The organism is Bremerella volcania (assembly GCF_007748115.1).
Lineage (GTDB): Bacteria > Planctomycetota > Planctomycetia > Pirellulales > Pirellulaceae > Bremerella > Bremerella volcania.
This window is the reverse complement of sequence record NZ_CP036289.1, coordinates 4554128-5476873: the sequence shown is the minus strand read 5'-3', so window position 1 is coordinate 5476873 and position 922746 is coordinate 4554128. Positions and strand designations below refer to the sequence as shown.

The 922746-nt window shown below is 55.8% G+C and carries 749 protein-coding genes, 9 tRNA genes, 3 rRNA genes, 1 other RNA gene and 1 pseudogene (2 of these 763 only partly in view); 375 read left to right on the top strand and 388 right to left on the bottom strand.

Translation table 11 applies throughout. The annotated features are described in order from the left end of the window. The 4 genes from Pan97_RS21825 to Pan97_RS21810 form a co-directional block, all read right to left on the bottom strand. Positions 1–208: the 5' portion of an aldo/keto reductase gene (locus tag Pan97_RS21825; protein WP_144976311.1), read on the bottom strand. Its footprint begins 680 nt before the window's first position; only the first 208 of its 888 coding nucleotides appear in the window; it begins with the start codon at positions 206–208; its stop codon lies beyond the left edge, outside the window. A gap of 6 nt (positions 209–214) precedes the next feature. Continuing rightward, a complete protein-coding gene (locus Pan97_RS21820; protein ID WP_144976309.1) occupies positions 215–553 on the bottom strand; it encodes a TfoX/Sxy family protein in 339 nt (112 codons plus the stop codon). An 84-nt stretch (positions 554–637) separates the two neighbouring features. Then, the gene (locus Pan97_RS21815) at positions 638–2110 is read right to left on the bottom strand and encodes a potassium/proton antiporter (RefSeq protein ID WP_144976307.1); all 1473 of its coding nucleotides are present in this window, start codon (positions 2108–2110) and stop codon (positions 638–640) included. A gap of 341 nt (positions 2111–2451) precedes the next feature. Next, a complete protein-coding gene (locus Pan97_RS21810; RefSeq protein WP_144976305.1) occupies positions 2452–3426 on the bottom strand; it encodes an NAD(P)/FAD-dependent oxidoreductase in 975 nt (324 codons plus the stop codon). Positions 3427–3696: 270 nt separating this feature from the next. Here Pan97_RS21810 and Pan97_RS21805 point away from each other — a divergent pair, with 270 nt between their 5' ends. Next, entirely contained in the window at positions 3697–4485 is a 789-nt protein-coding gene (locus Pan97_RS21805) for a DUF4261 domain-containing protein (RefSeq protein ID WP_144976303.1), read from the top strand. On the opposite strand, the gene xerC is transcribed toward Pan97_RS21805, so the two are convergent. From xerC to bshB1, 4 genes are all read right to left on the bottom strand, one after another. Then, complete coding sequence (xerC, locus tag Pan97_RS21800) at positions 4482–5420, bottom strand: tyrosine recombinase XerC (RefSeq protein WP_315861151.1); 939 nt, start codon at positions 5418–5420, stop codon at positions 4482–4484. The two genes, Pan97_RS21805 and xerC, sit on opposite strands and share 4 nt — an antisense overlap. A 15-nt stretch (positions 5421–5435) precedes the next feature. After that, positions 5436–5741, bottom strand: a complete 306-nt coding sequence (locus Pan97_RS21795) for a hypothetical protein (protein WP_144976302.1) — start codon at positions 5739–5741, stop codon at positions 5436–5438. A gap of 49 nt (positions 5742–5790) precedes the next feature. Further along, a complete protein-coding gene (locus Pan97_RS21790; protein ID WP_196782182.1) occupies positions 5791–6711 on the bottom strand; it encodes a hypothetical protein in 921 nt (306 codons plus the stop codon). A 192-nt stretch (positions 6712–6903) separates the two neighbouring features. Then, complete coding sequence (gene bshB1 / locus Pan97_RS21785; protein ID WP_196782181.1) at positions 6904–7608, bottom strand: bacillithiol biosynthesis deacetylase BshB1; 705 nt, start codon at positions 7606–7608, stop codon at positions 6904–6906. A gap of 81 nt (positions 7609–7689) precedes the next feature. Here bshB1 and Pan97_RS21780 point away from each other — a divergent pair, with 81 nt between their 5' ends. Next, positions 7690–7959 carry a hypothetical protein gene (locus Pan97_RS21780; RefSeq protein ID WP_144976298.1) on the top strand — a complete coding sequence of 90 codons (270 nt, stop codon included), beginning with the start codon at positions 7690–7692 and terminating at the stop codon, positions 7957–7959. Positions 7960–7972: 13 nt separating this feature from the next. On the opposite strand, the gene Pan97_RS21775 is transcribed toward Pan97_RS21780, so the two are convergent. The 5 genes from Pan97_RS21775 to rpmI all read right to left on the bottom strand — a co-directional run bounded on the left by Pan97_RS21775 (position 7973) and on the right by rpmI (position 13476). Continuing rightward, a complete protein-coding gene (locus Pan97_RS21775) occupies positions 7973–9493 on the bottom strand; it encodes a carboxypeptidase M32 (RefSeq protein ID WP_144976296.1) in 1521 nt (506 codons plus the stop codon). A 55-nt stretch (positions 9494–9548) separates the two neighbouring features. Further along, positions 9549–11564: a phenylalanine--tRNA ligase subunit beta gene (gene pheT / locus Pan97_RS21770; protein WP_144976294.1), complete on the bottom strand. Its 2016-nt coding sequence runs from the start codon at positions 11562–11564 to the stop codon at positions 9549–9551. A 75-nt stretch (positions 11565–11639) separates the two neighbouring features. Then, on the bottom strand, positions 11640–12671 hold the full coding sequence (gene pheS, locus Pan97_RS21765; protein WP_144976292.1) for a phenylalanine--tRNA ligase subunit alpha: 1032 nt from the start codon (positions 12669–12671) through the stop codon (positions 11640–11642). 107 nt (positions 12672–12778) lie between these two features. Beyond that, entirely contained in the window at positions 12779–13135 is a 357-nt protein-coding gene (rplT, locus tag Pan97_RS21760) for a 50S ribosomal protein L20 (protein WP_144976290.1), read from the bottom strand. Between the two features lie 134 nt (positions 13136–13269). Continuing rightward, positions 13270–13476 (bottom strand): 50S ribosomal protein L35, encoded by a 207-nt coding sequence (rpmI, locus tag Pan97_RS21755; RefSeq protein ID WP_144978584.1) that lies wholly within the window; start codon positions 13474–13476, stop codon positions 13270–13272. Between the two features lie 289 nt (positions 13477–13765). Between rpmI and Pan97_RS21750 the strand changes: the two genes are divergently transcribed. From Pan97_RS21750 to Pan97_RS21740, 3 genes are all read left to right on the top strand, one after another. After that, positions 13766–14299, top strand: a complete 534-nt coding sequence (locus Pan97_RS21750) for a hypothetical protein (protein ID WP_144976289.1) — start codon at positions 13766–13768, stop codon at positions 14297–14299. Positions 14300–14306: 7 nt separating this feature from the next. Next, positions 14307–15650 carry a glycosyltransferase family 4 protein gene (locus tag Pan97_RS21745; protein ID WP_144976287.1) on the top strand — a complete coding sequence of 448 codons (1344 nt, stop codon included), beginning with the start codon at positions 14307–14309 and terminating at the stop codon, positions 15648–15650. Between the two features lie 101 nt (positions 15651–15751). After that, a complete protein-coding gene (locus Pan97_RS21740; protein ID WP_144976285.1) occupies positions 15752–16267 on the top strand; it encodes a hypothetical protein in 516 nt (171 codons plus the stop codon). Positions 16268–16271: 4 nt separating this feature from the next. Here the strand turns inward: Pan97_RS21740 and Pan97_RS21735 are convergent, their stop codons facing one another. The 3 genes from Pan97_RS21735 to thrS all read right to left on the bottom strand — a co-directional run bounded on the left by Pan97_RS21735 (position 16272) and on the right by thrS (position 20137). Beyond that, entirely contained in the window at positions 16272–17117 is an 846-nt protein-coding gene (locus tag Pan97_RS21735; RefSeq protein WP_165698904.1) for a glycosyltransferase, read from the bottom strand. A 184-nt stretch (positions 17118–17301) separates the two neighbouring features. After that, a complete protein-coding gene (gene infC / locus Pan97_RS21730) occupies positions 17302–17844 on the bottom strand; it encodes a translation initiation factor IF-3 (protein ID WP_144976281.1) in 543 nt (180 codons plus the stop codon). A gap of 283 nt (positions 17845–18127) precedes the next feature. Then, complete coding sequence (gene thrS / locus Pan97_RS21725) at positions 18128–20137, bottom strand: threonine--tRNA ligase (RefSeq protein WP_144976279.1); 2010 nt, start codon at positions 20135–20137, stop codon at positions 18128–18130. Positions 20138–20567: 430 nt separating this feature from the next. Between thrS and Pan97_RS21720 the strand changes: the two genes are divergently transcribed. Next, positions 20568–20641: transfer RNA gene (locus tag Pan97_RS21720), tRNA-Val, on the top strand. A 69-nt stretch (positions 20642–20710) separates the two neighbouring features. On the opposite strand, the gene bcp is transcribed toward Pan97_RS21720, so the two are convergent. After that, the gene (gene bcp, locus Pan97_RS21715) at positions 20711–21187 is read right to left on the bottom strand and encodes a thioredoxin-dependent thiol peroxidase (protein ID WP_144976277.1); all 477 of its coding nucleotides are present in this window, start codon (positions 21185–21187) and stop codon (positions 20711–20713) included. A gap of 473 nt (positions 21188–21660) precedes the next feature. On the opposite strand from bcp, the gene Pan97_RS21710 reads away from it, so the two are divergent. After that, on the top strand, positions 21661–22938 hold the full coding sequence (locus Pan97_RS21710; protein ID WP_144976276.1) for a hypothetical protein: 1278 nt from the start codon (positions 21661–21663) through the stop codon (positions 22936–22938). Positions 22939–22971: 33 nt separating this feature from the next. Here the strand turns inward: Pan97_RS21710 and Pan97_RS21705 are convergent, their stop codons facing one another. Beyond that, positions 22972–23193 (bottom strand): SlyX family protein, encoded by a 222-nt coding sequence (locus tag Pan97_RS21705; protein WP_144976274.1) that lies wholly within the window; start codon positions 23191–23193, stop codon positions 22972–22974. A 342-nt stretch (positions 23194–23535) separates the two neighbouring features. On the opposite strand from Pan97_RS21705, the gene tkt reads away from it, so the two are divergent. From tkt to Pan97_RS21670, 7 genes are all read left to right on the top strand, one after another. Next, positions 23536–25566 (top strand): transketolase, encoded by a 2031-nt coding sequence (gene tkt / locus Pan97_RS21700; RefSeq protein WP_144976272.1) that lies wholly within the window; start codon positions 23536–23538, stop codon positions 25564–25566. Positions 25567–25865: 299 nt separating this feature from the next. Continuing rightward, positions 25866–28202: a coiled-coil domain-containing protein gene (locus Pan97_RS21695; protein ID WP_144976270.1), complete on the top strand. Its 2337-nt coding sequence runs from the start codon at positions 25866–25868 to the stop codon at positions 28200–28202. Positions 28203–28570: 368 nt separating this feature from the next. Continuing rightward, entirely contained in the window at positions 28571–28948 is a 378-nt protein-coding gene (locus Pan97_RS21690) for a (2Fe-2S) ferredoxin domain-containing protein (protein WP_144976268.1), read from the top strand. Positions 28949–28960: 12 nt separating this feature from the next. Beyond that, positions 28961–30298, top strand: a complete 1338-nt coding sequence (gene trkA / locus Pan97_RS21685) for a Trk system potassium transporter TrkA (protein WP_144976266.1) — start codon at positions 28961–28963, stop codon at positions 30296–30298. A gap of 61 nt (positions 30299–30359) precedes the next feature. Next, positions 30360–32270, top strand: a complete 1911-nt coding sequence (locus Pan97_RS21680; protein WP_196782179.1) for a TrkH family potassium uptake protein — start codon at positions 30360–30362, stop codon at positions 32268–32270. 107 nt (positions 32271–32377) lie between these two features. Beyond that, positions 32378–33028: a tetratricopeptide repeat protein gene (locus Pan97_RS21675; protein ID WP_144976264.1), complete on the top strand. Its 651-nt coding sequence runs from the start codon at positions 32378–32380 to the stop codon at positions 33026–33028. 19 nt (positions 33029–33047) lie between these two features. Beyond that, positions 33048–34553, top strand: a complete 1506-nt coding sequence (locus tag Pan97_RS21670) for an SLC13 family permease (protein ID WP_144976263.1) — start codon at positions 33048–33050, stop codon at positions 34551–34553. 63 nt (positions 34554–34616) lie between these two features. Here the strand turns inward: Pan97_RS21670 and sppA are convergent, their stop codons facing one another. Beyond that, a complete protein-coding gene (gene sppA, locus Pan97_RS21665; RefSeq protein ID WP_196782178.1) occupies positions 34617–35687 on the bottom strand; it encodes a signal peptide peptidase SppA in 1071 nt (356 codons plus the stop codon). A 264-nt stretch (positions 35688–35951) separates the two neighbouring features. On the opposite strand from sppA, the gene Pan97_RS21660 reads away from it, so the two are divergent. After that, positions 35952–36701, top strand: a complete 750-nt coding sequence (locus Pan97_RS21660) for a sugar phosphate isomerase/epimerase family protein (RefSeq protein WP_144976261.1) — start codon at positions 35952–35954, stop codon at positions 36699–36701. A 398-nt stretch (positions 36702–37099) separates the two neighbouring features. Here Pan97_RS21660 and Pan97_RS21655 read toward each other — a convergent pair whose 3' ends face one another. Next, a complete protein-coding gene (locus Pan97_RS21655) occupies positions 37100–37717 on the bottom strand; it encodes a hypothetical protein (RefSeq protein ID WP_144976259.1) in 618 nt (205 codons plus the stop codon). Positions 37718–38424: 707 nt separating this feature from the next. Next, positions 38425–39171 (bottom strand): SIR2 family NAD-dependent protein deacylase, encoded by a 747-nt coding sequence (locus tag Pan97_RS21650; protein WP_144976257.1) that lies wholly within the window; start codon positions 39169–39171, stop codon positions 38425–38427. Positions 39172–39341: 170 nt separating this feature from the next. Between Pan97_RS21650 and Pan97_RS21645 the strand changes: the two genes are divergently transcribed. From Pan97_RS21645 to glnA, 4 genes are all read left to right on the top strand, one after another. Further along, positions 39342–41177, top strand: coding sequence for a GntP family permease (locus Pan97_RS21645; RefSeq protein WP_196782177.1), 1836 nt, complete (start codon positions 39342–39344; stop codon positions 41175–41177). Positions 41178–41635: 458 nt separating this feature from the next. Beyond that, positions 41636–43318, top strand: a complete 1683-nt coding sequence (locus tag Pan97_RS21640) for a S41 family peptidase (protein ID WP_144976255.1) — start codon at positions 41636–41638, stop codon at positions 43316–43318. Between the two features lie 169 nt (positions 43319–43487). Further along, positions 43488–46112, top strand: coding sequence for an MMPL family transporter (locus Pan97_RS21635; protein WP_165698903.1), 2625 nt, complete (start codon positions 43488–43490; stop codon positions 46110–46112). A 155-nt stretch (positions 46113–46267) separates the two neighbouring features. Continuing rightward, positions 46268–47680 carry a type I glutamate--ammonia ligase gene (gene glnA / locus Pan97_RS21630; RefSeq protein ID WP_144976251.1) on the top strand — a complete coding sequence of 471 codons (1413 nt, stop codon included), beginning with the start codon at positions 46268–46270 and terminating at the stop codon, positions 47678–47680. Between the two features lie 100 nt (positions 47681–47780). Here the strand turns inward: glnA and mtnA are convergent, their stop codons facing one another. The 3 genes from mtnA to der all read right to left on the bottom strand — a co-directional run bounded on the left by mtnA (position 47781) and on the right by der (position 51600). Next, on the bottom strand, positions 47781–48860 hold the full coding sequence (gene mtnA / locus Pan97_RS21625) for an S-methyl-5-thioribose-1-phosphate isomerase (RefSeq protein WP_144976249.1): 1080 nt from the start codon (positions 48858–48860) through the stop codon (positions 47781–47783). Positions 48861–48862: 2 nt separating this feature from the next. Continuing rightward, on the bottom strand, positions 48863–49969 hold the full coding sequence (ald, locus tag Pan97_RS21620) for an alanine dehydrogenase (protein ID WP_144976247.1): 1107 nt from the start codon (positions 49967–49969) through the stop codon (positions 48863–48865). A 173-nt stretch (positions 49970–50142) separates the two neighbouring features. Continuing rightward, complete coding sequence (gene der / locus Pan97_RS21615; RefSeq protein ID WP_144976245.1) at positions 50143–51600, bottom strand: ribosome biogenesis GTPase Der; 1458 nt, start codon at positions 51598–51600, stop codon at positions 50143–50145. A gap of 185 nt (positions 51601–51785) precedes the next feature. Here der and Pan97_RS21610 point away from each other — a divergent pair, with 185 nt between their 5' ends. Then, positions 51786–52658 carry a uracil-DNA glycosylase gene (locus Pan97_RS21610; protein ID WP_144976244.1) on the top strand — a complete coding sequence of 291 codons (873 nt, stop codon included), beginning with the start codon at positions 51786–51788 and terminating at the stop codon, positions 52656–52658. Positions 52659–52665: 7 nt separating this feature from the next. On the opposite strand, the gene Pan97_RS21605 is transcribed toward Pan97_RS21610, so the two are convergent. Continuing rightward, positions 52666–54201 carry a protein kinase domain-containing protein gene (locus Pan97_RS21605; RefSeq protein WP_144976242.1) on the bottom strand — a complete coding sequence of 512 codons (1536 nt, stop codon included), beginning with the start codon at positions 54199–54201 and terminating at the stop codon, positions 52666–52668. A 384-nt stretch (positions 54202–54585) separates the two neighbouring features. Here Pan97_RS21605 and Pan97_RS21600 point away from each other — a divergent pair, with 384 nt between their 5' ends. Then, the gene (locus Pan97_RS21600) at positions 54586–55338 is read left to right on the top strand and encodes a sugar phosphate nucleotidyltransferase (RefSeq protein ID WP_144976240.1); all 753 of its coding nucleotides are present in this window, start codon (positions 54586–54588) and stop codon (positions 55336–55338) included. A gap of 85 nt (positions 55339–55423) precedes the next feature. Beyond that, positions 55424–56380, top strand: a complete 957-nt coding sequence (locus Pan97_RS21595; protein WP_144976239.1) for a ribose-phosphate diphosphokinase — start codon at positions 55424–55426, stop codon at positions 56378–56380. On the opposite strand, the gene Pan97_RS21590 is transcribed toward Pan97_RS21595, so the two are convergent. Next, the gene (locus Pan97_RS21590) at positions 56377–56724 is read right to left on the bottom strand and encodes a co-chaperone GroES (RefSeq protein WP_144976237.1); all 348 of its coding nucleotides are present in this window, start codon (positions 56722–56724) and stop codon (positions 56377–56379) included. The genes Pan97_RS21595 and Pan97_RS21590 overlap by 4 nt on opposite strands. 475 nt (positions 56725–57199) lie before the next feature. Between Pan97_RS21590 and Pan97_RS21585 the strand changes: the two genes are divergently transcribed. The 11 genes from Pan97_RS21585 (at position 57200) to Pan97_RS21535 (ending at position 68918) form a co-directional block, all read left to right on the top strand. After that, complete coding sequence (locus Pan97_RS21585; protein WP_144976235.1) at positions 57200–57481, top strand: hypothetical protein; 282 nt, start codon at positions 57200–57202, stop codon at positions 57479–57481. A 39-nt stretch (positions 57482–57520) separates the two neighbouring features. Further along, positions 57521–58081, top strand: a complete 561-nt coding sequence (gene pth / locus Pan97_RS21580) for an aminoacyl-tRNA hydrolase (protein ID WP_144976234.1) — start codon at positions 57521–57523, stop codon at positions 58079–58081. 96 nt (positions 58082–58177) lie between these two features. Next, positions 58178–58606, top strand: coding sequence for a 30S ribosomal protein S6 (gene rpsF, locus Pan97_RS21575; RefSeq protein WP_144976232.1), 429 nt, complete (start codon positions 58178–58180; stop codon positions 58604–58606). Positions 58607–58670: 64 nt separating this feature from the next. After that, positions 58671–59174, top strand: a complete 504-nt coding sequence (gene ssb, locus Pan97_RS21570; RefSeq protein WP_144976230.1) for a single-stranded DNA-binding protein — start codon at positions 58671–58673, stop codon at positions 59172–59174. An 87-nt stretch (positions 59175–59261) separates the two neighbouring features. After that, positions 59262–59786 carry a 50S ribosomal protein L9 gene (rplI, locus tag Pan97_RS21565; RefSeq protein WP_144976228.1) on the top strand — a complete coding sequence of 175 codons (525 nt, stop codon included), beginning with the start codon at positions 59262–59264 and terminating at the stop codon, positions 59784–59786. Positions 59787–60223: 437 nt separating this feature from the next. Next, the gene (dnaB, locus tag Pan97_RS21560; RefSeq protein WP_144976226.1) at positions 60224–61666 is read left to right on the top strand and encodes a replicative DNA helicase; all 1443 of its coding nucleotides are present in this window, start codon (positions 60224–60226) and stop codon (positions 61664–61666) included. A 115-nt stretch (positions 61667–61781) separates the two neighbouring features. Beyond that, the gene (locus Pan97_RS21555; RefSeq protein WP_144976225.1) at positions 61782–62489 is read left to right on the top strand and encodes an arginyltransferase; all 708 of its coding nucleotides are present in this window, start codon (positions 61782–61784) and stop codon (positions 62487–62489) included. A gap of 142 nt (positions 62490–62631) precedes the next feature. Beyond that, a complete protein-coding gene (locus Pan97_RS21550; protein WP_165698902.1) occupies positions 62632–63240 on the top strand; it encodes a hypothetical protein in 609 nt (202 codons plus the stop codon). A gap of 129 nt (positions 63241–63369) precedes the next feature. Further along, complete coding sequence (locus tag Pan97_RS21545) at positions 63370–65421, top strand: FAD-dependent oxidoreductase (RefSeq protein WP_144976221.1); 2052 nt, start codon at positions 63370–63372, stop codon at positions 65419–65421. 223 nt (positions 65422–65644) lie between these two features. Beyond that, a complete protein-coding gene (locus Pan97_RS21540; RefSeq protein WP_144976219.1) occupies positions 65645–67234 on the top strand; it encodes a BamA/OMP85 family outer membrane protein in 1590 nt (529 codons plus the stop codon). Positions 67235–67292: 58 nt separating this feature from the next. Then, positions 67293–68918 (top strand): BamA/OMP85 family outer membrane protein, encoded by a 1626-nt coding sequence (locus Pan97_RS21535; RefSeq protein ID WP_144976217.1) that lies wholly within the window; start codon positions 67293–67295, stop codon positions 68916–68918. Between the two features lie 4 nt (positions 68919–68922). On the opposite strand, the gene Pan97_RS21530 is transcribed toward Pan97_RS21535, so the two are convergent. The 5 genes from Pan97_RS21530 to Pan97_RS21510 all read right to left on the bottom strand — a co-directional run bounded on the left by Pan97_RS21530 (position 68923) and on the right by Pan97_RS21510 (position 73792). Then, positions 68923–69162 carry a hypothetical protein gene (locus Pan97_RS21530; RefSeq protein WP_144976215.1) on the bottom strand — a complete coding sequence of 80 codons (240 nt, stop codon included), beginning with the start codon at positions 69160–69162 and terminating at the stop codon, positions 68923–68925. Between the two features lie 80 nt (positions 69163–69242). Beyond that, positions 69243–70106 (bottom strand): methylene-tetrahydromethanopterin dehydrogenase N-terminal domain-containing protein, encoded by an 864-nt coding sequence (locus tag Pan97_RS21525; protein ID WP_144976213.1) that lies wholly within the window; start codon positions 70104–70106, stop codon positions 69243–69245. A 27-nt stretch (positions 70107–70133) separates the two neighbouring features. Further along, complete coding sequence (locus Pan97_RS21520; RefSeq protein ID WP_144976211.1) at positions 70134–70742, bottom strand: HXXEE domain-containing protein; 609 nt, start codon at positions 70740–70742, stop codon at positions 70134–70136. Between the two features lie 310 nt (positions 70743–71052). Continuing rightward, positions 71053–71550: a formaldehyde-activating enzyme gene (gene fae, locus Pan97_RS21515; protein ID WP_105355673.1), complete on the bottom strand. Its 498-nt coding sequence runs from the start codon at positions 71548–71550 to the stop codon at positions 71053–71055. Between the two features lie 511 nt (positions 71551–72061). Then, positions 72062–73792: a VWA domain-containing protein gene (locus Pan97_RS21510; protein WP_144976209.1), complete on the bottom strand. Its 1731-nt coding sequence runs from the start codon at positions 73790–73792 to the stop codon at positions 72062–72064. A gap of 303 nt (positions 73793–74095) precedes the next feature. On the opposite strand from Pan97_RS21510, the gene Pan97_RS21505 reads away from it, so the two are divergent. After that, complete coding sequence (locus tag Pan97_RS21505; protein ID WP_144976207.1) at positions 74096–75262, top strand: ATP-grasp domain-containing protein; 1167 nt, start codon at positions 74096–74098, stop codon at positions 75260–75262. On the opposite strand, the gene Pan97_RS21500 is transcribed toward Pan97_RS21505, so the two are convergent. Beyond that, positions 75229–75951, bottom strand: coding sequence for a lysophospholipid acyltransferase family protein (locus Pan97_RS21500; protein WP_241676444.1), 723 nt, complete (start codon positions 75949–75951; stop codon positions 75229–75231). The two genes, Pan97_RS21505 and Pan97_RS21500, sit on opposite strands and share 34 nt — an antisense overlap. An 84-nt stretch (positions 75952–76035) precedes the next feature. Between Pan97_RS21500 and Pan97_RS21495 the strand changes: the two genes are divergently transcribed. Further along, positions 76036–76518 carry a YfcE family phosphodiesterase gene (locus Pan97_RS21495; protein WP_144976203.1) on the top strand — a complete coding sequence of 161 codons (483 nt, stop codon included), beginning with the start codon at positions 76036–76038 and terminating at the stop codon, positions 76516–76518. Here Pan97_RS21495 and rimI read toward each other — a convergent pair. The 4 genes from rimI to Pan97_RS21475 all read right to left on the bottom strand — a co-directional run bounded on the left by rimI (position 76515) and on the right by Pan97_RS21475 (position 88272). Continuing rightward, positions 76515–77030 carry a ribosomal protein S18-alanine N-acetyltransferase gene (gene rimI / locus Pan97_RS21490; protein WP_196782175.1) on the bottom strand — a complete coding sequence of 172 codons (516 nt, stop codon included), beginning with the start codon at positions 77028–77030 and terminating at the stop codon, positions 76515–76517. The genes Pan97_RS21495 and rimI overlap by 4 nt on opposite strands. 248 nt (positions 77031–77278) lie before the next feature. Further along, entirely contained in the window at positions 77279–83743 is a 6465-nt protein-coding gene (locus Pan97_RS21485; protein ID WP_144976201.1) for a hypothetical protein, read from the bottom strand. Further along, on the bottom strand, positions 83740–87180 hold the full coding sequence (locus Pan97_RS21480; protein WP_144976199.1) for a hypothetical protein: 3441 nt from the start codon (positions 87178–87180) through the stop codon (positions 83740–83742). The genes Pan97_RS21485 and Pan97_RS21480 overlap by 4 nt, the downstream gene beginning before the upstream one ends. Positions 87181–87492: 312 nt before the next feature. After that, positions 87493–88272 carry an inositol monophosphatase family protein gene (locus Pan97_RS21475; RefSeq protein WP_144976198.1) on the bottom strand — a complete coding sequence of 260 codons (780 nt, stop codon included), beginning with the start codon at positions 88270–88272 and terminating at the stop codon, positions 87493–87495. A gap of 384 nt (positions 88273–88656) precedes the next feature. Here Pan97_RS21475 and Pan97_RS21470 point away from each other — a divergent pair, with 384 nt between their 5' ends. Beyond that, a complete protein-coding gene (locus tag Pan97_RS21470; RefSeq protein WP_144976196.1) occupies positions 88657–89355 on the top strand; it encodes a hypothetical protein in 699 nt (232 codons plus the stop codon). 4 nt (positions 89356–89359) lie between these two features. After that, a complete protein-coding gene (locus Pan97_RS21465) occupies positions 89360–89899 on the top strand; it encodes a hypothetical protein (protein ID WP_144976194.1) in 540 nt (179 codons plus the stop codon). A 110-nt stretch (positions 89900–90009) separates the two neighbouring features. Here the strand turns inward: Pan97_RS21465 and Pan97_RS21460 are convergent, their stop codons facing one another. The 3 genes from Pan97_RS21460 to Pan97_RS21450 all read right to left on the bottom strand — a co-directional run bounded on the left by Pan97_RS21460 (position 90010) and on the right by Pan97_RS21450 (position 92819). Continuing rightward, positions 90010–90591, bottom strand: a complete 582-nt coding sequence (locus Pan97_RS21460; protein WP_241676328.1) for an RNA polymerase sigma factor — start codon at positions 90589–90591, stop codon at positions 90010–90012. Between the two features lie 230 nt (positions 90592–90821). Next, a complete protein-coding gene (locus Pan97_RS21455; RefSeq protein ID WP_144976192.1) occupies positions 90822–91130 on the bottom strand; it encodes a hypothetical protein in 309 nt (102 codons plus the stop codon). Positions 91131–91529: 399 nt separating this feature from the next. Beyond that, the gene (locus tag Pan97_RS21450; protein ID WP_144976190.1) at positions 91530–92819 is read right to left on the bottom strand and encodes an amidohydrolase; all 1290 of its coding nucleotides are present in this window, start codon (positions 92817–92819) and stop codon (positions 91530–91532) included. Positions 92820–92999: 180 nt separating this feature from the next. Here Pan97_RS21450 and Pan97_RS21445 point away from each other — a divergent pair, with 180 nt between their 5' ends. Further along, entirely contained in the window at positions 93000–93614 is a 615-nt protein-coding gene (locus Pan97_RS21445) for a hypothetical protein (protein WP_144976188.1), read from the top strand. 12 nt (positions 93615–93626) lie between these two features. On the opposite strand, the gene Pan97_RS21440 is transcribed toward Pan97_RS21445, so the two are convergent. The 10 genes from Pan97_RS21440 to smpB form a co-directional block, all read right to left on the bottom strand. After that, the gene (locus Pan97_RS21440; RefSeq protein WP_144976187.1) at positions 93627–94409 is read right to left on the bottom strand and encodes a DUF4013 domain-containing protein; all 783 of its coding nucleotides are present in this window, start codon (positions 94407–94409) and stop codon (positions 93627–93629) included. Then, positions 94409–95101: a carboxylesterase family protein gene (locus tag Pan97_RS21435; RefSeq protein ID WP_144976185.1), complete on the bottom strand. Its 693-nt coding sequence runs from the start codon at positions 95099–95101 to the stop codon at positions 94409–94411. Before Pan97_RS21435 ends, Pan97_RS21440 begins: the two co-directional genes overlap by 1 nt. Positions 95102–95111: 10 nt before the next feature. Then, on the bottom strand, positions 95112–96290 hold the full coding sequence (gene eboE / locus Pan97_RS21430) for a metabolite traffic protein EboE (protein WP_144976183.1): 1179 nt from the start codon (positions 96288–96290) through the stop codon (positions 95112–95114). Between the two features lie 41 nt (positions 96291–96331). Continuing rightward, the gene (locus Pan97_RS21425) at positions 96332–97591 is read right to left on the bottom strand and encodes an MFS transporter (RefSeq protein ID WP_144976181.1); all 1260 of its coding nucleotides are present in this window, start codon (positions 97589–97591) and stop codon (positions 96332–96334) included. Positions 97592–97623: 32 nt separating this feature from the next. Beyond that, entirely contained in the window at positions 97624–98223 is a 600-nt protein-coding gene (locus Pan97_RS21420) for a DUF3299 domain-containing protein (protein WP_165698900.1), read from the bottom strand. 86 nt (positions 98224–98309) lie between these two features. Continuing rightward, the gene (locus Pan97_RS21415) at positions 98310–98999 is read right to left on the bottom strand and encodes a DUF3299 domain-containing protein (protein WP_144976178.1); all 690 of its coding nucleotides are present in this window, start codon (positions 98997–98999) and stop codon (positions 98310–98312) included. Between the two features lie 53 nt (positions 99000–99052). Next, positions 99053–100564 carry a hypothetical protein gene (locus tag Pan97_RS21410; protein ID WP_174819553.1) on the bottom strand — a complete coding sequence of 504 codons (1512 nt, stop codon included), beginning with the start codon at positions 100562–100564 and terminating at the stop codon, positions 99053–99055. A gap of 108 nt (positions 100565–100672) precedes the next feature. Then, positions 100673–102106 (bottom strand): ABC transporter permease, encoded by a 1434-nt coding sequence (locus Pan97_RS21405; RefSeq protein WP_144976176.1) that lies wholly within the window; start codon positions 102104–102106, stop codon positions 100673–100675. After that, positions 102103–102786 (bottom strand): ABC transporter ATP-binding protein, encoded by a 684-nt coding sequence (locus Pan97_RS21400; RefSeq protein ID WP_144976174.1) that lies wholly within the window; start codon positions 102784–102786, stop codon positions 102103–102105. The genes Pan97_RS21405 and Pan97_RS21400 overlap by 4 nt, the downstream gene beginning before the upstream one ends. Positions 102787–102971: 185 nt before the next feature. Next, positions 102972–103463: an SsrA-binding protein SmpB gene (gene smpB / locus Pan97_RS21395; RefSeq protein WP_144976172.1), complete on the bottom strand. Its 492-nt coding sequence runs from the start codon at positions 103461–103463 to the stop codon at positions 102972–102974. Between the two features lie 158 nt (positions 103464–103621). Between smpB and Pan97_RS21390 the strand changes: the two genes are divergently transcribed. Further along, on the top strand, positions 103622–104407 hold the full coding sequence (locus Pan97_RS21390; protein ID WP_144976170.1) for a lipoyl(octanoyl) transferase LipB: 786 nt from the start codon (positions 103622–103624) through the stop codon (positions 104405–104407). 7 nt (positions 104408–104414) lie between these two features. Next, the gene (gene lipA / locus Pan97_RS21385; RefSeq protein WP_196782445.1) at positions 104415–105305 is read left to right on the top strand and encodes a lipoyl synthase; all 891 of its coding nucleotides are present in this window, start codon (positions 104415–104417) and stop codon (positions 105303–105305) included. A gap of 75 nt (positions 105306–105380) precedes the next feature. Here lipA and Pan97_RS21380 read toward each other — a convergent pair whose 3' ends face one another. The 3 genes from Pan97_RS21380 to Pan97_RS21370 all read right to left on the bottom strand — a co-directional run bounded on the left by Pan97_RS21380 (position 105381) and on the right by Pan97_RS21370 (position 110624). Then, on the bottom strand, positions 105381–107981 hold the full coding sequence (locus Pan97_RS21380; protein ID WP_165698899.1) for a DUF11 domain-containing protein: 2601 nt from the start codon (positions 107979–107981) through the stop codon (positions 105381–105383). A gap of 204 nt (positions 107982–108185) precedes the next feature. After that, complete coding sequence (locus Pan97_RS21375; protein ID WP_144976166.1) at positions 108186–109925, bottom strand: HEAT repeat domain-containing protein; 1740 nt, start codon at positions 109923–109925, stop codon at positions 108186–108188. Positions 109926–109982: 57 nt separating this feature from the next. Then, positions 109983–110624 carry a hypothetical protein gene (locus Pan97_RS21370; protein ID WP_144976164.1) on the bottom strand — a complete coding sequence of 214 codons (642 nt, stop codon included), beginning with the start codon at positions 110622–110624 and terminating at the stop codon, positions 109983–109985. A 160-nt stretch (positions 110625–110784) separates the two neighbouring features. Here Pan97_RS21370 and Pan97_RS21365 point away from each other — a divergent pair, with 160 nt between their 5' ends. Continuing rightward, a complete protein-coding gene (locus Pan97_RS21365; RefSeq protein ID WP_165698898.1) occupies positions 110785–111438 on the top strand; it encodes a TVP38/TMEM64 family protein in 654 nt (217 codons plus the stop codon). 80 nt (positions 111439–111518) lie between these two features. Here the strand turns inward: Pan97_RS21365 and Pan97_RS21360 are convergent, their stop codons facing one another. From Pan97_RS21360 to Pan97_RS21350, 3 genes are all read right to left on the bottom strand, one after another. Then, a complete protein-coding gene (locus Pan97_RS21360; protein ID WP_144976161.1) occupies positions 111519–112088 on the bottom strand; it encodes a hypothetical protein in 570 nt (189 codons plus the stop codon). Positions 112089–112439: 351 nt separating this feature from the next. After that, positions 112440–112895: a ribose 5-phosphate isomerase B gene (gene rpiB, locus Pan97_RS21355; protein ID WP_144976159.1), complete on the bottom strand. Its 456-nt coding sequence runs from the start codon at positions 112893–112895 to the stop codon at positions 112440–112442. 81 nt (positions 112896–112976) lie between these two features. Continuing rightward, positions 112977–114113: an L-threonylcarbamoyladenylate synthase gene (locus tag Pan97_RS21350; RefSeq protein ID WP_144976157.1), complete on the bottom strand. Its 1137-nt coding sequence runs from the start codon at positions 114111–114113 to the stop codon at positions 112977–112979. A gap of 375 nt (positions 114114–114488) precedes the next feature. Here Pan97_RS21350 and Pan97_RS21345 point away from each other — a divergent pair, with 375 nt between their 5' ends. The 8 genes from Pan97_RS21345 (at position 114489) to Pan97_RS21310 (ending at position 124658) form a co-directional block, all read left to right on the top strand. Next, positions 114489–115298, top strand: a complete 810-nt coding sequence (locus Pan97_RS21345; RefSeq protein ID WP_196782174.1) for an NHL repeat-containing protein — start codon at positions 114489–114491, stop codon at positions 115296–115298. Between the two features lie 49 nt (positions 115299–115347). Beyond that, the gene (locus tag Pan97_RS21340) at positions 115348–115668 is read left to right on the top strand and encodes a DUF6572 domain-containing protein (protein WP_144976153.1); all 321 of its coding nucleotides are present in this window, start codon (positions 115348–115350) and stop codon (positions 115666–115668) included. A 90-nt stretch (positions 115669–115758) separates the two neighbouring features. Next, entirely contained in the window at positions 115759–116667 is a 909-nt protein-coding gene (locus tag Pan97_RS21335; RefSeq protein WP_174819552.1) for a hypothetical protein, read from the top strand. Positions 116668–116765: 98 nt separating this feature from the next. After that, positions 116766–117275, top strand: coding sequence for a DUF3592 domain-containing protein (locus Pan97_RS21330; RefSeq protein WP_144976151.1), 510 nt, complete (start codon positions 116766–116768; stop codon positions 117273–117275). A 206-nt stretch (positions 117276–117481) separates the two neighbouring features. Beyond that, positions 117482–120577: a VWA domain-containing protein gene (locus tag Pan97_RS21325; protein WP_144976149.1), complete on the top strand. Its 3096-nt coding sequence runs from the start codon at positions 117482–117484 to the stop codon at positions 120575–120577. Between the two features lie 125 nt (positions 120578–120702). Then, complete coding sequence (locus tag Pan97_RS21320) at positions 120703–121731, top strand: AAA family ATPase (RefSeq protein WP_144976147.1); 1029 nt, start codon at positions 120703–120705, stop codon at positions 121729–121731. A gap of 42 nt (positions 121732–121773) precedes the next feature. After that, positions 121774–122676, top strand: a complete 903-nt coding sequence (locus Pan97_RS21315; RefSeq protein ID WP_144976145.1) for a DUF58 domain-containing protein — start codon at positions 121774–121776, stop codon at positions 122674–122676. Continuing rightward, the gene (locus tag Pan97_RS21310; RefSeq protein WP_144976143.1) at positions 122673–124658 is read left to right on the top strand and encodes a vWA domain-containing protein; all 1986 of its coding nucleotides are present in this window, start codon (positions 122673–122675) and stop codon (positions 124656–124658) included. The genes Pan97_RS21315 and Pan97_RS21310 overlap by 4 nt, the downstream gene beginning before the upstream one ends. Here Pan97_RS21310 and Pan97_RS21305 read toward each other — a convergent pair. The 7 genes from Pan97_RS21305 to uvrA form a co-directional block, all read right to left on the bottom strand. After that, complete coding sequence (locus Pan97_RS21305) at positions 124649–125845, bottom strand: metallophosphoesterase (protein WP_144976141.1); 1197 nt, start codon at positions 125843–125845, stop codon at positions 124649–124651. The two genes, Pan97_RS21310 and Pan97_RS21305, sit on opposite strands and share 10 nt — an antisense overlap. Before the next feature lie 145 nt (positions 125846–125990). After that, positions 125991–127709 (bottom strand): hybrid sensor histidine kinase/response regulator, encoded by a 1719-nt coding sequence (locus Pan97_RS21300; RefSeq protein WP_144976140.1) that lies wholly within the window; start codon positions 127707–127709, stop codon positions 125991–125993. 386 nt (positions 127710–128095) lie between these two features. Continuing rightward, positions 128096–128977 carry a hypothetical protein gene (locus tag Pan97_RS21295; protein ID WP_144976138.1) on the bottom strand — a complete coding sequence of 294 codons (882 nt, stop codon included), beginning with the start codon at positions 128975–128977 and terminating at the stop codon, positions 128096–128098. Between the two features lie 319 nt (positions 128978–129296). Continuing rightward, positions 129297–129878: a hypothetical protein gene (locus Pan97_RS21290; protein ID WP_144976136.1), complete on the bottom strand. Its 582-nt coding sequence runs from the start codon at positions 129876–129878 to the stop codon at positions 129297–129299. A gap of 103 nt (positions 129879–129981) precedes the next feature. Beyond that, positions 129982–131028, bottom strand: a complete 1047-nt coding sequence (locus Pan97_RS21285; protein WP_144976135.1) for a ThiF family adenylyltransferase — start codon at positions 131026–131028, stop codon at positions 129982–129984. Then, positions 131025–131921: a hypothetical protein gene (locus tag Pan97_RS21280; protein WP_144976133.1), complete on the bottom strand. Its 897-nt coding sequence runs from the start codon at positions 131919–131921 to the stop codon at positions 131025–131027. The genes Pan97_RS21285 and Pan97_RS21280 overlap by 4 nt, the downstream gene beginning before the upstream one ends. A gap of 12 nt (positions 131922–131933) precedes the next feature. Then, a complete protein-coding gene (gene uvrA / locus Pan97_RS21275; protein ID WP_144976131.1) occupies positions 131934–134777 on the bottom strand; it encodes an excinuclease ABC subunit UvrA in 2844 nt (947 codons plus the stop codon). A 171-nt stretch (positions 134778–134948) separates the two neighbouring features. Between uvrA and Pan97_RS21270 the strand changes: the two genes are divergently transcribed. The 3 genes from Pan97_RS21270 (at position 134949) to Pan97_RS21260 (ending at position 138479) form a co-directional block, all read left to right on the top strand. After that, positions 134949–135323 (top strand): cupin domain-containing protein, encoded by a 375-nt coding sequence (locus tag Pan97_RS21270; protein ID WP_144976129.1) that lies wholly within the window; start codon positions 134949–134951, stop codon positions 135321–135323. Between the two features lie 63 nt (positions 135324–135386). Beyond that, positions 135387–137411 carry an NAD-dependent DNA ligase LigA gene (gene ligA, locus Pan97_RS21265; protein WP_144976127.1) on the top strand — a complete coding sequence of 675 codons (2025 nt, stop codon included), beginning with the start codon at positions 135387–135389 and terminating at the stop codon, positions 137409–137411. 129 nt (positions 137412–137540) lie between these two features. Further along, positions 137541–138479: a glycosyltransferase family protein gene (locus Pan97_RS21260; protein ID WP_144976125.1), complete on the top strand. Its 939-nt coding sequence runs from the start codon at positions 137541–137543 to the stop codon at positions 138477–138479. Between the two features lie 114 nt (positions 138480–138593). On the opposite strand, the gene Pan97_RS21255 is transcribed toward Pan97_RS21260, so the two are convergent. Beyond that, positions 138594–138851, bottom strand: a complete 258-nt coding sequence (locus Pan97_RS21255) for a hypothetical protein (RefSeq protein WP_144976123.1) — start codon at positions 138849–138851, stop codon at positions 138594–138596. A 263-nt stretch (positions 138852–139114) separates the two neighbouring features. Here Pan97_RS21255 and Pan97_RS21250 point away from each other — a divergent pair, with 263 nt between their 5' ends. The 3 genes from Pan97_RS21250 (at position 139115) to Pan97_RS21240 (ending at position 142428) form a co-directional block, all read left to right on the top strand. Next, positions 139115–140122 carry a hypothetical protein gene (locus tag Pan97_RS21250; protein WP_144976122.1) on the top strand — a complete coding sequence of 336 codons (1008 nt, stop codon included), beginning with the start codon at positions 139115–139117 and terminating at the stop codon, positions 140120–140122. Positions 140123–140422: 300 nt separating this feature from the next. Then, positions 140423–141424: a DUF481 domain-containing protein gene (locus Pan97_RS21245; protein ID WP_165698897.1), complete on the top strand. Its 1002-nt coding sequence runs from the start codon at positions 140423–140425 to the stop codon at positions 141422–141424. 107 nt (positions 141425–141531) lie between these two features. Then, a complete protein-coding gene (locus Pan97_RS21240) occupies positions 141532–142428 on the top strand; it encodes a ThuA domain-containing protein (RefSeq protein WP_144976118.1) in 897 nt (298 codons plus the stop codon). Between the two features lie 8 nt (positions 142429–142436). Here Pan97_RS21240 and Pan97_RS21235 read toward each other — a convergent pair whose 3' ends face one another. Next, positions 142437–142781 (bottom strand): rhodanese-like domain-containing protein, encoded by a 345-nt coding sequence (locus tag Pan97_RS21235; RefSeq protein WP_144976117.1) that lies wholly within the window; start codon positions 142779–142781, stop codon positions 142437–142439. A 131-nt stretch (positions 142782–142912) separates the two neighbouring features. Between Pan97_RS21235 and Pan97_RS21230 the strand changes: the two genes are divergently transcribed. From Pan97_RS21230 to Pan97_RS21215, 5 genes are all read left to right on the top strand, one after another. After that, positions 142913–144187 carry a CCA tRNA nucleotidyltransferase gene (locus tag Pan97_RS21230; protein WP_165698896.1) on the top strand — a complete coding sequence of 425 codons (1275 nt, stop codon included), beginning with the start codon at positions 142913–142915 and terminating at the stop codon, positions 144185–144187. A 50-nt stretch (positions 144188–144237) separates the two neighbouring features. Next, positions 144238–144759 carry a hypothetical protein gene (locus Pan97_RS21225; RefSeq protein ID WP_144976113.1) on the top strand — a complete coding sequence of 174 codons (522 nt, stop codon included), beginning with the start codon at positions 144238–144240 and terminating at the stop codon, positions 144757–144759. 100 nt (positions 144760–144859) lie between these two features. Then, positions 144860–145552 (top strand): hypothetical protein, encoded by a 693-nt coding sequence (locus tag Pan97_RS21220; RefSeq protein WP_144976111.1) that lies wholly within the window; start codon positions 144860–144862, stop codon positions 145550–145552. A gap of 41 nt (positions 145553–145593) precedes the next feature. Further along, a complete protein-coding gene (locus tag Pan97_RS26355) occupies positions 145594–145764 on the top strand; it encodes a hypothetical protein (RefSeq protein WP_165698895.1) in 171 nt (56 codons plus the stop codon). 139 nt (positions 145765–145903) lie between these two features. After that, positions 145904–148063, top strand: a complete 2160-nt coding sequence (locus Pan97_RS21215) for an acetylxylan esterase (RefSeq protein WP_165698894.1) — start codon at positions 145904–145906, stop codon at positions 148061–148063. 10 nt (positions 148064–148073) lie between these two features. Here Pan97_RS21215 and Pan97_RS21210 read toward each other — a convergent pair whose 3' ends face one another. Together Pan97_RS21210 and Pan97_RS21205 are read right to left on the bottom strand one after the other, a co-directional pair. Then, positions 148074–148781: a hypothetical protein gene (locus tag Pan97_RS21210; RefSeq protein ID WP_144976107.1), complete on the bottom strand. Its 708-nt coding sequence runs from the start codon at positions 148779–148781 to the stop codon at positions 148074–148076. 110 nt (positions 148782–148891) lie between these two features. Next, entirely contained in the window at positions 148892–150055 is a 1164-nt protein-coding gene (locus Pan97_RS21205; protein WP_144976106.1) for a right-handed parallel beta-helix repeat-containing protein, read from the bottom strand. A gap of 193 nt (positions 150056–150248) precedes the next feature. On the opposite strand from Pan97_RS21205, the gene Pan97_RS21200 reads away from it, so the two are divergent. The 8 genes from Pan97_RS21200 (at position 150249) to Pan97_RS21165 (ending at position 156028) form a co-directional block, all read left to right on the top strand. After that, the gene (locus Pan97_RS21200) at positions 150249–150614 is read left to right on the top strand and encodes a SpoIIAA family protein (RefSeq protein ID WP_144976104.1); all 366 of its coding nucleotides are present in this window, start codon (positions 150249–150251) and stop codon (positions 150612–150614) included. Positions 150615–150670: 56 nt separating this feature from the next. Then, the gene (locus tag Pan97_RS21195; protein ID WP_144976102.1) at positions 150671–151921 is read left to right on the top strand and encodes an RNA polymerase sigma factor; all 1251 of its coding nucleotides are present in this window, start codon (positions 150671–150673) and stop codon (positions 151919–151921) included. Between the two features lie 101 nt (positions 151922–152022). Continuing rightward, a complete protein-coding gene (locus tag Pan97_RS21190) occupies positions 152023–152427 on the top strand; it encodes a YciI family protein (protein WP_144976100.1) in 405 nt (134 codons plus the stop codon). A gap of 59 nt (positions 152428–152486) precedes the next feature. Then, positions 152487–152969 carry a DUF1579 domain-containing protein gene (locus Pan97_RS21185; protein WP_144976098.1) on the top strand — a complete coding sequence of 161 codons (483 nt, stop codon included), beginning with the start codon at positions 152487–152489 and terminating at the stop codon, positions 152967–152969. A 31-nt stretch (positions 152970–153000) separates the two neighbouring features. Continuing rightward, positions 153001–153585, top strand: a complete 585-nt coding sequence (locus Pan97_RS21180; protein WP_144976096.1) for an SRPBCC family protein — start codon at positions 153001–153003, stop codon at positions 153583–153585. A gap of 35 nt (positions 153586–153620) precedes the next feature. Beyond that, on the top strand, positions 153621–154052 hold the full coding sequence (locus Pan97_RS21175; protein WP_241676327.1) for a VOC family protein: 432 nt from the start codon (positions 153621–153623) through the stop codon (positions 154050–154052). Between the two features lie 51 nt (positions 154053–154103). Further along, a complete protein-coding gene (locus Pan97_RS21170) occupies positions 154104–154520 on the top strand; it encodes a DoxX family protein (RefSeq protein ID WP_241676326.1) in 417 nt (138 codons plus the stop codon). Between the two features lie 293 nt (positions 154521–154813). Then, the gene (locus tag Pan97_RS21165) at positions 154814–156028 is read left to right on the top strand and encodes a PcfJ domain-containing protein (RefSeq protein ID WP_165698893.1); all 1215 of its coding nucleotides are present in this window, start codon (positions 154814–154816) and stop codon (positions 156026–156028) included. Positions 156029–156040: 12 nt separating this feature from the next. Here the strand turns inward: Pan97_RS21165 and Pan97_RS21160 are convergent, their stop codons facing one another. Next, positions 156041–157039, bottom strand: coding sequence for an exo-alpha-sialidase (locus Pan97_RS21160; protein ID WP_144976092.1), 999 nt, complete (start codon positions 157037–157039; stop codon positions 156041–156043). Positions 157040–157201: 162 nt separating this feature from the next. After that, entirely contained in the window at positions 157202–159871 is a 2670-nt protein-coding gene (gene ppdK / locus Pan97_RS21155) for a pyruvate, phosphate dikinase (protein WP_144976091.1), read from the bottom strand. Between the two features lie 348 nt (positions 159872–160219). On the opposite strand from ppdK, the gene Pan97_RS21150 reads away from it, so the two are divergent. Next, entirely contained in the window at positions 160220–160906 is a 687-nt protein-coding gene (locus Pan97_RS21150) for a CPBP family intramembrane glutamic endopeptidase (protein ID WP_144976089.1), read from the top strand. On the opposite strand, the gene carA is transcribed toward Pan97_RS21150, so the two are convergent. The 3 genes from carA to Pan97_RS21135 all read right to left on the bottom strand — a co-directional run bounded on the left by carA (position 160903) and on the right by Pan97_RS21135 (position 164055). Continuing rightward, positions 160903–162057, bottom strand: coding sequence for a glutamine-hydrolyzing carbamoyl-phosphate synthase small subunit (gene carA / locus Pan97_RS21145; protein WP_144976087.1), 1155 nt, complete (start codon positions 162055–162057; stop codon positions 160903–160905). The genes Pan97_RS21150 and carA overlap by 4 nt on opposite strands. 318 nt (positions 162058–162375) lie before the next feature. After that, a complete protein-coding gene (locus Pan97_RS21140; RefSeq protein ID WP_144976085.1) occupies positions 162376–162795 on the bottom strand; it encodes a hypothetical protein in 420 nt (139 codons plus the stop codon). A gap of 9 nt (positions 162796–162804) precedes the next feature. After that, positions 162805–164055 (bottom strand): aminotransferase class I/II-fold pyridoxal phosphate-dependent enzyme, encoded by a 1251-nt coding sequence (locus tag Pan97_RS21135; RefSeq protein ID WP_144976083.1) that lies wholly within the window; start codon positions 164053–164055, stop codon positions 162805–162807. A gap of 201 nt (positions 164056–164256) precedes the next feature. On the opposite strand from Pan97_RS21135, the gene Pan97_RS21130 reads away from it, so the two are divergent. Next, positions 164257–164721 (top strand): OsmC family protein, encoded by a 465-nt coding sequence (locus tag Pan97_RS21130; protein WP_144976081.1) that lies wholly within the window; start codon positions 164257–164259, stop codon positions 164719–164721. On the opposite strand, the gene Pan97_RS21125 is transcribed toward Pan97_RS21130, so the two are convergent. The 11 genes from Pan97_RS21125 to Pan97_RS21070 all read right to left on the bottom strand — a co-directional run bounded on the left by Pan97_RS21125 (position 164718) and on the right by Pan97_RS21070 (position 175378). Next, on the bottom strand, positions 164718–165914 hold the full coding sequence (locus Pan97_RS21125; protein ID WP_144976079.1) for a hypothetical protein: 1197 nt from the start codon (positions 165912–165914) through the stop codon (positions 164718–164720). The genes Pan97_RS21130 and Pan97_RS21125 overlap by 4 nt on opposite strands. Positions 165915–166124: 210 nt before the next feature. Beyond that, positions 166125–168059: a peptidylprolyl isomerase gene (locus Pan97_RS21120; protein WP_144976078.1), complete on the bottom strand. Its 1935-nt coding sequence runs from the start codon at positions 168057–168059 to the stop codon at positions 166125–166127. 256 nt (positions 168060–168315) lie between these two features. Further along, positions 168316–168876: a ribosome recycling factor gene (frr, locus tag Pan97_RS21115; RefSeq protein ID WP_144976076.1), complete on the bottom strand. Its 561-nt coding sequence runs from the start codon at positions 168874–168876 to the stop codon at positions 168316–168318. Between the two features lie 118 nt (positions 168877–168994). After that, positions 168995–169495: a PH domain-containing protein gene (locus Pan97_RS21110; RefSeq protein WP_144976075.1), complete on the bottom strand. Its 501-nt coding sequence runs from the start codon at positions 169493–169495 to the stop codon at positions 168995–168997. Between the two features lie 87 nt (positions 169496–169582). After that, positions 169583–170329, bottom strand: a complete 747-nt coding sequence (gene pyrH, locus Pan97_RS21105; protein ID WP_144976073.1) for a UMP kinase — start codon at positions 170327–170329, stop codon at positions 169583–169585. Between the two features lie 161 nt (positions 170330–170490). Continuing rightward, positions 170491–171354 carry a translation elongation factor Ts gene (tsf, locus tag Pan97_RS21100; RefSeq protein ID WP_144976071.1) on the bottom strand — a complete coding sequence of 288 codons (864 nt, stop codon included), beginning with the start codon at positions 171352–171354 and terminating at the stop codon, positions 170491–170493. 166 nt (positions 171355–171520) lie between these two features. Further along, entirely contained in the window at positions 171521–172240 is a 720-nt protein-coding gene (gene rpsB, locus Pan97_RS21095) for a 30S ribosomal protein S2 (protein WP_144976069.1), read from the bottom strand. Positions 172241–172550: 310 nt separating this feature from the next. After that, a complete protein-coding gene (locus Pan97_RS21090) occupies positions 172551–172880 on the bottom strand; it encodes an anti-sigma factor family protein (RefSeq protein ID WP_165698892.1) in 330 nt (109 codons plus the stop codon). 77 nt (positions 172881–172957) lie between these two features. After that, positions 172958–173719: a Crp/Fnr family transcriptional regulator gene (locus Pan97_RS21085; protein ID WP_144976066.1), complete on the bottom strand. Its 762-nt coding sequence runs from the start codon at positions 173717–173719 to the stop codon at positions 172958–172960. 363 nt (positions 173720–174082) lie between these two features. Next, positions 174083–174745 (bottom strand): redox-sensing transcriptional repressor Rex, encoded by a 663-nt coding sequence (locus tag Pan97_RS21075; RefSeq protein ID WP_144976064.1) that lies wholly within the window; start codon positions 174743–174745, stop codon positions 174083–174085. Between the two features lie 201 nt (positions 174746–174946). Beyond that, positions 174947–175378, bottom strand: coding sequence for a type II secretion system protein (locus Pan97_RS21070; protein ID WP_144976063.1), 432 nt, complete (start codon positions 175376–175378; stop codon positions 174947–174949). 676 nt (positions 175379–176054) lie between these two features. Here Pan97_RS21070 and Pan97_RS21065 point away from each other — a divergent pair. Both Pan97_RS21065 and Pan97_RS21060 read left to right on the top strand, forming a co-directional pair. Further along, positions 176055–177617, top strand: a complete 1563-nt coding sequence (locus tag Pan97_RS21065; RefSeq protein ID WP_144976061.1) for a hypothetical protein — start codon at positions 176055–176057, stop codon at positions 177615–177617. 128 nt (positions 177618–177745) lie between these two features. Continuing rightward, complete coding sequence (locus tag Pan97_RS21060) at positions 177746–178246, top strand: dihydrofolate reductase (RefSeq protein ID WP_144976059.1); 501 nt, start codon at positions 177746–177748, stop codon at positions 178244–178246. Here the strand turns inward: Pan97_RS21060 and Pan97_RS21055 are convergent. Then, complete coding sequence (locus Pan97_RS21055) at positions 178231–179472, bottom strand: Y-family DNA polymerase (RefSeq protein WP_144976057.1); 1242 nt, start codon at positions 179470–179472, stop codon at positions 178231–178233. The genes Pan97_RS21060 and Pan97_RS21055 overlap by 16 nt on opposite strands. Positions 179473–179658: 186 nt before the next feature. Between Pan97_RS21055 and Pan97_RS21050 the strand changes: the two genes are divergently transcribed. Further along, positions 179659–180459 carry a GNAT family N-acetyltransferase gene (locus Pan97_RS21050; RefSeq protein WP_144976055.1) on the top strand — a complete coding sequence of 267 codons (801 nt, stop codon included), beginning with the start codon at positions 179659–179661 and terminating at the stop codon, positions 180457–180459. Positions 180460–180541: 82 nt separating this feature from the next. On the opposite strand, the gene rplS is transcribed toward Pan97_RS21050, so the two are convergent. From rplS to Pan97_RS21020, 6 genes are all read right to left on the bottom strand, one after another. Beyond that, entirely contained in the window at positions 180542–180892 is a 351-nt protein-coding gene (gene rplS, locus Pan97_RS21045; RefSeq protein ID WP_144976053.1) for a 50S ribosomal protein L19, read from the bottom strand. 26 nt (positions 180893–180918) lie between these two features. Then, positions 180919–181635 carry a tRNA (guanosine(37)-N1)-methyltransferase TrmD gene (trmD, locus tag Pan97_RS21040; RefSeq protein WP_144976051.1) on the bottom strand — a complete coding sequence of 239 codons (717 nt, stop codon included), beginning with the start codon at positions 181633–181635 and terminating at the stop codon, positions 180919–180921. Positions 181636–181650: 15 nt separating this feature from the next. Next, the gene (rpsP, locus tag Pan97_RS21035) at positions 181651–182139 is read right to left on the bottom strand and encodes a 30S ribosomal protein S16 (protein WP_196782173.1); all 489 of its coding nucleotides are present in this window, start codon (positions 182137–182139) and stop codon (positions 181651–181653) included. Between the two features lie 51 nt (positions 182140–182190). Continuing rightward, a complete protein-coding gene (ffh, locus tag Pan97_RS21030) occupies positions 182191–183651 on the bottom strand; it encodes a signal recognition particle protein (RefSeq protein ID WP_144976049.1) in 1461 nt (486 codons plus the stop codon). A gap of 242 nt (positions 183652–183893) precedes the next feature. Next, complete coding sequence (locus tag Pan97_RS21025) at positions 183894–184331, bottom strand: hypothetical protein (protein ID WP_144976047.1); 438 nt, start codon at positions 184329–184331, stop codon at positions 183894–183896. 9 nt (positions 184332–184340) lie between these two features. Then, positions 184341–186143 (bottom strand): thioredoxin-like domain-containing protein, encoded by a 1803-nt coding sequence (locus tag Pan97_RS21020; RefSeq protein ID WP_196782172.1) that lies wholly within the window; start codon positions 186141–186143, stop codon positions 184341–184343. A 397-nt stretch (positions 186144–186540) separates the two neighbouring features. Here Pan97_RS21020 and Pan97_RS21015 point away from each other — a divergent pair, with 397 nt between their 5' ends. Next, entirely contained in the window at positions 186541–187542 is a 1002-nt protein-coding gene (locus Pan97_RS21015; protein WP_144976045.1) for a DUF1573 domain-containing protein, read from the top strand. Between the two features lie 62 nt (positions 187543–187604). Here the strand turns inward: Pan97_RS21015 and Pan97_RS21010 are convergent, their stop codons facing one another. Continuing rightward, entirely contained in the window at positions 187605–189494 is a 1890-nt protein-coding gene (locus tag Pan97_RS21010) for a carbon starvation CstA family protein (protein WP_144976044.1), read from the bottom strand. Positions 189495–189694: 200 nt separating this feature from the next. Between Pan97_RS21010 and Pan97_RS21005 the strand changes: the two genes are divergently transcribed. The 4 genes from Pan97_RS21005 (at position 189695) to Pan97_RS20990 (ending at position 194687) form a co-directional block, all read left to right on the top strand. Next, positions 189695–190756, top strand: a complete 1062-nt coding sequence (locus Pan97_RS21005; RefSeq protein WP_206668908.1) for a thioredoxin-disulfide reductase — start codon at positions 189695–189697, stop codon at positions 190754–190756. Positions 190757–190914: 158 nt separating this feature from the next. After that, positions 190915–192741, top strand: a complete 1827-nt coding sequence (locus Pan97_RS21000) for a divalent metal cation transporter (RefSeq protein ID WP_144976041.1) — start codon at positions 190915–190917, stop codon at positions 192739–192741. Between the two features lie 78 nt (positions 192742–192819). Continuing rightward, positions 192820–194211 (top strand): asparagine--tRNA ligase, encoded by a 1392-nt coding sequence (gene asnS / locus Pan97_RS20995; RefSeq protein WP_144976039.1) that lies wholly within the window; start codon positions 192820–192822, stop codon positions 194209–194211. A 44-nt stretch (positions 194212–194255) separates the two neighbouring features. Beyond that, positions 194256–194687: a rhodanese-like domain-containing protein gene (locus tag Pan97_RS20990; protein ID WP_144976037.1), complete on the top strand. Its 432-nt coding sequence runs from the start codon at positions 194256–194258 to the stop codon at positions 194685–194687. On the opposite strand, the gene Pan97_RS20985 is transcribed toward Pan97_RS20990, so the two are convergent. Both Pan97_RS20985 and Pan97_RS20980 read right to left on the bottom strand, forming a co-directional pair. Next, positions 194684–195184 carry an NUDIX hydrolase gene (locus Pan97_RS20985; RefSeq protein WP_144976035.1) on the bottom strand — a complete coding sequence of 167 codons (501 nt, stop codon included), beginning with the start codon at positions 195182–195184 and terminating at the stop codon, positions 194684–194686. The genes Pan97_RS20990 and Pan97_RS20985 overlap by 4 nt on opposite strands. A gap of 84 nt (positions 195185–195268) precedes the next feature. Beyond that, positions 195269–196324, bottom strand: a complete 1056-nt coding sequence (locus Pan97_RS20980; protein ID WP_144976033.1) for a sulfite exporter TauE/SafE family protein — start codon at positions 196322–196324, stop codon at positions 195269–195271. Between the two features lie 204 nt (positions 196325–196528). Here Pan97_RS20980 and Pan97_RS20975 point away from each other — a divergent pair, with 204 nt between their 5' ends. After that, positions 196529–197713 carry a potassium channel family protein gene (locus tag Pan97_RS20975; RefSeq protein WP_241676325.1) on the top strand — a complete coding sequence of 395 codons (1185 nt, stop codon included), beginning with the start codon at positions 196529–196531 and terminating at the stop codon, positions 197711–197713. 17 nt (positions 197714–197730) lie between these two features. Beyond that, positions 197731–198198, top strand: a complete 468-nt coding sequence (locus Pan97_RS20970) for a GNAT family N-acetyltransferase (protein ID WP_165698891.1) — start codon at positions 197731–197733, stop codon at positions 198196–198198. On the opposite strand, the gene Pan97_RS20965 is transcribed toward Pan97_RS20970, so the two are convergent. From Pan97_RS20965 to Pan97_RS20945, 5 genes are all read right to left on the bottom strand, one after another. Next, on the bottom strand, positions 198195–199628 hold the full coding sequence (locus Pan97_RS20965) for a pectate lyase (RefSeq protein ID WP_144976029.1): 1434 nt from the start codon (positions 199626–199628) through the stop codon (positions 198195–198197). The genes Pan97_RS20970 and Pan97_RS20965 overlap by 4 nt on opposite strands. 474 nt (positions 199629–200102) lie before the next feature. Beyond that, positions 200103–200573 (bottom strand): VOC family protein, encoded by a 471-nt coding sequence (locus Pan97_RS20960; RefSeq protein ID WP_144976027.1) that lies wholly within the window; start codon positions 200571–200573, stop codon positions 200103–200105. 57 nt (positions 200574–200630) lie between these two features. Then, positions 200631–201104 (bottom strand): VOC family protein, encoded by a 474-nt coding sequence (locus Pan97_RS20955; protein WP_144976026.1) that lies wholly within the window; start codon positions 201102–201104, stop codon positions 200631–200633. Positions 201105–201194: 90 nt separating this feature from the next. Continuing rightward, positions 201195–202286, bottom strand: coding sequence for a beta propeller repeat protein (locus Pan97_RS20950; RefSeq protein WP_144976023.1), 1092 nt, complete (start codon positions 202284–202286; stop codon positions 201195–201197). 2 nt (positions 202287–202288) lie between these two features. Then, complete coding sequence (locus Pan97_RS20945) at positions 202289–202564, bottom strand: MoaD/ThiS family protein (RefSeq protein ID WP_144976021.1); 276 nt, start codon at positions 202562–202564, stop codon at positions 202289–202291. Between the two features lie 291 nt (positions 202565–202855). Between Pan97_RS20945 and Pan97_RS20940 the strand changes: the two genes are divergently transcribed. After that, complete coding sequence (locus tag Pan97_RS20940) at positions 202856–203710, top strand: DUF1559 domain-containing protein (protein ID WP_144976018.1); 855 nt, start codon at positions 202856–202858, stop codon at positions 203708–203710. Positions 203711–203822: 112 nt separating this feature from the next. Next, positions 203823–203897, top strand: a tRNA-Pro gene (locus Pan97_RS20935). Between the two features lie 115 nt (positions 203898–204012). Here the strand turns inward: Pan97_RS20935 and Pan97_RS20930 are convergent. The 3 genes from Pan97_RS20930 to Pan97_RS20920 all read right to left on the bottom strand — a co-directional run bounded on the left by Pan97_RS20930 (position 204013) and on the right by Pan97_RS20920 (position 207262). Then, positions 204013–204993, bottom strand: coding sequence for a ParB/RepB/Spo0J family partition protein (locus Pan97_RS20930; protein WP_144976016.1), 981 nt, complete (start codon positions 204991–204993; stop codon positions 204013–204015). After that, positions 204986–205732 (bottom strand): ParA family protein, encoded by a 747-nt coding sequence (locus tag Pan97_RS20925; protein ID WP_144976015.1) that lies wholly within the window; start codon positions 205730–205732, stop codon positions 204986–204988. Before Pan97_RS20925 ends, Pan97_RS20930 begins: the two co-directional genes overlap by 8 nt. Before the next feature lie 228 nt (positions 205733–205960). Continuing rightward, positions 205961–207262, bottom strand: coding sequence for a DUF1015 family protein (locus Pan97_RS20920; protein WP_144976013.1), 1302 nt, complete (start codon positions 207260–207262; stop codon positions 205961–205963). A 374-nt stretch (positions 207263–207636) separates the two neighbouring features. Between Pan97_RS20920 and Pan97_RS20915 the strand changes: the two genes are divergently transcribed. Further along, positions 207637–207897: a hypothetical protein gene (locus tag Pan97_RS20915; RefSeq protein WP_144976011.1), complete on the top strand. Its 261-nt coding sequence runs from the start codon at positions 207637–207639 to the stop codon at positions 207895–207897. A gap of 84 nt (positions 207898–207981) precedes the next feature. Here the strand turns inward: Pan97_RS20915 and ahcY are convergent, their stop codons facing one another. After that, positions 207982–209310 carry an adenosylhomocysteinase gene (ahcY, locus tag Pan97_RS20910; protein ID WP_144976009.1) on the bottom strand — a complete coding sequence of 443 codons (1329 nt, stop codon included), beginning with the start codon at positions 209308–209310 and terminating at the stop codon, positions 207982–207984. Positions 209311–209559: 249 nt separating this feature from the next. Further along, positions 209560–210234 (bottom strand): phosphoribosylanthranilate isomerase, encoded by a 675-nt coding sequence (locus Pan97_RS20905; RefSeq protein ID WP_165698889.1) that lies wholly within the window; start codon positions 210232–210234, stop codon positions 209560–209562. A gap of 159 nt (positions 210235–210393) precedes the next feature. Between Pan97_RS20905 and Pan97_RS20900 the strand changes: the two genes are divergently transcribed. The 4 genes from Pan97_RS20900 (at position 210394) to Pan97_RS20885 (ending at position 215892) form a co-directional block, all read left to right on the top strand. After that, positions 210394–211764 (top strand): hypothetical protein, encoded by a 1371-nt coding sequence (locus tag Pan97_RS20900; RefSeq protein ID WP_165698888.1) that lies wholly within the window; start codon positions 210394–210396, stop codon positions 211762–211764. Positions 211765–211901: 137 nt separating this feature from the next. After that, positions 211902–213299 carry an ExeA family protein gene (locus Pan97_RS20895; RefSeq protein ID WP_165698887.1) on the top strand — a complete coding sequence of 466 codons (1398 nt, stop codon included), beginning with the start codon at positions 211902–211904 and terminating at the stop codon, positions 213297–213299. A gap of 9 nt (positions 213300–213308) precedes the next feature. Continuing rightward, entirely contained in the window at positions 213309–214871 is a 1563-nt protein-coding gene (locus Pan97_RS20890; protein ID WP_144976002.1) for an SMC family protein, read from the top strand. A 76-nt stretch (positions 214872–214947) separates the two neighbouring features. Then, positions 214948–215892, top strand: a complete 945-nt coding sequence (locus Pan97_RS20885; protein ID WP_144976000.1) for an SDR family oxidoreductase — start codon at positions 214948–214950, stop codon at positions 215890–215892. An 11-nt stretch (positions 215893–215903) separates the two neighbouring features. On the opposite strand, the gene Pan97_RS20880 is transcribed toward Pan97_RS20885, so the two are convergent. Further along, positions 215904–217184 carry an MFS transporter gene (locus Pan97_RS20880; RefSeq protein WP_144975998.1) on the bottom strand — a complete coding sequence of 427 codons (1281 nt, stop codon included), beginning with the start codon at positions 217182–217184 and terminating at the stop codon, positions 215904–215906. Between the two features lie 119 nt (positions 217185–217303). Between Pan97_RS20880 and Pan97_RS20875 the strand changes: the two genes are divergently transcribed. The 3 genes from Pan97_RS20875 to acs all read left to right on the top strand — a co-directional run bounded on the left by Pan97_RS20875 (position 217304) and on the right by acs (position 221623). After that, positions 217304–218104, top strand: coding sequence for a polyprenol monophosphomannose synthase (locus Pan97_RS20875; RefSeq protein ID WP_144975996.1), 801 nt, complete (start codon positions 217304–217306; stop codon positions 218102–218104). 183 nt (positions 218105–218287) lie between these two features. Beyond that, positions 218288–219547, top strand: coding sequence for a DUF6807 family protein (locus Pan97_RS20870; RefSeq protein WP_144975994.1), 1260 nt, complete (start codon positions 218288–218290; stop codon positions 219545–219547). A 120-nt stretch (positions 219548–219667) separates the two neighbouring features. Continuing rightward, on the top strand, positions 219668–221623 hold the full coding sequence (gene acs / locus Pan97_RS20865; RefSeq protein WP_144975992.1) for an acetate--CoA ligase: 1956 nt from the start codon (positions 219668–219670) through the stop codon (positions 221621–221623). Positions 221624–221628: 5 nt separating this feature from the next. Here the strand turns inward: acs and Pan97_RS20860 are convergent, their stop codons facing one another. From Pan97_RS20860 to Pan97_RS20840, 5 genes are all read right to left on the bottom strand, one after another. Beyond that, positions 221629–223869: a type ISP restriction/modification enzyme gene (locus Pan97_RS20860; protein WP_144975991.1), complete on the bottom strand. Its 2241-nt coding sequence runs from the start codon at positions 223867–223869 to the stop codon at positions 221629–221631. Between the two features lie 33 nt (positions 223870–223902). Continuing rightward, entirely contained in the window at positions 223903–224313 is a 411-nt protein-coding gene (locus tag Pan97_RS20855) for a hypothetical protein (RefSeq protein WP_144975990.1), read from the bottom strand. Between the two features lie 112 nt (positions 224314–224425). Further along, positions 224426–224534, bottom strand: a 5S ribosomal RNA gene (gene rrf, locus Pan97_RS20850). A 154-nt stretch (positions 224535–224688) separates the two neighbouring features. Continuing rightward, a 23S ribosomal RNA gene (locus Pan97_RS20845) occupies positions 224689–227529 on the bottom strand. A gap of 657 nt (positions 227530–228186) precedes the next feature. Beyond that, positions 228187–228843, bottom strand: coding sequence for a DUF1349 domain-containing protein (locus Pan97_RS20840; RefSeq protein ID WP_144975989.1), 657 nt, complete (start codon positions 228841–228843; stop codon positions 228187–228189). A gap of 105 nt (positions 228844–228948) precedes the next feature. Here Pan97_RS20840 and mfd point away from each other — a divergent pair, with 105 nt between their 5' ends. The 5 genes from mfd to Pan97_RS20815 all read left to right on the top strand — a co-directional run bounded on the left by mfd (position 228949) and on the right by Pan97_RS20815 (position 241963). Beyond that, positions 228949–232191 carry a transcription-repair coupling factor gene (mfd, locus tag Pan97_RS20835; protein ID WP_144975987.1) on the top strand — a complete coding sequence of 1081 codons (3243 nt, stop codon included), beginning with the start codon at positions 228949–228951 and terminating at the stop codon, positions 232189–232191. Between the two features lie 158 nt (positions 232192–232349). Continuing rightward, entirely contained in the window at positions 232350–233744 is a 1395-nt protein-coding gene (locus Pan97_RS20830; RefSeq protein WP_165698886.1) for a peptidylprolyl isomerase, read from the top strand. Positions 233745–234121: 377 nt separating this feature from the next. Beyond that, a complete protein-coding gene (locus tag Pan97_RS20825) occupies positions 234122–235408 on the top strand; it encodes a citrate synthase (protein WP_144975983.1) in 1287 nt (428 codons plus the stop codon). Positions 235409–235666: 258 nt separating this feature from the next. Further along, positions 235667–236698: a WD40 repeat domain-containing protein gene (locus Pan97_RS20820; RefSeq protein ID WP_144975981.1), complete on the top strand. Its 1032-nt coding sequence runs from the start codon at positions 235667–235669 to the stop codon at positions 236696–236698. 51 nt (positions 236699–236749) lie between these two features. Continuing rightward, on the top strand, positions 236750–241963 hold the full coding sequence (locus Pan97_RS20815; RefSeq protein WP_144975979.1) for an SdrD B-like domain-containing protein: 5214 nt from the start codon (positions 236750–236752) through the stop codon (positions 241961–241963). Between the two features lie 16 nt (positions 241964–241979). Here the strand turns inward: Pan97_RS20815 and Pan97_RS20810 are convergent, their stop codons facing one another. Together Pan97_RS20810 and Pan97_RS20805 are read right to left on the bottom strand one after the other, a co-directional pair. After that, positions 241980–245537, bottom strand: a complete 3558-nt coding sequence (locus Pan97_RS20810; RefSeq protein ID WP_196782171.1) for a PVC-type heme-binding CxxCH protein — start codon at positions 245535–245537, stop codon at positions 241980–241982. A 147-nt stretch (positions 245538–245684) separates the two neighbouring features. After that, positions 245685–246512, bottom strand: a complete 828-nt coding sequence (locus Pan97_RS20805) for a DUF4339 domain-containing protein (protein WP_144975977.1) — start codon at positions 246510–246512, stop codon at positions 245685–245687. Positions 246513–246808: 296 nt separating this feature from the next. Between Pan97_RS20805 and Pan97_RS20800 the strand changes: the two genes are divergently transcribed. Both Pan97_RS20800 and Pan97_RS20795 read left to right on the top strand, forming a co-directional pair. Next, positions 246809–248095: a PQQ-binding-like beta-propeller repeat protein gene (locus Pan97_RS20800; protein WP_144975975.1), complete on the top strand. Its 1287-nt coding sequence runs from the start codon at positions 246809–246811 to the stop codon at positions 248093–248095. Between the two features lie 195 nt (positions 248096–248290). Next, a complete protein-coding gene (locus Pan97_RS20795) occupies positions 248291–250783 on the top strand; it encodes a c-type cytochrome (RefSeq protein ID WP_165698885.1) in 2493 nt (830 codons plus the stop codon). 60 nt (positions 250784–250843) lie between these two features. Here Pan97_RS20795 and Pan97_RS20790 read toward each other — a convergent pair. After that, positions 250844–250928, bottom strand: a tRNA-Leu gene (locus Pan97_RS20790). Positions 250929–251071: 143 nt separating this feature from the next. Then, a complete protein-coding gene (locus tag Pan97_RS20785; RefSeq protein ID WP_165698884.1) occupies positions 251072–251512 on the bottom strand; it encodes a BLUF domain-containing protein in 441 nt (146 codons plus the stop codon). A gap of 408 nt (positions 251513–251920) precedes the next feature. Here Pan97_RS20785 and Pan97_RS20780 point away from each other — a divergent pair, with 408 nt between their 5' ends. The 3 genes from Pan97_RS20780 to Pan97_RS20770 all read left to right on the top strand — a co-directional run bounded on the left by Pan97_RS20780 (position 251921) and on the right by Pan97_RS20770 (position 255160). Further along, complete coding sequence (locus tag Pan97_RS20780) at positions 251921–253492, top strand: hypothetical protein (RefSeq protein WP_144975970.1); 1572 nt, start codon at positions 251921–251923, stop codon at positions 253490–253492. A gap of 240 nt (positions 253493–253732) precedes the next feature. Then, positions 253733–254653 (top strand): DUF1559 family PulG-like putative transporter, encoded by a 921-nt coding sequence (locus tag Pan97_RS20775; protein ID WP_196782170.1) that lies wholly within the window; start codon positions 253733–253735, stop codon positions 254651–254653. Between the two features lie 102 nt (positions 254654–254755). Beyond that, positions 254756–255160 (top strand): carboxypeptidase-like regulatory domain-containing protein, encoded by a 405-nt coding sequence (locus Pan97_RS20770; RefSeq protein ID WP_144975966.1) that lies wholly within the window; start codon positions 254756–254758, stop codon positions 255158–255160. A gap of 11 nt (positions 255161–255171) precedes the next feature. On the opposite strand, the gene Pan97_RS20765 is transcribed toward Pan97_RS20770, so the two are convergent. Both Pan97_RS20765 and lpxA read right to left on the bottom strand, forming a co-directional pair. Further along, positions 255172–255681, bottom strand: coding sequence for a hypothetical protein (locus Pan97_RS20765; RefSeq protein WP_144975964.1), 510 nt, complete (start codon positions 255679–255681; stop codon positions 255172–255174). Positions 255682–255780: 99 nt separating this feature from the next. Further along, entirely contained in the window at positions 255781–256650 is an 870-nt protein-coding gene (gene lpxA, locus Pan97_RS20760) for an acyl-ACP--UDP-N-acetylglucosamine O-acyltransferase (protein ID WP_165698883.1), read from the bottom strand. Between the two features lie 218 nt (positions 256651–256868). Between lpxA and Pan97_RS20755 the strand changes: the two genes are divergently transcribed. Next, positions 256869–257858: an alpha/beta hydrolase gene (locus Pan97_RS20755; protein ID WP_241676324.1), complete on the top strand. Its 990-nt coding sequence runs from the start codon at positions 256869–256871 to the stop codon at positions 257856–257858. 104 nt (positions 257859–257962) lie between these two features. Then, positions 257963–258301, top strand: a complete 339-nt coding sequence (locus Pan97_RS20750; RefSeq protein WP_144975960.1) for a tetratricopeptide repeat protein — start codon at positions 257963–257965, stop codon at positions 258299–258301. Positions 258302–258362: 61 nt separating this feature from the next. Here Pan97_RS20750 and Pan97_RS20745 read toward each other — a convergent pair whose 3' ends face one another. Both Pan97_RS20745 and Pan97_RS20740 read right to left on the bottom strand, forming a co-directional pair. After that, positions 258363–259247, bottom strand: coding sequence for an RAD55 family ATPase (locus tag Pan97_RS20745; RefSeq protein ID WP_144975958.1), 885 nt, complete (start codon positions 259245–259247; stop codon positions 258363–258365). 162 nt (positions 259248–259409) lie between these two features. Then, the gene (locus Pan97_RS20740; protein ID WP_144975956.1) at positions 259410–260414 is read right to left on the bottom strand and encodes an SMP-30/gluconolactonase/LRE family protein; all 1005 of its coding nucleotides are present in this window, start codon (positions 260412–260414) and stop codon (positions 259410–259412) included. A gap of 176 nt (positions 260415–260590) precedes the next feature. Here Pan97_RS20740 and Pan97_RS20735 point away from each other — a divergent pair, with 176 nt between their 5' ends. The 3 genes from Pan97_RS20735 to Pan97_RS20725 are packed head-to-tail and all read left to right on the top strand — an operon-like array spanning position 260591 to position 263023. Further along, positions 260591–261373 (top strand): hypothetical protein, encoded by a 783-nt coding sequence (locus tag Pan97_RS20735; RefSeq protein ID WP_144975955.1) that lies wholly within the window; start codon positions 260591–260593, stop codon positions 261371–261373. Then, positions 261360–262235: a hypothetical protein gene (locus Pan97_RS20730; RefSeq protein ID WP_144975953.1), complete on the top strand. Its 876-nt coding sequence runs from the start codon at positions 261360–261362 to the stop codon at positions 262233–262235. The genes Pan97_RS20735 and Pan97_RS20730 overlap by 14 nt, the downstream gene beginning before the upstream one ends. Continuing rightward, complete coding sequence (locus tag Pan97_RS20725) at positions 262232–263023, top strand: hypothetical protein (RefSeq protein WP_144975951.1); 792 nt, start codon at positions 262232–262234, stop codon at positions 263021–263023. The genes Pan97_RS20730 and Pan97_RS20725 overlap by 4 nt, the downstream gene beginning before the upstream one ends. On the opposite strand, the gene Pan97_RS20720 is transcribed toward Pan97_RS20725, so the two are convergent. After that, complete coding sequence (locus tag Pan97_RS20720; protein WP_144975949.1) at positions 263020–264246, bottom strand: multidrug effflux MFS transporter; 1227 nt, start codon at positions 264244–264246, stop codon at positions 263020–263022. The genes Pan97_RS20725 and Pan97_RS20720 overlap by 4 nt on opposite strands. A gap of 116 nt (positions 264247–264362) precedes the next feature. Here Pan97_RS20720 and Pan97_RS20715 point away from each other — a divergent pair, with 116 nt between their 5' ends. Both Pan97_RS20715 and Pan97_RS20710 read left to right on the top strand, forming a co-directional pair. Then, positions 264363–264998 carry a TetR/AcrR family transcriptional regulator gene (locus Pan97_RS20715; protein ID WP_165698882.1) on the top strand — a complete coding sequence of 212 codons (636 nt, stop codon included), beginning with the start codon at positions 264363–264365 and terminating at the stop codon, positions 264996–264998. Between the two features lie 128 nt (positions 264999–265126). Next, positions 265127–265813, top strand: a complete 687-nt coding sequence (locus Pan97_RS20710) for a hypothetical protein (RefSeq protein WP_144975946.1) — start codon at positions 265127–265129, stop codon at positions 265811–265813. Positions 265814–265872: 59 nt separating this feature from the next. Here Pan97_RS20710 and ilvB read toward each other — a convergent pair whose 3' ends face one another. The 4 genes from ilvB to Pan97_RS20690 all read right to left on the bottom strand — a co-directional run bounded on the left by ilvB (position 265873) and on the right by Pan97_RS20690 (position 272639). Beyond that, on the bottom strand, positions 265873–267603 hold the full coding sequence (ilvB, locus tag Pan97_RS20705; RefSeq protein ID WP_144975945.1) for a biosynthetic-type acetolactate synthase large subunit: 1731 nt from the start codon (positions 267601–267603) through the stop codon (positions 265873–265875). Positions 267604–268025: 422 nt separating this feature from the next. Then, positions 268026–268892: a glycosyltransferase family 2 protein gene (locus Pan97_RS20700; protein WP_196782169.1), complete on the bottom strand. Its 867-nt coding sequence runs from the start codon at positions 268890–268892 to the stop codon at positions 268026–268028. Beyond that, positions 268889–270694, bottom strand: coding sequence for a hypothetical protein (locus tag Pan97_RS20695; RefSeq protein ID WP_144975943.1), 1806 nt, complete (start codon positions 270692–270694; stop codon positions 268889–268891). Before Pan97_RS20695 ends, Pan97_RS20700 begins: the two co-directional genes overlap by 4 nt. 133 nt (positions 270695–270827) lie before the next feature. Beyond that, positions 270828–272639 carry a serine/threonine-protein kinase gene (locus tag Pan97_RS20690; protein ID WP_165698881.1) on the bottom strand — a complete coding sequence of 604 codons (1812 nt, stop codon included), beginning with the start codon at positions 272637–272639 and terminating at the stop codon, positions 270828–270830. A 176-nt stretch (positions 272640–272815) separates the two neighbouring features. Between Pan97_RS20690 and Pan97_RS20685 the strand changes: the two genes are divergently transcribed. Next, positions 272816–273487 carry a class I SAM-dependent methyltransferase gene (locus tag Pan97_RS20685; RefSeq protein WP_165698880.1) on the top strand — a complete coding sequence of 224 codons (672 nt, stop codon included), beginning with the start codon at positions 272816–272818 and terminating at the stop codon, positions 273485–273487. On the opposite strand, the gene Pan97_RS20680 is transcribed toward Pan97_RS20685, so the two are convergent. The 4 genes from Pan97_RS20680 to Pan97_RS20665 form a co-directional block, all read right to left on the bottom strand. After that, on the bottom strand, positions 273484–274770 hold the full coding sequence (locus Pan97_RS20680; protein WP_144975937.1) for a MauE/DoxX family redox-associated membrane protein: 1287 nt from the start codon (positions 274768–274770) through the stop codon (positions 273484–273486). The two genes, Pan97_RS20685 and Pan97_RS20680, sit on opposite strands and share 4 nt — an antisense overlap. 11 nt (positions 274771–274781) lie before the next feature. Next, positions 274782–276686, bottom strand: coding sequence for a hypothetical protein (locus Pan97_RS20675; RefSeq protein WP_144975935.1), 1905 nt, complete (start codon positions 276684–276686; stop codon positions 274782–274784). Next, positions 276683–278551, bottom strand: coding sequence for an ABC transporter permease (locus Pan97_RS20670; RefSeq protein WP_144975933.1), 1869 nt, complete (start codon positions 278549–278551; stop codon positions 276683–276685). The genes Pan97_RS20675 and Pan97_RS20670 overlap by 4 nt, the downstream gene beginning before the upstream one ends. A gap of 63 nt (positions 278552–278614) precedes the next feature. After that, a complete protein-coding gene (locus Pan97_RS20665; RefSeq protein ID WP_144975931.1) occupies positions 278615–279544 on the bottom strand; it encodes an ABC transporter ATP-binding protein in 930 nt (309 codons plus the stop codon). Between the two features lie 492 nt (positions 279545–280036). On the opposite strand from Pan97_RS20665, the gene Pan97_RS20660 reads away from it, so the two are divergent. The 3 genes from Pan97_RS20660 (at position 280037) to Pan97_RS20650 (ending at position 284213) form a co-directional block, all read left to right on the top strand. Continuing rightward, on the top strand, positions 280037–281047 hold the full coding sequence (locus Pan97_RS20660) for a DUF1559 domain-containing protein (protein WP_144975930.1): 1011 nt from the start codon (positions 280037–280039) through the stop codon (positions 281045–281047). A gap of 236 nt (positions 281048–281283) precedes the next feature. Further along, entirely contained in the window at positions 281284–282297 is a 1014-nt protein-coding gene (locus Pan97_RS20655; protein ID WP_144975928.1) for a DUF1559 domain-containing protein, read from the top strand. A 482-nt stretch (positions 282298–282779) separates the two neighbouring features. After that, positions 282780–284213 carry a bifunctional folylpolyglutamate synthase/dihydrofolate synthase gene (locus Pan97_RS20650; protein ID WP_144975926.1) on the top strand — a complete coding sequence of 478 codons (1434 nt, stop codon included), beginning with the start codon at positions 282780–282782 and terminating at the stop codon, positions 284211–284213. Here Pan97_RS20650 and Pan97_RS20645 read toward each other — a convergent pair whose 3' ends face one another. Both Pan97_RS20645 and Pan97_RS20640 read right to left on the bottom strand, forming a co-directional pair. Next, positions 284214–285956: an adenylate/guanylate cyclase domain-containing protein gene (locus tag Pan97_RS20645; protein WP_144975924.1), complete on the bottom strand. Its 1743-nt coding sequence runs from the start codon at positions 285954–285956 to the stop codon at positions 284214–284216. Between the two features lie 13 nt (positions 285957–285969). Next, on the bottom strand, positions 285970–288171 hold the full coding sequence (locus Pan97_RS20640; protein ID WP_165698879.1) for a serine/threonine protein kinase: 2202 nt from the start codon (positions 288169–288171) through the stop codon (positions 285970–285972). A 160-nt stretch (positions 288172–288331) separates the two neighbouring features. Between Pan97_RS20640 and Pan97_RS20635 the strand changes: the two genes are divergently transcribed. From Pan97_RS20635 to Pan97_RS20625, 3 genes are all read left to right on the top strand, one after another. Continuing rightward, positions 288332–289558, top strand: coding sequence for an amidohydrolase family protein (locus tag Pan97_RS20635; RefSeq protein ID WP_144975905.1), 1227 nt, complete (start codon positions 288332–288334; stop codon positions 289556–289558). Between the two features lie 167 nt (positions 289559–289725). After that, positions 289726–290832 (top strand): lipid-binding SYLF domain-containing protein, encoded by a 1107-nt coding sequence (locus Pan97_RS20630; RefSeq protein WP_165698878.1) that lies wholly within the window; start codon positions 289726–289728, stop codon positions 290830–290832. A gap of 119 nt (positions 290833–290951) precedes the next feature. Next, entirely contained in the window at positions 290952–291572 is a 621-nt protein-coding gene (locus Pan97_RS20625) for a macro domain-containing protein (RefSeq protein WP_144975902.1), read from the top strand. Here Pan97_RS20625 and Pan97_RS20620 read toward each other — a convergent pair. Continuing rightward, positions 291569–291970: a secondary thiamine-phosphate synthase enzyme YjbQ gene (locus tag Pan97_RS20620; RefSeq protein ID WP_449240247.1), complete on the bottom strand. Its 402-nt coding sequence runs from the start codon at positions 291968–291970 to the stop codon at positions 291569–291571. The two genes, Pan97_RS20625 and Pan97_RS20620, sit on opposite strands and share 4 nt — an antisense overlap. 718 nt (positions 291971–292688) lie before the next feature. Here Pan97_RS20620 and Pan97_RS20615 point away from each other — a divergent pair. Next, positions 292689–292913, top strand: a complete 225-nt coding sequence (locus tag Pan97_RS20615; RefSeq protein ID WP_105349539.1) for a hypothetical protein — start codon at positions 292689–292691, stop codon at positions 292911–292913. Positions 292914–293243: 330 nt separating this feature from the next. Here the strand turns inward: Pan97_RS20615 and Pan97_RS20610 are convergent, their stop codons facing one another. The 6 genes from Pan97_RS20610 to Pan97_RS20585 form a co-directional block, all read right to left on the bottom strand. Next, positions 293244–293489: a carbon storage regulator gene (locus Pan97_RS20610; protein WP_144975899.1), complete on the bottom strand. Its 246-nt coding sequence runs from the start codon at positions 293487–293489 to the stop codon at positions 293244–293246. 96 nt (positions 293490–293585) lie between these two features. Next, on the bottom strand, positions 293586–293879 hold the full coding sequence (locus Pan97_RS20605; protein WP_105349541.1) for a hypothetical protein: 294 nt from the start codon (positions 293877–293879) through the stop codon (positions 293586–293588). A 247-nt stretch (positions 293880–294126) separates the two neighbouring features. After that, positions 294127–295065: a DUF6807 domain-containing protein gene (locus Pan97_RS20600; RefSeq protein WP_165698877.1), complete on the bottom strand. Its 939-nt coding sequence runs from the start codon at positions 295063–295065 to the stop codon at positions 294127–294129. 101 nt (positions 295066–295166) lie between these two features. Continuing rightward, positions 295167–295937, bottom strand: a complete 771-nt coding sequence (locus Pan97_RS20595) for a hypothetical protein (RefSeq protein WP_144975896.1) — start codon at positions 295935–295937, stop codon at positions 295167–295169. Positions 295938–296034: 97 nt separating this feature from the next. Then, complete coding sequence (locus Pan97_RS20590) at positions 296035–297057, bottom strand: endonuclease V (RefSeq protein WP_144975894.1); 1023 nt, start codon at positions 297055–297057, stop codon at positions 296035–296037. Positions 297058–297075: 18 nt separating this feature from the next. Beyond that, the gene (locus tag Pan97_RS20585; RefSeq protein WP_144975892.1) at positions 297076–297483 is read right to left on the bottom strand and encodes a VanZ family protein; all 408 of its coding nucleotides are present in this window, start codon (positions 297481–297483) and stop codon (positions 297076–297078) included. 169 nt (positions 297484–297652) lie between these two features. Between Pan97_RS20585 and Pan97_RS20580 the strand changes: the two genes are divergently transcribed. Both Pan97_RS20580 and Pan97_RS20575 read left to right on the top strand, forming a co-directional pair. Further along, complete coding sequence (locus tag Pan97_RS20580; protein WP_144975890.1) at positions 297653–298609, top strand: GDP-mannose 4,6-dehydratase; 957 nt, start codon at positions 297653–297655, stop codon at positions 298607–298609. A 96-nt stretch (positions 298610–298705) separates the two neighbouring features. Next, positions 298706–299347, top strand: a complete 642-nt coding sequence (locus tag Pan97_RS20575; RefSeq protein ID WP_144975889.1) for a 3-keto-disaccharide hydrolase — start codon at positions 298706–298708, stop codon at positions 299345–299347. A gap of 212 nt (positions 299348–299559) precedes the next feature. Here Pan97_RS20575 and Pan97_RS20570 read toward each other — a convergent pair whose 3' ends face one another. The 3 genes from Pan97_RS20570 to Pan97_RS20560 form a co-directional block, all read right to left on the bottom strand. Then, complete coding sequence (locus Pan97_RS20570; protein ID WP_144970136.1) at positions 299560–300687, bottom strand: ISAs1 family transposase; 1128 nt, start codon at positions 300685–300687, stop codon at positions 299560–299562. Positions 300688–301968: 1281 nt separating this feature from the next. After that, a complete protein-coding gene (locus Pan97_RS20565; RefSeq protein WP_144975887.1) occupies positions 301969–302451 on the bottom strand; it encodes a DUF2262 domain-containing protein in 483 nt (160 codons plus the stop codon). Between the two features lie 51 nt (positions 302452–302502). Continuing rightward, positions 302503–304038 carry a YifB family Mg chelatase-like AAA ATPase gene (locus Pan97_RS20560; protein WP_144975885.1) on the bottom strand — a complete coding sequence of 512 codons (1536 nt, stop codon included), beginning with the start codon at positions 304036–304038 and terminating at the stop codon, positions 302503–302505. Between the two features lie 173 nt (positions 304039–304211). On the opposite strand from Pan97_RS20560, the gene Pan97_RS20555 reads away from it, so the two are divergent. Further along, positions 304212–305684 (top strand): MauE/DoxX family redox-associated membrane protein, encoded by a 1473-nt coding sequence (locus Pan97_RS20555; RefSeq protein ID WP_165698876.1) that lies wholly within the window; start codon positions 304212–304214, stop codon positions 305682–305684. Here the strand turns inward: Pan97_RS20555 and Pan97_RS20550 are convergent. After that, positions 305681–306997, bottom strand: a complete 1317-nt coding sequence (locus Pan97_RS20550; RefSeq protein ID WP_144975881.1) for a DUF1501 domain-containing protein — start codon at positions 306995–306997, stop codon at positions 305681–305683. The two genes, Pan97_RS20555 and Pan97_RS20550, sit on opposite strands and share 4 nt — an antisense overlap. Before the next feature lie 8 nt (positions 306998–307005). Continuing rightward, positions 307006–308640: a DUF1549 domain-containing protein gene (locus Pan97_RS20545; RefSeq protein ID WP_144975880.1), complete on the bottom strand. Its 1635-nt coding sequence runs from the start codon at positions 308638–308640 to the stop codon at positions 307006–307008. Between the two features lie 205 nt (positions 308641–308845). Between Pan97_RS20545 and Pan97_RS20540 the strand changes: the two genes are divergently transcribed. The 3 genes from Pan97_RS20540 (at position 308846) to Pan97_RS20530 (ending at position 311914) form a co-directional block, all read left to right on the top strand. After that, complete coding sequence (locus Pan97_RS20540) at positions 308846–310084, top strand: DUF4013 domain-containing protein (RefSeq protein ID WP_144975878.1); 1239 nt, start codon at positions 308846–308848, stop codon at positions 310082–310084. A 102-nt stretch (positions 310085–310186) separates the two neighbouring features. Beyond that, positions 310187–311503, top strand: a complete 1317-nt coding sequence (locus tag Pan97_RS20535; RefSeq protein WP_144975876.1) for a S41 family peptidase — start codon at positions 310187–310189, stop codon at positions 311501–311503. A gap of 231 nt (positions 311504–311734) precedes the next feature. Beyond that, a complete protein-coding gene (locus Pan97_RS20530) occupies positions 311735–311914 on the top strand; it encodes a hypothetical protein (RefSeq protein WP_144975874.1) in 180 nt (59 codons plus the stop codon). 9 nt (positions 311915–311923) lie between these two features. Here the strand turns inward: Pan97_RS20530 and Pan97_RS20525 are convergent, their stop codons facing one another. Beyond that, the gene (locus Pan97_RS20525; RefSeq protein WP_144975872.1) at positions 311924–312877 is read right to left on the bottom strand and encodes a histone deacetylase family protein; all 954 of its coding nucleotides are present in this window, start codon (positions 312875–312877) and stop codon (positions 311924–311926) included. 212 nt (positions 312878–313089) lie between these two features. On the opposite strand from Pan97_RS20525, the gene Pan97_RS20520 reads away from it, so the two are divergent. From Pan97_RS20520 to Pan97_RS20480, 9 genes are all read left to right on the top strand, one after another. Continuing rightward, the gene (locus Pan97_RS20520; protein ID WP_144975871.1) at positions 313090–314892 is read left to right on the top strand and encodes a hypothetical protein; all 1803 of its coding nucleotides are present in this window, start codon (positions 313090–313092) and stop codon (positions 314890–314892) included. A gap of 59 nt (positions 314893–314951) precedes the next feature. Continuing rightward, the gene (locus Pan97_RS20515; protein ID WP_144975869.1) at positions 314952–317279 is read left to right on the top strand and encodes a HEAT repeat domain-containing protein; all 2328 of its coding nucleotides are present in this window, start codon (positions 314952–314954) and stop codon (positions 317277–317279) included. A 111-nt stretch (positions 317280–317390) separates the two neighbouring features. Next, on the top strand, positions 317391–319547 hold the full coding sequence (locus Pan97_RS20510; RefSeq protein ID WP_144975867.1) for a 3-hydroxyacyl-CoA dehydrogenase NAD-binding domain-containing protein: 2157 nt from the start codon (positions 317391–317393) through the stop codon (positions 319545–319547). Positions 319548–319577: 30 nt separating this feature from the next. Next, positions 319578–320738, top strand: coding sequence for an acetyl-CoA C-acyltransferase FadA (gene fadA / locus Pan97_RS20505; protein ID WP_144975865.1), 1161 nt, complete (start codon positions 319578–319580; stop codon positions 320736–320738). Between the two features lie 20 nt (positions 320739–320758). After that, positions 320759–322471: an AMP-dependent synthetase/ligase gene (locus Pan97_RS20500; RefSeq protein ID WP_144975863.1), complete on the top strand. Its 1713-nt coding sequence runs from the start codon at positions 320759–320761 to the stop codon at positions 322469–322471. A 153-nt stretch (positions 322472–322624) separates the two neighbouring features. Further along, entirely contained in the window at positions 322625–324550 is a 1926-nt protein-coding gene (locus Pan97_RS20495) for an acyl-CoA dehydrogenase family protein (RefSeq protein ID WP_144975861.1), read from the top strand. A gap of 28 nt (positions 324551–324578) precedes the next feature. Beyond that, positions 324579–325265 carry a 2-C-methyl-D-erythritol 4-phosphate cytidylyltransferase gene (ispD, locus tag Pan97_RS20490; protein WP_196782168.1) on the top strand — a complete coding sequence of 229 codons (687 nt, stop codon included), beginning with the start codon at positions 324579–324581 and terminating at the stop codon, positions 325263–325265. Between the two features lie 107 nt (positions 325266–325372). Next, on the top strand, positions 325373–326659 hold the full coding sequence (tyrS, locus tag Pan97_RS20485) for a tyrosine--tRNA ligase (protein ID WP_144975857.1): 1287 nt from the start codon (positions 325373–325375) through the stop codon (positions 326657–326659). 199 nt (positions 326660–326858) lie between these two features. Then, positions 326859–327596, top strand: coding sequence for a hypothetical protein (locus Pan97_RS20480; RefSeq protein WP_144975855.1), 738 nt, complete (start codon positions 326859–326861; stop codon positions 327594–327596). Here Pan97_RS20480 and Pan97_RS20475 read toward each other — a convergent pair. From Pan97_RS20475 to Pan97_RS20465, 3 genes are all read right to left on the bottom strand, one after another. Continuing rightward, positions 327545–327916, bottom strand: a complete 372-nt coding sequence (locus tag Pan97_RS20475) for a DNA polymerase ligase N-terminal domain-containing protein (RefSeq protein WP_144975853.1) — start codon at positions 327914–327916, stop codon at positions 327545–327547. The genes Pan97_RS20480 and Pan97_RS20475 overlap by 52 nt on opposite strands. A gap of 4 nt (positions 327917–327920) precedes the next feature. Beyond that, positions 327921–330404, bottom strand: a complete 2484-nt coding sequence (locus Pan97_RS20470; RefSeq protein WP_165698875.1) for a COG1361 family protein — start codon at positions 330402–330404, stop codon at positions 327921–327923. Positions 330405–330624: 220 nt separating this feature from the next. After that, positions 330625–331497 (bottom strand): hypothetical protein, encoded by an 873-nt coding sequence (locus tag Pan97_RS20465; protein WP_144975849.1) that lies wholly within the window; start codon positions 331495–331497, stop codon positions 330625–330627. Between the two features lie 369 nt (positions 331498–331866). Between Pan97_RS20465 and Pan97_RS20460 the strand changes: the two genes are divergently transcribed. The 3 genes from Pan97_RS20460 to Pan97_RS20450 all read left to right on the top strand — a co-directional run bounded on the left by Pan97_RS20460 (position 331867) and on the right by Pan97_RS20450 (position 335365). Beyond that, entirely contained in the window at positions 331867–333756 is a 1890-nt protein-coding gene (locus tag Pan97_RS20460; protein ID WP_144975848.1) for a hypothetical protein, read from the top strand. 169 nt (positions 333757–333925) lie between these two features. Beyond that, positions 333926–334402, top strand: a complete 477-nt coding sequence (locus Pan97_RS20455; RefSeq protein WP_144975846.1) for a hypothetical protein — start codon at positions 333926–333928, stop codon at positions 334400–334402. A 306-nt stretch (positions 334403–334708) separates the two neighbouring features. Further along, positions 334709–335365: a hypothetical protein gene (locus Pan97_RS20450; protein WP_144975844.1), complete on the top strand. Its 657-nt coding sequence runs from the start codon at positions 334709–334711 to the stop codon at positions 335363–335365. A gap of 168 nt (positions 335366–335533) precedes the next feature. On the opposite strand, the gene Pan97_RS20445 is transcribed toward Pan97_RS20450, so the two are convergent. Beyond that, entirely contained in the window at positions 335534–336865 is a 1332-nt protein-coding gene (locus tag Pan97_RS20445) for a dihydroorotase (protein ID WP_144975843.1), read from the bottom strand. 465 nt (positions 336866–337330) lie between these two features. Between Pan97_RS20445 and ccsA the strand changes: the two genes are divergently transcribed. Both ccsA and hemA read left to right on the top strand, forming a co-directional pair. Beyond that, a complete protein-coding gene (ccsA, locus tag Pan97_RS20440; RefSeq protein ID WP_144975841.1) occupies positions 337331–338227 on the top strand; it encodes a cytochrome c biogenesis protein CcsA in 897 nt (298 codons plus the stop codon). Further along, on the top strand, positions 338224–339498 hold the full coding sequence (gene hemA, locus Pan97_RS20435; protein ID WP_144975839.1) for a glutamyl-tRNA reductase: 1275 nt from the start codon (positions 338224–338226) through the stop codon (positions 339496–339498). The genes ccsA and hemA overlap by 4 nt, the downstream gene beginning before the upstream one ends. Positions 339499–339687: 189 nt before the next feature. Here hemA and Pan97_RS20430 read toward each other — a convergent pair whose 3' ends face one another. The 8 genes from Pan97_RS20430 to Pan97_RS20395 form a co-directional block, all read right to left on the bottom strand. Further along, a complete protein-coding gene (locus Pan97_RS20430; RefSeq protein WP_144975838.1) occupies positions 339688–340761 on the bottom strand; it encodes a DUF932 domain-containing protein in 1074 nt (357 codons plus the stop codon). Between the two features lie 144 nt (positions 340762–340905). Next, positions 340906–342120, bottom strand: coding sequence for a DEAD/DEAH box helicase (locus Pan97_RS20425; RefSeq protein WP_144975836.1), 1215 nt, complete (start codon positions 342118–342120; stop codon positions 340906–340908). Positions 342121–342320: 200 nt separating this feature from the next. Beyond that, positions 342321–342734: a YraN family protein gene (locus Pan97_RS20420; protein WP_144975834.1), complete on the bottom strand. Its 414-nt coding sequence runs from the start codon at positions 342732–342734 to the stop codon at positions 342321–342323. A gap of 11 nt (positions 342735–342745) precedes the next feature. Next, a complete protein-coding gene (locus Pan97_RS20415) occupies positions 342746–344338 on the bottom strand; it encodes an amidase (protein ID WP_144975832.1) in 1593 nt (530 codons plus the stop codon). Between the two features lie 35 nt (positions 344339–344373). Further along, positions 344374–344802, bottom strand: coding sequence for a hypothetical protein (locus Pan97_RS20410; RefSeq protein WP_144975830.1), 429 nt, complete (start codon positions 344800–344802; stop codon positions 344374–344376). 17 nt (positions 344803–344819) lie between these two features. After that, a complete protein-coding gene (locus Pan97_RS20405; protein WP_165698874.1) occupies positions 344820–345320 on the bottom strand; it encodes a DinB family protein in 501 nt (166 codons plus the stop codon). Positions 345321–345351: 31 nt separating this feature from the next. Continuing rightward, positions 345352–345807, bottom strand: coding sequence for an SRPBCC family protein (locus Pan97_RS20400; protein WP_144975826.1), 456 nt, complete (start codon positions 345805–345807; stop codon positions 345352–345354). A 2-nt stretch (positions 345808–345809) separates the two neighbouring features. Further along, entirely contained in the window at positions 345810–346199 is a 390-nt protein-coding gene (locus tag Pan97_RS20395) for an ArsR/SmtB family transcription factor (protein ID WP_206668907.1), read from the bottom strand. Between the two features lie 153 nt (positions 346200–346352). On the opposite strand from Pan97_RS20395, the gene Pan97_RS20390 reads away from it, so the two are divergent. The 4 genes from Pan97_RS20390 to Pan97_RS20375 all read left to right on the top strand — a co-directional run bounded on the left by Pan97_RS20390 (position 346353) and on the right by Pan97_RS20375 (position 348070). Continuing rightward, the gene (locus tag Pan97_RS20390) at positions 346353–346943 is read left to right on the top strand and encodes a DUF6940 family protein (RefSeq protein WP_144975824.1); all 591 of its coding nucleotides are present in this window, start codon (positions 346353–346355) and stop codon (positions 346941–346943) included. 99 nt (positions 346944–347042) lie between these two features. Continuing rightward, positions 347043–347456: a hypothetical protein gene (locus tag Pan97_RS20385; RefSeq protein WP_144975822.1), complete on the top strand. Its 414-nt coding sequence runs from the start codon at positions 347043–347045 to the stop codon at positions 347454–347456. A gap of 66 nt (positions 347457–347522) precedes the next feature. Further along, positions 347523–347735 (top strand): hypothetical protein, encoded by a 213-nt coding sequence (locus Pan97_RS20380; protein ID WP_144975820.1) that lies wholly within the window; start codon positions 347523–347525, stop codon positions 347733–347735. A 41-nt stretch (positions 347736–347776) separates the two neighbouring features. Further along, positions 347777–348070 (top strand): type II toxin-antitoxin system RelE/ParE family toxin, encoded by a 294-nt coding sequence (locus Pan97_RS20375; protein WP_165698873.1) that lies wholly within the window; start codon positions 347777–347779, stop codon positions 348068–348070. Here Pan97_RS20375 and Pan97_RS20370 read toward each other — a convergent pair. The 5 genes from Pan97_RS20370 to ehuB are packed head-to-tail and all read right to left on the bottom strand — an operon-like array spanning position 348067 to position 351643. Next, positions 348067–348690: a MarC family protein gene (locus tag Pan97_RS20370; protein ID WP_144975817.1), complete on the bottom strand. Its 624-nt coding sequence runs from the start codon at positions 348688–348690 to the stop codon at positions 348067–348069. The two genes, Pan97_RS20375 and Pan97_RS20370, sit on opposite strands and share 4 nt — an antisense overlap. Before the next feature lie 7 nt (positions 348691–348697). Further along, positions 348698–349477, bottom strand: a complete 780-nt coding sequence (ehuA, locus tag Pan97_RS20365) for an ectoine/hydroxyectoine ABC transporter ATP-binding protein EhuA (protein WP_144975815.1) — start codon at positions 349475–349477, stop codon at positions 348698–348700. Further along, a complete protein-coding gene (gene ehuD / locus Pan97_RS20360; protein ID WP_144975813.1) occupies positions 349474–350133 on the bottom strand; it encodes an ectoine/hydroxyectoine ABC transporter permease subunit EhuD in 660 nt (219 codons plus the stop codon). Before ehuD ends, ehuA begins: the two co-directional genes overlap by 4 nt. A gap of 2 nt (positions 350134–350135) precedes the next feature. Beyond that, the gene (gene ehuC / locus Pan97_RS20355) at positions 350136–350810 is read right to left on the bottom strand and encodes an ectoine/hydroxyectoine ABC transporter permease subunit EhuC (protein WP_196782167.1); all 675 of its coding nucleotides are present in this window, start codon (positions 350808–350810) and stop codon (positions 350136–350138) included. Continuing rightward, entirely contained in the window at positions 350807–351643 is an 837-nt protein-coding gene (gene ehuB, locus Pan97_RS20350) for an ectoine/hydroxyectoine ABC transporter substrate-binding protein EhuB (RefSeq protein WP_144975812.1), read from the bottom strand. Before ehuB ends, ehuC begins: the two co-directional genes overlap by 4 nt. Positions 351644–351955: 312 nt before the next feature. Between ehuB and ectA the strand changes: the two genes are divergently transcribed. From ectA to thpD, 4 genes are all read left to right on the top strand, one after another. After that, the gene (gene ectA, locus Pan97_RS20345; protein ID WP_144975810.1) at positions 351956–352450 is read left to right on the top strand and encodes a diaminobutyrate acetyltransferase; all 495 of its coding nucleotides are present in this window, start codon (positions 351956–351958) and stop codon (positions 352448–352450) included. Next, positions 352447–353727 carry a diaminobutyrate--2-oxoglutarate transaminase gene (gene ectB, locus Pan97_RS20340; RefSeq protein ID WP_144975808.1) on the top strand — a complete coding sequence of 427 codons (1281 nt, stop codon included), beginning with the start codon at positions 352447–352449 and terminating at the stop codon, positions 353725–353727. The genes ectA and ectB overlap by 4 nt, the downstream gene beginning before the upstream one ends. 190 nt (positions 353728–353917) lie before the next feature. After that, entirely contained in the window at positions 353918–354307 is a 390-nt protein-coding gene (locus Pan97_RS20335) for an ectoine synthase (RefSeq protein WP_144975806.1), read from the top strand. 172 nt (positions 354308–354479) lie between these two features. Then, on the top strand, positions 354480–355361 hold the full coding sequence (gene thpD, locus Pan97_RS20330) for an ectoine hydroxylase (protein ID WP_144975804.1): 882 nt from the start codon (positions 354480–354482) through the stop codon (positions 355359–355361). A gap of 3 nt (positions 355362–355364) precedes the next feature. On the opposite strand, the gene Pan97_RS20325 is transcribed toward thpD, so the two are convergent. Continuing rightward, complete coding sequence (locus Pan97_RS20325) at positions 355365–355877, bottom strand: MarR family winged helix-turn-helix transcriptional regulator (RefSeq protein WP_144975802.1); 513 nt, start codon at positions 355875–355877, stop codon at positions 355365–355367. A gap of 301 nt (positions 355878–356178) precedes the next feature. Here Pan97_RS20325 and Pan97_RS20320 point away from each other — a divergent pair, with 301 nt between their 5' ends. The 3 genes from Pan97_RS20320 (at position 356179) to Pan97_RS20310 (ending at position 361422) form a co-directional block, all read left to right on the top strand. Then, positions 356179–356766 (top strand): TetR/AcrR family transcriptional regulator, encoded by a 588-nt coding sequence (locus tag Pan97_RS20320; protein ID WP_144975801.1) that lies wholly within the window; start codon positions 356179–356181, stop codon positions 356764–356766. A 76-nt stretch (positions 356767–356842) separates the two neighbouring features. Beyond that, the gene (locus Pan97_RS20315; RefSeq protein WP_165698872.1) at positions 356843–357997 is read left to right on the top strand and encodes an efflux RND transporter periplasmic adaptor subunit; all 1155 of its coding nucleotides are present in this window, start codon (positions 356843–356845) and stop codon (positions 357995–357997) included. Positions 357998–358044: 47 nt separating this feature from the next. Continuing rightward, positions 358045–361422, top strand: coding sequence for an efflux RND transporter permease subunit (locus Pan97_RS20310; RefSeq protein WP_144975797.1), 3378 nt, complete (start codon positions 358045–358047; stop codon positions 361420–361422). A 4-nt stretch (positions 361423–361426) separates the two neighbouring features. Here the strand turns inward: Pan97_RS20310 and Pan97_RS20305 are convergent, their stop codons facing one another. The 3 genes from Pan97_RS20305 to Pan97_RS26350 all read right to left on the bottom strand — a co-directional run bounded on the left by Pan97_RS20305 (position 361427) and on the right by Pan97_RS26350 (position 363833). Further along, positions 361427–362065, bottom strand: coding sequence for an NfeD family protein (locus Pan97_RS20305; protein WP_144975795.1), 639 nt, complete (start codon positions 362063–362065; stop codon positions 361427–361429). Between the two features lie 63 nt (positions 362066–362128). After that, on the bottom strand, positions 362129–362326 hold the full coding sequence (locus tag Pan97_RS20300; protein WP_241676323.1) for a CPXCG motif-containing cysteine-rich protein: 198 nt from the start codon (positions 362324–362326) through the stop codon (positions 362129–362131). Positions 362327–362354: 28 nt separating this feature from the next. Then, positions 362355–363833, bottom strand: a complete 1479-nt coding sequence (locus Pan97_RS26350; protein ID WP_165698871.1) for a TIGR04222 domain-containing membrane protein — start codon at positions 363831–363833, stop codon at positions 362355–362357. A gap of 211 nt (positions 363834–364044) precedes the next feature. Here Pan97_RS26350 and Pan97_RS20290 point away from each other — a divergent pair, with 211 nt between their 5' ends. Beyond that, complete coding sequence (locus Pan97_RS20290) at positions 364045–365496, top strand: alkaline phosphatase D family protein (protein WP_196782166.1); 1452 nt, start codon at positions 364045–364047, stop codon at positions 365494–365496. Between the two features lie 83 nt (positions 365497–365579). Beyond that, positions 365580–365939, top strand: a complete 360-nt coding sequence (locus tag Pan97_RS20285) for a VOC family protein (RefSeq protein WP_144975793.1) — start codon at positions 365580–365582, stop codon at positions 365937–365939. Between the two features lie 10 nt (positions 365940–365949). Here Pan97_RS20285 and Pan97_RS20280 read toward each other — a convergent pair whose 3' ends face one another. Next, complete coding sequence (locus tag Pan97_RS20280) at positions 365950–366561, bottom strand: thioredoxin family protein (protein WP_144975791.1); 612 nt, start codon at positions 366559–366561, stop codon at positions 365950–365952. Between the two features lie 242 nt (positions 366562–366803). Between Pan97_RS20280 and Pan97_RS27230 the strand changes: the two genes are divergently transcribed. Together Pan97_RS27230 and Pan97_RS20275 are read left to right on the top strand one after the other, a co-directional pair. Then, positions 366804–367106, top strand: a complete 303-nt coding sequence (locus Pan97_RS27230; protein ID WP_449240245.1) for a hypothetical protein — start codon at positions 366804–366806, stop codon at positions 367104–367106. 120 nt (positions 367107–367226) lie between these two features. After that, on the top strand, positions 367227–367991 hold the full coding sequence (locus Pan97_RS20275) for a DUF4142 domain-containing protein (RefSeq protein ID WP_144975789.1): 765 nt from the start codon (positions 367227–367229) through the stop codon (positions 367989–367991). Positions 367992–367993: 2 nt separating this feature from the next. Here Pan97_RS20275 and Pan97_RS20270 read toward each other — a convergent pair whose 3' ends face one another. From Pan97_RS20270 to dxr, 7 genes are all read right to left on the bottom strand, one after another. After that, positions 367994–368776 carry an SDR family oxidoreductase gene (locus Pan97_RS20270; protein WP_144975787.1) on the bottom strand — a complete coding sequence of 261 codons (783 nt, stop codon included), beginning with the start codon at positions 368774–368776 and terminating at the stop codon, positions 367994–367996. 75 nt (positions 368777–368851) lie between these two features. Further along, positions 368852–369559, bottom strand: a complete 708-nt coding sequence (locus Pan97_RS20265) for a class I SAM-dependent methyltransferase (RefSeq protein ID WP_144975785.1) — start codon at positions 369557–369559, stop codon at positions 368852–368854. Between the two features lie 31 nt (positions 369560–369590). Then, entirely contained in the window at positions 369591–370484 is an 894-nt protein-coding gene (locus tag Pan97_RS20260) for an LpxI family protein (protein ID WP_144975784.1), read from the bottom strand. 10 nt (positions 370485–370494) lie between these two features. Further along, a complete protein-coding gene (gene lpxD / locus Pan97_RS20255) occupies positions 370495–371562 on the bottom strand; it encodes a UDP-3-O-(3-hydroxymyristoyl)glucosamine N-acyltransferase (RefSeq protein WP_144975782.1) in 1068 nt (355 codons plus the stop codon). 108 nt (positions 371563–371670) lie between these two features. After that, a complete protein-coding gene (locus Pan97_RS20250) occupies positions 371671–372360 on the bottom strand; it encodes an HAD-IA family hydrolase (protein WP_165698870.1) in 690 nt (229 codons plus the stop codon). Positions 372361–372409: 49 nt separating this feature from the next. Further along, on the bottom strand, positions 372410–374512 hold the full coding sequence (locus Pan97_RS20245; protein WP_144975779.1) for a site-2 protease family protein: 2103 nt from the start codon (positions 374510–374512) through the stop codon (positions 372410–372412). Then, on the bottom strand, positions 374458–375675 hold the full coding sequence (gene dxr, locus Pan97_RS20240) for a 1-deoxy-D-xylulose-5-phosphate reductoisomerase (RefSeq protein ID WP_144975777.1): 1218 nt from the start codon (positions 375673–375675) through the stop codon (positions 374458–374460). Before dxr ends, Pan97_RS20245 begins: the two co-directional genes overlap by 55 nt. A 190-nt stretch (positions 375676–375865) precedes the next feature. Between dxr and cmk the strand changes: the two genes are divergently transcribed. The 5 genes from cmk (at position 375866) to Pan97_RS20215 (ending at position 381265) form a co-directional block, all read left to right on the top strand. Next, positions 375866–376519, top strand: coding sequence for a (d)CMP kinase (gene cmk / locus Pan97_RS20235; RefSeq protein ID WP_144975775.1), 654 nt, complete (start codon positions 375866–375868; stop codon positions 376517–376519). After that, the gene (locus tag Pan97_RS20230; protein WP_144975773.1) at positions 376512–377213 is read left to right on the top strand and encodes a lysophospholipid acyltransferase family protein; all 702 of its coding nucleotides are present in this window, start codon (positions 376512–376514) and stop codon (positions 377211–377213) included. The genes cmk and Pan97_RS20230 overlap by 8 nt, the downstream gene beginning before the upstream one ends. A gap of 273 nt (positions 377214–377486) precedes the next feature. After that, the gene (locus tag Pan97_RS20225; protein WP_144975771.1) at positions 377487–379289 is read left to right on the top strand and encodes a 30S ribosomal protein S1; all 1803 of its coding nucleotides are present in this window, start codon (positions 377487–377489) and stop codon (positions 379287–379289) included. A gap of 311 nt (positions 379290–379600) precedes the next feature. Beyond that, positions 379601–380500, top strand: coding sequence for a sigma-70 family RNA polymerase sigma factor (locus tag Pan97_RS20220; protein WP_144975769.1), 900 nt, complete (start codon positions 379601–379603; stop codon positions 380498–380500). Positions 380501–380743: 243 nt separating this feature from the next. Then, entirely contained in the window at positions 380744–381265 is a 522-nt protein-coding gene (locus tag Pan97_RS20215; RefSeq protein WP_144975767.1) for an adenine phosphoribosyltransferase, read from the top strand. Between the two features lie 2 nt (positions 381266–381267). Here the strand turns inward: Pan97_RS20215 and egtB are convergent, their stop codons facing one another. Both egtB and egtD read right to left on the bottom strand, forming a co-directional pair. Then, entirely contained in the window at positions 381268–382536 is a 1269-nt protein-coding gene (gene egtB, locus Pan97_RS20210) for an ergothioneine biosynthesis protein EgtB (protein ID WP_144975766.1), read from the bottom strand. A 39-nt stretch (positions 382537–382575) separates the two neighbouring features. Continuing rightward, complete coding sequence (gene egtD, locus Pan97_RS20205; RefSeq protein WP_241676322.1) at positions 382576–383559, bottom strand: L-histidine N(alpha)-methyltransferase; 984 nt, start codon at positions 383557–383559, stop codon at positions 382576–382578. A 703-nt stretch (positions 383560–384262) separates the two neighbouring features. On the opposite strand from egtD, the gene Pan97_RS20200 reads away from it, so the two are divergent. The 4 genes from Pan97_RS20200 to Pan97_RS20185 all read left to right on the top strand — a co-directional run bounded on the left by Pan97_RS20200 (position 384263) and on the right by Pan97_RS20185 (position 390936). After that, positions 384263–385804, top strand: coding sequence for a glucan biosynthesis protein (locus Pan97_RS20200; RefSeq protein ID WP_165698869.1), 1542 nt, complete (start codon positions 384263–384265; stop codon positions 385802–385804). After that, the gene (gene mdoH / locus Pan97_RS20195) at positions 385792–388425 is read left to right on the top strand and encodes a glucans biosynthesis glucosyltransferase MdoH (protein ID WP_144975763.1); all 2634 of its coding nucleotides are present in this window, start codon (positions 385792–385794) and stop codon (positions 388423–388425) included. The genes Pan97_RS20200 and mdoH overlap by 13 nt, the downstream gene beginning before the upstream one ends. Before the next feature lie 183 nt (positions 388426–388608). Then, complete coding sequence (locus tag Pan97_RS20190) at positions 388609–389073, top strand: hypothetical protein (protein ID WP_144975761.1); 465 nt, start codon at positions 388609–388611, stop codon at positions 389071–389073. Positions 389074–389322: 249 nt separating this feature from the next. Then, entirely contained in the window at positions 389323–390936 is a 1614-nt protein-coding gene (locus tag Pan97_RS20185) for a dockerin type I domain-containing protein (protein WP_144975759.1), read from the top strand. Here Pan97_RS20185 and Pan97_RS20180 read toward each other — a convergent pair. The 3 genes from Pan97_RS20180 to Pan97_RS20170 all read right to left on the bottom strand — a co-directional run bounded on the left by Pan97_RS20180 (position 390923) and on the right by Pan97_RS20170 (position 393150). Further along, complete coding sequence (locus tag Pan97_RS20180; RefSeq protein ID WP_196782165.1) at positions 390923–391327, bottom strand: hypothetical protein; 405 nt, start codon at positions 391325–391327, stop codon at positions 390923–390925. The genes Pan97_RS20185 and Pan97_RS20180 overlap by 14 nt on opposite strands. Before the next feature lie 114 nt (positions 391328–391441). After that, positions 391442–392422: a DUF1559 domain-containing protein gene (locus tag Pan97_RS20175; RefSeq protein WP_144975758.1), complete on the bottom strand. Its 981-nt coding sequence runs from the start codon at positions 392420–392422 to the stop codon at positions 391442–391444. 353 nt (positions 392423–392775) lie between these two features. Then, a complete protein-coding gene (locus tag Pan97_RS20170; protein ID WP_261342378.1) occupies positions 392776–393150 on the bottom strand; it encodes a nucleoside deaminase in 375 nt (124 codons plus the stop codon). Between the two features lie 407 nt (positions 393151–393557). Here Pan97_RS20170 and Pan97_RS20165 point away from each other — a divergent pair, with 407 nt between their 5' ends. After that, positions 393558–394952: a metallophosphoesterase family protein gene (locus tag Pan97_RS20165; protein WP_144975756.1), complete on the top strand. Its 1395-nt coding sequence runs from the start codon at positions 393558–393560 to the stop codon at positions 394950–394952. A gap of 286 nt (positions 394953–395238) precedes the next feature. Next, positions 395239–398850, top strand: a complete 3612-nt coding sequence (locus tag Pan97_RS20160; RefSeq protein ID WP_144975754.1) for a hypothetical protein — start codon at positions 395239–395241, stop codon at positions 398848–398850. Between the two features lie 315 nt (positions 398851–399165). On the opposite strand, the gene Pan97_RS20155 is transcribed toward Pan97_RS20160, so the two are convergent. Both Pan97_RS20155 and Pan97_RS20150 read right to left on the bottom strand, forming a co-directional pair. Next, a 16S ribosomal RNA gene (locus Pan97_RS20155) occupies positions 399166–400673 on the bottom strand. Positions 400674–400892: 219 nt separating this feature from the next. Continuing rightward, positions 400893–401288 carry a hypothetical protein gene (locus Pan97_RS20150; protein ID WP_144975752.1) on the bottom strand — a complete coding sequence of 132 codons (396 nt, stop codon included), beginning with the start codon at positions 401286–401288 and terminating at the stop codon, positions 400893–400895. Between the two features lie 39 nt (positions 401289–401327). On the opposite strand from Pan97_RS20150, the gene Pan97_RS20145 reads away from it, so the two are divergent. Then, positions 401328–401705 carry a thioredoxin family protein gene (locus tag Pan97_RS20145; protein WP_144975750.1) on the top strand — a complete coding sequence of 126 codons (378 nt, stop codon included), beginning with the start codon at positions 401328–401330 and terminating at the stop codon, positions 401703–401705. Between the two features lie 58 nt (positions 401706–401763). Here the strand turns inward: Pan97_RS20145 and Pan97_RS20140 are convergent, their stop codons facing one another. Beyond that, positions 401764–402780, bottom strand: coding sequence for a WD40 repeat domain-containing protein (locus Pan97_RS20140; RefSeq protein ID WP_165698868.1), 1017 nt, complete (start codon positions 402778–402780; stop codon positions 401764–401766). Between the two features lie 273 nt (positions 402781–403053). Between Pan97_RS20140 and Pan97_RS20135 the strand changes: the two genes are divergently transcribed. From Pan97_RS20135 to Pan97_RS20125, 3 genes are all read left to right on the top strand, one after another. Continuing rightward, complete coding sequence (locus Pan97_RS20135; RefSeq protein WP_144975746.1) at positions 403054–404460, top strand: sulfatase; 1407 nt, start codon at positions 403054–403056, stop codon at positions 404458–404460. A gap of 254 nt (positions 404461–404714) precedes the next feature. Beyond that, entirely contained in the window at positions 404715–405695 is a 981-nt protein-coding gene (locus Pan97_RS20130) for a sugar phosphate isomerase/epimerase family protein (protein ID WP_144975744.1), read from the top strand. 201 nt (positions 405696–405896) lie between these two features. Beyond that, positions 405897–408521, top strand: coding sequence for a M48 family metallopeptidase (locus Pan97_RS20125; protein ID WP_144975742.1), 2625 nt, complete (start codon positions 405897–405899; stop codon positions 408519–408521). A gap of 11 nt (positions 408522–408532) precedes the next feature. Here Pan97_RS20125 and Pan97_RS20120 read toward each other — a convergent pair whose 3' ends face one another. Continuing rightward, positions 408533–409729: a helix-turn-helix domain-containing protein gene (locus Pan97_RS20120; protein ID WP_144975740.1), complete on the bottom strand. Its 1197-nt coding sequence runs from the start codon at positions 409727–409729 to the stop codon at positions 408533–408535. 236 nt (positions 409730–409965) lie between these two features. Here Pan97_RS20120 and Pan97_RS20115 point away from each other — a divergent pair, with 236 nt between their 5' ends. The 7 genes from Pan97_RS20115 (at position 409966) to Pan97_RS20085 (ending at position 415192) form a co-directional block, all read left to right on the top strand. Next, the gene (locus tag Pan97_RS20115) at positions 409966–410985 is read left to right on the top strand and encodes a DUF1559 domain-containing protein (protein ID WP_144975738.1); all 1020 of its coding nucleotides are present in this window, start codon (positions 409966–409968) and stop codon (positions 410983–410985) included. Next, positions 410975–411319 carry a hypothetical protein gene (locus Pan97_RS20110; RefSeq protein ID WP_144975736.1) on the top strand — a complete coding sequence of 115 codons (345 nt, stop codon included), beginning with the start codon at positions 410975–410977 and terminating at the stop codon, positions 411317–411319. Before Pan97_RS20115 ends, Pan97_RS20110 begins: the two co-directional genes overlap by 11 nt. A 25-nt stretch (positions 411320–411344) precedes the next feature. Further along, the gene (locus Pan97_RS20105) at positions 411345–412433 is read left to right on the top strand and encodes a DUF1559 domain-containing protein (protein WP_261342360.1); all 1089 of its coding nucleotides are present in this window, start codon (positions 411345–411347) and stop codon (positions 412431–412433) included. Between the two features lie 47 nt (positions 412434–412480). Continuing rightward, a complete protein-coding gene (locus tag Pan97_RS20100; protein ID WP_144975734.1) occupies positions 412481–412864 on the top strand; it encodes a hypothetical protein in 384 nt (127 codons plus the stop codon). Between the two features lie 348 nt (positions 412865–413212). After that, on the top strand, positions 413213–414160 hold the full coding sequence (locus Pan97_RS20095) for a DUF1559 domain-containing protein (protein WP_196782163.1): 948 nt from the start codon (positions 413213–413215) through the stop codon (positions 414158–414160). Positions 414161–414313: 153 nt separating this feature from the next. After that, complete coding sequence (locus Pan97_RS20090) at positions 414314–414700, top strand: hypothetical protein (protein WP_144975732.1); 387 nt, start codon at positions 414314–414316, stop codon at positions 414698–414700. 9 nt (positions 414701–414709) lie between these two features. Further along, positions 414710–415192: a DUF423 domain-containing protein gene (locus Pan97_RS20085; RefSeq protein WP_144975730.1), complete on the top strand. Its 483-nt coding sequence runs from the start codon at positions 414710–414712 to the stop codon at positions 415190–415192. A 22-nt stretch (positions 415193–415214) separates the two neighbouring features. Here Pan97_RS20085 and glmS read toward each other — a convergent pair whose 3' ends face one another. Continuing rightward, positions 415215–417080, bottom strand: coding sequence for a glutamine--fructose-6-phosphate transaminase (isomerizing) (glmS, locus tag Pan97_RS20080; protein ID WP_144975728.1), 1866 nt, complete (start codon positions 417078–417080; stop codon positions 415215–415217). A 229-nt stretch (positions 417081–417309) separates the two neighbouring features. On the opposite strand from glmS, the gene kdsB reads away from it, so the two are divergent. The 3 genes from kdsB (at position 417310) to Pan97_RS20065 (ending at position 420404) form a co-directional block, all read left to right on the top strand. Then, a complete protein-coding gene (gene kdsB / locus Pan97_RS20075) occupies positions 417310–418059 on the top strand; it encodes a 3-deoxy-manno-octulosonate cytidylyltransferase (protein ID WP_174819572.1) in 750 nt (249 codons plus the stop codon). Between the two features lie 184 nt (positions 418060–418243). Next, positions 418244–419905: a CTP synthase gene (locus tag Pan97_RS20070; RefSeq protein ID WP_144975724.1), complete on the top strand. Its 1662-nt coding sequence runs from the start codon at positions 418244–418246 to the stop codon at positions 419903–419905. A gap of 85 nt (positions 419906–419990) precedes the next feature. After that, positions 419991–420404: a DUF1844 domain-containing protein gene (locus Pan97_RS20065; protein WP_144975722.1), complete on the top strand. Its 414-nt coding sequence runs from the start codon at positions 419991–419993 to the stop codon at positions 420402–420404. Between the two features lie 226 nt (positions 420405–420630). Here Pan97_RS20065 and Pan97_RS20060 read toward each other — a convergent pair whose 3' ends face one another. Then, entirely contained in the window at positions 420631–421113 is a 483-nt protein-coding gene (locus Pan97_RS20060; RefSeq protein WP_105349770.1) for a division/cell wall cluster transcriptional repressor MraZ, read from the bottom strand. A 336-nt stretch (positions 421114–421449) separates the two neighbouring features. Between Pan97_RS20060 and Pan97_RS20055 the strand changes: the two genes are divergently transcribed. Both Pan97_RS20055 and Pan97_RS20050 read left to right on the top strand, forming a co-directional pair. Continuing rightward, on the top strand, positions 421450–422730 hold the full coding sequence (locus tag Pan97_RS20055) for a beta-ketoacyl-[acyl-carrier-protein] synthase family protein (protein ID WP_144975720.1): 1281 nt from the start codon (positions 421450–421452) through the stop codon (positions 422728–422730). Positions 422731–422822: 92 nt separating this feature from the next. Then, a complete protein-coding gene (locus tag Pan97_RS20050; RefSeq protein WP_144975718.1) occupies positions 422823–423098 on the top strand; it encodes a hypothetical protein in 276 nt (91 codons plus the stop codon). Positions 423099–423149: 51 nt separating this feature from the next. On the opposite strand, the gene Pan97_RS20045 is transcribed toward Pan97_RS20050, so the two are convergent. Both Pan97_RS20045 and Pan97_RS20040 read right to left on the bottom strand, forming a co-directional pair. Further along, positions 423150–423235, bottom strand: a tRNA-Leu gene (locus Pan97_RS20045). Positions 423236–423328: 93 nt separating this feature from the next. Continuing rightward, a complete protein-coding gene (locus Pan97_RS20040) occupies positions 423329–424726 on the bottom strand; it encodes a PP2C family protein-serine/threonine phosphatase (protein WP_165698866.1) in 1398 nt (465 codons plus the stop codon). A 523-nt stretch (positions 424727–425249) separates the two neighbouring features. Here Pan97_RS20040 and Pan97_RS20035 point away from each other — a divergent pair. Beyond that, positions 425250–425750 carry a hypothetical protein gene (locus Pan97_RS20035; RefSeq protein ID WP_144975714.1) on the top strand — a complete coding sequence of 167 codons (501 nt, stop codon included), beginning with the start codon at positions 425250–425252 and terminating at the stop codon, positions 425748–425750. 8 nt (positions 425751–425758) lie between these two features. Here Pan97_RS20035 and Pan97_RS20030 read toward each other — a convergent pair whose 3' ends face one another. The 3 genes from Pan97_RS20030 to Pan97_RS20020 all read right to left on the bottom strand — a co-directional run bounded on the left by Pan97_RS20030 (position 425759) and on the right by Pan97_RS20020 (position 428962). Next, positions 425759–427165, bottom strand: a complete 1407-nt coding sequence (locus Pan97_RS20030; protein ID WP_144975712.1) for an NAD(P)(+) transhydrogenase (Re/Si-specific) subunit beta — start codon at positions 427163–427165, stop codon at positions 425759–425761. 77 nt (positions 427166–427242) lie between these two features. Continuing rightward, positions 427243–427743, bottom strand: coding sequence for an NAD(P) transhydrogenase subunit alpha (locus tag Pan97_RS27225; RefSeq protein WP_196782162.1), 501 nt, complete (start codon positions 427741–427743; stop codon positions 427243–427245). Beyond that, positions 427733–428962, bottom strand: a complete 1230-nt coding sequence (locus tag Pan97_RS20020; RefSeq protein ID WP_144975710.1) for an NAD(P) transhydrogenase subunit alpha — start codon at positions 428960–428962, stop codon at positions 427733–427735. The genes Pan97_RS27225 and Pan97_RS20020 overlap by 11 nt, the downstream gene beginning before the upstream one ends. 487 nt (positions 428963–429449) lie before the next feature. Between Pan97_RS20020 and rplM the strand changes: the two genes are divergently transcribed. Beyond that, positions 429450–429911: a 50S ribosomal protein L13 gene (gene rplM / locus Pan97_RS20015; RefSeq protein WP_144975708.1), complete on the top strand. Its 462-nt coding sequence runs from the start codon at positions 429450–429452 to the stop codon at positions 429909–429911. Between the two features lie 79 nt (positions 429912–429990). Then, entirely contained in the window at positions 429991–430512 is a 522-nt protein-coding gene (rpsI, locus tag Pan97_RS20010; protein ID WP_144975706.1) for a 30S ribosomal protein S9, read from the top strand. Between the two features lie 102 nt (positions 430513–430614). Here rpsI and Pan97_RS20005 read toward each other — a convergent pair whose 3' ends face one another. From Pan97_RS20005 to Pan97_RS19990, 4 genes are read right to left on the bottom strand one after another with little or no spacing between them, the layout of a single operon-like run. Continuing rightward, positions 430615–431682: a DNA polymerase III subunit gene (locus Pan97_RS20005; protein ID WP_144975704.1), complete on the bottom strand. Its 1068-nt coding sequence runs from the start codon at positions 431680–431682 to the stop codon at positions 430615–430617. Next, a complete protein-coding gene (gene tmk, locus Pan97_RS20000; protein WP_196782161.1) occupies positions 431679–432320 on the bottom strand; it encodes a dTMP kinase in 642 nt (213 codons plus the stop codon). The genes Pan97_RS20005 and tmk overlap by 4 nt, the downstream gene beginning before the upstream one ends. 47 nt (positions 432321–432367) lie before the next feature. Continuing rightward, positions 432368–433375 carry a helix-turn-helix transcriptional regulator gene (locus tag Pan97_RS19995; RefSeq protein WP_144975702.1) on the bottom strand — a complete coding sequence of 336 codons (1008 nt, stop codon included), beginning with the start codon at positions 433373–433375 and terminating at the stop codon, positions 432368–432370. After that, positions 433302–435599: a TolC family protein gene (locus tag Pan97_RS19990; protein WP_165698865.1), complete on the bottom strand. Its 2298-nt coding sequence runs from the start codon at positions 435597–435599 to the stop codon at positions 433302–433304. The genes Pan97_RS19995 and Pan97_RS19990 overlap by 74 nt, the downstream gene beginning before the upstream one ends. 232 nt (positions 435600–435831) lie before the next feature. Here Pan97_RS19990 and Pan97_RS19985 point away from each other — a divergent pair, with 232 nt between their 5' ends. After that, on the top strand, positions 435832–436179 hold the full coding sequence (locus Pan97_RS19985; RefSeq protein WP_144975698.1) for a hypothetical protein: 348 nt from the start codon (positions 435832–435834) through the stop codon (positions 436177–436179). 90 nt (positions 436180–436269) lie between these two features. On the opposite strand, the gene Pan97_RS19980 is transcribed toward Pan97_RS19985, so the two are convergent. Continuing rightward, positions 436270–436761 carry a YciE/YciF ferroxidase family protein gene (locus tag Pan97_RS19980; protein WP_144975696.1) on the bottom strand — a complete coding sequence of 164 codons (492 nt, stop codon included), beginning with the start codon at positions 436759–436761 and terminating at the stop codon, positions 436270–436272. Between the two features lie 162 nt (positions 436762–436923). After that, positions 436924–439737 carry a glycoside hydrolase family 38 N-terminal domain-containing protein gene (locus tag Pan97_RS19975; RefSeq protein WP_144975694.1) on the bottom strand — a complete coding sequence of 938 codons (2814 nt, stop codon included), beginning with the start codon at positions 439735–439737 and terminating at the stop codon, positions 436924–436926. A 501-nt stretch (positions 439738–440238) separates the two neighbouring features. Here Pan97_RS19975 and pilM point away from each other — a divergent pair. From pilM to Pan97_RS19945, 6 genes are all read left to right on the top strand, one after another. Next, entirely contained in the window at positions 440239–442539 is a 2301-nt protein-coding gene (pilM, locus tag Pan97_RS19970) for a pilus assembly protein PilM (protein WP_144975692.1), read from the top strand. Positions 442540–442542: 3 nt separating this feature from the next. Beyond that, the gene (locus tag Pan97_RS19965; protein ID WP_144975690.1) at positions 442543–444192 is read left to right on the top strand and encodes a hypothetical protein; all 1650 of its coding nucleotides are present in this window, start codon (positions 442543–442545) and stop codon (positions 444190–444192) included. A 70-nt stretch (positions 444193–444262) separates the two neighbouring features. Then, positions 444263–446452 (top strand): hypothetical protein, encoded by a 2190-nt coding sequence (locus Pan97_RS19960; RefSeq protein ID WP_144975688.1) that lies wholly within the window; start codon positions 444263–444265, stop codon positions 446450–446452. Positions 446453–446898: 446 nt separating this feature from the next. Next, the gene (locus Pan97_RS19955; RefSeq protein ID WP_165698864.1) at positions 446899–450978 is read left to right on the top strand and encodes a general secretion pathway protein GspD; all 4080 of its coding nucleotides are present in this window, start codon (positions 446899–446901) and stop codon (positions 450976–450978) included. Positions 450979–451167: 189 nt separating this feature from the next. After that, positions 451168–451641 (top strand): DUF423 domain-containing protein, encoded by a 474-nt coding sequence (locus Pan97_RS19950; RefSeq protein ID WP_144975676.1) that lies wholly within the window; start codon positions 451168–451170, stop codon positions 451639–451641. 28 nt (positions 451642–451669) lie between these two features. Then, the gene (locus tag Pan97_RS19945; protein WP_144975674.1) at positions 451670–452887 is read left to right on the top strand and encodes an AI-2E family transporter; all 1218 of its coding nucleotides are present in this window, start codon (positions 451670–451672) and stop codon (positions 452885–452887) included. Positions 452888–453007: 120 nt separating this feature from the next. Here Pan97_RS19945 and Pan97_RS19940 read toward each other — a convergent pair whose 3' ends face one another. The 3 genes from Pan97_RS19940 to Pan97_RS19930 form a co-directional block, all read right to left on the bottom strand. Next, complete coding sequence (locus Pan97_RS19940) at positions 453008–453199, bottom strand: hypothetical protein (RefSeq protein ID WP_144975672.1); 192 nt, start codon at positions 453197–453199, stop codon at positions 453008–453010. A 424-nt stretch (positions 453200–453623) separates the two neighbouring features. Next, complete coding sequence (locus Pan97_RS19935; RefSeq protein ID WP_144975670.1) at positions 453624–454766, bottom strand: cysteine desulfurase family protein; 1143 nt, start codon at positions 454764–454766, stop codon at positions 453624–453626. Next, positions 454766–455047 (bottom strand): hypothetical protein, encoded by a 282-nt coding sequence (locus tag Pan97_RS19930; protein WP_144975668.1) that lies wholly within the window; start codon positions 455045–455047, stop codon positions 454766–454768. The genes Pan97_RS19935 and Pan97_RS19930 overlap by 1 nt, the downstream gene beginning before the upstream one ends. A 274-nt stretch (positions 455048–455321) precedes the next feature. On the opposite strand from Pan97_RS19930, the gene Pan97_RS26910 reads away from it, so the two are divergent. Together Pan97_RS26910 and tadA are read left to right on the top strand one after the other, a co-directional pair. After that, positions 455322–456329: a DUF1559 family PulG-like putative transporter gene (locus Pan97_RS26910; protein WP_144975666.1), complete on the top strand. Its 1008-nt coding sequence runs from the start codon at positions 455322–455324 to the stop codon at positions 456327–456329. Positions 456330–456473: 144 nt separating this feature from the next. Beyond that, positions 456474–456923 carry a tRNA adenosine(34) deaminase TadA gene (gene tadA / locus Pan97_RS19920; RefSeq protein ID WP_241676438.1) on the top strand — a complete coding sequence of 150 codons (450 nt, stop codon included), beginning with the start codon at positions 456474–456476 and terminating at the stop codon, positions 456921–456923. Between the two features lie 3 nt (positions 456924–456926). Here the strand turns inward: tadA and Pan97_RS19915 are convergent, their stop codons facing one another. The 3 genes from Pan97_RS19915 to Pan97_RS19905 all read right to left on the bottom strand — a co-directional run bounded on the left by Pan97_RS19915 (position 456927) and on the right by Pan97_RS19905 (position 462512). Beyond that, on the bottom strand, positions 456927–458444 hold the full coding sequence (locus Pan97_RS19915; RefSeq protein ID WP_144975662.1) for an FHA domain-containing protein: 1518 nt from the start codon (positions 458442–458444) through the stop codon (positions 456927–456929). A 312-nt stretch (positions 458445–458756) separates the two neighbouring features. Beyond that, a complete protein-coding gene (locus Pan97_RS19910) occupies positions 458757–460211 on the bottom strand; it encodes an oxidoreductase (protein ID WP_144975660.1) in 1455 nt (484 codons plus the stop codon). Positions 460212–460220: 9 nt separating this feature from the next. Next, on the bottom strand, positions 460221–462512 hold the full coding sequence (locus Pan97_RS19905; protein ID WP_144975658.1) for an ATP-dependent helicase: 2292 nt from the start codon (positions 462510–462512) through the stop codon (positions 460221–460223). 253 nt (positions 462513–462765) lie between these two features. Between Pan97_RS19905 and Pan97_RS19900 the strand changes: the two genes are divergently transcribed. Next, positions 462766–463050, top strand: a complete 285-nt coding sequence (locus tag Pan97_RS19900; protein WP_105349800.1) for a DNA-directed RNA polymerase subunit alpha C-terminal domain-containing protein — start codon at positions 462766–462768, stop codon at positions 463048–463050. 55 nt (positions 463051–463105) lie between these two features. On the opposite strand, the gene Pan97_RS19895 is transcribed toward Pan97_RS19900, so the two are convergent. Continuing rightward, a complete protein-coding gene (locus tag Pan97_RS19895) occupies positions 463106–464368 on the bottom strand; it encodes an outer membrane protein assembly factor BamB family protein (RefSeq protein WP_144975656.1) in 1263 nt (420 codons plus the stop codon). 148 nt (positions 464369–464516) lie between these two features. Here Pan97_RS19895 and Pan97_RS19890 point away from each other — a divergent pair, with 148 nt between their 5' ends. The 5 genes from Pan97_RS19890 (at position 464517) to polX (ending at position 470098) form a co-directional block, all read left to right on the top strand. Next, on the top strand, positions 464517–465830 hold the full coding sequence (locus Pan97_RS19890; protein WP_144975654.1) for a DUF3592 domain-containing protein: 1314 nt from the start codon (positions 464517–464519) through the stop codon (positions 465828–465830). Further along, positions 465827–466267, top strand: coding sequence for a hypothetical protein (locus tag Pan97_RS19885; RefSeq protein WP_144975652.1), 441 nt, complete (start codon positions 465827–465829; stop codon positions 466265–466267). Before Pan97_RS19890 ends, Pan97_RS19885 begins: the two co-directional genes overlap by 4 nt. Continuing rightward, positions 466254–466856: a hypothetical protein gene (locus tag Pan97_RS19880; RefSeq protein WP_144975650.1), complete on the top strand. Its 603-nt coding sequence runs from the start codon at positions 466254–466256 to the stop codon at positions 466854–466856. Before Pan97_RS19885 ends, Pan97_RS19880 begins: the two co-directional genes overlap by 14 nt. Before the next feature lie 250 nt (positions 466857–467106). Next, entirely contained in the window at positions 467107–468219 is a 1113-nt protein-coding gene (locus Pan97_RS19875) for a hypothetical protein (protein ID WP_144975648.1), read from the top strand. A gap of 145 nt (positions 468220–468364) precedes the next feature. Next, a complete protein-coding gene (polX, locus tag Pan97_RS19870; protein ID WP_144975646.1) occupies positions 468365–470098 on the top strand; it encodes a DNA polymerase/3'-5' exonuclease PolX in 1734 nt (577 codons plus the stop codon). Here polX and Pan97_RS19865 read toward each other — a convergent pair. From Pan97_RS19865 to Pan97_RS19835, 7 genes are all read right to left on the bottom strand, one after another. After that, positions 470095–471003, bottom strand: a complete 909-nt coding sequence (locus Pan97_RS19865) for a sugar phosphate isomerase/epimerase family protein (RefSeq protein WP_144975644.1) — start codon at positions 471001–471003, stop codon at positions 470095–470097. The two genes, polX and Pan97_RS19865, sit on opposite strands and share 4 nt — an antisense overlap. Before the next feature lie 42 nt (positions 471004–471045). Further along, positions 471046–472044: a hypothetical protein gene (locus tag Pan97_RS19860; RefSeq protein WP_144975642.1), complete on the bottom strand. Its 999-nt coding sequence runs from the start codon at positions 472042–472044 to the stop codon at positions 471046–471048. A gap of 16 nt (positions 472045–472060) precedes the next feature. Next, positions 472061–472729, bottom strand: coding sequence for a hypothetical protein (locus tag Pan97_RS19855; RefSeq protein ID WP_144975640.1), 669 nt, complete (start codon positions 472727–472729; stop codon positions 472061–472063). A 264-nt stretch (positions 472730–472993) separates the two neighbouring features. Next, entirely contained in the window at positions 472994–473512 is a 519-nt protein-coding gene (locus Pan97_RS19850; protein ID WP_144975638.1) for a hypothetical protein, read from the bottom strand. A gap of 443 nt (positions 473513–473955) precedes the next feature. After that, positions 473956–474585, bottom strand: a complete 630-nt coding sequence (locus Pan97_RS19845) for a hypothetical protein (RefSeq protein ID WP_144975636.1) — start codon at positions 474583–474585, stop codon at positions 473956–473958. Between the two features lie 122 nt (positions 474586–474707). Next, the gene (locus Pan97_RS19840; RefSeq protein ID WP_144975634.1) at positions 474708–476207 is read right to left on the bottom strand and encodes a hypothetical protein; all 1500 of its coding nucleotides are present in this window, start codon (positions 476205–476207) and stop codon (positions 474708–474710) included. 237 nt (positions 476208–476444) lie between these two features. Next, on the bottom strand, positions 476445–477002 hold the full coding sequence (locus Pan97_RS19835) for a hypothetical protein (protein ID WP_144975632.1): 558 nt from the start codon (positions 477000–477002) through the stop codon (positions 476445–476447). Between the two features lie 267 nt (positions 477003–477269). Between Pan97_RS19835 and Pan97_RS19830 the strand changes: the two genes are divergently transcribed. Next, positions 477270–477818, top strand: a complete 549-nt coding sequence (locus Pan97_RS19830; protein ID WP_144975630.1) for an ATP-dependent Clp protease proteolytic subunit — start codon at positions 477270–477272, stop codon at positions 477816–477818. 66 nt (positions 477819–477884) lie between these two features. Beyond that, a complete protein-coding gene (locus Pan97_RS19825) occupies positions 477885–479204 on the top strand; it encodes a hypothetical protein (protein WP_144975628.1) in 1320 nt (439 codons plus the stop codon). On the opposite strand, the gene Pan97_RS19820 is transcribed toward Pan97_RS19825, so the two are convergent. Next, complete coding sequence (locus Pan97_RS19820) at positions 479201–480169, bottom strand: cytochrome c (RefSeq protein ID WP_144975626.1); 969 nt, start codon at positions 480167–480169, stop codon at positions 479201–479203. The genes Pan97_RS19825 and Pan97_RS19820 overlap by 4 nt on opposite strands. Before the next feature lie 87 nt (positions 480170–480256). Here Pan97_RS19820 and Pan97_RS19815 point away from each other — a divergent pair, with 87 nt between their 5' ends. Next, positions 480257–481384, top strand: coding sequence for an FAD:protein FMN transferase (locus Pan97_RS19815; protein ID WP_144975624.1), 1128 nt, complete (start codon positions 480257–480259; stop codon positions 481382–481384). Positions 481385–481390: 6 nt separating this feature from the next. Here Pan97_RS19815 and Pan97_RS19810 read toward each other — a convergent pair whose 3' ends face one another. Then, positions 481391–483112 carry a DUF1598 domain-containing protein gene (locus Pan97_RS19810; RefSeq protein WP_144975622.1) on the bottom strand — a complete coding sequence of 574 codons (1722 nt, stop codon included), beginning with the start codon at positions 483110–483112 and terminating at the stop codon, positions 481391–481393. A 1168-nt stretch (positions 483113–484280) separates the two neighbouring features. Here Pan97_RS19810 and Pan97_RS19800 point away from each other — a divergent pair. The 3 genes from Pan97_RS19800 to ygfZ all read left to right on the top strand — a co-directional run bounded on the left by Pan97_RS19800 (position 484281) and on the right by ygfZ (position 486842). Next, a complete protein-coding gene (locus Pan97_RS19800) occupies positions 484281–484610 on the top strand; it encodes an Hpt domain-containing protein (RefSeq protein ID WP_144975618.1) in 330 nt (109 codons plus the stop codon). Between the two features lie 82 nt (positions 484611–484692). Beyond that, positions 484693–485925: a lactate racemase domain-containing protein gene (locus Pan97_RS19795; RefSeq protein ID WP_144975616.1), complete on the top strand. Its 1233-nt coding sequence runs from the start codon at positions 484693–484695 to the stop codon at positions 485923–485925. Between the two features lie 20 nt (positions 485926–485945). Further along, on the top strand, positions 485946–486842 hold the full coding sequence (gene ygfZ, locus Pan97_RS19790; protein ID WP_144975614.1) for a CAF17-like 4Fe-4S cluster assembly/insertion protein YgfZ: 897 nt from the start codon (positions 485946–485948) through the stop codon (positions 486840–486842). Here ygfZ and Pan97_RS19785 read toward each other — a convergent pair. Beyond that, positions 486839–488527, bottom strand: a complete 1689-nt coding sequence (locus Pan97_RS19785; protein ID WP_144975612.1) for an HD-GYP domain-containing protein — start codon at positions 488525–488527, stop codon at positions 486839–486841. The two genes, ygfZ and Pan97_RS19785, sit on opposite strands and share 4 nt — an antisense overlap. Positions 488528–488897: 370 nt before the next feature. On the opposite strand from Pan97_RS19785, the gene Pan97_RS19780 reads away from it, so the two are divergent. Further along, a complete protein-coding gene (locus Pan97_RS19780; protein WP_144975610.1) occupies positions 488898–489914 on the top strand; it encodes an SDR family oxidoreductase in 1017 nt (338 codons plus the stop codon). On the opposite strand, the gene Pan97_RS19775 is transcribed toward Pan97_RS19780, so the two are convergent. From Pan97_RS19775 to Pan97_RS19765, 3 genes are all read right to left on the bottom strand, one after another. Next, the gene (locus tag Pan97_RS19775; RefSeq protein ID WP_144975608.1) at positions 489911–491047 is read right to left on the bottom strand and encodes an aminopeptidase; all 1137 of its coding nucleotides are present in this window, start codon (positions 491045–491047) and stop codon (positions 489911–489913) included. The genes Pan97_RS19780 and Pan97_RS19775 overlap by 4 nt on opposite strands. Before the next feature lie 77 nt (positions 491048–491124). Then, entirely contained in the window at positions 491125–491505 is a 381-nt protein-coding gene (locus Pan97_RS19770) for a hypothetical protein (RefSeq protein ID WP_144975606.1), read from the bottom strand. 184 nt (positions 491506–491689) lie between these two features. Continuing rightward, complete coding sequence (locus tag Pan97_RS19765; protein WP_144975604.1) at positions 491690–492115, bottom strand: hypothetical protein; 426 nt, start codon at positions 492113–492115, stop codon at positions 491690–491692. 408 nt (positions 492116–492523) lie between these two features. Here Pan97_RS19765 and Pan97_RS19760 point away from each other — a divergent pair, with 408 nt between their 5' ends. The 4 genes from Pan97_RS19760 to Pan97_RS19745 are packed head-to-tail and all read left to right on the top strand — an operon-like array spanning position 492524 to position 496837. Then, positions 492524–493411, top strand: coding sequence for a hypothetical protein (locus tag Pan97_RS19760; RefSeq protein WP_144975602.1), 888 nt, complete (start codon positions 492524–492526; stop codon positions 493409–493411). 42 nt (positions 493412–493453) lie between these two features. Further along, complete coding sequence (locus tag Pan97_RS19755; RefSeq protein WP_144975600.1) at positions 493454–494671, top strand: formylglycine-generating enzyme family protein; 1218 nt, start codon at positions 493454–493456, stop codon at positions 494669–494671. Beyond that, positions 494668–495573 (top strand): TRAFAC clade GTPase domain-containing protein, encoded by a 906-nt coding sequence (locus Pan97_RS19750; protein ID WP_144975598.1) that lies wholly within the window; start codon positions 494668–494670, stop codon positions 495571–495573. The genes Pan97_RS19755 and Pan97_RS19750 overlap by 4 nt, the downstream gene beginning before the upstream one ends. 13 nt (positions 495574–495586) lie before the next feature. Further along, a complete protein-coding gene (locus tag Pan97_RS19745) occupies positions 495587–496837 on the top strand; it encodes a GAP1-N2 domain-containing protein (RefSeq protein WP_144975596.1) in 1251 nt (416 codons plus the stop codon). Between the two features lie 2 nt (positions 496838–496839). On the opposite strand, the gene fliM is transcribed toward Pan97_RS19745, so the two are convergent. From fliM to Pan97_RS19680, 13 genes are all read right to left on the bottom strand, one after another. Beyond that, on the bottom strand, positions 496840–497871 hold the full coding sequence (gene fliM, locus Pan97_RS19740) for a flagellar motor switch protein FliM (protein ID WP_144975594.1): 1032 nt from the start codon (positions 497869–497871) through the stop codon (positions 496840–496842). 41 nt (positions 497872–497912) lie between these two features. After that, on the bottom strand, positions 497913–499187 hold the full coding sequence (locus Pan97_RS19735; protein ID WP_144975592.1) for a glutamate-5-semialdehyde dehydrogenase: 1275 nt from the start codon (positions 499185–499187) through the stop codon (positions 497913–497915). Between the two features lie 153 nt (positions 499188–499340). Beyond that, on the bottom strand, positions 499341–500258 hold the full coding sequence (gene folP / locus Pan97_RS19730; protein ID WP_241676321.1) for a dihydropteroate synthase: 918 nt from the start codon (positions 500256–500258) through the stop codon (positions 499341–499343). Between the two features lie 44 nt (positions 500259–500302). Continuing rightward, positions 500303–500854, bottom strand: a complete 552-nt coding sequence (gene lptE, locus Pan97_RS19725; RefSeq protein WP_144975590.1) for an LPS assembly lipoprotein LptE — start codon at positions 500852–500854, stop codon at positions 500303–500305. 23 nt (positions 500855–500877) lie between these two features. Beyond that, complete coding sequence (locus Pan97_RS19720; protein WP_144975588.1) at positions 500878–502164, bottom strand: tetratricopeptide repeat protein; 1287 nt, start codon at positions 502162–502164, stop codon at positions 500878–500880. A gap of 39 nt (positions 502165–502203) precedes the next feature. Further along, positions 502204–502956: a DNA repair protein RecO gene (gene recO, locus Pan97_RS19715; RefSeq protein ID WP_144975586.1), complete on the bottom strand. Its 753-nt coding sequence runs from the start codon at positions 502954–502956 to the stop codon at positions 502204–502206. A 54-nt stretch (positions 502957–503010) separates the two neighbouring features. Further along, a complete protein-coding gene (locus tag Pan97_RS19710; RefSeq protein ID WP_144975584.1) occupies positions 503011–504306 on the bottom strand; it encodes a hemolysin family protein in 1296 nt (431 codons plus the stop codon). Positions 504307–504309: 3 nt separating this feature from the next. Next, positions 504310–504792: an rRNA maturation RNase YbeY gene (gene ybeY, locus Pan97_RS19705; protein WP_144975582.1), complete on the bottom strand. Its 483-nt coding sequence runs from the start codon at positions 504790–504792 to the stop codon at positions 504310–504312. Positions 504793–504802: 10 nt separating this feature from the next. Continuing rightward, on the bottom strand, positions 504803–507088 hold the full coding sequence (locus tag Pan97_RS19700; protein ID WP_144975580.1) for an HD family phosphohydrolase: 2286 nt from the start codon (positions 507086–507088) through the stop codon (positions 504803–504805). A 3-nt stretch (positions 507089–507091) separates the two neighbouring features. After that, complete coding sequence (locus tag Pan97_RS19695) at positions 507092–508054, bottom strand: PhoH family protein (protein WP_144975577.1); 963 nt, start codon at positions 508052–508054, stop codon at positions 507092–507094. Between the two features lie 184 nt (positions 508055–508238). Next, complete coding sequence (locus tag Pan97_RS19690) at positions 508239–509156, bottom strand: phosphatidate cytidylyltransferase (protein ID WP_144975575.1); 918 nt, start codon at positions 509154–509156, stop codon at positions 508239–508241. Beyond that, positions 509138–509932: an isoprenyl transferase gene (locus Pan97_RS19685; RefSeq protein ID WP_144975573.1), complete on the bottom strand. Its 795-nt coding sequence runs from the start codon at positions 509930–509932 to the stop codon at positions 509138–509140. The genes Pan97_RS19690 and Pan97_RS19685 overlap by 19 nt, the downstream gene beginning before the upstream one ends. A 103-nt stretch (positions 509933–510035) precedes the next feature. Next, on the bottom strand, positions 510036–511346 hold the full coding sequence (locus Pan97_RS19680) for an adenylosuccinate synthase (RefSeq protein WP_174819551.1): 1311 nt from the start codon (positions 511344–511346) through the stop codon (positions 510036–510038). A 225-nt stretch (positions 511347–511571) separates the two neighbouring features. On the opposite strand from Pan97_RS19680, the gene Pan97_RS19675 reads away from it, so the two are divergent. From Pan97_RS19675 to Pan97_RS19665, 3 genes are all read left to right on the top strand, one after another. Further along, complete coding sequence (locus tag Pan97_RS19675) at positions 511572–513176, top strand: C25 family cysteine peptidase (protein ID WP_144975571.1); 1605 nt, start codon at positions 511572–511574, stop codon at positions 513174–513176. A 221-nt stretch (positions 513177–513397) separates the two neighbouring features. After that, complete coding sequence (locus Pan97_RS19670; RefSeq protein WP_144975569.1) at positions 513398–516493, top strand: PSD1 and planctomycete cytochrome C domain-containing protein; 3096 nt, start codon at positions 513398–513400, stop codon at positions 516491–516493. Between the two features lie 38 nt (positions 516494–516531). Further along, the gene (locus Pan97_RS19665) at positions 516532–517995 is read left to right on the top strand and encodes a DUF1501 domain-containing protein (protein WP_144975567.1); all 1464 of its coding nucleotides are present in this window, start codon (positions 516532–516534) and stop codon (positions 517993–517995) included. Positions 517996–518171: 176 nt separating this feature from the next. On the opposite strand, the gene Pan97_RS19660 is transcribed toward Pan97_RS19665, so the two are convergent. Together Pan97_RS19660 and Pan97_RS19655 are read right to left on the bottom strand one after the other, a co-directional pair. Beyond that, entirely contained in the window at positions 518172–519455 is a 1284-nt protein-coding gene (locus Pan97_RS19660) for a coiled-coil domain-containing protein (protein WP_144975565.1), read from the bottom strand. A 385-nt stretch (positions 519456–519840) separates the two neighbouring features. Then, a complete protein-coding gene (locus Pan97_RS19655) occupies positions 519841–520614 on the bottom strand; it encodes a VOC family protein (RefSeq protein ID WP_144975563.1) in 774 nt (257 codons plus the stop codon). A gap of 202 nt (positions 520615–520816) precedes the next feature. Here Pan97_RS19655 and Pan97_RS19650 point away from each other — a divergent pair, with 202 nt between their 5' ends. Continuing rightward, entirely contained in the window at positions 520817–521311 is a 495-nt protein-coding gene (locus Pan97_RS19650) for an FKBP-type peptidyl-prolyl cis-trans isomerase (protein WP_144975561.1), read from the top strand. 119 nt (positions 521312–521430) lie between these two features. Beyond that, on the top strand, positions 521431–523272 hold the full coding sequence (locus tag Pan97_RS19645; RefSeq protein WP_144975559.1) for a UbiD family decarboxylase: 1842 nt from the start codon (positions 521431–521433) through the stop codon (positions 523270–523272). 64 nt (positions 523273–523336) lie between these two features. Here Pan97_RS19645 and Pan97_RS19640 read toward each other — a convergent pair whose 3' ends face one another. Together Pan97_RS19640 and Pan97_RS19635 are read right to left on the bottom strand one after the other, a co-directional pair. After that, on the bottom strand, positions 523337–524488 hold the full coding sequence (locus tag Pan97_RS19640; RefSeq protein WP_144975557.1) for an FG-GAP repeat domain-containing protein: 1152 nt from the start codon (positions 524486–524488) through the stop codon (positions 523337–523339). A gap of 35 nt (positions 524489–524523) precedes the next feature. Next, positions 524524–524787, bottom strand: coding sequence for a MoaD/ThiS family protein (locus Pan97_RS19635; protein WP_144975555.1), 264 nt, complete (start codon positions 524785–524787; stop codon positions 524524–524526). A 102-nt stretch (positions 524788–524889) separates the two neighbouring features. Here Pan97_RS19635 and Pan97_RS19630 point away from each other — a divergent pair, with 102 nt between their 5' ends. The 3 genes from Pan97_RS19630 (at position 524890) to Pan97_RS19620 (ending at position 530476) form a co-directional block, all read left to right on the top strand. After that, positions 524890–526296 (top strand): sensor histidine kinase, encoded by a 1407-nt coding sequence (locus Pan97_RS19630; protein ID WP_144975553.1) that lies wholly within the window; start codon positions 524890–524892, stop codon positions 526294–526296. A 5-nt stretch (positions 526297–526301) separates the two neighbouring features. Beyond that, on the top strand, positions 526302–527720 hold the full coding sequence (locus tag Pan97_RS19625; RefSeq protein WP_144975551.1) for a sigma-54-dependent transcriptional regulator: 1419 nt from the start codon (positions 526302–526304) through the stop codon (positions 527718–527720). Between the two features lie 104 nt (positions 527721–527824). Next, entirely contained in the window at positions 527825–530476 is a 2652-nt protein-coding gene (locus Pan97_RS19620; RefSeq protein WP_144975549.1) for a M1 family aminopeptidase, read from the top strand. 197 nt (positions 530477–530673) lie between these two features. Here the strand turns inward: Pan97_RS19620 and Pan97_RS19615 are convergent, their stop codons facing one another. The 3 genes from Pan97_RS19615 to Pan97_RS19605 form a co-directional block, all read right to left on the bottom strand. After that, on the bottom strand, positions 530674–532992 hold the full coding sequence (locus Pan97_RS19615) for an alpha/beta hydrolase family protein (protein WP_144975547.1): 2319 nt from the start codon (positions 532990–532992) through the stop codon (positions 530674–530676). A gap of 396 nt (positions 532993–533388) precedes the next feature. Continuing rightward, positions 533389–533461, bottom strand: a tRNA-Ala gene (locus Pan97_RS19610). Positions 533462–533531: 70 nt separating this feature from the next. Then, positions 533532–534950 carry an ABC transporter substrate-binding protein gene (locus Pan97_RS19605; RefSeq protein WP_144975545.1) on the bottom strand — a complete coding sequence of 473 codons (1419 nt, stop codon included), beginning with the start codon at positions 534948–534950 and terminating at the stop codon, positions 533532–533534. A gap of 33 nt (positions 534951–534983) precedes the next feature. Between Pan97_RS19605 and Pan97_RS27060 the strand changes: the two genes are divergently transcribed. Next, the gene (locus Pan97_RS27060; RefSeq protein WP_261342359.1) at positions 534984–535106 is read left to right on the top strand and encodes a hypothetical protein; all 123 of its coding nucleotides are present in this window, start codon (positions 534984–534986) and stop codon (positions 535104–535106) included. A gap of 12 nt (positions 535107–535118) precedes the next feature. Here the strand turns inward: Pan97_RS27060 and Pan97_RS19600 are convergent, their stop codons facing one another. After that, positions 535119–535622 carry a TrmH family RNA methyltransferase gene (locus Pan97_RS19600; protein ID WP_196782159.1) on the bottom strand — a complete coding sequence of 168 codons (504 nt, stop codon included), beginning with the start codon at positions 535620–535622 and terminating at the stop codon, positions 535119–535121. A 115-nt stretch (positions 535623–535737) separates the two neighbouring features. On the opposite strand from Pan97_RS19600, the gene Pan97_RS19595 reads away from it, so the two are divergent. Next, entirely contained in the window at positions 535738–536337 is a 600-nt protein-coding gene (locus Pan97_RS19595) for a redoxin domain-containing protein (protein ID WP_206668906.1), read from the top strand. A gap of 94 nt (positions 536338–536431) precedes the next feature. On the opposite strand, the gene Pan97_RS19590 is transcribed toward Pan97_RS19595, so the two are convergent. After that, positions 536432–538249: a phospho-sugar mutase gene (locus tag Pan97_RS19590; protein ID WP_144975541.1), complete on the bottom strand. Its 1818-nt coding sequence runs from the start codon at positions 538247–538249 to the stop codon at positions 536432–536434. Between the two features lie 213 nt (positions 538250–538462). On the opposite strand from Pan97_RS19590, the gene glmM reads away from it, so the two are divergent. Next, the gene (gene glmM, locus Pan97_RS19585) at positions 538463–539806 is read left to right on the top strand and encodes a phosphoglucosamine mutase (protein WP_144975538.1); all 1344 of its coding nucleotides are present in this window, start codon (positions 538463–538465) and stop codon (positions 539804–539806) included. A 246-nt stretch (positions 539807–540052) separates the two neighbouring features. Here the strand turns inward: glmM and Pan97_RS19580 are convergent, their stop codons facing one another. The 4 genes from Pan97_RS19580 to Pan97_RS19565 form a co-directional block, all read right to left on the bottom strand. Next, positions 540053–540916: a hypothetical protein gene (locus Pan97_RS19580; RefSeq protein ID WP_144975536.1), complete on the bottom strand. Its 864-nt coding sequence runs from the start codon at positions 540914–540916 to the stop codon at positions 540053–540055. A gap of 397 nt (positions 540917–541313) precedes the next feature. Beyond that, on the bottom strand, positions 541314–541592 hold the full coding sequence (locus Pan97_RS19575) for a hypothetical protein (protein WP_144975534.1): 279 nt from the start codon (positions 541590–541592) through the stop codon (positions 541314–541316). Positions 541593–541659: 67 nt separating this feature from the next. Continuing rightward, positions 541660–542940 carry a serine--tRNA ligase gene (gene serS, locus Pan97_RS19570; RefSeq protein ID WP_144975532.1) on the bottom strand — a complete coding sequence of 427 codons (1281 nt, stop codon included), beginning with the start codon at positions 542938–542940 and terminating at the stop codon, positions 541660–541662. A 169-nt stretch (positions 542941–543109) separates the two neighbouring features. Continuing rightward, positions 543110–544480 (bottom strand): dipeptidase, encoded by a 1371-nt coding sequence (locus Pan97_RS19565; protein ID WP_144975530.1) that lies wholly within the window; start codon positions 544478–544480, stop codon positions 543110–543112. A gap of 186 nt (positions 544481–544666) precedes the next feature. Between Pan97_RS19565 and Pan97_RS19560 the strand changes: the two genes are divergently transcribed. Both Pan97_RS19560 and mtaB read left to right on the top strand, forming a co-directional pair. Then, positions 544667–545026 (top strand): ATP-dependent Clp protease adaptor ClpS, encoded by a 360-nt coding sequence (locus tag Pan97_RS19560; RefSeq protein WP_144975528.1) that lies wholly within the window; start codon positions 544667–544669, stop codon positions 545024–545026. A gap of 146 nt (positions 545027–545172) precedes the next feature. Further along, a complete protein-coding gene (mtaB, locus tag Pan97_RS19555; protein ID WP_144975526.1) occupies positions 545173–546453 on the top strand; it encodes a tRNA (N(6)-L-threonylcarbamoyladenosine(37)-C(2))-methylthiotransferase MtaB in 1281 nt (426 codons plus the stop codon). A gap of 14 nt (positions 546454–546467) precedes the next feature. Here mtaB and Pan97_RS19550 read toward each other — a convergent pair whose 3' ends face one another. Together Pan97_RS19550 and Pan97_RS19545 are read right to left on the bottom strand one after the other, a co-directional pair. After that, positions 546468–546905 carry a carboxypeptidase-like regulatory domain-containing protein gene (locus tag Pan97_RS19550; RefSeq protein ID WP_144975524.1) on the bottom strand — a complete coding sequence of 146 codons (438 nt, stop codon included), beginning with the start codon at positions 546903–546905 and terminating at the stop codon, positions 546468–546470. A gap of 21 nt (positions 546906–546926) precedes the next feature. Then, complete coding sequence (locus tag Pan97_RS19545; protein WP_144978530.1) at positions 546927–547988, bottom strand: DUF1559 domain-containing protein; 1062 nt, start codon at positions 547986–547988, stop codon at positions 546927–546929. 324 nt (positions 547989–548312) lie between these two features. Here Pan97_RS19545 and Pan97_RS19540 point away from each other — a divergent pair, with 324 nt between their 5' ends. From Pan97_RS19540 to Pan97_RS19520, 5 genes are all read left to right on the top strand, one after another. Then, entirely contained in the window at positions 548313–549266 is a 954-nt protein-coding gene (locus Pan97_RS19540; protein WP_144975522.1) for a chemotaxis protein, read from the top strand. 176 nt (positions 549267–549442) lie between these two features. Further along, positions 549443–550570: a hypothetical protein gene (locus tag Pan97_RS19535; protein WP_144975520.1), complete on the top strand. Its 1128-nt coding sequence runs from the start codon at positions 549443–549445 to the stop codon at positions 550568–550570. 65 nt (positions 550571–550635) lie between these two features. Beyond that, complete coding sequence (gene rdgB, locus Pan97_RS19530; protein ID WP_315861150.1) at positions 550636–551343, top strand: RdgB/HAM1 family non-canonical purine NTP pyrophosphatase; 708 nt, start codon at positions 550636–550638, stop codon at positions 551341–551343. Positions 551344–551484: 141 nt separating this feature from the next. Beyond that, entirely contained in the window at positions 551485–552840 is a 1356-nt protein-coding gene (locus Pan97_RS19525) for a M20 metallopeptidase family protein (protein ID WP_144975518.1), read from the top strand. 425 nt (positions 552841–553265) lie between these two features. Next, on the top strand, positions 553266–553778 hold the full coding sequence (locus Pan97_RS19520; RefSeq protein WP_144975516.1) for a hypothetical protein: 513 nt from the start codon (positions 553266–553268) through the stop codon (positions 553776–553778). Here the strand turns inward: Pan97_RS19520 and Pan97_RS19515 are convergent. From Pan97_RS19515 to Pan97_RS19495, 5 genes are all read right to left on the bottom strand, one after another. Further along, entirely contained in the window at positions 553775–554794 is a 1020-nt protein-coding gene (locus Pan97_RS19515; protein WP_144975514.1) for an ABC transporter ATP-binding protein, read from the bottom strand. The two genes, Pan97_RS19520 and Pan97_RS19515, sit on opposite strands and share 4 nt — an antisense overlap. A gap of 12 nt (positions 554795–554806) precedes the next feature. Next, positions 554807–555877, bottom strand: coding sequence for an ABC transporter ATP-binding protein (locus tag Pan97_RS19510; protein WP_144975512.1), 1071 nt, complete (start codon positions 555875–555877; stop codon positions 554807–554809). Positions 555878–555887: 10 nt separating this feature from the next. Next, positions 555888–556994: an ABC transporter permease gene (locus tag Pan97_RS19505; RefSeq protein WP_144978526.1), complete on the bottom strand. Its 1107-nt coding sequence runs from the start codon at positions 556992–556994 to the stop codon at positions 555888–555890. A gap of 90 nt (positions 556995–557084) precedes the next feature. After that, a complete protein-coding gene (locus tag Pan97_RS19500) occupies positions 557085–558008 on the bottom strand; it encodes an ABC transporter permease (RefSeq protein ID WP_196782157.1) in 924 nt (307 codons plus the stop codon). After that, entirely contained in the window at positions 558005–559996 is a 1992-nt protein-coding gene (locus tag Pan97_RS19495; RefSeq protein ID WP_144975510.1) for a peptide ABC transporter substrate-binding protein, read from the bottom strand. The genes Pan97_RS19500 and Pan97_RS19495 overlap by 4 nt, the downstream gene beginning before the upstream one ends. A gap of 495 nt (positions 559997–560491) precedes the next feature. Here Pan97_RS19495 and Pan97_RS19490 point away from each other — a divergent pair, with 495 nt between their 5' ends. The 3 genes from Pan97_RS19490 to Pan97_RS19480 all read left to right on the top strand — a co-directional run bounded on the left by Pan97_RS19490 (position 560492) and on the right by Pan97_RS19480 (position 563700). Next, positions 560492–560977 (top strand): ArsR/SmtB family transcription factor, encoded by a 486-nt coding sequence (locus Pan97_RS19490; RefSeq protein ID WP_206668905.1) that lies wholly within the window; start codon positions 560492–560494, stop codon positions 560975–560977. 175 nt (positions 560978–561152) lie between these two features. Then, on the top strand, positions 561153–562538 hold the full coding sequence (locus tag Pan97_RS19485; protein WP_144975508.1) for an excinuclease ABC subunit UvrC: 1386 nt from the start codon (positions 561153–561155) through the stop codon (positions 562536–562538). A 139-nt stretch (positions 562539–562677) separates the two neighbouring features. Beyond that, on the top strand, positions 562678–563700 hold the full coding sequence (locus tag Pan97_RS19480) for a helix-turn-helix transcriptional regulator (RefSeq protein WP_144975506.1): 1023 nt from the start codon (positions 562678–562680) through the stop codon (positions 563698–563700). Here the strand turns inward: Pan97_RS19480 and Pan97_RS19475 are convergent. The 10 genes from Pan97_RS19475 to Pan97_RS19430 form a co-directional block, all read right to left on the bottom strand. Then, positions 563685–564098, bottom strand: coding sequence for a gamma-glutamylcyclotransferase family protein (locus Pan97_RS19475; protein WP_144975504.1), 414 nt, complete (start codon positions 564096–564098; stop codon positions 563685–563687). The genes Pan97_RS19480 and Pan97_RS19475 overlap by 16 nt on opposite strands. A 1-nt stretch (position 564099) precedes the next feature. Beyond that, positions 564100–567645: an AAA family ATPase gene (locus Pan97_RS19470; protein ID WP_144975502.1), complete on the bottom strand. Its 3546-nt coding sequence runs from the start codon at positions 567643–567645 to the stop codon at positions 564100–564102. Then, positions 567642–568901 (bottom strand): metallophosphoesterase family protein, encoded by a 1260-nt coding sequence (locus Pan97_RS19465; RefSeq protein WP_144975500.1) that lies wholly within the window; start codon positions 568899–568901, stop codon positions 567642–567644. Before Pan97_RS19465 ends, Pan97_RS19470 begins: the two co-directional genes overlap by 4 nt. After that, complete coding sequence (locus Pan97_RS19460; protein WP_165698863.1) at positions 568898–572062, bottom strand: UvrD-helicase domain-containing protein; 3165 nt, start codon at positions 572060–572062, stop codon at positions 568898–568900. The genes Pan97_RS19465 and Pan97_RS19460 overlap by 4 nt, the downstream gene beginning before the upstream one ends. Further along, on the bottom strand, positions 572059–574851 hold the full coding sequence (locus tag Pan97_RS19455; RefSeq protein ID WP_144975497.1) for a PD-(D/E)XK nuclease family protein: 2793 nt from the start codon (positions 574849–574851) through the stop codon (positions 572059–572061). The genes Pan97_RS19460 and Pan97_RS19455 overlap by 4 nt, the downstream gene beginning before the upstream one ends. Before the next feature lie 148 nt (positions 574852–574999). Beyond that, positions 575000–576172, bottom strand: coding sequence for a glycosyltransferase family 4 protein (locus Pan97_RS19450; RefSeq protein ID WP_144975495.1), 1173 nt, complete (start codon positions 576170–576172; stop codon positions 575000–575002). A 138-nt stretch (positions 576173–576310) separates the two neighbouring features. After that, positions 576311–578077, bottom strand: coding sequence for an Nramp family divalent metal transporter (locus Pan97_RS19445; protein ID WP_174819549.1), 1767 nt, complete (start codon positions 578075–578077; stop codon positions 576311–576313). 183 nt (positions 578078–578260) lie between these two features. Continuing rightward, a complete protein-coding gene (locus Pan97_RS19440) occupies positions 578261–578497 on the bottom strand; it encodes a hypothetical protein (protein WP_144975493.1) in 237 nt (78 codons plus the stop codon). A gap of 187 nt (positions 578498–578684) precedes the next feature. After that, the gene (locus Pan97_RS19435; protein ID WP_144975491.1) at positions 578685–579458 is read right to left on the bottom strand and encodes an NTP transferase domain-containing protein; all 774 of its coding nucleotides are present in this window, start codon (positions 579456–579458) and stop codon (positions 578685–578687) included. Between the two features lie 144 nt (positions 579459–579602). Continuing rightward, positions 579603–580268, bottom strand: a complete 666-nt coding sequence (locus Pan97_RS19430; protein WP_144975489.1) for an HAD family hydrolase — start codon at positions 580266–580268, stop codon at positions 579603–579605. 180 nt (positions 580269–580448) lie between these two features. Here Pan97_RS19430 and Pan97_RS19425 point away from each other — a divergent pair. The 3 genes from Pan97_RS19425 to Pan97_RS19415 all read left to right on the top strand — a co-directional run bounded on the left by Pan97_RS19425 (position 580449) and on the right by Pan97_RS19415 (position 582578). After that, positions 580449–580530 (top strand) — tRNA-Leu (locus Pan97_RS19425). A gap of 412 nt (positions 580531–580942) precedes the next feature. Further along, positions 580943–582070: an ISAs1 family transposase gene (locus tag Pan97_RS19420; protein WP_144970136.1), complete on the top strand. Its 1128-nt coding sequence runs from the start codon at positions 580943–580945 to the stop codon at positions 582068–582070. A gap of 205 nt (positions 582071–582275) precedes the next feature. Beyond that, on the top strand, positions 582276–582578 hold the full coding sequence (locus Pan97_RS19415) for a hypothetical protein (RefSeq protein WP_144975487.1): 303 nt from the start codon (positions 582276–582278) through the stop codon (positions 582576–582578). Positions 582579–582606: 28 nt separating this feature from the next. Here the strand turns inward: Pan97_RS19415 and Pan97_RS19410 are convergent, their stop codons facing one another. Continuing rightward, positions 582607–583812, bottom strand: coding sequence for a HEAT repeat domain-containing protein (locus Pan97_RS19410; RefSeq protein ID WP_144975485.1), 1206 nt, complete (start codon positions 583810–583812; stop codon positions 582607–582609). A 241-nt stretch (positions 583813–584053) separates the two neighbouring features. On the opposite strand from Pan97_RS19410, the gene Pan97_RS19405 reads away from it, so the two are divergent. Then, a complete protein-coding gene (locus Pan97_RS19405) occupies positions 584054–585046 on the top strand; it encodes a hypothetical protein (protein ID WP_144975483.1) in 993 nt (330 codons plus the stop codon). On the opposite strand, the gene Pan97_RS19400 is transcribed toward Pan97_RS19405, so the two are convergent. Next, positions 585043–588891: an MFS transporter gene (locus tag Pan97_RS19400; protein ID WP_144975480.1), complete on the bottom strand. Its 3849-nt coding sequence runs from the start codon at positions 588889–588891 to the stop codon at positions 585043–585045. The genes Pan97_RS19405 and Pan97_RS19400 overlap by 4 nt on opposite strands. A gap of 192 nt (positions 588892–589083) precedes the next feature. Beyond that, a complete protein-coding gene (locus Pan97_RS19395) occupies positions 589084–589479 on the bottom strand; it encodes a response regulator (RefSeq protein WP_144975478.1) in 396 nt (131 codons plus the stop codon). A 316-nt stretch (positions 589480–589795) separates the two neighbouring features. On the opposite strand from Pan97_RS19395, the gene Pan97_RS19390 reads away from it, so the two are divergent. Both Pan97_RS19390 and Pan97_RS19385 read left to right on the top strand, forming a co-directional pair. Next, a complete protein-coding gene (locus tag Pan97_RS19390) occupies positions 589796–590098 on the top strand; it encodes a hypothetical protein (RefSeq protein WP_144975476.1) in 303 nt (100 codons plus the stop codon). A gap of 426 nt (positions 590099–590524) precedes the next feature. Continuing rightward, a complete protein-coding gene (locus Pan97_RS19385) occupies positions 590525–590983 on the top strand; it encodes a hypothetical protein (RefSeq protein WP_144975474.1) in 459 nt (152 codons plus the stop codon). Between the two features lie 413 nt (positions 590984–591396). Here Pan97_RS19385 and Pan97_RS19380 read toward each other — a convergent pair whose 3' ends face one another. Next, a complete protein-coding gene (locus Pan97_RS19380) occupies positions 591397–592326 on the bottom strand; it encodes a hypothetical protein (protein ID WP_144975472.1) in 930 nt (309 codons plus the stop codon). 270 nt (positions 592327–592596) lie between these two features. On the opposite strand from Pan97_RS19380, the gene Pan97_RS19375 reads away from it, so the two are divergent. The 32 genes from Pan97_RS19375 (at position 592597) to Pan97_RS19225 (ending at position 621455) form a co-directional block, all read left to right on the top strand. Continuing rightward, positions 592597–593013, top strand: coding sequence for a hypothetical protein (locus Pan97_RS19375; RefSeq protein WP_144975470.1), 417 nt, complete (start codon positions 592597–592599; stop codon positions 593011–593013). Between the two features lie 210 nt (positions 593014–593223). Further along, positions 593224–593583, top strand: a complete 360-nt coding sequence (locus tag Pan97_RS19370) for an STAS domain-containing protein (RefSeq protein WP_144975468.1) — start codon at positions 593224–593226, stop codon at positions 593581–593583. 161 nt (positions 593584–593744) lie between these two features. Further along, complete coding sequence (locus tag Pan97_RS19365; RefSeq protein ID WP_144975466.1) at positions 593745–594170, top strand: ATP-binding protein; 426 nt, start codon at positions 593745–593747, stop codon at positions 594168–594170. Positions 594171–594331: 161 nt separating this feature from the next. Next, positions 594332–594404, top strand: a tRNA-Asn gene (locus Pan97_RS19360). Between the two features lie 302 nt (positions 594405–594706). After that, positions 594707–595924: a hypothetical protein gene (locus Pan97_RS19355; protein ID WP_144975464.1), complete on the top strand. Its 1218-nt coding sequence runs from the start codon at positions 594707–594709 to the stop codon at positions 595922–595924. Between the two features lie 134 nt (positions 595925–596058). Next, a complete protein-coding gene (locus tag Pan97_RS19350) occupies positions 596059–597198 on the top strand; it encodes a YaaC family protein (protein WP_165698861.1) in 1140 nt (379 codons plus the stop codon). 164 nt (positions 597199–597362) lie between these two features. Further along, positions 597363–597572: a hypothetical protein gene (locus Pan97_RS19345; RefSeq protein ID WP_144975460.1), complete on the top strand. Its 210-nt coding sequence runs from the start codon at positions 597363–597365 to the stop codon at positions 597570–597572. Between the two features lie 32 nt (positions 597573–597604). Next, positions 597605–598099 (top strand): DUF2924 domain-containing protein, encoded by a 495-nt coding sequence (locus tag Pan97_RS19340; protein WP_144975458.1) that lies wholly within the window; start codon positions 597605–597607, stop codon positions 598097–598099. Further along, positions 598096–599685, top strand: coding sequence for a recombinase family protein (locus Pan97_RS19335; RefSeq protein ID WP_144975456.1), 1590 nt, complete (start codon positions 598096–598098; stop codon positions 599683–599685). Before Pan97_RS19340 ends, Pan97_RS19335 begins: the two co-directional genes overlap by 4 nt. Then, positions 599682–600104, top strand: coding sequence for a hypothetical protein (locus tag Pan97_RS19330; RefSeq protein ID WP_144975454.1), 423 nt, complete (start codon positions 599682–599684; stop codon positions 600102–600104). The genes Pan97_RS19335 and Pan97_RS19330 overlap by 4 nt, the downstream gene beginning before the upstream one ends. Before the next feature lie 110 nt (positions 600105–600214). After that, positions 600215–601048, top strand: a complete 834-nt coding sequence (locus Pan97_RS19325; protein ID WP_144975452.1) for a hypothetical protein — start codon at positions 600215–600217, stop codon at positions 601046–601048. Positions 601049–601055: 7 nt separating this feature from the next. Next, complete coding sequence (locus tag Pan97_RS19320) at positions 601056–601997, top strand: DUF1848 domain-containing protein (protein ID WP_144975450.1); 942 nt, start codon at positions 601056–601058, stop codon at positions 601995–601997. 111 nt (positions 601998–602108) lie between these two features. Continuing rightward, complete coding sequence (locus tag Pan97_RS19315) at positions 602109–602507, top strand: hypothetical protein (RefSeq protein ID WP_206668904.1); 399 nt, start codon at positions 602109–602111, stop codon at positions 602505–602507. Between the two features lie 127 nt (positions 602508–602634). Beyond that, positions 602635–605001: an EcoAI/FtnUII family type I restriction enzme subunit R gene (hsdR, locus tag Pan97_RS19310; RefSeq protein ID WP_144975446.1), complete on the top strand. Its 2367-nt coding sequence runs from the start codon at positions 602635–602637 to the stop codon at positions 604999–605001. A 13-nt stretch (positions 605002–605014) separates the two neighbouring features. Next, the gene (locus Pan97_RS19305; protein WP_144975445.1) at positions 605015–605602 is read left to right on the top strand and encodes a hypothetical protein; all 588 of its coding nucleotides are present in this window, start codon (positions 605015–605017) and stop codon (positions 605600–605602) included. Positions 605603–605773: 171 nt separating this feature from the next. After that, positions 605774–607390, top strand: coding sequence for a class I SAM-dependent DNA methyltransferase (locus Pan97_RS19300; protein WP_144975443.1), 1617 nt, complete (start codon positions 605774–605776; stop codon positions 607388–607390). Beyond that, on the top strand, positions 607387–608544 hold the full coding sequence (locus tag Pan97_RS19295; protein ID WP_144975441.1) for a restriction endonuclease subunit S: 1158 nt from the start codon (positions 607387–607389) through the stop codon (positions 608542–608544). The genes Pan97_RS19300 and Pan97_RS19295 overlap by 4 nt, the downstream gene beginning before the upstream one ends. 1 nt (position 608545) lies before the next feature. Next, complete coding sequence (locus Pan97_RS19290; protein WP_144975439.1) at positions 608546–608926, top strand: helix-turn-helix domain-containing protein; 381 nt, start codon at positions 608546–608548, stop codon at positions 608924–608926. Positions 608927–608929: 3 nt separating this feature from the next. Continuing rightward, positions 608930–609685, top strand: a complete 756-nt coding sequence (locus Pan97_RS19285) for an ImmA/IrrE family metallo-endopeptidase (RefSeq protein WP_144975437.1) — start codon at positions 608930–608932, stop codon at positions 609683–609685. 148 nt (positions 609686–609833) lie between these two features. After that, positions 609834–611027, top strand: a complete 1194-nt coding sequence (locus Pan97_RS19280) for a hypothetical protein (protein WP_144975435.1) — start codon at positions 609834–609836, stop codon at positions 611025–611027. Positions 611028–611046: 19 nt separating this feature from the next. Next, positions 611047–611925, top strand: a complete 879-nt coding sequence (locus tag Pan97_RS19275; RefSeq protein WP_165698860.1) for an Rrf2 family transcriptional regulator — start codon at positions 611047–611049, stop codon at positions 611923–611925. A gap of 119 nt (positions 611926–612044) precedes the next feature. Next, positions 612045–612413 (top strand): hypothetical protein, encoded by a 369-nt coding sequence (locus Pan97_RS19270; RefSeq protein WP_144975431.1) that lies wholly within the window; start codon positions 612045–612047, stop codon positions 612411–612413. Between the two features lie 205 nt (positions 612414–612618). Then, positions 612619–613209: a sigma-70 family RNA polymerase sigma factor gene (locus tag Pan97_RS19265; protein ID WP_144975429.1), complete on the top strand. Its 591-nt coding sequence runs from the start codon at positions 612619–612621 to the stop codon at positions 613207–613209. A gap of 69 nt (positions 613210–613278) precedes the next feature. Beyond that, positions 613279–613581 carry a hypothetical protein gene (locus Pan97_RS19260; protein ID WP_196782155.1) on the top strand — a complete coding sequence of 101 codons (303 nt, stop codon included), beginning with the start codon at positions 613279–613281 and terminating at the stop codon, positions 613579–613581. Continuing rightward, the gene (locus Pan97_RS19255; protein WP_144975427.1) at positions 613578–614366 is read left to right on the top strand and encodes an ATP-binding protein; all 789 of its coding nucleotides are present in this window, start codon (positions 613578–613580) and stop codon (positions 614364–614366) included. Before Pan97_RS19260 ends, Pan97_RS19255 begins: the two co-directional genes overlap by 4 nt. Further along, entirely contained in the window at positions 614359–614823 is a 465-nt protein-coding gene (locus tag Pan97_RS19250) for a DUF669 domain-containing protein (protein WP_144975425.1), read from the top strand. The genes Pan97_RS19255 and Pan97_RS19250 overlap by 8 nt, the downstream gene beginning before the upstream one ends. Further along, positions 614823–615173, top strand: coding sequence for a RusA family crossover junction endodeoxyribonuclease (locus tag Pan97_RS19245; protein WP_144975423.1), 351 nt, complete (start codon positions 614823–614825; stop codon positions 615171–615173). The genes Pan97_RS19250 and Pan97_RS19245 overlap by 1 nt, the downstream gene beginning before the upstream one ends. Further along, positions 615174–616835, top strand: a complete 1662-nt coding sequence (locus tag Pan97_RS19240; protein ID WP_144975421.1) for a DEAD/DEAH box helicase — start codon at positions 615174–615176, stop codon at positions 616833–616835. Positions 616836–616837: 2 nt separating this feature from the next. Next, the gene (locus Pan97_RS19235) at positions 616838–619114 is read left to right on the top strand and encodes a bifunctional DNA primase/polymerase (protein WP_144975419.1); all 2277 of its coding nucleotides are present in this window, start codon (positions 616838–616840) and stop codon (positions 619112–619114) included. A gap of 413 nt (positions 619115–619527) precedes the next feature. After that, positions 619528–619680 (top strand): hypothetical protein, encoded by a 153-nt coding sequence (locus Pan97_RS26345; RefSeq protein WP_165698859.1) that lies wholly within the window; start codon positions 619528–619530, stop codon positions 619678–619680. A 15-nt stretch (positions 619681–619695) separates the two neighbouring features. Next, positions 619696–621093: a DNA modification methylase gene (locus Pan97_RS19230; protein ID WP_144975417.1), complete on the top strand. Its 1398-nt coding sequence runs from the start codon at positions 619696–619698 to the stop codon at positions 621091–621093. Beyond that, positions 621090–621455, top strand: a complete 366-nt coding sequence (locus tag Pan97_RS19225) for a DUF1937 family protein (protein ID WP_144975415.1) — start codon at positions 621090–621092, stop codon at positions 621453–621455. Before Pan97_RS19230 ends, Pan97_RS19225 begins: the two co-directional genes overlap by 4 nt. A gap of 65 nt (positions 621456–621520) precedes the next feature. On the opposite strand, the gene Pan97_RS19220 is transcribed toward Pan97_RS19225, so the two are convergent. From Pan97_RS19220 to Pan97_RS19195, 6 genes are all read right to left on the bottom strand, one after another. Then, positions 621521–621751 (bottom strand): DUF4314 domain-containing protein, encoded by a 231-nt coding sequence (locus Pan97_RS19220; RefSeq protein WP_144975413.1) that lies wholly within the window; start codon positions 621749–621751, stop codon positions 621521–621523. After that, the gene (locus Pan97_RS19215) at positions 621748–621981 is read right to left on the bottom strand and encodes a hypothetical protein (protein ID WP_144975411.1); all 234 of its coding nucleotides are present in this window, start codon (positions 621979–621981) and stop codon (positions 621748–621750) included. The genes Pan97_RS19220 and Pan97_RS19215 overlap by 4 nt, the downstream gene beginning before the upstream one ends. A 204-nt stretch (positions 621982–622185) precedes the next feature. Then, complete coding sequence (locus Pan97_RS19210; protein ID WP_165698858.1) at positions 622186–622587, bottom strand: winged helix-turn-helix domain-containing protein; 402 nt, start codon at positions 622585–622587, stop codon at positions 622186–622188. A gap of 32 nt (positions 622588–622619) precedes the next feature. Further along, positions 622620–622683: hammerhead ribozyme type II (locus Pan97_RS19205), an RNA gene on the bottom strand. Further along, entirely contained in the window at positions 622684–622935 is a 252-nt protein-coding gene (locus Pan97_RS19200; protein WP_144975407.1) for a hypothetical protein, read from the bottom strand. It abuts the RNA gene before it with no gap. Between the two features lie 27 nt (positions 622936–622962). Continuing rightward, complete coding sequence (locus Pan97_RS19195) at positions 622963–623190, bottom strand: hypothetical protein (RefSeq protein ID WP_144975405.1); 228 nt, start codon at positions 623188–623190, stop codon at positions 622963–622965. 281 nt (positions 623191–623471) lie between these two features. On the opposite strand from Pan97_RS19195, the gene Pan97_RS19190 reads away from it, so the two are divergent. From Pan97_RS19190 to Pan97_RS19180, 3 genes are read left to right on the top strand one after another with little or no spacing between them, the layout of a single operon-like run. Next, positions 623472–623678: a hypothetical protein gene (locus Pan97_RS19190; RefSeq protein ID WP_144975403.1), complete on the top strand. Its 207-nt coding sequence runs from the start codon at positions 623472–623474 to the stop codon at positions 623676–623678. Continuing rightward, positions 623668–625938, top strand: coding sequence for a terminase gpA endonuclease subunit (locus Pan97_RS19185; RefSeq protein WP_144975401.1), 2271 nt, complete (start codon positions 623668–623670; stop codon positions 625936–625938). The genes Pan97_RS19190 and Pan97_RS19185 overlap by 11 nt, the downstream gene beginning before the upstream one ends. Continuing rightward, complete coding sequence (locus tag Pan97_RS19180) at positions 625935–626126, top strand: NrdR family transcriptional regulator (protein ID WP_144975399.1); 192 nt, start codon at positions 625935–625937, stop codon at positions 626124–626126. The genes Pan97_RS19185 and Pan97_RS19180 overlap by 4 nt, the downstream gene beginning before the upstream one ends. Before the next feature lie 5 nt (positions 626127–626131). On the opposite strand, the gene Pan97_RS19175 is transcribed toward Pan97_RS19180, so the two are convergent. From Pan97_RS19175 to Pan97_RS19165, 3 genes are all read right to left on the bottom strand, one after another. Continuing rightward, complete coding sequence (locus Pan97_RS19175) at positions 626132–626488, bottom strand: hypothetical protein (protein WP_144975397.1); 357 nt, start codon at positions 626486–626488, stop codon at positions 626132–626134. 66 nt (positions 626489–626554) lie between these two features. Continuing rightward, complete coding sequence (locus Pan97_RS19170; protein WP_165698857.1) at positions 626555–627163, bottom strand: thioredoxin family protein; 609 nt, start codon at positions 627161–627163, stop codon at positions 626555–626557. Between the two features lie 258 nt (positions 627164–627421). Further along, positions 627422–628612: a mercuric transporter MerT family protein gene (locus tag Pan97_RS19165; protein WP_144975393.1), complete on the bottom strand. Its 1191-nt coding sequence runs from the start codon at positions 628610–628612 to the stop codon at positions 627422–627424. Positions 628613–628740: 128 nt separating this feature from the next. Here Pan97_RS19165 and Pan97_RS19160 point away from each other — a divergent pair, with 128 nt between their 5' ends. From Pan97_RS19160 to Pan97_RS19145, 4 genes are all read left to right on the top strand, one after another. After that, positions 628741–629145: a heavy metal-responsive transcriptional regulator gene (locus Pan97_RS19160; RefSeq protein WP_144975391.1), complete on the top strand. Its 405-nt coding sequence runs from the start codon at positions 628741–628743 to the stop codon at positions 629143–629145. Position 629146: 1 nt separating this feature from the next. Beyond that, entirely contained in the window at positions 629147–629977 is an 831-nt protein-coding gene (locus Pan97_RS19155) for an ankyrin repeat domain-containing protein (RefSeq protein ID WP_144975389.1), read from the top strand. Between the two features lie 159 nt (positions 629978–630136). Continuing rightward, on the top strand, positions 630137–630334 hold the full coding sequence (locus tag Pan97_RS19150) for a hypothetical protein (RefSeq protein WP_144975387.1): 198 nt from the start codon (positions 630137–630139) through the stop codon (positions 630332–630334). Then, positions 630335–631438 (top strand): phage portal protein, encoded by a 1104-nt coding sequence (locus Pan97_RS19145; RefSeq protein ID WP_144975385.1) that lies wholly within the window; start codon positions 630335–630337, stop codon positions 631436–631438. 31 nt (positions 631439–631469) lie between these two features. On the opposite strand, the gene Pan97_RS19140 is transcribed toward Pan97_RS19145, so the two are convergent. Further along, the gene (locus tag Pan97_RS19140; RefSeq protein WP_144975382.1) at positions 631470–633455 is read right to left on the bottom strand and encodes a S8 family serine peptidase; all 1986 of its coding nucleotides are present in this window, start codon (positions 633453–633455) and stop codon (positions 631470–631472) included. A gap of 334 nt (positions 633456–633789) precedes the next feature. Between Pan97_RS19140 and Pan97_RS19135 the strand changes: the two genes are divergently transcribed. From Pan97_RS19135 to Pan97_RS19045, 20 genes are all read left to right on the top strand, one after another. Then, positions 633790–634299, top strand: a complete 510-nt coding sequence (locus Pan97_RS19135) for an RNA polymerase sigma factor (RefSeq protein WP_144975380.1) — start codon at positions 633790–633792, stop codon at positions 634297–634299. Beyond that, positions 634296–634892, top strand: coding sequence for a hypothetical protein (locus Pan97_RS19130; protein ID WP_144975378.1), 597 nt, complete (start codon positions 634296–634298; stop codon positions 634890–634892). The genes Pan97_RS19135 and Pan97_RS19130 overlap by 4 nt, the downstream gene beginning before the upstream one ends. Then, the gene (locus Pan97_RS19125; protein WP_144975376.1) at positions 634876–636717 is read left to right on the top strand and encodes a phage major capsid protein; all 1842 of its coding nucleotides are present in this window, start codon (positions 634876–634878) and stop codon (positions 636715–636717) included. The genes Pan97_RS19130 and Pan97_RS19125 overlap by 17 nt, the downstream gene beginning before the upstream one ends. A 125-nt stretch (positions 636718–636842) precedes the next feature. Continuing rightward, entirely contained in the window at positions 636843–637010 is a 168-nt protein-coding gene (locus tag Pan97_RS26340) for a hypothetical protein (protein ID WP_165698856.1), read from the top strand. Positions 637011–637095: 85 nt separating this feature from the next. Beyond that, the gene (locus Pan97_RS19120; RefSeq protein WP_165698855.1) at positions 637096–638601 is read left to right on the top strand and encodes an AAA family ATPase; all 1506 of its coding nucleotides are present in this window, start codon (positions 637096–637098) and stop codon (positions 638599–638601) included. A 306-nt stretch (positions 638602–638907) separates the two neighbouring features. Beyond that, positions 638908–639210 (top strand): hypothetical protein, encoded by a 303-nt coding sequence (locus tag Pan97_RS19115; RefSeq protein WP_144975372.1) that lies wholly within the window; start codon positions 638908–638910, stop codon positions 639208–639210. Positions 639211–639301: 91 nt separating this feature from the next. Next, positions 639302–639577, top strand: coding sequence for a winged helix-turn-helix domain-containing protein (locus Pan97_RS19110; protein ID WP_206668903.1), 276 nt, complete (start codon positions 639302–639304; stop codon positions 639575–639577). Continuing rightward, positions 639574–639777 carry a hypothetical protein gene (locus Pan97_RS19105; protein ID WP_144975368.1) on the top strand — a complete coding sequence of 68 codons (204 nt, stop codon included), beginning with the start codon at positions 639574–639576 and terminating at the stop codon, positions 639775–639777. The genes Pan97_RS19110 and Pan97_RS19105 overlap by 4 nt, the downstream gene beginning before the upstream one ends. Positions 639778–639882: 105 nt before the next feature. Beyond that, the gene (locus Pan97_RS19100; protein ID WP_144975366.1) at positions 639883–641721 is read left to right on the top strand and encodes a recombinase family protein; all 1839 of its coding nucleotides are present in this window, start codon (positions 639883–639885) and stop codon (positions 641719–641721) included. Continuing rightward, complete coding sequence (locus tag Pan97_RS19095) at positions 641703–642245, top strand: phage portal family protein (RefSeq protein WP_144975364.1); 543 nt, start codon at positions 641703–641705, stop codon at positions 642243–642245. The genes Pan97_RS19100 and Pan97_RS19095 overlap by 19 nt, the downstream gene beginning before the upstream one ends. Continuing rightward, entirely contained in the window at positions 642202–644235 is a 2034-nt protein-coding gene (locus Pan97_RS19090; RefSeq protein ID WP_144975362.1) for a phage major capsid protein, read from the top strand. The genes Pan97_RS19095 and Pan97_RS19090 overlap by 44 nt, the downstream gene beginning before the upstream one ends. 45 nt (positions 644236–644280) lie before the next feature. Further along, the gene (locus Pan97_RS19085; RefSeq protein WP_144975360.1) at positions 644281–644622 is read left to right on the top strand and encodes a DUF2190 family protein; all 342 of its coding nucleotides are present in this window, start codon (positions 644281–644283) and stop codon (positions 644620–644622) included. A 15-nt stretch (positions 644623–644637) separates the two neighbouring features. Beyond that, positions 644638–645021: a hypothetical protein gene (locus tag Pan97_RS19080; protein ID WP_144975358.1), complete on the top strand. Its 384-nt coding sequence runs from the start codon at positions 644638–644640 to the stop codon at positions 645019–645021. Then, a complete protein-coding gene (locus Pan97_RS19075; protein WP_144975356.1) occupies positions 645021–645449 on the top strand; it encodes a hypothetical protein in 429 nt (142 codons plus the stop codon). Before Pan97_RS19080 ends, Pan97_RS19075 begins: the two co-directional genes overlap by 1 nt. A 12-nt stretch (positions 645450–645461) precedes the next feature. Next, positions 645462–645851, top strand: coding sequence for a hypothetical protein (locus Pan97_RS19070; RefSeq protein ID WP_144975354.1), 390 nt, complete (start codon positions 645462–645464; stop codon positions 645849–645851). A 16-nt stretch (positions 645852–645867) separates the two neighbouring features. After that, complete coding sequence (locus tag Pan97_RS19065) at positions 645868–646311, top strand: phage tail tube protein (protein ID WP_144975352.1); 444 nt, start codon at positions 645868–645870, stop codon at positions 646309–646311. Between the two features lie 17 nt (positions 646312–646328). Beyond that, entirely contained in the window at positions 646329–646787 is a 459-nt protein-coding gene (locus tag Pan97_RS19060; RefSeq protein ID WP_144975350.1) for a hypothetical protein, read from the top strand. A gap of 20 nt (positions 646788–646807) precedes the next feature. Beyond that, positions 646808–647053: a hypothetical protein gene (locus tag Pan97_RS19055; RefSeq protein WP_144975348.1), complete on the top strand. Its 246-nt coding sequence runs from the start codon at positions 646808–646810 to the stop codon at positions 647051–647053. A 12-nt stretch (positions 647054–647065) separates the two neighbouring features. Then, positions 647066–649066, top strand: a complete 2001-nt coding sequence (locus Pan97_RS19050; protein WP_144975346.1) for a phage tail tape measure protein — start codon at positions 647066–647068, stop codon at positions 649064–649066. Between the two features lie 6 nt (positions 649067–649072). Next, entirely contained in the window at positions 649073–649858 is a 786-nt protein-coding gene (locus tag Pan97_RS19045) for a hypothetical protein (RefSeq protein WP_144975344.1), read from the top strand. A gap of 228 nt (positions 649859–650086) precedes the next feature. Here the strand turns inward: Pan97_RS19045 and Pan97_RS19040 are convergent, their stop codons facing one another. Both Pan97_RS19040 and Pan97_RS19035 read right to left on the bottom strand, forming a co-directional pair. Next, positions 650087–650290 carry a hypothetical protein gene (locus Pan97_RS19040; RefSeq protein ID WP_144975342.1) on the bottom strand — a complete coding sequence of 68 codons (204 nt, stop codon included), beginning with the start codon at positions 650288–650290 and terminating at the stop codon, positions 650087–650089. Positions 650291–650868: 578 nt separating this feature from the next. After that, positions 650869–651942 (bottom strand): hypothetical protein, encoded by a 1074-nt coding sequence (locus Pan97_RS19035; protein WP_144975340.1) that lies wholly within the window; start codon positions 651940–651942, stop codon positions 650869–650871. A gap of 105 nt (positions 651943–652047) precedes the next feature. Between Pan97_RS19035 and Pan97_RS19030 the strand changes: the two genes are divergently transcribed. The 9 genes from Pan97_RS19030 (at position 652048) to Pan97_RS18990 (ending at position 663246) form a co-directional block, all read left to right on the top strand. Next, complete coding sequence (locus tag Pan97_RS19030) at positions 652048–653100, top strand: glycosyltransferase (protein WP_144975338.1); 1053 nt, start codon at positions 652048–652050, stop codon at positions 653098–653100. Beyond that, on the top strand, positions 653097–653804 hold the full coding sequence (locus Pan97_RS19025) for a hypothetical protein (RefSeq protein ID WP_144975336.1): 708 nt from the start codon (positions 653097–653099) through the stop codon (positions 653802–653804). The genes Pan97_RS19030 and Pan97_RS19025 overlap by 4 nt, the downstream gene beginning before the upstream one ends. Next, on the top strand, positions 653773–654501 hold the full coding sequence (locus tag Pan97_RS19020; RefSeq protein ID WP_144975334.1) for a glycosyltransferase: 729 nt from the start codon (positions 653773–653775) through the stop codon (positions 654499–654501). Before Pan97_RS19025 ends, Pan97_RS19020 begins: the two co-directional genes overlap by 32 nt. Beyond that, positions 654482–655093, top strand: coding sequence for an FkbM family methyltransferase (locus Pan97_RS19015; protein WP_165698854.1), 612 nt, complete (start codon positions 654482–654484; stop codon positions 655091–655093). Before Pan97_RS19020 ends, Pan97_RS19015 begins: the two co-directional genes overlap by 20 nt. 2 nt (positions 655094–655095) lie before the next feature. Further along, a complete protein-coding gene (locus Pan97_RS19010) occupies positions 655096–655815 on the top strand; it encodes a glycosyltransferase (protein ID WP_144975330.1) in 720 nt (239 codons plus the stop codon). Positions 655816–655988: 173 nt separating this feature from the next. Beyond that, positions 655989–656498 carry a hypothetical protein gene (locus Pan97_RS19005; protein ID WP_144975328.1) on the top strand — a complete coding sequence of 170 codons (510 nt, stop codon included), beginning with the start codon at positions 655989–655991 and terminating at the stop codon, positions 656496–656498. A gap of 363 nt (positions 656499–656861) precedes the next feature. Continuing rightward, positions 656862–660554 carry a WD40 repeat domain-containing protein gene (locus Pan97_RS19000; protein WP_144975326.1) on the top strand — a complete coding sequence of 1231 codons (3693 nt, stop codon included), beginning with the start codon at positions 656862–656864 and terminating at the stop codon, positions 660552–660554. A 36-nt stretch (positions 660555–660590) separates the two neighbouring features. Beyond that, positions 660591–660914, top strand: a complete 324-nt coding sequence (locus Pan97_RS18995) for a hypothetical protein (RefSeq protein ID WP_144975324.1) — start codon at positions 660591–660593, stop codon at positions 660912–660914. Continuing rightward, on the top strand, positions 660859–663246 hold the full coding sequence (locus Pan97_RS18990) for a hypothetical protein (RefSeq protein WP_165698853.1): 2388 nt from the start codon (positions 660859–660861) through the stop codon (positions 663244–663246). The genes Pan97_RS18995 and Pan97_RS18990 overlap by 56 nt, the downstream gene beginning before the upstream one ends. 7 nt (positions 663247–663253) lie before the next feature. Here the strand turns inward: Pan97_RS18990 and Pan97_RS27195 are convergent, their stop codons facing one another. After that, positions 663254–663802: a pilus assembly protein N-terminal domain-containing protein gene (locus Pan97_RS27195; RefSeq protein ID WP_144975320.1), complete on the bottom strand. Its 549-nt coding sequence runs from the start codon at positions 663800–663802 to the stop codon at positions 663254–663256. A 233-nt stretch (positions 663803–664035) separates the two neighbouring features. Here Pan97_RS27195 and Pan97_RS18980 point away from each other — a divergent pair, with 233 nt between their 5' ends. After that, positions 664036–664446 carry a hypothetical protein gene (locus Pan97_RS18980; protein WP_144975318.1) on the top strand — a complete coding sequence of 137 codons (411 nt, stop codon included), beginning with the start codon at positions 664036–664038 and terminating at the stop codon, positions 664444–664446. Positions 664447–664510: 64 nt separating this feature from the next. On the opposite strand, the gene Pan97_RS18975 is transcribed toward Pan97_RS18980, so the two are convergent. The 3 genes from Pan97_RS18975 to Pan97_RS18965 form a co-directional block, all read right to left on the bottom strand. Next, the gene (locus tag Pan97_RS18975; RefSeq protein ID WP_144975316.1) at positions 664511–666187 is read right to left on the bottom strand and encodes a recombinase family protein; all 1677 of its coding nucleotides are present in this window, start codon (positions 666185–666187) and stop codon (positions 664511–664513) included. A gap of 72 nt (positions 666188–666259) precedes the next feature. Then, on the bottom strand, positions 666260–666472 hold the full coding sequence (locus tag Pan97_RS18970; RefSeq protein ID WP_144975315.1) for a hypothetical protein: 213 nt from the start codon (positions 666470–666472) through the stop codon (positions 666260–666262). Positions 666473–666540: 68 nt separating this feature from the next. Next, a complete protein-coding gene (locus Pan97_RS18965) occupies positions 666541–666801 on the bottom strand; it encodes a helix-turn-helix domain-containing protein (RefSeq protein WP_144975313.1) in 261 nt (86 codons plus the stop codon). A 73-nt stretch (positions 666802–666874) separates the two neighbouring features. On the opposite strand from Pan97_RS18965, the gene Pan97_RS18960 reads away from it, so the two are divergent. After that, complete coding sequence (locus tag Pan97_RS18960) at positions 666875–667660, top strand: helix-turn-helix domain-containing protein (protein ID WP_144975311.1); 786 nt, start codon at positions 666875–666877, stop codon at positions 667658–667660. 89 nt (positions 667661–667749) lie between these two features. Then, on the top strand, positions 667750–669276 hold the full coding sequence (locus tag Pan97_RS18955) for a hypothetical protein (RefSeq protein WP_144975309.1): 1527 nt from the start codon (positions 667750–667752) through the stop codon (positions 669274–669276). A gap of 1321 nt (positions 669277–670597) precedes the next feature. Here the strand turns inward: Pan97_RS18955 and Pan97_RS18950 are convergent. The 12 genes from Pan97_RS18950 to Pan97_RS18895 form a co-directional block, all read right to left on the bottom strand. After that, positions 670598–671740, bottom strand: coding sequence for a pentapeptide repeat-containing protein (locus tag Pan97_RS18950; protein ID WP_144975307.1), 1143 nt, complete (start codon positions 671738–671740; stop codon positions 670598–670600). 421 nt (positions 671741–672161) lie between these two features. After that, positions 672162–672980, bottom strand: a complete 819-nt coding sequence (locus Pan97_RS18945) for a RecB family exonuclease (protein WP_144975305.1) — start codon at positions 672978–672980, stop codon at positions 672162–672164. Beyond that, on the bottom strand, positions 672977–673453 hold the full coding sequence (locus Pan97_RS18940) for a hypothetical protein (protein ID WP_144975303.1): 477 nt from the start codon (positions 673451–673453) through the stop codon (positions 672977–672979). The genes Pan97_RS18945 and Pan97_RS18940 overlap by 4 nt, the downstream gene beginning before the upstream one ends. A gap of 93 nt (positions 673454–673546) precedes the next feature. Continuing rightward, positions 673547–674911 (bottom strand): hypothetical protein, encoded by a 1365-nt coding sequence (locus Pan97_RS18935; protein ID WP_144975301.1) that lies wholly within the window; start codon positions 674909–674911, stop codon positions 673547–673549. Further along, positions 674904–675131, bottom strand: a complete 228-nt coding sequence (locus Pan97_RS18930; RefSeq protein WP_144975299.1) for a hypothetical protein — start codon at positions 675129–675131, stop codon at positions 674904–674906. Before Pan97_RS18930 ends, Pan97_RS18935 begins: the two co-directional genes overlap by 8 nt. Beyond that, the gene (locus tag Pan97_RS18925; protein ID WP_144975297.1) at positions 675131–675352 is read right to left on the bottom strand and encodes a hypothetical protein; all 222 of its coding nucleotides are present in this window, start codon (positions 675350–675352) and stop codon (positions 675131–675133) included. Before Pan97_RS18925 ends, Pan97_RS18930 begins: the two co-directional genes overlap by 1 nt. A 99-nt stretch (positions 675353–675451) precedes the next feature. Beyond that, positions 675452–675697, bottom strand: coding sequence for a hypothetical protein (locus Pan97_RS18920; protein ID WP_144975295.1), 246 nt, complete (start codon positions 675695–675697; stop codon positions 675452–675454). Positions 675698–675708: 11 nt separating this feature from the next. Next, entirely contained in the window at positions 675709–676653 is a 945-nt protein-coding gene (locus Pan97_RS18915) for a hypothetical protein (RefSeq protein WP_144975293.1), read from the bottom strand. A gap of 84 nt (positions 676654–676737) precedes the next feature. After that, positions 676738–678216 carry an AAA family ATPase gene (locus tag Pan97_RS18910; RefSeq protein ID WP_144975291.1) on the bottom strand — a complete coding sequence of 493 codons (1479 nt, stop codon included), beginning with the start codon at positions 678214–678216 and terminating at the stop codon, positions 676738–676740. A 45-nt stretch (positions 678217–678261) separates the two neighbouring features. Continuing rightward, a complete protein-coding gene (locus tag Pan97_RS18905) occupies positions 678262–678504 on the bottom strand; it encodes a hypothetical protein (RefSeq protein WP_144975289.1) in 243 nt (80 codons plus the stop codon). 2 nt (positions 678505–678506) lie between these two features. Further along, entirely contained in the window at positions 678507–678701 is a 195-nt protein-coding gene (locus Pan97_RS18900; RefSeq protein WP_144975287.1) for a DUF2997 domain-containing protein, read from the bottom strand. Beyond that, a complete protein-coding gene (locus Pan97_RS18895) occupies positions 678698–679066 on the bottom strand; it encodes a DUF1257 domain-containing protein (RefSeq protein WP_144975285.1) in 369 nt (122 codons plus the stop codon). The genes Pan97_RS18900 and Pan97_RS18895 overlap by 4 nt, the downstream gene beginning before the upstream one ends. Before the next feature lie 320 nt (positions 679067–679386). Between Pan97_RS18895 and Pan97_RS18890 the strand changes: the two genes are divergently transcribed. The 13 genes from Pan97_RS18890 (at position 679387) to Pan97_RS18830 (ending at position 703396) form a co-directional block, all read left to right on the top strand. Further along, positions 679387–679587, top strand: a complete 201-nt coding sequence (locus Pan97_RS18890; RefSeq protein WP_144975283.1) for a helix-turn-helix domain-containing protein — start codon at positions 679387–679389, stop codon at positions 679585–679587. Positions 679588–679640: 53 nt separating this feature from the next. Next, positions 679641–681713, top strand: a complete 2073-nt coding sequence (mads2, locus tag Pan97_RS18885) for a methylation-associated defense system DNA methyltransferase MAD2 (protein WP_196782153.1) — start codon at positions 679641–679643, stop codon at positions 681711–681713. Between the two features lie 3 nt (positions 681714–681716). Next, the gene (mads3, locus tag Pan97_RS18880; RefSeq protein WP_144975281.1) at positions 681717–683063 is read left to right on the top strand and encodes a methylation-associated defense system AAA family ATPase MAD3; all 1347 of its coding nucleotides are present in this window, start codon (positions 681717–681719) and stop codon (positions 683061–683063) included. Then, positions 683060–683728, top strand: coding sequence for a methylation-associated defense system protein MAD4 (gene mads4 / locus Pan97_RS18875; RefSeq protein WP_144975279.1), 669 nt, complete (start codon positions 683060–683062; stop codon positions 683726–683728). The genes mads3 and mads4 overlap by 4 nt, the downstream gene beginning before the upstream one ends. Further along, on the top strand, positions 683725–685119 hold the full coding sequence (gene mads5 / locus Pan97_RS18870) for a methylation-associated defense system restriction endonuclease subunit S MAD5 (RefSeq protein WP_144975277.1): 1395 nt from the start codon (positions 683725–683727) through the stop codon (positions 685117–685119). Before mads4 ends, mads5 begins: the two co-directional genes overlap by 4 nt. Then, the gene (mads6, locus tag Pan97_RS18865; protein WP_144975275.1) at positions 685119–689264 is read left to right on the top strand and encodes a methylation-associated defense system protein kinase MAD6; all 4146 of its coding nucleotides are present in this window, start codon (positions 685119–685121) and stop codon (positions 689262–689264) included. Before mads5 ends, mads6 begins: the two co-directional genes overlap by 1 nt. 2 nt (positions 689265–689266) lie before the next feature. Next, positions 689267–690955 (top strand): methylation-associated defense system protein MAD7, encoded by a 1689-nt coding sequence (gene mads7 / locus Pan97_RS18860; RefSeq protein ID WP_144975273.1) that lies wholly within the window; start codon positions 689267–689269, stop codon positions 690953–690955. Then, positions 690952–696516, top strand: a complete 5565-nt coding sequence (gene mads8, locus Pan97_RS18855) for a methylation-associated defense system ATP-binding protein MAD8 (protein ID WP_144975271.1) — start codon at positions 690952–690954, stop codon at positions 696514–696516. The genes mads7 and mads8 overlap by 4 nt, the downstream gene beginning before the upstream one ends. A 210-nt stretch (positions 696517–696726) precedes the next feature. After that, the gene (locus tag Pan97_RS18850; RefSeq protein WP_196782152.1) at positions 696727–697398 is read left to right on the top strand and encodes a GIY-YIG nuclease family protein; all 672 of its coding nucleotides are present in this window, start codon (positions 696727–696729) and stop codon (positions 697396–697398) included. Then, a complete protein-coding gene (locus Pan97_RS18845) occupies positions 697395–698204 on the top strand; it encodes a DUF6946 family protein (protein WP_144975267.1) in 810 nt (269 codons plus the stop codon). Before Pan97_RS18850 ends, Pan97_RS18845 begins: the two co-directional genes overlap by 4 nt. Before the next feature lie 382 nt (positions 698205–698586). Next, a complete protein-coding gene (locus tag Pan97_RS18840; RefSeq protein ID WP_144975265.1) occupies positions 698587–699231 on the top strand; it encodes a hypothetical protein in 645 nt (214 codons plus the stop codon). 243 nt (positions 699232–699474) lie between these two features. Then, positions 699475–702180, top strand: a complete 2706-nt coding sequence (locus Pan97_RS18835; protein ID WP_165698852.1) for a heparinase II/III family protein — start codon at positions 699475–699477, stop codon at positions 702178–702180. 19 nt (positions 702181–702199) lie between these two features. Then, positions 702200–703396 carry a class I SAM-dependent methyltransferase gene (locus tag Pan97_RS18830; protein ID WP_144975262.1) on the top strand — a complete coding sequence of 399 codons (1197 nt, stop codon included), beginning with the start codon at positions 702200–702202 and terminating at the stop codon, positions 703394–703396. Positions 703397–704575: 1179 nt separating this feature from the next. On the opposite strand, the gene Pan97_RS18825 is transcribed toward Pan97_RS18830, so the two are convergent. From Pan97_RS18825 to Pan97_RS18800, 6 genes are all read right to left on the bottom strand, one after another. Next, a complete protein-coding gene (locus Pan97_RS18825; protein WP_144975260.1) occupies positions 704576–705649 on the bottom strand; it encodes an integrase core domain-containing protein in 1074 nt (357 codons plus the stop codon). Positions 705650–705777: 128 nt separating this feature from the next. Further along, on the bottom strand, positions 705778–706650 hold the full coding sequence (locus Pan97_RS18820) for a WD40 repeat domain-containing protein (protein WP_144975258.1): 873 nt from the start codon (positions 706648–706650) through the stop codon (positions 705778–705780). 56 nt (positions 706651–706706) lie between these two features. Then, entirely contained in the window at positions 706707–708005 is a 1299-nt protein-coding gene (locus Pan97_RS18815; RefSeq protein WP_144975256.1) for a DUF1501 domain-containing protein, read from the bottom strand. Between the two features lie 57 nt (positions 708006–708062). Further along, positions 708063–709715 (bottom strand): DUF1549 domain-containing protein, encoded by a 1653-nt coding sequence (locus Pan97_RS18810; protein ID WP_165698851.1) that lies wholly within the window; start codon positions 709713–709715, stop codon positions 708063–708065. Positions 709716–710638: 923 nt separating this feature from the next. After that, a complete protein-coding gene (locus Pan97_RS18805) occupies positions 710639–710854 on the bottom strand; it encodes a hypothetical protein (RefSeq protein WP_144975254.1) in 216 nt (71 codons plus the stop codon). 317 nt (positions 710855–711171) lie between these two features. After that, positions 711172–711492: an RNA recognition motif domain-containing protein gene (locus tag Pan97_RS18800; RefSeq protein WP_144975252.1), complete on the bottom strand. Its 321-nt coding sequence runs from the start codon at positions 711490–711492 to the stop codon at positions 711172–711174. A gap of 520 nt (positions 711493–712012) precedes the next feature. Here Pan97_RS18800 and Pan97_RS18795 point away from each other — a divergent pair. From Pan97_RS18795 to ptsP, 5 genes are all read left to right on the top strand, one after another. After that, positions 712013–712555 carry a hypothetical protein gene (locus Pan97_RS18795; protein ID WP_144975250.1) on the top strand — a complete coding sequence of 181 codons (543 nt, stop codon included), beginning with the start codon at positions 712013–712015 and terminating at the stop codon, positions 712553–712555. Between the two features lie 71 nt (positions 712556–712626). Further along, positions 712627–712890 (top strand): hypothetical protein, encoded by a 264-nt coding sequence (locus Pan97_RS18790; RefSeq protein ID WP_144975248.1) that lies wholly within the window; start codon positions 712627–712629, stop codon positions 712888–712890. A 372-nt stretch (positions 712891–713262) separates the two neighbouring features. Further along, positions 713263–714267, top strand: coding sequence for a flotillin-like FloA family protein (locus Pan97_RS18785; RefSeq protein ID WP_144975246.1), 1005 nt, complete (start codon positions 713263–713265; stop codon positions 714265–714267). An 86-nt stretch (positions 714268–714353) separates the two neighbouring features. Beyond that, positions 714354–714710, top strand: coding sequence for a non-structural maintenance of chromosomes element 1 family protein (locus tag Pan97_RS18780; RefSeq protein WP_144975244.1), 357 nt, complete (start codon positions 714354–714356; stop codon positions 714708–714710). A 109-nt stretch (positions 714711–714819) separates the two neighbouring features. Further along, positions 714820–716535: a phosphoenolpyruvate--protein phosphotransferase gene (ptsP, locus tag Pan97_RS18775; RefSeq protein ID WP_144975242.1), complete on the top strand. Its 1716-nt coding sequence runs from the start codon at positions 714820–714822 to the stop codon at positions 716533–716535. A gap of 339 nt (positions 716536–716874) precedes the next feature. On the opposite strand, the gene Pan97_RS18770 is transcribed toward ptsP, so the two are convergent. Next, the gene (locus Pan97_RS18770) at positions 716875–725409 is read right to left on the bottom strand and encodes a CARDB domain-containing protein (RefSeq protein WP_165698850.1); all 8535 of its coding nucleotides are present in this window, start codon (positions 725407–725409) and stop codon (positions 716875–716877) included. A gap of 1452 nt (positions 725410–726861) precedes the next feature. Between Pan97_RS18770 and Pan97_RS18765 the strand changes: the two genes are divergently transcribed. The 4 genes from Pan97_RS18765 (at position 726862) to Pan97_RS18750 (ending at position 730830) form a co-directional block, all read left to right on the top strand. Continuing rightward, on the top strand, positions 726862–727881 hold the full coding sequence (locus tag Pan97_RS18765) for a DUF1559 domain-containing protein (protein WP_165698849.1): 1020 nt from the start codon (positions 726862–726864) through the stop codon (positions 727879–727881). Positions 727882–728001: 120 nt separating this feature from the next. Next, positions 728002–728475 (top strand): hypothetical protein, encoded by a 474-nt coding sequence (locus Pan97_RS18760; RefSeq protein ID WP_144975236.1) that lies wholly within the window; start codon positions 728002–728004, stop codon positions 728473–728475. A gap of 22 nt (positions 728476–728497) precedes the next feature. Then, on the top strand, positions 728498–729574 hold the full coding sequence (locus Pan97_RS18755) for an RNA-dependent RNA polymerase family protein (RefSeq protein ID WP_144975233.1): 1077 nt from the start codon (positions 728498–728500) through the stop codon (positions 729572–729574). Positions 729575–729684: 110 nt separating this feature from the next. Beyond that, positions 729685–730830, top strand: a complete 1146-nt coding sequence (locus Pan97_RS18750; protein WP_144975231.1) for a tetratricopeptide repeat protein — start codon at positions 729685–729687, stop codon at positions 730828–730830. A gap of 33 nt (positions 730831–730863) precedes the next feature. Here the strand turns inward: Pan97_RS18750 and phnE are convergent, their stop codons facing one another. The 4 genes from phnE to Pan97_RS18730 all read right to left on the bottom strand — a co-directional run bounded on the left by phnE (position 730864) and on the right by Pan97_RS18730 (position 735688). Then, positions 730864–731928 carry a phosphonate ABC transporter, permease protein PhnE gene (phnE, locus tag Pan97_RS18745; protein ID WP_144975229.1) on the bottom strand — a complete coding sequence of 355 codons (1065 nt, stop codon included), beginning with the start codon at positions 731926–731928 and terminating at the stop codon, positions 730864–730866. An 80-nt stretch (positions 731929–732008) separates the two neighbouring features. Continuing rightward, a complete protein-coding gene (locus tag Pan97_RS18740; protein ID WP_144975227.1) occupies positions 732009–732758 on the bottom strand; it encodes a phosphonate ABC transporter ATP-binding protein in 750 nt (249 codons plus the stop codon). A 99-nt stretch (positions 732759–732857) separates the two neighbouring features. Beyond that, positions 732858–733838, bottom strand: a complete 981-nt coding sequence (locus tag Pan97_RS18735; protein WP_144975225.1) for a phosphate/phosphite/phosphonate ABC transporter substrate-binding protein — start codon at positions 733836–733838, stop codon at positions 732858–732860. After that, positions 733838–735688, bottom strand: a complete 1851-nt coding sequence (locus Pan97_RS18730; RefSeq protein ID WP_144975223.1) for a metallophosphoesterase — start codon at positions 735686–735688, stop codon at positions 733838–733840. The genes Pan97_RS18735 and Pan97_RS18730 overlap by 1 nt, the downstream gene beginning before the upstream one ends. 336 nt (positions 735689–736024) lie before the next feature. Here Pan97_RS18730 and Pan97_RS18725 point away from each other — a divergent pair, with 336 nt between their 5' ends. After that, complete coding sequence (locus tag Pan97_RS18725; protein WP_165698848.1) at positions 736025–736870, top strand: MurR/RpiR family transcriptional regulator; 846 nt, start codon at positions 736025–736027, stop codon at positions 736868–736870. A 248-nt stretch (positions 736871–737118) separates the two neighbouring features. On the opposite strand, the gene Pan97_RS18720 is transcribed toward Pan97_RS18725, so the two are convergent. From Pan97_RS18720 to Pan97_RS18710, 3 genes are all read right to left on the bottom strand, one after another. Beyond that, positions 737119–737913 carry an anti-sigma factor gene (locus Pan97_RS18720; RefSeq protein ID WP_144975219.1) on the bottom strand — a complete coding sequence of 265 codons (795 nt, stop codon included), beginning with the start codon at positions 737911–737913 and terminating at the stop codon, positions 737119–737121. Then, complete coding sequence (locus Pan97_RS18715; RefSeq protein ID WP_144975217.1) at positions 737913–738476, bottom strand: sigma-70 family RNA polymerase sigma factor; 564 nt, start codon at positions 738474–738476, stop codon at positions 737913–737915. The genes Pan97_RS18720 and Pan97_RS18715 overlap by 1 nt, the downstream gene beginning before the upstream one ends. Positions 738477–738562: 86 nt before the next feature. Next, positions 738563–739054: a fasciclin domain-containing protein gene (locus Pan97_RS18710; protein WP_144975215.1), complete on the bottom strand. Its 492-nt coding sequence runs from the start codon at positions 739052–739054 to the stop codon at positions 738563–738565. A gap of 350 nt (positions 739055–739404) precedes the next feature. Between Pan97_RS18710 and Pan97_RS18705 the strand changes: the two genes are divergently transcribed. Both Pan97_RS18705 and Pan97_RS18700 read left to right on the top strand, forming a co-directional pair. Beyond that, complete coding sequence (locus Pan97_RS18705; protein WP_144975213.1) at positions 739405–740223, top strand: heme-binding protein; 819 nt, start codon at positions 739405–739407, stop codon at positions 740221–740223. Between the two features lie 75 nt (positions 740224–740298). Further along, positions 740299–742059: a PQQ-binding-like beta-propeller repeat protein gene (locus Pan97_RS18700; protein ID WP_144975211.1), complete on the top strand. Its 1761-nt coding sequence runs from the start codon at positions 740299–740301 to the stop codon at positions 742057–742059. 443 nt (positions 742060–742502) lie between these two features. Here the strand turns inward: Pan97_RS18700 and Pan97_RS18695 are convergent, their stop codons facing one another. From Pan97_RS18695 to Pan97_RS18590, 23 genes are all read right to left on the bottom strand, one after another. Beyond that, entirely contained in the window at positions 742503–743792 is a 1290-nt protein-coding gene (locus Pan97_RS18695) for a glycoside hydrolase family protein (protein WP_144975209.1), read from the bottom strand. Positions 743793–743855: 63 nt separating this feature from the next. Beyond that, entirely contained in the window at positions 743856–745166 is a 1311-nt protein-coding gene (locus tag Pan97_RS18690; RefSeq protein WP_144975207.1) for a hypothetical protein, read from the bottom strand. Positions 745167–745244: 78 nt separating this feature from the next. Then, positions 745245–745682, bottom strand: a complete 438-nt coding sequence (locus tag Pan97_RS18685; protein ID WP_144975206.1) for a carboxypeptidase regulatory-like domain-containing protein — start codon at positions 745680–745682, stop codon at positions 745245–745247. Between the two features lie 114 nt (positions 745683–745796). Further along, positions 745797–746789: a DUF1559 domain-containing protein gene (locus tag Pan97_RS18680; RefSeq protein WP_144975204.1), complete on the bottom strand. Its 993-nt coding sequence runs from the start codon at positions 746787–746789 to the stop codon at positions 745797–745799. A gap of 77 nt (positions 746790–746866) precedes the next feature. Then, the gene (locus Pan97_RS18675) at positions 746867–748390 is read right to left on the bottom strand and encodes a PA14 domain-containing protein (RefSeq protein WP_144975202.1); all 1524 of its coding nucleotides are present in this window, start codon (positions 748388–748390) and stop codon (positions 746867–746869) included. Position 748391: 1 nt separating this feature from the next. Next, positions 748392–748928 carry a sigma-70 family RNA polymerase sigma factor gene (locus tag Pan97_RS27190; protein ID WP_144975200.1) on the bottom strand — a complete coding sequence of 179 codons (537 nt, stop codon included), beginning with the start codon at positions 748926–748928 and terminating at the stop codon, positions 748392–748394. Between the two features lie 784 nt (positions 748929–749712). Then, the gene (locus tag Pan97_RS18665) at positions 749713–750414 is read right to left on the bottom strand and encodes a family 16 glycoside hydrolase (protein ID WP_165698846.1); all 702 of its coding nucleotides are present in this window, start codon (positions 750412–750414) and stop codon (positions 749713–749715) included. 308 nt (positions 750415–750722) lie between these two features. Then, complete coding sequence (gene ccoS, locus Pan97_RS18660; protein WP_144975196.1) at positions 750723–750878, bottom strand: cbb3-type cytochrome oxidase assembly protein CcoS; 156 nt, start codon at positions 750876–750878, stop codon at positions 750723–750725. Continuing rightward, a complete protein-coding gene (locus tag Pan97_RS18655) occupies positions 750875–753379 on the bottom strand; it encodes a heavy metal translocating P-type ATPase (protein ID WP_144975194.1) in 2505 nt (834 codons plus the stop codon). Before Pan97_RS18655 ends, ccoS begins: the two co-directional genes overlap by 4 nt. Next, positions 753372–754157, bottom strand: coding sequence for a sulfite exporter TauE/SafE family protein (locus tag Pan97_RS18650; RefSeq protein WP_144975192.1), 786 nt, complete (start codon positions 754155–754157; stop codon positions 753372–753374). The genes Pan97_RS18655 and Pan97_RS18650 overlap by 8 nt, the downstream gene beginning before the upstream one ends. A 2-nt stretch (positions 754158–754159) precedes the next feature. After that, a complete protein-coding gene (locus Pan97_RS18645; RefSeq protein ID WP_144975190.1) occupies positions 754160–754405 on the bottom strand; it encodes a FixH family protein in 246 nt (81 codons plus the stop codon). After that, positions 754384–755766 (bottom strand): cytochrome c oxidase accessory protein CcoG, encoded by a 1383-nt coding sequence (gene ccoG, locus Pan97_RS18640; RefSeq protein ID WP_144975188.1) that lies wholly within the window; start codon positions 755764–755766, stop codon positions 754384–754386. The genes Pan97_RS18645 and ccoG overlap by 22 nt, the downstream gene beginning before the upstream one ends. Next, entirely contained in the window at positions 755759–756445 is a 687-nt protein-coding gene (locus Pan97_RS18635; RefSeq protein ID WP_144975186.1) for a cbb3-type cytochrome c oxidase N-terminal domain-containing protein, read from the bottom strand. Before Pan97_RS18635 ends, ccoG begins: the two co-directional genes overlap by 8 nt. Continuing rightward, positions 756442–756615, bottom strand: a complete 174-nt coding sequence (locus Pan97_RS26335) for a hypothetical protein (protein ID WP_165698845.1) — start codon at positions 756613–756615, stop codon at positions 756442–756444. Before Pan97_RS26335 ends, Pan97_RS18635 begins: the two co-directional genes overlap by 4 nt. A gap of 11 nt (positions 756616–756626) precedes the next feature. Continuing rightward, positions 756627–758960: a cytochrome-c oxidase, cbb3-type subunit I gene (gene ccoN / locus Pan97_RS18630; RefSeq protein WP_144975184.1), complete on the bottom strand. Its 2334-nt coding sequence runs from the start codon at positions 758958–758960 to the stop codon at positions 756627–756629. Positions 758961–759500: 540 nt separating this feature from the next. Further along, positions 759501–759887 carry a nuclear transport factor 2 family protein gene (locus Pan97_RS18625; RefSeq protein ID WP_144975182.1) on the bottom strand — a complete coding sequence of 129 codons (387 nt, stop codon included), beginning with the start codon at positions 759885–759887 and terminating at the stop codon, positions 759501–759503. A gap of 499 nt (positions 759888–760386) precedes the next feature. After that, positions 760387–761196: an AraC family transcriptional regulator gene (locus Pan97_RS18620; protein WP_196782150.1), complete on the bottom strand. Its 810-nt coding sequence runs from the start codon at positions 761194–761196 to the stop codon at positions 760387–760389. Between the two features lie 79 nt (positions 761197–761275). After that, entirely contained in the window at positions 761276–761707 is a 432-nt protein-coding gene (locus tag Pan97_RS18615) for a carboxypeptidase-like regulatory domain-containing protein (RefSeq protein ID WP_144975180.1), read from the bottom strand. Between the two features lie 119 nt (positions 761708–761826). Then, positions 761827–762795, bottom strand: coding sequence for a DUF1559 domain-containing protein (locus Pan97_RS18610; protein ID WP_165698844.1), 969 nt, complete (start codon positions 762793–762795; stop codon positions 761827–761829). 301 nt (positions 762796–763096) lie between these two features. Then, positions 763097–764503, bottom strand: coding sequence for a DUF1501 domain-containing protein (locus Pan97_RS18605; RefSeq protein ID WP_144975176.1), 1407 nt, complete (start codon positions 764501–764503; stop codon positions 763097–763099). A 31-nt stretch (positions 764504–764534) separates the two neighbouring features. Beyond that, positions 764535–767423, bottom strand: a complete 2889-nt coding sequence (locus Pan97_RS18600; protein WP_241676320.1) for a DUF1553 domain-containing protein — start codon at positions 767421–767423, stop codon at positions 764535–764537. After that, positions 767410–769047: a LamG-like jellyroll fold domain-containing protein gene (locus tag Pan97_RS18595; protein WP_144975174.1), complete on the bottom strand. Its 1638-nt coding sequence runs from the start codon at positions 769045–769047 to the stop codon at positions 767410–767412. Before Pan97_RS18595 ends, Pan97_RS18600 begins: the two co-directional genes overlap by 14 nt. A 4-nt stretch (positions 769048–769051) precedes the next feature. Beyond that, a complete protein-coding gene (locus Pan97_RS18590; RefSeq protein WP_144975172.1) occupies positions 769052–769573 on the bottom strand; it encodes a sigma-70 family RNA polymerase sigma factor in 522 nt (173 codons plus the stop codon). 270 nt (positions 769574–769843) lie between these two features. On the opposite strand from Pan97_RS18590, the gene Pan97_RS18585 reads away from it, so the two are divergent. Together Pan97_RS18585 and Pan97_RS18580 are read left to right on the top strand one after the other, a co-directional pair. After that, positions 769844–770434 (top strand): hypothetical protein, encoded by a 591-nt coding sequence (locus Pan97_RS18585; protein ID WP_144975170.1) that lies wholly within the window; start codon positions 769844–769846, stop codon positions 770432–770434. 433 nt (positions 770435–770867) lie between these two features. Next, positions 770868–772181, top strand: coding sequence for an outer membrane protein assembly factor BamB family protein (locus Pan97_RS18580; RefSeq protein WP_144975168.1), 1314 nt, complete (start codon positions 770868–770870; stop codon positions 772179–772181). Between the two features lie 6 nt (positions 772182–772187). Here the strand turns inward: Pan97_RS18580 and Pan97_RS18575 are convergent, their stop codons facing one another. Then, a complete protein-coding gene (locus Pan97_RS18575) occupies positions 772188–773591 on the bottom strand; it encodes a DUF1552 domain-containing protein (protein ID WP_144975166.1) in 1404 nt (467 codons plus the stop codon). A gap of 73 nt (positions 773592–773664) precedes the next feature. Then, on the bottom strand, positions 773665–776367 hold the full coding sequence (locus Pan97_RS18570) for a DUF1592 domain-containing protein (protein ID WP_144975164.1): 2703 nt from the start codon (positions 776365–776367) through the stop codon (positions 773665–773667). 665 nt (positions 776368–777032) lie between these two features. Between Pan97_RS18570 and Pan97_RS18565 the strand changes: the two genes are divergently transcribed. Then, positions 777033–780221 (top strand): CHAT domain-containing tetratricopeptide repeat protein, encoded by a 3189-nt coding sequence (locus Pan97_RS18565; RefSeq protein ID WP_165698843.1) that lies wholly within the window; start codon positions 777033–777035, stop codon positions 780219–780221. A gap of 12 nt (positions 780222–780233) precedes the next feature. Here the strand turns inward: Pan97_RS18565 and Pan97_RS18560 are convergent, their stop codons facing one another. After that, on the bottom strand, positions 780234–783323 hold the full coding sequence (locus Pan97_RS18560) for a CHAT domain-containing tetratricopeptide repeat protein (protein ID WP_144975160.1): 3090 nt from the start codon (positions 783321–783323) through the stop codon (positions 780234–780236). Between the two features lie 240 nt (positions 783324–783563). On the opposite strand from Pan97_RS18560, the gene Pan97_RS18555 reads away from it, so the two are divergent. From Pan97_RS18555 to Pan97_RS18525, 8 genes are all read left to right on the top strand, one after another. Next, complete coding sequence (locus Pan97_RS18555; protein WP_165698842.1) at positions 783564–784103, top strand: RNA polymerase sigma factor; 540 nt, start codon at positions 783564–783566, stop codon at positions 784101–784103. Continuing rightward, entirely contained in the window at positions 784100–784975 is an 876-nt protein-coding gene (locus Pan97_RS18550; RefSeq protein ID WP_144975156.1) for a hypothetical protein, read from the top strand. Before Pan97_RS18555 ends, Pan97_RS18550 begins: the two co-directional genes overlap by 4 nt. A 156-nt stretch (positions 784976–785131) precedes the next feature. After that, on the top strand, positions 785132–786508 hold the full coding sequence (locus Pan97_RS18545) for a hypothetical protein (protein WP_144975154.1): 1377 nt from the start codon (positions 785132–785134) through the stop codon (positions 786506–786508). A 204-nt stretch (positions 786509–786712) separates the two neighbouring features. Continuing rightward, positions 786713–787198, top strand: coding sequence for a hypothetical protein (locus Pan97_RS26330; protein WP_165698841.1), 486 nt, complete (start codon positions 786713–786715; stop codon positions 787196–787198). A gap of 88 nt (positions 787199–787286) precedes the next feature. Further along, a complete protein-coding gene (locus Pan97_RS18540) occupies positions 787287–789503 on the top strand; it encodes a c-type cytochrome domain-containing protein (RefSeq protein ID WP_165698840.1) in 2217 nt (738 codons plus the stop codon). Positions 789504–789741: 238 nt separating this feature from the next. Further along, complete coding sequence (locus Pan97_RS18535; RefSeq protein ID WP_165698839.1) at positions 789742–793719, top strand: SHD1 domain-containing protein; 3978 nt, start codon at positions 789742–789744, stop codon at positions 793717–793719. A 22-nt stretch (positions 793720–793741) separates the two neighbouring features. Beyond that, positions 793742–794782 carry a hypothetical protein gene (locus Pan97_RS18530; RefSeq protein WP_144975147.1) on the top strand — a complete coding sequence of 347 codons (1041 nt, stop codon included), beginning with the start codon at positions 793742–793744 and terminating at the stop codon, positions 794780–794782. Positions 794783–794786: 4 nt separating this feature from the next. Further along, entirely contained in the window at positions 794787–795755 is a 969-nt protein-coding gene (locus Pan97_RS18525) for a CsgG/HfaB family protein (protein WP_144975145.1), read from the top strand. 101 nt (positions 795756–795856) lie between these two features. On the opposite strand, the gene Pan97_RS18520 is transcribed toward Pan97_RS18525, so the two are convergent. The 8 genes from Pan97_RS18520 to Pan97_RS18485 all read right to left on the bottom strand — a co-directional run bounded on the left by Pan97_RS18520 (position 795857) and on the right by Pan97_RS18485 (position 805049). Continuing rightward, positions 795857–797503, bottom strand: coding sequence for an FAD-dependent oxidoreductase (locus Pan97_RS18520; protein ID WP_144975143.1), 1647 nt, complete (start codon positions 797501–797503; stop codon positions 795857–795859). Between the two features lie 63 nt (positions 797504–797566). After that, the gene (locus Pan97_RS18515) at positions 797567–798598 is read right to left on the bottom strand and encodes a DsrE family protein (protein ID WP_144975141.1); all 1032 of its coding nucleotides are present in this window, start codon (positions 798596–798598) and stop codon (positions 797567–797569) included. A gap of 83 nt (positions 798599–798681) precedes the next feature. Beyond that, positions 798682–799866: an NAD(P)/FAD-dependent oxidoreductase gene (locus tag Pan97_RS18510; RefSeq protein WP_144975139.1), complete on the bottom strand. Its 1185-nt coding sequence runs from the start codon at positions 799864–799866 to the stop codon at positions 798682–798684. A gap of 11 nt (positions 799867–799877) precedes the next feature. Continuing rightward, positions 799878–800636, bottom strand: coding sequence for a DUF1641 domain-containing protein (locus tag Pan97_RS18505; RefSeq protein WP_144975137.1), 759 nt, complete (start codon positions 800634–800636; stop codon positions 799878–799880). Between the two features lie 47 nt (positions 800637–800683). Beyond that, complete coding sequence (locus tag Pan97_RS18500; protein WP_144975135.1) at positions 800684–802108, bottom strand: MBL fold metallo-hydrolase; 1425 nt, start codon at positions 802106–802108, stop codon at positions 800684–800686. A 17-nt stretch (positions 802109–802125) separates the two neighbouring features. Then, on the bottom strand, positions 802126–802944 hold the full coding sequence (locus Pan97_RS18495; protein ID WP_196782149.1) for a sulfite exporter TauE/SafE family protein: 819 nt from the start codon (positions 802942–802944) through the stop codon (positions 802126–802128). Between the two features lie 100 nt (positions 802945–803044). Then, complete coding sequence (locus Pan97_RS18490; protein WP_144975133.1) at positions 803045–803386, bottom strand: ArsR/SmtB family transcription factor; 342 nt, start codon at positions 803384–803386, stop codon at positions 803045–803047. A gap of 175 nt (positions 803387–803561) precedes the next feature. Beyond that, a complete protein-coding gene (locus Pan97_RS18485; protein ID WP_144975131.1) occupies positions 803562–805049 on the bottom strand; it encodes a metallophosphoesterase in 1488 nt (495 codons plus the stop codon). Positions 805050–805180: 131 nt separating this feature from the next. Between Pan97_RS18485 and Pan97_RS18480 the strand changes: the two genes are divergently transcribed. Further along, entirely contained in the window at positions 805181–806290 is a 1110-nt protein-coding gene (locus Pan97_RS18480) for a right-handed parallel beta-helix repeat-containing protein (RefSeq protein ID WP_144975129.1), read from the top strand. Between the two features lie 110 nt (positions 806291–806400). Next, positions 806401–807285, top strand: a complete 885-nt coding sequence (locus Pan97_RS18475) for an alpha/beta hydrolase (protein WP_144975127.1) — start codon at positions 806401–806403, stop codon at positions 807283–807285. A gap of 80 nt (positions 807286–807365) precedes the next feature. Here Pan97_RS18475 and Pan97_RS18470 read toward each other — a convergent pair whose 3' ends face one another. From Pan97_RS18470 to Pan97_RS18460, 3 genes are read right to left on the bottom strand one after another with little or no spacing between them, the layout of a single operon-like run. After that, a complete protein-coding gene (locus Pan97_RS18470) occupies positions 807366–808502 on the bottom strand; it encodes a hypothetical protein (RefSeq protein WP_144975125.1) in 1137 nt (378 codons plus the stop codon). Positions 808503–808508: 6 nt separating this feature from the next. Beyond that, a complete protein-coding gene (locus Pan97_RS18465) occupies positions 808509–809903 on the bottom strand; it encodes a DUF1552 domain-containing protein (protein WP_144975123.1) in 1395 nt (464 codons plus the stop codon). Positions 809904–809906: 3 nt separating this feature from the next. Further along, complete coding sequence (locus Pan97_RS18460; protein ID WP_144975121.1) at positions 809907–812348, bottom strand: DUF1592 domain-containing protein; 2442 nt, start codon at positions 812346–812348, stop codon at positions 809907–809909. Between the two features lie 266 nt (positions 812349–812614). On the opposite strand from Pan97_RS18460, the gene Pan97_RS18455 reads away from it, so the two are divergent. The 4 genes from Pan97_RS18455 (at position 812615) to Pan97_RS18440 (ending at position 818315) form a co-directional block, all read left to right on the top strand. Beyond that, positions 812615–814063, top strand: coding sequence for a Gfo/Idh/MocA family protein (locus Pan97_RS18455; RefSeq protein WP_144975119.1), 1449 nt, complete (start codon positions 812615–812617; stop codon positions 814061–814063). A gap of 107 nt (positions 814064–814170) precedes the next feature. Next, complete coding sequence (locus Pan97_RS18450; protein WP_144975117.1) at positions 814171–816120, top strand: glycoside hydrolase family 32 protein; 1950 nt, start codon at positions 814171–814173, stop codon at positions 816118–816120. Between the two features lie 150 nt (positions 816121–816270). Next, the gene (locus tag Pan97_RS18445; RefSeq protein ID WP_144975115.1) at positions 816271–817272 is read left to right on the top strand and encodes an SPFH domain-containing protein; all 1002 of its coding nucleotides are present in this window, start codon (positions 816271–816273) and stop codon (positions 817270–817272) included. A gap of 11 nt (positions 817273–817283) precedes the next feature. Then, complete coding sequence (locus Pan97_RS18440) at positions 817284–818315, top strand: diacylglycerol kinase catalytic domain-containing protein (protein ID WP_144975113.1); 1032 nt, start codon at positions 817284–817286, stop codon at positions 818313–818315. A gap of 71 nt (positions 818316–818386) precedes the next feature. Here Pan97_RS18440 and Pan97_RS18435 read toward each other — a convergent pair whose 3' ends face one another. From Pan97_RS18435 to Pan97_RS18425, 3 genes are all read right to left on the bottom strand, one after another. Then, complete coding sequence (locus tag Pan97_RS18435; RefSeq protein ID WP_144975111.1) at positions 818387–823309, bottom strand: DUF7133 domain-containing protein; 4923 nt, start codon at positions 823307–823309, stop codon at positions 818387–818389. Between the two features lie 175 nt (positions 823310–823484). Beyond that, positions 823485–825035 carry a LamG-like jellyroll fold domain-containing protein gene (locus tag Pan97_RS18430; protein ID WP_144975109.1) on the bottom strand — a complete coding sequence of 517 codons (1551 nt, stop codon included), beginning with the start codon at positions 825033–825035 and terminating at the stop codon, positions 823485–823487. Beyond that, the gene (locus Pan97_RS18425; RefSeq protein ID WP_165698838.1) at positions 825032–825544 is read right to left on the bottom strand and encodes a sigma-70 family RNA polymerase sigma factor; all 513 of its coding nucleotides are present in this window, start codon (positions 825542–825544) and stop codon (positions 825032–825034) included. The genes Pan97_RS18430 and Pan97_RS18425 overlap by 4 nt, the downstream gene beginning before the upstream one ends. A 178-nt stretch (positions 825545–825722) precedes the next feature. Between Pan97_RS18425 and Pan97_RS18420 the strand changes: the two genes are divergently transcribed. The 5 genes from Pan97_RS18420 to Pan97_RS18400 all read left to right on the top strand — a co-directional run bounded on the left by Pan97_RS18420 (position 825723) and on the right by Pan97_RS18400 (position 835839). After that, positions 825723–828851, top strand: a complete 3129-nt coding sequence (locus Pan97_RS18420; RefSeq protein ID WP_144975105.1) for a PSD1 and planctomycete cytochrome C domain-containing protein — start codon at positions 825723–825725, stop codon at positions 828849–828851. 51 nt (positions 828852–828902) lie between these two features. Further along, positions 828903–830381, top strand: a complete 1479-nt coding sequence (locus Pan97_RS18415; protein WP_144975103.1) for a DUF1501 domain-containing protein — start codon at positions 828903–828905, stop codon at positions 830379–830381. A gap of 145 nt (positions 830382–830526) precedes the next feature. After that, positions 830527–831963 (top strand): L-serine ammonia-lyase, encoded by a 1437-nt coding sequence (locus tag Pan97_RS18410; RefSeq protein ID WP_196782147.1) that lies wholly within the window; start codon positions 830527–830529, stop codon positions 831961–831963. 252 nt (positions 831964–832215) lie between these two features. After that, on the top strand, positions 832216–834525 hold the full coding sequence (locus Pan97_RS18405) for a DUF1592 domain-containing protein (RefSeq protein WP_165698837.1): 2310 nt from the start codon (positions 832216–832218) through the stop codon (positions 834523–834525). Positions 834526–834561: 36 nt separating this feature from the next. After that, positions 834562–835839, top strand: a complete 1278-nt coding sequence (locus Pan97_RS18400) for a DUF1552 domain-containing protein (protein ID WP_144975100.1) — start codon at positions 834562–834564, stop codon at positions 835837–835839. On the opposite strand, the gene Pan97_RS18395 is transcribed toward Pan97_RS18400, so the two are convergent. Further along, positions 835836–837596, bottom strand: a complete 1761-nt coding sequence (locus tag Pan97_RS18395) for an AAA family ATPase (RefSeq protein ID WP_144975098.1) — start codon at positions 837594–837596, stop codon at positions 835836–835838. The two genes, Pan97_RS18400 and Pan97_RS18395, sit on opposite strands and share 4 nt — an antisense overlap. Positions 837597–837902: 306 nt before the next feature. Here Pan97_RS18395 and Pan97_RS18390 point away from each other — a divergent pair, with 306 nt between their 5' ends. Beyond that, complete coding sequence (locus tag Pan97_RS18390; RefSeq protein ID WP_144975096.1) at positions 837903–842741, top strand: PVC-type heme-binding CxxCH protein; 4839 nt, start codon at positions 837903–837905, stop codon at positions 842739–842741. A 94-nt stretch (positions 842742–842835) separates the two neighbouring features. Here Pan97_RS18390 and Pan97_RS18385 read toward each other — a convergent pair whose 3' ends face one another. The 6 genes from Pan97_RS18385 to Pan97_RS18360 form a co-directional block, all read right to left on the bottom strand. Beyond that, positions 842836–844281 carry a DJ-1/PfpI family protein gene (locus Pan97_RS18385; RefSeq protein WP_144975094.1) on the bottom strand — a complete coding sequence of 482 codons (1446 nt, stop codon included), beginning with the start codon at positions 844279–844281 and terminating at the stop codon, positions 842836–842838. Positions 844282–844423: 142 nt separating this feature from the next. Beyond that, a complete protein-coding gene (locus Pan97_RS18380) occupies positions 844424–846373 on the bottom strand; it encodes a serine/threonine-protein kinase (protein WP_144975092.1) in 1950 nt (649 codons plus the stop codon). 26 nt (positions 846374–846399) lie between these two features. Further along, on the bottom strand, positions 846400–846981 hold the full coding sequence (locus Pan97_RS18375) for an RNA polymerase sigma factor (protein ID WP_144975090.1): 582 nt from the start codon (positions 846979–846981) through the stop codon (positions 846400–846402). A gap of 251 nt (positions 846982–847232) precedes the next feature. Continuing rightward, entirely contained in the window at positions 847233–848189 is a 957-nt protein-coding gene (locus Pan97_RS18370; protein ID WP_144975088.1) for a PQQ-binding-like beta-propeller repeat protein, read from the bottom strand. Between the two features lie 165 nt (positions 848190–848354). After that, positions 848355–849287, bottom strand: a complete 933-nt coding sequence (locus tag Pan97_RS18365) for a DUF1559 family PulG-like putative transporter (RefSeq protein WP_144975086.1) — start codon at positions 849285–849287, stop codon at positions 848355–848357. A gap of 112 nt (positions 849288–849399) precedes the next feature. Beyond that, a complete protein-coding gene (locus tag Pan97_RS18360) occupies positions 849400–849804 on the bottom strand; it encodes a transthyretin-like family protein (protein ID WP_144975084.1) in 405 nt (134 codons plus the stop codon). A 491-nt stretch (positions 849805–850295) separates the two neighbouring features. Between Pan97_RS18360 and Pan97_RS18355 the strand changes: the two genes are divergently transcribed. Then, positions 850296–854732, top strand: a complete 4437-nt coding sequence (locus Pan97_RS18355) for a CheR family methyltransferase (RefSeq protein WP_165698836.1) — start codon at positions 850296–850298, stop codon at positions 854730–854732. Between the two features lie 216 nt (positions 854733–854948). Here the strand turns inward: Pan97_RS18355 and Pan97_RS18350 are convergent, their stop codons facing one another. The 4 genes from Pan97_RS18350 to Pan97_RS18335 all read right to left on the bottom strand — a co-directional run bounded on the left by Pan97_RS18350 (position 854949) and on the right by Pan97_RS18335 (position 858219). Further along, positions 854949–855791 carry a TIGR01457 family HAD-type hydrolase gene (locus Pan97_RS18350; protein WP_144975080.1) on the bottom strand — a complete coding sequence of 281 codons (843 nt, stop codon included), beginning with the start codon at positions 855789–855791 and terminating at the stop codon, positions 854949–854951. A gap of 605 nt (positions 855792–856396) precedes the next feature. Beyond that, a complete protein-coding gene (locus Pan97_RS18345) occupies positions 856397–857500 on the bottom strand; it encodes a slipin family protein (RefSeq protein ID WP_144975078.1) in 1104 nt (367 codons plus the stop codon). A 470-nt stretch (positions 857501–857970) separates the two neighbouring features. Continuing rightward, positions 857971–858041, bottom strand: a tRNA-Ser gene (locus Pan97_RS18340). 106 nt (positions 858042–858147) lie between these two features. Next, a tRNA-Cys gene (locus Pan97_RS18335) sits at positions 858148–858219 on the bottom strand. A gap of 240 nt (positions 858220–858459) precedes the next feature. Between Pan97_RS18335 and Pan97_RS18330 the strand changes: the two genes are divergently transcribed. After that, a complete protein-coding gene (locus Pan97_RS18330; RefSeq protein WP_241676319.1) occupies positions 858460–860322 on the top strand; it encodes an ATP-binding cassette domain-containing protein in 1863 nt (620 codons plus the stop codon). Here Pan97_RS18330 and Pan97_RS18325 read toward each other — a convergent pair. The 14 genes from Pan97_RS18325 to Pan97_RS18260 all read right to left on the bottom strand — a co-directional run bounded on the left by Pan97_RS18325 (position 860319) and on the right by Pan97_RS18260 (position 876822). Then, positions 860319–860882 carry a cytochrome c oxidase subunit 3 gene (locus tag Pan97_RS18325; RefSeq protein WP_165698835.1) on the bottom strand — a complete coding sequence of 188 codons (564 nt, stop codon included), beginning with the start codon at positions 860880–860882 and terminating at the stop codon, positions 860319–860321. The genes Pan97_RS18330 and Pan97_RS18325 overlap by 4 nt on opposite strands. A 68-nt stretch (positions 860883–860950) precedes the next feature. Further along, positions 860951–861343 (bottom strand): cytochrome C oxidase subunit IV family protein, encoded by a 393-nt coding sequence (locus tag Pan97_RS18320; protein WP_144975072.1) that lies wholly within the window; start codon positions 861341–861343, stop codon positions 860951–860953. A 22-nt stretch (positions 861344–861365) separates the two neighbouring features. Then, on the bottom strand, positions 861366–862274 hold the full coding sequence (locus Pan97_RS18315; RefSeq protein WP_144975070.1) for a cytochrome c oxidase subunit 3 family protein: 909 nt from the start codon (positions 862272–862274) through the stop codon (positions 861366–861368). A gap of 59 nt (positions 862275–862333) precedes the next feature. Next, a complete protein-coding gene (locus Pan97_RS18310) occupies positions 862334–864037 on the bottom strand; it encodes a cytochrome c oxidase subunit I (RefSeq protein WP_144975068.1) in 1704 nt (567 codons plus the stop codon). A 24-nt stretch (positions 864038–864061) separates the two neighbouring features. Beyond that, positions 864062–865063 carry a cytochrome c oxidase subunit II gene (coxB, locus tag Pan97_RS18305; RefSeq protein ID WP_165698834.1) on the bottom strand — a complete coding sequence of 334 codons (1002 nt, stop codon included), beginning with the start codon at positions 865061–865063 and terminating at the stop codon, positions 864062–864064. 47 nt (positions 865064–865110) lie between these two features. Next, complete coding sequence (locus tag Pan97_RS18300; RefSeq protein WP_165698833.1) at positions 865111–865971, bottom strand: SCO family protein; 861 nt, start codon at positions 865969–865971, stop codon at positions 865111–865113. 39 nt (positions 865972–866010) lie between these two features. Then, positions 866011–866394: a hypothetical protein gene (locus Pan97_RS18295; RefSeq protein ID WP_144975064.1), complete on the bottom strand. Its 384-nt coding sequence runs from the start codon at positions 866392–866394 to the stop codon at positions 866011–866013. Positions 866395–866406: 12 nt separating this feature from the next. Next, complete coding sequence (locus tag Pan97_RS18290) at positions 866407–867630, bottom strand: quinol:cytochrome C oxidoreductase (protein ID WP_196782146.1); 1224 nt, start codon at positions 867628–867630, stop codon at positions 866407–866409. Positions 867631–867665: 35 nt separating this feature from the next. Continuing rightward, positions 867666–869138 (bottom strand): quinol:electron acceptor oxidoreductase subunit ActD, encoded by a 1473-nt coding sequence (locus Pan97_RS18285; RefSeq protein ID WP_144975060.1) that lies wholly within the window; start codon positions 869136–869138, stop codon positions 867666–867668. 40 nt (positions 869139–869178) lie between these two features. Further along, positions 869179–870600, bottom strand: coding sequence for an NrfD/PsrC family molybdoenzyme membrane anchor subunit (gene nrfD / locus Pan97_RS18280; protein WP_144975058.1), 1422 nt, complete (start codon positions 870598–870600; stop codon positions 869179–869181). Positions 870601–870666: 66 nt separating this feature from the next. Then, a complete protein-coding gene (locus tag Pan97_RS18275; protein WP_144975056.1) occupies positions 870667–873837 on the bottom strand; it encodes a TAT-variant-translocated molybdopterin oxidoreductase in 3171 nt (1056 codons plus the stop codon). Next, positions 873837–874544, bottom strand: a complete 708-nt coding sequence (locus tag Pan97_RS18270; RefSeq protein WP_144975054.1) for a cytochrome c3 family protein — start codon at positions 874542–874544, stop codon at positions 873837–873839. The genes Pan97_RS18275 and Pan97_RS18270 overlap by 1 nt, the downstream gene beginning before the upstream one ends. A 261-nt stretch (positions 874545–874805) precedes the next feature. After that, entirely contained in the window at positions 874806–875339 is a 534-nt protein-coding gene (locus Pan97_RS18265; RefSeq protein WP_144975052.1) for a response regulator transcription factor, read from the bottom strand. A gap of 97 nt (positions 875340–875436) precedes the next feature. Then, positions 875437–876822, bottom strand: a complete 1386-nt coding sequence (locus Pan97_RS18260; RefSeq protein ID WP_144975050.1) for an ATP-binding protein — start codon at positions 876820–876822, stop codon at positions 875437–875439. Between the two features lie 80 nt (positions 876823–876902). Between Pan97_RS18260 and Pan97_RS18255 the strand changes: the two genes are divergently transcribed. From Pan97_RS18255 to Pan97_RS18245, 3 genes are all read left to right on the top strand, one after another. Further along, positions 876903–877394: a hypothetical protein gene (locus Pan97_RS18255; protein ID WP_144975048.1), complete on the top strand. Its 492-nt coding sequence runs from the start codon at positions 876903–876905 to the stop codon at positions 877392–877394. A gap of 147 nt (positions 877395–877541) precedes the next feature. Next, positions 877542–878600 (top strand): 3-deoxy-7-phosphoheptulonate synthase, encoded by a 1059-nt coding sequence (locus Pan97_RS18250; RefSeq protein ID WP_315861149.1) that lies wholly within the window; start codon positions 877542–877544, stop codon positions 878598–878600. 15 nt (positions 878601–878615) lie between these two features. Beyond that, positions 878616–878957, top strand: a complete 342-nt coding sequence (locus Pan97_RS18245; RefSeq protein WP_144975044.1) for a Rieske (2Fe-2S) protein — start codon at positions 878616–878618, stop codon at positions 878955–878957. Positions 878958–878981: 24 nt separating this feature from the next. On the opposite strand, the gene Pan97_RS18240 is transcribed toward Pan97_RS18245, so the two are convergent. Next, on the bottom strand, positions 878982–879965 hold the full coding sequence (locus Pan97_RS18240; RefSeq protein ID WP_144975042.1) for a 3'(2'),5'-bisphosphate nucleotidase: 984 nt from the start codon (positions 879963–879965) through the stop codon (positions 878982–878984). A 152-nt stretch (positions 879966–880117) separates the two neighbouring features. On the opposite strand from Pan97_RS18240, the gene Pan97_RS18235 reads away from it, so the two are divergent. The 5 genes from Pan97_RS18235 to Pan97_RS18215 all read left to right on the top strand — a co-directional run bounded on the left by Pan97_RS18235 (position 880118) and on the right by Pan97_RS18215 (position 885157). Continuing rightward, complete coding sequence (locus Pan97_RS18235; RefSeq protein WP_144975040.1) at positions 880118–881005, top strand: SMP-30/gluconolactonase/LRE family protein; 888 nt, start codon at positions 880118–880120, stop codon at positions 881003–881005. A gap of 77 nt (positions 881006–881082) precedes the next feature. Then, a complete protein-coding gene (locus tag Pan97_RS18230; protein WP_144975038.1) occupies positions 881083–882165 on the top strand; it encodes a PA0069 family radical SAM protein in 1083 nt (360 codons plus the stop codon). 574 nt (positions 882166–882739) lie between these two features. Further along, entirely contained in the window at positions 882740–882964 is a 225-nt protein-coding gene (locus tag Pan97_RS18225) for a hypothetical protein (RefSeq protein ID WP_144975036.1), read from the top strand. Between the two features lie 179 nt (positions 882965–883143). Further along, positions 883144–883794 (top strand): 3-keto-disaccharide hydrolase, encoded by a 651-nt coding sequence (locus tag Pan97_RS18220; RefSeq protein ID WP_144975034.1) that lies wholly within the window; start codon positions 883144–883146, stop codon positions 883792–883794. 376 nt (positions 883795–884170) lie between these two features. After that, positions 884171–885157: a hypothetical protein gene (locus tag Pan97_RS18215; protein WP_144975032.1), complete on the top strand. Its 987-nt coding sequence runs from the start codon at positions 884171–884173 to the stop codon at positions 885155–885157. A gap of 84 nt (positions 885158–885241) precedes the next feature. Here the strand turns inward: Pan97_RS18215 and Pan97_RS18210 are convergent, their stop codons facing one another. Together Pan97_RS18210 and Pan97_RS18205 are read right to left on the bottom strand one after the other, a co-directional pair. After that, the gene (locus Pan97_RS18210) at positions 885242–886588 is read right to left on the bottom strand and encodes a Trx7/PDZ domain-containing (seleno)protein (RefSeq protein WP_144975030.1); all 1347 of its coding nucleotides are present in this window, start codon (positions 886586–886588) and stop codon (positions 885242–885244) included. A gap of 54 nt (positions 886589–886642) precedes the next feature. Beyond that, positions 886643–887899: a PQQ-binding-like beta-propeller repeat protein gene (locus Pan97_RS18205; protein WP_144975028.1), complete on the bottom strand. Its 1257-nt coding sequence runs from the start codon at positions 887897–887899 to the stop codon at positions 886643–886645. A 179-nt stretch (positions 887900–888078) separates the two neighbouring features. On the opposite strand from Pan97_RS18205, the gene Pan97_RS18200 reads away from it, so the two are divergent. The 3 genes from Pan97_RS18200 (at position 888079) to Pan97_RS18190 (ending at position 890484) form a co-directional block, all read left to right on the top strand. Then, positions 888079–888669: an HAD family hydrolase gene (locus tag Pan97_RS18200; RefSeq protein WP_144975026.1), complete on the top strand. Its 591-nt coding sequence runs from the start codon at positions 888079–888081 to the stop codon at positions 888667–888669. Between the two features lie 15 nt (positions 888670–888684). Then, positions 888685–889113 carry an acyl-CoA thioesterase gene (locus tag Pan97_RS18195; protein ID WP_144975024.1) on the top strand — a complete coding sequence of 143 codons (429 nt, stop codon included), beginning with the start codon at positions 888685–888687 and terminating at the stop codon, positions 889111–889113. Between the two features lie 141 nt (positions 889114–889254). Then, a complete protein-coding gene (locus Pan97_RS18190) occupies positions 889255–890484 on the top strand; it encodes a HEAT repeat domain-containing protein (protein ID WP_144975022.1) in 1230 nt (409 codons plus the stop codon). Positions 890485–890651: 167 nt separating this feature from the next. On the opposite strand, the gene Pan97_RS18185 is transcribed toward Pan97_RS18190, so the two are convergent. From Pan97_RS18185 to Pan97_RS18165, 5 genes are all read right to left on the bottom strand, one after another. Next, positions 890652–891563: an aminotransferase class IV gene (locus Pan97_RS18185; RefSeq protein ID WP_144975020.1), complete on the bottom strand. Its 912-nt coding sequence runs from the start codon at positions 891561–891563 to the stop codon at positions 890652–890654. Positions 891564–891607: 44 nt separating this feature from the next. Then, positions 891608–891841: a FeoB-associated Cys-rich membrane protein gene (locus tag Pan97_RS18180; RefSeq protein ID WP_144975018.1), complete on the bottom strand. Its 234-nt coding sequence runs from the start codon at positions 891839–891841 to the stop codon at positions 891608–891610. Positions 891842–891908: 67 nt separating this feature from the next. Next, positions 891909–894125 carry a ferrous iron transport protein B gene (gene feoB, locus Pan97_RS18175; RefSeq protein ID WP_144975016.1) on the bottom strand — a complete coding sequence of 739 codons (2217 nt, stop codon included), beginning with the start codon at positions 894123–894125 and terminating at the stop codon, positions 891909–891911. Between the two features lie 94 nt (positions 894126–894219). Beyond that, positions 894220–894444, bottom strand: a complete 225-nt coding sequence (locus tag Pan97_RS18170; protein ID WP_144975013.1) for a FeoA family protein — start codon at positions 894442–894444, stop codon at positions 894220–894222. Between the two features lie 5 nt (positions 894445–894449). Further along, positions 894450–894677 carry a FeoA family protein gene (locus Pan97_RS18165; RefSeq protein ID WP_144975011.1) on the bottom strand — a complete coding sequence of 76 codons (228 nt, stop codon included), beginning with the start codon at positions 894675–894677 and terminating at the stop codon, positions 894450–894452. A gap of 185 nt (positions 894678–894862) precedes the next feature. On the opposite strand from Pan97_RS18165, the gene Pan97_RS18160 reads away from it, so the two are divergent. Both Pan97_RS18160 and Pan97_RS18155 read left to right on the top strand, forming a co-directional pair. After that, on the top strand, positions 894863–896122 hold the full coding sequence (locus Pan97_RS18160) for a hypothetical protein (protein WP_144975009.1): 1260 nt from the start codon (positions 894863–894865) through the stop codon (positions 896120–896122). A 324-nt stretch (positions 896123–896446) separates the two neighbouring features. Next, positions 896447–896830, top strand: coding sequence for a hypothetical protein (locus tag Pan97_RS18155; RefSeq protein ID WP_144975007.1), 384 nt, complete (start codon positions 896447–896449; stop codon positions 896828–896830). Between the two features lie 390 nt (positions 896831–897220). Here Pan97_RS18155 and Pan97_RS18150 read toward each other — a convergent pair whose 3' ends face one another. The 5 genes and pseudogenes from Pan97_RS18150 to Pan97_RS18130 form a co-directional block, all read right to left on the bottom strand. Next, on the bottom strand, positions 897221–898201 hold the full coding sequence (locus tag Pan97_RS18150) for a sialate O-acetylesterase (protein ID WP_144975005.1): 981 nt from the start codon (positions 898199–898201) through the stop codon (positions 897221–897223). A 98-nt stretch (positions 898202–898299) separates the two neighbouring features. Then, positions 898300–899106, bottom strand: coding sequence for a transglutaminase-like domain-containing protein (locus Pan97_RS18145; RefSeq protein WP_144975003.1), 807 nt, complete (start codon positions 899104–899106; stop codon positions 898300–898302). Positions 899107–899204: 98 nt separating this feature from the next. Beyond that, positions 899205–899519 (bottom strand): annotated as a pseudogene (locus Pan97_RS18140) (FAD-dependent oxidoreductase); the annotation flags it as partial. 33 nt (positions 899520–899552) lie between these two features. Further along, the gene (locus Pan97_RS18135) at positions 899553–899759 is read right to left on the bottom strand and encodes a hypothetical protein (protein WP_144974999.1); all 207 of its coding nucleotides are present in this window, start codon (positions 899757–899759) and stop codon (positions 899553–899555) included. 425 nt (positions 899760–900184) lie between these two features. Continuing rightward, on the bottom strand, positions 900185–901936 hold the full coding sequence (locus Pan97_RS18130; RefSeq protein WP_144974997.1) for an arylsulfatase: 1752 nt from the start codon (positions 901934–901936) through the stop codon (positions 900185–900187). A gap of 136 nt (positions 901937–902072) precedes the next feature. Here Pan97_RS18130 and Pan97_RS18125 point away from each other — a divergent pair, with 136 nt between their 5' ends. After that, the gene (locus Pan97_RS18125; RefSeq protein ID WP_144974995.1) at positions 902073–905093 is read left to right on the top strand and encodes a hypothetical protein; all 3021 of its coding nucleotides are present in this window, start codon (positions 902073–902075) and stop codon (positions 905091–905093) included. Positions 905094–905140: 47 nt separating this feature from the next. Here Pan97_RS18125 and Pan97_RS18120 read toward each other — a convergent pair whose 3' ends face one another. Continuing rightward, the gene (locus Pan97_RS18120) at positions 905141–905959 is read right to left on the bottom strand and encodes a universal stress protein (RefSeq protein WP_144974993.1); all 819 of its coding nucleotides are present in this window, start codon (positions 905957–905959) and stop codon (positions 905141–905143) included. Positions 905960–906337: 378 nt separating this feature from the next. On the opposite strand from Pan97_RS18120, the gene Pan97_RS18115 reads away from it, so the two are divergent. Together Pan97_RS18115 and ppk2 are read left to right on the top strand one after the other, a co-directional pair. Then, a complete protein-coding gene (locus Pan97_RS18115) occupies positions 906338–907318 on the top strand; it encodes a LysR family transcriptional regulator (protein WP_144974991.1) in 981 nt (326 codons plus the stop codon). 97 nt (positions 907319–907415) lie between these two features. Then, positions 907416–908330, top strand: a complete 915-nt coding sequence (gene ppk2 / locus Pan97_RS18110) for a polyphosphate kinase 2 (RefSeq protein WP_144974989.1) — start codon at positions 907416–907418, stop codon at positions 908328–908330. A gap of 570 nt (positions 908331–908900) precedes the next feature. Here ppk2 and Pan97_RS26325 read toward each other — a convergent pair. After that, positions 908901–909266, bottom strand: coding sequence for a hypothetical protein (locus Pan97_RS26325; protein WP_165698832.1), 366 nt, complete (start codon positions 909264–909266; stop codon positions 908901–908903). A gap of 92 nt (positions 909267–909358) precedes the next feature. Here Pan97_RS26325 and Pan97_RS18100 point away from each other — a divergent pair, with 92 nt between their 5' ends. Beyond that, positions 909359–911446, top strand: coding sequence for a hypothetical protein (locus tag Pan97_RS18100; protein ID WP_144974985.1), 2088 nt, complete (start codon positions 909359–909361; stop codon positions 911444–911446). A gap of 206 nt (positions 911447–911652) precedes the next feature. Here Pan97_RS18100 and groL read toward each other — a convergent pair whose 3' ends face one another. The 7 genes from groL to Pan97_RS18065 all read right to left on the bottom strand — a co-directional run bounded on the left by groL (position 911653) and on the right by Pan97_RS18065 (position 918130). Then, the gene (gene groL, locus Pan97_RS18095; RefSeq protein ID WP_144974983.1) at positions 911653–913266 is read right to left on the bottom strand and encodes a chaperonin GroEL; all 1614 of its coding nucleotides are present in this window, start codon (positions 913264–913266) and stop codon (positions 911653–911655) included. A gap of 70 nt (positions 913267–913336) precedes the next feature. After that, positions 913337–913669, bottom strand: coding sequence for a co-chaperone GroES (locus tag Pan97_RS18090; protein WP_144974981.1), 333 nt, complete (start codon positions 913667–913669; stop codon positions 913337–913339). A 342-nt stretch (positions 913670–914011) separates the two neighbouring features. Further along, positions 914012–914302 carry a hypothetical protein gene (locus tag Pan97_RS18085; protein ID WP_144974979.1) on the bottom strand — a complete coding sequence of 97 codons (291 nt, stop codon included), beginning with the start codon at positions 914300–914302 and terminating at the stop codon, positions 914012–914014. A gap of 372 nt (positions 914303–914674) precedes the next feature. Further along, positions 914675–914983, bottom strand: coding sequence for a hypothetical protein (locus tag Pan97_RS18080; protein WP_144974977.1), 309 nt, complete (start codon positions 914981–914983; stop codon positions 914675–914677). 130 nt (positions 914984–915113) lie between these two features. Beyond that, positions 915114–915407 (bottom strand): hypothetical protein, encoded by a 294-nt coding sequence (locus tag Pan97_RS18075; RefSeq protein WP_144974975.1) that lies wholly within the window; start codon positions 915405–915407, stop codon positions 915114–915116. A 9-nt stretch (positions 915408–915416) separates the two neighbouring features. Continuing rightward, a complete protein-coding gene (locus tag Pan97_RS18070; RefSeq protein ID WP_144974973.1) occupies positions 915417–916460 on the bottom strand; it encodes a Gfo/Idh/MocA family protein in 1044 nt (347 codons plus the stop codon). A gap of 176 nt (positions 916461–916636) precedes the next feature. Continuing rightward, the gene (locus Pan97_RS18065; protein WP_144974971.1) at positions 916637–918130 is read right to left on the bottom strand and encodes a rhamnulokinase; all 1494 of its coding nucleotides are present in this window, start codon (positions 918128–918130) and stop codon (positions 916637–916639) included. Between the two features lie 276 nt (positions 918131–918406). On the opposite strand from Pan97_RS18065, the gene Pan97_RS18060 reads away from it, so the two are divergent. The 4 genes from Pan97_RS18060 to Pan97_RS18045 all read left to right on the top strand — a co-directional run bounded on the left by Pan97_RS18060 (position 918407) and on the right by Pan97_RS18045 (position 921811). Further along, positions 918407–920041, top strand: coding sequence for a cation:proton antiporter (locus tag Pan97_RS18060; RefSeq protein WP_144974969.1), 1635 nt, complete (start codon positions 918407–918409; stop codon positions 920039–920041). Between the two features lie 229 nt (positions 920042–920270). Continuing rightward, on the top strand, positions 920271–921089 hold the full coding sequence (locus Pan97_RS18055) for a phosphoadenylyl-sulfate reductase (protein ID WP_144974966.1): 819 nt from the start codon (positions 920271–920273) through the stop codon (positions 921087–921089). Between the two features lie 6 nt (positions 921090–921095). Beyond that, positions 921096–921524 carry an RrF2 family transcriptional regulator gene (locus Pan97_RS18050; RefSeq protein ID WP_144974964.1) on the top strand — a complete coding sequence of 143 codons (429 nt, stop codon included), beginning with the start codon at positions 921096–921098 and terminating at the stop codon, positions 921522–921524. Positions 921525–921535: 11 nt separating this feature from the next. Then, entirely contained in the window at positions 921536–921811 is a 276-nt protein-coding gene (locus Pan97_RS18045) for a hypothetical protein (protein ID WP_144974962.1), read from the top strand. Positions 921812–921813: 2 nt separating this feature from the next. Here Pan97_RS18045 and ribA read toward each other — a convergent pair whose 3' ends face one another. Then, positions 921814–922746, bottom strand: partial view of a GTP cyclohydrolase II gene (gene ribA / locus Pan97_RS18040; protein ID WP_144974960.1) — the 3' portion only. 273 nt of this gene lie beyond the right edge of the window; 933 of the gene's 1206 nt are visible here — the last part of the coding sequence; the start codon falls outside the window, past its right edge — the gene reads right to left on this strand; it ends in the stop codon at positions 921814–921816.

Below are 922746 nucleotides of genomic sequence, written 5' to 3'. Positions count from 1 at the left end.
CCCGGCCGATACGCTGTTCTGCCTGCCCATAATCGGGAGCCGTATCGAGAAAATTGATGCCTGCGTCGATCACGCGATTCAGGAATCGTTCGGCCGTGTGATCCTCGACGACACGAATGCCCCAGGTATTCGCGCCTCGCAGCCCCATGGTTCCATAACCAAGCTGAGTGACCTCAAGGCCCGTTTTTCCAAGTTTACGTTTGATCATGTCACGTTATGCGGCGTCTTTGGGAGGTAGCGAAAGAGTAAAGTCGACGGCCTGAGTAATCAGACGCTGCAAGTCATCTTCCCCTTCAAAGCCCTCTTGTTCAACCACGACCCAACCTCGCATGACCCGGCCGGCGGGAGCAAACTCGCGAGTGTGGGGCGATTGCAAAAACTGCTGATAGGCGTCCGGGCCGACGCGAAGAATGAGATAATCGTCGCGAACCCCGCAGCAAAGATTTCCGTGCAGCAGATAGGCGAACCCACCGAACATTTTTTTGCCGGATAGCCCTTTGCGTCGGCGTAGCAATCGGAAGATGCGTGAGGAGATCTCTTCGTTATATGCCATGGGATGGACGCTGTGGTTAAAAGCACGCCTGATGATGTCATCAGCTTAACCCGTTCCGCTGGTGATGTCCTTATCGATTTTCCGTTAATTATCCGGTGGCATGGCCTCGCAAAAGATCGCGTCCAGCCCCTCCCCCGCCCCGCTCTTGACGACCACGATCAGGTGATCACCAGGCAGAATGGTGGTGGTTCCTCGCGGAGGAATAAACGCATCATTGCGGGCAATCAGGGCGATCGTAGCTCCGTCGGGCAGGCCCAATTCGCTGACCTTTTTTTCGGCTGCCTGCGAACCAGGCTCGATCGTATAGTCCAGGATATCGCCATCAACATGGCGCAGCGAATGGATTTCCAACTGAACCGGTGGGCTGCCTGGCATGGGTTCGTCCAAATCCAGTTTCCTGGCAACCCACGGGAGCGACCAGCCCTGAACCAAGGCCGAGACGACCACGACGAAAAAGACGACATTAAAAATCAATGGAGCTTCATCCAAATCAAACAGAAGGGGAAACGTGGCGAGCGTAATCGGCACCGCTCCCTTCAGCCCGCCCCAACTGGCCAGGGCCATTTCATTCCAGCGGAAGCGAAAGGGCAACATGCAAGCCACCACGGCGATTGGCCGAGCAACCAGGATCAAAACCACGGCGATCCCTAGGGCCTTCCAGCCGACGGCGATCAAGTTACTCGGAAAGCTGAGTAGCCCCAGCACAATGAACATGGCGATCTGAGCCAGCCATGCCAGGGCGTTGTGAAACAGCAGCGTTCCCCTCTTGAAGACGACGCGATTGTTGCCGATCACGATTCCCGCCAGGTAAACGGCCAGAAAGCCGCTTCCCCCAAGATATACCGCCAAGCCAAAGGTAAGCAGTGCCATCCCGGTGGCTAACAGGGGATAGAGACCGGCCGTATCGAGATTCATGCGATTGGTAACCCAAACAGCGACGTAACCAAACGCGATTCCCACCATTCCGCCGAAGACCATCTGCTTGACGAACAGCAGAAGCAGACCCCCTCCCCAGCCCACTTCCTTGGTCAACAGTTCGATGATCCCTATCGTGAGAAAGATGGCCATCGGATCGTTCGAACCGCTTTCGATCTCAAGCGTGGAACTCAATTTGGCAGGCAGAGCAAAGCCGCCCGTTCGCAGCACCGAGAACACGGCCGCCGCATCGGTGGAGCCTACGATGCTGCCCAACAGTAATCCACTAAGCAGGGGCAGTCCTAGAATCCAACAAGCGGCGAGGCCTGTCACCAGGGACGTGATCAGTACGCCCAGCGTTGCCAGCACCAGCGAAGGTTTCCAGGCCGTGGCAATCGACGCGTACGTGGTGCCCAGGCCCCCGTCGAACAAGATGATCACCAAAGCGAGCGATCCGACGGCGTGGGCGAGTTCGTAGTCTTCGAACTCGATCCCGCCAATCCCTTCCGAACCGGCCAGCATGCCCAGCCCCAAGAAGAGTACCAGCATCGGAACGCCATAGCGGGCCGAGATTTTACTAGTGATCACTCCCAATAGCAGCAGCGTCCCTGCCGCCAGCATTGCCTCGTCAATCCAGAACATGAATCCTCTTCCATTGCAGGTTCCCCAGGAAGGCTTCAACTTACCTACCGAGAGCAAGCAAGGGAAAGGGGATTTCGCCAAGATGACGTCAGCTACCGCGTTCTTTTCAGCTCAAACTTCTTGCCAGCCAAGGCATCCTTGGTGAACTGACCCCAAAAAGGCGTGGGAGTATATTTCCAATCCGAGATCGTGACGGGGGTTGCCTTCGGGTGAAAGCACCAACCGTTCCAGTAGAGGTGATGCTTCAAGAATCTCTGCTGGGTATTGAGCGGGGAAATGGGAGGGGGTGTTCCTATTCCATTATGTCTGGTGAGGGAGAAACGGTTCCGGTCAGTGTGAGATTATCCGGCGATTTTCTTGGCCAGGCTAAGTCCGCTGAGGATCGCGCCTTCGACCCTTGCCCCTGAGCACCAGTCGCCTGCGATCCCAAGTTTTGACTTAGGGTCCCAGAGATGTCCTTCCTCCAGCGGATTGACCGGAGCACTATATCGCCAACGGTGACTGGCGACGTGTGAAATCGCGCCCAGTGGTTGCTCGATCGCTTTGGAAAACGCTTCCAAAAGCTGGGGCGTCACTTGTTCCGGAGACTCTTCCAGGTGCTCCTTCGACCAGTCTGGCGAAGCATGCAGAACCCAGCACTCCTGGTCGGGGTCTCGCCCTGGTTTGCTATTGTTGCGGCAAATCCAGCGCAGCGGGTTCTCGTGTACGAATGCGGCGTCGTAAGAAACAGGAACGGGCTGCTCGAAGTGAATCATCGTCGCCCAGCACGGATCGAACTGCTGGCTGGCAAGCGTGGATGTAAATGGTGATTTGCTGCCGACGATTCCCAGCGTTTGCTCCGGTGGAGCGGTACTCACCAGGACGTCAAAGGGGCCGTGGTTGACGCCGTCGGTGGTGGTTAAGGTCCAGCCTTCACCAGAGTGAATTGCTTTTTCGATATGCGTGTTCGTTTCGACGTCAAGAAACCGGACCAGGTGTTTGCCGAGTGAATTCATGCCCGGCATGGCCACGTAGCGAGGCGTTGGTTCGCGCTGGATTTTGAAGCCGGGACGAAGCACGCTGACATTACCACGCCACATCGCAACGATGCCGTCGTCGATCCACTCTTCCAACATCGGCTTGACTTGCTTGCTGCGCACCGTGAAGTACTGGGCACCATGGTCAAAGCATGCGTCGGCGTGACCCGTACGGCGGGTCGCCATGCGTCCGGAAACACCGCGCGATTTATCGAACAGGCGAACGTCAAATCGAGAGGTCAGCCTGCGTGCACAGACGATTCCGGAAATTCCAGCTCCAATGATGGCAACGGTGGGCATAAGAGGTCCTGTTCTTCGTGTCAGAAGAGTCGTCTTTGTTGTTCAATAAATGACGAGGAATAGTTGCAGAATAATGAGCGACTTTAATGCGACGAGAAAAAAAGAAAGCGATTTGTCAAGAATTTCATAGGAGGAATTTATGCGGTGGACTATTTGATTTGACTCGATCGGAATTTCATTGGTTTCTGCGGTTCAAAGGTTTAGAATCCAAAAGTAGCATTTCACTTAGTGAGTTCACGATTCGCGCTTTAATCCGAGAGGAAGATAGTCGTGGGAGTCTCGCTTTCGATGATCGCCCTCAATCGCGGTTCCAAGCTTTCTTGGAAAGCGTTCGAGGAGGATCTCGCCTCGTCATGGCCGACGTTGCCATCTCCAACGGATGTCAAAAAGGAAGAGAATACACTCTCCTTCGATATAGGTCACCAGAGTATCGCCATGGGGATGATGCCCGGACCAATCCCTGAGGATAGCTGGGCAACACCTCAGCGACAGACATGGATCTGGCCCGACGCGGTTGAAGAGTTGCAAGATCACAAGACTCATCTTATTGTTACCGCAGTTGGCGATGGTACGCCACTAGAACAAGCACAACTTCTGACCATGGTCACCGCTTCGCTGGTGGTTGCTTGCGGTCAGCCAGCTGGCATCCTATGGGGGGATGCCGGACTGATGGTTTCGCCGGATGTGTTTCGTGACATTGCCTTAGAAGCCCTACCGGCCGAGTTGCCGCTGTGCATCTGGGTGGCTGTCTTTCTGGGGAAAAACGAAGACGGAACGACGGTCGGCTTCACGCGTGGGCTGCAGTCGCTCGACGTGATGGACTTTGTCACCGAAGATGCCACCGACGAGCCTGCCGATCTGTGCGAACGCTTTTATGGCCTGGCCGATTACCTGCTGGAAAACGGACCGGTGATCGAAGATGGCCACACGATTGGGGATGACGCCCAAGAGCGAATTCGCATCTCGTTCGAGCAGTCCCCCTTTGGACACGAGTGTCCGATCATGCGTCTGAAGTTTTCGCCCCAGACGGGGCACTCGCAGTTCGGTCTGCACTCTTAAGCTTTGGCGCGCGGATGAGCCAGCTCATAAACACCCTTCAAGGTCGCCGTGCTCAAGTGGGTATAGATCTGCGTGGTGACCAGGCTCTTGTGCCCCAGAAGTTCCTGTACGCTGCGAATGTCGGCGCCGGCATCCAACAGATGCGTCGCAAAGCTATGCCGCAGCGTGTGGGGGCTGGTTCTTAGATCGAGCCCCGACTCTTTCAAGTATTTCTCAAGCATCCGCCCGACACTTCGTGTCGTGATGCGATTGCCGAACTTGTTGAGAAAGACAGGACGCTCTTTCAGCTTCTCACTCTTGGGGCTGAGTTGGCGAATGTCGAGCCACTTTTCCAGGGCCACCAGCGCGTACGACCCAAGTGGAGCCAGCCGTTCTTTGCGCCCTTTGCCGCGGACGCGAACCAGTCCGTCGCGAAGATCGAGGTCGTTCTCGTTGATGCCGACCAGTTCGCTCACGCGCAGCCCGGCGCTGTAGGTGGTTTCGAGCATTGCCCGGTCACGAATTCCAGCGGAAGAAGAACGCGGTGGAGCGTTCAGCAGCGTGCCGATTTCGTCGGTGGTCAGAAAGTGAGGAAGCTTCTGGCTCTTTCGCGGATTTCGCAGAGGCTTCGCCGGGTTCTTTTCAACCAGTTGTTGCCGCTGGGCGAACTTGAAAAAGCTTCGCATCGAGGCCAATCGCCGAGCCACGGTACTGCTGGAGTAGCCTGCCTCGGAAACGGCGGAAACATACCCACGGAGATCGAGCGTCGTGACTTCGCTGGGGGCAGGCTCCAGGGCGAAACTCTCTTCGAGATATTCCGCCAAGGCGTCGAGGTCTTCGCCGTAGCTTTTGATCGTCAGGTCGGACGCGTTTCGCTCGACCTGGAGATAGCGGAGGTAGCTATCAATGACAGTACGCAAGCCCTGCGACGAGGAATTTGCGACGCGATCAATCACTATGATAGCTCCGCGTTAGCTGAACTCGTCGAAGTCGAGATGGTCGGAATCCAGACTGCCGATATCGATCGGCCCATTGGCGGGGAACTCGAATCGCGGCTTGACGGCGGCATCGCTGGCGACCGGCTCGTTCTGATCGGCGGCCTGGGCGCGGATCTTCTGGCTCAGCACGGCGGCGTCGTACCAGGTGAAACTCAGGTCCGGGTTACTCGCATAGCGTCCCAGCGTGCGAAGGGCCTCGGCCCTGCGCTGATCGCTGAACAGAAAGACGTAGCGTTCTTCACCCTTGACCAGTGCTAGTACGTTGATCTCTTCCGTCACGTGTGGCAGCCTCCCAGACAATTCCTAAACTCATCCGTGGTAAAGAAGGTTATCGGCTTTCGCCCCATCGGATCGCCAGTTGAGATTCCCCAGCACCGCCACGAAGAGAGAGCATTTCTGTGATATGCGAGTAGCAACAGAAACGAATGAAATCGTTGCTACGATCAAGAAAACCCTGCCAACCCCCATTACGCGCATCGTCCAGAAAAAAGTAATACTGTTCGGCACGTTCTGTCAGGTCCGAGTCATTTTCACTGTAGCTCCGAATCTGCGAGATGACCGGTCCATCTTGTTGCAGCATCGGAGGTGGTTGCGTGCGTGGTGAATCGGGAACAAACCCACTTGGGTCAGGCCAATTCAGTGGTAGGCCTTCCACGGCGATTTGTTCGTTTTTCTCGGGATTTTCAATGCGATCGTCAAGATCCGGCTCTTGTGGCGTTTGCGTGGCGAGTTGCTCGCGAGCCAGCGCGAACTCCGCCTCCCAGACGTGCGATTCAGGAATGAATTCTTCGCCGGCCGTTCCCCATGGCAGACCATAGCCAGGCGGGATCGGATGGAAGCCAGGATTGGTCGAGTACCAATTGATCGCGAGAGTCAAACGTTTCGGATAATAGGGCGTGTAGTCGGACACCGAGCCAACGACGACGGCGTCGGCTCCTAACATTTTTCCGAGTGCGCGCAGTTGCTCGATGTCGGTGCCGTTATTGCCGCTTGCTTGCATGGCCCGCATGACCACGCCAACAGGGACGACTTCAAATCCACGTATCGATTGCAGCTCGCCATAGTAAGCCAGCGTTACCTCTTCCATGTCGAGCGTCGGGACGTCGCTCTGATTGTTGAACGGAATGATCGCGACGCGAGCCAGCTGTGGAAATGGATTGTGATAGATCGGCTTGTCGCGCACCTCGGGGATGGCGGCGCAGCCGCTGCACAGCAGAGTCAAACAGGCGATGGCGAACCAGGTACGCACGAGTGTGACAATCGTAGCAATTCAGGTAGCCCCCCTGACTTGCTGCATGCGCGCTAAGCGAATCATTCGCCGCGCATGGTCCGATGTGTCTGTCATCGACGCGGTGGGCCTGTGCTCTTCAGGCCAATCGAAACGATTTCGCGAATTGGAGAAAGTTTAACGCCGCTAGCGGTGCTGGCATGATTCCTCAAGCTAAACCAGCGAACTCATGCTGCGCATGCCGATCGGCTCGCGCGACGTGAACGGCTCGCCGTAGCGCGTGCCGATTACTTTGCCCCAGTACGATGCTTCGTCGTGCAACTTGTCGAGAAACGTAGGGTACTCGGTCGGTCGCCCTTCGATGAACTGGCTGTGATAACAGCGGATCGAGGCCAGCTTCTGTTCCCAGTACTCGCTGACGTCGAGCACGAACGCCGGCTGCGGAGTCATCTTCAAGTGGACGCAGTAGTAGTTGTAAATTCGCTGCGGGTGAAAGGGCTCGCCGGGCATGTCTGTCTTACTGAGCTTCGACCAGAAGCGGGCCGCGTCGACCAACTGCGTGGCCGCCAGGTGATCGGGATGGGCGTCTTCCCAGTAAGGAGCGAACAGCCAGCTCGGCCGCAGCAGTCGAATGACCGAAGCCAGCTTCTCGCGGGCTGCTAGCGTCGCTTCCAGGCTGCGGTTGGGAAGCCCCAGGTTATCACGCCAGTCGACCCCCAGAATCTCGGTCGCAGCGGCCGTTTCGGCGGCCCGTTTTTCCAAGCTGCCATACGGGGTCGGCTCGCCGGAGGTCAGATCGAGGATGCCGACCTTCTTCCCCTCGGCCTTGAATTTGAGGATGGCACCTGCCATGCCCAGCTCGGCATCGTCAGGATGGGGGGCAATCACCAGGATGTCGAGCGGTGTGGGGGTTTTCATTTGATCTGGAACCATGAGTCGTTATCAGGTATTTACCACGGCACAAGTTTTCATTTTTCGGGCCCTGCTGATTTCGCACCCATGACCATCCGAACACTCGTTGTCATGCTGACTCTTATCGCCATCGTCCCTGGTTGCCACACTTGGGGCTGGGGCGCAAAGCAGCCGGAGCAGGATACCCATCTGGTCGATAACTTTACCGACAATCAATCGAAGTCGGATGAAGACGATAAAGAAGACGACTTTGTCGACTCCGCCACCTACGCCAAGAGGAACGGCCGAACCGAAGACCCTGGCTCAGGGCTATCCGACCGTTCTCGACAAATTGAACGGAACCTGGGTTACCGCTAGTACTCGTAGGCGATTAATGTTCGATGCCGTAAAGCGGGCCGAGTTTCGCGCGAAGGTAGCGAATCAACGGGGTTGAATCGATTGGATCGCCACAAACGCGTTCGACCAGCTCGGCACCCGGGTAGCACTCGCCATGCTGGTGGACGTTCTCGCGCAGCCAATCCAGCAGCGGCATGAACTCTCCGGCGGCAAACATGCCGTCCAGGTCTCCCAGGTCTTCGCGAGCCTGTTCCAGTAGCTGAGCCGAGTAAATATTGCCCAGGCTATATGTGGGGAAGTAGCCCATCAAGCCGGCGCTCCAGTGGACGTCTTGCAGGCAGCCATCGGCGTCGCTGGTCGGCGTGATGCCCAACTGTTGGGTATACTTCTCGTTCCAGGCACCTGGCAGATCTTTCACCGGCAGGTCACCTGAAAGCAGTGCCTGTTCCAGCTCGAAGCGGATAATAATGTGTAGATTATAGGTCGCTTCGTCCGCTTCCACGCGAATCAGCGACGGAGTGACTTCATTGATCGCAAAATGGAAGTCACCAATCGGGACGTCGGACAGGGCATCGGGGAACATCTTCCTGGCGTCGCTATAGAAGTGGCTCCAGAACGCATAGCTTCGGCCGACGATGTTTTCCCATAGCCGTGACTGCGACTCGTGAATGCCAAGCGAGGCCGCATTGCCGGGCGGTAGGCCAAACCAATTCTTCGGCAGACCTTGCTCGTACAAACCGTGGCCTGCTTCATGCAGGGTCGAGAAGAAGGCCGAGGGGAAGAAGTTCTCGTCGTAACGCGTGGTGATCCGAATATCGTAGGGACCGATCGTCGTGCAGAACGGATGATGCGTCACATCGAGCCGACCGGCCGAAAAATCGAAGCCAATTTGCGAGGCCGCCGACTTGCCGAGGATCTCCTGTTGAGCGATCGGATAGTGCCGCTTCAGGATATCCATGTTGGGTGTGCGCCCACTCTCTTTGATTTCCGCCACCAGCGGAACGAGTTGATCCTTCAGCGTTTCAAGCACGCCGCGTACCTGGGCCGTCTTGGCTTCGGGCTCGTAAAAGTCGAGCAGCGCGTCGTACTGTTCGCCCTGGTAGCCAATGGCCTCGGCCGTTTCGCGGCTCAAGCTGATCAGTTTGTCGAGGATCGGCTCGAACGTTCCGAAGTTATTCTCCGCGCGCGCTTTCACCCACGTCTGCTGACCGATGATTCGGGCGTGGCTGAACTCTTCGACGAGTCGCTTGGGCAACTTGACCTGTTTCAAATAGTCACTTTTGATGCGGCGAATCGTCGCTTCGGCCGGGGTGTTGGGCTCTTCGGTGAGAGGAGACTCGTGAAGTTCTTCCAGCCAGGCTCCGATCTTGGGATCGGTGTTCCGGTCGTGAATCATGCCGGAGAGGAGCGTGATTTGATCGGCTCGATAAGCACCAGCGTTCTCGGGCAGAAGAACTCGTTCGTCCCAGCCCAGCAGCGAATTGATGTTCTCTAGCTTGGCTGTTTCGCGATAGTGGTCGCACAGTTGATCGAAGATTTGCTGGTGGTCTGCCATGATCTTTGCCTGGGCTAGATGATTCTTCGGTTTGCCATGGGGTTAGGAGGCCTGCCTAGGCCAATAGCTTCGCGCCGGTCTGCTTGTCGCAGGCCGCCAAAATCTGGGCGATCGTCGCGTCGGCTTCCTCGCCTGTGAGTGTGCGGTTGTAGGCTTGAAGCGTGACCGTAAAGAGGACCCGCTTCTTGCCGGGGCCATCCTTCCTGGGATCGCGGAAGATCTCTTGAAACGTAACGGTATCGACGAGTTCGCCACCGGCCAAATAACTGATGTCCTGCAGTTTCGACCAGCTGACGTCTTCGTCGACGATCAAGTTCAAGTCGCGATTCATCGCCGGGTGCGTGCTGAAGTCTTGATGCTGCGGGATGAGAACGGCCAGCTTCATCAACGCTCCCAAGTCAAGCTCCGCGACGGTGGCTGGCTGCTGAAGACCAAATGCCTTGCGGGCCTTGTCGCACACAACTCCGATGTAACCCATCGTGGTACCGTCGACGATTAGATGAGCCCCCTGCCCTTCGGCGAACAGTGGATCGGTGTAGGGCATCGTGGTGATCCTCACGTTCGGATTGAGCATGCCAATCAGACCTTCGATAACTCCCTTCAGTTCGAAGAAGTCACGTCCGCTGGTGATGCCGACCATGTACCGTTCATCCGGGAGCGCCTTCGGCTTGGGAAGGTAAACCTTGGCGATCTCGTATAGGTCGATGTCGGTGTAGCTGAACTTTTCGTTGTTGCGTCGAGCGCCCAGCAGGCTGGGGATCAGGCTCACACGCAGGCGATCTTCCCCCTTGACCATCGGCATGCTGGTGGTCAGCGGCTCGGCGAGGGACCAGCCTTGGAAGGCCTTCGACCAGACGTCGCTCACGATGCTGCGGGTCAGGGTTTCATCGAATCCCATGCCCAGCATTCCCATGCGAACCTTGTTGCGCACCCGATCCAGGTCGCTCTGATGCGAGGCACTCAGGGAAACGCCGGCGTGTTCGGGAATCTGGTCGTAACCATGAATACGAGCCACTTCTTCGACCAGGTCGACTTCGCGATCCAGATCGCGCCGCCAACTGGCGGGAATCACCGTGATCTCTTTCTCGTTTTGCCGAGTGACTTCGTTTCCCAGACGTTCCAGAATACGGCGAACTTCCACCTCAGCAACGTGAATGCCTAAGATCCGGGGAATCTGCGAAAACCGCAACGTGACCGTATGACGAGCACTGGGCTCGGAGCCGGCATAGACATGTCCTTCACAGACTTCACCGCCGGCCGTATCGACGATCAACTCGCAGCAGCGGCGGCTGGCCCAATCGATCATCTCGGGATCGACGCCACGTTCGAAACGGTACGAAGAATCACTCTTCAGCTTCAGTCGGCGCGAAGTCGTGCGAACCGGCAGGGCAGCGAACTGGGCGGCTTCGATCAAGAGGTCGGTCGTCAGTTCGTTGACTTCGGTCTCTTTACCACCCATCACGCCGGCAATCGCCACGGCGCCGCTTTTATCAGCGATCACGTAATCGTCGCTGGTTAGTTGGTATTCGCGGTGGTCGATGGCGAGGAACTTCTCGTCGTGCGTCGCTTTGCGAACGCGAATCGTGTCCCCGGTAAGCTTGTTCATGTCGAACGCATGCAGCGGCTGGCCGATTTCCATGAGCACGTAATTGGTGGCATCGACCACGTTGTTGATCGTGGGAATGCCGATCGTGCGCAGGCGATTGACCATCCAGGCCGGGCTGTCGCCAATGGTCACCCCGGTAATGCTGCGGGCGATGTACCGTGGGCAGAAGTCTTCGTCCTCGATTTGAACGATCATCGGGCAGGCCGCACCGCTGGTAATCTTCGAGACGTCCGCGCTAGGGACCTTCAAGTCGAGATCGAACAGCACGCCGACTTCGCGGGCAATGCCGATATGCCCCAGCCAGTCGGGCCGGTTGCTGGTGACTTCCAAGTCCAGGCAGCGGTCGTTGTCGACCGTCGAGGAGCCGTCGAAATTCAATCCGGCCAAGGTCAAACGATCGCAGACTTCCGCTTCGCTAACGTCCAGATCGAGGTACTGCTTCAGCCAATCCCAGGAAACGAGCATGGTCAGAGTTTTTCTTTACAGGGTCGTGTGTTCGAGGTTCGTAGCGATGGAAGGCAACGGTGCGCCCGGCCTGGTTTAGAACTGGGCCAGGAACTTCGTGTTGCTGTCGTACAAATAGCGGATGTCGTTGATGCCGTGACGTCGCATGCAAAGACGTTCCACGCCTAAGCCAAACGCGAACCCGGTCACCTCTTCCGGATCGTAGCCAACGGCTTTGAGCACGTTCGGATCGACCATGCCGGCTCCACCGAACTCGAGCCAGGTATCTTGCCAACGCATGTCGACTTCCACACTCGGTTCGGTAAATGGGAAGAAGCTGGGACGGAAACGGATTTCCACGTCGTGTCCGAGATAGCTCGAAGCGAACAGCCGCAGCACGTACTTGAGGTCGGCCATCGTGACGTTAGTGTCAACCAGCAGACCTTCAATTTGATGGAACATCGCGTAGTGGGTCGCGTCGATTTCGTCCGGACGATAAACGCGACCGAGCGAAACGATGCGAATCGGCGGCTTGTGATTCTCCATCACGCGGATCTGAACCGTCGACGTCTGGCTGCGCATCAATTGATTGCCGCCGCCGGTGCCGGTGGAAGCAACGTTCAAATAGAAGTTGTCCAGCGGATCGCGAGCCGGGTGCTCGAGCGGAATGTTGAGGGCTTCGAAGTTGTGCCAGTCGTCTTCGATCTCGGGACCTTCCACAGCCGAGAAGCCGAGCCGGCCCATGATGTCTTTCAGTTCATCAATCGTCTGGGTAATCGGATGAATGTGCCCCAGACGCGGACGCTTGCCCGGCAAGGTCACATCAATCGCTTCGACCTTCCCCTTCTTGCCACTGCCGCCGGTAATGGCGTCGGCGGCCGATTGGAAAAGTTCTTCCAGGCGGTTCTTCACCTCGTTAAAGCGTTTACCGGCAACCGGCTTGTCTTCTTTCGAGACTTTGCCGAGCCCCTTCTGGACTTCCTTGAGCTTGCCACTCTTGGCGCCCAGGTATTCGATGCGAGTCTCTTCGAGGATCTCTTTGTCGACCTGGTTGATGGCGTCCTCGAAACGGGTTGACGCGGCTTCGACCAGATCGTCCAGTTGTTTGATGAAATCGTTGAGTGACATGATGCCTGTGAATTTGGTGCGTTCATGAAACAAGCCGCCGAGTCATCCTCGGCGGCTTGTATTATTGCATCTGAGTTGGTTGCTGCCCATCCACGGTGGGCCAGCACTTAGGCGGCCAGGGCAGCCTTGACTTGTTCGGCCACGGCATCAAATGCACCTGGATCGTGGATTGCCATTTCCGACAATACCTTGCGGTCCAGGACGATACCAGCTTTCTTCAGGCCGTTGATGAATTCGCTGTAACGCAGGCCACGTTCGCGAGCGGCGGCGTTGAGACGGATAATCCACAGCTTGCGGAATTCACGCTTACGGACCTTACGGTCGCGATAGGCATAGACGCCAGCACGGATCAGGGTTTCCTTCACGGTACGCAGCAGATTGCCACGTCCACCGCGATTCCCCTTGGCTTTCTTAAAAAGACGCTTCTTAGACTTATGGCGTGCCTTGCCGTAAGTAGTTCTCATCGTATTACCTGACTTTCGTCCACTGGGCCCCCACTCGTTAAGACTGGGTGTTTGTTGCCCGCGTACTGAAAAAAAGACACTTGAGGATTGATCACACGGCGTGAATCAGTTCAAAGTGCCGACCTTTGTGGTGTCTAGTAGCTGTACTTGCCCAGCGCTTCGCGCAGAGCCACCGATTCGGCTTCAGCCAGAACGGTTGTGCCGCGGAGGTTTCGCTTCCGCGTGTGGCTCATACGGTTAGCCAAGTGGCTCGTGCCGCACTGACGGTGCTTGATCTTGCCCTTCCCGGTGATGCGGAAGCGCTTCTTGGTACCCTTGTGGGTCTTCATCTTAGGCATGATGCCAATCCCCAATGAATATCTGGGACGTCATGTCCTTTAGAGGACAATCTTCTAATACGTGGAAACCCAATATTCTAGAGATTTCCCTCCGAATGCGGTAGGGGGACGAAAAGGTTTTTAAAAAACCGCTTCTGGGGTCGATCCATTGACGCAACTTATTGTCGCAATTGGTTTTACCAATACGGTTTTCAGGGCGAATCGGCCCAGGCGAGGTCGAATGTTGGACGTAGCCTACCTAAAATGGGAGTGAACCCCACAATGACTCCCTCGCAAGCGGCCTGCTTACCTAATGGATGGTCCCCAGATTACTGCCTGGACGATTCGCCTCGCCTTGTTGGCTCTGATGGCCAGTATCGTGCTGCGAATGGTGCGTCCCTGGTGGGTCATGAATGTGGGAACTCAGCGGTCCATCTGGACTTTCGCCTGCGGTTTGTTCCTGGCCCACATCGCTGCCGGCATGCATTATTACCACGACTGGAGTAATGCCGCGGCCTACGCCGACACCGCTCAGCAGACGTATGACAAGCTGGGCGTGCGGTTTGGTGGCGGGGTTTATGTGAACCACTTCATGGCCGTCGTGTGGGTCGCGGATGTATTGTGGTGGTGGATCGCTCCGCTAAGCTATGCCCGACGAAGCCCCCGCTGGGAACAGGGGATCGTGGGGTTTTTCCTGTTCATCGCGTTCAACGGGTTGATCGTCTTCAAGGAGGGCCCCCTGCGAGTAGCCGGGCTGATTGGGTTTACTGTGTTGGGACTCGTCTGGCTGACGGTTACGTTTCTGCCCATTCCGAAAACCAAACTGGCCGAGTCCTCCGATTGGTAACAAGCTGATGCATCAAGCGAATCAACCATCTTCGGACCCGCTCACGATCGCCTACCTGACCGCTGGCGGGGCGGGCATGTTTTGTGGGAGCTGCATGCGCGATAACACGGTTGCCCGGGCCATGCATCACCTGGGGCACGACGTCCATTTGCTGCCGATGTATACGCCGATTCGCGTCGACGAAGAGGACGTCAGCGAGAAGACGCTGTTCTACGGCGGCATTAATGTCTACATGGAACAGAACGTCCCTGGGTATCGCTTTCTGCCAAGCCTGGTGACCCGCTGGCTCGACCAGGAGTGGATCATTCGCTGGGCGACCTCTCGTGGAATCGAGACCAGTGCCAAACAGCTCGGCGCGTTGACCCTTTCGGTATTAAAGGGAAAAGACGGCAATCAGCGGAAAGAAGCCCAGCGGCTGGCGAAGTGGGTCTCCGAGGAACTTCGTCCGCAGGTCATCAACTTCAGCAACATGATGATCGCCGGCACGGCGCCGCTGCTGAAAGAGAAAGTCGATTGCCCGATTCTGGTGACCCTGCAAGGGGACGACATCTTCATGGACGACCTGCCGGAGCCGTACCGCTCGCAGTGCTTTGCGCAGATTCGGAAGTTGGTCGAAGTCGTCGACGGCTTCATCGTCTTCAGTCATTACTATGCCGACTACATGGCCGAGTACTTTGGCATTCCGCGAGAAAAATTCCACCTGGTGCCGCTGGGAATCGATCTGAGTGACTTTCCCGAGAAGCCTGAGCAGCATGACGCGTCGGACCGCCCGCCCACCATTGGCTATCTCGCGCGAATGGCTCCCGAAAAGGGGCTGCACGTGCTGGTCGATGCGTTCATGCATTTGCGGGAGATTCCCGGTCTGGAAGATGCCCGACTGAAGATCGCCGGCTGGGCCGGACCGCAGCAACAGCCGTATCTTGAAGAGCAGTTCGCCAAGCTTCGCGATTCAGGACACTTTGGCGGATGCGAGTACCTGGGAACGGTCGATCGGGCCGGCAAGCTGGCCTTTCTGCATTCGATCGACGTCCTCTCGGTGCCGACGGTCTACCGCGAGCCGAAAGGTCTGTTCGTGCTGGAGGCCTGGTCGGCTGGCGTTCCGGTGGTGCAGCCCAATCATGGGGCGTTTCCTGAACTGATCGCCGCGACCGGGGGCGGTCACTTGGTGCCACCTGAAGATCCGATTGCCCTGGCGGAAAAGCTGGCCGAGGTACTCGCCAATCGCAATGCACTGCGAGAACTAGGTGCGTCGGCTTCGGCAATGGTCCACGCGAAATTCGGCGCTAATGTTGCCGCGGCCGAAACTATTGAGATCTATCGCTCGCTGCTTGCTCGCGAAGCGAAAGCATAGCCCCTATTTTTAAAAACTTGCTGTTTTCACCTCGACGAATCTTCATCTTCGCAGTCTTCAATAGGGACAAACCGAGTCCTACTTTCGTTTGGAGGTTAACGATGGCCGGCCAGCTTCATCGTGGACTAGTCGTGTGTTTGTGCGCCTTGGCGTTTGGGTGTCGTCCTGCGGGACCGACCACGCAAGAAGAATTCGTCTCGGCCTATAAGGCCGCGTATGCGACTGGCAAAGAAGATGAAGTGTACAAACTCGTGGCCTGGATCGACGATGTCCTGCCCAACTTGCAGGATCCTTACGACGGCGGCTATCCGGCTCGGCTGGGTCACCGCAAGGCGATCAAATGGGGACTGACGGCGAACATCACCGATGGGAAGTTGTCGACGGTGGAGGTCATCGATGTTCCTGAGCAGTACGCCGACCATCAAATCACGCCGGCACCGCTGTATTGGCTGAAGATCGTTACCAACGATGACGGCGACAAACGCAAGAACTCCGGCGCTCCGCTCGATATTCAGCACATGGAGATCGAGATCCCGGTGATCCAGTGGAAAGGGGCACACTACTTCTATGGTTCGCCGGACTACATCGTGGAGAGTACGTTCGGCTTTACCAAGTAGCGCGTTACGCGGCTTTCTTATGGGACGTGGCCGGGGCAGCGTTGTCGGCGGTGATCGGTTGCAGCCGGGGAGGTGGCATCATCCCCTTTTCGATATAGATCGGACCGGTCTTCGACTTGTCCCACAGGGCATTGTTGCGGTCGAAGTCTTCCTGGTTGAAGAACTTCTCGTGCTCCATGTGAAACAGAATCGCCGAATAGAGGGCGTTCTGTCGCTTGACGCCGGTTCGCATCAGCCGGGTGACGAATTCGCTGTCTTCGCGCCAGAAACCGACGAACTCTTCGTTCCAGCCGTTAATGGCTTCGACGTCGCTTCGCCACGCCGCGATATTACATCCGCGGATTCCCTTCATGCCGCGGCTGCGAACCGCAAAGCCAGGGATGTGGATCAGCAGGTGAAGCTTGGTGAGTCCGCCACTAAGCCAATGCTGGAAGAGTTGCCAGGTGTTCTCGGTTCCGTGAAAGGACTCGAATGCTTTGTAGGTGAGAAAGTTCCGGCGTCCCTGGGTGAAGTAGCCCGACTTGGCGAGTTTCTGATGGTCGGAAACGAACATCGGATCAGGGATGCAATCACCGTCGGTATAGATCAGGTACTCGCCGGTACAAAACCGGGTAGCCGCATTGCGGGCCTTGCTGATCTGGGGCATGCCGCCAAAGGGCTGCCAGGCATGAACGATCGGGAATTCGGCCTGTTCCTGATACTTTTGAATCACCTCAGGCGTATCATCGGTCGATCCATCGTCCGCGATCACCACCTGGTGTGGTTTGACGGTTTGATGGAGGTAACCGCGCAGCACTTTGTCGAGGTAATACGACCGATTGTGCGTGGTGATGATGACCGAAGAATTCATGGATCTGCCTTTCAGGGTGGCACAGCGAGGCATCCTTGCCAACTGCGACGCGGAACGTTACCAGAGGGTAAGCTATGTCAGCAAGAGCATTTGTACGCATTGATGGATGCTAGCAAGGCAGAATGGGCGCATAAAAAAAGGCTACCTCGACGGCGAAGTAGCCTCATGTTCGATAGATTCGCTGCTAGCCAGCTTTCGGGGAGACCGTCGCCATGATTCGGCGTCCCATTTGTTTGGGTGGTGATTCGACTTTGCCTACTTCCGACAGAAGTTCGATCACTTGGGCCATGACACGATGGCCTTCTTCGACGTGAGCCATTTCGCGACCCTTGAATTGGATCGATACCTGGACTTTATCTTTGTGCTTCAAGAAGCTAATCGCTTGCTTGACCTTGAACTCGATATCGTGGTCGCCTGTCTTGGGACGCAGACGAATTTCTTTCGTCTTGGTGTGGTGCGACTGGTTCTTGTGTTGCTTTTTGCTTTGTTGGTACTTGTACTTGCCGTAGTCCATGATGCGGCACACCGGCGGCTTAGCGCCAGGGGCAACTTCGACCAGATCTAATCCTGCTTCTCGAGCAATGGACAAGGCTTCATCAGTGGGCAGAACGCCTAACTGTTCTCCATCAGCAGCAATGACTCGAATAGGTGAGATTCTAATGCGATCGTTGATTCGAGTCTGGTCGCGATTCTGGTCGCGGTCTCGATCGCGAGACGTATTTCGCAGGGCGATGGCTAGTGATCCTTCTTAGGCTAGGAAACGGGTAGAGAAATTTATAGTGCCGTGGACAACCCGTAAAATCGTACCACAGTGAAAACATTCTATCGTCAAGTTACCGCCACGTTAACGCACGAAAACAGGAATCGGCGAATTTTGCCACCTTTCCGGGTGGTAATGGCCGGTCATGTTCCCTTTGGCGGGCCAATGACTTGGGTTCGAACTGGACTCTTCCAGTGGCTGACCATGGCTCGCCCCCATGTTTGGGGGCGATGGTTCCATAGTTTGTTGCCTAGTAACCTTCGCTGATGGTCGCCGTGCCGGAGGTGCCCAGGCCGGACGATCCTTTGAAGACCTGGCGAACCACGCGATTGGCCACTTCTTCCTTCAGCTTCTCGATGGCTTCGGGGATCTTCATCGAACCCAGGTCCCCATCGATGCGGTCGCGAACTGAGACCGCTTCTTCTTCCATTTCACGTCCACCAATGATGAACATGTATGGGATCAGTTCCAGCTGAGCGGCACGGATCTTGGCACCGATCTTTTCAGGGCGGTAGTCGCCACTGACGCGGAAGCCGGCCGCCAGCAGTTCTTTCTCAACCTTCTGGGCATACTCGTCGAACTTCTGGCTGACGGTCAGGATGCGTACCTGTTCCGGAGCCAGCCACAGTGGAAACGCTCCGGCGAAGTGCTCGATCAGCACGCCCATGAAGCGTTCCAGCGAGCCGAACGGAGCACGGTGAATCATCACCGGCCGGTGCGGCTGGTTGTCCTTGCCGATGTACTCCAGATCGAATCGCTCGGCGCTGGGAAGATTGTAGTCGAGTTGAACGGTACCCAGTTGCCATTCCCGCCCCAGGCAATCGTTCACCACGAAGTCGGCCTTCGGTCCGTAGAACGCGGCTTCGCCCGCTTCGGCAGTCGCGGTGATGCCCATGTTTTTGCAAACACGTACCAGTGCGGCTTCGGCGGCATCCCAAACGGCTTCCTTGCCGACGTACTTGCCGCTATCGGGATCGCGGAAACCCAATCGCACGCGGTAGTCGGTCAGGCCCAGGCTGCTCAGCACGTACTGAGTCATCTGGATGCACTTGCGGAACTCGTCTTCGACTTGTTCATCGGTGCAGAAGATATGGGCATCGTCCTGGGTAAACCCACGAACGCGAGTCATGCCGTTCAACTCGCCCGATTGCTCGTAGCGGTAAACGGTACCGAATTCTGACAAGCGGTACGGCAGTTCACGGTAGCTGCGCGGCCGAGACTTGTAGATCATGATGTGATGCGGGCAATTCATCGGCTTGAGGAGATACTCCTCGTCTTCGGCCTGATGAATGGGCGCGAACTGGCTGTCCTTGTAGTAAGGATAGTGCCCCGAGATCTTGTACAGGTCGACCTTACCGATGTTCGGAGTGACGACCGGAAGGTACTCGAACTTCTTGAGCTGCTCGCCGACGAACTCGGTCAGCAGGTTGCGGACGATGGTTCCTTTAGGCGACCACAGGATGAGCCCCTGCCCTACCAGCGGATTAATCGAGAACAAGTCCAACTGCTTGCCCAGCACGCGGTGGTCGCGGCGTTTGGCTTCCTCGATCTTGGTCAGGTGGGCTTCCAGGTCTTCCTTGTTGAAGAAAGCAGTCGCATATAGCCGCTGCAGCTGGCGATTGTTGGAATCCCCTTTCCAGTAAGCGCCGGCGACCGACAGGATCTTGTAGGCACCGATCGCTTTGGGACGTGGAATATGCGGACCACGGCACAGGTCGATGAACTCGCCCTGCTGGTAGAACGACATCGACGCGTGATCTTTGAGCCCGGTCTCGATGTGCTCGATCTTGTACTGCTGGCCAAGGTCTTTGACGACCTGCAGCGATTCTTCGCGGCTGCGTTCGATACGTTCGAACGGTTCGTCTTCCTTGATGATCTTCTTCATTTCGGCTTCGATCGCCGGGAAGTCTTCTTCGGAAAGCTTGTGCTCGAGATCGAAGTCGTAGTAGAAGCCCCCTTCGATGGTCGGACCGAATGCCAGTTGTACCCCGTCAAACAATCGCATGACGGCTCGGGCCATGATATGGGCACAACTATGCCGCATGACCCCTAAAGCTTCCTCGTCCTTCTTGGTCAGCAGCCGCAGATTGACGCTCCCTTCTTCAGGTAGCTTGGTATCGAAGCCCACGACTTGGCCGTCGATTTCGCCGGCCAAGGTTGCTTTGGCCAGGCCAGGACCGATGTCGGCGGCGACCTCCATGGGGGTGACTGCGTGATCGAATTCTTTTTTGGATCCGTCGGGAAGAATGACCTCGAGCATGGTGTATTTGGTTTCTTATCCAAATGGCGATTTCCAGGCTCACGAGGACATCGAAACAAAGGATGTCACTAAAACCGTGAGGATGGATCGGGCAGATGAGGTCGTCGAAGCGATCATCCGCCGAGGCGAACCTTCTGCCAGCGGCGCGGCTCTCCTAATCTGTGGTTAGAGACGCCGCTTGTGCCTGGCGGGTTCACCGCAAGAAGCGTATAGATTGCCTGAAGTTGCGCGTCAGGAAAAGTCCAGGTTCGCAATCCTCCGGCGAATTAACGTGAACCTTCTGCGAGATAAGCAGCTTGAGTGAGGGGGCATAATCGCAATTTTCGTTCTAGCCCCTTGACGATTCGACGGTTCTAATGCCAAACTACGCGTTTGGTTAACCTCTCCGGGGGTGAATCACAGATATATGCTTGCACACGCAAGCGTGAAAGGGCGATTGGCTCAGTTGGTTAGAGCACTACCTTGACATGGTAGGGGTCACAGGTTCGAATCCTGTATCGCCCACTCAAAAACAAAGAAGGGAACCCATTTTCCATGGGTTCCCTTTTTTAATGGCTTCAGCTTGGTGCCTGTTTAGCCCTTCAGTTTGCTCACTTCTTCGAGCACCTTGGCGTCGTGGCCGTCGACCTGGACGCGTTTCCAGACCTTGGCCACCTTGCCGTCGGCATCGATCAGGAAGGTGCTGCGCTGGATGCCCATGGTGACCTTACCGTACATGTTCTTCTCGCGCCAGGCACCGTACTTCTCAGCCAGCTTGTGGTCTTTGTCGACCAGCAGCGGGAAGTTGAGCTTGTACTTCTCTTTGAACTTGACGTGGCTGTCCTTGTCGTCAGGGCTTACCCCAAGTACCTTGACGCCGTGTTTTACCAGTTCGCTTTGGCGATCACGAAAGGCGCAAGCTTCCTTAGTGCAGCCAGGGGTGTCGTCTTTCGGGTAGAAGTAGAGGACGACGATCGAGCCTTTGAGGTCGCCCAGCTTCACTTTCGAGCCATCGTCCGCCGTCAATGTAAAACTGGGGGCTTTAGAGCCAGCTTCAACCCATTCTGCCATTAAACTCACTCCTTAGGGCTATAGTGAGGCGAAATGCCTCGAAGTGTGGAATTTAGCGCACTCGGCAATTGACCTAAGTCATGAACCGCAAACCGCTTTGCGCGCAACCGACCATATCAAAAAGTCAAACCGGATGTCGGACAATCCATTGAAAATCTTGAATGATTCCGACACTTATTGGTTTTTTTCGGGTTATGAGTTGTATATAACAGAGGGGGTAGCGAATGAGTTATGGTTCGTCGTTGGGGCAACTCGCGAACTCATGACTGCCGGCAAGTGGCCAAGGGTGGATTGGTTGGTGCTTGCTCGATTCGCGAACGCTCAATCGGAACATCCCAATCCCTCCTTGGCTTGATTGCCCGTGTTCAAGCCAGTCCTGTCCATTCACAACTCCTTCTTGATGACGAGCGTTCTCCTTACCCCAAGGTAGATCCGCTGGTGATCAAACCACGTGTGATTTCGAGAAGAGGCGGATGAATTCTCGTCAAATCAGGTCGAATGCTCTCTCTCGGCGAAGGTCGGCGTTCCAGACGTTGGAGCGCAAGGATCTTCTGGCCGGAGATTCTGCTGTCATGGTCGAGTTCGCGGTATTCTCCAATGAATCGCGTCCCGACGATCTAGTCGCCGACCGCACGCACGTGCTGCCCGAAGGGATGGCTCAAACTCACGAGTGGGACCGCTTCGTCGTGGAAGTCTGGCTGCGTGGCGAAGGGCAAGAGCCGGTCGACATTCAAGACATGACGTTGGACCTGGGGTATCGCACTGATCTGACATCCGCCGTCGACGTCGAGTTCGGTCGCTCGTTTGAAGGCCCTGGCTCGTTCCAACTCGATGACCAGGCCGGTCAGGTTCGTGACATTCACGCCACGACCGCCGGCGTTTCGCTGACCGACGCCGATCGCGTTCTCTTTGCTCGCGTCCACTTCCAGGCCGTCCCCCAGTTGGGCGACAACGTTCGGATGGACTTCGATACCGGCAGCGTGGGACCGCATTCGCTCGAACTGGCCAGCGACAACCTCGCGGCCTTGTCGGCCGGGCAGCAGGTCACCACGACGGCCGATCCGATGCCGGAACTGGGCATCTTGCCGGTGATCTACGACCTCAATGAAGACCAAAAGATTGGGCTGGCGGACTTTGCCCAGTTCATTCAGGTGTACGGTCAAACGACGGAATCGGCCACCGACGGCCTGAAGTGGTTTGCCGACTTCAATAAGTCGTACGCGGTCGGACTGGCGGACTTCAGCCATTTCATTACCAACTATGGCAAGTCCTACCTGGACGAGAACGTTTCGTTCCCGTCCAACTATCCCGAGGCTTGGATCGAGCCCGATGGGTCTGGCAACGGTGACGGTGATATTGTTATCGACCCCGATCCGGATGACGATGAAAATCCACCGCCGCCTCCGGTCTTTAACCTGGGCCAATTCCAAGTGGGTATCGTCCTGCCGGGCGTGAACGACGTTTTTGAGATCATGATCGGCGGCATCAATTGGAATGGCATCGACATCAATCGCATGACAGGTGCTGCTTCGCTCAGTGGCGAAGGGGACCCTGTCGATGGCGACGTCGTACTGACGATCGTGCTCGAAGATGAAGAGCTGTTCGAGACCGAGATCGAGTTGGTCTTTGATGGCGAACTGATCGATACGGTCGAAGAGTTTAACGAGTACTCGCTCGTGATCACGGCCTACGTGGCCGAAGTGATGAACTCGCTGAAGGGCATGCTGGGCGAAGCGCTCGACGGCCAATAGGCTCGCAGCCATCTGGGCCGTCGACTTCTTAGATTAATAGTGCGGTGGACGTTCGTCCGCGGCTGATCTCGGCTGATCAATCGCAACACTCAATCGTTCGATCCGGTCATCGGCCTGACGCACAAGTGCCTCCAGGCGAGAGATTCGCTTCTGTTGATCCAGGATGACCTCGTTCAGGTCCGCAATGATCCGCTCTTGGTGGGCATGTTTTTCTTCAAGTGTTGTAATTCTTTCGACAACGTTTTCTTCTGGCATTCCAGGCTTACTTTCGAGATGGGGGAAGATTTCCGTCTTTAACTCCCTTTTAGGGACCTTCGAGTCCTGTTTTTGGGCTGGCGTTTCTCCATAACTTCATTCAAATCGATTCTAGCGCAGTTTGGTAGGGCACCGCTTCGATACGCAAACCCATAGGGCGGCGACCGTTGCGTTGACTTCCGCGTGATTTTGGATTTAAAATGCTTGACTTATGTGTCCGTGTCGCAGCGGGATCACTAGGGCAATTCTCGCTTACCCACAAGCGTTCCCAGAGTGCCTGCGGTGTCTCTTGGTTATCTGCGACTTCCGTTTCTATGTTGGCTAGAGAGTCTCGAACGAAATATGTCTACCTCCACGACCAGTATTGAGCAATTGTCGATCAACGCCATCCGTACCTTGTCTATGGATGCCGTTCAGCAAGCCAACAGTGGACACCCTGGCACGGCGATGGCCTTGGCACCGGTCACCTACACGCTGTGGAACAAGCACCTCAAGTACGATCCGGCCAACCCCAGCTGGCCTGCTCGCGATCGATTCGTTCTTTCGTGCGGGCATGCTTCGATGCTGCTTTACAGCACGCTGCACGTTGCCGGCGTGAAGAAGGCCGACGGCGCCAGCGAACCTTCGATCACCCTGGACGACATCCGCAACTTCCGTCAGCTGCACAGCCCATGTGCCGGCCACCCGGAAGTTCACGAAGCCGCCGGTATCGAGACGACCACCGGTCCGCTGGGGCAAGGCATCTCGAACAGCGTCGGCATGGCGATTGCCGGCAAGTGGTACGCTGCCCGGTTTGGCGAAATGTTCGGTTTCAACACCTACGCACTGTGCAGCGACGGCGACCTGATGGAAGGGATCTCTTCGGAGGCGGCTTCGATCGCAGGCCACTTGAAGCTGTCGAACCTGTGCTGGGTTTACGACGACAACAAGATCACGATCGAAGGGGACACCGAACTCGCGTTCAGCGAAGACATTCCTGGCAAGTTCCGCGCACTGGGCTGGCACGTGATCGACATCGAAGATGCCAACGATCTGGCCGCACTCGACAACGCCTTCGCGGAATTCAAGAAGACGACCGACAAGCCGACCTTGATCGTCGTGCACAGCATCATCGCCTGGGGTGCCCCGAACAAAGCCAACACGCATGGTGCTCACGGCGCTCCGCTGGGCGAAGACGAAATCGCTGCCACCAAGGAATTCTACGGCTGGACCTACGACAAGTTTGAAGTCCCGACGGAAGTGTACGAAGACTTCAGCGCCAACCTGGGTGCTCGCGGCGCCGAAGCGAAGGCCAAGTGGGACGCTGACCTGGCCAAGTTCCGCAAAGAAAACGCCGAAAAGGCTGCCACCTGGTCGTCGATCATCTCCGGCGAACTGCCTGCCGGTTGGGACGCCGACATTCCTAGCTTCCCGGCCGATGCCAAGGGCGTTGCCACCCGTGCTTCCAGCGGTAAGGTCTTGAACGCCATCGCTGCCAAGGTGCCTGGTCTGTTGGGTGGTTCGGCTGACTTGGAGCCTTCCACCAAGACCGGTCTGACCTTTGAAGGTGCAGGCGACTTCGAGGCCGGTACCTACTGCGGTCGCAACTTCCACTTCGGCATTCGCGAACACGCGATGGCCGCGATCGGCAACGGCATGGCCCTCAGCGGTCTTCGTCCGTACGTCTCGACCTTCTTCGTCTTCAGCGACTATCTGCGTCCGTCGCTCCGCCTGTCGGCGATCATGAGTGCTCCGGTTATGTACATCTTCACCCACGACTCGATTGGCGTCGGTGAAGACGGTCCCACCCACCAACCGGTCGAGCACCTGTCGGCCATTCGCGCGATTCCGAACCTCGCCGTCTTCCGTCCGGGCGATTCCAACGAAGTGGGCGAGTGCTATAAGGCCGCCATGCAGCTCACCGATCGTCCTTCGGTGCTCGTGCTGACCCGTCAGAATCTGCCGACCTTGGATCGCGAAAAGTACGCTTGCCCCAGTGGTTCGGCCAAGGGTGCCTACATTATCGCCGATTGCGAAGGCACGCCGGAAGTCTTGCTGATGGGTACCGGTAGCGAGCTGTCGCTGGTCGTCGAAGCCTACGAAAAGCTGACCGCCGAAGGGGTGAAGGCCCGTGCGATCAGCGTTCCTTGTCTGGAATTGTTCTACGAGCAAGACGCCCAGTACCAGAAGTCGGTCATGCCATGCGAAGTGTCTGCTCGCGTTGCCGTTGAAGCAGGGGTTCGCCAGTGCTGGGACCGCCTCCTGGGCTTCCAGGGCGAGTTTGTCGGCATGAAGAGCTTCGGTGCCAGTGCTCCGGCCGAAGAGCTGTTCCCTTACTTCGGCATCACGACCGATCACGTGGTCGAAGCGGCGAAGAAGTCGATCGGCAAGTAGTCGTCATTGCATCGGAAACCACCCATGAAGAAGCCCCCTCTGGTTGCGGAGGAGGCTTTTTTCATGCGCCCACATAATCGGTACGTCCCGCAAAGAACACATGCTTGTGAGTGCCGAGGGACTGCACTTTGCCGCAGACTGCCTCAGGCTTTTGACCCATCGCTCGTACTAACCTATAGAACAGTAGGCCGTTCCGCGCAACCGATTGGCAGCAGTGCATAAGATTGGCAGCAGCGTGGAGCGCCATGAGAAACGCAAGAAGTTGTGGACACGTCTCATTTTATGAAATCGATTAGGACATGGACGGCGTAAATTCTCACCCTCACGAAATCGCGAACTTGGAAGAGATTGCGAGCAAAGCCTCCTTGCAGCGGGAGCGTGCGCGCGAATTCCTGGAGCGGCATCGCCAAGGGATTAGTGAAATCGAGCAGAGCATCTCGCAGCAATTGAAGCAGATCTCGCAAGGGCTCGTCGAGAGAGAAGGCCAACTCAACAGCCGCACCTCGGAAATTGAGGCTTCCACCGCGCAACTCGAAAACCAGTCGTCCGAACTGGCTGCTTCCATCGATGCGCTGCACGCCGAGAAAGAAGCGTTTGAGGTCGAGCTACGCCGCTTTGAAGAGCAAAAAGGGAATCAACAGGCATGGGACGCCCAGCGCAACGAACTGGTATCGGTACGCGATCGACTTCAGTCCGAGCTTCGCGCCGCCAACGAAGCCAAAGCTTCGCTGCAACAAGATATTCTCGATCAACAGGCCAAGCATAGCGAAGCACTTCAGAATCTTCAGGCCGCACAGCAGAACGGCCAGGCCGCCCAAGAGATTCAAAACCAGCTCAACGCCCGCGTCTCGGAACTCGAAAAGCAACTCGCTCAAATATCGCAGGAGCGTGACAGCGTCCGTAAGGAACTGGAAGACCTCCGTCAAGAGTCGCAGGCAGCCAGCGATAGCTTTTCGGAACTGGAAACTGAACTCACCAACGAGCAGAACCGTTCCGAGCAACTGCAGAACCAGCTCGACGCCGCGGTGACTCAGAAGTCGCAACTCGATCAGGATCTGAGTTCGATCCGCTCGCAAAATGCCGAGCTGGAAGGACGCCTGCAAGAAGAGAAGATGCGGGCCGACGAACTGGCGGGCAAGCTGCAACTTGCCCAGCAGCAGCGCGACGAAGCCAATGCCCGGCTCTCGGAAAGCGACTCGGAACAAGGGCAACAAATCGCCCAACTGCAAACGCAATTGCAGGACGCACAGTCGTCGGTCAATGGTCTGGAAACAGAGCGGCAAAACCTTGCTGAGCAGGTCAAGCAGCTCGAAGGACAAATCGAGACGCTCAACGCCGCCGCGACCGACAACAGCCAGCTGGAAGCGCAGCAGGCCGAATTCAAAGCATCACTGGATGCCAAAGAGCAGCAGTTGGCATCCCTGGAAGAGCAGCTCAAGTCGATCGAAGGGCAGCGCGATCAGGCTCGCAGCGAGCTGGAACAAGCACGCGGTGAACTCGATCAGGCACGCGGCCAACTTGAAAACTCAAACGAGTCGCACGAAGCCTTGTCCCAACTCGAACAAGAGCTGGAGCACCTCAAGCACGAGCGTGACGAGCTGGCGGAAAAGCTCGAAAAGCGACAGTCGGAGCATGGCCAGCTGAGCGATTCGCAAGAGCAACTGCGAGCCGAGAACCAGTCGCTGAAGAAGCAGATCGACGACGCCCAGGGAGAACTGGAAAGCCAGTTGGCCGCCTCGCAGGTTGCCTTGTCGCAAGCTCGTGCCGATCACGAACAAAGCCGCGAACAAGTCAGCAGCTTGCGGCGTCAGGTCGAGTCGCTTCAGGAAGAAACCGCCAAGCTTCGCGAAGCGAATGAAGCGCTCAAGACCGAAGGAGGTGGCGGTGCCGATGACGAGGCCTTCACGAAGCTTCGCCAGGAACGCGACTCGCTTTTGGAAAAGATCAGCGATCTCAAGCATCAGATCGAGTCTGGCGGACTGCCGGATGATGAACGCGTGCAGTCGCTGGAAAGTCGCCTGAAGCTAACCTTGGACGACTTGAAAGACCTTAAGAAAGAAAACGCGAAGCTCGCCAAGGATCTCGAGAACGCGAAGAAGTCAGGCGGAGCGGCCGTCGACGATTCGGGCAGCGATTGGGAAGCCACCAAGCGGCGGATGCTGGCTCAGTTGGAAGCCGACTACGGCGATGATGACGAAGACGAAGTCGCCGAGAAGCTTTCGATTCAAGAGGCCATCGACAAAGGTCATATGGCGGTTCAGGCCAAGCAGCGTGAAATCGAAGAACTTCGTGAGCAGCTCGAACAACTCGAATCGAGCAACAACGATGCAGGCGTCGCCCACGGGGCCAACGCGATCGCTCAGATGCTGGACCAGGACGAATTGATCGCTCAGGAACGCGAGAATCTGAAGACGCTACAAGAACAGTGGAAAGAAAAGCTGCGGAAGGCCGAAGTCGATATTTCAGTCGAACGAGCCAAGATCGCGCGCGACCGGGCCGAGCTGGAAGAAAAGATCTCACAGCTGGAGTCTGAAAAGGCCAAGCTGTCCAAGGCAGCTCCGGTAAAACCGGGCAATGAGAAACAGTCTAAGGGAAATTGGCTATCGCGATTAGGCCTGAAAGAAGGGGACACGTAACGAGCTCTCCAGCAGGCCGCCCCTCGCTTGGCGAACGCGGAAGCTCTTTCAAAATCAATATGCGCGAGACGCATCCTGTCCCCTCGCCCCCGTCCTCGGGGGAGAGGGTTAGGGTGAGGGGGCTTCTTTCGAGCAAGTAACACAAGGCCAACCTTACCGCTGGTTGTTATGGAAAGACGAGCCGTTCCTGCCTGCCAATGTACGGCGATAAATCCCTCACCCTAACCCTCTCCCTTCAAAGGAGAGGGGACAAGAGCGGCGAGAGATACCCGAAATGGGCTAGTAACCACGCTCTGAAATCGTAGGATGGTAAGCTTTCCGTTGTTTCTCTTGGGAAACGACTTCCGAGTGTTTTCACCTCGAGCGGTATGTCAAAGTTTACGCATCACATTTTTGTCTGTAACAAGTGCAAGCCCCCCAAGCATCTACGCGACGGGAAGCACGATTCCGCCAAGCTGCGGGCAGCCCTGAAGAAAGAGATCAAACGCCTGGGGCTGAAAGCTCAGGTACGTGCCAACGACTCGGGTTGTCTCGACCAATGCGATGACGGTCAGGTCGTGGTGATCTATCCCCAGGCCATTTGGTACGGCGGAGTGACCGAGGGAGACGCCGAACGAATCATTCATGAAACCATTCTCGCAGGAAAGGTTTTAGAAGATTTGCAGATTCCCAGCGAAAGACTGAGATGTGGCAAGGTGGCCAAGCAAACGGAAACCGAGTCCTCCGCACCCTCCCCTTCAAGCTAGAGGCGATCATTCATGCGAATCGTAATTCTGGGTGCGGGAACGGTCGGTACGTGGATTGCCGACTTGCTTTGTCGCAATAACCATAGCGTGACGGTCGTCGAATCGAACGTCGATACGGTGCGTATCATCAACGCGGAACTTGACATCCGCGCGATCCATGGTTCCGCATCGGAATCGGCCATCCTGTTTCAAGCCGGGATCATCGGCTGCGATCTGTGCCTGGCCGTGACCGGCGACGACGAAGTAAACATCGTGGCGGCCAGCATGGCCAAGGCCATGGGTGCCCGGCGATGCGTTGCTCGCGTTTACGGCCGCGTCTTTCGTGACCTCAGCACGTTCGACTACCAGCGGCACTTTCGAATCGATCGCTTTCTGAGTCTCGAGCATCTTTCGGCGGTCGTGTTCGTCCGCGCGGTTCGCTCGCCAGGCAGTGCCGTGCTCGAGAACTTCGCCCGCGGCGAATTGGAAGTGCAGGAAATCATTTGCGACGACCCGGCACCAGCCACCGGCAAGGCGCTCAAGGAAGTGAAGCTGCCCAAAGGGGTGCGCGTTGGAACGATTCAGCGGCAAGGCAAGACGTGGATCGCCGGTGCAGGCAACTCGATTGAAATAGGTGACCATATCACGCTGATCGGAACACGCGAGGAAATCGACTCGGTCAAGTCAAAGTTCCAGGTCAAAGCGGCGCCCGTTCGATCGGTGGTGATCGCCGGTGGGGGCGAAACGGGCCTGGCCTTGGCTCGCATGCTGGAAGGCCAGCGGTACCATGTCACCCTCATGGAAGAGAACATGGAACGCTGCGAGTTTCTTTCCCGCTTGCTTGAATACACGACGGTGGTTCACGCCGATGCCACGCGTCGCGCGATCTTGGAGGAAGAACGCGTCGGAAATATGGACGTCTTTGTGGCGTGTACCGGCGATGACGAAAACAATATCATGGCCTGTGTCGAGGCACGTGAAATCGGTGCCAAGGAATGCATGGCCATCGTCCAGCGGCCTGACTACGCCAACGTGGTCGAGAAGTTAGGCATCAACCTGGCCGTGAGTCCGCGAAACGTGGTCGCTCGGCAAGTGCTGGGTTTGCTCAACAGCGGGCCGATCATTTCCAAGAAGAACTTGCCTGGGGGCGGCATCGCGATCGTCGAGTTCGAAGTCATGCCGGGCGTCGTGGCGACCGAGCACGTGATTGCGAACCTCAAACTGCCGCCGCACTGTTTGATCGCGGCGATCATGAGTTCCGACTACGTGCGTGTCGCCTCGGCGGACGATCGTTTGACCCCTGGCGATACGGTGGTCGTGCTCGTGGAAGAGTCGACGCTCGATGCGGTCGTCAAGTTGTTCGAAGAATAAACGTCGAGAATAGTCTTTCCCGTCAACGTATTAGCCCTGGCATCACCTTACTAGCAGCAACATGAATTACCGCCTGGTGTGCCGACTTCTGTCGATCGTCTGCCTGATCATTGGGGTGACGATGGTCTTCAGCCTGCCGTGGGCCTGGCCTGCGATTGGACATCGTACGGACGAGAACTTCCAGCAGTTTGAAACGCACGGGTTTCTGGGGCTCGTCTATTCGATATTGCTCAGCATCATCTGCTGGGCCGTGCTCTGGCGCATCGGACGCAAGTCGAAGGGGGAACTCTACCGCCGCGAAGCGATGGCGGTCGTGGGGCTCAGTTGGTTGATTGCTACCATTTTGGGCGCGATGCCGTACATCTTGTCCGGCTCGTGCAACAAGCTCTCGGTGCGGCTGTTCAACTCTCACGAGCATGCTCCGCAGGTTTTTCACGACGTGGTATCCCCTCTTTCCGAAGACCAGTACGCCCTCGTGCAATCGCTAGTCGCCGCGGGAGCCCGGGGACTTTCGAAACAGAAACTGGCCGAGCAGTACGACGCGAAAGTCAAATTGCTGACCAAGGGAGAAGCCCCGACGCGTCCCTTCGACCAGGTGTTTGACGAACTGCGCGAACTACCGCATTGGCGTGGTGCGCTGATCGAACCGGACGAGGACGAAGACGCGCCGATGGATCGCCGCGACCACTATCGAATCCGCCCCGTTTCGATGAACATCGCCGACGCCATCTTCGAGTCGCAGTCAGGCTTCAGCACGACCGGAGCGACGGTGATTGCCGACCTGGAAGACCCGGTCAGCATTCCGCATTGCATTTTGTTCTGGCGAAGCAGTACGCACTTTCTCGGCGGCTTGGGGATCATCGTGCTCTTCGTGGTGATCCTTGGTCAAGGCTCGGCCGGTAAGGCGCTGATGCGAAACGAGATGCCTGGCCCCAGCAAGGAAGGGTCGCACTCGCGGATGCAGCATACGGCATGGATGTTTGCGGGGCTGTATTGCGGATTGAACCTCGTGTTGACCTTGTTGTTGTGGCTGTTGGGGATGAACTTCTTCGACGCGGTGTGCCATGCGTTCGGAACGCTTGCCACCGGCGGCTTCAGCACCTACAACGCCAGCCTCGGACATTTCGTGCAGGCCGATCCGGTGAGCGGGGCGTGGATCGAATACGTGGTGATCGTCTTTATGGTGTTGGCGGGGACCAACTTCACGCTGCTCTATTTCATGATGATCGGTCAGGCGTTTCGCTTGATCGAGGACATCGAGTGGCGGTACTACATGGGAATCATCGTCGGCGTCACGATTGCCGTGATGACCTTCGGCATGTTTTACGATGACTTCATCGTCGATCCCGAGACCTCGCTTCTCAACGAGTTCCTCTATGCCCTGCGTTACGGATTGTTTCAGGTGGTCTCGATCATCACGACGACCGGTTATGGGACGCATGACTTCGATCAATGGAATAGCTTCGGTCGCGGCGTGCTCTTTTTGTTGATGTTCGTCGGTGGCTGTGCCGGTAGTACCGGCGGCGGTTTGAAAGTGATTCGCCATATCTTGTTCCACAAGATTCTCTTTCTACAACTCGAGAAGTCGTACCATCCAACCGTCGTGCGTCCGCTGCGGCTGGGCGGCAAACCGGTGGACGACCCGGAACTGCAAAACAACATTTTGATTTACTTCTCGCTGATCCTGGTGCTATTTGTGTTTGGTTGGTTATCGGTGGTGACCTTGGAACCCGATTCGACCTGGGGTGCTTCGGAAGAGCACATCGAACACAAGCTGATTGACAGCGCGACGGCCGTCGCGGCGACGCTCAATAATGTCGGCCCGGGGCTTGGGATCATTGGGGCCACGCAGAACTACGCTAATTTCACCTGGTGGACGAAGCTGCTGTTTACCGCGTTGATGATGATCGGGCGGTTGGAAATCTTTGCGGTTCTGGTGCTGTTTATGCCCAGGTTTTGGCGTTCGCGATAAAAATTGGCTGCCAAAATTGGGCATCTCGGCCAATGACTTGCAAGCGTCCCAAGCTAGAATTTAAATAGTGTCTTGCCCGTAGCGCGCTTCTCTCGAGGATTCCCCCAATGCGACTTGCCCTCTTTTTGTTGTTCGTGGCCATAGGTCTTTGCCCGACCGATGCCTTCGCCCAGCGTCGTCCCATGCAGAAGCCCAAGGAAGAGCCGCTCGAGCTTCCCTCGGATCCGCGCCTGGTGGAAATCCATCGCGAGTTCGTCACCAAGGCCGAGAAGCTTGGTGATGAGTATGCTCGCAAGAAAGATTGGGAAAAGGCACGCATCGTTTTTGGCGAAGTTCTGAAGCTGGTACCCAATTACAAACCAGCTGTGGAAAAGCTGAAAGTGATCAACGGCGAACTCTCGCACGCCAACAAAAAGCTCGTCGTCGTCGAAGCGAAAGATGGCTGGCAAGACACCGGCATCGACGTCACCGAAGGCAGCCCGATCGCTTTTCGCGCCGAGGGCATGTGGTTGTTGGTTCACGAAAGTGACGCCAATGGATTGGAGATACCCCGAGAAATCCGAGATTACAAGCTCGGATCGCTGATCGGGGTTGTTGCCAAATCGGCCACGCCTGATAAAGATACGGTCCCTTTCACCATTGGTACCCAAAAGCAAATGAACGTTCCTTACTCGGGGCGTCTGCTGCTTAAGATGCACGACGTGAACAACGAAGACAATCGCGGTCAAATGCGCGTCGAGATCACAGGCAACTTCTAGTCTGCAAAAAGGACCTCCCTTGACGGATGATATCGCGCCAATGCCGACCTTGGCAGCCAGGATCGGTTTGTGGCTGGGGCCAGCATTTGCGCTCACTCTGTGGTTGTCGCCGGGCATGGGCTATTACCTCGATCCTCAGCAGCCGCAATTGAATGCGATCGCTGGGGCATTCATCTGGATGGGTGTCTGGTGGTTAACCGAAGCCGCCCCGCTGGCCGCGACGTCGCTCTTGCCGCTGGTGCTGTTTCCCCTCTTGGGGATTCAGTCGGTCAAAGACGTGGCGGCGAGCTACGGAGATCAAAACGTGTTCCTGTTTCTCGGCGGCTTTCTGGTAGCGCTGGCGATCGAACGTTCGGGGCTTCATCGCCGCGTGGCCCTTTCCATTGTTTACGTGATGGGGGACAACCCGGCGAAGCTATTGCTGGGGTTCATGGTGGCGACCGGGCTCATGTCGATGTGGATCTCGAACACAGCCACCACGCTGCTCATGCTGCCGATCGCGGGAAGTATTCTGGCGGTGGCGGATATGCGCCTGACCGATCCGGCGGCCCGGCGGAATCTGGGGATCGGGTTGATGCTGGGCATTGCCTATGCCGCAAGTATTGGCGGCGTGGCAACGCTGGTCGGCACGCCGCCGAACATCGCGTTCTCTTCCTTTTACGCCCAAAACTATCCTGACTTGCCGCAGGTTTCGTTCCTGTCCTGGATGCTGATGGCCCTCCCCTTCTCGCTGGTATTCATGCTGATCACCTGGGGCGTTCTGGCTTACATGCTGTTTCCGGTGCAAAGCTCCGACTCACTGGGCGGAAGAGGAGTGATCGCGGATGAACTGCGCAAGCTCGGCCCCATTCACGCGGCCGAGTGGCGATCCGGCATCATCTTCTTCGCGACGGCTTTGCTGTGGATCTTGCGAGAGCCGGTCGAAGGGTGGGGCTGGGGTGTTTTTTTCGTCGACGAAAGTGGAGACACGTTCGTCAGCGACGCCACCACGGCCATGGCAATGGCGATCCTCTGCTTCGTTATTCCTCGCGGAGGCAAAGAACAAGGTCCCCTGCTCGACTGGGGAACGACGGTCAAAGTGCCGTGGGGCGTGCTGCTGCTTTTCGGCGGCGGCATTGCCCTGGCCCAGGCCGTGAATGCCTCGAAGTTCGATCTCTACCTCGGCTCGCACATGGCTAACGTGATGAGTCAGATGTCGGAGTCGGCGATGGTGATCGTCACCGCAACCGGAATGGTATGGCTGACTGAGTTCACCTCGAATCTAGCCAGCGTTCAGACGTTCAACCCAGTGCTCGGGAGTGCCTCGGAGGAACTGGGCGTTCCACCGCTGCTCTTGTTGGTTCCGGCAACCCTGGCGGCCAGCTGCGCGTTCATGATGCCGGTTGCCACGCCCCCCAACGCGATCGTTTACGGTTCCGGTCGAGTGCCGATCACCAGCATGATCAAGGCCGGGATCGTGCTGAACATCCTCTCGATCATCCTCGTCTCGATCACCGTCCTGGTGCTCGGTCGGATGCTCATCTGATTGCGTGCCAGGAAGGAAGACCGACTGGTGGTCCTCCTTACGTTGATTTCCGCTGGCTGAGTGTTAGCGCGAGCCGAAAGGAAACGAACTCACCAGCGGCGGCAGATAGCTCGACATGTAGTACGCCTTGGGAGCGGACATCTCCAGCATCTTATCGAAGCTCAGGGCCTGGTTCTGGGCGAGACCCAGGTCGAACAGGGCGACCGGTTCTTCATAGGTGACCACGCGAGTCTTCTTCGAGTCGATGTCGGCCAGTTCGGCGGCACGGTCGATCGCTTCTTCGATGAAACCGATCTTGTCGACCAGCCCGTTGGCCAGGGCCTGGTTGGCGGTAAAGATTTCGCCGGTCGCCAGGACGTCGAGTTTTTCAGGATCCTTCTCAAACGCCGGGCGACCTTCCTTGACGATGTCTTTGAAACGCGTGAACGCCTGGTTCACGTATTCCTGCAGGATCTCCCGATGTTCTTCCGGCATCTCGCGGGTCATCGTCAGCATCTGCTTACGAGGGTGGCTCATGATCGAGTCGTCCTCGATGTGGTACTCTTCCATCAAGCCGGAAACGTTGTAGTGAGGAATGATCACGCCGATCGAACCGGTGGTGGTGGTCGGTTCGGCGTAGATCGAGTCTTCTTCGTCTTCGACCGCCATCGCCACGTAGTAGCCGCCTGAGGTCGCCATCGCGCCCATGCTGACGACCAGCGGAATGTCGCGTTCTTCTTTGAGCTTCTTCAGGTGATGCAGGATATAGTCGGAACCGGTCACCGTGCCGCCGGGCGAGTCGACGCGAACGACGACCGCTTTCACGTCTTTGTCTTCCCGCACCAGGTCGATCTGTTTGCGGACGTAGCTTTGGCCTTCCATGATGACGCCGGTGACGTTGATCACGGCGATCTTGTCGCTGGCGGTCTTGCTGCCTGCGAAGTACTTTTCCGATACCCCTTCGGTCGTGTTGTAGTAGCTGGCCGAACTGATCATCATCCCGAGAATGATCGGCACGCAGAAGAACAGTCCCAGCCAGCCAATCGCTGCCAGAATCCGCCATAAGATGCTGCCGGAGTGGTTGTTCTGGATGATGATCGGTTGAGGTTGGTTGGGAATCGGTTGGACCATGTCCGAGGAATCTTGATTAGCCATATTTCGCAGGTCCTGCCTTGCTGAATGAGGAATCGATCTTCGAAGGCCTGCGCCAAAGGGGGACGACAGGCACTGATATTCTACGTTCCGCTGAAACTGGGGCAATTTGAGGGGGCAAATCTCCCGGCAAATGAGGCAAATTGGGGGCAGGTTGGGAGTCTGGTGTTGTCAAATTGCCCCTAATCCCGGTAAGCTACGCCGGATTGTAGCAGATCTGCGTTTATCCCTACCTGAACATCCCCAGGCAAGTGAAGGAGTCGAGCCGTGTTCGTTTCCGCGTCGACCGAGTGTTTTCCCGAGTTACCCCTGCGTGATTGCATGGAAAAGCTGGTCGATTTAGAGTTCAGCGCCGTCGATATGACGCTGGATGAAAACAGCGAACATCTGCGCCCCTCCGATGTGCTTAACAATCTGCAGCGCGCGATCGACATCTGTCACGACACTCAGCGGCTGGTGATTTCGAACTTTCGCTTGCTATCCACCGCCCAAGGCAACGATCGCTACACCGAGTACGAGGCGATCTGCAAGTTGGCCAAAGCGGTCAAAGTCGCTTCGATCACCGTCCCCAGCGGCGAGTTCGGTACCCCCTTCAACGAAGAAGTCGAGCACCTCCGCGAATTGGTCGCGATTTCCGCCACCGAAGGGATCGTCACCAGCATGCACACGCACGTGGGTTGTCTCTCGCAGGACTGCGATACGATTCAAGTGCTGTGCGACAATGTGAAAGGCCTTGGCATCACGCTCGATCCGAGTCACTTCATCTGCCGCGAAGACGGAGCCAAGAGCTACGACAAAGTTCTCAAGTACGTCCGCCACGTCTACCTGCGCGATACCAGCAAAGATGCCATGCACGTCCGCGTCGGCCAAGGCGAAGTAGAATACGGCCGCCTGATTCAACAGCTGGAACAAATCGGCTACAAACGAGCCCTCACGGTCCACATGCCCCCGCTCCCGGACACCGATCAAATGGCCGAAATGCGAAAAATCCGCCTTTTGTTGGAAAGCTTGCTGTAAGCACGAATCACGGCAGCATCTCTTACCCCAAAGCGGCAATCGAAGAAACCAGTTCAAACCAGCGCATACATTCATGTCCCCTCTCCCCCGAGGGGAGAGGGTCAGGGTGAGGGGTTATCCCCGCCGGTATGAAAGCGCATGCGCGGCCTATGTTCGCGATAGGCTCGGAACTCTTGACTGGCGGTCTTAGGTAAAGGTCGTTCAACAAACCCTCACCCTAGCCCTCTCCCTGCGAGGGAGAGGGGACTGGAATCACGGCGGCCCGCGTTCGTTAGCCGTTTCGACTTGCTGTGTTTCCATCTCAGACGCCATGTCCGCGTGGACACGCTTTTCGATCGCACGAAGCACGCGTTTGCGTCGTGTGGGCGTGATGATCTTCTTGGCTTCGGCTCGGGAGATTACTTGGGGCGGCGTTTCGCTTGCGGTTGCTCTTCGCTCGAAGCCTCTTTCACCGGTGCGTTGAGTTCTTCTTCTAACGCGTCGATCTCGGCCTGCTTCGCGGTGATCTCCTCGATCAACTGCAGGTTGAGCTTTTTCATCCGGTAGAACATCCACGCGTACAATCGTGCGGCTTCGTACGTGAGCGGCTCGCGCAGCGGCTGCCGCAGTCGGTACCGTTTTCGTTCCTCGTAACGCGTCACTGCGTCGCGTTCGCGGGGCACGCGGTATTCGCCTGAGTCACTCCGCGAACGTTTGGGCGTTAAGCCATTGGGCACCAGGGGAGGATCGATTTCGGGGAACTCGTACGCGTTGATTTCCGGATCGATTTCGACCACGATGCTGTCGGCCCGGTAGTGCGGTCGATCGGGGTCGAACGCTTCGACAGGCGGGTCCTTGCTAGGAACGTCCTTCGCCATCGCAGCCTGAAACGCGGCTTCCTCCTGGGCCTCTTGCCGGCGGATGATTTCGTTGAGCGTGGCCGATTGCGGCCGCGGCGTTCGCTTCGGAGGAGCCATCTTCGGCGGCCAGAATTTCTTGGGCTGCGACTCGTTGGCCGGCTCTTCCTGCAAGATCATCAACACCTCTCCGCAGCAAGGGCAGAGCAGTCGATTCCCCTCGCGCACGGCAACCTGCGGAGCGTGCGCTGATGCGTTCGCTCCGTGTGTTTCAGGTTGTGGTGCGTGTTGATGGGACAAGACGTTTGAGTGTGTTGAAGGTGTTGGGATTCAAAAATAAAGCTATGGACGTGAATCCCTCCGAGCCCCAACGGGGCGGCAGATAATAGCCAGGGGCGTGAGCCCCTGGTCCTGGATGCACGACGAATGGTGAGCCCCAACGGGGCGACAGAATCATGAATGACACATAGGTTCTGTCGCCCTTTCAGGGCTTGTTTTTTTCTGGTCACCTACCAGGGGCTGACGCCCCTGGCTATTCTCTGTCGCCCCGTTGGGGCTGAAACGGCAGGCCCACGCGAACGCGGGCTTGGCACCCGGGAAGCGTGATTGCTTCGTCGGGTGTACGTGCAATTTAGAGGACTAGCGCTTCAGTGAGATAGTGCGCGCGGGAAAAATTTTTTTGACCACGGATGACGCGGATGGGAATGAATCGAGGCCAAGTACCAACTTCGCACTGCCGGGGGCGGCAGTGGCACCCGTTCTCAAGCGTTCCGATCCGTGTTCATCCGTGCCATCCGTGGTTGGTCTTCTCTTTTTGCATTCGAGAAGTTGGTACCCGGTTTGCCCTTCACCCTGGCCTTTTCCCGGAGGGGCCAGGGGAGTGGAATTTAAATAGCGGCGTCGATGGCGGTTAGGGCTTCGCCGCAGCTTCCGGGGATTAGCATATCGGCGATCGTGTCGAGGCCCGTTTCGTCGCGGTTGATGATGACCAGTTTCGCGCCGTTGCGTTTGCCTGCTTCAGGCAGGCCTGCGGCTGGGTAGACGACCAGGGACGAGCCCACCGTGATGACCAGGTCGGCTTCCTGGCACCACCGGAGCGCGCGATTGAGCGTCAACTCTGGCAGGACCTGGCCGAACGAGACCGTCGCGTGTTTCAAGCGGCCATCGCCACACTCCGGGCACAAGGGCACTTCGTTCGTTTCACGAAACTGCGTGACGAAAGGATCGACCGGTGATCGCCAGTCGCAGTCCAGGCAGGTCACTTCCCGCGCGGTGCCGTGCAGTTCAAGCACATTCTGGCTGCCAGCGATTTGATGCAGGCCGTCGATGTTCTGCGTGATCACGCCGCGGATTCTCCCCTGCTCTTCCCACTTGGCGATCGTTTGATGGCCGATGTTCGGATCGGCGGCTGCGAACGCGACGTGCGCTTCGATCTTCTGCGTCCAGTATTCGTGACGTGCCTGGGCCGATCGGCAGAACTCGTCGAAGTAGACGGTGCGGTACTTCGACCAGACGCCCCCAGGGGAACGAAAGTCAGGGATGCCACTCTCGGTGCTGATTCCGGCGCCGGTGAACACGACGGCAGATTTCGCGCGGCGAAGCCAGTTGGCGGTCAGCTCGATATCGGAAGACATGCGTGTTTCCCCAAAAAAGTGGATTCAATTGGCTCATCGTACCGTCGATCGGTGGGGGAAGTCTTGTAATTGCCATAGAGTTATGGCATCTTCAACGAAATCTTTCTTGAAGAAAAGAAAGCTTTTCGTACGACTCCCCTGCCCTGCCCCAGCTAGTCGAGATCCCCGGAATGATTCCGCTAGATATCTCTCTTTTCGCTCAATCCACCATCACGCCTGATCAGTATTCGCTGCTTTGCTTGTTCGTCGGCATGGCAACCGTGCTTGGCCTGATCATTTTTATGCGGGCCAATGCTTTTTTGGCCCTGATCACCGCGGCCATGGTTGTCAGCTTGATGGCCGGTGGTGCGATCCAGGATAAGTTCTCGCGAGTTGCTTCGGCATTCGGCGGAACGGCTGGTGGCGTGGGCATTGTGATTGCCTTGGCGGCGATCATCGGCAAGTGCATGTTGGATAGTGGCGCCGCGGACCGCGTGGTTCGGGCATTTATGTCGGTCTTTGGTGAGAAACGTTCGCCGATCGCATTGATGGGAAGTGGTTTCGTGCTGGCCGTGCCGGTGTTTTTCGATACGGTCTTCTACTTGCTCGTGCCGCTGGGGCGGTCGATGTTTCGCAAGACGCAGAAGAACTACTTGCTGTATGTGATGGCCATTGCAACGGGCGGTTGTATCACGCATACGCTCGTGCCGCCGACGCCTGGCCCGCTGGTCGTGGCCGATCAGTTGAATGTCGATAAGGGGCTGATGATCTTGATCGGGGCGATGATCGCTTTTCCGGCTGCGTGCGCGGGGCTGTGGTTTTCGTCTTTCATGAACCGCTTGATGCCGCTGCCGATGCGTCCTTTGGGGAGCGAGCCAGAACCGGAAGCGATTCCCGACGACAAGCTGCCTTCGCTGTGGATTTCGCTGGCCCCGGTTTTGTTGCCGGTGATTTTGATCTCGACCAATACAGTGCTCACCACGATGGCCGACGCGGAACGTGCCGCTCAGCTTCGCGAAGGGGATATTGCCGACTGGAGCGCGTTTCGTAGCCGTATTCAAAACGACGAAGCGGCCGACGCCGAGACCAACTTCGGCAAGCATGTCCTCGCTACCATTCGCGGCGACGGAAGTGATGCCGAACGTGCACGCATTGTCGAGTTGCTTCTGCAAACGGGCGACCTGAATGGTGAAGAACAAAACGAACTTCGCGCAGGTTTGAATCGCTACTTGCTACTGGACAAAAGTTTTCCCAAGAACCGGGATGCGTTTCTGGGGATGAAGCTTTCCAGCACGGCCATGTCACTGGCAGGTGCGAACCCGGCCCGCATGGCGCCGGTGACCGCCGAGCGGATGAACCGCGAAGTGCTGCAGTCGGCCTACGACTCGGACGTGCTGAAGCCGTACGCGTGGGAGACCCGGACGCGAGAAGCGGCCAACGTGACGTCGATGTTGGGGGATCCGAACTTCGCCTTGTTGATCTCGGCCGTCATTGCCATGTGGACGTTGGCCGTACAGCGGTCGTTGTCGCTGAAAGAGTTGGCCACGTCGGTCGAGGTCTCGCTGATGAGTGGCGGTTTGATCATCTTGATCACGGCGGCGGGTGGGGCGTTCGGTGCGATGCTGACGGTCGCGAACGTGGGGGACGCGATTCAGAACATGTTCCCGGTCGGGTCGGACGCCGCTTCGGCCAAGCTGATGATTCTGTTTCTCGGCTTTGGGATTGCTTCGGTCCTGAAGATCGCTCAAGGCTCGAGCACCGTCGCGATGATCACCTCGAGCGGGATGCTGGTGAGCCTGGCCAATCCCGAGGTGCTCGGTTTTCACCCGGTCTACCTGGCGGCCAGCATCGGGGCTGGGTCGCTGTTTGGTTCGTGGATGAACGACAGCGGGTTCTGGATCTTCGCCAAGATGAGCGGTTTAACCGAGGTCGAAGCGCTCAAGACATGGACGCCGCTATTGATGGTGCTGGGAGCCACCAGCTTTGCCATGGCGGTGCTAATGGCCATCGTTCTGCCGCTGGCATAGTTTGCCGAGACGGTTTGATTCCGCCATCAATGCTGGCATTTCAGGCCATTTTCAGGCGTTTTTTGCCCGGAAACGAACCTTTTGAGGGCCTCCTGCATACAATACAGTGCGATAGGAAGCCCATTTGCAGGATCGGTTCAGGAAGTACCGCAGCGCCAGGAAGCGCGATCGACGCAAAACTCGAAATTAGGCTCAACCCGATCGACCGGAACCCGGGAGTCAGGCTGTAGCGTTTCTAGGGAAAATATCCCGCCAAAAAGAGTCGTCGATTTTTTGACCAGGGCATTTTCGTGATCTATAGTGGACTGGGTCGAAATGATGGCCCGTCCTTCACGAGATTTACTCCCCCCCAGTTGCCGGTACTTCGACCCGCTATCAGCCCTTGCCAAGTTCTTCTTGGGGCTGATTCATATCGCGTCGTCGCTGGTGACGTTGGACACTGGACGCTGCGACGGATCATGCACACAGTACATAAATCAACCAAGTTGGCGATTGCTCTCCTGATCGCCCTGCTCTCTTTGGTTCCGGCGACTGTCTACGGTCAGATCCGGATTCCCGACGAAGCTCGCATTGACGAGACCGCCGTTCGCGAAGTCATCGCCAATGGCGAACAGCTCGAACGCCAAGGCCGTTGGGGTGAAGCGTTGACCTTCTACGAAGATGCCCTGCGCCTGCACGGCTTTGATTCCAGCGTGCAGCGAAAAGCGAACCTCGCACGACTGCACTACGACGTTGGCCGCCGTTACACCGATCAAAGCTTTGTTCGCTCGATCGATACGATGTCGCGCGACGACGCGCTGCGACTGTATGACGAGGTGCTGCGTAAGGTTCAGGCCAGCTACGTCGACTCGCCCCGCTGGAGCGACGTCAGCCGCGAAGGCGTGAAGCAACTGGACGTGGCTCTGAAAGAAGAGGTCTTCCATAAGAAGAACCTGAAGGACGCCGATCGCAATCGCATCGAACAAGTTCGCCGCCTGTTGAACGAGAACGTCAACTGGCAGAACGTCAGTTCGCCGCAGCAAGCGGTCGAAACGGCCAACTACGCCGCCGAACTGATGTGGCAAAACCTGGGCGTGAAGCCGACCGCCACGATCCTCGAATTCGCCTGCGGAACGGCTGCTTCGCTCGATCCTTATACCAGCTTCCTTACCCAAGATCAGCTGACCGAAGTCTACTCGCAGATCGAAGGGAACTTCGTCGGTCTGGGCGTCGAACTGAAGGCCGACTCAGGCAATCTGTTGATCGTGCATGCCATCGACGGCAGTCCAGCCCACCAGGCAGGCATCCGCTCGGGCGATCGCATCATTGCCGTCGACGGTCACCTGACCGAAGTGATTTCGACCGACAAAGCCGCTGACATGCTCAAAGGCCCGATCGGTTCAAGCGTCCGCGTCACCGTGGTCAGCCCGAACCAGCCAGCCCGCGACATGATGGTGCGTCGCGATCGCGTCGAAGTGCCGAGCGTCGACAACGTTCACATCATCGATGACGAGTCGAAGATCGGCTACCTGAAGATCACCAGCTTTCAGAAGAACACCCCGGCCGATCTGAGCCAGGCCATGTGGAAACTGCATCGCGATGGGATGCGGGCCCTGGTAATCGACCTTCGCGGGAACCCAGGCGGTTTGCTGACGGCGGCTGTCGACATGGTCGACTTGTTCGTCGAGCAAGGGACCATCGTCTCGACCCGCGGCCGCAACGCTCGCGAAGACTTCGACTATACCGCTCACATGCCAGGTACCTGGCGAGTCCCGCTGGTCGTGCTGATCGACTCGAACTCGGCCAGTGCCAGTGAAATCTTCGCCGGTGCGATTCGTGATCATCGTCGCGGAACGGTCGTCGGACAGCGTAGCTACGGCAAAGGCTCGGTGCAGGGGATCTTCCCGCTGGCAACCGCCGGAACGGGGCTTCGCCTGACCACCGCCAAGTTCTTCTCCCCCAGCGGACGAGCGATCAGCCGAAACGGGGTGGTGCCGGACGTGAACGTTCGCGTCGCTGGCAAGCCGGATCTTTCCGAAGTGAAAGCCGCCGTCGAACAGGCTACTTCGCAGGCCGATCCGGTAATGGATGCTGGCCTGGTCGCTGCCAAACAACTGCTGGGCGTGCCTGGTCTGTCGACCCGCACGCAAGATCAGCGATAACGCGATTGGTCTCTTTTTACTGCCACACGTGGGATGCAGTGTTTGCTTGGCAACACGGTGTCTGGTTGGCGACGCCTGGGCTGGCCGCTACGATTAATTGGGTTGGGTAAGCCGCGCAAATAGCGGCTCGGCACTCTGCTCGTATGACTCGTGGCGAAGGCCTCGTATCTTGTTGTTCCAAAAGCTGGGGAAGTTCGTTGTCCGCTATCCCATTGCCATCCTTTGCTTTTGGACGGTATTGGCGCTTGCGGCGGCGGTTTTGCCGCCGCATTGGAACGATGTGACGCTCGATGGCGACTTGGCGTTCTTGCCTGCCGGTCTGCCGAGCGTCGAAGCCGAACGCCTCTTCCGCGAAGCCTTTCCACAGCGTCAGGCGAAAAGCCAGTTGGTGTTTGCCATCAGCCGGAAAGACGAGCCCCTGACCGAGGATGATCTGCGTTTCGCGGACAAGATGGCCTCGCCGCTGCAAAACGTCCAAGGGGTGATGCTGTACCAGGCGGCGATCGCTGCGGAGGCTTCCCAGAGCAAACCACCCGAAGACGAATTGCCGACACCGGTGCAGCAGGTGATGGCCGCGTGGGAAGAGTCGGCGCTGCTCGACTCGAAGAACTGGCAACCGCTGTGGAACATGGCCTTCGCCAGTCAGCAGTATGGGGATGACGATGCTGGAAAACAGTATCGCGAGCAGGCAATTGCGTTGCGTCCGGAGCTGAAACAGGAAACGCTCGAACTCGTTCCGGTCGATCCAATCAACTGGAATCAGTTCGACGTTCTTACGCGGCACACACTGGTTCGCGGCGACATGCTGACCAGCAAGAACGGACATGCCGTGCTGATCGTGGTCGAGTCGCGCAACGAATTCATGGCCACCGACAATATCCGCGTACTGCAGGAAGCGACCCAGTACGTCGAAACTTGGCGCACCCGGGCTCAGGAAGCGGGGCTCACACATTTAGATATTGGTGTAACCGGTAACGCGGCGATTGGTGGCGAAATGCTGATGGCGGCCAAAGAGAGCATCGCCAATACCGAGCTTTACACGATTTTGCTGGTGATCATCATCCTGCTGCTGATTTACCGCACGCCGATGCTTCTGACGGTACCGCTGCTTTCGATTGCGGTGTCGTTCATCATTTCGTCGTGGCTGGTCGCGCTGCTCACGCAGGTACACTTGCTTCCAGGGATGGATTGGTTCGACTTCAAGGTATTTAAGACGTCACGAATCTTTATCGTGGTGATCTTGTTCGGGGCAGGGACCGACTTCTGTTTGTTTTTGATAGGTCGCTACCGAGAGGAACTGGCCCGCTGCCGCGATCATGACTGGGCGATCGCTAGGGCCTTGGCCGGGGTAGGGGAGGCCTTGACGGCCAGCGCGATGACGACGGTGGTCGGGCTGGGGATGATGTTCTTCGCCGATTTCGAGAAGTACCGCAACAGCGGCCCGGCGATCGGGCTTTGTCTGCTCATCACCCTATTGACCTGCCTGACGCTGGCCCCGGCGATCATGCGTTTTATGGGGCAGACCATGTTTTGGCCGTGGGGAGATACGCGGCAGTTCGTCGAGAAAAGCCGACCCGTGTCGGCGGGTTGGTGGGAACGCATTTCGCAGTTGGTATGTTCGCGGCCAGGTCTCACATTGACGGTCGTGGTGCTGCTACTTGGGATCGTCGGTTTTCCGAGTCTGTACAAACGAATCACCACCGGCCGGGCGGTTGAGGTTTCGTACGACTTGTTCGGCGATCTCGATGACGACCGCATGGCGAAGCAGACGGCGCTACGTATTCGGAATTATTTTCCACTCGGGGAAAGCGGGCCGCTGACGATCCTGGCGGTGAACCCGGCTGGCCAATTCATGGAAACCCAAGGGCAGGCCATCACCAACCAGCTTGCTGTGACGATTTTCAACACCGACGACGACGTTGAACGCGTTTTTACCAGCGAGCAGCCGCTGGGGGATCGCCCGGTTTTCACGTTTTCGTCGCGCGGGCGGCAAATCTTGATGCTCAAAAATCATAGCCGGACGAAAGAGTTCTTCCTGGCTCAGGAGCCAAAGTGGAGTGGGCAGATCGCTTTGTTCCGTGTGCTGACCGATCGCAATCCGTTTTCCAACGAAGCGATCGCGCTGATGGACCACATCGAGACCAACTTGCAGGAAGAGATTGCCACGTTGCCGCCTCCCTGGAACGAAACGAAGATCTACATCCAAGGAACGACGCCATCGATTCGCGACCTGATGAAGGTCACCACGCAGGATCAAAAGCGGATCGAGTTGGGGGTGATCGTGGCGGTGTTTCTCGTGCTGCTGGTGATCCTGCGGCGGCCGATGGTGTGCGCGTACATGATCCTCTCGGTGCTGTTCAGTTACTACGTCACGCTGGGCATCACCGAACTGTTTTTCCGCACCGTCTATGCCGATTCGTACCAGGCATTGGACTGGAAGGTGCCGTTGTTCTTGTTCGTCATTCTGGCGGCGATCGGTCAGGACTATAACGTCTACCTGGCGACGCGGGTGTTTGAAGAGCAGCGGCGACTGGGGCTGCGCGATGGGCTATTGCGCGGGATGACGACCACTGGCGGAATTATTACCAGTTGCGGTCTGGTGATGGCCGGGACTTTCGCGTCGATGTGCATGGGAACGCTGCTCGGGGTGATTGAAATTGGATTTGCCCTGACCGTCGGCGTTTTGCTCGATACGTTCGTCGTCCGCACGATCATGCTGCCATGTTTTCTCGCGTTGATGAATCGCTTTTCAGACGATGAAGTTCTCACGCAAGCCGGGAAGCCACCGGAATAAAATCTTTCGGTCTCATTGAATCGCGGCAATGAAAGCGCCATATTGTTGATTCATGCAGGAATCGTGACGCCACTTAGCTCTTGCGTGCTGGGTGGTGTCTCGGTTCCCGATCTTGCCTGCCCCACGTCACCACCAAGTTGAAAGGGAGCCCCAATATGACGCCGAAAGAAGTCTTAGCCCTGTGCCGTGAAAACGATGTGAAAGCGGTCGATTTCCGCTTCATGGATTTCCCCGGTCTGTGGCAGCATTTCACCATTCCGGTCAGCCACTTAAGCGAAGATACCTTCGAAGATGGCCTCGGCTTTGACGGCTCCAGCATCCGCGGCTGGCAGGCGATCAACGAGAGCGACATGCTCGTGGTGCCGCAGCCTGATACGGCCTTTGTCGATCCATTTACGCAGTTGCCCACGCTCGTTCTGATCTGCAATATTCAAGATCCGATCACGCGTGAAGATTACTCACGCGATCCGCGCAACGTTTGTCGCAAAGCGGCTAACTACTTGAAGAGCACCGGCATCGCCGATACCTGTTTCATCGGTCCGGAAGCGGAGTTCTTCGTGTTCGACGACGTCCGCTTCGACCAACGCCCGCAGCACGGTTTCTATTACATCGACAGCGTGGAAGGGGAGTGGAACCGCGGCCGGGATGAAGGGCCAAATCTCGGTTACAAGCTGCGTCACAAAGAAGGTTACTTCCCGGTGCCGCCAGCCGACTCGCTCATGGATCTGCGGAACGAGATGATGCAGACGATGATCGAGTGCGGTTTGAACGTCGAGGCCCAGCACCACGAAGTATCGACCGCCGGTCAGTGCGAAATTGACATGCGGTTCAACGAGATGGTGAAGATGGCGGACGATCTTTTGATCTACAAATACGTGATCAAAAACGTCGCCAAGAGAAACAACCGCACGGCCACGTTCATGCCCAAGCCGGTCTTCAGCGATAACGGCAGCGGCATGCACACGCACTTCTCGTTCTGGAAGGATAACGAGCCGTTGTTCGCAGGCAGCGGCTACGCAGGCCTCAGCGAGACGGCGCTGCATGCGATTGGCGGTCTGCTGAAGCATGCCGCGGCGGTATTAGCGTTTACCAATCCGACGACCAATAGCTACAAGCGATTGGTGCCGGGGTACGAAGCCCCGGTCAACCTGGCGTACTCGCAGCGGAACCGCTCGGCATCGTGCCGCATTCCGATGTACAGCCCCAGTCCGAAGGCGAAGCGGGTGGAATTCCGCTGCCCCGATCCGACCTGTAACCCGTACCTGGCATTCGCCGCGATCACCATGGCCGCGATCGACGGGATTCAAAACAAGATCGATCCCGGCCAGCCGCTGGACAAGGACATCTACGACTTGCCGCCGGAAGAAGCGGCCGCCGTGCCGAAGACGCCAGGCTCGCTGGATGAAGCATTGGATGCGCTCGCGGCCGATCACGAGTTCCTATTGCGCGGCGACGTGTTCACGAAGGACGTGATCGAAACGTGGATCGAGTACAAGCGAAAGAACGAAGCCGACGCGATTCGTCTGCGTCCGCATCCTTATGAGTTCTGCTTGTATTACGATATTTAAGAAGAATTCCTCACCCTAACCCTCTCCCTTCGAGGGAGAGGGGACTGGATGAGGTGGATCACCTGCACTCGCTTCAACTAGTGACGGTTGGAACAATCGTCTAACTGGCGGTGGTTTGGGCGATGTTCTCGGGGGTTACCGGTGAGATGACCCCTTTTTCGGTGATGATCCCGGCGATGAGTTCGGCCGGGGTCACGTCGAAGGCCGGGTTGTAGACTTGGACGTTTTCCGGGGCCGTTTGTTTGCCCATGCCGTGGATGATCTCGACCGGGTCGCGCTGTTCGATGGGGATGCCGTCGCCGTTGGGTAGCGTGAGGTCGAACGTACTGATCGGCGCGGCGATGTAGAACGGAATGCCGTGCGCCTTGGCCAACAGGGCCACGCCGTACGTTCCGATCTTGTTGGCTGAATCCCCATTGGCGGCGATGCGATCGGCGCCGGTGATGACCGCGTTGACGCGTCCTTCTTTCATGACCTGGGCGGCCATGTTATCGCAGATAAGCGTCGCCGGAATGTCGCGCTGCACCAGTTCCCACGCCGTCAGCCGCGAGCCTTGCAGGAGCGGTCGCGTTTCGTCGACATAGACGTGGATGCTCTTCCCTTGGTCGTGGCAGGTAAACATGACTGCCAAGGCCGTGCCGTAGTCGGCAGTGGCCAGGCCGCCAGCGTTACAGTGGGTGAGGATGCCGTTGCCGGACCCGATCAACTCGGCGCCATGGCGGCCTATGGCCCGGCACACCTGGCGATCGTCTTCGTGAATGAAGCGGGCTTCGGCCAGCAGTGCCTGATGAATGTCGGCAGGGGACTTGCCAGCCTCTTTCTCGGCGGCGTAGGTGGCCTTCAGTCGATCGAGGGCCCAGAACAAGTTGACCGCGGTGGGGCGGCTGCCTGCGAGGTACTCGACCACTTCGTGGAAGCGGGCCTCGAACTGGTCGGCCGATTGGTCGACGGCCGTTTGCAGACCGACGATGACTCCATAGCCAGCAGCGATTCCGATTGCCGGTGCGCCTCGGACACGCAGCATCTTGATGGCTTCCCATACCGTTTCGACATCGCGGCATTCGATATGAACCAAGTCGACCGGCAGCTTGGTTTGGTCGATCAGGACGAGATGACCGTCCGTTTCCCCGACAAAGCGAATCGGATCGGGGGCAGTCGTGTGGGGTGTGGAAGTCGTCATGGTTAAGCAGTCAGGGGTTGATAGGGAAGATCGAAGGTACCGGCAACCGCCTCGTTGGTGACTTTGCCGGTATGGATATTCAGGGCCGTGAGAAGCTCAGGCGAACTTGCCAGCGACTTCTCGATCCCTTCGTTCGCCAGGCGAAGCGCCCAGGGGAGGGTGACGTTGCACAGGGCGAAGGTACTGGTGCGACCGACGGCGCCTGGCATGTTGGCGACGCAGTAGTGCAGCACGTCGTCGACCAGATAGGTCGGATCGCTGTGAGACGTTGGTTTCGAGGTCTCGATGCAGCCCCCTTGGTCGACGGCCACGTCGATGATCACGCTCCCAGGCTTCATCAGCTTGAGGTCTTCTCGAGCTACCAGCATGGGGGCTTTCGCCCCAGGAATCAACACCGCACCGACCACCAGGTCGGCCAGCTGCAGTTGATGACGGATCACGTGTCGATCGCTGAACAGCACGTTGACGTTGGGTGGCATCACGTCATCGAGGTACCGCAAGCGGTCCATGTTGATGTCGAGGATGTTCACGTCGGCGTTGAAGCCTGCGGCGATCTTCGCGGCGTTTGCTCCGACGATGCCACCACCCAGGATCGTGATATGAGCCGGTGCCACGCCAGGCACGCCGCCCAGCAGGATGCCTTGCCCCATCTGCGGCTTTTCCAGGTACTTGGCACCTTCCTGGATGCTCATGCGTCCGGCAACTTCGCTCATGGGGGTTAAGAGAGGAAGCGTGCCGCGGCGATCGCGAAGGGTTTCGTATGCCAGGCAGATCGAACCGGAGTCGATCATCCCTTGGGTCAGCTCTCGACTGGCGGCGAAGTGGAAGTAGGTAAAGACGATTTGTCCGGGGCGGATCAGCGGGAACTCTTCCGCCTGCGGCTCTTTGACCTTCATGATCATGTCGGCGTGGGCGAAGACTTCTTCGGCCGAATCGACGAGTCTGGCCCCTGCTTCCAGGTACTGCTCGTTGGTCAATCCCGAGCCGATCCCGGCGTCTTTCTCGATGACGACGGTGTGCCCGGCGCGCACCAGTTCTTCGGCACCAACCGGCAAGATAGCGATGCGGTACTCGTCCTTTTTGACCTCTTTGGGAATGCCAACGATCATCTGATGGTCTCTACGTTTGTTTCAATAGTTTGAGTGCGATGCGCAAATTCATAAGGGGCACTCGTTATTGAAACATGTCCACGCAGATGTGGACATGCACCCAGGGGACGGAATTACGAGAAATCTCGCCACTGTTTTCTTATAGAAAGAATCGATTTCTTCTAGGCAGTCGATCAGGCTTCTTCGTTGGCGTCGTCGTACTGCTCGATGACGGAGCTATCTCCACCTTCATCGATTTCCGGCAGGAATTCATCGGACGCTTCTTCCTCGAACTCCGGTTTGCCGACCTTGCCGAAGTCGTCCCGCTCGTCCGAGGATTCGCGCTTCTTCAGGTAAAGCTTGATTGGGACCTCGGGGAAGGGGACCGCGTCGCGGAACGAGGAAATCAGGTACCGTTGATAGCTCTGCGAGAACGCCTTAGGCATGTTCACCATCAGCACGAAGGTCGGGGGCTGAACCCCAACTTGCGTGGCGTAGTAGACCTTCGGCTTGCGATTCTTATGCAGCGGTGGTGGGTGGTGGGCGATGATCTCTTTCAAAATCCGGTTCAGTTCGCCGGTGTTGATCCGCGAAAGAGACTGCTTGTACAGCATCTGGGCGTGGTTGAGCAGCGTTTTGACGTTCTTGCCCGTTTTCCCGGTGATAAACGCGATCGGCACGTGCGACATCATCGGGAATGTCTCGTGCAGGTAGGTCGCCCAGCGTTCGGTCGGCATCTGGGTGTTGTACAAATCCCACTTGTTGACCACGAAGATGCACGGCTTGAATTCGTCGCTGATATAGCGGACCAGCTGCTTGTCGACCTTGCTGATCTGCTGCGAGGCATCGAAGAACATTAGCGTCATGTCGGCATGGCGGATGCTTCGCTCGGCTCGGTGGGTACTGTAGTAGTCGATATCGGTCTTCACGCTCACGCGGCGGCGAAGCCCTGGCGTATCGATGGCGACGAACGACTTGCCGTCCATCTCGAAGCGTACGTCGACGCTGTCGCGGGTCGTCCCGGCGACCTCGCTGACGATCATCCGATCGGCTTGGGCGAGCGTATTGACGAAGGTGCTCTTGCCGACATTACGGCGACCGACGATCGCGACTTTCATTTCCGGCAGGCCATCGGAGTCTTGCGGAGCTTCCATGTCCGGAAGGCGATCGGCGATGACGTCGAGCAGATCGCTTTTGTTGCGATTTTGCAGGGTGCTGACGGCGACCAGCTTTCCGCGGCCGAGACGGTAGAACTGATCGGCTTCGACGTCCATGTGAGGCGCGTCGGCCTTGTTGGCGACCAGCACAACCGGCTTGTCGATCTTGCGTAGCCGCTGGGCGACTTGCTGGTCCAAGGGTAGCATGCCACTGCGGACGTCGACCACGAACAAAATGACGTCGGCCGAATCGATCGCGATTTGGATCTGGCGTTCGATTTCGTCGGTGAGATTATCAACGTCATTCACGCCGATTCCGCCGGTATCGACGATCTCGAAGAAGCGGTCGTTCCACTTCTGGAGATGAACCATACGATCTCGGGTGACGCCGGCGACGTCGTCGACGATGGCGAGCCGACGCCCGGCCAACCAGTTAAAGATACTGGACTTACCGACGTTCGGGCGACCGATGATAACTACTTGGGGTACCGCCATAGGGGCAGAATTCAATCAGAGGTGCGAGTATGGATGACAGGAAAGCATGAATTACTTACCCTAATATGGTTTATGTTCATTTTACGTGCTAGGTCTCGCCTGAGTAAGGGAAAACTTCTTAGCGTTCCCATTCCTGCGCGAATTCTCAGTACCCAAGCCACCTCATCCACTAGGCAATATCCGGCATGGACGAGCCTGAAATTCGCCGCGTTCTTCTTCAACAGGCCCAGGCCTGGCGGTCGTCGGGTGTGGAGCTAGTCGCCAAACAGGCCGGGCTCGATCTTCCCGTTACGCCAGTCGAACCACCCCCAAACGAACCGGAAATCCCCGCACCGCAAGGAGTCAGCGAGATGCCTAAGCCGAAGAAGACCGAGACCATTTCGGCAGCGAAACCGGCGGTGAAGCCTGTCGCGATGCCCACGCTGCCCAGTTCTTCGGACGAGCCTTGGCTGGCTGCGTATGCCAAGCTCTCGGCAGCCAGGCGGCAGGAAGAACTCGATCAACTGAAAGCGACCGTGGCAGGATGTACGCTTTGCGCAGAGTTGGCGAAAACGCGAACGCAAACGGTCTTCGGGGTTGGTAGCCCGACGGCGCGGATCGCTTTCTTTGGCGAAGCCCCTGGAGCGGACGAGGATCGACAGGGAGAGCCGTTCGTGGGACGAGCAGGCAAGCTGCTGACCCAGATCATCGAGGCTTGCACGTTCCAGCGAGGGGACGTGTACATCCTGAACACGCTCAAGTGCCGCCCGCCGGGCAATCGAAATCCGAGCACGGAAGAAAATGAGAACTGTCGTCCCTACTTTGAGAGACAGTTAGAAATCATCCAGCCGGAGTACATCGTTTGCCTGGGACGATTCGCGATCACGAACCTGCTTCAGTCGACCGCCCCGATCGGTAAGCTCCGCGGCAAGTTTCATCCGTACCGCGGCAGCAAGGTCGTGGTGACGTATCACCCGGCGTACCTGCTGCGCAATCCTTCGGCCAAGAAGGACGTCTGGGAAGACATGAAGATGATGCTGAAGGACATGGGAATCGCGATTCCCAAACCGGCGAAGTAGGGGACGTCTACTGCGCGGCTTCTGCTTCGGCGTCGATTTCTTCGGGCGAAAGCGGATCTTTCAGCAGCTCGTGAATCAGCTTTCGAAGGTCGCGAACCTTGACCGGCATCGTCATGATGGCTCGGTTTTCGCCCAATTCGGCAGCATCGCGAATCGCTGTCTGGCGTTCCTTCACGATCAACACGGCCGGTTTGTCCTTGGTGTGGATGTCTTCGGCGAATTGATTGAAGCCTTCCAGTGCTGCCTGTCCCATGTCGATCGCGCTGAACACGATGATGTCGGCCGGGGAAGAATCTTCGGCGAAACGGCTTAAAGCACGCTGAGGATCGCTGATCACCAGGACGCGGTAGCCATACTTCTTCAGGCGGTCACGCAGGATATTCTGCATTTCCATGTTCGATTCGACGATCATGATCGTCTTATTGTAGCCTTCGAACTGCTTGGCGATGCGGGCTTCGTTTTGTGCTTCGAGCTTTCCGCGGATTTCGCCTGCGGTGGAATCGTCGCCGAGTTCTAACCGTTTGGCGGCCATCTTCAGATCCATCAGCATCTGACCGGTCGTCTGATAACGGCGATCGGGGTTGGTTTCGATCGCTTTGAGCACGACGGAAGCCACCGAACGCGGCAGGTCCGGGGCGACCTTGGCAATCGGCTCGATGTTCAAGTAACGACTGGCCGCCAAGCGTTTCTGTCGGTCACGCGTTTCATACAGAGGAAGCAAGCCGGTCAGCATGTGGTAGTAGATCGCTCCAGCGAAGTAGATATCGCTGCGTGGATCGTCACGCGGGGCGTTGGTCGCGATTTCGAGACCGGCGTAGTCGACCGTACGAGGGTTCGTTGCCTGGCCATCTTCGTTGACCTGTTCGGCAAATGCGGCCAGACCAAAGTCGACGAGCTTGGCACGGCCACGCGACGAGATGAGCACGTTCGACGTCTTCAAGTCGCGGTGCGTCAGGCCACGTTCGGCGGCGTAAGCCAGGCCCGAGGTGATGTCGATCATCAGTTGGGTGGCTTCTTTCGGGCTGAACTTGCCTCGAATCCGCAACAAGTCACGCAGGTTTTGCCCTTCGATGAACTCAATAATTAGGAAATAGCTGGTTCCCTGCTGGTACATCGACGTTTCGGAGTGCACCTCGTAGATCGGGCAGATGTTCGGGTGACGCAGCCCCTTGCCAAGTTCCCCTTCGGTCATGAACTGCGAGGCACGCTTGGGATCTTCGCTGAAACGACGCCGCAGCACCTTGGCGGCCACCACTTTGCCGGTGTCCTTGTGCACGGTTCGGAAAACCCGCGCGAAGGTACCAGTACCAATCAGGTACAGAACCTTATAGTCGCCGTAGAAGTACCCGGTACGCAGGCCTTTGACGACGCGTTCGACCTGATAATTGGTCAACAGCTCTTTACGGAGCATCAGATTCTGGAATTCACCCAACGAGACTTCTCGCGTTCCCAGTTCGCTCCAGACCTGTTCGACCTGGCGATGTTCGAGGAGATTGAAGTCGATAACGCGCTGCGCAAATTCTTCAGCGGTAAGATCTGCCATAAAATCTTCCTGGGCCCTCACCGTCCAGCAGCGATCAGGGCACCTCTTCCGTCTAGGTAAGAATGCGGGGATAAGACTTTTCTGTTCCGCTCGTTATGTTATTCGACTTTTAACATGAAAGCAAATTCCAGACGCCTAAATTAATTTCGGCGACCAATAACTCAGATGGGTGGATGCCATCATAACCGTCAAGGTCGTCAAATTTTCTTGCTGGTTTCGTAAGTCTTGGCGATTAAATAGGTTCCGGTTGGTCCATTTTCTGTCGTGGCAGATTGTGCCTCTGGAACTCCAAGCCAAAAAATGCCAAGATGTGACCGTTTACGGACGGACTGCTGCCCTGTCCACCGGTCGTATCGTGCTTTGGGACCCAAGCGAGCAGGCAAAATGGGAAAGCGGATTGCAGTTGTTCTGGCTGCTGGTAAAGGGACCAGAATGCAGTCGGAGATGCCCAAGGTGCTGTTTCCAGTCCTGGGGCGTCCGATGATCGAGTATGTCCTGGACGCTCTAAGAGAGGTCGGGGTCGAGAAGATCGTCTGTGTCGTTGGTTACCGAGCCGAGGATGTGCAAGAGGCCCTCAAGTCGCACGACGACATCGTCTTCGTCCAGCAGACCCAGCAGCTTGGAACGGGCCATGCCGTTCAGATGTGCCTGGATGAGTTGAAGTCTACCGACGGCAGCGTGGTGGTGTTGGCTGGAGACTCGCCGCTGGTTCAGTCATCCTCGCTGGGTGAACTGTTCGAAGCCTTCGAGGCCGATGGCCACGCTTGCCTGTTGGGAACGCTCAAGCGGGACGATCCGACCGGTCTGGGCCGCATCGTTCGGGATGACGCAGGCGTGTTTGAAGGGATCGTCGAAGAGAAAGACGCCACGCCCCAGCAGCGGACCATTACCGAAGTGAACATGAGCACCTATGTGTTCCAGGCTCCTCGGTTGGTCGAGGCCCTTTCGCGACTCACCAACGACAATGCCCAGGGTGAGTATTACCTCACCGATTGCCCCAAGATTCTCAAAGGGCTGGGAGACAAGGTAGACGCCCTTCCGGTCCTCAAAGCATGTGAAGCGTACAGTATTAATTCGCGCGAGCAGTTGGCCGAGGTAGAGCGTGTGATGGCGGAAATTGGTTACAATAAGTCCTGACGGAAGTGGTTTGAGGGGCGATGGCCCCTTTTTTGGTTCGTAGCACCTTTTTCGACAACTCTCAGCCGGTTGCCCAGTTTACGTCATGCGTGAGATCAAAATCTTTAGCGGTCGCGCTAACCAAAAGCTTGCCGAAGATGTCTGCAACTTCCTGCATCTAAAGCTGGGGCGAGTTTCTCTGGGCGAGTTCCCCGATGGTGAAATTCAATGCAAGATCGACGAAGACGTCCGCGGTCGCGACGTTTTCCTCGTGCAGCCGACTTGTCCGCCGGTGAACAATAATCTGATGGAATTGCTGGTGATGATCGACAGTTGTCGACGGGCCAGTGCCGAGCGTATCACCGCGGTGATCCCCTATTACGGCTACGCTCGTCAGGACCGCAAAGACGAAGGTCGCGTGCCGATTACTGCCAAACTGGTCGCCGATCTGATCACCAGTGCGGGAGCGGACCGGGTGCTGACGATGGACCTGCATGCCGCTCAGATCCAGGGCTTCTTCAACGTTCCGGTCGATCACCTGAATGCCTCGCCGGTGCTGAATCATTACTTCCTGAGCTTGGGCGTTCCGACGGAAGATTTGTGCGTGGTCAGCCCCGATGCTGGCAGCATTAAACGCGCCGTGACCCACCATCGCCGACTCAACGGCGAATTGGCGATCGTCGACAAACGCCGCACCAGTGCCCACGAAACGACGACCAAAAACATCATCGGCGGGCCGGTCGAAGGGAAGATTGCCGTGATCTTCGACGACATGATCAGCACGGCAGGCTCGATCTGCGGTGCGGCCAAGGTCGTGCATAAGGCCGGCGCAAGAGAGATTTACATCGCCGCCACCCACGGAGTGCTTTGCGGTCCGGCCGTTGCCCGTCTGCAAGCCGCACCGATCAAGGAACTGATTCTGACCGATACGATTCCGCAGAAATCGCAGGACCTGCTGACCAACATGCGGGTGCTATCGGTTGCTCCACTTCTGGGGGAGGCGATCAAGCGAATTCATAACGACGAGTCGATTAGTGCCCTGTTCCGCGAGAACATTGCCTAATCCTCGTCGCTTTTCGAGGCCTTCGAGCCGGTTTCACGGCGAAAGACGGCCACGACGTCCTCGACCGGGACGACAAACAGCTGGTTGTCGGTCTCGAAGTCGACCGGAATCGCTTCCTTCGGGTGGAAGAGGATCTTATCGTACTGACGAAGCGGAAAGTCTTCGTCATTTTCGATTTGGGTCGAAATGGCCACGATTCGCCCGGTAATCGTCGGGATCTCGGCTTGATCCGGCAACGCGATGCCCCCCTTGGTCGTCCGTTTCGGTTCATCCTTGCGAACAAGAACGCGGGCACCGATTGGTTCGACGTACTCGATGACTTTACTGCGGGTCGATTTGGCCATGGATTTCCGTTTTCAGGGTTGCGATCAGGGGGCAAAAAGGGGCTCTGTTCAATTGTTCTTAAAGAAAAGAGATTAGCAATCCCCCGAGACGATTCGGCTTCCCGGTGTTCGTGCCGCGTATGGCAAACTTTATCGGTTGGCGGAAGGATGTGCCTAACTCGCACTTGATACTTGCTTTATGGCATGTTGCTAGGCGTTTTGCCGTGAACAGGCACGTATCGATAAGCTTCGCTTTTGTGGGCGGTCTACTACGATCGGCGATTCACTTGGCATGAAATCAGCGAAGAGACCATGGTTTGGACTTGCCAACGGCAGATAGTTTGGCAAAATAACCAGTTTCCAAAATTACGAAGTTGGTCTCCAGGGAACTCCTGGTTCCTTCGCCGGATCACTTTTAATTCATAACAGCCGACCAGACTCACCTTTTGCCCGGTCGCCCCCTAGACAACACTTACTGACTGCGGAACAAGTTTTCATGGCCGAAACACTCAAAGCCACGAAGCGCGAAAAGACCGGCAAGATAGCCAATCGCAACCTGCGTCGCGACGGGAAGATTCCCGCCGTACTATACGGTGACGGCAAAGACGTGGTGCATTTGGAATTGTGCGCTGAACAATTCGACTCGATTGTTCGCCATGGTGTGAAGAACATTACCCTGGAAGGGGACGTGTCCGAGAGCGTCGTGATGCGAGAGGTCCAGTGGGACACTTTCGGCACCGAAGTTCTCCACGTCGACTTCTTCCGCGCCGGTAAATAAGGCGGCGGATTGCCTCGTGCGTTGTGCTGACTGGATACGATGAAACTCGTTGTCGGGCTCGGAAATCCAGGGAAAAAGTACGAAGGTACGCGGCATAACGTCGGCTTCGACGTGCTGGAGACGTTGTCCAAGCGACACGCGGCCTCGCCGCCTAAGTCGAAGTTCAACGGTCAACTGACGGAGGTGGGGGTGCGTGGCGAAAAGCTGATGTTGCTTTGGCCGCACACTTTCATGAACAAGAGTGGAAACAGTGTTCGTCCGGCGTTCGATTTTTACAAATTGACGCTGGAAGACGTTTTGATCGTCTGCGATGATTTCAATCTTCCCCTGGCCAAGTTACGGCTTAAAGGGAAAGGTTCGGCAGGCGGGCAGAACGGATTGGCCGATGTGATTCAAAAGCTCGGCTCGGATGAGGTGCCTCGACTGCGTGTCGGAATTGGACCTCCCCGGGAAGGAGCGGATGTGGCTGGATATGTCTTGAGCAACTTCGCCAAGGCGGAAAAGCCAGAGATGGACGTATGCATCGAAAGGGCCGCTTCAGTCGTTGAAGACTGGGCCGCTTACGGACTGGTGCACACGATGAATCAATGCAACGGATAACAAATCAATTAATCATGTGGTTGGCTTATCGGCCCAGCAAGTTGCGGCCAGCCACTCACCGATCATTTTGACGTCGACATTCGAGGAGTAGAAACCTTGGCGGCTTACGTTTACGAAGGGATGTTCATTCTGGACTCCAATCGCTATGGAAAGGATCCCAGTGGGGTCTCCGGAAAAATCAACGCCCTGGTGGAAAAGCTGGGCGGCGAAATCCTGGTCAGCCGCATGTGGGCGGAACAACGCCTGGCGTACCCGATCGACGGGCATCGTCGTGGAACCTACTGGTTGACCTACTTCCGCTTGGACAGTTCCAAGATGGAAGAGTTGAACTACGCATGTAACATCAGCGACGACATGCTGCGTTACCTCTTCATCAAGCAAGATCCACGCCTGGTCGACATGCTGATCGCACACGCTGAAGGACACGAGTTCGCCGGCGATGACGATTCGGATGACACCGGCTCGGACGATGACGAAGAAGTTTCGTCGGAAGATGAAGAAGAAACGGTAGAAGCTGCCGACTAGTTCGTCGTCAGTGATCTGCGGTGAAGACTCAGTCGATTTTGATTTCCCCGGAAGGAGCGTCACGATGGCAAGTTTCAACCGAGTTATTCTGGTCGGGAACCTGACACGGGACATTGAAGTCCGCTATGTTTCCAACGGGGGACTGGCCGTTACCGAGCTGGGCTTGGCGGTGAACGATCGGCGAAAGAACCAAAGTGGCGAATGGGTCGATGAAACGACCTTTGTGGATGTGACCTTGTGGGGACGCACCGCGGAAATCGCCAGTGAATATTTGAGCAAGGGCTCGTCCGTGTTAATCGAAGGACGACTCAAGCTCGACACGTGGGAAACGGACGGACAGAAGCGATCCAAGCTTCGTGTGGTCGGCGAGAAGATGCAGATGCTCGGCGGACGCGAAGGGGGCGGCGGAGGAAGCCGCGGCGGATCGCGACCTCCCCAGCGTCAATCGCAGCCACAGGGTGGTGGCGGTCACAACCAGGGCGGGTCCAGCGACTACGATTCCTACGATGACGGCAGCTTCGGCGGACCTGGTTCGCAAGGGGCGGCCGACGACGACATTCCGTTTTAGTGGCTGGCGGTCGACCCAAGTCGACGTCACCGAGACATTCAGAACAAGATCGCCAAACCACTGGCTATTATTGGAAATAGTAAGACCATGCCAACTCGATCTGAAAAGCACAAAGCCCGTCCTTGGAAGCGTTTGCCAAAAGGCAAGCACGGCGGTATCGAACTGTTGTTGATCCAATCGGTGGATCACCTGGGCAAGCCTGGCGACGTTGTCGAAGTTCGCCCCGGTTATGCCAACAACTACCTGATCCCACAGGGGCTGGCGACCATCGCGACCACCCACCACAAGCGGATGGTCGAAAAGCACAAGGCCAAGCTGGCTGAGATCGAAAAGTCGCGTCTGGCTGGTCTGCGTGCCATCGCGGATCTGTTGAACCGCCAAAGTGTTACCATCGAAGCCAATGCCAACGACGAAGGTCACCTGTACGGTAGCGTCGGTCAGGCCGAAATCGTGGCTGCTTTGAAAGAACAGAACTTCACCGTGACCCCCGACCAGGTTCGCCTGCAAGGTCCGCTGAAGGAACTCGGTTTGTATACCGTCAAGATTCACCTTCATGCCGAAATCGAATCGGAATTGAAGGTTTGGGTTGTTCCGACCGTCTCCGGCGACTAGTTCGCCCCAGGCAGTCACGTGCGAAGTTCGCACTGAGTTTATTCGCACTGAGTTTAACTGTGCAAAGGTCCCCCGGTTCAGGCCCGGCAACGTTCTGAATCGCGGCAGGCTTAGCACGCTACGGCAGGCTCCTTGAGTCCCGTTCCCTTGGACTCGGAGCTTGCTGGTCTTAGTAAGTCGCACTCCCTTTTTTCCAACGGTGACGAAGCTCGGTCGGCTCTTTGGCGAGAACGCCGGCCTTGTTAGCTTCCCCAGCGGACAATCCAAAAAAACTCCTCGGCCTCCCCGAGGAGTTTTTTTGTGCATCACGTCCATTTTGTGATGCCCGTAAAACCGATCCCTAAATCTGCTCGCAGCGTTGTCCTGAGTGGGCTCCGTGGTAACATGGATTCCGAAGTCAGGCAGACGTAACCTCAACCTACGGATGGAGCACATCCTTGGCTACCGGCAGCAAATCCAAGAAGCGGCGATTCGACGATCGAGAAGAGGTAACGACTAACCTGCTCGATAACCAGCCGCCGTGCAGCATTGAGTCGGAACAGTGCGTGCTCGGCAGTATCATCCTGCTGCCCGACGTGCTAGACGACGTGATCATGATTCTGCGTCCCGAGGACTTCTACGACGAGGCGAACAAGAAGCTCTTCGAACACATGGTCGACCTGCACAACAGCGGTCGGAAGATCGATATCACGCTGCTTAGCGAACATCTGCGTGATGCCGGCGACTGGGAGTTCTGCGGTGGTGCCGCCTACCTGGCAACGGTTGCCCGCAGCGTTCCGCACGCGGCTCATGCGGTCAGCTATGCCGAGATCGTCCGCAAGAAGGCGACCAGCCGGAACCTGATCATCGCGGCGACCGACATCCTACAGGATGCCTACCAGGAAGCCGGCAAGCCGGAAGAATTGATCGGCCGGGCAGAACAGAAGATCTTCAGCATCCTCGACGGTCGCGACAGCCGCAGCATGGCCAGCATGCGCGAGATCGTGACCGAAGCCATGGAACGCATCGACGCTCGTCTTCGCGGCGAGGCGAACGAAGACGGCGTGCTGACGGGCTTCAACGATCTCGATGAAATGACGAGCGGTTTCCATGGCAGCCAACTGCTGATTCTGGCCGCTCGACCCGCCATGGGTAAGACGGCGTTCGCCATGAACATTGCCGAAAACATCGCCGTGCACGGCAAAGTACCCGTGCTGTTTGTCAGCTTGGAAATGGGATCGGTCGAACTTTGCGATCGTCTGCTGTGCAGCGTTGCTCGCGTGAACGGCCATCGTCTGCGAAACGGAACGCTCAGCAATGAAGACCGGGCTCGGTTGATCGAGAAGTCCTCGCTGGTCGGCGAAGCGCCCCTGTTTGTCGACGACTCTCCCAGCCGAACGGTGGCCGAAATTGCCGCATCAGCGCGGCGCATCATTCGTAATGAGAAACGTCTGGGCCTGATCGTGATCGATTACTTACAGTTAATCGAACCCGACAATGCCGACGATCCTCGACAGGAACAGGTGGCCAAGATTGCCCGGCGATTGAAGGGTTTGGCGCGTGAGATGAACGTGCCGATTCTGTGCCTGGCGCAGCTCAATCGTCAGGCCGAAGTTTCCAAAGACAACAAGCCGAAGTTGAGTCACCTCCGCGAATCGGGGGCCATCGAACAGGACGCCGACGTCGTGATGTTCGTGCACCGTGAAGAGTACTATCACCATGGCGAGGAACGCGAACAGTACGCCGGTCAGGCCGAAATCATCATCGGTAAGCAGCGAGCAGGCCCGGTGGGAGAAGTCAAACTGACCTGGCTCAAAGACTTCACGCGCTTCGAGAACGCGTTCGACCGCGAGCCGGATGACTTCTCGGCGTTCAACCAAGGAGGCGAGGGAGGCTTTTAGCCTTCCTCTTTTTTGGGAAAAACACCTACTATTTAAAAGGTATAATTCGAATGGCGGCCTGAGTCACGTTTCCGCCGGGCTGCTGTTTCCATGTGAAAAGGTGTAGAGAACTCGCATGAGTCATCGCTACGGGGCGAAATTCATCGACGTCGAAGAGACGTGCCCCTACCTGCCCAACCGGCTGGCGGTGCTCCCGTTCTATCTGACCGACTTTCGTGCCGAGCCGGAAGCATTCGATCAGGCGCTGGCCGAAGGGGTTCGGCGCTCCGGCATCTTCATCTACCACACGCAGTGCCCTGGCTGTTGTGCCTGCGAGCCGATCCGTATCCCCGTCGAAGATTTCGAGCCCCGTCGGCGTCATCGCCGAGTTTTGAAGAAGGCCGAGGCGGAACTTCGCGTTGAGATCGGCGAGCCGATTATCGATCGCAAGCGGGTTGAACTCTACAACAAGCACAAAGTCGGACGAGGACTCGGCGAGCCTGGCAGCGAAATTGACCTGCGAAGCTTGAAAGAGTTCATCGGCATTACTTGCTGCGACAGCCGAGAATTCCGCTACTATCGCGGCGATGACCTGGTGGGTGTCGCCATCGCCGACGTCGGCCGCCAGGCCATGTCGGCCGTCTACTGCTATTTCGACTCCGAATTGAGCGAATTGGGGATCGGCAATTTCTCGGTACTCAAACAGATCGAAGCTTGCCGCGCGTGGGGTCTGAAGTATTTGTATCTCGGCTTCTACGTCGCCGGAAACGCCCACATGAAGTACAAGGCCAGCTATTTGCCGCACGAACGACGGATCGATGGAGTTTGGCAGCGTTTTGAATAGCGAACCAAAGACAGTCAGTGAAAGCGATTTGACCAGGCCAATTCCAGGCACGCCGCCGTTTTCATTGGCGACACTGATGGTCTGGGTTACCTTCTTGTCCCTTTCTTTCTGTGCCTGGATGACTTTCCTGAATGGTTTCGGATTGAACGCTACGGGAAAGCTCGATTGGTTTTCGATTCGATTCTATGGCACCAGTGCCGTCGGGCTGGGAACTGGAATCACAACAATTGTTTTGATGGTTCTCTGGCGTTCTCGCGGCATGGCTTGGTCATGGCAACCAGGGCACGTCATGTTGCTTTGGATCGGTTACTATGAACTAGCTACCATTTCGGCGGTGGCAGTAGATGTTACGACGCACGATCCGTCGATGGGATATGATCCGTTTCGTCAACGTATCTATGAGGTCGAGGGACTCGTTCAGCACTGCGGCGTCATTCTGATTCTTGTCGTTTGCTTGAGCCTACTTCGCTTCTCGCGTTTGTGGAGAGTCGTATTCGGCTTGGTAATATTTCTGAATCTCCTGATTCTCGCCCTGATGAATCCTTTGCAATTGCCTATGGGGCAGTTCATCTCCTTCGAGATGCTTCGTCGTTCGGCCAACGTAATGAGGATCGTTGTGTTCGGCATGGTTCCCTTACTAGCCTTGTGGGAACTCGTTCAACGCGAGCAACGTGACTGGCTTCACTGGGTTGGCATTGTCATATTGCTGCTGCACTACGCGAAGTGGATGAATTACCTCGCTGGGTTCTAGACGCAGAAGCCGACGTGATGCAAAGTAGTCCGTGCTGATTTGGATCCGCGGTGCGAATTGAACTACAATAGTCAAGCTTCTTATTTCCTGCCTCCCAACCCTGCCGGTGCCATGAACCAACTTTCCTCAATGTCTTGTGCTATCTTGTGCATCGCGATTCTTGGCACCTCAGGAAGTACACTTCAGGCGGAAACGAAATCAGCCGACGTGATCGTCTACGGCTCGACGCCAGGCGGTTTTTGTGCGGCGATTGCGGCCGCGAGGGAAGGGGCTTCAGTGATCCTATTGGAACCGACCTCGCATGTTGGCGGCGTGAATACAGGTGGATTGAGCTTCAGCGACTCGAACCAAACCGTGCGTTCAACCGTGATGGGGCTGTTCGACGAATGGCATCGGCGGATTGAAGCCGATTACCAAGCTCGTGGCGTTTCGCTTCCGTATGTCGTCAGCGTGAAGGACAACGCCAAGTGGACCTACGAGCCGCACGTCGCGATGCGCGTCACGATGGCGATGCTCACCGAAGCTGGTGTTGAGGTTCTACCAGAGCACGTGCTGCAGTCGGCAAAGATGAACGGGAAAACCATCGAGCAACTCGTCACCAACCAGGGAGCCTTCCAGGCAAAAACGTATGTCGACGCCACTTACGAAGGAGACTTGCTGGCGGCGGCGAACGTCAGCTGGACGATCGGACGCGAAGCAAAGGCAGAGTACGGTGAGTCACTCGCCGGAAAGCGTTATCCGAAGGGAAAGATGAAAATTGACGGCTTCGATGCCGATGGAAATTTGCTTCCACTGATAACAACAGCTGAGCCAGGAGAAGAAGCGGAAGGGGATGGCCTGGTAATGGTCTATAGCTTTCGGCTGTGCTTGACTGCCGAGGCTGGCAATCGCGTGCCGATGCCGAAGCCTGATCATTATGATCCGGCTCGGTTTGAAGCGATCCGACGCTACATCGCTTCCGGCGGTCGCAGCTATGGGATCGATCTTTATCCGTTACCGGGCAAGAAGTTCGATGGCAATAATTCGATCGGCGGGCAGTTCTCGTTGGGGCTCGTCGGGGCATGTAACGGTTGGAGTGAAGCCGGTCAGGCCGGGCGTGACAAGATTTTCGAGCAGCACAAACAGTACACGCTTGAGTTCTATCACTTTCTGACCACCGACCCAGCGGTGCCGAAGGATGTTCGGGACAAATATTCGCGGCTCGGTTTATGTAGAGACGAGTTCGCTGCGACCGATCACTTTCCGCCTCAGTTGTATGTCCGTGAAGGACGGCGCATGCAGGGGATGTACGTCGTCAGTCAGAAGGACATTTTAGAGTCGCCGGAGAAGGAAGATCCGATCGCGGTATCGTCCTTCCCAATCGATTCTCATGATTGTCGGCGTGTGGCTTTTTCCGATGGAACGGTTGCCGACGAAGGAACGATCTTTCCGGTTCGCATCCCCGGCCGACCGCACGGATACGCGTATCACATTCCTTATCGTTCGATCGTGCCAAAACCCAGTGAGTGCGATAACTTGCTGGTCCCGGTGGCCATGTCGTGCACGCACGTGGGCATTTCTTCGATTCGGGTCGAGCCTACCTGGATGATTATCGGGCAGAGTGCTGGCATTGCTGCCGCGATGGCGGCGAAACAAGGGAAGGGAGTGCAATCGCTTTCCTATCCTGAGCTTCGTGAACGACTGCTGGCTCAAGGGCAAGTCCTGGAGTTACCAGAGCTGCCCGAACTTACTCGCTCGCCGGTTGCCAGTAGCATCGCATCGAAGAGCTTGCCAGGCATCGTGCTGGACGACTCCGCCGCTAAGTTAGAAGGAACGTGGGCCAGTTCATCGAACTTCAAGCCCTGCATCGATGGCAGCTATCGGCACGACGAAGCCAAAGGGGACGGTACCGCGACGGCAACGTTCGAGTTTAAAGTCCCCCAGGGTGGTAAGTACGAGGTCCGCATGGCGTACTCAGCTCATCCTACCCGGGCCAAAAAGGTCCCGCTGACGCTGACAAGCGGCTCGAATACGGTCGAACTGACGGTCGATCAAACGATTCCACTGCCCAGTGGAGAAGCCTTCCGGAAGATCGGAAAGGTCAATCTTACGGCCGACGAGGTAGTGAAAATCGTGATCCAGAATAGAGATACGGATGGGTTCGTCATTCTGGACGCGATTCAACTTTTGCCAGTGAAGTAGTCTGAAGATGCCCACCCGCAGGCACCGCTAGCGTCACATTTTGCCTGAACCATAAACTTTTCCGATGCGTATCTCAGCTCAGCGTAACTCCTGGGCGATATTCGTCTTGCCAGGAGCCGAGCGTTTCAGTATTTCTCCACATTGCGTCCCACAACCTTGCGCGAAAGGGACGCGATGGTAGGCACGGAAGCCAGCCAGAGAAGTTGATAAAGGGATTTACCGCATGCAGTGGATACGCCACGGGCTGACGAGCGTCGTTGTATTGGCCGCGCTGAGTTATCTTGGCTTAGCAGCACATCAGGCCGCAGCACAGGACATTGTGCCGCAACTTACCGCTCCATCGCCGTTTACACCCAACGTTCCGACTCGCCCTTTGATCACGGGGATTCGCCTGCAGGGGAATGCCCAGACGGATGAGACGCGTATTCGTTCGATGATCAAGTCCCGCGTTGGTCGTGAGTTCGATCCGGAACAAATTCAATCTGACGTTCGCCGTTTGGCCGCATCGGGATTGTTTCGCGATGTTCAGATTCTGACCGACAAGTCGGCTGAAGGAATCTACGTGACGTTTCAGTTCGAGGAACGCCCGCGGATTGCCTACATCAAGTTTCTCGGCAACGAGTCGGTGCGCGACAAGACGCTGCTGAAAAAGTCGGAAATGAAGTTAGAGGGCACCCTCAACAAGTACGTCATCGAAGAAGCCCGACTGAAGCTAGAAGATTACTACCACACCCGTGGACATGGCAAAGCGACCGTGCAGGTCGTCGAAGGATTGAATCCAGAAGACAAGGGCGTGGCGTTCATGATCCATGAAGGTCCGCTGGCTCGAATTGGCAGCACGACCTTCGTGGGAAATTCGATTGCTTCTGATTCTCGTTTGAAAACGCAGATCAAAAGCAAGCCAGGCTGGTTCTATCTGATCAACGGCGAACTCGACAAGACACAGGTCGAACAGGACGTTGATGGCTTGACGGCTTACTATCGAAGTCTTGGGTTCTTCAAAGCACAGATCAATCGCATCATCGAGTACAGCGAAAACGGCAAATGGGCGTACGTCACGTTCGTCATTGATGAAGGGCCACGCTACGAAGTGAGAAACATCTCGTTCGTGGGACAAACTCGGTTCGATGCCGAGCAACTGTTCTCGCAGATCAAAATGGAACGCGGCGAATACTTCGACCAGAAGAAGATGACCGCTGACGTGCGAGCGATTTCCGATCTGTACGGCTCGCAGGGGTACATCCACGCGGACGTGAAAGCGGAACCACGCTTCTTGGAAACGCCGGGCACCTTGGACCTGGTATACGACATTCGGGAAGGGGATCAGTACCGAGTTGGTAATATCAACATCGAAATCTCCGGCGACTTTCCGCACACGAAGCATGCCGTGATTTTGAATCGCATGTCGCTGCAACCTGGCGACATCATCGACATCACGAAGATTCGCGACGACGAGCGCCGCATCAAGGCTTCGCAATTGTTCGTCAACGAACCGCATCGCGGCGTGACCCCTTCGATCACCGTTGCTCCACCTGAGTTGAGTGACGTCGAAACGCAGGTCGCCGAGCGTGGCGGCAGCCGGACCTATCGTGGTCAGAGCCCAGCTCAAAATTATCAGCCGCAGGCCTACCCGCCTCAACAATATGCCGGGCAGCCTGGCGGCTATCAAACGGCTCCACCGCAGCAAATGCCTCCTCAGCAGGCTGTGCCGCAGATGAGTCGCTATTCACAGCCTATTTATCGGGAAGCTGCCGCGCCCTCACCGCCGCGGCAATATCCTACTTCCGTTTATTCATCCGTGCCGAGCAACTAAGAAGCCTGGTTCAGCTCGATTTCCCCCCCGAGCGCCAACGCTGAATGAGGACCCCTAGGTGGACAGAAGCGGACAACTGCTGAAGATAACCCTCGCTTTGAGTCTCTTCGCTGGCACATTTGCCGGATGGAACTCGGCTTCGGCTCAGAATTGGACTGGCGGAAGCTACGGGCAACAAGCGGCTCCCAACTGGAATGTGCAGGGACGCGACAATCAAGGTTATCCTGGAAGCGCACAGAATTGGGATTCGTACGATCGCACAGCGTACGAATCGTCCCCCGGCAATCCCAACCAATACCGTGGCGGCATGCCAGCCTCGGGTGCTCCGATTGGCAGCTACGATCCCTATCAGCAGTACCAGCAGCCGGTTCAGCCGGTGCAGTACCAGCAGGGTTATCCTTCGCCGTCGAATCCCGAGACCGGTATGTATAGCCAAGATGCCGCAGGGTATCCCTATGGCAGCCCACCGATTCCGGCACCGGTTACCGGGCCACTGAATCCTTATGGTTACCCACCCAATAATGGTCGTCCACTGGGTGGTGCTCGTATCTATGATCCTCCCCTGGGCCCCGATGCGATTATTTCACCGAACCCGTACTACGATCCTGGCCGTACGGCCGACCTGACGATTCGTGCGGAAGAAGCTCAAACCGGGCGATTCCAGTTTGGCGTGGGCATCAACTCCGATGCCGGCGTGACGGGTTCGATCGTGATCGACGAACGGAACTTCGACTGGCGGAGATATCCGTCCAGCTTCGATGACGTCTGGAATGGCCGCGCATGGCGCGGGGCAGGGCAGGGGTTCCGAATCGAAGCCATGCCGGGTACCCAGGTGCAGCGGTACATGGTCAGCTTCAGCGAACCGTACTTGTTTGATACCCGCGTGAGCCTGAACTTGAGTGGCTACTTCTTCAACCGTATCTACCGCGACTGGGACGAACAGCGCGTCGGTGGCCGTGTTGGTTTGGGCTACCGTTTGACGCCTGACCTTTCGACGGCCGTCAGTTTGCGTATGGAAGACGTCGAGATCAGCGATCCTCGCGTGCCTGGGGTGCCTGAACTTGATGCAGTGCTTGGTCACAACGATCTTTACACCGGAAGTTGGAGCATCACGCACGATACGCGTGACCTGGCATTCGCCCCGACCGAAGGTCACTTGTTTGAAATCAACCTGGAACAGGCATTCGGCGAGTACAGCTATTCGCGGGCTGAAGTCGACTTCCGGCAGTACTTCCTGCTGGGTGAACGCCCCGACGGTTCCGGGCGGCATACGTTGGGCTTCTCAACGCGAGCCGGTTTCTCAGGTGCTGATACGCCGATCTTCGAGAACTTCTACGCTGGTGGTTTCTCGACCTTGCGTGGTTTCGACTTCCGACGTGTTGGTCCGAAATCGGGTGACGTGTTTGTCGGTGGCCCGTTCCGCTTGCTGGGTTCGGTGGAATATATGTTCCCGATCACCGCCGACGACATGGTCAAAGGTGTGCTCTTCACCGACGTGGGTGCGGTGGAAGAATCGACCAAGATCGTGTGGGACGACTTCGACGTCGCCCCTGGTTTTGGTCTTCGCATCTCGGTGCCGGCGTTGGGTCAGGCTCCGATCGCGTTGGACTTCGCTTTCCCAATCAATCACGCCGATACCGACCAGACGCAGGTCTTCAGCTTCTTCGTTGGTGCGGCTCGCTAGTCGCTTAGCGAAACGTCCAATCGACGTAAGTGTTCTGATACCCGTGATGATAGCCTGCGGTTCGATAAGGCTGGCTCACGCCGAACCAGCCATACGAATAGCGGGTTTTCGGACGCGGCGTCAGGATGGGCGCAGCGGTCGATTCCGGTGCGATGATCCAGTATTGAGCTGGGCCGGCGGCCTCGGCGGATGATCCTATGGCGGTGCCTGCAAGCACGGCAAATGCCAGCATCCACTTTCGCATGCTTTTTCTCCCTGCGCGGAAATCCATTGTGTCGACTCTTCTATTGTCGACCGGTTGCCGGTGATAGCACGCAGAGAAAATTACCCCTCAAGTTCCATTCCCAGGGCGAAGATCTCTTCCGCATTCAAAACCAGATCGTTTCGGCTGAAGAGACGCTGAATGGCGGCCTTGTGAATGGCCATCTTGGCGCCGCCGACACCAATGGCGCCGTAGCAGATCTGACCGAGATTCTCGGCCGCTTTGTCTTGGAAGTCGATTCCCTCGATACCCAGTGGCGGGACGGCATTGAGGTCGATGGCGACCTTCAAATCCTTCGCGCTCTCGCGAACGGCAAAGGGGACCAAGGTCACTCCGGCAGCACCGGCAGAGATCAGGAGCTGTACCCCTTCGAGTGCCGCGGCGGTCGAGTCTCCATCGCTTACCGCGATGGGTTCCGGAGAACCAATTAAGACGTCATCGGCAATCTGTTTGGCAGCCGCTTGGGCCTTTTCTAAAGATCTTGATGCGAGCCGTACCTTGGCCCCTGCCCGAATCAAGAGTCGAGCGGCACGTTGGCCGACGGGGCCTGTGCCACCCAAGACCAGAGCCTGCGTCCCTTCGAGATCCAGATGGCGAGCACCGCAGATCACCGCGGCGGCGGCCGTGGTGTTGGCACCATTTCCGTCCATCATCACCGAGACACGCATGGGGCCAAAGAAGCTTTTGGTTACCGCGCCTAGCAACTCTTCCGCCTTGTCGACATTTGAACCACCCACGTAGATCGCTGAATGCTTCAGCTTACTGGGCGATCGAGTGAAGATGAGTCCATGCACAAGTCCCGTAACTTGATCAGGGGTGACTCCACCATGCCGGAACATGACCTCTGCTCCGGAGTCGACGGCGACGACCGAATCGAAGGTGCTCGGTTGGGTATCGGTATCTAGCTGAAGGAGAATGTTCTTCATGCGTAAGTTGCCTCACCGTTTGAGGTTTTAAGCGTGAATAGAATCCAGGTTCGTCACGGGCACGGTCGGATTACTTAGCCGAGCGATACGACGGCCGACGTGAATGACGATCGCGACATGAACGCCGACGGCGGCCAGCAAAGCGGCTGCGTTTGCTTGCCAACCCGCCTCCGCGCCGATGGTCGCGATGCACCATGTTCCCAGCGGCAGAAACAATACAGCTGCCGTAATAACACCAGGGTTGTATTCACGAAGTTTGATAGCCATTACCAAGTGGGGAACGGCATTGACCACGGCAAGGTAGCCGGCGGTAAGTCCTGCCCACGGAGCGATGGTCCAGGCCAAATAAAGTGCCAGCAGATCTACTCCCCAAACACCCAGGGAGTTGATCCAGAAGGTTGCCGCCGGTGTCAATGCTTCGCGACCGCCGCCGAGGGTTCGATTGATGTAAATGCGAAATCGGTCTCCGCGATGCTCTTCCCATTGATGAATCATGTAGATGGGAAGCTGAACAAACAATAGCGCGAATCCAAGTCCCATCGATTGATACACCATCGGCACGAACGCGAGGAGAAAACAGGAAGTGAACAAAGCAGCGGCAGGCCACTGCCAGTCACGAACAAGCCAACGCCACATCGTCTCTCTTCCCCATCATATCTGCGGTGCTTCTACGTAAAGAATCCGGTTTCCCAGAGATCTGGGATCATCGTCGTGTAGACCGAGATTAACGAATCTCATGACGATATCTCACCATACCTTACGGACGGGAAGTGAATCACGAGTTGGCGAGTTGACCCATGCTAGTGCGCCCAGTTGTTACGGTTGTGACGCTTGTTTTAGACTTTGCGAGTAACAGCCTTCCGCACACGGCATAAAAAAAGTCCCGGCGTGGTCTAAAAAGTAGCCTCGCGGGACTTGGACGACTGTGCCGAAGCTGGACACTTATTTAGAAACCGCGGAACGGGTGAGCCGCTTGTTCCTTGCCAGCGATCACTTCGTCGGCGGTTGGCTTGCCAGCCATGGCGTTCTTGATCGACTGCAGGGTCGCTTCGTAGTTGTAATCGTAGATCTTTTTGTCGTCCTGGGCTTCCCAGTGGATGAAGACGCCACAGACGATCACCAGATCTTCGCACTGATCCTTCGGGATGACGCCTTGCTCGACTGCGTCGGCAACTGCTTTAGCGACGGCAGCTTGGGCTGGACCGAACATCTGAACGGCTTGCTTCGAATTCTTGATGGTGACCTTGGTGATGGTCACGGTCGCTGGCTTAACGGCCAGGTTGGGGGTCAAAACGGCCAACAGGTTGGAGTGACCGGCGGTTTGATTGACCAGGGCCGAAGCGAAAGCGTGACCAACAGGGCCATCCTTGGAACCGATCATCAGATCGATATGCGCGACTTCGTTACCATCGCCAGCGAGGGCTTCTCCGATATACATCGACATCCGGGATTCTCCGTGCGGGAACTAAGAGGATACGGGGTGACGCCCGCGTCGACTTTCTTGTGTAGATGTCGGTGCGCAGGCCTGTGGGTATTGTCCAATTTAACGAGGCCCAAGACGCATCGAAAGCCCCGGCAAGCCAAGGGTCGAAAAGACTTTGAGCCAGCTGACAGTCAAGACGATAGCAGACTGTGCCCGAATTGCAAGTAGTGGTGGGTACCGAGGTTTGGGCATGCCGCGGGTAGAAATTGGAGGGGAGTTTGAAGTTTTCAGCGTTCAGTTTTCCGTTGAGAAGAACGAGTCGTTGGCTTTTGGTGAATTAGGTGCCTTCTGATGTATGCCCGGGGGAAGGCGATAGGTCCATATTACGGAGCGGAAGCTTCTCCGGACTGAAAACTGAACGCTGAAAACTTCCAACTATGAAGCCTTCGGCTTCGAAAGGAGAAGAGGCCGTCGCGCGGGCAGCGGTGCACGACGGCCTCTGGCGGGAAGAGTCGGTTTCCCTGCGGTGGTCTTACTGAACCAGTCGCAGTGGGCGGTAGCCGGCAATTTGCTGGAAGACTTCGGTCAGTTCTTCCGCGTATTCATCGCCAGTCTTGCCACCGGGAATGTTGAAGTGCGCGCCATTGGTGATGTCGGCGACTTGTTGCATGAGATCGGTGTCGGCACCAGCTCCCATGCTGATGGTAACGATCACATAACCTTTGTCGGCGGCGAGGTGAGCTTCGTTGATTACCGCGTCACGAGCGGCCGAAGTGTTCACACCGCCGTTATTCCAGTTGGCCACGCCATCGGTCATCAGGACCATCATCTTGTAGGCACCTGGTCGAGCGCGAGCGTCCAGTTCTTCACGAGCCACCGTCATGCCGCCTGCGATGTTGGTGTAGTTGTGGTAGTAGCCGGCCTGTCGCTGATTGGCTTGGGCCACGATGTAGCCGAAGTCGTCGCCAAGGGTCGACTCGAGGATCCCGTTACCACCGGGGCCGTTGTACATCGAGAGTCCCATCTGGTCGTCGGAGTCGGCCTGCTGGATGAAGTTGACGAACATGGCCACCGAAGACTTCAGGGCGGTGATCGGTTGAGCACTCGCTTTCCACATGTCAGTGGACTGTTCGTGAAGCGTTCGCTGCTCGAGCAGGTAGACAATGAAGTTCTGGTAGCCGAACTTGTAGCGGAAGCCCGCGTTCTTGTTCTGGCCATTGCTGGAGGTGCAGTAGTTGATATAGCTATCCCAGTTGCCGCTGTACGGATAGGCAACCGTATCGAGTCCCAGGGCCGTGATAAACGTGTCCCGGTTAGTGAAGTCGAAGTAATGAACCTGGTCCGATCCGTCGGCGTTCTTGCCGCTGTAGGCCCAGACTTCACGAACCTGACCGCCAGGCGTATAGGTGCCGGTGGTGCCGCTGGGGTAGTACGTAATGACGTCCCCATTTTGCCGACGAACACGAATCCGATCGTACGACTTCGTCGAGCTGACGACGACCGTGCTGTATTGATATTCGACGGTAACTTGGGCTTGGGCGTCGATCTCTGGAGCGGGACCTTTGGCGACGGCCCACTTGGGTTCAAACTCCAGGTTGCCGTAGATAGGTGAACCTAGCTCTTCATACATCTGAAGTTGATTCGCCGTGACGTGAGCGACGCCTAGCTTATTGAAAGCATTGAACTCGCTGTCGTCATTCATCGAACCGGACAAATCCAACACCACCATGATGTCGCGTGGCTGATAGGCGGCCGCACTATTAGCTTGAATGCTGAAGGTATCACGGCCGAGCAAATGCCCGAAGAAGAAGGGCATGTTGTCGTATCGCATGCTCACCTTAACGGTCGAGGCAGGGCGAGTGGATGGAATCACCTCTTGCGTGTCGCCGTCCCATTCCCCGAAGTTGACCTCAAGCCCTTGAGCATAGTGGTCCATGAAGTGGGCAACACTTTCCTCGACCGGCTGGTTGTCGTATTCTTTCCACTGAGTACCAACCGGATTACGAACAAGGTACTCGTGAATGGCGTCGGTGGCGGCGTCTTCGCCGTCGATCAGCGAGCCGGCACCGGCCAGGGTGGCCGCGTCGACGCTGCGCTGCAATTGCGATTGCATGGTGTACATGTAGCCGACGTCAATGCTGAATGCGAGCATTGCCATCATGACAATCATGAGTACCGCGGATAGCACGACAATGATGCCGCGTTTTGGGTGCGATCCTACGTAAGACATTTCCTCGTCGGGGGAAGTAGATCGGCGAAGCATAAACTCTCTCCTGGGATTTGGAAGAAGTTTGTTGGATCGCGGCGAGCCGAAGGGAATTCGTGCTGGCGTGCTCGAGGCAACCCAACTATTTAAAAGGGTCTGAAACGAGATTTAGGGAGTTCGCTTCCATCTGACCAATGATGCTTTTTCGCAACATGTGCTGATCAGCTTTCTGCGGTAAACCTCTCTGAAGGAGAGAGATGACGAGTGTCCTTGCTAATTAAAAACGTAGGTTACGCCTGATCGCGAGGCGGGAAAAACCTTCCAGATTGCGCGGAATGTGGACACGAACGTGAGTAAAGCATGGGAAAGCGAATCGGATTGATCGGCGCCAGTTGCCGGGCCATGGCCGCATCGCTCGTACGTGGCGGGTTTTCGGTCGTCGCGGCGGACATGTTTGCCGACTACGACCTGGGGCAGATCGGCGAGGTCAGGGCGTTGCGCAATTACCCCTGGTCGGCCCGGCGATGGCTTCGGGATACGGATGTGGATGCCTGGTGCTACACGGGAGGCCTCGAGAACTATCCCCGGCTAATCGAACGCATGGCCAGGGAGAAACGGTTGTTGGGCAATTCGCCAGAAACGCTGAGAATGGTCCGCGATCCATTCTGGCTTGCCGGCCTGGCGAAACGACATGGATTTGAATTCCCGGAAACGCACCGCATTCACGATCCGGCCTACAATCCGATCGATCCTCAGCCCAGCGACCAGTGGCTGCTCAAACCGTATCGTTCGGCCGGTGGTTTGAATATTGAAAGGGTGAGTACCTTGCCGAAGTCGGCGCACCGCTTCTACCTTCAGCGGAAGTTATCCGGGGTGCCGATGTCAGCCGTGGTGTTGTCAACCATGCAGGGATGCCAAATCGTGGGAGTCAATCGGCTTCATATAGGACCTCAGTATGGGGCCCCTTTGCCGTATCTCTTTGCGGGTGCCGTTTCCCTGTGTGTGCCGGAAACAAACTCGCTTGAGCCCATCGTGAATGCCATTCATGAGGAAGCCGGGATGATAGGACTCTGGGGAATCGACTTTCTGCAAACGGATCGACCAACGTTGCTGGAAGTCAATCCTCGTTGGACGGCGACCACGGCGCTGCATGAACGGATGCGCGAAAACCCCTTGATGCCGCGTCATGTGCAGGCCTGCCTTCAAGACGAAGTCAAACTCAGTCCGCGGTTCGCTTATTGGTCGAGTGGGGTCAGGATCGTTTACGCCTCCAAGCGGCTTGAGTTTACCGATCGGATGCTACGCGGCATTCACGCGGCGTTTTCTCTGACCGAAGAAAGTTATCTGACCAACCAAAAGATTGGTGACATTCCGATTCCGGGGACGACGATCGACGTCGGGAGCCCCGTTTGTACGTTGTACGTCGATGCCAAGAGCGAAGCGTTGGCCGAAGAAGCATTGCGAGTGAATCAGGAACTTTTGGAAGAGATCATTTACTCCGAGGGGTCGTCCTCGGGAGATTGCTGATTCTGTGCCAACTCTTCAGGGGTTGGTTTCCAGTTCTTACCGGCCAGGGTTGGCTCGTAGTCAGTTTGGTCGGCGAGTTGGGCGATCGCTTTCACCGCGGCAACGATCATTGCCTGGTCGGATTCAAAGTCATTGGGGTAAATCAACTCGCCAACGGTGATCGTAACCTGGGCGGGCATGAAGAAGGGGCTGGTTACCGTCTTGTTGTACGGGGCCCCTTCGATGTAGACGGGAAGGATCGGTACGTTTGCTCTGCGAGCCAGCAGGGCGGCGCCAGGTCGAACGGGCATCATGAACTGGTCCGAGGTATTGATTCGCCCTTCCGGCAGGACCCCGACCCACTTTCCTTCTTGGAGCAGTTTTACGGCTTCGCGAACCGATGCATTGTCGATTCCCCCGCGACGTGTGGGGATGGCGCCGGTCTCGTTCAAAAACCAGCCGAAAAACCAGTTGGCAAAGAATTCCCGGGCCACGAACCAGCGGACTCTTCGTTTGGCTGCTAGATGGATGAAGAATGGGTCGACGCTACTGTGATGGTTCGCGACGATGACCGCGCCTTGGTCCCTCGATAGCGGGAGTCCGCAGGGGGCCTTAGTATGCCAAAGGAATCGCAATAAGATAAAAGCCGTGCGATCGAGAAGAAATTGGATTATGGTGTACTCTGTACGGCGAGCGAACAGCCAAAGCACGGTAATTACCACCAGAAAGGTGGATGCTACCAGGCCGAGTACCAACAAAACGTTCAATTCTTGATCGGGATTAGGGGGTACAGAGTGCAAATTGGAATCGTAAGCGACACGCACGGGCACAGCCGTTTCGCCCAGTCGGCCGCGTATATGCTGGAAACGTTCTCAGTAGAGCACGTTTTGCATTGCGGTGACATCGGGAGTACAGGCGTGGTCGAGATTTTCTCTCAGTGGCCTACCCACTATGTCTACGGAAACACGGACGATAGTCGAAGTGTGATCCAAGAAGAGATCGAAGCAAGGGGGGGCCGCTATTATGGCAAAGTTGCCGACATCGAGCTTGGGGGCCGCCGGATCGGAATGACTCATGGAGACGACCCGGCGCTGCTGATGCGAATGATCCGCAGCGAAGAGTATGACCTGGTCTGCTCCGGTCATACTCACCAGGTGAACGTGCGGCAGGTTGGGCACACGCTGGCTCTCAACCCGGGAGCACTCTTTCGCGCCGTCCGCCATACGATCGCCATCGTCGATCTGATGACGATGCATCATGAGATCGTCGAGGTCTAGCTGGCCAGACGTGCGATTCGATTGACCGGAGTGTATCCGCCGGATTCGAGCTGCTTATACTGCATCAGGTAGGCGTCTTCGGTGGTGTCTTCGTAGAAGTCACGCAGCAGCGAAATCGCTTTGAAATCGAGGCTGCGGAAAAACTTCTGAGCTTCCAGGTTCGTTTCTCGGACTTCCAGAAGGATCTGACGCCGTCGGCGATGGGTCAACTTGGAAACCAGTTTACCAATCATCTGGCGACCAACCCCTGCGCGTCGCATCGAAGGAGCGACGGCCAGATTCAACAGATGGAGACGCGTGTTGAGAATCTCGTAGATCATATAGCCGGCAATGCGGTCTTCGTGTTCGGCAACCATGCCAATGCAGTTGCGTTCGCGAAGGCATTTGACGAACTCTTCTTCGCTCCAGGCGTATTCGAAGCTGAGGCTTTCAATATCGAGTACCTCTTGCATATCGCGTCGAATCATCCAGCGGATATGAACAGGTAAAGTTCGTTGACTAATTTGACTCATGCCGGACTCCTTCCGAAATAGCCAAAGCTGTTTTTAGCCGAGAGCGTTTAATGCCAATTGTTTGGTTGCCGTTCGCGTCAATTCTGGAAAGGCATCCTCCTCACAACCGGCTCGGATTGTCTGTCTGAGGAAGCGGTAACCTATCAGAATTGGTGAAATGTGCCAAGCCGAAAGAAACCGCATTGCCCCACGAGATAGATGCACGGGACGCTAGCTGTTAAACAGCGTAGAATAGTCCTCCTGTTTCGCTAACTTCGCCCTAAAAGGGCACTGGCTCGGAAAGGAAGCGAAGCCCACACAACCATCGCGATCAACAGCAACCCGATAAAGTGAGGCGGAAGGAATAGCCACCAGAATAGTCCGGCCAATACACCGCAAACCTGTGGATTACGACTCATCCAATCTCGTGCATGATGAGCCTTTTGGGCCAGAAGCGGGGGAGTTGCCAACAGTAGCCCGATCGCACCCAAGGCCAGCAGGCTCGTCATAATCGGAGGCCAGTACGAATACGACAAGGGTGAGGATTCCCGGATCGAAAGGGGGCTGGAAGGCGGGGAAAGTCGATAGTAGTTGAAACGATCGCCAGAACCTTCGGCGGAACTATAAAACGTTTCGTAAGCCAACCTTTTCTCGGTGCTCGGGGAAACGGCCCACGACTCCACTTCTGTCGCGTTGTCTCCCAGCAACTTCGTGACAATGTCTCGAGTGTTGTCAGGCGTCTCGCCTCGTTTGCGGAGCATCTCTTGAAATTGAGAGATCGCAGCGAAGGCCTGCTCCATACGTAGTTTGTCCCAACGCTGGATCTCTGCCGTTGAGAGTCCGGACTGTGCATCTCGCGACGCGCCCTTCAACTGAAATGCGGACGTAACCTGATCGCGACTCCAGGCCATGCGGTCGAGGTGGGGTGCGTTTTCGAGTACCCACTGCGACGGTAGGGAAACCCGTAGCAACTCTTCCCCCTTGACCGTAAAGTTCAAGGCCGGACGTTCTAACTCGTGGAGTTGATCTTGGCCGGGAGCCAATTGCGAAGAGAAAGCAATCTCTACCATCTGGGGAAGACTGTTCGACTTCAAGGGAACCCGAACGATGTGTTCGCCTTGTTGCTCAATATGGCGTTGACGATCGAAATCGACCGCGATGCCAAGGACTTCGACCTTGTGAGGGATCTTAAACTCGACGGCGTTATTGCCTTGGGGAAGGACGGCGATGCGTGTTAGGCCAATGGCTCTTCCAGCGGAGTCGATCTGGATGGTCGTTTCCAGGCCGCTCACCGCTGGGTTGCCGGTGGGGTTGGCTCGCTGCATCATCTGGCACAAGTAATCAGGCCGAGTGGCATTGAGCAGTTGGTATGTTTCGGGCGTGTTCGCAATCAGCCAGCGACCAGACACGGTTGTTGGACGCAGCGCCTGCGACAACCACAGGACTTCCTGGTCGTCCACTTCACGTGGCACGGCCACCCATTGGCTCACGCGGTGTTGGCCAATCAATCGAATCGGCGAAAAAGAGATGCGTCTGCCGGGCGTGGTTTTAAGGGTTCCCAGCCACTCGAACGAGAAGGAACTGGGCAAGGGCGACCGGGGGATAAGGGTATAAACGTAGGCGGACTCCTCGGGGAGGAGTCGGGAGGTGACGTCAAACCCTTCGATCGAAGTGACGTCTAATTCGATTTCCTTGGGTACCAACCATTGGAGATAGCCAACACTGCCACTGCGAATGTCGATTTTGCCGACCCATTTCAGCCGCCATTGGCTATCGGTTCGGTTGACAACCGTCAGCAGATCGCTGGATATCACTACGTTATTGGGATGAACCTGCCACTCAAGCGGAAGGGCCGGATCGACTAACTGCCAAATCCCGACGTTGACGATCTGGTCGTTACTTGGCTCCGAGACCTCTTCCTGTATAGGAATCAGGTTCATTGTGCTGGGAGTGCGGACCAGCACCGATTGATCTCGTAGTATCTGCATGCGGCTTGACTGCGTGTGAACTTCTCGAATCTTGATGGGAGGCAACTTCACATCGTGAATTTTCGAAGAAAGCCAGTTTCTTCCATTGATCGCTAGTTCCTGAAGCCCGCTGATATCGGTTAACAGCAAGACCCCCAACTCTCCAGTTTCCAAGTCGTAGTGCCATTGGATCGGTCGCAACAGCCCATCTACCAGGTATTGAACCGATTCGACTTCACAACCTGGCATAATTTCGACGACGTATTGCTTCGGCTTGCCCGAGTAGGTCTCGATTTGTGCTTTGATGTCGAAATCGTAGCCATCCTCATCGAACTTCAAGCGATATCGCAGGTCGGCATTGCCCCGTGTTGCGATAGGTCGCGTCGAAATGAGCCAATCCAACGGCTCTGAGGTGCCCACTGCCACGGCAAAGCGAAAGCGTGGTTCGTCTTCATCCCACTCTCTCAGGAATTCTTCCTGAGAGAGGATGCTGACGCGCGATTGTGCCTGGCTTTGCACCTGCAATTGACTTGTCGCGGCGACCGCTACCCACCGCCGCTGGAGCAATCCATTGATGACTTCGACGTTGGGAAAACGAAGCTGACCCACCTGTTGCGCCCCTTCCAGCGAGAACCGGAGGTCGACTTGTTGGACCAGCGTGTCACCGTCGAGCAGATGAATGGCGTAGGTACGTGTCGAGGAGGAGAGGCTCGTCGATTTGACTTCCGCGGTCCAGCCCAGGGCCTGCTGCATATCTAGCGTAAGACGTGAGTCGACCGCCAGAAGGATGGGCCCAATTTCTGTGGGGCGGCTCGTCAAATCGAGTCGCACACGAAGTTGGACATTCTCGTCATTGAACTCGAGCAGATCCAATTCACGGAATTCAAAGGTGGATTGGAGTTCCGAGGACTTCCACTCCAGGTCGAACCCCGTCACAGTGCCCAGCGGAATGGTTTGGCGGATACTCGAAGCTTCGATGGAGACCTCTCGATCGCTGAAGCGAATCAAAGGAGAACCCAATTGCATCGAATCGGCAATGATGACGGCAGTGTTCGCCATGGAAGGCGTATCAATGTGCAGATTCAGAGGTCTGCTATCGCTTTGCTGCATCGGGACACTGCTATTGATCACGATCGTGTGATGTCCCATTTCCTTGATCGAAAGGACCAGTTCCTTCTCGTCAGCATCAAATGGATTGGGCAGAATACTGCCTGTGTCGGCAATGGTTCCGACTTGATCGACGGCCGTATCCAGTCCTGTTCCAAGCTGCGAGTCAAAAGGGAGACGGATTGTTTGATTGGCCTTTGTCGTGACCAGTTCAATATGGGTCGTGACGTTCATCTCAGGCGTCAACTCGAGTGAGTCAACAAGCGAAAACTCGTAACGCATGCCTTCGACGATCCAGAGCGGAATGACGTCTGCTGGTTGGTCGGACAAATCACTCAGACGTTCGTACAGCGGCAATGGAAGATAGGCTTGCCCCACCGGTTTCCGGTCTGTATCCATCGGAATGAGAACCGGGTAGACGGTTGGTTTCGCCGTGGAGTCGGTCATCGGGTCTTGCGCCATGGTGGGCGACGCACCCTGGCCGAGCCAACTTAGCGTGAGCGCCAGCACCAAGCTCGTTACGGTGACGGTCGAACCGGTCGAATACTTCCAGCTGGCTTCTGCGGGAGGAATCAGCAAATAGGATCCAAGGCCACCCAAAATGAGGCCCAAAAAACAGGCCGACGTCAAAGGAGCCATAACGTCCGGCAGCCACGGCACCAGCACGAGCAACGTCAGCAACACGACGCAGAACGATCGTGGCATCTTCAGAAACCCATAGCCCCCAATAAACAGTGCGGCCATGAGGAACGTGAGACTGGCCATTAACAGAGAAACGCGATGAACCACCCAAATCGATCCCGAGGGAAAAGGAAAGGCTTCCGCGTCAGCAGTCTTGGCAGGTTGATGGCTCGAAATCAGATCGGCTTGGAAAAGACCGGACCACAGTCCGTTGCGAATGCGATCCCCAAACGTGGACCAGCGGGGGCTAGGGTATTTGACCTGTTGCACCAGACTTCCCAGGGCGAACTCTTGTTCTTCGGTCGAGGTCGGGAACTCCGCCATTGCAAATTTCGGCGAGACGGAACGAATCATCGAAATAGAGCCTGGGTTGGTATGGTAGTGCATTTCAAGTTGGGCGGAAGATACGGCCTCAGGCACATCCACTTCAACGGTTTGTCCGTTTTGTTTCCACAGCGTCCAAGGTTCTCCGTTCCATTGAATCAGATCGACCTGGGCTCCTTCCGGCAGCTCGAAAATGGCTTTCGACGAACTTTGGCTGACGATCGTCCAAACCGAATTCATGCGCTGTCGGCCATCGTTCTCGATGCTGATGCAATGGTTGGCTTTGGTAGAGAAAATACCTGGCAACGGTTGGGCACCTTGCCACTGACAGGTAACCAATTGCGAGATGTTCTCGGCCAAACGTCGGATTTCGTCCGGGCGGTATTCAAGCCGCGTGACTTCGGACGAGGTATCCAAATCGGAATCGAGATAGATCTTGCGCATCAACACCGGATCGACTGTCAGGCGGCAGGTCTCAGGTGTGGTCAGCGTAAGCACGCCCGACTGGGCTTCCGCGGAAGGAACGGCAAGCAAAAGCGGATCGGAGAATTGTTCATCGACCACGGGGAACTTCCCGCGCAAGATCAACGGGAACGAACTATCCGATGGCGGTCGTAGCTCATAGATGTAATAGGGGTCGCGCTGATTAGGACCTTCACCCGCGGAAGTGGTGATGGCCGTCCAGCGAATCTGGGCGAGGTTGGGGGTGGTCCACGCAACCTCCTCGGACCAAGGCTGCGTCGACCAAACGAAGATGGTCTCAGGCAATAGACCGGTCCCGCTTAAGCGGATGGCTGCCTGGCGACGTGTCGACGTCTCGCTGGCCGTTATCTGTACGTCGATTTCGGCATCGTAGGTCGCCCGTTTCCGGGTAACCCGAGTCAAGTGCTGCAGGTCGGATCTCCCACGAATCTCAAACGCCGGTATTTGCCACTTGGTGCCGAACATTCGCTGGATATCGACGGGAGCTTCCGCGATCAACTGCCGGGCAACCAGGCCTTCTGGTTCGAGTTGAAGATCGAAACCCGGAGCAGGCTTCACCGAGAGCCATTCGACGTGGCCAATTCCGGGAGGGAAATCAAAGGGACGAAAGTCTGCGATTTTCAGATTTCCAAAGTCATTCTCGCGGGTACGACGCAGTGTGATCTGGAAGTCGACCATCTCGGCCACGTCTTCAATCCTAAGCAGACGCTGCCGATCGCGCGTCGTTTCTTCCCAGCGAACGGCCGTGCCTTCAGGAAATCGCTGAACCGATTCAGTTTGCCAGCCTGGTGAAAGTGGCAACTCAAGGTGGTCTGTCGGATCATCCCGCTCGAGTAAGTGAATCACGCTGTCCGATTGAATCATCAAATCGTTGACGGTCGACTTGTGCCCCATCGACATGCGCAGCTTGCTTTGCCGGCGGAAAAGTTGCAGGCCGATCTGAGCCGATTCGTCGAAGAGTCGAAACTTAAGGTTGGATCGGCCCAGCGAATTGTGCGGGACGAATTCAACCTGTTGAGCGTTCTTGAGCGTGCAAAATGAAAGGTTGATCCCCTCATCCAACTGCACAGCGACGACATGCGATTCTGTCGGCTGCGAAGAGATACTGATGATTGGAAGGTCGATGCGAGAATAATCCCCGATCGTAATAGGCGTTAGTCCTTGCACGGATATCGCCGCCGTTTCTCCCATGGTGAAAACGGCCTGAGGAATGATCAGCGACTGCTTGCCTTCCGGGGTTTCATGCAGGTCGAGGTTGTCCAGGATCTGGCCATTCACCGAGACGCGCGTCACGGTCAGTTCTTCTGGTATCGAGAGATCCAAGGTTGCCTGGGGTGGGGACTGGAGTGAAACCTGGGTGTTGACCTCGCAGACATTGTTTTGAACGTGGTAGCGTGTTGATTGCGTCGCAACGGCGGCATCGGATTGAAAGAGCCGATCACCGGTAAGCAGCGAAAACTTGAGTTTCCCTTGCCACTGTGGGCTGAGGTGCCAAACGTTGGTTTCTGGTCCGCTGTTTTCCGAGGATTCAGGGTCCTCAAGTAAGATGCCTTCCTGAAGAACCACTTGCCACTGGGAAGGGAGTTCCAGGTAAAAATCGACTTTGGGGGCAAACGCCAGGCTCAGGTCGACCGTCAATTCGTCGCTGTTACGCGCGGTCGCTTGATAGTTCCAATCAAGGGTGAAGGAGGGTTGGACCTCCTTGAAGAAAACGCCCATGCGCGGACCATTTCCACCTACCCAGAACGTTGGCATCGTCGAGAGTCGTTGATGCTGATCGAAGTAAAACAGGTTGGAACCTTTGAGCGAAACAAACCCAGGCACATCGGCTTCCGGGGCGACGACCTGGAATTCCGCTTCTCCTTGGAGTATCCGGCCATCGAGCGTTGCGTGATACGTGATGCTGTTGACTGCCAGATCCTCGGTAAGGTCGTTCTGGCTTCGCGCGAACTGGGTGATCAGTTTCTCGAAGTCTTCCAGCTTTATCTGGGGGGCGAATTCGAAGCCCGACCGCGGCCACTCTTGCGAACGATTCTCGGGCACGTAAACGCGTTGGAACTCGATGGTTGGGACGGTCGGCGTCTCTTGCGCGGCGCATGGGGCATGGAAAGCACTTGTCATGACAAATGCCGCCAGGAACATGCCGAGCGTTATACGAAGCCGATCGATCATCGAGATTGTCCGCTTGATTGAACCGCGGCAGGCATGGAGGTCGTGGAAACCGCTGAGTTCCCAGCCACGCCTGACTGAGACGCCGCCGGAACCGAAGCTTGGCTATCACTGGAAGTTCTCGCACGTACGGCCGATTTGACGGGGGCACGGTATGAAGCAAGACGGTAGAGAACGATGCCGAAGATGGCCAGCATGATGCCCAGCGTGGACATCTCTCCCACCAACACGGCAAAGTCGGGATACGTGACAGCCACGCCAATGGCCAGAATTGCCGCCACACCAAACACCAGGACGTGCCGAGATTGCGGTAGATAGAACAGCGTCAACAGCGCGGCCAGGGCGATGCCAGAAAACAAGAGCATCAAAGAGCTTGTCTTTGCCGAAGAAACCCGCACGTCCTCGATCGGTCCGATCGTGCTGTACAGCGAACGATGCATGCCTTCGGGATAGCCGGTCGAAATGTTGGTTTTCGCCAGCGATTCGAGTTGCTTTTGCGTGAGGCGTGCCTTGCGGCGATATCGCCCTTCACTCCAGGACCAGTCCATTTCATCGGACATTCCCGAAGCAGAAAGGACGAGCCAGTTTCCCGGCGAAACGATTTGCAGGTAGGTATAACCACCTTCACGCCCTGGTTGGCTTGTTCCCACGACCGAATTGTTGATGGTCGGAGAGTTAATCGTGAGAGAGGACTTCATGCCATCTCCCGTGGGAAACTTATACCAGATTTCCAGGCGGTCTCGTCCCGCTTCGCGGCGTTCGGGAATCTCCAGTTGAATGCGATCTTCATCCAAAGTGAATGGTTGCTCGATCCCATTCCAATACACTTCCGTTTCCCTCGCCCCTTCTGGAACGTGAATGGTCAACTGCGGTGCCAGAGTTCGTAGCGTATAGACTGCGCGGTCTCGACGCTCGTCGGGAGTTAGTGCGACTTGAAGCCAATGGAAGTCGACCAAGACGCGGTCGTCGGTTTTGGGTGTCAGAAAAGGAGCGGAGAACTGCACTTGACTGTATTGATCGCCCGGCAATTGGACTGTTTGCCCCTGTTGGCTCATGGTGAACGAACGCCAGTCTTCCGTTTGCGAAAGGACATCGACTTCCTGGGAAGACTCAAACGTCAATTCCAGAGGTTTGAAGTCGACGTCGATCCCCTTTTCCGTCAGTCCTGTGGATTCAAGGGTCATCAGGTTCAGTAGGTAATCGCTACTCCCTGGCGTGATCTCTTCCAGAGGCGAGTTGTACTTCAGCTTTATGCGATACGGCGGGGCAAGGTTCGAAAGGGAATAGACCATGGTCTGATCTTCTCCCAGGCCAACCCGCTGCCCGGCGACGTCTTCGGTGTTGATTTCCGCAGTCGTGACTTCAAAGAAGTAGATGCTTTCCGGAAGTTTGAACACGGCTTGTTCCGGCGCACTGTGGAATGGCTCGAGGGTGAACTGGTGAGTGATTGTCGCGTGGTCTTTGCCTTCGGCTAATTGAACAGTCGCGGTGGAGCCGACAATCAAACGAGGAACGACCGGAGTCAGACGAAGTCCCAAAACGAGCGATTCCTGAGAAGGGGCAGCCCTCAGGACGATCGTCCCTCGCTCGCCAGAAAGTTCCACTTCCTGGCTACGACTTCGGTCGAGTTGGAATCCTTCGCTCTTTTCGGATTGGAAACGAATCTCGATGTCGTTATCAGGGATGGCGGTGACGGTTGCCGTGCCAAGCGGCTCGGCCCTGGGGATAGGCCACGGCAAGCTGACTTCAGTTGGGTCATCGCTTTGATGATCTCGCTGGGCCTTGATGTTGACTTCAATCGTGCGGTAGGGAGCGACCGTCATCGCTTCGGCGCCTGTCTCACCGGCCAGTGGGAGAACCAACTGGTCCGCGTCCCCTTCACCGATTTGCCATTGAGCGGCACCTTGCGTATCGACGGAGTCGATGCTCCAACCATTCAGGTCGATCACCAGGTCATCGTTGTACGTCCGCGGCAAACGATACGAAAGCTTGCCGACCAGTTGAGAATTCAGCTTGCCGACATGCAGTTCGTAGTCTGTTTTGACGCGGGCAGTGGACTGGATGGGCAACGTGTGCAGAACCAACGCCGCTGGCTGCTGATCGTACGAAAACGTCGCACGGTAGTTCATGCCGTCGCTTCCACGCGACGATTGTTCTCGCAAAACGCGGGGGGTATCCCAAGTGACGTGAACATTGCCGGCCGAGGTCAGGCTCAAGCGACCGTCCTGGATATCACATCCCAAGACGTTGAATTGCCCCACGGAGAATCGTCGTTTGCCTCTTTCTCCGGGGACCGGATCGGTTTGTTTCGTGTTGATGGTGACGGAAACGGGTGCCTTGGTCGCTTCACTCAGTTCCACGAGCAGACGATTGCCAAACGCTTGACCTTGCCGCTCGAGCGGATGGATTTTGTACACCGTGGATGGCGTGGCGGGCGGAATGAATTCCGCATCGTCCGCGATCTCGACGATGAACGAATCAAACGGAATGGTCGTGCTCTCGACCTGCAGTTTGGCAACTGTGGTGACGGTGTCGTCCACGTCGACGGAAACGGCTAGTTCCCCTTTTACTTTGAGATTGACCGGCTGTTCTTTCATGGCCTGATCATCGAAACGCCAACTCAAGCCAAGGCTTCCTCCTGCGTATTCCAAGTGCTGAAGACTATGGTCAGCCGGCGCTGGTTCGGTTGGATCCTTGACGACCATGCTTCCTTTGTGAGAGATATTGGCGCCCCCTTGCGGCACATCCAGCTTGACCACGCATTTGGTATCGACCGGAAGGTTGGTCTCCAGCGAGGTCTCGTCTCCGCGCGTCGTGAGAGGAAGCAAAGCCGTTACACGAAATGTGATCGTTTCCGCTGGTTGCGGAGAAAGCAGGACGCTGTCCGATTCGGGGAACTCGCACCACAAAGCATATCCGCTGCCGGACGCGCCGCTCTTGGGGCGATCGGGCCGAACGGGCATCGCAGGCGAGACTTCCACGCTCGATCGAATGATGGCGTTTTGCAGCCCAATCGGAATTCGGATCCAGCCCGATGCGTGCGGGATAACTTCGTACGTCACGTCGATGACGGCATTGGGGCCTTGGATGTGAATGTCGGCCGTGACGCTTTCGAGAGAGTACTTGGGCAGATCCTTGGGATTGCGGTTCAGGTAGACATCTTTGTACCAGGCCCGGAAAGACTCGGCTGGAAAGTCGAGGACGCGTTCAAGTGGTCCCCCTTCCGCGATCGCACCATCCTTGATCGGCAGGTAGATGATTTCTGGTTCCCGCTCCTCAATTTTCGATCCTGTCGCGCCGGCCTGAGCATACAGCAGCGAACTAAACCCGCTCGAAGCTAGGAAAACCCATGCGACCAGCGCGATACCGATCCCACGCGACCAGCAACAAAAGCTGAGCCCCGGCAGTGCGGAACCATGTTCTCGGCACGCGGTGTTCATCGAGTCGGGAGAAATCTGTGGTACGAGGAGTCTGATAAGGTGCCCCAAAGATGAATGGGGGATCGCCAGGCTTGGGCGAGTTCACCTGGAGATCGTGTCCTGAACTCACCTGGGGAGATCGATCGTAATAACCGCTGTTTCACGATTCCCGCTACCTGGCGTAGTAATCTAAGTCTATTTAGCCATGACCGTACTTCCTGAAAGGTTAACGCCTATGGCCTGCGAAAACTGCGAAAAAAATTCCAGTCGCACCAATTATACCACCCGCAACTATCAGGAGAGCCGCCCGATGGGTGGCAGACGCCCTAAACTCTACGAAGTGGCAATTTGGGCCTGAAGATCTGCCTGTAATTGGGGGGTAGCGGTCGCCACGATCTTTGGCTTGTTAATATCGAAAGGCTGATTGCCAAATCCTTTCACAACGCCCCCGGCCTCTTCGACCAGGATCGCGCCGGCAGCCACATCCCAGGGCTTGTTAAACGCAGCCCAGTACGCGTCCATATGTCCGGCTGCCACGTAAGCCAGGTTCAGAGCGGCTGAGCCCAGCCGACGAATTCCCTGCGATTTCACGAGGACGTTGATAAAGTCCTCGATGACCTGAGACTCTCGGCTGACCGTTGTGGGAAAACTGAACGCGATCAGGGCTTCATCGAGAGATTTCGCACCACTGACTTCGATTTTCTCGTCATTCAGGTAGGCCCCTTCCCCTTTCTCGGCCTTGAAACAACGATCGAAGACTGGGTCGTAAATCACGCCAGCGATTACCTTTCCGGCGTGAGTGAGGCCAATTGAGACGGCATAATTGGGTAGCCCGTGAACGTAGTTCATCGTGCCGTCCAATGGATCGACAATCCAGCAGAACGGGCTGCCTGTTTCCCGCGACAGCCCGGATGGGCCTTCTTCTCCCAAAAACTCGAAATCGGGGAAGTCGGCCGTAAGAATCTCTTCGATTACTTTTTGGGCGGCGTCGTCGGCATCGGTGACAAAATCGGACCGCCCTTTTTCCCGGACGTTGAACTTACCTCGCCATTGGATAAGCACTTCCCCGGCAGCGCGGGCTGCCCTTTCGCAACTCGTTAAATAGGAAGACATTACGTTCCTTTTCGGGGCTGGGTGAGTTGTTTGCAAATCGGAGGCGTGAGGTGCGTTTTAACACGTATTTTGGAATTTGGGTACTTGCCTTGACCAGGGGGATCAGGCGTAAGATACCTGAAGCAAATGCGACCTATAGGTTTCGCAAGAATCTTTGCAAATTATTGTGGACACCATCCCGATTTTTGGTATCATCAACTACATCATTCCCGGGACAGCGGTCAAAAACCGCCCATACCCGCTTTGCGAAGGGAAATTTCGCAGGGCAAAATTTCGGCCTCTTCTCTGTTCCGGCCCCGTCGACTTGCTTTGGCGAGCGACGGGGTTTTTTATTTCTTGCCGGTGGGCTTCCGACTCGCGGCACCATCGAACAAAATCGAGCCCATGAGCAACTCGATTTGGATCTCCGACTACGACGTCATTCACCGCTGCAAGACGGAAACCTTCCAGCTTTCCGTGGCGGCTTATCCCAACAAGATGAACGCGAAGTTCCTCTCGCAGCCCAAAAACTGGCAAGTTGCCGAGTGGAACCTGGACGGTATTGGAACGCGGGAAGAGTTCTACGTACGAGGCAACGATCTCGTCGAGCGCTACACCTCCGAAGAAGAAAAGCTCTCGACCGAGATCTATTCCAGGATCCTGCCAGAATTGGATGGCGTCGAACTGATCCTCTCACGGCAGACGTCCACGCTCGACTCCGACGCGCAAATGGCCCTGACCTTTCGTTTCGATGACGCCAACTCGGTCATCACGATGAACAAGTCAGGCCAGTGGAACGCACCAGGACTGGGACCGGAGAATCTGGCCCAACTAAGTGATCCCATGGTCGTTGCGGTGGGGTGTTTGGATGCGGTTCAGTATGCCGTGTTTGCCTATCCCGGCGACTGCACTTCGATTCGGGCCGAGCGACTTAACGAAGAAACGATTGAGGTGACGATTCCTCTCTTTTCACTCCACTTGGAAAAGGGAGTGATTCGACGATCGCGGATTCAAATGGTCCGGGCCGAAGGGACAGACGCCATGGAGCAGTTGGCCGCCAAGTATCAGGCTTTCTGCGGTTCAGAAATCCCACTAACGACCTGATGCCGTGAATGAGGCTGCCCCAAACCCGTTCGCTTCGCCTGCCAACGTCTCGACGAAGGAGTATCGTGAGTTTCACGTCGAGGATCGGGAAGTTGCCTCCAGGGAACAATACCAGGCCGTTTTCGCCGGCGGTCTCGTTCTGTTGTTCGCTTTCATGTGGATCAGTCTGGCGATCGAGGCCGGCTTCTTCTCGCCCGGCGTCATGATCGGGCATGGCGTGCTGGCCTTCATGACATTTAGCTGCGTGGCGACGGTCATCAATCACTCGGTTCGTGCCCGTCGAGCGTGGGAGCGTTTTCCGCTGCAGCTCAACGACGAAGGGATCCGCGCGAAGTTTGAAGACGGTGGGAAATGGACAGGTTTGTACTTCGCCTGGAATGAAGTCACGAAGGTCACTTTCGCTCCGCGGAATCGCATGGTGGTCACGGCCATCAATGGAAAAGAGTTTGTCGCGGACTTGAGCCTGATGGGATCGCGTAAGTGGCATCCGCTGAAAGAGACACTCAAGTTCTATTCGGACTCGATGGCAGCGGACGCCGGTTAGTGGCCATTTGAGTACGAATGCTTCAACGAAAAAACGCCCTTGAGCTCAGAAGAGCCCAAGGGCGCGGTCAACTCAATCTTACTGGGTGACGGAAGTTTGGTGTTGGTCGCCTACACGGCGACCGCTTCCAATTCTTCCATCTCCTTTGCCAGCCGCTTACGAGCGACGTGCAGACGACGCTTGATCGTTCCGATCGGAGCTTCGAATTCGGCGCTCATTTCACGCAGCGACTGTCCTTCGACGTAGAAGGCCTGGAGCGTATCCCGGTCCATCGCGCCGAGGCGGCTGATGCCGACTGCCAGGTTATCCCGACGTTCGACTTCCAAAATCGCGTGCAGCGGCGTTTCGTTTTCTACGCAGACCGAAGCCAAAGCTTCCGGTTCGGTAGCGAAATCGTGCGGCCGACGAACTGCCCGGTTGATGGCCATCCGGGCTGCGATCGAACGCAACCAGCCTGGGAAGGCAGCCGGTTCACGCAACTGGTCCAGCTTCTGCATCGCCTGGATGAAGACGTCCTGAGCCAGTTCCTGGGCTTCCCAGTAGTGACGCAGACGCTTCAAAGCGATGGCGAAGACGACCGGCTGGAAGATTTCCACCAGCTGACCGAAAGCATCCCGATCACCGCTTTGAGCTTTCACGACCAAATCGACGATCCGATCCCGTTCATCGTTGTACAAGTTTCCGTTCATCATAGTTTCCAGACGTATATATTCAGGGCAGTTCTGGCGAAAATCAGTGCATGCGGCGGCAAACGACGGCTATGCACACGGCACAAAGGAACCCGGCGGCGAGATGGCCTGAAAACGGATGGCATGCAGCGCATCCCAGCAGGACAACTCGAACTCTCGGGGCCTAGCGTCTCAGAAGCTTCGCGAATTGTGCGGGACCAACCCTTGCGTTGTTGCTTGGGTTTTCTGGTCCTTTAGCTTCTGGGTAACAGGCCCAGCGATGCCATCATTGGCGATCGCATCGAGAGCGACATTGACGGGGTACTGCCTAGTAGTAGGCTGTCGCCGCCAAGACATCGCAGAGCATCACACGGCAAATCGTGTTCGGACGGTTTCGGGGGGCTCTGTTTGCCCCACGTTTTTGGTCCGTACTGTTGCCATGTATGGCCATAGAGGCGCAGACAGGTGGCGGATGCATTGCGAATAACATCAACGGCGACCACGAAAACGCGGGCGACGACGGCGGCAAAATTGGCGCGAATGTTGATGATGTTGGAACGCATTGTTTCATCCTCCTACGCGTCTACGCGCAGTGAGAGAACTATGAAGTGGAAGTTTGAAATCCCGGCACCTTCCAAGTGCAAGGATCTTGAATCTTAAATCGCCGAAATGATCTCGGCAACAATAAAGATTCTCCCAGCGTGCGGCAAAATTGCCGTCTGCGGGGATACCGGGTAGATGCCTGAAGGCCAAAAAAGGTTCGCAGTCAGGGAGAAAAAATGTCCAGAACCTGCCTGAACTGGTCAAATAAACTACTTGCGGATTGCCGCAAGTAGTTTAAAGCAATAAAGTTATGGCGTGTCGTTGGTTCCCGGGAAACTTTTTCGTTTTGGCGACGAACCCAGGAAAAGACTCAAGATGCTATCACCGTGAGCTTTTTCTAAGTTTTGCTTCGATTGGGCCTAGTTTCCGACGTTGAAAATCGTCTCGACGTTGCCTCGCAGCAGTTGGGTGCCCAGTTCGACGGCCGATTCTTCCGACCAATTGCGGTCGATGACGAAGTTCTCGGCCAGGACTTTCGCCAGGATTCGCTTGTACATAGCGAACTTCGGCAAGGCGAATTCCATTTTGTACATGTCGCTGTAGTAACCGATCTGCTTGGTGCGTGGAATCGCTTCCAGGCGAGACGCGCAGTCTTGCTGAATGTAGGTCGGCGTGTTGCTATACCACCAGTGACCATTGGCCACGACATTCGGGAAAATCCACGAATAGCTGACCAACTCCTGGTTGGTCACGCTGGCGAGAACCGAGATAGGGAAGGTTACGTCTGGGAACGCGTTGAGCAGTTCTTTGTATTGGATCAGCGAGACCCGGCTGTCGTAGAGGTCCTGCCCTTGGAAAACGCCTTCGGGAAAGACCTTGCGATTGACGCCAATCATCAGGTCGAACGGCAGTTTGCGTTCCTGGCAGTTTTCAGCAAGGGTCCAGAAAATGAAGTTGCTGACGGCTCGTTGATCGTCTTCATCCGTACTCAGGCCTTGCGAGAGTACATTCGACAAAGCCGTATTAGCACGCGCGTCAGAGACCTTCACCGGGGCGAAGGTAGGCGGTAGCGAGATCGCACAGGCCTTGGCATTGTTGCTGACAAAGTGTTCAAAGAGCTTGCCGATGGCCTGGCGTGCGGACGCAACGTCGCTGACGTCGACATCGGTTGCTTCGTAGAGCCGTACTTTCGTGCGAGGATTGGTAAGGTGAAAAACCAGGTCATCCGTTCGCAGGCAGGGGATGTACTTGGTGGTGTCGAAACCCTCCAGGGGGTCGTCGAAGTCATTGGTCAGAAAGACGCTTTCCAGCCGGCTCTTGCTGAAGACGGTGTCCGTCCAACTGTCCGCTGACATCTTTTCTTCCGCCGAATCGTAGAACGACTCCCAGTTGCTGACGTCGATCGTATCTCCCTCGAAATCGAGTAGCTTCTGAGCCATCTCGATGAACCAACTGTATTGGATCGTATTGGTAATCGGGCCGAGGTTTTCGATCAGTCGGCCTACTTTTTCCTTGGGCGAGATTCCCTCCTCTTCGATCTTGTCTTTGGGCATACCTGCCGAGTGAGCCAACTCGGTGTAGTAGTGATACCCCAAGATGTCGGCAAGCGTATGCGAAGAAGGATCAAGCGCGTTGATGTGCGTGTGGGGGTCAATCAGAACAAGTTGGTCGAGCTGGTCAAAAAGGCGATTTCGGAGTTCGATCGACATAATGGAGATGCACTATGGGAAAGGGTATCAGCAATTTTGAGTCTGTAATCCATCTGGTATAGCAGATCCCGGCTGAAAATTCATCGGTGGGAACCGAATTGGGGTTCGATTCTCGCTTAGAAAGTCACTAAACTTCCCCTTAAGCAGCAAAGTTTCCCCTGCATTGTGGGTTTGAATCGAATGACAACCGACCAGAATTCTGCGAATCCGTTTGCTTCGCCGCCGACCATCGGCGAGACCGTTACGATTGTGGCTGGCTCGTATGAGATCCAGGGAGAGCGGATTTTGGGAAAGGAGAAAATCGTTCTCCCGCACGCCTGTGTGAAGTGCGGTGAGGTATTGTCCGAGCAAGATAGCAAGACACGTCGCAAGAAGGATCTGTATTGGGTGCATCCGGCAATCTTCGTGTTGGTGATCCAATTGTTGATCTTCCTAATTGTCTACCTCGTCACACGTCGGAAGTGCCACGTCGAGTACTCCATCTGTCGAGAGTGCAATGCCAAGCAGCGTATCAATATCGTTTACTGCTTGGGATCGCTGGCAGTCTTTATCGGTATGATCGCGTTGATGATCAACTTTGAGAACGCCTGGCTCTCTTTGGGCGTCATCCTTGCTTTCGTTGCGATGCTCACGTTTGCCATTCGCGCGAACGGACCTCTCACGGTGAAAGCTTACAAAAAGGGAGAGTTCCAACTGCGTGGTGCCGGTCCCGCGTTTCTGCAACTTGCCGCGAGCACCACGGACGCCGAGGTCATACCAGCGGCCGTCCTGGCAGAAGACGGCCGCCTCGCTTAGACGTCGCCGCGATTACAGCTTGGTCGCTTCTTTGAAGGGCAGGCCCTGACCACCGCGGTGAACGTAGACCTGGTAGAGCTGAGTGATAAAGAGGGCCCACATGATCATGACGGCGCCGGCCGCTGGGATGTACCCAACACACAGTGCCAAGCACCCCACGAGCATGAAGACGATGGCGAAGATATAAAGCAAGATGCTGCCTAGTAGCTGTTCGACCCACATCTTCTTGATGAAGTCCATGATCCAGTTGAAGTCGAATGCCCCGACGAAATCGTTAAGCATGCCAGAGCGAATGATCAACGGGCACGTGATGAAAAACGTGATCAAATTGACAAAGAGTATCGTCCCGAAATAGATCACGAAACCGATTACCATGAGTGCTTCGTTTTCGGATGCCTGAAATGCGCCCATGATGCCCCCAGCCAGCATGGTCAGCGGCATCAGACAGATCGAAACGACAAACGTCACCAGGAACATCCAGAATCCACGTGTGAGATATTCGCCGAAACGATTGAAGTCGAAGTCGGGGTAGTTCTTCATCCGGCCGTATGCCCGGGCACCGATGATTTCCGCGATGTACCCCAGGGCAACCATGGCACCGATGATCGGGATGATGATCGCGATACCCGATAGTAAGATGTTGACGAACCAGTTCGGGTTGTTGAAAACGTCTCCGACGCACTCCATGTAGTCGACCGAGGTGCGCGTGACGACGGTCTCGCTACCTTCGGTTTGAGGAGGCTCGTTGGGGGGACCTTCGGGTGAAGCGAACGGGTTGTCTCCAGACGTCGACATCAGGCTTTCCTCCGGTTGCGAATCTCGTGCGAAAGAAGCCAATCGTAAATATCTCGATTGGCATAGGTGACCGACCAACTGTCATGCTGCACATTGTCATAAATGGTCAGCCGCGCGTCACCACCAATCTTGGAAACTTCGTTAACAATTTCTTCGCTGCGAGTGACAGGGACGATTTCGTCGTCGCGGCCGTGAAAGGCCCACGCCGGCGTTGGTTTCAGGTCGGCCGCAGTTGCCAGGTCGGCACCTCCGCAAATGGGGATAATCGCCGCGAATAGATCGGGATATGCGGCCGCCGTTGCCCAGGTGCCATAGCCACCCATGCTCATCCCGGTGAGGTAGGTCCGGCCAGAGTCTATGGGGTACTCGCTTTGAACATGCTGGGTAAGCTGTGCCAAACCATCGACGTTTTCCCGCATGGCCCACCACTGATCTAAAGGGCACTGCGGAGAAACGACCACAAAAGGCAAGTCCTCGCCTTGGTCGATCAGCTTGGGAGGGCCATGTTTCCTGAGCAGCTGAAAATCGACGCCACGCTCCCCTGCCCCGTGCAAAAACACGAGTAGCGGAAGCTTGGTTTCCGCCTGAAACTCACTCGGCTGATAACACAGAAACGGAAAGCTCCGCTTTCGGCCTTGGCTATCCAGCCAAACGAATTCGTGCTCGTCCTGACGCTTGGAGACGGTTTGCATGGCCGAGTTCCTAGACCTGTTTGCTGTGCGTGAGTTGTTGGCGAAGCCAATGGATCTCTTGAGCGATCCCTTCGGCCAGTTCGTTATGTTGCAAATCCTTCGGAAGCACGCCCCAGGCGTAAGTTTCGACCTCGAAGTGGCGAATCTCCGGATGATTTCTTATCTCGGAAAGGAAGTCATGGATATGCGACTGCGTCGTGCGGAGCAAGCCGAACTGATCGAGATAGATGGGCATATGGAAGTGAATCCGCCACGTTTCTTGCTCGGGTAGCGTCTGCGATGCTTCCTGCAGAGCAAACGGAAGATCGTCGAAATAACGAAGCGTTCCGCTCGCATCCCGCGAGGTCGTTTGATGCAGGTAGCGGTCTTCGGCGAATTCGGCGACTTCGGACAAAACCGCGTGTCGCTCTTTTTCGCTCAGTTCCGCGAAGCGAATCTCAATCGCGGACGAGATTTGAACCTTGCCGATCAAAATGCCGGCCTGGGCGTACTTTTCGAGCACGCTCAGTTGGTCTTCGAACATGACCGCCGCATGGCAGACATCGTGACAGACTCGCAGATATCGGCGAATACGCTCGGCGTTGCCTGCGGGAAATAGCCGTTGCTGGAAGAATTCGATCACATCCTCCGTTGTGTCGAGTAGACAGCCTGGCTCTGGCTCGATGCAAACGTAGATCAGCCGTCCGGTCGATTGTTCCAAATCGTAAAGGTGTTGCACCAGGTCCAGCAAATTCTGGACGGCAAGTGACCACAGGTCTTCGCTCGGCCCCGGCGTGCCCCAAGCGATCGGCATCGTGGAGATGCTTCCTTCCTCCCCAGGTGCCAGCAGGCGGTCGAGAATGGTCACCAGGTTCTTGGTATATGCCAAACGCTCGGGCTGCCACCACGTCGGCAGGTAAACGTCGTGCTTGACGATCGATTTGTGGAAATCTCCAAACGGGAACCCATTGAACGTGTAGGGGATCCATTGGTTTTCATGAAGCAATTGGTCGAATTCATCCAATTTGCCCGGTTCGATCAGCGATTGAGCGGTGGAATTCGAGAGCCAAAGTCCGACCCCCAGAGGTTGTTCACGCCCCAGGATTTGCTGGACGCGCGAGGCATGGGTAATGAGGTTCTGTTGCGTTTGTTCGAGGTTTGCCCCGGCATGGACGTTGGTGCAGTAGCCGGTCCACGATTGGATCGCCATGTTCGTTCCTTGGAGAGGGGAGAGGTGCTGCCTCAAGTCTATCAGGTGTGGCTCTTGCGTTCAGCGGGGAGGAGAACCAGCGGCAACACGGCCGAAAGCCGAGCCAAGGTGGCCACCAAAAAGTAAGCGTTGTAGGCGGAAGGATCGTTGCGATACTGCGTATCGACAAAAAAGTCCGCGACGCTTTGGCCTGCGAGTGCCGTCAGCCCGTAGACCAGGCCCGTCCAGGCAAAATAAAGTGCCAGTGGCGGAGCGGCACTACGATCATGTCGGCCATCGACGACGGCAATGGGAAGCGCTACGTTGATCAGCGCGTAGGCGATCCAGATCAAGTTCCCAGCGATATACCCCATCGTACCGAAGCTAAACAGAAGTGGGCCGAACGCAATCAACACCTGACCGCAGATCATCACCGACCGCCAGCCAATTCGATCGATGGTCACGCCCACCGGCCGGCTAATCAGCGATTGCCCCAGCCGCATGGATGCGGCCATCGTCAACGGAAGAAAGAGGGAGAGATCGAGGGCTCGGTAAGGATAGACATAGAGCAAGGTTGAAAAGAGCCCGTTCGCTGCTGAGAACCAAGTTCCATAGAGTAGAAACCAACGAGCACGTGGGTTACTCCAATGCTGCCAGTCTTCCAGGAAGGAATTCTTGGGCGAGGTGTTCGATTCTGGCTCGGGAATCCGCCGGAGCGGCAAGACCGAAAAGCCGATGGCGAACGCTCCGTAGATAGCCAGTAGGGGGTAGGCAATCCACCGCAGGTCGATCTCAAAGCCATTGCGCAGGACGGCGCCGAGGAGGCCTGCAAAGAGAAACCCAATCAGGTTACCAGCGGTTAGCCACCGTTCGCGGAGTCCAAAAAAACGGCCGCGGATTTCCGGCGATACCAACTGCATCAGCCAGGCAACAAAGACCACGTAGCCGCAATATTCTGCCAGGTGGTACATGCACCAGCAAATGACGATTGCCACGATGGCCAGTGTTGTCGATGGCCAAATGTTGGGTATCGAGCTAAGGGGCAAGAGCAGCAGGAAGACCGTCGACAAGAGGAAAGCCCACGTGCTCGTCGTGCGATAGCCTCCACCCAGTTTCAGAAGGCCTGGGGCGAACCAGCGAAGCACCCCGACGAGTTTGGGAGCCGCGATGATCCAAGAGATGGCCGCCGATTGAGCGCCAAGGCTTTGAGCGAAGTAGGAGACGAGCGTGGTCGAGACGAGTCCGTTCCCCAGGGCCCACATCCCGGCGTTTTCGTTTGCCCCGCGTGAGGTGCGTTCAAGTTCGGCGGAAGATCGATTCACGTCGCGAGTCTCCGCGCCCTCAGGCAAGCAGGTTAACGAACGCCGGTACCCTGCATGTGATAGATTGCCAGATGTTTCCCGCTGTCGTCTTTGTATTCCTTGATCGTGAAGACCCCTTCGACCACCACAGGCCGAACCGTGAAATCGATCCCGCGTCCCTCCATCTCGACCAAGATACAGTCATAGAGCGCCGCGCCTGGTCCAAAGCAGCATTCCATATTGTCGCGGACGAGGACGAACTGCTTGATGTCCCGTTGCTGGAAGCTGGGAAGCATATACCCGCCGATGCTGATTTTTTGTCCGCTAAGGTCTTCGATACCCTGGGGAAGCATCTCGCGTTTGAACGGAGCGTCTGGCTCGATATCGAACTTGATGTCGTCAAACGTCAGATCGAGGGTCTTCCCGGGCTGCGGCTTGGGTATGGGGCGGTTCCTAGAGGATCCTTCTGTGCTGGAAGGTGGGCTCTTCTCGGTCGAGGTAGGTTGCGTATCTACCGCTTCGGTTTTCTCTTGGGAAAGAGAAGCTTCAGTGCTTTGTGGCTGTTCGACAGGTTTCGTGTCTGCTTGCTTGGCGATTTGTTGAACCGTCTGGTTGGACGAAGTAGGACCGTGAGTTGTGTTGGCTGGACGCAATGCTTCCGGAGGCCGGCAGCCAGAGGCGACAACGAGGCACAAAGTCAGAGCGGAGATACAGGAGAGCAATTTGCAGGTGGGATGCATCAATCGACGTAGTCAGCTTCCAATTCGTAAAAGACGCCGGTCAGGTCTTCGATCTTCTTCAGATCGGTGTGAACCCGTAGCGTTCCCCCAATCTTGCGCCGGTTGAAGGAAAAATCAACCGAAAGGGGTTCGGCAAGGCGGACTTCGACCATATCGGTCAGTTTGGGTTGGCCCCCAAAGCAACAGGTATCGAAGTCGGGAACCATCACGAAGCGAGTCAGCCCCGATTTCTGAGCGTGTGGATACACATAGCCGCGAAGCAAAACCTGTTTGCCGTCCAGTTCCAAAGCCGAATCTGGCACCGGCTGCCCGATGGGCTGTCCTGGTTGTTCCTGAAGCAGTCCGAACGCGATGACTTCGTATCCTTCAGGCAGGTTGATGTATTCTTCGTAAACGTATCGGCTGGTGCCTGCTATCAAGGCGAGCGTGGAAAGCGCGAGGCCCACGTAGGCCAACGGCAATCCCGTTTGTGTGGCGGTGTTTTTGCGAACGGTGATGATCGCCCAAATGCCCAAGGCGATGCCAGCGATCGCGATCGGAGCCATTACAACGGCCAATATGGTCACCAGGCTGATAAAGCCAATGAGAAGAGACGTTACCGCCAACGAGCTAATGGAGCGGTACTGCTCGTACATCGCCGTATCAACATCGCCAGTGAATGCAGGTTGGGGTTCGGTGGAAGTGCTCATTGCTTGTTCGAGTTCGCTAAGTGGAAAGAACGAGATACGACGTTATCCCGTTTTTATAGCGATGTTTTGTTGCCAGGGTTCCAGAGGATGCCCGAGATTGCGAGCATTAACACAAATGTCACAACAATCGGAATCGTCGTCGAAAAAATGCGCTGTAAAAGTCCTACGGTCGATGTTTCTTCGATGTTCGTTGCCGCGTCGCCGGTAATTGCCGCGGCCAGGGCACGATCTCCAGCGGTTGAGAGTTCGTCACGCGTGACCTGCCGTTTCGCCATCGCGGTCTGTTCGCCTGACTTGGCTGTGTTGGCAGGGGCAGCATTTTCCGGCTGAGCAATTTCAGCGTCCTCCTGCTCTGGCGGCAGTTGGTTGTCGTCGACTTCTGCCATGGCCAATAGATTCTCATCCTTCATCTTTTCGCCATCGGCGCGCGTGGGGACCGCTTGCGATTGGAACGGGAAGAAGGTCTGAGCACGCTTCATCGCGTCGGGATCGATCTTTTCGAGTTCGATCAGGTATTCTTTCGCTTCCGGTTTGGGGCAAGCCATCAAATAACGAATCACCGGCACGCGAACCCAGCTGGTTTCCTCGTCTGCTTCCTTGAACAGCTTGACCAGCTTGTCCATTACCGACCAGTCTTCCCAGCGGGCAAAGTCCGCAATCACCAGGTCGGCCAGCGAAGGGCGATCGAGCATCAGGTGCAACGACTTCAGCAGGCGATCTTTCTCGATGATGTCCGTTTCGGTTCCGTGAAACCTCAGTGCCATGATCGCGGCATAGGTGTCGGCGTACTCGGCTTCCTTGTTCGCCAGATACAGCTTCTCGATCAATGGCAGGCCATCGGCTCCGGCCAAGGTCAAGTAGCAGCCGATCATGGCATCCAGGCCGGACTTGTTGGCTCGTTCTTCACTGTTGAGCATCTTTTCCAGCAGGGGAAGGTCGGCCTTCGTGCCACAAACTCCCAGCATCGTGAAGTACAAGCGGCGGCGATTCGCGGCGATATCTGGATTCTCGACCCACTCGACCAACTGGTCGTGCTTCATCTTCGGCTTCAAGTCGTGCAACGCGCTGTAAGGGGCATTCGCGAATTCGTCGTACGCGTCGCGAGCCAGCATTTCGTCTTCGTCTTCCAGATAGTCCTGGAAGAAGACGTAACGATCGTTGCCGGTGGCCGGCAACTTGATCACCTGGTTGATGTACTTCACCCCGCGATCGGTCAGAAGCGTAGGCGTCGACCACATCATGTTTTCCGGCTCGGTCCCCAGAATCAGGAACTCCCGACCCTTACGCCCTTCACCGTAGTAGAGCGATTTGATGGTTTTGGTGTCGCCGAGATGTTCTTTACCTTTGAGGATCTGGGTGATTTCGAACGTCGCTTCCACGCCGGCCCCTTCCGCGGTTACCGCCGGTGCTTCGATCAACTTGGCAATCACCGCCGCGTCCATCGACTCGATCTCTTGCGAGAACGTTTGTGATATGGCTGCGCAGAAGGGACACGCCAGGGCACTGGTCAGCAGAACTGCGGTGGAAACCAACGCTCCGCAAAGAATCATGAGCCGCGTGAGCATAAGAACAAATCTCTTCGGTTCGAGGCAACAAAGCGAGGTTGGCGTACGTCGTCTACGTGACGCCAGGAGGGAACATCGCCTGGGAGTTATGGCCCGCCGGGTTCGTCCTTAGGGGGACGAACTGAGTGTTTCTGCCACGTCGGTACGATACGCCGTGTAGGCAGGCAAAAAGCCAACCAATACTGCCAACAGAATTAGAGCCGGGACGATCACCAACTCCAAACTGAATAGGGGGCCGATCCAATCATTCTCTATTATCGCCGAAGGTATCAGAACTTCAAGCTTCCTGGGAAGAGGAGCCAAGTCGAACAGCCCAATCTGAACGCCGGTCTGGGCCTCGATCATGGGGCTTGCTCCGAACAATAGGAAATGAGCGCCTAACCAACCCAGAATACCCCCTCCAACGGACAGGATGATCGATTCGGATAACACGATTCCCATCACCGTCCTGCGACGCGCCCCGAGTGCTCGCATAACCGCGATTTCTCGTTTGCGATCGTTCATCGAGTTGTAAATGCTCACCAGGATGGATATTCCCGAGACAAAGCAGATCAGAACGGTAATGACCAGCAGCAACGTCTGGATTGGCTTGACGATCAACTCAAACAGGCTGGTAATCTCCATCACCGGCATCACAATTTGGGCAACGTTCCCTTCATTGACGCGGTTCTTGATGATGATCGGGGAAAACGGATCGGAGGTTCGAATGAGGATGGCCGTGACTTCCCGCTGTTGGATGGGCAGCGGTTGCCGACGCGAAATGGTCGTCCCGGTCACATTGGCCCCGACTTCTTCGGTTTCTTCGACCTTGGCATGCCCAGACATCAGGTAAAAGCCTTCCATATTGACGAAGACGGCCCGGTCGTTGGGCGTTCCGGAGGGGGCGAGGATGCCAACGACGGTGAATGGCGAATCGGTGTGAATGTCGTTGGGATCGCCACCATGCGAAGCGGCAATCTTGTCGCCAATCTTCAAGCCCGTTTTCTGAGCGACCATCGAACCGACGACCGCCTCGAAGTAGCCGTGCTCGTCGTTCCAGACCTCGAAGTTACGTCCTTCTCGGAACGAGTATTTGAGCTCGTCGCTGTCGTAATCCTTGAAGACCTCAAAAAACTTGGGGAGCGTGCCGACGACACGGTAGCTTTGGTAGTAGTCGCCCAGGCAGACGGGAATGGCGAACTCGGTGTTCTTCGCATAGGTGCCGTCGGTCAACTCGCCGCGACTTTCCGGCTTCATCAACTCCAATTCTCGTTCCTGTTGCTCCTTGGTGAGGAACTGCTGATAGAACGTGTAAGGAACGTTTTCGACCGGTTCGCTAAGGTAGAACGTCGTGTTCAAAACCAGCTGAAGTTTGCCCCCCTTGGCTCCGGCGATCATGTTGTAGCCGAGGTCGGAGTTATCGGTGAATGACTTCGATACGAGGCCATGAACCAGCAGCACGGCCGTTACCAGCAGTACCCCCAGGGCCATCGAAAAGGAAGTTAAAGACGAAGCCAAAGCTCGCTGTCGGACGCTTCGCCAAGCGATTTGCCAAATACTCATGCGTGTGCCTTATTCGCTTGGACTGCCATGTTCAGTTTCTCTAGAGGTTCGATTCGCTGGAACTGCTCGGCCACTTCCATCGCATGGGTAACCATCACCAGCGAGATCCCTTCTTCCTGGCACGTTTCTCGAATCAAGTCGACGATCGACTGCTGATTGGAAGGGTCGACATTGGCCGTCGGCTCGTCCGCCAGTAGAAGCTTCGGTCGGTTTGCCAAGGCACGGGCCACGGCGACGCGCTGCTGCTCTCCCACGCTCATCGTACGCGGATAGGCGTTCAAGCGGTGGTCCAATCCAACGCGTCGGAGCAGGTCGCGAGCGCGTTCGCGATCGACTTTCCCGCGAGAGAAAGACATGCCCAGGATCACGTTCTCAAGGGCCGTGAAACCTTGCAGCAGGTTGAATGTCTGAAAAACATACCCCATCACTTCGGCCCGGAAACGATCACGACCTTCCTCGGAGAGTCGCGTTATGTCGAGCCCATTGATGGCGATCGTTCCGGAATCGGGCGTACCGATTCCCGAGATCAGGTGGAGCAGGGTCGATTTGCCGCATCCGCTGCGACCGACGATCACCATCTGTTCGGCAGCAGCGACGTTGAATTGAGGAACGTCCAGAATCGGCATTCGTTCGCCGGTAGGCAACCGAAATGACTTCTTCAAATTCGAGATCTTAAGCATGGCCACTTATGGGGGCATGGGGCAGGGAAACGGCAACTTGCGCGAGCATCTATTGAAATACGAGATACGCTTGGCGCCAACCCCTAAATGCAAATGAGTTGCGTGTGTGTGTTATTCGCATTATTGTGTTAAGAGGGATGGCTATGAAGCCATTTACGCACGGTGCTAGCGATCGGTTCAGGAACTTACCCCCGTTTCATGGCTCGATCGATATCGCGTTTGGCGACGTCTTTCTTGAGTTTCTCCCGCTTGTCGTGCATTTGCCTACCGCGGCCGATGCCGAGCAAGACCTTGGCGCGTCCCTGTTTGAAGTACATCTTCAGAGGCACGAGAGTCAGCCCTTTCTCTTCGCTTTTCTGGGCAAACTTGATGATCTCGCGTTTGTGCAGCAGCAGTTTACGCTTCCGCCGGGCCTCGTGATTGAGATACTCGCTGGAATTCGTGTAGGGCGAGATCTCGCAATTGACCAGAAAGACCTCACCATTGACTACGTGGGCAAACGATTCCGCCAATTGAAGTTTGCCGTCGCGAAGGCTCTTCACCTCGCTGCCGGTCAGTTGAATACCACATTCCAGGTGCTCCAGTATCTGGTATTCATGCCGAGCCTTGCGGTTCTCGCCGATGCTCTTCTCGTTCTTGTTTTCTTCTTTTTTCGTAGCTTTTGACTTCTTGGCCACTTCCGATGCTTTCCAGATTGGGCGGTAGGGGTGTCAGCGATGCCAGCATATCAAGGGAGTTTTTCTTAACTTCGACCTAGGCTCAGAACGCGCCTCCTGCTAATCTCCCCCCTCCAACGAAGACCTCGCAACGACGACTTCTCAGGTATATCGAGCGCGTGGAAATAATCGAATTTCAGTCTTCTGATTTGCTCCGGCCGCAGCCGACCGTCATCGATTTCCATCACATGGGAATCGTCGACTTCGATCAGTGCATCGCTTTGCAAAAACGTCTCGTTTATGAGTCGGGGGGACGCGACGACGGTCACATTACCTGCCTACTTTGCGAACATCCACCGCTGATTAGTATAGGCCGAGCAGGCTCGCGACGACATATCCGCTTGACCACACAAGAGATGCGCCGCCGCAAGCTCGAAATGCGATGGATCGGACGTGGTGGTGCCTGTGTTGCCCACACGCCTGGCCAATTGGCCGTCTATCCGATCGTACCGCTTAAGTATTACGGTTGGTCTGTCGGCGAATACCTCCAACGTTTGCAAAATGGACTCTTGGACACGGCTCGTGAGTTTGAGGTTCCCAGCTATAAACGACCCGGTCGATTCGGCCTGTGGGGACGAAGCGGCATGCTGGCAGCTATCGGCGTCGCTGTGCAGAACTGGATTACCAGCCACGGAGCATTTCTGAATGTCAGCTGCGGACCCCACAGTCAGGTGGGTGTTGAGGCTAATCCCGCAGAGCTTGCCTGTCCCGGAGATCCTGCCACGATGAGCAGTCTCCTGGAAGAAACAGAGACGTGCCCTACAATAGGTGAGGTCGCACGGAGTGTGGCGTACCATTTGGCGCAACGGTTCGAGGCCGCCCAGGCAGTCTGGCACTCGAGCCATCCTCTGTTTTCTGAAGTAGTCAAGCAAACCCGTGATCGAACCCGCCAAGCAGCCAGTTGAGCTACCGATAATCGACTCGTCCGATATTCCGTCGCCTGATTCTGGGCGACGACTTCCCCGCTGGCTCAAGCGGAATATCCCCAAAGGAGATCCCGGCCACAAAACGACCAACTTGATGAAGGAGTTGGGGCTGGAGACGGTTTGCGAGGAAGCAAAGTGCCCCAATCGCATGGAGTGCTATTCGCAGCAGACCGCGACTTTCATGATCTTGGGGGCCATTTGCACGCGTGCTTGCAGCTTCTGCTCGGTCTCTCGAGGTGCTCCTCAGGAGCTTTCCGACGACGAGCCGGAGCGATTGGCCGAGGCCGCCTATCGATTAGGTCTCAAGCACGTCGTGATCACTTCAGTGACGCGAGATGACCTGCCGGACGGTGGTGCCGATCACTACTTCCGCTGCATCGAAGCGGTCCGAGAAAGGACCGGGGCCTCGATCGAAGTCCTCACCCCGGACTTTATCGATTCCAAAGAAGCCTTGGCTCGCGTTCTGGAAGCGAAGCCGGAAGTCTTCAATCACAACACTGAGACGGTACCAAGACTTTATCGCCGAGTCCGCGGGCCGAAGTCGGTCTATTCTTGGACATTAGAACTCTTGAAGCGGGTCAAAGAGATCGCTCCGGAGACAAAGACCAAGAGCGGATTGATGCTGGGGTTGGGTGAGACGCGGGAAGAACTACTGGACACTTTGGCAGATCTGCGGGACGCGGACGTTGATTTCCTGACGCTCGGTCAGTACTTGCAGCCTGACCAGAAGCGATATCTGCCGGTGGTTCGCTATCTTCGCCCGGAAGAGTTCGATGAGTTGGGCCACCAGGCAAAGAGCATGGGCTTTTTGAAAGTTGCCAGTGGTCCTTTCGTGCGAAGTAGCTACCATGCTCGCGACATGGCCGAGAGCTTCTAGCAAACTCAGGGATTCCAATGAAAAAGGCCGTCATAGTGACGGCCTTTTTTTGTTTCGCTGAAGTTGTTCGCGAGTCTATTGATCGGTGTAGACCGTGGTACTTTCTTCCTTGGTGATCGGATCGGGAATGCCATCGGTGCGAACCTGAACGCGGATGCGTTGATCGCCAGGCATGGTCCCTTGAACTTGAATTTGCAGGCGAACCGTCTGCTTCGGATCGATTCGTCCGATGGGTTGGAAGACAACCTGCTGACCTTGGACCTGACCAGGGACTTCGCCGTCGGCGGCAATCGCACGCAAACCTTGGGGCAATGCGGCAGCCACTTGGATGTTCTTAGCTTCCTTCGAGCCTTGGTTGACGACCTTGATTTCGTAGGTGGTTTGCTTGCCAACTTCAATCGGGTCAGCGACGTCGGCGACCTCGAAGAAGATCGCTGCGAGTCCTTCGACACGAACGGTCGATTCGTCTTCGGCCGTCAGACCCTTGCTCGCGGAACCCTCAACTCGGAGTCGTTGATCGCCGGCTTCGATTGGTAAAGCAACCAATTCGACTGTGCCTGTCTGTGCGGGAGGTAGCTCTTGCAGATTCCAGAAGACGGCATGTCGCGTCGAGTCGTACTGACCGGCGTTGTTGGCTTCGACAAACTTCAGGCCCTTGGGCAGATAAGTAACGACGTCGATCTCGTGAGCCGGGGCGGTGCCTGGGTTGCTGACCGAAACGGTGTACTTGGCTGGACGTTCCAGGTATCGCAGTTTAGGACCGGTCATAGCAACTTGGAGCTTCGGTGCGACCACTTCCAACTCGACGGCATGTTCTGCCGTGAGATTGCCATCGGCTCGCGCACGCAGCACGTTCTGAACACGACCCGCCGAGACGGCACTGAGCACGAGATCAAGCTGACGCGATTCGCCTGGCTTGAGCGTGCCGACTTCAAATTCCAGTTCCTTGCCAGCCGGATGAGCGAAATTGCCTGGGACGTTTTCTTCGAGAACAACGCCGGTGGCTGCGCCTGTTCCAGGGTTGGCAATGGTGATCGTGATTCCAAGCTGATTGCCGGCTAACACCGTTGCTGCGCTTGACTGCGAAATCTCCAGTTTGGGCCGGGTAACGATCGACTTGGCAGAAGCTTTGGCCGAGAAAACGACGCTCGCAACGCTGCCGATGTTACCTTCTTCCAGTGGAAGGATCTCCAGCTTCAACGTCTTGCGTTCTTGCGGTCTCAGGGTGCCTAGATCCCAAACCAGGCTGCCATCGGCTCCCTGTTGAGCTTGAGGGCTGGTGGAAACCAGCTTCGTTCCGGCTGGAACCATGTCGCGAATGATGACATTCGATGCGTCGACCTGGCCGTTGTTTTCGACATGCACTTCAAACGTGGTCACCTTGCCGACTTGAACTTCCGGCGGGGCAACTTTCTCTAAGCGGATGCTGGGCTGTTGGTCCCCTTCAAGATGAATATCACCAGGCCGAGCCGAGACCATGGCGCCTTCGGCTGCGGATGGCAGCGAAGCGATTTGTGGGGGCTGCGAAAACCGCGTTGGCTGTGGCTGCGGCGTTTCTTGATACGTAGGCTGAGGTTGTTCGACCATCGCCGCCGGAGGCGGAGAAGCAGAGGCCGAGAAGCCACGAGTTTGTCCGTACGAAGGGGGAGCCGCTGAACCCATGACGCTTGGCTGCGGCGTATTGGTTGCGGTATTCGTTGCAGAAAATCGTGTCGGATTAGGAGGCGTTGGCGACATGGGATCAGCAGCCGTGGGCGATTGACCATCGCCGACATTCGAGCTGAATCGAGGCTGCACAGGAACGCTTTGCGGAAGTTGTTCGTTCACCGAATCAGCCACGGCGCCTGCCTGGTCGGAAATTGACTGGGTTGCCGAGTTCACCATCGAAGAGAATCGGTTGTTCGTATTCTCGACGGCTCCACGCACTGCGGCGGACGCCTCCTCGGCTGCGCCATTTGCTTCCGCGGCGATTGTATTAGCGGTGTCTTGGACTTGTCCTGCTACGTTTTCGGCTGCGGCCGCGACGCCGGTTTGAAAACGGACGGGAGGTGGCGACATGCTGGCTGGATTCGCAGGCGTTGGGGCTGCTGCGTCAGTCGCAAAGCTTTGCGGACCAGGCGGCATTGGGGGCGAGGAGGCAGCTGGGTTGGTACCTTCTTCAGCAGCAGGGTTTCCGGCCGCAGGAGTTGGGCTGTCGCCAATGCTGAACCGACTACCAGTGGTCGTCGACGCGGCCGCTGGAGCGGACGCAGCCGTATCGGAAGCGGCTGGATTCGCGGATGAGTTCCCCAGGAATCGACTGAATCGACTCGGGGGTGCACTTCCTTCACCGGTAGCCGCTGGATTGGCTGCCGCGGGCGCAGGCTGGGCGGGTTCTTCTGAGTCCGAAATGCTGAACCGTGCCGCTGGCGTAGGTGTTGGCGTGGTTACTGGAGGCTTAGCCGGAGTGGGAGTGCCAGAACTCTCTTCGGCGGGCGTGTCGTTCGACGCGAGCACGACCTGAGAATCAGGAAACGACGCGGCGAGTTGTTGCTGCGAGGTGCCGGGGGGGATTTGTGAAATCTCGATTGGCTCTGGATCTGGATCCCGAGATGCCATCATCGATTGTCCGATTGCGGTGGCACCGAGGGCGACCACTCCACCAATCACGGCCAAACGTAAATAAATGTTCTTCATGGCATCCTTGCCTAACATGCGAAACTTCTTTCTGGCATCCATTCTCAAGAAAATAGTGTCGGCCCGAAATTACTAGCAAAATTGCCATTTCGATAAAAGATCAGTTCAAGTCAAACACGCCTATTGCCGACACACCGACTGCTAGCAAAGAAAAAGGCCACCTGGTCGAGGTGGCCTTTCGTGTTCTCGATGGGACGTCGATGTTTACATCGAAATCGCTTTGACTGCCTCAGCGGCCGCTTCATTGCCACCTTCGGCGGCCTTCTTCAACTCGGGAAGTGCCGACTTGGCTTTTTCGCCAAACATGGCCAGTGCCTGAGCGGCTTCGCTCGGGATGTAGTCTTGCGAATTATCCGTCAGATGCGTGATCAATACAGGAACTGCCTTGGCGGCAACATCCGCATCTTCCGGTGCGATGTGCGCCAGCGACCAGGCTGCGGCGAACTGCGTGAAGGCATCTTCGCTTGACAGCAGCGGTTCGATCTCGCCCTTGGTCGAAATAGCACCCGCACCGATACTTCCCAATGCGTACAATGCGTCGAGCTTTAGCGTCCGCGAGTCCGACTTGAGGAAAGGTCTGATCTGCTCGATGGCTCCAGCGGACTTTTCACCGATAGCACCGAGCGCCATCAAGACCTCAGCTCGGAATTGTTCATCTTCGCTCGCCAAGGCATCCGCCAATGGACCAACCGCTTCGGGAGCCGCTTCGCCCCATTGGCGGATGATTCCGACCGAGATCCACTTCAGTTTGTCATTCTTCAAGCCTTGAATGACTTTCGGCAAAACCTGGGGGCCCATCTTCACGATCGCGTCCGTGATGTTCACCACCACGCGTGGGTCGGCGTCTTGCAGCGCGTCGGCGATGATCGGTTGAACGATCTCAGGAGGTGCTTCAAGGTTCGCCAGGCAGCGAGCGGCAGCGGCTCGCACGTTCGGGTTTTCGTTCTTCATGGCTTCTACCAGGAAGGTGGCTGCCGTGGTCATTTTCTGCTTGTCTTGTGGGTTCAGCTTGGCGACGGCATAGTAGCTCATCAGGCTCAGAAATGCGTCATCCCCTTCGGCAGCCTTCTGCAATGCTTCCGTCGCTTGAGCATCTTCCATTGCTGCCAGCGCGAATGCGGCCGAGTACTTCACCGCTGGAATTTCATCCGACTGAAGAGCCGTAATGACGCGGGGCAGGGCTGGTTTGGCGCCAGGACCGATTTCGCCCAAGGCGATCAGAGCATGCATGCGGACCTCAGGGTCCTTGTTGTCGAGCACGGCAGTAAGCTCGGGCACGGCAGGAGCGGCATCCGGGCCCATTTCCGCGGCGACGAGACAAGCCCAGTAGGCGGCCTTTTCGTTTTGCAGAGCCTTGCGGAGGCGGGGAATGGCTTTCTCTCCTTTTTCCGCCATTTCGCTCAGAACCGGGAGCACCATTGCCGGATCGGCTTTCTCCAAAACGTCAACCATGATCGGCAAGGTAACGTTCGGGTCGGCGTCCATTTCGAGCAAGGCTTCCAAAGCTTCACGACGGACGGTTGGGTCTTCGTCGGTGATCAATTCGATCAGCTTGGGTAACGCTTTGCTGCTCCCATTGCCGATTTTGCCCAGGGCGTAGGCCGCGTAGGCGCGGACTTTGGCAATGGGGCTGTCCAAGAGCTTGGCCAGAGCAGGCGTGGCGGTGTGGGCTTCTTTGCCGAACTGAGCGAGGGTTCGTGCCGCACGGCGTTGAAGCTCCGAGTCGTCACTCCCTAGAGCTTCTGTTAGAGCTGGAACTGCCTTATCGGCAGGGGCATCAGCGAGTTCATCGGCTGCCTGATAGGCCGTGTCACCTCCGGCTTTCAGGTCAGCGATCAGCTTACCGGCATCCGGCTCGGCAGCAGTGAGGGTACCGCACAACAACAGCGCGACACACACAAACAAATAACGGGCACTCATCGCCGTCTCCAGTTTCTTGTTCATTGAGAAGAGTTTGCGTTGCAAGTCAAAGGTGTTCAGGTCGTAGGTTCTTCAGACGACTTAGCTGGACGGGAAACGCACGTCATAGGAAAGGGCTTCCATGAAGCGGTTCGCATCAACGTACTGCTGCGGTTCGTAGTCACGGATCCGCTTCTTGAGTTCGTCGTACATGGAATCGACTGCTTTGACGACATTCTGGTGCGAGTCGTAATCGACGAATGAGCCCTTCTGGTGACGCTTTTCAAAACCAGCGTCGATTACCTCCCGATAGGGCGTGTAGACCATCGACGTGAGCAAGAGCGGCCAGTGCAGTTCGCCTGTGACGGGATCGATCTGATCGTCATTTAGACGCTTTGGGGCACGTTGGGCGTTGATGCGGAAGATTTGTTCGCTGGTGACCTTAGGGCCGGCTTTTTCCGCGCGGTAGGCATCGTTGCGACGACGCATGTCGAACCAGACTTCTTGTGCGCGGTTGCGGTTTTCGATGTAGGCGGCGTTCGCCTCTTGCTGGTTGACGTTCGCTCGTGAGGTATCAAGATTGTACTGACCTTGCGAGCGGACTACGTCTGCTAGCCCTCGCTGGTAGCCTTCGGCCGCGGTCGAAGCGTGATAACCGCCACCCCATGGGCCCCAATATTGTGCGTAGCAGGAACTTGCGAGAAGCGGCAAAAACAATGCCGCCAGGAGTGATCGTGAGACCATGACTCTATCCATCAATTGCAGGAAAGCTGTAAGGGTGACCGACCTCGCGGTGACGATGCGAGGGAATGTTGCTGTACTTTGGTAATCCTACCCCAGTAAAAATGATAGTTAAGTCAGAAATCAGATGCCATGAAAAATGGGGTATTCACCGAGCAATTCGATGCGGACATTCCTGAAAATACTGATCCTGTTTGCCGTGGTGTTGGCAATTCCCATCGTCCCATTTGTGATTTGGGGGCACTGGCTGGAACAAGCAGCCCGAGCATGGGAGGAAACCCAACCCAGGCCGATGGTTATGGCGATCGTACTATTCGGATTGCTGGCGCTGGACGTGCTGTTGCCCGTCCCCTCGAGCCTGGTTAACACGTTAGCAGGGGCCAAATTGGGGGTTTTTACCGGGGCAACGGTATGTTTCGCCGGCCTTACCGTGGGGGCTGCGATCGGATTTGGCCTCGCTAAATTGGCGGGTCCGCCCCTTCAGCGAAGATGGTTGGCCGACGCTGACGCCCAAAGTTTAAAAAAGTTTGCCGAAAACTGGGGAGTGGTCACTTTGGTGATCACCAGGGCCTTGCCGATCCTCGCCGAGGCAGCCGTCGTGCTGCTGGGGGTTCAAGGACTTTCCTGGCGAAAATTCTGGCCGCCTGTCCTTTTGGCCAATGCGGGAATCGCGCTGGCTTACTCCGCTTTCGGAAACCTGGCGGCCCAGCAGGAGTGGCTGGTCGTTGCCTTGGCAATCTCGGCCGGGCTCCCTCTACTGCTTACCTTCCTGGTACGCCGTTGGTTGCAAACAGCCGAGAAGAAGGAAATCGCCTAAAAAAGCGAAGCGGATGACACCATGCCCCGGTGCCTGGTTTCAGCACGCGATGAAATCCGCTTTCGCTTTCGTGTGATCTGTTAGCAGGAGCCGTCGGGGAGCTTGCGAGGATACGGAGAGCTTTCAACCGGGGGTAGCGATTGGCCCGTTTCTTCCATCCAGCCCAAACGTTCTTCCTCGGAGGCGTAAAACCGCAGCCACGTATCGATGTCTCCGTCGGCTTCCGCACAGTTGTAGTAGATGCAGTGGCTCGACAGGTCGACCATCTTCTCTTGTGACGGCAGGATGTCACGGACGATCAGGCGATACAGTTCGGCGTCGCTCAAATGGTCGGTAAAGTCGAGATAAATTCGCCGCGAAGCGAGTTTGTGGATCATGTCCCACAAGACTTCGTGAAGTTCCTCGGCAGAAAGATGATCCGCACGTGGTGGGGTAAGCGTGGGGGTGAACCACTGAGCGATGGGTAGGACCGGGGCACGCTCCCAGGCCAGGATGGCGCTGAGAAACTCGTTTTCTACGCGAATGGGTACCCGACCGCTGTCCAAAATCTGCAGCGATTCGTCGAAGAACGGCTCTAACTCGTCGCGCAGTTTCGCGTTCAAGAGCAACTGTTCAACATCCTCGGGATGGGGTCGACGAAACCGAACCATTCCTGGCAATCTTTCCGAAAAAGAGGCGAAGCACGACGATGCGAAATCGAAACGTGCGTTTTCGATGACTGTTTAAATGACTCTATCAACAATCGATTTCGCATCAAGATTTTCGGGTGCGTCCCGAGAGGAGAAAAACTGCAGAAATGGCCCAGATGAAAGTGCGATCGTTATAAACGGAATAGCTTGCCGAAGAATCTGGAAATAATCGGCGTAAACCAACCACATTCCCCAGAAACTATGCTAAGAATTGGCGGAATAATTCAAGCCAAGGCGAGCTGGTTCCAACGAGAGAAGACTGCTTAAGACGTGGCTCATTGGCTGCGCAACTTAGGAGGCACTGCGATTGGGCTACTTGCCTTTGGAGAATCGCTTTTCGACTTCGCTGATCTTGTCGACGCGCCGCTGATGGCGTCCCTTCTCGAATTCGGTCGTGATCCACAGGTCGACCATGCGATCGATCAGGCGTTCGCCCAGCAGGTCGGCGGATAGGCACATCACATTGACATTGTTGTGCCGCCGGCTCATCTCAGCGGTCAAATCATCGTGGCAGGTCGCGGCCCGGACGCCTGGGAACTTGTTGGCGGTAATCGCCATGCCGATGCCGGAACCACAAATCAGAATGCCGCGGTCCACTTCCCCGCTAACGATCTTTTCTGCCACCGCCGTAGCGATATCGGGATAGTCGATGCTGTTGCAGTCGTGGGCACCGCAGTCGACTGATTCGTGCCCTAGCTTTTTAAGATGCTCGATGATCTTCGTTTTTACTTCGTACCCACGATGATCACTTCCAATCGCGATTTTCATGGCAGTCACATTTTGACAAAAGGCGGTTTGTCACCCACCGCGGAATGCAGAAGAGGCTCCCGCTGGTATGGCTGGAAAAGACTAGGAAGGAAGGAGATTGTCCAAGTCGAGGTCTTTGACCCGTTGCTTGATTTCGGATTCGATTTGTTCAAGACACTGGCGATAAACATCTTCCGAACCTCCAATCGGATCGGCAATGTCGCGGCCATCGCTGCTTAACGTTTGAATTCGGTCACGTGCTTCCGGCCAACGCGCCAAAATCGCGTCGCGATGTCCGGCTGTCATCGTCAAAATCAGGTCGGCTTGTTCGACCAGTCGGTCGCTTAAGGGCTGGCTCGCGTGGCCATTTAAATCCAAACTGCGAGCACCCAGGATGTGAATCGCCTCGGGTGCCGCCCGACCTCCAGGATAGGCGGCGATCCCAGCCGATGCGACCAAAATCCCTTTCTGATCCAATTGATCGATGGTGGTGCCGATTTTGTCTGCCAGATGTTTCTGCATGACCACTTCGGCCATAGGGCTACGACAAGTATTTCCGGTACATACAAACAAGACAAAGTAGCTGCTCAGGTGATTCAAGACACTCTCCGAAACGACACCTTGACGTAACATTTGGAAGTGATTGCCTTCCACTTTGACGACGCTGGAAGGTTGCCCATACCGGCACTTGCCATCGTCCAAAATTAATCCTACCCGATCTCCCAGTGCCTCTACGACCTCTTTTCCATGAATCGCATCGGGTTGCCCAGACAGATTAGCGCTCGTTAATGCCAACGGACCTGGCAAGAAGTGCATCGCTTGGGCGATCAGGTCATGAGCCGGAACTCGTAGGCCGACCAGCCCACTGGGCGAGACGGCCTGTTGAACATCGGGGGCAAACTGAGAAACGACCGAGCCTTCGTCGCATGGCATCACCAAAGTGACCGGCCCCGGCCAACAGCGACGCGCCAACCGGCACATCAGCGGCGAAGCGTTGGGGACGTAATCCCACAGCGTGTCCGCACCGGAAACGCATAAGCTGAAAGGGTTCGTTTCCGGGCGCCCCTTGGCGTGGCGAAGGTCGTGAATCGCCTGAGGGTTCAGCGCCGAAGCGGCCAAGCCATAAACGGTTTCGGTCGGAAAAGCCACGAGCTGCCCTTCGGCCAATGCCTGAACGGCACGATGGACGACGTCTCTGCGGTCGTCAGCTGCTTTTACGTCAATGACAGTGGCGGGCAACGTTTAAAATTCCAGGGTAGTTCTTGGGATTAGCTGGGAATGTCTGCGACCCATGCCTATGATTCCTACGGCTAGACGGCCGTTTATCGGGTTTGATCGGCAGTTGAATGGACTCAGATACAGAAGTTATTATCTTGAAAGAGGTTACTATACGAAAAGGGGCGATCCCCCCACAAGCGTTTTTGCCCGTTATCTTTCCCTTACATATGCCCCAACGTGTTATTCTTTTCCAGCTCATATCTTCAGCGGACGTTTCCCACGTGTTTCGTGGTACTGCTAAGTCTTGGATTGACGATCTTTTTGGGATGTCTTCCGCCATCGGGGCCTAGTGTTGAACCTGAAGTCGTCTGGGGACGGCGCGGCGTTTCAGAAGGTTTGTTTGAGAAACCACGGGCCGTCGCGATCAGCCCCGACGACGAACTGTTCATAGTCGATATGACAGCTCGCATCCAGGTCTTCGATCTCGATGGTAACTTCCGCCGAGCCTGGCAGATCCCTGAATTCTATAAAGGCCGCCCTTCGGGACTATCCTTCGACAACAACGGCAACCTCCTGGTTGCCGACACCCACTACAACCGCATGTTGGTCTACACGCCGGACGGCAAGCGACTCGATGAGCAAACGATTGGCGGCGTGGAAGGGGCCCAGCCTGGTGAGTTCGGCTTCGTTACCGAGGCCGTGCAGGACTCCCAGGGAAATTACTACATCAGCGAATATGGCCAGCACGACCGAGTGCAGAAATTCGATCCCGACGGCAATTTCCTCTTTCAATGGGGAGGCCACGGCAGCGAGCCTGGGCAGTTCATCCGCCCGCAGAACATGGTCATCGACGAGAACGACCACATTTGGATCGCCGATGCGTGTAACCATCGCATCCAGGTCTTCGACGCGACAGGCAACGAAGCTAAGCTCATCAAGATTTGGGGAGAGCAGGGAAGCGAGCCTGGCAAACTAGGTTACCCGTACGATCTGGTCCTTGATGGAAAGGGACATCTTTACGTCGTCGAGTACAGCAATCACCGCGTGCAGAAGTTCGACCTGGAAGGAAACAGCCTCGGCACGTGGGGAAGTTCCGGCCACGACCCTGGTCAACTCAATAGCCCCTGGGCTTTGATTCTGGATCGGTTTGGGCGGATTCACGTGATCGACTCCGAGAACCATCGAGTTCAGCGGATTCGGTTGTAGCTACGGCTCATACTTAGCAATTGGATACCAGCTTGAAAGAGAATAAGCCTTGGCACTCACCAAGACCCACATCATCGATGCCGTTGGCATCTGCAAGCAGACCGGCTGCGTCGTTTTATCTTTGATGGACGAAGAGGACTGGGGCAACGAAGCGGAGCATGTGAAGCTTCTGCAGGATAAACTCACCAACTATCTACGGTTTATTGAAACGGGTGATATGCAGAAAGCGTATCCCAAGGCCCAGGGGCGAACGGCCCGCATCGAAATCCGCGGGCGTTATCATCCTTCCGAAGCAGGCTGGCGGTTTTTAGATGAAACAGCCGATCGCATAAGATCCAAAGGGATCGAGATTCAAACCAGCTACGACTGATCGTGTCGAATTGCTAGTAGACTGGATACCTGAGGTGTATAATGTTGCGCAGATGCCCCGCCGGAAGTCACCTTGAACCGAGAAGCGATTATGACCCGCCTAATTCTTCGATCCGTTGCCGCCTGGAGTTTGTTGTTGCTTATCTTGGCGATGCCTGCGTTTGCTGATCCGTCGTACCGTGTGACGATTCCACCGGAAGATATGAAGGCTCCGGAATTCTACGGGAAGTATGTCGATGCAGGCGGATACCCAGTACTGGCTTCAAAGTCCGTCGATGATTACGCCCTGAAGGAAGCCGCCTACTTAATCGAATTGATGCTGCGCGAGCGTCCGGACATCAAGCATGCCATGGTGGCCAGTGGCTCGCGGATGCTGATCATCGCCCACAACGAGTACACCACGGATCTGCCTGAGTTCGCCCATTTCACGCCCAAAGACTACTGGGATGCACGGGCTCGAGGGACCGGCGGTTCCCAGACCGATCCTTACTGCACGTGCGGTGAAGAAAACCTTCTGGGCTACGAAGGGGATCCCTACTCGACCGAGTGTATCTTGATTCACGAGTTCGCCCACAATATTCATCTTCGTGGAATGGTCAATATCGACCCGACGTTCGATGATCGGGTGAAGAAGGCCTACGACGAGGCGATGGAAGCAGGCCTCTGGAAGGGAAAATATGCTTCGGTGAATCATCACGAGTATTTCGCCGAAGGGGTCCAATCGTGGTTCGACAACAATCGTGCACCCGATCATGATCACAATCATGTCGATACTCGCAAGGAACTCAAAGAGTACGACCCCGGCCTGGCCAAGCTGTGCGAAGAGGTTTTCGGTAAGACCGAGCTGAAATACACCAAGCCAGTGACTCGCTTGGAGGGGCATCTTGACGGATATGATCCCAGCCAGGCACCCAAGTTTGTTTGGCCAGAGCGACTTGATAAGGCCCGCGCGGAAATTCGACAAAAGGCCGTATCGCGTAGTAAAGACGAGCAGTCTTAGAGACGCACTTCTTTATTTCACCTCTCGTGTTCCAAGATTGATGGTCGATGGACGAATAAGTTCTCGCTGCAAATCTAGGTAATTAGAACGAAGAGTCCATGGAATCTGTGCCCCCAAGAAAAAGCCACTATCGAAAACTAGGCCCCTGGAGCACGATTCTGGCTGGGGCCCTTTTGGCGGGTGTTGGGTTGATAGGGCTTGTGTTCCCGCTAAATTCAGCCAGTCAGGGAGCTGAGAGCGACGTCTGGCCGACGGTCATGGGGACCGTTACGGTCTCTCAGGTCGAATCGAGCGGGCCAAAAGACGATCGGTCGTATTATCCAGAAGTGAAGTACCAGTATGATGTGGAAGGAAAGTCGTACACCTCGGATCGAATCAACTTCGATCTGGCCGGTACCCGTTCCTCCATTCGGCAAGAGATGACAGACGTCGTCGACCAGTACCCTGCAGGCGCTGATGTTAAGGTCTTTTACGATCCTTCCGATCCAAGCCAAAGCTGCCTAGAACCCGGTGTAAAATTGGGAACCGGCTTTCTTCTGGGGATCGCTTGTGTTGGTTTTGGGGGCCTGGTGATCTTGAGTGGTTTGGTCACGTGGATACGGGGTTGATCGACGCCGTTCGTCGATGCCGAATTGCATCCCTCTCTTCCGGGTGGAAAGCTCGGGGTTGCATATCAGATTTTTGCCCATGAAATTGTGGGCACGTGCACACAAAACCGTTACCATAAAAGGACTTCTCGAATCGTCAGGCAGAATGCCAAGTGGATCTGCCTGGTCTCGTCCCTGTTTTCGCACCCCTGGAGTCACCTAACCACATGTTTGGCGTCGATGTTGCGTTCAACAAGCCGTGGTTTTTGCTGCTGCTGGCGGGGTTGCCGCTCTTGTGGTTTTTTAGCTTTCGCAGCATCTCCGGGCTTGGTCGCGTGCGGAGATTCTTCGCGTTGGGGCTGCGTTCGTTGGTGTACTTGCTGCTGGTCTTTTGCCTGGCCGAGATGCAGTTGCGGCATTCGAGCGATCGCGTAACGGTCATCTACGTGCTCGATCAATCGGAAAGCATCCCTCGCGAGAAGCGTGCTGCCATGGTGCAGTATGTGGTGAAGGATGTGGCGGAGCACCGCCAAGCCGCACGCGGAGATCGAGCTGGCGTTGTGGTATTCGGGCGCGAAGCCGCGATCGAAGTTCCTCCCTACGACGATAACTTGCCGATCCAGCAAGGACGCCTGGAAGCGATGATGCAGGTTCGTACCGATGCGACGAACCTGGAGGGCGCGTTGAAACTCGCCCAGGCATCATTCTCGGAAGATACTGCCAAACGCGTGGTGATTGTCACCGACGGGAACGAAACGTACGGCGACGCCACCAACATTGCCCGTCAACTTGCCGAAAGTGGCATTGGCATCGACGTGGTCCCGGTTGAGCTTTCTAGTCGGGCCGAAGTCGCGGTCGAAAAGATATCCTTGCCCAGCGATATCCGCAAAGGTCAACCGGTGCAAGTCAATGTTGTGTTGAACAACATGACCGAGGCATCTGACGACGACGACGGCAAAGTGAGCGGCAAAATTGTTGTCGTCCGAAAACACGGGAAGCGGGAAGATGTGCTCATTGAGCAGCCGATGGAACTCGAACCTGGCAAGAAGGTGCTGACCTTCGAGCATACGATCGACCAAAGCGACTTCTACACGTACGAAGCCCGCTTTGTTCCTGATGATCGACTGGATGACTCGATGCCGCAGAACAACCTGGCTTCGGCCTTCGCGCATGTCCGCGGCGAAGGATCGGTGCTGCTGATCGAAGATTGGGAGAACCCTGGTGAGTTCGACTTCTTGATCTCTCGGCTCAGGGCGAACAACATCGAAGTCGAGGTGATGCCCAGCAATGGGCTTTTCACTTCGCTTGCCGAACTGCAGCGTTTTGACTGCGTCATCCTGGGGGACGTTCCCCGGGCCAGCGGAGCCGGGGCAGGCGATGTTTCGAGCTTTAGTGATCAGCAGATCGAGATGCTCGTGCGCAATACGCAGCAGATGGGTTGCGGACTGTTGATGATCGGCGGCCCCAGAGCTTTCGGTGCTGGGGGTTGGTCGAATACCGAGATCGAGAAATCGATGCCGGTCGACTTCAACATCAAAGATGCCAAGGTCGTGCCGGTGGGGGCCTTGGTGATGATGATGCACGCATCCGAACTCGCCCAGGGTAATTACTGGCAGAAAGTCGTTGCCCGCGAAGCCCTCAAGGCGTTAGGGCCGCAAGACTATTGCGGCCTGATTCATTGGAGCGGCAACGATCAATGGATGTGGGGCGCCCCTGACGGGCTGATCCCGGTCGGACCCAACCGCAACCAGATGTTGGCCCGGCTTAACCGAATGACTCCTGGCGACATGCCGCAGTTCGACCCGGCGATGAAAATGTCGCTGGCAGGCTTCAATGCCATCCAAGCGAAAGGGGCGAACGTCGCGATCAAGCACATGATCGTGATCAGCGATGGTGACCCTTCGCCACCCAATCCTGCCACCGTGATGGGATACGTCAACGCCAACATCAAGATCACCACGGTCGCCATCGGAACGCATGGCCCGGCCGGTAGTACGCCACTGCGTCAATTGGCGGCCCAAACCGGCGGCAAGTATTACGCCGTGACCGATCCGAAGGCTCTGCCGAGGATCTATCAACGCGAGGCCCGGCGAATTGCCCAACCATTGATCAAAGACCATCCCGGAATGGTTCCCATTACTTATCCGCATGAAGTATTGGAAGGGATCGACGGCTTTCCATCCTTCGACGGTTATGTGATGACGACCGTCAAAGACAACGCCCTGGTCGATGTTGGAATGGTCGCGCCGGTTCCGGCCGAGCATCCCGAAAATGCCACCGTCATGGCCACGTGGACCTACGGGGTCGGCAGGACTGGCGTGCTAACGACTGACGCCGGCAAACGCTGGGCGAATAGTTGGACCTCTTGGGAAGGCTACGACAAGTTCTTCACTCAGTTCGTTCGCTATGCCATGCGGCCGACCGACAATCAAGGAAACTTTACCGTTGCCAGTGAGGTAAAGGATGGTAAGGTGCGTGTGGTGGTTACTGCCACCGACGAGAAAGACGAGTACCTCAACTTCCTGAAGCTTTCTGGTACGGCCGTCGACCCGGAAATGGAGTCGAAGGACTTCCAGTTAGAGCAGGTCGCATCGGGGCGTTACGTCGGAGAGTTTCCTGCCGACAAGTCTGGCAGCTATTTTCTGTCGATCTTGCCTGGCCCAGGCGAAGCACCGATTCGTACCGGGGCGAATGTCCCCTATTCGGCTGAGTTTCGTCAGCAGCGTTTGAATTCAGCCCTGGTCGATAGCCTTGCCGCATTGAAGCCAGAAGGGGGCGAAGTGGGTCAGGTAATCGATGGTGACTTCGCCATTGGTCGCGTGGAAGAACTTCTGGATGTCGATACCTTCCGGCACAATCTTCCCAAAGCAATCAGTAGTCAGCACATCTGGCCGATCCTCCTCGTCCTGTGCGGACTCGTCTTCTTCGAGGACGTCTTTGTTCGCCGTGTTACCCTGGGGACGGAGTGGATCAAGCACAGCTACCAATGGGCCCATGCTCGAATCTTTGGAGCTCCGGAGAAAGAAGACGAAGAAGATCGCATGGAACGCCTGCGGATGATCAAGGAACGAGCGACCGCCGACTATGACGAGCGTAAGACATCGGCGCGGTTTGAAGTGGGGCTGGATCAGCCCAGCGGAACGTCCGCGGTCGACGAGGAACTCTCTGCCAAAACGCCTGCCACGAGCGGGCCCCCCAAGAAGGCAAAGAAGATGGAAGATTCGTCCCCCGATGACGACTCGTACACTTCGCGTTTGCTGAAAGCGAAGAAACAGGCACGCAAACGCCCTGGCGGAAATCTGGATGATAATGATTCATCGTAGATTGTCTGATTCGCCCCGGAAGAAACAATTTCAGTTACGATGGAAATGGCTGCCCAGGCTGCCAACTTCAAGAGACCACAACCCGAACTACACCCCTGAGAACCAAGCCGCAGCAAGGAAACCGCATGAGTGTCGCTGAATCGATGCAGCAGCAAGCTGACGAATTTCGCAGTCGCTACCTGGCCGTCAAAGAGCAAATCCAGAAGGTGATCGTCGGGCACGAAGATATCGTCCATGGCGTTTTGACGTGTTTGTTTGTTGGTGGGCACTGCTTACTGGAAGGCGTTCCTGGGCTGGGTAAGACGCTGCTTATTCGCACGCTTTCGCAAGCGTTGGATCTGAACTTCAGCCGTATCCAATACACGCCTGACCTGATGCCGGCAGATATTCTGGGCACGAACATGGTGATGGAAACGCCTGACGGTCGACGTATTTTCGAGTTCCAGAAAGGCCCGATCTTCACCCAGATCTGTCTGGCGGACGAAATCAACCGGGCTACGCCGAAGACCCAGTCGGCCATGCTCGAAACAATGCAGGAAGGATGCGTGACCGTGGGTGGTCATCGCTATGTCCTGGATAAACCTTTTTTCGTGCTGGCCACCCAGAACCCGATTGAACAGGAAGGTACCTATCCACTGCCGGAAGCTCAGTTGGACCGTTTCATGTTCAAGTTGGTTGTGGGCTATTCCTCGGCTGATGACCTGGGCACTATCATCGATCGCACCACCAAGGGGACCAGGGTGGAAGCAGAGAAGGTGATGGAAGGGGCCGAAATCATGAAGTGGCAACAAGTCATCCGCGAGGTGATTCTGGCCAAGCACGTTCAGGATTACATCGTTCGTTTGACGTTGGCGACCCATCCGGAAGGACCGCTGGCGCTGCCGATCACCAACCAGTACTTACGTTGGGGCTCGAGTCCACGTGGTGCCCAGACGTTGGCTTTGACCGCCAAGGTGCGTGCCTTGCTGGATGGCCGATATAACGTGAGCTACGAAGACGTTCGCCGCGTTTACCTGCCGGCCATGCGTCATCGCGTGATTCTCAATTTCGAGGCCCAGGCCGAAGGGCTCGACACGGACCATGTCTTGCTCGAACTGTTAGAGAAGGTGCCTGAGAAAGCGGATGACGCAGTCTTAGCGTCCGTCGCCAGGTAGGCTGTTGGATTGAAATGAATCTCTGTTAGGCACCCCTGCTCGATGGCGAAGACGAAAATTGAATCCGACCTCCTTTCTCCGGAACTGCTGGCCCAGTTGGAACGCATGGAACTGGTCAGTCGCAAAGTATTCCGGGGGCGGATGAAGGGAGAGCGTCGTAGTAAACGTAAAGGTACGAGCGTCGAGTTCGCCGATTTCCGGCCTTATGTTGCTGGAGACGACTTGCGTTTCATCGACTGGAACATGTACGCACGACTGGACCGGCTGTTTTTGAAGATGTTCCTGGAAGAGGAAGATCTCCATTTTTACACGCTTATCGATGCCAGCACGTCGATGGACTTCGGTACGCCAAGCAAACTGACGTACGCAAAACAGTTGGCCGCAGCGCTCGGATTTGTTGGTTTGTGTCGAACCGATCGTGTCCGCATCGAAACGCTTGGAACTCCCATGCGAAGGCCGGGACCAGTCTTGCGTGGTCGCCATAGCGTTTGGCGGATGCTTGACTATTTGAACGGCATCGAGCCGGGTGAAAACGTGCCCCTTCTGGAAGGTGCGAAGAACTTCTGTTTGCGGAACAGCGGCAAGGGAATCCTGGTTCTTGTTACCGATCTGATGGACAAGAGCGGCTATGAGCCAGCTCTGCGGTTTCTTTCCACCCAGCAAATGGATGTGTACGTCATCCAAACCCTCGCACCTGTGGAATTGAATCCCGCCGAGCAAATCAAAGGGGATTTGAAACTGGTCGACTGCGAAGATGGCGACATCGCCGAGATTACCGTAAGTCGTCCCCTATTGGATCGCTACAAGCGAACGCTCGATGCGTTTGTCGATGGGGCACGGACCTTCTGTGCTAAGCGCGGGATGGCCTATATGTTGGCCAACACGGACGTCTCGGTGAGCCACCTCGTTTCCAATTACATGCGGCAACGGGGGCTCTTGCGATGACCGGTTTCTTCATCAACACACTGGGGCCACTGGGCTGGACGCTTCTGGCGATCGTGCCCCCGGCGATCATCGCGCTCTACTTTCTGAAACTGCGGCGGCAACCGCTGGAGGTCCCCAGCACCTTCCTGTGGAGTCGCACGATCGAAGATCTCCACGTGAATAGCCTGTGGCAGAAGATGCGGCAGAGCCTGCTCCTCTTTTTGCAGCTCTTATTCGTATTGCTGCTTATCTTGGCCGTTCTGCGTCCAGGAATGGAGGGGGAGCAGAAGCTCTTGGGGGATCGGTTTGTCTTTCTGATCGATAACTCGGCAAGCATGGGATCGAAGGATGCAGAGTCCGGCCGCACGCGACTAGAAGAAGCCAAACGTCGCGTCCAGGAAATGATCGATCAGATGGATAGCGGTGACGTGGGGATGGTCGTGACTTTTTCCGACCGAGCCAGCGTCGCTCAGCAGTTTACCGACAACCAACGGGTGCTGTCGGCCAAGGTCGCTGCAATCCAGCCAAGTGAGCATACGACGAATATCATGGAAGCCTTAAGAGTCGCTTCCGGCCTGGCAAATCCCGGTCAATCGGCATTTGAAGAAGGGGATGTGCAGGTTGCCGACGCGAAACCAGCGACGGCATACATCCTGAGTGACGGGCGATTCCAAACGATTACCGACTTTTCGTTTGGCAATCTGCAACCAATTTACATCCCGCTTGGGGACGAAGTCTCTTCGAACGTTGGCATCCTGGCCTTCAGTACCCAGCGGAATCCTGAAAAGGAGGGCGAGCTTCAGGTGTTTTGCCGGATTGTTCGCTTCGGTCCTGAACCAACTGAAGTGACGGCGAACCTTTACTTTAATAACGAGCTGCTGGATGTTGCGCGGATTCGCTTGGACAACGAAGATGGCACCGGCGGGGCTCAGTTTGACCTGGGAAGTCTCGACGTCGGAAAGCTACGTCTTGAAATCGAACATGAAGACGTGTTCCCCGCGGACAATGTTGCCTATGCGGCGATCAATCCACCGGAACGTGCCCAGGTGCTGGTGGTTACCGAAGGGAACAACTACTTGCGGTTCTCGTTAGGCACCGATCAAATTCGGCGTATTGCGGACGTGACGCTCGTGACGCCTGATTATTTGACCGGGGAAGACTATCCGAAGGAAGCTGCCAGCGGACGGTACGATGTCATCATCTACGATGACTGTGCCCCAGAGACGATGCCGGAATCGAATACGGTCTTCTTTGGGAGGAAGCCGCCCGTCGAAGGTTGGGCTTTCCAGCAGGCTCAGGTCTTGCCGCAAGTCATTGATGTGGCCCAAAGCCATCCGGTGATGAGCTTCGTCAATTTGGGGAACGTCTCGATCTACAAGGCCTCTCCACTCGAGGCACCACCAGGCAGCACCGTCCTCATTGAATCAGATCAAGGGGCGCTGATGACGATCGCGCCGCGAAAGAGCTTTGAAGACGTGGTGCTAGGGTTTTCGTTCCTGACGTCGGAAGACGACAAGACGTTCTTCAATACGGAATGGACCAAGCGGCTAAGTTTTCCTGTGTTCGTAAAGAATTTAGTCGAGTATTTGGGGGGCGTGCGGCAAGGGCAGGGGGAATTCAGTATTCGACCCGGCGAAAATTACGCTTTCCGATCGAGTGGTTTCGCCAAGGAGGTTCATATCAAGCCGCCGTCGGGCCGTACGCGAACGATTGCGCCGACCGCCGATAATTTATTTAGCTTTGGCGAGACCGACCAACTCGGGACGTATGAAGTTCGCGAAGGAGATGCGAAGGATGTGTCCCGGTACTTCTCGGTGAACATCTTTGACGCGCAAGAGAGTGAGATTCAACCTAAGCCGGAAATCGAAACGCAGTGGGAAACCATCGAAGGGGAATCGGCCTGGTTGCCAATGCGGCGCGAGTACTGGAAGTGGCTCGTGGCAATCGCGCTGCTGATCCTGCTGCTGGAATGGTATATCTACAATCGCCGCGTTTACGTTTGATCGCCTTGCCTCAAGACGAGTTGGGTGATTTCCGGCGGACAATTCCAGCGAAGGGGGCTCGTACCGCTAATGCCGCGGCTAACGTGCAGCAAGGTGGGATCAAAAAAGAAGACGCCGCCTGCGTAGCGAGTTCCATACCAGCTTGGACTGACCACCGGACCAATGCCGGGTAATCGAATCTGTCCACCGTGATTGTGCCCGGCCAGCATCAGATCGAAGTCGAAAGATCGCGCCCAGCCAATCTGGTCTGGCGTATGAGACAAGAGGATCTTCAACGGACGTTGGTCGAACTGCGACTCGTCGATCGAGTTCATGTCCGCGGCAGGGATATGCCAGGGAAGTTCATTCCCTGCTAGCACGACCAGGTAGTTTCGAATCATCAACGACATGTGCCGTCCACCCAGGTCAATGAAACCTTCGTCAACGAGCGTCTTCCGGCAACCGGCCACGTCGTGAGTACGTACTTCGTGATTGCCCAGGATGAAGTAGACCCCACACTCGGCAGACAACTGGGCGAGCGTTCGGCTCCATGCGAAGCACTTGGTGCGATCGAAGATGTCCCCTGCGATAACAATCATCTCGCTCTGCAGGTCGTTGGCCTGATCGACTACCTTGCGGTAAAAGTCTTCCGCCATATGTCCTTTGAGATGCAGGTCGGATAGATGCGTGATGGTAAAGCCGTCGAGCTCTTGGGGAAGTCTGGGGAGAAAGACTTCTTTTCGATCGACTTCCAATCGCAAGATCTCGTTACCGGGAAGTAGGCTAGCGACTTGCGTGCTTGTCGAGGTAAGTAGCTGCGGGGCCAGGTCAGAGAAATCAAACGAGGCTAGAAGTCGCTCGCTGAAGTAAGCCGAGGCGATTTGTGCATCGCGCTGGTAAAGCAGCCATAGCAGACTCGCCGCGATGAATGCGACGACGCTGACGGTAACATAGATGAACCAGACGTAGTAGATCGTCGAGTATTGAACCGTTTCGTTAGGGGAAACCTGGGGATTGAGAGGCTGTTGCATCCACCATATCAGGAAGACCGACGGAATCAGGACCGACATGAGATAGCAGGTATATTCACCCAGGTCGATCAGCCACTGCTTGTACGGCAGGCTGTGGATCATGCAGTGTAGACGAGTCCAAATCGCCAGGTGCCCGATGCCTGCAATCAACATCAACACCGCTATTAACGCATACATTTTTCGCCGCAATCTATGAGGAGTTAACCCAAAGTCGCCTACAGAATAGGTGGGTATCAAGGGAAACGCTAGAGCGCATATCGGTTGGCCAACTGAAGTCTACGTTACGCCTGCCAACGCGAAAGATCAGATCTCTTCGATAGGACTACGGCGACGGGGTGCTGGCGAACGCGGTCATGACTCGTTCGACCGTTTCGACCAGTTGATCAAGTCGGAATGGCTTGTAGAGAACCGCATTGGGGAGGAGACCTGCCTGGCGGGCCTTAACGATCGAGTGCCCCGGATCGTAACCAAAGCCAGTCATCAGAATCATGGGTACGGGGGAGATGATGCCGCCCAGTTTGACCATCAATTGATGGCCGGACATGTCTGGCAGGTGAACATCGCTGATGATGACATCGTATCCCGTGGAATGCAGGCCTGCGCGGACCATGCAAAGCGCTTCGGCCCCGTCGTGGGCAGTTTCCACGTCACAGCCGTAACGATCCAGCAAGGCATGAGCCGCACTACGAACGGATTCGTCAGCATCGGCTACCAGTACACGAGCCGATTTGAGCAGTGGGCGCTGTTCTTGCTTTGCGGAGGCGGGAACAGCCTTGGCAGGCGTCATCTTTTCGCCCACACGCTGAATGACGCGTTTAATATCGCGGCTGTTCTGAATGATATTCTTCAGTTTTTCGACGACTTCTTCATCGTGGCCGATGTAACGCTGCATTACGTTCACGGCATCATTCAGGATTTCGTCAATGGGCAAAGCGACCGCGCTGTGAATTGCTTCAACGCTGGCTTGAGCTGTATTGGCTTGTTGAGCAACCAGAAGTTCGAGCGTATTCAACGCAACCGCTAAGTCGCGACAGAAGATCTCGAGAAACTGCAGGTCGCTGTTGGTGAAGGCCCGCGGCTCGGGGCTTTCGACGTTGAACGATCCAATCACTTGATCGTGTAGCAAAAGCGGCACCGTCAAAGAGCTTTTCGCGCCTTTGAAGCCTTCCAGGTAAAGCGGATCTTTGCTGGTGTCTTCGCAAAGGTAGCTCTTGCCGGTCGAGGCAACGAAGCCGGTCACACCGTTGTTGGTACTTTGAGCGTACAGTTCCCGCTCGGCCGCTTCTTTGTCGATCCCGACCGATAGGAGAGGAACGAGTTCTCCGGTGCGTTGGTCTAGAAGGCGAATCTCGATGACGTCAAAGCTCAGCAAATCCTTGGTGTAGTGCAGGATGTTGCTTTTGAGCAGCTCGATCCGTTCGGAAACCTCCATGTTGAAGATTTCTTCGGTCGTCAGATCAGCCAATTCCATCCCAGCCCGGTGGATGGCATCGAGTTTTTGTCGCTGAATGACTTCATCGGTAACGTCTCGGACGGTAACGATGAGGTTATTCGGCGGACTGTTGGGGACAAGTACCGGGGCCGCGTGCACATGGAAGTAACGATTGTCTTCGGTGCGAAGCGTCGACCCGCTAGCCTGGCCGGTGGTCATGGCCGTGTGAAATGGACAGTAGTCGGGGCCCAGAATTTCAGGACTATTCAGTGCCGCGTAGAAATTCTGGCCAACCAAGTCACCTCGATTGGCCCAACGCTGCAAACAGGAATTCACCCATTGAATGGTGTTTTCCCGGTCGAGCATGGCGACACCATCGGGCATGCCATCCAGAATGTGCTCATTCTCGAGCAGATTGCTGATGCGGCTGGCAACCTCTTGATGTGAGGTTGTGATGAACAATCCGCTGTAAGGGTCATTTCGAAGTTTGGCGATCACGCGAAGTGGATTGTTCACTTCCGTGACTTCAAAATCCTGGCGAAGTTCCTCAACAACACTGGAATCGTTGTTCGAATCGCACAGGCACAGGATTTTGGGTTTCGCCGCCAACCCCAATACTCCTCACAAATATGCTTTCGCGGTAATCGGCTCTCTGAATTATACGTTCAACTTTGCCGTGTACAATTATCTGCCCATCTACTACGCATTCGGCGTTCTAATGAGCAATAATTAGCCAACACGCAAAGTTTGCCAAAATTCAGCAGCCCGCGAGGTTATTCATAATGCTTATTCCGAAACTAGGAAAACCCAATCTTGAAATTATTCGGTTTGCCTCATCGAAATTTCACGCGGAAGTCTAAATAGAACTTCCCAAGTTTCTTATTGTTACTATTATCCAAAGCATTGGAAGCATCGTCGTCCAAAAACTCACAAAAACCAAGCAAATACGGGTGCCCGCTGAGGGAACGCAGAGAAGAGTTTCTAAGCGATTTTGCCTAGCGAGATGCCGTTGATGCTTGGTTAGACGCATCAAGCGAGAGAGAAATTCCCGACTGGGCGAAGGTCGGATTCCAGGCTTGAAGAAGCTTGAGGCCAATAAACCCCCCTAGATGCTCATCCGAGGGTTCTAGAACGATAACTGATACATCAAGAAGATTGGCCGACCCCATTCGCAACTGGGGCAGCTTTGCAGTACGGGCTTTTGTTTCAAGTCCGCATGGAAGAGTCACCAGTTGGGTATCGCCCAGATGGCGCAAGCCGACCGTATAGGCCATGTTGGAGGTCAGAATTAACCGATTGTCTTCCGGACAGATGGTAAGAACCGTCGGGAACTGGTCGCTCAGCACGACACCGACTCGCTTTTGATCTCCTTGGAGATACATGGGGACTTCATCAAAATCGATCGATGCCCGGGCTTTACGAACGACTTGATCGACCTGTTCGGCGCGGAAAAGGGGGCCGATGCACAGTTCTGGGTGCTCTTCCAGCCATCTGTGTGTCGTGTTAGACAGTTTCTGATAGGCCTCATTGATCTGGGCCGAATCTCGTTCGACACGAACGGCGAGGACCGATGCCTGCTGGTGCATTAGCGTCAACGACTCGAGCATCGCTCGCATGTGCGGTTGTGCTCCGAAACGCTTTGGATCGACGCCATCGCGGAGTTCCCGGCTCGCCTGTTTGAGTTGATCGACTTGCTTCTGGACCTTCTTCTCTTCATCCGTTCCGACTGCCGAACGTCGCATGATGTTGGCAATCTGGTCGATCAGCTTCGAGGTCGCTTGTTGTTTTTGCCATCTCGATGCATTGTCGGCTACCGCGAGATCGATCTGGCGACGCAGTGGGATGATGCGCTTGACAACATCCTCCAAAGCATCCATATCTCTTTTCAGATTCAGCTCCTCGGTGAGAATCCACTTCGAGCCAAACTTTTCAAATCCATTTTCCGTCAATGGTAGGGGGAGTTCCGCGCCAACAGATCGGCTGGTGGTCATGCCCAATAGGCAGACCACGAACAGGAAAAGCAAAGCCTGACACCGCGCGCTGAATCGCTCCATGAGAACCACGAGCTTGGGATGAGTGGAAAAGGAATCAGGGGAATAGATCCTTGGTATTCCCCCGCAAGTCTTTCAGTTTGCAAAGTCGAGCGATTTCTTGCAAACGATTCGTGGAAAAAAGAATTTCACGTGCCACCCGATCTTACGGGAAGACCGACTCGATCTCCGCTAGCCGGGCATCTTCCGCCTTGTTAGTACGGTTGCCGAATCGACCCAAAACATCGCCCACGGCGGTTGCAACGGCGTTAGAGCGGCTCATGATGCTGAGCTTCAGGTCTGCAATTTGCTGAGGCGTCATTTGGGTCATGACGGTCTGAATGTACTTCTTCCAGACCGCGAAACCATCTTCGGTAGGGCCCTGAACAAGCCAGTGATTGAGAACCTCGAAGCCAGCGTCGCCAGGCTTCATGTTCCATTCGCTGGCCATCTTCATGATCAGGTCGCGTTCTTCGATGTTCAGAACACCATCCGCATAGGCAACGCAAACCATGGGGTACATGGTCAACGCAGCCATGCTATGGGCCGTAATGCCCAGATCCATCAGGCTTTGGACGAGTTCTTTGTCTTCGATCCCGATGGCTTTAGAGAGTTCTTCCAACTCCTCGTCATGTTTGATCTGTTCCCGCAATTTCTCCAGGAGTTCTTCGTTTTCAGCGACGAACATCGAATCTAACATGTTTTGGAAGTCAGACTCATTGAACTGGTGGTGAGGTTGTTCCGTCACGGTAACGTCCTTGGTCGCACGAGGGTAAAACTACGGTGTTGAAAGCCTTTTAAAGGCTTCCTTTATTGTAATGATTTGCCCAGTCCAAAACCAGAATGGTGGCTCAGGTTCCGATGTAGCGAGCGTGCAAAGATCGAGCCTCAACAGGATCGCTCGTCCCGTGGACAATACAGCGTCCATCGCCAAACAGCGTGAATGCGTGTTCTCCGATATTGGCACGTAGCAAGTAGGGATTGGATTCAATTGTTCCCAACGGCTTGAGCTTCTCGGCAAATGCAGTGAGATCAATCTCATTGTTTTCAGGAAAACTTAACTGAACCGCATCCCGCCCACAAAGCACGGCCCACTGGCTCCCTCTTTGGCCGGCAAGCCAGGCGAAATCTCGCTGGCCACACGCTGGGCAGTCGGCGTTGTCTTTCAGGCCATCCAGTTTCACCGGTCGAATGCGATTTTCCCACAGATCGAACACGGTCAACGCTCGGCTGACTTGCTGGGTATGGCCGCTAAGAATCTTGATCGCTTCCATGCTTTCAAGCGAAGCGATCACTCCAATAATCGGAGCAAGAATGCCCGCCGTGTCGCAGGTCGGGGTGGTGCCTGGGGGAGGTGACTCCGGAACAACGCATCGCAGGCAAGGCGTTTCCCCGGGAACGATCGTCATGGTCTGCCCCTCGGCGCCGATGCATCCGCCATAGACCCAGGGGATACCAAGCTCCAGTGAGGCATCGTTGAGCAGAAAACGGATCTCGAAGTTATCGGTTCCATCCACAATGACATCCACCCCGTCGCAAAGCTGGCGGATGTTGCGATGATCGACATCGGCGATTTCCGCTTCGATGCGAGTGTCAGCGTTGGCGGCTTCCAGGTGGTTCTTTGCCGCAATTGCCTTGGGAAGACGTTGACGGACATCGTCTTCGGTATAGATGACCTGTCGCTGAAGATTGTTCCATTCGACGAAGTCCCGATCGACGATCCGTAATGTTCCCACCCCACTACGAGCCAATGTGTTGGCAATGACGGACCCGAGTGCACCCAGTCCAACGACCAATGCGGTCGATTGAGAAAGCTTTTCCTGCCCTTCGCGACCGAAGCGGGCATAGCTCATCTGGCGAGCGTATCGGGCAAAGGGATCTTGTGGCTGCTGGGTCATGAAGTAGCTTTCGGAAGAAGCCAAAGGCCTGCGTAGTCGCCGCCGTGGTCGAGATCGGCTTGGAATTGATCGCACAGGGCACGAAGCTCAGCGGGCGAGCGACTCATTACATTGCATTCTCGCGCAGCAACGACCGGAAGTCGACGATCTGGTTTCCAAATTGAGTTCAGGTTGTCCCCCGAAACGGCGATGAATTGTGTATTGGTCGGAGTCTTGGCCGAACTCTTCACGGCTCTGCCGACGATCAAATGATCTCGGCAAATAAACTCGTATTCATCGTCCTCGACGGATGGAATAAGGACAAAACTCGTTGAGGCAAAACGTGAACACTTTCGAAGCCCGCGCCACCGTTGATCTTTCGATTGATTCGACAAATCCAGGATAAGAGGTAGTCCGAGTTCCATCGTCTTTGGAAGCAGGTCATCTAGTCCGTGTTCAAGGGTGATGATCGGGACCAGGTCTGCATCAATCCATTGGTCAATTTCGCCCAGTACTTTCTCGGGCGAAGCGGCACATGCCCTGACAACCCAGCGTCGTCCTTCCTGATAAAAGCTTTCACGACGGACATGCATTTCCCGAAGTCCGATATGCGATTGCACTTCGGGAACGCCGCGAAGTTTGTAATAGTTCGGCATTCGCGGGGTCCAGAGTGCTGGATCCGGAATGGTTGCCTGATAGGTTTCGGAGTGGTCAAATTTGACCGACTTCAGTTTGAGAGGATACTTGGAGGGGAGCGTTCGACCGCGGCTACTGAAAGGACCTTCTAGGTAGGCATCTTTGAGCGTTACGCTTCCGCTCACTCCTTTTGGGTAGCGTAAAATGCAGAACACTTCGGCACTTACGTTGGACGTTGCCCCTTGCGTGAGCATGATCCGTATGGAATTGCTCGACATGAGCCGGTTCACTTACGCTTTCAAGTTCTTCAGCGCCGCCGCGAGATGTTTCCCGGTCACCGAATCGGGATTCGCGGCGATCTCTTCCGGCGTTCCCATCGCCACCACGCTACCCCCTTCGTCGGCGGCACCTGGGCCAAGGTCGATGATGTAGTCGGCCGCCATCATCACGTGGATATTGTGTTCGACCACGATCAACGAGTGACCGATCTGTAGCAGGTTTTCGAAGCAGTCCAATAGCTGCACGATGTCAGCGAAGTGCAGGCCGGTGGTGGGTTCGTCCATCAGGAACAGCGTGCGTGCCTTCTTGGTGGTCGCCAGGTTTCCTGCCAGCTTCAACCGTTGAGCCTCCCCGCTGGAAAGCGTATTGGCAGGCTGGCCGAGACGGAGGTAATCGAGTCCGACTTCATTAAGAAGGTTCAGCTTGCCTTGTACTTTGGGCTGACCGCGGAAGAAGACGAATGCCTCGCGAACGGTCATGTTCAACACGTCGGCAATGCTCTTGCCGCGGTAGGTGATTTCCAGGACTTCCTTCTTGTAACGTTGTCCTTTGCACTCAGGGCACTTGACGTAGACATCGGCCATAAACTGCATGTCGATGGCGATGTGCCCGTCCCCGTTGCAGCTTTCGCAGCGGCCCCCTTGGACGTTGAAGCTGAAGTGACTGGCGGTCAGGTTGCGTGTCCGGGCCTGCATCGTTCCGGCAAAGACGTTGCGGATTTCGTCGAAAGCTTTGATGTAGGTGACCGGATTCGACCGTGGTGATCGACCAATGGGGCCCTGATCGACCAGGACGACATCGTCAATTTGACCATCGCCGAAGACGTCGTCGTATGGCAGACTTTGTATGTTTTCCTTCTTCTTGCGTCGGCACAACGCCGGGTAAAGCGTCTGATCGACAAGCGAACTCTTGCCTGCCCCGGAAACGCCGGTGACGACGGTGAGAACACCAAGCGGAAACTCGACTTCCAGGTTCTTGAGATTGTTGCCTCGCGCGCCCTTCAGGCGAACTCGCCCGTGCGTGGCAGTGCGGCGGTCGCGTTTACGAACGACGCTACGGTGGCCGGAGAGGAATTCGCCGGTGAGGCTGTCTTCGTCCCCTTCGATTTCGGAGGGGGACCCTTGGAACATGATCTCTCCCCCCCGTTCCCCTGCCCCTGGACCAAATTCAACGATTTGATCGGCAGCGCGAATGAGCGTTTCTTCGTGCTCGACGACGACTACCGTATTGCCACGATTTCGCAAGTCGATGATGGCTTCATTAAGCCGGGTGATGTCGCTCGGGTGAAGACCGGCCGTCGGTTCGTCGAGCACGTACAGCATGTTCACCAGGCTCGAGCCGAGCGTGCTGGTGAGCGTTACCCGTTGAGCTTCACCACCACTCAAGGTCCGCAGCGAGCGATCCAACGCTAGATAGCCCAGGCCGACGATACACAAATACTCTAGGCGAGCAAGCACTTGCGGTAGTACCTGGCGGCAAAGGGCGCTCTCGTACGCGCTTAGGTTCAATTGGCGGAAGTGTTCCAGCGCGTCCACGATCTTCATCGAGGAGATCTCGGCGATATTCTTTCCATTAACGCGAACGGCCAACGCTTCGGGACGCAGGCGTGTCCCGCGGCACGACTCGCACATGCGAAAGCTTCGCCAGCGGCTGAGGAATACCCGCATATGCATCTTGTACTTGCGACGTTCGAGCCAGGCGAAGAAGCCTTTCAAGCCCCCGAATTCGCGTTCAGGTACGCCTTCAATAATCAAATTGACCTGTGCTTCGGTCAAATCACGGTAGGGGGTATTGATGGGAATGTCATAGTCGGGAGCCAAAGCGATCAGCTCTTCCAACTCGTGTTTGTAGGCAGGTGTGTTCCAGGGAGCGATGGCCCCTTCGGCGATCGATTTGCGACGATCCGGGACAATCAGATCCATGTCCATGTCGATGATGTTGCCGAACCCTTCGCATTCAGGACATGCCCCCAAGGGACTGTTGAAGTTAAACAGTCGCGGGTCGGGTTCAATGAATTCCAGGTTGCATGCCTCGCAGCGAAGTTGACTGCTATAGCGAAGGCTTTGCCACATGGTGCCATCGATTTCGACGGCACTCCCCTGCCCTTTCAGTTCGCCCTCTTCCTGTGGTTGGAGCAGAATCTCGCAGACCCCGTCTCCGTGCGCGAAGCCGGTTTCGAGCGATTCGCGGAGACGTTCGATCTTAAGCGATTCAAGCGTCAGGCGGTCAACGACCACAGATATCGATTCGCCTGAATCAAGCCGTTTGCTGAGAGCTTCATCTTCGTCAGGCGTTAGGGAAATCGTTTGCCCAGCGACAATTGCCCGGACGAAGCCATCTTCGCGCAATTGCTCGATGACCCCTTCGCATTCGTCGCTTTCGCAGGCCACGGGAAATGCGACCATCATCCGGCCACTCCCCCCTGCACCGCAGATATGGTCAGCAACACGACCTGGCGTGTCTTTGGTAATAGGCTGGTTACAACTGGGGCAAATGATGTTGCCGATCTTGCTGAAAAGAAGCCGCAGGTAATCCGTGGTTTCGGTAGCGGTACCCACCGTAGACCGGCTGGATCGAGTGTCGTTTACCTTGGTTACGGCCAGCGCTGGGGGGATGTTGTCGATCCGGTCCGCCTCGGGCTTTTCCAAGCGGTCGAGAAATTGCCGAGTGTACGCAGAGAAGCTTTCGATATAACGGCGCTGCCCCTCGGCGTAGAGCGTATCGAGGGCCATACTGGTTTTTCCGCTTCCACTCACCCCACAGAAGACAATCAGCTGGCGGTGCGGAATGTCGAGATCTACCTTTTTCAGGTTGTGAACTTCGACCCCTCGGGCTTCAATCTGCAATGTCGACAAGGTTCGCCTTTCTTCTGGACGGGATCCATCATGGCAAATGAATTTTTCATCGTAACGAGAATGTTCTTGTGAGAATACCAGGGGGGAGGACTGTCCACTTGTTCAGGCCTTGGGGGTGGGATAAGTTTTCAGTGTTCCCAGTACCCATATTCCGAAGGGAGTAACGCGGCTATGAAGATTCAGAACATCGATCAGGGTGATTCGATGAAAGTCGAAATGGACGGTGTCTCCGGTTGCCAGGTAAAGCAGTTAATCAGCCAGCAGGATGGTGCTCCGCTGTTCGCCATGCGTCAGTTTGAAGTTGCCCCAGGCGGGTACACCCCCCACCACCATCACCCTTATGAGCACGAGGTTTACGTGATTGCCGGGGAAGGTGTCATTCTGGAAAACGACTCGCCGCGCCCGATCAAAGCCGGGGACGCAATTCTGGTCGAGCCGGACGAGGTTCACCAATTTCGCAACACGGGAACCTCACCGCTAAAGTTCTTGTGCCTGGTCCCTAATGCGGCCAACAACGCTCAGTTTCCACCAGAGTGTCAGCAGTAGTGTATTTTGTGGTCGCAGACACACTAGCCCTCTCCCCGCTGGAACGAAGAAGGAAATCTTGTCATGTCGGTCGAAACGGATGTTCAAGAGCTGCGGGACCAGATCCGCTACCATGATCGGAAGTACTATGTCGAAGCCACTCCGGAGATTTCAGACCTTGAGTACGACAAGCTTCTCAGCCGGCTAAAAGAACTCGAATCGCAGCATCCTGAGCTGATCACGCCGGATAGTCCAACCCAGCGGATCGGCGATGCCCCGGTTCCCTATTTGGAACAGCACGAGCATCGCATCCCGATGCTTTCGATCGACAACACCTACAGCCTGGACGAACTAAAGAAGTACGGGGAGCGAATCAACAAGCTTTTGCCCGATGAAAAGATTGCCTGGGTTGTCGAGTTGAAAATTGACGGCGTAGCCGTATCGATCCTCTACGAGGATGGCGTACTTACGCGTGCACTTACGCGCGGCAACGGAACGGTCGGGGACGATATTACTCATAACGTTCGTACAATCGCCGACGTGCCACTCAAGCTGTCTGGCGAAAACGTTCCGCCGGTACTGGAGGTACGCGGCGAAATCTACATGACCAACGCTGATCTGGTGAAGCTTAACGAGAAGCAAGCCGAAGCAGGGCAACCGGCCTACAAGAACACGCGTAACGTGACGGCGGGCACGATTCGTTTGCTTGATCCACGTATCGCCGCCGAGCGTAATCTCCGGGTATTCTGCCACGGGGTCGGATACGCCGAAGGACTCAAGGCGACTTCTCATACCGAATTTTTGGAAGAGTTGAACTCGTATGGTTTGCCAGCGACGCCATTTGTGCAATCGTTTGTCGATTTTGATTCCGCGATCGAGCACTGCCAGGAGTTGATCGAGTCACTACATGAGTTGGAGTTCGAGGTTGATGGGCTCGTTCTGAAAGTCGATCGTTTCGACCAGCGAGAACGTCTCGGGTCAACCTCAAAGAGTCCTCGCTGGTTGATTGCTTACAAATTCGAGAAGTATGAAGCGACGACCAAGGTCAACAATATCGAGGTCCAGGTCGGCAAAACGGGAGCCATCACACCGGTTGCGATTCTGGAGCCGGTTGAACTGGCCGAGACGACGGTTTCCCGAGCGAGTTTGCACAACGCGGAAGAGATCGAACGTAAGGATGTGCGGATTGGCGACGTTGTGGTCGTCGAGAAGGCAGGTAAGATCATTCCGCATATCGTTCGTACCGAGAAACACGAACGAAAAGAAGACCTGCCCCTCTTCCCTTTCCCGACCAAGTGCCCTTCATGCGACACGCCTGTGGTCAAGGATGAAGGAGGGGTGTACATTCGATGCCCCAATTGGCAAGGGTGTGCGGCTCAGATCAAAGAACGCATTCGCTATTTTGCCACGCGGAATGCGATGGATATCGAGGGCTTGGGGGACAAACTGGTCGACATGTTGGTCGACGAGAAGTTGGTGAAGACCTACGGCGATCTGTATCGTCTGACTTCGGAGCAAATCGCTGCCTTGCCACGCATGGGGAAGAAGTCAGGCGACAAACTAGTTGCTGCGGCAATCGATAGTAAGTCACGGGGACTTGGCCGTCTATTGAACGCCCTTTCCATTCGCCATGTCGGAGCCCGAGGAGCCGAACGTTTGGCCCTTCACTTCGGGACGATCGACAAATTGATGGAAGCCTCGGAAGAAGAGATAGCGGAAATCGAAGACGTCGGCGGAGTGATTGCCAAGAGCGTCCACGAGTTTTTCCATAGCGAATTCGGAAAGGAAACCATCGAAGATCTCAAAGGGGTCGGTGTCTCGATGGAAGCGGCCAAGCGAGGCGAAGAAGCTGGACCGGCGGTCTTCGATGGAATGACGTTTGTGGTGACAGGCACGCTAGAAAAATTCACTCGGGACGAAATCGAGGAACTGATTCGTGCCCGAGGGGGGAAAGCATCAGGAAGTGTTTCCAAGAAAACGAGTTACGTCGTTGCCGGGGAAAAGGCGGGAAGTAAGCTCGAAAAAGCCCAGGCACTGGGCGTGAGCGTACTGAACGAGCAGCAGTTCGCCGATCTCCTGGCCGAAAAAGACGCAGCCGCTGCCGAGTGACGTTGCGCGAACTGGGTTGGTTTCAAATCGGTCGATTTGTTATCGTCACACCTAGTTTATGGAACAATAGTCGGTTCACAGGCATCCATTGTCGTGAACTGAGATGCTAGCGTCGCAAGGATGCGTCAAATGCGCGTTTGTGGATTCACAATTCTGCGAGACGGAGTACGGTTCGGGTACCCGTTTGTTGAGAGTATCAAGTCGGTATTACCCCTGGTCGACCGATTCGTCATTCAAGTCGGGGATTGCTCCGACAATTCGCTCGAAGTTTTGGAAGCGATCGGCGATCCCAAGATCGACATCGAGATCACGCCATGGGACCCCGCCATGCGGAAGGCTGGCGAAGTGCTGGCCTATCAGACCAACTTGGCGATGGATCGCTGCGACGGCGATTGGTTCTTCTATATCCAAGCCGATGAAGTGATCCACGAAGCCGATTACCCTGTCATCCGACAGGCCATGGAAGAGAACTGGCACAAGCCATGGATCGACGGCATTCGCTTTCGGTATTTGCACTTTCGGGGCGACTACAACATTCGGGATCCACTGGGCTATCGTAGGCAGGTTCGTATCGTGCGCAACGATCCGCAGATTCGTAGCGTTGGCGATGCTTGTGGATTTGGAAAGAATGGGCACCGATTGCGATCCAGCCTGATCAATGCCCGCGTCTTTCATTACGGATATGTCCGTCCCCCGCAGGCGATGGCCGAAAAAGCTGCTCAATTCCAGCAGTTCTACGTCTTTGACAAAAAGGGCAATCAGGTCCGTAAGATCAAGGACCGCCCTTTAGAGGAAGTGGGCGAATACATTTACGACATGCAATCGTGCGTTCCGTACAAAGGAACTCACCCTGCGTTGATGGCCGAGCGGATCGCCGCTAAAGACTGGGAAACGCCTGAGTTTAAGCATGTGCCGCTGTGGCGAAATAAGTTCTGGTGGCATGGCCGGTTGAAGAAAGCCGTCCCCCAGATCTTCAATCCCAAGCAGCCACGAGTCGACCATACGGCGAAGAAGTCGGATGCGGAAATGACTTCCACGCAAACAGAATCACGCGCCAGAGCTGCTTAGGTCATTGACTACCGCCGCTCAAGTCACGGCAGAACAAAGTAAAAGGGCCATCCGATTCATTTGAATTGGATGGCCCTTTTTTTGTTTCCGGGTGCTGTGAATGGCTTGGGTCGACTACTTCGACGAAGGTTCGATGTCTTTCAGCGATCGTCCCAGACGCTTTCGACTGCCAGTCCGTGTGCTGCTGCTCGTGCTGGACGAATTGCTGATCTTCTGCGTCTTGGCGTTTTGCAGAAAGCCCAGCATGTTGTTGTCGGAACCTTCGGCTTCGGTCGGCATTCCGATTTCTTCCACGGCGTCCGAAACGCCCAGCAAGACAGCCGACTTCACCCCATTACGCATCCATTCGAAGAAATTGAAGTTGTTGCTCATAATCCAAATACCTTTTCTTACCGCCCGAGACTTACGTGGGTGGGGAGAGTAACAGGATGATTGGGGTGGGTCCAGATCAAAACGCGCACTCGAAAACTTAGGAACAGATCATTCGCTATAACCGGAACCGCTCTACGTGAATTTAATCTAGGCAATCTGAAAAGACTTGCATGCTTGCATAAAGGCTGACGATAACCAGTGCTATCGTATGGAAACGATTAGCAAATCTTGGATGAATGCTGGCCGCAGGAGGCAGGTGGACGATGAGCGACGGATATCGCAATCACGATAGGGAAGAACACGCTTACGAACCTTACAGTTGGGGTTCTTTCGCGTTTGGGATCATTCTGGGTGTGGTCCTGGTCTATGTCTTTGCCGTTCGTCCATCGGAAGAACAGCTTCACGATCTCAACATACGCGTCTCGCGTCTGGATCGCTCGGTCGAAAAGCTCAGCAAAGCGGCATCCACGGTCAGCGGAACGAATGACCTGTTGGCTTCCCTGGAAGAGCAGAAGATGCTGACGCAGCGTGTCAGCGCCGTCAATGATCAACTCCTGGCTCAATTCCAGCGGCTGACATCGATGGAACTTGCCATGCATGAGGCCGAGGTCACGCTGGATCGCATCGCGAGTCTGCACGATCGCGTGGCAAGCCAGTACCCTGCTGCCATCCAAGCCGAGCATGCGTTCAATCAGTCAGCCAATCTGCAGTCGCAACTGATTCAGGCCCAGGGAGACGTTCGCAAGGCGAAGCTAACCCTGGCTGACCTGGTGAATCTGCAGGATCGAATCGTGCTGCAAGCACAGCAAGCCAAGCAGGCTGACCTGGTTTTGCAAAATGTTTTTGCGATGCAGCAGGAATTGGTCGATGGGCAATCTCGTACTAAAAAAGCTCGGCAAGTTGCCAATGATATGATCCAGATTGAAGCCGACTTGATCTGCCAGATGGGAGATTCCCAGTTTGCGGTTCAATCTTTGGAGCAACTTCTGACGATGCAGAAACAATTGAATCGCGCCGGAATGAACATGGAGGAAGCGCAGTCCAACGTGGGGGAGCTCTTAGCTCGAGTCGGATCCCCGGCGCCAACTTCGTCTCCGTCCTCGCCAGTCAATCCATGGAGAGTGATTCAGAGCCTGACCAGCCAAGTCAGCCAGCAGCGACTTTTGCCGATGAGCATGTCGGAGTTGCACCGCTTTGCGGAACATTTGACTCAGGGGGCACCCCCTGTTGTTGCCGACCTTGTCGCACCCAATGCTGCGAAGGTCCGCTAAAGCGATTGGTACGCAGGCTGCGTCGATAGGCCTAACCAAGACAATTGCAGTTTGATACGGCGGCACGGAGGTCATAAGTCCTTGTACGCCAGCATTAAGAGCGTCCTTAGCTGCTTGCAGCTTGGGACGCTCTTTTTTATGGGACTGGTTCATCGCGCTAACGATTGGTATTGGCAATAGGTCAGAATTTCCTTATACGACTTCTCTCGGTAATTGCCCACCTTGGAGTCCGACTAGGAAATTCCCCGAATGGGATGGCTCTCTCCACATTCTATCTTGGTTATGTCCCTGGCAACGCTCATGACGCTAGCGTCGCACTCGCGCGCTTCCGAAAACGCGTCTTTCGATGGGATCGGGCTGAGCTACTTCGAGCAGACCGCGGGCGAAAAGTCGGATACCGAATTTGTCCACTACCTGATGCCTGACGATGAACTGCAATCCTCGCTGACGTCGGTACTAGAGTTACCTCCCCTGCCTGAGCTTCCAACGCCCAAACCGGAAGTAGAAAAGCCTGCCGAGGCCAAGCCGGAGGAAGTCGAAAAACCGAAAGACGCGAAAAAGGAAGAGAAGCCTGAAGAAGAGGAAGACACCTACGGCTATTTCGAATACGTTCCTTATGGTCAGTACTACCACGTCGACTACTGGTTTGGAAAAGCGACGTGGAAAAACAGTGCTGAACTCGGCTTGAACGGCCAAACAGGCAATACGGAATCCAACAGTCTGCGAGTCGGTGCCAAGATCAAACGAGAAGGGGTGGCGACCATCTTTTCCGCAGATATCCGGCACCTACGAACGAGCGACAAAGACGGACTGACGCAGAACAACGCCTACGTGAAACATAAGCTGGAATGGCCGCTGAAGATTCACGAGCGTTGGTCTCTGTTCGAGAAAACCGACATCGAATACGACGCATTCAAAGCTTTCGACATGCGGTTGGTGTTCAACGGTGGTGTCAGCTATAAGCCGTACAAGACGGATGCAACCGATTGGACGTTGTCGGTCGGTTCCGGCTTTTCGCAGGAGTACGGCAGCCCTCAGAAGGGGATCATCCCGGAAGCGACACTCGGCTCGGACTTTTCCCATCAGATTACCGAAAAACAGTCGTTTCAGATCAAGTTTGAATTCTTTCCGGCGTTTGAAGCCGACCAGGGTTACCGCCACGTGACGGACGCGAGCTATACGATCGCCCTGGATCACGGCCTCTCGCTGAAACTCAGCGCAGAGGACCGCTACGACAGTACGCCCAACAATCGCAAACGAAACGACCTGGATTATGCCTGTTTGCTGATCTGGCAATTCTAGTGAGCTGGGCATGGCGCTTGGCGCATCGGGCGTCGGGTTGGTCTATACTGGGGGAAATCGAAACTCGTTCCTTTTCCCAAGTTTGACCTTCCTCGGAGCTATCCTCGATGCGTACCCTGTCGCTGGCCTGGTCTTGTTTGCTTCTGCTGGCACTTTCTGCTTCCGCCTTCGCGGACGATGCCAAGTTGAAGGCCTTAATCGTCGATGGTCAAAATAACCACGGAGTCTGGCCCAAAACGACTCAGATGATGAAGTCGTATCTCGAAAGTTCCGGCAAGTTTACCGTTGACGTGGCAACCACCGGGAAGAAATCCACTGAAGGATTCGCCCCCAATTTCAAAGACTACGATGTCGTCATCAGCAACTACAACGGTCAACGCTGGCCAGCCGCGACCGACGAGGCCTTCGTCGAATATGTGAAAAATGGTGGTGGCTTTGTCGTCGTTCATGCCGCCAACAATGCGTTTGGCGACTGGGACGAGTACAACCGCATCATCGGACTAGGCGGCTGGGGTGGACGCAATGCAAAGAGCGGTCCCTATGTTTACTTCAATAAGGACGAAGATCTCGTCCGAGATACTTCCCAGGGAAATGGGGGACACCACGGTAAGCAGCATCCGTTTCAAGTTGTGGTGCGTGATTCAGACCACCCAATCACGGCGGGAATGCCCAAGTCATGGATGCATGCCCAAGACGAACTTTACGATCAGCTTCGGGGTCCCGCGGAGAACATGACGGTGCTAGCCACCGCCTATGCTGATCCGGCGACCGGTGGAAGTGGGCGTCATGAACCGATGATCATGACCATTGATTATGGCAAAGGCCGGATCTTCCACACTCCCATGGGGCACGGCGATTATTCGATGGAGTGCGTCGGTTTCATTACAACCCTGCTTCGCGGAACCGAGTGGGCCGCCACGGGTAAGGTAACGCAAGCGATTCCGAATGATTTTCCCGAACCGAACGCGGAGTCCAAGCGTCCTTACGAAGCGGGAAAGAACTAACCGCTCGATTAGTACGTCGGCATGCTTGGGTCGATATCCTGGGCCCAAGCATGAATGCCGCCGGCCATATTCTGCACTTTGGGAAAACCCTGCTGTCGGAGCCACTGGGTGACTCGCATGCTGCGGCCGCCGTGGTGACAATGCACGACAATGTGCCGCTGACGGTGAGATTCGAGTTCACCGAGGCGATCTTGAATCTCGCTCATGGGAATAAGCGTGGAACCGTCAATCCGGACCAGATCAAACTCATTCTGTTCCCGGCAATCCAGCAAGACGAAATCGGCGTTTTGGTTTTTCAGTGCCTGAACGTCGAGGCAGGTTGTTTCGATCGGCAGGCTGGTTTCTTCAGACATTACACGTTCCTGGCAGTTGAGAGTCGGCCTATCGACGAATCTAAAGGATTGGCCCGTCCATCGTCCAGTAGGACGTAATCTGATAAGTTGGTTGGTTTCCAGGACGCACGACTTATTCGACCGGTATGCCGATGAGCATGAATCTCGAAGCAACCCGAACATTTTCGATCGAAGTCATCCAAACGCTTCAGGCAGCCGGTTTTCAGGCTCTGTGGGCAGGGGGGTGTGTACGGGACTTGCTACTGGGAAAGCCGTCGAAGGACTTTGACGTCGCCACCAATGCGACCCCTGACGAGGTTCGCGATATCTTCGGTCACGATCGAACCCTACCAATCGGTGCGTCTTTTGGCGTGATCACGGTTCAGGGGGGCAAGCGTCGCGGCCAGGTGGAAGTTGCGACGTTTCGGACCGATCTGGGATACTCCGATGGTCGTCGGCCTGATGACGTCCGTTTCAGTAGCGCCGAAGAAGATGCCCAGCGGCGCGACTTCACCATCAATGGGATGTTTTACGATCCAATCCAAGAGAAAGTCCTCGATTATGTCGGCGGTCAGCGAGATCTGAAGAATCACCTTGTCCGCAGTATCGGCAACCCTTTCCAGCGATTCGAGGAAGACAAACTGCGAATGCTTCGGGCAGTTCGATTTAGTTCGACGTTCGCCTTTGATCTGGAGCTACAGACCCAGCGCGCCATTCGCGAGTATGCCAGCCATATTCATGTCGTCAGTGCGGAACGCATCGCTGCTGAAATGCGGCGGATGCTGACGGACGGTCATCGTATGATTGCCGTGCGGATGCTACGTGACCTTACTTTGCTCAATGAGATTCTGCCCGAAGTCGAATCCACGGTTGGCCATGCACTGCGGTGGAGCGAGACGTACCGTTCCCTTGAACGTTTGCCCGCAAGTGACTTTCGGGTGGCAATGGCGCTACTACTACGATATGCCTGTCAGAACAGCCTGCTCAACGGTAACCCGCTCAAGCCCCTTCAGCCGGCTGACAATGTGTGTAGTCGCTGGAAATTGACCAACGACGAGACCAAGACCATCCAATGGCTGCTTCGGCACGAGCGCACCATTCGTCACGCGGATCAGGTTGCCTGGCCTAAGCTCCAGCGGTTACTCATTACAGACGCTGCGCCACTATTGATCGCCATGGGGTACGCTGTGCAGCGAGCCAGCGACAATTCAACGGTCGGAGTGGAGTATGCCGAATCATGCCTGAGCCTGCCGGAGGAAGAGTTGAATCCTGATCCGCTTCTTTCCGGTAGCGACTTGATTCAAGCCGGATTCAAACCCGGTCCGCGGTTTCAACGTGTGCTTGAAGCGGTTCGCGATGAGCAACTCGAGAAGCGCCTGCACACCACGGACGAAGCATTGGCTTTCGCCAAGGCCAATTGGGAATAAGACCGAAACGCACCAACGACACGCCGAACAGACAACCAAAGGACGACTCAATGGACTTGCTGCTGGAATTAGTCATTCGCTGGGCCCATATCATCCCTGCCATCATTCTGGTTGGCGGAACGCTTTACATGGTTTTCGCCCTGCACCCTGCGATGCAGGCAACCGAGTTCGCCGAAAAGGCAGAATTGAAGGCCGCGGTCCGGGCACGTTGGGCCAAGGTAGTGATGATCTGCGCGGGTATCGTGCTCCTGAGTGGAATTGCATCTTTAGTGCTCCAGGCAACCACCTACACGTTTCCTCAAAAGTATTATCACCCCGTGGCCGGCATGAAGTTCCTTCTGGCGTTGGTCATCCTCTACATTGCCAGTTTGTTGACGGGACGAAGTAAGAACGCGGAGAAGTTTCGCGAGAAAGAGGCCTTCTGGTTGAAGCTCAACGCCACCCTCGCGGTCATCCTGGTTCTGATGGCCGGAACGCTACGAGTGGCCGATCGTGTGCCTAAAAGTGCCGATTCTGCTGATTCTGAGGCCCCAGCCACTTCCCTGGAGCAGACGAGCAGCGAGAATTCTTAACGTTCGGGGGGAAAGCGACTAAGATGGAGTCACGCCGGTGGCAGTCCTCTTGGTTGCTCTTGGCGACGAATTTCCCCCTTCGACGATAGGTATATCTGCCATGTCCGACCGAAACGAGGCCTTGGCCGTTTTGAAGCAAGCTCGCGATGCCCTGCTGGCTCGCATGACCGAAGCGATCCTCGAACAGGCCGAGGAGATCGTTGCCGATGCGCAGGGAGAGTCGTTTCTCAGCGAGATCGAAACGCTGTACGACCAGATGGGAAACAAGCTGGCTCATCTAAACCAGATGATTTCCAATTTGCCGGCCGAGGCAGAACCGCAGGACGATACCTTTCCATTCGACCGGGAAGATCAACCGGAAGAACAGCCAACGGCTCGGTTACCTCATTTTCCGATCGCATCAAAATCGGAAGTTGAACTGCCACCACGCGTCCAACGTGATGACTTGATCGGACTGCCGGCTCCCGGCGTGAGTCTGCCGAAGGCCCCTGCATTTGCTCGCTTTGTTGCCCACATTGAACAAGGCGAAACCGATCAGGCTGGGGACGTCATCGCTCAGATTTTTGGACTTTCCCCGTTCAGTGGCATGAAGTGCGCCGAGACCTTCGCTGCTCGATACGAAACCGATACGGCTGTCGTCGTCAAAGCGATGCGCATTCGTCAGGAGCTTACACAGAAACGTTTTAATGATGCCTTGATGCTGATGCACGAGTGTTTTGGGCTTCAAGGAATCGAAGCGATGATCGCCCTGCAAAAGATGCGCGAGATCATTGCCGCTCCTTCGAACAGCTAGTACAACACATCCTTTTCAACAAACGAATTATGGGAGTCTTCATGGATAAGAAGCAAAAGAAGCGTCTTGATATTCTGCAAAAAAAGATGCAAACGTTGAATCAGAAGCTGGCCGGCGTCAAGGAACAAGCCGACGAGCCTGGTGAGGTGGAAGCGGTCGAGCAGGAAATTGCCAAGACACGGGAAGAGATCGAAAAGATCAAAGCTTCCTAAAATGATTCGCATCTCGCGCAGCGGTTGCTTAAACTGCTAGTCATCTCTCGTCCCTCCATTCCCCACCTTTTGGACGACTACTGCGATGCGACGAACTCGATTCTTCTCAAGGGCAGGCACACTCCTTGTGCTTGCCTGCATGGCTGTTTCACTAGCCCATGCCCAGGACGCCACGCGGGTACTCCCTGCAGGGCAGACTCCGGACGATGCTCGCTTGGCTCCACCTAAAGATCTGAACGGCTACTTTCCCTTCACGCCACCGGCGAGTGTCGCCGAGTGGAATGTCCGAGCGGAAGCCGTGCGTACTCAACTGAAGGTCGCCCTCGGGCTTTGGCCGATGCCTCCCAAAACGCCCCTCAATTATGAGGTCGTCGGGAGGCGTGAGTTCGAGGACTACGCGGTCTCCAACGTTCGATTCGAGAGTGTTCCCGGACTGTTCGTTACAGGCAATCTATACGAACCAATCGGCAAAGAGGCCCCATTTCCGGGGGTTCTTTGTCCGCACGGACATTGGGCAAACGGGCGGTACTACGTTGCCGACGAAAAGGCCCTTAAAGAGCAACTTGAAAGTGGCGGGGAGACCGACGTCGTCGCGGCTGAGAATCCGATTCAGGCTCGCTCAGTGCATTTGGCACGTATGGGATGTGTGGTGTTGCAAGTCGACATGCTTGGGTACGCGGATAGCCAGCAGTTGTCATTCGATCTGGTTCACAAATTTGCCAAACAGCGGCCTGCCATGAATACGATCGAGCGCTGGGGCTTCTTCAGCCCTCAAGCTGAGTCGCACTTGCAATCGGTCATGGGGCTCCAGATCTGGAACTGCATTCGTTCGCTCGACGTGCTCGAAAGTCTATCAAGCGTAGACAAGACGCGCTTGGGCGTCACGGGTGCCAGTGGTGGAGCCACGCAAACGATGTTGGTTTCTGCCATCGATCCTCGCGTCGCCGCCTGCTTTCCCGCGGTCATGGTTTCCACGGCCATGCAAGGAGGTTGTACCTGTGAGAACTGTTCGCTGCTTCGAGTTGGAACTGGCAACGTTGAATTCGCCGCGTTATTTGCCCCCAAGCCTCAGGGACTCACGTCCGCAGATGACTGGACTGTTGAATTTGAAACCAAGGGTTTTCCGGACTTGAAGAAGTTGTATGGTTTGTTGGATGCCGAGCAGCGCGTGCAACTGACCGCGCGAACGGAATTTGGACACAATTATAACGCCATTGCTCGCAAGGCGATGTACGAGTTGTTTAACAAAGAATTTGGTTTAAACGCGTCGATCGAGGAAAAGCCGTTCCAGCGACTCGGAATCGAAGAGCTTTCTGTCTGGACCGATGAGAATCGTCCCTCGTATAAACCGGAGTTTGAACGCGATCTGCTTCAGGCGCTCACGAAGCAGTCTGATCAGCAGATCCAGCCATTGCTAGTAGGCAACTCGGATTCGTTCGGCAAGTACCGTCAGATGGTGGATCAGGCATTGGAGGTCATCGTTGGCTGGGAAGAACCGGCTGTGGATCAGCTTGATTTCGATGTGAAGAACAAGCAGCAGCAGGAAGACTTCTTGCTGATTGCCGGGCTGCTGCATAACGATCAGAACAAGTCTCAATTGCCAGCTTTGTTTCTTTACCCCAGCGGAAACTGGAACGGTCATACCGTTCTTTGGCTATCCAACGATGGCAAATCTGGCGTGTTCGACGAAGGAGGGCGGCTCAAGTCCGAGGTCGCCAAGTTGGTGTCGTCGGGTATCTCGGTGGCCGCAGTGGATATGATCTATCAGGGCGAGTTTCGGCCGGACGGACAGCCGCTAAAGCAAACTCCCAGCGTTGAAAACGAACGAGAAGCCGCGGCATATACGCTGGGCTATAACCACTCGGTAGCGGCCCAGCGCATTCAAGACATACTGTCCATGGCGGCTTTCATGCGAAATCACGATCGAAAACCGAAGTCGATTGGTTTGGTCGCGCTTGATCCCAATATGGCTGCACTGGGCAGTGTCGCGATCGCCCTACAGGCCGACGCGTTCGACTTTGGTGTCCTTAAGACTAATGGCTTTAGGTTCGGTCACGTTGATTCCATCCGTTCCCCAGATCTGCTGCCTGGTGGGGCGAAGTATGGAGACGTGCCAGGCTTCTTGGCGATGGCCTCGCCGATGCTTTTGCGCGTGTTGGGTGAAGACGAGGAGAGTGAAAAGCCAGTTCGATTGGCATACCAGCGAGAAGGGAAGCAAGCGATGCTAACCGATATGGATTCGGACGTATCGCCGGTCGATTGGATCATGAATCAATTGAGTGCTGTAGCTACTCAGTAGCCGTCACTTTTCAAAAAAAGGAACGGGAAATGAATACTCCTCGGCTATATTGCGCTCCATAGGAGGAAGACGCTTCGGCATGCCGGGTCCATTGAACGTCCCCGCTTTGATCCACCAATCCAATCGCGTCGATCTCGTTCCACCCCCTAACCTTTTTGGACGCGAGATAGACCTTCACTTTCTTCGTACGCCAGATGGTTTCCAGTGGAATCTTCGAGACCCCTCCACCTGAACCTTGCGGTGTCGGGTCGGGACCTTGCCAGACGGTTACCTCGTTGCCGATTGGAGTGAAGACCGACACCTTGTAGACCGCGCCTGGGTTGTAGGTTTCGTAAATTTGCAATTCTGCCGGACTCACTTCATTCTCGAATTGAGCAATGACCCACTCATCCTGTCCATCGGCCGATGCGGAAGCCCAGGCGGTGCCATAATCGCCAAAAGCCAACGTGTCGGGCGGTCCATACAACTGTTCGATGCTCCAGGAGGATTTCATGCCACGAACCTGAGCGAGTTCGACTTCCAGATCGATAATCTGATCCGATAGGTCGTTTCGATCCCGTTGCCAGCCAATGATCACACTCGCCAGAAGAACGAGCAACAGCAAGGTGCTGATTCGCAGCTGAAACCAGCTCCAACTCAGAACCGGCAAGGCCATCCGTACCGAGAATCCGGCCAGGGGAGAACCTAAGTGAAATCGATACGTCTTCCAGCGAGCCATGACATCGATCCCGTAAATGTGGTGACGACATTTATTTGTCTGATAGAGAGACGAACCCTTAGATTAGCAAGATTTGTGATTTTGGCCTGAAATTGAGAATATCGATCGGGCTAATCGTGTTGGCGCACACCAACGTTTCTGGGTAGCTGGCGTGAGGTTGCTACCTTCATTCCGCCCTTGGCCTGCTTCAGTTGTGGATCGATGTTGTGGATTCCGTCCTTTTCCTTGACCGGCAACCGCAGGTCGCGTTCAGAGATTTTTCCATCGGTCACGTACCAGACGTTGCCCTCGAATTGGAACGTATCGGGGGAGGTGTGCGGGCCTACGTTCACACTGCGAAATGCCTGCTCCGCTTTGAATTGGATCACGTTATTTCGGAAGATGCCATTGCGGCACGGTACGAATCCAGGTTCGGTGGTTTCCTGGAGAATCCGGGTCACCCACTTGGCTGGATCAACGATCGTATTGTGTTGGACGACCGCCCCGTCGACTCCCACAAAGGCCATCGCGGCCATTCCGCCGATGAAGGTGCAGTCTTCGACCGTAATATCTTTGGCTTCGTAGGTCGCGCCCTGCGGTCGGAAAAATGCGAGCCCGGTGCTTCCGCCAATGTTCACCCCTCGGTGGCCGCACTCGACAAAAACGCAATGGGAAACGATCATCTCGCTCGTTCCACCCTTGAGCTGAACCCCGCTGGCAGAGTTCATTGTGTCGAATTTCATCGTACAATCGCGAACGATTCCTGAGTGACAGCCAACCATGTCGATTGCCGAACCTCCCTTGCCCCAACGTTCGACACGACAACTCTCAATGGTGAGGTGGTCCACGCCAGAGAGCTTGATGCCATCGCAGTTTCCATTCGGTCCTATGTCATGGACGTAGAGATTTCGAAGGGTCACGTGCAAGGCAGGGGAGTCGTAGGTGCCCGCGTCGTCGATATTCAATCCGTTTTGGGAAACGCCTCGAATCTCTAGATTCTCTAGGACCACATGAGCCGGGTCAGAGATCTGCATACCGAAGTTTCCGCCTTCGATAACGCAGCGCTGCGTCGTTGTTTTGCCACGAATCACGATCGGCTTTTCCGCCGTTCCTCGAAGATCCTTGATGGAGATGCCTCCCGGCATGGACTCAGCCGTGATCGTGATCACGCTGCCCGGCTTTGCTCGGGAAACTGCCCGGAGCAGTTCGGCTTTCGAGGTCACTTCGATATCGTCGCCAGCGGCGGCGGAGGCGACGATCAACAACAACAGCGGCAGGGCCAAAAGGAGGGGCATGACGGAGCCTGGATGGGAAAAGTTTGACCATAAGGCATAATGCGCAAAGCGTTATGAATGATTAAGCGTAAGCCATTCAGAAAACTCCGTCCAGGATTTGTTTAGCGCGCCGAGACCTTTAGAATGAAGGCTAACCCCATCGGGGCGAAACCAACACCCTCCGTCCAGTTTGCTTTCAAGGGAGCCACAAGCAATGAGTGAAAACGTAGAAGTTGTGCATCTGAAGGATCTGACCATTGTTCGCCTGAGCGGCAAACTGACCGCGGCTGATTACGAGCACTTTGTACCGGAAATCGAAAAGCAGATCGCGGAATTCGGTAAGCTTCGTCTACTTGTCGAACTGCACGACTTCCACGGCTGGACCATGGGAGCTTTGTGGGACGACGTCAAGTTTGACGCTAAGCATTGGAGCGACATCAAGCGTCTGGCAATCGTGGGAGAAACGAAGTGGGAATCAGGCATGGCAGTCTTCTGCAAGCCATTTACTTCCGCAAGCGTAAAGTATTTCGACCATACGAAGTTGGAAGAAGCCAAGAAGTGGCTGGTTGAGGAAGAGTAAATCCTCCGCGTTCGTCCCACTGCCTTGAAGCTACACCGTTTCAGGATCTCTCCCCAATGGTGGACGAGGACCGGCCAGACATTCGTCAATTTGTTGATGAACTTTACCGCACGGAATCCCGCCGAGTCTTTGCGACGCTGGTGCGTCTACTCAGCGATTTCGATCTTGCGGAAGAGGCCATGCACGAGGCGTTCACTTCTGCTTTTGTGAAATGGCAGGAGGAGGGGATCCCGCAGAATCCCCGTGCATGGTTGGTATCGACAGGGCGTTTCAAGGCGATTGATACGATTCGTCGGCGTGTGCGATTCGACGAATCGTTAGGGGAGATTGCCAGGCGACTGGACGATGAAAAAGACCAGTTCGCCGCGATCGATGAGGAGAACATCGAAGACGACCGCCTGCGACTAATTTTTACGTGCTGTCATCCGGCGATTCCTCCCAATGCCCAAGTGGCTTTGACTTTGCGCGAAGTTTGCGGGCTTCGCACCGAAGAAATCGCCAGTGCATTTTTGACCACGCCGCCGACCATTGCTCAGCGGATTGTACGGGGCAAGCAGAAGATCCGAGACGCGGGGATTCCGTTCGAGGTACCGACCATCCCCCAGATGCCGCAACGGCTCGATTCCGTGTTGTCGGTCATCTATCTCGTTTTCAACGAAGGGTACTCCGCCTCGTCTGGAGAAACGGTCACACGCCACGATCTGTCGGAGGAAGCCATCCGCCTGGGTAGGCTGCTGGTCCAACTGCTTCCTGACACCGAAGCAATCGGTCTTTTGGCCCTGATGCTGATCCAGGAGTCACGCCGGCTGGCCCGTACATCGGCCTCTGGCGATATTATTCTCTTGGAAGATCAGGACCGGTCGTTGTGGGTTCTACCGTACATCGCCGAGGGAGCTGAGCTTGTCCAGCAAGCCTTGAAGACACGTCGATTTGGCGTGTATACCATCCAGGCAGCAATCGCTGCCGTGCATGCCGAAGCCCAAACCCCCGAGGACACCGATTGGGCGCAAATCATTGCTCTGTATGATGTTTTGTCGAGGATCGAGCCGTCGCCGGTGGTCGACTTGAATCGAGCGGTCGCCATTGCGATGCGTGATGGGCCCGAGGCTGGCTTGACCTTGATTGATGACATTCTTGCCGAGGGGACTCTGTCCGAGTATCACCTAGCCCACGCCGCGCGAGCTGACCTGTGTCGACGGATGGGCAATACCGTTGATGCCGTGAATGCGTATCGACGCGCCCTGGAATTAGCGAAACAGGAACCGGAACGCCGTTTTCTTGAGGGACGGCTCAAGCAGTTGAGTTAGTCTCGATTCCCATTTTTTTCCAGGGGCCTGTCGATTTCGCAGTAACTGAATCGACCATGGGGTAAAGGAACAACACTTGCCTCAGTTTTAGGAGAGCCCTGATGAAGTTTGTCTGTTTGGGATATATCGACGCGTCGATGTGGGAGAGTCTTCCCAAGGAAGAAGCCGAAAAGGCGATGGAAGACTGTATGGCCTACGATAACGAACTGCGCAAAGGGGGGCATTTCGCAGGCGGAGGTGCGCTCGCTGCTCCTCAAAATGGTGTGACACTTCGCCATCAAAACGGCCAGGTTCGCGTGACGGATGGTCCTTTTATCGAAACGAAGGAGCAGATCGGCGGTATTCTGCTGTTGGAGGCGCGCGACTTGAATCATGCCATTCAACTCATGTCGAAGCATCCTGGTGTTCGCATGGGACCATTTGAAATCCGGCCCGCGGACGAAGCCATGAATCTGCAGATTTTGGAAATCTCTGAGCGATTAGCAAAGGAAGCCAGCGCTACTTAGCCGCACGAATCGCCGAATACGAAGCTAATACCGTTGTCCCTATCGCAAGGAAAACTCTCATGCACGTTGAGCCCCAAGTCGAACACAACTGGCTAGAGAACCTGTTAGGTGAATGGACCCTGGAATCAGAAGCAGACATGAGCCCCGACATGCCAAAGCAGACATCGGTCGGGATAGAACTTGTCCGGAAACTCGGCGATGTGTGGGTGCTTTGCGAGATGGAATTGGAAATGCCTGGGGGCGATACGGCAAAGTCACAGATGACACTCGGCTACGATCCGCAAGCGAAGTCGTTTGTCGGATCGTTCATTTCTTCGTGCATGTGTCATCTTTGGATTTATTCCAGCGGCACGCTCGATGATGCAGGCAAGGTTCTGACACTCGACGCGACCGGACCCAGCTTTAGCGGAGAAGGAATGTCGCAATATCAGGACGTCATCGAGATTGTGGACGAGGATCATCGGATCCTGCATGCGAGGTTGCTGGATGAAAATGAAGTATGGCAAGAGTTCATGACGACCAGATACACCCGCAAAAAATAAATCAATTGTCCTTAAAGAAGGAACAAATACGATGGCACTTTCGCTTGGGAAGCGTCGGATGTTGAACGTAGTTTTAATCCTATTGGTAGGGCTGGTCTTCTTGATTGTGGCCCTGGCGGTTGCAGTGGCCTTTCAGCCGAATGAATTTCAGGTTACGCGATCGATGAAGATGGATGCGCCGCCGGAGGTGGTTTTCCCCCATGTCAATCAGTTCTCTGCCTGGGAGGCCTGGTCTCCCTACGAAAAACTGGACCCAAATATGTCGAAATCACTGGATGGACCAGCAGCAGGGCAGGGGGCCATCATGCGGTGGTCAGGCAATGGTAACGCAGGTGCCGGCAGCACGACGATTGTTCAGAGCGAACCGAACGAGGCGATTCAGATTGACCTGGAAATTACCGAGCCCATGGCTTGTCGCAACGACGTCCTGTTCACTTTTCAGCCAGAAGGCAACAGCACGGTGGTGACCTGGAGCATGAGTGGAAAAGTCGGTTTTATGGCCAAGTTCTTCCATCTCATTTTTGATATCGACAAAATGTGCGGTGACCAGTTCACCGAAGGCCTCACGAAACTGAAAGAGATCAGCGAGAAACAAGCAGCCGCGGCTACCTCATAGCCATGCATTTCCCATCTAATGCTAAGAAAGAGACGATGATGATCCAGCAGCTATTTGTGAATCTGCCGGTGAAAGATCTGACCAGATCGGTTGAGTTCTTTGCGGCCTTAGGCTTTACGTTCAACCCGCAATTCACCGACGATACCGCCACATGTATGATCGTGTCGGATAACATCATGGTGATGCTCTTGGTAGAAAGTCGCTTTAAGGAGTTCACCCCCAAGGCGATTTGCGATAGCCACAAGAGCACCGAAGTGCTCAATGCTTTGCAGTTGGAATCGCGGGAAAAGGTGACCGAGTTCATCGCGAAAGCGGTTGCCGCTGGCGGCAAGACCTATGCCGAGCCAAAAGATCATGGTTTCATGATTCAACATGGTTTCGAAGATTTGGATGGTCATATCTGGGAGGTCTTCTGGATGGATCCTGCCGGTTTTGCCCAAGTCCAGGCCGGCTCGTCGAACGAATAGAACCATCCGAAATCGACAATGGTGACCGCACTCACGTTTTCCAGGGAACAGATGATGAACGAGACAGAAACCACGCCTTCTACCGATCAAGCTAAATCTACGCCAGCCGCAGCTAAATGGACAGGACGAGTCCTGTCAGGCCTCGTTGGCTTGGCCTTTCTGGCGAGTGCCGTCGGGAAATTTGTCGGTGGAGCAGGCCTGGAAGAAGGTTTCGCGCATCTGGGACTGCCGATGGAAATACAGTATCCCCTGGCCATCCTGGAACTGGTCATCGCCATCATTTACCTGGTACCGCAAACGGCCGTACTCGGAGCCATTCTTCTGACCGGGTACATCGGTGGTGCCATCTGCACGCACTGGCGAGTTGGCGACTTGTTTGTCGTGCAGATCATTATCGGCGTGCTGATCTGGCTGGGCGTCTTTCTCCGTGATCGACGGCTTTGGGCGCTTATGCCGCTACGTTCTTGAATGGGCGAGAGTGGTGGCGCATGCGGCTGAAATGAAATTCAGCGAACCTTTTTCTGGCGGCAAGCATCTCTCTTGCCAGCGGCCAGGCATCGCGTGAATGCCTGGCATTTCTTTCTCTTTGCGATAAGACCGCGCGCTGACAAAGGCCGCGGCCTGAAAGTTAGTACCCATGCTCTTGGATCTCGGACATTGACGTGTTTGGTCAACCGAATATCGGTTTGACCTGAAATCACTCGCGAAGCGTGTGTATCGCTTCCCTTATGTCCGTAATTTCTAAGAAGGCATGGGTTGCTATGAGTTCTCGTAAGCAGCAAATGAAACAATATGTAGACGAAATGCTTGTCTGCCATCAGCCTTGCGCGCGGCATCGTCGAGCGTATTGGAACTTGATTCGTGAGGTACGCGCCAAGTCCGAGATTTTGAGTGTCGGATTTGATCCGGCCATCCGTAAGCCGGAACATCTTCGCGTTTACATCCGGGCGCTCGCCTACGTGGCCAGGTACCGCACCAAGTGTATTCACCAGCCCGAATCGTGGCAGCCGCCGAAGGCCCAGGCCGAGCCGACCAGCAATCGAGTCGCGTTTCGATCACTATTGAAACACCTGTTCGAACGTTATCCGGTGCCTAACTTTTTGGCGTTTGCCTGGATGCGTCCACAGGCCAAGCGATGGATTCACGAATTGTATGTACACATGGCCGCTGGTCGTGGTGTGCGGCAATTCAAAGGGAAGCCTGGCATTCCGTTGACGCCCACGGCAGCTAAGTTCTTCCTCAAGGCACCCGATCATTTGGCGCCTGTGGAAGCGATGCGATGGGCTCAAATTCGAGGGTTTGGTGGTAGCAAAGCTTTGGCAGCGGAACTGGTTCGCAACACGATCCTTAAGGAACCGACTCGTGACGAACGCTTTTGGGAAACGGTAATCCGTTTTCTGATTCGTGAGAAGCTGAGTTATATTCCTCAAGCGTCGATGCTTGTTGAATTCATTTTTGATCAAAAGTTTCAACCCGCTGAAAAAGTCTGGGGACGTGGTGGTGGTCCACTGCCGCTGCAGCCAGAGTTCTCGGTGAAAGGGCGAACGCTTCGATCGCTTCTGCGGCACATGGTTAGCTGGCGGCAGGAGCTTTTGCTCAAACGACCATCGCTGGCCAAGCGAAACTTCCACTGGGAAGCGATCGAGGTCAAGCCAATGGTGCATCAAGACGGCGACGTGAAATGGCTCATCTTCGAGCTGTTGAACGACCGCGCGTTGATGCTGGAAGGAGCCGCCATGGATCACTGCGTCGGCGACTATGTCGAGCAGTGTGCCGAACGGAAGTCATCGATCTGGTCGCTACGGATCCATGCCAAGGGTTGTCCCAAACGCATGGTGACGATCGAAATCGATCCGGAAAGGAAAACGATCGTTCAGGCGAATGCCAAGAGCAACGAGGACCCCAGCCCAGCAGCGAAGGAAATCCTCGAGCGTTGGGCTACACGAGAAGGCTTGGCGATGTGTCTGGATGAGTAGAAGCTGCCTGCATCATTTCGATGTGGGCAGCTTTATTTTTGCCAGGTAGATGCGTGTTTTTCCTTCATGGGAAGAGTAGTAGCTCATCCAAAGGATATCGTCATGCAGCACCAAGCCTGGGTAGCTCGTGTCACCTCCCGAAGGCAAAACGGCCAACTCGCTAAGCTTCGCGGTGGTGGGATCGAGCTGCCAGAGAACCGTCTTGGCAGGACCCGTCTTGCGGCGTCCAGCGATGATATGTCGACCGTCGGGCATCTGCTTTAGGGCAGGGCCGCCGATATACTGCCCCAGTGATTGCCACTTCCAATCGGTGTAGGGTGGAACCGACTTCCCGAGTTGGGCGTCGTCGGGAGTGCCATCGCGGCGCACAACGCATAACGCGGTCCCATCGGTGTGAAAGATAAGACTTGCTTCGTTCGAGAACCCATCAACCGAAAATGGCTCGCCAAGTTTCTCGAAACGATGTCCATCTCCACTCACGAAAAGCTGCGTTTCGCGAGGTTCAATGGTGTGATAGCCAACTCCATACGCTTTGCCATCGTGCCAGCTGATTCGCCAGATCCAGTAGTCGGGCGGTCCAATGGCGATGGCATCGCTCCAGGCGGTGCCATTGTCTGAATACCAGATCATCGATTGATGACGCGCTTCAGCTGGTTGGTGTAAGGCAGCTGCACCACAGAGCATTAGTTGCCCCGTCGGTGTGATCGTGATTTTGGCATCCCGAAGATCAGCATCCGGGGATGTCAGCCGAGCAACGGATTGCCATACGTTTCCATCATGTGACTTTAACACCTGAAGCGCCCCGTCGCGCGAGACGTGGGCTTTTCCTTCTCGGAATACGCAGAACCAGTTGTCTTGGAAGCGTATCAGGTCGGTGAATGCAGAATGAGGTGCCGTATCGGATATCATCTTTACATCGATGATTTCGACCTCGGCGGATTCTGTGCCGAATACTGATGTGGTGAAAACTAGCAGTAAGACAAATGGCAACGGCAAGACAAGTTGAGGCATGAAAGATTCCAATCACGAGGAGAGCAGGGGGATTCAGGCAGGGAGAGATAGCGTAAGGCTAAACAATTCGTGAACTGGATGGAAACAAAAAAAACGCCGATCTGAATTCTCAGACCGGCGCTTTGCGATTATTCGTTACGCAAGGCGTGTTCGCCTTCAGGCCTATTTGCCGTTGCGAATGGCAGCTTGAGCAGCAGCCAGGCGGGCAATTGGCACGCGGAATGGCGAGCAGCTCACGTAGTCCAGGCCGACGGTATGGCAGAAGTTGATCGATGCTGGATCACCACCGTGTTCACCACAGATACCGCACTTCAGGCCTTTTCGACCCTTGCGACCCTTGGTGACGCCCATTTCAACCAGCTGACCAACACCGGAGGTGTCAAGCGACTGGAACGGATCGTTCGGCAGGATTTCCAGGCGGGTGTAGTCAGGCAGGAACGTGTTGACGTCGTCACGGCTGTAACCGAAGGTCATCTGCGTGAGGTCGTTGGTGCCGAAGCTGAAGAACTCGGCGTATTCAGCGACTTCATTTGCCGTCAGAGCAGCACGCGGAATTTCGATCATGGTACCGATCAGGATATCGAGCTGACCGCTGAAGCCCTTGTCGGCCTTGGTCTTCTCGATGGTTTCTTCCGTCTTGGCACGCAGCAGGGCGAGCTCGGCAGCAGTAACTACCAGTGGGATCATGATTTCCGGCATGGCGTTGATGCGATTCTTCTTGCATTCGATCGCCGCTTCGACGATCGCGGTGACCTGCATTTCCAGGATTTCTGGATAGGTCACGCTCAAACGGCAACCACGGTGACCAAGCATCGGGTTGGATTCGTGCAGAGCGGCAACACGCGACTTGACCTTGGCTGGTGAAACGCCGAGCATATCGGCCATTTCCTTCTGAGCCTTGGGATCGTGCGGCAGGAATTCGTGCAGAGGTGGATCCAACAGGCGAACGGTAACCGGCAGGTTTTTCATCGCGGTGAAGATTCCTACAAAGTCTTCGCGCTGGAATGGCAATAGCTTAGCCAGAGCGGCACGACGATCTGCTTCCGTTTCGGCGAGGATCATTTCACGCATGCTGGTGATACGGTCTTCTTCGAAGAACATATGTTCGGTACGGCACAGGCCGATACCTTCAGCACCGAAGTCGCGAGCACGTTGCGAGTCCTTCGGGGTATCGGCATTGGTACGAACACCCAGGGTGCGGTACTGATCGGCCCACTTCATGACCTTGGCGAAGTCGCCTGACAGCTTGGGTTCGCTGGTCTCAACGGAGCCTTCCATCACCTGGCCGGTCGAACCGTCGATCGAGATGATGTCGGAGTGCTTGAAGGTTTTTCCACCAACTTTGATCTTGCGGCCCTTTTCGTCGATTTCGACTTCACCAGCACCAGCAACGCAGCAACGGCCCCAACCACGAGCTACCACGGCGGCGTGGCTGGTCATACCACCGGTCGAGGTCAAAATACCCACGGCCGAGTGCATGCCATCGATGTCTTCAGGGCTGGTTTCCTTGCGGACCAGCAGAACCTTTTCGCCAGCGTGGGAACGTTCGACCGCTTCTTCGGCGGTGAAAGCCAAAGCACCAACCGCAGCACCTGGCGAAGCAGGCAGACCAATCGTCAGAACCTTGGCGTTCTTCTTCGATTCTGGCGTAAAGCTTGGCAGCAGCAACTGGGTCAGGTCGTTCGCTGGAATACGCAGCAGAGCGGTCTCTTCGTCGATCAAACCTTCTTTGACCATGTCGCAAGCGATCTTCACGGCAGCCGCACCGGTACGCTTACCGTTACGAGTTTGCAGCATGAACAGCTCACCCTTTTCGATGGTGAACTCGATGTCCTGGACGTCCTTGTAGTGGGCTTCCAGGGTATCTTTGATTTCCAGCAGTTGCTTGTAAACAGCCTTGTTCCACTTGCTCATCTCGGCGACTGGCTGAGGGGTACGAATACCAGCAACCACGTCTTCCCCCTGAGCGTCAATCAGGAACTCGCCATAGAACTTGTTTTCGCCGGTCGATGGGTTACGGGTGAAGGCCACGCCGGTACCACAGTCCTGCCCCATGTTGCCATAAGCCATGCTCTGGACGTTAACGGCAGTCCCCAGCAGACCACGGATGCCTTCCACTTCACGGTAGCGAACGGCACGGGTCGTGTTCCACGATTTGAAGACCGCTTCGATAGCCAGCTCGAGCTGCTTCATTGGGTCTTGTGGGAAATCTTCGCCGGTGTACTTCTTGTAGATCGCCTTGTACTCGCTGCACAGTTCGATCAGGCCTTCCGCAGGAACTTCGTTGTCTTGAGCGGCGTTGTACTTCTTCTTGATCGCAGTGAAAGCGTGCTCGAAGTGATCGCGATCAACTTCCATCACCACGTCGCCAAACATGTCGATCAAGCGGCGGTAAGCGTCGTAAGCGAAACGCTGGTTGTTGGTGGCGTTGGCCAGTGCCACCACCGATTCGTCGGTCAGACCGAGGTTGAGAATCGTGTTCATCATGCCCGGCATCGAGACGGCGGCACCGGAACGAACTGAAACCAGCAGCGGGTTCTTGTTGTCGCCGAACTTCTTCTTCAGTTCTTTTTCGAGGGTAGCAACGCCTTCGTGAACTTCGTCCATCAGCCCCTTAGGCAGCTTTTTGCCACCCTTGTAGTAGTCGGCACAGACCTGAGTGGTAATGGTGATCCCGGGAGGAACCGGCAGACCGATCGAGGTCATGTCAGCCAGGTTCAGACCTTTGCCGCCGAGGAGATCCTTGCCGACCCCTTTGCCTTCGGTCTTGGTCTTGCCGAAGTAGTACACCATCTTCGAGGGCTTGGATTTCTTTGCCGTTTTCTTGGCCATGTTTGGAAACCTTTGAATGTCGCAAACGCTGGAGTGTTGTTCGGTAAGGGGTGTCCCTTCGGCGGCAACTCGACGGGACATCCCGCCAGCTATGTACAGAAGGGCCGCATTTCATGCGAATATAAGCAGGAAAGTTTACTTGAGAATGCAAGCAAGCGTCAACCAGCCCTCATCTTACGCCATTTAGCAAATCGGGATTTTCGGATTCATCCCGATTTGGCCTCGTAAGCCGTTTGGCGCATCGGGGTAGAAACAAGACAATGTATCCCAGAGGGAAGCGCATTACGATCCTGTTAAGATGCTTTTCCGAATTAGCTTGAATTGAACTGAAAGCGACAACGAAACCCTGTGTTTGACGACGAAGACGACTACGACTACGAAGATCCTTTTGGCCCGGAAATGACCGCTCGGGAGCGAGCCGAAGGGTTCATTCGCACGGCAGTGCTTTTTGAGTCGGCCCTGGCGTTTGTCGCGGTCGGGTTGGGATGGCTCATCGACGTAGCCCCCTGGATCAGCGCCAGCTGGGAGACTGGTCATGCTCTGGGCGTGCTTGGTGCCATTGGGTTGGGCGCACTTGGGACGTTGCCCCTGTTGGCTGCATTTATGGCCTTGCAATACTGCAACATCCAGTCGCTAAACGATCTTCAAGACTATATGGATCGTCAGATCGTTCCACTCTTCCGCGAAGCGACGCTGCTTGAGCTGGGTATGATTAGCCTGGCAGCAGGGCTTGGTGAAGAAGCTCTTTTCCGCGGCGTAATTCAGACCTACCTTCATCAACTGATGGGGCCAGATGCCGGACCGGCCGTGCCGATTCTGTTGACCAGCCTTTTGTTCGGACTGGTGCACTACGTGACACGGGAATACTTCATCATCAGTGCCGTGATGGGGGCCTATCTCGGGCTCTGGTTCTATTACACTGGGGATATCATCGTTCCCATCGTCATCCATACGCTATATGACTGGTTTGCCCTGGCCTATATGAAAAAGTATGCGCCAGAGTTGGATGACGCCGATTCCTCAAAAACTGGTTAAGCAGAAGCGGCACTCTTGCGTTCGTCCATGGCTTCGCGAAATCGGAGAAACAGGTATTCGCTATCATGCGGACCGGCTGAGGCTTCTGGATGATATTGCACGCTGAATGCTGGCAGTTCTTTGTGCTTCACCCCGGCGACGGTATTGTCGTTCAGATTACGGTGGGTGATTTCCAGGCAATCGGGAAGCGTGTTCTCCTCGACGGCGAAACCGTGATTCTGTGAGGTGATCTCGACCTTATCCGTTTCCAGGTCAAGCACCGGCTGGTTCGCACCCCGGTGTCCAAACTTCAATTTGAACGTCTTCGCGCCGCAAGCCAGTGACAGCAGTTGATGTCCCAGGCAGATACCGAAAATAGGTTTCTTACCCAGCAGTCCCTGAATCGTTTCGACTGGCCCAGTCAACGGTTCAGGGTCGCCAGGTCCGTTGGAAAGAAAGATGCCGTCGGGATTGTGACTCAGGACCTCTTCAGCCGATGCCGTTCCGGGAAGCACAGTCACCTTACAGCCCAGATCACGCAAGTGTCGGGGAATGTTCCACTTCATGCCGTAGTCTAATGCCACGACGTGCAGGTCTTGTTCTTTTCGGCTGGTCAGGGCACGTTTATAGTCCCCCATCTTGATCCAGGGGCTGAGATCTTCCTCCCACATCTTTTGCTGTTCGGGGAGAACTTCCTGGACGAGGTTACGCCCCACAAGCCCATCGCTTGCTCTTGCTTTTTCCACGAGCGAAGCGTCATCCAGGTCGACGCTCGAAAGCACTGCTTTCATCGAACCATGGGACCGCAGACGTCGTACGAGGGCACGTGTATCGATGCCTGTCATGCCCACGACATTGTTCTTCTTCAGGAACTCGTCGAGCGACCCTTCCGAGCGGAAGTTGCTGACCGTACGGCTGACCTCGCGAACGATAAAGCCCGCCATGTGAATTTTCGCGCTTTCCATATCCTCGACATTGACACCGTAGTTGCCAATTTGTGGATAAGTCATGGTCAAGATCTGGCCACGATAGCTGGGGTCGGTCAGGATCTCTTGATAGCCCGTCATCGAGGTGTTGAAACAGGCTTCCCCAGCGACTTCGCCGATGGCTCCGAACGCGGTGCCAGTGAAAACGGTTCCATCTTCCAGAGCAAGTTTGGCGGGCTGAGTCATGTCGTTTCGTTTTCTTTTATCTTAGGTTCGCGGGTGACGACCATGGACATTTTCGAGAAGGAAACCAAGTCGCTGTTTGACGCGACTAAAGTCTTCCCGAAGATGAGCCCGATACCAAGGAGTACGGCTGTGGGTCTCCAAGCGAAAGTTTGGACAGCCTTTGGGAAAGCACTTGTTTCGGCGAGCAGGTGCTTTCCTTTTTTTACGTAGATGTAGACCCTGGCTGTGGGCAAATTTCCGCTATTATAGGCCCAGAAACTCTTGCGTATAGGGGCTAGAGTGGGTCTCTAGGGGATTCCGTAGTTTGCTACGGGCGATTTATCTTGGCGAACGCAGCCAACGCTGGAAAAAGGCCCGCTGCTGGTCGACTGAGGCGGGCCTGATCTCAGAACTCGTTGCAAACGTCTCTACCAGATGTTCCTGCTCCGCCGGACGGCCAATTTCATTACGGTAGGCGACCATGCCTCGACCCATGTCGCGGCACATATTAGATGGGTAAACATCCTCGCAAGCGCCGTAGCACCGAGGTCGCCATCCCTTGGGCTCTAATTCCTCGCGGATCTGGCAAAGGGCATCGAAGTAATTCCAGTCGTTGGCCTGAAATTCACCCAAGGGACATTCAAGCGTAAGAACGCAGCGACGCGGATCGTCATCGCCTGAGGTAAGTCGAAACTTGCCCGCGCACGTTATTTGCGTTTGGTGGACAAGTTCGATCTCGAATTCCTGGTTATCTCCCACGGCAACTACTTAAGCCGTGATCGACTCAGCTTCGGCCTCTTTCAGGCAACCCTTGATTTGACGGACCGCCTGACGAAGTCGATTTTCGTTTTCGACCAGGCTAAGTCTCAGGTAGCCTTCGCCGCTTGGTCCGAAGCCACTTCCAGGACTGACAGCAACGTCACCTTTTTCAAGCAGCATCATGGCAAAGTCCATGGTGCTCATGCGTTTCTGCCATTCTTCGGGGATCTTTGCCCAAACAAACATGCCAGCACGGGGCGGTGTGACGTCCCAGCCAAGGCGAACCAAGCCATCGACGAGAGCGTCACGACGGCTCTGGTAAATCAGGCTTTGAGCTTCGACTGCGGCGTCCCCTTCACGTAGGGCAATGATCGAGGCAATTTGGATAGCCTGGAACATGCCGTAATCGTAGTAGCCTTTAATCGTGCCCAAGCCGCGGATCATCTCTTTGTTGCCAGCACAGAACCCAACTCGCCAGCCGGCCATGTTGTAGCCTTTGCTCATGGTGGTGAACTCGACACCGACGTCGCTGGCACCTGGGGCTGAAAGAAAACTGGGGGGTTTATAGCCATCGAACGCGACGTCGGCGTAGGCGAAGTCGCTGATTACCATCAGGCCGTACTTCTTGGCAATTTTCACAACGTCCACAAAGAACTCCGGCTCGACGGTCACGGTCGAGGGGTTGTGTGGATAGCAAATGATCAAAAGCTTAGGCTTGGGGTAGAGGTGTTCGCACGTGTAAGCGATGTTCGATAGGAACTTCTCGCTGTTGGCAACGTCCAGGGAAATCACATTTCCAGAGGCCAATGCGACCGCATACGTATGCACGGGAAAGTAAGGGGCTGGGACAATTGCCGTATCGCCAGGGCCCATCATGGCCAGACACATGTGTGAGAAGCCTTCCTTAGAACCCAGGCAAACCATGACTTCCGATTCTGGGTCCAGCCGAACGCCATATTTTTTAAGGTATTTGGCGGCAACCTCTCTGCGCAAGTTACGGATACCATTGGACTTGCTGTATCCATGGTTGCGAACGTCCTTAACCGCTTCGCACATCTTTTCCATGACGTAATCGGCGGGCGGGTCCGACGGATTGCCCATCCCCATATCGATGACGTCGTTCCCGGCGACTCGCTTTTCGTACAACAGGGCATTGATTCGCCCAAACATGTACGGAGGCAGGCGATAAACACGCTGCGCAAATTGAACCTCGAACGGAGGATCTTGTTGGTCGCCATGGGAATGAGCGGAATCGGACATGGATGTCGTGTTTCGGCAAAGTGGTGGAAGGTTAAATTTGCCAGAATTCGCAATGGGAACTGGCATGCATATTCTAAAATCGTCAAGCACGGAAGCCAAGGCGAGACGCACTCGCACCAGCCCCAGATGCCCACATTGGACAACCGAAAGTCAGAAGTGTTCACCGTTTGAGGTCAGAATCTAAGCCTGCAGGATTTAACGATGGAAAACTACTCGGCAACCATTCATTGGGAGCGTGGCGATCAGAATTTTCTCGACAAGAAATATAGTCGCTCTCATTCGTGGAAGTTCGATGGAGGAGCGGTCATCACCGCATCTTCTTCGCCGAACGTGTTGCCCCCACCGATGTCCGACCCAAGTGGCGTCGATCCGGAAGAGGCTTTTGTGGCTGCCGTTTCCAGCTGTCACATGCTTTGGTTTTTGGCGATGGCAGCCAAGCATCACTGGTTGGTCGATAGTTATGATGACCAACCGACCGGAAAAATGGACAAAAACAGTGATGGCAGAACGGCCGTGTCGTTGGTAACTTTGCGTCCCAAAGTCGTCTTTGGTGGGGAGAGCCAGCCAACTTCCGACGAAATCAGCACGTTGCACCACCAAGCCCACGAACTGTGTTTTATTGCCAATTCCGTAAGATCTGAGGTACGAATCGAGCCCAGAGCCTAACTCCCAGTGCCTGCTGGCTGGACGAGTTCCACGCCGCGTCGTGTGACGCGATATTGTTGGGTGATTCCGCTTTTGATGCCTTGTTCTTTTCCATTTCCGGTGTTCACGCCGTTTTCAAAGCAGAAGAATATTCGTAGATTTCCTTCTTCTCGATCGAGTTCGGTCACTTTGACGCGAAATCTTCCATCTTCATCCACCTTTCCGGCGAACGATTTGCGAAAGTAATCGGATCCTCCTTCAGGAGCATCCTCGACGACGATGACGCTGTGCGCGGGGATATCCGAGTCGATTTCTCCGGTGATTTCCAGATAGCGACCGCTGCGATTGAACTCTCCCTGGCACGAGGTCATCGCGAACTTTGGCATTTGCAGTCGCTTGGCGATGCTGTCTGAGAAGATTGGATGTCGCCAAAGCATGGCCGCCGTGGCGTCGCACAGGTAGACCTCTTTTTCGCGGGCATCGACCTTGTCGTGATAGACTTTCGTTTGTGGCCCCATCAGCGTGTTGCCACGCCGATCGCGAGACATCGGCCCTAAATGTGGCAGGCCAAAGCCGTGTCCCAGTTCGTGGATGCACGCTTTCAGCGTTAAGTCCTGATTCAGCCCTCCGGCCAGGGGAAGCTTAGGGTCAAGCTCGCCAGGAATGTTGGTGTAGTTGCACATCGCCCAGCCACCGTCGATCGAGTTGCCTCCACCGCGATAGTCAGAAAATCGCTTCGGTGGATCTCCCAGGTAAACCCAAACCCACCAGACGTGGCGATCACGGGACAGGTTGTACTTTTGCACGGCCGCGTCGATGACGACATGTTGAAAGCCGGGTTTGTCGTATTTGCCGCTATCAACAGGATGTTCGCCCCGGATGAAAAGGAATTTATAGTTTCCGCGTTTGTCGCGAGGGAAGGGGGTGGTCACCGCCGGCGGGTAGCCATCCTTGGTCATCTCCTTTACCAGGAACTCTTCGGTGATCGCAGCAATCTGAGCGAAGCGGCGTTGAACTCCCGGAGGTGGTTCGACATCAGAAGGAACGAAAAGGACCATGTTCAGAAGTGGCTGACCCTGTTGAGAATCTTGTCCCCAGCAGTGATTTACTGGGTGAACTAGCGGCAAAGCTAGGGCGACGAACAAGAATAAGCTTGTCAGGTCGCTACGTTGGTGAGATTTCTTCAAGGATGCGAAGTAGAAAGAAAATTGCATGATCGGCATTCTTGCCATACAAGCGAGAGTAGGATGGTAATCACATGCCCTGGGTGGGGCCGGTTGTCTAACTCTACGACAGTTTGCCAGAAAAATCATTCAAAAACATCGCGTTAACGGCCGCAACAAAAAAGGACCGTACAGATGTACGGTCCTTTTGATTGTTTAAAACCATCCTGATCGTTGAGATCCGGCGTGTGCACCTCAGCACTATTTGCGCTGCTGCATCTGCTCACGTACGGCCGATTCGTAGGCTTTGCCGGCCTGGGTGGTATTGGCCAGAAAGTTGTCGATCTGGGCGTTTTCACGCAGCCGTTCAAATTCTTCCGCCATCGCCAGTCGCAGCTTCTTTTCGTGAAGCTCTTTGACCAACTCGTCGCGGACGTCTTCGACGTCATGAATCAGCGGCTTGGTGAGACCAAGGCTGTACAAGATGACGTACTGATTGCCGGTGGCGATGATCCCGGAGATTTCACCAGGCTGCAGCTTGAAGGCTTCATTTTCGATGGTTGGCTGGCCACCGTGCTTGCGAATCGGTGGAACCTGCCCATCGTTATTCTTTGATACCGGCTCGATCGAGTACTGCCGGGCAAGTTCGCCGAAGAACTTTTCGGTTGGGTTACGACGAGCCATTTCCCAGACTTCCTGAGCACGGCGTTGGCTATCGAGCACGACCGCCAGAACCTGGGCTCGCTCGCCGTAGTTGGCAGCAAAACCCTTGGTGATGTCTTCTTCAGTGATCTGGACCTTGTTGTCGACCAGCTTCTTCAAAGCAACGGTCGGCCAGACAGCATCGCGAACGTAGAGTTCGACCGAAACACCTTGCTCTTCGGTGACCTGCTTCAGCCAGGCTTCCATGTCAGGCGTACCTTCCTTGGTGAGGAAACCAAACGCGTCGGCTGCCCGAATGATCTCCGCTTCGAGATCGGCTTCGGAAACGGCTAGTTGGCGACGGGTCAGTTCCTGCTGAAGAATCTTGCGATTGATTTCTCCATCCAAAACTTCCACCCCGTGGCGGCTGATGCATTCTTCCTTCAGTTCCTGAATGCTAACAGGCTGGCCATTCAGCGTCGCGGCCACGCCAGGCATTTGGGCCGACTTGCTAGGATCGTTGAACACATTCACGATTTGAGCGTTCGATTGAAGTTGCTGATAAATGTCGCCAGCGGCGTCACGCATCTTGCTTTCGCGAACGATGTCCGCCAGGCGTTGGCGAATTGCTGGTAGGCTGTTGGCCGGGATCTGATCGGGTGCCAGGTGTTCTTCGCACTTGAAGATCAAGTACTGACCTTGAACAAACAGGACCGGCGAGACTTCGCCTGGCTGCATAGCGAAGACGGTGTCTTCAATTTCCTGATTACCGATGTGCTTACGAATCGGTGGGATCAAACCGCGGGCGGCGGCACTGTTGACGTCTTGCGAGTGGTCCTTGGCCATGTCGGCGAACGAGTCTGGATTCGCAGCGGCCTTGGCCCGTAGTTCTTCGGCCAGACCACGCTCGCTGAGCGAGATCATGCGAACTTTGACCTTCGGGCCGTAGTTCTTTTCGTATTCCACTTGAATTTCGGCGTCGGTCACAGCGAGTTGGTTCTCGGCCAACTTGCGAAGGGCAAGCGTTGGCCAGATGATTTCTCGGCGGTACTGACCAGGCGTTACGTTGCGTTCTTCCCGGAGGAGACCGAGCCAACGATCGACCGACAGGCCAAACTTTTTGGCGATGTTCGCGATTTCGTTGTCGATGTCTGCCTCAGTGATCTGGATGCCTTTCTGCTGGCAAGCCATCGAGATCAGGTGGCGATTAAGCAGGCTTTCCAAAACGTCTTCGCCGTGACGACGAAGTGCTTCGTCTGCCAGCGTTTCGCGCGAGATAGGTTCGCGATTCACGACCGCGACCGTTTGAATCTTCTGGGCGGTTCGCGTTGGGGCAGCCACTTCTTCGGCCGGAGCTGCCAAAGGCCCGGAAGCCGTTTGACGCTGCGGGGCGGCCTGCCGTTGTGGGACAGGGGCTTGGGCTTCCGCAGTTTGCGGGCCACCGGTGATTTGTCGCCAGGCGACGACTCCACCGATCAAAACAACAAATCCGACAGCTGCCAGAACCCAGGACTTACCCAGGGGAAGTCGGCGAGTAGCATCCTTGCCAGTCATTCCGCTTGCTCCAAAAATTTCTTGCAAGATTTTCTCAAGGAGAGGTGTTCGAAGTACCGATACCATAAGGTTCGGGCAGCGGAATATAAGAAGAATGCTAGAAGCGGGTCAAGATCGATTCACATAGCGAAGCAGGCTCGATGAGATTAAAGCCCGAATGATGTGGAAGAGAGGTGCTAGCAAGAAAAAGCGGCGTGACATCCACTGCCGCGCCGCCGCTGTTCTTACTGCTGAAAACTTGCAACCGTCATCAGTCTTAGTCTTCCATCACATCTTTTTCTTTGGTCTTGGCCAACTCGTTGACCTGGTCTTCGTACTTCTTGGTCAATTCCTGAACGCTGTCCTTGATGTCATCGCGAATGTCTTCGCTAATCGTTTTGTCCTTTTCCGCGGTGTCAGCAGCCTTGTTGGCATCGCGGCGGATATTGCGAATCGAGACGCGCGATTCTTCGGCGAGTTCCTTGATGCGTGAAACAAGCTTCTTACGAACTTCGGTCGATAGTGGCGGCACGTTCAAGCGGATCACGCGGCCGTCGCTTTGCGGGGCCATGCCGAGATCGCTGGCAACGATTGCTTTTTCAATGTCTTTGATGGCGCCGGTATCGTAAGGACGGATCAAAAGCTGGCTGGGCTCGGGGACACTCACCGAAGCGATCTGTTTGATGGGTTGAAGCGATCCATACACTTCGACTCGCAGTGAGTCGACCAGACCTGGGGTCGCGCGACCAGTGCGAACGCCACTGAGGCCGTTCTTCAGGACGTCGATCGCCTTTTCCATACGCTGCGTAGCGTCTTCCGTAATTTGATCCGCGTTCATCTTTGGTAACCTTTATCGCAGGAATGATCCTCGCTAACTGACGTTTGAGGCGTGGGTCTGCCTCCGAGAATAACCTACACCACGGATCGGAGCATGAAAAGATAACGACCAATAGGGGCTATGACTCTTTGAGCCTTAAATTCCCATCCGGAGTGAACGTCAGATCGGGCCGTGCTGACTTGATGGCCTCGAGGAATTGATCTCGATCGACCGGCGAAATGAGGACGGAGGGATCGAACAGCCCAAACCACTTTTGCTTGGGGTGGCTTCGATAGCGGATCATGAGGCCGTCTTTCGAGAGGGCTAAACGCACGTGAGGACCTCCCATCATCAGCCAGACGCTCGAGGTCTTCTCCACCGAAAAGATATGCTCTAGAGGAACCGTCCACCAAATAGGACCGCACTGAATTCGGACGTAGTGCTCGTCAATTTTGTAATAGGTGCCCATCCAAATCGATTGCAGAAGTGCACCGGTCAAAAGAAGTAGCGTTCCACCAATGTAGGTTGGCGGGGTGAGAAAGAAACAAACGATGCCCATTCCAAAGCTGAGAATGGCCAGTCCGGCAAACAGAAGCGAGATTCCCCAGTCGATTCTGGCGGGATAAATGGAGCGGTTCATCGCACAAGCCCCCTAACACGTTATTGGGAAATGCCCCTGGATAAGTGTTATTCGGTGGCAACGCGGCAATCTTAGTGCGTTTTGTTTTTACAGATTTGGATCAATCAGCGTTCCGACCTGCTCACCCAGAACTGCCTTTTGGATGTTGCCATCCATTTTAAAGTTGAATACGAGGATCGGCATACCGTGCTCACGGCATTGGCTGATCGCTGTACCGTCCATCACACGGAGGTTTTCCGAGACGACCTTATCGAAGCCGAGTGTGCGGTAGAATACGGCGTGAGGATTCTTCTCGGGGTCGTCACTGTAAACGCCGTCAACACGCGTGGCCTTCATGAGGATGTCGGCTTCCAGTTCCAGGGCGCGTTGGGCGGCGGCCGTATCGGTCGTGACAAACGGGCTGCCGGTTCCGGCGGCCAGGATCACGATACGCCCCTTTTCCAAATGACGTGATGCCTTGCGGCGGATGTACGGTTCGGCAACGCCGTGCATATGAATGGCCGTCATCAATCGCGTCGACATGCCGAGGCTTTCCAGCGCGTCTTGCAGGGCGAGGCCATTGATCACCGTAGCCAGCATACCCATGTAGTGGGCCGTGGCCTCTTGGATTGAAGCACTTTCGTTCTTGAACTGACCGCCGCGAAGAATGTTGCCCCCACCAATGACGACGGCAATTTGGCAACCAAGTGCTGCCGCTTGCTGGATTTGCTGCGAGATACTGACCACTTCGTCCATGGCGATGCCGCGTTCGCCGGCCCTGGAAAAGCTTTCGCCAGAAAGTTTGAGGATGATCCGTTTATACTTAGTGGTATTGTTCTCAGGCGTTTCCGACATGGTGGAGCCTTCCTCAGGGCAAGCGTGGCAAGTTTTAGGATTGGGGAGATTCTAACCGAGATTGCCGACGGTGTGCAGGAGAACGTCGCGCATAAAAAAATCCCTCGGCGAAAATTGCCGAGGGATCTCAATGCTTACGCGTTCAAGCTAAGTCCTCAGGACTAGCCTTCGCTGGCTTCTTCCGAAGGAGCAGCGTCGTCGCCGATGACCCAGTGGGTGAAGCTCTTGATCTTCACGCCGTTTTCTTCAGCGTATTTGCTGACGGTCTGCTTAGGTTCTTTGACGAATGGCTGTTCGAGCAGGGCGACCTGGGCGTAGAAGTTACGCAGTCGGCCTTCGACCATCTTGTCGATGATGTTTTCAGGCTTGCTCGAATCTTCGTTCATGGCAGCTGCCTTGAGGATCGATCGTTCCTTTTCGACCAAGGCAGCATCGATATCATCCTTACTCAAAACCGAAGGGCTCATCGCAGCAATGTGCATCGCAACGTCCTTGACGGCTTCCGCATTGTTGCCTTCGACTTCAACCAGAACGCCACTCACGGTGCTCGAGTTGTGGCTGTAACCGCCGGTAGCACCTTCGACGCGAACCATGCGGCCGACGTTGAAGACTTCGCGGATACGGTTGAACATGTCGTCCTTCAAGTCGCCCAGCGTGCTGCCTGGCTTGATGGTGGAAGGTTGAGCCAAGAGCTCTTCGGCACTGGTAACGCTTGGAGTTTCGGCATAAACTTTGGCCAGATCATCGGCCAAAGCGATGAACTCTTCCAGTTGGGTGACTGGAGCGCTTTCGCACTTGAACTCGACCATGGCACCCTTTTCACCGTCGGTGTAGATGCCAACGCGACCGAATTCCGTGGTACGATCGGTGCGGTTCAACTGCTTGACCTTGCCGTTTTCACGAAGCCACAAGATTGCCTTTTCTTCGTCGCCACTCGACTCAGTCAGGGCCTTTTTGCATTCCATCATGGGAAGGCCGGTCTTTTCGCGAAGTGCCTTAACTGCTCCGGCGGTGATTGCCGTCATTGTCTTATCTCCAATGCTCGAAACTGGTCGCTCAAAAAATCTGAGAGCTATACGTGGAAAATTTTACCGCTGCGGGTTTCCCTCGGCGAAGACCGATTCGGTTAACATTTGAAGGAGATTGCATCTTCCTTCCAGGTTCACCGACTGACCCTTAGCCGAAAAAAGCCTACTTGGCCGCTTGTTCCGTTTGCTGAGCAGCGTGATGCTTGCCATCAATGGCAGCGTCGGCCATCAGCTTCAGAAACATTTCGATCGAACGGATACCGTCGTCGTTGCCTGGGATCGGTAGGTCGACTTGATCTGGATCGCAGTCGGTATCGGTCAAAGCCACGGTCGTGATGCCCAGCGATTGAGCTTCCTTGATGGCGTTCTTTTCCTTCTTGGGGTCGACGATTACCAAGGCTTCTGGCAGGCGGTTCATCGTTCGCAGACCGTTCAAGTTGCGATACATCTTGCGATATTCACGATTCAAAGAAGACTGCATCTTCTTCGAGTACTTCGCCAGTTCGTCACCTTCGATGATTCGTTCCAGCTCTTCCAGGCGGCTCAAGCGGCTACGAATGGTGCGGAAGTTGGTCAGCGTGCCACCGAGCCAACGCTCGTTGATGAAAGGCATGCCGCAGCGTTCGGCTTCACGTTCGATCGCGGCACCGGCTTGACGCTTGGTTCCCACGAACAGCACCAAGCTGCCCCCTTCGGAAACCTGAGCCAGATACTTCTTGGCTCGCAGAAGCCCACGAATCGTTTCGCGGACGTCAATAATGTGAATTTGATTCTTCTTGGCGTAGATATACGGGGCCATCTTCGGGTTCCACCGGCTGGTGCGGTGACCGAAGTGAATGCCGCATTCGACAAGTTCCTGGACAAATTGCTGTCCGCTCGACATGGCGCAAATTCCTTTCTAGTAAGGGATTGCAGCGATCCTCGGGCGTTTCAGGCTCTAGATTGGCGCCATACCAATTAGTGGAAGCGATACCTATGCCGCGACGATTCTTGGTTCCGAAAACCTCACTTCCCACACAGTTTTCGGAGAATTCGTCGCGGTCGAACGACCAAGTCGTGGCTGGCTTCCCAGTTGCTGGGAGCCTCCCTATTTCTTGGTGCTCCCCCCAGGGCAACAAAATGAGGGGGAGGGAAGCTGATGAGGATAGCCGATTCTTCCAGAATCGTCAACGACCCTGGAAAAGCCATGAACGCTAGTAAGTTGCCTCGTAGTATTCGCGGCACTTCCGGCAGTGGTTGAGATGCATTTCGACGGCTTTTCGCTTAGCTGGGCTACTTAGCGAACGATCGGCGTACTTGGGAAGGAGTTCAACCGTCTCCTGGCACGAGAGTATCGCTATGTGGGGTTCGTTTCGGCTTAAGATAATGCCAATGCCTGCACTGGCAATTCCCAATGTTACGCTTCCGGCGGTGATCATCAGCTTGCGACGCCCATGCAAGCGAGACTCTTGCTCTTTTAGCGACCGCTGAAGCTCGGCAAGCTCTCCAGCAGGGCATTCGGACCAAGGTTCGTTGGGGGGCATGATCATGATTTCCAGAGAACGCCCTCGCTATCACGAAAAGGGAGGCGAACTCCTCATTTCGGGCAAGGAGGAGAGGTTCACGTGCCAAGCGAATGGCGAAAGTAGAAACCGGCAGGGGAATTGGATGGGGACTGTTCGCTCATCCGTAGCGGAGCGACACCCACTTGATGAGCCAGTTGATCAGGTGCTTTGAGAATAACCTTTCTTCGCCCTAGTTCAATCAGTCCTTCATTCTGCATGGTCCCCAGAACAACCGTCACGGTCTCGCGCGTGCTGCCAACCAGACTCGCCAAATCTTGATGCGAAAGGCGAATCGATAGTTCGATACCTCGATTGGTTTCGAGGCCGTATTGCTCCGCCAACTCCAGCAGAAGATGGATAATTCTTTCACGATTGGGCAAGTAAAGCAGGTTTTTGACTCGACGTTCGATTCTTCGTCGTCGCAACCCGATAATCTTGGTCACGCCGAGGCAAAGGTCCGCGTGTTCTTCCATCAATTCTCGCAGCGTTTCCCCGGGAATGGCAATCACGCGCGAGTTTTCGATGGCTTCGGCGTATTCGTCGCGATTGCCCATGTCTAATAATGCCAGTTCACCGAAGATCTCTCCAGGCTCAATGAACGCTAAAATCGACTGTTTACCATCACTGGTTAAATGGCAGATTTTGACGCGACCACTCGCTAGGACCAGGACGGAATTCGCATCGTCAGCCGGCAGATAGATCGGCTCACCTTTAGCGATCGACTTGGCACGGCTGGCTGACTCAAGCCGTGCGATTTGCGGAGGAGTACAGTTCTCAAAGAGCCGGCACGACTTGAGATACCAGATTTGTCCCGCCATGGGTGATCCTTTGGTTGGCGATGCCTTGCCCCGATCATCGCGCACTGTGATTTGTGGTTGTGCTCAACGAGTTCGATGCTGATTCGTCTTCTCCGTTACAGAGCGAGGGATAGTTCGTGCCAAATTAAGGGAATTGCGAGGGAAAATACCAGAGTCGCGAGAGCACATGCACAAAAAAAGCACGCCTAATTCTGCGTGCTTAGCTACCCCCCGAGGATTTGAACCTCGACCGACAGAGCCAAAATCTGTAGTGCTACCATTACACTAGGGGGTAATTCCCATTCAAGGGAATATAGATAGTACCGGAAACCTTGAGGTTCCGACAAGAGGACCCAGGAACAAACCTCCGGTTCGCTTCGGAAACTACGGGATTCGGGAGGTCATCGCGAACGAAAGTTGTTCCATTTCAATGGCCAGATCGACTCCAATCACGGTGACATCTTCCGGAAGTCTTAGGGTAACCGCAGCAAAGTTCAGGAAACCACGAATGCCTGCCTCAACAAGTCGCTCGGCGACTTCCTGGGCGGCGGTAGCTGGCACGGCAAGGATCGCGAGCTGAATCGACTTCTCTTTTACGATCTTGTCCACGTTATCCAAGCTGAAGACCGGAATCCCTTCGATCTCAGTACCAACAATCTTAGGGTCGAGATCGAACGCGGCGACGGTATTGAAGCCTTGATTAGAAAAGCCTCGATATCCCAGCAATGCACGACCCAAGTTACCGACACCTACCAGTGCGACCGGCCATTTCTGATCAGTCCCCATAATTTGGCGAATCGTGGAAATCAGTTCGGAGCAACGATAGCCGACGCCTGGGTAGCCGAATTGGCCGAAGTTAGCCAGATCTTTTCGGACTTGAGCATCCGAAAACCCCAACATCTCTCCCAACTTGGTGCTGCTGGTAGTTTCGATTCCAGCTCGCTCCAAGCGAGAAAGTTCGCGCAGGTACAGGCTAAGTCGGCTGACCACGGCCTTGGAGACACGCTGGTCGCTGGTACCCTTTTTATTGTCTTTGCTTTTCGCCATGACGTGCGCTATCAGATTGACGCCAAGGCGCCATCGAAGAATCACGAGAGTTGGTGCTTAAAACACCATCAACTCTAACCTGTTAGCAGACTGCCCAACAAGGGTGGTTCCTGGACGCGGTATTCGACAAGAAATAGCGTGAGCCTGGCAACACTCAGGCCAGGCTCACGGCGATACTTTCAGGCAATCTTGCTTCGGCAATTATTCCTTGCCCAGATCTTCGTAGTTGATCCAGATCTCGCCGGTGGTGGCATTGTACAGCCAGCCGTCTGTATCGTTAAAATCGGCCGAAACCGGGTCCGCTGTCACGACCTTAATCGTGCTGCTGTTGGTGAAGTTGTTAACAGGAATCTTCGATAAATACGGACCAAACGGACCCCCAGCCGTGCCATCGGCCTTGGTTGCAATGGTCAATTCATTCAGATCACTGCCTGGGACATCACCATCGTGATGGGCGCGATAAAGCTGAATCTGCGATCGCAGGGTATGCAGATTAAACAGCACGCTACTCTTCTTGGCATCCGTTGTTGAGTCGGTGAATTGTGGGATCACTGTAGCTGCCAGAACAGCGAGAATAACCACAACAATCAGGACTTCAATAAGCGTGAAACCAGCTTTTTTCGATTGCGACATTGTCTTGACACTCCAAGTCGAATTCTGCTGATTCGTTTAGGGAGATTTCCCGCCTCTGATCAATCAGCAAGGATCGTGTTTTATTTGCGTGGGTGGATTACCTGAAAGCAGTGATGTATTTGCTTTCTGAAGGTAGATACGTCATGCGAAAGCTGGGTCAAGAAGATTTTCCTCAAAACGCATGCATGCCATCCATAAGCAGGGGTTCCTCTCGGCACGCTGGCTTCGAGGTAGTCGAAGATTGAGTCGTATCCGGCACCAATCCTGATAGGTGGATTCGCTATACCCCCTGAAAAACCCGTGTAAAAGCTACTCGCGCAATTTCTCTTACAACCCTCACATCTGAAGAAGAGTCTCTTAACCGTTGCATTCGATTCGATGCTTGCACTCTTCCCATATATGCGTGTCTTCTCATCTTTTGAAAAGCACCTATTTGTTCGATCTCAAGCATCTGACCCAAATTGACGATACAGAAGGACATCTGAGCGCTGAATAGGCGACTTGGGTTGTCATTGCATGACGTGAAAGACGCCCTGAGTAGGTGCTTTGGATAAACGGGCGATAGCAGGAGATATTGCACGATTCAATGTTTGAGGGCACAGGACACGGCAAGGATTTGCCCAAACCAGGCCAGGCCCTTAGTCGTACGGCGTTTTGTCAACGAAGGAGAAGGAAAATGCGAGCTGTATTGGGATTGCCGATCCTAGCGGTCATGTTGGCTGCTTTTTCGGCGAACTCGGCTGAAGCCGCTTATGGCGGTCTGTTCAGCTTCCGGAATGCTGGTTGTTGCGAGCCAGCAACTTACGAGTGCTGCAAGCAGCAGTGCTACACCGTAAACAAGACCTGCAAAGAGACTGTTTACGAACAGCAGGAACAAACCTGCTACAAGACCGTCTATGAAACGGTCTATGAAGACAAGACTGTGGATTGCGTTACCTACGAAACGGAAACGCGCTACAAAGATTGCACGTACACCACGTGCAAGCCAGTTTGGGAAACCAAGTACCGCACGGTGAACTACACCACCTGCAAGCCGGTCTGGGAAACCCGAACCAAGGACATCTGCTACACCGTGTGCAAGCCTGTCTGGGAAACCAAGACCAAGGAAATTTGCTACACCGTGTGCAAGCCAGTCTACGAGACCCGAACCAAGGAAATCTGCTACACGGTTTGCAAGCCTGTCTGGGAAACCAAGACCAAGGACATCTGCTACACCGTCTGCAAGCCAGTTTGGGAAACGAAGACCAAAGAGATCTGCTACACGGTCTGCAAGCCTGTCTGGGAAACCAAGACCAAGGACATCTGCTACACCGTTTGCAAGCCGGTCTACGAAACGAAGTACCGTGACGTTTGTAAGACGATCTGCAAGCCAGTTCACTACACCAAGACGGTTAAGGTCTGTGGCGGTCACTGGGAAACCAAGACCGAAACGATCCCCGGTCCTGTCGTGAAGAAGTGCATTCAAGAGCCAGGTTGCTGGACTTGGGACCCTTGCAAGTGCAAGTGCGTCTACTGCCCAGGCGAAACCAAGGTTGTTGAAGTTCAGTGCCCACCAAAGACCTGCTGCAAGAAGGTCTGGGTTCCAGAAGTCACTGAAAAGACCGTTGATTGCGTTCGTTACGAACACGAAACCATCACCGAACAAGTTCCTTACAAAGTGTGCCGCATGGAGAAGGAACAACGTGTGAAGACCTGCACCTACAAGGTTTGCCACATGGTTCCTGAACAGCGTACCAAGACTTGCACCTACAAGGTTTGCAAGATGGTTCCTGAACAGCGTGTGAAGACCTGCACCTACAAGGTCTGCCACATGGTGAAGGAAAACAAGACCAAGACTTGCACCTACCAGGTTTGCAAGATGGTTCCTGAACAGCGTACCAAGACCTGCACCTACAAGGTTTGCAAGATGGTTCCTGAGCAGCGTACCAAGACTTGCACCTACAAGGTTTGCAAGATGGTCCAAGAGTGCCACACGAAGGAAGTTCCTTACAAGGTGTGCAAGATGGTCCAAGAGACCCACACCAAGCAGGTTCCTTACTGCGTGAAGAAGCCTGTTCACACCACCAAGACCGTTAAGGTTGCTAAGTGCGTGCCGAAGAAGGTTGCTTACACGGTTACTCGCTGCGTTCCAAAGACCATCTGCAAGACGGTCCCGGTCACGGTTTGCTGCCCGGCCCCTTGCTGTGACCCATGCTGCGGTGGCGAAGCTGCTGCCAGCGATTGCGGTTGCGGTGCGTAACGATGCAAAACCGGCTCCTTGGACTCTCTGCCGGAGAGTCTAAGGCACTGGCCTGGTAGAATGAGGCGGCTTGAGACTTCGGTCTTGAGCCGCTTTTTTTATTTCTTGATTTAGGAGTGTGCCGAGAAATGACTCGACCAGACGATATGCAAGCTCCCGTGATCCTCGTAGGAGCGATGACCAAGGACCGCGTTATCGGGAAGGGGGACGGTATGCCCTGGGACATCCCCGAAGAATATCAGACGTTCATCGATAACATTCGCGGGCAAACGGTCATCATGGGGCGTAAGTCGTACGAGGTGTTCGGCCCGGATCTCACCAGTGCGCACGCAATCGTTGTCTCGCGAGGCAGCCCCGATGTTCGCGTACCGGTTGTCGACAGTATTGAGAAGGCACTCGAATTGGCTCGCTCTTTCGGAGTGAAGATCTTCGTCGCTGGTGGATCGCAAATCTATGATTTGGCGATGCCGCATACCGACTGGATGTTCTTAAGCGAGATCAAGCAAGACTACGACGGGGACAAGTACTTCCCCGAGTTCGATCCGAGCCAGTGGGAAGTTGCCCGCGAAGATGAGCACGCGAAATTCATTTATCGCGAGTGGAGGCGAGTCAATCAGGTAACCGTGTGAAAACCACTTCTCTTGGTGACCAACTCGGGTATTCGCCCAAAAGCGATTTTGTCTTCCAAAACGTCACGGTAGGCGTGCGTATTCGCGAAATAGATCGAATTCGGTCCCCAGCGATCGCTGATTTCATCCAGGGCATGAGATAATCGCTGAGACTCCGAGATCTCGTCGAAAAGGTACCCGGATACTTCGCTTCGGCGCTCAAGTTTGCTTACCGTGACGTCCACCTTTTTCAGGCCCCCCAGACTCTGTGGGCGCCGAAGCCAAAGGCGTTCAAATTGATGCAGGATCGACAGCGTGTCTTGTACGCACGGCAGGTCGATTTTCTCGTTGAGCAAGGCTCCGCGTTGCCCGGACAGCGTCAATTGTAGACTGCGAGCATAGTAGCCGGTTTGTCGTAGGCGTCGTGCAAGTTTGCAGAGCAGCAACACCAGAATGCAGTGTGCCCCGGCTTCGTTCCGGAATCGAGGATCCAGCACGCGACCGTGGCTCATGGAATGACGCTGGGTAGGAGGTTCCGGTTCATCAATGCCGTGCAGCCCATCCCACCAGCGGGCACCCGAAACGGAGCCCCAAATCTGTAAAGCCTGCCGGCGATCGAGTTTCCAGAGTTCCTCAAGCGTATAGACCCCGATTCCATTGAGACGCGATACCATGCCGCGTCCCAGCCCAGGCAGGTCCTCCAGCGATAGGTGAGAGAGCCGAGCGGGTAATTCCTCCATCGGAAGAACGGTTAAGCCGTCTGGCTTCTTCAAGTTGCTTGCGGTCTTGGCCAGCAACCGCGTCGGAGCAATTCCGATTGAACTCGTCAGCCAGGGACCAAAGTCTCGTCGAAGTTGGCGCTTGATCGCGCCGGCAAGTTGAACGGCCTGTTCGATCTGTCGATAGCGGCCGCACAGTCTGATGGTCCACTCATCAATTGAGTAAACGTGATGGACCTCGGCGCACTGGTCGACGCTTTTGAGTAGATCGTGGTGAATCTCAACGTAGACGTTCGGTCGAGCCCTGACGAGTTGAATGTGAGGGCAGAGCCGCTTGGCCTCATAGACTTTGGTACCTGTTCGCACGCCACAGCGTTTGGCCTCGTAGCTGGCCGCAATGATGCACGTCGCGTCCGACTCGAGTGGTACGACCCCGACCGCTCGTTTTCGCAACTCTGGCCGCAAGAACTGCTCTGCCGAAGCAAAAAACGAGTTCATGTCCTGCATCATCCAGTTCACATAAGTCATTGCGGCGGCCCCTTGGGAGATGCGGTGCGATAAGTGTATAAATGTACACTATTTTTCGGCTGCCGCAAGAGAAATCTTTGGTGGAAACCTTCTGCTTGGGGGGCACGGAAATTAGATCGAACCTTTACAACTGGCCAGTGTCAGTCGGTCAGTTTTCTATGCGACCTAAAGCATTGGGAGAATCGATTGGCAGGTCTGAATCCCTTACAAATTGCCGAGACGATTGAGTCAAACGATACCGAGTTCTGTAGTCACTGGGCACAGTCGTCTGAGGTGGAACTCGCCAAGGAGAAACACTGGTATCGATTGACCAGTGGGATAGCACATCCCTATTTCAACAGCGTGTTTGAGGCGAACATCCCGCCTGAGCAACTTACCGAAGCGATCGATGAAGCAATCGCTCCATTCCGCGAAAGAAGTCTGCCGATGGCGTGGTGGGTGGGCCCCAAGTCGCAGCCGGCAAGTCTTGGTCAGATGCTAGTCGGCCATGGATTTGAACACGTGGCTTGTGAAGCAGCGATGGCAATCCGTCCGTTCGATGCGGACTACGAACGTGCCAGCGAGGAGGTCGAGGTTCAAGCCGTTACCTCGATAACGGACCTGCGTACTTGGGTGGAAATCATGACCGGCGTGTACGGTTTGCCAGAATTCACCCAAGAACCTTGGTTCCGGATTCTCAAGCAGGCAGGGCTAGGCAGCCGGAAGAAACTGCAGCATTTCATGGCGATTGTGGACGGAGAAGTCGCTGGCGTGGGATCCATTTTCTATGGAATCCAGGCCGCGGGAATCTACAACATCGCCGTTTTGCCTGAGTTTCGAGGGCAGGGGGTTGCCTCGACATTGACGATCTCATTGCTTTCATTGATCGATGAACGAGGTGTCGACTTGGCAACGCTCTGCGCGTCACGGAAGGCCGAGTCGTTGTATCGTCAGATCGGCTTTCGCCGCTACGGAGAACTGAATTGCTACGCTTGGATGCCTCACTAGCGCATACAAAAACACCGCGCGCCGCATTGGACGCGCGGTGTTTTGAGTTCGTCTCGCTGTAGGCGAAGTCGCGATCGGCGCCTTAGACGCGGCGTTCTCGCAGGCGGGTTGCCTTACCAACGCGATCGCGGAGGTAGTACAGCTTGGCTCGGCGGACGACGCTGCGACGCGTGACTTCCACCTTGGCAATCTGCGGGCTGTGGAGTGGGAACTTCTTTTCAACACCTTCGCCAGCCACGATGCGGCGAACGGTGAACATTTCACGGGTGCCGCTGCCACTCTTGGCGATGACGGTACCGATGAATTTCTGGATACGTTCCTTCTGACCTTCGAGGATCTTGGTGTGGACCTCGACGGTATCGCCGATCTCGAAGAAATCGACGTCAGACTTCTGGTAGGCCGCTTCGACCTTGTTCATCAAATCTTGGCTCATTGCCAGTTTCCTTCTGCTACAGCGATTTAACGTTTATTGTCATGGGCGTCGTCCGAGTGCTGGTCCAGCAGGTCGGCTCGCCGCATCTTGGTCTTTTCCAGCGACTGTTGCTTTCTCCAGGCAAGGATCTCCTGATGATTGCCACCGAGAAGAACCTCCGGAACATTCAAGCCGCGATATTCTCGAGGCCGCGTGTACTGCGGAAACTCGAGCAGACGATTGCCTTCGCTGAAGGAATCGTCCACGGCACTTTGCTCGTCGCCGAGCACGCCAGGGATCAGGCGAATCACCGAGTCGATGATTGCCATCGCGGCGACTTCGCCTCCGTTGAGGACGAAATCTCCCAGCGAAATCTCTTCCGGCTGCAGAAGGTCGATCACGCGTTGATCGAAACCTTCGTAGCGGCCGCATATCATGGTCAGCCGTTGCTGCTGGGCAAGCTCCTCGACCAGTGGTTGATTGAGCGTTCGCCCTTGGGGGCTCAGCAAAATCAACCGGCCTGGCATCTCGCCCAGTGGCTGGATTTGTTCGATCGCCTCGACGACTGGCTGTACGCGGATGACCATTCCTGGTCCGCCGCCAAAGGGGCGGTCGTCGACTCGATTGTGTTTGTCGTTTGCCCAGTCCCTCAGGTTGTGGACGTGGGCCTCGACTAACTGTTTGTCGATGGCCTTGTTGAGCAGGCTTTCACCGAGATAGCCGGTGAAGATCTCTGGAAACAACGTGAGGACATCGAACCGCATGGCACGTCTGCCTGCTTAGCCTTCGGCCTTGGGCTGCTCTTCGCCGCCTTCGGTTGCTTCAGCCGCGGCTTCCACTGCTTCACCTTCAGCAGGAGCAGCAGCTTCAGCGCCTTCTTCGGCTGGGGTTTCGGCGTTTTCGCCTTCAGCAGCGGCAGGAGCTTCCGGCTCAGGCTCTTTGATTTCAACTTTAGGAGGAACGTAGGCAGTCTTGGTCGCCATGCGAGCCAAGGCTTCTTCGCGAGCTGCCACGTGGCTGCCATTGGTGCCGTACTTACGGATCAAAACAGCAACCTTCGGCGAAGGCTGAGCACCGACGCCGAGCCAGTAGTCGACGCGATCGGACTTCAGGTTAACCCGAGCGTCCTTTTCCTTGACGAACGGATCGTAGGTACCGAGATACTCGATTGCCTTGCCATCTCGTGGGGTACGAGAATCCATGGCGCAAATACGATAGAACGGACGGTGTGCCCGACCCATCTTCTTCATGCGAATGCGAACTGCCACGTAACGTTACTCCTAAGTAAACTTTCTGTCTAAACACGCTCAACGACGAGGTTAACGACGCCGCTTTTTGAGCTTCTTCTTGAGTTTCTTCTGGTTCTGGACATCCTTGGCGGTCATCCGTTTGCCGGTGCTTTGCTTGGATTTTTTCATCTTACCAGTCGGATCCATCAGCTCGCCACTGCGAAGCTTCCGCATCATGTCCATTGCGCCGCCCACGCCGCCACCGGCCATTCCCTTCATCAGCGAGGCCATGCTGTCGAACTGCTTGATCAGTTCGTTGACCTCTTGCGGGGAAACTCCAGAGCCTTTGGCGATCCGCTGGCGACGGCTGTTGTCGATCAGCTTGGGATCGCTGCGTTCGGCCGGGGTCATCGAATCGATCATCCCGCCTAACCGGCGCATTTCTTTTTCGTGGTCGCCACCTTGCAGCATCTTGGTCATTTCGCCCATGCCAGGCATCAGGCCGAGCATCTTTTGCATCAGGCCGGGGCGAGCGATCTGGTTGAGCTGCTTGCGGAAGTCGTCCAGCGTGAACTGCCCCTTTTGAAGCCGTTCCTGCGTCTTCTGGACTTGTTCCTGGTCGAACTCACGTTGGGCCATCTCGAACATCGACTGGATGTCGCCCATTCCAAGGATCCGGCTCGCAAAGCGGTCCGGATGGAAGGGATCGAGGCCGTCCATGTGTTCGCTGGTACCGATAAACTTGATCGGCACGCCCGTCACATGTTTGACCGACAGCAATGCACCGCCTCGGGCATCGCCATCGAGCTTGGTCATGATCACGCCGTCCAGGTCCAAAGCGTCGTTAAACGCCTTGGCACTGTTGACTGCGTCTTGTCCGGTCATACCGTCGACCACCAGGAAAGCCTTATCAGGCTGAACCTTCAGGTCGATCGTTTTGAGCTGCTGCATCAGCTCTTCGTCGATTGCCAAACGGCCGGCCGTGTCGAGAATCACGACATCGATGCCATTGTCTTTGGCATGCTTGACGGCATTTTGGCAGACGGCGATCGGGTCGGTGGCCCCCTGCTCACTATAGACGGGCGTGTCGACGCTTTTGCCGACGATATGAAGCTGTTGGACGGCGGCTGGGCGCTGAAGGTCGGCGGCACAGAGCAGGGCTTTTTTGCCCTCTTTGCTGATCAGTCGTGCCAGCTTCCCGCACGTGGTCGTCTTACCGGCACCCTGCAAACCGCACATCATCAGCACGGTGACGTCTTGTTTCAGGTGCAGGGTTGGGTCGGAATCGCCCCCCAAAAGTTCGATCAGGGCCTCGTTGACGATACCAACAAGCTGCTGCTCAGGCTTGAGCGACTTGAGAACGTCCTGGCCGACCGCTTTTTCAGAGACCTCCTGCATGAAAGCCTTGACGACGTCATAACTTACGTCCGCTTCGAGCAGGGCGTTTTCGACCAGTTTCAGGCCATCCCGCATGTTCGATTCGGTCAGTCGGCCTTGTCCGCGCAGCGTCCTAAACGCTGATTGCAAGCCGTCTTGTAACGATTCCAACATCGGAAGTTTTGCCTAGGGGTCGAATATCACGTCGCTGGGAGTTCGCTCCGAGGGCCAAGATCTTGCCTGTAAAAAGACAAAACAACCCTACGGCCAACTCCCGAGAGATGGGTCGAAACGCGTATTCTAGCGAACCCCACGGCAGGTTGGCAATTGGTAAAGCGGGGCGGAAAGAGGGTTTTTCGCCAGGACATGGCCCCACGATAGGTGGTTTGTATTGCCATGGCCCGCTATGGGCGATCTTATCTGCCTAGGATGTCGTCGTCATCCCAGGGTTCATCGTCATCATCCCAGCCATCGACAATCTCTCCGCGACGAAGCTCTCGCATTTTGTCGATGGCGCTGCGTGTGCCACCCTCTGTCATCGACTCCATTAGCGAAGCCATACTGGCGAACTGCTTGAGCAGATCATTTACCTCTCGTAAAGAAACTCCAGCGCCGTTCGCGATCCGGCTCCGTCGACTTTCGTCGATCGATTGAGGTTTGCTGCGTTCGCTTGGAGTCATTGAGTCGATCATGCCGCCCAGGCGGCGCATTTCCCTTTGGTGCTCGCCGCTTTGTAGGGTCTTGGTCATCTCGCCCATTCCCGGCATGAGCCCCAGCATCCTCTCCAATAGCCCGGGGCGAGCCATCTGTTCAAGCTGTTTTCTGAAATCGTCCAGTGTAAAGGTATATGCCACTTAGCTACCTCACTTCTGAATCGCCCCCTCCGGTACTTCGGGACGCTTCTTCACCGGCATTGGCTTCAACCCTTTGATCTCCAGGGTGGAAGTCTCTTTGGTCTCAAGATCCATGACGCGAATCATATGGTTATTCGTATCGGCGATGTAAAGCTTGCCTGCGGCGTGCGAAATACCGGCTGGTTCGTCGAATTGAGCCGGATCGTTGGCAATGCCTGGCTCGCCTGTCCCGGCGATTGTCTTGACGTCGCCAGTCGTCGCATCGACGGCTTTAATCTTGTTGTTGTAGGTGTCGGCCGTGTAGATGACGCCGTCAACGTAACAGACGCCCAGAGCATGTTGTAGTTTTGCAGTTTTGGGAGGGCCGTCCACATCGCCGAAGCTGAACAAGCGGCCGTAAGGCAAATGGGCGGTGCCGATCACGGTTCGCACGCTTCCTTCAGGATCGAATGGTACGGCACGGATCGAGCTTCCTTCGCTATCGGCCACGAATAACGACTTTCCATCCGAGGTGAGGCCAGAGGGTTGTGCGAAGGACGAGTATCCTTGCTGATATGGTACCGGTGGGAGTAGCGAACCGTCGACGATGTCTTCGCGACCGTTGCCTGCGTAGGGGCCGATTTCTTTCTCGTCGAGTGTCATTTTCCAGATCTGGTGCGGACCCGCCATGGCGATGTAGAGGCTGTCGCCATGCGACCAAAGATCCCAGGGACTGTTGATTGCGGTCGTCTTGGGCAATCCTACGAATCGATCCGGCAGGCTTGATATGGTGGCGCTTTCCCCCACGCCTGGCCAATTGTTTCGGGCTTGCTCGCCCACGCCTGCGATCGTCGAAACCTGCTTCTCTTTCAGATCAACTTTGCGAATGAGGTGGTTTTCGGTGTCGGCGACATACAAAGTGTCCTGTATGAGGGCCATCCCTTGAGGATGATCGAACTGTGCCGATGCGTAGCCGCCGTCGGCGGAGCCGACCTCGCCGCTACCAATCACATCCTGAAGTTGACCATCGAGCGAAGTGACGACGATTCGGTTGTGATTGCTGTCGGAGATGAACAACCGATTCGACTTTTCGTCCGCCAAAATCTTCCCCGGAAAACGCAGTTGGGTGGGCTGCTGGTTGTAGGCCAATAGATCGAACTGGATCGGAGTTTCGTCGAGCGAGCCATTGTTTCGATAGTAGGGCATCGATCGATTGAGCACCTCGCGAATGTCGTCCGCTTTGAACTCTCCACGACGAAGGTAGACAACATTACCTTCGGGATCGATCAGGTACATGGTAGGCCAACTGCTGACGCTGAAGCTGTTCCAGATCTTCATCTCGTCGTCATTGACGACAGGGTGTTCGATCTCGTATCGCAGGATCGCTTCGCTGATGTTTTTGGCTTCTTTTTCCGTATCAAACTTGGCCGAGTGAACGCCAACCACGACCAACTGGTTCGGGAATTCGTGCTCTAACTTCTTAAGCTCTGGGAGGATATGAATGCAGTTAATGCAGCAGTATGTCCAGAAATCGAGCAGGACGTACTTCCCTTTGAGGTCCTTGAGTTCCAGGGGACCCTCGGTGTTCATCCACTCCATGTCTTTGGGGAACTCAGGAGCTGGTATGCGGGCGCGGAAGGGATGCTCGACTTCCTTTTCCTTGGCAGCAGGCTCGTCATCAGCTGCTACTTCCTTGGATGCGGCTGGTTGTTGCTCTTCCGCCATCGCAAATGGATGTGTTGACGAGCTACCACAGCCAACCAGTAGCAATACAGCAGCAAACAGGGCTAGCTTGCGCAGAAGTGGTAAGGGAGAAACATGCAGGCAAGTCATGGATTAGACCTTCCGTATTCGGGGGCAGGATTCCAATAAATTGGAACGATTTCAGGGGAGAAAGGCTGTATTTATTCGTACAATAGCAAATAGTTTACCGGCTGAGGATGTTCCGGGTAACTCTTTTCACGTAGTGTCCGGCATGCTTGCATCTTCCACACTTTTGGGGTGTGTAGCGAGCATCTTGAAAAAATTCCTGGGGCGAGCATGGAGTTTTGCCGACAATCTATAACGATTATAGCGATTATCCCGGATCCGTCCGGAGACGATATTGTCGAACTTGCACCGTGGAATGTGCTACCTTTGGTGGAATGGTCTATGTGCGGTGAAGTCGAGTTGACTTTCGCCACATCCTACCCTTACGGACCTACCCCGCCAAATATCGGAGGATCAAACCGTGTTTCGTAAAGTATGGCTCGCTCTGTGTCTCTTACCACTCTTGGCTTCCTTAGGCATGGGCCAGGAATGGGCCAACAAGATGTTCCAAGTTCGCACGCATGATTTTGGTGCCGTCGCGAAAGGGGCCAAAGTCTACTACGAGTTCGAACTGCAGAACATCTACGAGGAGACCGTCCATATTGCCAGTGTTCGATCGAGTTGCGGTTGTACCAGCCCTTCGATCAAGAACGATACGTTGAAGACGTGGGAGAAAGGGGCTATTGTCGCCAAGCTGAATACCGACAGCTTCCTCGGTCACAAGAGTGCGACCGTCACGGTCACGATCGACAAGCCTTTTTATGCCGAAGTTCAGTTAAACGTCTCGACCGATATTCGTGGTGATCTGGTCTTCCAGCCAGGATCGGTACAGTTTGGCAACGTCGAGCAGGGCGAAGGAGGTGTTGCGAAGGTTCACGTTTCACAAGCTGGTCGCAGCGACTGGAAAATTACCGACGTCCGCAGCAACGATGATTTCCTGGGTGTCGAATTGAGTGAAACCAACCGTGGTGGCGGCCGTGTTGGATATGATTTGGTCGTTCGCTTGAAAGACAATGCGCCAGTTGGTTTCATCTCGAGCCAGTTGGCGTTGATTACCAACGACAGTCGCAGCCCTTCGGTTTCCTTGCCGGTCGAAGGCAAAGTCGAGTCGGCATTGAACGTGAGCCCAAGTGCTTTGTCGCTCGGCGAATTGAAGCCTGGTCAGAAAACCGAAGCCAAGTTGATCGTGCGAGCCAAGAAGCCATTTCGCGTTACCGGAATTAGCTGTGACAGCGACTGCTTCCAGTTTGCGGCCCTGCCTGAAGAACCCAAGAAGCTTCACTTCATTCCACTGACGTTCACTGCGGGAAGCAAAGGTGGCACGGTCGTTAAGAAGATTACGATCGAGACCGACCTGGGTGAAGGTGTCAGTGGTGAATCGGTGGCGACCGTCGTGGTGAAAGAAGGCAACACCGAGACCTAATCAACAAGGTTTCTGAATCCAAAGAATAAGGCCCCGACTCACTCATGAATCGGGGCCTTTTTTTATTGCAAGTTGTCGGCGGCTACCGTGGGCTTCTTCTCAGGTAGCGGCGGAAGGGCTTCTTCCAAAACTCCCTTCACGCGTGGCCACATCACGATGGCCTCGAACAGCATCCAGGCTTGTAAGACGAGCACGCCAAAGCCCAGCACGAGCAGCAGCCACTGCTGTTTGGCCCAGTAGCCTGACTCGCTGAAGATGTTGTAGTACATTGCCAAGGCGGGCAAGATGAGCATCGCGATCATCGGAATCGTAACGAACCAGATCGGTTTGCTGCGGCGCCAGAGATAGAATGCCGTGACCATCATTGCCAGGCCGGCGAGCAACTGGTTCATGGCACCAAATAGCGGCCAGAGTAACGTCCCACCTTTACCGGGTACTTTGTCGGCAAATACGGCGATCGCGAGTGCGGAAAGCACCGCGACGGCGGTTGCGGCATACTTGCCGGCAAGAGGCTTCGTCACTGGCGTCGATACGAACAATTCCTGCAGTACATAACGCTGCAAACGAGTAGCCGTATCGAGTGTCGTGGCGGCGAAATTCGCAACGAGCACAGCGATGATGCTAATCCCGATTTCCAAGGGTATGCCTAGCGAAGTGAGGAAGTTGGCTCCCCCTTCGACGAAAGCCGCTACCAGATTCGGCAATTTGAAATCGCTCCAGTTCTTGGAGATCGCGTAGCGCGTTTCCCAGGCCGCTTGGCCGGTCAAGGGAACACCCTCGGCATCGGTCATGGCGGTGTAAACGTACGATCCGTCCGCTGTTTTGCTCCCTTCAAAGATCCCCATGCCGACACCCGCGCAGCAAGCCAGGATCACGATAACGGCCAAGCCCCCTTCCAAAAGCATCGCCCCGTAGCCGATGTACTGGGCGTCGGTTTCTTTTTCAACTTGCTTGCTCGAGGTGCCGCTACTGACCAGGCAGTGAAAGCCGCTGCACGCACCGCAGGCAATCGTAATAAACAGGAACGGAAAGATCGGCGGTGCCCCGGCCGGCATTTCCGTTGCCACTGCGGGCGTTGACTTGGCCAAGTCTGCTGCACCGGTCGCACTCGCCACTAAAAGCCCAATAAACAGCAGAACCAAGGCGACAATCAACTGATGACTATTCACGTAGTCGCGAGGTTGCAGCAACAACCAAACGGGCAGCACCGAAGCGACAAAGCAGTAGATCAGCAGAATGACGGTCCAAATCATTAAGGGGCTCAGGTAGTCACTTGATGCAAGGTCGGCCCCCAGGATACTGGGCAGGATTGCAGCAAGGTCGATCGGTAGGTAGTAGACCCCCACCAGGATCGAAGCGTAAACGATGACGAGAGCTACCAGCGATGGAACCAGGAGGTGAGCGTCTTTCCGGCGAGCATAGATTCCCAACGCAATCGCGATGGGCATGCTGATCCAAACCGGCAAAACGGTTTGGGGATACTCGGCGAAAATAACCGCCACAACCAAACCAAAGATCGCCAGAACCACCATCAGCGCGGCGGCGAGCACGATCAGAAACAGGAACTTGGCACGCTTGTTGATCATGCGGCCTGCAATTTCGCCGACCGTTTGTCCACGGTTGCGAAGGGAGATAATCAATGCCCCCAGGTCGTGAACCGCACCGACAAAGATCGAACCGAAGACGACCCACAGCAGAGCGGGTAGCCATCCCCAAAAGACAGCAATCGCCGGTCCCACAATCGGGCCGGTGCCAGCGATGCTGGTGAAATGGTGGCCGAAGACAACTTGCCGATCGGTTGGGCAGAAGTCGACGTCGTCTTGCAGTTGTTTGCTTGGTGGTTCGTTGTTGTCATCGAGTTCAAACAGCCGGTGCGATAGCCAACGCCCATAGGTGTTATAGGCAACAATAAAGCCAACGAATGACAGAACCGCAACAATTAGCGTCGACATAAGCGTAAAATGCGTGTCACGATGTGAGGCATCGTGCATCCAAGGGAGGAGTGAACCTGATGGTGGGCGGTACGCGGGGATAGTGAGCCTTCCCGCCTATCCCTATAATGATGGATTCTTCAGGCGACGTGAATAGCTCACAATTCAACTGAGATAAATTTTTTTCGCGGCTTAGCGCTTTCACAAGGATTAGATCGATCGTGTCGGAAAAGATTGAAAACGTCATTATCGTCGGAAGTGGCCCTGCAGGATGGACTGCCGCAATCTATGCGGCTCGGGCAAATTTGAAGCCTCTTCTTTATGAAGGTGCCGCACTTCAAGAGCACTACGACCTCGGACGAGGGCCGCTGGGCCAGTTGGCGATGACAACCGAAGTCGAAAACTTCCCCGGATTTCCCTCCGGAGACCTGAGTGGCTACTTGGACAACGCCATCGACGAAAGTCTGCGGCAATACATGGCTCCGCACCAGAAGCATGGTGTCAGCGGCCCTGAACTGATGGAACTGATGCGTCAACAGGCCAAGAACTTCGGCACGCGTGTCGTGACGGATGACATCGTCGAAGTCGATTTCAGCCAAAAACCGTTCAGACTCAAGCCGCGCGAAGGGGAAGAGTGGCTCAAGGCTCGCTCGGTGATCATTGCGACCGGTGCCCGGGCGAATTACCTCGGCTTGGAATCGGAAGGCAAGTTCAAGAACCGTGGCGTGAGTGCCTGTGCGGTTTGCGATGGTGCGTTGCCCCGCTTCCGCGAAAAGCCGTGCATCGTGGTCGGTGGCGGTGACTCGGCCATCGAAGAAGCGGACTATTTGAGTAAGTACAGTTCGGTGGTCTACATCGTGCATCGTCGCGACAAGTTCCGCGCGTCGCAGGCCATGGTCGACCGAGCGATGGAAAACAAGAAGATCGAAGTCGTCTGGAATCATGTCGTGACGGAAGTCTTGGGAGACGACCAGAACGGCGTGACCGGTGCGATGCTCGAAAGCACGGTCGATGACTCCACTAAACAACTTGATGCCAGTGGGTTCTTCCTGGCGATTGGCCATACGCCTAACACGGACTTCCTGAAGGGGAAGTTGGAAATGAACAACGCTGGTTACCTCAAGTGGACCGTTCCATTCCGCACGAATACGAGCGTCGACGGCGTTTTTGCCGCTGGCGACGTAGCCGACGACTACTATCGCCAAGCGATCACGGCAGCGGGAACCGGCTGTATGTCCGCTTTGGATGCGGAAAGATGGTTAGCCTCGCAGGGCTTGCATTAAGCGAAAAATGCAACCATCATTAGATGCACTGAGAACCTTGCTTGTTCCGTGTGTCAACGAAAATACTCAGCAGGGGGAGCGAAGATCGTTCCCCTTGTTTTGTTAACACCCCTCCCCATCATCCCTTATCTACGCCGAATCTAGGCGAAGGATTCGCTATGTCTGAGACCGTAAGCAAAGTCGAAACGGACCGAGAGATTCTCCAGGAAGCCCAAGCGAAAGGGGCCGGAGCCACGCTGGGTGCCTGGGTTCGACTTTCGGGACCTGGTTGGCTTCAAAGTGCCATTACGCTCGGTGGCGGCTCGTTGTCCGGCGCGCTATTCATGGGGATCTTGGGCGGGTACAGCCTCTTGTGGCTTCAACTGGTGGCCATCATCTGCGGCGTGGTAATGCTTTCAGCCATTAGCTACGTCACGTTATCGACCGGCAAGCGTCCGTTTCGTCAGATCAACGCGCACATTAATCCAGTGCTTGGCTGGGGATGGATCGTGGCAACCGTCGCGGCGAATATGATTTTCCTCATGCCGCAGTTCGGGCTTTGCTATGCCGCACTCAATAAGAATCTGGCACCTGGCCTGGTTGGTGATTCGATGCCAGCCAAGGCAACCGTTTCGCTGCTGTTGCTGGTAGCTGGTGGGTTGCTCGTGTATATGAATTCCCGGCCCGGTCTTGCGACGAAGATTTTCGACGTCCTGCTGAAGGCGATGATCGGCGTGATCGTGATTTGCTTCTTTGGCGTGGTCATTAAGTTGGGGATGTCCGGCGAGGCGTTTACGTGGTCGGAAGTGTTCGGAGGGTTCATTCCCGATTTCTCGGCAGCGACCGAGCCTACCGGACAAGTGGCCGAGATTGCCGCCGAGGTGCAAGAACCCTATCGCGACTTCTGGACCAATCGGATCGTTGCCGACCAGCGTGCTGCCATGATCGGTGCCGCGGCGACGGCTGTGGGGATCAATATGACCTTCCTGCTGCCGTACTCGATGCTGGCCCGTGGATGGGACAAGACATTCCGGGGACTAGCCCGATTCGACCTTTCGACTGGGATGGCGATTCCTTACATCCTGGTGACAAGCTGCGTTGTGATTGCTTCGGCCGCGGCCTTTCATGCCAAGGTGGATGCCGATTTTCTCTCGACTTCGCCAGAGACGATGGCCAAGAGTCCTATCTACGGCGGAGCCGAGAAGACGCTGGCCCTGCGTGTCGTCCAATATGAAAAGGAAGGCTTGGAAGTCCCGCAGGAGTATCTCGACGAAGCGACCGGCGAGGATGGCAATGTCGATGACGCCAAGCTTACGGGGATTCTGCTGGCCGCAAAGTATGAACCTTTGAAACAGGCCGTGGCGGAACTTCCCGAAGACGAAAAGAAACTTGCCGCGTCGCTGGTCAAGCGTAGTGAGTTTCTATTGTCTGAATCGTTAGCTCCTCTTCTTGGCGGTGATCTTGCCCGCTGGGTTTTTGGGATCGGTATCTTTGGCATGGGTTTCTCGACGATCATCATCTTGATGATGATTAACGGCTACGCGTTCACCGAGATGCTCAACACGAAGCCGAACGGTGCTGCCCACGTCATCGGGTGCTTAGTTGCCGGACTTTCCGGTGCATCGTGGTTTATCATTTGGGACGGTCCTGCGAAGACCTGGCTGGCCATTCTGGTATCCAGTTTTGCGGTGATGTTCCTGCCCATCGCCTACGTCACCTTCTTCATGATGATGAACAGCAAGAAGATCCTCGGTGATGACAAGCCGAAAGGGCTTAGCTGGATCATCTGGAATGTGTTGATGATCATCTCCGTCGTCGGGGCGATCGCTGCTGCCGTGGTTTCCATCACCGACAAGGTAACTAACCCAGGGACTCCTTTCGCCCAGAAGGCCGTCGTCTTGACGGTAGTTATCGGGTACCTGATCCTATTCGTAGGCGGATTCTTCCTCCGCAGTGGTAAGGACGACGATGAGCCCGTCGATGCCGCTGCGACTGAAACAGCCTAGAATGGGAACTTCGCCAGGCTCTTTCAGTCAATCCTGAAGGAGCCTCGCCTCAGGCATATCAACAACAGGGACGGTGCGATGGAAAAGCGAACGGTCTTACAGGCACGTGCGGCAGATTCAATTGGACAACAGGTTTGCCTTGAAGGTTGGGTTCGCACGCGGCGCGACTCGAAAGGGGGCTTCAGCTTTATTGAGCTGAATGACGGCAGCTGCCTGGCGAATATCCAGGTCGTTGCCGACAACCAACTCGCTAACTACGAAAGCGAAATCAAGCATCTCACGCCCGGTTGTTCGATTCGCGTTGCCGGTGAAGTCAAACAGTCGCAAGGCAAGGGTCAGGCCACCGAAGTCCAGGCCAGCGAAGTCTTTTTGTATGGGACGGCCGATGCGGAAACGTATCCTCTTCAGAAGAAGAGGCATACGTTTGAGAAGCTTCGAGAGTGGGCCCATCTGCGGACTCGATCGAATACCTTTGGCAGCGTCTTTCGGGTACGCAACCGCGTGTCGTTTTCGATTCACCAGTTCTTTCAGGAACGGGGCTTCCTTTACGTCAACACGCCGATCATTACCGCTTCCGACTGCGAGGGGGCCGGCGAGATGTTTCGCGTCACGACGCTTGACCTCGATCAGCCTCCTAAGGTCAACGGCAAGGTCGACTTCAGCAAAGACTTCTTCGCTCGGCCGGCCTACTTAACAGTGAGTGGCCAGTTGGAAGGGGAGATCTTCGCCACGTCGCTGGGCAAGGTGTATACCTTCGGCCCAACGTTCCGTGCCGAGAACTCGAACACCAGTCGCCACCTGGCCGAGTTTTGGATGGTCGAACCGGAGATCGCCTTCGCCGACCTGGAAGAGAACATGGAAGTTGCCGAGGCCTTCCTGAAGCGAATCTTCACCGACGTGATGAACGACTGCGCCGAGGACATGGCGTTCTTCAACGAGCGCATCGCACCGGGAATCTTGGACACACTACAGTCCATCGTTGACCGCGAGTTCCTCCGGTGCAGTTACACCGAGGCTGTCGACATCCTCCAGAAATCGGGCCAGGCGTTCGAGTATCCCGTTACTTGGGGGATGGATCTGCAGTCCGAGCACGAGCGGTTCCTGACCGAACAGCACTTCCAGCGGCCTGTCATTCTGCACGACTATCCTCGCACGATTAAGCCGTTCTACATGCGCTGCAATGACGACGGGAAGACAGTTCGCGCGATGGATGTGCTCGTACCGCAGGTCGGAGAGATCATTGGTGGAAGTCAGCGTGAAGAACGGCTTGATGTGCTGGAAAGCCGCATGAAAGAACAGGGGCTCAATGCCGAAGAGTACTGGTGGTATTTGGACTTACGTCGATATGGGACGGTTCCGCACTCCGGTTTTGGACTTGGCTTGGAACGCGTTCTACAGTTTATTACGGGCATGGGGAATATTCGCGATGTGATTCCCTTCCCACGTACACCCGGCTGGGCTGAATTTTAAGCGGTCTGTTGACGCAAGCCTTCTTCAAACAAGGAATTCGAGATATGATCCGTCGCCTGATGTTTGTCGCGCTCTGTGCCGTCGGGGTGCTTTCATTTGCCTCGTCGGGCTCGGCCGTCGATCTCGATGAGCTAAAGAAAGAGGTCAAAGACGGCAAGGCTGTTCTGCTTGATGTCCGTGAGGAAGTGGAATGGAAGAAGGCCCATCTCAGCAAAGCCGAGTTGGTTCCCCTTTCGACGATTGCCACCGACAAGCATGCGAAAAGTGCGATCGAGAAGTACACCAAGGATCCCGACTTAAAGGTCTATACATATTGCCGCTCGGGTCGTCGCTCGGTTCTGGCTGCCGACATGTTCAAACGCGTCGATGCCAAGGTGATCGCAATCACCCAGTCGTATCAAGACCTGGTCGATGCAGGCTTCAAAGAAACGAAAGACACCGATCCAAAGTTTGATCCGCCCATCGATACCAACTAAGTGCGAAACTGGAAGTAAAACAACATGCCGGCGATCGTCTTGCCATCGGCGATCCGGCCGTCCTGAATCATGGCCTTGGCCTGGTCGAGGGTCACGATGTGATTCTCGATCTCTTCCCCTTCTTCCCGTGCCGGAGCGTGCATGGTCAGGCTGGTCGCCACGTACACGAACATGCGTTCATCCATCACGCCAGGCGAAGGATAGTAGGCAGTTAGTAGTTCGATCTTCTCGGCGCGGTAGCCTGTTTCTTCCTCCAACTCTCGGCCCGCGGTGATTTCCGGGGGTTCGTTCGGCTCGAGCGTCCCAGCCGGCAGTTCCAAGAGTGTTTGCTCGACGGCAATGCGATAGTTCTTAATCAAGCAAACGTGGTCATCATCGACCAGGGGAAGAATGACGGCGGCACCTGGGTGACGCATGACGTCGCGGGGGCGTTCCCCTTGCCAGACGCGTTCAATGTTGAAGCGAACCCCTTCAAATACAGTTTCTGGCGATTTCATTGTGATACCCCTGGTCGGCTCTGTTTTTCGTTGATGTTGTTTTGCATTGTCACTCGAATTCGCCCGTTCTGAAAGAGGAAACGATCAAGCGTCGGCTTCCTCATTGGTCAGGTCGATCTTCCTGCTTGAGGGAAACGGCGACTCTCCTCTACCCAGATGATACAGGCCGTGAAACATCGCATTGCACAGCAAGACCCCGATGAGGGCACCAACCAATGCCATGCCCGTGACTTCCTCGTGAATTAATGTCCACACAAACTGCCCTATGCATAGGAGCGACACCACGATCAACGTGGGGGTTCGGCTGATCAGGTTAACGACGATGGCTCCGAAGGGAGCCCCCAACGCGACAATCGGAGCAGCGGCTAACCAATTGGAGAAGACCTCGGAATCGATCGCGTAGGTTTCTGGGTGAATCCGAGCTAGGGCGAGATTCGATCCAATGCCAACCAGCGAAGTAAACGCCATCAGGATCACGGACGTCGGAATGGCCGTTTTCAAGTCTTCGCGGTAGAGCAGCACCAGCGTGGCATAGATCATCATGTCGATGCCAACGCCGGTGATCGACGAGGCGACACCTCCTACCAGTCCAATGGCGATGCCAATTGAAAAGTCGTACGGCGATTTGTGATCTGCCACGGCTTGGTTCGAGATCAGCTCACGCAACTTCACCAGGTGCAGGATACCAAAGCTCGCCCAGATTACGCCAAAGATCAGCTTGACCCACAAGTCTGGCACGTACGGGGCAATCAGAGCCGCGCCCAACGGGGTTCCGACCAGAGTACCCAACAGGGCAGGGCGGAGGAGACGCCAATCAATGGGGCGATGACTAGACAAGATGTAGATGGTTGCCGAGGTCATGCCGATCGACTGAATCGCGAGACCGAAGTTTCTGCCAAGCGAGCCTGGTAGATCGAACAGCAAAACCAACACCGGGAATGCCACCGTACCGCCTCCCATCGGAGTCGAACCAGCAACGTACGAACCGACAGACATCGTCAAAGCGATCGGCCAGTGCGAGAGGACGGTTGGCCAATAGCCTCCGGCGGTGACGATCGTCAGCCAAGTACCATAAAAGACGGCCAGCCAAGCAAGAAACGGCCAGGCGCGCGGCCAGTTGCGGACGGGAGGTTGCCCCATCAAGGTCGAGTCCAGGTAAACGAAAGGGAAAACCAATATCGGACATTTGACTTGTTGAAACAACACTTGTCAAGACAAGTATATGCGTCTTATCGGCGACCATGAGATTCGCAATGGCGGAGTTTAGGGCAGGATGCTAGACTCAATCTACAAGGAATCGCCGTGAGAATGGGGTGTTTTGCCAAATCACCGGTGGTATCCAACATGCTGAATCACGCTTGGCGGATGGGGTTCAGCGGTCAAGCCTACGCGCAACGTGAAACAGCGAACGTGGTATCACATCATCTCGATCCAGATCATCCGCCACCCCAACGCAAACAGCCTCTTTCTGGTCCAATCCGCAAGATGGCCACGGGTGCTGCTCTATTTGTCGCCATTTGCGTGGTGGCCGTATTCGGCTATGTGGCGCATGGTTGGCGGCTGGATGATGCCATCTACATGGTGATCATCACGATCTTCGGCGTAGGCTATGGTGAAGTCCAACCCGTCGAATCGATGCCCCTCCGAGCTTTGACCATCATGGTGATTATCGCTGGTTATGGGGCCGTCATTTACACTGTCGGCGGGTTCATGCAGATGGTGGTGGATGGAGAACTTCAGAAGGCCTTGGGAGCTCGACGTATGTGCATGGAAATCGATCGATTGAACAATCACACCATTATCTGTGGCGTGGGCCGAATGGGTTCGATCCTGGCCCGAGAACTAGCCGCCAAAGGCAAACCGTTTGTCGTCATCGACACGGACGAACGGCGTTTGAATTCGGCGGAGGAATTGGGCTATCTCTTCATCAACGGGGACGCCACCGACGAGCACGTGTTAGAGCAGGCTGGCATCAAGCGGGCTGCGGTGCTCGCTTCCGTGTTGTCCGAAGACGCCACCAACGTCTTCGTGTCGGTCACGGCTCGGGGGATGAATCCCGACATGATGATCATTGCGCGCGGTGAGAACCCCAAGACGGAAAAGAAGCTCATCGGATGTGGGGCCAATAAAGTCGTCTTGCCAACCGCCATCGGAGCCAAGAAGCTCGCCCACATGATCATTCGGCCGTCGGCGGAAAACATGCTCGAACAGTTGACAACTCAAGGTGACATGAACGAAGAGCTAGATCGTATTGGGCTTCGGTTCGATGAATTGATCGTCGCCAGCGGCTCCTCATTGGTCGACAAAACAATCGGCAGTATCGAGCTGAGGAGTAACCACGGCTTCCTGATTGTTGGCCTTCGTCGGAAAGATGGCTCGACGTTGCTCAACCCGCCTGCGGAAACGGTACTCGGGATCGGTGACGTGGTGATCGTCCTGGGGCATTCCAACGACATCCCGCAACTCGCCGAGCGCTTCTGTGCCACGCGTGGCAAGGTCACGTACCGCGGCGTCACGGTCGATTCGTAGGCAGGCAAGCAATGCGAATGGATGTGCGCCAAGCCAAGCCGGAAGAGTATCCGGTATTGTGGCAGCTATTTCATGACACGGTGCATCACGTCAACCGAAAGGACTACACGTCGCAACAATTGGCGGCATGGGCACCTGATGAGGTCGACTTATCGCGTTGGGCACTTCGGATGGAGGGCGTTGGTCCGATGGTAGTGGTCATCGGCGACGAAATCGTCGGGTTCTCCGATGTCCAGGCCGACGGGCTGGTCGACATGTTCTATGTTCATCACCGTTGGCAGCGTAAAGGTGTCGGCAGCCGACTTTTCGCTGAAATTCATCGCAGAACCGAGCAGATGAAGTTGCATGAACTTCACTCGCATGTCAGCATCACGGCCTGTCCATTCTTTGAATCGCATGGATTCAAAGTGGTGACCCCTCAGCAGGTCACCATCAATGGCGTGACGCTGAAGAACTTCCTCATGAAGAAGCCGCTTTCCGTTTAGCGAGACGTCTTGAGATACCCACTTAGCGCTTCGATGTTCTTGGCGAACGTTTCGCTCGAAATGTACTGATCGCCGGGGCGAAATCGTTGATCGCCGACAAGTCTTTCATTCTCGAACGTGCTGATCCACCGTCCTTGGTCATCCAGGCTCGCAAGTATTGGCTTCACCTGATCTGCCGTGACCTTGCGGCTGCCGCGAACGGACTTCGGAGAGCTAACCAGCTTGCGGTATTCGTTCTTTAGTTGTTCCAACTTTTGACTGGTCTTCCAGCCATAATGATCGGGCAGGTCTTTGTCATCGTAGGTCAGAAAGTAATCTTTGCCGCTGCGATTCATGTAAAGGGGGCGGTTCGTTTGCATTTCGTAGTAACGCGCCAATTGCCCATCGGGAAGGATCGACGATTCGAGATAGTTTACGGCTTTGGGAATCGGTTCCAGGTATTTCTTGTCACGTGTCACTTCAAAGATCGCCAGCAGCGTTTCGATCGCGTCTTGTGATTCCCGGCCGGCAACGGCGGCCGGCTCGAATCTGCGGGCCCAGATCGGATTCATCTCGTAGTTGTACTGCTGAGCCCATGCTGGCTGTGGGCTTGGCAACTGCGCCAGGATCAAGAAGTCCCCCAGTTTCTTTAGTGCCGTCAGGTAACGCTCGTCACCGTAGGTTTCGTGAGCTTCAATGAGTACCGCGGAGACACTTCCTGCGAGGCCGTCGTTAAGGGTGTACATGTCCCAGTAGTTCTTTATGCGCCCTTCAGTTCTCCAGTCGTACTTGGGAAAGCTGGCCTGCTGGATGGGTAGCGACTGATCGACGGGCCCGGTCCACACCTGGGGAAATGCCCCGTTGGCAAACTGAGCCGCGAGCAAGGCGTCCAGTGCGGTCATCGCGGCGCCGTGAATCGTTTCATTCTTGAACTCATAGGCTTGGTCGAGCCTTACCAGAAAGCGAATGGCCGATTGAGTTTGATCATCGTCCAGCGAGGAATTGTTTTTACCTTTTCCTTTCCCGTTTCTATATTGAGCCGTGCGTTCCCCTTTCGGATTGAAGTCGATGCAGTTGGTCCATCCTCCCGATTCCAATTGGCCATAAATGAGCGCTTCGGCGGTCTCAGTCGCGGCATTCAGGTAGTACTCGTCGGTCGTCGCGTGATAGGCTTCAATGTAGGCCATGCCGACCGTCGGTGTGCCGGGGGGCTGGACCCAGATCTGATCAGACGACGCGGTTCCTTCCCCGAAACGCTGCGTAAGATCAGGGCTATAAAAGTAGACATACCCCCCATGAACGGCGACCTGATCGTGATAGTACGTAGCGGCTTTCTTCATGGTCGCCAAGACTTCCGCGGCAGCGGGATCGTTATCGGCCGCCGAAAGAGGAGCCAGCAAGTAGCAAAGGCACAGTAGAAGAGCCGCGGGGGCACGGTAGATGGAACGCATGTTCAAGTCTCGAGCGAGAGTAGGAGGGAGAAGTTCAGCCCCAAAATACTCTCCATAAGGCCGACAAGCAAGGGTTTATCAAGCGAGGCGACTACAGCACCATAGGCCCCACGAGCGGGATACTGCAAACCACAACTAACAAGATCCAACCCACCACTTGAAGCATGAAGGCAGGTGTTGGCTCTCCTGTGGAGTGGGGGCGTCCCTCGCTGGAGAGACGAAGCATGCGATCACAGCACTCTGGCCAGAAAATGACCGAGAGAGGCAGTAGCAGAAAAATGGCATGCGAGACGATGGCCTCGACGTTCAGGCTTGAGAGTAAATGAACAACAAGTGAGAGGCTCGCCACTGCACACGCTGCGATCCGCCCTCGATCCCAGGCGATCACCTAATTCCTCCTTGGTTGAAAACGAAAAATGACCTCCAGATAAGATCTAGAGGTCATTCGTCGAAGTCGAACAAGTATTGTGGCGATTACTCGCTCATTGACTTAACGGCTGCTTCTAGCTCATCCATTTCAACATCGCGCTGAGGCGTCGCAAACGACCAGGTGTGTCCGAATGGATCGACCACCACACCGTAACGGTCTCCCCAAAACATATCGGACGCCGGCATCTTAATGGTGCCCCCGGCAGCTTCCGCTTGCGAAATCGCGGCGTCGCAATCAGGCACGTAGCGATGGATCGTGACTGGCGTGCCCCCCAAGCTCTTGGGAGATTGCGACTTGCCTTCGCAGTATTCCGGAAAGTCGTCGGCCATATAGATGCTTGAGCCGCCGATGGTCATCTCGACGTGCATATATTTGTCGCCTGAGTCGGTGGGCAATCGGAATTTCTCTTCGGCATCGAACGCCTTCTTGTAGAATTCGATCGCTTCTGAGCAAGGATCGCATACCAAGTGAGGAATAAGACCGCTACGGCTTGAGGCGGGGCTGATATGAGCCATGGTTTCTCTTTCCAATTTTAGTAGTTGGTTCGCTGGGTTTAGGAATCGAGGCGGGTGTTACGCGTCGTCATATGCGGTTTGCAACGCAACGACGTCTAGCTTCTGCATCTGCAACATAGCGGCTATCACCATTTGGGCTTTGGTTTGGTTGGCGTCGGAGATCAGACTTTGTAAGAGGGTTGGGACAACCTGCCAGGAAACGCCGAACTTATCTTTCAGCCAACCGCAGTGAGATTTCTCGCCCCCTTCCGAGAGCTTCTCCCAATAGTGATCCACCTCCTCGGCCGTCTCGCAGTTGACGACGAAAGAAACCGACTCGTTGAAAGTGAAGTGAGGCCCGCCATTGAGGGCCACAAATGTTTGCCCTTGAAGTTCAAACTCGATTGTCATGATCGAACCTTCCGGTCCTGGCCCCACTTCGCCGTATCTGGTTTGGGTCAAGATACGCGAGTCGTCGAAGATCGAAAGGTAGAAGTTGACAGCCTCTTGAGCCTGATCGTCAAACCAGAGGAAAGGGGTAATGCGTGGCATGAAATCGAATCTCCCAGGTTGGTAGGGTTGCCTGTTTGAAGAGTAGTCGATGTCGGGCCATCCAATTCGACAGACGACCAGAAAAAACGATCACACTACGGCGGCTTTGACGCAGTTGATCGGTGGCAGCGAGTCGAAGAGACAACTCCACTCTTCGCCTCCATCGTGCCCCATCCAAAGTTGCCCCGTGGTGGTGCCGAAATAGATAGCCGGGCTGGTCAGCGTGTCAGTCGTCATGGCATCGCGCAGCACCGTGAAGTAGCCACCATGCTTGGGTAGCCCTTTCGAGAGCTTCTTCCATTTCTTTCCCCCGGTCGTGCTTCGCCAGACGGCCGGCTTTCCTTCCGGACAAGTACGCGTCATCGGTTCCAGGGGAACGACGTAGATCGTGTCGGGGTCGTGGGGATGCACGACAATGGGAAAGCCAAAGTCGGACGGAAGCCCATCGGCGATCGACTGCCATGTATGACCGTAATCGTCACTGCGCAGCACCCCGATACCGGGTCGTTCGGGCCAACCGCCATGGTTTTGCATGTACAGTCGCCCAGGAGCATCCGGATGTCGGGCAATTTTGTGCACGCACTGGCCAAATTCGGGATAGGGATTAGGATCGAAGCCAGCTCCCACGCCGTTGTTCGCGGCGTTGAACGTTTGCCCGCCATCCTCACTCAGGTAGTGTCCACCGGTCGAGATTCCCAGGTGAATTCGATCCCCGTCACGAACAATCGTATGCAAACACAAACCGCCAGCGCCAGGATGCCAATCTTTTGAGTGTTTGTGATTGCTAATGCCTGCGACCATTTCCCACGAGTTGCCGCCATCTTCGCTTCGGAAAAGAGAGGCTGGCTCGACGCCGGCCCATAGGTCTTTGCTATCGCTGCCTGGTTCGAGGGACCAGATGTTGGCCAGGGCTCGGCCATCCCCTTCCGGGAATGTCGGCGCGGACTTGGTTTCTTTGAACTTCTTCCCCAGATCGGTTGAGGTGAGCACCTTCATGCCAAACCAGGCATTGCAGCTGGACGCATAAATTCGGGGCGACTTCCGGGTGTCGATCAAAGCCGAGTAGACGGCAACGCCTGACCCGAACGGACCCCGCAATGAGAACCTCCCCCGCGACTTGCTGGCCTCGGCGACGAACAAACCCTTCTTGGTACCTATGCACAACACAACGCGATCAGCCATCTTCAACCTCCTGAAACAGCGGTCATGATGAAAAGTAGGTCCCCAGGCCCAAGCTTGGTTTCGAGTCCGTCGTTTCGATGGATGAGCGACTCGTTCACGAACAGATTGATGTGTTTGCGAACGGCCCCGGTCTCGTCACATACATTGCGATACAGCTTCGGTTGCTCGTCTTTCAAGGCGGTAAGCGCCTGCCGGACCGAGCCGGCGGAAACTTCCACTTCAGACTTCCCACCACACTCGGACCGGAGTGCATAGGGAATTTGGACGGAAACGGACATAGTGCGCAGAGCCAACTAAAAACACTTGGGCAAACGAGGGTTCGCTACGGACAGAACATCCCCTGCAAGTTAGTCGAAGAGAAACGGGCAAAATCGACTGAGGCCAGAAAAAGTTTAAGAGACCAAAAGGGTGGAATAAAGGACTAGTTTCATGGGTGACATCAAGAAACGGCAAGTGTGTCTAAATATCAAGAAAATTGTGTTTTGTTCTATGTATCTAGGTGTGCTTATCGTAGAATCAAATTTATTAATCCCTCCTTTCTAGCTACTTCTTCGTTAGGCAATCGTACTATGTCACGTTCTTCGTGTCGTTTCGGGTTCACGCTTGTCGAACTCCTGGTTGTAATCGCCATCATTGGAATCCTAATTGCCTTATTGCTTCCGGCGGTGCAAATGGCACGAGAATCGGCCCGCCGGACCCAATGCGTGAACCACCTAAAGCAACTTGGACTGGCCTTTCACAATCATCACGACATTCTGCAGAATTTTCCGCATGGCGGGATCAATGCTCCCGATGGTGATCCCTGTTGCTCAGGCGAACACGACGATCGGACGCAGTGGAGTTGGCCTTATCAGATCCTGCCGTATATCGAGCAAAACAACCTGTACGACGAAACCGACCACAACCAGGTCTATAGAACGGCGGTCGAGATCTATTACTGTCCAAGTCGCCGCAGGGCCCAAGGCTATGGGGGCTCGAACCATGCTCGGATCGACTGCGCCGCCAACGCCGGAACCAACGGGAATGGAGATAATGGAGTAGTACGCCGCAGGGACCGGTCGAGAACTGCGTTTCAGGACATTACCGACGGCACGTCGAACACCTTGCTTGTGGGAGAAAAACAGACCGACAAAACCTACGATGCGGGATGCTGCGACGATAACGAGAATCCCTACAATCCCGGCTGGGAAGTGGACATCTATCGGCTGGGTACTTCCCCGCCAGACCACGACCGAAATCACCCGGAGACGGTTCTCGGAACCGATTCCAATTCCAACTTGTTCGGGTCGGCCCACCCCAGCGGAATCAACGTGGTTCTGGTGGACGGCTCGGTGCGATTCATCAGTTACACGGTCGATGGTGAGTTGTTCCGTCGGCTGTGCGTGATTGATGACGGTTTAGTGGTCAGCCACGACTCGCTGTAAATCTGTGGATAATTGCGAACCTCGGCCCCGAAATGGTGACTAGATTTATACTGAAATCATCGACTACCCCGCATTGTCAATTCTGGACCATGTGGGTATGATCGTAAGTCCTCGGGATGTAGCGCAGTCTGGCTAGCGCATCTGCTTTGGGAGCAGAGGGTCGTAGGTTCGAATCCTATCATCCCGACTAGAACTAAAAACAGCCCGTCGTATTAATTGCGACGGGCTGTTTTTTTTGTAGGTGCGTAAAGAAAATGGGAGCCATTGGCTCCCATTTGTGCTTCTCTGACGATGCCGTGCTGCTAAGCGGCCCGGCGATCTTCGTCGCCATCCGCTAGCAGGTACTCGTTCAGCCGATCAAATTCATCCGCGTTTTTAAAGTGGATAACGATCTTGCCTCCCTTAGTCGACTGCTTGATGTCGACCTTGGTACCCAGGGCCATCCGCAGGTCTTCTTCCAGGGACACAACCTGTTGCGACTTGGTACGGGAACCCTTCTTGGCTGGCGTGGTCGACTGGGCCGGTTCTTCTCCATTCAGGAAATCCTGCACGGCCTGTTCGGTGGCGCGGACGCTCCAACCTTCCTTGGCAATCCGGCTGGCGAATTCGCTTTGGACCTGTTCTTCCCCCAGCGGCAATAGAGCCCGGGCATGGCCTTGGGAGATCTCGCCGTTGTGCAGGGCCGACTTCACGGCATCTGGCAGATCCAACAGTCGGACCAGGTTGGCGATCGTGCTCCGGTCGACCTTGATCCGGTCCGCCAGCTCGCTTTGGGTGGCATCGTGCTGTTCCAGGTACCGCTGGAAGCTGATTGCTTTTTCCAGTGGGTTCAGGTCCTGGCGCTGCAGGTTCTCGACGATGGCCAGTTCGGCGACCAACCGGTCGTCCGCTTCGCGAACCAATGCCGGGATCGAGTCCCAACCTGCGATGCCGGCCGCTCTCAGACGTCGCTCGCCGCTGATCAGTTGGAAGCGATCACCGATCTGCCGCACGACGATTGGCTGAAGGATGTCATGCTCCTTCAAACTCTCGGCTAGCGACGCGATCTCGGCATCGTCGAAGTTGTGCCGTGGTTGGAACGGGTTTCGATCGATCAAGTCGAGTGCGATCCGCGAAGCGTCCGACTTCTGCGAGGCTTCCTCCGTAAAGTCGGAGTCGGCCAGGCGAGGACGGAACGGAACCGTCTCAGAAGCTTCTTCTCGCAATTCCACTTCCGCTGCTTCGTCGGTCGGATCTCCCAGCAGCGCGGCCAGGCCACGTCCCAATCGCTTTTGTCTAGTCACGGTCTAAAACCTCCATGCACAATTCCATATGAGCACGTGCCCCGCGACTGCGAGGTGCGTGGGTAATAACTGATTGCCCGAAGCTGGGTGCTTCAGAAACCCAGTGATCCCGTGGGACCACCGTATCGAAAACGATGTCGCCAAAGAACTCCCGAACTTCCTGTTCGACCTCGTGAGTCAGTTCCAAGGTTGGGTCGTACATCGTCAATACGATTCCACCGAACTCGAGCTTGCCTGGCGGACGCCGCATGACGTCCCGGATGACCTTGATCATCTGGGTCAGACCTTCCATGGCGAAATACTCGGCCTGAATGGGCATGAGCACTTCCGTCGAGGCAGCGAGCGCCGTCTGCGTGATCGCACCGACCGAAGGGGGACAGTCGATCAGGACATAGTCGAACTGGTTCATGCCTGACTCGAGATGATGGGTGAGTACGGCCGAGGTCGACTTCTCGCCCCCGGCCAAACGTTCCACATCCTCGAAGCTGCGGCTGCCAGGAACCAGGAAGAGGTTCTCGATGCTGGTCTCCAGGATCGAGTCACCCAGCGGTTGCTGAGAGACAAGTGGATGACGCTCGGTAGGCTTCTGGCCGACACCGGTCGTCGCGTTGCATTGGGGGTCGAGATCGACCAGCAACGTGCGCATCTCGGCCATGGCCAACCCGGCGGCCAGGTTGATGGCCGTGGTGGTCTTGCCGACGCCGCCCTTCTGGTTGGCGATGCACAGGATACGAGCCATGATGCCTCAATGCAGTTACGAGTCGAAAATCCGTTTTCGAGGTGAGGATTTTAGACACGAACGCAAAAACGAGGAAACGGCACTTTGCTAATTCCGAGACCCGTTTCACGTGAAACAGTCACTTGCAGATTGCGTGTTTCACGTGAAACACCCAATTTACGGAATCGTGAAACGGAGAGTATCCGAACCAACTGTGGTAATCGATCCGGTTTCACGTGAAACAACCAGCTAAGAAAACGGATGGAGGACCAAGCCGCACGGTGGTAGTGGTCCGATGGCAATCGCCTCAAAGAAGTCAACCTTGCGGTCTATCAGATCCTGATATTGGCTCATCGTGACGGGGCGGAGTAGGGCGGCAAGGGGGATAGTCTTTGCTTGGTCTTGATCCAGAGCCTGTACCAGGTGATCGACTGTCCGTACAAAAGACTCCTTGGCATCGGCCGTCTCCAGCAGCTCGGTCAGGATTAGCCACTCCCAGAGGTTGTTATCCAGCTCGCGCCATACGTCGTCCCGTTCTGGAGTCGCGTCTTCCATCCGCAGCTGACCATCCGCCGTCAGTTGGGCACGGACCCAGGTATCATCCGCAGTGCAGTAGATGCCAAGATGTCCTAACTCGTTGCTGGTTTGCAGTTCTTCCCAGAGGGATGATGAAGCGCTGGGGCCCTGTCCGAAGACCTGGCAGTCGAAGTGAATGCCTAGCTTCTCAATCAGCTCTTGACTGGAAACAGCCGGTGCCTGGTGAGCCAGCGGAAAGCGAGGCAAGACCTCAAACCCAGGCTCAGTCATCTCGAAGAATGCGGTCAACGCAACATTGGCCGGGTGTTGCGGCGTCAGTTCGCCTTCTTGAGCGAGTTCATATCGATAGAGGGTCGCCGCTGCGTACTCGTCTTGGTTTGCCTGCAACAACCGGTGATGGGCCATCTTCTCGCGGATTGTCCCAATCAGGTTATGGTCGGTCACTGGCCACAAACGATGGACGACGCCTGACGCGTCCTTAGCGACCAGCGGGGTGGCCATGGCAATGTGGTTCTCCAGATCTTGCTGCACCGAGATACTCGGATCGGCGTAGACCGACACCTGGGGAGTAATATCCGCACCCGTCGCTCGAAGTCGGTTGAGGCTTGAAGAGAAGCTTTCGGTCAACATGACCTGAACTGCTTCGTACTGTTCCTGATCGATATCCTCCAGGGCGAGCCCTGCCAGAAAACCTCGCCGTGTAACTCGTTGTCCCTGCCAATCGAACTCCTGGTGATAGACGTAGATTGCCGGATCGGGCTCGCGCTGCAGTACGCCTTGCCGCTGCCAGTCGGTCAGGAAACGCTTGGCCCGGCTATGCGGGTTGTTGAGTTCATCATCTCCCGGCTCTTCTCGGTTGGTCAGAACTCGAACAATATTCGCCGGATGACGTTTATAGAGTTGATCGATCTGATCTGGGGTAAGCGTGCTGGCCGGCGGCGCGATCACGTCGGCCAAAGCACCAATGTGCCCCAGATCGTAACGCAGTCCGTGGATGGCTCGAATATCTGGCATAGTATGAATTGGTTGGTTTGGGAAAGTTTCACGTGAAACAGACTACTTCGTTTAATCCGAAAAGTCCAAGCCGTGTGGCAATCACGTCTTTTTGTTTGTAAATCACCTAGCTGCCTTAAGTGACATTCAGGGTAGTCGAATTCGGAGCGTGCATTGTGACTCAGCAAGATGAAAATCCATTTGAATCTCCTGCTGTCCCAACGCCACGTATCGAGCCAGAAGGGCAGGCTCGAACGGTTTTTCCCTACGCGGTAGGCTTGGTGGTATTGTGCAATCTGGGGCTGTGTATTCCTGCACCTGGGATTGGACTTGTCTTAGGGGGCCTTGTTTCAGCGCCTGGGCTGTTCAATGGATATGCAAGTCTGAAACGAAAGATGCGGTATGATACCGCAGATAGCGAAGAGCAATGGTACAGCATCCTCCTTGGCTTTGCTCAGCTGTTTCCGATTGGACTATTGGCTGGCATCACCATGATGGTTGTCGGTAGCCTGGTTGTCACCTGGATCGATCTTTCATCCACCGATGACACCGCGATCGATGAGGCAATCGGAGGATTTTTCTGCGGTTCGATTGCCGCACTGGCTGTCTACTTTGGTTGCCTGGTTGGTATGATCCGCTGGAAGGCACGCAATTGAGTTCGCACAACAAAAAAGGGACTCGCCGTACTAACGAGTCCCTTTGCTAAGTTCACAAGTGAAGCCATTTCTGGCCCCGCCAGATTAATAGCGATAATGATCTGGCTTGAATGGACCGTCGACCGGCACGCCGATGTAGTCGGCTTGCTTTTGGGTCATCTTGGTCATCTTTACGCCCAGTTTGTCTAAGTGCAGGCGGGCCACTTCTTCGTCCAACGACTTCGGCAGAACGTGGACGCCCAGTGGGTAAGCTTCGGCGTTCTTCCAGAGTTCGATCTGGGCCAGCACCTGGTTGGTGAACGAGGCGGACATCACGAACGAGGGGTGACCGGTGGCACAACCAAGGTTCACCAAGCGGCCTTCGGCCAGGACCAGAATGCTGTGGCCATCGGGGAAGGTATAGCGATCGACCGGGCCGCCTTCTTGTGAAGCTGGTTTAATCGATTCCTTGGCCACGTCTTTGCGGCTGTTGAGCCAGGCCATGTCGATTTCGAGATCGAAGTGGCCGATGTTGCACACGATCGCATCGTTCTTCATGCGTTCCATGTGCTCGCCGGTGATGATGTCGCGGTTACCGGTTGTGGTGACGAAGATGTCGGCACGATCACAGCAGTCTTCCATCGTGCAAACTTCGTAACCTTCCATCGCGGCTTGCAGAGCGATGATTGGATCGATTTCGGTGATGATCACACGAGCACCAAAGCCACGCATCGATTGGGCACAGCCCTTTCCGACGTCTCCATAACCGGCCACGACGACGATCTTACCGGCAACCATCACGTCAGTGGCACGCTTGATACCGTCGGCCAGCGATTCGCGGCAACCGTAGAGGTTGTCGAACTTGCTCTTGGTGACCGAGTCATTGACGTTGATGGCTGGCGTCTTCAGTTCGCCCTTCTGGTGCATCTGGTACAAGCGGTGTACGCCTGTGGTCGTTTCTTCCGAGAGACCCTTGATGCCATCCAGCAGTTCCGGGAACTTGTTGTGCACCATAGCGGTCAAGTCGCCACCATCGTCCAGAATCAGGTTCAGCGGTTCGCCACTAGGGAAGAAGATGGTTTGTTCGATGCACCAGTCGAATTCTTCTTCGGACATGCCCTTCCAGGCATAAACTGGAATGCCGGCTTCCGCCATGGCGGCCGCGGCGTGATCTTGCGTGGAGAAGATGTTACAGCTGCTCCAAGTCACTTCGGCGCCGAGTTCGACGAGCGTTTCGATGAGCACGGCTGTCTGGATGGTCATGTGAAGACAGCCAGCGATGCGTGCTCCAGCGAGAGGTTTCTCGTCGCGGTATTTCTCACGAAGGGCCATCAAGCCAGGCATTTCGACTTCGGCCAGTTTGATTTCTTGACGTCCACGCTTCGCGAGGGAGATGTCCTTGACCTTGTACGGAAGCTTTTCGACCTGGGACACTATGAACTCCACCTTGTATTGGAGGGACCGGGAGATGAGCCTATTGCGAAACTCCACTTCAGTGGGTCGCCGCTGGGCCCATAAAAAACGCAAAAATTTTGCGCCGCAATTAATCTGTTATGATAAAGTGCTGGCACTCTTTAGCAACCCGGGATGAGGGGTTCAGCGTAACGAGAAATCCCGGGTTACAGCTGCGAAAGTCGTAGGATTTCAAGAGATACGACGTACCAGGCACTTCTCGCATTCGCATTATTCTTTAGGAAGCTCGGCAAAGGCCTTGCGGGCAGCCGTGACGAACGCTTCGACCTTCGTTAGATCCTTGACGCCAGGCTGACCACTAACCTCGACGCCACCGGCCACATCGACCGCCGACGGCTGAACGGCCCGGATCGCCTCAGAAACGTTCTCGGGGGTTAAACCTCCAGCTAGCACCAAGTGTTTTAGGTGCGGCATAGTGCGCCAGGTCGCTGCCAAATCCCAGTTGGAAAGGTGCCCCGTTCCGCCGAAGGAACCCGGAACGGCGGCATCCATCAGAAGCGCCTGAGGATGGAAGTCGTCAGGCAGTGTCGCCCAACGAATCAGTGAGCCGCGGCTGGCAGCCAGAATGGGCACGCCGGTCGACTGATGAACGGCTTGAGCAAACTCGACCGATTCATCTCCATGCAGTTGAATCCAGTTAAAGCCGACTTGCTGGTGGGTTTGCTCTATCTCGGATGGCGCCGCGTTCACAAACAGACCGATGATCTGAACTTCGCCGCGAACTGTGTTGGCGATTTTCACGGCAGTGTCTAAATCGACGCAGCGTTTGCTTTGCGAAAAGAAGTTCAAACCGATCGCATCGGCCCCGCTATGCGAGACTGCAACGGCGTTCTCAAAATCGCTCAAACCGCAGATCTTGATGCGGAAAATGTCAGGGACAGGCATGATCGACGAAGTCCGTATATTCGTTAACCGCCTCGCTAGACGGAATATTCTTCCTCGCGATACCGATGCAAGGTAGATAGCGGTGATGTCAGGAGGACGCACGGTTCTCCTTGCCTGCATTTTACAGCAATCTTTGCTCAAGGTGACCCGTTGGTGTCGATGTCTAAGCCACGCTACATTCCACCCCGATCTCGCCGTGGAGGTCTTTGGGTTTGGTATCGCGCTTTGGTCGTGGTGGTGGCGGTCATATTGGTGGGTTTGCCGTGGTGCCGATCGGATCGCTCTGGATTCGTGGCCCGAGGTCACGCAACGATCGTCTCCGATTCTCGCGAACCCGAAGCCCATGCTCATTTACAACCGTTGGTCGAAGAGATCCTTCTGGCCGCCACGACGGATGAACTACTGGTTCAGTATCTGTCGCAGGACCAGCAGCTGCGAGAGGACCTAAAAGTTGCTGATGATAGTGACGCTCTGGAAATCCTCCGTCGCCGCTTGGAGGTGACCCCCCACCGTGTCGGCGGCCAGGTTACTCTCCGCTTGAATTATTACGGAGAAGACCGTTTGGCTTGTTCGCGATTGTTGTCCCGAATCGTGCAAGATTTCGATCGCGAGTTTAATGACTGGAAACGCGAGAAGGTATCAGGAATCGAAGACACCTACCTCGATCAGCTCAAAAGCACACAGAACGAGGTTGCCGCTCTCGATGCGGAACTTCGCGTTCTCGAAGCCGCACGGCCAGGTAGCATGCCACCAGCCCCGACCAAGCAGCCCCTGCCGCGAGATCCGGCTTGGGTCCAAGCTCGGCAGCAACTAGAGCAAGCCGAGTTGCGTTTGAAAGAACTGCTGGAAACGCGCACGCCTCGGCACCCTGTTGTTTTAGACCACCAAAAGAAGCTCGAGCAACTTCAGGTACAGTTCGCTTCTCTGGCGGAATATCCGTCGCAACCTCTTCCGCCTGAGCCGATGTCGGATTCTCAAAAGATAGCCGAGCAGCATCAGCAACGAATCGCCGCCCTGCGTACCGAGCTTCAACAGAATCAAACTCGGCTCGATGCGCTGAAACTTCGAGAAAAGGATGCCGCCAAAGCGTTGAGCTTTCTGAGTGGGATCACGATGCAGCACTTAGGTGACATTGAGGTCACTTCTCTTGGTGGCATCTGGCGATCGACGGCACTGTTGGTGCTTGGCGGTTGGGCCGTGTTTGCGGGGCTGATCGCCTTTCAAATGGCTGCGAGCTCGGCAAGTCCCGTCGTGATTTCATCGCCGCACAAATTAGCTGTGGCGACGCCAATTCCCGTCGCAGGCACCATCACCCTTACCGGCGGCGAACAACCTGGTACAAAGCGCCACTGGCAATTCCGACGAACTTCCTTCTTGCTGACGCGACTTGCGGAACTAACGATCGTGACCGTCATCGGCCTGGTGGTGCTAGCAACGCAAACGCAACCCGAGTTCAGTCTGCTGATGCGTGATGATCCGCTGGCAGCAATGCGAGAATTGCTACGTAGTCTTATTCCAACATTGCCGTAAGAGCGGCTTGTCTATCCCTCCGTTTGGAGAATGACGGCTAATAATGCCGATGAAAAGAAAGCCCTGCATTCTCGATTCATTTGTTCGACCAGCCGCAAGGACGCGGAGTTTATACCCTTCCCGGGACACGGATGACCATGTACGAAGAAACTTTTGGATTGTCGCATCGCCCATTTCCCAGTGTCCCGTCCTTGGTCGGTTACGTGGAAACGGACTCTCACCTGGAAGCGATCGAGACTCTGCTGCGATGTGTTCGCCGTGACGAAGGTATCGGCACGTTGATCTCGGCACCAGGACTTGGCAAGTCAACCATTGCTTTGAGGCTGCAGGAAGAACTGGAAGATGATTTCGAAGTCGTCCGCCTGAATAGTGGTCACTGTGGTTCGCGACGTGCTTTGCTTCAAGCCATCGCCTACGAACTCGATCTTCCATGTCGCGGCCTGGAAGAAGGGGAACTGCGAATTCAGTTCGCCGAGTATGTCCAGCGTCTGGAAAGCCGCCGAATGATGGGCATCGTCATTCTCGCCGATGAAGCCGATCTTCTGCCCATTCGCCTTCTGGAAGAACTTCGACTGCTGACGAACTTCGCCAGCAAAGATCGCTCCCGCGTATCAGTTGTCCTGTTGGGAAACATGTCGCTGGAAGAACGCCTGGCAAGTCCTTATCTGACGTCGTTCAACCAACGCGTCGGTGCACGGGCGTATCTTCAATCTTTGTCTACCGCCGAGGTTGCCAAATACGTTCGCCAGCAGTTGGTAGGGGCTGGAGCCAAGCTGACAATCTTCGACGACTCTGCAATCGAAGCGATCGCACAGCGAAGCCAAGGGGTGCCTCGCCTGGTAAACCAAATCTGCGACCACGCGTTGCTGTTGGCCGCGCTCGGGGATGAGATGCAGTTGGATGCGGACGCCGTGGAAGAGGCCTGGGCCGACCTGCAGCGGCTCCCGGCTCCGAAGCGAAAGATCCGGACCGACAACGCCCACTCGACCGATTCGCTGATCGAGTTTGGCTCGCTGGAAGAAACCAAGACTGATTCTTCGGTCGAGTACCCTTCGGTGGTTCGCTTCGAAGATCGATCCCAGACCGAAGAGCAGGAAGAGTTCCCGCCGGAAGCCGTCCAGGAGCCTGAGGTAGAACTGACATTTCAGAATGCGGCCAACCCGTTCGAGGAGAAGTTCGAGAAAGAAGAGATCGTACTCGATCGTTTTGCCTCGCTGGGTGATCAAGAGGTCCGAGGCATTCGCCGCGTCGTCAGCCCTCGCAATTCCGAGATCGCCGCATTTCTGGTTGGATCCGAGGATAACCCGGCTGAAGTCGAAGTGGTTCAACCAAACTACACCCAGGCAGAAGGAATGGTCGTGTCGCGCGACTTCTCCACGCATTCCACTGGGTTTTCCAACTGGGATGATCGCGACATTATTGTGATCGACTCGAAGGAACCACGCGTGGAAGAACCGCAACATCCCAAGATGCCTGCGCCGCGTCGCCGCACGTATCGTCAATTATTCTCGCAACTGCGTCGTCAACACGCGTAAACGGAAGTCATGGCTCGTTTTCTCAAAGCACTGCAAGGTCTGCAATTGGATGTGCCTGAGGCTAATCCTCCGCAAGGGGCTCCCTCAGGTCCGTCGGTTGGGTCGCCTGCAGTGAGCAACGAGTCAAACGCCGGACAGTCATCTTCGCCTGCTGCTTCCGCGGAGCGACCCATGACGCAAACGATCGTCATGCAGGAGTCGACCCAGGAACCAGCGACCAAACCGGCACTAACATCGACGGCTTCGCCCGAGCAAAACGAGCTGATCCAAAAGCTGACGCAACAACTTGCCGGGATGCTGAAACAGCGGGACAAGATTGCCCGGGAAGTGTCGCAGGTCAAAGAGGCACTGGCGTCGCACGATCGACGACACGAAGATGAAATCATTCGGCTGCGTGATACGCTTGAGACCCATCAGCAATCGTCGAAGTCGATCGAAGCGGAATTGAAAGAGATTCAGTCCGAACTTCGCAATCAGTTGCAAAAGCAGCAGGAAGACTTCGCCCAGAAGCTGAGCGAGGTCGAGCAGCGGGTGCAGGTCCGAGCGATCGCTCCGCCTGTGGCCAGCGAGTCGCACGCGGAGCAAGATATCCAGCAGGTTCGCGAGCAGCTAGCTTCGTACGATAAGCGATACGAGGAGGAAATCGTTCGCTTACGGGACTCGCTCCAGTCGCACCAGGAATCCTCAAAGACGATTCAGACCGAACTGCTCAAACAATTGAAGCGTCAGGAAGAGTCGTTCGCGAAACAGCTCAACGACGTGGAAGCACGAGTACAACGCCAGGCCAAAGTTGCTGCTGCTGTTGTGGTTCCCGAGGCCCAAACGGCGGCCCAGCCCAAACCAAGTGCGCCAGCGCCGAAGCCTGTCAATGCTTCGGCGATCTTCAAGCCGCAGCCGCGATCTTCGACGCCGGAGAAGCCGATCCCGGTTACCGATGCGCTGCGTCGTGCCATCACCTTGCTTGATGATCCGCAGCTATCACAGGAACTCATCCAGCTTTGCGACGGCATCTTTGGCGCTATCGAACCTTCGGCGATCACCGAGCCAATCGTCATCTTCCTGGGAACTTGTCTGCCGGAGCGTGATGCTTCAGGCCTGGCCATTCGTCTGGCGGCCTGGCTTAGTCGGAACGCATGTGACGTCTTCATGGTTGACGGCGCGCTCAAAAACAAAACATTGTCTGCTCAGTTGGGACTACAATCGAGTCCGGGGCTTTTCGAGACCGTCCGGCGCGAAACCTACCGCCAAGACGGCACCTATCGTGACAGCGAAACGGGGATTTCGGTCATTCCGGCAGGTAAGTCCTCCTTCATGCTGACCAATAGCGAACAGGATCTGGCATCGCTACGTGATCAGATTCGCGAAATCTTAAAAGCCAATTCGATCGTTTTGATCGCGGGAGAAGGTCCCGACAGCCCGGCGTCGTGGTTGCTCGCGCAAGTTGCGAATAAGTCGTATCTTCAAGCCGATCTTGGAACGGTATCACGAGAGGATATTCAGGCTGCCGTCGATTGCTACCATCAAGCGGGGGTCGATCTAGCCGGATTGATTGCCACCTCCAGCCGCAATTAAGTGCTATACTTGGCTGCTAAGTCGTTAGTCGTTGCGATCTGCCCAGACGAACAAACCCTCAGCCAGACTAGTTGCCATGGCCAAGTATCTTGTTACCGGCGGTGCCGGTTTTATCGGTTCTCACATTGTTGACGGTTTGCTGGCCCGCGGGGACGAGGTCGTCATCTACGACAATCTCAGCACCGGCAGCCGAAAGAATCTGCCCGATCACGCCAACGCAACGTTTGTCGAAGGCTCGATTACCGACGCCGACGAATTGGCCAAAGCACTTGATGGCGTCGAATATGTGTTCCACCAAGCGGCACTCGCATCGGTTCCGCTGAGCGTCGAGCGACCGCTGGATACGAACCTGCACTGCGTCACCGGTACGCTGAACGTGTTGAACGAAGCTCGCAAGGCTGGCGTCAAACGCGTCGTCTATGCCGCTTCGAGTAGTGCTTACGGCGATCAGCCCAACCTGGCAAAACGCGAAACCGATTTGCCTGCTCCCCTTTCTCCCTATGCCGTTGCCAAGCTGGCCGGTGAATACTACTGCCAGGCCTTTTATCACACCTACGGCCTGGAAACGGTCGGATTGCGTTACTTCAACGTCTTTGGTCCGCGACAAGATCCCGACAGTCCCTATTCGGCCGTGATTCCGATCTTTCTGACCTTGCTGTTGAGTGGTAAGCAGCCGGTCGTGTATGGCGATGGTCAGCAGTCACGAGATTTCACTTACGTGAAAAACATCGTAAATGCCAACTTGACCGCGATGGCAGCCGAAAACGTCGCAGGTCGCATCATCAACGTTGCCAATGGCAAGAGCACCTCACTTCTAACCTTGCTCAAATTGCTGAACGAATACTTGGGAACGGACATTCAAGCCAAGCACGATCCCCCTCGAGCTGGCGACGTCCGTGACAGCATGGCCGACAATACGCTCGCCACGAAGCTGTTGAACTACGAGATCGAAGTCGACTTCGACGAAGGGCTCAAGCGTTCGATCGAGTATTACCGCGAACTGGCCCTGCAGCGGGCGTAGTTTGAAGGAGTCTACAGCGACTCATTCACGCAGTGCGATCGCTCTTCCAACACCGGTTGATCCTCTTCCTGCGACACGATCGGCTTGGCGAATCGTTGATTCAATAGGGCAATGACCGTCAAGAGGACAGCGACGGTCACGAATGTGATTGGATACGCAGGCAGGTCGGCCTTACGGCTGCTGGCGATCATTACGCCAATCAGTGGTTGGCCGAACAAGCCGCCCGAGTCGAGCATCACCAGCATCAGGTTCGTGCCGGTACCGCGGTACTTCTTCGGAAACGAAATGCTTCCACCGCCGATGATCGCCGGAAAGATCAATGCGTGGGCCATGCCGCCGACGATCGCAGGCAGCGGCAACAGCCAGGGATTCTTGGCCAACAAATAAAGCGTCAAGCTGATCGACAAGAGCAAGATGCCGATGGTGGCTGCGTTTTTGACCCCGATGCGTTCGGGGACTTTGCGAGTGAGCAACCGGCAGGTAAATGCCGTTATCGCATAGACCAGGAAGAACGAGCTAATGTGCTCGATGCCAATTTCCTTGGCGTAGCTTCTTAGAAAGATCTGCGGAAACAAGACGCCCACACCCATGGCAAACGACATGACCAGCATCCAGCCGGGATGATACTGGCGGATCAAGCGAATCAAAGATGGATGGTCGCTGGAACGTCGTGGTTTATCCTTCCGTGTCGCCAGGTACGCAAGCAAAATCGAAACAGAAGCGGCACTCAGGGAAACCAGAAACATCGTGTTGATCTTCGCTTCGATGGCGGCTTCGCCTGCGAAGATAACGTCGCCAATCAACGGTCCGATGGCCAGGCCTACGAACCCGGATGAACCCAACACGCCAATCAGTTCGGTACTTCGCCCCTTGGGAGCTTTCAGCGAAATCGCCGTGATCGAAGCTCCAAACGCACCGGCAAGGCCCACCATGTAGCACAGGCGAAGCAGATAGATCAGCGGACCATCGACGTTACCGACGACAAAGTGGCCGATGATTGCACAAAGAAGTAGACAAAGTGAACCGAGCCAAACGACGCGAGTTCCGAACCGATCGATGACCGCCCCCTGGGCAAACCGTGCCAGCACGGCTCCTCCCATCCCGAAACCAGTGATCAGCCCGAGATCGTACTCGTCACCACCGAGATAATTGACAAAGTCGAAGTAACGGAACAGGGAACTGTTACAGACAATCAGCGCCGTATTGGCAAAGTAGGCCAGCCAGAATTCACGGCCGTAAGCAATTTGCGGGGCAGTCGATGGTTCATCGGCCGTAACTACGGCGGAATTCATGGGTCCTCGTCTCGGTTTTGCGGTCACTCGGGTTAGAATGTAAGTATAGGCATTCCCTGGCCGGAAATCCTGGGAAGCCGATACCAGGACAGTCCGAGCACGATTTTTTGACGAACAAAATGAGCAAAATCGCTGACAAAACCGAGGCGACTACCCATAGCGATCTGGCGAAGGGGAAAGAGCACTGCGTGAAGACTGGACGCGTCCTGGTTGCGATCGCCACTTACAACGAGATCGAGAACCTACCCAACCTCGTCGAACGTCTCGTGGACACTTTGCCCGAGGCCGATTTGCTGGTGATCGACGATGGCTCGCCGGATGGGACCGGCCAGTGGTGCGAAGAGCACGCCAAGATGAATGCGCGGATGCACTGTCTGCATCGCAAGGGAAAGCCGGGGCTAGGTTCCGCCATCATCGCCGCAATGCAGTATGCCATCGACAACAACTACGACGTGATGATCAATCTCGATGCTGACCTGAGTCATCCACCGGAAAAGATCCCCGACCTACTTGAAGCGTGGCAGGCCGGGCCATCCGAAAGCACCGTTGTTATCGGCTCGCGATACGTCCCGGGAGGGGGCATCAGCGGCTGGCCTATGAAACGGCACTTCATGAGCCGCGGCATCAACGTGTACACGCGGTGGCTATTGTGGCTGCCCATGGCCGACTGCAGTGGAAGTTTTCGCGCATACCCAGTGCATCTTTTGAGAAAGATAGACTTCGACTCTTTTCTGAGTTACGGGTACTCGTTCTTCGAAGAGGTGCTCTACCATTTGAAAGAACAGGGCGCGACGTTCGTCGAAGTTCCCTTCCAGTTCGTCGAACGGCAACACGGTAGTTCCAAGATCAACATGCGGAAAGCGATGGTCGCGGTCTGGACGATCTTTCGGCTAGGACTGAATGCCTGGCGTCCGTTCTAAATCGTCATCGAGATAGAAGTCGGCCGCGAATCCACGCGAATTCTGGCGGATCTAGTTGAAAACCTGCCAGATAGGGGGCATTATTCCATCCGCAACCATTCACTAGTGGTTTGTGAATTCTCGCGGGTTTATGATGGAACATGCTTTACTCCCTGCCCCTCAACGTCGAAAGGGTCCCAATCGATGTTCTCCGTACGTACGCTTCTCGTTGCCGTTATCCTAGGTTTTCCATGTCTCTCGGGTGTTAACGCTGGTGAGACCTTCCAGGTTAAAGTGGCTGCCCAGGGGGATGCCAAGCGGGCAATCCCATTGCAAGTTGACGTTTCAGTCCCCAAGAATTTTGCCGAAGTCGAGCTAGTCGAACTCACGGCAGTCGGTGGAGAAACACTCTACGGACAACTCACCAAGCCCGGCTTGGGCAATCCAGCTTCCGATCCGCTATCCCGCGAGCTGCACTTGGTGCTGCCGCAGTCGTTGGTCGGACCGGAACGCGAGTTCGCCGTTTCCATCTTGAAGAACAAAGAAGGCGTGACCGAGTTTCACTTCCAAGATGAAGCAGGCAAATACAAAGACCTGCTGTTCGGCGATCGTCCCGTTTTGCGTTACATGTACGAGGCCGTTGCTACCAGTTCAGAGGACCGTCGCAAAGAAACGATGAAGGTCTATCATCACCTGTTCGATCCCAAGGGTGAGAACCTGCTGACGAAGGGACCAGGCGGCTTGTTCCAACATCATCGCGGCATCTTCTACGGCTTCAACCGTATCAGCTACGAGCAAGACGACAAGAAAAAGTCTGCCGACGTCTGGCACTGCAACAAAAAGGAAAGCCAGACGCACGAGGCGTTTGTTCGCGAGGAAGTGGGCCCGGTCATGGCCCGGCAACTTCTTGAGATCAATTGGAACGGCCAGGACGGCAAAACCTTCGCTACCGAACTTCGGCAAATGACCGTCTATCACGTCGACGGAGCCCAGCTGATTGATTTCACGTCTGAGCTGGCCGCTAAGGCCGACAACTTGAAAGTCGATGGCGATCCGCAGCACGCTGGGTTCCAATACCGGGCTACTCAGCACGTGCCTGATAAGACTGCCAAGCAGACCTATTACGTTCGACCGGACGGCAAAGGAGAGCCAGGCAAGTTTCGCAATTGGCCAGGCAACAAAGAGCACGTCGATCTTGAATTCAACGCACTCAGCTTCGTCGCGTTCGATCAACGCTACACCTGTTGCTATCTCGATTCGCCCGAGAATCCCAAACCTGCCCGCTTCAGCGAACGAGATTACGGCCGGTTTGGTTCTTACTTCGCCACCGAGATCCCGCGCGACAAGTCACTCGATTTAAACTATCGACTCTGGCTTCAACCCGGCGAGATGGACGTTGCCGAGATCAAACAGCTTCGTGATGACTTCGTCGATCCACCTAAAGTGACGGTGGAAGCTGGGTAATCACTTGAAAGCGGGGCTCGGGAGCATTCGTTGACACCTCGGTTACCCGTACCTAAAATCGCGTGTTCACCCCAACGGAAAATACTCCATCATTAGTAAACCTTTTAGGATGTACTGTTCATGTCGGATGGTAAAACCGGGCAAATTGACAACGTGATGCACGAATCGCGGCTCTTCCCCCCCAGCGAAGAGTTCGCGTCGAAGGCCCGGGTCAAGTCGGTCGAAGAGTACCAGCAGAAGTGGGAAGAAGCCAAAGCGGATTTGCCTGAATTCTGGGACACGTTCGCCAAGGAAGAACTCCACTGGTTCGAGCCCTACAAAGAGGTCCTTGAGTGGAATTGCCCGAATGCTAAGTGGTTCGTCGGCGGCAAGACCAACGTCAGCTACAACTGCCTGGACCGCCACCTGGGGACTCCGACTGCGGAAAAGACGGCCATCCTGTGGGAAGGTGAGCCCGGCGATCAACGCTCGCTGACTTACAAACAACTGCACGCCGAGGTTTGCAAATGTGCCAACGCCCTGAAGAGCCTGGGCGTTGGGGAAGGGGATCGCGTTTCGCTCTACATGCCGATGGTCCCCGAACTGGCGATTACCATGTTGGCCTGTGCCCGGATCGGCGCGATTCACTCCGTTGTCTTCGCGGGTTTCTCAGCCGAATCGATCGCGGATCGTAACAACGATGCCCAGGCAAAGGTCATTGTTACGGCCGATGCTGGCTGGCGTCGTGGTAAAGAACTGCCGCTTAAATCGATCGTAGACGAAGCTCTTGAGAAATCGGAATCAATCGAGAAGTGCATCGTCTTGAAACGCGTAGGCAACGATGTCGAGATGAAGTCTGGCCGAGACGTGTGGTGGCACGAACTTATGGATGCCGCCTCGGAGGATTGCCCAGCGACTTCGTTGGACAGCGAAACACCTCTGTTCATCCTTTACACGAGCGGTTCGACAGGAAAACCGAAGGGGATTCTACATACGACCGCTGGTTATAATCTGTACGCCAAGAAGACCTTCGAGTGGGTCTTCGACCATCGAGACGATGACATCTATTGGTGCACCGCGGACTGCGGTTGGATTACCGGGCACAGCTATGTGGTGTACGGTCCGTTCTCGGCAGGTGCCACGTGCGTGATGTACGAAGGGGCTCCGAACCATCCCGATGAAGGTCGATTCTGGGAGATCGTCGAGAAGTATAAGGTCACTATTCTGTATACCGCTCCGACCGCCATTCGCGCTTTCATCAAGTGGGGCGATCAGTGGGTCGATAAGCACGATCTGTCGAGCTTGCGTCTGCTGGGGACCGTCGGCGAAGGCATCAACCCAGAAGCCTGGATGTGGTACCACAAGAAGATCGGTTCCGAAAAATGTCCGATCGTCGATACCTGGTGGCAGACCGAGACCGGTGGCATCATGATGTCGCCCCTTCCCGGAGCCATTGCTACCAAGCCTGGTAGTTGCACGCGGCCGCTGTTTGGTATCGTCCCTGGAATCTACGACGAGTCCCTCAACGAAGTTGGAACCAACCAAGGCGGGATGCTTACGATCACGCAGCCGTGGCCGGGCATGCTGCGTGGCGTTTGGGGTGACGAAGAACGTTTCCAGGAGACCTACTGGTCCAAGGTCCCCGGTAAGTATCTGGCCGGGGACAATGCCCGCTGCGACGAAGATGGTTACTACTGGATCATGGGGCGAATCGACGACGTCATTAATGTCGCCGGTCACCGCCTGAGTACCATCGAAGTGGAAAGTGCCTTGGTATCGCATCCTCTCGTGGCGGAAGCTGCGGTCGTTGGTCGCCCCCACGAAGTCAAAGGGGAAGCGATTGCTGCCTTCGTGACGCTCAAGGGAACGGACGACACGGAAGAGGCTCGCGACATTTTGAAGAAGCATGTCCGCGAGGAAATCGGCGCCTTGGCCGTTCCTGACGACATCCGTTTCACGGCAACGTTGCCCAAGACACGCAGTGGAAAGATCATGCGTCGCTTGCTCCGCGACATCGCTTCGGGCAAAGAGGTGGTAGGAGATACCACGACACTTGAAGACTATTCGGTATTGGCCAAACTTCGTGAAGAAGACTAGGCCTGTCACGCAAGCTTGGAAATTCCTAAAGCTCGGTGCAACCCACCGAGCTTTTTTATGGTTTCATCGATCTGTCGCATGAGCGACTTCGTCTGTTGAACTGCGGTAATGATGCGACCGTAGTGGGCAACTTCTGCGTTGGTCAAAACCATCCCACGTCGATCCTTCAGCCATTTTCGTAGCACTTGATGACTTCCGATATGGAAGAGCCACGCATCCGTGTCGGCCTGGGCGATTGGTGTATTGCCGTCGATCCAAATCCGTTCATCTCGGTGCTTGGGATGACCGGAAGCGACAGGAACAGCAGGGGGATCGATTTCGCCCGATACCAGGTCTTCAACTGGCAAGTGCAGCGAAATCAGTCGTTCTCCCAGTTCCGAAAGCTGACAATGGATGTCGTAATCTGGAGGGAAAAAGACGCGTGGGAACTCGACTTGCAGATGAGATGCAAACTGAGTGCGGTACTGGTCGCAGTGAAAGAGCGCATAGACATACGCCATGATCGACCGAGCCGGAACATCGGATAAATACGCAGGCAAGCGATTGCGATCGATGTTCTCCTGCCCGTGAATCATCAGAGGCAAAAGAGTCTCGTTACCGCGGTTGTCGCTTCGCAGAAGCCCATCGATCGCCAGGCAATCGGCGACGAAGAAAAAGTTGCAGGGGCGGTCCGTCGGCATTTGGCGACGCACCACCAGACCCAGCGCATCCGCATGCCGCATCTCATCCATGGCCTCGCCGCGAGGCCAGTCGATCATGCTGGAAGACCAATAGATCCAGCGACGATCGAACGGGCGATAGGCACACGGTTCGGTTCGATCTTGCCACTGATCGTCCTCCCGCAGTAATTCTCGCGCCTTGGGTAGCTTCCAGCCGCGCGTATCACCTGGTAGGTACTGGCTGCTCCGCGGACGTGGGAAATACTTGGTCCGCAGCTCTTCGTCAGATACGCGTCGATTACGAAATTCATCGATGCGGGCCAAGAGCCGCTCGCGAGACGTATCAATGACCAGGGCATCGCGCGCGGTAACGACGGTGGAAGTCCCTTGAGGGAATAGCTTGGTGATCAAGATTCCCCGGTCATACTCGCGCGACGCATGGAAAGAGCGAGGGCTTAGGAAATAGTGAGGGGGTAGGGGGGTAATCTTTTGATCGACAAGATCGTCCCACGGGGATTCGGCAAGCTCTTTCAGCTTCGATTCACGTGGCCCCCAGCGTTCACCGTAGCGAACCGACTGTTTCCTTTGGGCAGTAGGTGACCTCGAAAAAATCGATATCGCGACACCTTGGCCGATGTCAAACACACTTTCATCGCGTGTGAGTCGAGACGTGGTCCCTCTTTTTTTCGTGTTCCCATTCAGGTCAAGCAGATCAATGGAATCGAACTGATCAAGCAGCTGAAATCGAAGGCCGCGGAATGTGACGTTGTCAATGAATCCATGGTTGACCACATACCCTATGACGCCATACTTGGCTCGCTCCATGTGCCACTGCGCGATACGCAGAAATTTGACGTAATCGTCGTGCAGCCAAAGTTTTTTCTCTTGTAGCGGCAGCCCGTCGACCTCGAAATAGCTCCGCAGGTTTGCGTTTTCGGGCGTTTTACCCCGTAGTAACTGCTTGATCCATGCGCTGGTATTCGTTGAGGCCGCTGCATAGGGAGGATTTCCTAGAACGACCGTCGCAGGCGAACCGAGTTGCGCATGGACCTTGGCTTCCAATGCGTTTCCGCAGTAGACCGAAACAGGACCAAGGTTCTTCTTCGCAGCGCCATGGTCTTCCAAGAACTGCGAGAGCAAACTCTGTAGATGCTCGATCGCCACTGGCATGATTTCAAACGCATGCATACGGCCAGGCAGATCTTCGGCGACGTACTTTTGCCAACGGGTATCGGCACTTTTTCGATTTCGTGCGGCCGACACAATGTTCTCATGCATCTGCTTCAGTGCGGCGATCAGAAAGATGCCGGTACCGGCGGCAGGTTCTAAGATTTTCACGAAAGGCTGATGAGCATCAACCTCTTGCGGTATTTCGATCTTCAAGCGAGATCGAAGCGACTCCCAAGTTGCCATGTCGGCCAGACCATCAGGGAGGTGGAAGTCCCGTTTCAAACGTTCATCGACTTGAAAAACGACGCGGTTGGCAACTTCCCAGGGGGTATAGAACACGCCCCGGTCACGACGCTGCTGCGGGAAATTCTTGGCGAGCTCGGCCTCGATTCGATAAGCAGACTGCCCGACGCTCACGTGAGATGGATCCTTCCTGGGTGAGACCGACGTTTAGAGATCGAAGTCTTGGGAATCGATCCGCAGGATCCCTTCGTCACCGACAAAGTTGTCTCCCTCGCCCTGCTTGATGAGCAGTTGCCCATCCCCTTCTGAGCCGTGCACGTCATAGACGATGTAGTCGGGCGTTCCGAACTCCTCGGCGACTTCGTGGCTCGCCTCGGTATTGATCCATGCAGAATGAATTTCCCCGAGATGCTCTTTTACGATCGGGTTATCACCATACTTCTGCTGAATCTGAGAAGTGGCTTGCGAATTGACGCCAAAATAGACCAGACCACCACACACAAGACAGCTAACGAGGATCAAGCCGGACACGGCCGCGATTGCAAGTACCAGCGGAGACGCAGCACCTTTTCGGGCAGCGGCTCGATAAACGGGAACAAAGGAAGATGATTCAGACAAAGGATAGGCCTGGTTAGCGGTGATAAGTGCTGAGGAGCCCCTGTTTTACAACCCCATTGCCCAATAAAAAAGCCCCGCTTGGGTTAAGCGGGGCTTTGTCATAAGTAAATGAATCCGGCGATACCTACTTTCGCACTGGTGGGCACTATCATCGGCTGGTTGTGCTTAACTGCTGTGTTCGGAATGGGAACAGGTGTTTCCACAACCATATGGTCACCGGAAAAAGCCTGACTGACGTGGGGGCCAAGTCAGGCTTCATTTGGTTGGGTAGAGGTGTTTGCGTATTGGCAACACGTTCAATGTTTCGAGAACTTCGATTATTGTGAATCGCACTTGATGATTCAAGTCTGCTCAACGAGTGAGCGTTGAATATAAGTGGTCAAGCTTTCGTCCGTTAGTACCAGTTAGCTGAACCCATTGCTGAGCTTACACATCTGGCCTATCAACCTGGTCGTCTTCCAGGGGACTCTCGTACAAAGTACTTACGAAACCTAATCTTGGAGCGGGCTTCACGCTTAGATGCTTTCAGCGTTTATCCTTTCCGTTCATAGCTATCCAGCCGTGCCACGGGCATGACAACTGGGACACCAGAGGAACGTCCTTCCAAATCCTCTCGTACTAAAGAAGAATCTCCTCAAGTTTCGTACGCCCACAGCAGATAGGGACCGACCTGTCTCACGACGGTCTGAACCCAGCTCACGTACCACTTTAATCGGCGAACAGCCGAACCCTTGGGAGCTTCTTCACCCCCAGGATGTGATGAGCCGACATCGAGGTGCCAAACCGCATCGCCGCTATGGACGCTCGGATGCGATAAGCCTGTTATCCCCGGAGTACCTTTTATCTGATGAGCGATAGCCCTTCCATACGGGACTACCGGATCACTATGACCTACTTTCGTATCTGTTCGACCTATGGGTCTCACAGTTAAGCACCCTTCTACCATTGCGCTCTATGCCTGATGACCAACCAGGCTGAGGGTACCTTTGCACTCCTCCGTTACTCTTTGGGAGGAGACCGCCCCAGTCAAACTGCCCAACTGACACTGTTCCTAGTCTGGATTCACAGAAATTCTAGGTTAGAGCTAAAACATATTCAGGGTGGTATTTCAAGGATGGCTCCATCTACACTGGCGTGCAAACTTCAAAGCCTCCCACCTATCCTACACAAAACATATCTCAGACCAATATCAGCCTACAGTAAAGGTTCACGGGGTCTTTCCGTCTAACTGCGGGAACGTGGCATCTTCACCACGACTACAATTTCACCGGGTCGGTGGTTGAGACAGTGCTCCAGTCATTACGCCTTTCATGCAGGTCGGAACTTACCCGACAAGGAACTTCGCTACCTTAGGACCGTCATAGTTACGGCCGCCGTTTACCGGGGCTTCGGTCGAGAGCTTGCACCCGCTTCCTTAACCTACCGGCACCGGGCAGGCGTCAGACCCTATACATCCTCTTGCGAGTTGGCAGGGTCCTGTGTTTTTGATAAACAGTTGCCAGAGCCGATTTTCTGTGGCCCCCAACAGCGTGAACCGTCAGGGGCACCCCTTATCGCGAACTTACGGGGTCATTTTGCAGAGTTCCTTAACCACCGTTCTCCCGAGCGCCTTAGTCTACTCGACTCGCCTACCTGTGTCAGTTTTAGTACGGTTACAGTTGCTTCAACCTTTAGAAGCTTTTCTTGGACGTCCCGCTGATGATTACCTCCGAAGAGTCAGCGCTCTAACTTGGCTTATGAGGACGGATTTGCCTATTCCTCACCTTGCTAGAGCCCACGGACTGTTCCACCAGTCCGATCACCTTTGAAACGCCGTCCCTCCATCAGTCCACAACCGTAGCGCAGGAATATTGACCTGCTGTCCATCGTCTACGCTTTTCAGCCTCGACTAAGGGACCGGCTAACCCTGGGCGGAATTGCCTTCCCCAGGAAACCTTAGGCTTTCGGCGAACAGGATTCTCACCTGTTTTATCGTTACTCATTCCGGCATAATCACCCGATCGCCCCAACACCGCTCCTTACGGTACGGCTCGTATCTGACGATCGGCGCTCTCCTACCATTCTTTCGAATCCGCTGCTTCGGTGAAATGCTTACTCCCGTTCATTATCGGCGCAGAATTGCTCGACCAGTAAGCTGTTACGCACTTTTTAAATGGTGGCTGCTTCTAAGCCAACATCCTGGTTGTCTCGGCAATTCAACTTCCTTAGTGACTGAGCATCTCTTGGGGACCTTAGCAGACGGTCTGGGTTGTTTCCCTCTCGACCGCGAAGCTTATCCCTCGCGGACTGACTCCTGAGATAGTCGCACCGGTATTCGGAGTTTGGTCCAGCAGGGTACCCCGGGAAGGGCCCCAAACCGATTCAGTCTCTCTACCCCCGGTACGTAGTGGCTCAAGGCTAGCCCAAAAGCTATTTCGGAGAGAACGAGATATCTCCACGTTTGATTAGACTTTCACTCCTCCCCACAAGTCATCCCCTCGGTTTTCAACCCAAGTGGGTTCGGTCCTCCACGCGGTATAACCCGCGCTTCAACCTGCTCATGGGTAGATCACGTGGTTTCGCGTCTACCACCTACGACTAACGCCCTATTAAGACTCGGTTTCCCTCTGGCTACAGCCCGTAAGGCCTTAACCTGCCGCAGACGGTAACTCGCCGGATCATTATGCAAAAGGCACGCCGTCACCCATAAATCGGGCTCCGACCGCTTGTAGGCACATGGTTTCAGGTTCACATACCTCCCCTTGTCGGGGTTCTTCTCATCTTTCACTCGCGCTACTGAGTTCACTATCGGTCATCAGAGAGTATTTAGCCTTACGGGATGGGCCCCGCAGATTCAATCCAGGTTTCACGTGACTGGACCTACTCAGGTACCTCTCGGAAGACTACACAACTTTCGCCTACGGGACTGTCACCCTCTATGGTTGACCTTTCCATGTCATATCGGCTAGTCGGCAGTTTTGTAACTTCCATATGAGAGGCCCTACAACCCCCTGAGGAAAATCCTCAAGGTTTGGGCTATTCCGCGTTCGCTCGCCGCTACTGACGGAATCGATTTTTCTTTCTTCTCCTCCAGGTACTTAGATGTTTCAGTTCCCTGGGTTGAACAGGAATCCCGGGATCAACGTTCGTTTGACAACTCCCCCAGGCTTATCGCAGTCTTCCACGCCATGTCTTCTGATGCCAAGACATCCCCCATGTGCCCTTAATAGCTTGACCACAAATATTCAAAGCTCGCTTAGGGTTAGCACACCCATACAAACTAAGAACAACCAAGCCATTTCGGACTACCTATTGTGACTGGCTTGTCTAAGAACCAGTCACTGAGATCCGATCTTGTAACGATTCACAATGCTGCGTGACCCAACTTACTTGCCAACCCTCTCAGGCTGACCATGCAAAAAGGCCCGACAGACATCGAGATTCTCTTTAAGAACGGCTATCACTCAAATCGACACTGCCCTGATTCCAGCCAAAGCTGAAAACCAAGAGCAACACTTTTGGTAATAACCATAACTCTATGAAATTGCATCGTTTATGTCGCAACAAAGCTTCTGCTGAGCTTACGGCTTGCCATAAGCAAACCCCAAACCCGACATCCACTTTGCTACGCAAATGCCATCTACCAACCAAATTGTCAAAGATCATTCTCACTTCATGTAGAAGTGACTTTTCCCTGTCGAAGAATTAACCTCAACTGGAAGGACGCAATGTATCACCGGACGGCCGCCATTGTCAAACGGGGGTGGTGAGAATTTGACCATGATTTTTAAGGAATCGCCGCAATCGCTTGCATAGAAATAGGTTAGGCGTTCTCGAAATCTTTGCATTTGCTTCAGGAATCCTGAATGTGAGGTGGATACATAGAGATTCCGCCTACTTGGAGGACAGCAAATACGGTGCTTCGAATCGATATTCAATGTCCTTTTCAGTCACATTGAGCCCGAACAGGCCCACTTTGAGTTCCTTTTGAAGGGAGCACCGGCGTTCTAACACCTTACGCCATGAAGAGTTGTCGTACGTTGCCGATAGAATGAGCCGGTCTTTGCGGCGTTCTACGCGAAGGGTTATGGGTTTGTCTTCCATCGGGAAATTGCCTCCGCCGATCAATTGTCCCTGTTCGTATTGCTCGCAACTCAGGAAGACAGCATTCGCTTCGCCACTTCCTGTTCGTGTCCAGCGTAGGATGTTTCGGTCGTCTTGCCACACGAGGATTCCCGCGGCGACGTAGCTGGCGTGTCCGTCAACGCCTGTCTTGGCTTGCGGCCGGGGAAAGTCGCTTACGCGTATCTCATAAAGAAAGTCCCCTTCCACGGTCTGCATTACCCTCGGCGCATTGGTTACCTGAAGTCGTGGGTTCATGTCGTGCAGACCGGCTGGAATCGACAGCGAAACGCCCGATTCGACGAAATCAACAGGGCAGTTACCAACAGGATCGGTAATCTCACCCCAGCCAGGAAGTTCTTCGGCACTAAGGAGGTTGGTTCCAGCAAGAACCAACAGCAAGGCGAGCAGTCGATAGCAAAATCGCATGAAGCGGGATCTTTCAGAAAGGGGTGAGGCAGGAAGGACAAGAAAAACGGCGGATCGCGTCTTGGCCCGATTCTATCATTCACTCTAGAATTCACGACTACGAAAATGAGCATTGCGACATCCCAGCAAGCGGCGACGATGCTCAAGAGTCTGCCGCAATGTTTCGAGCAGAATGAATCGTTCCAGAAGGTGGTCCAAGCCCTGAAGCAAGGGAAGGACGCAACTTTGGAAGGAGTCTGGGGCTCAGCCTGCGCGCTGGTGGCCGCAGCTTTCTACGGCGAGATTTCGCCGCACATCGTTGTCGTTGCTCCGCATCTGACCGAAATCGACAAGCTGGCCGAAGCGTTGCCGCTGTTTTCCAATGCGGACGTCGCGTCTTTTCCGGCCTGGGAGTCGTCGCCGGACGAACGCCGACTACACGACGAGATCTACGCGGCGCGGTTGAGAATCTTGAAGCAGTTGGTATACGGCACGTGCCCTTCCATCTTGGTTACTTCCATCGAGAGCTTGATTCAGCCCGTTCCTGGAAAAGAGAACATCGTTGCCAATAGCCGCCGCCTGGAAGTCGGTCAGCAGTTGATCCCCGAAGAATTAGCTAAGTGGCTGCTCGCTCATAAATATCACTCGACGACGGCCGTCGAACTGCCAGGCGAATTCTCGCTGCGTGGGGGCATTCTCGATATCTTTGCCCCTGATTGGCAACTGCCGGTGCGGGTCGAGCTGTTCGGAGACGAAATCGAATCGCTGCGCGAGATCGACGTTCAAACCCAACGCAGCGTTGATTCACTCCAGCAGATCGATATCACGGCCCTGCGGCACTCAAGAGATTACCAAGGCAGTTTCGTCGACTACCTACCGGAAGACTCAGTGTTTCTTCTGATCGAGCCTGATCAGATGAAACAGACGGCCAACGACTATCTCAAGCGTGTGGATGACGTACGCGATGCGTTTGAATTCGCGGAAACCATCGTCAGGCTCAACGATTTCCGTAAGGTCTCAGCTGCCGGGATCGCGAGTGGATCGTTCAACGTGACCGCAAACTTGAACTTTGAATCGGTCGAGCAGTTCAGCGGCGATGTCGAGCGAGTTCGCGGTGAATTAGACGTGGTCAGCCAGAATCTGGATGTCGTGATCGTCTCGCAGACGGAAGCGGAAGTCGAGCGTCTGCACGAGATACTCGACACAACGCAGGTCGCCAAGTCCGGGCGGTTGCATTATGTGTTGGGGGAACTGCATCAAGGTTTTCGCTTTCGCGATGGGCAGCTTGTGCTGGTCAGCGGCAACGAGATCTTCCACCGCGGAGCTTTGCATCGCACCAAGACCAGGCGTCTGGGCAAGGTCATCGATAGCTTCCTCGACCTGAAGAAGGGAGACCTGGTCGTTCACCTGGGGCACGGCATCGGACGCTATCGTGGTTTGCGTCTGATCGAGAAGCAAGGGCACGCCGAAGAACACCTGGTGCTCGAGTTTCACGGCGAAACCAAGATCTTCGTCCCGGCTTCGAAGATCGATCTTGTTCAGAAGTACGTCGGCGGCAGCAAAACGCGGCCTCCCCTGGCCCGCATTGGCGGCGTTGTCTGGAAGAAGCAGAAAGAGAACGTCGAAAAAGCGGTTAAAGATCTCGCGGCCGATCTGCTGCAAGTTCAAGCCGAACGCAAGAGCCGACCGGGGATTGCCTTCGCGGAGGATACCCGCTGGCAGTACGAGTTCGATGCCTCGTTTCCCTATACGGAAACAGACGATCAAGTGCTGGCCATCGCTGCCATCAAGCAAGATATGATTCAGCCCCGGCCGATGGATCGCTTACTATGTGGTGACGTCGGTTTCGGGAAGACGGAAGTCGCGATGCGTGCCGCGTTCAAGGCGGTCGACAACGGCTACCAGGTGGCGGTCCTGGTACCAACGACCATCCTGGCCGAGCAGCACTACAAGAGCTTTCGTGAACGGATGGCCGAGTTCCCGTTCACCATTGCAAGACTTAGCCGCTTTGGCACCGCGAAAGAACAGCGAGAAGTCGTCGAGGGATTGAAGGGAGGCACCGTCGACGTCGTCATCGGTACGCACCGCCTGGCGTCGAAGGATATCGAGTTTCAAAACCTGGGCGTGGTGATCATCGACGAAGAACAACGCTTCGGCGTCGAGGTGAAAGAGCGACTGAAGCAGCTTCGCACGACCGTCGATGTGCTCACCATGACGGCGACTCCCATTCCGCGAACGCTGCATATGTCGCTGGTGGGGGTCCGCGACATTAGCAACCTGGAAACGGCGCCCAAGGATCGCATCGCGGTCGAGACGAAGGTTTCGCGATGGAATGACGAGCTGATTCGCCATGCGGTACTGCGTGAACTGAACCGCGGCGGGCAAGTCTATTTCGTTCACAACCGGGTGCAGGATATTCAGCTGGTCGCCGCGAAGCTCCAGCGCATCGTGCCGGAAGCCAAGATCGGGATCGGTCACGGGCAAATGGCCGAAGGTGCGCTCGAGCAGGTCATGGTCGACTTCATCGATGGAAAGTTCGATTTGCTGCTGGCGACGACGATCATCGAGAGCGGGCTCGACATTCCCAACGCGAACACCATTTTCGTCGACGAAGCCGATCGCTATGGCCTGGCTGACCTCCATCAACTGCGAGGTCGTGTCGGGCGGTCGCACCATCGCGGCTATTGCTATCTGCTGCTGGAGCCTGGCAAGCACCTGACGCCGATCGCTAGCAAACGCTTGCATGCGATCGAGGAATTCAGCCACATGGGGGCCGGGTTCGCCATTTCGATGCGCGACCTCGAAATTCGCGGTGCTGGCAATATTCTGGGGACGCAGCAAAGTGGTCACATCGCGACGGTTGGCTACGAACTGTATTGCCAGCTTCTGGAAAGTGCCGTGCGAAAGCTGCAGAAGATGCCGCCGAAGCTGACGATCGACGTCGACATCGATTTGCCGGTCGAAGCTTATTTGCCCGACGATTACGTCGGAGACATGCGGCAAAAGATCGATCTTTACCGGCGCATGACGCGCATCGCATCGGATGAGGATCTGAAGCAGATTGAAGACGAGATGCGAGATCGATTCGGGCCGACTCCTGAAGAGGTCGAAGAGCTGTTGCGGCTGGTTGCGCTGAAATTAGATGCCGCTTTTTGGCAGGTTTCCGCGATTTATGTCGAGGAAGAGGTCGATCAAACTTTTCTCGTCTTCGTATATACCAATGCGTCCAGGATCCAGCAGCTAGCAAAGCTGCGTGGCAAGAAGGTTCGTGTCGTCGACGAGACCCGAGCCTACATCCCGCTGCCGGATGCCAGCATGAACGGATCGGAATTGCTCGATTTTGCGAGAATGATGTTGCGTGCTAGTTAGGTGCGTTCCTATACTCCGCCCGCAATTTTCTTGCGCGAGCGCGGCCGGATGCCGCAATCGATTGGGAACTCCTCATGGATGGGAAGTCAAGCAACGTGATTTCAGCTGCTTACGCGACTTGTAAAAACATTGGTCTGCGCACCGTCTTGGCAGGCCTCATGCTTAGCTCCGTCCTGCTTTCTCCGAGCGAAGCTTGGGCTCAGTTCGGCTGGCTCAATCCTTGGAAAGAAGACGCTGCGGCGGCACAGCAAACCCCTTCCGATCCATTCTCCCAGCGTCGGGCGGCGAGCGAACCTCAATACCGAACGGCTGCGCGAACTGTCCCTGGCGCCGGAAGCTATCCAGCGAACACGCCTTCAACGGGTGGTGCCACGGCGGTCATCTCCGACATGCCGACGAGTTATCCGCCGCAAAACGGTTATCATTATCCGCGAACGCAGGAGACCGTTCCGACCTATCCCACCACAAATTACCCATCGACCGGTCAGCCCGGTTATCAGTCGGTTCCGCCGCAAAGTAACTTCAATTCGCAGATGGCTCCGCGTGTTGCCAACTTGCCGCAACAACCGGCCGCTAAGCGAGAGGACGACCTTTTCAAGCCCGCTCGGATTGTGGCGATCGTCAACGGAGCACCGATTCTCGCTGGCGATGTTTTAGGCCCGGTGAATCAGATGATCGAAGAGCGTCTGGCAGCGCTGCCGCCTGAGAAACGCGACAGCGTTTCGCCTGAGGAGATCGAACAATTCAAAGAACAGGCCTTGAAGCAGATGCTTCCTGGTTTGATCGACATCAAGGTGGTATACCTCGACTTCATGCGTGCCGTTCCTGCCGATCGCATGGAAGAAATGCAGGAGATGCTTGGTAAGAACTACGAAGAGTATCAACTCGAAACCGACATGAAGAACGCCGAGGTGAACACGCCTGCCGAGCTCGATATAAAGCTTCGTGAAATGGGTGGTTCGCTGGAAAAGAAACGGCGCCAGTTCGTCGAGAAGTTGGTCGCTCAGCAGCAAATTCAGCGGAAGGTGAAGAAGGACGAAGAAGTCACCCATCAACAAATGCTCGACTACTACAACGAGCACGCGAAAGACTACGAGAAGTTGGCCAAAGTCAAATGGGAACAGCTGATGGTGAAGTTCTCGGAATTCCCCAATCGCCAGGCGGCCTGGGAAGCGATGGCCAACATGGGTAACCAGGTGCTGCGTGGGGCTCCCCTCAACGCGGTTGCCAAACGTGAATCTCAGGGGATCAAAGCTTCCAGCGGTGGTCAGTACGACTGGACCCGCCAGGGGAGCTTGAAGAACGAAACGGTCGACCGGGCTATCTTCAGCCTGCCGATTGGCGAACTAAGCCCCATCATCGAGTCGGCCGAAGGATTCCACATCGTGCGTGTTCTCGAGCGGGAAGACGCAGGCATGGTGCCCTTCACCAAAGCTCAGGTCGAGATCCGTGAGAAGATCCAGAACGAGCGCCGCCAAGAACAGATGCAGGCTTACATCAAGGAAGTAAAGTCCAAAGCTCAAGTCTGGACGATCTTCGACGAGGCCAAGTAGCTGGCCTTGTCCTGGTCCTTCGGTAGGGTGCCTTTTCACCGGAAAACTCGGTGCGAACCGGAAATCTTATTAAGATCCCCCTGCTTTTCTCCTAGCTAATTGGGCGATTAATTCGCCTGTTCTGCTATCGAAATGTCACTCGTTTCGTAAGAATTAAAATAAGCGGTACTTATGTCAGGGGATTGTTTCAGTACCGGCTATTTTGTTGGCCCTTACAATCGAGTAAAGTAGCGGTCAAAAGTTAATGTCCAGGATTTGTTCCGCGCCAGCTACTCAATGCATCGTAATATCAAGCGGTGCCTTCACCGTCGCGGAAAAGATGGCTCCCCCGAAATGCGTCGGGGGAGCTTGCGTATGCCCCCAGTGAGGAAGTCTGCATGTCCGATACTGCCAAGCTAATGATCGATGGGAAAGAAATCGAGCTGCCCGTAGTTGTGGGTAGTGAAGACGAAAAGGCGGTCGACATCTCGAAACTTCGTGGCGGGACCGGCTACATCACGCTGGACGAAGGGTACGTCAACACAGGCTCCACAACCAGCGCCATCACTTACCTGGACGGGGAAGCAGGTATCCTGCGTTATCGCGGCTACCCGATCGAAGAATTGGCTGCCAACTGTGACTTTGTCGAGGTCATGTATCTACTGATCTACGGCGAACTTCCCACCGAAGAACAGCTAACGAACTTCCGCAACTCGATTCGCCGTCACACGATGCTGCACGAGGACATGCGGTCGTTCTACGATGGCTTCCCACGCGACGCGCACCCGATGGCGATCCTGTCCAGCGTGGTCAGCGCCCTCTCGACGTTCTACCAGGATTCGCTCGACCCGCACGATCCGCAGCAGGTTGAAGTCTCAATCCACCGCCTACTGGCCAAATTGCCGACGATTGCAGCCTACAGCTACAAAAAGTCGTTTGGCCAACCATTCATCTATCCGCAGAACGACCTTTCTTACTGCGAAAACTTTCTGCAGATGATGTTCGCCGTTCCGAGCGAGCCGTTCCACGTCGACCCAGACTTCGTCGACGCGTTGAACCTGCTTTTGATCGTGCATGCCGATCACGAACAAAACTGCAGCACCTCGACCGTCCGCATGGTCGGTTCGGCCGATGCGAATCTTTTTGCTTCGATTTCCGCTGGCATTAGCGCCCTGTGGGGACCGCTGCACGGCGGTGCCAACGAAGCCGTGGTGAACATGCTGGAAGAGATCATCGAAAATGGCGGCGACGTCGATAAGTACGTGGAACTGGCCAAGGACAAGCAGAGCAAGGTCCGCCTGATGGGCTTTGGGCATCGCGTCTACAAGAACTTCGATCCCCGGGCCACGATCATCAAGAAGGCTTGTGACCGGCTGCTCGACAAGCTCGACATCAAGGACCCGTTGTTCGACGTCGCTCAGAAGCTCGAACATGCGGCGCTCAACGACGAATACTTCGTCCAACGCAAGCTTTACCCGAACGTTGACTTCTATTCCGGCGTGATCTACCGGGCGATCGGTATCCCGGTTCAGATGTTTACCGTGCTGTTCGCCATGGGGCGCCTGCCCGGCTGGATCGCCCACTGGAAAGAAATGCACGGTTCCAAGACCAAGCGTATCTGCCGTCCACGTCAGGTCTACACCGGCGAAACTAAGCGGGAATTCATCCCGATCGAGAAGCGATAGCATCGCTAGTGAGTCGGCTTACCAGCTACCTCAAGAGGGCATCATCGCATGCCCTCTTTTTTCTTGAATCTGCCTGGCTATTTCTTGCCAATGCCAGCAGAGCATGCGGCCGCGTATCCGGAAAAGTTTACCTAAATAGTCAAACTTTCGGTGATCGCTTGAGGTCGGTAGACACGTTGTGTCGATAACAACCGTTGTACGTCTAGGGACTACGAAGGGTCCCCAGCAGGAGTTCAGCGAGGGAGACGCAACAGCACGATGATTAAGCAAATTATCGGTACCACGGCAGTGATCGCTACTTGGATCGTTCCGTCGATTGCCCTTGCCCAGGTTTCGGCCGTCAAGCTGTCGCATACCATCCAGCTCAAACCGGATGCCGAGCGACTCCATCCGCCGGTCGTTTCGCAGGTTGAAATCCATCCGACCGGCAAGCTGATGGCGGTCGCCGGAGACGATCACTTCGTCCGCATCATGGAGATCGCGACGGGACGCGTCATTGTGACGCTCAAGCAGCATACCGACTGGGTCCGTGCCGCGCAGTTTTCGCCCAATGGTAAGTTGTTGGCCACGGCGGGGAACGATCACCAGGTGCTTCTGTGGGACGTACAGGAAAACATCCAGCTACGTAGCGGAAGTGAATTTCCCAGCGTGATCACCGCTTTGGACTTCAATCACGACGGAACCAAGCTGGCAGTCGTCGGTTTTGATGACTGCGTCGTCGTCTACGATCCCTACTCCGGCAAGAAACTCCAACAGTGGAAAGCAGCCGGAAACGATCTACGTGCCGTCACCTTCTCGCCGGACGGAAAACTGGTCGCCGCCGCGGGACGTACCGGCATCGTTCGTATTTGGGATGCCGCCAGCGGCACTCAGCTGAAAGACATCCGCGCTCATAACGAGCGCATTCATGGCTTGGCATTCTCCGACGACGGCACGCAGATCGTCAGCGGAAGTGAAGATCGCCAGCTGACCGTCCACAACGTCAGCAGCGGGCAGAAGCTTGCTTCGATGCCGACCGGCGACGCGAAGGTATTCTCCGTTTCGCTCGTTCAACCAGGCACGATTGCCACCGGCGGAAGCGACAACGAAGTTCGCTTGTGGAGCTTGGATACGTACGAAGAAATTGATCGTCTGGCAGGCCATGATGGCACTGTCGCGACGCTGTCGGCTCAAGGGCAAACGATGGTTTCCAGCGGGTTCGATACCACGATCCGCGTCTGGGACCTGGGCCAATCGCGTCAGAAGTCTCCCCCCGTGTTAACGGTCCCGGTCAGCCGTTTCTCGAATTAATTAGGTCACCATTTTCGCAGGGATGCGAAAGGAAGGCACAGGAGTCGCCTGATGGGTTTCCATTATCGAGACGCATTGCGTCGTTTTCGCAGTTTTTTTGGTGGCGGCAAGAACGCTGCACTCAATCGTCCGGTTCGCTCGCGCGGGCTCGAGGCACTCGAAGCACGCCGCGTGATGTCGGCCGATCCGATTCAGCTTGGTGCGATCTACCACGAAGAGGACGGCGCCGGCGGTGACGAGCACGGCGATACGTTCATCGTCACTTTCGAAGGTGGCGCCGAGGGAACGCAGCTGACACGTCTGATCTTCGATGGGGACCAGATTGAAAACTTTGGCAACCTGCCTGGTCTCAGTACCGGCGATATGATCTTCGATATCACGCCTGGTGGACTAGGAGCCGATGCTTCATTTCCGTTCCAGATCGTTTCGGCCAACGGGATTGATTCGATCACCGCGACGGTTACCGACGGGGGTAGCCGTTTGATTCTCGATTTCGTCGGCTTCGATGCTGGCGAAGAACTGCGATTCTCGATCGACGTCGACGAAGTCATCATCTACGATCCGAGCAACCCAGCCGAAACGCTGATCGACCCGATCGCTTCGGGGGCGGAATTTCACGGAACGCTGCTCACCGGCGAATTCTCGGCGGCTCACTACGAGAACGCCACGATCAACACCAAGTTCTACGACATGTACGATTCCAAGCTGGCCGAGTCTGGCTTGGATCTTCCCGAGGATAACTCGACCGGACATCGAGACCGAACCGACGGCGCGTTCGGCAGCATCGTTCAGCAGCCGCTGCCGATTAGCATCAGTGGTACGGTTTACCACGACCCGAACCTCAGCCTTACACAAGATACCGGCGAGCTAGGCATCGCAGGCGTTTCGCTCACGCTGTGGAAGAAGGAAGGCGGAGTCTTCGTCAACACGGGGTATACCGTAACGACCGACGCCAACGGTAACTACCTCTTCGGGGAAGACCTCGGACTCCAGCCAGGCACCTACCAGGTTCGAGAAACCCAGCCGACCGGTTACTTCAGCGTCGGTGCTGTACCAGGCACCGTGGAAGGAACCCCGACCGGTTCGACCGTTTCCGGCGATCCGGACGTGCTCACTGAGATCACCATTCCACTGGGCGGCACCGCGGCGATCGATTACGACTTCGCGGAAGCCACGCCGGCGATGATCGACGGTTACGTCTATCACGACCGCGACAACGACGGGATCAAAGAGGCAGGCGAAGAAGGGATCGCTGGCGTTCAGATCCGCGTGCAAGGGGTCGACGTGCTGGGCAATCCTCAATCGTTCTTGGTGACCACCGATGCCAACGGCTACTACAAAGTCACCAATATGCCGCCGGGCGTGTACGAAGTGCAGGAAGTCGTTCAGCCGCCGACCTACCAGGACGGGAAAGACACCGCCGGTACCGTCAATGGCGTGATCAAGGGGGCCGCGAACAACCCAGGCGATCGCATCAGTACCATCACGCTCAAGGGTGGTGACTCAGGGATCAACTACAACTTCGGTGAGATTCGCCCTGCTGAAATCAGCGGTCACGTTCACCTGACCGACCCGGAAGGGAATTGCTACGGCGAGGGGATCGAAACGACGCCGATCGAAGGTGCCGTGATCAATCTGTACGATAGTGCAGGCAACCTCATAGCGACTACCACGACCGATGCCAACGGCGATTACTACTTTGGTAACCTGCTTCCTGGCGTCTACACCATTGAAGAGATCACTCCTCCAGGGCTGATCGATGGTGGCGACCACGTCGGGACGATCGGCGGGATCCATGTTGGTAACCTCGACGGCAACGACCGCATCGCCGATATCGAACTGCTCTCGGGCGATTCGGGTGTTCATTACGACTTCTGCGAACACCTGCCGGCCAGCATCTCGGGTTACGTCTATCATGATCGTAACAATAACGGCATTCGTGAAGCAGGCGAAGAGGGTATCGAAGGGGTGCTCGTTCAGTTATACGACGAGAACAACATCCCTGCTGGCCTGGCCATCACCGATGCCAACGGCTTCTACGAATTCGTCGGACTTTCCAAGGGGCAGTACCACCTCGCCGAAATTCAACCATTTGAGTACATCGACGGCCTCGACACGGCCGGTACGATCTTTGGCACCACGGTCGGTGCCGCCGTCAACCCAGGGGACGAAATCAACACCATCGACGTCAAATGGGGCGACGAAGGTATCGAATACAACTTCGGTGAAATCAAACACGGCTCGCTCAGCGGTTACGTCTACCACGACCGTAACGTGAACGGCACTAAGAACGACGGTGAAGAAGGCATCGCCAACGTCACCATTACGCTCATCAATACCGACACCAACGAAACGTTCTTCACCACCACCGACGAGAACGGCTACTACGAGTTCCTCGATCTGGTCCCTGGCAACTACCGCGTGATCGAAACGCACCCGATTTCCTACCAGGATGGACTCGACGAGGCCGGTACGATAAACGGAGTGGTTCGCGGCGTGGCGGTGAACCCTGGCGACGAAATCAACAGCATCGCCATCGGTAGCGACGAGCACGGTATCAACTACAACTTTGGCGAATTCCTGTACGCCTCGATCTCGGGAACGGTCCGACTAACCGACCAGGATGGGAATTGTGATTTCGATTCCGCAACCGAACGGCCCGTTGAGGGTGCCACGATCCATCTCTACGATGCCGCTGGCAATCTGTTGAAGTCGACCGTAACCGATGCCAATGGCGACTACTACTTCGGCGAACTCTTGCCGGGAACCTACACGATTGTCGAAGTGACGCCACCAGGCTTGATCGATGGCGGTGACCACATTGGTACCATTGATGGAATCCACGTCGGCGAGCTTGGCGGGAACGACCGCATTGAAACGATCACCTTGATGGCCGGTCAGCATGGGGAAGATTACGACTTCTGCGAAAGCGAACCTGCCGATCTTTCGGGCTACGTCTACCACGACCGCAACAACAACGGCATTCGTGAAGCCGGGGAAGAAGGGATCGCCGGAACGACCGTTCGCATGTTCGACGAGAACGGTAACCTGGTCAATACCCTGGTGACCGATAATAACGGCTTCTATCACTTCACTGGCCTGACCAAGGGCGTTTATCGGATTGTCGAAACGCAGCCAACCGGTTACCTCGACGGTCTGGACGCTGCTGGTACGATCAATGGATCGACCATTGGTTCCGCGACGAACCCTGGCGACGTGATCCACACGATCGACCTGAAGTTTGGTCAATCGGGTATTGAGTACGATTTCGGCGAAGTGCTGCCGACCTCGATCGGTGGTTTCGTGCACGTCGACCCGAATCAGGACTGTATCTTCGATCCCAATGAGCAGCCTCTTTCGGGCGTGAAGATTACGCTTCTCGATGCAGGCGGCAACGAGATCGCCACCACGTTCACCGATGCCAATGGTCATTACCAATTCGAGGGCCTGCCGCCGGGCACTTACACGGTCGTTGAATCGCAACCGGCTAATTACTTCCAGGGGGGCCAGATCGATCATAACGGGCTGGCCGATGCCTCGGTGACCGACGTCATCTCGAGCATCGTCACCCATTCCGGCGAGCACCTCGACGAACACAACTTCTGCGAACTGCCGCCAGCTTCCCTTTCGGGTTACGTCTTCCAAGATGGTGCCGTGATCTCGAATGCTACTGGAGAAGTACCGGCCGATATTGCTTCGCTACGCGACGGGCTACGTACGGCGGACGATACCCCACTGGCTGGCGTCGTGCTCGAACTTCGCGATGGCTTCTCGGGTCAGCCGATTTACGGCAATAGCGACGTGGTGCTGCAAGGGATCTATGGCGATGGGCCTGTCCGAGTCGTCACCGACGCCAATGGCTTTTACCGATTTGATGGACTCAAGACCGGCTTTTATGCCGTGTATCAGATTCATCCCGATGGCTACATCGACAGCATCGATACGGTCGGTACCACCGGTGGTCTGGCCGTGAACCCCGGTACCATCGGCCCTGAGGTTTCGGCCCTGTCGGTCAACCCAGGCAACGACGCGATCATTCGGATCTTCGTGGTCGGCGGAACCGAATCGCAGGAAAACAACTTCAGCGAAATCCGCGTCGTGCCATTCATTCCACCACCAGAGATTCCACCAGGAATTCCACCGGTAACGCCTCCTCCGGTTGCCGTACCGCCACCAAGCCCAGAACTGATTCCTCCGGCCGAGTTGTTGGCTCTGCCGACAATCGTTCAGCCCTACGGTGGGGCAGCGGTCGGCTTCACCTGGCACCTGAGTATCGTCGATGCGGGCGATCCGCGGGGTAAGGAACCGGTTGCAGTTTCGGAATCGTTCTGGCTCACTTCGGCCAACGGGGACCTCAATCCTTGGAACACCGAAAACCTCGCTCAGGCAAGCTGGACCTTGCTGGCCGATGGCGAGGAAGGGGAAGAGTCTGAAACGCTTCATCGTCTGTTTGGCTCGAAGGATGCGATTCCGGTCGCCGGCGACTTCAATGGTGACGGAGTCAGCGAACTGGGTGTCTTCATCGATGGTCACTGGTTCATCGATCTCAACGGCAATGGTCGCTGGGACGACGAAGACATGTACGCCAAACTGGGTCACGATGGCGATCAGCCGGTCGTAGGTGACTGGGACGGCGATGGCAAGGACGATATCGGCATCTACGGCAAAGCCTGGCCGAACGACCCTCGCGCCGTGAAGGAAGAACCTGGCCTGCCTGATGCGGAGAACAACTTCGTTTCCATCGAAAAGCCCAAGAACATTCCGCCGAAAGAAGAGCACGCTCCGCACGGTACCCGCGTGTTGAAGGTCGCCCAGCATGGCAAGTTCCGCCAGGACCTGATCGATCATACGTTCCACTTTGGCGTCGGCGGCGATCACGCATTGGTCGGCGACTGGAATGGGGACGGCATCAGCACTATCGCCGTCTTCCGCAACGGAACGTGGCACGTCGACTCCAACGGGGACGGTCGCTGGAACCCGGAAGTCGATGCGGCCTTCGCCTACGGTGAAGAAGGGGACATTCCGGTCGTGGGTGATTGGAACGGCGACGGCATCGATGAAATCGGCGTCTATCGCGGTGGAAACTGGATCGTTGACGACAACGGCAACCACGTCATGGAGCCCACCGATAAGGTCTTCCAACTTGGCGAGTGGGACGATGTGCCGACCGTCGGCGACTGGGACGGCAACGGCACCGACGATCCTGGCGTGTTCCACGCCAACAAGGAAGGTTCGGTCACGGTCGCCAGTCGTAAGGCCGGTTGATTAGTGGCAAACAGGACTACTGCCGGACAACGCTCGTTTCCGGCAGTAGATTGCCAGCAAACCATGAGAACCCCTCTTCGCCGCGGAAATGAATGCTGCGAACAGGGGTCTTTTCGTCTCGGCTGAACACCTTCACACGCAGCGCTTCGATCGGCACGCTCACCGCCCCAGGCCAACCCCACACGAAACGGCCGCTGTTGTACCAGCCCCCTTGGCCCCGCTCGAGCGTTTGCCAAGTGCCATCGATCTTCACTTCCACCGCCCAGGCCGTGTCCGCTTGAGGTTGGTTCGGATACGTGCCTGACAGGGTCAGGAAGTTGATGCTGACCGGCTTGTCCCAGGATGCCGTCCAGGTCACCGCGTTCTCTTCGCTGAGTATGCCCAGCTCTGCCCCGCCACCTACTCCGATCTCGTGCCACTGCGAGTCTCGTACGAACTTGCCGGTCTTAGGGATGAAGATCAGATCGCGCATTTCACCACGTTTGCCGGCATCAAACTCGGGCACGTTCGTCGATATCTTCGCGTCTGCCAGGAGATTGTGAGCCGTGGAAGGAAGTACAATGGCGTTCGGGTCGATCACGCCGGCGCCAGAAATCAACTCGGCTTTAGGATCTGACGGTGGCTTCGTTAGGGTCAGATAGGCGAACAGATCGAGAATCTCTTCAGGTGAAAGTTGCTTCTCGATTCCCTCCGGCATCAGCGACGTGTCGGAGGTCTTCATCGCGTCGACGTCATCCCGGGCCACCGTTTCCAGCTTGCCTCCTTGCATCTTGAGGACGACCCGTGAAGGACTGTCCTCGACTAGCAGCCCGGAAAGGACGCGTCCTTCCGTCGTCAGCACCGTGACGGCCTGGTAGTCTTTGCCAATGACCAGGCTGGGGTCGAACACGTTGGAGAGCAGTTGTTCGAAGTTGCCTCGCCCGTTGACGGTGATCTCAGGGCCGACTTCCTGCCCTTTGCTGTGCAGCTTGTGGCACTGCCCACACAGCTTGTTGTAGACTTCGATCCCGCGGTGGGGATCACCCTCCTTGGAGGAAATCAACCGCCGCATCTGGGCGACGATGAACGTGCGAGAAGGATCTCGCCCGGTCTTGATAGTGCCATAGATCGAGGCAATCTTCTCGGTCACATCGGGGCTGGAAGTGCCAACCAATCGCTGAAGCTGATTGACTGACAAGATGTCTTTGGGAACGTTGCCACTTTCAATCTGTGCCAGCAGCAGCAACGTCCACGCAGGCCGCTGCAGAAGAACCTCCACCGCTTTGGGACGGTTCTCCGCCGAGAGCGAGTCGAGGCGTTCCAGCAGCAGCGTCGCGACGACATCCGAATCGGACTTGCCGAGCGTTTGGATGACTCGCCCGACTTCGTCCTGGTTGTTGTCGGCAGACTCGAAATACTTCGTCACGAGGGCAATGGCTTGGGGATGCCCGGCGGAGAGCATCGCATCGAGCGCGGCGATGCGGCGGTCAGTCGGCGCTGCGTTCGAGGCAAAGACCTGTGGGACGATCTTCATCGCATTGGTGTCATTCCAGGCCAGTGCCAGGTTCGCCGCATGGTAGTAGCCTGGGTGCTTGGCACCCATGGCCATGACTTCGGAAAGGGACTGGGCCAGCTGCGACTTGAGCTGCGTGAGCCGATCGCCGGTCAATTCCCGCGATTGCGTTTGCGCGGCGATGCGTTCCAGGCAGGCAGCCAGTTGCTGCTCTTGTCCCTTCTGGGAAGCAAGAAGCTTCACGAGCGTCGCCACATGTTCGACCGAAAGCCCTGGCGTCCCGAGGATCCGCGTGGCGGCTCGCGGCAGGAGGGACAAAGTGGCTTTACTCTGGGCGTACGGAGCTTGCTGCATCAGTACGAGATACTGAGGCGTTTCCTGTTCCAGCCGCGGATGCAGGTTCTGCCAGACGATGTGCGGAATCAGCTTGTCCCCTTGGGAATGATGCAAGACTTCCAACAGCGTCGGAACCGTCGGCAGATAATCGACTTGCGGGGCGAGCGTGGCGACCTGCAGACGGACGTCAGGGCTTTCGTCGCGTGCCAACTGGCGAATGCGCTGGGCAATCTCAGGGCTGTCGGACGCGACGGTTCCCTGGTAGCGAACAGCCCAGCTGCGTAGCTGCGGGTTAGGGTGCGAGAGGAGTTTCAATGAGAACGCATCGGACATTTGACGAGCACCGATCAACGACCACAACGCGTGCAGGCGGGTCTTTTGCGAGGCCGACTCGTCCAACACGACCAACTCCAGCTTGGGGATCGCATCGGTGCTGGCACGCTCGGAGAGAACGCGCTGGGCCTGATCGCGATAGAAGCGATTGGCGGAAGCGAGCCGCGCGATCAGTTCGTCGTCCGTTTCCTGGCTGAGGTCATACGGTTGGGCTCGCGGAGTGTTTTCGTAGCGAACGCGGTAAAGGCGTCCTTTCAAGCGATCGACGTCACCGGGACGGGCCCTGGCATCCTGGTAGCAGTGGTACCGGTCGTACCAGTCGAGCACGTACAGGCAGCCATCAGGGCCCGTCTTCTGATCGACCGGCATGTGCCAGACGTCGTTGGCGGTCAGAAAGTCGGGACGCGGCTTGGCAAAGTACGTCGAGCCGTCTCGCTCGAGAACATCGACATTCACGCAGCCACCGTGAATGTTGCCCATGTATAAACAGTCGCGGTACTCTTGAGGATAAGCGTCGCTGTCAAAGTACTCGATCCCGCAATAGGCAGCCATTTGGTGCTTGTGATTGACGATCGATTCAATCTTCCAGGTATGTGGAGGGTACGGACCGCCTTGCCGATGGTAGTAGCCACTTTCGGTGAGATGCCACAGGTGATCAATCACGCAGGCACTGACGAAGGCCTGACCGTTGGGGTCGAAGGCGATCCCCCAGGGGTTGCTGGTCCCTTCGCAGAACAGCTCGAAATCGCGGGTACGCGGATCGATCCGGAACATGGCGCACGTGAACACAAAGTCTTGCCCTCGATGCTTCACGTGGCAGTAGTTGAAAACGCCGTTCAACCCGTAAAGGTGGCCATCAGGACCCCAGGTCAACGAGTTCGGGAGTTCGTGCGTATCAGTCCGACCGAAGCCGGTGACGACGACCTCCTTCTTGTCCGCTTTCAAGTCGCCGTCGGTATCTTGCAGGAAGAGGATGTCCGGCGCATTGGCGACCCACACGCCGCCGTAGCCCACGGCAATCCCTGAGGGAATGTTCAGCCCCTCGGCAAAGATCGTCACTTTATCAATCGCCCCGTCCTGGTCGGTGTCTTCCAGCACCTTGATGCGATCGCGGCCGGGGCCCGGCTCAGAGCGGGGGTACTCGAAGCTCTCGGTGACCCAGATGCGTCCCTTTTCATCAAACGTCATCGCGACCGGGTTCACGATGTCAGGCTCCGCCGCGACGACTTCCACCGAAAACCCGCTGGGAACGGTCATCTTGGCAATTGCATCCTGCGGCGAAAGAGGAGGGCCAGGCACCCCTTGTTGACGACGGGGAACGAAATTGTCGTCATTCTCGGCCGCTTGAACCGGGGAGAAAACGGCCAGCATGAGCCCCGCGAACAGGACAATTCGTAAAGGATCGCGATACATCGAGGAGCTTTCCGAGGAGGGGAGTGGGGCATGGCGAACAGGAAAGGATCTCTACCCAATGTAAAATCTAGCGGCCTGCATTCCAATCAAAACGCTGATGGCCTGTAAAAATAAACAGGTCTCCTGTGAAATTGCTCAGATCATGACCTAAGCCAGGTAGGCCGCTGCGATCAAAACGGCCAGCACGATCCAAATCCCCAACTGTTGGTCGGAAGGACTATAGAAAAGAGCGATCCCCAGTCCAAGAAGCGTCAGGGTCGTCCCCAATAGACCGGCAATTCGGCGGAACAACTGTACCGAGAGTTTCTCGGACGCTGCACGGGCTTCGTCCGCGCGGAGGGGCCCCCACTCTTCCGACTCCATCCGCTTCTGTTCGTTGGCCATCATGACCTTGGCGGTCCGCAGGGCCTCGATGGCTTCCTGCTGTTGTTTCTTGTCTTCGGCAGTCACGAATTCTTTGGATTGCAGTTCGTCCACCTTCTCCTGGAGCGGTGCGATCTCGGACGCTTCGCGTTGTTTGAATTCCTGCTCGGAAATGCTCCGCTGTGCGGAGAGACCGTCAACGCGTGCCTGATCGATCTGATCGCAACCCCGTGTAAATACGATGCAAAGCAGTCCCAGCAGGATGCCTGACTTGGCGATTTGCATGAGCAGCGTCGAGTCGAGTTCGGAAGAGGCATCCTCAGTCGGTGGGGGCTTCATCGGAGTCGGGTTGAGCTGAGCGGCACTGGGCGAACTGCCTGAGAAGCTGGAATCGCTGGAACGTCCCAGGCGAGATCGAAAGAGCCCGTCAATCGTTTTGGCCGGGACCCAATCGGTGTAGCCGGTACACCAGACCAGGGTATCGGCCTTGATGACGCCTTCTTCGGCCAGTTGCCAAAACTTGGTCGCCGAGACGGGGCCCACGTGGGCGTCGTCGATGGCGTAATACCACCGCAATTCTGATTGGGTCGAGCTAGACGAAGACGAGGGCATTCGGGCCAATCCATTCCCACGAGAAGAGATACGACAGGGTGTTCGGGAATTTACAGGCTCAACCCACCTGGCAAAATTGCCTGCCGGGTAGTCTGCACGTTTGTGGCAGCAAACCTGCTGAATCTATGGGGTAGTGAATTTACCGATCAGTTGCAAGGGAATTTTACCCCGTTTAAACTTTCCTCAAGCGAGGTTCACCTGCAAATTAGGTACCTCTATTCTATCTCACGGCGATCCTGCCTTCCATAATCGCCTCCCTTACCTGAGTCCCTCCCCTTTAATATCAAGGAAATGGCATGAATAGCCGGTACACCACGATCGCTCTGCTGCTGCTGAGCTGCACCGTCCCTGCATGGTCCGCCGAGAATGATCAAGATTGGCCCCAATGGCGCGGTCCCCAGCGAAACGGCAAGTCCTCGGCGACCGGATTGATTTCCGATTGGGAAGAGAAACAACCCAAGCTGCTTTGGATGGCCGAAGGGCTCGGCGAAGGTTACGCCAGCGTTTCGATCGTTGGTAACGACCTCTACACCACCGGTAACTTCTCCGACGGTCAGGCGGTCGTCTGTTTTGACCTCAACTCGAAGAAGGTCGCCTGGAAGCAAAACCTGACCTCGAAAGTCCCCAAGCACGGCTATACCGGTTCGCGCTGCACGCCGACCGTCGATGGCGAAGACCTGTACGTGGTGATGTCGGAAGGGACCGTTGCCCGGCTGAATCGCAAGTCGGGTGACGTCGCCTGGAAGCGAAACCTGCAAGAGGAATTCGGGGCGTCCCTTCCAAGTTGGGGCTTTGCCGAATCACCGCTGATCGACGGCGACAAATTGATTTGCGGTGCGGGCTCCTCCAAGGCGTTGCTCGTTTGTCTGGACAAAAAGACCGGCAAAGAAATCTGGGTGACCCCGCGTGGCGATGCCAAGTTGGGTGAGAAAGGCAAAGATGAAGCTGGCTATTCTTCGACCCTGGTTTGTAATGCAGCCGGTAAGAAGCAATACGTGAAGCTAATCGGCCGCGGCTTGATTGGCGTCGATGCCGACACCGGCGACCTGTTGTGGTCGTACAACGCTGTTGCCAACGGAACTGCCAACATTCCCGACCCGGTGATCGATGGCGATTACATCTTCGCTTCAACCGGGTATCAAACCGGGGCGGCTCTGGTTCACCTGAAGAACGTTGGCGGCAAGATCGAAGCGGAAGAAGTGTACTTCCTCGATGCCAAGACGTTCCAGAATCATCACGGCGGCATGATTAAAGTCGGCGACTACATCTACGCCGGCACCAAGCACAACAGTGGCTTCCCGATCTGCGTCGAAATGAAGACCGGCAAGGTGCAGTGGGGTGGCGACTTCCGCCCCGAGGGGAAGGGATCGGCGGCGATTCTGTACGCTGACGGAAATCTGATCTACCGATATCAGTCAGGCGTGTTGGCGCTGGTGGAAGCCAACCCGACCGAGTACGTTCTGAAAGGAACGCTGACGCCTGAATACCAGGAGAAAGAAAGCTGGTCGCACCCCGTCATTGTGGATGGCAAGCTTTACCTTCGCGAACAAGACAAGCTGATGTGCTACGACCTGCGCGGGTAAGTCGTCCACAGCTCACAACTCGAAAGGGGCACCGAGCTAGCTCGGTGCCCCCTTTTTTGGTTTAAAACGACCATATAGCGTTTCTAAGGGAGTTGAAAGCCCGCAACGGCTGTGATTAGATTGAAAAGTCCCCCGAAAGAGAGTTGAAAGACTCTAGCGTTTTTTTTTATGTTTTTGCCTGGTGAGTTGATCTCAATGACAAAAAAGCAAGTTTGGACCCTCCTCAGCACCTTCGCGCTCCTGCTCGGTATGGGCGGCGTAGCGCTGGCCAAGGAGCTGACCGCCACTGATCCCAAGCACTTCAAGGTCGCTGATGGTTTCAACGTGGAACTACTTTACTCGGTGCCCAAAGATCAGCAGGGATCTTGGGTCAGTATGTGCGTTGGCCCCGATGGCAATCTGATTGTCTGCGACCAGTATGGCAAGCTTTACCATGTGGCCGTGCCCGACGCCGGTACCAAAGGCGAGGTCGCCGTGACCCCGATCGACGTCAAGATCGGTGGAGCCCAAGGGTTGATCTGGGCCTTCGATAGTCTGTACGTCGTGGTTAACAGCGGTCAGTTTCCCAGCGGTCTTCACCGCGTGACCGACAGCAACGGAGACGGCAAGCTGGACAAGGTCACTGAGCTGCGCAAGCTCAATGGTGGCGGCGAGCATGGTCCGCATGCCGTCATGTTGCATCCTGATGGCAAGCACCTGGTGGTGGTTTGCGGCAATCAAACCAATCTGACCGACTTCGCTTCCTCGCGCGTACCGCAGGTTTGGGACGAAGACCTGATCCTGCCGCGTATTTACGGTCGTGGCTTCATGCGAGACAAGATGGCTCCAGGTGGATACATCGCCAAGATTGATCCCGAAGGAAAAGAGTGGGAACTGATGGCGGTCGGTTTCCGCAACGAATACGACGCCGCGTTCAATCGTGACGGCGAACTGTTCACCTACGATGCCGACATGGAGTGGGACTTGAACACGCCGTGGTATCGTCCAACCCGCATTTGCCATGTCGTGAGCGGTGCCGAGTTCGGCTGGCGAAACGGATCCGGCAAGTGGCCTGAATACTACCCCGACAGCACGCCGGCTACGATCGACATCGGTCCTGGTTCGCCGACCGGCGTTGCGTTCGGTTACGGTGCCAACTTCCCGAAAAAATACGAAGAAGCGCTCTACGCTTGCGACTGGAGCTATGGCAAGCTGTATGCCGTCCATCTCGAAGAAGACGGAGCATCGTATAAGGCAACCGCCGAAGAGTTCATCACCGGCACGCCGCTACCACTCACCGATATCGTTATTCGCCCAGCCGACAAGGCGATGTACTTCACCGTGGGTGGCCGTAAGGTTCAATCCGGCCTTTACCGGGTAACCTACACCGGTGATAAGGGGGCCGAAGCCACGGCCGCTGCCTCTGGCACCAACGAAGCCATGAAGCTGCGTCGAGAGCTTGAAAAGCTGCACGTCTCGAGGGATCCCGCAGGACTGGATCTCGCGCTGGCCAACCTAGGGAGCGACGATCGTTTCATCCGTCAGGCAGCCCGGATCGCTCTGGAACACCAACCCGCTGCCTCTTGGCAGGAAAAGACGCTGGCCCTGGGCGATACCAATAGCGTGATCAACACTGCGATCGCCTTGGCTCGTACCGGCGATGATTCGCTGCGTGAAAAGGTTTTAGATAAGCTCGACACGATCGACTATGCCGCGGCCAGCAAGTCGCAGAAGCTTGATCTGTTGCGGGCCTATGGCCTCGTACTGATAAGGATGGGAGACGACGCTTCCGTTCGTGATCGCTACCTGAAGAAGCTCGAGCCACTGCTGCCGGCCAAGTCGCCGGAAGAGAACCGCATGCTGGCCGAACTGCTGGTTCGCCTGCAATCACCCGTCGCCGCACCGAAGTTGGTTGCCCTGCTGGAAGCCACCCCGACCCAGGAACAGCAAATCGAACTGGCCAAGAGCCTGCGGCTTCTGAAAGCTGGCTGGACCGACGAGCTGCAGGAAAAGTACTTCCGCTGGTTCCACAAAGCGGCCACGTACCGCGGCGGGGCAAGCTTCGACTTGTTCGTGCAGGACATCAAGAAGGAAGCGGTCGAGAACCTTACGCCGCAGCGTAAGAAGGCCTTGGCTTCGATTCTGAACAAGAAGCTAGAATCAAACACGCCCGTCTTCAGTGGCAAGCCTCGCACGCTGGTGAAGAAGTGGACCGTCGAGGACCTGGCCGCCGTGGTAGAGCCTTCGGCATTGAAGAACCGCAACTACGACAAGGGGCAGCAGCTCTTTGGCGAAGCAAGCTGCTTTGCCTGTCATCGATTTGCGGGGCAGGGCGGGGCGATTGGTCCGGACCTGACCGGTCTCTCTGGCCGCTTCAGTCCCCGAGACATCCTGGAATCGACCATCCTGCCGAGCAAGCAGGTGAGCGACCAATACGAAGCCGTCAAGATCCTTACCGATGACGGTAAGGTCGTGGTCGGTCGTATCGTAAACCTGGCTGGGGACACCTATCGGGTGAACACCAACATGCTCGATCCAAACGCACTGACTATGGTCGACTCAAACACGATCGAAGAGATCGTCCCCTCGGATAAGTCGATGATGCCGGAGGGACTGCTGGACAACTTCACCGAAGAAGAAATCAAGGACCTGATGGCCTACCTTCTGTCGCGAGGCGATCGCAGCAACGAGATGTTCGCCGAGAATTAGGATTTGCTTCGCAAGAAAAAGAAAACCACGATGGCAATCCATCGTGGTTTTTTTATTGAGTGCCGAAGAGAGGACTTGAACCTCCACGGGGTTAACCCCCACTAGGACCTGAACCTAGCGCGTCTGCCAATTCCGCCACTTCGGCCTATGCTCTCAGGTGGAAACAACTATTTATGCCTCTGGATGTCTCTTTTTTCAAGGACCCCCTGGGGCAAAAAATGGCCTGCTGCCACAGATTTGCCTGAAAAACCAGCTCAATCGGTCTAGCACGTCTGCTTGAAAGGGAATTTAAACCGCTTTTAAATGGTTCTGCCGAGCCGAGATATTGGCGACCAGGGCCTTGATCAGGGCCACAATATTTTCCTGGCCGTATAGCTTGGGGTCCATGTGAAACAAGGAGTGCTCCAGGACATTCTCCAAGTCGACACGTCGCAGGTCGCTCCGGTTCAGGTACCGCATACTCCAATCGGGGAAAATTCGTTCGTCGTACTCACCCAGCTCGACCTTGTTGACGATATCGTGACGGATGTCTTTCTCGATGACGTCCATTAGATCCAACACGACCTGTCGATCCCCTTCCAGATATTGAAAGAAGACGCCGTGGTCGTAGCACAGGTAGCCGGTAAGTCCGAGGGTGGCGTTCTTGGCCGATGCGTGCCTGGCTAATCCTTCGAGATCGAGTTCGGTACTGTCGATGGTACTGTAACTAGCATAGGCAAGTGCAAACACGGGAGAATCCCTTTCATTGGTTTCGACGGTCATCTTGCCGCCGAGGGCGTCCCCCTTTCTTTTCCCATCTTCATGACGATGCACCGGGATTATAAGCAAATTCACCAATCCACATATGTTAGTGTTAATCGCATGGCAAGTTGGGGTCTCTTGCTCTGATGTGGCTTAAACGCTGCATCGGAACGAGCCGGAGGAAGGATATTCCGGGAACTCGGGAGGATCTCGCTAGCAAAAAATCAGGTGATCTTTCAGTCGGTAGCGTGGGACGTATTTTATTCTCTGGAAACTCTCCGGGGAAACTAGTTAGTATAGAACTTCACCGATTCCTCCGATTTCCCCTCGCGATTCCCTCCCTTAATGCATGCATTGCGGTGTATGCATTCCTCCTTCATTCCATCCGAGCTTCGCATGTTTCGCCGTCGCGCCCACTGGGTCATGATCCTCGCTTCGTTGCTTCTGGCCCTGGTCCTGCGTGCCGTCCTGTCGGCTCAGAGCCTGCCTACCGAGTCGTCGAAGTCCTCCGAGCCGTTCGGTATTCAGGTGGTCGACGAGGCCACCGGCCGCGGCGTGCCACTGGTCGAACTGATCACCACCAATGAAATTCGCCTGGTCACCGATAACGCTGGCTGGGTGGCCGTCGACGAGCCAGGCCTGATGGGGCAGAAGGTGTTCTTCACGGTCCAGGCACACGGCTACGAATTTCCCGCCGATGGCTTTGGCAGTCGAGGCCGCGCCTTGGAAGTCCTCCCCGGCAAGACGGTTCAGTTGAAGATCAAGCGAAACAACATCGCCCGGCGGCTTTATCGGGTCACCGGCCAGGGGCAGTACCACCACTCGACCCGTTTAGGTATGCCCAACCCTTGGCGGCATCCGAATTTGAATGCCCAGGTCATGGGGCAGGACTCGACCCAGGCCGTTGTTTTGGGGGAGCGTATCTTATGGACCTGGGGCGATACGGCACGCGTTTCCTATCCGCTGGGAAACTTCGCCACGTCCGGTGCCTGGTCGAAGCTTCCCAGTCACGGTGGAATGGATCCGTCGATCGGTATCGATCAAACGTACATCGTCGACGACGGCGGCTTCAGCAAAGCGATGTTCAAAAACGACGTCGGTGGAACCGTCATCTGGATGCACGGATTTTTTGTGCTGGAAGAAAACGAAGGTCAGCTTAAGGGGGTGACTCACTACTCCGTGAGAGAAGGCCTCGGCAAGGAGCATCGCAGCGGGATCGCCGTTTTCAACGAAAAGACCGAGCAGTTCGAGCAGGTCAATCAGTTTCCCGAGAGCACACGGCTGTACCCCCAGGGACAAACATTTCGACATACCGAGAATGGCCAACCGTACATCTACTTCGCCACGCCGTACCCCATACTTCGCGTGCCAGCCAAGTGGGACGCGGTGTTCGATCCGACTCAGTACGAGGCCTGGACTTACCTGGAGGAAGGAGCTTCGTTTGACCGAAGCAGTCCGCGGCTTGCCCGAAACTCGCAAGGCAAGCTCGACTATGCCTGGCGAAAGGATACCGACCTGGTCGATGCCCAGCGGCAGCGGCAGTTGGAACAATCAGGGCACCTTCAAACTGGTGAAGGATGGATTCAAACAACCGATATCGACAGGGGACGCAAGATCACGCTCCACCGCGGTTCGGTTCGGTGGAACGACTATCTTGACTGCTGGGTGATGATTGCCAATGAGATCTACGGCGAAGAGTCGAATCTGGGCGAAGTCTATTTCCTGACCTCCAAGACGATCCCTGGCACGTGGGAAAAGGCGAAGAAGATCGTCTCTCACGACAAATACACCTTCTACAATCCCGTGCACCATGGCTTTCTGGATCAGGCCGACGGCCAGTTGATCTACTTCGACGGCACCTACACCAAGCAGTTCTCAGCCACCAAGGTGGGGACTCCGCGCTACGACTACAACACGATCATGTACCAACTTGATCTTGCAGACGAGCGACTGCGTTCGATCAAGTAGTTCCTATGGTAGGAGTGATTATTGAGTTCTGTTGCGATCCCCTTGAGCCTCGTTTCCGCAGGGTCATAGGCACGAGTGAGGTTGCCCGAATTTTGCCTAATACTTGCCGCAAAATGCGTCTGACGGGCGATGGGGTCGGTTGTTCCAGCACCCCGTTGTGAATACTATTTGACACTTGCTAGTTGTCTAAGTATTTAATTCTTTTCTTTTCGCTTACTTCTCGCTAGGTTTGTTATGGCTATGTCGCGACGCGTCCTTTCTGGTTTTACGTTGGTCGAATTGTTGGTCGTGATTGCGATCATCGGTGTCTTGATCGCCTTGCTCTTGCCGGCCGTTCAACAGGCCCGTGAAGCTGCTCGCCGAATGCAGTGCAGCAACAACCTGAAGCAGTTGGGACTGTCGTTTCACAACTTCCACGACACGTTCGGCTACTTGCCACCAGCTGCGCTGCGGAACGAATACGCAAGCTTCTATCCACTGATCATGCCGTACCTCGAGCAGAAGAACGTCGTCGATCAACTCGATCTCGAACTACCGATGACTACGGGTGCGAACTATACGTTCATCAATACGGACGCCGCCGCGGTGCCGATGCTGCTCTGCCCGAGCCGACGAAGCGGAACGCAGATTTCTGAATTGGGCGCCGCGACTGATTACTGCATCACCGGCAATCGCGAAAGCACGAACGAATGCGACCGCCTAGACGCCGACAACGCTACGCCGGGTCTGCACTACAGCGCGTTGATTCTGGCCAAAGGAGGCACCGTCGACAGCAGCAACCGCCTGACCGGTTGGAAGTCGCAAACCAACTTTGCGAGCATCACCGACGGCCTGTCGAACACGTCGATCCTGGGTGAAAAATACGTCCCCACCAGCAACATCAACAAGCATGCCAATGCGGGGGACGGAACCCTTTACTACTGGCACATCGACGACTGGAAAACCTGGATGATCATCCGTAACTCGAAGTTCCCACTCATGCGTGGTCCTAACATCACCACGGGTGAATACCGCAAGAGCATGGGAAGTTATCACCCCGGCATCAGCCAGTTTCTGATGGCCGACGGAAGCGTCACGAATGTCGCTAACAACGTGAATCCAGAGTTCACGCTGCTGATGGCCGACCGTCGTGACGGTCGTGTGAACAACTACGACCAATAGACTTTCGTCTCGTTTCATGATCGTCTGCAGGCGTTCTCATGTTGAGAACGCTCTCAGATTTCGTTTCGTGCCGATCGGACTGTTTCAATCAGGATGCTTCTCATGCGCATGCAATACGTTTCCGTAGCCGTGTTACTTTTCGCGGTTTCGTCGCTTGGCCTTCTCGGCTGCAGCGGCAATGGTGGTGCCACCGAGGTGGTTACCGGTACGGTCACCTTCACCGATGGATCGCCTGTCTCGGGCGGCACGATCATCTTTGCTGATACCCAGAAGAATTCGAGTTCGGTGGGGTACATTCAGGAAGATGGCACTTACACGCTCGGCACGTTCGGCGAGTCCGACGGTGCCCCGCAAGGCAACTACAAAGTGACCGTCATCGGCAGTAGCGACTATGGAAAGTCTTCGCCAATCAGTTCGAAGTTCGCCAACCAGGATCAGACCCCCCTTACGGCCAAAGTGGTCGACGGAGAGAATGTTCTGGACTTCGAGGTTGAAAAAGGTCGGTAACGTCCGGCCTTCTAGAACGGATGATAGATCGGTTTCGCATCGCGAATGCTGATGCGATTCGATTCTGAATCATCGCAGTAAAGTCCGAACGTCGTCCATAAGACCGTTGTGATGAAGAGCACGACGTACACCGGGATCGTCACCGCGATCCACACGACGATATAACTACCGACCGGTAGCGCAGAGGCTCCAGCCAAGGCATGGATCAGCAGGTCGCACACCAGCGCACCCAATAGAAACCCCATAAATCCTGCGGTCAACCATAGTGGGATTTGCAGAATGCACGCGACGATTACGGCCGCGAACTGGTCTTCCCAGGGGAGCGGGACATAGCGGCTGTGACGGGCAATGTTCGCCCAGGCATGGATCAGGCTCGGTAGCGTCCAGAATAGGAACAGAGCAACTCCCACCGGCGGTATCGCCAGGAACACAATCGAGCAGAAAAAGATGGCTAAGAACGCGGCGAACAAGAAGCCGGAATAGCCATGGTTCTCATTTGCCTGTTCGTCGAGCTTCGGCATCGCTCTGGAATTTTGTTGGGCCAAGATCAAAACGCAAAAAAGGGTGAGAAACCTATGTCCTCACCCTATCATGGTTACGATATCGCGACAACGAAATGCTTAACCGGCACGGCGGCTCGTGTCGCTGGTGGTCTCTTTTTCGTTCGACAGAACGCGAAGCTGCGGACGGCTGACGTCGACGCCGCGGCCTCGGCTGCGGGCCTGGATGAAGCCGCGTTCGCTTTCGGCCAGGAAGTCGGCAAAGTGAACGGCAGGGCTCATCGGGAACTCGCGTCGAACGCGTTCCAGGGCTTCGCGATTGGTCAGGTTCGATCGGAAGATGATGCGATAGGCCCGCTTCAATTCGGCGAGTTGCTCTGGCGTGAAGCCGCTTCGCTTAAGGCCAATGATGTTCAGTCCCACCACCAGGCTGCTGCAGCCGTCGACGGTGACGTAGGGAGCGACATCTTGCACGACGTGTGCCTGACCACCCACCATGGCGTTGCGGCCAACGCGGCAGAACTGATGCACGGCCACGGCACCACTGACGTAAGCGCGGTCTTCGATGACGACGTGCCCGCCCAGCATTACATTGTTGGTGATAATGGTGTTGTTTCCGATGATCGTGTCGTGGCCGACATGGGCTTGGACCATCAGCAAGTTGTTATCGCCGATGACCGTGTTCTTGCCAGGGGCCAAGCCGCGGTGGATGGTGGTGAACTCTCGGATGACGTTGCCCGTACCGATGATGACGTCCCCGAGATCGGCTCCGGCACGCAGGTGCTGGGGAGGACCGCCGATGACGGCATGCTCGTGGACCTTATTGTTGGCACCAAGCCGGGTGCCTTGTTTGATGGAGACAAAGGAATTTAGCTGACATCCATCTCCCACCTTCGTGTTCTCTTCGATGACGCAGAACGGGCCAATCGCGACGTTTTCGCCAATTTCCGCCGAGGCATGAACGATTGCGGAAGGGTGGATCTGAGTCACAGCAAATCCTTTTGCTGAAGGTCGAAGATGGGAATCGATGATATCGGACCGCTCGGAAAGGGGCCTTCCTGGCCGCATTTCTTCGCGCTATAGCGTTCCTAGATACGATTATCGGTAAAACCTGTCCACCCCGATCGATCGAAACCGCACATTTGCGCAGGAGTTCGCCTGATTCCACAACGCTAGCGGTGCTGCTATCACCGTCCCAAAAGCGTTAAATGTTTGTCACAAAGACCGTTGATATTTTCCAGGTTTTCGATTTCAACGTCGTCACCGGCTATGCTATTGGCCAGCGCGGAAACGTCAACTATCGGAGCCCCGTCATGAAATTGTTCCCACTTTTCTTCATGTTAATCATTGCTGCGAACGCTGCCGGTCAGGAACCCGAACTCGTTCGGCCGAATGGTTCTAAGATCCAATTGAATGTCGACGACAAACGAGCGTTCCCCGAGCCTCCCCCTCAATTCGATCAAGACGACGAAGATATCCCTCATGGCAAGAGTGAGATGATCGAGTACGATTCGGCCAGTGTCGGTACGCGACGAAAGATGCTGGTTTACACGCCCCCGGGGTACTCCACGGAGACAAAATATCCGGTCCTCTATTTGCTGCATGGAATTGGTGGCGATGAAACGGAATGGCAGCGATTCGCCAAGCCAGGTCAGTTGCTCGATAAGTTGGTCGCCGAGGACAAAGCCGTGCCCATGATCATCGTGATGCCTAACGGCCGAGCTCAGAAGAATGATCGCGCGGAAGGAAATGTTTTTGCCGCGGCTCCGGCATTCGCTAAGTTCGAGGACGACCTATTGGAAGATGTTATTCCCTTTATTGAGAAAAACTACAGCACTCGAACCGATCGCGAAGGACGAGCAATTGCTGGGCTTTCGATGGGGGGCGGCCAGTCGCTGAACTTTGGACTAAGTCATCTCGACAAGTTTGCCTGGATCGGCGGGTTTTCGTCGGCTCCTAATACGAAGAAGCCTAAAGAGTTGTTGCCGGATCCAGGTGCCGTGGACGAGTTCAAATTGCTTTGGCTCTCGTGTGGTACCAAGGACGGGCTGTTTCGGATCAGCCAGGACTTTCATGTTTATCTCAAAGAGCAGGAAGTCCCCCACATTTGGCACGTGACTGAAGGAGGGCACGATCCGCCCGAATGGAAGCAAGCCGTGTATTACTTCTTGCAGAACGTATTTCAGCCAACGAAGTAGCAATTGCTAGGCGCACAGAGGGGCGTGTCAAACGAAGTGGTCTGACCTATAATTAAGGGACGTTCCCGAACCCATTTTGCGTCTTTTACCACGATTGCGAGACCATGTCCGAAACGTCTGCCCTGTATAGCGAAGGTGAAAAGCTTCGAGACGAAGGGAAATATGCCGAGGCCGCCGAAAAGTTCAAAGCGGTTCTGGCGGAAAAGCCTGACCATGTCTTGTCGCACATGGCCCTGGCGGTGACCTACGGGAATCTGAACAACTTCGACGATGCCTGCTACCACGCCGAAATGGCTTGCCAGTTGGAGCCGAACGAACCGTTCAACTTCACGGCCCTGAGCGTGACCTATCAAAAGGCCTTCGAAGCAACCCGGGACCATAAGTACATCGAGAAGGCCGAACAGGCCAAGCACCACTCCGATGTCTCTCGGGGTGGGATGTAGTGCCTCATCTTTGTCCCCTCTCCACCGTCTGCGAGGGAGAGGGGACCGGAAATCACCGAGACTACCCGTCAATCTGAATCCCTGCGTCGTCAATATGGTACGGGATGATCTCCTCGGTGGCGGCGCTGCCTCGGTGTTTGCTGATGTACATGGCGCGGCGGATCTTGGTGCCGTCGAGCAGCTTCCCCATGTAAATGACGGTGTTCGCCCCGCTGATTAAATCCCCTTCGTCCAGATTGCGGGAAATTAGATGCTCGAGCATCGCTTCCTTGGACGTCTGCAGCATCATGCAGCCGATCGAATGGCTGTCGTAGTTGTGCTGCTCGGCCGCTTCGCTGTTCTTGCGAAAGGCCTGGCGAAAGAGATCCCGCGCGACCCACATCGGATCTTTTCGCAGTACCTGATGATAAACGTACTCGAACAGTTCGATCTGAATCGACTCGGCCGGAACGTCGACCGGCTCCAGACCATCGATCACCACGCGGCGGCATCCCCGGGTGAAGTTTCCGTACAAGTAGCCGATGGTGGTCGCCAACTTCTCGTTGATCTGCTTCTGCCAATGGCCCAGTTCGTCCCAGTCCATTTCGCGGCGTGAAACCCGCTTCCCCTGGTAATCGAACACATGCAGCATCTCGCCATGGGGCAGATCCGACTCGAAGAAGTTTTCGAGGTCAGGCTGCTTGTGCGAATCGGCTTCGATCGGCGTCCAGCCGAACATCCGCTCGGCATACTCAACATGGCTTTGCGAATCTCCCCGCGTGCTCATGTCGAAGAAGATCCCTTTGTGGTTGTCGGCATCTTGTCCGGCGTGGGCGAAGTGTATTCCCATTTGGGTTTTGCCAATGCCTGTCGCTCCGATCACTAGCGTCAGCGTCCCAGGAATCAGGCCGCCCCCCAAGTGTTCATCCAGTTTGGGGATCCCCGTCGTTTGTCGTGCTGCAGGCATATTGCTTCGCTAGAAAATAGATGTCGTCGGATGGCTGCGAACGTCTTTGTTGGTAGTCATCAATCGTGACAGCATGGCCGTCAAAAGAAAAGATGGCTATCACCTGGAAAGGTGTAGCCATCCTACGGTTGCGGTATTACTTGTGGCGATGATTGAGGCGAACTACTTTGACCCGATCAGCCCCTTCGCGTTCGTCTTCACGCGGCACAGGTACATATCGGCGGTCAGGTAAAGCGTTCCGTCCGGGCCAAAAGCACAGTTGGCGGTGCGTTCGCCGGTGCTGATGCGACCCAGCAGTTTGCCTTCGGGGGTGAAGACCAGCACGCCGCCAGGACCGGTTGCCCAGACGTTGCCGTTGGTATCGACCTTCATGCCGTCGCTGCCGCCAGGGCGTTTGCCGCGCCACTGCTTCGCATCGTAGAACATCTTGCTTTCGCCCAGCGTGCCGTCTTCCTTCATCGGGAAGGCCTTCCAGTGGCATTCTTGCGAGTCGGCCACGTAAAGCGTCTTTTCATCCGGTGACAAAGCGATCCCGTTCGGGCGAGGGCACTCCTTGGTCAGCAGCGTCAGCTTGCCATCTTTGCCAAGACGATAAACGCCGCAGTAGTCCAGTTCAGCTTCCTTCCCATTCAATCCGCCAGGCAAGCCGTACGGAGGATCGGTGAAGTAGAGATCGCCGTTGGAGTGATAGACCAGGTCGTTAGGGCTGTTCAGGCGTTTTCCTTCGTAGTGCGAGACCAGCACCTTACGTTCGCCGTCGACCATCTGGGTGATGTTGCGATCGCCGTGGCAGCACATCGTCAGGTGACCTTCCGGCGAGATGGCCAGGCCATTGGTGCCTGGTTCGTGCCCTTCAAACTTCGACATCCCAGTGTACCCGGCAGGCTGCATGAAGACGTCGGTCCCGTGCCCTGGCTTGTACTTCACGATGCGATTGTTCGGAATGTCGCTGAACAGCAGAAAGCCCTTGGGCATCCAGACCGGCCCTTCCGACCACTCAAACCCATCGGCCAACACCTCGATCTTGGCATCCTTGGGAACAAGCTCATCGAACGCCGGGTCAAGCCGTTCGATCTCGCCAATGGTCTTCTTCACGTCATCGGCTACGGCCGGGGCAGCGATCGCCACGCAGACCAGCAGAGTCAGCGCCAGGGAGGAAACACGCATGAGGGAAACTCCGTATCTTGGATGGGTTTGATTTGGTTGAGGCAGGGGGAAGAATATTTATCCTAACTTGCCGAAGGGCGCGAGGCAATTCGCTGCAGATTTGTTTCGATCGCCGTAGGAAGCAGCTTTCTGCATAGAGTTCGCATGAATGTGGGGTATCGGCTAAACTGCCCTGAATGAACGTCACCTCACAGCAGATCGAAAACGAAACGGCCGGCGCCAAGCCTGCTCGACGCCGGGGGCTTCGCTTCTCAATAGCGACGATGATCCTGGTGACCGCCGTCGTTGCGCTCGTGATTTCGCATGCGATGACTTCCTTACAGCTCATGGAAATGCAAGAGGATCTACGCCGCGCGCACGCTACGGCTGGCATGTTCCATATTCAAGACCCGGACCACCTGTACGTTCGTTCGATCAGTCAGCCGCTCTTGCACGTGTGGCAATGGCGTATCCAAGTACCGCCGGGCAAGTCGTATCGTACCGACCTCAGCGAACTGGTTCCTCGTGGAGGCTATCCAACGGAAGTCTGGCCCTTGGAACTGCAACCTGGCGACAACCTACTCACCATTCAACTGGTACGAAGCGAACTAGGAACATGGAAAGCACTTCGCTTCCTGGATTGGAAACAAGACGACAAGCAGCAAGCCGCGCATCGCAGGTATGATTCGCGGGAGTTAAAGCTCGACGGCGGCAAGTGGCTCGAAGTTGGAAACCAGGGGCTTCCGCCGATCACCAACGCTCAGGCTGCATGGCTCGACAATGATGCAGGTAAAGTGATCGCTTACCCGCATAGCGTGTTGCCAGCGGATCTTGTCATTCAAGGTCCTGGCGGCAAACAACACATGGAACTATTTCGGATCATCGATCTTCAGGTTCCTACCGCCGATAACAACGGCAACGAAGGTCTTTTGATTTGGATCGAAGAATTATCTCCGAAAAACGCCTATGGAAACCAATAACCCACCAGCCGACGCGACTGAGTCTCAGCCATTGCGGCGTCGTTTCCGCTTCTCGGTCCTCACCATCCTGTTGGTGACGGCGATCGTCGGTCTCTCGCTGGCATACTTTCGATCGAGTAGTGAACTTCTGGATGCAAAGGCTAAGTTGAACGATCTTCGCCGAACCTATGAATTGATCGACGTCAAAGATAACGAGAAGATCTACGTTCTCCCGATGAAGGTGCCTGCGACCGACATGTGGCAGTGGCGCGTCTATCTGCCCGAAGGGGCCAGGTACTGTATCCATTTCGACTACAACAGCATCCCGCCGAAAACACCCAAACCGACGACCAGGTCAAAGTTGACCGTTTCGCCGGGGACCTATGTGATCACTCAGATGTTTACCTTAGAACCAACCTCGAAGACTCCGAAGTGGAGGTTCAATCTGTCAGCACTTGGGCCTTATGCCAACGTGCAGGCCCGCGGAAGTATACCGCGAGAGGAGCTCCGTTGGCTCGAGGCCGATATGCGACCCAACGGCGACTTCGTTCTTCCGTCGACCGAGGAGGGCGTGCCGGGGAAAAAGGTGAAGTTCCATATCGATCCCGATATTGAAAGCATGCTGCCGAATGCCTTTCAACAAACGAAGCACGAACCGGATCAAGCGGTCGATCTGCTGCGCTGGGAGGTGGACGAGCCACGCAATCCGCTCGGCCAAGAACCGAGCGATTACTTACCGCTGGAAGTCTTGCGATTGTGGATCGAACGCGAGAAGCCACCGAAGGTTTCGCAAGGTCTCATTCCTTGCCCGCTGATCCGCCAGAAGGTCTTGGGAAGTGGACTTCAAGGGCAGGTCGGTTCCTACGAGGGGCTCGTTCCATGACCACTCCCCAGGAGCATCAAGTCGATGTGCCGGACTCGCGGAAAAAGCGATCGTGGAGGATTCGCTTCTCGTTGCTCTCGATGATTCTCTTGATCACGGTGGTTGCCCTCTCCATTTCTCATTGGCAGATGTCCGAGCAACTTGCTCAAATGAAAGTGCGAACCGAGCAACTGAGTGATTCGCTCGGCATTCCTCCTGTCAGCGACCCGACGAAGGTCACTGCGATCGGCGTCCCGCTGATGGTGGACGATGCGTGGGAGTGGCACTTGGTCATTCCCGAGGGAAAGGAATACGACCTGTATGTGGCATTCACGCATGTTCCCGGCGAAGGGCTTCCAGAGAATCCTATTCACGTCGAGTCAATCACCAATGGCGAGGTACGCATCAATCTCTCGATTGAGAAGCAAGAGATGACAGGGCCTATTGCGGTAGTACAGGGTAAGTACGTCCTGCCACCTCAGGGGGCGACTACGATGCTTTACCATGGCATGTCCCCTCGTGAGGCATCTTGGCTCAAAAATTTTGCTGGAGAAAAACGAAATATTGCCCGGGGCAGTTCGACGACCGGTAGGGAGAACCTCAAGTGGTATCGCACGCGAAATGAGGGGCTTATCAAAGATCCGGAGTTCGTCGCGACCTTGTTTGACCCGGACGATGTGATTGTTCTGCGGCGAACACGCGTGTTCCCCATGAAGGAAGAGGGAGACAAAACCGAACCAAAAACATGTGCCGGGATGATGGTCTGGCTGGTTCCCAAAGTGGCCGAAGACCAAGCAGCCGATCGCTAAACACTCTTTTCGCCCAGGCAAAGCTCTTCCGCAGGCTGCGGCTTCGGAAATGCCCAGTGTGCCGTGATGCCTGCGGCGATAGCGGCCAGCGCGATCGTTACGGCCATCGGAATCGCCGTGCCATTGGCCGTCAGTCCAATCATCAAAGCCGCAATCGTGCCGAACCCAAACTGGCATGCCCCCATCAGTGCGGCGGCGGTGCCTGAGATCTTGCCGTGGGCTTCCAATGCCATCACGCCGCACAGCGGCAAGATGAACCCGATCGACATGATGATCACAAACAACAACGCGGAAAGTAGGACGACGTTCATTTCGCCTGCCAACTCTAGCGAAAGGAGCGTTACCGCGGCCAGCACGTAGGTGACCAAGGCCGCGCGGATGATGGTCTCGGCGCGGAAGCGACCCAGCAGTCGCGGGCCCGTCTGGGCACCAATCATCAGCCCAACGGCGTTCGATGCGAAGATGAAACTGTACAACGTCGGCGAGACGCCATGAATGTTGATGAACGCGAACGACGAGCCGGTCAGGTAGGCGTAAATGCCTGCCTGGGCAAACGCCATCGTGGCGACGTACGGCATGTACTGTCGACTGAATAGGAGCGTGCCGTAGTTTCGCAGGGTAGTGATCGGGTGGCTCGAAGTCCGCTGCTCGGGCAAGCGGGTTTCCGGCAAAAGCGTCAGTACGAGCACGATACAGCCCACTCCGAACACGGCCAGCAGCACAAAGATCCACCGCCATGAAGCGAACATCAAAATAGCCGAGCCCAACAGGGGACCCAAAATCGGAGCCAGGCCGAGCACCAGCATCATCATGCCGACCAGTTTGGCGGCGGTCGGTCCGGTATACAGATCGCGTACCACGGCCATCCCAATCGCACGGCCGATCGAAGCACCAAGCCCTTGGATGAACCGCAATAACAAAAGCTGCTCGCCTGTTTGGACGAACGCACAACCAAGCGATGCGGCGATAAACAGTAGCATGCCGGCGATGATCATTGGCCTGCGGCCGACGCGATCCGAAACCGGACCCAGAAACAACTGTCCCATCATCAGCCCGGCCAGGAAGGTCATCAGGCTGAACTGGACGACGCCTTCGCCGATGCCCAGCTCCGAAGTGATTTGCGGCATGCCTGGCAGGTAGAGGTCGATCGCCAAGGGGCCAACCGCCCCCAGGATTCCCAAAATGGGAGCGATCAGCCAGGGATGAATGTGCCGCGACGTCATGGTGCTTTCTGCGAGTTATCGGAAGTGCGTCAGTTTTTAACTTGAATCTGAATATTGGAAACGATATCGTTTCTTAAATGAAACGATATTCGTCTTCCGCTAATGAGTCAACGTTTATGTCGAAACCCCCATCCCGCGAAGCCGACAAGGCAAAGCCTGGCCGTCCGCCGGTTTACACCGAAAAAGAACGCTGTCAGCGTCTGTTAAGGGCGGCTGAAGAGGTTTTTACCTCGACTGGCTACGGTGCGGCGACGATGGAGGAAATCGCCAAATCGGCTGGCATGTCCAAGAAGACACTCTATGCGAAGTACCCCGACAAGGATCACCTGTTCGCCGCGATGGTGGGCGGTTTGAGCGATTCTCCCTGGGAAAACGACCAAACACAGATCATCGATGCCGGGGCCGAGCTTCGCCGACGATTGCATGCGATGGTTCAGTTCATCATGTCCGCCCGGCAAATTCGCCTGACGCGTCTGTTGATCTCGGAGGCGGAACGAACGCCGAAGCTGGCTCGCGATTTCCACGAGCGTGTGATCTCGAAAGCCCGTCGCTACCTGGCCGAAGCGGTCGAACGCGCTCGGGATGAAGGCATCGGCCCGCAAATTGAGGACGTCGATCAAATGACTGCGACGCTTCTGGGGGCAGCGTTGGCCCGCAATCACCTGGGGGCCCTCTTCGGCCGAAAGCCTAAGGCGACCCGAAAGCAATTGGAAGCCCAGGTCGATACGGCGCTGCGGCTGCTTGGCTATTAATCAGCAAGGTTGGATGGTCTCGGTGGCGACTCCTTTTAACTTTCACGTGCTTCAACGAATTTCTCGCCATCGCGAACAATCTTCGTTACATTCAGGGGACAACTCTACTCTTTTGCGGAGCAGTGCCCATGAGTCACGAAGATTCTGGCCGCGTCATTTCACCTCGGAAGTGGAATTTTGCGATGGCCCGGCGGATTGTGCTGTTGACGATCTTCTTGTTCGTGATGATCTTGGCGTGCTCGCCGCGGGCCTTGTTCTTCTTGCTAGATCGAGCGGAATGGGCAGGGCGCGAACTGGGAATGCTCGATTCTCGCGAGCAGGAAATGATTCACGTTGCCAGCGTGCCCCAGTCGGAAGACTTGAGCTGGGAGTGGCGAGTCATTCTTCCGCCGGGCCGCGTTTATCAATTGAACGTTCAGCGGGATGACATCGATCCTAATTCGTTACCGTACATCGCTTGGCCGGATCGAACGCTTCCGCCTGGCGAAGCTTTGATTTCTGTTTCTTACGAGCCCATCATCGACGATGGCCAGGTCACAGGGCAATGGACCCAGCGGCTTCGCGTTCGTCACCTGCCGGGAACGAAGTACTTTCCGCCCAGCGAATCTGCCCAGTTTATCCCAGTAAAAAAGATGACCTGGACGCGCGCCGATGGCCTCCGAAAAACGGAAGGGATGCCCCAAAATCGGATCGAGCAAGGCTTTGATGCCAGCCGACCGGTGGTCTTGCTGCGAACGTATGACCACGCCAGCGCTCTGGCCAATCAACAATACGACGGCGTGTTGGTGTGGCTGACACCGAAACAAAAGCCATAAAAAAACAGGGAGCCATTTCTCGCTCCCCGTCTTCTTTGATTTCCGTGGCCTGGCAAGTCCTACGACTTGATCATTTCCTTCACGGTCATGCCGCTGGGGATCATCGGTAGGACGTGTTCCTGGTAAGGAACCTGAACGTCCAGCACGTATGGGCCGTCGTAGGCGATCATTTCTTCCAGGGCGGGAAGCAGGTCGGCCTTGGCGCGGATGGTCGCACCGCCACAGCCGTACCCCTTGGCGATCTGGACGAAGTTCGGGTAGGTCTCTTTCGGGTAGATGTCCTCACCCTTGCCGTACCATTCTTCGTGATGAATCGGGCCCAGGTAGGTGTGGGCTCGGTTACCGGCCATGAAGCGGTCTTCCCACTGCACCACCATGCCCAGGTGCTGGTTGTTGAGCAGCAGCACTTTCACCGGCAGGTTTTCGCAGTAGCAGGTCGCCAGTTCCTGGATGTTCATCTGGAAACTGCCGTCCCCTTCGATGTCGATACACAGGGCATTCGGGTTGGCCGCTTGAGCCCCCATCGCCGCTGGCAGGCCGAAGCCCATCGTGCCCAGACCGCTGCTGGACATCCAGGTACGCGGCTTCTTGAACTGGTAGAACTGAGCCGCCCACATCTGGTGCTGACCCACGCCCACCGAGATGATCGTTTCGCGGTCTTGCGTGAGGCGCGAAAGCTCGGCGATGGCGTGCTGCTGCAGGATCCCGTCGAAGTCCTTGTTGTAGGTCAACGGGTCCTTCTTCTTCATGTCCTGGCAGTGAGCTACCCAGTCGGAAATGTCCTCAGGGGCTTCGACCACTTCGTTCAGCATCTTCAGAGCTGGCTTCAAGTCGCTGACGATCGGAATGTGGGCGATCTTGTTCTTGTTCAACTCGCCGGGGTCGATATCGATATGAACGATCTTGGCATCCTTGGCAAACTCGCTCAGCTTGCCGGTCACGCGGTCGTCGAATCGAACGCCCAAGCTGATCAGCAGGTCGCACTCGCTCACGGCCAGGTTGGCGTAAACGGTGCCGTGCATGCCGAGCATGTCGAGCGACAGCGGATCGGAATTCGGGAACGCACCCAGCCCCATCACGGTCATCGTGGTTGGGATGCCGGTCTTCTTGATCAACTCACGCAGTTCTTCGGAAGCTTCCGAGGTGATGATACCTCCACCGGCGTAAATGATTGGGCGTTTGGCACGCTTGATCGCGGCGGCAACCTGGCGAATTTGTTCTGGCTTGGCGATTCGAGAAGTGACGTTGTAGCCCGGCAGGTCCATTTCGCAGTCCCAATCGGGAACCGTTTGTTCGAGTTGGACGTCTTTCGGAATGTCGATCAGCACGGGGCCTGGTCGGCCGGTCGTGGCGATGTGGAACGCTTCCTTCATAATCCGACACAGGTCCTTGATGTCGGTCACCAGGTAATGGTGCTTGGTGATGCCGCGACAAACTTCGACGATCGGCGTTTCCTGGAACGCGTCGCTACCGATCACGGCACGCGGAACCTGGGCACTGATGGCGATCAGCGGAATGCTGTCGAGCTTGGCATCGGCGATGGCGGTGACGAGGTTCGTCGCGCCCGGACCGCTAGTGGCCATGGCGGCACCGACCTTGCCGGTCGACCGTGCGAGCCCCTGAGCCGCGAAGCAGCCGCCTTGTTCGTGACGAGGGAGGATCGTGCGGATCTTGTCTTTGTAACGCGTCAGCGCCTGGTGCAGCGGCATGCTGCAACCGCCGGGATATGCGAAGAGTACTTCTACGCCATGTCGTACCAGCGATTCGATCATGATGTCGGCGCCTAGCATGACTTGGTTTTTCGTAGATTTTTCAGTCGAAGTACTCACAGATTTTCTCCGGTGATTGAAACAGATTCCGATTGGACCCAATCCAGGTGCAAACCGTGCACGCGCGGTATGGATTGCCTGAATCCCGTGATCAAAAGGCCCTATGCCCGTAGACGGAGTCCGGGGATATTGGTCCAAACTATAAGGATAGGCAACTACGGCCCGAGGTTCAACCGAATCAGGCCGTTTTCAGGTGCGGAAAACCACTAAAACAGGGTATTTGGAGGGTCTCGGGTAGGAATGTTCACGTTGAGTTGCGCGGATATTTACGAATAGACATGCGACGATCTTATAGCGAGTGCAAAGATCGATCTCAGGTTCTTCGATTCGCGCAGCGCCCTGCAGTCCCTCTCCGTGCGAGGGGAGAAGGTCTGGGTCGTTGGTTAGTCGGCCAGGCGGTAGCGTAGGATGCACCAGAGGGCTGCGAGGCCGTCTTTCCAGGTGATCTTGTTGCTGGCCGACCAGTCCTGGGCGTTGTAGGTGACTGGGCGTTCGACGAAGCGATAGTTTCGCTTGGCCAGCTTGGCGGTGATTTCCGGTTCGATGCCGAAGCGGCTCTCTTGCAACTGGACCTGTTGGATGACCTTGCGTGGAAAGGCCTTCAGCGCGGTCTGCATGTCGGTCAGGTGCAAGCCGGTCAGGCAGTTGGAAATACAGGTCAGCGTTTGATTGCCGAGTTGTCGGATCCAAGAGGTCTCCTTCGACTTGCCATCGTGCGCCAGAAATCGCGATCCGTAGGCGACATCGGCTTCGCCCGTCACGATCGGGCGAATGACCTGCACCAGATCCTGAGGATCGTATTCGAGGTCGGCATCTTGAATGACGACCACGTCGCCGGTCACTTCGGGCAAAGCGGTGCGGATCGCGGCGCCTTTGCCTTGGTTGGTTTGGTGATAGAAGATCTTCAAATCGCAGAAGTGCGCCAGGCGGGTTAGCACGTCACGTGTTGCGTCGGTGCTGCCGTCGTCGACGATGGCGATTTCGGTGCGAAATGGCAACTGCATCAGCCGCTGAATCACGGCAGCGACAGTCGACTCTTCGTTGTAAACCGGCACGATCACCGACAAGCGGAAGTCGTGCGGGAGTTGGTAGTCGACGACGGTTGCCTGATCAGCATCCGACAGCATCTCTTCGGCCAAAGACTGGGCATCGGCCAGTCGAAATTCGTACGGCGCCAAATCGAGCGGATGATCGTCGATTGGTTCCCAGGTCGATGCTCCGCAGTTTGGTGTCAGTAAGCTGGTGCTCATGGTTGCCCTCGTGTGGTTGTCGTGCCGTTGGCACGGGCCAAGTGCGATGATGGGTGGTTGTTGCCGTCATGCTTGGGTATCGCAGGCCAGGCAACATAGCCAATTTGCTCAGCATTCGAAATCGAACGCTGTTGTGGGGCGAGGTATTCGGGAGACTGGGGTTCGTCGAACAAGTCGCTGCGTCCCCAGATTTGTGCCAGTGAATCTTGATACAGAAGCGTCCAGCCGGTGACTTCCTGCATCACGTGTTCGGAATGAGGCTGGCCGCGATCCAAGAGAACCAGCTTCGGGTCTCCTTCGATCAGGGCGGCCGTGGGATCGACGGGGCCTGCGAGTTTGCGATTTCGCATGCTAGGCTCGTCACCCAGGATGAAGTCGAAATGACGATCGACAACCGCTTGCGGATAACAGGTGCGGAATCGCCCGTCGAACTGAACGCTGGAGTCGCCAGCGCTGCAGCGCGCCGCAATGAAATACTGCGCCCAGTTGTAGGAAACGATCGTCTTGCCGTGCAGGTTGTGCTCGTCGAGGAACTCCATCGCCGAGACTGGGTATGTATCGCGGTAGACTGGCATCACGCTCAGGCGATGAAACATCGGCAAGGCAAACAGCATTCCGCCGATCACCACCACACCCCAGGCAATGGCCGGGTGAGGGCTCTTTTCGCTCTGGTAGGCTCGCTGCATGACGCGCTGCCAGACACTTACCACGTGCGGCGTGACCCAGAACCCGCACAGCATGGCGAGAAAAGGGGCGTGACGCTGGTGCATGACGGCTTGCGCGGCGACCAGTAGCAAGACGACTATCTGCGTGAAGTCGAGCGGTTTGCGAGAAAACGTGAGCGACAACACGATCACGCCCACCATCGCCACAAACGCAATGCTGAACATGTCGAGCGAGTAAAGCGGGTGCCATTCGGTGATTTCGGGACGCGGCTCGCCAAGGGCTGCGAGCAACCATTGATGCAGCCCAAAGCTGTACGGATTGATCAGTGTGGCGAGGAGTGCGACGACGATCATGAGCGCCAATCGGCGTAGCATTCCGGAGGCCTTCCACCGGTGCATGGTGGCGGCTTCGATCATGCGGCACGCCAGGTAAACGCAGAGAACGCCGACGCCCGCCATGAAGCCGCCGTGGGTGTTGGTCCATAGGAAGCACAGCGGAACGGCCAGCCACATCAACTTCACCCAGCGGTGATTCCAACTCAGCGCGTCGGCCGGTTCACCTCGGCGAAGCGAGGTCAGCCAGGGCAAGTTCCAGTGCCCCTGCCAGCCGGTGAACGCGAATTCGATCAATAGCAAGAGCAGGGCGAAGAACCCGAAGCTGAACAGCTGCGGCCGAACGTTCCAATGATTGGTCAGGTTCACCGCGATCAGCAGCGAGACCACGACGACCGGCAGCGGGTTCTTGGCAAAGTCTTTCGCTTTCCAGAACGGCACCAGGCAAATCGCCAGGCCCAGCAGTGTCTTGAGAACCAGCAGACCAGCGGGGCCGATCGTGTCGACGCCGATCGCCAGGGCCAACTCGCTGAGGTTCTCGTGATTGATCCAGCGGTAGCCGTTGGCGGTGTAGCTGTAGGTGGTCGTGCGGGCCAGGCCTTCCTGCAGAGCGTCTCGTCCGTATTGAACGTGCCCCCACAAATCGGGATCGGCTCCATTGGGGCTGACGGCGATGGCGGCTGCCAACATCGTTGCGGCGACAATGGCCCACGCCGACCAGGATCGCGGCGCGGTAGTGTTCGGATTGAGAGACGAATCTTGCACGTTTTCGAGGACCTGATGGTTCGCAGGGGACAGACCCATTGGTCAACCATAGGTCGCAAAAGATGCAATCCCGACGGGCGTGCAACAGAGAATGGGGTAGCTCAAAGTCGCCTACAAGTAGCAACAGGCTGCGCAATCGCTACAACCGCGCCAGATCACACCGCAAGAAGAGCTAGACGATTTGCTCTTTGTCTTGCGTGGGCCGGATGACGATGCGGGCCACCTTCAAGCTGGTGGGCTCGTACAGAAGTCGGCGGACCAGATTGCGGAAGAGCGTATCGAGGCAAACCTCTGCCGTGAATCGGCTGATGCCGGTACCGATCAAAGGGAACGCGATCGATTCGATACCGAGCGTCGTCGCGTTGTACATGCAGTTCGAAACGATTTCAGAGATCAAGTCGCGGCTTGGGGTCACGCCGGTGACTTCGCTGCGCGTGACCGAATGGAAGACGTATAGCGCCGGTAGTTCGCTGCCAGGCGTCACGACGACACGTCCTGGCGGCACGCGGTTGATGCCTAGCCTACGCACGTCGAACTCGATCAGCGGCCCGCCTGCTTCGCTGACCGCTTTGGCCAGGCCCATATCGAGCGAAAGTCGACAGTCAGTCGAGCTGACGATGGCGTCAACATGCTGCTTGGTGACGTCTCCGCACACGATTTCCAGGCGGCGGCCGTTGGGCAAATAGTATGGGTCAGGCCGCATGAACTTCTCAGGTTTGCGGATGTAATCTTCTTTCTGGTCCTCGAACATCGCCCGGAACGACTGGAGGATCTTGCTGTCGCTGAACTGCCACGGCGAAACGCTATCGGCCGGGTCACGCAGTTGCACGAGGATTTCGTCGAATGACTGGAACCTGTCCCGTGGACTCTTGGCCAGGCAGCGTTCGATGATGTCGTTCACGCGGTCGGAGATGTTCGGGTTGTGGGTTTTGGGAGGAACGATCGGTTCCATCTTGTGTTTGAACAAGATGCTGAACGCCGTCTCTCCGACGAACGGAGGCTTGCCGGTCACCGCGTGGTAAAACGTTCCGCCGAATGCGTAGATATCGCTACGCACGTCGACGTTGCGGGGATCTTCGGCCTGCTCGGGCGCCATGTAAAGCGGAGTGCCCATCATGTTGCCGGAGATCGAGAAGTCGGTCGACGAGATCCCGCTGCGGGCCAGGCCAAAGTCGGCTACCAGAGCGTAGCCGTCGCGGTCGATCAGGATGTTTGAGGGCTTCACGTCGCGATGGGTCACCCCCAACTTCGCCGCGGCGTTCATCCCTTCGCATACCTGCTGCATCCACTGGACGATCTTTTCTTCCGAGATCAGTTCGGAGCTTTCCTTGATGATGCGTTTGAGATCGATGCCATCAATCCATTCCATCACGATCAAGGGCGATCCCTTGGGAAGCACCGAAAAGTCGTAGACGGAAACGACGTGGGGCGAGCGGATGCGGGCCAGGAGTTTAGCTTCGCGAATGAAGCGATCGGTCGATGCCTCGGGACGCATCAGCTTGATGGCGGCCAGGCGGTCGAGCGTCCGATGGCGAGCACGGTAAACGGTTCCCATGCCACCTTGGGCGATCAGTTCCAGGAACTGGTATTCGCCAGCTTGCAGCCCGATCACTTCGTTGGGATGAGCCTGACAGTCTTGCAAGGCTTCCCAAAGGTGCTGGGCATGAGGCTCTCCGTGGGAAGCGGTTTGATCCAGCGAGAAGTTCGTATGGGTATCGCGCGAGGACGAGCCAGACCCACGTGTTTCGCCGAGTTGCTCAACGATGCGCTCAAAGACGTTTTCAATGAGGGGTTGGAATTCGGGAAATTTACCGCTGTAGTAGGCCCTGCCTGCTTCGAGCCCGCGCTTCTGTCGCTCGCACACATCAAGCATGATGAGCTGACGAAACAGATCAAAACGTTCGTCCGGGGCAACACGGGATATGAAGTTCCCCAGGTCCGGCGGAGAGTCCGCGGCCCAACGCTCTACGAATTCTTGATACAAAGGGAACCAGACTCCCCTCGTGGTATCGTCTTTCATCGTGGATGCGCGACAAGATGTTGTCGCATGCTATTAGCTCAAAAGCGGGGGTATCCTATCAGCAGACACCAATTTGTTAGGAAAATCAACGGATTGTTTCTGCTTTCCTCCATCAAATCTGGAAAACGGGGCGTTTTCACGTGGCTTCCGTAAACACCGACAATTGGGATATCCATTCCGGACATCAGGTCTACACGCCGCGACTGTTGCGGTGGTACGACTTGATCGTGCATGGGGTGTCGAATCGTTGGTTCTGGAGTTGCCCGACGCAGCTGTTGATCGCCTGGTTCGACGAGCACGCGACCAGCAATCATTTGGATATCGGCGTGGGAACCGGCTACTTTCTCGACCACTGTTCGGTGTTTTCCGATGATGCCCGGATCGGCCTGTTGGATGCGAACCCCAACTGCCTGGCCGCCGCTGCCAAGCAGTTAAAGCGATACAAGCCAGAAACGTACGAGGCCAATCTGGCCGAGCCGTTTAAGGAGGCAATGGCCCAGTTCTCGTCGGTTTCGCTGATGTATGTGCTGCACTGCTTGCCAGGCGATCCCGAGTTTCGCAAGCGAGTCATTCAGCACGCCAGTGCCGCTTTAGAGGCAGATGGCAAGCTCTTCGGCGCGACCATCTTGGGGCAGCCGGGTCCCAGTTCATGGTTGGGACGGCATGTGATGGCCTCGTATAACCGGAAAGGAATCTTTGGCAACGAGCACGATACAGAGGCCTCGCTCCGGGAAGTGCTCGAAACCTGTTTAACGAATGTTGAGATCGAGCAGGTCGGCTCGGTGGCGCTGTTCGCAGGCCAAAAGAATTAGCGATCTCGATCCTGCAGGAACGCATCCCGCGGCTTGGTGTTCAGCCAGAAACGTCGATCGGCTTCCATGGCGATTTTGTCCCCGGAGAACGTGTCGGCTTCCCGGTCGTCTTGAAGCCGACCAGCGGGAGACTCGAGGACTAGTCGCGCGGCGCTGGCCGTATCGGTTTTGTTGACCAGCGCACGTGCCGCGGCGAGCGAGAAACGTTGACCCGGGTAAATGGGGGCCCCGGTCGTCTCGAGCGACCACTGTTCCAAGCGGAACGGAACGAACAAGTCGTCGGACGATTCGGTGTCGACGTACGCTCGCAGTGGCTCTGGCAGACGATCGACGGCATGTCGGGAAAGGAAAAGGTGCGTTCGACCGACGTGCGAAGCATACAGTCCCCAGGCTGGCCAAGGATCGCCGAGCCCTACCAGTTCGAGCGTCGGGAAGAGGATCACGCAGCCGCAGATGACTTGCGCGACACGCAGGCCAGCGGTGCCTGCCGGTGCTGTTTCTTCTTCCTGGGCTGGTTCGGAAAAGCCAAACAGGAGGATGGCCTGGGTGAAGAAGAAGACGTTCCACAGCAGCACGCCCCAACTGTGGGAGAGGCCCAGCGGACCCAGCACCACGATCAGGCCGACATGCATCATGCACGCCGCGACCACGCCGAGCTTTCTCGTTCGCGGCATCAACAGCAGGACGAACGCCAGCAGTTCAAACAGCGGGAATCCAAGTGCCAACCACTTCCAGGCTGCCAGTTGATCGGGGGACAACGACATGCCCCCGATCGAGCTGAAGGTCACCAGGAAGTCCGAGCCCAGTTCGTTGACGAACGAAGGGTTTAGCTTGGAGAGCGCCGAGTAGAAATAGATGCTCAGCGAGATCCACATTGCCATTTGCCGGGCATTTCTGGGTGGGGCCAAGCCAAAGATAAATCCCAATACAGCGAATTGATAGGCCCATGGTTGGAAGCGATGTTGATTCAGACAGAAGCAGAGCACCAGAATGATGGAGCAAGCGATCCACGGCGCGGAAGCCTTCGGCGATTGAGGCCCGATAATCTGAACGGTCATCAAGATCGCAGTGAGGGTTGCCAACAGCAGGATGTCGACCAAGCCTGGGACAGGGCATAGCTCGGCAATAATCGGAACTGCTGGGAATGCGGTCTGATCGATCCACAAGGGATAGGTCACGGCGACCAGGATAAGAAGAAAGAAGGGGACTGCCCGCTGGTAAAGCAAGAAGGCCCGATCCGTCGCGGATCGAGCCTCATAAGATTCTGGAGGGATTGTACTCACTCGGGAAAGCCTTACGAATCGGCCTCAGTCGTTTCTTCGGTTGGTGAAGCTTCTTCGCTGGTTTCCGCCGGCTCTTCCGCCGGTTTGGCGTCGGTCGCTTCCGGCTCGGCCGTAGGTTCAGCTGGTTTTTCGGCGACTGGTTCCGTGGAAGGTTCTTCCTTGGCTTCGGCTTCCATCGGCTTGGCTTCCGTTTCGGCCGCTGGCTTTTCTGCATCCATCGGCTTGGAAGCCGAATCATCCGTTTCGCTGTCGGCCTTTTCTTCTGGCTTGTCTTCCGATGCTGGAGCGTCATCCGGGTTCCAGACCGGCTCGATGAACACGTCCGAGTTGGAACGCAGGATATCGATCAGCGGGAAGTTCGGCGAAATGTCCTGGTCGAACTGATTCAGCAGGGCTCGGTATTCTTTGATGGAATCGGACAAAACGTCGGCCGATGCATCTTCACGCAGTTCGGGATAGTCTTCGTAGATCGCGATCCATTTGTCCCAGGCTTGCTCGTAAAGTTCCCGAGCCTTGACCAGGTTGGCATCCTTGTAGGCTTCGTGGGCTTCGTAGACCAGGCGACGCGCTGCGACCGTACGATCGGTACTTTCCGACAGGGCACGCGTTTGCCAGTAGTTGAACGCGACGATGTCCTTCTGGCGGTCGATGACCCCTTTCAGGAATTCCATCTCGCCCAGGCGGTTTGCTTCCCGAGAGGCTTCCAGAGCGGACTGTGCCAGCTCTTTGGCTTCGGGGGAGTCCGCCGATTCTTTCTTCAAAGCATTGGCTTTGTCCTGGATGTGCTTCACGACTTCGATTCGTGAAAGCTGCAACGCGCTCTGAGCCGCTTTGACCAGTTGAACCTGTTCTTCGGTGCGATCTGCCTCCGGCGTATCGAGGGCCTCTCGGGTCGTTTCGGGAAGCTTCGAGATTTTCTCTTGTTTGACTTCTGCGGCGTACTTGTCGTAGGCGTTATCGAAGTTGGCATTGGCTTCTTCGATTTCCTTACCCAGACGGTCCGAGTCGTTCAGCTTGATCGGAATGCCGTAGGTGGAAGGAAGTTCGTGGTCGCCGTATTCTCTCCACTCTTCGTGGGCCTGAGCCCAAGCGGCTTGCGCCTTTTCTGAGATGTGCCCTTCTTTTTCGATGGCCTCGCCGAAGTTCATCAGACGCTTGGCCGGATACTGGTAAAAGATCGTCGGCGACATCGCGCCAATGCTTCCCAGACCGTTGTCGACCACTTCGGTCGCCCACTTATCCCATAGACGAGCGACCAGCCAGTGATCGGGTTTGCCTTCCTGGACCCCTTCGGCATCTTCGGTTACCGAGTAAACGGTGCCTTCGAGGTGCTTTTGGATTTCGTCGTGGAAGAGATCGTCTTCGGGGAAGATCTCGCGGTATTGTTCCTTTTCGTCGGCGTTACCAAACTTGTTGCCGAAGAAGTGGGCAATCGAGTTCATCATGCGGGGTTCGTTGTAGTTGTACTCGGTCCCGTCCATGTGGTAGTTGATGCCACGTTTGACCCACAGGTAGCGGTGTTCGTAATTGTCGAACTCGCGGGAAACGTTGTACGAGAGGTTCCAGGCCTGGAATTCCCAAACCTTCAAGAGGTGGGGATTCAAGTACGAGATGGTCTTGGCGGTGGCCTCCATCAGGGTGTACTGCTCGGTCTTCTGGTACTCGTTCAGGTTGCTCCACAGGAACGTGATCGCCACGCCGTCGAGACCCAACAGCGAGAGCCGCATCGCTTCACTGGCCGGGTCGACCTTACCGAGTTGGGCATCTGAAATGTGATAGTCGCGACGCATCTGGGCGAGCATCCCGCCGGGTTGATCGGACGTCGCCGGACGGCTGATCAACGAGACCGCGATCAGAATCACGATCATGCAAACGCCGTAGATAACTTTATGTTGAAAAGATTTGTTCTTGTTCATGCCGCGATTTCTTTCGATTTCAGAAAGAAGTAACCGACCGCCACCAGTGCGATCAGGAAGCCGAGAACCGTGACGAGTTGTTCCGCAACGACGGCGATAGGAATATTGTATCCGTCGACGACGAAACCTTGCGTATCGAACATGCCGTAATCAGGCAGCATGTTCACGAATGCGTAAATCATGAAGGCGAAGACCATATCGATCCCTTTGACGACGTCTACCCAGAAGTAGTCGCCCAGTTCCGTCATGATGTTCTTCTGGGTGAATAGTCGCACCATGGCTTCCGCGGGACCACCCCCGTACCAGCCGGTTTTCTCACCGAAGATCACATTTCGGGCCAGGCCTTTCACCTCTCCGGCGATGCTGCCGTAGCCCAGGGCGAGGAACGAAGCCAACAAAGCGACCGGACCATTCAGGAAGGTGCTGAAGACCAGGCCGAACGTGATGACCAGGATCACCTGGAACCAAATGCCCAAGTAGCATTTGACGTAGTTCATCGTGAAATTACGGTTGGCTTCCAGGATGTAGACGGTGTTCTGAGCGACGCCAAAGTACTGGCCTGGCTCGACGCACTGGATCCACAGTTCCAATCGGCCACCATCCTCGGTGGTCAGATCTTCCAGGAGATCGAGTTCCGGTTTCTCGGAGTCGGCCTTGAAGTTCGACAGCGTGCGAGGAATATAGTGCAGGTCGGACACTTCCTTCGCCGTGAAGGGGATCGCGATGCTGCGAGCGCCCGTCTCGGGATTCTTGAAGTAGTAGTTCCCGCGGATACCTTCGGTGATGATCCCTTTGTAAGTTCGGAAGACGCTCAGGTTGAATTCAACCGGCAGCATATGCTTCGTTTCGTCCCCTTCGGTGACTTCGGTGAGCATCCCTTCATTGATGTCTTCGAAGGTGAAGATGGCGGCGCCGAACGAGCCCCCTTCGATGTAGCTGAAGTATTCCCATTCCTTGCCGACGTTGATGCCGCGCGGGGCTGCGTTTTTCCCGGAGCGATCCAGGAAGCGGACCGTGCCGATGTGACGCACGCGGGCCTGGAACATGTCGGTCGGGCCGTGCACCGTGTACTTTTCGTCGCCGCTGGCACCTTCGTTGGTGCTGATCGCGTGGCGGTGTTCGTGCGTGCGGTCGGTCTCGCCGTTGCCGTCGGGATAGATGGTGACGGCATGCTTGTGACCTGCCGCTTCGGTCGTTTCGCCGATGAGCGTGCCATTCTCACCGGCCACAAGCTCGTCCGCATTGATGTAATGCGTGTGGTTGAAGCCTTGCAGCAGGAAGATATAGGAGACCAATGCCATGGCGAACAAGACGATCGTTCCGACGCCCACGAAACCGAACAAGCGCCCGAGGAACAATTCGCTCGGCAGGACCGGCTTCGTGTAGATGGTGTAAATAGTGCGGCGCTTGATGTCATCCGGCAGACTGAACACGCTCAGCGCGATCACCAGCAGCAGAACGAGCCACTTGGGAAAGGTCAGCACGAAGGTGAGATAAAGACGAACGGGCTGCTCGGCACTGGGATTGATGTACCAACCGGCGAACAGCAGCACGACCATAAACAGGGCGAAGACCAGCAGCGCCTTTTTGCGAATCGCTTCCTGAAATGCGAGCCAGGTCATTGCCCAGACGCGGCGGGGTGAGATCGAGAGGAGTTCCGGAACCGATTTCACGGCGGTGCCGAACACCGCATAGAAGGCCTCGAACGGACCATTGCGGAACACCGACACGATAAACCCGAATACCAGACCGCAGACGATCAGGATAACCAGGGCAATCAGGAACGTGAGAAGCCCACCGAGTTGCTGCCCCGGGATGGGAAGGAGCCACTCGCTGAGCGGCTGGATGGTATCTTCAATCCCCATGGTGACTATTTCTTAATCGATGATTCGCGTGGAAGGTTGGGCCTAGGTGCGTAGGCAACGGGACTAAGAACGGTCCGAGCCGGCACGGCGACCAGGTCGGGCTTCACTCTCGCGGACGATGTTCAGGAAGAGTTCTTCCAGCGTGGTGGTTGGGTTCTCGACCGAGATGTTCTCGGCATGCTCCCGTTCGAGGATCGCTCGGATCTCGGCCTTGGCTTCTTCGCTGACCCCTTTGGCGCGGATCTGAGTTTCGTCACTCACCTTCAAAAGGGCGTCGACGCGCCCCAGTTCTTTCAGTTCGCCTTGATGCAGAATGGCGATTCGGTCGGCAACGTCCTGCAGGTCGGCCAGCTGGTGGCTGGTCACCAGAACCGTTTTGCCTTCTTCCTTCAGCTTCAGGATCAGGTCCTTCATCTCGCGAATACCGATGGGGTCTAAGCCGGTGGTTGGTTCGTCGAGGAAGATCAGTTCGGGATCGTTGATCAGGGCCTGGGCCAGACCAATACGGCGGGTCATACCCTTGGAGTATTCCTTCAACTGACGGCGTTCGGCCCATTTGAGTCCGACCATCTCGATCAGGTCGTTGACCCGCTTCTGGCGAACATCGGCAGGCATGTTGAACAGTTGGCCGTAAAAGTTGAGCGTTTCTCGGGCATCGAGAAATCGGTAGAGGTACGACTCTTCCGGCAGATAGCCGATGCGTTCCTTGGTGGCGATACTGGTCGGGTCTTGGCCGAAGACCAGAGCCTGGCCGCTGGTCGGAAAGAGCAGCCCCAGCAGAAGCTTCATGGTCGTCGACTTGCCGGAACCATTCGGACCCAACAGGCCGAAGATTTCGCCGCGACGCACTTCCAGGTCGAGTGCTTTCAGGGCTCGGACTTTTTGACGCCCCCAGAAGTCGCGGTAAATCTTGGTCAGATTACGCGTTTCGATAATGACTTCGTTGTCGGACGAGGATTTAGACGATTGCGGTTGCGTTTCTACCGATGCCATGGAACCTGTTTCAAGCCACGGTGGTGCTTAATAGTGAGTAAGAAAAGGTTTGCAATGAATGATGGCGAGCCGCTGCCCCCTAAAAACAGAGCATTTCGACCCGATATCCCCTGTTTACGCAGTTCAGCCAGCTTGGTTCGGCTAGCGGTGCCTGCTTTTCTCTTTCCTTCTACCCAGGGAAGAACAAAAGAGGGAAAAGTCCGACTATAAATCCACTGATGCAACGTGACAAGGAACCAAGCTGACAGAGGGTAAGGACTTCACAAGATCTTCCCTACTTAATGTCCCACTTCTACCGCTTATAGGGGCCTGTTCGAGGTTTAGGTCATGCACATTGCCGGTAGGGGCGCAAGGGAATACTTGGAGATTAATTAGGTAAGAATCCCCCGCCGGGCCTAGAAGATGGACTGAGACTTTGTATCATAAAGCCCTGCTTTGTTGGCCTATCAAGTTCTCAGGTTACTGATCCCGAATAGAGAAGGTCCCCGCCGGATGAAGAGAAATGGTTTTACCCTCGTTGAATTGTTGGTGGTGATTGCCATCATCGGAATCCTGATTGCCCTTCTTTTGCCTGCCGTGCAGCAAGCCCGCGAAGCCGCGCGGCGGATGCAGTGCACCAACCAACTCAAGCAGTGGATCCTCGCCACGCACAACTATCACGACACGTTCACCAAGTTTCCGACCAGTTTTCAGGGGGGAAACAACCAGTGGTCCGCTCAGGCTCGCTTGCTTCCTTTCCTGGAGCAGAAGGCCATCGAAACTGAAATCGACTACAGCGTGGACTACCACGAGTACCACTACGGTGGCTCGCATGAAACGCTGATCAACGGCATTCCCCTGCCTGCCTTGCGAATTGACGCCCTGCTTTGTCCGTCGGAGGTGAAGGACCAGCAGCGCGTTGATAGTTCAGGTCAGCCTGAGAACTATCCCCTCAACTATGCCATCAATATGGGCGTCTGGTACGTCTACAATGGTTCCAACGGGGGTGAAGGGGCGTTCGCTCCTGGTAAGTATCTGCGGATGGCGGATTTGACCGACGGCACGAGCAACACGATGGGTTTCTCCGAGGTGAAAGCCTACACCCACTACGATCGAGATAATGCTCCTTACGGAACGGCTGAGATTACCACGTTTCCCGATGTTGCTTCCTATATTGAATCGAACGTGACCACCTCGACTCGCAATTCCGGGCACACCGAGTGGGTCGACGGCAAGACGCATCAAACGGGTTTCACCGCTTTTTTCGCACCGAACACCGACTTCAACATTGGCGCTGGCCGACCAACCCCGGCCGACTTCACCAACAAGCGTGAGGACCAGAGCGGGCTCAGCTCGAACCCGACGCTTGCCGCGGTGACGGCTCGCAGTTTCCATCCGGGCGTCGTGAATGTCGCGTTCATGGACGGATCGGTTTCGCGGGTGACCGACACCGTGAACCTGAACGTCTACCGCGCCGCGGCGACCCGCAATGGTGGTGAAGTCTTGAATCGGAACGATTTGTAGTACGCTCTTATTGAGATCGATTCTGAGCCTGAAAATCAACAGCGCCGCCCGCGAATCATTCCGAGGCGGCGTTTTTTAAGGCCTGAAGCGGCGTCGTTACGCAAAATAAGACGAAAAACGTGGCAAAATCACTCGGTTTATGGCGCACAGGTGGGTATCATTCAGGTATCTAGCGCGGGGGAAGTATTCCCGTTCCTCCCTATTCCCTGCCAGAGCTTTTCCAAAGGTCGTCTCGAATGAAACATCGTCACGGTTTCACGCTTGTCGAATTGTTGGTGGTGATCGCTATTATTGGCGTGCTGGTCGGATTGCTCATGCCGGCCGTGCAACAAGCACGCGAATCTGCTCGACGAATGCAGTGCACCAATAACCTGAAGCAGCTTTCCCTGGCAACTCACACCTATCACGACACATACGGGTCGTTTCCCCCATCCTGGGACGGTGGTGGGCAATGGTCAGGGCTTGCTCGGTTGTTGCCATTTATCGAACAAGGTCCCCTGGAAGCGGCGATCGACTGGGGAACCTCCTACACGGCATACCAGTCGAACGGTTCCGCCTCGAACATATTGAACGTCGGCGTACCGCTGCCGGCGGTGGAACTCGATATGTTCAAATGCCCCTCTGAAGTCAACTTGCGATCGGTTGACGTTACTGGAGACGGCGTGCCAGACCACTTTCCTTCGAACTACGCGTTATCGATTGGCACTTTTTTGGTCTACGACGGTGCCCAGTCTGGCGACGGTGCATTTGGGGCCAATCGGTTTACCCGGATCGCGGAATTCGCCGACGGGACGAGCAACACGATGGCTCTCTCGGAGGTGAACACGTTCACGCGGTTTCATAGTGCTTCGGTGTACGACAATTCCACCGGCATCCCAGCCTTGTCGGCCGTCGCTGGCGAGATCAACAGCAATGTGACTTCAAGTACGGCCCCCAGCGGGCACACGCAGTGGGTCAGTGGTAACGTCCAGCAAACCGGCTACACCGCGTTTTTCACCCCCAACACCATCTTCAACATCGATGGTCGTTTGCAGCCGGCCGACTTCGTGAACAACAGCGAAGGGGCAGGAGACGTCGATCAGAACCCTTGCATGGCCGCCGTCACGGCCCGCAGTTTCCACCCCGGCGTGGTCAACGTGGCGTTCGCTGACGGAAGCGTAAGCAAAGTCACCGAAACGGTCGACTTGAACGTCTACCGCACGGTCGCCACTCGATTCGGTGGCGAGGTCTCGCTGCGGAACAAGTTGTAGTCGTCCCACTGCCTGGCCAACGGTAGGAACTTCAAAAGCCGGTTTGTACAAATTGCAATCGTTACAAACCGGCACGCTTACTCTGCTAGCAAAAATTTCTTGGGATAATCTGTAACTGCTTTCCCGTGCATGGTTTGCGTTTTTCTCGAAAAGTTTATTGGTCGAATTGGCACGCCTAGTGCTTTACTTCCAAACAAGCTCGTACGAAATGTTCCCCCGAACGTCATCGTGCAACCTCCAACTTCTCGTTTCGTCTGTCCAACGAAACGAGCCCCCGTTGAAAGCAAAAACGTCCGTCTCCTGACTCAGGCCGGTTCACCCCGCAGTGAACCGGCCTTTTTTTTTGTTCTTGATTCTCGTATCCAGTTTTCTGTTTTCAGCAGGGGAACAGTCGATGCCGGTGGGGGCGTATCGCTTTTTCGTTAAGATATGGGTGGTTATTGCTTCCATTGCCCGCTTACGCTTCCGAGAAAGTCACCTCGTTGGACGCCAGCCAAGTTGATTCTGATTCGCCCCAGTACCAGGAGGCCCTGGACTGGTTGTTCCAGCGGATCAATTACGAGCGCACCACCGACATCCCTTACCGATCGAGGAACTTCAAGCTCGATCGGATGCAGGCCTTCCTGCAGCGGCTGGGCAATCCGCAAGACCGCCTGAAGATCGTGCACGTGGCCGGCACCAAGGGAAAGGGTTCGACCTCGGCGTTTCTTTCCAACATTCTGTGGAAAGCTGGCTACCACGTGGGGCGATTCACCTCACCCCACTTGGAACGTCTGGAAGAACGCTATTGGCTCGATGGCGACAGTTGCAGCGATCACGACATTGTCCAATTGGTCGACGCCATCCGACCGGTCGTGGCCCAGATGGATGAGAATGCCAGTGTGGAAGATCGCCTGACGTTCTTCGAGATCACCACGGCCATGAGCTTTCTGCTGTTCGCCGAGCGTGACGTCGATTTTGCGGTGATTGAAGTAGGTCTCGGCGGCAGGCTTGATTCGACCAATGTGTGCCAACCTCAACTGTGCATCATTACCAGCATCAGCCGCGATCACACCGCCCTGCTGGGAAACACGTTGGCGGAAATCGCCGGTGAGAAGGCCGGGATCATCAAACCAGGCGTCCCGGTCATCAGCGGAGTGATGGCCCCGGAAGCTCAAAAGGTGATTGCCGACGTCGCGGCACACAGTCATGCGACCCTCGATCAACTCGATGATCAGTTTACCAGCGTTCCGCTGTCAGACTGTTGGCAGCAGACCGATGCCGCGGGGCTCTTTCAGCAGGGGTTTGAATTTCAGTGGCAGGCAAGCGCCAGGCAGCAACTGACGATCAGCGTGAAAGGGGACCACCAGGTCGCCAATGCCGGTCTGGCGGTGGCAGCCGTCGAGAAGCTGCGCGAGCAGGGGCACGAGATTTCGCCGGAAGCCTTGCAGGAAGGCCTGAAGACGACCCAGCTACCTGCCCGAATCGAGTGTTTATCCGAGCAACCGGTGGTCATTGTCGACGCTGCCCACAACGATGCGTCCGCCGAGGCGCTGGTCAGCGTGCTGCAGAAGCATTTCCCCGATCGACGGCGTCACCTGGTGTTCGCCTCCAGCGGCGATAAGGATCATGCCGCGGTCCTCTCGCAACTGTTGGGCGTGTTCCAGCAGGTGTGGTTCACCAAGTATGGCTTCAGCAGCCGGGCCGCCAGTCCGCAGCAGCTTTTGAAAGTGATCGACTCGATTGAGTACGACCCTTCGCTGCCCATTCATACCACGGAAGAAGCCAAGGTCGCATTCCATGAAGCCCTGGCCGCGATGGACAAGGAAGATGTCTTGGTCGTGACCGGCTCGTTCTTTATCGCGGCCGAGTTCAAGCGTTTCTGGCGCGAGATTGGTGCGAATACGCAAGCGGCGACTTCCCCGGCGACACGGTAGCTACTTGGTGTGCCGGTGGATCGTGCCGTTCCAGTCAGTTGGGCAGCGGTTCTCGTGTTCTTGCACGAACTGCAATAGGAGGTTTCTGGGACCAAACGGTGCGGGAAGCGATTCGAGCATCGGAATCGCTTGAGCCCAGTGCCCTTCCTCGAACTGGATGAGTGCCTGCGAGAACATCGGCAGCCAGGTGAGTTCGCCGGAATTGACCGTGAATAGCTGCGTCGCCTGACGCAGCCCCGACAAGCGAAAGCTTCCCAGGCGTAAGAACGTATTGGGAGGCATCGACGGATGGCTCTGCAACTGGGTGACGGCCTGTTCGTCTAACAGAAGGGGAATGCCCAGATGTTTGGTCATTCCTTCAATTCGCGATGCCAGGTTTACCGGAGGACCAAACGCGGTCACTTTGACTTGATCGCGACTTCCGATCATGCCCGCGACGGCCTGGCCGGCGGCGATGCCAATGCCGGCTTTGGCAGGCGCCTCGCTGCAGAGGAATTCGGTTCCGGCCAATGCCTGGACGATTTCCCAGGCAGCTTGGATGCAGCCCAGGGGGTTTTCGGATGCTGCCACCGGCCAGCCCCAAAAGCCCATCACCGCGTCTCCATGGAAGTCGCCAATGACTCCCTGTTGGGCCAGGATTGCCGAGGTAATGATCGAAAGCGTTTCGCTAGTCTGATGCAGGTAAGGAATCAGCCGGTCGATGTTCTCTTCGGTCGCGGCCGAGAAGCCCCGCAGATCGCAAAACAGGACCATCAGTCCCGCCTCGCGCGGAGCCAGGTAACTATCGATATCGCTCGAAACATGATCCAGAAGGCCCGGCGTAAAGAACTGATTCAGCTGTGACTGCCGGCGCTCCAGAGCCATGTTGCGCGAAAGGTTGGCGAACGTCGAGCCGACCAGTTCGGCAAACTTAATGTCGTCCTGCAGGATCTCGACCTCGGTCAGATTTCCCTCAAGCCGTGCTCGCTTGCCCGAGATGTACAGCGCCGCCACCTGATGCAGCTTGATCTCCAGCGGAATACACATCGCCCAATCGTGCCCGGCGATTTGCGTGAAGTTAGCATCGGCCGGATCAGGTTCGTTGGGCCAGACATGCAACACGCACATCTCTGAGCTGGTGGCGTTTTCGATCAGGCTTTGGCTCGATCCGCCGGGCGTCGAGACACCGTCGCGGCTATCCCAGGCAATCGGCGTGAAGCTCTGCGAGTTCTCGTATTTCGTTTGCTCGAGCAACTGGACGTCGGTCGCGTGGGGTATCCCATGCAAGAGCTGCTGCAGGGTGATGGTAATCAGCTGGTCGTGGTCGGTCGAAGCGGTCATCTTCGAGACCAACTCGGTCAACAGTTCGATACGGCCAGGCGTCTTCCGGAAGGAGGTGCGGCGGATCTCTTCCGGGCGAATCGTGACTTCCGTGCGAGGACTGCGATGGGGCAGCGGCATCGTCGGCTCGGAGTCTTCCAGCAGGAATTCGGTATGCCCGATCACGAAGTGCTGGCCTGGATCGAGCATGAACGAGATCCGCGGACGTGAGTCGAAGAAGATGGGATTGGCCGCTTCTTCAAACTTGCGGATTTCCAGCTGCACGCCGTTCCAGTTCAGCTGAGCGTGCTTGGAAGAGATTTGCTTGTCCCAGCCAATCGGGAATTTGGGGGTCGTACGTCCCAGGACAAATGGCTGATTGGGAACCAATCGTCGACGCCATCGCTGCGAGGAGAGCGTGTCTCGGGCGAACAATTCAGCCATTCTGGCCCCTGATTTATGATTTGGTACCCGTCTTGGCCGGCGCGATGATGGTCGTCAATTCATGCGGTGGAATAACACTGCTTGTGTCGCCGATGGCCATGGCTCCGACTTTCACGCGACGCAGAGCCCTTACCACAAAATACCATAGCGTCAGGACCACGAGAATAATCAGGCTGGCAGCCAGGATTGCCTGGCGCGAAAGTTGATCGCCAAGCTCGTAGATCGGTTTCACCGCGAATCGATGGTCTTCCTGCACCACGACCACCAGGCCGGTGTCTCCCGGGTCGTCTTCGTTTTTTTGACTTCGATGAGGGAGCGACACACGCTTGGCGGCGAAGATCCACGATTTGTCGTACTCTTTTCCTAACTCGTCGCGGCCGATGGGGTCCTGGCCAACGACTGGAACCCCGGCTTCAAACTTGCCGAGCTTCACGCGGTACTTGTCCTCTTCCGAGAAGCGGATCGGAACGATATCGCCCCCTTCAAGCAGCTTGTCGAACAGGGGATGCTGCAGGATGACGCCTTGCGTGGGGGCATCGCGTCCATCGACCAGCACCGCAAACTGATGTTCGGCCGGATCGAGACTCGTGAACTTGCCCACGTCAATCGACATGGCCACGATCCCCACGACTTTCCCCTGAGAACGCAGGGGGGTCGACATGGCGACCTTCCATGTGCCAGAGGCCGTGCTGAGAAACACTGCCGAGAGGTGCGTATCTTGAATCGGCTTGGGGGTGGGATCGGTCGGCGCGAGATCGGAGCTACCCCCTTGGAAATACGTTCGATAGCCGAAATAGCCCCCAATTGGCGAGACAGATGGATCCGAGTCGAACGACGAGGCGATATGGAATCCCTGGGCATCAGTCACGAACCAACTGGCCGTATTCTTCTGCGAAGGAAGCTCGAACTGGGCGCGGATCCGCTGCTGCAGGGGCTGTCGTTTTGGATGCGATTGAAACGCGAGACGTTCTGGCGTTTGGTTCGATCCGGTGGCCCGTTCCGCATGAAGCTTATCCAGTAGCTCACTCAGCTGCGGATCGTCGATCGTGTTTAAGTAAAGGTCAATGAACTCGGGATCGGCCGCGAGACGCTCCACCTCTTTGAATCGGTCTTCGATCGCATTGGAAACGTTAGTTGCCGCCAACTCGGCAGCGAATCGGTTGCTTTCGTACGTCTTGGCAATCATGGCGTTTTCGCTGGTGCGCATGACGGCCTTGTAGTTCTGCCAGCCGAAGAACAAGCCAATGGTCAGCAAAATCGCCGGGCCCAGGATCCCCAGCATGATCAACGGGCGACGGTAACGATTGCGTTCGCGCTCATTGAGCGCATCGAAGATTTCCTGAACGTTGCGATATCGCTCGCGCGGGTTGACGGCGATGGCCCGATCGATGATCTGGATCAGTTCTCGGTCGATCCCTCGTATCTTTTTGTGCGCGTCTGGTGGAGGAGAAATCGCGATCACATGGCGGTATTTTTCCAGTCGATCGCGCAGCCCGGACGTCGAGTCAATTTGTCCGACACTGGAAGAAGAGCGAAACGGAGGCTCCCCGACGAGCATCGTATAGAGCAGTGCCCCCAGCGCGTAGACATCCCAGCGGACGTCTGGCGAGGCCTCGATGTCGGCTTGTTCCGGGGCCATGAAGAACAATGTGCCCAGGGCCGGCCGCTGATCGTTCGAGAGCCGCGATTGGCCGAAGTCGGCAATGCGAGCCTTGCCATCTTGATCGAGTAGGATATTGGCCGGCTTCAGATCACAATGGAAAATGCCTTTCCCATGTGCATGCAACAGACCAATGACCACGTCCTTGAATTTTTGGATCGCGTCCTCGACATCCATGGCTCCACCCCGCCGCAGGAGATCTTCCAGCGAACCATTGGGGAGATATTCCATGACATAGTAGGGAGGTTCCGCGTTCCAACCTACTTCCAGCAATTGGACCACGTAGCGATCGGCCGAGAGGAAGACGAGCTTTTCGACTTCCGCCGCGATCAGGCTTTCGTCCAGGGCCCCACGATGGTGGTAGATTTTGATGGCGACCCGGCGGCCTGTGTTTTGGTCGGTGGCGACCCAGACCTCGCCATAGGCTCCTCGCCCCAGCAACGAATCCATGTCGTAGCCAGGTATGTCGCAAGGGGGGCGTCCCTTGGGGCGGCTCAAATGTTTCGCCGCACTTAGCTGCCCCGGAGTTTGTCGTTGCGTTTCGTCCAGGCTCATAACATTACAAGAGTTCGAAGATTGGGTCGATCGCCACATTTTACGGCTTAAATGCCTCCGTACCAATCGTTACTATCCCCCTTGCCGCCAGACAAGCAAAAATGCCTTGATAGGGTTATCCGCATCAGGCAAAAAAAGTTGACAACGAAAGGAAAGTTTCATGATCTGTCCCACTCACCATGTACGATCGCTGGTTTGGCTGCTGGTTGGTTTGGCCAGCAGCGTGAGCCTTGCTCAGGCCCAGACAGGCGAAGCAGACCCACCGTTGGATGGTGAAGATGGGCGGCCACTGGCCATCGGCGAGTTTCGCCCCGAGGCGACCCTGAAAGTTCGTCAGACGAATCTGACCCACGCCAAGTTCCCCGTGGTGGATGATCACACCCACTTTCGCTATCGCTTGAAGCATTCGCCTGAACAACTAGACGACTTCGTCGAGGTGATGGATCGCAATAATATCGCGTTATGCGTGAGTCTCGACGGAAAGCTGGGGGACGAATTCGATGCCCACGCCAAATACCTGTGGACCAAGTACCCCGATCGGTTTCTGATTTACGCGAACATCGACTGGCAGGGGGAGGGGGACCCGGACAAGCCTGAGACATGGGCTTGCCAGCGGCCTGAGTTTGGTCGGCGAATGGCCCTGGAACTGGCCGAAGTGAAAAAGAAGGGAGCCAGCGGTCTCAAGCTCTTCAAGCAGTTCGGTCTGGGTTACCGAGATGCGGACGGCTCGCTTTTGAAAATCGATGATCCCCGCTGGGACCCGATCTGGGAAGCATGCGGCAAGCTTGGTCTGCCGGTGATCATTCATACGGCCGACCCGGTGGCTTTCTTCGAGCCGATCGACAAAACGAATGAACGCTGGGAAGAGCTCTCGCGCCATCCCGATTGGAGTTTCTACGGCGACAAGTTTCCCTCGTGCCAGCAGTTGCTGGCGGCGCGTAACCGCGTGATCGAGCGTCACCCCGAGACGATCTTCATCGGCGCACACATGGCGAATAACTCGGAGGACTTGGCCGTCGTCGCGCAGTGGTTGGACAAATATCCCAATCTTTACGTCGAGCCGGCGTCCCGTATTTCCGAACTGGGACGCCAGCCGTACACGTCGCGCGAGTTCGTGCTGAAGTATCAGGATCGGATTTTGTTCGGCACCGATGGTCCCTGGCCGGAAGAACGTTTGCACTACTACTGGCGGTTCTTCGAGACCTTTGACGAGTATTTCCCTTATTCCGAGAAAGTTCCGCCGCCGCAAGGGCTGTGGTGCATCTACGGGATCGGCTTGCCTGATGATGTTTTGAAGAAGATCTACCACGAAAACGCCGTGAAGGTGATCCCCGGCATCGAGTCGAAGTTGAAGAAGTACGTCGAGAAACAGGACGCCGCAAAGTAGCCGTAATGAACGGATCGGTCCGCGATTCGTACTACTTGATAGGAATCAGGCTCACTCATTCGTGGCAAATCGAGGTTTGTCCTTCGTGGCTGCTGCGATACATTGGGCAAACCCAGGCAGTTGCCTCACTGCTAGCAGCTGTCCACGTTCACGGAGGAGGATTGAAAATGACCCGGCACACATCGGTCGCGCTCGCGGCACTGACCCTTTCATTGCTTACCGCACATAGTGCCCTTGCCCAGCAAGGACGCGAAGACCTGATCGTACGTCAGTCGACCGGCGTCTTGAATGAGATCATGGCCATCCCGGCCAGCGGGATTCCTCAGTCGATGTTGGCCAAGGCGGAAGGAGTGGTCATCATCCCCAACATGATCAAGGGTGGCTTCGTTGTTGGAGTTCGTCACGGCCGCGGCGTCGTGCTGATTCGCGATGAAAACCGGGCCTGGCAGCCTCCCCAGTTCGTCACCATGACGGGCGGAAGCGTTGGTTGGCAAGCTGGCATTCAGGCCACCGACGTGGTCCTAGTGTTCATGACCCGCAACAGCATTCAGGGTCTGCTCAACGGCAAGTTCACCATCGGCGTCGATGCAGCCGCTGCCGCTGGGCCTGTCGGCCGAAATGCTTCTGCTGGGACCGATTTAACTCTGAAGAGCGAGATTTACTCGTATAGTCGCAGCCGTGGACTTTTCGTGGGAGCTTCGGTCGATGGAAGCTCGCTGCAGATAGATCCGGCCGCGAATCGGAACTACTACGCCAGCACCGGCCTCACCCCTACCGGACAGCCGGCAACCATTACGCCGGTGCTGCCGGCTTCGGCGGCGGAACTGCTGACGACGCTGACGAAGTATTCGGACAACGTCCTGGTCGAGCCGCAACAGGTCGGTGCCTATGAGGTTCCTCAGCAAGCCGTGGAACTGAACCCGGCCATGCCGCCGCAAAGCAGCATCAGCGTCGATCAGCTTCGCATGGAGTTAGCCGCCGCATCGAATCGACTGGGAAGCATGCTTGACGACCAGTGGAAAGCGTATCTCGGACTTCCCAAGCAGATCTACGAGCAAGGCCCGCACCCCAATCCGCAGATTCTGCAGGCTTGCATTGCTCGCTACGACCAGGTTGCCGGCAACGCCAATTACGCCCAGCTGACGCAACGTCCTGACTTCCAGCACGTGCATGGGCTTCTGATCACCTACACCGATGCTCTTTCCGCGATGGCTGCCGAAAACGGAGCGATCAAGCTGCCTCCGCCGCCGATGCAGGCACCAGCTCAGCCGTAGCCATCCTAAGCATTAAACAGAGATCATTACGAAGGAGGTCCGCCATAGGGACCTCTTTTTTGTTGGCTGAGTGAGAATTTGGCCCTACCGCGAAGCCGATCGCAGCGTAGAATCTGGACATGAATTCTCTTAACCTGTGGCTCGTCCATCCCGACGAGCAAATGTGCCAGGCATTTCGCGAGCGGTTTGCTGATTTGCCAAACGTCCAAGTCTTCGCCACTTACTTTGAAGACCTTCCGCCTCACGACTGTTTTGTGACCGCGGCAAACTCTTTCGGAATCATGAGTGCCGGGATCGATGCCGCAGTGGTTCGCTATTTCGGTGAACAACTAATGGAGCGAGTTCAGTTCCGGATCATGAACGAGTATCTCGGCGAGCAGCCGGTCGGAACAGCGTTTCTCGTCGAAACCGAGCACCCGGCCATCCCCTATGTCTGCCACGCTCCCACGATGCGGGTGCCTGGTGGAATCGATGGAACTGATAAGATCTATGCGGCGACCTGGGCAGCGTTTCTGGCCGTTTACAACCATAATGCCTCAAACGCTGAGAAGATCGAAACGATTGCTTTCCCAGCGTTTGGTGCCGGTTTCGGGGGTGTGGCTTATTCGGAAGTTGCCCGGCAAATGGCTGCTGCCTATCGCCATTTCCTCAATCCACCCCATCGCCTGGACTGGGACTGGGTCATCAGCCGGCAAAAAGGGATCTGCTACGACGGCAAGCAACAGGTCGTGAAGCACTAGCGGCGTTCGCCTTGGATGGTCAGCACTAAACGGCGACCGCTAGCACGGTTGCGGTGCTCGCAAAGATAGATCCCCTGCCAGGTACCCAGGTTCAAGCGCCCGTCGGTGATGGGAATGGTCAGGCTGTTGCCGATCATAGCCGCTTTGATGTGGGCAGGCATGTCGTCGGGGCCCTCGATCGTATGCACGTAAGGGAAATCCTCGGGGACGATCTTCGAAAAGCCCATTTCCAGGTCGACGCGCACGTCCGGGTCGGCGTTCTCGTTGATGCTAATGCTGGCTGACGTGTGCTGGATAAAGATATTCAGCAATCCGACCGAGATTTCGCGCAGTTCCGGCAGCTGCTGTTCGACTTCATGGGTCACCAGGTGGAAACCCCGCGAACGCGCTCGGAGCATGATTTCTTTTTGGATCCAGGTCATTTTGGCCCCCCAAGTGGACCGCTGGGCGAGGAAAATTTCAGAGCAAGGAAAAAAGTTTTGGCAAGGGGCCTTGCCGGTTAAACGATACAGCTTCACGGATCGGCCTAGTTTCGGCAACCCGTGCAGCGAACCACCAATGCAAGTTAAGTCTCCATTAACGAGAAGCTAAGGCTGGTCTGCCTGCAGGTTTTTGGAAGTTTTTTGCCTTTTGGCAAATCAAACATATCCTTTAGATCGGAAGGTACTGAGACGTTTGACCTTAGTAGGAAAAGTCGCCTTGCGGCAAGGCGCAGAAAATTCTATTGACACGTTAAGCGATCGATAAATAATCGTGTGCTTGATCAGACCTTGGGAGGATCCTTAAGGAAGATCAGCGACCAAATCTCAAGACACTGCGGCCCACAAAGAATTTATTGATTTTTAATGGTCGAAGTGGAGGTCGTCAGCACCGCAAGCCGAGAACTGTTTGGGTCTGGAGCCCTTAAGTTCGCTGCTTGAATGACCCCGGCGTCATGAAGCGGAAGCGGCAGCATGCTGTCTCACGAGCGAATGGATATTGCTCTCAATACCCGTAAAAGGTCATCCGGTAGTATTTACCGAGTTTGACCTTGATCGATACGAACCACCCGGCTGAGTAAGCCGTACCCGAATCACGCCTAGTGCGCCCCTGTTTGGAAAGTAGGTATTAATCAAGATGCAAAAGATCAAGAACGTTTTCGATGCCATCCTGAAGTTCGGCCACGATGAAGACTTTGTCCCTGATGCTGGTGATGAGTTTATCCCGACCGACGCTCCTGCTGGCTCAGAAGCTAAGATTGAAGTTCTTCGCCGCCGCGTCGAGCAAGGTCTGCCACTGTGGCACGACGAAGACCGTTGCGATTACTCCGGTTTGACGGGTGCCATCCGTCCTCGCGAGTAAACTCAGCGAGAACGTATCGGATGATACAGGATGAATGAGGGGTGGACTATACCCCTCATTTTTTATGCGCTGATGCGATGTCCAAGGTTGATTCTCAATGCTCGCACGTCTCGTAGGATGGCTACCAGCGTTATGGCGGACGGCCATCATTTCGTCCGCCTGACGCACCAAACTGGGACGATGGCATTCGCTCGTGTCAGGCTGTAGCCACCCTACGTGTTCTGCAATCATGCCCGTCGCCGGCATGATGTGAGCGTTTCCACGATCATGCGTAGCGACCTGGTTTGCCTCGCCTGCGTCCAAGTCGCTATCGCCTTGCATGGAATCGCTCTAGGCCGCGATCCGCATCGGTTTAGTAACCGGCTGGTTGATTTCCTGCGTGAAAACCAGCGTGATGCGTTCTTCTTCTTCGGCCTCAATCTGATCGTGCAACTCCAACTCGTCGCGCAGAATCAGCAAATTCGAAGGGGCTTGAATTCCCAGGCGAACCTTGTCGGCACCGACTTTAACGACGGTGATCAAGATCTCTTCGCCGAGTCGAAGCTTCTCACCTTCCTTGCGGGAGAGCACTAGCATATGAATAAACCTCCATGTTTATGCGGTTCTAAGATGAAATGTTGATCCAGCGATCCTGTGACGTTCGGCCAATCCATTGACCGAGGCTCCTGAATATCAGGCAGCCACCTGCAAGGCGGAAGCACTCGACAGTTGTGTTCTGAGGAACCGTTCGCCACTGGCTCCATAGAACAAAATCGTGTTGGTATCCGTTTCCCAGATCGCCGTGCATTTGACGCTGCGTGGTCCATGCAAGCAAAAATAGATCCCACAAGGATCTTGTGCCCGCACGATGACACGCTCGGTCATGGGGAATACGCCCGGCTCTAGTTGTTCTTTGTCACATAGAATCTGGTAAATGTACTGCCGAAGGTGTTCCAGCTGAGTGAAACACGGGGATTCAGCGGCCATAGGTTGGGGATGCTCCGTATCTATCCGGCCACATCTCAATCGCCATCGAGAGTAGGCTGGTTGGGTAACTTGGGTTAAGTGTTTGCAAAGTTAGGTATCGGCAGTGTGCGCGTCAAAGTTTGACATAGATAGACTAGGAAGTATGGGAAATTTGATTGTTGTGCGCAAGCAAAAAGCCCAGGCAACAGAATTGCCTGGGCTTTGATCTATTTCCGCAGAATTTGAGAGAAATACGCGCTGTTACGTCCTACTTTTTGACCTTCTCGTAGCGAGCAAAAGCAGCGGTGATGTTGGCATCTTCGGTCGTCCCTTCGTGCAGCAGAACGCGATAGCGAAGGTTCATCGACTTGCCAGGCTCAATCGTGTGGTCGCCTGACTCGACGTTCTTACCGACGAAGTCATGGATGCCAAAAGGATTCGCGGCGAACAGTCCGTACGTGCGAACGTGCCAGTAGGTCGGATAACCATAGCTGGAGGGGTGATTCATGATCGTGATGCCGACTGTCTTGTCCTTCACCGGGCCGTAGTAATCGACCCACGAAGACTTCTTGCCCCATGCATCTTTATTCTTCTGACCGCTGTCGTTGACGATGGTGCCCCCCTTCTTGGCGTCGACTTTCATCGTCCCAGGGACACGAATACCGAACGCCCCTTCCTTAGTATCGCCAAAGGTGACCGGCTCGTCCCCGGCGGTAACGGTGATGTCGAAATCAAAGTACTGACGCCCTTCGTCTTGGCCGAACGTGATGCTGCGGCGATCGCGGCAAAGGACCTTGCCCTCAGGCGTTTCCCAGCGGTTGAGCGACACGATCTGGGCGTTCTCGCCGTCGGTGACCTTCTCGAATTTTTCGTGAATGATCTGACCGCCGACCCCTTCTTTTTCCAGCCAGAAGTCGGTTCCGTTGACGTTGCCGTGGGTGAACCAGACGCTGCGATGGTGCGGATGATCGTCTCGTTCGCTTTCGCCGACCGACTCGATCGGATAACGACGCGTCATCGGCAGGCCGTCAGGGCCTAGAAGGGGATAGAGAATCGGCTTCGCGCCGCTCTTGATCAGGTAACGAGTCAGTAACTTGCCGTCGTAATGAACGGTCAAGCCGTCGTCCTCTTGGACGATTTCATACGTTTCAGCGAAACAGGCAGACGAAAAGCCAAGCAGCAATAGAATGCTAAACAGACGGATCATGCGCGGCATATCCTTCGAAATCAGGTGGGATGGGGGAACAGTCAAACTCTAGAGAACTGTTCTCATCTTACCTGAGAGATATTCCGCAATCCAGCAACCCACTACTTTTGGGCGGTGGAGAACGCTGGTTTCACGTATTGATCGAACGAAACGGCCTTGGCTTTCGCCAGATCGGTCTCGATCGACTCGATCAGCTTGGCGTCTTCTTCCTGTAGCTTCCAGCGGTATTCATGCGTGCTGCGAAGAGAGATGCTTTTGGTGGGGTCAGCGTGGCGGATCGTCTTGCGAACTTCGGCCGGAACCGCTTCTTTGGCGCGGATCTGGTTGTTCAGTTCGATGCGTGCCTGGGGCAAATCGCCGCCGGCACAGATGAAATTCAACATCGAAGACCAATCGCAGAAACGCGCGTAGTCGTCGACCGCCGGCTGATTTTGGATCTTGTTCAGGTCCGCTTCGTAGGTCAGCGGATCGCCGGCCAGCTTCAGCACCTGGGTTTGGGGATCGTAACTGGCCTCGAACTTGGGATTGCGAAGGAACGTCCACAGCGGGCCTTCGGGGAAATTCGCATGCGACTTGAAATAGGCCGAGTGCTGCAGCACATCCTGGATGGTCAGCGTGAGTTTGACTTGTCGCTGCGGATCGAGCAACGTGATTTGTCCCGAGTCATAATCGATGATCGTGGCCTGCCGCGGTGGCGTGGTGACCACGTCGTAGACCTTCGCCCCTTTAAAAACCGTCTCATAGGTGACGGCAGGGATCCGGGCATTGCCCCGGAAGATCTGCGAGGTCACTTCAAAGTCAGCTGCGGCACTCACGCACACGAAAGAAGCCCAGGCGGTCAAGACGGCGGTCGAAAGCGATGCAGTTTTCACGGGTTCGATCAGCTCGGCGAAAGAGTCGTACTGGTGGGAAAGCTACGATTGCCGCGAACCATACCTAAACCATGGGCCTGAGGTCCAGATGAATCGCTTACCGCGTGCTAGCAAGCTGGCGGCTTTCGCGATCGGCCCAATAGATCGGCTCCGGCAAGCGATGCCCTGCCAGGCAGCGATCGACGACCTCTTTCATCGACGTGTCATCGATACCAAAGCCGCGCGAAACGTAGATCGGGTGCTTCGTCTTGGTGTGCGGCATGATGGCGTAACCGAGGATCTCGTCAGGCGCATCTTGAGAAGCGATAATCGGTTCCCACTTGCCAACTTTCAGCTCCGGAGCCTGGACGACGCCGCAAATAAGCTTCTTGGCCACCCCTATCGTCGGGATGCCGGTGAGTCCCCCCAACATCGTCGCGATTCCCATCCGTCGCGGATGCAGCCGCCCGTTGCCATCGACCAGCAGCACGTCTGGCAACTTGCCGGCGGCCTGCATTTCCGCCAACAGATGCAGATGCAGAGGGATCTCGCGAAACGCCAGGTAGCCGGTGATATAGGGGAACTTCGCTTCGCCAGTACAAGTGTGCGTACCGATCTTCGTTTGCCCGTCGGCCTGCATACGAGCACAGGCCGATATGGCTTGCTCCTTCCCATACGAGACGTCGATCCCACCGATCGATTTGACGTTAGAAAGGTGGAACGCCTGTTCTCCCGGGCAAGCAAAATCACGCTGCCAGGCTTTTAGCTTCGAGAGGGACGCAACCATCGGCGGCAATTGGAGACGGTGCGTTTCCAGGTCGATAGTGCCGCGGTTGATCACCACCCCTTCGCCACGCAGCAGCTGCGTCTTCGTTTCGCTGCTGCCAGAGCAGTGCAGACCAATTTCCCCGGTCGATCGCACGACACGATGCGAGAGATCGGCCACGCCGCAGGCCGGATCAAGCAGATAGGTCGCCACCCAGCGGCTCGCGGCCGAATCGCCCAGTGATTTCGCCAGGTCGCCATAGGTGGTCACCGAGCCAGGCGGGATCGCACGCACCAGCTGATCGACCTGGCCGATGATGCTGGGAATTCCCGCGGCGAACGCGTCAGCAACTTCGCTAAGATCAAGGTGGGCCATCCGGGGCAGACTCTAGCTTCAGGGGGACTCGCTAGCAGAAAGTTCCTCACTCCCACGACCGCCTCGCACCAAGCCATACAGCGAGATCCCCACGACCGCCCCAAACGTGTCGGCCACAAGATCCAGCGGGTCGGCCGTTCGACCAGCGACGAACAACTGGGTCAACTCGTCGAACATGCCTACCCCCACCAGGGCCAGGGCGACGGTGACTGCCAGCAGAAGCGACCAGCGATAGTTCCAGGCCGTCGCCGCGAAGAGGGCCGTGATGGCCAGAATGGCGTAGATGCCTGCATGGACGAACTTATCGACGTGCGGAAACAAGGGATCGTTATCCGGCTCCATCGGCCAGTGCGTTGCCGTGAAAGCGATCGCCCATAGTCCAAACAGGACGAGTGTGGCTATCAGGGGCACTTTTCGCAGCGACATCAAATGCTTTCCCGGCGGATGGAAACAAGGAGTCTTCAGACTAATCGACGCCTCAGGCACCCACAACCACGTTGTGTCTTGCGAGAATCGCCCCGAATTGAGTATCGTTTGTAGCGATTATAGGTTCTGGGCAATTTTCCTGTTCGTACGCACAACCCCCAACTAGCGCATGGCCATTCTTATTACCGGCGGAGCCGGTTTCATTGGTAGTCACCTGACGCAGATCCTTCTGAAGCAGTCGGACGCCAAGCTCGTCACGATCGACAACTTCAACGACTACTACGATCCGGCGCTAAAGCGAGAAAACGTGAAGCCGGTGGCCAACGAGCCGCGCGTAACCCTGATCGAAGGGGACTTCTGCGACTCGGCCGCGATGAAGCGGCTGTTCGACGAGCACGATATCGATCAGGTGGTCCACCTGGGCGCGATGGCTGGCGTGCGGATCAGCGTGCAGAAGCCTGAGATGTACCAGCAAGCCAACGTCGCCGGGACCTTGAGTCTCTTGGAAGCTGCCCGGCATCATCCGGTGAAGCGGTTTCTGCTGGCGTCGTCTTCCACCGTATATGGCAAAGGGGCTGGCGTTCCGTTTCGGGAAGATGCCCCGCTAGGGATTCCGGCCAGTCCGTACGGCGCCACGAAGCGGGCCGCCGAACTGTTGTGCCTGACCTATCATCAGCTGCACGGCGTGCCGGCGGCGTGCCTGCGTCCGTTCAGCGTGTATGGACCGCGGCTGCGGCCTGACCTGGCCCTGACCATTTTCGCCAAGGCCGTCCACGAAGGGACCCCGATTCCCTTGTTCGGCGACGGCAGCATCCGCCGCGACTTCACCCACGTAAGCGACATCTGCCAAGGTTTGATTGTCGCACTCACGGCGGAAGGGGTCGTGGGGCAAGAGATTAACCTGGGGCACAGCGACCCGATCGAGATGCGGCGCCTGATCGAGCTTCTCGAAAAGTCGTTCGGCAAGAAGGCCGTCATCGACTATCAGCCCGAGCGGCCTGAGGACCTGCCGATCACCTACGCCAACCTCGAAAAAGCAGAGAAGCTGCTGGGATACGGCCCGAAGGTGCTGATCGAGGACGGCATCCAGGAATACGTCGATTGGTTCCGCAGCTGGCACGGCTAATGGAATCGGCGTGAGCGGCTTGGTACCCTAATAGGGTCCGCGGTGCGGACGCGAAAACCGTTTCGATCAACCATCGCCACCCAAGTAACCCACGCCATGCGCACCATCACCCCCGCTCTCGCCCTGTTGGCTCTCCTTCTGTTGGCCCTGCCGATTTTGGCCGAGGAAGCCCCAGAGAAGCCGAAGACCAAGTCTCTGTTCGATGGCAAGAGCCTCGAGCACTTCGAGGTCCCGCAGTTCGGCGGGGAAGGGGCCGTTGAGGTCAAAGACGGCGTGATCACCATGGGGCAAGGGGCGATGCTGACCGGCATTACCTACAAGCGTGATGACTTCCCGAAAACCAATTACGAGCTGACCTGGGAAGCCCGGCGCACGATGGGCATCGACTTCTTCGCCGCCGCCACGTTCCCCGTGAAAGACAGCCACTGCAGCTTCATCCCCGGCGGCTGGGGCGGAGCAGTCGTCGGCCTGAGCAACATCAACGGCGAAGACGCCTCGGAAAACGAAACGACTACCTACATCGCCTTCAAAGACGACCAGTGGTACCAATTCAAAGTCCGCGTGACCGATAAAAAAATCGAAGCCTGGATCGACGAAAAAAAGGTGATCGACGCGAAGATTGAGGGGAAGAAGATCTCGACGCGGAACGAGGTGGACCTATCGCACCCGATGGGTTTTGCGGCTTGGCAGAGTTCGGCGGAGATTCGGAAGATTGAGCTGCGTGTTTTGGGGGAGTAGGGGGGAGGCCTACGGAAAACGGGCATATGAAACTCTTCGCCGGAATAATCTCCCCTTCTCTTTTCTTTCTCCTTCAGATTGTTGTTGGCTTAGGGGATGTCACCTAAAAGCAAGATGGTTATCGACGGGCGATTAATTGGATGACATCGTCCAGGTGATCATCATTAGATTGAATCGCCTTAGGGATTACCGCACGGCGATTGCACCATAACTCACCGTCCCAGCAGGACTTCCATGCGGTAGTCATCGCCCCAGCCGCATTTTAATCGTTTGTTCTTCACGCCGACCTTGGCTGTCTTGTTGTTCTTCAGCAGGCTCAGGCTCGTCCTTCGTAGCAGGCTAAAGTTGGCGTCGGCGTGCCCTTTGCGGATGCGAGATTGATCTTCACCGAACGTCACGTCCAGTTGCCAGTGCAGGCTGTTTTCAATGCCCCAATGACCGCGAACGGCCTCGGCGAAACGCTTGCCGGAAAGGTACTTGCTCAGGATATAGTATCGCACCTCGCTCGTCTCGTTCCCGCCTTGCTTCACGATATTGATCGTCATCCCGATCGCCCTCAAGTTCGACCAACGATCTCGTGTGATGATCTCGTCGTTCACAGGGCAGATATAATAGGAACGCGACTCCTCGCGACCATGCCCTTTCTCGTGCGTTTCGTGACGGTGTACTTTGGCTCGCTTGAAATTGCTTTCCTGCTGCGCGACAAAAAAATCTTCGATCGAATCGTGGAGGGTCGGCTGATTGCGCTTCACGGCCAGGCAATAATCGGCTCCCTGGTCGACGATCTTCTGAGCGATGTCCTGTTGGCAACCTTGAGCGTCAATCGTCACTAAACTGCCGGAAACCTCGACGATTTCAAGCAGTTTGGGAATGGCGGTGATCTCGTTGCTCTTCGCGTCGGTTACTACCTGGCCGAGACTCACATGATTGGCAGTCGCCCAGGCACTGACCATGTGAATGGCCGCCTTGCTGCTGGCCTTGTCGAAACTCCGCCGCAGCGTCTTGCCGTCAATCGCGATGATCTGCCCGTCGGTGATTTCGTGTAAGGCGGTGATCCAAGTCAGCAAACACTTCTCAAACTCAGCCGGATTCAGCGAAGCCAAGATCGCATTAAAGCGATCGTGCGAAGGGATGCCGGAACTCAAATCAAGGAACTTACCCAGCCACTCCTTCTTCATCTCGGCCCAGTCGGCGATAGCCACAAAATCATCCGCCCCACTCATCACCGCACACAGCGCGATGGTCACGATATTCGTTAACGGATAAGTCACCTTGCGAGTCCGCGGATCGGTCAGATCGGCAAAGCACTCTTGAAGGGAAACAGGCGAACGTGACGACATGAGAAAGGCACCTGAGAACACCGGATCAGGCCGCGACAACCTCCGTCACAAAATCGCCTGACCGCCATTGCCTCAGTGTCGCAGATAACCCATCATGGCGCAATCGCCGTGGGGATTACCGGACTAAGGTATATTCGAATAATTAGTGTTCCCCAAACAAGCCATTGTAGACCAACGAATGCGTATAGAAATATTTCAGCTACCTGTTTGACAGTTTCGTTTTGGTCTAAATATCTAGCAAATGGAATGGCGAGAGATATTAATATTAAAGGTATTGTTATGATACTCGGTACAACGTAGTGCTTTCGCCGAAGACTATTAGGTGCTTGAACAATTTCTCCGCCTCGAATCTTTCCCGTTGCGTTTAGAAGACCATTGCTTCTCGCCGTATGAAACACTCGGATTTCCGCACCCTCGTTTTCGTTAAGATGGTCAAAGCTAACGCTTATCTGCTTCCGATCCTGAGATCGTTGGACACAAACTGCGTTCCCCTCATGGCTTTGTCTAATGACGCTACACGAGAGGATTTCAGCGTCTTCTTCTGCCTGTATTTTTAGGCTACCATTTTTTGCGAAATCCGCTTTTGTGATATCGGAATTCTGGCACCAAATCCAGAATGTGGTGACGGAGACATTCTGTAGCGTTTCGCCAATACCCTTGAACGATATTGAGATGTCAGGAAATGAATCGGACTTCTCGTGGATCAAGTTGAGATGTCTAGATGTAACAAACAGCCGTTTTCTTGCTTTGCTGGGATTGAACCAAAGGTAGATCGCTGTTAGTGATGTGATGACGGTTACTGCCATACTGAAAATGGTGATTAACGTACCGTATTGTTCTAGTATCTGTTCCATTTTTGTGGCGAACGAAGGTATATTTAAGAGGTGCGACAAACCTATGTGGTATGCACTGTCAGTCGAAAAGTGTCGAAGCCATGAAAGGGCCTGTGAGACCAGCAGAAACAATCTATTGACGTCTGCGCATCCAATCCGATAGGGGCGACCAAGGGAAGTCCCGGAATTCGTGGCAAAATGGCTGGCAGAGGCATTCGATTTAGGGCGCAGACATCAATAACATTGACCGTGACACCGGCGATTCATTATAGCGAACAGAGTGTCCCATCTCACCCCACCAAACTCCGATCCAACATCCAATCGTTAATCGCTTCGCAAACATGATCCGCCAAAATCACCGTGGCCGATTCCAAATCAACAATCGTTCTCGCTAGAAACAGAAGAGCCCCACGTCCCCCTCTTTTTCTGTCCAACTGGCCAACGAAACTTATCCCGGCATGTCATGATCGACGATGCGGTTTCTTTCGGCCATGAAGAGCTGCAGACCGTGCCCTGCGAATGCGTTGCCGGCCTCGAACCAGAAAGTTGCTCTTGGTTCGGGATGCGTGGTGACGAAGCGAAGCTTAAGTTTGGAAAGTAGTTGATCGAGGGCGAATGGCTTTTTGCCTGGTCGGAACGTTTCGTTGTACGAAGGGAAAATCTTCTTGGCGATGTAATTCTGCATTTTGATTTCTATCGCCGGGAAATTCTCGACGATGCGACGTGCCCGCAGGATGCAGGGACCAAGTTTCCCCTCGGCGTCCGTATAAAGATCCATGGTGACCGTGCGCCCACTGAGTTTGACCTTTCCCTGGAACTCGACCGTCTGGTCGAGGGCCGTCGAGAAGACAAGCTTACCCAGGACACGATCATTGATCACATCCGCAAGAGGTGTGGTCCTCTTGGTGTTGCTTGCTTTTTTCTGGGGCATGACGGGGCTTCCTCTAGGAATGATTGGTTTCAAGGGACATGTCGGATCGTTCTACCCCACCAAACTCCGATCCAACATCCGATAGTTTATTGCCTCGCAAACGTGATCCGCCGAGATCACCGTGGCCGATTCCAAGTCGGCGATCGTTCTCGCCAGGCGCAAGATCTTATCGTACGCCCTGGCACTGAGCCCGAAGTTGCTGATGCTTTGCTTCATCAGCGTCGCCCCTTCTTCTTCCACGTGGCAGAACTTGCGGACTTCGCGGCTGCTCATTTGGGCGTTGTAGCGGGTGCGGCTACCGACGAAACGGCGGGTTTGGATTTTGCGGGCCGCGATGACCATCTCCTTCAGTTCGGTGCTGCTGGTGCCATCGGTCTGGCTGGCCAGTTCCTGGTAGGGGACCGCCGGGACTTCGATCTGGATGTCGATCCGGTCGAGCAAAGGACCGGAGATCTTCCCGACGTATTTCTCGACCTGGGGAACGGTGCAGCGGCAATCGCGACGGGGGTCGTTGCGGAAACCGCACGGGCACGGATTCATCGCCGCGACCAGCATGAAGTCGGCCGGGAAGGTGACGCTACGCAAGGCCCGGCTGATGGTGACCTGCCGATCTTCCAGCGGCTGCCGCATCAGTTCCAGCGTGCGGCGATTGAACTCCGGCAGTTCGTCCAGAAACAGGATGCCGTTGTGCGACAGGCTGATCTCGCCAGGGGCCGGGTTGCTGCCGCCTCCGACGAGGCCAGCCTCGGAGATCGTATGATGCGGCGAACGAAACGGACGGGTCGCCAGCAGCGGCTGGTTGGTGGCCAGGCGGCCGGTGGCGCTGTAGATGCGGGTCGTTTCGACCGATTCAATCGGCGTCAGTTCGGGCAGGATCGTTCGGACTCGCTTGGCGACCATCGTCTTGCCCGAGCCAGGCGGCCCGACGAGCAGAAGATTGTGCATCCCGGCCGCGGCGATCGTAGCGGCTCGTTTGGCGAGTTCCTGGCCGCGAACGTCGGCGAAGTCGACTTCGTAGGTGGAGTGCTCTTCCAGCAAGGCGTGGATTTGCGGTGGGACCGGTTCGATATCGAGCTGGCCCGAAAGGAAGCCGACCGCTTCGGTCAGGCTGGCGACCGGGATGACCTCGATCCCTTCCACGACGGCCGCCTCCCGGGCATTTTCGGCCGGCACGATGATGCCCCGCAGCTGCTGTTTTTCGGTTTCCATTGCCTTGGAAAGAATGCCGCGGATGGGACGCGTGTTGCCGTCGAGTGCCAGTTCGCCGACGATGGCGTAATCGCTGAGCCGATCGCTGACGAGTTGACCGCTGCCCAGCAGAATGCCCAGCGTGATGGGCAAGTCGAACGAAGCGGCGTTCTTGGGAAGTTCGGCCGGAGCCAGGTTGATCACCACGCGATCCCGCGGGCAGAAGAAGCCGGAGTTGACGATGGCCCGTTCGATGCGGTGGACGCTCTCTTTCACCGCCGCTTCCGGCAGGCCGACCAGAACCGTTTTGGGAAGTGCCGTGGGGGAAACGTCGACTTCGACTTCCACGGGAATCGCATCGATGCCGGCCATCGAGTAGGTGCGTAGTTGAGCCAGCATGCCGAATTCCTTGTCGTCGCCATTGGATGGACTGCTTGGAGGTGTCCCCCATTGTGTGATGCCTCGCACCCCTCTGGCAAGCCATTCATCAGGATTTCTCGACGGGCGGGGAAATGGCCGTTTGTGTGCTATGGTTAAGGGTTATACCGAATATCCAACGTGCGATCGGAACCATGGCAACCGCCACCAATTCAGAAACCGCCGACGTCTTGACGGGGGCCCAGCCGATGGTGCTGGGGTTGCCGACGGTGCGTTACGGCCTATTGGTCGTGGCCGTGATTGCCCAGGCCGCGACGATTCTGATTACGTGGCCGTTGTGGCAGGTTCGCGAAACGCCGGTTCACATGCCGCTGGTCGATCTGCCGCAGATACCTTTTGGCGGGTGGATGCTGGCCACCCTGATTCTGGTGCTGATCCGACCCCGGATGGGGCTGGCCGTGCATGTGGCTTCGCTGCTGCTTTCGTTCGTATTCGATCAGTACCGCACGCAGCCGCAATTCATTGCCAATGCCGTGTTGATGCTGGCGACGATCGAGAACGTCGGCGTGGTGATCGTGCGGTGGTTTCTCGCGTCGCTATGGCTGTGGGCAGGGACGCATAAGCTGTTATCGCCCGATTGGTTTTCGTTCGGATCGTGGTACATGGTGCAGTCGCTGCATGTGAATCCGGAAGACTTCCAGATGCTGTTTGCCTACGGCGTTGCGCTAGGCGAGATCTCGGTTGGCCTGCTGGCCATCTTTCGGCCTCGCTGGGCGGCGATCCCGTGTGTGCTGATGCATGTGGGGATCGTCATCTTTCTGTCCCCCCTGTTTTATAACCACAACGTCAGCGTGGTCCCGTGGAACCTGGCCACGGCAACGATTGGGTGCTGGGTGATGTGGAATGCCCCGAGCATCCGGCCGCAGCGTCGTTGGGAATGGATCGTCGCGGCGGTGCTGTTGGTTTATCCGGCTGGGTTTTACCTGGGCCTGGTCGATCATGGGATCGCCAGCGTGCTGTACTCGAATCACCTGCCGGAAGGGATGATCACCACGAAAGAAGGCACCGAGAAGATCTCGGGCTGGGGAGATCTCCGCGTCCCGTTTCCCAACGAGCGGAGACTACTGGCGTTGTACTTTCAGCGGTCGTCGCAGCCTGGGGATAAGCTGCACGTGTCGGAGCCTCGGCCTTGGCTGGGGGACAAGTACTTTGTCCTTGATGCTGATGGCAACCTGGTCGAACAAACGCGCGAGCAGTTCATTCAGGGAAGTGACAATGAAGTCTACGGCATGGAGGTCGAGAACCGGCGAATTCATTTTCTATTGGCGCGCGCCGGCGTGAAGAAAGTCCGCCGTGAGGAACAGTCCACGATCTATGCCGTCGAGATTCCTCCCCAGCGATATCGACCGGAACTGCTAGAGATGCTGGCAGGGCTGCCGAATCTCGAGCAGATCAACCTGGGGGGCTGCGAAGTGACGGATGAAGACCTGAAACGTTTGCCGCTTTTGCCGAAGCTAGTGGGGATTGGGCTAACCGACACGCCGGTCACCAATGCTTCCATCGAAACGCTACTGAAGCAGCCGCAGCTGAAAGTCATCGAATATCAACAATCGAACATGACGCTCGACGCGATTCTCGAGTTCGAGAAGCACCGCCCGATTGATTAGGCGTCGGCGACAATTTTGGAAATGGGCGTCCCCTGGCAAATGGCCATCGGGCGGCCGATCGGGGTCTGATAGTCCTTGTGGATATTAATGCCCAGGGCGCTGTGGATCGTGGCGTGGATATCCTCGACACGAACCGCGTGCTTCGTTTCGGGCGTGATCTTTTCCCCTTCGGGGTCGGTTTCTCCGAGGAAAACCCCTTTGCGAATTCCACCCCCGGCCAAGGCCACGCTGAAGCCGTGCGGCCAGTGATCGCGACCAGCGGCGGGATTGATTTTGGGGGTTCGGCCGAACTCGCCGCCGCACAGGACGATGGTGTCTTCGAGTCGATCACGCTCCTTAAGATGCTTGATGGTCGCGCTCAACGCGGCATCGAGATCACCGGCCCGGGCCGATTGCAACTCGTGATTGTTGGCGTGCGTGTCCCAGCCGCTAAGCGTGACTTGCACGCAGCGGACGCCAGTCTCGATGAGCTGCGTCGCGCACAAGCAGCCTCGGCCGAACGGAGTATCGCCGAACTGCTCTTTCACTTCGGTCGGCACGCCGTCGATGTTGAACGCATCGATCTGGTCGGAAGTCATCATCGTGGTGGCACGATCGACTGTTTTGCGGTGCAGGGTCTTGTTCTGTTCCAGATCGAATCGGCGACCTTTGGAAAAGCTTGATTCGAGGATGTCCAAATCGCTGAGCCGGGCCTCGAAGCGATCCTCCGGGACACGCCGCGGAAGGTCTGGCAGCGGGCCTGTGGGATCGTACATCTTGAACGCGTCGTACTGGTTCCCCAGGAAGCCTCCCCGCGACGGGAACGCCGAGGGGAAGATCGACACGTGACGAGGGATTTCGACCCCTTCGGCTGAAAGCTCGTGACAGAGAATTGCTCCGATCGACGGGTGAATTAGCGTGGGGTCAGGCCGGTAGCCGGTCTGCATGTTGTAGGTGGCCCGCTCGTGATCTCCTTCCTTGCTGGTCACGCAGCGCAGCAGGGCCATCTCGTGCATCACTTCGGCGGTATGCGGCATGGTGTCGGCGATCTTCAGCCCTTTCACCGAGGTATCGATCGCTTTGGTATCGCCGCCGATCATCTTGCCGGGATGTGGGTCCCAGGTTTCCAACTGGCTGGGGCCCCCTTGCATCCAGAGGACGATCACCGATTTGGGGCGTCCCTTGTTCGATTTCTCTTCCGATGAGGCGGCCAATAGTTGGGAAAGAGGCGTCAGCCAGGCCAACCCTGCACCGGCACCCAGCAGCGTGCGGCGGTTGAAGTGTGCACGTGTGCCGCAACCTTCGGGACCGAGAAGATGTTGAAAGCGTTTCATGGCAGTTCCTAGTGATTCCAGGCGAACTCGGTGCAGTTCATCAAAGCCCAGTAAATGTCTTCAAAGTCTTGGGTACGGTTCGATTTCACTTCGTCACTTTCCAGCTTGTTGACGAAGTGTTCGAGCTCTTTTTCCGTTGGTCGCCGTGTGAGAACGCAGAGGAAGGCCGTTTCGACCCCGGTTTCGTTGTTAGGGGACAGCTGCGAAATACGTGTGGCGGCGTTGCGGACGAAGTTGTTCTTGGTCCGCTCGGTCACCAGGTTGCCGTTCATCATCAGCAGCCGCTGCGGGATGGTGCCGCCGTCCATGCTGAACTCGTCTTCGCCGGCGTCTCCGTACCGTTTAAGGAAATCGTTCGTTTCGCCGAAGGTCACCAGCTTGGTCAGCACGTGACTGTCGGCATTGAGCGTGCTCAAGGAAGAAGCCTGATTGATGCTGCCGATGATCTGTTCGGGCCGAAGTCGCGTCACGGGATACGAGGCCCAGGCCTGTTCGTGCCGGGCGGTTAGCTCGTGGTCGGCACGACTATCGCGTTGGAAGGCTTCCGTCGAAGCAATCAGACGAATCAATCGCTTGAGGTCGAAATTGTGCGCGATGAAGTCATCGACCAGCGGATCGAGTCCCGCCGGGAAATTGCCTTTCTCGAAGCTTCCATTGAGTGGAATGTTGTCGACCGGCTCGACCAGCGGCCGCCCCGTCATCACCGCCCAGACGCGATTGACGATTGCTCGGGAAAACGGTTTGTTTTCAGGATGCGTGACCCAGCCTGCCAGGCGATCGCGCAGCGTTCCGCCAGATTCTTCGAGCAAGTGCTGATTGAAAGGTACCTGGGCGGGCACGGTCGTTTCTTCTTCGGCATGCAGATACTTGTACTCGTACGGTTTCCCCTTCTGGTCCATGATGCCGACGAACGAGTTCTGGGCTTCGCGAAAGAACGAGGCCAACTCGTGAAAGTCGGTCTGCTTGAGATCGCCGCCGAGGTTGTCGTCGTGGCACTGCACGCAGTCGATGCGCGTCGCCAGGAAGGCCCGGGTCACGCGGCCGGCCAGCATCGCCACGTCAGGCTCCTTCGTGCCGTCTTGGTCGACGGTGGCGGTGATGAAGTTGACCGCGGGGTGATCGGTCCAAAGGCCTGACTCGGCGATCAGGTCTTGAGTCAACTCGTTGTAAGGTCGATTGGCCATCAGCTGGTCGCTGAGCCAGGTCACGAATCGCCGCTTGCGGAAGATCAGGAAGGGACCGTTTTCTGTGCCGACATAGGCACGTGAAAGCCGCTCGGCCATGTAGTCGCCATAGCGACGATCTTCCAGCAAGTGGTTGACCCACCATGCCAGGCGATCTTCTTTCGGGCGATTCTCGAGCAGGCGAATTTCTTCCAGCGAAGGAATCGAGCCGGTCAGTCCCAGCGAGATGCGGCGGGCGATCGTGAGGTCGTCGGCTTTGGGGGCCGGCTCCAGTTCTCGAGATTTCCAAACTTCCCGAAACTGAGCATCAATGGCCTCTTTCGTCGTTTGGAAGTCATCCGAGACCACGACGACCGGATCGTCGAGCGCTTCGACTTTAGGAGGCGCTAGCAGCCAATTGGCCAGAGATGCCAAGACGACGGTGGCGAGGGCGATGAAAGCAATATTCTTTAGCCACATAGGGAGACTCGCTCTGAGACCCGCGACAATAGAAAAGGGACGTCTAAGTACCTATTCTTACCGGGGCTGAGGCATATTTGTTTCCTGTTGTCGAGAAATCTTTCGGTTTTCGCGGAATTATCAAAACCAAGCCCACGTCGCGTTAGGTAGAACAAACATAAGGAATTACGCTGATTCCCTTCTCATCGATTCCTGGATTTCCCCAATGTCTGTGGTCAACTCAACCTGGCATGACGAAGCATTGGTTCCTTCCGAGGAACTTGTTGCCCCGATCGACGAAGCATGCCCTGGGCACGACAGCGAAACCCTGGTCGAGGCTGCCCAGCCACCAAAAAAGAATATCGTCTGGCGGATCGCCGATGGGCTGATGAGTGCCTGGGAGTGGTGCTTTGGCGTCGTCTCGATGATCGTGATTCTCGCCTTTCTCGCGACCGTCCCCATTTTGAATTTGATGAGCCTGGGCTATTTGTTGGAAGTGAGCGGGCGAATCGCTCGGACCGGCAAGTTCACGCAAGGGTTTGTCGGCATTCGCAAAGCGGCCCGTATCGGGAGTATCGTCGCCGGGGCCTGGTTGATGTTCTTGCCGCTGCGGCTGTTATCCGATGCCTGGCAAAGCGCCTGGCTGATCGATCCGCAGAGCGTGCAAACGCGTAACCTGTGGATTGTCACGATGGTCGCGACGGTTGCTGTCAGCTTGCACGTGGCATGGGCATGTTATCGAGGTGGCCGACTACGGCATTTCATCTGGCCGGCGCCGGTTAAGTTCTTCAAAACGATCTTCCACGGCGGCATGTATGCTCAGGCCCGGGAAGGAACGCTGGCCTTCATTAAAGAACTGCACCTGTGGTACTATTTCTCGCTGGGAGCTCGAGGATTCGTCGGCACGCTACTGTGGCTTTTGGTGCCGGTGGTTTGGATGATTGGGGCTCGGCAGATCAATGATCCGGGGGCTGCCTTCGTGGTGAGCTTGCCGGGCATGCTCGTGTTTGCGTTTGTGCTTTTGTATCTGCCGTTTCTGCAAGCTCGCTTCGCCGCCGAGAACCGCTTCAAGGCTTTGTTTGAAGTGCGAGCGATTCGTGGGCTGTTTCGTCAGGCACCCCTGGCTTGGTGGCTGGCGCTGTTCATTACGCTGCTGTTCGCTCTGCCGCTGTATCTGCTGAAGATCGAAATGATCGATCGCGAGATTGCCTGGCTGCCGAGCTTGTTCTTTGTGATCTTCATCTTCCCGGCCCGCATGCTATCGGGCTGGGCAGTTGCCGTATCCAAGAAACGCGAGAAGCCGGCCCACTTCGTCTGGCGTTGGATGAGCCGCCTGGCCGCGATTCCGGTGGTGGTGTCGTACATCTTCTTCATGTACTTATTCTTGTACATTTCGTGGCGCGGGGCGGATAGCCTGTTGGAGCAGCACGCGTTTCTGGTACCGGTACCATTTTTGGGGGCCTAGCTCTGGTTTCCACCAGGCGTTGGCACTAGGACCGTCCCCGGCAAAGGGGTACGATAGAACCATCGGTTCGTCTCTTTTCCTGCTCTTAGGTTGAAGTGTTCCATGCCGCGTGGAAACCTGATCGTGATTTGTGTCGCCTTCGTGGTGGCGTTGATTTGTTACCAGTCAGCGGCTCAATCGCGTTATGCGTTGATGTTCCAGCAGGGTCTGCGAACGATCTCCGATTTCTATGTACGTCCGGTTGAAGACGAAGATCTTTTCAACGCGGCGATGGAAGGGCTGACCGCGCCGCTGGATCAGAACTCGGTCTATATCGCACCGCCCCGCTATTCCAATTTCCGCCGCGAACTTGGTCAAGAGTTTGGCGGGATCGGCGTGCATGTCGATTTCGATGAAGAAACCCGCGAGATGGTGATCATTACGCCTTTGGCTGGTGCGCCTGCCTACGAGGCCGGTATCCAAGCCGGGGATATCGTCCTGGCGATTGACGGTGTCCAGCTGAATGGCGAAGACTTCGACAAGTCGCTCGAGCGTCTGCACGGCGAAACCGGCACGCCGGTTACTTTGACCGTAAAGCACATCGGACAGGAAGAGCCTGTCGATATCACGATGACCCGGGCCAACATCATGGTCGAGTCGGTCATGGGCGACACGCACGGCGCAGGGGGGAAATGGGACTTCCATCTCGCGAGCAACCCGAAGATCGGATACATCCGGGTCGACTCGTTTGGAGATCGAACGGCCGAAGACTTTGAAGCAGCCTTGGATCAGATTGGTAATGATGCCGAAGGACTTATCATCGACATGCGCGGCAACGCCGGCGGTTATTTGACGGCGGCGATTCAGATGGTCGACATGTTCCTCGACAAAGGGGACATCGTCACGACGCGTACCCGCAACAACCGCATTCGAGACGTCTACGAGGCATCGTCCGGGGCGACGATCGTCCCCAAGAGTCTTCCGGTGGTGGTGATGGTGAACCGCTTTAGCGCCAGTGCGAGCGAGATTTTCGCGGCAGCCTTGCAAGATCACGGGCGAGCGACGGTCGTCGGCGAACGCTCTTTCGGCAAAGGCACCGTGCAAAGTATCTTCCCGCTCGATGGAGATCGCCGGGCCATGAAGATCACCACGGCTACCTACTGGCGCCCCAACGGAAGCAACATTCACCGTTTTCCCGATTCCAAGGAAGAAGACGATTGGGGCGTGAGTCCCGACGAGGGGAAAGAACTGGAACTGGATGATCAGACGTTGACGAAAGTCATCAAGGCGAGGCGTTTGCACGACGTCGATCGAACCAACTTCTCGAACCCTGACCAGGCCACAAAGCGAGAAATCTCGGAGGAGGAGCAGGAACTGCTCGACTTTAAAGACCCTCAGTTGCAGTTGGCGATCGAAGTGATTGAAGAGGCGAAGAAGTAAGCGTTTGGTACGATTTGCAAAGGTGATTTGCAATTTCTTCCATCGGCCAGAGCGACTATTACGAAAGCGAAAACCGGGCAAGATATGCCGGCGGCTGGCTAACATCCAGATTCACGCATATCAGCGACTTGAGACAATTTCGGGCGTCATTTCAGGAATTTGGCACTCCGGTTGCAAGTTACAGCGATCAATCTCCCCCCTGGTCTTCCCGGTTAGTTGAAAGACGCATCGATGGTTTGCAACGTCAACCACTTCCAGTGGCCTCAGTCCCGTTCCAGCGCTGACGTGGAACTGGAATCATTCTCGCGGCCGCTTCCCCCGAATCCGCACCCTAACATGCCTTATGTCGTGGTGTTGCTCAAGATGCTTAGCGTGGCGGACGAGATTTCTGATGGGGACGAGTTTGAGTAGCCAGATGCGCTAGGAAGTTTTCTTCGCCGCAGCGTTGGCCAATTCACGAAGGTGGACTTCGATCGAGTCGGCCAGCCGCGGCGGATTGTATCCCCCTTCCAGCATGCTGACGACGCGCCCCTGGCACCAGGTGTTGGCGATCTCCTGAACGATGTTGGTCAGCGTGGCGAAGTCTTCTGTTTCCAGTCCCAGGTCACCCACCGGGTCATCTTTGTGCGCATCGAAGCCGGCGCTGATCATCACCAGATCTGGTTGAACGCGTTCGGCAAACTCTTGCAGTTGGTACTCGAAGGTCGTAAGCGTGGCCATGCGATCGGTCCCGTACGAGACCGGTAAATTCCACGTGGCCCCTTTTCCAGGCCCTTCTCCTACGGCATCGCGATCGCCTGAGCCGGGATAGAAGGGATAACGGTGCATGGAAAAGAACGCCACGTTCTCGTCGCGCCAGAAAATGTCTTGCGTGCCATTCCCGTGATGCACGTCCCAGTCGACGATCAGCACCTTGGGAACATCCAATTCCTTGACCGCCACGGCCGCCGCGATGGCAATGTTGTTCATCAGGCAGAATCCCATCGCCTTATCATTAGTCGCGTGGTGACCAGGCGGGCGAATCATGCAGAATGCGTTCGCTGCATCTCCCTGGACGACCTTCCGCGTCGCATCAATCGCCGCGCCGGCCGCGAGCAAGGCAACCTTGTACGATTCCGCGGAAACGACCGTATCGGCGTCGAGGTTTCCCCCGCCATTTTCGGCCAGTTCGCGGGTTTGGGCGATCATGTCGCGGTCGTGAACCATGGCGATCTGGTCGAAAGTAGCCGCCTCGAAGGTCGGAGCGGTCCATTTTTCCCAGATTTTTTTGTCACGAAGCTGCGTGGCACACGTCGTCAGGCGCAGCGGACATTCCGGATGTTTGCCGGTTTCGTGCAGAAGATAGCGATCGTGGTAGTAAAGCAGGCTGGTCATTGCCGGGGTTGGCTCTTCTGGGGGGAGTGTGCGAATTCGTTGACACAAAATCGTGGGAGCAACTATTCTTAACCAAAGCGATGTCAGAGGGTATGATTAAATAACTCGTCGATTGGGGGAAAGTGCTCCCTTAAATCCCTCGCTCATCTCATCGATGCTTTGCCTCAGGATGCCTGAGGTGGGAAGACTCTCATTCATAGGAAAACCGTGGCATGAAACGAGTTGCTGTCTCGACCCTGGTACTCGCCATCATGGCCTGTTGCGGGCAAACCAGCTGGGCTCAGTACAACGAGATTCCGGTTACGGCCACCGATATCGATCCTGATTCGCGTGATACGCAAACACGCATCCGTTTCGGTCAGGCTCAAGCCGCCGTTCGCGAATACCTCAGTGGTAAAACGATGGACGAGCAAGGCCGGGCACTGATTCGCAAGTTCTTCCGCGATGCCTACCTGAAGAGTTGGACTCGCAAAGGGAACTGGACCCAGGCCGGTGCCAAGCGGCAAGAGTTCCTGCGAGCCTACTACGGCCCACTCTACTCCGAGCCAACGTCTCGCGCCATGGTTAATGAAATCATGGTCGAGTTTATGCGCGAATACATCAAGCCGAATTATCACCCGGTACTGCGTTACAACGCGATTTTGTTGTTGGGTGATCTGCGGTCGAAGGAAATGGACAACATCAACCAAACTCCTGAGATCCCTTATGCGCCAGCAACGGCCATCCTGCTTTCCACTCTGGAAGATCCCAATCAAAGCGACGCCGTGAAGGTTGGCGCCTGGATTGGTCTGATGGAACAGTGTCAGCTGTACGGCGTGAATTTGGGGTCGATGGCCGGTGCCGAGAAGACCAAGGTGATGGACCTGGTCGTTAAGACGTTGAGCGAGAAAGCTCCTCCAAAAGGTCGTGGCGCCGATGCCCACACCTGGATGCGGAAGCGGGCCATCGACGTGGCACGCAGCATTGGTAACGCCGGACGTGACGGAGCTTTAGCCAATGCCCTGAACATCATCATTCTCGACGAGAGCCTGCCGATCGAAATGCGATGCAATGCCATCGCGGCGAAAGGCCATCTGAATTACGACGCGCAAACGGCTGCCAAACTTGACGTCGCGAAGGAATCGGCGGAGATTGGCAAGGTGGCTCTGGAAGCGGTTTCCTCTGACGTTGCCTGGTACGACAACGCGATCACCGAGTACTACAAGGCACTGATGGGCCCCGGCGGCTCTGGCATGATGGGAAGCGAATACGGCATGAGTGGCCCGATGATGCAGCCAACGCCGCGTCCAACTTCGCGGCCTCCTTCCCGTCCCTCGTCGCGTTCGCGTGGCCGCAACCCGATGGGGCCCGGCGAATTCGGTGAATACGACGAAGAGATGATGGAGCCAGAGATCATTCGCGATCCGTTGGTCGTCCGGATGGAAACTCTCTTCCGCCGTCGCGTGAAGACGCATCTCGACGACTGCATGCAAGGTCTGGTCGGTTCGACGACGCAAATCACCGATGATGGAAGCTCGATCCGAGTAGGACTCATTCGCTATGCTAAAAACGCGGAGGACCGAGAAGTGATCGTCGGTCTGGCCAAGTCGATGTACAACATGCTGGCCACTGTCGATAACGACGAGCTATGGGAAGATGAACTGCTTAAGAATTCCAAAACGCGTCTCGAGACGCTAACGGTCGCCGCCCAGAAGCTGGCCGCCAAAGCGGCCGTCGACATCACTCCGCCTGAAGCGGACACCGCTACCAAGCCTGCCGACGACGTCCCAGGTGGTGCCGTGGCTCCTGATGTCCCCGGAGGTGCCGATGTGCCTGGCGATGACGTCCCAGGAGCCGCTCCAGCGGATATTCCTGGAGCCGCGTCCGAAGACGTTCCTGGGGCAGCTCCGGCCGATATTCCTGGCGGTACCGCTCCGGCGGACGTTCCGGGTGGGGCGCCTGCAGATGTTCCTGGTGCTGCCGCTGCACCTGCCGAAGACGTACCGGGTGCTCCCGCCGCGGATGTTCCCAACTAACGTCAGCGGACGCGGGAATGATCTTGTCGTAGCTGCCGCTGCCAGCTAAAAGCAGCGGCATGACCGCTGATTACGTTCGCAACCACCCGACTCTTACTGCACTGCTAGCAGTGACTCTTTCCCTGGCCCTTGCCGCAGGTTCAGGCTGTCGTAGCGTCATCGATGGTACAAGGGACCTGCCCGAGCTTTCATCGACACCACCAAGGTCGAAGCCTGAGAAGACGTCCCAACGCTCTTCTACCGAGCTTCCCCCTGTAAAAGACCCAGCCGTCGAAGCGGCCGAAACGGTGCTGGCCGCCAACGTCGTTCAAACCTCGGAAACGGCCCTCCGCCCACAACACGTCGAGTCGCGTGGTTGGTATCTCGATCACAGCGTACCGGTCTACCTGGCGGTGGCTCAAGGAAGCACACGCTGGCGTCACTCGGCGCTCGAGTCGCTGTTGGATCAGCCAGAATCACCACAAACGACGTTGGAAAGCGGAACAAAGTCGACCAACCCCGAGATCGCCGCCACCGCGCTGGTCGGTTTGATACGCAGCGGGTACTCGGTTGATCCGCGAAGATTGGCGGATTTGATCGAGAGGCAAGAGGTCGCGTTCACCACCAAAGCCGCTCTGCTGGAAGCCCTGGCCATGATGCCCCCCAAACAGGCTCGGCCGGTTATTGAGCAACTCTTCCAGGAACGAGCAACGCTGAGTGGCGATGCGCAAACAACCGACGAAGCCGCTTCGGCAGCCCTGGGGCAGCAGTTCTGGATATCGCTGGCGATGGTGCTTCCCGAAGACCAACAAGTATCCGTGCTAACGGAAAGCTTCGCGCAAGCATCGCCTGAGCTACAAGGTACGCTCCTCGATCTGCTTTTGTTTCATCGATCGGCCGAGAGTGACGCGATCACCCAGCACTTCGATCAACTATCGCCCCAGGCCATCCGCAGGCTCAAGCTCTGGGAGCCTTACCTGCGTAGTGTGGCTCCCCTGGAAACGCTCATCGCGCAGACACGCTCGGCGGAATTCCCCACGCGGGAAAGCGCTACCATCGGGCTCGGCCGCGACGGATCGGCCGCGGCTCAAGCGATGCTGAAAGAGATCGCCGACAAGGATCCCGCCCTGGTTCAGGTCGCCGCGGTCTTTGCCTGGAGTCTTATCCCTGGTCACGACGAGTGGCAGCGTCTTTCCGAGGCTTCGTCGTGGCGAGTACGCCTGGCCGTTGCCCAGTTGGTCCCGCTCGAGTCGAAGTATCGAGACGTCTTCGCACGGTTGAAAGAAGACAATAGTCGTCAGGTCCGCGAGGCAATGATCCAGCGTTCGCCAGAGCTGGTAGCCCAGCAGAAACGGCCAGAAGAAGTCCCGCTGACGGCGAAGAGAAAAGAGATTCCGAAGCTGACCGCCGAAGAGGCGATGACCCTTCTCGACCTGATCGAAAAAGCAGAGCACGCCGCAGCCGAATCGGAACGCACCGAAGCCCGACGGGCCTTGCTTTTGCAGCCAGAAGCTGTGCTGGCCGCCGTCGACCAGGCCGCCAAGCCGTTGGCCTCGTACGATAACCCTTACCTGTTTGACGTACTGCTTCCCCAGTGCGATCCGGCCTACCGCACCCTGCAAGAGGCGACCTCAGACGATCCCAAGCTGATCCTTTCGGCGCTGCGAAAGCTGGAAGAGCTGTCCCGCCAGGCCATCGTGCCGGAACTTGTCGTGTGGCGTCTGGCGTCGCACGTCGAGCAGTTCACGCCGATGACCTGGCCGGTGCTGATGGAAGTGATTCGCAACGATCAGCGCGAGGCCGCTCGACCAATCGTTCGACGGGCTTTGGCGCACGATTCCCCTCAAGTGCGCATCGCCGCCTATCGCTACGTTGTTGACTTTCCCTTGGACGATGTGAAGTCACAGATCCGGGACGGACTTCATCACGAGATGCCCAACGTTCGCATGGCCGCGGTCGAGGCCCTGGCAAGCGTTAATGGAGCCACCAGCATCAACGATTTTGTCGATCGACTCACCGACAGCGACATCGATGTGCAGATGGCCGCGTGCAAGGCGCTGGATGCCCACAACGACCCGCGCGGAATCGATCACTTGAGCCGCATGACCTATTCGTCGTCGAAATCGGTCCGCCTGAAAGCGGTGCAGGCCATTGCCGCCAGAAAAAGCTCCAGCGACGTCCCCGTTCTCATTCGTGTTCTGGATGACGAAACGTCGATTCGCGCGGCGGCACTGGACGGACTGTCCAGTATCGTCGCGAAAGATCGATGGCCTGAGGCAATTTCGGACTCCATTTCTCTGGAAGCGAAGTGTGCTGCCTGGAAAAACTGGTTCGACCGTCAAGCCAGCCATAGTCAAAACGGATTCTTATCCCCCGCCGGCGAACCCACTCAACCCTCAGGGCTCTAGCGCGTTATAATTCCAGCGTCTGGGAGCACCCCACATGTTTGCGCTCCCCTAGATTAGTTACGTGGTCCAACGAGCCGTTCTTGTGTGACCCGGGACGAAACGGAACCAGACATGGCCCCCAATTCCAACATCAAGCTTAGCTTCCCCGAACAGGACATTGCCTGCCTGACGTTCGACCTGCCTGACAAGGGAGCGAACATTCTGAGCCGTCCCGTCATGGAAGAACTTGCCGGTTACCTCGATACATTGGCCCAACGCGACGACATCGTCGGCGTCATTATCGACTCGGCGAAGCCCAGCATCTTCATCGCCGGTGCCGACATCAACGAGTTCGCCGCCTCGATGGAAGTCGACGAGAAGCGAACCTACGAGATGTGCCGCTGGGGACAGGACCTGTTCGGCAGGCTACATGCCAACAAGTGGCTGACCGTCGCGGCGATCAACGGAACGTGCGTTGGCGGCGGAACGGAACTGGCACTGGGCTGCGATCGCCGGATCGTCTCGACCCACGAGAAAACCGAAATCGGGCTGCCCGAGGTGAAGCTGGGGATCTATCCCGGTTGGGGTGGAACGGTTCGCTTGTCGCGGCTGGTCGGCCTTGGCAACGCGGTCAAAATGATCACCTCCGGTGAAAGTGTCTCGCCCCAGAAGGCCCTGGAGTTGGGACTGGCCGACGACGTCGTCCCTGCCGAAAAGTTGGTGCCGGCCGCGATCTCGATGATTCGCGAAGAACAGAAAACAGGCCAGTACCTGAACGATCGCGCCCAGCGCATCAAGCCGATCGCGATCAACGAGACCGAACTTGGCTTCCTCGGTGCCACCGCCTCGGCCTACATTCAGCAGCAGACCAAGGGACAATATCCCGCCCCCCTCGCGGCTTTGGAAACGCTGCTCGGCGGCGCCATGGTCGACGCTCAGTCGGCGCTGGAAGCCGAAGCACAAGGAATGGCCAAGCTGTTCGGCACGCCGGTCAACGCGGCCCTGATCAACGTCTTCCTGCTGACCGATCGCAACAAGAAGGATAGCGGCGTCGAAGGAGAAGGCCCGAAGCCGCGCAAGCTTGAGTCGGCCAGCGTCATCGGGGCTGGCATTATGGGAAGCGGCATCGCCGCGGCGAATCTGAAGCGAGGGCTGACCGTCACGCTGAATGACGCCAACCCTGAAGCTCTCCAGCGTGGTGCCAGCGCGGTGCTCGATGAAGTGTCGTTCGACAAGGAAACCCGCAGCAAGAATGTCGAGCGAGCGATTCACTACGCCGGCCGACTTCACAGCACCACCAGCGGCGACGAACTACTTGGCTCCGACATCATCATCGAAGCGGTCGTCGAGAACCTGGAACTCAAACGCAAGATCTTCGCCGGACTGGAAGAGAAGCTTCCCGCCGAGACGATCCTGGCCAGCAATACGTCGACGCTGCCCATTACCAAGCTGGCCGAAAACCTGAAGCACCCGGAGCGTTTCGTCGGGATTCACTTCTTCAATCCGGTCCGCAAGATGAAGCTTGTGGAAGTGATCCGCGGCGAGCATACCTCCGACGAAACCGCTGCCACCGCCGTCGCCTATGCCAAGGGCCTGGGTAAGTTCCCGATCGTCGTCAACGATGGGCCTGGCTTTTTGGTCAATCGGCTGCTCTTCCCCTACATGAACGAAGCGACGCAGCTGCTGCAAGACGGCGTCGACATGAAGCGGATCGACAAAATCGCCACGAAGTTTGGCATGCCGATGGGGCCGGTCGCGCTGTACGACATGGTCGGCATCGATACGTCCTTCTACGCGGGACGAACGATGTACGACGCATTCCCGGAACGGACCCTCGTCTCGCCGATTCTGCCGGCATTGATCAAGAATGAACGGCTCGGCACGAAGAAGGGGTACGGGTTCTACAATCACGAAAAGAAGAAGGGACGCCCCGAGCCAGATCCAATGGCGCTAGAGCTGATCGCCAAATACGTCGAAGCACCTGAGCGTGAAATCACCGACGAAGAAATCCAGCACCGTCTGATCTTGCCGATGCTGTTGGAGGCGACGCGGGCCCTGGACGAAGGGGTCGTCCGCGATCCGCGCGACGTCGACCTTGGTTTAGTCTTTGGCATTGGGTTCCCACCATTCAAAGGAGGCCTGCTGTTCTGGGCCGATACCGTCGGCGCGAAGACGCTGATCGAGTGGCTTCAGCCGCTGCAGGAACTGGGTAACCGGTTCGCTCCCACGGAAATGCTTCTGGAGATGGCCAAAACGGATAGCAAGTTTTACGACCGGTCCTCGGACTAATCGCACGAGGAAAAGAGAGAAAGCATCATCATGAATCAGGCGGTAATCATTGACTGTTTGCGAACTCCGATCGGTCGAGCCCACCCCGAGCGCGGCTACTATCGTGACGTCCGCAGCGACGATTTGGCCGTGCACTGCGTGCAGGCGCTGGTTGAGCGAACCGGGATCGATCCCCGTGAGATCGAAGACGTTTTGTTCGGCAACACCCAGCAGACGCTGGAACAAGGCCTGAACGTCGCTCGCATTATCGGGCTGACCGCGGGCCTGCCGGTCACCGCGGCAGGGACCACCATCAATCGGCTTTGCGGAAGTAGTCTCCAAGCGATCAACCAGGCCGCGCACAGTATCATTGCCGGGGGCGAAGACGTTCAGATCGTTGGCGGTCTGGAACATATGACGCATGTCCCCATGGATCATGCGCTCGACGTGAATCCCAAGCTATACCGCTACACGTCGGAAGCGGCCCTGCATATGGGAATCACGGCCGAGTTCCTCGCCCAGACGCAGGGAATCTCGCGGAAAGATCAGGACCAGTTTGCACTGGCCAGCCATCAAAAGGCGATCGCCGCAACGGATGCCGGTAAATTCAACCAGGAGATCATCCCCACGCACGGTCGCGCCGAAGACGGTCAGCGGCAACTCCTCACGACCGATCAGTGCATTCGCGACGATACCAGTATCGAGGCCCTGTCGGCACTGCGTCCCGTGTTCATGCCCGACGGCGGAACGGTCACCGCCGGCAACGCTTCACCCATCAACGACGGCGCGTGTGCAATGCTCATGATGTCGGACACGGCCGCCAAGCGGTTGGACTTGAAGCCCATGGCCAAGGTGGTTGCCACCGCGGTGGCTGGCGTCGAGCCGTCGGTGATGGGAACCGGTCCAATCCCGGCTACGCACAAAGTCCTGAAACGGGCCGGAATGACGCTCGATCAGATCGACCTCATCGAATTGAACGAAGCGTTCGCGTCCCAGTCGCTCGCCTGCATTCGCGGGCTCAAGTTGGATATCGAAAAGGTCAACGTCCACGGTGGAGCGATTGCGATTGGGCACCCGCTGGGCTGCTCGGGCGCGCGCATCAGTACGACGCTGCTGCACGCGATGTGTGATCGTGGTGCCCGCTTCGGCCTGGCGACCATGTGTATTGGTGTCGGCCAGGGGATCGCCACCATCTTCGAGCGAATCGACTAACGCCAGGCCGGAGATCTCGGATGGATACGGGGGGAGAGATCCAGCAAACCGATTCGATCGCGGCCATCTTTCTAGAGCGGGTACGTACCGACTTGAAGTCGCCCGCTTTGTGGACGCGAACGGCAAATACGGCGTATCAGTCAAGCACCTGGGAAGGGCTTCTGCTGGAAGTCGCCAGCACGGCCGCGGCCCTCGCCGAGCAAGGCGTTACCCAAGGCACGCGGGTCGTTCAGCTCAGCGAAAACCGCCGCGAGTGGATTACGCTCGATCTGGCCTTGCAGTTTCTCGGGGCCTGGCATGTGCCGATCAGCACGCACGCATCCCCAAGCCAAATTCGTCAGATCCTGGAGCATTGCGACCCGGCGATGATCGTCGTCGAGTCGACGCACAAAGACGGATGGATCGCCAAGCAGGCCGCCGACTGCGTCAAGACGCTTGCTTACGACGATGACGGCCTATGGCCGTCGCGGACCCTGTCGGATCTCGTCGCCATTCTTCCTACGACGGTAGAACTGGCATTGGCTGATCTGCAGCACCGCGCGGAACAGATCAACCCGGACGACGTCTGCTCGCTAGTCTACACCAGCGGCACGACCGGGCCGCCCAAGGGGGTGATGCTGACGCATCGCAATCTGGCCTTCAATGCCATGGCGGTCGTGCACGCGTATGAAGAGAAGCCGGCCGACAAACGGCTGAGCTTTCTGCCGTTCAGCCATTTGTATGCCCGAACCTGCGATGTTTATACGTGGATGGCCCGCGGATCGCAGTTGGCCTTGGCCCACTCTCGTGAGACGATCCTGGCCGACTGCCAGGCCATCAAGCCAACGCTGATCAATGGCGTGCCCTACTTCTATCAAAAGGTGGTCGAGGGGCTGAAAGCCAATGGCAAGCTCGATATGCCTGGTGCACTGCAAACCGCACTAGGCGGCGAGGTCCGCATGTGTGCCAGCGGGGGCGCACCGTTGGCCGGCTGGGTGATTGAAGCGTTTGCCAAGCAGGGCCTTTCACTGCTGGAAGGGTACGGCATGACCGAAGCCTCGCCGGTGATCTCGGTTTCGACCGAAGGGGCCCATCGTGCCGGGAGCGTTGGCAAGAAGCTTGAAGGGATCGAGGTCCGCATCTCCGAGCAAGGCGAACTCGAAACCCGCGGCCCGCACGTGATGAAGGGATACTACCAAGACGAAGCAGCCACGCAGCAGGTGATGGATGGCGACTGGCTGCGGACCGGCGATATCGGCATGATCGACGACGAGGGCTTCCTCTGGATCACCGGTCGGCACAAGGAGATGCTCGTCCTTTCGACCGGTCGGAAGGTCAATCCGGATGCGCTCGAACTGGCCATTGTCAGCGATCCGCTCGTCGCTCAGGTAGTGGTTTGCGGGGAAGGACGCAAGTGTCTGTCGGCCCTCATAGTGCCCGATCCCAATCAACTACGTCAGCGCATCAAGGAAGCTCGGCTGTGGGTCTTTTCCAAACGACAAGCCCTGCAGCATCCGGCGGTCCGTGCTTGGTATCGCGACGTTCTCGACTGTCAGCTGGCTAATCGCGCCGACTACGAACAGGTTGGACCGTTCACCATCCTCGGCCAAGGCTTCACGCCGGCCACCGGTGAAATGACCACCAAGCTCAGCCTGCGGCGCGATGCGATCATGAAAAATCACCACTTTGCGATCGAGCAAATGTACAAGCCTCCGGAAGTGTCGCCGCCCTGGTGGCAGTTCTGGGCGTCGTAATCGCTTGTTTTGTAATAAGTTATGGTGAATCCTGGCTGCCCGCGGGCAGCCGGTTGAACGAAAATAAGGTAGAGTTAGGTAGCCAGGAAGCATTGCTAATGGGGGTAAGTCCCTCGTTACGCGTCCACTCGAACCCCGGCAGGAGCAGCAACGATGAGCAGTGACACGACCAATCCATCGGTTTCGGATGACAAGCCGGAAGAAATTTCGTTCGCCGAAACGGCCCTCAAGCTCGGTGGTAAAAGCGAAGACGAAGCACGGCGCACCGGGGCGATCGATTCCGCCGACGATCAAGTCGAGAAGCTCTTTCAGCCGGAGTATCAAACGGCCAACAGCCCAGCGCATCGCGCCGTGTGGGATCGTGGTATTCCGGTCGAGCTGTTCGAAGCCGATCCGATTGCAGCGCCGCCGGAAATCCGCAAGGTGATGGATGACAGCCTGGAGGTCGTGCGCGGCTTTCGCAAGAGCAAAACCATCACCGACGAGAAAGGAAAGATCCGCGACGAGGTCTTTCAAGGGCTCGCCGATGCAGGCTATTGGGGGTTGCTGGTCGATAAAAAGTACGGCGGTAGCGGCACGCCATTTCGTGCGTTCGCCCCTTTTCTGACCGAGATGGCGATGGTCGATCCGACCCTCGCCGGCCTGGCTTCGGTCCACGGCTGTATTGGGGCGGTCGATCCGGTCAGCACTTTTGGCAACGAAGAGCAGAAGCAGCGCTATCTGCCGAAGCTGGCCAGCGGCGAGAAGCTCTCGGCGTTCGCGCTTACCGAACCGTGTGCCGGTTCTGACCTGACCGCGCTGCGAACGACGGCCAAGCTCGATGGCGACAGTTACGTGCTCAATGGTGAGAAGCTCTTCATCACCAACGTGGTGCCAGGGCGAACGATCGGCGTGGTCTGTTTGATCGACCAGGTGCCGGCGGTGCTGGTCGTCGATCTACCGCCGGAGGAGAACGATAACTTCCAGCTGCGAAAGTACGGCATTTGGGCCCTCAAGCATACCTACAACCAGGGCATCATCTTCAAAGACTTTCGCGTGCCAAAAGAGAACTTGCTGCTGCCGGGTAAGGGAAATGGTCTGACGATCGCCTATCACGGGCTCAACCTCGGCCGCATCAGCCTATGTGCCAACGCGGCCGGTACGATGCGTCTGATGATGGCCAGCATGATTCCGTGGGTTCATTTCCGCGAAACGTATGGCGAGCCGATCGCCAAGCGAGAACTGGTGCAGCGCCGCTTGGGTAAGCTCGCCGGAATGATCGTCGCTTCGGATGCCCTGGTGGCCTGGTGCAGCACGCTGATCGATGCTGGCTACCGCGGCGAGATGGAATGCATCATTGCCAAGATTTTCGGGAGCGAATCGCAGAAGGAAGCGGCGATCGAACTGTTCATGAAAACGCACGGCGGACGTTCGTTCCTGCACGGGCACATGTTTGGCGACAACGTCCACGAGTACCTCGCTCCTTGCATCTACGAAGGGGAAGGGGAGATGCTCGGCATGGCGTTCTTCAAGTCGCTGGTGAAGAAGCACGGCACGCAGTTCTTCGAGCCGATCGGCAAGGCCCTGCACGAAGCCGGCATTAAGAAGCCCAACCCGCTGAATCCGGCTCATGCCTGGGCGCTCAAGGGGGCTTTGGCTCCGTATGCCAGCTGGATGATGAAGGAATACATGGGAGGCAAGCCGCGGCCGAAGTTCCCGCAGATGCCAGAAGACCTGAAGGCCCACGCCCAGTTCGCGGCCGATCGCCTGCAAGACATGCCGCTGCATATCTCCGGCACGATGCGGAAGCATCAACTGAAGCTGGCAGACCGTCAGTGCCGCATGTCGTACCTGTCCTCAAACGTGCAGGACCTGATGACGATTCTGTGCACCGCGCTGTATGCGGCGAAGCAAGAGAACGAAACGATCCGCGCCGCGGCCGATATTGCTTGTCGCGATTTGAAGCGGAAGATTCTGCTCACCCGGCCGAGCGATCGCTACTTCCGTCGCGTGTCGGAAGTGGGGGGAATGGTCGCCGAAGGAAACTTTCCTGGCGTCAGCGCTCCCCCAGACGAAATCCTGATGCGGTATGATAAGTAACGACTCGTTACTTGAAAGGACCGCATCGTTGATCAAATTCAGTGTCATTCTACCTGCCGCCGGCCGTAGTACTCGTTTCGGCGGCGGCCAGCTGAAGAAAGTCTATGTGCCGCTACTCGGCCAGCCAGTCTGGCTGCACAGTGCCAGGCGGTTTGCCGCGCGGCCTGACGTGAGTGGCGTGGTCATCGTCATTTCTCAGGATGACGAGTCGTACTTCCGCGAACAGTTCGGTGGCGTCTGTGATGAGCTAGGCATTCAGATCGTTTTGGGAGGAGAAACCCGCACCGACTCGATCGCCCATGGAATCGACGCGTTGGACTCCCTTAGCGAGTTCATCGCCATTCACGATGCGGCCCGGCCTGGCATCGACGACGCAATGATCGACGCGGTATTCAACAGCGCAGCAGGCAGCGGGGCCGCGATCCTTGCTTTGCCGGTACCAGGCACGCTCAAACGCGTTTCGATCGAAGGGAAGATCGTCGAAACGGTTCCTCGCGAAGGGATCTGGGAGGCGCAAACTCCCCAGGTCTTCCGGCGGCAGTTGATTCTCGAGGCGTACGATAAGTTTCGTCGTGAGCCTGCCACCGACGATGCCAGCCTGGTCGAACGCCTGGGGCACCAGGTGTCGGTGGTTCGCGGTGGGATGAAGAATCTGAAGATCACCACCAAGGAGGATCTGGCCGTGGCCGAGCGGCTTCTGGCCGACCTAAGTTGAACCTGGGAAGCTGTTTCGGTGTCGTCCCGTAGTTCCTTGGGGCAATTTTTCTTAGAATGCCCGTTTCTAATGGCAATGAAACCCTTAACGGCGGCGATCCTGGGCAGATGAACGATATTTTCGCAGAACTCTCGTGGCGTGGTCTGATCAATCAAACGACCGGGGACGACTCGTTCGGCTCCTGGCTGAATGAGCAGCCGCGCACCGTCTACGCTGGGTTCGACCCAACGGCCGAGAGCCTGCACGTGGGGCATATGCTGCCGCTGATGCTGCTTCGCCGCTTTCAAGCCGCCGGGCATAAGCCGATCGCTTTGGTCGGTGGTGCGACCGGTATGATCGGCGATCCCAGTGGCAAGAGCGCCGAACGTAATCTGCTGTCGGTCGAACAACTGCGAGCCAACGTCGAGGCGATCAAGGTCCAAATGGGGCAGTTCCTCGACTTCGATGAATCAGGCAGCGGTGCCGTGCTGGTCAACAACTTTGACTGGATGCAAAGCTTCAGCTACCTCGACTTCCTGCGTGACATCGGGAAGAACTTCCCGGTCAACGTCATGATGGCGAAGGACTCAGTCAAAGGTCGCTTGGAGCGGGACGACGCCGGGCTCAGCTACACCGAATTCAGCTACATGCTGCTTCAGGCATACGACTTCGTGCACCTGTTCGACAAACATGGCTGCACGCTGCAAATCGGCGGAAGTGATCAGTGGGGGAACATCACCGCCGGGATCGACCTGGGACGTCGCATGCGATCGGCTCAGCTGCAAGGCATGACCTGTCCCCTGCTGACCAAAAGCGACGGAACGAAGATGGGCAAGACCGAGTCAGGTGCCCTTTGGCTTTCGCCTGATCGCACGAGCCCCTACGCGTTCTACCAATATTGGATCAACGTCGCCGATGAGGATGCCGGCAAGTGCTTGCGTTTTCTGACCGAGCTTAATCGCGAAGAGATTGAATCGCTCGATAAAGCTCGTCAGGAAGAACCGCACAAGCGGGAAAGCCAGAAGCGATTGGCCGAAGCGCTGACCGAACTGGTGCATGGCGCCGAAGGGGTAACAAGTGCCCAGCGCGCGACCGAGATTTTTTTCGGGGGTGAAATCGACAACCTGAGCGACAAGCAGCTCATCGAGATCTTCGCGGACGTTCCGAGCCAAGAGTTGAGTCGTGATCGATTGACCAGTGATGATGGATTGAACATCGTCGATGCGTTGGTCGAATCAGGCCTCTGCAAAAGTAAAGGGGATGCCCGTCGAACGATTTCGCAGGGCGGAGCCTACGTCAACAACCGCCGCGTGGAAGAGGTCGAGAAGTCTCTGGGAACCGAAGACCTGGCCAGCGAAACCGTCATGGTGCTTCGCAGCGGGAAGAAGAAATACGCCTTGCTGCGATTTGCCTAAGGTTTGTCGGCACTTATATCCTAAGGGCCTTCCAGGCCTTAAGAGTCCCTCTTGGACTCGATAAAGCTGCTAGCGATCCGCCGATTCAAATTGACGACGGCCTGTCAAACTCCTACCATTCCCGCAGGCGGTTCGGTTTTGGGGTGGGGCATTCTCCCTGACAGCTAGGTCGACGGTGGCGCGCAAGAAAACGTTTTTAGTGGTGTTCGTTGTAGCGGCCGTGTTGATCGCGGCGGTGGCCGGTTCGGTCTACAACGCCACGCAGCACGTGCCTGACTTCTACACCGAAGCCCTCTACGTCGAGCCGACCACCGCTCATGAAACGGGCGAAGTTCTGGAAGAGCAAGTCTTTGCGTTTTCCAACCAGGTGAAAAAACCTCGAACTTGGTCGTTGCGTCTGACCGACAGGCAGATCAACAGTTGGCTGGCTGCCGATCTGAAAGAGAAGTTCCCCGAGCTTCTGCCTGAGCACATCGAAGATCCCCGTATCGCCGTGAAAGGGAAGACGCTCTTGGTCGGGTGCAAATACAACGGACAGTCGCTCAATTCGATTCTGGCCGTCTCGCTCGATTGTTTCCTGGTCGAAGGAGAGCCCAACGTCGTCGGGGTCCAGCTTCACAACGTAACGGCCGGAGCCTTGCCGATCCCGATTGGTCAGCTTCTTTCTGAAATCGATACCTATGCTAATAAGGCCGAAATCCCGATCCGCTGGCAGCAGCGCGATGGGGACCCGGTGGCTTTGATTACGATCCCCAGCACCGGTAAGGAGATCGAAGGGGAAATCCGGATCGACGCCCTCGAGTTCAAGGACGGCGAGATCTTACTCTCCGGCGAAACGATCAAGACCAAAGAAGAACTGAAAGAAAAAGTGGTCGAAGGGGCCAATCAAGACGCGCCTGAGCCGTCGCCGCTGCTAGAGCCCCCTTCGGAATCTTGAACCTGCAGAATCAATCGCCCCTGCAGCCGCGCGCCTTGCAGGTGAACCGTTACCAGGTCGTCTTGCCGAATGATCCAGTTGAACGTCCCTTCGTCGGCCCGGGTCACTTCGCCGCGGTTGTCGGAGATCGGGCCTTCGTAATCAAGATAGATCATCCGGTGATCGAAGTCGGCAATCGCCGTCGCCGGCTCGCCCACGCTGGGGAAGTTCCAGAGCGTGTAGGTCTTCAGCACGTCCCCATCTTCGAGAAGCAGATCGTAATGATCCGGCTTCTCAGCATTCTCAGGCGTGATGTGGTGCAGGATGGCGAAGCGAGGCATGGTATCAGTATACGGTCGTATCTTCCTGGACCGAAACTCCTTGCGGGGATCGTTGGCTGCGAACTTCAACCTTGACGATCTTCTTGCCAGGCGTGGCGGTCTGGATATCGACCTGGAAACTGACCGCCTCTCCGGCCCGGAGGTATTGCAGCGGCTGCACGCCCACGGTCAGTCCATCCGGCGATTGCGATACTTGCGGATTCACCGGACCGTTGAGCCTTAGGAACCGCATCCCCTCGCCAAGTCGCAGCATGATCTGAACGTTCTGATCGTCGACGTTACGACCGTTCTTGATCGTCAGATAGTAGCGAACATTCTGTCCGGCCGGGATGCCGTCTTGCAGTTCGGTGAGGGTCACTTCCAGTTGGCCGGTGACGGGCTGATTGCCGCCGCCACCATTCTGTCCGTTCTGACCAACCGCCGGTGGAGGTTCGGCGGCTGGCTGGCTAGACGGCGTGACCGACGTGCATGTCTGGGCGTTCTGCGTAATCCCCTCATCGGTTCGAGCCGAGATGCGATTGCATGCCTGACCCACGGGGCGATTGGCCTGGCACTGAACTTCCAGGATGGCCTGTTGGTTTGGCAGGATGCGCGGGAACGTCCAGATCACCTTGTTCTGTTCGTCGCGGGCCGGATCGGTTCGTCCCGTGATTTGGAACTCGGGATCGATCAGTTCCTCGACCACCACGTTGGTCAGTGGCGTCGCACCGGTATTGGTTAGCACCGCACGGAACAGGATCGGTTGGCCTACTTCGCGGCTGGCTGGGGCTCGCAGTTCCAGTGTGAAGGTCGGTTCCGGAGGTGGTGGATTGACGGAAACACAGGCCGTGGAAGACTTCCCTTGCACCCCGTCGGCCGAGACCGTCAATCGGTGGCAGAAGCGTCCTGGCGTCTGGGTTTGGAAGTTCAAGCGAATCTTCTTGGCCTGGCCGATACCGAGCGTACCCAGGTCGTTGAAGATTGGGCTCTGCTGGTTTGGATAAAGCAAACCATCGTCGAAGACGTCTTCCAACTTCAAATTGGTCAGCGGCCTGTCACCGGTGTTCTGGATCGTCACTTCGTACACGACGGGGTCGCCCACGGTAACGGCTTCGGGGCCGGTCATTTCCAGGTGAATCGCATCGACCGAGATTTGCGTGCTGGTGCAATCTTCGCTTCGCAGTCCTGGCTCGGCGGTGGCGGTCACGCAGTTTTGAATGGTGCCGGATTGCTGGACGCGGGTCGTCAGCGAGATCTGGCGGAAGCCGCGGGCCTCGAGGTCGCCGATCGCCCATTCCAAGCGGTTACCCATTTGCTGAGCGGCCGGAACACTCGATTCGTACGCCAGCCCAGGCGGCAGGATCACGCTGACTAAGGTGTTGCGTGCGGCGACGTCGCCGGCGTTCTGGACGTTGATATTGTAAACGGCCTGGGCGTTGAACTCGGCAACCTGCGGACCGGTCATGTCGACGGCCAACTGCGGAGCACTCCACGTGACGGTCGTCACGCTGGAGCCAAGCATCAGGTTCTCGGCGTTGCTCTCAGGATCCAAGTTAGGCTGAATGATCGTCACACGTACCTGGGCGGTACCTGGCTGATTGGAAAGAGGTGCCAGTTCGACCGTGGCGAAACCGTTGGCATCGCTGCGCGTTTCGATTGGAGCCCCTTGTTCGGCAGGGCGACCATTGACCAGGAACGCGGAAGCTGGGCCATCGAGGACTTCGTATTGAACCTTCCATCCTTCGACCGGCTGGCGATTGGTTTGACGCAGCACCGTCGTGGTGAGCACGGCCTTGTCGCCTGCGGGAACGACGACCGGGGCAGGGAATTGCCACTGGGCGTCGACCCAATAGATGGTTGCCGTTTGTTGGCGTGCCGGCCAGTTCTCGAAGGTCGGCGCCAAAGCGGTCACGCGGCTCACACCAGGGGAAGCGGAACTGACCGACATCCAGGTTTGCCCCTTCAACACGCGCACATCGTCACCGGGAAGTTCGGTGCCGCGGTCAATCGTTTTATCGCAAAGCAGGGTGCTGCTGGTCGCGAAGTCCGGGCCTTGCACGCCGTAGTTTCGGTTCGACACCAGGTCGAACATGTTCGAGTCTTTGCCCACTTCGGTGATATAGCCGACGCTCTCACGCGACAGAATCCAATTCACCGGGCGGCCTGCTTCGTGCAGGTGCTTCTTACGGTTTAGACCAGCAACCAGCACCACTTCAGTACCGACCGGAGCGACGACGCGCGAAGGGGAAAGCTGTAGGGCCTCAGTATCGACAAGGCCCTTGGGGGGAGCAGGCAGGGGTGTCAGGGGCGTGACACCAGGGGCGGGGCAGGGGGAAAGAGGAGCTGGCTGCTGGAACGCAGGCTGCTGATTGAAACAGCCCAAGTTGCAATCGACCGGGGTTGTGTCCTGGGCGAAGATACGCTGTCCTGTCGGATCGATGCGAGGGACGCGAAGCGGCGCGCAGCCTGAGCTGACGATCGCAATCCATAGCGTCGTAAGGAGCAACATTCGCTTCGTGCTAGTTGACCACCGCATGACTGTTTCCAAAACTCAGACGTGGAGTTCCCGACGTAGCTTGCCCAGAATGACAAGCCGTGAAAACTTAGCACGCGGTTAGGCAACATGCGGTGTTTTTTCATCATGCGATGTTGAGAAAAAACAACACGACCCGTGTGGTTACGCGAACGACACGGGTCGTCATGGTTATTCCGATTGAAGCGGCAGCGGCTTAGCGGTTGCGAGCAAAGATGCCGGTCGCATACCAGATGCCGTTGCGGCCACGCTTCATGTCGTAGCCGTAGTAAACATTACTGTCGCTGACGGCCGACCAGTGGCCGGACGAATGTCGCCAGCTGCGAACGCATTCGATCGCGGCGTCTTCCAACCGTTGACCTGGCCAGCTTTCCGCGCAAACTTCGGTGGGAACCAGCCCGCCGGGAAGCTGCGCCTTGATCTGGTGGAAACGCGATTCCCACTGATGATGCCCTTGCAGCTGCATGTTAGCCTGGTTGCGACTGTGCCGGAAGGTTTCCAGTGCTAGCAGCCGGCGGAAGATTCCCTTGGTGCTGCGCGGCTTTTCAGGATGCATCCGCACGGCGTAAATCAGCGTCCGCTGAGTAAGCGAGCCAGGGGGCAACGTCAGGATGACTTCCATCTCTTGCACCGTACGACCGTGAGTCGAACGAAAATTGAACTGGCTGACGACCTGGCCGTACTGCGAGGGATCGTTGTTGGTGTAGTCGACGATCGCGATGCCGGCGTTTCCGTACATGTAGCTGAACGCTCCATGATTCAAGATACGCGTGGGCTTGCCGTCGATTTTCACATTGGCATCCACCGAGAGTTTAGCAACGACGTAGTTTTCCAGCAGCTCGCTGACGCGACGATCAGTGAGGATTTCGGACTCGAAGCGCGTTGCAGCGTTGGATTCATCGCCAAAAACGATGAACAACATTTTCTTTTCTGCCGTGGCGGCTTTGACGGCACTCGAATAATCGTTGTGCCATGGGGATTCCGAGGTTTCCGCCGTTGCGGTGCTGGTCCAACTTGCCAAAAGCAGAAGACCGGCCAGCAGGCAAAAGTAGCGAAGCGAAATGTTCATGGAGATCGGGGGAGGTTAAAGGAAGACTTAGCGATGGTACAGGATCCAGCATTTAGGCAGAGAAAGCTGAATATATCGGTCAAGTTGTCTACGTAAAGGTAAGTGGGTGAGTTGTAGCAGTCAATCTACTAGTACCGCCCAAGACAGTGGAGAGATGGAATTTCCTCAGATCTTTGCCCGGACGTTAATTTGGGTATTGTACGAAATATAGAAAAAGGGTGTGGTCTTGGAATTGTTTGTGTATTAGGCGGCTTTTCGAAGGAATGCTGGCGATGAAAGCTTCACGAGATCACCTAATCGGTATATCTTGTGGGCTGCCTAAACCTCACAAACCGTATTCAGCCCCTTCCCCCACGGATGAGGAACATCATGATTTGGAATCTACGGCGTACGGCGGCGCATTTGTTTGTGATCCTGGCTTCAGGATTCCTTCTCTTCACGGGCAATGCCCTGGCTCAAGAGCCAACTCCTGCTGGTGATCTGACGCAAACCATCGAAGACGCGAAAACAGGCTTCAAGCCTGTCACGCAAGACGATGTTGCCGCTGCGAAATCGACGCTTCAAGCCAAACTCAATTCGCTGCAAGCCTTGCTTTCCAATGGTTCGTCCGAAAACGAACAAGCTTGGAAGGCCTTTTTGCGATGGGACGACCTCAAGACTCAACTGTCGGCCGAAAAGCCAGACATGCGAACCTTGGAAGAAATCTATCTGAAATTCAAGGGTTCGTATGCGGGCCTTGACAAGAAGCAGGTCGTTGCTGCCCGCCAGGCGCTGCGGACGTACATCAACCTGGCCTACTTCGCTCAGGTCGATCAGTACAAGCAGCAGTTCGACATGCAGATTAAAACGCTCAGCGACGCGGTAAAACGTTATGAGACCATGGCCACCGGCGACGATGCCCGCGCGATCGGGGCGATCCTCGGTTGGTTCGAGCAAGGGGAGCAAGTCCCTGATGCGCTGAAAATGATCCGAAATAAGTTGGATCAACCCAATCTCTATGCTTCGGTTTCCCGTGAATTGATTGCCAGCGGCATCCGTCGCCCGGTCGATCAGGTGAATCCCGTCCACGAGATCATCCTCGGTACGGACGTCCACGGAACCGCGCACATGGTGGGGGATGTCGACGTGAACCTTGTCCCGAGCAAGAACAAAGGGCTGATCGAGCTGTCGCTGACCGGGACCGTTACCTCAGACAACGTCGGCGTGAATGGTCCAGCGACGATTTACTCGACCGGCTTTAGCACCATCGGGGCCAGCAAACTGCTGAGCGTTGATCAAGATGGCTTGACCCCCAATCCATCGGTCGCCCATGCCAATACCAGCACGACCTTCAATGCCATTTGTGCCAGGATGCGTCTGGTACAGAAGATCGCCACCAAACGAGCCTATCAGCAGAAATCGCAGGCTGAAGCGATTGCATCGGATCGAACCGAGTTCCGCATTCAAGGCCGTTTCGATAACGAAACGAAAGATCTGGTCGCCGATGCCAACACTCGGCTAAAGGAAAAGTTGTACCGGCCGCTGATCGGTCGCGATGAATTTCCGGACGAGATCAACGTTTCGACGACGACCGAGCACTTGAACCTCGAAGTGATGCAGGCCAGCCAGTCGCAATTGGCCGCCCCTGGTCCGGCTCCCCCTACCGAAGACGATGAGGCTGACCTGACCTTGAAACTGCACGAATCGATCGTCAATAACTATGGCGAAACGTTCCTGGCCGGCGTGAAATTAACCGATGAAAAGCTGGTCGAGCTGCTCCAGGAACGCGGCGCCGAGATTCCGGAAGAACTTCAGATCACGCCCGATACCGACCCCTGGTCGATCACGTTTGACTACAAGAGTCCGATCCAGATTGTGTTCGACAACGACACCGTCAAGATCGGCATCCGCGGCCGGCAGTTCACCCGCGGCGACAATGAAGTGAACCGCACCATCTCGATCAGCGCGGATTACAAGATCGAAAAGGGAGAGAGCGGCACGCTGCTAACCCGCACCGGCGACGTGGTCGTCGATTTTCCCACTCAGGAACGCCTGGGGCCACTCGATCTGACCGCCAAGACCTTCCTGCGAAAGAAGTTTGAAGCGGTCTTCAAGCAAGAGATCGTTGGCGAAGGGATCAAGCTCGAAGGCCAATGGGAGAAGGCCGGCACCCTCCGCATCTCGTCCCTGGCCGTCACGCCAGGCTGGTTTGTGGGTAGCTGGAGACTGGAAGCTCCGCAGCCAACCGCTGCGACAGCGACCACTTCTGTGGTAGACTAAGCCGCGTCGCGAGTTTTCAGTGGGAAGTGTTCAGCTTTCAGTAAGAGACGCGTTCGATGCGAACCGTCGCTTGGGTTACCGATGTCGCAGGATGTCGGAACTGATCTCTTCACTGAAAACTGAAAACTGAAATCTGAAAACTTCAAACTTAAGCTCCAAAGGAGCGCCCATGGACCGTTGGGTAGAAATTCAATTCGACTGTCTTCCGCTGCGCAGCATTGATCGGCTCGACATTCCGATGGATGCCTCGCCGAATTTTCAGCAGCATTGTCTTCGCGTGAAAGCGGCCATGGAAAAGCATGGTTCGCATAACACGTACTATCTGCACAACGCTCAGTGTACCTACCATTTGCTGAATCACCCGGTCGACGGGATGATCCAGTTCAAGTTCCACGGCACCGTCATGACCGACGAAAACGACATGAACACCCGTGGTAGTGACCTGGAAGTGGAACTGGTCAAAGAAACATGTACCTGGCTATCGGAACCGATCGTGCACTGGTTCCAGGAAACGGTCCAGCGCAGCGTGGCCGTCGAGTTCGACCACTACATCCAAGCGGGCGATCTGAAGAAAACCGAAGAACGAATCGCCAAGATCAAGCAAGAAAGCGAGTCGGACGAAGGTTTCCTGGGGATGTATCTGTAAGCGAAGACTCGCCGAAAAAAAATCTCCAAGCGCACTATCTTACTGATGCGCTTCTCCTTTAAATTGCACATACACCCTGCGGATCACTCCGTATTCCAGGTGCAACGAGCATGTCTTCACGACATGTGAAGAATGGATCTGTGTACCACTGGCCTCTGGCCAGTGTCTTCGAAGATATAAGTTCAAGTGGGTTTACGTGTACCCACATCGCACTGGCCAGAGGCCAGTTGCACGCGTCTGGAAGATATTCCTGTCCCCCTTTCAGGGCTTCCGAAGTTTTTACCCGTCATCCAAACGAAAATCATCGTGTCCTACGCCAACGCTCCACAACCCGAACCGCATGGATCGTTCTCGCAAGAGAACGCTCCCCAGGTGGTCGTGCGCGCTGGCAAGACCTTTGTGTGCTCGGCCTGCGGGACGCTGGTAGAAGTGCCTGCGGATGTCGTCGGGCAACTGGTAATTGCGGTCGGTCCTTCACCGCAGGATACCACTGGCGGCGAATCATTCGCCCGGGAAGAAGAGCCAATTCCCAAGAATCCAGCTCATCGTAAACCCCAGCCCCAGCCGGTTCTCACCAGGGAACCACGGTCGAGTTCACAAGAGCCGCTACCTGATCGGCCAAAAAGCCTGAAAAGGCCCCAGGCAGACGCTTTCACAAGCCAGATCATCGACGGCCTCCGCGTTCCTTCGGCCAACCAGTTGGATCGCGCGCTGGCGTGGGTGACGTTTCACCTGAAGGTCCTCGACCGGCAAGGGAGCGAACTGAAACGGCTGCAGAAGCTGCTCAAGCAACAACCAGCGCCGCGCCCACGTCCGCATCAGCATGCGAAGTGGGAAGGCGTGCATCAACAGGGTGACTGTGCGAGTCATACCCTGCCAGCGCATGCTCATGAAGATGTGAGCATGCGACCCGCGCAGAGGCCGAATGGTTCAAACCCAGCGAAAGAACGGGGGCCTCCGTGAAAAATCTTCTCCCCACTCCCTCGCAGGGAGAGGGTTTCTTGAGCGAGGTTTGCGTGGAATCGCCGAGTATGAGTTCCATTCCGATGGAACGGTATTCGCGCATGCGCGATATCCTCGCGGTCGTCCCCTAAGGGGCTGACATTTGATTGCGTCGCGGAAGTGTCGAGTCTACTCGACCCCTTCCCAGTACCCACCACGGTCATGGTCGAACATCGCTTCGACCCCCATGCGGGATTCGTCGAACTTGCCGTCGCGGTAGACTTCCTTGCCGCAGACCCACGTTCGCATCGGCCAGCCGGTGACTTCGCGGCCTTCGAAAGGTGTCCAGCGGCACTTGGATTCCATCTGTGGGCCATGGATGACCTGGGTCTTGTTCATGTCGATCAGCACCAGGTCGGCGTCGTAGCCCACTTCGATGCGCCCCTTTTCCAGGATGTCCCAAACCAAAGCCGGGCCTTCGCACATCCAGTGGACGACGTCCTCGATGGTGCACTTGTCCTTGGCAACCATGTCCAGCATCAGCGGCAGGGCCGTGTCGACGCCTGGGACGCCGCTTGGCGTTTCCGGATAGCGACCGCACTTTTCTTCCCAAGTATGTGGGGCGTGATCGGTCGCGACGATCTGGATTTTGTCGTCCAAGAGGGCCTGGAACAGGGCTTCGTTATCTTCCTTCGTCTTGAGGGAAGGGTTCATCTGGGCCAGCGTGCCCAGGTTCATATAGTCGTCAATGTTGAGGAACAAGTGATGCGGCGTCACTTCTGCGGTGATCACGTCGGCGTGATCTTCGAAGATATCCACCGAGGCTCCAGCACTCACGTGGCAGATGTGCAGGCGGTGCTTGTATTCGCGAGCCAGCTCGCAGGCCCGCTTCACCGAGGCGACTTCGGCCTCGACGCTGCGGATCTTGGAATGGTCCAGTACGTTGCGCGTGCCGGTCAATTCCTGCTTCATCTTTTCGATGATGGTTTCGTCTTCGGCATGCACGGCGATCGGCAGCTTGGTTTCCGCGAAGATCGCTTCCAACAGGCCTGGATCGGTCAGGGCCATGTCGCCGGTGCTGCTGCCCATGTAGATCTTGATGCCAGGCGTGCGGGTACCCTTCTTGAGTTCTTCCATGTTCTGCAACGTGGCACCCAGGAAGAAGCCGTAGTTCACGATGCTTTTGTTGGCGGCCAGGGTGAGCTTCTCTTCCAGAAGCTTCTGCGAAACGGTGGCCGGGTTGGTGTTGGGCATTTCCAGGAAGGTGGTGATTCCACCCTTGGCACAGGCCCGGCTACCGCTGCGAAGGTCTTCCTTGCTGGTCAGGCCTGGGTCGCGCATGTGAACGTGAGCGTCGATCACGCCGGGGATCAGCGTCATGCCGTAGGCGTAGATGGTCTCGTCGACTTTCACCGATTCGGCCGGATCGATATCGGCGATTTGAGCTCCATCAATCAGGATGGAGGTCTTTTGGGGTCCATCCGGCAGCACTACGGTGGCGTTCTTAATCAGCGTTTTCATTCAATATCCTGCGGTCGAAAACGATTAGGCCCACGATCAAGTAGGGAGTGGCCGAGTACGAAAGAATCTATCGGCGTGTGAGCGTGGGGCGCGAGATTGTCTGGGCTACGGCCTTGGTTCTGGGGTGCACGATAGATCCCCGAAGCCAGAACGTAAACGACTACTATAAGATGTTTCGCCCCCTCATGAAAGCGGTGTCAATACGGACAAAAGCAATGCCAGTGCCGTTAAAGTACGTGGTAAACCGCACAAACAGCGTTTCTTGCCCTTCAATCGGCGTCTATCACGCTCAGGGGAGTTACCCTTTTGGGGTCCCTATATCTAGAATAAGTGAGTCGACTTTACCCACCTTCGCAGGAAGCCGCCCGAAGATGCTCGATCAAGTGAAGCTGGCGGTGAGCCTGACCGATCCCCATTACGAGAAGCCCAACCCCTTCCCCCCACGAAGGTCCAGTTAGAACGGTCATGCTGTCTGGGATTACCCTGCTTTGTTTTGCATCTTGCTACGCGATTACGCTGGGGCTTGAGGTTGCGCGAATCTGGGTTCGGGCTCGATCCCGGGCAGTCGTTTCTTTGGGGTTTGCGGTCGTGGGGATCGTCACCCACACGCTGTATCTGATTGGCGAGCAACAAGGGGTCATTCAATCGGGACCGATTTCGTCGTGGCACCAGTGGTGCCTGATGGCGGCCTGGGTGCTGATGTCGCTGTTTGTGATCGTGGCGTTCGCCCAACCAGGGACCTCGCTCGGATTATTCCTGCTGCCGATGGTGCTATTGCTGATCGGCGTGGCCTACTTGATGGACCAGGTCGCCCCCTTTGGGGCCAGCACCGCGGCGGAAACCTGGGGCGTGATCCACGGCACGGCGCTACTGGCGGGAACGGTCGTCGTGATGTTGGGATTCGTGACCGGGGTCATGTACCTGATTCAGTCATACCGGCTGAAGCACAAGATGCTGTCCACCGAAGGCTTCAAGCTGCCGAGCCTCGAGTGGCTGGAAACGACCAATCGCCGAGCCTTGGTGATCTCGACCTGTTTGCTGGCTGGCGGGATGTTCGCTGGCATCCTGTTGAAGATAAGCCACAACAGCTTCCCCTGGACCGATCCGGTGATCTGGAGTTCGGCGATTCTGTTTTTGTGGCTGGTGGCGGCAATGATCTTCGAGTTGGTCTATCGCCCGGCCCGACGTGGTCAAAAAGTAGCCTACCTGACGATGGCTAACTTTTTGTTCCTCATGATCGTGTTGGGCCTGATCCTGTTCGGCCCGTCGCAGCATGCTCGGAATTTGGAACATCCCGGCAAACAAGTGAGCACGAGTTCGCTTAAACTGCCCGGCGCCCAGCCAAGGAGCCTCGCCCGATGAAGCTCCACATGATCGGCTGCAGCCACCACAACGCGAAGGTCGAAGTCCGCGAGCGGCTGGCCTTCACCCCAGAGCAAGCCAGGCAGGCCATGCTGCTGCTGCGCGAGCACTACCCCGATACCGAGTCAGTGATTCTCTCGACCTGTAATCGGACCGAGTTTTACACCGCCGCGATCGATCCGACCAAGTTCCCCAGCCACCACGACATGGTCGATTTCCTGGCCCAGTTTCATCAGCTGAAGTCAGAAGAGATCTTCGACAATGTCCTGGAACGCACCGGCGAAGACGTCGTCCGGCATCTCTTCACCGTGGCGGCCAGCCTGGACAGCATGGTCGTTGGCGAGGCCCAGATCTTGTCGCAGGTCAAACAGGCCTACGAGATGGCGACCGATGCCGACTGTGCCGGAACGCTCACGCACAGCGTGTTTCAGGCGGCCATCCACGTCGCCAAACGGGTCCACAACGAAACGAACATCCACCAGAAGCGGGTCAGCATTCCCAGCGTGGCGGTGGGTGAGTTCGCCTCGAGCATCTTCGACCGCTTCGACGACAAGAAGGTGCTGATCATCGGTGCCGGCGAGATGGGGGAAGAGACGCTCAATTACCTGCGTGACATGGGCGTGCGAGACTTCAGCGTCGTGAACCGCAACCTCGAGCGGGGGCAGAAGCTGGCCGATGCGTTCAACGCCGATGCGTTTCCCTGGACGGAACTCACGCGGCAACTGATCCGGGCAGACGTCGTCGTCAGCACGACCGGGGCCACCGAACCGATCATCACGTACGAGCAGTTCCAGGAAGTGGAAACGAAGCGTTATCAAAAGGCGCTGTTCATTTTGGACCTGGCCATCCCGCGTGACTTCGATCCGAAGATCGGCGACTGCGTGGGGGTTTACCTGTTTTCGATCGACGACCTGCAGAAAGCGTGCGAAAAGAACCGTAAGGCCCGAGAACTCGAATGGCCGAAGGCCGAACGCATCGTCGAAAAGGAAACGGCCAAATTCATGGCCGACCTGCACCACCGCGCGACCGGCCCAACGATCAAACGCCTGAAACAGGCCGCCGACGAACTGAAGCAGGACGAACTCAAACGCCTACTCAACAAGATGGAAGGCCTCGATCCGAAGCTGCGGAAAGAGATCGAACGCTCGTTCGATCGCCTGGTCAACAAACTGCTGCACCCGCCGCTGGAATCGCTTCGCGACGACATCGAAAGCGGCGCCCAGGGAGGGCTGCTCGATGCCCTCAAACGCTTGTTCCGGCTGTATGACTAATCAAGGTCATTCCAGCGTCTAGACGACGCGTTTGCTCTTAAGCCCCGGAAGGGCGACAGAAACTGGATTGGCAAGAAACAAAAGCAGGCCGAATCAATTCGGCCCGCCTTCGGGGTCACGGAGGAGAAAAGGAATGGGATTGGTTCTTTATGCGCCTTATAAGCCTTGAGATCGTAACGGACGACTGATCTAATTCACCATCGCACGCGAAGGCTTCTCGTCCGAGACGAAGAAGTCAGCGAACTCCGACCCTTCGCCGGCGGTCCCTTCCATGTCGTATTCGTCCGAGATCAAACTGCCAATGTAGGCTTGTAGCGTTCTGGAGGCCGCTTCATCGGCATGGTGGGTGGCGACTTCGCTGGCGAAGTTGACCAGGTCGTACACGCGGCATTTGGCCGGTAGCACGCGGAGCCGCTTTTCGCTGAGTGCGTCCAGGTTGGTGAGCCCGTACATCTGGTTCATCCGGCCGGTCAGACGATGGAAGTCGGTCAGCACGGTGGGGCGATCGAACGACTTCGAGCGGTCCCAGCGGAACAGCAGCTTGTACAGCTTGTTGCATTCGTTCAGCGAGGCCCACGACGTTTGCGAGCTTTCAAACCGTTGCCGCAGTCCGGCGTACCCTTCGCCATTGTCGTAGCTTTCCAAAGCTCGCGAGATGCAGTGGCCGATATCCTTGCCCAGGCTGATGTCGCTGCGGAAGGCTCGGCTGTAGCCGATCGCTCCGTTGCTGCACAGCATCCGCAAAAACGATAGGTAGATCTTCGGCTGGCTGAACCCGTCGATCGGGGTTTCCATCACGAAGCGATGCTTGAAGCGGTCGCCGCCGATTTCAAAATCGCAGTCACCACTGCGAGGACGATGCGTGCTGGTGATGACCCCTTCAGTGTATTTAATGTCCTTGCCGTCGTATCGATCCAATAGGCCACGAACTTCTTCGTGCGTAATCACGGGGCGTTTGGGGTTGCTGACCGAAAGCAGACGCGGCCCTTTCGCTCCGCCCCGTTCCAGGCAAAAGCGAACCGAATCATTGGGAGCCTTTTCTGAAATCCGCTGAAAGACTTCGCCATGATCGAAGTAGCGGAAGACGCTTTCCGAGAAGCCGAACCGCATGAACATCGACTTCCAGAATCGTTTCGTGGGACGAAGCTTCTCGCCGTGCAGTTCGACGCCAGTCACGTTGACGCGGCCTGACTTCAGATCGCGTTCGGCCTCGACACGAAAGTCAGAAACGCGGGCGTGTCCATATTCAAAATTCCATCGCATGGTAAAGGCTCCGGATAAGTTTGAAGGGTTCTAGTTCAGTGTGAAGTTTTCAGTGTTCAGTTTTCAGCAAAATCATGTCCCCTCTCCCCCGAGGGGGAGAGGGTTAGGGTTAGGGTGAGGGGCGAACGCCACGGCATGTGACGCTTAAAACCGGTTCCGCCGCTGCTCCCACATCGGCCGCGTTTCCTTGAGAGCCGCGACCAGCTTCGGTAAACGTACCTGGGTGCCGGCGATCAGCCTTCGCGATCGCTGGCTGATCGCTTCGATCTGGCGGTTCATCTTGAGGCTGTTCCACTGATCGCCGGCCCACACGTACTGCTCGTTGGCCGCGGCCGTTTTCAGAATCGGATGCGGCGTTTGTTGGCACTGCACCACTTGCTTGAAGGGGTGACTCACGTGCTTTCGGAAGACTCGCCCGCACATTTGAATCGTGCAGGCCTTGCTCGAAGGTCGACAGAACACCGTCTTCAAATCAGGGCAGTCGAACCCTTCGGTCAAGATGTTCATGTTGATCAGCACCTGCAACTTGCCTGAGACGAAGTCGGCCAGCTGCCGATCGCGGTCACTCTTGGCGGTGACGATCTCACTGCGAATGCCGCGGAGCGTCAGCTCTTCCTGGCATTCGACGCATTGGTCGTGGCGGTGGAAGAAGACGATCGACTTCCCCCACCGCTGGATGTCCGACGCGTAGGTTTCCGCGACGGCTCCCGGGGTATATTCAGGAATGGTGTAGTGGTGGTACTCGCTGAGGTAGCCATCTTGAATCAGTTGATGGATGCCTGCGTCGCGAATGACATGATCGAAGCACAGCTTGACGCGATCGCCCCGAAACGGCGTAGCCGTCAGACCGAGGATATACTGCGGGCGAATGGTGCAGTGCAGGTTGGCCATGCTCATCGCCGCATCGTGCTGAGCTTCGTCGACGATCAGCATGTCGACCTTCGGCGGATTCTTGTCGAACATCGAGATCAGTTCCAGCTTCACGTCGAAGCCGCGAGCGATGTTCTCAGCCTGGGCTTGCGACAGAAGATTACGTCGCATCGAAACCCAACCGATCGAAAGACCGAAGTGCTTTTGCATCCACTGGGCAATTGCCAGGCCCATGACCGTCTTCCCGCTACCCGTAGGACTTTCGATCAGGACCGAGGCGTTCGACCCCGCGAATTCATCAAACGGATCCGCGTGTGCACTGACGAGTGCTTGAATAGTTTTCGTCGCGATGCGTACCTGGTACGGACGCGGCTGAGCATCGACACCCTCGAACAAATCTTCCAGCACGGCAAGTTCCGCGAACGCGGCTTTCGTTTCGGTTGATTCTTCGATCCAATCACCCAGTTCCAGGCCAATTCCCAAAGCCATGATAGACCTCTCCATATCTCGACAACGTGATGTGTTTTGTGTCGTGTGCAGCCCGGCGGAAAACCCTTTCCATCCGCGACAAACGTACTATCGAGTTTGCCGGTGACACGTTGGGTCACCTGTTGGCAGGGGGAGAAAAGTTTTTTCAGAAATTGGCGGACGTGCCGCCTAAGTGCCTGGGAAATAGAGGGTTACGGCGATCAGGAAAACATCTGGAACTGCCCGGTCGCTTCAAAGGCGTTTTCGATGTGCGTCAGGGTGGGCTTCGTTTTGTCGTCGGGCCACACGATCGCGATCACGTCGAACCGGGCAGCACAGTTCCCCAGTAGGTCGTGCCGACGCATATAGGCCAGCGCCGCGCGGGTGAGACGTGCTTGTTTGTCTTCATCAACCGCTTCGGTGGGCGTTCCTTTTTCGTCGGCCGCTCTGGTTTTGACTTCGACGAAGACGACGGTCCGCTGTCGGACGGCGACGATATCGAGTTCACCCAGGCGCGTGCGATCTTGCCGGGCAACGATCGTATAACCTTGGCGGCGAAGGTGACGGCATGCCAATGATTCGCCTCGTTCGCCGAGTGACTTGGGTTTCCAGAAGTTACGAATCCAAGTCAACATCGTGCCCACCCCTACTTCTTGCCCACTTTGGGAAGATCGACGATGTCGGGGTAGATCGGAAGCGTTCTATAGTGCGACTCCAGTACTTCCATCACGTCGAGAACCTGATCTTCGCGCCAGAACCGTCCGGCCACTTGAACGCCGACCGGTAATCCGGCGCTTCCTTCTTCGATCTTGGCGGCCAGGCGTTCGCTGGCGTCGAGCTTGCCTGTTCGATCGGACGTTTCTCCGAGACGAACGCGCGTGGCCGGCACGCTGCCGCAGGGGACCCCAAGCAGATTCATCAGGATGCTATAGCTGGCTGCCGGAATCATATCGACCGCACAACTCGGCTTGAGAGCCGGTGTGGCATGCACGGGACACAGGACGACGTCGACGTTGGCCTGGTCCCAGGCCTGGAAGACCTGGTGGACCTGTTGTGCCGCCTGGTAGGTAACTTGCCACAACGAATCGGCCGAGCGAGGTCCCGATGCCTGGAAGAGTGACGACATCTTCCGTTTGCCAAACGGAGCCAATACCAGCATGGCAATCAACGGCCGCGTCCAACGAGGCAATGCTGCCAGCCGAACGAGACGCGCGACTTCGGGGTCGAGCTTGCTTCCCTTGAGCATGCGGCGAAAGTCACGGCCGCCGTCGGCGCTGGCAATCGCGAAGTAAGACTTCAACAGTTCCAGCGTCTTGGGTGGTTCTAGCTCGACGATCGTCGCTCCGCGAGCTTGCAGTCCTTCAATGCCATCGGCGATCGCTCGTTTCACCGCGGGGCAGGGAGAAAAGAAACCGTCGTCGGCATAAACGCCGATTCGCAGTGAACTGACGTCGGTCGAGGTCTGCGCGTCAAAACCAAGCGGCGACACTTCGGCATCATTCCACGTGCTTTGCGGCTCGTTTCGCGAAAGGACCTGCATCGCCAGACGCAGGTCGGCTACGTGACGGGCCATGGGGCCAGGCTGATATTCGAGCCAAGCCATGCCGTGCAGGTTCTCGACGGCTCCGCTTCGCAGCAGCCGCCGAGAGGTTGGCTTCAATCCGGCCACGCCGCAGAAATGACTGGGCAAGCGAATGCTTCCCCCCAGATCGCTGCCCAGACCCAGAGCCGTACCGCCAGCGGCCAGGATGGCTGCCTCGCCGCCGCTGCTGCCGCCGACGCTACGATCCAAATTCCATGGATTGTTAGTCGTGCCGTAGACCGGGTTGCGTGTCTCGTGAATGACCATCAACTGCGGAACGTTGGTCATTCCCATGATGACGCCGCCAGCGTCGCGAAGCCGCGCGACCTGTGGGCCATCTTCTTCGTGAACGATGGCCGGCGAGGTCATACCAAGCGTTGACTTGCCGCCAGCGACCAGAAAGCACTCTTTGATCGAGATCGGCACGCCACGCAGCGGTTGGCCTTCGAAGAGGGAAGGCTCGTCGTCCAATCGCTTGGCTGCATGCACGGCCTGGTCGAAGAACGTTTCGGTCATCGCGTTGATCTGCGGATTGACCTGTTCGATGCGATCGATATGGGCGGCGATCACCTCCGACGCGGATACCTCGCGCGACGCGATCAGGTGGGCCAGTTGAGCTGCGCCGTGCTGCCAGAGCTTGGGGGACGTTCGTTGCATGCCGTGATTTTAGCGACGATACCCCGCCATGTCTTTCACTCTTGTGACAACTTCGCCTCGTTCGCCCCGAATTGACGATGTATTAACGCAAATACAAGCGTTCCCAGGCTGAACTGAAGAACTAGATAAGTTGTCTCCAAAAGAAACCAGGTCGATAAAGGAGCGATCGAGTGCTTCGCGGCGGCTGCTAGGACATGCATCGTCCAGTGATAGCCTCCCATCAAGAGGGCAAACGTGACAACCCCACGAAACAAGGGCATTCCCGCGCAGATTTTGGGGTACAACGCAGAGAGTATCACCCCTTGCAGTAGTATTGCTGTAAAGCCGAAGGCAATGATTGGCTCATCGCGACCAATATAGCCGAGTTCTTGATAGGTTTGCTGGAATAGGACCAGATGCCAAACGTACGCCAGCGGGAACGTGACGATCAAATAGGCAAGCGTTCCCGCGATAATTCTTAACATTAGTGCGTCCGACTTATTTAGGCTAACAGTGGTTCACGTCCCAAGGCCGTACGACAGACAGCTGCCTGACCGCGGTGATTGGCCAGGTGTAAAGCCAACGCACTGAAGCATTGTCGCCATGTGCCGAATACCTCTTCGAAGTTTGGTGGTGGATTCTTACTCGGCTGTTCCAGGTCCGATTCGGATAGGGTTTCCAGCAGGGCGAACGCTTCCTCATGCATCGACTTAAACTTCGAGAGGATCTCTTCGTAGGCGGGATACACGGCCTTATTGGACTGTGGCTGCGAGCCACCTTGGAATAGTTCATTCCACTGGGCTAATGGGTTGGGCTTGGCTTGCATGACGTCCCACAGCAAAAAACCAACGCTGTGGGCAAGGTGGCCTGCAAGCCAAGTCGGGTGATTGCCGCCGTGCGCGGTGGGTGGGGTCATGGGAGCATCTTGAAGGTCTTCAAGTAGTGGCAAGGTGATCGAGTACGCCGTGCGGAGAGAATGCGTAAGCTGTTGTTTTGATTCCACGAACATGTTCCTTGGTTGAAATGATGAAGTACTAAGTTGCGGCGAGTGCCTTTTCCAAGCGTCTGAGCGTTCCTTGCCAACCCCAGTTGTGTTCTTCCAACATGGGACCGACGGGCAGTCCTTCGTGATTCATGACAAGTTCGGTGCCTTCGTCACACGCATTGAATTCGAGTGACACTGTTGTCTCGTGATCGCCAAATCGGTCGTGGTCTTCCCACTTCCAAGAAAACACGAGTTTGTCAGGCCTAGCGATTTCGAGGTACCGACCGCCTACGATTGACTGCACGCCCTCGGGCGAGAGAAAGGCGATTCGGTATGCTCCACCAACACGCAGGTCGACTTCGATAAATGGATTGGTGTAACTTTCCGCCGGCGAGAACCAACGCAGCATGTGTTCCGGCTGGGTCCAGACATCGAAGACCAGTTCGGGCGGAGCTTTCAGGACACGCCGAATTGTTAGAGTCTGCCGTTCGATCGGTGCAACCATGGTTACGACTTTTTTTTCTTATTGGGTTTCTGGGTTTTAGATTTCTTCGAGGGTGTGTCGGTGGACTGAATCTCGGCGAGGTATTGATCCAAGCTATCGAGGCGGTCTTCCCAGAACTGGCGGTACTGCTCGACCCACTGGGCCGCGTCTTTCAGCGGAGCTGCAATGAGGCGGCACCGGCGGATGCGTCCGTCTTTCTGCTGCTCGAGCAGGCCTGCCTTCTCCAGCACGCGAAGGTGTTTGGAGATCGCCGGAGCGGACATCTCGAAGGGATCGGCAAGCTCCGCGACGGTCATTTCTCCGCCTGCCATTCGCGAAAGCATCTCACGACGGGTGGGGTCTGAGAGTGCGAAAAACGTTTCGTCGAGTTGTAGACTTCGTGAATGGACCACCTGAACTCACTTTCTGAAAAACAGATAGTTAACCATATGGTTAAATATAGCGTGAAGGCGAAGTCTGTCAACAACGATTATTTGATTCGTTTCGTTCGATATCGTATGAACGCAGTTGGAGTATTCTATTGAGCAGGAAGTAGAGAGTGGGTCATGCAGGCCGATATACGCGAAATCCCGGGGAGACAGGCCGTATGCTTACGGATTTCCATCGATGGGGCAGCGCTGAGTTTTGAACAATTCGCTGCGAATCTCTCTCGCGATGCTGAGTTTCAAACGGCCTTTAATGAGACACTTGCCAAGTCAACCTACGAAGCACTTCGCTGGGAGCTTCCAGGTTTGACGGCCACCAATTGGACGCAGCCGTTCGAGTGCGTATTGGTCGAAAGCCTGGAACTGCGGCGATCGGCCCGCTGGTCCGCGTTTGAAGAACACTTTGACGGCGACAAACAAGTCGTGACCTTCGCGAACTTGCGCGGCGATGCGACCTTGGTGGTGCCATTGCCGATTGCCGAAGCGAATGCCTATCCTCACCTGGCTGCGTTCGCACGAGACGCCCCGACAGAGCAGCAGCGGGAGCTATGGCAGATGGTGGGCGAGGTTCTTGAGAAGCGAATCGGCGCGAAGCCGGTCTGGCTAAGCACAGCCGGCGCTGGCATCCCTTGGCTGCATGTTCGATTGGATGATCGGCCGAAGTATTATTCGTATGCTCCTTATCGATCGCTGCTGGAAACGGGCCCGTAGATGGCTTCGTCGTCGGATTCGATTTCGTTGAACCAGACTTGCCCGTTTGGCAAAATGTGATCCGACAATACCATCATATGGCTTAGGCGGAGGTCGATCATGTCAGATCCTGGCATTGGTTTCATCATGTTCATGAACGAGAAGTACGTCATGCGGCAAGGGAGCGCGACGTGGTATCGAGGACGTAGTCCTCACCTTCTACTAGAGGCCGAAGGGGATGGACTGGAGTTCGGCTTCTTCCGCTTTGAGTGTCGTGGAGGACAAGAGTTGAGTGACTTCGAGGGGCATACCATGACCGATGAGGATCTGTCGGATACGTATGACTCGACGAACTTCACCCTCTACGACGAGCGATATCCCTTTGTGGATGCCTATGCAATTACTTGCCTCGACGCCAAGCTCGATCGTGAACTGGTCATATTCGAGTGGGAGTTTATGGTTGAGCTGGAAGAGGGCCGAAAACCGAAGAAGATGCGCGGAGGTGCCCGGTTCCCGCTTCGTGTGGTCGACTGAAACACGTCTTAATTGAGAAGGGCGATTTTCATTGTCTTCCCAATTTGTTAGAGCGAGAATTCAAGCATGAACCAGCAAATACCTCCAGATATTCAAGAGCGAATCGCCGCTCGCATTGCGAAAGGTCAATTTAGCAGCGAGGTCGACGTGCTGCGCCGCGCGATGGATGCGTTGGATCAGCTGGAAGAAGAGAAACTCCGCCAGTGGCACGAGCGTCACCAAAGGGCGATCGAAGAGGCGGAATGTGGCGAGGCGCGACCAATCGATGAGGTCTTATAACGCGTACGTGAGCGTTTGAAGAAAGAAGGAATCACTGAATAGTGCCGAAAATAGACTGGACTTATTCGGCACAGGATGACCTGGCGGATATTCTCTTTCACATTGCGGTAATTGATCGGCGTATGGAACGAGCCGATCGTATCTATGACGAGATCGTAGAATACGCGGAAAGCCATATCTCGAAGAAACTGCCAGGACATGTCCACCCCGAAGCCCCTGAACGGTGGCTGTATGTTCGCTACAAACACTGGCTCATCTTTTATCAAGCGACCTACAATGAAACTCAAATCATGCGCGTAGTTGATGGCTCTCGCCATTTGCCCAGCACACTCTAACTCGCCCCAGTTCCCAGCCATCGGCCCAGCCCGTTGAGGATCATATCCACGGCGATCGTCCCGGTCAGCAGGGCCATGATTCGGCCGATCGTGTCGAGGTAGCGCTCCATGATCTTTTCGTGACGCTTGCGAATGATGTCGTGGATCCACTTCAGGATGATGATCGAGACGACGCAAACGAAGACCGAGAACGCGATCGCTCCGGCGGCTTCCGGAATGCTGACCTTCGCCCCGGTCACGATCGAGGCGCTGATGGTGCCAGGCCCGAGCATGAAGGGTAAGGCCGTTCCTTCGGCACCGTGCGGTTCTTCGCCGCGCAGTCCTTTCATCGCGCTGCTGCCGTTCATCACCAGGCGAACCGAGACCAACAAAAAGACGATGCCGCCGAATAGCAGGAACGATTCGTAGCGGACCTTGAAGATCGTCGTGAAGACCGTGTCACCGACGACCGCGAAGCCGAAGTAGATGGCCGCACTCATCAGCCCTGCCCGAACCATCGTTCGCGCGAAGCCGTTGGTATCCAGCCCCTGGATCAGGTCTAACAGGTAGATGCATAACAGGAAAGGATTCAGCAGAACAAGAAGTAACGTCGTCGAGTCAATCAGCTCTTGGCTAAGCATCGTGGGGCTAGGCTTCTAAAACAGTCTTGAGGAATTCTTGGGTGCGTTGCTGTTTGGGCTCGGTGAAGATCTCGCTTGGCGGACCTTCTTCGAGGATTACTCCGCTGTCGAAAAACAGAACACGGTCGGCGATCTCGCGGGCAAAGTTCATCTCGTGCGTTACCAGCAGCATCGTCATGTCGGACTTCTCGGCCAGCTTGCGGAGGACGTTCAACACTTCGTGGACCAGTTCCGGGTCGAGTGCCGAGGTGACCTCGTCAAACAGCATGATTTCCGGTTGCATCGCCAAGGCCCGGGCAATCGCGACGCGCTGCTTCTGCCCGCCAGAGAGCTGCGCCGGGAAGGCATCGGCTTTGCCGTCCATGCCGACCATCTTCAGCAAGTCCATTGCCATCTGGTCGGCAACGGAGCCTGAGACGTTACTGACCAGTTTCGGTGCCAACGTTAAGTTCTGACGTACGGAAAGATGCGGAAAGAGGAAGAAGTGTTGAAACACCATCCCCAGCTTCGACCGCATACGATGCATGTGGGCTTCGTTGGCCTTTTTCTCTTGGCCGTTGAAGTTCATCGTCCAGACCGACTCGCCATCGACTTTGACGCTTCCACCGTTCGGGGCTTCCAGCGTCATCAGGATGCGCAGCAGGGTGCTTTTGCCGGAACCACTGGGACCGATGATCGCGATCTTTTCGCCAGACTGAATGTCGATGTTCAGGCCACGCAGCACCTGGTTGATGCCGTAGGTTTTTTGAAGGTCACGAACTTGAAGTTGGGGTGTCGTTTCACTCATGAGGTCATTGCCGCGGTGCGTTTGCGTAGCCATTCAACCGACAAGCCAGCCAACAGGCTGAGCAGGATAAACAGCACACCCACGATCGTCAGGGGTTCGAGGTATCGGTAGTGTTCGTTGCCGAAGATCTTCGCTTCGTTCAAGATTTCCAGGACCGTGATCGTCGACAGAAGCGGGGCCTCTTTGAGCATCGCGATCAGGTAATTGCCCAAGTTCGGCAGGATGGGCGGAATCGCTTGGGGAAGGATCACGTAGCGGTACGTTTGATAAGGAGTCAGGTTCAGCGCTTTGGCCGCATTCCATTGGCCGCGGGCAATCCCGTCGAGACCTGCCCGGTAGACTTCTGCCGTGTAGCAGCTGTAATGCACCCCGAGAACCAATATGCCTGTCATCAGCGGCGAGAAGCCGCGGCCAACGATATCGATCATCACGTAGTACACGAAAAACAACTGCACCAGCAGCGGCGTACTGCGAACGAATTCCACCACGCCCCAGGCCGGCCAACTGATGTAGTGCGACTTCGAGCGACGCATGACCGCCCAGAGAAGTCCCAGCAGCAGCGCCAACACCATACCGCCGGCGACCGCTTCAAGCGTGACGACCAGGCCATTCAGGATGTCCGGCATCACTTGCCAGACGACGTCCCACTTCCACATCGTTAGTTCCCTCCTCCGTAATCGCGGCCTTGGGAGTGACGATGCTCCAGCAGCCGGAATACGCCGGTGATCGTCATCGACAGAAGGAAGTAGATCACCAGCAGCAGCCCGAAGATCTCGAACGAGCGATGCGTATCGTCGCGGAGGAACTTGCCTTGCAAGGTAAGGTCGGCCACGGTGATCGTCGAGACGAGGGCCGTTCCTTTCAGCAGTTCGATCATGAGGTTACCAAACGGAGGAATCATGCTGAGGATCGCTTGCGGGAAAATGACGTAGCGCATCGTCTGCCAGCGGCTGAGGTTCAATGCCGCGGCGGCCTGATATTGACCTTTCGGGATCGCTTCGAGACTTGCCCGGACGACCTCGGCGCCGTAGGCACCCACGTTGGCTCCCAGCACTAAGATGCCGGTGGTGATGGCATCGAGTCGAATGTTGGTCAGTTCCGGCATCGCGAAATAGAACCAGTACAAGAGGATCAACGCACTGGCACCGCGGAACACGGTGATGTAGATCGCGCTCAGCCAACGCAAAATCGGATCGGTCGATTTGCTCCACACGCCAAACAGCACCGACATGCCAATCGCCACGGCACAGCCGCCGAGCGTAATGATGACGGTGATCCAGAGCCCTTCGAGTAGGAAGGGGAGCAGATCCAGAGGAGGAGGGAGGTTACTCACGGTGCTTCCGACAACTCCTTTGCTGTCACGCTACCTGGGAGGGTCGACTCATCGAAGCCAAACTTCTCGACCAACTGCAAGTGTTCGGGCGAACCAATGAACTTGGCGAGTTCTTCGTTGAACCGCTGGCGAAGGGCGACGTCTTCCTGGCGAAAGCCAAACGCCCCATAACCGCGAATCGTCTGGCCATTGATGATCGGATCGTGAAAGTCTTTTGCTTTCTCAATTTCATCGCTGGCTTGCTTCTGCAGCAGATCGTTGACCGTCAGGTCGGTCGCCGCGACCGCATCGATCTGGCCCCCTTTGAGTCCCAGGATCGCGCTGTTGTAGTCAGAGAAAACCAGCACCTGGCTGTCGTCGACTCCCATGTCGCGGGCGTATCCTTGCTCGACGCTGCCACCCATCACGCCAAGTTTGACGTCGGGGTTATTACGTACGTCTTCATATCCGTGCAATTGGAGCGGATTGCCAGCTTTGACGATGAACGACTCGCCGATTGCGTAGGAAGGATTCGAGAACGAAATCTCCTTGGCCCTTTGAGGCGTGATGTACATGCCGGCCGCAATGATGTCGAATCGCTTGGCTTTCAGCCCAGGAATGAGTGAGCCGAAGTCGGCCACGATGGGTTGGACGTGATCGATGCCCATTCGCTTGAGGATCGCTTTCGCGATTTCAGGGGCTTCGCCGGTGACTTTTCCGGTGGAAGTATCGAGGTAGCCGTAGGGGGCCTCATTGGCGAACCCAATGCGGACGGTGCCAGCCTTTTGGATTCTCGCTAAGGTTGTCTCTCCACTGGTATTAGGGCGATTGGCCTGCCAAAAAATTACGCCCATGCCTGCTGATAGTATTAGCAGTGCTAATACTCCGGTTAGCGAAATCTCCGACTTATTTTCATCGAACATTATTTGGTGTATTTCGTAACTATTGATGTGCATGGATGTTGTGTCTTCGTGGTGTTCTCCGCGAAAGCAGTTGTTTGCACATTGATCTTCGAGGTTAGATGTGCTAAATTTTAAAGCTAATTAGTTGCGGCAGCAACCATTGCTGCAGTAATTTTCGCGAATCCGAAAGACCGGGTAATTCCTGAGGTTGTGTCGATCTGAGGAACGCGAGTGAGAGGACTCTAGAGGAGGTAATCAGCCCGGATGAATATCCGGAAACCTCGCGTCGAAGATGGCGCGCAGCTTCGTCAGTTGGTCGCCAACAGCGAAGAGATAGACGACAACTCGTGCTACCTCTATCTGCTGTTGTGTCAAGATTTCGCCGACACATGTGTCGTCGCGGAACTCGATGGTTTGATCGTTGGCTTCGTCACCGGCTACACCCCACCAACACGGCCAACTTCGTTATTCGTATGGCAGGTGGTTGTCGCACCGGAAGCGCGACGTCAGGGACTTGCCAGACGAATGTTAGAAGCACTGATAGCTCAATTTCCCGGTGAGAAGCTCGAGTGGGTCGAGGCGACGATTACGCCTGACAACCAGCCCTCTCGCCGACTCTTTGATGCCCTGGCACGCTCTATGCATGCGGAGATAGGGTTCACGCCTTATTTCTTAGCGGAACACTTCGGAACTTTTGCCCATGACCCGGAAGAACTTTGCCGGGTCGGCCCAATTGGCCCCAACCGAGAGAGATCATGAATATTATTGACCGAATGGAATCTAACGTCCGTAGTTACTGCCGTTCGTTCCCTGTGACGTTCAAGACGGCAAAGGATCACTTGATCATCGATGAACACGGCAAGGCGTACATCGACTTCTTCGCAGGTGCCGGCTCGTTGAACTACGGCCACAACAACGACACCCTGAAGAGCGCGCTGCTTGACTATATCTCCGGCGACGGCATTACGCACGCGCTGGACATGACGACGGTCGCCAAGAAACGTCTGCTGCAATCGATGCAGGATGTTCTATTCGCCCCGCGTTCAATGGAATACAAGGTGATGTTCCCCGGCCCCACGGGAACCAACGCCGTCGAAAGCGCGTTGAAACTGGCACGTAAGGTCACCGGCCGTCGCAACGTCATCTCGTTCACCAACGGTTTCCATGGCATGACGCTTGGTTCGCTGGCGATCACCGGGAACAGTGGCAAGCGGGCTGGTGCTGGCGTTTCGCTGCACGATACGACGCACATGCCGTTCTGCGACTACTTCGACGCCGAGACCGATACGATCGCGATGATCGAAAACTACCTGGAAGACAACTCCAGCGGTATTGACAAACCGGCGGCGTTCATCCTGGAAACGGTTCAGGCCGAAGGCGGCGTCAACGTTGCCTCGAAGGAATGGCTGAGACGGATTGCCGAACTAGCCAAGGCGTCTGGTGCCCTGCTGATCCTGGATGATATTCAGGTCGGTTGTGGCCGTACGGGCCCATTCTTCAGCTTTGAATTCGCCGGGATCGAACCAGACATCATCTGTTTGTCGAAGTCGTTCTCTGGTTATGGTCTGCCACTTTCGGTGGCGCTGATGAAGCCCGAGTTCGACGCCTTCAAGCCAGGCGAACACAATGGTACGTTCCGTGGCCATAACCCGGCGTTCGTCACTGCGGCCACCGCCATCGAAACGTACTGGCGTGACGATCGTCTGTCGAAGGAAGTCCACGAAAAGGCCCGCATCATCAAGGATGCGTTCCTGGAAATGGCCGACCGCTACGACGGTAGCGTCCGTGGTCGCGGGATGATTCAGGGTATCGAGTTCCCCGATACTTCCTTGGCCGGCAAAATCTCGAAGTCGGCCTTCGGTCGCGGCTTGATCGTCGAAACGGCCGGACCGAACGATGAAGTGTTGAAGGTTCTGCCGCCACTGACCATCGAGTACGACGCGCTGAAGGAAGGTCTGCGGATCATCACCGAAGCGATCCACGAGAACCTGAAGGCGGAAGTTAAGACCAAGACAATTGTCTCGGCGAAGCCATAACCGTCACCCCGATCGTATCATCCAAGCTGAGATGGTACACCGGAAGAAACCAGCCCGGGGGCCTCTGCAAGCGTAGAGTGCCCCCTGTTTTTTTAGTGGCCTTTACGAGTGGCCCAGAGAAATTTCTTTCTGGGCCACTCATGATATAAAACAACATCCAATTCATCATAGACATAGGAGAATATCCAACATGCTGGTACGTAGCTTAGACGAGATCAAAGGGACGGAGCGAGACGTTGAAGGGGGGAACTGGAATAGCCGTCGTCTTCTATTGGCCGGCGACAAGATGGGGTTTTCGCTGCATGACACGATCTTACGAGAAGGGACCACGACCCCGATTCACTACCAGAACCATCTCGAAGCGGTCTACTGCATCGAAGGGCATGCGACCGTCGAACTGGTGCCCAGCGGCGAGAAGTTCGAGATCAAGCCAGGCACCGTTTATGCCCTGGATAAGAACGACAAACACTTGCTGACTGCCCACGTCGATACCCGCATGGTATGCGTGTTCAATCCACCTGTGGTAGGCAATGAAGTTCACGACGAAAATGGCGTCTATCCGGCTGCGACCGATAGCTAAGCCAAAGCCCGGCGCATCATGCAATTCCTGGCGGCTCCCCCACGAGCCGCTGGGACATGCGTCATGAATCGTGACGGTCCTGGACCGGATCGCGACCACCCTGAAAACGGATGCTGTCTCAGGGACCGTCGAACCCACGAATCACGAACCCACTATTCTTTTTTGAAGGATCATGCCGCAAACATCTTCGCTTGATACCGACCCGTACGCATCGCGTTTTGGTAACTCTTGGGAGTTGGCTCCTCGCCTGGACCCGGTTGTTTGGGATTGGGATGCTTCTGGGCCGCTCTCCCGGCAACAGTTGTCGGACTTTGAAGATAGGGGCTACTCGGCGCTGCCCCAACTGGTCAGCACGAATCGTGCTCGGAGTTTATTAGCCGAGGCACGTTATCTTCAAAGTACGCTCGATCCCAATCTCGATCACGTGATCTCCGAACCGACCAGCCAAGAGATCCGCTCCATCTTTCGCGTCCACCAGGACAACGAGTACTTTGCCAAGGTATGCCGCGACGAGAGCATTGTAGCCGTCGCCCGCCAAATCCTGGGCAGCGACGTCTATCTCCATCAATCGCGGATCAACTTCAAGCCGGCCTTTCAAGGTAAAGAATTTTTCTGGCATTCCGACTTTGAAACTTGGCACATGGAAGATGGAATGCCCCGCATGCGTGCGGTCAGTATCTCGATCAGCCTGACCGAGAATGACGAGTTCAACGGTCCGCTGATGTTGGTCAGCGGATCGCATAAGTCGTACGTCCGCTGCGTGGGCGAAACACCGGACGAGCACTTCCGTAGTTCGTTGAAGAATCAAGAGTACGGCGTTCCCAGCCGCGAGGCGCTTCACCTGCTAGTCGAGCAAGGCGAGATCGTCGCGCCCAAAGGTGGGCCTGGTTCGGCAGTCATGTTCGACTGCAATACGATGCACGCTTCGGTTGGAAACTTAAGTCCGTATCCAAGGACCAACTTGTTCCTGGTCTTCAACAGTGTCGAGAATCCGCTCGAAGCACCATTTGGTGGAACAGAGCCTAGGCCGACGTTCTTGAGCTATCGACCATGAATCTTAATTCAGCCGTGATCGGTCTTCGCGGGGTTCATACTCCGCGGAGATCACCGGTTCGGCATCCAGGTCGGCAGCTTCCATCAGTTCGACCACTTGCTCGAGCGACGTGACCAGGCCTCGCACCTCGTCTTCCTGCAGCGACAAGAGGCGATTGACGAACTGTTCCTGCAAAGGGGTTGGAATGCCGTCCAGCTTCTGTTTGCCCGTCTCGGTCAAGTGAATCAAGACGCGGCGCCGGTCGGGGCTGTTGCGTATACGCTCGATGAGTTGACCTCGTTCCATGCGTTCCAAGATGCGGGAAACGGTGGGAGCGGCAAGACCTACGCGGCTGGAAACCTGGGCGGCGGTCACTTCGTCCTGTTCCTGCGACAGGTCGCGAATGGCTCGCAAGCACAACAGCTGAGGAAGCGTCAGGCCCGAGTTTCGGGCTAGCGATCGAGAGTACTGGGAAGTCTTCAAGATGACCCGACGAATGGCCCGCAACATTCGTTCAATGAGGTCCGTTTCTTCCATATGCCAGAAGCAATCGCGGGTGAGTATCGATGGCCAAACACGTTTGGTTTCAATCTATCCCCCAGCAGGAAATGTGTCGATACCGCGACTGGCTGTTGGGCTGGTTCCTCGGGCAAAGTCTTTTCCTTGAACGAGGCGTCACGAACTCACGCATTATTGCTACGGAATTTCTTAGCACTTGTTACGACCGGCGGTCGCTTTGAGCCTGAATGGCTTCTGGGTGAATTTCATCACTTGACGCTACTAGACGACTGGTCTAATATTGGCCAAGCACCCCAAAGTGAGCAGAGGTAACCAGCAAGTGGGCAATGAAACGAAAAACGAAATCATCGAGGCAGGCCGTAAGGCGATGATTGCCAAAAGCTACAACGGGGTCGGTTTGAACGAGATTCTGACCGACGCCGGCGTACCCAAGGGCTCGTTCTACCACTTCTTCAAATCGAAAGAAGAGTTGGGGGTGGCGGTCATCGAGGCTTCGGTGGTCGAGAACACCGAAAAACTTCGCCAAGCTTTAACCGACCCGAAGTTAAGCCCCCTAAATAGGTTGGAGCAATACTTCATTTGGGCTCGCGACGATATTAACTCGCGGGAATTGCGGCAGGAATGCTTGATTTGTAAGCTAGCTTTAGAATTGTCTTCCTTGAGCGAACCCCTACGCCTTGCGGTGCGTCAGGGATGGGACCAGTGGCGGGTCATCATGACCGATTGCCTGCGTGAAGCTCAACAGGCAGGTGAGATTGACTCGTCGCACGATCCGGAAGCGCTGGCCGAATTTATTGTTTACTCCTTTGAGGGGGCAATGATTCGCGTTCAGGTAGATAATCACATTCGGCCCGTGAACCAGTTCCTGCATTTTGTCTTCCAAGTATTACTGAAGCAGGCGGGCTGAAACCAACCGAGTACGTTTGGCATCACATATAGACGACTGGTCTACTAATTTGACAGCAGTGGAGATGGAGAAGGGTATGCGAATCATCCTGATGACGCTCGCCGGATTGGCGTTGGTGGTTTCTCCCGCGTTGGCTCAGATGCCCCCGACCGCTGTTCGGGCGGTGCCGGTGACCCGGCAGACCGTCGAACCGCATCGCCGTTTCACCGGCAGCTTGAAAGCGGTTGCTCGGGGGGACGTGGCTGCCCTGGAAGATGGCCGTGTGCTGGAGGTCACCGTTCGCGAAGGAGCGACGGTGAAAAAGGATGACGTGATCGCCCGTATTGATTCTCGCCGTCTGGAAGCCCAGAAGGGGGAACTCGAAGCCGCATTCGGAACCGCCGAGGCGTTGATTACCCAGCGGGAAGCGGAGCTTCGCCAGGCGAACCTGGACATGGATCGCTCGGCCACGCTGATTCGCAACAATGCCATTTCCAAACAGCAGCACGAGCGCAGCGAAACCGAACTGACCATTGCCCAGGCCAAGCTGGCCACCGATCGGCGTCGTCTGGACGAGATTCGCCGCCAGTTGGATCTGATTCAAGTGCGTCTGGATGACACGATCGTGCGTGCTCCGTACGACGGCCAGGTGATCATGCGGCACACCGAGCCAGGCGAATGGATTCGGGCAGGCGAGCCGTTCGTCACGCTGGTCTCGACCGGCCAGGTCGAAGCCTGGTTGGAGATTCCCGAACGCTACGCGGGCATCGTCTCGCAGTACGCCCAGCAGGTGTCGGTGCACATTGTGGGGACCGATCGCAAGTTCGTTTCGGCCTCGGCCAAACGCGTGCATGAAGTTCACCCGCGCACGCGAACGTTTCAGTTTGTGCTGACGCTTGATGCCCAGGACGCGGTGCTTGCCCCGGGGATGTCGGTCGAAGCCTGGCTGCCGACTGGGCCTGCCCAGCCATCGTTGACGGTCCCCAAGGATGCCATCATTCGCTCGACCGGGATGGCGTATGTCTTCAAGGCGGTTGAAAACGAAGGCCAGACCACGGCTGTGCGGACTTCGGTGAAAGTGAAATTCGAAACCGGCAGCCTGGCTGTCGTCGAATCGCCTCAGCTGGCCGAAGGAGACATGGTGGTGATCGAAGGAAACGAGCGGCTGTTCCCAGGCACGCCAATCGCGGTTTCGAAGGAACCTCCGGTCGGTTCCACCACGGCCGTGAATCTGACGACGAAGTCTCGCTAAGCGACGACTGTCTGACGCACTTAAGTTGACACCCTGAGGACTTCCCTATGAACTTCATCACGCTCGCGGTCAGGCAGCCCATCACGGTCGCGGTGGGAGTGATTCTCAGCATCATGGCCGGTGTCCTGGCATTCACGCGAATGCCCATTCGGATGACGCCGGAGGTCGAGTCGGTCGTCGTTTCCGTGATGACCTACTGGGAAAACGCGTCGGCCCAAGAGATTGAGTCGGACGTGGTCGAAGAACAGGAGCAGCGGCTCGGCGATCTTTCCGGGCTCGTTTCGATGACCAGCATCAGCCAGCCAGGTTCGGGCCAGATCCGTCTTGAATTCATGACCGGCACGAACATCGACGAGGCGATGGCCGAAGTCGATCAGAAGCTGTCGGAAGTTTCCGGCTATCCTGCTGAAGTCGATCAACCGCAGGTCGAAGACTTCGATCCCGAATCGGTCGACTACATCGCTTGGATCGGGCTGGCATCGACCGACCCGAACTTCGACGCAACCACTTTGTACGACTTCATGGAGCGCCGGTTGCGTCCCCGTTTCGAGCGAATCCCCGGCGTTTCCCAGGTCGGCATCCGAGGTGCCCGCGAGAAGGAAGTGCAAATCCGTGTCGATCCAGTGGCGCTATCGCAGCGGGGGATTACCTACCAGGAACTGGTTAACGCCCTGCAGTACAACAACGGCAACTTCTCGGGCGGCAAGCTGCCGGAAGGGAAGAGCGACATTCGCGTGCGAAGCGTCGGCCGATTTCGCGACGCCCAATGGGTCGAGAGCCTGGTGATTCGACGCGAGCAAACTGGACCCATCTATCTGCGAGACGTGGCGACCGTTCAGGAAGCCCATAAGGAGATGACCGAATGGGTGCGGGCCCGCGGTCAAACGATGCCCTTCTTCAGCTTCATGCTGGAAAGTGGCGGGAATCTGTTGGAGACCATGGACGGGATCAAGCAGGAACTCGACGAGCTGAACAAGCCCGGCGGTGTGCTGGAGCAAGAGGCGAAGCGGCTGGGTGTCAACGGTACGCTTGAGCTGGTGCAAACCTACGACGCCACTACGTACGTGGTCGATGCGATTGCCCTGGTCGAAAGCAATATCTTGATGGGTAGCTTGCTGGCCGTTCTGACGCTGCTTCTGTTTCTGCGGTCGCTGCGCACGATTGGGATCATTGCGATTGCGATTCCCATTTCGACCGTCATTGCGGTGGTGGTGATGGTGGCGCTCGGGCGCTCGATGAATATCATCTCGCTGGCCGGGATGGCGTTCGCCGTGGGGATGGTGGTCGATAATGCGATCGTCGTGATCGAGAACATCTTCCGCCACATCGAAATGGGCAAGTCGGCTACCAAGGCGGCCGTCGATGGAACGCAGGAAGTCTCCGGAGCGGTGCTCGCTTCCACGCTGACGACGCTGGTGGTCTTTTTTCCGATTCTGTTGATTGAAGAACAAGCCGGGCAACTTTTCCGCGACATTGCCTTGGCGATCATGGCCGCGGTGGGGGTGAGCTTCATCGTCTCGACGACCGTCATTCCTTCGGCCGCTGGGCAGTGGCTTAAAGCGAAATCGATTCAGCAGCATGCTCACGAGTCGGCGGTGATGAAGAATCCCGACGCCAAGCCAAAGACATTCGGGGCACGCGTCTGGAAGCTTTTGGTCGCGCTGACCGACGTACCGGCGATGGTGGGCAATACGGTCTACGCATTGATCGGCAATTGGACGACCCGCTTGCTGGTGATTGGTGGGTTTGGCGTCGCGACGATCGTGGGCATTTGGCTCTTGGTGCCCCCACTCGATTATCTTCCGACCGGTAATCGCAATATCGTGCTGGGGATGTTGCTTCCTCCACCTGGGTACAACGTCGAGCAGCTCTCCGAGATTGGTGCTCGCATGGAATCCAAAATCAAGCCCGCCTGGGAAGCGGCCGGCGACAAGTTCGGAGCCGAGGCCGTAGTTCGCGGCGGTGAGTGGGACGGCGAGGACAAGCGTCAGCCGGTACCGATGATGGGCTCGGACGAGATGGTGATGCCACCACCTTTGGATCACTACTTCCTGGTTGCCTGGGATGGCCGCGTGTTTCAAGTCGCCATCTCGAAGGATAAGGAAAAGGTCGTCGACACGCTTCCGCTTTTCACCGCGGCGGCGGGTGGCGATCAGGCGCCAGGGGTGATCAACTTCGCGTTCCAGATGCCGCTGTTCCGCACCGGCGGTACGACGGGCTCGGCCATCAAGATCGACCTGGTGGGTGATGACCTGGATCGCGTCAGTGGTGCGGCAGGGGCCCTGCTAGGCACGCTGATGGAAAAGTACGGACCGTACAGCGTGACCCCAGAACCGGTGAATTTCTCGCTGCCGACGCCGGAAATTCGGATCACTCCAAATGATGAACGCCTGCAAGACGTGAACATGACTCGGCGCGATATTGGACTGGCCGTGGCGGCAAGTGGGGATGGGATCTTGCTGCCACGGTCTTTCGACGTCGGCGGGGAACTGAAGGACTTGAAGATCGTCAACATCGAAGCACTCGAGAGCGATCCGACCAACGCGATGTTCAATTCGCCGATCGCCACGCCGAGCGGTTCGGTGGTCGATCTGGAGAGCCTCGCGACACCGGAACGCGTCGAAGCTGCCGACCAGATCAAGCACGTCGACCGCCGACGCGCCGTGACGCTGCAGTTCACGCCACCCCAAGGGTTGCCGCTGCAAGAGGCCATCAACGAGGTTCATACGACCGTTGCGAATCTGCGGGAAGCAGGAGCCATCTCGCCCGATGTCGACATGCAACTGGCCGGTTCGGCCGGGCAGCTTGCTCAGATTCGCCAGGCACTAATGGGGGACGGAACGATCCTAGGAACGCTATTCAGCTCGCTCTTCTTAGCCTTGGTGATCGTTTACCTGTTGATGGTGGTGTTGTTCCAGAGTTGGTCCTATCCGCTGGTGATCATGGTGAGCGTTCCGCTGGCTCTCTTGGGTGGGTTTGCTGGGTTGGCCTTGGTTCATCAGTGGAGCGTCGCCGATCGTTACATGCCGGTCCAGAACATGGACGTCCTCACGATCCTGGGCTTTGTGATCCTGGCCGGGGTGGTGGTGAATAACGCGATTCTGATCGTCTACCAGACGATCAACTTCCTGCAGGGACGAAGTGAAGAGGGGGACGACGTGAGTGATCTGTCGCCACGTGAAGCGATCGCCAAGAGCGTCGAAAGCCGCGTGCGACCGATTCTGATGAGCACGCTGACCTCGGTAGGCGGCATGTTACCGCTGGTGTTGATGCCAGGTTCAGGAAGCGAGCTGTACCGCGGCCTGGGTGCCGTCGTGGTAGGTGGACTGGTCGTCTCGACCGTCTTCACGATGTTCCTGGTGCCGGTGCTGTTAAGTGTTCTGTTCGACATCTGGAAGCCGCAGCAAGTCGAGATGGATGTGTAACGACTTAAAACGCGTGCGTAAACAGAATCAGCAGCCAACACATGGCAGCACCGAAGAAGGTTCCTGCTACGAGGCCAATTGACAACGCGGCGAAGTTTCCGAAGATCGCGACGCCAAAAAACGCCCCGGCTATCGTCATTCCGATCATCGCGTACGCCAGGGCTCTCGCCAGCGTGCGATGGTCTTCACGGGGCGCTGTCGATTCCGCCGCGGAGCCAATCGTCCATCGATAAATGACGCCTGAGAGGACGCCGCAGATCGGCACAAGGATGATCCCGAAATCGATCGGCGTTCCCATCCACATCGCAATGCTGCCGACAACGCATGCCAGGCCCATGCTCCAGTAAAGAGGATTTACCTTCTCGACGACCGAGGGAGGGGCCGTAAGATCCACATCGTCCTCGGCGGCGATGGGCTGGGTCAGGTCAATGCGATCGTCGATGGAAACCTCCTCTCCGTCTTGTCGCGTCCGGACAATCAGGCTGTTCGAACTTCGACGGGTCACCACAACCTCTTGCCCATCGTCGATCCAATCCATCTCGCTGCGGGCGTTGTGTGTGTGGCCGTGGATCTCGACGTGACCAGCGGGACGAAGTGCTCCCACGGTTTTCCCTATGGTACCTGGGTGAATGGGTTGATCCATGGCAAGGTCTTTGTGGGTTAATCGTGGTGCTTTCGGAGAAAGCGAGCGCCTACGCAAAAAGAGCTAGTCGTAGTCTTGCTCGGGTTCAGCCCAGGCCGTTGCTTCGCCGTTCGGATCAATTTGAATATGAATCACGTGCGGTCGACAACACACCGGGCAGTCTTCCACGAACTGTTGTTCGCTCCCTTGCGATGGGTCGAGCGGGATGACGATGTCCTCGCCACACGCGTTGCAGATGTACGTGATTTCCGTTTGCATCATGGCCGTCTCCTTTCAGTTACAGGCCTGGTTAGTCTCCTCCGCATCCTCCACAACCTCCCCCGCCGCAGCCACTGCCACAGCCTCCACCACCGCAACCCGAATCGCCTCCACAGCCCCCGCCGAAACCTCCCCAACCAGAGTTTTGTGCTGCGCGGAATTCTTCCGAAAGCGGATAGAGGTCGCCGGAGGCGAAAGCGGTAATGCCGAAGAGCCCGGCGGCCAGGAAGTAGTCGTCCGCTGTCGTAATGCTTGAGCCTGGTGCCATCGGGTTGAGATGCGCGTGTTCCTCTTGCCACTCCGAGAGAATCGCGTTGCCTCTGGAAGTACGACCGCGACGAACGGCGAGCCAGATGCAACTAACCAACGCGGCAAAGACCATCAGCAACAGGAAGAAAATGGGCTTCTCGCGCGTGATGCCGATAACGAGCTTGGCACACCCCAACCCAAAGACCCCCAGCATGATCAACGAAGGGACCCACCGCCGTGCGATAGGCTCGTAGGGGTTCGGCTCGAAGAGCCCCATTTCGGTCAGCTTGGCGCCTGTTTCCTTGGCGATCGGAATCGAGTTGGCGACTACCGTTTGGAGATTGTCTTTACCGGAGTTCTTCACCTCGTGGTAAACGTGATGTTCCAACGTCGATGCGCCCGTGTCTGGTGCATTGAGGGGCACCAATTGTTTCTCGACGCGACCACCTGAGTAGCTCCCTTCGGCCAGTTCGATTTTGCGATCTTGGATGAGCTTGGCGATGGTGGCGATCACCAGTCCCCTGGGCCCTTGGGCAAGGTAAGCGGCGAGGCTCGGATCGTCGATTTCGACTGGGATGGGGGGATCGGGAATCGGCATCAGAAAACGAATGCCGAGTGCAATCACCAGGAAGATCCCCCCGGCAATCGCATAGAATTTGAGGAACGTTGGCCCATCGAAATCGAGTGGGGAAACGGTCGCCACGGGATCCGCCTGGCAGCCACCCAGGCATACCATCGGCAGCAGCACCAGCAGAATCAACGCCAGCCACTTAAGCGGATTGCGAGGGATGATGAAGTACTCATTCTGGTTGACCCAGCGGCTATCGACGACCGACTCAAATTGCTCGCCGACGGGTGGCCAGATATCCGAGGGAGGAGCCTGGCCGAAATAGGACTGGTAGCTTGCCAGGGTCTTCGTGTACCAGTCGTCGAACTTCTCGGTTTCTTCCCGGCGTCCTTGCGTGGGGCAATGATGCAGAGGACGCGGTAATATCTCGCCGCAAAGCGCTTGCCAGTACGACTTGGTATACGTCAGATGCAAGTGCCAGGCCTGGTCGACTGCTTCGGATGGGCTTACGGGGTGTCCGGCGACCATCGAGAGGAAGAGAAACCGGCGATACTCGTCGATCACACGCTGGGCGAAGCCAAGTCGCCAGCCGTTTTCGCGGGCGAGCCTGGCGGCAAACGTGAGCGTTGCCCCGGGCTGGTCGAACGAGAACGCTTCAATCTTGCTCCACAATGCCTGCGCTTGTGCGTCCATGGCACTTGTTCCTGCTTAGTGCATGATGACTTTAGCCACCGCGGAATTCCGGGGATGAAATTTGCGGTTTGGCTGGCCTGCCTTTATTCTAAGGAATGTCCTACCGGCATTGCGACACGGAAAAATCGAGCAGCCCCAGATTGTTCGATCTGTGTGAATTTCGCCGCACCAGCCCGTTGTCTATTCCCCCATTTGGCTTTGGAAATCGTTCATGCCCAACTTTCTGCCCATCGATCGTCGTCTCTTCCTGAAGTCTTCTGTCGCATCCGCTGCCATGGCTGCGTCGGCTAGTGCTCGAGAGCCTCAAGGAGTTGAGTTGCTGGTTTACCAGGCCACAGGCCTGCGCATCGGGGAGGTCACACCCACGACCGCGATTGTCTGGACACGCCTGACGAAGAACCCGACGCGCAACAACGACGGAATTGTCTTCAAGAAGCGAGGCAAGTCGGAAGAGGCCCTAAAGACGCCGGTCGAGCAGATCGAAGGGGCTTGTCCCGGTCAGCCTGGTAAGATTCGTTTGCTCTACGGAACCGATCTCAATCCCGACAACCTATCGGTAACCGAGTGGGTGACGGTCGATGCGGAATCGGACTTCATTCACCAGTTTCTATTGCAGGATTTGAAGCCCGGCTCGCAGTACCATGTGATGTGCCAAACTTCCGTCGAGGGGCAAGAGCATGGGCTTCGCGCGGGCACGTTTCGCACGGCACCGAAGCCCGAGGAAGCGAAGCCGGTTCGCTTTTGCGTGATGACGTGCCAGGGGTATCCTGATCGCGATCATCCCGATGGGCATCCGATTTATCCTTCCATGACCGCGAAAGATCCCGACTTCATTTCCTTGACCGGCGATTTGGTCTACTACGATAACGACGCTCCCAGCGCGATGACGATTGATCTGGCGCACCTGCATTGGCAGCGGATGTTCAGCTTGCCGCGGCTGGTCGATACGCTAAGTCACACTTCGACCTATTGGCTGAAAGACGATCACGACACGCTCGACAACGATTCTTGGCCGGGGCAGAAGTATGGGGAAGTTACGTTTGAAGAGGGGCAGCGAATTTTCCGGCAGCAGGCCCCGCTGGGAAGCGACTCGTATCGAACGTTTCGTTGGGGTAAGGATCTGCAAATCTGGCTGACCGACGGCCGCGACTTCCGCTCGCCGAACAAGATGCAGGATGGGCCTGACAAAACGATTTGGGGAGCCGAGCAGAAGGCCTGGTTCAAGCGGACGGTTCAAGAGAGCGACGCGACCTGGAAGGTCCTGATCAGTCCGACGCCGATCGTCGGTCCCGACCGCAAGGGGAAGAACGACAACCATGCCAACGAAGGATTCGCCCATGAAGGCAACGAGCTCCGGCATTGGCTGCAGGAAAACGTGCCGGACAATTTCTTCGTGATCTGTGGCGATCGTCACTGGCAATACCACTCGGTCGATCCGGATACGGGCGTCAAAGAGTTCAGCGTGGGGGCGGCCAGTAACTCGCACGCCGGGGGAACGCCGGGACGAAACCCGAAGATCCATCGCTTCCACAAGGTACAAGGGGGATTCTTGAATGTCCTGGTGGAACCGAAGCAGGACGAATCGGAAATCATTTTCCAACTGTGTGACGTCGATGGAAACGTGGCCTTCGAGCAGCGTTTCGAGCGCGCTCGCGTGATGTGACCGTGACGAGTCGTCATGCCGATGGTAATTTAGACGCGATATAAAAGCCCCTTATAGCGATTGTCTTTTTCACGGGACCTTCGATGGAACTATTCGCGGTTGAGATTCGGACGGCGCAGTGGCAGCCGATGATCCTGTGGTATACGGCGGCATTGAACATGAAGGCCGCCGTCCGCAGTGCGGAAGAGGGATATGCCTTACTGGCCGGACGAGGCTGGCGGCTGTCGCTTCTGGAACTGCAGGAAGACGAACCCCGCGATCATTCGGCAATTAGTCTGGCGCTTGAGGTCGAGGATTTAGCAGTTGCCCGAGAACGGATCGAGCCCTACTTGATGGAACCTTCCACACCCATCGAGATGAGCGAAGAGGGATTCCTGCAGTGGGGGACGACCGATCCTGACGGCAATCGCATCAAGCTGTTTCAGTTTGTGGCCGTCGATTAATGGGGCATGCTTATCGGCGCGACCGCTTGTAGCGAATGTTGCAACCAATCGCGACCGTCTCTTGAACTTCCGGGTTCTTGCCGGCCAGGGTAGCTTCGACCGCTTTGTCGACGTAGTTGACCGTCGCTTCCGCGGCGTTGGTGTCGTCATCCATGGCTCCCATGTAGACGACCTTTCGTTCGCTGTCGATGACGAAGAACTCAGGGGTTCGCGTGGCTCCCCAGGCTTTTCCTAATTCTTGCTTCTCGTCCTTGAGATAGGGGAACGTGAACTCTTCTGCCTTGGCGCGTTCTTTCATTGCTTCCAGGGAATCGTCATCAATCAGGTTCGAGTTCACGGCAATCAGGGCGACTCGGTCATCGCTGGCCCACTTCCGGGCAAGCTTCTTGAGACGATCTTGATAGTCGATGGCGTAGGGACAGGTATTGCAAGTAAACGCAATGACAATCGCTTTCTTATCCTTGAGGTCTTTCCAGCTATGCGGTTCCCCATCAGTCCCTGGCAGGTTTTCCCATGGCTGGACGACGTCCCCCACCGAGAGAACCGGGTTGAACTCTCCGGCTTGGATCGCGGTAAGTGTTAGGAAAACCGCAAGACACAAGAAAAAAACACGAAACATCATCAAGCTCTCGGTTAGGCGGATGTTGATTTTCAAAACCTGGGCGCCAACTGGCTTTTACTACCTTTCAGCATAGGCGACATTGTCGCCCAAGGCAAAATGAGTCACCATATGCCAAACGAAGCCATTCGGCGGAACTGTGACCACTCTGGGGGCAGGTCAGCAATGGGTGGTCGCGCAGATAAGAAATACGCACTGCGTGGGTTCATTGACCAGTTCCTCGATTCAGGGAGGATAGGGGCAGCGTGTTGCAACTAATTGGAAGGGCTCTCGGCGGCGTCGGTTCGTTTTTTCTCCATCTCTTTGATACTGCTGGATTTCCCGCGAGATGGTACTGCGGATCGGTATGGCAGGAAGAACCGGGCGTTGGCTGGCTGCACATTGTCTCGGACCTTGCCATTTTTGACGCTTATTTGACCATTCCCCTCATCCTCGCTTACTTTCTGTTTCGACGACTTGATGGAAGATTCCGTTTGCACTGGGATCAAAATAATTCGGCTTCTCGTCGAGTAGTTGGAAGGTACGATTTGGGCAGAGCCAAAAGATGAACAAGTTCAGATTCGTGTGAACTTGCCCAACGGTAAATCTCTTGAGGGATTGCCGCCAAAGTAGATTCACCTCGTCCCGTAATCGGCCTCGGCCTTTTTTCTCCCAAGGAGTGTTACCCCATGTCAACTTGCGTAAAACTAACTGGTTGCGTGATTCTTTGGGGAGCCTTATGCACGGCCTCTATTTTGGCTCAGGCTCCTGCTATTGCCCAAAAGAAAGAAGTCTCGGACGTCGATGCCTTAGGGTCGCATGTCGCCATCAAACTGCTTTTGATGAATAAAGAGGCGATCGTTTTGGGAGAGTTGGCTGAAAAGAAAGCCCAATCCGACGCCGTCAAGAAGTTCGCCCAGGAGATGGTTGCCAAGCATGGCAAGTTGGAGAAGCAGTTGGAACCCCTGATCGATTCTGAACACTTGGAATCGATCGAATCGATCGATACCGATATTCGCTATCCGCGCGGCGAACCAGGCACCCAGCAGGAACGTGCCGACGCCGAGAGCATTCGCGATAACAAATGGGTTTTGGAAGGTGGTCCCAAGCCGACGGCACCCAAGGATGATACATCCCCCAAAAAATTGACCAAGAAGGAAGATCGCGAAATCGAGAAAGATGTCGATGTCGTTCAGTATCAACTCGCGGCCGTGAAAGACCACATCCAGTCCGTGGTCGAGCGGCTCGATCCGCTGGAAGGAGCTGAGTTTGACAAGGCCTATCTCGACCAGACGATCCGTGCCCATGCTTGGATGTTCGCCGAGTTGGGAGCCATGAAGGTCTCGGATCAGCCGAAGCTGGAGAAACTGAGCCAGCAGGAAAAGAAGATGGCAGAACAACACCTGGCCGAAGCCCGTCGGATTCGAGACCAACTGCTACGCGGTGGAAAGTGAAACTAACCCCGCAGCAGTGATTGAGCACCATCTACGTAAATCACGCTGCCGGTGACGTGGCTGGCAGCTTTCGACGACAGAAAAAGTACGACGTCGGCAACCTGGTCGGCGGTACCTGGTTTTCCATCGGTAAGCGGGACTTCGCCCTCTGGGAATTCAGCCGGCTCTTCAACCTTGTCGAGGTTGCGCTTGTTCGTGTTGTCCTCAATTTCTGTTTCGATCCAGCCTGGGCAGACAGCATTGACGCGCACCTTATGCTCGGCGAACTCCAGGGCCAGCATCTTGGTAATCGCAATCAGTGCGGCTTTGGTGCCTGAGTATGCCGTCGCTCCCGTGTTGCTGAACATGCGGGTGCCGTTGACCGAAGAGTTCACCACAATCGCCCCGCCTCCTTTCTTAAGATAAGGGATGGCCGATTTGATACAGTGAAACGTGCCATGCACATTGATGGCAAACGTTTTCTGCCACTCGTCGGTCGTCAGTTCTTCCAGCGGCGCCCAGGTTCCGTTGACACCGGCATTGCAGAAGAGAACGTCCAACCGCCCCCACTTCTCGACCAGCTGTTCAATAGCCGCTTGAACCTGCTGGGGTTCCGTCACATCGGCCTGCAGCGGCATGACAAGTCCATTTTCCGATTCGATAAGCTCGATGGTTTCCTTGGGCCAGCTTCGGTTAAGGATACCCACCTTGGCTGCTTTACGGGCAAATTGAATCGCGGCGGCCTGACCGATTCCGGAACCGCCTCCGGTAACCAGTACGACTTGATCGCGGAATTGGGCGTCCATGGGCTAGGTTCCTCTCGATGAACAAGTTAGGGAATACCTAACTCAGCAGCAAGTCGCATGCCGTTGATGTTCGGGTTACTTCTCCGGCGTTTCTTTTGCCTTTTCAAAGAACATCATGTGCTGCCACGGGAGGCCATCGAACTGCTTGGCCAACTGAAAGCCGTTGGCTTCGTACTCCAGCAGCATCTGCTTCTTGCTCATTTTGTGAAGCAACTTGATCGGGACATTGGGGTCTTCCATGCGAAATTCCAGCAGGACGATCTTACCGTCTGGTTTTAGCGATTGTCGCATGCCGGCCAGCATCTCGACCGGGTGCGAGAACTCGTGGTAGACGTCGACGCAGAGGATCAGGTCGACTTTCCCCTCAGGAAGCTTCGGGTTGTCAAGTTCGCCCAGGATCAACTCGATGTTCTCGATCCCTTCCTCTTCCGCCCGGGCTTTCAGCAGACGCAGCATTTCTGGTTGAATATCGACGGCCAGAATCTTACCTTCCTTGCCGACCATCTCAGCGAGTTTCAGACTGTAAAAACCGTTACCGCAGCCCATGTCGCAGATGGTCATGCCAGGCTTAACGCCCAGGTTTTCCAGCATCTTCTGGCAGTCTTCTTCCCGTTGACGGCTTTCGCGAATCAACCACGGGGCGCCGTTGTAATGCATGGTCTGGGCGATTTCGCGTCCCAAGTAGATAGGACGACCGTCGACCGTCGTCACATCTTCCTGGGCAAAAGCGAACTGGGTAACACAACCGAGAAAGGCGAGAGCAATAGCAGCGATACGAAGCATAGGTTCCTGGCAGGGCGGCCAGGCAAACTACCTAGGCCGCTTCCGAAGAGGGAGCAATTTCGGCGAGGCGATCCTCGCTGACCGCGAGAATCGACAAACGATGGTTCTTAGCAAATTCTAACACGGCTGGTTCGTCCAAGAGAATTGTTTTTTCTGCTTCGAGTACCAATGTGCTGGCACCGGCGTCGACCATGGTCTGCAACGTACCGACACCAATCGTGGGGACGTCGAACCGCATGTCTTGCTGCGGCTTGGCCACTTTGACCACCGTGAAGCCGCCGGATTTGCAGAGACTACCGGCCCGCTGAATACAGGCATCGGTCCCTTCAATGGCTTCCAGGGCTAGCACGGCCTGGTTCTTCACGGCCACGCTCTGGCCGACGTCCAGCCGCCCAAGTTCCTTGGCCATTTCCCAACCGAACTGAATATCCCGCAGCAGTTTTCCACTGGGCTGAGGACCTGCGATGATGCCAAAATTCACGAGCAACTCCGGAGCAAAATCGGTAGCAGGTAAGAAGGTAATGCCGCTGGATTCGAAAGCGTTGACGATTGCCAACAGCAACGTATCGTCCTTGCGATCCTTGGTTCCCCACAAAAGCTGCGGAGCGAACGTTTGCAAGCAGAACCAATCAGGGAAGTGATTCCACAGGAATCCGCGATCGAACAGGCGAACCTTGTGGATCTTGCCCGCCATGGTCGCTTCGATCGCACGGTGCTTCTGGAAGTGACGTTTCACTTTGCCAAGCTGCCCGAGACCAACCCAAACGGTCGCCTCGCAGATTTCTTCCAGGACCGGGTCCGCATGATCCTTGACCGCGGCGCACACGACCTTGCGGCCGCTACGGCGGATTGCTTTAGCCACCACGATCGGAAGGTTTCCCCAACCGGCAAGCAGGCCGATCGGAGGCAAGTTCGAGACATCCATGACGCGCGATCTACGAGGCCCTGCGAATCGCCGGTTCGGCAATCGCTTCGGCTTCCTTTTCCAGTTGTTCAATTCGTTTGGCAAGCTGCTTGATGGTCTTACGCATCTCCGGCAACTTCTTGATGGCCATGTGCTCGCTTAGGATCGTCTTTGCCGGCCCGCCAGGAATCCCGAGCGTTTGCTGGCCCTCAGGGATGTCGGAACTAATTCCCGCTTTAGCCCCGATCATGGCGCCGGTGCCAATGTGGACGTGGTCGCGAATGCCAACTTGCCCTGCCATGACCACGTAGTCGCCGGTGGTCGTGCTGCCGGCGATACCAACTTGCGAGCACAAAAGATTGTGTTTACCGATACGGCAGTTGTGGCCGATTTGAACGCTGTTGTCGATCTTCGTGCCTTGGCCGATGAGCGTGGCGCCGTAAGTACCACGGTCGATCATGGCACCGGCACCTATTTCCACATCCGCTTCCAGGACAACGTTACCCAACTGTGCCGAAAGAATATGCTTGCCGCTGGAAGAGTCGTAGCCAAAGCCGTACGCCCCCAGGACGGCGTTCGCATGAACGATACAGCGATCACCAATTTCGGTTCGATCGTACAGCACTACGCCAGGGAAGATGACGACGTCATCCCCAATTCGGCAGCCTGCCTGGATATGAACGCCGCTATGAATGATCGAGTTCTTACCGATGACCACACCATCGCTGATCACGGCACCAGCCCCGATAGTGGCGGTAGGATCGATAACGGCGGCCAGCGACACCACGGCCGAGCGATGGATGCCTACCGATGCGGTCTGTTCCCATGGCTGAAAGAAGCGGATGGTCTTGCCAAACGCCTCGTGGACGTTCGCCACGACGATGCCATCGATGTTCAGTTTGTCCGATTGTTCGCGAACCAGCACCGCGGATGCCAAGCAGTCTTCCATCAGCAGGGCTGCCTGATCGGGCTTATCCATCAGCGTAATTTCGCCGGCCACCGCGTCGCGGATGATGTTGGCCCCGGTGATGACGCGATTCGGATCGCCAAATACTTTGCCATCAACAAGTTCGGCCAGTTGTGCCAGCGTGGTGCCCATGAAGGAATCCTTTCCAGTGCGGGTCGGGTCGACAGAGATCGCACTAATGTAGCCGGTTTCCCCCGAACCAACCAACATCAATTGTCACGGGCATCTGGGCGGCTGCTATCACGGCAGCAGTGCGTCGACTGCCGCATCTAAAGTGTGATAGCTATTGGAGATATCCCCATCGTCGGGCTTCCTGGAGCGAGTGAGATAGAGTGCCTGCCAGCCGAAATCTCGCGGGGCCTGAACATCATTTTCCCAGTCGTCGCCGATCAGCAGGATCTCTTGCGGTTGGCAGCCCAAAGCGTCGGTGGCACGCTCGTAGAACGCCGTCGCTGGCTTGACCCACCCGACCTCGGACGAAACGAAAAGCCTCAGATCAAATGCGGCCAGGTGACGCTCGACAATCGGGCGAAGTCGCTGGTCGAAGTTGGATGCTAGCCCCAACGTAAAGCCGGCGGAGTGCAGTAGCGAAAGGGCAGGGGAGACATCCTCGAACAATCGCCAGTTGTCGGCTTGGCCGAAATGACTCCAGAGAGCCTGGAAGACCTCGTCTTGTTGCTCTGGTCTTGGCGAAAGAACGAAGTGGACGATGGCCCGCCACCGGGCAACTTCCGTCTTCTCGTCAGTACGAAGGGGATCGTCCGACCCCTGTAGCGTCCCGTAGGCATGAACGCTGTACTTGGCGATCGCCTGGCGAAACCGCTGTCGGATGGTTTCTCGGTCGAGATCCATACCATGGGCTCGACCGGCCGCCAGGTAGGCATCGGCGACCGACGGAGAAGGCTCAATGACCGTTCCAACCGCGTCCAAAAGGACGACCTTTGGACGCGGAGCAATTCTCGGTTCTCGCGTCAGCGCACTAACCCCAGGGGAAGAAGCGATTGATGTCGAGGAAGATGACCGTCACCATCAGGGTCAGCACCATGGCCAGGCCCAGGTAGGTCAGACGGAGCATCCACTTCTCGTTCATCGCCTTGCCGCGGATCCCTTCGTACAGTAGGAACATCATGTGCCCGCCGTCGAGAACCGGAATCGGCAGGAAATTTACCACTGCCAGGTTGGCGCTGATGAGCGTCAGGAAGGTCAGCAGTCGCGAGATACCACGTGACGACTCGGCAGTGGCCACGTACAAGATCGTACCAGGGCCACCGAGACCGCTGATCTGCATCTCGCCGGAGAAGATCTTCCGCAGAACGACGATGACTTGATTCATCCCTTCGCCCACTTCACGAACGCCCAGGTAAAGCGAATCGCCGAGGCTGGTCGCGTATTGAATTTTCTCTTCGACTTCAAAACGCAAGTACCGGCTTTGCAGCATTTCCGTCTTAGAAGGCGTGCTGCTGACCGAAACGTTTTCCGGAGAGCCGGAGTCTTTCTTTTTCACCGTCAGGACCATGGCCGTATCGGGGTGGGCGACTTGCAGCGTCCACTGGACGGCCTGCCAGGCGATCTCGTCCGTTTTGACTTTGACGTCCTTCACGCCGATCTTCATTTCTTCGTTCGTTTCCTTGGCAGCATCAGTTGTGCCTTGGAAGCCGACGATCAGAACCTCGTCGCCAGAGGCGAGACCTGCTTCTGCGGCCGAGCTATCGGGAAGAACCTCGGCAATGGTCGTCGTCAGGTCGAAGGTCAGCCCCAGGGTTTGCAGGCCGATTTCGTAACCAGGCATATATTCCGACGAGAACCCTTGCGGAACGACCGTTTTGATCGACTTGGTTTCCTGTTTGCCTTCGCGCTCGATCACGACTTCGATCGTTTCCCCAGCCCATTTGGTTTCGCGGCTGGGAAGCGTGTAGCCATCGCCCAGCGGCTCACCGTTGAGCGAAACGAGCTTGTCACCAACCTTCAGGCCGGCTTTTTCAGCCGGTGAACCGGAGCGGATCCCACGGATCGGGCTGATTTCCATGACCAGGCCCGTCTCGCGATAAGGGACAGTCGGGATTTCGACTTCGACGTCCTCGGTCGCTTCGCTTTCCTGGTCGAGCTTTCGCTCGAGCTTCAACTTCAGCGAGTCGTACGGATGGTTGGCGACGTACTTCTGGTAGTCGAGGAAGTTGGTGATCGGCTCGCCGTTGATTCCCTTGAGGTTGTCCCCTGGTTTCAGCTTATCGGCGACTTCACTGCCAAAGATCATCCCCATCAGCTTCGGGGCGACCATCATTTTGGTCGTATACATTGGTGCCACGCCGATGGTTGGCCGCTGGGCATCCTTGTAGGTATTCTTGGGAACGATGTCGATGACTTCCTGCTCGCCATCGGCACGTTTCACGACGAACGGCATCGCCTTGTCGTCGCCATTCATAATGATCTGCAGGGTCATGTCCTTGTCGAAACGCAGGTCTTTGCGAACCTTGCCTTCAGAGTTCAGGCCGACGATTTCGTCGCCTGGGTTAAGACCTGCTTCCCAGGCTGGCGAGCCTGGTTGAACCCAACTGATCTGGGCCGGAATGTACGGGACGCCCATGTTGTAGGCGATGGCGGCGAAAATCACACCGAAGATCAGGTTGAAGACTACGCCGGCGGAAATGATGGCCATCCGCTGCGGAACGCTCTTGGCGGTATAGCTGCGTGGGTTGACGACTTCGGTCTTGTTGCCCTCTTCGTCGACCTTTTCGATCATGGTCGAGGCCGATTCGTCTTCGGCGTTGTTGGGGTTGTCGTCCTGACCCAACATCTTGACGTAACCGCCCAATGGGATCGTGCCGATGCCGTACTCGGTTTCGCCCCACTTCTTTTTCCAGAGGGCCGAGATAGTCCACGGGCCAAGGGTAATCGGAACGTCGAAACCGACATAGAACTTATCGCAGCGCACGCCACAAGCTTTGGCCACCAGGAAGTGGCCCAGCTCGTGCACGAAGATGACGATGCCCAAGCCGATGATGCCTTGCATGAAGGCCCAAATGCCGCCTAAGTATTGGAGCAGGCTTGGTCCTTCGCTTGCCGCAAACAGCAAGTGATCCACTTGATAGACTCCTCTCGGGCCCAAGCATCAAGCTCGAGCAGCCGGGTTAATTCTGGGTTTGATTCAAACGGGTGTTCGTCCAATAGGTGGCGACATACCCGGTAAATGTCTACGAAACGAATTTTACCTTCTAAAAACTGCTGTACGGCCACTTCATTCGCGGCATTCAGCACAGCTCCGCACGTTCCTCCACGCTCCGCGACCTCTTTTCCTAGTTTAAGGGCGGGGAAACGCTCGTAATCTGGGGGCTCGAATTCGAGGGAAAACGCAGTCGTCAGGTCCAGCTTCCTGGCAGGACACTCCGTGCGCTCCGGATAGGTCATCGCCAGCTGAATTGGCATCCGCATATCAGGAGGGCTCATCTGGGCGACCATCGAACCGTCAACGAACTCCACAATCGAATGAATGATCGACTGGGGATGAACCACCACGTCGATCTGGTCGACCTTCAAATTGAACAGCCATTTGGCTTCGATCAGCTCGAGGGCTTTATTCATCATGGTCGCCGAATCGACCGTGATTTTCGGTCCCATTTTCCAGGTCGGGTGGTCGAGCGCCTCGTCTGCGGTCACCTTCAACAGCTGCTGCTGGGTGAACTTACGAAAAGGTCCACCGGAAGCCGTGAGGATCACTTTGCGGACATCAGTTTCGCTTCCCGCCATCAAAGCCTGGAAAATCGCACTGTGTTCGCTGTCGACCGGAAGGATCTCGGCGCCAGACTCTTGGGCCAACTTGGTTGCCAAATGTCCAGCGACGACCAGGGTTTCCTTGTTGGCCAATGCCACGCGTTTGCCGGCGGCGATTGCGGCAAATGTTCCTTCCAGTCCTGCCCGACCGACGATTGCCGAAACAATAATATCGGCTTCGCTGTGGGCGGCCACTTCCTGCAACCCGGCCGTGCCGGTCAGCAGCGTCGTCTCTGGGGGAAGCTGCGACCAGTCGAATGCCTGGGCGGCAGCGTCGTCGCTGGCCACGATGTACTTGGGCTGGTACTTGATGGCGGCCTTCAGTAGATCATCGAGTCGACCGTGAGCAGTCAGAGCAAAGGGAGTGAATGCCCCCTTACTGGCTCGAATGACATCCAGCGTGCTGCATCCGATGCTCCCGGTGGCTCCCAGGACGACGACGTTTTGGCTGGATTTCGAGGACGACGAGCTACGCATGGACCGCTTCTGAACAAGGGTGGCTTCAACACTATGGATTGTTCCAGAATTTCCTCATTCGCGAAAGATTACTGTGGAAAAGGAAATATTGGGTCCTTCGAACGAGTTCCGCCTTCCTGCTATAACTGCTTACAGGCAATGATCGCCCGTTGACCTATCCATAAACCCAACCAGTTCACGACCTTTTGGCATGATTGTTACCATCGATGGCCCGGCCGGGGCGGGTAAGAGCAGCATTTCCCGGCGGCTGGCGGACGAACTCGGTTTTGAGTTTCTCGACACCGGGGCCATGTATCGGGCAGTCGCCCTGATGGGGCTCCGGGCCAAAATCGACTGGGACGATACGGATCGTCTCGTCGAGTTTGCGAAATCGGCCACGATCGACCTGTCGGGCCGAGCCGTAATTCTGGATGGCGAAGACGTTTCGCACGAGATTCGCTCGCAAGAGGTCACCCAGGTCACGCGATACGCGGCCAGCAATGTTGGTGTGCGGGAAGAACTCGTGCGACTTCAGCGGGAATTTGCCGAAGGTAAGGACGTCGTCACGGAGGGCCGTGATCAGGGAACGCTCGTTTTTCCTCATGCCGAGTGCAAGATCTTTCTGACGGCTTCCCCCGAGGAAAGGGCTCGTCGCCGAGTCGGTGACCTGGCAAGACGTGGCGAAACGGTCGATTTTGAAGACATTCTGCAGCAGCAAGCCAAGCGAGATGAAGAAGATACGCAGCGCGAGGTCGGTCCGCTTCTAAAGGCCGAGGATGCCGTTGAAGTGATGACCGATGGCATGTCGGAAGTTGAAGTCTTGCAGAAATTGGTCGGCATCGTACAGCGGTACCAGCATGCGTGAGGATAAGCCAGCCGCATCGCACTCGTGGGCTCAGCAGCTTCTCTATAGCTTTCTGCGGGTTGTCGCCCGAATCGTAGCGATTGGGTTCTATCGGATTCGCTTGTTTGGCCGTGAAAACTGGCCCACCGAGGGGGGAGCTTTGGTCTGCTCGAACCACCAAGGTTTCATGGATCCGCTCCTGGTAGGACTTTGTTGCGATCGACAGCTGAACTTTCTTGCCAAGAAGTCGCTTTTCAAGTTTCCCCTGAAGTCGTTCATTGAACTGCTCAATGCCATTCCAGTGAATCGAGCAGGCACGGGGTTGGACGGACTGAAAGAAACACTCAAGCGGCTCCGGCGCGGGGAAATGGTCCTGATTTTCCCGGAAGGAACCCGTAGCGCGAATGGCGAACTGGGTCAGATAAAACCAGGCTTCATCGCCGTTGCCCGGAAAGGAAAATCGCCGATCGTTCCGGTCGCGTTCGATGGATCGTTCCAGGCGTGGCCGAAGTGGCAACTGCTGCCCTCGATTGACGTGGTCCACGTGAAGATCGGGAAGCCTATCAGCTATGACGAGATTTCTCAGATGTCGGACGACGAGTTGCTATCATCGCTTCAGGCGCGAATGGGCAAACTTTTTCATGAGGTTCGGTACTCACGAGCACGTTCGCTGAATCCTCGCGTGCACACCACAGATAAGACGCAGTTTGCCTAAACCGACCTTTCTTTCGTCAAATTTCGAGAATCGAGGCTTCTTACCCCACCATCTGTGGTTGATGGTAATTTGGGGATTTGATAGTTTTACGGGTTCTCACTGAATCGAGCGTTATGAAGGGTATAGTGGTTTACCCTGCGCAGGTTCGTTCGTCCCAGCATTTTTGCCTCGAATCATCGCCTCGAGGGATCAGACCAACCGCCATTTTACCGTCTTTTGCGGCACCCCCGATCTCCAGCGACTTCGAGCCCCCTGGTTCAAAAACTTTAAAGCATGGTCAATCGTAATCTCATTCGCAATCTCGAAAGTGACGACACTCTTTTAGCAGAAATTGACAGCTTGGCGTCCGGCACCGAGGACACCTGGCTCGACACGATCGAGATGGAAGAATCGATCGAAATCAACAAAATCGTCGAGGGACGAATTCTTCGCATGGACGAAGAGTTTGTGCTGATCGACATCGGCGGGAAGAGCGAAGGCAGCGTTCCCCGCGACGAATGGGATGAAGACGAAGATCCGCCAGAGGTTGGGGCTGTTGTTCGTGTTCTCGTTGAAGACGTCGAAGATGAATTCGGCCGTACCGACGATCCGCACGGCATGGTTGCCCTGTCGAAGCGCAAGGCCCGCAAGATCGACGACTGGGAACGGACGATGGAATCCATCGCCGAGGGGCAGGTCGTCAAGGGGGAAGTCACCCGCAAAATCAAGGGTGGTTTGCTCGTCGATATCGGCGTCAACGTGTTCCTGCCGGCCAGCCAGGTCGACATTCGCCGTCCGCACGACATCGCCGATTACATCGGCAAGACGGTCGAGTGCGAAGTGCTCAAGATCGATGCCGAACGCCGTAACATCGTGGTCAGCCGTCGTTCGCTTATCGAACGTAAGCGCAAGAGCGATCGCGAATCGCTTTTGAAGGAACTGGAAGTCGGCCAAACCCGCAAGGGCGTCGTCAAGAACATCGCCGATTTTGGTGCGTTCGTCGACCTGGGCGGCATCGACGGTCTGCTGCACATCACCGACATGAGCTGGGGCCGCATCGGTCATCCGACCGAAATGGTCAACATCGACGACGAAATCGAAGTTCAGATCCTGAACATCGACCACGAACGCGAAAAGATCGCTCTGGGCCTGAAGCAACTGACCCCAAGCCCATGGGACGGCGTCGAAGAGAAGTACCCTGTTGGCGCCAAGGTCAAGGGTAGCGTCGTTAACGTCATGAGCTACGGTGCTTTCGTCAAGCTGGAAGAAGGCATCGAAGGTCTGGTTCACATCTCTGAAATGTCGTGGACCAAGCGTATCAGCCACCCCAGTGAAATCGTCAACATCAACGACGAAATCGAAGTGGTCATCCTGGGCATCAATAAGGAGAAGCAGGAAATCTCCTTGGGTATGAAGCAAACCCAGTCGAACCCTTGGGAAAACATCAAGGATCGTTACCCAGTCGAATCGGTCGTCAAGGGACGCGTTCGCAACCTCACCAACTACGGTGCGTTTGTCGAACTGGAAGAAGGGATCGACGGTCTGTTGCACGTCTCGGACATGTCGTGGACTCGCAAGATCGGTCACCCGAGCGAAATGCTCGAAAAGGGCCAGGAAGTCGAGTGCAAGGTCCTCAGCATTGACGAAGAACGTCGTCGTATCGCCCTGGGCCTCAAGCAGCTCGAATCCGATCCATGGGCGACCTCCATTCCCGAGAAGTACCAGCCCAACCAGTTGGTTAAGGGTAAGGTCACCAAGATCACCAACTTTGGCGTCTTCGTTGGTCTGGAAGACGGTCTGGAAGGTCTGCTGCATATCAGCGAGCTGTCGGACGACAAGGTTGAGAACCCCGAAAACGTCGTCAAGGTTGGCGAAGAGATCGAGGTCAAGATCTTGCGTGTCGATACGGACGATCGCAAGATCGGCCTGTCTCGCAAGCGTGTCCAATGGGCCGAAGACGAAGCTCCAGAAGGGGCCGACGCAGGCGGCGAAGGCCGATCCGGCTCGCCAGCTCCGAGCGAACTTAAGGGCGGTCTGGGCTCGAGCGGCCCAATGTTCTCGATGCCTTCGGAAGAAGAAAAAGAAGAAGGCAGCTAACTCGCTGCTTCGATTCGATAGAAATTACAAAAGCCTCGAGGGAAACTTCGAGGCTTTTTTTGTGGAGTATCTTTGCCGGTGCCGGCCTTTCAGAGTACCTTCCATCCGCGTCGATCCGTGTAATCCGCGGCATCCTCAGCCCTTCTCCCAATGGCATGGCCCTTCCATGCATATGCGGCACAATCGGAACATCCAGCACATTGGTGACCGTTTCGCTACGCATCAAAGAAAGTGATAGCACATGGACGATAGCAGTGGTGTGACAGCGTGAAAAATTTCCCCCGCCACGTATCGAAAGCATTGAAGCAGCCATGGCCACGAAGACCAAACGGAGTGAAACGGAGTTCGACGATTTCGAATCCGTGCAGAGCCCGCTCGAAACTTATTTGCGCGAGATCAACGAAACGGCTCTCCTTTCCGCCAAGGAAGAGCGTGAACTCGCCACGGCAATTGGAAACGGGGACGTCGCCGCTCGCGATCGGATGGTCCGCGCGAATCTCCGCCTGGTGGTGAACATTGCCCGGGGTTACACCGGCAAAGGCCTGGGGCTGCAGGACCTCATCGAAGAAGGCAACCTCGGACTCTTGCGTGCGGTCGAGGGGTTTGACCCGGCGATGGGAACCCGTTTCAGCACCTATGCCAGCTACTGGATCAAGCAGTCGATCAAGCGAGCCTTGATCAACTGCGCCAAGACGATCCGTATTCCGGCTTACATGGTGGAATTGCTTTCGAAGTGGCGCCGGGCAACCAACCGCCTGACGGAAGAGCTTGGTCGTACGCCAACTCCGGAAGAAATCGCTCGCGTGCTCGGCCTGCAGAAGAAGAAGCTGCCGATCATCAAGAAGGCGATCCGCATCTACAACAGCACCCCGCAAACCGATCAGACCGACAACGGCTGGTCGCTGGGCGAGATGGTGACCGACGAGCGGCTGAAGAATCCTGAAGAGGAACTGGTCGAACACGACGACCTGAAGCACGTCCGCGAAATGCTGAAGACGATGGACGGCCGAGAATCGACCGTCTTGAAGATGCGTTTCGGCCTGCACGGCGAAGAGCCTCATACGCTGAAGGAAATCGGCGAAAAGCTAGGCCTCACCCGCGAACGCGTCCGCCAGATCGAAACGGAAGCCCTGAACCGTCTGGCCGAAGGGCTACAAGACCCGCGCGAACGCATGCTGGAAGGCCCAATCCGACGTCGTACGCGACGTTAATCGGGACGAAGAAGACCAACCACGGATTACACGGATGAGAAGATGAAGTAACACCCTTCATCTTCTCATCCGTGATAAATGTATAATCCGTGGTTAAAACCTCTTCTCTCCGTGTCCTCTGTGCTCTCTGTGGCAAAATCTTCTTCTATTTGCCCATTCTTCCCGCGGCGGCAAAATCCCCGTATATTCAGCACGTGAAGCGATACAAGTCTCAGGTGCTTTTTTATGGCTGGAGAGAGCAGCATGTCGGAAATTGATCTCAAGGCGTACATCCGCGATATCCCAGACTTCCCCAAGCCAGGCATCTTGTTTCGCGATATTACGCCGTTGCTGGCCAATCCGCATGCGTTCAATGAAGCAATCGATCAGATGGCGGCCCACTACGAGGGGAAGAAGATCGACGCGATCGTCGCTGCCGAAGCACGCGGCTTCATTTTCGCCGCTCCCTTGGCACTCAAGCTGAACTGCGGCTTTGTTCCGGTCCGCAAGCCTGGGAAGCTGCCGTTCGATACGCATTCGTTCCACTACGAACTGGAATATGGCACCGATACGCTGGAAATCCACATTGATGGCGTTCAGCCTGGACAGAACGTGCTGATGGTGGACGATCTCTTGGCGACCGGCGGGACGATGAAGGCCTGCTGTAACCTGGTCGAAAAGATCGGGGCTACGGTAGCCGGCTGCTGCTTCCTGATCCATCTGAAGGCCTTGGAAGGGGAACAGCGGATCGCTCCGTTCGATTCGTTCAGCCTGATCGAGTACTAAGCCTATCTGGCCAAGCGAATGCCGGTGAATTGCCACCGGGCCTCCGGCGGGAAGAAATTGCGATAGGTCTTGCGGATGTGGCTCTCAGACGTGGCACATGATCCACCACGCAGCACGTACTGCTGACACATGAACTTGCCGTTGTATTCGCCGATGGCTCCTTCAGACGGCTGGAAACCAGGGTAGGGAGCGTAGCTGCTGTTGGTCCACTCCCAGACATCGCCCAGCATTTGACGTAGGCCGTCGGTTTCTTTCGTCGGGGCAGGGTGGAAGGTGCGTGACTCGACGAAGTTTCCTTCGACGGAAACCTTTCGACTGGCCGTTTCCCACTCGAACTCCGTCGGCAAGCGACTCTCTTGCCAGCGAGCGAATGCGTCCGCCTCGAAGTAGCTGACGTGCGTGACGGGGCTGGCCTCGTTCAAACGGCGTAGTCCGCAGAGCGTGAACTCGTGCCACGCTTCGCCTTGACGAACCCAGTAAAGAGGCGCGTTCCACTGCTGGCTTTGGACCGTGTTCCATCCGAGCGAAAGCCAGAGTTCTGGCCGCTGGTAACCGCCATCATCCATGAACTGAAGATATTCGCCGTTGGTGATCAGGCGACCCGCGATTTCCAGCGATGGAATCAGGGCTTCGTGCCGCGGCGATTCGTTGTCGTATGCGAAATCGTTACCTGTGTGACCAATTTCGACAATGCCTCCCGCCACTTCGTGCCACGACTGCAAAGTTGCTTTTTCCGTTGTTTGCTCGGCATCCGATTCATAGGCGGGATACATCGGATTCTGAGCCAATGCGTGCTTCAGATCGGTCAGCATCAGTTCCTGATGTTGTTGCTCGTGATGCAGTCCGAGTTCCACGAGTGGAGCGATCTGGACCGACTGTTCTGGTGAGGCTTCCAGCAGAAGTTGTCCCATGCGGTTGTCGACTTCTCGCCGATAGGCCATCACTTGGGCCACGGTAGGCCGAGTGAGCAAACCTCGCTGGGGACGCGGAAACTGCTCGCCGATGCCGTTGTAGTACGAGTTGAAGAGGTACTCGTACATTGGATCGATTGACTGGTAGTTCCTGGCGAAACGCTTCAGGATGAAGGTCTCGAAAAACCAAGTTGTATGGGCCAGGTGCCAGCGAATCGGACTGGCATCGGGCATCGATTGGACGACGAAGTCCTCGATTTCGAGCGGTTCACACAGGACATGCGAGAAGCCACGCACCGCCTCGTATTTCGGCAGCAAGAGACTACATCGAGTTGAAAGGTCCGTTGGAATAGAGGCCATGTCAGGTTCCTCGAATTCAAATTGATGCGACATCCATCATTACAGGACGACCAGGTGGAGAACCGCGAAGTAGTCGTTCTCGTCAGTCCACCAGCGGCGGAGCGTCCATCCGACGTCCGCGGCCATCTGCGCGAAGCCATCGATGGTGTACTTGTGGGAGTACTCGGTGTGGATCAATTCGCCTGCTTCAACGTGAACCGTCTGGCCATCAAGCCGAATCGTTTGGTCGATTTGGCTGCGAAGATAGATTTCGATGCGTCCCTTTTCGGCATTGTAAAAAGCGTGATGTTCAAACGCATTGACGTCGAGTGTGGCTCCGAGTTCCTTACGCATGCGATGCAAGAGGTTGAGGTTGAACTCGGCGGTGATGCCCTGATCGTCGTTGTAAGCTCGTTCGAGAATCTCTCGATCCTTTCTCAAGTCGATGCCGATGAGTAGCCCGCCTTGCTCGCCGCACATGTGGGCAATGCTGGCTAACAACTGTTTGGCCTGGCTCGGTTGAAAGTTGCCGATGGTCGAACCAGGGAAGTAAACCGCATCGTGACTCGGCCGCCGTTTAGGGTTGGGGAGTGAGAACGGCTTGGTAAAGTCGGCGCACACCGGGTGCACTTTAATGTTGGGGTAGTCGCCAGAGATCTGACCTGCCGACGCGCGCAGGTGCTCGCGCGAGATGTCGACCGGAACGTAGGCCACCGGATCGATCAGGTGATCTAATAGATAACGCGTTTTGATGCTGCTGCCACTCCCGAATTCGACCAGCATGACCCCCTCGCCGAGACACTTTCCCATCTCGCCGGCGTAGCGCTGCATGATGGCAGTTTCGGTACGGGTGAGATAGTAGTCTTCCGTCTCGCAGATCTGATCGAACAATTGCGAACCGCGCTGATCGTAAAAGTATTTGCACGGCAGTTGTTTCGGCGACTGCTTCAGGCCTGCTAGGGAGTCGCTCAGGAATCGCTCGTCGGCAAGTTGTGCCATGGCTTGTTCAGAAATCGAAGGTGATGAGGTGTGGGAGCGAATCATGAAAGTGTCCGGAAAAGAGTGAGCGATGTAACAGGATTCTTTAGCCCTTTTGGATGCAACTCCCGCGCCGGAGTCGCTGGTCCATTTTCACTCTCACGTTTTGCTTTTCCGTACGCTGGGTTACGGTTACCGCGGCATCGATGTTTTCGACCTGATTGTTTTCCGGCCAATTGCATCTCCTGGCGTCGATTCGCACGAGATGTTTTTCACACGCATTGTGCCGTTATGACGGAAGCTGGGAGTTCAGGGTCCACCCGAGGGAATTGAAAACCCTCTGATCGCTGGTTGTCAAATAGATTCCGGGTTGAATGCATCTAAATGTGTAGATTCGACTTCTGGCTGTGCAATTTCTGCACATCTTGACGGTCATTTTCGCGTCAGTTCGCACCCAACTCTGCCAGCATCTGTAGGTGATCAATCTTTATCCAATGTCCATCAGAACTTAGCTCTCATAGTGCGTTCCCTTATTTTGCTTTTATGGGGTCGCTTCTTCTCGTTGCCAGTGCCAGAGGTTTCGCAACAGTTCTTGTGGATCTGTTAGAGAAATCCAAAACAAAGTTTGGCACGACTCGTGCATCTTAAAGGTGCTATCGCGCACGGCGTGATAGCAACACCAACACCACGGGCCCTCTCCATGTATTTAATCTTCGATTGGAAGAAATTTAATGCGTTCAAAGCGATCCCGTTTAGGGATACGTCGACGTTGATCCTTGGCACGTTGATTAGCACTGTATCTTTTCTGCCGTCGCAGCCGACATGGGCGGAACCGACGGCAACCATGAAGCAGGCAGACGCGGCCGCATCCGATTCCGATGCTATCTTCGAGGCCATGGTTACCAAGGCCAAGGTAAACGCTGCCAAGCCGTATGAATCTTCGCGTGAGCTTCCAGAAGATCTTAATAACCTCGATTACGATACGTACCGCCTGATCGCTTTCGAGCACGAGAAGTCGATCTGGAAGAACGAGGCTTTGCCGTTCTGGCTCGAGCTATTTCATCGCGGCTATATCTTCCGCGACGAAGTCCAGGTTTCGCTGTTGCCAGAGAATGCGAAAGCGGCCAGGCAAACCAAGTGGATGGAATTCGATAAGTCCCTGTTTCAATACCGGGGAGAGTTGGCTGGGCTCGATCCCCCCAAGGACCTCGGATATTCCGGGATCAAAGTCATTGGCAAATTTCCATCCTCAGAGCATCCGCTCGAAATCGCTTCATTCCTCGGAGCAAGTTATTTCCGAGCGATTTCGCCTGGGCAATTCTACGGAACAAGTGCCCGAGGTTTAGCCGTCGACATTGGTCTCGCGAAAACGGAAGAGTTTCCGATCTTTCGAGAGTTTTGGATTGAGCAGCCTCGGCAGGATGCCAAGCAGTTGAAACTGTGGGCCCTGTTAGATAGTCCCAGCGTAAGCGGCGCGTACGCCTTGGTTATTCATCCTAATGAGACGATGACAATCGACGTGAAAGCGAAATTGTTCTTTCGCAGCGTTCCCGAGAAAGTCGGCTTTGCTCCGCTGACCAGCATGTTTATGTGGGGCATGGGGAAAGATGGACCAAAAAACGATCCGCGTCCCCGTGTGCATGACGCCGACAGTCTTTTGATTCAAAAGGGTGAGAACGACTGGATCCGCCGATCGCTGAACCGGTTGGATTTTCCTTCGCTGAGTAACTACGACGCGAAGCAACTGTACGGATTCGGGCTAATGCAAGCCGAACGAGCCCCCGGTCGGTACAAGGATGACGAGGCCAAGTACCATCTGCGTCCCAGTGTTTGGGTGACTCCGAAAACACCTTGGGAAGATGGGGCTGTCCAACTGCTGGAGCTTCCGTCGGAACATGAAGGGATTGATAACATCGGCGCCTATTGGATGCCAAAACAACCAATCGAGATCGGCAAGCCAATCGATCTTGAGTACCACATTGCTTTTCTCAACCAGGCACCCAAGCAGCACTCGCTTGCGAAGGTGACTGATTTCCGAGTTGATCGCTCGGATAAGTCTTCTCTCCGTCTCACCGTCGTTTTCCAGGGCGACACCATTTCCAAATTCTCTACGGAACGCCAGTTGCAAGCGTTTATCGATGTGCAACGCGGCAAGGCGGAGAACGTCGTCGTTCGGCGAACCGCTCTGAACACCGTAGAAGTATCGTGCAACCTGATTCCAGATTCACCGTACGCCATGGAGATGGAAGTTTACCTCATCGACGAGGACGAACTCTTCTCTGAATCGTGGAGATATTTATGTCCCATTTAAGTTCAACAACCGATGTCGGTGCCGTATTTGAATCGTTCAGTACCGACGCCCTCGGCGCAGTCTTTCCGAATGCTCGGGCACTGCACGAGGTAATACCGGACTCCGACATACGAGCAGCGAAGCTCGTCGTTTCGGACTATCTCCGTGATCTCGGTGTTACCGATACCGACTTTATCGCTGCTGAAAGCAAGCGAATCGTCAACGATGCCCTCGAGCAGATGGCAACCGACCCGAAGGCCAATGGTAAGCGGCTGCGCAAGGTGGCCATTCGCTTGACGGTGAAGAAGCTTGCCAGGTGGGTTCACGCCATCGAAATCGAAAACGATGCCAATGATCATCGAATTCCTGCCGGCGTGATCGGCGCCCACCTGCCAGATCTTTTAAGTCAGAACCCGGAAGGCTTTTTGAGCGAGTCGCTGCCAGAGGCATTCGTTGCCAGCGCAAAAGCGAAACGCAAGCCGGTCGTACCGCAGCCAAAGCGGAAGGAAATGACCAAGCAGCAGTTGCCGCTGCTTCCGCGGTGGGGAAATCATTTAGCCGAGATGTTCGGTTTGAAGGAGATCGAGAAGCCTTCTTACGATGAACCGGCGTGTTCCGAGGAAAAGAAGGATTGCTCAGTTTTTCACTGCTTCAACGTAACGCGGGGGCTGTTGGCCTTTCTGACCATCCTGACCACGGGAACGGCCGCGGCCGTTTATTGGGAAACGGTTGCCAATACCGGTTTCTTCCAGTACCCGCTGGTGGCCCTGTTCGTGCTGCTCTTCTTCTGGATCGCGTTCAGCTTCTGGACCGCCACGATGGGGCTGGCCTCGATCTTGTTCTCGAAGAAACAAAAGCAGTCGCTCAGCCCTGAAGATCCGGCCTACCTGGCTGGTTTGCCGCGCAGCGCGATTCTGATGCCGATCTACAACGAAGACACCACCAGTGTGATGGCGAACCTCAAAGCGGTCGCCCAGTCACTCAAGTCGATCGGTGCCGCCGAGAAGTTCGATTTGTTCATTCTCTCGGATACGACTAATCCTGACATTTGGTTGGAAGAAGAGCGGGCTTGGGCCAAGCTGGTGATCGACCTGCCGGACGACTGCCAGGTGTTCTATCGCCATCGCCCAAAGAACATCAGCCGCAAAGCAGGCAACATCGCTGACTTCTGCCAACGCTGGGGCGAGCATTACCCTTACATGATCGTGCTTGATGCCGACAGCGTGATGTCCGGAGATACCTTGGTTGAAATGGTCCGCCGGATGGAGAACGATCCTAAAATCGGTATCCTGCAGGTGCCGCCGACGCCGGTGAATCGACAATCATTCTTTGCCCGGACGCAGCAGTTTGCCGCTCAGGTCTACGGACGCGTTTTCCTGGAGGGGTTCGCTCTTTGGTCGGATTGCGATGGTAACTACTGGGGGCACAACGCGATCATTCGAATTCAGCCCTTCATGGAGCACTGCGATTTGCCGGTATTGCCAGGCAGCGGACCTCTGGGAGGCGAGATCCTCAGCCACGACTTCGTCGAGGCGGCCCTGATGCGTCGTGCTGGTTGGAAGATCTGCCTCGCTCATGACCTGCAAGGCAGCTACGAAGAATGTCCCACGACGATGCTAGACTACGCCCAGCGCGACCAACGCTGGTGCCAAGGGAATATGCAGCATATGGGCCTACTACTGGCCGATGGCTTTCACCCGGCCAGTCGTCTGCACTTGAGCATGGGGGTCATGAGTTACCTGGCGTCACCGCTGTGGCTGGTGTTCCTGACGCTCTCGCTGGTCGCTGCATTTGTCAGCGGTGGCGAGGAAGGTACAGCCATTCTCGGAGCGATGGCTGGCGGATTGTTTGCAGCCACGATGGGGATGCTACTGTTGCCGAAAGCCTACGGGCTCATCGCCATGTATCTTCGCCCGCAACCGAAAGATTCGGCTGAGGTACGCAAAAAGGCGTGGCTGAGCGTTCTTTTAGAGACGGGCATCGCAATTCTGATCGCTCCGATCATGATGCTGCTGCACAGCCAGTTCGTGCTGGCAACCCTGCGTGGCAAGAAGGTGAAGTGGAATGCTCAGCAGCGCGACGACACCGGCGTAACGCTGGGTGATGCGATCATGATGCACTGGGCTCATACGCTGATCGGCTTAGTGGTGACCTTAGGGCTGTTCATGACTGCCCCGGCCTTCCTGTTCTGGCTCGCGCCGGTTCTGGTCGGGCTCGTCTTCTCCGTGCCACTTTCAATGATCCTGGGCAGCCTTGATATTGGTCGCAGGCTGAAAGTGAACGATCTGTTGGTCATTAGTGAAGAGGTCGACAGCCCGGATGTTCTCGTGGCTCAGAAGAAGGCCATGGCTCAAGGCTTTCGCGAGAAGCATATGTCGCCCAGCGTTGATCCATTCCAGTTGGTTCTGGAAGATCCAGCCTACCTGGTGCTGCATTTGGGTATCTTGCGGACTGCCGACCGAGAGATCCCCGTCTTCCGCGATCAACTGATGGAGATCCAAGCGATGGTGAAGAAGGACGGCCTGAAGTCGCTACCTCCGCAGATTCGGTTTCAGGTTCAGAATAATCGTTATGCGATGGAACAGCTGCATATTCAAGTGCGAGCCCAACGCGTGCCGAAATCGGCTCTGGCCTACCGCTAGTGATTCGATAACAATTCAACCATCTCAGGTGCCATGCCCACGCTCGCGTGGGCATGCATCGTTTCTTGCCAGATAGATTCGGAAAAGCGAGCGTTCAAGGATTTCGCTTGCAGTCGATCGCAGCTGGGAATAGAACAACCGACACACGAAAGCGTCACTGTTTCTCCCCATGGGAAGCTTGTCATGCCTGATCAGTCCCAGTTCGACCATGCGCTGGCACATCGTCAGTTTTCTGCGGATGCGTTCAATACTGCCTGGGACCTTATCGATAAGACCGATCGAACTGCTGAAGAAGACGTTTCGATGCTGTGCCGAGCTGCCGCGTCCCTGTGGCATTGGAATCAACGGGAAGACGTCAACAATCAATCCCGTTCGGTCGGATACTGGCAACTTTCTCGCGTCTTCTCACTGTTGAGCGAAGGAGATATGGCTCTGCGCTGCGGCGAACTCTGTTTGAAGTACGCCAAGGGCACGCCCCCTTTCTATGAAGCTTACGCGTATGAAGCCTTGGCCAGGGCATCGGTCATCTCAGGAGACGCCGCTGCCGCGAAACGCTATCTGGTGAAGGCCCGGCAGCTTGTCCAGCGGATCGAGGAAGCATCATCAAAAGAGATGCTACTCGTTGATTTACAGTCGATTCATGGCTGACTTGTCGTTTCTGCAAAAAAGCCATTCCATGTGTTCCATTTGCTCGCGCCCGAGAATAGACTAGGTGGAATTACATCTATGGAGGGGTGGCGGGTTACTGTCATGGAATGGTGTTTGTGGGTAGTCTTGTTAAGACCAAACCTGAATGCGACACGAATGTAGTCGGTCATAAAATAGGTGTGCCTGGTGTTTTTTCTGAGAAGGCTCCTTGAGTTTGCCCGTTCCCCAATAAAGCGGCCAAGGCGGTCTTTGCATCAAACCGTTGAAGTCTTGGAAGTCCGTGTCGTCATGGATAACGCGGGATTGGACTTCGCGTTCGATGGTACCACCGACTTGGTTAGCACCAAGGATCAGGTTCCAGCTGGCTTCCTGAATCACTTCGTGGCGCACACGACAGATACTAAACACGGCCGATTCGAGCTGGCTATCAGACCGGATAACGTCCAGTTGTGGATTCAGCATCTGTCCGGCGACCATCCAACGGGCGAAAGTGAGAAGATATTTGAATGGCAGAATTATAGGCCGGGCAACACGAACTGGCTGTTCGCCCCAATGCCAAAAGACAATCACTCGCTCTATATCGAGTTGATCAACCCAAACGGAGAAACGGAATTTTGGGCGTACCGTTTTGAGACCGGAGCGATTGAGCTTACTTCAGGACTTCCTGAGCATCTCCGCCCCCCAGTGTCTGAGCCTATCAAGTTGACCCCGATCATTCTACCTCCTCTTGATTTGCGCGATGCCATCCGAATTCCGGATATCGTTCTTGCTTATGGATTGGACCATTTCTCGCCCAGATGGAAGTTAGGTAAGGCGATCGTTGACTTCAAACTATCGCGCGAACCGCTGCCTGAGCTTGGATCGATCAACAACGGTGTTATGAATGAAACCGTAGCTGGCACAAATAACTCCTTTACCGAATGGGAAAACGTTACCGGAGGACTTTGGGTGACGGTTGGCAAGGAGATGCAAGAGGGCCCGGTTGATCTGACGTGGATCATCAAGGGCAACCATAAGTGGTTGAACGATCCGGCCATCACTCAAGCACTCGGCGAATCCTTTGAAATCAAAACCACGAAGGAAGACGGTATTCGCGTTTCGACGGCGAAGTTGAAGGGGCTTGATCTTTCGCAATATAGCGTAGGAGAGCGAGTGCTGATCGCGAAAGTGCTGTTCACGCCCAATGCTAACGATCCCGTGGGCATACCAATTCCTGAAAGAGGCTATCATCCCGATCCGATCGGAGAGCTGGTGATTCGGCTGGAAAGTGCGAGTATAGGTGAGTCGGCCGAAGTAGCAGTCTCGGTTTCCCCCTACGTTCCGGCAAAGTTTTACGCGGTCATTTACGACACCAATGACGACGGCAAGGTAAATCATCGCGATCTTGTCGCTTTCCTGACCCACTTCGGAAAAAAGGGTCTTTCCGCATATGGCGAGGACGCCTACCGCTATGATTTCAATCACGACGACAAGGTTAATCTGGCGGACTTCCGTTTACTGATTCAGCACTTTGGCTCCCAGAAACTCACGCAACGGCAAGAGACGTCAGTGTCCACCTCACCCTTTGTGGACGAGGAACCGAAGACGGTCGTCATCGGAAGCCAACTTGACCAGTGGAACTATTACTTAGTAACGGAGTCTTTGGTTTCAGAGTTGGAAGCGGAACTTGAGTCAACCTCAATCGAAGGCGAACTCCACTGGATTGCTGATTGTGGAGAACCACTTGATATTGCCTGGCCATTGCCATGGAATAATCCAATAGATGACCGTATTCTGGCGGCGCTTGAAGCTGGATATCGACATGGAGCGGGAGATTTATCGTTTCTCGTAGGTGATGAAGACGGAGAAGTTACTTCGACATAAGATCAAACGCGAATTGGTTTTCTCCGCCAGGTGTTACTAGCGCGTTCAACTCCGTCTTTCGGTTGTATTTTGCCGGGATATACATTTCGCCAATTTGCTCAGGCGTCCCGTTCGAGTTGTCGAATTTGCCGGGAATCAATCGCGAGGCGGTGATCGTTACCTCGGATGGCCCTTCTTTGACTTCCAACTCATATGCGCCTTCGACAATTTCAGTCGAATAGGCTCGGCCGTCCCCTTCGGTTTGACGGAACAGAATGCGTCCCTTTTCAATAGGCTTGCCATCGAAAGTTACGGTGCCGTGGACGACATGCATGTCAGGGGCAGATGTGCTTGAGCTACATCCAAGCGATCCAAGAATCAGGCAAAAAACTAGCGCAACAGAGGTTCTCATGCTGACATCCCTCGTGGGGGCAATACTTGGGTAGGAATCTGTATCACAGTTTGGCCCATGCGGCCTCCAGCGACATGGGCAGTCTATTTCAATGCGAATTCCTAAGACCGCGGACTAATAGTCGCCAACCACTTGACCATCGCCGCGGATACCCAGCCTCAGCCAAGTCTGGCGGTTGATCGTATCGGTAAAGAAGTGAACCGAGCCGTCGACCATTACGGCATTGACACCGCCGGGATGGTAGCTGCGAGCAAAGTTCCAGCGGCCAGCAAGTCCATCGGCATTGCCGTTCTCGCATGGAGCATCGCTGGGTGCGCCTGGCACGGATGTTACCGAGCAGGAATAGAGCCGGTCTGCCACACTGGTATTCGGAGTCTCTGCGACTGAAATCCCAAACGAGCCATGCGGAGCACCTCCCCAGTAGCCGCCCGTTTCGCCCCACGAGGAAACTCCGCTTTTGCGAATGATGCCTTCGATGGCCATGAGCGTATTGGAGGAACCGTCGGTGCAATCACGGAACGTATTGTGCGACTCACGGTAGAACATGCCGCCGGGATCGGTTCCGGTCAGGTTTCGGTCGGTGACGTTGATCGTGGGCGGCGTCGTCGAATTGTCAAACGTGTATGTGCCTGGGCCAGCAGACATGGCATAGTTACCTTGGAAGCTAATCGAGTCGCCTGAACCGCCGTGCCCCGGAGAACTGGGGTCCGATGGACACGTCAGCGTGTAGACTTCAGCTTTCTTGATGTCGCTGTCTACGTGCATTACGTACTCGCCGGGGTCCGCTTCATAGGCTTCGGAAAGCGCGCGTTGTTCCAGGAACGGGAGGATACGCTGGTACCAACAGTCACGACGATGCGTGTTTCCACCAACTTCGGTTTGATGACCGTAAGGGAAAATTCCAAACGTGCTTTCATAGTTGTGCATGGCCAAGCCAAGCTGCTTAAGATGATTTACACATTGTGATCTTCTCGCTGCTTCGCGGGCCTGTTGAACCGCAGGCAAAAGTAACGCGATGAGTACGCCAATAATGGCGATTACCACCAAGAGTTCGACCAGGGTGAATCCCTTCGGGGACTCGAGCTTTCGATTCATACCAAACGTAATCCTGTAAGTAGGTATAGAAGAAGGAAGATATTCGCAGTAGATTTTGCGGAGCCTGTTTCCCTAAAAGTGGGGTAGGGGAAACGCATGATAGGATTAAGCTCAATTTCTCTGGCACACGTTGTGCCAATTGGCATGCGATATTGCGGCAAAGCTTGGTGCAAGTGATTGCTAGTCAGATAAGATTCTCCAAAACGGTAGGTTAAGGGCTGAAAGGCGCACGTGACATCATCGAGAAAAATGGAGAATTTGCCGGTCACCCCCTGCAGTAATGGATCGCGAAAATCCACCCCAGTTGCGGTGCTGCTAAGAAATTCAGCGGACAGCATATTGTTTACGCGGCGTTAAACTTCGCCGATGTCCTCGTTCCACAACTGAGGATGAGCAGCGATGAGCTCATCCATTAAGGCTTTGCATTCAACATCGTCCAGAACCACTAACTCGATCCCGCGTGTCCTCAGATAGGACTCAGGGCCTTGGAAGGTTTGGTTCTCGCCAATCACGATCTTCGGAATCTTGTAAAGAAGTGCCGTACCGCTGCACATGTCGCAGGGAGATAGCGTTGTGTAGAGAACCGAGTTGAGGTATTGCCTGGGCGTCAGTCGGCCTGCTTCTTCCAGGCAATGCATCTCGGCGTGCAGGATGACACTTCCTTGCTGAACACGCCGATTATGTCTCTGGCTGCGTAGCTTTCCGCCGACCACGAGCGAGGAACCGATTGAAATCCCCCCCTCTTGTAAGCCCTATTTGGCCTCCTCGATGGCTACCTGAAAAAATGGATTTATGGCAAGCTCATGAGTTGAATCCTGGATTTGCGTTATTTTATCTCACTTTCAAACATGTTGCTTGAGAGTTGATGCTGAGTCGGGATAGCATAGTAGGCTAAAGAATCTTTCTGCTGAGAGAGCGATTCGGCCTACCTTTTCGTTTTCATCGAACTCAGTACCCGGAATCCAAGAGGGGGACAGCCCCATGAGTTCTACCTGCGTGGAAAACCGTTATCCATGTGAAAAATCGCGTCGAGATGGTGTTCCGCGACAATGCCCCTACCCATGCATGATCCTTGGGTAGCTTCGATCTACATTGTTTCCTCAAGATCTCCATAGTGCGAAAGGCAAATAGCACGATGAAAAGCATGCTTGTGGCACCAAGCTTCCTTTGGATTGCGTTTATTCTTCTGGGCACCGCTGTCGCTCAGGAGAAGCCGATGACCGATACGCCCAACCTGGTGCACGATCGCCATATGCACCATCACAACGATCACCACGCAACGGAGCAACCGACGGAAAAGCGGTTCTTCACCACGCGTTCCAGCCAGGTCATGTTGCCGCTTCCCAGCGAACAAGACGCGTTCGTGTTTGCGGTATTTGGCGATCGAACCGGCGGCCCTAAGGAAGGGGTCAACGTTCTGGCCGATGCCGTACGCGACGTCAACCTAATTGAGCCAGACCTGGTGATGACCGTGGGTGACTTGATCAACGGTTACAACGGAACCGAAGAGTGGCTCGGGCAGATGCGCGAGTTCAAAACGATCATGAAAGAACTACTTTGCCCATGGTTTCCGGTCGCAGGCAATCACGACGTCTATTGGCGTCCGTTGGACGATCCGAAAATGCCCAAGACGCAGCACGATGAGCATTACGAAATGCATTTCGGACCGCTGTGGTACTCGTTTCAGCACAAGAAGTGCAATTTCATCGTCATCTACTCCGATGAAGGAGATCCGGAGACAGGCGAAAAGAATTTCCAGAAGGCGAGTGCCCAGAAGATCAGTGACGATCAGTTTGCGTTCCTCAAGGAATCGCTCGAGCGTGGTAAGAAGGATGATCATCAATTCATTTTCCTTCATCACCCGCGTTGGCTCGGTGGTAATTATGGAAATGATTGGAAAGAACGCGTTCACCCTCTTCTTAAAGAAGCAGGCAACGTGACGGCTGTCTTCGCAGGCCATATCCACTACATGCGCTATGACCCACAAGACGGCATCGAGTACGTCACCTTGGCAACGGTCGGTGGCGGGCAATCAGCCAAGGTGCCTGAGGCTGGCTACCTGCATCAATACCATCTGGTCACCGTGCGTCCCCAACAGGTCGCCATGGCCGCGTTTCCCGTTGGGGAAGCAATGGACGTCCGCGAGATCACGGCCGAACTGCAACAACAAGCCATCAAGCTGGCCGAACAGAAGCCGGAGGTCAAGACGACACTGACACCAGCAGGAGATGATCTTCACGAGGGAACGATCACCACGACGATCGAGAATCCAACCAAAAATCCGATCGACTTCACCCTGACCCCATCCAGCCGCGACTCACGTTGGAGCATTTCGCCGAACCACACCCACGGCCACGTCAAGCCAGGCGAATCGCAGAAGATCACGTTCCACGTACGCTACCGCGGCAAGATGGATAACGAATCGTTCCACGGAGTTGAACTGGTTCTCGATCAGGACTTCCTGGCGAAGACGACGCGTTATGCGATTCCACAGGTGCGGGCTGCGGTGGAGTTCTCGCAGCCGGAATAGTCTCCTGAATTGCTGAAAGAAACCCAATTGGCGATCTACATCGCACAAGGATCCGCCGATCACCTCGGCTCCCGTCGCAATTCGATGCGAGTTCTTTTTTTCTGTGTGAATCTCGGCGGAACCCCTAGTACTTCACTTTCCATTACTGGAAATTCTGCTTAGACTAGCTCACCGGGAATCCACCCAGATGGGTATGAGAAACCCCAGTTGAAGATGGTGTTAATCCGTATAACCGTCTGAGCCGAACCACCACCGATTTGCACCATGACTTGGGACGGAGTGCCCGATGCCAGCCAGCCTCCTCAGCCGCTTTCTGAAATCGAATAGCCCTCTAAAAAAGAAAGCTTCGCGTCTGGGGCATTGCTCCAGTCACGTTCGCTCGGCGGAATATCTTGAAGACCGCCGAGTGCTTTCGGTGAATGTGAATTCGATAACACCGGAACTTCAGATCGATCTAAATGAGCAGGTACTCCCAGCAACTTTTGATCTGGGCGCGGAAGTCGATGGCGTTATTTACTTCTCTGGTTTGGCGTTCGAGCGACGTGGAGACGATGCGATCCTCTGGAGTTACGATCCCGCGGCCAATGAGGGCACCGGCGAAGTCCGACCGCTCGAATTGACAGGGGATACCCGTGATTTAGATTTCGTCCGTCAGATTGATGGATATGATGGAAAACTCTATGTGCGTGGGTACGACGCTTTTAACTATTACCTGTTTTCCATCGATCTTGCCACTTCGGTCGTCACCAAGATCGCCACGTTTCATTCCTCGATCAACTCGGATCGCATTACTAACGACGATATGATCTTTCACGATGGAAGTCTCTATTATCGTGATGACGATGCCGATGGAAATCTTGATTTATGGCGATATACGCCTGGCGAAGGAACCACCAAGGTTGCCGATTTCCAGATGGGTAACGGTGAAGCGGCCCACGAGATGCTCTTAATCAACGATCGGATCTATCTCAGTACGATTGGATTTAACGGCAAATTACAAATTTGGGAATATGATCCGGCCGTTGAGGGAGTGGAAGCAACTCGTTTCGTGTTCGAAACATCTGTCGGAACGAATGATTCACCAGAAATGGTCGCTGCCAGCGGCAAGATTTATTTCACCGTCCAAGATAATCGATCACTCTGGGAAGTCGATCTGGAGGCTGAGCCGACGCCGACGGGCGTTGAACGTTTCTACCTTTCTAACTCGGATATCTTTGATCTGGTCGCATTGAAAGGAAAGTTATACTGGACTTCCTCGCAGCGCGGGCTCGTTTCGTTCTGGGAATTCGATCCGAAAAGTAGTGAAGATCCTCAGAATCTTGGCTATGACATTTTGCCAGGGCAATTTCCTTCGATCATCAATCTATCGGCTGGAGCCGATTACCTTTATCTATTCACGAGTCTTTCCAACCACTACTCTGCTGGCGGTGTCAATTACACCTTTCCCGGGGAAGCAATTCTCAAGTACGATCCGAGCCAGCAACCTGCCGATGCCGTAACCTTTATTACGGACATCGATATGGGGACTGGAAACTGGTACACCGAGAAAACGGAAGTTTTCGAAGTGGGTACCACGATTCTATTTCCGGGCAAAGTAGACGATCTGCGGTACGACACTCTATGGCGATTTGATGAGGGAGAGCCAAACGAATTAACTGAGGTCCGAAGGTCAATCGATTTGAATGAGAGCTCGAACCCGCACGAGTTGACTGTAATCGGTGATACGCTTTTCTTCACCGCCAGTGATGGAGTTCATGGATACGAAGTTTGGAAAGCTACGATACAAGAGGACGGCCGCCTGGCGAATCCAGAAATGATTGCGGATATCTATACCGGTATCCAAGGCTCCAGTCCGCAAAATCTTGCTGTGATCGATGGAGTTCTCTACTTCGACGCCGCAGAGCAAGGGCTCGATTTTCTTTGGCAGTATGAACCCGAAAGTGGCGTCTTGACTCGACTCGACCGCGTTGGTCCCCATACCGATGTCGTCACCGTGGGCAATCGGCGATACTACCTTTGGTTCGGTAGTCATGAACTCTATTTAGATTACTACGACGTGAGGTTGCCTGCCGAGGTTGGCGGGATGACCGAAGTCCCCGATTTCCTGATCGAGAGAATCAAAGGACAGCCGCACCACACCACCGCGATTGGCGAGCAGATCTATTTCGCTATCGAGAACGCACTTACCGGATCCGAGGCAATCTATATCTATGACACATCCGTAAATAACGGCACGGAGCACCCGAAACGGGTCGAACTACCTGAAGGTATCTCTTCTCCCAAAAACTTCACAGGCTTTAACGGGAAGGTTTACTTTCAAGCCCTGAATGGGACCTCCAAAGGCGAACTCTTCGAGTACGACCCTTCTGAAGACTTGATACGCCAGGTCTCGGATTTCAACGCGACTTCGTCCTACTCTTTCCCTTCGCGATTGACCGTCTTCAATGACCAGCTTTACTTTCGAGCAAAAGACAATTCATCAACGTTTCAATTGTGGAGTTTTGATCCGGCGGCTAACGGTGGCCTAGGACAAGTTCAACTTGCTTTCGAGTTGGAGGACCGTTCATGGATATCAGGCTCGTATGAAAATGAAGCCAGTCCTTTCCTGGTTCATGATGGTCGGATGTATCTCGACGGCGTCAGGAGTATCAGCCGAGGGTTTGATATTATGGTTGTGGAACCCAGTGCCGATGGTCGACTGCTCACGTTTGCTGAATCGATTCAGAACTCTCCCTCTTCCTATTTCGACTACGAGTACGTCATTGCAGGCAGTCATGTCTTCACCAACATGTTTGACGAAACCAGAGGCAGGGAACTCTATTCCCTGCCTCTGATTTCCGGCGAACTTAATGCCGAATTTCGCTATGCCGCCGATCCTGATGATGTCGCAGGCACGGTCGAGAATACTCCTTCCAATTCCACTCCGACATTCGGTGAGTGGGATTTATTGGTGGGGCAAATCTGGTTAACAGTTGGGCCCAACACAGCCGAGCAGTTATTTGATCTGACCGTAGATCTATCATGGGATACGCTTTGGTTCCTGGGCCCAGAAGTCACTTCGCATCTCGGCTCCGAGGCGACAGTTATCCATCAAAGCGACGGTGGTACGCGGACCGCCAGCGTTACGATTTCCGACATCGACCTTTCTGCCTTTCAAGCTGGTGATCGCGTTCTGGTGGGGACCCTGGAGTTCCCGTTAGATCCAGACAACGCTGCGAATCTGCCTGCCGATACGGTAGGGGCATATCCTCAGCCAGTCCCGCGGCAAGGTGCCACTTTGATTAGCGTCCATAACAATACAACGCAACAGCCGGTCTTGTTTGACGACGAGCAAGAGGACCTGCAACTCACAGCAATGCAATATGATGCCAACGAGGACGATCGAATCGGTATCGCGGACTTTGCCCAATTCATCCGCTACTACGGCAAAATCGCGGATGAAAGCAATCCGCAGGCGTATCGCTTCGACTACAATCGTGATGGCAGGGTAGGCCTTGCGGACTTTGCCCTATTTATCTCCCGATACGGGAATCAAAAGTTTCCACCCATGACGCAGGCGGCCCGGCAGTCGACCGAATTGGAAAACGGACCGACCGCACAAACCTCTTCATCTCCATCGGGCTTCCCGTTAGAAGGTGAGCCTGAGCCATCGATCTACCTGGGAACGACGCTGTACCAGTCGAATGAGTTTGTGTTCGATGATTGGATCGGCACGCAATCGCAAGACGAGTTGCCGATAGCGGCAGCCGTCGACTTGCCAATTAATCCGTCTTGGGATGCCCGGCTGGTTGACGCGGCGATGCAATCTGAAGCAATGTCTTACTCTGCACCCAGTGAAGAAATAGCGGAACTTGATCTCACGCTCTCCACCGAGTTCGATTCCGAAGATTCAAATTGAATCTTCGGGGCGACTGCTAAGCGGTTCCTGCGTTCGATGTTAATTCCATCACGATCACCGCCGTTGGTGGGAGGGATAGTGGGCATGGAATAGCGAACATTGGCCTGCCCCTGAGCTGTTAAACCTCGATTGTTCAAGTCTGGCAACTGTGCTTAGTGCATAGATATCCGCGCACGAAAAAACCTCTTCGAGCGATGAGCTCGAAGAGGTTCTTCAATATAAATAAGGTAGTGACTTGCTTGAGGGATGGTGGTCGTCCCACTTGAGGTTCGTGTTGGGTTCGTGAAAACCACTTGAACCAAAAGTTTTCCTTAGAAAGGAGGTGATCCAGCCGCAGGTTCCCCTACGGCTACCTTGTTACGACTTAGTCCCAATCGCGGAGTTCACGTTCGGCGCCTGCCTCCCGAAGGTTAGCTTAGCGACTTCGCGTGCACCCCACTTTCGTGGCTTGACGGGCGGTGTGTACAAGGCTCAGGAACATATTCACCGCGGTATGCTGACCCGCGATTACTAGCGATTCCGGCTTCATGCAGGCGAGTTGCAGCCTGCAATCCGAACTGAGCAACACTTTTTGGGATTTGCTAGATCTCGCGATTTTGCTTCCCTTTGTATGTTGCATTGTAGGACGTGTGCAGCCCTAGTCATAAAGGCCATGAGGACTTGACGTCATCCCCACCTTCCTCCGGTTTAACACCGGCGGTCTCTCTAGAGTCCCCGACATGACTCGCTGGCAACTAGAGATAAGGGTTTCGCTCGTTAAGGGACTTAACCCGACATCTCACGACACGAGCTGACGACAGCCATGCAGCACCTGTGCAAAAGCTCTCCGAAGAGCACTCTCCCCTTTCAGGGAGATTCTTAAGCATGTCAAGACTAGGATAAGGTTCTTCGCGTAGCCTCGAATTAAGCCACATCCTCCACCGCTTGTGTGAGCCCCCGTCAATTCTTTTGAGTTTCAGCCTTGCGACCATACTCCCCAGGCGGAGCACTTAACACTTTCGCTACGACCGAGAAACTGTGGGAGGTCCCTCGATCCAGTGCTCATCGTTTACAGCTAGGACTACCGGGGTATCTAATCCCGTTCGCTCCCCTAGCTTTCGTGCCTCAGCGTCAGAAGAGACCCAGTGAGCCGCCTTCGCCACCGGTGTTCCTGATGATATCAACGCATTTCACCGCTCCACCATCAGTTCCGCTCACCCCTATCTCCCTCAAGCCATGCAGTTTCAAACGCAGTTCCACGGTTGAGCCGTGGGATTTCACATCTGACTTGCATGGCCGCCTACGCACCCTTTAAGCCCAGTAATTCCGAATAACGTTCGGTCGGTTCGTCTTACCGCGGCTGCTGGCACGAACTTAGCCCGACCTTCCTCTGAGGTTTGGTCAAAATTTCCTTCCCTCTGACAGCGGTTTACAACCCGAAGGCCTTCATCCCGCACGCGGCATCGCTCGGTCAGACTTGCGTCCATTGCCGAAGATTCTCGACTGCAGCCACCCGTAGGTGTCTGGGCAGTGTCTCAGTCCCAGTGAGACGGGCCACGCTCTCACGCCCGCTAACCATCGTCGCCTTGGTAAGCCATTACCTTACCAACTAGCTAATAGTAAGCAGACCCATCTCCAGGCGCCGGAGCTTTGATCCGTAGATGTTATTGGGCATTACCGCCAGTTTCCCGACGCTATTCCCAGCCTGGAGGTAGGTATCTACCTGTTACTCTCCCTTTCGCCGCTGTCCCCTCGAAAGCAAGCTTTCTTGGTTCTCGCTCGACTTGCATGCCTAATCCATGCCGCCAACGTTCATTCTGAGCCAGGATCAAACCCTTCAATTAAATATTTGCTTAACTAAAACGACCGAAGCCGAGTTAGCGTGTGAGCAAGTTAGCAATCGAAAATGTTTGAACTAGCTACTAGATTTCAAAAAAATTGAACTAGCTTGAGTTCAAATAATGATCGTCCCTTCGAGACTGCAAGCAATCTCAAAGAAACCCAACCACCATTGTTCTCAAACAGAGGTCACTACCAAATTGTCAAAGATCATTTTGGTGCTTTCACACCATCAAAAGCGTTTTGCTTTTGTCCCTGCGAGCCATATTGCCCAACTGGGAAGAGACAAATAGTACCAGAAACGACTTGGGTGTCAACGGGCAGGGACGTTTCGGAGAAGAAAAAACGAAATCAGTACGTTTTGCTCGGGAAAATATGGGGAAATAATCTTTCGAAAGCTTCTCGGTTTGCCAGATAGTAACCCGTGCTTGAAGGGTAATTTCCGGCTGATGACTGGGAATTGAAGCCGTGAATGCTCCTACTTTAAACCGCATGTCCCAAGGTACGGTTCTGACGATCATTTCGATTCCCCCAATCAGCGATGGCCAGCGCATCGCGAATCTCAGGAAACCCGCCTGAATGGGCCAAGCGATGAGCTTTACTTGAGAAAGAAGTGGCAACGCAATCCGTGAAAGGGCCATGTCGCAGGGGGGAGAATCATGCAGAAGGCAATCGTCGTTATCGTGGCAATGATAAGCTTTGCCGCACCAGTTGTGCTGACTCTGGCTACCTATTCATCTGGCGGGTTCTCGCCGGCCGAAGATGTCAAACCACGCGATCTGCCAGGTAAGATCCTCTTCTTCTCGGCGAGTTGGTGTCCGGCGTGTCGTCACGCAGATCCTACGTATCAGGAACTACGTAACGCTGGCTATCCGATCCGAAAAGTTGACGTCGACTCCAATCCGACATTGGCTCAGCAGTACGGGATCAGTTCGATTCCCCAGTTTGTTTACGTGGTCAACGGGGACGAAAAACGCCGAGTTAGCGGCTCCGCTTCGGCTGCCCGTCTGAAACGTATGTATCGCGGTGGGTGGTAGAAGTAAACTTCCTATTAGACAACAGTTACGGCCGGGCATCTTGTTGAGCCGGTTGGGATCAAAACTCCCACATGCGGATTGTGCCGTCCTCGCCACTGCTCGTAATGTGGTTACCGTCCCCTAGGAAATCGACGTTGGTCACTCGGCCACTATGTCCTGGGCATTGCTGGACGATCTTCCGGGATGGCTGATCCCACACAATGAGTTGGCCTCCTTCAGCCGAAGCGGCGATTCGCTGGCCGTCCGGGCTAAACGCGACGGAAACAATCCAGCCATTCAAACCGCCATAGACGTTGGCCAGCTTCATCGATTGCATGTCCCAGGTGATGACCGTGCTGTCCCATGCGGCCGACGCGAGCAAGCTTCCATCGGGGCTGAACGCCAGGTCCATCACGCCGCCGCCGTGCTCAAGTATGCTCGTCAGCAGTTGGCCTGACTCGACCGACCAGACATGGACCCGATAATCCCAGCCCCCTGCGGCAATCAGCTGGCCATCAGGGCTAAATGCAACGCTATTAAGACCTTTCGTCGCGCCTTCCAATGTTTTCAAATGCTCGCCAGTCTTGGCATCCCAGAGTCGGACGGTTTTATCCCAACTGGCCGTGGCGAGCGTATTGCCGGTCGGATCGAAAGACACTCCTTCGATTCGCTCTTCGTGACCGACAAGTCTGAAGAGATCACGCGCGGTGGCAACATCCCAAACGACGGCCGTCTTGTCGAGACTTCCGCTAACCAGCCGCTGCCCGCTGGAATCGAATGCCAAAACCGTCACGTCGTTGGTGTGGCCGTATAAGGTATCGGTCAGTTTGCTTTGCTGTGTGTCCCAGATACGAATGGCTTTGTCTTTACCACCAGCGGCCAAAGAGCGAGATTGGGAATCCGCAGCCAAAGCCCAAACGGGGCCTTTCTGTTCGAGAATGACTTCGCCGAGTTCAGGCTCGAGGAAACCACTCTGCAGTACGATCCTTCCCACGCCAATCATCAGCAAGACGACCAGCACACTCAGCACGCCATACTTCTGAATCAAGGGCGTTCCTGAGTCTTCCGGAATTTCGCTGTTTGCTTCTTCTGCCATTGGTGTGGGTCCTCTTCTTAAGTCCATGAAACAGCCATGGACCCAATTATAGGGGATGGGCTATCCCCAATAGCAAGGTAAAACTTAAGTTAAGAGACTTTACAGTGCCGCTGAGAATCGTTCACTACGCTTGAAAACTTGTGCTGTGAGGTTAATGATCCGCTTTTTCCGGAATTTCGTAGTCTAATCGACAATAACCACGTGTGCGGCCGCATCTATGGTGATGTTGGATTGCACTTGGTCTACTCCCTCTTTTCTGAATCGGCTCCCGTCATGCGTTCCTGTTGGATTGGTCTTATTGGCATCTTATTGGTGACGATCGCTTCTTCGTTGAAGGCGGCCGAAGAAGCCCCACGGCAGCCGAACGTGCTGTTCATCGCTGTCGACGACTTGAATCATTGGGTAGGGCATCTGGGGCGAAATCCACAAACCAAAACGCCCAATATCGATCGACTTGCGGCAATGGGCGTGACGTTTACCAACGCAAATTGCGCGGCTCCTGCGTGCAATCCGTCACGGGCAGCACTCATGTCTGGCCTGCGTCCCAGCACCACGGGTTGCTACGACAACGGACAAGATTGGAATCCCGTGATTCCCAAAAGTAAGACGCTCACGACTCAGTTCCTGAAATCAGGCTACAACGTTTTCGGAGCGGGCAAGATCTACCATGGAAGCCAGCACCGAGATGGGGAGTGGACGGAGTACTTCCAAAAGAAGAGCCCCAAGCTAACGTTGGACGCTTCGGCGAAGAACGATGGAGTTGGTGGTATCAAGTTCGGTCCCCTCTCCAATCCCGACAGCGACATGCCGGACCATCTGGTTGTCGACTATGCCCTGGAAAAACTTGGCCAAAAGCACGACAAGCCATTTTTCCTGGCGGTGGGGCTCGTCAAACCGCACATGCCTTGGAGTGTACCGCTGAGCTATTTCGAGGAGTTCCCGCTCGATTCGATCGCGTTGCCACCCCATCAGAAGAATGACCTGGCTGATGTTCCAAGTGCTGGAGTCAAAATGGCCAAGCCGGATGGGGACCATGCGCAGATGCTTCGGTCAGGGCGTTGGAACGAAGCCGTTCAGGCCTACCTGGCAACGATTCACTTCACCGACATTCAGGTCGGACGACTGATCGACGGCTTAGAAAGCTCGCAGTACAAGGACAATACGATCGTCGTTCTGTGGGGTGATCATGGCTGGCATCTTGGTGAAAAAGAACATTGGCGAAAGTTCGCGCTGTGGGAAGAGGCCTGTCGGGCACCTCTGATTTGGGTGGCTCCAGGCGTAACCAAGCAAGGTGCTGTCTGCGATCGCCCGGTCGATTTCATGACGATCTATCCCACGCTCTGCGACCTGGCATCGATCAAAGTACCAGGGCATGTCGAGGGGACAAGTATCAAGCCACTTCTAACGGATTCCGGTAGTACCTGGGAGCAGCCAGCGCTGACGACCTTCCACCGCGATAACCACAGCTTCCGAAGCGAGCAGTACCGATACATTCGCTATGCAGATGGAAGCGAGGAACTCTACGATCACAAAGCGGACCCCTACGAGTGGAAGAATCTGGCGGGTGATTCGCAGTACGACGAAGTCAAGCAATCGTTCCTGCAGCACCTACCAAAGACGAACGTGCCTGAGTTGCCGAGAAATCAAGGAAAGAAAAAAGGCAAGAAAAACTCTGCGTAAGTTTGTACGTTTGGCGGATTGCGAGCACGCTCCCAGGCTTCTATGCTGGCTACATGGATCTTTTTCGTCGGCCCTGGGATGAAACGTCTGGCGTGCCCTGGACCCAATCGCATTTTTCTTTTTGCCGATTAGGGGGTGCTCGCTGCCAGCGTAACGGCTGAGCCAAGAAGGACGTGACGAGCAAGTCCCGGAGGCCGCAATCGCATGCGAGCGGTTGGAATCGACTCAATGGCACTTTCAGAATGACTACCAAGATGAATGCTCTCAACGCCAAAACGTTCTCGTCACGAAGAAACTTTCTCGGGCTTGCCGCCGCCGCGTCAATGATTCCCCTGAGCCAGGCCTTACAGGCACAAGAAGCGAAGTCGGGTGAGGAGAGCGGCGCGCGTAAGACTTCGCCGATCGTTCTTTCAACTTACTCACTGTGGCGGTTTCGCAATGAAGAACTGCGCGACTTTCACAAGTGCATCGACATCGCGGACGAGTACGGTTTTGATGGGGTCGAACTGCTGCTTTATCAACTGCAGCAGAATGAAATGCTAAGCCACTCGAAGATGATGTCGTACAAACGACACGCTTTGCGACTCGGTCTGCCGCTGGTTGGACTTTCAACCCATCAAGGTTTCGTAACGCCTGACCGGGAGAAGCGAAAAGAGAATATCGACCGCACGATTGGGCAAATCGAAATTGCCTACCAATTTGGTATTCCCGTGATGCGGGTGAATACAGGAACCTGGGGAACGTCGGCCAGTTTTGACGATCTGATGGCCAATCGCGGAATCGAATCGCCGCTGGAAGGTTACACGGACGAAGATGCGTTTCCATGGGTGATCGAAGCTTTGGAGAAGTGCCTGCCTACGGCCGAGAAGTGCGGTGTTGTGTTGGCTTTGGAGAATCACTGGGGTTTAGGGCTGACGCCTGAGGGGATTCTGAGGATCGTTAACGCGATCGATTCCCCCTGGCTGCAGATATGTACCGACACCGGGAACTTCCTCGACGATCCGTACGATCGTCTCGAAAAGATCGCCCCCCAAACGATCTTTGTTCAGGCAAAGACGTACTACGGGGGAGGGCAGTGGTATACGCTCGATCTCGACTACGACCGCATCGGCGACATTTTGCGAAAGCATAACTATCGCGGCTATATCTCTCTCGAATTCGAGGGCATGGAAGACTACCAGACTGCCATTCCACAAAGTCTGGCGCTCCTGCGAAATGCCTTTGCCAGGGCTTGAGGTACTGCGATGTCCAAGGTTGCGACCGACAAAGGCTTGATACCACTTTCTGATTATCGGCCTGGGAGCATTCGCGAAGTCAACGACGCCCTTGCATCGGCATGCATGAAAATTTGAGATTCGCTTTTCACGTTCTTGAAACGGAGGCTGGAACTGGGCAGAATCGCTATCAGCCCCATTCATGCGTTGGAGTTCCAGGCGATGGCGACCGTTGCTTCTTCCGAATCCGATTCTTTGAACGTCAATAAGTTACTCGATTCACTTGAGCGTGAGCTACCGCCAGTTAAGTGGTCGCCCCTGTATCGCGTATCAGTATGGTTTTCGGCGGGGTGTTTGATTCTGCTGACGCTGATCTATTTTGCGATCATCCTGGTGGTAGGCTGGTTCGCGTTTGACTACTTCCTGAGCCACTTGCGACTACTCGGATCTGGCGTCAGTGTGTGGGTGGTGCTGCTCTATTCGCTGCCACCACTTTTTTTACTTGTGCTTCTGGCGTTGGTGATCAAACCCTTCTTGCGAATCAGTCCTTCACGCGAAGAACCAGTCGTTGTGACCAAGAAGGACGAGCCGCTGTTGTTCGAGTTTGTGCAGCGAATTTGCAACAGTGTCGATACGCGGATGATCGATGAAGTACACTTCACGGTCGGGGCCGAAGCGGCGGTCTATAATTCAGGGCCGCTGGGTGGGCTGTTTCCAGAGAAGAGGATTCTGATTCTGGGTCTGCCGCTGATCGCTTCCTGTGACATTGCCTCACTGGCGGGCATCATGGCGCACGAGATGGGGCACTTTGCGCTCGAGAAGAACATCAAGTTGCGGACGATTATTGGAATCGTCAACGGTCTGTTCTATCGAGCGATGTACGAGCCAGATCGATTTGATATCTGGCTGGCCATCAATACGCAGGAAGGCCAGTCGCTACGCTTCCTCTTGTTGCCTATTAAGAAAGCCTTGTCGTTGGGGCGATGGATCTTGTGGGTGTTCTTCGTCACGGCCGAGGCTTCGAGTTGTTTGATTTCGCGAAAGGATGAATTCGATTGCGATCAATACATGGCTCGGCTTGTCGGCAGCGAAACCGCATGTCGGTCGCTCCAGAGAGTCCATCTGCTGGGTATGGCGGCCAGTGCGACGAACGATGATTTGACCAATTCGTGGCAAGAGAAACGCCTGCCCGACGACTTGCCGCGGTTCATTCTTTCGCGCGTTGGGCGTTGGAATGCGAGGCAGCAGGAAATCTCACTGAAGTTGATTTCATCAAATGCGACGCGTTGGTTCGATACGCATCCATCGCTTCCGGCTCGCATCAATGCCCTTCAGAAATTAGACCTGCCGACCATGTCGATTTCGCAGGAGCCTGCTGGTCGGTTGCTGCGAGACTTCAATCGTCGCTGCAAAGAGATGACCATCCAGCACTATAAGGAAGTGCTCGAGTCTGATTTCGATCCTTCCAGCCTGGTCTCGACGGAAGTACTCAACGCGGAGTACACGGCGGAAGAAAAGGCCCAGAAGGCGTTGCGACGATACATGCAGGCCGAATCAATCATCGTCAAGCCTATCTTCCCAGATGCCGACGCGGACATGCCGGTCGACAATTACAAGCAGACGGCCGAGAGCCTGTCGATCGCTCGGCAGAATTGCATTGAGCAGAAGGATAAGCTGAATAAGGCCAATGAGGAGTTTTTAGAGACGCGCGGCGAGTTCCAGCACGTGAAGATTTTTCAGAAGCTGATCGACTTGAAATTCATCGAGAACGCGGACGTCTCGTTCCACTACGAACGGGCACAGCGGCAACACAATCGGGCTAAAGAGATGCTTTCGACGCTCTATCCCACGGTGCGTCGCCGAATGACGTTGGCGCTGCGAATTCTGCATACGACGCAGTTGTGGCGATCGGACAAACAGTCGGTGATCTCAAACCAGCGCAGACGGGTCGGTCGAGTGATGGCTTTATGCAAGCCATTGGCCGGTGTGCAGCCACTGCTCGATGAATTGTCGACCGATACATTGGTGCTGGACGCCATTCTGGGGCGATTCGATGTCGATCGTCTTTCGTTTCAATTGAAACTTAGTGTGACGCGTCTCGGAGAAAAGGTGCACCGTGCCTTGAAGGAGATTCAACACACCTTTGGTGAGGTGAAATATCCGTTCGAGCACCGAGATGGCGTGGTGAAGGTAAGCGATTTTCTGGTTCCCAAATTGCCGGATAAGGGAGAGTTTGTCGAACTCACGGCCGCATCAATGGAAGTTCTACAACGCACCGATCGCGTTGTCTCGCGAACGCTGGCAACGTTGACCGAGGCCTGTGAAAAGGTAGAAGCCGCATTGGGGCATAAAGTCCAAGCCAATCCCAAGGAACTCGATCCTTGGGAACAGTTGGATAACGATCTCGACGAGATGACGCGGAAGCGATTCCGGCGGAATGTCACCACTGGGGCAATCGCGGGGTTGGTTGTTGTGTGCCTGACGGTTGGGTTCGTGTTCGCCCTCACGCATACTCCTCAGCCCGGAACGTCGATCATTCCTCATCATCCTGAGTATCGACCGACCGTCGTTCCGCAGCGTTGGGCGATGCCAGAACACAGTTTGCCCCGGGTGCGGCAGCCGAGCATCCCCAGCGGATTCCAATCAGAAATTCGCCCCCCTTCGTTTTCTGGGCCATCGATATCACCAACCAGTCCTAGCATGCGTGTGCAGCCTCCGTCTGCGAGGCCTCCATCGATGAATCCGCGACCGGGGTTTCCTGGTTCAACACGTCCAGGTGTGCCATCATCAAGACCACCAGGGCCAGGCTTTCCCGGACCATCGGGAGGTGCATTTCCGGGCAGATAATTCGCTGCGGCCTAGCTGTCGTTCTGCTGGGCACTGTTGCGGTACTCGTTGGGCGTCTGCCCAACTTCGCGGCGGAAGAAGTTCACGAAGTTTGCAGGCTCGGGGAAACCGCAAAGCTCGGCTACCTTCGTGACGCTGTGGTCCGAATTGACCAGCATTTGCTTGGCCTGTTGAACGCGAATGGCCCGGATTTTTTTGCCCGGCGTGATGCCATACTCTTGTTGGAACCGTCGATTGAGCGTGTTCCGAGAGACCCCAAGGCGTCGGGCGAGTTCATCAACGTTAATGCCCTGGCAGGCTTCGCGTTCAATAATGCGATTGACCTGAGCCACGACGGCGTCTTTCACCAGTTCAAATCGGAACGTATCGCGCTCGATGAACTCGAGCCGAACCTGTTGCACCTGGGGGAATTCGGCTTCAGGCGATTCGAGTCGCTCGCGAACCATTTGAAATGCTTGTCGACCGATCATCTGACCGTGTATTTCAATGGACGAAATAGCCGGTGACGCTACCCGCGAGATGGTATAGTTGCCAAAGCCCATGACGGCAATGTCTTGGGGGATCCGGAATTTGAGGTCACGGGCAACGCGGCACATCAGCGCCGCCAGGTAATCATCGTCGCAGTAAACGGCTGAAGGATGCGGAAGTTCTTCGAGGAACTTGATAATCTCCGCTTCCTGAGCCGGCTTGAACATTCGCTGCCGTTCTTCGCTGGGAAGTCCCGGCGCGATGAAGAACTCGGTGGATATCTTGTTTTCGTTCAGCCGCTCGATCAAGCGATTGAGCCAAGCGGTCTTAAACGGATCGTTACCAAGATTATGAGATACGATGGCTGCATGCTCTCTTCCAAGGGAAGAAAACTTCTCGATCAGGTCGTCCTGCAACGTTTCCCAGTCGAACGCTACCGAAGGCACTCCCTGGCGAATCCAATTGCTTCCGCAATTGACAACGGGAATGCCCATCTGAAGTAATCGCTTGGCCCAGGGGGATTCGTTGTATGCCCAGATGATAGCGCCATCGAATTCGATCTCACTGAAGTCGTAGTCGAAGTCTGGTTGTGAATCGTCGTAGGGCCATTCCAAGAGAGTGATGTGCGGATGCTCGCCCGCGCTCATGGCCGCCCCAGCCGTGATTCTAGCTGACTGCTCGTGACCACGAGGCAAAAACAATGCAATCGTTTTCGTTACTAGATTCGTGTGATCAATCATCCCTAGTTGCCCCGAGGCAGATCTTTCCCGTGTGCAACAAATTGAAAATCACAAAAAACGGAAATAGCAATGATCCGTATATCTAAACGATACACAATATTTCTCAGTAATCCACTCCATCATGCACCGTAGGCACCAGAGAAGTTGGCAACTCAAACGCGCTGCGTTTAGGCGATGATCGACTTTTTTGGGGGCCAAACATCATCCATTTATTACGATCATGGAGTGGCTACTCAATGTCAATGACGAGAAAGAGGGGATTTACCCTCGTGGAACTCTTGGTGGTGATTGCCATCATTGGAGTATTAATAGCGTTGCTGTTACCGGCCGTACAGCAAGCTCGGGAGGCCGCAAGGCGGTCTCAATGTTCGAATAATCTTAAACAATTGGGCTTGGCGCTCCACAATTACCACGACACCAACGAAGCTTTTCCCTCTCGAGCCCAAGGGGGCGGAGGCTGCGATGCCTGGTATAGCGGGGTCAGTGCGTTCGTTCCTCTGACACCTTATCTGGAGCAAAATGCGGTTTATGAATTGTGGGCGCCACGCCTTAATGGCAACGGCAGCTGTTACGTTAATACCGAGTTTGAGGGTTCTCGGGCACAGATCCCCGGTCTACTTTGCCCCTCCGATAACGATCTCAGAACCCATCGCGAACTGGGGCTAACCAACTACGCGACGGTCGCATCCGACCACTGGATGGAAACCACCGGTTCTCAAGGCGAAGATAAGCAGCCGCGGGGTATGTTCGGCTGGAATTCTTTCTTCAATATCGCCGACCTAAAGGACGGATCGAGCAATACGATCGCCATGGCCGAGATCATCCGTCCGGCGTCGGAAGGCGCCCGGGGGGACACCGCGATTATCAATTTCTCGAAACCAAGCGACTGCACCGCGAGCACCGTATGGCTTGGCAATAAGTTTGCCGATGGTCTGACGTTTCAGCCACTGGTCGACAAGCACGGATATAGCTGGCACCCCGGAAATGTCATTTACACAAGTGTGACGACCATCATTCCTCCCAATGGTCCTTCGTGTGCTCGGGAGCAAAATTTCTGGACGGAAGCCATGATGACGTCCAACAGTCGACATCCAGGCGGTGTTCTCGTTGTCTTTGCGGATGGTTCGGCTCAATTCATCAACGAAACGATTGATGCTGGCAATCAAGACGCCTCGCCTAACTGGAATGGCAAGTCCGCCTACGGTGTATGGGGTGCATTGGGAACTCGTTCCGGAGGGGAAGTCCATGATTTTTAAATCTCGCGCCCTTTCCACTTTTTTCGTGCTGACTTTGCTGGTGATGACCGGCTGCAGTATGTCGAGCAGGTTTCCTTCCGACCCTGGTAAAGCAGGAGATGACGGGACAGGTATGTTGAAGTCATTTCTGACTCAGATCGCCGATCCCAATTCACCCATGCCCGAGATGTTCGGTGCCGAGCCAGCGTTTGAAAGTGCGCTGCGAAGTTCGCCCGACAAGATCGCGCCACTCAAACCGCTCTACATCAAATTGAAATCCGCCAGCGGTGATACACAACGCCGCAAAGTCGCTGAGGAAATGCTGCAGAAGCTTTCTGAATCGAGCACCGGCTAAATGGCACCGTTTGTTAGGAACAGAGATGAGCTTGCCAATGGTTGCCGCGCGTGACCGTCGGATCGATCCATTTATCTTCATTTTTCAGCTTTCTCAACGGAACACCATGAACAAGGAAATGACCATGAACTCGAAGCGGTACTCGGGTTTTACACTCGTTGAACTCTTAGTCGTGATTGCCATTATTGGCGTGTTGATCGCGCTTCTTTTGCCGGCCGTGCAGCAAGCCCGTGAAGCCGCACGCCGCATGGAGTGCAAGAACAACATGAAGCAGATCGGCTTGGCCATGCACAACTATCACGATTCGCTGGGCTCTTTCCCGCCAGGGGCGATCTCGACGACACCGGCCTCGGATAACAATCTCGGAAACAGCGGCAGCTGGAGCGCGGACATGTCGCGGGCTCCCTGGACCGTACTGATTCTTCCTTACGTGGAAGAGTCGGCTTTGCACGACTCTTTTGATTTTGGCAAAACGTTTGCTTGGGCGTTCAACCAGAACCTGACCGTGCATGGTGCGTCCAGCTACGACACGTCGACCAACAACAATCACATTTACCAGACCAAGTCGATGCCGAAGTACATCTGTCCTTCCTTCACGACCGGTCGCTTTCCGACGTTGAGCTACCATGCAGTCTGCGGTGGCGGTCCGACGCCCAACGATCAGGATCAGTACAACGGTCACAATGGATACAGCGGTCGCGTCTACTTCAATAACGGTGTGTTCTGGAGAAACTCGAAGACGCGCTTCGCGGATATTACCGATGGAACCACCAACGTGCTGATCGTGGGGGAAACCATCTATGCCATGAAGGGAAATACCTGCTGCGAGATGACTACCTGGGCTTCCGGGTATCGTCACACGGCGAACGATCCTCTGCTTGTCGGAACGTCGGCCGCCGTCCGCCAGATCAACAGTGGACCCGATGTGAATGGCAACCAGGTCAACACGTTTAACTACGTGACGTCTACCTTCGGCAGCGAGCATCCCGGTGGCGCGCAGTTCGTGCTCGGTGATGGTTCGGTTCAGTTCCTTAGCGAAGTGATCGACATCAACGCCTACCGTGAATTGGCCGTTCGCAGCGATGGGCTACCAATCGGCGGACCGCAGTTCTAACGGTGCGAAGGTTGGAAGGCATTGATCCACAGCACGAAAGGTGTGACATGCGATACATGATCGTATTGGCAATCTGCATATGCGGGTGTGCCGAATCTGCTTCAGATGGTCCTTCGCGGTATCAGATTTCTGGTGAAGTTCTCTTGAACGGTAAGCCTGTGGTGGCAGGCACCGTTCAGTTCGAGCCGGACGCATCGCAAGGGAACCGAGGTCCGATGGCGATCGCAGAAATCCATGAAGGACGTTACGAAACGGACTATGGAAAAGGAGTCGTCGGCGGTCCTCAAAAGATCATCATCGAAGCCTTCGATGGAAACGGAGAACCTGGGACCTCGACGATGTTAGGACGCCCAATTCCCGGTGGGCCATTCCGTACTCGTGCGGATATTCCTAAGGAAAACGGGACGTTTGACATCAGCGTCCAATCATAAGAGGAAGCATTGTTAGGAACCTGGGGGCGGACGGTCGACAGTGAGGCGTCGATAGTCCGCCCCTATCTTATGCGTAGCGGTCGAGAAAATTCCAATCATCTCGAACTGACAGCGTGAGACCACCGGTGGAACAAATTGAAAATGGTAAAAATTGGAAATTGCAATGAACGTCGTTGCGAGTGCTGTCACAATAATCCTCAACCCAACCATCATCCCTTCATGCACCTGGTGGGCAAGACGAAACGCACGCATTGAAAGCAACGATGACCCGTCGTGCTTCGTTGGATTGCGTTGAGTTCGACATGCTCGATTCATTTTCTTCATTACCTTCCTGATATGGAAAGAATCATGTCAACAACCAAGGCAAAGGGATTTACGCTGGTGGAGCTTTTGGTGGTGATCGCCATCATTGGAGTGCTGATCGCGCTTCTGCTTCCGGCGGTGCAACAGGCTCGTGAAGCCGCTCGACGTATTCAATGCACCAACCACCTGAAGCAACTCGGGCTGGCGATGCACAACTATCACGATACGTTCGGTTCGTTACCGTACGGCCAATTCAGTGGTCAGCAGCGTGAGAACTCTTCTGAGAATCCGAACCGAGCAACATGGTTCGTTGCAATATTGCCATTCGTTGAGCAGTCGGCGATGTATGACGGCGTGAAAGGCTCGATGGCGACTTCCGCGGCGAACACCTGGCCGGAAGCGATTCGCAAGACGGTTGTGGAGGGCTTTGTATGTCCATCGGATCCTTACGGAGGCAAGATTGGCAACGACGGATTTCAGGGGAATTACTCGGCATGTGCCGCATCGGACGTTCTGTTCCAGGCAACCTTCGCGGATAAGTCAGGGACGGAACGCTATGGTCCCAATATGAGCGGGCTGTTCTTTGTGAAGTCCTCCATCAGGTTTCGAGACATTACCGATGGGACGAGCAACACGCTGATGTTCAGTGAGATTCGACAGAGTCCGCAGCCTGAGTGCACGATCGGCAACTACTGGAATGGCTGGGCGATGGAGTCGATGTTCACGGCGTTCATTCCTATCAACAATCCCGAGGCACAAGACTTCGTGCCGGGCGGCCCCGCTGTGGTCAATAATCCATGGCGAGAAACATTGGCCATGCCGACGTCCGGTGATTCCGCGCAGACCGCCTACATGCCGCGCAGTGCGCACCCCGGCGGGGTGATGGCCACGCGTGCCGACGCATCGGTCTCTTTCATTCCCGATACCGCGAGCCAACTGACTATTCAGAATCTGTGCAACCGCGGCGATGGTCTTCTCATTCAGCCGTTCTAAGGTGCTTGTTTGAGATTGACAAAGTCCATCAGCTTTCGCGGGCCCTTGTTTAATGGCCCCGCGGAAAGCGTCTCGTAGAAACTCTATCAACTGAACCATCGGGCATGCATCGTCTGGCGGAGAGATGAGCATCGGATAAAAGGAATGGAAAACGTGGTTACAAACTTGAAGAAACGAACGCTCGAACTCTTCGTTCTCGGTGCGACGATAGCGGCCCTCGGGTGTTCGCAAGGTCCGCCGAAATTCGAGATTACCGGCAACGTGACCCTCGACGGTCAACCGATCACAACGGGAAGTGTCATGTTCTCACCGACCGATGGGTCGAGAGACGTATCGCGCGGCGACGTCGTCGATGGAAGGTACACGCTCGAGTGCGGGGCCGGTGAGAAGATCGTTCAGATTGCCGGGTTTACCCAAGCTGAGAAGGTAATTCCCTGGACTTATGCGGTCGCCAACTCAGGTCTAACGGCTTCGGTGAGTGAAGACGCCGAAATGAACTTCGATCTTACCTCCCAGACCAAGACTCGAAGACGTCGTTAGGGGGAATCCATGGTGAATATCAACTTCATTCTCGGATCGTTATTTGGAATGGTCGCGGTCGTCGGCGGACCGGTGGCCGCGCCGTGGGTGCAAGGGCACTTCGACAAGCAACTTCAAGCGAAAGCGGTCTATGTTTCGGATCCGCACGGCCCGGAAGGAGCCAAGACGCTGGAAATCAGCGCGATCGACCGGCAAGAAAGTGCCCAACGCTGGCAGCGTTACCAACAAGGCGTGCAGTACTGCGGTTATTATGCGCTGGCGTTGATTGGCTTGGGGCTGGTTGGATCAGGCGGTCGTTTTCAACTAATTGGAGGCGCGGGCTTCGCAGTGGGAACGTTGCTATACGCCGGCGGCTTGGCCTTGGGGGCGCTACTTGATATGCCAACCTTGCAGCTAGCAGCGCCCATCGGAGCGATGATCCTGATCATCGGGTGGGGCAGTCTTTTGCTTTCCGCGGTACAACGCAGCAGGGCGACTGGCACTGAAGTCTAAAGTGTGTCGCTGGTGACTCGGGCTACTCCACCGTCACGCTCTTGGCCAGGTTTCGCGGCTTGTCGACATCGCAGCCACGCAGCAGGGCGATGTGGTAGGCAATGAATTGCAGCGGAATCACGGAGACGATCGGCTGCAGGAATTCTTCGACCGTCGGAATGCGGATTACGTCGTCGGCGTAGTTGTCGATCTCGTGGTCGTCTTCGCTGGCAATGGCGATCACCGGGCCGCCGCGAGCTTTGATCTCTTGCAGGTTGCTCATCACTTTGTCGTAGACGACGCCTTGCGGCATGATGAAGACGCTCGGCGTGTTCTCATCCACCAAGGCAATCGGTCCGTGCTTGAGTTCCGCGGCAGGGTAACCCTCGGCGTGGATGTAGCTGATTTCTTTGAGCTTGAGCGCACCTTCCAGTGCTGTGGGGAAGTTGAAGTAGCGACCTAGATAGAGGAAGTTGTTCGAGGTCTGGTACTTTTCCGCAATCTTGCGGGCCTGGTCCTGGGTGGTCAGTGCTTTGCGAACGGCATCAGGAAGAGCCTGCATCGCGCGGATGATGCGATAGCCTTGGTCGAAGCTGAGGTGATTGAGCCGGCCAAAGTAAAGACCAAGCATTGCCATTACCACGAGTTGCGAGGTATACGCTTTGGTGGAAGCCACGCCGATTTCGGGGCCTGCATGCAGATAGATGCCTCCGTCCGCCTCTTGGGCAATACTGCTTCCTACCACGTTACAGATCGCCAGCGTTGGATGTCCCTTGCGTTTCATCTCTCGCAGCGCGGCAAGCGTATCGGCCGTTTCGCCACTTTGGGTAATGCCAAACACGAGCGTACGACGTGGTACCGGTGGATTGCGATAACGAAGTTCCGAAGCGTACTCCACCTCGACAGGAATCCGGGCCATCTCTTCGATGAGGTATTCCCCGACCATGGCCGCGTGCCAACTGGTACCACACGCCGTGAGCAGGATCCGGTCAACGCCGCGTAGTTCCTGGGGGGTCAGGTTCAGGCCTCCGAAGACGGCCGTTGCGTTATCGAGATTCAAACGACCCCGCATGGCGTTTTCGATCGACTGGGGTTGCTCGAAGATTTCTTTGAGCATGTAGTGCTCGAAGTCACCCAGTTCGACATCCCCGGAAGCAATTTCGAGCTTCTCGACGTTGTGCGTGATCTCACCCAGGTCACGGTGAGCGATTTGCAAGGAGTCGGCTTTAATCAGTGCGACTTGGTGATCGGTCAGATAGACAATCTTGTCGGTATAGCCCACCAGTGGCGAGGCATCGCTGGCCAGGAAGTGGGCGTCTTCCGATACGCCGATTACCAGCGGACTGCCAAGCCGTGCGGCAATCACCAGGTCAGGCCGACATCGGAAGAGGATGCCGACACCGTACGTCCCTTGCAGTTTGGCCAGGACCTTTTGAACCAGTCCCACAAGCGCTTCATCGCTGGGGGCCTTGCCTGGTGGGATCGAGAGCTGCTTGAAGCCATCTTCCAGCATGAACGCGATCACTTCGGTATCGGTGTCGCTTTTGAATTGATATCCCTTTTGCTGAAGTCGATTCTTCAGCGCCGCGTAGTTCTCGATCACGCCATTATGAACCACGACGATTTCGCCATGCGGCCCAGGATGAGGATGGGCATTGATTTGCGTCGCGGGGCCGTGCGTCGCCCAACGCGTATGACCGATGCCGGTCGTTCCCACAGGCATCTCATTGGCCAGTCGATCCGCGAGTGAGTCGATTCGGCCGGCGGTTTTCACGATGTGAATGTGGGAATTGAGATCGACGGCCGCGATGCCAGCGCTATCGTATCCGCGGTACTCCAGCCGCCGCAGGGCTTCCAGGAGGAAGTCTGCTGCCCGGTGATCTCCGACGTATCCGACAATGCCACACATGGCCCGTTTCCCTTCGGCGTGGTGAGATAAATCCGTCTATGCTATCGCCCCAAAGCTTAGCAAAGTCGAGGGGGAATACGAAGATCGATTGAAGTTTCCCGAAGGAACTGCCCTTCATTTTTCCGGGGTATAACGCTTATGCTGAGGTATCGTTCGCGTGCGGATCACGCGATATTCGTCTTTAGAATGGATTCGTCCGATGGCCATGGAACGTGCCGTATCGCTGGCTCTGAATAGTCTTGTTGTGATTCCAGCCCGGCTGCAATCAACACGCCTGCCCGAGAAGCTATTATTGGCCGAGACGGGCAAGCCGCTCATTCAGCACACCTACGAGGCCGCCTGTAAGGCTCAGGGGACATGCGGCGTGATTGTGGCGACGGATCATCCATCGATTGAAGAGGCCGTCAGCCGTTTCGGCGGAGAGGCAGTCATGACCAGCGAGTCGTGTGCTAGCGGCACCGATCGCGTTGCTGAAATTGCTCGGTCTCGCCCAGACGTCGATATCTTTATCAACGTCCAGGGGGACGAGCCGGAGATCTCTGCTGAGGCCATCGAACGCGTGCGATTTCTGCTGGAAACGAATCCGGACGTATCAATGGCAACCCTTGCTACGCCGATCCGAAGCATGGAAAAATTACGGGATCCCGCTTGCGTGAAGGTGGTCTGCGGGGAGAGCGGCCGGGCACTGTATTTCAGTCGCAGCCCCATTCCGCACGTCCGCGACGGCTACGAAAGTGTGCTCCACTCGGAAAAGCCGCCGTTCTTACAACATTTGGGCATCTATGCCTACCGCCGCGACTTTCTGTTGAAGCTGGCGACCGCCCCGCCATCGGAACTGGAGCAGTTGGAAAAGCTCGAGCAGCTTCGGGTTCTGGAGATGGGCGAGACCATTTTGGTCGGCACCATCGCCGAGCCAAGTATCGGAATCGATACCCCAGATGACTATGCGGCGTTTGTCAAAAAGATGTGCAATCGCTAGGATAGTGGTTTCACGCTAGCGGCACTTCTTTGGTTTCCATGAGGCTTCGTTTAATTTCCGTTGTTCGGGCATTAAGTGGCTTTAATGGCTTGGATTTTTAAATCCAGAGTCGGTCAAGGTGGTGCGTCGCGGCACGTTTCTATCTGCTCCGAAGCATGGAAGGTCTCTGGGCCCAAGCAACTTCATGGCAAAACATATTTTCGTTACCGGCGGCGTTGTTAGTTCACTGGGTAAAGGTTTGACCAGCGCCTCGGTCGGGATGCTCCTCGAGCAGCGCGGCCTGAAGGTCAAGATGCAGAAGCTTGACCCCTATATCAACGTCGACCCAGGGACCATGAGCCCCTACCAGCACGGCGAAGTTTACGTACTGGATGATGGAAGCGAGACCGACCTCGACCTGGGGCACTACGAACGTTTCACGAATAGCCCGCTGACGCGTGACTCGAATTACACGACCGGCCAGATTTACATGTCGGTCATCAACAAGGAACGTCGCGGCGAGTTTCTCGGCAAGACGGTCCAGGTTATTCCGCATGTTACCGACGAAATCAAGTCGGTCATTCGCAAGCTGGGGGACGACGACACCGACGTCATCATCACCGAGATTGGTGGTACGGTCGGTGACATCGAAAGCCAACCGTTTCTTGAAGCGATCCGTCAATTTCCCCAGACGGTTGGTCGTGAGAACTGCTTGTTCATTCACCTGACTCTGGTGCCCTACTTGAAGGCGGCAGGGGAACTGAAAACCAAGCCAACGCAGCACTCGGTGGGGCAGCTTCGCGAAATCGGTATTCAGCCGGACATCTTGATCTGCCGCACCGAACGCAATTTGAGCCGGGACGATCGTGAGAAGATCGCCCTGTTCTGTAACGTGCCGATCGAAGCGGTGATCGAAGAAAAGGACAAAGACTTCTCGATCTACGAGGTGCCGATCAGCCTACACGATAATAACCTTGATGACCTGATTGCCGGCAAGCTGGGTCTGCCGCAGGTTTCGTCGGTCGACCTGACGCCATGGCAAGAGATTCTGCATACGCTACGGTACCCGGACCACGAGATCAGCATCGCGGTCGTGGGCAAGTATGCCGAACATAAAGACGCTTATAAGTCGATCTACGAAGCAATCGATCACGCCGGTATTCATCACAAGTCGCAAATCCGTGTCGGCCGGATTCAAAGTGAAACGCTCGAGACCGAAGGTGCCGAGCGGATGCTGGCCGGTTTCGACGGGATCTTAGTACCTGGCGGTTTCGGCGAACGCGGCATCGAAGGCAAAGTCGAAGCAATCCGGTACGCCCGCGAGCGAGGCATTCCATTCCTGGGGATCTGTCTCGGGATGCAGTGTGCGGCCATTGAATTTGCCCGCAATGTCGTTGGTTTGGGCGGGGCTCATTCGACCGAATTCGACAAGCACACGCCACATCCGGTGATATGCCTGCTGGACGAACAAAAGAATATCACCGACAAAGGCGGGACCATGCGGCTAGGCACGCAGCCTTGTTCCCTGGAAGACGGGACTTATGCCCGTGATGCCTACGGCGAGGAAGAAATCAGTGAACGGCATCGTCATCGCTACGAATTCAACAACGTTTATCGCGAACAGTTCAAGAGCCACGGTCTGCGATTCTCGGGGTTGAAGCCTGACAAGTCGCTCGTCGAGATTATTGAAATCGAAGAGCATCCGTGGTTTGTCGCGGTTCAATTCCACCCGGAATTCAAGAGCAAGCCGATTCAAGCCCATCCATTATTCGCCGGTTTCATTGGTGCCGCGATTGCCCGTCGTCGCCGTGATGCGAAGAAGGAGAAGCAAGTGACGAAGCCATCTTCCGAGCCTGCGGACGCCTAGTTTCGTATTAGGTTCGACGCGCTGATTCTGAATCCCTCACCCCAGCCCTCTCTCACGCGAGGGAGAGAGGACGAGAAATCATGCCATGAGCGAAGAACAAGATCCGGAAAAGAAGATCGTTGTCGATAGCGATTGGAAAGAACAGGTTCGCCAAGAGAAAGAAAAACTGAAAGGGGAACCGGAGGCGGAAGCCCCTTCGCAGCCGGCAGAGGCCGAACCAGAAAGTACGTCTTCGTCAGGGGCTGGCCAGTTCCCGCCGGCGGATTTCACGCTCTTGATTTCCATGCTCGCCACCCAGGCTTTCTCGGCCATGGGGCATATCCCCGATCCGGCGACAGGGCAAGCGACGAAGCATCCCGAGGTTGCCAAACACATGATCGACCTTCTGGCCGTGCTGGAAGAGAAGACGAAAGGGAATCTTGATCCGCAGGAAAAGGCTGCGCTGGAAAGTGTTCTGCATCAACTGCGGATGGCTTACGTGGCAGTCGCTCACGGGTAGACGCCTTGTTGGGGCACATTGGGCTTGCGCACAAAAAAGCCCCGCGGTTGAGTGGACTATTCTCAACCGCGGGGCCGTAGTTTGCTAGGGAATTTAAAGGTAGGCATCCATGCCTGAAAGGCCATCCCTGGTATCTTGTCATTGATCCGAGTCGTTACGGAACAAAACAGGGTTAACGACGTTCGATCAATTCCCTAGCAAACGAGTGACTCCATGCGATTTGGTATTAGCCGCTGAGCTGATCCAGCAACGATCGGAACTCCGGCATCTTCTCTTCGAGATTATTGAGCCACGCTTCTGGCTTCCAGATTTCGACACACACGGCGGCACCGACGATCAAGACTTCTCCGCCGGCTTCGACCCCCAAGAACTCCCGAAATCCCTCCGGTATCAGCAATCTCCCTTTTCCGGCCAGCGTGACGTTGCGTTGTCGTGTGGAAAGTAGTCGACCCAAGAGTTGGACGTCCGCAATTTTGTTTTCCAGCTTGCCAGCGGCGATCTTCGCGTGAACCAAGTTCACTCCGGCATCCAGCTTTCCTTGCCACTGCGGTCCGTTCCATAAGCTCAAGCATCCCGGCCGTTCTTTGACCAGGATCAGGTCGTCCCCCTTTGGTGAAATGAGGTCGGTAATCTGCGTGGGAATCGACAACCGGAACCGGTCGTCCAGCGTGCGGCTGTATTCCCCCAGAATGAACTCGTCCGACCCCATGCGTTTTTGTTTTCATACAGGAAAACCGCCAAACGCCCTTTTTGGGTTAGTTTCCCACGTCAATAATGTGTTTTGATCCTTTGTGGGTTAATTTCCCACAGCAGAGAGTTTATCCGGTGCACGCCGTTTGACAACCTTTCTTGAGCAAAATTTGGCAATTCTTTACAGATATGCGGTTTTCCCGGGCATTTCTTTGTCTATGGCTTCGCAAGAAACTGAACTGGAACCGAAATCCGGGATTGGGTAACTTTCCCACACGATGGCCTCGAAAGCCCGCTCGATAGGGAGATCAAGCGGCGAGGCAGCTATGGCACTCCAGCGGTTGGAATACGCAACTTGACCAAAGAAGACGCGAAAGATCCGGTTGTCATTACCGGAATCGGACTGATCACATCGGTCGGAAAGGACCGAGAATCGACCTGGGCGTCGATTCAGCGCGGAACGTGCGGAATTCGCCGTATGACCGGCATTTCTCCCATTGAAGACAACCTGGTACTGGGGGCACCGGTCGATCTGCCCGAAGGCTATGAACCCCGGCTGAAGATTCTCACGCTCAACGAAATTGCCGCCGCCGAAGCCCTGAAGGACGCCCAAGTTGACCTGGGCAACATCGATCGAACTCGGTTCGGCTGCGCTGTCAGTGCCGGCATGGGGGACGCTCGGTCGATTTTCAATGTCCTTGATCTTCCCGGTAAGACGTGGCCAGTCGCCGGCGGGCTACCTCACGAACAATTCTTTCCTTGTACGCCTTCGTATCACGTAGCACACACGTTTGGCCTGGATGGCCCGCGGCTTTCGCACTCGACGGCCTGTGCCAGCGGTTTGGTCGAGCTCGGCTGTGCGGTACGGGCCATTCGCGACCGCCAGTGTGACATCGCTTTGGCTGGCAGTGCCGAAGCGATCGATCCACTTTTCGTCGCCGGATTTCGCAAAATGCGAGTTTTGTCGGACGACGCCGATCCCGTTCATGCTTGCCGACCCTTTGATAAGACGCGTAATGGTTTCGTCATCGGGGAAGGTTCGGCCATGTTCGTGGTCGAACGGCTCAGCCATGCCTTGGCGCGTGGGGCGAAGATCTATTCTGAAGTTCTCGGCTGCCGCATGCTGGCCGAAGCACACCATGTGACCGGCATCGATATGCAGAGCGACGCTTTGGAGCGGCTCCTGCGGATCACCTTGAAGTCGAGCGATTTGGGCCCGCGTGACGTCGACTACATCAATTGCCACGGCACCGGCACCCAGCAGAACGATGTGAACGAAGCTCGCGGTATCCGAGCTGCTTTCGGCCCGTTTACCAATCGGCTTTGTGCCAGTAGTATCAAGTCGATGGTCGGTCACTCGTTGAATGCCTCTGGCAGCATCGAACTGGCGATGACCGCTCTGGCACTTCGCGACGGCTTCGTTCCGCCCACGTCCAATCTTCGTAGCATCGATCCCGAGGTCGATATGGATTGCGTTCCGCTGGTGGGGCGAGAACGGAAAATCCAGCATGCGTTGAAGCTCTCGGTGGCCTTTGGTGGGCACCTCGTGGCTGTCGCCCTTCGCCGTTGGAACGATTCCAAGACCGGGTTTGCCTATCCCCAGCGTCACGCGGACGATATTCGTCGAGCCGCCTAACGAAATTTTGCCGAGTACGCTGATTTCTCAAATCGGCCGTGTTACGATAGAAGTACTCGAAAGTACATATTTCTATCGACGGCGAATCTACCATGTCAGAGTTCAAACTTCCCCCGCTCAAAAAGCCAAAAAAAGGGGAAGCTCCCAAGTTCACCGATTCTGGTCTGTTGACCAAGCGAATCGTGAAGCAGGTTGAATCCTACTTGCCGATTATTCTGAATCGGGTCAAAGCGGGGCAGGACATGGAGAAGGTCGTCCGCGACATCGCCCAGCATGCCGGCGTCGAACCGGACATGGTGGCCAAATACGTTCAGGCCGTGATCAAGGCCGGGTCGAACCAGGCAGCTTCTGGCGGATCGCTGCTTTGATCTGCACATGAAAAAAGGACCTGCGAAATGAATCGCAAGTCCTTGTTCAAGTGGGCCCGACTGGAGTCGAACCAGCACGTCCTAAAGCGGACACTAGGCCCTCAACCTAGCGCGTCTGCCAATTCCGCCACGAGCCCACAATTTCGGCTTTACGCCAAACAAAGCAGTCTACGCGAAAGCCTTGAAAGGTCAAGTAGGGGACACTCTCGCCCCTGCAAAGTTCGCGCGAACTAGTTGTCCTCTTTGCGTTTAACGAAAACGAGCGTCTTATCAAGCGAGCCCGAGAGAACCGCCCGATTGAGTCGTTCCTGGACAGCCCGCAGGATCCTGTCCGAAGGCAAATCGAGGTGGCGAACCACCAGGTCGCAGAACTTTGCCTGCCAGTTTTTGCCATCCAGTTCCCGAAGTGTTTCAATCAGCCCAGAGGAGAGCAGGGCCATGACTTCGCCGGGTTGCAGCATCGCGGAGGCCAATTCCGGCTCGACGTCGGGGCCGCTGCCCAAAGGCCAGGAGTTGTTCCACAGTGGTCGGACCGAGTTTTGCTTGAAAGCGAATCCTTGGACGTGGCCACATGAACCGGCTTCCATTGTGCCGAGCATTGGGTCGAAGATCGCGTAAGCGAGCGAGGCGAAATGGTCACCGGCCGATGCTGCCCAGAAGGTTCGATTTACGCGGTCGAGCATGACCTCGGCCGTATGGGCAATCCGGCAATTCGCTTTTACGGCGGTCGCCAGGCTCGTAGAGGTCATCACCGCATCGAAGTTATCGTCCATGGCATCGCCAACGAAGATCGCCAACTTGCCATCTTCGATGACCGCCCAGTCATGAAAATCGCCTCCCATTTCATTGCCTTGCTGGGTCCAGGCCGAGACGTCCCACCCTTCCACCAGTGGTTTGACGTTGGGGAGCTGAGCCCTTTGGCGATCGGCGATTTGATTCTTTTGGCGAGCGAGCTTCTGCGTCGTACGGCGTTCGGCGATCAACTGATCTCGTTCCAGGTCGACGGCCAATTTACCAGCGATGATTTCGAGAAGATTGGTTTCGCGATTGCTGAAATCACGAGAGTCGTCGGCAAATACCCAGAGGGTTCCCAGGGGTGTCGTCGACGTCGCAACAGGAATGCAGACGGCAGATGGAACATCTTCGGGGCATGGCCAGTGAGGAAGCAGTTTCGTGTCTTCCAGGACGACGGCGTTGCCGGACAAGGCTTCCAGGTCGGCCAGGCTGCCTTCGAGTGGCCGCGGCGGATCGAGAAGCCGGCTCTGCGGAAGGTTGTAAGCGGCGCGAAGTTTGAGTTCGCTCGTTGCATCGTCCAGCACGTAAAGTCCGGCTGCGGTAGCACCGGTGACTTCGACGGCCGAAGCCAGTGCTGCTTCGAGTCGGTCGGCCAGGTGATCGACGGCGGGGTGCGCCACAACAGGAATGTGTGTGGCCAGTTCCGCTTCGCGTTGGCGGATGGCGACACGAAGTCGGTCGATCTCGGCCAGCAAAAACTCGAGGCCGCCGGCCAATCCGCCGAGGTTTTCAAGCATGGCAGCATCGTCGACGGTTCTTGCCTGCGCACCTTCATGCGCGTGAAGTTCAAGTCGCGACATTTTTCCGCCCCGAGTCACATGTTGCTGCGACATGCGTTTCCCCTTTTTGATGGAAGGTTCTTCGCGAAGGGCGAGTCCGAACCCGGTCAAGTCGGTCAGTGCTGCAGAGATCTTCGATAACCCTGGGTAGGCTTCTTGCCTGGTGGGTTCACTAGCTTGCGTCTCTTCGCGGTGGACTCGCAAATAGTTGGGAATCTGTCGGGGCATTGATTGGGCCACGTACTGAAGTTTCGGAAATCTATGCTTCGTCCGTGACCTGGGGTGATAAATGCTAAACCATCCTCCTCGACGGCGCACATTTATCGCGGTGGTATCCATCACCACCTAGTATTCGAATCGTCACCCTTGTCGCTACACATTAGCTAGTCTTCGCAATTTCTCAGGCTCGTGTTCCGAATATGCGACTTGGGAGAGCAGTGCCGTTGGTGCAGCCAATCATTAGCCATGTGTCTTTTGGTCCTTTCACGAAACAGGCAATTCGAGTGACCTAACGTGTCCGCGCGATCACTGAACATCAGAACAGTCATCTTACTAATGGGACTTGGGAGTAAAGGACATGTTTTGGCATTACACGACAGGGCGGCATATTGACGCCATTTTTGAAAGCGGAAAGCTCAAGCCGCAAACACCCCGATGGGCACCAGGCGGGATGCCGGCGGTTTGGTTTTCGACCAACAATCAGTGGGAACCCAGTGCGAACTGCGCATTCGAGCGCCCCTCGACTCGACATCGTTTACTCGGCACGCGTGAAATGACCGACGTGCTTTGCGATGGGCTGTTTCGGATCTCTGTGCGCTCAAACGTTGGTGTCATTACCTGGGGGCAGTACTGCAGCGAAGGTGAGCTGCCCGACCGCAACGTAGAAGGTTGTCGCAGAGTCGCGGCGATCGAAGGATCGCACCCGGGCCGATGGTTGGCTTGTTTGCGTGAGATTCCTGCGGAAGATTGGCTGCAAGTCGAACGCTGGTACGGCAGCCAGTGGGGCGTGATTGAAGGAGTAACCGAGATTCTTCCGAGTTGGAGTGATACGGAATTCCAACTGCAGGCAGCTGGGTAGTGCTGAGTTTAAAGATCTTTGACGGCACTCACGATATCAAGCACCGCCTTCTTACCATCGGCAAAGAACATGAGCGTGTTCTCGGCGGCAAAAAGTGGGTTGGGAATTTTTGCGAAGCCAGGACTGAGGCTACGCTTGATGACAATCACCGTGCGAGCCTTGTCGACTTCAATAATGGGCATGCCGGCAATTGGGCTATTCGGATCGGTATTGGCCAGCGGATTCACAACGTCGTTGGCCCCGATAACAATTGCCACGTCGACCTGCCCCATGGTGGGATTAATCTCATCCATTTCTTTTAGCTGGTCATAGGGCACGTCGGCCTCGGCCAAGAGGACGTTCATGTGGCCGGGCATGCGGCCAGCAACGGGGTGAATCGCGTATTCAACGGTGGCTCCCTTATCTTTCAGTAGATTCGCCAGGTCACGTACGGCGTGCTGGGCTTGGGCAACGGCTAGACCATAGCCGGGAACGAACACCACGCGTTGGGCGTTGTCCAAGATCATGGCAATATCGTCCGCGGAAGTCGAGCGAACGTTAGCGTAGAGTTCGTCGTCCGAACCAAAGGTCCCGCCACCCGCTTGCATGGTGCCGAATAAGACGTTGATCAGCGAACGATTCATCGCCTTGCACATGATTTGCGTCAGAATAATCCCGGACGCTCCGACGAGCGATCCGGAGATGATCAGCACGTTGTTGTCGATCACGAATCCCGTTGCCGCGGCTGCTAGTCCCGAGTAACTGTTCAGCAGCGCAATCACCACCGGCATATCGGCCCCCCCGATCGGCATGACCAGCGTAAATCCGAGTGCAGTAGCACAGATGAAAACGAAAATGAAAGGCCAACCCATTCCGGTCGAAGCCATGACGGCCACGAGAATTAGAAGCACGACCGCTAATACGGCATTGAATGCCTGAGGGGCAGGGATGGGAAGTGGTTTCTCGAAGATTTCAATCTCTTGCAGCTTTCCAAATGCCACCAGCGAACCCCAGAAAGTGACCGTTCCGATCAGGCCTGATATGCCAATCGCCAACATGACGTCCGCGGTCGCTCTGGCGTCGGTGAGCCCAAGGAGTTCGGCACCAGCCACAAAGACAGAGGCTCCACCACCCAGTCCATTAAATAAAGCAACAAGCTGTGGCATCTGCTTCATCTCGACCTTAACGGCCAGGAAAATCCCAATCCCACTTCCGATCACCAGCCCCACGGCGATCAGTAGCCACCCAACCCAGGAAGCGCCTCCATCGGCGAAGATAAGGTAGGACGTGACGACGACGGCAATCAGCATCGCGATACTGCTGATCAGATTTCCGCGAACGGCCGTGCGGGGATGAGCCATCATCTTCAGACCGAAGATGAACATAACGGCAGCCACTAAGTAAACCAGATTCACGATGATGTGGGAGTCGAGCACGGCTGCTCCTTCTTGTTGCTAAAGTCCGACCACATTGGCACGTGCCCGCCACTGGGGTGTGCCCTCCGACATCTCTTCTATCGCTTTTGGAACATCGACAACATGCGGTGCGTCACCATGTAACCACCGACGACATTGACCGTTGCCATAATGATGGCCAACAGGCCCAGGAATGAGGCGAACCAGTTCGCGCCCAAGGCTGTTGACAACAGGGCACCGACGATCGAAATCCCTGAGATCGCGTTCGATCCCGACATTAATGGCGTATGCAGGGTCGGTGGCACCTTGGTGATGATCTCGAAGCCAACGAAAACGGCCAGCACAAAAATAGTGATGCTGCCCACCAACGCAGTCCACTTGGTGTATTTAGGCCCGGCCTCGGAAGCTTCTGCTTGGCTCATTTCCTCCGCAGGTGCCTTGGGCGAAGCGTCCGTGTCGCTCTCTTGCTGAGAGGGCTTAGCGGCTTCAACTTTGTCAGTGCTGGGTGCCTCTTTGCCGTCCTGGGCAATCGAGCCGTTCAGTCCCAGGCTGCCCGCAAATACGACGACCATGCACAGAATTAGCAGGTTACGAATCACTTGGTTTCTCCTGTTCGGACGATTCTGTGTTCGGTTCTGGTTTGGGGGCTTCTGGTGGTGAAAGTGGAGGCAGCTGTAGCATCTCACGCAGGCGACCGTTGACAACTTCTCCATCGCTGGTTGCGATTGTGCCTGCGACGATCTCGTCGTCCATATTCACGTTGAGCTGCTTGTCTTTCACCATGTTGAGCAGGAACTTGGTGATGTTGTGCGAGAACATCTGGCTGGCGTGATTGGGAATTTCGCTGGCCAAGTTTGTCGGCCCCAGGATCGTAATTCCGTCGAGATGTACCGTTTGGTCTGGTTCGCTCGGTTCGATATTCCCTCCCCGTTCTGCTGCCAGATCAATGGCGACGCTTCCAGGAGCCATCCGCCGGATGCCTTCGGTGGTGACCAGCAAGGGGGACTTCCGACCGGGGATAGCGGCAGTCGTGATAACGACGTCATTTTCCGAGCAAATCTGGCCCATGAACTCGCGCTGCTTCGTGTAGAATTCTTCCCCGAGATCTTTGGCGTAGCCTCCCTTATCCTGGGCTCCTTCGGCTTCTAGCTGAAGTTGAGCGCACTTGGCACCGAGGCTTTCAATCTGTTCTTTCGCTTCGGGGCGAACGTCGTAGGCCGTTACGACCGCGCCCAATCGCTTCGAAGTGGCGATCGCTTGCAGTCCAGCCACGCCTGCCCCGATGACGAAAACCCGGGCCGGGGAAAGTGTGCCTGCGGCGGTCATCAGCATGGGGTACATCTTCGGCAGATGAATGGCCGCCAGCAGGACGGCTCGGTAACCGGCGATGGTCGCTTGCGAGGACAACACGTCCATGCTTTGAGCACGGGTGATTCGGGGAATCATCTCCAACGCGAAAAGCTTCGCCTGTCGCGAGGCGACTTCCTGGATGGCCGCTAAATTGCCCAGGGGATCCGCCATGCCAATGACAATCTGCCCAGGCTTCATGTGGTCGAGATCCGCCTTGCCGGCGTCCGGGTTGGCTCCATAACTACGGACCTGGAATATGATGTCCGCCTTTTGGAAGGCTTCCTGGCGGTTCTCGACAAGCTCGGCACCTTTGTCGACATATTGCTGATCAGGAAATCCAGCTGCCGTTCCAGCACCCTTTTCGACAAGAATGGTCGCTCCGGCCTTCGTAAGATTGGGGACGGAGCCCGGTACCAGGGCAACACGTTGTTCCCCGGGGAAGTTTTCGCGCAAGACGGCAACTATCATGGTCGGCCTTTCTCGGGAGCACTTGGTGTCAATCAACGATCCGTCATTGCCAAGCCCAGATGGTCATTTCATCATGCCAGGCTTGCGGCATTCCGCTAGGCGCGAGCGTTAGAACGGAATTGTCCCACACCGCTGGGGCGTTGTGAACCCTGAGATTATCCATGTAAGCGAGAGATCAGCATTCCGTGGGAAGTTCTTAGCGTTAGGGAAGATAGACGTCGCTCACCCCCTGGTCAGCTGTTGCTAATGTTCGTAAGTGGACCGTGGGCGACTCGCAAACATCCCTGCCATTTTCTTAATCCGGTCCCTTGTGGGGTTTCACTGACCACGGTAAGATACGTGTTTCTAATTTCCCACAGGATGCCGACAGTAAGTGTAAGGCCTTTTGGGGACTTAGGTTACGAAAGCCACGCGGTTTTTGTGGTTCGAGCCACCCAGCAGTGAGCAGGATGCCGGCTTGAGCCCCAGTAGTGAAATTAACAAAACGATGACGACCAAAACTTATCAAGCCAAACCAGGACAAGTCGAGCAGAAATGGTGGCTCGTCGACGGCGAAGATCAAATCGTCGGGCGTTTGGCCAGCGACATCGCCGTGCGTCTGATGGGCAAGCATCGCCCGACCTACACCCCGCACGTCGATACCGGCGACTTCGTCATTGTCGTCAACGCTGAAAAGGTGAAATTCACCGGCAGCAAGTGGGAACAGAAACGCTACACCTGGTACACCGGTTACACGCGTCAGCGTAGCGAATCGGCTGAAGAACGATTGGAATCGCATCCTGATCAGATTCTTCGCGAAGCGGTTCGCCGTATGCTTCCTAAGAACAAGCTGGCCACCAAGATGCTCGAGAAGCTGAAGATCTTCGTAGGTCCCGAACACAATCACCAAGCTCAAAACCCGGAAAAGCTGGAAGGCCTGGGTCAGGTTCGCCAGAAGAAGCGTAAGTAATTCCAGTAGCCGAAGGTGGGATTCACCCGAGGTCGTTTTCCGATTTCCCCCAATCCATCTGGTCAAGAGTTAGCAAGTTATGTCGACTGCGGATCCTCAAACCGAAGACGTGCAAAACGAAGGCACCGAAGCCACTGCCGTAGAAACCACGACAACCGAAACGGTTGAAGCTACGCCTGCACCTGTCGAGCACGTTGTAAAGACTGACCCCAAGACGGGCGAACACCTCGGCACCGGTCGTCGTAAGTCGGGCGTCGCCCGTGTTCGCGTCAAAGCCGGTACCGGTAAGATCGTCATCAACGATCGTGAACTCGCCGAATACTTCCCGCACGAGCAAGACCAGAACGCCGTCATGGCTCCGATCCGCGATAGCGGTTACGAAGGCAAGATCGACGTCCGCATTCTGGTTACCGGCGGCGGTCCAACCGGACAGTCGGGTGCTTGCCGCATGGGCCTCGGCCGTGCTCTGTTAAGCATGGACGCCGAAGTTGGTCACCAGTTGAAAGACAACGGCCACTTGACGCGCGACAGCCGTATGAAGGAACGCAAGAAGTACGGTCTGCACGGTGCCCGCCGTGGTACTCAGTTCTCGAAGCGTTAATCGCCGAGACCACAATTCAGAACGATTGGAAAGGGCCTTCGTCTTTGGACGGAGGCTCTCTTTATTTCTTGCTCCTTCGCCTTTGTGGGTTAGATCAAAAGTCTAAAGCGTCTCGACGAATCCAGTTCGCGACGCGGTGGCCAGGTCATCCAACCAGGCTTCCACCAGCGTCGCGATGTTCGCGTTGGCATCGAGTTGGATCTCTGCCTCGGCGCATCGTTCCAGGCAGGCTACGGCCCCATCCAGCCCAGCTGGAATGGCTATCACTGCCGAACGAATCTCTGGTTCGGTCGAAGCTTCTTCGGTGCCCAGCTTCGTCAGGTAGACCAACTGGTTTCGATAGAAGTCCGCGGCCAATTCGATCAGGTGAGACAACGCCTCGCGTTTCTTCGGCGCGTCATCTCCCATCTTGGTGAGATAATCGGAGACATCCTTGGCCATTTGTACGCTATGGAAATCACGCTTCGCGAGCGTCGACAGGAGAACTTCCGCGATTCCCTGGAGGCCTCCGTCGCGCAGTTGATCTGCCCGGGCCAGGCTGCCCTTGCTTTGCCTGGCAAGCTTGTCCGCTTCTGGCTTATCGCTAACCCATTGAAGTTCAAGCAGGAGATCCGAGACGATTTCGTCAGGCAGCGGGGCAAAGCGAATGATCTGGCAACGCGAGCGGATCGTCGGCAATTGCCGCTGTTCGCTTTGGCTGATCAGGATGATCACGCTATCGACTGGTGGTTCTTCGAGAGTCTTGAGCAGGCAGTTGGCCCCTTCCTGGTTCAAGTCGTCGGCATCGTCCAGGATGGCCACTTTACGCTGGCCACGGAACGGACGCATGGCAATGTCGTGACAAAGACCGGACTCCATTCGGTGCTGCCCATCGCCGATCAACAACTCCACCGGAATGCGTGTCTTGTCTTTCGGTTTGGAAACGGTCAGAAGATCGGGGTGGGTCAAGGCATCAACTTGCTTACAGTCTTCGCAGTTGCCGCAGGGATGCATGTGGTAGGCCGGCACGTTTTGACACAACAGCGTCTTGGCCAACATCAACGCGAACTTGCGCTTGCCGATGGCAGCCGGTCCGACGAATAGAAACGTACTCGCCAGTCGGTTCTTGGAAAGGGCCGTAGCGAACATCTCTCGGATGCGATCGTGCCCTAGCACGTCGTCCCAATTCATTTCGCTATCTCCTTTAGACGCAATGTGACCGCCTCGCGGATGGCGGCTTGGATCGTATCGATCTCCTGAGTCGCGTCGATGACTGAGACGTGCGGATAGATCTCGGCCTCTTTGAGGAATCCTTCCCGCACGCGATGCATGAACGCGACTCCCTTGGCTTCCATCCGGTCCAGGTCCTTGCCCAGCCGTGGGAACGCGATGTCTTCCGGCAAGTCGAGCAAGATCGTCAGGTCGGGCATGACGCGATCGACCGTTACTTTGCCCACGTTTCGTACGTCTTCCAGCTCGATCCCCGAGGCATATCCCTGGTAGGCGATGTTCGCCAAAAGGTAGCGATCGCACAGGACTGTTTTTCCCGATGCGATGGCGGGGCGAACGACGTCGTCGACCAACTGTGCCCGGGCAGCCATGTACAGCAGCATTTCGGTACGCGGGTGCAGGTCGAGTTCCTTGCGGTGCAGCAAAAGGTCTCGAATTCGCTCGCCAGCTTCGGTGGTACCGGGGTCGCGACACAAGACGACGTCGTGCCCATTTTCCTTCAGCCACTGGGTGAGCAGGTCACGCTGCGTCGATTTGCCGGCCCCATCGATCCCATCGAAAGAGATGAAAATAGGGCGAATTGTTTGCGAATTGGTCATGGCAAGGATTGTAAGGGACGGCAACTGCCCGGCAAAGGATGGAGGACTCAAGTTCCCTTGCCCCTGTCTGCGGGGGAGAGGGCCGGATCGTCGTAGTTTTCGAGAATCTTGCGTGCGTGGCTGGCGATCAATTCTTTGAGCGACTCTGGCTGAAGGACCTTGGCGCGGCTGCCGTAACCCAAGATCCACCAGCTGATCTCGCGGATGCCACTGACTTTCACCTCGAAATCGATGCTCCCGTCCTCGTTCCAGTGAATCTCTTGCGACTTATGCCACTGCACTTCGGCCACGTTTTGGGCGACCAGTGGGTCGAAGCGAACGATAATGTGCTGATCGGGACCAGGTTCGGGGATCATGTGCCAGGCATTTCTCAGGAAGCGGTCGACCTGAAAGTTCTGAGGAATCTCGAATGGTTCCTCGAGGGTTTCGATCTGCTCAATGCGGTTGACTTTGAACGTTCGCACGGCGCGGTGGATCGAACTGCGACCGATCACGTACCAACTGTGCCGGCTGAAAAGGAGCTTGTACGGGGAAAGCTTGGTCTGAATGACTTCCCCATCGAAGATGCTGCGGTACTTGATTCGGACGTTTTGACGATGCCCCGAAGCGTCGACCAGCGACTGGTAGGCCGACTGGGCTCCTTCCGGTTGATGTACCGGATTCAGCTTGATCTCGACCGAGCTCGAGATCTCGCGAAGCTGCCGCTTCATGTGTTCCGGCAGGCTGTTTTCGAGCTTCGTAGCTGCCCGGCGAGCCGAGGAATAATAAGGAAGCCCGGTGCCGTCACCCAGTTCGTGACAAAGGACCATGACCGAGAGAGCTTCTTCCGAACTCAGGTTGGTGGGGGCGAGAAAGTAGGTTTCCGGGATATGGAAACGCTGCCCATTCGAATCGAAAGCGAGCGGCACGCCGGCCGCTCGCAATGTTTCCAGGTCTCGAAAGATGGTGCGTCGACTCACGCCGCACGTATCGGCCATCGAGTTAACGTTTTGCGGCCTGCCACCCTGAAGCAGTTGCAGTAGTTTTAACAGGCGTTGGATTTTGGCCAGGTTCATGAGAGACCGACTTTACAACCCGTCGCGACGTCGGCTGAGCGGCTGGCGTCGGCTGCGGGGTAGTTTTCGATTGACGAACTTCCGAAACCAGTTCGTTCAGTCCCAGTTTATTCCAATCGAGTTCGCTTTTCGATTGGGCTGGTTTGCTGGCGACCTTGGTTTCGGTCGGTGGCTCCAGGCTGACCGCATCGAGCGAGGTTGGCATCTTGGCCGGAGTTGGCGTGCCGATTACTTCACCTTCGGTGGGAGCATCCCCTTCGTAGATGATCGTGCCTTCTTCGACATGGCCGTGGCTGATGCCCCCTTGCGGTACGCTGCCTCGGCTGATCACGGCGGGTCGGGTGTAGCCGTAGTCGACATAGTGGCTGGCCGAGCGGCGTCGGGCATGACCCTTCGCATCGAAGTAAGCCTTTTCTGGCCATGGTCCTTCCGCGAGGAACACGCCGTTGTAGTCGAGCAAGCTACCCTTTCGCAGGTGAACGTCTTTGATGGCGATATTGTATTCGATCAGGGCCTGGAAGTAGGCGATCTGAGCGTCGCTGCGACGTCGCTGAGCATCCAGCAAAAGATCGAGCGTCACGGTGCCGGCATCGTAGGCGGCTTGCACCGAGTCGACTTCCCGGTCGGCTGCGATCAGTCGGTTCAGGTTCGTCTGTACCAGGCTGTAGTTCGAGTCCAGGTCGCGGATAGTGTCGGTCAACAGGTGGGAGATTTCCAGTTCCATGTCTTCTATGACTGCTTTCTCGCGAGCGATCTGCAACTGCACGTTTCGTACGCCGGCCAGTTCCTGGCGGAAGCCGATCGGCATCGAGAATTCCACACCCAGCGTGTATTCCTGGTAGTTCCCTTCGGTGAGCACGTCCCAGGCTTTGCTGTTGATCTCGTTAAAGTTCTTGCCATCGCGATTACCGCGGATCAACTGGTCGCCCAGGCCAAGGAAACGATACAGGGCGACTGCATCCATCTGTGGCAGAAGCTGGTTGCGTGCGGTGATCATTTCGATCTCACGCTGCTTGATTCGCCACGATTGACGACGTAGTTCCGGGCTTCGCGAGAGGGCTTCGTCGTGAATCTGGAACCAGTCGAATGCTACCCAAGCATCGGTTGGTTCCGAGGTGGGGCGAACCAGGCGGCCATCGGTTGCCGACAGACCCATGAAGTAGCGAAGGCTACCTTCTGCTTTGTAAAGGTCACGCAAGGCACCTTCGGTACGGCTGCGGAACTCGAAGTATTGCTGACGTGCCTGGGCTTCCTTTTCGGCTTCGCCCCCTTCGGCACCATTGACCATCAACGCGTGAACTCGACGCCAGGTGACCAGAGCACTGTCGCGACCGGTCTTGGCGGCTTCCAGGTTGTGGTAGGCAAAGTAAAGCTGCCAGTAAGCTTCTTCCACGTCGGAAACCAGGTTGCGAATGTTCGTTTCAAAGTCGGCCAGGCTGACGTCTTCCCGAATACGGGCCAGCATCACGTTGACACGATTGACCTGAACACCGCTTCCGCGGAGCAGCGGGTGACGGGCTTCCATTTCCACGTTGGCCAACCACGAACTTGGATAGATCAAGCTACCACGGTTGTTGTAGTCGTAAGTATTGTTCTGACGTAGAAACCACTGGGTACCCGTTGCTGCCCTTTTGGTCAGCTCGAGGTTGGCGGTTGCCAGGTTCTGGCCGAACTCGGAAAGGAAGAACGGGTTGCCGGTGGCGAAGTTTTGAGGGCGATCGATGCGATCCCAATTGAAGTTGGCATTCAGCTGAGCGTCAAACTCGCTCAAAGCGCCCTCGACACCAAACTGAGGATCGGTCGAAACGAGTGCTGGATCGTAGATCGTTGGTGTAGCGTCGTTACGCGTGACCAGGTTGGTAGGGATTGCCTGCGAGGTCAGCGTCGTGCCAGGAATCACCCGGAAGACGGCATTACCACCAGCAGTGCGAATCGCTTTACTGTTTTTCAGCGAGTTGGCTACGGCTTCCTCGAGACTGAGGTTCCAAATCCGCGACTCATCCATTTCAAATGGATCGGAGATCGTGAACGGTGCCTCGGTGTTATCTACCTCGTACAGCCGGCAGTGATCGACATCGGGGTATTCGATGTCGGTTGCCTTATCGAGGTAGAGGCTCAAATCGCCTGACTCTTTGAAGTAAAACGGTTGAGTCGGCTGGCAACCGGTGAAAATCACGGTGCCGATGAGCACGAGCATCCAGGCTTGATGGAACTGGGTTTTCATGGGATACCGAGTCCTGATGCGTAGCGTGCACGTCCTTGTGCACGACACTTCGGAAGAAGTAAATCGCTGGTAGTTGGATGACCTGCTAACCTTCCCGGTCAGCTTGGTCAATTCGTTTGTCTCGGCCCCCCCGGGCCTGAATTTCGTCGTCCCGGCACGCAGGCGCACCAGCATGAGAAAATTCAGTACTAGGGTTATCGTCGTCCTAACCGGCAAACTTTGAGAAAACTTCGTGACCCGCAAAGTTTTACTTCTTGGGGCTGTCTTTGATAGCAATTTTCAGGTGGCAAGCTTGATGGAAACGGCCGAACAATTGATGCAGCACGCGGGCGAGTTGCTCGAAATTCTCGAGAAAGGAGAGCAATTTGCGCCGGAAGACCTGACCGACCTGGTTCACCATGTCGAGATGTTCTGCGACCACTTCCCTGCTAGCGAGGAAGTACCCCGAAAGGTGGCTCGTATGCTCACCGAACTAGTGCCAGCATTGGATGCGGCCAGCCAGAATTACGGAGAAGCCGATGCCAATCGGATTCAAGACGCGGCCGGCGCGCTCTTTGTCGTGATGCTTGAGAAGCTATAACTGCCAAAAAAATGCCTCAGTGGAAATGAATTCCACCGAGGCAGGTTTACTGGATACTAAGCAATGACCGACTTACTGGATCGATCGTTGCTATGCCATCGCGGCTGCGTTGATCTTCTTCTTGGCAAGCTTGGTCAACTTCTTATCCGCTTGCTCTTCATCATTTAGGTTTTCACCCAGCAGGGAGTGGGCCTGGGTGTAGCCTAACTTCTTTGCCCAGGTACAAAGTGTTCCGTAGGTCGCGATTTCGTAGTGTTCGACCTTTTGGGCCAAGGCGATCAGCATGGCATCCATGACTTCGGGATCGGCATCTTCCTTCATTTCATCAGAAGCTTCTTCGATCAGGCCAGCCATCGCTTCACACTTCTTTGCCCGGGCGGCCTTTCCGGTCTCCTCAAAAGCCTTCTCCGCTCGTTCAACGTGCTGCTTCGTTTCCTCCAAGTGTTCATTGAAAGCATTGGCTAGTTCTTCACTACTAGCTTTCTTGGCCATCTTGGGAAGCGCTTTGAGGAGTTGTTTCTCCGCGTGATAGATATCGCGAAGTTCATCGTAAAAGGCGTCTGCAAGACTATTCATAGACATGTCGAGTTCTCCTCGGCCGGGGTGAGTTTAGTAATACGTCACTGCATCCTGTGCAAGCAGTGTGCCAGTAAGAAAAAGACTCGATGTTCCGAGGGGGATTTGAGTGTTATTGTCCAACGAAAGACCAGTGTGATAGCAGGCCATCCAGGAATGTGAGTGGTATCAGGCCCAATAGATTTCCAGCGGATACCACTGCCCTGGTGCGAGTTGGAAATTGATGCGATCGCCATCAACTAGGCACTTCGAGATACGATTGCCATGGAAGTCGCATAGGTGCGCTTCGCCTACTTTGCGGAAGCATCGCAAGGCGCCTTTGGCGTTGCGTCCTTCGGTTTCCAGAATCTTTGTTTTACAACCGATCACGTCGCCGTTTTCGTTGGTCAGCGATTCCAGGCTCGTCAGAATGACGTTCTTGGCTTCCAAGTGGAACATCCAGGACGATTTGCCGGGGGCGGGCATCGAAGCCGATTCGAACACAGGCTGCGGCTGATACATGAAGTCACGCGATGCTGGCAACGAGTAGGGTAAGTCGAGTCCAATTCCCAGGCGGAACTTTCGCTGAGATTCGCCATGCGGAATCAAAATGGTATCGAGCATGTGTCCGTGATTCCGCAGATGGAACGGAATGCCAGCGGTCAAGAGCGTGGTTTTACCGTGCGAAGCATTGATCTCCACATAGTTGGAGGCTTCGATGCGACGTCCGCTGCAGCGTGTCCGGACCCACTGCACGTCGTGATAGGTCAGAGCCGTTTCGTCTCCCCAGGCCAAGCGACAGCAATAGTGGGAGTCCCATGGAAGAGACTTTGGATCGACTTGAGGCTCAATTTCGATGTCGATTTCAAGTACTCGCGAAGCCCGCCATAAACGATAGGTTTGCTTGTAGGTGGCCATCACTTCCTTTTCTTCCCCAATGATATTGCCCCGGGTATGGATCTCGCCCATGGCCGGCGAACTTGTCGCGGGATCGATTTGGGTCACTTGCATCTGGCTGTAGATAGCCGATGCATCGGGACCGAGGTAGCGCTGCCCGGTGGCCTGCTTCTTGCCAGGCGTTCGCAACGATAACTGCTGCGACAGACGGTTGCCGCGTGTTTTGTAGTCGTAGATCGACTTGATGCCGCCTGTTTCCGGATGAATGTGTACTTCCATGAATTCATTGCGCAAAACATGTCCGTCGAGAAGTGCCTTTTGCTTGCTTGCGTTCCCTTTGGCGTCCCCGGCGATCCAGGCATATCCACAGCCGGGCACATCAACCGCAGCGAACTTTCGCTTGCTATCATGACCGCTGGCAATAACTGGTTCGCTACTGGCCGGGAGGTCGGCTAGTTCCGAGAGGTAGACTCCACGCGTGCTAAGGGAGTTCAGCGTGTTTATGCTGAGATAGGCGTGCTGTACTGGCTGTTCGGCGCGAGGGATAGCCGCTGCAAGGTTTCGGCTCGCTTCGAGAATCAGCTTTTCTGTTTCCACGCTTTGATCTTCACTGGGATTGGCAGGGTCTTGAAGCGAACGCTCTGGTGACTGACTCGCTTTAGAAGTCGTCGCCCCTGCCATCAGTTCAGCGAATGCCCGGAGCTTTTCCACTGCTTCAAGCCGAGCATTGAATTGCTCGCGTTGAGCATGCTGTGAGACGGGACCTTCCTGGCGGCGAACGATCGACTGCTTGAGCCAAGGCGTTCGATAATCTTCCGGCTTGAAGTTTCCGTGATAGGTCGCCGTGTCGGTTTCTTCGAAGTAATGCTCCGCCGTGACGAATTCGCCCAGGCTATTACCATAGCGGGCAATCGTTTTCAGGTCTTCGTACCAGGGAGAGGTCATTTGTGGCCAGTGAGCGAATGCCAGGGTAGCAACGTGCTCTCCGTCCATGGCTTCACCCAGTTTGGAAAAGAGAGACAAGAAGGTCTCTGGCTTGGTGGCGTCCAGTGGAAACTTCGCTAGGGCGTCGATCGTCGAGCCGTCGATTCCTTCCCAGCGAGCTTTCCCCTGAATACTAACGGGTAGCTTCCCTTCATCCAGGGTGGCATGCACCGCGCCGACGTAGCCAAGACCACGAAGAACTTGGGGAAGAAAAGCCGTCATGCCGAATCTTCGGCGACCAAAAACCTTGGGCGCTGCGCCGAATGCTTGCTGGTACGCTTCGTGACCGCGCTGGAAGTTTGCTAGCAGCGATTCCGGGTCAAGCAGATTCAAAGGGCCTTCGATCCACTCGCCACCGACTATGCCTAACTTCTTCTCGGTAATCTTGGCCGAGATTGCTTCTTTTAGCTCCGTATGGTCTTCCGCGATCTTCTGAGCCAGTGAGCCGGAGATCCAAAGGTTGGTGGGAAGTTGCCCTTTGACTTCTGCTAGCAGTGACTCGTTGAGCGTCGATTCGGCGACCAAGGTGAAGTCGAGCAGGCTGGCGTCGACCGAATAATATTGATTGCGCTCCTCCATCAGCACGTCGAAGCATGCCTGGAGGCATCCTAAGGCCGTTTCCTCGTTGCCTTCGGCAGCCGCTTTCGCCGCTTCAATCGTTTTGTTTTCGAAGTAGATTTCGTCGAGGCTACTCGAATAACGCATTTGCCGCGTCAAAAGCTCGACCTGGAGATAGCAGTATCCCAACGCATAGAAGTCAGGTGCCAGTTTCACGGCTACCTCGTGGACATCGCCAACACGGTCGAGCAAGCGGGTGACGATCTCCTGGCGATCGGTCAAACCTTTGACGAGGGTCGCTCCGGACTCCTTGGCGCGTTGTGAAAAGCCTGCGGGAAGCTCTGATTTGCAGATCGACGGAATGAGCAGAGCGAGTCCTTCCAGGTTTTCCGGCGGAGAGTCCACCCGGTGCCACTGGGGGTTTTTCCCTGCCGATGCCAAAAATGCGGGGTGCCACATCGCAGTCCAGTTGGCCAGCAGGCTTTGGGCCTCGTCTCCAGTGTGATAGGTAGGAAAGTCTTCGAAGCTATGGCAGGGAAGCAGAATCGCAATTTCCTGAATCATCGTCCGTCGGCCTGAATGGAGGAGAGGGGGCGATTGAACGCAAGTAATTACCAAATAATAAGTTATAGGGTATACTTAATCTGCGTCCGAGGGCCAGGGTTAACCTTATTATCGGGGGCTTGGTCACTTTTTGGGAGGAGGGAGAAGGGGAAGCAGCGGAATTTGACACGTTACCAGATCCCCATGCAGGGGAGGTTGATCGTGTCCTATCTTGTTGCAATCGTGTCCTATCTTGTTGCAATATAGTGGTTTACATAAAACAGTGGAATTCGCATTTTCGTTGACATTCGGGAGAAGTTCACACTAGAATGAGGATGTTGGCCAACAAATGTGAGAGATATTCACTGCGTTGGTGACACACCCTTCTCCTTTAGTTTGCTTGTCTTAAACCTGCGATCTGCGGAGCATGCTTCTTCGTTGGATGAAATTGCCGGATGGTTTCTAGCTGTTTCTTGCCAACCTCGACGAAACGTGACGCGGTGATTGCTGTGAGGAACAGAGATGGCTGTTGGTAAAGCCGTTTGGGGCATCGACATCGGTCAAAGTGCGCTCAAGGCCCTGAAATGCCGAATGCACGAAGACGGATTCTGGATGGTCGCCGAAGCATTCGACTTCATCGAATACCCGAATCCTTTGAATCAGGCCGGGGCGGGTTCGGAAGGTTTGATTAAGGATGCGTTGCGCGAGTTCCTGTCGCGAAACGATATTCGTAATGACGCGATCAGTATTTCCGTTCCAGGCCAGGCCGGTCTTGCGCGTTTCTTTAAAGCACCTCCGGTCGAAGCCAAGCGTATTGCGGACATCGTCAAATACGAAGCGAAGCAGCAGATCCCCTTCCCGTTGGAAGACGTGATCTGGGATTACCAGCCAATGCCTGGTTCGCACGAAGAGGAAGGCATCTCGCTCGAAACCGAGATTGGTATTTTCGCAATGAAACGCGATCAGATCTTCCGATCTCTTCAGCCGTACCTCGATACCGGCATCGATGTCGACATTGTCCAGCTGACTCCGATCAGCCTGTACAACTTTGTCGCCAACGATCAGCTGACGATCAACCCACTTAAAGAAGAGTACGATCCGACAAATCAGCCTAATTCGTACGTGATTGTCTCGATGGGTACCGAAACAACCGACCTGGTGATTACCAATGGTTTCCGCGTTTGGCAGCGTAGTTTGCCGATCGGTGGTAACCACTTCACCAAGCAGCTGACCAAAGAACTCAAGCTGACCTTTGCCAAGGCCGAGCATCTCAAACGCCATGCTTCCGAGGCGGAGAACGCCAAGCTCGTGTTCCAGGCGATGCGACCGGTGTTTAACGACCTGGTCACGGAAATCCAACGTTCGATCGGGTTCTTCCAGACCTTGGATCGTAAGGCCAAGATCTCGCGCATTATTCCGATTGGTAACGGGATGAAGCTACCGGGTCTGATTCCTTACCTGGGTAAGAACTTGGGCTACGACGTGGTCGAACTCGATGGCTATCAAAAGCTGACCGGCACCGACGTTACCTCGGCCCCTAGCTTCCGCGAGAACATGTTGTCGTTCGCAACCTGCTACGGCTTGTGCCTGCAAGGGTTGAAGAAGTCGGCACTGCGAACCAATCTGTTGCCGCAGGAAATCCTGATCGACCGTATTGTTCGTCAGAAGAAGCCTTGGGCTGTTGCCGCCGTGGCCAGTCTGCTCTTGGCCTGTGCGTTGAACTTTGGCTTCCATTGGCAGGCCTACAACTCTGCTCATATTCCAGAGTTTGACGACGCACTTCGCAAGGTCGCAACGGTCGAATCGACCAGCCAGAGTTACAAAACGACTGATACCCAGTTGATGACCGAGAAAGAAAACCTCGAGATGATCGGCCGTTACGTTGTCGGTAACGAAGAAAACCGTCGACTCTGGCCGGAACTGATGAAGGCCATCACGGCCTCGTTGCCCACCGACCCAGATTTGGCACCCGGGCGAGTTTCGGACAAGCCGATCGATCAGCGGCCTGACCTACAGATCGAATCGATCGAGTCGCAATATTTTCCTGACCTTTCGATGTGGTACACCGAAGCCGTCAAAACGAAATACGCCGTTACTCTCGAAAATCGAAAAGCCATCCTGCGTCGTCTAGAAGAAGGGATGGAAGCTTCGCCTTCGATCGATGAAGATCTGGCCGAAGAAGCAGTTACGGAAGCCGTGGCCGCACCGGGAACTGCTCCCGTCGAAGAAGCAGACTCAACAGCCGGTACAGCGGCTGAAGAAGAGGCGGACGTCGATCTGACGGAAATCGAAGGAGAAGCAGACCCAGAAGACGAGCTGGCTGGTCCAACCGCCGAAGAAAGTGGCTGGGTCGTCCAAATTACCGGTTATCACTTCCACAACAGTCCGGCTGCTCGTGAAAACATGGGTGCCCAGTACGTGCGTAATACGCTGATCGACCAACTCGACCGGGGTAGCGTGGAACTGATCAACGAGAACAACGAGCCTGAAATCGTCACGATGAAGGAACTGGGCATCTCCCATCCGATCATTGCGATGGACGAAGTGCCGAGAACGGTTCAAATCCCGAATCCCAAGTATGATCCTCCTACCCTTGGCAGTGGTATGGCGGACGAATATGGGGCCGGCTACGGGATGACGCCGGAAGAGCCGATCGATCCCAGCAAGATCGAGCCACCAACGATTCAAGTCAAAGTTTATCGATTCACGGTTCAATTCTGTTGGCGTGAGTCGCCTCTCTCGAAACGAGAGGAACTGCGCCGTGCCGCGGAACTTGCCGAAGCGGAAGAGAATGCCGCGAATGCCGAAACGGAGAACTTCTAAGCCATGGATAAACTACGACCAGCTATCGCGTTTTTGAAGAAGTATTACTTCTGGGTCTTCGCGCTCGTGGTGCTCTTGGTTGGCACTGGCGGGTGGTACATGTCGATTGCGACGCTGGACAAAGAGTACCAGACGCGCAGTCAGGAAATTGATACGCGCCTGAACTCGGCTCGACAAATTGCCAGTACCGCGAATCATCCCAATACGCAATACGAAGAAGAGATGCAGACTTGGTTGACGCAGTATCGCGACGACATCGACCAGGCCTGGCAGAAGAAATGGGAAGCGCAAAAGGGCGTTTTGACTTGGCCTGCGGAGTTGAATGTCGGTGGTTCGGTTTTCAGCGATATCGTCAACGGCATTCTCCTGGGGCGTCCTATCGAAGCGCTGACGGAAGAAGACAAGCCGATGTCCACGAACAAGCGAGAGCTTTATCGTGACTACATCAAAGAAGAATTGCCCAAACTAGCCGAGATCATCCACGCACGCTGGGCCCCTTCGGGAAGCGGTGGCGCAGGTGGCGGTCAGTTCGGTATCGAGGCATTCGATGGCGGCGGAGGCTTCGAAATGGGGAACCTGCCAGGCATGAACACTCGCAATTCCAATACGCTCGAAAAGCCACCGCTGGTCATGTGGAACCCTACCAACCAAGCCAACATTCAGTCCAAGAGTTTTGATTGGTCCGGCACGAACAACGGCCAAGGTATTGGAGGCGATATGGGAGGTGGGATCGGAGCTGGCGCCGGCGGCGGTCGCAATGTCCCAACCACCAAGGAAGTTCTTTACGCTCAGGAAAACCTCTGGGTATTGAGGAACATCATGAATGTGATCGCCAAGACCAATGGCGATATCAGCAGCCCTCACCAGGCCACCATCAAGGCAATTGACGTGATCGAGTTTGGCCGTGAGGTCATGCCGATTCGTTCCAAAGTTGTCATTCCACGTTCGCCTCTGGCCGCAGGCTCAGACGAATTTGGCATGGATGGCATGGGGATGGACGGGATGGGCATGGATGGCATGGGCATGGAAGATATGGACGGCATGGGCATGGATGGTATGGGAATGGGACCCGATGGCATGCCGCTGGATGGCATGGAGATGGACCCAGGCGACTACCGCTATGTCGATAAAGACTACAAAAAGTTGATGGTTGATGACCTGCGTGCCGCGACCACGGATCCGACTTCCGAGAACTACTACCTTTCGGTTGCCAAGCGTTTGCCGGTCCGAATGCGATTCCTGATGGATCAACGCGAGATCGACAAGCTGCTCGTTGAATGTGGCAATGCCGACCTCATGATCGAAGTTCGCCAGGTCCGTATTAACCCACAGACGTCCGGCGTCGGCGGCATGGATGGTGGCAGCGGCATGGGCGGTCCTGGCATGGGGGACTTCAATATGGGTGGCATGGGCATGGGCGACGAGTTTGGCGGCGGCATTGGCGGCATGGGTCGCGGCGGCCAAAGCGGCGACGGCATTGATCAAGCCGAAAAGATCTTCGACGCCCCAGTCGAAATCTACGGCATCATTTACATTTACAATCCGGTCAATCGCGATCTGTTGTGGCCTGAAGGGTCGCGACCGGCCGACGACGAGTCGACGGCGGATGATACCTCGACGGAAACTGCAAGCGTGACTGCGACTACTCGGTAGGCAGGCGTGCTCCTAACCTCATCTCTTCTCACATTCGGATGGCTTGGAACAGAATAAGGATGACTCAATCATGAAGAAGCTGGACTTACAAAGCGGTGGGCTCAAGACCAAATTGATCCTTCACGTTGAAAAGCTCGTCTTCGGATTGGCTATTGTCCTCGTGCTTTTGTTTGTTTACCGCGGGACTCAGCAGCCATCGATTGATACGACTCCGGAAGATCTGGTTCGTGCATCGGACCAGGCGCGTACCAATATCGAGAAACAAACGTGGAATGAGGTCGAAGAAGAACGCTGGGTTCCGCCGGAATATCAAACGGCCGCCACCCGAGCAGGCAAGCCGATTCCTTTAGCGCCATACGAAACTCCTTCGAGCTTCCGGGTTCGTCACAAGGAAAGTATCGAGAAGCGACCAGATCCGACTTTGTTGCCGCTAACCGACATCGAAGTTACCCCTGGTTTTGCCCCATTTGCATTCCTCAGTCCGCAGCAAGCCGGCCAACCTGGAATGATACGTGAAGGTGGTCCTGGCATGATGCCTAGCGGGTCGGAATATGATGGTTACGCGGGCAGCGGCTACGGCAGCGAGATGGGCATGGTCGACGCGAATGCCCCTCCGACATTGACACCGGAACAGCTGCTGGAATTTGGCCAGGCGCGTGGTGGTACCGGCAGCAAGATCGAAGGCAAGTACTTTGTGGCAATCACCGGGCTTGCTCCGCTGAAGAAGCAACTCGATATGTACGAAGCTGCCTTCAAAGATCGAGCGAACTACATGGAAGGCCGCGACTATCCTCGTTATGTGCACTTCGCCATCGAACGCCGAGAACAAAAGCCGGATGGCTCTTGGGGCGAATGGGAAAAATCGATCAACGTCAACCAAGAGAGGTTGATTGCACGCCATCGCTGGGCGTTCATCCCTGACGAAGTGGCTCCGCCTGAGTATCTTGATCCGACTCTCAGCTTCCCTATGCCGCCAATCCTGCTGTTCAATCCCGGTGATTGGGGACGTCATTCCTCAGTTCCGAAGTATGAACCCAGGGAACAAGGGTATGGCAGCGAAGGCATGATGTCGGAAGAAATGGAAATGCTGCTTCCCGAAGCCGGTGGCGATCTGCCTGGTGACCTGCCCGGACTTATGGGACCTGGTGGAGCCATGGGAATGGGAAGCGAAGGCAGCGATGGATTTATGGGGCCCTATGGTCGCCCAGGCCGCATGCCTGGCATCGGCGGTAACAACATCATGACACCTCCGAAGGGAATGATGCGTAAGCCGACAGGAACCCAGGGTGGTGGCATGAGCATCTCCCGCGGTGAAGGCAGCGGATATGGTGGTGCGACATCCATGTTCGATGCCGAGAACAAGATGTTCCGCTTCTATGATACCTCCGTCGTGCCAAACAAGAACTATCAGTACCGAGTGCAACTGTGGTTAGAGGATCCAAACAATCCTCAGAACTACCAGGAAGCACCTCCTGCACGTGCTTTGGTGGGAGACGTGCTGACACGTCTGAAGCCTGAACGTGACAAGATCATGAAGTACTTGCAAACTCAGCAGGGCGGTATGGTGAGTCCTCGAGGCCAAACCACGGCGACTGGGCCGCAGTTTAAGTTCTGGCGAACCACTGAATTCAGTGAGCCCAGTGCTACGGTTCGCGTGCCATCAAGTGCCGATGTCCTGGCGGGTTCCGTTGATGCGGGACGAACGGTTTACAACCGAAACAACCAGCGGCAGATTCTGCGTACGGCCGAGCCGAACGCAACCGTGCTGGCGATGAAATGGGATCCGAAGACCGACGTCAAGGCGTTGGTCACTAAGGAATTGAAGGAAGTCACTCGCGGCAGCATGGTCGAATATAAGGGTGATTTGTGGATCCTGGATCCGGCTACCTACCAGTTCCGCAAACCTTATCCGCTCGACGCGGATAAGAAGGATCAAGAGTACGTTCTCAAGACGGGTTACACGCTTCTCGATATTCGAGGTGGCGAGGATACCGTTGGACGTTACACCGATGAGAACAACAAGAAGCTGCGAGTTCCGGGGGAAATCCTTGTGCTTGATGATGCTGGAAACATCCACATCAAGTCGGAACTCGAGGAAGTCAAAGAGTTCGCCAAGTTCAATTTCTCGAAGCCGGAGGTCAAGATCCCCAGAGGAGGTCGGGGCTCGGAAGATCCCTATGGGATGGAAGACAGTTCTGGCTACGGTGAGTATGGCGGTAGCGACGGTCGCGGTCGACGAGGCCGCGGTCGGGGCGAATAATCGCCGACTTTCAACTCGATTTACCCTAAGGCGTTCTACGGAACGCCTTTTTCTTTGCGCATGCAAAAACATCTATTGAACCATTTCTCAGATCTCAGTACTGTACTGCCCGGCGATTTTTGCGCAGCCGGCGAAGGTTTTCCCTTGTGCTAGCAACGCAACCGGTATGAAATCCAAAAAAAGTTGAGTAAGTCACCAAAGCGGTATTGACCGTATTTTGGACAACCGGTAATTAACCGCCTCACCTAGAAATGCAAGGATGCAGATTCACCAGTGCGCGCGGCGCGTGGACAGGGCAAGCAGTCCCATTTGAGGATTGCGGGCTACTGTTCCTCGTCAGAAACGTGTCGCCGTGGGGGAAGGATAGGAACACCATGAATCATTCTCGGACGATCCCAAAACACACGGATCGCAGGCTGCCACAAGTTCAGACAAGGAGAGTCGCGTTGAATTTGGCCACGCGTGTGCTTACAGCCGGTCTCATTGCCGTGCTGTGCTTCAGCACTGGAAAAGGGGTCGTCGCAAATCCGTTGACCGAGATTGAGCTCGTCACGTCAATGTCGGCGACTGGTCAACAACAAGGTTCGCTGTATGATCAGCAAAAGCAGGAAGGAGTCTTGAAGGCCGCTCGCGATGCGATGCGTGCTGGTGACTACCAACGTGCTCAGTCACTGATCGAGCAAGCCAAGTCGTTCAATGTTCCTGCGGATCCGGCTTTCAGCAAGTTTCGCGACACGCCCGAAAAGGCGGCTCGTGATCTGGCTGATCTGACGGCTGCCCGAACGAACCCAGACTACGTCGGCCAAAAGCTGCTCGGCCAGGAACCTGGCATGGAGCAGAAGATGGCAGCCGAAGCACTGGCACGAGGTAAGGAAGCCTTGGAAAGCGGCCAGACGATGTCGGCTCTGAATTACTATCAGCAAGCCGCCAAAGCAGGACCAAACTTCCAGTCGGCCGGTTACTCGGTCATGGCTTTCCGCCGAGACCTGGAAAACGCAGGCGTTCGTCCTTCGATGATTGGTGGCGAAGTTGTTGCTGGCGGGCCTGCTGCCCAAACCAGCCCGACTCGCCTTCCAACAATCAACGAAATCCCTGATCCTGCGATGACTTCCAATCCCTACGCAGCGGCAACAGGGACGCAAGGCAACGCCGAAACGGCTCGTCGCATGCTACTTCAAGCTCGCCTGGAACTGGCACGCGGGAATGTGGCTCTCGCCGAAAAGCACGTTCGCCAGGTTCAAGGTTTGGGGCTGGTTTATCCATCCCATCAAGACTCGCCCGAGAATGTCGACTACCTGATTCGCACCGTCAATCAGATCTCTGCCTCACCGGTTGGTCCTCAGTCAGCCTACAAGTTTGGTGAAGTCCTGCTTCAGCAAGCCGAAGGCCTGATGCTTTACGGCCAATACGATCTGGCCGAACAGATGACTCGTCAGGTTCAATCGATGAACCTCGATTTCCAGCGAGCACGCGTCACTCCAGATCGTTTGCTGACCGAGATCACGCGACGCCGAAGTGGCGAAGCTGGTGGAAATCAGGTCTCCCCGAATGTTCCCGAGAACGTTGCTAACAATGCCCACGCGAAAGAGCAGGCCATCCTGGTTCAGGCCAAGGCTGCCCTGGATCGTGGTGACATCGGCACCGCGGAAGCCTTCACCAAACAGGCCAGCACGCTCAACAACCGAAACTATCAACAGGGGGACCTTCGTCCAGACTTGCTGATGTTGGAAATATCGCGAGCCAAGGCTTCCAGCCCGGTTCGTCACGCAAGTGGATCGCAAGGTCCCATGGGTGCCGGATTCCCGGTTGCTCAAGGAATCTACAATCCTCAGAACGATGACACGCGAAACATGCCTGCTTCGGCCCAGCAAGACGCAACCGGCCAGGCAGGAATGCGTTATCTGCAAGAGGGTGAACAAGCCCTGACTGCCGGCGACAAGGTGAAAGCTCGCAAGCTGTTTGAAGAAGCCTGGAAGTACGAGAGCCAACTCGATCCAGCTGCACGACAGCGTTTGCAAGACTTCCTGCAATACCAAACCAATCCGGTGACCAGCGGAGTCGCTCAGACGAGCAATCCTTCGCCATTGGCAGAAGTCGACGCACGACAACAAGTCTTGCTGCGACAGATGATTGCCGAAGTTACCCGCGAACAATCGCAGGCCGACGCCATGCGAGAGGTCGATCCTAAGGGAGCTTTGGACAAGCTGAAGAAGGTACGTGTCACGGTGGATGAGTCGTCGATCGACGCCATCGCTAAGAAGCAACTTCTCTCGCGTGTCGATCGCAGCATCGAATCGCTCGAGACCTACATCGACATGAACAAGTCGCAGATCGAACTCGACGAGCGCAACGCTGCGATCAAGACCGAGATCAAACAAGATCGCGACCTCAAGCTCGAAATTGACGATAAGCTGGCCGAGATGACCAATCAGTTCAACGAGCTGATGGATCAGCAACGCTGGCAGGAAGCGGAAGTGATTGCCCGCCAGGCACGCGAAATGGATCCAGAGAATCCAGTCGTCCAAACGCTGATCTGGAAGTCCAAGTTCGCTCGTCGCACCTATCAGAACATGGCCCTGGTAGATGCCAAGGAAGAGGGCGTTTTCGCAGCACTGGATTCCACCGAATGGAGTGCCGTACCGTTTGATGATCGCAACCCAATCCAGTTTGGCAACAAAGCGGAATGGGAAGACATGACCGAACGTCGCCGCCGCTGGTTGGCAGAGAATTCGCAGATCTCGGAAGACGAAGTCGAGATTCGCAAGGCACTCAAGACCAAGGTCGACGTCAAGTTCAACAAGCAATCGCTGCAAAGCGTCATGGAAACTCTCGGCAACATGGTCGGCATCAACGTCATGTTGGATCCACGCGGCCTGCAAGCCGAAGGGGTGACCTACGACACCGAGATCAGCATCAACATGCAGCAAGCGGTTCGTCTGGACAGTGCTTTGAATCACATCCTGCAGCCACTGCGTCTGAGCTATGTGATTCGTGACGAAGCCCTGGTCATCACCAGCGAATCGTTCCGCAGCCGCAACGTTTACCAGAAGGTCTACAACGTGGCTGACCTGGTTTTGCCGATTCCTAACTTCGTCCCAAGCTACAACATGGGCCTTCCAGGTGCCATCAAAGCTGCCTACGAAAGCCAAGGGATCACTGGTTCGCCAGTTGGTACGATGGGCGGATCGAATCCGATGTCGTTGTTCGCACAGAATCAAGACATCAACAGCTCCAGTGCTCTGGCCCAGGTTCCAAACGGTTTCATCCCTGGCTTAGGTAGTGGTGGGCCTCCGGTCTCTGGCCAGCCGCAAGGCAACATGGGCTTCGGTCCTGGTGGTGGCATTGGTGGTCCTGGCGGCTTCGGTGGTGGCGTTCAGCCTGACTTCGATCAGCTGATTGAGCTTATCACGACGACCGTCGAACCAGAATCGTGGGAAGAGCTGGGTGGTCCTGGTTCGATCGCTCCATTCAGCACGAACCTTAGCCTGGTTGTTAGCCAGACCCAGGAAGTGCACGATCGTCTGGCTGACCTCTTGGCTCAGTTGCGACGCCTGCAAGACCTTCAGGTTACCATCGAAGTTCGCTTCATCACCTTGAACGACAACTTCTTTGAACGCGTCGGTGTCGACTTCGACTTCCAGATTCAGGACAACACGACTGGCTTGGGACCTAACCGTGACAATTCGGGTAGCCCGAGTATCACGATTGGTATCGACCAGCTGGGTAACCCAACGGGTGACTTGGATCTTCAGTTCAATCAAGACTTGTTCGGAAACACGATCCCATCGATCGGTGGTCTGGTGACTCCAGCGACTGCCGGTGCGACGTTCGGTTTCGCCATGCTTTCCGATATCGAAGCCTTCTTCGTGATGCAGGCCGCACAGGGTGACTTGCGATCGAACGTGATGCAGGCTCCCAAGGTGACCTTGTTCAACGGTCAAACGGCATTCGTCTCGGATACCACGCAAACACCGTTCGTCACGAGCGTGATTCCTGTGGTGGGTGACTTCGCCGCGGCACAACAACCGGTCATCGTGGTTCTGAACGAAGGTACTTCGCTCAGCGTCCAGGCGGTGGTTTCACCAGATCGACGGTTCGTCCGTCTGACCTTGGTGCCGTTCTTCAGCCGAATTGGTAACGTCGAAGAATTCACCTTCGAGGGTACGTCTAGCAGTCGAACCGATTCGACCATTGAAGATCCGGATGCGGCCGACGGTGGTACGACCAACGATGAAGAAGAGACGGTTACCTCAGGTACCACGATTCAGTTGCCGCAGTTCTCCTTCGTGACGGTAAGTACGACGGTAAGCGTGCCAGATGGTGGTACGGTGCTACTGGGCGGTATTAAGCGTCTGAGCGAGGAGCGTCGCGAACGCGGTGTGCCGGTCTTCAGCAAGCTGCCGTACATTAACCGACTGTTCCGAGACGTTGGTATCGGACGAGAAACGCAGAGCCTCATGATGATGGTGACTCCTCGAATCATCATCCAAGAGGAAGAAGAAGCGAAACTCGGCTTCACCCAATAACGCCGCTTGCGGCCAATCGACTATGACCTCCTGCCGCCGTGAACAGTCTTCGGACTTTCACGGCGGTACTTTTTTGCGCGATGCCTAAGTTTGGCGTACAATGGAGACTTCGTTGAAGAGTGACCTTCGTAGAGTTGCCAGCGACAGGTCTCTTTCTCCAAGGCAATCGCATCATAGAGGAAGTTACTCGTGGCCAAGTTTGTGCTGTTTCTCGGTGTTCTTTTCGGCGCAACAGCGGTGGTTGCCGGCGCAATGGAGCATGCCGTTCGCGGGATGATTGTGTCCGATGTTTCCGGAGCCGACGCCATGGTGGCTGGAGATGAACTTTCCGATCCGGCTCCCAACGCGGAAGTGGCCAAGCGACTTTCCCAATACGAGACTGGTGTGAAATATCACATGTATCATGGCTTGGCGTTGATTGGGTTGGGGGTAGTGATGGCCATTTCCGCCCGCGGTCAAGTGTTGGGGTTTGTGGCGGCCTTGTCGCTGGTGCTTGGCGTCGCGCTATTTAGCGGAACGCTTTATTTGATTTCCGCTTTGGGAATGACGCAACTAACGATGATTGTCCCAGTCGGCGGATCGATCATGATATTGGGATGGATTCTGTTTTTGATAACCGTTCTATTGTTCGAGCCGCTGGTAGATCGGGAAGACTTGGAATGACACCCGCAACCTAGAACCGAAGGTCTCTATGTCTCGTTTTGCTGCGATTGAAGTCGAAATGCGTCGGCAGACGATTTGCCAGGCAATTGCTGTCGGTGTCCTGACGCTGTGGGCACTGTATTGGTTGCAAGCGGTCTTGATCCCGTTTGTGCTGGCGATTTTTATCGTCAGTGGTTTGACGCCAGTGCTGTCGAACATCCAAAATCGACTTTCTACGACTCGCCTGGTCGCCGTGCTGATCGCGTCGATTATTGGGTTTGGCCTGATATTTGTGCTTTGGAGCATCATCTGGATTTCCGTGGCCCAACTGAAGCAAGACGGGAGCAAATATGTCAAGGGAGCAGAGGCCTGGGTTAATTGGCTACCTGCTTGGGTAAAGAATCCTGATCTTGCTTTTCAAAGTTTGCTTCCGTCATCTGGGACCACCTCAAGTGACGTTGCCAGCGCCGAGGATACGCCGGATGTTGATGCGGCGGCCCGGCCCATGGCCGGAACCATTGAAGAACAAAACAACCAGACGAGCAACTCGCAGGGCGGTTTCTCGGAATTCATTAACGACAACATCAAAAAGAGTCTGAGCAAGATGACCGACTCGATGTGGTACTTTATTCAGACGAGTACCATGGTTATGATCTTCCTCTTCTTCTTGCTTCTCGGGAGTTCCCAAGTCTCATTGCCGGAAAATACGTGGCAAGAGATCGACACCAAAATTCGAGAATACATTTTGACGAAGTCGCTGATCTCGTTCTTTACAGGGCTCGCGTTTGGCTTCGTCCTCTGGATATTCGGCATACCTCTTGCCGCCGTATTCGCGTTGTTGGCTTTCCTGTTCAATTTCATCCCCAACATTGGGCCAATCCTTGCGTGCTTGTTGCCGCTACCCTTGATCGTTCTCGATCCCGAAATGACTTGGTGGGGAATGACGCTCGTCATCTTCCTTTCTTCAGCTGTGCAAATCATTAGCGGGAACGTGATCGAACCACGAATGATGGGAGATTCATTCGACGTTCATCCCATCGCGATCCTGTTGGCGTTGATGTTCTGGTCGCTCATCTGGGGAATGATCGGCATGTTCCTGGCTGTTCCTATGACCGCGATCATGAAGATCTTGTTTGCCAAATTTGAAATGACCCGCCCGCTGGCAGACCTGTTGGCAGGTAGAATTGATCGTTTGAACTTCAAGGATTTTAATTTCGGAGCCACCTCGGCCGACAGTGCACCGGACGCGAAAAGTGCAGAAGCGTAGTGCCACGTTTCTGAGCTTTCGCCAAACGTTTCCATCAGCACACCAGGTCAAATCGCGGAGCCACTTAGACTGCGACCTAAATCGTGTGGATCGTCCTCGATGCGAATTGCCCCTAGGTGACTAGTTGTCACCCTCCAGGCGATAGGCAATCTCGTCATCTTCCTCTAGATGACAGCGACAGTTCTCGCAGACAAGTTCACTCGAACTGTTTTTTGTGCCGTGAACGATGTTATCGCATTCCAAGCAGCGGTACATCAGAGCAAAGGAAATGGTCTCGGTATCGATCAAAACGTTGTGGGATTTGACGATCATTTCGGAAGCCTCATTTCGTTACTGGCAGTCGAAGGGGCCTCTACTTCCGTGCGTTATGCCCAGAAGTGGATTCGTTATCGAAACAGCAATATTGGAGTGGGATTAAACGTACGCGATAAAAGCGGAAACTAACAGGAACGCGACCGGAACGCATTAACGTATACTCATGCGTAAGGGTGGATTACTGTCCTCACAAGTAGTAATTGCGGCGTCGTCTTGTGTCGTACGTGTTTTCTCAGGCAAACCGTTCTTCCTGCGGTCTATCTCGTAACTCTCGGCTTAACGGCTCGAAATGGAATTGGGCGTCGACGTCAAATGAATCAAATCTGCAATTTGAAGATTCGCCAGATACCTGCGATGCCGCCCGTAAGAGGGTGATCTGCGTGAACTAGGCAGCTATTGAATGGATTGCTGAAGAATAAACTTAATGACGCAAAGATTCCCAGGCATGGATCAGCAAGTCGGCGGCATGATCGATTTCTTCTTCCGAGGTATACCACCCGACGCTGAGGCGAATCGTCCCACGCTTATCGGTCTCCTTCACTCCCATGGCGGCCAGCACAGGCGAGCTGTTTCCGCCCCCTACCGTTTCACTGCAAGCGGTTGCCGCACAGATTTCGGGGACGCGTCTGAGTAACTCTTGGCCCGACACGTTTGGAAAGTTCACGCATAAAGTGTTGGGAATTCGCTCGACCTGCGACCCGTGGATAGCGATAGGTTCGACGATCGACTCCATCAATCGACGGCTGAATCTTCGCGTCAAATGCGTGAGCTTTTCCGCGGCATCATCGATACTGCGTCCCACAAGATTGGCTGCCTTGCCCATGCCGACCCAGGCCATCACGTTTTCCGCTCCGGCTCGTAACGAATGCTCGGCACCGCTACCATGAATGATGGGTTGAAGCGAAGTTCCTTGTTTGACGTACAGGGCCGCAGCACCTTTCGGGCCATAAAACTTATGAGCCGTAATGCTGAGCAAATCGACTCCCAACTGCTTGGGGCTTACATGGATCTTTCCGGCTGCCTGGCACGCGTCGCTATGGAGCAGGACTTCATGTTCCTGGCAAATCTTCGCCAACTTGTCGATCGGCTGAATGACGCCGGTTTCGTCATTGGCCAGCATCACGGAGACAAGCTTGGTATCCGTGCGTATCGCTTGGGCAAGGGCATCGACGGATACGATCCCATGCCGATCGACCGGAACGACTGAAGTCTCACAACCCATCGCATGGCAGTGATTTGCCGTCTGGGTGACGGCCGCATGCTCGACGGCGGAAACGATGATATGGCATGGCTGCCGCTGGGCAAGATAACGCTGAACGACTCCCTTGATCGCCAGATTGCAACTTTCGGTTCCCGAAGCACAGAAGATGATTTCGTCGCTAGTGGCACCCAATAGGTGCGCGACTTGTCCACGGGCATCTTCCAGCGCCTCGTCAATGGCACGACTTCGCGCATACATCCCGTCAGGGCAGGCAAAGTACTCCGCCATAAAGGGGAGCATCGCCTCTTGGACGCTTGGTGCGATGGGGGTTGTCGCGTTGTAATCGAGGAAGATCGACTTCATCAGACCTTGGGTAGAGCCCCCTTAAATCCAAACTCCGTATAGGATTTAGGAAGAACGATCGCCGTAATCTTCATGTAACTGATGGAACTGAAGGGAATGATCGCTTGCCGTGCCCCGATCGCGTCGGGAGTTTGGCGTTGGACGACGACCATGTGGTCGTCGTAGGCGAAACCGACGAAAGGAATCGATTCGTTAAGCTCGGTCATGATGACCCCCTTTTGGGGCATGTCCTTGGGCCAACGCTCGAGCAAGTCCAGCCAGATATTCTTTTCGGGGTTCACAAGTCATTCCAAGGTAGAAGTTTTCACTCAGACACCGCTTCATAACAGAGTGTCGGAAAGGAAATCGTTACGATTGCAATAAACTTCCCTTAGGTTGCGAATTCAAAAAGCTTGTTGAATTCAGCAAAATCGTTATCTCAGAACGGTTTGCGGCTTCTTTCCGCGACTGACAAAGTACTCGACATTTGGACACGAATGGGTGATACTTAAGGCGGCCTAGCACTTCAAAAGACACGCTCGTCAGTGACTTATCACCCATTAAGGATTTCCGGAAATGATCAACCGCCGACACGGCTTCACGCTGGTTGAATTGCTAGTCGTGATTGCCATTATTGGAATCTTGGCAGGCTTACTACTTCCAGCCGTCAATATGGCCCGTGAAGCGGCCCGCCGAGCCGACTGCATGAACAACATGAAGCAGATCGGTTTGGCTGTGCAATCCAAGATGAATTCGCATCCCCGCAACGAGATGCCTCCACATCGATCGTGGTCGAAGAATGTCGGTTCGGGCGCAAAAGCTGCCTACAATACGAATGAAATCGTCGGCTGGGTTGTTCCACTGCTAAGCCAACTTGATCGCCAGGACTTGAATGAACTCTACATCGCAGGCAACGGCACTTACGCCGCGTATGATCCGAGAAACCTGGACGACAAGGTCATCCAGGCATTAGTCTGTCCGAGCGATCCACTGGATCCTGCCGAAACCAATCCCGTTAGCTACTACGCCAACGGCGGTTTTCTGAACAACACGACAGACCTCACCGATGCCCTCGATCTGGAAGCCAACGGGGCCTGGAGTGATGCGAGCAACTTGGATGATGGAACGAATGAACAAAACGAAGTGAAAATGACCGGGTCCAAGTTCAAAGATGGTTTGGCCAATACATTGCTGATTAGCGAACGCGTTCGTATCCCGAGCTTTGGTGCCTCTGGTGCCGGCGTGAAGTGGAATGAAGAAATCAACGAGTCGGACGCATCCTTGTTGTGGAACGATGCTTTCTCCACAACGGGTGGCCCCATTTCTCAAGGTAATCTTGCTGACCCGCTCGGAGGCGACTACCTTCCATCAAGTTATCACGGCGACACGGTCTTGATGACCTTCGTTGACGGTTCCGTGAAAGTCGTCAATACAGAAATTGAAGCCGATGTTTACGGCCGCTTGATGACCAGCGATGGTCGCGATGCCCGGCTGCGTGGTGCGTCGGCTACTTACTTCGCCAATGGCAATACGACCACTGGCAACTGGCAGCAAGACGCGCTAAGTGAGGAAGATCTACCGTAAGGTCGTGACGCGCCAGCTGACGTTCAGTACATTCAGAGACATCCTTTCAACCGCGAAAGGATGTCTCTTTTTATTTTTTGGGAAAGAAGCTGCGTGACGGATTCCGACATTCTTGGCCAATTCGAGTTACCGCAACTGCACCAGATGTATATGCAGATGGCTCTGCAGCAGGCCGAGTTGGCCGCTCGCAGTGATGAAGTGCCGGTTGGCGCCGTTATTGTGCGCGAGGGGAGCATCATAGCCGCGGCGCACAATCAGAGAGAGATGCTACGAGATCCTACCGCTCATGCCGAAATGATCGCCATCACCCAGGCTGCCGAGGCCGTTGGGGGTTGGCGGCTGGAAGATTGTATCTTGTACGTTACCCTCGAGCCGTGTCCTATGTGCGCTGGGGCAATCCTTCAAGCTCGCATTCCGGTGGTGGTTTATGGAGCACGCGATCCCAAAGCGGGAGCGGTCAACTCGCTCTACGAGATGCTGAGCGATTCCCGACTAAACCATCGCTGCGAGGTCGTTTCCGGGGTGTTGCAGGATCGCTGCGGCCAGGTCCTGACTGAGTTCTTTCGGCAACGTCGGGCCGAAGGAAAGAAGTAGTTATTAATCCGGGCTGGCCATTTCATCCAGAGCCGAGGGTTTCGACGGGAGATAGCCAAGCCGATTCAATCGTGTGATGAAGTCGGTTTCGCAAAGGAGACGCCAGCGTTTGGGGTCCGGGTGTTGAATGAAAACAGCCTCTGCATTGGGCATAAGATCGGAGATTCGCTTTGGGTGATCACAAAGCCATTTGACCCAGTCGCCAGCACTTCCGAAATCTGGGGAGTCTGAATCGGCCTCCTGGTGATACTTGGCAACAGCTTCCGGATAGGCGGCAATGACTTCCTCATGCCCTTCGTGAGGAAAGATGAAAGCGAATGCGTCTTTACCCCAAGCGTCCCGCAGTTCGTCGACTACCTTCTCGATGTCGGCAATGTGAAAGACCTTCGCGTGTGAATCTTCGCAGACGAATGTCCGCTCCGAATGTGCTTCCCAAGGTTCCGTACTGACTTTGGAAGTATCAACGATCGCACCCACGTCGCGATGGCGGGCAATTCGACGGAGAAACTCAATCGGCATCGGCTCGATACCCACGGCATCGATCAGATGGTAGTTCTCTCCAACATCCTTGGCGAAAAAGGTAGCGAATTTGCGTCGAACCAGGTCTTCGAAAACCCAAGTTCGCAAGGGGGCATCGGGTGCTTCCTCGCCACCATCGATGGTGACATGAAACTCGGTCTTGCCGGCAACAAATTTGTCACCGGTGTAGATCGTGGCATACGGAACACCAACGTCATTCAGCTTGGTTCCGTTCTGGCTTTGAAGATCACGCAGGCGGCAACGTTTCTCTTCGCAATCGAGGCCGAAATGCATTCCTGAAATCGAAGCATCGCCAACGACCGTGACGTCGGCCATCTGATTGCGCCCAATGATGACTGTTTGTCCTGGAATCAGCCAAACGTGCCGCTTGCCGGTCGCGTCTTCGAAAGTGACGTTCAGACGAAGGATGCGAACAGAGTCACTTCTGCGAGTAGCCTCCGCGTCGCTAATCTTGGAATCTTCGTTCTCGACTTCAGCGGAAATCTTCTTCGCGAGTTGCTCGATTTCATGACCATACTCGTCCGTCGATTCCAGCGCCTCGGTCGCTTCCAGAGCCCTTGGGCTCATGGCCTGTGCTGTTGGAGCAAATGGCTTCTTGCCTTCTGCTAATTTCTGAGCATCCTTCTCACGAAGGCGTTGAATTTCGGGATACATAAGGGGATCGACAACCGTGGTTGTGATCTCACCTTCAAAGCGTACTTGAAACTCGGAATTGCCAGCGCGAATCGTATCGCGGTCGTGCAGTTCAACGAGGTTAATTCGAATGCCGTTGACGAACGTACCATTGGTGCTGTTCAGGTCACGAATGCGGCAGCGAGACTTGTCACAGAGAAGTGCGAAATGAAGTCCCGACATGGCCCGATCATCCGAAATGGATAAATCGGCATTTGCCTGGCGGCCAACTCGAAACATCGAGCCTTGCTCGGCCGTGATGATTTCCCCCTGGGCAGGACCTTCCTGGACCGTCAAATAAGCGCGCATGGCTTGTCTATCATTCCTAGTGGTTACGCTCTCAGACTGTCGGCAACATTCACATGAGCTGAAGAAATCAACCGTCAATGTTTTGCCCAAATCTAGATGCGATTTCGTTTCCCCTCGGACGAATCAACATCTGCCTCTGAGTATACCGCTGAGACCCGCGCGAATCACCCATTGGGACTGTGAAACCCGGAGAAAAAGTGGTCAAATCATGCGGTGGTCACCAGCCGTCTCGCGTCATGATCGAAGCGGGGGCATCGCGGCGGCTGATTTCGGAGCGTATGAAGACTGAGTAAAGCTCAGTCGTAAAAGATCCTATTTCGCAGCAGCCGACTTGGCGTCTTTCAGTTGCTGAAACTCAGGTAGTTTTTTATAGAATGGATCGAGTGGATAGCACCCCGAGATGATTCCATTTCGCGGTGCCGAGGTACAGTCGCTAAACGTACGGCACACTTTCTTACGCGGCATCGAGCCTTCTTCAAGTGTCACTTGCGGCAGCTCGGGCAGGGAAAGCACCATGCGCCCCAGGCCAACGCTGTCGACCCAGCCAGCGCGAACCACGGCCTGAGCGACGTGGGGAAGATACTCTTGCAAATAGGTGTAGCCGGTACCGACCATCATCATTTCCGGCACCGCATTCTTAACCTCGCGAACTGCTTCGACCTGACGGGCAACACCCACTAGAGGGTCTTCCGGTGGCGGATAGCCGTCGCTCGGGGGAAAGATGGCTGGGCGTTGGATGTGCGGGTTGTAATAGGGGCTGCCGGCTGAAAGGTTGACCGAGAAGACGCCCGATTCGTGGAGCAGTTTGATCAACCGGATCGGTTCGCTCAGATCCATTTCCAAAGGATTCTCGGCGTTAACACCGAAGCCGTACTCATAGGGCAGCAGGTCTTGGAAGTCGATCGGTTCGCCGGCTTCGAGCCCCGCATGAAATGGAATCAAGTCGAATACGCTCAGCCGAACGCCAATCATCAGCCCTGGGCACTCTTGCTGAATGCGGCGGATGATAGTCAGCAAGAGCCGAGTTCGGCCTTCGAAGTCGCCGCCAAACTCGCCAGCACGAGACCTGGCACTGAGGAACTCGTGCAGCAGGTAGCCGTGGCAACACTTGACGTCCACGAAGTGAAAGCCAAGCTGTTGAGCGATCTTCGCCGAGGTAACGTAGTTTTCGATCAGTTGGTAAAGCTCGGCGTCGGTCCAGATTGCACGGTCATCATCCGAGTCAATGCCGACTCGGGCATCCAGAATCGGGTGATGATAGGCGATGCGTGGTTCGGCGATCTGTTTTTGATTGGGGCGGCTGTAGCGTCCCGAGTGGGTCAGTTGCAGCCCAATCATCAAGTCGGAAGGATCGCCGATCTCATTCTTGTGCGCGTTGACGAGCGAGTCGTAAAGCTTCTCCAGGCCGAAGCGATTCGATTCGGTCCCCAGCGTCTGATTGGGGTTTGCCCGGCCATCTTCCTGAACGGCGGCAGCCTCCCCACCCCAAATCAGCTTGGCGCCGCTTCGCCCAAAATTTTCCCAGCGACGAATCGTAAACTCCGTCGGCGATCCATCGGTATTCGCATCCCAGCCTTCCATAGGGTGGATGCACCAGCGATTGCCGATCGTGAAGCCCTCAGTCGGTAGCGGAGCAGCCATCGGCGAGCCTTGGTCCCGTGTCAGAATCGAATCATCGCACGGCAGGCTGAGCCCCAACTGCGTCAGGCGATCACGAAACGCTTCGACGGTTTTCAGCTGGGCTACTTTGATGAAGCGATCACTCATGGGCTAAGCTCAAGGGGAAGAGGCGGGTCGGAGTTCCGAATAGGCGAGGACGAATTTGTTCTGCTGGCCAGTGACGAATTGAACCGTAGCCGTGCGTTTGGCTCCTTCGCCACTCATGGCAATGATCTTGCCCAATCCGTAGGTCGGATGAATGACGGGCATGGATTGATGAAATTTGTCCGGATTCAGTTTCGGTTTCGACGAACTCGGACCTTTCACCATGTCGGCTGCGGTCATCAGCATTTTAGTCTGGGGTGAAGGATCATGGCTTGGCGAGTCGTCAGAAATATCGCCCGATTTGCCAATCTGGCTGTAGTCATCTTCGGGAATCTCGTGGATATCGTCCCATTGCTGGGATGTCGGCGCATATCGCCCCAAGGCGGCCTGAAAGTCCATCTCTTCGCGTGGGAGCTCAAAGAGGAACTTGCTCGGGACGGTCATCATGCGGCGGCCGCGGAAGTCACGCTGGTTCGCGGTGCTGAGTTCTAGCTCTTGCTGGGCCCGGGTGATCCCGACGAACATCAAGCGTCGCTCTTCCTCGAGTTGTGCATCTGAATCTTTCGAACGTTCGTGCGGCAGCAACCCTTCTTCGATGGCCACCATGAAAACGTGGGGAAACTCGAGTCCTTTGGCCGCGTGAAGCGTCATCAGCGTGACGCGGTCGAGGGCCGTGTCGAATTCATCGGTCTCGTTGACCAGTGCCTTATCTTCCAAGTACTGCTCGAGGGTACCATCTTCAGGGTGCTGGAAATCGAATTCCCGGGCCGATGAAAGAAGCTCGTCGATGTTTTCAAGCCGGGAAAGGTCCTCTTCGTCGTCGGAGTTTTCGTATTGGGCTCTGAGGCCTGTCTCGCTCAAGATCGCCCCGAGGATCTCTTCCACGGGCTCGTTGATCTTCAGTGAAATTCGATCGAAGATGGCGACAAACTTGGCAACCGCGACGGCGGCTCGTTTATTCAGCGAGTCGATCATGCCTGCCTCACGGGCGGCATCCATCATCGAAATGCCATGGTCCAACGCGTGGACCTGAAGCTTGAGGATCGTCGACTTGCCAATGCCGCGGGCAGGTGTGTTTACGATTCGCGCAAACGCCACGTCGTCTCGCGGATTGTTCATCAGCATGGCGTAGGCCAGCACGTCCTTGATTTCTTTACGCTGATAGAACTCGACGCCACTGACGATCATATAAGGAATGCCCTGCTGGCGAAGGGCTTCTTCGTAAGCACGCGATAGTGCGTTCACGCGATAGAAGATCGCAAAGTCACGCGGACGACGTTTGCCTTGAGCGACATACGTCGCGATACGCGTCGCGATCGCTTGCGCTTCCTCGTGACTGGTCGTATACGTCAACAAGCGAACCGGTTGCCCTGGTGCATGGTCGGTAAAAAGAGACTTTTTCTTGCGCCGCTTGTTGTGACCAATAAGCTGATCCGCCACGGAAAGGATGTTGGGCGTACTCCGAAAGTTCTGTTCCAGGCGAACGACTTTGACCCGATCGAAGTCTTTTTCAAAGTCGAGAATGTTATTCAGGTTCGCTCCTCGCCAGCCGTAAATGGACTGGTCAGGATCTCCGGTAACACCCAGGTTGGGATACTGTTGGGAAAGAGACCGCACGAGCAAGTACTGCACCAGGTTGGTGTCCTGATACTCGTCGACCAGGATATAGCGAAAGCGTTCGTCGAGCGCTGCCCGTAGGTCGGGGTTTTCCTGCAGCATCTGGGCGACCAGCATGAGCATGTCATCGAAGTCAACGGCATTGGCCGCGCGAAGCTGCCGCTGGTATTCCGGGTAGACGTCTTGCACGATCGAACTGATCGCGTTGGCGGAATTTGCTTCGTATCTTTCAGGCAGAACCATGTTGTTCTTGGCCCAACTGATCGCCTTGGCAACTTTCTCAGGGGTCGCGTGCGACATCGAAATTTCTTCGGTCTGAAGAGCACGCTTAAGAATTTGAAGCGAGTCGGAGGTGTCGTAGATCGTGTAGTTCGACTCGAGTCCCACCAGGCTGGAATAGGCCCTGAGCAGCCGCGCACAGAATCGGTGGAAGGTGCTAACCCAGACGGTGCTTTCGGGAGCCAACCGCTGGACGCGGGATCGCATCTCTTCAGCGGCCTTATTGGTAAACGTGAGCGCAACGATCTGCGATGAGTAGACACCGCTACGCAGCATGTGCGCGATGCGATGAGTGACGACGCGCGTCTTTCCACTGCCAGGGCCGGCCAGGACGAGGATTGGTCCGTCGACATGAGAAACGGCTTCCCGTTGGCTGCTGGTCAGTCCCTCAAATAAATAATCGGTCATCCATCAACCTATCGAAAGAATGCTAGCGTGCCTGGCAAACCAGGATCGCTAGCATCACTTAGGTAGTTTCCGTAAATTTTTCCGAAACTGGTATTCAATTCTAAAGAAATGAGTATAGTAAACGCGATCGCGTCGCGAGACCCATCGGCCAGGACCCATGACTCCGGCCATACGTTGAGCGACCACGAAAAGGTGGTTCTAGGGATGAACCACTACCATTTTCACTTTTCCATTTGCGATAGGGAGGGAACCCATGCCACGAATTCCTCTGAATGCGGCTGACCAACAACACGACGACCTGTTGGCCAAGCTGGAAATGAGTACGGCGGAAATCGGTTTGACCGTCCGCACGACAAATTGCCTTGAGGAAAAGGGCATCTTCACCGTTCGCGATCTGCTGAATTGCACACCAGCCGACTTGTTGAGTATTTCCAACTTCGGCGAAAAGACCCTCGACGAGGTCTATTCGGCGCTGGAAGGCGTCGGGTTCTATCGTCACACTCGCCAACTCGCTCGCGCCACGGCCGTTGCCGTTTAACGAGTCCCACGAAACGTTCGCAGCACAAACCTGGCGTCCCCGTTCGACTGATTGGCTATGGGGACTTGCCAATCTGAAAACAGCGAATCGGACCTCCCCGGGTACCCGTTTCGCGAACAAGCAAATATCCACCGCTTAGCGCGGGCAGCGCACGGACGATGTCGTTGCTCGCGCGGAAGCGGCTGATTTCTGCGAATTTCTTTTCATCGGGAAGAAACAGGATCGCTGTCCCTTCATTGGTCACGGCGATCAACTTCCTATCCGCATAGATCAGGTGCGCCGTCCCTGGCAATTGTTCTGACCACATTACACGGCCGGTGGCTAGTTCGACGCATCGTAGTTCCGGCGAACCCAAATCTTCGCGTCCGTGAATCCCGTACAGGTAATCTCCTACCAGAACCGGCGTGTTGTATTGACTGGAGAGGGTGTCGTCGTTTTCCCAAATCGGTTTGAACTGGGTTTTCTCAAGTTCAACCAGTTTGGCCCCTACTCCGTAACTGGCAGTAACGAAGAGTTTGTTGCCAGCCACGATTGGTGTCGCGGCGTTCACGGTTGGACCTCTCGCCCCGAATGGAAATCCATATAGAACACTTCCTGTGAAGGGATCGACCACCACGGTTTGTAGCCGCGTTACAAATACGGCGTAGGGGCGATCGGCAATCTTGGCCATCACGGGCGAGGAATAGCTGGCCGCATCATCGACGGACTTCCATTGAAATTGGCCATCTTCCAGGTTCACCGCCACGATTCCTGCCCCGTTGCGTCCCCCCACATTTACCAGTACGGACTTTTCGAAAACGATTGGGGTACTGCCTGCCCCGAAATATCCGTCCGGAGCGCCGAAGTTGCCGGCCAGATCGACCTCCCACCGTAGCTTTCCTGTTTGTCGATCTACGCTGCGCAAAAAGCCTGCGGCACCGTAAACAATGACTGCGTCTTTGGTCACCACCGGCACGCAGCGGGGGCCGTCGTCGGGATTGATCGAAGCCTGATACGATGCCCGCATGTCGCGCGACCAGATCTTCTTACCGGTCTTCAGTTCGACCGCTTCGAGAAGTTCGGAGTTGCTTTGGCGATGGAACAGGTAGACCACACCATCTGCGACGGCGGGGCCAGCGTAACCACTACCAAGGTCTTTTTTCCAAACCTCGGTGGGGCCCCGCCTGGGCCATTGATCGAGCAGGTTTTCCTCTTCCGCATGGCCATTTCTTTGAGGGCCGAGGATTTGAGGCCAATCCCCGGCTTGAACTCTCAAGGCGAAAGCAACCACACCAAGGGTCAACGTTACGGTAATCAGGCAGAAACGGCGAGTAATCATCGGAGAAACCTGAAGGGAGTCGGTGCCGCGAAGTGGTGAATCCAGTTATATTTAGCATGGTATCGCGCCAAGGTACCGATCGCCAAACGGAAGGTCCTTGCGCGACATTCCTTGAATTGTGGCTTCTTCGGAAATCTGAAGATATCGTATGCCTCGCTGGTTTCGCATCTGGGAGAAAAAACGCGGTTCGCGCCGTACGGTTTCGCGTGTCGTAGCCAGTGTCGGGGAAACGTTCTTTTTCTCAGCGATTTTCTTTTTCGGCGTCATTTTCACAGCAATGACCGTCGCCTCGACCATGTTGGAAACTTGGCCGATCCGGACCATGTTTCCGGAAGTCGCCTACGTGGAAGGAGAGTGCACGGTTCAGGAAATCCGAGTAGTCCAACTCGGAACCGAAGACTATCCCCGCTATCAACCTGAAGCCCTGGTCTCATTGGATTTGCCCCAGCGGCAACACCATCGTTGGTCGCTCCGACGATCGCCCCTTACTTATTCTACGGAAGAGGCGGCCTGGGATCGGCTTAATGGGTACGAACCGGGCTGGATCTATCCCTGTTGGTACGATCCCGACAGCCCCGGTCAGAGCGTCGTCTTAGAGCGAACCCCGGCCTGGGGACTGTGGGTCATCTTTCTGGTGCTGGTTTCATTCATCGTCATTGGTGGCATCGGGCTGATTTATACGCTGCTGCTTATGGGGACATCGGTCGAACGAAGGGCCGCGATCGCGAAGAAAGCCAAAACGTTAGAGCTTCTCCGGGAAGCCATGCCCGCTACGACATATCCATCGATTCCTAATGATGCGAATCTGACCAACAGCCCCGGCGTGCGTCTCGCATTCCGCTTGCCGATCGAGGTTTCGCCCGGATGGTGGCTGCTGGCCACGCTTATTTTCAGTCTATTGTGGAGCGGTATGGCAGGCGTGTTCTTCATCGCCGCATTGGGTAACCATCTGGCCGGAAAACCGGACTGGATGTTGACGATCATCTCGCTGCCAACCATTGGAATTGCATTGGCGGCGATCTCTAAGTTTCTGCGCGAGGTCACCGCGCACACGCGAGTAGGACCCACCGGCTTGGAAATCTCGAACCATCCCCTTTATCCTGGTAAAGAGTACCGCGTATTCGTTACTCAGGCAGGAAAAATGAAGGTTCGGCAACTGCAGATCTTGCTTGTCTGCGAGGAAGCGGCCACATTCTTGCAGGGGACAGACGTTCGTAGCGAAACGAAACGCGTGGTCGAAGAGGAGGTCGCCGCTGCCAAGGGATTTGAAATCAAGCCAGGGCTGCCGTTCGAGGCGGACTATCAGCTTAAAGTGCCTGAAGGTTGTATGCACAGCTTTAAGTCAGATCACAATGCGATCCACTGGAAACTAGTCGTGCAGATCAACGCCGATCACGGTACGCGGTTGAGTCGTAGCTTTCCGATCGTCGTCTATCCGGCGGAGTTGGAGGTTGCCCGATGAACCTCGAACCCAAGATTGAGATCACGCTGGATCGTCCCAATCGAACTTATCTACCAGATGACGAACTGATCGCCAGCTTCGAGATCAAAGGAACTCGCCCGTCCGAAGTCCAGGCGATCGAAGCTTCCGTGCTTTGGTATACCGAGGGGACTGGCGAAGAAGACCTGGCTACCCACGACTTTCGGCGTCTCTTGCCGATCGATCGGAACGATGCCGACCTGACCAAGCGTCGCAAGTTTCAAACAAGATTGCCGCGGAGTCCGCTTTCGTATCAGGGACTGATCGTCAAGATTCGCTGGGCGGTTCGCGTGCGCGTCTTCATGCACCAGGGAAAGGAATACATGGAGGAAGTTCCTTTTAACCTGGGCGAGTTGGCACCAGCGGTACCGATTGCGACGAAGCGATCGTCGAGAAAACGAGCCGATGATGCGGCGTAATCCCTTTTCAACGCGGTTTACCCGTCCCGGAGAGATCCCGTTCGTCTTTCCGGCTGGGCATTCGTTGGAATCCGTTATCGCCGCCATTGAGCAGCCAGGTGCGCAAGGCGCGATTGTTGGGCCCCACGGAAGCGGTAAATCATCGTTGCTGGAAACACTCAGCCAGCACTGGTCGAAGCTTGGACTCATCGAGCAACGTGTCCGACTGACAGCATCGCGAAAGCATGAAGTTATTCCGCTTGGCGATCTCGATTCAGATTCACTACTGGTGATCGATGGTTTCGAACAGCTTGCGTTTTGGAAGCAGCGGTGGATTCGCTGGCGCTGTCAGCAAAAAGCGGTTCGGCTGCTGGTCACAACGCACGGCGACTGCGGTCTGCCGGTCATTCTGATAACGCAGCCGGATTGGCCATTGGCGCTGAAGCTATCTTCGATGCTTCTTGCCAGCGACGTAACACCTTACGAAGCTGATCTTCGAGCCGTGTGGGAAGAAGATCCCGGCGATATTCGTGACTACTTCTTCCGGTTGTACCACTGGTGCGAATTAAACGGCATTTACCAATCGCAGGGGCAATTCGCCCAGCAATAAGGGCTGGCTGTCTGAATTTGACGGCTTGATCGGTAATCTTTCGCTCCTCAGCATCGCTTTGCCAAGTGGAATGCGTGTCGGTGATATGGGCTTAGTTGAGCAAATCCATGAGATTTTTCCTGTTCCGGCTCAAGCCTGTGATCTATTCTTCACCGTCCCTTTTATTGATGCGAGGCAATGGAAGCCCGATTTTTGGAGGTTCGAAGGATCGACGACCTGACGCGTTTTCAACCGGAAGGACCTTTCCCGGATGACTGCTTCGCCGATCAAAACCGTTCTCACCCTGGTGGTGTGCACCCTGACAGTTTTCAACAATCCCAGCTCGGCCCAGGCCTGTTGGCTGACCGATTGGCTGTGGGGCACTGACGAAGCATATCCTGTCGCGCCGCCGGTGATTACCACGAACTATCCCGCTTACCCCGCCGTTCAGGCGAACTACCTGCCTTCGGTGGTTGGCTCGTGCCCAGCACCATCGCCTGTGACGACGGCCGGATATGCCCCACAGATGAACTACAACTCGCAGTATCAGCGAGTCCCGGTCACCGTTTACCGTCCGGTCCCCGTTTATCAGCCGAACTCGGCAGGCGTTCCCGTCGTTGGCTATCAAGGATGCACGACTTCGCGTTATCAAGTTCAACGCGTACCCGCTTTCGGGGCTGCTCCTGCTCCTTCGAGTTGTGGCTGTGCCGCCGCAGGCTACAACGCACCGGTCGTTCCTTCGCCTGGAGCAACAATCACCGCGCCTCCTTCGGGGCAATGGGTTCCACGAGTCGAAGAACAACCTATCCAATACTCGCAACCTCAGCCGCAACCACAGTATCAATCGGCGCCTGCTTCGCCGTCGTATGGTGCAGGCGGTTCGATTTACTCGCCACAGCCTGGTGCCTCGGCCACTCCACAGTACCAGGTCAATCCTCCACCTGCACAAGGTGGTCAGCCGGCCGATACGCGACCTGCACTGCGACCAGAACTGGAAGGTCCGGTTCTCAATGGTTCGGGTGGCGTGTCCATCGAAAGTTCCACCAGTGCCGCGCCGTTGAATCGATACATTCCGCAGCCAGTCACCAGCCAGCGTCCTGCTCCGACGACGGTTACGCCATCGTCGACCGCTCCGGCACCCTCTGGGCAGTGGAAGGTCACCCCGGTGACTCCGATTCCGGATCCACAGTTTTCCAACTCAGGTTCGGCCAGCGAAGCACCACGTTTGCTCGATCCACGCGATAAGACGGCAGGTCTTGATCAGCGATCCCTCGTGATTCCGGTTGGCTACGAAATGCCTCAGCAGCCACCGCGTCGATCGTTCACGCCGCCGACGGCTTCCATTCAAGCCGACAACGGCGGTTGGTACTCGCTTAGCAAGTAGTGCGAGATTCCAAACCAATCCATCGTGAAAGGGGCTCCTCAAACGGAGTCCCTTTTTCATGCGCTGACTAGGGGGAGTTGATCGATCCAAATGGCAATCGCTACGCTGAATAAGGACATACGATCACCTTTCAGCGAATAACGCCATGAACAACGCTCAAATCGCTGCCAAGTTTGAAATGCTGGCAGATCTTCTCGAGTTCCAGGGAGCGAATAGCTTTCGCATACGAGCCTATCGCAACGCGGCTCGCACGATTGAAGGCCTGTCACAGCAAATCAGTGATATTCTGGACGACTCCTCCCAGAAACTGACCGACCTCGAGGGAATTGGCAAAGATTTGGCGGAAAAGTGCCAGGTACTGGTCGAGACCGACAAATTGCCGCAGTTGGAGGAACTTCAAAAGAAGATTCCTCCGTCGGTATTGGCCATGTTGCGGATCCCTGGCTTGGGACCGAAAAAGGCTGCAGTGATCTATAAAGAGCTGGGGATCTCGACGCTGGAAGACTTAAAGCAGGCATGCCTGGACGAAAAAATCCGGGCTCTCAAAGGCTTCGGTGCGAAGACCGAACAAACGATTCTCAGCGGCATCGATCTCGCCGCGACGGCCGAGCAGCGTGTTTATTGGGCCAAAGCCGACAAGCTGGTGCAGCGTCTCAGGGAACATCTGGAGAGCGTGAAAGGTATCGAAAAGCTGACCTTTGCTGGTAGCTATAGGCGCGGCAAGGAAACCGTTGGTGACATCGATATCCTGACTGTCGCTGAGTCCTCGACCGAAGCGATGGATTGCCTGGCAGAGTTTCCCGAAATGGAGGAAGTCATTGCCCGGGGGGATACGAAAATGTCCATTCGACTTGCCAGCAACATGCAAGTCGATCTTCGCGTCGTTCCTGCCAAGAGCTACGGCGCTGCGAGCCTGTATTTCACAGGATCGAAAGAACATAACGTTAAGATTCGTGGGATTGCCAAGCAGCGTGGAATGAAGATCAACGAATACGGCGTGTTTCGTGTGAATGAGGACGGGAGCGAGACCTTTATCGCGGGCGAAACGGAAGAGGATGTTTACGCTGCCCTCGATCTACCATGGTTCCCGCCTGAGCTTCGCGAGAATCGCGATGAATTCAAGCTTGCCGAAACGGGCCTGCCTAAGTTGATCACCGTTGAAGACATCGTGGGAGACATGCACATGCATACCGATGCGACCGACGGCGTGAACACGTTGGAGGAGATGATCGAGGGATCGATTGCGAAGGGATATCAATACATCGCAATCACCGATCACTCCAAACGCGTCAGCATGGCCAACGGCCTGAATGCGGAGCGACTGCTGGATCAATGGAAGACGATCGACGAATTGCAAAAGAAGTACGACGGCAAGATTCAGATTCTCAAGGGGCTCGAATGCGATATTCTCGAACAGGGAGGGATGGATCTACCGGATGATGTGCTGGAGCAAGGAGATTGGATCATTGCCAGCGTGCATTATGGTCAGAATCAGTCGAAGCAGCAGATCACCGATCGAATTGTCGGGGCGCTAGAAAACCCAAACATCTGCATTGTCGCCCATCCAACCGGAAGACTTATCAATCGGCGCGAACCGTACGAGGTCGATTTGGACGCCGTGTTTCAGTGTGCGAAAGAAAATCGCAAGTTCGTCGAACTCAACGCCAACCCTGCCCGGCTCGACTTGAACGACGTTTACTGTCACACCGCGAAAGAGCAGGGCATCTTGATCGGCATCAACAGCGACGGCCACAAGGTCGAAGGGCTGGACGTCATGCGTTATGGCATATTGCAAGCACGCAGGGCTGGTTTGACTAAAGAGGATGTCGTCAACACACGTCCTTGGAACGACATTCTGAAGCTACTCGGCAGGGCTTAGCCCATCGCGTCGCGAATTGTCTCGATGAACTTAGGGCATTCCTGGCGAGGGTCTTCGTTCTCTTCGTACTCTAGGACGACGAAGCCACGATAGTTGGCTTCGCCCAGGATATTGAAGATCCGTTTGAAATCGGTGGGGACTTTCTTCTTGTCAGGCCCCGAGACGACCACTTTGATTTGAGCATTGAGCGCATAAGGAGCGATTTGGGCCAGCTCTCCGTAAATGTCGTTGCTGTGGAAATTGCCGGAGTCGAGGTTCACGCCGAACCAATCGCTTTCGACGTCATGCACGATCTTGAGCAGTCCTTCGGCGGTCGCCGTCGGGCCTCCATGATTTTCCAGAGCGAGGAATATGCCATGCTGGCCGGCATATTGGCACACTTCATTCAAACCATCGACCATCAGACGATGCGTTTCCTCAGCCGAGATCCCTTTCTTTTGATGACCGGCAAACACGCGAATGACCGGTGCCCCTAGCTTGGCGGCGTTTTCAATCCAAGTCTTGGTAAGCTGAATTTGCTGATCGCGCTGCTCGCCAGGCGGATGGCCAAAGTCGTTCCCGATGGCCGTGCCGGAGACGCTAAGACCTTGGCGAAACGCATGAGACTTCAGGTCGTAAAGGAAGCCGGCCTGGACATCTTTCGGGAAGTAATACGAAGTCAGCTCGGTTCCATCCAACTGCATCTTGGCGCAGTCGTCGATGAAGGTCTTCAGTGTGACCCCTGAATTGGCGTCCTGCAGCAGTTTGCGATAGCTATAGGCCGCCAGGCTTAACTTGAATTTAGGAGCACTACGATCGGCAATCGGCTGCGCCGCTTGGGAAGATCCGGCGATGATCCCGGACGCGGCGAGCCCCGCAGTCCCCATCATCCAGTTTCGGCGAGTGCACTTTGACGTTGACTGCATAGCAGGGCTCCGTATCAGGCAGGTTTGTGGAAGGAAGGGAGATTAGGCGCCGGCGCTCGCTGGTTCTGGAGTGGCGGTCTCTTGCTGGGGGGAACTGGATGTCTCTTTGGAAGCGATCTCCAGGGTTTCCCAAGGGGCAAACGCCAGGGTCAAACCAATCATTAAGATAGCAAATTCCCAGTGCCCGGTAACGAGCCCCAGGCCTACCCAATGGAAGACTGCCAGCACGGCCAATAGCGGTCGCCAGATCCGGAACCAAATCAACAGGCCAAAGGCCAACTCAAAAAAGACCACCAGGTGAGTCCAGCCGAAGACGAGTAATCGTGACCCCTGCGAGCCCCCCAGGAACGTAAGATCGATCAAGCGGTTATCAGGCTGGGCTATCAGCCACCACATGGCCTCGCCATTCCACCACACTGGGTTGCCCAGCTTGGCAAACGCCATCATCCAATAGAACGCAACCACATGCACTTGAATCAACCGAGTTGCCAAGTGCGCGGTGAAGGAAGGAGGCACCTCTTCCGTGTCTCCTTTCCTTGCTCTCAGCCAAGCATCCACCGAGAAGTAGGCACCACACGGAGCCAGGCAAAGGTAAATCATGACCGGGCAGAGCAGGGGCTCAAGTACACCCATCAGCATTGGAGCGCGTTCGGCATACGAAAGCACGAACAGCGTGGCGATGACCGACGTGATTCTCGTTTGGAACCCGACGGCGAAAAGCAGGATCGAAATCAAACCAACCACATGCAGTGCATACAACTGCATGGATGAATGGGCCAAATAAAAGATCGACCAATAGTAGACCCGGACAGTCGGATCAGAAGCACCCGTCAAACGATAGGTTCGATCCAACGGAAGAACGCCACCATCAGCAAACCAAATCGCCAATTCCGATGTGAAGGTCAGGGCATAAATCAAGGCCACCACGCCAGCAACAATCCGCAGACAGCTGACCGTTTTGGGGCTGTCTCGCTGGAACCAGAACTGATTCCAGCCGGAAGAAATAGTGTCGGTGAATTGACTGAAATAGGTACCAAGCACGCGTGGGATTCCTGTGTTACTCGACGGGGGCGACGTGTTCGGTCGCCATTTCTTTAATTAGCTGGAATGACCCTTCGGGATCGACGAGAACGGTCGCTCGGTAAAGCTCTGTCTCGTACGACGGATCTCTTGGATCAGCGGCGAAAACCTGGCCATCTATTTCCAACTCCATCGGTTGTGGACGACGACGAATGCAGCGGATGGAAACTTTGTCGCTGCCGGTCGAGCGAAGGAAATATTGACCGATCCCTTTCGTAATCTCTGCCGGTAGCGTGTCGTCACTGATTTCTGCTTGCAGAGCAACGATCTTTGCCAGTCGCTGATAGCGGTAGGGATCTCTTGGCCCTGATCCAAGCATCGGGCCAGGTACTTCGTAGGTTTGGATTTCGCCTGAGGGAGTGTTTACCTCAACGCGAAAGAAATGCTCGTAGTCGGCCGGAGTCCCTGAGTACATGCTGTAGGGGGAAGCACGCACTTCCAGGTTCATCGGCTCTGTGTAGAGCTGAAAAAGATTTAGTAGCTTCTCGTGCAGCATGGACGAGTAGCCACCGCCGAGCGAGCTGGAAACAACAACCCAGAGACCGAACAGGTAAGCGAACAAGACCAACGAAATTGCGGTGCGTGTGCCGGGGCTGACCACATCTGAATCGGATGGGTTGGCAGGCGGGGATTTCGACTTCGACATACAGAGACTCTTCACCGAGGCGTCAGGCAGGAATACCTATTTGATTGTAATTGCCGCCAAGTGGAACAACGAATGATCTACGAAAAATGCTTGTTCGGCGAACCACGATGACTCAAATAAAAAGGCCCGGCCTTCTTGTTACGGAAGACCGGGCCTTTGATTAAGTTGTCTAAGGGAGGCGGGCAACAGGGCAAATCCCGCACACCTTCAGGCTCTTCTCTTGGTGACCGCAGGCCTGGTCACTAAAAGAGAAGTGAAGCCAAATTAGGCTTCTTCAGCTGCTGGAGGAGCTGGTGGAGCTTCTTCCGAAGGGGAAGCTTCGGCTGGAACTGGAGCTGGAGCAGGAGCTTCAACTTCAGGAGCAGCACAGGTTGGTTCCGGAGCACACGTGGTGCAACCGGTGTCACAACCACCGCAAACGACTGGTTCTGGAGCACAGCAGGTTGGCTCTGGAGCACAGCAAGTAGGCTCTGGAGCGCAGCAGCTGCGACGAGCCTTCAGGCGAGCGAACAGACCACCGCAATGCTTCTTGCGACCGCAGCAAGCTGGCTCAGGAGCACAGCAGGTCGGTTCAGGAGCACAACAAGCTGGCTCAGGAGCGCAGCACGATGGCTCTGGAGCACAGCAGGAAGCCTTGTGACGAGCGAACAGACCGCCACAGTGCTTACCACCAAAACAACCATGGCAACCGAAAGCGGCGTCAACTTGACGTTCGCCACCAATCAGGGCCATACCAACGACCGCGAAAAAGATCGCGATACCGAGAGTGAAAACACGATTCATTTGAGAATCCTCCAAGACTTCACTTACCGAAGTGTAAGGGAGTAAAACACGAAGACGCCGTCCGACGTGATCCCCCGACCACGACGGCACAACGTCGGAGGACATTACCCGGTGACTTGTTAGGATCACCGGAAATCCCGCGAACCGACGCAGCTTACCCTGTTGTGAAACTGTGGCGATTACGCGGAATTTATGCGTTACATAGCATAGGCCGTAAAATTACCAAGCCTGGAAGCTAAGTCAAGCAGTGCGACGGGAGTTTAGAGTATTTAGAGAAGATTTTCCAAGCCGCCGGTTGAGAGATCAGTGAGCTGTGCTTGACCACATTATCATCGCGGTTGTCCGTCGTCGTGCGAATTTGACCACGAAAAAAGCCTTGCATTAATGGGGAAGAGTCCATTGTTGCAAGGCTTAATGTTAAAATAGTTGCCTGTAACGGTAATTTAACGGTTTAGACTCGACGAATGAGACGCCGGCATTACCTGTGGGCTTCCCCCGGTGGCATTGCCGCGGCGGGTCAACTCCAGCTCGGCTCGCTGCTGTTGAGCCAGCATGTCCAGCGGGTCTTCAAAATTCATAACCAGTGGGGCTTCTCCGGAAAATAATTCGGTAGCCATGCCGGCAACCGCCCATCCGGAGGGTTCTTTGCGCAGTATCCAGACAATTTCGTAGGTCTGGCGACGTCCAGCATCATCAACATCAGTCCAGTTTGATTCAACGTGGCAGATATCGTGCGTTTCCGTGGTGTAGATTGTCTGACCCACGACAAACTTCGCCGTGTCGCTGCCAGGCGGTCGGACCACCATATCGTGTTTGGCCGTTTCGGTGCGTGCTTTGGAGGTTAGCAACCGGCTGGTGGTCGTGGCATCGCCTTGACGTAGCGACACGAGAAATAACTCGATGACCGACTTGGGGTCTTGAGCAGCCTTTTGGACTTCGTCCTTAACCACATCGACGACGATTTGCTCGTTGCCTGGGTCGTTCTTAGCGGTGCTGGTTGGATTATCGGATTGATTGCAACCGAAGAAGACGATCGCGATCAGCAACAGCCACGCGTGCTTGCTTCCCTGCATGACGCAATTTCCTTACGAGTAATACATACCGAGCCATCAAATTCTTGCTCAGGCCAATCGAAGATTAGCAGGAAATCTCGCAAAACACGCTGTTGGTGTCAACGTCGATTTCGGATCAATGTTTAGCCAGCACCCAGGCCCCGATCAAACGCGTCTTGCTCGCGGAGGTATATGGCCAGGGTCGACTCAAACGTTTGACTTGAGATTTTGTAGCTCGGTTCCTGGTCGGTGTAGTTGTTACAGTGCGCAACTAACAGGCGGTACAGAAATTTGAATAAATGGCGAGGAACGCGAAGTTGGCGAAAGGCTTCGAAGATACGCTGCTTGGAAATGCTCTCATCGAACAGATCCTGTACCGAGGGTGCCTCGCCGTTGGAAACCGCTTGGATCCGGGCACTCGCCACGTCGTATAACGCTTCGCTCGTCCACTGCAGCGATGGAATCATGTTTTGCTTGTCCAAGCGAGCCCGTTGATAGAACTCCTTGTTTTCCCGCTCGATAAACTGCTGGAGCTCGATCGGCAGCAACAGTTTCACCCCGAACCCTGACTGCTTCAGGAACTTATTGTCGAGCATCGGCCACAACAGAAGCTTCATTAGTTCCGGCGAACCATTGATCAGGTGGGGTTCGTCAACGCGGTCGACGATCACAATGATGCCAGTCACGTCGAGTGAACGGAGGATGCCGGAGAACTTGTTCAGCATCGCATAGCGGTCATCGGTTCGCGGATGCATGGGCAGCGGCTGAGACGACAGGTCGCTGATGGGAAAGGTCATCAACGTACGTGCCAGCGGGATCCGCTCGTGATTGCTGACCTTGACGTTTCGATAAATGCGATGGGCTTTCCATGTGGCCCGCAGCGCTTTGATCATCCACGGCATCCAGCCCACGATGAAGGCAATCAAGTAAACCCACCAGGGAAAATAGGGTGTGTTGGCGCTGATCATCAATGAAGTGAAAACCGCAATGCAGCCAATCGTTACGCCGACTCCCAGCGAAAACGCCGCCCATGATTGAAGCGACCAAAAGCCGAGTTTCTTCCGCAGGGCCGACCAGCGCGTCTTGAACGTCTCGGTCGTGGATTCATCGTAACAGGCAGCCAACAACAACAAATCGCGGGCCTGATTCTGGTCGAGTTTGGCGACACTCGAATCGCTGATGTCGCAGCCTGGCGTCGCCATGCTGTTTCGCGTCGCCAGAATACGATCGATCAGGCTCGTCACGCCAATCATCAAGATGGCGTCCATGTGATCCCATAGCATCCAACGCTTGAGCGTGCGGTCGGGGCGACGGCTTCGGCCGATCTGGTGTTCGCGAAACCGATCGAGGTAAGGATTGAAGTCGTCGTACTCAATCACGTAGATCTGCTGTGTGGGATTCTCGCGATTGTAACGGGCAATGTGATCGACGATCTGCAGTCGCATTGCCGTCTTCCCGGCACCCTTTTCGCCGAAAACGATCGATGTCGAGGGGTCCTGGGGATCGCCGTACACCTTTTGCCAGGAAGGGTGATAGGTGGAATCGATGCAGCCACTTTTGAAGACGGTATCGGTTTGAGCGTCTTCGACGGCGAAGGGGTTCGACTGAATACCGTAGTGTTCCAGGAACTGATGGATCTTCATGGATGTCTGCGTCGGGGAGAAGTAATCGACAAATTCGTTAACGTCGACGAAATACCGACAATCGGTCGGGTTTTCGCCTTCTACTTCAACACTAATATAGCCCTGCCTTGGGCCGGGGACGATTAGGGTCGGCAATTACCAAAGCATCGTGCTTGAGATTTGTGAAACGAGCATGAAAAAAGGAGGCGAACGGAAAGAATCGCCTCCTTTAAAGCAGTATTACGGTATCAGCTTGGGTTATTTAACCTTCAAGCTCTTTACCATTGCGTTGAACTTTTCCTTGTTTTGATCGATGGTCGCCGTAGGGCCATAGAATTTAAGGAAGTAGTTTCCGAGTTTCTCGGTCGTGATGATGGCAGCCAGCATGGTGTAGCCTTCTTTGACTTCGGCCGGTGCAAACGGGCCACGCTGGTCCTTGAAGTCACCAACCAACTCGACCAAATGCACCTTTTGCTCGGCGATCGTCTCTTCTTTGACTTCGGCATCCTTCGTCATTTTGACGAACTGACCCTTCCAACGATCGATATTAGCCTCGATGCTACCACCGGCCCCCATCAGGGTTACGCGACCTTCCGTGCCATCTCCCTTGGCCGCAGGGACTTCCATCTCGACGTCGATGATTCCAACGCGGGGTTTTACGGATTTCCAGCCTTCTGGCTTGGTCATCTCGAGGTGACCATCACCAAAGGAAATCTGTTCGGCTTGCTTCTTATCGCCTTCGGTCTTGTCCTCTGCCATGGCCGGAACGGCGGTCAAAAGAATCAGAACCAAGCAAATTGGCGAAATGCATTTCATCACGTTATAGCTCCAAATTTGGGGGCGAATTTCGATGAGAGGGTATCTGTAATGATATCCCTAAAGTTGTGTCAGTTCATCCATCTTGCCGGTCTGAAAGGACAAGACTGGTGAATTTTACGTCGATTCTTGGGCGGTGGTTCAGCAATGCCTGGCTTTGCCAGCATCAGACGGTGTTGTCTTAACGCAAAAGTCACTTGCGTTATCATAAACGGAATAAGTGTTACGCCCCCAACTGGCCATCTCGAAAAGGTGCGAGAAACTCTCATGGCGAAGTCTCCGAAGCCGGACAATTCCGGCGATTCCCAGCACGAAGAAGAACCGGGTCCCCTTGAGATCGTTATCTCTGGCGAGTTTGGAGAATCGTGTACTGAAATCTATGAGAAAATCCTGGAAGTTCCCATGGAAGGAGAGTGCACTCTCTACTTCGACTCCCCCGGCGGCAGTTCCTACGCGGCCATCGGATTGGTAAGTCTCCTCCGTATTCGCAAGATTCAAGCGACCGGCGTCGTTATCGGTGAATGCTCGTCGGCAGCCATTTGGCCATTTGCCGCTTGCAAGAAACGTTATGTGACTCCGTGGAGCGTTCTCTTGTTTCATCCGATGCGCTGGCAGAGTGAAGAGAATATCCCCGTCACCGAGGCCGCCGAATGGGTACGGCACTACCATCATCTCAATTCCGAGATGGACACGATGCTGGCGAGCCTCTTCAAGACGAAGCCCGAAATGATCGCTCAATGGACCCACCCCGGCCGGTTCGTTACGGGGGCTGAACTCGCCGAGACGGGCCTGGCGGAACTAATCGAGCTTTTCTGATTGCCGCGATCACCGGTACCATAGGCCGTGCCGTTCGATAGCGACTGATCCCCGGAAGCATCCCCCATGCAACGAAACCATTCTTATTACTTCTTGCTATTCGCCGTCGTCGCGCTCAGTGGATGCGGTCAAAACTCGACCACCGATCCATACGGCCCAGGAGCGACTCCGGCAGATTTCAGTCAGTTGAAGCTATCGCGGACGGTCAACGACCCACGTGTAAAGAATGAATTGGATCGGCTTGAGATCGAGAATTCGCTTCCCTCTCAGATCGCTCAGTTGTACCAAAGTCAAACGGATGAAACCTCCGAAGAGCCCATCTTCAATTTCCTCCGCGGCACCGACGCGAAAACGGTTGAAGAGGCACTGACCGATAGTGCCCACTGGTGGAATCCTAATTCGCCTGGGCGCGATCTGCTGGTTTCCAACCAAGGGCAAGACTTTCTCGCAGCGTGGGACATGCAGCGGAAAGCAGGACGAAACGTTTTGCTTCAACCCAGAGCACGCTTCCCGGTCGATCTGGAATCAGGCATCCTCGCCGATCCAAGCTGGACCTCCACGATCCACTGCCTGGCGCGGGCCGAACTGTTAGAGGCCGCTAACCAGGCACGCCAGAATAATATGAGCGAAGCGGTGACTGCGGCCGCTTATGCTCTGGCCTACGCCGATCAGTTGAACCAGGTACCGACCCTGCCGGCACGCAATAGCGCGGCGGCAATCCGAGAAGAGACGCTGATTACCCTGCGTGCTTTGCTGCGTCATCCGCAGTTTTCTGCCGGCCAACTGCGAACGCTCGAAACCGTGCTCAACCAAACAATGCAGCGATGGCCCAGCGATACGGAGTTGTGGAAAGCAGACCGGGCCAGTGGTTTGCACTTCCTGGAGATGATTCGGGCCGGGCACCTGGCATCATTGCTTACGCGCGAAGAGTACGACGGGATGATGGCAAGCGGTGAGTTTGCCAAGCTTTCCAGTTCGATTGCCCGGAACTTGACGACCGATCAGGCTTTCTATCTCGATGCGATGAAAGACATCGTGGCGGCTGCCGATAAGCCCTACTATCAGCGCGCCAATGGGTTGGCCGCGATTGCCGATGCATTGAACGTGGCACAGACGACCGACAAGTATCCGATCGTTTCCGGTGACTTTTTGCTGAGTGGAATGCACGCTCAACAAGCCAATCTTTCCAAAGATAAGTCGCGAATGACGATCTGGCTGGCCGCTGTTCAAACGGCCAACGGGCACCCGCCCGGTCAGATGCCGGTGATCGACTTCTCAGGCCGGCCGGTCGAAATCAGAGACGAACCAGGGCGAGTCGTTGCCAGCTTCGAGGGAATTCCAGGCGAGATTCCAAACTTGGTGATTCCCAAGTTTGATAGCAACTAACGATAACTCTCGTGACACAGAGTACACGACTGGCCGACATCCCCGGCAGCGGTTCGGGCTGCGTCGGCGTTATTCTCTTTGACGGCCTTAACGACCTTCATTGCAGCTTCCTGCATTTGTTTGCTGAAGGTGAGGTAGTCATCGTCGTCGTAGTATTCAAACCCCTCTTTCTGCATCGCATGACCGATCGCGGCGATGATTTCGGCTTCGTGAAGTATTTCTTCTGTGTTGCTCTTAAACTCGGATTCACTTGCCGTCATCGGTTTGAGACGCTTCTGGTAAGCGATTTCCAGCCGCTGCATCAGGGGTGGGCGGTCCGCGATGGCATCCCATGTTGCCTTGGGGTCGGCTTCGCGAACTTCGATCGAACCTCCACGCACGAGTTGCTCGAGGTCCTCGGCACGCAGCTTGGCTTCTTTAAACGAATTGTCGGTGCCCACCTTCGAGTTGAAACCGGCGCGGGCAAAACCGTCACGCGCGCTCAGGGCGAATTCCTTCCAGCGAACGTCCCCGTCATGTTCGGCGATAATTTCAAAGATCATGGCCAGTTCGGTGAAGTCTCGTCGCGCTTCCTCAAAACCACCCCCGTTGAATTTGCGAACGTTCTGAACGGTTTCGGTCAGCTGGTTGTTGAGCCGCTTGACTTCGTCTTGAATCGTGGTCGGTGAAATGATGTCGGCCCATTCTCCCGCGGCGCCACCCCCGGATGCGGCGGGACTAGACATGCCTCCGCCAGGAGAACCGGGGGCCATGGCGGGGGCCGCTTGGCGGTTCTCGCTGAGAGTCGCGGGACGTTCTCCTTGCAAAGCTTCCGCGAAGACGTCTTTGAAGAAAATGATGCTGGTTGTTGTATTATTGAATTCCGGAGCCTTGGCGCGGCGTTCTGCCTGTTGGGCGTGCAGCGAGGTGTTGCCTGCGAGCGTAGCAGTGATTCCGAAGACAAGGACGAGACCGAATTGACGCATTGATGTTGCCTCCTGGGGACGAACGTTCACAATTAGTATAACCCTGAACTTGATTTAGGGACAGAATTTCGATTTTCGTAAGTCCGCATGCCCCAAAAACCAGGACAAGTCGTGACGCCTGAAGAGGAAAGACTGGCCAGCCGCCGCAGTTTTTTGCAGGGAAAAATCCGTTCTGCGGAACAGCCTGATGTGGAAGCAGTCCCAGAGACGGCAGGGATTTCTGCCTCATCGACCGCCCCTGGGGCCTACCTGATTCAGCTGACCCGGAAAGCGATGGCCTGCCAGTTTGAGGTTTATTTGAATGCCCTCGGGCCTGGTACCGAAACGGAAGCAGGCGTAGCGGCCCTCGATTTAGTGACCGAGCTAGAGCAGCAACTTTCTGCTTATCGCTATGACAGCGAAATCTGCAGGTTGGGGGCGACGGCCTATTTGCGACCTCAAGTCGTCGAACAACGTCTTTTTGACCTGTTGAAGCTCGCGGTCCAACTTCATCGAGATACGCACGGTGCGTTTGACATCACGGCCGGGCCGCTGATCAAGGCCTGGGGCTTCTTCGATCGCGAAGGGAAGGTACCTGAGGATGCCGATCTGGCCTCGGCCATGGACCTGGTGGGCAGTAATAAGCTAACGCTCGACGAAAGCAATCGAACGATCTTCTTTGAGAAGGAAGGGGTCGAACTGAACCTGGGAAGCATTGGAAAAGGCTATGCGCTGGATCGCTGCCAAGAGCTGCTAAGCGAAGCAGGGGTGGAAGACTTCCTGGTACACGGCGGGACTAGTAGCGTACTTGCCCAAGGCGTACGCCGCGATGGAACGCCGCGAGATGGCTGGGAGGTCGGTGTCCCTCACCCGCTACGGCCAGATCGCAGAATAGGCACGGTCCACCTAAACGGTGAGGCACTCGGGACATCAGGTGCCGCGTTTCAAGCGTTCTTCCACGAAGGGAAGAAGTATGGTCACGTGTTGGATCCTCGCTCGGGTCAACCAGCGACCTCGTTGCTTTCGGCAACGGTGATCGCTCCCAGTGCCGCCTTGGCGGATGCCCTGGCGACAGCGTGTTATGTCATGGGACCGCAAGAGACGGAAGCTCTATTGCCGAAGTATCCGGACGTGTCTGTCCTCCTAGTAAAAGAGGGACGCCGCCGCGGTAGTGTCGAGACGATTATGCTCGGTGGCATGGACCAGCGCCTGGTCCTGGCGCCGACCTCGCAGTAATGCTGATTAGTCCCACCACCAGCCGTGATGCTTGATGGTCTTGGGGACGCCGCTTGCTTTGTGGTCGGCAGTCATCAGCCCGTATTCGTCGACGGTAAGCTGGTCGTCGGTAAGCATGTCCGAAGGATCAAAGCTAACGCCGCCACTTACGCCAGCGATGATGTGCTTCTTGTCGATGACTCGCATGTTCATGATCGTATCGACGACTGTGGGGGGCGAACCGGTAGCGACCTGGTAGCTCCCTTTGGAGCCGAAGTGGGTCAGGCTCCAATCGACCTGGTCGGCCAAGCGCTCGTTTTCGATTAACGAACAAATCATCGCGAGATCAAAGACGTTCTTGAGTTCGGCGTAGATCGGATACTTCACCGCGAGTGCGGCGTAGTTGGTCGAGAAATTACGAGCAAACGTTGCATTAAGGGCCGTGCTGGCGTTGGTATGAATTCGTTGACCTTGAGCATCGAGGTGCTCATTTTCGCTTAAGACCTTCACGCCAGGTCCTTGCAGGGCAAATGCGTCTCGCTCCTTGGTAACGCTGATATTGCGATAATCGAGCGTGAACCACCATCGCAGGACATCCATCGGCGGAGGGCTTCCGCCTGGGGGAATGGTAACCATCTCGAGATAGCTGGGAACGCCTGCCGTGCCATCTTCCAGACCCATGCCGATCCGCTTCATGTGATAATCGGCTTCCACGATGATCTGACCGACTCGCGTGTCAGGGCTAACGCCATGCACGGTGATGTTTTGCTTGCCGACGGCAGCGCGCAGTCCTTCCAGCCACTGGTCTCGCTGCCGAGGATGTAGCGGCTTGGCGGAAGTCACATCAATGTATTCTTGGGCGCTCTTCAAGCCGCTTTGAGTTGGCGTAATGGCGCATCCAAACTTGCCATGTTCCTCCATCGCATTGCGAAGCAAGACTACCATGTCGTCTAGTTGAAGAACGGGCCGCCCGGTCGAAACGTTGACATGGCGCCCTTCGGCGTTGGCGTGCCAGGGGCCGGCCGGACCGGCGATCACGATCTCGCCCGTCTCCGGGTAAACCAGCAGATACTTGACTTCGTAGATGCCGGCCAGGTTCCGCATGGTGTCGGTGGGATCGCGACCAAGTGCCCATCGCAGTTGGGCTTCCTTTTCCAGTCGCGTCAACGAAACCTTGCGCAGCACCGACTGCGTTGAAACGTTTTGGTCAGTCGTGATGATCTTGGAAGAGTCATGGATCTCGGAGAGAAGGGAGTCGTTGGATAGCTGTTTCACCCGCTTCAGAGTCCCTTCCGAATCGACGTACACACCAGTGGGGAAGGGGGCAATGGAACCAGGGCCCCCCAGTTCTTCCCAGCTTTCCGGTTCCACCGTTGTTGTGATCAAGTCAATCAACTGATCGAAGTCAGGCGTTACGCCGCCACCGCGAGCCACGGGGGCCTTGCTGCGGACGGCCGATGCTTCTGACAGAACCTCCGAGCGATTCACATCGTTTTCGATGTACGAAGCCGTTTCCACCGCGGCATGAATTAGGCCGGCCTTCATCTGCATGCGAGCGATTGCCGAGTGCCCCTGGTCGCGCATGGCGGCATCTTGCACGTTGGCAATTTCCTCGAACGCACGGGTGAATTCACCCACGCGGCTGAAGGACTGGACCTTATCCAGTGCGGTTTTCGATTGGGAATCTTCCTGGCCGAAGGCAGACTGGCTGAAGGAAGCATGAATTGACAGAGCAAGAATACTTGCCACTATCCCCGCCCGGATTAGTTTGAGCACGGGAAAGTTCTCCAGATTAGTACTTCTCTATGTTCCGAAAGAGAACATCAGAATCTCTTCTTTTGGGGATTTCGTCAAGCAAATAGTCTGTTTAGAAGTTCATTTCTAGCCATTTAGGTGGTCGAATTTCCCCAAGAAACGAAAAACAGCCAGAGGTTCCCGGAGGAAAGACTCTGGCTGTCTTCTTTATTCAATTGAAGCGACCAGGCGTCGCTTCCTGATCGACTAGCCACAGCAGGTCGGTTCAGGAGCACAGCAAGTCGGTTCTGGTGCACAGCACGATGGCTCTGGTGCACAGCACTTTGGCTTGCAGCAGCTACGCAGCTTGTGCTTCAGGTGCGAGAAAAGACCGCACTTCTTGGCACAAGGATCGCAGCACGATGGCTCTGGAGCACAGCAGGTTGGCTCAGGAGCGCAGCAAGTGGGTTCCGGAGCACAGCAGGTTGGCTCTGGAGCGCAGCAGCTTGGTTCTGGTGCACAGCACGAAGGCTTGCAGCAGCTGTGCAACTTGTGCTTCAGCTTCGAGAACAGGCTGCACTTGCGACCGCAAGGATCACAGCACGATGGCTCTGGAGCACAGCAAGTCGGCTCGGGAGCACAACAGGAAGGTTCAGGTGCACAGCCACAACCGTGCGAGTGGAAGCCGAACATACCGGCTTGGGCGGTGGAGGCAGCGGCGAAGATCATACCGACAACCAACAACGCAGGGAAAGCAAAACGGGCATTCATCGAGAGGACTCCAACTTGACTCATTTACCACCAGAAAAAACAAACTCTTGCGGGCTAATCCCGTTGATGCGCCGGGAAAACAAAACCCAGTGCTAGCGATTGTCCACGCAAGTAACTTTCCTTGGTTAGGAACTATCAATCGCTATCGACACCCTAAAACGGAACCCTCTATCAAAATGCCCAAATTGTGCAGTCGGATTAGTTTATCAGGTCAGGTCGTAACGGATGGTGTGGCTGTGCTATCACTTGGGGCTCAGGACCCTGTAATTTGCCGGCGGTAACGCTGCCCAACCCCAGTTTCGAAGCCCACTCTTGGTTAGTGGCAGTCCACTAGTCTGCGTAAATTCGAGGGCGGTCCGCTTAGTCACAGTAAAACCGCATCCGCTTTCACCGTTGGTAGGGGCAAATTGAGATGACAATGACGAACCAACAGCAGCTGATCTATTCCGAATTCGGCAACGATGAAGATCTGGGCGAACTTGTGGAAATGTTCGTCGAAGAGATTCCGAACCGAGTTCAAAGTATGCTTGAAGCTGCTGAGACGTCGAACTGGGCAGAACTCGGACGCGTTGCCCACCAAATGAAGGGGGCTGCTGGTAGCTACGGATTTGGCGAAGTCACGGCGATTGCAGCGGTTCTGGAAAACGCCTGCCGCGAGAGTGCACCGGCTGAATCGATTCAACGTGGTCTGCAGGAACTGGTGAGCATGTGTCTTCGCATGCGTGCTGGTACGCCGGACTAAGCGGCGTCCCGTTGACCGTCCGGCAAGCGAAGTCCTATGATTCGGGGAATGAATCCAAGTTTCCCGAATCATTAGGGTATCAATGCCCCTCTCGACTCCGTTTGGCGACAACGCAACTTCGCAGTGCGAAATAGTTGACCAGCATCTACTGGCAAATCTTCAGTCCGACGCATTACCGGCGTCCGATCTTGCAGAGACAATTGCGACTGCGCTGAGCCATCCGGTAGGTTTTCCGGACCTGGCCGACGCTTCCGTGCCCGGCGATACGATTCTGTTTGCCTATGGGAAAGAGGTAACCGACGTCGAAGACGTTGCCCGCGGCGTCGTGCGATATGCCGAACAAGCGAAATTAACCGATCGACAGTTTCAATTTCTCTTGCCGGCCGAAGTTTTGGCACCGGTTGTCGAGTCATTGAAGCAGGTTGTTGCCCCTCTTGGCGATTCAGCCGAAGTCATCGTGCACCAGCCGCACGATCAAAAGGCTAATTCGTTTCTTACGTCGACCCAAGAGAATCGAGCCATCATTCTGAATCGGCATTTGTGCGATGCCGACGTGGTGGTGCCGGTCGGGGTGGCTTGCAGCGAAGGGGGATTCAACGCCTTTGGGGCGTTCTCTTCGCTCTATCCGACCTACTCGGATATCGATTCAAAAAAACGCTGGAATTCGCCATTATTCGTGACGCGACCACAACGCCGCAAACGCCGCATCGCTGAGATTGAAGAAATACGCCAACTGCTGGGGATCGCGGTTAACTGCCTTCTCCTGCCGGCTCGCGGAGGGGGCTACTCCAGTGCGGTATATGGCGAGGCATCGCAGGCTGAAGCATTGTCCAGCAAGCAATTGGCCGAGCACTGGCAGCCGCCCCTTTCGAGCCTGGCCGGTGCAGTGATTGCCTTGGTGACTGGTGGTCAGCTTGGACAATCGTGGGAAAACGCCGCCAAAGCACTCGCGAACGTCGAAAACCTCGTTCGGCCTGGCGGCGCCATCATTCTAGCGACCGAGATTCGTCAACGTCCTGGCCTGGCAATGGCTCAAATGGCTGAATCGCTGGAATTCACGGACTTCGAGACGCTCATGAGAAAATCTCGTAGCGAAGATGCGGCGATCGCCTTGCAGTTCGCCAAGACGTTATCCCAGTGCAAAGTTTACTTTCGCAGCGCGCTCTCTGAGGACATCTTGGATCAGCTCGATCTGATTCCTGTCGAGTCAGACGAGGAGTGTCGAAAGATTTGTGAGCACTATCAAGACGTTGTCATCGTGCACGATGCACAAAACATGTCGCTTCGCCTGGCTGAGTCGGGCCTGCCATCGTAACTTCTAAAAGTCGAGAGAGAATGAACGACACCATCTCTTGGGTTTCGTCTCCGCTGAAAAGTCAGATCCAAGTAAGCGGCCCCAGTCACATCCGCTTTCTGCAGGGCCTTTGCTCGAACGATGTCGCCCAACTGGCGGTCGGTGCAAGTTGCGAGGCGTACATTCCTACCGTTCAGGGAAAGGTCCTCGCCCATGGCTTTCTTAAGAAACATGACGATCGGATTGTGTTTCTCGGGTTGGGGCAACAGACGGAAGCTCTGCTTCTCCATTTGCAGAAGTACGCGATGATCGAAGACGTCGAAGTCACGGACCAAAGCGAGTCGAAAAATGCTATTTTGGTTTGGGGCGAAAATGTTGGATCGTGGCTTAAAGGAAAGCTTGGCGTGAGTGATCTGCCTGAATTGCACCAGCATCAAACGTTGAGTCGGGAGGGAGCATCGATTGATATCCTCCATACGCCCCTCCTGAAAGAAGCATCGTACGAGCTTTCGGGCCCCGGCGTAGAGAGCCTGGTACAGGACGTCCAGCCCTCTGTCGAAGCGTTTGAAGGACTGCGAATCGAGAATTGGTTCCCCGTCCATGGGATTGATTTCGGTGCCGAGCACTTGGCTCAAGAGGTCAATCGCGATGACCAGGCGATTAGCTTCAAGAAGGGGTGCTATCTGGGGCAGGAGACCGTCGCGCGGATCGACGCGATGGGGCATGTCAATAAGAAGTTGGTCGCCGTGCGATGGCTGACAGGTGACGTTCCGTCAGAACTGCCAGCGGCGCTGGTCGTCGAGGGCAAGGAAGTCGGGCAGCTCACCTCGCTTGCCAATCACCATGGCCAATATCTGGGGCTGGCCATCATTCGACGCGGCTTGAACGCCGCCGGGACACGAATCGATTCGGAAGCAGGTTCGCTGGAAGTTGCTTAGTCGTCTTGAAGCGACTTGATCCAGTTGCTGACGTCGAAGCCCAGTCCAGCACGTTCCTCTCTCATGATGTTGCGAATGTCTTCACGTGCGGCGAAGAATGCTTCGATGACTTCCGGATCCCACTGGGTGCCTGAGCCTTCGCGGAAAATCTGATTCACGCGATCCTCCGGCATTCCTTTTCGGTAAGGTCGATCGCTGGACATGGCATCGTAGGCATCGGCAACGGCCGTGATGCGTGCCAGCTTGGGAATGGTTTCCCCGGCCAGCTTATGAGGATATCCTTTGCCGTCCCATTGCTCGTGATGATGGAGAACCACCGGGAGCACGGCCTCTAATTGCTTGAGGCCCGACAGAATGTTGCAGCCCAGTTCAGGGTGCAGTTTGATGTGTTCGTATTCTTCGTCGGTCAAGCGACCGGGCTTGCGGAGGACGCTGTCGTCGATGCCGATCTTGCCGACGTCATGTAGCAAGCCAGCCATGTACAGCAGGTTGAGGGTCTCGTTGTCAAGGCCCATCTCTTGCGCCAAGCGAACGGCAAGACGGGCAACGCGATCGCTGTGACCGCATGTGTACGGGTCTTTGGCGTCGATGGCAGACGTCAGGGCGCGAACCACGCTGGTAACGAATTCGGACTGACGGCGATACAGTTCGATATTTCCGCTGTGAATACCCAGGATCGTGCCGACGCTGCTAAGCAAGCTCGCTTCAACGGTGCCAAATCCTTTGTCTTCGTTGTGATTGATGGCAAACAGCCAGCCAAAGATGTTGTCTCCTTCGACCAGCGGCACGGCAATGATCTGCCGAATTTCCGGGCAAGGCCAGTCGGGACGTTCGGTGATGCGCTGGTTGGCGACGAATGCGGACCGCTTTTCATTCAGGTTTAGCTTCTTCACCAGGTGAGAGAGCATCTGAGAATCGACCGTGCATTCACCGACGGAAAGGAGGTGGGGCTCGTACTGCGTCCCGGAAGAATCGTTTTGGCTTCCGCGACGACCTGGTTGTTGATACAGGATCGAAAGTCCGCGGCAGGGGATGACTTCCAAGAGCCAGTTGAGTGCAAGGTCTCCGAGTTGCGAATCGCTACTCGAAATACGCAGGTTCTGGGTCAGGCCGTACAGAAGGCTTATTTCTTCGTAGGTCGACGACAGACTATCCGAGACCTTGTCGATCTCTTCGGTCAGTCGTTCGATTTCGGAATCGGACGTGATCTTGCCAAGCACCATGGCGGACATCCGCTCAAGTGCCGGGATGGTCCACTCGGCCTGAGCCTGATGCCAGCGTTTGGCTTCTTTGGGAGAACAGCCCAATACCTGGGAAAGCTTCCCGAATTCAGGCGATGCACTACCGGTGATAGCCAGCCGAAAGGGGGCGGTTCCAATGTAAGTGTTCACGCCGTCGCGCAGGGGAATCGCCAGGACGGCGCAGCCGGTTTCTTCGGCCACGATTGTGGGAGTGCCTTCTCGGAGGATGCCTGGGCAGAGGGAAGCGAGGAGTGAATCGTCTCCTACGATACCGTCGTCGGCTGCCAGCATGAGTTCGCCCGTACTTCCGTCCCTCAAACAAAACGAGGTACCGAAGTAGTTTCGCAGTTCCGTGCTCATCTGCTTCAAACGGTGACGTACCGCAGGCACAAACGTACCTACCGTATTACCGGTGAGAGAGAGAGCTGCGGGAGGCAACGACATGGACGAATTCCTAAAAGCATTTCGAGCAAGCTAGCTTGGGCGGTCAATGACACGCCTTTACAAAACTTAGGTCACAACCCAAGTTCAAGCATGGTTTGGCAAGTAACTCCGGGATAAAGGTTAGCTCCTGGCGTTGGTTTATGCCCTATAAGAGCGAGCATTGCTTACAATGCCACTCACCTGCCCCCATATCGGGGCTATCGGGTTTGCCGGATATACTTATTATGCGGATTGTGAGATCAACTCGGTCCGCTGCAGGAGGGTTAGGTGTGTTGCCAACCCGATTCGCTTCTGTGGAAAATCCATTGAAATTCCAAACATGCCGTGCGGAGTGCACTGCATTTTTCGCGCAAGTCGCCGATAAGTTGCCATGTCCATCGGACTTCCTCTGCTAATTACCGGCGTCCCGGGCGTTCCCGGCTATAACGCGCTGTATCACTTCCGCCACAAATTCTCCCAACATGTCGTCGGAATCCGCCCCACTGATAATTGGCGGCTTGAAGGTGATCAAATCGTTGCCTGCGACATGGAGGACATCGATGCCCTCAAGCGATTGTTTGACGAGCATCAATTCAAATCGGTCTTACACTGTGCCGGAAGTTGCGCGCTTAAGTCGTGCGAGTTAGATCCAGCGATGGCCTGGCGGATCAATCTGGAAGGCACCCGAAACCTTTTGCATATCCTGGAAGGTACCGATACTCGCCTGATCCATCTCTCGATCGATCTCGTTTTCAGCGGGGAGTCAGGCGAAGGAAGCATGCTGGAAACCGATTCGACCGACCCGGTGACCGTCTACGGTAAGACGATGGCTGCCGCCGAGAGCCTGGTCTCTTTGATCCGGCCGGATGCGACGATTTTGAGGATTTCGTTACCGATGGGGGTCAGCTTCAACGGTCACGCAGGGGCAATCGATTGGATTCAGTCGCGATTCAAAAAAAAACGTCCGGCGACCCTCTATTTTGACGAGGTCCGTACGCCTACCTACACGGACTGCATGAACCTGGCATTCGAAGAGATTCTCGCGCGAGACATGCCGGGCATCTACCACGCCGGGGGGCCGATTCGGCTGAGTCTCTATGAGATCGCCCAAATCGTCAATCGCGTTGGCGGCTACGATCCAGAGCTACTGATGGGCTGTATGCGAATCGAAGCCGGTCCGATTCCGCCTCGGGCTGGAAATGTCTCGATGAACTCGGAAAAGCTTACCGATCATTTAGGGTTCGGCCCGTTTCATGGCTGGCCGTTTGACGAGCGTTACATTCCGACGCACCGCGAGTGGCACTACGAGCGACCCGCGGATGAATCGGGAAATCCCGAACTTCTCAAGCGAATTCTCTATTGCAATCCGCTTCGCGACGAGGGGATCATTCGCCCCCCGTTTCCCTAAAGCCGGTTAGTCAAAGGTTGGGGGAACTCTGGATTCAAGAATCGCCCGTTCTCGCTGATCAGTTCTCCATCGACGAAGATCTGTCCCCCTTGTCGCAGGTCGCAAACCATGTCCCAGTGCAGGCCCGACTCGTTCGTTCCGCCCGATTCGGGATAGGACGCGCCGACAGCTGCATGGAAGGTCCCGCCAATCTTTTCGTCGAACAGGGTGTTCTTGGAATACTCTTGGATGGCGTAGTTCGTACCGATTGCGATCTCTCCCAGCACGCGAGCCCCGGCATCTTGATCGAGCATGGCGATCAGGAAGTCTTCTCCTTTGGAAGCTTTCGCATCGACGACGCGACCTTCGCGGAACGTCAGCTCGATGCCGTCCGATTCACGCCCTCCGTGTACGGCCGGGAAACTGTACTTCACGAGCCCTTCGGTCGCTGTTTCGATGGGCCCCGTGAAGACTTCACCGTCGGGGAAGTTCTCGTGACCATCGCAGTTGATCCACTTGCGCCCTTCAACTCCCAGCGTAAGATCCGTACCTTGAGGCGTGACGAAGCGGATTTCTTTCTTGGTCATCAGGAAGTCGGCCAGCTTCTGTTGCTGGACGCTTAACTTCTTCCAAAGAGCCACCGGATCGTCTTCGTCTAAAAAGCCGCCGCGGAAGACGAAATCTTCGTACTCGGACAAGGACATCTCGGCATCTTGAGCGGACGACTCGCAAGGGAACTGCGTACCCACCCAGTTCAACGATCCATCGGCCGCGCGACCGAGAAACTTTTTGAAATACGTCTTGCGGGCTTGACTTTGCAGGGCACTCTTCTGCGGCGAGATCGAAGAAAGAGCTTTCGTGTTCTTCTGTCCCCATAACCCAATCGAGCAATCAATCGTATCGACCGCGTGCAATAGCAATGGGTTTTCGTAGGAAAGCTGTTCGTCGGAGCCTTCTTCCAGCATGATCCGCTTACACTCGTCGGGCACGATCGCGACCTCAGGATGGGCCCCAACTCGGACGACTTCTCGGTACACGGCGATCATCAGCGGTTCGGTCACCGGCGAACCCGTGATCCGCACGAGCTGACCTGGCTTCACTCTGCCAGAGTATTGGACGATGACTTTCGCGAGCTTTTCAAAACGAGGGTCCATTCAGACCGATCCTTTCGCGTAGATTGCTATGGAAATTGGGCATGAGGGCGACGCCTAGGGGATGACTTAGTTTCGCATCAAGAGCGGGCAACTAACAGTGCCAGCAAAATCCACGGAGAAATGGCGATCGCAATCGCGGCTAGTTGAATTGATTTGGGGGCCCGACGTTTGCGCTGCGACTGGACGATCGGAGTCAGAATACCGCCGATGCTTCCGCTGACAATTGCCGAGAAAAGAAGTAGATCGGCAAAGCCAGTCCACGTGTTATTGGTATTCTCGGCTGGCTGCAACAGCGCCGCCGAAACTCGAAGCAACAAGACCACAATCACCAAGACCAAGGTCGCAAAAATGCATAAACTCCAGAAGACCGTTAGCGATTCAATTGCTTGAGGTTCGCTCGGAGGTTGATGTACCTCGGTGCGCGACAACTTCTTGGAGCTTCGCCGCTTTTTCGACACGCTGGGGCCTATGTTTGCTGATGGTGATGGGTATCGACCCTCAGTATGAAGCGGCACAATCAATTGGTCAACGATCTACCACCGGCAAACATTCTGGCAATTAAAAAAGAAGCAGGGCACCTTGATGAGGTGTCCTGCATGGTTTGTCGCTGCAACCACAAGGGTGCGCGTGGTGAGGCGTGGCTTACAGGCCGTAGTAGTGAACGTCGACGTGACCACCGTGCTTGAAGACCATCTTGATCTTGAAACCACAGCACCACTCGTACTCGACGATTCCACGCTTGAACAACCCGCAACGGCTGTCAATCGTGGGGACGCCGGTGCAGCAGCTTGGCAAACACACGGGAACGTCGACGAAGCAGTTGCAACGCGGATCGACGACCTGCAGGACGGCTTCGACCGGAGGGCAGCAATCGCAAGGGCAGGCCTTCTTTACGAACAACTTATGCGTTTTGTAGTGAAAGCACGGATCGTAGCAGCAAGGAGTCGGCGGCTCTGGGGCACAGCAGGTTGGTTCCAGGCTTCTGTTCGCCGCGCTGGCTTGACCAGCAGATACCAACAGAACGACAGTGGCCAACAGCAGCGGGAAGGTCTTGGTGAAGTTAATCATGGTGGCAGACTCCGAAAGTCCAAAAGGCAATTAGGCGAGAATCCTTCGCACGCAGTGCCCGCAATTCCCAGCGAGCGCAAACACTTTACTCCAGCCTAACATCTCTCAGTTAATGGGCAACCGGATTGTTTTTCCCGTGTGTTTGGCCACGGAAAGACCATTTTTTCGGGTGTTCTACGAGGCGATGGCTGGCAATTTCCTTGGATTCTTTTGCTTCGGGGGCACTTTCGACCTACGTTTTCAATGGCGGTTGCTGAACCAGACCAGCTTCCCTCCAACTTTTCCAGAGAAACCATCGTGTTTCTCTTTACGACTTATTTCAATTTGGCCCCGTTTCCCACGGCGTCCCATCCGGACAGAGATTCATGGCCGAGTTCCCACCAATGACTGGCGGAAGGCAGGGTTGACGTGAATGCTCACGCAATAGCTTCAGAAATGAGCCCCGACTACGCGCCGCTCGATCAGGCACTCACTCAGCTTCGCCACCACAACGGCGAATTGGAGAAGTTCATTGATCAGCTTCTTCAAGAGATTGCCAACCTCGGGCAAGAGGTAGAATCGCGCGCATCCGAGTTGATGAAGGCTCGACGAGAAATCGATCAGACTTCCCAGGTATCGGTACAAGCCGCGCAGGAAAACCTGCGACTTTCGCAGCAAGTTGTCGAACGAGAAGATGCGTTGAACAGGGCCAACGCCGAAATTACTCAGCTTCGAGAGCAACTCTCCGAAGCGAAGCTATCCCCCTCCAGCGACCCCGCGAGCCAGCAACGTATCGCCGAATTGGAAAAACAACTCCAAGCATCTCGCTCCCAGGCCGAGCCCGATGCGGATCTGCTTGCCGAAGTAGAACAACTGCGCCGCGATCTCGCGGCAACCAAGCTCGAACTGATGCGACGCGACGAAGCACACACGATCATTCGCGAAGACGCCGATCACGATTCACTCGTGGAGCGGAATCAGGCACTTGAAGGAGAACTGCACCAGGCCCGTGGGCACGCGATGCAGCTGACCGAGACGATCGATCAACAACGCAAAGAACTCAATCAACAAAAGTCAGCCTGGTCCGAAGAACTTCAAGCGATGCGTTCGCTCTTGGAACGTCGAACGGCCGCACCCGCCCAGACGGCACAAACTCAATCCTTTGCCGATACCTCCGTCATTAGCGATACCGCGACCGTCTGCCGCGACGAAGTGGAATATCGAGCCAATAACAATAATACCGTTGTTGATTCCGTGATGGCGCAATTTGCCAAATTGCAACGAGACGTGAACAAACGCCGCAGCCAGCGTCGTTAATTTGCACCCTTTTCCCAAAGATTCCTGCTCAGGACACATCTCATGAATCGCTATGTAGTAGGGGGGGCCGGCGTAGCAAGCGTAGTCGTACTGATGTCGCTAACGTGGCTCTTCGGCAGCTTTTTCTGGGCTTTATCTACGACTGTTCTCATTGCTGCAATTGGCGGCGGTTTTTTCGTCTATCGAAAATTCACCCAGAAGTTTACCACTCTACCAAGTCCCAGTTCGTCCAATTCGGAAAAGTCCCCATCTCGAAAATCGGCTCCGCCAACGGACAATGGCAATGCCAAAGACTCGCAATCCCTTGCTCGAAAAATGCTCGATCAAGGTCGTTACACGTTGCTCTTGCGCCCGCAGATTGCCGAAAGCATTCCGCCTAAATTGTTAGAGCGTGCTCAGAACATGCTCGACGACGAGATGACGCTCGTTCCCGGCGGTGAAACAATCGTCGGCAAGGGAGCCAATGATTCTCCTGACTTGCCCGATCATCTCGACGGCCGGATCGTGCAGGTCGAAGGCTTCTATCTCGATCGTTACCAGGTCACCAACGAACAATACTTACGCTTCGTCGAGAACGGCGGTTACGAGCAGATCTCGCTGTGGGATCCGGAAATCGTTCCGGCACTGCTCGACTTCGTCGATCTCACCGGCGAGCCAGGCCCACGCTTCTGGAAGAACGGCAAATACCTTTCTGGACAAGCCCAGCATCCCGTGGTCGGCGTGTGCTGGTACGAAGCGGCTGCCTACGCGCGTTGGGTAGGGAAACGTCTGCCAACCGATCCCGAATGGGTCAAGTCTGGCAGCTGGCCGGTTCCGCTACCAGGTGCCCGTCCGATCCAGCGCAAATTCCCTTGGGGTGAAGCATTCGATCAGAACAAATGCAACCTCTGGGGAAGCGGTCATGGGGCAACGGTTCCGGTTGAAAAGTACGACGAAGGAATGAGCGTCGGTGGCGCGAATCAATTAATCGGCAACGTCTGGGAATGGACGTCCAGCCGCTTCGGTGCCTGGCAATCGAGCAGTTCACCATTGGTGCTCGACGCATCAATGCGAAGTATTCGCGGCGGGGCTTTCGATACTTATTTCGAGACCCAGGCCACCTGTGATTTTCAAAGTGGCGACAAGGCGGTCGCTCGAAAACGAAACGTCGGATTTCGCTGTGCTATTGGAATTTGTGATCTGATCCCTGACCAGTCGATGCAAGCCGAGGAGCACCCGGCCCAGGTCGAAACTCAAGAACTTGCTGAGGTGGCCCAATGACCAAGCGTGTCCTCGTAGCTATGGATTCGTATCGACTTGCGGAATGCGCCGTACCGTTGGCCTGCTACATTTGCGGCGTCGATAACAACTACAACACCGAACTATGTCGGCACTGCGCCGCGCCGCTTGCCTTGTCGCATCAAGCACGCACCCAAGGGGTTCGTCCCCAGATGGTTGCCGTTTTGGGAACGGCCGCCGCAGGCAAGACCGTTTACCTGGGCATGCTGTTGGATATGCTCACTCGGCAGAATGGCCGCGTGCAAGTGCTGGCCCGCGGTGCGTTTTCGATCACGCTGCAGCAGCGGACGATGATGGCTTTGTCCAACTGCCGCTTCCCTGAAAAAACCCCCAACGAGCCGGATCGCTGGAACTGGGTGCACTGCCAGGCCAAGGTCAACTCGAAGAAGAACCCCATGGAACTGATCATGCCGGATATGGCTGGGGAAGCGATCTTGGAAGAGATCGACCACCCCAATGCCTATCCGGCCATTCACTCGTTCCTGGAAAAATGCTCGGCCGTGATTCTGCTTGCCGATACCGATCGGATCGAGCGAGGAGGAGCCGAACAAAACTATTTCCTGATGAAGTTGATCACCTACCTCAGCGAGCAAGACAGTCGCCATAGTCGCGGAAAAAGCACCCGGCCGGTCGCGATTGTCTTCTCCAAGGCCGATCGCTGTGAGCCCTGTTTCGACAATCCCGAACTGTATGCCCGAGAGAAGACGCCGAATCTGTGGCAACAGGTTCAACAGCGTTTTACGAACTACGGATTTTTTGCTTCCGGCGTGGCCGGGTCGGTCGGCTTCCGCGAAGAACCAGGCGAAGGAACGTCAGCAGTACCGCTGCGGATTGAGCCGCGCGGCATTGTAGAACCGTTTGAATGGCTCGTACGCAAAATATAGTTGGTCGCAACCCATGGCTCCGCTCTCTCCTAAAGATCTTCAAGTCGCACCACCCAGGCCAAGTCATCCTTCGGGAACGGTTGCCGTCGAACAGGCAATCTTTACTTCGGCTCAAACATCTTCCAAAGACGGCTATCAACTGGTTGCCTGGAGCCCTGGCATCAGTAGCGAAGATGCCCGGCAACTGGCCGTTTGGGGGCCGGCCCACGATTCGATGATCGTCGACGACCCGACGGACGTCAGCTTGAATTTTCATCCGCTAGGAGACCGCAAGTTCTGTATATCACGAACGGTCCTCGGATCGGCCGAGTACAGCGGACGCGGCGGACGCCAGGTTTATACCCACTGCTTTGTGCTCGATGCCGACGCGTTCCGGAAGTTCCAGAACGACCCGTTTCGCGTTCTATCGGCGGCGCTGGCAATTCACGATTTACGACCAGGGGCAAAGCTTCCGTCTGATCTTCCTTCGCTGAAGATGCTCCCCTCAGGTGCGCCGGTCGATGCGGGGCTTATTCGATTCTTTGATTCCCCTGTTCAACAACAATCGCTGGTGGCTTGGACGCACCATGCGATGACGTCGAAGAAGCTGCTGTTCACCGGCGGATACAACGATCGTTTCCTGACGGTCTTTTTCAATCTTTTACCGGTATCGATACGCCCTTGTTTCTCGTTCTCGACGCGGCTTCGTTATTCGCCTCGCCGTAACTTTCGGCTGATTGGCCTGGCCAATGATCTCGAGGAACAGAAGAAAGCTGCCCGTCAGGAAGGCTGTAGCGTATTCCAATTTGATTCGCCCGCTCGTACGCCAGAGGCCTCGCGGCATCCGTGGGCCACATGGGTCCAGGTAGCATTGTGCCATCGCGAGCCGGACGAAGCAGCGAGGTTGATTGGCGAGGTTCCCCTCACGACACGACTGGAAGACCTCTCGGCAATCGGCAACCGACTGCGCGTGGCAATGTCCGGAAAGCGGATCAAGGAAGCGGCCACTGCCCCGGTTGCTTCCGCACCAGTGGTCATTCCGGAAGAGAACACCGACCGGGACGAACTGTTGGTGCTCGTCGAGCGTGCCTTAGAGGGGGACGTGACAGCGCTCGAACGCCTTAACGCCACTTGGTGCGCTCAGCCTGATCGACAGTTGGAAGCACTACGCCAAGATTGTGCTCGCCACTTTGTGAGCCTATCGAAAGAAAAGAAATTCGAGCCAGGATCGAAAGGGGCGATTGCGGTTGAGATTCTGAGCCTGATCTTACGCGTGAGTCCCTGACTTTAAACGCCAGGTTTCTTGCGTTCGTAACTGCGTTCGATCTGAATGGCTTTTCGCCCTTTGAATGCACCGGCGAATGCCTGAAACGTTGGGGTCCCGTTCACGTTGACTTGTAGCGGCGTACGTGAATCTTTCTCGGTCGTGATCACGTCGCCGACGCGCAGATCCAACAGTTCTTCCATCGAGATCTTCGTCTCGGCCAGGATCACGTCGAGTTCGACCTGGGCCTTGTCGAGGTGAACGCCCAAGGCGGCCCTCGATTCGGGCGTTGCCTCGCTACTGCCGTAGGCAAACCAAGTATTGGCCGTCAGCTTGTTGCTGATACGTTCGATCGAGTTGAACGGAATACATAAGTTGATCATGCCACGCACGTCGCCGATCGCCAGTTCGAAACTGACCAGCACCACGACTTCGTTCGGCGGCACAATCTGAACCAGCTGTGGATTGCTTTCAACGCGAACGACGCGCAGGTCGAGCGGAAGCACATTCTCCCAGGCATCCTTCAACTCGATCAGAAACAGATCGGAGATCCGCGAAACGAGCGTGAGTTCGATCTCGGTCAGGGGCCTCCGCGAAGCAGGCGTGCTTTCTTTGCCGCCTCCCAGCAAGCGATCGATGATGGGATACAAAATGGAAGGGTTGATGTCGAGGATCAGATTTCCTTCCAGCGGCTCGGCAACCAGCAGGTTAAAGCAACTGGGGTTTTCCAGACTGAAGACGAACTCGCTGTAGGTCAGCTGATCGACGCTGGTCAGCTTGACTTCCACGATCGAACGCAAGAGTGCGGAAAGGGCGGCACCGAAGTTCCGACTAAAGCCCTCGTGCATCGATTGCAGGGCCCGCATCTGGTCCTTGCCGACACGTTCCGGCCGCTTGAAGTCGTAGGGAGTGACTTTGTCTTTACCGCGCATGGTGCGCGCGGGCGACCCCGTATCGGCTGCCGGCGCGGCGGGACCTTTGGCCGGTTCCGCGCTGGTTTCCATCGCGTTGAGAAGGCTCTCGACTTCTGCCTGGCTCAGTACGTTGTCGGACATGAATCACTCCCTTGATTCACGAAAAGGAGTCATCGTTCGATTTACTTCCGAACGTGACCTTCTCCCATGACGATGTATTTGTAGCTGGTCAATGCTTCGATCCCGCAAGGGCCGCGTGCGTGGAACTTGTCGGTACTGATACCGATTTCCGCTCCCAGGCCGAACTCGCCGCCGTCGTTGAAGCGGGTACTCGCGTTGATCATCACGGCCGAACTATCGATCTGGGCCGAGAATTTGCGGCTGGCTGCCAGGTTCTCGGTGACGATCGATTCGGTGTGCTTCGAACTGTACTTGTTGATGTGGGCAATTGCCTCGTCGATGTTATCGACAACCTTCACCGAAATGACGGGGCCCAGGTATTCGGCACCAAAGTCCTCTTCGGTTGCCTGTTTGGCCGTTGGCACGATAGAGCACGTCGCGTCGTCCCCACGCATCTCGACCCCTTCTTTTGAGAACGCTTCGGCGATCAGCGGAAGGAACTTGCCAGCGACATCCTTGTGCACCACTAACGATTCGGCGGCATTGCAGACGCCATAGCGATGGCACTTGCTGTTGACGGTGATTTGTATGGCCATGTCGAGGTCGGCTGCCTCATCAATGTACACATGGCAGTTGCCTGCGAAGTGCTTAATGACCGGCATCGTGGCTTCTGCACTGACGCGGCGGATGAGACCTTCCCCTCCGCGAGGAATGGCGACGTCGATGGTTTGGTTCAGTTTCAGGAAATGGCCCACTGCTGCGCGGTCGGTGGTCGAGACCAATTGCAACGCATCGGCGGGAATGCCGAACTCGGCTGCTTGTTCTTGCAGGATGCTGACGATGGCCTGTGAGGAATGCATCGCTTCCTTGCCACCGCGAAGGATCACGGCATTGCCACTCTTCACGCAAATGGCGGCGGCGTCGGCGGTGACGTTGGGTCGTGACTCGTAAATAAAGAACACGACTCCCAGCGGGACGCGAATCTTTTGAATGGCTAAACCATTGGGACGAACGGACGACTCGATCGTGGCCCCGATCGGATCGGGGAACATGGCGATCTCTTCCAGGGCCGCGGCAATGCCTTCAACGCGATCCTTGGTCAGGCGGAGCCGATCGATCTGGGCGTCTGTCAGGCCATACTGCGGTGCGTTGGCGATATCTTTGTCATTCGCCTCGGCGATGCTCTCAAAGCTATTTCGCAGGGCAGCAGCGGAAGCACGCAGCCAGTCGTTCTTTGCCTGACCCGATACGGTGCCCAGGATACGCGATGCGGCCTGTGCTTTTTCAGCCGTTTCCTTGCAATAGGTGTCTAAGTCGAGATCGTCAACAATCGCCATTATTCCAACCTTGAGAAACATTTCGTCCAACTTCGGATTATCCCTGGAATGGGACACCGGGTCAATGCGAAAGGTTCACGCGGATAGCGACGCGGCGTAGACATAACTCTATTAAGTGAAGCGAGTTGCGTCGACGTCAGCTCAGGGCGTCTATTAGACTTCGGGCAATTCTCGGGGGATACAATCGACGCCGCCAGTGGCGACGAACGCATCCAAGGCTTGCTTGTTGGCTTTCACGTCATGCACGCGGATGATCTGAATGCCCAGACGTGCGAGCGTGAGGGTTGAGCCGACCGTTGCCAACGTGCGGTCCATGTCTTTGTCGCCGAGAATCTTGGCCAGGAAACCTTTCCGCGAATGCCCTACCAGAATCGGACAGTTCAACGCGTGGAATTCGTCGCACTGGGCCATTAGGTCCAGGTTATGCTGGTGCGTCTTGCCAAATCCGATGCCTGGGTCGAGACAGATCTTCGCACGCTCGATCCCGGCGTATCTCAGTTGGCGGTACCGATCCTGCAGGTAATCGAAGATATCGAGCACGACGTCGTCGTACTCGGGGGCGTCCTGCATCGTTTGCGGGTTGCCTTGCATGTGCATCGCACAGATGCCCGCTCCTGTTTCTACCGCTAGGGGAATCATCTCCGGATCGGCTTGCAGGCCGCTGACGTCGTTGATGATCTCGGCCCCGGCCGCGATCGCTTCCTTGGCGACCAATGCCTTGGTGGTATCGATCGAGATTGGAATTCGCAGCGACTCGGCTAATGACTCGAGGACGGGAAGAACGCGTTGAAGTTCTTCCTGGGCAGATACGGGATCTGAGTAGGGACGAGTGCTTTCTCCGCCTATGTCGAGGATGTCCGCGCCTTCCGCTTCCATTTGCAGGGCTCGGTCGATGGCGGCGTGCTTGTCGACCCACTGGCCACCATCCGAAAAGCTATCCGGCGTGACATTCAGGATTCCCATCAGCTTGGGATTTCGGTCGAATCGCAACGTGCGTGTGCGAAGCTGCCACGTGAGGGCGCGGTGAGGATAGCGTTGCGCTAAAGTCGTACTGTGGGGGGTGGATCTCATCCCCAAATCTTAGCATATGCCCGCGCGGCGACGTATCCCAAGTTTCACCAGGGGGTCTGCATGTGGCGAACCACTTCTCGGGCAAACTGATCGATCGCGTCTTGCTGAGCGGTCACCATCGACTGACCTGGTTCCGGGTAAAGAACGCCGGTGGCGGTGATCGTCTCGCTCATCAAAACAGGCGCAAGCGAGAGTGTACCAGGCTGCCGAACGAGTTGGCCTCGTTGGTCGATCCACTCGTAGTGAATCTGGAAGTTCTCTTGCAGAATGCGCGGATCATCCAAGGTGTTTTGTCCCTGGACGAGCTTGTTCTCGGTCACCAGGCTTCCTCGCAGAACACTATCGGCCGATTGAGCATCGGTGACTTTGTACGGCGTGGTCGCTTCGATTTCCTTGATCACCGCTTCAGTGATGCGTTCGCCCAGTTCACGACGATAGGTAAGCGACGTAAAGATGGGGACATGCACCGTGCGGATGTCGGGGCGATAGAGACTACGATTACCAATCTGGTAATGAACGCAGCCGAACTGACCAGCCGTTACCAACAGGATGGCGGCCAGTAAAAGGGATCGGTTGGGTGTCCGCGAATCTCGCATCAAATTTAATCGCCTTACTGAACCTAGCGACTTTCCGTTTCGTCATCCGGGCGGGTGGCGATGTTTTCGATCGGCGTCTGCGAAGGTATCGGCAAGTCCTTCTTGCGTTCCAGCCAGCTGTACAGGAACTCGCCGGGAGGTGTAGGAGAAGCAGGGCGTCCCTTGATCTCGTCGATTCGCTTCTTGGCCGCTTCCGCCATGTTGGAAGTGGGGAACTTCTCGATCACCTGCGAGTAGTAGTGGTAGGCACCTTGATACTCGCGGCGGCCATCGTAGAACGCGGCTTTCTGCCAAAGTCGTTCGGCCTGAGCAGCGCGAATATCGAAGTCGAGCTTCTCGATGACCTTCATGTTCTCTTGTGTCTTGTCCGGGAACTGACGCTTGATGCGGGTCAGCAGCTTTTCGGCTTCTTCCAGTGGTTTGCCGTCGTACTCGGGACCTTGGTAGACCTTCAGTTTGGTCACCACGCCCAAGTAATGAGCGGTGAACTGGTGTTCGCTGGTCGGGAAGTTTTCACGCAAGTCGGTATAGAAGCGATCGGCTGATTCAAAGTTGCCTTCGCGGAAGTGGGCATTGGCGGCGGCCAGGGTTGCATCGTCCGCCAGATCGCCGGTTGGATCGTCCAAGCGAATCAAATCAAACAGCTTGATCGCGTTGCCGAAACGATCGAACAACGGCAATTGTTCATCAGTTAAGTTGGGCTGAATGGCCCACGAGCGTTCCTTGGAATGGCGATCGAGCCAATATCGAGCGAGCTTGAAGCGTCGCGCCCCAACCGCATCCAGGTGCTTCGAGTTCTGATACTTCTTGACGAGTTGGTCGTACTGTTTGGTCGCCTCGGGGTAGTTATCGAGAAAGAAGTAGCATTCGCCGGAGTACATCAACGAGTCTTCTTCGATGGTCGAATCGGGAGCATAGACAGCGGCCCGCTTGAAGAGTCCGGCGGCCTCGTTCAGCTTCGAGCTGCGATCTTTCCCCTGGGCGGCCATGCCTTGTTCGTAGAGGGCTTCGGCCTGGGTGAAGAGCTTCTTGGCGAGTGCCTTATTTTCCGAATTGTTGCCGGTCACCTCTAAGGTCTTGGCACCCACGCCGGTCGGATCCCACCACGAATTGCCAGAGGCACTCTCCGCTTCTGGGGATTGGCCGCGCTGGACCCCTTCTTCTTCGTAGCTGACTTGCGAAACCTCGCCGCCGGAGGGATTGAAAACGGTCGGCGGTGGAACTGGATCGCGCTGGCCGAAGTTCATGCAGCCGATAGAGGACGCAGTCGACAAAATGCCGAGGGTGACGATCGTGGTGGTTTTCATCATCGAGGACTTCCTTGCCCTATGCGTGGTCCAACCCAAGTCTCAGATCGAAAGAATCTGCAGGTATTCTCGCAATCTGGGTGTCTTACCCAGGGTGTGGCTGAGGTATCTGTTGACGAGTGCCCGGACCTCCATGGCCAGACGCGAGGGAATTTCCGTACGCTTCCATCGCTCGTCTTCTGCGGCATAAATCGATAAGAGCTGTAGCGTTTCCACGGCCACGTCAATGACCTGACGGTGCCCGCTCCGGGCTCTTCTTGACAGTACACCACCGGCGAGCAGTCCAAAAGGAGTACGTCCACGCTCGGCAATCGGTTCTCCTGTTTCAACGCAATGCGTCAATTCAGGCAATTGACCAAGGTGGCGGAGCAACATCATCTCGAACCGCAACACCAAAGGAGCAACGGCCTCGAACTGGTTCAGCTGCGAAAGGATCTCGTCGGCCAAATGAAACAATTCCGGATGGGGATCGGAGTGGTCCGTCAACTGTGCTAGTAACTCGGCCAGGTAATAGCCGGCGTACAGATGTTCGGTGCTCTTTTGCCCCGCGCGAAATCGTCGTTCGACCTTCGCTTCGGTCAGCAAGTCCAGGCTGTCGCTTTTTTTGTGGAGGAAGACTATTCGACTTACGGTCAAAACGTCAAGAGCAGACTCGAATGGGCTCTTGGGACGCTTGCATCCCTTGGCTAGTGCCGTGATTTTGCCGAAATCCTCGGTAAATAGCGTCGCGATACAGGATGTCTCGCTGAAGTCGACGGTTCGAATGACGATTGCTAGCGATTTTTCCGCCGACATAAGATGAGGGATTTCCGATGGGAACTTCGATAGCTTGGCGAAAAAACGCGCTAGCTACGCTGGCTGAGCCTTATTCTGCTTCGAGCGAATCAGCCGCAACTGGTGAATTCGGCGCCGATCGGAAGCAACGACCTGGATCGAAACGTCCCCGACTTGCAACTGTTCGCCGGGCTTGGGGATGCGTTTCATCTCGTGGATCACCAGACCGCCGATCGTATCGTAGTCGTCTTCTTCGGGAAGTTCCATGCCCAGGATCTCGTTGATGTCCTCAACGTGGGCCTTGCCGGTCACGTCCGCCTCTTCATCCGAGATCTGGATGATTCCGTTGTCCGCTTCATCGATATCATGCTCGTCGACAATCTCGCCGACGATCTCTTCCAGAACGTCCTCGATCGTGACCAGACCGGTCACGGCGTGATACTCGTCAACAACCAGGGCCAGGTGCGTTCGCTTGCGCAGGAAGTATTTCAGCAGTTCGCTGACCGTCATGCTCTGCGGGACATGGATGACCGGCCGAGCCAGATCCAATAGGGACTTGCGGGTTGATTCAGGACGGGCAAGTTCCGGCAGCAGGTCCTTCACGTAAAGCAGCCCGGCGAAGTTATCGCGGCTGCCATCCCATATTGGGATACGCGTGCGGCCGGTCTTCGAGATGAACTCGACGATCTCCCACCAGGGGGTCGTCGCCGCAAGCGAGTCGATTTCGCTGCGAGGCGTCATGATGCTGACCGTTTCCGTATCGTCGAGGTCCATCACCCCTTCGATCATTTCCCGGGCATCTTCTTCGATGTGACCTTCGCGGATCGCCTCGGTCACAATCGTGCGGATCTCTTCTTCAAACTCTTCTTCCTCATCCGGCGGCTCGTCAACGATGCCTGCGGCCCGCTTCATGACGCCGCCGAGGAAATCAACGCCGTACGTCACCGGGTAAAGGATGATGCTAACGGTCGACCAGATGGGCCAGGTGTAATAAATGAAAGGTGGTCCGAAGTGTTCGGCCACGGCCCAGGGGAGCCACACCATGGTTACCATTAAAACCAAGGTCACTCCGGCAACGTCACCAATAAAGGTGAATGTGTCGAGGAGTGATCCTTGGCGAAAGCCCAGCAGCCAGGCTTGGGTAGAAATCAGGAAGATCGCCAGGCTCAGCACTTGCAGGGCCTGAGCCGCCAAGGCTGCGATTTCGTGGTGCTCGTGAATGGTACTGAAAAGTCGCGGGCGATCGCGCTTCTCGCAGTACTCTTCCAGATCGTGCCAGAGCATGTCCGGCAGAATGGTCGCGGCGATGGAAGACAGGATCAAAACCAGCCAGCTGCATGTCGCTAGCCAGACGAAAAGCGTCGGTCCCATCGCCTAGGTTGCTCCTTGACTTGGGCGACTGGCCGCCGGCGACTCGCCTGCGTACTCGATGCCCAACTTGCTGAGATAGTGCTTTTCCAACTGCCGCATTTCCTGGCGGTCAGTATCTTCGTGATCGTCGTAGCCAGCCAGGTGCAAACAGCCATGCACGACGTATAGCGTCATTTCTTCCCCTGTCTTCCAGCCGTGTTCCCGCGCTTCCGCGGCGGCGTACTCGGCACTAAGCATGATCTCGCCCGACAAAAAGTCATCGGACTGATCCATGGGAAAGGTAATGACGTCGGTTGGGTAGTCGTGCTGAAGAAATCGAACGTTGCAGTCGTGAATCTCGGCGTTGTCAACCACCGCGATACCGACTTCGCCCCGAGGATAGCCTTCGCCGGAGAAGACTGCCCGGACGGCTTGTTCAAAGAGATCCTGCGGAACAGGATGTTCTGTTTGGCGATTGGAAAGGTTTATTTCGTAGTCCGAGGACATCGGTCTCGCTTTATGCAGGCTGCGAACTGGGGTACTTCACACGACCATGATAGACCGCCGTGAGACTCTTGGTGACGCTTGATTGTATTTGACGCAGTTCGCGGAGCGTCAGGCCACATTCGTCGAATTGCCCGTCCAGCAGGCGCTTCATCGAGAGCTCTTCCACCAGGGCTTCAATGCGGGAAGCGGTTGGTTCGACCAGCGTACGGCAAGCGCTTTCGACGGCGTCGCAAATCATCAGGACGGCCGCCTCTTTGGTTTGTGGTTTGGGGCCGGGATAGCGGTAGATCGTTTCATCGACTTCGCGCTCGTCCGGGTTGGCTTCCACTTTGGCGCTTGCCACGCGATAGAAATACTCAACCAGCGTGGTGCCGTGGTGTTGTTCGATGAAGTCGATGATGGCCCGCGGCAACCGGTTTTGACGCGCCAGGTCGGCACCGTCTTTTACGTGGGCAATAATCACCAGCGTACTGATCGCCGGATTCAAACCTTCGTGGCGATTGTCGGAAGCATTCTGATTCTCGACGAAGTACTCCGGCTTCATCATCTTGCCGATGTCATGGAAGTAAGCACCGACACGCACCAACAGGCCATTCGCCCCAATCGAATCAGCCGCGGACTCGGCAATCGAGGCGACCGTGATCGAGTGGTTATAAGTGCCTGGTGCACGCTGGGCGAGCTTCTGCAGCAGCGGATGAGCCGCATCGCCCAGTTCCAGCAGGCTGATATCGGTCAGGATTCCATAGGCTTTTTCGACAAACGGCAAGAGGCCAGTCATCAGGAAGCCGGCACCCACGGCATACACGCCCTGCCAGGCAGCCGCTTGAAGCAGCGCCACGGTGGCAGGCTGCCCTGAAACGATGCTCACGCCATACTTGGTGGTGAAGGCCACCACGCCCGCCCAGAGACCGACGAAGATCAGCTTGTTGCGACTGCGAATCCGGCTCATCGACAACGTCGCGGCACTGCACGTGGCCGTAATCGTTACGAAAGCAACCAGGCTGGTACCACTGGTCAACACAATCGCCAAGCTGACGCACGCGGTGACCAGCAGCGCGAATTCCTGACGATAGACGATCGAAACGGTCATCGCCAGAATCATCGCCGGGATAAGCTCGGCCTGCCAGCGATCGTCAAACCAATAGCCCAGCGCGATCGTCGCACAGGTCGGGACCAGAAACAACAGATACTCGTTCAAATCCTTCAAAATGCTGGGGCATTTGAAAACGAGGTAAATCGCACACAGCGCCCCCAGGGCGTAATACATGCCCAGGATGGCCAGCGAGTAGATCGTCTTGGAAAAGAAGCTGCGTTGATCGATGTAGGCCCGATGCTCGGCGTGCAGAAGTTCGATGCCGGTAGCGTCCAGAGGTTCGCCCGGTAGAACGACAGCATCCTTAGTTGAGTAAATATGCATCACCGGTTCGACTGCCGCGATGGCGTCTTCGCGTTCTTTCGTCGTCGCGACTCTGTCGAAGACAAGCGTACCGGGCAGGTTCTTATCGACCCAGTAGTCGACTGCTTCGACCAGGAAGCTGATGTCTTCCCCTTTAGCCAGGCTGTCCAATTCGATTTTCAGGTTTTTACGGATGCTCTCGAAGACCTGGGCCTTCAACACATCGTTCTGCGAGATGATCTGTTTGTTGTCCTGCGGGCCAGACGTCACAACGATGATACTAGCTGCTTGCCCTTGCTTGAGTTCGAGCTGTTCAGGCGACATGATGCCGCGGGAAGCGAATGGTTTGAGTGCGTTGGCAATACTTTGTTCGAACGCGTTGAGCATGTTCTCGCGTGCGAATAGGGCCTTGAGCTTTTGGAACTGTTCTTCCCGCTCCATGGGACCTACCGGAGCGACTTCGTCATCAGCGATCGGAAAGAACTCGTTCCACAGCCGCTCGACTTCCACGTCGAACTGCTTGGCCGTGGTCAGCTGAACGATGATCGATTGCAAGCGGGCTCGCAGTTGGTCGAGCCGAGCCGGTTCGTTCTTGTAGACCGACTTCGCTTCGTTCTCGGCGTCCCGTTCCGCTTTGGCGGTCGCCAGGGGATCGAGCACCGAGAACTGCACACGCGGGTGGATTTCGGACGGAGGGACGTAGCCGGGGCGGTACTGCATCGGCGGGTTCCAGGCACCGGTGACCAACCACAGTGCGATCGCCGCGAACAAAGCGCAGGCCAGATAAAGCAGCTTGTCGGGATGCGACAGCTCGGAGATGAAACGCCTGAAAGTTCCGGGAGGAAGCTCTAAGGACGCGACATGTTTCGCACGTTTTTTCGTCTTACCTGGCTGCGCCATGTTTTAGTTGCCTTCGCCAGCGGGCTCGCTTTTCGAGTCCGTTTCGTAGGCATCCACAATCTTTTGAACCAGCGGATGACGCTGGATATCTGCATTGGTTAACTCGACGCGAGCAATACCATCGATATTGCGGAGGCGATAAAGGGCATCGGTGAGACCGCTTCGCACGCGAGGCGGCAAGTCATTTTGTGTCGTATCACCACTGATGACCATTCGCGAATCCTTGCCCATGCGGGTCAGGAACATCTTCATCTGCGCGGTGGTCGTGTTTTGTGCTTCGTCCAAAATAATGAAGGCGTTCTTCAAGGTCCGCCCTCGCATGAACGCGAGCGGAACGACTTCAATCACATCGGTTGCCATGTACTGCGTGATGAGATTCGGCTCCATCATCTCGGTGAGCGAATCCAACATCGGACGCAGGTAGGGGTTGATCTTCTCATACAACGTACCAGGAAGAAACCCAAGCTGCTCGCCAGCTTCGACCGCTGGGCGAACTAACACAATCTTCCCAATTCGGTTTTCCAGCAGTGCTTCGACCGCCATGGCGACGGCCAGGTAGGTTTTACCGGTACCGGCCGGGCCCAGCGCGAAAACCATGCTATGGCTACGAATCGCTTCCACATACGCGACCTGTCCCGGCGTGCGCGGTCTGACCCCGTTACCTTTCTGAAAGGTCGAAATAGGGATCGTCTTGCGAGGGATCGAATCGCCATTGGCGTCCGATAGGGCCTCGTCCAGGTCTTCGGAGAACAGGGCACCATTTCGTTCCAGGCGATGCCGCAGCTCTTCGACGACTTTCATCGCTTTGACGACGTTTCGCTCTTCTCCCGAAATGCTGACCCGCTCGTCACGATGCGTGATGGTGACGTTCAACGAATCGCGGATTCGCCTGAGGTGTTGATCGCGGCTGCCGAATAGTTGGAGGACCGATGCGTGGTCCAAAAATTTGATCGTCGCTTCGTACATCGATTGGGCAATACCTATTGCCTTATCCTGGGAAGGAAGAATTCCTATGTCAAAATATAGACAATGTTTCGGGCATGGGAATCGTTATTATGCCCCGGCAGATTGTAACTCGTTACTCGGTTTGAGTTTAGATATTTGTTAGGAATCGTGCTGGGTCGTGTTGAGTTTGCGTATTTTGCTTAACTTAACGGCCTGGGCCGACAATACCGAATTCCCAACACAAAAGAGCCATCGGGGCGCCCAGCAGTAGCGAGTCGAGTACATCCAACACGCCACCCAGGCCAATGAGCCATTTGCTGGAATCTTTGGTTTCCATGTCGCGCTTGAACATCGATTCGGCCAAGTCTCCCAGCATTCCCGCCGGGGAAACAAGCAAGGCGAAGATCAACCAACCGAAAGGAATCGATGCGACCGGGCCGCCCAACATCCACGGACCGATCCATTGGAACATCAGGTAGCTTCCCAGGCACGACGCGGCGAGTCCGCCGAGGGTACCTTCCAGCGTCTTGCCGGGAGATAGCCTGGGGACAAGTTTCGTGCGTCCGAAGTTCGAACCAATAAAGTAGGCCCCGGTATCCGAGATCTTCACGACGACAATCATCGATAGCAGTGCCAACATACCGTAAGCGTTACCGTCTTCGGTCCCTTGCTGTACGAGCCGTAGGCGAACGACAAAGCTCAGCAGGCCGCCTACATAAAAGACCGAGAAAATCGTCAGGCCTAGGTGAATCATCGACTGGCCCGGTTTTTCGTAGCGGCGCATTTCTCCCAGGATCGAAAGCACCACACCGAAGGCCAGCGCGTACAGCGTTGCTTCGGCCTGATCGGTTTGTGAGGGCACGCTACGCGACGGCCACCAAATGGGCAGGCTCGCGGCCGCGATCACGATGAACGTACCCAGGTGACACGACCAACCGATGGGACGTAGTTGCTTGGCCCGCAGCAGGTCGAGGACTTCTTCCGCGGCCAACACGCCCAGCACAAGAACCAACGGCAGAAGCCAGATGCCGGGGCGGCCAAAGTTGTAGTAGTAGTCGAGCCAACAAAGTCCGCACAGGGGCACAAGTATGGCAATCGCTCCAATCAATCGCCACTTGAGCACGCGTCAACTCCTGAAGGACCTTGGTTGGTCAAGCCGCCGAAGCGGCGATCGCGCGAGGCAAAGTTTTCGATGGCGTCTCGCAGAGTCTCTTCGCGGAACTCCGGCCAGCAAAGGTCGGTGACCCACAGTTCGGAATAACTTACCTGCCAGAGCAGGAAGTTGCTGATCCGCATTTCGCCAGCCGTGCGAATCATTAGATCGGGGTCTGGCATTCCGCTTGTATACAGATGCTCGGCAATCGTTTCTTCGGTGATGTCTTCGGCCTGGAGACGTCCCGCTTTCACTCCTTCGGCAATGCACCGCACCGCATCGACCATCTCGGCGCGGCCGCCGTAGTTGATCGCCAGGCAGAGCGTGGTGCCGGTGTTGGCGGCGCTCAGTTCGATGGTTTTGTCCATCTCGCGCTGTACCTGATCGGGGATGCCGTCGCGGCGACCAATGATCTTGACGCGGACGTTCTGCTTCATGATCGTGGCACGCTCTTCGATCATGTACTGCTCGAGCAGATGCATCAGAAAGTCGAGTTCGTGCTGGGGACGCTTCCAATTTTCGCTGGAAAGACAGTAGAGCGTGAGTTGGTCGATCTTCAGCCGGGCACACTCTTCGACGGTCGCGCGAACCGAATGAACGCCGCGGCGATGCCCTTCGATACGGGGCAGCCCTTGCCGCTGGGCCCACCGACCATTGCCATCCATGATCACGGCGATGTGCTTGGGGAATCGCTCGCGGGGAATGTCTTCGATCGGATGTCGCGCTGTCGTAGCCGTTTTTGACACGTCGCTAAATTGGGCCAAGGGGTCGAAATGTGGGGACGTTCAACGATTCCCTATTATGACGCGTCCCTCGGATGCATTTCAACGCGGGATTGGCGGATAAAACTTACGTCGTCGCCAGTTTCAACACGTCAGACGTGAAGATCGTTTGCTTGCGATCGGGGCCGACCGAGACCACACCAACCGGGAATCCGACCAGTTCTTCCACGCGGCGGATATAAGCCAGGGCGTTTTCCGGAAGATCGTCCAGCGAGCGAGCGCCGGTGATTTCTTCCTTCCAGCCAGGAAGCGTTTCGTAGACCGGCTTCACCTGGCGGATGTCGTCGACGTGCGAAGGGAAACGGGTGATCTGCTCGCCATCGAGTTCGTAGGCCACGCAGATTTTCAGTTCGTCGAAGGTCGACAGAACGTCCAGCATCATGAGCGACAAAACGTCGATCCCGCTGATGCGGGCCGTATAGCGAACGGCAACCGCATCGAACCAGCCGGTGCGGCGGGGGCGACCGGTGGTGGTGCCGTATTCGTTGCCACGCTGGCGAATTTTCTCGCCGGTTTCATCGTGCAGTTCCGTCGGGAACGGGCCGCCACCAACACGCGTGCTATAGGCTTTGGCAACCCCGATGACCTGATCGATGTGCTTGGCGGGCACGCCGGCCCCGGCCGAAGCACCCACGCCAGAGCTATTGCTGCTGGTAACGAACGGATAGGTGCCGTGGTCGACGTCCAACAGAGCGCCCTGGGCGCCTTCGAACAGGATGGTCTTATGATCGTCGACCGCATTCAGCAGAAGGTCGGTTGAATCGCACACGAACGGACGTAGCCGCTCGGCATAGGCGGCGAATTCTTCGTAGATCTTCGCGGCGTCGAGCGGCTCGAACTGGCCGTCTTCGTACATGCTGGCGATCGTGCGATTCTTCTTTTCGCAGATCATGAAGACTTTGTCTTTAAAATTCGGACGCATCATATCGCCCAGGCGAATCGCGTAGCTGCGTCCCACTTTGTCGCGATAGCACGGGCCAATGCCGCGGAGCGTGGTGCCGATGTTTTCACCGTCGGCGGTCCCTTGGTTCATCGCGCGATCTTCGGCGATGTGCCACGGGAAGATGATATGCGAGCGGTCGCTGAGGCGCAAATTGTCGATCGTCACGCCGCGATCGGTCAGGCCGTCCATCTCGCCGAGTAGGATTGGTGGGTTGATCACCACGCCAGCCGTAATGACGTTTAATACGTCACTGCGGAGGATACCACTGGGAATATGGTGCAGCTTGTAGACGTTTTCGCCGTCAACCACGGTATGGCCGGCGTTCGCACCACCCAAAAATCGGGCCACGATATCGTGTTGCTGGGTCAAAAGATCGACGAGTTTCCCTTTGGCCTCGTCACCCCACTGCAAACCAATAACACACGAACCTGCCACGAACCTTCTCCAGTGATAGCAATCAATTCAAGACGAACCCAACTAGTGTAGCGCGAACCGGGGGAGTCGGTCAACGAGGCGGAAGTGCGGTGTGGCGCCATTCTGGGGGAATTCGGCTTCATTCTCACGGGGCAAATCGATACACTCCCAATGTCGGGTATTTTCCGGCCACATGGGCAAAAGTGCTCATTTTCATCATAAATCACCTTTCCCGATCGTTTCGCGATGACTTCGATTCTTGTTCTGGCACTCTTGATGGCCGCGCCGGAAGCCTCCCCAAGCGAGGGCTTCGACACGCTGGTCGTGTGTCCCGAGGCCTACGTCGCGGCGATGCGCCCCTGGTTCGAGTACCGGATGCAGCAGGGGTATCGCATTGGCGTGGTGACCGACGTCACTTCCAAAGAGAAGATACGCAGTACTATTCACGAAGCGGCCAAGAGTGGCCCCCTGACGCAGGTTCTGCTGGTCGGAGACGTCGTGGCTGACAAGTCAGGCGGCGTGGGCATTCCGGTGCATTACCAGAAAGCGGTGGTGAACGTCCACTTTGGGTCCGAGCCGGAGATCCCGACCGACAATTACTATGCCGATCTCGATGACGATCAGATCCCTGACTTGGCGGTCGGGCGGTTTTCGGTCGGCAGTGAAGAAGAACTGAAAACGATCGTGGCCAAGACGATCGACTATGAATCGAAGCTTCCGCCAGGCGACTGGCAGCGGCGTCTGCACTTCGTAGCTGGCGTCGGGGGCTTTGGTTCCGCCGTCGATACGATGATGGAAACGGTTACCAAGAAGTTTCTCACTGACGAAATTCCACCCCATTTCGAGGCCATCGTCGCCCAGGGAAGCTGGCGCAGTATCTACTGCCCGGACCCGCGCGAGTTCCGCGACGAAGTCGTCCGGCAACTCAACGATGGGGGGCTTTTCTGGGTTTACATGGGGCATGGGCATGTCGAAACGCTCGACTACATCCGCGTTCCGAACGACGCCTACCCGATTTTGACCAACAAGGACGTCGCCGCGCTGCGGAACGAAACGTCGAGCCCGATCGCGATCTTTCTGTCGTGCTATACCGGGGCGTTCGATGCCCCGCGCGATTGCCTGGCTGAAAAGCTCCTTCGGCAAAAAGGGGGCCCGGTCGCTGTATTTGCCGGGTCGCGCGTCACCATGCCGTACGCGATGAGCGTCATGGGGACCGAAATGCTGCAGCAGTATTTTGATGAACGGCAGCCGACGCTGGGGCAGCTGCTTTTAAACGCGAAGCGCGAGGCCATGCGGCAAGGCGGAAAATCGGGTAATCGTAAGATGCTCGATACGATGGCTGCGTTGGTGAGCCCCAAGCCGGGGCTGCTGCGGGAAGAACGACTCGAGCACATGGCCTTGTTCAACTTGCTAGGAGATCCACTGCTGAAGCTTCCCCACGCATCGCCGGTGGAGGTCTCGGCACCGGAGGTCGCTCATCCCGGCTCATCGATCGAAGTCGTCGGCAAGACGGTGCTACCAGGGAAAGTTCGCGTGGAACTCGTTTGCCGCCGCGATGGGTGCGTGGCGCAACTTTCCAAGCGGGCAACCTACCAGGCGCTTCACGAAGATCTCGCCCAGTACACCAAGACCTATCAGTCGGCCAACGACCGGCTGTGGCAGGCCGTCGAAGCCCAACAGTCAGACGGTCAATTTCACACGCGGATCGAGATTCCTGAAAGCTGCCACGGGCCATGCCACGTGCGGGTATGGGTGGAAGGATCGTCGCAAGTTGGTCTGGGGTCTCAAGATATCGCCATTCAGCCGCTACAGATTGCCGAAGGAAACTCCGACGGGCAAATCGGGGAATAGTTGCTCTTTTTTTACTGCTTAATGCTCGGTTTTTTTGCCTTGTAATAGGCTTTCGCGTATTTCTGCCACCGAAACTCTTGATAGGTGGTGTAGAATGAAGGTACAGTGAATTGCAAATCGGGCACAGACCGCCCAATTTGTACACGGGCAAGTCGTTATCACGCGTAATAACTTGTCTTCCCGCCTGAACTTTCACTCCTTCGCTAGAACCGGACGTTCTCATGATCTCGCTGCAACTCACGCGTATCTCGCGGAAGATGCTTTTCGGTGCCGCGTTGGCCTTCTTGGCATTTGCTCCCCAGGTTGGCTGGGCAGAAGAGTCTGCGGAAATCGACTTCAACCGCGATATTCGCCCATTGCTATCTGATCGCTGCTATGCCTGCCACGGACCGGACGAAAACCATCGCGAAGGGGGAATCCGTTTCGATGTCGCGGAAAGCGTGCTGGGGGAAGCCGACTCGGGCATGATCGCCATCGTGCCTGGTAAGCCAGACGAGAGCGAAATGATCGCACGCATCCTCAGCGATGACGAGTCGTTGAAGATGCCGCCGCCGGACTCCAACAAAAGCCTCAGCACCGAAGAAATCGCCAAGCTCAAGCAGTGGGTCGCCGAAGGAGCCAAGTTCCAGGGGCATTGGTCCTTCGAGGCTCCCAAGAAGACCGATCCACCCCAGGTCGATTTCGCCGATTGGAACCAGCGAGAGATCGATCAGTTCCTGGGTGCCCGGCTGAAGAAGGAGGGGCTCAAACCAAGTGAACCGGCCGATAAGTTGACGCTGATTCGCCGAGTGACCTTCACGCTGACCGGCCTTCCACCCACGCCGGAAGAGGTCGAAGCGTTCTTGAAAGACGAATCGTCCGATGCCTACGAGAAGGTTGTCGATCGCTTGTTGGCATCGCCTCATTATGGCGAACACATGGCTCGCTATTGGTTAGACGCGGCCCGTTATGCGGATACGCACGGTTTACACTTGGACAACTACCGCGAGATGTGGATGTATCGCGACTGGGTGATTCAGGCCCTCAACGACAACAAGCCGTACGACGTCTTTCTGACCGAACAACTCGCCGGCGACTTGCTGCCCAATCCATCGTGGGAACAGAAGGTCGCCTCCGGCTTCAATCGCTGCAACGTGACGACCAACGAAGGGGGCTCGATCACGGCGGAAGTGAAAATGCGAAACGTCAACGATCGGGTCGTCACGACCGGCACCGTCTTCATGGGGCTCACCATGGAATGCACGCGCTGCCACGATCACAAGTACGATCCGCTGAAGCTAAAAGACTTCTACTCGATGTATGGGTTCTTTAACAGCATCGATGGAAGCCCAATGGATGGTAACCGAAAGGACCACGCTCCGACCGTTTACTCTAAAGAAGCGACCCAGCAACTGGCCCAACTCGACCAGCAGATCGGTCAGAAGCGGGAAGAAATCAAAGCGACGCTCGCCAAGATCGAATACCAAGACCCAGGCCCCGGCGTCGATACCCCCGAGATCCAGCCGGAAGAAGTCGTTTGGATCGAAGACGGCATCCCCGGCAAAGCCACCGTCAGCGGCGATTACAACTGGGTGACCAAGCCGGAACCGGTGTTCAGTGGCGAGAAGGCCTCCAAGCGAACGGTTACCGGAAACGATCAGGTTTACTTCAATGGATCGGATCAGCCGTTCACCGTCTACAAAGGGGACGTCCTCTTCGGGTACGTCTATCTCGATCCGAAGAATCCTCCCAAGGAAGTGATGTTCCAATGGAATGATGGGGACTGGGATCAACGAGCCTTCTGGGGTGAAGACCTCATTCCCTTCGGCAACACCGGCCAGACCAAGCATCGCCTCGGCGATTTGCCGGAGGCCGGCAAGTGGGTCCGTCTTGAGGTGCCGATCGAAAAGGTCGGCCTGAAGGAAGGGAGCAAAGTCAACGGTTGGGCCTTCACCCAGTGGGACGGCACCGTTTACTGGGACAAAGCTGGTTACGTCACCAAGCACGGCAAGCAGCCGCAGTTCAAGTCGCTTCAGGCCTGGACCGAGTTCGCCGCCAAGTCGCCGGCGTCGCTCAATCCAGAAAACAAACAGGTCACCGAGATCCTGAAAAAGGAGGCGGATAAACGCAATGAAGGCGAAGCGAAAGCACTCCGCAATTACTTCCTCGAATTCGTCTGCCAAGACACGCAAGAGACTTTCAACAAGCTGCGTGGCGAACTGAAGGCCATGACCGACAAGCAGGCCGATTTGAAGAAGAACGCACCGACGACGCTCGTCTACAAAGAAGCCGCCAAGCCGGTTCCCGCGCATATCTTGATTCGGGGCGAATACGATCAAATCGGGGAAGAAGTCCCACGCGACGTGCCGGCCTTCTTGCCGCCAATGACCGAAGAAATGCCCAAAGATCGCCTAGGCCTGGCGATGTGGCTGTTGGATCCGAGTCACCCACTAACGGCCCGGGTGGCCGTGAATCGCTATTGGCAGCACGTCTTTGGCGGAGGCCTGGTGAAGACCTCTGAAGACTTCGGTTCCCAGGGAAGCGTGCCCAGCCATCCTCAGCTTTTGGATAACCTGGCGATCGAGTTCCGCGAGAACGGTTGGGATATCAAGCAACTGATGAAACGAATGGTGATGACCTCGGCCTATCGCCAGTCGTCCACGCTCACGCCCGAGCTTTTGAAGAAGGATCCCGAGAATCGCCTGCTGGCTCGCGGCCCACGCTATCGGCTGGATGCCGAGTCGCTCCGTGATCAGGCGTTGGCGTTCAGCGGACTTCTGGTCGAAACGATCGGCGGTCCTTCGGTAAAACCACCGCAGCCTGATGGCCTTTGGAAGGCGGTCGGTTATTCCGGTAGCAACACGGTGCAGTTCAAAGCAGACGAAGGTCACGAAAAAGTGCATCGTCGCACGCTGTACACGTTCATCAAGCGGACCGCTTTGGCTCCGCAGATGAGCACATTCGATGCCCCTAATCGCGAGTCGTGCACCGTTCGCCGCGAACGAACCAATACGCCGCTACAGGCCTTGCTGCTGATGAACGATCCGCAGTATGTCGAAGCCGCAGTCGCCATGGCTCAGCGCGTGATGGACGAAGGGGGTTCCGACCCGGTTGCCAAGGTGAACTTCCTGGTGACGCTTTGTTTGTTGAATCGGGATAACGAAGTTCAAAAGAAAGAACTCGAGTCGTTGTATTTCGATAGTCTCACCTATTTCCAGAAAAACCCGGAAGCCGCCGGCAAGTTGGTCGGCAAAGACGAGACCCCAGCGGAATTAGCGGCCTGGGCGATTGTCTGCAACACGCTGCTCAATCTCGACGAAGTCGTCATCCAACGCTAGTTCATCCCACGGTAAGTAACGCATCAAGGACCAATTCGATGGATCCTCGCAACGACTATATTCAAGCGATCACGCGTCGGCACTTCTTCCAGAAGGGTGCCCTGGGGCTGGGTGCCGCGGCGCTGGCCTCAATGACCGATCTACCGGCCCAGGCCGCCAAATTGCCCAGTTCCGGCATCGGCGGACTGCCCAACCTGCCCCACTTTGCCCCGAAGGCGAAACGGGCGATCTACCTGTTCATGGCTGGGGCTCCCTGCCAGATGGACTTGTTCGACTACAAGCCGCAGATGAACGAGTGGTACGACAAGGACCTGCCGGAATCGGTCCGCCAGGGACAGCGTCTCACGACGATGACCTCCGGTCAGAAGCGTTTCCCAATCGCTCCGTCGAAGTTCAAGTTTTCCCCCTACGGTGAAAACGGGACGATGATCAGCGAGCTGCTGCCCTACCACGGGAAGATGGTCGACGACATCGCGATCGTAAAGTCGCTCCATACCGAAGCGATCAACCACGACCCAGCCATCACCTATATCTGCACCGGGAACCAACTTCCCGGACGGCCCAGCTTGGGCTCGTGGCTGAGCTATGGCCTAGGTTCGATGAACGAAAACCTGCCGACCTTCGTCGTGATGACCCCGAACTGGAGCGGTCGTCAGCAAGCCCAGGCACTCTACAACCGCTTGTGGGGAGCTGGCTTTCTGCCTTCGAAGCATTCGGCCGTCACGCTGCGAAAGTCAGGCGATCCGATCCTGTTTCTCTCGAACCCCGAGGGGATTGATAGCTCGCTCCGCCGCCGGATGCTCGACAGCGTTTCCAAGATCAATCAAGAGACCTACCGGCTTTCCGGCGATCCAGAAACGCAATCGCGAATCTCGCAGTACGAGATGGCGTTCCGCATGCAGTCCTCGGTACCGGAACTGGTCGACCTGAAGCAGGAATCGCAAGCGACGCTCGATATGTATGGCCCGGAGGTCACCAAGCCGGGAACATTTGCCGCGAGTTGCTTGCTCGCCCGGCGCATGGTCGAGCGGGACGTTCGCTTCGTGCAGATCTTCCATCGTGGTTGGGATCAGCATGGCAACGTTGCTCGAGATCTTCCGGCTCAAGCCAAAGACGTCGATCAAGCGGCGTGGGCTCTGATTCAAGACTTGAAGATGCGCGGCATGTTGGACGACACGCTGGTCGTCTGGGGTGGCGAGTTCGGCCGAACCATTTACAGCCAAGGCGGCCTGTCGAAAGAGAACTACGGCCGCGATCATCATCCGCGTTGCTTTACCGTCTGGATGGCTGGCGGCGGCGTGAAGCCTGGCGTGGTGCATGGCGAAACGGACGACTTCAGCTACAACATCGTGAAGGATCCGGTCCACATCGCGGACTTGAACGCGACAATCCTGCACTGCCTGGGGATCGATCATCGCAAGCTTTCGATTCCGTTCCAGGGACTCGATGTCCGTCTAACCGGGGTTGAAGAGCGACACCCGGTCAAAGAGTTGCTGCTGTAGCCGCTTGATCGAAAGTTGCTTCCGATCGAAGCCGCCGACGATTTTCCTTTTTTTGGTCATTCACTCGCCAGAGAAGAGGAGAGCCACGGTTTGCCACGGGAGCAAGCGAATGTCCAATTGTTTGCCACGGTTCGTCGGCGGCTGGGGCAGGCAAGGGGGCGATAGCACCCGCCGAGCTATTTAGCCCGGCTGATGTACACGGGAATCTTCAGCTCTGGTCGCGAAGATTCGATCATCTCTTTGGCACGATCCTTCGCATTGACCAGCTTGCTGTCTTCGGAAGGAGCCGTGATCTGGCGAAACTGCGTTGCCAGTTGTTCGACCGCTGGCTGCATCAAAACGATCTCGGCCAGTTGCGATCGCAGGTCGCTCGAGCTACCCAGGACCGAAACCATCGTCTTGTTCAGGCCGGTCACCAGGTCGATGTTTTCGACCAAAGCAGGGACGCAATCGTCCAGGCGGACTACCTGATCTTCGATGTGATCGATCTTGTGCAGGTTCTCTTGAGCCAGAGCGATCTTTTCTTCCTGCGAGTTCAGGAAGTTCACCAGCCAGGCCAGTTCGTCCATGTTCTTATTGGCCGAAGTGGTCTGCTTTCGCACGTCTTTGATGCGCGTGTTCAGACGGATTGCCTGGTACGACAGTTCGGTGGCGGCGTCCAACGTGTCGGCCAGCTTCTGCACCTGCAAGTCCATCGATTTCTGCTCGTCCAGGATCGACTGCATGTTGGCCAGAACCAGGTTCGACTGTTCGGTATCTATCGCCAACTGCTGCACGCGGCTCTGGTTGTGGGCCAGCGAATCGATCGCACGGTCGGTGGCGTCCGACTGGGCAGCCAGATCACAGATCGCATTCTGTAGTTTCCAGTGTGAATCGACCGTGGCAGTCAGTTCCGGCATCAGGCACTGCTGGTTGATCAGCTGCTGTTGGACCATCTCCATCGAAGCCAGCGAGTCCTTCGCTTGGTGGATGTCGGCTCCGCTACGGACCAGTCGGGCGGCCAGCGATTCCAGCTCGTCGACGCGCTGCTGAGCGGCGGTCAGCTTCAAGTTGGCTTTGTCGAGGTCCGTTTGCAGGTTGTTCAGCTTCGAGGCCGTCGCTTCGGCCGTGGTCAACTTGGCCGACAGGCGAGCGATTTCGTCATGCAGGCGATCCGAACGCTGGACGGTCTGGCCTGCTTTGTAGAGCATGCTGCTCTGATCTTCCAGGCGTGCCAGAAGCGAGTTGGTTCGCTGTGTGGCATCGTTGAATCCGGTCAGCTGATTGAGCGGGTGATGGGTCGCTTTGACTTCTTTTTCAACTTTGGCGAGTTGCTTGACCAGGTCTTGCTGCAGCCAGAACTGGGTGACCGCGACACCCAGGGTGATTCCTAAAACGAGACAGAAACTGCCGATGATCCCTGGGTTCCGCATCGCCCAGCCGTAATCGGTATCATCCAAATAATGATCATTAATAGGCATATGTATCTCCTCCGTGTTTGATTGGCAACGTCCGTGCTCCTCGTGAGCACTAATGTTATCGAAACGTACACCGTCTCCGGAAAAGTCATCCATCAGCGATTCCCAAAGGTTTACTAGCACCCGGTACCCATCACCCAAATAACCCACACAGCCCGACCGTTGTGTTAAGAGGTAGTCCAACTCTTTACCTAGAGCTTAAACTTCGCTGCTTCTCGTGGGTGGAAGCGTCGTAATCGGCTTAGAAAGAACATTCGCCAAGCTTTACGTGATCATTTTTTGATCACCTTTGGCGTATCTCATTGAGTCGATGTTCTGTTTGTCACTTTTGATAAAGTGTTAAGAAATAGATATGCAAATTATTGTAACAACTTAGGCTCAAAAGAGCTCACCGCTCAACAAGAATTACGCTACGCCCGTCCGGATCCTTGACGATCGCTTGAATGCCCCAGTCAAACTCCTTTGGTTCGCTCGTGATCTTCATGTCGGAGGCGATCAACAGCTGCATGACCCGGTGGATGTCGGAAACGTTCAGTCCCACGCTGGTGAACGTGTCGACTTGTTCCGGTGACTTCGCCGGGTAAATCTCCATGACGAAACGATTGGTTTCGCTGGCCCAGTGAATGGGGCCCTTGCCGTGCTGCTCTTGGGTGAAGGGCAGCCCCAACGCTTGATAGAATCGCACCGTCGCGTCCGGATCACTGGACCGCAAGACGATTAAGTTCAGTCGCGCATGACTGGTGGCCAGGCTCGGCATCGCGTCTAGGACAGCGTTCAGCAGGGCCGGAGAAACATCGTGCGGCCCTGTCTCGGTCAGCTTCAAAAGCGCGTCTTCCAAAGCGAGCCCTTTGACCTGGGCGATCGCGGCCGCGGCGATGATCGGGGATCGACTCATCCCGGCGCTACACGCAATGACCGTCGGATAGTGTGCCTCGATCAACTTGGCAACCGTTTCAATGCAGGCCTGAAGCAGGTATCCGGGGTTGCCGGTACCATCGACAATCGGAAAACGGCAATAGAGGATATCGCGGGGAAACGTGATGGGAGTTTCTTCGATCGCCAGGTCGATCACAGCCGTCACCCCGGGAGCCAAGGTCGAACGAATATCACGTGCTTGGCGCGCGTTGGCGATCCAAAGCTTGCCAGGAATGATTTCACGCATAACAGCCCGAGACCTTTCTCAACGGTTTCATCCGTACAGTTGTCGGAAGTGTGATAAACGCCTGCGTCGAACGCTAATTCTTTTCTACATAACCAGTTAGTTTCCCCCAAGCCGAGATTGAGCCTATTCCTTTCGCACAGTATGCTGAAACTATCGCCCCTACGATATGTTTAGCCCAATGGGCATTGCCTGGGATGAATCGATGAAAGTTGCCAAGAACACGGTCGTTTCCATTACCTACACTTTGAAAGATTCCGAAGGGAATCTGATCGATGCGGCCGATGCTTCGGATCCGCTCGCCTATTTGCATGGCGTAGGGAATCTGATTCCAGGAATGGAAAAGGCACTCGACGACCGCGACTCCGGCGAGACGTTTCAAGTCGTTATACCACCGGAAGAAGGCTACGGTAAGTTCGACGAAGAACTGATCTGGGAACTCGAAAAAGAACAGTTCGCCGAACTGGGCGAAGTTGAAGAAGGGACGCAGTTCGTACTCGAAACCGAGGACGATCAGGTCCTGGTTACCGTGGTCGACATCAAAGAGGACGTCGTCATTGTCGACGGCAACCATGAACTGGCCGACGAAACGCTCTACTTCGACATCACCGTCGTCGACGTTCGCGATGCGACGCCGGAAGAGCTAGAGCACGGCCACGCGCACGGCCCAGGTAGCGCATACGATCACGATCATGGTTAATGATGGGCTAAGGTGCCTTGTTGCGAAGTCGACTGCATGGCGGTAACCTCCTGGGGTTGCCACTGCTAGTGTGCAGCCCCCAGTAGGTCAGAAGCAACTCAAGCACACCATCACGAATTATGGGCTATCGAACTCTCCGAGCCTGCGTCGACGATCTGCGTCGTACAGACCATTTGCTAGTGGTCGAAGACGTCGTCGACGCACACCTTGAAATCGCCGAGATCCAGCGCCGCGTCTACGCCAACGGTGGCCCGGCCGTGCTGTTTGCCAATGTGAAGGACTGCCGCTTCCCAATGGTTGGCAATCTGTTTGGATCGCTCGAGCGGGCTCGCTTCATCTTTCGAGATACGCTGGAAACGGTGAAGCGGTTGATCGAACTGAAGATCGATCCGAACCAACTGCTGAAGTCACCGCTACGGTACGCTTACGCTCCACTGGGCGCGATTTCGATGCTTCCCAAAAAGGTCCGCAGCGGGCCCATCTTTCAAAACGAAATCAAGCTGACTGACTTGCCCAAGCTGGTCTCTTGGCCGGATGATGGCGGACCGTATGTGACGCTTCCCCAGGTATACACCGAGGACCAGCGCGTCGGCGGGCTGAACCATTCCAACCTGGGCATGTACCGCGTGCAGATCGCCGGCAATGAGTACGATCCCGTCGAGGAAGTCGGGCTGCATTATCAGATTCATCGCGGCATCGGCGTGCACCATGCCGCGGCGATCGCTAAGGGAGAGCCGCTGCGGGTAAACATCTTCGTCGGCGGAAATCCGGCCATGACGCTGGCCGCCGTGATGCCGCTGCCCGAGGGGCTTTCCGAACTCGGCTTCGCCGGAGCACTCGCCGGTCACCGCATTCCCATGGCCACCACGCGTAGCAAGCTACCCATCTACGCCGAAGCCGACTTCTGCATCAGCGGGACGATTCATGCCGGCGAAGAAAAGCCTGAGGGGCCATTCGGCGATCACCTCGGCTATTACAGCTTGAAGCATCTTTTCCCCACGATGCGGGTCGACAAGGTTTACCACCGCGACGGTGCCATCTGGCCGTTCACCGTCGTTGGCAGACCTCCCCAGGAAGATACCACCTTCGGCGAGTTGATTCACGAAATCACCGGGCCGGTCATTCCCACGGTGCTACCCGGCGTGAAGGAAGTGCACGCCGTCGATGCGTCTGGCGTCCATCCACTTTTGCTGGCAATCGGCAGCGAGCGCTACGTCCCGTATGAAGAGCGTCGTCGCCCCAAAGAACTGATGACGCAGGCTTCGGCCATCCTTGGCCAGGGGCAGATGTCCTTGGCGAAGTACTTGTTCATCGCCGCCGAACAAGACGACCCCAGCTTGAACCTGCACGAGATCTGCCCGTTCCTGCTGCATGTGCTGCGGCGAGTCGATTGGCGGCGCGATATTCATTTCCTGACCGAGACCACCATCGATACGCTCGACTATTCCAGCGGCCAGTTCAATCACGGCTCGAAAGCGATCATCGCCGCGGTTGGCCCGCCCATCCGCGAACTGCCGACCGAAGTCCCCGGCGATCTGACGCTACCCGATGGTTTCCACACGCCCAAGGTCGCCATGCCCGGCGTGCTGGTTGTGGGTGGGCCGAAGTATCAGGCCGCTCTTCAACTGGCGGAGCCAGCCATCGAACGATTCACGTCGATCTATTCAGCTAGCGACACCATCAACCAGTTCCCACTGGTGATCGTCGCCGACGAAAGCGAGTTCACCGCGCAGACGCTTAACAACCTTCTGTGGGTCACGTTCACCCGCAGCAACCCCGCCGCCGACGTCCACGGCATCGCCAGCAGCACCGTGCAAAAACACTGGGGCTGCGAAGGCTCGCTGGTCATCGATGCCCGCCTGAAACCCTGGAACGCGCCGCCATTAATCGAAGACGCTGCGGTAACCGCAAAGGTCGACACACTGGCGGCAAAAGGTGGCCCGCTGGCACAGTACCTCTAGAACAGTATCTCTAACTCATGTCCCCTCTCCACCGTCTGCGAGGGAGAGGGGACAAGATAGAGACTTAACCCTTCAGCGGATTGAATAGAATCTGCGTTCCATCCTTACCTGGCACGACAATATCAATATCGCCGTCGCCGTCGATGTCTGCCGTGCGAATCTGTAGCCCGATGCCGACTTCGCCTCGGTTGATGGTGTGGCGGGTAAAGTTGCCCTTGTCGTCCCACGTGTAGTAGTTCAGCACCGGCGGTTCTTTGCCGCCTGGGTCGTTGCCGTTGTGGGCTCGGACGCGTTTGCCGGTCACCAGGTCGTCTTTGCCGTCTCCATCCAGGTCGGCCAGGTGCAAGCAATGGGCCTGGCTGAAGGTGTCGTCGATCATCTTCTGCTCGAAGGTCAGCTTACCCTCCTTGTCGGTGCCGCTGGCAATCCAAGCCCAAAGACCGAAGCCGTGCGCTTTGCTGGCGATGATGTCGTTCTTGCCGTCGCCGTTCACATCGGTTACCAGCATGGGGCAGGGGAGGTGATCGCTCCAATCTTCGTGGAAGGTCCACGCGCTCGACCAGGGACCACCCTCAGGACCTTCGTACCAGCCTTGGCCGACGAGAATGTCGACGCGGCCGTCGTTGTTGATGTCGCCGACGCCAATGCCGTGACCGTTGCGATCGCCGATCTTGAACGAGGTTAACTGCGGTTCGCCCTTGTCGTTCTTGGTGAAGCGGCAAGCGAGCAAAGGATTCTTGGCGTTCCACTGGTTGGTGACCCATTCGTCGACGCCGTCTCCGTCCAGGTCGACCATCACGGTGGCTTCGTTGGTGGTCAGCTTGGTGTCGATCAGGTTGTGCTCTTTCCAGAGGTAGCCTTGCAGGTTGGCAGGCGCGCCTGGGTTTTCATACCAGTTCACTTTGCCCTGAAAGAAGTCGCCGGCAATCACGTCCATTTTGCCGTCGCCGTTTACGTCGCGCGCGAAATCGCCATTGGAGTGGACATACCCGTTGGCATCTTCAAAAAAGCGAACCGGCCGTGGCAGCCAGTCGCCGTTGCGATACCAGTTGCGGCCAGCGATCACGTCGAGCTTACCGTCGCCATCGAAGTCGGCGACGTCGCATCCTTCGTTGGCATCGACGCTGAGCACCTTGACGGTGAAGTTTTCGGGAGCCGCGGCAGCAGCCACATAGGGCAGGGCAAATAGTAGCGAGAGACTCAGCAGGCTACGCATGGTTGGATTTCCTGAGGAGGGGATGTCGAGGGGAATCAGCCGCCACCAATCGCAGGTAGGAAGTGAACTTCGCTATCGGCGTGAAGTGGCGCGCGAAGGTTGCGGGCACTGAGCGAACCGTCGACCGAAATCTGAATCGAAGGTCGGATCGTTTCGTGCTCGAATAATCGAGTATGAATTCCTGGGAAGCGGCGATCAAGCTCAGTTAGGGCTTCCCGCAGGGTGGAAGCGTCAATTTCCACCGCGGTTTGCTGTTCGGTTAAATCGCGCCACTGCGCAGGGATGAACAAGGTGGCCATCAAAAACTCCGACGAAACGCACAGGGCACGTACCCACACGTTCAGTTTACAATAGATTGTTCCTCTGGACGACCGTTTCCCGCAAATGCCTGAAAGACGCCGATGCGTTGGCCCCTCGTTTATCAAGTCACTCTGCCGCTGACGCTTTGGACGCTGGTTACCGTTTTTGCCCTCTCGCTGCTAAATCTCTGGTACGCCAAGATCGAAACCGGTGAAGAAGTCGAGGCCCGGCTCGCGGCGATCAACCAGCAACTTAGTGAAGTCCGCTTTCCTCTTTCCTTGCCGGTGCTTCAGCAGATTCAAGGGCTGACCGGCACCGAACTGGCCGTCACCGACAGTACGGGCAAACTGGTTCGAGCCACCACCGAAATCACGCCAGACGAACTTCCATCCCTATTAAAGAAAGATAACCCCGGCGTCGTCAGTTTAGACGAGGTGATCAACCTGGCAGGCGTCAGCTACTTTCACAGCACGACCACTTCGCGTTTCTCCGGCAGCGGTGACGTGACCGTTCATCTGCTGTTTCCCAAAGCGAACTACGATCGGCGCGTGGCTCAGTCGTTCTGGCCGCTGATGCTATTGGGGCTGGTGGCCGTGGGACCGATGCTGGTGGTGGCAAGCTTCTTGGTGACGAGAATCACTCGGCCGATTGCTCGGCTTCAGAAACAAGTCGGTACGATTGCCGAAGGCGATTTCGTCGAGCTTCCGCCTGGGAAGACGAACGACGAACTGCGCGATCTTTCTCTGGCGATCAATCAAATGTCGCAGCAGCTGCAGCAATACGAAAAGAAGGTCCGCACGATGGAACGCGCCCAGGTGCTGGGGCAGATCGGGGCAGGCTTCTCGCATCAGATCCGCAACGCGATGACCGGCGGACAGATGGCCCTTGGGCTGCACCGGTTGGATTGCAACATCCCCGATTGCGAGAGTCTTCAGGTTGCCCAGCGGCAGATGGCGATGGTCGAGCACATGGTGCAAGCGATGCTTCGCCTGGGGCGAAAGCAGGGAATCGATCGACGCGAGGTCAGCATTGCGCAGCTGATCGACGCCACGGTCATGATGGTCGAGCCGCAGGCCCAGCATCATGGACTGTCGATTCATCGCCAAGTCGACTTTCCGCCTGAGGCGACGATGGATGCCGACATGGTGCTGCTGCAAACGTGTCTGATGAATTTGCTGCTTAATGGGATAGAAGCGATTTTAGCGGCACACGCTTCTCAAGCGGCGGCAGGAAAGGAGGTCGCCGAATCGGGGGGGCTTGAGATCGAGGCCTCTCCGCACCAAGGGGCAGAATGGATTACAATACGTGTATGCGACGAGGGAATGGGCCCGCCCGCCGAGATCGCGGATCAACTGTTCGAGCCATTGGTAACGACCAAACCGGAAGGAACCGGGCTCGGGTTGCCAGTGGTTCGTGAAATCGTAGAGCTGCACGGGGGAACGATTGAGTGGTACCGAGTCGACGGGAAAACCTGCTTTCAAATCACGTTACCTCGCCGAGTGAAGTAAACCCCATGGCAAACATCCACGTCATCGACGACGAGTCCAGCGTCTGTTGGGCCATCGAAAAGTTAGGCACCAAGCTGGGACACGAAGTCCGAGTCGCCTCGACCGCCGAACAGGGGCTCGACCTCTTGCAGGAAAGTCAGCCGGACCTGATGTTTCTCGACGTCCGTCTGCCAGGCATGTCGGGCCTGGAAGCTTTACCGAAGGTGAAAGAGATCTCGCCGGGCACGCCGGTCGTCTTGATCACGGCGTTTGGTGACTTGGAGGTTGCGGTTGAAGCGGTGCGTCAGGGAACGTTCGATTACCTGGTCAAGCCGTTTTCCGTGGAAGACATTCAAACGGTGATCGACCGGGCCCTGGCCGAGCAAAACGAAGCCGAAGAGGTTCGGCCAGAGAATGTTTCGGCGGACCTGGTCGGAACGTCCCTGGCGATGCAGGAAGTCTTCAAGCGGATCGCCCTGGCAGCCAGCAGCGTCGCGCCGATCGTCATTCAAGGGGAAAGTGGCACCGGCAAGGAACTCGTCGCCCAGGCCATTCATCGCTACGGCCCGCGTCACGATCAGCCGTTTGTTGCCGTCAACATCGCTTCGCTTGCTCCGTCATTGATCGAAAGCGAACTGTTCGGACACGTTCGCGGCGCGTTCACCAATGCAGTGCAAGACAAGCGAGGTTTCCTGCAACAAGCAGGCGGCGGGACGTTGTTTCTCGACGAAGTCGCCGAGATTCCCTTGCCGACGCAGGCCAAACTACTGAGGGCACTCGAACAGCGCGAGGTCGTGCCGGTCGGCGGATCGGCCGGTGAGAAAACGGATTTCCGCATCGTCTGTGCTTCGCATCGAGACCTTTCCGAGTGCGTCAAGCAAGGAACGTTTCGGCACGATCTGTTGTTTCGACTCAACACGTTTCAAATCAACCTTCCGCCGCTGCGTGACCGCCCCGAAGACATTCCGCCGCTGGTGCATCACTTCATGCATCGATTAGAGAAGGAGTACGCCCGCCCGCTGCGGATCTCGGCGGCAGCACTGGAAGAACTCAAGAAGCGGCCATGGTACGGTAACGTACGCGAGCTGCGGAACGCGGTCGAGCACGCCCAGATACTCGCTCGCAGCGGCGTGATCGAAGTCGAACACCTCCCGGTGCCGGTCGATCGCCAGTGGTTTACCGGCACGTCGGCGGAAACATCGGTTGCCGATCAGCTCGAAGCCAATATTCGAGGCTGGACCAAGGCCCAGCTTCGTGAGGGGGAATCGGAAAATTTATGGGCTCGATTTCAATCGTTGGCGGAAAAAGAGATGCTTGAGGAGTTGCTCGAGCAGTGTGACGGGCAATATCTGGCAATTGCCCGGATTTTGGGTATTCATCGCACGACCGTAAAAAAGAAGTGCGAACAGTACGGACTCCTTTCCCCTGACCAAAAAGATGATTAGGCTGGAGTCATCCAATTTACGAAAACGCGCATCTTAAAACCGTCATGCGTTATCCTGGCGTGAAGTCGAGACGGCGCTGACATTCCATTCTTGATAAGTTCGCCATGAAATCCTTCCGAATCGCGTTCTTGGTCGCAGTCTGCTTGTTGACGGCTGTCGCACATCATTCGCTTGCCTTGGCTGAAGAAGCCCTCTGTACGTGCCGCTACTGCGAGTCCGCCTCGGCGCGGCTCGGGTTTGGCGTCGACCTGGGGGATGACGGTCCGCACTACGCCCCGGTACGTAAAGTCGACGTGCAGCATATCAAGCTCGACATCACGCCCAACTTCCAAGAGCGAACCGTCGGCGGCACAACGACTATTCGCTTCGTGCCGCTGCGCAAGGCGATCGACGTCCTCAAGCTCGATGCGGTCGATCTTACGATTACCAGCGTCGAAGGGTCGACGCCGGTTTCTGAATTCGACAATACGAGCAAGGACCTGACGATCGCCTTCGCCGAGCCCATTCCCGTGGGTCAGGAAAGCTGGGTCACGATTAAGCATCACTGCCAGCCACAAGGTGGTTTCTATTTTCGCACGGCCGAGATGGGTTACCCCGAACAGGACACCCACTGCTGGACGCAAGGCGAGTCCCACTACGCCCGGCAATGGTTCCCCTGCTTCGACTACCCGAACGAGAAGTCGACGACCGAGGTCATTTGCCACGTACCCAGTGACATGACCGTGATTTCCAATGGTCGCAATCTGGGAGAAAGCATTGACCCGCGCACGAATATGAAGTCGGTTCATTGGCTGCAAGACAAGCCGCACGTGAACTACTTGATCTGCGTCGTCGCTGGCTACTTCGACAAGTTGGAAGACGCCGCCGGAAAGATTCCCCTCGGCTACTACAGCCAGCCCACGCTTTCCGAGCACGCGGCGAATTCGTTTCAAGATACGGCTTCGATCATGAACTTCTATCAGAAGGAGATCGGGGTGGCGTACCCGTGGCACAAGTACGATCAGGTCACCATTCGCGACTTTATGGCCGGCGGAATGGAGAACACCACGATCACCACGTTGACGCACAACACGATCTTTACCCCGGCGACCGAAAACATCCGCACGTCGCGAGGGCTCGATGCTCACGAACTGGCCCACCAATGGTTTGGCGACTACGTTACCTGTGAAGACTGGAGTCACTTGTGGCTCAACGAAGGCTTCGCGACCTACTACACGCATTTGTACGAAGGGGAGAAGTTCGGGCGTGATGCGATGCTGTATGGTCTTTACCGCGACGCGACTAATCGCGTTTTGCGGAACGGAGCCAATGACAAACGGCCGATCGTGTGGAAGAAGTACCGCAACGCAGGCGAACAGTTCGACTACCGGGCCTACCCCAAAGGAAGCTGGGTGCTGCACATGCTTCGCAGCCAACTGGGCGAAGAGATGTTTCGCGAGGCGATTCAAAGCTACTTGAAAGAGCACGCCCTGACGACGGTCACCACGCCGGAGCTACAAGCGGCCTTCGAGGAAGCCAGCGGACGAACGTTCGATCGGTTCTTCGATCAGTGGGTCTATCATGCCCGGCATCCGGACCTGAAGATTCGCTACCGCTTCGATCCGAAACTTTCGTTGGCCCAAATCACGCTCGAGCAAACCCACAAAGTGGACGACGACGTGATGCTGTTTAACTTCCCGGCGAAGTTCGCTTTCCTGTGCGATGGCGAAGTGGTTCTGCACACGGAAGACGTCACCGAGGCCAAGCACGAGTTCTACGTGGCCTTGCCTGCCAAGCCCGAGATGGTGCAGTTCGATCCCGAGTACACCCTGCTGGCCAAGGTCGATTTCGACAAGCCGGAAGAGATGTGGATCAACCAGCTGGAAAACGCCGAGCGTGCCACCGGCCGCATCCTGGCCCTGGAAGCGTTGGCCAAGAAGAAGTCGAACAAAGCGATTGACGCGATTCAGAAGTCGCTGGAGACCGACCCGTTCTATGGCGTTCGCGTGGAAGCCGCCGAGGCGCTGGGCAAGATCAACTCGGACGAGTCACGAGCCGCCCTCCGCAAGACGGCCACCCCCAACGATGCCCGCGTTCGCCTGGCCCTGGTGAAAGCAACCGTCGGCGACTACCAGCCGGAAGAGGTGAGCACGCTGCTGCAAGGAGCCCAGGCCGAGAAGAACCCAGCCATCGTGGCGGCTTGGATCGAAGGCCTGGCCAAGTATTCCGACGAACCGGTCAGCCAGTACCTGCGAGCTTCGCTCGAGCAAGAGTCGTTTCGCAACGAAATCGCCGAAGCGGCCGTTGAAGCGATGCGCAAGAGTGGCTCTTCACAGTACGTCCCCGATCTGGCCGAACAGGTTGCTCGGCACGCCGATAACTACACGACCCGCGGCCTGGCCAGCTTGCTCAAGACGCTCGCCAGCCTGAGCGACGAAAAGCAAGAGAAGCTTCAGTCACTGGGGCAGATCGCTCCGCACCTGAACGATCCCCGCGAGGACGTGCAAAAGGGAGCGATCGAAGCGCTCGGCAAACTCGGCCTGGAAGAGGCCCGGCCAATCCTGCAAGCCTACGCCGATGCCTCGCACAACGACCAGCTCTCCAAAGCAGCCGAAAGTGCCTTGGCCACGCTAACCAAGGACAGCACCCCGCAGCCGACCGAATTGATCGAACTCCGCAAGCAAATGCAGGATCTCGAGAAGTCGAACGACTCGCTGAAGAAGAAGCTCGACGAGTTGGAGAAGAAGCTGGAAGCTACTGAGGAGAAGAAGGATTAACCGCCGATTACGCGGTACAGAATCCGCCGTAGAAGTTCGGGGAGAAAAATAGTGGAACTGATCGGGATTGAACCGACGACCTCTGCAGTGCGCATGGAGCCCTCTGTATCGGAAGGTGCCTGTTTGCCGGTCTTTTGACAATTTCGCGCACTTTGGCCAAAGCGAATTTACTGAATCGATGCGGTTGAAGGCCCATATCAGCGCTTGGGCCACTGCAAATGACGATGTAAGAAGTCGAACGATCCCTGGCCGTGGATCATGTGTCCCCCGTCGAACCATTCGATTTCGCACTGCTCGGGGATCTTTAACTGGGCAGCGTAGAGGTGGCGGACCTTAGCAAACTCGTGCCCTACTTTTTCGTCGTCGGCGACTCCGTCGAAATGTCCGCGTTCCACCATGAACGGACGCGGTGCGATCAGTCCGGCCATTTCGGCGTAACCAAACGTGTTGCCCAGATTGAACTCGAATATCTCGTACTCACCGGTCCAAATGTAGCTCCGCGGATTGCGGGTCGAGGCGACCTTGTCGATCCAGGCATTAAAGTCTCCTGAGCAGATCACCGCCGAATAGGCAGGCACCAAGGGAGGAATGCGCATGGCCGACTTGCCTCCATAGCTCAGGCCATAAAAGGCGATGCGATCCGGATCGACGTACGGTTGCGTCTTCAGCCACTGGGTAATCTGCCGGTGCTGGGGAACGATGATCGAAAACAACGTCTTGCCGAGCGCGTTGGCCTTTCGCTGCAAGGTCCGAAAGCGATCTTGGTAGATGTACGGATTCTGAGGACAAAAAACGACAAAGCCTCGCTCGACAAGCGATACTGCGTAGGCCTGGTAGGCCGCGAACTTTTCCTCACCAATCAAGTGATCTGGGCGACCTTCCAAGCCATGCTGGCAAACGACGACCGGACGTTTCTCGTCGGGGGCCATATCACTGGGCAACAGAAGCAGACCATACGCGAACACCTCTGGAAACACATCTAGCGCAACTTCGTATCCGGTCCATTTTGACTCAGAATAAATCTGCCGGGTACGCGGGCTGGCAGGCAACAGGGGACGCTCAAACTTGCCGATCACCTCTGTTTCAAATGTCTCGCGATACGGCGCAATACTCTTTTCGTACGCGGCCAGCGAAGAGTTATCTGGCCGAAAGTAGGCAGTGCGAACCGCGGCGCTGTCGGCCAAGATCGTTTGGTTCTGGCGATTGATCTGGTTCATCTGGCGAACCATCCGAGCCTGCTGGTCGACCGGCTTGCCGACATACTCAGGCAACTGCGTGGTGGTCGCCAGCGATGTCTCCGATTTGAGGCCGCTGAAAAATTGTGTGAGCCATTGCTCCGATCCGAACGAGCCTTGGCCGTCTTCTTCGCTGGTGAAAGTGAGCCTCGCATCAGCGAGGCGATCACCAACCAATGCCTGGGCTCGTTTCCACTCGTGCGTTACTTGTTCCAGGGAGGGTGACACGAGCACGCCAGGAGCCGAGCCATGTTCGCCCGGCAAGTTGACCTCGGGGCCCGCTGCCGCTTCGATCGCCAGGTGACGCGGCGCGATCAGGCTGGCAATCTCCGCATCACCGAATTCCCGCAGTCGACCAAACACGTTGCGATCGATCGGTTCCTCCCAGATGTTCTGTCGCGAAGTGAAATAGCCACTGACCCCGACCGAGTCGATTCGCTCGTCCAGGGCACCTGCATACAGGGCCAGCATGCCCCCTTCGCCATAACCAATCACCCCGATCGGTTGCTTGCCATCCTGGGCAAACGCGTCGACGGCAGCCAGAACCTTTTGAACTTCGTAGCCAATCAAATGCCGACCCAGTTCAAAGGCGGACCGATAAAGAAGTTCTCGGCCAGGCAATTGACTTTGTCGTGGTCCAGGAAATTTCAGAAGTCCTCGCTCACGTGTGATGATCGTCGGAATCACAACCTGGAAGCCACTTTCAGCGAGTTGCCGAGCAAACTGCGACGAGGGAGCGATGCCTGGATCGAGGCCAGCCAATTGCTCAGGCGTTTGTGCGGCGTCGGGAATCGCGACGATGCTCCCATGAACCTGCCCTTTGGGCCTCAGCAGCAAGCCTTCTCCTCGGATGACCCCGAATACCGGCCAATCCACGGCGATCACATCGACGTTTTGCGAGGATGCGAGCGCCTGCGGCTCATTCACGCTGGTCGTTCGCTGCAGCCCAATCTTAGGCTGGCGCTCGTCGCGTACCCCTAATGTCTCCGCCAGTCGCTGACGGTTCTTCTCGACCGATCGCGCATAGGCTTCCGGAGAACTGGTATTACGGTCCCAGTACTGTGTTCGCTTACCAGGTGCGGCCGCGATCTCCTGAAGCAGAAAACGATCAATCCCGGCAACCATCTGCGAGGCAATCTGCGCACCGTCTCCTTCCATCTCCAACAAGCGGGTGCCTGGCAAAGCAGGACCGTACTCGACGGAAGGAGTTTCGGCGTGACTATTCGATACAAAAGCGAACAGCCAAACGCAAATCAGCACGCATCGCAAGAATCGACCCATGAAATGGGTTCCTGAAACTGGTCGTTTCTTCAATCCATTCAACGAGGGAATGTGGGAAACGATCTCGGGGATCAAGGTTCAAAGTATAGAAAACCGAGGAATTGATGTCACGTGTGATCTTTAGGTTGCTTCGAGATTTCACCTTAGCCCTGTGGCAAGTTTCTTTCCTGCACCACGTGATTCCTGGCAAAACATAGCGTCTGTGGTTCGCGAGAAAATAGCCGTCAATTCGTAGCTGTGTTTTACAGGTGTGCACTGTCGTCCTCGGCAGTGCGAAGCGGTGACTCGGCAGGCGATACGTCTTCGTTCTGATGAATAAAACGGGCGGATACTCAAAAAGATCTTGCTCAGACCTTACGGCCCCAAGCCGGTCCAGAAACATAGAAGTCAAATAAGTGGAGCTGATCGGGATTGAACCGACGACCTCTGCATTGCGAACGCAGCGCTCTCCCAGCTGAGCTACAGCCCCAAGTGGTGCTTTCGATTTTATGTTAGCGGTGATCTCAAGTCTAGCGAGAAACCGGCCATAACACGGCTGGCTAGAAGGCCGTTTCGCCGATGCCTTGGCTGTTGCGGAAGGCCTTGATGTGCTCGGCCTGGCCTGACTCTTCGGAGAGCTTGTCCCAGCTTTGAGCCGCCTCCAGCCAAATAGCTTCGACGTTTGCGTCATCGCCGGCCATCGTCTTCTGCATTGCTTCGCGAATGACCTTTTCGTACGCCTGGCGGTTGGGAATTCGCAGGGCCGATAGGTGCCGCGGGGATTGCAACTGTTCGAGGTTGGCCTGAGCGTATTGCCGCAGCGCGGTGCCTGGCAAGTTGCTCGGCATCCAAGCTTCCGCCATCGGTAAGGAGGAGATTCGGCAGAATGTGGTTCGCTCGGAAGCGGGGGAAATCAGTGAAATGAGTTCCGGTCCGGTCAGCAGAACGAGCAGATTCGCCGCGTTGATCGTTTGGCCGGAAGTGGACGAAATCGAACCCACCATGCCGGAGGTCGACAGCAGCGGGATGCTCTCGGGCTGGTTGCCGGGGCGGGGGAGCCATTGGTTCTCAGGCGTCTTGTAGGTCTCCTTCGAGCCAGGCAGCGCCGCGAACTGGATGTCTTCCGGAACCGTTTCCGGCACGATGGTGTACTTGTTGATCCAGCCGATCGCCATGACCGATTTGCCGGCCAGGAAGGCCTCGGCCGAGGCTTTCGGATCGAGCGAGTTGAACGCGTCGGGAACCGTTTGGGCAACGTCCGCCAACTGCTGGGCGGCCTTGGTGAAACCAGGCGAATCGATCCGGGCCTTGCCGGTGGCAAAGTCGAAATAGGTCGAAAGGTTCTCGCCATGCTTCACGTAGGCGGCACTGCGGGCCAGCCACAGGTTGGGTAAGTAAGCTTCGTCCAGCGGTTCGAGCGTAGCCGCTGCGATCGTATCGTTATTTTTTAAGAGGTCGCTTTTCTGGATCGTTTCGACGGCAGCGGCGTACTCGTCCCAGGTGTTCGGCACTTCCAGACCCAGTTGATCGAGCAGGTCAGTGCGAACCATCAGCATCAGCACTGGGCTGCCCAGCGGCAATGCGTACGGCTTGGATCCCCAGCGGGTTTCAGTTTGATAGATGCCCAGGGCGACGTCGTCCAGCTTCAGTTCTTCACTGCCCAGGGTGGCGGTGGGAATCGGAGCGATCCAGTCGCGCTGGATCAACTCTCCCATCATCGCTGGTGGGTAGATGAGCACGTCTTTCGTGAACCGCTTTTCACCGAGCAGCACTTCCTCGGTGACGACGTCGACGGTGATCTTTTCTTCGGTTCGGGCTGCCAGTTCACGGCGGATGGCCTCAGCCATTGGCTCGTCGGCGACGATGGTGACCGAAAGAGGTGGCGTTTCGACCTTGGGAAGTTCCTTCTTTTTCGTGCCGTTGCATCCAACGACAAGGCACGAAACGAGAATCAACAGCAGCGGAATGCGGAATGTCATGAGTTTAACTTGCGATCGTCAAAGAGTCTCGGCATGTTTGCGAAACCGCATCGTAGTCGGATTATCAGCAAGGGACAATCGCTGTCGACGCCCAGCCAGGCCATGACGGCGAAGTTCTGCGAAGTCGCGAACCGTTTGTGGCCAGCGTTCGTATAAGCCACTTCACTTTTAGCCTTCGGGAAATTGTCGGCAAAATTCATAAAGGGCCATGCACGTCGCGGTTGCGGCGTTGTAGCTGTACGGCATCCCATACACGGGGATTTCGACCGTGGCGTCGAGCAGGCCAAGGATGTCTTCCGTAATGCCCAGGCGTTCGTTGCCGATCACCAGGACCGTCTTTCGCACGAATGGAAAGTGATGAATGTCCTGCGAATTGGTCGTCTGCTCGAGACCGACGAGCATGTACCCTTCCCGTTTCAGATCACGCAGCACCGGAGCCAGGCTGCGGTGACGCGAGATCGGCAGCTTCTCGGCACCATCGCGGGCAATCTTCGGGTCGATTTTCACGTTGCCGCATACGATCACCTTGCTGATCGCACAGCACGATGCGGCCCGCACGATGCGCGAAATGTTTACGTTGCTCCGCATCGGACAACAGGCCACGATCAATTCGCGCGGCTGATCCAACGCCGTGGGGGGCTTGTGGCGAAGATGCTCGAAATCTGGGTCCATACTCATTGCTATCAAAACGGCGGCCCTGGTTGCTAGAGCCCCAGCGACTGGGATACAAACGGGGATAACTAGTATCGTAATGCGAAAACTTCACAAGGTGGAAGCGGGTGAAATCATGAATACGCGTTGGGTAATGCTCGGTTTGTTGATGGCTATCTGTGGATGTGGCAAGGGTTCAGGGCCTCAGCCGGCCATGACTCCACCGGCCGAGACGGTCGACGTCACGCCTGAGAAGACCATGGAAATCGACACGAAGGTCATGGACTACCAGGGCATTCAAATGCTGGTCGAGTCGTACCGCGGGAAAGTGGTCGTCGTCGACTACTGGTCGACCGATTGCCCCCCGTGCATCAAGGAACTGCCAGGGTTGGTCGACGTGCACAACGAGTTCTCAGCGGAAGGTGTGAAGTGCATCACCGTGAGCCTGGACTACATCGGCCTGGCGGACGAAGGCCCGGAAACGTACAAGGAGAAGGTCATGCCCTTTCTCAAGCACGTTGGAGCGACCTTCGACAACATCATTGCCGCGGACGATTCCGAAACGATGCTGAAGAAGCTAGAGTTGGCCGCTCCCCCGGCTGTGATGGTCTACGGTCGTGATGGAAAACTGGCCAAACGCTTCGATAACGAAGAAGCCGCCAGCGAAGAAGAAGGGTTTACTTACGATAAAGACATCAAGCCGCTGGTAGCCGAACTCGTCAAAGCGAAGCCGTAATTTCCAGTCCCCTCTCCCCCGCAGACGGTGGAGAGGGGACTGGATTATCAGGGGCGTGCCACTGTTTCCATCGAACCCTGACCTCTGGTCAGCATTAAACGCTATCCGCAAAAGCCTTCAGGTCTTTCTCGAACGCGTCGAGCCGCTGTTCCATTTCTTCCTGGGCGGCGTCCAACAGCGACAGCTGCTCGGCGGCGACGTAGGTGAACATGTAGAACTTCACCTTCGGCTCGGTGCCGGAAGGACGGACGGCGACGTAGTTGTCTTCTTCCAGGTCCAGGATCACCATGTTGCCGCTCGGGCCGTTCAGGTGAGTTACTTCACCATCAGGCGTGGTGATCGTGTCATTCAGATAATCGCGAACTTGCAGCAGTTTCAGGCCGCCGACCGTTTGCGGCGGCTGCTGGCGAAACTTACCCATCAGTTTCTGCATGTTGGCCATCCCTTCACTGCCTGGCATCTTTTGGTTCAGCAGGCGTTCGGCGTGGTAACCGTGTTGCCACCACAGCGATTCCAGCTTCTCGTGCAGCGACTTGCCTTCGGCTTTGCAGTTGGCGGCCAGTTCGGCCAGCAGCATCGAAGCCACTGCGGCGTCCTTGTCGCGGGCATACTGACCGACCAGATACCCGTGCGATTCTTCACAGCCGAAGAGGAACTTATCCGGCCCTTCGGCATCCATCGTGCCGCCGATCCACTTGAAACCGACCTGCAGGTTGCCACAGGTTCGCACGCCATAGCTATCGGCGATCCGGCGAGCCATCTCGGTGGTGACCAGCGTCTTGACGATGTAATGCTCAGGCGTCAGACCGCCCCCCTTCTTGCGCTCCGACAGAACGTGATCGCAGAGCAGGGCAGCGATCTGGTTGCCGGTGAACGTGCCCCACTCGCCGGTGGCGTCCATCGTTTTGGGGGCCGCACACCCGACGCGGTCGCAGTCGGGATCGGTTGCCAGGATCAGCTCGGTTCCGTCGGTTTTGGCCTGCGCGATGGCGGCGTCGAAGACGGCGGGGTTTTCCGGGTTGGAAACGTGCTCTGGCACATTTGGGAAATCGCCGTTGGGTTCTTCGTGCGGGCCGAAGATCGTCACGTCGGTGAAATGATCTGCCTTGAGTGCCGGGATCACGGCCGACGCCCCCACGCCGTGCAGCGGCGAGTACAGAATCTTCAGGTCACGCGGCCCGTCAAACTTCTGCTGAGCGACATTGCTGATGAACGCTTCGTCGGTCTCTTTCGTGCAGATGACGACTTTGCCGTCGTTGACCGCCGCGTCGAATTCTACGCCCAGCGGAATTTCCTGCACGTTCATCACGTTGTCGATGATCTTCTTGTCGTGCGGTGGCATCACCTGGCCACCGGTCGACCAGTACACCTTCACGGCGTTGTCGCTGGGTGGGTTATGGCTGGCGGTGACCATGATGCCGCACGAGCACTTCTTGTAGCGGACCAGGAACGAAAGTTCCGGCGTGCTGCGGTAGTCGTCCAAAAAGTAAACGGTGAAGCCGTTGGAAACCATGATCCGGGCGCACAGTTCGGCGAACTCACGCGAGCGATGCCGGGTATCGTAGGCGATCGCGCACGACAGGTCCCCTTTGACGTTGTCTTTCACGTATTCGGCCAGCCCTTGAGCGCTTTCGCCGATGGTGCGTTCGTTGATCGCATTCGAGCCGATCGGGTACATCTTGCCGCGACGGCCGCCGGTGCCGAAGGGGATGATCGTCCAGAACGCGTCGTCCAGCTCTTTCCACTTGCCGGAAGTGATGTGATCGGCTACCTGGCCGGCGTATCGGGCGTAACGGTCTTCGGTCAGCCAGATTGCGATGTTCTCGGCAGCGCTGGCCGTGATTTTTCCGTCGGCCGAGGCCTGTTTGACTTGCTGGAGAAGTGCTGTGGTGTCGATATCGCTGCCGCTCATAATCGTCCTCTCGTTGGGTCTAAAGGAATTCCCCGATTCTAAGGGAACCCTTGGTTGATCATCAATTGGGCCCGGCGTGGGGACGTGAATTCTTCACTTTCGCGGGGCAACGAAGAAAACGGTCACGCCAAGACTGCCCATTATGTTTTATAGTAAGGAAGCTCACCCGATCGCCCTGAAAACACACCTTAATGCCGAGCCGACGAAGCACCGATGCAAGAACCAATCATCAGCGTGTCCGGATTACGCGGAATTTTAGGATTGAGCCTTTCGCCGGAGATAATCAGCCGCTACATCGCGGCGTTTGTCGAGCAATTGCCGGAAGGAAGTATTCTCCTATCTCGCGACGGTCGCCCCAGTGGCTGGGCGATCGGGGATATCGTGAAGGGAACGATTAATTTGCTCGGTCGCGACGTCATCGACGTGGGCGTCGCCGCGACCCCCACCGTCGGCATTCTGGTTCGCGATAACCGCTGTACCGGCGGCATTCAAATTTCTGCCAGTCACAATCCGCCGGAATACAACGGTTTAAAACTGATGGGAGCCGACGGACGAGTCATCTCGGCCGAAAAGGGAGCCCAGGTCAAAGCGGCCTACAAAGACCAGCCAGTCACGTGGGCACCGTGGGACGAAATCGGCAATACGACTTCCTGCCCTGACCCGGCCACGGCCCACATTGAAAAGGTTCTCGCGACGATTAACGTGGAACCGATTCGAAAGAAATCTTTTAAAGTTCTGCTCGACAGCAACGGCGGCTCCGGGAGCATCGTCGGCGTGAAGCTGTTGGAACAACTCGGCTGCGAAGTCGAGGTGATCGGCGGCGAGCCCAACGGCACGTTCCTGCACCCGGCCGAACCGACCGAAGCGAATCTGAAATCGATTTCCGACCTGGTCGCCCAAGGGAAATACGACATCGCGTTCTGCCAAGACCCCGACGCCGATCGCCTGGCCGTGATCGACGAAAAGGGGCGCTACATCGGCGAGGAGTATACCGTCGCACTGTGCCTGCAAAACGTTTTGTCGCAGCGCAAGGGAGCTGTTGTGATCAATGGCGCCACGAGCCGCATGAACGAAGACGTGGCCGCTTCGTTCAAGTGCCCGATCTTCCGCTCGGCGGTCGGCGAAGCGAACGTCACGCAGGAAATGATGCGGCGGGACGCCGTCTTCGGCGGCGAAGGGAACGGCGGTCCGATCGACCCTCAGGTCGGCTACATTCGCGACAGCTTCGTCGGCATGGCCAACATCCTGGAACTCATGACCAAGAAGAAAAAGCCGATCAGCAAACTGGCCGACGCATTGCCGCGCTACGAGATCGTGAAGCACAAGGTCGATCTGGATGCCCATGAACTGCCAGCCGGTTTCGATCGCCTCAAACAGCAGTACGCCGACGCCCAACTCGACGAAGGGGACGGGCTGCGTTTCACTTGGAAAGACCGCTGGCTGATCGCCCGGGCCAGTAACACGGAACCGATTGTGCGCGTCATCGCCGAGTCGAAGTCGTTCGACCAAAGCGAAGGCATGTGCATCTCGGCAACGCGCACGCTGCGCGGGGTTTAGCCTGACAGGCTGAGTTAGTAGTGTGCTTGATAAGCTCCAGTCCCCTCGCCCCTGAGGGAAGAGGTTTAGGGTGAGGGGCTATCCCCGTCGGCATGAAAGCGCATGCGCGAATGATGTTCCGATCTTGATGGGGAACTTCATCCGGCGATGTGAGGCAAACCTCGCACATAAAACCCTCACCCTAGCCCTCTCCCTGCGAGGGAGAGGGGACAGGATTTTCTTGCCAGCGCGGAGGGGGTGACCGAATCAAGGCGGCCCGCGTTCGTTGGTTGGAACCCTCGTCCCGGGTACCATGCCCACGTCCGCGCGGGCATGCTCTTGCTTCGTGGGACGCACGCGTTCGAGCCAGTACATCAAGTCGAACTCGACGACCTCAACACGCGGTCGTACCTTCGGCACGTCTTCGCTTGGCAAATGCTCTTCGTATGCCAACATTTCGCCAGCGATACCAAGCTCGCCTCGCAGGCAATCAATTTTCTCTTGCTTGACGCGAATCTTTTCCTGGAGTTCCAAGTCTTGCAGCTTCAGCCGATAGTAGGTCCACGTCAGGTAGCGTTTTTCCTGATAGGTGTACGGCTCCTCGGGAACGACTTCGCGCCAACGCTTCTCCCGTTTGCGGGGTGATTTTGATGCGCGCACGCGTGGCGACTTCGTTCGCTTTGGTGCAGGCAACGGCGGTGGATATTCGTCCGGAAACTCGTAAGCCGCGACCTCCGGATCGATCGGCACCGTTAAATAGTCGGCGCAGAACTTGGGATCATCCGATTGTAGAAACGCCGTATGAAGTTCTTTCTGCTTCGCTTTCTCGGCCTGCGCGAATGCCTCCCAGGCAGCTTCCTTCGCGGCATCTTGCCGACGCGCGATGGCATCCCAAGGCGAAGGTCTGCTCGATGGCATGCGTTTGCCATCGGGTGAGATCTGTTTCCACGGATCGTCTTCAACCGGTTCGTGTGCAGTCGGTTCTTCCGGCACGTCATCCGAAAGAAACATCAACACTTCCCCACAGCAGGGGCAGAGAAGCCGATTCCCATCGCGCACGGCAACCTGGGGGCTGTGCTCTGGTGAGCCAACTCCATCCATTTCAGGTTGTGACGTGTGGGAATGGGACATGATGTTCTTGTGGGTTGAAGGTTGATGAATCGTGTGGCGCTGGCCACCGGCCAGTGGGCAGTGGTTTGGATCGTCCTTCCCAAAACCGTTGCGAAAGCACTGGTCGGAAGCCAAGCATTCACGGAGGTTGGGAGTGGGAAACAGGGACGCGTAAACGAGTAGGCGTCTGGTTTGCATGCCTGGGTGGGCATGGCTTGGCCCCAAGATTTGGGCCGGTAACTTGGTCTTCAAGCGTGACGAAGGTCACAACAGACCGAGCAGAAAATGCGGATGTTAGGAAAGTGTCTCCAGCGATCGATTACTTATACCAGCCTGCGGTGCCGGAAAGATAGTGCGCGCGGAAATTTTTTTTGAGGCACCGTATTTCGAGGATGAAAAGAGGGGAGCCTGCGATGGCTTAGGTAGACAGCAGCCATGCCAAGATGGTTACCGGGCCGCCGATGAATAGCGTGGCGACCAGCGGAATGATTCCGAGGTAGATCGCCAATAGCGGTCCGTGGGGACGCAGGCGTAGCATGGCGTTCAGGCCGACCATGGCGGCGGCAATGCCTGGCAAGAGGAAAATTACCACCAGTGACAGAATCGAAAGCGGCTTCCATAAGAGCGCCGCTGCGATGGAACCCACGGCGTAGACTGCTGCCGCTATTCCAGTGGGAAGCTGGATAAATAGCGGCAAGGTTACTTTTCTTTCGTGTGGTCGCTTTTCGGATGCTGGCATCCTTGATCTACTTTCTCTCGGAACTCTAACGAGGACCGATCTTATCCATGCCCATATACGGCCGCAGGACTTCCGGTACTTCGATGCTACCGTCGGCTTGCTGGTAGTTTTCCATCACGGCGATCAGACCGCGGCTTAAAGCGATGGCGGTGCCGTTAAGCGTGTGGGCGAAGTGGGTTCCCTTTTCCCCTTTCACCTTGTAGCGGATGTTCAAGCGGCGGGCCTGGTAGTCGGTGCAGTTCGAAGTGCTGGTCACTTCGCCGTATTCGCCAGCATCACCGCGGCCTGGCATCCACGCCTCGAGGTCGAATTTGCGGTAGGCGGGTCCCCCCAGGTCGCCGGTGGCTGTGTCGACCACGCGGTACGGGATCTGCAGGCCGTCGAAGATCTTGCATTCCAGGTCACGGAACTTATTGAGGGTCGCTTCGCTGTCTTCCGGCAGGGTGAACGCGAACATCTCGACCTTGGTGAACTGATGCACGCGGTAAAGACCTCGCGAAGCACGCCCTGCGGCGCCTGCTTCGGTGCGGTAACAGTGGCTGATGCCACAGAACAGCTGCGGCAGCGTTTCCGCTTCGAGCGTCTTGCCGGCGTACATGCCGCCCAGGGTGATCTCGGCGGTGGCGACCAGGTTGAGGTCGGTGTTTTCGATGCTGTAGATCTGCGTTTCGGGACCACGCGGGATAAAGCCAACCCCGTGCAGAATCTCGGTGCGGGCCATGTCGGGCGTGATGGTCGGAACGAACCCTTCCTTCACCAACAGGCCCACCACGTACTGCTGCAGGGCCAGTTCCAGCAGGACGGCTTCGTTCTTCAGGTAGTAGAAACCCGCCCCGGCGACCTGGGCGCCTGCTTCGAAGTCGATGAGGTCGAGCTTTTCCCCTAGTTCGACATGGTCGAGAACCTTGAAGTCGAACGTGCGGGGCTCGGTCGATCCGCGCTGGAGTTCGAGATTGCTCTTATCGTCCTCGCCGATCGGCGCGTCGGGGTGGGTGAGGTTGGGAATGACGCGGAGGATTTCGACGATCTGCTCTTCAAGCTTGTCGACTTCGGTCGAGGCATCGTCCTTCAACTGACGAAGACGCTTGCCTTCGGCGATGATGTTAGGGCGTTCTTCCGGCGTGGCCTTGCCTACGGTCTTGTTGATTTCGTTGGCCTGACGGTTGAACTCTTCGGCCTCTTGCAGCTTGGCCTTGCGAGCGGTCTCGAGCGTGACGATCTGATCGACGTCGGCTTGAACACCACGGTTCTCGCAGTTCTTCTTCACGAGTTCGACGTTTTCGACAACAAACTTCCGGTCGAGCATGGGTTGAGGTCTTTGGGGTTAACGTTAGCGTGTTCGTTTCTTTTCGGGTCCCCTCTCCCTTCCCAAGGGAGAGGGCTAGGGTGAGGGTTGGGCAGTTGGTACCCGCTTCGCCCCCTCACCCTCACCCCCGCAGACGGTGGAGAGGGGACAAGATGAAGGGGACATTGATTTACTTATCGATCTTGGCCAGTTCGGCCCACAACTGGGCGCTGGCGGTGATGCCTCGCTGGAAATCGGCGAGGTTGAACTTTTCGTTGGGACTGTGGGTGTTATCGTCATCCAGTCCCCAGCCCAACAGCAGAACATCGGAGCCGAGTTGCTGGGCGAAGTTGGCGACGATCGGGATCGAGCCCCCTTCACGGATCAGCACTGGGGCGGCGCCGAAGCCTTGCTGGATCGCGCTACTGGCGGCCTTGATATAGGGGCTGTCGGTGGCGACGACGAAGCCCGGCGAACCGTGATGTTCCTTGAACTCCATCTTGATGCCTGATGGGCATACCTTTTCCAGGTGCTCGCGTAGCGCCTTGCCGATCTTGTGCGGGCACTGGTCCGGCACCAGACGGCAGCTGAACTTGGCCGACGCTTCGCTTGGCAAAACGGTCTTGGCGCCTTCCCCTTGGTAGCCGCTGGTCAGGCCGTTGATATCCAGGGTCGGTCGAGCCCAGCGACGTTCGAGGGTGGTGTACCCTTCTTCTCCATGGACATCGTCGATGCCCAATTGTTCTTTGAATTTTTCTTCGTCGAAGGGAAGTTCCGCGAAGTTTTCCCGTTCGTCACCGGTCATTGGTTTGACGTCGTCGTAGAAGCCGGGGATATGAATCCAGCCGTGTTCGTCGATCAGCGTGCTCAGCATCGCGCACAAGGCGTTGGCCGGGTTGCGAACGCTGCCGCCGAACGAACCGCTGTGCAGGTCACGGTTGGGGCCGACCAACTTCAGTTCAAAGTAGGCGATCCCCTTCAGCCCGTAGGTGATGGCTGGCTGGCCAGGGCCAAACTGGCTGCTGTCGCTGATCACGACGACGTCGTTGGCCAGCAGTTCTTTATTCTCTTCAATGAAAGGAGCGAGATTCGCGCTGCCGATTTCCTCTTCCCCTTCGATCAGGAATTTGACCTGGATCGGCAGCTCGCCCACCGATTTCATCCAGGCAGTCGCTCCGAATACATGAGTCAGCATCTGGCCTTTATCGTCGGTTGCCCCGCGGGCTACGATGTTGCCGTCGCGCTCGGTGGGGTCGAAGGGGGGCGTAACCCACAGGTCGAGTGGTTCGGGAGGTTGGACGTCATAGTGTCCATAAACGAGAGCTACCGGCTTGCCCGGTACCGGTGGGCTTTCGGCGTAGACGATCGGATGCCCCTTGGTCGGGATGACCTTCGTTTCGAAGTTCAATTCCTGGAAACGACTTGCGACCCAATCGGCGGCGGTCTTAACGTCTTCTTTATGTCGACTATCGGTGCTAACGCTGGGAATTCGGAGCAACTCTTTGAGCGACTCGACGAAGTTTCCACGATTCTCATCTATAAAAGTTTTCAGATCCGGCATGGCTTATCCAATTGGACTTGGGCGCTGCGTGGTTTGGCTTTTGAAAAGCCAAAATAATCTTCCGACCCGCAAAGCCGTACAATATAATACGACTCGCAGTGTATGCACATTGCACCCATGCCGCACGCAACCATTTCGGGGGACAGGCGAGCGGTTGAATTCCTGTTGAATTTCGAGAAGTTACCAGTGGGCGACTCCAATACGTCAGTAGCAGAACCTTGGGAAGCGACGACGGTTTCCACCAAAACCAAACCCAAGAAAAAGCAAAAACCAAAGCGTCAGCCTCGTTACCACGTCATGCTCTGGAACGATGACGATCACACGTACGAATACGTCATTTTGATGATGCACGAGTTGTTCGGGCACCCGGTCGAGAAGGGCTTCGAGATCGCCAAGACGGTCGATTCCGACGGGAAAGCCATTTGCCTGACCACTACCAAAGAGCACGCGGAACTGAAACGCGACCAGATTCACGCCTATGGCAAAGACGATCTGATCGCCCGTTGCCGCGGTTCGATGTCTTCCACGATCGAGCCAGAGTGTTAAGATATCCTATTCCCTCTTCCAACAAGGGAGAGAGCAGGGGTATGGTTCTACCGTGTACTTCGGTTCGCCCCTCACCCTAACCCTCTCCCCTGAGGGGCGAGGGGATAAGAAGTCAGGTAGCACTCTCCAGTTCCCACCGTCTGCTGATGAGCGATCTCAAGCTGAAGACCCTAACCCTGGGGTGCAAGGTCAACCAATACGAAACCGAACTGGTTCGCGAGGGACTTGCGCGCGGCGGCTATCGAGACGCCCAGGAGAGCGAAGCGGCAGACGTGTGCGTGGTGAATACCTGCACGGTGACCAACGAAGGGGACTCAAAAAGCCGCCAGGCAATTCGCCGCCTGGCCCGCGACAACCCCAACTCGCGGATCGTGGTGATGGGCTGCTACGCTACCCGGGCCCCGAACGAGCTGAAGGTGCTGCCCAACGTTTCGGAAGTGGTCACCGACAAACGCGAGATTCCCGATCTGCTGGGCCGGATGGGGGTGATCGACATTCCCGATGGCATCTCGAAGTTCGGCGATCGCCACCGCGCCTACGTCAAGGTACAAGACGGCTGCCTGCTGCGGTGCAGCTTCTGCATCATCCCTTACGTCCGGCCTGAGATGCATAGCCGTCCTTCCGCCGAGATCGTCGACGAAGTGGCTCGCCTGGCGGGCAACGGGTTCCGCGAGATCGTGCTGACAGGGATTCATCTGGGGCACTACGGCGTCGACCTGAACAAGGGGAAGCCTAAGACCGATTGGGTGCGCCTGGCGAAGCTGATGGAAATGCTTTCGCGGATCGAAGCCGACTTCCGCGTTCGACTTTCCAGCATTGAAGCGACGGAGGTCACCAAAGAGCTGATCGAGGTCATGGCGAAATACCCCGACAAGATCTGTCCTCACCTGCATATCTCGATGCAAAGTGGTTCCGATTCTGTCCTGCGGCGGATGCGACGTCGCTGGGGGAGCCAGCGATTTGTCGACCGCTGCAAGCTGCTGAAAGACTCGATCGACAAGCCGTCGATCTCGACCGACATCATCGTCGGTTTCCCCGGCGAGACCGAGGAAGAATTCCAAGAGACCTGCCAGGTGTCGGAAACGGTTGGCTTCTCGAAGATCCACATCTTCCCCTTCAGTCCCCGCAAGGGAACGCCGGCGGCCGAGATGCCCGATCAGATCCCCGGCGATGTGAAGTCTGACCGCAGGGCTCACCTGGCCGCGGTCGAAGACAAAACCCGCGAGGCGTATTACCAGAGCCTGGTGGGGGATACTCTGGATGTGCTGATCGAAGCGGAAGATCGCGACGATGCAAACTTCGCCACCGGCACCTCGTGCCGTTATGCTCCGGTGCATGTAAGCCGATCACAGGTGGAAATCGGCCAGCGGTACCAGATGAGAATTAACCGAGCGGATTGGCAGCAATTACACGGCGTGCTCGTTTAGAGCACCTGGAACGATTACTTTTTTTTCGATTCCAACTGAAAATCGAAAATATTCCGTTTGTCTTCGACCGTCGCTGTTAGTTCTGTTTGGCGATTGTATCGTGCGGGTAACAACTCAGAGTCCGCTTCGCTGAAAGCTCGCTCTCCTTTCTTGCCCGACGTCGGTTTACTCTTGGTGATGAAAACCTGGTTTTCGCCTGCTTTCGCTCCTGGACGCCGTGCGGCATAGTACAAGGTGTACTCGCCCTGCTCGTTGGTAAAACCGCTTCCTGAGCTTCCTTCACCTAAGGGGACGAATGTGACCTGGGCATCGGCCAAAGGTTGACCATCCAGCAACACAGTTCCACGGACTGGTTTGTAATCTGGATCGAGAACTTCTCCACACCCGACCAAAGGTACGAAGAACAACAAGAAAAGCGTGATCGCGAGATTTTGCTTGTCGAGCATAATCATGTTCGATCCCTCGATGCTCGGTTACGGAAGGTTGACTGGCTGTCCATCGGCACGATGTAGCAGGTAGTCGAAGACGCTCTCACCTTGAAGGGCTGGCCACTGTTTCGCTTTGTGCTCGATGGTTTCCGGAAGAAAACGAACCGAGCCGTCTCCAAGAGCGAAATTCGCACCACCGGGATGTTGGCTGCTGAAGGAACGACGCGAATAGTCGTACGCCCCTCCGGGGGCTTCATTGATACGTGCCCGGGCACTTGCCAAGGAGTTCGCGTGAACCTGATTCACATCGGCGTCCGCACCCAGTTCCCAGATCATGCGAGGCCCCGCCCAAACTCCAGCTCCGGCGATCACTTGTGACCCGTCATTGGCTCGTAATGCCCAGGCTCGTTCGCCATAGAAAATAGTGTTCGAAAGCCCATCGATAATGTCGGCAAATCTCAGACGCTGCCTATCGGTGTAGCTATACTCGCCGACCGGCACCAAGGGACCCGTTCCGTACTCCCTATCCCAGCGAGGAAAATTGCGGTGTCCAGAATTACCGACATACGAACTCGAGGCTGCCGGAATATCATCTGAACCGCTGGTGGTTTGCAACAGGCTGCGAATGTTGGTTCCGTCTTCTTCGCAACCTTCGTTCAAATCTGGCATCGTCGAGCTAGGACAGCGATAACCATCCAGCGGAGTTTGAATGATCGCCAGTTTGGTCGAATTGCCGATCGCACTTCGTAAGTGGTTCGCGGGATCATCCAGATTGTTAAGTTGCAGTTGGTCGTACATGGCCGACTGTTCGATAAACGGCAGAAGAAATGCTCCCCAGCCCCAATGGGATGAGAGATCCGGGGTACCTTTGCCGTTACCCCGCTGCGTGCCAGGGACGATATCGCCGTAGGTGCTCTCAAAATTATGAGTGGCAAGCATGATCTGCTTTAGATTGTTGGTGCATTGCATCCGGCGTGCAGCTTCACGGGCCTGCTGGACGGCTGGCAGCAACAAGGCGATCAAGACACCAATGATGGCAATGACAACTAACAGTTCAACAAGAGTAAAACCATTGTCATTACGTACTTTACGTCGACAAGCAAACATCGCGTGTTCTCTAGAAAAGGGGGATTGGGAATAGGTGAAGATAAGCAGCAACTACGATTGTATGAAAATGCAATTTGAACCGCTTCCCTGGGGAATAGAGTCCACAGTATCAGACAAGCGATCAAAGAAATAGAGGTAAAATTGATTCGTTATGTGTGAAATATCGTTGTGACGATCAGAAGCAGACTTGCCACATTCGTTCCAATCGTCATATTTCGCCATTATCGGTAAACGTTTCTGGGAGGATGCTAGCACTGCCGATCAATCCTTTGTTGAGTTGTTTCTTGAAATCAACAACTAGGAAGCCATGCGAGTAGCGGCACAATGAATGCGCAAAATTCAAAGCTGGGTATTAACACCGGGATTCTTTTGGAAGCAGGCACCAACGAGGCCGAAATCCTGGTGTTTGAAGTTGGCGGACAAACCTTTGGCGTCAACGTTGCCAAGGTCAAGGAAGTGCTGGGAATCACCAAGGTGACCAGTCTGCCGGAAGGACACCCTTCGATCGAAGGGGTCGTCCGCATTCGCCAAGATGTCGTCACGCTGATTCATCTGGGGCACTTTTTGTATGGAGACGTGGCGGAAGTTGCCTCGAAAGAGAGCGACTGCCTGCTACTGTTGGAATTCAACCAACGTCCACTCGCGTTCCGAGTAAATCGCGTTCACCGAATTTATCGCGTCAGTTGGAATGCCACACGCCCACTTCCGGTGACACCTGGGATGACCGGTCCGATTACCAGCGTGGTGCTGATCGACGGAAAGCTGGTTCAGATTCTCGATTTCGAGTCGATCGGGGCCGAGGTGGCAGGCGTTTGCGATGAGCAGAGCCAAAATTCCGGCATAACGCGAATTGATGCGCCCAATATCCCGGTCGTGTTTGCCGAAGACTCTCGAATGATCTCGGAGATGATCCGTGACCATCTGCTAGACGCCGGCTTCACTAATTTCCATGGCTTTGTCGACGGACAGGCCGCTTGGGAATACCTGGAGACGCTCGCCGAAGGGGAAACGGTCGAAACGATTCGCGAGAAGGTCGGGATCCTGATCACCGATATCGAAATGCCGCGCATGGACGGCTTCAGCCTGGCGAAACATGTCCGGATGCATCCGGTGCTGGGCTCGCTGCCGATCGTGATCTTCTCGTCGCTGGTCTCGCGCGACAACGAGAAGAAGGGGGCCCAGGTTGGCGTCGACACGCAGGTTCCCAAGCCTAAGTACGGCGAACTGCTGGAAAAGACGCGCCAACTGGTGGGGCTCTCGGAGCTTGTCGAAGCTTAGAGTAGATCGACTTAGCTAGCACGTGCGAAAGGTTTCTGGAAATCCGTGAGGAATTGTCTCAAGATTCCTCTTGTCGTGACCGAGGCCCAACTGTTACTGTTCCCCGACATTCCTGGCCCAAGATGGGTTTGGAATCGATCGATGCATTTGTTGTCATATGAGGGGAACAAGCAAGGATGTTTGTCCACACGAATTTGCGTCTGGCCTTGGCTATGGGCCTTGTTGCCGCTGTCACCACAACAACCTGGGCCGCGCCGCCATGGGCTAATCTGATTCCTTTTCAGCGTGTGGAAGCTGACGCGGAAAAGACGTACGAACTGACCGAAGAACACGGGCCCTGGCTGATCATGGCCACCAGCTTCACCGGTCCGGGCGCCGAAAAGGATGCCAACGACCTGGTGTTGGAGCTTCGTAAGGACTACGGCCTGGAAGCGTACACCTGGCATCAGAGTTACGACTACACCGACTCGGTGGTCGGCAAAGGGTACGATCGTTACGGCGGCCCCAAGAAGATGCGCTACATGAACGACGTGAGCTTTACCAGCTACGTCGTGATGGTCGGCAACTTTCAGACGGTGGATGAAAGCGGCGTAGAAAAGACGCTCAACAAGATCAAGACGGCCAAGCCGAAGGTCTTCAAAGACAGCTACACCGTTAAGAACGACACGATCAAAACGATTCGTCAGAAGCTACGCGAAGCGATCGATTCGGAAGACGACAAAGAAAAGGGCCCCATGGGCAATGCGTTCGTTACCCGGAATCCTCTGCTTCCCGAAGAATACTTTCGTCCCAAGGGCATGGATGAGTTAGTCCTGAAGATGAACAAGGACAACCAATACAGCCTGCTCAATTGCCCAGGCAAGTACACCGTGCGTGTGGCCACGTTCCGAGGTGCCGTGGAACTGGACCAGAAGAAGATCGACGAGATCGAACAGAAGAACATCGTCAGTGGAACTCGCCTGGCCGTAGCCGCCGAGAAGGCCGAGAAGCTGGCCGGCGCCCTTCGCAAGCAAGGAGTCGAGGCGTATAGCTTCCACGATCGATCGGAAAGCATCGTCACGGTCGGTTCGTTTGAAACCGTAGGCACGCCGCGTCGTGACGGCAAGATCGAAATCAACCCGCAGGTCAAACGCATCATGGATGGCTACAAGGGTGGAACCGGTACCGCGACGATTGAAGGGGGTACGGCTCCGTCTTACAAGCCCAAGTCGCTCAACGGAATCGTCTTCGACGTGCAGCCACTTCCGGTCGAAGTCCCCAAGGTAAGCATCGCCGCGGACTACGCACGACGTCCTCTCCGCTAGAATCACTGCGGACGACATTCAATCGAATCATCCAAGGTTCCACGATGAAGCGTGGAACCTTTTTTATGCGCTGGTTTCTCGTTACGATGTCTTCAACCTATTCGAGAAACGGCGATCCCAGTGAGAAACGAGCGATGTCCGACAACCGGCAAATGGTGCTTGGCACTTATAACCAAAAGAAACGGGGCGAGTTGCAACGTCTTTTGTTGCCGCTGAATATCGAGCTGAAAACGCTGGAAGAGTTTCCCGAGGTGGTCGAGGATGGAAGCTCGTTTGCCGAGAACGCTGCCAAGAAGGCGACCCAGCAAGCGGTTGCCCTCGGGCAGTGGGTTCTGGCCGAGGACAGCGGGCTGTGCGTCGATGCCCTGAAAGGCGCCCCGGGGATTTATTCTGCCCGGTTCTCTGGCGACGACGCGACCGACGAGAAGAACAATGACTTGCTCCTGGAAAAGCTGGAAGGCCTGCCGCCGGAAAAGCGGGGCGCCCACTACGTGTGCCACATCGTTCTTTCCAATCCCCAGGGAGAGGTCGTTCTAGAAGCGGAAGACAAGTGTCATGGCCGAATCGTTACCGAGCGCCGCGGTACCAATGGCTTCGGCTACGATCCCCTCTTCGAGCTGCGCGAATACCATCGCACGTTTGGCGAGATGGGGCCGGCGATCAAGGGGTTGATCAGCCACCGAGCCAAGGCCTCCCGGGCATTCGTTCATGAGTTGGGGATGATGCTGGCGAAGAATCCAGCCCTTTTAGCCATCGGATCGGTCAAGAAGTAAAATGAGCAGACGCCGTTGGATGAGTCGCGGACGTCTGCTCGAATAAAATTAGACCGTGCTATAATCTATCTAGGGATGATAATCCTTATCCCCTCTAATTGACAAGCCGTAATTCGCATCTTTTTTTTGAGACTTTGATCCATGGTTCGGGCTCGCGCTGTTTCGTTCGCCGCTACCTGTTTGTTTGTCACGATTTACGGCACGATGCCCCCGGCGGACGCTAAAGCCGATCCTCCCGGTCAGGATTCCCCCCAAATCAAGACGTGGGTCGACGGTGAAATCGGCTCGTTGGTCGAGATTTATCAGAACTTTCACGCTCATCCGGAAGTCTCTTTTGAAGAAGCGGAGACTGCCCGGCGCCTGGCTGAGTTGCTGAAGTCAGCCGGTTACGAGGTAACGACTGGCGTCGGTGGTCACGGGCTGGTCGCGATTCTAACCAACGGCGTGGGACCGACCGTCATGCTGCGGACCGATCTTGATGCGCTTCCGGTCACCGAAAACACCGAACTGGTGTATGCGTCGAAAGAGACCGTCAAGTTGGAAGACGGTACCGAGTCTGGGGTGATGCATGCCTGTGGCCATGACATTCATATGACCAACGTGGTGGGCACGGCCCGGTACATGGCCGCGCATCGCGATCAGTGGCACGGCACGCTGATGATCATCGGTCAGCCGGCGGAAGAAAAAGGGCAGGGTGCCAAAGCGATGCTCGATGACGGCCTGTTCGACCGTTTTCCGAAGCCGGACTACGCGATCGCTTTGCACGTCGATCCCAACTTGCCGACGGGAACCGTGGGCTATCGCAGCGGCTACGCGATGGCGAATGTCGATAGCGTCGATATCTACGTGCAAGGCAAAGGAGGACACGGCGCCCATCCCGACGCGACCGTCGATCCTATCGTTCAGGCAGCCCAGTTGATTTTGGACCTGCAAACGATCGTCAGTCGCGAAATCAACCCCACCGACCCGGCTGTTGTCACGGTGGGTGCGATCCACGGCGGTACGAAACACAACATCATCGGCAATGAATGTCACTTGCAACTCACAGTGCGGAGCTACGGCGAAGAGGTACGCAAGCAACTGCTCGATGCCATCCAGCGGAAGGCGAAAGCCGTGGCGATCAGCTATCGAGCCCCGGAGCCGCGAATCGAAATTAGCGAAGGAACGCCGAGCCTCTTCAACGACAAACACCTGACTTGGCGAATTGTGAAGCATTTCAATCGCGCGTTCGGCGATGAAAAGGTCGTACCGGTCGACCCTTCGATGGGAGGCGAAGACTTCAGCCGATACGGAATCGCTGGCGTGCCGATCTTTATGTACCGGTTGGGGGCGGTTGATGCGAAACGTCTGGCTCGCTACGAGCAGTTGGGACAAGAGCCGCCATCGTTGCACTCGCCGCTGTTCTATCCTGACGCGGAAGATTGCCTGGAGACAGGTGTCAACGCGACGGTAATCGCTCTGCTGGAACTCTTTGAGAACAAGCCAGGCGAGCAGTAATGCATCGGCAAACTCTAATGGGAATTGGGGCTGGGTACGTCGCTCTTTTGGGCCTGGTAACCTATGGTTTACTGCAAGCACGTAACTGGGTCGCCCAGACCTACGATACGCCTGAGGCGACCGAGAACTGGCAGAAGTTAACCCAAGAACTGGAGCAACGGCAGGATCGAGGCCATTCGCCAGTGAAAAGGCCTGCACAACGGAGTAGCGTGCCGCCGATTAAGATTCTCTTTTCCGAGAACTTTCCCGCCATTGTTGCCTGGAGTCTCGTGATTCTGAGTATCCTATACTGGAGCGTGGGAATAATGATTGCCGGTGCACTGCGAACACCTAGTCATCATCCTGCGTCAGTCGATGATGACGCTCCCCCATGAGTTTGACACCCAGGCAGCCCTTTCCCATCAAGGGGCATTGATCGGCAATCCATGTCACCATCCAGTCGGGAATTCGAGACGCATTCACCAGAGCTATCCCTGGTGCGTCTGCCTATTCGCGATGACCATATTGCTCAGGGTGCGACGGCATTGTTGCTGGTAGTGCTCGCGTTTCTCACCTATTCCGGAACCGTATCGGTTTGGATATCGCTGGTGGTCGTGCTGGCCTGCCTGGTGGCTACGTGGAAAATGTTCGTTCCCGTGCGGATTGACCTGGGACCGCGGGGAGTCATCCAGAATTCATTTCTCGGCAGTCGCAAGACACCCTGGCGAGAAATTGCCCGCTTCGAGACCCACGAGCAAGGCGTCACCCTGTATCTCACGCAGGACGACTCCCCCTTGGCCGGCTTCGCGTCGATTGATCTTGCTTGCCGCAGTTTGAAGCCGGAAGTCGAAGCGATTGTTCGTTTCTACATGGAATCGCGTCGCATGCGGACAGGCTCGTCGATCGTGAAGATGGCCGACGACATCTCGAATTCCAAATCGGGATCGGCTGCGAGTTAGCTCTTCGCGGCGTCTTCGGGTGATTCGTCGCCAGCGAAGAAACAGGCCGCCGGATGCGGAGTTCCTTCCAGCGGAGGCGGACTGGCCGTGCATGTCTCAGGCTGCACGATCGGACAGCGATCGGCGAAGGGACAGCCGGGGTAGTATGTATCAGGCGAAGGAACTTCCCCTTCCAGTACGATCCGCTGCCGTTTGCGTTCGATATCGGGATCGGGCACCGGAATCGCGGACAACAGAGCCTGGGTGTAGGGATGCATCGGACGCCGGAACAACTCTTGTGACTGAGAAAGTTCGACGATTCGACCCAGGTACATCACCCCAATCCGATGTGAGATATGCCGGACGACGCTCAAGTCGTGGGCGATGAAGACATAGGCCACGCCAAGTTTCTGCTGCAAGTCCATCAGCAGATTGATCACCTGGGCTTGAATCGAAACGTCGAGCGCGGAAATCGGTTCGTCGCAGACGATCACCTTGGGGCGTGCGGCGAGTGCCCTGGCAATGCCGATGCGTTGCCGCTGACCGCCCGAGAACTCGTGCGGATAACGATTTATAAACCGCGGATTGAGCCCAACGACGTCCATCAGTCGCATCACTTCCAGCTTTCGATCGAGGCCTGACTTCAGCCCAAAAATCGACAGGGGCTCGCCAATGATGGTACCGACCGTCATACGAGGATTGAGCGACGCGTATGGATCTTGAAAGATCATCTGCAGGTCGCTGCGATGTTGCCGCATCGATGCAGGCGAGAGATTGTCAATGCGTTTGCCCCCTAAGTAGACGCTGCCAGCGGTCGGCTTTACCAGGTTCATGATTGCCCGGGCCGTGGTCGATTTACCGCAACCACTTTCCCCCACCAGGCCAAAGGTTTCGCCTGGCTTCACATCGAACGATATGCCATCTACGGCCCGTACGTATTCGGTTTGGGACGCGAACCACATACCGCGACGAACCGGAAAGTGAACTTTCAGGTCGCGGACTTCGAGAACGGGAGAGGCGTCGGATACTTGTGACATGGATGCGGTAGCTTAACTAAGACGTTCGTTGGTGGCGGTGGAGGAAACGGGCGGATCGAGCTGGGTGACGTCGCGAATGCACGCGTGCCATGTTCCCGTATCGACTTGAACAAGGGGCGGATCGATCTTTTGGCAGTCGTTGACGCGATAGGGACATCGCGGATAGAACGAGCAGCCGGGGATGTGCTCGCTCATGTCGGGCGGCTGACCAGCGACGGGCGAGAGCTGAGCCCCAACTTCTTCATCGATCCGTGGAATCGAATTGAGAAGCCCGAGCGTGTAAGGGTGCCGTGGATCGGCGAACAGATCGTGGACCTTGGCCTGCTCTACCTTGCGGCCTGCATACATGACCAGTACATCGGTCGCCGTATTGGCGATCACGCCCAGGTCGTGCGTGATCATCACGATGGCCGTGTTGTGTTCCTCTTGCAGTTTTTGCATCAGTTCCAGGATCTGGGCCTGAATGGTTACGTCCAGGGCCGTCGTCGGTTCGTCGGCGATCAAGATTTCCGGATCACAAGAGAGCGCCATCGCAATCACCACGCGTTGCCGCATCCCGCCAGAGAACTCGTGCGGGTAGTTGAACACGCGACGTTTTGCACCCGGGATGCCCACCTTCTCGAGCATCTCGATTGCGCGATCCAATGCATCTTTGTAAGAGAGTCCCAGATGCTTTCGCGTGACCTCGGTCAGCTGCTCGTCGATGGTCAGGAATGGATTGAGCGTCGTCATTGGATCTTGGAAGATCATCGCGATGCGGTTTCCGCGAATGGCCGCGAGTTCCTTATCGCTCATCTTTAGCAGGTCCCGACCGTTGTACATGGCCGATCCGCTGGTGATCTTGCCTGGCGGCTGGGGAATGAGCCCTAGCATGGCCAGGTTGGTGACCGACTTGCCGGAGCCCGATTCCCCCACGATGCCCAGCGTTTCGCCAGCTCGCAGATCGAAATCGACCCCGCGAACCGCCTTGAAGATTCCATCTTCGGTGCGGAACTCGACGGCCAGGTCACGCACTTCCAACAGCACTTTACCGGTGCCGGAAGGTTTGCTCTCGCTCGAGACGCTCGTCGTTTCACCAGTCACAAACTTGCCCTTATCGATTCTTCATTCGTGGGTCGAGTGCGTCACGCAGTCCGTCACCCAGGAAGTTCAAGGAGTACAGCGTCGATGCCAATGCCAAGGCTGGGAAGACCACCAGCCACCAGTAGATCTTCACCGGAGTAATGACCCTCAGACCTTCCTCGGCCAGCACACCCCAACTCACCGCCGGAGCTTCCACGCCCAGACCCAGGAACGAGAGGAACGCCTCGAACAACATCACCGCCGGAATGGTCAGCGTCAAGTAAACGATCACGATGCTCATCACGTTAGGCACCAGGTGCAAGAAGACGATTCGCAGCCCGCTGGCGCCGACGGTTCGTGCGGCGTCGACGAATTGTTCGTTCTTCAAACTGATGATCTGACCTCGCACCACGCGGGCCATCGTCAGCCAGTAAACGGCCCCGATCACGATATAAAGAATCACGATGCGGCTGATGCCGTAGCTTTCCAGCCACTGTTTCACGTCGTCTTCGCTAAGGATCGTAATCAAAAACAGCACCAGGAAGATGAACGGCACCGAGTACATGATGTCGACTACCCGCATCATGAAGTCGTCGACGATCCCGCCTGAGTAACCGGCGATCGCCCCATAGCTGACGCCGATAATCAGCGAAACGAGCGTGGCGACCAAACCGACGATGAGCGAAACCCGAGCCCCGTAGAACAAACGTGAAAGCAGGTCGCGTCCTAACAGGTCGGTGCCGCAGAGGCTCGGCAGGCAGTAGTCGCCGAAGATCACCAACCGGGTGTGAAGTAGCAGCATGTCGAAACCGGTCGGATCGGTCCACAGTTCGCCCACGCGGCGGTCGAACTCTTCCCCTTTCAGGTCCTTCAGGTGCAAGCTGACCGGGACGGTTTCCTTTTCCCCATCTTCGTTTGCCTTCTGCGTCGTCGAGTGAAACTCCGGGGGCAGCGCCAAGCGGTTGGCCAGGTCTTGCTCCCGAGGTGATTGCAAGGGAAATAGCGGGGTGAAGATTGCCGCCAGGGCCAGCAGTACGAGGAAACTGAGTGCCGTCATCGAGACCCAGTCGCGGCGAAGTCGACGCCAGGCGTCTTGCCAGAGCGAAATTCCGCGGATGTTTCTCGCCTCGTTGTACATGGCCTGATATTTTTCGATCGGCGGCAACGCGTCGGCGTAGGGGTCGTGCTTTTTGAGGGAATCCAAGGCTATGGCCTTCGCAGCAAGGAGTTACTTGTCAAGCTTGACGCGAGGATCGATCAAACCGTACGAAAGGTCGACCAACGTATTCATCGAGAACAACAGAAACGTATAGATCATCACCACCGCCAGGCTGACCGGATGATCTTTCTGCTGCACCGCTTCGATAAAGTGGCTCCCCAGTCCAGGAATAAAGAAGATGCGCTCGAGCACCAGCGACCCGGTCAGGATGCCTGCCGTGGCCGGCCCCAGGAACGAGACCACCGGCAGAATGGCTCCACGAAACGCATGCTTCAGCACTACCGTCGCCGGCATCAGCCCCTTGGCGTAGGCCGTGCGAATGTAGTCCTGTCCGAGCACTTCCAGCATGCCGGTCCGCGTCAGGCGCGAGATGTACGCCGCGAAGGGAGCCGCCAGGCACAGCGACGGCAGCACCAGGTTGATCGGGCGTCCCCAACCGGCTGCGGGAAACAGGTTCAAGCCGAACACGAAAATAATGATCGCAAAACCGGCCAACACGAAGTTGGGAATCGCGATCCCGAGCGTGGCGATCATGCGAAAGGTCACGTCGATCACCGATTGTCTTCGCAGGGCGGAAATGATTCCCGTGGAGAAGCCGATCAGCATCGCAAAGCTGAGCCCGAGCAGGCCGAGCGAAATCGAAATCGGTAGACCTTCGGCGATGATCTCGAAGACCGATTTGTCGATCAGCTTCATGCTGGGGCCTGGGTTGAGGACAAGATAGTTGCCCATCGTCTTGACGTACCGCGTGCCGAGCGGCTTATCCAGATCGTAGTACTCTTCCAGGTTGCGTTTGATCGCCTCGGGAAGTTGCCGCTCGCTTAGCAGCGCGCCTTCCGGCGAGACGGTCCACATCAGAAAGAAGCTAATCGTGAAGACGACCCACAACGTGATCACCAGCCACATTAGCCGCTTGGCCAAAAAGTAAATCACTCCAAGCCCTCCCACTCGCGAATCTTTTCGCGTTGCTGCTGGTCAATTTCGAGGATGTGCAGGGGATGGAGATCCTGCAGATTCGGATAAAAGTTCTTCACGTACGGCCGCACCATGTTGATCGAAACATAGAAGTAAATCGGTAAGATCGGCATCTCGTCGACCAGCACCTCTTCTGCGTCGCGCAGCATGTTGAAACGCGTTTCCGGATCGGCTTCGCTTCGTGCGGAATCGATCAGACTGTCGTACTTCTTATTGCTCCAGCCGGTCTCGTTGTTCTCGCCGCCGGTAACGAACATGTCGAGAAAGGTGTTCGGATCGGGATAGTCTCCAATCCAACCAGCCCGGGCAACGTCGTAATCCATCTCGCGGACCGTCGTCAGGTAGACGCCCCATTCGACGTTCCGCAGTTGAACATCGATATGCAGATTGCGTTTCCACTGCTGCTGAATCACTTCGGCAATCTGCTTATGCCCTTCCGACGTGTTGTACAGAATCTGAATAGGACGCATCTTCTTGCCGCCCAGTGCTTCCTCAAGGAGTTTTCGGGCACGCTCGGGATCGTACGACTCGGTCGGAGGTCCTTCGTAGCCGGTAATCCCCGGGGGAACCAACGAGCCTGCCGGGATCTGACCGCCGCGGGTAACGAAGTCGACGATTTCCTGCTTGTTGATCGCCAGGTTCAGGGCCTGACGTACCTTGGGATTATCCAGCGGGGGCCGAGTCGTGTTGACGCGATAGAAGTAAGTGGACAGCATTGGGGCGATCAGCAGGTCGTCACGTTCGTTCTCGCGGCCGGGCTCCTTCTTTTTCTCTGCGTCGATCTCTTTCAGTTCATCCAAGACGGAATTGGGAATATCGGTCGCCCATTCCATCTGGCCGCTCATGTACATGTTCAGCTGCGTGGTGTTCGATTGCACCGCCAGGGCGTCAATCGTTTCGAGCTTGACCTCGTCCGCATTCCAATAGGTGGGGTTCTTCTTCAGGCGGATACGATCACGAATGCGGCGTTCCTGAATCTGGTAGGGACCGTTGGTGACAATGTTCTCGGGCTTGGTCCAGTCGGGGTAGCCGTAGGTTTCGATACACGTGCGATTGACCGCGTGCATTGGATAGAACGAAGCGAGTTCCAGAAAGTACGGCGTCGGCGATTCCAACTCGATGACCAGGGTCATCTTGTCAGGCACTTTGATCCCCACTTCGCTGAAGTGGAGCAGCACGTGCATTGCTTCTTCGGCTTTGGGATGTTTCGACAGGTACGATTTTGGGATGCCTGATTGATAGAAGACCCGCTCGGTCTTTTCTCCATCCCACTGCGGCTGGCCATCTTTCTCTGGCACGCAGTCGACCGTAAACACTTTGAAGGAGCTTACCTCTTCGCCATGACCCGCGTCTTCGGACTTGGTCGCTCCTTCCGGGTAAGTGTCGATCTTCCTCAGAATGCCCGAGATCACCGTGCCGCGAGGATACATCTGGGCGCGATCCTTACGATCGGCCAGTTCGACTTCGACGCGGTCTCCTTCGTGGACGTCACCGGTGGTGTAACGCTGGGCGTTCTTGATGTACCACAACTGATAGGCGTATTGCGTTCGTGATTCGGGATGCAAAAAACGCATCCACGAGAAGTCCCAGTCGTGGGCGGTCACCGGCTCGCCGTTGGTCCACTTGGCGCCTTCGCGCATATGAAACGTATAAGTCTTGAGATCGTCCGAAACCTCATGCGACTTGGCCATCGCAGGCATTGGGATCATGTCGTTGGGATCATTCGGGTCGGGCATCTTCCGATAGAGGCCCTCGAAGATGGCGTCGATGATCCGCCCTTCCGGTGCCCCGGTGCTTTTTGCCGGATCGACGGTTTGGGGCTCGGTACCGTTAGAAAAGGTAAAGTCAGCGGGGGGGAGCGACCCCATCCGGAGCGCAAAAAAGAGAGCGACTACGAAGATTAGCGGAAAGAAGTAAGGAAATAATCCTCGTATTGACCATTTCATTCGGTGATTTCTCACTCATTTGGGCCATCGGCAGTGGGTTTCCAGGTGATCATCACCCAAGTTCATGATCGTATCAAATTCCGCAAGAGATGACGATATGCTGATCTCAAACCGACCATACCGCTTGAAAGGCGCAATCCAGAACCGTTGTTTTCGAGAGAAATGTTGCAGTTTCATGGGAATTGTCCGATACTCCGAGAATGAGCGAACCGCCTTGCCCGAGCATTCGTACGTTGGGGCGAGGCTCGATTGCAGTAATAGAGCCGTTAGCGCTTGGTTCACCTACTAGCAATTGGGTTTGCTCAACGCCATTCGATTTAACTTCACGCGTCTTCGTTGGAATCTGCCTTTCTCCGTTACGTCATTAAGGCGAGCGAGGGTTAAGCACTGGCCGCGTCAAGCTATCTCTCAGGGCGTGACTTATCCAGTTTCAGGGCCAGTTCACTTAACTATTCAGTAGGGGCCCAAGCCTTACTAACACGGAGAAGATCTGCCATGATGTTCTTGGCTACTCCAGCCAATGGACACACGATGTCCAAAGGGTACTACTCGGACAACGATAGTCCCTCGCATGTTTCCCAGCCGGAAGGATCCGGCAAGGAAGTTTCGCCTTACGAACCCTTGAACGAAGACGTTGCTCGTCAGCTCGTTCAACTCTTTAAACTGTTGGCCGACGAAACTCGGCTGAAGATCCTCAGCTACCTGCTACAGGCAGGCGAACTGAACGTTCGATCGCTGTGCGACCTGCTCGATCAAAGCCAACCGGCAGTCAGCCATCACCTGGCTTTGCTGAAAACTTGTGGCCTGATTGAATCGCGGCGTGATGGTAAGAACAATTTCTATCGCGTCATTCCCGAACAGTTCGGACGCTTCGCCGAAGTGTTGTTCCGCAAGGTACCTGGCCTGGAAGACGACAAGATCGACTTCGGCGAAGCCCTGGTACGCCTGGAAACGGAAACCCAAGCGGTTGCCGTTTCTTAGTTTCCTTCACTCCTCAATATGAGGCTCGCAAGAGGGCTGCCTGATCGTGTCCCAGGTAGCCTTCTTTTCGTTCTTGCCGGGCGGAAACCTCTTTTCCGTTGTTCGTACTGCCAAAAAATCGGGTAAGGGTTAGAATTTCATGATGGAATCTTGTACACCTTAGCCCCCTAGGATCATGGCAGAGAATCTCGACGGCCAGCAGCCTGCCCCATCGCCTGAAGCGGTTTCTTCTGAAGGGAAGCCCGCCGAACATGTTCCCTTTACGGTGACCGCGAACAAGGTTCGTAAATTCCCGACCACTTCCGGCGTGTACATCTTCAAGGATGACAAAGGCCGTGTGATCTACGTTGGCAAGGCCAAGAATCTTCGCTCGCGCGCCAGCAGCTACTTTCTGGCCGAAGCGGCCCTCGATCAGCGAACCGGCTACTGGGTCAATGAAATCGCCGACGCCGATTACCTTGAGACCGAAAGCGAAGTCGACGCATTGCTCGCCGAATCGCGGCTGATCAAAGACGTTCAGCCGAAGTACAACAAAGAGCAAAAAGACGACAAAACGTTTCCTTACCTGATGATCACGCAGCGGGAAGACTTCCCCCGCGTTGAATTTACCCGCGAACCGAAGGACAAAAACGCCAAGCTGTACGGCCCCTTCGCCAGTGCCGGGGCCCTGCGCGGAGCCATTCAGGTGCTGCAGCGGATCTTTAAGTTCCGCACGTGCGACCTCGATATCGACGAGTCGGACGAACGCTGGAAATGGTTTCGACCTTGTCTGTTGGCCAGCATCGGTCAATGCACGGCACCTTGTAACCTTCGCATCAGCAAGGAAGAGTACCGCAAAGACATCCGCCGTCTGCAGATGTTTTTGGAAGGAGGGCGGACGCGCCTGTTGAAGCAGCTGCAAGACGAAATGCAGGAAGCTTCCAAGAACCTCGAATTCGAGAAAGCCGCGAAGCTGCGCGACGAGATCACCATGCTCCAGCGTCTCGACGAGCGGGGCGAGCTGGAGACGCATGCCCAGCCGGAAGTCTTTTACGTCGATCCGAAGAAGGGCTTGGCCGGTCTGCGGAAGGTATTAGGCCTGGCAGAAACGCCGCGCACGATCGAAGGGGTCGATATCGCCCACCTGGGCGGAAGTGACACGGTCGCCAGTCTCGTGCAGTTTCTCGACGGGCTGCCGTTCAAGCCAGGCTATCGCCGCTACAAGATTCGCGGCGTCGATGGCGTCGACGACTTCCGCAGTATCCACGAGGTCGTGGCCCGCCGCTTCAAACGGCTGAGCGACAGTTCCGAGGTCTTTCCGGACATTCTGCTGATCGACGGTGGTAAGGGGCAACTCAACGCGGCGATGGCCGCTTTTCGCGATCTCAAGATCGAGCCGCCAACGGTGATCTCGTTGGCCAAACGCGAAGAAGAAGTCTACCGCCCCGGTGAAAGCGAACCGATTCGCCTGAGTCGTCACTCGTTTGCCTTGCGACTACTGCAATACGTCCGCGACGAGTCCCACCGCTTCGCCCAGCACTATCACCACTTGCTACGAGATAAACGAACATTCGACCGGTAAATCTTCTCTTGTCCCCTCTCCCTTGGGAAGGGAGGAGGGGACGAGAGAGAAGGGGATAAGGTTGAGATAATAGCATCGCGCGGGGCGGTTGGTTACACTTGGACTTCCGCGTCACCCACCCGGCATGGAGGCATTCACGATGGCACGCAACGAACAACTCATTCGGCAGCACAAGATCTTGCAGATTCTCGAGCGTTATCGCTACGGCTGCCTGTTGGAAGAGATCCGCGACGCGCTGGTCGACGAACTGGGATTGTCTTCGCTGCACACGCGCACGGTCCGCCGTGATATCGAATCGCTTCAGGCGGCAGGGCTCGATATCGACGTACACGACTCCGGTCGAGGGCGTGTCTGGAAGCTCGGCGCCAGTGGCCGTGGGATGCATAAGATCACCGCGACGGCGACCGAGTTGATCGCCTTGTCGCTGGGACGCGACCTACTGCTGCCACTCTCAGGCACGCCGTTTTGGGTTGGGGTCGAGTCGTTCTGGACGAAGATCCAAGAGCAACTTCCCGAAGGAACGTGGGAGCACTACCGCAAGTATCGCCAGGTACTGTACGTGACGGGGCTGGCCTCGAAGAACTATTCGGCCCAGGAAGGAACGCTCAAGAATCTGAACCGGGCCATTCATCAGCATCGTATCGTGGAAGTCGCCTATCAAAAGCCAGGGCAGCCTTCGCCCAGCCAGCGGCGGCTTGAACCGTACGGCATCGTGTTCCATCAGGGAAGCATCTACATCGTCGCCGCGGCCAGTGAGCTGGTGGAAGACGATCCCAATCGAATCCGCCACTGGAAGCTCGATCGCTTCAAGAAGGCGGAGGTGACCGACGACTACTTCAAGGTCCCCAAAGACTTCGACCTGGAAGAACACCTCGGGGGCTCGATTGGTATCTTCGCGGCCCACAAGCCGATGGATTTCAAAATCAAGATCTCGGCTACCGCGGCTAACTGGGTGGTCGAAGACCCATGGCATGCCGAGCAAAAGGTCGAACAGCATGACGATGGTAGCATCACGCTGACCGTCAAAGCGGCCCACGAGTTGGAGATCATTCCTCGCGTGTTGGCCCTTGGGCCGGAAGCCGAGGTGTTGGCTCCCAAGTCGACTCGTGAAGCGATCAAGGCTCGCGTCGAAAAGATGGCCGAGGTCTACGCGAAACGCTGAGCGTTGCCGGTCCAGTTCACCATGCCCTGGGCATCGGCTGGTACTTGGGCGTACGTCGGCAGAATCGGTTTGTTGAAGACGTAGGTGGTCGCCGTGATGGGCTGGCCATCGAGCGTTTCGCACTCGACCACTTCCCGCGTGTACAAGGTCGGGTACCCTTCGACCTCGTCGAGCGTTTCCAGCAAGCGTTGTTCTTGCTTGGCATCAAACAACCAGATCTCGCCGACCACGCGTGTTTCCCCTTCGAGCTTGAGCCCGGGATAGTCGGCGACTTGCCATAGCGAACCAGGCGTCGAGCCGCGCAGCACGGCCACCGGTCGACAGGGCCAGCAGTTCTCGCGGACCTCGCCTCGCTTCAACGTTCCGTAGGCAAAAAAGGCAACCAGTTCGTCAGGCATCTTAAAACAAGCTTGGTGTGGAGGACTTCTCAGGCGTCTTTTTACGTTTCGAGGTCGGCTTCTTGACGATCGATTCGACCGGCTGTCCGTCGATACGCGTGACCTGAATCGACTCGCTGAGCGACCGGACCTTGTCGACCAGCGGCTGATGACACGTCAGCATGATGACCTGGATCCGTGGATCGAAGTCCATCAGCACCTTTAACGTCGCGATTTGGCGGGCGTCGTCGAAGTTGACCAGGATATCATCCATCAGCACCGGCAGCGGTTCGGCCCCTGCGCAGTAGTGTCGAATGTACGCCAGGCGAATGGCCAGGTAAAGCTGCTCACGTGTGCCGGTGCTGAGTTCCGATGGCTTGCGGCGCAGATCGTTGGGCCCGCTGAGGATCAAGCCCCCTTCCTGATCAGGGTCGTGCTCGACTTTGGTGTACCGCCCCTCAGTCATCCGCTCGATCAGCTCGCTGATGATCGAAAGGAGTTGTCCCGAGTTCTCTTCGCGAAAGGCCTGCATCGCGCGGTCGAGCATCTCCTTGGCGATCAGCAGCGGCCCGAGTCGATCCAAACAGTCGGAAAGCTCGGCCTGGAGCGATTCAATCTTTCCCTGGGCCATCACGGCATGGCTGGATTGATCGACGTCGCGCAGCTGATGTCCCAACTCGCCCAACTGCTTGAGTGTCGTCTCTTGCTGCTGTTTGGTCTCGGTGAGTTCGCTGGTCGCCGACATCAACTCTTGCTTGAGACCGTCGACGTCGAGTGCTTCCAGTGCTTGTTGGAATGGCTGCAGTGGTTCCGATTCGCGAACCAACGCTAACTGGGTTTCGATCTCGGCCAGTTCCCGCTCGAGCGCTTGCTTCTCGCGAACGATCTGCGAAACGACCTCCAACTGCTCATCCGATTCGGCGTCGATTTGCGATCGCCATTGCGACAGGCGTGCTTCGACCTCGGCCAGTTCTTTCTGGCTGCTTTCGAGCGACTCCGAGCGAACCTGACGTTTGATCTCCAACTCCTTGCGTAGACCGCGCTGGTTCTCCGCTTCGGAAAGAAGCGTGCCTAGTCGCTGAGCGGCGGCTTCCGGGGGCATGTCTGCCAGTGGTTCACCGGTTGTCGTGACGACGGCATCGACCTGTTCGGCAAATTGCTTCAGTCCCTGCTGCATGTCGGCGATGCGCTGCTGCAGCCCCTGGGCGCTGGTCAACTTGGCCTGGACATTTTCGACCGCTTGAATCAGATCGGCGGCCGTTTCCAAGTCGACACCGCCAATGGCGTCAAAGACCGAGAGAATCTCGGACGCTTCGGCTTGGATCGCCGAAAGCTGCTGCTGGCGTTTTTCGTTCTGGCGGAACGCGGTCTTGCGATTGTCCAGGTTCAACTGTCGCCTATTTTCCAGTTGATCGCGGCGTTGTTGCTCGGACTGGACACGCTTCAAGAATGATTCCAATGCGACGACGGCCTGCTCAGGCGATTCATCGGACGATACGAGTTCTTGCTCGCGAAGCAGCTGAATCGTTTCCCCGATGCGACGATCGAGTTCGGCAAGCTCTTCTTCCGCTTGTACGATCTCCGACTGCACTTCCACGAGTGCCAGGTAGGTTGCTCGCCAAGGGAGCATCTCTTGCGGAGACTTAGGCGTCAGTTCGACCTGCTTCCATTCGTCCGACCACGCCTGCCATATTTCATGGCGGCTAGTCGTGAGTTGGGTCAGGTGCTGTTTCCGAGCTGACAGGCGTTCTTCGAGTGAATGGATATTGGCTTGGATCGCTTGCTGGTCGGCCAGTATCTGGGCGTGACGATAGCGCTGGTCCGCTAACTTATCGGTCTGCACCAAGTGCCGATCGAACGCATTGGCCTGCGTTTGATTTTGATCCGAAGAAAGCAATTCCTGCTCACCAAGCAGTTGGCGGCGTAGTGACTGCCACGTTTCGTCGCGCTTCTGTCGAGCAGAATGCAGTTCGTCTTCCGAGACCAGTTGGGCACTTTGTTCCAGTCGCCGCAGTTCGTCGTTCTTGGTAGCCAGTTCATCGGAAGTTTCTCGCACCGAAGCCTCAGCGGCACGCATCTGTTCGGCCAGCGTTTGAAGCTCCGACTCGTAGCGATGAATCGTGGGTTCCAGCGGCAGGGCCAGGGGGCGGGTGAAGTCAAGCTGGCGGCCAGCCATCGCGTCGATTGGCAAGCGGCGCTGCGCGATATCGGCACACAACTTGCGGACCGAAGCGGCCATCTCCCCGCGCTGAACAATCGCCTGACGCAGCGGATCGACGCTCGACTGAAGACGCTGGATGAGTTCGGCCGGATGCTGCGGCATTTCGGCCAGGGTCGATTCGATCTCTTCGATTTCACGATCCAGCCGTTCGACCTCAGGCGTGTGCGACCCAATCTCCGTCGTCAGCTTCTGGTACGTTTTGGTCAACTGCTGGATCTTGTTACGCTGCGTGAGTGTCAGTTCGAACTTGGCGATTTGATCCAACTGAAGCTTAGGGTCGATCCGCCGCAGAATCGTCTCGGCCTCGTCCTGGTCGCGTTGCCGATCCTGGGTTCGCAAGGGGATATCGCGGCGGTAGCCCTGGACTTCCTTGATCCCGAATAGCAGAGACCGGATCGCTTCGCTTGATTCGATGACCAACGTATTGAACTCGATCGCCGCGATCTCTTGTTCCAGCTGTTTCAGGTCGAGCGTCAGATTCTCGACTTCGGCCGACAGCTTAGCGGCTTGTCGTCGTGTTTGCGAAAGTTCCTCCAACGCGTCAGCGGGGAACGATTGAGGCGCTTCCAGTTTGGCCAACTGCTGCTGCTTGGCCTGCCGCTGAATCCATAGTGGATGCGCTTTGCGGAGACGTTCCAGGTGCTGCTGCTTGCGGTAGACCTTGTCCAGCGTGCAACCGAGACGCGTCAGCTCTTCCTCGCAGCGACGGGCTTCGGTGAGCCACTCCTCGTATTGGGCCGGCCGAAGGGACGAATCCTTCAGCTCCGTCTCGAGAGCTTTGATGTCGGAAAGGATCGAATTGATCTTTTGCTTCTGACCCCGGCTCTTGAAAAGACTCTCGGTCTCTTCGTCAATGCTTTTGAGCAGTTCCTTGTAGTCGTGTAGCCTGCCCAGGCCGCCTCCAAAGAGAGCTTCGTCCAGGTTGGCTTCTTTCAGGCTCTCTTCGCCGGTGGCCAGTTCCTTGAGTGAGAAGCCAAAGACGTGTTCGTACAACCGCTGGTCGGCGCCGCTGATCAATTGCTTCCAGCGAACGTCGTCAATCTCTTCGTCCTGGTAGGTGCCGGATAAAGTATTCTTGTTGCCTTGGCGGCGAACGATCTGCAGGTCGGTACCGCTGGCCATGGTCAGCTGCGCGGTGGCCTTCATTTTTTTCTTGGTCGAATCGGGCGCAAACGGATTGCTTTTGGCATGCTGGAAGCCAAACAGCAGTTCGCGCACGGCCTGCAGAAGCGTCGACTTGCCAGCTTCGTTTTGGCCATAGACGATCTGCAGACTATGCGTCTGAAATGCGAAGCTTTGCTCGACGTGGATGCCGTAGTTTTCCAGTTCCAAATGGCGTAATTTCATTCGCTTGGGGCTCCCAATCGACTGCGGAGAAGCTGCTGGGCTGCCGTGATCCAATGGGGCAGGCGCTCGTCCAAGGTACCTTCGTCACTCAAGGCAATGTGCTGGGCACTCACTTTATCGAGTACCGGTTTGACGAGTTCTTCCAACTGCTTGATCGCCTCGGTATCTGCTTGAACTTTGTCGAACTGCTGGGCGATCGATCCCCACAGGTCGTGCGTGTCTTGCAGCGAGGCTTGTGACTGGGGCTGGGTCTCGAAGCGAATCTTCTCGATCCAGATTTCGTCGTCGATCGCTTCGGCGGCATTGTGAACTTCGAGCAGAACTTCGTTTCGCTTGATCAGGTCGGACAGTTGCTGATGAACTTTCGTCGTCCCGTAGAACGTCAGCCGGAATGCCGAGCCGAGTCCTTGGTGCTGGTCGTGGACCGTTCGAATCGCGGAGCCTGCTTGGGCCAGCACGCCTTCCAGCGACGTTTCCTGCGAGACGTCGAGAACTAGTTCTTGCCACCGCAGAGAGTCGGTCGGGTGGAAGGTAACCTGCTTGAGCGATTCTCCTTCGATCTCGGCCACCAGGCACCCTTTGGCACCGGGCTCACGAATGTGACGCCCTTGAGGGTTGCCGCTGTAGGCGACGTATGGTTCCGTGGAAAGGGGGGCCACGTTTCGCAGATGAATGTGCCCCAGGGCCCAGTAGTCGTAGCCGCGGCTGCGGAGCGTTTCGATGGTGGTGGGAGCGTACGTGTCGTGATGTTCGCTGCCGGTCAGGCTCGTGTGCAGCATGGCGACGTTAAACATCCCGCTGATGCGCTGTGGGTATTTAGCTGCCAGATCGACCATCACTTCCCGATCGGCAAAGCCTTGGCCGTGGATCGCGACGCCGATATCTTCCAGGGTGATCGTCGCAGGCTCGTCATGCGGAAGCTCGACGACGTTGTCGGGCCAGCGAATCTTGCGCTGAATCTGGCTGACGGCGTCGTGATTGCCGCGAATGTAATAGACACCGATGTCGGCATCGGCCAGACGGCGGAATTGGCCTGCCACCCATTGGCCGGAATGCATGTCCTTCCAGTCGCCGTCGAACAGGTCGCCAGCGATCAGGATGAACGCGACTTGCTGCTCGATGGCCAGGTCGACGATGCGCTCCAGCGCCGTACGCGTCGCACGCTGCACGCGGCGCATCATCGCTTCGTCCCGCACGGCGAGGCCTCTCAGCGGGCTGTCGATATGAAGATCGGCGGTGTGAATGAATTTCGTCATGCGTTACCTTTCTCCTGCCACGTGATGATCTTCGGGCCGTGCACGAAGAACAAGGTGCCCCGGATGGCCGAGGTGGGGAGCTTGAAGATCTGGGCGACTGCCTGGCGATAGGCGTTGACCTGGGGGCGGTAGTGTTCGACTTTTTCCTTCAGGGAAGCCTCATCCTCGAAGGAATCGGTTTTGAAGTCGATGACATCGGCGGCAATCACCTGACCATCACGTTGAATGAGAACCAAGCGGTCAATCGATCCCCGCAGAACCGACCCTTCGTGCGTGATCGCAAAGGGGAACTCGCAGTGGACGCTCAGCGTATCCTTGACGTTGGAACCCGGCCACCAGGCGTTAGCTTGGTATTGCTTCTGGCTGAGAAGCTCGGTCGCGGGGTCCGATTTCAAGATCGATTGAAAGTGACCAAATGCGCCAGCATAGGCGAACTCGCCGAACTGGGAACGTGCCGACGCGATCATCGATTCACGGTCGGCTTGGAATGTTTCGAGCCACCCGACCGATTCCATCCAGTGATGCATGGCCGAACCATACTGCATTCCGGCAGTCACGACCTGGGCCGTGAGGAGGTCCTTGACGCGCCGCATACGCCCACCTTCGAGGGAAGATGGAGCAACGAACTCGCCCAGGGCATCTGGCTTGGCTGGTTTGAGTTGAATGGGAAGACGTTCTTCGGCGACTGCCTGGGCTGGCTCGGTTTCACCGGATGCCTGCGCCGTTGACTCGTACCATGTAGAACTACCACTTTGGTAAAGCAGTTGGTTCTCTGCGGGATAGGGATTATTGGTTAGGCCGTTCAGGATGATGCCAGAGAACGACTTGGACGGCCCATCCCCGCCAGACTTCGGCATCGGTCGCGGTTTGATGACCATATGCAATGCATGCACGGCGCGGGTCAACGCGACGTAAAGCACGCACAGCGCCTCGACGACATTCTTTTGCTGCGTCTCTTCGAAGATCGCTTGAACTGCCTCCGGGAGCATCGGCTGAAGTGATTCCGATACGTAGTGGGTCACGCCGCTGATCGGTCCGATTTGATCGTCACGCCGTAGCACGAAGCTGTCAGCTTGCGGTGGGATTCGGTTATCAAGCTCCGGCAAGAAAACAGCGTCGAACTCCAGCCCTTTCGACTGGTGAATGTTCATCACGCGGACCGCCGCACTCGACGAATCGCCTACCCGCTGCGATTGGATGAAACGCACGAAGTCCTGACTGCGGAGGGTAGCCTTAGACTGATAGGCGAAGGCCAGCCGCTGGAGTTGCTCGAGCCGACGCTGCTCCCGCGGGGTACACTCAGGATGCAGATGCTTCGCCCAGCGGCTGATCGCGGCGCCATATCCATCGACCAGCAGTTCGCGGCGGAGATCGTTGGCGACGATTTCCCACTGCGTACTGCTTTGCACCGCTGGTCCCAATAGTGCGGCCAGCGGCGACTGAACGACATGAAAGCGGGCCGCCGTGTTGCCGGGGTGATCGATCCACTCTAACAGGGACAGCATCAACTGCACCGCCGCGGAATCGGTAAGGGGATTGCCCCCCTCTTCACTGGCCATCACGTCCAGCTCGCGCAGTAGGTAGATCATCGAGGCGATCGTGGCGTTACGCCGCACGAGAACGCCGATCGAAATATGCGGCGCCTGGCGATGAAGTTCGGCCACACGGCCGGCAGTCAGGGCAATGACCTGATCGTCGCAAGGCTTTCCTTCGACGTCGAAGGGAGCTGACTCGAGCGTCACGTGGCCTGGCAGTTCCGTCCGGGCCGTCTCGTGTGGATGAAAGAATTTGAGCCAATGATCGATGCCGTTACGCATCTTTCCAGCGGCGGGAAACTCGCCAAGCTTGCCGAAGATCTGGTTTACGGTCTCCATGATCAGAGGCGACGAGCGGTAGCTCTTGTCCATGTCCTCGGGATGGATCCCCGGCAGCGTATTCTGAACCGCATCAAAGATCTCGGCGACGCCTCCGCGCCAGGCGTAGATGGCCTGTTTCATGTCGCCGACGCACAAGATCGAGCGATCCTTCGGCTGCGTGGCGATCTTCTGGGCGACCGGGCGGATGACGTCCCACTGGACCGGCGAGGTGTCTTGGAACTCATCGAGCAAGAGATGCTCGATCTTTCGGTCTAATCGGAACTGATTTTGAATATCGGGACTGCTTTCCAATGCGTCGCTCAAGCGGCGCGTCACGTCTTCGAAGCGGTATCCCCGCTGCTGCCACTTGAGACGTTCGTAGTGGGTGTGGAAGTGATTCAGTAACTGGTAGGCACCCCGGTTCTGATCGATCGTACGGCCAATGAGGATGCTTTGCACGTAACGCACGAGCGTTTGATAAACGCGGGCCACGTCGTCGGGAATTGGTTTGCGGCTGAAGGTGTCTTCGCCGGCGATGATCTTCGGAGGGAGGCCGGTATCGAGGAACTTGGGCCACAGCTGCGCGCGAAAGCGCTGGACGTCGGCCGTTATCGCCTTCTTCAGTGCCTTTTGATCGGCCGGGTAGCTGTCGAGGAACTCGATCGCGTCTTCCACTTCCTTTTCTTTGGGAGCGGCTGCCAGGGAGAGGACTTGCCACGAGTTCTCGTCCGATTCGAGATAAACGCCGTACAAGTCGTTTACCACGTTCATGACCAACCGCGAAACGCTTCGCTCGGAACTCCCTTTGCTCAAGAGGTGCAGCAGTTGGATGACTTCGTTCGTTTCCGGATGCGCGAGAACGCGGTTGACGGCATCCATGCGCAGGCGTTGGTCATCGACGTCATCGATGATCGTCCAATCAGGCGGGAGGCCCAGTTCAAAGCTGAAGCACTGCGCGAGGCGGATGAAATGGCTATCGAGCGTCTTGACCTGCAGGCGATGCATCTGCTGCGGGATTTTGTGCAGCGTTCGCAGGCAGTCTTCCTTGGTAAGTGGCGTGCCTTCGAGGGAACCGTTCAGTTCGGCCAGCTTGCCGGGATCGATCGCGGCCACGGCCAGGCGCATCATGATGCGGTCGAGAATCTCACCGGCAGCTTTCCGAGTAAACGTGGTGGCCAGGATTTCATCCGGTCGACCATTGTGGGCGACGATACCCAGGTAGCGGCTGGATAGCCGGAAGGTCTTACCACTTCCTGCCGAAGCGCGAATCAACGTGTTGGGAAAGGGAGTCTTGCTGGAGCTCATTGGGCGGGCTCCCATTTTCCGAGAACGGTATCTTGGCAGATTCGCGAGAATTCGTCTTCGTAGCGGGCCTCGCCAGGTGGAAAGAACTTTCCGGCGCGGATGTCGCGAATGGCTTGTATGATCGTCGCGTCGGCTTGATCAAGGTCGTCCTCGCCCCAATTGGCCTCGCGGAAACGGACTTCTTCGCCGAGTTTGGGGAGGGTGATGTAGCCGAGCGAAATCTCTCCCCGCACCCCCACGCTTTTCACTAGGTGACGGTAGAAGGGAAGCTGGACGCTGACCCACCGTTTGTCATCGCGAGGGCCGACTTGATGGTCCTTCTCGGGATCGCCGGTGCTGTCGCCGGTCTTGTAATCCCACACGGCCCATTGCCCTGATTCGGGATGATAGTCGATGCGGTCGATACGACCTTCCAGTTCGATCTCGTTACCGTCGACCGAGATGATCGGGTAGGGCCCGGCCACTTCCGCTTCGCAGAGATGGATGACCCAGCCGTTCTGGAGATGCTGTGCCTGGCCAGCGGCGAAGGCCCGCAGCCGCAAGCGGAGCTGTTCGATCTGCAGCTTGATCGTCGCTAGAGGGCTCTTGCCGTAACGTTTCACCGCCAGGTCGCTCAACTCGGCCGACAGAAAATCGAAGATGATCTTTTCATCGGCCGAGTCCTTTACGTCGCTGATGCCGAATGCCTGGAGCGTGTCGTGAGCCAGGTTGCCGAACGCACCTCCATCGAGTTCGGTGCTCCAGTCGTCTTCCCCGCGTAGCCCCACGACGTACTTCAAGAAGAACCGATAGGGGCATTTCAGATACTGATTGATTCGCGTTGCCGAGAAGCGGTCCCAGGCCGGCATCTCGATCACTTCCAGTTGATGAGGCTGAGGAATCGCGATGCGTTGCCGATGATCCTGCGATTTCTCGGAGGGGCGTTTGGCCTGGTTCTGGGGATCCTCGGGCATGCCGAAAAACTTGTGCACGCGCTGGGCCAGATCTTCGGTACCGCCGGTGAACAACAGCCGGCTAGGTGCCAGCGGATCGCCATCGGCGCTGCGTTTGGGAACGATCCACTTGACCACCTCGCGCGAGTGCTGAATGACCTGAACCTGGTAGGCATCACGGGCATAGCGAAGGGAGTCGTCTTCCAAGCCGAGCAGGTTTCGTAGCGAGTTGGGCAGGAAGAGGTCAGCCGTGTTCGCGCTGGGAATCAGTCCGTCGTTAAAGCTAGTAACGACGCATACCGGGGCATCCATCAAGGGGAGTTCCAGCCAACCAAGTGCTTCGATCGCCTCGGGGTCGTGCTCGGCGGGAATCATAGACGAGGTCAGCTGGCTCTTGAGTACCCGCAGCATTTCGGACGCCCCAAACGCTTGCGAAAGGGATGGGGGAATGTCGTTCCACTGGGCCATGGCTTCATTGATCGATTGAAGCGGCCGGGCAAGTTGGAAGTTCGCCTCCGTATCAAGGTCGATGATCTGGCTGCCGTAAACGGCCAGGAGAAGCTCGCGAACCTGATCGGCCCACTCAGGCAGCGATCGTTTTTCACCCACGAACGGAGCGGCGAGTTCGTTGAGTTTGCTGACGGCCTGGGCGACTTCTTCGTTTTGAATCGAGTTGTCGATGACGTCCGGCAGGCGATGGTTGAACCATTCATCAAGTTGCTCGATGCCGGGCTGCGCGAACTTTAACGTGACGAACAGGTCGGGGTGCCGCAGCGCGGATGCCAGTGCGTGGTATTGCCGCGTCTGCGAGAGTTCAATGATCGTCTCGATCAACCGGAAGGGAAGGGTGCTGACGACCGATCGCCCGGGACCATAGCGGCATTTGAGACCGTGTTGACCAAAGATACGGCGGACTTCCCCCAACAGGTTCTCGTCCGGCAGACCCACGATCACGTCTTTGGCCGTGTACTTTTCGGCGACCGCGGCAATGGCCCCCGCGGCTTCGTCGGCCTGTTGGGTCGGGCCGTCAACGATCGCGACCGATTGCCAGTCGAGTTCGATCGTTTCGTCTGCCCACGCATCGGCGATCAGACAGCCGTGCTCGTCGAAATGATCGGACCAGCTTTCCGGGGCGCCGACGATTGCCGTGACCTTCCCTCCTTTGCCGGCAACCTGATCGAGCATCTGCCGGGTTGCCCGATTGAGGTCGACCGTTGCCAGCAGAACAATATGCGCATCGCTATGGCATTCGTCGTGTTTGATGGCATAGAGTCGCGCGGATTGTTTGTCCCACATTTGCAGAGCGTCGAGACGTGCCAGGTAAGCGTTTTGCAGTTTTGCCAGGACGTCCCACCGGGCCTGTTCGGTGAAGTCTTCCAGCGAGTGGGCTTTCTGGGCGACTTCGGTGAAGTCGAGTGCATCGGAAACAAGTTCTCGGTAAACACGTCGTACCGAGTCACCATAGTCCCGCCATGTCCCCAGATCGTTGGCATCGGGCGGAAAGGGAATCAGCGGCTTGAGAGGTTCGTTGCCGAAAGCCCGGAGGGTTTCTCCCCACGCAAACTGTTGGGTCAATTCCGACGCGAAGGGAAGCTTAGCTTCGTAGAGGTGTTCCGGCAACTGGCCGACGGTGATGATGCCGGGAGGAATCAGAGACCGCCCGTCCGCTTCCACTTTTTGGATCAGTAGTTCGGTCAGGCGTCGCCCTGCCAAACCACCGGGGACGACAACCAGGCAGTGGGAAAGGTCTACCAGTGGAAGGTTTTCAGGCGAGACCGTAGCCGACCGAATCAGCCAATCGGCCGCCGAATGCAGGATGGGGCGGTCCCAGGTTACAAATTCGCGAGAAATCACCATCGAGCCGTCCGTGGGGAGGTAGGGAACTTGCCACAGGTAGGATACCTCTCCTCGGCGTGGAGGTGAAGTCACCCACCCGCAATGGCAACACTTCCCTATCTTCGCACTTGCGCGTGACACGTTCGGTCACACGGCTCGATCGAATGGGCTATTTCTGGAGAATTTGGTCGTAAACGCCTGCGACCCCGCGGGCCATGGCGACGTCTGAGAACGATTCCGCGTGGCGAGCGAGGGCCGAGGTGCGAATCTTTCGCCAATCTTCTCGCCCGGTCAGGACGGCCTCGATCCGTTGAGCTAGGTGCCCCGCATCGTTAGGCCGGGCGATGATGCCACTCTCGCCGTCGGTGATCGCTTCGGTAACCCCTTCCACATCGGTAGCCACCACCGGCGTACCGGCAGCCATCGATTCGAGCACCACCATCGGCAGGCCCTCGCCGAACAGGCTGGGAAGGACGAACAGGTCCATCTGCGAAAATTGAGCATTTACGTCGCGGGTGAAGCCAATCCAATCGATCGCATCTTCCAGCTTCAATTGACGCACTCGCTCGTGGATGGTGGCTTCATACTCAGGAGTCTCGAAAGGGCCGACGGCTCGCAGGCGAATCAGGTGCCCTCGCTCGCGCAGATCGGCCATGGCATCGAGCAACACTTCCAGTCCCTTGCGTGGTCGGAACAAGGCCACGGTGCCCAAGGTCCAAGCGCCGCTAGGCAGTTCACGTTCGGGAACGTTTGCCACTTGCGGCACGCCGTTGTGGACCACCGCCAGGCGATTGTCGCTGACGCCTAGGCCGCGCATGTGCCCGGCCAGGCTGTTGGAAACGCACACCAACTGCGAGGCGTTGGCGATCGCGGTCTGTTCGATCTTCTGATTGACCCAGTTCTGCCACTCGCGCGTCGAGTCACGCGAGGTTGGGCTATGGACGTGATAGACGAACGGAACCCGGGTCAGGTAAGACGCTCCCATGGCCAGCATCGCGGTGCGGGGTGTATGGGCGTGGATCACCTCGAATTGTTCGGCTTTCACCAGGTCGGCCAGTTTTTTGGCTTGCCACAAATCGAACCGATGCCGCATGGGGAGGTCGAACAGTGGGCATTGGTCGGCGGCGCGTGCTTCGGCAAACTTACCAGGCTTCACACAAACGAAGCTGGCGTCGTATCCGAACTGCGGGAGGCACTTGCCGAGCAGGTCTTGAACCCGTTCAGCGCCGGAGTAGTGCTCGCCATTGATGACATGCACGATCTTGGCCAGACTGGTCGTAGCTTCCGACTTCGCCGGGGATGTAGCTTGTGGTGCTTCGGTTGGGATCGCCGCTTCGGACATGACAGGGCCTTTTGCGTTTGAGTGCTGTTTCTCAAACGTAGGTTTTGGCCATGCTACGGGTCGTCTTCAAATACATGGCGACTTGGGTTTGCCGTTCCAGGCATGCCGGTTGTAACGATTGTGCGCGGAACAAATCGATTAGCCGCCGCCAAGTCCAAACAGCTGGCCAATCTCCGGAAGTTTCGCATAGAACAGATAACCGCCGGCGATCAGCATCCCGAAACCGGACGTCCATAAACCAATATCCCACCAGATGCCAGGTCGCAGCCGAGGATCGATGCGCCGGTAACGATAGTAGAGAGCGGCGACCGAGAGCATCGGCAGCATGATGGCCTGCATCACACCACTGAGCAGCACCAACTGGGCAGGCTTGGGGATGAACGTATAGACCGTGAAGCAGAATAGCGGAAACGCGATGTTGAACACCGTGACCGTGTTGTGTAGCGCACGATCCGAGGGAGCAATGATCCCAAACAGGCGAACCCCATCCGCATCGACCCGGGCATGGCCGGCATTGGCGACGAAGAACGTGGAATAGAGAACGGCAAACGCCCCGAACAAAAACAACGTTGGTGCGACCGAACCGAAGACAGGTTCGTACATCACGCTGAGCGTGCGAATCAATTCGGCGCTCTCTGGGTTCATGCCGGTTCGGCCAAGGATGGCGGCACCCAGCAAATAGAACGCGATGGTTGCGAAGGTGTAGACGAGCATCGAGCCCCACGAGTCCCACTGCATGACCTTCAGCCAACCGGTGGCTCGGCGAGCCCAGCCTTCGCTTTCGTCTCGTTTGCCGGTGAAGCGAGCATACCCTTTTTCAACACACCAGTAGGGATAAGCAATCAGTTCGGCTGCGCCCACGCCAATGATGCCGAACGTGGCCAAGGCGGTGATCACGGGAGTTGTCCCCGCGATTGAAGCATCAGGCAGGCTGAAGCTGAGTCCTTTGAGAACCTCGCTGCCGGAGATGGCCCACTCAGGCGTGAACTGAAGCGCGCACAGATTGCCGATAGTGATCAGGGTGAACCCAGCTACCAGGACGGTCGAGAAGTTCTGGATGAAGTGGTACCGCCCCAGGTAAAGCAGCCCCGAAGTGACGACCGCGATGATTCCGGCCCAGATCTTGTCGTCGATGCTGACGATCGAGGACTTGATGCTCTCCATTTCATTTTGAGCATCCCGAATGCGAGTTTGGATGTGAGTCGCGGATGAATCATCACTTGCTTGGGTGAGATCGATTTGTTCTTTCTGTACCAGCCGGCGAAGACTCAGATACCGAGCGGATTGTTCGCCTTGCCCGGCTTCGAGCTGGGCGATGCGCGATTCGGCAGCCAGCTTCGCCTGGTTGTCGCCACGCTCGGCGGCGAGCCGAACCAAGGTTTCTTGGACTTGGATGTCGGCTTGCACCTTGGCGAATTCGTTGAAAGTACGCCCCTTTTCAGTAAGTGGGATGCTGATTTGCAGGGCCTGGCCAACGCTTCCGACAATACCGCCGAGTTGTGCCAGGCTGGCTAACGTCATCAGGAGCCAATAGACCATCAGCCAGTTTATTCGGTAGGGTTTGCCCCAGGCCTGGAAGGAGATCGCGGGGCCGGGGATTTCATTCAAGCCATCGAGGGCCGTCTTTCCCGACGTGATGGTGTACCGGCCGAACTCAACCTGGACGAAGACCTTGATCACGCACCCCAGGATGATCAGCCACAGCAGCGCGAAGCCTGCTTCGGCTCCGGTTTTGGTAGTGGCGATCAGTTCCCCGGAGCCGACAATAGAGCCAGCCACGATCAGCCCAGGCCCTAGCCAGGAGAGCGTGGAAAAGAACGAAGTGGGGGGCTCGACGGTGGTGATGATGTCGTCGATCGGGTTTTCGTCCGACGCGGCGCTAGGGGGTTGGGATGCATCGCTCATGAGGGGCAAACGAGGTGAGGGGATGGAGTGCCAGGGGATGATGGAAGAGTCGGGGTACAAACTACCCCATTTTGACAGGCTTGAAAAGAAGTTGCCGTCTCTGGCAGCGGCGTCCGTGCGAAGCAATGCAACGGTCGCCGGCAATCGGTAGGATTAGGAAATCAGAGAACTGGATGCTCGGTGCTATTGCGACTGGTCGTAGTAGATCACTTCTTCTTCTTCGATGATCTGCTCGGAAGGAGCCGTTTCGGTCACGACCGATTCAGACGAGTAGGGCGAGAATGCCGAGCCAGCGCGGTGCCCACTCATTTGCGCTTCGTCGTATGCTGCGTACGAGTAGTCAAACGGATGACTGCACATCGTGCATCCGACGTTACTCATCAGAACAACACAGGCGAGGAGTGTAAGCAACTTTTTCATGGCATCGCAGCCTTGCTAGGTGGTAGCTGATCGTCACAGTGAATCGGTTCAAATTCATCTTCGACCGAACCGGCTTGGTAAATTGAGTTGAATTTGACGATTACTCCGATTTTGCGGCCGTGCTCCGCTAGCAAGAAAAAGGGACGTCAGTGCGTCCCACTGCGAGTCATGTATCGATCCGATCAATTTAGGCGATCAGCTTATTGCGCTGGGCCATACGCTGGCGAATGGGGGGCTGTGCGTCGATGATCCGCACGACATCTTGCCACTGAAGCGTTTCGGCACCGAAGGCATCGACAATTGCTAGCAGTTCTTCCCAGTCTTCGTCGTTGGCGACCGAGAAACGCAGGTCACTGCGATTGAGGCAATCGGGAACGGGAATCATTTCCAGCGAGAACAGTTCCGGATAGTTCAGAAACGAACGGTCGATGCGATAGGCATCCGCGGTGGACTTCACTTCACGGTTGGCCTTGGCGAGTGCCGCGCTGCGAATCCATTCCGAGAATAGCCCAATCGTCGATTGGGAAGCTGGGCAACCATCTTCCAAACAGTAACCAACGTAGTCTTTGTCCCCATGCAATTGCGCGGTGACCAGGAGTCGGTCGATCAGCACGGGATCGCAGAACGGCGTTTCCAGCGGGACACGCACGATCGAGTCGGAAGGATACTTCTTGGCGGCATCGGCAAGCCGTGCCAGCGGCGTTTCCTTCTTGCTCAGGTGACACGGAATGTCGAGTGGAATGAGGGAAACCAAGTCGCGATATTGCGGCTGGTCAGGCATGACCACGACGATTCCTTCGATCAATTCCGCTTCGGAAATACGACGAACCAGCCATTCAATGAGGGGAGTTGAATTCAGCTTGCGAGCGGCCAGTTTGCTGGGCAGAAGACTGGAATCTTGAGAAGATCCAGGCGCCAACACGATTTCGTCGTCGATCTGGACGATGGCGAGATTTTTCATCGCGTCAATCCTTTTTAGCGGGGGAAGCAGTGTCCGACACTGTGCATGATGGGGGACGCACCCACTCAGTGTATAGGGGGGCTCGCATTTTCGTCAATCTTCTTCTGCGAGACTTTGATGTCTCGACGCATCGCCGAATGTTGATCACGTCGGAAGTCGAAGATCAAGTTGCTCGTAAATACGTCGATCGTGCAATGAATCGGCGACGAACTGGGCACCGTCAAACGCATGCTCGCGACTGTGGTCGCCAGGCACGGCGATGGCATAGGTGCCGGCATCGATGGCGGCTTTGCAACCGGTTTGGCTGTCTTCAAAAACCACGATTTCGCCAGGTGAAAGGCCAAGGCGATCGGCTGCGGTTAAGTAGATCTCAGGATGGGGCTTACCATGTTCGACGTTATCGCCACCAATCACAAATTGAAGTTCTGGTGTGATGTTAAAACGTCCGAGCAGGTCGATCGCCGTATCTCGCTGCGCACTGGTACATACGGCGACAGGGTATTTGGCTTCCAGAATCGATTTGAATAGCTCCGTGAAACCAGGCATCAATCCCAGGGATGTTTCCAGGATGTCCCCGAAGATCTCCTCGGACTCTTGATGGAGCGTCTCGATCGAGTCGGCCAAATCGTGCCAGTCGATCATGACTTTAAACGCCTTCGGGGCCGGCCGACCCATCATGGCATCGGTCAATTCCTTGGTCAGTGAGTGTCCGCGGCGGCGAAGGATTTCGGTGGAAACCTGGGGGTAGAGCATCTCGGTGTTCAAGATGGTCCCATCCATGTCGAATACGACCGCTTTCAATTCAGGCATGTTACGTAGCTTGTTAGGGATCGTGCTAAGGAGTTGCGACGGTTAGTATCTGGACCTTCCGTTTTCGCATCTTCGCCGCGAACACCCAAGAGGGGGCCACGTTGCCAAGTCCGCATTGGGGATGATATACTAAATACCTTCATCCGGGATCGCCGACAAATGGCGTATTTGGGATTGCCAGGGGATGTGGCGAAACTGGCAGACGCGCTAGATTTAGGATCTAGTTCCGCAAGGAGTGCAGGTTCGATTCCTGTCATCCCCACTTTTTCTTTCGCATCGTACGCAGTTTATCAGTAACTGCTCACCACTCACCAGAGTGGATTCCTGATGTGGTACTCTTGCGTTACCCGTGAATATAAATGGGATACGCGCGCCTAAATCGTCACTCGGGTGCCCCCTGCAAATTGTCATATGAGGTCACCCGAAAGAGTGAATCGCTATGATAAATAGGGCACTTATTGTACTGTCATTCGCAAAAAACGTTGCAACTCTATAACAGGCGGGTGGTCGATGTAGCAGTTCTCGATATATTCAGGGATTACACTTTGTCTGCCAGCGAGCGCCACGGCGATTGCGCCATGATGGGTTATCTGCGACACTGAGGCAATGGCGGTCAGGCGATTTTGTGACGGAGGTTGTCGCGGCCTGATCCGGTGTTCTCAGGTGCCTTTCTCATGTCGTCACGTTCGCCTGTTTCCCTTCAAGAGTGCTTTGCCGATCTGACCGATCCGCGGACTCGCAAGGTGACTTATCCGTTAACGAATATCGTGACCATCGCGCTGTGTGCGGTGATGAGTGGGGCGGATGATTTTGTGGCTATCGCCGACTGGGCCGAGATGAAGAAGGAGTGGCTGGGTAAGTTCCTTGATTTGAGTTCCGGCATCCCTTCGCACGATCGCTTTAATGCGATCTTGGCTTCGCTGAATCCGGCTGAGTTTGAGAAGTGTTTGCTGACTTGGATCACCGCCTTACACGAAATCACCGACGGGCAGATCATCGCGATTGACGGCAAGACGCTGCGGCGGAGTTTCGACAAGGCCAGCAGCAAGGCGGCCATTCACATGGTCAGTGCCTGGGCGACTGCCAATCATGTGAGTCTCGGCCAGGTAGTAACCGACGCGAAGAGCAACGAGATCACCGCCATTCCCAAACTGCTTGAAATCGTCGAGGTTTCCGGCAGTTTAGTGACGATTGACGCTCAAGGTTGCCAACAGGACATCGCTCAGAAGATCGTCGACCAGGGAGCCGATTATTGCCTGGCCGTGAAGCGCAATCAGCCGACCCTCCACGATTCGATCGAAGATTTTTTTGTCGCGCAGCAGGAAAGCAATTTCAAGCGAGCCAAAGTACACCGTCACGAAACGCACGAGAAAGGGCATGGTCGCGAGGAGTCGCGTTCCTATTATATCTGCCCTGTGAACGACGAGATCATCACACGAGATCGTTGGTCGAACTTGAGGGCGATCGGGATGACGATCAATATCGTGAAGCAAGGCGGGAACGAGACGAGCGAGGTGCGATACTATATCCTGAGCAAGTACCTTTCCGGCAAGCGTTTCGCCGAGGCCGTTCGCGGTCATTGGGGCATTGAAAACAGCCTGCACTGGCAACTGGACGTGACGTTCGGTGAAGATCAATCTCGCATCCGCAAAGGGCACGCCGACGCCAACTTTAGCCTGCTACGAAGGACGAGCCTGAGCCTGCTGAAGAACAACAAGACAGCCAAGGTCGGCGTGAAGAACAAACGATTAAAATGCGGCTGGGGCGATGACTACCGCATGGAAGTCCTGCTGGGACGGTGAGTTATGGTGCAATCGCCGTGCAGCGAGCGCAAGGGCAAAGTAAAGTCCAGAAAGTCTCTAGGCTGGACGCCCATTGCGGGATGACTGCATTCTTGATAGACGCAAGTCGACGATCTTTAGATATGTGTCTAGACTATGACTGGGCCTTGGGCGAGGCATTTTAGAAACGTGTTCGATTGTTGTATTGAAAGAAAAAGTACTAAGCATGGCAAAACGAGCTACCAACAAACCATCTAAAGCTGATGCAATTCGAAGTTACCAGCAGGATAATCCTGAAGCTTCACCCACCGTTGTAGCAGAAGCTTTGAAGAAGGCTGGCTACAAGGATGTAACGCCGCAGTACGTCAGCACCATTAAGTCGATGGATAAGAGAAAAGCCAACGGTCCAATGAAGACTGGCAAGATCACCGCCGAAGATTTGATGTCGGCAAAGGAATTCGTGGATTCAATCGGCGGCGTCGGCCGAGCGAAACAGGCCATGGAAATGCTAAGCAAGTTGACGCACTAGGATGCTAAGTGTCCTCTTGGCAGGTGATCTATCTGCGAATTAATGCTTGAACACGCGGGCTGGGATCCGTTGCCATGTCCGCTTTCAAGCGTCTTAACAGCCGCGGGTCCGTCGATGTCAAGAGCGCGGCTGCGGCGTTGTATCTTACCCCCTCGTCCGGGTCTTTGGTCATGTAGTAAAGCCACTGAGTTCGATCTGACCTGGCCAAGAGCGGAAGTTCGCGAACCAGTTGCAGTCGCTGCGCTACATCGGGGTGGGTAAGTCGGGTTGCGAGTTCTAGATCATCAGCGTTGAAGTTTCGCGCTATGAGCGTTTCGCGGGCATGCTTTACCATGCGCGTATTCTGTAGATGTAACTTCCACATAATCTCGAGTGACGTAAGATGGCTGAAGTCGGGAAGGGGATCGCTGGCGTGGAGGCCTGGGGGAAGTTGCTTAGGCTGTTCAGCCAAAGTAGGTAGTTTTAGCGGTTTGTCGATTGTGACTCGGCGATTGGCAGGAAGCACTTCTGTGTCGTCGTAGACGATTTCCTGCTTGGGCGGTTGAGCGGCTACTTTCCTCTGAGCATCACCAGGGATCGATTGCTGCTTCCACGGTAGCCCGCCACTGAGATCGATGTCCCCCACCCGATCGATCTTAGGAGGGTTCTCCAATGTGGCGTCGCTGGGTTGTTCGCTGCGTAGGTAGTTCTGCATCATTTGATCGCTGGCCGCCAGATCGACCGAGGTTGCCGATGGCCTGCTGTCGCGAATCACATCTTCCAGCACGATGAGAAAGGGACCTTGCTTGGCGGAGAAAGTTCCCAGGTCCCAGTTGGACATCTGACTCGCCATGAGATGTACGCGGCTGCGAGTTTGTTGTGGGTAGTTGGGTAGCTCCTCTTTTAGTGCTTGAGCCAAACGGTAAGCCTGGTCGGCGATCGCCAATCCGGGTTCCCCTTGAAGCTGATCAATCCTGGATTGCATTTGGTTTGCTGCTTCCAGGGCAACGATCGCGCGATCAGAAGCCATCCAGCGAGCAAGATCTTGGTAGGGAGTCGACGAATGGCGTAGCGAGTATTCCATTCTCTCAGCGATCTCCGACTCTGGAGCCGTCAGCAAGAGCGTATCGATACGCCCAGGCAGCCAATACCACATGGCCATTGCGCTAAACCCGACTGCCAGCAACAGCAGCAGGCACAACAGGATCGCCGTGGTTCTGATCGGTCGAATGTGGCTTTCTTTTGGGTGCTGCATCGATTGAATTCGGGATAGGACCGCTCGTTCGAACTTGCATTGCCGAGAAACGGCAAGTGCTAGCAAACGGTTCGATTTAGGAATCTGAGAATGATTGTGGCGATCATAGCGATTCAACCGATTTAAGGGTAAGGCCATCTCAGCCATCGCGAAGCCTAGGGGGAATGCTTGCATGCCGATTTTCCGAAATACAGCCACTCCAACTTGTCTTCTCGGTTCGATTTTGCGCTCGTGGACCTACATGACAGGAGCAGTCCTGGTAATCGGATTGCTCCAAGTTTCAGCGGTAAACGCGCAGCAGTCAGACGCAGAGTTAGTCAGTTTCAGTCGCGAAGAGAAGCAGGATGCATTGCGTCAGATTCCTTTCGCGCAGATGCGACCCCAGGATCAGAATCGCGTCTCTGAGGTGGTAAAGGATCCGAGTATCTTTCGACGACTGCCTGTGCAGGTCATCGATTGCGATCCCGAAATCTACGCATTCCTGGTTAGCTATCCCGAAGTGGTCGTCAACATCTGGGAGTTGATGGGAATTACCAACGTCCACGTCCAGCGGCTAAGCCCAACTTCTTTTCATGCCAATGATGGCGCCGGCACTGTGAGCAACGTGGATATCGTTTATGCCGATGGCGAAACGAACATCTTCTTCGCCGAAGGATATTACGAAGGACCGCTGGCTCCGACGAAAATCTTGGCCAACTGCGTGCTGGTGCTTCAGTCAGGCTATACCAAAGCGACCGAGGGGCAGTCGTTCGTTTCGAATCGCCTGGATGTCTTCGTCAAATTCGAGAGCCGCGGCGCCGACTTTCTGGCCCGCACGCTGCATCCGCTGATTGGCAAGACGGCCGACTACAACTTCGCAGAGACGTCTTCTTTCATCGGGAAGATTTCCCAGAACGCTGAAGACAACGTAATCGGGATGCACAACCTGGTCTCTCGCTTGCAGAAGGTCGATCCTACGATTCGCAAGCAGTTTGGCGATGTGGTGACGCGGGTATACCAACGCAAGGTTGTCGCCGAACGCGGCATCCAGCAGCAATTTACGAAGACGCCTGACGAAGAACCGCTTCCGCTTGCGGCTGCCCCTGTACAAGAGCCTGCACTGTTGCCGCAACAGCCAGAGCAACTTGCGATGCGTCCCCTGGAACCGGTGGTCACTCAGGATGCGATGGAAGACGCCTCTTCCAACTCTTTGGGATTGGTTCCCCGGAAGCGCTTTGCGGAACTGCGTCGCTAGTTCGACTCGTTCGAAGAGGACGCCGCGGATCCGTTGTTCGCGAATCGTGTAATCGCGATATTTTTAAGTTCTCGCAGGTCGAGCTTACCGGTGCCGAGAATCGGAATCTTCTCCACTTCCATGAAACTGTCGGTGGATGGAATGAACAGGTTGGGTAGGCCAGCCTGCTTCAGTCGCTGACAGATATCCTCCGGCGTGAGCGGCAGCGGCGTGTGAACAACCACGATGCGTTCCCCCTTGGTGGGATGCTCGACGGCCGTTACCGCGACTGCCAGTTCTTCACTTTCGTGCGGGCCGAGAATCTGCTCGATCGCTTCCTCGATCCGAACGTGAGGGATCATTTCGCCGCCGATCTTCGAGAAGCGGCTTACCCGGCCGGTGATCTTCAAAAAGCCATCTTCGTCGATCAGCGCCACGTCGCCTGTCTTGTACCAGCCGTCCTTGAGAACCTCGGCCGTTTCCGTGGGTTGATCCAGGTAACCTTTCATGACATTGGGACCGGTGATGTAGAGCATGCCTGGCTCGCTGACTCCTTTGGCTTCGCCTGTGTCGAGATCGATGATCTTGGCCGCGACGTTGGGAATCGGTCGCCCCACGGTTCCTTCCTTGCGATCGATCTGGAAGTTGTCGATCGAGCGGGCAGGGGGGATGTTCACGGAAACCAACGGCGAAAGCTCGGTGGCACCGTACCCTTCAACCGGGCGAACCCCAAACTTCTGCTCGAACGATTCGCATAGATCCACCGGCAGCTTTTCAGCACCGGCGACCACGATTTCCAGTGTCGCGAAATCGTCTTTGTCGACACGGCGCAGGTAGCTGCGAAGGAACGTAGGAGTCGCCAAGATGACCGTACCGCGGTGCTTCTTGGTCAGATTGCCGATTACTTTGGGTTCCAGTGGACTGAAGTGGTACGCCGACTTCACATCGATGCCGAACAGTGTCCACAGCGTGACCGTGTAGCCAAACGAATGGAAGAAGGGAAGGATCCCGATGATTACGTCCTGGCGATTCAGATGTACCATCTGCTGGATGGCCTGAACGTTGGACGAGATGTTCGCATGGGTCAGTTGTACCCCCTTGGGAACTCCAGTCGAGCCTGAGGTGAAGATGATGGTGAGCGTGTCGTCCGGACGAATCTTATTCAGCCCATACGTGCGATCGAGCAGCCAACTGGGAAGGACGAACGACGTGAACGCGCAGCTCACCTTGTCCCAGAGGGTCGGCTTGTCTTTGAGGTCCTCAAGGTAGACTATCTTGCAATCGAGGTCCCACTCGAACTTTTCCATGAACCGGCGGCTGGTCAGCACCGACTTGATCCCGCACTTGTGGATGCAGTGATTCATCACTTCGTTGCTGGTCGTGTAGTTCAAATTCACCGCGATGCGGCGATCGAGGGCCAAGGCGCCGTTGACCGCGGCCGCGGCGACCGACGGAGGAAGCAGTACCCCGACGTATTGTTCCTCGTTACGCGACTTCAGGATGTGCCGCTTGAGGAGACGTCGGAGTACCAGGATGCGCGTCAGGAAGATGCCGCCGGTCAAGTCAACGCCGGTCGAGTCGGCCACCTTGGACAAAAAGAGCCGACGTTTGCAGACTCGAAGGAGTGTTTTCGCTGGGGGTATCACACGCTCAACTCGTCGCTCGAAGGCGATCGCTCCTAACTGCTGGACGGCTTGGCGAATGACGTGGATGCCATATGGCGGTGCGATGGGTTCGCCGAAGTGAATGGAGATGGGAGTTTGCCAACTGCGAGGAATTTTCCAGAAGAACTTGCCTTCGCTGAAGGTGAAAATGCTTCCCCAAAGTTCGTCGATGAAGACTGGTACGACCGGAGCGGAAGTCCCTTCGACCATCTTCAAGAGTCCTGGCTTGAAGCCTTGGATTTGACCGCTGCGGGTAATGCCCCCCTCGGCGAATACGCAAACCAGCTCTCCATTTTCGATGGCTTCCCGGCCTCTTTGCAGCGCCTTCTGGATCCCTTTGGGGCCTTTGTCGATAAGGATCGCGCCGTGGTATTCGACAAAACGACGGAACCATTCGCTCTTGAAGTTCCCACCCCACACCAACATGCGGACCGGCCGACTACTGGTGAGCATCAGTAGCACGCCGTCGAGCCACGAAACGTGATTCGAGACCAGCAGCGCGCCACCCTCTGCTGGCAAATTCTCTCGATCATGAACCCGAATGCGGTAGAACGTTTCGCTGGCCAGCCATACAAGGAAGCGGAGCGAGTTCTGCGGAAGCAGGTACAGGATGTAAAACAGAATGGGAATGGTCACGACACCACATAAGAAGAAGATCTGACGCGAACTCAACAGCGGCAAGTTGGTCGCTTGAAAGTAAATCTCCGCGACCAGTTGCTTGTAGTCGGGGTACTTGTCGATCACTTCGCTACGATCGATGGGGTTCTGATCGGTGAACGCTTGATGCAACTGCGTCATCAAGAGTGAAGCGAACGCGTACGTTTGCTCATCTTCATTGGAAGTCATCGACTTGGCGATGTCCAGCGGCGAATCGTACGGCTTGCCGGCGACGATATTGGCTCTTAGTTCGTCTGACTTCTGCGTGACTTGCTTCGAGAACTCAGGCGAGATCTCCAGTTCGGCAACTTGATCGACGTTATTGACGTCCCCCTCGTATACCGGAGTTCGCAAGACCGAGAACACCACCGAGACAATCAGGATGCCGCCGAAGGTTAGAAAGTTGGTGGCGGCCAGGATCGTGCCGCGTTTCTCCGCAGGCGCGCGGTGCTGCAGGAAAGATGCCAGCGGCACTTCAAATAGGCCGGCCGATAACCCCATGAAAAAAAGCAGAAAGCTGGCCACGAAGAAGACGAAGTTCCAGTTCCCATCGGCACCGACAATCGGAGAAGGGCAGAGGAATAGAAGAAACGAGCAGATGGCCAGGCCCGTTGCACCAAGCGGGAGAATCCCCATCTCAACGTGACCTTGCGACCAGTAGCCTGCCAAGATACAGCCCACGGCCGTTCCCACGACCAGAACGGCAAGCAGCGGCCCGACATCGGCCTGTGTGGTCGTGCCGCTTTCGGCCGCGAACTGGTCGATATTCAACTGGGCCAGCGCCGCTAACGTCCAGAAGAAGGCACTACCCATAGCCACGTAAAAGATGGCCTTGTTAACGCGTAGTGCTTTGAGATCCTTGATCACGCTGCGGAATGGATTCCAGGGGAACTTCAAGTCTGGCTGGTTGATTGGCAGGTTCTGTATCCACAAGCTGGTCACGATGCCAACGGCGGCAAAACCAACCATGATCAGCCCAGCGAGCCAGAGATTGGTTTCTCCCTGGTGCGTCCAGTCACTAAGTAAGTTCCCCACGACGGTTCCCAATGCGGTGGCGACCACGGTGGCAAGTCCAATGATCCCATTTGCTGAGGAAATATGCTTCGTTTTGAGGATTTCGGGGATCGCACCTAGCTTGGCCGGCCCATACATGGCGCTTTGTGCGCCGAGAAAGAAGACCACGCTGAACAGCCAGAAAAGCTGACCGCTCCAGGCAAGCATGATTCCCAGCATCATGATCACAATTTCTGCGATTTTGCAGGCAACAATGACGCTTCGTTTACTGTAGCGATCGGCGAAGAAAGCCGCATGGGGTGCGAAAATCAGGTAAGGAGCAACCATGCACGCGGTGCCAGCCATCAGGATGGTACCTACATGTTCCGGTTGCTGTTCTTTACCGATGCCAATGGCGAACCAACGGAAAATGTTGTCGTTCGCGGCACCGAAGAATTGCGTCAACACCAATCCAATGAAGCTCACCGACGACAGGTTATTCAGTTCGTCGTCGTGCTCTCGGATGGTGGGCTCATGGACGCCAGGGGCCATACATCTATTCCACGCGATGATTGCGATGCTTGCAATTCCGTAAGACTAGCCGATTTGGGGCGTTTCACCAACGCCACAAGTCAGCTGTCGGCCTCATTTGCCGACGCTTTCTTCGCGTATTTTCCACGCTCGCAAGACAAGCGTGGATAAGATTTTCCGATTTTTACCCACTGGAATTGAGATCGACGGGAACTAGGTCTGTAGATTGGCGTCGACCAGCCGTCGCATGGTTTCCTGCAGTTGCTCTGGCAGAAATGGCTTGACCATGAAGTCTTGAGCCCCTTTTCGTACCGATTCGGCAACTAGCGAGGTTTGATTTAACGCACTTACCATGACGATTTTGGCATCGGGGTCATAGTTGATGATTTGTTCCAGCCCGAAAATACCGTCATGTTCTGGCATGACGATATCCATAGTTACGACATCCGGTTGCAACTCTTGGTACTTTTCGAGAGCTTCTTTGCCATTTTGCGCCTCAGCGGCCAGTTCCCAGCCGTCTTCGCTCAGCGAGTCGATGACAAGTTTGCGCATCAACATCGAATCATCACAAACAAGCACTCGGCCACGTGAAGGATTAGATGTGCTCATAATTCTCTGCTTAAATATCGAACATGATTACCTACGCAGGAGTGTGTCCCTGACGTTCCTTACATGGATAGGTTAAGGATCAGAATCATGTGAGGGGTGAAGCGATGGAATTGCAACTCTTCCAGCATACGCCGCCGACTTCTCGGCATATCCGATACGTTCGCTACCGCATGACCAATCCTTACAGGAGAGAAGATCCTTGACTTGAAGGATTCGCTTAGGCTGGCGACACCATTGTCTCGAAGAATGGATTAACGGACCTTTCAGTCCGTACTCCTTTATGCATCCAGTTTTCAGCGATTTAGCGGAGCTAACCGTGGAAATCAATCGCAATCAATATTTCATGATCGGCGTTGTGCTGCTCGCCTTGGGCGTTCAATTTCGCCTGGTCGACTCGGTTACCCTGACGCAGGAAGCGAGTCAGTTTCTTTCCAAGCAGTTTAGCTCGAAGAAGGCCGAACCTAGCGACGTACCAGCCGCCTTCGTCGCGGCTGCGGAAGACTCTAATATCGTCTCGGCCAAAAAGACGATCAAGCCGCCGCAATGGCTAGGCTGGGCACTCATTTCGATGGGGGCCGTGCTGGTGCTGCACAGCCTGGCAATGCCGAAACCTGGTTAACCACCAGGTCGAACGTTCAGAAATCTGAGCCAAGATCAAACGACGAACGAACCAAGTTCACGATTGATGATGATGTCGCGGGCAATTATTTCGTATTTAGCGAGTTCGAGTTACTGAGATAGCGCTAGATGTCACGCGTGCAGCCAGGAATCTAACGCCCACATCGCTCTGAATTTTGACGTAGATGGGGAGATCTTTGTCGCTGTCGGCAACACGATTTTTTCGTGCAATCGCACAACAGGATTCATGAAATCGTAATGGTTCTTTGATGCCTTCAGAATCGGTACAAGCGATACTTTATTTGATCGAAAATTTGTTAAACTAGCTAATCACTCGTAGCTAAATCCTTACGATATCCGAATATATTAACGTTAGTTCACTGATTTCTCCAATAAAACATTGGGACAGAGAAAGCTGTGATGGCTAATGCCTTCGTTTACCCAGCTTGGGGCCTTCAAGACACTTTCCCATCAACTACAACTTTACGAATTTCCTGAATGCGAAAAGTCCGGAGCGCTCGAGGCGTTTCTCTACGTCCGCGCTCGAATCGAGGACTTGAAAAACAACGCAGATCTTCAAGCGTCGTACCATCAGGAAGGGGTAGGGCGATTCGAAGACGAGTTTCACTTTGTGGATCTTGTGCTGGAACGTTTGCGTACGTTCATTGATCTGAAACGCCCATTGCAACCGGTTGAAATGGCCTCGGCGATGTCGGCGCTCCAGTTTCTCGCGCGTCGACTAATGATCCCCTACGAAGACTGGGATTTCGATCACAGCGGGGCACCCGACTTGGCGGACCTGCTTGTGGGACGTGCACGCCCCCACGCTTACACGGGAAGCGGGCCGATTTCCCAGCAGCTGAGTTCTACATGCCGTTTGACATAAATAGAGACCTTCCCAGCGGGAAGTCTACGAGCTGAGAAGGTCCCCAAATTGGCATCACTCGCGGCCCAATCGGCTTCTAAGAAACCACCTGGATCGATGTGCTTAAAGGACCCAGGGGCAAGGCAACCTCGACGATGATCGTTTCTGTCCCACGTTCGTCTCGGGGAAGCCGGGCCGGCCGCCTTGTGCGGCCGGCCTACTTTTTCCTGGAATGCCACATGAAGCAACCGCAAGGTTTGCTATTGTCTGGAATCGCAAGAAGAGTGATTCCAGCTTGAAGGGATAAGTAGGTATCAGCCCCGTTCCACAAATTCCGACTGGCCTGACCGACAACGTCGTTAGAATGCTTAAATTCAGTGGACGTTCTTCTAGTCACCTAAGCCATCACTTGCTTAATGCAAGTACGAAATCGACTAGGGAGTGATATAGGGCGTGTATCGAGGGTTCTCATCCCCGTAGAATCGCGGATTGCCACGAAGGACATTCGCGTCGCGGATCGAACTGTAAGGTCGCAAGCGTACATCCTCCAGGCTGGCCGAAAAAGTTCCCTGGCCAGGAACGACCAACTTGATCACTAGCGTCCCCAGTGGCGAAACGCTGCCATCGGTTGCCGGAGAGATTGCCTGGTACGGCAGCCGTGCCACGCGTGAGTCATACCGCGGAAACGTTTGATCCAGCGGAATTCGCCAACTGCCAATCTTTACGAACTGTGCTCCCAAGCCATGCGGAACGCTTGAGAACGAGGCCTTCCGAAACGCGTAGAGCTCCGCCTCCAGGTGCCCTCGCGCCGCTGTTGGGAGCCCCTGCGAGTCCTCTGCGGTGAAGGTGACCTCCAGGCCATCAACGCTCGGATCGCTGTCCCAACTCTTAAAGGTCGCCCAAGACGAAACACTCGATACAGGGGCAGTCGTGGGACCGGCTTCCATTTGCTCCACTGCCACTTCGTTTTCTCGCGCGGTTGCCGACGGGCCGATGGCAATGACATCGACCGGACCTTCCTTGTGCCCTTCCACGCGTTGAACTTGCGTGATCAATGTTGCCAATTTCTCGAAGGAAGCAGGGAGTTCATTGATCGTGAGATGACGGATGGCCGTCCAGGAGATAGGACGGCTTAGTTCAATCGACCCCCGACTGGTCGTGAGATGAACGGTATGGAAGTCACTTTTAGGAGAGATCTTACCCCGGAATGTTCGTCCACTTGACGTCGTAAGCTCGACGATGGCCGAAGGATCGAGGTCTTGAGCAAAGACGTGCCCGGTTGCCAGGGTTAAGAAGCTACCCATGACAAACAGAAATGCGACAACAATCGGAGCGATCGAGATGGAAGTTATGGAGTCGTACATGGTTGCCTGCAGCTGGGCCAATTTTCAGTGGATGAGGTCCTCCTTTCCAACAGCAGCCGGAGTGCCAACCAGATCGGGTATGAATGGTTTGAAGATGTAAGTTGTTTAAATGTAATGGGTTGCAGTCATGGTGTAAGAAAGGTCGCTGGTTGCTTAGACGCGACGAAGACGTTTTTTCACAACACGATGATTTCGTAACGCAACGTCGCAATTTTCAAGCTAAACTTGGGCGGTTTTTTGCTGGATGGCGTTGATGACAAGAGATTTGCCGTGAAAAAAGTCCTACCGAGCCTGATGAGTGTCTTTTGCGTCGTATTGAGCTGCCTGGTGGCCCTGTCTCCACCGGAACGGGCCGCGTCCGCTGAAGAAAACGCGGCACCGTTAACCGACCGAATGAAGTCGGCTCAACAGCTTCAGGAAAAGATGAAACGGCTCCGAGAAGGGGCGGAAATCGTCGATTCCGAGGGGACTTTTGAATGGATCGGAGATCGGCTGAGCTTCGTTCAAGAGGACAAGAAAACCGTCCTGAAGATATTGGAAAACAGAATGATGGAGCGTGTCGTTCAGGCTCAAGAAACCTCGACCGGTGAGTTGGTCTGGGTCGTTTCCGGGACGGTAACCGAGTACCGCGGAGGCAATTTTCTGTTGATGAAGCACGCCGTGCTTACAGGGAAACGAGGCGATTAGGCCATCGAAAACATCTCAGCGAAGGTGATCTGGCAATTCTATTTGTCGTTGACAGCGCCTAAGTGGAAATTATCATAGGCTTTAGCGTTTGAGACGATTCTGGCGCTGAAGTGGCCTGTAAGATTCTCAGAATGCTCATTTTTCCTTTGTATTCGCGATTCACGTTACGTTAGAATTCTGCGAAGTCTTCAGGTAAAGGAATTGAAAGCAATGTCGGACCAAAAGCGCCTCAAAGTGACCGAGGTGGAGGACGTCGCCGTAGTCGAGTTCAAGGATCGTAAGATCCTGGATGACGTCCAAATACAAGAGATTGGGCAAGAATTTAACGACCTTGTCGAGGTTGATAAGAAGCGCAGCATTTTGCTGAACTTCTCCCATGTCGAATTCCTTTCGAGTTCGGCTTTGGGGAAGCTGATTAGCCTCGACAAGCAAGTCAAGCAGCAGGATGGGCATTTAAAGATGAGCAACATTCGCCCCGAGATTATGGAAGTATTTGCCATTACTCGGCTGAATAAGTTGTTTGATATTAAGGACGACGTTCCCGACGCATTGGCTGCCTTTCGTGGCTAATTGGGAGTCCCTGTTTTCCGTTAAGGGATTTTGTCGCTAAACTAGTGCTATCACCCGTCTTTCGACGAGGTGTCTAGCGGCCAGCAGACATCAGTCAGGAAGAAGGCGTTCCTGACTGGCTTTTCCCGTAACACTCCTCCCATTCGTGATTGCGCTTAGTTATGGGCGATGACAACAACTGGCTTTGGTCGAACAAGGAAACGATTCCTAGTGATACGGCCGAAGGACAGCGTCTCATTAAAGAATTGCTGACTCAACTCGAACTTGCCGAGTGGGCCATGCATGACAGCTTCGGTATCCACTTGGCAGCCGAAGAGGCCATCGTCAATGCAATCAAACACGGAAACAAACAGGATCCGAATAAGTCGGTTGAAGTTGACATACGCATAGGAAAAGAACGCGTCATGATCCACATTACCGATGAAGGCCCTGGCTTTAAGCCCGATAATGTGCCGGATCCAACGCTGGACGAAAACCTGGACGTCCCCTCTGGACGAGGCGTAATGCTGATCAAAGCTTACATGACCGAAGTCTCGTACAACGAAAAAGGCAACTCGGTCAAAATGGTCAAAAACCGCTCTAAGTAGCCTGGTAAACGTAGGTCTCTGACCCAGGACGAGAACCTTCGGCCAGGAAAATTGTCTTCTTCGATAGCACCGGAAATCTTTCTTGCCACCCCCTAGATAACTTTCACCGTAGGTGGCCTTGAAAGGGAAAAGGAAAAACGTAAACTTACCTGTTCCTCTGATCCCCTGTAGCTCAGTTGGTAGAGCAGGCGGCTGTTAACCGCCTTGTCGCAGGTTCGAGTCCTGCCGGGGGAGCTTTTCGTTTTTCTACGAGTCAAACCGACACAAGAGTTTACGCCCGACGCCGAGAGATCGGCCGCCGGGCGTTTTGCGTTTACGGCGTTTGTCCGCAAGGGTTTGCGCGAACTTCGCCGTCGGGCTCGTCGTCTCTCTTTCGAGAGATTCAAATGAGGGACCGAAGGAAACCCCCACGGTTCCCCTCGCGTCCCAAAATCTGGGGGCAAAACTCTCGGAATCTCTGATTAACAGACCCCCTAAAGTTAACAAACCGGTTCCCCTCGGCCACCGAACGGAACCGTCTATGGAAACCAACGATCATGTTCATGCCGTCGTCGCGCAATTGGGAGGAGATGAAGTACGAGTCAGCGGGTTGCTGGCCGTTGCCGATCAATGGAGGCGATGAATACGCGCTAGTCACAAAGATGGCGGCTTCGACGATCAAGGCGGCGTATCGGTCGTGCCCGGTGTCGCTCACCGTCGCGAGGGCTGAAACGCCGAAAGGCGTGGTGCTGGCGACGACGTTAAAGGTGGCAGACGACCCCGCCGCGCCACTCATGCTATCCGGCGTGCTCCGGCACGAGGAGGAGCAACTGGCAATCGAGAACATTCTGCGGACGGGAAAGACGCTCGTGATATTCTTCGATGAGTTGAGCCGACCCGTCGCCCGTGCCGAGTGCGACTTCACTGCGGCGGAACGCAATGAGGCTTCCGCAATGATCGATGCACCAGGTTCGCGGTACGCGGGGCCCTGGATTCCTCTGCTTTCAGACGTCCTCGACGAAGTTCAGGGTTTCGGCGACCCTCAGTTGGCTGTGCCCGCGAAGTACGCGCCGACGTTTGTCACGATTCCGTTGACGCTGTCCGGATTCGAGACCCAAGCCTCGACGACAATTGGAATGACGGATGTGCTCGATTTTCGGCTCGACGACCCAGATGAAGGCGGAGGCTTGGAGCAGTCAACGTGGCATCTGCTAGAGAACTTGTTTGAAGGGCGCATCATTCATTCGCCCCATGTGTGTGAAGCCAGCAAGCTGCGCGAACTGACCGACATTCTGACACATTGCGACGCCGGTATGTGTTTGTTTGAATCAAAGGTGGCGGCAATGCTCACCACCAGCCTGGATCGCTCAACTGAACGGCGCGAGAAGAGCGTTCAAAAGCAGATTGATAAAGGAATCGACCAGCTTGTTGGTGCGATGCGGAATCTGGGGCGGGGACTCCCGCTTGTTACGAAGGACGGTGTCGCGATCGAACTGCCATCGACGGTTGGGAACGTCCACCAAGGAGTCGTGATGGTGTCGGAAATGCTGCCCGGCTTGGATTGGGAAGGCATTGGGAAGCAACTCATCGATGCTTCGAAGCAATCAGGTGCGATGCTGCATGTTCTTGACTTGCGGGAGCTGCGAATGCTCGTTGGAGTAAGCAAGGATGATCCGATGCTGTTTGCAGGGCATTTGGCTTACCGCTTCGATGTCATGACGGAGCGGAACCACGCCATGCTACGAACCCGCCTTGATGGGCCGCCGATGCCTTGACTGTATGTTGACAGGCCGGTTTCGACGGCTCAGAAGCGGGACGGAAGACAGCATACTAATGCAGGCGTTAGACTATACCGACAATTAGTTCCAGGACTTTGCTTATGCCGCTACCCCAGCCACGCGCAGGACGAGTGCTGCGAATCAAAGAGCGTCCGCTTGAGTTTTCGTTTTGGCCGATGGAACGAACCACGCGCCGCTACGGTCTCGGCACGCGAGTATTTGCAACGGATGCGTGGACCGTAATCCGACGATCGGCGGAACGCAGGTGCATCGCTGCACACAGGAATGCCGCACTTGCCCTGCTCGAACAGGGCGAGGACTTCTATAGAGCCTCTGAATCTGGCGTCAAAGCTGCAAAGCCGCTGCTATTGTATTATTGCTTCATGAACCTTGCCAAAGCATTCGTCCTGACGTGTCAACAACGCCATGATGTGAACAACGCACAACATGGATTGGCTGAGAGGCTCGACCCGCCGCCGAACGATAGAGAACTCGTCAATGCATACCTCAATGCGTTCCAAACTGCACCAGCGGGACCGCTGCCACCCGCCGGCAACAACTTGAATAACTTCGACGAACTCCTATTGGCGATCAGCGGCAATGCCGTGCCCGCAAATCCCCATCGATATGATCTGCCGGTTTTGTTGCCTCAGATCGTTCCGGGCCATCGGCTTTGGGTTGAAGGGACGCGTGGTGACGATTCCGAACGATTCGTTTCTGTTGAAAAGATTGAGTTCTACCAAGAACCGGGACCGAAACACATTTGGCTCAGGCTATTCGTATTTGCCGATGACCTCCGACGCGTCGGAATTACGCATCAGGACTTGCTGAATCGCTCCCGAATAGGCGGTTTATTTCGGGAAGTCGCTTACAACGAGACAATTTCCGATCGATCCTTAGTTTGCCTTGAGCAACTCAACCCCGTCACTTACGGGCACCGTCCGTCCGACGAAGTACCGAACTTGGTCGCAGCAGTTCGGCACCTTCTGTGGCGCACCGTTCTTAGTACACCACCGTATCGAAAGCATTACCTGTACGCCGCACCACCCGCGGAACATCCCCAGGTGCTGCCACAAATCCTTTCGATCTATGCCATTACGTACTATCTCGGCTCGATCGTTCGGTATCGGCCCCATCACTTCGACCGCATCTTGGCTGACAACTTCGGCCCCTTTATTGAAGCCTTTTTGAACGATCAGCCCAAACAGTTTCTCTACTTAATGGCATCAGAGTTTGCTGAAAAAGAAGTGACCAAAGCAGCCATCGTGTAGCGTGCGGACAACCGGTTCGCGTGATCTCGCTTGGCCAACTTCGTCAATAGACGGACCAGTGGGGTAGGTTAACAGATAGAGCCTGTTAACCAATCTGTTCTCCCAGACAACGCGCCGGTCGCCAAGCGAAGGTCGTTGTGGGTAACTCCGACGGGAGATGACCCATGCGACCAAGCGACGACTCCTTTCTAACGGCCGACGAGCGTCGGGCCGAAGTGGCCAGCATCCTGGCCGCGGGCGTTCTACGCCTCTCCGCTCGTGCGCTATTGGCAACCGCGACAGCTACTCGCGGCCCTTCAGAAAACCAAGCGGAATCTGCCTCTTCATGCCTTGAGGTTTCGGACGAAACCGTGCTCAGTGTCCACAACGGTTAACGGTTTCGAGACCCCGAGAAAAGGAGAGATGCATGAAACTCAACATTGCAAAAGAAGTAGCCTCGCTTCAGCGGATGACTGTCCGTGAACTACGGCGGCGATACGCCGAAGTGTTCGGCGAGGAAACGCGGGCCGGCAACAAGGCCTGGCTCATCAAGCGAATCGCCTGGCGGTTGCAATCGCTGGCCGAGGGCGACATTTCGCAACGTGCCCGCCAACGTGCCGCTGAGTTGGCCAACGACGCCGACGTTCGGTTGTCACCCCCCAAGGCCACGCCGGCGTCGTCAGCGCCCCCGTCACGCACGAAGTCGACAGTGGTGACAACGGGTGACGATCGATTGCCGCCTCCCGGCACAACTATCACCCGCGAGTACAAGGGGCAAACGCTCCAGGTCAAGGTTCTGCCGAAGGGATTCGAGTTCGAGGGCGAGGTCTACAAGTCGCTCAGCGCGGTCGCCAGGGCGATCACGGGCCAGCACTGCAATGGCTACCACTTCTTCCGACTTCGAAAGGAGCAGGCCAAATGACAAATCGAACTCGCAAAACATCCCCGCCGACTGCAGCTCTCCGCTGCGCCATCTACACGCGCAAATCAACGGAAGAGGGGTTGGAGCAGGAATTTAACTCGCTCGATGCCCAACGCGAGTCGGGCGAGAACTACATCAAGTCGCAGGCGAGCGAAGGTTGGGAGTGCCTTCCTGACCAATACGACGACGGCGGGTTCTCCGGCGGCAATATGGAACGTCCGGCGCTGAAACGCCTGCTGGCGGATATCGAGGCGGGCAAGATCGACTGCGTCGTGGTTTACAAGGTCGACCGCCTCAGCCGTTCCCTCCTCGACTTCGCAAAGATGGTCGAGACGTTCGACAAGCACCAGGTATCGTTCGTCAGCGTAACGCAACTCATCAACACGTCCACATCGATGGGACGATTGATGCTCAACGTGTTATTGTCTTTCGCCCAGTTCGAACGGGAGATCATTTCCGAACGGACACGGGACAAGATCGCCGCCGCTCGCCGCAAAGGAAAGTGGTCGGGCGGCATGCCGCTGCTCGGCTACGACGTCGACCCTCGCGGCTCGAAGCTCATCGTAAACGAGGAGGAAGCGTCTCGCGTGCGGACGATATACGAACTGTACCTCGAACACCAATCGCTGATCGCAACGGTTCAGGAACTCGAAAAGCGGGGCTGGGTCAACAAGCTATGGATGACACGCAAGGGACACGAACGCGGCGGCAAGACCTTCACCAAGACGAGCCTGCATAAACTGCTCACCAATATCACCTACACCGGCAAGCTCAAGTACAAGGACGAAGTCCACGAAGGCGAGCATGCCGCGATCGTCAGCGGCGATCTCTGGCAACGCGTGCAGTTGGTTCTCGGACGCAACGGTCGTTCTGGCGGAGCCGCCGTGCGAAACAAGTTCGGAGCGTTGCTCAAAGGCATTCTGCGATGCGTCCCCTGCGGCTGCGCGATGTCGCCGAGCCACTCGACCAAGAACGGAACGAAACGCTATCGCTACTATGTTTGCACTTCCGCTCAAAAACGTGGCTGGCATTCATGCCCCTCCAAATCTATCCCGGCGGGTGAAATCGAGCGGTTCGTCGTCGAGCAGATCAAATGCATTGGCCTCGATCCAGCTCTCCTTCACGAGACCGTTGCCAACGCCCGGAATCAGGGCCAGTCACAGGTCGCGGCGCTCGAAGCCGAACGCCGTGGCCTGGAACGCGAACTGTCGCGCTGGAGCGACGAGATCCGCAAGCTACTCGAACAGATCGTTCCCGGTGAAGGCAACACACCGGCGACCGCTCGGCTTGCCGACCTGCAGGAACGGATTCGCGGCGCGGAACGACGGGCGACCGAGGTTCGGGAGCAGGTCATCGCACTAAGCCGCGACATCGTCGACGAGCGCGAGGTCGCTAAGGCGATGGCCGTGTTCGATCCGGTTTGGGAGTCGCTCACGCCGCGCGAACAGACTCGCATCGTTCAACTACTCGTCGAACGGGTCGACTACGACGGCACCACGGGCAAGGTCACGATTACGTTTCATCCGAGCGGAATCAAGACCCTGGCCGACGAACTCGCTGGGCGCGATACGGAGGACGCCGCATGACCAGGCCCATCACGATCGAATCACAGATCCATTTCGAGCGACGCGGGCGTGGTAGCCGCAAGGAAGTCCGCGAAGGCGACGCTCCCACGCCGCCTCTCCATTCCGGTCGTGTTCCGCGTGTGGCCCGTTTCATGGCGCTGGCGATCCGTTTCGACGATCTGATCCGCGCCGGCGAAGTCACCGACTACGCCGAACTAGCTCGTCTCGCCCACGTCACTCGCGCCCGAATCACGCAGATCATGAACCTGCGGATGCTGGCCCCTGACATCCAGGAGGCGCTCCTCTTCCTGCCCCGTGTGGAGAGCGGCCGCGACCCGATTCACCTCCGCCAATTGCAGTCAATTGCGCTGGTGCCGGACTGGCGAAAGCAGCGACGCCTGTGGGCGCAACTCGCTTCGCTAAAAGGTATTGCGACATGACGCAATGCCGATATGTGGTTTGCTGCTTGTGCTAATCGTACCCAACAGTTAACATCTAGGGGCTGTTTACTGTTTAGTGATCGTGTTCGCACCAGCATGCCGGAGTGGCGATGAATTGCTTCCAACTTATCAAGACCGTTTTGGACGAGGCCTACGCTGCCATTCCGGGCGACACCACAGCCAAAGACGCGGCGATCTCGGAGGCGCTGCGGCAGCTGTCGGCTGGCTACAAGAATCTCCTCGAAAAAGGTTGCCTTGACTACAGCGATCCCGCCCGACGGTTTGCCTACATCTTTAGGTACACCACGTCCCACGCGAACGTCGTTTATGAGCGGCTGTCAAGTTCGCGAAGGCTCAAAGAGCTGTTCGACCGTGACAAGGTAACCATCTCATGTGTCGGCGGCGGTCCAGGCAGCGACTTCCTTGGAGTTCTGAAGTACTGCCTTCGAATGGAAAAGCGTCCAGAGCTGAAGTGTCAGATTCTTGACCGCGATCCTGCATGGGGCGAGTCTTGGAGCGACGTCGACGACAAACTCGGACCGTCTTTTCGTATTTCCACGGTCTTCTTTCCGTTTGACGTAACCGATCCCGCAAAGTGGCGCACATTCAAGAAGCACTTCGCGGCAGACCTTTTCACGCTGATCTACTTCATGTCTGAGGTCTACGCGCTCCGCGACAAGGCCGAGGAGTACTTCGCAACGATGATGGATCAGATGAATGAAAATGCCTTGCTGCTCTATGTCGACAACAATGACAGTCGGTTTACCGGTTGGTTTGATGGCCTGGCCAAGGCCCACGGGCTCGAGGTCGTCAATTCAAGCGAGGGATGGGAACAGATGCCGAACCACGAAGACAAGTCGGACTTGCAGCCGTACCTCGACAAGTTCGGTCCGCCGAAGCTGAAAACGAACATTGCCTGTCGCTTGGCAAGGAAACCGGGATAGGCCATTCATGATCATTTCTGCCAGCTACAAGACGGACATCCCAACATTTTACGGCGAATGGTTTATGAACCGCCTGCGCGCGGGCTACTGCAAAATGGTGAATGCGTGGAATCGGAATCAGACGATTCGCGTTTCACTCGATCCGAAAGATGTGGATGGGTTTATCTTCTGGACAAAGAATATCGGTCCATTCGCCGACCATCTCAGTGAAATCGCCGACCGCGGCTACCCGTTCGTTATTCAGCACACGATCAACTCGTATCCGCGATCTCTCGAGTCGTCAGTTGTTGACGCGAATCGAACTGTCGAACACTTCCGCAGCTTGGCGGAAAAATACGGCCCGCGCACCTGTGTTTGGCGGTATGACACCATTGTCATTTCAACTGTGACGCCAGTTGAATTTCACCTGGAGAATTTCGCGTCACTCGCCTCGCAGTTGGCAGGGACGACTGACGAGGTGGTGATTTCTTTCGTACATCTTTACAAGAAAACTTTGGCAAACATGAATCGCTCCTCGCGAGAAGCGGGGTTCGAGTGGGAAGATCCGCCAGCGGAATCGAAACGTGAATTGGCAGCCAAGTTGGTTGAGGTCGCCAACGCGAACGGCATGAAACTTTCAATCTGCGGACAAAGAGACTTCCTCGTGCCGGGTGCCGAGGATGCGCGTTGCATTGATGTCGCTCGCCTTGAGGAGATCAGCGGCAAGCAGATTCTTGCGAAACAACAAGGAAGTCGTAAGGAATGTGGTTGCTTCGCATCGCGAGACATTGGGGATTACGATACGTGTCCGCACGGTTGCGTCTACTGCTATGCCGTGCTGCGGCGCGAACTGGCTCAGCGCCGCTACCGCGAGCATGATCCGATGTCCGAATTCCTATTTCCGCAGAATAATCAAAGTACCGATGCTGAAGATGTCGACCCGCAAGGACGACTGTTCGAGGACGACTAAGTTGAGGATCGGCGCATGACTTTATGGACTCAATCAGGTGTACCGCATAGAGGATGGCAGTGCGTAGACGTCATTGACCTTCGCCCGACTGGCCAATCCGTCGAAGACACAATGTACGCAGCGTGTGAGATGTGCGGCAACGAGCCAATTCGGTTTGTCCATGTCATGCAGCACGAGGCATACACAGAGCAGCTTGAAGTCGGTTGCATATGTGCTGAGAAAATGTCGGACGACTACGTTGGCCCACGACAACGCGAAACCGCCCTGAAAAACAAGGCGGCGCGAAAGGCCAAGTGGTTGTCTCGAAAGTGGCGTCGTTCGTCCAAGGGAAATGACTTCCTGAACGTCGAAGGGTTCAACTTGGTCGTGTTCCCAAATAAGTTTCAACCCGGAAAGTGGGGATACGGCATTGATGGCGACTTTTCACGAAAGGTGTTTGACAGTAAGGAGGAAGCGAAGCTTGCGCTCTTCGAGGAGTTTTGGGAATTGACCCAGACCTCGGACTGTTGATTCTGCCCAATACTGTCGTGCTCAGCGAAGATCATGTAAGATCACTGGATTGTGCGGTGTTTAGTTTACGGGAACAGCCTCGCGGCGTATCGATTTATCTCGATGCGGCCGTCCGTAGGTGGAAGCCATGCCCAACGAAGCCGATACTTGCCGACGATACGTTGTCCCGCGACTCCAAACCGCTGGGTGGGATAACGATCCGTACCGAATCAACGAGCAGGTGACATTCACCGACGGGCGAATCATCGTTGCCGGTCGGCGCAGTCGCCGGCGACCTGGAAAGCGGGCCGACTACATTCTCCGCTACCGCCCCGACTTTGCGATCGCGGTAGTTGAGGCCAAACCAACCTACGCCACGCCTGGCGAAGGCCTTCAGCAGGCCAAGGATTACGCCGAAATCCTCGGCCTCAAGTTCGCCTACGCCACGAACGGCCACGGCATCATCGAGTTCGACTACACAACCGGCTTAGAAAGGGAGATCGCCGCGTTCCCAACGCCCGAGGAGCTTTGGACGCGACTCACGACGGATCAGTCCCTTACGACCGACGCTGCCGAGCGAGTGCTTTCGCCCACGTATCATCTGAGTGGCAAGTCGCCCCGCTACTACCAGGAAATCGCCATCAACCGCGCTGTGCAGGCCGTGGCGCAGGGCGATCCGCGTATCCTACTCACGATGGCGACGGGTACGGGCAAGACGGTCGTGGCGTTTCAGATCTGTTGGAAGCTCTGGAACTCTCGCTGGAACCGCACGGGCGAGCACCGCCGACCTCGCATTCTGTTCCTCGCCGACCGCAACATCCTCGTCGACGATCCGATGGCAAAGGACTTTGCGCCGTTTGGCGACGCGCGTTGGAAGATCGCGGGCGGCCGCGCAGTGCAAAGCAGGGAAATGTACTTCGCCATCTACCAGTCGATTGCACGCGACGCGAATCGGCCAGGCCTCTACCGTGAGTTCGCGCCCGATTTCTTCGATCTGATTGTTGTGGACGAATGTCACCGAGGCAGCGCACGCGATGACAGCAACTGGCGGGAGATATTGGATTACTTCCAGCCCGCAATCCAGATCGGCATGACCGCGACGCCACGCCGCGAAGACAATGCGGACACCTACGACTACTTCGGCGATTCGATTTACACGTACAGCCTGCGGCAAGGGATCGACGACGGGTTTCTCGCTCCTTATCGCGTCCACCGCGTCGTGACAACCTGGGACGCTGCGGGTTGGCGGCCGAGCCAGGGCGATCTGGATCGTTACGGCCGTCAGATCCCCGATGGGGAATACCACACCGGCGAATTCGAACGAATCGTTTCTCTGCGGGCCAGGACCGAAGCTGTCGCGCACCATCTGACCGAGTACATGCGTCGAACCGATCGGTTCGCCAAGACAATTGTGTTCTGCGTTGACCAGGAACACGCCGACGAAATGCGGCGGTCGCTGAACAATCTCAACGCCGATCTCGTCCGCGACAATCCCGATTACGTCTGCCGCGTCACGTCGGACGAGGGTGACATTGGCCGCGGTCACCTCAGCAACTTTCAGGACCTGGAGCGGCGCACGCCGGTGATCCTTACCACGTCACAGCTCCTGACCACCGGCGTGGACGCGCCGACCGTGCAAAACATTGTGTTGCTGCGGGTCATCAACTCGATGACCGAATTCAAGCAGATCATCGGGCGCGGCACACGAGTTCGCGACGATTACGGGAAATTGTTTTTCAGCATCTTGGATTATACCGGTTCGGCGACGCGGTTATTTGCGGACCCCGACTTCGATGGCGACCCGACCATTGAAACCGAACAGACCATCGACGAGGACGGCGAGCCCGTCGAGGAAGAAACGGTGGTCACACCGGAGGAGGAATCAGAGGAGGACGATGACGGTCCCGAGCCGCTGCCGCCCGACGGTCCCGACGACCCACGTCGCAAGTTCTACTTCGACGGTGGGCAAGTCGAGATTGCGGCCCACCTTGTGTACGAACTCGATCCAGATGGTAACCAGTTGCGTGTCATTCAATTCACCGATTACACCGCGGACAAGGTCCGCACGCTCTTTCGCAACGCCGCCGAGTTGCGGGACGAATGGGCCGACCCGGAGAAACGCAGCGACATCATCGAGCGGCTCGAAGACCGTGGCATCGACTTCGACCACCTGGCCGAGACAGCGAATCAGCCCGACGCCGACCCGCTCGACCTGATCTGTCACTTGGCGTTCAACGCGCCGCTGCGCACCCGGCGCGAACGAGCCCAACGGCTGCGCACCGACCGCACCGATTTCTTCGACCAGTTCGGACCGGACGCGAAGGAGATCCTCGATGAGTTGCTCGACAAGTACACCGAGCACGGCACCGCCCAATTCGTCATCCCCGACGTCCTGGAGATTCCACCCATCAGCGCCCACGGCAACGTGATCGAAATCGCCAGCCGCTTCGGCGGTGTTGAGCAACTTCGTCAGGCAGTGATTCAGCTTCAGACTCTTTTGTACGCAGCGGCATAATTGAGGAAATCTCATGACTCGCAAGGGCAACTCTCACTTCATTTCTTCAACGGGTCCAAAAGACCAAGCGGTAATTCGCGGCGTCCAGTGGCTACTGGCTGAGGCAAAACAGGCTGGCAACGTCGGCATTGTCGCCGTGTCGACGAAAGGCAACCTTGAGAACATCGCCAATTGGACTGAGATCGCAGGACTGTTCAATCAATTGCGAAAAAGTGGCACGGCAACCGTTCAGGGCATAACGCTGCAACTGATGACCTTGAGGGGAAACAAGACTTACAACTTCGACGGTCCGATTCTTGCGATATATGGTGGCCAAGAATTGTTGGATGTGGTCGACGGCATCTCGGGGAACGCCTCTGTTTTGTATGTTCCCTGGAGCGACGGCGACTGTGACCAGTGGGTTCAAACTTGGCATGCAACAGAGCTTGGTCAGGACGCTGCTCCTGAGACGCAGCAATCGGAGCCGACCACAGGTGCAGCATTCATCGCTCTCGACTCGCTTACTCATGGAGTGAATCTCAATACAGGCATTGGCATCCGAGCGATCGCGCGAGTGCGATCCGAACCTTGGAAACGCTCTACCACAAGCAGGAGGGCGTGACGCCAGAGTTGATTCGCCAGCAACTGATTCGCTTGGGCTGGGACCCAAAGCATGCAGGGGCTGTCGAGAAGCTCGCTGTAATGATTTGGGAAGGTCGCCGACCCAAGGGGGCGACTGGAAGAGCCGACGACGGACTATGGGACCATTGGAATAGTAAGGCGAACTGAACACATGGCGAAGAAAAAGGCCAAGACGGCTAAGAAGACAACACGCAAGAAGCCCAAAAAGGCGGAACAGCCAAAAACAACGGCACAGCAATTGTCTACTCTCATCAAATCCGCGCGCGACATCATGCGGAAAGACAAGGGCCTCAACGGCGACTTGGATCGCCTCCCCTTGCTAACCTGGATCATGTTCCTGAAATTCCTCGACGACCGCGAAAGGTTGGAAGAGGCCCGCGCGGGCATCGCTGGCAAAAAGTACAAGTCGGCCGTCGAAGCCCCATACCGCTGGCGCGATTGGGCGGCGATGAAGGACGGCATCACTGGCGACGAACTGATCGCCTTCGTGAACCAGGAAGATGCCGTTCGACCCGACGGCAAGCGAGGAGCTGGCCTACTGGCCTACTTGCGCGGTCTGCGATCATCCAATGGCGATCGGCGGCGCGACGTGATTGCCACGGTTTTTGAGGGCGTGAACAATCGGATGATCTCCGGCTACCTTATGCGGGACGTGGTCAACCTCGTCGACGGCATACATTTCGATTCATCCGAGGAGATTCACACGCTTGCTCGGCTATACGAGTCGATGCTCCGCGAGATGCGGGACGCCGCCGGCGATTCCGGCGAGTTCTACACACCGCGCCCAGTCATTCAATTCATGGTGGCGGTAACGAACCCACAGCTCGGCGAGGTCGTGCTCGACCCGGCCTGTGGGACCGGTGGATTCTTGGCCGAAGCGTTCGCCCACTTGGAAAAACAGTGCAATCGGGCGCAGGACCGCAAGGTTCTTCAGCAGCGGAGTATTCATGGTGGCGAGGCCAAACCGCTCCCCTACATGCTGTCGCAAATGAATCTTTTATTGCACGGGCTTGACGCGCCAGCCATTCAGTATGGCAACAGCTTGGCCGTGAAGATTACGGAGTTGGGACCGAAGGACCGCGTGGACGTGATCCTGACGAATCCACCATTCGGTGGCGAGGAGGAAGCTGGCATTCGCGGGAACTTCCCTGCCGACAAACGGACCAGCGAAACGGCCTTGCTATTCTTGCAACTCATCATGCGTAAGCTACGCAAACCCACTGCAAAGTCGGAACGGGGCGGCCGCGCAGCAATCGTCGTACCCAATGGCACGCTGTTCGGCGACGGCGTTTGCGCTCGCATCAAAGAAGAACTGCTCAAAGAGTTCAATCTTCATACGATCGTGAGGCTGCCCAACGGCGTGTTCGCCCCCTATACCGCAATCCCGACGAACCTTCTGTTCTTCGATAGGTCGGGGCCGACCAAAGACATTTGGTATTACGAGGTTCCATTGCCGGAGGGGCGTCGCAACTACACAAAGACCAAGCCGCTTCAATTCGACGAATTCACGGACTGCATCCGATGGTTCCAGCTTAATCGCCGCCGCGAGAACGACTACGCGTGGCGCGTATCCGCCGACGAGGTATTGGAGTACGACGAGTCCGATTCGCTCGTAGCATGCAATCTCGACCTCAAGAATCCGAAGAGCGCCGAGGCTATGGAACATCTGCCTCCTCAGCAGCTAGCTGATGACATCTTGGCGAAAGAGCGTCGAATCCTTGAGATCATGGAAGAGATCAAGTCTGAACTCACGGAGGCGAAAGTATGACAACTTCAAACGGTTGGCCACTAGTCGCGCTATCCGAAATCGTAACGCCTGTGCAACGTAGCGTATCCGTTGTTCCAGGTGAGACTTACAGAACTCTCGGGGTGAAGTGGTGGGGCGAAGGCGCATACGAGCGTCAGACGATCGACGGCAGTGAAACCGCAGTCAAGACGCTGAATGAAGTTCGAGAGGATGATTTGATCATCAACAAGATTTGGGTTCGTCACGGGTCCGTCGCAGTCGTCCCCGCTGAGGTCGCCGGATGCGTCGGTTCAAATGAGTTTCCAACATTTGAATGTCGTCGTGATTGCGTTTTGCCGCGCTGGCTTCATTGGTATTCCAAGGCTCGCGAACTTTGGCAAAAGTGTGACGCACTTTCCCAAGGGAGCAGTGGGAAAAATCGCATTCGTCCCGAGAAATTTCTCACCATTGAGGTGCCACTTCCTACTCCTGCGCAACAAGAGACGATCGTGGCGCAAATCGACCGCATCGCAGACAAGATTGGTGAAGCCAAGTCGCTGCGGACAAGCGCAAATAAAGAATGCGATCAACTTTGTCGGGCTATTCTGAGAGATGAACAGTTCGGACCGCCAACGCTGACACCCATGCACGAATTGGTGACCTGGCGCAAGCCTGACGTGGACGTTGTTCCCACGAAGACATATCACTTCGCCGGTGTCTACTGCTTCGGCCGCGGAGTATTTCGCGGTCAAGTGAAGGCAGGAAACGACTTCGCCTACAAGCGATTGACACAAATTCGCGAAGGAGAATTTGTCTACCCGAAGTTGATGGCCTGGGAGGGCGCGTTGGCCGTTGTCCCAAACACTTGCGACGGGCTTTTTGTCTCACCCGAGTTTCCCGTATTCACAATTAACGAGGATCGTGTGTTTCCTGAAGTGCTGGATGTGTATTTCCGGTCGCCCTCTGTATGGCCGCTTCTCAGTGGAGCCAGCACCGGCACCAATGTTCGCCGCAAGCGACTGAACCCTAAGGACTTCTTGAACTATGAACTCCCGCTGCCGTCCAACGAAGCTCAGGTCAAACTTCGCAACGTTCGCCGAAAGATGAGCGAGCTACAATCGCTGCACGATCAGTCAGCACAGTTAGATGCACTGCTCCCGTCAATTCTTGACCGTGCATTCCGAGGGGAACTGTAGAATGGCCAAGAAGAAACCAAAGCAAAAACCGTTCGGGCAATTGCTTCGCGAAAAACGAATCGAGAAGGGCTACAGCCTGCGGAAGTTCGCCCAGTTGGTAGGCGTCAGCCCGACGTACCTCTCGCAGGTTGAGCAGATGAACGTCGATCCGCCGACCGCCGATCGCGTAAAGCGGATGGCGGAAATCCTCGAAGAGAGTGTGGACGAGTGGACAGCGTTGGCGGGGCGATTAACGGAGGACCTGCCTGCTATTATTCACGAATCGCCGACTGAGGTACCCGACCTGCTTCGCGCCGTGCGAGGTTTGACAGGCGATCAGCTACGCCGGCTACGCGAAGATGCTGAACGCATGAAGGAAGAAGGTAGAGACGAGGAGACGTAGATTATGGCCAAACGCGTATCGAAACCCGGCCCGAAGTTGCGGTTCATGAAGGACCAAGAGTTCGAGGACGAAGCTGCGCTGCTGCTTGCGGAATACGGCAACCAGCACGGCCAGGTCACCGCGCCCCCGATTCCCATCGACGAGATTGTCGAGCTGTATCTACAACTCCACCTCACATTCGACGACATGCAGCAGCTCTTCGGCGTCAGCGATGTCCACGGCGCGTTGTGGGTCAATGATCGCCGAGTCGGCATCGACCATCGACTGGAACCGACCGACAATCCCTCGATGCTCGGGCGTTACCATTTCACGTTGGCCCATGAAGCTGGCCATTGGCGTTTGCATCGACACCTCTTCCTGCGGAGGGCCAATCAGCTGACTTTGCTGCCGGACAACGTCGAGCGGCCCGAATACATCTGCCGATCGAGCGATACGGAACCGATCGAGTACCAAGCCAACCGATTCGCCTCATGCCTGTTGATGCCGCGCGAGATGGTCAAACGTGCCTGGCACGAATGGCGTGGCAGTATGGACCCGATCTACCTCGACGATCTGCAGGCCAAACGCCAACAGATTCTGACGGCCGAGGTTTTACGACGCGGCGGGTTCAAATCGGGCGACAATGCCGAAGCCAACATGCTGCTGGAGCATGCCAGTCGGCCGCTGGCCGCGACGTTTGAGGTATCGCCCGACGCGATGCGGATACGTCTGGAGGGCATGAAGCTCCTACTGCGTGAAAAAGAGAATTTGCTGTTCTAAATACCCACTATGCGAGAAAGCATTTTTTTGTAGAATCAGTGTTTACTGTTCAGTGTACGCGGATGCTCGCCCGGCCCTTGTCAAATCAAGACCGATTTGAGACTTGGCGGCAGTTTACTTCCTAGAGCCACAGGCAAAGGAGTGAAAAATGGCTACTATTCATTTTACGCCCAGAACGTTTCTGCGCCAGACTTCGAATGAAATTCTGCAGGCCTGCTTTGGCGACCTGGGTGTCCTACAGGAACTGCCTTGGGCGGATCTCGCCAACCACGACATCGAATGTGTTTACGACGGTTGGCAGAACCTGCCCGAATCACAACGTCTTGAGATTGAGCGGACGTTCGAGGAAGCCGAGGCGCTGGCCTCCGAGGAAGGCGTCAAGACTCTCATCGACGAAGGCCTATTCCACGGTCTTGATCTTGCCACGGAATTGGACGCGCTCGGCAATTTCCGCGACAAGGCGATGCATGTCGCGATCACGCATCCGCGGGTGTTTCAAGTTGCCGGAACGATCCACCACGCACATTCTCTTTCACGTCGCTATTGGCGGCACCGTGGCAACATGCCGCTCCAGCAGCCGGATGTGTCGCTGGCAGCGCTTGATCAGTTCCGCGATGCGATCTCCGCGTATTTCAGGCAGAACGAGGGACGCGGGCACCGCTGCACCGTCGACACTTACTTGCGAGTGGATCGCTACCACTACTTCTTCGCCTATCCAGACAATTATGCCGACACCTATCTTGGGCACGACGAGCACGGGCAATTCGTGCGACGCCCGCAGCGGCCGGCCTTTGAGATTGTCTTCCTCTTCGATCCGGTCGACGGAACGCTCGACGTCTTCGCGCAGGGCGGTAAGGTGGTGCAAGAGTCGCTGCAAACCATCTTCTGCCGCACGCTCCTACATCAGGAATTGCCGCCGGAGTCGCCGCTCGGCCATCCCTATGAATTGAATGGCCTCAAGTCACGGGACTTTCTGCAGACCGCACTCGACACCGACCCCGGCGACGGCATCGAAGAAGTTCAGGTTCGCAAATTGCGACTGTCAGTGTTGGGCGGGGCCAAGCGTAGAATCACGCTTGAGGCTGACCCCGACGGCGGCCCCAGTGCCATTTACAATATGTTGGACGAGTGCCTTAATCGCCACAACATGCCGGACGCCCTCTTCAACATCACGCTCGCGCAGTTCCATTTTCGCTTTGTCCACACTGGGCAAGGGCGTCAGCAAACGTTGACTTTCGAAGTGTCCCACCCGAACACCAGCAACCTCAAGAGCTGTCGCAAAGAAGATCTGCGGTTGATCGGCGAGAAGTATCTTCGTCGGTGGGGAATCGACCGCGCATGATCGGATGCACTTTTTCAACATGACTCCATTCGACCTGTACCACGATCTCGCGGCACGCCTCCTTGGTCGAGAGGACTTTCCGCTCCCCTTGCCGGAATGCGATCGCAACTATCCCCACAACATCGGCCTGCTTTCCGACGCGGAAGAATCGGCGTTGGCCGCGTCGGTGTTGAATCATACTCGCGGCCTGTCGCTGGAAGATTGGCGAGCGCTCGATATGGAACAGCGGCTGCCTTGGATGCGATTTGCGGTGGACAAATCCGGGCTTGGCGCAAACGGAGGCCAACCCGATAGAGCCAGTATTCTCTTGTCGCTTGGTGACCGTATTCGCGCGGACTCGCCGGTCATCGACGCCGATGAAGTATCCACCTGGCCGGATGGGCTGGTGGAGGAATTCGTGGCCGACGGAACACTCATATCGATTGAGGCGGCCAAATCAATCGCCTGCGACGCTTGCGGTCACGATCACGTCGAGAGCGTTGAGTACATCAAGTCCCCATCCGCCTCGGAACTGCGCGCGTACATTTCCTGCCCAACGGTGGGTCGCGTTCTTGTTCCATTCGTCCGGCTGCGGCGGTGGGCCATCGATCCACAGAAGTTTCAGTCGCCAGCGGAGCTGGAATCTGTGTCGCCAGCCGGCGATGAGCCGCTTGCCGATCGCGCACAACTCGTGCTCATCGCGATGCTTGAACTGGATGCGGTCGATTCGGATCGCAGGAAGCCAACCGACGAGATCGCAATCAAAGCCTTGGGTGAGGGCACAGACCCGAATGCGCTAAAAGGCGTTATGTCGGACCTCAAGACGCGAGAGTTGATCAACAGCAAAACCGGCCGTGGAGGAGGCTGCTGGCTGACTGACAAAGGTAATTCGCGTGCATCCAAACTTCGGGACCACTAAGGAAACTCCGCAACCGTTTAGGCACCGTTTGCGCACCGATTAAATCAACCAATCTAGCGACACTTCCCTCGTGAGGATCACCGCCCCGGTGATTCCGACTTTACACGAGGAGAAGTGCTATGGTTGTATCCGCGCCAGCGCCCGGCGGGGGGCGCGACAAGTCCCCGCACCGTTCTAAGCAGGATCTCTCTGCCTGCCGTTCCCGCTTGCTGGAGTTGATGCAGAGCGTCAACTTCGGCCGGATCGAACATCTGTCGATCGCCGGCGGTGAGCCGATTCTTGACCCTTGCCCCGTGATCGTCCGCGAGCACAAGTTCGGCGGCGACAACGGCCCCCGCCCCGAAGTCGCCGCAGAGGACTTCCTTCTCAAGCAGAAGGTCGTCGAGTTGTTCGCGTTCTTCGACGAGCTGCAGGACGGCGTGATCGACGTCCTGGAAATCAAGCACGGCCTGCCGTTCCGCATGATCGTCACGGAGGTGCCCGCCTAGTCACTGGGGTTAGGCACCCGCTTCGTGACGTTTCTTTTTCATTTCTGTTACCTGACATTTTGCCGGCCGCAAAGCGGAGGCGACTGTGGGCGACGCCGATCATGGCTCGACTCGCATCGCCTCCGCTTTTTCGTTGGCCTGCATTCCCTTCGCCATTCGTCGTTGGCCCACGCCAACCGCTCCTCGCCGGCGAGGAGAATTTCAAATGGCGAAAGCCGAATTCAATCCCAGTGACGATCGTTTTACTCGAGGCATCATCCGGCGCAAGGTCAAGCAATTGATGGGCCGCGCCGGATTCACCCAGCAGGACCGCGAAGATCTTGAGCAGGACCTCTTCGTCCGTGTCCTGCAGAGCCTGCCGAAATTCGATCCCGACCAGGCTCATCGCAACAAGTTCATCACCACGGTCGTGGAACGCTATGTCGCGAACATCCTGCGTAACAAGCGGGCGGCGAAGCGCGATCACCAGGGGCGCATCTCCCTGAACGTGATGATCGAGATCACCGAGGAGGGGCCGACCGAGTTGGCTCAGACCATCGGTGAGCGTGAGCACGACGCCCGTCTTGGTCGGCACCGGCGCGGTGAAGATGAGCTCGTGCAGTTGGCGGTCGATGTGGCGGATGTGATGTCCACGCTGCCTGACTCGTGGCAGACGCTGCTGGAGCTGCGCAAGACGCTGACCATGCAAGCGATTGCTGACGAGATGGGCGTCCCCCGCACGACGCTCAATGACTGGATGCGTCGTATCCGGCAGCGCTTTGAAAAGGCCGGCATGCGGGACTACTTGGAGTCGTAGTCGTCATCTCGCGTCGGAACCGGGTAGGTCAACAGATAGAGGCCCGGTTTCCGACACGAGGGATAAGTCATGACCCAGGAATTGTATCGCTACACGTTTGAAGAAGACGTGCCCATCGAGGAGGTCGAAGCGTCGCTGCTGCTGGCCGTCATGGCGACGGAAAGCCTGCATGGCGAAGCCCAAACGCGTCTCGATGCGGCTCATTACCTCGATCCGACGAAGCGTGCCTGCGTTGTCGACGCGGGCACGCCCGTCGGTCGAGATCTCAATCGCTTGTTCACCGGCTTCATGGGACGAGAGTTCGGGCCGGATGCCTTCACTGTTGAACGCATCGCAAATCACGAGCACCAGCCCCAGGAGGCGGCGGCATGAGTTTGATGGACAAGGTCCAGCGAGGGCGGATTGCCAAGCCGCCCCGCATTCTGTTGTACGGCGTCGAAGGGATCGGCAAGAGCACGTTCGGCGCGCAAGCCCCCAACCCGATCTTCATTCAAACTGAGGATGGCCTCGACGAAATTGACTGCGACAAGTTTCCGCTGGCCACGACCTACGAGGACGTGGCCGAAGCGCTCGTCGAACTTCGCCGCGAGGAACACAGCTACGAGACGGTCGTGATCGACTCGCTCGATTGGCTGGAACGTCTGGCGTGGGACAAGCTCTGCCTGGAGAACGGCGTCAACTCAATTGAGAAGGTCGATGGCGGTTACGCCAAGGGCTACACCCACGCGCTGACGTATTGGCGCGAAATCGTCGACCACTTGAACGTGCTCCGCAATGGGCGCGGCATGGTCGTGCTGCGGATCGCCCACTCCAAAGTCGAACGGTTCGAGGACCCCGAGTCGTCGCCCTACGACCGCTTCGCACCCCGCCTGCATAAGCATGCCGCCGCGCTCGTCAGCGAGTGGTGCGATGCGGTGCTATTCGCTACTCGCCGCATCCGCACTCAGTCGGAAGACGCCGGCTTCAACCGCAAACGCACCATCGCGCACGCGATCGGCAAGGACGGCGGCGAACGGATCCTGCGGTGCGTCGGTGGGCCGTCGTGCGTGGCCAAGAACCGCTACGGAATCACGGACGAGTTGCCGCTCTCGTGGGCGGCGTTCATCCAATCGTTGACCAACAACCAACAACCAGAAGGAGCCAATACCAATGGCTGATCTCAATGGCTTTGATGCCAACCAAGTCGAACCGACCGGCGACTTCGAGCCCATTCCCGCCGGCAAATATCTCGCGGTCATCACCGAGAGCGAGATGAAGGCCAACAAGGCGGGCACGGGAAGCCTGCTACAGATGACCTTTCAAGTCATCGAAGGCGAGCATCAGAACCGCCTGCTGTGGGCGCGTCTGAACCTCGACCACCCGAATGCGGTTGCTGTGCAAATCGCACGCGCGGACTTGTCCGCAATTTGTCGGGCGGTCGGTGTGCTGGCCCCGAAGGACTCGGCCGAGTTGCACAACTTGCCGCTGGTCATCCATGTCCGCTGCAAAAAGCGCACGGACACGGGCGAGATCGTCAACGAGATCAAGGGGTACGCGAAGAAGGATCAGACGCCGCTGCCCGCCGCCGGCGCTGCGGCTGCGACCGACAGTACGCCTCCTTGGAAGCGTTCCTGATGGTCGAGTTCGAACTGCCCTATCCGCCAAGTGTGAATCACTATTGGCGGCGCGTAGGAGCACGGACGCTCATCAGCCGCGGGGGTCGAGCATTCCGCCATGAGGTTTGCGCGATCCTCGCGGCCCGCGGGGTGCGGCCGCTTGCGGGTCCGTTGGAGATGTCGATCGTCGTCCATCCGCCTGACCGCCGCCGTCGCGATATCGACAACGTGCAGAAAGCGTTGCTCGACGCCCTTCAGCATGGCGGCGCGTATGACGACGACAGCCAGATCATTCGGCTCGCCATCGAAAAGGGCGAGCCGCTCGATGGCGGCAAAACGCTTGTGCAAATCAACGAGGTGTCCGAGTAGATGATCACGCTTCGCCCGTATCAAGAAGAAGTCAAGGCTGCCGTCTATGGTCACCTGCGGGCGCGGGACGACAATCCCTGCGCCGTGGTGCCGACCGCCGGCGGCAAGACGCCCATCATGGCAAGCATCTGCAAGGACGCGGTCGGGCAATGGAACGGCCGCGTGCTGATTCTGGCGCACGTCAAGGAACTGCTCGAGCAGACGGCCGACAAGCTGCGAATCGTCTGCCCCGAGATCGACTTCGGAATTTACTCGGCGGGCCTCAAGCGGCGCGACACCGAACACCCGGTGATCGTGGCCGGCATTCAGAGCGTCTACAAGCGGGCCTGCGAACTCGACGCCTTCAATCTTGTGATGGTCGACGAAGCGCATCTGATTCCGCTCGAAGGCGACGGCATGTATCGGCAGTTTCTGGCCGACGCCAAGGTGATCAATCCCGAGCTGCGAATCATCGGATTCACTGCCACCCCGTTCCGTTTGAAGACCGGGCCCATCTGCACGCCCGACGGGTTCTTGAACCATATCTGCTACGACGTCGGCGTCCGCGAGTTAATCCGCGACGGGTTCTTGTGCCCGCTGATCAGTAAGGCCGGCAAGGCGAAGGCCGACACCACGGCGCTGCATGTGCGCGGCGGTGAGTTCGTGGCCGACGAGGTCGAAGACTTGATGGACCAAGAGACGCTGGTGAAGTCGGCGTGCGCGGAGATTGTTCAGCACACCACCAGCCGCCAGGCCACCCTCATCTTCGCTTCGGGCGTCAAACACGGACAGCATATCGTCGAGACGCTCGATCGCGAGCACGGCATCCAGTGCGGTTTCGTCTGCGGCGAAACTCCGACCGCCGAACGCGATGCAATACTCGGCCGCTTCAAGGCCGGCGAGTTGAAATACCTGTGCAACGTCAACGTGTTGACGACCGGTTTCGACGCGCCGCACATCGACTGCGTGGCGCTAGTCCGACCAACGATGTCACCGGGACTCTATTACCAAATGGTCGGTCGTGGCTTCCGCCTGCACCCCAGCAAAGAGAACTGCCTGGTGCTGGACTTCGGCGGCAACGTGCTGCGGCATGGCCCCGTCGATGAGATTCAAATCACGACGATGGATCGAGGCGACGGGAAAACGCCGGCGAAGGAATGCCCCGATTGTCAGGCGGTGATCGCCGCCGGCTTCGCCATTTGCCCACAGTGCGGATACGAGTTTCCACCACCCGAGCGAAAGCAGCACGATGCCAAAGCCAGTGAGGCCGGCATCCTTTCTGGCCAGGTCACCACGACGAAGTTCCCCGTCGAGGATGTGGTGTACAGCGTTCATACGAAGCGCGGCGCGAGCGACGACGATCCAAAGACTCTCCGCGTTGATTACCGCGTCGGCTGGCACGACTACAAATCCGAATGGGTCTGCTTCGAGCACGAAGGTTATGCCCGCCAGAAGGCGGTGGCGTGGTGGCGACAACGCTCGCCCGATCTGGTGCCAGACTCGGCGCAACGTGCCGTCGAGATCATTGAAGGCGGCGGTCTGGCTGCGACGCTTGGCATCACTGTCCGCGCCGTCGCTGGTGATCCCTACGAACGCATCATCGACCATGAACTTGGCCCGTTGCCGGACGCGCTGCCTGCCGGCGAATTCCCCGACTACGATCCCGACGAGATTCCCTTTTGAGCATGCTCGATACCGCGCTTGACTACCTCCGCTCCGGCCTGTCCGTGCTGCCCGCGATCTCCGCAGAGAAGCGGCCGGCGCTGGCCGGCTGGAAGCAATACCAGCGTCGCCTGCCAACGGAGCGGCAGGTGGAGTCGTGGTTTGCCGATGCGCCGGCCATCTGCGTCCTGGCAGGCGAGGTATCGGGCCACTTGGAGATGATCGACTTTGATCACGAAGGAGAATTGTTCGACTGTTGGCGAGAGCTGGTAGCAACCGAAATGCCGGCGCTGGCGGGACGCCTCGTCGTCGAACGGTCGCAGTCGGGCGGCCAGCATGTGATCTATCGCTGCGAGTGCCCCATTCCCGGCAACCGCAAGCTGGCCCAGCGGACCGTGGTGACGCCCAGCAACGAGCCGGTCGTCATCGCTGGCAAACGATACGTGCCGCGTCGTGTTGGCGACCAGTTTCAAATCACCTGCACGCTGATCGAGACGCGCGGCGAGGGCGGCCTCTTTCTATGCGACCCGACGCCGGACTACCAAATCGAACAGGGGTCGCTGAACACGCTGCCCGTTCTGAACGAGGCGGAACGATCGGTGTTGATCGAAGCCGCGTGCGCGCTAAACGAGACGATGCCGCCGGTCGCCCGCGCGCCGGCGGGTTTGCTCGGGGAAGGCCGGCCTGGAGACGATTTCAACGAGCGTGGCGAAGTGCGCGATGTTCTGCGCCGGCACGGCTGGGACTTGGTTCGTGGGGGCGAGAACGAGTATTGGCGTCGCCCCGGAAAGGAGCAGGGATGGAGCGCCACGCTCCGCGAAGGCGTGCTCTACGTGTTCTCATCCAACGCCGCACCCTTCGAACCCGATCGCGCCTACGCTCCCTTCACCGTCTACGCCTTGCTCAATCACGATGGTGACTTCGCGGCGGCCGCCACGGCGCTGCGAGCCGAAGGCTATGGTCAACCCGCAGGCGACGTCGATGTCGACTTGTCAAACCTCGCGTGCAACGGGCGCGCGTGTCTGACGCCGGCGCGGCCGGCATACCCCGATCCTGGGCCGCTGCCGGACACGCTACTGCGCGTCCCTGGTTTCGTCTCCGAGGTGATGGACCATTGCCTGGCCACCGCGCCCTATCCGAACGTGTCGCTGGCGTTCTGCGGCGCACTTGCGCTTCAGTCGGTCCTCGCTGGCCGCAAGGTGCGAGACCGAGCCGACAACCGGACAAACCTGTATCTGCTGGCGCTGGCCTACTCGTCGGTCGGCAAGGACTGGCCACGCAAGGTCAACACGCATGTCATGCATCGCGTGGGGCTGGTGAATTCGCTCGGCGAAAAGTTTGCGTCCGGCGAAGGGATTCAGGATTCGCTGTTTCTGACGCCGGCGATGCTATTCCAGACTGACGAGATCGACGGCCTGCTGCAGTCAATCAACAAGGCCCGCGACGCGAGGCACGAGAACATTATGGGCACGCTGCTCACGATGTACTCGGCGGCCAACAGCATCTATCCCATGCGGCGCAAGGCGGGCAAGGAGCCGCCAGGCGTTATCGACCAACCGTGTCTGGTCGTCTACGGCACGGCCATCCCCACGCACTATTACGAGGCTCTCTCCGAGCGGATGCTCACCAACGGCTTCTTCGCTCGCATGCTGATCGTCGAGAGCGGGCCGCGCAGCGCCGGCCAGGAACCGGGGATCATTGACCCGCCGGCGAGCGTCATGGACGCCGCCCGCTGGTGGTCGGAATTCAGCCCAGGCACCGGCAACCTCGAAAATTGGCATCCTCAGCCGTTGATCGTCGAAGCGGACGACGACGCCCGCGACCTGCTGGCCGAGGCACGTCTCACGTCGGAGGCCGAGTACGCCAGCGCGGAAGCCCGTGGCGATCCGGTCGGCACCACCGTCTGGGGCCGGGTGCCCGAGCAGATCCGCAAGCTGGCGTTGTTGTACGCGGTGAGCGCCAGCCACCAGACGCCGCGAATCGACGTCGCGGCAGTGCGCTGGGCGACCGACTTCATGCTGCACCAGACGCGGCGGATGTTGTTCATGGCCCACAACCATGTGGCCGAGAACCCGTTCCACGGCGAGTGCCTCAAGCTGCTTCGCAAGCTGCGCGACGCGCCTGACGGGCAACTCGCGCACAGCGTGCTGCTCAAGCGAATGAAGACCGACGCCAAGACGTTTCAGGAGTTGGTCACGACGCTCGAGCAGCAGGGCGATCTGCTGACGGTCATCCAGGCAACGGCCGGGCGACCGCAACGGCACTACCGGTTGCTGGGTGAAACGAGTGGTGAAGCGTGAAAGATGTTCGACCCGATCAGACGGCAAGCCGGTGAAGGAAGCCACGAAACGGAGAAACAGCGGTGAAACAAGAACCAGTCATCAACACGCGAATCGGGCGTGAAAGAAGTGAAGGAAGCGATGCGGAAACGCCACGAATCACGGCGTCCTTGGCTTCTTTCTTCTTTCACCCCGTCACGCAGATATATGTATTCACACTACTTCTTTCTTCCTTCACCCATACACGCATATACACCCGCGCGTACGCGTGTAGGCGTGCGTGTGTGAGGGGGGTGGGGAAAGAAGTAAGGAAGTCCGCCGGCCGGCCAATGGTTCCTTCCCGGCCCAAATCCTCAGGTGAGGCACGCGGGAACAGCCACCATTGGCATCACAGTTTGTTTTGTTTGTCCGAAATCTGAACCGAGAGGATTCCGATGCTGCAAACCCAAGATCCCGCTTCCACCCGCCGCTCCGACCGCGACGAGTACTGGAAGTCGCGTGTTGTTCCCACGGCCCAAGGGCTGGAAGGCTTCGCTTGGCGCGTTGCCTGGTTCGCGGTCCTGATCAAGATCCTGTTCTTCAGCTGATTCACGGAGGTTGCCATGCAAGTCACATTGCGTCCGATCACGGACATTCGCCCCTACGAAAAAAACCCTCGGCTCAACGACGACGCCGTCGATGCGGTGGCCGCCTCGATCCGCGAGTTCGGTTTCCGCCAGCCAATTGTGGTTGATACCGAGGGTGTGATTATCTGCGGTCACACCCGATACAAGGCGGCGCTGAAGCTGGGCCTGGAGAAGGTGCCGGTCCACACCGCGAAAGACCTCACGCCCGAGCAGATCAAGGCCTACCGCATCGCCGACAACAAGACGGCCGAGCTGGCGGAATGGAACTACGATCTGCTGCCCATCGAACTCGGCGAGCTGCAGTCGTGCAATTACGACCTGGGCCTGCTCGGCTTCGACCAGGAAGAGTTGGCGAAGCTGCTCGATCCCGGCGTTCAGGATGGACTAACCGATCCCGACGACGTGCCCGAGCCGCCCGACGACGCGATCACGCAGCTGGGCGACCTTTGGATTCTCGGAGACCACCGGTTGCTCTGTGGCGACAGCAGCAACGCCGAGCATGTGGACCGTCTGCTCGACGGCGCGAGCATCCACTTGGTTTCGACCGACCCGCCGTACAACGTCAAAGTGGAGCCGCGCAGCAACAACGCGATTGCCGCCGGCCTCAGCTCTTTCTCGAACGACGGGGCGGCCAAGAAGCTGAAGGCAGGTCAAGGCAACGCCTCGTTCGACGTGGCTCGCGGCAAGACGAAGGCTGGCAACGAGCATCACCAGAAGTTCGACCTCGCCCGCCATCCCGAAAAGGCGAAGCCGACGCAGAAAAAGATGCGAGCCAAAGATCGTCCACTGGCGAACGACTTCGTGAGCGATGAAGCATTCGATGAAATGCTGCACGCTTGGTTCGGTAACATCGCCCGCGTGCTGTTGCCGGGACATGGTTTCTACGTGTGGGGTGGCTACGCCAACGTCGCCAACTATCCGCCGGTCTTCAAGGCCTGCGGCATGTACTTCTCGCAAGCCGTGATCTGGCACAAGCTGCATCCCGTCCTGACGCGCAAGGATTTCATGGGCGACCACGAGTGGTGTTTCTACGGCTGGCGCGAAGGCGCGGCGCATCGGTTCTTCGGTCCGAATAATGTGCCCGACGTCTGGCCCGTGAAGAAGGTCAACCCGCAGAGCATGGTTCACTTGACCGAGAAGCCCGTCGAGTTGACGGTGCGGGCGCTGCAGTACTCGTCGCTGGCCGGCGAGAACGTGCTCGACCTGTTCGGCGGCAGTGGTTCAACGCTCATCGCCTGCGAACAAACAGGGCGTAAAGCGTTCTTGATGGAACTCGACCCGCCGTATTGCGACGTCATCGTGCAGCGGTGGGAGAAGTTCACCGGCCAGAAGGCCGAGCGTGTGGAAGCGCCCGCGCAGGAGGCTTCTGCATGATCTACCTGGCCAGCCCGTATTCGCATCCCGATGTTGCGGTGCGCGAATTGCGTTTTCGTGACGCGTGCCGCGCGGCGGCGAAGCTAATGCGGCTTGGCCACGCCGTTTTTTCGCCGATCGCTCACGGCCACTGCATCTGCACGCATGGGCTGCCGACTGACTGGCGATTCTGGGAACCGTTCGACCGGCACCATCTTGAATGTTGCAACGAAGTGGTCGTGCTGACGCTCGATGGTTGGGAGGCGAGTGCGGGGGTGCAAGCGGAAATCCGAATCGCCATCGAGTTGGGCAAGCCCGTTCGGTATCTCGGTCCCGACTGGTCGCCCACGTTGGCCCACGTCGCGAAGGAGGTGGGCGGTTGAACGAAACTACCAGCCACGAGAAAACGCCGCACGAGGGCGGCGCGTGTTGGGGCACGTGGCCAGCGCTACGGCGTGTCGGTCTGGGATTCCAAGATCGCGAACCGGTCGGGTGGGGAGACAAGCATGAGCGTCCGACCGTTATCCCAGGCGACGTCGACCTGATGCCAAGCGTCTTCCCCACCGCCGTGGCGGGAGACAGAAACGACCGTTCCCACCTGTCCCACCTGGACCGGGGCGGGGTCGTCTTGCATGGAGATGAGTCGGATGCGGTCACCCGCCCTTGGAATCGAGGTCATTGTTGTTTCTCCCTTGCGAGCATTTCATGATGCCACGTCCAAAGTTCGATCTCATCTTCAGTCGCCTCGCGGACGGTGCGGATTTCGATCGGCACCTCCCTGCCCAATCGCTGGCGCAGGTCGGCGTACAGATCGTGCAGCGCGGGGCGGCCAAGTTCGCGTGCCTGCGTTTCGTCGTCGGCCTCGACCAGCACATAGCGGGCGAGAGTGGCGACAAGGTAGGTCTTCATGATTCGTTCCTTTCGGTTTGTAAGCGGCTGGCACATCCAATCTCCCAACCACAGGAGCCACAAACGGGCGGAAACATCAATAGGCTCGTCGCGACGATTGCGCCGTGTCGCGTCGGGCCGTTGGTATTGGCCACCGAGGCCGCCAACGAGAAAACGCCCCAACGTGGCGAACGTGGGGCGTTGGGTCGGAACCCGTCGCGTGGCCTAGCCATTCGCGGCGAACTGGCCGCGCTCGGTCTTCTTGAAACGGGCGTCCTTCCCCTTCGTCTTGATCTCCCGCAGAATCGCGCTGTACAGCGTGGCGTGCGGCGTCTTTCCGCCGGGGCTGGTCCAGAGCTTCTTCGTGGCCATCGCCTCGATCAACTCCTTGCAGTTCATCGGTTCCTTCGCCGTGGCCAGCACCTTCGCGGCCGCGTCGATGGCGCTGAGCTTCTTGGCCTTGGCCTCGCCTTTCGACGCGGCGGGCTTCGTCTTCTTCGCCGCCGGCTTCGCGGGCTGAGCCTTCTTCGCCGGCGCGGCCTTGGTCGACTTGGCGCTGCGGGTTGCCTTCGGGGCAGCGGCCTTCTTCGCAGGGGTCTTTTTCGCGGTGGTCTTCTTCGTTGCCATGATCTGGCTCCTTGTGAAAAACGTTCGCGATGGTTGGGCTGCCATCATCAGGCGGCGGGTACCACCCGCCGCGACGCCCGCGTGGGCGTTTCGGCTTTAGTACGCGACCTCCCAGGCCCGCTTCGATCCGTAGCAGCGCTGCTGGCCTTCGATGATGAAGACCACGCTGTCTTCGTCCATGTCTTCGTCTTCGCCGTCGTCGGGCTCGTTGATCTCTTCGCCCGAAGCGAGGCCGACGATCTCGTTTTCAAACGGCCAATTCTGCTGGGTCATCAGGCGGACTTCGGCGTCGCCGCCCAGGGCGTCGCGGTACTCTTCCAAGCGTTGGATCAAGTCGTCGATGGTCATGGTTGGGTTTTCTTTCGTGGTTGGGGGTTACTCTTCGGTGCCTTCGAGAAAGGCGACGACCGAGGACAGGCGGTTGTTGACCTCGTTGACGCTGCCGACGTCGGCCCAGTTGATCGGGTGCTCGTCGTTGCCGGGCGCGGGCAGGTCGAAAAGCAGCTCGCCGATTCTTTGGACAAGGTCTTGCGCCACGATGTGCGCGTTCTCGTAGGCGGCTTCGGCGGTCAGCTTCGGCTTCTTGTTTTTGCGGGCGTTCATGGTTGGTCTCCGGTTGGTTGGTGGTTGGGATTCGCGTTACGACAGTCACACATGAGCCATGCGTTTCGAGGAACATCAAGCGCGGTCGCGGAACATTCCGCCGGAATTCAGCAGGTTTTCTCGGAAGTCAAACGGGGCAAGGTTGGCGTCGCGTCGATCAGGTTGGCCACGTGTCGCGACGTGTTACGCCGGTGGTCGCACGAATGGCCAATCGCCGGCGCGGTACGCGACGTGGCCACCCGTTGGCCCACGCGGAGAGCTGTGCCGGAAGGGGGCGGGCGATGAACGCTGAGAATGCGCCCGTGGACCCAAACCGCCTCTCCGTCGAGCAGGCTGCCAAGCTGCTTTCGGCCGCCGCCAAGGTCCGCGTCCCCGTCGAACAGATCGCCGCCGACCTGGAGGCCGGCGCGCCGCAGAATCCCGACGGCACGGTCAACCTCATGCACTACGCCGCATGGCTCGTGAAGGAGATGGGGCGTGGCAACTGACCCGCGGAAACTACGACCGAGCGAATTGTGCCGCTTGTTGAACTCGACGCCGTTGGGCGAGGTCATCAATGAACGGCAGCTCCATCGCCATCGAACGCGGGCCGGCATGCGAATCGGCGATGCACGTTTCGTAGACTTGCTGCGGTACGTCGCGTGGCTCGTGGAGATTCGGCACACGCCGCGCCCAGAGCCCGACGGCGATCCGTATGAAAAGCTGAAGGATCGCGCTCGCGCTCGCAATGTCGCGCTTGCCATTGCCGGCCGCGACATTGGTGAACTGCCCGAGGTCGTCAGCGGGGACCGCAAAGCGCGGGCAGCATCCGATTTTCGATTCTTCTGCGAGACCTACTTTCCGCTGACGTTCCACCTCCCGTGGTCGCCCGACCACTTGAAAGTGATCGGCAAGATCGAGCAGGCCGTGCTGCGCGGCGGACTATTCGCGATGGCGATGCCTCGCGGTTCGGGCAAGACGACGATTTGCGAATGCGCGTGCATCTGGGCCGTGCTCAACGGCCACCGCGAGTTCGTGTGTCTCATCGGCAGCGACGAAGGGCATGCGATGGATATGCTTGACTCGATCAAGATGGAACTCGACGGCAACGACCTGTTGCTCGAAGACTTCCCCGAGGTCGTCTATCCGATTCAGTGCCTCGATGGAATCGCCAATCGCTGCAACGGTCAACTCTTCAAGGGCGAGCGAACGCACATCGGTTGGACGGCCCGCGAGGTCGTGCTTCCTTCGATGCCCGGCAGCGCCGCGAGCGGGGCGATCATCAAGGTCGCTGGCATTACTGGCCGCATTCGCGGCATGAAATACAAGCGTTCGGACGGACATACCGTTCGCCCCTCACTGGTCGTGCTCGACGATCCGCAGACCGACGAGTCGGCTCGGTCGTTGTCGCAATGCGCGACGCGCGAGGGAATACTCGCAGGCGCTATCCTGGGTCTGGCTGGTCCCGGCAAGAAGATCAGCGGCATCATGCCCTGTACGGTAATCCGCCCCAGCGACATGGCTGACAACATTTTATGCCGCGACAAGCATCCGGAATGGAACGGCGAGCGCACGAAGATGGTGTATTCGTTTCCCACCGATGAGAAGCTGTGGCAGCGTTACGCCGAACTTCGCGGCGAGAGCCTCCGCGCCCACGGCGACATCCGACTGGCGACCGAGTTCTACGCGGCCAATCGGGAAGCAATGGATGCCGGCGCTGACGTGGCTTGGCAAGAACGATTCAACCACGATGAAGAGTCGGCGATCCAGCACGCGATGAACCTCAAGTTGCAAGACGAGGCGGCGTTCTTCGCAGAGTACCAGAACGAGCCACTACCCGAGGAAACGTCCGAAGCAGACGAACTGTCGCCTGACCAAATCGCCGCCAAGACCAATCGCATGCAGCGAGGCGTGCTGCCAATTGGCTGCAACCATCTGACGATGTTTGTGGACGTTCAAGGGAACTTACTGTTCTACGTCGTCGCAGCGTGGGAAGACGATTTCACCGGCTATGTCGTCGACTATGGCGAGTTTCCTGACCAACAGCGGCCTTACTTTACGCTGCGAGATGCCCGGCTCACGCTGCCGCTGGCGACGAAGGCGAGTGGTTTGGAAGGGTCCATCTATGCGGGACTCGAACAGTTGACGACGTCGCATCTCGGTCGCGAATGGCGGCGCGATGATGGTGCCATGCTGCGAATCGAACGCTGCCTGGTGGACGCCAACTGGGGTGCATCGACTGACGTGGTCTATCAATTCTGCCGGCAATCCGCACACGCCGGCGTCATCATTCCCAGTCACGGCCGGTTTGTTGGCGCATCGAGTCAGCCTTTCTCCGAGTACAAGCGCCGGCCGGGCGACCGGGTCGGACACAACTGGCGGATGCCCAATGTGGCCGGCAAGCGTGCTGTGCGCCACGTCGTCTACGACACCAACTTCTGGAAAACATTCGTGCACGCTCGGCTGGCGGTGCCGATGGGTGACCGTGGCTGCCTGTCGTTGTTTGGCGAAAGCGCCGACCAGCATCGTCTCTTTGCCGAGCACTTGTCGGCCGAGTATCGAGTGAAGACCGAAGGCCGCGGCCGCACGGTTGACGAATGGAAGATGCGACCAGAACGCGGCGACAACCACTGGTTTGATTGTCTAGTCGGCTGCGCTGTGGCCGCCTCAATTCAGGGGGCGGTGCTCGCTGGAACAGGGAGCGCATTTGGTCCCGCCAAACGCGAGCGTGTCAGCTTCGCCGAACTGCAGCGGAGGCGTCGCGAATGAATCAGGCCGGCTCACAACAACCCAATCGCGGCATCGAATGCCCACGGTGCGGCTGCCGGCATTTCTACACCACGCATACGGAACCGCTGCGTGACGGCCGTATTCGCCGCCGCAAAGAGTGCCGGCATTGCAGCCGCAAGATCGTGACTTACGAGTCGCCGGTCCAGGCTCCTCCAAATCGCGTCTGAATGAATCAAGGTTGATTGCGGTCTGGCTCTTTTAGCAATTCAATTAGCGAGCCCTTGAATCTATCAGGATCAAGCCAACGCGGATGGCTGCGGCCAAGTGCCCCGCCCATTTGATGCATCCAGTTGGCGGGCGTCGGCGGTGTGTCGATCCAAGTCGCATCCGCGTCGAACACCATGTATGTGTCCCACGCGAATTGTTTACCTTCCGGCAGACCCAAGATCCGTCCGTAACGCTTTGACAGCATGGCTTCGGCGTCCCAGAAGTGGTGAGCCCGCGAGTCAGATACGTTCCTGGTGGCGGTGACGGCCTTCTCGCGGTTGTCCCCCGGATATCGCGGCAACCACACAACGAAAATCACCAAGTCGGGACTTTCAATCTGGCTGGTAGCCTGCCTATGGACCGCACGGGCCCCTTCGACGCACATCGGTCAGCCAGGCGAGACAAGCATTACGACTCTCACTTTACCGCTGGCCTTCACGAAGGCCTCGCGCAGCTGGTCTGCTTCGGGCGAGAGATCATGCAACTCGACGCTCTTGCCTTCTTCGACTGTGTTGTCGACAGGCTCATCACCTAGCAATTGGCGCAGCTCGTCCGCGAACAGGTTCGGGCCGAGAAAGCTGGTGATCCTCTTCATTTCCTTCCCGTCGGCGGAAACGAATCGCACGTCGGGGAGAGCCCTCGCACCCGCCTGTTTTGACAAGTCGGCTCGCTCGTCGGCGTCGATCTTCTCAAAGATGCAGCGGTCGAGCAGGCTTTTTACCGTCGGATCTGCAAACGTTTCTTGGGACATGCGGCGGCAAGGAACGCACCATGACGCCCCAAAGTACAACACGACCGGTTTGCCGGCGGATCTCGCCCGGTCGAATACGGAAGGCAAAAGCGCGGGATAGTCGACATCGGCAACGGTAGGTTCGGACGTATCGCCCGTGATAATTCTCGCCGAGTAGCCGGCCTCGGCGATGATGGCGACGAGATCGGACGCTTGCGCCTTCGATGAATCAAACGTGACATCGAATACGTCTCGATCGAGATGCATCTCAACCATTGTGACTGCGTCAGACCCTTCCAGGGCCTCTTTGACCGTGTTCGGTCACAACATTCACGTCGCGCCGCTTTTGCTCTTCTTGAAGCCGCTGATGTGAATGTGGACAGTCGATTCGGACGACGCGGTTGACGACGTACCGTTTGGATTCTCCGTACTCGTGCGGCCGCATCCAACGATTGCGACGGGCAGGCAAAGCAGGGCTATGCAAGCAAAACGGCTCATGTTGTGAATCACTTTCGGATGAATTGGTTAGTCCGTTGGGTCGATTGGCTCGCCGGCGTAACCGGCCTTGGCGAGAGCAGACTGGATTTCCTTAATCGGCACGGGACAGCAGTCTTCCGCCCCGATGGTCGCTTGCTTCGTTTCGTAGTTCACTTCCACCGCGATCACACCGTCCACACGTTTGATCGCTTCAGCAACTGTCGTCGCGCATCCTTCACAAGTCATGCCCTCAATTGTGAGAACCGCGCGGTTCATATCATCGGTTACGACCACGTTGTGTCCTGCACCGAAGAGCAGACCGACATAGCTTGGGAAGGCCAGGAACGCGATCGCCAGCCCAGTGACGACCCACAGCATGACTTTGTTCATCGCGGCCATACTCCAGCGCGACGTCGTTTCGGGCGCACAGCAGTCTGATTCGCCTACCATCGTCGAGTCGCAGCACGACGCGTCCTGGTTCGCATCGCTTGCTGGCCGAGGCCGGTAAGTGAAGTAGAAGGCGGCTCCCAGAAACCCGAATGTGATGAGCATGAACAGGGGCCGATAGGTTTCGAGCGCGGCCGCGATGCCGGCACCGGATACGCCTACGGCCAATAGGACCAACGGGAGCCAGCAGCAACTCGATGCCATGATCGCAGAGACGATGGTCCCGACCTTGGCGATCTTCTCTCCCCGGCCCGAAGGAGGTTTGGAATCAATGTGCGACTCCGTCGTAACCAGTTCACCCTTCGCGATTTCGATTCCCTTGGCCACGCTTCCGAGGCAACAGGATCCGCTGGGGTTGGTCACTTCACAATGGCACCCCTCTCCTTTCATCCGGGAGCGGATATCCTCGACCGCCGTCGATTCTCCCGTTGCCTCCAGCTCACGCTTGATGCTGGTCACCGAGTGGTCAAAACAATAACAGAGAGGGCGGTCGCCAGCTGTCTCCTTGACGCCCACGTCAACTTTCAATTGTGATTTGACAAACGTATCGTCACTCTGCTCTGCGAAGTACACAACGTCGCATGCCGGCGAGTCACAGAAACGCCAGCCGGTGTCTTCGGTGATTGCGTGACATCCCGTTCCATCGGTCTGGCAACACGATTCGCCGTTTTGGAATCCTGATGCAGCGGGTTCCTTCAACAGGCTGCGAATCGTGTGAAGCGAAACACGTCGTGCTTTTTGGCCACAAGTCGGGCACGTCTGTCTGGTTGCGGTTGCCGCGTTCTGGTTCATGGCTTCTCAGCCCTATGTTGTGAATCCGGTCATCTGCGTCTATTATCGAGGTTGCACCTAAGTGCAAGGTCAAGCGGATTTGCCAAAAAACTGAAAATCAGTTCTCCAAGGGCGATTTGAGCATTGCCATGCCCGACGAATACACCATCAGCCAGTTGGCCAAAGCGGCTGACATTCCGACAACGACTGTTCGCTACTATGAGCGAATCGGTCTCGTTGAACCCGAGAATCGCAGCCAGGGAAACTACCGGTTGTACAGCGGTGAGTCGCTCAACAAGCTGAAGTTCATCCGCGCGGCACAAGCGATCGGGTTTACGCTCGAGGACGTGAAGGCGTTGCTCTCCGACGACGAAGGCGGCATTCCGACGTGCGGCAACGTGCAGAGCCTGATTGAGGAGCGACTGGCGGACATCGAGCAGCGGCTGAAGGATCTTCGGCACGTCCGCAAAGTGTTGAAGAACGCGCTCGAGGAATGCCAGACTCAAAAGAAATCAGACTGCTGCCAGGTTGTGGCAGGATTGAAGGCCCAATGAAATGAGTCAACTTAAGAAGGCGATTGTCGCTGGCGATGTCGAACGCGCCCGACAGCTTCTGAATGAAAACCCAAAACTAGCTTCCACGCCGATCCGCTGGGGCAGCATTCTGAACAGCTGCCAGACTGAGCCGCTTCACTTCTTGAGCGATGGCCCCTTCAATCAACTCTGGGATCATGGCCGGCAGGCGGAGTTGGCACAGATTCTGATCGACGCGGGCGCGCCGGTGGACGGACTTCCCGGCGCAGGCGAAACGCCTCTTCACGGCGCAGCGAGTTTGGGAGAAGCGGGCGTCGCGGAAGTTTTGATCGACGCCGGCGCGAACATGGAAGCCGTTGCCTCGTATCCCGGCATCCCCGATGGCACGCCGCTGGATTTCGCCGTTCATTTCGGCATGGTCGAAGTTGTCGACCTGCTCGTAAGAGAGGGTGCGAAAATCCTATCGACACGAATCGCGGCCGGAGCTGGACAACTCGATCGAGTGCGGGCGGACCTTGAGTCGGCATCCTTTTCCGATGAGCAAGTCTTTGATGTGCTGAGGTGTGCCGCAGTCTGCGATCGTGTACCCCTCGTGGAATACTTGCTCGATAGCGGTCTGGATGTGAACGTGACGGATGGGAAAGCGACCGCATTGCACTGGGCGGCATGGGAAGCGAAGCCGAACATGGTGTCGTTTCTATTGAACCGTGGCGCGGACGCCACCATCCTTGATGCCAAGCATCACATGTCGGCAAGCGGGTGGGCTCAACATCGACGCAAGGAGGTCGGTTCCAGATGGGGCCATGACGAGGTCCTTGCAGTCCTCTCCAGGCGCACACCCGACTTGCGCTAAGTTCCTTCGTCGACCGCTACGTTCATGGCCCTGAGGCTCCGACCTCGCTACATGTAGCACGATTCTGCCTTCTTCTCCTTGTCTTTCGTCATTCACGAGAGTGACCGGGTAGGTCTTCAAATAGGCAGGCGTTGTTCTCGCTTGCGATTGGAGACCTCAATGGCCGACGACCTCAAAGACACGATCCGCGAAAACGCCGAAGGGCCTGCCAAGGCTGCCGGCGACGCTGGGTCCGTGGAGCAGCACAAGCTCCCCGATCAAATCGCGGCCGACAAGTACTTGGCCTCGAAGGAAGCAGCCAAGTCAAAGCGTCGTGGTCTTGCATTCAACAAACTCGTGCCACCAGGAGCATCCTAAATGTTCCGTTGGCTCGCCAATCTGTTCACCAAGACGACTAGCCGCCCGTTGACGCGGGCCGCGCGAGTGCTTCGCGCCCGCTACGATGCGGCCGTCACCAACGACGATAACCGTCGGCATTGGGCCGGCGCGGATGGACTGTCCGCCAACGCGGCCAATAGCGCCGAGGTACGTCGCATTCTGCGTAATCGAGCACGCTATGAGGTAGCCAACAACAGCTACGCCCGTGGCATTGTGTTGACGCTGGCCAACGACGCGATCGGCACCGGACCTCGGCTGCAGGTACTGACGGATGACGCCGACGCCAATCGCCGGATCGAACGAGAGTTTGGCGCGTGGTCCAGAGCCGTCAACCTGCCCGAGAAACTTCGCACGATGCGAATGTCGCGCGCCCAGGACGGTGAAGCGTTCGCCGTGTTGACAAGCAATCCCGTGCTGCCGACGGCGATCCAACTCGACCTGCGGTTGATTGAAGCCGACCAGGTTTGCACGCCCGACTTGAATGCTTTGATCACCAATGGCATCGACGGCATCGTGTTTGACGACGCCGGCAATCCGATCGAATACCACGTGCTCAAGTCGCATCCAGGCGAAGCCGTTCGGCTGACGCGAGACTACGACCGCCTGCCCGCCGAAGCGATGATTCACTTGTTCCGCCTCGACCGACCCGGCCAGGCACGCGGCATTCCCGACATCATGCCGGCGCTGCCGCTGTTTGCACAGTTGCGGCGATTCACGCTGGCCGTGCTTGCGGCCGCTGAAACGGCTGCCGACTTCGCCGGCATCCTCTACACCGACGCGCCAGCCAACGGCGAGGCGGACGCCGCCGAACCATTCGAGCCCATCGAACTGGAACAGCGGGCGCTGCTCACCATGCCTGGCGGTTGGAAGATGAGCCAGCTCGAAGCCGAACAGCCCGCGACGACCTATGGCGAGTTTAAGCACGAGATTCTCAACGAGATTGCCCGCTGCCTGAACATGCCTTTCAAGAAGGGCGTTCAAGAGGCGGGATTTTCGTCAACAACCTGTTCGATTCGGCATTTCTGTATCAACGTCATTGAGTCAAAAAGAAATGCCCAGCAGGAATGCTCCTGCTGGGCGTAACTAGCACTACTAGTCGTCACTCTGCAAGCCGCTACCGACTACCACAACGGAAGCGATAAAAGACGTGGCGGCGCGGGGGACACGGGATGTAACAACGAGGTGGGGGGCAAATCACGATTGGCGGTTTCTTTCCGATAGGTGGCGGGCTCTGCTTACACAAGAAGCCAATGTCAAGAGTGCCGCCAGTTACGCACTTTCCCGACAACGCGGGAATTGAGCGAGCATTGTCTAGAAGTAGCTTTCGAATCGCCTTGAAATCGCCACTGCTATACCTCTTATGTCCCCAAATCAGCGCCGCCGCACCTGCGACATGCGGACTTGCCATGGATGTCCCAGTGTACGAGTCATAACCCGATGCCTTTACAGAAGTTGGCACAGTGCTGTAAATGTCTGTCCCGGGAGCACCCAAATCGACGCTCCGCAATCCAAAATGACTACTCGCATTAAGCTGTTCTCTCTCCGTGATGTTCGCAACCGCGATGACGTTGTCATTCGGAAAGGACGCGGGGAACTGGGGCACGACGTCATTATCAATCGTGCGTGGATCATCACCACGATTTAGATTGCCAGCTGAGCATACAATCAGAACGCCCTTGTCTTCCGCTCCATCAATAACACGTTTCAAGAAAGCCCGCTCACTTCCCCAGCGAAGACTCAAGTTGATGACGCGAACTTTCCTCGCGACAGCATAATCGATGGCAGAAGCTAGAGCGCTTCCAACTGGTGCAGTTCCAGCGTCATCAAAAACTTTGAGTCCCATGACCTGCACACGCCAATTGACGCCTGCGACTCCGAGCTTGTTGTTGCCAACGGCACCGATAGTTCCGGCGACGTGGCTACCGTGTCCGTATCTATCGAGCGTATCCGTTGTAGGTGGAAGTTGAGTGAAGTTCAGGCCGTAGTAGTCATCCTTGTGGCCGTTACTGTCGTCATCAACTCCGTTGTTAGGGATCTCACCCGTATTGACCCACACGTTGGCCTTCAGGTCCGGATGATTATAATCGACGCCCGAATCGATCACTGCCACAACAACATCTGTTTGGTTGGCACAGGTCCACGCCTTCTTCGCCTTGATGGAATCCATTCCCCAGAGCTTGGCAATCTCTGGATCATCTGGCGTGGTCAGTACAACGCCTTTAGACACGACCGTCTTGGGTGTCCCGTTCGGGAATACAATCTCTCGACCTTTGGTTGGGTTGTCCTTCACCAGCGTCAAATCTGGTTCAACGTAATCCAGCATTGGCGATTTTTGCAGTTGCACCAGCGTTGCTTGCTGCAGTGGCGGCTTCCAGTCACAGAAGGCGATTGGAGTGGTCTCGAGTTTGTGAATCACGCGCAGCTTTCCTTCTTTCTCCATTTGCGCAAGCATCTCGAGACTTTCCTTCTTCTTCCCCTTCTTCCAGACGCACACCATACGGCCAGCGTGTTCGTATGCTGCCAAGACTTCGTCCGTAATCTGCCGCACTTCGGGCTGCGCGTCGTCAACGACCAACTCGATGTCAGGTTCGACACTTTGGATCGACGGGTCGCTCCTCAGCCGCTTGAGTCCGTCCTCGGTGAGTTGTCCGGTGCAAACGCCGAACGGGATTGCAGAGCCAAGGTACGTGACCTTCAGACCGACCGCTTCAATCGTCCTCATGGCTGCTTGAGCCGTGCCTTTTTTCCAGACACAGACGATGCGTTTCGACGCATTGAGTTGCTCAGCACTGTACTCATCCTGGGCCTGCGCATTAAACGCCACAAACCTAACGTTGCCTTTTCGGGGCGTTGCCTCAGGGCGCGTTTGAGAAGCAGATTCCACAAAGGTTCGGTCAACGTCGCTCAACCGTTCGACGGGGACAGCGAAGACTCTGCCATCGCTCTGGCGTCTGATCTTTACGACGTCGCCAGCAAAGGAGACGAGATCTGCATTGACTGTTCGTCCGGATGACCGCTCGGTCCAGGTGCGGGCATAAGAAACAGTAGAAGAGAGAGTCAACAGTAAGGTTGTGATAACAACCGTGAATCGTCTTTGCATTTGACACCTCGTGGTTGGCCGGCTAGGGAAAATGGAAACCTCTCTATCAAGGAGAGACGACTTCGGAGTCCAAAAAGTTTCAGCGACTCCACGAATCGGCAGCGAACTGCTCTCGCCTCCACTAAATTGCCCAGTTTATCATTCTGCAACGCGAGTTCAATCGTCGGACATGAGAAAAATCAGTGATATTTCCGCGCAGCTAATACGCAAACAACTGACGATCCGATGGAGGCCGAGGTCTCAAGAAGATTTCGAGTCTACGATGGCGCGTTTGCGCGGAGGCGCGTGGATTAGTTGAGTAGACGCAGGAAGCCTGCCGGTCAAAGGAGATTGGATGACCGATTACTTCGACACCCCCGATGATCTCCACCCGTTTGCGGAGGCGTTGGTCAAGAAACTCATCGCGGCCAAGCGACCGCATGGCTGGGACGACCATCGCACGGAGGATGCGATTCAGGAGCTGTTTCTGGCCGGCTGGCAGGTCTTGTGTGAGACGAAGGACGTCGGTCTTGCCAAGAACCGCATGGCGAGCCGGCAGTACAACCTCCTCCGTGACTTCTACTCGGAAGGCAAACGCGAGCCGAAGGCTGTCTCACGAATCGACTCTGACAACCAGCCGGGAAACATCGAGGGTTATGCGACGCCGCGCACTTCGCGTTGTCGCGACCCGGCCGTCGACGGGTTGATTCGCGACTATCTCGGCAGCCTGCCGGAACGAAGGCGGGAAGTCTGCACGCTGTGGATGGCCGGCTGCACGGTCGACGAAATCGCCAGGGAGACGGGAATTCCCAAGCGAACCGTCCAACGCGAACTCTCAATCATCAAAGAAGGAGAACAAGGATGAGGCAAACTGAACAGCAGGACCGCGAAGCCCGGGCCGACAAGAAGCACTATTGGCTCCGCGAGGACTTCGATCAGTTGATGGAATTGCTACCCAACATCGACGACGAGAAGATGCGCAGTCGCAACTCCAGCACGGCGCTGATCTATCCCAAGTCGACGGAAGGCGCATTCCGCGAACTGCGTCTCCGAGGGTTGTACGTCGACGGCATCTACCTCTGGCAGCTCGCCGAGAAAGGAATCGTCCAGCCGAAGGGAGCGCGGCCAGGCATGACCTGGACGGGCAACGATTGGCTCGAGTGGAGCAAGGAGGACATCGACGCGGCCGCCGAGTGGATCTATGAGAACGACCAGGACCGATGGTCGTCCTGGACGCACTACTGCTGGGTCAACAACCTGCGGTTCGGCCAGTGCGTGAAGGCGCGTCGCGTTGCAGCCGCTCGTTACAAGATGGGGTTCTCGACGAGCTTCGACGTGCTCGGCTTGGTCACCGTGATCGAACCGTCCACCGATCCGAACGAGTACGCCTACATCCGGTTCTTCCCGCAGGGAACCAAACTCGAACCGCAGGAGGCGACCAATGTCCACAGCGACTGAAGAACTGCTGCTCGCGACAAGCGACGTGGATATTCAGGCCGCCGGCAAAACGCCGGCCGTCACCATCGTCGCCTACACAGGCGGTGAGATGGTCGTGCCTGGATGGGGACCGCTAGTTCTCGACCTGGCCGGCGTCGACGTCTCGGCGTCTCAGATCAGCATCCTGGCCGACCACGACTCTACGCTGCGAGGTGTTGTGGGTTTCGGGCAGGCGTCGGTCGCCAACGGCAAGTTGCTAGTCGCCGGCACGATCGCGCCCACCAATGAGGCCGCGAAGCAGATCATCGAGCTGGCTCGCAGCGGGTTTCAGTTTCAGGCGTCGGTCGGTGTTGCTCCGGGCGAATCGAAGCGAGTACGCGCCGGCGACATTGTTGAAGTAAACGGGCGGACGATCAGGGCGACCGGTAGCGGGTTCACGCTGGTGCGGTCGTCCGCGCTCAAGGAAGTCAGCATTGTGGCGATTGGTGCCGATGCCGGAACGTCGGTCGCGATCGCCGCTTCGCAGGAAGGAGAAGAGGCTCTCATGACAACCACAGAAAAAACCGCCGAGGACATCCGTGCCGAAGCGGCTGCCGAAACCGAACGGATCACGGCGATTCGTCGTGCCTGCAATGGCGAACACGGCGACATCGAGGCGCAGGCCATCCGAGAAGGCTGGTCCGGACAGCAGACGGAACTGGCCGTGCTGCGAGCGTCGCGCCCGCGCGGTCCGTACATCCAAACGACGACGGTCGCGCCCACGCGCGACGTGATCGAAGCGGCCGTGCTGGTCCACATGGGCCACGAGAATCTGGTCGAGAAGCACCTTGGCCCGCAAACCGCCCAACAAGCCCGCGAGCTGCGGGCCACGAGCCTCGTTGATCTATGCCGGGCGGCACTGATGGTCGAACAGCGCGACGCGCCATCGGGACGCGAGGCCCTGATCCGCGCGGCGCTGTCGACTTACTCTCTTCCCGTCGCGCTTGGGAATGCGGCGAACAAGGTGCTTCTCGATGCTTACACCGAGTCGCCGGCCACCTGGCGTGCGTTCGCGGCGATCAAGTCGGCTGCCGACTTCAAGGATCACACCGGCATCCGACCGAGTGATACCGGTGACCTGACGCAGGTTGCGCCGGGCGGCGAACTGAAGCACGGCAGCATCGACGAGGCGACCTACCAGTATTCGGTCGATACCTTTGGCAAGATGCTGTCGATTGACCGGCGCGACATCATCAACGACGACCTCGGTCTGTTCGAGGACACGGCGATGTCGCTCGGTCGAGCGGCCATGCGCGCGGTCAGCGATCTGGCCTACACGACGCTGCTCGGTGGGGCCGGCTCGTTCTTCAGCGCCGGCAACGGCAACTTTGACACCGGTGCCGGATCGACGCTCGACGCGATCGCGCTGGCGACCGGCATCGCTCGCATGATGGCGCAGCGGGACGACGAGGATCGCGACCTCGACATCCGACCTCGCACGTTACTTGTGCCGCCCGAGTTGCAGCAGACCGCCAAGGAGCTGCTGCAGTCCGACTTTATCCAGCGGGCGAACAACGACGAGCCGACGGGCAATGCCCTCAAGAACGTCGTGTCGCTCGAGGTCGAACCGCGGCTGTCGAACTCAGCTCGCTTCACCGGCACCAGCGATAAGGCATGGTATCTGTTCGCCGGCCGGCAGGACGCGGCAATCGTCGTGGCATTCCTGCAGGGCAAGCAGAGCCCGACGGTTGAGTTTTTCGGCTTCGACGCCGATCCCAACAAGCTCGCCGCGACGTGGCGAGTCTATCACGACTTCGGTTCCGCGCTGGGCGATTATCGCGCCGCGTACAAGGCCGACGGCGAATAGTCCGCGCCGCACTCAATGGACTGGCCCGCACCCGCGTGGCGAATCGTGGCTTGCACCAGGACTTGCAGGCCGCGACGCCGATTTGTCTCTGCGACAGCAGAATTCGCGGTTTCGAGGAGAGGGTCATGAGAACCAAGTCAACACCGTGCGCTGAGGATGCGCGCCGGCAGGATCCGGATACGAAGGAGAAGCTTCCTGAGGAAGTCGCCGACGCCTGGGCCGCCGTATTGATCGACATCTACGAGAAGCGACGGAAACAAGCGGAGGCCAACGATGGTGACGCTGCCGCCTGAGACGGTTCGCTTCTACGACGACGGTCCGCATTGGCCTGTCACGCCCGAGCGCCAAACCAACGAACGCGTCTATCGCCAAGCCTTCATGGAGGGCGCTATGGTGGTCGCCACCTGGGATGCGCCCGACGAGGCAGCCATCGCCCTGGCCTGGAACGACCGGCGGCAGGCAAGACGGGAAGCCGAACTGCTCGTGCCGAGCGCCGAGATGTACGGCGATCCCGACATGGAGAGCGACCAGGTGGTCTACCACACGGGCCACGAGGTTGCCGCATGTCGCACGCGCGGACGTTGCCAGGCAATGGAGATGGCCAAGCAACTCTGGTGGGAACTGTGCGAAGCGGGTGCGACCAACGGCCAAGTCGCGGACGAGATTGTGCCGCCGTGGCAGAAGGCGGTCGATGCGTGGGCGAAAGCGGAGATCAATCCGAAGCGGATCGTACCACCGCCACGGCCCGAGGATTTTCTGACGGAGGGACTGCGCGGCATGCTTGAGGCACCGAAGCCGGCAAAGCCAACACCGGCACCAGCGCCGCTCTGGCGACCACCGGCACCGCCTCACGCGATCAAGAGGAGGTTGAAAGACGTGGAACGTGAACTACTTGACTGGTTGTGGCCTGGGCGGATTCCGCTGGGCAAGCTGACTCTGTTGGCCGGCGATCCAGGTCTGGGAAAGTCATTCGTCACGCTGGACATCGCCGCTCGCGTTTCGCGCGGCGAGCCGTGGCCCGACCTGCCCTTGCTCAAGCAGTCGCCGGCGGGCGTCGTGCTCTTCAACGCCGAGGACGATCTGGCCGACACCATCGCGCCGCGATTGGACAAGGCCGGCGCGGACGACGGGAACATAGTGGCCGTCGAAGGCGTGGCCGAAGGTGGCAGACGCCGGCACTTCTCGCTTGAGGCCGACCTCCCACGCCTTGAGGAAGTCATGCAAGAGATGCCCGACGCGCGCCTGGTCGTGATCGATCCGATTTCGGCCTACACCGGCAGCGTTGATTCCCACAAGAACACGGATGTCCGAGGTCTACTCGCGCCGCTTGCCGATTTGGCTGGCCGCCATCGGGTGGCGATTGTCGCTGTGACCCATCTCAGCAAGTCGGGTGGCGCGAAAGCGGTGTACCGTGCGATGGGCTCGCTGGCATTCGCGGCCGCTTCACGCGCCGTGTGGGCGGTGGCCAAGGACCAGGAGAATCCCGAGCGACGATTGTTCCTGCCCGGCAAGCTAAACCTCGCACGCGATCCCGACGGCCTGGCGTACCGCATCGTCGACAGCCGCGTGGCATGGGAACTCGAACCGGTTCGCATGCACGCCGACGAGGCCTTCGCGGCGGAATTGAAATCGACCAGCGACAAGAGCACTCAAGGCGCGGAGCGACGTGAGGTCGTCGCCTGGTTGCGCAACGAGCTCGCTGAAGGTCGCCAGCCATCGAAACAGGTGATTGCGGATGCGAGAGAGAACGGCTTCTCGGAGCGAACGCTCCGGCGTGCGTTCAAGGAGATCGAAGGTCGGTCCAAGAAGGATGGTGGCAAGTGGTATTGGAGCCTGCCGGATCAAGATGGCCACCAAGACTGCCACCAACCCCCGTCTCAATAAGTTGGCAGTCTTGGCAGCCTTGGACATCTTTCACCGAATCAAGACTGCCAACACTGCCACCAAAAAGGAAGATGGCCACCAAATTGCCGTAGAGGGAACGCGTGGTTCCCGGTGTTTTTGGGGAAGGCTGCCAACACTGCCAAGATTGCCACCAAAAAGAGACGGGGGCATGTTGGCAGTCTTGGTGGCAACCTTGAATCGCCTCCGTTGGGCGAACGGGTCCTACCTCGCGACCGTCTTCAGGAGACGCCCGCGGGAACAGTCGCAAACTTACCTACAGTTTCTTTCTTGTACATGTCCGAGCCAATGCCCGAACCAACGCCCGAACCAACGCCCGAGCACGTCATGCGGATCACCCACCTGCGAGACAGCCTGGGATGGGCGTATCAATCCGTGGCCAACACCGACGAGCCGATTGTGATCCAGCGCTACAGCAAGCAGGACGTCGTAATGGTCCCGCTGTGGGAATGGCAATTTCTGAAACAGATCGAAGCGTCGATTCGGGCTGGCGAATACCCTTGGCTGGACGCCCAAATGGCCAACCCGTCGCCCACAGTTGGCCCGTCTGGCGACGATTCGGCGGACTTGGCCAAGGATGCCAACGCCTAGCTTGATGACGCCGAAAACGCGAGGTAACTGTCCTGTCACGCGTCGCGGCGTTCGCGACGCAACAACACCAATCCGATTGGGAGACGAAACGATGGCAGGAAAGAAGACCGCAACCCAACCGAAGCTGAGCCAGATCGATGCAGCCATCAAGGTGCTGCGGCAAGCCCGAAAGCCCATGAGCTGCAAAGAGATGATCGAGGCGATGGAAAGGAAAAACCTGTGGACCTCGCCCGGCGGCAAGACGCCGCAGGCCACCTTGTACGCTTCGATCATTCGAGACATCGGCAAGGGAAAGGACGCCCGTTTCAAGAAGACCGGCCCCGGTCGTTTCACCTTGGCGGCGAAGAAACGGAGGGCGTCCAAATGACACGACAACGATTGCAAGCCGAACCGGCCTACGAGACGTCCCACCTGGTTGCGCAGGACCTGTTGCAACGCATCCGCGAATTGTTGCAGGACCAACCGGCACCCGGCGGCGAGGTCGACATCGCATGGACGCATGTTGGAACGATGGCTGAAGTCAACCAGAGGTTGGCGGCGGTCGTCGGAATCTTGGAAGGCCGATGATCAGTCGAAACCACCCAACGTCTGAAACCAAAGCGAGCCGTCGGCGTGCAGCGAACACGCCGGCGGCTCTTACCATTCACACCCTTTGGTTTGGAAAGGGCAATCATGGCTAAACGCAATTCTACACGGAGAAACGGGTCGCGCGTTCCGGCGGTTGGCTACATCCGCATGAGCACCGACCAACAGCAGGATAGCCCCGCGCGGCAACGAAAGGACATTGAGGCCTTGGCCGATCGCGCCGGCTACAAAATCGTCCGCTGGTATGAAGACCACGGACTGACCGGCACGGAATCGAACAACCGCAAGGACTTCCAGCGGTTGCTCGGTGACGCAAAAGGCGGCGCGTTTCGCGCTGTTCTGCTTTCTGAACAAAGCCGGATGTCGCGCGAGGACGTGTTCGACGCGATGATCCATTGGAAGCAGCTACGGGACGCCGGCGTGAAGATCATCACCTGCCAGCGCGGCGAACTCGACTTCAACAACCTGGGCGGCGTGATCACCGCCATCGTCGATCAGTACGGCGCACGCGAGGAATCGGTGAAACTGGCCGACCGGGTTATTAGTGGCAAGCGACTGGCAATCAGTCGTGGCCAGAAGCAGGGCGGGCCACCGTTCGGCTACGACCGGGAGATTCTCGACGAAACGGGTGTCGTCGTCCGCCGCGTATCGCCAACGGAGAAGTTCCGGCGTCCGATTGAATGGTCGTCGAGACTGGTCATCTCAACCGACGTGCGAGCTGTCGAAGCGGTGCGAATGATGTTCGAGGCCGTTGCAAAAGGCTCGTCGTGCGGGTCCGTGGCCCGCCAGCTCAATCGGCAAGGCTACCGAACGATGCATGGCAACCGGTGGAACGCCACGAGTGTTCGACGCACGGTGACGAATCCGGTCTACGTGGGAAGGATCGTTGCCGGCCAGAAGCGGCGGCGCGGCAAGTTTCGCAGTCTCTACGATGATGGTGGCGTGACATGCGAAGACGCCCACGAGCCGCTCGTAACACCCGCGTTATTCGACCGCGCGCAGAAGCAGCTCCAGCGAAACAGCGAGCCGTGCAAGGCTCCAACGCCAGGCAAGTACCTGCTCACTGGAGTTGTCTTTCTCGGCGACGGCCGCAGACTGCAAGGCTGCACCATGAGCCATTCGCAACGCGCGGTCGTGCGACGGTACTATTCGCTGCCTCCCCGCGAATTCGAGGAACACCCGGAGGAATCGGATCGGCCAAGCTTCCGCGCGGAGACCATCGAGCAGGGCGTCTTGTCCAAGTTACAGGCGTTCATGTCGGACGAACGCACAAAGCGAGCGATCCGCAAGGAGATCACGCGTCGCACGAGAAAGGTTCAGACCGATGTCGGTCGGTACGAATCGCAGCTTGCCGACTTGTGGGCCAAGATCGAACGGGGCACGGAGAACCTGGCCCTGGCCGATCCGTTGGACGTTCCCGGTATCTCGAAGCTGCTGGCGACGTGGCGCAAACAGGAATCGGAGCTCAAAGAGAAGCTGCACCAGGTGCAGGGCGAGCAAGCACCGACGCCGGAAGCGCTGGAGGTCATCGCACGGTTGGACGAACTGCTGGAGTGCCTGTCGGAAGCGGACCGTGAGAAGCTCGCGTTCGCCATTCGCCAGACCGTGAAGCGGATCATTCTTCGTCGCGAGCGTCGTGGCGACGGCAAGCACCGGATCACGCTGTGGGACGGCGCGATCGAACTTCGCGACGACCTGGGCATCGATGGCACGATTCCAATTACCGATGATGACGTTCCCAGTCCCGGTCGCTGGCGGGACGCCGCGCGCTTCGTCCGCGAACAGGACGACGTGGTGTTCCTTGGCAACGTAGCCGACCATCTCGGCGTGCGACGGCCGTACGCTTCTCGCCTCCTTGCGCAGGCCGTCTTAAGCGGCAAGATTAACAACCTCGGCCATCAAAAGGGTTGGATCGCCGCCGAATAGACGCGTTCTGCATTGTTCGCTCTTATCCCGCCTCTTGCGCTCCGTTCAACGTCGCGGCGGGAAACAGCTCGGGATACAACTACGCCTCGGGCCGTCTGGATCATCAGACGTACTTCAAATCGATCCGCGTCGAGCAGGCCCAACTGGAATCGGTTGTGCTCGATCGAGTGCTGGCCGCTTGGTTCGACGAAGCGGTGCTCATTCCGGGACTCTTGCCCGCGGACGCTGGGCCGATCGCTCAATGGCCCCATCAATGGTTTTGGGATGGCCACGAGCATGTGGACCCCGCCAAAGAAGCCAGCGCCCAAGCGACCCGTTTGGCCAATCTCACCACCACCCTTGCTCACGAATACGCCCGGCAGGGGCGCGATTGGGAAGAAGCCTTGCGCCAGCGGGCCAAGGAATTCTCGCTGATGCAGGAACTCGGGCTGACACCTGCGGCAGTTCCACCGACCAACGACGACATCGAGGAGGACGAAGATGGCGAAGAAGCAAACGAAGACGCGCCCGCCCGCGCAGCCTGAAAAGCAGAACGTGCCCAGCACGCTGCAACTCACCGCGACGGCGATGATCGACGTCGCGTCAGCCGGCGATGAAGGCTCCGCGCCCGCGCTGCCCCGATTCCGAATGGTCGCCTACACCGGCGCACCGATGCGGATCGCGGGCTGGCGTTTTCCGGTCATCATCGACCTCGCGGGACTGGGGATTCCCTCGCAGTCGCGGCCGATCCGCTTCAGTCATGACCCGACGTCCGGCGTCGGGCACACGGACAACATCCGCATCGACGGCGGGCAGCTGGTGGCAACGGGCATTGTGTCCCGCGACACAGCAGCCGCCCGCGAAGTCGTCGCCTCTTCGAAGAACGGATTCCCCTGGCAGGCATCCGTGGGAGCGAGCGTCGATGAGTTCGAGTTCGTCAAGGAACGCCAAACGGTAATCGTCAACGGCCAGGAGCACGCCGGCCCGCTCAACGTCGTGCGCAAGTCCACGCTCAGTGAGATCAGTTTCGTCGATCTCGGCGCGGATGGGCAGACCAGCGCGACGGTCGCAGCCGCTGCCAACCATACCGACAAGCAAGAGGAGAATTCCGACATGGACCCCGAAAACACCACTGCCGCCACAGATACCGACGCGAACGAGCGGGATTCGCACCAAGCGAACCAACAAACGCAGGCCCCTGCTGTGACCGCCGGCTCCGCCGTCGATGAAATCCGCTCGCAGGCTGCTGCCGAAGTCAGTCGCATCTCGGCGATCCGCCAACTGTGCGCGGGCCGTTTTCCTGAGATCGAGGCCAAGGCGATCGGTGAAGGCTGGGACGTGACGCGCTGTGAATTGGAAGTGCTTCGCGCCAACCGGCCCCGCACGCCGGCGATTCACATGCACGACAAGACGATCAATGCCCGCGTGCTCGAGGCGGCGTGCCTGCTGACAGGGCACGTGGACCAGATCGACGCCATGTTCGACGGTCAAACGCTCGACGCCGCGACGGAGCGATTCCGCGGCGGCATCGGGCTGCAGGAACTGCTGCTCGAAGCGGCATGGGCCAACGGCTACACCGGCCGCAACTTCCGCGACAGCCGGGCTGTGTTGCGTTACGCCTTCAACCCGACGCTCGAAGCCGGATTCTCGACCGTCGACATCGGCGGCATCCTGTCGAACGTCGCTAACAAATTCCTGCTCGATGGCTTCTTCAGCGTCGAGCGGACCTGGCGGAACGTTACGGCAGTGCGCAACGTGAGCGACTTCAAGACCGTGACCAGCTACCGATTGGTCGGCAAGGATCAATACGAGCAGGTCGCACCCGGCGGCGAGCTCAAGCACGGGACGCTCGGCGAAGAGAAGTACGAGAACAAGGCCGACACCTACGGCCTGATGCTCTCGATCGATCGCCGCGACATCATCAACGACGACCTGAATGCCATCACCACCGTGCCGCGCAAGCTTGGTCGGGGCAGCGGTCTGAAGATCAATGACGTCTTCTGGTCAACGTTCCTGGCCAACAGCGCCTTCTTCACGGCGGGCAACAACAACTACATCACCGGTGCCAGCACGGCGCTGTCGATCGACGGATTGACCGAAGGCGAAGTGACCTTCATGGATCAGGTCGATGGCGACGGCAAGCCGATCGGCATCATGCCGGCGATCTTGCTCGTGCCGACGTCGCTATCAGCCATCGGCTCGCAGCTCTTCAAGTCGATGGAACTGCGGGACACGACGACCACCACGAAGTACCCGGTGTCCAATCCGCACCAGGGCAAGTTCCGCGTCGAGGTCAGTCGCTACCTGTCCAACGCCCAATACACGGGCAATTCGTCGAAGGCCTGGTATCTGCTGGCCGAGTCGACCGACCTGCCCGTCATCGAGGTCGCATTCCTCAACGGCCAAGAGGCCCCGACGATCGAAACGGCCGAGGCGGACTTCAACAAGCTCGGTGTCCAGATGCGAGGTTACCACGACTTCGGGGTGGCACTTCAAGACTCGCGCGGTGGCGTGAAAGCCAAGGGCGAAGCGTAAGCCTGACACGACAACCAAAACCTTGAAATTCAATCGGAGGCTGATATGGCTCAAGCAACTTTTGTTCACGAAGGCGCAGCCATCGACCACACGCCTGGGGCGGACGTCGCTCCGGGCGATGTGGTGGTGCAAAGCGACCTGGTTGGCATCGCCAAACGAGAGATCAAGGCCAACACGCTCGGCGCTCTGGCCGTGGAAGGCGTCTTCGACGTGGCCAAGGAGGCCGGCGGCGGTGTGACGTTCTCAACAGGCGACCTGGCGTACTGGGATGACGCCAATGACGTGGCCGTTACGACCGATGGCGGCGGCGCGAACAAGCTGCTCGGCAAAGCGGTCGCAGACGCGGCTGACGCTGACGCCAGCGTTCGCGCCAAGCTCACGCCGTAATTCGGAGTCAACATCGTGGCTGACATCCTCGAAACCGGATCGAACTGGCTGCAAAGTCAGCGAAAGAAACACGCCACTCGCTCGGTCACGTATCGGCGAGGCGTAGATTCGGTGCCCGTGCAAGCCACGGTCGGCCGCACGGTCTTCGAACAAGACGATGGCACCGGCGTCATCGTCCGCACCGAGGTTCGCGATTACCTGATCGACACGGCTGATCTCGTGCTCGCCGGCCAGCCGGCGTTGCCCGAACGAGGCGACCGCGTGGAAGAGATCGACGCCGGAAAGAAGTTCACCTACGAGGTCATGCCTCTGGGGACGGAGCCGCACTGGCGCTACAGCGATCCGTATCGCACAACGCTGCGGGTCCATACGAAACACATCGCTACGGAGGATGCTTGATGGCCGTGATTACGGACGTTGCCGACGCGCTGGTTGCCGAATTGAACGCCGCTTCGTTGAGCCTGCCACTCACCGCAGCGCGGCACTACGTTCCGTCGTTCGAACTGCAGGACATGAAAGATCTGCACGTCAGCGTCGTCCCCAAAGGCGTGGTGATCACCAAGAGCGACCGCACCCGCAACACGAACGACTTTCAGATCGACGTGGCGGTGCAGAAGAAATTTGAGACGGGCGATGCGGCGGAAATTGATCCACTGCTGACTTTGGTCGAGGAGATCGCGGACTTTTTTCGTTTGCGACGGCTGACAGCGTATCCGAACGCCCACTGGATCAAGACGGAGCATGCACCCATTTACGCCCAGGAACACTGGGACGAACTACGGCAGTTCACTAGCGTCCTGACGCTGACGTTTCGAGTCGTGAGGTAACGAATGATCGCCATGCAGTCGCGGACGCGCGACAACACGAAGCAGGTGCTGGCCAAAGCCAAGAAGGGCAGCATCAAGAGCCTCGGCCACGCCGGCGCGACGATTCGCTTGACGGCCAAGAGAAGCATCCGACGCCGCAAGAAGGCGAGCGCCGAGGGGAAGCCGCCCAGCACCCGCAAAGGACAGCTTCGCGGCGCGATCATGTACGCGGTCGAGAAGCAGAACGATCTGGTCGCGATCGGTCCGGAGCACACGAAGGTCGGAAAGTCGGCTTCCGCACACGAGCACGGCGGGCGGTACAAGCGGCAGCGTTACCCGAAGCGACCGTTCATGGGTCCGGCATTGGAAACAACCAAGGAGCGACTGCCGCGCAAGTGGGCAGGCTCCGTTAAGGCGCACTGAATAGGAGACGAACGTCATGGCCACACGATTGGGCATGGATGCAAAGCTGTATCGCAACACGGGCGACTACGCGACGCCGGTCTGGGTCGAGGTGAGCAACGTCAAAGACGTCACGCTGAACCTGGAGAAAGGCGAGGCCGACGTCACGACCCGCGCCAACGCTGGCTGGCGAGCCACGGTTGGCACGCTCAAGGACGCCTCGATTGAGTTCCAGATGGTTTGGGACACGGTCGACGCAGGCTTCGACGCGATCCGTCAGGCGTTCTTCAACAACGCGCCGCTGGAATTCGCAGTGATGGACGGCGACATCACCGATCCCGATTCGGAAGGACTGCGAGCGACCTTCGACATCTTTAACTTCACGCGCAACGAAGCGCTGGAAGAGGCCATCATGGTCGACGTTTCGATCAAGCCAACCTACGCCGACAACGCGCCCGAATGGATCACTGGCGGACCGTAAGCGAACGAAAGGAACGCATGAAGACATTTAACGACAACGCGGGCCGCACCTGGACGGTCGCCATCAACGTCGAGTGCATCAAACGGGTCAAGACGCTCCTCTCGGTGAATCTACTGGACGCCATCGAGGGAAAGCTGATCGAGCAGCTTGTCTCCGACCCAATCCTGTTGTGCGACGTGATCTTTGCGATCTGCAAGCCCGAAGCGGATACGAAGGAAATCAGCGATGAAGAGTTCGGCCGCGCGATGGCCGGCGACGCGATCGACAACGCAACGACCGCCTTGCTGGAGGAACTTGTCGATTTTTTCCCGAGCGGCAAGCGCCAGGTGCTGGCGAAGGCGCTGGCCAAACTGAAAACATTCCAGTCGAAGGCGGTCGAGACGGCCAGCAAGCGGTTGGACGATCCGAGACTGGATCAGCAACTGGAAGCGCTGCTGAGCGAAGGCGAGTTACCGGAGACGTCGCCTGGAAGCTGATCTGGCAACTGGCCGGCATCGTGGGCGTCGATCCGAATCCGCTGACCCTCCGCGAGTTGATCTGGATGGTCGGCGCGCGGCGGCAGGACCAGTGGTCGCACACGGCGGCGGTCTTGGCGCTGACGGCGAACGTCCACCGCAACCCAAAAAAGCGGTCGAAGCCGTACTCGCCCGCCGAGTTCCATCCACTGGTTGAACGAAAACCGGTCGCGATTTCCAAGACCGGCATTCGCGTCCTGAAACGTGTGTTTGTTGATAAAAGGTGAATCACATAACCCATGCCTTCGGCTCAAGCAATCCGCGCTGGCGCGGCCTACGTCGAACTCTACACGAAGGACAGCCGTCTCGTTCGCGGCCTGGCCCGCGCATCGAAGCGATTGCAGGCCTTCGGTGCGGGCGTCCGCGCGATGGGGCTCAAAGTCGCGGCCGCCGGAGCCGCGATGCTCGCGCCTCTATTGGGAGCGGCGAAACTCTTCGCTTCCACGGGTGACCAGCTCGACAAGATGCGGGCACGGACCGGTTTCTCAGCTGAGGCGCTCAGCGAACTAGGATTCGCTGCCGAACAGGGCGGCGCGTCCATCGACCAACTCGACCGCTCGCTGGCAGCAATGGCCCGCTTTTCCGTGATGGTCGAGCGCGGTCTGAAAACGTCCACTGATCTTCTCGACATGCTCGGCGTCTCCGCTGAGCAGTTCAAACAGGCCAGCCCCGAAGAACGCTTCAAGCTGCTGGCCGAGGCGATTTCCAAGATCGAAGACCCCACGCTCCGCGCTGGCGTCGCCCTGAACGTGTTTGGCCGCAGTGGCCGTGAGCTACTGCCCATGCTGGAAGGCGGTCGGGCGTCGATCGAAGCGCTACAAAAAGAGGCCCGCCGGCTCGGCATCACGATGACGGACGAGGACGCCACCTCCGCAGCCGAGTTGACCGACGCATTGAACCGCTTGAAACGCCAACTAATGGCCATCGTTGTGCAGATCGGCGCAGCGCTCGCCCCAGTGCTGACGGAAATGCAGAAGCGAATCGCACCCCTCATCACGTCGGTCATCAAATGGATCAAAGAGAACAAGACGCTCGTCGTTACGGTCTTCAAGATCGCCGCCGCTGTAGTTGCCGCCGGCGTTGCGCTCATTATTCTTGGCACGCTGATCTCCAGCGCCGGCGCGGTGATCGGCGCGGTGATCGGCGGGCTGGTCGCGGTCATCGGGGCGGTCGGAGCGGCGATTGCCATTCTGGGAAAAATCATCGCGCTGCTGCTCACGCCGATCGGCTTGGTCATTCTCGCTGTCGTGGCGCTGGCCGGCTACCTGCTGTACGCGACTGGAATTGGCGGCAAGGCGCTCGCCTGGTTGGGCGAGCGGTTTCAGGTACTCAAGAGCGATGCCCTCGCCGCGTGGCAGGGAATCGGCGATGCGCTGGCGGCAGGCGACCTCGCCCTGGCGGCGAAGATTCTCTGGTTGACGCTGAAGATGGAATGGAAGCGGGGCATCCACTTCCTCAACGGACTGTGGATCAAGTTCAAGGAGTTCTTCCTCTCTATCGCCACGAATGCCGTGTTCGGCGCGGCGAAGATCTTTAACGATGGTTGGGCCGCCATCGAAGTTGCCTGGACCGAGACGGTCGGGTTCCTCGCCGACGCCTGGTCGGTCTTTACCAACCTGCTCACCAAGACCTGGCATTCGACCGTCGGCTTCATCAAGAAGGCCTGGGTCCGGCTCAAGTCGCTGTTCGATTCGGACGTGGATGTCAACGCCGAGGTCAATCGCATAAATCGCGAAACCAGCCAGGCGAATGAAGCCGCCGACAACAAGATGCTCGAGGCGGTTGGCCGGCGGGACCGTGAGCGACGAGAGCGACGCGCACAAATCGAACGCGACCGGGCCGGCGTCGAGAGCACGCTCACCGACATGCAGCGAGAGGAACACGCCCGCCGGCAACGGCAGTTCGCCGAAGACCTTGGGGAAACGGAGGGCGAACTGGCGGACGCTCGCCGCGAGTGGCAGGAGGCCATCGCCGAAGCGGCGAAGAAACGGGCTGAAGCCGAGTCGAGCGAGCCAGAACGCATGAAGGAACTCCAAGACAGTCTGTCCTTCAGCGCGGGGGCGCTCGGCGAAGAGCAGCGCAAGGTCGAAGTCAAAGGCACGTTCAACGCGCTGGCTGCCCGCGGACTCGGCGCGGACAACCTGGCCGAGCGGACGGCGCGGGCCGCCGAGCAGATCGTCGTCAACACGAAGGACCTGGTGGACCAGGCTAAACAAGGAAAGCTCGTCTTCGCACAGTAGATCGTTATGGCCATCACCATTGATGAGAAATTCGACAGCCGCGAGGCGACGGAAAGCGAAAGCCCGAATACCGAGCTTCTGTATGTCGTCCAAGGCACCGATGACGATCTGCTGGTCAAATCGCTCGTGGCCGCAACCGCGCCGGCGATCTACGACGGGCTCAAACGCGACAGCTTCACGATCAAGACGGTCGGCGGCGGCGTTTGGGAATGCTCCGTCCAGTACGTCAAGATCGAGAGCGATTCGCAGTTCACCTTCGACACCGGCGGCGGCACGCAGCACATCAGTCAGGCCATCGAGACGATCAATCGCTATCCCGCGCCCGGCGAGATCGCGCCCGACTTTCAGAGCGCGATCGGCGTCAACCAGGACCAGATTGAAGGGACCGACATCACGGTCCCGGTCTACAACTTCACCGAAACGCATTACATCGACGATGCACTGGTGACCGGCGCGTACAAGGCGACGCTCTTCTTTCTGACTGGTCGCGTCAACGACGCCGGGTTCAAGGGCTTCGCCAAAGGCGAGGTGCTATTCCTCGGCGCGTCGGGCGCGAAGCGTGGCTTCGAGGATTGGGAGATCACGTTCCGGTTCGCGGCCAGCCCGAACGTGGCGGGTCTGCAATTGGGCAACATCGCCGGCATCGACAAGGAAGGCTGGCATTATCTCTGGGTGCGCTTCGCAGACGAAGAGGACAACGCGGCCAAAGTGCTGATCAAGAAGCCGATCGCCGCCTACGTCGAGCGGGTCTACGAGTACGGGAGTTTCGCTGGCCTCGGAATTGGGACGTAGGGCATGGCCGATCGCTTCAAAAAGACGCAGGCCGGCCAGCCGCTCGATGTCTCGGCGGAAGTCTGGAACTCGTTTCTCGACACCGTTCGAGAACAGAAGGGGAAGAAGCACGACCAGCTCGCCGAGGCGCTGGACCAGATTCGCCAGGGCGACATCATCAAGGTTCGCAACAACAGCGGTGACGACCGCCTACGGTTTCATGTGCTGGGCATCGACTCGCCGATCATTTCACCCGGCGATCATCTGCGCGAGTTCAAAAACCAAGTCGCGCTGGAAGGCGTCAAACCGAAGCATCCTCGCCACTTCACGCGGTTCGCGATTCTGCTGGACCCGCTGCGCGACGGCAAGATCGGCCGGGCGTGGGTTTCGGGCGTCTGCCCGGCTTACATCGAGGTCGAGGACCCCTGCCACGAGTTCGCCGACGTCAAACATTGCGATCCGACGGCGCTGACTAGCCGGCCCGTCGGATCGGCCAAGATTCTCTGGCGAGAGGGTGGAACCGGCGGGCAATGGGCCGTCGTGCGGTTGTCGAACTACCCCGACGACATGCGGCGTTTCAAGCTGATCACGCCGCTTTCCCGTTGCGGCTCCGCTTCGGCGGTGCGGGTCATCTACGATGGCTCGAAAACCAATCCGCCTTGTCCGACGCCGATGCCGGACGACTTGAAATGGTGCGAGGTCGACTGCCCGTTCACCGTCTACGATTCAATCGGCGTGGTTTGCCCCGACGTTTGCCAACCGCAATCATCGGGCGAGTGCTGTGATCCGGCGGACAGCGTGCCGGCCGGCACGTTCGGTTGGGCCAAATGGATGGCCGACAGCCGCAAGTGGGAAGTCGTGCAACTCGGCGAAGGATGCTGCGACTCGTCGAGTTCGTCCAGTTCTTCGTCCTCGTCGAGTTCATCGAGCAGCTCGTCGTCCTCCAGTTCGTCCTCGTCGAGTTCGTCGTCGAGCAGTTCCAGCGAGAGTAGTTCGTCGGGATCGTCCAGCGAACCGTCGTGCCCGCCCGGTCAAGGTCTGACCACGACGGTCGATACGCTGCTGCCATGCCCCGAACGATACGGGGACACGATCCGGTTTCCGACGCAGCGTCTCACGTTTGTGTGCGGACAGCTGGTGTCGATCGACGACACTGACGACTGCGAAGTGCCAATCTGTTGCGAGGCGAGTTCGTCGTCACCAAGCACGTCGGCACCTGACCCATGCGCGCACTTCGACGTGCAAGACGCTGGCGATTGCTGGGAGATCACAATCTGCGGCAAGAAGATCTGCGTACCGAAGTGTCCTTGCCCGTCCAGTTCGTCCAACTCATCGAGCGTCCCTCCGAGTTCATCCAGCTCGTCGTCAAGTTCGAGCTCATCGAGCAGTAGTAGTAGCAGTTCAAGTTCGTCATCCAGCGAGCCTTCATCGAGCAACTCGTCGAGTTCGTCTTCATCCAGTTCATCGAGCAGCTCGTCGTCAAGTTCTTCCTCAAGTAGCGAACCGTCGTCCAGCAGCAGTTCAAGTTCGTCCTCCAGCGAGTCCTCGTCCAGCAGTTCCAGCAGCAGTAGTTCGTCGTCGAGCAGCAGCTCTTCCAGCTCATCGTCGTCAAGCTCGTCGAGCGAACCTTCATCGAGTTCGTCCTCCAGCAGCGAGCCATCTTCGAGCAGTAGCATCCAACCGTCATCCAGCCTTCCTTCGTCGAGTAGTTCCAGCAGCAGTCCGTCGTCCGAAAGTTCAAGCAGTTCGTCGTCGTCGAGTTCGTCATCGAGCAGCCATCCATCTTCGAGCGGCAGCTCCTCGTCGAATTCTGTTCCCTCGAGTTCGACATCGGGCTCGTCGAGCAGCGACAGCCTGCCATCTTCAAGCACCGAGCCGCCGAGCAGCGGGCCAACTCCAAGTTCGGTCGATAGCAGTTCGTCGTCGAGTTCGTCCTCATCGGCGGAAAGCAGTTCGTCGAGTGAGTCCAGCGCCGTCCCAACACCAAGTGCCAGCAGCTCCACGCCGATGCCTTCGGGTAGCGGTTCGCCGACTCCCAGCAGTTCCACTGTGCCGCCGCCGGTTCCGACATCGTCCAGTTCGAGTGAATCGTCAAGCAGTAGCACCGAACCCGAATTGCCTTCGTCGAGTACGCCCAGCGCAAGCGAATCACCATCGACGCCAGAGCTGCCGAGTTCTTCTGAATCAATTCCCTAACGGAGCAGACAACGATGCGAGTATTTCTGATGGGTTATCCGGGCGACCTCGGCGGCGCATGCACCGAGGCCTGGCACACGGTCAAACTGTGGCGACGATTCGATGCTGACGTTCACCTGATCGCGACTTGGGGGACCGACGCCAAGTGGCGATCCCGCGTCGACGCGCTGGGTTGTACGACGCATACTGCGACGCCGGAAACGCTCGATCAGGTGCCCGGTTTGGCCGGTGCGACGGTGGTTAGCTTCTGCAATGCGGCGTTTCTGGCCAATGCGAAACGCCTGCGCGAACTTGGCTGCCGACTGGCATGGGTTAACTGCATGACCTGGCTGTTCGATGCGGAGCGAAAGTTTTATCGCGAGTCCGGTCCGTTCGACGCCTTTGTGTTCCAGTCCGAATTCCAGCGATCGATGCTCGAGCCGGAACTGACGAAGCTCGGCTACACCCCAGGACTCGGTAATCTGATTCGCGGCGCGTTCGACTTCGAGGAGTGGGAGTTTAACCCGCGGCCGCACGCCGATGGTGAAGCAATTGTCGTTGGCCGAGCCGCACGGCCTGACCTCGATAAGTGGTCGAGTAACACCTGGCCCATCTACAACCGCATCCAGTACCGCAACAAGCGGGCGCTGATGCTCGGCATGGACGAACGGACGCATCAAAAGCTCGGCGCACCGCCGGAGTGGGCTGATTGCCTGAAGCCGATGGCTTTGCCCGCGCACGATTACTTCCGCCAGTTGCACTGCACGTTGCCCGTCAATGGCGGCGCTCGCGAGAACTGGCCTCGTGTCGGGCTGGAGGCGATGGCCGCAGGCGTGGCTGTGGTCGCCCAGAATGATTGGGGCTGGCGCGAAATGATCGAGCATGGCGTGACCGGCTTTCTCGGCAGTTGCGACGAGGAACTGGCCCACCACACCGCCGTGCTCGCTTATGACGAAACGCTGCGGATGCGAATCATCAACGCCGCTCGCGAGCGGCTCGTCAACGAATTGGCCAGTCCCAACGTGCTGTGGGCCGGCTGGAAACGCCTTTTTGAAGCCATCAACACCGAACGGAGGGCGGCCGCATGAACAACGTCACCGGCGTCATTCTGAATTGGAAGCGACCGACGAACGTGGCCCGTATCCTGTCGGGCTGGCAGGCGAGCGGCATCGTGACCGAGGCCATTGTCTGGAACAACAACCCGGCCGCGACGTTTCGCCACCAGTGGGCCAACGTGGTCAACGCGGCGCAGGACATGGGACTCTACACGCGGTTTGCGACCGCGTGCCTGGCCACCAACGATTGCGTGTTGATTCAAGACGACGATCTTGAATTGCCGGCCGAATCGCTACGCACGCTTGTCGATGCGTGGCACGACGACTTCGGCATCATCCACGGAGTCTTCGGTCGTGCGCCGAAACCCGATGGCTCGTATGCCCGCAACATTGGCGGCGACACCGAGTCGCCTATCGTGCTGACCCGCGTTCTCGTCGCCCATCGCCGCTACGCCTCGCAGTTCTTTCAGGTCGCCCCTGCGTTCGCCAACGTGCAGCAAGGTGGCAAGCCGGCCGGCAACGGTGAGGACATCATCTTCAGCTACGTCGCCATGAGCGAATCGGGCCGACTCAATCGGGTCCACCGCGTCGCCGTGAACGAATTGCCCGCGCCGCACTCGATCCACGGTCGCAACTGGAAGGGCCACGTCGCACATCGCACACGGTTGCTTCGCGCCTGCGAAGCCTGGTTGAAAGGAGAACGGCATGAAGCTGGCCGCGATTTGCTGCACATATAAACGCCCCAACGAACTGGCGACCGCCATTGAGTGCTTCCTGCGTCAGGACTACCCGGCAGACCTCCGCGAACTGATTGTGCTGGACGATGCCGGCCAGTACGAGAACCAGGAAGGTGACGGCTGGCGGATCGTATCCCTTCCGTTTCGGTTCCGCACGTTGGGCGAAAAGCGCAACGCCAGCGCCGGACTGGTGTCCCCAAACATTGACGCCTACTGCGTGTGGGATGACGACGACGTTTACCTGCCGTGGCACATGACCGCAGCGGCCGCTGTGTTGGCCGAGGCAGACTATACGATTCCCACGGTCATCTACAACGACAAGCGAAACCGAGTGCAGCGGAAGTCGAACCAGTACCTGTTTCACGGCGCGTGGTCGTTCCGCCGAGAGGCATTCGAGCGGGTTGGAGGCTACCCGTTCATCCAAAGCGGCCAGGACCAGGGACTGTTGCGGCGTTTCAAGGCCGCCAAGCTGCGTCGTGCCGACCCGATCCAGTACGACCCACGTCCCAGCTATGTCTATCGCTGGTTCACCGCGCACTCGACGCATATCTCGGCGATGGGCGCGAACGGTTACGAACGGCTCGGACAAGCACCGGCGCAGCGGATCGAGAAGGTGAAGCCACGCTGGGATGCCGATTGGTTGCGGCTGGCGAACGCGGAACTCAAGGAGGCTGAAGATGAACCAACAACAGTATGAATCCGTTATCTGCCGTTTCATTCATGGCGTCCCTGGCGCGCTCTACGACATCGGTGTTGGACCAAAAACCGAATGGCGAACGCTGAGTCGCAAATACTCAGCCATGCATGTGTTTGGTTGCGAACCACATCCGGTCCAGCACGAGAAACTGCTCGATGCGGACTTTCCTGGCCCGCTGGCCAGGGTTGCGATCGGCGAAAACGAGGGGGCTGCCACGCTCCACGTGCCAACGCACGACCTGAAGTGCTGCAGCCTTCTGCCGGTGCCTTATGCCAACGCCACTTGCCAGGTCGAGGTTTGGACGCTCGACCGGTTTGACGTGAACATGGGTGAGCAGGAGCGCATCCTCCTGTGGCTCGACATCGAGGGGAGCGAACTATCTGCCTTGCGGAGTGGCCGTCGGCTACTCGCGTCTGGCCGCGTTCGCTGGATCAATCTCGAAGAGCGTCGCGGTGGACACTGCCCGGCCACTGACTGGTGTGATCCGAAGGCGCTCGATGCATTCCTGACAAAGCAAGGCTACGTCCGTGTGGCCGACTACAACCGGCACTCTACGCACCAGGACGCCATCTACGTGCACAAGGATGAATAGCTATGCTCCGCGTAATCACGATGACGTCATATCGCCGGCCGGCGTACACGCGCGAAGTGTTAGCCTCGCTGGCGAAGTGCGACGGGATCGCCGACTGGCTGTTGCTGCCGAACGTCGAACCCGGCAACGAAGAAGTCATTGCTGCTTTTCGCGAGTGGGATGCCTGCGAGATGCGTCTGGTCGTCAACGAGAAGCGACTTGGGCTGAACAAGAACACGCACGAGGCGGTGCTCCGCGCATTCAACCTACGGGCCGACGTGATGGTTCACCTCGAAGACGACACCGTTCTCAGTCCCGACGCGCTCCGCTATTTCGACTGGGCCGTTCGTGATCTGCTGATCCCCGACGTAAAGTCGTCGGACGGCCATCAGATTCTGCTCGCGTCCGGTTACAACAAACCGAAGACCGAGCCAAGCGTTGACCGCTCCCATGTCTGCGACACACGCCCGATCTGGACACCGTGGGGATGGGCGGTCGACCGATCGCGATTGACGTGGCTGATCGTCAATTGGTGCTTCCGCAACCGAAAGTGCTTCACGTGCCAGTTCCGATCCCAGTACCGTCGCACGCGCCGCGAGGTGTTCCCGATCCTCAGCCGCATCCAGAACATCGGCTACGAAAAGGGTGAGAACAACCGGACGCCCGAGTGGTATCGCGCGAACCATCGGACGCCCTGGGTGGCGACGTCCGACTCACTGAATAGGGAATGGAAGTTGCTTTGATTGATTACAATTGGCGCGGCCAGCAGCAGGCAGAATAGGCAATTTGCGTCGCGTGCTAGCGATTTGGCCGCCATCGGCTAAAATACGTCTCGACTTCGAACACTGTTGGGAGTCTGGTCCTTCTCAAAACAGGTCCTGAACAATCAGATGTAATTGTCCTGCGGAGTTTAGAAATGCCACTGCTCGACCCGGTATTAGACGGCGCGGATGCTGCCAGCGAACGGATTTGGCTGTATCGAATCACTGAGGATACTTCAGCCGGGTTGGAGTACGTTGTCACTGTTCGATTCTCAGGCGGGCCAATCGTGGCTAGCGTCGCCGATGGGTCGAGGACTCCCGGAAACGGTGAATCCTATTATTCCCACGAGGCGTTTACCGACGCACCGACGAAAATCATTCGGTTTGAACCGGATCCGTACTTTCGGTCACCCGCGCGATCTGATTCCGCAGGTACGTTTGTGTTTAGAGTCCCTAAATCTGAGATTGCGTTCTCTAAGCGCGTGGCGCTGAGTGCTGTATTTACCAACCGACTGGATGCTGCCGCCGACTTTCGCTTTTCGCTTGTAAGTGCAGCTGACGACACAGATGATCCGCTCAAGATTGATTTGAAGGACGTTGCTGTGCCCCCATACAAACAGGCCAATGTAATCGTCCTACTCGGCGAACGGAAGATCGACGCTTAAGGAATCACGTATGCGACTACCAATTCAGCTCTCTGCAGGTGAAACTTATTCCGTTAAGCTCAATCCGCGGCTGGGCAACTCGGCGATTTTCGGTTGGGCATATGTACAGTGCTCGAGCGGAAGCGGAATGATTACTGTTGGTGATGGTGGAGTAGACCAACCAACACCTGGAGCGAGTGCCGTCTCAAAGAATTCACTATTTGGTGTTGCACTTCGCTCAAGCGCATCGCGTGAGGTGTCTATTTCTATCGTTGCAGACGCGGCTGGGTTGCAGGGCGCGATTCACATCGAATTAGTTGATAGAGGGTTTGAGACAGACCCACACCTATCATCACTGAACCAGTGCGACGAGTTGGGCGCGACATGATTATCTCTCAACAGGAGTGGCTAGAATTATATGCGAGGTATCGCGAGAGATTGCTGCTGGGACCGGTGGGGCCACTTTCGGATGTTGCAGATGAGCACGAATGCAATCGTGCCGACCCTCCCAATCTCCGCTGGGCACGACGTGGTGAATTAGTGCCGTTCTTGCGCTGGGAAGGTGAGGATGCTGGTGACCCCGTGGACTATCCAGCTCGTTCGGTGTGCGCAACGCGACTCATCGGCCAAGCAACTGATCCAGATCGACTTGAGATAGAAGGGCTTCTTGGGATAGAGCATGAGTATTCTCTTTTGCATTCAGCGCTGGCAGTTCTCGCGTTCGCATCAGAAGCGATCATCACGAACGACCACGAGCCGGTCGATTTAGCAGTTAGGATTCTTCGCGCGCTTCGTAGACTGGGATCGATTACTAAGGGATACGGTGAACCAGATGCTCTCCCTGCCATGGGCTGGGGTTACATGTTGCGAGCTGACACTGTCGACGACTCAACTGCAAACGCTCAAGGAGACCTTACAGCAAACTACTGCAATTGGCTGGGAGATCCGGACACAGCTCGACCGCTTGAACCGTCCGCAGGAGACTATGCAGGGCTTGTCGCTACGTTGGTCTTCGCAAGACGCACTCTTGCGCGAGGCGAAGGAGTGTATGACGACCTGATCTCCGAGATCGACGAACGAGTGCAAGCCATCAACCGCTTCCTAGGGGCAGCGCGATATAGAATTCGTCGTAGTGACGGTTCAGACGTTGTGTCTGGCCCATTTGCGTTTGGCACCGCGCTCCCCTTAGCGCAATTGACTGCTGAGATAAAGAACACCAATGCAGAAGATGAATTGGCAGATTTTCATGTCGATCAATTGGCGGGCTTTATCCGGGAATTTGATGGTGGCTTTGACCGCGCTTCGCTCGTTGCCCAGATACTGACGGACGTCGCTGCAAGAATAGCAGCCAATGTACTTCGAGAAGCATGTGTCGTACTCTCGGAAGAAACTGTTCGTGTTCTACGTATCCAGTTTCCCAAAGTATGGCTACGGGATGTAATCCTTCGAATCCGGCACGATGTAGACACATTCCTCGCGGGGAACTTGCGAGATTATTTAGCAACGCAGCTGGATGCGTGGCTAGATGGACCATCACTGAGCTCGGATTCCACACTCAGCCTGGCAACGGCGCTTTGGGAACGACTTGGGAGAAGATCGTTCGATGCGACGTCCCTGTCGCCGCGAGTCTGCAAAATCGACATCCGATTGGCAAATGTAGTCGGTGATCACAACCTTGTCTTCCCGTCCCAGACTATCACAATCCAGATTACAGATACCTACTCATTTGACGTCGAGATTCCCGACGTTCCAATTGATGTAGGAGGTGAGCGACTTCATTTGACATTGACCCCCAACGCTCTTGTTCACGAAGTCAGCGACGGTCGCGCGTCACCAGAATCATCTAATGTTCAAGTGTTTCGACTTGCTGACGGAAGTGCGGCCTTGCGGCTTAGCGTTGAAGGCGTGGGCGGTGCGCCTTGTCTGGCGTTTTCACCAACTGCGGAGAACGTTCTCGCGTCAGGGCATGATGATGGAATCGTGCGGATACGCGATATTGAGACGGGTGGAGATCTGCACAGCGTCGATTGCGCTGGAGGCGCGATTCGATCCATAACTTTCAGTCCGGACGGTGTCCTAGTTGCTGCTGGGACGGATGCCGGGCACATTTTGGTGTTTCGCGCTGACGGTGGTGGCAATGAAGTGAGCCTGGTTGGACACCCTGGTGGTACGCTGTGTCTCGCTTGGCGGGAAGTCCCGGAAGATGAAGCGACACGCCCCTTACTGTTGTCGGGAGGGCGAGATCGCCATATTCGGAGTTGGGACATCGACGCAGAAGTCGAAGAAAAGGGATGGGAAGCGCATGCCGCTGACATAATGGCACTTCGAGTTCTTGTCCCGGGAATCGCGACATCCGCTTTTTCCGTCGTGTCCGCTAGTGCGAACGGAAATGTTCGAGTTTGGGATTACGAGTCTACCGATGTAAGTCGTGAACCGGTTTCTATCGATTCCACGATCGCATCATGCGGCTTCGTTGAGGTCCCTGATTACCGAGCCCAAGTATCTACGGTTCAAATCACCGCTGACGATTCAGATACCGCCTACACGATTAGCATTGATGGTCAAGACGTATCGACGGCTGGTTCCGGCACAGGCGTGAATGACACCGCTAGTTCACTTATGCAAGCTCTTGAGGCCTCAACGATCCCGGCATTCACTGAAATCACTTGGGCGGTATCGGGCGACACCGTGACTGGCGTCGGCAATACCGTAGGTCAGGCGTTTAACGCAGTTTCAAGTGCTGCTGGCGGAGCGGGGACCATCGGCCCTGTAACTACCATAGTGCCGCCGATTGACCGCGATCGACGCCTCGGCATCTTATGTATTTTGGCACATGATGATGCTCTTTCTTTTTGGAATCTGGAAAACGGTGTTCGATTTGCTGGCATTCGCCCGAAGCCCGACGTTGCGGTTACATCGGTCGCGTCATCACCAAACGCAAAATATGCAGTAGTTGGTTTGAACGATGGCACCAGCCAAATTCTTGAAGTCCCTCATTTTCAATCGACATTGGTTGATCAGTTTAACCGGGATGACACGGGTCCCGGCCTTCAATGGCGCCAGGAAACGGGCAGCTCTGAAACGAGTCGTGGTCGGTTGGCAGCATCCTCTGGGGAAGGACTCTTGTTGTTCAGACAACCTATCACTGGAAGCAACTACTCGTGTGAGGTGATTGTAAGAAACGACTGGGAGGACGACTCACATGAGGGTTACGCGACCCAGGGCGTCATCGTACGAGCCACCGGTGGCCCTCCCCAGTATGCAAGCTATTATGAGGCAACGATTAGTATCGGACGTTCGTATTCTCGCGTGCATCTGTGGCGAATTGATGCTGGAACACGGGCAGAAGTGACGTCGGTACCCTACTTAGTCGAAGTAGGCCGCGACCATACAATTCGGGTCGTTGCAACGTTGAGACAGGTAGTCGTCATTGTCGACGATGAGGAAGTGATTGTATTTGATGACGACGCCCCGATAGGCCTTTCCGAGCCAACCCGTTGCGGACTGACGTGGCTCCGCGATGATGATGGACCAAGCATCGCAGTCGATGATTTTTTGATCTCACTCCCAGTGGTAGCTGATCAGAATACGACCCTGCAGGTTGATCCGATCGAAGCAACCGCTGTCTCTGTTCCTTCAAACGGGGATAGTGCGTGGTTTGCTGTCGCTAGACCGCAACCTGCCCCGGCATATCCGTGGAGAATAGTTGCCGCCGCGACTTCAGGTCTTCGCGGGCCGATTCTCGACGCACTCTCAGTGGCACACAGGGAGCAAGATGCCATGCTGCTGGCGCTCGCGCACAGCTTTCTAGGCGTCAACTCACAGTCTGACGAGTTTGCAGAGACTATTGAGTTGCTTTCCAATGCACCTACTGAGTTCCCGCATCATGGTGTCGCCGGTGGATGGGATTGTGATTTTCGCTGGGCAATTCGCCCAAATATTGAAGACACATTGAGCAAAGCCGGTTCCTTAGGAAACGGTTTAGATTTTCTGACTGCTACCGCAATCGTTGCAGCCGCTGACTCAAATTCTTCCAATCGAGAAGCTTTCCGACGAGCACTGTTGTTAGATCCCTAGCATTGACCGTTGGTTGAAATAAACAAGGAGAAAAAGATGGGACCAATTAAACTGCCGTTCCAAGGGGCGATAGCCGAACATCAAGTCCTGCAACTCACCGACACTGGCAACCATCAGGAAACGGATATGATGGTGGCGATTGTCTTCGACCGCACAAGAGGAATTGGAGAGGTTGTAGTCCGTGTGGCAAACGTCGCAGGAACTGCGGAGCGACTCTCGGCAAACTTGGCGAACGGAGAGTCGGCGAAGTCCATCACTGTTCCGTTGCGATACAACGATGACCCCGCGTTGAATGGTGTCTGGATTGAGTCAGCTTCTGCTGGTGCTAGGTTCAGCATTCAAATATCAACACTACCGTGAGCGATCCATGATTCTTTCTGAAAAGCTCGCTCGTTTGTATGCGACCTACCGCCAACGGCTGATTGATGGGCCCAAGGGGTATTTCTGCGACTCGACTTTGCGCAGTTGCAGCGTGCCAGGTGGCTGCAATGAATTCCCAACCGTTGAGTTTCAGCGAGAAGGGGCTCCTGTGCCGTTCGTGCGTCAAGCAACAACCGATGTCACTGAACCGGGCGCTTTCTTGGTCGCTGATTTGCTCAGAGTATCGAATGAACCAGAGGGCGCCACAGAAGAAGAACGGTTCGTGACAGGGATTCGTCATGCAGACCAAACGTTGTACTCCTCCAATCTGTTTCTGGCGTTGGTGGCCGAATACGTAATTACTTATGACGATCAGACACTAGAACTTGCGGAGTGTGTGTTGGCGATGCTCCGTCGCCTTGGTACTTGGCAGCCGGGATACAAAGAGGAGAGAAGCAATCGTTGCCGTCCTCGCGTAGGATCAACATACGGCTACATGGTTCGGCACGATGCGTTTGACGGATTCGAGGAGTCCTTTTGTGAATGGAAGAAGGATCCGCTATCGAATGACTTTCGTTCCCACGAGCCATCATACGACCAACTAGGTAGTCTGAACAACTGCGGGGCATTCGCGTGGAGGATATTGGAAGAAGCCGACGTGGCGTCAGATCCTCGGTGCCCCCCGGATCATCACCCACGTGTTGATGCGCTGCAGGCGGGAATTATTGAGCGCATGACTGCCACGCACCGGTACATCGCTACAAACTGTAGATACGCGATGCGCCGTTGTGATGGAGCAGAGGTTGACCGGCAGGGCGGCTGGTGCTGGATGTACGCCTATCCACTTGCCCGCACCCAAGCGTCAGCGCGAGCTGGGGGCAGCGGGAATTATAGACCGTTCCTCGAACCCTTCCTTTATCGATTTCTTTTCGACTTCGTTGAGAATCTCATTACTGTGATCCTTGACGGGCTAATCGACACACTTCCTGGGTTGATCACAAAGCATGTTAATCTCCAACGCGACATCCAGAGAGAGCTGGGAGAATTCGGTGATTTTCTCGACCTAGTAATTCGGCATTTCGGGTACATCTTGGAAGAGATTCTTCGTGCCGCATTGAACACGCTCAGAGAAGCAGTACGAGCCTTTGTGCGTAGCGACCTTGCACGCTGGCTGCGCGATAGACTCGCGGAGCTTGGCAATGATCCGCTCAGCGAGGCATTGAACGACAACCTCGCCAGGGCACTGTTCCGTGTGTTTTCACGGACGACGTTGGTTGATCCGCGCAACGAACTCGACCCAGACGAGTCCTTGCATTGGGTGCTCGATCTTGGAAAGCTGTTGCAGGACCTCGGAGTCGTTGGGGAGTTGCCAAGAACAATTCGGTTTCAGTTTCAGTGGGAGCTAAAAACACCGCCTGTTGTCATTAAGGTATGGAACCCACTCTGCGTATGCGGCACGAAGGTGGGATGCCACGAAGAGGTAGAGATCGCGCCAGCTCAGGATTTTGGAACTCTCGACATCGACTGGGATATCCCGGCACCGTGGGTGTTGATCTTTCCTAATCTGGCAGAGTTTCCAGTTACGGCTCCGCTGTCGCTGCTAGGGGAACTGGTGTATTCGAACGTTGATGCCGCGCGATTCATGATATACCACTTCTTCTGCGCTAATGCTGCATCGGATACGTTTGGAGAAAACCGAATCAATCCTATACGAGCTGCTCATCGATTTGATAATGCCTTCTTTATGGCGTTAATGCATCGATTCCACGGAGTCGCGGCCCGAGGGGACGTCAAACGTCGCCTGGAATCTCTTGAAACGGCGCCAGAGGATTATCCGAAAGAGAGCGCGAAACGCGGCTGGAATCAAGATTTTCGTTGGAAGCGCTCTAAACGCGATCCCGGCTCAGAGGGGAGCCTGTATAACGGGGTTGATCTCATGGTTGCATCAATGGTTGCCGCGTCTGCTGATGCCCCACGGAACAGAGACCGCTTGATTGATGCGATAGCTGATGCACGTCGCGAAGCCGAAGAGGAAGAGCAACCAGGAGTCATTCGGCTGCCATTTGAAGGACCCTATACAGACGGAACATGGGTGGTCTGGAATCGCACGGCCGCGCATCCGCGCACACCACTTCTTGGAGTCGAGTTTTCCAGACGTCGTCCGGATGGAGGGATTTCGCTACGAATGACTCACACTGATAACACGACGACCGATGTTGACTTTTCTCAAGGGGAACCAGCAAAGTCAGTCGAAGTTGCACCTTCTGTCAGAGAAATAACGATTCTGAGTATCAACATTGGCACAAAGGGAGAGATACTGATCACCGTATGACGGGCGATTACCGCCTGCAAAACCTTCGCGTCGTTCGGCATGGACAGCAACAGCAGCGAACACGCAGTTGGTTTATGATCATGCTTTGCGGTAGTTGGCGATCTTCAAGTAGCTGAATAACCAGTCTAATGTCTCCACAGGACTTTACAGTTCCGCTTACAACCACCTTGTCAGTGGCATCCACTGGTGTCAGCGTTACCTGTGCTCCAGGAACAACTGTCGGGATCGTTGCTTCGAGACGCTGAAATCGCAGCGGATCGCGCACAACCTCAATGCTTACAGCCTCAATAACGCCACCGTCGAGAACCACAAACAGATTGGTGGTGCCAAGGGAATGGCCGGTGACAAGGATCGTTTTGGTCGTCAACTTGGCGACCGAGCAAACCTCTTCATCCGCAACAATTGGTTCATTCTGTATCGCCGTGGCGAAAGTGACGTCTTTGGCTTGCCCTAGATGTGCAACGACTGACCGCACTGAGGGGGTTTGGCCAATCGCCACACTCGAAGTCAGCAAGATTGTTGATATGCAGGACAGAACTCGTATGTATTGCGTCATCGATTTGAGGCCTATTGTACTGTGGTCGAAACCTATCTTGTTGCTCCGCGAATATGGAAGTGGATAGGTCCCCGTAGACTCTTAGCTAGTGTAGTTCGCGTTTTAGGAATTGGAACACTGTTCCGAAGAAAGACGGCTCTCACGGTCTCCCGCCGGAATTCACGGAAGCCGGAAAAACCGTTACAATCGTTGGGAATCGCGACCTAACCAACAAAATCTTAGGAGTTACTGGCATGGACAAGGAACTGCTGGCCCAAATTGACGCCTTGAAGGATGCCGAGATTTCATCATTGCCTGGCTGCGGACTAGCTAACCTTCATCCGTGTGGCGGACGCCACAATCAATTTGATGCGGAGTTGTTCACCGTTGACTACACCTGCAGTGCAGGATCGTCAGCCACGAAGTTCGTCATCGGAGTTCGCGGAATCCACAGCGACGGCACGGGCAACCATTACCGAGAACAAAGCAACGCGCTTGTTGAGCTGGATCTGGACGAAGGTATGTCGCAAACCGGGCAACTCAAGGTTTTTAACTATTTCCGGCCGCCGGGCGAATGGGCACTTCAGGCGTACATCATGTTCCGACAGGACGGTGGTACTTTCCAGACGTGCGCACGAGAAGAATGCACATTCGATGTTGAATGAGAGTTCGGGGAAGCCAGCGAACGAGACTCGAACTCGACAACCGTTTTCATCCCAACGGCTTACGTCATTCGCAAAAGAGAGTATTGTTACGAAGAGGGTTCCTTTCGGGGAGCTTTGAAGACACTCGTCGGTCCAAATGGTCAACGCCATTGGCTCCACGAGTGTCTTTCTTTGCGCTTGCAGCCCCCGGAATCGGCAATTCCTGGTCGAAAAGGGTGATTTCCATGTGCCCGCTCTGAGGATCGTCCTCGTCCTGAGTTAGGTCGATCGCCGCGATGTAGCAGGCGAGCAGGTCCTTCAGAGCGTAGGCGTTGCCGGCTTCCTTCAGCTTCTCGACAACAAACGGAAAATCACAGTAGGCTTCCGAGATTGAGTCTGCTGAAAGTGACTGGTTGAGAGCCTCCGTTCGAGCGGTCTCAAGCGCCTGCACCTGTTCTTCCAAGTTGCTGCGAACCGCCTCAAGCTCTGCAATCTGCTCCTCCATAGACCGGAACTCTGCGCCGCCGGCTACGGCAGCAATCAATTTGCTGAGACTGGACTTCGTGTCGCGCAATCGACGTTTTACTGCATTGAGTTCGTCTCCAATCCGTTTGGCCTCGTTGTTGTGGTGCTGAGTGGCCTGTTCAATGGCCTTCTGAATCTGATCACGTCGGACGCCCCACTCGGAAACTTGGTTGAGCACGAACTCCTCGACAGCGAAGGCCGGAGCATATCGGGCATCACACGCGGTTCCCGCGCTGTGAGACTTTCGTGTGCATTGGTAATAGAAATGCTTATCACCGTTTCGGCCCGTACACCATGTTGTCGACATCATCGAGCCGCAGCGACCACAGCGCAGAAGTCCCTGAAGAAGAAACGTGTGCTCGTAATCACCGCGACTGTTTCCACGCGCCTCACGATTGTCTTCAAGAATCTTCTGGACCCGATCGTACAATTCCCGTTCGATGATGGCGTCATGCTGGCCCTCGTACTCGACGTCGTCGAAAACGATCTTTCCCAGGTACAGCTTGCTTGTGAGCGTTCGGATGACTGTCTGCTTGTAGATCGGTCCGCCACCTCCCGGCTCGCCGTTCTTCGTCACGTAGGTCGGACGACGAATCCCCTGGTCGGCGAGGTACTTCGTCACCTTTCCCGCTGATCCAAGCTCAATGCACTTTTCGTAAATCTGCTCGACAAGGCGAGCTTCTTCTGGATTCACCTTGAGCACGCCCTTCCGATCTGGGTCAGCTTCGTAACCGATTTGACGACCGCCGTGCCAAAGTCCCTGTTCGGCTCGATGCTTCATCGTGGCATAAGTACGTTCAGCAGTAGTTTCTCGTTCCAACTCAGCAAAAACGAGGATGATCTTCACCATTGCTCGTCCCATCGCTGACGTGGTGTCGAAACTCTCATTGACACTGACAAACTCAACCTCGTACTTCTGGAGCTTTGCCCAGAGCTCAAAGAAGTCGAGAAGGGATCGTGTTACTCGGTCAATCTTTTGGACGATGAGGATGTCGATCTTGCCGTCTTCAATGTCACGCATGAGGCGTTGGAACTCAGGACGATCCGTGTTCTTGCCCGACCAGCCCTCCTCTCGATAACGGCCCGTGATCTCCCAATGCTCGCCGCCGTCCTTTTGGTTTTCCAACTCAACCCGCTTTTCCATCAGGCTGAATTGAGAGTCGAGACCGCCTTCCTGAACCTGCGCCTGACGTTGGGTGGAGACACGACCATAGAGTGCGCATTTACGTGTGTTCATATTTCTGTTCTCGTTTGAATGGATGATTTAGAAAACGCAGCCGCACAGAAATGCGCGACTGCGATGTGGAGATCAGGCTGATTCTTGCTGCTGCGATTCATGCGAATCGTTGCGTTCAGCCTGGTGTGCTCGAAAGTGGAAGACGTAGGCTTCCTTCATGAGCGAAGTAGCGAGTTGGTCACGCTCTTTGGCGGATTTCTCGCGGTGGGGATGCTTTCGTACGATTTCGTTGGTTCCCCACGGGACGACATTGGTTGTCCAGTGCTGCTTACTTTTTCGTGGCATCTTCAAATTTGAAGATCAGTCCACAATCGAACTCTCCCTGGTGCGACGGCGGAGTGCCTGGTCGGAACTTATTCGTCCGACTCTGAGTTCGTAGTGACGGCGGCCGTATCTTGCCGTGCCACAGCTTCGTCCCAGCGGTTATTTAGTTCACGCTGGACGAGCGACTTACTGTACTTCCTTCGGCCACACGTCTTCACGCCGTGCTTGAAAGGTTCGAGCTTCCCGCCCTTCGCCCACAGCGAAGCTGTCCGCTCGGAAATCCCAAGCAGTTCGGCAAGCTCACGTTGAGTAATCCAGTCGGTCGTTGGACTTGGGGTCATCGATTCCATTTTGTCCGCTCCCTTCTGGCTTTTGCGCGGTTGATTTCTCACGTTTAACGAATATCATAGAAGTGGTACCGCAATGCGTCAAGTGGCAAGACTGGAGATTTCTGACGTGACAAGTCAACTAAGCGAGTCAGCGCAACGAGTCCAATGGTTGCTGAAGAAGGTATGGCACGGCTCGCAATCCCGCATGGCGGAAGAAACCGGCATCAGCCAGTCGGCGATCTCCAACGTCGTCACGGGTCGGCAGCAACCAGGCCGGAAGATGCTTGAGAGGCTTTCCAGCAGCGCCTTGGTCAATTCAACCTGGCTTGTGACCGGTCACGGCGATCCGCTCATTTCCGCTGGCGGAGAAGCTGGACGGCGAGCGGCCTACATTGCGCGCCAGCTATTTGAGGGCTTGCCAGATGATCATGGGGACTCGCTCGGTCACATGCTGGAGGTGCCTCTCCCGTATTACCGCCCGAGCCGTTACTGGATTCAGATCGACGGCGATTGTCCTCTGCTGATTTACGACAACTTGCGACTAGCTGAAGGTGATCACGTCCTTTTCGATCCCGACAAGAAATCGTGGCCGAAGAACCTTGCTGGGCATCCCTGTGTTATCAGCGAGAGTGGGCGTTTGACGTTGGGCTGTGTTGCTCGTTCAACGACAACGCGAGTCTGGCTCGTCCAGTCTCGAAAGAAGCCCTTGTCAGAGTTCAAAAAGGTAGATGGGAAACATGAACGTGACCTCATATTTTATGACGAGGAACCGCCAGAAGGGGAGGTCGAAACCGAGGAGAGTTACTCACTGAAAGTGCTCGTCGCGATAGGCGTCTTCCGAATGGGAACCTTTGATCACAAGGAGGTGAGCGGTAATTAGGAACCAATTCCCAACGACCAAAACGAAAGGCCAGCCCCGCCAGGCTGGCCTTCGTGAATTGTGCCCCAGAGTTCAAGCGGAGCATCCTCATGGTATCCACAGGCATCGCGCCCGACAATGTCTCACCACTCGTAGTTTTTCCGACCGCCATCCCGGATTTTCTCCTCACGGATCAGGCAGTCCCACTTGGCCCGATGACAAGTAGAGATATCAACCCAGGTCGTGGACGCATTCGCCGCATCCTCAGTTGTGAACGCTGGCTGTTACTTCTCCTGGCGTGCGAAAGAAGACGGTATCCCGTACTCGTCCCGGACGAACTCATCGCCGCTTGCACTTGGGGGGCTCACAAACGCCCAAAGAATTGGCGGGCCGTCCTACGTGAATCATGGGGCCTTACTTGCGAAGCCTCTGGACGCCGAAGTCATAGAGCAGAAGGAATTAGAAATCAGCTCTCGGAGGCTGAAGACAAACTCAGAAAGTGCTCAGGCTCACTTCGGTGGCAGGCCAAGAGGCAACGGTTGATCGCTGAATTGGAGGAGATCGGAGTTGACGACGACATTCTCGCGAGAGCTTCGGCGTACGGCTGTGATGAATCTTGCGTCTATCACGACCTCCACGTTCCTCATGAGCATTTTCTCTGGAAGGATGCACGAAGGTCGCTCGGCGCGCTCTCGCAGTTCATGGATAAAATCGGAGAAGATGAATACACCTTCGACTTTGAGAAGCGTGATCGTGAGGACAAGCCGCTGAAAACTTTGCTGCGGAAGCAGCTCTACTCTGCGTACCTTCCCATTCAGCTGTTCGGGCATTCGCCGAAGGTAAAAATACCTCGACGTCAGCAACGTCTCTTACAGGGCATCATGCGTGAGTTGTCTCACGTTCCAGGCAAAGGAAGGCGCCCTGGAACGACGGCGTGGGTCGAAGATGGTCTGGTGATGCCCCCGTCTGGATCACGCTCAATTCGGTGCGAACTTCTTTCGCAAGAGCAGCGGTACGCGAACTTCGGTGGTAATTTCAATGGCCATCGTGGATACCAAATCATCGGGCGAACTCGAAAGGGATGGCTTTATAGAGCCGGCTACCCAGTTGATGGAGCTTCCGATGAACAGCTTTGGCAATGGGTACGATTCTTCCTCGCCGATCTGGCGGATCTTTCGCAACGGTTTGATCTCGTTGTCGCAGCGGTGTCGAAGCCTCCTTGCCGATGCTACAACCTCGCAGAAATGCGGGAGATGTTACGTTCAAATCGCGGCAAGGAAGTACTCGAAAACTGCCGTCTCAGAATCTTCGCGCCCGAGGATTACCTCGCCAGATGGCGCCAGTGGTTTGCCACGAAACTGGGATATGACGAGATCCCCGGAGGATCGGGTGGTCCTCTACCGGTGATTCGACCTGCACACCAGCTTGTCGATCCGATTGAGTTTCGATCGTGGATGCGAGCGAACAAGATTACGCAGAAGCTGCTCGCACAGGAGCTGTGTTGTTCGGAGTCGCGTCTCTCACAACTGTTCTCCGGTTCCAGACAGTGGAACCGAAGTTTCCAGCAGGAGTTGTCGCAATTCCGTCAGCGGTTCACGAGTGCGGAGACTGATGGGAACTCGCAGCCAGAGCGATGACTGAGTTCACGGATCGTGCAAGATTAGGGTCTCAAATTCACACATTTCCATTGTTAGTCATAGAAAATTCACACAAATCGACAGAGTGAACTCAGAGTGAACGCTGCAACCCAAAATATGGCAACGACTTACAACTCCTCTTTCGACACTACGGTATCTACGATACCAAACACTGCGGGCGTCGCACGCCTCGCTTGCGCTCGGCGACGCCGCCGCAGAAGAACAAACAGAAAGAACCGCCACTGATCCAGTCACTTCCACGTCTGCCGCGAGAAGCATCGAAGCCGCGAGACAAAGGAACGGAGACTCCACACGAGGCGTTGGCGGCGAGCCGCCTCGAACAGTTACGCCGCGAGTTGCGGAAGGCAGGGCGAACGATGGAGCGTGTGGCGAGGGTGTGCAAACGATGCAAGGCGACCAGGATGCTCCAAAGCACCGCAGCGAGCCGCCGAAGTGAAAGACCAAGTACGCGTTGGTAACTCGGCCCATGTCGAGATACGGCAGGCCCTCTATTGCGATAAACGACGTTCTCAACCAGCACGAGTCGTCGTTTTTGTGGATTCCATTGGTAGTTTGGATGGGTTTGTGAGCTCTCACGGCGGCACCTGCAATCCAGCGATCGCCAAACAGGCTTGGTAACCTCAATCCCAACAACGGTTTAGCGAGTTGCGATTCGGTCACCCATTCGTTTCGCACCATCAAAAACCAACTCACAATGGGCGCCGCGACTCTGTGGAGCTGTGTCAGCATGGTTTTGTATGCACGCCCTGCTTGGGACAATTAGCGTCTCGACATAGGGCCGCGGTTTTGACTCGCGAATGAATCGAGCCGCGAAGGGTGGTGCCCGCTTCGGGAGGAGGAAAAGTGTTGGTCGAAATACTTCAAGTGACGCGTCAGGGGCAATCGTGGTGAAATCGCCAGGGTAAACTGGCAGCCGATTGCGCTCTCACACTGCAAGGGGCACGGTCAGGTTGGAAGACACCTCGACAGGGAAGGCTCGTTCGCAGTTGGACGGCAGGCCAATGTTGGTCTTCTGTACGATTCGGGCAACCTCGCGCGGTAAATAGGAACCAACCAAGATCAGACAACTGGCTGTTTCCGGCACGGCCGCTGGCGGAAGTCTACAAGCATCCAACATGTCACAATCGGTGCATGATTCACTGAGTCTCAAGCTGATGTCAAAGGCCAGATCCTGCTGCCCGTCGTAGCATCGCGGAGCAAGGTTTCCGCAGCATTCTTCTTTCGGATACTCAACAATAGCTAAAAGAAACAACAAAGCCCCGCCGACCGCACGTACGCGGACGGCGGGGCTACTGAAGGTTCACTCGCTGAAGAATGATCGTCGCTTCGAGCCAGCACCGCTGAAGTAAATATCTGGCTGCGAAGTAATCAACGAATTTGTTCTCACCATTTGACCGGCTTCCCAAGCAGCTGCCAGTGCGGCACACGCAAGACCGATCTCAAGACGCCATCCGAAGAGAACACCGCCAACTTCTTCAGGAAGAGTCCAGCTTCCAAGCTGAGCCAGGATAATTCCCGGTATGAACCCAAGGAGCAGAGGAACCTTCCAAGTAAAACGACGTCGTGGAAACCGGATGTCGGGTGGCCAGTAAGTTTGGTTGTCGAAGTGTGGACCAGGGGCTTCATCAAAACCAAATTCGCTCGGCGGCCATGTGTAGCCCTTCGAGTCATCAGATCGCAACGACGTGACAAACATGTTTTCCAGACGCCGTACTTGGGAAAAGTCGACGTCTCGAAGGTTGGCCAATGTTACGACAGGCCCGAGTATGTCGGCATCTACAAACGTGGCCCCCGATAGGTCTGCGTGCTTCAGCGAAACACCATGGAATTGTGCTGAGTTGAAATTGGCGTTTGAGAAGGTGGCACCATCAGCTGCCATACCGGCCCAACTCATGGTCGCGTTCTCGAAACAGGATCGTTCAGCTTTGGCGCTCTCGAAATTGCAGTTCGTGAGCTTGGTTTCACTGAAGTTGGATTCAGTTGCGTCTGCTGACTGGAACTGGCATCCATCCAGCTCGCATGACCTGAATGATGTGTTCTGGAGGTTCGCTTCCGTGAAGATCACGTTTGCCAGGGAAGTCCCGTCGAATTTCGCTGCTGCGAGATTGGCCCTGGACAAGTCCACGCCATCGAGTTTAGCCCCAGTCAGGTCTGCTCCGCTGAGATCGGCGTCCATGAGCTTTGCATCGCGAAGGTCTGCACCGCTCAGGTCAGCTTCTGCGAGTTGGGCTCCCCGCAAGTACTTGTTGCCAAGGAAGGAATTTGAGAGTGATTCGCCGTCGTATTCGTGAAGGATTTCGCCTTCGAGATTTGTGATTGCTGTCATGTGGTCCCCAAAAAGAAAGGGAGGAGCGCCGAAACTAAGGCCGCTCTCCAGACCCTCGCCAGAGGGAACCAACGAACAGCACAAAGCCCGACGCTCCCCTTTCGGGGAGCGCGGCACCTTGTGACTGCCTCGTTGGATACAAGAGTCCGAGGACTCAGGCTGGCGATTTCTGGAGAAGCAAGCACAGACGCAACGCGTCGAATCAAGTTGTATGGATCGGCGAACTACGCGATATAGGCGGTCCTCGTATGAGTTTGATTGACAAATTGTCGAATGGTTATTCTACGGCTGTCGCAGGTACTTCACAACGATCGTATGAAGCAACCCACGAATTGGCGGTAGCTAGAGTCAAGCGTTCCTTCGGCCGCGCGCACGTCCGCGACGCCAGCCGACTGTGAATGCGGCCTTCGAGCCGTTCCGCTTTCCGGCTTTGTATGCCCAATAACCGATGCCCAAAGCAACGGCGAGAGTTACAACGGCTTCCATATTCGGCGGTTCCTCTTGTTGGTGTTCAGTGTTTTTATGTTGGAAACAACGACTATCCCTGCCACGCATCGCAGGGTCCGCGATACGGACAGCTGGGACACGAAATTGGTGAGGGCGACGGATAGAAATGTCCGTCCTGGATGGACCGCCAGACTCGTTGCATCACTGACTTTGTTCGGCCAACGCGTTGCTGGTTGAAAGTTACCGGCAACGTATCAACGGTTGGTTTGGCGGCTTTCGTGATTACGGCGAACTCTAGCCGAATCGGCTTCTCGGGCGCGAAGTCTTTCGCGAGCGCGGCATACAACATCAACTGCTCACCCGATCTCTCGGCTTGCACAGCTGACCACCGTGTCCGTGCGGTTTTTAGGTCGGTGATGGTCAGAGCCTCGTCGCTTTCCACGATCAAATCGACTCGTCCCAGGATGTCAGGCATCCCCGGAATGAGTTCTTTACGGAGTTCTTCCTCGATGCCGACGATGTTGCCTTTTGGCTTCGCTATGTCGCTCTCTCGAAATGCAGCAATGATCCGATCAGCAGTTTTGGCGATCGAGTCGATGTCCTCCTGTTTGCCAAACCGAATGTCGGCTGTCTCCGTGCGAGACTTCCAGTTGTCCCAAAATGCGTCGAGCAGCGTGTCGTGATCCGGCGGTGAGTTGCCGCACATCAGCTGGTTGAAGTGGTATTCGGCAGCGCTGTGAACTGCGCCGCCGAGAGCAAGACTGGCTGCTACGAACGGTTCCTCAAGACCTTCGATATAGTGGAAGTAAAACCGAAGCGGGCATTGCTGGTAGGTACTGATCGCCGAGAAGCTAACATAGTCCCGCTGGACAACTGGCGCGGCACGTGGTTGTTGAGAAACTGCGATCATCCACGGCCTCCGTTCCCCGCTGGCTGGCCTTTCAGTTCGTCGATCAACGCGCTCGCATCGCCGATACTCAGATCTGTAACAGCTTGAACTCCGTGCTGCTGGAGGTACGGAGCGAGGTCAATCCGATTGCGGTTAGCGATCGCGGTGATGGCTCGCACCTGACTTTGGGTTGCCCCGCGACCATTCGAGGAACGGTTTCCGTTTGAGCGGTGGGAGTAACCGTTGCCATTCGCCTGGCCATTACCGTTACGGTGATGACCATTAGTGGAGTGCTGGTTGTCATCCTGATGCAGTTCGGCATTGAGCGAATCACGAGCGAGTCCAAACAGCTTGTGAATCTGACTTCGCAAGCGATCCGGGTCCTCAATGATTCCCGAATCGAGTTCTACTTCCAGATTGACCGACGCGCCGCGACTGCCGTAGTTGGCCTCGCCAACCTTCTTGTTGAGGCCGATATTGATCTGTACGGGCATATGGATGCCTCCTGATTGGTGAGTAAGAAAACAGCCCGGCATCATCCGTGGATGAGACCGGGCCGAGAGTGTGTGATGAATGACGCGCGTGAATTACGCGCCGATGTTCTCCAGTTGCTTGAGCGAACGAAGTGTCGTTTCGACGAGCCGGTTCTGTTTCCGCTTCGCTTTGATCACGGAGATCAATTCGCGAGTGTCAGTCAGAGCCACGCTGAGCGAATCACGCAGAGCCTCCGCCTTCGCCAACACACTGGCGGGTTTGTCAGCGCGGGATCGGGTTGATGTGGGACGTTTCGTGTTTCGCATGGGGATCGTGGTCCTTCTTTGTGGAGATGGTTTTGGTGGATCGGATGGCGACTCGATGCGAGTGAGCGTTGCGTCTGGAGTGATCGCGCCGTCTTTTCCGAGCAATGCCCAGATGTATGAGCGACGGTCGTCACGACAGAATGCGGGGGCTTCCGCTGCTTGCAGATAAATCTGCCGAAACCCCAACGACGCCGCCCGACGGAGATAATCACGATTCGTGTTGAATCGCATTTCTTCGCCCGAGCGTTGCGAGTTACTGAGGACGAGTTCTGTCCCGATGTCCTGGTCAGCACTCTTGGCTCGGATCGCAACCGAGCCATTGAGGTCAACAGTGACCGGCGCATTGAACTCCGAAGCAGCCGGGAGTTTTCGGGAGGCTTGAGTCAGGAACTCGGCATCCGTATCGGCGAGGATCATTGTGGATGTGGCGGCATCGACAGCCGGAACATGATCGTCCATGTTGGGAAATCGAGCGTCCTTCTCGATCTTCAGATGCAGCGTCCAGTTGTCTGCCTGGATCGAAACCCAGTCGTCGGAATGCCCAATCGACACTTGGACTGCGTTGCTGAAGGCTTTGGAGCTGAACGCCTTCGTGGCGGGAACCAGAACATCGTCATCCCAAGGGAATGAGAATCCCGAGTACATCAATGCCTGACGTCCGTCCGTGGCGGCAATCTGGCCGTCCGAGCCGCGCAGTCGGACGCAGCTCAACGCGAAACGCGACGATTCGTTGTCGGTCGTTGCGACGGCTTCCGCCATCGCCGGGATAAACTCGCGGTCGATGCCCGTGAGTTCTGTTGGTGCTTCGGGAACTTCGACCGGCTCGGCATGGTTGTACTGAGCGGTTTGGGGAATGCCGCCATCGAGCCATTGAACTGTGATCGTGTCACCATCGCGCTGGATGCCGACTTGATCGTTCCGTTTGCCTTCGCAGGCTTGTAGCGCTTCATAGGGCAACGTGATAACGCTGGGGCGGAAATCGCCTTCGATGCGATGTTCAACCGCGATGTTGTCCGAGAAGGACTGAATCAACAGCCCGACTGGAGTTGCTCGAAACGTGACATTCGGTGCCCGACGCGATGAGGTGATTCCAAGGGCCTGCCGAATCGTTGAGCGGATGAGATGAATCTGTTTGCGGGTGAGTTCAATCACGGCACCTCCTCTTGTGTTGGGTTGGTGGTGGACGTGACACCGGCGAATCGGTCATCACGTCATGAAAGAGCCGCATTCCAGGCCGGAAGAAGATCCAAGTGAGGATGATCTCCCAACCAAGCAGAAAGAATGCGGCAAAACAAAGCACGCCGACGAACACGGTGTAGCTCGCATAGAACTCATCGAGTTGTCGGCGTTTGGGATCGTTACCTGCTGCCATCAGGCAGCCCAACGTCGGCGATCGCGACGCATGGGGTACATGGCGAAGTTGCGTTCCAGTTCCAGCTGGTCCCAATCAATGATGTTGGGAGGCAGGTCGTCAGGTTCGGGATCGAAGTTCACTTCGAGGGGGTCAGCAATACTGAATCCAATACGGCGAATGTCACACAGTGTGTCACCAGTCGCCACGCAGACGGCGTGATCAATCTCTTGTTGGGTCATTCATTCAGTCCCTGGAAAAAGGTAGAACGACCGCCCAACACAGGGCGGCCGTTGAGATACAGCCGCCCCGCACGCTGCGAGGCTGAGATCAGGTTGTCGTTACTCGTCCGGCGTCAGCCAGTTTTCGAGCAACCATTCCACTTCGGCGTCGAGTGCCTCGGAACGAGTCGAAAACGGACCAAGAACCGGACCGTTGACGGGTGAGAGATCAGCGGTCCATTGACCATCCGCCGTCGGTTCAACATGTGAACCACGGCGGATGCTGGTTTCGCCGATCTGCCGGACATCAATCGCCTCTGAATAAACGCAGCGACAGTTGCCGGAAGGTTCAATGAGCAGGCGCAATTCGACCTCCTTCAACGCGGTCGCCGCTGAATGTTCCGGCGGGGACGATCGACCAGCAGGCCATCCAGCGACGACTGCACCCCAGCAAGCTGAGTGGCGATCTGTTGCCGGAACACCCCGTTGTCGCGAAGTTGCTGCGGTTCCACACCGCCCAGTACCTGCTGAGCACGACCGACCAACTGATCTAGTTCCTCGTTTGACCGGACGTTCAACGCCCGGAACCGCTCGAAGAACTCGCTCAGATTGGTGACTGCGGAATCGCGAAAGACCTTCGGCTTGCCATCCAGCTCACCACTCAATCGCTCGGTGATGTGATCAACCAGCCGGGCCAGTTCGTCGACGAATGCCTGCTCCGCGAGTTGCGCGGCTTCATCGAACCGTGACTGCACGCGGCGACATTCTTGCTCGTAAAGCTCCGGGCTGAGTTGCCGCAGATAGTTCGGCGGCTCAACACTCGGATAATCGTGCTCAATCGCGAACATTCCGATCAATGTCGTCGGGTAGTCGCTGAGGTCGAACAGATCCCCAAGCCGTTCCCGCGCGAGTGATCTCAACTCGTCATAGTGGCGGTCGAGTTCCGCAACTGCTTCGTCCAGTTCTTCCCGAAACTCGGCTATCTGCTGATCAAAGTCGGTGATCGAGTCCTGCCGAATCAATCGAATGCCTGGCTCCGGGAACGGCAGTGACACTCCTTTCCAGTATGCGACTGCACGCCCGCGAATGGCCGTGACAGCTTTGAATGCCGGATGTGATGTGTCGAGCAACTTTTTCCCTGCGGAAAGGAACTTCCCTTCCGCGCCGAAGGAGTCAGCCGCCTGATTCTTCTGCGCTGACGTCAATGACTTGCGCACGCCCAGCCAGGTGAAACTAAGCCGGGCCGCTGCCATCGTCGTCCGCAGTTGCTCACTGGGCGAGACGGTCCGCTGGGTCTGCGGTTCATCGAGTAATGTGGTCATGGTGGGATCTCCTGAATGAAAACAAGCCGGGGCGACCACGCTGGTCACATCCCGGTAGATCAAGATTCATGTTTGTGATGAGGATTAGTTATTGGATGGATCACGGCTTACGCGACGGCGTTGCTTCGATGTCTTGCCGGACTGGTAAGTGCCAGGCTGATTCGCCGACAGGCAGCGACCACTGGCCCACTTTCGCAGGCGGTCCACGCTTTCGTTGGCCGTCATGGCGATGGGCACCACATTCTGGGCGGCTTGAACCAAGGGAACATCGAGCAGTGCCGACAGGCGGCAACAGGCTTTGATCTCCGCTCCCGTCCAGTCGTTGTCGTCGGGCATCCGCTGGTCGCGGTCGATCTCGAACAATGTCAAATAGATGTTCCAGATCGCGTCCTTCTCCTCGCGACCGGGAAGGTCGAGGAAGAAGATGCCATCGAACCGTTCGCTCCGTCCAAACTCGGGTGGGAGCCGGGAAACATCATTCGCAGTGCAGACGACAAACACGTCGGACGAATGATCGTTGAGCCAACTCAGGAACGTCCCGAACATGCGTGACGACACGCCTGAGTCACCGCTGCCATTCACCCCAGCGAAGGCTTTCTCAACTTCGTCGATCATTAGCACGGCTGGACCCATCGCATCGACAACGTGCAATGCCTGGCGAGTTCGTTCCTCGGATTGCCCGACGAGCGAACCCATCAGACTGCCAACGTCCAGAATCAGCACCGGCCTGCCGACTTCTTTTCCCAGTGCTTTACAGAACTGCGATTTGCCGCAACCTGGCGGTGACAGCAGCAGCACGCCTCGCGGTCGGCGTCGCTCATCTCCCCGACTCGGTTGCAGCAGTGCCCGTTTGCAGAACGACTTCAATGCCGATAATCCACCGAGGCTGCTGAAGTCTTCCTGACCGCGATGCAGTTCGAGTGAACCCGATTTCTTCAAAGTCTGAGTTTTCAGTTCCCAGACCGCGTCGGGCGTCACGCGACCATGCCGAACCAGTGACAGGCTGAAAGCGTTCTCCGCCTCCATCCGAGTCAAACCGGCGGCTGCATCCAGAACGGTTTCCAGCTCGGGGCCGTCCGGTAGTTCGGAATCTTCAGTCGCGATCCCGCGAGCGATCTCTCCGAGCTGTTCTCGGTCAGGGAGTTCGTGCTCGATGACGACAAACAACTTTTCGAGTTCGACCGGCAACTGCACGACCGGAGCCAGAACCACGAGAATCGTCCGGTTCTGCTTACCAGCGACAATCTGCTGGGCGATCGCCTGCACGATTTCGGCTGATTGCAGGAACCGGTGAAAGTTTTGAAGCACCAGGATCGCCGTGCCGTCCGGCGTGACCAGCGAGTTGACGGAACGTATGGCTGCCAAAGGATCGTTCCCGGTGGCTTCGATCTCCGCGCCGGGAACTTTCAATCCCTGTTCAATGTCCCAGGTGGCGAGCCGCCAGTCTTCCTGATGACACAACTTCGCGATGGCCACCAGAGCATCCTGATGCTCGTGGCTTTCAATCCAGATGCCGCTAAAGCACGCTCGCGCGTACTCCGCAAGCCGTTCAGTCAGTGACATACACGGACTCCTGTTGAGTGATGAATAAAGATTGATGAGAGACCGCTATTCGGGAACGGTCACGGATTGCTCTGCTTCAAGCTGCTCGATCTGTCGTTCGAGTCGAGCGATCTTGGCTTGCAGCTTCTCCATCGCGTGGAATGCTCGCTTGAGACGCGACATCCAGCGTTTGAGGGATTCACGCTCTTTGCTGAGTTGATCCTGTTTTTTCTGAAGCCTTCGCTGGCAACGACGGGATTCCGCGTCAGAGCCTTGCGGGCGCAGAACACGGCGGCGGACGTTGGTCACGGTCAGCCTCCTTCCCGCACCGACTGCTGACGCGAGACCGATTGATGAAACTCGGCTTTGAGGACTTCATCTGTCTGCTGCCCCAGTGCTTTCTCGATGAACTGACTGGCCTGTCGACATTCCGAGCCGATGAAGCCCTTGGTTTCCACTTTGGTCTGACCATTGGGCAGGACGGTGATTTCAATGGTCTTGCTCATGCAGCACCTCCTACGCTCACTGTCAACTTGATCGAGCCGTCTTCCAGCGGCTGCTCGATGATCGAGTGGCCCTTCTTGCGAGCCTCGATCTTCGCCTTCTCCACGGCATAGCCCTGGAGGAATCGGTCGAGCTGTTTCTGCTCACCCCAGCGACCGTTGTAGTTGTCGTAGGCGAGCTTGCCGGTGTTGACGTCGGCCACAACCGGATACCGCCACTCCGGCAACTGCACAGCCCAGCCGGTCGCCGAACTGCTGAACAGCTTCACTTGGCCGAAGACTGGCTCCGGCAGTTTGAGTCGATCACACGCCGACCGAATGGCGACGGGATCACGAACTTCCGTTTGAATCGAAACAATGTGCGACAAGGCTTGTTCCTCCGAGTTACAGAAAACGAACACAGGACCGACCACCGACCCCGAAACGAGAAAAGCCCCTTGGGAACCAGTCAAAGCCGGTTCCCAAGGGGCTGCAAGTGCCTGAGAAGCGAGTTCCCAGAGCTATGCCAAGGGCATCAAGTTACTTGCCGCGTTTTCGGTCCCAATTCAGCAATCACAGCTTTCCCAGCCCGCAAAGTCGTGGAACGAATCGTCATGGAATCCGAGGCCCTGATTGAGAAATGGTGGAACTATTGGTAAGGTTTGGTTTTGGTCGACAGACCGCATTCCGCCTGTTGGGAGGGAGCGTCATGTTGAAAGACGAAGGCTTCGTTCGTGTGAAAGAAGCTGCCGAAATCCTTGGAGTGTGCCCGAATACGGTTCGCGCCTGGGGTGCGGAAGGAAAGCTGACAGAGTATCGGCATCCGCTCAACAACTACCGGCTTTTCAAGCGGAAGGAGTTAGAGCAGATACTGCGAAAGCTGGAACGCTCCGCAGGGAAATCGGCGTAGCACCGGGATCATCCACCTCGAAACACCGTTTGGTAGACAAGGACTCGACATCCGTGGGAAAGAAGAAGGCCAAGAAGGTCGTTAGCGATTCCGACGTCGACACGATGGACGACGAAATGTCGGAAGACGATGCCGCGTCGATCGAGGACGGCAAGATCGTCGACTACATCACGGGGAAACCGGTCAAGGAATCGGCTAAGGAGAAGGTCCGTCAGCGGATCGCGCGTGCCATCTTCCATGAATACGGCTTTTCGCCTGATGACATGGAGCCGGACTTCAAGGTCAAGGTCGGCAGCCGACGAAAGGGAGTCGATATTGCCATCTTCAAAACCGGTAGCGAACACGATGTCGAGAATCTGCATCGGATCGTGATCTGCAAACCGGAGCCGAAGAAAGGCAAGAAGGGAGGATTCAAACTCCGTGATCACGAGCAGGCAACCAAGGATCTCGATGAGCTGAAAGACCTGATGGAAGCCATTGATGCCTGCCAGTGGGGCCTGTGGACTAACGGCATGGAGTTCTTCTTCCTGAAAAAGGAACAAGGACGCTTCGAGGCAGACTTCAAGCCTGCCGGAGACTGGCCTCTCGCAGACGAGTCGCAAGGAACCAAAGATGTCCATTCGCACGCGAAGCTGCGAAAGGCCGACCCTGAACTGCTGCGGATCACCTTTCGACGCTGCCACAACTTTATTCACGGCAACGAGGGAATGTCGAAGGACGTTGCATTCTGGCAATTCCTCTATCTGATCTTTGCCAAGATGTACGACGAGCGTCAGACCAACGGTGATCGTCGTTTCTGGGTTGCCCCGGATGAGCGATTCACGGAAGAAGGTCAGGCTGCCATTCGCAAACGAATTATTCCGCTGTTTGAAGCAACGCGAAATGAATACGCAGGCGATAAATACGGAAACATTTTTCGTGGCAATGAGGAGATTCAGCTTTCCGATCGCGCCTTGGCATTCATGGTCTCGGAACTGGCCAAGTACGACTTCGGCCGGACGGATACTGACGCCAAAGGAGCTGCGTACCAGGAAATCGTTGGCGATACCCTTCGGGGTGACCGAGGGCAGTTCTTTACGCCAAGCAACGCTGTCAAGCTGATGGTGGAGATGCTCGCTCCAGAGGATACAGAGCGAGTCATCGACCCAGCTTGTGGAACGGGCGGATTTCTGCGTGCAACGCTCGGGTATCTGATCAAAAAGTACCGGCAAGAAGAAGGGACGAATGCCGACACTGAATCGACCACGACATTCGTGAACTATCAGAAGCGACTCAAGAACTTCGCCAAGACCTATCTCTTTGGAGCTGACTTCGATCCGTCGCTGGTGAGAGCCTCACAGATGAACGTCGTGATGGCCTGCAATCAGATGGCCAACATCTTTCACATGAACTCGCTGGAGTTTCCTGAGGGAAATCTCACGGGCGTTGAGTTCATGAAAAAGCGGGGGAAGCTTGGGTCGATGGATGTCGTGATGACGAACCCACCATTCGGATCTGACATCCCAGTCACCGACCCGAATATTCTCAAGCATTACGAATTGGGTTACCGCTGGGAGCGGACGGAAAGTGGTAGCTTCCGAAAGACGGAATCACGCCAGGGAAGCGTTGCCCCCGAAATTCTGTTCATTGAACGTTGTCTTCAATGGCTGAAACCTGGCGGACGAATGGGGATCGTTCTGCCAGACGGCATCCTTGGTAATCCCGGCGATGAATACATCCGCTGGTGGATCATGCGGCATGCTTACGTGCTAGCGAGTGTCGACTTGCCGGTCGAATGCTTCATCGTTGAAGCCAACGTCAACATTCTGACCAGCTTGCTATTCCTCAAGAAAAAGACCGACGAGGAGATTGCTGCCGAGGATGTTTCTGGCCCAAAAGATTATCCCGTTTTCATGGCTGTGGCAGAAAAGGTTGGCTACGACCGACGCGGGAATACGCTCTACAAGCGATCGCCTGATGGTGAGGAGATCCTTGAAGACGTTGAGAAGGAGGAGAAAGTTCGCCTCGCCGGTGAGTGGGTGACTCGCAAGCTGACGCGCAAACAGCGAGTTCTTGATGATGACATGAAAGACATTGCCGAGGAGTATCGAAAGTTCCGTGCTAAATATCCGATACCGGGAGCTTGATCCATGATTACACGAATCGAAGCATATCGGTATCGCTGTTTCAACGATGTTGGCGTCGGCGTCGACTTCAGCGAGTACAATATCATCGCAGGACGCAACGGCGCGGGGAAAACTACGCTGCTGGACATTCCGGTGTTGCTGGGAGACATGATTCGCTCTCGGTTCTGCGCTGATGCGTTCCTCAAGCCGCAAGCAAGCTGGATCACTCCCCGAGCTCATACTGTTCAGGAGTTGTTTTTTCGAGAGGAATCAAATCAACTCACCTTCGCAGTTGAAGCACAGTTGCCGCCAGAAGTAGTAAGTCGACTTACAGATTCTACTGATGTTGAGATGCAGGCGAATGAAGAACTGTGGCCAAAGAAGCTACGGTATGAACTTCGATTGGAACTCTTTTCCGGCACCGGCGAGTTCCAAGTTCGAGATGAAAGATTGTTCTTATTTCCAGAAAAGCACCCGACGACACCGGACTTCAGATCAGAAGGTCTGCTTGGTGATCCAACCAAAGTTCGCAAAGAGAGTTCTCCAATACTGGGCCATGAGCATTGGCTATCAGTCTTGCATCGCAGTGGCGGCAGCCCAGCTATTTTCAGTCAAGAAGTAGAAGACAAGCAAGCCAAAACAAAACGCCCAATACTGCAAATGCGGGTTCCTACTGGTCAAGTCGCACTTGCCGTCTTGCCACCTGATAGTCAAGTCTATCCCGCAGCCAACTGGTTTCGGAACCTGCTCGAACAAAAGGCCGTATTCTTCGACCCAAAGTGGAACACGCTAAGAAGTGCTTGTCCGCCAGGTCAAAAGAAGGGCATCGTAACTGACGGAAGCACGATGCCATGGCTCGCTCTAGAGCTTCAGAACGCTGATCCTGACAGGTTTGAGCGATGGGTCAAGCATGTCCGAACAGGCTTACGAAATGTGAAAGCAATCCGAGCGGTCGAACGGGAAGAAGATCATCACGCGTACTTCGTCGTCACATACGAAAACGGCTACGAGGTCACGTCATCTGGGCTCTCGGAGGGAACACTTCGGCTAATGGCATTGACCCTGATTCCTTATCTCCCTGTTGAACGTCTGCCGGACCATTTAGTCATTGAACAGCCCGAAGATGGCATTCATCCGCGTGCGATTGAAACTGTACTCGATGCGCTTCGATCAATTTATGACTGCCAAGTGTGGGTGTCGACACAATCTCCACTCGTATTGGCGCATAGTGAAGTTTCCGAAGTCGTATGTGCGAGTATCGAGAGTGATGGATCTGCCAGCATCTTGACTGGCAGCGACCATCCCCGTCTCAAGGACTGGAAAGGGTCTGTCGATCTGGGAACTCTTTTAGCTACGGGGGTACTTGGATGACCGGTGACAAACGTGATTGCCTATTTTTTGTGGCCGACCAAGCTATGGGCGACATTGTTGACGGGTTCATATCGAAAGGCCACCTGGATCGGCGGTTGGGATGTCGCGATTTTCGTTTCCAGTTTGAGAAGGACATTCTAGAAGCACCACGCCTTGGGATGGGAGCTGATGGCGGGGTATTCAAATACTGTCACACGCTTCTCCAGGAAAACGGCTATATGGAGTCTCATGAGCGACTCATTGTAATGCTCGACAAGAAGTTTGGTGGTGAGAGGCCAGCTGAGGAGGTCCGTGAAGAGATTCTCGACCGCCTTCAAGTGAATGGCTGGGGAAATGACACTGCTGACGTCGTTGTGATTGACCCTGAGTTAGAAGTCTGGGTATGGCAGGATCATCCTCATGTACAATCCACGCTCGGTTATCGTGGTCCCGGTTCACTAAGGGACGCGCTTCGTGAAGATGGTGAATGGCCAGATGGGCACGATAAGCCCCTACGACCGAAGGATCTATTCAAGGCAGTCTGTAAACGCTGTCGAACAGCTTATAACTCGTCGCTCTATCGTGACATTGTCGAGGAGGTTTCAATAAGACGCTGCAAAGATCCAGCATTCCATCAGCTTGTAGGCACGCTCCAACGCTGGTTTCCGATTGGTGGTGAATCATGAAGCTGATGAATTCGAGACATCCGGTAAAAGCATCATGGATTCGGGAGATGGCATACCGCTTGGACGCAAGGCCGTTCATTTCCGGAGCATTGGAAGCAAGGAAGACCCTTGAAGGCTTGGGGGCAAAGAAAGATCAGCTGATCACACTCACTCGCGACGGTATGAAAGGAATTTATCACGCAGGGCGTGAGGGGCGAACTTGGGTAGACGATCCTAATCATGGAGTTCCGTTCCTCAGTAGTACCGACATCCTGAATGCCGACTTGAGCACACTTTCTTTGATGGCGAAACGCCAGGTGAAAAAGAAACCGCAGTTTGTCATCCATGAGGGCTGGACCCTTATAACCCGTTCGGGAACCATTGGCCGAACCGTCTATGCTCGCAGCGAGATGGACGGAATGGCGTGCTCGGAACATGTAATGCGAGTTGTACCCGATGAGTCGCTGGTTCCATCGGGGTATTTATATGCCTTTGTTAGTTCAAAGTATGGAATTCCAATCGTCGTTTCCGGGACATATGGATCGATCATTCAATCGATAGAGCCTGAACATATCGCAACATTGCCGGTGCCTCGGTTTGGAAAGAGTACCGAGCACCGCGTTCACGAGCTCATCACGCGGGCCGCTGAACTTCGATGTAGGGCAGGAGCCGTTAGGCAAGAACTGGTGAATGCAGTCGAGTCGTTTATTGGATGGGAACGTCGGACTCTGCGTTCCGTCTTCACTAAGACGTCTGCGTTGAAACTTACGAGGAGAATGGACGCCTTTCATCATAGCTCCGCCGTACAGGCTGCAAGGCACTCCTTGGCATCTCATAAAGATGCGGTAGCTCTTGGCGATCACGTCGAGGATGTTTTTGAGCCGAATCGAGGAGCCCGAATGAAAGTGGACGATCAGGCATTCGGGATACCGTTCCTCTCGTCATCCGCTGTATTTCGACTGGAACCGGCTGCCGAGTATTTGATTTCCAATCGGACACCACATCTGGAAAAACTGATCCTCACGGATCGAGACGTGCTGCTTCCAAGAAGTGGTCAGCTGGGGGGCATCATTGGACGTAGTGTGCTCCCGCTACCAACAAATTACGGTTGGGCAGCTTCGGAGCACTTGGTAAGGGTGCGATGTCATACGCACGAGGATGCCCTGTATCTTTGGGCAATCTTTGCCACTCAACCTGGCTATTACGCTGCGATTGCAACGGCATTTGGAACATCAATCCCAAGTTTGGATTGTGGCTTGATTGCAGATCTCATGGTTCCTTGGAGCAAGCACAGTATTCGACAGAAGTTTGTGTCGGCGGCGCGTGAGATCGTTGATTGCCTCGATGAAGCCTTGCACGCAGAACGCGAGGGCATCTCTCTGGTGGAACAAGCAATCGAGGAGAACGCCTGATGGCCAAGGTGATCGCAATCGGACAACCGGTCAACGACTCGGAACGGCAGGCGATTGCTCACCTGCGCGATCATTTGCCCGATACCTACACCATTCTCCACAACTTTGAAATCCGACGCGGTAACGAGATCTTTGAGATCGACCTCGCGATCATCGCGCCGCACGCGGTTTATCTGGTCGACGTCAAAGGGACGAATGGCAATATCGACGTCTATGGGAGCAAATGGTATCCCGAAGGACGCCAGCCGTTCAGTTCCCCTTTGCCGAAGTTGCGGGGACACGCCAAGGCACTGAGCGGCTTGATCGGCGACAGCAATCATGCCGATCCGAATTTGCGGAAGGTCTACTGCGATGCAGCTGTCATCCTGACGGCCCCCACCGCTCATTTGTCCGATTCCACAGGCAAGGATGCTCCGAATACTACGACGCTCGCCAAAAGCGCCCGCTTCTTTCAGGACAACAAACGGATTCCCGACCGCTTCCTGAACAATATCAAGAAATACACCGGCAACACGATCAAAGCCATTCAGGGAAGCGCCAAACCGATTCAGGGACCGGCCCGGTATGGCAGCTGGGTTGTCAGTGAGAAGCTGGGAGGGACGGACCACTTCTCCGAGTTCCGCGCATACAACACGTATGTCGGCAAGAGTGGGGGCCGCGTTGTACTGCGTGTTTATTCCGTCGACCCGTACGCCACCGATGAAGAAAAGGCGGCGGAACTTCGGCGTATCTCCAACGCCTATAAGGCACTCAGCTCCTTACCGACGCATCCTGCGATTCAGGCGGCTCGGGACTTCTTTCCCAATGAGGACGAAGACCGCTACGTGCTAGTAGTGGAGGACATGAGCGGCCAAGCTCTGCGGTTGCACATCGAGCGCCCGGATATGGCGCTGACGTTCGATCAGAAAGTTCGTGTGGCTCAGGACCTGTTGAGTGGGCTTGTTCATGCACACGCCCACAATGTAATCCATCGGAATATCTGTCCGAGCACAATTCTGTTTGGAATTGACGGACAGGCGAGACTGATCAACTTTGACCACGCCCGAGGTGGGAATGAACGGACATCAACGATTGCGTCTGAGATCGTTGATGATCTGGAGAGCGATTATCAACCGCTGGAGTGTCGTTCCGAAGCGGGCGGCCATCCGAGTCAGGCATCAACGGCTTCCGACGTCTTCTCTCTCGGCATTGTGCTCTACGAGTTGTTTACGGGCGAGCGACCGTTCGGAAATGCCAGCGAGATGATGGATCAGAGCTGTGTCTTCTCCGTCGTCGCTTCCAAACATCAGCCGGACTTGCCTGATGGATTCGATGAGTGGTTGCAAGCCATGTGCGCTTTCAACAAAGACAAGCGTCCCAGCGCAAAGGAAGCCCTCACCGAACTCGAAAAGATTCTTGCACCACCGAGCGACTCTGGCGACGGCGAACCACCCTCAACAGAAGAACCTGAGACCGGTGGAGAAGACTCGGACGATTCCATTGTCAATTTCAAAGACCTTCCCGCCGGCTACGATCTCACTAAACAATACAAGGTCCTGGAAAAGCTGGGCTCAGGCGGCTTTGGTGTCGTCTACAAAGTATTTGACTCGCTTCGTGAACGCCCGATTGTCGTCAAGATCATCCTGCCTGGTCGTTATTCTTCGATCGAGAAGGTCAAGCAAGAGACAATGCTGCTCGACCAACTTCCTCAGCACCGTTATGTAGTGAAGGTTATCACTCCCGGATTCCTTGCCGGTGACCTGCCGTTCATCGCGTTTGACTTCGTTGAAGGCTACGACGTTGGTGGGCTGATTGAAAACCATGCGCTGCAACGGGGCGACGCATGGGAAATGGGCAAACAGGTCGTGGAGGGTCTGGCACACCTACACAAGCACAACGTCTACCACTGCGACATCAAACCTCGAAACCTGCTGTGGACGTCGGAAGGTGTCAAGATTATCGACTTCAATGTGTCGGTCGATGTCAGCGAAGAAACCGAACAGCATGGTGGAACACGCAAGTACCTTCCACCGGACTACGAACTGGGCGTCGAGCCGACTCGGACTGACCTTCAGGATCGTGATTTATATGCGTTTGGTGTGACGCTGTATCAAGCGATCACAGGCAAGTATCCCTGGAATGCGTCCACGCCCCCGCGCGGAACGATGGCTCAAGACCCTCGCTCGTACGCTCAGTCGACTTGTGGTGATTTGCCACAACCAGTCGTTGAGTTTCTCTGGAAAGTGATTCACCCCGAGAGGCACGAACGCTTTCAGTCGGCGGATGACATACTCAAGGCGATGCAGGCCATCAGTTCGTTACGAATGACCGCGCCAGAGGAAACAGAAGGAACCATCACGTGGAAGGTGCCGTCCACGCTCGATTCGGCTGCGAAGCCAAACACGAACCCCTTCGTGGACGTGCTTCTGACGCTTTACAGCCAGGGACGCAACAACAAAGGCACTCGTGGGCTGACACTGGATGGCGAGATCTACGTTGAGACAGCCCTTGACCGGGAACTGATCCCCGCTTCGCTCGACGGTGAGTTTCGGTTGGTGATTATCACGGGAAATGCTGGTGACGGCAAAACGGCATTCCTGCAAAAGCTGGAACAGCAAGCGAAGTCGGACGGTGCGACGGTGACTCCTGCGCCGCGTGGCAATGGAGCCACATTTGAGTTGAAGGGACGGAAGTTTCGCAGCAACTACGATGGCAGTCAGGACGAAGGCGACGTTACCAATGAGGCGGTACTCACTGAATTTCTGGAGCCGTTTCAAGGTGATGATGCCAGCGCATGGCCTACCGATGAGACTCGACTTATCGCGATCAACGAAGGGCGGCTTGTCGATTTCCTCGAAAGCCATGCTGAGGATTATCCGCACTTGTTGACTCTGGTTCGTCAAGGACTCGAAAGCGGTGTCCCTGACGATGGCATTGCCATGGTCAACCTCAACTTGCGAAGTGTTGTTGCCAATAGCTCAGATGGGCAGCCGTCGATACTGGAACGCTTGCTGAAACGGATGACGCACAAGAAGTTCTGGAAACGCTGTGATAGCTGCGACCTCCGCGAGCGATGCTACGTCCTCCACAATGTGAAGACGTTCCAGGATGACACAGCCGGACCATTGGTCACTGAACGGCTGAAGACGCTCTACACGCTGAGTGACTTGCGTGGCCGACAGCATGTGACGCTTCGCGATCTCGGTTCGTCGCTGTCTTTCATGATCGCAGGGACGCGGAATTGCGAGGAGATTCACGAGCTGTACGCCAGCGGAAATCCACGAGAAATTGCCAACTCGTTCTACTTCAACAGCTGGATGGGCGGTGAATCGGGCTCGGCCGATCGCCTACTTTCTCTGTTGGCAGAGATTGATGTCGGCAAGGCCACAGATCCTCGTCTTGATCGTGCTTTGGATTTTCAGTCTCCAGACCAGTTGAAAGGACTCTTGGGCTTCGACCAGCGCGGGCAATACGACACGGAAATATTCTCGCGTTTGTATAACGACCTGCCTTGGAATCACTCGGGTCAAGCCAGTAGAGACCGATTCTTCACACATCAATCGTATGTGTCGATGGCAAAGCGGCGGCATTACTTTGAAAGGATTGATGATTCATGGCGGCGGATGCTGCCTTATCAATCAGCCGGTCAAATGCTGCAAGTCGTTCGCGGTGAAGTTCCACCAGAGGATGTTCTCCAATCGTTGATCCGAGCAATCAATTTGGGCGAGGGATTGACGAATCCCGAACGGATGAAGGGGAAGCTGGTCTTGCAGGTTCGAGACGTACCAAACGGGGCGATGCGAAGTTACCGATTGTTCCCAGCGGAGCGATTTCAGTTGCAGGTTGATGACTCAGCCAGCAGAGCTCGATTCGTAGAACACATGCCGACCAGTCTGATTTTGAGTTTTCATAGTGAAGCGGGGCTGGTCGCCAGTCTCGATGTGAACCTCGATGTGTTCGAGATGCTCTACCGATTGAATCATGGCTATCGCCCCACTGTGGAGGAGTTGCAGGGTTATTATCTCAGTCTGGCAATCTTCAAAAACCTGCTTAGTTCTGCTCCTTATCAAGAGGTGTTGCTGACAACCACTGGCCATGACTTCTTCCGCGTCGAGCGAGAGGAATCGGGACGGCTAAACCTCGAACACGTCGGAACGGAGGTTTAGATATGGCACTTTCCAAAAAAGACAAAGACTTCCGTCTAACAAAGACCAGCTACCTTGAGTTCAAGCAGATCGAGATGGATCGCGTCTTGACGACTTTGCTTGCTCGTATCCGTCATAGTGGGCTACCTAGCCGTATTCGCCGAACGGTAGACGTCACTCTCAAGGATTTCACAAACGAGTTTCTGGAGCATCCAGAACTGTTCGGCGGATTTGACAAGTATCCGAAAGTGCTGGAGCAATGGCTTGAAACGCACCTGATGGACATTGTGAATCGGGGAAAATCGAATCAGGCGATCGCCGCCCCCCGACCGCTCCACGGGTTCACATACCGCTTTCGCAACGCGAAGAAGTGCCGAGATTACGGAGCTGCCCAGCACATCTATGAAACGCTTTACCACGCTCGACACAATGGTCAGAACGCGATTGACCAGCTCAAGCGGTTCTTCTTTCCCGGACAAGACCTGAACACTGACAAGTTTGACGCAAATACTCAGATCGACGTGGAAACGCAGGCATTGCTGGCATTGTGCAACCAGGTAACTCAGGACATCGCGGACAACACAAAGGAACGAGACAGCCAAAAGCCGGTCTGCGTTGGTTCTGCGGACCTTATGGCCGATGACGTGATTCGGCTTCTTGTGTATCAAAACTTCATTCCGCGCAGCGTCATGGTGGAGTATTTGAAGATTTTGTTGTCATTTCACATGGCACTCTACCACCTGAGGCTGTTCAAGCTGCTGCCGCTACTCATCAAGCGTCGATCTGCGGACCCAACCTGTGCTACCGGCAACTGCCCCATGCAGCCGAGAATCCTGACTGAACCACATGGTGGCTGCCCTTATCGGGTTCATTTGCTCGCAGACGTAGCGAACGTGCCAGGATCTCACATGGCGACGTTGGCCGAACGAAGCGCGGATGTTCACTTTGGAAGAATTACAGGCTTCGTGAAAGCGAATTACACCATCAAGAAGCTCGACGAGTTCGCAGAACATCTTGTAAAGAAGGGCAAATTGATTCGTCCAGACAACGGATTCGCGATTGGAGACCTTCTTCAGTTGTTGGAGCCGACACACAAAAATGAACGCGAAGCATTTTTTAGTAGTCGTTTGGCGGGTGTATTAGAAACGAGTTCGGGGGCATCGAAGGAAGACATCGCACCGGAAATTGAAGCTGTTGTCGACATGGGACTGTCAGATTTCGAGACCTACATTGAAATCATCGTTGGCCTGCAAGCTGCGGGGCATCGTCGAAACATTGTTACAGCTCTCGACTCGCTGATGATGAAGAACGATCAAGGGGCACTTTTAGCACAACCGAGAGTCCGCAACTCAAAGCGTCGCGTTGTACTCGATGGCCGACTGCTCGAAGTTTTATTGCAGATCGCCGTACTTCGGCCAGGAGGGCGTCGTGGCTTCCATACCACCGAGATGAGAATAGAGGAGGTTCTGCTATTTCTTCGCGAACGATACGGGATTTATGTCGACCGTCTGCCACCAAACGATGGTTTTGGCGAGGCGAGTATCACTGACAGGGAGGCATTGCGTGAGAACCTTGCGTTGTTCAAGACGCGACGGCGGGAAGTGGGATTCTATCGTGATTTATCTGACGCCTATGTCACACAAACTGTGACACCCCGTTACTCAATTCCAGAATACGACACCTCCAGCGTCGCTGAGGAGGATGGGGCATGAGTCAAGGACTGAAGGAAATACACCACTCCGACGTCGCTGCCGAGATTGAGAAGCACTTGGCGGCTCGGTTTCGGCAGATGCTGATTCAGCGTGGTCCAGGCCATTGCATGCGGGTCTCAGACCTCGATGCAGACTTGATGTCGCGACTTTGTTCGCGTTTGCGGGGAGAAGTACCTTATTCATTGGTATTCGTACTGACGGACGACGCTCATTCAAAGAACGATGATGTTTACATCACAAGTACGAAACTGATCGAGCTGCGCAATCCAGAAGCCGATGGCACTCTCAGGCCGCCTCTGGTCGTGTTTGTTCCGAATGAACTGAGGACCTCCTCGGAGGATTCATTCGGAATCGCGACCTTCGAGGATGTGCGTCTTGGAGATGTCTATTCTGATGTCAATCGCAAGCTTCTTGAGGAAATTCCTGTTGCGATTCGGAGTGGCGTACAGAGCATCTTGCAGCGCGTTTCGCAAAGCGATTGGAACTGGGCTACTCCACTTGCAGTCACGCGTTTCCTGTTGACAATCAAGGTCAACGACTGTGATCCTGATGTTGTCGGTGCGGCGCTTTATGAGTTGGGACTCGTACCGGACTTCAAATTACTTGCTGACGCAACCAAGGCCCCATACCGTGTTGGGACGAATCTACGGTGTGTATCTAGTCTGACTACCTCGGAAAAGTCCGATCGTTTGCGCACGATGGACCTCGGACTTGAAAAGCGTGCGTTTAGAGCCGACCTCGCGAACTTTTTATCAGAAATCGGGCTTGAAAATCCGCACCACTGGACTCGTCAGATAGTGCGCGACCGGTCGAACTACCGGTTTTCATTTGACAAATGGGAGTTTGAAGACGAGGCCGACGCACCCGACGAAGTCTTCGTGGAAGTGACGTACACAAAGCTGCCAAGAGTTGGTGAAGAAGACAGTGGTGTTCAGAGTCTCGAAGGGTTGACCGGCGAGCTCGTGTTGCCGCTGGGCAAGAACGGTTTGAAGAAATTCAGTGTTGCATTTCAGGTCGATCCAATACCGTCGAAAGTCGAGGGACTAGCGAAGTTCCAACTTCAGATCATTTCGGTAAACAACGGCCCAACAGGTATCGTCAAAAGTGTCTCGGCCTGGAAAACCAATTCAGGTAAGAAGACCGTGAGTTTCAATAAACTCGCTGGATTCGATTGGGAAGAAGGCTGGCATTTCGTACGAGTCCAAGCATTCACTGAGGATGGCGAGCGACTCACACTTCTTGATCGCAAGGGACAAGCGCTACCGTGGATCGACGATACAAGTTCAGAACAAACACAAGCACCGAACGAAGGTGACCTTTTCTATGTAGTTCCTGAAGGCGAAGTGGAAGTTGAGCCAGTTCAACGTGCCATTCCTCGCCACCCAAGTCTTCTGCACGCACAACGAGACCTGCAATTCACTGCTATCCTTGACGATCGTGAATCCCAGCAGATCGTACCATCCTCTGTACATTGGTCGGAGAAGTCTCGTGGCTCCCAGGCAATGATCGAAGCCAAGTTTGGCAGCGAAGGGACGGTCAACATTCCGGTCAGCGGCTGCCTTTGTGGCATTGAGCAAAGAATACTTGCTGAGCCCGAAGTTTTGGCGACGTGGCGGGTGTCGATCAATCGCGGCGTCGCAGGCGATCCCGTCTGCACAGCACTCAATGTAACCGGCGCAGTTTCGATTGACGCGTTCCTTGTAGCTCGCAAGTCTCTTTTTGAAGCGATCACACGAGGCGAGTTGAATCTCATCTCACAAGGCGCTGATTTCGGCGAACTCCGCGATGAAGTTCTTGAATACGCAGTTCAGTTTCAGTTGTTACTGCAAACATTGCTGCGTCACGCGGAGGCCCGAAGTGGAAAAGATCGGCACGAGGTGCTCGTGGCCATTGAGGGGCTCTTGAATATCGACGTCGTTCACATTGGCTTGACAAACTATCGAGGCCAGAGACAGCAGGCAGCGCTGATTGGCCCACTTCATCCGATTCGGTGCCTTTGGCTAGCTGGTTGGTCCGCTCTTGGAGAATCATGGATCACGATTGCCGAGAAGTGTCGACGAGAGTTCGTTTCGCCTGCCAGAGATGTCTTGCTGAACCGGTTACTGCCGGCAAACCATCCTCCCTATCTCTCGGTCGGTCACGGGAGTGTATTTACCGCAGTGGACAATATTCACCCACTGTGGACGCTCTATGCTCCCAGTTTGGAGCGGGATGCACGAGGACTTATAGGAAACGTGACATCCGCGCTAGGATTGCCCGAGCCTGACATTGGAGGGATGACTGTAACAGGCAAGTTTTTGGCAGACCGAGTTCAGCGTTACCTCGTTCAGCACCCCTATGTTCGTTCACTGTCGATCAATGCTTTCAATCCCGGACGGGGACGAGTGCTCGCTGACATGCTCCTTGAACTTCAGGGCATTGAGGCACTTCATGGCATGAAATACGACATCCGTTTGTTCGTGCCTGACGCAAACGAACCGGGGGTTGGAGAGAACCTACTTGAGTTGTTGAACCCGGAGGGCAGCACAACGGCGCAGCGAGCTGATGCGTTTTCAGCTTTGGGCAAGGACCACTTGAATCCAAAATTGAGGGTCGCAATTCGCCCAACGGCAGATTTTCGGTCGGAGAGTGACGCGTACCCAGCTCATGTCAGCCTGCTGTTCGACGTTTTCCCAGCGGAGGCGGTTTCTGCCGGGAAGTATCAAGCGGAACAAGCTGGTGCTCCGGTACACGGTCTGCTGCAAGACTTCGTTCTCGACTACACAGACGATGGAGAAACAGTCGCTTGGACACGGCAGCCTCGACATGGGCGAGCATCTGCGATTAGCGGAGCTGAGTCTATCACTGATTTGCTATCGTCTCTGCCAACCGTTTTTTCAGCTGCGACCGCGACGGTTGCCACAGGGCAGGCGGGAGTATCGAATCGGCCTCAGGTTACGCTTGCGCTCGACAATGACGATAGAGCACTGATTCACCAAGTTCACGACGTGAGTGACTGGGTCTTCACCGTCGATCGAAACATTGGAATCGAATACTTTGATCACAATGACCAAGGAATCCGGCCTGACTACTTGATCGAACACACACCCACATTGGAAAACGGATTGGGACATCAGGTTCTTGTGACCTCACGCTCGCTGCTCGAAGTTGAGGCAATGATGCGATCGGTCTTGGAGCGCTATTCGTTGCCGCACGATGGACAGAGATCCGCTGCTATTCTCGATAGCTTGCGATCTTTATCAGGTCGACTTGCGCTGAAGTTGATTGCCTCGCCGAACCAGAGAGCGGAAGCGCTTGGTCTTGCGCTCGCAAAGCTGTATCTCGACCATCAAGGAATCTTCACTAATCAAATCGTCGTGCCACTCGATGCCCATGTTGACCTGTATCGGGAGCCAAGAAAAGCTGCTGCTGATCTCCAGGAGGAAGTCAGCCTCAAGCGTACTGATCTGGCATTGTTCGATCTCAACGCAGCAACGCGAACGATTACCTGCAACCTGATTGAAGTGAAGTGCTATTCCAACGCAGGCAATCTCGCTCAGTACGCTCAGTTGAAGGACAGTATTGTTGAGCAGTTGGAAACGAGCGAACGCGTCATCCGCCTTCATTTCGATCCACGCTTGCATACTCCTGACCGAATCGACCGCTCGTTCAAAACAGCAGAACTTTGCAGGTTGCTTGAGTTCTATGTTGAACGTTCAGCACGTTTCGAGATGCTTGAACACAAGGTGGCCGATGAGGCTCGATTTTTTCTTCGGACACTTGAAGACGGCTATGATCTGAAGTTTACGCGTAGTGCAATAGTGTTTGATTTTGAGAAGGATGGTGTTGACGAATCAGAAGTCGATAATGAGGTTGAGTTCCATCGAGTCGGCATAGACGTCATTCAAACGCTCGTAAATGAGGTTGGTGCGCGACCGAGTGATTCTGAGGATGATTCCAGCAGTGGTGATCTGTTTGCCTCAGATAACAGTGAAGACCCTCCCACACCGAGTTCCGGCGGGGAGGCAGCAGTAGAAACAACATCGTCGATACCAAAGCTGAGTGATGCTGCATTCCTTGCCCCAGATCGTGACCGATGCGTGGATTGGGACTCGCTGACCTCACGTAGTTTTGTCTCCGATCTTGACGAGGATGCCATTCAACCATCTTCACTCCAATCCGACGACGAACAAGACCAGGAGATACGAGCACGAGCCAGCGAAGCCCCGCAGCAGAAACCAGCGGCTGAACGTAAATCACTCGATGATCCAGAACAGGAACAAATAGAGTCCGAGCACGCAGTGTCGCGAGAAACTGGCGTCCAGAGTATCGAGGAGTCGAAAGAGGCAGTTTCCGCCCTGCCGGCTCAAGCGGATAAGCGCGGACCATCTTTCGACGTACTTTTGGGAAGCACCAATGATTCTCCGCAGTACGGCATTATCGGTGAATTTGCAGGGCGTAAAATTGCACTGGATCTGAATCAGACCCACACAATCAGCTTGTTTGGTGTCCAGGGAGGTGGCAAAAGCTACACACTCGGTTCTGTCGCCGAGATGGCGACGGTTCCAATCCCGAACATCAATCACCTCCCGAGCCCACTCGCCACTGTAATTTTTCATTACAGCCCAACTCAGGACTATCGCCCCGAGTTCACGTCCATGCGGGAGCCGAACTCTGAGAGTTGGGCCATCGAAGCACTGGAAAAACGGTTCGGCGCGAAGCCTCGGGCTATCGAAGATGTTTTGCTGCTGGTCCCGAAGGACAAGATTGAGGATCGTCGTCGAGAATATCCGGGAGTTGACGTGCACCCGCTTCGCTTTTCTGCAAAAGAGTTGCAGGTGAGCCACTGGCAGTTCCCGATGGGGGCTGTTGGGAACCAGCTATACATGCGGCAGCTCAAGTCAATAATGAGAGGTCTCCGCAACGATATGACGCTGGAGGGACTTCAGAGTGGAATTGATGACTCCTCGCTATCTGACAGTTTGAAGGATTTGGCGGGACTTCGACTGGAAATGGCAGCGCAGTACATTGATGACGAGAGTAGCCTGAAGGGATTGATCCGGCCTGGACGGTTGGTAATCGTCGATTTGCGTGACGAGTTCATCGAGAAAGACGAAGCGCTCGGACTCTTTGTTGTTCTGTTGCAACTTTTCGGAGACGCGACCTACGAAGGTACAAAGTTCAATAAGCTGGTTGTCTTCGACGAGGCCCACAAATACATCGACAGTGCTGAATTGGTTGCCGGACTCGTGGAAGTCGTTCGTGAAATGCGCCACAAAGGCACAAGTGTGATGGTGGCTAGCCAGGACCCTCCGTCGGTCCCGCTGGCTCTGATTGAATTGTCGACACAGATCATTCTGCATCGCTTCAACTCGCCTGCATGGATCAAGTACATCCAGAAAGCGAACTCCTCTCTGCATGCGCTCACGCCGGAAAAGATGGCCCAACTGAAGCAAGGCGAAGCCTTTGTTTGGTCAGCTAAAGCAACCGACGAGTCGTTTTCACGAGACGCAATGAAGATTCAATGCAGACCACGAGTGACGAAACATGGCGGTGATACAAAAACGGCGGTTGATACTTGATGCGGAGTCATTGGAATTGTTTGTCTATCACGACACCGAAGAAAATGAACTGCGACTAGCCGAAGGGCGTTGCCGTTGCGGCACCGAGCACAATGGGCGTGTCTTCTTGCTAAGCGGACTGGTGTGTATCGCCTGGTCGGCCCCGATCCTGATGCTCCCAACAGGGAATGTGTCTACATTGGTGAAGGCGACAGTGTTTGGACTCGACTGTTGAACCACGATAAGGATGAAACCAAGGATTTCTGGAATCGAGTCGTTCTGGTTATCAGCAAGGATCAAAACCTTAGCAAGTCGCACGGGCGATACCTTGAAAGCCGCGTCATTCAAATGGCTCATCAGGCTGGTCGGGCAAATGTGATGAACGGCACCGCACCGCCGTTGCCGCCTCTACCCGAGCCCGATTTTGCGGACATGGAATACTCTCTGGAACAGGTTCAGATGGTGTTTCCAGTCCTAAGCTTCGGTTTTCTACAACGGAAGCCATCAGCGGCTGATACGACCGATCTGATTGAAGTCGAATCGCCGACATTCTCACTGACCGTGATGGGAGCGACCGCGAAGGCTTGTGAGATTGGTGGTGAGTTCGTTGTGTTGAAGGGATCGAAAGCTCGGAAAGAGGGACCAAAATCTTGGACTTCCTACAAGGCGTTGCGGGAGCAACTACTGAATGACGGCAAGCTCGCTGATAGCCATGAATCGGAGTATTTCATTTTTACCGAGGATGTCGGATTCAGCAGTCCAAGTGCCGGTGGCGCGATCGTCAATGCCGGAAACATCAACGGCCGCATCTCATGGAAACTTGAGGCAACCGGCCAAACATATCAGGAATGGCACGAGCAAAAGCTCGGAGAACTCAGCAACGGGGACGGTGATCTCGAATGATTCACGTGACAGGAAAAACAGAGCAAGGGGCGTCGATTGTCGACTTGCAGTCCTGGTTTGAGAATGCACCACCAGCCGGGGGAGCTGCTCAATGGAAGGATTACCGGAGTGCTAAAGAACTTGCCAGAGCATGGTGCGACTCTGGCAGTATGGAGTGTCCCCATGAACTCAAAGAAGCATTGAACAGAGATCCGGCAACTCGTGGCCTGACAATCGAACAGGCGGTTGCTGAGATGGAGATTGGATTCGATGAGTTCCGGGGCGGCAAGCGAAATGCTGATCTCGCACTATGGGGAACCGCTTCAGCCGGACACCGAGTGGCTGTCACCGTCGAAGCCAAGGCAGATGAGTCTTTGGGACCGACCGTGCAGAAACAACTGGACGATGCGCCGATTGACCGTGGTAGCAATATCCCAACGCGAGTCGAGAGACTCTCTTGCGGAATCGTCGGGCACTCCGTGGATGATGAGATCAAACCTCTACGGTACCAACTGTTTCATGCGTTGGCAGCAACTGCCAAGCTGGCAAAAACGAAAGACGCCACCCACGGCATATTGATGATTCACGAGTTCGTTTCACTCACACTCGACTTTGACAAGTTCACCGAGAACGGGAACGATCTAAAAAAGTTCATTCAGGCGATCCCCGGCTGGGAGACGGCAACATTGAAGTGCGGCGACCTGCTACCGCCGATTCAGTTGCCGGGGAGCGAAAGTGTCCCCAACGACGTTCTCGTTTCTATTGGCAAGATCAGAACCTTGATTCCACTCGGATTAGGTGGACGAGGCAATACCAAGAGTACATAGCCAGCGTGTTGAAGTTGGCATTCTTCCGGTTGAATTGAGATGACAAAGCGCTGCTTGGCATGACCTCAAAGAAGACATTTCCGCCTCAAACGGGTAGAATAATTTTCATCGACAGAAACGAGCCAATGCAGTGCGGCGTCAGTGCTCACCCAATCACTCAAAGGCCGTGATGTACGCCCGTGTCTCGTCTGATGAGCAGGAGAAAGAAGGCTTTTCGATCCCAGCCCAGCAGAAGTTGCTACACCGAATCCGGTGCTACCACTTCAATACCTGACCAAGAGGGGCTCATGACCGGGTCCTCGCCTGAGACGCGAGTAGGGCGCGCCCACCGTTTCACGACCGGCCGATTCAAGACGAGTCGGTCTGTCGATATTGCTAGATTATGGCCACGACAACCGCCTCGAAAGAGATCACCGAAGATCGGATCTATCACACCAGTGGCCACGCTCTGCTTGCGATGAACGCTGGGTTCCCCATTGAACTGATGTCGGTCAATGGCTTCTCTGCTGCCGATCTGGCCCGCATCGGTCCGCGAGTACAACGGCTCGATGAGTGGACCATGATCCGTATGCCTGAATTGCAGTATCCGCCTGGCACGTTCCCACGCACTCGATTGATGGAAAACCTGTGCCACTTAGCCTTGGCTGGACCGATCCTGGAACTTCTTCACCGAGGTCGGCCCTGCACAGTATCGGCGATCAAGGAACACGAGCACGACTGGCGTCAGGCATGGACAGCGGCCGGATTTCTTCATCACGATGAGACTGAGCGAGTCGCCTATTTGGACCGACAGATTGCTCTTGGAGAGCGATACATCAGCTTGCCAAGCTGGCAGGAATACATCGGTCCGATCACACGACATTTGTCGACAAACGAGACGATGGAAGGTTCAGACGTACAAGCGATTTGGGATCGAATCAAAGATGAGCACGAAGCTCGCTCGCGACGTCCCGTCAATCGTCGAATGCTTGATCTGTACGCTGATGAAGCAGATGAGGAATGGGATGCGGAGCTCTACTCCGAATGAATTGGAGTTGCTTCTCCTTTCGTGTTTTACCAAGGGATGTCAATGGGCGAACATGCTCTAGAAATGGAGCCTGAAAGCCCGCTGCGGTAGAATGTCCGTGTCTGGTTCTTCGTGGAAAAATGATGGGATAGGAAGTTGTTTGCCGTGAATGTTCGTTGTGGGATGGTTGTCGTTGGTGTTCTGACAAATGTTCTGTGGCTTGCGCCGGAATCACGTGCGGATGACCCAGACGGAAAAGCCGGGGTGAGGTTGACTACTGTTGCGGCCTCGGCCACGCGGCAAACGAGCCACATCCTCCCCGAGAGGTTTGCTGAACTTGACACATTCGTAGTGGGCATTCGTATTGATCCAACGGAGCGGACGGACGGCGATCTTCAGTGCATTGCGGGATTTGCAATCGGGCTGGATTCACCAGAGGCTGATCCGTTCACAGCACCCAAGTCTGTCAAGTTTGAGCTTCGCGAGGGTGAGCATCGCGGGACCTGGGACATCTGGATTGACGGTGTCAATCAGCCGCGTCGCGAGCCGTCTCCGAAACCGCCCGGTTGGGTCGATAATCACCAGTATCAGAAACCCTGGGAGTTCACTTCGCACGAGGGTGACTACAAGCTCCGCATTCTCTGTTCTCCCGAAGATGGTGGCAGTCGATTACGGTTCTATTTTGAACACTTTGATCGGCCCATTTACGAGTTCAGCCTCAATCGGAAGCTGACGCCCGGACAGATCGGGTTCTACGCTGTCACTGGTGGGAATGAAGCCCGCCAGAACACCGCGACATTCCGCGACTTGTCGGTCACAAACGTGACCGACCTTGAATCGCACACGCAGCCATCCGCACGTGACATCGTGCTGGATGCTCTCGATCTAACAGATCCTGCGTTGAAGCATGTCACAGATGCCATCGAGCGTGGCGATCGACAACAGGCGGGGCAGTTGTTGCTGGAACATCTGCGCTCCCGCAAAACTCCAATCGGACCGGGCTTCAAGCCTGAGTATTGCGGCACCAACTATCTTGAAGTCGCTGATGCGGTTCTCGAAGATCGTTACGGCACGCTGGGACCGTTTCACACCTTCTCAAAAACCTACGTCGATGGTGCGGGCAACACGCAGCAGTTTGTGGACGATGATAGCACCATCCGCTGGGATCTGTGCAGCGGGCATTTGACGCGGCATTTTCATTGGGTCTCACTGGCGAAGGCGTACTCAGAAACCGAGGACAAACGCTACGTCGATCGCTTCTCGCGCGAAGTGCAGGACTGGGTGGCTCGCGAGCCGTTCCTGCATCCTCGCAATCCCGACATCGGCAGGTTGAACTGGATGGACGGGACGACGTTCGAGTTGGGTTACCTGAACACCAGCAACATTGGTCGTCGTTGCGAGATGACTTGGTGGCCCGCCTACGACGAGTTCCGCAAGTCACCCGACTTCACGGACGATGCTCACTTCCACATGTTGCTCGGCTTCATCCGACAATGTCGGCTGATTATGAACCCCAGCAGTTTCGCCGCCCACGATGACGGCGGTGCCCACATCTGCGTGGCGTTGTTGCAGACAGCGTTGATGCTGCCTGAACTGAAGGAATCGAAACGCTGGGAACAGGAAGCGGTGCGGCGCTGGCAGGAAGTGCTGAAGGTTCAGTTTCACGACGATGGCAGTCATGTCAGCCTGAGCACAGGCTACAACTGGGCGTCGCTAATGGCGATGGAAAACATGATTGCCCTGTACCGTCGCGTGGGTCGGGAGGTCCCTCAGCAGTTTCTCGACGTGCTCGAACTCGCGTATCGACATCCGATCGCACTCTCTCGCCCTGACCAGGGTCAAATCGACCTGAATGACAGTACCTGGGGCATGATTGACGACCACATGAGTCGCGCTCACAAACTGTATCCGCACCGAGACGATTTCCTCTGGATGGCGACCAAAGGCGAACAAGGCAGTCCACCCGATTATCGTTCGATCTACTTTCCAAATGCGGGGCATATCGTGATGCGAACCGGCTGGGGGCCGCAGCACAGGTATTTGTTCATGGACGCCGGTCCGGTCGGTGCGAGTCACGGCAAGGAGGACAAACTCAACATCTATGTTGATTACGGTGGTCATCAGCTACTGGCCAGCGGCGGACGTGGTTCATACTCGGGCGGTCCGTTCGCGGCCTACACCGGATCAACTCGCGGTTACAACACGATCCTCGTGGATGGCGGCGTGCAGGCCCGGACCTATCCACGATATGAAATCGACGGCCACATTCCTGAGCAACGCCGCTGGGTGACGACGGACGGTTTCGACTACGCCGAAGGCTTCCATACACACGGCTGGTTTCCGCCCGGGAAACATGTCGAGGGCAAGCAGACGCGGCAGATCCTTTTCATCAAAGGAACCAATCCCCCCGAAACGTCTTACTGGGTTGTGTTCGATACCGTCGAACCGGCCGACGATCAGGAGCATCAATACGAGGCCCTGTTCCACAGTCGTCGCAATCATGCGGGCGTTGTCGATGACAAATCGAAAACCGTCCATTGCTGGGACGGGGGTGCGGCCCTCCGCATCATGCCTGCTGTCACGGATGGACTCGCAGTCGAGCTGATTCATGGACAGACCGAGCCACACATTCAGGGCTGGCATGTCGTCGGTGAGAACCGTGCCCCAATGTGGACGCCGACATTCCAATGGAAGGCAACCGGAACCACGACACGAGCCTGGGTCCTCGTCCCAGCCGGGCCTGATCAAAGGTGGTGCGTCGATCGCGTCGAACTCCAGCAGGCGGACGTCAACGCATTGATCTTTCGCTGTATTCGCTCCGATGGCAGCAGTGACCTGGTCTATCGCCGCCCAGAAAGTCAACGCGAGACGATCACCATCGAGGGAATCGAACTCCAGGGAGATACCGGTGTCGTCTCCTTTGATGCGGATGGCACTGCAACCTCGCGATTTGTTGCCCCCGAGAAATAATCAGGCGAATGAACCAACAATGAAAATCCTGTTCCTGCATGGATGGCAATCCATCCCCGGCGGCGTCAAGCCGACGTTTCTCAAAGATCATGGACACACCGTGATCAACCCGGCCCTCGACGATGATGATTTCGACGCAGCAGTCACGACGGCACAAGCTGAGTACGATCAGCATCAGCCGGATGTCGTGATTGGCAGCTCCCGTGGCGGCGCGGTGGCGATGAACATCGACTCGCACGACACGCCACTGGTTCTGTTGTGTCCAGCTTGGAAGAAGTGGGGAACGGTCACGAAGCTCAAACCCAACTCCACCATCCTGCATTCCCGCAAAGATGACATTGTGCCGTTCGAGCACAGCGAAGAACTCATGGCCAACAGCGGAATGCCAGCACCGACGCTGATGGAAGTGGGCAACGATCATCGCCTGGCAGATCCCGAGCCGTTAGCCCAGATGCTCGAAGCGTGCGAGACTCACTACCAGATGGCTTTGATGTTCTCATTCTACGAAGGCTTGGCACTCAAAGGTCCTGGCAGCAAAGCCAGCACGCTGAAAGCTCTGTCCATGCTGGGGGAGTTACCAGCGTCACCACGGGTCGTTGATTTCGGTTGCGGGGCTGGCGCTGCGTCAATCGCGATTGCCAAAGCGATCGACTGCCAGATCACCGCGAGCGACATTCATAAGCCGTTTCTGGTTGAAGTCAATGAGCATGCTCAGCGGGCCGGATTGTCGGAACGCATCGAAACCCTGCTGGCGGATATGGCTGATCCGCCGATCCCGAACGCTTCTGTCGATCTGATCTGGTCCGAGGGGGCGATCTACAACATCGGCTTTGAGTCAGGGCTCAAACGCTGGCGACGGTTGCTGCGTCCTGGAGGATTGATCGCGGTGACCGAGCTCACCTGGCTGACCGATCATCCTCCGCAACCGGCGGTCGAGTTCTGGGAGGCAGAGTATCCCGCGATTTCCAATGTCGATGCAAATCTCAAGAAGATGCAATCGGCTGGATTCGAGATCATTGATCACTTCACCCTACCGACCGAAGACTGGCACAACTTCTACGGCCCGGTCGAACAACGGATTGCCAGCTATCGGGAACAGCATGCTGAGAACGAAGTCGCCCGCGCGATACTGGACATGCAGCAAACGGAAGTCGATCTGTGGAAGAAACATGGTGACAGCTACGGCTACGTGTTCTATCTCGGCAGAGCGGTTTGAACTGGGCCGGTCGAAATCGCAAAAGAACTCGAATCAGCCTCCGAACAACTCCAAGACGATCTGGGGTTCTTGAGGACCTCAAAGAACCGGCGGAAGTAACATAGTTATGGTTTTATCTGAAAGGCTGCAATGAGTACCGGCACAGCATTTACCCCTTGGTACGAACCTACTCCGACCAGGGGGCATTTTACGAAACACACCAAGTATGACGAAGTCCTCCGAGATCGCGGCGACCTCGGTAAACTCGTTGATCACTTTGAGAGGAGACTTCGGGGCTGGTATATCGAACCGATCGAGGTGCTCTTGGAGACCAACGTTCGTGGCTGGCGAATGAAGCTCGCGCGGTTCCTTGCTCGTCGAGATGAGGGAGGCCATTACTCATTTTCCGTAGCAGCGATGACCTGTTTGCTCATTGACACGCTCAGTCAGTTCGAGAAGGGGAAACTGGAAAGCGACAACGTAGTCTTCAAAGACTTCGTAAGAAGAAACCTACCGTGCTACGCAGGCTCGCTCACACCAAACATTGATGGCTATCGACCTCCAAGGAACCCAACCGGTGCTCCACGACACCAAGCTTTATCTGATATAGCTGATGTTCTGTATTCTGGCTTCCGATGCGGGATTCTTCACGAGGCCCATGCTCCTCTCTATTGTTGGATCAGTCCGGGGAATGACCCTCCGACCGTTGAAGCGACTGGCTACGCAACTTATGGATTGGGAGCGACAAGTTCCACTGCTGGAAACGCTTGTCCGACAGTGAAACTCCAACCTGGTCATCTGTTCAACGAAGTGATGAGATACTTTCGCGATTATCTCTCAAAACTCAAGAACTCAAACCCCATACACGATCAACTGCGAGTGGATTTCAAGACAAAGTTTTCACACTCGTTCGGCGTCGACATCCTCAACGCCAGACTATGACCGTCAAGAGATCTTCCGCTACGCATGCAATGTATTTTCAAGAACCGAAGCAGCAGGCAACCACCCATCTCGCTTAGGCAGCAAATCGCCCTCGAAGAAGGAGCAACGATTGCCGTATGGATTTGCGACACACCTGGATGTCGGGCCGACTGGTGGCTTCCTACAAGATGAGGAGCAGATCGAAAGGGAGTTTTCAACCGCATTTCAAGAACCAGTCCACACCGATGCTAAAATCCGAAGCTGCGTGAATGTGCAACCTCACGCAGCTTTCAGGTAGTAATGCTTCAGCAGTCCACCGAGCCGCTCGTTGCAATGCAGCCGGTACTTCTGATCTCCTGAGTCGTCTTCAGTTTCTTCATCAGGCGGTTTGATCAACAGCTCGTTGTCTTTGGACTGATGGGGACGTTCCTCGTGATAGTGCTCAACCGCCTCGGCCACGATGTGATCCATGTGCTGTTCTCCGAAGACGATGAAGTGATCCAGCACTTCCTGTTGCAACGTCTGGATGTACCGCTCTACGAAAGCGTTGGTGTTCGGTGATCGGAACGCTGTCTGTTTCATCTTCGCTCCGGCCTGATCGAACAATGCATCGAATGAAGCTGTGAATTTCGTGTCCCGATCGTGCATCAACAGCTTGATGTCGAGATCGCTCTCCTTCACGAAGTCTAGGAAGGCGACCGCCTGTTGCTTTACCCACTCCTCGTTGGGGTGGAATGTCGATGGCGTGATGTAAACTCGTCGTGATTCGACATGCAGGAACACAAGGATGTAGAGATCACGAAAGCCTTTTAGCGTCAGAGCTTTCTTGGCGTAGAAGTCGCATTGCCAGAGCGTAGAGGCGTGTTGCTTCAGGAAGTCGTCCCAGGTTCCCTCACCTCGCTTCGGTCCTGGATCGAGACCGTTCTCTTTGAGAATGTTCTTGATCGTGTTGCGAGACGGCGGCGTGATTCCGAGTTTCTTGAGCTCACCCATAATCCGGGTGTAACCCCAGTCATTCCCACGAGCCATTTTCAGGACCAATTCCCGAATCTCCTCTTTGGTCTTCGGGCGACCGCGCTTCGCCACCGACTTCTTGACGCCACCAGCCGCCTCGCGAATCCAGCGTCGGATGGTGCTGGGATGTGCAATCGTCGCCAGCTCGTTCAGAGCCGACCCGAGCTTCGCTGCGAACTTCGCGAGACGGTTCTTTTCCTTCGGAGTCAGTGTCACCCGTTTAGGCAGCTTGCTCCGCAGGATTTCGTTCTCAACTTTTAGATAGCGGACCTGCCGAGCCAGTTCCTGCTGGGTGGCTCCGGCGATTAGAAGCAGCAGAGACTGGTAAACATTCCGCATCGTGGTAGACTCGCAAAAGACGCTAAAACACAGGGAAATCTATTTTTTGCACCCCGGTAGCGGCCTTTGAAAAGGCTGAGCGGCTTCTCGGGTGCGTGATTTGGCAAGCTGCCGCTCAGTCGTATCAATCAGTCGAGCTGGATCGACCGATGTTCACGCCCTTTCGGCGTTGATGGACCGGCGGCTGGCTGATCTGAGACAAGTACCGCCAGTATTTGGCGAGCGAGATTGAGCTGTTCGTTTTCTTCTTCGAGCTGGCGCTCACACGCGTCGATCAGCCCCAGCAGCCCCGCCACTTTCTCGTTGTCACCCTCAGTTCTGGTGACAGGTCTCAGGCGACGCTCGCTGAAGAAGGCGAGAACCAGCTGATCCTTACAACTCGCCAGCCACTCGATGAACGGTTCCGGCAATCGAGTGACGACGGCCATGTGCAGACTGACGATGGTCTTGCTGACGCCGAACTTCCTGGCCGCGTCTCGATAGCCGAGAACATCCGGCCGTTCGAGGAATCTCTGGTACTTGCGAGCCATTTTGACGGCGTTGACCACTTCTCCCTTGCGGACCCGAGTTCGCAGTCTCCGGGCCGATTTCGGCCGTTCTGGAGGTGCCGGGCCGACTTTGAGAGCTTGGCAACGATCGACGTAAACCGTGTGAAAATCCCAACCAACGGAGAGGGTCTTCCGCCCGCTTTTGGACCGGCTGGTGCCTCGCACGGGGAGGCTTCGGGTCTCGGTCTTGTTTTCCAGGTCCCACCATTTCAATTTGCCGTCGTAGGCCGCAGACACGAGTTGATCACCCACTCGTTCCAGCCCAGTGACATAACTGGTATGCCCTGACAGTTTGCTTGCCTCAGCTTTGTCATCTTGGGTGTTGATCCAATGGAGATTGCTATCCGAGCTTCCCACGAACACATTTGTCTCGTTCAGCGTGACAACGCAAAACAAAATATCGTGCCGTGAGATTTCCTTGATCAATTTCAGATTACTAGGATCGGCTGTCATGCGTCTTGCCTATAGGAGGTCTGTTTGAAAATCATCCTGTATCATTGTCACCTGGGTCATGCGATGACTTCTTTCACAGCTGAAGCATCCTCATGAACCAACGGAATCGGTCGTGAGCCGACGTAATATTCGGTGTGCGGATCGATGCCCAAAGCTTGATAGATCGTGGCAAACAGATCACCGGCATCGATCTCTCCATCTTTAACGGTCTGGCCATCCTCGTCGGTAGCTCCGTAAACCATGCCACCGTTGATACCGCAGCCCGAAAGTGAACAACTCCAAGCGCTAGCAAAGTGATCACGCCCCAGGCTGGCATTGATCTTGGGCGTTCGCTCGAATTCAGCCAACGTGATGACCATCGTATTCTCAAGGAGACCGCGTTGCTTAAGGTCGTCCAACAATGTGGACATGACGTGGTCAAGCTCGGAAACGAGTTCCAAATGGGTTTCAAAGTTCTGTCCATGGCTATCCCACCATGCGCGAGACACTTTAACGAACGGCGTCCCTGCTTCGACCAATCGTCGCGCGATCAAGCATTGCTCGGCAAACAGCGATGGACCGTAGCGATCGCGAATCGATTGTGGTTCTTCAGAGATATCAAAGAGCTTGTCGCTGGACATCAAGCCACGAACGCGGGAGTATGCCTCGTTGTGGCTTCGCAAGCTGCTGGAATGGCGATACTCGATGAACCTTTTGCTCAGTAGCTCTCGCAAATCGTGTCTTTGTCTATGATCCAGATCCGAGATCGATTCAAGGCGGGCCAGATCGTCAGGCTTCGAGTTCGTCGTCAGCGACATTGGTAGGTAACGCGCCCCCAGGAAGCCTGCTTGGCCAATGGCGTTTCCTCGGCCTTCAGTTGCGGTATAGAAGGAAACGTTATCGGGCACTCGACTATCAATGTTCCCCAATTCACGGGCCAAGACGGCGCCCATATCCGGAAATGTAACCGACGCTTCATCGCGTCTTCCCAGGTGCATCAGGCGGGCCCCGCCTCCATGGGATCCGTCTTTGGTGTTCAAAGAGCGAATAATTGCCGTGTCCTCCATGCGCCGAGCCATCTTGGGCATCAATTCCGAGATGTGAATCCCAGGCACGGAAGTGGGAATCGCGGCGAAAGGCCCACCGGTCAGACTTCCTGGTTTAGGATCCCAAGTCTCTAGTTGACTAGCACCGCCTGCCAGCCAAAGCAAGATGACGCGTTTGTCCTGTTTCTTTAGCTCCTCTGCTAAGGTCGGCTCGCGTAGCAGGTTCAACGCGGACATCGATCCAGCGGTGGCAGCTGCCGTGCTCAGAAAACTACGCCGGCTAATTCGATGTTCTTCAGAACCACAAAACCAATTTCGTCGTTTCGACATTGTCATACTCCTGACTCAAATGCCATGGCAACTTAGCCCGCTGCCTGTTTTGGACGGCTAGTAATTGAATCGACACTCGCTGGAGGTCAGCATAGCCCAGACCATCTGAACGATAGCCTCGTCGCGACGGTCCGACCGATTTTGAAGGTATGCGACCAGCGCTGCCTTCTCTTCAGGTTCGGGCAAGCGATTCCAAATCGATAAAGTGGCGACACTTATTAACTCGTTGACGTCATCAATCTTTTTCAGCTTTCCGATCAGCGTGTCATTAGATTCCCGCAGAAGCTCGTTGCGGACCCGCTCGTTGTTAGAAAACAACAGGGCTTCAGCAACGCCGACCTGAAACTCCGCCCCGGGATGTTCGATTTCACGGGCGAACCCGCGTGCAGCGTTCTCTAGACTGGCCAATCGTGATTGAACATCTTCTGTCTTCTGATCGTCGCCAAATGAATCGGGATTCGCCGTCGCTACACGCAAAAGTGTCGCGTATTGGAAAGGTGTCAAAGGACGCACACTGCCAACGGCGAACATGTCTGGGTCGGGGCGAGAATCCCCGGTCCAATTACTGGAACGGCAGTACGCCTCACTTGAAACAATGCCACGGACAAGCCGAGTCAAATCGTAATTGTGCTGAACAAGATCGCGGGATAGCCACTCTAGTAACTCGGGATGACTCGATTCATTCGCGGGATGCATCTGATCCAAAGGCATCACCAATCCATAACCAAAGAAACGATTCCACACTCTATTGACAATCGCCTTGGCAAAATAGTTGTTCTCGCTCGACTTCAAGGCGATCTCAACCAATTGTTCGCGACGACTAAAACTAGGAGTTGGGGGAGCCTGCTTTTTCTTTTTCAGCGCTTCGAGTGTCTTCTTTTCTTCTTTCTTGGCCTCGTCGTCTGGCTCGGCAACCTCCGGCTCTTTCAGTACTTTACCGGTCAAAAACATCAATTGAGCTTCTCGAGTTTCGCCATCGGTCGTCTGATACGAAACCAGCCCATAGTCACGCTCGCCGATAAAACCGCCGTTTTCAAAGGTGCGGTTGAAAAATGACTTCATGCCGTAGAAGCGATCCTGGCTCCACTCGAAGACATCCGGGTGATCGTGACACTGCGCACAGCTTACGTTGACGCCAAAGAAAGTGACGCTGACATCATTCGTCAAACGATCAATGTCCCCGACCCGAGATTTAACAAATTGTAGAGCCCCTTTTTGCTCTGGATCATCTTCTCGCCCAAGCATCATCTCTTGAAACATCTGGTCCCAAGGACGATTTTCAGTAAACGCTGGTAACAAGTACTCGCGCAAACTGTTTTTATCGTATGGCATCAGCAAGGCATCGAACTCGTTCACCTGATGGCGAACGAAAGCAGGCGACCCGATGAGCCGATCAATTAAATTCTGTCGTTTGAATTCATCTGTATCAGCGAGATAGCTGGCAGTCTCACTACTGGTCGGAATGCGGCCTACCAGATCAAGCGTTGTACGTCGGAGCACATTGGCGTCATTGGCAGGCGGAGACGCCTCGATCTCGTACTTTTTGAGTCGTGCTGAGATATAATGGTCGACCACTTCGGCAATCGACCGATCTTCCGGCAGCAACTCGGATCCGTGGGTTGCTGACGTTCCATTCGACACAAAAAAGGTGATCGTGAGAGTAGAAAATAGGAGGCGCATTAGCAACGCGCAGGGACGAGCCAGTGCCATGATTCTGAGCCCAGGAAATGAGGTAATCGGCTATGGGCCGACCGAGTTGTGGAAGGGATAGGAGGGGAGCAGTCGCGGGAAGGATGAACACTTGGAGGCAATGTAGCAAATTCCGCATAAAGTTGCCATAAAAATATTACGCAGTTGTGCGTCGCTTGAAGTTGGCCTTTTTGACCCGATTGTCCTGAAAGATAAAGAGATTAAATGAGATGTGCCGCCTCGTTATTCATCGTCGAACGCTACAGACCTACCCCTTTGACTGAAGGGAGGGTCCTTGCGCCTGGACATTCATTGCCCTGTTATTCGTCAGGGAGTCAGCGTGAACGCGTAGCCGTTCTATCGCAGGTGGAAGGATGACGATCACGTTCGTGCCGAAACGGGGTGATGTTCACCCCGTTTCCTGATCTGTGCAGAGTGTGGTCATCCGTCATCGCCTTGGACTTGGCAACCATCTCGGCCCTCTAGTTGAGGTAATGACTGAAGCCTGAGGGAATAGCGGAACCACTACTTGTTGAAAGACACTTCTCTCGCGAGCGTAAGGCAATAGAAGTTTGGACTGCGGAACGAGAAAACTAAGCAGAAGAACCCGGATGTTTCGTGAGTCATGGTTCTCCGTTTGAGACTTGAACGTCTATCTGGGTCGTTAGTGCGAAATGCATCTATATGTCCCAGGACGAATCGTCTTTTTTTCCTTCAAGACAAGTGACTAATGACGCCCCCCCTTTTTCACTTTGCCACCAGCGATGTCAGGTGCAAATGGACGCAGTCTTGAAGTCGTGCATGCGTTTGATAGCCATACGGACCTTCCGATTCAGAAACCTGGGACGCTGTCTTCAGGCGGTTCATGGTATTTACCGCTGGCACCAATAAGCGGACCTATGCCATTAGAACGACACACTTGAAGGACTTGAAGACGGCACGATTCAGGTAGAACTTCGCATTTCGGCATAGCCGCTACGAGTTAACGAGAATGCTCCGGCGAACTTTTCCCGAACTAGAAATTGCTTATGGACCAGGCTTTCCAAGGCGGGCGTCTTGGTAATCAAGTCCACGCCGTTGAAGCAGAGCATTTCGCCGGGTTCCATGTAAAACTTGCGAAAGGATTGCAGGACGGTTATCTCGGTAGAGGAGAGCATCATTCGTCGCTCGCGACAAAATTGGGAAGCGGCGCGCGGTCGAATCCATTCCCAAGTCAACGCGCGTTTGGGCATCATCGTTGATAACGAAGAATCGCTAGGTTGATTCCTTGCGGATGCGTTTCCGTTTGCGTTTTTCTTCCGCTTTGCGCTTCTTTTCTACTTCGCGGCGATGCTTTTCAATCGTGTTCGTATTCTTGGCCATGACTTCCCCGTGGCAGTAGAAGAAAAGATAGCGCATGCGCACGTGCTGACACATCCGCACACGCGCTACCTAATTGAATCCTTGGATCAAGATTTAGAAATCGCGTTTGTTGCGATTAATAGCGACGGCCACGATCGCCGCCGTGCCCACGTCCACCGCCATATCCGCCGCCAGTGCCACTACGACTTTCGCGCGGCTTGGCTTCATTGACCGTCAAGCTACGGCCACCTTGCATCGATTCGTTCAGACCATTGATGGCCGCTTGCGCTTCGGAATCGGAATTCATTTCCACGAAACCAAAGCCCTTGCTGCGCCCCGTGTCGCGATCGATCACGACTTGGGCGTTTTCGACCTGGCCGAAAGAACCGAACAATTGTTCCAGGTCCGATGTGGAAACTTCGTAACTAAGATTGCCGCAATACAGTTTTTTACCCAACACAGATCTCCAAATTGAGTACCAGGAAATGGCACATAGCCGCGTCCCGAAAGAAAAAAGAAGGTGATCGAAAGTACGACCTACCAGGTGGGACGGGCGAAAGAGCGTCGGGGACCAACCCTCAGAGAAGGGGTGAAAGCGTAGTCACGATCGACTGACCAACCGCAGGTAGTCTACGCCCTATTCATGGAATGGGATAGGTCAAATCCAAAAGTATTCGGCAAACAACGCAACGACATTGGGTATTTGTCGAAGTGCGGACGTTCGTCCCGCTTCTATTTTAGACACGCAATGTAGCCCTCGAAACTCTGCTCCAAATGATGTAACTACTGTGTTGACCATCACATCCGGCCACGCTAATCCTGATGTGCAAGATGTGATAGCAGAACCGACAGCGTGAATAGTTGACCTTGTTCCAAGTTTTTCCATGTCCGCAGCACGAAATAAGAGATACAATATTTGTACGTCAGAAAAAGGGATCTATTAAAAGATCTCGGAAGAAGAGGCACAGGAGAACCCAATGTCGCGGATACAAATCACTCGCAATTCATTCTTGGCCGACCGGCAAGGCAATAAGTTTGCCGATGTCGTGAACGATCGAGAACAACCCTTCGATGCGGTGCTCAAGTTCTTTAGCGATGTCGATCGGCAGCGACGAATGGAAGAGTCAGAAACTCATCACGATCGAGCACCACTTGCCGGTGTCGTGCGTGAACTTGAAGCGCAGCCAGAGATCAATCAGTTTCTGGCCGGGGTTCATGTGAAACGTACAACGCGTTTGCGACAAGCTATTGGGGTCATCGTTCGAATGATAATGGAGCGTCGAGGCTGGCAGAAAACGGGAAAGAAAGGCTCGTTAGGTGTTCGCGCAGCGACCTCTGAAGAAACTCCGAAACATAATAGCGGAGGTCTGGCATTTTGGTTCGTTCGAGCCGAGCGATACGAGCGTACCGATGGAAAACGATTTCTAACCGTGCAGGAACGCTGCCTGGAGTTTCCGGCGACAGTCGCCCGAAAACGCTCGTCAAAAGGACGCAAACGCGTCACAGAAAGGACTGCCTAGTGACACTATTGGAATGGATGATCAGTTACTTATCGGACCGTAATAAAGCAAATTCTTTGTACCGAAGAGGGATGAGCAAGGCTAAGAAGCACAATCATCACGGGGCAATTGAGGATTATACGATGGCCCTCGCTGTGCCTGATACGCCGTCCGAAATGAAGGCCATGATTCTTTACAATCGTGGACTTGTCCATGTCGCTGCAGGGATGGCTCCAGAAGGGGCCGATGACTTGAACGCGGTATTGGCGATGGAAGAAGCTGCGCCGAATGTCAAGTCAGCCGCCCATAAGAAGCTCAGTCGGATTAAAGCTCGAAAGAGTAAGCGGAGTGCTTAATTCCGCAGGTAGCGACGTCGGCTCGCAAGATCGGCATCATGTGCGTATTTGACTGGAATGCACGACATGCAAACCACGACGGTGATGACTTGGACATATCGACATCCTAGAGCTATTGCGTTTGCGTCCGAGTTAGCCTATTGGTCGTTAGGCAGATCTCTAGAAGAACCGATCCTGAGTCCTATGCTTGGCTAATAAATCGAGCTTGAAGTACGAGACCGGTCACTCATCACGTGGGCAATTTTTCCCGTGACGCTGGACACGCCTGCCCCAAGCTATTCGAGTTCTGTCTCCTTGCACGAATTTTCATCTCATCGAAGCGTGCACCATTGCAATTGAATGCACGTCATCGATGTGCGAAAGCGAATCCATATGATCGCATACTTGAGCTTAGTTCTCGCGGGGGTCATCTTGGCCGTCGTAGCTGCTCTCTTGACCTGGTACTTCCGGCTATGGCTGCAGGCCTATTCAACCGGGGCACGCATCAGTTTTCTCGATCTCATTTTCATGTCCTTGCGTCGAGTCAATCCCCACACCGTGGTTGAATGCAAAATCATGGCGGTTCAGTCAAGATTGGCTGTCGTGGAGACTCGAACCATCGAAGCCCTATACTTGGCCGGAGGTGATATCCGCCGCGTCACACTCGCTGTGATCGCGGCCGATAGGGCAGGCATACGCTTGGATTGGGATACGGCAGCTGCGATTGATCTTGCCGGACGCGATATTCTGGATGCGGTCAGGACAAGCATCCTTCCCAAGGTCATCCTGATCCCCGATCCCAACGATGCTCGAAGCGACGTGTTGTACGGTGTCGCGAAGGATGGTGTCCAACTTAAAGTAACGGTACGAGTAACCGTCCGGACCAATTTGTTGCAGCTAGTTGGAGGTGCAACGGAATCAACCGTCGTGGCACGTGTTGGCCAGGGGGTCATCTCGGCGATTGGTTCTTGCGATAGTTACCAGGAAGCACTTCGGGATCCGATGCTCATTACTCGCAAGGTTCTAGATAAGGGATTGGATTCGGATACGGCCTACGCAATTGTCTCTATCGACATTGCCGACATCGATGTCGGCCGAAACATTGGTGCCAAGTTGCGGATAGATCAGGCCAGCGCAGACTCCCGCATTGCCCTGGCATTGGCCGAAAAACGACGTGCAATGGCGATCGCGAAACATCAAGAGATGCGAGCGAAGCATGCCAAGAGTCGTGCGAACGTCGTACGCGCCGAAGCCGAGATTCCAGCCTCCTTAAGTCAGGCTTTTCGCGACGGAAGTATTCAGATGCCCGGCGTGCCGGTCTCACATCGAAAGACAAGTCGTCGCTTCCCCTTGATAGCGAATCTAGCCGCTTCGAACGCGGCAATGGTGCCCAATTGAGATTGGGTACGTGACATTCCAACCACGACTGTTGGAAACGTCGCTAACTTTTTGAAGTAAGTGAACTTAATCGAAGGAGTCGTCTCATGGACAACTCATATCTGTTAATTGGTGCGATGGCGCGGCAGTGTAAGCAATTGGTTCAACAAAGAAATGCTACGCAGTCCTCACTGCCTTCCGCACTACAGCCGGCGCATTTAGTCTGGATGTGCAATCAAATCGAAGAGCACTCCGAAGATACGCCCGCGACAAAACTACATCGTTGGATTGGCTTTGTTCAATGTGCCATGTTAGCTCACGGCATCCTCGATCTTGAGGAACTGAAGGCAATGTTTGATGAAGCGAAGCGCGATCATGGACAAACGGCGGAAGACTTAGATGACTTGACGGATCATCTCAATCCAGCGAGTTCTTTTGAATTCGAAATCGGCGGCGAGGGATGATTACCACACGCGTCACTCTCATTTTCAATCGAGTTGTGCTCGTGTGACCATGAATTCATCAAGGAAATATATCCTCTGACATTTATCACAATGGAAGGTGTGTCTCACCATGCCAACACTTAAGGGAATTCCCGTTTCGCCAGGCTTTGCGGACGGTATTGCCGTCCTCTACGACTACGATATCGAACGCAGAATTGAACTTTCCCAACGCCCCATTTCGGATTCCGAAGTTGCGTCGGAAGGAGGTAGGCTGGATGAAGCACTGCAGCTATCTTCCCACGAACTGAAAGCGGATGAAGAATTCGCCCAGCACGTACCGCGGATGATTGACACGGCAGAGCTATTGGCTGTTCATGCTACGATGGCGCATGAAATCGCTACTCTTGTCAAAGAGCAAATCGCCCGCGAGCGAATCAATGCCGAGGAAGCGTTGAATTCCGTAATCCAAGAGTTTGTGACACGATTCCAGCAACTCGACAGCACTTACTTTCGTGAACGCGAGCAGGATGTTCGAGATGTAGGGCGTCGAATACTAAAACATCTACTTGCTCCCTCTTTCAGTCCTCGTGAGCTTTTTCCTCCGGGGGCAGTCGTGGTCGCGCGCGAATTATTGCCGTCCGAGACCGTGGAACTCGCAAAGTCGGGCGTGGTCGCGATTCTGACAGAGCTGGGAGGAACGCTGAGCCATACGGCCATCGTTGCTCGATCCCTGGGTATCCCTGCCATTACGGGCATCGCCGATGTTGTTTCCAGAATCCAGCCAGGAGTTCGTATCTTGGTGGACGGCGAGAGTGGATGTGCCGAAGTCGCTCCTACGAAGGCCGCGGAATATCGTTTTTTTGCGTTAGCAAAGGAGGCCGAAGCATGCAAGTCGGTGATCGCCTCCGAAGAAGAGCTGTCATGTGAGACTCGCGATGGCGTTTCTATTACGCTACTTGGCAACATGGGGTTACCCATGGAGTCTCAAGGGATCCTTGAACACAACCTTTCTGGAATTGGTCTGTTCCGAACGGAGTTTCTCTTCCTCGAATCGTTTGAGCGTCCCAGTTTCGAAGAACAGGTCGAGATATACAGCAGCATATCGAGAAACCTGGATAACCTTCCACTGACCATAAGAACGTTCGATCTGGGTGGTGATAAGTTGCCGCCATTCCTGCTTTCGGAGAAGACTGACGCGAATGTCAGGTTTGGCTTGCGGGGCCTTCGGTTCTCGCTGAAAGAAGTCGAACTTCTGGATACGCAACTCAAAGCAATTCTCCAGGTAGCAAGAACGGCTGATGTTCGTATCCTCTTTCCGATGGTCACGGGACCAGATGATTTCGCCCAGGCGATCGGCGCCGTCGAAAGGGCAACCGGATACGTTGGAATCCAACAAAGACCGAAAATCGGCGCAATGATTGAGACGCCAGCGGCGTTATTTGCTTTGGATGAGATTCTGGAATTGGCAGACTTTGTGGCGATCGGTACGAACGACCTGACGCAATACATGCTGGCTGTGGAGCGAGGCCTTATCGAAGGTGGCGATGACTGTACCGCGATGCACCCAGCGATTCTTCGGGCAATCAAGCTGATTGTTGCCGCTTCGGATAAGCATCACTGTCCGGTTTGCGTATGCGGTGAAGAAGCAAGCGAAGTCGATTTTGCTTGCCTACTGATTGGGCTTGGAATTCGAGAATTGAGCCTGAGTCCGAATCGTGCGGCAGCAGTGAGGCGTGCGATTAGACAGATCCGTGTGGATGACATGGAAAGGATCGCCGACATGGCACTGAAATGCCGTACGCCGCAAGAAGTACGCGATTTGAGGAAGGGTTATTTAAAGACTTAGGTATCCACGTTCTTGGCAAAACTTCCAGGCCTATCCTATTATTCATCGCCCTGTACAAAAACGATGCCAATGCAAAACAGCGGCAATTTCTGAGCGAAATGACGAAGAAGCAAGAATCGAAATGCCAACTCGACGGGCCAAATTCAGACAGAAGCTAGATAACAACGGGCTTGAAGGAAGCCTTTTTTTTACGGCAAGGGCCTTCCAATAACCTATTCCCCAAAAGTCAGACCTCAAATAAGGTCGCTCCAACAAAACAGGGCGTTTTTCAGCAACCTGTTAGTTTGCAGACATTAAATAAAGAGATACTTCAATAAGTGTCGAAAACGTCCCAGCGGCTTAAATACTGAATCCCTCCTTACTCAGTTCATCGGCTAGGTCTGAGAGCAGCGAGGCATCGATTTCCATCAAGGTGTCCTCTTCTTTGCTCGTTGAGTATTCAGGCTCTAAAGTCTCAAAGAGGGCATCGATCAGTCGGGGGTCTGGATTATTGTTACTTTGCGCTGACGGTATGCTTGCCCAATAGTGAGGCGCATGTTTGAAGTCCTCAATGTCATCGAATCTCAAGTCTGAGCCACCAGATTGGAAATTGAAATGAATAGTCCCCGACGGCAGCACCTCGACATCTTTAAATAGTGCTTCGGCAGTTGGTGGCTCTGATTCTAAAACAAGAGGATTGTCATTCGCGGACGTCTCGGGAATCAATTCAGGCATCCTGATCGTAACGTTATCTGAGTCCTTACGTTGTCCGTAGTGTTGAATGAACTTGGCAAAATCAGCGATGCCAACTCGACCGTCTCGATTGAAATCAAAACGAAACGCTTCGGGGTATTTGTCGAGATCAGCAGTTCTTCCATAGTTTCGGATGAATTGCGCAAAGTCCCCTATTCCTACGTGACCGCTGTCATCGGAATCATATACAACGGGCGCGATCGGCACATCGATATGAGGATAGGAATTCAAAACCTGGCCATCTTTGCCTAGCTTGCCATCGGATAGCTGAAATGCGTCTTGCTGCGTGACAGTGGGATATTCACCAACGACGTTGGAAGAAATGCCAACGCCATTCTGCCGATCCACAGGGAACAGCAAATTAGCAATCAGAACCCGTTGCCCCGCCTGGTATCCAGACAATTCCACGTTGTCCCACCAGATCTTCGTGATGCCGTCATGGCTGGAGATATCCAGGTTGGAGCCAAGATGCTCCAGAACCTCGGGGGAAAGGAACAGTTCGTTTTCCCAAGCAATCACGGCTTCTAAACTAACCGGACCACCGGCCATCTCTGGAATGATCGTAACCCATATTTGAGCGACGATCGATTCCCACTCGTGGAAGACGACATTGGCCGAAGGTGATTCGTCAAGCGACGTCCCCACGGGCGAAGTTTCATCGGTTCGCGTCAACGAGACAAGAATTTCTTCATCACCAAGTGTAGCGACACCTTCGGTGATGGTTGTCACGCCATCGGCTACGCCTGGTGTTGCCTCAATGTTTCCAGCATAGTCGTGGGCGACACTAAAGAATTCATACTGCTTTCCGGGCTTCCCAATGAACGGCGCGGCAGTGAGCGTGGTCCCAACGACGAAAGGTTGATACGCGCCCCCGTCTTCGGAAACGTAGATGTCGAACATAGCCACGCCCGATCCACCAGGGCCATCTTGGCCTGACCAGGAAAGTTCAAACTTCGAGTTGTCTAATGTGAGAGGTAGTGCTTCAACGCTGCTCGTAGGCGCGTCGACATCCAGAGTATGGAAGATGGGAGGCGTATCGATCGGTTCGTTCGTATCAAAGATGATCCGCGCCTCGGCATCGATGATGTCTCCCGTCACGGCATCAGGGCTTGCCTTGATGGAATAGGTGACAAAGCCTTCTCCTTCAGGCGACATTAAATTAGGGGGCAGAAAACCGGCCAAGGCGTCCGTCGGAGCATCGCCCGTAGCTGGGTCAATTGAGGTGAATTCCCAGAATGCCTGTCCGCTGGCTACGTCGATCCCAGCGAAGACATCGACTAAGATCCCCAACTCCGCAGTCAAATCCAAGCGATCTACATAGAACGCACGATTGTCTGGCACCTCAAAAACTTGAGTTCCAATCCCGAAGTCACCAAGCCGAAACGAACGGAAATCAAGGTCCGCATCGAGTTGCTGCGTGATCCTCACCGTCTGAGCCGGAGCCGTGGCAAAGATGGGGTCGTTCTCAAAGCGAATAGTGTAGTCGAGTGGTTCGGTGGCCGCGATGAAGTTCTCTGGACCGAAGCCTTCCGGGCCGAGGATGTCGTTGGGATCTAGGCTCCGAACGATATTCGTGAGAATCGTTTTGCCATCCGAAAGTAGTGAACCGAGGAAATCGCCTGCTTGATCGAAAAAGTCTTCAACTCCATTTAGAAAACGCCCCGGCCAATAAACTGAAAAGCTTCCATTGGATCCTTTGACACGGGTTGGCCACTCTTTCCCGGATATTGCTTCATATTGCTCACCTGGCTGATTGAACACTGTACTGCGTGGATCGACATCCATTCCATGGTTTTCAAGATATTGTTCTATACCGGAGCAACTGTATCGTCCGTTTTCTCCGTGGGTATCGAAAACATCCCCGTTAAGGAAGTCTAGAGGGCCATGCTCCCAGTACTCAATAGAACCAGGGTTGTTCTTGCCATCTCCGTCGACATCGGTAATCAGCTGTTGGTCTCGCTTTCCATCGCCATCGAAATCTCCATATTTCCAGTACTGATCGCTAAAATCACGCCGAAGGTCATTGGCTACATCCGCTCCGCGCTCGGCTGTCCACCCCGTGGGCATATACGCTCCGAGGTAGTACTGATCCGTCGATATCTGCCCTTCATGCCGCTTCCAATCACTTAGCGGGACTATCCTTCCTCGGGATCCTGGATATGAATCCGCAATATAGCCATTCCCAAGAGAGATGCCGAAATGCCCATATTTCGATCCATAGCGAAAAACAACATAACCAGCTGGAGGAGGCCCATTCGCTTCGTCCCACGGGGCCTGCTGTTGCGAGCTTAGGGCCTCAGTATTACGTACGACTTGCAGTTCCAATTGACTAGCAAAGAATGGATCGGTTGGAGCCGGTGTGGCAGGTGTATCGATAAAGGATGAATTCGAGTTCTCAAATAGGTTGGATGGAAGCAATTGGACATAGATTTCTAATTCATCAGAATCAGGAGTTACAATATCGATTGGGATCGAAATCGATCCACCGGGAGCGATTCTGGAAAGTGAAAATGCGTGATACGTGAACGGCGAATCCACAACCTCCTGAAATTGTTGTGAGGTTGGAAACGCAGTTAGAAATGAGTCTGATGCGAATGCGTGTTCTGTTCGGAATCGATATCGTGTATTGCCCGGAATTTTGATCCAAAGAGTGAATTCTTCCGTATCAGTATTTCCTGGGTTTTTGATCGAAACATTATAAGCAACGGCTTGATTTCGTCGCGCGGTCGTAGGACCTTCCAGGCTGATCTCTACCGGGGGCTTAAAAGAGTCGACTATTTCGATCGTATTGGCTAAGGAAGATACTGCGCCGGAATCCTCCGAGGCCGTGAGAATCGCTGGACCTAGTGCGGCTTGCAACAGGTCGAACGTTAGTCTGAATGATGTTAAGTCCCTCTGTACTACAAAAGTCGGAGTGAACGTTACTCCCTCGCTATCGGTTAGTGTAAACGCTGTCCCGGTCGTTAGCCGAGATCCAGTCACCACAAACGTCACCGAGTTTCCGTTGCCGATGGAAGTCGCACTGGCAGTGTTTATTGAAAACGGTAGTAACTGTGCGGACAGCGAATAATCGTCTGATACTGCCAGAGGATTCGCGGACCTGAGGAGAATGTAGTAAGTGCCTGATTCTGTTTCTGGCACTGTCACACGTTGATCTACGCTGAACGGTTCGCTCCCCGTAAAATCAAAATCACTCCGTGTCGGCACCCGATTGTAAGCCACATAAATCTCATTCGCCCCGTCCACGGCATCGCTATCAAGCTCGAATGAGAGTGTCTCTCCGGCAGGCACCGTTACTCGGTAGTAAATATTCTGACCAGCCTCGAGCGTTCCTTCTGCGGCGACTCCCAATTCGAGTTCAGGGAAGGTGACGTCGGCCTGGTCAAGCGACGCTCCGATGTTGTTGTTTTCGTCTGCTTCCGGGACATGATTAAGAATGTCGCTGCGGATGATGATGTGGTACGAGCCGGGAACGACACCGGGGAGTTGGGCGGTTAGGCTTTCGTTGTAGGAAGCACCAACGGCGAGCGTTCCCAGGTTCGGACGTACCCGGCCCAACAGTGGGTCGTCGATGTCCCAGGTCTCGTCCGCGGACAGGTAGATGGAATCGGTCCAGTAGCCGAAAGCTGGATTGCTACCCTGGTTTTCGACCGTGTAGCTGACGGTAACCTCGGCACCTGGCGTTCCGCTGGTCGGTACATTGATGGTGCCGACGACGAAGTCGGCAGGGGAGGTTAGATCGATCTGCATCGATAACGGATCGTAACCTGGATTATTAAACACTTTCCCCCGCTCGTTAACGCGACCATTAGCATTGGCAATGACAAACACGTAGTAGGGACCTGCGAAACCAGCGGGTATTTCGAACGATTCGTTTTGTGTGTAGCTTTCCCCAGCGGCCAATTCACCAGGTCGGTCTGCGTAGCCAAGATAGATGTCCGACGAGCGATCAAACACTTGGTCAAGCGAGAGATAGACCGAGTCATACCACGGACCGTCGGCGTCTCCCTGCCCGATGTTTTGGACGGTCCAGCTGAGCGCTAGGTCCTGGCCGCTCAGTGCATTTGCCGGAGCATCGACGTTGACAACGCTCAAGTCAGGTGGATCTAACGTGACAACCTGAATATTTCCCTCAGGCGGGGTTGGTGGATCGGGATCGTTGGGGTCAACAGGATCTTCGCTCGGGTCGATTCCCTCGGGGATTTCACCGGAAGTAACACGGAGGTTGTTGTTTTCGTATGCTCCTTCGATGACAAGATCGGTCGCATCGGTGCGAACCAGAATAAAGAAGCGGCCGCTAAGGTCTTCTGGAAGAGTAACGGCTCGTGTGACCGAATACTCCTCGTTCGGCCCGAGAGGATTGCCTCGCTGTACCGATGCAAGAAGAGTGTCGGACGAATCAACCTGATAGTCGGTGGATAGGTAAACTTCGTCGAACCATATGTTCGAGTTCGTCGCTACTGGCGCGAAGTTACGCACGGTCCACTGCACGGTGATTGGACCACCCGCCTGAGGATCATCCGTCGCAGAGACGCTCGTAATGCGAAGGTCCGATGCAATTCGCGAGACCTCCAGCGGCATTGCTGCCGAAGCGTTGTTGGTCTCGTCCAATTCCGGCACGCTTTCACCGGCATCGGTGGTTAGTAGCAGATAATAACTGCCCGGCAATAGATTGGTCGGGAGCCGGACTTGGCGATCATTGACGCGATACGACTCGCCCGGCTGAAGCAGACCTGCGTGGGACGGTGAAGTGAGAGCGATGTCATCTCCACTGACCGTCATATCTGTCGAGAGGACGACTCGGTCATACCAAAACTGCGAAGCCGTATCCCATTGGCTGGAGTTGACTACAGACCAATCCAATAGGAACGCGTCCCCGGCTTCTGCCTGAGTGGGAGCCGAAAAGAACGATACGGTCAAATCGCCAGGCTCAAAGATGACTTCCGAAGGAGAATCGGCCGACGCAAGGTTATTCAGGTTGTCCAGTTCGAAGACGTCATCGGCGTAGTCGGTCACAACATAGAAATGCTGATCTCCAACAAAGTCTTCGTCCAGGATACCAACGTACTCAAAGTCGTAACCCTCACCAGGGGCGAGCGTTCCATAGTGGCGTCTGGAATCAAGGAGAACGTCGCCGGACGGATCAAAATTGAAATCGTCTGACAGGTAGACCCGGTCAGTCCAACTGCCGTTGGGCGTCGGCGTCGATCCGTTGTTCTCCACGCGGTAGCTAACGGCAAACTGTCGATTGGCAGAAATCGTAAGAGGGGCTACGACCGAAACCACCTCCAGGTCTGGTGGTGGCGTCAGTACGACATTGGTTGCCTGAGTTTCTGCCGCGACGTTGTTGTTCTCGAATTGGTGTTCGTAGACGCTGTCGAAAGCATCCGTTTCTACCAGGAAAAAGAAGTCCCCCGAGACACCAATCGGCAAATCGCCGAAACCGGTCGCCGTGTAATTCTCTCCCGGGGCCAGTACGCCGTCATGAGTTACGGTCGTTAGGAGTACGTCATCGCCGCTGAGAGTACTATCGGACGAGACGTAAATGCGGTCTCGCCACCGAGAATGGTTGGTTGCGTTTGCACCTTCGTTCGAGACGGTCCAACTCACCTGGACTTCCTGTCCGGAGAAAGCCGAAGTCGGAGCTTGAACACTAGTCACCTGAAGGTCAGGCGGAGGCGTTAGTTGTACTTCAAATGAGGTGCTAGAGTTTTCGTTGTCATTTTCATTGCCATGTTCCCACACCCGATTGAAGGCGTCAGTTAGTACGATTACGTAATAATCACCGTCGATTCCCCGTGGCAGAGTCGCGGTCAGCGAAGCGCGATAACTATCTCCAGCTTGCAGGTAGGATGGATTCCGAGAGGTGCCCAGGCGGTAGTCGCCAGGGTCCCAGAACGGATCGGTCGATAAATAGACCTGATCGTCCCAGTAAGTGGCGTTGGTAGGACCTGTTCCTGCATTCGAGACAATCCACTCGACAACGATCTCTTGTTCCGAAGACGCCAACGGAGGAACGATGACTTCGTCAACGACGAGGTTAGGAAAAGCTGCCAGAATCACGTCGAGATAGTTATCGGCCACCAAGACATTGTTGTCTTCAGCGTCAATTTCCAAAACTTGATTCCACCCATCCGTATACACGATCACGCGAAGATCTTCGCCGGTAAAAGTGTCGGGCAAATCAATCAACTGAGTCCGAGTAATCGATTGTCCGGCAGGAATGACCCCTGTGAAGTCAAAGCCCTGGTAGAATAAATCGGAGCCGTACGTATCGTCATCGGACAAGGCGACCCAATCACGAAAGGTTCCCTGGAAATCACCATCGCCTTGGTTGGTGACGGTCCAGCTAATAGGAATGCTCTGACCAGAAATCGCTTCCAGAGGAGCGGAGATGTCCGAGACAATTAGATCCGGCAGAGGCGGATAGCTGATGGAAATCGGAAGCGTGGCGAGCGTGTTGTTGGTCTCGTCGATTTCCTGATGGCCGTTGGCGGAATCGGTTTCCACGATCAGGTAATAGGTACCGGGACGAATCGTCTGGCTTAAGGGAAGAGGGACATTGACGGTCGTGGTGTAGCCTTCACCGGGCGCTAGGGGAAGGCCGGCTTCCTGAGGGAACCTTTCTAGCTCGATGTCACCGTAATTCAAGGTCTCATCAGTCGATAGCCAAACTGCCTGTGAGATGTAGTCATCCGTTTCCACGGTCCCAACGTTCCGAACCGTCCACGATACGGAGACGTCGTTTCCAAAAAGAGCGGGACTAGTCGCGGTCGCCGTTTCAACGACGAGGTCTGGCTTGACGACCTCAATGGGTTGGATGAAGACGTTGTTCGTTTCGTCGGCTTCCAATGCTTGCTCGCCAAAATCGGCGATATAGAGCAAGTAATAATTGCCGGCCGCTACGGAACTACTCAAGATATGACGATATTGAACTTCATAAGACTCCAAGCTCGCCAAAGGAAGTTGGTGAAATGCTGATTCGCTGGCCACAATGCGATCTTGGATATCGTATTGCATGTCGGTAGAGAGAACGACGCGATCGTACCAAAAGGTCGATGCCGTCCCGTCCCCTACATTGGTTACCGTCCAAGAGATGTCGTTGAAACCAACTTGCCATGTCGTTGGCGTGTTGACGGAACTGACCACCAGGTCTGGACGAGGTAGCCAATCTAGTACCGTAGGCGTGTTGCTGACCGAGTCGGCAGTGGCCACGATCGTATCCTGGCCGATATTGTTGCCCGTATAGGTGATCGTTGCCTGTCCGTTGGCATCCGTTACGGCACCAACTGTCATGGGATTGGCACCGGTAACTTCAAACTCAATGGGCATTCCTTCAACCGGATCCCCAAACCGGTCGAGCACCGTCGCCGTCGCGGACTGCTCCGTTCCTTGGAGTGCCGATCCAGGCGAAGTGACAATAATCGAATCGACCAGACCGATTGGGCTGAAATTAGAGTTGTACTGCCACGAGATAATATCGTGATTACCCCAGGCTGCCCCAGTTGCGGAGGTAAAGCCAACATAGGCCGTGTTATTCTCAATGATCGCTGGAACGTCTAAGTCTCTTGTGAGCAGCGCTTCTGCTGGGCGTTCTCCGGTTTGATTGGCCCGGACTTCCAGCGTCTCTCCGTCGTAGTCCACCCAGGCGTACCATAAGTTTCCGTCATCGAAATCAGGAGTGACTACCGCCGTGAATTCTGCGCTCGACCCGTGGTTGACGCTTCCCTCCGTCACGATGCCAATGTGATTGGAACTCGGATCCCAGTTCGCCGCGTTGCACCACGTATCAAATTCAACACCGACGCTATCGACAATTCCTTCGTAGCCGATACCCGAACCAATACCGCCGATGCTAGAACTGACCGACTGCACGACGAATACGAAGCCATCCGCCCCCGTCGTCGTGTTGCAGTCGAAAATATCTCCGCCTGGGGAAGTGATCCGAAACGTAAATGCGGTACTGAAGTCGGAAGCATTGACTTGCGACTCGCTGAACGCGCTGCCATTGCGTCCGCTCAGGGCAGGCGTCAACCGCAAGACGTCACCATCGGTCGTTGCAACCGTCGTGGTGCTCCCGTTAAGCACCAAGCCACCCGAAGTACTGAAGTCCTCAAAATAAACCCCATCTCCCGCGAGCATTTGTCGGCTCTCCAAGAGTTCAGGAAGATGCAGGGTTCTCTGGTAAGAGCGTTGATGTTTCCTGCGGGAAAGACGTGCAGACAAAGATTTGCGTGAATGCTTTTTGATGGTCATGGCGGAGAGGATTTGCAGAAACAGCGGTTGGACGGGATGTCGAACGATCCGTTTCTATGGGAGTATTTGATGGATGGCGAGAACCTAGACAGGCGCTACCCGCAAACGATGGCACAATGCCCCCCATGAAAGGCGTTTACCCATTAAATCAAACTGATGGGAGGGCTGCGTGAAGAAAATTCAAAATTAGTAGAATTTAGGTTTCCGTCACTCGTTCCTACTTGAAAACCAGTGAAATAGGTTCGTTATGAGAGGGATGCCGACTTGTCAGGTAGCAGCAAGAATCGTGGTACTTGGGAGCATCCAGTTCGCGATTTTTCGTCCCACCGATTCAGAACGATGAACCTTCGTCGCGTCCAAATCGGCGAAGTCGATCAATGACCAACGATGTGGCTCTCAGCTGGAATACTGCCATTCCGGTGATTTGCGTTTGCCTTCTTCGCGAGTTGGGATGCCAATGCGAAGAACGATTCGTGTTCAAGCGGCACGAGAGAGTAGTGCTTTAATATTCCACCCAGCCGCGCCTTGCACTTGATGTCAGCCAAGCTTAGAGGAAGACCTTGTCTTGAAGCATAAAGGGTTCGCTTCTCTTAGGGATGGACTGCAAGAGACTCGGAATCGCTAAACTCTTTTCCAGTAATCAGATAGCGTGAAATTCAGAATCGAGAGCATGCACGAAGAGGGTTCTGCACGGGGAGCCTTCTGATCCTTATGGCGAACCAGCACCTCTGGGGTCAACACATCGGGATGGTCACCACCTTCGGCGACGGTCCCGTTTCTTTTTTCCTGGCCGAAGTTTTCGGGTTTCACCTCTGGGAATAAGGTCAGGGAGTACTCGGCGGCCCGCTTCTCCTCGGTGTCGACGAAATGTAGATCCAGCGACTGAATGCAGGGGTGAAGAATGCACCGATTCTCGTCAGGGTTGGCTTCGGCTAGGGCTGTGCGACTATGTCGGCTCCGACGAAGAAGCTAAAGGAACTTGTGCTATCCCGGAACCTATGCCAGAACGTGAGCGATGCCCTTACACCGCCGGGAAAGGATAAAATATTCACGAAATGGATTCTACCTGCGGCCCACGGGACGGGCACGGCCATTGCCGTTTTTCCCTGTTTTGATAGATGAAGAAAAGAAGCCGACGTGGTTAACATCTTATGAATATCATAGCGAATTCAAAAAGCTGGATAGACTTCACTGATGAAGCGGATAGATTATCCATTTGTGTGGTTTCGGTGTCTAGCAACCAGCAAGTCCTGCGAGTTGTTTGCAACGAAGCCGCTTCATAATTGCCATCGGTTTTACTCTTTTAATGCTGTCTTGAACCCTGAAACGGAGACCGTCATGAAGGTTATTGGTTTGCCCAATCGTGTCTCGCGAGGATTACCAACTGGATTCACATTAGTCGAGTTGCTAGTTGTCATTGCCATTATTGGTGTGCTCGTCTCGTTGCTACTCCCCGCAGTTCAGCAAGCCCGAGAAGCAGCACGTCGGATGTCGTGCTCGAATCAGCTAAAGCAACTGCAACTCGCGATCCATAACTACCACGACACATTCCAAGTATTCCCTTCCGGATCAATCAACGGGCGGGGAGACAATCCCAACGGTGCTCATGGTAGTGGGACGGCTGCCATTGGGGCGTCATGGAATCTGCTAATTCTCTCCCACATCGAACAGCCTGCGTTGCACGAGCAGTTCATGAAAATCGCAAACGAGCGGCCAGAAGTAACCGATTGGCTTGGCAACGGCACCTATACGTCGCAAGGCATTACGGTCGGCTCGGAACAACTTGACGCCATGAACTGTCCTTCTCACCCAACTGTCGGTGAGCAGATGGCAAACGGAACTGGCCTCGAAGATCTAGCCCGTGGCAATTACTCTGCCTGTTATGGCAAAGCCGGGTACGGAATGATTCATACGAATACGGGTGACGAAGGTGGCGTCTTCGGGAACAACTCTGACTTCAGCATGAAAGACGTGACCGACGGCACGGCGAACACCGTTTCGCTTAGTGAGCTAAAGTATCGGCTGTCCAGTAGCACCGGCCCGTCGTACCAGGACACACGTGGAACTTGGGCTTACCCGGTCATGGGGGCTGACATTTTCAGCACGAAGACTGGCCCTAACAGCACCACACCCGACGGCGTTTGGGGATGTCGCAGCTATCCAGAGGAAGGGATGCCGTGTGTTCAAATTGGCAGCCCGTATACCGAGATGTATTCGGCGGCACGCAGTTATCACCCAGGCGGCGTGATGGCGGCTATGACGGACGGTTCCGTTCGGTTCTTTGCGGAAACCATCGACCTCACGATATGGCAAGGCTTGGGAACCCGCGGTGGAGGCGAGGTAGTTTCCATTCCCTAGCCATACGACTAAGACGCCAATGATGTCGCTTTGACAGCGGCAACTTAGCCGGGGCTGCGAGAGAAACGGGACTCGCAGCCTTGGGCCGTGGTTAATACTTCTGCTTTTAGGAAACGCCCAATGCTGCAATTCTTTCGACCGTTCGCACTGTTGGTTCTTTTTTTTTCGATCGCAGGCTGCTCGCAAAGTGATCAGCCCAAGGCTTATCCAACCTCCGGAGTGATTCAATTTAATGGGAAGCCGTTGAAAGGAGGAGGAGCGATCTCATTTGTCCCGATAGGCAACCAGGAAGGCAAAGCGGCGGGAGGAGAGATACGGGACGACGGGACTTTTGTTATGTCGACCTACCACCAAGGCGACGGCTCCATTCCCGGTAAATTCCGCGTGATGGTCGTTCAGTCGGTTTCCGATGAACCCGAGATGGTGGCCAGTGACGGGGGAGGAGAACCAAAGATGTCGTCCGAGCCGATCGAAACGGTCGCCAAAGGAGACCGAATTCCTTTTGTCTACGCTGATCCTGTTAAGTCTCCCGTCATCGTTGAAGTAAAACCCCAAGACGCGAATGAATTGACAATCGATCTGAAACGCATGTAGCACGTGTGCTCAACGTTTTGATATGAGTGATCTCTTGCAGGAAGAATTTCAATCGGCGGGCATTACCGATACCGTGCCCTCTGTCCGACCGACAAACAATGATGGCCCAGAAACACGTTCGCAAAAATCAGGCTGGATCCTTGGCCCTTGGATGGACCTTCTTCTGATTGCGAACGTCTTCTGGCCCATGCTTGTGCTCATACAGTACTTCGACGATGTCTCGAGTCGGCAAGCAATCCAATTCTGGCAGATCTATTTCATTACCACACCACATCGGTGGAGCACGTTAGGCCTGGTTCTACTCGATCGTAATCCTTATCGCGCAAGACCTCGATTCTTCCTCGGTTTTGCCATCGCGGTAGTATTGATCTGTGTCGGAATTCGCATCGGGACGGGCGAGCTGACGTGCCTGTTGGCGATTGACTACGCATGGAATGCCTGGCACTTTGCATCCCAACATCATGGAATCTACCGCATCTACGGTCGCCTTGCTCAGGCAAGAACCTTCCTGCCTGGCTGGCTGGAAAAGATCATGCTTCGCGCGTTCATGCTCTATTGCATTGTGCGGGTAGCTCAGGTTGCCATCCGGCCGGGAACGCTCTCTGACTTCCTAGTTGTCTTAGATTGGGTTGTTCTCATTTTACCGTGTGTCGTACTCTTTGATTGCCTATGGAATTGGAACCGGCATTCCATGGGCCGTCTCGTCTATTTAGTGAGTGTGGTCGGCCTTTTTTCCGGAATGCTATGGGCTATACACAGCGGCTTTCCGGCGATCGTCTTGGCTTTGACCACCGCTTCGGCGTGGTTTCATGCCAGCGAATATTTGGCGGTCGTCGGATGGCGAATGCACAAGCAGAGCGGTGACGGTGAGATCGACGCGCGTGACAGGATCTTCCAGTGGATTGCCTCAAGGTGGGTATTCTCGCTTCTGATTTTTGTTGTGGTCCTCGGGTCTTGCAGTTGGCTATTCGAGCATCAGTTCGTGGAAACTTGGTTACTGTTAAACGTAATCGTTGCCTTTCTGCATTACGGATACGACGGATCGCTCTGGAAGAAACGGAAGGTAAATATCCCCGTCGAATCTGCGGGTGCTTGTTAGGAATGAAACGAGGTAGTGCGATGGAGAATCAAAGTACTCACCCACAAGACTCATCCTCCCAGCGGCTGTTGGCTATTGTCGTACTAGGCATATGGACAGGGACGCTGTTCATGGCTGGCACCAACGAAGGGATCTTGCTGCCGTATGCCTGGTGGGACGTGGGACTCGTTACCATTGCCTGTGGCATACCTATCGGCTGGTTAATCGTAGCGTACCTGCAAGATCGATTTTACTCCCCCGGTTCGGCATCCACGATTGTCATGCTAATAGGCGTTGTCTTACTAGGCACTTTCCGTCTTTGCTTCTGGAATGTCGTTCAGGACACGCCCGTTGCCACGTTGGAGCACGGCAACCTCCTGTCGCGAATCGCGGCTGCGATGACGGCGTCGCTAGGAATAGCCTGTACGCTTCTCGCGTTCAGGAGTCGCTGGCTTTTTTCAGCCACCTCCGACCAATGGCGAACAAGCTATTATGACCCATGGGTATTCGCCATCCTGCTCCTGGTGCTTGTCCCGGCAACCTACGAACGCGCCAAGATGAATTCGAGTATGAGCATGGCATTCGAGTATGTGAATCAATCGAGACTTGCCGAGGCATCGCGGATCCTGAAACGCTGCGTCACGCTGAATGCTCAAAGTTCATTTCGAGAAATACCGATTGGGGCACTCATCGGCGAATTGGAAATCAAGATTGAAGCAGTCAAGCGCCGAACGATGCTGCCATTGCCGGAAGAGACTCCGCCACAGAAGCGAATCGAAAGAGCGATCGATCTCGCTGTTTTGGGCAATCGAGATGACGCTCTATTGCTGCTGCTTCCTATTGCACAGGAGCATGCATTTGCCATGCACGGTGGCCATGAATTGATTGGCACCATCTATCAAGACCGTCGCGATTGGGAAGAGTCTCTCTTTCATTTTCGCCTGGCGACGGAATTCTGGCAGAAGGAAAGCAATTCGGAAATACGCCATGCGAGGCTGGCCAAGTCGATCCAAGGCCAAGCGTTTGCCCTTCGTAAACTTGGGAGAATCAGCCAGGCAGAGACGACCTACCTACAACTCTTGGAATTGGAACCGACTGCCGAACGCCACTTTCTGCTCGCGCAATTCTACGAGGACATCCAGGAAACGGCATTGGCGACTCAGCACGCACGCGAAGCAATCAAGCTGTCGCCCGAACAGTTCCAATCGTCGGGGGAAGCGCTAATTTCTAAGATGAGGGCGTACCACTTTGGCTGTTTTCAGCTTTTTCAAGACTGAAACTGCCGCATCGTTGATTGTGACAGGGCCTATTTAATCTTGGATCCACCTCATGCGAAGCGTTTGGGAAATTGCTTCGAGAATCACAACCGTAAGAAAGATAGCAATGAGAACGGTCGTCGCATGTCCGAACTGAAAGTTATGCCACTTGCCCATCAGTTCGACGCCGATTCCCCCAGCCCCGACGATACCAAGTACGGTTGCGGCTCGTACATTGCGTTCCAGGATGTACTGGATGTAGGCGAGATACTGCGGCAAGACTTGCGGCAACAGGGCATGCAGGAACACACCGAACCGACCTACACCACTGCACGCCAGTGCGTCGGATGGACCTGGCTTGGTATTGTCGATGTCGTCGGCGAAGAACTTGCCTAGAAAGCCAGCGGAATGCAAGCCGAGCGCTAATACGCCTGCCGCAGGGCCAAAACCAAACAGCAGGACAAAGAAGAGCGCTGAAATCAACTCCGGAATAGCTCGACTAAGGCTGCAGACCGAACGTGCCAGCAAAACAAGAGGACCAACTCGACATATTCTTTTCGCCCCTAGCATGCCCAAGGGAAATCCGCACGCGATCGCCATGATCGTTCCCCATAGGGCGATTTCCAACGTTTCCCACATCAACCAAGCAACTCGCTGAAGATACCCTACCGGCTTGACAAGAACCTCTTTCGTCTCGGTCACTTCACGTTCGACAACCGTCCCATCGACAAACTCGACCGATATCGAAGGAACCTCTCTTGTCTCGATGTGACTAAGCCAAGGCAAGTCTTCGCGATTGAATTTCTCGATTCGACTCGTCTCTTGCTCGCTGGAAATAACAGGCGGCCAGCCTTGATCGAAAAAACGTGTCGTCGCTTCGACAACTTGACTCGACTCCCCCAGGCCAACCATCGAGAGAATTGCCTGGACGGTTTCGCCGGCGGCCGAGCTCAGTCCAACTCGGCCGAATGAATAAACGAGAGCAGAGCTAATCAGAATCGTTGCCAACAAAGTAGGAATAAGGGAACGGCGCCGGACTGGCCATCCCGCTTGCTTCATCGCGTCGAAATCTACCGATTTGTTAGGCTGGTCTCCAGAAAGACCATGGGTGGACGCCACTGGGATTCCCTTTGTTGCTTTCGTTTGCCGACGCTCGGATCATTTTTCGATTATCAAGGAACGGTCTGGCACTGACTGGGCTAGTTGCTTTGCGTAGTCGTAAGATCGCGGTACGTCGACTTTCCACTCCAATCGGCCACTGGTCCATCGAACTTAATCACACCTGACGTTAAGTGAATGATGCGATCTGCAAATTCGTGTGCGAGGTCCGGCTGGTGAAGACTGCATAGAACGGTGGCATTACACTCACGGGCAACTCCGCGCAATAGCGTCAGAATCGAATGACTCGTTTCGGGGTCGAGACTTGCAACGGGCTCGTCAGCGAGGACCAATTTCGGTTTTCGAATAAGAGCCCTGGCGATGGCGACTCTTTGTTGTTGGCCGCCGGAAAGCTTTCCTGAACGTCGCAACGCGTGCGATGGCTCTAGCCCGACTCGTGCAAGCCATTGACATGCCATGGTTCGCTCTTGATTGGTCCAATAGCGAAAAACAGAACGGTACCATGGTACCCAGGGAAGCAAACCCAGCATCAAGTTGTCAAGGCATGTTAGCCGTTCGACTAACTCGAAATGTTGGTGAACCATGCCGATCTGCCGCTGTAACTGCCGGCAGTTACTTTTCGTTAATACAGTACCATCGACTATGATCTGCCCTTCATCTGCAGCCAATTGACCACTGATCAATTTCAAGAGCGTTGACTTACCGGCTCCGGAACTGCCGAGCATGACGCAAAACTCGCCCCGTTTCACCTCCATGCTGACACCGCGAAGGACCTTTGTTGGCCCAGATTTCCCTTCGTAGGATTTGCTTACTTCATGAATGGAGAGCATTGCTTCTCGGCTTGAAATTCAAAAACAAAACGGAAGCCGCTGGTCGCCTAACAAGCATCAGGGTGAAAAGGAGTTTTGCCGGGCAATACCAACCCCATTTCAGCGACTAGCCGCACGCTCGATGATCGAGCCAATCAATTCAGGCGTAACGGGGGCAAGCTGTGCGATGGCGTCATCAAAATCCTTCTGCGGATAGTTGATGTCGTATCGCTCGTACTGATCACCACCATAACCGCGAATCATCTCACGTCGGATGCCAGGCGATTGGTGCACCTTTTCAAATGCTTCCTGCAATTGCTTTTTTACGGAATCCGTAAGGCAAGGATTCATCACCAAGGGAGGGTTGGGAATCGGCGGACTGACCGCAATAACTTGAAACTCCTTCGCATCGATCGAGCCGGTATTGATTGCCTTTTCAAATGCATCAAGGGAACAACCTGCTGCATCAACATGCCCCTCCCGCAGCGCGGCCAAAGCATTACTATGACTGCCGGTGATCACCACGCGTTTCAATCCAAGTACTGGATCAACCCCAGCCTCGAGCAGCATGGCAAGGGGAAATCGAAAGCTGGAAGTTGAGTTGATATCCCCTAAGGCCAACGTTTTACCACGCAAATCGATTAACTTTTTGCTTTCGTCCCCACGACGTGCAACGATTGCCGAGCGATAGGAACTCGAGTTATGCTTTACGGCCACGGCCAGTAACTCTGCGGCATTTCTGCGATGCGCCTGATGAAACGTGACCGGCCCGACGAATGCGATATCGACACGTTTTGCGACGAGGCCTTCTACAACGGCTGCGTAGGACGTGCCAACTCTCAGTTCAAAGTGAAGGCCAAAGTTTTCCTGGATCGCGTTGAAGACGGGCTTAAAGTCACTCAGCGTCGTATCCGCCCCTGTGTCCGCCGGGATAAGCATCACCTGCAGCGGATGCTGCTCGCTACCGTCGCGAGTGATCTCTGCGGCATGGACTGCTTCCGCCAAAAAGACCGTACCGACGACGGACAACACAACACCGGCCATCACTAGTAAAGCCGAAACATTAGAAATCACAATTTGGCGGACAGGCGAACCAATCATTACGGGGCTTTCACTGTCTTCATTTGTGGTCGAATTGATTTATCGAGCGAAATGGATTCACCGTCGTTGCGTTTTAAATCACTCTCTTTCTCTGATGCGTTCTGTTCGGGCTGATCGGACGGTGCCTGATCAAGCTTGATCGTGAACGTGTGATCTCCAGCCAACATGTAACTGTCGTGAAGTGGGCTGTAAGCCATCATATGTACCGTATTTCCATCCGGATCGAACTCAAGTAGGCGCATGTAACCTTCTCCACCGAGTTCTCGCATCTGATAGTTCGCAAGGATTTGGTGCACCAATTGGCCTTGGTCATTTCGATCGGCTCGATAGCCGGTTCCATCGTTGAGCACGTGCCCATTGAAAGTAAAAACGAAATTGTGCTTGCGGACGAGTTTGTCCCACAGCTGTTGTCCATCGTTTACGGGGCGTGGCGTGCGATAGTTGTGCGGATTCCAGTGATTGGGATGCGACGGATCGGTGTGGTCATATCGGCGAGAGTCGGAGTACATGTACGCATGAGTCACCAAAATCCCTCTTCGATCCGCGTGCCTCTTCATCACATCGTTGGCCCAGGCAATCACCTCATCTCTAGGACCCCACTCTAATGCGATGATAATCCATTTTTGGCCTGCAACCTCAAACAAGTGAAAGGTGTTGTCGAGCTTTTTGTCCTCGAAAGCACCTCCAAAGCCGGGCATTTCGGCCATTTTCTCGAATGAGAAGTATTCATTAAGAAACGTTTTTCTCGTCGAGGCATCTCCCGAAGGGCCATAGTCATGGTTTCCACCGACAAGCGCATATGGCACTTGGTCATCAAGCAAACGCATCGATTCGGATGCGCGTTCCCACTCTTTTCGCGTGTTGTTGTTGGTAATGTCACCCAGGTGCAGGACGTACTGAATGTTTCTTTGCTTCGCATGGGCTCGAAGCCAAGCCGTCTGCGTGGAGAACAACCCAGGGTAGCGGAGGGAATAGACCTGCGTATCGGGAAGCAATGCCAACGTCCACGAACCTTCGACAAACCCTCGCTGAACTCTCGGAGACAAGGTGACCTCGATTGCCTTTGCTTTGCGGTCGTCGACGTCTTGAACGTGGGCCAATAGATTCCTCGCAAAGTGCCTTGCGAGACCCTGCCGCTGTGGCTCGTCAACTCGATTTCCATCCGCATCGATTGACTTATCGATATGCATCGCTCCAAGGATAATTCGTCCTTGGCCGTAAGCGCCCTCCATGAGAATGGGGTGTCCCGCTCCGGCATCGGAACTCAGAATCACCTCAAAGCCACCTTGTCGATCGAAGGTCTCCCACCCGAGCCGTTCTTGCGTGATTTCGAGTTTGTTCTTGGCAATCGGCATGCCGTTGACCAACGTATGACTGGGCGACAAGACATACACCTCAGATGAGTCGACATCGCAGCGCCGCGCTTTGAGCGTTGTGGGCAGAAACGGCGGGCGGTCCTCTGTTTGATCCGCCTGCGTCATTTGAACCAGGACGTTGCCGTCATCGACAAACTTATAGAGATCTTCGGAATACTCCTTCATGTAATCTTGATAGGCCGGATCCTCACTGGCGAAGCTTCCGATGAAAATCAGCCCCGTGAGCCCCCAAGGAGACTTGTCCATGGGGAGAAGCTCTACGTCGAAACCAGCTTCAATCAACAGTTGCTCGCTACCCGTCCGATTCGTCCACTTATCCTGGTGATCCCAAACGTAGGCTTTTACAGGTTTCGAGTTTTCTGTAGCCGCTGAAATGCGTGATGGATTGAGCATAAAGCTGATCATCAAAGTTAGAGTTAGTTTCACAACAATCGCGAGTTGAATTCGCAATAGCTGAGGCCTGTTCTTCGTCACGTTTTATCTCCAATCTGAGATATAGGCACTTTCATGAAAACACCGCCTGGATGTTTTATTCACTCGTGAGAGTTCATCAATGCCCCACACTTTAATGATTTTACGCCCGTATTTGTAGTGCTTTTCAATCAATTTGGATAAAATTAACTCTGTGTTAACCGGTTGTGGATATTTAATCCTCTAATGTGGACATCTTGTCCATTGTCCTTAGAGCAATTTGATGGCATAAAAGAATTTGTCGTCGTTCCCGGGGAAGCAGATTTTGTTAAGCCCCTTTCCAGACAGACGGATACGCTACTCGTACAGCACGCCCCTTCTCGGATATCCCCCACAAGCATGAGCATTGGAAACCAGAAAAACGTTTCGGCCAGTTCATGGCGAAAAACGTTTCGTCGACTTCATGGTGAGCTGACAGCAGCCGAGCAGCGTGCCGGCGAGTACTTCGAGAGCCATCCCGAAGCAGCCTATCGTTCCATTAGCGAGGTTGTCGCGTTAAGCGAAATTGGCTACGGAACGATCATTCGTTTCTGCCAAAAGCTAGGTTGCAAAGGCTTTCAAGAGTTTAAGATTCTCCTTGCGACGGATGGGGCCTCCAATGGTCGCGTAGAAGATAGCTCCGCGGACTCCACCGATAGCGAAACGGCACGGCGATTAAGAAGTGACTTAAACGAGACACTACGACTGCTCGAGGAAAGTGATCTCCAACAGGCAGCCTCTACGCTTCTAGCAAGTCGCGTTGTCCTGATCGTGGGAGTAGCCAGTTCTGCCCCGCTTGTCTTGAGCCTTGTTTGGAAGTTGAGTCGCATCGGTATCGACGCGCGTCCCTCGACCGAAGGTTATGTCATGGCTGTCAACGCGACGCTGTTGACAGAATCCGACACACTCTTTGCAATCAGTTCATCCGGTGCGACCAAAGATATTTTACATGCTGCTGAAGTCGCCAAAGAGCAAAACGCATCGATTATCGCCATGACGAACTTCTCTACTTCGCCCTTGAATTCGCTGGCCGACATTTCTCTAATCACGACAGCGAATCGAGATCCCATCAAAGCCGAGGCGCCTTCGCTGATCGCCGGTGAATCCGTCTTAGAAATGTTGCTTGAAAAACTCCTGACAATCGCCCCGGAACGACAGGAGCACCTCATTCGATCATCCCGAGCCGTATCGGATCGCAAACTGTAGGAACTGTCCTCACCCACTGCGGGAGCATTGCATTCCTGATCTTGAGGGAATCAATCAGGTGCCGTGGGCCCTTTGCCGTGGATCTTGCCAGAAGAAACAACAACGGCTGGGTAACTGGTTGCCGATCTTCTCGGTTCGCAAAGGGTTCCATTCGGGGTTCGAGCCAAGCCCTTTTTTTCAGTGATCAGATAGCGCGAGATTTAGAACATAGAACATGCACGAAGAGGGTTCTGCACGGGGGGAGGATGTTATTCAACTTTCGCCAACAGCGGCAGTCTTTCACGCGACGACACGACCACGCCCCCGGGCTTCTCAATCGTAACGGCGAACAAGTATGGCTGCTGCACTCGCAGTTTGGCGTCGATCGGTATGATCGTTTCCTCGGTCGAGGCAATGTCGAACACGCCACCATCAATGGGAGTTGCTTCACTCTGGTTCTTATCAAAGATCCATAGCTGATACTGCTCCTTAGACGGCATGTTGACCGGCAGCCCGCGAAAACGCATGTATCCCTGCTGCTGGGAAGTGCTCCACACGACATCCCCGGTCGCGCCGGCAACCGGAGTGGTACCGGGAGACCACTCCACCTGCACACTTTCGCGATCATCAGCCAGCAACGTCGCTCGGCGCTTGGCCAGGTCGGGCTGCGCGTCTTCGATAGGCCCGGTTGCAAACCAGGAAAACAAGGCAAACGCCAGACAGGCTGCCGAGACAAGCCATGGAAGGTAGCTTGCGGTCTGGAATCGGGAGTATTCGCGACTTGAAGGCTCGCCAAGGGATACGACGCGCTTCGAGGCAAGCTCTTGCTCAGCTCGCGCCTGAATAGCTTGTTTTAGATGTTCGGGCAAGTGTTCGGGTTGTTGGTTGCTCCAAGCCATATCGAGTGACGCCACCGCTTTGTCCAGAGAGTCGTCGGTATTTCGGGTAGCTTGTCGGGTCAATTCGTCAAACTCCAATTGTTCTTCCTGCGAAAGGCCGAAGAGCAGTCGCGTGACCTGGAGTTCTTCCCAGCGATCGGAATCTTCGTTCGAGTCGATGCTCATCACGCTTCAACGCCTTTCCGCGGTCGCAATTCTTTTACCCGCATGCAGTCCCTCAATTTCACCAAACCACGTCGAGCATGCGTCTTGACCGTACCCAGCGGCATACCTGTTCGCTCGGAAATCCGAGTCTGCGGCAAGCCATGATAAATCGACAACTCAAGCACGTTTCTTTCGTCGCTACGGAGCCTTTCCAAACAAGCAGTTGCCCTGGAAGCTTCGTCGGCAATTTCTGCTCGGGGAGTCTGGGATGGGGAAGGATACTGCAATGCTTGCTCGTCAATGGGATGCGAGTCCAATTCCCGGCGGTACTTTCTCAGCCGATCGATCAATCGTCGCCGTGCCAACATCGCCACGAACGTCGCTTCGTCGGCGACCTCTGCGCGAAACCGCTCGGCGTTCCGCCAAATATCGACAAAAATCTCCTGGACGGCGTCTTCCGCGTCCGTTGTGGTCGGTGAGAGGCGGCGAGCAAGCGACCATACCAAGCCGCCGTACTTATCGATGCATGCTGTAATCGCGACCGAATCTCCCGCCGCGATACGCTGCAAAAGCGACTCTTTCAAAGTCAATCTCCTGAGAGCAATGACAACGACGCGAGGCCGGCAATATCGCCGACCTCGCGAAAGGACTTTTTTCTACGGGCGGCAACCTACTCCGGCATGATGACCGAATCGATCACGTGAATCACACCGTTGGAGGTTTCGATGTCCGTCTTCACGACGTTGGCATCGTCGATCATGACCTTGCCTGCCTTCACAGTGATCTTGGCGGTAGAGCCTTGCACGGTCTTCGCCTCGGAAAGCTTCACCACGTCCTTGGCCGTCACTTTACCTGGCACAACATGATATGTCAGGATGGCGACGAGTTTTTCCTTGTTTTCAGGCTTCAGAAGAGATTCGACGGTCCCTTTGGGCAGCTTCCCGAACGCTTCATCGGTTGGAGCGAACACCGTGAAGGGGCCCTCCCCCTTGAGCGTTTCCACCACGTCAGCGGCCTTTACCGCTGCGACCAAGGTCTTGAATTTCCCCGCCTCGACGGCCGTGTCGACAATATCCTTTTCCTGACTCTCCTGGGCGGCGGCCCAGGACGAGGTGCCTGCTACCACAGCGAATGCAATTAAACCAGCAATTAACATCTTCATAGTTGAGTTCCTGTTTTCGCTAAAAGTTAAGTTGGGATGCTTCCGGCCAGAATGCACTTTAGGTCGACCAATCAAATCTACTCATAGCGAGATTCGCTCAGATTCTCCCGGCGGATTCGAAAAAATAGTCAGACTCGCTCCGTTACCGAAGATTGGTGGGAAAGCCAACCTTTTTCTAAGAAGATGAATCCGTCTGCAATCCTCTGACGAAATCATGGTGAAATATGCTTATCAATCTTCCGTATCGCCGACTTGACAGCCTATTTTTTTGAGCTTCAAGTAAGCAGCCAATCTGAGGAATTCAACGGGTTGTTGACCGGAAGGAACCTGCTTCTCAAGGAGATAGAATTATGATGCGTTTGCAGATCGTACTCGCGTTGACTTCTCTGGCTTTTCTAGGAGGCTGGTCGTACGGGCGGGAACTGGGCGAGGGGGAAAGCTCGGTCAATACCGAGGCCGCGAAGTTGATTTCCGACGCGCTGATCCAAGCGAAAGATCAATCGCCGGGGGCTCGGTTGGAAATCTACCAGCTTGTCGCCAAAGTCGTACGAAAGAATTGCCCCAATAACGTTCTGATCGCCGAAAAACTTCAGGCGGCCGACAATGCGGACACGCTTGAGAAAGGTCTCCGCGAATCATTCGAGATACTCACGTTCAAAATGAAAAAAGAGGCCGACTTGCCGGCGGGATTTCCTCAACCGACGCCTGTAGGAGAAATCCGCCTGAAACAATATCCTGCGTACCGCCTGGCGAGAACCCAGTCGCGGAAAGACTCCGGATTCTTCAAGCTCCTGGCGCACATTACGCTCAACCGCATCGAAATGACGGCACCCGTGGAAATGACGTACACTTCGAGCGAAGACAAGTCGCCCGAACAAATCGATATGGCGTCTCTCTACAGCGACGCTAAGATTGGTCAAGTCGGCAATAAGTTGGGGGGCGTGAAGGTAGAGGATGTTCCCGCAATGACGACGGTCTGCATCGGGCTTAAGGGGGAAGACGACCGAGCGGACCTCGCTGAAATCGAGCGGCGGCTGGAACAATGGTTGTCGCGAGAAGCCCCTGAGTACGAGCGAGCTGGCAAGCTACGGCTGCTTGGTTACAACAGCCCCGAAGTCGCGGCCAAATCGCGATACTACGAGGTGGAAATGCCGATCAGTAAAAAGTAACGATTCCGATGCCATCCAGCCCACTTCGAAGTCTGTAACGTGGAGGGCTTCATTTTTCGGGAGTTTGCGGAGAAGATGAACGAGATCGCGAACCATGCGGACGGGGGATCGGAGAGAGTCGAATCATGGACCGCCAGAGTCTGGCCATCTTGGTTGGTGGTCGTTCTTCAAGCTTCGTTGTTTGTGCTTTGCGTGACCCCATCGATCGACAACTTTGTTCGCTTCATTTTCTTGATGGCGGGACCGTTGGCGTGTTTCGTGCTGTTCTCGTTGGCATTTGTATTCTTCAGCCGTTTGCGTTGGTGGGTTAGTCTATCGACTCTCGCATTCACGATGCTTCTGGGGATTGTGGCGGTCCAGTTCTCCGCGCCACGGACCGAAATTGCGTATTGGATGTATGGCGTACCACTTACGATGATGCTGATCTCTGTTGGTTTACTCGCGTGCCGACGCGTTAAGCCGATTGGACAGTTGGTGGGCATGACCTTACTCGTCTCCCTTGGATGGGGCTGGCTTTCGATCATCCGCATCGATGGCATCGATGGAAGCTATGTTCCGGATATCGCGTTTCGCTGGAGTCCGTCCAGCGAACAGCGGCTTTTAGCAAACAGCGATTTCGAGCTGCCGGAAGGTAGTGAACCAAAGGGTTGGGAGGTCCATTCCGAAAGCTGGCCAGGTTTCCGTGGCAGAAATCGTGACTCGCGCGTTACTGATCCAATTTCACCAATGGATTGGGAGGTTGAGCCGCCGCGTGAGCGTTGGCGGCGTCCTGTGGGTCCGGGATGGTCTTCGATGACGGTGGTCTCGGGACGGCTATTCACTCAGGAGCAGCGAGGGGACGATGAACTGGTCGTCTGCTACGACGCGAACACGGGAACGCTGATCTGGTTTCATGCGGAACCAAGTCGTTTTGAAGAAGTCACTTCAGGCGCAGGGCCACGCGCGACGCCCACCTATGCCGACGGAAGGGTTTTCGCTTACGGGGCCAAGGGAATCTTGGTGGCCCTAGATGCTTTCACAGGCCAACTTCTGTGGAAGCGTGATCTCATGCAAGAGGTGAACGCTAAGTTGCCTGTTTGGGGATTCTCCAGTTCGCCAGCAGTTTTTGGTGATGTCGTCTTGGTTTATGCGGGAGGCGACGGGAACGACGGGCTAATGGCACTGGATTGTTCAACCGGAGAAACCAGGTGGTCGAACCCGGCCAGCGGAATGAATTTCAGTTCTGCCCAGCCTGCGACGATCAATGGCCAGAGCATGGCCGTTTTCATACAAGCAGGTTCGGCTCGCGGGTTGTCACCTCGTACAGGAGAAGAACTATGGCGATACGATATCGAGGGAGGAAGTGATCCGCCGATCGTACAAGCACAGCAAATAACGGATGATATGTTGATCGTTCCCCTCGGCGATGGAATTGGGGTGGCCGCGGTTAGCATCCAGCAGGAGGCTTCAGGAAACTGGAAGGCGACGGAGCGATGGCAGAGCCGTAATTTGAAACCCTCCTTCAACGATTTTGTCTACCACGATGGGGCACTATACGGTTTCGACAAGGAGATTTTCGCGTGCATTGATGCCAGCAATGGAAAACGACTGTGGAAACGCGGGCGGTATGGGTTCGGGCAAGCAGTGATACTCGAATCTTGTCGCCAGATCTTAGTGACCACAGAACAAGGAGAGGTGGTGCTCGTTGACGCAGTTCCCAATAGATTCCAGGAACTTGGTCGGATTGAATGCCTTGCCAACAAAACCTGGAATCACCCGGTGGTCGCCGAAAACAAACTGTACGTTCGTAATTCGGAAGAAATGGTCTGTTACGACCTAGCATCGAATTCGAGATAAAATGCAGTCGAATTCCAAGGGATTTGTGGCAGTTGAAACATGCGGAATTATTCTTCGGCAACTGAACTTGTTGGCACGTTGTGCCCCCTTTCGATAGCTTAGCTCCTGGGGTGAACGATCGCTCCCACTGGCGTCTTTAATGTGAGACGAATGCCAGGCGTTTCATCGCGTTCGCTCGCCGAACTGCCTGCGATAATGGCCTAGGAGTAATCGAGTACCTGGTGAGCGTGCCGGGGTGTGTGGGAGGCGGCATCTGCATGAATGCGGGCCGAAGTGAGAGCTACCAAACGGTTCCTGCATCAACAAGTCGAGTCGGTTACTTGCTTCGATTTGTCGCTTTCCCCCGGACTCTCTCGCTCTATGGTTTGAAACAGGCTCTAGGGCAAACAAACTGCAAGTACCAAAGAATTACCCATTCAGTTGAGACGTCGGAAAAAGAACTCCTAGTCGTCTGTAAATTGCACCATGGAAATCTGACCGAGACCTTCGTAACCTCCCCACCTTTCCGACTGATATGAATAAAAGAGGTAGCGCCGTGAATCATCGTCGATGAAAAGGTACGGGTCACCCAAGGAAATGGGGTCTGCAAAAGAAATTGGATCGCCCTCAGGCCTCTCTGACCTGACGGCCATAGTCACGTCACGTGGAGTGAGAACGACATCAAAGACGACGTTGCTCTGTTCATCACGGACAAGTTGCCATTTTTGGAAATCGTTTGACGATAGATCGTAGACAACGCGGTAGATCCCGTTGTACATGTCATCCGCTTCGTTACGTATGCCAAAGTACACTTCCAATTGATCATGGGAAATGAGTGATACTGCCACGCTGTCGGCCTCGCCTTGTTGAAGTCCAACACGAGAACCGGGTGATGGATTGTTGGGGTGAAGAGCAAATTCTGACGAAGCCAGGAATGTTGCGAGAGGGGAAATATAATTCTTCTCACTGTCAGCCAATTCGTCCTGCCATATTGGATCGGGGGTTGCATCAACATGCCATGACATCTGGGTTGGACGATTCGGATCGTAAGTCCACGGCCCTCTTTCATTTGGAGAACTGGCGAGCACCCCGCCGTTTGAGACGGAATACCATTTGCCGCGATGGCGAAAAGCCCGTTGCCGGCCTGGTCCAATCCACACATCCCTTCCTTCACGATCAGATCGAAAGGTCAATGGGCCATGTCCATCTTGGCCTCCACTTGTTTCGAAAGAGTTGAAGTTCAGTCCGTTTTTGCTCGTTGCCACGAGACCTTCTTTGATTTTTACGCGATCGCCACTCTGGTTGTCGACCACATGGGAGTTTCCTCGGAACAACATGACAATTTGACGAGCCTCTGAATCCACGCAGACATCAACGGACGCAACATCTGTTTTGCCATTGCGCAGTGGATCAGTGACCAGATCGAAGACACCTCGTCGTGCGTGACCGTTGTAAGTACCTCCCAACGTAAACTCATGCCATGGCCCTTGTATTGTCCTGGACCATTTCATGTAGACGCACTCGCGACGGTCAGCAACGAAATAGAGATAGTATTTTGCCTCCGGATCTGCGCGGTCATCAGGAGCGATCCAATTGGGAATGCGAATCACCGATGGAGAGCCGGTCTCCGGGCCTTTTCGAGCGATCACTCGTCCATCGTTTACCAGCTCGAATGAACGCGAGTCTCCCATCGAGATAGAAAAGGAAAACATCGTAGCCAAGAGCGCGAGCAACCGAAGATCAATTCGACTCATCTTCGTACCTTCCAAAATTCGCGAACGAAACAGCCCCCACGAAACGTCATAAAACCCTGAGCTCTATTGAACTTTCGGACGAGGTACGAGTCTTACCGCCGAGATTTGCCCTTCCCCTTCTTCACCACTGAACCTTTGCGATACGTAGGAGTAGAAGAGATACTTAGAGTTGTCTTGGTCTACGAAGATCCATGAATCACCTAAAGAAATGGGATCGACGGTATACATCGGTTTTGCGTTGGGGTGGTACCGTTCTACCTCGGCACGGATTTCTTCCGGGGTTAAGACAATATCGAAGATGACATTGCCACTCTTGTCGCGAGCCACGTCCCAATTTTCGAAGTCTGGATCGGCGATATCGTAGACAATTCGGTAGATCGCGTTAAAACGATCGTTCGGATCTTTTTTGACGTAAAAGAAGACTTCCAGTTGGCTGTCTGGTAGTACGCAACAACTTACATGATTAATCCGTTCGTTCTTGGATAGAATCCGCGACCCGGGGTGAGGATTGTTGTGATGTTCCGCGAATTCTCGGGAAGCAAGGAATGACGCCGCGGGGGAATAATACGCGCCTTGAAACTGTACGGCATCCTCGCGCCAAATTTGATCGGGTGTACTTTCGATTGTCCAGGCAACTCCAAACGGATCATTTGCATTGTGACGAAATGGGTATTGAGAACTTTTCGCTTTGGCAAGAATTGCTCGCTTGGAAACCGAGTACCAGTTGTTTCGATAGTGAAACGCGCGTTGATAAGCGGGACCAATCCATACATCGCGGGTAATCCCATCGACAGTTACCGTTTGCGGTCCGTAGCCCGCCTGCCCGCCCGACGTCACGGGATCGTGGAAATTGAGCCCATCGCGGCTGGTCGTTACAAAACTCTCGTGAACGCGGGGAACGTTGATTCCGCTCGTTGTTTTAGTCTGAGGCTGATTCTCCCCATGATAAAACATGATGAAGCGTTGGCTGGCGTCATCAACGTGAACATCCGGCATTGCGATGTGACCGAATTGTTCACGCGTTACGTCTGATCGGAAGTCAAATACTCCTCTACGGGTCCGGCCATTAAATCGCCCACCCAGGTTGTATTCTGCCCAGGGCCCCTCGATGGATGGCGCCCACTTCATGCGAATGTGATCCCCGTGATGCGTGCTGTAATACAAGTAATATCTGGCCGTAGGATCTGCCCGCTCCTCGGGGCCTAGCCAATCAGGAACTCGCACGACACATGGTCCACCAGTCTTTGGATTCTCTCTTGCAATGACGGCTCCACCGTTGAGCAATTCAAAGTCATAGGCGCGTTCCGAAGCAGTCGCCCGCGAGCAGGTTGCTTGATGCAGTAACAATTTGAGAAACACGATCGCCACAATCATTGGAAAGGTAAGTTTCATTGTTGAGAAACGCCCACAAAAGAGTACTGTCCTGAGATCAATGGTTCTTGTCCGTGCGTATTATTTGGAGACGAGATCGAATGGGATGTCGTTTGAGGCACCGCTTTCCACCACAGCCGACAGTTCCGAGTTTCGCCCGCGATAGCGTGACGGAACTTTTTCACTCGCCTCTCCACCTTCATCGTCTTCATCGCGTTCGGTGGAAATGACAACGGTATGCGGTCCGACTTTCGCGCCGTAAACGAGGTCGGCACCTTGCATATAAATCAGCCGGTATGCCCCGCTGTCGTCGGTAACCGCGTGGGAACGTCGTCCACCCATCTCGCCGCTGGGATGAAAAATTACCTTTGCCTGGGGAAGCGGAACTCCATCCATCGTGACCACGCCTGTTACTTCTTCAATCGGAGGACGGTCGCCAGTGGTTGAGTAGCAACCGGTCACGGCTAAGATGCAAATCGTAGAGAACGCCGATAGAAAGACATGTTTTCGCTGAGTCATGAATCTATCCTGGGGAGAGGGGCTTAAGAAAAGATGCAAATAGGGATGTCCTGTCTATTCGCGCGGCGCTAGTTGCGCCACGCGCTATTTCATTGGATCGCGGACTGGCAGAACCTATTGGCTTCCCAGTGGCTGGCCATCGGCAATGGCGATCATGTATTCAAAAATACTGTCCATTGGATCGTCGACGTTGCCCTCGGGAAAGTGGTCGATATTCTCTGACACGAATCGGACGGAACCATCAAACATACAGGCCATGACACCGCCTGGATGATTGCTGCTGGCCGTTGTTGCTGATCGCCCGCCCGCGTTGATGGGTGCCTCTGGTGAGAATCCCAAACATCGAACGCAACGCGTATCCTTGTCCGTACGACCGCAACCCACCCAATTCGCAGCATAGGCGGGACCTAACCCGTGATTTCCGGTGAATTCCCAAACCCGTTCGCTAATGGCGATGGTGTTAGTCGTTCCATCCAAGATGTCACGCATTTTGGTTTTGGAATATCCGTAGAAACCTCCTTTCTTCCGATCGGCAGGGCCCACATGCGTTAATCCTTGACTGTCTGCACTGCCCTTATGCGACTGGCAACTGCGAACTGCCGCGATATAGTTGGTCAAAGAAGTTTGCCCCAGATACGTGGTGCTGTCGTCCGGATGAAGGTCCGGGCCGGTATCCGAGGGACATCGATAGGTAGCAATGATCGTCTGAGACAACGAGTAGTAAGGCTCCGTTTGAACGCCGTTGCTACTTGGGCCGCCAGGAACGGAAACGACGCCCACCGCCAGGCCGTCGTGCAAGGAGTTTTGTTCCATAAAGGGTAGGATTTGGGCCGCCCAGCCCCAAGCCGGCGTGCCGCTACCCGGACTGCTCGACGGTTGTGGAATCCAGCCTGATGGGAAAGATCCATACGTATCATGGTAGTTATGCAACGCGAGCCCAATTTGTTTTTGGTGGTTGGTACATTGCATTCGACGTGCTGCTTCTCTTGCCTGTTGGACGGCTGGTAGCAGGAGGGCAATCAGTACCCCGATAATGGCGATGACGACCAGTAGCTCCACGAGTGTGAATCCATGGCGTTGGTGCGAAAAGTGTGGACGAATAAACATACTGGCTCCTAGTTGAAAAGAGTCGTGAGAAAGGAAGACCCCGGAAGGTCGCTCGAAGAATACCTCCGCCTGTTTCCCTATTCGAGAGGCGAGGAAATTCTCAAAGGAATGAAACTGGACGAGTCTCTACGTTTCCCGGAAGCAACTCCTAATTCGAGTCGTGCCCCGCGGTGCATGTCGTAGTAAACCAACTCGATGTGGTGCTTGCCTCTTGTGAGTGGAATCGAGCCGATGCTGATAGTTGGACTGTGAAAACCATCGTCGATAATGACGTCCTGTCCATCAATTCGCAGCCGGACACCATCGTCAGCGTTGGTAAGGAACGAATAAATCCACGTCTGGGAAATCTCGATCCAACCAGATGCATGAATCGCAAATCCGTCGTCTAGATCAACTTGGCCTCCCCGGTCTCCGGGAAAAGGGAGATCTTGTGAGAATAGATTCTCTGAATTCTTCGTATGCCCTCTTTCTTCAAAGTCGATTAGCGGTACTCTTTCGGTGAAAACATCCTCGCTCGCGATGAACTCTCCGTTCAATAAACGATCTGCCAAGCTCAGTTCGAGCAAGGCGACATTCTCATCAGGATCGACTTTAACGTAGCGAACGTTAAAACCTTCGGATGAGATCGCCGGCGTGGAAAACTCAGCATCCATCGGATTGAGATCTTGTAGGGAATCCTCGTCCAGAGAAGCGAACTTCTCTGGATACGTGCCATATTTGCCGTTGGGCATGATGCGAAATTCATTGCCCGCGTGGACATATTGCGCGGATGTGGATACGGTATCTTGAAGTCTGGGATACACCTCCACGGCCCCGTCGAGAACAGCCAGGTCTGACGTACCATCCGGCCAGACTTCCACAATAAATTCGGTTCCGATGTGAATGAGTTCTGCTGCCGGAGTCTCCACTTTCAAGCGAGCATGCTCGTCCTCAATACTCACCCTGACCTTTCCCGATGCGATAACCAGGGATTGATCGCTACTAACGTTGAAATGAGCGGGGCCAGAAGCAAAGATCCGTCCCCCCTCGAATAAATCAATGGAGACCTTACCCGAAACAAGTGTGAAATCGCCTGCGACAATGAAATTCCCCTGGGTAAGATTGGCCATTGTTGGTGACCACTGGGCATTGTGCGTAGCCGAAAGTATCCCCACAAATGAATTCTGGTTCGTGTTTTTCCTTCTGATCTCAGACGAGTGAATAACTCGCCGCTCGCCACTCCCGCTTTCTCCACTCCAGTAAACGAATGCGAAGAGAAAACAACTGGCTAGAGCCATGCTGGCAAGTGCCCAAACAGCCCCTCGATGCCAAGCCGTTTTTACGGCGGGTAAACTTGCCTTGTCGACGTCCAAGTTTGCCATGTCACAGGACTTTTCTCCTGAAACACGATGGGCTATCCCACCTGCCTTATCCATCTGAAATAGTTCAATCGCTTCCCACTGAAGCGTAGCATGGAGCGACATGTATTCAACGAAAAACGTCCTGGCTTCTGCGTCGTTTCGCAGTATCTCAGTGAGCAAAGCTTTCTCTTGCTCCGTAAGACAACCTTCCACAAGAACTTCCAATAGTCCTGCGAACTCGGGAGATGGATCGTAACTCATCTTAGGCAGTCTCTAGTTGATGTTGCCGTTTAATGCAGGCCAGAAGCCCACGTCGAATTCGATACAATGCTTGAGAAATCGAGGCTGCAGAACGTCCATTCTCCTTCGATAATTGCTCAATGCTTTGCGAAGATTCATATCGTTTCCGCAAAAGGTCAAGACTTGCCTTGGGAAGCCTTTCAAGACATTTACGGAGTTCATTCGTTCGAAAGTCGAGTTGCGACTGATTTCTGGCATCTACTGCCAGGTTGCCGAGTAACTCATCATCGAATGAGACTATTAAACGGTCTCGGGAAGCCCGCTTCCGATATGCGAGAACTTCGTAGTAGGCGATGCGACAAGCCCATGCTGAGAAATGAGATACGTGCGGAATTTCGCTACGCTTCCGCCAAAGCGTCAAATTGGTCTCCTGCAGCACCTCCTGAGCGTCGTCAGAATTGAGCACTAGGGAGAATATGTAGCCGTACAAAAGACGCTGACGCTGAGTGACAAGCGTGACAAACTTCTCTGATTCGGATTCCAAAGAATTCACAATCATTCCTAGGCCCGGGGACCAAAAATACAGGCAGCTAATAGTAAGCAGCCACTAACCCGGCAATCTAACAGAAAAAAATGCACTTTATTGTGAAATTATTGGCGTGGTGAGATGCCAGCGACGGCGTATCCAAAGACAAAAAAATCCGCCACTAATAAGTAAGACACCAACCAAAGTTGGCAGTAATGTTCGAGCAATTCCAAGAATGGAGTTTCTAAGAAATGCCATTTTCAGCGGGCGGAACTTAGGTGTTTTGATATGCAGACAGGCGGAAGTTCCGCCAACTCAGAAAGGTGCGCGCATCTTCGTCGCGAACAAAGATATCAATCGAAAAACCCCGTTAACCTTCAAGCCGCACGCTGGTAGTGTTTGAAAATCATACCTAGCCGCAATTTGAACGGAATGTCGGCCATGCTCGCGGTTGAGGCACCATCATCAATGACTTCAGTCTCAGGCTCGACGAGTCTCGACAGGCGCACGTTGCCAATTCCTGGATGCGGTCGCCCTTTGTGGTTTTAGTCGACTTTCGGCAAAAGGCTCGGTTCGCTCAGGGGTGGATCGAAAAGGACTCGGAATCGCCAAGTCTCGTCCCCGACATCAGATAACGTAAGATCGCAATCAGAGAACATTCACGAAGAGGGGCCTGGTGGGGAAACTTTTTCACAAATAAAGTGAATCAACGCCTCTGGGGCAAAAGTATCGGGACGGTCACCACCTTCGGCGACGGTCCCGTTTCTGCTTTCTCCGCCTAAGTTTTCAGGTGTTATCTTTGGGTATAGAGAACAACCTACTTGTTCGACTGGGCGACGATCTTTGCCTTGGTTGCCGACCAATCACTCTTGGGCTTTGCTTCCCAGATGCTCAAGTTTTTGAAGGAAGCAGACTCTCCCCCAACCGTTAGGCCAAAGTTGGTCTTGTCGACGTCGATTGCCTTGTGCGAACCATAGGCAACCAATTTACCATCCAGACGCGCCAGGAACTCAGGGCCATTGCATTCAACGACCAGCGTGTGCCACTGACCAGGAGCAATTTTCGTTCTGACAGTCTGAAGCAATTCGGCTTTGTCAGGCCCGGCATGGTCGTGATCATCCTTGCGGACAGAGAATCCCTTTTCATTCAGGAGCACGCGTGAGTTGTGCCCCTTGGCGTCGTTGATGCTCAAAGTCGTCCCTTTGGTGCCATCCAGCTTGAATGAGTACTGAACGACGAAGTTGCGAACCGGACGATTCACTCGAATGACCGCACCGTGCATGTCTTCCTTAAGCTCGGATCCCTGTGTCGCGCCGTCGACACTCTCCCACTTTCCCTTGGCGATTCGCCACGACTTGCCTGGCCCGGTCGCGAAGCTATCGTTCAGCAGAAGCTTGCCGCGTTCGCACATGAGAGTGTCTAGCGGGTCTGCCGACGAAGTCGAATCCTCCGCCATAGCCGTTAGTGCCAACAGAGCGGTACTCAACCCGAGAACAAATGTGAGCGATCGAAACATCATGGTTTTCCAGTCGAACATGTGGGAATTGAAGAGGTCGGATTCACTTCGATCAAACTACTCTGTCGCAAGGTCAGGCTCAATAGTTGGGCGATCATTTCATTGATGAAGCCCCTCGACTTTTTCGAAACGCTTCCCGATCGTGGCGACCGGATATCTGACATCAGAGCGGATAAGCCGATGCGGACCGATTCCATGTTATGGATGGCTTCGCAGTCGAAGCCGATTACCGCTGCCGCGCCTCGATCGAACGACTTGGCATTAGGTAGTTGGAATCGAACGAAAATGTCGAATTGACTTTTGGCATTTGCTTAGCGCTTCGGTTTGACTTTGTCGTCTTCCAGAATGCGAACCGCTGGCGTTTCCAGGTCATCGAGTTGACCCTCTCGGACCGACCATACAAAACCGATAACTGCCAGTGTAGCCAGCAAAAGTGCGATCGGCAGGGCGATGTAGATGACGCTCATGGCTTTGACTGAGGGGGGATGCTTGTATTTCTGAATGCCGTGTTCGAAGCGGCAACCGCCAGTACCGAAAGGGAGCTGATCGGCATCAAGATCGCGGCGACGATCGGATTGATCATGCCAGACATTGCCAGCACGACGGCAAACGCATTGTAACAGAGTGAAATGGCAAACGTGGTGTGAATGGTCCTCAGAGTCTGCTGGGAACCTCTGATGGCATCCAGGATGGGTTGAACGCCGTCGCGGGTCAGATAGACGTTGGCCGCTTTCAAACTGGCCTCCGCTCCTCCCTGGACCGCGACCCCAACGGAAGCCGCTGCCAGGGCCGCGCTGTCGTTCACTCCATCGCCAACCATCACCACGGTTTGCGATGTCGCCGAGTTCTGCACGACTTCCAACTTCTCTTCAGGCGTCAGGTTTCCCTGTACGTTCTTCTGCTCGATTCCAATTTCCTGTCCCACGTGCGAAGCCACATCTTGATGGTCGCCAGAAAGAATCCCCACATCCCAGCCCAGTCGCGTAAGTTCGGCAATCGTGGCTTTCGCGTCCGCTCGGATTTGATCCCCCAACGCAGCCACCGCGATGACTTCCCCGTTTCGTACGACTAAAACGGTCGTCAACCCGCGGTGATTGAAGTCTTGAATCACTGTGTGAAGGTCTACGGTGATGCGTGTGGATTTGTCTTCGAGCAGCTTCTCGGACCCGATTTGAATGAGTTGACCATTCACCAAGGCTTGAATCCCGATGCCTGGGATCACGAGGAAGTTGCTCAGAGCGGATTGTGGTAAACGGTCTTGCTCTGCAACTTTCATGTTGGCGATCAAGGCCGCGGCAATCGGGTGCACCGTTTGACGTTCCAGCAGGTCGACGGCCGGTTGAACGTCGCGATCTCCCACGAAATCGATGAGCCGCATCCGCCCTTCGGTTAGCGTTCCGGTCTTGTCGAGCCAGATCCTGCCTGGCCTTGCCAGAGATTCAAAGACTTCTCCGGACTTGACCAATATTCCTCGTGCGGCGGCTCTCCCCTGGGCGAATGCGACGGAAAAAGGAGTCGCCAGGCCCAATGCACATGGACAAGCTACGATCAGCAGAGCCATCGCATGGTTGATCGCGATTTCCATGCCGGAGGACATCCAAATGGCCACCGTGATCGCGGCAAGAACCAGCACGATGGCGACGAAGTAGTTCCCGATTCGATTGGCCAGTTGAACGATGGGCGTTCGGGTGCGAATTTCTTCCTCGACGAGTTCGCAGATCTTGCCAATCCGAGTATCGGTTCCGACGAGCGTCGTTTCGATGACGATCGAACTGCTGATATTCGTACTGCCGCTGTAGACTCGGTCTCCCTGCCTGGCTTCGACTCCACATGATTCGCCGGTGAGTATCGAAAGATCAATCAAGGTAGATCCACATACGAGTTTGCCATCCACCGGGATCACATCCCCTGCTCGAACGTGGATCCAATCGCCTGGCCGGATCGCTTCGATGGGAACCGATTCCAGACCGGCATCCGGGTCGGGGTGAACCAGTCGCGTTACCGCGCGAGGAAGCATTGCGTGGAGCAGTGACACTTGTCGAATCGCGCGCCGCTGCTGTCCATATTGAATGTGCCGACCAACCAGGAGCAGAAACACCAGAACGGTGAGCGAGTCGAAATAGATTTCACCCCGCTGAAGGATCGTGTTGGCGAGACCCATGCCTGCGCCGGCAGATAATCCTAATGCGACCGGCAAGTCCATGTGCGAAGTGCGCGTGCGAATTGCCTGCCAGGCCCCACGAAAGAAAACCGAGCCAGGCCAGGCCAGGCTGACCGCGGCCAGGCCGGCGATTGTCCAGCGAAACAAGTGCAGGAACTCGTCGCTCATTCCGGTGAACCAACCGAAATAGAGGGCGATGGCAACCAGCATTGTATTTCCGGCGCAGGCACCCGCGATCGCCAGGCGAATGAGTTGCCGATGCGACTCGACTTGCTCGAGCTTCTCGCGTTCTTCTGCCAGGGGAGGGAAGGGCGGGTATCCGAGTCGATCCAGGGTTTCGGCGATTTTCGATAGTCGCGTTGAAGCGGTAATCCACTCGACGGTAACCGTCATCGCGGTCAGGTTCATCCGCGTGGTGAGGACGCCTGGAAGGAATTCAGGAAGCTTCTCGATCACGAACAGGCAGCTGGCACAATGAACGCCGCCGAGAAGCAGTTTCGTACGCGAGATTCCTGACGCAGTCTCGTGAACGTACTTCTCCATGTAGGCGGGATGATCGAGGTGCTCGTAACTTTGGGCAGCCGTTTGCCTTTTCGCTGCGATTCTCGCTTGCTCGAGAAACTCGGGATCGAGCCCATCGAACTCCTGCAGAATCCGAAAAGCCGCCTCGCAACCATGACAGCAGAATTGCTCTTCGCTATCTTCATGGGCCAACTGCGAAGGCACCGGCTGACCACAGTGCGTACACTCTGTTTCAATCTTCGGCGATCGAGTTGTGCGGGACTGGACGATCATTTCGCTACTCACACGCCGTCTCGCAGTGGCAGCAGGGAAGGGGAGTCGTGTTGACCGTTTGGATCGCTTCCGTCGTCGTCTGCGATTGCGATAGATTGACCTCTAGCGTATCGAAGACAGCCTGGGCACGAACCGACAGCGTGAATACGCCACTGACGATCAGCAGCACGGCGGTCGCCACGGGCAGCCATTTTTTCCAAGGCTGGGACAGCTTCTGGATACCGAAGACGAATACCGAAAGGAGCGGTATCGTTCCCAGCCAGAAGATGAGCATGACGAAGAGGCCGGACCAAGGGCTAGAGGTCCCCAATGCGATCAAGACAAACGCATAGAGCCAACCGCATGGAAGCCACGCGGTGATGCCGCCGATGGCTAATGCTTTAGTGTTTCCTGATAGGCGCCCGGTCCAGCGAAAGGCCTTTTGGACCAGGCTACCGATCTTCTCCGGGAGTGCAAAGTGAAGCGATCCCAGGCGAGAGAAACGCAGGATTGCGAACAGTCCATAGGCAATCATGATCGAGCCGGTAATCCATGCCGCGAGTCGCTGCAGCCCCATCGCGCTACCGCCAAGGTCGACCAGGGATCCCGCGCTGCCTGCGATGATGCCCAACAGCAGGTAAGTAAGCAGCCGCCCCAGGTGGTAGTTTCCGACCGCCAGCGACCGTCTGGCGAAACTCGACGTGTTGGACTGGCCAGCCAGGATGGCGAAAGGCCCGCACATGCCAACGCAGTGTCCACTGCCGGCGAGGCTCGCGGTAAGAATGATCAGGCCGATCGAAACTGCTTCCATGATTACTCGGGGTTGCTGAGGTTCGGTTGAACCGGCGACGTATCTTGGTAATGCACGGCCTTCTGATAGTAGTCCGGGACGACATTGGTCGCTTCCGATTGCACGGCCAAGATGGCTGCGACCACGCACATCACGATCTGCATCAGAAGCAGGCCGATAACGACGCTCCCCCATAGCCATTTGGCATTCACTTCCGCAATGGCCGTTTCAACCGATTGCGGTGCTTCTACGGTCCGAATATTTGGCATTCGATCCTCCTTACATCGCTGGACTGGGTGCTTTCAATTTCAATCGTGGCGCGAATCTTGCCCCCTTGGAAGTCAGGGCGATTGGCAATCACGACGATCGGAACCGTTTGCGTCGCTTTCGGATCGAGCGTCACTTGCTCGGCAATTTCCAATTGCAGCGTGTCGGGCTGGATGGTGATATTTAACTCATCCGCCGTTTCCAGTCGGTTCACTAGTTTCAATTGCAGCGCGTTCTCGACATGTCCATCCTGGGCGATCGAGAAGGGAATCCCCACGCCACGGATCAGCGTGACGTCGAATGATTTCTTATTGGCGAACGTGACGACCATCAGGGTAATCACGATGGCCAGCAGGGTTGGATAGACGATGACGCGGGGGCGAAGGAACTTTTGTTTCCCACCTTCGATCGCGTCCTGGCTGGAATATCGAATCAGCCCGGTTGGCTTGTCGATCTTGGTCATGATCTCGTCGCACGCATCGATACACTGCGTGCAGTGAACGCATTCCATCTGCAGCCCGTCGCGGATATCGATGCCGGTGGGGCATGTTCGCACGCAAAGACCGCAATCGATGCAGTCTCCCTGCTGGTTCGAGACGATCGGCAGTTCGTGCTTCCGCTTTCCGCGAGGTTCTCCGCGGATCGTATCGTAGGCGACGATCAGTGAGTTGCGGTCGAGCAGGACTGACTGAAAACGCCCGTAGGGGCAAGCAATCAGGCAAAGCTGTTCGCGAAAAAAGACAAAGTCGAACATCATCAACCCAGTGGTCAGGCCCATCACCAGGAATGGTCCGGGATGCTCGAAGGGGGACTGCGTAACCCAATGGCTAAGGCGTTCGACTCCGACAAAGTAAGCCAGAAATGTGTGAGCCAGTCCCATCGAAAGGAGGAGGTACACCGCATACATGGCGACGCGGCGATATCCGGGGACTTTGCTGCTGGGAACACCGCCGCGGCCACTGGTGCCCAGGAAAAACCGTTCGATCGGTCGATAGACGAACTCGAGGTATACCGTTTGAGGGCACGCCCAACCGCACCAGACTCGCCCAAAAAGTGCCGTCAGCAGGAAGATGGTTAAAAAGACGCTAATCATCAACAGCGCGAGCAGCAGGGTATCGGTCGGCAGAAAAGTGTAGCCGAAGATCGTGAACTCGCGCTGCGTGATATCAAGCAGGATGCTTGGTTTTCCGTTGATGTAGATATGCGGCAAGCCCACAAAAATCGCGATCAACAGGAAACCGACGATGCGACGAATGTACCAGTAGTGTCCGCGTGAAAGACGCGGAAAGAGCCAGCGACGTGAACCGTCTGATTCAAGCGTCGAAAGCACATGCTCGTCCGGAGTTAAAAACTCGTCACTCATTGTTTTCCGCCGGTTTGGTCGTTGAATCGGCAGGTTTGTCTTCGGCAGCTGGGGCCGACGTCAGGTCGGAAATCTCATGAATCTCTCCCGGGATCGGCTTTAGCCCCTCACCTGGCGGAACGGAGCCCTGAAGCGAGAGAAGATACGATGACAACAAAACCACTTCATTCGGATGCAATTTGGTTTGCCAGGCAGGCATCGCGTTGCCTGCGGCCCCGTTGTTGATCACCTTGGCAATGTCTTCAACTTGCTTGACGTTCTTCCATTTATCGTCGGTCAAGTTAGGCCCGACACGGCCTTCCGCTTTTGTTCCGTGGCACGACGTACAATTGGTTTGGAAGACGGCCTGACCGACCTTGAGCCATTTCGGATCGTCGGCGAACTTCAAAATGGTTTCGCGGTCAGGTTGCAAGTCGCCAATTTCGGCAAACTGTAGCCGCAAGTTGGCCGCGAATGCGCGATCGTAGGCCGCGATGATCGAACGATCCGGCGTAATGCCGTTTTCGTAATAGACCCAGTATCCAATCGAATACAGAATCGACAGCAAGAACAGCATCTTCCACCAACCAGGCATCGGGTTGTCGAATTCCTGGATGCCATCGTACGAGTGGTCGGTGAGTGGATCGTTCGGAATCGCCCCATCGTCGACAGGCGGCTTGGTCTCTGTGTTGGTGCTCATGTATTTCTCCGCTGGCCGTCCGTAAGGGGAATGTCTGCTTGAGAATCGATCGTCTTTTTGTCGGTCAACAGCGTGCGGATCGTGACTGCCAGAAAGACGGAGAAGAAAAGAACCAACGCCGTCGAAGCAATCCAGCCGTACTCCACACTGTTGAGTAGTTCGCGAATCATGTCAGGTCTCCTTATTCGCTGCTGAGAGCGACGTCCGCCGGGTTTTCAGGTTCCGCTTGCTCATTGGACTGTTCTTCGGAAGTGGGCGGCGCTTTGAACAAGTCGGTACCCAGACGCTGTAGATACGCGATCAAGGCGACCACCTTCTTCGACTCCAGGCCCTCAGGGCCATTCTGCTGGACGATTTCGTCGGCGATCTTCTGGGCCTGGGCCTTGGCCAAGTCGATCGAGTTGTTCAGTTCTTCCTCGCTATAGGGTGCACCGAGGTAGGCCGCGGCCTGAATGCGTTGGGGAATGGTGTTGAAGTTCAGGTCCTGCGTTTCAAAGTGTGGATAGCTGGGCATGATCGAACCCTTCACGAACTCGCTTGGATTGCGGAAGTGATAGATATGCCAGGCATGTGAATTCCGACCACCTTGACGCGCGAGGTCGGGGCCGATGCGGCGCGATCCCCACTGAAACGGATGGTCGTAGACGAATTCACCAGGTTTCGAGTATTCACCGTAGCGTTTCGTCTCCGCCACGATTGGACGAATCATTTGCGAGTGACAGTTGTAGCAGCCTTCGGCAACGTAAATGTCGCGTCCTGCCAGTTCCAGCGGCGTATAGGGCTGCACGGAAGGGATCGTGGGTACGTTCGAGCGAATCAGGAAGGTGGGAATGATTTCAAACAGCGAAGCGGCAATCACTGCCAAGGCGACAAAGATGCTGAAGATGATCGGCTTTCGTTCCCAGCGGCGATGCCATCCCAACTTCGTAAACACGTCTAGCTTTTTGGCGACCTCGAGAACCTGCTTCAGATTGGACTCTTCCAGCGGGGTATCGACGTAATCGCTCCGCAGTGGTGCGGCCTGGTATTGAGGCTCTTCGTAAACTGCCGGACGAGCGCACCAGGTTCGGTAGACATTGATCGAAAGCATCACGCCACCACCGATATAGCACGCGCCACCCAGAACGCGAATCCAATAGAACGGTGCCAGGTTGACGGTCGTCTCGATAAAGTTTGGATACGACAAGTTCCCCATGTCGTTGATGGCAAACCAGAGCAGCCCTTGATAAACCCCGACGCCGTAGATCGGAACGATATACAGCAAGATTCCGATCAACCCCAACCAGAAGTGCCATTCAGCCAGCTTCTTGCTGTAAAGCTCGGTTTGGAAGACGCGAGGCAAAAGCCAATAGATCATTCCAAAGGTCATGAAACCATTCCAACCCAACGCACCACTATGCACGTGGGCAATGGTCCAGTCGGTGTAATGCGACAGGGAGTTCACCGCTTTGACCGAAAGCATGGGGCCTTCGAACGTCGACATCCCATAGAAGGTGATACCCACCACGAAGAACTTCAGCACAGGGTCTTCGGTCACCTTGCGCCATGCCCCGCGTAGCGTGAGCAGACCGTTGATCATCCCTCCCCACGAAGGCATCCACAGCATGATCGAAAAGATCATCCCCAACGAGGAAGCCCACTCCGGGATGGCCGTGTAGTGCAAATGGTGCGGGCCTGCCCAGATGTAAATGAAGACCAACGACCAGAAGTGCAAGATACTGAGTTTGTACGAGAAAACAGGCCGATTGGCGGCCTTGGGCAGAAAGTAGTACATCAGGCCCAGAAAAGGTGTCGTCAGAAAGAACGCCACGGCATTGTGGCCATACCACCACTGCATGAACGCGTCTTGGACACCCGCATAAACTGGATAGCTTTTGAATAGGCCGGTCGGCACGACCAAGTTATTGAAGATGTGCAGCAAGGCCACGGTAATGATCGTCGCGATATAAAACCAGATGGCCACATAGATGTGACGTTCCCGCCGTTTGACCAAGGTCATGAAGAAGTTGATGCCAAAGAAGCCTGCCCACACCACGGCGATCAGCAGGTCGATTGGCCATTCCAACTCGGCGTACTCTTTACTCTGCGTGATTCCCAGCGGAAGAGTTATCGCGGCACATAGAATGATGAACTGCCAGCCCCAGAAATGAAGCTGGCTCAGCGTATCGGACCACATCCGCGTCTTGAGTAGTCGCTGTGTGGAATAATAGATGGCCGCGAAAATCGAGTTGCCTGCAAAGGCGAAGATGGCCGCGTTGGTGTGCAAAGGCCGTAACCGCCCAAAGCTTAAAAACTCGAACCCCATTGATAGAGATGGTAGGACGAGTTCCAAGGCGACCGTCAGCCCAACCAGAAACGCCACCATGCCCCAAATAACCGTCGCCGTCATGAACTGCCGGGTAATTCGGTCGTCATAGGAGAACGTTTCCAGATGACCACCGAGGGTACCATTCTCAAGAGGCAAGTTTTTGACATCATCCGTTGAATCACTTTGCCCATTGCCCGAATCGTTCATCACGTCTCTCGTTAATTTATTCCCAGGTAAATCGAATTCCCGTCAAACCCTCGATTTGGCAAGCCATGTGCCAACGCTGTGCGACAGAATGTCGCAGGAGAGAAAAATAGCTCAAAGTTTCCTTATCGATATCGAGAGCTGAAAAAAATGTCAATCTGAATTGTAGTCGTGAAAAAACGACTTCTAGATTAAATGAAAATAGCAAGGAAAGCCGTATGAGCGGGCAACAGAAGCATCGGGAAACCGAAGTTCAGCATAAGCCAACTGACACGAGGCAGCTGTGATTTACAGACGAGGTCACCCTGGGAAGTGAAAGTAGTGTGTCAAGAGAGCACGGTGCTGTGCGATATAGCACGCTTCTTTTGGTGTCGATTTCGCACATCTGACTCGAGCGAGGGAGAACGCCCTTGTTCTCAACGATGCCTGATCCGTTGATTTCACAACCGCAAATCAGCGGAGAATGCGTGCGATTGACCGTGGTGATGCTAAAATGCTTTGTAAGGGCAAAAACGCGACGAGGATTCCCAGACCAGCATCTATTTAGAACATTCCATTCTCGTTGGCCGACTTTTCCGGCACGGTCTGAAGTACATCCCAGTGCTCGACGACCTTGCCATCTTCGTCGAGGCGGAAGATGTCGATGCCTGCCCAGTCAGGTCCACCGGGCCAGGTTTGATGGCAGTGCAATACGACGTAATCGCCTTCAGCGATCACGCGAACAAATCGAACCCGTTTGCCAGGGTACTCGCCGGCCATGCGCTCGAAGTAGTCGATAAAGGCCTGCTTGCCATCGCCGACCATCGGATTGTGTTGGGTATAAGTATCGCCAACAAAACGATCAACCGCATCGGCTGGACGGCATTCGTTGAACATCATTTCATAAAACGCCTGCACGTTTTGTTTGTTTCTCTCTTCGCGTTCTGACATCGCTGGTCCTTCAATAGGGTGATGGAGTAAGCAGCCATCATCGATCAATCTAGTGGATTTGCAAATAGGGTGCCAGTCGCGATTTTCTGGAAGTGGCTCCATGGCTCATGGGGCAGGTGCATCGTCGGTCGAGGGATCAATACAAATGGGAAATGTCGGTTGTAATCCATGGGAAAAGGAGCTATCACCGGAAACCCCAGCCATTATAAATTGATCTGCTCAAGCTAGTTCTCGGAATAGGTGTCAGGCCATTAGAGATGTGTTGCACATCGGGCGAATGCCCCGGGGTATTCCATCCAAGGTTGAATTTTCATTGCCTTCTTCTTACTGGCAGTGCGGCAAACTCGCGAAGCGGTCGTACCCAAGAAGGTCAACTCCCAGTCGACGCTGCAATAAGAGATCCAGGCCGGAGAACAAAACCTGGACTTTCATCTCGAAAAGTAGCAGCAACCCTAGATCAATGCACTCGGCCTTCAGGCATTGTGCTGACGGCGGCTTCTTATCGAATCGATGGTTTTGCCATCGACTCCTTGCGAAAACGTGCTGGCGTAACGCCGGTCAGTCGGCGAAATGTCTTGGTAAACGCACTTTGGTCGCAAAAGCCGTGCTGCGTGGCGATCTCCGAGATGGGTGTCTCCGTCGTCTGCAGGACATGACAGGCACTCTCGATCCGAGTCTTCAAGATGAACTCGTGGATTCCGGTTCCCATGGTATCGCGAAACGCACGTTGCAGTTGCCGGGCCGATAGTCCCGATAGTTGGGCCAGTTCGCCGATGGAAATCGTGCGACGGAAATGCTGCCGGATAAATTCGATCGTGGTACTCACTCGCGAAAAAGGCAACAGTTCCTGCTTCTTGCCTTCGTAGCTATGCACCGTTCCCATTACGCCGATTGGGCGACCGCTGGTATCGAGAACCGGCAGTTTGTTGGTGACGAACCAGTCGAGAATCCGCTGTTCGCTGTACCAGATTTCAACATGGTTCACCAGCGCACGTCCCGACTCCATCACCTTGCGGTCGTCGCGAACAAAGTTATCGGCGATCGAGGGAGGAAAAAAGTCATAGTCCGTACGACCAACCACTTCCGCTTCCGAACGGACTCCGAGCCGCTTTTGAATGGCGCGGCTGGCGCAGACCATCCGGCTCTTCTCATCCTTCATGAAGAAGAACGTGCCTGGCATCAGTTCAAATAGATGCCGCAGTTGTTGATCTCCTCCCATGCGCTGGAAGAATTCGTTTTGGATTCTTCGCCACGGAGGAGTCCTGGAAGCGAGTGATTCGGAATCGTTATGAGGGGTCACTTGAATCATGGGGCTAACTGACCTGGTAGCGGCTTAAGCTCGGTCTTGCGACGGGCTCAAATCGGTTCTGATAGACTGTCGAGGTAGGTTATTTCAAAGAGACGTCAAAACTGAAGTCGTTCTCCTGTCCTGGTTGAACGTTCGCCGTAAGGGTTGTCTGATCGTTAAAGCGGCGATCGATCTTGAGCTTCGGATCCTCCTTCTCCCCGACCACCATGCCCTGGTTATTGACGATTTCGTTGACGACCTTCACTTCAACGCGATATTCGCCAGGCACGACTGACTCTTGGCCGCGGACTCGCAAGGTGTATTTGCCTGAGTCGTCCGTACGTCCTCTTGCCGTTTGTCCTGGAGTGGATTGCTGAGGTTGAAAAACGACACTCGCACCTGGAAGTGGCTTACCGTCGAGCGTGATGGTACCTTGAACGAGGGCACGATTCGAATCGGAGGAACAGCCAGCAAGTAGTCCAAAAGCCGCAAGTAAGAGAATAAGTGACAAAACAGTCCGATTTCGTTGCATCGTTAAGTGTCCTTGAAACTAGACAAGGGGAAGGAAAAGTAGGAAACAGTCATTGCCAGTCGAGCCGCGCTAACAATACTCGAACCGGCAATAACCGAATCCATAGAGGTAGTCGCGAATTAAAACTCGCTGATCACCTGGCCATCGTTTCGAGAAAGCAGATACTCGTAGGTCGAGTTCGGCTGAACGTCATTGGCATGCTGGATCGTTTCGGCAACAAAGCGAACTGAACCATCCACCAGTGCGAACTGAACGCCCCCAGGATGCCGACTCGAAACGCCTTGGGGGAACTCCCAGATCGAGCAGTCGTTGATGCCGCCGTCGCCATTAAACGTCACGTCGTTGGAGCTTCGCCAGTTGGTGTTGCTGGAACCGCGGGCAACATAAACGAGACCTGCTCGAGCGACGTAAGGGACGCCGCTGCCGTTCGTGCCACACGTTGGCCCCAGGTTTTCGAACACCTTTTCACCAAGCAAGATCGTATTGGAAGTTCCATCGGTCACATCTCGCATGCCAAATTGCGTGCCGGCGGCCATCATGCCGGTTTGCAACTGCCACGCACCGCTGCCTTGCTCTTTGTAGTTGTATCGTTCGTGCGTCAGGTTTCCGACGTAGTTCGATAGCGCGGTCGAGTGTTGGCCGCTACTGGCGTTCACTTTACGGACGTCGTTAATGCCGCTGGTGGTGTCGCTGGGGCATACAAACGCATCGACGGCCTGGGTCATGACGGCTCGCATCGTACTGTTGTCGATGGCTTGCAGGGCAGTTCCCTGGGGGAAGTTCATGGCATCGGTCGCGTTTCCGTTTTCGATGAACGGCGAGATGAACGCTCCCCAAGCCCAGTTGGGTTGATTGCTGTCGACGGAAATATCTTCGCGAAATGCTGGCGGAAACTGGCCGAACGTGTCGTGATGGTTGTGAAAGCCGAGCGCAAGTTGCTTGAGGTTATTGCTGCATTGCATGCGTCGGGCAGCTTCGCGCGCCTGTTGTACCGCTGGCAGCAATAGCGCGATCAAGACACCGATGATGGCGATCACCACTAAGAGTTCGACTAGCGTAAAGGCCGTTCGATGACGTGCGTTGAGCATGATTGAATGTTCTCCTGAATGGATGAAAAGTAGACGAAGAGTGCTTGTGAAATTGCGACGGTCGCTTGTCCGAGTTGGGCATTGGCAAGCCATCGACTCGTTGCCGGAAAAGTCCATCTTGGGCTGGTGAATTTGAGACAGTAGGTGATGAGACAGGTACTCAAAGATGAAATCACCAGGCAACTCAGCTAATCGTATCCGTTCGTAAAAAACAGGTGTCAGGAAAAAGTGAAGCGATGCCCGAAATTGTCGAAGCTCGTCAGTGGTTGGTGAAAAGACGACAAAAAAGTTTGAGTTGCCATCACGCGATCAGTTCGGGAATGACCTCTCCGCCGAATTGGCTTAGTTGCTTAAAGCGACCCCCATGAAAGTACGTGAGTTTGTTGTCGTCTAAACCAAGCAGATGGAGCAGCGTCACGTGCAGATCGCGGATCGGATGAACGCACTCGACCGCTGAGCGTCCCAGTTCGTCGGTGGCTCCGACAATGCCAGGACGCACGCCGCCACCGGCCATCAGCATGGTCATGGCCTGGTTGTTGTGTCCGCGTCCGAGCGAGTAGACGCCACCCCGTTTGTTGTTGTCCGGCGTGCGTCCAAATTCGCCCGTCCAGATGACGAGCGTGTCTTCCAAGAGCCCTCGTTGTTTCAGATCGCGAATCAGCGCGGCGATCGGTTTGTCGACGCTCTTGATTCGAGAGGTATGTCCTCGCTCGAGGTAGTCGTGACTATCCCAGCCACCACTGAAGATCTGAACGAAGCGAACCCCTTTCTCAACCAATCGGCGAGCCATCAGGCATTGTCGTCCGAAGGCTTTCGTCTCGGGTTGATCGAGTCCATACATCTCTTGCGTCGCTTCGGTCTCTTGCTGAAGATCGATCACGTCAGGAACCTCGGCTTGCATGCGGAATGCGAGTTCGTAACTTTCCATACGTGCCAGAAGGCGTTTGTCTTCCACGCCGAGCGACTGCTGGTAACTCGAATTCAACGCCGCCAACTCATCCAGTGCACGGCGCTGGTGCTCGCGCGATTTATAGGCTGGGGGCGCCAGGTCGAGGATCGGAGATCCTTCCGGCCGCAGACGAGTGCCTTGATAGTACGGCGGCAGAAAGCCGTTGCTCCAGTTGCCAGGCCCACCTTGCGGCAACGCTAACTCCGTCATCACCACGTAGCCGGGCAGGTTCTGGTTCTCCGTCCCCAGGCCATAAGTCGCCCACGCGCCGATGGCCGGATCGCCACCGAGTCGGCTCCCGGTGTTCATGTGATACAGGGCTTCGGGATGGTTCAACGATTCTGCCTGGCAGCCACGATAGTTGCAGAGCTCATTCGCAACATAGGGGTCGGACAGGTACTTCCACTGATCGCACATCCAGATCCCGTTGTCGCCCACCTGGTTAAATTTGAACGGACTACCGACGAAGAATTTGAAACCTTTCTCCAGGCCGCCGGTCAGTTTCGACTCTTGCTTGTGCCGCTTGGACAACTCCGGCTTCGGGTCGAAGGTGTCCATGTGCCCGGGGCCCCCTTCCATGAAGAGCATGATCACGTTTTTGGCCTTGGCCGGAAGCATTGGCTTCTTCGGCGAAAGAGGGGAATCGTGACTGGGGGCCGCGGCAGCGCTGCTGCTGAGCAGGGACGAGAAAGCGACGCTGCCGAGCGATGCTCCCAAACCGTAAAGGGCCTGGCGACGGGTGAGTTGATGGGGATTCATAAGATTACCGTTGGAGTGGTTCCAAGGACGTTTAGTCGATGTACATGAATTCGTTCGAGTTCAACAGCAGCAGGCAAAGATCGGCCAGCGCCCGAGTCTGGGGGGAGACATCCGCTGGCTTGGTATCCCGTTGGTAATTCTCGAACACCGGCAGGATCTCGGTATACTCGAACACTTGGCCGGAGAACTCTTCGACCAGCGAACGCGTGATCTCCGTGGGGTACTTCACCGGCTGCGGACTCTTAGACGCATGGTAGACCTGCATGTCTGCTACGTAACGAGTGAGCCGATCAAGTTCTTTCTCCGTCGCATGACGTCCGAGGACCAACTGGAATGCTAAGTCGATCTGCGCGGTGCCCTTCTTACTGGACGCTTCCAACCGCTGGGCCAACGCGAGTGATCGGTCGATCATCGTGTCGCTGTTGAGTAGGGTGAACACCTGAGGCGTGACGGCGGCCGCTTCGCGAAGTTCGCACGAATCGTTCGGGTTCGGTTGATTGAACAGCTCGGTGAAGGGATCGGCCTGGCCGCGAACGTGATAGGCATAGATCGTTCGCCGATTCCGCTCGTCCGGCGTGGCCGACGGCTGGTAGGCCGGCGCCAGCGAAAACTGAATCATTCGTGGTTGCAGGGCCACTTCCATGTTGATCTCCGGCATGACCGGCAAGCCGCCTTGGCAATGAACCAGTTCGCCGGTGATGGACAGAATACCGTCCCGTATCTCTTCCGCACGGAGTCTTCGGCGAGGGAAGTGCGAGAGCAATTGATTGTTGGGATCGATCTCGGAGATCTGCTCAGGGGCGACCGGAATTGACGAACGGCGATAGGCGTGGGTAAGCATGATCTCGCGATGCAGTCTTTTGATGGTCCAGCCGTTGTCGACAAAGTCAGCCGCCAGGTATTCGAGTAGTTCGGGATGCGATGGCTTGCCCCCTTTGGCTCCCAGATTGTTCGGGTTCGCGGCGATTGCCTGACCGAAGTGATACTGCCAGATGCGGTTGACGATGGCTCGCGATGTCAGCCCGTTTTCAGGGTGGGCAATCCAGCGAGCCAGTTCCAATCGCCGGCCATCGATATCCGACGTTAACAGGTAGGGGGATTCCGAAGAGGGACTGGTGGGAATACCGACGGCACTCAAAACGCCTGGTTGCACGGCATCTCCCAGGGCCGATAAGGCACCCCCAATCAAGATATGCTGAACCACATCGGTCTTCGGCGCTTTAGGCCGTTTAATGCGAAGCTTGCGGGCAAACGTGCCACCGATCTGCGAGGCCGGGGCGTTGTACACGCTTTGCGCCATCGGCTCGAAACGCTCCAAGCGGCGCGTCCAGATCCATTCGTCCTGTTCGCGCACTTTCAGCTGTCCTTGCTCGACGTGATCGAGACCGCAATGCCGCGGTGGCTTCTCATCGTCAGGAAGATCGCGACGCTGCGCTTCGTCCTTGTAAGGCAAGCTATGTTCTTCGAACCACTGCTTCGCGGCCGCTTCCCGCTTCTCCACGAGTTTGTTCTTCTCGTCAACGGCGAACTTCAGCATCCGCTCGACGTGCTGCTTCTGCCTGTCGAAGCGGGCCTGATTCTCTTCGGGCAAAAACGGCACGTTTCGCTCGGCCATGTGCGTGGTTGAGAAGGCCGAATACATCCGGTAATAGTCGCGGGTGGGCAGAGGATCGAACTTATGATCGTGGCATTTGCAACAGCGCATCGTCTGGCCGAGGAAGGCCTGACCGGTGATGTTGACCAGATCGTCGAGATAGATTTGCCGAGCCTCGTCGTTTTCGACCATCGCATTATCCCACGGACCCATCCGCAGGAAACCGGTCGCGACGATCCACTCGGCCTCTTGCTGGTTGTAGGCACCACTCTCTTGCACTTTATAGACGTTTTGCTGTTTGCCGCCGGTACGCTCTCGGACCGACTGATCGGCCAGTTCATCACCCGCCAGTTGTTCGACAACGAACTCGTTGTACGGTTTGTCTTCGTTGAACGAACGAATTACGTAATCGCGGTACCGCCACATGTTCGAGCGCTCGTAGTCATTGGCCATGCCGCCTGTGTCGGCGTAGCGCGTGACGTCGAGCCAATGGCGTCCCCAATGTTCTCCGTAGCGGGGATTTTCCAGTAGTCGGTCGATCAGATCGCTCCAGGCCTGATCAGCATCAGCGGCCCACGCCTGCTCGAACGCGTCGATCTCTTCCGGCGTTGGTGGCAGCCCCAAGAGGTCCCAGGTCGCACGCTGGATCAGTTGCCGCGGCTGGGCCTGCTTCGCCGCGGGAAGGTTGGCGTTGGTCAGCTTTTGATCGACGAGTCGGTCGATCGCTTCGTGCAATGCGGGTTCGTCCGCGAGGATCTCTTTCTTGTCAGCAAGCTTCTGAAATGCCCATAGGTCGTGCGGATCGTAACGGCGATTGGTCCACTCGTCGGACGTACCACCGCTGGTCTTGACCAGTTGCCCCTCTTCGTTGGTCAGGTTCTCCCACTCGGCATTGCGAATCTCGGCTTGTCGCTCAGGCGAAGGCCATGGGGCACCGGCTGCGATCCAACTGCCAAGATCTTTGATTTGAGCCTCGCTAAGGCGGTCATTCTCCTTCGGCGGCATCTCGTAGCCGTTCCAGAGAACGGCCTGAAAGAGCGAGCTTTCTTCCGGCTGGCCAGGCACCAGCGAAGGTTCGCCTGACTCGCCACCGGCCAGCATCCCCTCACGCGTCAACAGGTTGTACTCACCGCGCACGTCCGCCGTATCACTGCCGTGACAGCCGAAGCATTTGGCCTGTAGTACCGGCAGAACCTTCAGCGTGAAAAGCGTTTCCGCCTCTGGGGTGGTGGTTTTCACCGGTTCGGCGGCTTTGGCTTGTCCCTCGAAGCCTAGCAAGGCGATCGCCATAGCGAGACGAACAGCAAATGTCTTAGGGCTTACCATGGTAATAGATATCTTGAATTTCATCGGAGGTCAGGGCAGAAGAGAAAATCATGAACTCGTCAATACGGCCGTTCAGGTTACGAACGGCGAACTCGGCGTCGGGAAGCGTAGGAAGCTCCCAGTTGCCGATCGAAGCGGTGCCGATCTGTGCCGTTTCCGGCATCTGCGCGGCAGGCACCTCGTGGCGGCTCAGCTCGCGCCCGTTGAGGTAATGCACGATGGTGCGCGAGTCCCAATCGCACGTAACGGCCAGGTGAATCCACTTCCCTTGCAGTGAAGGATTCCAAAAGGAAGGAGACAACGCCTTGTAGTCTTTCGGACCGTTGTTGATAGCTCGTTCGACGGGTCGGATCGAGAAATACAACTGGCCTGAATCGAGGATCTGCCAGTGCGGCTCTCCCTTGTCGTACGAATCGGTCAGAAAGAGCGAGTTGTACATGCGGTCCAGGCTATCGATTCGCGTCCAGCACGAAAACGTCAACGACGTGAACTCGCCGGGAATGTTGACCCGCACGCGGTCGGCCGGTTGCTTGAACTCCAAGGCGTTCTTTTCAGGCCAACGACCATTGACGACTTTGGCACCGATGATCGCACCATCCAGATCGCGGTTGGCCGGGACCCGATCACACCCCAGGCGGCGCTGCCAGTCGGTTAGCTGGTCGAAAGCATAGTAAGTCACCAGACGTGAATCACCGCGAATCGCGTCGGACCAGGTCTTCCACTGGGCATACCGCTGCTTATCCTGCTGCAGACTGAGCGATTCAAGCTCACCAATCCCAATGAACGCTTCCGGTCGCGTCGCCGAGTCGATCAAATCGCCTGCTTTCCCGACGCTGACCCCTTGGCCGGTGGTAATTCGCCGGGCCGTTTTCGCTTGAGGGTGCAATTCGACTTCGCCGTCAAAGACTTGCACTTCGACCGAGTCGAGGGAGACGGCCATGCCGAATTCCGTGCCCAGGTCGACGACTCTCATCTTGTCAGTATCGAGTGAAAAGCCGCGTGCCGCCGGGGGAACTATCGCGCGAATCTTGCCCTGACGAACGAGGGCATGGCTGGACGATTCCAACTCGATATCAGCCGGACCTTCCAGCACGACCGTCGCACCGCAGAAGAATTCAATCTGGGCAACGCCATCCTCTAGTTGAAACCGGCCGGAAGTCAATGCTTCGCCAACTTGACGCGCTGGCTGTCCCTCGGGCCAGGCTGGCTCGACCAGACGCGTCAAAATGGCGATGCCTTGCGAAGTGTTCTCTTGGGGTTCCCCTCCACCCCTGGAAGCAATGGGAGTCGATCCACTTCCGACAGACAAAAAGGACCAAATCAACCCGGCCGACAGAAGCACGCAAGCGGCCAGGGCAAACGCCGCGATCGAGGCCCATCCGAACGATATCGATTGGGCGTGCTGAGGTCGCGACCGCGTGAGTAAATCGTCGGTCAGGCTGGGCCGGGCCGCATGGGGCTGCAAGTCGAGGGTCGTCGTCAGCATCTGCCATTGCACGTAGAACTGGCGTGCCTCGGGATCTTCTTTCAGCAGCGTCTGAAGATGAGCGAGATCGGCATCGCTGATGGTGCCAGCTTCCCAGTCGTATAGCAGCGACTCGATTTCGGAGTAATTCTCGTTCATGCGCTTAACTCTCGGTGGCCAGTCGATGTTGGATACATTCCCCCAACTGCTTCCGGATACGCAGCAGAGCAACCTTGATGGCACCGGTGGTGCGGCTGGAATCGCGGGCCATCTCGTCCAGAGGCTTCGCCTCGAAGTAGCGGCTTTCGATTAATTCACGGTTCGAGGAATTCAACCGCTCCAGGCAGCGGCTCAGTGCGTCGCGTACCGACTCGATCTGTTCGGCCATCGATTCTGCCTCGCTCGAAATCGTTTCCACCAATTCCGAATCAAGCAGCACGCGGTCTCGTTTGCGATCGCGAAGATTGGCCAGGACCTGGTAGCGAGCGATCGTGAATGCCCAGGGGAGAAATGGCTTACGGTGATCGAACTGGTCAATCTTCCGCCACAGGACGACATTCGTCTCCTGCAGGACGTCGGCTGCATGGCTTCGCTCTCCAATAAGGGAGAAGATGTAGCCATAAAGCCGGTTCTGGTTCTCGGTAAGCAGCTGAATGAACTGCTCCGTGGGGTTTAACTCCGCCATGGGTATTCCTTTCCACCGGTATTTACCAAAGAAAGGGGCCCGGTTACAGAAAAAAAAGTTTCTGAAAATGATCGAGCTTCTCTAGCGGCGAACCAAGCCATGTCGGTTGGTTTTTACCTCATTGGCTGGAAAGGTAGTCACGGACGATCTCGCTGCGGAATCTTTTCAAAAAATTTTTTCGAGGCGCACTATCTCACTGAAGCGCTTCGCTCATAAATTGCAGGAACAGTCCTCGGGTCACTCCCTTTCTCAATTTCAACGAGCACGACTATGTCATCCATTCACCAACAACCTGAGCCAGGCGGCAAGCGCAAGCCCCAGGTCGTGGTGCGCGCTGAAAAATACTTCGTGTGTTCTTCGTGTGGGGTGATGGTGGAAATCCCGGAGGATGTCGTCGGTCAGTTGGTTATTGCCGTCGATCCTGCACCGCAGGAAAAAACTGTCGAGCAGTCCGTTGCCTGCGAAGAAACAACCCCGGCCGCGACCATTCCGCTGGCACCACCGAGGCCGAAACGCCCGAAACAACCCAAGCGGACACACCTGACCGGCGAGATTATCGACGGGCTGCGCGTGCCCCGCTCCGCAGAGTTGGATCGCGCGCTTGCCTGGGTCACGTTCCATTTGAAAGTGCTCGACCGGCAAGGAAGCGAACTGAAACGGCTGAAGAAGCTGCTGGAAAATGAATCAACTGCACGGGGGCCATGCCTGCGCCCGCATGGGTATGCGAAGAAGTTCGCCGACATCGAATTGCAAAATTCTCTGGGTCATCCATGCGAAGACCATGCCCACTCAAACGTGAGCATGGTACCCGAACGACGATTGCAAAACGCAAGCCAAACGCAAGAACGCGGGCCACCCTAAAAATCCTGTCCCCTCTCCCTTGCAGCAACATTTTGCATCAGCTAGCACCAAGCATGTTCGCGAAACGACTTAAACGCCGTGCTGTCAGTGACAGCGTTGGCGTAAGTTGTTTATTGAACGTCAAAATGCTAGCTGATGCAAAATGTTGCTTGCAGGGAGAGGGCTACGGTGAGGGTTTCATGAACGACCTTTGCCTGGCATCGCCGGACGTAGCTCCTGATGATTTGGAACCTCGTTCGCGCATGCGCTTCCATCAAGCGAACTGCCCCTCACCCTAACCCTCGCCCAGAAGGGGCGAGGGGACCGGAGCATGCTGCGCATGCGCTTCCCGTTCCTCGTTGAAAATCATGTGTTAATCACTCGGCCTCTTAGTTAAATTAATAAGACTTCCTGAAAACCCGCTGAACTGTCCTACCTCACCCAACAGACACCTATGAAACCCTCCCGCTTGATCGGCTTCCCCTTGTCGCGATTTAGTCGTTCCCTTTTACTGCTGGCCTTTGTCCTGCTGAGTGGAACTTGTTTCGCCGGTAACGTCGCGGCCCAATCCAATTGGCATCAGTTCCGAGGTCCGACCGGGCAGGGGATTGCCGAAGGCGTGACCCTGCCCACAGAGTGGGGCCCCGACAAAAACATTGCCTGGAAGCAGGAAGTGCCGGGGCTAGGCTGGTCTTCGCCGGTGGTTGCCGGGGATCGCATCTTCCTGACGACCGCCGTTGCCCAGAGTGAAGACAAGAAGGCGGATCACTCGTTACGCACGTTATGCCTGGCCGCAGATACGGGAAAGATCGTTTGGGACGTCGAGGTCTTCCTGCAGGACGGCGAAACGGCTCCGCGGATCCATGGCAAGAACAGCCATGCCAGCCCCACCCCGTACCTCGAAGGAGAAATGGTTTACGTGCACTTCGGTCACATGGGAACGGCCTGTTTGCGGCAGAAGGATGGCTCGATCGTCTGGAGCACGCAAGAGCTGACCTATCGGCCGACGCATGGAAATGGGGGATCGCCGGTGATTTGGGGTGATCATCTCATCTTCAGCATCGACGGTTCCGACATGCAGGCGGTCATTGCCCTCGACAAAACGACCGGCGACGTGGCCTGGAAAACCGAACGCAATGTGCCTGACATCCCGAAGTACTTTTCCTTCAGCACGCCGCTGCTGATTGGTGTCGACGGCAAGACGCAGCTGATTTCAGCCGGTAGCGGCGTGGTGATGGCGGTCGATCCGAGCAATGGAAAAGAGATTTGGCGCGTCGGCTATGGCAAAGGGTACTCGGTCGTGCCGCGTCCGATTTTTGCGAACGGGCTGGTCTACGTTTGCACCGGCTACGACCGAGCAACGCTGATGGCCATGCGGCCGGACGGGCAAGGGGACGTGACCGATTCGCACGTGGCGTTCGTCGTCGATCGCAACGTGCCGCTGAACCCTTCGCTCGTGGCGGTTGGAACGTCGGTCTACATTATCTCGGACAACGGGATTCTATCGTGCTTGGATGGACTGACCGGCGATGTCGTGTGGAAAGAACGTGTCGGCGGGAACTTCTCGTCGTCGCTACTGTATGCCGGTGGCTTGATTTACCTGTTGGACGAAGCAGGCAAATCGACCGTGGTGCGGCCAGGAGATGAATATGTGGTTGTCGCCGAGAACGATCTCGGCGAGCGTGCTTTGGCCAGCTTAGGGGTCGATGGCAACGACATCCTGCTGCGGACGGAGAAAGCCCTGTACCGCGTGAGCGACGGCAAGTAACGCGGTTTAGATGTTGGCGATCGTTCCGGTGCTGTCCGCAAACGACTCAGCGCCGGTGCCCAGTCGCTGCAGCATCGTGACGAACAGATTGGAAAGGGGAATGTCGACCCCTTTGGCCTTGTCTTGCCAGGGTTCCCCTTTGCCCAGCCAAGGTCCCCCTTGGAAGTTCATCCCGGCGTGGTTAATGTACTGGCCATGTTTCAGGCCCATCTGCTTGCCACCGGCGAGGATCAGCGGATAGTTGCGAGACAGGTGGAACGCACTGGAGGCCGAGCCCATCAGCAGCAAGGTGTTGTCGAGCATGCTGCCGGTTCCGGCCGGTTCCGGCGTCTCTTTCAGTTTAGTGAGAAAGCGTCCGAACTCTTCGTTGAGGAACTGACAATAGATGCCGAAGTTTTTCCAGCCGTCCGGGTTCTTCGTCTCATGCGACAACTGATGAGCGAGGTTAAAGCCAACGGCCCGGGCGAGATGGTCGCTGCGGCCAACGCCGTTTTCGCGGCCGATTTGATAGGTCGCTACCCGCGTCGAGTCGGTCTTGAATGCCAGGTAGATCAGATCGAACATCGTCTGCAGATACTCACGCGGCTGATCGGTGGTCAACTCCAAATTGAGCAAGTCACCGTCAACCGTGGGCAGCGGCACGTTAAGCCACTGCTTCGCCTTTTCGACCTTGATCTCGGCCTGACGGACCGAGTCCAAGTATTCGTCCAGGCGATGTCGGTCGTGCGTCGAAAGGGACTTCTTGAGCGAATTGGCATCGGCCAGCATCTCGTCGAGAGCACTCTGGCTGAGGGCCAGGCGTCGGGCAGAGTCGCCGTTTCGCTTCACGAACAACATGTCGAAGATCTGCTTCGGGCGATGCTCGGCAGGGATCGGGCGTCCGTTGCGATCGAACGAAATCGTATGGGTTCCGCGGGCCGTGCCGGTTCCCCCATCGGTCGACATCACCAGCGAGGCGATCCGCGTTTGATCGCCAACATGCTTGACGTATTCCTGGTCGAGTGAGATGGTGTTGGCGTACTCGCGATCGCCGCCTCCGGTCGGGGCGGCCGTCAGGAACTGGTCGGCATTGTTGTGCCCGTGAACGTCGCGCGAGCGTGGATGCGAGAAGCCAGAGAGTATCGTCAACTCCGACTTGAGTGGCTCAAGCGGCTGCATGACCTTGGAGAAGGTGAACTCCTGCCCATCGCCGTGCGGAAACCACGACCAGTCGTGGTACGAAGGATCTTCCGGCAGCGGCATCGGCACGCCGTCGGGAAAGTAGAAGCAGCCCAGTCGCTTCGGATTCACCGGTTGCGGTTCCCCAAACGCCGACGAGGGAAGCAGCGAGCCAAACAGTGGTAAGGCGAGTGCGACACCGCTTCCGCGTAAGAACCGTCGTCGATCCAGGCTACGAAAATTCAATCCCATGACTCGTTACTTTCAGCAGTGGTGGGCCAGCGGCGAACCGCCTGCGAGGATTACTTGCGGTGTCCTAAAACTATTATTGTGACTTGAATAAATCGCTTTGAACGATCGTGTGGATCATCGTGCGAAGGCCGTCCCCTTCCAGACGGACCTGGGCGGTGATGGCATCGACTTCGGCCCGATCCTCGAATCGAAGGGGACGTCCCAGGGCGAACGTGGCGAGCTTACTGGTCATGGCTTGCATGAACTGATCTTGTCGGTTTTCCAGCAGGAAGCGTTTCAGGCCGTCCATGCCGGAAAGCGTTTCGCCGTTGAACAGCTGACTGGATGCATCGACCGGCTTGCCGCGAATATCGTTCCGCCATTTGCCGAGCGCGTCGTAGTTTTCGAAGGCGATCCCCCACGGGTCGATCTTCACATGACACGACTTGCACGCCGCGTGATTGCGATGATTCTCGATCCGCTCCTTGAGGGTCATCTTCGCGATCTCAGGATCGGCCAGGTCAATCTGCGGTACCGCAGGCGGAGGTGGCGGCGGCGGATCGGCCAGCAAACATTCGAGTAACCAGATGGCTCGCTTCAGGGGATGCGAGTCGGGGTAATCTGAGTTCATCGCCAAGACGCCTGGCTGCGTGAGTAGGCCCCCTTGCCGGAAGTCTCCTTCGAGCGGAACGCGGCGGAAGTGATTGCCGTACACGCCGGAAAGGCCGTAGTGCTGAGCCAGACGCTGATTGACCATCGTGTAGTCGCAGTGCAAAAAGTCGAGGACGCTCGCGTTCTGATCGAGGATTTCGTCGAAAAGGGCAACCGGCTCGTGCTGCATCGCTTCTTTCAGAAGGGGATCGATCTGCTTCAAGTTGACGAACCCGAGCAGTTCCAGATTCAACCACTGATGTACGAAGTGCTCGGAAAGTCGATCGCTGCGCGGATCCTTGAGCATCCGCTCGACCTGGGCAGCCAGGACCGTGTTGCCGGACAGCTTGCCACTTTCGGCTAACTTCAGCAACTCGTCATCGGGCAAGCTGCACCACAGGAAAAGCGAAAGACGCGACGCCAGGCGGTAGTTATCAATGGCCGAAGTGGTCGCGGTTGTTTCGTTGGCACGTTCGGCGGGAGGCGATTGGGCCACGTATAAGAACTGGGGAGACGACAGGATGGTCGCTAAGACTTCGAGCACGGCCTCTTCAAAGTGATCGCACTCGGCACGCATCATCTTGAAGAGAGCAAGCTTGCGGTCGACCTCCGCGTCAGTCGGTATGCGTCGCCAAGCGCGAGACATGAAACGCTGCAGGATCTCGCGGGCATAAGCGAGTTCATCCCCGGAGTGCTTGCTGGCGAAAAAGAGATTGGTGTGCGATGCGGGCGGCCACTGCTGATAGACGGGGGCTTCGACCAGGACGTAATCAATTTGCACGTCGCCGGACGACGCGGCGCTGTTCGCGATGCGGATGTATTCAGAAGGGCTGGGGATGGCTCCCATCGAGGATGTTTTACGAACCGAGTTACGCGGGTAGATTTCCCCCAGGGGAACGTCCCATTGAATCAGCTGAGGATCATCAGCACTCGCCGTGACAGGAACGTCTTCGTCGCTGACGCGAAGCAGTGCTCGTCCTTCGTTGCTCGCTTGCCAGCCAAACAGTAGTTGCAGGCTCGGATAGCCTGGGCTGTCGCTATTGACACGCGAAGCCCTGACGGTGACTCGCATGGTGCCTTCGTCAGGCAAGCGATTGCCGAGTTCAACAATCAGATTCTGTCGACGGTTTGCCGGCAGGATTGCTACGCAGTCGTGGCTGGCAGGAAACTCAGGCTTCGCATCGGTTGGAGCGAACGCGTACTTGGCGCCATGGTAAGACCACTCGGCCTTGGCCGTTCGACCGGTCGAGAGCTGCTTGTAATACGCGGTGGAATGCGGCTGGTGAAAGTTGTTCTCCAGCTTGGCGAGTTCCGCCGCCAGCTTCTCTGGGTTATCGGCGTGGTCTTTCTTCGCTTTGTTGATCTTGTCGTCCTGCTGCTTCCACTCGCGGCTGGCTGCGTCTTCCATGGCAACGCCCCAATACAGCGTGGGGGGGCGATCGCCGATAAACGACGCACGGTCGAGGGCTTCGCGGGCCAGACGATGGTAGGTTTCAAACTGGGAGACAGAGAGATGAAGCAGCTCCGAGCTGTTCTCGAAGCCTTCCTCCGAATGGGGTTCCGGCGGAAGGTCTTTGGCGAAGTCCCACGGCAGACCGAGCAGGTCTTGCAGGGCATAGTTGTATTCGTAGCGGGTCAGACGACGGAAGGCCGAATGGGTGCCTGACTGGCGACGCAGGGCCGATGCCGCTTCCAGTTCACGGGATAGCCAATCGACAATCTGGCGACGCTCGGCGTCTCCCATTTCATATTGGTCAGGCGGGGGCATCTCCCCTTTGGTGACGGCGGCAAAGACCTCGGTCCACCAGTCCGTATCGCCGCCTCGCAGTAGATCCGGATCGAGTGCAGAGACCTGCACGTTCCCCTCCATGGTGTCAGGACCATGGCAGTCGTAACAGTATTGCGACAGCAGCGGCTTGATCGTCGACTTGAACGTTTCCAGATCGGCCTGGGGTGGCTGGCCATCGGAGGTCAGCGATTTGGCTTCTGCGACTGCCGCATGAAAGCGAGAACGCTCGAGGCCGGTGCGTTTCAACTCGGCAAGCGAAGGAGGCTCGGCGCGGAGGGTACTTGCGAGCGCAACCAACAAAGCGGTAGCGCATAGTGCAAATCGCAGCGAATAAGTTCGATTCGAGGTCTTCGACATGAGTCAACAGGCCCAGGAAAACGGCAGGTACTGCCAGCTGATCGGCAAGCAGCGGAGGCGGGGCAGGGGGAGTTTGGGTGGGGGCATTCGTGGTGAGTGTGCAACTACCATTGATACCACTTTATTACCGCAAAGGATATGCAAATCTGCCGGTAAATTTTGTGGCATTTTGATTTAGAAAAGGCTTTGCCGGCAGATGGAAGACGAAATGAGCGCGGGACTTAGGTCATTCTGGCGAGGATTACCAGACCAGCGGAACCCGATCGAATCGCAGGAATTTCCATAAGTCGAATGGATAATTAGGTTTCCCGCGAGTTCCCCCTTTTCTGTTCGACGAATGTTGAATGGATCGGATCAAGCCGATGTCGTCATTGCCATCGAGGGGAACAATGATGCGGCAAGGATGAGAATGCCGACGATGAACTGCCGATCGCCCGGATGCTGTAACTGCGTCCGGGTGGGGCACAAGATGGGTGAGGTCTCGTGCATGATCGTTCAGGGGGCTGACAACTGGCATGTCCAGGACCTGATTCAGCAGCTTGTTTCATAAGAAAACAGCAAGAATCATCGCCCCCTGTGAAAAAGTTTGACATCCGCCCCGGAATTCAGGACGCTAAACGCTCTGACTTTCATCGTAATGGGGAATCTCGTGGGGGGAGATGTCGATGCAAAGCTTCTTGAGGGCCGTTGCTGGCGTTCTTGTTGCCGGACTGATGCTTGTGCCAGTGCATGCCCAGGAACTGACGGGCAGGGCAGCCGATGCGGTCAATCAGCTGAACGAGCAGATCGATGCGTTGAACGAAGCCGAGAAGTGGAACGAGGCGTACGAGGTCCAACTGAAGGTCATCCAGATCTTCGTCAAAGAGCTGGGGCCGCAAAGCAAGGCGACCGCCGCCGAGATGGAGTATGCAGCGGATCAGCTTTTCGACATGGAACGCTACCGCGAAGCGAAGCCGCTGTACGAGCAGGTGCTGAAGGTCTATGGAAAGGCCTACGGGCAAGAGAGCGAAGAGTACGTCATCGTTCAGATGGGACTCGGACAGGTACTCCGGTTTCTTTCCGAGAACGACCGCTCGCGAAGCGTGCTGGAGAAAGCACTGCCCAACGCCAAACGCTTGTTTGGGACGAAGAGCCTGGAAGTGGCACAGGTTTTCGAAGAGCTGGGGATGACCGAGTTCAACGCCGACAACATGGAGAAGGCCCGCGATCATTTGCTTTCCGCGGTGAAGACGTATCGACAGCTGGAAGATCTGGAAGGAGGTGAAGAAATCTTCGCCCTCACCCGACTGGGTGCCGTTGAGAATGTGCTTGGCAATGATCGGCAGGCCGAACAGTACCTCAACCAGGCCCACAAGGTTGCTGTCGACGTTTATGGCAGCGATAGTCTCGATGCGGCCGATGTCCTTCTGGAACTGGGGAGCCTGGCCGAGATGAAGGGGGACCTGCCGACGGCGCGAAGACATTATGAACGAGTGCTTGCGATCGCCCAACTGCAGCAAATGCCGGAATCCGAAACGGCACGCTTCGCCATGAGCTACCTGGCGAATGTATTTACCAGCCTGGGAGACTACGTTTCGGCCGAACAGTTGCTCCAGAAGTTGTACCGGATCGAAGTCGATCTCTTCGGCAAGGAAAACCAAAACTCGCTCTATACGCTCATGGACCTGGCGTATCTCGATGACGAGCAAGACAAGCATCGCGAGGCACGAGAGAAGTATGGCGAGGCGTTGGAACTCTCGCGGCGTCTGTTCGGAGAGACCCATACTACGACGCTCGATTTGGAACACAGCGTCGCTGGCGTCGACCATTTGCTCGGCAAATACGACGAGGCCCGCGAACGATACGATCGAATCCTGGCCATGTTCCGCGAAAAGAATGGCAGTGACAGTATCGAGTGCGGTTACGTCAATTGGTCGCGGGGATGGCTCGAGCATGACGCTGGCCAATATGAAACGGCCCGTAAACTGTACGATCAAGCACTCGAAGCTCATGTGCGAATCCTGGGACCAGAGCACCCCGAAACGCTCAACCTGAAGATGATGCGGGCCTACCTGTCCGCGAGCGAAAAACAATGGGACGAAGCGTTCGACCGTTTTGACGCCTACGCGCGAGACACGCGTGTTTTCAATTCTCGGATACTCGCTTCCCTCTCGCCGACCGAGCAAATCTTGTATCTCAAGATGGACGAAGAGAAGTCCGTCGCCATGGCCCTGGCACTGGCCAATAGCGAGGACCCGGCTGCCGTCGAGAAATCGGCTGGCTGGCTGTTGAACTACAAGGGGGTCTCGCAGGAATCGTTGGCTGCACGCGAAACATTGACGCGAGATCTGACCGATGCCCAGTCGCGGGAGATTGCTCAGCAACTGCTGCAAGTTCGCCAAGAGTTGGCCTCTTTGGCGCTGGCCAAACCGGAAGAAGGAGAGGCCGATGCGCGAACGGCCAAGATTGCCGCACTCTCGAAGCAGGAAGAGACGCTCGGGCGTCAATTAGCCGAGCGAGTCGGCAAGCCGGTCGTGCAAGATCATTGGGTCGAGTTGGATGCCGTTCGCGGCGTGATGACCGACGATCAACTGATGGTGAACATCATTCAGGTTCGTCCCATCGACCTTTTCGCGGTCAGTGCCGGTCGTGATCGTTTCCGCGATGCCCGCTACATCGCCTACATCATTCCGCCGAAAGGGAAGGGAGAGGTCCAACTGATTGACCTCGGAGAGAGTGCTGCGATCGATCGCTCCATCACCGAAATACGCAGCTGGATAAGCGACAATCAGCTCCGCGACTCGTTCCTTTCGCAAACCACCGGCGAGGCGGAATCGACTGCCTGGCAGACGGTCTTGGCCCCGGTTAAAGAGAAGTTGTGGGATCCGATCGCCAAGCGAATCCCCGCCGAGACGAAGCAGCTGCTGTTAAGCCCCGACGGGGCATTGTGGCTGATGCCGTGGAATTCCGTGCCGACCGCCGAAGATCGTTTTTTGATTGAAGACTATTCGATCCGTTATCTCACCAGCGGTCGCGAACTGGTTCTGCCCAAGGACAAAGCAGTGATCGGGCCGCCTCTTTTGTTTGCCGATCCCAGCTTCGACCTGACGCCCGATAGTGTCCGTAATGCCGTGCAGTCGATCTTTCGTTCGATCGACGTGCAGAAACTGCCCGTCGGCGCGATCTCGCGAACCGCGATTCCACAGGTATCCTCTTTGCCGAGCACGCGGTTAGAAGCCATGGCGATCGCCCCGAGCGTCACGCAAATCTGTGGTAAAGAGCCGATTCAATACCTGGGCAAGTTTGCGCTCGAAACGGTTGCTAAGCAGGTGAAGAGCCCGAAGATCCTGGTGCTCAGCACGCATGGGTTCTTCCTGCCAGAACAAGACCGGCCTGCCGGCCAATCGGTGGCCACACGCTCGGCGAATCCTTCCCATGCGAAGAACGGTAAGCCTGAGAATCCGTTGCTTCGCTGCGGGTTGCTGTTGGCCGGGTGCAACAACCCGACCGCTCGGGGCGATGATGGTATTTTGACCGGCATGGAGATCCTCAGTCTCGACCTGCGCGGCACAGAATTAGTCGTGCTGAGTGCCTGCGAGACAGGCGTGGGGAAGGTGAACTCCGGCGAAGGGGTCGCAGGGCTGCGTCAGGCATTTCAGCTTGCCGGAGCCAAAACGATTGTCTCCACGCTATGGCAGGTGCCCGACCGCGACTCGGCTCTGTTGATGCGTGACTTTTTTCAGAACGTGGCCGATGGTAACTCGCATTCTGAAGCACTACGTCAGGCTCAGATCCAACGAATCGAAGCACGCCGCAGTCGCTATGGCGCAGCGCATCCTTTCTATTGGGCTGCCTGGACGCTGACCGGGGTGTGATCCATCGGTCCATTACTTGCTGCCAGACTTCCCGGTGAAGGTCCACGCTGCCCAGAAATAGGGATGGGCGGCACCGTATCGTTCGCGCCGGCTTTCAATGCGCTGAAGCTGCGCGGCACGCAGGGCATCAGCTGGGGTTTGGTCTTCGGCCATCTGCTCGAAGAAGTCGCGCATGAGCACGGCCGAATCGCGGTCCGGCACCTGCCACAGCGTTGCGACCACGCTGTGAGCGCCGGCAAGCTGAAACGCTTGACGCAACCCGGCAATTCCTTCGCCAATTTGAACCTTGCCCACGCCCGTCTCGCAGGCACTCAGCACGACAAGCTCCGTCCCTCGAAGATCAAGCCCGACGATTTCGAGCCCGGTAAGCACGCCATCGTCACCACCCGATGGTGGTTGATTGCAGCCTGCCAGCAGCAAGCCGCAGCGAAGCAGGGGGTTCTCGATTGGTTTGCCATCGGCGGCAATCAAGCTCGCCGAGCGGCTGTTTCCCACGCCGGCGACGTGGTCGCTTGTCTTGGCTTGCTGGTCTGGCAGGAAGTATCCATGCGTACTGAGCACCAGCATGCGAGGTTGATGGACGCGTTTGACGACGCTTTCCAGCGCATACTGACGCATGTACTTGGTAGGCGGCTTGCCGACGATTTTCTCCAAGCTCGGGCTGATCGCTTCGGCTTCGAGTTCGGTGTTGGGAAGTGTTGGAACTTTGCGGATGGCGGTCTGCGAGACCAGACCCCGATTGGCGTTCGGATCGAACTTGAAGTCGCGGAAGATCGCCTTGATGGCATCGATGACCTTTTGCGGCGTCAGGTCGAAGGTGGGATTGGCGAAAACCAAAGGCCGGTTCTGCGAGGGTTCGCGAGTCTCTTCGACCAGTTCTCGCCCGCTGATCAATAAGCGAAACGCATATTCTTCAATCAAGTATCGATCGCCTTCCAGCGGCAGCGCGGCCCACGGAACGAGCCATAGGGCACCATCGGGGCTGAGATTCAACCGCTTCGTATCAGGACGGATGTGCTCGGCCACCGGCAGCCAGACCTGCTTGGTCACGGCTTCCAGGGCGGCGCGGAGCTTCTTTTCGGCTTCGGGTTCCCCTTGCTTGTTAATCGTCCCGTCTTTTTTGCCTGCGGCGGTGATCTCGGCTCGGGCCTTCTCGATGGAAGCATCGATCTCTTCGGCCAGGCCTAGATCGACCAGTTGAATCTCACCCTGGCCTGCGGGAGGTATGATCCAGGCCAGGTAGCGCGCGGGAAGCAGGTGGCTAATCGATGTCTTCTTCGCTTTCTCAAAGTCGACCGGTTGGAAGCGAATCCAGGTAATCAGCGTTTCGTCCCTGGCCAGCGCGTCTCGGACGTCGTCGAGTTCGATCCAACGCTCCAGTTCAATTGATTGGCCGACCTTCAAGGAGAGCCGACGAGTAATCTCGCTCTCTTGTTCGGTTAATTGATCGACCTTCTTGCGCTGAGCTTCGGCCTGATCACCTTTTGGAGTGGTCAGAACGGCGCTGGCCAGTTGCCGGCGAATGTCCAGTAGCTGCTGGCCAAGTGCTTTCGACTCGGCATCCCCCGTGTCGCGCATGAGGGTCTCGCGGGCCGCGAGCGTGGCTTGCGACATCCCTTTGTCGTTGATCAACCAGTCTGCCGACGCCGTGACGTAAGCCGGATTGTCCATTTGCTGCCAGGCGATGGTGAAAGCGAAATCTTGGTGGATGTCGCTTTTCAGCAGTCGAAGCTGCTCTTGTGGAGAAAGGCCTGCCATCAAACGCGCGGCGGTCGTGCGGACCAGGCGACGAATCTTATCGGACATCTCCAGCACGTCGTCCCACTCTTCCCGTTCCATCTGGATCCAGCACAGCGCGAACAGTGCCGCCAGGTTCTTGGGATGGTTGTCGCCGTAAGTGTCATGCAAAACGGAATAGGACTTCTCGATGGTCTGTTGAGCCAAGTCCAAGCGGCCAGCCATCAGGTGCAGGCCACCCAGTCCCAGAAGTGCTTCGGCGACCAGCGGGTGATCTTCGCCAAGTGTTTCGCGGCGAATTCGCACCGCTTTTTCGGCCAAAGCGAGTGCTTCTTCCGGTTCACCCAGTTGCTGTTTGATCCCGGCCAGGTTCAGCATGGTCATCTGGACGTAGGCGTCGTTCTCACCCAAATGTTTGATGAAAATGTCGAGGGCCTGTTGATAGAGATCCTGGGCTGTTTCGTACTCTTCTTTGTATTCCAGGTCGTAAGCCAGATTGTTGAGCGACTCGCCCACGTCGATATGATCCTTGCCGAACGCGCGCACGCGAGCGGCGTAGACCTGTCGATCGAGATCAAGGGCTCGATCGACATCCTCCAGGTCGTAGTAAACCCTTGCCATATTGTTCATGACCTGAAGCGTGTACTGGTGGTTATCTCCCAGCTTCGCTTTGAAGATTGCCAAGGCACGCGAGTAATAGTCTTTGGCCGCGTCGTATTCGCCCAACGATTGCGCCACGACGCCGAGATTCAGAAGCGACTCGCCGACGTGCTCGCTGTTGGCCCCGGCCACGCGGGTACGCGCTTTGAGGACGATGTTGTGAAGACGCTTCGCCTCTTCGTACTTACTAAGGCGAGCGTAAAGTAATGCCAGGTTGTTCATGATCTGAAGCGTATCAAGGTCTTCGGGGCCGACGATCTTGTTCGCAATTCTCAGCGCCTCGATATAATACTCCTCACTCTTTTCATATTCGCCGAGGTTGCTCAGCACCAGCGCGGCGTTGAAGTAGGATTCGCCTGTTTCCCGATGGTCTTCGCCCAGTTGCTGGCGTCGAACTCGCAGCGCGTGCAGGATGGGAGCTTTTGCTTGCGAGTACTGTCCGAGCGCCATGTAGATGTTGCCGAGGTAATTCCACTCGTACGCCATCTCGGTCGTGAAGTCACCCAGTTCGCGCTGCCCGATCTTGAGGATCTCGTTTTGAACGGGAAGCATGGCCGCGTAGTTTTCCTGGGCCTCTAACTGCTGCAACTGTTGATAGAGTTGGTTGATCCGCTGCTGAGACGCTGGCGAGAGTTGGGCATACGAAGCCTGGGCCAGGACGAGTTGAATCAGCAAGCAGGTCGCGGTCATCAATATCAAACGCATTTCCAAGTTCCTCCCACCGGAAGTGTTCTATCGGTGCTGCGTGTTGAACGACGACCCGTCACCAAGGGATCGCGCATCGATAAAGTGGCTACCTTTAATTTGCCTGACGATACTCGCAGGCTCAAGTCCTTTTGCTGTGTCTACTGGGGGGAACGCTTATAGCTTTGACATGCGTAGGCATGATGAAATTTCAACGGTTTCCGTTTCAATTCCGAGCCATCAATGGTATCTTCCAGGAATATGAGCATTGATATCGAGAACCAATCGGAAGCAGCACTCGTCGCCGGACTACGGTCCGGCGATCAAGCCGCGTTTCGAACGCTCTACGAGCAGTTCGGCAAACGTTTGGAACTCTTCGTGAAGAATCGTTGTCCCAACGAAGCGGACGATCTGATTCAGCAAACCTGGTTGAAAGTTTGGAATTCACGCGATCGATTCGAAGGAGGCAAGCTCGGGGCGTGGATCATCACGATTGCCCGAAACACGATCTACGATCACTTCCGCAAGGCGAAGCCGGAACCGCTGGCGAACGAATCGATTGTGATTGCCGAAATGGCAACACAGTCGCTCCGCCTGGAGCAAGAAGAAGAACTGGCCCAGCTCCGCGATTGTTCGCAGCAGCTTCCCGAGACGAGCCAGCGGATCGTGCGCGAGTTTTATAACGGAGTTCCTGGAGAAAAAATTGCCGCGGCGGAAGATATCGAGCGCAGCACCGTCTATACCCGTGTTCATCGCGCGCTGGCAAGTTTACGAAAGTGCATGGAGCAAAAACGGGCATGACGTTGACCTCCTTAAATATCCCGGAAAATCCGCAGCACCTGGCCGAGTGGTTGGAAGAGCTAATCTGCTCGGAAAAACTCTCCCAGGCCGCGGTCCAGTGGGAAGTGCTCGCTGACGCGCCGTCCGATTCCGCCCCGTTGTCGCTCGCCGAACTGGCGGGCTCGCACCTCTTAGAAATCGATGAGAACGGACTGAAGTCGTTGCCGGAAGAAGATTTGCGACGATTGATGTCGCACCCGGAAGCGATCCTGGAGTTGCAAGAGCACATCCTTGCCGAGTGCCCCGAGTACTGGCAACGATGGCTGGGAGGTCCGCGCGCATCGACAGCAAGCGATGCGGCGTGGACACGCATCGAGGCGCAACTCGACCAGCGGCCGGCAGCCAAACCGCCGGTCGAGACGAGAGGGGGAAGTTCATCTCGCATCTGGTCCGTCATGGGGACGGTGCTGGCGATTGCAGCTTGCCTATTAATCGGGATTTGGGTGATCCAACCCCCGGCGAAGCCAACTGGCTGGGGTTTCAACGAGCCTGGAGTCCTGGAATCGGCCCGCTCGGAAGACGAACTTCTCGACACGCTGGCCGACGCCACGCACGCGTGGTTCAACAAACGCCCGCAAAATCGAGAAGAACTAGCTCTACGGCTTAAGCAATTCGACGCCGGATGCCAGAAACTGCTGGCCGCGGAACTTGCTCCCTTGCAACCGAAAACGCACGAGTCTGTGGACGCGATATGCCAGAAAACGCGTGACGAGATTGCCGGGTACCTGGCCCAACTCAGCGAGGGAGGCGATCCGTCGGCGATTCGCAACGCCGCTGATCAAACGGTGACCACCCTGGAAGAAACGCTACGTCAGTTGAAGCAGCCTTCTTAGTTTCTGCATAAAGACTTTGCTTATAGATTTCGAAGGTCCATCGGACATTTTTCGGATTATTTTGGAGGAACTGCGATTTTCTATGGGACATCAGCGCTTTGGGCCCGTTAACCCCATGAAGTAACTCCAACTAGCATAGATCGCTGGGAGAAACCCATGCCGTACTACCTCCGATGTGGCGTCGCGCTTGTTCTTTTCCTGTTCACCTGTGGCAGTCTGCCGGCGGCCGACGATCTTGAGAAGCAGCTTCTCAAGCAGGGGCCGCTCATCATGGAGCAACTCAAGCTTCGTGGTTATAAGAACGTCGGCGTTCTCAAATTTCGCGTCAAAAAAGGGAATGAAGATTCAAGCGATGCCGTGGGCACGTTGAACCTGCGCTTGACCAAGAAATTGGAACTGGCACTGGTAGTTGCCAACGATGCCCGGAACCCGATGGGGCTGGTGGGGGATGCGAGCAAAGTCGCCGCCCAGATCCCCGGGGCCAGTCATCTTTCAACCGAAGGACGCAAGAAGTTATTCTCTCGCGAGTATCCCTTAGCCTGGGGTGAGGAAGAAGTCGTGCCGGATGCCTTTCTAACCGGTGTCGCACTCATCTCCAGCGACCTGCGAACGATAACCGTGGGCATCCTGGGATTCGATCAAACTTCCGATTCTCTCTTTCCGGTTGCCAAGTTTCAGGCAACGCCTGATCTGGAAGATTTGCTCGATAGTGGCGAGAGCTTCACCGTCCGCGGCGTCTTCGACGACGGTAGCCTGGCCATGACTCAGGAAGAGCGAAAGGACAAAGCGACCGAAGAGGCATTAACGACTTCGCTAACCGTCAAGCAGGAAACCGAGGACAAGTCGGAGCCGTTCGAGTCGAAAGTGCATCCGCTCAACAGTAGCGACGCGCCGGTCGAACTGGAGATTCGCTACGACAACCAGGTACAAGACATCGAGTTCCGCGACGGAGCGGCGTTTGTCGCCGAACCTCAAGAGGGGCAAACCGTCATGCTAGTGATCCGCCGCAAGTCGAACAATAATCGGCTGGGCCTGGTGCTGAAAGTGAACGGCGAGAACACGCTCGGTCGAGAAACGGTTGCCGACGCGCAGGCCAAGACCTGGGTCCTGGAGCCGGATCGAAAAGAATGGGGCTTCCAGGGTTACTACGACTCGGCGAACAACACGATGGAGCGATTCAAGGTCCTTTCACAAGCCGAGTCGAAAGCGAAGGAAATCGATTACGGCGAGTTCGTGGGTTCGATCTCGGTGAGTATCTTTCCCGAGCAGAAGGTGAAGCCGAAAGTCAGCACCGAGCTGTTGACCGACGAAGGGGAAGATTTTCAGATTCTGACCCAGGGCGATTTTCCGAGCGAAAAACCATCGAACCTGGGAGCCCTCAAACAGCAACTGGCCCAGAACGTGACCCGAGGTCTGATCAGCAACGGCGAGACCGAGGGGCAGACGCTCGGGACCACCAAGTTCGTCAAAGACTCCATTCCCATCATGACGGCCACGGTCAAGTACTACAGCCCTCAGGACTTGCCTGAGTAAGCTTGTCCCAGTTCCACCTCATCATCACCCAGGGGCAGCGCGGCATCGTCATTCTCTTTGCGGAAATCCCGCGGGGAGAAAAAAGACAAAAAAGAATTGGGAAGTCGGGAAGATGTCGCAAGCTCAAGCGTTACTTAGATGAAGACCGGCTGATAAAGCCAATTACCGAACACCAAGTACTTTTCTTACCAGGAGATTGATTCGATGTTGTCACGCCCAAACCGTCGCACTGTTGTTTTCGGCTTGCTCATTCTCTTCACCTTAGGGATGGGTGCCGTCGCGACCGATCAGGCCTCGGCTTCCTACTTGCGAGGTCGTCACTACTACAGCGGCTGGAGCTATCATCCCCGCAGCAGCTATTACTACTCGTACTACTATTACAAACCCTATTCGAGCTATTCAGGCTACAAGCACCATTACTGCGTTTACTACCCAACGCGTACCCGCTACGTCTACTACTACAACCCAGTTCGCCGCGTTTACTGGGGCCGCTACGATCTGAAGGAAAAGGGTTATTCGCTGTTGGCTGAAAAGGATCGGAAGGAAAAGCTGGATGACATTCCGGAAGATGCCTTCCCCGAACCTGGCAAAATGCCGGAGATTCCGGAATCGGAAGATGGCGAACGCATGCTGCCGATCGACCCAGATAGCCTGCCCTCGACGAAAGATCCCAAGGACGCCCCAAAGTAACCGGATCGTCCGATTAGCGAAACCGGCGAAGTCTCGGCCATCGAGACTTCGCTTTGCTCTTCTAACCTCGCACTTGGAATCCGCAGCCGTGTTTACCATCCAACGATTCGTCCCAGTTCAACCTTGCGTGACTCTGCTCAGTACCGGCCTGGCCTACGTTCTGATTCTTTGTGGTTCGACGATCTCGCTGGCAGCGGAATCGCCGGACGAAGCCAGGCTGGCGGCCAAGGTCAAAGAAGTGTTCCGCTCACGCTGTCTCGAATGTCACGGAGGGAGCGCCGTACAAGGCGGGGTCGAGGTGATGAAGGTTGCCGAACTGCGAGAAATGGAATACGCCATGCCTGGCGAGCCGGATGACTCGCTGCTGTACCAGGTACTGACCGAAGAGGACGAAGACGCTCGCATGCCACTGGGGCAACCGGCGCTGGATGCCGATGAAATTGCCTTGGTGCGCAAGTGGATCTCGGCGGGTGCCAAAGATTTCCCGGCCGACGTCGCCTCGCCGAGTGATCAGGTAAAGGAAAACGAGAAGTACCGCGATCCTGACTATCTATTGGAACAGATTCTGAAGCATCAGCGGAGCTTACCGCTGGAAGATCGCTTCTTCATCCGATACTTCAGCTCGCATCATTTGCTGGTGGGCGGTGCTACCAGGGACGAACTACAGCGACAACGCGATGCCCTGTTCAAAGCCCTGAATCATCTCTCGTATCAGAAGCAGTTGGTCCGGCCGGAAGTGGTGAACGACGACATCGAAACGTTGTTCGCCGTCGACCTGAGAAAGCTGAACTGGCACCGCACCGTCGCCAAGTCAGAGGATGATGCCGAAGAGCCCCGTTCGCTCGATAACCATGACCTGTTGATTCTCGAATACCCCTATGCCGTCATCTACGAAGCGTCGCAGACGTACGACTCGCTCGCCCAGGAATACCTCCGACCGTCGAAGATGATTCGTCCGGTTCCTTACGTGCGGATCGATTGGTTCTGCAGCACGGCCACGTTGCCACCGCTGTATCACGATCTTTTGCAATTGCCGCTCACGCTGGAAGAACTCGAGAAAAACCTCGACGTCGATTCCCAGGACAACATCGACCAGCGCATCGCCAAGCGGGCTGGCATGGCCGTCTCGGGCGTTTCTCGCAATAACCGAGCCGTTGAACGTCATCCGTACGAGCATGGGGCCTACTGGAAGAGCATCGATTACATCTCGAGCAAGGGAACCGATAACATCTTCATCGATCCGATCCACCTGGTGGGTACCGGTGGCGAGATGATCTTCAACTTGCCTAACGGAATGCAGGCCTACTACGTCGCCGACGGGGCAGGGGGGCGGCTCGACTTTGCACCGACCAGCATCGTGACCGACCGCTTGGCGGAAGACAAAACGGTTCGCAATGGCCTGTCTTGTATCCGCTGTCACGACCGGGGCATGAAAGCGTTTCAAGACGACGTTCGCCCCGCGGTCGAATTGATCAGCGGCAGCGGCCATATCGACAAACGTTCGGCATTGGAACTTTATCCGAAGCACGAGGTAATGGACGAACTGGTCAAAGCGGATCAGGAACGTTTCCTCAACAGTGTTGAGAAGCTGCTGGGGCATCCCCAGGATGACGAACCGCTCACTCCGGTCACCAAGCGGTTTTTGGAAGCTCCGCTGCAGCTACACACCGTGGCCGGAGAGTTAGGGCTCAGCTCGACCGACGAGCTTCGCGTGATCGTCCGCCAGCCTCGTTTGACTGGGCTCGGCCTGGTATCGCTGGCCGATGCCGGCGTCATTCGCCGCGACATGTGGGAAGACTTCTACGATCAGGTCATCACCGGCATGGGGATCGGTATCCCGGTGATCAGCATGGATGGGGTCACGCGGCCTGATTACATTCCGTCGACTTCCACTGTCGACGTGCGGGTATCGACTTCGCGTCGCAACAACATCTTCTCGCCGGGGGACGAACTGGCGATCTTCGTTGAGAACAAAGGGAGCCAGCCTGTCTTCATCGAGATGATCGGGCGAAGCTTCTCCGGCAAGCTGGCCAGCATTCTGCCTGCCGGAACGAAACTGGCCGCCGGTGAGAAGCGACGCTTTCCTGAAGACGGAACACTCAAAGTGAAGCCGGCACTGGGCCGCGAAGAGATCATCGTCTACGCCGGCGAAAAGGAGTTTCCCAGTGCCACGATCGTCCGGGGAGACAACGTCACCGATCGGATCGTGCATCCTTTTTACCAGCACGAAGGGGATGGCCGTCCCAAGTTCCAACATGATCCCCGCGGGTTGATTAAGAGAACGTTAACGATCGAAACCCGTTAGGCTTCCTCCCTGTAGCCAGCTACTGAGACCGTAAGGGAGCAGGGCCTGATTGGGGCGAACTCGATGTGGGAGAGATGCTGGTTCGCGAAAACCAAGTCGATGGATCGAAGTTTCGTTTCATTTTCACGAAGTGCGTGATAAGATGCCTCCGTAGCGGGGATTTCCTTGGAATCCCTGGAACCGTCATCCCTCGTCGCACTCATCCTATCGAAGCTCATCCCCGGGTATGTCTCTCAGCATGCGAACTTGGACGTCCGTTTCGTTTTTCTTCGGCGCGTTCCTGGTGTTGTTCACGGTCCATGGACGTCTCGCCACTGCGGCACCACCTCAGGAGAGCCCAAAGGCACTTCGATGCGCACTGATTGATGTCGATCAGTCTGCCTTGGCTGGTTTGGTCGAGGCCGAACTCATCACTCGCCCTGGCGAAGAGTGGCTCGAACGAACCGAGATCAATCGTCTGCTGGCGGAGAAGGAACTTCAGTCGCTCCTCTCGCCCAAGGCCGGGGACGGCCGCGTGGCCTTGGGGCAGACCCTGAAGGCCGATGTCCTCATCCTGTTGCGAACGACCCAGAAGGATCAGCAAACTGTGGCCGAACTGGTCGTGGCCGAAACCAATCAAGGACTACGTTTACTCACCCGGCAGTTCGTGGTTGGTGCTAACCTGGAAGAACACTCGGCGGCGCTGGTGGAGCTAATCGATCAGGCAATCGCCAAAGCCCGGCAAGAGGTCCGCCAGGTGTTTGCCGTGCCCCCGTTCGTAAGCGACGATCTGACGTACGAGTATGAAACCCTGAAGTCATCGTACGCGAAACTATTAGAGCAGTCGCTGCTCGATTCGCCCGGCGTGCTGATCGTGGAACTGGAAGAAGCCCAGGCCATTGCCAAAGAACTGAGCCTGACTTCCGAAAGCGGTTCGATCAAACGCCGCTTGCCCATTTACTTGTTAGGGCAATTCCGCAATGAAGGAAAAGAGGACCAGAGGAAGGTTCAGATCGCAGTCAGCGTTCAGCAGGGTTCGAAAGAGTTGGATAAGCTTCAAGCGGAACTCAGTCCCACGGCCGTCGCCGAGTTTCTACGCGAGAGCGCGCGCCAGGTAGCCCAGACGCAAGGGATCGAAACGACCGTGGTCGATCCCGCGGTCGAAGCCGAGCAACTTAACAAGCGAGCCCAACAGTTCAAGCGTCTGGGCAACTGGGGCGAAGCCTTGGGGCTGATCGAAGCCAGCTTGATGCTGCATCCGGATCAGGCGGAAGTCATTAGCCAGGCCATCGACGTAACCACCAAGTTGGCCTATACGTACAACAACATTGCCTTGGAGGATGTCGAGAAGTCGAAGGAACTCCACCGGCATGTTCTGAAACATCTACAGACGTTGGCCCAGCGGTATTCAGCCCAGCACTGTCAGCCGCACCTCAACTTGCTCCGTTTTTCGCAACAAGGTTACTTGAAAAGTTATGGAGCAGGGACCGCACTCAGTGAAGAGTTAATCGCCTTGCAGGACCGTTATTGCCAAGAGAAACACCAGTTGATTATGCAGCTATCAGAGCAGTTCGCCGAAGCAGGGGACTGGTCCCGGAGTGCGTATCTGCTTCACATGACGAGCGACGTCATGACGCCGGCGGACTACTACGCGGTAGTGACCAGCAAGATTCTCGAGTACCAGGATCAAACGAATCCAGAGTCGGTTGTTCGAAACTTCGTCAATGCACAATCCTCCGTAGACAGACTTCGAAGTTTGGAAGCCCGTAAGTTTCTTAAGCAGCTTGCTGAACATCCCAAGGCGAATGAAAAAGTTCGACAGCTTGCCAAGCAGTTTATTACCGAGTTGGGCGTTCCTGTGGAACTCGAAAAGAAGCGAACTAGTGGTGACCCCAACAATGAAACCCTGCTAACATTCAAGCCAATCGAACTACACTACCAGGACCTGCGTGGTGGCACCCGGCAATTGGATAGGATCGAAGGATGCATTCCATTGGAAGACGGCAGCGATATCTTTTTCGGATATCCGGGGGTGCTCTTACTGCGTCCGGGAGAAGATTTACAGCAGTTGTGGAAGCCGGGCGCCAATACCCGAATCGAATCGATTGCTTTCGATGGGCGTTACATTTGGGTGGCGGCAAAGGTCTCTTTTAAAAGGCCCCTTATCTGGGTTCTAGATCCTCAAAGCGGTGAGCAAACCGAATTGACCGCAGAGGATGGTCTGCCGCTGCTTGGTTCGGACGAGATTCCTGGCGTGAATTATTTAACGCCTACGGTAAAACTAGCCGCCGTCGGCAAAGGCCGGGCCATTTTGGCCGGCTACGTGGGACGAACTTGGTTAGCCGACGTCCAGTTCGACCCCGCTGGAAAACACAAAGTCAATGTGTTTCACGAAGCGAAAGAAGTTGTAGATCAGGCCGCACAAGACGTTGATTGGAAGAACGCAAACGTGGTGTTTCAGCCCGTTGCGGTGCGAACCCTCTCAGGGACGACCGAACTGGACAAGCGCCAACAAGTGGTAATGATTCACCGCGGTTGTTCCAATTACGTCTTTAACACCTATCCGCTGTTGGTTGATCCGAACGACCTCAGCGTCCGTGTTTCCGAGCAAAAGTTTACGAACCCGACGTCGGGCAATCACCCGAAAAACGTTTATCAGGGGGCACACTATTACGTCGGAGCGACTCCCCCATCGTTCGACTCGATTGGCTTGGTTCGTACAGGATATCCCGCTCTGAAAATTGAAACGGTGTTTTCCGGCATGCGAGAGGGAGAGATGGTCTTCAATCGATCCGGAGAATTGAACGTCGTCGGCACGCATTGGCAACGCGGAAGAATTGAAGATGGCAAGCTCAAGTCGTACGGTCCTGTTCCATGGCTCTATTCCAATCACTGGGGAGCATCAGAGCGAACGGTGACGCCGAGCTTTGTGAAGGGATCGTTGTCGATGGATACCCTGGCTGACAGCAATCATTTTGGAACTTTCATCGTATGCCAGGAAAGGGAAGGACCAACCGGCATGGTTCAGGTGCTATTCGATGGCTCAGGTATCTCGCTTAAAGAAGCACTTCACGGTCCTGAAGGGAATTTAACCGTTTCGAAATCACCATCGACGGCCAAACCACTAATCGCCGAGGATCGGAATGTCTGGAATCGCCCGCCCCGGTGTGTGGATCTTGCGTTTTCGCCAGACGGGCAGATCCTGGTAACGACCAGTCCGAACGCCGAAGATGCGATTCAGGTATGGGATGCGAAAACGGGCCAAATAATGGCCAACCTGAGCGGCGATACCAAGGGGGCTGACTTGGTCGTATTCAGTCATGACGGCAAAACCTTTGCTACGCACGATTCGCAGGGCCGCATTATCATTTGGAACGCGAAAACGTTTCAGCAAGTTGCGCAATGTGAAGGAGAGTGGGATAAGGTGGATCAACTCGCCTACAGTTGGAGTGACGACCGTCTGGCAGCTGCATTACATAAAAGAACGATTGTCACCTGGAGTTTACCGGATTCAACGCTGCTTTTTGAGAAACCGCAACCGAAAGGAGCATCCATGTGGCTCGGCTTTAACGCGGACGATTCTCTGTTGATTTCAAATGACTATGTGTCTGCTGCGGTAAGTAATGCAAATGATGGAACTTACATCGGCGAAGTCGAATCGATCATGACTATTGGCGGAATGTTGAGCGATCGATCGTTGGTGGTTGCCGGTCGCGAGTCGGACAACATCCTGATGAAATGGGATTCGGTGGACCTGACATCGAAAGAGCTATGGCCACGTATGATCGGCATTCCCTTGGCCGTCTCGCCAGATGGTCGTCTGCTGGCCAAGTACATTCGAGAGACGTTCATCGATGGCAACCGAAAAGAAATTTACCGCGTAGAGGTATGTGATCTATCGACTAAGCAGGTACTCGCCTCGGTAGAAGGACTATTCGGAAAGAAATACGTGTTCACTCCGGAGCAGGATGCGTTGTTGATCATCCTGGAACGGGGTGGCCTCCGGCGGCTGGAAATACCACCGACCGAAGATATGCTAACCCAGCTTGGCCCCCCACCACCTGCCATGCGAACCTGGACCGACAGTACCGGCAAGCACCGGCGCGAAGGTATCTTCGAGCGCGTGCTGGGGCAACAGGTTCAGCTGAAGACTTCCGCGGGGCAGACGATCTATGTCCCACTGGATCGTTTGTCGCCTGAAGATCAGAAGTACGTCCGTGAACAAACCGAGCGCTAATTCCTTGCCGTTAGATATGCCCATGGCAATTGAAGCCATTTCAAATCGTTGCATTCCATTCCTGTTGGTGGTCGTATGCCTGGCCGGATTGTCCGGTGTTGTCCGCGCTGCGGAAGAGGATGAGAGTATCGCGACCATTGCGCCGGTTTCGCAGCGATCCGATTTTTTCGGAGAGCAGCAGGCGACGCTGTCGTTTCAATGCGTTTCCGAAAAGCCTGTGCAGGGAAAGATTCTTTGGCAATACTCGGCGGGTGCTCGAACGCTTGCCCGTGGCGAGGACGCGATCGAATTGGCTGCTGGTCGGCCAAACGTCTTTGAACTGCCCATCGAGTTTCCTCCGGTTCGCGAGGGGGTCATCTTTGAGACGCAAATGGTGGTCACGATTATCGATGGCGACAACGAGACGCTCGCTCAGTACACGCATCCGATTTGGCTCTTTCCGAAAGATCCTTATACGGATCGCCGGGAGTGGCTTGAGCAGCTTGATATTCATCTTTACGATCCGGAAGATACCACGGCCAAGCTATTGGAAGAGGCCAAGATTCCTCACACGCGAATCACCAATTCCAACGTCCTGGCAGACTTCGAGGGTGGAATTCTTCTCGTCGGTAGCGGCACTTCCCTTCGTAAGAATCGAGGGCTGACCGATAGCCTGATCACGATGGCCGAGCGCGGAGTCCGCGTTCTCTGTTTAGCCCCGGTTGATGGAGAGTTTCCCTGGCCGACTCGTGAAGAGTTTCCCCAGCTGGCAAACGTGCAGTTTTCATCTAACGAGGTCATTCGCGACCTCGACAAACGGTTGAACCCTGATTTCGATGTGCTTGCCGAGCAGCGATTTGGAGTCGTGTTGGAATCGCGACGCGGGCAACTTCGCGTTAACCTATCGGAAGCACGCGCGGCTTGGCCTTGGTGGCAAGTTCGCTTTACCAATCACGGCACCTGTATCCTCTGTTGTTTCGATATGATCCCAACTTGGGACACGAGCCCGACGCCGCGTTTTTTGTTGGCGAACTTACTGGAAAAACTATCCTTGGAATCCCACTCTTCTCCTACGGAGCAATAACCCGATGCACAAGTTACTTTTTGGTATGACGCTGGCCCTGCTCATGGCTTGCACCGCGAGCACGCTCAAGGCCCAAGACACGGTTTATCCGACCGCCATTTTCGCGTTTCAGGAACGAGGCGCGGACGTGAAAGGATTGGGGAGCCAGGTTGCCGACCTGTTGTTTGCCAGCCTGGTGGTGGATCCGAATATGTACCTCGTCGATCGCGAAGACATGCAAAAGATCTTGCAGGAACAAGAACTCAGCGTGTCGGGCCTGGTCAACCCATCGGAAGCGGTTCAAGTCGGCCAGTTGACCGGCGCCAAGCTGATTTTGACCGGCAGCGTGATTCAGGCAGGCGACAAGCTGGTGCTCGTGGCCAAAATTATTGGTACGGAAACGAGCCGTGTTGCAGGTGCGAGTATCAAAGGACAGGTTGATCAGGACATCGATGAACTGGCCGAAAGTCTGGCCGAGGAAATCGTGAAGGAGATCAACAAGAACTCCGAGAACCTGGTTCCGAAAGTCGTTCCGCAGAGCGAACGCATCGCGGCCCTGAAGGAAAAGATTGGCAAGGCGAAGCTGCCGGTGGTCAGTGTTTCGATTGACGAACGGCACATCGGACAGGCCACGATCGATCCGGCTGCCGAAACGGAAATGACTCTTTATCTCCAGGAACTGGGGTTTGAGGTGGTCGATGCCAAGGACGGGGCGAAGAATTCTGCTGACATTAATATCGTAGGCGAAGGTTTTAGCGAGTTCACGGCCCGGGCAGGCAACCTGGCACCAGTGAAGGCCCGCGTCGAGATCAAAGCGATCGATCCCAAAACCGGCAAGATCATTGCCATCGATCGACAGACTTCGGTGGTTGTGGACATCAACGAGCAAATCGCAGGCAAGTCCGCGCTGCAAGCGGCATCGGCCACTATTGCCGAACGCATGATTCCCAAGCTCGTGAAGCCAGCCGATGGAAAAAAGGGGAAAAAGAAGTAGTACGTCTGACCCTCATCCAATCGTGATTCAAAGGGCAAGCTCACACGAGCTTGCCCTTTGTCGTTTCAAACGCACTCAGCAGGCGAGCTTGTCGAACGCAACTAACTTGGATCTTCCAAGATGCTCCAAAGCCGATAGCCTCCGCTGATGTTGCGTGCGTTCATTCCGTGTTGAAGAAGGATTCGAGTTGCCAGGTAGCCTCGCTGGCCAACCTGGCAGTAGGCTGCGATTGGCTGCTTGGCAGGTACCTCGTCGATTCGATCGCGGAGTTCTTCGATCGGGATGTTCACCGCACCGGGGATGTGCTCCTTGGCGTATTCGCCTGCCGTTCGTACGTCCAGTAGAAACAAACTTTCAGGCGATTGATCCGCGATCGTGCTCGCATGAATGATCGGCTGGTCTCCTCGCAGCACGCCGGAAGCGATGAAACCGGCCATGTTGACCGGGTCTTTGGCGTGGCCATATTGCGGAGCATAGCAAAGTTCTGCTTCTTCCAGATCGTACACGGTCATCCCCGCTTGGATGGCCATTGCGATCACGTCGATTCGTTTGTCAACGCCACTAGTTCCGACGGCTTGGGCTCCGAGAATCTTGCCGTCGTCAGGCGAGAACAACAGCTTGAGCAGCATTTGTTTCGCGCCGGGAAAGTAGCCTGCGTGGTCGGTCGGGTGGAGGTAGATCTTCTCGTAGGGAATCTTTTTGGCAAGCAGAATTTTTTCGCTCATCCCTGTCATGGCCGCAGTCTGGCCAAACATGCCGACCACCGCCGTCCCTTCGGTTCCACGGTAATGGGATTCTCTTTGGAAGATGCGGTCCGCGGCAATTCGGCCTTGGCGATTGGCTGGGCCTGCCAGGGGGATTTGAATTGGGTCGCCGGTTATCGAACACTTGGTTTCCACGACGTCCCCTACCGCATAGATGTGGGGAATGCTTGTTTCCATCTGATCGTTGACACGAATCCCGCCGCGCGGGCCACACTCGATGCCTGCTTCGGCCGCTAGTTTGCTGTCGGGACGAACGCCGATGCAAAGAACGACGAAGTCGGCGGCAATGACCGAGGAATCATTCAGCGTAACATTGACTTTGCCTTGAGCGGAATCGAACTGCTTGGCGGATGCACCTAGCCGCAAATCGATCCCTTCGGCGACAAGATGCTTTTCCAGCGGTAGGATCATTTCACGATCCCACGGGGGAAGAATCTGTTCGGCCAGTTCGACAATAGTGGTTTCGATGCCGCATCGAACGAGATTTTCAGCGACTTCGATGCCGATGAAGCCGGCGCCCACAATGACGGCACGCGTGGCCCCTTTCGTGGCCAGGTCCCGCATGCGATCGGCATCGTTTAAATCACGCAGGCTGACGATCCGCTCGTTATCGATCCCCGGCAGAGGAGGTCGAAAGGGAGAAGCACCGGTGGCAATGATCAAGCTGTCGTAGCTTTCGGTGTACTCTTTGCCCGTTTCCAAGTCTTTGACGGTGACGACTTTTGACTGGGGATCGATCTTGGTCACTTCGCTACGGACTCGGACGTCCAGACGCAGGCGCTCACGCAAGAGACGAATCGGGGCGACCAGAAGCCGGTCCCGCGATTCGATTTCACCCCCCACGTAGTAAGGAAGACCGCAATTGGCGAAGGAAGGATGGGCACCACGCTCGAGAACAACGATCTCGGCTTCTTCGCTAAGTCGCCGTGCACGAGCAGCCGCGGAAGCGCCTCCGGCAACTCCACCAACAATGACAATCTTCATTTCGTTCCCTCTCGTATGTTCGCTCCGTCGACAGAAGTACGTCGGCTGTCGACAGGTAGGATCTTAGTTGCCAAGTGGAATGTAAGTATAGCCATCAGACTGCAGATTCACATTCGTCGTCAATGCCGAAACGGCCGTATCGACGAAGACGGCCACATCCGCGGCGCTCTTTCCTTTTCCCTGCAGAGATTGCCCGCAAACGTACATCTGCACGCCTGCATGGTGAAGGTCTCGCAGGAGTTCGAGATTGGGGTTTCCTTCCGTCTGGTAGGTGCTTTTATAGGCGTCATCATTTAAGACCGCTAGTGTTGCGTCCCCATGAAAGACCAAAGCGATTTCCACCGTCGCAGGTTCTTTTCCGGCACCTGCATAAAGGTTGACGAACCGAGCGGCCTTTTCAATGGCGAGATTCAACTGGTCCGGTTCGGATGATTGCGTGATGTCGACGGCAATTTTGGAACCGGAACGAGGCTGCTGGGCGGCGTTGGACAAGTTGAAGACGCCTCCATGGCCGTTGATTTTCGGGAAGGTCTTCCCGCTTTGTTCTGCTGGCTGACGGCCAGGTACCGGGTGGTTCTTATGTGCTTCGGCGAAGCCTCGTTCAACGAACAGCGAAACAACCTTGGCGTGCGCCTTGATCAAGCCGGCAACGTAAGGGTCGTCGGACGTTTCGATGACCTTCACACCTTTGGGAGTGTCTTCATGCTCGATCTTGATCTTCTTGGTGTGTTGGAAGATTTCCGCAAACAAAGGGTCTCGCATCCGAATAGGGGACGGCTTTTCGAGACGCACCGTCATTTGTTCGACGTGCGTCTTGATGTGTGCCGCGACGCTGGGAACGTCCGACTCGGTAAGGGTCTCGACACCATTGTCGAGTTCTTTCACCGTGCGGCGGATCTTCTGGTGGTTCTCCAGCAAGTAGTGAAAGACCTCCATATCGACTTCATGCTGATCATCTTGACCGTGGCCAGGTCCCTGACCTTGCCCGGGACCGCGTCCCATCCGCCCGCGGCCAAAGCCTTGGGCGTCTACGGAAGAGCACCATACTAAGGAGAGTAGTACGAGAAGAACGACGCGAGACGAAATGGCGGCCATGGAAGTGTCCTTTGAGTAGGTAGTTTGTCTATGTTTTCAAGGTGAACGCGGGGGATCGCAAATTGATTGGCCCAGGGAGGTTACTAAACGCGACCTTTCAACATGCCGTGCCAGTACAAAGCAGGCAGGCCAAACTTCTTCAGCAGGAACATGCTGAATCGTTCTTGTGCCTGATCGAAGGGGAACGTTTCGGCTGGGCGTCCTTCGTAGTTGAACTCAGCCAGCACCAGGCTGTCGTATCCAGTCACCACAGGGCATGAGGTATATCCGTCGTATTGTGCGGTCAGCGGACGATCGTGAATCACCGACAGCAGGTTTTCGACCAGCACCGGAGCTTGCTTGCGGATCGCTGCCCCCGTTTTGGAGGTAGGCAGACTCGAAGCATCACCGAGGGAGAAGACATTTGCAAAGCGGTTATGGCGGAGGGTGTACTTGTCGACGTCAACCCAGCCCCCTTCGCCGGCCAGTTCACTGTTGGCCACAAAGTCCGGAGCGCCCATCGGCGGCGTGACGTGGATCATGTCGTACTTGATGACGATCTCTTCGTCGGTATCCATGTGCCGATAGATGGCTTCCTTGCTTTCAGGCCGAATCTCCGTCAGGTTGTGGCGAAATCTGGTGTCGACCCCTTTCCGCGCGGCCACTTGTTCCAACACTTCGCGGTACTCTTCGACGGCGAATAGCCGCGGCCCAGCGGCGGTGAAGATGACGTTGATGCGGTCTCGTATGCCGGACCGACGGAAGTGATCTTCGGCTAGGTAACAGATCTTTTGAGGAGCACCGCCACATTTCACCGCCCCGGCTGGTTGCGTGAAAAGTGCTGTCCCCTCTTTCAATTCACGAATGAATTTCCAGGTGCTTCCGACTGTGTTGATCGAATAGTTGCTGCAAACACCGTCCTTGCCGACTGACTCTTTCAGCCCTTGGACCTTGTCCCAGTTGATTTGAATGCCGGGTGCGACAATCAGGTAGTCGTAGGCAATCGTTTGACCATCACGCGTGGTCAGCTGATTTTCGTGGGGTTGGAACGTGGCGACGGCATCCTTGATCCACTTCACCCCTCTGGGAATCACGCTCGCTTCTTCCCTCCCGGAAACTTCCGGGCGAAAGATGCCACCGCCCACCAACGTCCAGAGTGGTTGATAATAGTGCTTGTCGGACGGCTCGATGAGGGCAATGTCGAGCGTGGGATCGGCGTTCCGTAAACGGGCAGCCACCGTAATTCCTGCCGTTCCTCCGCCAACAATGACAATTTGATGCTGAGCCATGAGTGAGTCTCCTAACTTTTAGCTGTTGGCGAAGGGGATTGAGGGGGATGTTTTTCGTCGAGCAAGTTGCCGAAGCACTTGCCAAATTGAACCGCAAAGGCCAAAGCACGTTGCGTGTTGGAATCGCGTGAAGCGTTAAGGAGTCCGAACAGTCCAAGCCGCTGCGGCACCGGTTGCTCGCAACTGCCTTGGCGACAAGATGACAGCGCAGAACCCATCAGGCTGACCGTTTCCACCGAATGTTCGCTCAGAACGTCGGATCGTAGCAGGTAACCAAGCCGATCGAGTTCTTCGCGTCGGATCTGTCCTCCGAGGTAGAGTGCCGCACGAACGCCGTTGCGGACACTCTTTTCCAGTTCAACACCGTCCTGCTTCAATTCGGTGGCCCACTCGTCGAAGACGTCGGTGGCTACCGCAACCAGGTTCGGCAAGTCATCCGACATTTTGGCGGCCTTTTCCAATTGCGGAAGATGATCCACCAAGACATTCAGCGCCTGAAGGTTCTGCGGATCGGTCACTTTCTTGAAGAGGTGAAGCAGTTGAGTTGCTCGTTGCTCTAGGTCAATGTCGCTCTCGGCTGCCTGACGCGCGACCGCATCGAACAAGTCCGTGGCCACGGCCAACAGATTCGGTATGTCGTTGGCCATGACAAGGAGGTTGTCCAGTACTTCCGCGTGGTCCAGCAAACGGTGCAACATCTCTTGCGTTCGAGGGTCGTTCAACCGTTCTTCCACGGACTGGGAACGTGCCGTGGTCGTCGTATCGATCATGGGTCACCTTGGGTTCCTATTTAAAAGTGATACCGGACGTCGTCCCGTTACTTGGAAGCAACGGCCTCGGGGTGAACCACCGAATAGCCCTTGCCGGTCCACCCGGTGAACCCACCGTCCAGGTTGACCACGTTCTTTCTGCCGGCAGCCTGGAGCACGCTGACGCCGATGGCAGAGCGAGCACCGCTGCGGCAGTTAACCACAACCTTTTGATCCTGGGGAATCCCGTCCAAGGTCTTGGGCAACTTGCCCAGGAAGTGATGCCGGGCTTGAGGAATGTGGCCGGCATTCCACTCTTGATCACTTCGCACATCGACCAATGTGACCGAATGGTTGTCGAGAAGCTCGGACAGTTCGGACGCATTGACGCTTTCGTAGCTTTCGGTCAGCAGGTTTTCTTTGGCGAGTTCGTCTCGCTCGAAGTAGCCGCCAATGTCTTCAGCTCCGATGCTGAGCAGGACGAGCATCGCTTCTTTCATTTGCGCGGCGGTACCCACGAGGAATGCCGGGCGATCGTAGTCGATGAGCCACCCTCCCCAGGTGCTAAGCGAACCGACGGGGATGTTGATTGTGCCTGCGGCATGAGCCTGGGCGAACGTCTTCGCGGCGATGAGATCGACGACCGTGCCTTGCTCGATGGCTGACGATAGCTTCTCGACTGGAAGCTTTTCGATTCCGGCGTTTTCGCCAATGACTTTTGGGCCTTCCTTATTGACGCGCTTCATCACGGCGAAGTAGGGAGGCACTTCTGGCTGATCAGCCAGGATGTAATCGACGAACGCTTCTTCCTCGTTGAACTGCAGGCCTGGATTGAATCGAAGTTCGTAGCCCACCGTGGAGGAGGGAATGGCACCGAGCCCCTTACCGCAGGCACTTCCGGCCCCGTGTGCGGGCCAGACTTGCAGGTATTCAGGCAGCTTCTTGAACTTTTCGATCGAGTGGAAAAGGTCGCTGGCGCCTGCTTTGGCAGTGTTCATGATGCCAGCGGCTTGTTCCAACAGGTCGGGTCTGCCGATCGCATTCACGAAGACGAAGTCGCCGGTGAAGATGCCCATGGGCTCTTGAGCACCCCCTCCTTGATCAGTCACCAGAAATGAAATGCTCTCAGGCGTATGCCCCGGCGTGTGAAGCACATCGAATCGAATGTTCCCGATCATGAAGTGATCGCCTTCATGCAGCAATTGATGCGAGTATTGGTGGGCATACTCGTACTTCCACTCTTGGGGACCTTCATCCGAAACGTAGAGCTTGGCATCGATGCGATCGGCCAGTTCGCGTGCTCCGGAGACGTAGTCGGCATGAATGTGGGTTTCGGCGATGGCAATGATCTTGACCCCTTCGCGCTGTGCGGCGTCGAGGTACTTTTGGATGTCGCGGCCTGGGTCGACGATCACGGCCACGCCGCCTCGCTGGCAGCCGACCATATAAGAAGCATGAGCAAGCGACTTGTCGTAGAAGTATTTGAGTAACATGGCAGGGGTCCTTTTTTCTATAGAAGTGTTGACTTGGCGATAACAAAGACGGCGACCAGGGCAACGGCCGTCGCGAAAATTCTCTGAAGCGTGGGGCCTTTGAGTTTTCGAGCAAGCATGCTTCCCAGGCCCATGCCCGCGAAGCCGCCGACCAGGAACTGAATCGTCAAGCCCCAGTTGAAATCGTTTCCGCTCAGCAGGTGCGAGGTGAATCCGCTCAAGCTGATCAGGACAATCACAAACAGCGAGGTCGCAATAGCGCGATGAATATGCATACCACTGAACAGCACCAGTGCCGGGACGATCACAAATCCTCCGCCGACACCAAACATCCCCGACAGGAGCCCCGTGGCGATTCCCACGAGGACCAAGAGCCGAGCACACTTGGAAGTCAGGATGAGCTTTCCATCTTCATCTCGCTGACAAGCAGCACGATTGGCATCGGGATGGCAGTGTGCGGCAGCAGCGACCTCCGGCGTTTTCGATTTCTGCCACATGCGGTAGGCGACCACAAACATCAAAAACGCGAACAAGGTGAGCAGTACGTTTCCTGGGACGAACTTGGAAAGGTATGCCCCGATGGGTGCTCCTAACATTCCCGAAACTGCAAACAGCAGGCCAGTTCTCAGTTCGATTTCTTTTCGCAGCAATCGAGGCAGTGCGCCGGAGATTGCCGTGCCGCCGACGGCCGCCAGGGAAATGCCGACGGCTTCTCGCGGTTCGATCCCAAGTCCGAAGACAAGCAGGGGGACGGCAAATACGCCTCCTCCTCCGCCGGTTAGCCCTAAAGCAAAACCGACGACTGCTCCGAACAGGACCGCGAGAAACATCGTCATGGCTTCACCAATGTCCGCCTTTCGCTCTCGTGCGTGTACGAAACAAAAGTACCTAAAGGTCGAAATATCGCAATGCTACGAGGTGAATTCGCAAAAAAAACTAAGGGGCCCGATACTTCGCACCACACGGCAAGAAACGACCTTCGATACATGCCATGAGGTGCTTGAGGTGAGGCTCGGCAACCTGGTAGTAGACGAAGCGTCCTTCTCGTTCGCTTTGCAGAAAGCCACATCGCTGTAGCAGACGCAAGTGTTCCGAAGTCACATTGTCGGGCGTTTCACAATCCTGGGCGATCTCGCCGACCGTGTAACGACCGTGAAGCAGCAGTTGAACGATTCTCAGTCGGACCGGGTGTGCCAGCGTGCGAAGGCATTCTGCTGCTTCTGCAAACTCCTGCACGCTTCCCAAAGGCTTTCCGGATGGTTGGTTTATCGGTGTCATTTCACTCCTCTCTTAATGTTAATATATCGAAAGGTCGCGATATGTCAACATGTATTTGGTACAAGCTTTTGATTTGAGGTAAGCCGCAAACAAGCTGGGAGCGACTGCCAGGGCAGGCCATTGGCCCTAGGGTAGAGTCTCAGCCAAAATCCGAGCTAGGCCAGAGCTGTAGGCGCTACATGCCACTCATGCCGCCAGCGTGGCGTCGAACTTGGGCTGGCTCGTCGGCCTGTTGGGGCTGAGCGAGACCGTGTTGCTGAAGGCAGGCAGCAAATTGCGGATAGGTCGCGTTCAAGATCGTACAAAGATAGAAGGGCAAGTCCTTCTCTGGGATGGTAAACGCACCCATGCCGTAGTGTTTGCGATACGCGGAAGCAAAGCCCGAGTCGGGGTGAGCATGCATAAAGCGGAACAGCTGCTCGGCCGACTCGGCATTGAGCGATTCAAGCTGATAGGTGGTCCGGTTTTCATATTCCAGACGCCACTTGCTTGAGGTTGTACTATGGGTAAGGTCCAACGAGTAGGTCTTCCAGTTGGAGATGATGCCCGTCTCAGGATCGACCTCGAATGCTTGAAAGCCAGGGTTGTTGCCGAAGATGGGGCTGATCGCCGGGGCCACCTTATGCAGCAAAACAGGCTTCTCATTCGGCCGATCGATGCGAAAGTCATCCATGTGCGTGTGGCCGGTGAATGAGACATGCAGAATGTCGTGGTATCGTTCAACCAGTTTCAAGTAACGCCGCATGAACTCAGGCTGCCACATCTCGGCCGCCAGGCTGCGGCCGCCTGACTTGTCTTCGAGGTAACTATCCAGCCCCGGCGGAACATGCATCAGCAGCCAGACTCGCTTCTGCTGCTTCCGGGCAAGTTCAAGCTCGGACTCCAACCAATCCATCTGAGCATGCCCCGGCCTAGCGTCTGGATTTTGACATTGGCAACAGTTCTGATCCTTGGGATCGAAGTAAGACGAGCAGTAGCTGCCGGACCAATAGACCGAATTTAACACGAGCAATCGGTCGGATGACATGCCCGGTAGATCGGCGCGGTAAGCCCCCAGGGATGGAAACGACTGGCGAAACGGTTCGGCGTCGATCGTATCGCCGAGCATCGGTTGCCATCGGCTGGCGAACTGGTGGAGAAACGCTCCATCAGGCTGAATCCAATAATCGCCGCAGAAAGAATCATCATTGCCAAGAGTCGCCAGAACAGGCACGTCGGGATAACGCTTTCGCAGCTCGGCGGCAACGACTTCAATCGCTTTCATGGTAAATGCTTGGTATGCTTCCGGATCATCAGCAATCGATCGCAGCGCGAGCTTCTCGTAGTACTCTTGCCATTGGTGGGCAAGGAAATCACCCGGGTAAAGAATGAAGAGTGGACGGGGCGTATGCGACTTCGCGGCATCCAAGGCCGAGGTCATCAGGAGGTAATTGCTGTCGCTGCCGGTGGTGCCGAGCGAATGATTACTTGATGCAAGAAACTCAGGCCATTGACTGGCCGGCAAGCTCGCAAGATGCTTGAACTGCTCTCGGTTAAGGCCTGTGAAGGGTTGAAAGTGAATATCGGAAATCACCAGGAATTCGGCAGACATTGCTTGAGTGGCAAAGCACGCCGCAAACAAGACGACCAATAGCAATGCATACCGACGATTACTGTTTCCCATGCTTTCCGCTTCGTTGAATATGATTGCGATCGTTTGGTTCGATGCTTACGCCACGATTTATTACCAAGTGATTCGAGGATACACTATAACGACTTCCTACCTCCAATTCTCTTGGGTGCCAAAAACTCGTGATGCGTGTTATTGTTTTCTCTCTGATTCTGTGTCCGCCTGGTCTTCTTCTGGGCTCGTCGGCTTCGGCAGCTGCCCAGTTGCACGTCAATCCACCCCTTGGTAACGACACGAATGTGGGCTCGCAAGAGGCTCCATTGAAAACGCTTCAGGCCGCGATCAATAAGGCCGTCGATGGGGATGTGATTCATTTGCATCCGCGTGGAGCCGTCTACCGGCAATCGGGGCATTTTCGAGCTAAGTCAGGCATCACGATCGAAGGGAACGGTGTCACCCTGGACGGGGCAGATCCACTGCCGGCGACCGGTTGGGAAGAACTGGAGACCGGACTCTATCGCCGCAAACTACCACGCACGCCGCTCGACCGACATCTGTTGATCTTCGACGGACGCATGGAGCGTATGGGACGAACGCAGAGTGCTAACTCGCCTGAGTTTCCTCCGGCAAGCAAGTTAATGCCCGGTCAGTTCTGCTTTGAGAGGATCGATGAAAAGTCGGGCTGGTTGGTTGTTCGCGGCGATGTATCCCAGCTTGAGTGGTCCACGCGTGTCAATGGAATAGCCACCAGCGGCGAATGCCAGCGACTTGTCGTGCGAAATCTTCGTACTCGAAACTTTTTGAATGACGGATTTAACGTGCACGGCGATTGCCGCGCGCTTGTCTTTCAAAACATTGCAGGCTTCGATTGCTTTGACGAAGGATTCTCGGCTCATGAATCGGCCCAGTGCACGATCGATCGGAGTGCCTTCTTCGGGAATGAGAACGGCGTGGCCGACGTCAACCAGGCTGAGACGATTTATCGGAACTGTCGATTCTACGGGAATGTGAACGTCGACGTCCTGTTGATCGGAAGAAAGCATGCCCTGGTCGATTGTCAGATCATCAACAGCACGTCCGCCTCGGCCCTGGTCGCCGGGCCTCGATCCGGGGAAGAGTCGTTCGTGCTGCATCTCGAGCGCGTTTCGATCCAGACCAAAGGAAAGCAGCAACCGGCACGTGTGCGACTGGACGGCGGGGACGTGATGTTTCAAGAGTGCCGCTTCGTCGACGTCGAGCTGAACACCACCGGTGCCAAAGTTCGCGGCGAAGTCCCAGCGGAGAAAGCCCCTTAGGCTCGCCTGGCCTGACGAAGCGATTTTCTTGCAACTCGAATCAAAAGCGGCTATTTTTGAATCGATCCTACCCACGACCTAATCTCTCTCCCACCTAAGGAGCTTCCTCCATGAAGCGATTGTTGTTGTCGATTACTGCCCTGTTATTGATTCAACAGGCTGTTGTAGCTGAGACCAAGCAGCTGAAAGACGTTCCCTACGGCGAACACCCGCGGCAAGTGCTTGATTTTTATCAGGCCGAATCGGAAGAGCCAACGCCGGTGGTCTTCTACATCCACGGCGGTGGATGGCAAGGGGGAGACAAAAAGACCAACCCCAAGGCTTTCCTCGATAACGGTATCTCGGTGGTTGCTATCAACTACCGTTATGTCAAGAATGCGGTCGAGCTAGGCGTAAAGCCCCCGGTCAAAGCACCTCTGGAAGACGCCGCCAGGGCGCTGCAGTTCGTTCGCTCGAAAGCGGAAGAATGGAACCTGGATAAAGAACGGATTGGCGCCACCGGGGGTTCGGCCGGGGGCTGTTCTTCGTTGTGGCTGGCCTTTCATGACGATATGGCTGATCCCAAGAGCGAAGACCCCATTGCCCGTGAGTCGACGCGACTGTTCTGCGCCGCGGTCAATGGTGCCCAGGTTTCGCTCGATCCGAAGCAACTACGCGATTGGATGCCCAATTATCGCTACGGTGCACATGCTTTCGGCCTGCCGAACTTGGACGTGGTCATGGAGAAGCGCGAAGAAGTGATGCCGTGGATCAAGGAGTACTCACCGTTCTCGCACGTTAGCGAAGACGATCCTCCGATCGCGATGTTCTATGGTGGCGAAGTACCCGAACTGGGTTCCTCGCCGAAAGATCCGACCCACTCCGGCGTGATGGGATTGACCCTGGCCGAAAAGCTGAAAGAGGTGGGCGTGGATGTCTATCTGAAGCATCCTGGCGTGAAGGATCCCGAGTATGGTAGCTCGACGGAATACCTGATTGCGAAGCTCAAGAAGTAATCGAGCACGCTCGACAGGAAACAGAAAAGCCTAGCCCAAGTTGCGAGGCTTTTCTATTGGATCAAAGGTGAGCTATCCAGCTAGTCACGTTCCGGCCAAAGGGTTTCTTCCTCGGGAAGCGTAACGACTGGCCAGCCGCTGGGGAAAATGCGGACGATTCGGCCAGGTCGGTACCCTTCCAACAACAGCGACGGCTGAACACGGATCTGCATACCGCTGCTGCCTGGCTTCTTTTCGATGGGATCGACCGAAAGAATCGGGCCTCCCTTCTTGTCATTCACCTGATCGTAAATCTGCAGCGTGGGTTCTGCCACGCAAACTTGAGCAATCGTGTTGGGTTTGAAATCCTCAAGCAAACTGGCATCGACTCCGCCAAAAAGAGTCACTGTGAGAATGCGATTCTGATTGTCGACCGCGTCGATGATGCCTGCGATGCCTCGATCTTTTTGGTGTAGTCGATGCTGCGCTAATTGCTGGGTCTGGGCGATCTGTCGGCTTTCTTCGTCGAGCCACAAGTTGGTACACCGCCCTACGCCGTACAGGGTGGCCCAAGTCAGGTTAAACAAAACGTTCTGCCCTGGTTGGATGTCCTGGAGCGTGGCGATTTGTTTCCCCAAGTAGACCCGTGTGGCTGGAGTCAGGTCAAGCTCGATGGTGGTCGGTTTTTCTTCTCCCTCTGCCTGGCTGACCAGGTGCAGCTTCATCTCCTTCAGATCGACGCTGTCGACCTGCCACAGCTGATTCTTCTCCTGATAGTAGGTGAAGTCATCGACGAGGCGAAACGCCTTGGTAAAGTCGGCTTCGATGCTCTTGCGGTTATAGAACAAGGACTTCGTCCCTTCCCCTTCGTCCTTCACATACCACAAGCCATGCAGATGCGTGCCGATGGGAATGTCCTTCAAAGCCGCTGGCGAACCATGGTAGGCCAGCGAACCATACGGCAGCATGCGGAAGTCGATCGGCAGATCCCAGTGGCTGCGCCGCTGTTTGTCGGTACGAGAAACGCGGATCGTTCCGGTACGGTGAATGTGGTCCTTGCCGACCAGTTCGCCACTGAAATAGTGGGCCGAACCTTGAGGCGGAAACTGCCCTGGTACGGTTTGATACCAAGGAAGCTTCTCGTCGTCGCTGTGGTCGGTACGGAACGCTTCCTCGGCGGTGATCGGCGTCGCTGGCCAAACAACCAGAAGTAGCAGCCAGGTAAAGTGAATACGCACCGTCAATTACCCCAAAAGTTCTGTCATCACACGGTGGCTATCGCCGAACTGGTCGGCCTTGACGTCCATCCGCTGCATCATCGTCAGCAGCAAGTTACTTAAGTGAGCATCGCTATCGACCGGCCGCGAGCAGACGTGATAGTGCTTCTGCGACTCTTCCATGTTGTATTGGCCCAAGCTCGGCAGGTTGAAGTCGACGTGCGTACCATGCTTGAAGCCCATTGACGAGCCGCCAGCAAGTACCATCGGCAGGTTGGCATTGCCGTGACTGTGTCCGTAGGCCATACCGCTGCCAAAGAGGACCATCGTGCGGTCGAGCAGGGTTTCGTTGTCTTCCTGGTAGGACTTCAAGCGGCTGAGGAAGTACGAGAACTGCTGGACCAGGAAGGTATCGGTTTCGGTAAGTCGACGTAGCTGTTCCGGGTCGCCATTGTGGTGCGACAACTCGTGACGTGTCTGAGCAACACCGATCTCGGGAATCGCCAGGCCGTTACTTTCGCTGCCGCTCATGCACGTGATGACGCGTGTCATGTCGGTACGCAGGGCGAGCACCATCAGATCGTAGATCGTCCGGTACAGGTCACCGGCTTCGGTGTTGGGAATGTCGCGGGTCAGCTTGGCCTTGGTTTCGGCGGCCACCTCCGGCTTGGGAATTTCCAGCCAGTCGTAGCTGCGCTGCGTGCGAAGTTCGACGTCGCGGACCGCGTGCAGGTATTCGTCGAGCTTGTTGCGGTCTTCCGTTCCGATCTTGCCGCGGAAGCTGTTGGCATCTTCGAGGATGGCATCGAGCACGCTGCCGCGGCGATTGAGCTTGCGTTTGGCGACTTCCAGTCCACCCTTTTCGACGCCGAAGAGTCGATCGAAGATCGCCCGTGGGCGGCGTTCCGCCGGCAGCGGAATACCATCACGCGACCAGCCCAGCGTGCCGCCGGTTACGGCCAGTTCGAGCGAAGGAAACCGCGTATGCCGCGATGTGACCTCGGCCATCATTTGGTCGGCCGAGATCGTATTGCGGAAGGCGCCTCCTTCCTGGCTGATCTTGGCGGAAGTAAGCCAGATCTTGTCGCATTCATGAGCCTGACCGATCCCGTTGGGATGGTAGAGACCGCTGATCGGAGTCATCTGTTGTCGATGTTCCTCAAGCGACTTCATCGGTCCGGTCAATTCGTAGTCTGCCCCTGCCTTTTGAATCTGCCAGGTGAGTGTATTAACGCCATTGGGCACATAGATGAAGACGGCGCGTTTCGGCTTTCCTTGTCCTTCCTTTGCGGCGGATGCCTTATCGGCCATCAGTTGACCAGGGGCCATGCACTGTAGAAGGGGTAAGGCCATGCTGGCACCCATACCACGGAGCACGTGTCGGCGGTTGATCTTCCATCGTCGTGAGTTGAAGTTGGCCATGGGTCACCGTTTCTGAAAAAGGTCGGACAGAACGAACGTTTCAACTAAATCCCGCACGCGGTACTCGTCGGCACGGCTTTGGGCCGCGATGGCTTCGAGATCATCCCGATCGTCGATCGTCATCGTGCGGCGGAGGGAATAGGTAGCGAGCTTTTTGATGAACGTGTGGTTGAAGTCATCGATATTCGCTAAGAGCAGTTGGCGGAACTCTTTCGGACCGGCGAACTCGCGGCCGTCAGGCAGCACGCCACTGGAATCGACTTTAGGATTCGCTCCGGTGCCAGACGGAACGACCTCTTCGGTCCGCCACTGACCGATTGCATCGAAGTTATCAAAGGCCAGGCCCAGCGGATCGATCTTGCGATGGCAGGCCGCACAATTGGGATCGTGCTTGTGGGCTTCCAGCTTCATCCGGATGGTCGCCTTGGGAGAATCGACCGGGTTGGGTTCGATCGGGTCGACATTGGCCGGCGGAGGAGGGGGGGACTTGCCAAAGATCGATTCCATCACCCACACGCCGCGATGCACGGGGCGATGTCGTGTACCATCGGATGTCAACGACAGGATAGCAGCCTGGGTCAAAAGACCACCCCGGTGGTCATCTTGATCGAGTGCGACGCGTTGAAACTCGTCACGTTCGATGCCGTCCATTTCATAATGCATGGCCAGACGCGGATTCACCATGGTCCAGTCGGAATCGAGGAACTCGCCAAGGCTCAGATTATGGTCCAACACTTCCTGGAAAAAGGCCGACGTCTCGCCTCGCATGCTGCGTTCCAAGTGAGGATCGTAGTCCGGGTAAAGCTTCTGATCCGGTGGGAACATGCCGAGCTTATGCATCTGCAGCCACTGACGTGGAAACTCGACGCTAAACTTAGCCGCGCGTGGATCAGCCAGCATGCGTTGGAGTTGCTGGCTCAGAATCGCCTTGTCCTGGAGCTTGCCTTCGTGGGCTAGGGACATCAGTTCTTCGTCCGGCATGGTGCTCCAGAGCATGTACGACAGACGATTGGCGATCTCGAAGTCGTTCAAGCGGTCGGTTGGCTTCTGGAAGTCCCCTTCGACGAGGAATAGAAAGTCCTTCGAGCACATCACGGCCAGCATTGCCGTTTTCATGGCATCTTGCAGCTTTGCTCCAGCTTCCAGTTCCTGGGAAGCGATGGCAACATAACGCTGAGTTTCGGCGTCGGAAACCGGGCGACGGAAGGCATCTCCGCAGAAACGCGTGATGCATTGGCGAAGCTGATCGACGTTGCCTTCTTCGGTCGGCATATACCGGGCACGCTTCGCCCGAACCTCGTCGGTAATGATCGGGCCTTCCCATTCGATCCAGTCGACGATCAGGAATGGATAGAGGGGCACGCCTTCTTCATCGGTCAGCTTGATTTGCCAAGGAATGCGTCCTTGCTTGAGGCTGAAGAAGGGAATCGCACCAGAGCGACCTGAACGCGGCAAATTCGAGGGCCCAGGGACATCGTTCGTCACGTCAAACGTAGTCGTTCCAGGCGGAAGGTGGCACGTGAACTCGACGATCGTAGGCTTACCTTCCGGAGCGAGAATGTCTTGCTCGAACAACAGTCGATCGATCTTTTCGGCGTAGAAGGTGAGGTGAGGTGCTCGACCACCGGGCGGTTTCATGCCGCTGACTTGCAAGCGGACTTTGAAGTAGCCACCGTTCTTGACCATCTCGCCGCCTGGTCCGGGACGACCACCACGCAGTTGATGGCCGGGCCACATGTCGACGCGGACTTTATCGGCCAACCCTTGTTCTTCGAGTTGCTTTCGCTGCTCGGAGCTTGGCCCTCCACGCAGATCAAGTGCCGTCTTGCGCACGATCGTCTTCTCGATCGGCTTATCAGGATATGCTTCGTCGAGAATCGCCTCGGCGGCCGAGTAGTACTTTTCGACATGGGAAGCGGAAAGGGAGAGCACCGATCCGATGCGATCGAAGCCATGGTACTCGGCGTCTTCGTTCAGCCCACCAGGATCGGCCACGCCATAGCGAACGCCTAACAAATCTTCGACCGTGTTGGCATATTCCACACGGGTCAGGCGATGAAAGGAAACAGGCTGACGCTTGGCCATACGAGCCGAACGCCCTTCTTCAATGCGAGCGGCCAACCACTCGACAACCACGGCACCTTGTTCGGCAGAAGGACGATCTGGCTCGTCTTCCGGAGGCATTTCCCCGTTGTTGACCTTCTCGATCACTTCCAGCCAGCGATTGACGGCATTGGCGGCTCCGACATCTTCGGAAAGGGTATCGACGCGGAAGTCCCCCTCTTGCGACTCAGGTCCATGGCAATGCACGCAGTGCTTTTGCAGGAACGGACCGATCTCTTCAGAAAACGGTCGATGTGCTGGCTCAGCGATTACGGTCGCAGGCAACCATAAACTGAGAAGCAACGTCCAGGTAGTGACATGAACTAGCTGTCGAATCATCATCACTTGGCAGGGTGAGGGCAGTAGGTAGGACAGGTGGCAGGGTCCCAATGTGGGTGGGATGCCCTATGTTAGATCGGATTTGATGGATCGGTCAATTGAAAAAGAGTCGGGGAACCGTTTTTCGCCGATCACCTTACACTTATGCGCAGAAACGGAAATTTGACGCAATGATGCAGAATGGTCAGAATAGGGCTCACCTGCATTGAACATGCTTTCGAGCATGTCCTTCCCTACTTGTTCCTCCTCTTCCATTCACGGAGCTTGCCATGACGTTGGTTAATCGTCGTACCTTTCTGCAGTCGACCGCCGCTAGTGCGGGGCTGATTCTTACCGGAACCGCCGCATCAGGTGCCGTTGACGGAGCGAATGATCGAGTACGCATTGCGGTCGCTGGCCTGAATGGTCGCGGCAAGAGTCACATCGATGGCTGGTTTGGCCAAGACAATGTCGAGATCGCCTATCTCATTGATCCCGATGAAAAGGTCCTCGCTCGTACCGTGAAGGCTGTTCAAGAGAAAGCCAACGGCAAGTTCAAAGTGAAGGGGGTTCGCGATGTGCGTGAAGCACTCGATGATCCGAACCTCGATGCGATTTCGGTCGCGACGCCTAACCACTGGCACTCGCTCATCACGATCTGGGCGGCCCAGGCCGGTAAGCACGTCTACGTCGAAAAGCCGATGAGCCACGACGTCGTGGAAGGTCGTGTCGCGGTGGAAGCGCAGAAGAAGTACGGCGTGGTGATTCAACACGGTACGCAGCGCCGCAGTGACTCGGGAATCGCCGGTCTGCACGAAGCGATCCAGGCAGGCAAGTGGGGCAAGCTGAAGATTTCGTACGGTTACTGCTGCAAGCCGCGTGGTGGTATTGGTTTTGATAAGGTGTCGTCGCCGCCTGAGAACTTGGATTGGAATCTGTGGCGCGGGCCTGCGGAAATCGAAGAGTTCCACGCCAACTATCACCCCTACAACTGGCACTGGTTCTGGAAGACAGGCAACGGCGACTTGAACAATCAGGGCACCCATCAACTGGACGTTGCTCGCTGGGCCATCGATAAAGATCAAACGCACCCAGTTCGCGCGATGGCGATCGGCGGACGATTCCAATGGGGTGATCAAGGCGAAACCCCGAATACGATGTTCGCCATGGCCGAGTATCCCAACGGCCAGTACGTCTTCTTCAACGTTCGCAACGTGAACTACAAGGGATACGAACACCAGGTCGAAAACGAATACTACTTTGAAGACGGCGGGCGTATCGTACGTGGGGTCTACTATCCCAAGGGAAGCGACAAGGGAGAAAAGGTGAAGGTCGATCGTGGTGACGTCACCCCTGGCGGCAACTGGGGAAGCTTCATCACGGCCGTTCGCGCGGGTGACCCAAGCATGGCCAACGGCAACGTGCACGATGCTCACTATGCCTGCGTGCTGGGGCACTTGATGAACAACTCGTATCGCTTGGGCGAAGAAGTTCCTTTCAACGCCAAAGCGGGCAAGTTCGGCGACAACAAAGATGCTGCCGAACACTTCGGCCGTCTGCATGAGATCATGTCCAAAGGGGTCGGCGTCAAAGACAACGAGAAGTACACCGTCGGTCCAGCGCTGACCTTCGATCCCGAAACGGAACGCCACACCGGCGATCATGCTGAGGTTGCCAACAAGCTTCTCAAGGATCCCAATCGCAAGGGATTTGAGATTCCCGACGCCGCGAAAGTATAAGTCGGTTGAGATTCCTCGACAATTTGAAGAACGCGAAACGCCGAAGGTTTACTTCGGCGTTTCTTCTTGTATGCTGCGGTCTTTTCCCACCGAAGCGAGGCCTCGCCATGAATCGAAACCACACCGGGCAATTCTCTTGCGCTGTCCTGTTACTGTGTCTCTTTCCATGCCTGGTCTCGGCGGATGAGAAGCCGCGCGTTGACGTGCTCATCGCGGACTTCGAGGGGGCATCGTACGGAGACTGGAAGGTTGAAGGGGAAGCGTTCGGGACGCAGCCAGCTTCAGGTGCCCTGAGTGGTCAGATGGACGTCAGTGGTTACGAGGGGAAGCAACTGGTCAACACGTTTCTCGGAGGTGACCGAAGCACAGGCCGGCTGACCTCGCCACCGATCAAGATCCAACAGCCCTACTTTCACTTTCTCATTGGAGGTGGGGGATATGAAGACGAGACGTGCATGAACTTGCTCGTCGATGGACAGGTCGTGCGCACCGCGACAGGACCCAACCGCAAGCCTGGCGGTAGCGAGCACCTCCAGCGAGTGTATTGGGATGTGCACGATTTGATCGGAAAGCGTGGCGTCCTGCAGATCGTCGATCAGCGGACCGGTGGCTGGGGCCACGTGAATGTGGACGACATCCACGCCGGTAACCGAAGTTTAGGCATTCCGGCGGAAGAGCTTTCGAAAGGTCCGAATCTACAGACGTTTTCGTCGTACGAGGAAGTTGGCTACGATCAGACCTATCGTCCGCAGTTCCATTTCACCTCGCTCAAGCATTGGCTCAACGATCCCAATGGAATGGTATTTCTGGACGGTGAGTATCATCTTTTCTTCCAACACAACCCGGTCTCGAATGCCTGGGGAAATATGACCTGGGGGCATGCGGTCAGCAAAGACATGGTTCATTGGAAGCAATTGCCCCATGCCATTTTGCCCTACGACGACGGGACGATCTTTTCCGGGACGGCGGTCGTCGATCACAACAACAGTCTTGGTGTTCAAGAAGGGGATACCAAGACGATAGCCGCCGCGTTTACCTTTGCCCGGCATCCGTTTTATCAGGCGCTGGCCTACAGCACCGATCGTGGTCGTACGTTTCAGTTGTGGAACGACGGCAAGCCGATCGTGCCGAACCAAGGGTACGACCCCGGCGAACGTGACCCCAAGGTCTTCTGGCACGAGCCAACGCAGAAGTGGGTCATGGTGCTGTGGGTCAAGCAGGCCAAGCCGGGACGAGTTCTTTTCTTCAATTCGGATGATTTGAAGACATGGACGGAGGTGAGCCAGTTTGATCGCGATTGGGTGTTCGAATGCATGGACATGGTCCACTTGCCGGTCGATGGAGACGAAAGCAATAAAAGGTGGGTCTTATACGATGCCAGCTTCGAGTACGAAATCGGTGAATTTGACGGCACAGAGTTCACGACGGACAAGGCCGTGCACCGCGGCGATTACGGACCGAACTTCTACGCCGCCCAGACATTCAATGACAGTCCTGATGGAAGGTCGGTGATCATCGGCTGGATGCGAGGCGAGAACACGCCGTTTCGGCGCGAGGACATGCCGTTCCACCAACAGATGAGCTTCCCTCAAACGATGCAGCTGCGAACGACAGTCGACGGCGTTCGGCTCTTTCGCTGGCCTGTGAAGGAGATTGAAAGTCTCTACGAAGAAGAAATCGCTCTGGAGAAAACCGACGTCAAGTCTGCCGCAGGCAAGCTAAGCGAATTCCAGGCCGAACTGATCGACTTCAGCATTGCCTTCGAGGCCGACGCCAACACCGAGCTTTCGATCAATCTTCGAGGTCAAAAGCTCACGTATAAAGATGGTGCGGTTCATTACCAGAACCACCCGGTACCAGCACCGCCGATCGATGGCGTCGTGAAGCTTCGCGTGCTGGTCGATAGGGCCTCGCTGGAACTGTTTACCAGCGAAGGTCAGTACGTCGCGACGTTCAACGCAGATATCGATCCGAACAATAAGACCGTGGCAGTTCGGTCCCCTGGCAACGAGTTGATCCGCTCTTTCAAGGTGCATCGTTTGAAGTCCGCTTGGTAGTTTACTGGTATGCGATAGACATTCTTTATTCCGCGAAGGCACCGCCAAATATCTCGAACAAAATTGTTGACCTTCAAAGGTGTATCTCATACACTAAGGTTGTCGGACGAGTTTGAGCCCGGCATCTCTTTTCTTTGAAGGAACCACATCATGTTCGGGATCAGCTACATCAAGGCCCCTCCGTCGACGCATGTCATGCTCTTTCGCGGTGGGAAGCCGGTGTGTGAAGGGGCCGGGCTTTCGTTCTTTTATTTCTCACCCAATGCCACGCTGGTACAAATTCCACTGGCAAGTACCGATGTGCCGTTCGTGTTCAATGAAGTCACGTCCGACTTTCAAGATGCAACGATCCAAGGAGAGCTGACGTTGCGGGTGAATAGCCCCGGCAAGTTGGCGTCGATTTTGGATTTCAGCACCGACGCATGGGGGAGGTACCGCTCGGAAGACCCTACCAAGCTGAATGATCGACTCATTCACACCACGCAGACGTTGGCCAGGGCGTTTACGCTCAAGAAGACGCTGCGCGAGCTGTTGGTCAGCAGTGACGAACTGGTCGAACAGGTCTTTGCTCAGCTGGCCGAGTCCCCTGCCGTTGCGATGCTTGGCGTGGAAGTGATCAACCTCTCGGTCTTGTCGATCAAAGCAACGCCTGAGATGGCCAAGGCTCTACAGGCCGAGGCCCGTGAGAAACTGCTGTTGGAAGCGGACGAAGCCATCTACGCTCGTCGTAATACGGCCGTGGAACTGGAACGTCAGATCAAGGAAAACGAACTGAACACCGAGATCGCCGTTGAGCAGAAGCAGCGACAAGTCCGCGAAACCAAGCTGGCAGCCGACATCGCGATTGAGCAGGAACGGGCCACGTTGGTCGATCGTGCGATCGAGAATCAACGGAAAGAGTCGCAGGCCAAGGCCGATGCTTTGAAGGCGATTCTCGAGCCGATCAAGGACATCGATTGGCGAACCCTGTTGGCCGCTTCGCCCGGCGGGATCGATGCCAACCAGATGATTGCGTTGGCATTCCGCGACCTGGCCGACAACGCCGAGAAGGTTGGCAATTTGAACATCTCGCCGGAACTTCTGGCGACGTTGCTGGGGAATTCGGGGGAAAGCGACGACCGTCCCAAGCAGCAGCGGCGACGTAGCTCGTAGGAGATGTTTCGATGGGACTGGTTTCAAATTGGATCGTGCTGGTAACACGCAACACGCGAATGCAAGGGCTGAAACAGCGGTGGGGAACCGCCAATCAAGCCGACTTTCTATTGGATGCCGCAGTCGATCATGAGGTTGAACGACGCAGAAAGTCGCGCGCGAAGAAGGGCATCTCGATCAATGACGATGATGTCGATGCCATGATCGCTTCGGCCAGTGCGTTGACCGATCGCGATGCCTACGAGGAAGAAGATCAACGCTACCAGGCCGCGGTCCGGACCGTTCTTCGCGATCTATCGGGCCTCGGGTTTCCTGTTCGGGAGATTGATCGCTCTTACCTGCCAAACTTCGATTTCGGTCGCTGCGTGGCGGTCGTGGTGTTGGGGCAAGACGGGCTGGTAGCCAACGTGGCAAAGTACGTGGGTGACCTGCCGGTGATTGGCGTGAACCCAGATCCTTCCCAATACGACGGCATATTGCTGCCGTTTCAAATTAACGAAGCCAGAGCCGCGATCCAGCGGGTGTTAAAGCAGCGTCACCGGGTCGACAAAGTCACTTTGGCTGAGGTCAATACGATCAGTGGGCAGCGTATGCTTGCGTTCAACGATTTCTTCGTGGGGTGCAAGTCGCACACTTCGGCACGGTACACGCTCGACGTTCAACATTCCCGCGAGGCTCAGTCATCCAGCGGAGTGTTGATTTCGACCGGGGCCGGGGCGACCGGCTGGATGTCTTCGATTTTCAACATGGCCGCTGGCGTCAGCCGGTTTGCCGGCGGAGGCCAGATTCGTCCCCTCACCATTGATCGCAAAGATCGTCAATTGATGTGGACGGTGCGCGAGCCCTTTGTCAGTCGCCATTCCGGTGCGGAGCACGTCATGGGGATCCTCAATGACGAAGATGAACTGGTGATCGGATCGCAAATGCCAACCGAAGGGGTGATCTTCTCCGACGGAGTTGAAGACGACTTCATTGAATTCAACAGCGGAAACATCGCGACGTTTACCGTGTCGCCGCAGCAAGCGCGATTGGTCGTAGGCTGAAACGAAAAGAGCCTGCCGTGTGAGATACGCGGCAGGCCCTTGGTTGGTTTCAAAGGAAGTAATCAAAGCGATTACTTGTCTTGGAAGAGCTTGTGCTTCTCGTCTCCGCCCGCCAAGACGAACGCGGCAAGGTCGTAGATCTCTTCCTCGGTCAGCCAGTTCAGCATACCGCCTGGCATAATCGTGGAAGCCGTGTTGGATTGCTCTTCGATATCTTCCTTCATGACCGTGACCGGCTTATCAGGCTGCTCGGGATCGGTGAGTAGCACCAGGCGATCGGGTCGATCCGCGATCGTCATTCCGGAGACAACCTTGCCGTCGATGGTAAGGATCGTTTGCATCTGGTACTTCTCGTCGATCTTCTTGGCGGGATCGGCGATCGATTCCAGGATATGCTCGGCGGTTGCCTTATCGGTACCCAAGCGGGTCAGGTCAGGACCGAAGTTGCCCCCCTTTTCGTTGATCTGATGACATTGAGCACAACCAAGGCGATTGAAGTAAACCTGACCGACGACGAAGTTGCGTTTGCTGGCGGAAACTTTCTTCGGATCGAGGTCTTCGTACTTCCATTGTTTGACGAACTTGGGAACCCAACCGTCTCCGGTCGATTCGATGGGCTTGCGCCCATCTTCCAGAGGAAATTTGGCCATCAGGTCATTGACGTGCCAGAAGGTGGCGTCTCCGCGGTCGATCGCTCGGATCTTGGCAACCTGTGACGCCGTGATCGGCTTGGCACGATTCGACCAGGAATTGCGGACGTAGGTTAGCACGGCGGCAACTTCTTCGTCGTTCAACAGTTGGCGGAAGCCTGTCATCGGCGGCAGTGGAGGACTGCTGTAAGTCTTCCCTTTCACCTCGATGGTGCCATGCATCCCGTCCAGGACCATGGAGATCAAACGGTCTTCCGATCCATTCGTCCAGAGAGTTCCATCGATCGGCGGATACAGGTTCGGCATGCCTTGGCCGTGCGGCTGGTGACATGTCGCACAGTGGCTCTCGCGAAGGAAGATCTCTTTGCCCATCGCCATCACCTTCGGATCAGCCGTGACGGGAATGCTGTTACGGAGATCCACAAGCTTTCGATTGAGCGAACCACTATTTTTGGCCGTGCTCTTGGCGACGAGGGCTTCCCCGAGATCGAGAACCTTGGCGTACTGTTTCGATTGACGCTGGACCGGCGTTGCTTCGCTGGCTTGAATCAAGAGAGTCGCCAAAACTTTCGCTTGGTCTTCAGGTGAAAGTTTCTCGATAACCGCACCAGGAGGAACGCTGGTCAACGCATTCACACCGGCTGACGAAAGCCCGTCCGACTGCGACAGCTTGGCAAAGTCGGCGATCTTTTCGTCTTGGTGACCTGGCCACGACGTGATGGCTCGGATCGCGGCAAGACGTAGATCCGCTTGTCCAGCCGCGCGAAGCGCGGACGTGGGAATCGCTTGCTTCTTGATGCCGGGACCTTCCCAACTCACGCGAAGACCGTCACCGCCACCGTTGTCGAAGTAGGTGACGACGATCTCGTGGGTGCCGGCCGTCAGGTTGACGTTGCCCCCCTTCTCGACCATGCCATGCAGGCCGTCGTTGTCGATCAGAAGGTTACCGTTCACGTAGACGCGGGAACCATCATCGGAGGCGATGTAGAACTTGTAGTCGCCAGCGACAGGAGCCACGATGGAAGCCGTTTGCTTGGTGGCAAACGCATCTTTGCGTCCCTTGGGGACGTACTTGTCGAAGTTTGCCATGCGGCCTGAGAACTTCGGCTTGGTCGCATTGAGCGTTTCAATCGCCACGTTCTTGGCCGGATTGGGCTCGTAGTAGTCGAACGCAACCGCGGGTCCATCACTTGCAGTGGAACCACTTTCCGGTCGCAAGGTGGCCGGCAACTCGAACATGAGCGGACGGATCTTGGCGTACAGTGGAGCGGCTTCGGTCGATTTGCTGATCGAGCGAACACTTTGCAGCAGGTCTGCCATTTGGGCCGGGGCCTGCGAGGCATGCGCCCAGGCTGCTTCAGCTCCACCGCTTTGAATCCAACTGGTATAGACTGCCCGCCGCACGACCGAAGAATTGGTAGTCGAGGCCAGCTTTTCCAGCAGGTCTTGCGACTTGGAGAGTTCGGCCTGTTTTGCTTGAGGGAGCATGCCTGCCAGATCGTTCAGGCTCGGCAGGTTCTTGTTTTCCGCCGTCGAAATCCAGGCAATCAGTTCACCCAACGGCGAACGATTGTTCTTGGTGGCCAGAACTGAAATCGCTTCTTCACGATATTTAGGAGCAATTCCACCACGGCTCAGGATCGCCGTGTAAACCTCATCCGTACGGTCGAGTTTCAAGAGGAGATCGGAACTGGCCTTTTCCAACGCGTAGCTGGTCGCCGCAGGCGAAAGCTTTCGACCGGAGCGAATCGCTTCGGCGATCATGGTGTCGACGTCGATCCGACTCTGAGCGTACTGCAGCAGCCGAGTCAGTTCCGGATCCATTTCCTTGGAAGCGGCCTGAAAGACGACTTCCGCGGCAGTTGGCCCTGTAAACTCGACTGCGGACTTGATCGCCTCGGCGCGAACCAGCGGCGAGGCATCGCTCGCGGCAGCGACGAGGGTTGGTTCCCAGCCATCGATCGAATCGGACCAGTGGCCAAGCGTACGTATGGCGGCCGCGCGAACACGTGGTTCGCTTGCCTGGAAGACCGTTTTCACTAGATCGATATTGGGCATGCGGTGTTCTTCAAGACCCCACAAGCATTCGAGCATTGCCTGGGCGTCGTCTGGATTGTTGACGTCCTTATCCGCTACGAACTGCTGGATGGCGGTCTGAACTTCTTCCGAGTCACGGCCGCTCAATTCAATGCGGGCACGATAACGCGTGGCATTTTCCTTCGCGTAGAACGCGGCGAGCACTTCAGCCAGCGGCTTGTCCTTCAGACGAACCGGCTGGATGAGCGGGCGATTCTTCGCGGTGACCCGGAAGATGCGTCCGTGTTGATGATCGCGGTTAGGATCACGCATGTTGTGCTGCATGTGGCCGATCAAGGCATTGGCCCAGTCCGCAACGTACAACGCACCGTCAGAACCAATCTCGACGTCACTAGGGCGAAAGTTAGGGTCGGACGACACAAGGATCGGATCGACTTCGGTCGCACGGATGTCGGATCCGTTGTATTGGATCTTGTGATTTAAAACGCCCAGGAAACCGATGCAATTGCAGATCAGGAAATTGCCTTGCATCTCTTCCGGGAAGTGGCTGCTGGCCAAAAGACCGGTGGCGGCAACAGGCCGAACGCGTTTGTCGAACCACTGCTTATTGCCAATCCCTTTACCAATGTCGACGTACGAACCGGTACCGGAAGTCCCGTCGTTGGCAAACTGGTAACCCCATTGGTCGAACACGTCACCGTGCGGGTTTGGACCGATCGGGAAATGGAATTCCATCTCGAACGTTCGTGGATTGAAACGATGCACGCCAGTTTGCGTGGAGCGATAAGTTTTCGTGGGCGTTTCCATGGTGGCCACGTTGAAAATACCACGAGACCAGTAGATCCAACCATCCGGTCCAAGCAGCATGGCGTTGGCCGAGTGGTGCGAGTCAGCACTGGAAAGGCCTTGCAGAATACGAATCTTGACGTCGGCTTTCAGGTCGCCGTCGGTATCCTTCAGGAACCACAATTCTGGCAGTGCGGCGACAATCATCCCGCCTCCCCAGAATTCAAATCCGGTGACGCTGTTCAGCTGGTCCGCGAAGATCACGCAACGATCGGCAACGCCGTCTCCGTCTTCGTCGGGAAGGCAGACGATGCGATCCAAGCGAGGTTCGGTCGGATTCCAGTGGGGATAGCTGGGCCAGACCGAAGCATACAAGTGGCCGTTGGGATCGACGGCCATCTGAACCGGGTTGATCAGTTCGGGGAACATCTCTTCGGATGCAAAGACGTTTGCTTGCAGGTCTTTGTGCATCTCCAATTTCTTCAGGCCTTCTTCGGCGGTTCGGTACGAGAAACTGCCGTCGGCCATGTCGCCGTCGCGATTCGATTTAACGACCAATTCTTCTGGAATGTTGTCGTCCTTGACTTCCAGATCGCCCCCTTGGGCAACGGCCCACACGCGCTGATCGCGATTGGCGGTCATGACGTCAAAGATTTCCATCTCGCGGAGCATGACGTCGGCGTTGGATTGACCAAACCAGGCTAGCTTAGAACGGCCACCGAAAACGTTGTAACCATCGACCACGCGATACCGGCTGAACCAATAGTAATTCTTTTCAAGTACGGCATCGCGAAGCTTGGCGATTGCATCCAAACCAGCATCAGGCACCGGCTTGCCGAATAGTTGGCCTGCAATCACCTCGGCGATAGCTCGGTTACCGTGATCCAGCAAGTGAATGCCGTTCATCGTGAGCGGTTTCTCGGCGTCGGCGTATAGCTTCTGCGACGGAGTGAAAAGATCGACAAACAAGACATCCTTGGCCTGGCATACTTCGCCCATGGCCTCGGTATAGAGCTTCAAGTTTGGATTGTTCTTCGAGCCGTCAGGCAGGTGGCGGCTGTAGAGGTTTTCGTGGGCGATTGGAGAGAACATCACGATCTTAGGGGCCGACTTGCCGTTGTATTTCTGGGCCAGCATCCCGTCGATGACTTCGGCCAAGTCCTTCTTGAATCCGTCAACCGCTTGAGGTCCCTTGAGTGCCTCGTTGTAGCCAAAGAAGGCGAACACGACGTCGGTCTGATTCTTCGCGAGCCATTGATCGGGGCTACCGAAATTGTCTTCACGTGGACGAACCTTCAACTCGTCGCCTGGGAAGGCCAAGTTGCGAAACGTCAGATTCAGTTCTGGATGGGTCGCATGAATGAACGTTTCCAACCAGGCGTGGTGTTGCATGCGGTCGGCGGTCGTATTGCCGATGATGGAGATGTGATCTCCCTTTTCTAGCTGCAACGTCTGGGCATACCCTTGCCCTGACCAGCACAGGCCAAGACAAACAACAAGCGAGAGGATTGTTTTACGCATGGGATCCTAATTACCGAGGGCTGTGGAACTGTTGCGGAAGGATTGGTTTAGGTGGGATCACGTGAGAAGCGCAAGTTCATACTAACTATAGCGTCTGAACACGACTAGACCTTACGCGATTTCGTATATTCATATTTTCCAAAATGTGCGGCGGGATGCGAAACAAGTTAAATAACTATTGAAAGTTACTTCCAGCCTCGTAGGCCTCACGAATCTCGTCAGCCGACAGAACGCGACTGAACAGAGCGATTTCGTCGATGCGGCCTCGCAGGTCGCGGCTGTACACGACCTCACCGGCACGGTTGGTATGTCCCCAGGCCCCGATGGAGCTTGGACCATATCGGATAGGGATTGATTGGTTCCAGTTCTTTCGGCCAACTTCTTTACCGTTGATGTAATACACCGACTGCTTTGCTTCCGCATCAACCTGAGCGGCAACGTGCGTCCAAAGATTGCGAGGAAGCGTTTCGGTGCTCGTCAGGTCGTATTGGCTGGAGAGACCCATTCGCAGAGAGCCACCGCGCGTCAGGTTCCAGTGATGCTGGCCGGGTGAATAGTCGATCGAGTTGAACACGGTTTGCAAGGCGAAGTCATACCGGTTGATTTGCACCCAGCCCATGATGGTGATCTGGTTGTACTTGCCAGGGATATTGAGTTCGACGCGATCTCCCGTGTTCTCGAAGAGCATCGCGCCTTTCTCCGGCCAACGGCCAGTCGCCCAGATACCGCTGGTAAGTTGACCATTGTCGACGATACCAGTCGTAGCTCGATTGATGACTTCTGAACTTGTGCGCGAGTCGGTTTCGAAGTCGAAGTAGAACAGAGTGGCCGGATCTTGTCGCAGCTTCAAGCTGTGGTCGAGCCACCGCTTGTAGCCTATCGACATACTGGTGGCAAAGGCCTGATCGTCGGGAGTGATCGAGCGACGCTTGGTGTTGGTACCCCAGGCAAGTGCCGAGTTTTCAGTCAGGAGTTCTGGCGGCAAGTCCTTCTCGTGAAGACGTACTTCTCCGGCAAAGACATGGAGTTCCTGGTTTTGCTCGTCATCGACGACCACGCCGAACTCGGTACCTAGGTCTTCGATGACCATCGTGGACGTCTCGATAACAAACCCATGCCCCGACTCCGGCACGATGGCGCGAGCACGTCCATGATCGAGTTGCACGCGCATGGGGTCGATGATCGAAAAGCGAGCCGGACTCTCGAGCGAGACAGCCACGCCGTTTTGGAACGTCAGCGTGACTTCCCCTTCGCTCAAGTGGTATTCGCCCTTCAGGAATTCGCTGCCATTTGGGGCAAAGCCTTCTTCGAACCGCTGATTATGTCCGACGTCGAGTCGAGCGATTACGGTGACCGCTTCCGGTTCGGTTGGTGGAGTTTGCTTCTCGGCAATCGGCTCTTGGGATTGCTGTGGGCCGGTTGGCCGATTGAAATAACCCAAGATGCCAATGATTAACAGGGAAGCTGCGATCGCGAGAATCCACTTCGGCCAGGCATCTCCGAAAGTTGATGAAGGTGCGATCGATGACGGGGAAGCCTCTTCGCCGCTCGACTCGAATCGCAGTTCCGCATCGATGAATGCGGCAACGCGAAAACGACTGCGCACGCTGGGGTCTTCCTGCAGTGCGCGAACGAGTGTCGCTTGCTCGGCATCGGATAAGGACTGTGGATCGAGGAAGTAACGCTCGATCAATTCATCGGTCGGTTTGGACGGTTCGTTGCTCATGACGCGGTTTCCAGTTGCATCCGAACGCAGTCGTGCAGTTTCGTTCGTAGGCGTCCCAGACGCTTATAAAGACTGTTGGCCGTCTTTCCGGCGGCTTCCGCCATTTCTTTAACGGCTTCTTCACGCGTGTATGGGGCCAGCAAAAGCTTTTGATGTTCCGCCGAGAATTTGCCCAGACAGGCACGAATCGCGGAACGTTGTTCCTGGACGTATTCGGATGTCTCGTCTTTGGCTTCGATTGCGATCAAGGCCACCAGATCGTCGTCCAATAGCAGTCGATCACGGCTGCAACTACGGCGATATTTCAGCACCTCGAACCGTAAGACCATTCGTGCCCAGGGAATGAACTCGTCGTCGGCTTGGAGTTGATCGATCTTTCTCCACATGACCAGACTGGCTTCCTGCAAGACGTCGTCCACGGCATTCCAATCGGGCAGCGAAGCCCTGGCGATTGCCGCCAACTCGCGCTCGTGTCTCAGAAATAATGTGAGAAATCGATCTTTTTCCACGTCGGAGCCCATGTTCAGGGTTTTGATGCTTAACCTATTACTCCCAGATTCCAGCTTACCTGCCTTAAATTCTCGGAAAAAACAATGTTACGAAATTGCGCGGCAGGATAATGGCAAATCGGGAGTATGATAGGTAAGCCTACCTTGATTTCCCATAAAATCCCACGCTAGATGCTTCATGTTCATTTTACGGTATTTTGGGCGTAACGTGATCGGCGCTCTCGGCTTACTCACGCTCCTGATGGTTTCCTGCGTAGGTCAGGCCGAGGAGAAAATCGACTTTCGTACCCAGGTTCAGCCGATCCTCTCCGACCGCTGCTTTCATTGCCATGGACCGGATTCGAAGAACCAAGAATCCGAATTTCGGTTAGACAGCCAAGAGAATCTGTTGAAAGACCTCGGGGGGTACGCTGGTGTAGTGCCTGGTGATCTGAAGGCCAGTCAGCTGCATGTGCGAATTCATAGCGACGACGAGTTCGTCAAGATGCCCCCGCCAGACTCGAATCGTACTCTGTCGGAAGAGGAAAAGAGGATTCTCGATTTGTGGATCCAACAGGGGGCTGAGTACCAGCGTCACTGGGCTTTCGAGATCCCCCAGCGACCGGAAGTGCCGAAAGAGGATGTGACGTCCGCTCCATGGCCGGAAGAGGTGAAGGCCCGCTGGTCGGCGAATCCCATTGATGCGTTCATTGGTAAACGACTCATCGAAGAGGCGCTTTCTCCATCTGCCGAAGCGGACCCGGCGACACGACTGCGGCGCGCATCGTTAACGCTCACCGGGCTGTTGCCACCGATTGAACTTCAAGAGAAGTTCCTAGCCGATCCGAGCGATGCCGCCTATGCCGAAGCCGTGGACGAATTGCTAGGTTCGATGGCCTACGCCGAGCATCAATCGCTACGCTGGCTCGACGCTGCGCGGTACGCCGATACCGATGGGTACCAGAACGATAACGAACGGACGAACTGGCCGTGGCGAGACTGGGTGATTCAGGCCATGCACCAGAACATGCCATTCGACCAGTTCACCATCGAGCAGATCGCGGGCGATATGTTGCCCGATGCAACGGATTCACAGCGACTGGCAACCGCGTTTAATCGCAATCATCGCCAGAACGCCGAAGGGGGCGCACTGGCCGAAGAGTTTTTCGTCGAGAACGTCATCGATCGTGTCGAGACGACCTCAACCGTCTGGCTGGGGCTCACCATGGGATGTGCACGCTGCCATGATCATAAATACGATCCATTGAGCCAACGCGAGTTCTACCAGTTCTACGGTTACTTCAACAACATTGGCGAACGTGGCATCGGGCGTGGTATCGACGCCAATCCAACGATGAAAACCAGTTCGCCCCTGGCCCGTGTCTCGCCGACCACGGTTGCTGATCGTGACCAGGCCCAGAAAGCATTGGAAGTCGCCAAGTCCGGCATCCCTGAACGCATGCAGCGTTGGCTGAGCGAATACGAGGGACCGCAAGAAAAAGATTTGATTGCCTGGGTTCCGGCCGCGCTCAAAGAGGTGAATCTCGAAGGTGACGGCCAACTGGTGATCGAAGGGGACGACACTCTTCGCTATTCAGGCGGAAACAAGTCGACCGAGATTGTTTACAGCATCACGGTTCAGCCACGGCAGAAGGTGTTAACCGCTTTGCAATTAGAGGCGTTGCCGGATGATGCATTTGCCAAGCCGCGACAGCTTGCCCCGAGTGTCAATGGAAATTTCGTTCTGACGAGCGTGAACGTATTTCAGAACGGGAAACCCGTCGCTCTGCAGTCGGCGACGGCATCCTTCGAGCAAGATAGTTACCCGGTAAAGAACATCCTGGACAACAAGGCAAGTACCGGTTGGGCGGTGTTCGGACCGGATGTGAAGCCAGAGCCCGTGACTGCCGTCATTCGATTTGCCGAGCCTGTTTCGATCGAAGATGAAGAGAAGCTCACCATCGAGCTAAAGTTTGGCAGCCAGTATGCCAACCACGCGATCGGGAAAGCGAGGTTTGCCTTCTCGGACCATGCCGATGCGGGAAGAATCACGGAAGAAGGCTTGACCACGGAAGTGCAGGCGGCCTTGGCGAAGGCCAGCGACAAGCGAAAACCAAAAGATCTGGAAGTCATTCGCAAGTATTATCAGTCCATTGACGAGCCCCTGGCCAAGGCAGAGCTTCAGCTAAAGAAAGCAGAGCAACAGTTCCGCCGCGAAGCAGGCCCCGAGGTGAACGTCATGATCATGCGGGAGCGGCAAGGCAACGACGAGCCGATCTACTTGCTCAATCGCGGTCAATACAATGAACCGGTCAAGGATGAGCCACTCACTCGAGCGGTGCCTGCCGAATTGTTCTCGGCCGAGTCGAACGCTCAGCCTGGCAATCGTTTGGAATTGGCGCGCTGGTTGGTTTCGCGCGAGAACCCTTTGACCGCACGAGTGATCGTTAATCGTATGTGGCAAGATCACTTTGGGGTTGGACTGGTGAAAACGGTCGAAGACTTCGGGCTTCAAGGAGAAGCGCCCAGCCATCCCCAACTGTTGGATTGGCTGGCGGTCGAATTCATCGAGTCAGGCTGGGACATGAAAGCCATGCATCGCTTAATTGTCACCAGTGCTGCCTACCGCCAGTCGTCCATTCATCGACCAGAACTCCGCCAACGTGATCCTGAAAACCGCCTGATTGCCCGGGGGCCGCGTTACCGCGCCGATGGTTATTCGATTCGTGATGTGGCTCTGCAAGCCAGTGGTTTGCTCAGTGAGAAAGTGGGTGGGGCGTCGGTGAAACCATATCAGCCGACAGGGCTCTGGTCGACCGTCGCATCGAGTGCCGGCATTCGCTACAAGCAGGATGCTGGTGAAAGCTTGTATCGCAAGAGCATGTACACCTACTGGAAGCGGGCCGTCAATCCGCCGCGGCAAACGATCTTCGATGCCGGCAGCCGCGAAGTATGCACCGTACGTGCGACACGTACCAACACGCCGCTTCAGGCTTTGGTTTTGATGAACGATAAGACGTTTCTCGAAAGTGCCCGACATCTGGCGAAGCAGGCGCTAAATGCAGAAGCCAAGGATGATCGAGACCGCCTGGCCAATATGTATCGCTTGGCAATCGCTCGTGCCGCGGACGAAGAAACGCTTGAAATCCTGGCAGAGAACTTAAACTTCTTCCGCCAGCACTTTACCCAGTCGCCGGAAGAGGCGAAGAAGTTGCTGTCGGTTGGTGAATCGCCTGCGGACCCTTCGCTTGATCCTGTCGAGCACGCGGCCCTGACGAGCGTGGCCCACTTGATATTAAACCTGGACGAATTCGTGACGATCGAATAGTTCCTATTGCCTCCATCCATTCGACGTGACTTGTTCACGGAGTGATCTCCTATGAATCCTTTGAACGACGCAAACCAACATCGCATGATGCTGACCCGACGCCACTTCTTTGGCCGGTCGGCGTCCGGAATCGGTGTGGCGGCGCTGGCTTCGCTGCTAGGCAAGGACACTTTCGGCGAGTCAAAGGAGACCGCGATTGCTGGCCCGACGGGGTCGCTCAAGGCGTTCCACAACCCACCCAAAGCCAAGCGTGTCATTTACTTGTTTCAAAGTGGAGCCCCGTCGCAGCAAGAGCTTTTCGATCCGAAGCCGGTCTTGCGCGAGAACGAAGGGAAGGAGCTTGCCGACTTCGTTGAGATGACCCAGCGTGTCACCGGCATGACCGCCGGGCAGAAGTCATTTCCGATGGCTGGCTCGCGGTATAAGTTCACTAAGAACGGCGAGTCAGGCATCGAGATCGGTAGCGAACTGATCCCGCATATTGCATCGCTGGCGGACGACATGTGCCTGATTCGCTCGATGCAGACCGAAGCGATCAATCACGACCCGGCGATGACCTTCTTTCAGTCGGGACATCAACTGCCAGGCCGCCCCAGTTTTGGTTCGTGGCTTCACTACGGCCTGGGAACGATGAACCAGAACCTGCCGACGTTCATCACCATGGTTTCCCGTGGAACCGGGCGGCCGAACTGCCAGCCGCTGTACGATCGTCTGTGGGGAAGCGGTTTTCTTCCTTCGACCTACAGTGGTGTGAAGCTGATGAGTGTCGGAGACCCGGTCCTCTATCTCAGCAATCCGGAAGGGCTCGATCCAACGGCCCGCCGCCGCATGTTGGACGACCTGGCCAAGCTGAACCAGAAGAAACTGGAAGAGTTCGGCGATCCTGAGATCCACACGCGGATTCAACAGTACGAACTGGCCTACCGAATGCAAACGTCGGTGCCCGATTTGACCGACTTCTCGGACGAACCGCAGCACGTGCTTGATGCTTATGGCCCCGATGTCACCAAGCGAGGAACGTACGCGTATAACTGTCTCTTGGCACGCCGCCTGGCCGAGCGCGACGTTCGTTTCGTTCAGCTGTTTCACATGGGATGGGACCAGCACTTTACCCTTCCCAAGCAGTTGCCGGGACAATGCCGAGATACCGATCAGCCTACTAAAGCCTTGGTTAATGACCTGAAGCAGCGGGGCATGTTGGATGACACGTTGATCGTCTGGGGTGGTGAATTCGGTCGGACTTCGTATTGCCAGGGAACGCTCAATGCCCAGACCTATGGGCGAGATCATCATCCGCGCTGTTTTTCTCTGTGGATGGCTGGGGCCGGCATCAAACGGGGGTATACTTACGGAAAGACAGATGATGTGTGCTACAACGTCGTCGAGAACCCAATGCACGTGCATGACCTTCACGCAACGATGCTGCATCTGCTGGGAATCGACCACGAGAAGCTGACTTATCGGTTCCAGGGTCGATACTTCCGCCTGACCGATGTGCATGGTCACATTGTGAAAGACATCTTAAGTTAGGCCGCTGCTGCCAAGTCGGAATCGCTCGATTTCCCGGTTTTCTCAGATGAAGAATCGACTTTTCGTGAAAATGACCCTTCACGAAAATTGCGCGATAGTCCACAATTCCTAGAATCGCTTCATTCGTTTTCTGTAGGAATTCCTCGTGGCAACTAAGCCGGCAAAGGTCGCTGATTCACCGCAAAACAATGAACAACAGGCATTTGTTGGGGTGTTCGATCTGTTTAAAATCGGCATCGGTCCCTCCAGCTCGCACAGTGTTGGTCCGATGCGTGCGGCAGAGATGTTTTTGGCGGAGCTGGACGGTAATGGCCTGCTGGATGCCGTTGGACGTATCGAAGTCGATCTGTATGGCTCGTTAGCTCTCACAGGCATTGGTCACGCCACCGACGTTGCCGTTCTCATGGGATTGCAGGGAGAAGTCCCCGATAAGATCGATCCGGAAACGGTGGCCGACAAATTGGAGCTCATTCGTAGCCAAAAGGTGCTGAACCTGGCAGGCCGGAGGACGATTCCGTTTGCTGAGAAGGAGGATTTGCTCTTCCAGCGAAAGACCTTCCTGGAGGGCCACCCCAATGCGCTTCGTTTCCGCGCGTTTCCTAATCGTGAAAGTGACCAGCCGTTGGCCTCCGAGACGTACTATTCGATCGGTGGTGGGTTCGTCGTGAAAGAAGGGGATGAGGGAAAGGGAATCGCCCATCCGATGTCTGCCGTACCGTTCCCGTTCAACTCGGCTGCCGAATTGTTGAAACTGGCGGCAGAGCAGGGCTGCGGCATCAGCCACATTGCCTTGGAAAATGAAAAGGCGTTTCGCTCGGAGGCCGAGATTCGCGAAGGGCTGCAGAAAATCTGGTCGACGATGCAGGCCTGCGTCGACCGGGGCTGTCGCAACGAAGGGATCTTGCCTGGCGGGCTGAACGTGCGTCGTCGTGCTCCGAGTCTGTATCAAACGCTCTGCAGTCGACCAGAAGCGAACATGCGCGATCCGCTCAATATTCTCGACTGGGTCGACCTCTATGCGATTGCCGTGAATGAAGAAAACGCCGCTGGGGGCCGCGTGGTAACTGCGCCAACCAACGGGGCAGCCGGGATTATCCCGGCGGTGCTTTGCTACTTCGACCGCTTCTGCCCCGAATCGTCCCTGGAAAAGATCCAGCAGTTCCTGCTGACCGCAGCGGCGATCGGCGCGCTGTATAAGAAGAACGCCTCGATTTCGGGCGCTGAAGTCGGTTGCCAGGGGGAAGTCGGGGTCGCGTGCAGCATGGCTGCCGGAGCTTTGACTGAGGTTCGTGGAGGATCGCCGCGGCAGGTCGAAGAAGCTGCCGAAATCGGGATGGAACACAATTTGGGGCTGACCTGCGATCCGATCAAGGGCCTCGTCCAGGTTCCTTGCATCGAACGGAACGCCATGGGGGCAGTCAAGGCAATCAACGCTTGTCGCTTGGCCCTGCGCGGCGACGGAAGCCATTTCGTCTCGTTAGACCGGGTAATTCGGGTCATGAAGCGGACCGGCGCCGATATGTCGTCCCGTTACAAAGAGACCTCCCGGGGTGGCTTGGCCGTGAATATCAGTGAGTGCTGAGGACTGACTCGGGATATCAACCACCCATCGCCCAGGGAAAGGCATACCGGGGCAGAATTTGACGTAACCTTTTCTCAGGTCTCGTCATAGGTGGATAAGCCATGCAATCTGCTGGCAAAAAGCGTCAGGAAATTGTCTTTTCACCGTTATACTTCAACTATGAAGAATCCTTGCCTTTTCGCATCCTGCCTGCTGGGGCTTTCTGCTCTCGCATTCCCTTCAAACTCCGCCGTTGCGGCTGACAATGCCCAGGTGCGCGAGCTATTCAAAACGCACTGCGTCGAGTGCCACGGTGCGGAGACTCAGGAAGCTAATCTGCGACTTGATACGCTCGAGTTTCCTTCGGCGTCGCTCGACAACGCCCATGTATGGTCGCGGGTCGTCAATGCCGTCGAGCGGGGAGAGATGCCGCCTGACTATCAGGAGCAACCCACCGCCGAGGAAAAGAAGCAACTGGTGCGGCAGATTGTCGACACAGTTGTCCATGCCCTCCCGCGACCTATCTCGCTGCGTCGACTCAATCGCCGCGAATATGAGAACACGGTGCACGACCTGCTTGGGGTGGATGTGCCACTGGTCGATCTTCTGCCCGAAGATGGCAAGGTCCAGGGATTTGATAAAGGAATTGACGGGCTCAGCTTTTCTTCCGTGTTGTTGGAAGAATACCTGAAAGCCGCCAACGTAGCGTTCGACGCCGCGATTCGTCGGATCGAACCTCTCTCACCTGAAACGCGCCGTGCCGAGTTAATGCAGATCAAAGAGAACATCGACTCGGTGGAAAAGAACAAAGGGGGCGTCATCGAAGTCGATGGGTCTTTGGTCAAGTTCACCCCAGGCTGGCCGCCGGCTCGGATTGATGATGCGCACCCGATTGAAGACGGGGTTTACCGTTGCCGTGTAGCGATTTGGCCGCACGAGCCAAACGGCCGGACGATCTCGGTGGCATTGTATGTTGGGGCTCTCTTCGGACCGGATACGCAAGAGTTCATCGGCATTTTCGACGCCACCGGTACTCCACAAGATCCACGGGTCGTCGAGTTTACATGCCGCATGGAAGCAGGCGACACGATCCATATCGTGCCGCGGGTGTGGCCGGAACATGTCACCTGGCGAGACAAGCACGAGAAACGTCCCGGCGTTGGGATTGCCTGGGTAGAAACGTACGGCCCGCTCGATCAGGCGTTTCCGTCCGAAGCGACCAAGAAGCTGTTTGGTGACGTCGAGAGCATCTCGATGAAAGAGCAGTGGCCGGTTTGGATGCGTCACCGCAAGAACGTCAAAGGGCATATCGTCGAGTCAACGCAGCCGAAGGAAGACCTTCAGCGGATGCTGAAAGACTTTATTCCGCGAGCTTTTCGTCGACCGGTATCGGACGAAGAGATGCAGCCGTTTGTCGATCTCGCCCAGAATCGACTGGAAAGTGGCCGTACCTTCGAACAGGCCGCCCGCACCGGGGTCACGGCCGTAATGTGTTCGCCCCAGTTCTTACTGATCAATCGCGAGCCGGTCGTCGACGATTACACGATTGCGTCGCGGATGTCGTACTTCCTCTGGTCGACGATGCCTGACGAGGAGCTCTTGGAACTGGCTGCCGCAGGAAAGCTGAGCGATCCGGCCATTCGCCGGCAGCAGGTCAATCGCATGATTGCCGATCCCAAGATTGAGAACCTGGTGAATGACTTCACGGCACAGTGGCTCGATCTGAGAGACATCGAATTCACCACGCCGGACAAGAAGCTTTACCCCGAGTACGATCCGCTTCTGCTGGAAGGAATGCTCGGCGAGACGCGTCATTTCTTCGAGCATGTGCTGAAAGAAGATTTGAGCGTGATGAACTTCGTCGACTCGGACTGGACCTTTCTCAACCAGCGTATGGCCGGGCACTATGATTTGCCAAAAGTCGAAGGACACGAGCACTTCCAGAAAGTAACCTTGCCGGAAGATAGTATCCGCGGAGGCGTACTGACGCATGCCAGCGTGCTGAAAGTGACCGCCAACGGCACGACGACCTCCCCTGTGATTCGCGGCGTGTGGGTGCTCGACAAGATGCTCGGCCGCCCGGCCCCGCCGCCACCTCCTGGTGTGCCCGCAGTCGAGCCGGACATTCGTGGCGCGACGACGATTCGCGAGCAACTCGACAAGCATCGTAGCATCGCGGCGTGTGCGAGTTGCCACAAGCGGATCGATCCCCCTGGCTTCGCACTGGAAGAGTTCGACGCCATTGGCGGGCATCGCGATTTTTATCGATCGATTGGTGAAGGGGAACGGATTCCGGACCAGAAGTCGTATCGCAAAGGCCCCGATGTGCAATCGTCCTTCGCCCTGGCCGATGGGCGTGAATTCGATAACTTCGTGCAATTCCGTCAGCAAATGGTCGATGACCAGCCGCTGGTAGCCCGGGCGATTGCCGAGAAACTATTGATCTACGCGACCGGCCGAAGAATGGGACTCCCCCAGCGTGATGCCGCCGACAAGATCGTCGCTGCATCCAGTAAGAACGACCATGGTCTCAAGTCGATGATTCAAGCCGTGGTGGAAAGTGACTTGTTCCTCGCTCCCTAGAATTTAATGGCTCTTTGAGCCTGTAAAGGATTCGCTATGTCGAACCAACTTAGCCGTCGAACGTTTTTGCGTGCCTCTGGGATTGCGATGGGGCTGCCACTTTTGAGCAGCATGGGAGCGTCCCGTCTGCTGGCCAAAGATGAGTCAGGCGAGGCAAGCGACGTCCGGCGTATGCTGGCCATTTGTGCCCCGCTGGGAATTCACACGCCTAATCTCTTCCCCGAGAAGGCGGGCAAAGACTACGAGCTGACCCCTTATCTCAAGCCGATGGGTAGCCTGCGGAACAAATTCTCGGTGATCTCAGGGATCATGCATCCGAACGTTGATGGTGGTCACGCCGCGGAAAAGAGTTTCCTGACCGGGGCCGCACATCCGGGGCAGCCAAGCTTTCAGAATACGATTTCGGTCGATCAACTGGCTGCCGAACAGCTGGGGTACAAGACGCGCTTTAGTTCGCTGACTTTGGCCGTCGACCACAATAGTCTTTCCTACACGCGCAGCGGCGTGCAGATTCCGGCTGAGAACCGCCCATCGAAGCTTTTCGCGAAGCTATTCCTCGAAGGGACGCAGCAGGAAAAAGAAGAACAGATGCGGCGGATCGAAGATGGTCAAAGCATCATGGATCTGGTTCAGGATCAGACGAAGAAGGTTACCAAAAAGGTGGGCCGAGAAGACAATCAAACGCTCGATCAGTACTTCACCAGCGTACGCGAGTTGGAACAACGTCTGGTTCAGGCAGAGTCTTGGGCCAAACGCCCCAAACCGACCGTTGATCGCAAGCCGCCGGAAGATATCGATGACCGGGCCGAACTGACCCGACGTCTACGGCTGATGTACGAGATGATCTTCCTGGCGATTCAAACCGATTCGACACGATTCATTTCGCTTATCGCTCCTGGCGGAAACGAGGTGGTCGCGCTCGATGGGGTTGATGACGGGTGGCATAACCTAAGCCACCACGGGCGTGACCCAGACAAGATCGAAATGCTCACGATTATTGAGCTGGAAGAGATGCGGTTGTTTGCCGAACTCATGCAGAAGTTGGAAGACGTAAAAGAGGGAAGTCATTCGCTGTTGGATCAAACAGCGATTCTCTTGGGTTCCAATCTCGGCAACGCGTCCAGTCACAATAACACCAACCTCCCTATCATTGCCGCTGGTGGCCACTTCCGTCACGGTCAGCATATCGCCTACGAGGAAGGGAAGGCACCGCCGCTGTGCAATTTGCTGGTCAGCTACCTGCAGCATGTGGGGGTTGAGACCGATCAGTTCTCGTCAGGCAACGGCACGTTAACGGAACTCCCGGCCGTCTAACGCGGTTTCAACATTTGGACGTCAATGCCGCCGACGGTTTCCGGACGCACTTGCCACCAGGGGAACTGAAACTTCTCCTGGCATTTGCGGCAAGTAACGCGCAGTCCCAGAAACTTGGCTCCACCGTCACTTTCTAAACCGCAGCCAGGGCAAGTCGCAAGCCACTCCGCGTTCTCGAGATCGATCGTTTTCCCCTTGAGCGGGTGATGCGCTTCCAGCGGGATGTCATCCTTGGTGAAGTCAATCAAGTCCTCGCGTGTGATTGATGCTTCTGGTTGGGCTGCCAGACGTTCGGAATGCAGCCCTACGGCTCGCTCGAATACGTTCCGCACGAAGCGGGCATTTCCGAAACGTTCGTCGCGTCCGTGATAGGCGGCCGTGAACAGGATGCTGGCGATCGCCCTGGCCTCGGTCGTTAACTCGTACTGGGCATCGCTGCAAAACTTCTCGAAAATGCGGCAGAGGTCCGCGACAGCGTAGTCGTCGAAGTCGATGTAACGTGTGAAACGGCTTTCCAGTCCGGGGTTGGTTTTGATGAACTCCTGCATGAGACGCGGGTACCCGGCTACGATCACCACCAGTTGATCGCGGTTATCCTCCATCCGCTTCAGAAGCGTGTTGATCGCCTCCTGCCCAAAGTCGTGTTGCCCGGTTGGATTGGAAAGGGCGTAGGCCTCGTCAATAAAGAGCACTCCGTCCAAGGCCGAATCGACGAGTTCGTCCGTCTTCAGCGCCGTTTGCCCCACATAGCCACTCACCAAAGCAGCCCGGTCTCCTTCGACCAGTTTTGGTGTCTTTAATATTTGAAAGCCATACAGAATCTTTCCGATAATGCGCGCGACGGTCGTCTTACCGGTACCGGGGTTGCCTTTGAAAACGAAGTGCAACGTTTGAGACGATTGCTTCAGACCATGTTCGCGGCGCTGCTTCTGAATCTTCAGGTAAGCCATCAGCCTTTTAACTTCGGTCTTCACCGAGTCCAAGCCAATCAAGCCGTCGAGTTCTTCTCGGGCCTCTTTAAGGACTTGACCCGGTGGACCATATTCTTCCACCGCATCTTTCTTGGGTGGTTCCGGTTCAACTGGCTTTAACGCATCAAACGGGGACGGTCGCTTTCCGTTGCGATGGGCATTTCCGGATGGATAAGAATTACCTCGGCAAATCGCGAACATGCGATCGAGCTTGGCAACCAGGTCGCGTTCGACGTCGGTCGATGCCCCCCACTGAAACACCGCGCCAACAATCGTGCGAATCATACGCTCGTAGGTGGGAAGCAGGCTTGTATCGCGGCCCAGGTGATGCATGATCAAACAGAGCACCAGGCTCAAGTGGCGAGTCTCATCGCAGTTTCCGCCAAACCACTGGCGGTCATTCATGAATGCACTGAGAAAGACGTCCCATTGATTGCGATCCAGCACGCCATATCGTTTGAAACGCGACAGAGTACAAATGCTGCTGGCCAGCGGCAATGCCATCGAGAATGAAACATCGAACTCGTGCTCTTCAATACGATGATCCGCCAGAATTGCCATCCCCAAGTGATGGAGGCAATCGCTGGCCAGGGCCATTCTGACAAGCGATTCAGGATAATTCCCTTTGCGTCGATACGTTTCGGAAATCTTATCCCATGGGATCTCACTAAACTCGTTGAGTTCGCCCTGGAAGTTGATCTGATAACGGGAACCATCCAACTCGCGGCTGAGCGCGAGATAGAGCCTATTAAAATCATCTTCAATTTGGGGCCATAATTCCGCCACTAACAGAATTCCTTCCTTCGCAGGCTAACGTTTGTTTGGCGATGATTTTATTCGCCGATTGGATTCGGTTCTACCGTGAGAAATTCTCTCCAGCAGCACTTAAAGGGTTAGAAAAGAAAATCGTATTGCAAAACGGACTTCTCAGGCCGCGATACGCCACGGATTTGACAATTTCGCGAGAAAGTGCGGCAGGATGGTGATTTGGCAGGTAGTATGAACCTGAGTTCGGCTGGTGAAAATACTCCGGCTGGCTCTCCCACCGTTAACCTTCTAGTTTCGAACTACTCATTCCCCCTCGATTGCAGCATGATTCGCACTCTTTTGTTGGCAGTTGCGTTCGTATTCTCTTGCGTTCCATTCTCTCAGGCCAACCCGCTCGTTTACGAGGGGGACTCTGGCATTGGCAAAGGAAAGCACATCGTCTTCCTGGCGGGCGACCACGAGTACCGCTCGGAGGAGTCGCTTCCGGCGCTTGCTCGAATTCTCGCCAAGCATCACGGATTCAAATGCACGGTGTTGTTCTCGATCGATAAAAAGACGGGCGAGATCGCACCAGGTTCCAGCTATATGCCGGGAACGGAGGCGTTGAAAACGGCCGATCTGATGGTCATCTTTCTCCGTTTCCAAGACTTTCCCAAAGAGCAGATGCAGCCGATCGTCGACTACCTGGAACGAGGCGGCCCCGTGGTTGGCATGCGAACGTCGACCCATGCATTCAAGATTCCGAACAACTCCGAATTCGCTCGCTTTAGCTACAACTACAAAGGGGATGACTATCCTCTAGGATTCGGCCGCCAGGTGTTGGGAGAAACATGGGCCGGTCACTACGGTAAGAACCACGTGATGAGTACACGGCTTGATATCGTACCTGAGCAAAAGGACCATCCCGTCCTGCGCGGCGTGAAGAACCCTTGGGTTCAAGCCGGCGGTTATTGGACCGAACCGATGGAAGATAGCACGACCCTGGCGATGGCGCAGCCGCTGGAAACCATGCAACCGGATGCTCCGGCCGCCAAAGACAAAAATTCTTGCCCCGGTGTGTGGGTGCGGAACTACCAATCGAAAAGCGGAAACTCGGGACGCGTCTTTACGACCACCTATGGAGCCTCCGAGGATCTGCTCAACGAAGGGTTTCGCCGCATGATGGTCAACGGTTGTCTCTGGGCAGCCGGCATGGAACAGCAGATTAAGCCGAATTTGAAGGTCGACTTCGTTGGGCCCTATCAACCGGTGACGTTTAGTTTTGGAGGTCATCGCAAAGGAGTAAAGCCAGCAGAACTGACAGGCTGGGATTCGCCGATCCTGCCAGATCATTCCCAGGACGACAAAAAAAAAGAAACGGCGATGAAAGCCCCGCGTCGGGAACAGGGACGTGACGCAAGAAGGCAAAATTCACAAGACGCGAAGAACACAAAGCTAGAGAATCCGCCCAAGCTTACCGACGAGGACTTTTCGGCGTTTGCGATCTATGAAAAGACAGCGCCTCGCCCCAAGTCCGCCGAGCCGATTCCCACGTCACTTCCTTTGCAGCTGAAAAAGGGAGACCGTATCGCTCTGATTGGGAATACGCTGTTCGAGCGATCGCAAGATTTCGGCCACTTCGAAGCGATGCTCCAGAAGAAGTTTCCGCAGCATCAACTCGCGGTCCGACATCTGGCCTGGTCGGCCGATGCCATCGACGTACAGCCGCGGCCCGACAACTTTGCTGATACCCAGCAGCACCTGGTTCATGAAAAAGCGGATGTCATCCTGGCCGCGTTTGGTTTTAACGAATCGTTTGCAGGGCCAGCCGGCCTGGCTGATTTTCGACAAAAGCTATCGCAGTATCTGACCGATCTCAAATCGAAATCGTTCAACGGCGAGACGGCAGCGCGAATCGTTTTGGTCTCCCCGATTGCGAACGAAAATCTCGATAACATTCCTGCTGCCTCGCTGAATAACGCCAATATTCAGCTTTACGTCGATGTCATGCGTGAGGTCGCTGCCGAGCAGAAAGTGGCTTTTGCGAATGTCTTTCCGACAACGGCTGCTGAAATGGACAGCCCTGGCACCGATCTGACGATCAATGGCGTGCATTTGAATCGAGTCGGCGACCAGGTCTTTTCGGCAGCACTCTTCAAGGAATTATTTCAGGAAGAGGCACCAGAAGTGAGTGAGTTGCTGCTCGACACGATTGTCGACAAGAACACGCAATTTTTCCGCCGCTTTCGTCCGTTGAACACATTCTATTACACCGGGGGCCGCAACAAGGATTACGGCTACCTCGACTTTCTGCCGGCGATGCGCAACTTCGACATGATGGTTTCCAATCGCGATCAGCGGATCTGGGATATTGCTCAGGGGAAGCAGGTGCCGGAGGCGGTGGACGATTCGAATGTCCCGCCCTTGCCGATGACTAAGCAAAGTCGCGGGGCCAACGAGTGGATGTCGGCTGAAGACGAAAAGAAAGCATTCGACGTTGACCCGCGTTTCGAGGTGAATCTGTTCGCTGGCGAGGAACAGTTCCCGGACATCGTCAATCCAATTCAGATGCGATGGGATTCGAAGGGACGCTTGTGGGTGAGTTGCTCGACTACCTACCCGCACGTTTATCCCGGGAACGAGCCCAAAGATAAGTTGGTCATCTTGGAAGACACCGATGGTGACGGCAAAGCAGACAAGTCGACCGTTTTTGCCGATAACCTGCACATTCCCCTGTCGTTCGAGTTTGGCGATGGCGGGGTCTACGTCTCCGAGCAACCTTGCCTGTCGTTTTTGCAGGACACCGACGGAGACGACAAGGCTGACGTCCATAAGACGGTTCTTCGCGGCTTCGGTACCGAGGATTCTCACCATTCATTGCATGACTTTACGTGGACCCCCGATGGCGATTTGATCTTTCGAGAATCGATCTTTCACCACTCGCAGGTAGAAACTCCCTACGGTCCGGTACGTCAGCAGAACAGCGGTTGGTTCCGATTCGATCCCAAAACGCAGCGTTTGATCAGTTTCGGTACCTATCCAAGTACGAATCCTTGGGGTGTGACGTTCGACCGCTGGGGCCAACACATGGCCAGTCATCCGGTTTATGCCGAGGCACATCAAGCGGTCGATCCTCCCTATCCACTGCAGAACGATCGTCCCAACGGATTGCAGGCCTATTCTGGGGTTTGCGGTCACCACTTCGTCGATTGGTCGACCTTTCCCAAAGACCTTCAGGGAAGCTTTATCAAGGTTCGTTACAAGCCCACCAATCGCGTCGAGATCTTGAACTGGAAGGAAGGCCCCTACGGCTATACCGAAGAGTACGTTGGCGACCTACTGTTTTCGCGGAACCTCAGCTTCATTCCGGTCGACCTGCAATGGGGGCCACGCGGGGCCTTGTATGTTTGCGACTGGTACAACCCGATCAAAGGGCATGCCCAATATTCGCTGCGTGACGAACGTCGCGATCGACACTCCGGTCGCATTTGGCGGATAACAGCCAAGGACATGCCGCTGCAAGATCCTCCTAAAATCGCGGATGCTTCCATCGCGGAGCTACTCGAACTTCTTAAGCGACCTGAATATGCCGTGCGTTTTATGGCCAAGCGAGAGCTGGGCGAGCGTGACCCAGCGAAAGTGAAGCGTCTGTTAGATAGTTGGGTGACGAAGCTCGATCCGAGCGATCCGGAGTTTCGTCATCATCAGATCGAAGCTATCTGGACTTATCGGTGGATTGATGTGGTCGACATGGTCCCACCCAGTGACGGGACGCCGGAACGCGACCTCGCAATCGCCGCCAGCGTTCTCGAAGATCTGTTGGCCTGTGATGATCCGCATGCTCGGGCCGCTGCAACCAAGCAGCTGCGCTATTGGTACCCTTACATTCCGCGGTGGGAGCAGCGTCTGAAGACGGCTGCCAACGACGAGAATGGGATTGTGCGCATGCAGGCCGCGATCGCCGCCACGTATATTGGCAGCAAGCCGGCGTTTACGGCGATGCTCGATGTGCTCAAGCACCCGCGTGAAGGGCACGTCGCGTATGGGATCACGTGTGCGCTGATGTCGAAGCCGATGCGCGCGCACTGGGAAGGTAACCCTCGCTATGGAATTGCTCGCATCTTGAAGCAGGCTGCGAAGGACTCTGAGATCAAAGAGCCCAAGCCAACCGTTGCCCAGGCGAAGTTCGACGCTCAAAAAGATCTTCGCGAGGTGAAGATCTCCTGCCTGGAAGAAAGAATGCTGTTCGACGTCAAGCACTTCATGGTCAAGCCTGGCCAGCCGCTGAAGATCGTCTTTACGAATCCCGATGCCACGGATCACAACTTCGTGATCGTCAAGCCAGATGCTCTGGCGGAAGTAGGCATGGCGGCCAACGAGATGGCGAAAGACCCCACGAACGCCGATTCTGACTTTATCCCACGCGAAAAGATGGATCTGATCATCGAGAATACGCCAATGATCGGGCCGACTCGGTCAGCACAGATCGCCGTGCTGCGGTTTCACGCTCCCAAAGAGGAAGGCATCTATCCTTATGTTTGTACGTTCCCAGGTCACTGGGTCGTGATGAACGGGGTGATGGTGGTCGCTCAGGATGATGCTAGTGCCCAGGCGCTGATGGATGCGAGCGTTCCTCAGGTGACCAAAGAATGGAAGATGACCGACTTCGCTGATTTTGTGGACCACCCTCGCAGTAAGGATGACGCGGTACTCGTTCGCGGCATGACCGCCTTTGTGAAAGCTCGATGTAACCAGTGTCACGTCGTGGCCGGTCATGGTACCAATTTGGGCCCTGATCTGACAGAGTCTGTGAAGAAGCTGAAAGGAAAAGACCTGTTGCAGCAGATGGTCGATCCATCGAGTCAGATCAACGAGAAATTCCAGAATGTGCAGTTCCTTACGATTGGCGGTCGCGTAATTACCGGGGTCGTTGTGAAGGAGGATAAAGCGGCTTTCCATGTCGCGACGAACCTTTTGACGCCTAACAGTTTGACCACCATTCCCAAGGATGATGTCGAACAAATGGCCCCGTCGAAGATCTCACCGATGCCGGGCGGATTGCTCAACACGCTGACCAAGGAAGAGATCTACGATCTTCATTCTTATCTGGAGGCCGGCGGTTACGAGATGCCTGAGCATCTGAAGCACCTGCACGATCATGGCAATCATGAGAAGGCTAAGTAACAACGAAAAAAAGCCCTGCCAGGCGTGGCGAAGTCTTGCTGCTTACCTTCGCGTCGGCCTGACAGGGCTCAGCGACTAACGCTGCCCTTGCTTACTATTCCCACTCAGCGAACACGGCATCGACGTATTCCGGTTCGCTCACCAATTCTCCAATCACGCGACCGAACATGGCTGCCGAGTCGTAGTTCTCGGCCGTAATGATTCGTCCGTCGACAATCACGTCGTCTTCGACCGTTGTAGGATCACCGACCGCACCCGACTGGACCATCGTTCCGCCGTTCAGTTCAATGTTCTGGCGCGTCGTATAGATCGGCTGATCCGAACTCGGGGCCGATCCAGCCCACGCCGAAACCGTTTTCCCTTCCAGAAGACTTGAACCGTCAACCCGGGCATAGGCTAACACCGAAACACCGTGGCAGATGGCAGCGACATACTTGTCTTGTTCGACGAAGTCATTGATCAGATCGTTGACCGTACTTTTGAGAGCTTCAGTGCTGTTGTAAACGCCGTGGTTGTAGGTTCCCTCGAACGCGTATTGGTAGCTCGACGCTCCCCAGCCACCGACGAAGACGATCGCCGAATAGTCTTCCGCTTCGACATCCGTCAAAGCCAAATCTGGGCGAACCAGTCCACCATCGGCACCCTGGCCTGAATTCGCATGCGGACGAGCCACCTCCGTGGTCGTGGCGGCAACGACAACTTCCAGACCCTGAGCTTCCAGCGATTGTCGCGTGTCGCCGTATTCCTGGTAGTAAAAGTCTTGATTGGCAATCACCATCAGGACCGGAAGAGGCTCGTTGGCCGTTGGGGTCTCGTCAGGCGTATCGGTCTCTTCCGGGATCGACTCGGCGACGGCTACCATCACCGTTTGACTTGCGGAATGCGTTCCATCCGTCGCATCGATTTCAACCTGAAAGCTACCGGTGTAGTCGGCATCTGGCGTGATGACCAGAATGTCTCCTTCGACGTGTACGCTGGCGTCAATCGATTCTGGCTCGGCGATCAGGTCCGGATTGTCGTAGTGGCTCGAGTCAAAGTCCGCCAGCAAAGTGCTTTTGGCGAAGGAACCTTGCCACTGATAGAACTCGCCCGACGGCATTACGTAGAACCAGCCTCCGTTAGCCGAGCGAATCCAGCGTTCGTTGTTGCCCAGGCAGTTGGTGTGATAGTCGTCCGATTCGACCAGGTCATATTGGGCATCCAACTGCTGTTCGATGGTCGAAACAATGGAAGCTGAAAAGAACAACGCTTCCGTTTCGACGTCACCGCTGACGGTCAACATCGTCTCCAGCGGTTGTCCACTGTTGGCTACTAAATCAGCGATGGGGTCGAGTGTCCAATTTGCCTGCGCGGCTGGATCGAGCGTTGAAGTTTCGAAATACTCCGATTCGAGCGGCATCAGTTCGGCGGTTGCGACGTCGCCGGCCATCATGCGGCGGTCTTCCAGGCTTTGCAGGTTGCGGCCCAGGCGACGGCTCTTGCGATTGGACGAAGCCTTCTTGCGTGGCTTCTTGGTGGTGAAAAGGTTGAGTCGTGACATTGTGTTTCTCCAAGTCTGTTCCCGTGATGATGGTTGCGTTTCCGCTGGCTTACCGGATAAATGGCAGGCCGGCAGAAAACCTTTCACGCGGGACCCAAAAAAATGAAAGAAACACGAAAGTCGCCCAAAAGCTCGGGCGATTTCAGTTAGAAACCGGCCGTAAACGGACCTGGTGAAACGTCGTGTCGCTGTCGTAAGCCCCTAGTCCCAAAGACTTTTCGGGTAGGGTCCACAGCTCGAGAAGGGTCAGATTCGAGCCGTCTCCTCGGTAGGTCGTCAACAACTGACCATCCAGAAAAGCTTGGACCTGATCGCGGCGAACGCGAACTTCGGCCGTGTAACGACGTCCATTTTGCAGAATCACGTTGTCAACGCGAGTCGGGTTGGTGCGGATGTTCTCGCCGTCGATGTTCTGGATTCCGCCCAGGTTTTCGCTCCACCCATCGATGTCGAAGGATGCATTGCCGTCTCCATCCAGGAAATGCAACGCGATCGATTGCGACCCGCTATTCCGCGTGAACTGGACTTCCAAGTCGTACTCGCGAGGGGGAAGAAAGGGGAGCATCATTCGCGCTCCGGGGCCTTCGTTGACGTGCAGTTCTCCTTCGGAAGTGACTTCCCAATTGCCTGCGACCGTGTTCGCTGGAAGATCTACCTGGGAGATCAAATTGACCCAGTTTTGAGAGGCGGCAGGCATAGGTATTGGTTGTTGCTCAGGCGACTGAACTGAACCACCATTGGATCCTGTAGGCAAGTCATCTTTTCCAAAATCTCCCAGGACCATCAGGGCGACGATGGCACCCAGGATAGCTCCGCCTCCTCCGATCAGAAGTCGGTGTCGTTGTACCCACTGAGTAAAGGGGCTGGCCTTGGGACGTGGTTTGGATTTGGAACGCTGCGTGGGACGGTCTATTTTTGGCTCAAGTTTGGGTACCGAGAGCAACGAGTTCGGTATACTCGGCTGAGTCGCTGACGCGTCACTGGCATACGCGGAGTCGGGATGTCCGAACGGTTTGAGCTGCTCGACGACTTCTGCCGGAGTCTGAAAGCGGTCATCTGGAGACTTCGCCATGAGTTTTTCAACAATGGCGATCACTTCAGGTGGGATATCGTTACGAATTTCCGACAGTGGCCGAGGCTGGCGTTCGCAGTGGCCAAGGACTTTTTCAAACGCGGTTCCCTCGGGGAAGGGAGCATGACCGGCAAGCAGGAAATAGAGTGTACAGCCCAGGCTGTAGAGGTCGGCTCGAATGTCTGCCCGCTTTGAATCCCGGGCTTGCTCTGGGGCCATGTAGTCTGGTGTGCCAAGCGCGGTGAAGTCGGCCGTCAGACCTGGGTCGTCCGGCGATTGCTCGGACTGGGTCGCGAAGCGAGCTAAACCAAAATCGAGAATCTTGATCGTTCCGCGTGTCGTCTTCATCAAGTTATGAGGCTTGATGTCGCGGTGAACGGTACCGCGTTCAAATGCATGTTGCAGTCCCTGGGCGGCTTGCATGACATAGTTACACGCGTGCAGTACAGGGAGTGGTTTTCGGCGAGCCACTAGTTGATCGAGACTGATTCCATCGATGTACTCCATTACCAAAAAATGCATCTCGCCCGCTTGTTCGGCATCGTAAGCGGCAACGATATTACGGTGCGACAGCTTGGCCGCCGCTTTTACCTCCTGATGAAATCGTTCGACCGCCAGTTCATTCTTCATCAGCCGCGAACTAATCACCTTCAAGGCGACCGGCCGTTCCATCAGTTTGTGCTCGGCCTGGTAAACGATTCCCATTCCTCCTTGGCCGAGTTGTCGAATGATGCGGTATCGCGGGTGGTCGAGCAGCGCCGCGGGTATCGTTCCAGCGTCTTCTTCTTGGAAAACAGGCGTGGCGCTGCCCACTGGCGTCAGACCATCGTCGATACTGCTTGTGGCAGCGTGAATTCGTTCGATCAGTGGATCATGTGGAATGGTGCGCAAGACGTCACAACAGGTATCGCACTTACCTACGTGGTCTTCTATCCGCTGGCGATCTGGCTCGGCCAGAGTTCCATGAAAGAACGATTCGAGTTCGTTTCGCGTGGGATGCGGCGCGTTAGTCTCGTTCATGGGCCGATCGCCGGTGGTGATGGTTGTTAATCAATGAGCCCCAGGCCCCTTTGACGCAGCCGCGAAAGGACCCGCGATTTGGCGACAAAGACGGCATTCACGGAGATGCCAAGCTCTTGGCTGACGTCGTCCGCACTGAGGCCGTCCAAGGCGAATCGCTGAAATGCCAACCACGTTTTGTCCGTGAACGCGGGACGGACTTCCTGCAGCAAATATTGTATCACGTGGCGATCGTGCTCTCGATTCCACTGGGCACTCAGGCCACTCTCGGGATCTTGAAGTTCGGCGATCACCTGGCCAAAATCACTTCCGCCGACCCCAGGTGGCTGCTTGTTCTTCTTGCGCCAATGATCTCGCAGGCAATTTGCCGCAATGGTACGCAGCCAGGCACGAAAAGCACCAGGCCGAGGTTCACGACGGAAATCAGGGAAGCGTCGGAAAACGACGGTCAAGACTTCCTGGGTGATGTCCTCGATATCGTCAAGAGATGCCCCATACCGCTTGAGCCAACCTCGAATCAGCGGCGAGTACATTCCGACCAGTCGCCCCCATGCCTCTTCATCGGAGGTATGCTGTAGCGAGTCGAGAAAGCTAACCGAGGTGTCCATTGGGCGAAGACTGCGTATCGAAAGTGCCGATCAATAGAAAACGCCTCTATCCTACACTTCTTACCACGGGCTTGCCCCCTCGCATCTTTTAATTTTTAAAGAGTGGCGTCCTCTTGCGCACGTAGCGAAAGCAAGGATCCGGAGGGCAGATTCGCAGCGGCGAGCTAGGCTGCATCTTCCTGAGAACAAGAGGTCAGCGGCTGGAGCAATGTTTCCCAGCCGCTGTTGATCAGTACCATTTTCGAATATCCTTAGCGCAGTACATCCCCTTCGACGTTTAGCAGTTGCGAATTAGGAGCCGAGTTGCCGAAGACGTTGAACTGATCGAATTGCCAGACCACTTTCTTCGTCTTGGGATCGACTTCAATCAGCAGCGGGTTATCGGGGCCAGCATGGCAGTTGCCGATGACGTAGTGACCGTTGGGCAGGACTTCCAGCGTCGTGACCCAGGCCAGCGTGATGCCAGGCAGATCGTTCTGGCCGATCTTCCAAACGATTTCCTTGTCAGGTGTCACTTCGATCACACTATGTCCGTTGCCCGTCGCGATTAGCGTGTTGCCATTGCTCAAACGAACCGCGGCGAAGGCCTTGTTACCGAAAGCTTCCGGACCGTGGCCCCCGCGAGGCTCCTGGTCGAACATGGGGACTTCGTAGTCCCAGATGACCTTGCCTGACTCGCCATCGTATTCGCGGATGTGGCCATCGTTCTCGTGGGCAACCAGGTAATTGCCGTTGTCCAATTTGCGAACCAATCGCGTATCGGAGTGGGGATGCGGATTGTCCAACTTCAGTGGAATCTCTTTAAGCAACTTGCCGTCACGGTTGACTTCAATGATTCGTCCGGCACCTGACTCGGCAATCATTACGTTGCCGCCTGCCAATGGTTGAAAGGCGTGGACTTCGATCCGCTTTCCTTCGTTGCCGTTGCTCTGGGCGGAGTCGTAAGACCACACGACCTTCTTCGTTTCGGGATCGATTTCAGCAACCTTAGCCCCCCCTTGCTGGACCATGATATGGCCATTGTCCAACACATGGATGTCATGAATCCCACCCCACGGCATCTCCCACTCGATGGCCCCTTGTTCGTCGACAATCGCCAATTTGTTATTGCCTTGCATCACCAAGCGAAACGGACCTGCGTAAAGGAGCGAAGGCAAAAATGCAAGAGCCGTGGAAACCAGAGTAACCAGAAGGGGCGTTCGCAGCATGGTGTTCTCCTTGATGGACACGAGGGGGAAGGGAATTCGAAGGGCTGGTCCGAGTATAGATCCAATGTCAAGGAACTAAAGCGGATCCTCACTTGTTCCAATGAAAAGAGGCGTCTTTCTCGCAGAAAAACGCCTCTTTCGTGGTTAAATTGAGAGCCCTTACGCCTATGGCAGCTGAGCAACTTCACCGCCGTTGCGGGTACCCATGCTGGCGTAGATGAGACGATTGATGTTCTCGCTAACGAAACGAGTCGCACCGTCACCCAGCAGGAACAGGGCACCACCGGGGTGAGCACTGTGGAAGCCTGCCTGGCCCGGTTGTGCGTTGTTGAGTGTGTTCAACTGAATGCCGGTTGAAGCACCCCATTTGCAGTGCGAGTCCTGCCCATTCGATGTGCCAACGTAGACATGCTCACGATTGGTAATCTTATCGGTGTACCTTTCGCCGACGAATAGAGTGTTGGAGGTACCATCGGTAATGTCACGAAAATTGGTCGAAACATTCTGGTAGTAGAACGGACCATTGTGACGAGCGTGTCCAACGCCACCGTCGTCCAGATGATGCTTGTTTTCACCATTGGTGGTGTTACTTGAAATCGTGTAGCCAACGGTACCTGTGATCACCACGCCATAGCTACCGCGTGGTCGACCTGTGATGCCACCGTCATCGAAAACCTGTCCGGTATCTGGTGAGGAAGGACATTCGAATGCATCTAGACGAACGCGAAGAATATCTTCGTTGTTGCCATCGTCGTCCCAAACGACTCCGAAGCCCATGCCGTTGATCTTGTCGTAAAGGGCACCTTGTTCAATCTGGGGAAGGATGAATGCACTCCAAACCGTGGTTTGCGCACTACCGCTTCCATCCTGGATCTTTTCCTTGATCGCGGCTGGTGGAAACTTAAGGAACGTATCGTGATAGTTATGCAGGGCCAAGCCGAGTTGTTTCAGGTTGTTGCTGCACTGCATTCGGCGAGCTGCCTCACGGGCCTGTTGTACCGCAGGCAACAACAGGGCAATAAGAACGCCAATGATGGCGATCACCACCAGCAGTTCGACAAGCGTAAAACCACGCTTGCGTTTCATCGAGATGCTCATAGTTTTTGCTCCAATAAGATATGAAAACAGAGGAAAAGATTAGGTCTAGTTTTTCGCTGAATATCGATATGAGGATGTTGAAACCCCTTGGGCTCTCAAGTGACAGTCTGGTTTATTTGGTGAGTTTGATTTCGATGTCATTCGTGCCCGATTTAACTTCGATCGTGAAGTCTTTTGGGACATTTCCCGGTGGGGTCGGGTCAGGACCTGAGCCAAACACGGTGACCTTGTGCTCGCCAACCAGGGCGCCGTCGTTGCGCTCGTAGGTAGAAAGTATGAACTTGCCCTCTGAATCAGTGTTTCCAGTAGCACTCTTGCCTGGTTCGTTATCACCTCCTACCGATTCCGTCTTTCCCGGTATTGGCGTAAACGTAACCACCATGTCGGCCACAGGTTTACCGTTAAGTGTTACGATGCCATTAACAGGTGCCACCGGGTTACTGGGGCCGCCGCATCCAAGAATTGATATAGCGAGAAATGAAACGATCCATACAGCACCTGATGGGTACGTTCGCATGACGGTGTCCTCTGATCGGTAAAAGAGATCTAGTTCAATGAAAATGAGATTTAAGAAGGGGGGTATGCCAAGAGGCAATCAAGGGGGAACGTCGCTGCCAATAACCAAAGATGCAAATAATCTGGGGGGAGATAAGTTACCTCAAGTGTACGCATTCGGGCGTATCATGTTAAGTCATAGCTAAAAGCGATGTGTGTGGTTTTATAAAAACAAATTTTAAGTTTTGTGTAACCAGTAGTTTGTGGTCGAGCCAATGGCGATGCTCGTTTGATATTTTTTTTGCGAGGCGAACTTCAGCCGTGCTGTGAAACTAACTGGTAATCTTGCAAGCAGTTGCGGCGTTTGCAACAATGACAACCGCAGGCTCTGAGAATCTAGATCGGGGGATTTATGCTCAGCCTGAGATCTGCCGACTTGGCTTGAAGTCTAACGCCGCTCCCCTGGACCTTCTTACGACGAACGACCAACTCCGTTCGAAATATTGGAACTTTATGGCACCTGCAGAATCGGCCGGAGAATCGGATGCTGGCCGAAATTCCGGCAAGTCTCGACAACCTCTATCGGTCATCGGGATCGGTGCGTCTTCGGGCGGGCTAGAGGCTCTCAAGAAGTTTTTTTCTGCCCTGTCGCAGCCCCAGGGGATGGCTTTTGTCGTCGTTCAACATTTGATGCCGGACCACGATAGTCTCTTACCGGAGATTCTTTCCAAGCATACCGACCTGAAAGTCTTATCCGTCGAGCAAGGACAAGTCATCGAGAGTGGCTACGTGTACGTTGCTCCACCGGGTCAGGACGTGGCGATCCAATCCGGCGAATTCCAGGTCACTCCGTCGGCTGAATCGCGAGGCTGGCGGCACCCGATCGACTATTTCTTACGTAGCTTGGCTCGGGATCAACGTCAGGATGCCGTCAGTATTATCATGTCAGGCAACGGTAGTGACGGGACGCTCGGTATCCGCGAGATCAAAGAGTGCGGTGGCATGGTCATGGTGCAGCATCCGCATGAAGCGGGGCATGATTCGATGCCGCTCAATGCGATGGAAACAGGGCAAGCCGACTACGTTCAGCCGGTAGCTCAATTGGCCAGGTCGCTTGAGAGCTACGTCGATCACAATTCTCTTTTTGACGATTCGACTCTCGATCCCGCCCAGTTTTTAGCTGAACTGGAAGAGATCCAGCACATACTTCACTTTCATGCCGAGTACGATTTTCGCAACTACAAACACACAACCTTATTGAGACGTGTCCAGCGCCGAATGGGTTTATCCGGCGTCTCCGACATCCGCGAGTATGTCCACCGGCTGAAGGATCGTCCTGAGGAAGTCGAAGCGCTGGCCCAGGATCTTCTGATCTGTGTAACGCAATTCATGCGGAATCCGGAAGTCTGGGAAAAACTGTCTGACCTGGTGTTTCCCAAGCTCATTGAGAATCGAAGTTCGAACGATCCCATTCGTATCTGGATTCCCGGCTGCGCTACCGGCGAAGAAGCCTACACCATGGCGATGATGCTTTCCGATGCCATTGCCGAGAAACGTGACGTACGAATTCAAATCTTTGCCACGGATATCAGCAATCATGCGCTAAGGACAGCACGCGCGGGTATTTATCCGGAAACGATCGCTGCCGACATCAAGCCTGAATGGGCACGTAAGTATTTTACGCGCGAAGCGGACGTCTATCGTGTTTCCAAATCAGTCCGCGAAATGGTCGTCTTCGCCGCACATGACTTGAAAGGGGACCCTTCGTTTTTTCGACTCGATCTGATCAGTTGCCGCAATTTGCTGATCTATCTGGAGCCGGAAGCACAGGCCAACATTCTGCGAAAGTTTCACTTTGCGTTGAATTCCGAGGGTTTTTTGTTGCTTGGCAATTCAGAGACGGCGGGACGCGTCGATCAAGGGTTTGAGCCTGTCGATGCTCATTGCCGGATCTTTCAACGCGCCGCCGAAAGCGGCTCGAACGGCTTTATCCTTCCGGCTCCTCAAACCCCGAAGCGAGTTGCCCCGCGGCGGCCTAGTTTCCGCCGTCCGCAGCCGCCGAGTTTGCGAGAACTCGCCGCAGAGATGTTTTGGAAGTCGACCGGTTCGGTCGTCTTGGTCCTCAACGATAAATTGCAGCCGATCTTCGTGGGGGGAAGTGGAGATCGCTTCTTGAAGATCCCCGAGGGGGAACAACGCTACACGGTTTATGAACTCGTTCGTCCCGGTCTGCATTTGAAGCTGCGTGCAGCAATTGGCCGACTTGAATCAGAACAGGAGGTCTCTTTCGACCGCGCCAAGCTCAATCAATCGGACGGCTCGACGATGGACGTCAAAGGGTACGTTCGCAAGATGACCGATCCGGAAAGCCAACAGCGGCTCATTTTCATCCGGCTGCAAGAAGATGAATCGGTAAAGTCGCCGGGGCTGACGTCGTCGCCATCGAGTGATCTTGCGTCCCTCGCCACGACGGATTCCCACGAGGAATTAGTCAAGACGCTCGAACGTGAACTGATGGAGACGCGCGAAGAGTTGAGTCACACGATCGAGCAGCTCGAGCAAGCCAACGAAGAGTTGCGAGCGTCTCACGAAGAGGCGATGAGCGTCAATGAAGAATTACAATCAGGCACCGAGGAGTTAGAGGCCTCGCGGGAAGAACTACAGTCACTCAACGAGGAACTGACGACGCTCAATGTGCAGTTAGAGGACAAACTCGCCGAACTGGAATCGACCAACAACGATCTCGATAACTTGATTTCGAGCACAAGAATTGCCGTAGTGTTCTTGGATACTGAATTCCGAGTTCGCAACTTCACGCCGGAAGCGATCGACTTGTTCAGCTTGATTCGCACCGATATCGGCCGACCCATCAGTGATCTGGCCCACAAGGTCACCGACGGCTCTTTTATGGACGACGCACGGGAAGTGTTGAAGTCGTTGACGTTGGTCGAACGCGAGGTTGAAGCAGAGGAAGGAAAGGTTTTCGTTCGTCGGCTATTGCCTTATCGCACGCACGACAATCGGATTGAAGGGGTCGTGGCAACTTTCCAGGACATCACGCAGTTGAAAGAAACGCAAGAGCTGCTGCATCTCCAGCGAACTCAACTCTCGCTAGTCGCAGATGCCATGCCGGTGCTTTTGGCGTACGTCGACAAGGATCACCGATATCAGTTCGCCAATGCCAGCTATGAAAAGTGGTTCGGTATTTCCCTTGACGAAGTGATTGGAAAGCCGGTATGGGAAGTCGTCGGCGAGAAAGCTTTTGAAGTTGCTCGCAGCAAAATCGAGACCGTACTTTCCGGAGAACGGGTGGCGTGGGATAGCGAACTTCCCTTTCGACACGGTCCGGCGAGATTCGTCCATGTGGAGTACATCCCGCATTTTGACGTGCATGGGGCGGTCGTTGGTTACTATGCTCTGATTCAAGATATCTCGAAACGCTATGAAGCGGAAAAGTTGCTTCACGAAAGTGAGGCACGGTTTCGTGACCTTGCCGATAACTTTGCCCAGTTGGCCTGGACATGCGACAAACTGTGCGAGGTAACTTGGTATAACCGTCGTTGGTACGAATTCACCGGACAAACGTTTGACGATGCGAAGCAAGTTGGCTGGGCCAATGTACATCATCCAGACCATATCGAGCGCGTGCACGCTAAGCTTGCCGAGTGCGCAGAAAAGGAATGTGTCTGGGAAGATACTTTTCCGCTACGTCGTCATGATGGTGTCTACCGCTGGTTCTTATCGCGGGCCGTTCCAATACGCGATAAGGATGGCCGTGTGATTCGTTGGTTCGGCACCAATACCGATATCACCGAGCAGATGGAGTTGGAGCAAGCCCTGAAGGAGGCAGACCGTCGTAAAGACGAGTTCCTGGCCATGCTGGCTCACGAGTTGCGTAATCCGTTAGCACCAATCCGCAGCGGCATCGATCTGTTGATGATGGACCCCCGCAGTCCGCAAGAGCCGTTGGAAGTGATGGAAGAACAGGTTCGGCACCTGGTCCGGCTAGTGGATGACTTGCTAGACGTATCTCGAATCACTCGTGGAAAAGTGGAACTGAGGAAAGAGAACGTCCAGCTTCAGAAAGTCATCAAAAAGGCACTCGTAGCGATCGAGCCCTATGGCGAGCAAAAGGGAATTACTTTCTCGTCTGATATTCTCCAAGAGCCCGTCTGGCTGAAAGCCGACCCGGTTCGGCTGGCGCAGATATTCGAGAACCTGTTGATCAATGGAGTGAAGTATACCGAAAGTGGCGGACATATCACCGTTTCCGCGGTGCGTAATGGAAGCAAGGTCCAAGTTTCGTTTCGGGATAATGGGATTGGTATCGACCAGGAGCTCATGCCACGCGTGTTTGAGCTGTTTACCCAATCGTCGCGATCTTTCGATCGCGAGCCTGGCGGTCTTGGTATCGGTCTGACGATCGTCAAAAGCCTCGTGGAACTGCATCGAGGTACGGTTGAAGTCAAAAGCGAAGGAACAGGACAGGGAAGTGAGTTTATCGTTCAATTACCCATTCTGAAGAAAGCGCCTGACGAAGTGACCGAGGTGAAGACATACCAAGACGCTGGCATTCAGAAGATTCTTATCGTGGATGATAATAAGAGCGCCCGGCACCTTTTGTCCCGGCTGCTTGCCGCGTTAGCCAACCACGAAATTGAATCCGCAGCCAGCGGACGGGAAGCATTGGACATGATCGGTGAACTCAATCCGAGTGTCGTCATGCTGGATATCGGCCTTCCCGAGATGGACGGCTACGAGGTAGCGCGGCGGATCCGTGGTGTCGATCCAGAAAATCGAATCCTTCTAGTGGCCGTAACTGGCTACGGTCAAAACGAAGATCGAATTCTATCGGAGGCAGCCGGCTTCGATGTGCATCTGGTCAAGCCAGTGGGTATCGACGATCTGCGAACGCTGATGACGCATTCGAAGCTACAGAAAGAAGAGTAACGGACGCCACGTCAACCAGGAAGAACGTGACGTCCGCTCTTGGATTCTTAAATTCGGCAGAATAAGTCTACTAGCAGGAACGGCACCGGCGGGAGTTGCTGTGGCCATTGTTGCGCCTGGAAAGGCCGTCTTAACCGGGCACGCGGAGGGAAGGGGAACGAGGCCAACGCTCTGATGTCGTGACCGTCGCTTAAAAAACGAAGCTTAACTGGACCCTTATCGTCGCAGCGAAGCCACGAATTCATTGGCGGAGTCGTCTGGTACCGTCACTGGGGTTCGCAAGACGACTTGTTCATCTTTTTTTCGCACCAACTCGGCGACCGAGTCGATGATCAAATCAGGCTGATACGGATGCTTGGGAATATCCGCTAACTGTGTACCGCCTGAGAGCACCAGGATCGTCTGGTAGCCCATTTGGACGCCACCGAGAATATCGGTTTCCATCGTATCCCCAATCATTACGGTCTCGGAAGTTTCCAGGCCAATTTCCTTACGGGCCATACGCATCATTAGCGGACTTGGCTTGCCAATGCTTAGCGCCTTTCGGCCGGTTGCCTTTTCGAGAAAAGCGATCGTTGCCCCCGCACCTGGACGCGTTCCGCGCGAAGTCGGGCAGTTCGGGTCATCGTTGGTCGCAATCAACTTAGCGCCATCCAGGATCATTTGGGTTGCCGTTTCGAGCATGTCCCAGTTCAGGGTGCGACCTTCCCCGACTACCACGAAGTCTGGGTCATGGTCGACTACCGAGTATCCATTCTGGTGAAGCGCGTTTAACAGCCCCCCTTCCCCTAACACGTAAGCGGTGCCGTTTGGTTTCTGGTTGGCGAGAAACCGCGCCGTTGCCATTGCACAGGTAAAGACCTGCTGTTCTTCCACTTCGATTCCCATGCGGGCCAACTTGGTCACCACGTCGCGACGGGTCCGCTGACTGTTGTTGGTTAGGAAAAGAAACGGAGTACCATCATCTCGAAGCTGTCGAATGAATGCATCGGCGCCTGGGATCATTTGTCCCCCGCGATACATGACGCCATCCATGTCGATCAAAAATCCCTTACTCATCAGTTACCTCATGCGGGTAAAAGTTGCGGTTCGTCAAACTTACCTCCGGGTTAGTTCCCAGCGAACCCAAAACCTCTTTTCAATTCCACTCAGCCAGTTGGCAATGAGCGTGCCAAGAAGTTGGTAAGGGAAGAGTCTTTTGTGATCACTTCAGCAGAATACTAAGAAACGACATGCCAGTTTTACTTAGTGGTTGATTAAATCACTTACGCAAAAAAGTACGTTTTGTGGAATAAGCTTGTTGGTTGGTGTGCTATGCCAATGTGCGAACGGCGTGCTGAAGGAGGCAGCAGGAGGTGAACTCAACGAATCCACTTAGCCCCAGTGCGAGGTTCTAGCGATAATTTGCTCAAAAAACGAGACCTGATAACGACACAAGTAATGAAGAGTTCATCACAGAGTGCTGCGCACTGAGTGATCAGGTGCGGTATAAATTCCGCAGGCCAGGGCGATTGCAGAGCCGTTGCTGTAAGACAAATTTCTCGGGAAAGATCGCTTACGGGTCGGCAGGCGGCGGCCAAGTAGACTTCCCGATTTAAAGCGGATGTTCGTTTGAGAAAATGAGAAAAGGCAGTACGTTAACGGGAACGAACTGCCTTTCTTACTTACAACAAGTTTACCACGCGGTCGGCCAGACCCTTTTCGCCCAGGACGATGTTCAGCTTTCCGCTGGCAGCAATCTTTTCGAGGACTTCCAGTTCTCGCAGACGCATCAGCGTTGGGCTATCTGCCAACATCTTGGCCGTGTTGGCCTGACTGCGCATGGCAGCCGTTTCTTCACGGCGAGAGATGAGGTTAGCTTCCGCTGCCTTCTTGGCTTCGGTTACCTTGTTCATCAGGTCCTTCATTTCGCCTGGCAGGATCACATCACGAATGCCTACCCGGATCAAATTTAGACCCAACTCGCTGGCGCGAGGCCGGACTGCCTTCTCGAGTTCTTCCGCGACCGAATCCTTATCGGTCAGGAAGTCATCGAGTTCACGTGCACCGACTACGCTCCGCAGGGCGAACTGGACTTCACGATACAAAGCCTGCTGGGCATCGCCAGCGACGGTAACCGCCTGCTTAGCGTCAGCAATCTTGTAGGTCGCTACGGCGTTCATCCGCAACGTGACCTTGTCGGAAGTCATAATGTCCTGACCTGAGATGTCGATCATCGTTTCACGCAGGTCAACCTGCACGATGCGAGCATCGGCTGGACCGCGCCAGAACGCGTACGTGCCTGGGGCAAGCGTTTCGACATATCGGCCGTCGAGGTACAGAACTCCTGCGCATTCACGATCGACGTCACAGATATCAAGTTGCAAACGAGCAGTCGGTTCACGCGAGATCGCCTTGAGGTCCTTGTGGGTGAAACGAACTTCCCGGGCATCGTACGTTTCGATCTGGACGTCGCGAAATGAGGCCCAAAGCGCATACAATCCCGGTCCCAGAACCCGATTGAAGCGACCGTCGATCCATACCATAGCACGCTGATGCTGCTTCAAGTCGACAACGACCGCGCGGTCCTTGAGTGCTCCCGACTTCACCATGACGTCGAGTTGTTCGTGTTCCAACCATGGATCACGCTGCGAAGTAACCGTCACGCGGACCTTGCCCCATGGGTCGAACATTCGGTGCGTACCAGGCTGCAAGAGTCCCGCGAAGTTGCCATCACGGAACAGCAATCCGATTTCGTAGTTGCGAATCTTGAACTTCTTGAACAACATGTTGCACCTCCTTGCGGTACAACGCGACAAAACAGGAAGGTCTGCACTCAGATCAATGGAAAACGTAATGATTTGAAACTTGGTTAGAAAAGAGACACCTTTGGCAAGCGAACGTTCGCATTGGTCCCAGGAAAACATGCGGAGTTATGCGTTCGTGCTCACGGCAAGCGGGTGCCAGGACTTTCTACCCAGATGCAGGTCAGCGGCCGAAGCACACTTTCCGGCAAATCAGTTTCCAATCCTTTTCCCCGCATGCGGATGAAGACGAATCATCAAACTGCATGGCATGTTTGACTGGTGCCTTTCTGTGCGACTCGCGTGCACCTTCCACTTCCCTTACCGAAGTAAGACGAAAAGGTCGGTATTCACTCAGTCGCAGTGGAAAGGCTGACCACACGATCGCCCGCTTACCGCCGGCTCTCATGGTGGAGGGCTTTCGCCCCCAGGGTGGTCAAGGTGTGAAAAACCTTGGGTCGGAACAGGGATCGAACCTGTAACAACCAGTTCTCAAAACTGGTGCTCTACCTTTGAGCTATCCGACTTGAAGCCGCCATTTAGAACCTGTCCACGGCACAACCGCTGCTGACCCGCATGACGCTTGAGCGCGATTGCCGCCAGTAAAGCGACCTCAGTCCTTACTTAAAAGGAAACGCCGGTGGGAGTCGAACCCACGAGAAGCTGTTTTGCAGACAGCCGCCTGACCGTTTGGCTTCGGCGTTCTATGAAGAAGTGGACACGGGAAGGAGAAAAGTGTTCGCTGGTGCTGGCATCAGCTGTGAATTGTTCGCTGAGAATCGAAGTCCGGGCTTTTGCAAACGGGCCTTTTCCGCGACGATAGAGGTCTAGAAATTCTAAGAGTTTGCCGCTTTCGCCTGTCCTTCGGGCTATTGACCCTTATGCCGCTGATCACGTTAAAGAACGTTCGCCATTCTTACCACGACCGGCCTTTATTTACGGACGTGTCGTTCGTCCTCGAGCCTGGGCAACGGGTATGCCTGATGGGGCGAAATGGGGCCGGGAAGTCGACCCTGCTGAAGATCCTGGCTGGAGAAGTCATCCCCGACGATGGCGAGATTGCTCTGTCGACCGGGCTGACGCGAGCCCAGATGGCTCAGACGGTGCCCACCGACGACCGCGGCACGATTTACGATGTGGTAGCCGACGGCGTGGGGGATCTGGCGGAGATTTTGCGCGAATACCATTCACTAACCCATCAACTGGCCGAGAACCCAAGTGATGAAACGGCCAGGCGTCTGGATGAGCTACAACACGAAATCGATACCCAGGATGGCTGGAACTTACAAAATCAAATCGAGCAAACGCTGACGAAAACGGGGCTCGACGGAGAATTAATCTTTCAGAAGCTGTCGGCAGGGATGAAACGTCGTGTGCTACTGGCCCGGGCCTTGGTCAATGAACCGGATCTCTTGCTTCTGGACGAACCGACGAACCATCTGGACATCGATTCGATCTTGTGGCTTGAAAAGCTGCTGACGAACATTTCGTGCTCGATTGTCTTCGTCACTCACGACCGGGCTTTTGCTCGAAAATTGGCGACTCGCGTGATCGACGTGGATCGCGGCCGTGTGACGAGTTGGTCGTGCGGCTACGACGAGTTCTTGAAACGAAAAGCCGCCGCACTCGAGGCCGAGGAAAAAGAACAAGCTCTCTTCGATAAGAAACTGGCCCAAGAGGAAGTGTGGATCCGCCAAGGTATCAAGGCTCGACGAACGCGAAACGAAGGTCGCGTGCGTGCTTTGAAGAAGATGCGGGACGAATACCGGGATCGTCGCAAGCATGTTGGCAGCGTGAAAATGGAAGCCCATGTCGGCGATCGTTCCGGGCAACTCGTCTTCAAGGCCGATCAGCTCGCGCACCGCTTTGGTGACGTGCGGATAGTGAACAACTTTTCATCGGTGATCATGCGGGGAGACAAAGTCGGCATTATCGGTCGTAATGGTATCGGCAAGTCGACGCTTTTGCGGATTCTGCTGGGGCAAATGAAGCCTGACCAGGGAGAGGTTACAGTCGGCACGAATGTGCAGATCGCCTACTTCGACCAACTTCAGGCTCGTCTCGATCCCGAACAGACGCTGCGCGAGAACATTGGTGAAGGAAACGAGTTCGTCAAAATCAACGGCAAGTCGAAACACGTGGTGGGATATTTGCAAGAGTTCCTCTTCACGCCGGAACAAGCCAATCGCGCCATCAAATATTTAAGTGGCGGCGAACGCAATCGCTTGCTGCTGGCCCAGTTGTTTGCCAAGCCTTCGAATGTGTTGGTACTCGACGAACCAACCAATGACCTCGATTCCGACACGATGGAACTGCTGGAAGACCTTGTCGTGAACTATCCCGGTACCGTTTTGGTGGTTAGCCACGACCGAGAGTTCCTCAACAACGTCGTGACCAGCACCATCTCATTTGAAGGAGACGGCGTCGTGCTGGAATACGCAGGCGGCTACGACGACTACCTCATTCAACACAACAAGGACACAACGCCCCCATTTGAAGCTGCCAAACCGGAAGCCAAGCCGCCCGAGGCGTCTAAGCCTGCTGCTGAAAAGAAGGACGCTGGTAAGCCCCGAGGGCGAAAGTTGAGCTACAAAGAGCAGCGAGAACTGGACGGCCTGCCAGAGAAGATCGAGAGTCTGGAAGCGGAGCAGGAAGAGCTTCAGGCCAAGATGGCCGATCCGAGCTTCTATCAGAAGTCGCAAGACGAGATCAAACAAGTTTCGCAGCGCCTGGAATCGGTCGGGGCAGAATTGCTGGCTTGCCTGGAGCGGTGGGAGGAACTCGCCACGATTCAAGAGGCAAGCTAACGGCCCAGCAAGAAGGTGCCGAGCATCACGATCCAGACGACATCTAAGAAGTGCCAATACAACGCACAGATGTCAACGGTCCAGTGTTTCTCATGATCGTAGGCATCGTGGCGAGCCCGAACCAGAACCCCGCTCAAGAAGGAAATGCCTCCGACAACGTGCAAGGCGTGAACCAGCACGAGAAAGAACATCAATCCGAACTGTTTGGTCACCCCATCTTCTAGAGCCAGGCGATGCATGTCCAAAAGTGCGTGCAGGCCTAGTGACTGAAAAACCAAGAAGACGATCGCGATCACTGCGGCTGTAATCAACCATCGTCGGAAAGGGATCTGTCGTTCGCGACGCACATTGGCTACCGCCTTATGCATGGCAAAGCTGACACCAAACATGCTGATCGTACTGGCGATTAAGCTTAGTGGAAACGAGCCCAGCGAGATGGCTGGTGCCCCAGAACTGCTGCGAATGATTGCGTAGGCTGCCAGACTAGCGAGAAAGAACATCGTCAGCGAGGCGATGAACAGAGCAAAACCGAACTTGGCCTGATATTCATCGCGGCGCATCGAAATCGCAGAGTAAGAATTCCTGAGCATCGGTCGTCAGGGCTCCACCGATAACCGCCACCGGCAGATTATTCAGCAGCCGGTACAGGTGCCTCGCTCACGGTGACGGTCGTGGTCGCTTCGTAGTAATCTTGAATCTGCGGTTGGTATTGCTCGGAGTCAATCAGGGTGATGCCGAAGAATAACGCAACGAATCCAAGAGTGAACAAAAACAGCAGAACGTTGATTGGCTTATCGTAGCGAAGGTGCATGAAGTAGGTCGCGACGAGCCCCGCCTTAATCGTGGCGATGGCCAGCGCGATCCAAATATCAATTTCACCCAAGTGCTGATCCGCCAGGAAAACGGTCAGACCGGTGAAAAAGAGCAACGCGATAAAGGTACCAAACAAGATCGACAAAGGCATGACGTGGGCCAAGCCATGTTCATGATCGTCAGAGTGATTGGTCGATTGGTCAGACATTATCAGGAATCCCAAATTGGGTTTAGGAACGAATGAGATAGAGCAGCGGGAATAGGTAGATCCAGATCAAGTCGACCAAGTGCCAATAGAGGCCAACATAGTCGACAGGGCCGAAATACTCGCTGTTGAAATCACCACGGATCGAGCGGAAGAGTAACCATCCGATCGCGATCATACCAAACACAATGTGGAAACCATGGAGCCCGGTCATCATGTAGTAGATGCCGAAGAAAATTTGTGTGTTGCGTGGAGCATCGAGAAACTGCTCGGGACCGCCGTGGCCGTGTGCGTGCGAGTCGCCGTGCTCCGCAGAGTGCGAATCGGCATGTTCGTGAGGATGCTCATCCTCGTGTTCGGCTTCGGCAACTGCGTGGGCTTCTTCCTCTTTGTGCTCTGCTTCTTCTTTCTTTTCGGCCGCGATCGCCGAGTCGTACAGCTCTTTGTTGTAATCGCTTTCGTCGGGGTGTTGCAGTTGATACATCACGTTCGACCGACCGGTGTACAAACCGATGTCGAACTTGTGCGTGTACTCGAAGTACTTCACCACGAGGAACACGCCGGCGAGTGCCAGGGTAAGGCTGAGCATGACGACCAACAACTTCTTCTGGCTAAGCTGAGCAGCACGAACGGCCCAGGCCATCGTCAAACTGCTGACGATAAGCACAACCGTATTGATTGCACCCATCGTGGTATCGAGCTGCTTGTGAGCGTACAAGAAGACTTCCGGGTGGTTGTATCGATAGATCAGGTAGGCGCAAAAGAGCCCGCTGAACATCAGGATTTCCGTAAACAGAAAGAGCCAGATGCCAAGCTTACCGGCATCGAACTGCTGCTGCATCGTTTCGAAGTGGTGAGCCTGGAAAGGACTGTGACCGTGATGGTCACCATCCTCATGATGGGCCTGATCTTGGGTTTCGACGGCGGCGCTCATAGGGCAATTTCGTTTCTAATCGTCGTCACGTTACGGAATCAATGGGATACAGGGCTCGCTTAGTGATGACCCGCCGCAGGCTTAGGCGCGTTGGGATCTTTCACGTAGCCGCCAATCTGAGGATCGTATTTCAGGCCGCTATAGTCGTAGGGGGAATCGACATGCGGTGCGTGTTCAAAGTTGTAATAAGGAGGTGGGCTGGTACAGGTCCATTCCAAGGTTGCAGCACCCCAAGGGTTGGCAGGAGCCTTGCGTCCGTTGAACAGGGAGATAACTAGGACGGCAATCGCACCCACCATGCCGATACCGAGGGCCAAAGCTCCGATCGTCGACAGAACATGGTAAATCTGATACTCGTCGACGTAGGTAGCATAACGGCGAGGCATTCCGCGCGAGCCCATCACAAACTGTGGCAGGAAGGTCAGGTTGAATCCGAAGAAGACCACCGCACAGAACAGGCGTCCGAAGAATTCGTTGTACATCACGCCGAACATCTTAGGCCACCAGTGATAGAGGCCGCCGACGAACGCAATCACCGTTCCGCCCATCATCACGTAGTGGAAGTGAGCGACGACGAAGTATGTATCGTGCAGGTGAACGTCGGTAGCCAACGCACCCAGGAACAAACCGGTCAAACCGCCGATGGTGAACAGGAAGATAAACGACAAGGCATAGCACATCGGCGTTGCCAGGTTGATGTTTCCCTTGTACATCGTGGCGGTCCAGTTGAAGACCTTGATGGCCGAGGGAATCGACACGCTGAAGGTTAAACCGCTGAAGATCACCGCCGCCATCGGGCTTTGGCCACTAACGAACATATGGTGTCCCCAAACGAGGAAGCCCAGCAGAGCGATCGCGATCGAGCTGTAGGCAATGAACGTGTAACCGAAAATCGGCTTACGGCTGTAAACCGACATCAGTTCGCTGATGATCCCCATGGCAGGGAGAATCATGATGTACACAGCCGGGTGCGAGTAGAACCAGAAGAAGTGCTGGAACAAAACCGGGTCACCACCCATGCTTGGATCGAAGATGCCAATGCCCAGAATGCGTTCGCCCATCAGCAGCAGCAGCGTAATGCCGAGAACCGGCGTCGCCAGAATCTGAATAATCGCCGTGGCATAAATGGCCCACATGAACAGCGGCATCTTGAACCAGGTCATGCCTGGTGGACGCATGGTGTTCACCGTGACGATGAAGTTCAAACCGGTAAAGATCGAACTGAAACCGAGGATGAACGCACCGATGGTGGCGGCGATCACGTTGGTTTGCGTTTCGATACTGTACGGAGTGTAGAAGGTCCAACCGGTATCCAGGCCTGTGGTAACCAGAGCGATCAAAAAGAAGATCGCTCCGAAGACCCACAGGTGGAAGCTGGCCAAGTTCATTCGAGGAAATGCCACGTCCTTGGCACCGACCATCAGCGGCAGGACGAAGTTGCCCAGAGCAGCTGGAACGCTGGGGATGATGAACAAGAAGATCATCACCGCACCGTGAAGCGTGAACAACTGGTTGTAGCTATTGAGCGAAACCCAGTCGCCAAACAATCCGTTGGGAACCATCAGGTGCAATCGCAGCAGGAGGGCTAGGACGCCCCCCAGGAAAAACGCGGCGAAAATCCCAACGAGGTACATTACCCCGATCCGCTTGTGGTCGAGCGTGAAGGCCCACGACATGAAACCTGACGAACTAGTCAGATAGTTCGAACTGGGGTCGTCGTTATGACCGCTATCAATGTGTGTTTCTGGTGTAATCGTGGACATGGCTTGGCTGCCCTATGCAAATTTCTACTTAATTGACTTCAAGTAGGCGATGATCGCCGTGATTTCTTCGTCCTTGAGCAACTGTGGCGTGAACACGGTCATGCCTGGCTTGCGTCCGACGACGATCTCGGAGTTCGGTTGACGAATCGACTGACGAACGTAGTTTTCGTCCATCGTCACGGTAATCGGAGAACTGGAGCCGCGGGGAATGACTTGGCGCTCGGTTCCCCACTGTCCGTTGAGCGGAGGTCCAGGGTATTTGGCGGAATTATCACCTTCAACCGAGTGACACTGGGCACAGCCTTTTCGCTTAAACAAGATCTCGCCTGCGATTTCCGGAGGATTGTTTTCCAGAATGTTGGCAGCCTTCTCGACCCATTGATCGAAGTCCGCGGTTTCGTGAACGAAGACACCACGATGCATCTTGGAGTGCTGCTCACCACAGTACTCAGCACAGAATAAACGAAGCGGGGCATGACCGCTGTCATCAATGCCGCTGCCGGTGGTGTGGGTCGCTCGTGCCCAGGTCGACGTGTAGCGGGCCGGGACGCAGTCCATTTTGATGCGGAACGCAGGAATGTAAAAACTGTGGAGAACATCCTGCGATTGCAGCAGGAACTTCACATCGCGATCGACGGGAATGTGCAAGTCGCTCGATTCAGCACCATTGGGATACTTAAACACCCAGTTCCATTTGCTCGCAATGACTTGGATCTCATAGGCGTTTTCCGGGGCTTCCCGTACGTTGAGATACCCGGTGAAACCGAAGAAGAAGATCACGCCGACCAGGATCGAAGGAATCACACTCCAGGTGATTTCCAGCGCTTCGTTATGCGAAGGGGAAGGCGTTTCCGTGTGTCCGGGACGCTGATAATACTTCAGAACGAAGTAAATCATCGCACCAATGATAAGCACGAAGAAGAACAACGACAGGTAGTAGATGAAGTCAAACAACCCGTCGACACTTCCAGCGACCGTCGACCGCTCGGGCGGGAAAAACATGGTATCCGCCAGGATGGAAAGCATGGTTGAACCTATTTCTGGGACCATCTCGTCTCTGTCTTATTTCGTATTTAAGTCGCATTGGACGGAAGGTGACCGTCCATCGAATTGGAATTAAACTTCGCGTCTACGCCCGCTGTTCTACGCCGGAGGACCCAGAACGGAATCAATCCGATTGCCAGGCAGGCCACCGTGGTGAACGCTCCTAGTTGCATCAATCGGAAGGCCTGGGGGCCGTATCGCCCCGCCGTTTCGTCGTACATGAAGCAGGTCAGGATGATCTGATCGACAGTCGTCCCGATCTTGCCTTCACTCGCTTCGACTAGAGACAACCGCAGGGTTGGCTCGTCGAATTGAACGCCGTAAATGTAGCGAGAAATTCGCCCGTCCGGCGTGCACAACATTAGCACGGCATTGTGGGCGTATTCTTTTCGCTCGGGGACATAGCGATATTGAAACCCAGTCGCCTTGGCAACGGCCATAATCGACGTGACGTCTCCAACCAGAAAGTGCCACCCATCGGCGGTGCCTGGGCGATCGTATTCCTGGTAGTAGCGCAACCTTGTCTTGCTTGCTTTTTGGTAAGACTCGCGTGGGTCGATGCTGATCGAAACCACGTGAAAGTCTTCTCCGACGCTGGCATCCATTTCGCTTAAGGTCATCACGAGACCGTTCAGCTGTTGCTGGCAAAGCATCGGGCAATTCGAGTAATTGAGCGATAGGATGACCGGCTTCTCGCCGTCAAAGTAGTCGCCCAAACGAATCAAAGCACCGCGATCATCCGTGAACTGTGTTTCTAGAGGCAGCTGTTCGTTTAAGTGCTCAGTTACACCAAGCCCATCGACGGCATCGGGAGTCTCATCAATCTGAGCCCTCACCGAGTTGGCCAATACCAAGCAGAAAACGACTGCCCACATCCAACGAATTGTCACTAAACCTCGCATTCGATCCGTGCTTAATCCCGTGAGGGGTTAATTCGACTCGTACTTATCCGCTATCACCTTCATCGCCTGCTCGATAGGCATGCCGATGGTCTTTGTTTCCTTGTTAACCCAGCTGTATCCGTCGTTCAGCTTGGCTTTTTGAGCACTTACGATGCTGTCTTCAACCTCAAGTTTGACATTGACGACTTTTTCTTCGTACTGCTGTTTCTCGAACTGCAGGTAAGCCGCTTGCAGCCCAATGATGCAGATGAAGGTGACCACCGCGCTGACGAACCCCACCAGGGCTATCACCGGAGTGTTCATGTCGTCATACATCGGAAGGTCCGACGCGTCGAGTGCGTGACCGTTGGTCGTCTCAACCGTAGCGTCGGTTACGTCTTGTTCGGGAGTGTCTTCAGTGATTTCCGTCATCAAATCACCTTATTAATGATTCTGTAGTGCCAACGATTCGCTCAGACGTGGGTCCTTAACGGGAACCAACGGCTTATCGGTGGCGAACCAGATCAACGAGCTAATGTATAAACCGCCAATTCCGACGATACAGCACACATCAATGAGGCCAAAATTTGGAGCAGCCGTTCCATGGGCAACCTGGGGCATAACAATGTAGTAAAGGTCTACATAGTGCATAACCAGAATGAACACTGCCCACCCAGTCAGAATATACTTGTTGCGGCGAATATGTCGCGACATGACGCCGAAGAATGGAATGAAGAAGTGGCCGAAGATCAGCATGATGGCTACGATCGCCCAGCCATTCTCTTGACGACGCAGGTACCAGCCCGTTTCTTCCGGAATGTTCGCATACCAGATCAGCAGGAACTGGCTAAAAGCAATGTAACCCCAGAAGAGAGTAAAACCGAAGGTGTACTTACCGAGGTCATGGTAATGCTCTTTGGTCACGATGTTAGCCATCTTGCCATCCTGCTGGAGCAGGAAGATGACGACCGTCATGAATGCGAAGAAGCTCAGGGCACTTCCGGCAAAGAAATAGACGCCGAAAATCGTGCTGAACCAATGCGGATCGAGCGACATCAACCAGTCGAACGAGGCGAAGGTGACCGTCAGGGCGAACAGCACGACTGCCAGTGAACTCCACTTCTGCAATTTCAGGGTAATTTGCTTGTCACCGTTACCGTCCTGAGCCAGGGAGTTCAGGAAGAAATAACGGGCAATGCAGATCCAGGTACCAAAGTAAATGATTGCTCGGATCGTGAAGAAGATCGAATTCAAGTAGCCCGACTTATGAGCGATCAACTGATCGTACTCGGCCGAGCCAACTTCCCATTTCGCAGGATCATTCCATTCGAACAGCGTGTGACTACCAAAGAGCACGGGAAATAGAATCACCAGGAACAAGATCGCCATAGGGATCAGGTTCTGGCTTAGTAGTTCCGCCACGCGTCGTACGACGACACTCCAGCCAGCCCGGGTGAGGTGGTGGATGGGAACGAAGAACAAAGCCCCCAGTGAGATGCTCAGGAAGTAGACGAAACTAGTCAGGTAGGAATGGAAAAAGTAGGAAGAAGTCTCCTGCGTCATTCCAATTCCCATGGCCAGCAGCAGCGCCAAGACGCCAACCGCCATCGCGACCAGTCGCACCGACTGCCAAGCCGGATTGAGGCGGATCGATTCGTCGTCCGTCACTGTGATCGTTGGTTTGTGGTGACCGCCCATATTACTTACTGACCTTTAATTTCCAGTTCTTTCATCTCAACGGCTGGAATCTCTTCCGGCGTACCTGTTCGTGTCTTCTGCAAGGCTCGAACATAAGTCACAATCGCCCAGCGATCCTCAGCGGGAATCTGGTCGCCGTAACCTTTCATCTTGCGAATGCCATGCGTGATGGTGTTGTAGATCTTGCCATCAGGCTGGGTAAGCAGGTAATCGGTATGCAAATTCGTCGGAGGAATCCAGGTAGGCTGCTCCAGTTGCAGAGCTCGCTGCGAGACCAGCCCGTCGCCGTCCCCTGCCAGACCGTGACATACGGAGCAGTAGATGTTGTAGCGGTTGCGTCCTCGCTCAAGCGTTGCCCGGGTCACGTTGATCGGAGCGATCTTCACCCAGTTCGGTTCCGGTTCCTCAGGCTGAGCAGGTGCTTCGCCTTCGGCTGGCTTAGCATCAGCGGGATTCGCGTCCGCTGGTTTGTCCTGGGCTGGCTTGGCTTCCGCCATGGGCTTGTCAGCTTCAGGCTTTTCGTCGGCGGGTTTCTCTTCCGCCGGTTTGTCGTCAGCTGGATTTTCTTCTTCAGCAGGTTTCTTGGTACCTTCTTCAGTGGCTTCTTCGTCCTGCAGGAAGAGTACGTTCTGCTCGCCTGTTTCCGGCACGATACCAGTCAGCATGATCGGATCGACCCATTCGCCGCGAGCAACGGTGCCTGGAATGCGAGGACGCATGGTGCGGCCGTCGGCGAAGACGGGGCTGACCGTCTGTGTGTCGCCACGAAGCTGGACGTCCATGTCACGAATCGGATTGATGCGTGGAACGGTCGAGGTCTGGTAATAGGCTCGCCACAGCAGCAGCGGCGGAACCAGAGCAACCACCGCCACACCGATACCAACGAACTTGATGATTTTCGGAAGTTCAGCTGGGCTCGGATCTTCGAAGACCTCGATCACATCCGTTTGACCGATGAGACCATCGAGTAGATCACGGGTCTTGTTAGGCTTGTATTTTTCGTCATTGACGTCGATCGTCAGGAAAAACTTGTCGTCGGTTGCTCGAGCAAACTCAGGCACGCGGAACAACGGATTCGAGAAGGTCGGTAGCTTGTTCAAAAACAGCATACCGATGAAAACGGCGAAGGCCGCGTGCAAAATGACCAGCTCAAAGATCACCGGAATGTTGGCCGGCAAGCTCCAGACAGGTTTGGCCGAAATGATGAACGGATACCAGTCAGCATTGGTAATGTACTGCAGACCGAGGCCTGCGAATCCACCCATGATACCGAGCATCAGCACGATCCATGGCAAGATGGTCGGTTTGATCCCAAGCGCTTCGTCGATGCCATGCAGAGGGAAAGGCGTATAGGCATCGGTCTTGGTGTAACCGGCCTTTCGCACTTTTTCGCACGCCGCCAACAAGGAGTCGGGGTCGTCGAACTGCGCCATCAGCCCGATCAGCTTGGGTTCCGTGTTGTTCGCTTCTTGTGACATCTATTTAATGCCCTGCTGATAACTCAGGGGAAATGATTTGTTACGCGTGGTCTGCTGCTGCTTGGGGATCGTCGTGAACCGGCGAATGCGGGTGGGGCATGACCGATTTGACTTCCGCCATCGCGACGATCGGACCGAAACGGACGAACAGCAGAAACAGGGTGAAGAACAACCCAAAACTGCCGATCAGCATTCCGTAGTCGACCGGCGTTGGCTCGAACATGCCCCACGAGGAAGGCAGGAAGTCACGGGCCAGCGAGGTGACCGTAATCACGAATCGCTCGAACCACATCCCGATGTTCACGAAAATACTGATCACGAACATCAGCCATGGTGTCGTGCGACAAACCTTAAACCAGAACAACTGCGGGCTGATCACATTGCAGGAAACCATGATCCAGTAAGCCCACCAGTAAGGGCCAAATGCACGGTTGATGAATGCGAAGCCTTCGTACATGTTGCCGCCATACCAGGCGATGAAGAATTCCATCGCGTAGGCGTAACCGACCATCGAACCGGTCGCCAGCAAAATCTTGCAGACGTTTTCCAGGTGACGCAGCGTCACGACGTCTTTCAGGCCGAACCATTGGCGGGCCGGAACCATCAGCGTCAACACCATCCCAAACCCAGAGAACACCGCACCAGCGACGAAGTAGGGCGGGAAGATGGTCGTATGCCAACCGGGAAGCTGCGAAACGGCAAAGTCGAAACTAACGATCGTATGCACCGAAAGGACGAGCGGAGCCGCCAGGGCAGCGAACAGTGTGTAAGCCTTTTCATACCGCGACCAGGCACGGGCCGAACCGGTCCAGCCGAGCGACAGGATCGAGTAGACGATGCGAAGGATCTTGTTATTGGTACGATCTCGCAAAGTTGCCAGATCCGGAATCATACCGGTGTACCAGAAGATCAACGAGACGGTCGCGTACGTCGAAACGGCGAACACGTCCCACAGCAGCGGGCTGCGGAACTGTGGCCACATGGCCAGCTGCAAACTCGGCAGGGGGAACAACCAGTAGAAGACCCAGACACGACCGATGTGAATGGCCGGGAAGAGGCCAGCACACACGACCGCGAAGATCGTCATGGCTTCCGCGAAACGATTGATACTCGTTCGCCAGTTCTGACGGAAGATGAACAAAATGGCCGAAATCAGCGTCCCGGCGTGACCGATACCGACCCAGAACACGAAGTTCACGATCGGGAAGCCCCAGTAGACCGGGTTGTTGTTACCCCAGACACCGACGCCCGTGAAGATCAGGTAACCGACCAAGGCGCCCAACATGCCTAGCAGGCTTAGCGACATTAACATGCCGATATACCAGGCGATGGGGGTCTTGCTCTCGTTGATGCCGCACACCAACCGGGTAATCGAGCCGTAGTCGTGCCCGCCAATCACAAGCGGCGTTCGGTTGCCCGGATCGTCGATTGTGGTGTCAATGACTTCGTTTACGGTGGCCATTCGTACTCTTGGTTATGTGAACTTTGGCTGATTGCTTAGGGGGTATGGGAAACGCTCGAAAAGCAACTAGTGCTTCTCTTCTTCTTTGGCGTGGTCGTGATCGTGATCACCTTCGGCATGCTCGTGTCCGTGGTCGGACTCATCATCATGACCGTGCTCACCGTGGTCGGTGACTTCCGGGGCCAACCAGGGATGCGGGTTGGTGATCCGAGCTAGGTAACGCGTGCGAGGCTTGGTATTCAACTCGACGAGCATCGAATACGAACGCGGATTGGCGTGTGCCTTGGCAACGTTGCTTTCCGGATTGTTAAGGTCACCAAACTCGATCGCGTTCGACGCACAGGCCTCTTGGCAGGCGACCTGAATTTCGTTCGGTCCGATGGCTCGGCGATCGGCTTTGGCTTCGATCTTTGTGTTTTGGATTCGCTGCACGCAGTAGGTGCACTTCTCCATCACGCCGCGATTACGAACGGTAACCTCGGGGTTGAAGATCAGCTTGGCCAACTCCTGGTTGCCGGCTTCAAAGCGATGATCGCTGGCACGCCAGTCCAGGTAGTTGAAGCGGCGAACTTTGTACGGGCAGTTGTTACCGCAGTAACGCGTACCGATACAGCGGTTGTAGACCATGTCGTTGAGGCCTTCGTCGCTGTGGACGGTGGCGGCAACCGGGCAAACGCTTTCGCACGGAGCTGTTTCGCACTGCTGACAGGTAACCGGCTGCGAGACGGCCTTGGGATCTTCCATGTCGCCGCTGAAGTAGCGATCGACGCGAATCCAGTGCATCTCACGACCAACCGAGACCGCTTCCTTACCGACGATCGGAATGTTGTTTTCCGACTGGCAGGCAATCGTACAGGCATTGCAGCCGGTGCACTTGGTCAGGTCGATCGACATACCCCAAGCATGACCGTCGTACGATTCCTTCATCCACTCTTGTTCTTCCCACAGGGATTCAAGCGGCGGATGGTGAACGATGTGCTTGGCGAAGTCTGGATGATGTTCGTACTCTTCGACGGTCCCTTCGCGAACCAGTTCACCAACGCGACGACCGATCTCTCGCATACCGAGCAGGTCGATCGCAAAGTGGTCTTGAGTGGTGGCCAGTTTGAACTGCTTGCCGGTCCCTTTGAACGTGGCACCTGTGGCCAGGTTCATCGTCTCTTTGGTGCGAAGCGGACCAACGTCGACCCCGACCGGTGCGATGTCTTCATCGACGTTGCCACCGACGGCACCAGCATGCGTGCGACCGTAACCAAGTCCGACGGCGAGTGTGCCGTGTGCCTGACCTGGCTGAATGTAAACGGGCAAGGTGACCGTTTTACCATTGGCCGACAGTTCCACCAGTTCTGCCTGTTGGACGCCGTTTTCTTCGGCCGTCTTGGGGCTCATGGTGACGACGTTGTCCCAGGTCACCTTGGTGATCGGTTCGGGCAGTTCCTGCAGCCAACCGTTGTTGGCGAAGCGACCATCGTAAGTGCCGGCACCGGGATGGAAGATCAGATCGTAGGCTTCGCCCAGACCGGCTCGCCAAGTGGAAACCGAGACGTTGCCCAGATCCAGCGAGTCGTTGATCGTGACGCTGACCGCTTTTGGGGCGGAATCGGCGATGAATCCGTCGTGCAGTACCTTGGTCCAGGCAGCTTCGCTCGCTGAGCTGGAGAACGCGGTGGTGACGGTTTGCTTGACGGCTTCCAGCGTTTCGCTGATCGGGGAACCAGCGATCAAGCTCAGGAACTCGATCGGGTTCTTCGTCTTGAAGATCGGCGAGATCAGTGGCTGAGCGATGCAGAAGCTGCCATCGTAAGCGAGTGCATCTCCCCACTGTTCCAGCCCATGCGAAGCAGGCAGATGCCACGAAGACATCTTCGAAGTCTCGGTCTCATAGTCGCCGTAGTAGACCTGGGTATTGGTCTTGTCCATGGCGGCAACCAAATCAACGTCGGCCGGTGCATCGTAGACAGGGTTGCCACCCAGGAAGAGGACCGTATCGACTTGACCGGCGTTCATCGCCGCGGTCAGATCTTCAATCGATCCGACGTTGTCGCGAGCCAGCTTGGGCTCTTCGATGAAGGAAACCGTCTTGCCGAGGTTTTCCAGCTTGCTGTTGATCCGCCAGATGCGTGCCTGGGTTTCGGCGTCGAGCGACTCACCACCGACGACCAGGCTCTTGCCCTTATGGCTGATCAAGTCGTTCACCATGGCGGTGATCACAATGTCGATCTTCTCGGCTGGCTTCTCTTTGGTTTCGCCACTTTCAAGAGCCGCTTCAAGCTTCTGCTCCAGATCAGCCACGAAGCTGGGCATCAGCGAAGCAGCCACTGCCAGGCGGTGATCGGCGGCAATGCCGGTGACCGAGAAACGGCTTTCGACGACATAAAGACGGCTCATTGGGCCATCTTCAGGAGCACGTCGCTTGGCGAAGCCTTGATTGTTCACGCCATGGGTTACATGGCTACCCAGAACGTCGGCACTCAGGTCGACCACGATATCGGCCGCCTCGAGATTCAGCAGCGGACGCAGCTTTTTGCCGAAGGCCAGTTCTGTTCCCAGCGTGGTGTTGCCGGTGATCGATTCGTACTGGTACCACTTGGCTTGTGGGAATTTCTTAGCCACTTCGTTCATCTGGGCGAGAACGGTCGGCGAAGTGTTGGTCTGGTGCAGGATGGCAAGCTTCGACGAGTTGCCCCCTTCCAACTTCTTGGACTGCTCTTTCCACCAGACGGCGAATTCGTCCCACGATCGCGAATGCTGACCGTTGACGTCTCGCTCAATCGGGTATTGGCTGCGGTCGGGATCGTACAGATGCAGAAGCGTGGCCTGAGAGTACGTATCGGCACCAGCGACCATCGGGTGCATCTGGTTGCCGTCGATCTTGATCGGGCGACCATCGTAGCTGGTAGCGACAACGGGGCAGGTCTTGCCAGCGACGGTCAGCGTCGTGGCGAACTTCTCTGGCTTACCAGGAATGCGGCCTTCAGGGCGTCGCGAGAAAGGTGCGATCTCTTCTTCTGGATAGCGGAAGCCAACCACTTCTTCTTCTGGGTAGCGGCAGCCAGCGGCACCGGTGGCCAGGGCCAGTGAAGCACCCATCAGCTGCATCCAGCGGCGACGCGGCATTCCGGTAGGGGCCACTTCAGCAGCTTCCGGAAATTCCTGTCGCAGGAACTGCTCGAATTCAGGAGTTCCCTCGAGCTCGCCGAGGCTACGCCAGTATTTCGGTTTTTTGTTCTCAGGCATTATCGATGACATGTCGAGCAGTTAGTCGATGGGTTAATGTTCAACTCTTCACGAAGTTGCTTGCCGAGCAGACGCTTTTCTTCGTCTGACATGGCGTTGCCGCCTGCCTCGGTACCCCAAGCAAGGTTCGTGACTTCGTCGGCTGGACGGATATGCGTGTCGGGATCGCGATGGCATTCCAAGCACCAGGACATGGAGATGGGTTCAACAACCTGGACGACGTCCATCTTGTCGACCCGGCCGTGACACTCAACGCACGAAACCCCTTGGGTCACGTGAGCGCTATGATTGAAGTAAACGAAGTCAGGCAGGTTGTGCACCCGCGTCCAATCGATCGATTCGCCGGTCGCCAGGCTCTCGCGAACCGGCTCCAGCGCGACGCTCGTGGCGTGCACCGCGGCGTACTTGGTCGCACCGCTCGAGTCGGCACCGCTGTGGCAGTTACCGCAAGTTTCAGTCGGCGGGACAGCCGCATGACTGGCCTTTTCGACCGTATTGTGGCAGTAGCGACAGTCCATCTTCAAACGCCCAGCATGAAGCTTGTGGCTAAAAGGAACTGGCTGCTCAGGTCGATAGCCCCGATTGAGAATCTCGGGCGACGTGGTGACAAAAAGCACGGATCCACCGTAGGCGGCCCCAACGAGGACAACGCCAAACATCAGTGGTACGAACTTATTTACCCATCTGGGAAATAGAAAGCGGTCCATGTTTTCTCAGTCGTGAGTGGTCTCGCAAAGAGACACGGCGACGGAAAATTGCTAAACCCAAGGGCTGACCGGAGCTAGGCATCCGGCCAGAACTCAAGCAAAGCAGATTGTTGTTAATTGCAACGTTGAAAGCGATAAGCCTTGATCCGATGAGGAGCTGCAACTCATAGCTATTCGCGTGTAAATCGTAAAATAACCACCACTTTCGCACGACGTGACAATAGGTCGCACTAGAATGGGGGGGTGTGAATTAAATTCACCTTAGGGAGCAAGCTTCTTCAGCTTTCGCTGCAGCGTTCTCCGAGGGATATCTAGCAATCTCGCCGCTTCCGAGAGGTTACCACCGCAGTCATTCAGGACCCGGTGAATATGTTCCCACTCGGCTTCGGCAAGGGATTGTGGGTTGTAAGTTTGGGCGTTGGATTCCGGCGCGGCCGATTCTTGGTTGTCAAAAGCAGCCAATATTTCATCCACATCGGCGGGCTTGGTCAGGTAGTTAACCGCACCCAGCCGTACGGCTTCAACTGCATTGGTAATGCTGCCGTATCCCGTCAGGATAACGGCCTGTGTTAAAGGAGATACTTTAAGAAGATCTTTGAGAACTTCAATGCCGGAAGTCTCTGGCATCTTCAAGTCGAGAACTGCGCGATCCGGTTGAGCCTCTTGGGCTTGTGCAACCGCATCCTCTTTAGTCTTGGCGGAGTAGACGTCGAAACCCCGCGACGAAAACGCTCGGGTCAATCGGTTCCGCAAGATATCGTCGTCATCGACGAGGAGGATTGTAGGTCGCGTCATGGTCTCGCCGATTCCGGAATGCGTAGCTAGGTACTGACCTGACTAGTCATGGCGGCGTCAGAACCATGACTATAGGAAATACCGAGGGAAATTCCTATCAGTCACGGCGAGAGTTCGGCGGGGTTTTTTCATTATTTATCGACGGGATGCTAGGGATACGCACAATTACCGTTGTTCCCTGGTCTGGAACCGAGTCGATCGTGACCTCCCCGTTCAATTTTTCGACCACGTTTTTCGCCAGGAACACGCCCAGCCCGGTGCCAGAACCTGGTTCTTTCGTGGTAAAGAAGGGTTCGCCGATGCGAGCCAAAATATGAGGTGGCATTCCCATGCCGCGATCTCGGATCGACACGATCATGCTATCTTTCGTGGTGCCAAGATTCAGTTGAATTGACTGCCCTGCCGGTGTTGCATCGAGGGCATTCTTTACCAGTCCGCGAATGGCCTGGGAAAGGAGGTGAAGCGGTGCGTTTATCTCCACTTCGGGGATATTGTGATCGATACTAATGCGGTTTCTATGCTGGATATCAAACCTTTCGGTGACTTCTTCCAGGAGCTTGCTTGCCGTAAAGCGGACGATTGGTTCTCCCGTAGCCTGCCCGGCGTCGGTTGACATCTGATCGAGAATCGCCCGACATCGATCAAGTTCACTGCGAATGAGCGAGATGTCTTCTTTAATCTCGGCAGCAACTTCGACTTGTGCCAGTTCCCGTTGGACCTCTTTCGCGACCACGGCAATGGTGGCCAGAGGGGTCGATAGTTCGTGAGCAGCCCCCGCAGCCAAAGTGCCTAAAGCCTCCAGCTTTTCGCTGCGGGCCTGCTTTATCTCGTTGAGTCGCAAGCTGGCTTCTTTTCGCTGTAGCTCGACATTCAGACGAGTCGTGAAGTAGACCACGACCATGGCACAAGTTACCAATGCCACGGAGGTCCCTGCCAGAAGAACATGGACAGGGATCGTACTCGTCGCGAGATTCTCGATTTGCCAACTTCCCAAGAACGGGAATGGGTAGCTCACTAACAACAGCAGACCGATACACCCCACGGTTACCAAAGCCAGGATCCCGGTGTTTTTCGGGGTGAGTACGATCGCCGCCAGGGCCAGATTCACCAGGTAAAACACAGCAAACGGGTTGGTAATCCCTCCCGTAAAGTAAAGCATCGCGGTCAGAAAACCCAGGTCCATCAACATCACCGCGAAGAGCAGCGTTTCCCAGGCCGTCAGGCTTTTCAGGTCGCGCGAGCGGAGTGACTCGAATAAATAGGTGAGCAGTAAGTTACTGCTGGCGGTTAAAAAGATGATTGTAGCCAGCGGCTGCCAGCGAATCTCGATACCCAGCAGAAACATGGCCGTGGCAATGGTGATCCACTGACCGAATGCTGCCACCCACCGCAATTTGATCAGCCAGGCCGTATTGATCGTAAGCCGAGCCTTACGCCCTTCCAGAAGATGCGGACCGTTATCAAAATGGGAGGTTTGCGGCATGAGGCGGGTAGCCGGCTGGTGGGTTAAAAGCGAAGAATAGTAGTAAACAAGGCGATCCCTGCCTGAGGACAGATTAATTGATGAACGAAATCGCTCAAGATCCCAACGTACTTCGGCTTTCGAGATTCGGGCTTACTTGCTTTTTGGCCGTTGTGGTGCTATTGCCAATCTCAATGCTGATTTTCCTGTGGGTTTCTCTTCCCAAAAAATCAGATAACCCACTTCCGATCGTCATTCGCGTCGCTGAAGTGAACTCGGAAATGGCACTGATCGTGGAGAATCAATCCGATAGGCCATTGACCAACCTCGGGATCACGTTCAACGATGCTTTTCACTTCTACAGCAAGGATGAGCTACCTGCCGGACAGGAAATGACCATCGCGCTGGGGGCATTTGCCCGTAAGAATGGACTTCGGTTCGACCCCGAGAGCCATCAACTGACGGAAATCGGAGTTTACGCCAAGCTGGAAGACAATTCACGCGGCGTCTGGGATTACCATTCCGAAGAACTCTTGAAGGAATTGCAGGCCTCGCCGCTGGGCCCCGGCAAGGATGTTGTAGCCGGGAAATGATGAATTTTCCCGTATAAATCGGCAAAATCCATCCATCCGCACCCAATTTTATTCCCCCTGGCAACTAGCCGCCTAGGAGAATCGAAGGTGTTGAGACATGATAGAGGTTTCCCCTCGATCGATTAGGCGGCCCTTGTAGGCAGGATCATGCACCAGACCGACAACATCAACGTTCACCGAATTGAAAAGCTGGCTCCACCCACGGAGATCAAGCGTGAGTTTCCAATTTCGGAGGCCGCCCAGGACTTTGTTTTCGATTCGCGACAGCATATCCAAAAGATTTTGGCAGGGGATGAGGATCGCTTGATTGCCGTGGTGGGCCCGTGCTCGATTCACAATGTCGATATGGCCATCGAATACGGCACGCGGCTGAAGAAGCTTTCCGATAAAGTTTCCGAGACCATGCTCGTCGTCATGCGAGTTTATTTCGAGAAGCCTCGTACGACCGTCGGATGGAAAGGGCTGATCAACGATCCGCACCTGAACGATACGTTCGACATGGTCGAAGGTTACCGCCTGGCTCGCAAACTGCTGCTGACCCTCGCCGAGATGGGCATTCCGGCCGCCAGCGAAGCCCTGGAGCCGATCACTCCGCAGTACATCGCCGACCTGATTTCGTTGGCCTCGATCGGTGCCCGAACGACCGAATCTCCCACGCATCGTCAGATGGCCAGTGGATTGTCGATGCCGATCGGCTTCAAAAATGGCACCGATGGCGACTTGCAGATCGCCCTCGACGCGATGACGTCCTCCAACGCACCGCACAGTTTCCTGGGCATCGACCCGGAAGGAGCCACCTGCGTGGTTCACTCAAAGGGAAATCCTTGGGGGCATTTGATTCTGCGTGGCGGGCGATCCGGTCCGAACTACTCGCGGGAGTCGGTGGCGGAAGCGATCGCTGCTCTGGAAAAACGCAATTTGCCGGCTCGCCTGTTGGTCGATTGCAGCCACGGTAATTCGCTAAAGGATCACACCCGTCAGGCCGGCGTCTTCCGGGATGTGCTCGATCAACGGATGGCCGGAAGTCGGGCCATCGCTGGCGTGATGCTGGAAAGCAATCTCATGCCGGGCAATCAAAAGTTGACCGATGATCCGAGCAAGCTGGAGTATGGCGTTTCGATCACCGATGCGTGCATTGGCTGGGACGAGACCGAAGAACTGCTGCTCGAAGCAAACGAACGTCTCAAGTCGCTGGTCTCTGCCTAAGGCGACTGCTCTGTCGTGTCTCAGTTCGTTCAACTCGCCACGCTGATCGACCTTCCCGACCAAGGAGGAAGGTTGGTGATTGTGGATCAGCAGTGGATTGGGTTATTCAAGACCGACGACGGTATCTTCGCCATCGATGCGATGTGCCCTCATGCCGGGGCCAACCTCGCGAAGGGAAGCGTTTGCGACGGCGTCGTTGCTTGCCCGGTGCACCACTGGCGTTTTCGACTTTCCGATGGGAAGTATCTCGACGCCGATGCCGAGCGATTCCATGCGAAGATCTACACCGTGCGCACCGAAGGCGAGCACGTCTTGGTCGAACTGCCAACCGTACCCAGTTCAATACGTCTCATTTAACGTTGGACGAAGGATGGTTCGCTATCAGGAATTCGCATTCTTCATGGCGGTGGCCACTGCCGCGTGGAGTGGGCCATTAGTCGCGATAATGCCCTGGTTTTCGGAAAGTAGCGCTCCGCGCGAAAAGTCGAGAGGATGGCCGTGGATGTCCGTGACCGTTCCGCCAGCTTCTTCGATGACCAGCGATCCTGCCGCGTGGTCCCAGATCTTTTCGACGTAGCCAGGTTTGGTGGGTAGACGCAGATAGATCTCAGCTTCTCCTCGGGCCACGACGGCATATTTGGCTTGGCTATCAAGCCGCACCGAATCACGCGAGATCCCGAGTTCGTGAGCGATTTCCGACGACCAGCTATGATCACTGTGCCCCGATTCTACCGACTCGCAGAACCGTGCGTCTCGCCCGATGATGCATCCCGATGTGGAAATACGAGTGCGATCGGTTGGATCCGACAGCGAAGAAACGTAGGCACCTTCACCCCGTACGGCGGTAAAGAGATAGCCGATTTCGTCGCTTTCGATCGTGCCCAGGTTCGGGCAAGCTAGGGCCGCGACCTTCACCTGGCCGTCGATCAGCAGTGCCAATGCAATCGCATACTGTTCGTTTCGCAGGAATCCCTTGGTACCGTCGATCGGGTCGAGGGTCCATGTCCGTGGTGCTGGATCGCGCGAGATGCCATGATCGATCCAAGCAAGAACTTGTTCTTGTGATGCGTCAGGCACCACCTTGGCGACTTCTTTCACCACCCGATTAAGAACCGAAACCTGATCGGGTAATCGTAGTGCGGCCGAGTCTTCTTCGGCGATCATGGGGTCGTCGGGGAAGGCCTCAGAGATCGCCTTGCAGACGATGGCCTGACTGCCGAAGTCAGCGACGGTGACCGGGCTGCGGTCGGTCTTAGACAACTCCGCAAAGTCTTCGGTCGACTGAATATGGCGACAGATCTTGCTGGCTTCAACGACGGCCTGGACGGCGACGCGAAGTTCCTCGGTATAGTGGCTATCGGCCATGGGGCTGCGACTTAGGGGCTAAAGGACGTCCTTGCAGATCGCAGCTGGTCAGCCTACGATCGGCGGTTCCGCTTGATTACCAAGCAACTCCATATTTTAAAAAGTCTTAGCGACATTTCACAACACCCCATAGCTGACCGGCAGATAAACCAATGCAGACATACACAGCTCAGTGCGTCCTCGATATTCAAGCCACGCTCGGGGAAGGTCCTTCCTGGGATGCCGCGACCGGAAAGCTGTTATGGGTCGATATCGAGAACAGCCTGGTGAATCGCTTCGATCCAGCAACTGGCAACAACGAGGCCTGGACCGTCGAGAAGGAGTGCAGCTTTGCGATTGCCTCCTCAAAAGGGGACATCATTGTCGGCACACGCGAGGGAATCGTGCGCCTGAATCCTGAGACAGGCCAGGTCACCAAAGTGGCCAACCCAGACACCAACTCGGATACTAACCGTTTTAACGACGGGAAATGCGACCCAAAGGGCAGATTGTTCGCCGGTACGATCTCGGACACTCGCACTCCAGGCGATGCCAATTGTTACCGCTTTGATAGCCAGTTTCATTACGAAACGGTCGTGCCTGGCGTGGTGAATAGTAACGGACTTTGCTGGTCGCCTGATCATAAGTTGTTCTATTACATCGATACAGCCACACGCAAAATTGACGCATTCGACTACGAGATCGAGACCGGCCAGATTTCCAATCGTCGAACCGTGGTCGATATTCCCGAGTCGCTGGGAATCGGCAAACCGGACGGAATGACGATCGACAGCGGGGGGATGCTCTGGACCGGGATGTGGGGTGGCGCTTCGGTATGCCGCTGGAATCCGCAGACAGGAGAGCTTATCGGGAAGATTGAAATCTCCTGTCCGAACGTCACTTCCTGCTGCTTCGGAGGCGAGAACCTCGATCAGCTCTACATCACCACGCCACGCAAAGGCCTAAGCGACGAGCAACTCAAGCAATTTCCTCAAGCAGGCGGTATCTTCCTTTGTCAGCCAGGGGTAAGTGGGGCGGTGACCTATCCATTCGCTAGTTAATTTGACTTGCAAGAAATGTGTACGCTTGTATACTTGCTGGTGCCGTTATCAATCTTTAATGCCGATGGTGCCAGGCAATGGAATCTGCCCGAAAAGCCGTGGGACGTGGGACCAATGAGAACCCCACCAATCGATTCGAGCGTCTGAGCGTTGCGCGCGATCTGGAACATCTTGATCCATCTGATACTGAGGAGTTCACCCCTCGTAAAGTACCGACCGAGTATTTTGCCGACGTGACGCAGTCGCTCATCACAAAGAACGACAGTCCCGATATTCCGTTCACCTACAGTTTGAATCCTTACCGGGGCTGTGCGCACGGGTGTAGTTATTGCTATGCCCGGCCGTATCACGAGTTCCTGGGCTTCAGCAGCGGGCTCGATTTCGAGACCAAGATTATGGTCAAGCGAGATGCCCCGCATCTGTTTCGAAATTTCCTTCGCAAACCAATCTGGAAAAGCGAAGTGATCGCCATGTCAGGCGTGACCGATTGTTACCAACCGGCCGAGCGCGAGTTTGAGGTCACGCGGGGATGCCTCGAAGTCGCACTCGAAGCACGGCAACCGCTCGGGATCATTACCAAGAATGCATTGGTCCTGCGCGATATCGACTTGATTGCGGAGATGGCCGCGCACAACCTGATTTGCGTGAATCTGAGTATAACCTCGCTCGATCAGAAACTAACGCGGCTGATGGAGCCCCGAACTTCAAGCCCCGCGGCCCGGCTAACCGCGGTCGAACAATTGACCACGGCCGGAGTGCCGGTGAATGTAATGGTCGCGCCCATCGTGCCCGGCCTGAACGATACCGAGATCCCAGCGATTCTCGAAGCGGTAGCCAAACGAGGAGCACTTAGCGCAGGGTACACGCTTCTGCGGTTGCCGCACGCGGTAAAAGAGATCTTCGTTACCTGGCTCGACGAACACTTGCCCGAGCACGCGGAGCGGGTTCGTTCACGAATTGAAGCCTGTCGCGGGGGAAAACTTACCGATTCGCGTTGGGGATCGAGGATGCGTGGAGAGGGTGTTATCGCAACGACGATCGCTAAGACATTCTCCTTGTTTCAGCGTCGTTATGGTCTGGAGCAGCGTAGAATCGCGTTAGACACATCGCACTTTCGCGGCCCTGGCGAAAACGGAAAATCACAACTTCGGATGTTCTAAGAGAACCAGGAAGGCTTGACTTTCGTACTGGACAGGGAAGAATGCATCGTCTTTTTTTGGGGATTCGCACGTACATGCATCGCTTGTTTCAACCAACCCTGATTCTCGTCCTCGCCACGCTGTTGGCAATTGGGCCAGGGTGGTGTCGTATGCATTGTGCGGCAGCGAATGTTTTTGAGGCTACTCCTGTTGCATCGTGTTGTCACGCCGAAAATGCGAATACAACGCCGCAACATCATGGTCCGGTCAGTTCGGACTGCCGCTGCCAGATTCAACCGGTTACCAATGAAATTCGAGGTCTGGTCGTTGACCCACCGACGGCTGTTCTCATCGTCGATCTTTTGGCATCGCGAACATTCGCGGGTCATTCTGTTCGCACGCTGAGCGTGCCTACGTGGAATAGAAATCCCCAAGTTCCGATTCACGTTCTGAAGTGTGTCTGGCGCTGTTAACGACGCTCTGTCGTCCGCCATTTTTTTGCTAGTTCTAGATCAATGTACGCCCAAGGTACGCGCCGCGCTGATCACCATGACACATTTCAATCCATTGACATTTGAAGATTAAGGACGTGACTATGATCACTAAATTTGCACTAGGTTCGTTGTTGGCACTGGCTCTTGGTTTCGGAGCATTGACTGTTCCCGGTTCCGCGGCATCTTCGGCTTCTCAGGCCGACTGCTGCACACTGGGGCTGGCTTGCTGTGAAACGCAGGAGGCTTGCTGCCAGGGCGATAAGCCCAGTTGCTGTGAAGAAGGCCAGGCATGCTGCGACGCAGTTGCCGCCTGCTGCAGCAATTAGGGCTCTCTACCAAGTGAAAGTTTGACTCACGAGCGGCCCCTTTTCCTGGTTTCGACCTGGAAAAGGGGCTTTTTACGTGCAATTGCAGTGCGCTTGGTTGAAGCTGGTAGAAAGGGCAAGGATAATAAGCATCCCTCTCCAAACCCCATCCACTCTCTCAACTTAGGAGTTTCCTACCCATGCGAAAATCGTGGCTCATGCTCAGTCTGTTGCTGTTCTGTTTCACGGCAACGGTTCAGGCCGAAGAAGGTTGGATCGAACTGTTCAACGGCAAAGACCTCACCGGCTGGACGCAGAAGAACGGCACTGCGACCTATGAAGTGAAGGACGGCACGGTTCTCGGTACGACCAAAACCGGTAGCCCCAACTCGTTCCTTTGCACCGACGAAGAATACGGCGACTTTGAACTCGAGTTCGACGTCAAGGTTCACGACCGGCTGAACTCAGGCGTGCAGATCCGCTCCCAAACCAAAGGCAATACCAACGAAGGTCGCGTGAACGGACCTCAGGTAGAAATCGAATCTGGTCCTGCTGAAGCTGGCTACATCTATGGTGAAGCAACCGGTCGTGGTTGGTTGACTCCTGAAGAACGCCTCAAGAAGCATCCGCACTTTAAAAACGGGGAGTGGAATCACTACCGTGTCGTTGCCAATGGCCCACGCATCCAAACTTGGATCAACGGCGAGCCCATCGAAGATCTGACCGACGAAGAGATTTACAAGACGCATCCAAAAGGTTTCATTGGTCTGCAAGTTCATGGCATTGGCAAAGACCAAGGTCCCTACACGGTGCAATGGAAGAACATCAAGTTGAAGAAGCTCGACGACTAGTTTTGCCGTAAATTCGTAGCCAAATCATGAGAAGGCCGTTCCATCTGGAGCGGCCTTTTTTCGTTGAACTGGGAAATGCCACCATGACTGCCACACGACCAATGACAGGCCGAACGAGCAGGGCTCGCCTTTTGACGGAATTACGGAATATTCCAGGGAATTGTGGGAATATAAGCCAAAAGCCCACCGTCAAACGAAGTTTTCATCAAGGTGTCGGGCAGATTGGCATGCCTGTTGCCAATATGAATTTCCAATCAATTCGTGAATGATCACCGTCCGCTCGCGGATGGCGATTCCTCAATGCGTTCGCAACGGTGTGAGTACCTATGCGTTCACGAAGATGAAACGACCCCTTCTCACGAGAAAGGAAATTGAAATGAAGTTTTCGTCCAGAAATTGGATTCTAGGTTTGGTCGCGGCGACGGGATTGGCCCTTGCTGGATCGTTGAAAGCCCAGGATTTGGGTGGGACTGTCGAGGCCGCAGGTGACACGGCTGGTGGTGCGGTAGAAGCCGCAGGCCAAGCCACCGCTGGCGCTCAGGGCGCAGCGGATGCCGGTGCTGAGGCAGGCGTGGAAGCAGCCGGTCAGGCGACACCGCCGACCACGCCAGCAGCACCAACGAAAGGTCTGACGGATTCGATCGAAGGTTCCGCCGAGGCTCAAGTGGATTCGTCGATTGACGCTAACGCGCCGAACCTAAACGACGATGTCCCTGCCGCACCGGCTCAGGCCGATGTCGATGCCAGCGTAGACGCTGAAGTCGATAACCGTGTGGGTGCCGACGCACGCGTCGATGCCAACTCGCGACTCGACGCCGACGCGAGGCTAAACGCCGACGGTCGTGTGGATGCCGACAGACGTATGCGCGACCGCGATGCCTTTGATCGTGATGGTCGTGATTTCGACCGCGATCGCCGAGACAACGACCGAACCGCTCGCTGGCGTTTCAAGAACCAGAATGGTGTCTGGTGGTACTGGACTCCGGCCAACACCTGGATGGTTTACCGTAACGGTGGATGGGTCCATTACCACGGACCTGGCTATGGTCACGGTGGTAGCTGGTACGATAACTACCAGCCACGTCGCACGACCGGTTATCGCGGAAACCCTTACAATAACGGTTACTACTACCGCGATAATGACGGCATGCGGTTCTACTACGACAACGGTCGTCAGTACTATTACGACAATGACGGTCGATATTACTTCGACGGTGGTCGTCGCACGTACGATCGCCGATATGCCGATCCAGACGTCCGCCGTGGCGCGGGTATCGGAGCCGGCATTGGTGGAGCCATTGGCGGTCAGGAAGGCGCCCAAATCGGTGCTGGTATCGGTGCCGCAATTGGTGCGGGGAATTAGTCGCTAGTCGGCTGAGGGACAGTCCTGCATGAAAAGGCCCCGCGAAGTGAATTCTTTGCGGGGCCCATTTTTATGCGCTCACCCTTAGTTCTGCATTTTCAAAGTAAGCGACATAGGCTTTTTGCCTCGAAAGAAATCGATCTTCACCTTTTCGTCTGGCATGCAGTTTTGGGCGCCGTAGGCCAACACGTCGGTCTCGCGCATCAGGTCGTCACGTCCATCGAAACCAACCACGATGTCATCAACCCGGAACCCAGTGTTCTTGGCCAATGCATGTTTGTTGTAGCGACCCACGTAACGAACACGCAGGGCCATCTTGTTGGGATCGGTAATTCCGATGCGTTCACGTTGTTCCTGGGTGGCTTCTTCAAGACCCATCCCGCCAAGAACCATCGCCCGCATGGGCCAGGCACCCACACGCCAGGAAAGGTCGTCCTGCTGCCGCCAGCCACTGGGAAGTTCGATCGATTTCAAGATACGTTTCTCGCCGCGGACAATCGCCGCGTGGACGACGTCCTCGTCCTTCGCATGATGCAGCACCCACTGGATGTCGGCAATCGACAGGATGACTTGTCCGTTCAACGCAAATACGCGATCGCCGGCTAAAAGGCCAGCCTTCTCGGCGATCGAACCGGCAGTGACCTCTTTCAGCGTATTCATTTCGCTCGGATCGATAATCATCCCAATCGCCTTGGGATGTGGGTACGGAAAGAGGTACTCGTCGGGAATTGCCTTCCCGCGGTCGCGGAAAACGGCCTTCTGGGCGTCTCCAATCTGGTGGCAATGAATGCAGCTTTTGACGACGTCCCCTTCGTAGTTCAGCGTATCGGTGTATTTGTCTTTCAAAGAAGGGAACTTTTCAGGCGAGGCGTACAGCGGCTTGTCGCCATGTTTACCAATGAAGAAGGCTTTATTGTTGGGGTAGTTTGCGTGCAGCTTCAGCCCTGCATCGAGTGCCTTAGCTAGGCCTTCAATCGATACATCGCTCGTCCAGTCGGTGCGGTGCGAACGCGTACCGAAGCGGCCATAGATCGTCTTGTCGGCGTTCATTAGAAAGACGGCAAAGGATTGGTCGTAGTCGTACTGAAACAGATCCAAGTCGAGCCCATTGGTGCCAACGATCCGCACGCGAACGTATTGGTCGAGCAGCGGCCTCAGGACGGGGTCCTTTTCCATGATTTCTTCGTCGAGCTTGACGCACTCTTCGCAGGGAATGCAGCGCAACACGACCAGCATTGGTTTTCCCGTTTCTTGGGCCTGCTTGATCCCTTCTTCAAATCCGTTGTAGATCCAATAGCCATCGGATAGGACCTTCTGGCGGTCCCCTAATACCTTTTCTTCGCGTGTCAGTTTTCCGTCTTCCGCCAACAGAGGTAATCCGCAAATAAGACCGATTACCAGCGCGCAAGCGAAACGTGAGATGAGATTCATCTAGGGGCTCCCAGGGACAAGACGAAAAGGAATTTGAAATCGAAAAGTAGCCAGCTACGGCTTGGGCTTGCGAAAGCAGTAAAGTCCCTTGACGCTTCTCAAGTAGAGTGAGTCGTCCAGGGGAACGCCAGATGCCTGAAATCCCGACGGGAAGTCGGCCTGGCTGATCTCGATATACTCCTCAGGCGAAGCTTTGAACACGGTCGCGTGTCCGTCGTCGGTAAATGCGTATAGGTTTTCACCAGCGCAGACGAGCGAGGCACGGTAATTGCCACCGATCCGTTTGATCCAATCGACATCTCCTGATTTCGCATCGCGGCAAGAGACGACTCCGTCGTCATCCAGCATGTAGATTTTGTCTTCGATAAACACAGGACCAGGACGCAGCGGCACCCCTTTGCCGGCACTCCACTTCACGTGGCTTGCCGTGACGTCTCCGCTGCCCGATGGATCAACGGCCACCAGCAGGTTCTTGCCATGGCCAGGGAATACATAGACCAGCCCGTGACGATAGATCGGGCGAATGGCCGCATTCATGCCTCCGTGCTGTATGCTCCATAGGATATCACCCGTCTCGGGATCGAACGATTGCGTCGCATAGGCGCTGGGATAGATCAGCTGTCGACGTCCGGCATGTTCGATCAGCAGGCCAGTTCCATAGGCCTTCATCCAGTCACCGTTGTCGGTGTTGTATTTGATGTTGCGATCGGTCTTCCAAACGGTCTTGCCGGTCTCTTTATCCAGGGCGACAACGTACTGCACATCGAACCCGTCGAAGGCAACATACATGTTCTTGTCGTCAATGACGGGGGAAGATGCCGGACCCCGGTGATGATCGCAAGGAAGGTCACGCCGCTCCCAGAGTTTCTTTCCCGTCTTCGTGTCGAGGCAGGCCGTGCCGTATCGGCCGAAGTGAACATAGATGCGGCCTTCTTCGATTGCCGGGGTGCACGAAGCGTAGCTGTTGGTCATGTGCGCTTCGTCGACTTCTTCGTTCTCGAAGAGCAACAGGTCGAACTTCTTCTCGCCCGTGTTTCGGTCGTAACAGAGCGCGTACTGTTGTTTGCCATCTTCCGTGGCGGTCGTGATCCACAGTTGATCTCCCCAGACGACGGGGGACGACCAGCCCTTGCCGTGTGGTTCCGCCTTCCAGGCGATATTCTGGGGATCGCTCAAGTCGGTGGGAACTTCGGCCGAAAAGTTGGCTCCATTCCCATCCGAGCCGCGAAACTCTGGCCAGTTGATATCAGCCGACAGAGTATTCCACGAAAGCAGTGTCAGGCAGAAAGAAAGGTAAAACGGCAGACGCATTCAGCAATACCCTTAACGAGGTTAGAGCGGGGAGGATCATTGCGCTAGGCGGCGGGAAGCCACATTATCGTCACCATGCTCTAGCTGAGTCAACTCAAATGCCCTTCATTCAGCGGACATAGCATCTACAATAGCGGGAACGGAGAAGACGCAATTCCGCACCATAAAGAGGCATTCCGGTGGAATTTGAAGGCTACATTTTTGACTTGGATGGCACCCTGGCCGATACGATGCCAGCCCACTATTTGTCGTGGCGAAAGATCACGCAGAAGCATGGGCTGGAGTTTTCGGAAGATCGCTTCTATTCGCTGGGGGGAGTTCCGACCGAACGCATATTCAATATTTTGGCCGAGGAACAAGGCAAAACGCTCAATGCGGCCGAATGTGCTCACGAAAAAGAGAACGCCTTCGTCGATTTGATCTCGGAAGTCGGACCGATCGAGCCGGTTCTGGAAGTCGTTCGACTCAATCACGGCAAAGTCCCGATGGCGGTTGCCACTGGGGCCATGCGGTGGGTGATGGAGCGAATTCTGGACCAGTTGGAAATCGCCGACTATTTCCAGGCGTTCGTTTGCTCGGAAGATACCAAGCGTCATAAGCCGTTTCCGGACGTCTTCCTAGAAGCGGCGACGCGACTGGGGGTTGCTCCTGAAAAGTGCTGCGTCTACGAAGATGCTCAACTCGGAATCGAAGCCGGTCAGGCGGCCGGAATGCACGTGATCGATGTCCGAGAGTTTCACACCCCGCGACGGATCACGGCCGGGGCTTAGTTGCTTTTAGAATTCATGCTTACCAATATCTATCATCACAAAATCGATGTCGTAACCGACGACATCGACCTTCAGGGGCACGTCAACAACCTCGTCTACTTGAAGTGGATGCAAGATGCTGCCGTGGCTCATTCCCTGGAAAAAGGGTGGGGGCATGACGAGTACGGCAAGTTAGGTTGCAGTTGGGTTGTCCGGGCCCATCAAATCGAGTACCGCTACCCGGCGTTTGAGAACGACCAGCTTGAGGTCGTCACCTGGGTCGATTCATTCCGCCGGGCATCGTGCGTCCGCAAGTATGAGATTCTTCGTATGCGAGATCAAAAAATACTCGCCGTCGCGCAAACGAATTGGGCATTTGTCGACCTGGAAAAAAGGATGCCGGCACGCGTCCCCCAAGAGGTCATCGAGGCGTTCAAGTCCGGTCCCATGGCCCAAACGTCGTAGGTTTTCGTGTTGGGTACCCCCGGCATGATGCCTACAATCCGCATTTTCTGATTTCTGCGGCCAATTCTTGGAACCGAAGCTAAGCGGTTCGTATACTTAGAGATAGGTTTTTCTTCGCCATTTTTCCCCTGGAATTTGCCGGTGCCGAGCCAGAGTCACCTCAAATCGCTATGCAAATCCCTGATCATCGCTGCGATGATTGGCGCGGGCAGCTGCGCGGTTGCTCAGGCCGAGATCTTTCATTTGACCAGTGGTGGAACGATCGAAGGGACTCTCCTGAATCCGGATGAATCACCGCGATCGACGTATCAGGTTCAGACTGACAGCGGAACACTTATTCTCGGACGAACGACCGTTCGCGAGGTTGTCGCGTTCTCGGCCCAGCTAAAACAATACGAGCAGTTCCTTCCTCGCATGCCAGACACCATTGAAGGCCAATTTCAGATGGCCAAGTGGTGCGATCAAAACAACCTGCCAGAGAAACGCGATTACCACTACAACGAGATTCTGAAACGCGAGCCCGACAACCTCGAAGCACGCAAGGCGCTCGGCTACGAACGCTTTCAAAACAAGTGGATCATTCGCGACGACTGGATGCGCAAGCAAGGTTACGTACGTGACGGTGGGCGTTGGCGGTTTCCGCAAGACATCAAGATGACCGAGAACGATCGCAGCATCGAAGATCAGCAGGTCGAATGGCGGAAGCAGGTTCGCATTTGGCGATCGTGGCTCAAGCGTGGTGGTGACAAGGCGCAGGAGGCTGCCCAGGAACTGCGAAAGGTCACCGATCCCAACGCGGGGCTGGCCGTGATTGAATTGCTGGAAGATGAAACCCACCCCGCCGTGCGAGAACTTCTGGTGGAAGCCTTGTCGAACATCAAAACGCCGCAAACCACGATGGCCTTGGTGCAACTGGCCGCGAACGATCCCAACGATTCACTCCGTGACCGAGCCACCATCGGGCTCGAGCAGCGAGATAATCAGGTTGCGGTGAGTTATCTCATCGGACAGCTCAAGAGTTCGGACAATACGGTCGTCAATCGGGCTGCGATTGTCTTAGGACGACTGAAGCACCCCGCCAGTATTCTTCCTCTGATGGATGCCCTGGTGACCACGCACAAGTTTCAAGTGACGCGTGGAACGCAGCCGGGCCGTACGAACGCCGCGTTCGATAGCACCGGCGGCGGTGGGATGTCGTTTGGTCAGGAAAAGCCGAAGATCATCGAGCAAGATCTCAAGAACCAGGGAGTGCGCGTGGCATTGAAACAGGTCCTCGAAGAGGAAGTCGACTATCAATTCGACGAGATGGCCTGGAAGACCTGGTACGCCAATAAGAAGATGCCGCTGAACGTCGATCTCCGCCGAGATTAGAGCGTTTCCAAGTTAGATGTAGCGTCCTGGGCGTCGGCGAGGCAAGCTGGACAAGGCGACCGAAGCAGGCGAATCCTCTAGATTCGCCGATGCAGGTCAACGAAGTCCGGCGCGGCCGCAGCCAGCCAAAGACGCTACAGATGAATTGGAACCGCTCTAGTCGCGGATTACTTCTTCGCGAAACGCTCGGCCTGTTTGCGGATGTCGACCCCCACCATTTCTTCCCAGGCAGAAATCAATCGCTTGAAGATCGGCCCAGGCTTGCCCACGCTAATCGGCTTACCGTTCCATTGGTTGCACGGCACGATACATGGCGACGTGCTGGTGAGCAGGACTTCATCGGCCGTCGCGAAGTCTTCAGGCGTTAGTTGCCGATGCGTTACCGGAATGGCCAGTTCGTCGGCCAGCTTCTCGAGTGTAGCGATGCTGATGCCTGGCAACACCAGGTCGGCAGGTGGAAGTTCGAGACCCGTATCGGGATGATACTTGGCGATGTTGGCGGTGGTGGCTTCCATCACGTAGCCGTCCTGGTCTAGAAGCACTGCTCTCGCGGCGGGGTCTTGTTTCTTGGCTTCCAGGTCGGCCAGGTAATAGTGTACGCGTGAGCGGACCTTCAATTCCCGTGGCCAGCATTCGACCGGAGTTTGGCGTGTCTTAGGAACGAAAAGCGATTGACCTTCTTCGTACAAACTAGCAAACGCATCGAACGCCACCATTTGCGTATGCACGGCCAGGCGGCCGGTTTTATGGGGATGATAGAGCTGATCCATCGAGCCTGGCGTGATGAAGATCGTAAGTCCCAGGTCCGCACCAGCGGGCAGCAAGGGATAGTTATGCTCGATGATTTGATGAATCACATCGACCAGCGATTCACGCGACTCAGACGACTGGACGTCAACGATCTCCAGGCTTCTCCAAAGTCGATCGAGATGCTGATCCAGGCGAAAGACCTTGCCATTGAAAGTGCGGCACTGCTCCGCGACGGTCGTTCCCAATTGAAACCCAGCATCGTTCAAGGGAATCGTCAACTCACTGCGCGGAATCCAGGTTCCTTCCCAATAAGCGATCGGCTGAGCCACAGGCGTGTCCTTTCAAAGAGGGAAAGCGATGACGTCGATCGTCGTTATGATCGAGTCGAGCTTACCGTAGATGACTGGTCGGGGGAAGTTGCCGAGTCTTCTTGTTGTGGCGTAGACGTCAGCTGAATGAGATTGTCTGGCTGAGACTTGGCACCGCAACCAGATCCGCAGCCGCCTCCGCATGATCCGGCAGCGCCCTGAATGCCGCGAAAGATGATCCAGCCAATGTAACTGGCGGCCGAGCCAACGATGACCAATACAATCAGGTTCTGCCACATGGGAAACTCCTTGGTCCAATCCTTACGGATCGCCTGGGAAAGTCAACTTCTCACTTCAAACTGAGAACTAACTCAAAAACACCAATGCCGAGACCTGGTAGGTGATCATGGCACCCACGTAGGCGAGTACGGTCATGTAGACGAATGTGAAAATGGGCCATCGCCAACTGTTGGTTTCTCGTTTGATCACGGCCAGCGTAGCGGCACATTGGGCACATAGGGCGAAGAAGACCATGATCGACAAGGCGACTGGAATGTTAAACACGTTTTCGTCCGTGCCGGCCCATTTGGCTTCCTTGATCGTTTCGCGAAGTGGGGCGGACTCTTCGTCTTCTTCACCACCCAAGTTGTAGAGGACCCCCATCGTACTGATGATCACCTCACGTGCCGGGAACGAGGCGATCGCAGCGCTGCCGATCTTCCAGTCCCAACCCAGCGGCCTGACAACTGGCTCGATCCAATGCCCGGCCATGCCGAGGAAACTGCCGCGAAGCAGTTCGCCGTCGATCTGGTTGTTGATTTCCGCCAGGCGATGTTCGATTTGGGCGGCTTCCTCATCGCTGGCACTTTCCAGTTGAGTTTCCAGCTGAGCGATTTCTTCGGCAAATGGGGCCGTGGCGGCCTCTTCGTCGCGTGGGAAGTAGGAAAGGGCCCACACGATCACCGTCATCGCGAAGATCAGCGTCCCGGCGCGTTTGACGAACGCCCATCCCTTCTCCACCATCACCATCAATACGCCCGAGATCGACGGAAATTTGTAGCTGGGAAGTTCCATCACGAAGGGAGGCGTTTCACCTGGAAGGATCGTCCGGCGAAGCACGAACGCCACGCCCACTGCCGCCAGGATCCCTAGCAGATACATGCTGAGCATGACCAGCGTATGCAGCGAAAGGACCCCGCCGATCGTTTCATCCGGGATGAATGCCGCGGTCAGCAGCACATAGACCGGCATGCGTGCGCTACAGCTCATCAGCGGCGCGACCAGGATGGTGATCAGGCGATCGCGACGGTTCTCGATCACGCGTGCCGCCATGATCCCAGGAATCGCACAAGCGAAACTGGAAAGCAGCGGGATAAAGGACTTCCCACTCAGCCCAATCTTGCTGAACAAGCGATCCATTAAGTAGGCTGCCCGGGCCAGGTATCCGCAATCTTCCAGGATGGCGATGAAGAAGAACAGAATACAAATCTGTGGCAGGAATACCAGCACACCACCGACGCCCGCGATCACGCCATCGATCAGCAGCGACTTAAGGGCTCCATCGGCCAGGCTGGCATCGACAAAGCCAGCGATGATTTCAAAGAAACCTTCGATGTAACCCATCAGATTCCCTGCGACCAGGTCGCTAAAAACGGCCTGGAACATAAGGGTCATGATGAAGATAAAGAAGATCGTCCCGCCGATTCGATTGGTCAGGATTCGATCGATGCGATCCGAGAGCGTAACTTTGCGGGTTGCTTCCCGCGTGACGATCCCATCGAGGACCTCTTGCACCCACTTATATCGAGAGATGGCTTCGATCGCCGGCACCGGCTGGCCCAATTCAGCAAGTTGATTACGGGACTCGACAATCCAGTTGTGAAGTTCCTTCCCGCCGCTGGTGAGTTCCTTTTCGAGGTAGCCGCTCGTGTCCAGCAATAGACGTTCCGCCAAATAGCGAGTCGATTGTTCGTCATGCTCCTGAAGTTTGGCATGCAGTTGGCCAACCTTGTCGCGAAACTCTTCCGGGAAAGGACTTTCGACCGGGATAGAGTCGCTATCCAGCAGCGAGACAATCGTGTCGCGCAGCTGGTCGAGGCCTCCGCGACGGTTGGCCTGGGTGGCGACGATTGGCACGCCAAGTCGTTGCGACAACTGAATAACATCGACCGAGATCCCTTTGTCCCTGGCGATGTCCCCCATGTTCAGGGCCACTACGGTAGGCAGGCCGAGTTCCTTGACCTGGCTGACGATGTACAAGTTGCGCTCGAGATTGCTGGCATCCACAATCACCATCACGGCGTTAGGCTTGGTTTCGTTGGCTTGCCGGCCAAGCAGGACGTCGACCGTCACCATTTCATCGGGCGAACGTGGGGCGAGGCTGTAGGTGCCTGGCAGGTCGATCAATTCGACCTTCTGACCTTTGTGCGTAAACGAACCATGCTTCTTTTCGACGGTCACGCCGGGGTAGTTGCCCGTTTTTTGACGGATACCGGACAAGGCGTTAAAGAGGGTCGACTTGCCGGTGTTGGGGTTTCCGACCAGGGCGACGTTTAACGTTCGAGCAGGGGCGTCGACAGACATTCAGTGGGCTTATTGGGGTTGGCTGCTTGTAGGAATCCGAGAAACGTCGCGCTGGGTAACGGGCAGAAAGGCGAGGACGATATTTGCTGCTGAATTAACTCACGAGTTCCACCAAGTCGGCTTCCGTCTTACGCAGGCTCAGGTGGTAACCGCGAATCTCCACCTCCAAGGGATCACCAAAGGGGGCCGAGCCAATCATTTTGACGCTACAGCCAGGGGTCATCCCCATTTCCATCAGTCGCACGGCTGCCACGCTGGAGGCATCGATCGAGGCGATGACGGCCTCTTGGCCGACCGAGAGCTGCGACAACTTCGACATAATGCTTAGTCCGTACTGACCAGAATGTTCAAGATGTCCGACTGTCGAAAACAAAGCTTCGCCTGCCCTACACGCACGATGCAAGGACTGCCGCTCTGAAGCATCTCGACTTCCGTTCCCGTCTGAAGGCCCATCTCGGCCATACGTTTCACATCGTCTTGCCCACCAACGACTTGGGAGATCCGCACTACGGACCCAGGCTGAACCATGTTTAAGGGGATATCGGGAAGCATCTCTTGCCTGCTAATTGAGAGTAATTCTCATTAGAGAAATCTTAACTGAGCCGGGCCTCGGTGGCAAGGTGCCTGGTTACCACGTGATTTCGGGGAACTAAAGAAAACCAGATGGTTCATTCATTCGTCTCGCCTGGCATGGGACAATTCATGGTGAGAAGTACCGATCTCGGAGCGAAAACAGCATGAATACACGTGCTTTTATAGCGATGATTCTCTTGGGGCTGATGTCCATTGAGTTGCCGGGGCAACAGCCGTTTCGCTACACGAGCCGCGAAGAGGACGATCGACGGCGAGCCGAACAGAGAGATGCTGAGCGACAGCAGCGGCCAGTCCTGCCAGAAAAGCTGCTTCAGAAGCTCGATCAGATTCGCAAAAGTGGCGAGCTTTCCGGCTCTGGTGGTGGGAAAGATACAGCTTACTACCACTATCATATCCTTTTCTACGACGTATTGAGACCGAATGTCGAAGCACCTTTTGATACCCAAGGGCTGCAGCCGGGGATGACTCGGCAAGTGCTGAGTCTGTGTGGCTCAGGGGACGCCAAGCCACCTCAGCGATTTCCGTACGAGACGGTGCTGGTATTGAGTGAACTGCGTAAGAATCAAATGGCCAACGAACTGCCTGAGCTGGCCGAGGACGCATCGCAGCCGACCGCCGTGCGGTATGCCAGTATCTTTGCCCTCTACCGTGCCGGCGAGCCCTTTCGCACGGACACGTTGATCTCGATCTTAGAGAAGGAAACGAAGCTGGAAAATCGGATCATCGGTCTGATTGCCTTGATGCACGGGGGCGAAAAGAGTGTGCCGACGCTGCTCAAGAATCTGGAAGACGAGAATGTCGAGGTTGCAACCGCGGCGGCGTGCGGTTTGTACTATGCCATGCCTCCGGAGGCCGTGCCGCTATTGGACAAGGCATACCGGCGGCACGGGCACGGGAGCCCGCCACTGTTGATCTTGTCGGCCTTGCAGCGATACGAAAACGAACCATGCCGCGAAGTGCTCGCCGGATTGGTTCAAGATACCCTAGACGGCAAGTTACCGATCCAGAACATGTATCGAATCCTATCTGCGTTTGAAGGGGCCTGCGACCAGGACTGGCAGCGCGTCGCAGGCATCAAAGAGTTTGATCCGGTAATCGAGGCGGAAGCCTCGCTTCAGTGGTATGCCGAGCACCGCATGAAACGAGATCAACAGCGACAAACGCTCTCGGCCAGGCTCGCTAACGCCCGAAAACAGCTCGAAGTAGCCCAGCAGGTCGAAGCCTTACGGCACGAAGAATACAAGCGATTGTTGTTATTGCAGGGTGACGAGATCGTCACGGCCGAAATGTCGCAAGCCGCCCACGCCAAGTGGCAAACCGTGAAAGCGGAAGTGGCTCAGATGCTTCAAGAAGTGAATCAATACGAAGCCCAGCTTAAGGGGCTGGATGCCGGGGAGCGTTGAGTTCTTTGTTCATTGCGAGGCTTCCTAGAGTATTTTGCGAAACACATCTATACGGGCAATTCTTTTTGATGGCGGTATGGGATTGGTAATAATGAGAGCGAACTCGTTTTCGAAGAGCTGAAACGGACGACTTGAGGTGATTCCAACTAAATAGGGAACCTTCTTATTTCCAAACTTGCCGAAGATATCGAAGCTTGGTTTCGAAAGCATGAAGACGGTGAATTCTGCATTTTACCCGAGGAACACTCTTCTCTGAGGATGGGTGACTTCGCAAAGGCCATGACAACGGTTTATCTTACTAAACCACATCAAGCAGAACGTTGCATGCAAGTCGCGGCATGGCCAAAGCAGGTAGCGGTGATTGGCCGTTATGGACTTCCGATTTCTACCGATGTTGCATTCTTGCGAGAATCAAAACGCGAAGTCGTTTTTGTCGGCGATGCTGATCCAGTAGATTTATTAGTGTTTGCGTTGCTTCGTGAATATCTATCGATTCGCTGGCTGGGTGTCAGTGATGAGTTTTTACTCGCTCAAGGCAATCAGGCTTGGCCAAGGATTCAGACTCCCCTTGCGTCATCCGAAAAAGAGACCTGCAAGCGCTTGGCTCGTTTTTGTCCGGACTATCGCTCTCTGTTGGGGACTCAGTGTTCGGCTTTGCTTGACGCTGGAATGAAGATTGAGTTGGAAGGGGCGCTTCTGAATAAGTAAGCGAAAGCGTTCTTCAATTGCACAACTGTACCTGTTGTGAAGAGTCACGCTCGTTATCTTTCGAGGGAAACCTCAATTCGTGGCTTAGGTGTTGAAGCCTTGTTTTCGTCGGCTCGTAGGAAGCAGCCGAAAACACAATCGTGCCGAAAATACATGCACCCACTGAGCTACCAAACAGCGGAAGCGGCGAGAGTTTCTTGTCTCGCCGTGAATCCGAATGCATGTGGAGCAACGCCATCCAAGCGAACGGCACGGCCATCATGAAGACAATGTTCAGGACGAACAACGTGCCAAACACAATTGGCAGCACGATGTCTAACCCGATCGAAATGGAGTGTCGTGGCATACGGTTGACCAACGCAAGAGCGACAGTGAAACATGTGGGCGAAGTCAGTTCGATTTCACCATCTTCACCATCGCTTCCCCAAATGCGTTTCCGATGTTGAAGAACGTATCGGCTCGGCCGTAGTAGTGATAGCCGCCGTCGAATGACTCGCCATCCTTCACGATGTAAGGGCTCGTTTTGACGAAGGCGACGTTTCCTGTGAATTCAGGCAACTTGGAAACATCTTCCTGCATCTTGCGAAATGCAAAGTGCTTCTGGGCGTACCTCTTCTCGGGTTCGACCCCTTGCTGCCCCAGTTCGCCGATGACGAAGGGAAGCTTGGGAGCATCCAAGTCCTTGCGGACGTCACGAACGAGGTTTTCCAGGTTCTGGCCATACTCGTCCATCTTCTTCTGGTCGATGATGTCATTGAAGCCTTGAAAGAATACGAATCCGGACAACTCGTAACCTTCCTGCGGATCGTAGTCGGGAACCACCTGGTCGATGCCCGCCAGCGTCTCCTTCACGATGCGAATGGTATCGCGATACGCTTCTCCGTATGTCTCTTCTGGCAGCGGTTCGAGTTCTTTCGTTTCGCGATTTCGCTGGGTGTAATCTCCCTTGCCGGAACTCGGCGGACGAAAGCGGACCGCCAACGCTCGTCCCCCCCAGGCACACTTGATGATCAGCACCTTCTCATCGAACGCATTGCCCACCACGTGACCAAACTGAAGTTCCGGACCGAAGCGATTGGTCGGCGTGCCGTAGCCGAGGCCCAGTTTGCCTTGGCCGCGGTCGTCGTTGTACTTAATGAACACATCGTTACGTTCGATCCAGCCGTTGTCGTTACGCAGGTGCTGATACGCCTTGGCTGTGGCTGGGTCGGCGAGCAACTGCTCTAGATGCTTGATCGCCCCTTTTCCCTCCATGTTGGATTGGCCGCACAGGATAAAAACTTTCACTGGAGCCGCTTGAGATGCGGAAGCCGTGACGGACAATGCGATCGTGACGAACGCTGGCAGGACAACCGACGAAAAGACACGCATGGGAAACTCCGAGGTGTGAAGAGATAGCAGGGGTGGACTATCTATTCTCTCTGGACATTCGTACGGCTGCAAACCGTTGTCCAGATGTTTTGCGGATTCTAGATTTCGTCTGTCCTGACATTGAATTCCTTGAGTTCGTTCACACCGAAGGTCGTCGTCAAGGCAACGTCGGCAGCATCGCGGCCGCGTGCCATGAGGACACGCCCAATCCGAGGTGTATTGTTACGTGCGTCGAATGCGTACCATTGCCCACCCAGGTAGGCCTCGAACCAGGCACTGAAGTCCATCGGGTCAGCCGAGGGTGGGACGCCAATGTCACCGAGGTACCCGGTGCAGTAGCGGGCCGGAATGTTGCAATTCCGGCAGAAGGTTATGGCCAGATGCATAAAATCGCGGCAGACGCCCACACGTTCGCGATACACTCCCAGGGCTGTGCGATTGGCTCGAGCTTGCATGTAGTCGAACTGGATGTGCCCATGCACAAAATCACAAATGGCTTGGACGCGCGCCCAGCCGGGTGGAGTTTTTCCAAAAAGTTGCCAGGCGATGTCCTTAAGTTCGCTGTCAACTTCACAGTACCGACTGGCCAGTAAGTAGGTGAGCGTCTCGTGAGGAAGATCCTGGACTTCGGCCTGCCGGGCATGAGGGACCTGCAGATCGGGAAGTCCGCTATCGTCCACAACGGCCGTGTTGCGAAAGGTCACGCGACCAGCCGGAGCAACAATTCGCCCGCAACGATTTCCGTACATGTCGTAGTATTCGGAAACGGGTAAGGAAGGAGTCGTTTGTAACTGATCAGGTTGCCGAGTCGTCAGCTCTCGTGTGGGATGCAGGTAAAGCATTAACAACATGGGAGCTGGCTGCGGAGATTCAAAGGCAATTTCGTAGCCAACGCGAATAAGCATTTGCTTCCATTCTCATTTGTTGAGGTTCGCCTAGCCTGATCGTAACAGACTTACTAGCGGATTACCCGACAAATTCAAAACGAAGGGCCCGTTCCCAATTACTTTTGGGCCGAGATTTGTTTTGGCGCGCCGGATGGAAGAAGTTGCTGCCCGTCCTTCTCAAGTTTTTCCTTAAGAATCGGATAAGGAAGGTCTTGCAAAGCGATATCCTGATCAATTGCCAAGGCCGCGGCGGTTGCCGAACTTTGGCCGAGGATCATGAAGACCGGCTTCATGCGGATGCTGCCGAAAGCGATGTGCGAACTGGATAAGCAGCAGGGGACAAGGAGGTTGGTGGCTTCTCCTTGCTTGGGAATCAGTGAACGATAGCTGATGGCGTAGCTGCCGCCGGTGGCGACTTGCACGTCCCCTTCGTTCTGGACGGTTCCTTCGTTCGTGACAAGCCGCTAAGCGAAAGCCCACCCAAATGCGTACCCGGAGCTGACGATCACCACCGACTTGCCCATCTGCTTTGCTTGCACGGCAGTCGCTACGCCGGCGCTGATTCCGCCGTATAACACCGGGTCGTACTGCTGGGCCTCTTGAGCGAAGACTGGGGACTGAAGTGCCAGTAGAACGAAGAACAATGACGCAGGGATATAACGAGGTATCATTCGGGCGAGATCCAGGTCGGGAAATGGAGCAGAGAGCTTGGGAGAACGTTAGAGAAATTACTTCCAACTGAAGGTGGGATAGATCGTGTCAAATAGTGTGACGTATTCGTACAGGATTGTCACCATGTAGAATCCCATCAGCCAGAAACTATGACGTGTTGGAACGAGTTGAAAAACCTCAGCGCAAATCGAGCCGATTGTCACCGAAGCACTCATGGGAACCGCCGGAATAAACAGGATAAATCCAACGATTCCCGAAGCGCAGTAAGGCAACAGCATAAAGAGTGGTAGGACCGCGTATGGCAGCAACAACGAACACCACGCCAAGATTCGCAGGCCAGTCTGAAAACTGACTGGCTCCGCCATCGCATGCGGCGGAGCATAGGGGTTTGGTTCCTGTTGAAGCATAGGATGCCTCGCGGAATTTACTTCTTGTTCAGCCACAGGTAACGGACTTCAATCGCGCCGTCACCGGGGATCTTCAGTGCCGAAAGGGTCAGCGTGTCGCGTCCTTTAGGCAGCTTGAGCGTGCCGAGCGAAAACGGTTTAAAGTCTTTCACCGGCGATTCGGCACCTCGGTCGAAACGATCTCGCTCGGGGCCGTAGCTTTCCGGGTCGTGTGCCTCTTTGATCGTGGCCGAGGTCTTGTGACCGAGCAACTCGGCTTGGATCTCGACGCCCACGTTTTCCTGCGGACAGGTGTAATAGACGATTGCTTCGTACTCGCCTGGCTCGCCCACTTCCACGTCCCAGGTCACGGTGTCGTTGGTCGATTTCCAGTTGGTGAAGTAGGAACAGTTCGGAGCGTTGGCGCTTCGTTTGATGCTGCCGTGGCCGTTACCGTCACGAGCGGGCAATGGCGTGTTTTGCGTATAGCCCACCGTGAAGGGACGATCGTCCTGGGTTGGCAGCATCTCCGAGCGATACTGCTTGGCAACGTTTTTCAGCTGGGCCAAGACTTCGGGATGGTCTATGGCAACATTCTTGGTTTGCCCACGATCCTGGGTGATGTCGAACAGTTGGCCATCGTTATCAAGACGATAGGTCTGGTTGCGAACGCTGACTTGATTGTTACGCGAAGCGATCAAGTAGCGATCTTCCCATTCGATTTCGTCCTGCGTGAGCAGCGGCTTCAGACTTACGCCGTCAATTGGTTTGGGGAATTTTGCCTTGATGCCAGCGAAGTCGAGTAGCGTGGGCAGAAAATCGACGGCCCCGGCAATCGGTTCGATTCTTCGATCAGCCGGAATATGACCGGGCCAGCGGATGATGCAGGGAACGCGCGTTCCTCCTTCGTCCAGCGAGCCTTTGCGTCCTTTCATGCCGCCGTTCCAGCGAAAGCTATTCGGGCCGTTGTCGGCGAAGTAGATGACGATTGTGTTATCGGCCAGCCTAAGCTGATCCAGCTTCTTGAGGATACGGCCCACGTTCCAGTCGATGTTTTCGCACATGGCCAGCGCGGCTCGCGTCATGCCGAGCTGTTCTTTCTTGGGATCCCGGTTCTTCATCTCCGGATCCATGTTGGCAAACTTGTCGTAGTACTGGTCCGGCACCTGCATCGGCGAATGAGGCGTGCAGTACGGCACGTAGCAGAAGAAGGGGTTGTCCTGGTTGTCTTCGATGAACTTCATGGCCCGGTTGGTGAAGTCGTCGGTGACGTAACCCTCGCCGCGAACCAATTGGTTGTTATGATCGAGTTCCGGACTGAAATAGTGCCCCCAGTGCCCCGAGCAGAAACCGTAATACTCATCAAAGCCGCGGGCATTGGGGTGGTAAGGAAACTGCATCCCGTTATGCCACTTACCAAAGGCTCCCGTCACGTAGCCTGCATCTTTGAAATATTGTGCGATCGTCTTTTCGTCGACGTTCAAACGTTCCTGTCCGGTCGAAACGCCGCGTACGCCGGTTCGCGCGTAAAAGCGACCCGTGAGCATTTCCGCGCGTGTCGGCGCGCACAGGTGGCAGACGTAGAAGTTCTCGAATAGGGCTCCCTCTTTGGCTAATTGATCGATGTTCGGCGTGGCGAGGTTCTTGTTGCCGTGGACGCTCAAATCGCCCCAGCCTTGATCGTCGGTGAGGATCATCACGACGTTGGGCATGGAAGCATCGGCGGCATGGACAATCGTCGGCAAAAACAGGCCGAAAGCGAGCAGAAGCAGGGGGAAAACTCGTGGCATGATGAAACCTTCCGTCGAGGAGGGGCATAAGTTGGTGGGCTTCAAGTGTGCGCTATTGTCCTCGCCCTGAAGCCGCTGGTCAAATTAGTACCTGGGGGATTCCCCTGCTCGTGACTCTATTTTTTCAGATTTCTTCATGCTACGTCCACTCGTTTGCACTGTTTTGCTTTTGAACTTCGCGAACCTCGCAATCGCCCAACGGCCAGTGCAACTGATCGATGCTCAGCAGAAGCTGGGGGGCTGGACGTTCGACAACGGGAAGGAGTTCCCCGGAGCGGTCGGGCACCTCGAACTGAAACAGGAACAGCAGCCGACGCTCGTGCTGCATGGCGATTTCTCCAGCGGCGGAATGTACGTCCAGGCAGCTAAACGTTTGCCGGATGTGCCGATCGATACCGTATCGTTTGAAGTGAACGTTCCGCGTGGCGTCGAGAAGTTGACGACGCGCCTGATCGACGGCAGCGGGCAGTGCCATCAGTTGAACATTCGCCTGGGGGACAAAGGAGGCTGGCAGCAATTTACTTTTCCGGTCGCGCGCTACTTTGCTTCCCTCGAAGCAGGGGCACCCATGGACATCGTGACCGGCTACGAGAAGTGGAGCGGTGCCAATGATGGCCGGTGGCACCAGCCAGGGAAATTGCTAGTCTTCCTGGCTGGCCGCGAAGCTTTGAACGAAGGAAGCATCTCTATTCGCAATGTCATGCTTGTGCCTACTCCGCCGAAGGTCGAACTTGCCAAGTCGATTCGGCTGGATGATCTGGGCGAGGAGGGGACCGGCACGTGGCAATACAACAACGGGAATGAGTTCCCCGGTGCGAAGGGAAGCCTCGCTGCGATCGAAGGACCGACCGATGGGCAGTCTTCACTGCGACTGAGTGCCAATTTCAGCGGTGGGGGACGGTACGTTGGTGCGCGCAACCGTCTTGCCGCACTCGACGTCAAACAAACCAACGCGATCCGCCTTCAAGTGCGTTCCAGCGAGGTGAAGGAGTTTTCCCTGCGGCTGGTCGATAGCAGCGATCAAACTCACCAGCGACACGGGCTGACGATGGTCGCCGATGGCCAGTGGCAGGCGATGACGATTGACCCTGTGAAGATTGCCGGTGGAGAGCACTGGGGAGGCGCCAACGATAGCAAGTGGCATGGCGCCGTCAAGCTGATCGAGGTGATGCTCAACGCTCGGTCGTCCGATTCGCCATCGATGAATCTGGACCTGGGGGACATCCGCATGGAAGCGATTGTCGAAGGACAGCGTTCCAGTCACGTGTGGAAAGAAGCCTTCGAAGGGGACGTATCCAATTGGCAGAGCGAAGGTGATGCCAGCATGCACTCGCAACTGACGCTTAGGCGGACACTCGGGAAGCTTCAGCAGCCGACGCTGGCAACCAGTCCGCTTTTTCCTGTCCAAGAGGGAACATGGGAGTTCGCCTATCGCTGGCAGTCGAAACTGCATTCTCCGGATAACTCGTATCATGGTGCGGTCGCCATTAAAACGTTTGATGCGAGCGGGAAACTGCTGGCGACCTTTCCGCTGGCGATCGGCTCCGGTGAGAGTGACTGGGTAAGCGTCAGCAAACGGATTCGACTTCCGGCCCAGGCAACGTCCGCCCAGTGGTACGTGCGGCTCAACAAGACGTATGGCGAATTCTCAATTGACGACCTCTCGGCGGCCCGACTTGTCGTACAGCCTGCTCAGCCGAGCGTCGAGAGTATCCGCATTGCTTCCCAGGCCATAGGAAACCTCTTTTACCCCGGTGATGCGATCGAGTTTCAGGTAACCGTACCTACCTCGAAGACATTGGAGCAGCACGACCGCCAGTTGCGTCTGGAAGTCCGCGACTATCGAGGCGACGTGGTCGTCGGGCCGAGCGATGTGTCGCTTTCCGCCGCCCAAGGGAAGCGTCAGCGGGAATACCAGGCCAGCATCTCACTCGATGCAAATACATTGAACGTTGGGCAGTTCTACGAACTGCACGTATCGGTCCCACAAGGGGAAGGGGACCCGATCACGGAGTTTTCCGGGTTTGCAGTTCTGCCGGAAGCGGTGAGCAAGCAGTATCGCCCCGAGCAGATTCCATTCACTATTCGAAACTGGGACAGTCGAATCGGGGATTACTTCTATTTGGCCGATCGATTGGGATTGCGGATGATGGGCGTCTGGGGTGGTTGGTCGAACAAGCCCCCATACAAGCCGCATCTGCCTGGGATGGAAGTGGTACAAAAGCTGGATGCCAAATGGGTAACCGGCACGCCTTGTTCCCAGGTCGAAGATGAGGGTTTTAAGAACGTCACGGAAGAGTCGCTTCGACAGGAGATGACGAATTTTCTGGCAGCATACGCCGACCAGGGACTCGCCATGATCGCGCTGGGCAACGAACCGCATGGCAAGGGGCAGGTCGTGCTTGACAATGTGAAAGCGTACAAGGCGGTCTATGAAACGGTGAAAGCCTATGATCCCGAGATCCACGTCATCGGAACTTCGGTCGAACCGAACGAAGAGTACTTTCAGGCAGGCTATCAGGATTACCTCGATTCGTATGACTTTCATATCTACGAGCACTACACCAACGTCCGCCGCACGATGACCGAGTATCGCCAACTGATGCGAAAGTACGACGCGGTGAAGCCAATTCACTCGACCGAACTGGGTCTTAACAGCCAAGGGCAGGCTCGTCTGGCGGTCGCGATCGAACTGATCAAGAAGTGTACGGTCTTCTTCGCCGAAGGAGGCGAGACGGTCAGTTGGTTTACGATCATGTACCCCGACAAGGACGGCAATGCTCGAGGCCAGTTCGGCGATGCGCACTGCGTCTTTGACTGTAAGTTCAATAACTACAACCCGCGGCTGGACGCGGTGGCTTATTATCACATAATCAACAGCCTGGCCGTGAAGAAGTTCACGGAAGAGAAGCAACACCCCGATGGGACGCAGGAGTATTTGTTCGTCGACGATCAGGGAGCTTGCTTGAAAGTCGTGTGGAACGACGAACGCAAAAAAGTTGTCGACCTTGGCGTCGCGGCGGACGCCAAGGTCGACGTGATTCGCATCGATGGGTTGAGGAAACACATCGATGCGAATCGGGCATTGGTTCCTATCGAGGTCTCGAATGAACCGGTGTTGGTCTTGTATCGTCAGCCGACCGGCGCGACGAAGTGAGTGCTTCTACGAATCGACGGGGAGTGGGAACGGATTGGTTGACGCGGCTATCCCATCAAGTACAGGTCGAACCGCGTGCGAATGAGGAAATCCAAACAAACGTGTCCTCGGATTCTTCGCCAAAGTCGGGCCACCCGAGGTACCCCCATGACCACGACGTCAGGATCCCATTTCTGGGCGTAAGGAATGAGGACTTTCCGAAGTGAACCGGCAAGACGACCGACTTCGAGATCGGTATGCCTGGCCTCGCAATAGTCGCGCATCGATGGGAGGAGCTTCGACTTGGAATCGGCTGCCGTACCAACGCCGAGAAGGCGGCAATAGGCATTCTTGATCGGCTTTTGTGTCAGGAAGGTGCGAATCACGCGGGCGGACGATTCGCTGCCATCGTAAACTAGTAAAACTCGGTTAGGGTTCGTATTCGCTCCCCGCGAAATGTAAACCGGCTGGCGGCTTTGAATGACAACATCGAGCAGTTCGAATGCACTCAATTCGCCAGGCAGTTGCCGAGCATGCTCGGACGAACGAGTGATCAGTAGATCGTAGTACTGAGCTTCGCGGACCAGGCTTTGAATCGGATCCCCTTCGATTCCCAGCGTGTCGAAATCAAGTTGGTAACGCTGACCGACGTGCAGCATTTGCTGGTGCGAAATCATCTGTCTTCGCTCGGCATGAGCGATTCGGCGCGACTCGGAAACGGCGTGGGCCGCGGAAACCAAGTGTCCAGCGTATTGCAGTCCACTAGTATCTAGGATCGAAAGGCCGCGCAGTCTCGCGGAAGTGCGCTGCGAGATTCTCGCTCCGAGTTCAATAGCCTGGTCGACTCCAAAGGAACCGTTTAAGTGAAGTAGCACTCGCTTTAACACGGAGTAGCCTCTCTCAGGTCGGCCCAAAAAACGGTCAATCACAAATACGGCCAGCAAGTGCCGGCAACCGGAGGGTGGCAGCCGGTCTATGGATTTATACGGAAGATTGGGCCAAGAAAACGACTATTTTCTTTCATGGATTTGCATTCAAAATTTCTATGGTGGCGTCTCTCTTGGGTAGGCATTTAAAATTTCTATGCCAGCAAGCCAGGGGACGAAAACTGTCCCCTTTTCTTGATCAATTGGCGAGTCAGTCGCGTACAAATAGGTGCTGATAGCTAGAATGAGCAAGCACCCCTAAGAGCTACAGCTGCATAGAACTCCCGAAGATGCCCCCTCCCTACGCGGCACTCGCGGGAACATGGGACATATGAACTGATGATCGAGCGTCTCCAGGATCTCAATTTCCTGCACTTGTTCTATTTTTGGGTCGCCGTGCGTCAGGGAAGCATCACAGCGGCCTGCGATCACTTGCATCTTTCGCAGCCAACCGTGAGTTCCCAGATTAAAAAGCTCGAGAAGTCCTTGAATCACGAACTGCTTGATCGAAGCGGCCGGGAGCTTCGGTTGACCGATGTGGGCTCGACCGTCTTCGAGTATGCCGACGAGATCTTCTCGGCCGGTCGGGAGATGCTAGGCAGCCTGCGTGGGATGCCATCGCAGCGGTCGTTGCGGCTGAGTGTGGGTGTTCCGATGTACGTACCCAAGCTGATCACCTACCGGTTGTTAGAAGTCGTTCTCAGGTTTCCCGAGCCCGTTCAGATCGATTACCACGAAGCCCCCATGGAACAGTTGGTCGACGATCTTTCCCGCCATCGGCACGACTTGATCATCTCCGATCGTTCGATTTCGACCGATGGTCACAAGCGCTGTTTCAATCATCCGCTGGGAGACTGCGCGATCGCATTTTGTGCCGTCAAGTCGATGGCCGAGCAGTTGCGGACCGACTTTCCCCGGTCGCTACAGCGTGCTCCCTTGTTACTGCCTTCTCCCCATACCGAATTGCGGCGCAACCTCGATCGGTGGTTTGATGAGAACGATATCTGTCCGAAGATCGTGGCTCAATTCGATGATAGCGCGATGCTGAAAGAATTCGGCAGCGGCGGGGCAGGCGTATTCCCCACGCCTGCGGCGGTTTTGGATCAGGTCCGTCGGCAATACAACGTCGAACTTGTGGGAACTCTGGAAGAGGTGCGAAGCCACTTTTTCGCCATCACCGCTCAGCGGAAGCTGCTGCATCCCGTCGTCATGGCCATCTCGGAAGAAGCACCGAAGATCCTCTTTGATATTCGGAACCGCACGAATCTCAAGCACGAGCACGATGCAAGCGGCGATCGCTCCGAGGCCTCAAACACGTAGTAAATTAACAATTCTCGCTGCTTCATTTCTGTTAGACTTCATAACCTGAGGCGATTTCTGCACCCTTACTCACGTTCGTTCTCCGTGGAAAAGTCGTATGAGCCAGTCTGATCCCAGCCAGGACCAAGAGCGTTTACGCGAGGAAATTCTCGACTCACTCGACGAAGAGTTCGAGGCCGAACTGGAAGACGCGATGATGGATCGCGTCGTCTCGCGTGATGAAAAGAGCGAATTAGGACGTTTGCCGCGGCGGGTCTACTTTCGGGAACTGCTTCGCCTGCAACGCGAGTTGATCAAGCTGCAAAACTGGGTGGTCGAGAACAATGCCAAGGTGGCCGTCCTGTTTGAAGGGCGAGACGCAGCCGGCAAAGGGGGCGCGATCAAACGCATCACGCAGCGGCTGAATCCGCGTGTGTGCCGCGTGGTGGCATTATCGGCTCCGAGCGAGCGCGAGAAGACGCAGTGGTATTTCCAGCGCTACGTGCAGCACCTGCCTGCCGGTGGCGAGATCGTGTTGTTCGATCGCAGCTGGTACAACCGGGCCGGCGTCGAACGCGTGATGGGCTTCTGTAATCAGCAGCAACTGGAAGAGTTCTTCCGCACGGTCCCTGAGTTCGAACGCATGCTGGTCCAGTCGGGCATGTACCTGATCAAGTATTGGTTCTCGATCAGCGATCAGGAACAACAGTTCCGCTTCCAATGTCGCATCGACGATCCCCTCAAACAGTGGAAGCTCAGCCCCATGGACCTGGAGTCACGCCGCCGCTGGGAGCAATACACCGTCGCCAAGGAAGAGATGTTTGCCCGCACGAACTTCTCAGAAGCCCCTTGGTGGGTCGTCGAAGCAGATGACAAAAAGCGAGCCCGGCTCAACTGCATTCACCACTTCCTGCAGCAGCTACCCTACACCGAAGTCCCGCAGGAGCGAATCTCGCTACCGCCCCGCGAGCACGAAGAAGGGTACAAGCGGCAACCCCTGCCGGAAGATGTGATTGTGCCTTCGGTGTATTGATCGATCCCAGGAGAACAGCCAGGCTTCACCCGCCGTTGTTTGGAATTCTAGTTGTCGACGAGGTCGCAACGGGTATGGACGGAGAAAGGGGTGGCGAACTGGCGGTTCAGTGCCTGATATAGGAATTGTGGCAAGTTCACAGCGTCCACTGCTTTTAATGCCTGTTTATTAGGCTTTCCTGCCAACTCTTTGGCAGAAAAGCTTTCTGGGGAAAAGACTTAATTCTGAGTCAAGAGTGCTCTCCCCACATATTTGCCTAGGTCGGATGCTTGTGTACTGGTTGCGACTGCCAACCAAAATTTCTGTCGGCAGAACCGTTGTCATGCAAGATAGGTCGGACAAGGACGTTCTTAGGTCAACTCGGAAGTTCCCCCTCCGCAGCATGGATCTATGCCGCTTACCAAGTGGCGATGCTGCCGGGGGAGAGATGAAGTCGTACTGTTCCAAGGCGAGTGTGAATCCCATTGTAGTGAATAACTTTGTATAAATATTCATAAAATTCATCATAATATGACTGCTCAAATCGATCAACTTGTAGAAGAGATGCGTTGTCAGTATCGGCTAAATCTTTCAGTCGTTGACGAAAGATTCTTGGCGATGCGTTACAAGCGAGACCTTGAAATAACGGTCGAGTTTCAAGAAGACCTGCCCATGGGATGCATCGTCGCCCGAATCGGGCACCTCCAAGGCGAGTTCGAATCGGCTGCCCGATTTATGCTGCGAAAGGACAACGTCGATCGGCTTGGCCGGCTTCACCATCTTGTCTGGTGTAGCAATACGCAAGCGATTTCCCTTCGCGGACCACTGCCAACGCAGTATCTCAATGCCCAGCGCTTTCTCGAAGAACTGGGGGTCTTTGCCGAGTGCGCCCTGGAGCTTCGCGAACAAATTCAGCGGATCGGAAGAGGGTTCTGTCAAGACGAAGCCAATAACCACGAGCAAGCAAGCATGCTTCCCCTTGGTTCCTTTGTTTAGTCACTCAATATCTTCGGCAGCATTGCCATTCCTATATCAAAACGGTAGCCAGCATGTCCCATTTTTTTAACGACGACGTAAAGAATAATTCGACTTACATATCCTTGCCCCAATCGGAGGTTGACGATCTTGACGACGTGGGATGCGATCTCAACGCGAGTGATTGGGACATGTCCCCGCTGGATGATCATCAGAGCCAGACGCCGATGCAATCCATGGGTTCTCCACAAGGTTCTCTCCAAGTCGATGCCAACGACGTCGCCACCAACTTGGCGTCAAACAATGACGACATGCCCACCGGCAGCGATTTTGTTGCACCATCCACTCAGAATTTGAGTGTGAACGCCACCACCGACCCCAATGGAAATGGGGCGAGCATTTCTCTCCTCTCGAACAGCAACGAGCATAAGAGCGTCGACGACACGATCGATCTCAATAGCGACAACCTGAATGGGAACGGCCCGGCCAGCAGCAACCTTAACATGAATGGCCTTGGTAATAACCAGGCAAACCGTCATGGAACGCTACCACAAAATGCTTCTGCACCGTCGCTCGATACCCCATTGCCGTCACCTTCCGTCTCCCAATTCCAACTGAGTAAAGACGCAGGGAAACGGGCAAAGAAGTACAAGGAAGTGGCACTAATCCTGAATGGCTATAGCATGCCCACTGCGCGATCACTTGATCGACTTAACCAATGTTACCTGCAGAATGATGCCGAGACGGTTAACAACTTGTTCGATTTCAAACGGGCAGGGGGGACGACTGATACGCAGAAGAAAATGGCACGCGCAGCGATTCTTGGCATGATTGCACAAGGTTCACCCTTGGATGAAATCTCTGCCGCGAGAGACGCCATGGTTGCCGCTTTCAATGACGGTGATTCCGCAGACAAAGAGAATGTCGCGAAAGCAATCAAAGAGATTCTCTTTGAAGCTGGCAACAGCAACGTCAACATCCTGATGAACCTTCGAGAAGATCCGAGGTTACCCCAGTTGGGTCCGACCGCTTTTGCGGGATCGAATCGTTTGATAAGACAGCACGAAAAACTTGAGTCTCAGCTAGAAAATTTGTGGATGGATTATCGAGAGCATCAAAGAGATCAAAGCAATGAAGTAGCAAGCATCAAGAGTAACGCAATAGGCAGGATATTCGAACAATCCGCCCCCCTCGACCGAGCACATGCTGACTTGCGCGATTTCTTAGGCAGCGTCAACAATAATAATCAAGCCTTGCCAGTACCTGTACGCAATGCCCTCGCGCGGTTTGATAACGAACTCAACGGATTGAGCAACGAGCAAAAGGATGTATTGAAATATTGTTCAGGCGACCAAGGGGCACAAGCCGGCCGTGACTCAGCATTTCCCAATCTTTTGGGGCTCTGCGTCTTTCTGGAACATAAGAGGAATCAATTGGACCTGCCCCATAATTTTTTCCAGGCAGCGGGAGAGGTCTATAACGCTCTTACTAACAACCAAGCAGATAGAGACGCCAGACTACAAGACACTGTGGAGCGGTACGCCAACACGCATCGCGGGCAGGTGTTCCGCAATGGGTTAGCCCAGGAAATGGCTCCAGAACTTCACAAACTGCAGCAGGAAAGCATCCAGATGCATACCCAGGTGCAGGCCAAGGACCAGCAAATCAGAAACCAAATGAACGATGTAGAAAACCGATTTACTGGAGTTCGAGCACGAGAAAACGCCACCCTGTTCGGACAAGGAGGAACCTTGTCACCGTACTCAAACGTGTTCAACGACATCGTCGGCAACGGAAGCAACGCGGGTAATCGTAACATCACAGAGGGACTTCAGGCTATTATCCCTTTCCTTCGCGCTAGGAATGAAAGCCGAGTGATGCTGGTCGATCGTCTTTCTCGGCTTGACAGCACGGAAAAGCAGAGATTGAACCAGCTATGGCAACTACCCAACTTTCGAGCGGTTGATGCGAGTGTTAACCAGGAAGAACGTAAATCAAATATCCGTTCGATCCTAGCGGCTCACATCCTCAGTACCCAACCGAAGAATGCAAATGGTGGCATTAGCGATCAGAGTTTTCAAGCTCTTGAAAAGCTTGAGGTTAGTTTAGGTGGATTGAACATCGCTCATCTTCAAGTTGAGATAGAGAAACTAAATAGATAAGCGTGATATCCTAACCAAGCCGCTATTACGACACTTTTGCTAACAATGACGTGGTAAGTCTGTGAAAGCAACCGTCGGGAACGATACCCAAATGGGTTCGCACAAGCCCGAAACCCTTTACGCTCATGTGATTCTGGGTTTAAAAAAAGCCCGCCGAAGATTGCTCCTCGGCGGGCTTTTCTATTTCGTGCGGTACTAAAGTCGGTTTAGTACATGTCGTCGTGGCTGTGGCCACCCTTCTTGTCGGCCTTTGGCTTCTCAGCGATCAAAGCATCGCTGGTCAGCAGCAAGGTGGCGACCGAAGCGGCGTTGGCCAGGGCGGTCTTGGTGACCTTGGCTGGGTCGATGACGCCTGACTTGACCAGGTCTTCGTAGGTGTCGGTCAGAGCGTTGTAGCCCTGGTTGCCCTTCGAGTCCAAGATCTTTTCGCAGATGATGCTGCCATCCTTACCAGCGTTGGCGGCGATCGTGGTGATCGGAGCACGGCAAGCGCGGATGACGATGTTGAAGCCGATTTCTTCATCGTGCGACAAGCCGTCTGGCTTGACCTTCGACGAAGCACGCAGCAGAGCCACGCCACCACCTGGCAGAATGCCTTCCGCGGCAGCGGCACGGGTCGCGTGCAGGGCGTCTTCGACGCGGGCCTTCTTTTCCTTCATTTCGCTTTCGGTCGCCGCACCGACGTTAACCTTAGCGACGCCGCCGGCGAGCTTCGCCAGACGTTCTTCCAGCTTTTCCTTGTCGTAGTCGCTGGTCGAGTTGTCGATTTCGCGACGGATCTGAGCGATGCGATCCTTGATGTTCTGGGTATCGCCGGCACCTTCGATGATCGTCGTGTTGTCCTTGTCGATGATCACCTTCTTGGCACGACCGAGTTCGGCCAGACCGAGGTTTTCCAGCTTGATGCCCAGGCTTTCGAAGATGGCCGTACCACCGGTCAGGATGGCAATGTCTTCCATCATGGCCTTGCGGCGGTCGCCGTAGCCAGGAGCCTTGACGGCGGCACAAACGAACGTGCCACGCAGACGGTTGATGACCAGCGTTGCCAAAGCTTCGCCGTCGACGTCTTCGGCGATGATCAACAGAGGCTTGCTCTGCTGAACGACCGCTTCCAGAACCGGAACCAGATCCTTGATGTTACTGATCTTCTTTTCAAAGACCAGAACGTAGGCGTCTTCCAATTCGACCTGCATGCTGGTCGGGTTGGTGACGAAGTAAGGGGAGAGATAACCGCGATCGAACTGCATCCCTTCCACCCATTCGACTTCGGTGGCAAGCGACTTGCCTTCGTCGACGGTGATGACGCCGTCCTTACCGACCTTTTCCATGGCGTCGGCCAGCAGCTCGCCGATTTCGCGATCGTTGTTCGAAGCGATGGCACCCACGTTGGCCATCTCTTCCTTCTTCTTGATCGGAATCGACATGCCGTTCAGTTCGGCGGTGATGGCGTTGACGGCCTTTTCGATACCGGCCTTCATTTGAATCGGGTTCACGCCGGCAACCACGGCCTTCAAACCTTCGTTGAAGATCGCTTCTGCCATCAGCGTGGCGGTCGTCGTACCGTCACCAGCGACGTCGCTCGTCTTGCTGGCAACTTCACGAACCATCTGGGCGCCCATGTTTTCGTAGACGTCTTCCAGTTCGATTTCCTTGGCCACGGTTACGCCGTCCTTGGTGACGGTCGGGCTGCCGAAGGATTTCTGGATGATGACGTTACGACCCTTGGGGCCGAGGGTCGTTTTGACGGCTTTCGCCAACTTGGATACGCCGCGACGGATGGCTTCGCGTGCTTCCTGATCAAAGGCGATGATCTTTGCCATCGATGGTTTCTCCTAAATGTTTCGATTCGTCTGAGATTGTATACGAGAATGAATGCCTAAGAGGCGACTTCTAGCCTTCGATGACGGCCAAAATGTCGTCTTCTCGAAGCAGGATGACTTCGTCGTCGCCGACGGTGAAAGTGTCGCTACCGGCGTACATGCTGAAAACGACTTTGTCCCCTTCTTTGACTTGCAGCGGGCTGCGGCTGCCATCGTCCAGCAGACGACCGCTGCCTACGCTCACGACCACGCCACGCGATGGCTTGTTCTTGGCCGTTTCTGGCAGGAAGATCCCGCCCGAGGTCTTTTCTTCCAGCTCGTCGCGACGAACGACAACGCGATCGCCCAGGGGCTGCAAACGCTGCTTGGTGCTCGAAGCCTTCTTTTTCGTAGCCGTTGCCATGTGAATGCCTTCCTCCAGAAAACTAGGGGCTTATGTCTCCTGACTCCAGGAGACGCCGATGCGGGATATGAACGGTTGGCTTGTCCGTGCCACGGTTAGTCTGAACCGAGCCCGACTGCCATTGTTGCGCGAACAATTGCGTGAGGGCTCAATCTTGCAATTGGCGTGCCAGAAAGTGTCTATCGCGCCGTAAGGTGTTTTTGTGTAACGGTTTGCGTGCAAATAAATTCGCTACGCGTCGGCCAGAAATGGCGGTCAGAGGGGCGTCTGCCATTATGACAGAAAAAAAGGCCGTCCCTGATCGGGGACGGCCTTCGGCTGACTATATGTGCCGCTTATGGGCTATTGAGGCAATTCGCCGGCGCCTAGAGCGGAGCCGATAATGTTCAGGATCACGCTACCGACAATCGCCCCCGTCCAGATCAGCATTAGCTGGCTGGCGTTGTACTTGCCTGCGTTGATCCAGCCCATCACAAACGCGATCAGACCGCCAATACCGCAGAAAATCGTCACGATGCAAATGATACCCAGTGTCGAATCATCGTTCTGAAACATTTTGACAATGATCAGGATGAAACAGACGAGGCTTACGATGCCTAGGATGGCGGCTAAGCCGAGAAACAAAAATGCCATGATGTAGACTCCCCCATTAGACTGACGAAAGCACGTTTCAACCTGAAACGTCATTTAAGAAAGTGTTGTACCAGCAAGAGTTAGCCACAATCAAGTGTTTTCCGCAAGCTTTGCCTAGGGATTTAAGAAGAACTGATGCGAAAGTTCGTTCCCAGGTCGTATAGCTCCCACAATCGGAACAAATTCACATGCTGCTAGCGCCCCCGCTGACCCCGATCGGAGATTGCCCAAAACAGCAGTTCGAAAAACAATTCCAGTAGGCAGCCTGCAAACTCGAACATCAGACCAAGTGATTCCATGGCATGTCCCTTATGAATGACCAGATGGTAGTCATTCGGTGGCAAGGAACCAATCTTGGCGGGGATGTGAGATTTAGTGGAAGTAGCCTTCGGCCTGTAACTGAATCAACGCGTAGGCCACTGCGAACATGCATTGGGCAAGCGAGATCGCCGTCCAGAAGCCCATCAGCCGCATTGCATCGTACTTGGCCACGTTCATCCAGCCGGCGACGAACCCTAGAAAGACGCCCACTCCTGAACAGAAGGTCAGCAGCAGCGTGAGCCCGGCCAGACCGACGTCCTCGTAGTAAAACATCTTCACGAGGACCATAATGAAGCAGACGATATTGACCGCCCCGAGCAGCCAGCAAAGGCCCAACAGAATCAGCGCGATACCTTCCATTGAATGTCTCTCCCCCAAGAGCGCTTTTAGCGAACGCTCCCCATTGAAACATTCGGCTTTAGCTATCTAGGTTGCGGGAAGTGCGCAGTCAAACCGTTTTCGCCAAATTCTAGCGAAAGAGAGGCGGGAATTACGGCTCTGGGATGACAACTGCCCCCAACAATGCCAATAAGATCTGAGCAGCGATCGCGCCGGTCCAAATCAGCATGACCTTCTTGGCATCGTACTTGCCAACGTCCACCCAGCCGAAGATGAATGCGATCAGACCGCCCAAGCCGCAAAAGACCATGACTATGCATAGGACCGGTAGCATGACCTCCTCGGCCTGAAACATCAAGTAGATGATCAGACAGAAGCACACCACATTGACCAGGCCTGCCGCGATCATCATAAGGCCCAGGATTGCGGTAAAGATTTCCAGCATGCGATTTCCCTAAACCCGAATCGTCTTCCCCTTCGCCACGGAGTCGGCCTGCTTCTGGCAAAGCACCAGGGCATCGACCGCCAGTTCGCCACCGAGGATGTCGGACGGTTTGCCTTCTTCGATGCTCTTCTGAGCTTCCTTCAACTCGGCGGCGAACGAATCGACCGGGTCTCCCCCTTTGAGCTTCGGTTGCTTTGACTTCCCTTTCTTGGGCAGTACGGTTAGCGGCATCGATAGCACCGGGGCATCGTCGATCACGGCGAAGTCCATCAGCAGCGTGGCGTCTTCGTAGTGGATCTCGAATCCATGCGTAAAGCTGCGAGCAACCTGATGCAGCACGCCACTGGTGGCGGTGACCACATAGCTTTGATTGGCGAAACCGAACTGCGTGGTGCAGTACTCGACGCAATCTCCCCGCATGCGGCCGCTGCTGGTTACGCTGGTTGGCATGCCGAACATCAAGCGAATGAAGTGGGCATCGTGAATGTGCAGGTCCAATAAGGGACCGCCGACCTTCTCCAGATTGTAGAAGTCGGGGATCCAGGTCGGGTCGTTGATCAAACGCTTGAAGTGCCCACCCAGTAGCTTGCCAAGCTTACCACTACGGGCCGCTTCCAAGGCGAAATTGAACTCGGCAAAGAACGGCAGCACATGGGCGGTCAGCAGCAGTTTGCCACTCTTCTCGGCGGCTTTCTGCATCCGCTTGGCGGCGGCGGGGCTCAGGGCGATCGGCTTTTCGACCAGGACGTGCTTGCCAGCTTTAAACGCCGCGATCGTGGCTTCCTCATGCAGGGCAGGGGGGAGGCAGATATCGACCATGTCGATCGAGTCGTCGGCCAATAGCTCGTCCAAGGTGGCACAGACGTTCATCTTCGAAACATCAATCTGCTCGCCGGCTGGACCGAAGTTGCCTTTGATGCCTCGCCAATCTCCCTTTTGCTTTTTGGCATCTCGCGAGCAGAAACCGGCTATGCTCATTCCTCGCACCTTCTGGTAAGCGAGGTAATGAATCCAGCTCATAAATCCGACGCCAACGATGCCAACTTTGATCATGGTGTTTCTCTCGCGCGGGTGGGAAGTGGGAATGGTTTTACGACGAGTGCGGAATTCTATGTCCCCTCTGCCCCGAGTACAGGAGCGAGGGGACAGGATGATTGTCCTAGTAAATACTAAGAAGCGATTCGATGCACGTGTCAGCGTCAAAAAAACGTCTTGCGAAAACTTACGGCTTAGACGCTGCAGGTCTTTTCAAAACGTGGAAACGCATCGTCCCACATCGTGGGATTCTTCGGCTCGTAGGTCACCACCGGGAAACTGTTACGGATCACTTCGCGTCCCTCGGCCAGGCTGCCTATGTCGCCTGAGGCAACCGCTTGCAGCATGAGATTACCGATCGCGGTCGCTTCGACCGGCCCGGCAACCACCTGGCAGTTGCATGCGTCGGCGGCCATCTGACACAGCAGCTGATTCTGCGTTCCACCACCCACGATGTGAATGGTATCGATTTGGGTACCGGTCAGGTCTTGCAGCTTGCGATGCACCACGCGGTAACGCATGGCCAGGCTTTCCAGCACGCAGCGAATGACTGCACCATCGGCCTCAGGCACAATTTGACCAGTACGCTTGCAGAAGTCGCGAAGCTGGGCCGGCATGTCCTGCGGCGCGGCAAAGTCGGGATGGTCTGGGTTCACGAATGAAGCCAGCGGCGTGGCTTCCTGCGACATGCGAACCAGGTCGGAGTAGCCGTACTCGTGGCCCCCTTGCTTCCAAATGCGGCGGCATTCCTGCACCAGCCACAGTCCGGCAATGTTTTTCAGCAGACGCGTCGTCCCATAGACGCCCCCTTCGTTGGTGTAGTTAAACTCGGCGCACTGCTTGTTAATGATCGGATGAGGCGTTTCGACACCCATCAACGACCATGTTCCGCTGGAGATGTAGCACCAGTTGGGCATCTGCCCTGGCGAACTCTTCGCCGGCACGGCCACCACGGCCGAAGCCGTATCGTGCGTACCTGGCCGCACCACTTTAGTTCCACTGAGACCAATCTGTTCGAGCACCGTTTCGCGAAGCGGACCGACGACGGTGCCTGGGTCGACGATGTCGCCGAAGATGTGCCCTGGTAGATCGAAGCCGTCAATCAGCTTCTGAGACCACTCTTTGGTCACCGGGTTGAACAACTGCGTGGTAGTGGCGTTGGTTAGCTCGTTTCCTTTTTCCCCAGTCAGCAGCCAGTGGAACATGTCCGGCATCATCAGAAAGCGTTGTGCCGCGTCCAGGATTGAACTATTGGCCTCACGCATGGCGATCAATTGGTACAGCGTATTGATCTCCATGAACTGAAGACCGGTCTCGGCGAAGATCGCTTCGCGGCTAACCTTAGCAAACGCGCGCTCGAAGATGCCATTGGTGCGCGGATCGCGATAGTGATACGGATTACCCAGTAGTTCGTCGTTGCGTCCCAGAAGGGCAAAGTCGACCCCCCACGTATCGACGCCAATGCTGCTGATGTCTCGGCCAAACTTCGTACCGGCAGCCGTCAGGCCGTCTTTGATGTTCTGCCAGAGCTTTAACAGATCCCAGTGCAAATGTCCTGCGAAGGCAACGGGGCCATTCTCGAAACGATGGACTTCCTCGAGTTCCAGCTTGGTACCATCGAATCGGCCACCGAGAACTCGACCACTGGAAGCGCCCAGATCGACGGCGAGGTAGGTCTTGTTGGACATAGTTGAACTTTTTAGTGCAGATGCAGGATTGGGTGAACCGTATTATCAGAGACAGGCAGACAAGGGGGTAACGCCTGTTCCGAGGGAAGTGGGATTGCAGTTTAATAGACGCAAGCGGCGTCAACAATCAGCGTTTTCCAGGTAGTTTCCTCGGAAAGTCCCCGCTTGCCCAATCGCTAAAATAGACGTGTCCGCTTAAAACTAATGGCTGTCCGATCGAAACAAAAACGACCATGAATCACGCACCTTCGCCTTTGGCCTCCGGGGTTATTGCCTGTGCAACCGCTTGAAATCCTGGCACTCAACCTGATCGTTATCCTGGCAGCAGGCTTCGTATCTGGTGCGTTTTGTCGCTATTACCACGTTTCGACGATCGTGGGTTACCTGGTGGTTGGGGCCATCATCGGCGACGGCGGACTGCAGATCTTGCATACCGAAAACCACGATCTGAAACATCTCGCGGAAATGGGGGCGTTGTTCCTCCTGTTTTCGATTGGGACTGAAATCTCGTGGGAAGAACTGAAGCACGTCGGGCCTTGGATCCTGGTCGCCGGCTTCATTCAACTGATCGCCGTCAGTGTGCCGGCCAGTTTGTTGTTCGCGTTGATAGGGATTCCCTGGCAAGGGGCCGCGCTGTTGGGGGCTGCCGTGGCGCTTAGTTCCACGGTGCTCGTATTCCGCGCGCTGCACGAGCTGAACGTGGCTTCCTCGCCGGCTGGTATCCGCAGCGTCGGGATTTTGCTGTTTCAAGATATGGCGATCGTTCCCCTGATGCTGGCCGTTCCTCTGCTGGCCGCGACCGGCGAGAACTCCAGCTTCGAGTTCATCCGCCTGGCGATCGTATCCCTTTTGTTCGTCACCACGATCCCGGTCCTGGCGTTCGTGACCCATCGTTTTGCATTGCCGTTGTTCTCGATGCTTCGTAGTCGTGAGCTTCTGCTGCTGTTCGCATTGGCATTGCTGGGTGGCGGCTGTTTCGTGGCTCATATGCTGGGTCTGCCGGCGGCATTCGGCGCTTTTGGAGCGGGGCTGATCCTCGGCGGAAATCGCTTCACGCAGCAGGTCGATGCCCTGACGCTTCCGTTTCGCGAAAGTTTCGCGGCCGTGTTCTTCATCTCGCTGGGTGGTTTGCTTGATATTCAGGCCCTCTTACGCGATCCGATGCTGGTGCTGATCGGTTTCCCGTTGATCGTCGCCGTGAAGACCTTGGGGGCGGCCTTGGCACTGAAACTTTCCGGGATGAACTGGAGGGTGGCATTGTTAATGGGACTGGGATTGTCGCAGGTTGGCGAATTGAGCTTTCTGCTGCTGTCCGAAGGGATGGAATCCCAACTGATCGACGAAACGCATTACAACCAGATGCTGGTGCTGGCGATCGGCACGATGATCCTGACCCCAGGCTTGATCAAATGGGGCGTTCGAAAACTTCGAGACGAAACGGCCCTGCACACCAAGAAGGAAGAGAAGCCGATCGAGGCTCGCGAGCAAATTCGCGAAGCGGTCATCATCGGCGTGGGACCGGTTGCCCGGCAGGTCGCTTCGCGGATCGAAACCTCCGGCGCCGATGTCCGTTTCATTGACCTGAACTCAGTGAATACCTACCCCCTGATTCAAGCCGGTTTCCGAGCGGTCACCGGCGATGCAACCAAACGCAAGACGCTGGAAGAAGCCGAGATCGCCCACGCCAACCTGGCGTTGGTCGCCGTGCCGGATGACGAAGCATCCGTTCAGATCGTCAAGTCGATCCGCTCCATGAATCGCCACTGCACCATCCTGGCCCGCTGCCGCTATCAGCGGAATCGAGAACGTCTGCACCTGGTGGGTGCCGATTACGTGACCGACGAAGAATCGCAAACGGCTCTGCAACTGATCGGGATGATTGAGAAGCTGGCCGAGAGTGAGTCGTTCTAAGTGGTTGGCTTTTCGCGACCAGCTTCGTTTTCAGTAAGAGGATGGCGTGCGCCAGTCCCATTGAAAACGGAACACTGAAAACTTCAAACTCCCCCACCATCCTCATAACCGTCATAAATCGACCTGAAGTTCGCTACGGGCCGTAACCGATGAAATCTTTCAGCATCGAACCCATTGTTGACTAAGTTGGTCATAATAGTTAACAATGATCCCATAGGAAGCATAACCTATGTCCGTAACTAGCCTTACCTCGGTGGTCCCGATTGAAGTGAATGCCATGTCGGCCGGTGAAGTAACTCCCCAGCAGCAAACAACTTCCGAAATGCTACAGCCTACGCCAGAGCTTATGGCCGAGTTGGCCGAGGCCTCCGCGCGGCTCGAGTCGGCCACGCCGGAAGAGATCATCCGCTGGGGGGCTGAGCGTTTCGGCATGAAGCTCACCATGGGAACCGCCTTTGGGCCGGAAGGGTGCGTAATTCTTTACCTCCTTTCCCAGATTGCCCCTCAGACCCCGGTTTTCAACCTCGATACAGGCTACCAGTTTCAGGAAACGCTCGACGTTCGCGATCAGATTCGCGAGAAGTTCGGCATCGACGTCGAACTGCTGAAACCGGAGCATACGGTCGAAGAGTACGAACAAATCCACGGTGGCCCGCTCTATAAAACGAATCCCACGCAGTGCTGCTTTGATCGCAAGATCAAAGTCCTCAAGCGGGGTGCCGAAGGCAAGCATGCCTGGATCAGTGCGATTCGCCGCGATCAGAGCGAAGACCGAGCCAAGGCCAGCATCGTCGGCTGGGATAAGAAGTTCGGCCTGGTGAAGATCAACCCGCTGGCCAACCAGACCAAGAGCTGGGTTTGGCGAATGATCACCGAACATGGCATTCCGTACAACGTGCTGCACGACCAAGGCTACACCAGCGTCGGCTGCTGGCCGTGCACGCGAGCCGTGCTGGCGGGCGAAGATGAACGTGCCGGTCGTTGGAGCGGCACCGCCAAGACCGAGTGCGGTTTGCACACGATGGAAGACGATAGCCCCAACGCGTAGGCAGCCATGACAGTCTCGGCGAAAACCGAATACGCGTGCATCGCGATGATCCAGTTGGCAGCCCGGTATGAATCGGGTCAACCGGCTCGCCTGCGCGAGATCGTCGAGGCCCAGGGCATTCCCCAGCCGTTTCTCGTGCAGATCATGGCCCAGCTCAAAGCGGCCGGCCTGGTGCTGACCTCGCGCGGTGCTGCCGGCGGCTATCGGTTAGCGTACGCCCCGGATCGCATCAGCCTGGCCGATATTTTTCAGGTCATCGAAGGCAGCGGCGACCAGACCGAATCGAACCTGCAAAAGCCAACGCCCGCCACTGAAGCGCTGTGCGGCGTGTGGGGGCAAATCTGCCAGGCACGCACCAAGATCCTCGAAGAGGTTACACTAGCGAACCTGGCGGCACGCGTCGCCGAACAACCCGACGAAATGTTCTACATCTAGGAGGGGTCTCGATGGACTCTCAATTAGTCCCTAAAGAGTGGCTCACCGCGCCCACGACGCTGCAAGAGATCATGGCTACCTGTAACAACGAAGATCCGCAAGTCGCGGCGGTGGCCAATCATTACCTCAACCAGGCAGCCCCTCTGTTTCAGCAAATGCAGCCGGGGGATGAACTATGGAATTACTCGTCCCCCAGCGACGACTGGGCCAACAACCGCGGCAACGCAGGTCTCGCCATCGTGCGCGATGGGGAACTGATAGACAGTATGTGCATGGTGCGTAACTAACGTTACGGCAGCCGGTGCCCCATCTTGTCGCGTTTCGTATCCAGATACTTCTGGTTGTGCGGGTTCGGTTCGGGGTGAATCGGGACCTGGTCGACTACTTCGAGATCGAAGCCGCCGTAGATGAACGCGTCGGTCTTCTTCGGGTTGTTGGTCAGCAGGCGAATCTTGGAAAGGCCCAGGTCTTTCAAGATCTGAATACCGACCCCGTAGTCGCGCATGTCGCTCTTGAAGCCCAATGCGTGATTCGCTTCGACCGTATCGAGCCCTTGGTCTTGCAGGGCATAGGCTCGGATCTTCGCTTTAAGGCCGATGCCGCGACCCTCCTGTGGCAGGTAGATCAAAGCACCTACCCCTTCTTCGCTGATCTTCTGCAGGGCCATCTTCAGCTGATCGCCGCAGTCGCAGCGCAGCGAGTTGATCAGGTCGCCGGTGAAGCAGCTGCTGTGCAGGCGAACCAGCGGGGCTTCGACCGAGGAGAGATCACCCATGGCGATCGCCACCGGTTCCTGCGTTTCGTACTTCACGTCGTAAACGATGATGTCGAACTCACCGAAGGTGGTTGGCAACTTGGCTTCCGCTCCGCGTTCCACCAGTTTCTCGTTCACGCGTCGATGCGAGATGAGCTGTTCGATCGAGATGATCTCGAGGTCGAACTTTTCAGCGATCGCGATCAGTTCATCGCGCGAAGCCCGATCCCCTTCTTCGTTGAGGATTTCGCACAGCGAACCCGCCGGCGTGAGGCCAGCCATGCGGGCCAGATCGACCGATGCTTCGGTATGCCCGGCGCGGCGCAGCACGCCCCCTTCCTTGGCCAACAGCGGGTAGACGTGTCCTGGCCGCACGAAGTCATCGGCGATCGATTGCTCGTCGACCATGGCCATGATCGTTTCGGATCGCTCTTTTGCCGTGATGCCTGTCTTGGCGTTCTTGTGGTC

Coding starts and splice junctions, on each gene's coding strand:
- thpD (WP_144975804.1), top strand. CDS start 354,480: ATGCCGCAAACATCTTCGCTTGATACCGACCCGTACGCATCGCGTTTT.
- Pan97_RS21185 (WP_144976098.1), top strand. CDS start 152,487: ATGCACGTTGAGCCCCAAGTCGAACACAACTGGCTAGAGAACCTGTTA.
- Pan97_RS20630 (WP_165698878.1), top strand. CDS start 289,726: ATGACCCGGCACACATCGGTCGCGCTCGCGGCACTGACCCTTTCATTG.
- nrfD (WP_144975058.1), bottom strand. CDS start 870,600: ATGGCCACCGTAAACGAAGTCATTGACACCACAATCGACGATCCGGGC.
- Pan97_RS18555 (WP_165698842.1), top strand. CDS start 783,564: ATGAGCATTGATATCGAGAACCAATCGGAAGCAGCACTCGTCGCCGGA.
- Pan97_RS18295 (WP_144975064.1), bottom strand. CDS start 866,394: ATGACGGAAATCACTGAAGACACTCCCGAACAAGACGTAACCGACGCT.
- Pan97_RS19935 (WP_144975670.1), bottom strand. CDS start 454,766: ATGAAGTCGATCTTCCTCGATTACAACGCGACAACCCCCATCGCACCA.
- glmS (WP_144975728.1), bottom strand. CDS start 417,080: ATGTGTGGCATTGTCGGATACGTCGGAGATCACCGGGCAGCAGACTTC.
- Pan97_RS19210 (WP_165698858.1), bottom strand. CDS start 622,587: ATGGCAACGAAGAAGACCACCGCGAAAAAGACCCCTGCGAAGAAGGCC.
- Pan97_RS19015 (WP_165698854.1), top strand. CDS start 654,482: ATGAACCAACAACAGTATGAATCCGTTATCTGCCGTTTCATTCATGGC.
- Pan97_RS20745 (WP_144975958.1), bottom strand. CDS start 259,247: ATGCCTGCAGCACGACAAACGACGGGGATCCCCAAACTGGATGAACAC.
- lpxD (WP_144975782.1), bottom strand. CDS start 371,562: ATGGGCACCACGCTGGCACAACTGGCCGAACTTGTTGATGGCAAAGTA.
- Pan97_RS18050 (WP_144974964.1), top strand. CDS start 921,096: ATGACAGTCTCGGCGAAAACCGAATACGCGTGCATCGCGATGATCCAG.
- ald (WP_144976247.1), bottom strand. CDS start 49,969: ATGATCGTTGGCATTCCCAAAGAGGTCAAAAAGGACGAGTACCGCATC.
- rplT (WP_144976290.1), bottom strand. CDS start 13,135: ATGAGAACTACTTACGGCAAGGCACGCCATAAGTCTAAGAAGCGTCTT.
- Pan97_RS18530 (WP_144975147.1), top strand. CDS start 793,742: ATGGCAATTGAAGCCATTTCAAATCGTTGCATTCCATTCCTGTTGGTG.
- tmk (WP_196782161.1), bottom strand. CDS start 432,320: ATGACCAATTCGCAAACAATTCGCCCTATTTTCATCTCTTTCGATGGG.
- Pan97_RS20985 (WP_144976035.1), bottom strand. CDS start 195,184: ATGAAATCGCCAGAAACTGTATTTGAAGGGGTTCGCTTCAACATTGAA.
- Pan97_RS21555 (WP_144976225.1), top strand. CDS start 61,782: ATGAGTCATCGCTACGGGGCGAAATTCATCGACGTCGAAGAGACGTGC.
- Pan97_RS18390 (WP_144975096.1), top strand. CDS start 837,903: ATGATTCGCACTCTTTTGTTGGCAGTTGCGTTCGTATTCTCTTGCGTT.
- lptE (WP_144975590.1), bottom strand. CDS start 500,854: ATGCGAGATTCGCGGACACCCAACCGATCCCTTTTACTGGCCGCCATC.
- Pan97_RS19520 (WP_144975516.1), top strand. CDS start 553,266: ATGTCACCATCCAGTCGGGAATTCGAGACGCATTCACCAGAGCTATCC.
- Pan97_RS21705 (WP_144976274.1), bottom strand. CDS start 23,193: ATGCCAGAAGAAAACGTTGTCGAAAGAATTACAACACTTGAAGAAAAA.
- Pan97_RS18590 (WP_144975172.1), bottom strand. CDS start 769,573: ATGGCGGAGTTAAACCCCACGGAGCAGTTCATTCAGCTGCTTACCGAG.
- Pan97_RS21690 (WP_144976268.1), top strand. CDS start 28,571: ATGTCAAAGTTTACGCATCACATTTTTGTCTGTAACAAGTGCAAGCCC.
- Pan97_RS19765 (WP_144975604.1), bottom strand. CDS start 492,115: ATGATTAACTTCACCAAGACCTTCCCGCTGCTGTTGGCCACTGTCGTT.
- Pan97_RS18255 (WP_144975048.1), top strand. CDS start 876,903: ATGAACGAAATCGCTCAAGATCCCAACGTACTTCGGCTTTCGAGATTC.
- Pan97_RS21325 (WP_144976149.1), top strand. CDS start 117,482: ATGTTTGGCGTCGATGTTGCGTTCAACAAGCCGTGGTTTTTGCTGCTG.
- ybeY (WP_144975582.1), bottom strand. CDS start 504,792: ATGTCCTCGGACTACGAAATAAACCTTTCCAATCGCCAAACAGAACAT.
- Pan97_RS20735 (WP_144975955.1), top strand. CDS start 260,591: ATGAACGTCACCTCACAGCAGATCGAAAACGAAACGGCCGGCGCCAAG.
- ppk2 (WP_144974989.1), top strand. CDS start 907,416: ATGAGCCAGTCTGATCCCAGCCAGGACCAAGAGCGTTTACGCGAGGAA.
- Pan97_RS19485 (WP_144975508.1), top strand. CDS start 561,153: ATGGCAGAGAATCTCGACGGCCAGCAGCCTGCCCCATCGCCTGAAGCG.
- Pan97_RS19135 (WP_144975380.1), top strand. CDS start 633,790: ATGACCGATTACTTCGACACCCCCGATGATCTCCACCCGTTTGCGGAG.
- Pan97_RS20385 (WP_144975822.1), top strand. CDS start 347,043: ATGTCAGATCCTGGCATTGGTTTCATCATGTTCATGAACGAGAAGTAC.
- Pan97_RS20050 (WP_144975718.1), top strand. CDS start 422,823: ATGTCAGAGTTCAAACTTCCCCCGCTCAAAAAGCCAAAAAAAGGGGAA.
- Pan97_RS19125 (WP_144975376.1), top strand. CDS start 634,876: ATGTCCACAGCGACTGAAGAACTGCTGCTCGCGACAAGCGACGTGGAT.
- Pan97_RS19465 (WP_144975500.1), bottom strand. CDS start 568,901: ATGACGAAATTCATTCACACCGCCGATCTTCATATCGACAGCCCGCTG.
- Pan97_RS21470 (WP_144976196.1), top strand. CDS start 88,657: ATGAGCAACTCGATTTGGATCTCCGACTACGACGTCATTCACCGCTGC.
- Pan97_RS19330 (WP_144975454.1), top strand. CDS start 599,682: ATGACCAGGCCCATCACGATCGAATCACAGATCCATTTCGAGCGACGC.
- Pan97_RS19160 (WP_144975391.1), top strand. CDS start 628,741: ATGCCCGACGAATACACCATCAGCCAGTTGGCCAAAGCGGCTGACATT.
- Pan97_RS19875 (WP_144975648.1), top strand. CDS start 467,107: ATGACTGCTTCGCCGATCAAAACCGTTCTCACCCTGGTGGTGTGCACC.
- Pan97_RS20655 (WP_144975928.1), top strand. CDS start 281,284: ATGAAACATCGTCACGGTTTCACGCTTGTCGAATTGTTGGTGGTGATC.
- Pan97_RS18435 (WP_144975111.1), bottom strand. CDS start 823,309: ATGCGTAAAACAATCCTCTCGCTTGTTGTTTGTCTTGGCCTGTGCTGG.
- Pan97_RS20950 (WP_144976023.1), bottom strand. CDS start 202,286: ATGGCTGATCGCGTTGTGTTGTGCATAGGTACCAAGAAGGGTTTGTTC.
- Pan97_RS19885 (WP_144975652.1), top strand. CDS start 465,827: ATGAACCTCGAACCCAAGATTGAGATCACGCTGGATCGTCCCAATCGA.
- Pan97_RS20900 (WP_165698888.1), top strand. CDS start 210,394: ATGTCTAAGCCACGCTACATTCCACCCCGATCTCGCCGTGGAGGTCTT.
- mads8 (WP_144975271.1), top strand. CDS start 690,952: ATGAGTCAAGGACTGAAGGAAATACACCACTCCGACGTCGCTGCCGAG.
- Pan97_RS18075 (WP_144974975.1), bottom strand. CDS start 915,407: ATGCTGGAAATCTTTACCGCAATCCTGGGCCTTATGATGATCGCGGCA.
- Pan97_RS20805 (WP_144975977.1), bottom strand. CDS start 246,512: ATGCCCTCGTCTTCGTCTAGCTCGACCCAATCAGAATTGCGGTGGTAT.
- ptsP (WP_144975242.1), top strand. CDS start 714,820: ATGCCAACACTTAAGGGAATTCCCGTTTCGCCAGGCTTTGCGGACGGT.
- Pan97_RS19830 (WP_144975630.1), top strand. CDS start 477,270: ATGGCGAAGTCTCCGAAGCCGGACAATTCCGGCGATTCCCAGCACGAA.
- ehuA (WP_144975815.1), bottom strand. CDS start 349,477: ATGAGTGAAACGACACCCCAACTTCAAGTTCGTGACCTTCAAAAAACC.
- Pan97_RS20880 (WP_144975998.1), bottom strand. CDS start 217,184: ATGAATTCCGCCGTAGTTACGGCCGATGAACCATCGACTGCCCCGCAA.
- Pan97_RS21455 (WP_144976192.1), bottom strand. CDS start 91,130: ATGCGTTCCAACATCATCAACATTCGCGCCAATTTTGCCGCCGTCGTC.
- recO (WP_144975586.1), bottom strand. CDS start 502,956: ATGTCGGCGGAAAAATCGCTAGCAATCGTCATTCGAACCGTCGACTTC.
- Pan97_RS21695 (WP_144976270.1), top strand. CDS start 25,866: ATGGACGGCGTAAATTCTCACCCTCACGAAATCGCGAACTTGGAAGAG.
- Pan97_RS19640 (WP_144975557.1), bottom strand. CDS start 524,488: ATGCGTAGCCTGCTGAGTCTCTCGCTACTATTTGCCCTGCCCTATGTG.
- Pan97_RS21210 (WP_144976107.1), bottom strand. CDS start 148,781: ATGGCTCGCTGGAAGACGTATCGATTTCACTTAGGTTCTCCCCTGGCC.
- Pan97_RS18495 (WP_196782149.1), bottom strand. CDS start 802,944: ATGACGATGTTTCTCGCGGTCCTGTTCGGAGCAGTCGTCGGTTTTGCT.
- Pan97_RS21650 (WP_144976257.1), bottom strand. CDS start 39,171: ATGTCTTCCGATATCGAGCTGACCGCCAACTGGCTTCGCCGCGCGAAA.
- Pan97_RS20095 (WP_196782163.1), top strand. CDS start 413,213: ATGTCAACAACCAAGGCAAAGGGATTTACGCTGGTGGAGCTTTTGGTG.
- Pan97_RS21060 (WP_144976059.1), top strand. CDS start 177,746: ATGACTCGACCAGACGATATGCAAGCTCCCGTGATCCTCGTAGGAGCG.
- Pan97_RS20175 (WP_144975758.1), bottom strand. CDS start 392,422: ATGAATCGAAAGCTCGAGTCCCCGAAGGGATTCACCCTGGTCGAACTC.
- Pan97_RS21410 (WP_174819553.1), bottom strand. CDS start 100,564: ATGCTCACGCGGCTCATGATTCTTTGCGGAGCGTTGGTTTCCACCGCA.
- Pan97_RS21320 (WP_144976147.1), top strand. CDS start 120,703: ATGAGTGTCGCTGAATCGATGCAGCAGCAAGCTGACGAATTTCGCAGT.
- Pan97_RS19855 (WP_144975640.1), bottom strand. CDS start 472,729: ATGTCGAAGTCGAAATCCCCGCCTGCCAACCCATCCGATTCAGATGTG.
- Pan97_RS20425 (WP_144975836.1), bottom strand. CDS start 342,120: ATGGCTTTGGGAATTGGCCTGGAACTGGGTGATTGGATCGAAGAATCA.
- Pan97_RS21165 (WP_165698893.1), top strand. CDS start 154,814: ATGAGTTCTCGTAAGCAGCAAATGAAACAATATGTAGACGAAATGCTT.
- Pan97_RS19405 (WP_144975483.1), top strand. CDS start 584,054: ATGACAGGAGCAGTCCTGGTAATCGGATTGCTCCAAGTTTCAGCGGTA.
- Pan97_RS20120 (WP_144975740.1), bottom strand. CDS start 409,729: ATGATTGATCACACGAATCTAGTAACGAAAACGATTGCATTGTTTTTG.
- Pan97_RS19845 (WP_144975636.1), bottom strand. CDS start 474,585: ATGCAGGGAAGCAAGCACGCGTGGCTGTTGCTGATCGCGATCGTCTTC.
- Pan97_RS20370 (WP_144975817.1), bottom strand. CDS start 348,690: ATGCTTAGCCAAGAGCTGATTGACTCGACGACGTTACTTCTTGTTCTG.
- tsf (WP_144976071.1), bottom strand. CDS start 171,354: ATGACGGCAATCACCGCCGGAGCAGTTAAGGCACTTCGCGAAAAGACC.
- Pan97_RS18980 (WP_144975318.1), top strand. CDS start 664,036: ATGGACAAGGAACTGCTGGCCCAAATTGACGCCTTGAAGGATGCCGAG.
- Pan97_RS19235 (WP_144975419.1), top strand. CDS start 616,838: ATGCTCGATACCGCGCTTGACTACCTCCGCTCCGGCCTGTCCGTGCTG.
- Pan97_RS20905 (WP_165698889.1), bottom strand. CDS start 210,234: ATGCCTGTCCCTGACATTTTCCGCATCAAGATCTGCGGTTTGAGCGAT.
- Pan97_RS19695 (WP_144975577.1), bottom strand. CDS start 508,054: ATGTACGAAGCGACGATCAAATTTTTGGACCACGCATCGGTCCTCCAA.
- Pan97_RS19900 (WP_105349800.1), top strand. CDS start 462,766: ATGCCACGAATTCCTCTGAATGCGGCTGACCAACAACACGACGACCTG.
- Pan97_RS20260 (WP_144975784.1), bottom strand. CDS start 370,484: ATGGATGTCTCGAACTTGCCTCCGATCGGCCTGCTTGCCGGTTGGGGA.
- Pan97_RS20770 (WP_144975966.1), top strand. CDS start 254,756: ATGCGCATGCAATACGTTTCCGTAGCCGTGTTACTTTTCGCGGTTTCG.
- folP (WP_241676321.1), bottom strand. CDS start 500,258: ATGAGATCCACCCCCCACAGTACGACTTTAGCGCAACGCTATCCTCAC.
- Pan97_RS18545 (WP_144975154.1), top strand. CDS start 785,132: ATGCCGTACTACCTCCGATGTGGCGTCGCGCTTGTTCTTTTCCTGTTC.
- Pan97_RS18145 (WP_144975003.1), bottom strand. CDS start 899,106: ATGCTTATTCGCGTTGGCTACGAAATTGCCTTTGAATCTCCGCAGCCA.
- Pan97_RS19300 (WP_144975443.1), top strand. CDS start 605,774: ATGGCGAAGAAAAAGGCCAAGACGGCTAAGAAGACAACACGCAAGAAG.
- Pan97_RS18430 (WP_144975109.1), bottom strand. CDS start 825,035: ATGAGCAACGAACCGTCCAAACCGACCGATGAATTGATCGAGCGTTAC.
- Pan97_RS19165 (WP_144975393.1), bottom strand. CDS start 628,612: ATGAACCAGAACGCGGCAACCGCAACCAGACAGACGTGCCCGACTTGT.
- Pan97_RS19665 (WP_144975567.1), top strand. CDS start 516,532: ATGGATCCTCGCAACGACTATATTCAAGCGATCACGCGTCGGCACTTC.
- Pan97_RS19385 (WP_144975474.1), top strand. CDS start 590,525: ATGCCTTCGTTTACCCAGCTTGGGGCCTTCAAGACACTTTCCCATCAA.
- Pan97_RS19505 (WP_144978526.1), bottom strand. CDS start 556,994: ATGTACAACGAGGCGAGAAACATCCGCGGAATTTCGCTCTGGCAAGAC.
- Pan97_RS19120 (WP_165698855.1), top strand. CDS start 637,096: ATGGAGGGCGCTATGGTGGTCGCCACCTGGGATGCGCCCGACGAGGCA.
- Pan97_RS19825 (WP_144975628.1), top strand. CDS start 477,885: ATGCAACGAAACCATTCTTATTACTTCTTGCTATTCGCCGTCGTCGCG.
- Pan97_RS20470 (WP_165698875.1), bottom strand. CDS start 330,404: ATGTTGCTCCTTACGACGCTATGGATTGCGATCGTCAGCTCAGGCTGC.
- Pan97_RS19060 (WP_144975350.1), top strand. CDS start 646,329: ATGAAGACATTTAACGACAACGCGGGCCGCACCTGGACGGTCGCCATC.
- Pan97_RS21585 (WP_144976235.1), top strand. CDS start 57,200: ATGGCCGAAACACTCAAAGCCACGAAGCGCGAAAAGACCGGCAAGATA.
- Pan97_RS20275 (WP_144975789.1), top strand. CDS start 367,227: ATGTCAACTTGCGTAAAACTAACTGGTTGCGTGATTCTTTGGGGAGCC.
- Pan97_RS20605 (WP_105349541.1), bottom strand. CDS start 293,879: ATGGCCGCTGAATCCCCGTGTTTCACTCAGCTGGAACACCTTCGGCAG.
- Pan97_RS20145 (WP_144975750.1), top strand. CDS start 401,328: ATGCAGAAGGCAATCGTCGTTATCGTGGCAATGATAAGCTTTGCCGCA.
- rpsI (WP_144975706.1), top strand. CDS start 429,991: ATGTCGACTGCGGATCCTCAAACCGAAGACGTGCAAAACGAAGGCACC.
- Pan97_RS19040 (WP_144975342.1), bottom strand. CDS start 650,290: ATGTTTGACGTCGGCGAACTCGTGGCAGGGGTCCTCGACCTCGATGTA.
- Pan97_RS21090 (WP_165698892.1), bottom strand. CDS start 172,880: ATGCCCCCCAACGAACCTTGGTCCGAATGCCCTGCTGGAGAGCTTGCC.
- Pan97_RS19090 (WP_144975362.1), top strand. CDS start 642,202: ATGGCGAAGAAGCAAACGAAGACGCGCCCGCCCGCGCAGCCTGAAAAG.
- ligA (WP_144976127.1), top strand. CDS start 135,387: ATGTCGGTCGAAACGGATGTTCAAGAGCTGCGGGACCAGATCCGCTAC.
- Pan97_RS20475 (WP_144975853.1), bottom strand. CDS start 327,916: ATGCCTCGCTTCGCCATCCTGCACCACATCACGCCTGAGAATGCTGAG.
- Pan97_RS19345 (WP_144975460.1), top strand. CDS start 597,363: ATGCGACCAAGCGACGACTCCTTTCTAACGGCCGACGAGCGTCGGGCC.
- Pan97_RS18720 (WP_144975219.1), bottom strand. CDS start 737,913: ATGAGCATCGACTCGAACGAAGATTCCGATCGCTGGGAAGAACTCCAG.
- coxB (WP_165698834.1), bottom strand. CDS start 865,063: ATGCTTTCCATCCTGGCGGATACCATGTTTTTCCCGCCCGAGCGGTCG.
- Pan97_RS18355 (WP_165698836.1), top strand. CDS start 850,296: ATGGCACCTGCAGAATCGGCCGGAGAATCGGATGCTGGCCGAAATTCC.
- Pan97_RS21360 (WP_144976161.1), bottom strand. CDS start 112,088: ATGGTTCGGTTTCGTCGACCCCATCCCGAGGATGTTGAACAGTTGCTC.
- ehuB (WP_144975812.1), bottom strand. CDS start 351,643: ATGGGCGTAATTTTTTGGCAGGCCAATCGCCCTAATACCAGTGGAGAG.
- hemA (WP_144975839.1), top strand. CDS start 338,224: ATGAAGCTCCACATGATCGGCTGCAGCCACCACAACGCGAAGGTCGAA.
- Pan97_RS20620 (WP_449240247.1), bottom strand. CDS start 291,970: ATGCTCCGAGCGCGTTCGCGGGGTTTCCACCTGGTGACCCATGAAGTC.
- Pan97_RS20215 (WP_144975767.1), top strand. CDS start 380,744: ATGTCGGAAATTGATCTCAAGGCGTACATCCGCGATATCCCAGACTTC.
- Pan97_RS20640 (WP_165698879.1), bottom strand. CDS start 288,171: ATGAGCCTGGACGAAACGCAACGACAAACTCCGGGGCAGCTAAGTGCG.
- Pan97_RS20840 (WP_144975989.1), bottom strand. CDS start 228,843: ATGCGATTTTGCTATCGACTGCTCGCCTTGCTGTTGGTTCTTGCTGGA.
- bcp (WP_144976277.1), bottom strand. CDS start 21,187: ATGGCAGAATGGGTTGAAGCTGGCTCTAAAGCCCCCAGTTTTACATTG.
- Pan97_RS18480 (WP_144975129.1), top strand. CDS start 805,181: ATGCGTGTTATTGTTTTCTCTCTGATTCTGTGTCCGCCTGGTCTTCTT.
- Pan97_RS18840 (WP_144975265.1), top strand. CDS start 698,587: ATGGCCACGACAACCGCCTCGAAAGAGATCACCGAAGATCGGATCTAT.
- Pan97_RS18845 (WP_144975267.1), top strand. CDS start 697,395: ATGATTCACGTGACAGGAAAAACAGAGCAAGGGGCGTCGATTGTCGAC.
- Pan97_RS21170 (WP_241676326.1), top strand. CDS start 154,104: ATGATGAACGAGACAGAAACCACGCCTTCTACCGATCAAGCTAAATCT.
- Pan97_RS18320 (WP_144975072.1), bottom strand. CDS start 861,343: ATGTCTGACCAATCGACCAATCACTCTGACGATCATGAACATGGCTTG.
- Pan97_RS18310 (WP_144975068.1), bottom strand. CDS start 864,037: ATGTCCACGATTACACCAGAAACACACATTGATAGCGGTCATAACGAC.
- Pan97_RS21235 (WP_144976117.1), bottom strand. CDS start 142,781: ATGTCTGAAGAAACCAGCCTGCCGATCGAAACAACCTGCCTCGACGTT.
- Pan97_RS21780 (WP_144976298.1), top strand. CDS start 7,690: ATGACCATCCGAACACTCGTTGTCATGCTGACTCTTATCGCCATCGTC.
- Pan97_RS20040 (WP_165698866.1), bottom strand. CDS start 424,726: ATGTCGCAGCAACATGTGACTCGGGGCGGAAAAATGTCGCGACTTGAA.
- Pan97_RS18710 (WP_144975215.1), bottom strand. CDS start 739,054: ATGAAGATGTTAATTGCTGGTTTAATTGCATTCGCTGTGGTAGCAGGC.
- Pan97_RS18580 (WP_144975168.1), top strand. CDS start 770,868: ATGAAACCCTCCCGCTTGATCGGCTTCCCCTTGTCGCGATTTAGTCGT.
- Pan97_RS19245 (WP_144975423.1), top strand. CDS start 614,823: ATGGTCGAGTTCGAACTGCCCTATCCGCCAAGTGTGAATCACTATTGG.
- Pan97_RS21405 (WP_144976176.1), bottom strand. CDS start 102,106: ATGAGTATTTGGCAAATCGCTTGGCGAAGCGTCCGACAGCGAGCTTTG.
- Pan97_RS19475 (WP_144975504.1), bottom strand. CDS start 564,098: ATGCCTGACGAACTGGTTGCCTTTTTTGCCTACGGAACGTTGAAGCGA.
- Pan97_RS19625 (WP_144975551.1), top strand. CDS start 526,302: ATGGCAAACATCCACGTCATCGACGACGAGTCCAGCGTCTGTTGGGCC.
- Pan97_RS18380 (WP_144975092.1), bottom strand. CDS start 846,373: ATGAACGAGACTAACGCGCCGCATCCCACGCGAAACGAACTCGAATCG.
- Pan97_RS18960 (WP_144975311.1), top strand. CDS start 666,875: ATGCGTCAAGTGGCAAGACTGGAGATTTCTGACGTGACAAGTCAACTA.
- Pan97_RS18100 (WP_144974985.1), top strand. CDS start 909,359: ATGTCCCATTTTTTTAACGACGACGTAAAGAATAATTCGACTTACATA.
- Pan97_RS18900 (WP_144975287.1), bottom strand. CDS start 678,701: ATGAGCAAGACCATTGAAATCACCGTCCTGCCCAATGGTCAGACCAAA.
- Pan97_RS18755 (WP_144975233.1), top strand. CDS start 728,498: ATGAGTGATCTCTTGCAGGAAGAATTTCAATCGGCGGGCATTACCGAT.
- Pan97_RS21815 (WP_144976307.1), bottom strand. CDS start 2,110: ATGTTCTGGATTGACGAGGCAATGCTGGCGGCAGGGACGCTGCTGCTA.
- Pan97_RS19230 (WP_144975417.1), top strand. CDS start 619,696: ATGCAAGTCACATTGCGTCCGATCACGGACATTCGCCCCTACGAAAAA.
- Pan97_RS26910 (WP_144975666.1), top strand. CDS start 455,322: ATGATCAACCGCCGACACGGCTTCACGCTGGTTGAATTGCTAGTCGTG.
- Pan97_RS19170 (WP_165698857.1), bottom strand. CDS start 627,163: ATGCATCTCGATCGAGACGTATTCGATGTCACGTTTGATTCATCGAAG.
- Pan97_RS19325 (WP_144975452.1), top strand. CDS start 600,215: ATGAATTGCTTCCAACTTATCAAGACCGTTTTGGACGAGGCCTACGCT.
- Pan97_RS19660 (WP_144975565.1), bottom strand. CDS start 519,455: ATGCCTATTAATGATCATTATTTGGATGATACCGATTACGGCTGGGCG.
- Pan97_RS20225 (WP_144975771.1), top strand. CDS start 377,487: ATGGTCAATCGTAATCTCATTCGCAATCTCGAAAGTGACGACACTCTT.
- Pan97_RS18455 (WP_144975119.1), top strand. CDS start 812,615: ATGACGTTGGTTAATCGTCGTACCTTTCTGCAGTCGACCGCCGCTAGT.
- Pan97_RS21220 (WP_144976111.1), top strand. CDS start 144,860: ATGTCCGACCGAAACGAGGCCTTGGCCGTTTTGAAGCAAGCTCGCGAT.
- Pan97_RS19005 (WP_144975328.1), top strand. CDS start 655,989: ATGCCACTGCTCGACCCGGTATTAGACGGCGCGGATGCTGCCAGCGAA.
- Pan97_RS19335 (WP_144975456.1), top strand. CDS start 598,096: ATGACAAATCGAACTCGCAAAACATCCCCGCCGACTGCAGCTCTCCGC.
- Pan97_RS19415 (WP_144975487.1), top strand. CDS start 582,276: ATGGCAAAACGAGCTACCAACAAACCATCTAAAGCTGATGCAATTCGA.
- mfd (WP_144975987.1), top strand. CDS start 228,949: ATGAGCATTGCGACATCCCAGCAAGCGGCGACGATGCTCAAGAGTCTG.
- Pan97_RS18440 (WP_144975113.1), top strand. CDS start 817,284: ATGGGACTGGTTTCAAATTGGATCGTGCTGGTAACACGCAACACGCGA.
- Pan97_RS19450 (WP_144975495.1), bottom strand. CDS start 576,172: ATGTCCGAAGCGGCGATCCCAACCGAAGCACCACAAGCTACATCCCCG.
- Pan97_RS21110 (WP_144976075.1), bottom strand. CDS start 169,495: ATGAACCGCTCCATTTATCCCGCCAGAATCGACTGGGGAATCTCGCTT.
- Pan97_RS20390 (WP_144975824.1), top strand. CDS start 346,353: ATGCAGGCCGATATACGCGAAATCCCGGGGAGACAGGCCGTATGCTTA.
- Pan97_RS20550 (WP_144975881.1), bottom strand. CDS start 306,997: ATGAAACGCTTTCAACATCTTCTCGGTCCCGAAGGTTGCGGCACACGT.
- pth (WP_144976234.1), top strand. CDS start 57,521: ATGAAACTCGTTGTCGGGCTCGGAAATCCAGGGAAAAAGTACGAAGGT.
- tadA (WP_241676438.1), top strand. CDS start 456,474: ATGTATATGCAGATGGCTCTGCAGCAGGCCGAGTTGGCCGCTCGCAGT.
- Pan97_RS21305 (WP_144976141.1), bottom strand. CDS start 125,845: ATGTATGCGTTAATAGCGGTGTTGATGTTGATTGCAGGCATCGGGCAC.
- trkA (WP_144976266.1), top strand. CDS start 28,961: ATGCGAATCGTAATTCTGGGTGCGGGAACGGTCGGTACGTGGATTGCC.
- Pan97_RS18365 (WP_144975086.1), bottom strand. CDS start 849,287: ATGAGCATCTCGATGAAACGCAAGCGTGGTTTTACGCTTGTCGAACTG.
- Pan97_RS20740 (WP_144975956.1), bottom strand. CDS start 260,414: ATGCGTGTTTCCTCCCTGGCGCTGACTCTGCTGGTCTGCGTGGCGATC.
- rplS (WP_144976053.1), bottom strand. CDS start 180,892: ATGAGCCAAGATTTGATGAACAAGGTCGAAGCGGCCTACCAGAAGTCT.
- egtB (WP_144975766.1), bottom strand. CDS start 382,536: ATGGCCTCTATTCCAACGGACCTTTCAACTCGATGTAGTCTCTTGCTG.
- Pan97_RS19240 (WP_144975421.1), top strand. CDS start 615,174: ATGATCACGCTTCGCCCGTATCAAGAAGAAGTCAAGGCTGCCGTCTAT.
- Pan97_RS21125 (WP_144976079.1), bottom strand. CDS start 165,914: ATGCAATTTTCTTTCTACTTCGCATCCTTGAAGAAATCTCACCAACGT.
- Pan97_RS18915 (WP_144975293.1), bottom strand. CDS start 676,653: ATGACCACATTACTCGATGAACCGCAGACCCAGCGGACCGTCTCGCCC.
- Pan97_RS19635 (WP_144975555.1), bottom strand. CDS start 524,787: ATGGCCACCTTGTTCATCCCTGCGCAGTGGCGCGATTTAACCGAACAG.
- Pan97_RS21285 (WP_144976135.1), bottom strand. CDS start 131,028: ATGACCCAGCAGCCACAAGATCCCTTTGCCCGATACGCTCGCCAGATG.
- Pan97_RS19525 (WP_144975518.1), top strand. CDS start 551,485: ATGGTTCGGGCTCGCGCTGTTTCGTTCGCCGCTACCTGTTTGTTTGTC.
- Pan97_RS21175 (WP_241676327.1), top strand. CDS start 153,621: ATGATGATCCAGCAGCTATTTGTGAATCTGCCGGTGAAAGATCTGACC.
- Pan97_RS18645 (WP_144975190.1), bottom strand. CDS start 754,405: ATGCCAAATATTCGGACCGTAGAAGCACCGCAATCGGTTGAAACGGCC.
- Pan97_RS20895 (WP_165698887.1), top strand. CDS start 211,902: ATGTACGAAGAAACTTTTGGATTGTCGCATCGCCCATTTCCCAGTGTC.
- Pan97_RS19270 (WP_144975431.1), top strand. CDS start 612,045: ATGGTTGTATCCGCGCCAGCGCCCGGCGGGGGGCGCGACAAGTCCCCG.
- Pan97_RS20665 (WP_144975931.1), bottom strand. CDS start 279,544: ATGGCATCGGTAGAAACGCAACCGCAATCGTCTAAATCCTCGTCCGAC.
- pheT (WP_144976294.1), bottom strand. CDS start 11,564: ATGCTCGTTTCCTGGGATTGGCTGAAGCAGTACCTCGATCTGGACGTT.
- Pan97_RS19605 (WP_144975545.1), bottom strand. CDS start 534,950: ATGACATTCCGCATTCCGCTGCTGTTGATTCTCGTTTCGTGCCTTGTC.
- Pan97_RS20700 (WP_196782169.1), bottom strand. CDS start 268,892: ATGAGCACCAGCTTACTGACACCAAACTGCGGAGCATCGACCTGGGAA.
- Pan97_RS19030 (WP_144975338.1), top strand. CDS start 652,048: ATGCGAGTATTTCTGATGGGTTATCCGGGCGACCTCGGCGGCGCATGC.
- ectA (WP_144975810.1), top strand. CDS start 351,956: ATGAATATCCGGAAACCTCGCGTCGAAGATGGCGCGCAGCTTCGTCAG.
- Pan97_RS19720 (WP_144975588.1), bottom strand. CDS start 502,164: ATGATGAAAACCACCACGATCGTCACCCTCGGCATTTTGTCGACTGCG.
- Pan97_RS21215 (WP_165698894.1), top strand. CDS start 145,904: ATGGCTGTTTCACTAGCCCATGCCCAGGACGCCACGCGGGTACTCCCT.
- mads7 (WP_144975273.1), top strand. CDS start 689,267: ATGGCACTTTCCAAAAAAGACAAAGACTTCCGTCTAACAAAGACCAGC.
- Pan97_RS19710 (WP_144975584.1), bottom strand. CDS start 504,306: ATGGGACCGACGCTTTTCGTCTGGCTAGCGACATGCAGCTGGCTGGTT.
- Pan97_RS21070 (WP_144976063.1), bottom strand. CDS start 175,378: ATGTCGCAATCGAAAAAAGCTGGTTTCACGCTTATTGAAGTCCTGATT.
- Pan97_RS19190 (WP_144975403.1), top strand. CDS start 623,472: ATGAACGCTGAGAATGCGCCCGTGGACCCAAACCGCCTCTCCGTCGAG.
- Pan97_RS18070 (WP_144974973.1), bottom strand. CDS start 916,460: ATGATCAAAGTTGGCATCGTTGGCGTCGGATTTATGAGCTGGATTCAT.
- Pan97_RS19775 (WP_144975608.1), bottom strand. CDS start 491,047: ATGGACCCTCGTTTTGAAAAGCTCGCGAAAGTCATCGTCCAATACTCT.
- ccsA (WP_144975841.1), top strand. CDS start 337,331: ATGCTGTCTGGGATTACCCTGCTTTGTTTTGCATCTTGCTACGCGATT.
- Pan97_RS21415 (WP_144976178.1), bottom strand. CDS start 98,999: ATGAGCACTTCCACCGAACCCCAACCTGCATTCACTGGCGATGTTGAT.
- Pan97_RS19380 (WP_144975472.1), bottom strand. CDS start 592,326: ATGTACGACTCCATAACTTCCATCTCGATCGCTCCGATTGTTGTCGCA.
- Pan97_RS19400 (WP_144975480.1), bottom strand. CDS start 588,891: ATGGCCCCTGGCGTCCATGAGCCCACCATCCGAGAGCACGACGACGAA.
- Pan97_RS20960 (WP_144976027.1), bottom strand. CDS start 200,573: ATGGCTCATATCAGCCCCGCCTCAAGCCGTAGCGGTCTTATTCCTCAC.
- Pan97_RS21540 (WP_144976219.1), top strand. CDS start 65,645: ATGCAGTGGATACGCCACGGGCTGACGAGCGTCGTTGTATTGGCCGCG.
- Pan97_RS18265 (WP_144975052.1), bottom strand. CDS start 875,339: ATGACGCGACCTACAATCCTCCTCGTCGATGACGACGATATCTTGCGG.
- Pan97_RS18830 (WP_144975262.1), top strand. CDS start 702,200: ATGAAAATCCTGTTCCTGCATGGATGGCAATCCATCCCCGGCGGCGTC.
- Pan97_RS26350 (WP_165698871.1), bottom strand. CDS start 363,833: ATGGACGCACAAGCGCAGGCATTGTGGAGCAAGATTGAAGCGTTCTCG.
- Pan97_RS18685 (WP_144975206.1), bottom strand. CDS start 745,682: ATGACTCAGCGAAAACATGTCTTTCTATCGGCGTTCTCTACGATTTGC.
- Pan97_RS21260 (WP_144976125.1), top strand. CDS start 137,541: ATGCGCGTTTGTGGATTCACAATTCTGCGAGACGGAGTACGGTTCGGG.
- Pan97_RS18550 (WP_144975156.1), top strand. CDS start 784,100: ATGACGTTGACCTCCTTAAATATCCCGGAAAATCCGCAGCACCTGGCC.
- Pan97_RS20085 (WP_144975730.1), top strand. CDS start 414,710: ATGGTGAATATCAACTTCATTCTCGGATCGTTATTTGGAATGGTCGCG.
- Pan97_RS20780 (WP_144975970.1), top strand. CDS start 251,921: ATGTTTCGCCGTCGCGCCCACTGGGTCATGATCCTCGCTTCGTTGCTT.
- acs (WP_144975992.1), top strand. CDS start 219,668: ATGTCGGATGGTAAAACCGGGCAAATTGACAACGTGATGCACGAATCG.
- Pan97_RS18815 (WP_144975256.1), bottom strand. CDS start 708,005: ATGTCGAAACGACGAAATTGGTTTTGTGGTTCTGAAGAACATCGAATT.
- Pan97_RS18160 (WP_144975009.1), top strand. CDS start 894,863: ATGAATACACGTGCTTTTATAGCGATGATTCTCTTGGGGCTGATGTCC.
- Pan97_RS18195 (WP_144975024.1), top strand. CDS start 888,685: ATGCTTACCAATATCTATCATCACAAAATCGATGTCGTAACCGACGAC.
- Pan97_RS18650 (WP_144975192.1), bottom strand. CDS start 754,157: ATGGAAGCAGTTTCGATCGGCCTGATCATTCTTACCGCGAGCCTCGCC.
- Pan97_RS19105 (WP_144975368.1), top strand. CDS start 639,574: ATGACACGACAACGATTGCAAGCCGAACCGGCCTACGAGACGTCCCAC.
- Pan97_RS21255 (WP_144976123.1), bottom strand. CDS start 138,851: ATGAGCAACAACTTCAATTTCTTCGAATGGATGCGTAATGGGGTGAAG.
- Pan97_RS21675 (WP_144976264.1), top strand. CDS start 32,378: ATGCGACTTGCCCTCTTTTTGTTGTTCGTGGCCATAGGTCTTTGCCCG.
- Pan97_RS21270 (WP_144976129.1), top strand. CDS start 134,949: ATGAAGATTCAGAACATCGATCAGGGTGATTCGATGAAAGTCGAAATG.
- Pan97_RS21530 (WP_144976215.1), bottom strand. CDS start 69,162: ATGCGAAAGTGGATGCTGGCATTTGCCGTGCTTGCAGGCACCGCCATA.
- Pan97_RS18680 (WP_144975204.1), bottom strand. CDS start 746,789: ATGTTTATTCGTCCACACTTTTCGCACCAACGCCATGGATTCACACTC.
- Pan97_RS18385 (WP_144975094.1), bottom strand. CDS start 844,281: ATGTCACGACTCAACCTTTTCACCACCAAGAAGCCACGCAAGAAGGCT.
- polX (WP_144975646.1), top strand. CDS start 468,365: ATGAACAACGCTCAAATCGCTGCCAAGTTTGAAATGCTGGCAGATCTT.
- Pan97_RS21310 (WP_144976143.1), top strand. CDS start 122,673: ATGACCGGTTTCTTCATCAACACACTGGGGCCACTGGGCTGGACGCTT.
- Pan97_RS19355 (WP_144975464.1), top strand. CDS start 594,707: ATGTTCATGCCGTCGTCGCGCAATTGGGAGGAGATGAAGTACGAGTCA.
- Pan97_RS18535 (WP_165698839.1), top strand. CDS start 789,742: ATGCGAACTTGGACGTCCGTTTCGTTTTTCTTCGGCGCGTTCCTGGTG.
- Pan97_RS18610 (WP_165698844.1), bottom strand. CDS start 762,795: ATGCTCAACGCACGTCATCGAACGGCCTTTACGCTAGTCGAACTCTTA.
- Pan97_RS19880 (WP_144975650.1), top strand. CDS start 466,254: ATGATGCGGCGTAATCCCTTTTCAACGCGGTTTACCCGTCCCGGAGAG.
- Pan97_RS18445 (WP_144975115.1), top strand. CDS start 816,271: ATGTTCGGGATCAGCTACATCAAGGCCCCTCCGTCGACGCATGTCATG.
- Pan97_RS20325 (WP_144975802.1), bottom strand. CDS start 355,877: ATGGAAGAAACGGACCTCATTGAACGAATGTTGCGGGCCATTCGTCGG.
- Pan97_RS18230 (WP_144975038.1), top strand. CDS start 881,083: ATGGAATCTGCCCGAAAAGCCGTGGGACGTGGGACCAATGAGAACCCC.
- carA (WP_144976087.1), bottom strand. CDS start 162,057: ATGACTCAGCCCGCCAAACTTGCTCTGGAAGATGGAACCGTTTTCACT.
- Pan97_RS19260 (WP_196782155.1), top strand. CDS start 613,279: ATGACCCAGGAATTGTATCGCTACACGTTTGAAGAAGACGTGCCCATC.
- rimI (WP_196782175.1), bottom strand. CDS start 77,030: ATGAGTCAAATTAGTCAACGAACTTTACCTGTTCATATCCGCTGGATG.
- Pan97_RS21610 (WP_144976244.1), top strand. CDS start 51,786: ATGGACGAGCCTGAAATTCGCCGCGTTCTTCTTCAACAGGCCCAGGCC.
- Pan97_RS26330 (WP_165698841.1), top strand. CDS start 786,713: ATGTTGTCACGCCCAAACCGTCGCACTGTTGTTTTCGGCTTGCTCATT.
- Pan97_RS21190 (WP_144976100.1), top strand. CDS start 152,023: ATGAAGTTTGTCTGTTTGGGATATATCGACGCGTCGATGTGGGAGAGT.
- Pan97_RS18045 (WP_144974962.1), top strand. CDS start 921,536: ATGGACTCTCAATTAGTCCCTAAAGAGTGGCTCACCGCGCCCACGACG.
- Pan97_RS20335 (WP_144975806.1), top strand. CDS start 353,918: ATGCTGGTACGTAGCTTAGACGAGATCAAAGGGACGGAGCGAGACGTT.
- Pan97_RS20765 (WP_144975964.1), bottom strand. CDS start 255,681: ATGCCGAAGCTCGACGAACAGGCAAATGAGAACCATGGCTATTCCGGC.
- Pan97_RS21205 (WP_144976106.1), bottom strand. CDS start 150,055: ATGCCCCTCCTTTTGGCCCTGCCGCTGTTGTTGTTGATCGTCGCCTCC.
- Pan97_RS21330 (WP_144976151.1), top strand. CDS start 116,766: ATGGAATCTGTGCCCCCAAGAAAAAGCCACTATCGAAAACTAGGCCCC.
- Pan97_RS20310 (WP_144975797.1), top strand. CDS start 358,045: ATGAACTTCATCACGCTCGCGGTCAGGCAGCCCATCACGGTCGCGGTG.
- Pan97_RS20420 (WP_144975834.1), bottom strand. CDS start 342,734: ATGTTGACTTGGATTCGTAACTTCTGGAAACCCAAGTCACTCGGCGAA.
- Pan97_RS20575 (WP_144975889.1), top strand. CDS start 298,706: ATGCGCACCATCACCCCCGCTCTCGCCCTGTTGGCTCTCCTTCTGTTG.
- Pan97_RS19615 (WP_144975547.1), bottom strand. CDS start 532,992: ATGGGTCGATTCTTGCGATGCGTGCTGATTTGCGTTTGGCTGTTCGCT.
- Pan97_RS18690 (WP_144975207.1), bottom strand. CDS start 745,166: ATGATTGTGGCGATCGTGTTTCTCAAATTGTTACTGCATCAAGCAACC.
- Pan97_RS19100 (WP_144975366.1), top strand. CDS start 639,883: ATGGCTAAACGCAATTCTACACGGAGAAACGGGTCGCGCGTTCCGGCG.
- Pan97_RS20600 (WP_165698877.1), bottom strand. CDS start 295,065: ATGATCCGTCTGTTTAGCATTCTATTGCTGCTTGGCTTTTCGTCTGCC.
- Pan97_RS20140 (WP_165698868.1), bottom strand. CDS start 402,780: ATGGCAGAAGAAGCAAACAGCGAAATTCCGGAAGACTCAGGAACGCCC.
- dxr (WP_144975777.1), bottom strand. CDS start 375,675: ATGCGTAGCTCGTCGTCCTCGAAATCCAGCCAAAACGTCGTCGTCCTG.
- Pan97_RS18790 (WP_144975248.1), top strand. CDS start 712,627: ATGAGCAAGGCTAAGAAGCACAATCATCACGGGGCAATTGAGGATTAT.
- Pan97_RS18500 (WP_144975135.1), bottom strand. CDS start 802,108: ATGTTACTCAAATACTTCTACGACAAGTCGCTTGCTCATGCTTCTTAT.
- Pan97_RS20100 (WP_144975734.1), top strand. CDS start 412,481: ATGCGATACATGATCGTATTGGCAATCTGCATATGCGGGTGTGCCGAA.
- Pan97_RS20520 (WP_144975871.1), top strand. CDS start 313,090: ATGAAACGAGTTGCTGTCTCGACCCTGGTACTCGCCATCATGGCCTGT.
- Pan97_RS18625 (WP_144975182.1), bottom strand. CDS start 759,887: ATGTCAGAACGCGAAGAGAGAAACAAACAAAACGTGCAGGCGTTTTAT.
- Pan97_RS18810 (WP_165698851.1), bottom strand. CDS start 709,715: ATGGCACTGGCTCGTCCCTGCGCGTTGCTAATGCGCCTCCTATTTTCT.
- Pan97_RS18285 (WP_144975060.1), bottom strand. CDS start 869,138: ATGTCACAAGAAGCGAACAACACGGAACCCAAGCTGATCGGGCTGATG.
- rpsB (WP_144976069.1), bottom strand. CDS start 172,240: ATGTCGAGCGGACAGCAATTTGTCCAGGAACTTGTCGAATGCGGCATT.
- Pan97_RS20315 (WP_165698872.1), top strand. CDS start 356,843: ATGCGAATCATCCTGATGACGCTCGCCGGATTGGCGTTGGTGGTTTCT.
- Pan97_RS21545 (WP_144976221.1), top strand. CDS start 63,370: ATGTCTTGTGCTATCTTGTGCATCGCGATTCTTGGCACCTCAGGAAGT.
- Pan97_RS18325 (WP_165698835.1), bottom strand. CDS start 860,882: ATGCGCCGCGATGAATATCAGGCCAAGTTCGGTTTTGCTCTGTTCATC.
- Pan97_RS18130 (WP_144974997.1), bottom strand. CDS start 901,936: ATGCCACGAGTTTTCCCCCTGCTTCTGCTCGCTTTCGGCCTGTTTTTG.
- Pan97_RS19315 (WP_206668904.1), top strand. CDS start 602,109: ATGTACGCAGCGTGTGAGATGTGCGGCAACGAGCCAATTCGGTTTGTC.
- Pan97_RS19110 (WP_206668903.1), top strand. CDS start 639,302: ATGGCAGGAAAGAAGACCGCAACCCAACCGAAGCTGAGCCAGATCGAT.
- asnS (WP_144976039.1), top strand. CDS start 192,820: ATGGAAAAGCGAACGGTCTTACAGGCACGTGCGGCAGATTCAATTGGA.
- Pan97_RS19295 (WP_144975441.1), top strand. CDS start 607,387: ATGACAACTTCAAACGGTTGGCCACTAGTCGCGCTATCCGAAATCGTA.
- pilM (WP_144975692.1), top strand. CDS start 440,239: ATGGCTGTTGGTAAAGCCGTTTGGGGCATCGACATCGGTCAAAGTGCG.
- Pan97_RS21605 (WP_144976242.1), bottom strand. CDS start 54,201: ATGGCAGATCTTACCGCTGAAGAATTTGCGCAGCGCGTTATCGACTTC.
- Pan97_RS21335 (WP_174819552.1), top strand. CDS start 115,759: ATGACCCGCCTAATTCTTCGATCCGTTGCCGCCTGGAGTTTGTTGTTG.
- Pan97_RS19045 (WP_144975344.1), top strand. CDS start 649,073: ATGGCCATCACCATTGATGAGAAATTCGACAGCCGCGAGGCGACGGAA.
- Pan97_RS18275 (WP_144975056.1), bottom strand. CDS start 873,837: ATGCCTGAGAACAAAAAACCGAAATACTGGCGTAGCCTCGGCGAGCTC.
- Pan97_RS20300 (WP_241676323.1), bottom strand. CDS start 362,326: ATGATGCAAACGGAAATCACGTACATCTGCAACGCGTGTGGCGAGGAC.
- Pan97_RS20180 (WP_196782165.1), bottom strand. CDS start 391,327: ATGAGAACCTCTGTTGCGCTAGTTTTTTGCCTGATTCTTGGATCGCTT.
- Pan97_RS19340 (WP_144975458.1), top strand. CDS start 597,605: ATGAAACTCAACATTGCAAAAGAAGTAGCCTCGCTTCAGCGGATGACT.
- Pan97_RS20610 (WP_144975899.1), bottom strand. CDS start 293,489: ATGCTAGTGCTCTCCCGCAAGGAAGGTGAGAAGCTTCGACTCGGCGAA.
- Pan97_RS18155 (WP_144975007.1), top strand. CDS start 896,447: ATGCAAGTCGCGGCATGGCCAAAGCAGGTAGCGGTGATTGGCCGTTAT.
- Pan97_RS18125 (WP_144974995.1), top strand. CDS start 902,073: ATGCTACGTCCACTCGTTTGCACTGTTTTGCTTTTGAACTTCGCGAAC.
- Pan97_RS20290 (WP_196782166.1), top strand. CDS start 364,045: ATGCCCAACTTTCTGCCCATCGATCGTCGTCTCTTCCTGAAGTCTTCT.
- ccoG (WP_144975188.1), bottom strand. CDS start 755,766: ATGAGTGACGAGTTTTTAACTCCGGACGAGCATGTGCTTTCGACGCTT.
- Pan97_RS20020 (WP_144975710.1), bottom strand. CDS start 428,962: ATGATAGTTGCCGTCTTGCGCGAAAACTTCCCCGGGGAACAACGTGTT.
- Pan97_RS20730 (WP_144975953.1), top strand. CDS start 261,360: ATGGAAACCAATAACCCACCAGCCGACGCGACTGAGTCTCAGCCATTG.
- Pan97_RS20285 (WP_144975793.1), top strand. CDS start 365,580: ATGGAACTATTCGCGGTTGAGATTCGGACGGCGCAGTGGCAGCCGATG.
- Pan97_RS20645 (WP_144975924.1), bottom strand. CDS start 285,956: ATGGCTGAATTGTTCGCCCGAGACACGCTCTCCTCGCAGCGATGGCGT.
- Pan97_RS20590 (WP_144975894.1), bottom strand. CDS start 297,057: ATGGCCCACCTTGATCTTAGCGAAGTTGCTGACGCGTTCGCCGCGGGA.
- Pan97_RS18740 (WP_144975227.1), bottom strand. CDS start 732,758: ATGCTCTCCATTCATGAAGTAAGCAAATCCTACGAAGGGAAATCTGGG.
- Pan97_RS21440 (WP_144976187.1), bottom strand. CDS start 94,409: ATGTCGACGTCTGGAGACAACCCGTTCGCTTCACCCGAAGGTCCCCCC.
- Pan97_RS20980 (WP_144976033.1), bottom strand. CDS start 196,324: ATGGGGCAACCTCCCGTCCGCAACTGGCCGCGCGCCTGGCCGTTTCTT.
- Pan97_RS21200 (WP_144976104.1), top strand. CDS start 150,249: ATGAGTGAAAACGTAGAAGTTGTGCATCTGAAGGATCTGACCATTGTT.
- Pan97_RS20570 (WP_144970136.1), bottom strand. CDS start 300,687: ATGTCGTCACGTTCGCCTGTTTCCCTTCAAGAGTGCTTTGCCGATCTG.
- Pan97_RS19050 (WP_144975346.1), top strand. CDS start 647,066: ATGCCTTCGGCTCAAGCAATCCGCGCTGGCGCGGCCTACGTCGAACTC.
- Pan97_RS21020 (WP_196782172.1), bottom strand. CDS start 186,143: ATGACTTGCCTGCATGTTTCTCCCTTACCACTTCTGCGCAAGCTAGCC.
- Pan97_RS18675 (WP_144975202.1), bottom strand. CDS start 748,390: ATGAGTTACGATCCATCTCCCGAGTTCGCAGGACTATTGGAAGTTCTT.
- der (WP_144976245.1), bottom strand. CDS start 51,600: ATGGCGGTACCCCAAGTAGTTATCATCGGTCGCCCGAACGTCGGTAAG.
- ssb (WP_144976230.1), top strand. CDS start 58,671: ATGGCAAGTTTCAACCGAGTTATTCTGGTCGGGAACCTGACACGGGAC.
- Pan97_RS18665 (WP_165698846.1), bottom strand. CDS start 750,414: ATGATGTTTCGATCGCTCACATTTGTTCTCGGGTTGAGTACCGCTCTG.
- Pan97_RS21600 (WP_144976240.1), top strand. CDS start 54,586: ATGGGAAAGCGGATTGCAGTTGTTCTGGCTGCTGGTAAAGGGACCAGA.
- mads3 (WP_144975281.1), top strand. CDS start 681,717: ATGATTACACGAATCGAAGCATATCGGTATCGCTGTTTCAACGATGTT.
- Pan97_RS21435 (WP_144976185.1), bottom strand. CDS start 95,101: ATGCAAACCGTCTCCAAGCGTCAGGACGAGCACGAATTCGTTTGGCTG.
- Pan97_RS19515 (WP_144975514.1), bottom strand. CDS start 554,794: ATGTCACAAGTATCCGACGCCTCTCCCGTTCTCGAAGTCCGCGACCTG.
- Pan97_RS19965 (WP_144975690.1), top strand. CDS start 442,543: ATGGATAAACTACGACCAGCTATCGCGTTTTTGAAGAAGTATTACTTC.
- Pan97_RS18955 (WP_144975309.1), top strand. CDS start 667,750: ATGGTATCCACAGGCATCGCGCCCGACAATGTCTCACCACTCGTAGTT.
- Pan97_RS18890 (WP_144975283.1), top strand. CDS start 679,387: ATGTTGAAAGACGAAGGCTTCGTTCGTGTGAAAGAAGCTGCCGAAATC.
- Pan97_RS21775 (WP_144976296.1), bottom strand. CDS start 9,493: ATGGCAGACCACCAGCAAATCTTCGATCAACTGTGCGACCACTATCGC.
- Pan97_RS20800 (WP_144975975.1), top strand. CDS start 246,809: ATGAATAGCCGGTACACCACGATCGCTCTGCTGCTGCTGAGCTGCACC.
- trmD (WP_144976051.1), bottom strand. CDS start 181,635: ATGCGGTTCGATGTCCTCACGTTGTTTCCAGAGATCTTCACCGGCTAT.
- Pan97_RS19865 (WP_144975644.1), bottom strand. CDS start 471,003: ATGCAGTCAACGTCAAAGTGCACTCGCCGAAACTGGATGATGGGGACT.
- Pan97_RS18510 (WP_144975139.1), bottom strand. CDS start 799,866: ATGGCTCAGCATCAAATTGTCATTGTTGGCGGAGGAACGGCAGGAATT.
- Pan97_RS21180 (WP_144976096.1), top strand. CDS start 153,001: ATGGCACTTTCGCTTGGGAAGCGTCGGATGTTGAACGTAGTTTTAATC.
- Pan97_RS19065 (WP_144975352.1), top strand. CDS start 645,868: ATGGCCACACGATTGGGCATGGATGCAAAGCTGTATCGCAACACGGGC.
- Pan97_RS20875 (WP_144975996.1), top strand. CDS start 217,304: ATGAGCAAAATCGCTGACAAAACCGAGGCGACTACCCATAGCGATCTG.
- Pan97_RS18820 (WP_144975258.1), bottom strand. CDS start 706,650: ATGACAGCCGATCCTAGTAATCTGAAATTGATCAAGGAAATCTCACGG.
- Pan97_RS20125 (WP_144975742.1), top strand. CDS start 405,897: ATGGCGACCGTTGCTTCTTCCGAATCCGATTCTTTGAACGTCAATAAG.
- Pan97_RS19580 (WP_144975536.1), bottom strand. CDS start 540,916: ATGTCCCATTCCCACACGTCACAACCTGAAATGGATGGAGTTGGCTCA.
- egtD (WP_241676322.1), bottom strand. CDS start 383,559: ATGATTCGCTCCCACACCTCATCACCTTCGATTTCTGAACAAGCCATG.
- Pan97_RS19480 (WP_144975506.1), top strand. CDS start 562,678: ATGGCACGCAACGAACAACTCATTCGGCAGCACAAGATCTTGCAGATT.
- Pan97_RS18315 (WP_144975070.1), bottom strand. CDS start 862,274: ATGAGCGCCGCCGTCGAAACCCAAGATCAGGCCCATCATGAGGATGGT.
- Pan97_RS18420 (WP_144975105.1), top strand. CDS start 825,723: ATGTTCATTTTACGGTATTTTGGGCGTAACGTGATCGGCGCTCTCGGC.
- Pan97_RS20890 (WP_144976002.1), top strand. CDS start 213,309: ATGGCTCGTTTTCTCAAAGCACTGCAAGGTCTGCAATTGGATGTGCCT.
- Pan97_RS19155 (WP_144975389.1), top strand. CDS start 629,147: ATGAGTCAACTTAAGAAGGCGATTGTCGCTGGCGATGTCGAACGCGCC.
- Pan97_RS20500 (WP_144975863.1), top strand. CDS start 320,759: ATGGATACGGGGGGAGAGATCCAGCAAACCGATTCGATCGCGGCCATC.
- Pan97_RS19995 (WP_144975702.1), bottom strand. CDS start 433,375: ATGAACCTGGCCAAAATCCAACGCCTGTTAAAACTACTGCAACTGCTT.
- Pan97_RS27060 (WP_261342359.1), top strand. CDS start 534,984: ATGTTTGCGAAACCGCATCGTAGTCGGATTATCAGCAAGGGACAATCG.
- Pan97_RS20625 (WP_144975902.1), top strand. CDS start 290,952: ATGAATTCTCTTAACCTGTGGCTCGTCCATCCCGACGAGCAAATGTGC.
- Pan97_RS19180 (WP_144975399.1), top strand. CDS start 625,935: ATGAATCAGGCCGGCTCACAACAACCCAATCGCGGCATCGAATGCCCA.
- Pan97_RS20415 (WP_144975832.1), bottom strand. CDS start 344,338: ATGCAACGAACGTCCCCCAAGCTCTGGCAGCACGGCGCAGCTCAACTG.
- Pan97_RS18565 (WP_165698843.1), top strand. CDS start 777,033: ATGCAAAGCTTCTTGAGGGCCGTTGCTGGCGTTCTTGTTGCCGGACTG.
- Pan97_RS19755 (WP_144975600.1), top strand. CDS start 493,454: ATGAATCGCTATGTAGTAGGGGGGGCCGGCGTAGCAAGCGTAGTCGTA.
- Pan97_RS18795 (WP_144975250.1), top strand. CDS start 712,013: ATGTCGCGGATACAAATCACTCGCAATTCATTCTTGGCCGACCGGCAA.
- Pan97_RS20530 (WP_144975874.1), top strand. CDS start 311,735: ATGGTTTGCAACGTCAACCACTTCCAGTGGCCTCAGTCCCGTTCCAGC.
- Pan97_RS20410 (WP_144975830.1), bottom strand. CDS start 344,802: ATGTTAAGAATTATCGCGGGAACGCTTGCCTATTTGATCGTCACGTTC.
- Pan97_RS21445 (WP_144976188.1), top strand. CDS start 93,000: ATGACAACCGACCAGAATTCTGCGAATCCGTTTGCTTCGCCGCCGACC.
- Pan97_RS18115 (WP_144974991.1), top strand. CDS start 906,338: ATGATCGAGCGTCTCCAGGATCTCAATTTCCTGCACTTGTTCTATTTT.
- Pan97_RS19620 (WP_144975549.1), top strand. CDS start 527,825: ATGAAATCCTTCCGAATCGCGTTCTTGGTCGCAGTCTGCTTGTTGACG.
- mads4 (WP_144975279.1), top strand. CDS start 683,060: ATGACCGGTGACAAACGTGATTGCCTATTTTTTGTGGCCGACCAAGCT.
- Pan97_RS18515 (WP_144975141.1), bottom strand. CDS start 798,598: ATGGCCGCCATTTCGTCTCGCGTCGTTCTTCTCGTACTACTCTCCTTA.
- Pan97_RS18415 (WP_144975103.1), top strand. CDS start 828,903: ATGAATCCTTTGAACGACGCAAACCAACATCGCATGATGCTGACCCGA.
- Pan97_RS21380 (WP_165698899.1), bottom strand. CDS start 107,981: ATGAAGAACATTTATTTACGTTTGGCCGTGATTGGTGGAGTGGTCGCC.
- Pan97_RS20540 (WP_144975878.1), top strand. CDS start 308,846: ATGTCTGTGGTCAACTCAACCTGGCATGACGAAGCATTGGTTCCTTCC.
- Pan97_RS18065 (WP_144974971.1), bottom strand. CDS start 918,130: ATGTCCAACAAGACCTACCTCGCCGTCGATCTGGGCGCTTCCAGTGGT.
- Pan97_RS18260 (WP_144975050.1), bottom strand. CDS start 876,822: ATGCCGCAAACCTCCCATTTTGATAACGGTCCGCATCTTCTGGAAGGG.
- Pan97_RS20105 (WP_261342360.1), top strand. CDS start 411,345: ATGAGCTTGCCAATGGTTGCCGCGCGTGACCGTCGGATCGATCCATTT.
- Pan97_RS18995 (WP_144975324.1), top strand. CDS start 660,591: ATGGGACCAATTAAACTGCCGTTCCAAGGGGCGATAGCCGAACATCAA.
- Pan97_RS20515 (WP_144975869.1), top strand. CDS start 314,952: ATGACCGCTGATTACGTTCGCAACCACCCGACTCTTACTGCACTGCTA.
- Pan97_RS18635 (WP_144975186.1), bottom strand. CDS start 756,445: ATGAGCACCAACACAGAGACCAAGCCGCCTGTCGACGATGGGGCGATT.
- Pan97_RS20545 (WP_144975880.1), bottom strand. CDS start 308,640: ATGTGGCTAAAGAATATTGCTTTCATCGCCCTCGCCACCGTCGTCTTG.
- Pan97_RS21065 (WP_144976061.1), top strand. CDS start 176,055: ATGCGAGCTGTATTGGGATTGCCGATCCTAGCGGTCATGTTGGCTGCT.
- Pan97_RS18760 (WP_144975236.1), top strand. CDS start 728,002: ATGCTGCAATTCTTTCGACCGTTCGCACTGTTGGTTCTTTTTTTTTCG.
- Pan97_RS20060 (WP_105349770.1), bottom strand. CDS start 421,113: ATGGGGTCGGACGAGTTCATTCTGGGGGAATACAGCCGCACGCTGGAC.
- Pan97_RS20565 (WP_144975887.1), bottom strand. CDS start 302,451: ATGCCCCAGAAAAAAGCAAGCAACACCAAGAGGACCACACCTCTTGCG.
- serS (WP_144975532.1), bottom strand. CDS start 542,940: ATGCTCGACCGGAAGTTTGTTGTCGAAAACGTCGAACTCGTGAAGAAG.
- Pan97_RS21460 (WP_241676328.1), bottom strand. CDS start 90,591: ATGATGAACGGAAACTTGTACAACGATGAACGGGATCGGATCGTCGAT.
- frr (WP_144976076.1), bottom strand. CDS start 168,876: ATGAACGCGGATCAAATTACGGAAGACGCTACGCAGCGTATGGAAAAG.
- Pan97_RS20165 (WP_144975756.1), top strand. CDS start 393,558: ATGAAAAGCATGCTTGTGGCACCAAGCTTCCTTTGGATTGCGTTTATT.
- pheS (WP_144976292.1), bottom strand. CDS start 12,671: ATGTCACTCAACGATTTCATCAAACAACTGGACGATCTGGTCGAAGCC.
- Pan97_RS19675 (WP_144975571.1), top strand. CDS start 511,572: ATGACTTCGATTCTTGTTCTGGCACTCTTGATGGCCGCGCCGGAAGCC.
- Pan97_RS20160 (WP_144975754.1), top strand. CDS start 395,239: ATGCCAGCCAGCCTCCTCAGCCGCTTTCTGAAATCGAATAGCCCTCTA.
- Pan97_RS19735 (WP_144975592.1), bottom strand. CDS start 499,187: ATGGCGATTGTTGACGATCTCGACTTAGACACCTATTGCAAGGAAACG.
- Pan97_RS20585 (WP_144975892.1), bottom strand. CDS start 297,483: ATGTCGCTGCGAAAAGTGCCCCTGATAGCCACACTCGTCCTGTTTGGA.
- Pan97_RS18475 (WP_144975127.1), top strand. CDS start 806,401: ATGAAGCGATTGTTGTTGTCGATTACTGCCCTGTTATTGATTCAACAG.
- Pan97_RS19010 (WP_144975330.1), top strand. CDS start 655,096: ATGCTCCGCGTAATCACGATGACGTCATATCGCCGGCCGGCGTACACG.
- Pan97_RS18970 (WP_144975315.1), bottom strand. CDS start 666,472: ATGCCACGAAAAAGTAAGCAGCACTGGACAACCAATGTCGTCCCGTGG.
- Pan97_RS19840 (WP_144975634.1), bottom strand. CDS start 476,207: ATGAAGATCCATCAGTTCCTGGAACACTACGGTATTCAGTCGAACCCC.
- Pan97_RS21365 (WP_165698898.1), top strand. CDS start 110,785: ATGCGGACATTCCTGAAAATACTGATCCTGTTTGCCGTGGTGTTGGCA.
- Pan97_RS26355 (WP_165698895.1), top strand. CDS start 145,594: ATGGATAAGAAGCAAAAGAAGCGTCTTGATATTCTGCAAAAAAAGATG.
- Pan97_RS20715 (WP_165698882.1), top strand. CDS start 264,363: ATGTCGAAACCCCCATCCCGCGAAGCCGACAAGGCAAAGCCTGGCCGT.
- rplM (WP_144975708.1), top strand. CDS start 429,450: ATGACGACCAAAACTTATCAAGCCAAACCAGGACAAGTCGAGCAGAAA.
- Pan97_RS20795 (WP_165698885.1), top strand. CDS start 248,291: ATGACAAAAAAGCAAGTTTGGACCCTCCTCAGCACCTTCGCGCTCCTG.
- ffh (WP_144976049.1), bottom strand. CDS start 183,651: ATGTTGGAATCGTTACAAGACGGCTTGCAATCAGCGTTTAGGACGCTG.
- Pan97_RS20775 (WP_196782170.1), top strand. CDS start 253,733: ATGTCGCGACGCGTCCTTTCTGGTTTTACGTTGGTCGAATTGTTGGTC.
- mdoH (WP_144975763.1), top strand. CDS start 385,792: ATGTCCCATTTAAGTTCAACAACCGATGTCGGTGCCGTATTTGAATCG.
- Pan97_RS20810 (WP_196782171.1), bottom strand. CDS start 245,537: ATGTATCGCGATCCTTTACGAATTGTCCTGTTCGCGGGGCTCATGCTG.
- Pan97_RS18620 (WP_196782150.1), bottom strand. CDS start 761,196: ATGATTCAAGTGACCCCTCATAACGATTCCGAATCACTCGCTTCCAGG.
- Pan97_RS19540 (WP_144975522.1), top strand. CDS start 548,313: ATGAATGCGCAAAATTCAAAGCTGGGTATTAACACCGGGATTCTTTTG.
- Pan97_RS19085 (WP_144975360.1), top strand. CDS start 644,281: ATGGCTCAAGCAACTTTTGTTCACGAAGGCGCAGCCATCGACCACACG.
- Pan97_RS21000 (WP_144976041.1), top strand. CDS start 190,915: ATGTCTGAGACCGTAAGCAAAGTCGAAACGGACCGAGAGATTCTCCAG.
- Pan97_RS18930 (WP_144975299.1), bottom strand. CDS start 675,131: ATGGCAGCAGGTAACGATCCCAAACGCCGACAACTCGATGAGTTCTAT.
- Pan97_RS19150 (WP_144975387.1), top strand. CDS start 630,137: ATGGCCGACGACCTCAAAGACACGATCCGCGAAAACGCCGAAGGGCCT.
- Pan97_RS21295 (WP_144976138.1), bottom strand. CDS start 128,977: ATGGATGCTTTGGAGGATGTTGTCAAGCGCATCATCCCACTGCGTCGC.
- Pan97_RS20970 (WP_165698891.1), top strand. CDS start 197,731: ATGGATGTGCGCCAAGCCAAGCCGGAAGAGTATCCGGTATTGTGGCAG.
- Pan97_RS19745 (WP_144975596.1), top strand. CDS start 495,587: ATGGCTCCGCTCTCTCCTAAAGATCTTCAAGTCGCACCACCCAGGCCA.
- Pan97_RS19280 (WP_144975435.1), top strand. CDS start 609,834: ATGGCTACTATTCATTTTACGCCCAGAACGTTTCTGCGCCAGACTTCG.
- Pan97_RS19195 (WP_144975405.1), bottom strand. CDS start 623,190: ATGAACGCCCGCAAAAACAAGAAGCCGAAGCTGACCGCCGAAGCCGCC.
- Pan97_RS19905 (WP_144975658.1), bottom strand. CDS start 462,512: ATGACCGATTATTTATTTGAGGGACTGACCAGCAGCCAACGGGAAGCC.
- Pan97_RS18240 (WP_144975042.1), bottom strand. CDS start 879,965: ATGGCCGATAGCCACTATACCGAGGAACTTCGCGTCGCCGTCCAGGCC.
- fliM (WP_144975594.1), bottom strand. CDS start 497,871: ATGTCCGACAACGTACTGAGCCAGGCAGAAGTCGAGAGCCTTCTCAAC.
- Pan97_RS18460 (WP_144975121.1), bottom strand. CDS start 812,348: ATGATGATTCGACAGCTAGTTCATGTCACTACCTGGACGTTGCTTCTC.
- Pan97_RS19750 (WP_144975598.1), top strand. CDS start 494,668: ATGACCAAGCGTGTCCTCGTAGCTATGGATTCGTATCGACTTGCGGAA.
- Pan97_RS19910 (WP_144975660.1), bottom strand. CDS start 460,211: ATGAGTGATCGCTTCATCAAAGTAGCCCAGCTGAAAACCGTCGAAGCG.
- Pan97_RS18965 (WP_144975313.1), bottom strand. CDS start 666,801: ATGGAATCGATGACCCCAAGTCCAACGACCGACTGGATTACTCAACGT.
- fae (WP_105355673.1), bottom strand. CDS start 71,550: ATGTCGATGTATATCGGAGAAGCCCTCGCTGGCGATGGTAACGAAGTC.
- Pan97_RS20695 (WP_144975943.1), bottom strand. CDS start 270,694: ATGGGTCTGTCCCCTGCGAACCATCAGGTCCTCGAAAACGTGCAAGAT.
- Pan97_RS19915 (WP_144975662.1), bottom strand. CDS start 458,444: ATGCGCGCTTATTTGACGGTCCAGGAAGGTCCTGCCCAGGGGGAAATC.
- Pan97_RS19305 (WP_144975445.1), top strand. CDS start 605,015: ATGACTCGCAAGGGCAACTCTCACTTCATTTCTTCAACGGGTCCAAAA.
- Pan97_RS21375 (WP_144976166.1), bottom strand. CDS start 109,925: ATGAACAAGAAACTGGAGACGGCGATGAGTGCCCGTTATTTGTTTGTG.
- Pan97_RS20510 (WP_144975867.1), top strand. CDS start 317,391: ATGGCCCCCAATTCCAACATCAAGCTTAGCTTCCCCGAACAGGACATT.
- Pan97_RS19595 (WP_206668906.1), top strand. CDS start 535,738: ATGAATACGCGTTGGGTAATGCTCGGTTTGTTGATGGCTATCTGTGGA.
- Pan97_RS19535 (WP_144975520.1), top strand. CDS start 549,443: ATGTTTGTCCACACGAATTTGCGTCTGGCCTTGGCTATGGGCCTTGTT.
- Pan97_RS19275 (WP_165698860.1), top strand. CDS start 611,047: ATGACTCCATTCGACCTGTACCACGATCTCGCGGCACGCCTCCTTGGT.
- Pan97_RS21245 (WP_165698897.1), top strand. CDS start 140,423: ATGACGCTAGCGTCGCACTCGCGCGCTTCCGAAAACGCGTCTTTCGAT.
- glnA (WP_144976251.1), top strand. CDS start 46,268: ATGACGCCGAAAGAAGTCTTAGCCCTGTGCCGTGAAAACGATGTGAAA.
- mads6 (WP_144975275.1), top strand. CDS start 685,119: ATGGCCAAGGTGATCGCAATCGGACAACCGGTCAACGACTCGGAACGG.
- Pan97_RS21505 (WP_144976207.1), top strand. CDS start 74,096: ATGGGAAAGCGAATCGGATTGATCGGCGCCAGTTGCCGGGCCATGGCC.
- groL (WP_144974983.1), bottom strand. CDS start 913,266: ATGGCAAAGATCATCGCCTTTGATCAGGAAGCACGCGAAGCCATCCGT.
- ilvB (WP_144975945.1), bottom strand. CDS start 267,603: ATGCTAGGCGCCGACATCATGATCGAATCGCTGGTACGACATGGCGTA.
- Pan97_RS21820 (WP_144976309.1), bottom strand. CDS start 553: ATGGCATATAACGAAGAGATCTCCTCACGCATCTTCCGATTGCTACGC.
- Pan97_RS20925 (WP_144976015.1), bottom strand. CDS start 205,732: ATGGCTCGTATCCTGTGCATCGCCAACCAGAAGGGCGGCGTCGGCAAG.
- Pan97_RS18210 (WP_144975030.1), bottom strand. CDS start 886,588: ATGAATCTCATCTCACGTTTCGCTTGCGCGCTGGTAATCGGTCTTATT.
- Pan97_RS21480 (WP_144976199.1), bottom strand. CDS start 87,180: ATGAACACCGCGTGCCGAGAACATGGTTCCGCACTGCCGGGGCTCAGC.
- Pan97_RS19115 (WP_144975372.1), top strand. CDS start 638,908: ATGCCCGAACCAACGCCCGAACCAACGCCCGAGCACGTCATGCGGATC.
- Pan97_RS19780 (WP_144975610.1), top strand. CDS start 488,898: ATGTCCATCGGACTTCCTCTGCTAATTACCGGCGTCCCGGGCGTTCCC.
- Pan97_RS20460 (WP_144975848.1), top strand. CDS start 331,867: ATGATTTGGAATCTACGGCGTACGGCGGCGCATTTGTTTGTGATCCTG.
- Pan97_RS19445 (WP_174819549.1), bottom strand. CDS start 578,077: ATGAGCGATGCATCCCAACCCCCTAGCGCCGCGTCGGACGAAAACCCG.
- Pan97_RS18570 (WP_144975164.1), bottom strand. CDS start 776,367: ATGTCGAAGACCTCGAATCGAACTTATTCGCTGCGATTTGCACTATGC.
- Pan97_RS20945 (WP_144976021.1), bottom strand. CDS start 202,564: ATGTCCGTTTCCGTCCAAATTCCCTATGCACTCCGGTCCGAGTGTGGT.
- Pan97_RS20615 (WP_105349539.1), top strand. CDS start 292,689: ATGCAAAAGATCAAGAACGTTTTCGATGCCATCCTGAAGTTCGGCCAC.
- Pan97_RS20305 (WP_144975795.1), bottom strand. CDS start 362,065: ATGGATCAACCCATTCACCCAGGTACCATAGGGAAAACCGTGGGAGCA.
- Pan97_RS20920 (WP_144976013.1), bottom strand. CDS start 207,262: ATGCCAGATATTCGAGCCATCCACGGACTGCGTTACGATCTGGGGCAC.
- Pan97_RS19140 (WP_144975382.1), bottom strand. CDS start 633,455: ATGCAAAGACGATTCACGGTTGTTATCACAACCTTACTGTTGACTCTC.
- Pan97_RS21740 (WP_144976285.1), top strand. CDS start 15,752: ATGGCCGGCCAGCTTCATCGTGGACTAGTCGTGTGTTTGTGCGCCTTG.
- Pan97_RS19650 (WP_144975561.1), top strand. CDS start 520,817: ATGAAAGTTGCCAAGAACACGGTCGTTTCCATTACCTACACTTTGAAA.
- Pan97_RS21370 (WP_144976164.1), bottom strand. CDS start 110,624: ATGGTCTCACGATCACTCCTGGCGGCATTGTTTTTGCCGCTTCTCGCA.
- Pan97_RS20720 (WP_144975949.1), bottom strand. CDS start 264,246: ATGACGTCGCGGCACATTCATCCCTGGCTGATCGCTCCCATTTTGGGA.
- Pan97_RS19420 (WP_144970136.1), top strand. CDS start 580,943: ATGTCGTCACGTTCGCCTGTTTCCCTTCAAGAGTGCTTTGCCGATCTG.
- Pan97_RS19940 (WP_144975672.1), bottom strand. CDS start 453,199: ATGATCGTCAAATCCCACAACGTTTTGATCGATACCGAGACCATTTCC.
- Pan97_RS19785 (WP_144975612.1), bottom strand. CDS start 488,527: ATGTCGTTGCCTCCCGCAGCTCTCTCTCTCACCGGTAATACGGTAGGT.
- Pan97_RS21400 (WP_144976174.1), bottom strand. CDS start 102,786: ATGCTTAAGATCTCGAATTTGAAGAAGTCATTTCGGTTGCCTACCGGC.
- Pan97_RS20065 (WP_144975722.1), top strand. CDS start 419,991: ATGAGCGAAGAACAAGATCCGGAAAAGAAGATCGTTGTCGATAGCGAT.
- Pan97_RS19545 (WP_144978530.1), bottom strand. CDS start 547,988: ATGTTTGCTTGTCGACGTAAAGTACGTAATGACAATGGTTTTACTCTT.
- Pan97_RS18490 (WP_144975133.1), bottom strand. CDS start 803,386: ATGACACCGATAAACCAACCATCCGGAAAGCCTTTGGGAAGCGTGCAG.
- Pan97_RS19365 (WP_144975466.1), top strand. CDS start 593,745: ATGGGCGATGACAACAACTGGCTTTGGTCGAACAAGGAAACGATTCCT.
- Pan97_RS18205 (WP_144975028.1), bottom strand. CDS start 887,899: ATGCGTCTGCCGTTTTACCTTTCTTTCTGCCTGACACTGCTTTCGTGG.
- Pan97_RS26340 (WP_165698856.1), top strand. CDS start 636,843: ATGAGAACCAAGTCAACACCGTGCGCTGAGGATGCGCGCCGGCAGGAT.
- Pan97_RS18700 (WP_144975211.1), top strand. CDS start 740,299: ATGAACGAGATCGCGAACCATGCGGACGGGGGATCGGAGAGAGTCGAA.
- Pan97_RS21240 (WP_144976118.1), top strand. CDS start 141,532: ATGCGTACCCTGTCGCTGGCCTGGTCTTGTTTGCTTCTGCTGGCACTT.
- Pan97_RS19285 (WP_144975437.1), top strand. CDS start 608,930: ATGGCCAAACGCGTATCGAAACCCGGCCCGAAGTTGCGGTTCATGAAG.
- Pan97_RS18605 (WP_144975176.1), bottom strand. CDS start 764,503: ATGAATCCCCATCAACTCACCCGTCGCCAGGCCCTTTACGGTTTGGGA.
- Pan97_RS19455 (WP_144975497.1), bottom strand. CDS start 574,851: ATGGTGATTTCTCGCGAATTTGTAACCTGGGACCGCCCCATCCTGCAT.
- Pan97_RS18575 (WP_144975166.1), bottom strand. CDS start 773,591: ATGGGATTGAATTTTCGTAGCCTGGATCGACGACGGTTCTTACGCGGA.
- Pan97_RS21160 (WP_144976092.1), bottom strand. CDS start 157,039: ATGCCTCAACTTGTCTTGCCGTTGCCATTTGTCTTACTGCTAGTTTTC.
- Pan97_RS20820 (WP_144975981.1), top strand. CDS start 235,667: ATGATTAAGCAAATTATCGGTACCACGGCAGTGATCGCTACTTGGATC.
- Pan97_RS21450 (WP_144976190.1), bottom strand. CDS start 92,819: ATGTCGATCGAACTCCGAAATCGCCTTTTTGACCAGCTCGACCAACTT.
- Pan97_RS20660 (WP_144975930.1), top strand. CDS start 280,037: ATGAAGAGAAATGGTTTTACCCTCGTTGAATTGTTGGTGGTGATTGCC.
- Pan97_RS18600 (WP_241676320.1), bottom strand. CDS start 767,423: ATGGTAAGCCCTAAGACATTTGCTGTTCGTCTCGCTATGGCGATCGCC.
- Pan97_RS19815 (WP_144975624.1), top strand. CDS start 480,257: ATGCCCCAAAAACCAGGACAAGTCGTGACGCCTGAAGAGGAAAGACTG.
- Pan97_RS18150 (WP_144975005.1), bottom strand. CDS start 898,201: ATGCGTGTCTTTTCGTCGGTTGTCCTGCCAGCGTTCGTCACGATCGCA.
- mtaB (WP_144975526.1), top strand. CDS start 545,173: ATGAGCGATCTCAAGCTGAAGACCCTAACCCTGGGGTGCAAGGTCAAC.
- Pan97_RS21520 (WP_144976211.1), bottom strand. CDS start 70,742: ATGTGGCGTTGGCTTGTTCGTGACTGGCAGTGGCCTGCCGCTGCTTTG.
- Pan97_RS18585 (WP_144975170.1), top strand. CDS start 769,844: ATGTCATCCATTCACCAACAACCTGAGCCAGGCGGCAAGCGCAAGCCC.
- Pan97_RS20885 (WP_144976000.1), top strand. CDS start 214,948: ATGGCCAAGTATCTTGTTACCGGCGGTGCCGGTTTTATCGGTTCTCAC.
- Pan97_RS18805 (WP_144975254.1), bottom strand. CDS start 710,854: ATGATGCTCTCCTCTACCGAGATAACCGTCCTGCAATCCTTTCGCAAG.
- Pan97_RS18770 (WP_165698850.1), bottom strand. CDS start 725,409: ATGCTCGCGGGAGATGGGGTTTATTTTGAGGACTTCAGTACTTCGGGT.
- Pan97_RS20115 (WP_144975738.1), top strand. CDS start 409,966: ATGTCAATGACGAGAAAGAGGGGATTTACCCTCGTGGAACTCTTGGTG.
- Pan97_RS21230 (WP_165698896.1), top strand. CDS start 142,913: ATGAGCATGAATCTCGAAGCAACCCGAACATTTTCGATCGAAGTCATC.
- Pan97_RS19550 (WP_144975524.1), bottom strand. CDS start 546,905: ATGATTATGCTCGACAAGCAAAATCTCGCGATCACGCTTTTCTTGTTG.
- ygfZ (WP_144975614.1), top strand. CDS start 485,946: ATGAACGACACCATCTCTTGGGTTTCGTCTCCGCTGAAAAGTCAGATC.
- Pan97_RS20555 (WP_165698876.1), top strand. CDS start 304,212: ATGGCAACCGCCACCAATTCAGAAACCGCCGACGTCTTGACGGGGGCC.
- Pan97_RS18270 (WP_144975054.1), bottom strand. CDS start 874,544: ATGGACCGCTTTCTATTTCCCAGATGGGTAAATAAGTTCGTACCACTG.
- Pan97_RS21315 (WP_144976145.1), top strand. CDS start 121,774: ATGGCGAAGACGAAAATTGAATCCGACCTCCTTTCTCCGGAACTGCTG.
- Pan97_RS20220 (WP_144975769.1), top strand. CDS start 379,601: ATGGCCACGAAGACCAAACGGAGTGAAACGGAGTTCGACGATTTCGAA.
- Pan97_RS19670 (WP_144975569.1), top strand. CDS start 513,398: ATGATCTCGCTGCAACTCACGCGTATCTCGCGGAAGATGCTTTTCGGT.
- Pan97_RS19255 (WP_144975427.1), top strand. CDS start 613,578: ATGAGTTTGATGGACAAGGTCCAGCGAGGGCGGATTGCCAAGCCGCCC.
- Pan97_RS21510 (WP_144976209.1), bottom strand. CDS start 73,792: ATGCTTCGCCGATCTACTTCCCCCGACGAGGAAATGTCTTACGTAGGA.
- Pan97_RS20955 (WP_144976026.1), bottom strand. CDS start 201,104: ATGCCACGCATTACCCCTTTCCTCTGGTTTGACGATCAGGCTCAAGAG.
- Pan97_RS20110 (WP_144975736.1), top strand. CDS start 410,975: ATGATTTTTAAATCTCGCGCCCTTTCCACTTTTTTCGTGCTGACTTTG.
- Pan97_RS21640 (WP_144976255.1), top strand. CDS start 41,636: ATGCACACAGTACATAAATCAACCAAGTTGGCGATTGCTCTCCTGATC.
- Pan97_RS21810 (WP_144976305.1), bottom strand. CDS start 3,426: ATGCCCACCGTTGCCATCATTGGAGCTGGAATTTCCGGAATCGTCTGT.
- Pan97_RS20915 (WP_144976011.1), top strand. CDS start 207,637: ATGCGGTATGATACCGCAGATAGCGAAGAGCAATGGTACAGCATCCTC.
- Pan97_RS18225 (WP_144975036.1), top strand. CDS start 882,740: ATGATCACTAAATTTGCACTAGGTTCGTTGTTGGCACTGGCTCTTGGT.
- Pan97_RS21680 (WP_196782179.1), top strand. CDS start 30,360: ATGAATTACCGCCTGGTGTGCCGACTTCTGTCGATCGTCTGCCTGATC.
- Pan97_RS18235 (WP_144975040.1), top strand. CDS start 880,118: ATGCAGACATACACAGCTCAGTGCGTCCTCGATATTCAAGCCACGCTC.
- Pan97_RS19820 (WP_144975626.1), bottom strand. CDS start 480,169: ATGCGTCAATTCGGTCTCGTCCTTGTCTTCGGAATCACTGCTACGCTC.
- Pan97_RS21485 (WP_144976201.1), bottom strand. CDS start 83,743: ATGATCGATCGGCTTCGTATAACGCTCGGCATGTTCCTGGCGGCATTT.
- Pan97_RS18360 (WP_144975084.1), bottom strand. CDS start 849,804: ATGCGAACGTACCCATCAGGTGCTGTATGGATCGTTTCATTTCTCGCT.
- Pan97_RS26335 (WP_165698845.1), bottom strand. CDS start 756,615: ATGATTCGCGAACTACTCAACAGTGTGGAGTACGGCTGGATTGCTTCG.
- Pan97_RS19990 (WP_165698865.1), bottom strand. CDS start 435,599: ATGAAAACCCAGTTCCATCAAGCCTGGATGCTCGTGCTCATCGGCACC.
- Pan97_RS19590 (WP_144975541.1), bottom strand. CDS start 538,249: ATGAGCGGCAGCGATATCGACACCACAGCACTTCTCCAGCAAGTCAAA.
- Pan97_RS18370 (WP_144975088.1), bottom strand. CDS start 848,189: ATGCTGCGAACGCCCCTTCTGGTTACTCTGGTTTCCACGGCTCTTGCA.
- Pan97_RS20870 (WP_144975994.1), top strand. CDS start 218,288: ATGTTCTCCGTACGTACGCTTCTCGTTGCCGTTATCCTAGGTTTTCCA.
- fadA (WP_144975865.1), top strand. CDS start 319,578: ATGAATCAGGCGGTAATCATTGACTGTTTGCGAACTCCGATCGGTCGA.
- Pan97_RS19440 (WP_144975493.1), bottom strand. CDS start 578,497: ATGAAAAAGTTGCTTACACTCCTCGCCTGTGTTGTTCTGATGAGTAAC.
- Pan97_RS18400 (WP_144975100.1), top strand. CDS start 834,562: ATGTCGAACCAACTTAGCCGTCGAACGTTTTTGCGTGCCTCTGGGATT.
- Pan97_RS19020 (WP_144975334.1), top strand. CDS start 653,773: ATGAAGCTGGCCGCGATTTGCTGCACATATAAACGCCCCAACGAACTG.
- Pan97_RS20280 (WP_144975791.1), bottom strand. CDS start 366,561: ATGATGTTTCGTGTTTTTTTCTTGTGTCTTGCGGTTTTCCTAACACTT.
- rdgB (WP_315861150.1), top strand. CDS start 550,636: ATGCGCTGGTTTCTCGTTACGATGTCTTCAACCTATTCGAGAAACGGC.
- pyrH (WP_144976073.1), bottom strand. CDS start 170,329: ATGTCGGAAACGCCTGAGAACAATACCACTAAGTATAAACGGATCATC.
- Pan97_RS20675 (WP_144975935.1), bottom strand. CDS start 276,686: ATGAACAAGAACAAATCTTTTCAACATAAAGTTATCTACGGCGTTTGC.
- Pan97_RS20750 (WP_144975960.1), top strand. CDS start 257,963: ATGTCCGAAACGTCTGCCCTGTATAGCGAAGGTGAAAAGCTTCGAGAC.
- Pan97_RS21735 (WP_165698904.1), bottom strand. CDS start 17,117: ATGAATTCTTCGGTCATCATCACCACGCACAATCGGTCGTATTACCTC.
- Pan97_RS20710 (WP_144975946.1), top strand. CDS start 265,127: ATGAGTCACGAAGATTCTGGCCGCGTCATTTCACCTCGGAAGTGGAAT.
- Pan97_RS21750 (WP_144976289.1), top strand. CDS start 13,766: ATGGATGGTCCCCAGATTACTGCCTGGACGATTCGCCTCGCCTTGTTG.
- Pan97_RS19075 (WP_144975356.1), top strand. CDS start 645,021: ATGGCCGTGATTACGGACGTTGCCGACGCGCTGGTTGCCGAATTGAAC.
- Pan97_RS19265 (WP_144975429.1), top strand. CDS start 612,619: ATGGCGAAAGCCGAATTCAATCCCAGTGACGATCGTTTTACTCGAGGC.
- Pan97_RS19130 (WP_144975378.1), top strand. CDS start 634,296: ATGAGGCAAACTGAACAGCAGGACCGCGAAGCCCGGGCCGACAAGAAG.
- Pan97_RS19370 (WP_144975468.1), top strand. CDS start 593,224: ATGTCGGACCAAAAGCGCCTCAAAGTGACCGAGGTGGAGGACGTCGCC.
- Pan97_RS21655 (WP_144976259.1), bottom strand. CDS start 37,717: ATGATCTTGCAGGAAGAGCCGGCCAACGAGTCGCAGCCCAAGAAATTC.
- Pan97_RS19145 (WP_144975385.1), top strand. CDS start 630,335: ATGTTCCGTTGGCTCGCCAATCTGTTCACCAAGACGACTAGCCGCCCG.
- Pan97_RS19395 (WP_144975478.1), bottom strand. CDS start 589,479: ATGAGCACATCTAATCCTTCACGTGGCCGAGTGCTTGTTTGTGATGAT.
- Pan97_RS19655 (WP_144975563.1), bottom strand. CDS start 520,614: ATGCGTGAAATCATTCCTGGCAAGCTTTGGATCGCCAACGCGCGCCAA.
- Pan97_RS21195 (WP_144976102.1), top strand. CDS start 150,671: ATGGTGGACGAGGACCGGCCAGACATTCGTCAATTTGTTGATGAACTT.
- glmM (WP_144975538.1), top strand. CDS start 538,463: ATGCAAGAACCAATCATCAGCGTGTCCGGATTACGCGGAATTTTAGGA.
- rplI (WP_144976228.1), top strand. CDS start 59,262: ATGCCAACTCGATCTGAAAAGCACAAAGCCCGTCCTTGGAAGCGTTTG.
- sppA (WP_196782178.1), bottom strand. CDS start 35,687: ATGGCTAATCAAGATTCCTCGGACATGGTCCAACCGATTCCCAACCAA.
- ccoS (WP_144975196.1), bottom strand. CDS start 750,878: ATGAGCGTCATCTACATCGCCCTGCCGATCGCACTTTTGCTGGCTACA.
- Pan97_RS18520 (WP_144975143.1), bottom strand. CDS start 797,503: ATGAAGATTGTCATTGTTGGTGGAGTTGCCGGAGGCGCTTCCGCGGCT.
- Pan97_RS20525 (WP_144975872.1), bottom strand. CDS start 312,877: ATGACCAGCCTGCTTTACTACCACGATCGCTATCTTCTGCACGAAACC.
- Pan97_RS21085 (WP_144976066.1), bottom strand. CDS start 173,719: ATGGCGGGACAAATCTGGTATCTCAAGTCGTGCCGGCTCTTTGAGAAC.
- Pan97_RS18055 (WP_144974966.1), top strand. CDS start 920,271: ATGTCCGTAACTAGCCTTACCTCGGTGGTCCCGATTGAAGTGAATGCC.
- Pan97_RS18925 (WP_144975297.1), bottom strand. CDS start 675,352: ATGACCCAACAAGAGATTGATCACGCCGTCTGCGTGGCGACTGGTGAC.
- Pan97_RS27195 (WP_144975320.1), bottom strand. CDS start 663,802: ATGACGCAATACATACGAGTTCTGTCCTGCATATCAACAATCTTGCTG.
- Pan97_RS21010 (WP_144976044.1), bottom strand. CDS start 189,494: ATGTCGACGCTAATTGTTGCGGTTCTGTCATTCGTTGGCTTTATTGTT.
- Pan97_RS18215 (WP_144975032.1), top strand. CDS start 884,171: ATGAAGTTTTCGTCCAGAAATTGGATTCTAGGTTTGGTCGCGGCGACG.
- Pan97_RS20135 (WP_144975746.1), top strand. CDS start 403,054: ATGCGTTCCTGTTGGATTGGTCTTATTGGCATCTTATTGGTGACGATC.
- Pan97_RS18765 (WP_165698849.1), top strand. CDS start 726,862: ATGAAGGTTATTGGTTTGCCCAATCGTGTCTCGCGAGGATTACCAACT.
- Pan97_RS27190 (WP_144975200.1), bottom strand. CDS start 748,928: ATGATTGTGAATTCTTTGGAATCCGAATCAGAGAAGTTTGTCACGCTT.
- Pan97_RS18940 (WP_144975303.1), bottom strand. CDS start 673,453: ATGCCCGTACAGATCAATATCGGCCTCAACAAGAAGGTTGGCGAGGCC.
- thrS (WP_144976279.1), bottom strand. CDS start 20,137: ATGCTCGAGGTCATTCTTCCCGACGGATCCAAAAAAGAATTCGATCAC.
- Pan97_RS19200 (WP_144975407.1), bottom strand. CDS start 622,935: ATGACCATCGACGACTTGATCCAACGCTTGGAAGAGTACCGCGACGCC.
- Pan97_RS20940 (WP_144976018.1), top strand. CDS start 202,856: ATGTCACGTTCTTCGTGTCGTTTCGGGTTCACGCTTGTCGAACTCCTG.
- Pan97_RS19490 (WP_206668905.1), top strand. CDS start 560,492: ATGATGTTCTTGGCTACTCCAGCCAATGGACACACGATGTCCAAAGGG.
- Pan97_RS21745 (WP_144976287.1), top strand. CDS start 14,307: ATGCATCAAGCGAATCAACCATCTTCGGACCCGCTCACGATCGCCTAC.
- Pan97_RS19835 (WP_144975632.1), bottom strand. CDS start 477,002: ATGAAATGCATTTCGCCAATTTGCTTGGTTCTGATTCTTTTGACCGCC.
- Pan97_RS20965 (WP_144976029.1), bottom strand. CDS start 199,628: ATGCGTTCCATCTACCGTGCCCCCGCGGCTCTTCTACTGTGCCTTTGC.
- Pan97_RS20455 (WP_144975846.1), top strand. CDS start 333,926: ATGGACCGTTGGGTAGAAATTCAATTCGACTGTCTTCCGCTGCGCAGC.
- Pan97_RS18735 (WP_144975225.1), bottom strand. CDS start 733,838: ATGATTGGTTCGCCTGTCCGCCAAATTGTGATTTCTAATGTTTCGGCT.
- Pan97_RS19320 (WP_144975450.1), top strand. CDS start 601,056: ATGATCATTTCTGCCAGCTACAAGACGGACATCCCAACATTTTACGGC.
- Pan97_RS19700 (WP_144975580.1), bottom strand. CDS start 507,088: ATGGCGCAGCCAGGTAAGACGAAAAAACGTGCGAAACATGTCGCGTCC.
- Pan97_RS20725 (WP_144975951.1), top strand. CDS start 262,232: ATGACCACTCCCCAGGAGCATCAAGTCGATGTGCCGGACTCGCGGAAA.
- cmk (WP_144975775.1), top strand. CDS start 375,866: ATGATTGTTACCATCGATGGCCCGGCCGGGGCGGGTAAGAGCAGCATT.
- Pan97_RS19070 (WP_144975354.1), top strand. CDS start 645,462: ATGCAGTCGCGGACGCGCGACAACACGAAGCAGGTGCTGGCCAAAGCC.
- Pan97_RS20635 (WP_144975905.1), top strand. CDS start 288,332: ATGATCTGTCCCACTCACCATGTACGATCGCTGGTTTGGCTGCTGGTT.
- Pan97_RS18220 (WP_144975034.1), top strand. CDS start 883,144: ATGCGAAAATCGTGGCTCATGCTCAGTCTGTTGCTGTTCTGTTTCACG.
- Pan97_RS19630 (WP_144975553.1), top strand. CDS start 524,890: ATGCGTTGGCCCCTCGTTTATCAAGTCACTCTGCCGCTGACGCTTTGG.
- Pan97_RS21525 (WP_144976213.1), bottom strand. CDS start 70,106: ATGAAGAACATTCTCCTTCAGCTAGATACCGATACCCAACCGAGCACC.
- Pan97_RS20670 (WP_144975933.1), bottom strand. CDS start 278,551: ATGGGGATTGAAGATACCATCCAGCCGCTCAGCGAGTGGCTCCTTCCC.
- Pan97_RS20825 (WP_144975983.1), top strand. CDS start 234,122: ATGTCCGATACTGCCAAGCTAATGATCGATGGGAAAGAAATCGAGCTG.
- Pan97_RS18595 (WP_144975174.1), bottom strand. CDS start 769,047: ATGAACGAGAATTACTCCGAAATCGAGTCGCTGCTATACGACTGGGAA.
- Pan97_RS20005 (WP_144975704.1), bottom strand. CDS start 431,682: ATGAATTGGGACGACGTGCTAGGGCACGATCGCATCCGAGAGATGTTC.
- Pan97_RS18135 (WP_144974999.1), bottom strand. CDS start 899,759: ATGATACCTCGTTATATCCCTGCGTCATTGTTCTTCGTTCTACTGGCA.
- Pan97_RS19960 (WP_144975688.1), top strand. CDS start 444,263: ATGAAGAAGCTGGACTTACAAAGCGGTGGGCTCAAGACCAAATTGATC.
- Pan97_RS18560 (WP_144975160.1), bottom strand. CDS start 783,323: ATGCGTTTGATATTGATGACCGCGACCTGCTTGCTGATTCAACTCGTC.
- Pan97_RS18450 (WP_144975117.1), top strand. CDS start 814,171: ATGAATCGAAACCACACCGGGCAATTCTCTTGCGCTGTCCTGTTACTG.
- Pan97_RS19495 (WP_144975510.1), bottom strand. CDS start 559,996: ATGAAATGGTCAATACGAGGATTATTTCCTTACTTCTTTCCGCTAATC.
- Pan97_RS19980 (WP_144975696.1), bottom strand. CDS start 436,761: ATGTCTATGAATAGTCTTGCAGACGCCTTTTACGATGAACTTCGCGAT.
- Pan97_RS18780 (WP_144975244.1), top strand. CDS start 714,354: ATGGACAACTCATATCTGTTAATTGGTGCGATGGCGCGGCAGTGTAAG.
- Pan97_RS18725 (WP_165698848.1), top strand. CDS start 736,025: ATGAGCATTGGAAACCAGAAAAACGTTTCGGCCAGTTCATGGCGAAAA.
- Pan97_RS20445 (WP_144975843.1), bottom strand. CDS start 336,865: ATGAAAACGCTGATTAAGAACGCCACCGTAGTGCTGCCGGATGGACCC.
- Pan97_RS19565 (WP_144975530.1), bottom strand. CDS start 544,480: ATGCCGGATCTGAAAACTTTTATAGATGAGAATCGTGGAAACTTCGTC.
- Pan97_RS18170 (WP_144975013.1), bottom strand. CDS start 894,444: ATGTCGAAGTTGTCGCAGCTCTCGGTCGGCCAAGAGGCCGTCATCGCC.
- Pan97_RS20130 (WP_144975744.1), top strand. CDS start 404,715: ATGAATGCTCTCAACGCCAAAACGTTCTCGTCACGAAGAAACTTTCTC.
- Pan97_RS21710 (WP_144976276.1), top strand. CDS start 21,661: ATGAATTCTCGTCAAATCAGGTCGAATGCTCTCTCTCGGCGAAGGTCG.
- Pan97_RS21130 (WP_144976081.1), top strand. CDS start 164,257: ATGGAAAACTACTCGGCAACCATTCATTGGGAGCGTGGCGATCAGAAT.
- Pan97_RS18465 (WP_144975123.1), bottom strand. CDS start 809,903: ATGGCCAACTTCAACTCACGACGATGGAAGATCAACCGCCGACACGTG.
- Pan97_RS18750 (WP_144975231.1), top strand. CDS start 729,685: ATGGCTGGCACCAACGAAGGGATCTTGCTGCCGTATGCCTGGTGGGAC.
- Pan97_RS20270 (WP_144975787.1), bottom strand. CDS start 368,776: ATGGACGCCCAATTCCGCGATCAAGTCGTACTGGTTACCGGAGGCGGT.
- Pan97_RS21475 (WP_144976198.1), bottom strand. CDS start 88,272: ATGTCTTCCTATTTAACGAGTTGCGAAAGGGCAGCCCGCGCTGCCGGG.
- Pan97_RS21135 (WP_144976083.1), bottom strand. CDS start 164,055: ATGTCCGATTCCGCTCATTCCCATGGCGACCAACAAGATCCTCCGTTC.
- Pan97_RS20975 (WP_241676325.1), top strand. CDS start 196,529: ATGCTGAATCACGCTTGGCGGATGGGGTTCAGCGGTCAAGCCTACGCG.
- Pan97_RS18695 (WP_144975209.1), bottom strand. CDS start 743,792: ATGAGTCGAATTGATCTTCGGTTGCTCGCGCTCTTGGCTACGATGTTT.
- Pan97_RS20070 (WP_144975724.1), top strand. CDS start 418,244: ATGGCAAAACATATTTTCGTTACCGGCGGCGTTGTTAGTTCACTGGGT.
- Pan97_RS20830 (WP_165698886.1), top strand. CDS start 232,350: ATGCTTAGCTCCGTCCTGCTTTCTCCGAGCGAAGCTTGGGCTCAGTTC.
- eboE (WP_144976183.1), bottom strand. CDS start 96,290: ATGGCGATCCAATCGTGGACCGGCTACTGCACCAACGTCCATGCCGGG.
- bshB1 (WP_196782181.1), bottom strand. CDS start 7,608: ATGAAAACCCCCACACCGCTCGACATCCTGGTGATTGCCCCCCATCCT.
- Pan97_RS19795 (WP_144975616.1), top strand. CDS start 484,693: ATGCCCCTCTCGACTCCGTTTGGCGACAACGCAACTTCGCAGTGCGAA.
- Pan97_RS21280 (WP_144976133.1), bottom strand. CDS start 131,921: ATGTCGAGCAATTCCATACGGATCATGCTCACGCAAGGGGCAACGTCC.
- Pan97_RS20535 (WP_144975876.1), top strand. CDS start 310,187: ATGCCGCGTGGAAACCTGATCGTGATTTGTGTCGCCTTCGTGGTGGCG.
- tyrS (WP_144975857.1), top strand. CDS start 325,373: ATGAACGATATTTTCGCAGAACTCTCGTGGCGTGGTCTGATCAATCAA.
- Pan97_RS18375 (WP_144975090.1), bottom strand. CDS start 846,981: ATGGACACCTCGGTTAGCTTTCTCGACTCGCTACAGCATACCTCCGAT.
- Pan97_RS19600 (WP_196782159.1), bottom strand. CDS start 535,622: ATGGACCCAGATTTCGAGCATCTTCGCCACAAGCCCCCCACGGCGTTG.
- Pan97_RS20400 (WP_144975826.1), bottom strand. CDS start 345,807: ATGGTTGCACCGATCGAACGGCAGACTCTAACAATTCGGCGTGTCCTG.
- Pan97_RS21225 (WP_144976113.1), top strand. CDS start 144,238: ATGGACTTGCTGCTGGAATTAGTCATTCGCTGGGCCCATATCATCCCT.
- Pan97_RS20495 (WP_144975861.1), top strand. CDS start 322,625: ATGAGCAGTGACACGACCAATCCATCGGTTTCGGATGACAAGCCGGAA.
- Pan97_RS19975 (WP_144975694.1), bottom strand. CDS start 439,737: ATGATTCAGGAAATTGCGATTCTGCTTCCCTGCCATAGCTTCGAAGAC.
- Pan97_RS26345 (WP_165698859.1), top strand. CDS start 619,528: ATGCTGCAAACCCAAGATCCCGCTTCCACCCGCCGCTCCGACCGCGAC.
- Pan97_RS18525 (WP_144975145.1), top strand. CDS start 794,787: ATGCACAAGTTACTTTTTGGTATGACGCTGGCCCTGCTCATGGCTTGC.
- Pan97_RS19225 (WP_144975415.1), top strand. CDS start 621,090: ATGATCTACCTGGCCAGCCCGTATTCGCATCCCGATGTTGCGGTGCGC.
- Pan97_RS21055 (WP_144976057.1), bottom strand. CDS start 179,472: ATGACTTATGTGAACTGGATGATGCAGGACATGAACTCGTTTTTTGCT.
- Pan97_RS19410 (WP_144975485.1), bottom strand. CDS start 583,812: ATGCAGCACCCAAAAGAAAGCCACATTCGACCGATCAGAACCACGGCG.
- Pan97_RS18165 (WP_144975011.1), bottom strand. CDS start 894,677: ATGCTTCCCGATATCCCCTTAAACATGGTTCAGCCTGGGTCCGTAGTG.
- Pan97_RS19800 (WP_144975618.1), top strand. CDS start 484,281: ATGACAATGACGAACCAACAGCAGCTGATCTATTCCGAATTCGGCAAC.
- Pan97_RS19850 (WP_144975638.1), bottom strand. CDS start 473,512: ATGAATCGTGTTTTCACTCTCGGTATCGCGATCTTTTTCGCGGTCGTT.
- Pan97_RS19215 (WP_144975411.1), bottom strand. CDS start 621,981: ATGAAGACCTACCTTGTCGCCACTCTCGCCCGCTATGTGCTGGTCGAG.
- Pan97_RS21595 (WP_144976239.1), top strand. CDS start 55,424: ATGCGTGAGATCAAAATCTTTAGCGGTCGCGCTAACCAAAAGCTTGCC.
- Pan97_RS18505 (WP_144975137.1), bottom strand. CDS start 800,636: ATGATCGATACGACGACCACGGCACGTTCCCAGTCCGTGGAAGAACGG.
- Pan97_RS18785 (WP_144975246.1), top strand. CDS start 713,263: ATGATCGCATACTTGAGCTTAGTTCTCGCGGGGGTCATCTTGGCCGTC.
- Pan97_RS20380 (WP_144975820.1), top strand. CDS start 347,523: ATGAACCAGCAAATACCTCCAGATATTCAAGAGCGAATCGCCGCTCGC.
- Pan97_RS18180 (WP_144975018.1), bottom strand. CDS start 891,841: ATGTGGCAGAACCTGATTGTATTGGTCATCGTTGGCTCGGCCGCCAGT.
- Pan97_RS18485 (WP_144975131.1), bottom strand. CDS start 805,049: ATGGGAAACAGTAATCGTCGGTATGCATTGCTATTGGTCGTCTTGTTT.
- Pan97_RS19945 (WP_144975674.1), top strand. CDS start 451,670: ATGTCTCGTTTTGCTGCGATTGAAGTCGAAATGCGTCGGCAGACGATT.
- rpiB (WP_144976159.1), bottom strand. CDS start 112,895: ATGAAAATCGCGATTGGAAGTGATCATCGTGGGTACGAAGTAAAAACG.
- Pan97_RS21120 (WP_144976078.1), bottom strand. CDS start 168,059: ATGACTGGCAAGGATGCTACTCGCCGACTTCCCCTGGGTAAGTCCTGG.
- Pan97_RS20265 (WP_144975785.1), bottom strand. CDS start 369,559: ATGCTTCGTATCGCTGCTATTGCTCTCGCCTTTCTCGGTTGTGTTACC.
- Pan97_RS18945 (WP_144975305.1), bottom strand. CDS start 672,980: ATGATCGCAGTTTCTCAACAACCACGTGCCGCGCCAGTTGTCCAGCGG.
- Pan97_RS20430 (WP_144975838.1), bottom strand. CDS start 340,761: ATGCGATGGAATTTTGAATATGGACACGCCCGCGTTTCTGACTTTCGT.
- Pan97_RS19220 (WP_144975413.1), bottom strand. CDS start 621,751: ATGACCTCGATTCCAAGGGCGGGTGACCGCATCCGACTCATCTCCATG.
- Pan97_RS20755 (WP_241676324.1), top strand. CDS start 256,869: ATGTTTGTCACAAAGACCGTTGATATTTTCCAGGTTTTCGATTTCAAC.
- tkt (WP_144976272.1), top strand. CDS start 23,536: ATGTCTACCTCCACGACCAGTATTGAGCAATTGTCGATCAACGCCATC.
- Pan97_RS20465 (WP_144975849.1), bottom strand. CDS start 331,497: ATGAACATTTCGCTTCGCTACTTTTGCCTGCTGGCCGGTCTTCTGCTT.
- feoB (WP_144975016.1), bottom strand. CDS start 894,125: ATGTCTGTCGACGCCCCTGCTCGAACGTTAAACGTCGCCCTGGTCGGA.
- mtnA (WP_144976249.1), bottom strand. CDS start 48,860: ATGACGACTTCCACACCCCACACGACTGCCCCCGATCCGATTCGCTTT.
- mads5 (WP_144975277.1), top strand. CDS start 683,725: ATGAAGCTGATGAATTCGAGACATCCGGTAAAAGCATCATGGATTCGG.
- ectB (WP_144975808.1), top strand. CDS start 352,447: ATGAATATTATTGACCGAATGGAATCTAACGTCCGTAGTTACTGCCGT.
- Pan97_RS19645 (WP_144975559.1), top strand. CDS start 521,431: ATGGGCTATCGAACTCTCCGAGCCTGCGTCGACGATCTGCGTCGTACA.
- Pan97_RS20580 (WP_144975890.1), top strand. CDS start 297,653: ATGGCCATTCTTATTACCGGCGGAGCCGGTTTCATTGGTAGTCACCTG.
- Pan97_RS18250 (WP_315861149.1), top strand. CDS start 877,542: ATGCACCAGACCGACAACATCAACGTTCACCGAATTGAAAAGCTGGCT.
- Pan97_RS18910 (WP_144975291.1), bottom strand. CDS start 678,216: ATGTCACTGACTGAACGGCTTGCGGAGTACGCGCGAGCGTGCTTTAGC.
- Pan97_RS19470 (WP_144975502.1), bottom strand. CDS start 567,645: ATGAAATTACGCCATTTGGAACTGGAAAACTACGGCATCCACGTCGAG.
- Pan97_RS18080 (WP_144974977.1), bottom strand. CDS start 914,983: ATGGAAGGTATCGCGCTGATTCTGTTGGGCCTTTGCTGGCTGCTCGGG.
- Pan97_RS21645 (WP_196782177.1), top strand. CDS start 39,342: ATGATTCCGCTAGATATCTCTCTTTTCGCTCAATCCACCATCACGCCT.
- Pan97_RS21590 (WP_144976237.1), bottom strand. CDS start 56,724: ATGGCCAAATCGACCCGCAGTAAAGTCATCGAGTACGTCGAACCAATC.
- Pan97_RS19025 (WP_144975336.1), top strand. CDS start 653,097: ATGAACAACGTCACCGGCGTCATTCTGAATTGGAAGCGACCGACGAAC.
- Pan97_RS19890 (WP_144975654.1), top strand. CDS start 464,517: ATGCCTCGCTGGTTTCGCATCTGGGAGAAAAAACGCGGTTCGCGCCGT.
- Pan97_RS21250 (WP_144976122.1), top strand. CDS start 139,115: ATGAGCGACGGATATCGCAATCACGATAGGGAAGAACACGCTTACGAA.
- Pan97_RS18615 (WP_144975180.1), bottom strand. CDS start 761,707: ATGCAACGAAATCGGACTGTTTTGTCACTTATTCTCTTACTTGCGGCT.
- Pan97_RS20990 (WP_144976037.1), top strand. CDS start 194,256: ATGATCCGTCGCCTGATGTTTGTCGCGCTCTGTGCCGTCGGGGTGCTT.
- hsdR (WP_144975446.1), top strand. CDS start 602,635: ATGCCCAACGAAGCCGATACTTGCCGACGATACGTTGTCCCGCGACTC.
- Pan97_RS18975 (WP_144975316.1), bottom strand. CDS start 666,187: ATGAACACACGTAAATGCGCACTCTATGGTCGTGTCTCCACCCAACGT.
- Pan97_RS20035 (WP_144975714.1), top strand. CDS start 425,250: ATGTTTTGGCATTACACGACAGGGCGGCATATTGACGCCATTTTTGAA.
- Pan97_RS20815 (WP_144975979.1), top strand. CDS start 236,750: ATGGGTTTCCATTATCGAGACGCATTGCGTCGTTTTCGCAGTTTTTTT.
- Pan97_RS18345 (WP_144975078.1), bottom strand. CDS start 857,500: ATGTTGTTCAAGAAGTTCAAGATTCGCAACTACGAAATCGGATTGCTG.
- Pan97_RS18825 (WP_144975260.1), bottom strand. CDS start 705,649: ATGCGGAATGTTTACCAGTCTCTGCTGCTTCTAATCGCCGGAGCCACC.
- Pan97_RS18085 (WP_144974979.1), bottom strand. CDS start 914,302: ATGGCATTTTTGTTTCTCGGCTTAGCCGCCATCCTAGGCATCGTAAGC.
- Pan97_RS18090 (WP_144974981.1), bottom strand. CDS start 913,669: ATGGCAACGGCTACGAAAAAGAAGGCTTCGAGCACCAAGCAGCGTTTG.
- Pan97_RS19460 (WP_165698863.1), bottom strand. CDS start 572,062: ATGAGCTCCAGCAAGACTCCCTTTCCCAACACGTTGATTCGCGCTTCG.
- Pan97_RS19435 (WP_144975491.1), bottom strand. CDS start 579,458: ATGAAAAATCTCGCCATCGTCCAGATCGACGACGAAATCGTGTTGGCG.
- Pan97_RS20560 (WP_144975885.1), bottom strand. CDS start 304,038: ATGCTGGCTCAACTACGCACCTACTCGATGGCCGGCATCGATGCGATT.
- Pan97_RS18350 (WP_144975080.1), bottom strand. CDS start 855,791: ATGAGTAAGGGATTTTTGATCGACATGGATGGCGTCATGTATCGCGGG.
- ehuD (WP_144975813.1), bottom strand. CDS start 350,133: ATGTGGAAGTGGGACGTCGTCTGGCAAGTGATGCCGGACATCCTGAAT.
- Pan97_RS19250 (WP_144975425.1), top strand. CDS start 614,359: ATGGCTGATCTCAATGGCTTTGATGCCAACCAAGTCGAACCGACCGGC.
- Pan97_RS19290 (WP_144975439.1), top strand. CDS start 608,546: ATGGCCAAGAAGAAACCAAAGCAAAAACCGTTCGGGCAATTGCTTCGC.
- Pan97_RS21075 (WP_144976064.1), bottom strand. CDS start 174,745: ATGGCGAAAAGCAAAGACAATAAAAAGGGTACCAGCGACCAGCGTGTC.
- Pan97_RS19430 (WP_144975489.1), bottom strand. CDS start 580,268: ATGCCTGAATTGAAAGCGGTCGTATTCGACATGGATGGGACCATCTTG.
- Pan97_RS18705 (WP_144975213.1), top strand. CDS start 739,405: ATGATGCGTTTGCAGATCGTACTCGCGTTGACTTCTCTGGCTTTTCTA.
- Pan97_RS20190 (WP_144975761.1), top strand. CDS start 388,609: ATGCCTGATCAGTCCCAGTTCGACCATGCGCTGGCACATCGTCAGTTT.
- Pan97_RS20230 (WP_144975773.1), top strand. CDS start 376,512: ATGCGTGAGGATAAGCCAGCCGCATCGCACTCGTGGGCTCAGCAGCTT.
- ppdK (WP_144976091.1), bottom strand. CDS start 159,871: ATGGCCAAGAAAACGGCAAAGAAATCCAAGCCCTCGAAGATGGTGTAC.
- Pan97_RS19000 (WP_144975326.1), top strand. CDS start 656,862: ATGATTATCTCTCAACAGGAGTGGCTAGAATTATATGCGAGGTATCGC.
- ccoN (WP_144975184.1), bottom strand. CDS start 758,960: ATGAACGATTCGGGCAATGGGCAAAGTGATTCAACGGATGATGTCAAA.
- Pan97_RS19895 (WP_144975656.1), bottom strand. CDS start 464,368: ATGATTACTCGCCGTTTCTGCCTGATTACCGTAACGTTGACCCTTGGT.